Here is an 847,353-nt window from a genome sequence, read left to right on the forward strand (position 1 = left end):
GGCATTACCGTGCATCTGCGCGAAGACCGCCGTCATATCACCGATCGCGATGTGCGTATCCTGCGCGATACCATTCAGACGCGGATGAACCTGGAGATGGCGGTCACGGATGAGATGATCGCCATCGCCTGTGACATCCGGCCGCACTTTGTCTGTCTGGTGCCGGAGAAGCGTCAGGAGGTGACAACGGAAGGTGGACTGGACGTCGCGGGCCAGCAGGCGGGCGTCAGCGCAGCGGTACAGCAGCTGTCTGAAGCGGGCATACTGGTGTCACTGTTTATCGATGCCGATCGCCGGCAGATTGATGCGGCCGTTGCCAGCGGCGCCCCCTATATCGAAATTCATACCGGCGCGTACGCCGAGGCACCGGAAGGGCCGGTGCGTGACGCCGAGCTGCTGCGCATTCGTGAAGCGGCGCACTACGCGGCTTCCCTGGGACTGAAAGTCAACGCCGGCCACGGACTGACCTATCACAACGTACAGCCGATTGCGGCGCTGCCGGAGATGCATGAGCTGAATATCGGCCATGCCATTATCGGGCGGGCGCTCTTCAGCGGGCTGGCAGAGGCGGTGAGCGAAATGAAACAGCTGATGCGGGAAGCGCGGCGCTGATGGCGATCCTTGGTCTTGGCAGCGATATCGTGGAAATTGAGCGCATCGCCGGCGTCATCGAACGATCCGGCGATCGCCTGGCGCGCCGCGTACTGAGCGACGCAGAGTGGCAGCAGTATCAGGCGCATCAGCAGCCGGTGCGTTTTCTGGCCAAGCGTTTTGCCGTTAAAGAGGCGGCGGCCAAAGCGTTTGGCACCGGGATCCGCGGCGGGCTGGCGTTTAATCAGTTTGAGGTATTCAACGATGCGCTGGGGAAACCAGGTCTGCGCTTTTTTGAGCAGGCGAGCATCATTGCAGAGCGGCTTGGCGTGCAGCGCGTGCACGTGACGCTGGCTGATGAGCGCCACTACGCCTGCGCCACGGTGATTATTGAGGACTGATGTTCGTCCTCAGTGCGGATGCAGCTGCACAAATTTCTCCCACAGCGCGTCGCGGCTTTCGGCGTGCTGCGGGTCACTGATAATTGTGTTGTCGATAGGGCAGACGCTCTGACAGGTTGGGGTTTCATAGTGCCCCACGCACTCGGTGCAGCGCGCCGGATCGATTTCATATATCGCCTCACCCAGCGCGATAGCCTGATTGGGACACTCCGGCTCACACATGTCGCAGTTAATACATTTCGCCGTAATCAGTAACGCCATTCTTTACGTCCGTTAATCCTTAATAAATGCGCGGTCATTATAGGCCGGTTTAACGCTTATATCAGCTTTTTCACCAGTGCTTCGCTGTGGCGGATGTGGCTTGATGCCCGCTCCGGATCGTGCTGCACCAGCGCCATAAACAGTAAATCCGTCAGGGCCAGCTGTGCGCTGGTTGAGGAGATGGCCGCGCTGCGCGTGCTCTGCTCCTCTGCAACGGTATAGAGACAGATGGAGGCGCACTGCTGCAGCGCGTTCGGCGTAAAACCGGTAAACGCCACCACATCAGCCCCGATAGCGGCCGCTTCCTGTGCCGCCAGATTAATTTCACGCCGTTCGCCGGTGTAGGAGATGGCCAGCAGGACATCGCCAGGCGCCATCGCCTGTACGCTGGCGAGCAGGGCGTGCATATCCTGCTCAGCCACCGCATTAATGCCGATTTTCATCAGTTTCCAGGAGAAATCTTTCGCCACCAGGCCAGACGCGCCGATCCCCACCAGCAGAATACGGTTGGCATTCTTCAGCAGATGCAACGTCTCCATCAGTTTCTCTTCGCTGTTGATATCCAGCGTGGCGCGGATCGCAGAGATCTTTTCAGTCAGCAGCTTCTCACCTACGGTTTTCAGTGGATCGTCACTGAGAATATGGTTATGCACGGTGATCGCATCGCGATCCGCCAGCGATTCACTCAGCGCCAGCTTCAGGGCCGGAAATCCTTTATAACCCAGCTTCTGCGCAAACTTCACCACGCTCGACTGGCTGACGCCCGCTTCTTCAGCCAGCTTTTGTGAGCTGAGATGGCGCGCCCGATCGGGCTGTGACAGTAAAAAGTCAGCCAGCCGGCGCTCATTCAGCGCCAGCCGGGGATAGAGCTGGCGGATTCGCAGCAGTGAACTCATGTTCGATCCTTACTCCCGGTTTCATAGCATGCCGCAGGTTACCTCTCTGCCACACGCGCAGTAATAGTAAATACTCCGTGTCACCAAGAATAAACTATTCAGTGGGCTTTGTAGCTAGCGGAATTAAAAATCACAGCTTCGCTAAGCGCGGTTGCTGGCTACACTGTAGAGCAGCAACTGATTTAAAAAAGGAGAGAGGTTTGACACAGGACTCGCAACGCCGCGTCGTATTTTTCGATCTGGATGGCACGCTGCATCAGCAGGATATGTTTGGAACCTTTATGCGCTTTTTGCTGCGCCGGCAGCCGCTGAATCTGCTGCTGGTGGTTCCGCTGCTGCCGGTTATCGGGCTCGGGCTGCTGGTTAAAGGCCGGGCAGCGCGCTGGCCAATGAGTCTGCTGCTCTGGGCGATCACGTTCGGGCACAGCGAAACGCGCCTGCGCGCGCGTGAAGCGGAGTTTGCGCAGTGGTTCCGCGAGCGGGTAGTGGCGTTTCCGGTGGTGCAGCAGCGCCTGACAGATTACCTGCAGAGTGACGATGCCGATGTCTGGCTAATTACCGGATCACCGCAATCACTGGTGGAGCAGGTCTATTTCGATTCCGCCTTTCTGCCGCGTGTGAAACTGATCGCCAGCCAGATGCGGCCAGGACGCGGCGGACGCGTGCTGGCAATGCGCTGTCTCGGCCACGAAAAGGTCGCGCAGCTGGAAGAGCAGATTGGCACGCCGCTGCAGCTTTACAGCGGCTACAGCGACAGCAAACAGGACAACCCGCTGCTGTTTTTCTGTCAGCATCGCTGGCGCGTAACACCGCGTGGCGAACTGCAGCAGCTGGAGTGAATCGCGCGGCGTTTTTGTCTATAATGCGCCGCCTTTTCATTCTGCAGGAGTTACCCGGTGAAACCACAAACTGATGAATACTGGATGCGTCACGCGCTGCAGCTGGCGCAGCGTGCCCGGGAGCAGGGTGAGGTGCCGGTCGGGGCTGTACTGGTGCAGGGAGAGCGGATCATAGGGGAGGGCTGGAACCGGCCCATCGGCCAGTGCGATCCTACCGCACACGCGGAGATCATGGCGCTGCGCCAGGGCGGTAAAGTGCTGGATAACTACCGCCTGCTGGATACCACGCTCTATGTCACGCTGGAGCCGTGCGTCATGTGTGCCGGTGCCATGGTACACAGCCGCATTACCCGGCTGGTTTACGGCGCAAAAGATGTCAAAACCGGCGCGGCCGGTTCACTGCTGGACGTGCTGGGGCATCCGGGGATGAATCATCAGATCGAGATCGCCTGCGGCGTGCTGGCGGAGGAGTGCGCCGGCATGCTGAGCGACTTTTTTCGTATGCGACGCGAGCAGAAGCGCGCGCTGCGTCAGGCACAGCGCGCAGATTAATTCATGGCGATTTTGGGCTCAACCGCCGGATAACCGGCGCCCAGCTCCGCTTCCAGCGCTGAACGCTGCGCCAGGCGCCGCTCCTGCTCTTGCAGATAGCCCACCAGACTTAGCTGATACTTACGGATATTCTCCACGTAGTTATACGCTTCGTGCCCGCGCGCATAGCCATAGGCGGTTTGCGCGTAGTAGCGCTTCTGACTAAGCATCGGCAGGCGCAGCTTCACATCTGCCCAGCTGTCAGGGTTGCCGCCCTGTTTCGCCGTCAGCCGGCGCACATCGAGCATGTGCGCATATCCCATGTTATAGGCCGCCAGCGCAAACCAGATGCGCTCGTCGTCAGGCACGCTCGCCGGCACTTTATCCATCATACGCTGCAGATACTCACTGCCGCCGCGAATGCTCTGCTCCGGGTCAAGCCGGTCATCAACATTAAGGCTATCCGCTGTGTTACGCGTCAGCATCATCATGCCGCGCACGCCGGTGGGTGAGGTCGCCTGCGGATTCCAGTGCGACTCCTGATAGGAGATCGCCGCCAGCAGACGCCAGTCCATGCTGGCAGAATACTTTTTAAACAGCGGTTTGATATCCGGCAGCGTATTGTCAATCGCGCGCAGGAAGGTGCGGGTATCGACATAATCAAATGTGCCAACGTGACCGAGGTATTTCTCCTCCAGTCGCGCCATCGTGCCTTCTTCACCCATCTGGCTGTAAAAATCGAGCATGGCCGCGTTAAGGCTGCTGTCATCATTGCGCGGCAGATACCAGGTCACCGGCTCTTCATCGGTGATATCAAAGGCGACCGCCAGCTGCGGGTGAATACGCTGCAGCAGGCCCACGGTAACCGAGTCGCCTACCGTGTAGTCAAGTTTGCCGTCAGCCACCGCCTCCAGCAGCGCTTTCTGTCCCTGATCGGTGGCGATTGCCCAGTCGAGATCGGGATAGCTGTTGGCTTTTTCTGTCCGCAGCGTCGAGAGATAAGCTGAGCCGGACTGCACCACCAGGCGGCCTTTCAGGTCGCCCAGCGTGCGCGGACGCGGTTTATCGATACGGTAAACCAGCTGCTGCGACACCGAATAGTAGCTGGGGCCGGCCTGATAGTGCGCCAGACGCTCGCTGTTATAGATAAGCCCGGCGGCGAGCAGATCGGCTTTTCCCTCATCGAGATCGTCAAACAGATCGCCCAGGCTGGGCCGCACAGTGACCTCCAGCCTGACGCCGAGGTAGTCTGCAAAGCGCTTTGCCAGCTCGTAATCCATGCCAGCCGGTGCCTGGTTGATGGTGTAATACGTCAGCGGCGAATTGACCGTACTGATGCGTAACACGCCGCGTGATTTGATCGCTGTCAGCGCGTCCCGATCGCCCCCGTACCAGGGGATTGCCGGCCATAGCGCCAGCGCCAGCAGCACGGTGATCAGACCGATGAACAGATAATTTAATTTTAGGCGTTTCAAATGGTTGTCTCTTAATGGCTCACAGGCCTCTGTCCTTTAAAGGCAGTATTGGTATTGTTTTTTACTCCCAGAGCGAGGGGCATTTTGCGCAACAAAGCGAAACAGGGCAACTCATATAGCAGGTTTTGCGCAAAATTCAGGCAAATCCCGTATGGCAGTTTTTCTGCGCAAACGGTTTCGTTACCTGCGCGCTTTCTCTATAATACCGCCCGTTTTCCCTGTTGCGCCCAATGAAGCGTCGCCCGGCGCTTCGAAGACGAGAGATCTTTAATGATGGAAATTCTGCGTGGTTCGCCCGCTCTGTCAGCATTTCGTGTAAACAAACTGCTGACCCGCTTTCAGAACGCTCATCTGCCGGTGAGTGATATTTACGCCGAGTATGTCCATTTTGCTGATGTTGCTGCACCGCTCAGCGCGGATGAACACGCCCGCCTGCAGCGCCTGCTGAAATATGGCCCTTCTCTCGCTGAACATGCGCCTCAAGGGCGTCTGCTGCTGATTACGCCGCGTCCTGGCACTATCTCTCCCTGGTCATCGAAAGCCACGGACATTGCTCACAACTGCGATTTGCCGCAGGTTAAACGCCTGGAGCGCGGCCTGGCGTTCTATGTTCAGGCGCCGCAGCTGACAGAAACGCAGTGGCAGCAGCTGGCTGGCCTGCTGCACGATCGCATGATGGAGTGCGTATTCAGCGACCTGCAGGCAGCAGAGCAGCTGTTTGCTCATCACACGCCGCAGCCGCTGCAGAGCGTTGATGTACTGGGAACCGGACGTCAGGCGCTGGAGCAGGCGAATACCACGCTGGGGCTGGCGCTGGCAGATGATGAAATAGACTATCTGCTGGATGCTTTTACCCGTCTGGGTCGCAACCCTAATGACATTGAGCTCTATATGTTTGCGCAGGCGAACTCAGAGCACTGCCGTCACAAAATTTTCAACGCTGACTGGATCATTGATGGCGAAAAACAGCCCAAATCGCTGTTTAAAATGATCAAGAATACGTTTGAGCAGCATCCCGATCACGTGCTGTCAGCCTATAAAGACAACGCTGCCGTGATGGAAGGATCAGACGTTGGTCGCTTCTACGCTGATGCACAGCAGGGCGAATACGCTTTCCATCAGGAAGCCGCGCATATTCTGATGAAAGTAGAAACGCATAACCATCCCACCGCTATTTCTCCCTGGCCGGGTGCAGCGACCGGCTCGGGCGGTGAAATTCGCGATGAAGGCGCAACCGGGCGTGGCGCTAAACCGAAAGCGGGTCTGACCGGCTTTTCCGTTTCCGATCTGCGCATTCCGGGCTTTGAGCAGCCGTGGGAAGAGGATTTCGGCAAGCCGGATCGTATTGTTACCGCACTGGATATCATGACTGAAGGTCCGCTGGGTGGCGCAGCGTTTAACAACGAATTTGGCCGTCCGGCGCTGAACGGTTACTTCCGTACCTATGAAGAGCAGGTTAACAGTCATAACGGCGTTGAACTGCGCGGCTACCATAAGCCAATCATGCTGGCAGGCGGTATCGGTAATATTCGTGCAGACCACGTGCAGAAAGGCGAGATTGTCGTGGGGGCCAAACTGATCGTCCTGGGCGGGCCGGCGATGAACATCGGCCTCGGCGGCGGTGCAGCGTCATCCATGGCCTCCGGTCAGTCAGATGCCGACCTCGATTTTGCGTCAGTGCAGCGCGACAACCCGGAAATGGAGCGCCGCTGTCAGGAAGTGATCGACCGCTGCTGGCAGCTGGGCGAAGCCAACCCGATTCTGTTTATCCACGACGTCGGCGCGGGCGGTCTCTCTAACGCCATGCCTGAGCTGGTCAGCGATGGCGGACGCGGCGGTAACTTCAATCTGCGCGACATTCTCAGCGATGAACCTGGCATGAGCCCGCTGGAAGTGTGGTGTAACGAGTCGCAGGAGCGCTATGTGTTGGCCGTGGCGCCAGAGAAACTGGCGCTGTTTGATGAGCTGTGCCAGCGCGAGCGCGCCCCGTATGCGGTGATTGGTGAAGCTACCGAAGAGCAGCACCTGTCGCTGAGCGACAGCCATTTTGACAACAAGCCTATCGACATGCCGCTGGATGTTCTGCTGGGCAAAACGCCTAAAATGACGCGTGATGTCACGCGGCAGCAGGCAAAAGGCGATGCGCTGCAGCGTAGCGGCATCACAATTGCTGATGCGGTTAACCGCGTGCTGCATCTGCCTGCGGTGGCTGAGAAAACGTTTCTTATCACCATCGGCGACCGGTCGGTGACCGGTATGGTGGCGCGCGATCAGATGGTCGGACCCTGGCAGATCCCGGTTGCGAACTGCGCCGTGACCACGGCCAGCCTCGACAGCTATCACGGCGAAGCCTTTGCCTTAGGTGAGCGCGCGCCGGTCGCACTGCTGGATTTTGCGGCCTCCGGGCGTCTGGCAGTAGGCGAAGCCCTGACTAACCTGGCTGCTACTGCAATTGGTTCGCTGAAGCGCGTGAAGCTGTCCGCGAACTGGATGGCAGCAGCGGGACACCCGGGTGAGGATGCCGGCCTGTATGAAGCGGTTAAAGCCGTTGGTGAAGAGCTCTGCCCGGCGCTGGGGATCACTATTCCGGTTGGCAAAGACTCCATGTCGATGAAAACCCGCTGGCAGCAGGGCAATGAGGAGCGTGAAATGACCTCGCCGCTCTCGCTGGTGATCACCGCTTTTGCGCGCGTGGAAGATGTCCGGCGTACCGTAACGCCGCAGCTGCAGGCAGATCAGGATAACCTGCTGCTGCTGGCAGACCTCGGCAACGGAGCCAATACGCTGGGTGCAACCGCGCTGTCGCAGGTCTATCGTCAGCTGGGCGATAAGCCGGCTGACGTGCGCGATGCCGCACAGCTGGCGGGCTTCTTTAATGCTATCCAGACGCTGGTTAGCGAACAGAAGCTGCTGGCCTACCACGACCGTTCCGACGGCGGCCTGCTGGTGACGCTGGCAGAGATGGCCTTTACCGGCCACTGCGGTATTGAGGCGGATATCGCCGCGCTGGGCAGCGATGCGCTGGCGGCGCTGTTCACCGAAGAGCTGGGCGCGGTGCTGCAGATTAACGCAGCCGATCTGGCGGCGGTAGAGCAGGTATTTGCTGACCACGGTTTGCGCAGCGCGCTGCACGTGATTGGTAAGGCGCTGCCGGGCGACCGTTTTGTGATCCGCGCCGGCGAGCATCCGGTCTACAGCGAAAGCCGCACAACGCTGCGTACCTGGTGGGCCGAAACCACCTGGCAGATGCAGCGCCTGCGTGATAACCCGGCCTGTGCCGATCAGGAGCATGAAGCGAAGCAAAACGACAGCGATCCGGGTCTGAACGTTCAGCTGACCTTCCGTCCGGAAGAGGATGTGGCTGCACCGATGATCGCCACAGGCGTGCGTCCGCGCATCGCCGTACTGCGCGAGCAGGGCGTTAACTCGCACGTTGAGATGGCAGCGGCGTTCCATCGCGCCGGCTTTACCGCCGTGGATGTGCACATGAGCGATCTGCTGGCGGGCCGTCGCGGTCTGGAAGAGTTCCATGCGCTGGTGGCGTGCGGCGGCTTCTCTTACGGTGACGTACTGGGTGCCGGCGAAGGCTGGGCAAAATCGATTCTGTTTAACGGGCGCGTGCGTGATGAGTTTGAAAACTTCTTCCATCGTCCGCAGACGCTGGCGCTGGGGGTTTGCAACGGCTGTCAGATGATGTCAAACCTGCGCGAAGTGATCCCCGGCAGCGAGCTGTGGCCGCGTTTTGTGCGCAATCAGTCTGAGCGTTTTGAGGCGCGTTTCAGCCTGGTGGAAGTGGCGGCCAGCCCGTCGCTGCTGCTTGAAGGGATGGCGGGTTCACGCATGCCGATCGCGGTATCGCACGGTGAAGGCTTTGTTGAAGTGCGTGATGGCGCCCATCTGGCCGCGCTGGAAGCAAAAGGCCTGGTCGCACTGCGCTTCACGGATAACTTCGGTAACGTGACCGAAAACTATCCGGCTAACCCGAACGGCTCGCCAAATGGCATCACGGCGGTGACGAACGAAAGCGGTCGCGTCACGATCATGATGCCGCATCCGGAGCGCGTCTTCCGCACCGTCAGCAACTCCTGGCATCCGGCGGAGTGGGGTGAAGACAGCCCGTGGATGCGCATTTTCCGCAATGCGCGTAAACAGCTGGGCTGATCTGCATTTCGCAGCAGGCAGATGAAAGAAACCACAAAGCCGCCGCAGGGCGGCTTTTTTGCAGGATTCAGGGCACGTGTCGCGATATACCGACAAATGAGCGACTGTACTGTCGCTATCAGGAGACACTTAACGCCCTGATTTTTATGATTAAGAAAAAACCTGACGAAATGCGTCGCTAAGCAGAGACACTTCTGCGCCGTCAGCAGGCTGCTTTCGCGATCCGGACGCCATTTTCCCTGGTGTATCTCTGATAAATAAAGAGATTTAAAAAGTGGCACGATAGTTGCTATAATTAACGCGTGGCTCATTCGCCTGTCTGTGATTGCCCCGTACTTTACGGCAGAGCTCACAGAACCCTGAATGACGCACCAAACGGAGCCTGCCGTCCACCTGACCGATAATCGCCTGCATTGCAGCGTTATCAAGCATCGGACGTAACGTTGAGTTAGGCTCCACCTCTTCTGAGCGGCAGACCTTCGGGTCTGCCGTTTGCATTTCCGGCTTTCTAAGCGCGCCAGAGTTAGCTAGCATGCCTGCAGCACCCTATTTGCGAGAGCGCGGCAGTATGAGATGGCGTCTGTTTCCCCGATCCCTGCGACAACTGGTCCTGATGGCATTTTTACTGGTGCTGCTGCCGCTGCTGGTGCTGGCGTGGCAGGCGTGGGAGAGCCTGTCAGCGCTCAGTAATCAGGCCGCCGATACGAACCGCAATACCTTTACCGACGTGCGGCGCAGCGAGGCGATGGCCCGCACCGCGCTGGAGCTTGAACGCAGCTATCGTCAATACTGCGTACTGGGTGATGCTGCGCTGATAAAGCTCTATACCACGCAGTGGACCCGCTACGGGCAGATGCTGAACAGCCATGCGGCCAGTCTGCCGGAACTGCCCACCTTTACCCTGTTGCGCGGCACGCTGCCGCAGCTCGCCACAGCCGCCTGCGAAAATGGCACGCCTTCGGCGTCCGGAGCCGCTGCGCTGGATCGCTTTTCGGACGCTAACGCGCGTATGGTACAGGCGACGCGCGAGGTGGTGTTTTCCCGCGGGCTGCAACTGCAGCGTGATATCGCCGAGCGTGGCCAGTTCTTTGGCTGGCAGGCGCTGATCCTGTTTCTGATTACATTGATGCTGGTCCTGCTGTTTACCGGCATGATTATCGGACCGGTAAAGCGTGTGGAGCAGATGATCAACCGGCTGGGAGAAGGGCAGTCGCTGGAAAACAACGTCAGCTTTCGCGGACCGCGTGAGTTGCGCTCGCTGGGGCAGCGTATTGCGTGGCTTAGCGAGCGGCTGAGCTGGCTGGAGGCGCAGCGACATGAGTTTTTACGTCATCTTTCGCATGAGCTCAAAACGCCGCTCGCCAGCCTGCGTGAAGGGACCGAGCTGCTGGCCGATGGCATTGCCGGGCCGCTTAATGCAGAGCAGCAGGAAATCGTCGCTATTCTGGACAGCAGCAGCCGCCATCTGCAGCGTCTGATTGAACAGCTGCTGGATTACAACCGCAAGCTGAACGAGATGCCGCTCAGCCCGGAACCGGTCGCGCTGGATGCGATCGTGACTGCTGTGACCCGCATACATTCCCTGCCAGCCAGCGCCCGGCAAATAAAAACGCACGTTGATCTGCAGGCCACCTCCTGTCTGGCAGAAGCGACACTGCTGCAGCGCGTTATTGACAACCTCTACTCGAACGCCGTGAACTATGGGCGTGAATCCGGTAACATCTGGCTGCACAGCCAGCAAAAAGGCGATCGGGTGTGGATTGACGTAGCGAACAGCGGTATCCCGATCCCGCCAGAGGAGCAGGCGATGATCTTTGAACCCTTCTATCAGGGCAGCCGGCAGCGGCAGGGGCCCGTAAAAGGCAGCGGTCTGGGCCTGAGCATTGCGAAAGATTGCCTGCGTCGCATGCAGGGCGATCTGCAGCTGGTCAGCCACAAAGAGGCAGATGTCTGCTTTCGCATTATTTTACCCGCCAGCGCCAGGAAGCCTGAACCATGAAACGCCTTATCAGACACGCACTTCTGAGCGTACTTATTTTGAGTGGCGTGAGCGCCTGCCAGCCGCATGCGGTGCCTGTGCCACAGCGTGAGCGGGTGAGCGTTGCTGAGCCCGCTACCCGGCTGCCTGACTACCTGACGACCGCCTGTCAATACGTATGGCCTGCGGAAACCTCAGCGGCGGTAAATAATCCGCTTTACTGGCAGCGTGCGATTGATTGCAGTGAACGTTTTACGGCCACGGAGGCCCGCGCGGAGGCGCGCCGCTGGCCGGTGCAGAACTGGGCGCGTGCCTTTAAGCAGGGCATCCTGCTGGCGAACGGTAACGTAACGCCGGTTGAGCGCCGGCAGTATATCGCCACGCTCGACAGCTACAGCGCAGACTTTCCCGCAACGGTACGTCCGCTGATCCAGCTGTGGCGCAGTAACCAGGCTGCACAGCTGGAGCTGAGCGCGGCGCGCAGCCGCTACAGCGCGCTGCAGCAGAGTCACGATAGCGAACTGGATGCCCTGCGTCATCAGCAGACCCGGCTGCATCAGGCGCTGAACGACACCCAGCGCAAACTGGAGCGGCTGACCGACATTGAACGCCAGCTCTCAGCGCGTAAAGCGCCGGACAGCAACGATAGCCCGCACAGTGAGGGCGAAACGCAGAGTGAGGAGCAGCCATGAGTTCACGCGCCCGTTTACTGCTGGTGGATGATGACCCCGGCCTGCTGAGGCTGCTCGGTATGCGTCTCACCAGCGAAGGTTTTCAGGTCGCTACCGCCGCCAGCGGAGCTGAAGCGTTGCGTCAGCTGCAGAAAGAGCCGGCTGATGTGGTCATCAGCGATCTGCGGATGGATGAGATGGACGGGCTGGCGCTGTTTGGCGAAATTCAGCGACGTCATGCCGGGCTGCCGGTAATTATCCTGACCGCGCACGGTTCCATACCCGATGCGGTGTCTGCCACGCAGCAGGGCGTATTCAGTTTTCTTACCAAGCCGGTAGATCGCGACGCGCTGTATAAAGCGATTGATGAGGCGCTGGCGTTGCGTGCCCCGGTCAGTGACGACCGCTGGCGTGAAGCGATTGTCACCCGGAATCCGCTGATGCAGCGGCTGCTGGAGCAGGCGCATATGGTGGCACAGTCGGATGTCTCCGTGCTGATTAATGGTCAGAGCGGCACCGGGAAAGAGGTGCTGGCACAGGCTATCCATGCTGCCAGTCCGCGCGCCGCAAAACCGTTTATCGCCATTAACTGCGGCGCACTGCCGGAGCAGCTGCTGGAGTCAGAGCTGTTTGGTCATGCGCGGGGTGCGTTTACCGGCGCGGTCAGCGCGCGCGAAGGATTATTCCAGGCAGCAGAAGGCGGCACGCTGTTTCTGGATGAGATTGGCGATATGCCGCCGGCGCTGCAGATTAAACTGCTGCGCGTGCTGCAGGAGCGTAAGGTGCGTCCGCTGGGCAGTAACCGGGATGTGGAGATCAATGTCCGTATTCTTTCTGCTACCCACCGCGACTTGCCTAAAGCGATGGAAAAAAAGAGTTTTCGGGAAGATCTCTATTACCGGCTTAATGTCGTGAATCTGAAGATCCCGGCGCTGCACGAGCGTGCTGAAGATATTCCGCTGCTGGCTAATCACTTACTGCGTCAGGCAGCCGAGCGCCATAAACCCTTTGTACGCAGCTTCTCCGCGGGTGCGATGAAGCGACTGGTCAGCGCCAGCTGGCCGGGTAATGTCCGTCAGCTGGTTAACGTGACTGAGCAGTGCGTCGCGCTGACCGTTGCACCCGTCATTGGCGAGGCGCTGGTGGAGCAGGCGCTGGCGGGTGAGAACACCGCGCTGCCCACCTTTGCTGAGGCGCGCAATCAGTTTGAACTTAATTATCTGCGCAAGCTGCTGCAGATGACCAAAGGCAATGTTACGCATGCCGCGCGTCTTGCTGGACGCAACCGTACCGAGTTCTATAAGCTACTCTCTCGTCATGAGCTGGATGCCAGCGACTTTAAAGCGTAGTTTGCCGCGTCACCGGCGCCGTTAGCGATATATACTTTCTGTTATCCGTCCGTCATGGAGGGAGCAAAAAAGGGATCTGCGATGAAAAAGATCGATGCAATTATTAAACCATTTAAACTTGATGACGTGCGTGAAGCGCTGGCGGAAGTCGGCATCACCGGGATGACGGTGAGCGAAGTCAAAGGCTTCGGACGTCAGAAAGGCCACACTGAACTCTATCGTGGCGCAGAATATATGGTCGATTTTCTGCCTAAGGTAAAAATCGAGATGGTCGTGGGCGATGATATCGTTGATACCTGCGTAGAAACCATCATGAAAACGGCGCAGACCGGCAAAATCGGCGACGGTAAAATTTTCGTGTTTGACGTGGCCCGCGTGGTGCGCATTCGTACCGGCGAAGAGGATGAAGAGGCGATCTGATCGTCTGCTCTGCATTACAGTAAAAGCCTGCCAGCCGCAGGCTTTTTTATTGTTGCGGTTACAGCACCTTATGCGGGCCGAAAACCTCATAGTGGATACGGTCCGTGGTGACGCCTGCGTCCAGCAGCTGGCGAGCAACAAACTGCATAAACGGCAGCGGGCCGCAGAGCCAGAACTCACGGTCCGGCTGGCTCAGTTCCGCTGAGACGCAGGCCAGATCCATCACGCCCCCGGCATCATACTGACCGGCATCGTCGCTGGCAGGCTGGCGATACCAGACATGGCTGCAAAAATGCGGCAGGGTGGCTCCCAGCGTTGCGACCTCCTGCGCAAAGGCGTGCTGCGCGCCATTTTCCGCCGCGTGCAGCCAGGTTACGGCTGCCGGATGCTGCTGCTGCGCCAGCACGGCGAGCATCGCTAACATCGGCGTCTGGCCCACGCCCGCTGAGATCAGCGTGACGGGCGTCGCTGGTTCTGTCTGCAGCACGACATCACCCGCCGGCGCGCTGCACTGCACAATATCTCCTACCCGGGCGCAGTCGTGCAGCCAGCCGGACACGGTGCCGTGCGCTTCACGTTTGACCGCAATTCGATAGCCTTTGCCGTCAGGCGCGTGCGTCAGCGAGTACTGACGATGCTGCATAAATCCATTTTCTGTCAGACGCAGGCTGAGCGTCAGGTATTGTCCCGGCAGGAAACCGGCTACCGGCTGTCCGTCATTGGGCACCAGCTCCAGACTGGTGATCACGCTGCTCTCCGGCGTAATACGGCGGATACGGAAATCACGCAGGCCACGCCAGCCACCGGTTTTCTGTTCTGATGCCTGGTAAATGGCTTCTTCGCGCTGAATAAAAACCTGTGCCAGCAGCGCATACGCTTTGCCCCATGCCGCAAGCACCTCATCCCCGGGGTTCAGCTGCTCCTTAATGGTATCCAGCAGCGTCGCACCGACCAGATCATACTGTTCAGGCCGGATATTCAGGCTGGCGTGCTTCTGCGCAATTTTTTCTACCGCCGGCAGCAGTGCAGGTAAATCTTCCAGGTGGGTGGCGTAAGCGCAAATCGCATTAAACAGGGCTTCACGCTGATCGCCGCTGCGCTGGTTATTCATGTTAAATACGTTTTTCAGTTCAGGGTGATCGTTCAGCAACTTGTGGTAAAAACAGCCGGTAAGAGCAGGCCCCATCTTTGCAATAGCGGGTACAGAAGAGTGAATAGTCGCGATAGTCTGAGCGTCAAGCATGATGTGTTCCTCAGCGGATAACTTAAAAGATGTATTTTAAATGCATCTTATGCTGCGCGCGTCCGGCTGTAAACCGGATGCAACGGGTTTTATCGCAAAGCGGATCCATATTCCGTACGATTCAGGCTTATCTTTCGGACCCTCACGCCATTTTTCTGCGCATCGCTGAAGCGTAAAAAAGCCGTTCCAGCGGCCTGCCAATCGTTTGCGTAAAAAGAGCGCCCTGGCGCTATCGTCCCCTGGCAAAACCGTTTACACTGTTGGCCTTCGCCCCTAAGCGGGGGCTTAAATTGCCGTTAAAGTTGCTGAGTCAGGAGATGCGGATGTTAAAGCGTGATATGAACATTGCCGATTATGATGCCGATTTGTGGCAGGCTATGGAGCAGGAGAAAGTGCGTCAGGAAGAGCATATTGAACTGATCGCTTCAGAAAACTACACCAGCCCGCGCGTTATGCAGGCGCAAGGTTCACAGCTCACCAATAAATACGCGGAAGGGTATCCGGGCAAGCGCTACTACGGCGGCTGTGAATATGTTGATATCGTTGAGCAGCTGGCTATCGACCGTGCAAAAGCGCTGTTTGGTGCAGATTTTGCCAACGTTCAGCCTCACTCTGGTTCTCAGGCAAACTTTGCTGTTTACACTGCGCTGCTGCAGCCGGGCGACACCATCCTCGGGATGAATCTGGCGCACGGTGGTCACCTGACCCACGGTTCACCGGTCAACCTCTCTGGTAAACTTTACAACGTTATTCCCTATGGCATCGATGAAACCGGCAAAATCAACTATGACGAACTGGCCGAACTGGCACAGACGCATAAGCCAAAAATGATCATCGGCGGTTTCTCTGCTTACTCCGGCGTCTGCGACTGGGCAAAAATGCGTGAAATCGCTGACAGCATCGGTGCCTGGCTGTTTGTGGATATGGCTCACGTAGCAGGCCTGGTGGCGGCTGATGTGTATCCTAACCCGGTTCCGCATGCGCATGTCGTTACCACGACTACGCACAAAACGCTGGCGGGTCCGCGTGGCGGCCTGATCCTGGCGAAAGGTGAAGATGAGGATCTGTTCAAGAAGCTCAACTCTGCTGTTTTCCCTGGCGGACAGGGCGGCCCATTGATGCATGTCATCGCTGGCAAAGCTGTGGCATTCAAAGAGGCGATGGAGCCGGAGTTCAAAACCTATCAGCAGCAGGTCGCTAAAAACGCTAAAGCGATGGTGGAAGTCCTGCTGGAGCGCGGTTACAACATCGTTTCCGGCGGTACGTATAACCATCTGTTCCTGATCGATCTGGTGAGCAAAGGCCTGACCGGTAAAGAAGCAGATGCCGCGCTGGGACGTGCAAATATCACCGTGAACAAAAACAGCGTGCCAAACGATCCGAAAAGCCCGTTTGTGACCTCTGGCGTGCGCATCGGTACACCAGCGGTAACCCGTCGCGGCTTCAAAGAGGCGGATGTGCGTGAGCTGGCTGGCTGGATCGCTGACGTGCTGGATGATGTGAATGACGAAGCCACCATCGAACGCACCAAACAGAAAGTGCTCGATATCTGTGCCCGTCTGCCCGTTTATGCCTGACAGGTTTTAACGGATGAAAAAAGGATGGCTCCGGCCATCCTTTTTTATTTGTGTGCTTTCCACCGCTTAGCGCACAATTGATCCGCTCTGCGGGTTTATTTTTGGCCGGTGCTTTGCCACAGTAGCGCCCAAATCGCAGTCAGTGGCGCGCGCCACAGGAGAGAGCATGACCATCGCATCAGCCAGGTGGCTGGGACTGAGCTATTTCACCTACTTTTTTTGCTACGGCATCTATTTACCTTTCTGGAGTGTCTGGCTGCAGGGCAGCGGCCTGGATGCGGAAAAAATCGGCCTGCTGCTCGGTTGCGGCATGGTGGCTCGTTTTGCCGGCAGTCTGCTTATCGCCTCTCAGGTTAAAAATCCGGCGCAGCTGATTGTCGCGCTGCGGCTGCTGGCGCTTCTGACCGCACTGTTCGCCCTCGGCTTCTGGTTCGGCGGTCAGTGGCTCTGGCTGCTGCTGGTCATGGTGGGATTCAATCTGTTTTTCTCCCCGCTGGTGCCGCTGAGCGATGCGCTGGCGGCCACCTGGACGCGCCAGATTGGGCTGGCCTACGGCCCGGTGCGGCTATGGGGATCGCTGGCGTTTGTCATCAGCTCGGCGCTTACCGGCATGCTGGTAAGCGCTTACTCTTATCAGGCGATTTTGCTGCTGCTGAGCCTGGGCGTGATGGCCATGCTGAGCGGTATGCTGCTGCCACCGCAGACGCGTCCGCAGGGTGATGCGCGACAGGGTGCCAGCGGAGGCTGGGCAGCGTGGCGCGATCTGCTGCGGGAAAACAGCGTCTGGCGTTTTATGATCTGCGTTACGCTGCTGCAGGGCGCACATGCCGCCTATTACAGCTTCAGTGCCATCTGGTGGCAGCAGGCGGGCTACTCTGCCTCTGTGGTGGGGTATCTGTGGTCGCTTGGCGTGGTGGCGGAGATCGTGGTGTTTGCACTCAGCAGCCGGTTATTCAGACGCTGGAGCGCGCGCGATCTGCTGCTGCTTTCCGGCGTCTGCGCACTGATCCGCTGGACGCTGCTCGGGGCCACGACCGCGCTGCCGCTACTGGTTGTTGCTCAGATCTTGCACTGCGGCAGTTTTACCGTCTGTCATCTGGCGGCGATGCGCTTTATCGCTGCACGCAAAGGCACAGAGGTGATCCGCCTGCAGTCGCTCTACTCGGCGCTGGCAATGGGCGGCGGCATCGCCGTGATGACCATGATCTGCGGCGTCCTGTTTGCACATCTGCAGGGGCATTTGTTCTGGGTGATGGCACTGGTTGCGCTGCCGGCGCTGTTCCTGCGCCCTGCAGCTCAGAACTCCAGCAACTGAAGAATGCGCTGCTGCTGATGATCGCTCAGCGGCAGCTCTGCGTGGATCAGCGGCGGCGAAAAGAGCGGCAGTGAAATGGCATAGGGGGTGACCACCAGCGCCACATCGCGCGGTGCACCCTCACGCTGAAAGTGCAGCATATCCTGATAGGTAATATTGATCGGCAGCAGCGTCATGTCGCGCAACTGCTGCTCCAGCAGCTGCTCCAGCGCAGCGTCCACGCCGGTCAGCAGCAGAACCTGCTTCTCCTGCAACGCACTCTCCTGCATCATCCAGGCACCAAACAGCACGGCGACCAGGCTTGTCTCCTCGGCGCTGAACTGCGTGCCAAAGTCGCTGCTGAAATGGTACAGCGCGCGCTCGGTGGTGCGCATCAGTCGCGGATAGAGCCGCGCCACATCCAGCGCAACGCTGTTATCTATGCCAATCGAGAAATGGCTGCGGTCCAGCGCCTGCGCCAGGTGGGTATAGAGCTGTATCTTTAACTCATGCTGGTTGCGGATGCGCGTTTTTGCCAGCTGTTCAAAGCGCGCAATCAGCGCCTCTGTGGCGCTCATCAACCGGCGCGCCTGCGGCGCACTCAGCTGCGTGGCATCAGGGGCGTGGATCAGGCTGAACAGCAGCGTCCAGAAGTCGGTTTCGCTGGCATCAGGCATCAGGTGGCAGCGTTTCTGCCAGTGGTGGATAACATCATCTGCTGCGATACGCTCCGCTTTCTCTGACAGCCAGCTGCGCTGGCGCTCATTGAACAACGCCGCCTGACGCTGACAAAGGGCATATTTCATAAAAATAAGCAGAAAAAGCCGATCGCGTGGAGAGAAGTTGCGCATCAGCCGCAGGCTGCAGTGCTGGATCAGCGCCTGCAGGTTGATCTCATCCCACAGCGCTTTTTCAATCTTCAGCACTTTAAGCCGCTGGCGCAGTGCAGGAACAAAATGGTCGCAGACAAACGCCTGCGACAGACGCAGCGCGCGTCGCAGCCAGTGGATCAGGCAGAGTCTTCTGTCCAGTTCCGTACCGTGAATGCGAAAGCTGCCATCCACCATCTGATGTAGTTCCAGCTGATGAAAGCGCTGTATCTCATCACCCACATCCGCGATATCCTGACGGGCAACCGCAGGATCAACGCCGTTCAGCTGGCACAGTTTTTCGAGCGTCAGGGCGGGAGCGGGCAGAAATAACAGCAGTAACAGATGGCAACGTCGCTGGGAACGGCTGAAGAGTGGTGCTGTAGCAGGCGCAAAACTCATCACGTATTTTATCCGCAGCTCATTTTTCAGCTAAGAATAGCTAATATCGCGCTGAAATTACGCCATCAGTACAGACTTTTACTCAGAGCTTCAGGGCGGGTCACAGTTTTTTTCGGACCACGTAAACCTTTACCTTATAAATTGTTACTTTATAACATATGAAAATTGCGCTTTTACTGGTTACGCTGTTTTTCTCCGCTACAGGTGCCTGTCATCCGCACAGTTTTATTGCGATGAAAGCAGAGCTGACAGGCGAAAACGATCGGCTGACCGGCATAAAAATGGTCTGGACGATGGATGAAATAACCTCCGCTGACCTGCTGTATGACGCCGGAAATGCTGAACCGGGTGACGTGGTATGGAAAAAGCTGGCGGCTCAGGTCATGGCTAACGTGCTGGGCCAGCACTATTTTACCGAGCTGTGGCAAGCGAAAACGCGGGTGAAATTTCTCAATCTGCCAGAGGAGTATCATTTGTCGCGTCACGGACATAAGGCCGTACTGGAATTTATTATGCCGCTGGGCGAGCCGCAGCCGCTGGCCGGAAAGCGTTATCGTATGCTGACGTTTGACCCCAGCTACTTTGTTGATATGCAGTATGAGAATGCGCAGGATATTGCCATGGATGAGAATGTAAAGGCGCACTGCCAGCTGGCACTGACTACACCCCAGCCGGATGCTTCGCTGCAGCAGTACGCGCTCTCGCTGGATAAAGCTGACGCGCCGCCGGAAGAGATGGATCTGGGCCGACAGTTTGCTCAGACGGTGACGCTGATATGTCGCTGAATACCTCGCTTTCAGTCCGGCGTCGCTGGCCGCTGCCCGCCGCCGTAATGCTGCTGCTGGTCGCGATGCTGCTCTGGCACGCCTGGCCGCAGATCCTGCTGCAGAGTGTACTCTGGCAAAAAGTGCTTAATCAGGCAATGACACAGCTGCTGCAGCAGGTGGCGGCACAGCCACATCAGGCAGGGCTAACATTATTGCTGCTGAGCCTGGCGTATGGCGTGCTGCACGCGCTGGGGCCGGGACACGGTAAAGTGGTGATCGCCACTTTTTTAGCGACGCACCCGACGCAGTTACGCACCAGCATCCGGCTGACTCTGCTGGCTGCGCTGCTGCAGGGCGGTGTGGCGGTCGCCCTGGTCACGCTGATGCTGGTGGTACTGCAGACCTCATCGCGCCAGCTTCATCTCAGCAGCTACTGGCTGGAAAAAGGGAGTTATCTGCTGGTGATAGCGCTGGGTGGCTGGCTGGGCTGGCGCGCCGTGCAATCGCTGCGGTCAGCCCTGCGTCCGGCAGCAGGCGGGCAGATCCACGCGGTACATCCGCAGCATCAGCATGAGGCAGGTTGCGCGTGTGGCCATGCGCATGTGCCGGATGCGCGTCAGCTGGCACAGGCGGTGGACGTCAGGACGCAGCTGCTGCTGGTGCTCTCAATGGGGCTGCGCCCCTGTTCCGGAGCGCTGATGATGCTGTTATTCGCGAAAGTGATTAATGTCTATATGTGGGGCGTGGCCGCCGCGCTGGCGATGGCGCTGGGTACCGCACTGACGGTCTCGCTGCTGGGCATTGTGGTTCAGCGTTCACGCCTGCTGGCCGCCAGGGTGAGCCGGTCAGCGTCGGATCAAAAACGGACCGCCATCCTGATAGCGCTATTGATGTTACTGGGCGCCATCGCACTGATTCTGGCCGGACTGCTTTTGTGGCAGAGTGCACTACCCGCTGCCGGCGGCGGCCTGCGACCTTTTTAACGTGCTCCATAATAAACATCCGGACGCGTGTAATCGCCCGGATGTTTACGCTTCTTCTGTCTGATAAAAATATCCTGCTGCCCGGCTCTGGTGTAATTAGCATTCTCTGTCTACGCTAAATGACATCAGCTGAGAATTTACTTTTTTAAAATAAACTTTTATCAGTCGTCGTTTTTGCGAGGAAAATACCATGCCTGAAATCCGGACTCATAATGGCATCACGGATACCGTGACCGATACACATACGGGCCTGCCGTTAAAGCGCATTTCCTGGAGTGCAATATTTGCAGGGGTTATTGCTGCGCTTATTGTTCATATATTACTGGGAGTATTAGGAACGGCAATTGGTGCCACGACCATTGATCCGCAGCAGGAGCAGAATCCTCTGGAGCATCTTGGCACGGGCGCACTGATCTGGACCGGTGCCAGCATGCTGATTGCAATGGCGGTAGGTAGCTATATCGCCGGCCGTCTGGCACAGCGTGAAGGTGCACTGCATGGTTTACTGATGTTTGGTGTCAGCACGCTTATTACTCTGTGGCTGGCCTTTTCACTGGCGAGCGGTATTATTGGCGGCGCCTTTAATATTCTGGGTTCAGGTGTAAACGCACTGGGTAATGGTATTTCTTCTGTTGCGCCTTCGCTAACCAATATGGCGAAAGAGAAACTGCAGGAAAATAATATTAACCTCGATGATCTGCAGAATGAGCTGGAAACCACGCTGCGCCAAACCGGCAAGCAGGAATTACAGCCAGAAAATCTGCAGCAGGATGCAAATAGCGAAGCAAATAACGCTGAAAATCAGGCAAAAAATACGGCACAAAATCCGCAGAATGCGGATGCCGATCTGAGCAACTGGTTTAAAGGTGTGCTGAGCCGTCATTCTGATACGCTGCAGGCTGCTGACCGCGATGCGCTGAAAAACATCATCAAAGCGCGTACCGGTAAGAGCGATCAGGAAGCAGAGCAGATTGTTAACCAGGCAGAGCAGAGCTATCAGCAGGCAATGCAGAAGTATCAGCAGCTGAAGCAGGAAGCGGAGCAAAAAGCGCGTGAAGCTGCAGAACAGGCTGCCGCTGCTACAGCGAAAGCAAGCTGGTTTACCTTCATCATGCTGATTATCGAAGCCGTACTGGCCGCGATTCTGGGTGGTGTGGGTCGTCGCACTCAGCCACGTCAGGTGTTAACGCACGAACGTCGTTAATCCGTACCTTCAAAAAAGGCGGCCCGCGGGCCGCCTTTTTTTTGCTTAGCGCTTCAGCGCTTCGCTCAGCTCTTCGCGCATGTTAGCCAGCATGGCTTTCACAACGCGCGGGTTACCGGCTACAAGATTACCTGAGTGCAGGTAACCGTGGTTGCCGGTGAAGTCGGTAACGAGACCGCCAGCCTCACGTACCAGCAATTCGCCCGCGGCAAAATCCCATGGCTTCAGGCCAATCTCAAAATAACCATCTACGCGGCCTGCTGCCACATAAGCCAGATCCAGCGCCGCTGAACCGCTGCGACGGAAGTCTGCGCACTGGGTAAACAGTTTGCCAACAATGTTGATATACGGCGTAGCGTGCTGCTTGACCTTGAACGGGAAGCCGGTCGCCAGGATAGTGCCATCCAGATCGCGGGCGTTGCTGCCGCGCAGACGATAGCCATTCAGCTGTGCACCCTGACCGCGTACGGCAGTGAAGAGTTCATTACGCATTGGATCGTAAACCACGGCCACTTCAGTACGGCCTTTAATGCGCACGGCAATAGAGACGGAGAAGTGTGGCAGACGTTTGATGAAGTTGGTGGTGCCATCCAGCGGATCGATTACCCATTGAATGTCCTGATCCTCACCCGCCAGCTCACCGCTCTCTTCGGTGATGATGGTATGTTGTGGGTAAGATTTACGAATCACTTCGATAATCAGGCGTTCTGCGTCGCGGTCAACATTCGTAACGAAGTCGTTGCTGCCTTTCTGGCTGGCTTCGACAGCGTCCGGGGTTTCGTAATTTTTGGCAATTAAATTTCCGGCCTTGCGCGCTGCGCGCACGGCGATGTTGAGCATCGGATGCATCGGTATCTCTCGCTGGATGTTAAAGAACGGGGAAAACGGCGCGGAGTATAACAGCGTGTTCAGCAAATGTCCTGCATTTATGTTAGGATGCGCGCCATCATTTTCTCACCCGCTCATAATTATGCTGCAAAATATCCGAATTGTACTGGTTGAAACGTCCCACACCGGCAACATGGGTTCTGTTGCCCGCGCCATGAAAACCATGGGGTTAAGCAACCTTTATCTGGTGAATCCGCTGGTTAAACCTGACTCGCAGGCGATTTCTCTGGCGGCGGGTGCCAGCGACGTGATTGGCAACGCCCGCATTGTTGATACGCTGGATGAGGCGATCGCCGGCTGCAGTCTGGTGGTCGGCACCAGCGCCCGTTCACGATCGCTGCCGTGGCCAATGCTGAATTCACGCGAGTGCGGCATCAAGAGCGTGGAGGAGGGGCAGCAGGCACCGGTCGCGCTGGTGTTTGGTCGTGAGCGTGTCGGACTGACCAACGATGAGCTGCAGAAGTGTCACTATCACGTAGCCATTCAGGCCAACCCGGAGTACAGCTCGCTGAATCTGGCGATGGCGGTGCAGATCATCGCGTATGAAGTCCGTATGGCGTGGCTGGATGCGCAGGAAAAAGCGGCCCCGCAGCCGGAATATGAAGCCTCACCTTATCCGCTGGTGGACGATCTGGAACGCTTTTATCAGCATATCGAACAGATGATGCTGGAGAGCGGCTTTATCCGTACCGGCACACCGAGCCAGGTGATGAGCAAGCTGCGTCGCCTCTATACGCGTGCGCGTCCGGAACGCGATGAGCTGAATATTCTGCGCGGCATGCTCTCCTCCTTTGAAAAACCCAAAGGTGATAAGGGTAATAGTTGAGTAAAACGCCAGGTTAAATAGTTGAGTAAATTACTCGGTTAAATAGTTGACCAAAATACTCGGGAATGGCAGACTGCGCTGACTGACATTCCACCGATAACCCGCCTGCGTAAGGGCGGACGCCGACGAGGTTTTACGCTATGAGACTGACATCCAAAGGACGCTATGCCGTTACCGCTATGCTGGACGTGGCCCTGCATTCGCACGAGGGACCGGTACCGCTGGCGGATATTTCCGAGCGTCAGGGGATATCACTCTCCTATCTGGAACAGCTGTTTTCACGTCTGCGTAAGCATGGCCTGGTCGCCAGCGTGCGCGGCCCGGGTGGCGGTTATCTGCTGGGCAAAGAGGCCAGTGCGATCGCAGTAGGTGCAGTGATCACCGCGGTGGATGAGTCGGTGGATGCCACGAAATGTCAGGGCAAAGAGGGCTGTCAGGGTGGTGAACGCTGCCTGACTCACGTGCTGTGGCGCGATCTCAGCGAGCGCATCAGCGATTTCCTGAATAATATCTCGCTGGCTGAGCTGGTGAATAATCAGGAAATCCTGGATGTTGCTGACCGTCAGAACAGCGTGGATAACCGTCGTTTTCAGCAGCATCGCGTGCAGGAAACCATCAACGTTAATCTGCGTGCCTGATCGCAATCGCATTGCCTGACTGAAAACTGACTTTTTACAAAGCCCCGGGCGCTTAGCGATTAAGCCCCCGGGGCTTTGTGCTGTTAGCGCTTCTGCCACCGGCCGCATGACCGGTTTACTCTCCGCAGGCTGAATCATGCTATAAAGACCTGTGTTTTATTTTACGGAGTTACAGCGCCATGAAATTACCGATCTACCTGGATTACGCAGCGACTACGCCTGTGGATCCACGGGTCGCCAGCAGAATGATGCAGTGTCTGACGCTGGATGGCACCTTCGGTAACCCTGCATCCCGTTCCCATCGTTTTGGCTGGCAGGCCGAAGAGGCCGTGGATGTTGCCCGCAATCAGGTTGCGGCGCTGGTTAACGCCGACCCGCGTGAAATTGTCTTTACTTCCGGGGCAACCGAAGCGGACAACCTGGCCATTAAAGGGGCAGCACACGCCCGTCAGGCGCGCGGACGGCATATCATTACCAGCCAGACAGAACATAAAGCGGTACTCGATAGCTGCCAGCAGCTGGCCCGCGAAGGGTTTGACATTACCTGGCTGACGCCCGGCAGTGACGGCATTGTCACGCCGGCTATGCTGGCTGCCGCGCTGCGCGACGATACCGTGCTGGTGTCGCTGATGCACGTCAACAATGAGACGGGCGTCATTCAGGATATTGCGGCGCTGGGCGCGATCTGTCACGCACGTGACATTCTGTTCCACGTCGATGCCACGCAGAGTGTGGGCAAGCTGGCGCTTGACGTCAGTACGCTGCCGGTAGATCTGATGTCGTTTTCGGCGCATAAGCTCTACGGACCCAAAGGCATCGGTGCCCTCTGGGTGCGCCGTAATCCGCAGGTAAAAATTGATGCGCAGATGCACGGCGGCGGACATGAGCGCGGTATGCGTTCCGGCACGCTGCCGGTACATCAGATTGTTGGCATGGGTGAAGCCTATGCGCTGGCAGGCGAGGTGATGGCTGAGGAGATGGCGCGACTCGCTACGCTGCGTCAGCGACTCTGGCAGGGCATCAGCAGCCAGCTGAGCGGCGTACAGCTCAACGGTACACTGGCGCACAGCGCGCCAAACATTCTCAACATCAGCTTTGCGCAGGTTGAGGGTGAAACGCTGATTATGGCGCTGAAAGATCTGGCGCTTTCGTCCGGCTCTGCCTGCACCTCGGCGAGCCTGGAACCTTCGTACGTGCTGCTCGCCATGGGCGTTGAGCCGGAACTGGCCTACAGTTCGCTGCGCTTTTCGCTCGGACGCTTCACCACGCAGGAGGAGATTGACTACGCCATTGCGCTGGTCAATAAAGCTGTCAGCCGGATGCGGGCCGTTGCCCCGGCAGCGGCCCGCTGATCCATGCCACTCTGCGCCGGTCTGGCGCGGAAATGAGACCAAACGTAAACGGAGCGACGCGATGACAACACAACCGATGAATATTACGCTTAGCGCTCAGCCCGCTGATGCGCGCTGGGGCGAAAAAGCGCTGCTAAGCAGCACTGAGAGTGGTATGACGCTGCACCTCACGGGCACCGATGCTCTGCTGACGATTCAGCGTGCGGCGCGCAAGCTCGACAGCCAGGGGATCCGCCACGTCGCGTTGTGCGGTGACGACTGGGATCTGGAGAAGTGCTGGGCATTCTGGCAGGGCTATCGCAGCCCGAAAGGACAGCGTCAGGTTGAATGGCCGCCGCTCAGCGAGAACGATCGTGCTGAGTTCGATCGGCGCTTGCAGATTGTAGACTGGGTGCGCGATACCATTAACCTGCCCGCGGAAGACCTGAGTCCGGAGCAGCTGGCGCACAGCGCTATCGATCTGATCAGAGAAGCAGGCGGCGATGCCGTCAGCTATCGCATTACCAAAGGTGAAGATCTGCGTGAGCAGGGGTACAGCGGGATCCACACCGTAGGCCGCGGCTCATCGCGCGCGCCGGTGCTGCTGACGCTTGACTTTAACCCGACCGGTGACGCAGATGCGCCGGTTTACGCCTGTCTGGTCGGTAAAGGGATCACCTTTGATACCGGCGGCTACAGCCTGAAGCAGAGCGCCTTTATGGACTCCATGAAGTCCGATATGGGCGGTGCAGCGACCGTTACCGGCGCACTGGCGCTGGCGATTGCCCGCGGGCTGACGAAGCGCGTAAAACTCTATCTCTGCTGCGCCGATAACATGGTCAGCGGCAATGCGTTTCGTCTCGGCGACATTATCCGCTATCGCAATGGTAAAACCGTTGAAGTGATGAATACCGATGCCGAAGGGCGTCTGGTGCTGGCAGATGGCCTGATTGACGCCAGTGCGCAGCAGCCGGAACTGCTGATTGATGCTGCCACGCTGACCGGTGCCGCCAAAACGGCACTCGGCAACGACTATCACGCGCTGTTTACCTTCGATGACGTACTGGCTGAGTCGCTGCTGGGCAGCGCCACTGGCGAAAACGAGGCGTTCTGGCGTCTGCCGCTGGCGGAGTTCCATCGCAGCCATCTGCCGTCAAATTTTGCCGATCTCAACAACATCGCCAGCCCGGCTCACGCCGCCGGTGCCAGCAGCGCGGCAGCGTTCCTCTCATGGTTTGTTGAAAAATATCAGCAAGGCTGGCTGCATATCGACTGCTCCGCAACCTATCGCAAAAGCGCGGTGGATCAGTGGTCAGCGGGCGCAACCGGACTCGGCGTGCGCACGCTTGCCAACCTGTTACTGAAATAATCCCGCCCCGGGCAGGCTCTCTCCTGCCCGCTTTTTTGGAATGAAACACGCATGAGTAATCGTCTTGAAGAGGTGCTGAAGCTGGCCGCCACCGAGCCGGCGCATCGCCCGGAGTTTTTTCAGCTGCTGCTGGCTGCGGATGTCTGGGTGCCAGGTGAAAGCCCGGCTGAACAGTTTAATGCGACTTCGCCCGTCGAGTTACAGCACTGGGAGAAAGAGGGAGGCGGCAGCGTGATCCCGTTCTTCAGCTCTGAGGCGGCGATGCGCGAGGCGATAGCGGATGAGCAGCCGTGGCTGCGCCTGCCGGCGCGTACGCTGTTTGAGATGACGCTGGGTGAAACGCTGTTTCTGAACCCGAAATTACCGGCCGGTAAAGAGTTTACTCCCGGTGAGATCGCGCATCTGCTGGGTGAAGAGGGGAGTGCGCTGAGCCAGCAAACCGTGCTGGAGGGCGGTCACGCGCTGCTGTTATCTGAAGTGGCTGAACCGCCGGCACAGATGATCGACTCACTGACCCGGCTGTTTGCTAAATATAAGCAGGTACGCCGCGCCTATATTGCCAGCCTGCGGGAAAGCATGACGGAGGCGCCCAATCTGCTGATTGGTATTGAAGCTGACAGTGATATTGATGAGATAATTCAGGCAGCAGGCAGCGTGGCAACCGATACGCTGGCTGATGATGCGCCCATTGATATCTGTGAAGTGGATGCCGGACAGCAGGGCGTCAGCCACTTTTTTACCGCACATATCACCCCGTTCTATGAGCGGCGCTGGGGCAGCTTTTTGCGTGATTTCAAAGGCAGCCAGCGCATCATTTAACTATCGCATGCTGATGCATATGGCTCCCGTGCCGCACGTAACACGGGGCGCATTAATGCGTATGGCTCTGAAATCACACGTAACACGGGGCGCATTAATGCGCCCCCTACGGGGGATGGGTGCAAAATCTTCTGTAGGGGCGCCATTCATGGCGCCCTGGTTTCAGGCGGGTACGCAGTACGCATCAGGTGCGAAATCCCCCACAGGGGCGCCATTCATGGCACCCTGGCTTCAGGCAGGTGACTATTTTTCGATCGGTAAATCGTCGCGGCTGCCCCATTCACCCCAGGAGCCGTCATACAGCGTTGCATCACGCACGCCCAGCGCCGTCAGTGCCAGAATCAGGACTACCGCCGTTACGCCCGAGCCGCAGCTGGCAACAATGGGCCGGTCCAGCGCCACTCCTGCCTGAGCAAACTGCTGGCGCAGTTCAGCATCGGGTTTCAGCGCGCCGTTTTCCACCAGACTGTTCCACGGCAGATTACGGCTGTGCGGAATATGTCCGCGCAGCAGGCCGGGGCGCGGCTCATCTACCTCAGCGTTAAAGCGGTTTGCCGCGCGCGCGTCTACAATCTGCGCGCCTCCCTCATGGCTGAGCAGCAGCACATCGTTCAGTCGTTTCACCTGGCTGCTGTCCATGTGTGCCGTAAAGTCTCCTTCCGGCAGCGTTACCGGACCCTCTGCCGTAGCGAAACCTGCGGCTTTCCAGCCCTGCTGGCCGCCTGCCAGAATGGAAACCCGTTCGCAACCAAAAGTACGCAGCATCCACCAGGCGCGTGGGGCAGAGAAGAGGTTACCCTCGTCATACACAATCAGGTGCTTATCCTGCACCACGCCCAGTTCGCGCATTGCGACGGCAAAACTTTCAGGACGGGGCATCATATGCGGGTAAGGACTGGTGTGATCGGAAAGCGCTTCAATATTAAAGAAAGCTGCCTGCGGCAGGTGACTGGCCAGATACTCTGCGGTGATATCGCGCACTGCATCCTGACCCGGCGGAACCATACGCGCATCCAGCACCTGGACTTCTTCATCACCGCAGTGCTCATGCAGCCACTCAGCAGATACAAACAGGGGAGCCGTCATTGCCATCTTCTCTCTTATCGGGGAAAAAGCCAGTCTCCGGGAATGTGCAGGCTATCTCAAGCCCGTAATGGCGAAAGTGAGCACCTCAGGATGAAATTACGCCACATAGTCTGCTGCCTGTGTCGGGTCTGTGCCACACGCGGCTAAACCATGGCAGAACGCCAGACCGGCGCATTACTGTGCGGCCTGCACCAGCAAAAAGTAATTATTTTCAATAATTCCACCAATCACTCATAGGCAACACGCGTCGATCTCCCTATAATCGGCGCGTTTTTCTTACCGGGAGAGGGTTCCCGGTTTATTCAGGATGCTAATTCAGAGGTAATCATGGCAATCGAACGTACTTTCTCCATCATCAAACCAAACGCCGTTGCTAAGAACGTTATCGGTGCTATCTACAACCGTTTTGAGAGCGCGGGCTTCAAAATCGTTGGCGCAAAAATGCTGCACCTGACCAAAGAGCAGGCTGAAGGCTTCTATGCTGAGCACAAAGGCCGTCCATTCTTTGATGGTCTGGTTGAGTTCATGACCTCTGGCCCGGTAGTGGTTTCTGTTCTGGAAGGCGAAAATGCCGTTCAGCGTCACCGTGACCTGATGGGTGCGACCAACCCGGATAACGCACTGGCAGGCACCCTGCGTGCAGATTACGCAGACAGCTTCACCGAAAACGCGACCCACGGTTCTGACTCTGCAGAGTCTGCTGCCCGTGAAATCGCTTACTTCTTCGCTGAAAACGAAGTCTGCGCGCGCACCCGCTAAGTGCATTGCAGCTGAAGCGGACAGGGGAGTTTACACCTTTTACCTCGGCGTAAAACGGTTACCCTGGCATCGTGCTGCAGTTATAGTACAATAATGCGCCCCTGCTGAGCCTGGCTTAGCCGGGGCGCTGTTTTTTCTTCTTTCCTAACCAGAGCCGTAACGTGTAACAACGAGGCCAGAGATTATTATGTCCGAACAGATTGTGACGCCAGCTGCCGCGTCTCCCGCCGTGGTTTCTCCTAAAAACGAAAAAATTAATCTGCTTGATCTGAACCGCCAGCAGATGCGCGAATTTTTTATCGAAATGGGCGAGAAGCCGTTCCGTGCCGATCAGGTCATGAAGTGGATTTACCACTACTGCTGCGACGATTTCGAGCAGATGACGGATATCAACAAAGTGCTGCGCGGCAAGCTGATGCAGCGCGCAGAGATCCGCGCGCCGGAAGTAGCGGAAGAGATGCGCTCCAGCGACGGCACCATTAAATGGGCGATTCGCGTAGGCGATCAGCTGGTGGAGACGGTCTATATTCCGGAAGCGGAGCGCGCCACGCTATGCGTCTCCTCTCAGGTGGGCTGTGCGCTGGAGTGCAAATTCTGCTCCACGGCGCAGCAGGGTTTTAACCGCAACCTGCGCGTTTCCGAAATTATTGGTCAGGTGTGGCGCGCGGCCAAAATTATTGGCGCCGCGAAAGTGACCGGCCAGCGTCCCATTACCAACGTGGTAATGATGGGCATGGGTGAGCCGCTGCTCAACCTGAACAACGTCGTGCCGGCGATGGATATTATGCTGGATGATTTCGGCTTTGGCCTCTCCAAACGTCGCGTCACGCTCTCAACTTCAGGCGTTGTACCCGCGCTGGATAAGCTTGGCGATATGATCGACGTGGCGCTGGCGATCTCGCTGCACGCTCCAAACGATACGATCCGTGATGAGATCGTGCCGATCAACAAAAAGTACAACATTGAAACCTTCCTGGCCGCGGTGAAGCGCTATATCGGCAAATCGAATGCGAATCAGGGCCGCGTGACCATTGAGTATGTGATGCTGGATCATATCAATGACAGCACTGACAATGCGCATGAGCTGGCAGCGCTGCTGAAGGAGACACCCTGCAAGATCAACCTGATCCCATGGAACCCCTTCCCGGGCGCACCGTATGGCCGCAGCTCCAACAGCCGTATCGATCGCTTCTCCAAAGTGCTGATGGATTATGGCTTTACCACCATTGTGCGTAAAACCCGTGGTGATGACATTGATGCTGCCTGCGGTCAGCTGGCGGGCGATGTGATCGACCGTACCAAGCGTACGCTGCGTAAAAAGATGGCAGGTGACGCTATCTCTGTGAAGGCGATCTGAAACTGCACGTCCGCAGATTCGCTGCGGGCGTAATGCATGGCACTCTCCCGGTTTATTCGCAGGGAGAGCGCTATGTTAAAAGGATTAGGGATTGCCGTGGTGGCTGGCTTTGTTGTAACCGGGTGTGTCACTGGCTCGCCATCGCATCGCGCAGCGGATATTCGTCTGCAGCTGGGACTGCACTATCTGGCGGCGAACAATTTAGCCGCTGCTGAACGCAATCTGCTGCAGGCGCAGCGCGTTGCTCCTGAGGATTACCGCGTGCCCCTGGCGCTGGCGCGGGTCGCTCAGGCGCAGCAGAATAGTGTACAGACACGCCGGTACTACCAGCGGGCACAACAGTTAGCGCCCGCTAATGGTTATGTCGCTAACAATTACGGTGCGTTTCTCTGCGGATTAGGGCAGTATGGCGAAGCGCATCAACAGTTTAAGCTGGCAAATGCGGCACCAGAGAGCGATGCCCGTCAGGATGTCCTTCTGATTTCAGGCTATTGTTATCTGCAGGCGGGCAACGAGGCCGCCGGGCGCAAACTGCTGCTGCAGGCGCTGGAAACCGCACCTGAGCAGGGAAACTGGCTGCTGGAGGAGGGTGAACGGCAGCTGATGCAGCCGGCAGGAAACAGGCTTTCCGTGCTTTTAGAACTCTACCATCAGCGTCTGCCCGCAACGGCAGAGAGCCTGTGGTTACAGATACGTTTCGCCGCGCAACAGGGAAACGCTGCTGACGTTACACGTTATGGCGACCGGTTGGCGCGAAGTTTTCCACAATCGATACAGTACCAGCGTTATTTAGCTAATGAATACTGAAGCCACTCAAGAAAACTCTGCAGTACATTCCACAGGTGAACGCCTGCGTCTGGCCCGTGAGCAGATGGGGCTGACGCAGCAAAACGTCGCTGAGCGCCTGTGCCTGAAACTTTCCACCGTGCGGGACATTGAAGAGGATAAGTCGCCGGCCGATCTCGCGTCGACTTTTCTGCGCGGTTACATTCGTTCCTACGCCCGTCTGGTTCATGTACCGGAAGACGATCTGCTGCCGATGATGGCGAAGCAGGCACCGGTGCGCGCAGCTAAAATTGCGCCGATGCAGAGCTTCTCGCTGGGCAAGCGCCGCAAAAAGCGCGATGGCTGGCTGATGATCTTTACCTGGCTGGTGGCGTTTGTTGTTATCGGCCTGACCGGCGCCTGGTGGTGGCAGAATCATAAGGCCTCACAGGACGATCTGGTCTCGATGGCCGATCAGAACGGCAGCAGCGACAGTGGTCAGTCTATCCCGCTGGGCGATACCAGCACGGATAGCATGAGTGACAGCGACACCAATGCCGCGGGCACGCCGGTTGATAACGGAGCAGGGGCAGTGACGTCCCAGAGCAGCAGCACCGCAGGCAGCGCGGATAACAGCGCTAGCGCGCCGGCGGCCTCTTCTGCCGCCGCGGGCGACAACGCGGTGGTGTCTCCGTCGCAGGCGCCGGTTGATAACACGCCGCCAGCGGCCACCTCGCCGGCACCGGCCAATAGCGTTGCGGCCGGCAGCATGCCAACGGCGAATGCTGCTGTCAGCCAGCCCGCAGGCGATCCCAATGCTGTCGTCATGAATTTCAAAGCCGACTGCTGGCTGGAAGTCAGCGATGCAACCGGCAAAAAACTGTTCAGCGGGATACAGCGCAGCGGCGGCAAGCTCAGCCTCTCCGGCACACCTCCGTATCGTCTGAAAATTGGCGCACCGCGCGCGGTTGACGTGCAATATCAGAATCAGCCCGTTGATTTAAGTCGTTTTATCCGTAATAACCAGGTTGCCCGTCTGACGCTGGGTGCGCAATAACGCGCAGCGCGCTTTCCGGGGAATTGTGGAGAGAAAATATGCATAACGAAGCACCCATTATCCGTCGCAAATCAACGCGTATTTACGTCGGCAAGGTGCCAGTCGGCGATGGTGCACCCATCGCCGTTCAGTCCATGACCAACACCCGCACCACCGACGTGGAAGCCACGGTTAACCAGATCCGCGCGCTGGAGCGTGTGGGTGTGGATATCGTACGCGTCTCGGTGCCAACTATGGACGCGGCGGAAGCCTTTAAACTGATTAAGCAACAGGTCAACGTGCCGCTGGTAGCGGATATTCACTTTGACTACCGTATCGCCCTCAAAGTGGCAGAATATGGCGTCGACTGCCTGCGTATCAATCCGGGCAACATCGGCAACAACGAACGTATTCGTCAGGTAGTGGACTGCGCTCGCCACTATAACATCCCGATTCGTATCGGGGTGAATGCCGGTTCGCTGGAGAAAGATCTGCAGGAAAAGTATGGCGAACCCACGCCGCAGGCGCTGCTGGAATCCGCTATGCGCCATGTCGATCATCTTGATCGCCTGAACTTTGATCAGTTCAAAGTCAGCGTTAAAGCCTCTGACGTATTTCTGGCCGTAGAGTCTTACCGCCTGCTGGCGAAAGCGATTGATCAGCCACTGCATCTCGGGATCACCGAAGCGGGCGGCGCGCGTGCCGGCGCGGTGAAATCGGCCATCGGCCTCGGTCTGCTGCTGGCAGAAGGTATCGGTGACACGCTGCGTATTTCACTCGCGGCCGATCCGGTAGAAGAGGTGAAGGTTGGCTACGACATCCTGAAATCGCTGCGTATCCGTGCGCGCGGGATCAACTTTATCGCCTGTCCGACCTGTTCACGTCAGGAGTTTGACGTGATCGGTACCGTAAACGCACTGGAAGAACGGCTGGAAGATATTATTACGCCGATGGACGTCTCCATTATTGGCTGCGTGGTCAACGGTCCGGGCGAAGCGACCGTGTCGACGCTGGGCGTCACCGGTGGCAGCAAGAAAAGCGGTTTCTATGAAGATGGCGTTCGTCAGCGCGATCGTCTCGACAACGATGACATGATCGATCAGCTGGAAGCGCGCATTCGGGCCAAGGCATCCATGCTGGATGAGAGCCGCCGCATCAGCGTGCAGCAGCTGGAAAAATAATCAGGCGGTACGCGCCCGGCGCGTACCAGTTTATGAATGAACCTGTGCGGTTTCATCCTCATAAGGTATGATGCCGGACAGGTTTTTTTGTATTAAGAGATTTTAACGTGGCGAAGAATATTCAAGCGATTCGCGGGATGAACGACTTCCTGCCAGCCGATACCGCAATCTGGCAGCGTATCGAGGGCACCCTGAAGCAGGTGCTGGCCAGCTATGGCTACAGTGAAATCCGTCTGCCAATCGTCGAGCATACCCCACTGTTCAGCCGCGCCATTGGTGAAGTCACCGATGTGGTTGAAAAAGAGATGTACACCTTTGAAGATCGCAACGGCGAGAGCCTGACGCTGCGTCCGGAAGGCACTGCGGGCTGCGTGCGTGCCGGCATTGAACATGGCCTGCTCTATAACCAGGAGCAGCGCCTCTGGTATGTCGGACCGATGTTTCGCTATGAGCGTCCGCAGAAAGGGCGCTATCGCCAGTTTCATCAGATGGGCGTCGAAGTATTTGGCCTGCAGGGACCGGATGTTGATGCTGAGCTGATCATGATGACCGCTCGCTGGTGGAAAGCGCTGGGCATCGCCGATCACGTTGAACTGGAGCTGAACTCCATCGGCTCTCTGGCGGCGCGTGCAGACTATCGCAGTGCGCTGGTGGCGTTTCTGGAGCAGCATCAGGATGTGCTGGATGACGATTGCAAACGCCGTATGTACACCAATCCGCTGCGCGTGCTGGACAGCAAAAACCCGGAGATTCAGGCGCTGCTGAATGATGCGCCAACGCTGGGTGAGTTTCTTGATGAAGAGTCGCGTGCCCATTTCACCGGGCTCTGCGCGCTGCTGGATGATGCCGGTATTCGCTATCGCATTAACCAGCGTCTGGTTCGTGGTCTCGACTACTACAACCGCACTGTTTTTGAGTGGGTCACCAGCAGCCTCGGCTCGCAGGGTACCGTATGCGGCGGCGGGCGTTATGATGGCCTGGTCGAACAGCTGGGCGGACGTGCCACGCCAGCGGTAGGATTTGCCATGGGTCTGGAGCGGCTGGTGCTGCTGGTACAGGCGGTAAATCCGGAATTTGAACCGACGCGGGTTGTCGATGTCTATGTTATCGCTTCAGGGCAGGGCGTTCAGTCTGCGGCTATGCAGCTGGCGGAAACATTGCGTGATGCGAACCCGGCGCTGAAGCTGATGACCAACTTCGGCGGCGGCAACTTTAAGAAGCAGTTTGCCCGTGCAGACAAATGGGGCGCACGCATTGCGCTGGTGCTCGGCGAAGATGAAGTGAAAGCGGGCCAGGTGGTGATTAAAGATCTGCGCACCGGCGACCAGCAGACGCTGGCTCAGCAGGACGCCGCTGCGACGTTGCAGACGCTGCTGCAGTAAGCAGCACGCGGCAACAGCCATTTTAAGGAGAGGGATTGCGTGGAAGTTTACAGCAACGAGAATGAACAGGTTGATGCGCTGCGTCGCTTTTTTGCCGATAACGGCAAAGCGCTGGCGATTGGCGTGGTAGTAGGGATTGCGGCGCTGGGCGGCTGGCGCTACTGGAGCTCACAGCAGGACAACGCCGGTAAAGCCGTGTCAGCGCAGTATCAGCAGCTCACCAGCGCGATGCAGGCAGATAAACCCGAAAGCCTGGAGGCTGTTGCCAGCTTCGCCAGCGAAAACAGCAATACCTATGGTGCGCTGGCCGCGCTGGACCTGGCAAAACAGTACGTTGAGACCAGCCAGCTTGATAAAGCGATTGCGCTGCTGCAGAAAGGGTTGAGCGACACCAAAGATGCCAATCTGCAGGCGGTTATTAATCTGCGTCTGGCGCGTATTCAGCTGCAGCAGAAGCAGGCTGATGCCGCCCTGAGCACTCTGGATAACGTCAAGGGTGATGGCTGGAGCGCGATTGTGGCCGATATTCGCGGTGAAGCGCTGCTGAGCAAAGGCGACAAGCAGGGCGCGCGTGATGCCTGGAGTAAAGGCGCAGGTTCGCAGGCTTCTCCGGCACTGAAGCAGATGCTGCAGATGAAAATAGATAACTTAAGTTAAGCCAGACAAGAGAGCGCACATGGAATTACGTAAATACCTGCTGCCAGGGCTGATTTCCGTCACTCTGCTCAGCGGTTGCTCGCTATTCAGCGGCGAAGAAGATGTAGTGAAGATGGCTCCGCTGCCGAAAGTGGAAAATCAGTTCACGCCGGAGACTGTCTGGAGCACGTCAGTAGGTGACGGCATCGGCGATTTCTACTCCAACCTGCATCCGGCCTGGCTGGACGGCACCGTTTACGCTGCCGACCGTTTTGGCGTGGTGAAGGCGCTGGATGCCAGCAACGGTAAAGAGAAGTGGAAAGTCGATCTCTCTGAGAAGACTGGTTTCTTCTCGAAAAACATCTCTGCGCTGCTCTCCGGCGGCGTCACCGCCAGCGGCGATCGGATCTATATTGGCAGCGAGCGCGGGCAGGTATTTGCACTTAATAGCAGCGACGGCAGTCTGGCGTGGCAGACCAAAGTAGCCGGTGAAGCGCTGTCGCGCCCGGTGGTCAGCGATGGCCTGGTACTGGTTCACACCAGTAACGGTATGCTGCAGGGTCTGGATCAGAGCAGCGGTGCGGTAAAATGGACCGTAAACCTCGATATGCCGGCGCTCTCGCTGCGCGGTGAGTCTGCGCCTGCGGTCGCCTTTGGCGGCGCTATCGTTGGCGGTGATAATGGTCGCGTCAGCGCGGTGATCCTGAACCAGGGTCAGCTGATCTGGCAGCAGCGCATTTCACAGCCAAGCGGTGCGACGGAAATCGATCGTCTGAATGATGTCGACACTACGCCGGTTATCGTGAACGGTGTGGTCTATGCGCTGGCGTACAACGGCAACCTGACCGCGCTCGACCTGCGCTCAGGTCAGATCATGTGGAAGCGCGAAATCGGCGGCGTCAAAGATCTGATTGTCGATGCCGGACGCATCTACCTGGTGGATCAGGACGATCGCGTAATTGCGCTTAATGCCGATGGCGGCGTGGCGCTGTGGCGTCAGAGCGATCTGCTGCACCGTAACCTGACGGCGCCGGTGCTGTTCAACGGTTATCTGGTGGTGGCAGACAGCGAAGGTTACGTACACTGGATCAACACGCTGGATGGCCGCTTTGTGGCGCAGCAGAAGCTGGACAGCGACGGTTTCCAGACCGAGCCGGTTGTTGCCGGTGACAGGCTGCTGATTCAGGCGAAAGGTGGCGAGGTTTACGCCATCAGCCGTTAAGGTCAAAGCGTGCGGGAACGGACTTCCGTCATCAATTGCGGCTCCTGATTCGTCAGGAGCCGTTCTGTTTTTTATCAGGCGTGATATTCTAGGCGCCTTAAGCCTGAAGCGGGCGACAAATGTCGTTATACTCACGCCATTCGGGCGATTCATTTTTAAACTGAGGCAAGTGTTATGGTACCTGTGGTCGCGCTGGTTGGGCGTCCCAATGTGGGGAAATCCACGCTGTTTAACCGCTTAACGCGCACCCGTGATGCGTTAGTGGCCGATTTCCCTGGACTGACTCGCGATCGCAAATATGGTCGCGCCGAAGTGGAAGGGCGCGAATTTATTGTTATCGATACCGGCGGTATTGATGGCACCGAAGAGGGCGTGGAAAACCGCATGGCGGAACAGTCGCTGCTGGCGATTGAAGAAGCGGATGTGGTGCTGTTTATGGTGGATGCCCGCGCGGGCGTGATGCCGGCAGATCAGCAGATCGCCAATCATCTGCGCTCCCGTGAAAAAGCAACGTTCCTCGTGGCAAACAAAACGGATGGCCTGGATGCCGATGCCGCCGTGCTGGACTTTTACGCGCTAGGTCTGGGTGATATTCATCCGATTGCCGCGTCGCACGGTCGCGGCGTTACCTCGCTGCTGGAAACCGCGCTGCTGCCGTGGATGGACGTGGCAGACCCGCAGGAAGTCACCGAAGAGGATGAAAACGAAGCCTACTGGGCCGCGTTAGCCGCAGAAGAGAATGGCGAAGAGGCTGAAGAGGAAGAGGCGTTTGATCCGACCGGCCTGCCGATTAAGCTGGCTATCGTGGGCCGTCCTAACGTAGGTAAGTCAACGCTCACTAACCGTATTCTTGGTGAAGATCGCGTGGTGGTCTATGACATGCCAGGCACGACGCGTGACAGCATCTATATCCCGATGGAGCGTGACGAGCGGGAGTATATCCTGATCGACACCGCCGGGGTGCGCAAGCGTGGCAAGATCACCGATACCGTTGAGAAGTTTTCGGTGATTAAAACCCTGCAGGCGATTGAAGATGCTAACGTCGTGATGCTGGTGATTGACGCGCGTGCCGGTATTTCCGACCAGGATCTCTCGCTGCTGGGCTTTATTCTCAACAGCGGACGCTCGCTGGTGATCGTTGTAAACAAATGGGATGGTCTGTCGCAGGAAGTGAAAGATGAAGTGAAAGAGACGCTGGATTATCGTCTCGGCTTTATCGATTTTGCCCGCGTACACTTTATCTCGGCGCTGCACGGCAGCGGCGTAGGTAACCTGTTTGAATCCGTAACGGAAGCGTACGACTGCTCAACCAAACGCGTCAACACCTCTATGCTGACGCGCATTATGAACATGGCAGCAGAAGATCATCAGCCGCCGCTGGTACGGGGCCGTCGCGTTAAGCTGAAATACGCTCACGCCGGTGGTTATAACCCGCCTATCGTGGTCATTCACGGTAATCAGGTAAAAGATCTGCCTGATTCCTACAAGCGCTATCTGATGAACTACTTCCGCCGCTCGCTGAACGTGATGGGTACGCCAATCCGTATTCAGTTCAAAGAGGGTGATAACCCGTATGCCGGCAAACGTAATTTGCTGACGCCGACGCAGCAGCGCAAGCGCAAGCGTCTGCTGGCGCACCTGAAGAAGAATAAGCGTTAACTAAAAAAGAGCCCGCCGGGCTCTTTTTTTTTGCCTGTGATTTAACAGCCGCTTAGCACCGCAGATGTAGCAAAAATGCTATTGGCCGGTAAACCCTGCGTTATGATCGTTCACTTTTAATTGTACCATCTGGTACAATCCTGCCGCCTTATGGTGAGCTCGCCCTGATATACCGCGTTCTCATGCATGAGTGCGTGGTAGCGGGCTGCTTCGCAGTCCGTCATTAAATAAAGTGCTGCAGTGTCCCGCGACAGAGCCGGACAGGCGGCATGCAGTATTTTTCAGGAGAGTTTGTGTGAAGGCAGAACATTCCACTCGCCCCGGCAGGGGACTCAGTGCCTGGTCCGTGCTGTTCGGGTTGGTGCTGCTGGCGATCGGCCTGTTTTTCGCTATTGGCGGCGGTAAACTGGCGGCGCTGGATGGCAGTAAATACTTTCTGATTGCCGGTATCGTTATGATCGCGTCGGCGATCCAGTTTATCCGGCGCAAAGCGTCAGCGGTAACGCTGCTGGCGCTGGCGTTTATCGGTACCCTGATCTGGGCGGTGATGGATGCCGGCTGGCACTTCTGGCCGCTGGTTTCCCGGCTGATGGTGCCGGCAGGCCTGATGCTGTTTGCATTTCTGACGTGGCCTGCGCTGCGTAAAAGCGAAGGCAAAGCGCCGCTGGCAACGCTCTCTTATGCGCTGTCAGCGCTGATTGCGGCTGGCATGGTCGCCACCGTGGTGCAGATGTTTCAGCCGCATCCGACCGTGGCCTTTACCGGTTCACAGCTGCCGCTGATCCCGGCAGATAAAAGCAAACCGCAGCAGGACTGGAGCAGCTACGGCCGCACGCCGGAGGGCGATCGCTTTGCGGCGATTGACCAGATCACGCGTGACAACGTTAAGGAACTGCAGGTTGCCTGGACCTTCCATACCGGTGACACGCCGCTCAGTCCGACCGGCAATGGCGCTGAAGATCAGCAGACGCCGCTGCAGGTAGGCAACACGCTCTATCTCTGCACGCCGCATAACAATGTGATTGCAGTGGAAGCGGACAGCGGTAAGCAGATCTGGAAGCGTGAAATCAATGCGCAGGCGGAAGTGTGGAACCGCTGCCGCGGCCTGGCCTATTTTGACGCCACCAGACCGGTTACGCAGCCCACGCAGCCAGGCTCCACGCCGGTGCCGCCACCGGTACTGGCCGCAGGCGACAGCTGCCAGCGCCGTATCCTGATGAACACCATCGATGCGCGTCTTATCGCAATTAACGCCGACAACGGCGAGTTCTGCGCCAGCTTTGGCAACAACGGTGTGGTTGATCTGAAGCAGGGACTGGGCAAGGCGCCCGATCCGCTCTATCAGCTGACCTCCGCTCCGCAGGTTGCCGGTACTACCGTGGTAGTCGGCGGTCGCGTGGCGGATAACGTGCAGACCGATATGCCAGGCGGCGTACTGCGCGGCTTTGATGTGATCAGCGGTAAAATGCGCTGGGCGTTTGATCCGGGCAATGACGATCCGAATGCGGTACTGATGCCAGGCCAGGATTATACCCGCAGCACGCCAAACTCCTGGGCGCCGCTCTCCTACGATCCGGCAATGAACACCGTATTCCTGCCGATGGGCAGCTCGTCAGTGGATCTGTGGGGCGCGAATCGCACAAAGCTCGATCACACCTACGGTGCATCTATCCTCGCGCTGGATGCCACCACCGGCAAACAGAAGTGGGTCTATCAGACAGTTCACAACGACCTGTGGGACTTCGACCTGCCGATGCAGCCAAGCCTGGTCGACTTCCCGATGAAAGATGGCACCACCAAACCGGCGGTGGTCATCGGGGCAAAAACCGGCATGATCTGGGTGCTGGACCGCCTGACCGGCAAGCCGCTGACCAAAGTGGAAGAGCGGCCGATGCCGCAGGGCCACATCCCGAACGAGCAGTACACCAAAACCCAGCCGCACTCGGTTGAGATGCCCAATATCGGCAATCAGACGCTGACGGAATCCGATATGTGGGGCGCGACGCCGTTTGACCAGCTGGCGTGCCGTATCGCATTTAAAGGCATGCGCTATGACGGTCTGTTCACCGTACCGGACACGGACAAGTCGCTCAGCTTCCCGGGGTCTCTGGGTGGTCTGAACTGGGGCAGCATCTCATTTGATCCGAACAACCAGTATATGTTCGTCAATGATATGCGTCTCGGCCTGTGGGTGCAGATGATCCCGCAGGACACCAGCAAAGTGGCCCGCGGCAGCAACGGCGGTGAGTCGGTGAACACCGGTATGGGTGCCGTACCGCTTAAGGGCACGCCATATGCGGTGAACAAAAACCGCTTTATGTCGCCGCTCGGCATTCCGTGCCAGGCCCCGCCGTTTGGTACGCTGTCAGCCATCGACATGAAAACGCGCCAGATCGTCTGGCAGGTGCCGGTGGGTACCGTGCAGGATACCGGCCCGTTTGGTATCAAAATGCACGCGCAGATGCCGGTAGGGATGCCAACGCTGGGCGGTACGCTGGCGACGCAGGGCGGACTGGTGTTTATCGCCGGTACCCAGGACTACTACCTGCGCGCCTTTGACAGCTCAACCGGTAAAGAGGTGTGGAAAGCGCGCCTGCCGGTCGGCAGCCAGGGTGGCCCAATCAGCTATGTCTCGCCCAAAAATGGCAAGCAGTACATCCTGATCTCTGCCGGTGGCGCACGCCAGTCGCCGGATCGCGGGGATTATGTGATTGCCTACGCGCTGCCAGACAGCAAGTAAGAGCAGCAGGGCCGGCAGACAATGCCGGCCTTTTTTTTGCCTACTCCCCGTTCTGCCACAGCGCCTGCAGCGCTGGCGGCGCATCCTTCTCCGCCACATAAATCACAATGGCACCTGCTTCATGGTGAGTGGCGTAGGTGATCTGAATACGAAAATAGTGCTGATCGCCACTGCCTGTGGTGCTGGCTTGCTCCGCCTGCTCTCCGAAGGGCAGCGCCTGCTCCAGCACCTGACAGACCCGCTGTTTCTGCGGCTCCGGCAGCTGGGCCAGCGCAAAACGCCGCTCTTTACGCAATTTGGGGATAAAGGCGAAACCGCCCTCCCGCGCCAGCTCTATGATGGCGTCATCCGTCAGTTCTACGTTCACTTCACACCCACCTCTTGCCAGGCGGCCCTGATCTGCTCCGCGACCTGCCGATCAAAGCGTTTCGCCGCATGCTCAACGGTAAAGCGGGCAAAGGTGCTGAAATCAGCATCCTGCGGCAGGGTTTTGTCACACAGCGTGTCATACCATGCCTGGCCGGCGCGTTCCCACGCAAAGCCGCCCAGCGCGGTGGCCGCGAGATAAAACGCGCGGTTGGGAATGCCGGAGTTAAGATGCACGCCGCCGTTGTCATCACGCGTTTCGATATAGTGCGCCATATCCGCAGGCTGCGGATCTTTGCCCAGCAGCGGGTCATCATAGGCGGTGCCGGGTGCGGACATTGAGCGCAGACCGCTGCCGTTAATGCCTTTAGCCAGCAATCCTTCGCCGATGATCCAGTCCGCTTCCTCCGCGCGCTGCTGCCGCTGATACTGTTTTACCAGTGAGCCAAAGACATCAGACATCGACTCATTCAGCGCGCCCGCCTGCTGAAAGTAGATCAGTCCCGCTTCGCTTTCCGTGACGCCGTGCGTCAGTTCATGGGCGACCACGTCAATCGCGATGGTGAAGCGATTAAAAATCTCGCCGTCACCGTCGCCAAAGACCATCTGCTGGCCGTTCCAGAAAGCGTTCTGATAATTCTGGCCGTAGTGCACAGTACCGTCCAGCTTCAGCCCTTTGTTGTCGAGCGAATTACGCTGATAGACGTTCCAGAAAAAATCATAAGTGACACCCAGATAGTCCCAGGCTTCATCAGCGGCCACGTCGCCATTGCCGGGCTGACCTTCCTGACGAATCAGCGTGCCGGGCAGCGTCTGGCTATGCCCGGCATCAAAAATGGCGCGCAGTACCTCGCCTGGCCGGGCAATATCCGCCGGGGCGACAACGCGGTGCGGCTCCGCCATCAGCTGCTGAACGTGGGTAAGCGTACGGCGTGCCGACGCCTGTTGCGGCCCTGCACAGTTATCGATGATATTACGCAGAATATAGGGGGGGATTACGCTGTATGACATGCCGGACTCCCTGAGTGATGGGTATGCAAAGAGTATAGACCGGGGTCAGGCAGAGCAGGGGGGCGTGAAAGCAGGGAGAGCATCTCTCCCTGCTGGCTTAGTCAGATCGGCGGGATGTGCGGCGGCGCTTCAGCGGCGTGAGGGCAGTGACTTCGCTCTCTACCCAGCCATCCTGCAGCCGGGTGCGCAGCCTGTCGCCCGGCTGCAGCGGGGCGATCTGTTTTACGACTTCGCCCTGCGTATCGGTAGTAACGCTGAAGCCGCGCGCCAGCGTCGCCAGCGGGCTGACGCCCTCCAGCTGTGCCATCAGCGTGCCAAAGCGCTGGCGATCCTGCCCCAGCTGCTGCGTCATGCTCTGCTGCAGCCGGTAGTGCCAGTGCGTGAGCTGCTGCTGCGCGCGCAGGATGCGTCCCTGCGGCTGCTGCGCACTGAGCCGCTGCAGCAGCCGATCCTGCTGCCGCTGCGCGCTGCGCAGTTGCCGATCGGCGGCGGCGCCTAAGCGACGCTGCAGCTGAAACAGGGCGGTCTGCTGGCGAGCCAGGCGCAGCTGCGGATGCTGCTGCTGCAGGCGATGCTGAAGCTGGGTGAGATAACGCTGCTGCCCGGCAAGGTAGTAGTCCATCGCCATCTCCATGCGCTGCTGCTGTGACTGCAGCTGGCGCAGCAGTTCGACCTGATTGCGGCTGACGATCTCAGCGGCGGCAGAGGGCGTGGGCGCGCGTAAATCCGCGACAAAATCGGCAATGGTGACATCCGTTTCATGTCCCACGGCGCTGACCACCGGCAGGCGGCTGGCAAAAATCGCACGCGCCACGCGTTCATCGTTAAAGCACCAGAGATCTTCCAGCGAGCCGCCGCCGCGGCCGACAATCAGCACGTCACATTCGGCGCGCTGGTTGGCCAGTTCGATGGCACGCACGATGGCAGCTGGCGCATCGGCACCCTGCACCACGGTGGGGTAGATAACCACCGGTAATGAGGGATCGCGGCGGTGCAGCACGCGCAGCACATCATGCAGCGCGGCGCCGGTTGCGGAGGTGATCACCCCGACCTGACGGGCCGGATCGGGCAGCGGCTGCTTGAACTGCTGATCGAATAACCCTTCTGCGCTGAGCTGCGCTTTCAGCTGCTCAAACTGCTGCTGCAGCAGGCCTTCACCCGCCGGATGCATGCTTTCAACGATTAACTGATAGTCGCCGCGCGGCTCATACAGCGTGACGCTGGCCCGTACCAGCACCTGCTGCCCGTGCTGCGGACGGAACGTCACGCGCCGGTTGCTGTTGCGAAACATCGCACAGCGCACCTGGGCGCCATCATCTTTCAGCGTGAAGTACCAGTGGCCGGACGCGGGCTGCGTGAAATTGGAGATCTCAGCGCTGAGCCACACCAGGCCCATCTCATTTTCCAGCAGCGTGCGCACCGTGGTGTTGAGGCGGCTGACGGTAAAAATATTGGCGGTTGCAGGTAGCGACATGTGATGAAGATCAAATTTTAAATCAGAGGGTTAATCCATCGATACTACAGGGCTGCTGCGCAGGATCAAGACTTTTTCTGAAAAAGCAGTAGAGGCAATCGATTTCGTCCTGTATAATGCCGCGGCAATATTTTATCTGTTTTCAACGCCCCCAGGTGGAGATATTGCAATGCTAAGAATCGCGAAAGAAGCCCTCACATTTGACGACGTCCTGCTCGTTCCCGCTCACTCCACTGTATTGCCTAACACCGCTGACCTCAGCACCCAACTGACCAAAAACATCCGTCTGAACATTCCTATGCTCTCTGCTGCGATGGATACCGTGACCGAAGCGGGTCTGGCGATCGCGCTGGCACAGGAAGGCGGCCTCGGCTTTATTCATAAAAATATGTCGATTGAGCGTCAGGCTGATGAAGTGCGTAAGGTGAAAAAGCATGAAAGTGGCGTGGTAACAGAGCCGCAGACCGTGCTGCCGACCACGACGCTGGCGGAAGTGAAAGAGCTTACCGACCGTAACGGCTTCGCCGGCTATCCGGTCGTCAATGCGGGCAACGAGCTGGTGGGGATTATCACCGGTCGCGATGTGCGCTTTGTGACCGATCTGACGCTGCCGGTTACCGCGGTCATGACGCCGAAAGAGCGTCTGGTCACGGTAAAAGAGGGTGAGGCGCGCGAAGTGGTGCTGCAGAAGATGCACGAAAAGCGCGTTGAAAAAGCGCTGGTCGTGGATGAGAGTTTCCACCTGCTGGGCATGATCACCGTAAAAGATTTCCAGAAAGCTGAACGTAAACCCAACGCCTGTAAAGATGCGCAGGGCCGTCTGCGCGTGGGCGCGGCGGTGGGTGCCGGCGCCGGTAACGAAGAGCGCGTGGATGCGCTGGTTGCCGCTGGCGTTGACGTGCTGCTGATTGACTCTTCGCACGGCCACTCCGAAGGCGTGCTGCAGCGCATTCGTGAAACCCGCGCCAAATATCCCGATCTTGAAATCATTGGCGGCAACGTTGCCACCGGTGCCGGTGCCCTGGCGCTGGCTGAAGCGGGCGTGAGCGCGGTGAAAGTGGGTATCGGTCCGGGCTCTATCTGTACCACCCGTATCGTGACCGGCGTAGGCGTACCGCAGATCACCGCTGTTTCTGACGCCGTGGCGGCGCTGGAAGGCACCGGTATTCCGGTCGTGGCTGATGGCGGTATCCGCTTCTCCGGCGATATCGCTAAAGCGATCGCCGCAGGCGCAGCCGCTGTGATGGTGGGCTCCATGCTGGCCGGTACCGAAGAGTCTCCGGGCGAGATCGAACTCTACCAGGGCCGCGCCTTTAAATCCTACCGCGGCATGGGCTCGCTCGGCGCAATGTCCAAAGGTTCTTCTGACCGTTACTTCCAGACTGACAACGCCGCAGACAAGCTGGTACCGGAAGGCATTGAAGGCCGCGTTGCTTATAAAGGCCGCCTGAAAGAGATCGTTCATCAGCAGATGGGTGGCCTGCGCTCCTGCATGGGCCTGACCGGCTGCGCGACCATTGATGACCTGCGTACCAAAGCGGAGTTTGTTCGCATCAGCGGCGCCGGTATCAATGAGAGCCACGTGCACGATGTGACCATCACCAAAGAGTCACCGAACTACCGCATGGGTTCCTGATCCCTGAAGATTTCCCGCCCGGCTCTGGCCGGGCGCTTTTATTGTTAAGTCCCTTCCACTGGAAATGCCTCAATGACGACTGAAAATATTCATAAACATCGTATCCTGATCCTCGATTTTGGTTCGCAGTATACGCAGCTGGTTGCGCGCCGCGTGCGTGAGCTGGGCGTCTACTGCGAACTCTGGGCGTGGGATGTCACCGAAGAGCAAATCCGTCAGTTCAACCCAAACGGGATTATCCTGTCAGGTGGCCCTGAGAGCACCACCGAGCTGGACAGCCCGCGTGCGCCTGAGTATGTCTTTAACGCCGGCGTGCCGGTGCTGGGCGTCTGCTACGGCATGCAGACCATGGCGATGCAGCTGGGCGGCAAGGTTGAAGGCTCAAACGAGCGCGAGTTTGGCTATGCGCAGGTGGAAGTCACCACCCAGAGTGCGCTGGTGCGTGATATCGAAGATGCGATCAGCGCCGCCGGCAAGCCGCTGCTGGATGTCTGGATGAGCCACGGTGATAAAGTCACCGCGATCCCGGCTGACTTCGTCACCGTTGCCAGCACTGAAACCTGTCCGTTTGCCATCATGGCCAATGAAGAGAAGAAGTTCTATGGCGTGCAGTTCCATCCGGAGGTGACGCACACCCGTCAGGGACTGCGCATGCTGGAACGCTTTATCCGCGATATCTGCGGCTGTGAAGCGCTCTGGACGCCGGCGAAAATTATTGAAGACGCCGTTGAACGTATCCGCCAGCAGGTGGGCAGCGACCGCGTGATCCTCGGCCTTTCCGGCGGCGTTGACTCCTCGGTAACCGCCATGCTGCTGCACCGCGCCATCGGCGATCGCCTGACCTGCGTATTTGTTGATAACGGTCTGCTGCGCCTGAATGAAGCAGAGCAGGTCATGGATATGTTTGGCGATCATTTCGGTCTGAACATTGTCCATGTACCGGCGGAAGCGCGTTTCCTGGATGCGCTGGCGGGTGAAAACGATCCGGAAGCCAAACGTAAAATCATCGGCCGCGTATTTGTCGAAGTGTTCGATGAAGAAGCGCTGAAGCTGACCGAAGTGAAGTGGCTGGCGCAGGGCACTATCTATCCGGATGTGATTGAGTCTGCCGCCTCTGCCACCGGCAAAGCGCACGTGATCAAATCGCACCATAACGTGGGCGGCCTGCCGAAAGAGATGAAGATGGGCCTGGTTGAGCCGCTGAAAGAGCTGTTCAAAGATGAAGTGCGCAAGATCGGCCTTGAGCTGGGTCTGCCGTACGACATGCTCTACCGTCACCCGTTCCCGGGTCCGGGTCTCGGCGTGCGCGTGCTGGGCGAAGTGAAGAAAGAGTACTGCGATCTGCTGCGCCGCGCCGATGCCATCTTTATTGAGGAGCTGCGCAAAGCGGATCTCTACAATAAAGTGAGTCAGGCGTTTACCGTGTTCCTGCCGGTGCGCTCCGTCGGCGTGATGGGCGACGGCCGTAAGTATGACTGGGTCGTCTCACTGCGTGCGGTGGAAACCATCGACTTTATGACCGCACACTGGGCGCATCTGCCATACGACTTCCTGGGCCGCGTCTCCAACCGCATCATCAATGAAGTCAGCGGCATCTCCCGCGTGGTGTATGACATCTCCGGTAAGCCACCGGCGACGATTGAGTGGGAATAACCTCGTCCTGACACAAAGCCCGCGCGTGCGGGCTTTTTTTATGGCTGCAACACAGCGCAGCGCAGCGCACGATGATGTGTTTGCCGGCGCGTTGCGGGCCAGCGCATAGTTGGTGAATAAACAGGCGCCGTTTTGCTGCATAATAGCGCACTCTTTTTCTGCCCCGGATACCCCTGAATGCTGCCTGTAAAACTTATCCTGCTGACTTTTCTTTGCGCCGTGATCCTGTCGCTGGCGGCGAGCCTGGCGCAGGCGACGCGCAGCGGCGACCTGCAGACCGGGCAGGGCGGCTGGGCTACCGCGCGGCGCGACTCCGCCGGACTGGCACCCGATCCGCAGCGTTACGCCAGCGAGGCGGTGGTGCAGGTCTATGCGGCTCCCACTTACGGCTGGAAAGGCGCAGTGGCGGTGCATCCATGGATCATCTTTAAGCGCGCCGGCGAGATGCAATACAACCGCTATGAGGTGATCAGCTGGGGCAGCGGTGACAAGGTGCGGCGCAACCGCAATCTGCCGGATGGCTACTGGTATGGCGCCCGTCCGCGCCTGCTGGTGGATCACCGCGGGGCGGCAGCGCAGGCGATGATCCCGCAGATTGAGGCGGCGATCCGCTCCTATCCGTGGCCAGCCACCTATCGCGCCTGGCCGGGGCCAAACAGCAATACCTTCCTGGCACACATCGGTCGCGAAGTGCCGGCGCTGAAGCTCGACCTGCCGGCAAACGCGGTCGGCAAGGATTACCGCTCGCTGCTGCACCCGGTCGGGCTGCCGCCCTCGGGGCGCGGTCTGCAGCTGTCGCTGCTGGGCGTACTGGGCGTGACGGTCGGTGCAGAAGAGGGCGTAGAGATGAATATACTGGGACTTAATCTTGGCGTGGATTTCACACCGCTGCGGCTGCGGCTGCCGTTTATCGGCGGCATCGGCCGGGAGAACGTGCAGAAGGATAATCCCTGACGGGGCGCCGCGGAGTGCGGCGCGCCGGGCACTCAGCAGACGCCGAAGTCGCCCTCTTCATGATAGAGGTTGACGCTGTCTGCTTTAATCTCTATCTCTTTTTTCAGCGGGTCGTCGATGCGGGCGCACCAGAGCATATCGCCCTCTGCACGCAGCACCTGCATTTTAGGACCACCGGTTTTTGACTGCACAAAATCGCCTTCGTTAAACATGCTGTGTCTCCATCAGATAAAGGATATGAGTGAGTGTAGCTGCGCCGGCATAAAGGCGCAGCTATCGTGACTCAGTGCGGCAGTAAAAACAGCGTGGCCAGACCGAGAAAGATAAAGAAGCCGCCGGTGTCGGTAAGGGCGGTGATCAGCACGCTGGACCCCACCGCCGGATCGCGCTTCATTTTGGTCATGATCAGCGGAATCAATACGCCCATCAGCGCCGCCAGCAGCAGGTTCAGCACCATCGCCAGCATCATCACGCCGCCAAGCTGAATATTGTCATACATCAGCCAGGTAATGCCTCCCATGATGCTGCCCCAGAACAGGCCGTTGATCAGCGCCACGCCCAGCTCGCGGCCTATCAGGAACGAGAAGTTACCGGGCTCCACCTGATGCAGCGCCAGCGCGCGCACAATCATGGTAATGGTCTGGTTACCGGTATTGCCGCCAATGCCGGCCACAATCGGCATCAGGGTCGCGAGCGCCACCAGCTGCGAAATAGTCGCTTCAAACAGGCCGATGACGCGCGAGGCGATAAATGCGGTGCAGAGGTTAATGGCCAGCCACGTCCAGCGCTTGCTGACCGCTTTACGCACCGGTGCAAACACATCCTCTTCCTGGCTGATACCGCCCATTTTGCGGATGTTGCTCTCATTCTCCTGGTTCACCAGATCGATCACATCTTCTACAGTAATGCGCCCAATCAGTTTGCCTTTGGCGTCGGTGACAGCGGCAGAGATCAGGTTATAGCGCTCAAAAGCGCTGGCGGCATCCTCGGCGTTATCATTGAGCTGAAACGTAGTGGGACGAGGATTCATGACATCTGCGACCAGCGTTTTGGGTTTGTTCAGCAGAATATCGGTCAGCGGCAGCTCACCGAGCAGCTGATTCTGTGCGTTGGTAATAAAAATTTTATCGGTGCCGTTGGGCATGCTGCTGCGTTTGCGCAGAAAGCGCTGCACCGTGGCAAGGGTAACGTCGGCGCGCACGGTGAGAATATTGAAATCCATGATGCGGCCTACGCGATCGCGATCCAGCTCAATCACATCAAGCAGGCGCGCGCGCAGCTGCGGCTCCAGCGTGGTCAGCAGGCGGCCGGTGAGATCGCGCGACAGATAGCGTGCCAGATAAACCTGATCGTCAATATCCAGTGGTTCAATCGCGCGCAGGATCTCGCGATCGCTCATGCCGTCAGTCAGGCTCTCCCAGACGGTTTCTGAGGCTTCAACCAGCACGCGGCCACGCTGTTCTGAGGGCACCAGCTGCCAGAGCGCCCGGCGTTCCTCTTCCGGCAGCGCTTCCAGAATATCAGCGAGGTCGGCGGCATGCAGCGGCGCCAGCTCCTGCTCCAGCTGCTGACGCCAGGCGGCCACTTCGCGCAGCTCTGCGGCGCTGAGGTCGACAGATTTATCCAGCAGGACATCCACTAAGTCCTGTTTGCTTAGCAGCAGCGAGAGAATGCGCTGGCGGGATATGGTTAGTTGTTGTGCGTGCGAGGCAGACATAACGCGTCCTTTGTGTCTGTAAAGTCAGCACAAAGTGTAGCGTGTTACCGGCAGAACGGGCAGAACAAAGGCCGTAATTGCAGCGTCAGCGCGTGTCGCTGCTGCTCAGCGTCGCCGGTTCCGGCAGGGGCTTTTTCTGCTGATGATGCTCAATGGCACCGGGAATGATAAAAATCAGGCGACCAGCCAGAATAAAAAAGCTGATCAGCAAAACGATGCGGGTCATGGTGCCGGTTTTGGGACGTCTTCGTGGTGATAGGGCGCTGTTCACGCGGGTGTTCCTGTTGATACCCCTCAGGGCGATAACAATATTTAGTCACAGTTACCGGATGGGGTCAATCGCTGTATGAAAAATAAGCATTGAATGCGTGCGACAGGGGCCGCAGACCGCGGCCCTGCTTCAGTAACTCGCCTTTTGTGCCAGCAGGGTGGCAAACTGACATTTAATGCGGTTACCGTCGGCGTCACGACGGTGCAGCTCGCCGACATCCTCGTTATATTTTACGATGTGCCAGTTGCGGTAGTAGTGGCTCAGCTCGCCCGATTTAAAGGTAAACGGGAACGCCTGCGTATTGGGGTAATCAGCGGTGCTCATCGCCGCCACAATCAGGTTGTAGCCATACTTCTGCGTACTGGCTTGCATATCGGCAATCAGCTGCGGGATCGTCTCCGGCTGCAGAAACATCATCACCACCGTTGAGAGCACAAACTGATAGCTGCCGTTGAAGCGCAGCTGGTTGAGATCGCACAGCGCTGTCTGAATGTTCGGCAGCTGTTCGGTGGCAATAATGGTATTCAGGTAGTCAAGGCTTGCCGGATTAGCGTCCCAGGCGGTGACGTTAAAGCCGTGCTGGCTGAGATAAAGGCTGTTGCGGCCTTTACCGCAGCCGAGATCCAGCGCGTTGCCCGGCGTCAGCTTTGGCAGCGCCGCGCGCACTTCAGAGTGCGGCGGCGATAAATCATACTTTTCTGTAAACCAGTTATCAGGGCGTGTCGTCATCGTCAGACAGCGGGCAGACGGCCCGCGTTACTCCTCTTCCAGTAGCAGTTTCCAGCCGGTTACGTCGCTCCAGTACGCCTGCTCGCGCTCAAGGTCGAGCTGCACCAGCGTATTCTGGCTGAGGAAACCGGCCGGGAAGGTGAGCGTCCAGTGACCATCATCCGTTGAAAGCTTCAGTGCATCGGGGCGCGTGGTCGCCTGACGCTGGTTATTCAGCAGCGTGCCGAGGCGCAGCAGAAAAATCATCGGCAGCACCTGCTTTTTCTTAAACAGGGTAAAGCGCGGGATCTCATCCTGCTTCACCGCTTTACGATGGAAGCGTACCAGCGTGGCCAGCAGCATCTGTTGATCCTGGTTAAAGCCAGGCATATTAGAGTGCTGCAGGATATAGGCGGAATGCCGCTGCATACCACTGTGATTAATGGTCAGGCCGACCTCATGCAGCAGGGCCGCCCACTTCAGCAGGGCGGTCAGCTGCGGATTCGCCTGCTTCGGATTCTGCTCCTGCCACTGCAGATAGAGCTGCTCTGTGGTTTCCAGCACGCGGCGCGCCTGATCGCTGTCGATCACATAGTGATTCGCCAGGCTCTGCGCGGTACGGCTGCGGATATCCTGATGGCGGAAGCGCCCCTCCATCTCATAGAGAACGCCTTCGCGCAGCGCACCGTCAGAGAGACGCAGTTCGCGGATCGCCAGCGCGTCAAAGACGCCGCACAGGATCGCAAGGCCAGGCACAAACACCGCTTTGCGCTCTTCAGATAAGCCCGGCAGGCTCAGGGAATCAAAGGATTTATGCTTCAGCACTTCGCTGACCAGCATATCGAGATTGTCAGGCGTCACGCGCTTCTCTTTCTCGCCCATCGCCAGCAGCACTTCACAGGCGGCTTTGATACTGCCGGAGGCGCCCAGCGCATATTGCCAGCCGTGCAGGCGATATTGCCACGCCAGCGTCTCCAGCTTGTGGGTGGCGGCAAGGCGGGCGCGGCGAAAATTATCCTGGCTGATTTCGCCTTGCGGGAAATAGAGGTTAGCGAAGCTGACGCAGCCCATGCGGCGGCTCTCAACCAGCTGCGGCTCAAAATCCTCGCCGATCACCAGCTCGGTTGACCCTCCGCCGATATCAATCACCAGCTTGCGCCCTTTTTCCGGCTGAGTATGCTCAACGCCCATGAAAATCAGGCGCGCTTCTTCGTTGCCGGAGATCACCTCAATCGGATAGGGGATCACCTCTGCAGCGCGCTGCAGAAACTCTTCGGCATTGGTTGCGATGCGCAGCGTATGCGTGCCGACAATGGTCACGTTGGCGGCGCTAAAGCCCTGCAGGCGCTCAGCGAACAGAGCCAGGCAGCTCAGACCGCGCACAATCGCGTCTTCGCTCAGCCGGTTCTGCGCGTCAAGCCCGTCAGCCAGGTGCACCCGCTGCTTCAGACGCCCCAGAACCTGCATGGCACCATCTACTACGCGGGCGATCACCATATGAAAACTGTTTGAGCCGAGATCGATGGCCGCAAATTCCTGCGGCTTCGGCGTACTCTTCGGAGTAATTGGCATAGGCGTTATTCAGGTTGTTCCAGTCTCTTGATGTAATCGTAAATCGCCAGCTGCGAGCGCACTTTCCTGCGATTGCCGCGCGGAACATAACGGTTACTCAGCTCTTTGTCTACGATACGTGCTTTCACCGTATCACTTAACAGAATGGCGATAATATCCAGAATCCGCTGTTTAAGACGTGGATCGAGCACCGCCACGGCGACCTCAATGCGGTAATCGATGTTGCGCGTCATCCAGTCAGCCGAGGAGAGAAACACCTTTTTCTCGCCGCCATTTTCAAAAATATACACCCGGTCGTGTTCAAGATAACGATCAACAATGCTGGTAATGCGAATATTTTCACTGATGCCGGGCAGGTCCGGGATCAGCGAGCACATACCGCGCACCAGCAGGTTGATTTTCACCCCGGCTGCCGAGGCCGCATAGAGTCTGTCGACCAGGCCATTATCAACCAGGTTGTTGATTTTTAATGTAATACCGCACGGCTTGCTCTGCTGCGCATTGGCAATCTCCGTATCGATCAGCTGATAGAGCACGGCCCGTGAATTTTGCGGCGACACCATCAGATGTTCAAAGGTCACCGGGCGATAGGGGTTCTCAATGAAGTTAAATACGCGGCGCACTTCGTTCGTGATGCGCGCATCAGCGGTGAGCAGGGAGTAGTCGGTATAAAGGCGCGCGGTCTTCTCATTAAAGTTGCCGGTGCCGATATGCGCATAGCGCACCACCTCTTCATTTTCGCGACGGGAAATCAGAAACAGTTTGGCGTGAATTTTCAGACCAGGCGCAGAGAAGATAACGTGCACGCCCGCCTCAGTCAGCCGCTTGGCCCAGTGGATATTCGCCTCTTCATCAAAGCGCGCCTGCAGCTCAACCACCACCGTGACTTTTTTGCCGTTATGCGCTGCGTGGATCATCGCATCCATGATGCGGGAGTGTTTGGCCACGCGATAGATATTGATTTTAATCGCCAGCACGCTGGGATCGAATGACGCCTGACGCAGCAGCTCCAGCACATGCTCAAAGGTGTGATAAGGGTAGTAGAGCAGCACATCGCGATTGCGGATGGCGTCAAAGCCATTGCGGAAGCCATCAAAGCCGATATGGCGGATCTGCGGCAGCGGCCGGTTGACCAGGTTACTTTTACCGACGTTTGGAAAGCCGATAAAATCTTTAAAGTTATGGTAACGGCCACCCGGTACAATGGAGTCATAGTTGGAAATAGAGAGCTTGTGGCGCAGCATCTCCACCATGGCATCGGGCATGTCGCGCTGATAGACAAAGCGCACCGGCTCAGCAGTAAGACGCTGCTTCAGGCTGGAGGACATCAGCTCCAGCAGGCTCGACTCCATCTCCGTGACCAGATCATATTCGGCGTCGCGCGTCATTTTCATGGAGTAGGCATTCAGCGCATCGTAGTCGAAAAAGCCTTTGAAAATCTCGTCCAGACAGTAGCGCAGGATGTTATCCAGCAGGATCATCGGCTTGCGGCGGCGTGGCGACTCTGCCGGCAGGTTGATAAAACGCGGCACCTTGTCGGACGGAATTTCAAGCAGCGCATAGCGGATATCCTCGCCGCGGATAATCTCCACCGCCAGGTAGGTATAATCATCTTTGAGAAACTCAATCAGATCGGTGTCATGGTTGATCAGAATAGGCGTGACGTGCTGGCGCAGCTGATGCTTGAAATAGTGGCGCAGCCACTCCTGCTGATTAGGTGAAAGCTGGCGTTCGTTGATCAGGAAGATCTGATTGCGCGCCATCTCCAGCAGCAGCTCATTGTAGAGTGCATCAAACTCCTGATCGGACTTCAGCACCCGCTGCTGGATCTTCTTCAGCAGATGCCGCAGGGGAGTGGGTTTACCCTGCTCTTCGCTGATCAGAATGCGCCGCTTTAGATCGGCAAAGCGCACTTTATAGAACTCTTCAAGGTTGTTGGAATAGATACCTAAAAACCGCATGCGCTCAATCAGCGGGTTACTTTTATCCGCCGCTTCCTGCAGCACACGTTCATTAAAGGATAACCAGCTTATTTCTTTTTCGATATACAGCTTTTCCTGACCCATTCTGACTCCGTGATGCTGTGGCGGGACAATATGTCCGGCGCAAGGCGCGCAGTGGTGCGGCTCCGCTCAGTCTCCCTCACCATTATTGCTAGAGTATGGCAGGCTTGTCCAACCGCAACAGTTGTCTTATCAACCCGCTACGGGCAACATAGCGACTCTCTAATCTGAATCCCTGACCGGCATGAGCATAAACCATATTCCTGTTGAATTTAATGACCGTCGCCGGCGCGCCATCGATCGCTTCGTGCGGCGCATGGTGACGGCGTGCGGCGCAGGAATATTGCTGCTGATGCTGCTGCTGTTCTTCTGGCTTATCTGGGTGGTTCTGCCCTTATTCAGCGCGCCACAGCTTCAGCCTGCGCTCAGTCAGCAGCTGTGGGATAAAACGCCGGCGCTGGCGCTGGGCAGCAGCGGCACATTGGGCTGGCGTATCAGCCCTCATGAAGCGCGCTTTATTCCGCTTAACGGCGACCCTGCCGGCCCAGCGCTGGCGCTTTCGGACGCGCCGCAGGCTGCCGTTACCAGCAGCGCTGCTGATGCAGTGTTACTCAACGTGCAGGGCGCTCTGCTGTTGATGCAGCCGCGGATAGATCACCATCACGGCGAGTGGTATTTTCCGCTGGGCGATCGGCCGCTGCGGCTGCCGCAGGGTGCCGTCAGCCAGATGGCGCTGGCACAGACCGGCGAGGGGCAGTGGCGTATTGCTGCACAGACGCCAGCGGGGATCAGCGTGCTGACACTGGCTGGCCAGCAGCAGGTCAGCCAGGTCGTGCTGCCGCAGCAGCACGCCGATCAGCTGCTGCTGTCGCCTGACGGCACGCAGCTTTTTACCAGTCGTGAGCGCCAGCTTCAGGTGTGGCAGATTAGCGCCGGGGGCGCAGAGCTGCGTGAAACGCAGACGCTGACGCATCCGGTTGCGAGCCTGCATATGCTGGCGGGGGGCCGATCGCTGCTGATCAGAGACGATCGCGGTGTCAGCCAGTGGTTTGCCATTACCGGCGAGCGCGGTCCGCGTCTGCAAAAAATCAAAACCTGGCACGGCTCACAGGGCGCGCAGGGTGTGGTGACGGAGCCACAGCGCCGGGTATTTGCCAGCTGGGATGGGCAGGGCGTGCTCAGCCTGTTTGCCAGCAAACAGTCAGGGCCGATCCTGACGCGTCAGCTGGCACCGGGTATTCAGGCGGTCGCCTTTTCGCCGCGCGGTGACGGGCTGATTGTCGAGCGCGCCGGGCACTGGCAGCAGTTCCGGCTTGATAATCCGTGGCCTGATGTTACCTGGCGTAACCTGTGGCAGAAAATCTGGTACGAGAATTATCCGCAGCCCGACTGGGTGTGGCAATCCACCGCTGCCGGCGACAGCTATCAGGCGAAATTCAGTCTGATTCCGCTGGTCATTGGCACGCTCAAAGCCGCCGCGCTGGCGCTGCTGTTTGCCACGCCGCTGGCGCTGGCTGCGGCTATCTACACCGCCTGGTTTATGTCGCCGGGCCTGCGGCGCTGGGTTAAGCCTGGTATTGAGATGATGGGCGCGCTGCCGAGTGTGGTGATTGGCCTGATTGCCGGTATCTGGATGGCACCGCATATCAGCCACGCGCTGGCGGGCGTACTGCTGCTGCCGGTGATACTGGCCGCTACGCTGCTGCTGTGCGGCGTGCTGAGTCCGCGACTGCCGGCGCGCTGCCGTCGCCCGGGTGTTGAGGTGCTGTTATTGCTGCCGCTGCTGCTGCTGGTCACGCTGCTGACGCTATGGCTGGCGGGCCGGCTCTGGCCGGACGCCGGTGAACAGCTTATCCACTACGAACAGCGCAATCTGCTGGTTGCCGCGGTGGCAATGGGGTTTGCGCTGGTGCCTCTGATATTTACCCTGGCGGAAGATGCGCTGTTCAGCGTACCGGGGGCGCTCGGACAGGGCTCACTGGCGCTGGGTGCCACGCCGTGGCAGACCCTGACGCGGGTGGTGCTGCCTGGTGCGTCGGCAGGCATTTTCGCGGCACTGATGATCGGTTTTGGCCGGGCGGTGGGGGAGACGATGATCGTGCTGATGGCCACCGGCAACACGCCGGTAAGTGAAGGCGGGCTTTTTGCCGGGCTGCGGGCGCTGTCAGCGAATATCGCAATAGAGATGCCGGAGGCGGCAGCGGGCAGCGCACACTACCGCATTCTGTTTCTCAGCGCGCTGCTGCTGCTGCTCTTTACGCTGGTTATCAACACGGTGGCAGAAGTGATCCGCCAGCGGCTGCGCCGGCGTTACGGTCAGCATGAGGGACAGGGATGAAAAACGCACATCGTCAGAACGATCGCTGGCGCTGGCTGACGGCGGGGGCGGTGGCTGTCTGTTTGCTGGCGTTTACGCTGCTGATTGGTCTGCTTGGCTGGCAGGGGGGGCGTGCATTCTGGCCGCAGCCGGTGGATCGCTATCAGTTTCAGGCCTCTGGCACCGCGCCGGTTACGCTACTGGGCGAAACGCTGCAGGCAGAGCGGCAGAGCACCGGATGGCGCTATCTGGTGAAAACCGGCAACCGTGATTTTGCTGCCCCTGATTTCCGCGTGATTTACAGTCGCGCGCCAGCTGTTGCTGAACAGCCGCGTGACGTGCTGGTGCTGCAACGGCGCAACGGCGGTAACGCTTACGGCTGGCTGGTGGCGCTGCGGGAAGACAACGAGACACTTACCGCACATAATCGCGATGCGCTGCTGCAGCAGCGCCTGCAGCAGGTACAGGAGCAGCTGCGTCAGGCTGAGAATATTCGCCGTGTCGATATGGCGCGTCTTAACGCGCAGCTGGAAAATCTGCAGCAGCAGGCGGATGAGCAGCAGCACGAGCAGCGTTTTGGTCTGCAGCAGCAGTCAGAGTTTGATGCCAACAGCGCAGCCCTGCATCGTCGCTTCAGCGCGCTGGCTGAGCAGCTGGCACATCTGCAGCGGGCGAGCCAGCGCGATACGCTGATCCTCCGCGACGCGCAGGGGACGGAACATACCCTGCCGCTGGCGCAGATTGTGGCGGCCTGGTATCCCAATAACATGAGCGTGACGCAAAAAGCGCAGCACTTTTTCCGGCAGGTGTGGCAGTTTGTCAGCGATTCACCCGCGGCAGGTGGCAGCGAGAGCGGCGCGTTTCCGGCTATTTTTGGTACGGTGCTGATGGTGGTGCTGATGTCGGTCATTGTTATGCCGCTCGGCGTGGTGGCTGCCGTCTGGCTGCATGAGTATGCCGGACGTCATACCCTGACGCGGCTGGTGCGCATCGCCGTGGTGAACCTTGCGGGCGTGCCCTCTATTGTTTATGGCGTATTTGGCCTCGGCTTTTTTGTCTGGCTGATTGGCGGCACGCTCGATCAGCTCTTTTTTTCCCGGGCGCTGCCAAACCCGACCTTTGGTACACCCGGCCTGCTGTGGGCGTCGCTGACGCTGGCGCTGCTGACGCTGCCGGTGGTGATTGTGGCAACAGAAGAGGGATTGTCACGGATACCCGATACGCTGCGTCAGGGATCGCTGGCGCTGGGGGCCACGCAGGCGGAAACGCTGTGGCGGGTGGTACTGCCGCTGGCGGTGCCGGCGATGCTCACCGGGCTGATTCTGGCGGTAGCGCGCGCGGCGGGAGAGACGGCGCCGCTGATGCTGGTCGGCGTGGTTAAAATGGTGCCGGAGCTGCCGGTAGACGCCGTGTTTCCTTATCTGCATCTTGACCGCAAATTTATGCACCTCGGCTTTCAGATTTACGATCTGGCCTTTCAGAGCCCGAACATCGATGCCGATCGGCCGCTGGTTTACGCCACCGCACTGCTGCTGGTAATGATCATTCTGTCGCTGAATCTGCTGGCGATGGTACTGCGCCACCGGCTGCGGGAGCGTTACCGGCTGATGACGCACTAATAAGGTTGGAACATGACGTCCGATGAGAACATTGCGCTACGCGTAAATAAATTATCGCTCTGGTACGGCGAGCGCCAGGCGCTGAACGCTATCGATCTGCAGATCCCGAAAAACCGTATCACGGCGCTGATTGGCCCCTCCGGCTGCGGAAAATCCACGCTGCTGCGCTGTTTTAACCGTATGAACGACATGATTAGCGGCTGCCGTACCGAAGGGGAAATTCTGCTGGACCAGCTGCCGGTGATGCAGGCGGGGCAGGATTTGCCGGCGCTGCGGCGGCGCATCGGCATGGTGTTTCAGCGTCCTAATCCGTTTCCCAAATCGATTTATGAGAACGTGGTGTATGGCCTGCGTCTGCAGGGCGTGCGCGATCGCCGCGTTTTAAATGAGGCGTGTGAACGCGCACTGCGCGCGGCGGCGCTCTGGGGAGAGGTGAAAGATCATCTGGCGCAGAATGCGCTGACGCTCTCCAGCGGCCAGCAGCAGCGGCTGGTGATCGCGCGGGCCATTGCGATTGAGCCGGAAGTTCTGCTGCTGGATGAGCCGACCTCTGCGCTCGATCCTATCTCTACGCTGGTGATTGAAGAGCTGATGACCACGCTGAAAGCGCATTTCACGCTGGTGCTGGTGACGCATAATATGCAGCAGGCGGCCCGCGTGTCTGATTACACCGCGTTTATGCATCAGGGACAGCTGATTGAGTTTGGAGATACCGATCGGATTTTCACCGCACCCGGCGTGCGCCGCACCGAAGAGTACATCACCGGCCGGTTCGGTTAATGCCGGTTACCGGAGGCGTCATTGCGTTCCGCACGCGAATCAACCCAGGGGCGCATGAATGGCGTCATTAGGTTCCGCGCGCGAATTAACCCAGGGGCGCATGAATGCGCCCCCTACGGGGGGGATAAATGTAGGGGGCGCATTAATGCGCCCCGGGTTGCGGGGTATCGAACGGGCGTCGTCGCGTTCCGCACGCGAATCAACCCAGGGGCGCATCAATGGCGTCATTAGGTTCCGCACGCGAATTAACCCAGGGGCGCATGAATGCGCCCCCTACGGGGGGGGATAAATGTAGGGGGCGCATTAATGCGCCCCGGGTTGCGGGGTATCGAACGGGCGTCGTCGCGTTCCGCACGCGAATTAACCCAGGGGCGCATGAATGGCGTCATTAGGTTCCGCACGCGAATTAACCCAGGGGCGCATGAATGCGCCCCCTACGGGGGGGGATAAATGTAGGGGGCGCATTAATGCGCCCCGGGCATTCCTAGGGTGCATACCCCTGCGCGGGCAGCGGCTGACCATCCAGCCAGGCCCTGCCGTCGCGCATCACCAGCCGGCCATCCATAAACCAGCCGATCGCCAGCGGGTAGATAGCATGCTCCTGATGCTGCACGCGCGCCGTTATCTCAGCTTCATCATCGCCGGCAAAAATCGGTACCCGCGCCTGCAGGACCACCGGACCACCATCCAGCTCATCGGTGACAAAATGCACCGACGTGCCGTGCTCCTTATCGCCGTTCTCCAGCGCCTGACGATGGGTATGCAGGCCAGGATATTTTGGCAGCAGAGAAGGGTGGATGTTCAGCAGGCGATCGTGATAATGCGCAACAAAGGCGCTGCTGAGAATGCGCATATACCCTGCCAGCACCACCAGATCGGGCTCGCAGGCGTCTATCTCCTGCATCAGCTGGCGATCAAAGGCTTCGCGATCGGGGAAGTCGCCGGGCGACAGCGCCAGGCCCGGCACGCTCGCCTGCTGCGCGCGCGTCAGGCCGTAAGCGTGCTCTTTATTACTGAAAACGGCAGCAACGCTGCCGTTGATCCGCCCGCTGGCGCAGGCGTCAAGGATGGACTGAAGATTACTGCCGTTGCCGGAGATCAGTACAACCAGTTTTTTCATGAATGGATAACCACACGCTCTGCGGAATCAGACGCCTTAATAACGCCGATTTTCCACGCCTGCTCGCCGGCATCCTGCATCAGCTGGACCGCTTTGTCCGCTTCATCCGGGCTAAGGGCAATCACCATGCCGACGCCGCAGTTAAAGGTGCGATACATCTCATGACGGCTGACGTTCCCGGCCTGCTGCAGCCAGCTGAACACCGCCGGCCACTGCCAGCTCTGCTCGTCCAGTACCGCCTGCGTATTATCAGGCAGCACGCGCGGAATGTTTTCCCAGAAGCCGCCGCCGGTAAGGTGGGCAATGGCGTGAACATCCACCTGCTCAATCAGGCTCAGGATATTTTTTACATAGATGCGGGTCGGGGCCAGCAGGTGATCGGCCAGCGACTTACCTTCCAGCTGCTCGCGTTCCGGGTCGGTAGCGCTGACTTCCAGAATTTTGCGTACCAGCGAATAGCCGTTGGAGTGCGGGCCGCTTGCTCCCAGGGCAATCAGCACGTCACCATCCTGGACTTTACTGCCGTCGATGATCTCTGATTTCTCGACCACGCCGACGCAGAAGCCGGCAACATCATAATCTTCGCCGTGATACATGCCCGGCATTTCCGCTGTCTCTCCGCCTACCAGCGCGCAGCCTGACTGCAGGCAGCCTTCGGCAATACCGGTAATCACCGCAGAGGCGGTGTCAACGTCCAGCTTGCCGGTTGCGTAGTAGTCGAGGAAGAACAGCGGCTCAGCGCCCTGTACCACCAGATCGTTTACACACATTGCGACCAGATCGATACCGATGCTGTCGTGACGCTTGAGATCCATCGCCAGGCGCAGCTTGGTGCCGACGCCATCCGTTCCCGAAACCAGCACCGGCTCGCGATATTTCTGCGGCAGCGCACACAGCGCGCCAAAGCCGCCCAGCCCACCCATCACTTCCGGGCGGCGGGTTTTCTTTACTACGCCTTTAATACGGTCAACCAGATCGTTACCAGCATCAATATCAACACCGGCGTCTTTGTAGCTGAGAGAGGTTTTGTCGGTCACTGCGGAATCCCCACGCGATTGCGATTGGTGGCAAAAATTAAGCGCGGCAATTCTAACAGCGCAGGCAAACGTTTGCGAGTCTGATCTCGCGCCGGATATTCGTTGTGTCAGATTTTCGCAATTCCGCTATTCTCAGGACAGGCAGCCACCCCCCTGCGCAATCCGCTGTGGCGCAAAAGCAAAAAGGCGGTATAATCCGGCGATTTTTTTTTAGCTCAACTCAATTCCGGGAGAACAATCATGAAAATCGTGGAAGTCAGACACCCGCTGGTTAAACACAAACTCGGCCTGATGCGTGAGCATGATATCAGCACCAAACGCTTTCGCGAGCTGGCCTCGGAAGTAGGCAGCCTGCTGACTTATGAAGCCACCGCCGATCTCGAAACCGAACGCGTGACGATTGAAGGCTGGAACGGCCCGGTTGATGTTGATCAAATCAAAGGTAAAAAAATTACCGTGGTCCCTATTCTGCGTGCCGGTCTCGGCATGATGGAAGGGGTGCTGGAGCACGTACCAAGCGCGCGTATCAGCGTGGTGGGCGTCTACCGCGATGAAGAGACGCTGGAGCCGGTGCCCTATTTCCAGAAGCTGGTCTCTAACATCGAAGAACGCATGGCGCTGGTCGTCGATCCGATGCTGGCGACCGGTGGCTCCATGATTGCAACCATCGACCTGCTGAAAAAAGCGGGCTGCAGCAGCATCAAGGTGCTGGTACTGGTGGCGGCACCGGAAGGCATTGCGGCGCTGGAGAAAGCGCATCCGGACGTTGAGCTCTATACCGCGTCAGTCGATCAGGGGCTGAATGAGAAAGGCTATATCATTCCGGGTCTCGGCGATGCCGGCGATAAGATCTTCGGAACGAAATAATGTTTACTCCGGGCTATGTTGCTGGTCACTCTGCCTCCGGGCAGTGCCCGAAACCGTTGCCTGCGCCGGTACGCTCCGGCTGCTGCGCGCTGGCCGTGAACCCATTGCCGCCAGCAACACCCGGCCTGCGCCTGCAGGCAGAATATGCATTAGCATTTTTTAAAGAACAGTATTTGAGCAGCCGACCAGAGAGTCGGCTTTTTTTTAACAAAAAAACAGTAATTAACCGCCTGTAATACAGGAAGGGAAGGGGATACGATGACGAGACGTGCCATTGGGGTGAACGAACGCCCGCCGCTGCTGCAAACCATTCCACTCAGCCTGCAGCATCTGTTTGCGATGTTTGGCGCCACGGTGCTGGTGCCGATACTGTTTCATATTAACCCGGCGACCGTGCTGCTGTTTAATGGCGTCGGCACGTTACTCTATCTGTTTATCTGCAAAGGTAAAATTCCCGCTTATCTCGGCTCCAGCTTTGCTTTTATTTCACCGGTACTGCTGCTGCTGCCGCTGGGTTACGAAGTGGCGCTGGGCGGCTTTATTCTGTGCGGTCTGCTGTTCTGTATTGTGGCGCTGATTGTGAAAAAAGCGGGCACCGGCTGGCTGGATGTGATGTTTCCACCCGCTGCGATGGGCGCTATCGTGGCCGTTATCGGTCTGGAACTGGCAGGCGTGGCGGCGAACATGGCGGGCCTGCTGCCGGCAGAAGGTACGGCACCGGACAGCACCACCGTGCTGATCTCCATGGTTACGCTGGCGGTCACGGTGTTTGGCTCCGTGCTGTTTCGCGGTTTTCTTGCCATCATCCCAATCCTGATTGGTGTGCTGGTGGGCTACGCACTCTCATCAATGCTGGGGATTGTTGACTGGCGCAGCGTGGAGAACGCGCCCTGGTTTGCGCTGCCAACCTTCTACACGCCGCGCTTTGAGTGGGCAGCCATGCTGACCATTCTGCCTGCCGCGCTGGTGGTGATTGCCGAGCACGTCGGGCACCTGGTGGTGACTGCAAATATTGTGAAGAAAGATCTGATCCGCGATCCGGGGCTGCACCGCTCCATGTTCGCCAACGGCCTCTCGACCATGTTCTCCGGCTTTTTTGGGTCAACGCCCAACACGACCTATGGCGAAAACATCGGTGTGATGGCGATCACCCGCGTTTACAGCACCTGGGTTATTGGCGGAGCAGCCATTTTTGCCATTCTGCTCTCCTGCGTGGGCAAGCTGGCGGCGGCGATTCAGGCGATCCCGGTGCCGGTGATGGGCGGCGTATCGCTGCTGCTGTATGGCGTGATCGGCGCCTCCGGTATTCGCGTGCTGATTGAATCGAAAGTGGACTACAACAAAGCGCAGAACCTGATCCTGACCTCAGTGATCCTGATCATCGGCGTGAGCGGTGCCAAAGTCCATATCGGCGCGGCAGAGCTGAAAGGCATGGCGCTGGCTACGCTGGTAGGCGTTGCGCTGGCATTGATTTTCCGGGTTATCAATATCTTACGCCCGGAAGAGGTGGTGCTGGACGCGCAGGAACATCAGGATCGCTAAGCGCGTCCGCCGGGCAGGGACGCCCGGTTCATCTCTGCAGAGGATCGTGATAAACTTGCGCGGTTTTCTGCCCGCTCACTTGCTGAGGTACTTCTGAACACGCCGGCACAGCTCTCACTGCCACTCTACTTACCCGATGATGAAACCTTTGCCAGCTTCTGGCCAGGGGACAATCCGTCGCTGCTTGCCGCACTGCGCGGCGCACTGGCGCAGCAACACGGCAGCTATCTCTATTTCTGGTCACGCGAGGGCGGGGGGCGCAGTCACTTGCTGCACGCGGCGTGCGCTGAAATGTCCGCCCGCGATGAGGCGGTAGGCTATGTACCGCTGGATAAGCGTACCTGGTTTGTGCCGGAAGTGCTGGAAGGCATGGAGAATCTGGCGCTGGTCTGCATCGATAACATTGAGTGTATTGCCGGAGAAGCGGAGTGGGAGATGGCGATATTTGACCTCTACAATCGCATTCTGGAAACCGGCAAAACCCGCCTGCTGATCACCGGCGATCGGCCGCCGCGTCAGCTCAATCTTGGCCTGCCGGATCTGGCATCCCGTCTCGACTGGGGGCAAATTTATCGTCTGCAGCCGCTCTCTGATGAGGACAAACTGCAGGCGCTGCAGCTGCGTGCCGGTCTGCGCGGTTTTGAGCTGCCGGAAGATGTCGGGCGCTTTCTGCTGAAGCGCCTCGATCGTGAAATGCGCACGCTGTTTGAAACGCTGGATCGTCTTGACCGCGCCTCTATCAGCGCCCAGCGCAAACTGACGATCCCGTTTGTTAAAGAGACGCTCGGGCTCTGACGTTATCCTTTCTGATACTGGCGGAAACGCCGCTGCAGCTCACGCAGCTGATCGATTCGGGCGTCATACCGTGCCTGCTTCAGACTGCCAAGCGGCACCTGTGCGCTGGCGCTGCCCAGCGCGGTAATGGCCTGATCGAGCTGACCGCTGAGCGCCAGGCTCTCTGCCCGTGCCGACAGCTCTTCATCACGTAATCCCTGAGCCGCCGACGCCTGTGCCAGCAGATCCCAGGCGTTAAGGTCGTCCGGGTGGGCAAAGGTATAGCGGTTAAGAATGCGGCTGGCGCTGGCGGGCTGCTTCGCTTCCACATAAGCGTTAGCCAGGTTGAGCTGCAGCACCGGATCGCTGCCGCCGCCGCGGGCGCTGCTCAGCATGGCGATCGCCTGCTGCGGCTGGTTTAGCCCCAGATCGATATCGGTCATCAGATCAAGAAACCAGACGTTATCCGGCTGTTTCGCCAGCAGCGGCGCCAGCGTACGTCTGGCATTCGCAAAATCTTTGGCCTGCAGAAACTGCACCGCTTTGCCATACTGCGCCGCCTGCTGTTCACGCAGATTGCCTTTCGCATACTCATTCAGCAGATCGTCAGTGAGCTGATTGCGGCCGGTCGGATACATGCCCAGTACACGCACTTTCGCCATATAGAAATCCTGCGACGACTGGACCACCACCGGACGCATCTGGTTTGCGCGGTTGCGCGCGTCAGAGAGGCGGCTGTCAGGCAGCGGGTGCGTCAGCAGAATTTCCGGTGGCCGGGAAGAGAAGCGCGTCTGGTCGGCAAGCTTTTCCAGAAAGGCGGGCATCGCCTGCGGATCAAAACCGGCGCGCTGCAGCACCTGAATACCGATGCGATCCGCTTCCTGCTCATTACCCTGCGTAAAGCTGATGATGCCCTGCTGGGTGCCTGCCAGCGTACCGGTCAGAGCGGCCATTCCCGCCTGCGGATTTGCCATCGCCAGCAGAATAGAACCCAGCGCACCGACCCAGGTCAGCGGCGCACTGCGTTTCTGCTCCTCCATGGCGCGCGCCAGATGGCGCTGCGTCACGTGTGAAATCTCGTGCGCCATCACCGAGGCGAGCTGGCTTTCATTGTCGGTATAGCGAAACAGGGAGGCGTGCAGCACCACGTTACCGCCAAAAAAGGCAAAGGCGTTGAGTTCGTCGTTCTGGATCAGGAAAAAGTGAAACGGCGTGCGTACTGAACTGGCGTGCGCCACCAGACGCTGCCCCAGCGCATTAATGTACTGATTCAGCAGCGGATCCTGAATCAGCGGCGCACTGGCCCGCAGCTGGCGCACGTAAAAATCGCCCATCTGCAGTTCCTGATTAATGGATAGCGTGGAACCTGCCGTCGTGCCGATGTCGGGCAGGTTATCACTGAGATCGGCACGTGCGCTGAAGGCTGGCGTCAGCAGCAGCGCAGGAATGAGGGTAGCCAGTACGGAGATGCGCAGTCGGTTTAACATGCCTCGATCCTGATAATGCTCATCTGTCGCCGGACAGAAGAGAGGGTAAATGTTCGATGTGAATCGGGTTTTCTGCTCTGCCGTTATCTTAACCGCAGGCCGCCGGGTTGCAAAGAGAGCGGCCACAGAAGCGCATAATGGAGCGTTTAGCAGTGTGAGTCGCTGTTTTGCTGCAAAAAACTGAACAGTAATGCAGCGACAGACGGGCGGATAAGTCACTATGAATTCAAAGTTACGTAAAGTTGCTCAAAAATATTGAATCTGGCATGGATTTTTCCAGGTATTCTCTGAAAAACAGCGCGGCGCTGACCTCAACTATCACCCTGTTCCATCAGCTTTTTTTATCATCAGTGCCAGATAAAAACCGACCTTAACAGAAATTAATGGTCAGGATTAACCCGCTCGTCAACCCGCCTGGTAAGCATTGGTAAACCTGCTTTCCGGCCAGCCTATTCTGCAGCGCTGACGTCATGACCATCGAATTCCCTGTTTAATCAGCACAGCTAATTATGTTGCGTGCAACTAAAACGCGCTTATGCCGTGTGGGTCGGTCACGCCGTTCCGTATGCGCTGTGGTATAGATAAGGCACTTTTTTCCTTGTGGACTGTTAATACACGTGCCGTGTATGCCGGAGAGTTTGTATGCGTTCAGCAGTAAGCTATGCCCTGATTGCTGTTCTGGGAGGCGTGGTCGGAGCAGGAATAATCAAAGGAGACGACCTCTATCAGCGTGTGGCGAAACATTTTACCGCTGAGCCTGCCGATCCCGAGGGGTTCTGGAGCACGCCCGCCATTGAAGGCTATGGCAAGATTCACTACGAAGCAGATGCGGCCTTTAAGCCGGTGGCCGGCCTGAGCAATAAAGTCATTTTTCAGCTCACCAAAAATGAAGGCGATATCAAACGTCCTAACCTGGGCCTGGAACGGGTTGCGCGCGTGGTGAATCTCTATGTTGCCTCCGGGATCCCTGCCGATCAGCTGGCGTTTGTTGTCTCCATGACCGGCGATGCGACGCCTGCCACGCTGGACAACAGCCACTTCAGGCAATTTTATGGCGTTGATAACCCTAATCTGCCGCTGATCAATGCGCTGAATAAGCTGGGCGTAAAAGTCTCCGTATGCGATCAGTCAGTTGCCTTTCACCACTATCCCAACGCCTGGATCGATCGTTCAGTGATCCATGCGCTCTCCAGCCCGACTACGGTCTCTACGCTGGAAAATCAGGGCTATGCCCTTTTGCAGATGTAATCGTTTCGGTTAAGGAGAAACAGAATGCGTGTAGCGTCTTATATTGTTATCGCCGCGCTGGCAGGGTTTGTCGGCGGCAATGTGTTACAGCTTCCTGAGCTGGTGGATAAAGTCAGCGGTAAATTTGCCGATAAAAAAGCGGAGCCCGCTGACTTCTGGAGTACCCCGGCAATTGCCGGCTACGGCAAAATTCACTTTGTGAATACGCCGGACTACAACCCGGCAATGACGCCCGGGCTGAGCAACAAAATTGTGTTTCAGATCAACCGCAGCGAAGGTGATATTCATCAGCCTAATCTGGGTCTGGAGCGCGTGGCGCGCGTAACCAACCTCTATTACGCTGCGGGTGTGCCGCTTAATCAGCTGAACTTTGTGGTGTCCATTAACAGCGATGCGGTCCCGGCTGCACTGAATAATGAGCAGTTTCACAAGGCGTACGGTTTTGACAACCCGAACCTGAAACTGATTGATGAGCTGAAAAAAGCAGGCGTCAAAGTCACGATTTGCGATCAGTCCGTAGCATTTCACCAGCTGCAGCGTGACTGGATCGATACCCGCGTAACCCATACGCTCTCCAGCGGCACGACGGTCGCTACGCTGCAGAATGAAGGATACGCCTTTTTGATGCTGTGATTTCAGCCGACAGCGGCGCAGGCCGCTGTCACCTCTCTGCTTCAATCCGCAAACCGATCCAGCGTAAAAAAGAGTTCTGTTGCCAGTCCGGCGGGATGATCCGTGCTGAAACGACCTGAGCGGTGTACACTTGTGTGTCTCTCATAACAACAAGTGACCCCCTCAATCACCACAGCGTCAGGCACGTAAATCTATGAAGCAACCTATCCGCGCGGCGGCGTTATGCTGACGCGAATCCGGCCAAAAACTGACCTGCGGACGCTGATCGCGCTGCTGGCAATTATCAGTATTGTCATCACGCTGGCAAACACGCTCTATGCGACCTGGCGCGTGCAGCGCATGGTGCTGATTGAAACCACGCTGGAAGCCAACCGCGCCTACGCGACAAAGCTGGCAACCACCACAGAACTTTTCTTTCAGCAGGCGCAGTCGCAGCTGCACTTCAGCGCTAACCTGCTGGGCCAGGCGTTTGACGATGAGGCGCTCGCGCAGCAGGAAGTCAGCCGCCTGCGTGAGCAGACCAGCAGCTTCAATTCCGTCGCGGTGGTGGACAGTAACGGCATCGTGAAAGCGATCTCGCCGGAATCCCTGACGCTGAAGGGCATGCAGCTTACCAGCCAGGCGTCCCGGGAAGCGCTGACGCAGCGGCAGCCGCTGGTCAGCAGGGCGGTGATCTCAGCCGCAAACAATCTCATCGTGTTTGTTTCATGGCCTGTCTGGAATAGCGAAGGGCGCTATCTGGGTTACGTGGGCGGCACGCTCTATCTGAAGAAGAAAAGTATCCTGAATGCGCTGCTGGGCGAGCAATATTATCGCGACGGGACCCAGATTTTTGTCCTGGATCGTAACAATCAGGTGCTTTATCACCAGAACAGCCAGCTGGTGGGTAAAAGCGTGCCGGCTATTATCAGCGAACGCGAGCGGGAGGAGCGCAGCAGCGGCACCGCACAGATCACGGAGAACAACAGCAACAAGCTGATTGGCTACGCGGTGGTGCCGGGTACCGGCTGGATGGTTGTGGCGCTTAAGCCTGTGGCGGTTACGCTGGCTCCGCTTTCCGGCCTGCTGCTGAACGTGCTGAAGAATTCGGTGCCGTTTGCGCTGCTGACGCTGCTGGTGGCGATCGTGCTGGCCCGGCTGATTGCGCTGCCGCTCTGGCAGCTGTCGCGAAAAGCGAGCCAGATGGATACGCAGGGGGTGTCGGCAGAAATTGGCGGCATCCGCGCGTGGTATTTTGAGGCGGCGCAGGTGAAACGGGCACTGCTGACCGGTATCGGACTGGTACAGGATAAAATCGGGCGCCTTAAGTCAGAAGTGCAAAGCGATCCCCTGACACAGCTGCTCAACCGGCGCGGATTGCACGCCGTGCTCGACTATTTTGATGCGATGCAGCAGCCCTTTGCCGTGCTGGCGCTGGATATCGATCACTTTAAACGGGTCAATGATAATTTTGGCCACAGCGCGGGCGACGACGTGATTAAGCAGGTTGCGCAGACGTTGCGCAGCAACGCCCGTCAGACGGATGTGGTCTGCCGTAACGGTGGCGAAGAGTTTCTGATGCTGCTGCCGGCAACCACTATTGAAGAGGCGCGGGTTATTGCCGAGCGGGTACGCGTCAGCATTGCAGAGCGCTGGATTGATCCGCCCGGCCATATCACGCTCTCAGTGGGCATCGCCTGCTGGCAACCGCAGCAGGGCACGCAGGAGGAGAGTCTCAGGCAGGCGGATGCGGCGCTCTATCAGGCCAAGCACGCCGGACGAAACTGTGTGATGATTGCCGGCCATGACGCGCTGGTCAGCAGCATTATACGCTGATCCGTGCGGGTCGATAAGCGGACGGCTACGTGCCGTTCTGGTGCAGTAAAAGGATAAGGTTGATGTTGTCTTTGTTGTTTCAATGGTACAAGCGTCGCTTCAGCGATCCGCAGGCGATTGGCCTGCTGGTGATTCTGCTGGCGGCGTTCTGCATTCTGTTTTTCTTTAGCGGGTTGCTGGCCCCGCTGCTGGTGGCGCTGGTGCTCGCTTATCTGCTTGAGTGGCCTGTGGTCCGGCTGCAGCGTATCGGCTGCAGCCGCAGCTGGGCAACCAGCATCGTGTTAATACTTTTCGCCGGCATTCTGCTGGTTATGGTACTGATAGTGGCGCCGGTTGCCTGGCAGCAGGGCATTAACCTGACGCGCGATCTGCCCAACATGCTTAACAAGCTCTATGTCTCTGCTGCTGCGCTGCCGCAGCGTTTTCCGGCGCTGGTGGATGCAGGCATTATCGATATTATCGTGGAAAATCTGCGCAGCCGCCTGACCGGCCTGGGCGAATCTCTGGTGCGCTATTCGCTGGCTTCGCTGGTTGGCCTGATGACGCTGATGATCTATCTGGTACTGGTGCCGCTGATGGTGTTTTTCCTGCTGAAAGATAAAGATCAGATGCTGAACGCAGTACGGCGCGTGCTGCCGCGTAATCGCGGGCTGGCAGGTACGGTATGGAAAGAGATGAATCAGCAAATCACCAACTATATTCGCGGCAAGGTGCTGGAGATGGTGGTGACCGGCGTCGTCAGCTGGATCGCCTTTCTGCTGCTGGGACTCAATTATGCGCTGCTGCTGGCGGTGCTGGTGGGCGTTTCGGTACTGATCCCTTACGTCGGTGCGCTGGCTGTCACGCTGCCGGTGATCGGCGTCGGACTGTTTCAGTGGGGGCTCAGCAGCGACTTCTGGACGCTGATGGTGGTGTATCTGGTGATTCAGGCACTGGATGGCAACGTACTGGTCCCGGTACTGTTTTCAGAGGCGGTGAACCTGCATCCGCTGGTGATTATTCTGTCAGTGGTTATTTTTGGCGGACTGTGGGGGTTCTGGGGCGTATTTTTTGCTATTCCGCTGGCCACGCTGGTGAAAGCGGTGGTGCGCGCCTGGCCGGAAACCATGCCGGAACGGCAGGTCACAGAGTAAGAGGTAACGGGAAGCGGTGCGCAGCGGAAGCGCACCGCTTGTGATCAGGCAGACTTAACGTAATCCAGCACGATATCGTGATGGTCTGAAGTTTTAAAGCTGTCGAACACCTTCTCCACTTTACCATCCTGACCAATCAGGAAGCTGATGCGGTGAATGCCATCGTAGCTTTTGCCCATAAAGGACTTTTCACCCCATACGCCAAACTGCTCGCACACCTGGTGATCTTCATCAGAGAGCAGCGTGAAATTCAGCAGCTCTTTCTCAACAAAACGGGACAGTTTTTCCGGCTTGTCGGTGCTGATACCCAGTACCTCAACGCCCGCTTTTTTCAACTCATCCATGTTGTCGCGCAGGCCGCAGGCCTGAGTGGTACAGCCTGGCGTCATCGCTTTCGGGTAGAAATAGACCAGAACACGCTGTCCCTGGAAGTCGGCCAAATTTACTTGTTCGCCGTCCTGATCGGGCAAGCTAAATTTCGGTGCGGTATCACCGGCTTTCAGTGGATTCATCACAACTCTCCGTTTTTTGTTCATGCTGTGGGTATGACACCCGGCATCGCCTGCTGGCCTGCCGGACGTTTACCTCAGGGTTATTTCATAACACGTTATGTTGCCGCAACAGAGTGTGTGGCGAAATAACCCGGAGCCTGATTACAGGACACTGCTGCTGTCGTCGGTGACACTATAGAGGCGAATTGAGCCCTGTGCATGCAGTTCTTCACAGAGCTGATTAAACGCCTGCTCTATGGGCGCGCTGACCCGGTTAGCCGGGCTGTGTGCCGTCATCTGAATATAGAGTACCGGCTGTTCATTGTCCTGAGCCGGGTTGATACGCGATACCAGCTCAGCGATGTTCAGCTGATGTTTATCAAACAGATCGGTAAAGCGCTCAATAATGCGTGGCGAATCCGGCACTTCTACCTGAACCCGGACCGTCACCGGCATCGGTGGCGTGGCGCGCGCATTCGTTCGCTTCATCACTATCAGCAGCTCCAGCTCAGCCCCTTTCATCGGCAGGGTGGATTCAATCAGCGTGATAGCGTTCCAGCTGCCGGAAAGCAGCATAATAAAGGTGAACTCATCGCCGAGCATGGCCAGACGGCTATCTTCTATATTACAGCCGCAACTGCTGACATGGCGGGTAATAGCGTTAACGATACCTGGACGATCAACGCCAAGGGCAGTGATGACCAGATGATGCGGCTGTGGCTGCGACAAAATGAGTTTTCCTGTACGTTCGCTAATAACTATAAGGTAAACATAAAAAAAACTGCTGACAAGCGCGGGAATGGGCTGGCTCGCTTGCTTTTCTTTCAAGGTAAAACGTAACATGAGGCACTTGTTTGTCGAGGGGATAGCCCATGTTCACCGGAAGTATTGTTGCACTCATTACGCCTATGAATGACCAGGGCCAGGTTTGCCGCCCGAGTCTGAAAAAACTGATTGATTATCATGTCGCCAGCGGAACCGCAGCGATCGTTTCTGTTGGCACCACCGGCGAATCTGCAACGCTCAGCCATGAAGAGCATGGTGATGTGGTTATGCAAACCCTGGAGCTGGCCGATGGCCGTATTCCGGTCATTGCCGGAACGGGCGCTAACGCCACTGCTGAAGGGATCTCTCTGACAAAACGCTTTACCGGCACCGGCGTAGTCGGCTGTCTGACCGTAACGCCTTACTACAACCGTCCGACTCAGGAAGGGCTTTATCAGCACTTCAAAGCGATTGCGGAAAGCACCGACCTGCCGCAGATGCTTTATAACGTCCCGTCACGTACCGGCTGCGACATGCTGCCGGAAACAGTGGCACGCCTGGCGGAAATCAAAAATATTATCGGTATTAAAGAGGCGACCGGGAACTTATCGCGCGTTTCACAGATCCAACAGCTGGTTGGTGACGAGTTCATTATTGTCAGTGGCGATGATGCCACCGCGCTGGATTCCATGCAGCTGGGCGGCAAAGGCGTTATTTCTGTCACCGCCAACATTGCGGCGCGTGAAATGGCTGAACTCTGCGCGCTGGCGCAGGAGGGCAAATTTGCCGACGCGCGCCGCCTGAATCAGCGTCTGATGCATCTGCACCAGACGCTTTTCTGTGAGCCCAATCCTATTCCGGTAAAATGGGCCGCGAAACAGCTGGGATTGATCGCGGATGACACGCTGCGCCTGCCAATGACGCCGTTGACCAGCGCGGGTCAGGAAAAAACAGCGCAGGCACTTATCAAAGCGGGTCTGCGTTAATTTAGGGAGAATCAATGAGTTTTTCAGTTAAGCGTTCGACGCTGGCAACAGTAGCGGGCCTGTCTACCCTGTTGCTGCTGACAGCCTGTTCCAGCGATCAGCGTTACAAGCGCCAGGTGAGCGGCGATGAGTCCTATCTTCAGACGCCTGAACTGCGTGATTTAAACGCGCCGGCAGGAGCAATACTGCCGATACAGAACGGCGACTATGAGGTTCCGCATCGCGTAGCCAATGGCGCACTGGGTAAAGCGCTTGATATCCGTCCGCCGGCGCAGCCGCTGGCGCTGATGAACGGTACCCGGGCGCAGTTCACCGGTAATACCGGCGTACTCGCACTGGAAAGCAGCCGTGGCTCTATCTGGTCACAGGTGGTCAACGTGGTGCAATCCTATAAATTCCCGATTGCTCAGCGTAATGATGCCGGGCAGCAGCTCACTACCGACTGGGTGCAGTGGAACCGCGCAGATGAAGATAATCAGTATCGCGGGCGCTATCAGATCAGCGTCCAGAACCAGGGGTATCAGCAGGTTCTGACGGTGCGTCTGCTTGAGCTGCAGCAGCAGGGCCAGACGGTGACTTCACCGGCTCAGGTTCAGCGCTATACCGGCCAGATGCTTAACGATCTCAGCACCGGTCTGGATAAGATTGATACCGCCAGTCAGGATGCCGCCGCCGGGCGTGCAACCGGGCAGATCGATGTACAGAGTGGCGCGGATGACACCGGCCTGCCGCTGCTGATCCTGCGTTCGCCGTTTAACGTCACCTGGCAGCGACTGCCGGCGGCGCTGCAGCGTGCAGGCATGGAAGTCACAGATGACAACCGTTCGCAGGGCAGTCTGAAAGTGACCTACAAGCAACCGGGCAGCAGTGCATTTGACGCGATTGGCGCCAAAGATCCGGAGCTGCCGAACGGTGACTATAAGCTGCAGGTCGGCGACCTTGATAACCGCAGTAGTCTGCAGTTTATCGATCCCAAGGGTCACGTGCTGACCCAGGCGCAGAACGATGCGCTGGTCGCCGTCATGCAGGGCGCACTGAATAAATAATTGTGTAAAGGCCGGAGATTCTCCGGCCTTTTTGTTTTGATTTTGGCATAATGGCGCCCGGCGAGGTAAACGATTGCGTCACGCAGTCGTTGCGCGGTGGAACACCGCTGAACACGGGTTATTTCATGTCTGGAGTTAACAAGATGCAAAAGCGAGCTGAGTTGTATCGCGGTAAAGCGAAAACCGTATACAGTACCGACAATCCGGATTTGCTGGTACTTGAGTTCCGCAACGATACATCAGCAGGAGACGGAGCGCGAATCGAACAGTTTGATCGTAAAGGCATGGTAAACAACAAGTTTAACCACTTTATTATGACCAGGCTGCAGGAAGCGGGCATTCCTACTCAGATGGAAGCGCTGCTGTCTGATAACGAAGCGCTGGTGAAAAAGCTGGAGATGGTGCCGGTAGAGTGTGTGATCCGCAACCGCGCGGCCGGATCGCTGGTCAAACGCCTTGGTGTGGAAGAGGGCATGCTGCTCAGTCCGCCGCTGTTTGATCTCTTCCTGAAAGATGACGCCAAACATGATCCGATGGTCAACGAGTCGTACTGCGAAACCTTTGGCTGGGTCAGTAAAGCGAACCTGGCACGTATGCAGGAGCTGACGTATAAAGCCAACGAGGTACTGAGCAAACTGTTTGATGACGCCGGTCTGATTCTGGTGGATTTCAAGCTGGAGTTTGGTCTGTTCAACGGTGAAGTTACCTTGGGCGATGAGTTCTCACCCGACGGCGCGCGCCTGTGGGACAAAGAGACCATGGACAAAATGGATAAAGACCGTTTTCGTCAGAGCCTCGGCGGCGTCGTTGAAGCGTATGAAGCCGTAGCGCAGCGCCTCGGGGTAAAACTCGACTAAACCGCATCACGTGGCAGGTAATATCGGGCCGTCTCTGCAGACGGCCCTTTTTTATATCCGTCATCTGCCGGGCTGCAACGCTGGTGATTATGCCTGGCCCCATCTAAAATCATGCCTATCTGAAGAAAAATAAACAGGAGCAGGCCATGCGCTGGCAAGGGCGTCGTGAAAGCGACAATGTGGAAGATCGTCGCGGCGAATCATCAGGTTTTGGCGGAGGCGGGCGACAGATCCGGCTGCCGCGTGGCAAAGGCGGCATTATCCTGCTGGTGGTGGTAGCGGTCGCCGGGTATTACGGTTATGACCTTACCGGACTGCTGGGCGGCGGGGGCGGCGCACCGGTGCAGCAGCGCCAGGTGGACTCCGCGCAGGATAACGAGGCGGCGAAATTTACCTCAGTGATCCTTGCGACCACAGAAGATACCTGGGACAAGCTGTTTAAGCAGATGAACAAACAGTATGTGCCACCAAAGCTGGTGATGTATCGCGGCGTGACGCGCACCCACTGCGGAACCGGCCAGGCGGCGATGGGCCCGTTTTACTGTCCGGCTGACCAGAGTGTCTATATTGATCTTTCGTTCTACGATGAGATGAAAACCAAACTCGGCGCAGGCGGCGACTTTGCGCAGGGCTACGTGATTGCGCATGAAGTAGGGCATCACGTGCAGAAACTGCTGGGTATCGAGCCGAAAGTACGTGAGATGCAGCAGGGCGCCAGCGAGAAACAGGTGAATCAGCTGTCAGTGAAAATGGAGCTGCAGGCCGACTGTTTTGCCGGCGTCTGGGGCCACTATATGCAGCAGCAGAACATTCTGGAAACAGGCGATCTGCAGGAAGCGCTTAACGCGGCAGAAGCGATTGGTGACGACCGCCTGCAGCAGCAGAGCCAGGGGCGCGTGGTGCCGGACAGCTTCACGCACGGCACATCTGAACAGCGTTACACCTGGTTCAAACGCGGTTATGACGGCGGCGATCCGGGCCAGTGTAACACCTTCGCCACAAACTGATGTCCTGTGCAGTGATCACGGCGGCGATGCAGCAGGCAGGCATTCGTCGCTTAGCGGTGATTGCGGGCGATGCACACTGGGTGCGCGAGCAGGCCGGTCTATGGCAGCAGGCGCTGCCGGGTGACTGGATCACGCTGAGCAGCGCCCGCGACCTGACGCCGCACGTTGCCCCGGCCGCGCTGCGTACGCTGCTGGGACGTGAGTTTACGCATGCGCTGTTCGACGCGCGATACGGCTTTCACGCTGAGGCATTTGCCGCGCTGGCGGGCACGCTGCGCGCCGGCAGCTGGCTGCTGCTGCTGACGCCGCCGTGGGAGAGCTGGGCGACAACTGCCGATGCAGACAGCCTGCGCTGGGCCGATGTTGCAGAGCCGATTGCCACGCCCCGCTTTATACATCGCCTGCAGCAGCTGATGCTGGCAGATGATCAGGTGCTGCTGCAGCGTCAGCATCAGCCGGTGCGCCAGCCCGCCGCAGGCGTCTGGCCGCAGTGGCAGTGTCGTGCGCCACAGCAGCAGGCGACTATTCTTGCTCAGCTGCAGGCGCTCACCTCCGGTGTGGCGGTGGTCACGGCCCCGCGCGGGCGCGGTAAGTCGGCGCTGGCCGGCATGCTGGCGCGTACTGTGTCACGCGTGCTGGTCACGGCTCCGGCAAAGGTGTCAACAGACGTGCTGGCGCAGTTTGCCGGCGAGCAGTTTTCCTTTATGGCTCCTGATGCGATCCTACAGCAGCCGGCTGATCCGCTGCCTGACTGGCTGATCGTTGATGAGGCTGCCGCGATCCCGGCGCCGCTGCTGCAGCAACTGGTCGCGCGTTTTCCGCGCGTGCTGCTGACCACAACGGTGCAGGGGTATGAGGGCACCGGACGCGGCTTCCTGCTGCGCTTCTGCGCCACCCTGCCTGACGTTCACGCTTTTACGCTGGATGAACCCCTGCGCTGGAGCGCTCAGGATCCGCTGGAGCAGTGGCTTAATCGCGCGCTGCTGTTCGAAGAAGCGGATCAGGCTGAACCGGCATCAGAACCAACGCTCTGTAAAGTAACACCGGATGCGCATCCCGCTGCGGTGGAAGCGGGTTATCGTCTGCTGGCGAGTGCGCACTATCGTACCTCGCCGCTCGACCTGCGACGCCTGCTGGACGCGCCGGGGATGCAACTCTGGCTGGCCGGTACGCCGGAGAGCGTGGCCGGTGCGCTGTGGCTGGTTGAAGAGGGCGGGCTGGATATCGCGCTGGCGCAGGCGGTCTGGGCGGGTACGCGTCGCCCGCGCGGTAATCTGGTGGCGCAGTCCCTGGCGGCCCACGCGGGTTTCTGTACGGCGGCCACGCTGCGCTCCCTGCGCATCAGTCGTATTGCGGTCACCGCAGCCTGCCGTCAGCAGGGAGTGGGCCGTGCGCTGGTCGCACAGGCGCGTCAGCAGGCCGACGGCTGCGATTTCCTGTCAGTGAGCTTTGGTTACACGGCGACGCTATGGCGTTTCTGGCACGCCTGCGGCTTCACGCTGGTGCGGGTCGGATCGCAGCGTGAAGCAAGCAGCGGCTGCTATGCCGCGATGGCTATCTGCGCGCTGACGCCGGCCGGAAAATTATTGCAGATGCAGGCGGCACAGCGGCTGGCACGCGACGCCGTCTGGCTGCGCGACCTTATCGATTTACCGCTGCAGGGCGCGACAGCATTGCAGCAGGATCTTAATGAAGAGGATGTGGCATTGCTGGCCGGTTTTGCCTGGGCGCAGCGCCCGTTCGAAGCGAGCTATGCGGTGCTGCAGCGGCTGGTACGCGTACAGCCACAGCCGTTAACGCAGGCCATACTGCTTCAGCAACAGACGCTGAGTGAGGCGGGCAGCAGCGCCGGTCTCAGCGGCCGCAAAGCGGTGATACAGCGGCTGCGTCAGGAGACGGCCGAGGCGCTTGAACGGCTCGATCCGCAGGCAGCGCAAGCCTGGCAGCAGCAGCTGACGTTGTTGCAATAAATCAGGGTTCTTATTCAAATTTTCCCGGTATCACTCTGCTGGCTGCGGCGTATAGTGATTACAGGAGGTCAGTATGGCTTTACGATATGTTGTTGTTCAGCAGCCGGTGCAGGCTGCACAGCTCTTTCTGCTTTATCACGGCGCGGATGATAACCCTGATGCGATGGCACAGATTGGCAGCTGGTTTGCGCAGGCGTTTCCGGACGCGCAGGTGGTGTCAGTTGGTGCGCCTTATGCGGGTAATGTGCCGCAGGGCCGCCAGTGGTTCATGGACTATCCTGCTCAGGATCGTTCGCCGCAGCAGTGTGTTGATGCGGTCATGCCGGTGTTTATTGAGTCTGTCCGGCACTGGCAGCGCGCCGCTGGCGTCCGGCCGGAAGCGACGGCGCTGGTAGGCTTTTCGCAGGGCAGCACCATGGTACTGGAGGGCGTAAAAGCGCAGCCGGAGCTTGCCGGACGGGTAGTTGCCTTTAGCGGGCGCTATACCACGCTGCCGGAACGGGCCAGCAGGCGTAATACTATTCATCTTATTCATGGCGACGATGACGAGCAGGTACCGCTACAGCATGCTGAAGCGGCAAACCAGCGTCTGACTGAGCTGGGGGGAGATGTGACGCTGGACGTGGTGGACGATCTGCCGCATGCGATAGATGAACGCAGCATGGCGCGGGCGCTGCATCATCTGCAATATACCATACCGCGCCGCTATTTTGATGAAGCACTGAGCGGGGCAAAGCCAAACGACGACGACGTTGTGATGCTCCTGTAGGAGCGGGCGGCATGAATGCCGCCCCTGCGGGTGCCCGTAGGGGGCGCATTTATGCGCCCCTGGTTTATCCATCGACCGTTTGCGGCAAGGGCGGCATGAATGCCGCCCCTACAATTATTGTAGGGGGCGCATTCATGCGCCCCTGGTTTATCCATCGACCTTTTGCGACAAGGGCGGCATGAATGCCGCCCCTACAATTTTTGTAGGGGGCGCATTTATGCGCCCCTGATGTATTTATGCGCCCCAGGCCTATTTTTTCTTTGGCCAGTCATCTTCATCATCCCACTTATCGTTGAAATCACGATGCGGGGGCAAATCCGGCCGGTTATCCATATATTTCTTGTGATCGATGCGCTTGAGATCTTTATAGACGTTCATCAGCACGCCCACCATCAGCACAATCACCAGTATCCACCAGTACTCTTTTAACCACTCCATGCCCCGTCTCCTTGTTTGTGCGGTCAGGCGATCAGCTGCTCCATAATGCGCTGATACATGCGGCTCAGCAGCTGCAGGTCTGACGCTTTGACGCACTCATTGATTTTATGAATTGTGGCGTTAACCGGACCAAGCTCCACCACCTGCGCGCCCATGCGGGCAATAAAGCGTCCGTCGGAGGTGCCACCTGTGGTTAACAGCTGCGGCTTAATTTCATTATAGTGCGTTACGGCGTTTACCACGGCGTCGACCAGCTTGCCGCGTGACGTCAGGAAGGGTTGCCCGGAGACAGTCCACTCCAGCGTATAGCGTAGCTGGTGGCGATCCAGCAGTTCCGTCACGCGATCTTTAATCATCTGATCGGTCAGCTCAGTGCTGAAGCGAAAGTTAAACTGCACAAAAAACTCACCCGGAATAACGTTATTGCTGCCGGTACCCGCCTGCACATTCGCAATCTGCATGCTGGTTGGCGGAAAGAAAGCGTTGCCCTGATCCCACTCGGTGGCCACCAGCTCATTCAGCGCCGGCATCGCACGGTGTACCGGGTTATCTGCCAGGTGCGGGTAGGCGACATGGCCCTGCACGCCGTGCAGCGTCAGGTTTGCGGTCATGGAACCGCGCCGGCCGTTTTTCACCACATCCCCGACAATTTCTGTACTGGAGGGTTCACCCACCAGGCAGTAATCCAGGCGTTCATGACGTGCCATGAGGCGCTCCACCACTTTGACCGTGCCGTTAACCGCGCTGGCTTCTTCATCGGAGGTAATCAGAAACGCCAGGCGGCCCTTGTGCTGCGGATGCGCGGCAACAAACCGTTCAGCGGCGACCACCATCGCTGCCAGCGAGCCCTTCATATCGGCGGCACCGCGTCCAAACAGCATGCCATCCCGGATAGTGGGCTCAAACGGCGGGTTGATCCAGCGATTTGCATCACCGGGCGGCACGACATCTGTGTGTCCGGCAAACGCTAAAGTTTCCCCGTGACCGCGCGTGGCCCAGACGTTCAGCGTGTCATTAATATGCATCTGCTCAATCTGAAAACCGATAGCCTCCAGCCGGGCGATCAGCAAGGCCTGGCAGCCCGCATCATCCGGACTCAGCGAAGGGCGACGGATGAGCTGCTGAGCCAGCTCAATAACCGGACAGAACATGTTATGACTTCTCCTGAATAAAGGCGTGGTAAAGATCGGCACTGTAGCCCGGCAGCAGGCTGCCATCGGGGGCGGCAAGCAGCGGACGTTTAATGATGGCGGGCTGTGCCAGCATCACGACGCTGGCGCTGGCCGCATCATTAATCGCGGCACGCTCTGCTTCCGGCAGCTTACGCCAGGTCGTTCCACGCGTATTAAGCAGCGCTTCATAACCGAGCCGATCAATGAAGTGCTGCAGCAGCGCGGCATCCAGTCCATCCGCGCGGTAATCGTGAAACCGGTAGTCGATGCCGGACGCGGTTAATGCATTGCGCGCTTTTTTTACGGTGTCGCAATTTTTGATTCCGTACATCACCCACTGCGCTGTCATAGCTGTTTCCCGTTCTGCAAAAAAATCTGCGCGCGAGTTTACCACAGCGGGTTGCCTGCGGTGAGCGCCAGTGGATGTTGCCTGCATTTTTCATCATCTGCAGGCTTTAATCGAAAACGCTAATCAGGACCAGTAAACGCTTTCATTTTGAGCGCAAACTGTGCGCTGCCTGATTATCAGGCTGGTAAGGATTATCTTAATCACGGAATTGTGCTACAGCATGCGAAAGAAATTATTTTTCAGCCTGAACAGCAGGTTGCAGGAATGTGCGTCAGGACACAAAAAAGAAAAACTGCAGCTCTTACCTGCTTCTGCCGATAGTGATAAGAGGTGAAAACGTATTCACCTGCAGAAAAAAGCGGCGTACAATTGCCATCACAATAAGAGAGGTTGTTATGGTTGAACATGAACTGGGGAACTGGAAAGAATTTATCGAAGCGATGTTACGTAAGTAACGCGTGACGAGGAAAGCAGGGTATTTCCCCCCTTGCTGTGATTCTGACCACACACATCAATAAAGCCGCCGGGAGCCTCTTCCGGCGGCTTTTTCATGCCGGTTAATCCTGTGGTTTCTCACGCAGCGGAAAACGACGCCGGACCAGCACAAAGAACAAGGGTACAAAGAAGATAGCCAGCAGCGTGGCGGTCAGCATACCGCCCAGAACGCCGGTACCTACCGCGTGCTGACTGCCTGAACCTGCGCCGCTGCTGATCGCCATCGGCAGGACGCCAAACATAAAGGCCAGCGAAGTCATTAATATCGGGCGCAGGCGCTGACGCGATGCTTCAAGTGTAGCCTGCTTTAGTTCGCGGCCTTTACTGTTGATCTCATTCGCAAACTCCACGATCAGGATCGCGTTTTTCGCAGAGAGGCCGATTACCGTCAGCAGACCCACCTGAAAATAGACGTCGTTTTCCAGCCCGCGCAGCCAGGTTGCCAGCAGGGCACCCACGACGCCCAGCGGCACAACCAGCATCACCGAGAAAGGAATAGACCAGCTTTCATAGAGGGCTGCGAGACACAAAAACACCACCAGCAGCGAAATAGCATAGAGCGCCGGGGCCTGCGCGCCGGATAATCGTTCCTGATAAGATGCGCCGGTCCACTGGAAGCCAGTGCCCAGCGGCAGCTGCGCCACCAGCTTCTCCATCGCATCCATGGCTGTTCCGCTGCTGACGCCGCTGGCCGCTTCGCCAACAATTTCCAGTGATGCATAACCGTTGTAGCGCTCAAGGCGCGGCGAGCCGGTTTCCCAGCGGCTGGTAGCAAAGGCAGAGAAGGGCACCATGCCGCCGCTGCTGTTGCGCACGTACCATTTATTGATATCGCCGGGCAGCATACGAAACTCGGGCGCAGACTGCACATAGACCTTTTTGACCCGGCCGCGATCGAGAAAATCATTCACATAAGTCGAGCCCCAGGCAGTAGAGAGGGTCTGATTGATGGTGTCCAGCGAGACGCCGAGCGCCTGCGCTTTGCGCTGGTCAATATCAATCTGCAGCTGCGGCGTATCGTCCAGGCCATTATGCCGCACGCGCGACAGCGCCGGATCGGCCGACGCCAGCGCCAGCAGCTTATCGCGCATCGCCATCATCTGCGTATGCCCGATGCCGCCGTGATCCTGCAGCTGCAGGTCAAAGCCGGATGAGCTGCCCATACCGCTAATGGCTGGCGGACTGCTGGCGACCACGCGCGCTTCAGCAATGGCGGTAAATGCGCGGGTAGCGCGCTCAATAATGGCAAAAGAGGTGCGGTCGTCACCCGGGCGTTCATCCCAGGGAGTAAGGCGGACAAACAGCCGCGCCACGTTCTGACCGTTGCCGCCAGGCCCGGATCCAATGGTGGCAAACACCGACGTAACGTTCTCTTTTTCTGCCGTGAGGTAGTAATGTTCGACTTTCTCTACCACGCGTGACGTCTGCTGCAGCGTTGAACCTGGCGGCAGCTGAATCTGCGTCATGAATACGCCGCGGTCTTCCAGCGGCAGAAAGGAGGTCGGCAGGCGCAAAAACAGAAAGGCCATCAGGCCGATCAGCGCGGCATAGAGCAGCATCCAGCGGCCACTCTGGCGCAGCAGCCGCGCCACGCCCTGCTCGTAGCGCTGAGTGCCGGCGTTAAATGCGCGGTTAAACCAGCCGAAAAACCCACGCTGACCATGATGTTCGCCCTGTTTCAGTGGCTTAAGCAGCGTGGCGCAGAGCGCGGGCGTCAGGATCATCGCCACCAGCACCGACAGCACCATGGCGGAGACAATCGTGATTGAGAACTGGCGATAAATGGCACCCACCGTGCCGCTAAAAAAGGCCATCGGGATAAAGACCGCGGAGAGAACCAGCGCAATGCCCACCAGCGCGCCCTGTATCTGACCCATCGATTTTCGCGTGGCGGCGCGCGGCGATAATCCCTCCTCACTCATGATGCGCTCAACGTTTTCCACGACCACGATCGCATCATCGACCAGCAGGCCAATCGCCAGCACCACGGCAAACAGGGTCAGGGTATTAATACTGAAGCCGCAGAGATAGAGCACGGTAAATGTACCCAGCAGCACCACCGGCACTGCGATCGTGGGAATAAGCGTGGCGCGGAAATTCTGCAGAAAGAGATACATCACCAGAAAGACCAGCAGAATGGCTTCCAGCAGTGTTTTAACAACATCTTTAATTGACGCTTTAACAAAAGGCGTGGTTTCAAACGCGATTTTCGCTTCCAGGCCGGGCGGAAAATAGTGCGCCAGCTCCGCGACGCGGGCGCGGACCAGCCGGTCAGTATTCATCTCATTCGCGCCTGAAGCCAGCTTGACGCCCAGGCCTGATGCCGGCTGACCGTTATAGCGGCTCAGATAGTCATATTTCTCTGCGCCCATGGCGATGCTGGCCACATCACCCAGCGTGACAACTGCACCGCTGCTGCTGCTTTTTAAGGTAATGGCGCGAAACTGCTCTGGCGTCTGTAGCATGGATTGCGCATTGACCGTGGCGTTCAGCGCCTGTTTTTCTATGGACGGTAATCCGCCGACCTGGCCTACGGCGACCTGCGTATTCTGTGACGCGATCGCCTGTATGATGTCGGCGGTCGTGAGCGCATAGCGGGTCAGTTTGGCGGGATCGAGCCAGATACGCATGGCGTATTGCGAACCATAGGCATCCACCTGACCGACGCCATCGATGCGGCTAAGCGGATCCTGGATGTTACTGGCAACGTAATCAGCAATATCCTGCTTGTCCATGCTGCCATCGGTGGAGACAAAGGCGATCATCAGAATATTGCTGTCGCCGGTTTTATTGACGTTAACCCCCTGCGCCTGAACGGCGGCCGGAAGTTTGCGCAGGGCGCTCTGCAGCTGGTTCTGTACCTGCTGACGCGCCTCATCGGGATCGGTACCGGCGAGAAAGGTCAGGGTAATCTGCACCTGGCCGGTACTGCTGCTGTTAGAGGACATGTACATCAGGTTATCGATGCCGGTCATATTCTGTTCGATAACCTGCGTCACGGTATTCTCCAGCGTCTGCGCAGAGGCGCCGGGATAATTAGCCGTGATCCGGACATTGGGCGGAGCGAGATCCGGGTACTGTTCAACCGGAAGGGAGGTAATAGCCAGCGTACCGCACAGACAGAGTAACATCGCCAGAACCCAGGCAAAGACCGGGCGGTCGATAAAAAAGTCCGACATAACTCTGTTACTCCTCAGCGGCAGCTTTTCATTATTATGTGAGCCGCGCACGGCAGGCGCGCTGGCAGGCGAGGCGGGTACACTCTGCAGAGACCAGCCTGCTTTACTTTACGCGGTGTAAATCAGAGAAACGTGGAGTAATTATGGAAGAAATGTAAATGTTACGCTGCCGGGCGAGCCAGTCTGAGCAGAACGCTTTCCTGTCGGCCACTCGTTTCCGGCGCGCTGCCTGAGAAAAAACAGCAGATATTCCCGACGGATACCCTCTGTTTTTCTGGCGTCCTCACGACCGGTCGCGCTGCTGACCTGTTTTTTGTGCGTCACGACCGATTCTTACAAATCAGATCGTGCACCCAGCCAGTATATTTTGCTTCGTTCATGCAGAACGGGTAGGATTCATCGCCGTAATTTCCCGGGTCACCACGCGCATCGTTCCACTGCTCGGGTACCGGTTTTTTACTCCATTTCGCACCGCAGGCGCAAACGATTGGTCAGCCGGTGATTGATGGTCAGGACAAACAGGAAAGCTATGAAACATACTAAAAAAACGCCCGACGAACAGCGTGCTGCGAGAAGGCGCTGGCTGAACTCTCACGATACCGGTTACCACAAAGCGATGGGTAACCGACAGGTACAAATGATCGCCATCGGCGGTGCTATCGGCACCGGTCTGTTCCTCGGCGCTGGCGCCCGCCTGCAGCTGGCAGGTCCGGCGCTGGCACTGGTCTATCTGGTGTGCGGCATCTTCTCTTTCTTTATCCTCCGTGCGCTGGGTGAGCTGGTTCTGCATCGCCCCTCAAGCGGCAGCTTTGTCTCCTATGCGCGTGAATTCCTCGGGGAAAAAGCGTCTTATGTAGCCGGCTGGATGTATTTTGTGAACTGGGCGATGACCGGGATCGTCGATATCACCGCCGTGGCGCTCTATATGCATTACTGGGGCGCGTTTGGCGACGTACCGCAGTGGGTATTCGCGCTCGGCGCGCTGGCTATTGTCGGCACCATGAACATGATTGGCGTGAAGTGGTTTGCCGAAATGGAGTTCTGGTTTGCCCTGGTCAAAGTGCTGGCAATCGTGATCTTCCTGATTGTTGGCGTGGTGTTTCTCGGAACCGGTAAACCGCTCGACGGCAACGCAACCGGCTTCCATCTGATCACTGATAACGGCGGCCTCTTCCCGCATGGCCTGATGGCCGCGCTGGTGCTGGTGCAGGGAGTGGTATTTGCCTTTGCCTCGATTGAGCTGGTGGGAACCGCGGCCGGCGAGTGCAAAGATCCCAAAACCATGCTGCCGAAAGCGATCAACAGCGTGATCTGGCGTATTGGCCTGTTCTATGTGGGCTCCGTGGTGCTGCTGGTACTGCTGCTGCCGTGGAATGCTTACCAGGCGGGACAGAGTCCGTTTGTGACGTTCTTCTCGAAGCTGGGCGTTCCCTATGTCGGCAGTATCATGAACATCGTGGTCCTGAGCGCGGCGCTCTCCAGCCTTAACTCTGGTCTCTATTCAACCGGCCGTATCCTGCGCTCGATGTCGATGGGCGGCTCCGCGCCGGAGTTTATGTCGAAGATGAGCAAGCAGCAGGTGCCGTATGCCGGTATCCTGGTCACGGTAGCGGTTTACATCGTTGGCGTAGTGCTGAACTACTATGTGCCGTCGCAGGTGTTTGAGATTGTCCTGAACGTTGCTTCGCTGGGGATCATCTCCTCATGGGGCTTTATCGTGGTCTGCCAGATGCGCCTGCGCAAAGCGATCAAAGAGGGCAAGGCAGAAGATGTCAGCTTTAAGCTGCCGTGGGCGCCGTTCACCTCCTGGCTGACGCTGCTGTTCTTACTCAGCGTGCTGGTGCTGATGGCATTCGACTACCCTAATGGCACCTACACCATTGCATCCATTCCTCTGATCGCCGTGCTGCTGGTGCTTGGCTGGTTTGGCGTACGTAAACGCGTACAGGCAGAGGCGATGAAAGAGCATGAGGTGCACGCGGATGACAGCAGCGATGCGTCACCGCAGCTGGCGGACGAAAGCGGACGCTAAATCCTTCTCTGTAAAGTAACGGGAGCCTGCGGGCTCCCGTTTTTTTATCTGTTATACCCGTCGCCGCACAGGGAATTCAGATAGTTTTCCCCGCCGCTGCCGCCTATCATTTCAGCTTCTCTCAGCAAAGCAGCGGAGCGCCCATGGCATTCACCATCAACATCATTAAAAATAAAATCCTGTCTGAAAACTGGTTTGTGCTGCGCAATTACACCTACGAACTGACCCGCAGCAATGGCGAGGTGGTACGGCACAAACGTGAGGTCTACGATCGCGGTAACGGCGCAACGATTCTGCTCTACAATCGTGAAAAAAACAGCGTGGTGCTGACCCGTCAGTTTCGCATTGCCACTTATGTTAACGGCAACGAAAGCGGTGAGCTGATTGAAGCCTGCGCCGGACTGCTCGACGATGACACGCCGGAAGATTGCATCCGCAAAGAGGCGATTGAGGAGACGGGCTATCAGGCGGGAAAGGTAGAGAAACTCTTTGCCGCCTATATGTCACCGGGCGGCGTCACGGAACTGATCCACTTCTTTGCCGCAGAATATAGTGAGGCGACGCGCGCGAACAGCGGCGGTGGCGTTGAAGATGAAGCGATCACCGTACTGGAGCTGCCGTTCCCGGAGGCGCTGGCAATGGTAAAAGCGGGGCGCATTTGTGACGGTAAAACCATTATGCTGCTGCAGCATGCGCAGATAGCCGGATGGCTGAAGGCGTAACCGGGGCGCAGCGATGCACCCCGGGTGGCGGACCTCAGCCACTCAGTTACGCCACCGCGTCCTCTATCTCTCCGACCACGCACTCCGGATGTGCCTGCAGTCGCGCCAGCGCCTCTGCATATGAGGGCATGGAGTCGGCTGCGCCGGCGCGTTCGACGCAAAGCGAAGCAAACGCTGCGGCAAACCGCGCTGCCTGCGGCAAATCGTCGCCGGAGGCGAGGCGCGCGGCCAGCGCACCGTTGAACGCGTCACCCGCGCCGGTGGTATCGCGCGGCTGGGCCGGAAAGAGCGGAATACGCAGCTGCCGGTCGGGCGTTGAGAGCAGGGCACCGGCCATGCCCAGCGTAATGATCACCTGGCGCGCGCCCTTGCGATGCAGCACCCCGGCGGCACGACGCGCGCTGGCGAAATCGGTTACCGTTACGCCGCTGAGCTGCGTTGCTTCGGTACTGTTCGGCGTCAGCAGATCAACCTTTGCCAGCAGCGCATCGCCAATCTTCTGCCACGGTGCCGGGTTAAGGATGACAAAGGTGCCGCTGGCGCGGGCGTTATCGATCATACGCTGGATAGCGCTGAGATTATTCTCCAGCTGCACCAGCAGAATGTCGGCTGCGGCGACCGTAGGCTGGCAGCGCGTCACCTCGGCTGCGGTCACGGTGGTATTGGCACCGGGATAGACTGAAATCATATTCTCTGCGTCATCGCCCGCGACATAGATCAGCGCATTGCCGGTCGGCTTCTCTTTACAGGTAAACAGCGTAATGGCATCAAACCCGGTTTTTTCCAGATGCCGGCGCGCAAACAGGCCAAAATCGTCATTGCCTACTTTGCCGATGTAGTGCACCCGCGCACCCGCGCGCAGCGCCGCCGTGGCCTGATTCGCACCTTTGCCGCCTGCGCCCATCATGCTGTGATGCGCCGTCAGCGACTCACCCGGCAGCGGAAAGCGGCGCATCACCGCCACGATGTCGAGATTAAAGGAGCCAAAAACACACACCTTTCCTTTCATCTTACGCTCCTGAACAGGCGTTCTGCGGCCAGACAGGCACCGCGACAGCCCGTGTAGTCGGTTGAGTGACTGAAAATAATCTTCAGGTGTTCACGGGTCACCGGCGGCCGCAGATGCTGCTGGATCTGGCTGCGCAGCTGCGCCAGCGGAAAATCAGCCATCGCCAGTACACCGCCACCGAGGATCAGGTACTCCGGATCGAGAATATTCATTTCGGTTGCGATGAGTTCGGCCAGCCGCCGGACAAACGCCTGCAGTTCCGGCTGTTCGCCGTGGCGGGTAAACAGGGCGGAGATCGGCGTACCGGCGGCATTCTGTGCGGCCCAGCGGCTCAGCCAGTGGCCCGACGTCAGCGTTTCCGCACAGCCGTGGTTACCGCACGGGCAGGGCAGGGTGTTGCCCGCGACCGGAATATGCCCCAGCTCGCCGGCACCGCCATGCTCGCCGTGATAAAAGCCACCGTTCAGCCACAGGCTGTTGCCCATACCGGTGCCGGGATAGAGACCCACGGCGTTGTCCGGCAGCTGCTCCAGCTGCAGCAGATCCCACAGCATCAGATGGTTTACATCTTTGTCCATCGCCACCGGTACGCCGAGCAGCGCGGTGAGGCGCGCCGCGACCGGCTGGCCATCCAGGGCCTGAATAAAGGGCAGCGAAATGACCTGCTGCCGGTCGCGACTGAGAATGCCCGGCAGACCCAGCATAATGCCGCTTACCGGCTGCTGTTCCAGCGTGTCGCGGATGAGCTGAGCGAGCGCCAGCAGCGCGTCGGGCTGCTGCGCCCAGCTGGCGGTAGCGACTTTGCGAAAGCTGCTCCAGACGCCACCCTCTTCCATCAGCTGCAGCCGGGTACCGGTGCCGCCGATATCGATCCCGAGCCAGCTTGGTTTCATGCGGACACCTGCGTCAGCCCCTGGGCTTCATCAATGCTGTCGCGCATCATTTCCCATGCGGTCGCTAAATCATCATGAATGTTAAACAGGCCGGAGGTGCCGACAATCAGCACTTCTGCACCCGCCCCAATCAGCTGGTTATAGGTGCGGGTGTTGCAGGAGCCGTCAATCTCAACCAGATAGTGATAACCGTGCTGCTGCTTAAGCGTTTTCAGCTCGCGCACTTTCTCCACCATCTCCGGAATAAAAGGCTGACCGGCGTAGCCAGGATCCACCGTCATCACGGTGATTTTATCCAGCAGGTGGATATAGTGCTGGATAAAGGAGACCGGCGTGGCGGGGTTAAGTACCACCCCGACTTTTTTTCCAAAGCTGCGGATCAGATTTATTACGCGGAAGGCATCGCGATTAATGGTTTCTGCGTGCGGGCAGATATAGTCAGCACCCGCTCTGGCGACCGCTTCGATAAAATCGGTCGGCTCTTCCACCATCAGATGTACATCAATGGCGACGCGGGTATAGGGCCGGATCTGCTCAATGAAGAAAGGGGAGAGCGTGATGTTTTTGACGTAGTGACCATCCATAATATCCACGTGAAGAAAGTCAGCGCGCGAATCGAGAACCTGCAGCTGGTGCTTGATCTCCATCAGGTTCATACACATCAGTGACGGGGAGATTTGAATACGCATCATACTTCCTTCTTTTCAGTCAGAGGATTAAGCACCGCGGCCAGCTTGCTGAGCTTTACCGCACGGTGTTCATTGAACCGGGTTTTAAATTGTTTAAAGGCGAGTACCACAATCAGCACTGCCCCCCACATCGCCAGACTGACGTGCTGGCTGATATTCATCAGGTTGAAGCCGGTGGAGAGCACCTGCAGCGCAATCAGCGCCAGCACGACGCCGGTGACGCGGCCAAAACCGCCGTTGGGATCGGTGCCGCCGAGGATAATCGCCAGCACCGTCAGCAGCAGGTATGCGTCGCCGTAGCCCATACGCGCTGAGTTAAAGCGCGCCATCATGATCAGGCCCGCCAGTACGCAGAGCAGGCTGGAGATGACGTAAACCAGCATCACCATGCGATGGGTGTTGATGCCGCTGAACCAGGTCGCGTTAATGTTGCTGCCGCCCATGTAAATACATTTACCGGCGCGGGTTTTACCGAGGAACAGCGCCAGCAGCGCAGCGGCAATCAGAAAGACCCAGAGCGGCAGCGGCATCCCGAGCAGCGTATCGGCGCCCAGCGCCTGCACCACCGGCGGCATGCCGCTGACGGCTGCGCCTTTGGTCAGCCAGATACCGATCCCGTTCAGCGTCATCATCGTTGCCAGCGTCACCAGAATCGGATGCGCTCCGATACGTGTCACCATCAGTCCGGTGATGACGCCAATCGCGGCGGCAATCAGCATGGCGCCGATAATGGCGATAAACAGCCACAGCAGCTGCAGCGCCATCCCGGCACCGGCGGGCAGGGCGCTCATCAGCGTCCAGGCGATAAACAGTGCGGTCAGGTTAGCAGTCGCGATAATGGCGAGATTCAGGCCGCCGCTGAGAATGGCAATAAACATTGCCAGCGTGAGCAACCCCAGCTCCGGCAGCTGAAACGCCATGCTCATAAAGGTTGAGTCGGTCAGGAAGCGGCCCGGCAGCATCAGGGTAAAGGTTGCCAGCGCCAGCGCGATAAGCAGCATCAGACCAAGGTTGGTGCCGTCAGGGCGCAGTGCAGTCAGTGATTTCATCATCAATGCCCTCAGTCACACGAAACTGACATCAGTTTCTTTGCGTTTTTTGTAGTGCGTTACGGCGATCGCAATCATGATGACGCCGCCGACCACGATATTCATGAAGTAGTTCGACACGCCCACCAGGTTAAGACCGTTTTTCAGGATGGCGATCAGGAAGACACCCATCAGCGTGCCGCTGACCGTGCCTTTACCGCCCATCAGACTGGCGCCGCCCAGCACCGTTGCTGCCAGCACATCAAGCTCGCCGCCAACCAGCGCATTAGGCACGACCTCTCCCATGCGATAGACCTGCACCAGTCCGCCAATCGCCGCCATTGCGCCCAGCCAGCCGTAGGCGAAAACGTGGATCAGACCAACGCGGATCCCGATACGTCGCGCAGACTCTGCGTCGCCACCTACTGCATAAAGCTGGCGTCCGAGGTTGGTTTTGTTCAGCAGCAGTGCGGTCGCCGCGGCAATAATCAGCATGGTGGCGAGCGGTAAGCCGACCTGAAAGCTCTCGCCCTGCCAGCTGAACGGCAGCACGTTACGCAGGGTGATCCACCACTCCGGCAGCGAGTAAAGGCTGCGGCCGCCGGTTACCCACATCAGCAGGCCGAACAGCAGCGACTGCATGCTGATAGTGATGATGATGGAGACCACCCGCAGCGTGGTGATCAGCAGCGCATTGATCACGCCAAACAGCGTGCCGCACATGACCGCCAGCACAATGCTGAGCAGCGCGTTATCAAACTGAAACTGCACAAACAGTGACGCGAGCAGGTACTGCACCACTGAGGCAACGGCGGCAAAAGAGATGTCGATCCCGCCGGTCACCAGCACCACAAAGAGGCCCAGCGCAAAAATGCCGGTTACCGCGTAGCTCTCGGCCAGATCCAGCAGGTTCTGTACGGTAAGAAACTGATCGCTGGTCACAGAGAAAAACAGAATGAACGCCAGCAGCACCCAGGCGAGCCAGCCCTGGCTGGAGTGCGGACGTAAACGGGAAAAATCAGGCATTGATCACCTCCGCCAGCTGCTGCTGCTCGACGCTATCGGGTTGATATTCGGCATGAATGGTGCCGTCGCGGAAATGCAGGATACGGTCGCAGTTGTACCAGACCTCCGGCACCTCATCGGAGATCAGGATGATCGACAGTCCCTCTTTCGCCAGCTCATGAATCAGCTGATAGATGCTGGCTTTGGCACCGACGTCTACGCCAACGGTTGGCGAGTCGAGAATCAGGATGCGCGGCTGCGTCAGAACCCACTTTGCCAGCACAATTTTTTGCTGATTGCCGCCGGAGAGGGTGGAGATGGCGAGATTCGGGTCAGCGACGCGCACGCCGAGCTGCTGGATCCACTGCAGGATCAGCTTGTTTTTGCGGTATTCATCGATCAGGTGAAAACGGTTCTGCAGCTTGTCGAGGATCGGCAGCACCATGTTGTCAGCCACTGACTGCTGCTGCACCAGACCTAACGTCAGGCGATCCTCCGATACATAGCCGATACCGGCTTTAATCGCATCTTCATGGCCGCGAAAGCGGACCGGTTTGCTGTCGAGCCAGATTTTGCCGCTGTCGGGACGCGTCATGCCAAACAGCGACAGCGCCAGCTCGGTGCGTCCGGATCCGAGCAGACCGCACAGCCCCAGCACTTCACCCTCGTAAAGTTTGAAACTGACATCATGGTACTGACCGGCGCGGGTCAGATCGTCTATCTCCAGAATCACGCGCTCGCTGTTACGCGTCGGCGATTTCAGCTGATAGTCGAGCTTCAGGCCGGTCATCAGCTCGGTAAGGTGATGCGGTGTCATCTCCCGGGCGGGCCAGCAGCCCATTTTACGGCCGTCGCGGATCACCGTAACGCGGTCGGAGATCTCCAGCACCTCATCAAGCCGGTGGCTGACAAAGACCACGCAGATATTTTTATCTTTCAGATAGCGCACGGTGCGCAGCAGCTGATTAACCTCGGTGCGGGTCAGCGAGGCGGTTGGCTCATCCATGATCACCAGACGCGCATCGGCGACCAGCGCGCGACAGATCGCAACCTGCTGGCGCTGAGCAATCGAGAGCGTCGCCACTTTCGCGTCCAGATCGAGGTCAAAATTCAGCTCGGTTATGATGCCGCGCGCGCTTTCACGCAGGCGCGCGCTGCGGTGCCAGCGCAGCAGACCATTGAGGTTATGCTCAAACGCAATGTTCTCTGCCACGCTCAGATTCGGAAACAGCGACAGATCCTGATAGATCACCTGAATACCGAAGTCGCGCGCCTGTTGTGTGGTCAGTCGCGGCAGTGCCGGGCCATCGCCCAGCGTAATGCGGCTGCCGCTGTCCGGGGCGTGCACCCCGGAGATAACTTTGATCAGGGTGCTCTTGCCACAGCCGTTGGTGCCAGCGAGACAGTGCACTTCACCTGCCAGTAAGGTCAGGGAGATATCGCTCAGCGCGCGGTTGCCACCAAATGTTTTCGACAAATTCTCGAGCGCAATTAGCGTCTGTGGAATGACCTCTTGCATATCAGAGCCCCATTTTTACCAGTTTTGGCAGGTTTTCTTTATCCAGACTCTCGGTGTTGTTACCGAGAATGGTATGGGTCGCTTCATCTACTTTGACTTTGCCCAGTCCTTCAATCGTCATACCGTCGGTGATTGGCTCTTTCTTCTGCATCATGTCAGCGATACGGACAAAGACTTCACCTGCGGTCTCCGGATTCCAGATGTAGCCGCCTTTAATGGCGTTACGCTGTACCAGTGAGGCACCCTGGCCCGGACTGAAGGAGCCAATAACGCAGACCTGATCGATTTTTTTACGGTTCATTACGGCGCGTCCGGCACCAATCGGCCCCTGTGAACCAAACGCCATAATGCCTTTCAGATCGGGATATTTAGACATCAGCTCATTAGTGGTACGGATGGAGTCATCCAGCGATTCGCCGACGCCAAATTTGTCGGTGACCAGCTGCATCCTGGGGTAGTGCTCTTTCTGATAATTGAGCGCGGCGTCGGTCCACTGCTGATGCAGCGGTACGGTCAGGCTGCCCACGTACATGGCATATTTGCCCTCGTCGTGCATGCACTTCGCCAGCGCTTTCATGTGATTGATACCGTGGGTGGCGGCGTCAACCAGTTCAAAATCCCAGTTGGCCCCCTGCTGACCGGGCGACTCATGGGTAATGACTTCGATGCCGGCATCCCGCGCCCGTTTCAGCACCGGCTCCAGCACTTTCGGATCGTTGGGCACCACGCCGATGATGTCGACTTTCTGCGCAATCAAATCTTCAATAGCGCGCACCTGCAGCGCCGGATCGGCTGCGGTAGGGCCGACCATCCATGCATCGATGCCGCGCTTCGCCGCCTCACTTTTAATGCCCGCTTCCATGGCGTTAAACCAGGGAATACCACCAATTTTAACGACGATACCCATGCGTAATTTATCAGCGGCCTGCGCACCGGTGGCGGCAAACAGGGCAAGCAAAGAACAGGCAATAAGATGTTTTTTCATACAGACTCCTGGTTAATTTTTAATTAGCTGCATGGACTGATGACGCTGAGAACAGACAATGACGTTAACGCCATTCCACGCCAGTTCCTGTTCCAGCTCTTTATCTTTTAATTGGTCAGTGATCAGAAAATCGACATCACGGTAGTGACAAACACGGGCAAAAGAGGGCCGCATAAATTTACTGCCATCCAGCAGAAGATGTTTTCTTTCAGCGGCCAGTAACATTTGTTGTTTTAAATGCGCGTTATTCTCATTGCCTTCGCGTAAATAACCGTCATTACCTAAACTGCTACAGGAAAAAAATATCTTGTTAATCTGAAATTCACGCAGCGGCTGCTCAGCCACTACGCCGTGAAAATCTTCATCGCGGTCAGAATATTCACCGCCGAGGCAGATAGTACGAATGCTGCCGCGCGCCGCCAGCGTCTGCACGATGCGTAGCGAATTGGTTAGCACGGTTAACTCAATATCGGGCAGCTGTCGCGCCAGATACCAGCAGGTGGTACTGCTATCGAGCAAAATACAGTCACCCGGAGTAATAAAATCGAGCGCGCGCTTGGCAATACTCATTTTTGCATCGACATGCTCGTTAATACGCTGCCGAAAAGATAATTCATTTTCTCTGGACGATCTGTTATTTCCCTGAATGCTGGCACTCTGTCTTTTTACCGGAACAGCACCACCATGACTGCGTTGTAATAATCCACTTTTTTCCAGCTGGCTTAAATCACGCCGTATGGTTTCCTGTGAAACCTGACAAAGCGTGACCAGCTCTGAGACAATTACGCGGCCATTTATATTAAGTTCATTAATAATTTTTTGCTGTCTCTCAATCGGCAACATACTTATCCTCCGATGGCTATAAATTACTGGAAGCGGGCACGGGAAAATGTGGACTGGGCAGGAGTCCACGGTGGTAAAAAAAGAGGCCCGTTATTGAGTGATATAACTTCAATAATTTATGTAATAAACGATAGTTAATTGCATTTAAAGTTGATCTGATTCACATAATTAACCCCTGAAGCGGTACAGTTAAAACAGATCCGATCACCAGCTCATTAATCCATAGCTACCATAGCATGACTGTTTATGACCGTTTGTGTGGTAATGACTGTTTCAGATTGCGCCCTGATAGTCCGAGGAATCTGATTGAGCCGTTGTAAAGCGCAGTGGATGATGGGACTGCAGCGCACAACCTGTCCGTACGATGATGAATCGCTGACTTAATAAGCAGTTAATTCTGCTTTCAGGCCACTTCACACTTCCAGCCTGCTGATAACGCACGCAGTGCGCTATGATTTTCTTTCCAGGAATTCGGGGACCGGGTTGTTAATGTCGTATTGGATGAAGTCACTGCTTTTGAGCGCTCTGGCGGCCAGTGTCAGCGTGCAGGCTGAACCTCTGCAGAAGTCTTTTTCTGACTGGCAGCTCACCTGTAATAATGCGGCTTTTTGCGTGGCGCGCAGCTTTCCCGGGGATAATGGGCTGGTGATGACGCTGTCGCGTCACGCCGGCGTTGACGATCGCCCGCTGCTGCGTATCGATTACGGCAGTGCCTATACCGGCACGCTTCCGGGCGGGCCGCTGAAAGATAATCTGCTGCTGGATCAGCGTCGCCTGAAGCCCGACCTTAAACACTGGACAGTTGAGCCGCATCATCTTGCCACCAGCAACGCCATCGCGATTGATGAGTTCCTGGGTCAGACGCTGGAAGCGAGCACGCTTCAGCTGACGTACCAGGCTAAGGCGGTGGTACCGCTGCGCGGTCTGAAGGCCGCGCTGCTGCTGATGGATGACGTGCAGGGGCGCGTAAACGGGGCCAGCGCATGGGTCAGGCGTGGCGACAGGGTGCAGTGGGATGTCCCGCCCCCGCCGTCGCTGCCGTCGCTGCCATCATTAGCCTCGCCGCCTGCGCCGCTGACGCAGGAGGAGACCAGCGGACTGATTGACTATGGCACCTGGCGCATCACCACCGATAACTGCTCGCTGGATCCGCTCCGGCGGGAGGTCAGCGTCGCGCCGCTGACCGACAGCAAAGCGCTGCTGCTGGTCAGCTGTGAAACCGGTGCCTACAACGTCATCGATCTGGCGTTTGAAGTAACACGCAGCCAGCCCTATGTATCACGCGGGCTGACGCTGACGCTGCCTTTTACGCCCCCGTCGCGCAGTGATACGCAGCTGGAGCTGGTGAACGCAGAGTTTGATGCCAGTAATGGCCTGCTTTATACCTTCAGTAAAAATCGCGGACTGGGCGACTGCGGCACGGCAACACGCTGGCAGTTTGATGGCAGCGCGTTTGTTCTGGCGGAATATGCAGAAGAGCAGATTTGCGACGCCTGGCACAGCAGCGACGACTGGCCCACACTATGGGTCAGCCAGCCGGCGCGCTGAGCGATTATCCGGGGTTCAGGGGATCGCACCGATCATCATTGGTGAGCCAGTCTTATTGCCCGCCAGCTCCGTCAGCAGGTTGTTTACGCCATCGCTCATGGGCGTAAAGCGGCTGAGTGGTGAGCGGGTGACAGCCACAAACACGCCAAGATTATGCTGCGGGATCATCGCCATATAAGTAATGAACCCGCCGGCGCCGCCGGTTTTCTGAATAATACCGGGCCGGCCCGCTTTGGGCGCCATATAGACCCAGCCCATCCCCAGCGCATCGGCACGTCCGGGTACATCCATCCCTTCAACTTTGGTGAGCTGATCGCGCCGGTAGATCAGGGTCTGCAGGCGATCGATTTGCGGCGTGCGATGGCTCACCGCCGAGTCGAGGAACTGCTGCATCCAGCGCGCCATATCATCAGGGGTGGAGTAGACGCCGCCGCTGCCGATCGCCGCCAGCGTATTATTACAGGGGCTGGCACCTTTTTCCGGCACCATCAGGCGCTGGCACTGGTCCGGTGAGGGCGTAAAAGTAGTGTCCTTCATGCCCAGCGGGCGCGTGACCAGACGCTGCAGCAGCGCCGGATAGGGCGTGCCGCCCGCTTTCGCCAGCGCGTCAGCCAGCAGATCAAACCCAAGGTTGGAGTAGGCCGCCTGAGTGCCAGGCGCAGCCTTCAGCGTGGCATTGCCCAGCCACTGCCAGCGATCGCTTTTAGTCGGCCAGACAAACACCGGACGATGGGGTTTACCGCCGGGCTGTTCGCGCGGCAGCGAGCCGGTGTGGGTGGCGAGGTTGATCAGACGGATTGGCTGGCCGTTATGGGCCGGAACGCGTGCACCCGGCGGGGCATAGCGGCTGAGCGGATCGTCCAGACGAATTTGCCCGCGCTCGGCCATTTTCACCATCACTTCACTGGTCATCAGCTTGCTGAGCGATGCGATACGAATAAGCGAATCCTGCTGCGGCCGGATATTATTGCCGGGCCGGGTTTCACCAAAGCTGGTAAAGACGCGCTGATTGCCGTCAATCGCGACCAGCGCCATACCGGTTGCGCCGCTGGCGTAAAAAATATGTTCGGCATAGCGATCAACAATCTGTGATGCCAGCAGGGGATCAGGTGAGACCTGCGCTAGAGCGCTGACAGGCAGCACGGAGACCATCAGGGCCAGTAAAAATGAAGTCGGTTTTTTCAACGGGAATGCGTCCGCTATCAGGATCGGAAGAAAACCTATAGTAATCAGTTTGCGCAGAGCGGGAAGGGGGAGACGCGATTTTTTTCTGTAAAGCGTGATAAAAAACGGCCCTCACCGTTATCGGGTGAGGGCCGCAGAGCTTAGGCAGGTTTCAGCAGCGACTCAGCCTGGCTTACCACGTTTTCAACGGTAAAACCAAAGGCCGGGAACAGCTTGCCAGCCGGCGCAGACTCACCGAAGGTGGTCATGCCGACAATTTTGCCGTCAATGCCGACATACTTATACCAGTAGTCAGCAATGCCTGCTTCAACCGCGACGCGCGCACGCACGGTAGAGGGCAGTACGGATTCGCGGTACGCGCTGTCCTGCTTGTCGAACACATCGGTGCTCGGCAGCGAAACCACCCGGACCTTATGGCCATCTGCGCTGAGTTTCGCTTCGGCCCCCAGCGTGATCTCCACTTCTGAGCCCGTGGCGATCAGAATCACATCCGGCGTGCCGTCGCAATCCTTCAGGACATAGCCGCCGCGCGCAATGTTTTCGACCTGCGTCTGGCTGCGCTCGGGCTGCAGCAGATTCTGACGGGAAAGGATCAGCGCGGTCGGGCCATGATGACGCTCGATGGCTGCTTTCCAGGCCACAGCGGTCTCAACCTGATCGCACGGACGCCAGGTGCTGAAATTAGGCGTCAGGCGCAGGCTGGCCAGCTGCTCTACCGGCTGGTGCGTCGGGCCATCTTCGCCCAGACCAATAGAGTCGTGGGTATAGACCATGATCTGGCGCGCTTTCATCAGTGCTGCCATACGTGCGGCGTTACGCGCGTATTCAACAAACATCAGAAAGGTCGCAGTGTAAGGAACAAAGCCGCCATGATGCGCGATGCCGTTCGCAATGGCAGTCATGCCAAACTCACGCACGCCGTAATGGATATAGTTTCCGGCCGCATCTTCTTTGATCGATTTTGAACCTGACCAGATGGTAAGGTTACTTGGCGCCAGGTCAGCCGACCCGCCAAGGAATTCCGGCAGCATTTTGCCAAAGGCTTCCAGCGTATTCTGTGACGCTTTGCGGCTGGCGATTTTCTGCGGATTGGCCTGCAGATCGCGGATAAAGTCAGCGGTTTTGCTTTCCCACTCATCCGGCATTTCGCCATTAAGACGACGGCTGAACTCCTGCGCCAGCTGCGGATGCGCCTGCCGGTAGGCAGCAAATTTTTCATCCCAGGCTTTTTCGTGCGCGGAGCCTGCTTCTTTTGCGTCCCACTGCTGATAAATATCCTGCGGGATCTCAAACGGCGCATAGTTCCAGCCGAGCTGCTTACGCGTCAGTGCGATCTCTTCATCACCCAGCGCGGCACCGTGCGACTCCTCTTTGCCCGCCTTATTTGGCGAACCGAAGCCGATGGTGGTGCGGCAGATAATCAGTGATGGCTTATCGGTTACGCTCTGCGCTTCCCGGATAGCGGCGGCCACGGCTTCTGCATCGTGACCATCGATGCCTTCAGCGCTGCCGATCACGTGCCAGTTATAAGACTCAAAGCGTTTATGCGTATCGTCGGTAAACCAGCCTTCTGTTTCACCGTCGATAGAAATACCGTTGTGATCGTAGAAGCCAATCAGTTTGCCGAGGCCCAGCGTACCCGCCAGCGAACAGACCTCATGCGAGATGCCTTCCATCAGGCAGCCATCACCCATAAATACGTAGGTGAAGTGGTCAATAATATCGTGTCCCGGCTGGTTAAACTGGGCTGCCAGCGTACGCTCAGCAATGGCCAGACCCACCGCATTCGCCAGACCCTGGCCGAGCGGACCGGTGGTGGTTTCCACACCTGGCGTATAGCCAATCTCCGGGTGCCCCGGCGTTTTTGAATGCAGCTGGCGGAAGTTTTTCAGCTCTTCCATTGGCAGATCGTAACCGCTGAGATGCAGCAGGCTATAGAGCAGCATTGAACCGTGACCATTGGACAGGATAAAGCGGTCACGATCGGCCCACGCCGGGTTGGTGGGGTTATGTTTCAGGAAGTCGCGCCATAACACTTCCGCGATATCGGCCATGCCCATTGGCATACCAGGGTGACCGGAATTTGCTTTCTGTACCGCATCCATACTCAACGCGCGAATCGCGTTAGCCAACTCTCTGCGTGAAGACATAGGGTTCTCCCTTATAATTAAGCATCAGCGGGTTCGCTTCGGCTCACCCGCACTCAACGGTGGTGCAATCAGAGGCGCGCGGCCAGCACATCTTCCAGTTTCTGCTGGTCAACGGCGAACTGGCGGATACCTTCAGACAGTTTTTCAACCGCCATTGGATCCTGGTTGTGCTCCCAGCGGAACTCCGCTTCTGACAGCGAGGCTGGCTGATGGAAGCCTTCAGTAGAAGGCTCCAGCTTGCGCTCAACCGGCGCGTCGCTGTTCGCCAGTTCTTCCAGCAGGTTAGGGGAGAGGGTCAGACGATCGCAGCCCGCCAGTGCCAGAATCTGCTCAATTTTGCGGAAGCTCGCCCCCATGATCACCGTGCTGTAGCGATGCTTTTTGTAATAGTCATAGATACGACGCACAGATTTTACGCCGGGATCTTCATCCACAACATACGGGTCCATAGGCTTACGCGTGTTGTACCAGTCGTAAATGCGGCCCACGAAAGGCGAGATCAGATAGACGCCCGCTTCAGCGCAGGCGCGCGCCTGCGCAAAGGAGAACAGCAGCGTCAGGTTGCACTTAATGCCGTTTTTTTCCAGCTCTTCAGCCGCCTTGATCCCTTCCCAGGTCGACGCCAGCTTGATGAGGATACGCGAGCGGTCGATACCGTGCTCTTCATACAGGCGTACCAGCTTTTCTGCTTTGGTTACGCACATACCGCGATCGAAAGAGAGACGGGCGTCAACTTCAGTTGAAACGCGGCCCGGCACGCTTTTCAGGATTTCCATGCCGAGGTTCACCGCCACTTTGTCGCTGGCGTTGATAATCTGCGTCTCTTTGCTGCCACCCTGCTTTTTCGCATAGTCGATGGCGTCATCAATCAGGTGTTTGTAAGCGTCAAGACCGGCAGCTTTCAGGATCAGAGAAGGGTTGGTAGTGGCATCTTCCGGGTTGTAATGACGAATAGATTCGATATCGCCACTGTCTGCCACCACGGTGGTGAACTGTTTTAGTGCGTCTAGCTGGTTCATCGCTTAACTCCTTGATTAGCAATATTGTGGGCAAAAGAATGCCGGGCAACCGTCGCCTTGTCTGCGCCCTTTGCTGGGGATAGTGGTTCCACACAGTGCTACAGACGCCCGCTGATTAAAATGCGTTTTCTCTGATTATGGCGTGGCGGAGAGAGAGGCGGCGTAACCGGTTCAGCCATGTTTTGCCATCTTCAAGCATAGCAGCTTGCGCCGGAGATGCAGGCGAGGCGGTAAGTTCGCCGTCAGCGGCGGCGGCGGCCTTTGCCCTGGACGCGTGCTGCTGCACCGGGGCTGGTTCCGTTCGCCACGGAGGCTGGCACCGGTTCCGGGTTGAGAGCCGGTTCCGTTCGCCGTCAGCGGCGGCAGCAGCCTCTGCCCCGGCGCGGCGACCGGGCAGAGGACGCCTGGCCGCGCCCTCTGCACTCCCCGGCCCTGCGCCAGCCCCGTCCGCCGCTGCGCGGTTCCCTCGCTCACGCCCGCTTCCCGGGGACCGGCCGCCATTCGCTCCTGCTCACCGCGCCCTTTCGCCGACGTCCTGTCGGCTCATCCCGGAATCGTGCCCTCCCTCGGCGGACCCGGATGGCGCTTCCCGCCGCTTCTGCTCTTTTTTCGTTATATTGTTTTTTCATGGCTGGCAGTCCTGCGCCTGAACTTCAGGCTTCGCCACTTTTAAGAATAAAAAAATGAATATGCAGGCGGGGAGGGGGGCGCTATCCGCAGCGCCGGGCGCAGCGTGACGGCCAGGGCGAGCCGGCAGGACGCCGGCGAGAGTGCGGGGTGAGCAGGAGCGAATCCGCGCGGTCCGTTAAGGCCGGAGAGATGAGGCCGGGAATTCGCGAGGACGGCGCGGGGCGGGGATTGCTAAGGGGCGCGCCCACCCGCCCCTTAGCCCGTCCGCATGCGGAAATGCCGCTGAAACTGCCAGAAGCCTGGCGGGCGGAACCCCTTCAGAGCCTCGCGCTGCTTAGCGCACAGCCCCGCGCTGCTAAGCGCCACTCCCTTTAAGCCACTCCCGCACGGGCAGAAAATCTGTATACAGCTGCGCTTCCGGTGAGCCGGGTTCCGGCTGATAGTCATACTCCCAGCGCACCAGCGGCGGCATCGACATCAGAATTGACTCCGTTCTGCCGCCGGTCTGCAGGCCAAACAGCGTGCCGCGGTCCCACACCAGGTTAAACTCAACGTAACGTCCGCGGCGATAGAGCTGGAACTGACGCTCGCGATCGCCCCACGGCAGCGCTTTGCGGCGTTCAACAATCGGCAGATAAGCCTGCAGGTAGCCCAGGCCTACCGCCTGCATAAAGTCAAAGCAGCGATCAAAGTCTGGCGTATTCAGATCGTCATAAAACAGACCGCCAATGCCGCGCTGTTCGTTGCGATGCTTCAGGTGGAAATAGTCATCGCACCATTTTTTATAGCGCGGATAGACATCCTCGCCAAACGGCTCACAGAGGGTGGCCGCGGTCTGATGCCAGTGCAGCGCATCCTCGGTAAAACCGTAGTAAGGGGTCAGATCAAAACCGCCGCCGAACCACCAGACCGGATCGGCGCCGGGCTTCTCCGCGATAAAAAAGCGCACGTTAGCGTGGCTGGTCGGCACATAGGGGTTTTCCGGATGCACGACCAGCGAGACGCCCATCGCCTCAAAACTGCGTCCCGCCAGCTCCGGCCGATGCGCGGTAGCTGAGGCGGGCATCTGATCGCCATGCACATGGGAAAAGTTTACCCCGGCCTGCTCAAACACTGCGCCGTTACGCAGAACCCGGCTGCGCCCGCCGCCGCCGCCGGGACGCTGCCAGCTATCTTCAGCAAACGTTGCACGTCCGTCTGCGGCAGCCAGTTGATTGCAGATCTCATCCTGCAGCGTCAGCAAAAACGCTTTAACGCGTGAAATATCGGGATTGCTCATGCGTCACTCTCTCTGTAAATGTGCCGTAAGCTTACCACAGCCCGGGATCATGCCTGGCGACGATCGTACTCAGCAAAATAGTTAACAATTCCGTCAGCGATGGCGGCAGCGATCTTATGGCGAAATGCGGCAGTGCCCAGCAGCTGCTCTTCATGCGGATTGGTAATGAACGAGGTTTCCACCAGTACGGAGGGAATGGAGGGCGACTTCAGCACCGCAAATGCGGCCTGCTCGGTATGCTGACTATGCAGGTGATGCACCGGGCGGATCTGATCCAGCACATGTTTACCCAGCGTCAGGCTGTTGCGAATGGTATCGGTCTGCACCAGATCAAACAGAATCTCATTCAGATAGTGATCTTTCTGCTGCACGGCGGCACCGCCAGCTTTATCCGCATCATTTTCACGCTGCGACAGATAGCGTGCCATCGCGCTGCTGGCACCCCGATTGGACAGGGCAAACACCGAGGCGCCGTTGGCATCCGGACTGGTAAAGCCGTCAGCGTGGACCGACATAAACAGGCTTGCGCCGTGCTGATGCGCAATCTCAACCCGCTGATAAAGCGGAATAAAGTGGTCACTGTCGCGCGTCAGCCGCACCTCAATGCGCGGATGCGACTGCAGCAGCGTACGCACGGTACTGGCAATCTCCAGCACGATATGTTTCTCCTCCGCGCCTTCCTGTCCGACCGCGCCGGAATCGATACCGCCATGGCCGGGGTCGATCATCACAATGCGCTTACCGCTGGCAGCAGGCCTGGTCGCGGCATGACGTGGCGCCCCCGTGACCTCTGCCCGTGTCTCTTTGGCCTGAACCGCGCGCGGCGAAAGAACGGCCAGCGCCAGTCCCGACAGAATCAGCTGGCGACGGTTAGTCAGGCGTGAAAGCAGTGAAATCTTTTTCATTTACAGGTCCCTGGCGGAGAAATCAGCCCAGTGTTATAGCGTAACCGTCGCTGTACAGCGACCCCGCAACCATTTCAGCGTATTACTTTGTATTGCACGGTGCTAACCCGGATTTAGCCGCTTTTTTCTGCCATTGCGGAGCAGGAGGGTTGCACCACGCAAAGAATGCGTGATAATCAGCGAATTATGCCGATCAGCAGGATACGTCGATGGAAATTCGCTCTTTCCGCCAGGAAGATTTTGATGAAGTAATCACGCTCTGGGAGCGTTGCGATCTGTTACGTCCGTGGAACGACCCGGAGCTGGATATCGAACGCAAAATGCATCATGACCCGGAACTGTTTCTGGTCGCTGAAGTGGGCGGCGAAGTGGTCGGCACGCTGATGGGGGGCTATGACGGCCACCGCGGTTCAGCCTATTATCTTGCCGTGCATCCGGACTATCAGGGACGTGGCTTTGCCAATGCGCTGATGAACCGGCTGGAGAAAAAACTGATTGCGCGCGGCTGTCCGAAAATTCATCTGATGGTGCGTGAAGAGAACGATCAGGTCGTCGCATTCTATGAAAAGCTCGACTATGAGCCCGTGGATGCGCTGCTGCTGGGCAAGCGGCTGATTGAAGATCGCGAATATTGATGGGGATCGGCCAGCTAAACTTTTTGCCATTACGCGACTCCAAGAGGCACGCGATAAAGTTGAAACCATGGAGTTAGCATGAAAGCTGTACGTTTTGCGGCGCTGGCGGCGGCGCTGGCCGTGTCAGGCTGCGCCACTACCGGCCAGGCACCGGCAGAGCACGAGAGCCACTGGTATAATCCGCTGACTTACCACTGGGCCGCGCTGAATCCGCTGAGCTGGTTTGGTGGTTCATTGCAGGTAACCGAGCAGGGTGTGGCAGGCCTTAATGGCAGCACCCTGATGAGCGAATCCGCTGTTTCGCAGGCGCTGAATAATGATTACCAGCTGCGGCAGGGCATGCGCAGTGAGCAGGGGCAGGTGGTTGAGTTCTGGCAGGCGCTGCAGGATGGCAACGTTAAACTGATCATCAGCGGCAAGCCCGCCGTTGAGCGTATTGAGGTGCTGGACACCGCGGCAGAGAGCAGCAGCGGCAATAAAATTGGTGACCGCTTCAGCGATACGTTTACCAAAGCATTCAGCAACTGCAAAATGGTCGCGGGCCTTGATGCGCATGACGTCGAGTGCCGGGCGCCGGGCAGTCAGCATATCTCTTACGTCTACAGCGGCAAGTGGCACGGCCCGGCGGGTCTGATGCCGTCAGATGACACGCTGAAAAGCTGGACGCTCAGTAAAATTGTCTGGCAGCGCTAACCCTGCCGGGGGCCGCTTTCAGGCGGCCCGCACCCGCCTGCGTATATTTCTGAAAACCGGCTTTTCTCTGCCGATCGCTTATGCCTTTTTCGACTTTTAAATCCCCAAAAGATATATAAAACCGTTACAGTTTTCCGCGAAGTTATAAATACACTGACAGCATCTACTGGCCCAGGCTGGATTTCTATTTATCAGGGTGCTGCATGACACTTCCGGTTTTGAAAACATGGCTCAGCGGCGTGGCGCTGTCACTGTCACTGGCAGCGGCGGCGCAGGCAACGGAGCTGCTGAACAGCTCTTATGATGTGTCACGCGAACTCTTTGTGGCGCTTAATGCACCGTTTGAACAGCAGTGGGACGCCGCGCACCCTGGCGATAAACTGACGATTAAGCAGTCTCACGCCGGCTCGTCCAAACAGGCGCTGGCCATCCTGCAGGGGCTGCGGGCAGATGTCGTAACCTACAACCAGGTTACTGATGTGCAGGTGCTCCATGATAAAGGCAACCTGATTGCCGCTGACTGGCAGAGCCGTCTGCCCAATAACAGCTCACCGTTCTACTCCACTATGGCGTTCCTGGTGCGCAAGGGTAATCCAAAGCAGATCCACGACTGGGCCGATCTGGCGCGCGACAACGTAAAGCTGATTTTCCCGAACCCGAAAACCTCCGGTAACGGTCGCTATACCTATCTTGCTGCCTGGGGCGCCGCGGAAAAAGCTGACGGCCAGGATCGCGCAAAAACCGAAGCCTATATGCAAAAGTTTTTGAAAAACGTTGAGGTGTTTGATACCGGCGGACGCGGCGCAACCACCACGTTTGCCGAACGCGGCCTGGGTGACGTCCTGATTAGCTTTGAGTCAGAAGTGAACAATATCCGTAATCAGTATGGCAAAGATGACTACGAAGTGATTGTGCCGCGCAACAACATTCTGGCGGAGTTTCCGGTTGCCTGGGTGGATAAAAATGTGGCGCATAACAACACCGCCGACGCAGCTAAAGCGTATCTGAACTATCTCTACACGCCAGCGGCCCAGGCAATCATCACGCGTTACTACTACCGCGTAAACAATCCGCAGCTGATGGCAGAACAGCAGGACCGCTTCCCGCAGACCACCTTGTTTAATGTCAAAGAAGCTTTTGGCGGCTGGGAGCAGGTGATGAAAACGCATTTCGCCAGCGGCGGCGAACTGGATAAATTACTGGCAGCGGGGCGGGGCTGATGTTTGCTACAGCACAAAAACGCGTCCTGCCGGGCTTTGGCCTGAGCCTCGGCACCAGCCTGCTGTTTACCTGTCTGATTCTGCTGCTGCCTATCAGCGCACTGCTGATGCAGCTGTCGCAGATGACGCTTGCGCAGTACTGGGCGGTGATCTCCAGCCCGCAGCTGGTAGCGGCTTATAAAGTGACGCTGCTGTCAGCCGGCGTGGCATCGCTGTTCAACGCGGTGTTTGGCATGCTGATGGCGTGGATCCTGACCCGCTATCGCTTTCCGGGCCGTACGCTGCTGGATGGCCTGATGGATCTGCCGTTTGCGCTGCCGACAGCGGTAGCGGGGCTGACGCTGGCCGGACTCTTTTCCGTTAACGGCTGGTATGGTCAGTGGCTGGCGCATTTTGATATCAAAGTCTCTTATACCTGGATTGGCATCGCGGTTGCGATGGCGTTCACCAGCATTCCGTTTGTGGTGCGTACCGTTCAGCCGGTACTGGAAGAGCTGGGCCCGGAATATGAGGAAGCCGCTGAAACGCTGGGTGCCACACCGTGGCAGAGCTTCCGTCGTGTGGTGCTGCCTGAGGTAGCCCCGGCGCTGCTGGCCGGAACGGCGCTTTCGTTTACCCGCAGCCTCGGGGAGTTTGGTGCAGTCATTTTTATCGCCGGCAACATTGCGTGGAAAACCGAAGTGACGTCACTGATGATTTTTGTTCGTCTGCAGGAGTTTGATTATCCGGCTGCCAGTGCTATCGCTTCGGTGATCCTTGCTGCCTCACTGCTGCTGCTGTTTGCCATTAATACGCTGCAGAGCCGCTTTGGCCGTCGCCTGGGAGGTCACTGATGGCGGAAATTTCTCACATCAATCGCGCTGAGCGTGAGCCTGTTAACTGGGGCAAATGGCTGCTGATTGGCACCGGCGCGCTGATATCGATACTGCTGCTGGTGGTACCGATGATCTCTATCTTCTGGGAAGCGCTGGCGCAGGGCGTAGGGCAGGCGTTCAGCAACCTGCAGGATGGCGACATGCTGCATGCAATCTGGCTGACGGTGCTGGTCGCCCTGATTACTGTCCCGGTAAACCTGGTGTTTGGTACGCTGCTGGCGTGGCTGGTTACCCGCTTTACCTTTCCGGGTCGGCAGCTGCTGCTGACGCTGTTTGATATTCCGTTTGCGGTGTCGCCGGTAGTCGCGGGGCTGATGTATCTGCTGTTCTGGGGCATTAACGGCCCGGCAGGCGGCTGGCTTGACGCACACAACATTCAGATTATGTTTTCCTGGCCCGGTATGGTGCTGGCCACCGTATTTGTCACCTGTCCGTTTGTGGTACGTGAGCTGGTGCCGGTGATGCTGAGCCAGGGGAGTAACGAAGATGAAGCTGCGGTGCTGCTTGGCGCATCCGGCTGGCAGATGTTTCGTCGCGTGACGCTGCCCAACATTCGCTGGGCGCTGCTCTACGGCGTAGTACTGACCAACGCGCGCGCCATCGGTGAGTTTGGTGCAGTGTCGGTGGTGTCAGGATCGATTCGCGGTGAGACCTATACCTTACCGCTTCAGGTTGAATTACTGCATCAGGATTACAACACCGTGGGCGCATTCACTGCCGCGGCGCTGCTGACCCTGATGGCAATTGTGACGCTGTTTCTGAAGAGCGTGGTGCAGTGGCGATTAGAGCATCAGCGGAAGCGCCAACAGGAGGAAAATCATGAGCATTGAGATCAAACAAATTAATAAAGCCTTTGGCCGCACCCCGGTGCTGAATGATATCTCTCTGGATATTCCTTCCGGCGAAATGGTGGCGCTGCTGGGGCCTTCCGGCTCGGGTAAAACCACCCTGCTGCGTATTATTGCCGGGCTGGAGCATCAGAACAGCGGACAAATTCATTTCCATGGCAAAGATGTCAGCCGCATTCATGCCCGCGATCGCCAGGTAGGCTTTGTCTTTCAGCACTACGCGCTGTTCCGCCACATGACGGTGTTTGACAATATCGCCTTTGGCCTGACAGTGCTGCCGCGCCGCGAGCGCCCCTCTGCAGGGGAGATCAAACAGCGCGTCACGCGTCTGCTGGAGATGGTGCAGCTGGCGCATCTGGCAAACCGCTTTCCGGCCCAGCTCTCCGGTGGACAGAAGCAGCGTGTGGCGCTGGCGCGTGCGCTGGCGGTAGAGCCGCAGATTCTGCTGCTGGATGAGCCCTTTGGCGCACTGGATGCGCAGGTGCGTAAAGAGCTGCGCCGCTGGCTGCGTCAGCTGCACGAAGAGCTGAAGTTTACCAGCGTGTTTGTTACGCACGATCAGGAAGAGGCGATGGAAGTCGCAGACAGCGTGGTCGTAATGAGCCAGGGGAATATTGAACAGACCGGTTCTCCGGACGAAGTGTGGCGTGAACCCGCTACCCGCTTTGTGCTGGAGTTTCTGGGCGAGGTCAATCGCTTTGAGGGCGAAGTACACGGCTCGCAGTTCCACGTCGCTGCACATCACTGGCCGCTGGGTTATACGCCAGCGCATCAGGGCGGCGTTGAACTCTTCCTGCGCCCGTGGGAAGTGGATGTCTCACGGCAGAGCAGCCTGGAGACGCCGCTGCCGGTACAGGTGCTGGAAATCAGTCCGCGCGGACACTTCTGGCAGCTGGTGGTACAGGCCTCAGGCTGGCATGAAGAGCCGTTTACCGTGGTCTTCGAAGGTGAGCAGGCGGCCCCGGTACGCGGTGAGCGTCTGTTTGTGGGGCTGCAGCAGGCCCGTCTCTATCAGGGGAATACCCCGCTGCGCCCGGTTGCCTTTGCCGAGAGCGCCTGATATTTTGACATCTCTTTCGGGCGGGACTTTCCCGCCCGTTTTTATTGCCTCTCTTGCGCCTGGAAAACGATCGTGACCACTCTGGAAAATACCATCGGCAATACGCCGCTGATCAGGCTGCAACGCCTGTCGCCCGACAATGGCAGCGAAGTCTGGCTGAAGCTGGAGGGGAATAACCCGGCCGGCTCAGTAAAAGATCGCGCGGCCTGGTCGATGATTCATCAGGCTGAGCTGCGCGGTGAAATCAGGCCCGGCGACAGGCTGATTGAAGCCACCAGCGGCAACACCGGTATTGCGCTGGCGATGATCGCCGCGCTCAAAGGGTACAGGCTGCGGCTGCTGATGCCGGAGAACATGAGTCAGGAGCGACAGGATGCGATGCGCGCTTACGGGGCCGAACTGGTGCTGGTAACGCGTGAACAGGGCATGGAAGGCGCACGCGATCTGGCGCAGGCGATGGCCGATCGCGGCGAAGGCCGGGTGCTCGATCAGTTTAACAATCCCGATAATCCGCTGGGCCACTATCTCACCACTGCTCCGGAAATCTGGCAGCAGACCGGCGGGCGCCTGACGCACTTTGTCTCCAGCATGGGCACGACCGGCACCATCAGCGGCGTGGGCCGTTTTCTGAAAGAGCACGCGCCGGCGGTCAAAGTCATTGGCCTGCAGCCGCAGGAAGGCAGCGCCATACCCGGTATTCGTCGCTGGCCTGAAGCCTATCTGCCTGGCATCTGGCGCCCTGAGGTGGTAGACGAGATCATGGATATGGGGCAGCAGGAAGCGGAAGAGACGATGCGTGCGCTGGCGCAGCGTGAAGGGCTGTTCTGCGGCGTGAGTTCCGGCGGCGCCGTGGCGGGGGCGCTGCGCATCGCCCGGGCGCAGCCCGGCAGCGTGATAGTGGCGATCGTCTGCGATCGGGGCGATCGTTATCTCTCCACCGGTGTCTTTCACTGACAGTATCTGCCCGCTGCGTTTTTCGCGTCCGGGAAACAAAAACGGCACCCGATGGGTGCCGTTTTCAGAGAGGGCTAACGTCCGTTACTTTTTAATACGAATAACCGGCGTTTCGCCAACCGTCACCTGACCTGAAAGCTTGGTCAGATCTTTGATCTCATCCATATTCGAGATCACAACCGGTGTCAGCGTGGATTTCGCTTTCTCTTCCAGCAGCGGCAGATCGAATTCGATCACAACGTCGCCTTTTTTCACTTTCTGACCTTCTTCGGCAATACGTTTAAAGCCTTCACCTTTCAGCTCTACTGTATCGATACCGAAGTGGACAAACAGCTCGATGCCGTTGTCTGATTCAATGGAAAACGCGTGGTTAGTTTCAAAAATCTTGCCGATAGTCCCATCAACCGGTGCAACCATTTTGTTGCCAGTCGGTTTGATTGCGATCCCATCACCCACGATTTTCTCAGCAAACACGACATCAGGTACGTCTTCAATATTGACAATTTCGCCTGACAGAGGCGCAACAATATCGATAGTCCCTGACGCGCTTTCTGATTTTTCGCCAAAAAGTTTAGAAAACAAACCCATGATCTTCTCCTAAGCAGTAATTTGGGGCCAGCATCACGTGGATCAGCAGAGCGTTTTTTCTTTAATGAATTTGTTGACCAGATTCATCAAATCTTCCGCTGTGGGTTGAGCCAGAGCCTGCTCTGCCAGAGCCTTAGCATCTTCGTAATTGGTATTACGAATGATTTTCTTGATGCTTGGGATCGAAATGGCACTCATGCTGAATTCGTCCAGCCCCATTCCCAGTAACAGTAGTGTAGCACGTTCATCACCAGCCAGCTCACCACACATGCCGGTCCATTTCCCTTCGGCATGTGATGCGTCGATCACTTGCTTAATGAGGCCAAGCACAGATGGCGTCATTGGGTTATAGAGGTGTGAAATCAAATCATTACCACGATCGACCGCCAGAGTATACTGCGTCAGGTCATTTGTCCCAATACTAAAGAAGTCGACTTCTTTCGCCAGGTGACGGGCGATAACGGCTGAAGCCGGGGTTTCTACCATGATGCCCACTTCAATGGACTCATCAAAGGCTTTACCCTCTTCGCGCAGCTGCGCTTTCAGGGTCTCCAGCTCTGCTTTCAGGAAACGCACTTCTTCAACCGAGATAATCATCGGGAACATGATGCGCAGTTTACCGAAAGAGGAGGCGCGCAGAATGGCACGCAGCTGGGCATGCAGGATCTCTTTACGATCCATTGCGATACGGATCGCACGCCAGCCCAGGAACGGGTTCTCTTCTTTAGGCAGGTTCATGTACGGCAAATCTTTATCGCCGCCGATGTCCATAGTACGTACGATAACAGCCTGTGAACCCACGGCTTCTGCGACTGCTTTATACGCCTGGAACTGCTCTTCTTCTGAAGGCAGTGAATCGCGGTCCATAAACAGGAATTCGGTACGATACAGCCCTACGCCTTCTGCACCATTACGCTCTGCACCCGCCACGTCGCGCACGGTACCGATGTTGGCGCAGACTTCAACCTGATGACCGTCCAGCGTAATAGCGGGCAGATCTTTCAGCTTGGCCAGTTCATGTTTTTCAGAAAGGTATTGGGTCTGAATCGCTTTAAGCTCTTCCTGTTCCGCTTCAGTCGGATTGACATAAATTTTATTGTTTACGCCATCCAGAATCAGGAAATCACCGTTTTTAACGGTGGTGGTCACGCTGCCGGTGCCGACAATCGCAGGCAGCTCCAGTGAGCGCGCCATGATTGAGGTGTGCGAGGTACGTCCACCCAGATCGGTGATAAAGCCCAGCACCTTTTTCAGGTTGAGCTGTGCGGTCTCAGACGGGGTAAGATCTTTTGCTACCAGAATCGCTTCTTCAGCAATCGAGCTGAGATCGACCATGTGCAGACCAAGAATGTTCTGCAGCAGGCGTTTACCGATGTCACGTACGTCAGCAGCGCGCTCTTTCAGATACTCGTCATCGAGCTCTTCCAGCGCTTTAGCCTGGCCTTCAACCACAGAGTGAGCCGCAGCGTCAGCGGTGACATGATCCTTTTTAATCAGGTCGATGATTTCCTGCTCAAGCTCTTCGTCTTCCAGCAGCATGATATGACCTTCGAAGATCGCCGCTTTCTCTTCACCGAAGGTCTCACCGGCTTTGACGCAGATCGCCTGAAGCTGTTCTGCTGCTTTGCTACGTCCATCAAGGAAGCGCTGAACCTCCTGATCAACCTGGTCATCTGTAATCTTTTTACGGTTGATGACGATCTCATCTTCTTTCAGCAGCAGTGCCTTGCCGAAAGCGATACCCGGTGATGCTAAAATGCCTGAAATCATAACCCTACCTTTTTATCACGATGGCTCGTTGACCCGATGCATTGCCATTGTCGTGGAGCAGTACTCTAGTGAAGCGATATCGCGGACAGGTTGTCCGCGATCAAGATAGTTGCACTCAATGGGGCAAAGGAGTCGATTTAGTGGTGACCGCGCGAGTTTACTCGAGCTCAGCCATCAGCTTGACCAGATGTTCAACCGCCTGCTGCTCATCTTCACCTTCAGCAGAGAGCGTAACAACCGTTCCCTGAGTCAGACCCAGCGTCTGCAGCTTAAACAGGCTTTTTGCGCTGGCAGATTTGCCATTAGAGGTAACAGTGATTTCTGACTGGAACGCTTTGGCTTCTTTGACGAACTGTGCAGCGGGACGCGTGTGCAGACCGTTTGGTGCAGTAATGGTAACTTCTTGCTGGAACATGCTATTTCCCCAACTTTTTCAGGTTTGGTGTTATGGATCTAAAGTCTAGCCTGGAGCCGTAACTTTAGCCTGTATAGGTGCGCTGGTATGGCATCATGCTGACCAAAAAGGGCGCTTTGATGAATAAGCCATCTTAGCAATGACGGATCAACAACTGCGTTTGTTCGTCATCGGGTTAATTATGCCGTGATTCGCCATTTCGCCAAATCAGTAAATCGATTCAGCTTGATCCACTTCAAGGGCAGATTAATTTCAGGCACCGAAATAATTGGCAGCTTAAATACCAGAGCGACATCACTGAAATCAATCTGCCCGGTGATGAAAGTGAGATCTGCGCCACAAAAAAGCACCCAGAGGGGTGCTTTTTTCGACACTTTAGGACTTTGACGCTTACTGCTGCAGCTCTTTTTCCGTGAACAGATCGGCAAACAGTGCGGTACTGAGATAGCGCTCGCCGGAAGAGGGCAGAATCACCACAATATTCTTATTGGCGAAAGCTTCATCTTCCTGCAGCTTCAGCGCTGCCGCGACGGCCGCACCCGATGAGATACCGGCAAGAATACCTTCCTCTTCCATCAGCTGACGTGCGGTGTTGATCGCTTCATCATTGGTGATAGCGATAACCCGATCAACCAGCTGCAGGTCAAGGTTACCGGGAATAAAGCCTGCGCCGATGCCCTGAATTTTGTGCGGACCCGGTTTGATCTCTTCACCCGCCATCGCCTGCGCGATAACCGGCGAGTCGGTGGGTTCTACCGCCACGGTAATCAGCTCTTTTTTACCTTTGGTATTCTTGATATAACGGCTTACGCCGGTCAGCGTACCACCGGTGCCGACGCCGGCGATAAAGACATCGACTTCACCATCGGTATCTTCCCAGATTTCCGGGCCGGTGGTTTTTTCATGAATTTCCGGGTTGGCCGGATTGCTGAACTGCTGCAGCAGAACATACTTATCCGGATCGCTGGCGACAATCTCTTCCGCTTTTGCAATCGCGCCTTTCATGCCTTTCGGCCCTTCGGTCAGCACCAGATTGGCACCCAGCGCTTTCAGCAACTTGCGGCGCTCAATTGACATCGTCTCTGGCATGGTCAGCGTCAGTTTGTAACCACGCGCGGCGGCGACGTAAGCCAGCGCGATACCCGTGTTACCACTGGTTGGCTCAACCAGCTCTACGCCAGGCTTCAGAATTCCGCGTTTTTCTGCATCCCAAATCATATTGGCACCGATACGGCACTTGATGCTGAAGCTCGGGTTACGCGACTCGACCTTCGCCAGAATACGTCCGTTACCGATGCGGTTCAGTCGAACCAGCGGCGTATGACCAATTGTCAGCGAGTTGTCTTCGTAGATCTTACTCATTGCCCGTCCTTAACTGTATGAAATATTGGGAACCCTTTGAGGATACCTGTTCTGTCCCCGCGCGGAAGGAAAGAAATAGTATATCTATATAGCCCCTGACCATAAGCCGTGCGGAAAAAAGCATAAGCCTGAATTTTCTCTGTTAATGACGAGCTAAATCAGCACGATAGCGATCGACCCACATTGCGGTAGCGCCGCATACGGCGACCGGCATAATCACCAGATTCAAAATGGGTATCATGGTAAACAGGCTGACCATCGCTCCAAACTGCATATTGGCGACTTTATGCCGCCGCAGGGCGGTGCGCATATGCGGAAAGCTGACCTTATGGTTGTCAAAGGGGTAGTCGCAGTACTGAACGGAAAGCATCCATGCGCTGAACAGAAACCACAGCACCGGCGCCACTATCTGGCCAAAGCCCGGAATAAAATAGAGCAGCAGCAGGCCAAGCGCGCGTGGCAGGTAGTAACCCAGTTTTTGCAGTTCACGTTTCATGATGCGCGGCAAATCTTTAAGCAGACCCATCCAGCCGCTGTCAGGCAGCGGCCTGCCGGTGAGTTGTCCCTCCAGCTGTTCAGCCAGCAGGCCGCAAAAAGGCGCGGCAATCAGATTGGCGAGCGTGGAAAAAAAGTAGCCAAACACCAGCACAATTGAGATCACTGACAGCGGCCAGATAAGGTAACTCAGCCACTGCAGCCAGTCAGGCACGTGTGAAAGCAGCTGCGGGATCCACTCGCCCAGCCGCCGGAACAGCCAGTAAAACGCGCCGCCCAGCAGCAGCACATTCACCAGCAGCGGCACAATGACATAGCGACGAATTCCTCGCATATGCACCAGGTTCCAGCCGCGGGCAAAGTAGTGAAGACCATTAAATGATGAGACTGAATTCTCTGCAGGCATAACAAGCCTTTCTCCTGTAAGTAGCGGCATCAACATCATACCCTGGCTTTTTCCGGTGAGCTGGCCTGCTTTGTGCGAAAAAACAGCGAAAAAGCGTCGGCTGGGTATCTTATTTGTCAGAAAATAGTGCGCAGACTTGCACTTGTGTAGCAGGGCAAATACAGTTAGAGGATAAAGTTTGCCGTGGTGGCAAGGTATTGGAACAACAGAGAATACAATGATGCAGGATTTGCGTCTGATATTAATCGTTGTTGGCGCGATCGCCATAATAGCGCTGCTTCTTCACGGACTGTGGACCAGTCGTAAAGAGCGTTCGTCTGTATTTCGCGATCGCCCGCACAAACGTCTCAAACAGCGCGATGACGCGGATGACGATCTGCTGAGTGATGAAGAGGATGGCGTGGGTGAAGTGCGCGTGCATCGTCAGCATGACGACAGTGATGCACCTGTATTCACCGCGCCGCCAGCAAAACCGGCTGCACCGCGTGCGCCGGAGCCGGCACGCCAGCCTTTTGCACAACATGAAACCCCGCTGACGGGCGACCCGCTGCTGGACAGCAAGCCTGCGCCGCAACAGCCTGTTTCTCCGGAGCCTGTGCCACAACCTGTTCCACAGCAGCCTGCGCCGCAGCCGGTAGTGAAACCGCAGCCTGCACCGGTACAGCCCGATCCGCTCCTGGATAACGAACCGCACCCGGCAATACAGCCTGTGCCGGAATTCACCCCCGCACCTGAGCCTGAAGCAGTACATGAGCCTGAGGCGGCGCCAGCGCCACAGGAAACGGCATCGCAGCCTGCTGCTCCGGGCAGTAAAAAAGAGACGGTTCTGGTTCTGCACGTGGCCGCTCATGCAGGCGGGGCGCTGAATGGTGAAGCGCTGCTGCAGGGCGTATTACAGGCAGGTTTCCAGTTTGGCGAGATGAATATTTTCCATCGTCATCTGAGCCCGGCCGGCAGCGGTCCTGTTCTGTTCAGCCTGGCTAACATGGTGAAACCGGGATCTTTTAACCCTGACACAATGGGTGATTTTACCACGCCAGGCGTCTCTATGTTTATGATGGTGCCATCCTACGGCGATGCGCATCAGAACTTTAAACTGATGCTGCAGTCAGCCCAGCGTATTGCTGATGACGTCGGCGGTGTGGTGCTCGATGATGAGCGCCGTATGATGACGCCGCAGAAGCTTGAGACTTACAAAGCCCGCATTCGCGAGGTTACGGGCGGCTAACCGCTACGGCAGTATCACATGTTCACGCCCGCAACCTGCAGCGTGAAACAGAGTCATTATCAACCCCCGCCAGCCGGGGGTTTTTTATCGGATAAACGCTATGAAATCAGTTCAGGAGCAGATCGCCGCGCTCAGTACTACGCTGCGTCATCATGAGTATCTCTACCACGTGATGGATGCGCCGGAAGTCCCGGATGCTGAATATGACCGGCTGATGAATCAGCTGCGCGAGCTGGAGAGCGCGCACCCGGATCTGATTACGCCCGACTCACCTACCCAGCGGGTCGGCGCATCCCCCCTGACCGCTTTTGAGCAGGTGCGGCATGAAGTTCCGATGCTGTCGCTGGACAATACGTTTGATGAAGCGGGGTTCCGCGCCTTTAACAAACGCGTGCAGGATCGGCTTAAGAGCTGCGAGGAGCTGACCTACTGCTGTGAACTCAAGCTGGACGGTCTGGCGGTGAGCCTGCTGTATGAAAACGGTTTACTGGTGCGGGCCGCCACCCGCGGTGATGGCACCACCGGCGAAAATATCACGGCTAACGTGCGCACCGTCCGGGCGATTCCGCTGCGGCTGCAGGGCGATAATATCCCGGCGCGGCTGGAAGTGCGTGGTGAAGTGTTTATGACTGAAAGCGGTTTTGAAAAGCTCAATGAAGAAGCGCGACGTACCGGTGGTAAAGTCTTTGCGAATCCGCGCAACGCAGCAGCCGGCTCGCTGCGTCAGCTCGATCCCCGTATCACTGCCAGACGCCCGCTGACTTTCTTCTGCTACGGTTTTGGTCTGCTGGAGGGCGGCGAAATGCCGGCCAGCCACTGGGCACGCCTGCAGCAGTTCAAAGCCTGGGGTTTACCGGTCAGTGAGCGTATCAAGCTGGTTCATACCGCTGATGAAGCGCTGGCGTTTTATCATCATATTGAGCAGGAACGACCGGCACTCGGTTTTGATATTGATGGCGTGGTAATTAAAGTCGATTCACAGGCGCTGCAGGAGCGGCTCGGTTTTGTGGCGCGCGCGCCGCGCTGGGCGATCGCTTTTAAATTCCCGGCACAGGAGCAGCTCACCGTAGTGCGCGACGTTGAGTTTCAGGTTGGACGCACCGGTGCCATTACGCCGGTCGCGCGCCTGGAGCCGGTGCAGGTTGCAGGCGTGATAGTGAGTAATGCCACCCTGCACAACGCTGATGAGATCGCCCGCCTCGGCCTGCGCATCGGCGACCGCGTAGCGATTCGCCGCGCCGGTGATGTGATCCCGCAGGTGGTCAGCGTTGTGGAGTCTGATCGACCGGCTGACGCCCGTGAAATTGTGTTTCCGCAGCACTGCCCGGTATGCGGCTCTGACGTGGAGCGGGTAGAGGGTGAAGCGGTGACGCGCTGTACCGGAGGGCTGATCTGCGGTGCCCAGCGTAAAGAGGCACTGAAGCATTTTGTCTCGCGCCGCGCCATGGATGTGGATGGCATGGGTGATAAAATCATCGATCAGCTGGTTGAGAAAGAGTATGTGAAAACGCCTGCCGATCTGTTTCGCCTGACGGCAGGCAAACTGACCGGGCTGGATCGCATGGGGCCAAAATCGGCGCAAAACGTGGTGGCCGCGCTGGAGAAAGCAAAGCTGACCACGCTGCCGCGGTTCCTGTATGCGCTGGGGATCCGCGAGGTGGGTGAAGCCACGGCGGCTAACCTCGCCCGTCACTTTGGCGAGCTGGAGCGGGTGATGAATGCCGATCTCGACGCGCTGATTGCGGTGCCGGATGTGGGTAAGGTTGTGGCCGCCCACGTACGCAATTTTATGGAAGAAGAGAGCAATCGTGAGGTGATCCGCGAGCTGACAGAAGAGATAGGTGTTCACTGGCCTGCGGTCGCGGTGATCAAAGCTGAAGAGATCGACAGTCCGTTTGCCGGTAAAACGGTAGTGCTTACCGGCTCTCTGTCGCAGATGAACCGCGATGATGCGAAAGCGCGTCTCGCCGCGCTGGGTGCTAAAGTCAGCGGCAGCGTATCAAAGAAAACCGATCTGCTGATCGCTGGCGAAGCGGCGGGCTCCAAGCTGGCAAAGGCGCAGGAGCTGGGTATTCCGGTCATCGACGAAGCGGAGATGATCCGCCTGCTGGACGTGTAAGATGGATAAACAGCAGCTGCTGGCCATCGCCAGCACGGTGATGCCATTTGGTAAATATCAGGGGCGGCTGCTGATCGATCTGCCGGAAGCGTATCTGCTCTGGTTTGCACGTAAAAACGCGTTCCCGGCAGGTACGCTGGGTGAGCTGATGCAGCTTACGCTGGCCATTAAAATTGAGGGTTTGCAGGGACTGGTCACACCGCTCAGGCGAACCCCAAATAAATAAGCCCGCTTGCGCGGGCTTTTTATTACGATTTCTGCGCTTCTGGCTGCTGCGCCAGCTGCTTTTCATTCCCTGCTTTATAGCGCTGAGCAATGAACGAACAGATCATCAGCTGTACCTGATGAAAGATCATCAGCGGCAGGACAATAATACCCACCGCGCTGGCCGGGAAAAGAATGTTCGCCATCGGCACACCGTTCGCGAGGCTCTTTTTTGAACCGCAAAACAGCACCACGATTTCATCAGCCCGGCTGAAACCAAACAGTCGTGAAGCACCGATATTGATTGCCAGAGCAATCAGCAGCAGCAGCAGGCTGCCCGCCAGGATCCACAGCAGGGTATCCACACCGACGCGATGCCAGATGCCATTCACAACCGCTTCGCTGAATGCGGAGTAGACAACCAGCAGAATTGAGGTTTGATCGGTTTTGCCAATCAGGCTGCGATGCTTTTCCACCCAGCCGCCAATCCAGCGGCGGGAGAGGTGACCAATAACAAACGGCACCAGCAGCTGCATCATAATCTTACCAATCTGCTCCAGACCGTTGCTCGGTGCCGCACTGTGGACGTTCATCACCAGATTGACCAGTAAGGGAGAGATGAACACGCCCAGCAGGCTGGACGCTGACGCAGCACAGACCGCAGCCGCGACATTGCCGCCCGCCATAGAGGTAAAGGCAATAGATGACTGCACGGTGGCAGGCAGAATGCAGAGGTAGAGAAAGCCGGTATAAATTTCAGGCCCGACATTAACCGGGTGCCACCAGACCAGCAGCAGTCCCAGCGCCGGAAAAATCACAAACGTACTGCACATAATCCACAGGTGCAGACGCCAGTGGCTGCTGCCGGCAATAATCTTTTCACGCGACAGTTTGGCACCGTGCATGAAGAAGAGCAGGGCGATAGCGGCCGTAGTGAGGTATTCGAAGAAGTCGACAAAACCGCCGCGCGCCGGCAGAAAGCTGGCCAGCAGCACGGTAATGATGAGTTTAATCATCATGGGATCGAGTCGTAAAAAGCCCATTGTTAATGTCCGGTTAAAAGAAAAAGTCTGGCAGAGATTGTGCGTCAGGTACGTTTAGAAATAAAATTGATTTATTGCATTAATATATGAGCATAATCGATGAATTATACGTTACGTCAGCTGCGAACCTTTGTCGCGGTTGCCCGTCAGAGAAGCTTCAGTCAGGCGGGACAGCTGATAGGGTTAAGTCAGTCGGCGGTCAGCCACAGTGTGAAAGAGCTGGAGGCGGAAATAGGCGTGCGCCTGCTGGACCGGACAACGCGTGAGGTACTGCTGACCGGGGCAGGGCAGCAGCTGGCAACCCGGCTGACGCGCCTGCTGGAAGAGCTGAATACTACGCTGCTGGATGTACGCAGTTACGGCGAGCAGCGCAGCGGCACCGTGCGGGTCGCAGCCAGCCAGACGCCGTCTGCGCATCTGATGCCGCAATGTCTGGCCAGCACGCAGCAGCACTATCCCGATATCCGCGTGATCCTGCACGACAGGGTGCAGCAGGCGGTGCTGCAAAGCGTGCGCAATGCAGAAGTTGATTTTGGCATTGTGATTGGCCCACTGGGTGACGCAGAGTTTGATGCCGAAGAGATCCTGCAGGAGCCTTTTCTGCTGCTGTGTCACCAGAATGACGCGCTGGCGCAAACAGAGACAGTGACCTGGGCGATGCTGACAGATCGCAATATGGTATTGCAGGATTATGCATCAGGCAGCCGGATGCTGGTTGATGCGATATTGCAGCAGCTGGCAATCGGCGTGAATGTCGTACAGGAGATTGGTCATCCGGCTACGCTCTACCCGATGGTGGAAGCGGGCATCGGCATCAGTATTTTACCGGCCCTGGCGCTGCCGCTGCCTTCAGGACGTAAACTGGTGGTACGCCGGCTTTATCCGGAGATGAACCGTAGCCTGATGCTGATCAAACGTAAAAACCGTTCGCTTACGCCAGCTGCTGAAGCGGTCTGGCAGGAGGTGCGCCAGCAGGCAGCGCTGCTGACGCACAATCGCTCACTCTACCCGGCGTTTTAGATATAGACGTCGAGCTGATTGTCTTGCGTTGGCCGGTTGATGCCGTCGGCTCTGGCACTGGCCGGCTGTTCAGTTTGCTGCTGCTGCTCTGCTTTTTCCGCTTCGCGTTGCTGGATCTGAGCAATCTGTGCATACAGCATCTGAATCTGGCTCTCCAGCATCTGCTGCTGTTCTGATTTTTGCTCCTGCGTCAGCGTGTGATCGTCTGCCAGAGATTTAAGCTGGCTGGTAATCGCGGCGATCTGTTTATTAATCCCGGCAATCTCGGAGGCTGCTCCGCCCCCGCTGCTGCCACCTGTTCCGATGCTGCTGATACCTGATATTGCTGTCATGATTTTCTCCTTGCCATAGACCCTGAAGGTTATCGGCAGCAGCAGCAAAGGCTTCAGGTGTGCCGCCCGGATGTTGAGGCCGCGCTGATTTCAGGGCCGCATGAATGCGGCCCCTGCGTATCATGAAACCGCAGGGGCGGCATTAATGCCGCCCTGGGTCGGGTATATCGCATAAAACAGGGCCGCATTAATGCCGCCCCTGCAGGTGCGATCAGCGTGGTTTGTTTGCAGGGGCGTCATTAATGGCGCCCGGATGCTGATGACGCCCGAAAGAAACAAAAAAAGCGCCCATAGGGCGCTTTTTTCTGAATTTGGTGGGTCGTGCAGGATTCGAACCTGCGACCAATTGATTAAAAGTCAACTGCTCTACCAACTGAGCTAACGACCCGAAGTGGTGGGTGATGACGGGTTCGAACCGCCGACCCCCTCCTTGTAAGGGAGATGCTCTACCAACTGAGCTAATCACCCACTTCGGTACTTCTTTAACAGGCTGCCTGACTAAGATATGGTGGGTGATGACGGGTTCGAACCGCCGACCCCCTCCTTGTAAGGGAGATGCTCTACCAACTGAGCTAATCACCCATATCTTATCTCTTACTACCTGTTCACTGCGGGCCACCTTAAGAGTGGTGGGTGATGACGGGTTCGAACCGCCGACCCCCTCCTTGTAAGGGAGATGCTCTACCAACTGAGCTAATCACCCCCGCTGTGTGGAGTCGCATTATAGGGATCCTTCGAAGTGAGTCAACGCTTTTTAAAATTAAAATGTTCGTTCGCTTTAAAAATAGTCACCCTGAAGGGGTTTTAGCCAATGTGCTGGTTTTATTAGCAGAAAAAGCCATTTGCGCGGCGGCAGGGGCGGTGAGAGTGATTGAGGAATCATCCCCACCTGCTAGAATGTGCGCACTGTTTTTTCGCGTTAACCTGTTTTTTTGTCATCCAGACAAGGAAACCTGCGCATCTAAGGCAATGCTGAATGAAAATTAAAACCCGCTTCGCCCCCAGCCCGACCGGCTACCTGCACGTTGGAGGCGCCCGCACCGCGCTTTACTCCTGGCTTTTCGCACGTCATTACGAAGGCGAGTTTGTCCTGCGTATTGAGGATACCGACCTGGAGCGCTCCACGCCGGAAGCGATTGAAGCCATCATGGATGGCATGAACTGGCTGAGTCTTGACTGGGATGAAGGCCCTTATTATCAGACCAAACGGTTTGACCGCTATAACCACGTCATTGATGAAATGCTGGAAGCGGGCACCGCCTATAAGTGCTACTGCTCCCGAGAGCGCCTCGATGCACTGCGTGAAGAGCAGATGGCTAACGGCGAGAAGCCACGCTATGACGGTCGCTGCCGCGACAGCCATGAACATCACGCCGCTGATGAACCCTGCGTGGTGCGCTTCCGTAATCCGCAGGATGGCTCCGTCATTTTTGACGATCAGATCCGCGGCCCGATTGAATTCAGCAATCAGGAGCTGGACGATCTGATCATCCGTCGTACCGATGGTTCGCCTACCTACAACTTCTGTGTAGTGGTGGATGACTGGGACATGGGGATCACGCACGTTATCCGTGGTGAAGATCACATTAATAACACCCCGCGTCAGATCAACATTCTGAAGGCGATTGGCGCGCAGGTTCCTGTTTACGCGCACGTCTCAATGATTCTCGGGGATGATGGCAAAAAACTCTCCAAGCGTCACGGCGCAGTAGGCGTCATGCAGTATCGCGACGATGGCTATCTGCCGGAAGCGCTGCTTAACTACCTGGTTCGCCTGGGCTGGTCACATGGCGATCAGGAGATCTTTAGCATCCCTGAGATGAAATCACTGTTTACGCTGGATGCGGTCAGCAAATCAGCCAGCGCTTTCAACACTGAAAAGCTGCAGTGGCTGAACCACCACTATATTACGACGCTGCCGCCTGAGTATGTGGCAACGCATCTGCAGTGGCACATTGAACAGCAGCAGATCGATACCCGTACCGGACCCGAGCTGGCAAAACTGGTGACGCTGCTGGGCGACCGCTGCAAAACGCTGGTGGAGATTGCCGCCTCATGCCGCTACTTCTATGAAGAGTTTGATGCTTTTGATGCCGATGCCGCGAAGAAACATCTGCGCCCGGTTGCGCGTCAGCCGCTGGAGCAGGTCCGCGATAAGCTGGCTGCCCTGAGCGACAGTGACTGGAATGCAGAGCAGATTCACCATGCGATTCAGAGCGCGGCGGATGAACTTGAGCTGGGGATGGGTAAAGTGGGCATGCCGCTGCGTGTCGCCGTTACCGGAGCAGGGCAGTCGCCGGCGCTGGATGTCACCGTTGAAGCAATTGGCCGCAGCCGCAGCGTAGCGCGTATTGATAAAGCGCTGGCATTTATTGCTGAGCGCGAAGCTAACGCCTGACAGTTTATCGCTCTCGCTCGCTGCGGGAGCGTTATCGGGCACAACAAAAAAGCCGGAAGCAGCTGCCTCCGGCTTTTTTATGCATCCTGAATACCCAGCCTTTCCAGTACACCGCGGATCCCTTCACGCAGTAAAAGGGCGGCGAGCTGGTCCTGTTCTGTCGGCGTCATTTGCTGGACAGAATTTATTAATAACGCAGGTAACGTATTCTGCTGGGCGGCGTAATTTGCGGCCGGTTCACTGGCGTGGCGGGTGGACTGAATAAAGCTTTTCACCCGCTCATCGATATGGATCAAACGCGCTTTGCCGCCCTGTACACCGGGCTTAGGCGTAGTGGTCCAGTTTTCGCGTTTGATCCATTTGTTCACCGTCTGCCGACTGTAGCCCGTTTCAAGCGCGAGCTCTTCGGGGGTTAGCCATTCCTTTTTCACGATGCTGTCCCTGTTGAATACATTAGCTCTACATATTACAACAAAACGTTACTGGGAAAAGTAATCCGGACAGAAAATGCTTTTTACGACCAATAAAAGACATTAATAGGTTACGAGGCTTCGCGTGCAACCGCCTGTTCAGGACGGAAGGCCAGAAAATAGGTCAGACCGACGAAGATGGCTCCCCCTACGGCGTTGCCGAGGAACACGGCAATAACGTTAGGCGCAAACTCGACCCAGCTCATTTGACCCGCAAAGATAGCCGCCGGCACAATAAACATGTTCGCTACGACGTGCTGGAAACCAATGGCAACGAACGCCATCACCGGGAACCACATTCCCATGATCTTGCCCACCATATCTTTACTGGCAAACGCCAGCCACACGGCCAGGCAGACCAGCCAGTTGCAGCCCACACCAGAGATAAAGGCATGCAGGAAATCGGCGCTGACTTTAGCGTGTGCAATGGCAACGGTTTTTTTCAGGTAATCGCCTTCCGTCATGCCCAGCATATGCCCAAAGAACCACGCAACGGCCACGCTGCCGATAAAGTTCGCAAGCGTAACCCAGAACCAGTTACGCAGTACGCTCAGGCCGCTGATGCGGCGGGCAAACCACGCCACCGGCAGCGTCATCATATTGCCCGTCAGCAGCTCACCGCCGGCCAGCACGGTCAGAATCAGACCCACCGGGAACACGGCGGCCCCCAGGAAGCTGGAGAATGAGCCCCATTCGGCAGGCAGCTGGTTAATGACGTGCAGATCCAGCAGGAAGCCGGTAGCAATAAAGGCACCAGCCATAAAGCCAAGGATTAATAGGGTTGAAACGGGCAGACGGCTTTTAGCCACGCCAGCCTGAATCGCCAGCTGGGCGATCTCTTTGGGAGTATGTAGCGACATAATTCTCTTTTTCTTTTATTAAATAATGGGATGGTTTTTTCCGGTTATTAAGGTGCTTACCCTGGCAGGTTAACCGGTTAATTAGCGTGCGAAGTTTTACACGGACCATTAACGAAAACAAGCCTGGCGCTAACATCTTTAACCTGAATGTAACCGGCCAGCGCGCTGCTTTTCGGGCACAACAGAGAGGCAGAGAGAATGAAGGGTGAAAAAAAGGTCAGCACAACACGGGTTTGCCGTCTTTTTCAGCGATTGAACACAGAACGAGAATTTGCCGTTGACACACTCAAGGCGGTTTCATATTATGCCGTCCGTCGGGTCTGCCCGGCAGTTTTTTCGGTACGGGGCTATAGCTCAGCTGGGAGAGCGCTTGCATGGCATGCAAGAGGTCAGCGGTTCGATCCCGCTTAGCTCCACCAAACCGCGCCCAACGGTTTGCACCGAAAAAATGATTCCAGATGTGGGGGTATAGCTCAGCTGGGAGAGCGCTTGCATGGCATGCAAGAGGTCAGCGGTTCGATCCCGCTTATCTCCACCAATCATATTTTACTCTTCAAAATCAAGAGCTTATAAGGTTAGGAGCGAGTGCCTTTACTCCGAAACTGCCATAGTGTTGTTGTAGCGATTTGTGAGAATAAAATTCCTGCGGCCTGAAGTTAAGTAGCTCGAACAGGTATCGGTTTCTAACTCGAAGGCTAATGACGTGCCACCGTTTTTAAACACCTCTCTCAAAACTTTCTTCGTTCCACACTTAGCGCGGTGTTCCGTAATGCCATGTCGCGAGACAGTACAGGAAATAAACAGGCTATAGATGGGAATCCTAACCAGATCGGAAAAGCATCTGGCTCTGCTACGGTTTCAGCCACCGGACTAAAACGGCTACCTGATAAGAGAATAAGTGAAAGCAGAACATAGATGACGCCTATGGCGCTGATCGGTTAATACCCCATCACGGCGCTAATGATACCTATACGCTAAAAACAGGCTATACAAAATCTACCCATACTTATGCCCCGATTGCGCCAGACGACACCGGACATTTCTGGCCTGACCACTCATCATACCAGTCTTTGTAATTATATGAATCATCGTAACCGATAAGCGCTATCACCAAGTCCACAATCATGTGCTCAAGATCATTAGCCACAGCAGCGCCTTGTATAGTTCGAACTATTGTGCCTCCTGTATTTGGCCCCTCAGGTTCTAGCCTTAGGCGGTGCCATTGGTAACGAGTTGATATTACATCGCTTAAAAACTCATGTGGGCTTTGTGACTCGAAGCACTTGTTTTGGTAGTAGTCGAGTAGCCCGATTAGTATTCCTTGTAGGCCAATTATGTACGCCTCGTTTGCCTCAACCATAGAGGCGGTTGAACCTCTATCCCATCCCTCTGTAGAGTTAGATAGCAGTACTTTTTTAACCAGCGGTAACGAGTCAATGTAGTCGTATAATCCATCTCGGTTCGATGGCACCCGTAAGCTTTGTTCCGTGTAATGCTTGGTGGTGCGATAAGTATGATTGTTGCCAGACATCATGCTCACTGCTAGCTCGTCTGCACTATCGCGCCGCGCTTTAACGCGAGTTAGCCAGTCATCACGGTATTGCCTTACGACTGTCTCTGTAAGTTGTTTGCTAAAGCCGCCCCGTATCTGAGTGTCGTTATGGCAGATGAGGCAAAGCACCGATAGATTGTCCGGAACATTGTTGCTTGGGTCTTCGTCGATATGATGAATCTGAATGGGTTTGCCAGGATCTCTACAAACGCAACACGTTTTATCTGACTCGAATAGAATAGATGCTGATAAGTCGGCGGGTATAGGTATGCGTACCTTCTTTTGCATGTGGTCAATCCTTGAATCAACTGGTCTAGCGACGCTCATTTTTTTACAGGGGTATGCCTTTTGAAGCGCATCAACAATTAGTATGCTTACGTCATTCTACAAGCTCAACGTCAGTCAGGTAAATTGCATTACTGATGCTCTAGTAGCTACCAGCCATGCTCTCGCAAGGGTACACGGTTATCCTGATAAGGCGTGATCACTCTGGATATTCAATGAAGTTGCTACGCTCCGCTTGTTGTTAGTACCACCAACGGGCTTTATGGCTATTATTGTCTAAAATAACGTTAATTTAACTTATTTTTTTATAATCATGTCTAAATCAAGCTAATGACGGCAAAATCACCTTTTAAACGTTATTTTCTAGTAAATATTGTATTTATCGAGATAAAAATAGTAATTTATTGAGAAAATCACAAAGGAGGTGATTATGGCTTTGAACAGAATTGCTTATGCTTACTACGATCCCAATTGGGATAAAATACAGCAGCCTATAGCGCTATTAGTACGTACTGCTATTGAGCCAATGGATTACTTGGCCCATATGAAAGGGCATCTACATTGCCCTTCATGCTATGAGCCTCTGACTCGAGTTCCTAACGATCCTGCTGTAGCAGTTATGGCAAATGGCAGAGAAGCTTTGTTCCGTCACTTTCCTGATGAAGATGCTCCATACTGTCGTCTTAGAAGTAGTCAAATGTCTGGGAAAAAGTATAACTCTGAAGAAGAAGCAAGACAGGCTGTTGAAGATCAGGATTTAGTTATCATCAGTGGGTTCATGCAGGAAAGACCAGAGAATCAACCAAGAGCAGATTTTGACGGCGAACATGAACCACTAGAAACAGAATTCGAAAGTGAGAATGGTCCAGAAGTCGCAGTGCCCGTTTCAAGGCACGATGGTGAAACCTTTAAACTTCCTAGTAAAGTAACTAGTGTCCAATCTCTATGCACTAATTTTAGACACAACTATCATAGAGACATTCATATAGTTGTTGAAGATAAAGTATTGAGATACGTTTTAGACGTTGATTTACAAGATGCTGCTGAAATTGATGATGTAACTGATGAACCAAAATTTTATTTTGGGCAAATAATTCGCATTAGACGATTTGATTTAACCTCTCACGTTTTTCTGAGACATCCTCACTTACCCGGCAATGTTGATTTCAGAATCTCGGCTAATAACAATGATTTGGATGCGCGAGGTATAACAGCGGAGAACTCATTGCGAAGAATAATGATATTCTATGGAGTTATAGCAGAAATTGGTGCTGGATATTGGTCTCCAAACAAAAAATGGGGGGAAATAGCTTTATTGCCAAGGCAATACGAAGACTTTCTTAAAGCTAACTACCAAAAAAAAGAACAGTGAAAATTATAATGAATATTAATTTTATAGTTGTCTTTCTATGTCATTGGTTGACTTTTTATAGGTGAAAGCTTAAGGAGAGAAGGTTTTATGATACAGATTAAGCTTTATTCTATAAAGAGAGATAGAATAACTTACGGCTATATTGAAAGCGATATTTTCGATGATCGCCGTTGGCGTTCCGTTCATCCAATTGAGGATGGTAAGTTTACAATGGATATCACAAGCGTTCATCCAGTTCATTGACCTGCCCCTAGTATTAGATACAACCTTTAGTTAGTAATGTCGGTGGATTTTTCTTCATGTTTCCCGTTTCGCCAGCCTACTGCAAATTCAGATGGCGTCTAATAATTCAGCGACGAATGAAGTCTGGACTCGTTATAGTCCTGCCGCCAGTCATTAATGATTTTCCGGGCATGAAGAACATCGCTGAACGAGGACTTATTCAGGTATTCATCCCGAAAGCGACCGTTAAATCTCTCAATAAATCCGTTCTGAGTTGGCTTGCTTGGCTGGATTAATCGCAGCTCAACACTATGTTCAAAGGCCCATCGATCCAGCGCGCGGCAGGTAAATTCCGGGCCCTGATCGGTTCTTATCGTCGCAGGATATCCACGAAACAGCGCAATGCTGTCCAGAATACGCGCAACTTGAACACCTGCAATCCCGAAAGCGGCGGTGATCGTCAGATACTCCTTCGGAAATCATCCACACAGGTCAGGCACTTAATCCGGCGGCTGCTGGCAAGTGCATCCATGACAAAATCCATTGACTATGTCATGTTCGGTGCATCCGGGCGAAGAAGCTGAAGCCGTTCAGTCGCCAGACCCCTACGGCGGCGCCTGCGTTTTACACCCAAACCGTTAAAGTGATAAATGCGGTAAACCCGCTTGTGGTTGACGTGAAGGCCCTCCCGGCGCAATAACTGCCAGATGCGCCGGTAACCAAATCGCCGGCGTTCGAGTGCCAGATCTGTGATCCGTAGAGACAGTTGCTCGTCAGCGGTCGGACGCTGAGCCGAATAACGGCAGGTTGAAAGTTACAGACCGGCCAGACTGCAGGCACGGCGTTGAGACAGACCCGTTGTCTCACTCATGACCTCCACGGCTTCCCGCTTCTGGTCTGTCATCAGAACTTTCGGCCTAGAGCTACCTGAAGCGCCTCCTTATCCAGCATGGTTTCAGCGAGCAGCTTCCTGAGACGAGCATTCTCCTCTTCAAGCGACTTAAGCTGCTTCACTTCGGGAACTTCCATGCCGCCGAACTCCTTGCGCCAGGATAAAAGGTGGCGTCTAAAATGGCATGCTTGCGGCAGAGTTCCCGGGCTGAAACCCCGGCTTCTGCCTCGCGGAGAATACTAACGATCTGTTCGTCGGAAAATCGCTTCTTCATGAGGATGTCCTCATGTGGCTTATGAAGACATTACTAACATCACGGTGTATTAATCAACGGGGAGCAGGTCAATATGAGGTGCGAGCCTGAAACAGGCCACGCATATAAGGTAGGATCGTTACTTTGCTATACCAGATTCCATCTGGCGAAAGATACAAGTAAGCGTTTCTTCGATCTTTATCATCTGTTTCTTTACTTTTGATCGGGCAGTTTACATAGTAAATTCTCCAGATGTGGGAGAATGCTTTGCATTTAAGCTACTGAATAGTAAGGCACTAGCTCAGCTGGGAGAGCGCTTGCATGGCATGCAAGAGGTCAGCGGTTCGATCCCGCTTATCTCCACCAAATCTTTGTTGTTATCTGACTCTTTTCCTCTGATTTCCAGTTTCTTCCTGCGTAACGCTTCTCTGTCAGTTCTGGCTGCAACTCTGCTGTCTGCAACGCACGCTTTATAGCGGCGGCTATTCCGTTTGCGAAAATGAAGGATGCGCAGAAAGCGCGGAGAAAAGCGGGACGTGTTGCACTGAGGGCAGGCTGGCAGGCACAAGAGAGCAGGGCGGGCCGAAGCCCGCCCGGAGAATCAGAACGCGAGTACCAGACCGGCAATCGCAGCAGAGAGTACGCTGACCAGCGTAGAGCCGTAGAGCAGCTTCAGACCAAAGCGGGATACCACATTGCCCTGTTCTTCGTGCAGGCCTTTGATCGCGCCGGCAACAATGCCGATGGATGAGAAGTTAGCGAACGACACCAGGAACACCGAAAGGATGCCCTCAGCGTTCGGTGACAGCTGGCCCGCGACTTTCTGCAGATCCATCATCGCCACAAATTCGTTAGAAACCAGTTTGGTAGCCATGATACTGCCAACCTGCAGCGCTTCATGAGCCGGAACACCCATTACCCAGGCAAACGGATAGAAGACATAGCCCAGCACACCCTGGAAGCTGATGCCGAAAATCAGGTCAAACAGCGCATTCAGCCCGGAGATCAGGGCGATAAAGCCAATCAGCATAGCGGCAACGATGATCGCTACTTTAAAACCGGCAAGAATATATTCACCCAGCATCTCAAAGAAGCTCTGACCTTTATGCAGGTCCTGCAGCTGCAGATCTTCTTCGTTTTCTACGCGGTAAGGGTTGATCAGCGACAGAACAATAAAGGTACTGAACATATTCAGCACCAGTGCGGCGACCACATATTTCGGCTGCAGCATGGTCATGTAGGCGCCAACAATCGACATCGATACGGTCGACATAGCGGTAGCCGCCATGGTGTACATACGGCGCTGCGACATTTTGCCAAGAATATCTTTATACGCGATGAAGTTTTCTGACTGTCCCAGAATCAGAGAACTGACGGCGTTGAAAGACTCCAGCTTGCCCATGCCGTTTACTTTTGACAGCACGGTTCCGATACCGCGTATGATCCACGGCAGAATACGAAAATGCTGCAAAATACCGATCAGCGCAGAGATAAAGACGATAGGGCATAAAACATTAAGGAAGAAGAAGGCGAGGCCCTTTTCATTCATGCCGCCAAAAACAAAGTTAGTGCCTTCCCCGGCATACTTCAGCAGGTAATCAAACATGCTGGCAAAGCCTTTAACAAAGCCCAGACCGGCTTCAGAGGTCAGGAAAAACCACGCCAGCAGGAGTTCAATCACTAAAAGCTGTGCAATATAGCGAAAGCGAATACTTTTACGGTCGTGACTGACCAGCAGGGCCAGCACGCCGACGACCACCAGTGCTAAAAGGAAATGCAAAATATGGGACATATCGGCTCCAAATTTGAGGAGGGTTGTATTTTGCTGCGTATTCTATGTAACACGTTACTTAAAAACGAGATCAAACCCGCATTATAAGTATTCAGTATCGCAATTTTTTCCGGATAACTCTGCCTGCTCACATCACCGTAACAAACTGCTCACACAATTTATCCACACAGAGATTGTTTATAATTTGTTCCGGGCGTAGAGTAAAACCGGGCTATGCTTTGCCTGTGGCCGATCTTTGCGTTGATGTATAGCATTGGCTATACTTTATAGCACCATCTATTACTGCGATAAATATAACCAGATTTACTCGCCTGTAAGCCTCTTTAAACTCAACGGGTCTACACGCGTCAGGACAGGATCACACTATGTCAGAAAGCCGCACCGCAGAGCGCGCCGCCCGCGGAGCCAGAAAACTCAAGCTTGCCCTGCTTGGACCGGCATTCATTGCCGCTATCGGTTATATCGATCCGGGTAATTTTGCCACCAATATTCAGGCAGGAGCGGCTTACGGCTATAAGCTGCTGTGGGTGGTGGTGTGGGCAAACGTAATGGCCATGCTGATCCAGCTGATGTCAGCCAAACTGGGGATCGCCACCGGTAAAAATCTGGCGGAGCACATACGCGACCGTTTTCCACGTCCCGCCGTCTGGTTCTACTGGGTGCAGGCCGAAATCATCGCGATGGCGACTGACCTGGCGGAGTTTATCGGCGCGGCACTGGGCTTTAAACTGCTGCTGGGCATCTCACTTCTGCAGGGCGCGGTACTGACGGGAATTGCGACATTTTTGATCCTGATGCTGCAAAGCCGTGGACAGAAACCCCTGGAGCGGGTGATTGGTGGCCTGCTGCTGTTTGTCGCCGCAGCCTATATTGTGGAACTCTTTTTTTCTCAGCCCAGCGTCAGTCAGCTCCTCACCGGTATGGCTCTGCCTTCGCTGCCGGGCTCTGATGCGGTATTTCTGGCAGCCGGTGTACTGGGTGCAACCATTATGCCGCACGTTATCTATCTGCATTCAGCGCTGACTCAGCACGGTAATAAAGGCACTAAAGCAGAACGTTACTCCTCTACCAAGCTGGATGTGGCGATCGCCATGACCATTGCCGGTTTCGTTAACCTGGCGATGATGGCTACGGCAGCGGCGGCGTTTCACTTCAGCGGACACACCTCCATTGTTGATCTCGATCAGGCGTACCTGACGCTGGAACCGCTGCTCGGGCAGGCCGCGGCAATTGTCTTTGGGCTGAGCCTGGTGGCGGCCGGACTCTCTTCCACGGTGGTCGGCACCCTGGCAGGGCAGGTAGTGATGCAGGGCTTTATCCGGTTTCATATTCCGCTGTGGGTCCGGCGGGTAATTACCATGCTGCCCTCGTTTATTGTTATCTGGGCTGGCTGGGACCCGACGCGCATTCTGGTGATGAGTCAGGTGCTGCTGAGCTTTGGCATCGCGCTGGCGCTGATCCCGCTGCTGGCATTTACCGGTAATCGTGAACTGATGGGAGATGAACTGGTGAACTCCCGCCTGATGCAGAACACCGGCCGGCTGATTGTGATGCTGGTGGTGGCACTGAACATCTATTTACTGGTGGGGGAGGCGCTCGGCTGGTAGCGTAAAAACCGGCGCGAAAGCGCCGGGAGAGGGATCAGTGATGGTGGTCATGATGATCATGATGATGATGCGGCGGGCCACCGTGTCGCCAGTGCTCGCGACGTTCCCGCTCATGCCGGCGTCGTTCATGTTCGCGGTCGCGCTCCCACGCTTTATGACGCTTCCACTCTTCATGACGCCACCAGCGATGCTCATTATACTGGTAGCGATCGTTCCACCAGCGCGGTTCACGCCAGTTGCCGCCATCCCAGTAATAGCCGCGACGGTCGCGTTCACCCAGCTGTAAACTGACGCCGGGAGCAAGATTGATGGTAGCGCTGGTAGCATGGGCTGTGTGTGGCACCAGCGGCGATAATGTTGCCAGCAAAACGGCAACGAAAAGTGCAGATTTCATGTTATCTCCTTGCGACAGCTTATCACTGCTGTCGTCAGGCCAGTGTGCCACATCGGACCAGCTTAGCCTTGAGATTTAGTCTGAAAAAACACGACGGCAGCAGATTATGTGGGCTGTTAATAGTCTCTGCTGCCGTAAAAGAGAGCGGTTACATCAGGATCTGATCAATGGACTGCAGCTCTTCAGAGGTAAGCGCCGGCTGGCTCAGCATGGCTACTGCATCGTCAATCTGCGCGGTTTTGCTGGCACCAATCAACACAGAAGTGATGCGTGGATCGCGTAATACCCAGCTGAGCGCCATCTGCGCCAGTTTCTGCCCGCGCTGCTGCGCCAGCGTCTGCAATTGCCGGACTCTTTCCATTTTCTCTGCGGTAAGCTGGTCCTCATTCAGAAATTTACTGCCGCTGGCGGCGCGTGAATCCTGCGGAACACCCTGTAAATAGCGATCGGTCAGTATGCCGCCCGCCAGCGGCGAAAAGGCGATGCAGCCGGTTCCCTGTTCGCCCAGCACATCCAGCAGACCCTGTTCAGGACCGCGTTCAAACAGAGAATAACGTGGCTGATGAATCAGACACGGCGTGCCCAGTTCACGCAGCAGCGCTATGGCGCGTGCGGCCTGCTCAGCCGGATAATTAGAAAGCGCAACGTAGAGCGCTTTCCCCTGACGCACGCAATGGTCGAGCGCGCGCATCGTCTCTTCCAGCGGCGTATGCGGATCGGGACGATGATGATAAAAGATATCCACATACTCCAGTCCCATGCGTTTCAGGCTCTGATCGAGACTGGCAATCAGGTATTTACGCGAACCCCAGTCACCATAGGGGCCATCCCACATGGTGTATCCCGCTTTAGTCGAAATCACCAGCTCATCGCGCAGACCGGAAAAATCCTCCCGTAAAATACGGCCAAAGTTACTCTCTGCTGAGCCGGGCGGCGGACCATAGTTATTGGCCAAATCGAAATGGGTAATACCGCAATTAAAGGCGTGACGCAGCAGTTCGCGACTGGTATCAACGCGCGTCGCATCACCAAAGTTGTGCCAGAGTCCCAGTGAAATAGCGGGCAGTTTCAGGCCGCTTTGGCCACTGCGGCGATAGTGCATCTGCTGATAGCGATCGGGATAAGGAAAAACAGGCATGGCTTGAGGTTATCCTGTAATAAAAAAGCGTATTCTGGCCGCTCAGTGTATGCGTTTACACTGCGTTAAAAAGCGTGAAAGATCCCATTCTGCAGAGAGATATCATGCCGTAACGAATGCTTGCCATTGCGCCCGGTGCGATCGCGATGAAAAAGTCGCTTCATTTCAGACCCATCACTGATACTCCAGAACATTCCCCCTGGAAGGAGCATCAGATGAAGACGTTCACCGTAAGCGACTATCTGTTACAGCGGCTGGAACAGGCTGGCATCCGTCACCTGTTTGGGGTGCCGGGCGATTATAATCTGCAGTTTCTCGACAGCGTGATCGCCCATCCGGCTATTACCTGGGTAGGCTGTGCCAATGAGCTTAATGCCGCCTATGCCGCTGACGGCTATGGTCGCTGTCAGGGAGCGGCGGCGCTGCTGACCACCTTTGGCGTAGGCGAACTGAGTGCCATCAACGGTATTGCCGGCAGCTACGCCGAGTATGTGCCGGTGATCCAGATTGTCGGTGCGCCGGCGCTGACGGTGCAGCAGCAGGGGGAGTGCGTACACCATTCGCTGGGTGACGGCGACTTTCATCCTTTCCTGCGTATGGCACAGGAGGTGAATGCGGCAACAGCGGTGCTGACGGCAGAAAACGCTGCAGCGGAGATTGACCGCGTGGTGAGCGTTGCGCTGCATGAACACCGGCCTGGTTATCTGCTGCTGGCAGTGGACGTCGCCGCGGCTGCGATAGATCCGCCATTAGCACGCGCTGAGCCGCACAGTGAAAACGCAGATGCCGCCGCCGCGTTTGCGGCGGCGGCTGAGCGTCTGCTGGCACCGGCACAGCGCGTGGCGCTGCTGGCTGACTTTCTCGCCGCTCGCTGGGGCGTAGCCGCGCAGCTGGCCGGATTGCGCGAGCTGCGCGCGATCCCGGCAGCGACGCTGCTGATGGGCAAAGGGGTCCTGAATGAGCAGCAGGCCGGTTTTGTCGGCACGTACGCGGCGGCGGGCAGCAGCGTGGCCATTCGGCAGGCAATTGAGGCGACGGATGTCACGCTGTGCGCAGGCGTGCGCTTCACCGATACCCTGACCGCTGGCTTCACCCAGCAGCTGCCTTCTGAGCGCCTTATCGATATTCAGCCGTTTTATACCAGCGTGGCGGGTGAACGCTTTGTGCTCACGATGAAAGAGGCGCTGGCCGCGCTGCAGCCGGTTTATCAGCGTCACTGCCAGCGCTGGGCAACCGGAGAGAGCATGAAGTGCGAGGAAAACCAGCAGATCGCTGCAGGGATAATCACTCAGCAGGCATTCTGGCAGGCAATACAGCACTTCCTGCTGCCGGGTGATATTATCCTCGCCGATCAGGGCACGGCGGCATTTGGCGCTGCGGCCCTGCAGCTGCCGGAAGGGGCGCAGCTGCTGGTACAGCCGCTGTGGGGCTCGATTGGCTATACGCTGCCTGCGGCGTTTGGTGCACAGACAGCACGGCCCGACCGCCGGGTGATCCTGATCATTGGCGATGGCTCAGCGCAGCTGACTATTCAGGAGCTGGGCTCCATGCAGCGGGACGGCCAGCGCCCGGTTATTTTCCTTATCAATAACGATGGCTATACCGTAGAGCGAGCCATTCACGGCCCGGAACAGCGTTATAATGACATTGCGCGCTGGAACTGGACCGCACTGCCGCAGGCAATGAGCCTGGAAGGGGCGGCGCAGAGCTGGCGGGTCAGTGAAACCGCGCAGCTGGAGGCCGCGATGGCGGTAGTCAGCGAAACCGCGCGTTTGTCGCTGATTGAAGTGGTAATGGAGAAACAGGATCTGCCGCCGCTGCTGCGTAAAGTCACCGCAGCCCTGCACCAGCGTAATAGTGGTGCAGTTTAAGAAAGTTGCCTCTATACAGATGGCCTGACAATCGCCAGGCTGTGCATCACACTGGATTAACCGCGTCCGCCTCACCGGCGGGCGTTGTTGTTTTATTGGCAGGCTTCTATAGTGTTTGCCACTATTTATGACCCAAGCGGAGCAGCAGAAGAATGACAAAATACGCCCTGGTCGGCGATGTGGGCGGCACCAACGCTCGTCTCGCGCTGTGTGAGGTTGAGACCGGCGCCATCTCACACGCCAAAACATTCTCCACATCAGACTACGACAATCTTGAAGCCGTTATCCGTTTTTATCTGGCGGAGCAGCAGCAGGCAGTGACGGATGGCTGTATTGCTATCGCCTGTCCGATCACCGAAGACTGGGTCGAGATGACCAACCACGACTGGGCATTCTCAACGCGTCAGATGAAACAGAATCTGGGCTTCAGCACGCTGGAAATTATCAACGACTTCACCGCCGTCTCCATGGCGATCCCGATGCTGACAGACAATGAAGTGATCCAGTTTGGCGGAAAAGCGCCGGTTAAAGATAAGCCGATTGCCATTTACGGCGCGGGCACCGGACTGGGCGTCAGCCATCTGGTACATGTGAATCAGCGCTGGGTCAGTCTGCCGGGCGAGGGCGGACACGTCGATTTCGCACCAAACAGCGAAGAGGAAGATCAGATCCTTGAAGTGCTGCGGGCAGAAATGGGCCACGTTTCGGCCGAGCGCGTGCTGTCAGGTGCCGGACTGGTTAATCTTTACCGCGCGATTGTGAAATCAGACGCGCGTGAGCCGCAAAACCTCAAGCCAAAAGATGTGACCGAGCGTGCATTGCAGGATACCTGTATCGACTGCCGCCGCGCGCTGACGCTGTTCTGCGTGATTATGGGACGCTTTGGCGGGAACCTGGCGCTGAATCTCGGCACTTTTGGTGGCGTCTATATTGCGGGCGGCATCGTGCCGCGTTTCCTGGAGTTTTTCAAAGCCTCCGGCTTCCGCGCGGCATTTGAAGACAAAGGGCGCTTCCGCGACTATCTGGTCGATATTCCGGTGTATATGATCACACACGATCAGCCCGGCCTGCTGGGTGCCGGTGCGCATCTGCGTCAGGCGCTGGGTCGCGTGCTCTGAGGTACCGGCGGACGGCGCGGGTCGTCCGCCTTACAGCCGCATCAGCTGCCGGAACGGTCTGGCTTTACTGCGGCTTACCGGAACCTGCGCCTCCAGATCGCGCAGCTTCACCAGATAGGTATTATTAAACCACGGCTCTATCTCGCGAATTTTACTCAGATTCACGCAGTAAGAGCGATGACAGCGAAAAAACAGCGTCTCCGGTAGCCGGCTGCAGAATTCACTGATGGCCACCGACATGACGTAAGCTTCCCGCCGCGTATAAACAAACGTCAGCTTCTCATGCGCTTCCACATAGTAAATATCGTTGATATCGGTAACGATAATGCGCTCATCTTTCTGCAGATTTACCGTCTGTGGCGTGACTGCCAGGCTGCTCTGCAGCGGCGGCGGCTGCGTGGCGGCCTCCAGCTTGTTCAGCATGGTGATAATGCGCGCCTCATGATAGGGCTTAAGGATGTAATCAAAGGCGTCGAGTTCGAATGCCTCCACCGCATGATCTTTCCAGGCGGTGATAAAAACAATCAGGGGCTTGTGGGTAAACTGATGAATATTCTGCGCCAGCAGCATGCCGTCCAGCGACGGAATATTAATATCGAGAAAAATCACGTCAACCCGATGCGTCTGCAGATATTTCAGTACATCCAGCCCGTCATCAAAGCTTGCTTCTACGGTGATCTGACTGTGCTGCTGAATCATCCAGCTAAGCTCCTGGCGCGCCAGAAACTCATCTTCCACAATTATGGCTTTCATACTGTCATTTCCGGTTGAACGCTGAGGGCGGCAGGCAGAGGCTGGCTGGTTTTCGGCAGGCTAAAGGCGATTTCTGTCCCCGGCTGGTGACGCACAATCATTAGCCCCTGGCCGGTCAGTAATCTGACACGGTGGTGGACATTCAGCAGGCCAATTTTATTGCCCGGCATCTCATTGCGCGCAACGCGACTGACCACCTCGTCGCTGATCCCCGGGCCGGTATCGCGTACTGCGATACGCACCCGGTCGCCAAGATCTTTCACGCTGAGTGTTACCACACCTTTGCCGCGGCACGGCTGAATACCGTGCACGATGGCATTCTCCACCAGAGGCTGAATCAGCAGGCTGGGCAGACTGAAGTGCAGATCGTCGTCGATATCGTAGATCATCGACAATTTATCGCCGAAACGCGCCTGCTCGATGGCAATATAATCTTTTACCTGCCAGAGCTCTTTCTTGATATCGATCAGTTGATCCTCATTGAGTTCCAGGTTGTAGCGCAGGTAACGCGACAGGTTGATAACCAGCTGACGGGCGGTATCGGGATTCATCCGGATTGATGCCGAGATCGCGTTCAGAGCGTTAAACAGAAAATGAGGGTTAATTTTGCTCTGCAGCGCGCGCAGTTCAGCTTTATTCGCCATCTCGCGCAGCTGTTCAGCGCGCGACACCTCCAGCTGGGTCGAGATAATCTGCGACAGCCCGATGGCCATCTCTTTCAGCGAGCCAGTAATGCGGTGCGCCCGGCGATAGTAAATTTTCAGCGTGCCGGTCACCTGGCCCTGTTCCCAGAGCGGGATCACCAGCATAGAGTGAATATCGCGCGTGCGGTGCGCTTCATCATTGTTTTTAATAATGATTTTTCCGCTGGCAATCGCCTGCGCGGTGGTAGGGCTGATGCCATCGTCGCCATTGTGATAGTTCTGTTCGCCATAGCCGACATACGCCTGGATTTGCTGCGTATTGGTAATTGCCACCGCGTCAGCGTGGATGTCGCGCCGGATAATATCGCACACTTCGCGCAGTGCATCGCTGTTTACCTGACGAAACAGCGGCAGCGTTTTATTCGCTATCTCCAGCGCCAGTTTGGCCTGCCGGGCGGCAATCGCCTCTTTTTCACCTTCTACGCTCTGCACCAGCAGCACAATCAGTCCGATACTGGAGGCGCCCAGAATCATCGGCAAGGCGATTTCAGAGACAATCGTCAGGCCGAGCGCTGCAGGCTTTGCCCAGAACAGGATCAGCAGCATGGTCAGCCCCTCGCACAGCATGCCGCCCACGATGCCAGCGCCCCAGCGCTGCTCCTTGCTGACCCGGCGATTAATTACGCCTGAAGCGATACCGGCAATAATACTGGTGATCAGGCAGGGGACTGACGTGACGCCATCGATGTCGATCAGGAAACGGTGCACCCCGGCAATGACGCCGGTGGTCACGCCTACCCAGGGACCAAACAGAATACCGCCCGCCATCACCGCAATCACCCGGACGTTCAGCAGCGAGCCATCTACCGCCACGCCGGACCAGGTGCTGAATAGCGCAAACAGCGAGAAAATCAGGGTGACGATCGCTTTCTCGTTCAGCGTGTGCTCATCTTTCTGCAGCAGCTGGCGCAGCACGCGGGTGCGGGTAAGGAAAAACAGGCAAATCAGCATCAGCGCTGCGCGATCAAACACCGCCAGCAGCATGTCAAAATGGAAGGGCACAGGCGTTTCCGGGACAGAACATTCATGGTGTCATGATAAAAAATGCGCGCGCAATGTGCCAGCATGGCGCTGGGGGTTTAACGGGCCGCATAAATGCGGCCCCTGCGGATTTCTGTAGGGGCGCCATTAATGGCGCCCTGGTTTTAACGGGCCGCATGAATGCGGCCCCTACGGGATTTGTGTAGGGGCGCCATTAATGGAGCCCTGGGTTAACGGGCCGCATAAATGCGGCCCCTGCGGGATTTATAACGCCGTGGATTTAACGGGCTGCATAAATGCGGCCCCTACGAACGCCGTGGCCCCAACGGAGGTGCGTAGGGGCGCCATTAATGGCGCCCTGATTTAATGGGCCGCATAAATGCGGCCCCTACGGGATTTGTGTAGGGGCGCCATTAATGGCGCCCTGGTTTAACGGGCCGCATCAATGCGGCCCCTGCGGATTTCTGCAGGGACGCCATTAATGGCGCCCTGGCTGTCTCTGCGGCAGTTTGCTATGTTGCACTATTCCCCGCAGCGGAGCGCCGCCATGCAACTTCTGACCCCGCGATTAACCCTGAGCCGGTTGCAGCCGGAAGACTGGCAGATTTTCAAAGCGGTACATGAAGACAGTGACACCATGACCTGGGTAGGCGAAATTCCTGACGAAAACGATATTCGTCAGCGTTTCACTGAGCGGCTGGCGCCCTGGCAGCCTGCCAGCTTTCATATGCTGTGCCTGGTGGCGCGCCTGCAAAAAAATCAGGAACCGATAGGCCTGTTTGGCTGCAGCGCCGAATGGCACCCTTATCGACAGGCAGAAGTTGGCTATATGTTGCGCCATAGCCACACCGGGCAGGGCTACGGCAGCGAAGCGCTGGCAGCGCTGGTCCGTTTTCTGTTCAGCGCAGAATTTCATAAGCTGAAAGCGCTGGTGATTGAGGGTAACTGGCCATCCAGACGCATTCTGGAAAAGAATAATTTTATGCTGGAGGGGACGTTGCGGGATAATTATCTGTTAAACGGACAGTGGGTAAACGATTGGGTATTTGGTTGCCTGAATCCCGAAAAATAAAAAAATATTCTGCTGCTCTCGACAGTGCAGGGCTCTGCGCGCTATGTTCGGGATAAGGTCACAGCGAGTGATCTGCGTCGCTCGGACGGTCCGGGCGCTCACGTAATCCTGAGGACACCATGGCTGATAACAGCATACCCCGTCGTTTCTCGCGTATAGAACGCCTTCCCCCTTACGTATTCAATATTACCGCTGAACTGAAGATGGCTGCACGCCGGCGCGGCGAAGATATTATCGACTTTTCAATGGGGAATCCGGATGGCGCTACGCCACCGCATATTGTGGAAAAACTCTGTCAGGTGGCGCAGCGGGAAGATACGCATGGCTATTCCACCTCAAAAGGTATCCCGCGCCTGCGCCGGGCGATTTCGCGCTGGTACGCTGAGCGCTATGAAGTAGATATCGATCCGGAGTCAGAAGCGATTGTGACTATCGGCTCCAAAGAGGGGCTGGCGCACCTGATGCTCGCCACGCTCGATCACGGCGACACCGTGCTGGTGCCGAACCCCAGCTATCCTATCCATATTTATGGTGCGGTGATCGCCGGGGCGCAGGTTCGCTCCGTGCCGCTGGTGGCGGGCGTGGATTTCTTTACTGAGCTGGAGCGTGCGATTCGCGAAAGCTATCCGAAGCCGAAAATGATGATCCTCGGCTTTCCTTCCAATCCCACCGCTCAGTGCGTCGAACTCGACTTCTTTGAACGGGTGATTGCGCTGGCAAAACAGTATAACGTGCTGGTGATCCACGATCTCGCCTACGCTGACATCACCTACGACGGCTGGAAAGCGCCCTCAATCATGCAGGTGCCGGGCGCGCGCGACGTGGCCGTAGAGTTTTTTACGCTCTCCAAGAGCTACAACATGGCGGGCTGGCGTATCGGTTTCATGACAGGGAACAAAGAGCTGGTAGCTGCCCTGGCGCGCATCAAAAGCTATCACGACTACGGGACATTTACGCCGCTGCAGGTGGCAGCCATTGCCGCGCTGGAGGGCGATCAGCAGTGCGTGCGCGATATCGCTGAGCAGTATAAGCGCCGGCGTGATGTGCTGGTAAAAGGGCTGCATGAAGCGGGCTGGATGGTGGATTTGCCTAAGGCTTCCATGTACGTCTGGGCAAAAATTCCGGAACGCTATGCGCATCTTGGCTCGCTGGAGTTTGCCAAACTGCTGCTGCAGGAGGCGAAGGTTTGCGTGTCGCCAGGCATCGGTTTTGGTGAATATGGTGATACACATGTGCGCTTTGCGCTGATTGAAAACAGCGATCGCATTCGTCAGGCGGTGCGGGGGATTAAAGCGATGTTCCGTGCCGACGGTATCTTACCGGGAGCGATGAAAGAAGCAGAAGAGACGCGTTAAGCGTGAGTCGGGGCGACTGGTATGGTCGCCCCGTCCGGTACTCAGAGCATCAGCACAAAGGTGCCGACCCAAAGCAACACGAAAAAAGAAATGCCCATCAAAGCGTATTTCACAACATAACTCCTCTGTGCGGTTACCGTGATGGCGATCCCAGACCAGCGTAACCCGAACAGAATAAGAGAAAGGTGGAGTTCATCACCGCTACACGCTTTCTACTCAGGTGGTCCCGGCCAGACCGGAACAGGATCGGGCGCTAATTTACGCGGAATCGATCCAGAAATAAATAGGCCGGTTCTGAGATATTGCTCACAATTTAATGGGTCTCAATATGCGGGATCGCCGACATGCCGACGCGCAGCTGTGCCAGATCGGGCTGACCTGCATCAAGCATGATCTTCACCGGCAGACGCTGAACCACTTTAGTATAGTTGCCGGTTGCATTATCAGGTGAGATGGCAGAGAAAGTTGCCCCTGTTGCCGGCGCAATGCTGTCAATCTGCCCGGTAAAGGTTTTACCCGGTAGTGCATCAACAGTAACGCTGACCTTTTGCCCCGGCCGCACGTCGGTCAGCTGGGTTTCCAGATAGTTAGCCGTAATGTAGAGCTGCTGCAGCGGCACCACTGCCAGCAGACGGCTGCCGGCGCTGACATAGGCGCCCGGACGTACCGTACGCTGCCCTACCATGCCCTCAACCGGGGCAACAATACGGGTATAAGAGAGATTAAGCTGCGCCTGGTCGACATTCGCCTGCGCGGCTGCGACATCCGCCTCTGCCTGACGCACGGCTGCCTGCAGGACACTAACCTGCTTACGCGCCGCGTCCAGCGCTGCTTCACTCTGTCGTACTGTGGCCGAAGCGGAACGCTGATTAGCGTCTGCTTTTTGCTGATCGTCAGCCGCAATAGTGCCGCTCTTATAGAGCTGATTATAACGTGCAGCGTTCTGACCGGCGTAGCGGGCCGCTGCCTCACTGGCTGCCAGCGTCGCTTTTGCCTGATTGATGGTCGCCTGCTGCTGCGCCAGCTGCGCCTGGGTGCTCAGCCGTTTAGCTTCGCTCACCTGCAGCGAGGCGCGCGCGGTTTCCAGCGCCACGCGAAAATCGCGATCGTCAAGCGTTGCCAGCAGATCGCCTGCCCGGACGTGCTGATTATCCTGCACGCTGACCCGGGCGATATAGCCTGAAACTTTAGGGGCGACCAGGGTGTAATCCGCATTGACCCAGGCATCGTCGGTGCGATGATCGTTGGCGGTCATTGCACGCCAGACAAAGAAGGCGAGCGCGAGCAGCAGCACTAACAGGGCGCTTAGCAGCGCCGTTCTTTTTACAGCAGAGAGTTGCATATCAGTTTTCCCGACGTGACGTAACAGGTTGAATCAATGTTTGTGGCGGCCAGACGCGATGCGCCAGGCAGAGCGTGAGCAGCACCAGCAGGGCGCCAAAGCCGGTCAGCATCAGCCAGGCATCGCTTAGGCTGAGTACCAGCGCCTGATGTTTCAGCAGAGCGGCAAATCCGCTCAGGTTCTGCACGCTGCTGGCGCTGCCATCCGGCAGCAGAGGCGTGCTGCTGTCTGCCTGCGCGCTGCTGGTCGCGGTCATCAGCCAGCTGCGGCTGGCGGCCTGATCCACCAGCACATGGGAGTGAAACTGTTCGCGATGGCTGATAAACCACTCCACCAGGGTGCTGGCCGCGATGCTGGAAAACCCGCGCACGGTGTTAAACATGGCTGAAGCAAAAGGCCCTTCCGGCGGGGCCACCACGCTGGTGGCGCTCATCAGTACCGGCAGGATCACCATCGGCTGCCCGAACGCCTGCAGGATCTGCATCAGCCAGAAGTTCTGCCGCGCCCAGTCAGTGGTGACCTGCGTGCCCAGCAGGCAGGCAGTGACCAGCAGCAGCACGCCGCAGCACAGTACCCAGCGGCAATCGACCCGGCGAATATTCAGAATGGCAGCGACCAGCGGGGCAATCAGCAGCTGCGGCAGGCCCACCGTCAGCGCCAGCGGGGCAAACTGCAGCGTACGGAATCCCTCAACCTGACCAAAATAGACTGAAGGAAGCGCAGAACCGGAGAGCGCCAGAATCAGCACCGCCATCAGCGCCAGCAGGCCGTGTGCCAGGTTGGGACGACGCAGCATCTGCAGCCTGAACAGCGGCAGCGGATGAAACCACTCGTTGATCAGAAATACCGTCAGCAGCGCCAGCGCGCTCAGCAGCAGCGCGGTAAACAGCGGCGAGCTGAGCCAGTCCAGCCGCTCTCCCTGCGTCAGAGCCAGAATCAGCAGCGCCATGCCGGTGCAGCCGGTGAGCATGCCAAACAGATCGATCTGACGAAAGCGCTCCAGGCGCAGCGGATCCTGTGGCAGCCCCCACGCAATCAGCGCCATCGCCAGCAGCATTGCCGGGATCACCTGCCAGAATACAAACGCCCAGCCCACCTCATCGGTCCAGAACGCGGCCAGCGAAGCCGCCATATTGGGGCCAAAGGTAGCGGTAAGCGCATAGGCGCCCAGGCCATAGAGTTTGATCGGCGGCGGCAGAAAGCGCAGCGCTACCGTCATCAGCAGCGGCGGCAGCGCACCGCCAAATATCCCCTGCAGCACGCGCAGTGTAATAAACAGTGCCGTATCCTGGGTCAGCGGCAGCACGAGGCCGCACAGCATAAAACCGGCAGCAACCGCCAGCGCAAAACGGCGCAGAGAAAAGGTAACGGCAAACCAGGGGGCAATCATCATCGCGGCGACTTCAGCTGCCTGATAGCCGGAGACAATCCAGCTGCCGCGATCGTGACTGATACCGATCGCAGCGCGGATATCTGCCAGGGCAATATCCGTGACCCGATCGTTGAGTCCTGACGTCAGTGCCGCGATCAGCACGCCCACCAGCCCGAGAGCCAGGCGCAGTGTAAACGGGTGCGGAGCTGGCGGAGCAGCGGGCGAAGCGGTCATAACAGAACTCTCATGAATTTATGATGCAGTGTATTACGATGTGATACAGGACGCGCATCTTACATGCCGGTATGATGTATTGCAATGTGATACCCGGGTACAAAAGTGCGATCATTCGCGCTACAGTAAAGCAGGCTCAGAAGGAACGCATCATGGTGGGATCTGCCTCAGGCCGTGAGGATGAAAAAGCGGGTGGCATTCAGGTCATTGCGCGTGCGGCAAAAATTTTACATGCGCTGGGCGAACACCCCGGCGGTATGAGTCTGGGCGAAATAGCACAGGTGGTGAACCTGCCGCGCTCTACGGTACAGCGTATTGTGGCAGCGCTCGACAGCGCTCAGCTGGTGCGCAGCAGCGGGGCAAGGGGACTGAGACTGGGTCCGGCTTTGCTGAAACTGATCTCCAGCGTCCATACGGACGTGGTGGAGCTGGCGCGTCCGCTGCTGGAACAGCTCTCAGCAACGGTTAACGAAACCGTTTCACTGGCGCGCGCCAGCGGGACGCAGCTGGCGATCGTACACTATGTCGTGGCGCCGCGTGAGCTGCGGGTCGTACCGCGTATGGGGCTTAATCTGCCGCTCTACAGTACGTCCGGCGGCCGGGCGCTGCTGGCGCTGGAGAGCGATGAAGATGTGCAGCTGCTGGTGGGCAATGCCTGGCAGGAGCTGACAGATAAAACGGTAAAAACGCTGCCGCAGCTGATGGCGCTGATTGCCGACGTACGCAGCAGCGGTCTGGCGATCGATCGCGGTGAAACGCTTGAAGGGATCACCACTCTGGCGGTCGCCATCGACACCCTGTTTGGACGCTTCTCTATCTCCCTGCTGGTGCCCGGCGCGCGCTTTTCGCAACATGAAGCGCGCTATCGCAAAGAGATCATCACCTGTAAAGAGGCGCTGCTGCGCGAAATTGGCAAAATAACCGCTGTGGAGAGGTAACGGCACATGAAAATGTTGTTAATGGCTATCGATAACTCGCCGGTCGCAGAAAAGGTCATCGCGCTGACAATCGAACAGGCGCTGGCGCTCAGCGCACCGGTTACGGTGCTGTGCTGTATCGATCCCGCCTATTCGGTCTGCAATCAGCCCATTGAAATTGACGCCGGTGAAGATCCGGATGATTTTGTCGCGGCACAAGATGAGCAGAATACCGCCGAGATGGTGGTGCGTCATGCGCTGGCCCCCCTGCTGCGGGCAGGCGTCGATGCCAGAGGCATTATTCTGGCCGGTGAAGCTGCTGAAACCATTGTGGCGCAGGCTGCGGCACTGCGCGCCAGTATGATTATCATGGGACGCCGGCACCTCTCGCCGCTTAACCGGCTGCTGAAAGGCTCGGTCAGCGCGGCAGTGATCGAACGCGCAACCTGTCCGGTTTTGCTGGATGTGCGTAAGGATTAACGCTGCGCTATGACTTTGCTTTTTATGTTAGTGCTGGCGGCGTTTGCATTGCTGGCGCTGGTGATCGTGATGCTGGTACGCACCACGGCGCTGCGTGCCTGGCAGGGTGTGCTGCTGTTTATGCTGCCGCTGGTGGCGGCTAATGCGATCTGGTTTAGCTGGCTGCATCCGCGCCAGGCAGAGAAGGTGCAGGCGGAGGCAGTTGCGCGGCAGCTTAGCGAGGCACCGGGCTACCGTCTGCTGAAGGTTCAGGAGCCGGAGCTATGGCAATTACTGAATCGTGAATTGCTGCACAAGCTGCAGCAGGGTACCTCTGCCGAACGGGCGCTGGGCGACCTGCGGGGCTGGCTGGCTGACATCGTCAATAAACGCATGGCCCGCGCCAGTGATGAGGCGGTCATTGCGTATGTTCAGGTTTCGGTGGAAGAGATGCGTGCGCTGCAGCAGCAGAATCCGCAACGCTGTTTTCAGTTTCTCTATCCGCAGGTCACCGGCGGGATTAATCTGCAGGAGGTGCTGGATCCGGCACTCTATCAGCGCGACAGCGACGCGCTTGAAGCCCTGCTGCTGAGCAGTCAGGGGGCGGAGCAGCAGATTGACCGGCCGCTGGCCCGGCGCGATCTGCGTCAGGTAGTTGACCAGCTATACGGTAAATGGGGCAATAAACTTCAGCAGCTCAATCAGCCAGCTGATACCGCCGTTGATCGCAGTGCGTTATGTGCAATGTCTATCGATCTCTACAGCGCTATTCTCGCATTGCCAGCTAAGCGCGCCGCCGGTCTTTTACGTAATATGGTGCACAGTAACGGATAACCGATGAAAAAAAGCCCGCTCAGCGCGGGCACAAAGGTCACTTTGTTACTTTTTTATTATTGATATTACCTGGTGTGGAGCAGACATCGTGTGGTCTGACTGCACTATCGCAGTTGTCATATGATAAGAAAAGCCGTTTGGTTTTATTGATTCAATTGGTAAAATCACTGGTATCAAGACTATTTCGCGCGTTTTCCTATAGTCGCGCAGGGGCATCGTTGTTTACACTGCGACGCCTGAAGAGGACACCTGAATGAAAAATATCGTTACCGGCGCGTTAGCGCTTATTATGCTGGCTGGCTGCAGCGTTAATCAGCCTGGCGGATTTGAACGTGTAGATGAAGATAACACGTCGAACACTGTTCAATATCGTTACGATCCGCATAGCCTTAATCGGGATGCCATGAATGTTGACCTGGCAAATTACTGCAGTGAACGGGGTTTTGATAAAGTGGATTCACTGCCTGCTCAGGACAGTCATCTGCCAGGATTAAAGAAAGCCTGGTATCAGTGTAATTACGCGATTAAAAGCTAAAAAAAGGGCGGGATATATTCCCGCCCTGGTTCCTTCTATTTCTTTTTTTATTAGTGCTGTGTGAGCTTTGCCCAATTATCCGTGACGATGCCCGTAGTGGCCATGGTGCCAGCCGCGGTCATGACCCCAGCCAGCGCTGCGGCCACGGTCGTGCTCAATAATACATCCGCTGAGCAAACTGATCATGACTGCCATCGACGTTAATGAAATAAGCTTCTTCATGGAAAGACCTCCTCTTTTCCAATGAGGTCAGATTACGCCAGAATAGTGGAGTGAAGATGCAGCAAATGTAGATTTATTTATATAAATATTGCCAGATGTGTCAAAATAAAAGAACAGCGAGGCAAATATATCTATTTGAATCGGAATAAGCTGAATAGCGCTTTATAATAGCGCGACAATTCTGAAAGGCAATAACCTGGTAACGCTAATGACTTAATAAAAAATGCGGGCGCGGTCTGCTGACCACGCCCGCACATTAATCAATTATGCAGAGCCGGTCTGTTAATTGTCTGACGTCGCGGCTGACGAACACTCAGTGAAAGCAGCAGCGAGATAACCAGCAGCGTCATGATTAAACTAAAGGTAACGGTAAAGCCGCCGAACAGTGAGGCGACCAGCGAACCGAGCACGCTGCCAATACCAAAACCCAGGTAGATTAGCCCGTAATTTTTTGTCAGATTATTCAGACCAAAGAAGTCACTGATCAGCGCCGGGAAAACGGTGATTGTGCCGCCAAAGCTGAAGGCTACGCAGGCCAGCGAGACAAAAAAGGTGGTTTCATTCATACGGGTAAACAGCAAAATACTCATGCCTGCGAGCGCAATGCATTGTGCCAGTGAGATCACCCGGATACGGGCCATTTTGTCTGACAATACGCCCAGCGTTAACCGGCCGCTAAGGTTGGCAATCGCGATAACCGTTACGGCGCTCGCTGCTATCTGCGGCGTGAGATGCACCATCCCTTCACCGATATCTTTCGCTACGCCAATTACATACAGGCCGCTCATACAGGCAGTAAGAAACATCAGCGCCAGCATCCAGTATTGCGGCAGGCGTATCGCCTGCGCCAGCGTAAAATCGCGGCCGGCATGGTGCGGATTACTGCTGGCAGTGCGCACCGGCGCATCGCGCATGAGCAGCGCACCGCAGAACATCATGCTCATTGCCAGCACGCCCCAGATCATAAAGGTGTGTTCCAGGCCGACCGCATCCAGCAGGGTGCCGCAGACAAATTTGAAACCCAGACTGCCCAGGCCATAAGCACCGATCGAACAGGCAGAGATAAGACCTTTGCGTTCAGGAAACCACTTTACGCAGTTTGACAGCGTCATCAGGTAGCCTGCGCCATCCGCCAGGCCTACCAGAATACCGGCGCTCAGATAAAGCATCATCAGGTTATCGGCCTGAGCGGTCAGCCAGAATCCGGCTGCCATCAGAATACCGGCTCCGATAGTCACATTACGCACGCCAAAACGCTCCTGCAGTTTGCCTGCCAGCGAGGAGGCGATAGCCAGCCCCAGACTCAGCAATCCAAATGAGAACGCGACCTGACTGACAGATTCGTGCAGTTTATGCGCCAGCGCGCCGTTAAAGAGACTCCAGGTATACACGGAGCCCAGCGCAAGCTGGGTAATGACAGTGCCGATCAGAGTCAGTGTGCGGGTACGCCGGTAGTGCGCCGTTGAAGCTGTGGTCATTGTTAATCTCCCGTCCGGGAATATGAAGTCTGCTGGCAGCTTAGCGCGCACGCGCGAGGCAGTGGCCGGATCCCGCCTCAGCCGCCGGGAACAGAGAATGAAATGCCATTTTTCCGGTATGAATAGCAGCGGCATGACAATTCACGTCACGCTGTTTCGCCTGATGAACATATGTAAGCAGGTGTGTTGAGCGCGGCGATTTTCCTGCAGAGTCCGGGAGGTTTGCCAGGCTTACATTTCAACCAACGGGAGGAAATATGAAAGACCGGGCATATGAATCCGTATCGAGTGGAGATGAGGTCTGCTGTCTTATCGGTCAGGCGGTGATCGAATTAAGCGATGAACATCAGCCTGTCAACAAAGCCACGCTGTCGTTAAAGCTGCTGGCTATGGCCGATCGTGACAGCGATGATGAGCGGGTAATGCTGTACTGGATCGCCAGAAAAGCCCTTAATCAGCCACAGCAGCTTCAGTCCGGCGCAGGTGGCTGGCGCTAGAGGATAGGGAGCGGGCTGCAGGCCCGCTTCTGCTGTCAGGCTGTGCGCAGCGCACGGCTGACTGGCCAGCGTACAAACATGACAAGGTTGCCCAGTAAAATCAGTGCCAGTCCTGACACGGCATTAGCGTGCCACTGATAGCCTTCATATATTGTCGAGAGCGTCAGCGCGACCAGCGGAAACAGCAGCGTACTGTATGCTGCCTGACTGGCGCCGATGCGCCCCACCAGCGTGAAGTAAGCACCAAATCCAATCACAGAACCAAACAGCGCCAGATAACTCATCGCGCCCAGCCACTGCAGATTAGACGGCAGCTGCAGCGCATCCCCGTTAAGCCACGCCATTGCTGCCATGATCAGCGCGCCGTAAAGCATGGCATAGCTGTTGGTGGTCAGAATATCGCGCTGGCGGCGCTGATGCCGGGCCGAAATCATATTACCCAGGGAAAAGCCGAAGGTGCCCAGGGCACTCAGGCCCGCGCCCCATAACAGCTGCGGTGAAGGGTGCGCCGCACGGATATCAGTCCAGAAGAGCGCGACGATACCGCTCATACCGAGCAGCGCGGCAGGCAGCAGGCGCAGCGGCGGGCGCTGACCAAAAAAGAGCCAGCCGTTAAGCGCGTTGAAGATCACCGCCATGGAAAAAATCACCGACTCCAGACCGGTGCTAATCCACGCCGCCGCATGATAGAAACAGACAAAGTTAAAGCCAAACACGCAGCCTCCCTGCAGCAGACAAAACAGATGATCGCGCGTATCCAGCGATCGCAGACGGCGGCAAAGCGTCAGCAGCACCAGCATCAGCAGCGAAGCAAAGAGAAATCGCCAGAATACCGCGACATAAACCGGCGTAGTGGCCGCGTCCTGCTGCAGAAAGATCGCCAGCCAGGTGGTGCCCCAGATCAGCACCACGCTCAGATACAGCACTATATTCATTGTTATTACTCCGGCAGGGAGGGGAGTGCAGTATCCTCACTTGCGCGTACGGACGCTTGCACCGTATTGCGCAGCACTTGCAAAAACTTGCGCTTTTTCACTCACAGACCGGCTGCAGCGCTGTTTTCCGTCGTGCGGACGCGTAAACTGCTGTTTAACCGCTGCAGATGTGATGTGCGCCATGTCCGATTACCAGACTTTTACCATGCTAAAAAACCGCAAGGCTCAGCTGCGCGACAGCGTACCGCTCTCGGGCGGTATCCGGCTGGCAGCCTGGTTTAATAGCGGTGACCGCGTCACCAACCACAGCGATCATCATACCCTGAGCCTGTATACCGAAGAGGGTTATGATACCTGGCATAAAACGCCACACGGGTGGCGCAACGGCGGCGCGCCGGATCGTTTCTGCCTGATGCCGTCCGGTATGGAGTCAACCTGGGATTTACGGGCCGATCTTTCATTTGTGCATCTCTACTGCACCGATACACATTTACGTCAGCTTGGTGAACAGATCTGGGATCGCTCGCCGGCCAGCCTGAATCTGCAGGAAAAGATTTTTGCTGATGACGATCGTATTACCCAGCTTTACCGCCATTTTTTACTCAGCGTCAGCTGGCAGCAGCCCGCCAATCAGCTGATGCTGAGCAGCGCATCGACGCTGCTGCTGACGCACCTGCTGCAGCGCTATAGTGATGTGGAGTGGCAGCTGCCCGCTGTGCGCGGTGGGCTGGCACCCGCCGTGCTGCGGCGTATTATTGCCCTGATTGATGCGCAGCTTGATCAGCCGCTGACGCTGGCGCGGCTCGCCGCAGAAGCTGCGCTCAGTGAATACCATTTTGCCCGTATGTTTCGCAGCAGCACCGGCAGCGCGCCGCACCAGTATGTTATGCAGCGCCGTATGGCAGTGGCGAAAGAGCTACTGATGCACAGCACGCTGCCGCTGACTGAGATTGCGCTGCGCTGCGGCTTTCATTCTGCCAGCCATTTCAGTAACCGGTTCCGTCAGCTGCATGGCGTGGCCCCGTCAGCGTGGCGGCAGGGCTATAGCCGGTAAAAAACGCGTTATCAGGGGATCACTTCACCCCGCACGATAACTTTGCCCGGCTTACTGTCACTCTCATTGATGCGCCGGATAGCCAGATTCAGCGCCTGCCAGGCGATGCTCTGCAGATCGTGTGCGATGCAGGGAAAGTGAAAGCCATAAATATCCGCCTGCGTAACCTCGTCAATGCTGAAGAGTTTTACCTGCTGCTGCAGACTGAGTGAATGATCGATGCAGGCTTTAATAATGCCGAGTGAGATCTGATTGTTACAGCCCACAAAGTAGTCAGGGGCAGGGTGATGGTTCAGCCAGCGGCGGGTCTCCTGCCAGGCTGCATCCATAAAAAAGTCAGCATAGAGCACTTCCAGCGAGGCAGCTTTGCCCTGCAGCGCGGCCTGCAGACCGAGCACCCGCTCACGTGCAACGTTCGACTTTTCGGGACCGGAGACCACCACAATACGCTGTGCCCCCTGTTCCGCCAGCCAGCGACCGGTCTGCAGGCCACAGTCGAGGTTATCAATATAGACACCGCTGCAGTGAGAAACCTGCAGTTCACGATCGACCAGCACCACCGGTATATTCAGCGTCTCCAGCCGCGTCATATAGGCCGGATGATAGTGAAGATCGTTGGAAATCACCGACAATATAATGGCATCAACGTTGTACCCGATTAGCCTGTCGATGATACGGTTCTCATTTTCCTGCGACTCACAGGAGTCAAACACCAGCGTATCGTAGCCCAGCTTATTTGCCTCCAGCGTCATTAGACGCGTCAGGCCGCCAAAGAAGGGGTTAGCCATATCGGGATTAACGATGCCAATAGTTTTGCTGCTCTTTGCCCGCAGGCTGCGCGCCGCCGTATTCATCACATAGCCTAACTGCTCTGCGGTAGCATGAATGCGCTGCAGCGTCTCCGGATGCACTTTTTCCGGCTGTGAAAAGGCGCGTGAGGCGGTAATTTTGCTCACGTTTGCCTGGGCAGCAACGCTTGCCAGCGTTGCCTTGCGTCCCCGTCCTGCTGCCAAGTCTGGCTCCTTAATCAACCCTGTCATTTTGTATCATGAGTCAATCATGGCAGATCGTTTAGCGTTAAGCGATCTCGCTGCGTTATGCGAGTCGTCTGACGCGCGGGTCCGTGAAAATATCCAGGTCGTCGCGGCTTTCTGATGAAAACTCCGAGACAACGGCCCCCTGGTCACCCGCCTGAAACCAGTGCCGCGTATCGGGTTTAATCGTGTACTGTTCGCCCGGACGCAACAGAATATAGCGGCTGCAGGTATAGGCGGTTTCGCTGCCGGCAGGCACCTGACAGCGCGGAGAGCCCGCCGCATCGTTTGGCGTGAGCTGCTCATCATCGACAAACAGATAGACTTCGCCCCAGCGACAGCGAAAGGTCTCCTGCTTGCCTGGCGTACCGTTAAACGGCGGATGCCGATGCTCAGGGCAGGTCTGGCGGGGAAACAGCACCAGTTCTTTAGCGCAATAGCGCGGTTCATTGATATAGGTTAACAGCTGCAAACCTGAAGCGGGGTAGTCGTCCAGGCCGAAAGTGGCAATTTCAATTTTCTCCTGCTCTGCAGGGGTAAGAACAATATTCGCCTGCTGCAGAAATGTCAGGGTGCGCTCAATCGCCTGCGGATAATCGGTCATGCGGTTTCTCCTGTAATGATATCGATACCATTAAAGCGTGTTCCGCTTATGATCTTCTGTGATCCCGATCCGCAATTCGTCGGGTCAGTGACGAGAGCATGGTTTCAGATCGGGATTATTGAGTCTGCATCACAGTTTTAGCGTTTTTTTTACGTCACTATCGCCGCATTGAAATGATATCGATACCATTAAAATGAATCCGGGGGCATTAATGAAAGCGTTAGTTCTGAGTCAGGCAGGCCACATTGCGATTGAAGATCGGGAATTTGATGAGGTGCTGGGCGATGACGATGTCAAAATCAAAATTCACTCAGTAGGCATTTGCGGCAGCGATGTTCACTACTACAAACATGGCCGGATTGGTCCGTTTGTGGTGGAGGCACCCATGGTGCTGGGCCATGAAGCTGCCGGCATTGTGCTGGAGACCGGAAAAAACGTCACGCACCTGAAAGCAGGCGATCGCGTCTGTATGGAGCCCGGGATCCCGGATTTGAATTCCGATCAGTCGCGTGCGGGTCTCTACAATCTCGATCCCGCCGTACGCTTCTGGGCGACGCCGCCGGTGCACGGGTGCCTGCGTGAAACGGTCATTCATCCCGCGGCGTTCACATTTAAACTGCCGGAAAATGTCAGCTTCCGCGAAGGAGCCATGGTTGAGCCGCTGGCGGTGGCAATGCAGGCCGCGACCAAAGCCGGGATCAAACCCGGCGATATTGGCCTGGTGCTGGGTGCCGGGCCCATCGGCGTGGTGACTGCGCTGGCAGCGCTGGCAGGTGGCTGTTCTGATGTGATCATCTGCGACATGTTTGATGAAAAGCTGGCCGTGGCGGCGGAGTATGAAGGGCTGCACGCCATCAATATCAAAACCGGCGATCTGGCCGGCAAAGTCTCTGAACTCACCAGCGGTAACGGTGCGGATGTGGTGTTTGAATGCAGCGGGGCTAAACCTGCTATTGCCACGCTGGCAGAACACGCGGCGCCGGGTGCGACGGTGATTCTGGTGGGTATGCCGGTGGACGCCGCACCGATGGACATTGTTGCGGCCCAGGCCAAAGAGCTGACCTTCAAAACCATTTTTCGCTACGCCAATATGTATCCCCGCACGCTGCGCCTGTTGAGCAGCGGCAAGCTGCGGGTAGAGCCGCTTATCAGCCACACCTATAAATTCGCCGACAGCGTTGAAGCGTTTGATCGCGCCGCCGCGGGTCATGCGGCAGATATCAAAATCATGCTGGAGATGGAGTGACGCATGGCGCTCTATGCAGGCATTGATTGCGGCACGCAGGGAACGCGTGTGGTCATTGTGAATAGCGAGCAGGGGGCGATTGTCGGCGAAGGCAGCGCGCCGCACCGGCTGCAGAGCGACGCAGATGGCACACGTGAACAGCATGCCAGCGAGTGGATTGACGCGCTGGTCACGGCATTCCATCAGGCAGCATCAGACGCCGGTATCGATACACAGCAGATTACTGCGCTGAGTGTCTCTGGTCAGCAGCACGGCTTTGTAGCGCTGGATGAAGCCGGAGCAGTGCTGCATCCGGTAAAGCTGTGGTGCGACACCGCCACCGATGCGCAGAACAGCTGGCTGCTGCAGCAGCTGGGAGGGATCAGCGGTGCGCTGGCGCAGCCAGGGCTTGTTCCGGCGACCGGCTACACCGCGTCGAAAATTCTCTGGCTGAAGCAGCAGCATCCGGCGCTGTGGGCGCGTTTACACACCGTGTTACTGCCGCACGATTACCTTAATTTCTGGCTGACCGGCGAACGGGTGATGGAGTATGGCGACGCCTCCGGCACCGGCCTGCTGGATATCCGCCGCCGCCGCTGGGATCGGCACACGGTGGATCTTATCGATCCGGATGGCCGGCTGTGGCAGGCGCTGCCGCCGCTGGCTGCTGCGCACGACTGTATCGGCACCCTGCAGCCGGAAGCCGCGCAGCGTCTGGGATTACGCCATGCGGTGCGGGTGGCGACAGGCGGCGGCGATAATATGATGGCCGCCATCGGGTCCGGCAATATTGCGCCGGGCACGGTAACGCTAAGCCTCGGCACATCCGGCACGCTGTTCGCCTGCAGTGACACGCCTGTAATCGACGAGCACGGGCTGATTGCCAGCTTCTGCTCCAGCACTAACCGCTGGCTGCCGCTGATTTGCACCATGAATGTTACCTCTGCAACCACGCTGATCCAGACGCTGCTGGCAGAGGATATTGCCGGCTTTAATCAGCTGCTGAATCAGGCAGAGCCGGGAGCGGAGGGCATTGAGATGCTGCCGTTTTTTAATGGCGAGCGCACGCCGCCTCTGCCCCATGCGCAGGCGAGTCTGCATAACCTGAATGCCGTGAATTTTACCCGCGCGAACCTCTGCCGCGCCGCCGTGGAGAGTGCGACCTACGGATTACGTTACGGACTCGACCTGTTCCGGCAGCAGGGCATCAGCGCGCAGGAGATCCGCCTCACTGGCGGCGGCTCACGCAGCAGCGGCTGGCGGCAAATTGTTGCCGACGTCATGAATTGTCCGGTGGTCTCGCTGCGCATCCCTGAAACCGCCGCGCTGGGCGCAGCAATTCAGGCGATGTGGGCCAGCGCGCTGCTGGATAACCCTGCACAGCAGCCGGATGCGTTACTGCAGTCGCTGTGTCAGCGCTTTGTCACGCCGGATGAAAGCACCCGCGCCGTGCCGGATCCCGCTCGCCATCAGGCCTATGAAACGCATTATCAGCGCTATCTGAACCGTCTCAGCAGTACTTATCCGGAGGTGGCATTGTGACACGAAATAACCAGGAGATGCTGCTGGAGGTTACGGGGATCCGCAAAGCGTTTGGCCCGGTTGTGGCGCTGAAAAACGCGGAGTTTGCGCTGCGCCCCGGGTCAATTCATGCGCTGTGCGGCGGCAACGGTGCCGGAAAATCGACCTTTCTCAGCATCCTGATGGGGTTTATCCAGCCCGATGCCGGAGAGATTTTTATCCGCGGCAGGCGCTGCAGCTTTGCCCATCCGCGCGACGCGCTGGCTGCCGGTATCGCGATTGTGCAGCAGGAGCTAAGCGCGATTCCGGACCTGACGGTGGCCGAGAATATCTGGCTGGGACGCGAACCGCGCCGGTTTGGTTTTGTTGACTTTGCCACGCTCAATCAGCGCACCCGCGTGCTGCTGGAGGAGCTCGATTTTGACATCTCTGCTACCGAAAAAATGCGTAACCTCAGCGTTGCCGGGCAGCAGCTGGTGGAGATCGCCAAAGCGCTCTCTCACGCGAATGCTGACATCATCATCATGGATGAACCGACTTCAGCGATTGGCGAAGAGGATGCGCAAAAAATCTTTCAGACTCTCGCCCGGCTGGCGCAAAAGGGCAAAGGCATTATTTATGTCTCCCACCGCCTCTCTGAGATTTTTCAGATTGCCGACAGCTATACCATCTTTCGCGATGGCGCCTGGGTGCAGGAGGGCATGCTGGCCGACATCACGCGTGAACAGCTGATTGAACAGATCATTGGCGGAGAATATGAGAGTGAGTTTGCCAAGTTCAATCAGCCGGGCGATGAGGTGATGATGGAGGTAAAAAACCTGCGCTGGCGTAACAAAATCAACGATATCAGCCTGCACCTGAAGCGGGGCGAAATCCTCGGCATCTACGGGCTGGTCGGCTCCGGGCGCAGCGAGTTTCTCGATTTGCTGTTTGGTATTGAACACGCAGACAGCGGCACCATCCGGCTGGGCGAGGTAGTACTGGGTCGCCATTCACCGAAAGAATCGATCCGGCACGGCATCGCTTATGTCACTGAAGATCGCAAAGCGACCGGCCTGGTGCTCTGTCGTTCGATTCGGGAAAACATCAACATCGCCTCATTTGGCGCCATCTCCCGCGCCGGCTTTATCAGTGAGAAGCAGGAGCAGGCGCGCAGCCTGGAGATGATCAAACGCTTTAACGTCCGAACGCCGGATGCCGAACAGCTGGTGGGCAATCTCAGCGGCGGCAATCAGCAAAAAGTCGTGCTGGGGCGCTGGGCGTTACTCAATCCGGAGGTACTGCTGCTGGATGAGCCTACCCGGGGTATTGATGTCGGTGCAAAGAAAGAGATTTACCGCTTTATGTCTGAGTTTGCATTGAAAAACAAGGGGATCGTAATGGTCTCCTCAGAGCTGTCGGAAATCATCGGCATGAGCGATCGCATTCTGGTGTTCCGCGACGGGCAGCTGGCGGGAGAATTAAGTGCGGCTCAGGCAACGCAGAGTGAACTGATGAAGCTGGCGGTTTAACAGAGAGACAACGTTATGAACACCACACATTCCATGCCTTCCGGCATCTCATTTTTTACACGCAATAAAAGACGTATGCACAAATACGGCATCATCATCGCGTTTTTTGTGCTTTGCCTGATTGTGGCAGCCGTCGGCGAGCTGCAGGTCGCTAATGGCGCCTGGAGCAGCAACTATTTTCTCAGTAATGAAAATATGCTGATTGTGCTGCGCCAGGTCTCTATCAACGGCATTTTAGCGATCGGTATGACCTTTGTAATTATCACCGCCGGCGTCGACCTGTCGGTGGGATCGGTGCTGGCGCTGAGCGGCATTGTTGCTGCGCGTTTTGCCACTAACAACAGCGGCATGGCAATCGGCGATACGGCGCATGCCGTGATGGTCCCGATGATTGTCGCGTTAGGCATTGGCATTGTCTGTGGCCTGATCAACGGTACCGTGCTGGCGCGTTACCGCCTGCAGCCGTTTATCGTCACTATGGGCATGCTCTCTGCTGCCCGCGGCCTCACGATGCTGACCACCGGCGGCAACCCGGTTTCACAGCTTAACAGTGATTTTCGCTGGCTCGGCAATGGCTACATGGCCGGCATACCCGTACCGGTCATTATCTTTGTTGTGCTGTTTGGCCTCGCCTGGCTGCTGCTCAATAAAACCTTACTCGGGCGCTACGTCTATGCCGTTGGCGGCAACCCGAAAAGTGCCCGTACGTCAGGCATCAGCGTCGTGGGCATAAAAGTCATGGTTTACACCCTGTGCGCCGCGCTGGCCGGGATCGCCGGGCTGATCCTCACCGCACGCACCGGATCGGCACAGACTAACGCGGGCGCAGGCTATGAACTCGATGCGATTGCTGCGGTAGTGATTGGCGGCACCAGTATGGCTGGCGGTGTCGGTACGCTTGTTGGCACCTTTTTTGGTGTGCTGATCATCGGCGTAATGAATAACGGCCTGGATTTGCTGGGGGTGCAGTCTTACTACCAGCAGATTATTAAAGGCGCCCTGATTGTAGTGGCTGTACTGCTCGACCCGTCGCGTAAACAACAGCGCGATTAACCTCTGAATAGATAAACCCTGCCAGGAGAGAACAATGAAAATAAGATCTATCGCTCTGTTAACTTCAGCCCTGACGCTGGGCGCGATTAGCATAGCGCAGGCTGCCCCCGTAAAAATCGCTGTGCTGATGTATGGCAATAAGGCGGAATTCGTTCAGCTGATGGAGCGCTACGGTAAAGCGCATCCGGCAGTAAAAAGCGGCGAAGCTGTACTCACCTTTTACGATGGTCGTTATGATGCGTCGGTGCAGAATGACCAGGCGGCGACCGCTATCCAGACGCGCGCAGACGCCATTATCGTGAACCCGATGGACTATGAAGCCAACATCGATATTGTGACCAATGCTAACGAAGCCAAAATTCCGGTGGTGGTCACCAACGCCCGTCTGAACACGGAAGAGATGACGTCAGAAGTGGTCTCTAATGATGAGCTGGGCGGCTATCTGGAGGCCAAAGCGGTTCTGGATAAGCTGCAGTGCAAAACCAAAAAGGTCAATGTCGTCATCATCGAAGGACCGAAGGGCGGCAGCGGTGAGATCCAGCGCGGCAAAGGCAATGACAAAGCGATAGCGGAGTGTGGTCCGGGACAGGTTACCGTACTGGAGAGAAAAACAGCCAACTGGTCACGCGCAGAGGCACAGCCGCTGATGGAGAACTGGCTGCAGAAGCATCGCGGTAAAATCAACGGTGTGATCGGCCAAAACGATGAGATGGCGCTGGGTGCTATTGAAGCGATTAAAGGCGCGGGTCTGAACGTTAACGATTTCGCGATTGCCGGTGTGGATGGCGTGTCTGATGCAATTCATGCCGTTCAGGCGGGTGAAATGGTCTCTATTCTGCAGGATGCGAAAGGCCAGATGCAGGGCGCCATTGATGTCGCGCTGCGCGCAGTAAAAGGCGCAGGCTATCAGCCGCAGTCTGACATCTGGCAGCAGTATGCCAAAGATCTCGCCTGGGACGGCGGCACGAAAAAACACTACTACATTCCGTGGACCACGGTCACTGCGGATAATGCGCAGCAGCTGCTGGATGCACGTAAGTAATCAACGCCACGGTGAGCAGGCTGTCTGCCTTCAGACAGCCTGTTAACATCGTTTACTCGTTGCCCCATTCGTTCAGGAAGTTCGCCACATCATCAATGCGCGCGTCAGCAATTCCCGCCTCGCGCGCCATCTCATGCTGCGCTTCTTCACTGATCTCCTGATGGTTATTCAGGCGGGTGATCAGCAGCTGGAAGTAGTGCGCCAGCGGGTCGCGCTCGGCTTCACTCACCGGTTTTTCACACTCTTCAGCGTAAGTGTCAGCGATATCGTAATACTTCAGATCAATCTCATGTTTCATGGTGCGCTCCGGAAACGGGGGAGGGTTCAGATGCCAGCGGCATCATTTAGCGTAAATCATACCACTCCTGCCCGCATTTTCCCGCCTGCCGGAAAAGGCCGCGGAATGCCCGGTAAATCAGAGGCGTTATTACCCTCAGAATAAATATATTTCTGACCCGCCATTATCAGAATAACAGCAGCGTAATAAACCGGCACAGGGTAAAACGGCATAACATCGTATTCTAAACTTTTAATAGCGGTGTTATCGTTGTGTTGCGCTGATGTACTTTATATACATGGATACTGTTTTATGGCGAAATTAATGACCTCCCTGACGCTGTGTTCAGGGCGAATGACGCACGGAGAGCGACGCGTCGCCCAGCGGCTTGAATCGCATCTCGGCGACGATTGCCTTATCTGGTATGACATTCCGGTTGGACGCCAGTACCGGCATCCTGACTTTGTTATTATCGATCCCGACAACGGACTGATTTTCCTTGAGGTCAAAGACTGGAAGCTAAATACATTGCAGCATGCGGATCCGCAGCGGGTGACGCTGAGAAACGCCCAGGGCGAAACGCAGGCGCAAAATCCGCTGCTGCAGGTCAGAGAGTATGCCTGTGCAACCGTCGAACAGTTATCTCAGGATCCGAAACTGCAGCAGAAAACAGGCCTGTATAAAGGAAAGCTGAATATGGCCTGGGCCTATGGTGTGGTGTTTACCAATATTACCCGCCAGCAACTGACATCACTTTCAGCCGATGGCGTGGTTGAATCTATATTTCCGCAGGCGCTGACGATTTGTCAGGATGAAATGACAGAGTCTGTCTCTGTTTCTGCGTTTCGCGCTAAAATTTCCGGACTGTTTACTACCCGTTTCAGACCCGCAATAACACCCGCTATGCGGGATATACTGCGCCGGCATCTTTTTCCGGAGATCGCTATTACGGTAAAAAATAAGCGCAGTAATATTTACCGGGTAATGGATCTGCAGCAGGAGGTGCTGGCGCGTAATCTTGGCGAAGGGCATCGTGTCATACATGGCGTGGCCGGTTCCGGTAAAACGCTGATCTTACTCTACCGCTGTTTATATCTTTCCGAGACCACCACGCGCCCTGTACTGGTACTCTGTTTTAATATCATTCTGGCTAACTATATCCGTGAGTGCATCGCGGCCAGAGGGCTATCGGATAAAGTACACGTCTATCATTTTCATGACTGGTGCGCGACGGCCGCCCGGACCTTTAAGCTGAATATGAGCGGGGAAGGGCGCTATTATGATAACTGCTTCGCGGCGCTGGAAAATGCGGTTAACAGCGGCACCGTCGGGGATGCGGGGTACGATGCGGTGCTGGTGGACGAAGGGCATGATTTCGACCGGCGCTGGCTTTCACTGATTGCCCGGCTGTTTGATAACACCCGCCGCTCGCTGCTGCTGATGTACGATGATGCCCAGTCTCTGTACCGGCGTGAAAAAGCGCTGAACTTCTCGCTGGCAAGCGTGGGCATCCAGGCGCAGGGGCGTACCTCTATCCTTCGGGTAAACTATCGCAATCCGCGGCGCATCCTCAATTTTGCCTATGCTTTTTCACGCGACTACTTTGACCGGCATCATAATCAGGAGCTTCCGCTGGTACTGCCGGAAGCCTGCGGCGAAGAAAACAGCGACATTCCCGATATCGAACAGTGTCAGTCTGCAACAGATGAAGCGCGTCGCGTTGTGGCATGGCTGAGAGAAAAATATGCGTCTGCAGGCCGCTGGGGCGACATGGCGGTACTGTGTCCCACGCATTTTTCAGCAGACAGACTCATCGATCTGCTGAAGCAGCATGCGATCCCTGCCGCCGTGAGCTTTACGACAGAAGACAAAAAACGCTATTCGCATCGGGAGGATGTGGTACATCTTCTGACCTTTCAGAGCAGCAAAGGGCTGGAGTTCCCTTACGTTGCCGTGATCAATGCTTCATTTGTTCATAAAGGGGCTGAAGATGAGTCTGAGGCTATTCCGGCGCTGTATGTGGCCTTTACACGTGCCACCCAGGCGCTACTGGTCACCTGCTACAAAGAAAACAGCATCAGTCAGCAGCTGTCGAAATTTGCCGGTATGGATTTGCAGGATGAGGGGGATATGGCGTCCCCTGCAGGAATCGAACCTGCAACTAGCCCTTAGGAGGGGCTCGTTATATCCATTTAACTAAGGAGACATCCGGAGCGCAGTATACCCGGATGCGTTCCGGATGTTAACCGGGCGCGGCGTGATTGCTCATTCTGTCAGCAGCGCCGCGCCCGGGGAGCGGGTTACTCCGTCTGCTCTCCGGCAGCGTTCTTCTCTTCTGCTTTCTCGCGGCGTTTTTGATCCGCCCGCGCCTTCGCTTTCGCCTCTTCGCTCATGTCGTTGCGGATCTGCGCATGGCTGATCAGGGCAAAAATCAGCGTGCCGCCGGTGATGTTACCGAGCAGCGTGGGCAGCGCAAATGGCCAGAAAAACTCCTGCCACGGCACCGTGCCCGCAAAGACCAGATAGAGCACCTCGACTGATCCGACCACGATATGCGCCAGATCGCCCAGCGCCACCAGCCACGTCATCATAATGATGATCAGCAGTTTGGCATTTTCCGCATGCGGGATCATCCAGACCATGGTGGCGATGATCCAGCCGGAGATCACGGCATTCGCGAACATCTCGCCCGGCGTGTTTTCCATCACCTTTTCACTGATGGCCGTGAACGCCTGGCGCGTCGCCTCATCAAAAATGGGCATGTAGTTAAAGGCCAGCGCCGCCAGCCCGGTACCAATCAGATTGCCCAGCAGCACCAGCCCCCACAGGCGCAGCAGCAGCATAAAATTGCTGCCGGTGGGCTTGTGCATAACCGGCAGCACCGCTGTCACGGTGTTCTCGGTAAACAGCTGCTGCCGCGCGAGGATCACAATCACAAAGCCAAAGGTGTAGCCGAGGTTCTCCAGCAGAAAGGCGCCGGGGACCCCTTCAAGGTGAACCTGAAAAATCCCTTTCGCCATCAGCGACGCGCCCATTGAGAGGCCTGCGGCGATGGCTGACCACAGCAGCGCCATGCCGTCACGCTCTAACTCTTTCTCTCCATCCTGCCGTATCTCTTCATGAATCGCCGCTGCCCGCGAGGGCAGGGCCTCTTCATCAACTTCAATCTCAGTGCCTTGCTCTTTTTCTTCGCTGTCTACGTCATTGTCGTGTTCAGCATGTGATGGCGATGGCTTCATGTTTGCTCCTGGTGATAGTGCCAATGCGTAATAAGCGTAGACGGTTTTAGCAAGCCTGAAATGTTACGAAGAGTTTCTTTAAGCGTAACAAAATTTTAACCGCGCCGCTTTTTTACACAGTTTTCGGATTTAAAGACCGTAAACAGGTGCGTGGAGCGAAATGAGAGCACAGTCACACTCTTCGGCGGACTGCAACAGTGTGATATTATCGCCGCCTCATTTTTTGCGGTGATGCGCCCCTCTATGTTCGACGTCATTAATCTCTCATGCGTTCGCGATGAGCGAATGCTGTTTCATGGGCTGAGCTTCCATGTCCGGCCGGGTGACCTCGTGCAGATAGAAGGGCCGAACGGTGCCGGCAAAACCTCACTGCTGCGTCTGCTGGCCGGTCTAAGCCGGGCAGAAGAGGGCGAAGTGCGCTGGCAGGGCGAAACGCTGCAGCGACAGCGTGAAATATGGCAACAAAACCTGCTCTATCTTGGCCATCAGCCTGGCGTAAAAGCGGTACTCTCCCCGCTGGAAAATCTGCGTTTCTGGCACGGCGACAGCAGCCAGGCGGCGCTGTATGCAGCACTGGAGCAGGTCAGCCTGACCGGCTATGAAGAGGTACCGGTGGCGCAGCTTTCTGCCGGGCAGCAGCGGCGCGTCGCGCTGGCACGCCTCTGGCTCAGTTCAGCCCGACTGTGGATCCTGGATGAACCGCTGACTGCGATCGATAAAGCTGGCGTGGAAACACTGATGGCACGCTTTAATCAGCACGCCAGTCAGGGCGGGGCGGTGATCCTCACCACGCACCAGGAGCTGCCCGCCGCCGCGCTACGTAAAATACGCCTGAGCGGGGAGTGGCAATAATGCTGCTGCGTATTATCCGGCGTGAACTGAAAATTGCGTTTCGCAGCGGGGCTGAAGTGATCAATCCGCTGTGGTTCTTTCTGATTGTCATTACGCTGTTTCCGCTCGGCATCGGGCCGGAACCGCAGCAGCTGGCGCGTATTGCGCCCGGCGTGGTCTGGGTCGCCGCTCTGCTGGCTTCGCTGCTGGCGCTGGAGCGCCTGTTCCGCGACGATTTCCTTGATGGATCGCTGGAGCAGCTGCTGCTGTTGCCGGCGCCGCTACCGGTCACGGTGCTGGGTAAAGTGATCGCACACTGGCTGGTCACCGGCCTGCCGCTGATCCTGCTGTCGCCGCTGGCGGCCCTGCTGCTGTCGCTGGACATGGCAGGCTGGCGCGCGCTGGCGCTGACGCTGCTGCTGGGTACGCCGACGCTGAGCTTTCTTGGTGCTATCGGCACCGGTCTGACAACGGGATTACGGCGCGGCGGCGTGCTGCTCAGCCTGCTGGTGCTGCCGCTGACCATTCCGGTGCTGATTTTTGCCAGTGCGGCTATCGATGCCGCCGGGCAGGGGCTGCCAGTTGGCGGCTATCTGGCAGTTCTGGGTGCGATGCTGACGGTGAGTGCGACGCTCTCGCCGTTTGCCACCGCGGCGGCGCTGCGAATCAGCCTGCAGTAATGCGCTTCCTCAGAGAAGCCATTCCGTCTTTATTATTAAGTGTGAGCAATGCAAATGTGGAAATGGATACATCAGTGGGCAAGGCCGGAGCGCCTTTATCAGCTATGCGGGCGCCTTATTCCTGGCATGGCGATTGCCGCAGCCGGCGCGCTGCTGCTTGGCTGGGGATGGGGGGTTGGCTTCGCACCGGCTGATTATCAGCAGGGCAACAGCTTCCGGATTATGTACCTGCACGTACCCGCTGCCATGTGGTCAATGGGGATCTACGCCTCCATGGCGATTGCCGCCTTCACCGGTCTGGTATGGCAGCTGAAAATGGCTGACCTGGCCGCCGCCGCCATGGCGCCGGTGGGCGCTGCGTTTACCTTTATTGCACTGGTCACCGGCTCTGCGTGGGGCAAGCCGATGTGGGGAACCTGGTGGATCTGGGATGCGCGCCTCACCTCAGAGCTGGTGCTGCTGTTCCTTTATATGGGCGCGATGGCACTCTGGCTCGCCTTTGACGATCGCCGCACAGCGGGCCGCGCCGCCGGTATCCTGATCCTCGTCGGCGTGGTGAACCTGCCGATCATTCATTTTTCCGTACAGTGGTGGAACACGCTGCATCAGGGCTCATCCGGTCTGCTGCAGCAGGCGATCGATCCCGCTATGCGCACGCCGCTGCGCTGGTCAATTCTCGGCTATCTGCTGCTGTTTATCACGCTGACGCTGATGCGGCTGCGTAATTTGATTTTACTGACTGAACGGCATCGTCCGTGGGCTATCGCGCTGGCGCAGCAGGGGGAAAAAGCATGAGTCCGGCCTTCTCCTCCTGGAGTGAATTCTTTGCCATGGGCGGCTACGCCTTTTTTGTCTGGCTGTCGGTGGCCTGCACCCTGATCCCGCTGCTGGGTCTGGTGCTGCATACGCTGCTGCAGCGTCGTCGTTTGCTGGCGGAGATCCGTCAGCGTCAGGTGCGGGAACAGCGTGTGCGTGCGGCACAGACTAAACAGCGCGCGCACGCTGCCGGGGAGGCAGGATGAATATCCGTCGTCGTAACCGTCTTTTGGTGGTGCTGGCTATTCTGACCGGCCTTGGCCTGGCGACCGCCCTGGTGATGTATGCCCTGCGCTCAAACATCGATCTGTTCTATACGCCAGGTGAGATTATCAATGGCAAAGGCGACGCGCAGCTGAAGCCGGAAGCGGGACAGCGCCTGCGCGTGGGCGGTATGGTCATGCCTGGCAGCGTAAAGCGCGATCCGCAATCGCTGGCGGTGACCTTTAGCCTTTATGACGCCCGAGGCGTGGTCAGCGTCAGCTATAACGGCATCCTGCCCGATCTGTTCCGTGAAGGGCAGGGGGTCGTGGCGCAGGGAGTGCTGCAGGCAGGTAATGTCATCAGCGCCCGGGAAGTGCTGGCAAAGCACGATGAAAAATATACGCCGCCGGAAATTCAGGACGCGATGAATAAAAACCATACCGGCGCGGCAGCGCGCTATCAGCCGGCGGGTAATCAGCCATGATGCCGGAAATCGGAACCTTTCTGCTCTGCCTGGCGCTGGGCCTGGCGCTGCTGCTGAGTCTTTATCCGCTGTGGGGGGCCGCGCGTCAGGATGCGCGGCTGATGGCCCTCGCACGACCGCTGACCTGGGGCATGTTTTTAAGCATTGCCGCCGCCTTTATGGTGCTGGTGCACGCGTTTGTGGTGAACGATTTCACCGTCGCGTATGTTGCGACTAACTCGAATACGCTGCTGCCGGTCTACTATCGCATCGCCGCAACCTGGGGGGCGCATGAAGGCTCGCTGCTGCTGTGGGTACTGCTGCTCAGCAGCTGGTCGCTGGCGGTAGCGATTTTCAGCCGTGAGATGCCGCGCGATGCGCTGGCGCGCGTGCTGGCGGTAATGGGGATCATTAATGCCGGCTTTCTGCTGTTTATCCTGCTGACCTCCAATCCGTTTGCCCGCACGCTGCCTGACTTCCCTGTCGACGGACGCGATCTCAATCCGATGCTGCAGGATATCGGCCTGATTTTCCATCCGCCGCTGCTTTATATGGGCTATGTCGGTTTCTCGGTGGCGTTTGCCTTTGCCATCGCCTCGCTGATGACCGGGCGACTGGATACCGCCTGGGCGCGCTGGTCGCGACCCTGGACCACCGCCGCGTGGGTCTTCCTTACGGTGGGTATCGTGCTGGGATCGGCGTGGGCCTATTATGAGCTGGGCTGGGGCGGCTGGTGGTTCTGGGACCCGGTGGAAAACGCTTCATTTATGCCGTGGCTGGCCGGAACCGCGCTGATGCACTCGCTGGCGGTTACAGAAAAGCGCGGCAGCTTTAAAGCCTGGACCGTGCTGCTGGCGATCGCGACGTTCTCGCTCAGCCTGCTCGGCACCTTTCTGGTGCGGTCCGGGGTGCTGGTTTCGGTGCATGCCTTTGCCTCCGATCCGGCGCGCGGGATGTTTATTCTCGCTTTTCTGATCATCGTGATTGGCAGCTCGCTGCTGCTCTATGCGCTGCGCGGCGGGCAGGTACGCAGCCGCGTGCAAAGCGAAATCTGGTCGCGGGAATCGTTTCTGCTGGGCAATAACGTGCTGCTGATTGCGGCAATGCTGGTGGTGCTGCTCGGTACGCTGCTGCCGCTGGTGCATAAGCAGCTGGGGCTGGGCAGTATTTCAGTGGGAGAACCCTTCTTTAATACCCTGTTTAGCTGGCTGATGGCGCCGTTTGCGCTGCTGCTCGGTATTGGTCCGCTGGTACGCTGGCGGCGCGATGAGCCGCAGAAACTGTGGAAGCGGCTGAGCGCCGGGCTGGTGGTCACGCTGCTGCTTTCTGTTCTGCTGCCGTGGCTGCTGGAAGATCGTATCGAAGCGATGACGGTAACCGGCCTGCTGATGGCCATCTGGGTCACGCTGCTGACGCTGATGGAGCTGCATGAGCGCGCGACGCACCGGCATAGCCTGCTGAAAGGATTGCGTCATCTGTCGCGCAGCCACTGGGGCATGGTGCTGGGGCATCTGGGCGTGGCGGTAACGGTGGTGGGCATCGCATTCAGCACCCAGTACAGCGTTGAGCGCGATGTACGGATGAAGGCGGGCGACAGCATCGATATTCATCGCTACCACTTTGTATTCCGCGACGTGCATAACCTGCAGGGCCCTAACTACAGCGGCGGCGTGGCGATCATTGACGTGACCCGTGATGGCAAACCGGAAGCTGAACTGCGGGCGGAAAAACGCTTTTATACCGCGGCGCGCACCATGATGACCGAAGCGGCGATCAGCGGCGGGTTTACCCGCGATCTCTATGCGGCGCTCGGTGAAGAGCTGGATAACGGTGCCTGGGCTGTGCGCCTCTACTATAAACCCTTTGTCCGCTGGATCTGGTTTGGGGGACTGTTTATGGCGGCAGGCGGCCTGCTCTGCCTGCTGGATCCGCGTTATCGCGCGCGGAAAAAAGTTGCGCGTGAGGAGCGGGCATGAACAAAAAAATTCTTTTTATTCCCCTGGTGCTGTTTCTGCTGCTGGCGGCGGCGCTGCTGTGGCAGCTGTCGCGCAATGCGCAGGGTGACGATCCCTCCCGGCTGGAGTCAGCCCTGACGGGCAAGCCGGTGCCGCAGTTCAGACTGGAAGCGCTGGATAAGCCGGGCAAAATCTACAGCCAGCAGATCCTTACCGATGGCCAGCCGCTGCTGCTCAACGTCTGGGCGACCTGGTGTCCGACCTGCCGCGCTGAGCATCACTATCTGAACCAGCTGGCAGAGCAGGGCGTACGCGTGGTCGGTCTCAACTATAAAGATGATCGTACCAAAGCGATAAACTGGCTTAATACGCTGGGCAACCCCTACGCCCTGAGCCTCTATGATGGCAACGGCATGCTGGGACTCGATCTCGGTGTGTATGGTGCGCCGGAAACCTTTCTGATCGACGGCCACGGTATTATCCGTTACCGCCACGCCGGCGATATGAACGAGCGCGTCTGGAATCAGGAAGTTAAACCGCTGTGGGAAAAATATAGCCGTGAGGCAGGATCATGAGCAGGCTGCTTCTCGCCCTGACGGGGCTGCTCCTTGCGCTCAGCGTGCAGGCCACCACGGATACCCTGCAGTTTGCCTCGCTGCAGCAGGAGGATCAGTATCGTGCGATCACCGCCTCGCTGCGCTGCCCGAAATGCCAGAACAACAGCATCGCAGATTCAAACGCCATGATTGCCGCTGATATGCGCCTGAAAGTCTATGAGCTGATGCAGCAGGGCAAGAGCCGGCAGCAGATAGTGGATTACATGGTGGCGCGTTACGGTCACTTTGTCTCTTACGATCCACCGCTTACCCCCTCGACGCTGATTTTATGGGCCGGTCCGGCGCTGTTTGTGCTGCTGGGTGGCGGGGTGATCCTGCGGCGTAACCGCCGCGTGCGTGAGCCGGGTGAACTGAATGATGATGAACAACAGCGCCTGGCGGCGATTCTGGAACGTAACGGGAAGCCGTAATGACCGCATTTTGCACGATTCTGATAATTTTACTGACGGCTGCGATGGCGCTGTTTTTGGCTGCGGGATGGCGCCAGCGTGAATACCATGCTGACGAACGCGACCGTCTTAACACCGCCTTTTACCAGCAGCGCCTGCGCGAGCTGCAGCGTGATGAAACGGAAGGCGTGGTAGCCAACCGGGCGGAGATGGAGCGCGATCTGCAGCAGATGCTGCTGACGGACGTACCCGACGGGCAGACTCTCCCGGCGCGGCAGAGCAGCCGCTGGATCCTGCTGCCGGGCGTGATCCTGCTGCTGCTGGTGACAACCGGGGTCTATCTGCAAACCGGCGGCTACGCACAGCTCGCGGGCTGGCTCGCCGTTCAGCGTGACTATCCGGCGCTGCGCGCGCGCGTAATGGACCCGGCTGCAAAGCCGCTGACGATGGAGGAGCTGGCGCGCCTGCAGCTGGGCCTGCGCACGGCGCTGCAGCAGACAAGCGGCAGCGCCGATGAGTGGGCGATGCTGGGGCGGCTTGGTATGGTGCTGAACAATGCGACTGCGGCCGGGCAGGCGTTTGAGCGCGCCCTGCAGCGCGCACCCGGCAACCTGGAACTGCAGCAGGATTATGCGGAAGTCCTGACACGCTCCGGCGATCCGCAGGATAACCGGCAGGCGGGACTGCTGCTGCATGCGCTGCTGAAGCGCGACAGCGCGAATCTTCGCACGCTTAGCCTGCTGGCATTCAACGCGTCCGGGCAGCAGAACTATACTGAGGCGATCGATGCGTGGCGCGCCATGCTGGCATTACTGCCTGCCGGCGATCCGCGCATCACGCTGATTCAGCGCAGCATTGAACAGGCAAAAACCGATGCCGGACAGCAGGCGGTCGCGCTGAGCCTGACGGTAAAGCTGTCGCCGCAGGCAGAAAAAATGTTGCCGCCGGACGGAGTGTTGTATATTTCTGTATCTGACGGTGTTTCACCGGTGCCCGTGGCCGTTAAGCGCCTGCCGCTTAGCCACTTTCCGCTATCGCTTACGCTGGATGACAGCAACGCTATGATGCCCGATCGCCTGCTTTCGGCGCAGCATCAGGTTCAGGTCAGAGTGCGCATTGCCCGCGACGGCAGCGCAAATCCTCAGGCCGGGGACTGGTTCGGGATCAGTGCTATTACCTCGTGGGAGGGTCACCAGCCGCTGACTGTTGAGATTAATCAGCAGCAGCCCTGAAGCGCTACATTTATTATCCGCACAGGGAGAAGAACATGAATAACCGCCTGACCAGTCTGGCACTGGCCAGTTTACTTCTGGTGGGATGCGCCAGCTCAAAACCGGCAGATGATGCCGCCCCGGCGCAGCGCAGCGATCCGCTGGAAGGGTTTAACCGTACGATGTTTAACTTTAATTACAACGTACTTGATCCCTGGGTGGTGCGCCCGGTGGCGGTAGCCTGGCGCGATTATGTGCCGGTACCGGCACGTACCGGCGTCAGCAATTTTCTGGGTAACCTGAATGAACCAGCCAGTATGGTTAACGCTATTCTGGTGGGCGAGCCGCGTCAGGCCGGGATCCACTTCACGCGTTTCTTCCTGAATACCGTGCTGGGTCTGGGCGGTTTTATCGATGTTGCAGGCAAAGCGAATCCGGTGCTGGCGCGCGAGGTACCGCATCGCTTTGGCAGCACGCTGGGACGTTATGGCGTTGGCTACGGCCCGTATGTCGTACTGCCAGGCTACGGCAGCTTCACCGTACGGCAGGATGGCGGTGACTATGTGGATACGCTCTATCCGGTACTCAGCTGGCTCACCTGGCCGATGTCGATCGGTAAATGGGCGCTGGAAGGGGTGGAGACACGTGCTCAGCTGCTGGACTCCGACGGGCTGCTGAAACAGCAGCAGGATCCTTACTCCTTTATCCGCAATGCCTATTTCCAGCGTAACGATTTCCTGGCCAGCGGCGGCAAGCTGAAGCCGGAAGAGAATCCAAACGCCAGCGCGATACAGAATGATTTGCAGGATATCGACGCGCCGTAAAAAAAAGGGCAACCCACCGGGTTGCCCTTCTTATTTATGCAACTGCAGTCATCAGAACTTATAGTTAAAGCTCGCACCGTAGAGCCAGGCTTTGCCTTCAGAGTTAAAGGTATAAGGGGCTTCATTAACGGTAACGTGCTGACCATGCATATAAGACACGCCGACATCCACTGACGCTTCAGGCGTAAAGGCGTAAGACGCACCGGCACTCAGCCACAGGCGATCCTGGTCCGGAATAGAGATAGAACGTTTATCGGCCGGAACCGGGCTGTCATCGAAGGCGATACCGGTACGGAAGGTCCAGCGATCGTCATAGAAGTAGGTCGTACCCAGCGCAATGCGATAGGCATCTTTAAAGCTTTCATCTTTCTGGAACAGCGTCTGACCACGGCTGCCGGTCGCTTTCAGCTCCTGGAACTGGCTCCAGCTGGTGTAGGCAAGGCTGTAGTGCACTGCCCACTGTGGCGCAACTTTATGCCAGCCGGACACTTCCCACATTTCCGGCAGGTTCAGTGTCAGGTAGCCGGGCACCGTTGAGCCGCCGGTACCGCCAAACGCCGCCGGAATATCATTTTTATAGTTGCCGTCAAAGTCGACTTTTACCTCAGAGCGATAGGTAAAGCCGAAACGGTTATTTTTATCCACTTCATACAGCACGCCGGCGTTCCAGCCATAGCCCCACTCATTGCCTTTGAGGTGCGCGACCTGCAGGTCTGACGGGAAGCCCACTGCCGGGCCGGCTTCACCGGCATAACGCTCGATTTTGGCACGGGCGTAAACCGCATCAAAACCAACGCCCACGCTCAGATGCTCGTTCAGCCGATACGCGGTGCTGAGATTAAGGTTGGCGGTCATCAGGTCGGTTTTGCCGCCGTAGCCCCCTGCGGCATAACCGTTGTTAAACTCTGTGGCCAGGCCATAGTTTGACGTTGCTGACGCGCCCACCCACCACCGATCGGTAAGTGGCTGAACGTAGTGAATATTGGGCACCCACTGATTAGGCGCAATGTTATTGGCATCCAGGCTGTTGCCGGTTAGCGGGCTGCGGCCACTGATATCCACTTCAGGATCGATATAGACCGCGCCGATCGAGAACATCGGGCTCTCCATCAGCGCCATGGTGGCGGGGTTGCGACTGGCCGATGCTGCTGTGTCACCCATCGCGCCTTCACCTGAATAAGCGCGACCTAATCCAATTGCTGAGAATTCGTTAAGTTGAAAGCCTGCGGCGTAAACCTGGGAGGAGACGAGCGCCACTGCAGCTGCCACAGCTGACTTTGCAAACAGGTTCTTATGGTTCATGACCACAACCTCATCAAAATTATTATTAAACGTTGTCACGTCGCGTAACAAAGGACGGCGGATTGTAGGGACTGAGACTAAACAGACATATCAGACCAGTGCGACGAGTATAGGTCTGACCTGTGTGTAAGTTGCAATAATGTTTTTCAAATATTACAGACTTGATCGATAAAATCAGATCTGCTTAACAATTTCTTTATGCTGCGCCGTCAGCATACCGGCTCAGATTTGTTTTGGATCAAATTTTATTGTGATATTCGTCACTTAGCGACGCAATCATAGAGGAAAACGGCCCGCAGGCGTACACTTTCTGACAGAAAATCACCCCAACAGCGCCCGCTTTTTAGCCGGAGAAACTTCATGAGTCATACCATTAATAACTGCAGAACCCGCGAGACCGCAGCCTGCTGCTGTGTGGATACAGGTATCGTGATTGATAACAGTGACTGCAGCGCCCGCTGGTCAGCACTGTTTCCCGATCGCCAGGCTGCCGAAGCGAAGCTGGCCGCGCTGACGGAGAAAGCACAGCACACCGCTTCTGAACCCTGTCAGATAGCATCGCATTTTATCTCAGAGCCGGATGGCATACGCCTGAACGCTGAATTTACCTTTGCCTGTCAGGCTGAAGCGCTGATTTTTCAGCTCGCCCTGCGTTGATCCTGCCGCCGTCGGCCAGCGACGGCGAATTGCCATTTTCGTGTTTTTCCTCGCACTTTTTTCTCTTTGCTATTGGCGCGCAGTCGCCGGATGGTTAACACTGACGATCAGGTCAGACCTGTCTGGCAATGGTGTCAGATCGTCGGTTACAGGGGAAAATAATGAGCAGAGCGCAGCCATTGCTGACGCGTCAGGGCGAACGTATCGCGATTACTCACGGGCTGCGTACGCCTTTTGCCCGTCAGGCGAGCGATTTTCACGGCATTCCGGCGCTGGAGCTGGGGCGTATGGTGGTCAGCGAACTGCTGGTGCGCAGCGAACTGCCGGTTGAAGTCATCGATCAGCTGGTGTTTGGCCAGGTGGTACAAATGCCTGAAGCGCCAAATATTGCGCGCGAAATTGTGCTGAGCAGCGGGCTGAGCGTACACACGGACGCCTACAGCGTCAGTCGCGCCTGTGCGACCAGCTTTCAGGCCGTCGCTAACCTTGCTGAAAGCCTGATGGCGGGCACCATTGATGCGGGTATTGCCGGCGGCGCCGACTCCTCCTCCGTATTACCGATTGGCGTCAGTAAAACGCTGGCGCGCGCGCTGGTGGATCTTAACCGGGCGCGAACCTTACCTAAAAAGTTGCAGATCCTGCGGCGTCTGCGCCCGCGCGATCTGCTGCCGGTGCCACCTGCTGTAGCAGAGTATTCAACCGGTCTGCGCATGGGGGATACGGCTGAACAGATGGCTAAAACGTACGGCATCACGCGTGAGCAGCAGGACGCGCTGGCGCTGCGCTCACACCAGCGTGCCGCGCAGGCCTGGCAAAGCGGCGTACTGCAGCAGGAAGTGATGCCCGCCTTTGTGCCGCCGTGGAAAGCGCCGGTTGAGCAGGATAACACCATCCGTTTTAACGCCAGCGCGGCAGATTACGCCAGACTGCGGCCCGCTTTTGACCGGCGTCATGGCTCGGTCACCGCGGCAAACAGCACGCCGCTGACCGACGGCGCGGCAGCGCTTATCCTGATGCGTGAAGGGCGCGCCCGCGAACTGGGGATTGCGCCGCTGGGCTACCTGCGCAGCTACGCATTTACCGCTATTGGTGTGCATACCGATATGCTGCTGGGGCCGGCTTACGCCTCGCCGCTGGCGCTGGATCGCGCGGGCGTTACGCTGAATGACTTAATGCTGATTGATATGCATGAAGCCTTTGCCGCGCAGACGTTAGCCAACCTGAAACTGTTCAGCGATGACCGCTTTGCGCGTGAGGTACTCAACCGGCCACAGGCACTGGGTGAGGTTGATGACGCCCGTTTTAATGTGCTGGGCGGCTCCATCGCCTACGGGCATCCGTTTGCCGCCACCGGTGCACGCATGATAACCCAGACGCTGCATGAGCTGCGGCGTCGCGGCGGCGGGCTGGGGCTGGTCACCGCCTGTGCAGCGGGAGGCTTAGGTGCCGCAATGGTTCTGGAGGCTGAATAATGCAGAATACCGCGTTTGAATTAACCCTGCGTCCGGATCATGTTGGTGTGATCACCATTGATGTGCCGGGTGAAAAAATGAATACCCTGCGCGCTGAGTTTGCTGCGGAGATCCGTGCGGTCATAGCCGCAGCCCGTCAGCATCCGCAGCTGGCAGGTCTGATACTGATTTCCGGTAAAGCGGACAATTTTATTGCGGGTGCCGATATCAGCATGATTGACCGCTGTGATTCACCCGCTGAAGCTCAGGCGCTGGCAAAGCAGGGCCAGGACGTGATGGCGGAAATCGCCGCGCTGCCGTTTCCGGTGGTGGCGGCAATTCACGGTGCCTGTCTGGGCGGAGGGCTGGAGCTGGCGCTGGCGTGCGACGCCCGCATCTGTTCGCTGGATGAGAAAACCCGCCTCGGGTTGCCAGAAGTGCAGCTGGGCCTGCTGCCCGGTTCCGGCGGTACGCAGCGGCTGCCTCAGCTGATCGGGGCGGAGCAGGCGCTGTCGCTGATGCTGAGCGGTAAAGCACTGCGTGCCCGGCAGGCGCTTAAGCTGGGCCTGGTGGATGATGCCGTGCCGCACGCTATTTTGCTGGCAACAGCAGTGGCGCGCGTACATAAAGGAAAAGGCGCAGCGCGTCCTCTGCCACAGCGGGCACGTTTTACACAGAGCATCGTAGGCCGGCCGCTGCTGTTTGCGCTGGCAAAGCGCCAGACGGATAAAAAAACGCACGGCAACTACCCGGCGACTGCGCGTATTTTGCAGGTGGTGCGCACCGGGCTGGAGCAGGGCAGTCAGGCAGGACATGAGGCCGAGGCGCAGGCGTTTGGCGAACTGGCGCTGACGCCAGAGTCTGCGGCGCTGCGCAGCCTGTTTTTCGCGTCCACCGCGCTGAAAAAAGCAGCCGCGACAGAGGGGGAGGCGCGCACGCTGCAGCAGGTGGGTGTGCTGGGCGGGGGGCTAATGGGCGGCGGGATCGCCAGCGTGACGGCGCTGAAGGCGGGACTGCCGGTGCGCATCAAAGATATCCAGCTCAGCGGGGTCAATCACGCACTGCGCTACAGCTGGGATCTGCTCACGAAGAAAGTCAGGTGGCGTCAGCTGAAACCGGCGGAGCGGCAGCAGCAGATGGCGCGCATCAGCGGCGGCACCGACTATCAGGGCTTCAGCCAGCGCGATGTGATTATTGAAGCGGTATTTGAAGATCTCGCGCTGAAGCAGCAGATGGTGGCGGAAATTGAACAGCACTGCCAGCCCGACACCATTTTTGCTTCGAATACGTCTTCGCTCGCTATCGGCGATATTGCCGCGCAGGCACAGCGGCCGCAAAACATCATCGGGCTGCACTACTTCAGTCCGGCAGATAAAATGCCGCTGGTGGAAGTGATCCCGCACGCCGCGACGTCAGCTGAAACGCTGGCTACCTCGCTGCGGCTGGCGCAAAAGCAGGGGAAAACCGCGGTAGTGGTGGCGGATCGTCCGGGTTTTTACGTAAACCGCATTCTCGCGCCTTATATTAATGAAGCATTACGCTGTCTGCTGGAAGGTGAACCGGTTGAACACATCGACCAGGCGCTGGTAAAAGCGGGTTTCCCGGTAGGGCCATTGCAGCTGCTTGATGAAGTGGGCATCGACACAGGCAGCAAAATCAGTCCGCTGCTTGAGCAGGCGTATGGCGCGCGCTTTGCTGCACCGCAGGCTGCGGTTGATGCCATTCTCGCTGACGATCGTAAAGGACGAAAAAACCGCAAAGGGTTTTATCGCTATGAGAAGAGGCGCTGGCCCGGCGCGCGTAAAGCGGATCACAGCCTCTATACGCTGCTCGCTATCAAGCCGGAGGCACGTCAGAGTGAACAGCAGATTGCTGAACGCTGCATGCTGATGCTGTTGAATGAGGCTGCGCGTTGCCTGGATGAATCGGTGATCCGTTCGGCACGCGATGGTGACATTGCTGCCGTATTCGGCATCGGTTTTCCGCCTTTCCTTGGCGGACCGTTCCGCTATATGGATCGCTACGGCAGCGCTGCGCTGGTGCAGAAACTGACGGCACTCGCACAGCAGTACGGCGATCGCTTTACCCCGTGCGAGGCGTTGCTGAAGCGGGCAGAACAGGACGCGCATTTTTACATTTAATCACGTTCGGTAAGAGCAGTGCAGATTCAGCCGCTTAGCACAGCAGGCGCACGATACGTCAGCCGGTAGCGTTTTAGCGGGCGCTTATTTAATGAGCAACCGGTTGACTATACTGAAGGCATTGGGGTAAAACACAGCCTTCATTCGCAGAATGAAGCGTCTGGTGCTGCGGTACCGGGCGATATCGACCAACAACAGCGGTGCTTTATGCAAGTTTTTATCATGCGTCATGGCGATGCAGCTCTGGAAGCCGCGAGCGATTCTGCTCGTCCCCTTACGCTGTGCGGCTGTAACGAATCACGTCAGATGGCGAGCTGGCTTAACAACCAGGCGCCGGATATCGGAAGGGTGCTGGTCAGCCCCTATCTCCGTGCCGGGCAGACGCTCGCCACGGTGCGCGAGGCACTGGATTTGCCGCAAAATCAGGAAGTTCTCCCTGAACTGACGCCGGGTGGTGACCCGGGACAGGTCGCAATGCATTTGCATGCGCTGGCGCTGCAGGGGGTGAAAGCCGTGCTGGTGATTTCGCATCTGCCGCTGGTAGGATACCTGGTTTCTGAGCTGTGCCCGCAGGAAACGCCGCCTATGTTCGCTACGTCGGCTATCGCCTGTATCGATTTTAACGCTGATGAGTGCGAGGGCAAACTTTTGTGGCAGGTGAGTCCGGCCAGGCTGGCTAAAGCTATCTGATTCCCCTTCATACTTCAGGCCGCAGCAGCGTTGGCTGCGTGCTTTCACCCCGGTCACTTACTGATGTAAGCTCCCGGGATTCATTTACTTGCCGCCTTGCTGCAACCTGAATTATTTCGGGGAATTTGTGTGTTCAGGCTGCAGCCGCACTGGCTGCGTGCTTTCACCCCGGTCACTTACTGATGTAAGCTCCCGGGGATTCATTTACTTGCCGCCTTGCTGCAACCTGTAACCTCATCTGCTAAGGCAATTCAGGCGGTTGCCACTCTTCTACCTCAATCAGCACCAGTAATGCGGCGTCGCCGCCGAACAGTTTAGGTGCCTGGTGAAAAGCCATCACATGCGGGTGCTGCGCCAGCCAAAGTGGCGTCTGCTGTTTAAGAATATGTTTTCCGTGGCCGGTCATGACGCTGGCGCAAAAAATGTGTTCGCGGCGGCAGGCGGCGATCAGCGCACCCAGCTCCTGCTTCGCCTGCATCTGCGTCAGTCCGTGCAGGTCGAGAAATATTTCCGGCGTATAGTCACCACGACGCAGCTTCTTCAGTTCATAGTGGCTGACGTCAGCGCGTACATAGCGCACCGGGCCGTCGCTGGAGAGCAGCGGCTGAAACTCGTCGGAAAAATAGTGGCTGTTGTCAGCCTGCTCGGAAAGCAGACGTTTCAGCGGTACTTCCCGGGTTTTTACCGCAGGTTTATGTACGATAGTGTCCTGTTTCAGCTTACGCGTCCCGGTCATTAACTGACGAAACAGCGCCTGATCGTCGTCGTTCAGCGGCGTCTTTTTACTCATGGCGGGAAAATTCTTTCAACGTTGCAGTTTACCGGGCTGATACCTTACCGCTAAGCGCTGACAAATGTCAGCTTTTTCGCCTCGCTGCGCTGAATTCTGGTCCGCTTCATGGCAAACTATCGGCCGATTGATTTTATGGCCTGCGGAGGGCTACGTGGACAAGATTTTCGTCGATGAGGCAGTAAACGAACTGCACACTATTCAGGATATGCTGCGCTGGGCCGTCAGCCGTTTTTCGGCGGCTGGCATCTGGTACGGCCACGGCACGGATAATCCCTGGGACGAAGCGGTCCAACTGGTTCTGCCCACGCTGTGGCTGCCGCTCGATATTCCTGAAGATATGCGCCATGCGCGCCTGACTGCCAGTGAACGGCATCGTATTGTTGAGCGGGTCATCCGCCGCGTGAATGAGCGTATTCCGGTCGCTTATCTGACCAACAAAGCCTGGTTCTGCGGACATGAGTTTTATGTTGATGAGCGAGTGCTGGTCCCGCGTTCACCGATTGGTGAGCTGATTGAAAACCGTTTTGCCGGTCTGCTCGCCAGCCAGCCGCAGCATATTCTGGATATGTGCACCGGCAGCGGCTGCATCGCTATCGCCTGCGCCTATGCGTTTCCTGAAGCGGAAGTGGATGCAGTGGATATCTCCCACGATGCGCTGGCCGTGGCGGAGCAAAACATCGAAGAGCATGGCCTGCTGCATCACGTGACGCCGATTCGCGCCGATCTGTTCCGCAACCTGCCACCGGTTAAATATGACCTGATCGTCACCAATCCGCCTTACGTTGACGCGGAAGATATGGGCGATCTGCCTGGCGAATATCATCACGAACCGGAACTTGGTCTGGCAGCCGGCAGCGATGGCCTGAAGCTGGTACGCCGCATTCTCGCCTGTGCGCCTGACTATCTGAGCGAACAGGGCGTGCTGATTTGCGAAGTCGGTAACAGCATGGTGCATATGATCGAGCAATATCCTGACGTGCCGTTTACCTGGCTGGAGTTTGATAACGGTGGCGACGGCGTCTTTATGCTGACGCGCGAGCAGATCGTTGCAGCACAGCACCATTTCTCCTTTTTTAAAGATTAATTTGCGGCGCGCCTGAGCGCCCGCACTATGGCAACAAGGAGCCATCATGGCCGGAAACAGCATTGGACAACTTTTTCGCGTTACCACGTTTGGCGAGTCGCACGGTCTTGCGCTGGGCTGCATCGTTGACGGCGTGCCACCCGGTATTCCGCTGACCGAAGCCGATATCCAGCACGATCTCGACCGCCGCCGTCCCGGCACCTCGCGCTATACCACCCAGCGTCGCGAGCCGGATCAGGTGAAAATTTTGTCTGGTGTGTTTGAAGGGGTGACCACTGGCACCTCTATCGGCCTGTTAATTGAGAATACCGATCAGCGTTCGCAGGATTACGGCGCAATCAAAGATCTGTTCCGGCCTGGCCACGCGGACTACACCTACGAGCAGAAATATGGTCTGCGCGACTATCGCGGTGGCGGACGCTCCTCAGCGCGCGAAACCGCCATGCGCGTGGCCGCCGGTGCTATCGCCAAAAAATATCTGCAGCAGCAGCACGGTGTTGTGGTGCGGGGTTATCTGGCGCAGATTGGCGACGTCGCCTGTGAGCTGAAAGACTGGAGCATCGTGGAAGAGAACCCGTTTTTCTGCCCGGACGCCAGCAAGCTGGAGGCGCTGGATACGCTGATGCGCGCTCTGAAGAAAGAGGGCGACTCTATTGGCGCAAAAGTCACCGTCATGGCGGAAAACGTCCCACCAGGCCTCGGTGAGCCGGTGTTTGATCGTCTTGATGCCGATCTGGCGCATGCGCTGATGAGCATCAACGCCGTTAAAGGCGTGGAGATTGGGGATGGCTTTGCCGTCGTCAACCAGCGCGGCAGCGAACATCGCGACGAAATCCGCACAGATGGCTTTCAGAGCAACCACGCCGGCGGCATCCTCGGCGGCATCAGCAGCGGGCAGACCATCAGCGCCAATCTGGCGATGAAACCGACCTCCAGCATTACCGTACCGGGTAACACCATCACCCGCACGGGCGAGGAGGTAGAGATGATCACCAAAGGGCGGCACGATCCCTGCGTGGGCATTCGCGCCGTACCCATTGCGGAAGCGATGATGGCGATAGTGCTGATGGATCACCTGTTACGCCAGCGCGGGCAAAACGCTGACGTTAACAGCAGCGTGCCGCGCTGGTGAGCCTGATGATGCGCCGCGCTCTGCTCACTCTCGCCGCGCTGCTGGGTAGCGCGGTCGCCGTTGCCGCCACGCCGTGGCAGCAGATCCAGCACCCGGTTTCCGGGGCGCCGCAGTCGATTGGCGGCTTCGCCAATGGCTGTATCATTGGCGCACAGGCGCTGCCGCTTGACGCACCGGCCTATCAGGTCATGCGTCAGGACCAGCGCCGCTACTACGGCCATCCCGATTTGATCGCCTTTATTCAGCGCCTCAGCACTCAGACCCGTCAGCTGCAGCTGGGGCAGGTGCTGATTGGCGATATGGGAATGGCGGCCGGTGGACGTTTCAGCAGTGGCCACGCCAGTCATCAGACCGGACTGGATGTGGACATCTGGCTGCAGCTGCCAAAGAGCCGCTGGAGCGCGCAGCAGCTGCTGAAGCCGCAGCCGCTGGATCTGGTGGCGCCGGATGATAAACAGGTGATCGCCCGCCACTGGCAGCCGCAGATCGACAGCCTGATCAAGCTGGCCGCGAAAGACAGCGACGTCACGCGGATTTTTGTGAATCCGGCGATCAAAAAGCAGCTGTGCGCCGATGCCGGCAGCGATCGCGCGTGGCTGCATAAAGTACGTCCGTGGTTTGCGCATCGGGCGCATATGCATGTGCGCCTGCGCTGTCCGGCCGGCAGCCTGGAATGTGAAGATCAGCCGCCGCCGCTACCGGGAGACGGTTGCGGAGCGGAGCTGGAGAGCTGGTTTCTGCCGAAAAAGCCCGGCAGCACGCCGCCGGTAAAAAAAGCACCGCCGCCGCTGCCGCCATCCTGCCAGGCGCTGCTGGATAACCACCGGCTCTGAATACGTCTTCCGGCGCGCAATGGCCATCGCCCCGCGCCGGGCTTGTCTGCTACCTGCTGCGAGAAGTGAAATGGACCTTTTTATCGTCAGCCCGCTTATCCTTGGCGTACTGTTTTTTGTCGCCATACTGGCCGCCTTTATTGACTCAATAGCCGGTGGCGGCGGGTTGCTGACCGTTCCTTCGCTGCTGGCGGCCGGGCTGTCACCGGCGCAGGCGCTTGCCACTAATAAGCTGCAGTCGGTCGGCGGCTCTTTCTCTGCCAGTCTCTATTTTGTCCGTCGTGGCGCTGTAAACCTGCGTGCCCAGCGGCTGAACATTGCGATGACGTTTCTCGGTGCGGTCGGCGGCACGCTGCTGATCCAGCATATCCAGGCCGATATCCTGCGGCAGATCCTGCCGCTGCTGCTTATCGCCATTGGGCTCTGGTTCCTGCTCATGCCGCGTCTGGGAGAAGTGGATCGCGAACATCGTCTGCAGGGCGTGGCGTTTGCGCTGGTGGGCGGCGGCTGTGTGGGCTTCTATGATGGCTTCTTCGGCCCGGGGGCCGGATCCTTTTACGCACTCGCCTTTGTCACGCTATGCGGTTTCAACCTCGCCAAAGCAACGGCGCATGCCAAAGTACTGAATTTCACCTCCAACTTTGCCAGCCTGCTGTTCTTTATGTTTGGCGGCAAGCTGGTGTGGGGAACCGGCGTGGTGATGCTGCTCGGCGCATTTATCGGGGCACGGCTTGGTGCCCGGCTGGTGCTGAGCCGCGGTCAGCGGCTGATCCGCCCGATGGTCGTGACCGTTTCTGCGGTCATGAGCGCCAAACTGCTGTGGGACAGCCACGGGGCCGACATACTGACCTGGTTTGCAGCAGGATAAACCCGACTCGTCAAATCGCGCCGCCGGTGCGACAATGGCGCCAGATGATTAACTGACAGATGACTATGCCGACAGAACACCACTATCAGCAGCTGATCGACATCTTCGACGGCTGCTTTGCTGAGACTTTTAAGACACGTCTAATTAAAGGGGATGACGAACCAATTTATCTTCCGGCAGATGCGGAATCACCCTGGCATCGCGTGGTTTTTGCGCATGGATTCTACGCCAGCGCGCTGCATGAAATTTCGCACTGGTGTATTGCGGGCGACGCACGGCGTCAGCAGGTTGATTTTGGCTACTGGTACTGCCCTGACGGGCGCGATGCGCAGACGCAGAGCCAGTTTGAAGCGGTCGAAATAAAACCGCAGGCGCTGGAGTGGTTGTTCTGCGTCGCGGCGGACTTTCCCTTTAATGTCAGCTGTGACAATCTCGAGGGCGATTGTGAACCCGATCGCATTGCGTTTCAGCGCAGAGTCCATGCCCAGGTTATGCACTACCTGGAGCAGGGGATCCCGGCTCGCCCGGCTCAGTTTATTGCGGCGCTGAACCGCTATTATGGTACGCCAGCGCTCACTGCAGCGCAGTTTCCGTGGCCGGAAACGCTTTAATTCGCCTGCTTAACATGAAAGGAATGAGAGATGATCGTAGAATTTGAGTCCCGCATTCTGGCGCTGATTGACGATATGGTCGACCACGCCAGTGATGATGAACTGTTTGCCAGCGGTTATCTGCGCGGCCATCTGACGCTGGCGGTCGCGGAAATTGAGCAGAGCGGTGAACATACGCCGGAAGCGCTGCAGATTGTCGTGTCCAGAAGCCTGCAGAATGCTATCGCCGCAGGTGAACTCTCACCGCGCGATCAGGCGCTGGTGGTCGGCATGTGGGATAATCTGTTTAGCCAGGCACGTCAGACCGCCTGATACGCGGGGCGACCGTTCGCCCCGGCTGTCAGCGTCCCGCCTTTTTTCCCTTCAGCAATTTACGCACCCAGTAGCGGTTTGGATTCAGCGCCGCCAGCGTTGGTGCGTCCAGCGGCTGCGGCTCACCGCTCATTTGCGCTGCCAGCACTTCAGCTGCCAGCGGCGCGCTGCAGAGTCCGCGCGATCCCAGCGCGCCCAGCACGAACAGCCCGTGATAGTGCGGTGCTTCAGCTATCTTCTCTCCGCGGGCGCGCTGTCCCGGCAGGTCAGCATACTGCGCCAGCGTGGCAGCGTAATCCGGCAGGCTGCCGCTCATCGGCAGATGATCGCGCGTGGCGCAGCGCACGCCGACCCGCGCCTCGTTATGACTGAGATCAATCTCATGTGGCCAGGCTGCCTGCGGCAGACACGCAATCAGGCGCTGCCGGTTGCTCTGCTGGTCATCGGCACGAAAAGCGGTTGCGGTGTCACCCCGGTGATAGCTGGCACCAATGCAGTGCGTGCCAAACGTCGGGCTGACGGGCGTCAGATAGCCATCGTAACAAAGTACGCTCTGCAGCGTTGCCAGCGTTGCTGACGAGGGCGCATGGCTTACCTGACCTGCGACCGGGTAGACCGGCAGATCCTGACTCTGTTCCAGCGTCCGCAGCGCATGCCCGTTGGCCAGTACGACATTCTGATGCTGCACATCGGCCTGAGCGGAAAAGTGCAGCGTCCAGCCGGGTTCATGCGGCGTCAGCTGTGTAACCCGGTGCAGCCAGTGCAGGCGCAGGCCCTGCGTCTGAGCCTGCTCCAGCAGGTTGCTGGTAAGCTGAGAAGGGGAGATCCATCCGCCACGCGGATAACAGATGCCACCCATGCCCAGCGTGACGCCCGCCAGCTGTTCCGCTTCAGCCGGTGATACGCCGTAAGCGATATCCGGCGGCAGCGACAGGGACAGCATCTGCGCAATTTTATCTGCGCTTTTTTCATCCCACGCCAGCTGCAGCACGCCGCACCAGCTGTGTTCAGCGCTGGCCGGCAGGCTATCGTAGAGGCGACGCGCGAAGCTGAAAGCGGCAGGGAAAAACTGCGCCAGCGCAGGGTCGTGCTGATTCAGTAAGGGATAGAGCGCCGCCTGACGATTGCCGGATGCGCCCAGCGCCGGGGCCTCATCGGCGCAGTAGAGCGTGACGCGCCAGCCGCGGCGCAGCAAGGCCAGCGCCAGTAACGCACTGGCGACGCCGCCGCCAATAATGGCGACATCCTGGCCTGCTGCTTCAGGCCGCGCATACCACGGCTGCGCGGATGGCAGCGCCACGGCATGCGCCAGCGTACCGGTAAGCATTTCACGCTTATGCGCAAAACCTTTGCGTTTGCTGACGGTGAATCCCGCGTCCTGCAGTCCACGCCGGACAAAACCCGCAGCGGTAAAGGTTGCCAGCGTTCCCCCGGCACGCGCCAGCCGCGCCAGAGCGCTGAACAGCGCCGGAGTCCACATATCCGGGTTTTTAGACGGCGCAAACCCGTCCAGGAACCAGGCGTCAACCTGACCCTGCAGGCTCTCATCAAACTCTGTTATCAGCGTATTAATGTCGCCAAACCAGAGGTCTAGCGTCACCCGTCCACCGTCAAACAGCAGCCGCTGACAGCCCGGCAGCGCTGCTGGCCACTGCAGCTGCAGCTGGGTCGCCCACGGTGCCAGCTCCGGCCAGCGGGCCTGCGCCGCGGTGAGGTCTGCCTGCGTCAGCGGATACTTTTCACAGCTGATAAAGTGCAGACGCTGCAGCGCAGCCGCAGGCTGCTGCGCACGAAACTGATCGAAGGCCTGCCATAACGTGAGAAAGTTCAGACCGGTGCCAAAGCCGCTCTCCGCCACAATAAACAGATCGCGCGTATGCGTGCTGAAACGCTGCGGCAGCTGATTACCGCCGAGAAACACATAGCGGGTCTCTTCCAGTCCATTATCGTTAGAGAAATAGACATCATCGAACGCTCGGGAAACAGGTGTACCCTGATCGTTCCAGGTTAATTGCGCATGTTCAACCGGGGATAATTTCACGGGAAAGGCTCATTTTTCAGGCAGTGGCGCGATTTTAGCGAGTGGCGTCACATGACGCAAATTTACAAAAGGAAATGGCTGATCGGACTTGTTCGGCGTACAACTGTACGCTAGAGTGCACGTCAATCCAAAAAGATGTGGAATGAGGACTATTGAATGAAACGTGCAGTGATTACTGGCCTGGGTATCGTTTCCAGCATTGGTAATAACCAGCAGGAAGTGCTGGCTTCTCTGCGTGAAGGCCGTTCCGGTATCACTTTCTCTGAAGAGATGAAAGAAGCCGGCATGCGCAGCCACGTGTGGGGCAACGTCAAACTGGATACCAACGGGCTCATCGATCGCAAAATCGTGCGTTTCATGAGTGACGCCTCTATTTACGCTTATCTTTCTATGGCGGAAGCGGTTAAAGATTCAGGCCTGACTGATGAGCAGTATCAGAACAACCCGCGCGTGGGTCTGATCGCTGGCTCCGGCGGTGGTTCACCGCGCTATCAGGTATTTGGTGCTGACGCTATGCGTGGCCCGCGTGGGCTGAAAGGCGTGGGCCCTTATGTGGTGACCAAAGCCATGGCTTCAGGCGTGTCTGCCTGCCTCGCGACCCCGTTTAAAATTCACGGTGTGAACTACTCAATCAGCTCTGCCTGCGCCACCTCAGCACACTGCATCGGCAACGCCGTTGAGCAGATTCAGCTGGGCAAGCAGGATGTGGTTTTTGCCGGCGGCGGTGAAGAGCTGACCTGGGAAATGTCCTGCGAGTTTGACGCAATGGGCGCACTCTCTACCAAATACAACGATGCACCTGAGAAAGCCTCACGCACCTATGATGCGAACCGTGACGGTTTTGTTATCGCCGGCGGCGGCGGCATGGTGGTGGTTGAAGAGCTGGAGCACGCGCTGGCACGTGGTGCACATATCTATGCTGAGATTGTCGGTTACGGTGCAACGTCTGACGGTGCTGACATGGTTGCGCCATCCGGTGAAGGCGCAGTGCGCTGCATGAAGATGGCGATGCAGGGCCTTGATGCGCCGATCGACTATCTGAATACGCACGGCACTTCCACGCCGGTTGGCGATGTGAAAGAGCTGGGTGCCATTCGCGAAGTGTTTGGTGACAACACGCCATACATTTCAGCAACCAAAGCCATGACCGGCCACTCCCTGGGCGCGGCGGGCGTGCAGGAAGCGATCTACACCCTGCTGATGCTGGAGCACAGCTTTATCGCGCCGAGTATCAACATTGATGATCTGGATGACGCCGCTGCAGGCATGAACATCGTGACGCAGCCAACGGAAAAAGCGCTGACCACGGTCATGTCCAACAGCTTCGGCTTTGGCGGTACCAACGCCACGCTGACCATGCGTAAATATCAGGGCTGATTTGCCCGCGTCCCGTCCGCTGACGGGACATCACAGGCTGCCGGCATGGCAGCCTGCCTCTCTTTGCTCAGCCTGAGCCGCTTTGACAACCCCGCTTTGACCTGCATACACTCCTGTTTTCCCCCATAATTTTCGTGCGCTATTGTTGCTGACAGGGAGTGCGCAAACATGACTGTTCACGCTAACGCGTCCGTATTACCGCTCGCCTGTACCTCATTTGCCGTGTTCCTCAGCTATCTGACTGCCGGACTGGCACTGCCGGTGATCCCGCTGTATGTGCATCAGGAGCTTGGCATGAGCAACCTGATGGTAGGCATTGCAACAGGCAGCCAGTTTTTTGCCACATTGCTGACGCGCAGTTTTGCCGGCCGGCGCGCGGATCAGCAGGGTGCGCGCGCCACCACCCGCTACGGTATGCTGACGATTGCGCTGACAGGGGCGGCCTATGCTGCCGCCGTGCTGCTGCCGGTCGCGCCTGGCATACGCTTTGTGTTGCTGGTACTGGCGCGTCTGCTGCTGGGCGTGGGTGAAAGCCTGCTGCTTACCGGTAATCTGACATGGGGGCTGGGACTGGCGGGGGCCAGGCACTCGGGTCGGGTGATGTCCTGGAACGGAATGGCAATCTACGGTGCACTGGCGGCAGGCGCTCCGCTGGGCGTGCTGATGTATCAGCATGGCGGGCTGCTGGCTATCAGCGGTGCGGCGCTGCTGCTGCCGCTGCTGGCCCTGATGGTTAACGGCTGGGTCCGTGCGGTGCCGGTCGCCAGCGGCATGCGGCCGGCGCTGTGGAGCGTTATCAGCGCTATTTTTTCACCGGGGCTGGTGCTGGCGCTACAGGGCGCCGGTTTTGCGGTGATCGGGACGTTTACCTCCCTCTATTTTGCAGCCCAGGCGTGGGGGCACGCCGGCTTTGCCCTTACCGCATTTGGCTGCGCTTTTACCGGAGTACGTATCCTCTTTGGTCATCTGCCGGATCGTTATGGCGGGATCCGGGTGGCGCTGGCGTCACTGCTGGTGGAGGCGCTGGGCCTGCTGCTGCTTGCCTTTGCCACCTCAGGCTGGCTGGCGCTGGCAGGGGCGGCGCTGACCGGCTGCGGCTGCTCGCTGATATTTCCGGCGCTGGGAGTTGAAGTGGTGCGTCGCGTCGCCCCGCAGGTACGCGGCACCGCGCTGGGCGCATTCTCTGCTTTTCAGGATATCGCCTATGCCATCAGCGGCCCGCTAACCGGCCTGCTGGCGACGGCGTCGGGCTATGGCGCTGTCTATCTCGCCGGCGCGCTCTGCGCCGTGGCCGGTTCCGTGATTACCGGGTGCTGCGCGCGCCGCGTGCCAGCAGCATAACCAGCGTGTCGCAGGCGCTGGCGATCTCAGCCGGCGTCAGCGCTGCGAAACCGAGCAGCCAGCCAGGCTGCGGCGCAGCCGCATGGTATAGCGGTGAGAGGCGCGGCAGCAGCAGACCTGCAGCCTCAGCCTGCTGCGTCAGCGCGGCCTCATTGCCCTGCAGTAGCGCGACAGTCAGTTGCAGACCACCGTTTGCCGGGAACGGCCGCAGCCACGGCTGCATACGGGTGCAAATCTCGTCCAGAAGCCGGTCGCGCCGGTAGTGATAGAGCTGACGCATCAGACGCAGATGGCTGGCAAAATGGCCCTGCTGCATAAATTCAGCGGTGATAGCCTGAGGCAGCAGCGCGCTGTGACCATCCAGCACGCTGCGCGCCCGACCCAGCGGCTCAGTCAGCTGCGGCGGCACTACCATCCACGCCAGGCGCAGGGAAGGAAACAGGGTTTTGGAAAAGGTTCCCAGCGAGATCACTCTGCTATCACGCGCCATGCCCTGCAACGCCGGCGCAGGTCGTTCACCGTAATGAAATTCGCTGTCGTAATCGTCTTCAATCAGCCAGCTGTTATGCTGCTGCGCCCATGCCAGCCACTCCAGCCGTCGCGGCAGGCTCATTGCTATACCGGTTGGATAGTGATGCCCCGGTGTCAGGTAAACCAGCCGGGCGCGACCGGAGAAGGGGATCGCGCCGTTTTCATCCAGCGGCATCGCCCGGCAGTGCGCGCCTGCGGCAAGAAAGGCGTTACGTGCCCCCGGATAGCCAGGATCCTCCAGCCAGACTTCATCGTCCGGATCCAGCAGCAGCAGCGCCAGCAGCTGCAGCGCCTGCTGAGAACTGGTCAGGATGATGACCTGTTCCGGGCGACAGCGCATACCGCGTGACAGACTCAGATACTCCGAGACCGCCTCACGCAATGGCAGGTAGCCGAGCGGATCGCCGTAGCCCATTACGCGGCTGCCGAGCCGGCGCTGTACGCTGCTGCTGATGCGCCGCCACTGGGCGTGCGGGAAAGCCCGCAAATCGGGCGATCCGGCGGCAAACGCCGCAGGGAAGGGTGGATCCTGACAGCCGCCGGTCGCCAGCAGCTGCAGGCCACGCTGCGAGAAGTGCGGCGCCTGACGGGTTGATTGCGCTTCTGACGGCATAGCCAGCGTAATCGCGACGAAAGTACCGCGTCCGGTGTGGCGCTGCAGATAGCCCTCGCTCTCCAGCTGCGCGTAGGCCGCTTCCGTAGTGACGCGCGCGACTGAGAGCTCTGCGGCCAGCTGACGGCTGGAGGGCAGCTTCTCACCGTGGCGCAGCTGGCCGCTGATTATCGCCTGACGCAGAGCGCGGCAGAGGCGCTCGCGTCGTCCTCCCTGCACCTGCTGCTGAAAAAGCGCGATCAGTTCCTGATACATAATGGTCTTATCACTCTGACAGAAAGGGTCTCATGGCAGAGGCCAATTTGCCGTAAAGTAGGGGCAAATCGCAACAGGAGAAGAGTATGTCCGCTGTATTACACTATCCCGCCGCCCGTGCGGAAGAGAGTTACGCGTATCTGCAGCATAAGCTGCGCTATTACACCGATGCCTGGGATCTGGCAGAGGATCTGGCACGCGGCGAGGCTGCCATTGTTGTTTTTGATGCCCGCAGCCCTGAACACTATGCTGCAGGACATATCTGCGGCGCGCATTCGTTTCCCCACCGTACCATCAGCGCACACAGCACGGCGGCGCTCGATCGTAGCAAGGTCTATATCACCTACTGTGACGGCATTGGCTGCAATGGCTCAACCAAAGCGGCACTGAAACTGGCAGCGCTGGGATTTCAGGTTAAAGAGCTGATTGGCGGGCTGGATTTCTGGAAGCGCGACGGACATCCGCTGGCAGGGGGAACCGCCGCGGGAGAGTGGCCACAGCACGGTGCTGCGGCCGGGTGCGGCTGCTGACTCAGGCCAGCAGCCAGAGCAGAAACAGCACCACACCCACCGCGATGATCAGCGACAGCGCCGGGCGCTGCGCCAGCGGGCGCGGCAGAATCTCTGTAAACGGCGCCCATATAGGCTGTGGCTGGCGCGCACTGTCAGCCAGCGGCAGCGTATCACCGCGCTCAGCCCGGCGGCTGAAAAGCTGATTCAGCAGGTCCTGACACTGCGTCGCGGTCAGCACGGTTTGTGGCATCGCCTGAAAACGCTGCTGGCTGTAATCCTGCAGCAGCTGCTGTTCATCACGGCTCAGCGGCTGCTTCAGCGAGCTTTCCAGCAGCTGCAGCGTGGGGGCGCTGTGCTGCCCCAGCGTCTGGCGCACCTGCAGATACTGCGTCAGCAGCGGAAAGTGCCGCGACGGCACCGGATCGCCGCTTTTAAGATTCACCAGTTTCAGCGCGTCGGTCAGCAGTTTTACCGGCGACTCGCCGGTTGTGGCCGCCAGCCGCGTCACCTGCTGGTTCAGCGCCTGCTGCTCCGCCGGCAGCAATGTCCGATCGGTACTGCGGCTCTGCTGCGGCTGCGGGATCGCCATCTGACCGTTCTGCAGCATGGTCAGAACCTGCCGCAGCTGATCCTGGCTCAGTGCACTTAACACCGTCTGATTAAACTGCTGGCGTATAAAGTCGCTTACCGCCTGACGGTTATTGCCCTGCGGCAGCTTATCCTGCAGCTGCTGAAGCAGCTGGCGCGTGGCGTGACTGTCCTGCACCTGGCTCAGACGACGGTTGAGGTGCTGTTCAGCGGCCGGAAAATGGCGCGACTGAAAGTCAGCATCGCTCTTCACGCCCACTTCGTGGCGTACGCCAGCCCACAGCTCAGGCGCTTTCAGGGTGCTGAGAGACATAATGCGTACAATAAGCCGTTCCAGCGTAGTGCGCTGCGCCGGAGAGAGAGGCTGTTCGCCGGCCGGACCACCGGGGCGAGCCGGGCCGGAAGCACCGGTAAGCGCAGAACGATCGCCCGCGGGCACACCGGGACCGCTGAGAGGTTGCATGGCGGAATCCTTGAAAAACGAGTCAGATCCGGGTGCGCCGGAAAAAGAGGCGCATATGATAGCAAAAGCCCCCGGGAAATCCACGGGGGCTGATATCAGAAAAGCAATAACATCCGGATTTATTCTGCTTCCGCCGCTCTGAAGCGGCTGCGCCGCCAGCGTTTCCAGACGAATGGCACAACCAGCACCGCGATGGCCAGCACCAGCAGCACTTTGCAGATCAGGCTCTCCCACAAAATCGGCAGATTACCGTTACTGATCGAGAGCGCACGACGCAGGTTCTGCTCCAGCATTTCACCCAGTACAAAGCCGAGGATCAGCGGCGACATCGGGAAATCCATCTTGCGCAGGATATAGCCGAAGATGCCCAGTCCCACCATCAGCAGCAGGTCAAACGTGGTGCTGTGTACCGCATACACGCCGACGGCGGAAATAGCAGCGATAGTTGGCACCAGAAACCAGAGTGGAATGGTCAGCATGCGGGCAAAGATATTGATCATCGGGATATTCATGATCAGCAGCATCACGTTGCCGATCAGCAGTGCGGCAATCAGGCCCCAGACAATGTCAGGCTGTTCGATAAACATCGCCGGGCCTGGCGTGATGTTATAGAGCGTCAGCGCGCCCACCATCACCGCCGTGGTGCCGGAACCCGGAATGCCCAGCGTCAGCATCGGAATAAATGAGCCACACGCCGAGGCATTATTTGCTGCTTCCGGTGCTGCCACGCCGCGAATATCCCCCTTGCCGAACTGGTCACTGCCGCTGATCTTCTTCTCCGTCATATAGGCGATAGCGCTGGCGATAGTGGCACCCGCACCCGGCAGCACGCCAACGAAAAAGCCCAGAAAGGAGGAGCGCAGCGTGGCGCCGGTTGCCTGGGCCGCTTCTTTCATATTGAACATCATGCGGCCGCTGGCGCGTGCGACTTTCTTGCCCCCGCTGGTGGACTCCAGCATCAGCAGAATTTCGCTGACCGAGAACAGGCCAATCACCACCACCACAAACTGAATGCCGTCGGAAAGGTGAATGCTGTCGAAGGTAAAACGATAAACACCGGTATTCGCATCGACGCCCACGGTAGCCATACTCAGACCGATCAGGGCGGCCAGGAACGATTTCAGCGGGTTGTGGCTCATCATGCTGCCGAGGCAGGCGATGGCAAACACCATCAGGGCAAAATATTCCGCCGGACCAAATGCCAGCGACCAGTTTGCCAGAATCGGGGCAAACAGAATGATGCCGAGAATCGCGATGGTGGAGCCGACAAACGAGCTGACGGCGGAGATAGAGAGCGCTACGCCCGCTTTACCCTGCTGCGCCATCGGATAGCCATCCAGTGCGGTCATGATAGCACCTGCGTCACCCGGCACATTCAGCAGAATTGAAGAGATACGTCCGCCATATTCACAGCCGATATAGACAGTAGCCAGCAGGATCAGCGCTGATTCAGCCGGCAGGTGCAGAGCAAACGCCAGCGGCATCAGGATCGCCACGCCGTTAATCGGGCCCAGCCCCGGCAGTAAGCCGACAATGGTGCCGATAAAGCAGCCGATCAGGGCGATCATCAGGTTCTCCGGCGTCATAGCGACGGCGAAGCCCTGCATCAGAAAAGACCAGGTATCCATTATTGACTCCTGTTAACTCAGCCAGCTGCCCATCGGCAGCGTTACGTCAAGCAGCCGGTCGAAGGCGTAAAACAGCGCCACGCCCATCACCACGCCAGAGATCGCCGCCGCCCACCAGCGCGCACCAAACAGCAGGCCGATACCAAAGGTCAGCAGGGTCGTGCAGAGCGGAAAGCCCAGATGTTCGAACTGCCAGCCATACGCCATCAGCAGAATGCACAGGACAATCAGTTTTTTAAACGTGGTGGCTGAGGGCCACTGTATGACATCAGGCTTGCGCAGCAGCATCATGACGGCGCAGATCGCCATCAGCCCGAGCAGCAGCAGCGGGAAAGGGCGCGGACCGACCGGCTCATAGCTATATTCACTCTGGATCTGCCAGCCGATAAACAGGCCGGCAATACAGAGCGCCAGCCAGATGGCGGCAAAAATACGATCGCTCATTATCGCCTCCGCTATTTCGCCAGCCCGAACGATTTCGCTTTTTCACGATAGTCAGCGACCTGTTTTTTCACGTAAGCATCCAGCTCGCTGCCAAACATGTTGAATTCAAACAGGCCACGCGCGTCGCGCTGCTGCTGAAACTCTTTGGTGGCAACCAGTTTTTTAAACGAATCTTCCCACCACTGGTACTCCGCATCGCTGACTTTAGGACCCAGGTAATAACCCCGGATCACCGGCCATTCAACGTTAAAGCCCTGCTCTTTAGCGGTGGGGATATCGGCCAGATTTCCCGGCAGACGTTTGTCGCTCATCACCGCCAGCACGCGCATTTTGCCGCCCTGCAGGTGTGGCACCATTTCACTCATATCACCGGACACCACCTGAATATGGTTGCCAAGCAGCGCGGTCACCGGCTCGCCGCCACCTTCAAAGGCGACATAGCGCATTTTGCGCGGATCGATACCGGCTTCACGCGCCAGCAGCGCGGTTTTCATCCAGTCCTGACTGCCGATGGAGGCGCCGGCGCCTACGACGACTTTATTAGGATCGTTTTTCATCGCCTCCATCAGCTCGCCCAGCGTTTTCCACGGTGCGTCGGCGCGTACCGCCACCATGCCGTAGTCAGTGCCGACGGCGGCCAGCCACTTCACGTCGTCCACGGAATAGCGGCCAAATTTGCCCTGTGACAGATTAAGCAGCGACCCGCCGGAGAAGGCTACCAGCGTACCCGCTTCGGCCGGGCGCTGCGCAATGATGGCGTTATAGGCCACTGCGCCGACGCCGCCTGGCATGTAGGTTACGCGCATGGGCGAGGTGAGCTGGCCGGTCTCCTGCATGGAGACCTGGATCAGCTTACAGGTCAGGTCAAAGCCGCCGCCGGGTTTGGCCGGGGCGATACACTCGGTGCGCTGTGGTACCTCTGCCAGCGCAGAGGTTACTGAAAAAGCCAGCAGGGATGAGGCGAGGACGAGAAGGCCTGTTTTTTTCATGGTTCGCTCCAGTCATTCTTCCAGATTGTGATTGCTACCGAACATTTTCGGTTGCTGAATTGTTAAAGGAGCAACCTTTCATTTACCTTTCAGCTATCAGCAAAAATGACAGGATGTGATATGCGTCTCTTACTGGTGGAAGACACCACTGAACTGGCCTCATGGCTGCAAAAGGCGCTCACGCAAAAAGGGTTTGCTGTCGACTGGGTCGCGGACGGGCTGGCCGCCGATCATATATTGCAAAGTGAGGACTACGCGCTGGTGGTGCTGGATGTGTCACTGCCACGGCTGGATGGCCTGGCAGTACTGGCCCGGCTGCGCAAACGCGGACAGAACGTGCCGGTGCTGCTGCTGACGGCACAAAGTACGCTGGCGCAGCGGGTACAGGGCTTAAACGGCGGCGCCGACGACTACCTGACCAAGCCGTTTGAGCTGGATGAGCTGGATGCGCGGCTGCGCGCGCTGCTGCGCCGCAGCCACGGGCAGACGGCGCAGACGCAGCGGCTCGGACAGCTGGAACGCGACAGCGAAGGTTACTTTCTGCTGAACCAGAAGCCGCTGTCGCTGACGCCGCGCGAATCGAGCGTGCTCTCGACGCTGATGCAGCGGCCGGGGCGACCGGTATCGCGTCAGCACCTCTATGAGCAGACGTTTACCCTGGCCGATGACGCCAGCCCGGAGAGCATTGAGCTTTATGTGCATCGGGTGCGCAAAAAGCTCTCCGGCAGCGATGTGGTGATTGTGACCCTGCGCGGGCTCGGCTACAGCCTGGAGCAGCAGCCGTGCGACTGATGCACTCGCTGCGCGGTGAACTGCTGCTGTGGCTGGGCGTACCGCTGCTGCTGCTGTGGGCGCTCTCGGTCTATACCCATTATCAGAGCGCGCTGCAGGCAGCAAACCAGGCCTACGACCGTTCACTGCTGGCGTCAGCCCGTACCGTGGCGGAAAGGCTGGTGGTACGTCAGCGCCATCTGGAGGTTGATGTGCCCTGGGTAGTGCTGGACAGTTTTGAGCGTAATATGAACGACCAGCTCTTCTATCAGGTTATTTCCCCGCAGGGAAATACGCTCTCCGGCTATCCCGATCTGCCGCTGCTGCCGCGTAACGCGCCGCTCTCTGATGCATACCCGGCGCTGGTGCATTTTTATGATGCGCATTACCGCAGGCAGCCGATTCGGGTGGCGGCGCTATGGCAGCCGGTGAATGAAGAGGGGGTAGAAGGCATGGCGCTGGTGCTGGTGGCGGAAACGCTGAACTCCCGGCACGCCTTTGCCGACAGCCTGCTGCGTACGGCGCTGATCAGCCAGAGTTTCCTGGTGCTGATCACGCTGCTGCTGGCGGGGATGCTGCTGCGCCGGGTGCTGCGGCCGCTGCGCCGGCTGTCGCGGATTATGCTGCGCCGTGCGCCAGGGGAGCTGACGCCCTTGCCGTCGCTGGTGCCCTGGTCAGAGCTGCAGCCGCTGATTGTGGCATTTAACCGGCATCTGGAGCGGCTGCGCGGGCTGCTGGCGCGGCAGGAGCGCTTCAGCGCCGATGTGTCGCACCAGCTGCGTACGCCGCTGACCATTCTGAAAACCCAGGTCAGCGTGGCGCTCAGCAGTGACGATCCGCAGCAGTGGCGTGAGAGCCTGCAGGGCATGCGCCACACGCTGAACGATACCGTAGAGCTGACTGACCGGCTGTTGCAGCTGGCGCAGATCAAGGCGCGCCACGGCGAAGATAAACCCTTTACCCGCGTTGATCTCAGTCAGATTGTGCAGCAGGCGTGCCTGAGCGGCTATACCGCCGCGCGGCACAAGCAGATTGATTTAGGTTTCGAGGGCGAAGAGGCGTGTCGCGTACAGGGAGACGCACTGCTGCTGGCTGAACTGTGCGCCAACCTGCTGGATAATGCGATTAAATATACGCCGGCGCAGGGAACGGTAACGGCGCGGCTGCAGGGGCATCAGCTGGAGATTGAAGACAGCGGCCCCGGTATAGACGCTGCGCAGCAGCAGCAGGCGCTCCAGCCGTTTGCACGTCTCGATCCCAGCGGGCAGCCTGGTGCGGGTATCGGGCTGGCGCTGGTAAAAGATATCTGCGCCTGGCACGGCGCGCGGCTGCGTCTCGATCGCAGCCCGCAGCTGGGCGGACTGCGGGTCACCGTCAGCTTTCCCTGATGGCCGGCTGGCGCAGCGGCGTCTTCAGCCGCTGCGCCAGGATCACGCCGGTAAGCGTAATACCGCCGCCAATCCAGTGATAGCTGTGCAGCTGCTCATGCAGAAACAGCACCGCAATAAGCGCTGTAAATACCGGCACCACGTTCATAAAGATACTGGTGGTACTGGCACCCAGCCGCTGCACGCCAAGGATCCACAAAAAGGGCGCCACGATCGAGGCAAACAGCCCGGCAAACAGCACCAGCGGCAGGTTCTGCTGCGTCAGCGCGACCTCCGGCGCGAGCAGAAAGCCCGGCAGCAGCAGCACAACACCGAAGAAAATCTGCACATAGAGGCTTTGCCAGGTGGGGAGCGGGATCGCCCAGCGTTTGGTCAGTACGCCATAGAGTGCATAAGAGGTGGAGGCCACCAGCATCATGACTTCGCCATTGCCGGGTCGCTGCGCCAGCAGCTGGGCCGGATTGCCGGCGCTGACCAGCCAGACCAGCCCGATAAACGAGAGAATCCCGCCCAGCAGAATACCGCGCGTGGGGGCCAGACGCAGCACCAGCAGGCTGAGCAGAATCGTCAGCAGCGGAATGGTGGCCCCCAGTATGCCCATCATCACCGCCGACACGCTGTGTGCCGCATAGTAGGCAAGGCTCTGGTAAAGCACCATGCCAAGCAGCCCCAGCAGCAGCAGCTGACCGAGGTGACTTTTTATTGTGCGCCGGTGCCGCCATACGCCGGGCAGGCAGAACGGGGTCAGCACCAGCAGCGCCAGCAGCCAGCGATAAAAAGAGATCGCAGCAGGATCGATAGCGTCAGCCGAGAGTTTGCTGACAATGGTGTTGATCGACCAGATCAGCACCGCAATGAGCGGGAACAGCAGGTTCATAACAGGCTCCGTAAAAATGTGCCGCCAGCATACGTTTGACCGGTTTAAAACAGATAGTTAAAATCGGACAAAATTTGTTAATGACCGGACAGAATGACTATTCAGGTTGCCTATTGCCCGCCGGCTGACGCCCCGCGCCTTTTTATGCGTTATGAGCAGACGCATGCGCGCACCGAATATCTGCCGCATCAGCATGCGTGGGGGCAGGCAATTTTTGTCACCCGTCATGTACTGGAGCTGGATATTGAAGGGGAACGTTTGCTGGCACCGGCCGAGATGCCGGTATGGATCCCCCCTGGCCAGCGTCACAGCAGCTATAACCACTGTCAGGCACAGTTTCGCACCCTGAATCTGGCGGCAGAACTCTGTAACGGCCTGCCGGATCGCCCCTGCCTGCTGACGGCAGATGCCATTACGCACGCCATTATGAATGAGTTTGCGCAGCGCGCGCTGGCGCAGCCGCAGAGCGAGGCGGAGTGGCGCCTGTGTGACGTGCTGCTGGATCGTCTGCGCCAGGCACCCGTGCATACCAGCTATCTGCCCGCCTCAGAGGATAAATTTCTTGCACCGGTGCTGCGTGCGCTGGAGGCAAATCCCGGCGATAACACCACGCTGGCGCAGTGGGCGCAGCGCGTGTTTACCACCGAACGCACGCTGGCGCGGCGCTGTCAGCAGCAGCTGAAAATGTCCTTTAGCGAGTGGCGGCAGCGGCTGCGTTTCCTGCGCACGCTTACGCTGCTGGAGCAGGGCATGAGCGTACAGGCTATCGCCCATGAACTCGGCTATAGCTCTGCCTCGGCGCTGATTGTCATGTTTCAGCAGCAGTCAGGCACCTCTCCGGAACGTTATCGCAGCCGGTTAGGCTAACCGGCGGCTTTGTGGCACACTAGCCGGCGTTCATTTCCCGCAGACAGGACTTCCGCCGTGAAAATTCTCGTTGATGAAAACATGCCCTATGCCCGTGAACTCTTCAGCCGTACCGGTGAGGTGGTCGCCGTACCGGGCCGTCCGCTGCCGGAAGCGGAACTGCGTGATGCCAGTGCGCTGATGGTGCGGTCAGTGACCCCGGTTAGTGCGGCGCTGCTGGCGGACACGCCGGTAAAATTTGTCGGCACCGCCACCGCGGGCACCGATCACGTGGATCAGACCTCGCTACAGGCAGCCGGCATCGGCTTCTCTGCCGCACCAGGCTGCAACGCTATCGCCGTGGTGGAATATGTCTTCTCTGCGCTGCTGCTGCTGGCTGAACGTGACGGCTTTGCGCTGCGCGATCGCACCGTGGGCATCGTGGGCGTCGGTAACGTCGGCAGCCGTCTGCAGGCGCGACTGGAAGCCTGGGGCGTTAAAACGCTGCTGTGCGATCCGCCCCGTGCCGATCGTGGCGATACCGGGCCGTTTCATACGCTGGAAATGCTGGTGGCACAGGCGGATATCCTGACTTTTCATACGCCGCTGAATAAAGAAGGGCGCTATAAAAGCTGGCACCTGGCGGATGCGGCGCTGCTGATGGCGCTGCGGCCCGATACCATTCTGATTAACGCCTGCCGCGGTCCGGTGGTTGACAACGCTGCGCTGCTGGAAGTGCTGAAAATGCGTGGCGATCTGCGCGTGGTACTGGATGTATGGGAGCCGGAACCCGATCTCAGTCTCGATTTACTGGCGCGCGTGGATATCGCCACCGCCCATATCGCAGGCTACACGCTGGAGGGCAAAGCGCGTGGCACGACGCAGGTCTTTGAAGCCTGGAGCGCGTTTATCGGCCAGCCGCAGCAGGTGGCGCTGGAGAGTCTGCTGCCGCCGCCGGAGTTCAGCAGCATCACGCTGCACGGTGAACTCGATCAGGCAACGCTGAAACGACTGGCACACCTGGTGTATGATGTGCGCCGCGACGACGCGCCGCTGCGTAAAGCAGCAGGCCAGCCGGGCGAGTTTGACCGGCTGCGCCGGCAGTATGAAGAGCGCCGTGAGTGGTCTTCGCTGCAGGTGATCTGCGACAACGCTGCCAGCGCCAGCATGCTGAAGCAGCTGGGCTTTCGCGTCAGCCTGCAGGGGTAGCCATCCTCTCTCCCGGAATGATGCGCCACGGCGCACAGCGGGAACGAATCTGAATTATGAGGCGGTATCATTACCGCCTTCTGTTTTTATGTCATTGTCTGGAGTAAACCAACATGTCTGACGGCTGGAATATTGCGCTACTGGGCGCAACAGGCGCCACAGGAAACGCTGTACTGGAACTGCTGGCGGAACGCCAGTTCCCGGTTGGTGAGATCCATCTGCTGGCAAGCGAAAACAGCGCGGGTGAAACACTGCGTTTTGCCGGCCGTTCGGTGCGCGTACAGGATGCGGCTGAGTTCGACTGGACCCAGGCGCAGCTGGCGTTTTTCACCGCCGGTCGCGAGGCGTCAGCCCGCTACGCAGAAGAGGCGGCGAGCCAGGGATGCCTGGTGATCGACAGCAGCGATCTGTTCGCGCTGGAGCCGGATGTGCCGCTGGTGGTACCGGATGTGAACCCGCAGGTACTGGCGGACTACCGTAACCGTAATATCATCAGCGTGGCAGATGCGCTGGTAAGCCAGCTGTTATGTGCCATCAAGCCACTGGTTGAAACCGCCGGACTGAGCCGCATTCAGGTAACAAACCTGCTGTCGGTATCCAGCCAGGGCAAAGCTGCCGTGGATGGACTGGCAGGCGAGAGTGCGCGCCTGCTGAATGGCATTCCGCCTGACGAACACTATTTTGGCCGTCAGCTGGCATTTAACCTGCTGCCGCAGCAGGCGGACAGCAGCGGCAGCGTGGCAAGTGAACGTCGCGTCGTGGAGCAGGTGCGTAAAGTACTGCAGGATGAGGGACTGCCGATTGCCGTCAGCAGCGTGCAGGCGCCGGTGTTTTACGGCAATGCGCAAATCGTCTATCTGGAAAATCTGCGTCCGCTTTCTGCCGAAGAGGCGCGTGATGAACTGGCGCGTGCGGAAGATATCAGCCTGAGCGAAGAGGGGGATTACCCGACGCAGGTCGGTGATGCCTCCGGTAATGAAGTGCTGAGCATTGGCAGCCTGCGCAACGACTACGGCATTCCGGAGCTGCTGCAGTTCTGGTCGGTGGCGGATAACGTACGCTTTGGCGGCGCGCTGATGGCAGTGAAAACGGCGGAGAAGCTGGTGCAGGAGTATTTCTACTGATGCAGGCGGAGGCGACAATCCTGAAGCTGGCGCTGGGCATTGAGTATGACGGCAGCCGCTACTATGGCTGGCAGCGGCAAAATGAAGTACGCAGCGTGCAGGAGAAGCTGGAGAAAGCGCTGGCGAAAGTAGCGAACCATGACGTCAGCGTTTTTTGTGCCGGGCGTACCGACGCAGGCGTACACGGCACCGGTCAGGTAGTGCATTTTGAAACCACTTCACGGCGCGCTGACAGCGCCTGGACGCTGGGGGTCAATGCCAATCTACCGGATGATATCGCCGTACGCTGGGTAAAAGCGGTGCCGGAGAGCTTTCACGCGCGCTTCAGCGCGACCGCGCGACGCTACCGCTATGTGATTTATAACCAGCGGCTGCGCCCGGCTATTCTCGGCAACGGGCTGACGCACTACTACCATCCGCTTGATGCAGAGAAGATGCAGCGTGCCGGCCAGCATCTGCTGGGCGAGAATGATTTTACCTCGTTTCGTGCTGTGCAGTGTCAGTCGCGCACGCCGTGGCGCAACGTGATGCATCTGAACGTGACGCGGCAGGGCGCGTTTGTCATTGTCGATATTAAAGCTAATGCTTTTGTGCACCATATGGTGCGTAACATCGTTGGCAGCCTGATAGAAGTCGGCAACGGCAATCAGCCGGAGAGCTGGATAGCAGATCTGCTGGCGGCGAAAGATCGCACGCTGGCAGCGGCAACCGCCAAAGCAGAAGGGTTATATCTGGTAGCGGTGGATTACCCATCGCATTTTGCGTTACCACAGCCTGCGCCGGGACCACTATTCCTCGCAGATTAATTTTTAACCATAGGGTGTCAGGGAGTTAGCTGGTATGGAGTTTATCCATTTTGTTGTCGATTTTATTCTGCACATTGATGTGCACCTGGCCGAACTGGTGGCGCAGTATGGCATCTGGATCTACGCCATCCTGTTCCTGATCCTGTTTTGCGAGACCGGCCTGGTGGTGACGCCATTTCTGCCGGGTGATTCGCTGCTGTTTGTGGCAGGCGCACTTGCTGCATTACCGGGCAACGATTTAAACGTGCATCTGATGGTCACGCTGCTGGTTATCGCCGCCATTCTCGGCGATGCGGTGAACTACACCATTGGCCGTCTGTTCGGTGAGAAACTGTTCAGTAATCCGCAGTCAAAAATCTTCCGCCGCAGCTATCTTGATAAAACCCATGCGTTCTACGATCGTCACGGCGGCAAAACCATTATACTTGCGCGCTTTGTGCCAATCGTGCGAACCTTTGCCCCCTTCGTGGCGGGTATGGGGCACATGTCCTATCGCCACTTTGCGCTCTTCAACGTCACGGGCGCGCTGTTATGGGTGCTGCTGTTCTCCTATGCCGGCTATCTGTTTGGCGATCTGCCGGTGGTACAGGAGAATCTCAAACTGCTGATTGTCGGCATTATCGTGGTATCGGTACTGCCAGGCGTGATTGAAGTATGGCGCCATCGCCGTCAGGCGCGTCAGCAGAAATCGCAGTAAGCGCGCCACCATATTTTTATCCACAGCGTGAACAGGTTGTGGTTTAATGAGCGACATTTACGGCCTGCTGAAGGTGATTTCAGCAGTAACGAAAAGACTGGACCAGGTCAGCATTAAACAGAAAGGTCATCAATGAGCTGGATTGAACGCATACTGAATAAAAGCACCACGACGCCTACGCGCAAAGCCAGCATCCCGGAAGGGGTGTGGACCAAGTGCGACAGCTGTGGTCAGGTGCTCTACCGCGCCGAGCTGGAGCGCAACCTTGAGGTCTGCCCGAAGTGCGACCACCACATGCGTATGCATGCGCGCGAGCGTCTGCATAGCCTGATGGATGAAGGATCGATGGTTGAGCTGGGAAGCGAACTGGAGCCAAAAGATCTGCTCAAGTTTCGCGACTCCAAAAAGTATAAGGATCGTCTGGTAGCGGCCCAGAAAGACACCGGCGAAAAAGATGCGCTGATCGTCATGAAAGGCCAGCTGCACGGCATGCCGGTTGTTGCAGCAGCATTTGAGTTTGCCTTTATGGGCGGCTCAATGGGCTCGGTAGTGGGCGCACGCTTTGTGCGTGCCGTAGAGCAGGCGCTGGAAGATAACTGCCCGCTGATCTGCTTCTCTGCCAGCGGCGGAGCGCGTATGCAGGAAGCGCTGCAGTCGCTGATGCAGATGGCAAAAACCAGCGCGGCGCTGGCGAAAATGCAGGAACGCGGTCTGCCTTATATCTCCGTGCTGACCGATCCGACCATGGGCGGCGTCTCTGCCAGCTTTGCGATGCTGGGCGATCTCAACGTGGCAGAACCAAAAGCGCTAATCGGTTTTGCCGGTCCACGCGTGATTGAGCAGACGGTACGTGAAAAGCTGCCGCCGGGCTTCCAGCGCAGTGAATTTCTGATTGAAAAAGGCGCGATCGACATGATCATCCGTCGTCCGGAAATGCGCTTTAAGCTGGCCAGCCTGCTGGCAAAAATGATGAACCTGCCGGCTCCGCAGCTGGATGGCGAACCGCCAGTGGTGGTGGAACCAGAAAGCAACGACGCCTGACAGGCAACCGAAAGGCGCAGCGATGCGCCTTTTTACTTTCATTCCGTACATCCCATTTTCAGTGAGCAGCTGTGCCGGTGCCTGCCTGTTGATAGCCATCAGCCGCGCGCAGGCCTCTCTTTCCGCCGCTGCGCTGAACGATGAGCTGTACCACGCAACAGACGGGACTCATGAACACGCATCAGCCTCCTCAGGGCACGTCGCCGCTGGCCACGTGGCTTCACTATCTTGAGCATCTTCACTCACAGGCGATTGAACTGGGTCTGGATCGTATTCAGCGCGTTGCCGCTCAGCTTGACCTGCTGAAACCTGCTCCCTTTATCTTCACCGTTGCCGGAACCAACGGCAAAGGCACCACCTGCCGCATGCTGGAAACGCTGCTGATGGCAGCAGGCTACCGCACAGGCGTTTACAGTTCGCCCCATCTGGTGCGCTACACCGAGCGCGTGCGCGTGCAGGGCGCGGAGCTGCCAGAGGCGCAGCACAGCGCCAGCTTTGCTGAAATCGAAGCGGGGCGCGGTGATACCTCGCTGACCTATTTTGAATTTGGCACGCTCTCTGCGCTTAATCTGTTCCGCCAGGCGAACCTTGACGTGGTGATCCTTGAAGTCGGACTGGGTGGCCGTCTTGATGCCACCAACATTGTTGATACTGATGTCGCAGTGATCACCAGTATTGCACTCGATCACACAGACTGGCTCGGCCCCGACCGCGAGAGTATCGGGCGGGAAAAAGCAGGTATTTTCCGCGCCGGCAAACCTGCCATAGTAGGCGAAGCGGAGATGCCGGCAACCATCGCCGCCGTTGCCGCAGAAAACGGTGCCGTGCTGCACCAGATCAATCGCGACTGGCAGTGGCAGCGCTCTGATGATAGCTGGATGCTGCAGGATGCGCAGGGTGAACTGCGCGATCTGCCGCTGCCGCAGGTGCCGCTGCCGAACGCGGCCACGGCGCTGGCTGCGTTACGGGCGTCGGGTCTGCATGTCTCTGATGCCATCATCCGTACGCATCTGCCGCAGGCAATGCTGGCGGGCCGCTTTCAGACTGTCAGCCACGCGCCGCAGGTGATTCTGGATGTGGCGCACAATCCGCACGCGGCCGCCTGGCTGGCGTCGCGCCTGGCGGCACTGCCCGCAGGCGGAAGCATTCATGCGGTAGCGGGTATGCTGCACGACAAAGATATTGCCGGTACGCTCGCAGCGCTGGCACCGCAGGTGACGCACTGGTATTGCGCGCCGCTGGCAGGCCCGCGTGGCGCATCGGCGGAAGAGCTGCTTGCACATCTGGAGCGCGGTACGGCGTATGCCAGCGTCGATGCGGCGTGGCAGGCAGCGCGTGCGCAGGCCAGCCGGGAGGATGTGATTCTGGTGTGTGGTTCGTTTCACACCGTAGCACAGGTTATGGAATTGATGGCAGCGGAGAACGGCAGTGGCGAGTAAGTTTCAAAATCGGTTAGTGGGCACGGTGATCCTGGTAGCGATTGGCGTCATTGTGCTGCCGGGCCTGCTGGACGGTAAGAAAAAGCATTACAAAGAAGAGTTTGCAGCGATTCCGCTGGTGCCGAAGCCTGACGATCAGCAGGATAGCGAAATGGTGCCGCCGGTTACGCAGCCGCTGCCGTCGCAGCCGCCGGAAGGTGCCGGCGCCGCACAGCAGTCAGCGGCCAGCCAGGCAGCACAAAATCCGGCCGTCAGCGGCAGCGCGCAGCCGGTGCAGAACAGCCAGCCAAGCGTCGTGACGCCACCGGCGGTGCATCAGCAGACGCCGCCCCGAACCCAGCAAAAACCCGCTGAACAGACGAAGCCTAAAACGGTGGAGCAGAGCAGGCCGAAGCCGGTGGAACAACCGAAGCCGAAGCCGGTGGAGACGCCGAAACCTGCAGAGCAGCCAAAAGCAGCGGAGCAGAGCAAGCCGGCAGAAACGCAGAAGCCAGCCAGCGCGCCAGCGGGGCAGGCGTATGTGGTGCAGCTTGGCGCACTGAAAAATGCGGCGAAAGTCGATGAGATTGTGGCGAAGCTGCGGCTCTCTGGCTATCGCGCCTTTACCGTGCCGTCATCACCGGTGCAGGGTCAGATTACCCGTATTTATGTCGGTCCTGACGCGTCCAAAGCGAAACTGCAGAGTTCGCTGAGCGAACTGCAGAGCGTTTCCGGTCTGGGCGGGGTGGTTAAACCCTATAGCGTGCACTGACAGGCTGATAAGCCACGCCGATAGCAGTAACAGGCGTGGCTTATTGCATTCAAAGTGGCAGTAAAAGTAGTAAATTAACTGTTAAATCAGTCAATTAAATACTGTTATTAGTCGCGGGCGAAGAAATTATTTTTCCTCGCCCTTTTTCATCACTGTGAACGGGAAAAGGCTACGCAAACGTTTTCTTTTTCTGTTAGAATGCGCCCCGAACTGGATGCAGGGGTGCGAAGCACTGTACTGGAAGCGTTCATGATCTGGATTGATTACGTCATTATTGCGGTAGTTGGTTTTTCGGCTCTGGTCAGCCTGATTCGCGGGTTTGTCCGGGAAGCCTTATCTCTTGTTACCTGGGGATGCGCGTTTTTTGTCGCCAGTCATTACTACGCCTACCTGGCAGTCTGGTTTACAGGTTTTAACGACGAACTGGTTCGCAACGGCATCGCAATTGCGGTGTTGTTCGTTGCCACCCTGATTGTGGGTGCCATCGTGAACTATGTGATCGGCTCGCTGGTTGAGAAAACCGGCTTGTCGGGAACCGACAGGGTGTTGGGGGTCTGTTTCGGGGCGTTGCGTGGCGTGCTGATTGTTTCCGCCATTCTTTTCTTCCTTGATACATTCACCGGCTTTTCGAAAAGCCCGGACTGGCAACAGTCTCAGCTCATTCCCCAGTTCAGTTATATCATCAGGTGGTTTTTTGATTACCTGAAAAGCACGTCCAGTTTTTTACCCCGGTGACACCATCGGGAGTGCGGCTAATGAGGAAATGACAATATGTGCGGTATTGTTGGTATCACCGGTTTTATGCCAGTAAACCAGTCGATCTATGACGCGTTAACGGTGCTGCAGCACCGCGGACAGGATGCCGCCGGCATTTGTACTATCGATGCGCTGAACTGCTTCCGTCTGCGCAAAGCAAATGGCCTGGTCAGCGACGTGTTTGAAGCGCGCCACATGCAGCGTTTGCAGGGCAATATCGGTATCGGCCACGTGCGTTACCCTACCGCTGGCAGCTCCAGCGCCTCTGAAGCGCAGCCGTTTTACGTTAACTCCCCTTACGGTATTACGCTGGCGCATAACGGCAATCTCACCAATGCGCACGAGCTGCGTAAACAGCTGTTTGAGACCGGACGCCGTCACGTTAACACCACCTCCGATTCAGAGATCCTGCTCAACATCTTTGCGCAGGAGCTGGATCGTTTTCAGCACTACCCACTGGATGCTGAGACCATTTTTGCAGCGGTAGCGGCAGTGCATCAGCAGGTGCGTGGCGCTTACGCCGTAGTGGCGATGATTATCGGTCACGGCATGGTGGCGTTTCGCGATCCCAACGGTATTCGCCCGCTGGTGCTCGGCAAGCGCGCTATGCAGGATGGCCGCACGGAGTATATGGTTGCCTCAGAGAGTGTGGCGCTGGATACGCTGGGATTTGAGTTCATTCGTGACGTAGCGCCGGGTGAAGCGGTGTATATCACCGAGCAGGGCCAGCTTTCGACCCGCCAGTGCGCTGAGGATCCGAAAAGCAATCCCTGCCTGTTTGAATACGTCTATTTTGCCCGCCCGGACTCTTTCCTCGACAAGATTTCCGTCTATAGCGCGCGCGTGCGCATGGGCACCAAACTCGGTGAAAAAATTGCCCGTGAGTGGGAAGATCTCGATATCGACGTAGTCATTCCAATTCCGGAAACCTCGACCGATACCGCGCTGGAGATTGCGCGCATTCTGAATAAGCCTTATCGGCAGGGGTTTGTGAAAAACCGCTATGTGGGCCGCACCTTTATTATGCCGGGCCAGCATCTGCGCCGCAGCGCCGTTCGCCGTAAACTCAACGCCAACCGTGCCGAGTTCCGCGATAAAAATGTGCTGCTGGTGGATGACTCTATCGTACGCGGTACGACCTCTGAACAGATTATTGAGATGGCGCGCGAGGCGGGAGCTAAACGGGTTTACCTTGCATCGGCCGCACCGGAGATCCGTTTTCCGAACGTCTATGGTATCGATATGCCCAGCGCCACTGAGCTGATTGCACACGGCCGTGAAGTGGAAGAGATCCGTCAGCTGATCAAGGCTGACGCGCTGATCTTCCAGGATCTGAACGATCTGATTGAGGCGGTACGCGAAGAGAATCCGGACATTGAACAGTTTGAGTGCTCTGTGTTCAACGGCGTCTATGTCACGAAGGATGTGGATCAGCAATACCTGGAATATCTGCAGTCACTGCGCAACGACGATGCCAAAGCACTGCAGCGGCAGAATGAAGTGGAAGGGCTGGAGATACATAACGAAGGCTGATTGGGCTTTTATCCGGCAGACAGACGGGGCAGGCGCAAGCCTGCCCCGTCTGTTTTGCGCTTTTTCACCGTGCGCCAGCGCATTTTTGCCTGGGGCAGGCTATCATTGCCGCTTCTGAACAGAGTAAGGCAGAGTTATGAAACGTCTCATCATTGGTCTTTCCGGCGCCAGCGGCGCGATCTACGGCGTGCGGCTGCTGCAGGTGCTGCAATCGGTGCCCGAAGTGGAAACCCATCTGGTGATGAGCCCGGCTGCGCGCCAGACGCTGGCGCTGGAAACCGACTACAGCGTGCGGGATGTACAGGCGCTTGCCAGCGTGGTGCATGACGTGCGGGATATCGGGGCAAGTATCTCTTCCGGCTCGTTTAAAACGCTGGGTATGGTGATCCTGCCGTGCTCAATGAAAACCCTCTCTGGCATTGTACACAGCTACAGTGACAGTCTGCTGACGCGCGCCGCGGATGTCGTGCTGAAAGAGCAGCGTCGTCTGGTGCTGTGCGTACGCGAAACGCCGCTGCACGTCGGGCATCTGCGCATGATGACCACGGCGGCTGAACTGGGTGCGATGATAATGCCGCCGGTGCCGGCGTTTTATCACCGGCCGCAGCGCATTGAGGATTTGGTTGACCAGACGGTGAATCGCGTCGTGGATCAGTTTGATATTACGCTGCCGGAAGATCTGTTTATGCGCTGGAATGGCGCATAAACGTGGAGCGCTGCACAATGGATGTGCAAATTCGCGGTGTTGATCACTCTTCGTGCATAATCTGCACTAAAAGTTAGCAAACTCGCTTTTTCTTCCGCATCCCGCTGTTATATTCCCTTCATAACGAATTGTCTGCGTCCCGTTACGACGCGCTCGTTAGCGCACCTGCATGCTGCATCGCCAGCTTTGAGACCTGGCATGAAAACTGCAATCTATTCAGCGCAAAACACACATCACACCACATAACAATAAGCACGTCACTTGAGGGTAAACTATGAAAAAGCGAGTTCTGGCTCTCTCCCTGCTGCTGGCAATGACCGGCACCGCCAGCGTTTTTGCCGCCGTACCGCAGTCGCTGCGCATCGGGACCGATCCCACTTACCCGCCGTTTGAGTCAAAAAATGCCCAGGGCCAGCTGGTTGGTTTTGATATCGACCTTGCCAATGAGATTTGCAAGCGTATCCAGACCAAATGTACCTATGTGGAAAGTGATTTCGATGCGCTCATCCCGTCGCTGAAAGCGAAAAAAATTGATGCCATTATCTCGTCACTCTCTATTACCGAAAAGCGTCAGGAAGAGATTGGCTTCTCGGAAAAACTTTATGCGGCGAATGCCCGCCTGGTGGCGGCAAAAGGCTCTCCGCTGCAGCCAACGATTGACTCCCTGAAAGGCAAAAATATCGGTCTGCTGCAGGGCACCACGCAGGAAACTTACGCTAATCAATACTGGCGGCCAAAGGGCGTTACCGTGACACCGTATGCGAATCAGGATCTGGTTTATCAGGATCTGAACGCCGGTCGCATTGACGCCGCATTCCAGGATGAAGTGCAGGCGAGCGAAGGCTTCCTGAAGCAGCCGGTAGGCAAAAATTACGCCTTTGCCGGCCCGGCGGTTAAAGATGACAAAATTTTTGGTGTAGGCACCGGCATGGGGCTGCGCAAAGATGACAGCGATCTCAAAGCCGCCATCGACAAGGCGTTCAATGAGATGCGCAAAGATGGTACCTACGACAAAATTGCGAAAAAATATTTTGATTTCAACGTCTACGGTGACTGATTGACCTGTTTCCTGATACTGCGGGCAGAGTGACAGGAACCGGGGCCATAACTATTCACTCCGGGCGCTTACTTATGTAAACTCCCGGGGTTCATACGCTTGCCGCTATCCTTCCGTGATTCATATCCCTGGTCAGGACTGTCCGCTATTTACCGGGCAGCGTGTGTTATTTTCCTCTCACGACAGGATCGAAATCATGTTGTATGGCTATTCTGAAGTCATTCTCAAAGGCACGCTGGTGACGCTGGAGCTGGCACTGAGCGCCGTGCTGCTGGCGGTTATCCTTGGCCTGCTCGGGGCGGGTGCCAAACTGTCACGCAGCCGGCCGCTGGCAATCATCGCGGAAGGGTACACTACCCTGATCCGTGGCGTGCCGGATCTGGTGCTGATGCTGCTGATCTTTTACGGGCTGCAGATTGCGCTCAACGCGGTAACTGACGCGCTGGGCCTGACGCAGTTTGATATCGACCCGATGGTGGCCGGTATTATCACGCTCGGTTTTATCTATGGCGCATACTTTACTGAAACCTTTCGCGGCGCGTTTCTGGCGGTGCCAAAGGGGCAGATTGAAGCGGCCACCGCATTTGGTTTTACCGGCTCCCAGACGTTCCGGCGCATTCTGTTTCCGGCCATGATGCGTTTTGCGCTGCCCGGTATCGGAAACAACTGGCAGGTGATCCTCAAGGCGACCGCACTGGTGTCACTGCTGGGGCTGGAGGATGTGGTTAAAGCGACGCAGCTGGCGGGCAAGAGTACCTGGCAGCCGTTCTATTTCGCCATTGTGGCAGGGGTGATCTATCTGGTGTTTACCACGCTGTCCAATGGCGTGCTGTGGTGGCTTGAGCGCCGCTACTCGGTCGGGGTAAAAAGGGCAGAATTATGATTGAAATTATTCAGGAATACTGGAAACAACTGCTCTGGACCGATGGTTATCGCTTCACCGGTGTGGCCATCACGCTGTGGCTTCTTATCCTTTCTGTGGTCATCGGCGGCTGCCTGGCCGTGATCCTGGCCATCGCCCGCGTCTCGCCCAACCGGTTTATCTCAACACCGGTCTGGCTGTTTACCTATGTGTTTCGCGGCACGCCGCTCTATGTACAGCTGCTGGTGTTCTATTCCGGCATGTATACGCTGGAAGTAGTAAAAGGTTCTGAGCTGCTGAATGCGTTTTTCCGCAGCGGGCTGAACTGTACGCTGCTGGCGTTTACGCTGAATACCTGTGCTTACACCACTGAAATTTTTGCGGGCGCTATCCGCGCCGTGCCACACGGTGAAATTGAAGCCGCGCGCGCCTATGGTTTTTCGACCGTAAAGCTTTACCGCTGCATTATTCTGCCGTCAGCGCTGCGTACCGCGCTGCCTGCATACAGCAATGAAGTGATCCTGATGCTGCACTCTACCGCGCTGGCGTTTACCGCGACCGTGCCGGATTTGCTGAAAATCGCGCGCGATATCAACTCGGCCACTTATCAGCCGTTTACCGCGTTTGGGCTCGCTGCAGTGCTCTATCTGATTATCTCTTATGTGCTGATTAGCCTGTTCCGCCTTGCGGAACGCCGCTTTCTGGCACATGTGAAACCCTCTTCGTCGCACTGAGTATCACTATGGCTGAAAATAAATTACAGGTTGCCGAACTGCACAAGCGTTACGGTGAACACGAAGTTCTGAAAGGCGTATCACTGCGGGCCAATGCCGGCGATGTGATCAGCATTATTGGCTCATCCGGCTCCGGGAAAAGTACCTTTTTACGCTGTATTAACTTCCTCGAAAAGCCGAGCGAAGGTGCTATAGCCGTTAATAATGAACAGATTGCGCTGGTGCGTGATACCGACGGCCAGCTGAAAGTGGCGAATAAAGAGCAGCTGCGCTCGCTGCGCACGCGCCTCACCATGGTGTTTCAGCACTTCAATCTCTGGAGCCATATGACGGTGCTGGATAACGTGACTGAAGCGCCCATTCAGGTGCTGGGTCTGAGCAAGGCGGAAGCGCGCGAGCGGGCGATCAAGTATCTGGATAAAGTCGGGATTGATGCGCGCGCGCGGGCAAAGTATCCGGTACACCTCTCTGGCGGCCAGCAGCAGCGCGTCTCGATTGCCCGCGCGCTGGCAATGGAACCGGAAGTGCTGCTGTTTGATGAACCGACTTCAGCGCTCGACCCCGAGCTGGTAGGCGAAGTCCTGCGTATTATGCAGAAGCTGGCAGAAGAGGGGAAAACCATGGTGGTGGTCACGCATGAGATGGAGTTTGCCCGCCACGTCTCGAACCATGTGATTTTTCTGCATCAGGGGAAAATTGAGGAAGAGGGGACGCCTGATGAGCTGTTTGGCAATCCAAAGAGTCCGCGTCTGCAGCAGTTCCTGAAAGGCTCACTGAAATAGCCTGAAGCGGCGGGAGCGCAGGCTCCCGCATTAATCAGCCCGCGACATCCTGCAGCGCCTGCTGTAAATCGTACCAGCGAAAGGTAAAACCTGACGCCTCCAGCCGTTTAGGCAGCACATGCTGTCCGCCCAGCACCAGCACCGCCGACTCCCCCATCATCAGCTTAATCGCGGCCGCCGGCGTACGCATAAAGGCGGGCCGGTGCATTACCTGCCCCAGCGTGGCGGCAAACTGTTCGTTACGTACCGGATAGGGAGCAACCATATTAAACGGACCGCGCAGTGCCTGATGATCCATCAGCCAGATAATGGCATCAATCATGTCATCGATGTGGATCCACGGCAGATACTGCTTGCCGCTGCCAATCGGCCCGCCCACGCCAAGGCGGAAGGGCAGCTTCATCTTCTCCAGCGCGCCGCCCTGACGCGCCAGCACCACGCCGGTGCGCAGCAGGCAGACCCGGGTCTGATCGCTCTCTGCGTTGAGCGCCAGCTGCTCCCAGCGCGCGCACAGCGTATGGGTAAACTCATCCTGGCCGGGATCCTCTTCGGTCACGATGACCTCGCCGCTGTCGCCATAAAAACCCGTGGCGGAACCGGAGATGAGAAACGCAGGAGGCGTACTGCTGGCATGAATCAGTGAAACCAGCTGTTCGGTGATTTGCCAGCGGCTTTCGCACAGCTGCTGCTTCTGACTGGCGCTCCAGCGCTTGTCGGCGATGGGTTCGCCAGCCAGATTAATCACGCCTTCTATGCCATTAAGGTCGGACTGCTGATTAAGCCCTGACCAGAGCCTGACGCGCTCATCCAGGTGTTCCCGCGCTGCGGCCACATCACGCGTCACCACATTCACCTGATGCCCGAGCTGCAGCAGCCGCGGGATCAGGTGACGGCCAATTAATCCGGTGCCGCCGGTAATCAGTAATTGCATCGTGAGCCTCCCTGTAAATGATTATCTGCTCAGCATTGAGCATAGAAGAGAAGCGGAGAGTGAGTGTGACAGCGCCTGCAGCGTAATGGAAAAAGTGGTATTGCGGCTGCCGGCGAGGCAAAGATCCGACCAGCAGATTATTGCCTTAAGATGAAAAAGTCGGTAAAGATGTGGCACCCCTGTTGCTCATGCTGAGGCTGCCGGAGTCGGGCAAAGCACGCTAAGCGCTTGCGACAGTGATAAGAACGCTTTACCTTACGCGCATTCTGATAAAGCAATAAAAAAACGACGCGTGCCGCGCACGCTGAAACGTCAAAAGGGTTACGGATGGTGGATCAAACGGCAGACGACGCTATTGAGTGGGTCGATATCGTCAGCGAAGAGAACGAAGTGATTGCGCAGGCCAGCCGGGCACAGATGCGGGCACAGTGTCTGCGCCATCGCGCCACCTATATCGTGGTACATGATGGTATGGGCAAGATCCTGGTACAGCGTCGCACAGAGACTAAAGATTTCATGCCGGGCATGCTGGATGCCACCGCGGGCGGCGTCGTCCAGAGCGGAGAAGAGATGCTCGAATCTGCACGACGCGAAGCGGAAGAGGAGCTGGGGATCGCGGCGGTGCCGTTTGCTGAACACGGTAAGTTCTACTTTGAAGATCAGCACTGTCGCGTCTGGGGCGGGCTGTTCAGCTGTGTTTCCCACGGGCCGTTTGCGATGCAGGAGAGCGAAGTCGATGAGATTTTCTGGATGACGCCGGAAGAGATCACCGCGCGCTGCGATGAGTTCACCGACGATTCCCTGAAAGCGCTGTCGCTGTGGCTGAGCCGCAACAGTGATGCAGCACGCAGCAAGCAAAACAGCGAAAGCTGACGGCTGCATCTGCGACAGGCGAAAAAAAGCATGCGCCAGGCGCATGCTTTTTTTATACCTGAGCAGCGAAGGGGGAGATTACCCTTCCGCCTGCTGCGACTGAATCGCCGTCAGGGCGATGGTATACACGATATCATCCACCAGCGCACCGCGTGACAGGTCATTGACCGGTTTACGCATGCCCTGCAGCATCGGGCCGATAGAGATCAGATCGGCAGAGCGCTGCACCGCTTTGTACGTAGTGTTACCGGTATTGAGATCCGGGAAAATAAACACCGTGGCGCGTCCGGCAACCGCCGAATTGGGCGCTTTAGACCTGGCGACATCTTCCATAATGGCCGCGTCATATTGCAGCGGACCATCGATGACCAGATCGGGGCGCTTTTCCTGCGCAATACGGGTGGCTTCACGTACTTTTTCGACATCGCTGCCCGCACCGGAGTTGCCGGTTGAGTAAGAGATCATCGCTACGCGCGGATCGATACCAAAGGCGCTGGCGGAATCTGCAGACTGAATGGCGATTTCGGCCAGCTGTTCCGGGTTCGGATCCGGGTTGATGGCGCAGTCGCCATAGACCAGTACCTGTTCCGGCAGCAGCATAAAGAACACGGATGAAACCAGCGAGCTGCCGGGCGCGGTTTTGATCAGCTGCAGCGGCGGACGAATAGTATTGGCCGTGGTATGCACCGCACCGGAGACCAGACCGTCCACTTCTCCGCTCTCCAGCATCATGGTGCCCAGCACCACATTGTCTTCCAGCTGCTCTTCCGCTACGACTTCCGTCATGCCTTTGCTTTTACGCAGCTCAACCAGGCGCGGCACATAGTTTCCGCGCACCACTTCCGGATCGACAATTTCAATGCCGGTGCCCAGCTCTACGCCCTGAGCTGCAGCCACGCGCTGGATCTCATCCGGATTTCCCAGCAGTACGCAGGTGGCGATGCCGCGTTCGGCACAGATTGCCGCGGCTTTGACTGTGCGCGGTTCATCTCCTTCCGGCAGTACAATACGTTTGCCCGCTTTGCGTGCAAGTTCGGTGAGCTGATAGCGGAAAGCAGGAGGCGACAGGCGACGACTGCGCTCGGAAGTGGCGGTCAGCGACTCAACCCAGTCGGCGTTGATAAAGCCGGCAACATACTCCTGCACTTTTTCAATACGCTGCATATCATCAGCGGGTACTTCCAGGTTGAAGCTCTGCAGGCTCAGCGAAGTTTGCCAGGTGTTGGTTTTCACCATGAATACCGGCAGACCAGTCTGGAAAGCGCGTTCACACAGGCGGGCAATAGGCGCTTCAATCTGATAGCCACCGGTCAGCAGAATGGCACCAATTTCAATCCCGTTCATCGCCGCCAGACAGGCGGCAACCAGCACATCAGGGCGATCGGCTGAGGTTACCAGGAGCGAGCCGGGACGAAAATGCTCCAGCATGTGCGGGATGCTGCGTGCGCAGAAGGTCACGGACTTAACGCGACGCGTCTCGATTTCACCTTCGTTGATGATATCCGCATTGAGGTGGCGACACATATCAATGGCGCGTGTGGCGATCAGGTCAAAGCTCCACGGTACACAGCCCAGTACCGGCAACGGGCTGTTAGCAAACAGCTGTTTCGGGTCGATGTTGGCTACGCTGGCTTTAGAGGAGTCATCAAAAATCTCTGACAGATCGGGCCGGGTACGACCCTGCTCATCAACCGGAGCATTCAGCTTGTTGATGATAACGCCTGTGATGTTTTTGTTTTTACTGCCGCCAAAGCTGCTCTGGCTTAGCTCAATACGCTCTTTTAACTGAGCCGGCGAGTCATTGCCCAGCGCCATCACAAAAACAATCTCTGCGTTCAGCGTTTTGGCGATCTCGTAGTTGAGCGCCGAAGCGAACTGATGCTTACGTGTCGGCACCAGACCTTCGACCAGCACCACCTCTGCTTCTCTGGCCGTGGCGTGGTAGTTGGCAATGATCTCTTCCATCAGTACATCCTGCTGGTTTGAACCCAGCAGTGACTCAACGCGTGACATCTGCAGCGGTTCAGCGGCAGGAATAGCGGAGTTCTTACGAATAATGGTGGTCGTCTGGTCCGGTCTGTCACCACCGGCGCGCGGCTGAGCAATGGGCTTGAAAACACTCAGGCGCACGCCTTTGCGTTCCATTGCGCGGATCACGCCAAGGCTGACGCTGGTCAGGCCGACGCTGGTGCCGGTGGGGATAAGCATAATTGTACGTGACACGTTAAAAACCTCGCGGTGTTACAGGGTGTCAAAATCGCTCCGTCAGCCTGAGCTGACGGAGAAGAAAGGGATCAGGCCGTCAGACGCGCGGCATCCTGCGCAATCACCAGCTCTTCATTAGTCGGGATGACGAGTGCAGGGCGGGTGCCGTCTTTATTAATAAAGCCGGATTTGCCAAAGCGGGCAGCCAGATTGCGCTCGTGATCAAGGTCAAAGCCCAGCAGACCCAGTTTGCCCAGGGCCAGTTCGCGTACCAGAGCAGCATTTTCGCCAATACCGCCGGTAAAGATAACTGCATCCAGGCGACCATCCATTAGCGCCGTATAGCTGCCGATATATTTGGCCAGGCGATGGCAGAAAACATCCATCGCACGCTTTGCATCATCTTTAGTCGCATAGTTATCTTCAACGTAGCGGCAGTCGCTGGTTACTTCCGTCAGACCCAGCAGCCCTGACTCTTTGGTCAGCAGCTTGTTGATCGCATCAACGCTCATACCCAGTGCATCGTGCAGGAAGAAAACAATGGCCGGATCAATGTCACCGCTGCGGGTGCCCATGACTAAACCTTCAAGTGGCGTCAGGCCCATAGAAGTATCAACACACTGGCCGTTGCGAATAGCCGAAACAGAGCCGCCATTGCCAAGATGGCAGGTAATGATATTCAGCTCGCTGACTGGCTTGTTCAGCAGTTTTGCCGCTTCCTGCGTAACATAGTAGTGGCTGGTGCCGTGAGCACCGTAGCGGCGTACGCCATGTTCGCGATAGAGATGATAAGGCAGCGCATAGAGATAAGACTCTTCAGGCATTGTCTGATGGAAAGCCGTATCGAAAACCGCCACATTCTTATCTGAGAGATGCGGAAAGTTTTTCATCGCTTCATCAATGCCGATCAGATGGGCCGGATTATGCAGCGGGGCAAATGACGAGGCATCTTTAATCCCCTGAATCACCGCTTCGTCGATAATGACGGACCGGGTCAGCCGCTCACCACCATGTACGATACGGTGACCGATTGCAGCGATTTGTGCCGAAAGCTCTGGTTTTTGTGCCAGAATAGAGTTAACGATGAAGTTCAGTGCCTCGCTGTGGGCTGCGCCCGCACCCAGTGGGGCTTCCTGCTTACTGCCTTCCAGCTTCCATTTAATACGTGCTTCCGGCAGGTGGAAACATTCAGCCAGCCCCGACAGGTACTCATCGCCGGTAGCTGGATTGAGGATAGCAAATTTGAGAGAAGAACTGCCGCAGTTCAGAACCAGTACTAACTTCGTCGACATGGAAGTACCTATTTGTTAAATAGTGGCTAAAAATAACGCAATCAGACTAACAGCGTAGCCCATGAAAGCGGGGCGATTTATGATTAACATCATGCGCCAGCTAAAAAGAAAACGACACGCAAAAAAATTTCGTTAATTTTACGCGATTTTTTGAAAGCGCTGTAGCAATACCTGGCTCTGGCTGTGCTTTAATCAGGCGGCAGCTTCCGGTAATGTTACTGAAAACGGCGTCAGAATACCCACTGTCACCTGCAAAAACAAAATGTTTTGAAGGATGTCACGTAAAGTTGTGTAGTTATAAATTTTTTTTAAATAATGCAGTATTAGTTGAGGTGCATAATGGCGAATGACGCAGGCAATCCGGGCTGGTTCGGCTTATTCCAGCGCGGGCAACACTACATGAAAACCTGGCCTGCGGATAAACGTCTGGCACCCGTGTTTCCGGAAAACCGGGTCGTTACGGCGACCCGTTTTGCCATCCGTTTTATGCCGCCGCTGGCCATATTTACCCTGACGTGGCAGATTGCATTAGGCGGGCAGCTGGGGCCGGCAATTGCTACTGCCCTGTTTGCCTGCAGCCTGCCGATGCAGGGACTATGGTGGCTGGGCAAACGAGCCGGTACACCGCTACCGCCTGCGCTGCTGCAGTGGTTCAATGAAGTCCGCAGCAAACTGGAAGAGGCGGGGCAGGCGATTGCACCGGTAGAGGGAAAACCCACTTATCAGGCGCTGGCAGATGTGCTGAAACGTGCGTTCAGACAGCTCGATCGCACTTTTCTGGATGACCTTTAATGTTGTAAAACCGGACAAGGAGCAGCAGGTGAATTTCAAAGGATTTCTGTTTGACCTGGATGGCACGCTGGTGGATTCGCTGCCGGCAGTGAATCGCTGCTGGACGCAGTGGGGCGAACGCCATGCAATCGCCGCTGATGCGGTACTGAATTACATTCACGGCAAACCCGCTATCGACTCTCTGCGTCATTTTATGCAGGGAGAGAGTGAGGCAGCCATTCAGGCAGAATTTCACTGGCTGGAACAACAGGAAGCCACTGATACGCAGGGTGTACAGGAGATAGCCGGCGCCCGTGCGCTGCTAATGCAGCTCAATGAGCAGAATATCCCCTGGGCGATTGTTACTTCCGGTTCTGTGCCGGTTGCACATGCCCGGCATCGCGCTGCTGGACTCCCCCTGCCAGCCGTGTTTATAACAGCCAATGACATCCGGCACGGTAAGCCCGATCCGGAGCCCTATTTGCTGGGCGCAGAGCGTCTGGGCTTGCACCCGTCTGAATGTGTGGTGGTGGAGGATGCGCCCGCAGGTATTGCAGCAGGCCTTGCCGCGGGCAGTGCAGTCATTGCTGTTAATCCGGCAGCGGACACGCCCGGTCTGAGCCAGGTGATGTTTAATGTACCTGACCTGCGTACGTTAAACATTACGCAGAACGGTACCGGAACTTTTACGCTGAGCCTGCGCGCCTGAACCCTGCCCGCTCGCTCAGAGCGGGGTGTCCTGTGAAATCTCATCCAGTGACAGGTTAAAACTCGGAACGAACACCTCCATAAAATAGTCCATTTCCGGTGAGCGCCGTTCGGTCAGGGTTTTCTCCAGCCGCGTCTTAGCCAGTGAAAATTCATGGTTACCCGCGGAAAGCTCTTCAAGGCATTTCAGGTAGGCGCAGAGCGCGTCTGCCTGCTTAACCACAGCCTGTTCAGCAGCACTATAGTGGTGTTCATCGATCAGCGGACGGTACGCTTCCTGCAGTTCCGGCGGCAGCATCTCAATCAGCTTTTGCTGCGCAATCTTCTCAATTTTTTTGTATTCATGCGCAATTTGCGCGTTGTAATACTTTACCGGCGTCGGCAGATCGCCGGTCAGCACTTCACTGGCATCATGGTAGAGCGCCAGCATCGCAATACGATCGGGATTGAGTTCACCCGCAAATTTCAGATTTTTGATCACGGCCAGCGCATGCGCCACCATAGCGACCTGCAGGCTGTGTTCAGAGACGTTTTCCGTGCGCACGTTGCGCATCAGCGGCCAGCGATTGATGAGTTTCAGGCGGGAGAGGTGAGCGAAAAAGTGGCTTTGAGTCATTACAGCATCCTGTCAGCACAACGGGGAGGAAACCCCTCCCCGGAATGCATACAGTATATACCTGACTGCAGCCAGGTAAATGACAGGTTAATGGCCTGACAGGCTGCAGCAGACGATGACTTACTGCCGATAGCCCTGCAGAAAACGGCCAAATTTGCCGATCGCCATTTCCAGATCGTCTACCCGGGGTAGTGTGACAATACGCACGTGATCCGGATGAGGCCAGTTGAACGCAGAACCCTGTACCAGCAGTACTTTTTCCTGCAGCAGAAAGTCGAGTACCATTTTCTGATCGTCATAAATATTAAATTTCTTCGGATCAATACGCGGGAACATGTAAAGCGCGCCCTGCGGTTTAACGCAGCTTACGCCGGGAATGTCGTTAATCAACTCCCAGGCACGCTGACGTTGCTCGTAGAGCCGCCCGCCAGGAGCGATAAACTCACTGATACTCTGGTAGCCTCCCAGCGCTGTCTGAATCGCATGCTGAGCAGGCACGTTGGCACACAGGCGCATAGAGGCAAGCATTTCCAGGCCTTCAATATAGCCTTTTGCGTGTTTTTTCGGTCCGTTTAATACCATCCATCCCTGACGGAAACCGGCTACGCGATAGGTCTTGGATAAACCGTTAAAGGTTACCGTCAGTAGATCGGGGGCCAGCGCCGCGATCGAATGATGTTGGGCATCGTCATAGAGGATCTTGTCGTAAATTTCGTCAGCAAAGATGATCAGGTTATGCTGACGCGCAATTTCCACAACCTCCATGAGCAGCTCTTTACTGTAAACCGCGCCGGTGGGGTTATTGGGGTTAATAATCACAATGCCGCGCGTGCGCGGTGTGATTTTGCTGCGGATATCATCCAGATCCGGAAACCAGCCCGCCGACTCATCGCAGCGATAATGTACTGCTTTACCACTGGAGAGCGAAACGGCTGCCGTCCACAGCGGATAATCCGGTGCCGGCACCAGCATTTCATCGCCGCTATTGAGCAGCGCCTGCATCGCCTGCACGATCAGCTCTGATACGCCATTACCGATATAGATATCTTCAACGGTAACATCGCGCATATCACGCGCCTGATAGTGCTGCATGATGGCTTTACGAGCAGAGTAAAGCCCCTTTGAATCGCAGTAGCCCTGCGCACCCGGCAGGTTACGTATAACATCGACCAGAATTTCATCGGGTGCTTCAAAACCAAATGGCGCAGGGTTACCAATATTAAGTTTGAGAACCTTATTGCCTTCTTCTTCGAGTCGCTTTGCTTCTTTTAGTACCGGTCCGCGAATGTCGTAACAGACATTTTCCAGCTTACCGGATTTATCAATTTGGAAATTCATCGTTGCCGCCTTTTCGGGCAGAGTCCTTTAACCCGCCACCCAGTTAAAACCAGCCCAATTTACTCTTCTCGTGATAACAAAAGAAGGGCGGCAGTGGCTTTTGGCGTGATTGAGACAGATTCACGGCCAGAGTAGTTTAATTAAGGCGGTATATCGATTAGATTGGTTTTTATGACTGCTTGTGCTTTATTTAAAAGACTATTATGTCGGAAGATGGCAATGTGGTTTGCTTCTGGCAGCGGCGCTATCGGCAAATCTGTCATAAGAACAATAAGGGATGCTTTCTATGCTAATGATTAGCTGCGCAATGAAACAGTTAAGCGTATCTTGCTAAATGATGATGTTTTATTCAATGGGTGTTAACCCATGCATGGCGCAGCGGCAATATCTGCATTCTTATGCGAAGACTTAGCATAGAAATTGCGCAGGTAACCGTGCTTGCGAGTGCAACACTGGCGGGTAAAGAGCGTTTTTTATATAACTTTTTTGCTCCAAATAAGTTTACAAACCAGATGGTCAAAATTTGACCCTGGTGTTACCGGAGGGGTTAAAAGGGCTTATTGAGCAAAAAATATGATGTTTTGCACGAAAACATTTCCATTTAAAGCGTAAAAATGATTAAGTATAATTTATTATTCGAAGCACTTTACCGCTTCGTATCGACATAACAATGTGTTATCTCTTTTTTTGCTCTGCAACCTTTTATGCAGGCAACCAGGCAACTACACAGCTTCCAGCACCGGTACGACTCTTGTCTTTGGCCCTGAAGTTGTTCTGTCTCTGATGACGCCGCCTCTCTGTTAACAGAGAACGTACGCTCGTCATTACCCGCCTGAACTCGGTTTCAGGACAATCTCTTATGGAGGTTGTCAGTAAGTACCATTGTCACTTATCTCTTTGATTTTGTGGCAATACACCAGGGTAGTAGTTCTAAAAATCTTATAAAGTGAAGAAAAAAATCATGACTAATGCAAATCGTCCGATACTGAATCTCGACCTCGATCTGCTGCGTACATTTGTTGCTGTTGCTGACCTGAATACGTTTGCGGCGGCGGCGGCAGCTGTGTGCAGAACCCAGTCAGCGGTAAGCCAGCAGATGCAACGTCTGGAGCAACTGGTCGGTAAAGAGCTGTTTGCCCGACATGGACGTAACAAACTTCTGACGGAGCACGGTATTCAGCTACTTGGCTATGCCAGGAAAATTCTGCGTTTTAACGATGAAGCCTGCACCTCACTGATGTACAGCAATATTCAGGGTGTATTGACTATCGGTGCCTCTGATGACACATCAGATACCATTCTGCCTTTCCTGCTGAACCGGGTAACGTCAGTCTATCCAAAGCTCGCTATTGATGTACGCGTCAAACGTAACCCGTTTATGATGGAAATGCTGAACCAGGGCGAAGTTGATCTGGTTGTGACAACGTCCAGCCCGGGTAACTTTACGCATCAGGTGCTGCGTACTTCTCCAACGCTCTGGTACTGTGCCGCTGATTATATTTTCCAGCGCGGCGAAGCGATTCCTCTGGTATTGCTGGATGAACCAAGCCCGTATCGCGATATGGCTATAGATCATCTGAATGAAGCCGGCATTCCATGGCGTATCTCTTATGTGGCTTCAACACTGGCAGCAGTGCGCGCGGCCGTTAAAGCAGGTCTGGGCGTGACGGCTCGTCCGGTTGAAATGATGAGCCCTGAACTGCGCGTGATGGGGGCAGCAGAGGGTTTACCTGTGTTGCCTGATACGCAATATCTGCTGTGTCGTAATGCTGACAGCGACAATGAGCTGGCACTGGCCATTTTTAATGCCATGCAATCGACTAACGATCCTTACAATCTCAGCGCAAATCCGGATAGCTCACTGCTGCTGGATGATGAAGAGTAAGTACGACTGACAGCAGTAATGCACCTCTTACGCGCGGTATAAACGCGCTATAAAAAAGCCTTAGTCGGCATCACAGCGACTAAGGCTTTTTTTTATCCATTAACCTGACATAAGCCCGCGTTTTTGTGGCCGATAATTATCAGGCTTTCCGAAAAGCAATCAGTTGTTTCAACTTCAACTATTTTGGAAATTTTTTATCAAAAAATGCCTTCTTTGCTACGGGAGAATGCGACGTATGCGCTGCTTTTTACAGCAAAAAGCGCAGAAGTGTGCTCTGGATCAAAAAAATAACCCTGTCAGGGAGAGGGAAATCTGCGTAAGACCTGTCAAAATGTGAGTGTTAAACGCACGATCCATGCATGCAAAACCCCGCTACACTGAAATTAACCGCACAAACTGAAGCGATTTAGCTGGCGCTGATGAGGGTATATGTTAATAATATGATGCGGGTGTAAAATAATGTTTGGATACTTTTGTCAAAGTTGACAAAAGGTTATAGAAAGGAGTAAAAACCCCCATAAAATTGCTGCCTAATCATGAAAGACGGCAACGTTTATAAGGTTTTTATCCTTCCCTTGAATCGATGTGGTGTGTTTGCTGCAACCGTGCAGGATGCCATCGCCACTTTTGATGAGTAAGCAAAGCGTATGTCAACAACCACCGAAGTCATCGCTCATCACTGGGCGTTTATTGTATTTATTGTGATCGCATTTGGCCTTTGTGCCTTTATGTTAACCGGCGGCTGGCTGCTTGGTGGACGTGCTAAAGCGCGTTACAAGAACACTCCGTTTGAGTCCGGTATTGAGTCTGTTGGCGATACCCATATCCGCCTCTCTGCAAAATTCTATCTGGTTGCCATGTTTTTCGTTATTTTCGACGTGGAAGCCCTCTATTTATACGCCTGGTCGACATCCATTCGCGAAAGCGGCTGGGTCGGCTTTGTCGAAGCCGCAATTTTCATTTTGGTGCTCCTGGCAGGCCTGGTTTATCTGGTTCGCATCGGCGCGCTGGATTGGGCTCCTGCGCGTCGTCGCGTAGTGGTCAAATCAAGCCCGGTCAGCCACAGTCACACCAACCCTCATAAGCAGTAAAAGCGAGGCAATAAGATGGACTACACGCTGACACGCGTAGACCCGAACGGCGGGGATGGCGATCGTTATCCTCTGCAGAAACAGGAGATTGTTACCGATCCTCTGGAACAGCATGTTCACCGCAGCGTTTATATGGGCAAGCTGGAACACGCCCTGCACGACATGGTGAACTGGGGACGTAAAAACTCTCTCTGGCCCTACAACTTTGGCCTCTCCTGCTGCTACGTAGAAATGACAACGTCATTTACTGCAGTGCATGACGTGGCACGCTTTGGCGCTGAAGTTATGCGTGCCTCGCCGCGCCAGGCTGACTTTATGGTTATTGCCGGTACGCCTTTCACCAAAATGGCCCCTGTTATCCAGCGCTTATACGATCAGATGCTGGAACCTAAATGGGTGATCTCAATGGGTGCCTGCGCTAACTCAGGCGGTATGTATGACATCTATTCTGTTGTGCAGGGCGTAGATAAATTCCTGCCGGTGGATGTTTACATTCCTGGCTGTCCGCCGCGTCCGGAAGCCTATATGCAGGCGCTGCTGCTGCTGCGTGAGTCGATCGGCAAAGAGCGTCGTCCCCTCTCCTGGGTCGTCGGCGACCAGGGTGTATATCGCGCCAACATGCAGTCTGAGCGTGAAAGGAAACGTGGTGAGCGAATTGCCGTCACTAACCTGAGAACCCCGGACGAAGTGTAAGTATCCCGTACACGGATGGAGTAACGGCCGCCGCAGAAAATGACAACGTAGTGTGTGCCGCCATCCTGACGCCTTCTTTTGAGTGCCTGATAACAGGCCGGAATGGTGAGTAACGTATGACAGATTTGACCACGCAAGATCTCGCGCAGCCATCATGGCAAACCCGGGAGCACCTGGATGACCCGGTGATCGGCGAGTTGCGTAATCGCTTTGGGCCGGACGCCTTTACAGTTCAGGCAACCCGTACCGGCATCCCGGTGGTATGGGTAAAACGCGAACAGCTGCTGGAAATCGTTGCGTTTCTGCGCAAGTTGCCTAAGCCCTATGTCATGCTGTATGACCTGCATGGCTTTGATGAGCGTTTACGTACCCACCGCGCAGGCCTGCCTGCTGCGGATTTTTCCGTTTTCTATCATCTGCTTTCTATTGAACGCAACCGCGACATCATGCTCAAGGTGGCGTTATCTGAAAACGATCTGAATGTGCCAACCATCACCACTATTTTCGCCAACGCCAACTGGTATGAGCGCGAAACCTGGGAGATGTTTGGCATTACGTTCCAGGGGCACCCTCATCTGACGCGCATTATGATGCCGCAGACCTGGGAAGGGCACCCGCTGCGCAAAGACTATCCGGCACGCGCGACCGAGTTCGATCCTTTCACGCTGACAAAGCAGAAAGAAGATCTCGAAATGGAGTCGCTGACGTTTAAGCCCGAAGAGTGGGGTATGAAGCGCAGCACGGCCAATGAGGACTTTATGTTCCTTAACCTTGGCCCTAACCACCCCTCTGCGCACGGTGCGTTCCGCATTATCCTGCAGCTTGATGGTGAAGAGATTGTCGACTGCGTGCCAGACGTCGGCTATCACCACCGCGGTGCGGAGAAGATGGGCGAGCGTCAGTCCTGGCATAGCTATATCCCTTATACCGATCGTATTGAGTATCTGGGCGGCTGTGTTAATGAAATGCCTTACGTGCTCGCCGTAGAAAAGCTGGCCGGGATCACGGTACCAGACCGCGTTAACGTGATTCGCGTTATGCTCTCTGAGCTGTTCCGTATCAACAGCCATCTGCTTTACATCTCCACGTTTATTCAGGACGTTGGCGCAATGACGCCGGTGTTCTTTGCCTTTACCGATCGTCAGAAAATTTATGACGTCGTGGAAGCGATTACCGGTTTCCGTATGCACCCCGCCTGGTTCCGCATCGGTGGTGTGGCGCACGATCTGCCAAAAGGGTGGGAGCGCCTGCTGCGTGAATTCCTCGACTGGATGCCAAAACGCCTGAAAGAGTATGACAAAGCGGCACTGCGCAATACCGTATTGATGGGGCGTTCGCAGGGCGTAGCCGCCTACAATATGGATGAGGCGCTGGCGTGGGGCACAACCGGTGCTGGTCTGCGCGCAACCGGCCTCGACTTTGACGTACGTAAATGGCGTCCTTATTCAGGCTACGAAAACTTCGACTTTGAAATCCCGGTTGGCGCAGGTATCAGCGACGCTTACACCCGCGTGCAGCTGAAGATGGAAGAGATGTGGCAGTCGCTGCGTATTCTGGAGCAGTGTCTGAACAACATGCCGGAAGGGCCGTTCAAAGCGGATCACCCGCTGACCACGCCGCCGCCGAAAGAGCGTACGCTGCAGCACATTGAAACATTGATCACCCACTTCCTGCAGGTTTCCTGGGGACCGGTAATGCCCGCCAATGAATCGTTCCAGATGATTGAGGCGACAAAAGGGATCAACAGTTACTACCTGACCAGTGACGGCAGCACCATGAGTTATCGCACCCGCGTGCGCACGCCAAGCTTCCCGCACCTGCAGCAGATCCCGTCAGTGATCCGTGGCAGCCTGGTATCCGATCTTATCGTCTACCTCGGTAGTATCGATTTTGTTATGTCAGACGTGGACCGCTAATTATGCACGATCAAAAAATTGCCATTCAAACCATCGACCCGAATGAGGTCTTTGTGCTGAGCGAGGCCGAGCACCACGCTATTGAGCATGAAAAACATCACTACGAGGATGCGCGCGCAGCCTCAATTGAAGCGCTGAAGATCGTGCAAAAAGCGCGGGGCTGGGTGCCGGATGGGGCTATTCACGCCATTGCTAATGTGCTGGGTATTCCGGCCAGCGATGTCGAAGGCGTGGCAACGTTCTACAGCCAGATTTACCGTACGCCGGTTGGCCGTCATGTGATCCGCTACTGCGACAGCGTGGTGTGCCACATTACCGGTTATCAGGGTATTCAGGCAGCGCTGGAGCAGAATCTCAATATTAAACCCGGCCAGACAACGGCAGATGGGCGCTTTACGCTGCTGCCTACCTGCTGCCTCGGCAACTGCGATAAGGGGCCGACCATGATGGTGAATGACGACACGCACGTTCATCTGACGCCGGAAGGTATCGTCTCGCTACTGGAGCAGTATCAATGATGAAACCCATTATTCGTGCTGCGGAAACCCATCCGCTGACCTGGCGTCTGCGTGACGACAAACAGCCGGTATGGCTGAAAGAGTACCGCAGTAAAAATGGCTATGCAGGTGCTGAAAAAGCGCTGAACGGCATGAGCCAGGATGAGATCGTTACGGCGGTGAAAGATTCTGGTCTGAAAGGGCGCGGCGGTGCAGGCTTCAGCACGGGTCTGAAGTGGAGCCTGATGCCAAAAGATGAGTCCATGAATATCCGCTACCTGCTGTGTAACGCGGATGAGATGGAGCCGGGCACCTATAAAGACCGCCTGCTGATGGAGCAGCTGCCGCATCAGCTGGTTGAAGGCATGCTGATTAGTGCTTTTGCGCTAAAAGCCTACCGTGGCTACATCTTCCTGCGCGGCGAATATGTTGAAGCCGCAGAGAATCTGCGTCGCGCCATTGCAGAAGCCACCGAAGCGGGCTATCTCGGTAAAAATATCCTCGGCACCGGTTTTGACTTCGAGCTATTTGTTCACACTGGCGCGGGTCGCTATATCTGTGGTGAAGAGACGGCGCTGATCAACTCGCTGGAAGGGCGTCGCGCTAACCCGCGTTCCAAACCACCGTTCCCGGCCAGCGCCGGTGTATGGGGCAAACCAACCTGCGTTAACAACGTTGAGACGCTCTCCAACGTGCCAGCCATCTTCCTGAACGGCGTGGAGTGGTACAAAGGGCTGTCCAAGAGCGAAGACGCCGGCACGAAAATGATGGGCTTCTCCGGCCGCGTTAAGAACCCGGGCGTCTGGGAACTGCCGTTTGGTATTACCGCCCGCGAAATTCTGGAAGATTACGCCGGCGGTATGCGCGATGGTCTGAAGTTCAAGGCATGGCAGCCAGGTGGCGCCGGAACCGATTTTCTGACCGACCAGCATCTCGACCTGCCGATGGAGTTTGCCAGCATTGGTAAAGCAGGCAGCCGTCTGGGTACGGCGCTGGCGATGGCGGTGGACCACGAGATCAATATGGTGTCGCTGGTGCGTAACCTGGAAGAGTTTTTTGCTCGAGAGTCGTGCGGCTGGTGTACGCCGTGCCGTGACGGTCTGCCGTGGAGCGTGAAGATCCTGCGTGCGCTGGAGCAGAAGCAGGGACAACCGGGTGATATCGAAACGCTGCTGCAGCTTTGCCGCCAGCTGGGTCCGGGTAAAACGTTCTGCGCGCATGCGCCAGGTGCAGTTGAGCCACTGCAGAGCGCAATTAAATATTTCCGTGAAGAGTTTGAAGCCGGCATTGCGCCGCAGGTGTTTGGCAATACCCGCTCCATTGGCGGGATCCAGCCTAACCTGCTGAAAGCGCGCTGGTAAGCAGGCCACCATAGACGGAAGGCGCCAGACGCCCGTCCGGCTGAAAAGCGGGATAACAGAATTTGATGTTTAACGCTCGTCCCCGGACGAGCCTTACGGAAGCATGTTCACTATGGCTACAATCCATGTAGACGGTAAAGAATATGATGTGAACGGAGCGGACAACCTGCTGCAGGCGTGTCTCTCTCTGGGCCTTGATATTCCCTATTTTTGCTGGCATCCGGCGCTCGGCAGCGTAGGCGCCTGCCGCCAGTGTGCGGTAAAGCAATTCCAGAATGCCGAAGATACCCGCGGCCGCCTTGTTATGTCCTGCATGACACCGGCATCGGATGGCACCTTTATCTCTATTGATGACGGCGAAGCGAAAGAGTTTCGTGAAAGCGTCGTAGAGTGGCTGATGACGAACCATCCGCACGACTGTCCGGTCTGCGAGGAGGGGGGTAACTGTCATCTGCAGGATATGACGGTGATGACAGGCCACAGCTTCCGTCGTTATCGCTTTACCAAGCGCACTCACCAGAATCAGGATCTCGGTCCGTTTATCTCCCATGAGATGAACCGCTGCATCGCCTGCTATCGTTGCGTACGCTATTACAAAGATTACGCTGACGGTAAAGATCTGGGCGTGTATGGCGCGCACGATAACGTCTACTTTGGTCGCCCGGAAGATGGCACACTGGAGAGCGAATTCTCCGGTAACCTGGTTGAGATCTGCCCGACCGGCGTGTTCACCGATAAAACGCACTCTGAGCGTTATAACCGTAAGTGGGATATGCAGTTTGCGCCCAGCATTTGCCAGCAGTGCAGCGTGGGCTGTAACACCAGTCCCGGTGAGCGCTATGGTGAACTGCGTCGTATTGAAAACCGTTATAACGGCACGGTAAACCACTACTTCCTCTGCGATCGCGGTCGTTTTGGCTATGGCTATGTCAACCGCAAAGATCGCCCGCGTCATCCGCATCAGCTGCGCGGCAGCGATAGCATCACGCTGAATGCAGAGCAGGCAGTTAACGCTGCGGCTGACGTGCTGCGTCAGGCGAAACGCGTTATCGGCATCGGCTCACCCCGCGCCAGCATCGAAAGCAACTTCGCCCTGCGCGAACTGGTGGGTGCCGGCAACTTCTCAACCGGTATGCCGGCAGGAGAGCAGTCGCGCGTAGAACTGATGCTGAACGTGCTGCAGAACAGCGGTATCTATACTCCTTCGCTGCGCGAAATGGAGAGCTATGATGCCGTGCTGGTGCTGGGCGAAGATCTGACGCAGGTGGGTGCACGCGTCGCACTGTCAGTCCGCCAGGCCGTAAAAGGCAAAGCGCGTGAGATGGCAGCGGCGCAGAAAGTCGCAGACTGGCAGATCGCCGCCATCCTGAACATCGGTCAGCATGCTAAACATCCACTGTTTGTCACTAACGTCGATGAAACCCGTCTGGATGACATTGCGGCGTGGAGCTATCGCGCACCGGTAGAAGATCAGGCGCGTCTTGGTTTTGCCATCGCCAGCGCGCTGGATGAGCGCGCGCCCGCGGTGAGTGATATCGATAAATCACTCAGCAGCAAAATTGATGTGGTGGTGCAGGCGCTGGCAGGGGCGAAAAAGCCGCTGATTATCTCCGGCACCCACTCTGGCAGTACTGCAATGATTGAGGCGGCTGCCAACGTAGCGAAAGCGCTGAAAGCCCGCGGTGCCGATGTAGGGATCACCCTGCTGGCTGGCGCAGCTAACAGCATGGGGCTTGGCCTGATAGGCGGTCACTCGCTGGATGCGGCGCTGGACCAGCTGACAAACGGCGAAGCGGATGCGCTGGTAGTGCTGGAGAACGATCTCTATCGTCACGCGCCTAAAGCCCGCGTTGACGCTGCGCTGCAGACTGCATCAAGTGTCATTGTGGTTGATCATCAGCGGACCGCCACGCTGGAGAAAGCGGGTCTGGTGCTCTCAGCGGCCAGCTTTGCTGAAAGCGACGGCACGTCAATCAATCATGAAGGCCGTGCACAGCGCTTCTTCCAGGTTTACGATCCCGCTTACTATGACAACAGCATTGTGATGCTGGAAAGCTGGCGCTGGCTGCACTCGCTGCACAGCACGCTGGAGAGTCGTCATATTGACTGGACGCAGCTCGATCACGTCATTGATGCGACCATCGCTGCGCTGCCGCAGCTGAAAGGGATTAAAGATGCGGCACCGGATGCCAGCTTCCGCATTCGTGGTCAGAAACTGGCTCGTTCACCGCATCGCGCCAGTGGCCGTACCGCCGCCCGCGCCAATATCAGCGTACATGAGCCGCGTCAGCCGCAGGATAAAGACACCATGTTCGCCTTCTCTATGGAAGGGAACAACCAGCCTGAGGCACCGCGTTCGCAGATCCCATTCGCCTGGGCGCCAGGCTGGAACTCACCGCAGGCGTGGAACAAATTCCAGGATGAAGTTGGCGGCAAACTGCGGAATGGCGATCCGGGTGTGCGCCTGTTTGAAGCAGGTGAAGGTTCACTGCCGTGGTTCAGTAACGTGCCGGAACGGTTTGCCAGCGGCAGCCACTTCCGCGTTGCGCCTTACTACCGTCTGTTCGGCAGTGAGGAAATGACGCAGCGTTCCCCGACGTTCCAGAAGCGCATGGTGCCTGCTGAGCTGGTCATTAATCCAGCGGACGCAGAGAAGCTTGGCGTCAATCATGGCGCTGCCGCAGAGCTGGTGTGTGCCGGTGAAACGCTGCGCCTGCCGGTACGCTTCTCTGCCTTCCTGCAGCCGGGACAGATTGGGCTGCCGCTGGGCATGCCGGGTGTGCCGCCGTTCCTTGCGCATGCACAAATTGACCAACTGCAGGAGGCTGCGCAATGAGCTGGCTGACATCGGACGTTATCGACATCATTCTGCAGGTCGTTAAAGCGATTGTGATCCTGCTGGTCGTAGTAGCCTGCGGTGCTTTCATGAGTTTTGCCGAGCGCCGTTTGCTCGGCTTATGGCAGAACCGCTACGGACCTAACCGTGTCGGCTGGGGTGGTTCACTTCAGCTGGCGGCGGATATGATCAAAATGTTCTTTAAAGAGGACTGGGTACCGCCGTTTACCGACCGTTTTATCTTTACGCTGGCACCGGTTATCGCCTTTGTATCGCTGCTGCTGGCCTTTGCAATTGTGCCGGTTTCACCCACCTGGATGGTCACAGATCTGAACATCGGTCTGCTGTTCTTCCTGATGATGGCAGGCCTGGCCGTCTACGCCGTGCTGTTTGCCGGCTGGTCGAGCAACAACAAATACTCACTGCTGGGTGCGATGCGTGCCTCTGCGCAGACGCTGAGCTATGAAGTGTTCCTTGGCCTGTCGCTGATGGGCGTAGTGGCGCAGGCGGGCTCGTTTAACCTGAATGCGATTGTCGAAAACCAGACGCACCTGTGGAACATCATTCCGCAGTTCTTTGGCTTTTTAACCTTCTGTATTGCAGGCGTAGCGGTGTGCCACCGTCATCCGTTTGACCAGCCGGAAGCGGAACAGGAGCTGGCTGACGGTTATCACATTGAATATGCCGGTATGAAGTTCGGTCTGTTCTTTGTGGGTGAATATGTCGCCATTACCACGGTTTCCGCGCTGATCGTCACGCTGTTCTTTGGTGGCTGGCACGGACCCTTCCTGCCGCCATTCATCTGGTTCGCCCTGAAAACGGCGTTCTTTATGGTGATGTTTATCCTGATCCGTGCTGCGCTGCCGCGTCCACGCTATGACCAGGTGCTGTCGTTCGGCTGGAAAGTTTGTCTGCCGTTGACGCTGTTGAACCTGCTGGCGACCGCCGCAGTGATTCTGTACAACGCGCAGTAAGGGGTATTGAGATGACATTAAAAGATATTGTCGTTGGCTTCGGCACGACAGTGCGCAGTATCTGGATGATTGGCATGCACGCCTTCGCCAAACGTGAAACGCAGATGTACCCGGAAGAGCCGGTCTATCTGCCGCCACGCTATCGCGGCCGTATTGTTCTGACGCGCGATCCTGACGGCGAAGAGCGCTGTGTGGCCTGCAACCTGTGTGCAGTTGCCTGCCCGGTAGGCTGTATTTCGCTGCAGAAAGCAGAGACGCAGGATGGCCGCTGGTATCCGGAATTCTTCCGCATCAACTTTTCACGCTGCATTTTTTGCGGCCTGTGTGAAGAAGCCTGTCCGACCACCGCGATTCAGCTGACCCCGGATTTTGAACTGGGTGAGTTTAAGCGTCAGGACCTGGTGTATGAGAAGCAGGATCTGCTGATCTCGGGCCCCGGCAAATACCCGGAGTACAATTTCTATCGTATGGCGGGTATGGCGATCGACGGAAAAGAGAAGGGCGACGCGGAAAACGAAGCCAAACCGATCGACGTCAAAGGCTTATTACCTTAAGGAGCCAGGTATGGAATTTGCGTTTTATCTTTGCGGACTGGTGGCGGTGCTGACGACGCTACGCGTTATCACGCATACGAACCCGGTACACGCGCTGCTGTACCTGATTGTCTCACTGCTGTCGATTGCCGGCGCGTTTTTTGCCATGGGTGCCTACTTTGCGGGTGCGCTGGAAATTATCGTTTATGCCGGTGCCATTATGGTGCTGTTTGTGTTTGTGGTGATGATGCTCAATCTCGGCAAGAGTCAGCAGGAGCAGGAGCGGGAGTGGCTTAAGCCGTCACTCTGGGTTGGACCCGGCATTGTCTCCGCGCTGCTGCTGGTGGTGATGGTTTACGCTATCCTCACTGCCACCGATCAGGGCATTGATGGCACGGTTATCGATGCAAAAGCAGTCGGTATCAGCCTGTTTGGCCCGTATGTTCTGGCGGTAGAACTGGCTTCAATGCTGCTGCTGGCAGGCCTGGTGGTTGCCTTCCACATCGGCCGTGACGATCGTCACGCTGAAGTGATGAGCCATCGCGTAACGGATGCAGCATCCAATAAGGAGGGACAGGCATGATCCCATTACAACATGGCCTGATTCTGGCTGCGGTGCTCTTTGTTCTCGGCCTGACCTCACTGGTGCTGCGCCGTAACCTGCTGTTTATGCTGATTGGTCTGGAGATCATGATCAACGCCGCAGCGCTGGCGCTGGTGGTGGCGGGCAGCTATTGGGGGCAGGCAGATGGTCAGGTGATGTATATCCTGGCAATCAGCCTTGCAGCAGCGGAAGCGAGTATTGGCCTTGCCCTGTTGCTGCAGCTCTATCGTCGTCGTCAGACGCTGAACATTGACACAGTGAGCGAGATGCGCGGATGAATCTTCTCTATTTAACTGTACTGTTTCCGCTAATCGGCTTTTTGCTGTTAGCGTTTTCCCGGGGCCGCTGGTCAGAGAACCTGTCAGCTGCTGTCGGAATGGGGTCGGTCGGCCTTTCGGCCCTGACCACGCTCTATGCGGGTATTGAGTTTTTTGGTCAGGGACAGCAGCCGTTTACTCAGGCGCTGTGGACCTGGATGCAGGTTGGCAACTTTGATATTAAAGTGAATCTGGTGCTGGATGGCCTGTCACTGACGATGCTTTCTGTGGTCACGGGCGTCGGCTTCTTTATTCATATGTTTGCCTCCTGGTATATGCGTGGTGAAGAGGGCTATTCCCGCTTCTTCGCCTATACCAACCTGTTTATCGCCAGCATGGTCGTACTGGTCCTGGCTGATAACCTGATGCTGATGTATCTGGGCTGGGAAGGGGTAGGGCTTTGCTCCTATCTGCTGATCGGCTTCTACTACAGCAATCCGGATAACGGCAAAGCGGCCATGAAAGCGTTTATCATCACCCGTGTGGGCGATGTGTTTCTGGCCTTTGCGCTGTTTATTCTCTACAACGAACTCGGCACGCTGAACTTCCGTGAGCTGATGGCGCTGGCACCGGCACACTTTGCTGCAGATAACAGTATGCTGCAGTGGGCCACCCTGATGCTGCTGGGCGGCGCAGTAGGTAAATCTGCACAGCTGCCGCTGCAAACCTGGCTGGCGGATGCGATGGCGGGCCCGACGCCGGTTTCGGCACTGATCCATGCGGCAACCATGGTCACGGCGGGTGTCTATTTAATCGCCCGTACGCATGGTCTGTTCCTGCTGACGCCTGACGTTCTGCATCTGGTGGGAATTGTCGGCGCTATCACGCTGGTCCTGGCAGGTTTTGCTGCACTGGTACAGACCGATATCAAGCGCGTGCTGGCTTACTCCACCATGAGTCAGATTGGCTACATGTTCCTGGCGCTGGGCGTACAGGCGTGGGATGCGGCGATTTTCCATCTGATGACGCACGCTTTCTTTAAAGCGCTGCTGTTCCTCTCGTCTGGCTCCGTTATTCTGGCGTGCCATCATGAGCAGAACATCTTTAAAATGGGTGGCCTGCGCAAAAGCATTCCGCTGGTTTATGCCTGCTTCCTGGTAGGCGGTGCCGCGCTGGCCGCGCTGCCGCTTATTACCGCAGGCTTCTACAGTAAAGATGAGATCCTGTTTGGTGCGCTGGCCAACGGACACATTAATCTGATGGTTGCCGGTCTGGTCGGGGCATTCCTGACCTCTATCTACACCTTCCGCATGATCTTTATCGTGTTCCATGGCGAGGAGAAGATCCACGCGCATGCCGGTAAAGGCATTACCCATCATCTGCCGCTGATTGTGCTGCTGATCCTCTCCACCTTCATTGGCGCGCTGATTACGCCTCCGCTGGCAGGCGTCCTGCCGGAAAATGAATTTGGCGAAAACGGCAAAATGGCGCTGGAGATCGCATCAGGCTTAGTGGCTGTCAGCGGGATTCTGATTGCTGCTGCACTGTGGCTTGGCAAGCGTCAGCTGGTGACCCGCGTGGCCAACAGCGCACCGGGCCGCTTCTTCGGCACCTGGTGGTTTGCCGCCTGGGGCTTTGACTGGCTGTATGACAAAGTCTTTGTTAAACCGTATCTCGGTATCGCATGGCTGCTGCAGCGCGATCCGCTGAACTCCCTGATGAACCTGCCTGCGCTGCTGTCGCGTATTGGTAATAAAGGTCTGGTGGTCAGCGAGAATGGTTATCTGCGCTGGTATGTTGCCTCCATGAGCGTGGGTGCCGTCGTGGTGCTTGCCCTGATGCTGGTGATGTAAAGATTGATGGGCTTGGAAGAGAAGATGACAAAAACTCTTTTTTTCCTGATAGCGAATGTGAAAATTGCCTGAATGACGAAGCGTAATCGGCGCAGCCCGTTTCGTTATCGCCAGCGCGCAGCAACCGGAGCGTACTGATGTACGTGAGGATTGCGGGCACTGCCGGAAACGAATCGGGCAAGCAAGATAGCTCGAAAGCAGGTTAAAAAAAGGGAAGTATGCCGTGCTATTACCTTGGCTAATAATAATACCTTTCGTCGGGGGCCTGCTCTGCTGGCTGGCTGAACGGCTTGGCGCAAAAGTACCGCGCTGGATCGCCCTGATCACCATGGGGCTCACGCTGGCTCTTGGTCTGCAGCTATGGCTGCAGGGCGGCTATTCGCTGACGCAGGCCAGCGGCCTGCCGCAGTGGCAATCAAGCTTTAACGTGGCGTGGATCCCACGCTTTGGTATCCGCTTCCATCTGGCCATTGATGGTTTGTCCCTGCTGATGGTGGTACTGACCGGTCTGCTGGGCCTGATGGCGGTACTCTGCTCATGGAACGAAATTGAGAAGTATCAGGGCTTTTTCCACCTCAATCTGATGTGGATCCTGGGCGGCGTTATCGGCGTATTCCTTGCCATCGACATGTTCCTGTTCTTCTTCTTCTGGGAGATGATGCTGGTGCCGATGTACTTCCTCATCGCGCTCTGGGGACATAAAGCGTCGGACGGTAAAACCCGTATCACAGCAGCCACCAAGTTCTTTATTTACACTCAGGCGTCTGGTCTGGTGATGCTGATTGCGATTCTGGCGCTGGTGTTTGTGCACTACAATGCGACCGGTGTCTGGACCTTCAGCTATGAAGAACTGCTGAAAACCCCGATGTCACGCAACGTTGAGTGGCTGCTGATGCTGGGCTTCTTCATCGCCTTTGCGGTGAAAATGCCGGTGGTGCCGCTGCACGGCTGGCTGCCTGATGCACACAGCCAGGCACCGACTGCCGGTTCTGTCGATCTGGCCGGTATTCTGCTGAAAACCGCAGCTTATGGTCTGCTGCGCTTTAGCCTGCCGCTGTTCCCGAATGCTTCAGCTGAGTTTGCGCCAATTGCGATGTGGCTCGGCATTATCGGCATCTTCTATGGCGCCTGGATGGCATTCTCTCAGACGGATATTAAGCGTCTGATTGCCTACACCTCGATTTCGCACATGGGCTTTGTGCTGATCGCGATTTATACCGGCAGCCAGCTGGCCTTCCAGGGGGCGGTTATCCAGATGATTGCTCACGGTCTGTCAGCCGCAGCACTCTTTATTCTGTGTGGCCAGCTGTATGAGCGTCTGCATACCCGTGACATGCGTCAGATGGGCGGTCTCTGGTCGCGAATCAAATGGATCCCGGGTCTGTCACTCTTTTTTGCGGTAGCGAATCTCGGCATGCCGGGTACCGGCAACTTTGTGGGCGAATTCATGATCCTGACCGGCAGCTTCCAGGTCGTGCCGATGATCATCGTGATTGCCACCTTTGGGCTGGTGTTCGCTTCGGTTTACTCGCTGATCATGATGCAGCGTGCTTACTACGGTGAAGCGAAATCGAAAGAGCCGCTGCCCGGCATGTCAGTACGCGAATTTGCCACCATCGGCGTGCTGGTCGTGCTGCTGGTGCTGCTGGGTATCTACCCGCAGCCGATTCTCGATACGTCCCATGCTGCGATGAGTAATATTCAGCAGTGGTTTACCGCTTCAATTTCAACTACAAGGCCGTAATTCGCCATGACAATAACTCCTCAACAATTGATCGCGCTACTGCCGCTGTTGATCGTCGGACTGACGGTGGTGGTGGTGATGCTGTCCATTGCGTGGCGACGCAACCATTTCGTTAATGCCACGCTGACCGTTATTGGCCTGAACCTTGCGCTGGTGTCGCTGTGGTTTGTCGGGCAGGCGGGCGCAATGGATGTGACGCCGCTGCTGCGCGTTGACGGCTACTCCATGTTCTATACCGCGCTGGTGATGCTGGCGAGTCTGGCGACCTGTACTTTCGCCTATCCCTGGCTGGCGGGCTTCCCGGATAATAAGGATGAGTTTTACCTGCTGGTGCTGATTGCTGCGCTGGGCGGGGTTGTGCTGGCAAGTGCAAACCATCTGGCCGCGCTCTTTATTGGTATTGAACTGCTCTCCCTGCCGCTGTTTGGCCTGATTGGCTACGCTTTCCGGCAGAAACGTTCGCTGGAAGCGGCGCTGAAATACACCATTCTTTCTGCGGCCGCCTCGTCGTTTCTGCTGTTTGGTATTGCGCTGGTCTACGCCGACTCCGGCAGCCTGAGCTTTGTTCAGCTGGGTAACAGCCTGACCGATAGCATGATCCAGCAGCCGCTGCTGCTGGTGGGGCTGGGAATGATGATTATCGGCCTCGGCTTTAAGCTGTCGCTGGTGCCGTTTCATCTCTGGACACCGGATGTTTATCAGGGCGCGCCTGCACCGGTATCGACCTTCCTGGCCACCGCCAGCAAGATCGCTATCTTTGGTGTCATTATGCGTCTGTTTATGTACGCGCCGCTGACCGACAGCGAAGCGGTACGCACCGTGCTGGGGATTATCGCCTTTGTCTCTATCCTGGTGGGCAACCTGATGGCGATTTCGCAGAGCAATATTAAGCGTCTGCTTGGCTACTCCTCTATCGCTCATCTGGGTTATCTGCTGGTCGCGCTGATTGCGGTGAAAACGCATCAGCTGTCGCTGGAAACAGCTGGTGTTTACCTGGCGGGTTATCTGTTCAGCAGCCTGGGCGCCTTTGGCGTGGTCAGCCTGATGTCCAGCCCGTATCGCGGTCCGGATGCCGACTCGCTCTATTCCTATCGCGGTCTGTTCTGGCATCGTCCGGTGCTGTCAGCGGTGATGACGGTGATGATGCTGTCGCTGGCGGGTATTCCGATGACGCTGGGCTTTATCGGTAAGTTCTACGTTATCGCATCCGGTGTGAATGCGCATCTCTGGTGGCTGACCGCTGCCGTGGTTGCCGGCAGTGCCATCGGCCTATACTACTATCTGCGCGTAACGGTGAGCCTCTATCTTACCCCGCCAGAGCTGCACACGCGTGATACGCCGGCTAACTGGGCGTTTACCGCGGGCGGTGTGGTCGTGCTGATTTCCGCCATTCTTGTGCTGCTGCTAGGTGTCTATCCGCAGCCGCTCATCAGGCTGGTACAGATGGCACAGCCGCTGATGTAACAATGCTTTTTTCTGACATAAATCAGGCCTCCGGGCCTGATTTTTTTTATCTGTTATTCGTTGCCCGTATGCCGTCACGGTGCCAGTCCGGCCGTTATGGTAGTCTCAGCCTATCGCCATTTGAAAACAGGAGTGATCTGTGGAAATAGCATGGCTTGATTGCCACCATCGGGAACTGACGGCACAGCAGCTCTACACGCTGCTGGCGCTGCGCAACCAGGTTTTTATTGTGGAGCAGCAGTGCCCCTATCAGGATCTGGACGGGCAGGATCTGGCCGCAGAGAATCGCCATATTCTCGGTTTTCTTGAGGGCCGGCTGCTGGCCTGCGCGCGCATACTGACGCCGGCGCAGCCGGGTGAAGCGGTCGTGGTGGGGCGGGTGATCGTCTCTGAAGAGGCGCGCGGGCTCAGGCTGGGCTACCGGTTAATGGAACAGGTGCTGAGCAGCTGTGAAACCCACTGGCCAGGACAGGCGATTTATCTGTCGGCGCAGGCGCACCTTGAGGGGTTTTATGGCCGGCTCGGTTTTCAGGCGGTCACCGCGGTCTACCTGGAAGATGACATCCCGCATATCGGCATGCAGAAAATATAACGGCGAGGGGAGCCTCGCCGTTATCGCTATCAGACCGGTGTCATCTGCCGGTCGTCGGTGTATTTGCGCTGGTCAGGCGGCGGCGGAAAATACTGGTAGAGCCAGGTTTCGCTCAATGTCTCATCTTTGGTACGCAGGAACAGACGCATTTCCACCGGCGTGGTTGCATCGCTGTTCGGGTACCAGTCAAACAGAATGCGATAACCGTTGATCGGTTCAACATAGAGGATCTCTACCTGTTTGAACGTGCCTGATGAAACGGTAATAACCGGCTCAATGCCTCTGGCAGCAGCGGCTTTCAGGTCGCCATCGATAAAGTCTACGGAAAAACGGCGACACCAGGTCTCAGGGAAGTGTTCACCCGGTGCCCAGCCCTCGGGAAAACCGCCAATGCCGGTGCGGGTGGCATCCACGCGTGCCAGATCGCTGCGTACCGGCGGCAGCTGGCTCCAGTAGAGCTTGTAGCCAAAATTCAGCTCGCTGCCCGCCTGAATCGGCTCCTCTGGCTGCCAGAAGCAGACCACGTTATCCAGCGTCTCCCCGGTAGTGGGGATCTCCATCAGATTAATGGCCCCTTTGCCCCATTTGCCGGTCGGCTCGACCCACAGGCTCGGGCGCTTGTCATACCAGCCGATCACATCCTGATAATTTTTGAAGTCGTGATCCAGCTGCAGCAGACCAAAGCCGCGCGGATTTTCATCTTTATAGGCGTTAAATTGCAGGCGCTGCGGGTTGTTAAGCGGACGGGCAATCCATTCACCGCTGCCGCTCCACATCGCGAGGCGATCGGAGTCATGGATCTGCGGATGATAGGTGTTGCACATGCGGCGTTCGTTGGTACCACAGCTGAACATACTGGTCATCGGCGCAATGCCGAGCTGGCGAATCGCTTTACGGGTAAAGAGGTGGTTTTCCACTTCCATCACCACACGTTTCTCTTCACAGTGGACGGTGAATTTATAGGCGCCGGTCAGGCTGGCACCATCCAGCAGGGCATACACGACAAAAGTGGTGTCATCTGCTTTTGGCGTTTCAAACCAGAATGCGGTGAAATCAGGAAACTCCTCCTGACCATTGCTGAACGTGTTAACGGCCACGCCGCGGGCGGAGAGGCCATACTGATAGGTTTCATCCACGGCGCGGAAGTAACTGGCCCCGAGAAAAGAGACGATATCGCGTCGCGCCAGCTCCGGTTTTTTAAACGCGCGGAAACCGGCAAAGCCGAGATCGTTTTTACCCGCCAGCTGCTGCGTATCGACGCCCGCATCATGGTAGTTAAACAGTTCCGGGCGAAAGTGGATCTCCCGTGCTTCGCGGCTGGCCGCATCCACGGAGAACATGCGAATACGTCGTTTGAATCCCATGCCGACGTGAAAAAATTGCACATCCAGCTCGCGATCGGCCACGTTGTTCCACAGCGAGTGCTGAGCATCATACTGAATTTCGTTATACGCCTGCGGCGTAAGGGTCGCCAGCGTGTCAGGCAGCGCACCTGGCGCACCGCCCCAGGGCTTTTTCGCCAGCGCTGCGGCCTTTTGTTTCAATACATCAAAGTCGAAGCGCACTGCTTTACCGTCGGCAATGCCGTCATCGGCCCATGCAGATTGCGCAAACAGCGAGGAGAGCCCGGTCATGCCACCCAGGGCTGACAGAGCGACGGACGCTTTCACAAATTTTCTACGATTCATGCCGGAATTCTAATCCTTAGCTGCTCGGGTGTATTGTGTCTGTTTCCAGACGGTTAGCGTCGGGCTACAGGGAGTTACGACAGTGGCGCAATCAAAAAATTCACTCGCCGGAAAATTTATCAGATTAATCAAATAAACGAAGCAGATTCTCTGCCGCAGGAGGTTATCCGGCATACTTTTACAAAGCCGTCGCGCTTTTCCGGTGGGTGCAAACGTAATTTCAGCCAGCAAAGTTATGATTTATAGCTATAGTTAATCGACACGTTATGAACACGGAGGAACCGCATAATGTCATCTTCAGACCAATTTGATAACCGTTATGAATCAAGTGTTGACGACGATCTGGCGCTGTTAACTGAAACGCTTGAAGAAGTGCTGCGCGCTTCCGGCGATCCGGCCGATCAGAAGTATATTGAGCTCAAACAAAAAGCTGAGCAGGCACTGGAAGATGTGAAGAGCCGCGTCAGTCAGGCATCGGACAGCTATTACTACCGTGCCAAGCAGGCGGCGTATCGTGCCGATGATTACGTTCATGAAAAACCGTGGCAGGGCGTCGGTATTGGTGCCGCTGCAGGCTTGTTTGTAGGTTTACTGCTGGCCCGTCGTTAATACTGCTGCCGGGCGCGCGTCACGCTGCGCCCGGCTTCGCCTGCCATACTCTCTTCTCAGTTTACGATCTCTTTCCCGATTTCCCTTCTTGATGATTGTGTTTACCTCGTCTGCTTTCTACAGTAAAGCGTAACCAGGACAAGGAGAATGCAACGTGATACGTGTTGAGATGCTCGCCACGGGCGATGAAGTGCTGCATGGACAAATAGTGGATACTAATGCGGCATGGCTGGCGGATGTGCTGTTTCAGCATGGCCTGCCGATGACCAGCCGCATGACCGTAGGGGATGCGCTGCCGTCGCTGATTGATGCATTACAGAGCCGCAGCCAGGTCGCAGATGTCCTGATTGTTAACGGGGGACTGGGTCCGACGTCCGATGATTTGAGCGCGCAGGCTGCTGCGGCCGCCAGCGGTTGCGAACTGGTACTGCAGACAGAATGGCTGGCAAAAATGGAGGCCTGGTTTGCCAGTCGCGGTCGCGTAATGGCCGCCAGCAACCGCAAACAGGCCGAGATCCCGGCTAATGCCACGCTTATCGATAACCCGGCGGGCACAGCCTGTGGCTTCGCACTTCAGCTCAACCGCTGCTGGATTTTCTTTACGCCGGGCGTGCCGTCAGAATTTAAATTGATGGTGGAGCAGGAGATTATCCCGCGCCTGAAAGCACGTTTTACCCTGCCTGAACCGCCGCTCTGCCTGCGCCTGACAACCTTTGGTCGCGGAGAGAGCGATATTGCGGCCGAGCTTGAACCGCTGGCGCTGCCGGAGGGGGTAGTGATGGGCTACCGCTCTTCAATGCCAATTATTGAAATCAAGCTTACCGGACCTGCCAGCGCGCGCGTGGCGATGGAGCAGGTCTGGCAGCAGGTAAAGCTGCTGCTGGCCGAATGTACGATTTTTGAAGGCACCGAAGGGCTGCCCGCGCTGCTGGCCCGTGAACTGCAGCAGCGTGAGTTCCGCCTCGCCACCAGTGAGCAGTTTACCGCGGGCTTTCTGCACTGGCAGCTGGCCGCTGCAGGCGTGCCGCTAAGCGCAGGTGAGATCCTGTCGCCGCAGGCAGAAACGCTTGAAGCGCAGGTTGATCGGACACGTGCGCTGGCAGCAGAGCAGGGCAGCGCTCTGGCGCTCTCTATCGGTGAGCTGACTGAGGGAGAAATCGCGATTGTGCTGCAGACGCCCGAAGCGGGCTGGGGACAGCGGGTGAAGTTTTCGCATAGTCGCCACAATAAAGAAACCCGGCAGAAAGTGGTGGCGATGATGGCAATGAACATGCTGCGTCGCTGGCTGCACGGCAGTGAGGTTTCTACCGGACACGGCTGGATCGACATTCTGGAAACGGTAAAGCACTGATTGTGTCTGCGAAGGGGCATACCGGATACGTTAGTGTTTAACCGGTATCGCTTGCAAAGGGAGCCTGGTTGCGGAAGTGACGGTGACTTGCCGCACCGGCATAAACCCCTCCCTGGGGCCTGCCGCCGCGCCATCCATGGCGCGGAGGCTGCTGCAAGTCACCATCGCTTCCGCGCCCTGTGACTTCTGCATAGCTATCAGATGAGTGGCTCTTACAGCCGCACAGAAGCACAGGGGAAGAGGGGGCACTGAACTAAGCCGGACGTCACGCGGCAGGGACGCCGCGTGCCGAGGCCCGCAGGGAGCGGGTGTTGCCGTTCCGGGCGTGTTCAGCGCCCTCTCTGACCAGAGCAGCTTTCTTGTCGCATGAACGATGTGAAAGAAAACAGACGGGGGCGGTTACAGCTCAATCTCAATCTCGCCGCGCGCCTTGCAGCAGCAGGGCAGGATTTCACCCTGCTGAATAAAGGCCAGCGGGGTTTCAGCGTAATCAACCTCGCCCCGTACCAGGCGCATACGACAGGAGCCGCAGTAGCCTTCACGGCACTGAAATTCCACGCAGAGGTTATGCGCCTCCAGCGTGGTCAGCAAATTGGGATGATCCTCTGCGCACTCCAGGCGAGAGCCTGAACTGCGCAGGATAACAACAGCGCGGCTCATGTTCAGAGCTGAAAATCGTTGAAGTCATCTTCGCCTACTTCGGAGTCGATCTGACCCACGAGATAGGAGCTTACTTCCACTTCCTGCGGTGCAACCTGCACGTTGTCAGACACCAGCCACGAGTTGATCCATGGAATCGGGTTAGAGCGGGTCTGGAAGGGCAGATCGAGACCCACTGCCTGCATACGGATATTGGTGATGTATTCAATGTACTGGCACAGAATATCTTTATTCAGACCAATCATTGAGCCGCCGCTGAACAGATACTCTGCCCACTCTTTCTCCTGCAGCGCCGCCTTTTTAAACAGCTCGAAGCACTCATCGCGGCACTCAGCAGCAATCTCTTTCATCTCCGGATCGTCTTCACCGCTGCGCAGCAGGTTCAGCATATGCTGGGTGCCGGTCAGGTGCAGCGCTTCATCACGCGCGATCAGCTTGATGATTTTGGCGTTGCCTTCCATCAGTTCACGCTCGGCAAAAGCGAATGAACAGGCGAAGCTGACATAAAAGCGGATCGCTTCCAGTGCATTGACGCTCATGAGACAGATATAGAGCTGCTTTTTCAGCGCACGCAGGCTGACGGTAACTGATTTACCAGCAACCTGATGCGTGCCTTCACCCAGCAGATGCCAGTAGTTGGTCATCTCAATCAGATCGTCGTAGTACTTAGAGATATCCTGCGCACGCGCCAGAATCTGCTCGTTGGTGACGATATCATCAAACACCAGCGACGGATCGTTGACGATGTTGCGGATGATATGGGTGTAGGAGCGTGAGTGAATGGTCTCAGAAAACGCCCAGGTTTCGATCCAGGTTTCCAGCTCCGGGATAGAGATCAGCGGCAGCAGCGCGACGTTCGGGCTACGGCCCTGGATAGAATCGAGCAGCGTCTGATACTTCAGGTTGCTGATGAAGATATGCTTCTCATGATCCGGCAGCGCCTGATAATCGATACGATCGCGTGAGACGTCGACCTCTTCCGGACGCCAGAAAAATGAGAGCTGCTTTTCAATCAGCTTTTCAAAAATGTCATATTTCTGCTGATCGAAACGCGCCACGTTCACGGACTGGCCGAAGAACATCGGCTCTTTCAGCTGATCGTTTTTATTCTGTGAAAAAGTAGTATAAGCCATGACTAAGTCCAAAAAGTGAAGCGGGCTGGCAGCGCCAGCCCTGACATAAGTACGCGTCGCCGGTTAAATTTTGCAGGCGCCGCTTTCGCAGCCATCATCCTGAATTGACGGTGCCAGATCGTCCTGTGCATCTTCTGCGCCGTCGCGGGTGTTTTGATAATAGAGCGTCTTCACACCAAACTTATAGGCGGTAAGCAGATCTTTCAGCAGCTGTTTCATCGGCACTTTGCCATTGGCAAAGCGGCCCGGATCGTAGTTCGTGTTCGAGGAGATCGCCTGATCGATAAACTTCTGCATCACGCCAACCAGCTGCAGATAACCATCGTTAGAAGGCATTTCCCACAGCAGTTCATACTGATCTTTCAGGCGCTCATACTCCGGCACGACCTGACGCAGAATGCCATCTTTAGACGCTTTAATGCTGATGTGACCGCGCGGCGGCTCAATACCGTTAGTGGCATTTGAGATCTGCGAAGAGGTCTCTGACGGCATCAGGGCAGAGAGCGTGGAGTTACGCAGGCCGTGCGTGGTAATAGATTCACGCAGCGCTTCCCAGTCAAGATGCAGCGGTTCATTGCAGACGGCGTCCAGATCCTTTTTATAGGTATCAATCGGCAGAATGCCCTGCGAATAGGTGGTCTCTTTAAACCACGGGCAGGCGCCTTGCTCTTTTGCCAGCTCATTTGACGCTTTCAGCAGATAGTACTGAATGGCCTCAAAGGTTTTGTGCGTCAGGTTGTTGGCGCTGCCGTCTGAGTAGCGCACGCCGTGCTTCGCCAGGTAGTAAGCGTAGTTAATGACGCCAATACCCAGCGTACGGCGACCCATTGCGCCACGCTGTGCTGCCGGAATCGGATAGTCCTGATAATCCAGCAGTGCATCGAGCGCGCGCACCGCCAGTACTGCCAGCTCTTCCAGATCGTCGAGGCTGTTGATAGCACCGAGGTTAAAGGCAGAAAGCGTACAGAGCGCAATCTCGCCGTTTTCATCATTCACATCGTCAAGCGGCTTGGTTGGCAGCGCAATCTCAAGGCAGAGGTTAGACTGACGCACTGGCGCAATCGCCGGATCAAACGGGCTGTGGGTATTGCAGTGATCGACGTTCTGGATGTAGATACGGCCGGTTGAAGCGCGCTCCTGCATCATCAGCGAGAAGAGATCGACCGCTTTTACGCGCTGCTTGCGGATGCTCTCATCTTTTTCATATTTGGTGTAGAGACGCTCAAACTCTTCCTGATCGGCGAAGAACGCATCATACAGGCCCGGGACATCTGACGGGCTGAACAGGGTAATGTCTTCGCCTTTCAGCAGGCGGGTGTACATCAGCTTGTTGATCTGAACGCCGTAGTCCATGTGGCGCACGCGGTTACCTTCCACACCACGGTTGTTTTTCAGCACCAGCAGGCTTTCCACTTCCAGATGCCACATCGGGTAGAACAGCGTGGCGGCACCGCCGCGTACGCCGCCCTGAGAGCACGATTTCACTGCCGTCTGGAAATGTTTATAAAACGGAATGCAGCCGGTATGGAACGCTTCACCGCCGCGAATCGGGCTGCCCAGCGCACGGATGCGGCCTGCATTGATACCAATACCGGCACGCTGTGACACATATTTCACGATGGCGCTGGAGGTGGCGTTAATAGAGTCCAGACTGTCGCCGCACTCAATCAGGACGCAGGAGCTGAACTGACGGGTTGGGGTGCGCACGCCAGACATGATTGGCGTCGGCAGCGAGATCTTAAAGGTGGAGATCGCGTCATAAAAGCGCTTGATGTAGCTCATGCGCGTATCGCGTGGATAGTTCGAGAACAGGCAGGCCGCGACCAGGATATACAGGAACTGGGCGCTCTCATAGATCTCGCCGCTGACGCGGTTCTGCACCAGATATTTTCCTTCCAGCTGCTTAACGGCAGCGTAAGAGAAGTTCATATCACGCCAGTGATCGATGTAGCTGTCCATCAGCTCAAACTCTTCGGTGCTGTAATCTTCCAGCAGGTGGCGGTCATATTTGCCCAGCTCCACCATTTTCACGACCTGATCGTAAAGCTTCGGCGGCTCAAACTGGCCGTAGGCTTTTTTACGCAGGTGGAAGATAGCCAGACGTGCGGCCAGATACTGATAATCCGGCGCATCGCGCGAAATCAGATCGGCTGCAGCTTTGATGATGGTTTCATGGATATCAGACGTTCTGATGCCATCATAAAACTGAATGTGGGAGCGCAGTTCAACCTGAGAAACTGAAACGTTGTTCAGCCCTTCAGCCGCCCAGTCGAGTACACGGTGAATTTTATCGAGATCAATGCGTTCCTGACGGCCATCGCGTTTGGTGACGAGCAGACTTTGGTTCATGTCGCGTGTTTACCTGTCCATGAAATAGGAAATTATCCCCTAACTATTCACAAGGTCTATGCACAAGCCGCTCGCTGTGAGTAAGCCTGTGGATAAACACTATATATAGGGGGTTCGGGAAGTTTTACTAACTATATGGTGAGTATTTTAGTCAGCATTCTTTGCTTAACAAGAGTTGATTTTTGGCAAAGAATCAGTCCTGGTAGCCGGGAAAAATCCTGGATCCGCGTGGCATAAGGCCTGGGTTAGCTGTCAACGGCTTCATACTTTTTTTTAATAGTATGACTGAGCGCGTAAATCTCAATCAAAGGCGCGGAACCCGTGATTATGGCAGAGACGAAACAGAGAAGATCGGCTAGCGGGGAAGAGGAAAAGAGGCTCGCCCTGTAGCGCGAGCCTCTGCTATCAGCGTGTTTCGTCTGCGGCATCAGCCTGAGCGTGGGTATGAATCATATAGTTCACGTCCACACCTGGCCCGAGACGGAATTTATTGGTCAGCGGATTATAGTGCAGGCCAATCATGTGACGTTCACGCAGCGTGGTTTCATCAACCCAGTCCAGCAGTTCCGCCGGGCGGATAAACTTTTTAGCGTCATGCGTACCGCGCGGCAGCATGCGCAGCACATATTCTGCGCCGAACACTGCCAGCAGCCAGGCTTTTGGATTCCGGTTGATGGTAGAAAAAAAGACTTCACCACCGGGTTTTACCAGGCGGGCGCAGGCCATAACAACCGAGCGCGGATCGGGTACGTGCTCCAGCATCTCCATGCAGGTCACCACGTCATACTGGCCGGCATGGCTGTCAGCGTGATCTTCCACTGTCTGCTGAATATAATTGACGCTGACGCCGTTCTCTTCCGCATGCAGACGCGCGACGGCCAGCGGTTCCGCGCCCATGTCCAGTCCGGTCACTTCCGCGCCTTCACGCGCCATACTCTCTGCCAGAATGCCACCGCCACAGCCGACATCGAGCACCTTTTTGCCAAACAGGCCATTGCTGTGCTGCGCAATCCAGCCCAGACGCAGCGGATTAATACGGTGCAGCGGCTTAAATTCGCCCTCTAAATCCCACCAGCGCGAAGCGACCGCTTCAAACTTGGCAATCTCACTGTGATCGACGTTCTGACGGCTTTCCTGCGGTTGTTCACTCATTGCATAACGACTCCTGGCAAAATATCTCCTGAGTATAAACGCTTAAACGCCAGGTGGCATCTCTCAGCGTGAACGAAAAGCGCCAGAAAACCCCGCTTTACGTTCACCGCACGTAAGCAATGTGATATACTTTCGCACCTTTAAAATCCGGGATTAAGTAGAGGGATAGCGGCTCCATGAGCGACCTTGCGAGAGAAATTACACCGGTCAATATCGAAGAAGAGCTGAAAAACTCCTACCTCGATTACGCCATGTCGGTCATTGTTGGCCGAGCCTTACCCGATGTCCGTGATGGCCTGAAGCCGGTGCATCGCCGCGTGCTTTACGCCATGAGCGAACTGGGTAACGACTGGAATAAAGCCTATAAGAAATCTGCCCGTGTGGTAGGTGACGTTATCGGTAAGTATCACCCGCACGGTGACTCTGCTGTATACGAAAGTATTGTCCGTATGGCCCAGCCGTTCTCCCTGCGCTATATGCTGGTTGATGGTCAGGGTAACTTCGGTTCCGTTGATGGCGACTCCGCTGCAGCGATGCGTTATACCGAAGTCCGTATGGCGAAGATCTCCTCTGAGCTTCTGGCCGATCTGGAAAAAGAGACGGTCGACTTTGTGCCAAACTACGATGGCACCGAGCAGATCCCGGAAGTGCTGCCAACCAAAATTCCTAACCTGCTGGTAAACGGCTCCTCTGGTATCGCCGTGGGAATGGCAACCAACATTCCACCGCATAACCTGACTGAAGTGATCAACGGCTGCCTCGCGTTTATCGATGATGAAAACATCAGCGTAGAAGGGCTGATGGAGCACATCACCGGGCCGGACTTCCCGACTGCAGCCTTTATCAATGGCCGTCGTGGTATCGAAGAGGCCTACCGCACCGGGCGCGGTAAGATCTACATCCGCGCGCGTGGCGAAATCGAAACTGATGCGAAAACCGGCCGCGAAACCATTATCGTCAATGAGATCCCTTATCAGGTCAACAAAGCGCGTCTGATTGAAAAAATTGCCGAGCTGGTTAAAGAGAAGCGCGTTGAAGGCATCAGCGGACTGCGCGACGAGTCCGACAAAGACGGTATGCGCATTGTCATTGAAGTTAAACGCGACGCCGTGGGTGAAGTGGTTCTGAACAACCTCTATTCGCTGACGCAGCTGCAGGTCTCTTTCGGCATCAACATGGTGGCACTGCACCAGGGTCAGCCGAAGATCATGGCGCTGAAAGAGATCATCGAAGCCTTTGTGCGCCACCGTCGCGAAGTGGTGACGCGTCGCACCATCTTTGAACTGCGCAAAGCGCGCGATCGTGCCCACATCCTTGAAGGTCTGGCGATTGCGCTGGCGAACATCGATCCGATTATCGAGCAGATCCGTCGCGCGCCAACGCCGGCAGAAGCGAAGGGTGCCCTGCTGGCGCAGGCATGGGATCTCGGCAACGTTGCCGCTATGCTGGAGCGTGCCGGTGATGATGCTGCACGTCCGGAGTGGCTGGAGCCTGAATTTGGTATTCGTGACGGCCGCTACTATCTTACCGAGCAGCAGGCTCAGGCGATTCTGGATCTGCGTCTGCAGAAACTGACCGGTCTTGAGCATGAGAAACTGCTTGATGAGTACAAAGAGCTGCTGGATCAGATTGCCGGCCTGATTCACATTCTGCAGAACGCTGACCGCCTGATGGAAGTGATCCGCGAAGAGCTGGAAGCGATGCGCGATCAGTTTGGCGATGCGCGCCGTACTGAGATCACCGCAAACAGCGCAGATATCAATATTGAAGATCTGATCAATCAGGAAGATGTGGTTGTTACCCTGTCGCATCAGGGTTACGTTAAGTATCAGCCGCTGTCAGATTATGAAGCGCAGCGCCGTGGTGGTAAGGGCAAATCAGCCGCACGTATCAAAGAAGAGGACTTCATTGATCGCCTGCTGGTCGCCAATACTCACGACACGATTCTCTGCTTCTCCAGCCGGGGCCGTCTCTACTGGATGAAGGTATATCAGCTGCCGGAAGCGAGCCGCGGCGCACGCGGGCGTCCTATCGTTAACCTGCTGCCGCTGGAAGCCAATGAGCGCATTACGGCTATTCTGCCGGTGCGTGAGTATACCGAAGGCTTCAATATCTTTATGGCAACAGCCAGCGGCACCGTGAAGAAAACTGCGCTGCAGGAGTTCAGTCGTCCACGCAGTGCCGGCATCATCGCCATTAACCTGCGTGAAGATGATGAGCTGATCGGCGTGGCGCTGACCAACGGCAATGATGAAGCGATGCTCTTCTCTGCCGCCGGTAAAGTGGTGCGCTTTGCTGAGAGTGCAGTGCGTGCCATGGGCCGTTCAGCCTCAGGCGTGCGCGGTATCAGGCTGGCAGAAAACGATAAAGTGGTGTCACTGATTGTGCCGCGTGAAGAGGGCGCGATCCTCACCGTTACGCAGAATGGTTACGGTAAGCGTACGGCTAACAGCGAGTATCCGACTAAATCGCGTGCCACTCAGGGTGTTATCTCGATCAAAGTCACCGATCGTAACGGACCGGTCATCGGTGCGGTACAGGTAGTGGACGGCGATCAGATTATGATGATCACCGACGCCGGCACGCTGGTACGTACCCGCGTATCAGAAGTCAGCGTGGTCGGCCGTAACACGCAGGGCGTGATCCTGATCCGCACCGCGGACGATGAGAACGTTGTTGGCCTGCAGCGTGTGGCGGAGCCGGTTGAAGAAGAGGAGCTGGATGCCATCGACGGCAGCGTGGCGGAAGGCGAAGAAGATATTGCGCCGGAAGTCGACAGCGATGACGAGGCACCGGACGCAGAAGACGACGCATAACTGTCTGATGCACCTTAGCAGCGGCAGGTCAGGGCAACCGACCTGCCGTTTTATTATCTGAGTTTTCGTCCTGCACCCTGCACCAACTGGCTTTTTCGCAGCGATAAAGCTAGTGTATGTGCACCTTTTTGGGTCCTGTTAACCGTTACCGCCAGTGAGCCTCTCTTGAAATATCTCGTCTCCTTTCGTACCACGCTTCGTATCTCGCGCTATCTTTTTCGGGCGCTGGCGCTGCTGCTCTGGTCGCTGGGTGCATTGCTGACCACCTTCTATATCATCAATGTGCTGCATGAAAAAGAGAATGGAATACGCCAGGAGTTCGCGGCGAATTACGGTAAAGCAGAGTGGTACGTCCGGCACTCGGCTGACGTCATGCGCGAACTAAAGTACATCACGGAAAACCGCCTTAGCAGCAGCGCTAACGGACTGGACATGCTCAACGGCCTGCCCGCCGGCAAAAGCACGCTGCCGCAGTTTACGCCGCTCTTTTCCGATGGTGACTGCACCTCAATGAGCAATACCTGGCGTAACTCGCTCGACTCGCTCAGCTATTTTATCAACTACTGGAAAAGCAATTTTGCTGCGGCTTATGAGCTGAATCGCGTATTTTTTATCGGCGGCGAGAGCCAGTGCCTGGCTGATTTCACCATTGGCAGCAGCAATCCGGTAGATCGTGAACGCAGCATGAAGGCGCTGCGTGAACATGTGCTGCACTATCGCAACAGTAATGAGGAAGATCGGCGCAATCCGATGTACTGGATCACCGACAGCGCGCAGCCCGGAAACGGCAACTTCTATATGGTCGTCCCGGTTTACGTCGCCAATAAACTGCAGGCGCTGCTGGGCGTTGAGCAGAATATCCGGCTGGATGAATTTATTCAGCCCGGCGGGCTGCCGCTGGTGGCGACCATCACCGATGAAAATTATCGCCCGCTGCTGAGCAGTCGCCGTAGCGGACCCGGTTATGCGCTGGACGATCTGCCGGATGAGAACACCTGGTTTGGCTACCTCGATAGCTATCGCCAGCTGGTGCTGAAAAAGCCGCTGCCGCCATCGGATCTGAATATAATCTGGTCTCTGCCCACCTCGGTGATGGTGGATCAGCTGCGGCTGCTGCTGCTTAACGCGCTGCTGCTCAACATTTTCAGTGCGATTCTGCTTTTCACCCTGGCGTGGATATTCGAGCGCCGCATGTTCCTGCCGGCGGAAGATAACGCACACCGGCTGGAAGAGCATGAGCAGTTTAACCGTAAAATTGTCGCATCGGCGCCGGTAGGGATTTGCATCCTGCGCACCAGCGATGGCACCAATATTCTGAGTAACGAACTGGCACACAACTACCTTACGCTGCTGACGCAGGAAGATCGCCAGCGGCTTAACGAAATCATCAGCGGTCAGCAGGTGAATTTTGTTGATGTGCTGACCGGCAGTAATACCAACCTGCAGATCAGCTTTGTGCACTCGCGCTACCGCAATGAAAATGTGGCCATCTGCGTGCTGGTTGATGTCTCCTCCCGCGTACGTATGGAGCAGTCGCTGCAGGAAATGGCACACGCCGCCGAACAGGCGAGCCAGTCGAAATCGATGTTCCTTGCAACCGTCAGCCATGAACTGCGCACGCCACTTTACGGCATCATCGGTAACCTCGATTTGCTGCAAACCAAAAGCCTGCCCAAAGGGGTGGAGTCACTGGTTACCGCGATGAATAACTCCTCCAGCCTGCTGCTGAAAATTATCAGCGACATTCTCGACTTCTCAAAGATAGAGTCAGAACAGCTGAAGATTGAGCCGCGCCCCTTCTCACCGCGTGAGGTCATTAACCATATCACCAGCAACTATTTATCGCTGGTAGTGCGCAAGCGCCTTACGCTCTATGTTTTCATGGAAAACAATGTGCCGCTGGCGCTGGATGGCGATCCGCTGCGGCTGCAGCAGGTGATCTCCAACCTGCTTAATAACGCCATTAAATTTACCCACACCGGCTGCATTATTCTGCACGCCTATGTGAAAGAGGGGTATCTCGCCTTTCGCGTGCGCGACACCGGGGTCGGCATTCCGGCCAGAGAGGTAACGCGACTGTTTGATCCTTTCTTCCAGGTAGGGTCCGGCGTCCAGCGCAACTTCCAGGGTACCGGGCTGGGACTCGCGATCTGTGAAAAGCTGATCAACATGATGGATGGCGATATCGAGGTCGATTCTGAACCGGGTATGGGCAGCCAGTTTATTGTGCGTATTCCGATCTACGCCGGCCAGCAGCCGGCACCGCCGCTGCTGGATGGCCTGCAGGAGAAAGCGATCTGGCTCGATCTGCGCAATGATTATCTCGCTGCGTTTCTGCTGCGTCTGCTGCAGCAACAGGGACTCAAAGCGGCGGCCTGGCAGGGGCAGGCTGAAAGCGACGATGTGGTGATAAGCGATCACGATGATTCACTGATGCAGGCGGTGCGCGCGCGCATTCTGATCTGCGGTGAACATATCGACATGCCGCAGGAACGGTCGCCGGGCGTCTGGGTGCAGAGCAGCGCAACGCTGCACGACCTGCCGCTGCTGCTGGGGCGTATTTACCGCATCACGATTGACAGCGATACCACCACGCCACTGCCGCCGCCTGCAGCTGAAAATGCCAGCAATGAAGATATTACTATCTTGATTGTGGATGATCATCCCATCAACCGTATGCTGCTGTCGGAGCAGCTCGGCACGCTGGGTTACCAGACCAAAACGGCGCAGGATGGCGTTGATGCGCTTAACGTGCTGAGTCGCAATCATATCGACATCGTGCTGAGCGACGTCAACATGCCGAACATGGATGGTTATCGCCTGACGCAGCGCCTGCGCCAGCTGGGGCATGTCTTCCCGGTAATTGGCGTCACTGCCAATGCGCTGGCGGAAGAGAAGCAGCGCTGTATGGATGCCGGTATGGATAACTGCCTGTCAAAACCGGTGACGCTGGATGAGCTGAAAGTCACTCTGGCACGCTATGCTGCGCGCGTGCGTACCGGGCGCCAGACATAATGTGTGCGGTTCAGTAATCGCATGCTGTTGTCAGGCCGGAGATCAGCGAAGAAGACGATAGCGGAAGAGGAGAGGGCGAGGCGTTGCGGTGTGGCTCACCGGAGCGCACAGGAAGAATCGGACGGCCCGCAGGCCGCCCGCAAAGATTAATCTTTGTCGATCTGCGTGGCGCTGACCGAGGAGAGATAGTTCAGCAGCGCAATATCGTTATCCACACCCAGTTTCATCATGGCTGATTTCTTCTGGCTACTGATGGTTTTGATACTGCGGTTCAGCTTCTTGGCAATCTCAGTCACGAGGAAACCTTCAGCAAAGAGACGCAGTACTTCACTCTCTTTCGGCGACAGACGCTTGTCACCATAGCCGCCTGCGCTGATCTTCTCCAGCAGCTTAGCGACGCTTTCCGGCGTATATTTTTTGCCTTTCTGCAGCGCGGCCAGCGCTTTTGGCAGATCGGTCGGGGCGCCCTGTTTCAGCACAATCCCTTCGATATCGAGATCCAGCACGGCACTCAGGATCGCCGGATTGTTGTTCATAGTCAGAACAATGATCGAGAGATCGGGGTAGTGACGCTTGATGTACTTAATCAGGGTAATGCCGTCGCCATACTTCTCGCCAGGCATAGAGAGATCGGTGATCAGAACATTCGCGTCCAGCTTAGAAAGGCTGTTGATCAGTGCTGTAGAGTCTTCAAACTCACCTACTACGTTAACCCATTCAATCTGTTCCAGAGACTTACGGATACCAAACAGAACAATGGGATGGTCGTCGGCAATAATTACGTTCAGGTTATTCATCTTATTGGTTACCTTGCTGCAGCAGTTGATTGACATAGGCGTCAATTTCACTGGTGGTATTTTTAATGGTTAAATCGTCGCACATTTTAATATGCTGTTCTAACGCTTCACAAAGCTGTTTACCCGGCAGCAAATTGAGCATGGCAAAAACGCCTTTCAGGCGATGCGCTGTCTGAGCAAGAGAAGGATAGTCACTATCCGACGCTTCAGTATACAGCCTCCTGACATCAGGCGGTACTGTCTCGGTAAACAGCTGGAAATAGCCGCCGCTTAACAGCGGTGTGGCAGCCTCATTTTCTTCACTCTCCTCCATCAAATCACTGGCCAGCTGCTTCTCAATCAGGGCCAGCAGTGCGTCAAGCAGGGCGTTGCTGAGGTTATAGTTCACGCGATACTGCCTGTCGCTCAGGGCGTGGTGCCCCAGCTCATCGCCCGCCAGCAGTAACGCCCAGCCGCTGAGACGTTCAGGGTCGTCCGTGATCAGAACGTCATGCTCCTGACCAGAAAGTCGCTCATCTGAGGTCAGGCACTTCGCCCCCCAGTTCTCCAGATGGCGACAGACGATTTTCTGTACATCTTCAACTGCTATATCGACCAGGGCAGTCACGCCCTCCAGTAATTTTTCTTCCTGCTCATCCAGCAGCGGCTGCAGCGCGAGCGGCAGCTGAATGTTATAGCGCGTGCCGATATCGGGTTTAGCGATAATGTCTAACTGACCGCCCATCTGTTTGCATAGCTGTTTACACAGGAAAAAGGCCATTCCGGAAGCCTGGCCGAAACGATCCTGTGACGTCTCACCAAGGTAGGGAAAATCGGCGTTCGTCAGTTCATCCGCGGTCAGCCCGGAGCCGGTGTCGACCAGCTGGAGCTGCAGTACATCGGGTTTATCCGCCGGCGTTTTAACCTCCAGCGTGATTTTGCCCCATTGCGTGGTGGTCAGCGCATAATGCATCAGGGTGGTCAGCACCTTACGCAGCGCGCGGCGATCGCCGCTGCGCATTTCATCATTCGCCAGCTGATTATTGACGACCAGCGTCAGGCCCTTGCGCCGCAGCAGCGGCAGGCTCTCCAGCGCGATTTCGTCCAGCAGATCCTGCAGATTAAATGCGCTCGCTTCCGGCGACCAGTCATGCGCTTCCAGCCGGTTCAGCAGCACAATGTCATCCACCAGGCGGGCCAGCCGCTGGCTCTCATCCAGCAGATCCAGCACGCTCTCATCGTCGCTACGCTGGCTGAGCTGGACCAGGCGCGTCACCATATCCTGCAGCGGGCGATTCAGGGCATGGCCGAGCTGCTGCATCAGCTGCTGACGCATCTGGTGATTGCGGTCCAGTACCTGCTGTGCTTTCTGCAGCTTCTTATTGACCAGCAGTTCGCGATCCTGATCGCGCATCATAAACAGCTGCGTATGCGGTGACAGCACGCTGCGCGCATGGCGGATCTCATACACTTCATTATTGATAGTCGCCTGCAGCACGCCCTGATGCTGGTCAGACATATTAATAATCTTCTGCAGATTCAGGTGCGGCAGCAGGTGATCGGCAATCTTATTGCTAAGCAAAGTGCGGTTAGTGGCGAAATCGTACACCAGCAGCCCGACCGGCAGGCTGGCGACAATTTCTTCATTCAGCATACGCAATGAATCGAGCTCTGCGCTCTGATTCTCATTCGGGCGCAGCGCCTGCTGACGCAGCAGGGTCATACCGGCAATCGACAGCAGAAAGAGCAGCAGATTGATCAGCAGCGGCCACATCAGGTTATGCAGCGTATCCAGCGCGAGGTTAAGCAGCGGTACGCGATAAACCAGCTGCAGCGGCGTACTGGGCAGCGAGGCGGCAATCTCCAGATCGGGGTTGACCAGGGTAACGCTGGTGGTGCCGTCGCTGCCATCATCAGTGCTGCTGCTCTGGGTAGCATCCTGACGCAGCTGAAAATTCTCCAGCGGCAGGTTCTGCGGCACCAGATCGTTAACCGGCAGATCAAACGCAACCACTGTCGCCAGGTGACCCGGCTGGTTAAAGGTCGTGCGCAGCGTAAAATAGTGATCGTTCTGCCAGGTAAAATGGCGCAGCGGCGAGAAGCTTTCGCGCTCATCAAGGGCGTTAGCCTGCTGCAGCATCTCAGCACGGCGGCTGTCGACCAGCGTATTCAGCGCGCTCTCTTTGTAGCGCGTCGCCATATCTTTCAGCGGCAGGGTAGAGATCATGATCAGGCTGTTATCCTGACCATTCAGAAAATACATCGACCACGCGGGGTTTTCTGCCCCCCATAAGGTATCGAGGTAGCCGGACATACGCATGGTCATATCCAGCGTACTGCCGTCATGCGAACCGAAGATCAGCGCTTCCGTTTTACGGCGCGTTTTTTCCAGATAGTAGACATCCGGGCGTAGCCGGGTCTCCTGCAGCGTGCTGTTGGGAGCAGAACCGGCAGCACTGGTAGCGAGGTTTTCGTAAATCTGCCAGGTGGCGAAGCGGTAAGCATCGATGCGCTTTTGCATATCACGCGCCAGATCGGTCATGGCATAGCGCTTCTCAGCGATCCAGGCGCTGACGCTGTTATGTACCATCGCACCCAGTGCCAGCAGCAGCACCAGGTTGAACACCACGACAAAGCGTGTAACGTTGCCGGAAGTCAGTGGAAATTTATAAAGCATAGTGAGTCTCAGGATCCTGCAATTAACGCGTAACCCGTCGTGCGCTGGCAGCGACAGCCAGCAGCATCAGAGCAATCAGCAGGAATGCACCGCTCAGTGTGAGCCACTGGGAAATAAAGCCGATCAACGCCGGGCCTGAGAGAATACCCGCATAGCCTAACGTTGTCATGGCCGATATCGCCAGATTAACAGGCATGGTCTGCTGGTTACCGGCGGCATTAAACAGCATCGGCACCGTATTCGCCAGTCCGAATCCTACCAGCAGAAATGCCAGCAGTGCCGCTTGCGGCCAGGGAACCAGCACGGCCAGCGTCATACCTGCACTGGCAGCCAGCGCGCCGGTAAGCATGACCCGATAGCGGCCAAAACGCTGAATGATTTTATCGCCGGTCAGCCGTCCAATCGTCATGGCAACCGAGAACACCGCATAGCCCAGCCCGGCATAGGCCACGCTGATGCCCGGACTCTGCAGCAGCAGCAGGGCGCTCCAGTCCAGCACGGCGCCTTCGGCGAGGAACAGAATAAAGCAGAGACAGCCGAGAAAAGCGACCCAGCCTCGCGGGATCACCAGCCAGGGCTCATCGGCCTGACGCAGTCGCTCGCTCATTAACGTTGGCAGACTGCAGCAGAGCAGCACGGCAATCAGCACCATCATAATACTGATGGCCTGCAGCGGCGTCAGCCCGGCCCCCAGCAGCAGACTCACCGCGCCGGCGCCAATAATACCGCCCAGGCTAAAAAAGCCGTGAAAGCCGGACATCATGGGTTTGCGTGCCGCTTTTTCCACATGAACCGCCTGCACGTTCATGGCAACATCCAGCATGCCGAGTCCGGCGCCAAACAGCATCAGCGTCAATGCCATCAGCCAAAGCTGGTCCAGCGTGGCCAGCAGCGGCAACACGGCCAGAATCAGCAGCGCAGAGCAGGTCATGATTCGGCGGCAGCCAAAACGACCAATCAGCGTGCCGGTAACCGGCATCGCAGCCAGCGAACCGATGCCCAGACATAGCAGAAGCCCGCCGAGAGAGGCACCACTCAGCTGCAGGCGCTGGCTGGCGTAAGGCACAAGCGGCGCCCAGGCAGACATACTCAACCCGGCGATAAGAAAAACAGTGCGCGTGCCGAAATTAACACGCTGATGCAGTTTGGCTGGCTGTGCGGCGTCCAGTGCAGTCATAGAAGTTATTTTGATCCGCTGTTAAAGCGTCGAAGTTTAGCATTAAAGCAGGGGGTGCAGCGGAATTAACGCGCAATTTGCCTTGCCTGCTGCTGCACAGGAATCGGACATCTTACCGACATTTAGCCAGGCCGGAATTTTTTCCAGATATTTCCTGGTACTGCCTGATAAACATTAAGTGACTTAACGCAAATTAAGTCGGTCAATTGATGACATATACTGATGCAATCAGCGGCAGGCGGTTAGCTGACTGTGGTTTTAGCTGGGTGCGCAATTCAGAACGCTTTTCCGGATTTTTGCCACCAGACAGCAGTCAGAAAAACGCGCTAAGATAAGGCAGGTCACCGCTAAAGGTGCCGCTTATAGCAAGATCGTCACGCGTGCCAGCCCGACCGGGAGCACGCATTTAACGTCATACCTTTAACCTTGTTACCCGCGGGTAACCCGTTTCCATCAGGCGAAACGGGCCATACTGTTATGGCCTGTATGGCGCACCACTCTGCCTGAAACATTAATACAGGTAATCACTGGTGCAATACGTACTCTGTAACGAGGTTACCTATGTTTTCAGATCAATCCACTCTATCGTTCGCGTCGTTATTTACCTCTGGCACTGAGGGTGCCAGCCCGGTTATGGCCAGTCAGCAGCGTCGTGCCGATACCACGCCGCCGGCCGCACTGCACCCCTATGAGCCGCTGGCGCAGGATGGCGTTATCGCAGCCTGGGAGAGCAGCCGCGCCATCCACCTGCGCGGTCGCGCAGAACAGGAACCGGGCGCAACGGTAACAATCAGCTTCAACGGTGAAAGCTGGCACAGCACGGTCAATCACTGGGGTTACTGGAATGCGACTATGCCCCCCTCAGTATTACAGGGATTAGCGGATGGCAACTACAGTCTGACGCTGACCATCACTGATAAAGCGGGTAACAGCACCGCGACCGAAGTGGGGTTTGGCGTTTACGTAGATAAAACTCTCAGGCCGGAGATCAGCGTACATCCCGTGAGCGGTGATAACGCCATTAGCGTAGCGGAGGGCATTTATGGCGTGGAGATCAGCGGGCAGGTCACCCATATGCCGCTTAACAGCCATGTCACTCTGACGCTGGGAAACAAAAGCACCACTGCCCTCGTCGATGAGCACGGCGCATGGCAGGCGACGTTTACGCCGCAGGATCTGCAGGCGCTGTCGGATGGGGTGTATCAGCTGCAGGTCAGCGCCCGCGATCCCAATGGCAAAACCAGTACGGTACAGCATGAGCTGACGCTGGTAACACACCCGGAAAGCCTGCCACACATCAGCTTCGACAGCGTTACCGCTGACAACGTCATCAATTTTGCCGAGAGCCAGCAGGACCTGACGCTGAGCGGTACGCTCTCAGCACTGGCTCCGGGCCAGAAGCTGGAGCTCTGCGTCGGAGAGACAGTCTTTCATGCGGCTATCGATGCGCAGGGTCACTGGCAGGCGATCATTCCTGCCAGCGAGGTCAGCAGCTTTATTTCGACCGGCGAAGTGCGCGTTTATGCGCTCGACGCCGCCGGCAACAGCACCGACAGCACGCTGACGCTTAACGTCGTGACGCAGTTGCCCGACATTTACTGCGAAATGAATATTGGCGGCGATACCATTCTGAACGCGCAGGAAGCGCAGCATACGCTGAGTTTTTATCTTGAGGGCGTAAATCAGCTGACGCTGAATGGCAAGGCGTACACGCCAGTCGATGGCATGGTCACGCTCAGCGTGGCCGATCTGCAGGCGCTGCCGGATGGGCCTGTCAGCGCTATCGCTGAGCGCTGGGACAGCTACGGTAATCACGATAGCCAGACCCTCAGCGATCTGTTCACCGTGGCGATTCATCAGCTGCCGTCGCTGACGCTGCAGCAGCCGTTTGGCGATGGCGTTATTGCGCATGATGAGGTGGATCACTGGCATCTTATCCAGGGCAGTTCTCTTCATCTGGCACAGGGAAGTCTGGTCACCGTGACGCTGGGTGATCAGCACTACAGTGCCGCGGTAGAGGAGAGCGGAGAGTGGTCGCTGACCATTCTGGCGGGCCAGCTGGCGACGCTGGAGCCGGGCAGCTATCAGATGAGCGTCAGTGCCCAGGACAAGGCCGGCAATCTGGCCAGCGCCGTCCAGACGGTCACGGTAAATGGCGATGCCGGGAGCAGCGATTTCAGCGCAACGGCTATTGATACCCTGCTGGCGCACTATGGTGCCGGAGACGCCATACCCGGGGCCACGGCGATGGTCAGCGAGCCTGATCACCATTACGGCAGCAGCGACACTGTTTGGACGCTGGCCGATCATCTGCAGCAGCAACCGGTAGCGGCACTGGTATAAGTTACCTGCGGCACAGGCAGGCCATCATTCTTTTTTATAAGGCGACTCAGGGATGCGTTCACCCTCGCATACATGCGACGAAGCGATTGCTGCGCTGGACCGGGCTGCGGCCGTGCTGGGGATCGCCACCGATCGCCGTCGCCTGCAGCTTCAGTGGCTGGCAGCAGCATCGCCGCAGGCGCAGCTGACCGACCTGGCGCAGCGCATGGGGCTGGTGCTGCAATTTGTCAGCGCACGCAAACTGCGCTGGCGTCAGGCCGTGATGCCGCTGCTGCTGCGCCTGAATGACGGCACGCTGGCGCTGGCAGAGTCGGCAGATGAGGAGGGCAGGGTGCAGTACTGGCTGAGTGCGGGCGGCGACGGTGTGCGCTCAGCCCCACTGAGCGACCTGCTGGCACAGGCGCAGCCGGAAGTGGGCGTGATTACGCTGGCGGCCCGCGCACGGGATGTGCGGATGGATACGTTTGTGCGTCCCTGGCAGCCACACTGGTTCTGGCAGCATTTTCGGCCCATGAAACGGCGTCTGGCTGAAATCAGTCTCGCCTCGCTGGTCAGCAATCTGCTGGCGCTGGCGGGCATCCTGTTCTCAATGCAGGTGTACGACAGAGTCATACCGGCCCGCTCCCAACCCACGCTATGGGTGCTGTTCAGCGGGGTGCTGCTTGCTGCGTTGATGGAATATCTGATTCGGCTGGCGCGTACCCGGGTTGCTGACGGGATGGGCAAGCGGATCGATCTGGCCCTCTCGGCGCAGCTTTTTGCCCGCGCGCTGCGCATTCGCAACGAGGCGCGGCCGCGCTCAACCGGCGCTTTTATTGCGCAGCTGCGTGAGGTCGAGCAGGTACGCGAGTTACTGACGTCTACCACGGTCAGCGCTGCGGCAGATATCCCCTTTGTCGTGCTGTTTCTGTTTATTTTGTCAGCGATTGGCGGCTGGCTGGTGCTGGTGCCGCTGCTGGCGATCCCGCTGATTGTGATCCCGGGTTTGCTGGTACAGATCCCGATGGCGCGGCTGGCGAAGCAGGGCCAGCGTGAAAGTGCTCTGCGGCAGGCGCTGCTGGTGGAGACGCTGGAGGGGGTGGAGGATATCAAGGCGCTGCAGGCGGAGGCCTGGTTCCAGCGGCAGTGGGAACAGACGCATGAGGTCAGTGCGACGCTCGCCAGTCAGCAGCGGCTGTGGGGCGCGCGCCTCACCGGCTGGGCGGGCAGCGTGCAGCAGCTAACCTATGCGGGAATGCTGGTTGCCGGGGTGTATCTGATCCTGAACAACCAGATCACTACCGGTACGCTGGTGGCCAGCAGCCTGCTCTCCGCGCGTACGCTCGCTCCCCTGATGCAGCTGACGCTGGTATTTTCGCGCTGGCAGCATGCGCGCAGCGCCATGACCGGACTCAACGAGCTGCTTAAAAAGCCGGTTGACCAGCCACAGAACGGCATGCCGGCTTATGCGCCGGTGCTCAGCGGACACTTTCAGCTGCAGCAGGTACGCTATCACTATGATGAAAACAGCCTGCGGGCGATTACTATCGATAACCTGACAATCCGCCCCGGCGAGCGTATAGCGATTCTCGGCGGGGTGGGGGCAGGGAAATCGACCCTGCTGAAAATCCTGGCGGGGCAGGCGATGCCCGTCAGCGGGCGCATTATGATTGACGGCGTCAGCATGCAGCAGCTCGATCCGGCAGATTTGCGGCGGCAGCTCGGCTGGCTGTCGCAGGAGGCGCGCCTGTTTTTCGGCACTCTGCGGCAGAACCTGCTGCTTGGTAACCCGCACGCCACCGAGCAGGAGATGCTGCAGGCGCTGCGCATAAGCGGGGCGTTATCGCTGCTGCAGCAGGATGCCGCCGCGCTTGATCGTCTCATTCATGAAGGCGGACGCGGGCTCTCTGGCGGTCAGCGGCAGATGATTCTGCTCAGCAGGATGCTGTTGCGTCAGCCGCAGATTGTACTGCTGGATGAGCCTACGGCGGCGCTGGATGAACCCCTGGAGGCGCAGGTGATCCGTCAGCTGGCGCAGTGGCTGCCGGGGCGTACACTGGTGCTGGTCACGCATCGTCCGGCGCTGCTGGGGCTGGTTGATCGGATTATCGTCATGAAGAACGGCGAAATCGTGGCTGATGGCCCGCGCGATGCCATTCTGCAGCGCAGTACTCCGCAGCCGGAGGTGGCAGATGAACACGGATAACGAGGCGGCGGCGTCGCGCATTATCTGGCTCTGCGCGCTTACGCTGCTGCTGCTGCTGATCTGGGCGCACGTGGCCGTGCTGGATGAGGTCACAACAGGCAGCGGCAAAGTCACGCCCTCCAGCCGGGCACAGATTATCAACAATCTGGATGGCGGGATCCTCAAACAGCTCAGCGTGCGCGAGGGCGATATTGTTCGTAAGGGTGAGCTGCTGGCCACGCTCGATCCCGCCCGCTACCAGTCCAGCTATGGCGAAGCCAGCGCCAGAGTACGGACACTGCGGGCAACGGCAGAGCGGCTGGATGCCGAGCTCAGCGATCGACCCCTGCAGTTCAGCACGGATATTCGCCGCTACCCGCAGCTGGTTGCGCGCGAAAGCCAGCTCTATCAGTCGCGCCGGCAAAATCTGGCGATAACGCTGCAGAATCTTCAGCAGTCGCTGACGCTGGTACAGGCAGAACTCAACCTGACTGAGCCGCTGGTGGCCCGCGGCGCGGCGGGGAAAGTCGAAGCGATCCGGCTGCGGCGCCAGGTCAGCGATCTGCAGGGAAAAATCGATGAGGTGCGCAACGACTACGCGGTGCGGACGCACGAAGAACAGGTCAAAAACAGCGCAGAGCTGGATGCGCAGCTGCAGGTTGCCGCAGGCAGAGAAGATCAGCTGACGCGTACTGCACTGCTTTCGCCGGTTTATGGCATCGTTAAAGCGATAGCGATTACCACGCCGGGCGGTGTGGTCGAGCCAGGCGGCAAACTGATGGAGATCGTCCCGCTGGAAGATCGGCTGCTGATCGAGACGCGCGTTGCGCCGCGGGATATCGCCTGGATCCGTGCCGGATTGCCTGCAACGGTGAAAATCACTGCGTATGATACCGCTATTTATGGCGATCTGCCGGGCATCGTTGAGAGCGTATCACCGGATACACTGGAGGGGAGCGACCCGCGCGAGCCACCCTATTTTCGGGTCTATGTGCGAACGCAGACGGCAACGCTGACCACCCGGCGCGGACAGCACTTTCCTGTGCTGCCGGGTATGCTGGCAGATGTAGAGATAAAAACCGGGCAAAAATCGGTGCTGGATTATCTGCTTAAGCCACTGAATAAAGCGACTGAAGCGCTGCGTGAGCGCTGATTGCGTTATTATACTGGCGGGAAAACAGAGCAGATAAAAAAATGCCGGACAAATATGTCCGGCGGGAATCAGGGTAAAACACTCATTCGGGGTGAATGAAGATAATAATAAAATAAATGATGATAGCGTTGATAATTGTAGAGGCTGACGGCAACAAAGTTTTATCATTCAGTGCGGCATTAAATTAATGCACTGCGTTGAATTAAAAGGAATTTAATTACGTTTGTTTATTTGTGCTTTATTTTTTATCAATGCGTGCTGATTATTAGTTCCACGATATTTACATGTGGCAATAAATTTGTAATCAAATGAAACACTTTCGGAAATTTAGTATCATTTTCCTGATAGATTATTGCCCACTATAAAACAACAATGAATTGCCGGCTGAATTTTTAACATTCAGTTTGCAGTGGCATAACTATAAAGGCACATAACCGAGGGTAAATAAATGAATCGTCGCGTTCTCTCCCTGATGATCCCGGCACTGCTGGTGGCGGGTTCAGCAAGCGCAGCCGAGATCTATAATAAAGATGGCAACAAACTCGACCTCTACGGCAAAGTAGATGGTCTGCACTACTTCTCTGACAACGATGGCTCAGACGGTGACCAGTCTTACCTGCGCTTTGGTTTTAAAGGTGAAACTCAGGTGACCGATCAGCTGACAGGTTACGGTCAGTGGGAATACCAGGCCGCGCTGAACACGGCTGAGAGCGAAGGCACCAAAGACAGCTATACCCGCGTCGGCTTTGCCGGTCTGCGTTTTGGTGACGCTGGCTCTTTCGATTACGGTCGCAACTACGGCATTGCGTATGATATTGGCGCATGGACTGACGTCCTGCCGGAGTTTGGTGGCGATACTTATGGCGCGGACAACTTTATGTTCCAGCGCGGTAACGGTATGGCAACTTACCGTAATAATAATTTCTTTGGTCTGGTGGATGGCTGGAACGTTGCCGTTCAGTACCAGGGCAAAAATGACAACCCGACTGAATCCGCCTCTGGCCGTGATGTTCTGGGTGAAAACGGTGACGGCTGGGGCCTGAGCACCACCTATGATTTGGGTAATGGTCTGGCACTGGGCGGTACGATGTTCCAGTCCGATCGCACCAATAACCAGAATGCTGCAGGTGTACTGGGTCAGGGTGATAAAGCGGAAGCTTATACCGGCGGCCTGAAATATGACGCAAACAACATTTATCTGGCTGCGATGTATACCCGCTCTTACAACGCAACGCGTTTTGGTTCAGTGGATTCTGACGCTTTCGGTTATGCAAACAAAGCGGACAACTGGGAAGTGGTTGCGCAGTATCAGTTTGACTTCGGCCTGCGTCCGTCACTGGCTTACGTCAATTCACGCGGTAAAGATATTGAAGGTTATGGCAGCCAGAACCTGAAAAAATATATCGACGTGGGCGCGACCTATTACTTCAATAAAAACATGTCGACCTATGTGGATTATCAGATCAATCTGCTGGATGACAACACCTTTACCAACAATGCCGGTATCAATACCGATGACATTGTGGCGCTGGGTCTGGTTTACCAGTTCTGAGTATCTGGCGCGCCGCCCTGCGGGCTGCGCGCCACCTTTCCCGCTTTATTCTGTGATATCCGCATTTATCCGCAGGCCGGCATTAAGCGGGCTCAGCATCTGACCTACTGTACGCCACGCCAGCGCCGGGCTTTTGCCGCCGGACGCGGTGCAGTCTGCGCCGCTGCAGCGGGCTGACCTCCCTCCAGCGCAATACCTGCCAGGGTAAAAGCAGAAAAGCTCAGCCACCGCTGCCACTTTTCACTCTGCGTTTTCGACATCGCCATACTGCACCTCGCTGAGAATAAACCTGCTCTCAACAATGCAGCATTTATGCCATGCTGCCGCTCTCAGCGTCACACGCCTCAAACGGGGTTTGTTACACTGCGCCAGCCCTGAAGTAGTGCAGAGTGGATAATAATAGTGCAGGGCTTAACGTCGCCGTGCGCTGTAGCTTTCCAGTGAACGCTGACGCGCGTGCTGCCAGCTGCGATAACTGCCGTACAGGAACAGCGCGGCGGAGAGGGCGGCGATTAATACATACATCATCTGTGCTCCTTAAAGGGATTATGCCTGGTGTTAAAGCCTGCAGCATGATCGGCGTTAATTCAATGAGATTTAGCGTAAATTACCCGCAGCTTATGCTTTGTAATACGCTGTATTTCTGTGTAACAGACGAGGAAAAGATGTATTTCCGGAATATTTTGCTGACGACTCTGGTGGTGGCGGGGCTGACGGCCTGCGACCGCACTCCGCAACGTGAGCCGCTGGTTCTGCAGGGCAACACCATGGGCACCGTCTGGCGGGTCACGCTTGCCGGTGTCGACCCGCAGCGTAAGGGCGCGCTGCAGCAGGCCATCCAGCAGCAGCTTGATCGCGATGACGGTGAACTCTCTACCTGGAAAAGCACTTCAGTGCTGTCGCGCTTTAATCAGTACCAGGGTACAGCGCCGCAGCCCGTCAGTGCAGATATGGCGGATATTGTGACTCTCTCACTGCGCATTGGCGCCAAAACCGCGGGTGCCATGGATATCACGGCAGGCAGGCTGGTAAACTTATGGGGTTTCGGGCCTGCCGGGCAACCGGCGCATCAGCCGGATGAGGCAGCAATCGCGGCGGCCAAAGCTGAAACCGGCCTCGCGCATCTGCGGGTGATCCAGAGCGTAAGCGGGCAGTGGCTGCAGAAAGATCTGCCGGGCCTTTATGTGGATCTCTCCACTATGGGGGAGGGCTATGCCACCGATCACCTGGCGCGACTGATGGAACAGCAGGGAATAACCGACTATCTGGTATCGGTCGGCGGGGCTGTACTCAGTCGCGGCCGCAATGCCAGCCAGCAGCCGTGGCGGGTGGCTATTCAGAAACCCACCGATCGCGAAAACGCGGTTGAGGCGCGCGTTGACCTGCAGGGGCACGGCATCAGCACCTCCGGCAGCTATCGCAACTATTATGAACTGGATGGCAAACGCATTTCGCACGTCATCGATCCCGCAACCGGGCGGCCCATTCAGCATAAGCTGGTTTCTGCGACGGTGATTGCCACAACGGCGCTGGAAGCGGATGGCTGGGATACCGGACTGATGGTGCTGGGCACCGAACGCGCAAAAGCGCTGGCGCTGAAAGAGCATCTGGCTGTTTATCTGATCACCAAAGAGGGTGACGGCTTCAGCCACTGGATGTCCCCCCGGTTCAGGGCATTTCTTATCGATAAATCGTAACCGGAGGCAATAATGCTGGATCTGTTTAGCGATGAAGCGCCGTGGCAGGAGCCGCTGGCGGAGGGGGCGGTCATTCTGCGCCGCCGCGCCCGTGCTGATGCACCCGCGCTACTGGCAGCAATTGAAACGATTGCGGCGCAGCATCCGTTCACGCACCGTATTACGCCAGGGGGCTACCGTATGTCCGTGGCGATGACCAACTGCGGTGATGTGGGCTGGTTCAGTGACGCGCGCGGCTACCGCTACAGTGAACAGGATGTCAGCAATGGTCAGCGCTGGCCTGCGATGCCGCCGCTGTTTCGTGAGCTGGCACAGCAGTGTGCGCAGGAGGCGGGTTTCAGTCACTTTACGCCGGATGCCTGCCTGATCAACCGCTATGCGCCAGGTGCAAAAATGTCGCTGCATCAGGACAAAGATGAGCGCGATTTGCATCAGCCGATCGTCTCTGTTTCGCTGGGGCTGCCGGCGGTCTTTCAGTTTGGCGGGTTTGCGCGCGGTGACGCCACGCAGCGCGTGCTGCTGGAGCATGGCGATATTGTGGTATGGGGTGGCCCGTCGCGGCTGCGCTATCACGGTATTCTGCCGCTCAAACCCGGTGTACATCCTGAGGCGGGTACCGTTCGCTATAATCTGACCTTTCGCCGGGCACACTGATGCAACAGGGAATGAGAATTATTCTTGCTATCATCTGAGGGGTCATTAAACTGCAGGCAGCATTTTTTTGACCTTTGGAACAGAGTGATGGCATTGCTTCAGGTGGTTTTTCGTCAGTATCGCTGGCCGTTTACCGGCGTGCTCCTTCTTACGCTGCTGAGTGCCGCACTCGGAATAGGCCTCATCGCCTATATCAACAATGAGCTGATTGTGGCGATCAACAGTGACGCAACGGTGCTGCCGGCGTTTCTCGGTCAGCTGTTTCTGCTGATGGCGGTCACGCTCGCTTCGCAGCTGGCGCTGACGCAGCTGGGACACCATTTTGTCTGGCGGCTGCGGGGCGAATTTATCAAGCGTATCCTCGATACCAGCGTTGAGCGCATTGAACAGCTGGGCAGCGCTCAGCTGCTGGCGGGGCTGACCAGCGATGTGCGTGCCATTACCATCGCGTTTGTCCGGCTGCCGGAGCTGATTCAGGGCATTATTATCACCCTGGGTTCGGCGCTTTATCTCGCGTGGCTCTCCCCGGAAATGCTGCTGGTGACCATGCTGTGGCTGACCATCACGCTGGTGGGCGGCTGGCTGCTGGTTTCGCGCGTCTATCAGCATATGGCAAAGCTGCGTGATATCGAAGACGATCTCTATCGTGATTTCCAGACCATTATCGAAGGGCGTAAAGAGCTGCAGCTTAACCGCGATCGGGCGCGGCTGATTTATGACACGGTTTATCAGGAGAATGCGGGCCGCTATCGCCACCATATTGTGCGCGCCGACACCTTCCATCTCAGCGCCGTTAACTGGTCTAACATCATGATGCTGGGCGGCATCGGTATTGTGTTTTTTATGGCAAACGGTCTTGGCTGGGCGAACACCGCCGTGGCGGCAACTTATTCACTGACGCTGCTGTTTCTGCGCACGCCGCTGCTCTCTGCCGTGGGGGCGCTGCCAACGCTGCTCAGCGCTCAGGTGGCGTTTCGCAAACTCAACCGCTTCGACCTGGCACCTTATGAGCCTGCCTTCAGCGTCCCGTCGCCAGTCAGCACGTGGCAAACGCTGGAGCTGCGCGACGTCTGTTTCCATTACGGCGAACAGGGATTTGCGGTGGGCCCGGTCAACCTGACGCTGCGGCGTGGCGAACTGCTGTTTCTTATTGGCGGTAACGGCAGCGGTAAATCCACGCTGGCGATGCTGCTGACCGGCCTCTATCAGCCGCACGCTGGCAGCCTGCTGCTGGATGGTAAAGAGATAAGCAGTAAGCAACCCGATCTGTGGCGGCAGCACTTTTCAGCGGTATTTACCGATGTGCATCTGTTTGACCGTCTGATTGGCCACGGCGGTGAGCCGGCCGATCCGGCCCTGGTTCAGCGCTGGCTGGAGCGGCTGAAAATGAGCGAAAAACTGCAGCTTGATGGCAACCGGGTGCTGAATCTTCAGCTGTCGAAAGGGCAGAGCAAGCGCCTGGCGCTGCTGCTGGCCGCCGCGGAAGAGCGGGATATTCTGCTGCTGGACGAATGGGCCGCCGACCAGGATCCGCATTTCCGCCGAATCTTTTACCGCGAGCTGCTGCCCTGGCTGCAGGCGTCAGGTAAAACGGTGTTTGCCATCAGTCATGACGATCACTACTTTACTCACGCCGATCGGCTGCTGGAGATGCGCAACGGGCAGCTGGTGGAACTCAGCGGCCGCGAGCGCGATATGGCCACGCTCGATGCGGTTGAGCGAACGGATACCGGTCGTTAACGTAACGCTAATACATCAGTCATAACCGGCCATTGAGCCGGTTACAGGCGGCTGGCGGAACGCGGCAGCGTCAGTGATTGGGCGGGATGGCAAAGCTTTTCAGCTGTACAACAAAATGCTGATGGCCGCGGGTAATACGGGCACCGCGATCGCACCAGTGCGTTGCCAGACGAAAGAAGTCGTCGCTGCCGATGTCATAGGCCAGTTCTACTTTGCTGATGCCTGAATACAGAAGGTCTTCTGCATCCTGCAGGCTTTTTGCTTTGATGACCATAATCGATTCCCGTCAAATAAAAGAGAGCATCAGAGTAGGGGATGTTCATGACACTTTTGTTGCGTTTTGATGAAAGCACACCATGACAGGCGCAAAATGTGATCGCGCTCAGTTGCAGAGGCAACTGGCTGAAAAATGAGAGTTTGAGAAAAAAAGGGTACGTATCGATAGTGCGCCGGACAGGCAATAAAAAAGCAGCCATGAAGGCTGCTTTTTTACGGGATAATTTGGTCGGCACGAGAGGATTTGAACCTCCGACCCCTGACACCCCATGACAGTGCGCTACCAGGCTGCGCTACGTGCCGAACGTGGAAAACCATACTACTGATTCCCCAGACGATTGCAAGATGCGCCAGCGTTAACTGCCTCATATTTAATCAGTTTGCCGTAAAGCGCTTCTCTTCCGTCAGCACCTGCAGCAGCAGCGCCAGCTGCGGCTTATGATCTTTCAGCTCGCGACCGCTGGCATCCCATGCGGTATAGCTGCCGCTGTTATTCAGCATCAGCGTTACCGATGGCGTGGTGATCACCAGTTTGCCATCTTCACTGCTGGCTACCCAGTTATGGCTGCGCTGAGCGGCGAACAGATCTTCACCCTGCGAATAGCTGACCGGGCTGGTGCGCACGTGCAGCAGACGCTGCATCAGCGTTGCCATCACATCCTGCTGATCGGTCAGGCGATCGATCGTCTGTGCAGGCGTGTTGGGCCAGTGCACCACCAGCGGAATCTGCAGCATCGCACGGTTGCCCGGGTTATCGCTGTTATTAAAGGTTACCGCACGCTGGGCGGTGATCACCACCACCGTATTTTTCAGCAGGTCGCGCTGCTGCAACGTGGTCAGTACTGCAGCAATCTGCTCATCCACGCTGCCCGCCTGGCGCATATAGCTGCGCTGACGCGCTTTCGTGCTGTCGCCGCTGGCCGTTATACCGTTCAGCGCTACCCAGGAAAACCAGGGAGAGCGGCTGCTTTTCTGACCATTGAGCCAGTTTTGCCACTGTGAGACGGTCTGGCTGTTAGGCTGCGAGGTCGCTTCCGGCAGCGTATAGTCCGCCAGCAGCGCCTGACGGTAGAGCGGCTGATTAAAGCCATCGGAGGAGAACAGGCCAAACTGGTAGCCCTGTGCGTTCAGTGCGTTCAGCAGCGCCGACGGAATGCGCGATGCCAGCACGCCATCCATATAGCTGGAAGAGATGCCGTAAAACAGGCCAAACACGCCTTTTTCCGGCTGTACGCCGGCGCTGTAGTGCCGGGTAAAACGGACATTCTCTGCAGCGAACTGCTTCAGCGATGGCAGCGCGCTGTCCATAGTGGCGTTATTTACGCCATCAATGGTCAGCACCAGCAGATTGTGACCCGTTCCGCCATCACGGAAGCTAATATCACTTAGCGGATACTGCACCGACAGCGCTTCAGGATCGCCCTGCTGCACCAGACGGCGCTGATACTCCTGTGCATCCAGCAGACCGTGACGCTCCAGAAAGCGGCGTGCCGTCATGGGATAAGAGAGCGGCAGATTGGCGCGCTGCATGGTGACAGGGCGGTAGAAATTCGCATCGGCCCAGATGTAGAGCAGATGACTGGCAAAAAAGGCGCTGATAAACAGCGCAGCGAGCGGCTTGCCAAATGAGCGCCGGTTAAGACTGCGCAGTTTTTGCCAGCTCCAGGTGGCAAACAGCATCTCCACCAGAAAAATGCCCGGCACGCTGATAAACATCAGCTGCCAGTCACGCGCCATCTCACTTTGATCGGGGTTAACCACCAGCTCCCAGACCACCGGATTAAGGTGGAGGTGAAAGCGGTTGAACACGGCGCCGTCGACCATGATCAGCGTCAGCCCGGCGGTGGCAACGATCGCGGAGAGTACCCGCAGCAGACGCTGCGACATCACCACAAAGGTAAGCGGGAAGATGATCAGCAGATAGGCGGCAAAAACGATAAAGCTGAAATGCCCCATCCAGCTGGTAAAAGCGTAAATCCGGCCCGCCAGTGAGGAGGGCCAGTCAGCGACCAACAGGTAGCGGCTGCCGAGAGCCAGCGCAAACAGGATATTAAACAGCGCGAACCAGTGCCCCCAGCTAATCATCTGGGAGACTTTTTCACGGTAGCGCTGCCGGTTGGTTACCATATATAGGGATCAGATCTGCAAATTAATGAGCGTTATCATCGCGCACGGAAGACTGCAACGCTTCCGCAAATGACCGGGCCAGGCTGCGGCGCTGGGCTGGTGCGATATCGGAGTTGATCAAATTGGTGACCATGTTTCCCAGAACCATCAGGGAAAGATCGAGAGGCGCTTTGTCTTTTTCAAGAACCTGCGCCAGCTGTGCGAGAAGCTGCTCAACGCGCTCGTCGCTATAACGGGATGATTGTGGCATATCGTCGACTAATCAAGTGTGAAAAGCCGGTATAGTACCGTAACCATGTGCTTTTTTCCGCACTTTTATCGCAGGCAGAGCGATCAGTTTGTGCGCGCAGTTGAAAGCGGCGGCGGGCGGTGATTGAATACGCCCCTGAGTTTAAAGGAGAGTCTATCATGAGTCTGGATATTGACCAGATTGCCCTGCATCAGTTAATCAAACGCGACGAGAATCAGCTGGAGCTGGTACTGCGCGATACGCTGCTGCCGGTTACGCAGGCGGTAAGCAGCATGGCTGAAGAGCTGCATCGCGTTTACAGTGCTAAAAGCAAAGCCTATGGTCTGTTTAATGAAGACAGCGAACTGGCCGACGCGCTGCGCAACTGTCGTCGCGGGCAGGATGACTTCCTGGCATTCAGCCGGGCTGCCACCGGCCGTCTCCGCGATGAGCTGAGTAAATACCCGTTTGCTGACGGTGGCGTGGTGCTGTTTATGCACTACCGCTATCTGGCGGTAGAGTATCTGCTGGTTGCGGTGCTGAACAGTCAGTCCAGCATGCGCGTTAATGAACAGCTGGATATCAGCAGCACGCACTATCTCGACATCAATCACGCCGATATTGTGGCGCGCATCGATCTTACCGAGTGGGAAACCAACCCGGAATCAACGCGCTATCTTACTTTTCTGCGGGGACGCGTCGGACGCAAGGTTGCTGACTTCTTTATGGATTTTCTCGGCGCCAGCGTGGGCCTCGACACTAAGGCGCAGAACCGCGGCCTGCTGCAGGCGGTCGATGATTACTGCGCTGAGTCAAATCTGGATAAGAACGAGCGGCAGAACTATCGTCAGCAGGTTTACAGCTACTGTAACGAACAGCTGCAGGCGGGTGAGGAGATTGCGCTGGACGATCTCTCACAGGAGTTACCACCTCTGGGTGATAAAAGCTTTCAGGCGTTTACGCAGGAGCAGGGTTATGAGCTGGAGGAGCACTTTCCGGCTGACCGCAGCACGCTGCGCCAGCTGACTAAATTTTCCGGCAGCGGTGGCGGGTTAACGCTGAATTTTGATGCGCTGCTGCTTGGCGAGCGTATCTTCTGGGATCCGGCAACCGATACCCTGACGATTAAAGGCACACCGCCTAATTTGCGCGATCAGCTGCAGCGTCGTACCGGCGGGAAGTAAATCACCGGCATAAAAAAACGCCGCAAAAGCGGCGTTTTTCCCGATGTCGTCTGCGATTACGCGCGAACGAAGTCGATGTGGTGCAGTTTTGGCTTGAACGGGTGACGCTGAACAGCCTGAACTTTAACCTTCGTTTCTTTACCGTCAACAACCAGCGTCAGCACATCGGTGTAGAACTCAGGCTTAACCTGCATGTTCATCACGGAGTCGTGATCCAGTTCGATAGAAACTGCAGCTTCATTTCCGCCATAGATGATAGCCGGGAACTTGTTAGCTGTGCGCAGGCGGCGGCTCGCACCCTTACCCTGCTCTTTACGTACTTCTGCGTTGATAGTGAACATCATTATTTCTCTTCAATAATTCCTGCTACAGGCGACCCAGCAACAGGACGGTTATTCAAACGCTTGTGCGGATGCAAAAGCGGGCGGGATTATAGCCGGATCGGGGCAGGGGGGCAAATGATTCTGCCATCTAGCGCAGCTCATTGGCGCGGCGGAAGCGCCCCTGGTAATCAAACACTTTCTCCCGCACCTGCCAGAACTGTCCCCGGGCACGCGCTACCACGAAGTCAGGATGACGCAGCAGCGGCTGCAGCGCGACCACATCGGCCGCCTGCTGCCAGCCTAGCTCCATGCCGGGCGCGCGCTGATGCGGCCGCATAAACAGCTGCTCAAACGCCTTCCGCTGTGCGGGTGTCTGCAGCCGGAAGCGTTCGCTGACGTCGCTGCCATCCTCATCGTAATAGGTGGCTTTCAGCCATTCTCCCTTGTCATCACGGCCATGCGCCAGCGTCATACCGCTGCAGCGCAGCACCCGCGCATCTTTCAGCTTCAGCGCCGCTTTCAGCATGTCATCGGGGTCGACTAATATTTTGTCGCACTGCTGGCAGCGCCGTGCGGCGATATCATTTTCAGCGCCGCAGTCAGGGCAGCTTTTAAAGCGAAAGCGAAAATCGCACTGCTCACGTCCGCCTTCATCATCCTCCAGAATGCCCTGGCAGCGGCGGCCAAAATGTTCAATCACCTGTCCGTCTTCAGTGGCTTTGCCCCAGAAGGTATTAGCAAACCCGCAGGCGGGGCAGAACACCTGCACCGGTTGATTGTCACTGGCGCCTTTTGGCGCACCCACTTCCGGCGTAAAGAGATCGTGCGGATTACCGGCGTAGTCGAGGATCAGGCAGTCGCGTTTATCCGGCGCCAGGCGCAGTCCGCGTCCGACTATCTGCTGATAGAGGCTGACGGATTCAGTCGGGCGCAGAATCGCGATGAGATCCACGTGTGGCGCATCAAAACCGGTGGTCAGAACCGCCACGTTAACCAGAAACTTCAGCTGCTGCGCTTTAAACTGCTGAATCAGCCGGTCGCGCTCTTTAACCGCGGTTTCGGCCGATACCAGGGCACTGTTCTCCGGCAGCAATGATAATATCTCACGCGCGTGTTCAACCGTGGCGGCAAAAATCATTACGCCGCGCCGATCGTCGGCAAACTCAACGATCTGGCGGATAATCTGTGGCGTGACGCGCTGCTGCTGTTTCAGTTCACGGTTGAGATCCGCTTCGCTGAACAGGCCGCTGTTCTGCGGCACCAGCCGGCTGAAATCGTACTGTACCACCGGCATATCAAGACGTTCCGGCGGCACCAGAAAACCGTGTTTGATCATATAGCGCAACGGCAACTCGTAGATGCAGTCGCGAAACAGCGCTTTTTCATCGCCGCGTACCATGCCGTGATAGTGGAACTGATAGATCCAGCCTTTACCCAGCCGGAACGGCGTCGCGGTCAGCCCCAGCAGGCGCAGCTGCGGATTATGCTGGCGCAGGTGGCTGAACAGCTGCTGATACTGGCTTTCCTCATTGTCGCTGATGCGATGACACTCATCGACAATCACCAGTGAAAATGCGCTGTCGAAGCGATCAAGATTACGCGCCACGGACTGTACGCTGCCAAAGACCACTTTGCCGTCGCTCTGCCTGCGCTGCAGGCCGGCCGCAAAAATATCCGCCTCCAGCCCGTAAGCCTGATACTTGCTGTGGTTCTGCTCGACCAGCTCTTTGACGTGCGCCAGCACCAGCACCCGGCCACGCGCCAGCCGCGCCAGTTCAGCAATCACCAGGCTTTTACCGGCACCGGTGGGCAGCACAATCATTGCCGGCGTGGTATGGCGCCGGAAGTGTGCGACGGTTGCATCAACCGCTTCCTGTTGATAGGGACGAAGTGTAAAGGCCATCAGCATAAACTTTTTTCTGGATCAGAGGCATATTATGCCATGTAAGCGGATGAAACGCAGGATCGGCACTATTAGCAGGCAAAGCTTCAGGCTATACTGCCCGCACTTTTTTAACGGTTAACCCGGCGGACGTATTCCGTGCACAGGCACCGTTTCAGTTTTTCCCCCGCAGTAACAGGCAAAGCGAATTCATGCGACTCGACAAATTCATATCTCAGCAACTGGAAGTTAGCCGTGCTATCGCTGGCCGCGAAATTCGCGCCAGAAAGATCACCATCAATGGCGAAATTGTGCGCGATACCTCGTACAAAGTGATGCCGGAAGATGATATTGCCTATGATGGCAACCCGCTGGTGGTTCAGCAGGGACCGCGCTACTTTATGCTGAACAAGCCGCAGGGCTATGTCTGCTCTACAGACGATCCCGATCATCCCACTATCCTCTATTTTATTGAGGAGCCGTCAGCTTATAAGCTGCACGCCGCCGGGCGACTCGATATTGATACCACCGGTCTGGTGCTGCTGACGGATGATGGTCAGTGGTCGCATCGCATCACCTCGCCGCGTCATCATTTAGAGAAAACCTATCTGGTAGAGGTGGAAGCGCCACTCGATCCGGCGCTGGTGGAAACATTTGCTGCCGGTATCCAGCTGCACAATGAGAAGACGCTGACCAGGCCTGCCCGGCTGGAGATCCTCGATGAGAAAGCAGCGCGACTGACGATCGGCGAAGGCCGTTATCACCAGGTGAAGCGCATGTTTGCCGCGATGGGAAATCATGTGGTTGCGCTCCATCGTGAGAGCATCGGCACGATTGTACTGGATGAGGCGCTGGAAGAGGGCGAATATCGCGCACTGACCCCGGAAGAGATTGACAGCATCGGGCTGCCAGACGAACTGAAACAGCACAAATAACGGAGTAAAGGGTGCGCAAGGAGAAAAATTCCCCGGCGGGATTAGTGGTGATTCTGGGATTGCTGGCGATGCTGATGCCGCTCTCCATTGATATGTATCTGCCCGCTATGCCGCAGATTGCCCGCGAGTTTGCCGTGTCCGCGGGCAGCGTGCAGATGACGCTGAATCTCTACATTCTGGGATTTGCTATCGGGCAGCTGGTGTATGGTCCGCTGGCCGACAGCTATGGCCGCAAGCCGGTCATTGTGCTGGGCACGCTGATTTTTGCCTGTGCCGCCGCCGCCTGCGCACTCTCCGGCTCTATTGATCAGCTGATCCTGATGCGCTTTCTGCATGGTCTCTCTGCTGCTGCTGCCAGCGTGGTTATTAACGCCCTGATGCGCGACAGTTATTCAAAAGAGGACTTTTCGCGCATGATGTCGTTTGTGCTGCTGATCACGACCATCGCACCGCTGGTGGCACCGGTGCTGGGTGGGTGGCTGCTGCTTATCTGGAGCTGGCACGCAATCTTCTGGGCGCTGGCGATTGCCGCGCTGATCACCACCGTGCTGGTGGTGACACAGGTGCGTGAGACGCTGAAGCCGGAACAGCGTCAGCGCTTTCATCTGCGTACCATGCTGGGCAATTTTGTAGCGCTGGTACGCCATAAGCGGGTGTTCGGCTATATGCTGGCCAGCGGCTTCTCGTTTGCCGGTTTATTTGCGTTTCTCAACGCCGGTCCCTTTGTTTATATCGAAGTCAATCACGTCTCGCCGCAGGATTTTGGCTACTATTTCGGCCTGAATATCATCTTTCTTTTTGTGATGACGCTGATTAACAGCCGTGCGGTGCGCCGTTTTGGCCCGCTGAAGATGTTTCGCCTGGGACTGACCATTCAGTTTGCCATGGGCCTCTGGCTGCTGATTGTCAGCGCGCTGCAGCTCGGCTTTCTGCCGCTGGTGCTGGGCGTAGCGATGTTTATCGGCTGTGTTTCTATCGTCTCCTCTAACGCCATGGCAATTGTACTCGATGAGTTTCCGCACATGGCGGGAACTGCCTCGTCGCTGGCAGGCACGCTGCGCTTTGGCGTCGGCGGCCTGGTGGGTGCGCTGCTGTCGCTGGTCAGCATGAACAGCGCATGGCCAATGGTGGCAACAATTGCACTGTGCGCCACCCTTTCCCTGATTCTGTTTAGCTACGCTGCCCGCCCGCGCAAAACCACCTAATCCCCCAGGGCCGCATAAATGCGGCGCCCCATACCGCTCAGGGCCGCATAAATGCGGCCCCTACATTTATGTGGTGCTCTATCCCCTCCGGGCCGCAAATGCTGGTTTCCGCTCCCGGGCCGCATATAGGTGGTGCTCTGCCCCCTGTAGGGGCCGCATTTATGCGGCCCTGGCGTATTTATGCGGCCCTGGCATATTCATACGCGCACGGCATATTTCCCCTCCTCAGGCAAAAAAGAGAACGCGGCTCGCGAATCGCCAGCTATTCGTTATGCTTAATGTTTCCATGATGTGAAAATTTTTAGACAAAAAAGTAACGCTAATGCGTATAAACTGGTTGTCTGTATCTGACGATCGCGGTAAACATAGGCCTGACTGCGAGAACGCTCGCAAATAACGCTTTTTTTCGATGGTTTTGTATTTAAAACGCGAAGGTCATCACTGACATCCGTTTTTTGATTTGAGGTGGGATTTCCGGCTATGAGCATGCGGGCTCTGGCGGGAAACAGGATCAATATCTTTGGGGAACCCTATGCTGCAACTCTCTGTTGTGCATCGTCTGCCACAGCTTTATCGCTGGTCTGCAGATCAGATAGGCGAGATTGAACTGCTGGAAACCACCAGCGGCATTAATGATGAAGATCTGGTTGCGCTGAGACTGCTGAGCCATGAAGGGTCGCTGGCGCTGGATATTCTGCATCAGCTGCGCGAAACGCTGGCGCAAATCCAGGTAGAGTGCAAAATCGCCCGTTGTGAAGGGCATCCCTGTCTGCTGATCCAGCGGATTAACGAAAGTGCCGCCAGCTGCTGCCTGAAAAATCAGGGCGTGGCGATTGCAGAAGATTTTACCGGCCGCTGACAGCCGGGCTTCAGCTTAGCCGGTAAGCGTATTTATATCGCCATACCCGAAATGCGGAAAGTTTTGATAGTAGCTGACTAACTTTTCCGGCCGCAGCGGCCTGCTGAACAGATATCCCTGCAGGTGCGTCACGCCACGGCTGACCAGCCAGCTGGCCTGCTCGCGGGTCTCCACACCCTCAGCCACCGTTTTCAGATTGAGCTTCTTAGCCAGCAGCAGCACTGCGTCCAGTACCGGAGAGGTCAGCGTCTCCGTGCCGATACTCTGAACAAATCCCCGATCGATTTTCAGATAGTCAAAAGGATACTTTTCCAGATAGATCAGGGCGCTATGTCCGGTTCCGAAATCATCAATGGCAATGCTGAACTGGTTAGCATGCAGCCAGGCAAACACCTCTCCGGCATTCGTTTCTCTCACCATAGTGCGTTCAGTGATCTCAAACACATAGCTGAAGTGATCTGCCGGCATTCCGGCCAGCCATGTCCGCACGTCGTGACGGAAACTGTCGGCTGCCAGATGCAGAGGTGAGAGGTTAAGGCTCAGACGCGTGCCGCGCGGTAGCTGCTGGCTAAGGGTATGCGCGTCGCGCGCCACCAGGTGAAACAGATGCCGGGTCAGCGGAATAATCAGGTTTTGCGCTTCGGCATAGCTGATAAATACATCGGGCGGGATCGCGCCTTCGATGGGATGTGCCCAGCGCAGCAGGGCTTCCACGCCATAAGGTTGTTCGTTATGCGCCGTAATTAACGGCTGGTATTCGACATAGAACTGCCCGCGCCTGATGGCCAGCATAATCTCGCGCGCCGGGCGCTGGCGGCGGTTAAGCAGCACGCCGGTCAGGCAGCCGATCATCAGCGCAAACAGCACGCCCGTCAGCAGCGTCATTTGATAGTCGCGCATTGCCAGCGTGCTGCCATAAAGAACAAAACGAATATCACTCTGAGGCAGTGCAAGGGTAGCCAGTCCGGCTGGCAGGTCGCGGCGCGGAATAGTGTGGCTGACGTCACTCTTCAGCGCATCATTGCCAATAACCAGCGCCATGCCGGTGATTTCAGGGTAATAAGAGGCGAGCAGCTGATAGGGCGCAAGGGAGAGGTTAATCGTTGTCATAATGCCGCTCTCAGCGCTGCCGGGATATTTGAGCCACAGCGCCAGCGCCGGGCGCGACGGCAGCAGCGGGGTGCCCGGCAGCAGCCGTAAATCGCGATCGCTTTCCAGGTCGGTGGCGGGTGAAATCTCACTGGCAGGCAGTCTGAAGGCGCCGGTGGCCGATGAGCAATAGGCGAGGCCGTCCCGCACCAGCAGAATCGCGCGGATATTATCTGCAAAGGCAGCACGTGAGGTGAGCTCACGGCTGACGCTGTTGCAATCCAGCAGCGTATACTGCTGTAGCGGACGCAGCGTATCGGTCAGCGCTGACAGCATCTGCTGCAGGTCGTCCACGCTGTGTTGCAGCAGCAGCTCATGCTGCTGCTGGCGTTTATGCCAGGTCAGCGACAGCAGGATGCTGATGAAAAGAATAAACGAAACCATACCTGCCAGCGCACTCTTCCGGAACAGACGGCGCGTATGCGTAGCGTGCGGTTTCAGCGTCCGCGACAGAGGCATGGTGTCAATGTTCCTGATATTGCCATGTAAGTAAAACCGTATACGGCTGCACTGGATAGGCAGTGAGAATATAACGAGGATGCAAAGAAAGTCTTGTTATATTTCTGATTACCAACCGGATTTTAGCGGGGTATCTATCCGCAATAAAAAAACGCTGCCGGGGCAGCGTTTCTGTTTTCTCTGGCTGAGAGAATCATCGGAGAAAAGGGATCAGCTTGGATTTTTAGCCAGAACCCGTCGTGCTTCGCGGTAGCGTGTCTTCCAGTAGCTGTCATTAAGATTTGAAATCATTACGCCGCTGCTGGTAGAGGCATGAACAAAATTATCATTGCCCAGATAAATGCCAACGTGTCGTCCGGTAGAGCCGGCACGGAACAGCACTAAATCACCCGGACGCAGTTTACCGCGTGAAATCCCTTTACCCGTGTCCTGCTGCTCATACGTTGAGCGGGGCAGCTCCAGACCAAACTGGTCGCGAAAGGTGCGCTGAACAAAAGCAGAACAGTCGATGCCACGTTTGGTATCACCGCCTAAGCGATAGCGGACACCTTTCCAGTCGCTGTACTGTTCCATGATGCGGGACTTGATGTCCACATTCTGCACCATTTGTTCAAATTCGTCCTGAGACGCCTGAAGTAAAAAACCATTGTGGTTGTTAACTTCATGATTCTCGTTTTTCGCATTCTGGCCGTTATGGCTGCTACTACATGCTGATAAAAGTGTGGCTAATACTACCGCGGGAATAATCCGCCTGAGGTATCTCAGAATTGGTTGAGACTTGACCATTATACGTGTGTTCCTTCGATGTCCTTACGACAGAATGTCGCCAGCCAGATGACAAAACGGGTTGAGATTAATAAGTACCGCGGTCTAAGACAAATCCTTAATTACTAAAATGTGTTAATGGACACATTTTTCGCTCGGTTTGCCACCACATTTTATGCTGCACCAGGGTAATCGAGCTTGAGGTTAACTGATTACAGACCGCGTGGCGAGTGGTTTTATATAAATTTCTATAGGTTTTTTTGATGTAAATTAAAACATTCACTGAACGGCTACTTTATCACCAGGTGGGCGTAATTAATGCGCAAATAAGCCGCCGCTTAAGCGGGCAATTCCGGCGTTAATGCTGATTTTCAGCGGGTTCTGACTGGACAGGGGATAACAAGAGAAAATGTTAAGGCTTGTTTGCCATCATGTTTTCTTTTGATGGCAAACTGTTAGGTCGCTAATAGTTTTTTAAAGCATTAAATAAGCGCAGGCGGGTCACTTTTTGCTCTCCGGTTACCTGCGCTAAACAATTACGCGCGTGGCTTATATTTGCCAGGCAGCGTGCGATATAGCCACGTCACCAGTTTGTCGCTGGCGGGCGTTAATAGCCACCAGCTTAAGCCAGCTAATATTACCGACAGCGAACCCACGGCAATATCGGTAAACCAGTGGGCACCGGCCATTATGCGCGGCAGAGCAAACAGCACCACAATCAGCACGCCGGTTAAAAATGCCCGGAAGCCAAAATAGCGCCACATAAAGCAGGCAAAAATAATCAGCATCATGCCGTGGTCGCCAGGAAAGCTATCGCGCGAGGCATCTTTTGCGGGAATGCCGGTGAGTTCGCTGACGCGATGAACATTATCAAAAAACAGCGTCGGGCTGGCATGTTTCACCGGCAGCAGATGGCCCAGCTGATTTAATACAACGGCCGTCAGCAGCATGGTGATCCCGATAGCCAGCATGCGCCGGCGTCCTTCCGGCGTTTCGCGTCGCCAGAACGCGAGGTAAAGCAGCCCCATCGCCAGCAGGGAAACCGCATCAAACCCGCGATAGTTGGTTATCGCTACCAGCACGGCAAACGCGTGGTGATCGACCATCAGATCGTTAAAGCTGAAAAAGATCCCTTTATCGACAGCGAACCAGAAACCGTGATTAGCGGGCAGGTACCAGGAGAGAAACAGCATCATACCCAGTGCATTCAGCAGCAGGATAGTGACAAGACGTGTTGCGCGCATAAAAAGTGACACCCAAAAAGTAAAATAACAGGCAAACCTAGCGCAATTAATTTAAACGAATCTTCAACAGCGAGGTCTGCAGCGCATTCCAGTCGGCTGGCTGATGATGGATCAGTTCAATACGGCTGTCAGGCGGGGTAACCGGGCGGGTTTCAATAAACAGATCGTCACCCTGTCGGTTCACGTTCACCAGACCATCCGGCGTACGCAGCACGCCTTTTACGCGATCAACCGGCGCATGTCGCGCCCACTCCAGCAGCGGAATGGTATCAAACTGTGTCTCTTCATCGAAAATCCAGCCGCAGGAAGCATAGCCCTGACCTTCGTTTAACGCACGCCGCCAGCGCGCCTGACCCTCCAGTTTCAGCGCCGCCAGACCCTGCTGGCGCGAGCTGTGGGGATGATGGACCGCGTCAGGAAGCGGGCGATCAATCTGTGCCGGCTGTGTCAGCAGGGCCGGGTCGATTTTACCCCATGCGGTTTCTGTCAGCAGGCGGTCACCCAGGTTATCCCGCTGCCAGTCCGCCAGACGCTGGCGATCTTCCGGCTGCCACCGATCGCTTTTACTGGCGACAATAATGTCAGCGGCAGCGAGCTGATCGCGAAAATTTTCGTTTGCGGCCACGCGCGCATCGGCAAGCTGGCGTGGATCGAGCAGGGTCAGCGTCGCATCCACTGTTATCCACGGCTGATACACCGCAGCGCGAAGCATGCTAAGTAACTGTTTGGGATGGCCTAGGCCGGTAGGTTCGATGATCAGACGATCGGGCTTTGTCTGCTTCAGCAGCATATTGAGTCCGACCTGCAGCGGCAGGCCGTTAACGCAGCACATGCAGCCGCCGGGTATCTCTTTTAGCGCCGCGCCGCGGTTGGCCAGCAGGGCACCATCAATGCCCACCTCGCCAAACTCATTGACCAGAATCGCCCATTTCTCATTGGCCGGTTTATGGGCGAGCAGATGCAGCAGCGTGGTGGTTTTGCCGCTGCCGAGAAAGCCGGTAATGAGGTTGACGCGCGTCATAGTTTCTCCCTGTGGCCTGCTGCATCTGGCAGGCAGTGAACTGAGCGTGCGGCCGGCAACGCGGACCGCGCCCGATAGTGTTATAGTATAACAACCTGACGGGCGCGGACAACGCGGCGATCAGTCGGCTCGACTCATATAGCGTCGTTCAGCCACATGAATGCGAATACGATCGCCATTGCTGAGGTATTCAGGTACCTGTACCGAGAGGCCGGTACTCATCACTGCGGGTTTCGTGCGCGCGCTGGCGGATGCGCCTTTGATGCCCGGCGTCGTATCAGCAATCACCATATCCACCGTTTGCGGTAGCTCCAGCGCCAGTACCTGACCCTCCATTGTCAGCACCTGCATGCCGGGGATCCCGCCTTCCGGAATAAACAGTAGCTCCTCGGCAATCTGCTCCTGCTTAAAGTTATAGGGCGTGTAATCCTCATCATCCATAAACACATATTCATCGCCATCGATATAAGAAAAGGTTACCGGCCGACGGCTCAGCTGAATGGCATCGATAATATCGTCGCCTTTGAATCGCTCTTCGACCTTGAGGCCGGTACGGACATCGGTAAACCGCATTTTATAGAGCGTTGCCGCCCCGCGTGCGCTGGGACTTTGCACATCAATATCCTTCACCAGCAACAGCTTGCCGTTCCAGGTAACGGCCATTCCTTTTTTGATTTCGTTTGCCTTAGGCATGATGTTCTTCACTCAGAAAAGAGAGGTGCGCGTCACGTTACGCGCGCGATCGAAAACAGGCAAGTGAGGCCCGGTAAAATTGTTATCCGCGCATAGCTTTCAGGGGGCAGGGCTGCTATTGTCGCCGCGAAATCTCTGCCGGAGCGCCTCATGTTATGCCGCGACCAGTGCGGTGCCTGCTGCACCGCGCCCTCAATTTCTTCGCCTATTCCGGGTATGCCTCACGGCAAGCCTGCCAATACGCCCTGCATTCAGCTGGATGCGCAGCAGCGCTGCCAGCTGTTTGGTTCGCCACTGCGTCCGGCCGTCTGCGCAGGCCTGCAGCCTGGACCGGAAATGTGCGGCCGTAGCCGGGAAGAGGCGATGACCTATCTGCTGCAGCTTGAAGCAGAGACGGCACCCTGACGTGCTGTAAGTCTGCTGAAAATCTGCCCAACCGGCTGCCTTCACCTTCAGCACATTCATCAGCTGTAGCGTGCGAAAAATCTTAATTTCCCGATGAAGTGTGCGTAGCGTCAAAGATCTGTTCTTTGGTTTACGCATTTTCTTGCCTCAAAGGTCCGCCTGTACCATATTCCCTGAAACGTTTCAGCGTTGTAGTTGCGGCTAAGTGGCTGTGATGCAGCGTGTTTTTTCGCCATTAAGCTGAAACGATTCAATTCAGCAAGCGAGGAGAGATATGTTCCAGCTCGAAGTTCAGGCCATCCATACCGGCGCCACGGCACAGACAAAAGAAGACGCTATTCGTCAGGTTGCTGCCGCGCTGACTGCAGCAGGCAATGTTGCTGAAGGCTATGTCAGCGGCATGCTGGCTCGCGAACAGCAGACCAGCACCTTTCTCGGCAACGGCATTGCTATTCCACACGGCACTACCGACACCCGTGACCTGGTGCTGAAAACCGGCGTGCAGGTTTATCAGTTTCCACAGGGCGTAGAGTGGGGCGAAGGGCAGATCGCCTATGTCGCTATCGGCATCGCCGCTAAATCAGATGAGCATCTGGCGCTGCTGCGTCAGCTGACGCATGTGTTAAGCGATGACAGCGTGGCAGAGCAGCTGAAATCGGCTTCCGCCGAAGATCTGCGCGCGCTGCTGATGGGTGAGAAGCAGGGAGCTGAATTTACCTTTGATACCTCGCTGATTGCGGTGGATGTGGCGGCGAACGATCTGATCACGCTGCAGGCGCTGAATGCCGGTCGTCTGCAGGCTGCCGGTGCAGTTGACGCGGCATTTATTACAGAGGTTATCTCCCGCACACCGCTGAGTCTGGGGCAGGGGATCTGGCTGAATGACAGCGCGCAGGGCAACCTGGGCAGCGCAGTCGCGGTAAGCCGCCCGGCAGCACCGTTTGACTGGCAGGGCGAACGCGTGGCGCTGCTGCTGACGGTTGCCGCTGTGGATGAGCGTCCGCTGGAGGTGCTGGGTTACCTGAGCAATCTGCTGCAGAACAATAAAGCTGAACGTCTGCTGAAAGCGGACGCAGCCGGTGTACTGGCGCTGCTCACCAGCGAAGTGGATGAAGCGGCTGAAGTCCTGACCGCAGAGTTTACCATCCGCAATGAGCATGGCCTGCATGCGCGTCCGGGCACGGCGCTGGTCAGCGTGATCAAACAGTTTAACAGTGACGTCACCGTGACTAATCTCGACGGCAGCGGCAAGCCTGCTAACGGTCGCAGCCTGATGAAAGTGGTGGCGCTGGGCGTGAAGAAAGGCCATCGCCTGCGCTTTACCGCCAGCGGTGATGATGCGCCACAGGCGATGCAGGCAATTGAAGAAGCCATTAATTCCGGTCTGGGTGAGGGGGCAGCATGAGCCGTCGCGTCGCCACCATTACGCTGAACCCGGCTTATGACCTGGTAGGCTTTACGCCGGAAATAGAGCGCGGTGAAGTCAATCTGGTGAAAACCACCGGCCTGCATGCGGCAGGCAAAGGCATCAACGTAGCCAAAGTGCTTAAAGATCTCGGCATCGACGTCACTGTCGGTGGCTTTATGGGCCGGGAAAATCAGGACGGTTTCCAGCAGCTGTTCAGCGAGCTGGGGATAGCTAACCGCTTTCAGGTTGTGCAGGGTCGTACCCGTATTAACGTAAAGCTCACGGAAAAAGATGGGGAGGTCACAGACCTTAACTTCTCCGGCTTTGAGGTGACAGCACAGGACTGGGAGCGCTTTACCGCAGATTCTCTGACCTGGCTCGGCCAGTTCGATATGGTCTGCGTCAGCGGCAGCCTGCCCGGCGGCGTGACGCCTGAAGCGTTTACCCGCTGGATGAGCGATCTGCGTACGCTCTGCCCGTGCATTATTTTTGACAGCAGTCGCGATGCGCTGGTTGCAGGCCTGAAAGCAGCGCCGTGGCTGGTTAAACCTAACCGGCGCGAGCTGGAGATCTGGGCTAACCGCAAACTGCCTGAACTGCAGGATGTCATTAACGCGGCGCATGAGCTGCGCGAGCAGGGTATCGCGCACGTCGTGATTTCGCTCGGCGCAGAAGGCGCGCTGTGGGTCAACGCATCTGGCGAATGGCTGGCAAAACCGCCGGTCTGTGAGGTTGTCAGCACAGTGGGTGCCGGTGACTCCATGGTCGGCGGCCTGATTTATGGCCTGCTGATGCGTGAATCCAGCGAACATACGCTGCGACTCGCTACCGCTGTGGCGGCGATGGCTGTCAGTCAGAGCAACGTCGGCGTAGCCGATCGTACCCGGTTGGCCGCGATGATGGCGCGCGTCGACTTACAACCCGTTAACTAACAGCAGGAGAGCGATGATAATGAAAACGCTGCTGATAAAAGATTCTTCACTGGGACTGGCCTCCGCACATCTGGCAACTGAACGTCTGCGCGCTGCAGCAGCACAGGCCGGACTGGAGCTGGTCAACAGTGCCGCTGAAGCCGAACTGATCCTGGTTGCCGGTGAACATATTCCGGAAGATGCGCAGCTGGCGGGCAAATCCGTGGCGTGCGTTGATGTGCAGCAGGCGCTGCGCGATCCGCAGGCGGCGATCGCACAGGCGCGGGCAAGCGCGCAGCGCTGGCAGCCTGCAACCGCGCCGGCAGCAGGCGCTGCGGCGGTGCCGGCTGCGGCGACAGCACAGAAACGCATTGTTGCTGTTACTGCCTGTCCGACCGGAGTAGCACACACCTTTATGGCGGCAGAAGCGATTGACGCGGAAGCGAAAAAACGCGGCTGGTGGGTGAAAGTAGAAACCCGTGGTTCCGTGGGTGCCGGTAACCCGATTACGCCGGAAGAGGTGGCTGCCGCCGATCTGGTGATCGTGGCCGCAGATATCGACGTCGATCTGGCAAAATTTGCCGGCAAGCCGATGTATCGCACCTCCACCGGCCTGGCGCTGAAAAAAACGGCGCAGGAGCTGGATAAAGCGCAGGCGGAAGCGAAAATTTATCAGCCTTCCGGCAGTCAGAGCGCCAGCGCACAGAGTGACAGTAAAGAGAAAGCGGGCGCCTATCGTCACCTGCTGACCGGTGTCTCCTACATGCTGCCGATGGTGGTGGCAGGGGGCCTGAGCATTGCGCTGTCGTTCGCGTTTGGGATCACCGCGTTTAAAGAGCCAGGCACGCTGGCTGCGGCGCTGATGCAGATTGGCGGCGGCAGCGCATTTGCGCTGATGGTGCCGGTTCTGGCAGGTTTTATCGCCTTCTCTATCGCTGACCGCCCGGGCCTGACGCCTGGTCTGATTGGCGGGATGATTGCTACCAGCATTAACGCCGGTTTTCTCGGCGGCATCATTGCCGGTTTCATTGCAGGTTACGCAGCGAAGCTGCTGAGCAGCAAAGTGAAGCTGCCGCAGAGCATGGAAGCCCTGAAGCCCATACTGATTATTCCGCTGGTCGCGAGCCTGATCACGGGCCTGCTGATGATCTACGTTGTGGGTAAACCGGTTGCCGGCATCATGAGCGGTCTGACCAGCTGGCTGTCCAACATGGGTACTGCGAACGCCGTGCTGCTGGGTGCCATTCTCGGCGGGATGATGTGTACCGATATGGGCGGTCCGGTCAACAAAGTAGCCTATGCTTTCGGCGTCGGTCTGCTGAGTTCGCAAACCTATGCGCCAATGGCCGCCATTATGGCTGCGGGCATGGTGCCACCGCTGGCAATGGGTGTGGCCACGCTGGTTGCTCGTCGCAAATTCAACAAAGGACAGCAGGAGGGCGGTAAAGCGGCACTGGTGCTGGGTCTCTGCTTTATCTCTGAAGGGGCTATTCCGTTTGCGGCGCGCGATCCGATGCGCGTGCTGCCGTGCTGCATCATTGGCGGTGCCGTGACTGGCGCTATCTCAATGGCGATTGGCGCGAAGCTGATGGCACCTCACGGCGGTCTGTTTGTGCTGCTGATCCCGGGGGCGATTACGCCGGTGCTGGGCTATCTGCTGGCGATTATCATCGGTACCGCGATTGCCGGTCTCGGTTACGCCGTACTGAAGCGTCCGGAAGAGGAGCTGGCGAAAGCCGCGTAACCCGACGGACATAAAAAAAGGGAGCTAAGGCTCCCTTTTTTATTGCCTGTTGTCAGGCGTGCTGCTCTGCTTTAAGCCAGGCGATCTCATCTTTCCAGATATCGGGATTAATGGTCTCCAGAATCAGCGGAATATTGTCGAAGCGTGCATCTTTCATCAGCCAGCTGAACACGGTTTTGCCAATGTTGCCTTCACCGAGACTGTGGTGGCGATCGACGCGGCTGCCGAGTGCGCTTTTGGCGTCGTTCAGATGCATCCCGCGCAGATAGTTAAAGCCCACCACGCGCTCAAATTCGGCAAAGGTTGCGATGCAGTCGGCTTCGGTCCGCAGATCGTATCCGCCGGCAAAGGTGTGACAGGTATCCAGACAGACCCCCACGCGTGATTTATCTTCGACGTGCTCAATAATGGTCGCAAGATGCTCAAAGCGGTAGCCGAGATTGCTGCCCTGGCCGGCGGTATTTTCAATCACCGCGACGACGTTTTGCGTTTTATCCAGCGTGATGTTGATCGATTCGGCGATGCGCTTCAGGCACGTCTCTTCATCGAGCTTCTGCAGATGGCTGCCGGGGTGGAAGTTCAGCAGCGTCAGACCAAGCTGGTCGGCCCGCTGCATCTCATCCAGAAAAGCGGCACGCGATTTCTCCAGCGCCTCAGCCTCCGGGTGACCCAGATTGATCAGAAAGCTGTCGTGCGGCAGGATTTGCGCGGAAGAGTAGTTATACCGCGCGCAGGCGCTTTTGAACGCGTCAATGGTCTGCGCAGAGAGCGGCGCAGCTTTCCACTGACGCTGATTTTTTGTAAAGAGCGCAAAGGCGGTGGCCTCCAGCTCATGGGCGCGGATCACTGCCTGATCCACGCCGCCGGATGCGCTGACGTGTGCACCGATATATTTCATGCCGCTCTCCTGTGTGGGCGTTAACAAAAGCAAGGCGCACATGATAGCGGAAGCCGCTATGCCATGAAATGTTGCACCAGCAAATTCAGCGCACCGCCGCCGGCGATCAGCCAGCAAAACATTATCAGCCCCAGCAGCAGCGGCTTCGCGCCCGCCTGCTTCAGCGCGGAGAAGCGCGTGGTCAGACCCAGCGCTGCCATCGCCATCGCCAGCAGCAGATCAGCCAGCTGGTTCAGGGCGCTAATCAGTCCGGCCGGCAGCAGCTGCAGTGAATTAACCAGCGCGACTGCGATAAACAGCAGCGCAAACCACGGAAAGCTGTGTGCAGAGGTGGCCGTGCGCGGGCCACGCCGCCGGAGCCAGCTGCCCAGCAGCAGCAGAAAAGGGGCCAGCATCATGACGCGCAGCATCTTGGTGATCACCGCCATGTTCTCTGCTTCAGCGCCCATAGCGTGTCCGGCCGCTACCACCTGCGCTACCTCATGCAGCGTGGAGCCGGTAAAGATGCCAAACTGCGCGGCGCTGACAGCCGGCAGCAGCGTAAACAGCAGGGGATAAATCAGGATCCCGGCAGTACCAAACAGCACCACCGTTGCCACTGCCACCGCCACTTTCGAGGCGTCAGCTTTGACCACGGGTTCCGTTGCCAGCACCGCCGCCGCCCCGCAGATGCTGCTGCCGGCACCGATCAGCCACACCGTCTCGCGATCCATTTTCAGCAGCCGGATGCCCGCCAGGCAGGTAAGCAGAAACGTTGTGCCAATAATCAGCGTATCGATCACGACGCCGCGCAGGCCAACGCCGGCGATCTGCTGAACGGTGATGCGAAAGCCATAGAGAATAATGCCGAGGCGCAACAGGCGCTGTTTAGCCAGCAGCACGCCGCTATCGCAGTGAATGGCTATATGCGGATAGAAGGTATTACCTGCAATAATGCCGCCAATAATTGCCAGCGTCAGCGCGCCCAGACCGGCGTGAGACAGCCACGGCAGCGTGGTAAGCCAGGCGGCGCCAGCTGCCAGTGCCGCCGTAAGGACCAGACCCGGCACCACCCGGCAGGGCGGGAGCGCCGGTTTTAATATGCTAAATTCAGCCATTAACCACCTCCTGAGTATGGCAATAGCCTGCGCCTCTCTGTTATAAAAGTGAAATTGATAATATCTTTATAATCGACCGGAATAAGTGATAAGGAGAAGGGCTATGTTTGTGCGCCTGCGCCGCTGGGCACAGCTGATTAAGCGGGACGTTCTGACGCTGTGGTTTGCCTGTCGCGATCCGCGTACGGCATGGTGGTTCAAACTGATGGCCTTTGGACTGGTAGCCTATGCGCTCAGCCCGATTGACCTTATTCCCGACTTCATCCCGATTATTGGTCTGCTGGACGACGCCATCATTGTGCCGCTCGGCGTGATCATTCTGCTGCGTCTGCTGCCGCGCGACATTCGTATCAGCAGCGCTGAACGCGCGGAGGTACAGCGTGCGCGCGGGGTGAGAATTGTCAGTCGTGCCGGCTTTGCCCTGATCCTGCTGATCTGGATCGGCATTATCGTCTGGCTGATACAGCGCTATATGGCCTGAGGAGCAATCATGCATATCACGCTACGCCAGATTGAAGTGTTCACTGAGGTGCTGAAGAGCGGTTCAACCACCCAGGCCTCGCAGGTGCTGTCGCTGTCGCAGTCGGCGGTGAGCGCGGCGCTGGCGGATCTCGAAAACCAGCTCGGCGTACAGCTGTTCGACCGCGTCGGCAAGCGGCTGGTACTGAATGAACATGGCCGGCTGCTCTATCCGCGCGCCGTGGGGCTGCTGGAGCAGGCGGGTGAAATTGAGCAGCTTTTTCGGGAAGACAGCGGGGCGATCCGGCTGTTTGCCAGCAGCACTATCGGTAACTATTTGCTGCCTGGCATGATTGCCGCTTACCGGCGCGACTTTCCCGGACTGCCGCTGGAACTGAGCGTCGGCAACAGTCAGGATGCGATTCAGGCGGTGGCAGATTTCCGCGTCGACATCGGTTTGATTGAAGGGCCATGCCACGAGCCGGATATCATCAGCACGCCGTGGCTGGAAGATGAGCTGGTGGTGTTTGCAGCACCTGACTCGGCGCTGCTGCAGCAGCCGGTAACGCTGGCAAGCCTTGCGGCGGCACCGTGGATCCTGCGTGAGCGCGGCTCCGGCACGCGTGAAATCGTTGACTACCAGCTGCTGTCGCATCTGCCGCAGTTTCAGCTCGGTATGGAACTGGGTAACTCCGAAGCGATCAAGCATGCGGTACGGCACGGTATGGGCATCAGCTGCCTGTCGCGTCGGGTGATCGCCGACCTGCTTGAAGCAGGTACGCTGGCAGAAGTTGAGGTACCGCTGCCGCGCCTGACGCGCACGCTCTACCGTATCCACCACCGGCAAAAACATCTCTCAAACGCGCTCAACCGCTTTCTCGCGTACTGCTGTGAATAGCCTGCGGCGGCGGGTACTGCTAATAATCGCCCGCCGATCATGAAGGTAACTAATAACCCGAGGTGAATGCTATACAGCGCAGGGTTAGCTGCTACAATCGCGCCTTATTTTTATCCGGCATAGCGTTTACACATGCATAATGACTCAAAAACAACACAACAACCTGGGCTGCGCCGTGAATTAAAAGCGCGCCATCTCACCATGATCGCCATCGGCGGCTCCATCGGCACCGGCCTGTTTGTCGCTTCCGGCGCCACCATTTCACAGGCAGGACCCGGCGGCGCGCTGCTCTCCTATGCCCTGATCGGGCTGATGGTCTACTTTCTGATGACCAGCCTCGGCGAACTGGCTGCCTTTATGCCGGTTTCCGGCTCCTTCGCGACCTATGGCGCAAAATATGTTGAAGAGGGCTTTGGCTTCGCACTGGGCTGGAACTACTGGTACAACTGGGCGGTGACCATCGCCGTTGATCTGGTCGCCTCGCAGCTGGTGATGAACTACTGGTTCCCCGATACGCCCGGCTGGATCTGGAGCGCCACCTTTCTCTGCCTGATGTTTCTGATTAACTTCATCTCAGTGAAGGGTTTTGGTGAAGCAGAGTACTGGTTCTCGCTGATTAAAGTCGCCACCGTGATTATCTTTATTATGGTCGGCATTCTGATGATCACCGGCATCATGCGCGGTGCAGAACACGCAGGCTGGCACAACTGGACCGTGGGCGATGCGCCTTTTGCCGGCGGGTTTTCCGCAATGATTGGCGTGGCGATGATTGTCGGCTTCTCCTTCCAGGGCACTGAGCTTATCGGTATCGCCGCCGGGGAGTCGGAAGATCCGGCAAAAAATATTCCGCGCGCGGTACGACAGGTTTTCTGGCGTATCCTGCTGTTTTATGTGTTTGCGATTCTGATCATCAGCCTGATCCTGCCCTATACCGATCCGCAGCTGCTGCACAATGACGTAACCGATATCAGCGTCAGCCCGTTTACGCTGGTGTTCCAGAATGCCGGTCTGCTCTCCGCAGCGGCGATCATGAATGCAGTGATCCTGACATCGGTACTTTCGGCGGGTAACTCTGGTATGTACGCCTCAACGCGCATGCTGTTTAATCTCGCCCGCGAGGGCAAAGCGCCGCGTATCTTTGCAAAACTCTCAAAAGGCGGCGTGCCGCGCAACGCGCTGATCGCGACCACCGTGGTAGCGGGTCTCTGCTTCCTGACATCAAAGTTCGGTAATCAGGAAGTTTACCTGTGGCTGCTTAATACCTCAGGTATGACCGGCTTTATCGCCTGGCTGGGGATTGCCATCAGTCACTATCGTTTCCGCCGTGGCTATGAGGCTCAGGGACGCGATCTCGCTGATTTACCTTATCGATCCGGCTTTTTCCCGCTGGGCCCCATCTTCGCCTTTGTGCTCTGCCTGATTATTACGCTGGGACAGAACTATCAGGCGTTCCTCGCCGATACCATCGACTGGTATGGCGTGGCAGCAACCTATATCGGTATTCCGCTATTCCTGATTATCTGGATGGGTTACCGGCTGACGCGCGGCAGTCGTGTGGTGAAATACAGCGACATGGAGTTCCCGGTTTTTAAGCAGTAAAACCTGGCGTGGCGGCATTCCAATTCAAAAGCAGGGGACGCATTTATGCGTCCCTGGTTCCAGTGCGTGACGCGGCCAGGGCGGCATCAATGCCGCCCCTGTGATTGCACGATACGCAGGGGACGCATTTATGCGTCCCTGGTTTCATGCGATTCACCCGGGCCAGGGCGGCATCAATGCCGCCCCTGCAATTGCACGATACGTAGGGGTCGCATTTATGCGTCCCGGACCGTTTGAGCTTTGTTACAGAGATATAATTGATAATTATTATCACCTGCTCTATTGTGTCAGCCGTTATGATTACGGCTATACAGGTAGACTCATGCGTACGACGGATTCCGTGCTGATAGCGGAACACCCCCCTGAAGCTGACACCCTGACACGTTATCGTCAGGTGCTGCGTCAGCGACTGCTGCTGACTGGCGTACTGGTTGTGGCTATTCTCGCCTCGGTTATTCTCGATTTCACCCTCGGCCCGGCCGGACTCTCGCTGGAAACGCTTGGTCAGACGCTGTTGCATCCGGCCGCAATGGACGCCGGCACCCGCGTAATTGTCTGGGATATTCGTCTGCCCTATGCGCTGATGGCGGTGGTGGTCGGGCTGGCGCTGGGACTGGCAGGCGCAGAGATGCAAACCATTCTGAATAACCCGCTGGCGAGCCCCTTTACGCTGGGCGTCTCTTCCGCTGCCGCCTTTGGCGCTGCGCTGGCCATTATCCTCGGCGTCGGTTTTCCCGGCCTCTCCGATCAGTGGTTTATCTCCGCTAACGCTTTTGTGTTTGCCCTGTTTGCCGCGCTGATGCTGGATGGCATTACGCGCTGGAGCAAAGTCTCGACCTCCGGCGTGGTGCTGTTTGGTATTGCCCTGGTGTTTACCTTTAACGCGCTGGTATCGATGATGCAGTTTATCGCCAGTGAAGACACGCTGCAGGGGCTGGTGTTCTGGACCATGGGCAGCCTGGCGCGTGCATCGTGGGAAAAACTGGGTGTGCTCAGTGCCGCCTTTGCGCTGCTGGTACCGTTTTCTATGCTCAGCAGTTGGAAGCTGACCGCGCTGCGGCTCGGAGAAGATCGCGCTATCAGCTTTGGTATCGACGTACGCCGCCTGCGGCTGGCGACGCTGTTACGCATCAGCATTCTCTCGGCGCTGGCGGTGGCGTTTGTCGGCCCTATCGGCTTTATCGGCCTGGTAGCACCGCATATCGCCCGCATGATGTTTGGCGAGGATCACCGCTACTATCTGCCTGCCAGTGCGCTGGTCGGTGCGCTGGTGCTGTCGCTCGCCTCGGTTGCGTCGAAAAACCTGATCCCGGGCGTGATTATTCCGGTGGGGATCGTCACCTCGCTGGTCGGCGTTCCGTTCTTTCTGAGTATTATCCTGCGTCACCGGGGGAGCGTGTAATGAGTTCAGGTTTACGTATTCAGCAATTCAGCGCCGGCTATCCTAAACGTCAGGTGATCGACAACCTGGACGTTGCCACGCTGCCGCGCGGTAAGATTACCGTGCTGCTCGGCCCGAACGGCTGCGGAAAATCCACGCTGCTGCGCGCGCTGGCGGGCCTGGGTAAAGGCGAGGGCGCACTCTGGCTGAACGGCGTTGATTTAATGGCGCAGCCCTTTACGCAGCGTGCACAGCGCGTGGTCTACCTGCCGCAGACGCTGCCCGCCGGGGTCCACCTGCATGTACTGGAATCGATTATCGTGGCGCAGCGCGCGTCGGGTGGCCTGCACAATGCTGACAGCGAAGCGGAGATTATGGCGCTGCTGGAGCAGCTGGGCATTGCCCATCTGGCGATGCGCTATCTCGATCAGCTCTCAGGTGGCCAGAAGCAGCTGGTGGGCCTGGCGCAGTCGCTGATCCGCCGGCCTGAGCTGCTGCTGCTGGATGAGCCGCTGAGCGCGCTGGATCTCAACTATCAGTTTCACGTGATGGATCTGGTGCGACGCGAAACGCGGCTGCGCAATATGGTCACGGTGGTGGTGGTGCACGATATCAATATCGCGTTGCGGCATGCTGACCATGCGCTGATGCTGAAGCAGGGCAGGCGCCTGGCAGATGGGATACCCGCAGAGGTGATCACGCCGCAGACGCTCGCGCAGGTCTATGGCGTGCGCGGCCGGATTGAGCACTGCTCGCAGGGCATGCCGCAGGTGATGATTGACGGGCTGGTGGCAGAATCGCTGATGTAATGCAGGGGCGCATCAATGCGCGCCCTGCGCAGTATCGCCTTGCAGGGCGATACCGTTATACCAGCAGATGTTTCGCGTGAAAGCGCAGGTGATCTTCCACAAAAGTGGCGATAAAGAAGTAGCTGTGGTCGTAACCCGGCTGAATACGCAGCTCCAGCGGGAAGCCCTGTTCACGCGCAATCGCCTCGAGGCGCTCCGGACGCAGCTGGTCAGCCAGAAACTGGTCGCCGTCACCCTGATCGATCAGCAGCGGCAGACGCTGCTCCGCCTCCTGCATCAGCAGGCAGCTGTCCCACTCGCGCCATGCCTGGCGATCGTCGCCGAGGTAGGCAGTAAACGCTTTCTGTCCCCACGGCACCTCGCCGGGATTCACAATCGGTGCAAAGGCGGAAGCGGAGGCAAAGCGTCCGCCGAGGCGCAGCGCCAGCACCAGCGCACCATGTCCGCCCATTGAGTGGCCCATGATCGACTGCCGGTCGCTCAGCTTGAAGTTATCTGCCAGCAGCGCCGGCAGCTCGTCGCTGAGGTAGTCAAACATGCGATAGTGCGCCGCCCACGGCTGCTGCGTCGCGTTGAGATAAAACCCGGCGCCCTGGCCAAGATCGTAACTCTCATCATTAGCCACTGCGTCACCGCGCGGGCTGGTGTCCGGCATAATCAGTACCAGACCCAGCTCGGCGGCCACGCGCTGGGCACCCGCTTTGGTGGTAAAGTTCTCGTCGCTGCAGGTCAGCCCGGCAAGAAACCAGACCGCAGGCGGCGGCGTATCAGCTTTAGGCGGCGGTAGAAAAATGCTGAACGTCATCGGACAGTTCAGTACCGCTGACTGATGTCGCCAGCGTTGTTGCCAGCCACCAAAAATACGGTGTTCTTCCAGCAGTTCCAGCGTGGATGCCATAACGCCTCCGGTTATTTGTTGAAGTGCACCACAGAGCGAATCGATTTTCCTTCGTGCATCAGATCAAAAGCGTCGTTGATCTCATCCAGCCCCATGGTATGGGTGATGAAATCGTTCAGCGCGAACTTGCCATCCAAATAATCCTGTACGATACCCGGCAGCTGGCTGCGGCCTTTCACACCACCAAACGCGGAACCCCGCCAGACGCGACCCGTGACCAGCTGGAACGGACGGGTGGAGATCTCCTCACCGGCACCGGCCACGCCGATGATAACCGACTCACCCCAGCCTTTATGGCAGCACTCCAGCGCCGAGCGCATGACGTTGACGTTACCGATGCACTCAAAGGAGAAATCGACGCCGCCATCGGTCAGCTCAACGATGACATCCTGAATAGGCTTGTCATAATCTTTCGGGTTAATCAGGTCGGTGGCACCCAGCTTGCGGGCTAGATCAAACTTGCTGGTATTGATATCGATAGCAATAATGCGGCCCGCTTTCGCCATCTGCGCACCGATGATCGCCGAGAGGCCAATGCCGCCAAGGCCAAAGATCGCTACGGTGTCGCCTGCTTTGACTTTTGCGGTGTTCATGACAGCGCCCATCCCGGTGGTCACGCCGCAGCCTAACAGGCACACTTCTTCCAGCGGTGCCTCTTTGCTGATTTTGGCCAGCGAGATTTCCGGTACGACGGTGTACTCCGAGAAGGTTGAGGTACCCATATAGTGGAAAATCGGCTGGCCATCTTTAAAGAAACGCGTGGTGCCATCCGGCATCAGTCCTTTGCCCTGGGTAGCGCGGATCGCCTGACACAGATTGGTTTTACCGGAGAGGCAGAATTTACATTTGCCGCACTCCGGGGTGTAGAGCGGGATAACGTGATCGCCCACCGCCACGCTGGTAACCCCTTCGCCTACCGCTTCCACTACACCGCCACCTTCATGACCAAGAATGGCCGGGAAGACGCCTTCAGGATCTTTACCGGAGAGCGTATAGGCATCGGTATGGCAGACACCGGTAGCAACAATGCGTACCAGAACTTCGCCTTTCTGCGGCGGCATCAGATCCACTTCTTCAATTTTCAGCGGCTCGCCAGGTGCCCAGGCAACGGCGGCGCGGGTTTTAATCATATTCATGCAATCCCTCTTGCGGTAGATGCGGGCCAGTGGCCCTGGTGGTCATTACTTATTTGAGCGGCGTCTGCTCGCTGTCCGGCAGCGGATGCAGCAGCCCGTCGTGTTGTGGCCGGTCGTCAAACATATCGATGATCAGGTATTTCAGCGCTTCAACGTTCGGCGTAAACGCGTCGCGTCGCCACATCAGCCAGGTAGCGGTATCGCGATAGAGCGGCGGCAGCGCGTGCTCCTGTACCCGCTCGCGCGCCGGCATCTGCGCCAGCACGGAGGCGGGCAGCATCGCCACGCCGGCGCCGCCCGCTACGCAGGCAACCATAGCGTGATAGGACTGGATCTCCATGACGTTGCGCGGTGCGCTCTGACTGTCGCGGTACCAGCTCTCCAGCCGGGTGCGATAGGAACAGCTGTTGCCAAAGGCAAACAGCGTATCCTGTTGCGTATCACGTGCGCTGAGGATCGGCGGGTGTTCAGGGCTGGATATCAGCACCATCTCCTCGCTGAAAGCGATACAGCCGTTCAGGTCATCATAGGGCGCAGGGCCATCAACCAGCGCCGCCGCCAGCGTGCCGGCGCGCACTTTATCGATGATATCGCCCGAGGTACCGGTCACCAGAGAGAGTGCCACCGCCGGATAGCGCTGATGATAGGCGGCCAGCAGGGCCGGCAGGCGGGTAGCCGCCGTGCTCTCCATGGAGCCAAAGGCAAAGTTGCCGCCAGGCTCACCGGCGCGGGCAATATTCAGCGCCTCATCGCTCAGTGCCAGAATACGGCGGGCATAGTTGAGAAAATTATGCCCCATCGGTGATAAACGCATGCGCTGCTTTTCGCGGATAAACAGATCAACCCCGATCTCCTCTTCCAGCTGGCGCAGGCGCGTAGTGAGATTGGAAGGCACGCGATGCAGCTGTTCAGCGGCGCGCGCCAGGGAACCGGTATCGGCCACACAGCAGAACATTCGCAGCTGAACTAAATCCATATTCTCATCCCGTAAACAAAAAGTGTGATGTTATTCATATTTCGTGAGTCTAAACCGCCCGTTAGCTGCTGGCAAGTGCGTTATGGCTGCTCTTTTACAGTTTAGCCAGGCGTGCTGCTGATAAGTGTAGTGTTAGCGACAGTCACAGCCGCCTTTTCGTGCCTTATAGCGTCAGGGTGATACACCCGCTGATTTCCAATCAGATTGATTGCTGGATTAAGCCTGCGTTGTGTTTCACAATACGCGCTCAGAATTTCCCCCGCGGGCCATGTTCTCGCGGGCGCATCACCTGCCGGAGAATGAAAACGATGAGCACCTTAAGTCAGGAAGCCGCCCTGGTTCATGAAGCGCTGCTGGCGCGCGGTCTGGAAACGCCGTTACGCGCCCCGGTGCGCGAAATGGATAGCGAAACGCGCAAGCGTGAAATTGCCGGTCACATGACGCAAATCATGCAGCTGCTGAATCTGGACCTGGAAGATGACAGCCTGATGGAGACGCCGCATCGCATCGCAAAAATGTATGTGGATGAGATTTTTTCAGGTCTCGACTACGCCAACTTCCCGAAGATCACGGTTATTGAAAACAAAATGAAAGTGGATGAGATGGTGACGGTGCGCGACATCACGCTGACCAGCACCTGCGAACACCATTTTGTGATCATCGATGGCAAGGCGACGGTGGCCTACATTCCCAAAGACAAAGTGATCGGCCTGTCAAAAATTAACCGTATTGTGCAGTTTTTCGCCCAGCGCCCGCAGGTGCAGGAGCGGCTGACGCAGCAGGTGCTGGTGGCGCTGCAGACGCTGCTTGGTACCACTAACGTGGCGGTATCGATTGATGCCGTCCACTACTGTGTGAAAGCGCGCGGCGTGAAAGATGCGACCAGCGCAACCACGACCACCTCGCTGGGCGGACTGTTTAAATCGAGCCAGAATACACGTCAGGAATTTCTGCGCGCGGTACGTCATATCTGATCCCCAGGCGGCCCCGGTGCCGCCTTTTTTAATGGCTGAGGGCAGCAATGCAACGCTATCAGGCGCTGGATTTTATTCGCGGATGCGCGGTGCTGGGCATTTTGCTGCTCAATATCACCGGCTTTGGCCTGCCGTCAGCCGCCTATCTTAACCCTGCCTGGCAGGGCAGCGTTACGCCGCAGGATGCCTGGACCTGGGCAGTGCTGGACGGGCTGGCACAGCTGAAATTCCTTACGCTGTTTGCACTCCTGTTTGGCGCCGGACTGGCCATGCAGATCCCGCGCGGCAAGCGCTGGATCTCCACCCGGCTCACGCTGCTGGTGTTTATCGGGTTTATTCACGGCGTCTTCTTCTGGGAAGGAGACATTCTGCTGGACTACGGGCTCATCGGCCTGATTATCTGGCGCCTGCTGCGTGAGGTGCCCTCTGAGCGTGCGCTGTTTCAGACCGGCGTACTGCTCTATCTGGTGGGCTGTGCGGTACTGCTTATCTTCGGCGCGATCTCCGGTAATCAGAGCAGCAGCGGCTGGCAGCCCGGTGCCGCCGCGCTGGAGTATGAAAGTTACTGGAAGCTGGTGGGCGGCTGGGAAGCGGTGCGCAACCGGCTCGATCTGCTTGCATCCGGTCTGATGGCGCTGGCATCTCAGTATGGCTGGCAGCTGGCGGGACTGATGCTGATGGGTGCCGCGCTGCTGCGCTGCGGCTGGCTGACCGGTGCGTTCAGCCTGCAGCACTATCGGCGCGCTGCACTGCTGCTGCTGACCACCGGCTGGCTGATCGCGGTGCCGGGTATCGCTGCGCAGTGGCAGCTGCACTGGGCTCAGCGCTGGACCAGCTTTTATCTGCAGGTGCCGCGCGACTTGGCTGCTCCTTTTATCAGCCTCGGCTATGCGGCGCTCTGTCTCGGCTTCTGGCCTGTGCTGGCGCGTAGCCGGCTGTGCAGGCTGATTCAGGGAGTAGGGCGAATGGCGCTGAGCAACTACCTGTTACAGACGCTGATCTGTACCACACTGTTCTACCGCTTTGATCTGTTCCTGCGCTTTGACCGGCTGCAGTTGCTGGCGCTGGTGCCCGTTATCTGGGCAATGAATCTGCTCTTCTCAGCGCTCTGGCTGCGCTATTTTCGTCAGGGACCGCTGGAGTGGCTGTGGCGCTGGCTGACGCAGCGCCTGTGTGCATCAGGCACCGCATCGTCGCCTGTCAGATAATGACCTGCATCACAAAGATCACATAAAGCAATGTAACCGTTTTCATTGGTGTGAGCTGTTTCACGTAGCTGAAGCCTGTGGCCTGACAAAATAGCGTTATTACGCGCCCGTCGCGCCTTTCAGCCTTTGTGGAACCGCTGCATGATAACGATTCGTGATGTCGCCCGACTGGCCGGAGTATCTGTTGCCACCGTGTCGCGCGTGCTCAACAACAGCAGTGCAGTCACCTCTGATACCCGCGACGCCGTGCTCCAGGCGGTGGAATCGCTGGGCTATCGTCCGAATGCCAACGCCCAGGCGCTTGCCACCCAGGTCAGCGACACGATCGGTGTCGTCGTTATGGATGTTTCCGATCCCTTTTTTGGTGCGCTGGTGAAAGCGGTGGATACCGTGGCACAGCGCGTGCACAAGCACGTTCTCATCAGTAACTCCTGGCATCAGGAAGATAAAGAGCGGCATGCCATTGAGGTGCTGATCCGTCAGCGCTGCAATGCGCTGGTGGTACATGCGAAAACGCTTTCAGACGCTGAACTCACGCAGTTTATGGATCAGGTACCAGGCATGGTGCTGGTTAACCGCGTCATCCGCGGTTATGAACACCGCTGTGTCTGTCTTGATAATGTAACCGGTGCGCAGGTTGCCACCCGCATGCTGCTGCAGCAGGGACATCAGCGTATTGGCTACCTTAGCTCCAGCCATCCAATTGAGGATGTCACGCAGCGCCGCGATGGCTGGCTGCAGGCCCTGGCAGAGCAGGGCATTCAGCCACCGGAAGCGTGGATCGCCCATGCTGAACCCGATATGCAGGGCGGTGAAGCCGCTATGGTAGAGCTGCTCGGACGTAATCTGCATCTGACCGCCGTTTTTTCCTATAACGATGGCATGGCAGCTGGCGCCCTGACGGCGCTGAAAGATAACGGCATTCAGGTGCCACAGCATTTTTCTGTCATTGGCTTTGATGATATTCCCATTTCCCGTTACACCGATCCCCAGCTGACAACTGTCCGCTATCCTATTGTTTCTATGGCAAAACTGGCGACAGAACTGGCGCTGAAAGGCGCAGCCGGCGAGCTGGATCCTCAGGCGTCACACTGCTTTATGCCCACGCTGGTGCGGCGTCACTCAGTGGCCCAGCGGCAAATTGTGGAGTCGATCACTAATCCAGGCGATAGCGCCATGTAACCGTTTCCAATATGTGATTACATTCACAGTTAATTACCAGACCGCTCACTATGATGGCAGCGTCTTACCGGACTGAAACATCATGAAACGCCGGGTCACGCCCCTCCGGACAGGTTTCAGTAGCCGGTTGAAATGATTCACAACACTCTTCAGGAAGCGGTTACGTACAGGGAAGTCAGGATAGGGAGAGCGGTCCGGCCAATGCCAGCGCCTGCTCCAGAATGATAGCGTTTCAACCGACTGCGCTCGCCGCCCGCAGGCAGCATGGCGCAGGAAATACCCTGCATAATTAAAACCGGAGATACCATGAATAAGAAGGTTTTCACGCTCACAGCACTGGTTGCCAGCATGATGTTTGGTGCAACTGCGCACGCCGCCGATACCCGCATTGGCGTGACCATTTACAAATATGACGACAACTTCATGTCAATGGTGCGCAAGGATATTGAGAAAGAGTCCAAAGCGCTGGGCGGCATTCAGCTGCTGATGAATGACTCACAGAATGACCAGTCCAAACAGAATGACCAGATTGACGTGCTGATGGCCAAAGGCGTGAAAGCGCTGGCAATTAACCTGGTGGATCCGGCGGCAGCGGCCGTGGTAATTGATAAAGCCAAAGCCAATGACGTACCGATTGTGTTTTTCAACAAAGAGCCTAACGCTAAAGTGCTGGCCAGCTATCCAAAGGCATACTATGTCGGTACAGATTCCAAAGAGTCAGGTATCAAGCAGGGTGAGCTGATTGAGAAGCACTGGAAATCGACGCCGGCATGGGATCTGAACAAAGATGGACAGATTCAGTTTGTACTGCTGAAAGGCGAGCCAGGCCATCCGGATGCTGAAGCGCGTACCAAATATGTTATCGACACGCTGAACAAAGATGGCATCAAAACGCAGCAGCTGGCGATGGATACCGCGATGTGGGATACCGCACAGGCGAAAGATAAAGTCGATGCGTGGCTGTCTGGTCCGAATGCCAACAAAATTGAAGTAATCATCGCTAACAATGATGCGATGGCGATGGGCGCGGTTGAAGCACTGAAAGCACACAACAAATCAAGCATTCCGGTGTTTGGTGTCGATGCGCTGCCAGAAGCGCTGGCGCTGGTGAAATCGGGCGCCATGGCGGGTACCGTGCTGAACGATGCGGAAAACCAGGCAAAAGCCACGCTGGATATTGCGAAGAACCTGGCAGATGGCAAAGAGCCAACCGCGGGAACGAATTTCAAGATGGAAGACAAAGTCGTTCGCGTGCCGTATGTTGCCGTGGATAAAGAGAACCTCTCTCAGTTTGTGAAGTAATCCATTCCGGGCGCGGCAATTTGCCGCGCCTTATTGCATCTGCATACGCTTTTTTTAGCCAGGTAAATTATGGCCAGTGAGAATCCGACCACACAGCGTGAATATCTGCTGGAGATGACGAATGTCTCGAAATCATTTCCAGGGGTGAAAGCCTTAGATAATGTGAATTTGAAAGTGCGGCCGCACTCCGTCCATGCCTTAATGGGTGAAAACGGCGCCGGAAAATCGACATTATTAAAGTGCTTATTTGGCATCTATAAAAAAGATACGGGGAGTATTCTTTTTCAGGGCCAGGAGATTGACTATAAAAGCTCCAAAGAAGCGCTGGAAAATGGCGTCTCAATGGTGCATCAGGAATTAAACCTCGTGCTGCAGCGCAGCGTGATGGATAATATGTGGCTGGGCCGCTACCCGCGTAAAGGGCCGTTTGTCGATCAGGACAAAATGTATCGCGATACTAAAGCGATTTTTGATGAACTCGATATCGATATCGATCCGCGTGATAAAGTGGCGAATCTGTCTGTCTCGCAAATGCAAATGATTGAAATTGCCAAAGCGTTCTCTTATGACGCCAAAATTGTCATTATGGATGAACCGACTTCTTCGCTGACGGAGAAAGAAGTTAACCATCTGTTTACTATTATCCGTAAACTGAAAGATCGCGGCTGCGGTATTGTCTATATCTCCCATAAAATGGAAGAAATCTTTCAGCTGTGCGATGAGATCACCATTCTGCGCGACGGGCAGTGGATCGCCACCCAGTCGCTGGAAGGGCTGGATATGGATAAGATCATCGCCATGATGGTAGGCCGTTCGCTTAACCAGCGTTTCCCGGATAAGAGCAACGTGCCGGGCGAGGTGATTCTTGAAGTCCGCAACCTGACTTCACTGCGGCAGCCTTCGATTCGCGATATCTCATTTGACCTGCATAAAGGGGAGATCCTCGGAGTCGCCGGGCTGGTCGGTGCGAAACGTACTGATATCGTGGAGACGCTGTTTGGCATTCGTGAAAAATCGGGCGGGACTATCCGGCTGCATGGCAAAGCGATCAACAACCATAGTGCGAACGAGGCGATTAACCACGGTTTTGCGCTGGTCACAGAAGAACGTCGTTCTACGGGGATCTACGCCTATCTCGATATCGGTTTTAACTCGCTTATCTCCAATATTAAAAAATATAAATCCAGTATCGGCCTGCTCGATAATAAACGCATGAAGAGTGACACCCAATGGGTTATTGACTCCATGCGGGTAAAAACGCCAGGGCACCATACGCAGATCGGATCGCTTTCTGGCGGTAACCAGCAGAAAGTGATTATTGGTCGCTGGCTGTTAACGCAGCCGGAAATATTAATGCTTGATGAACCTACACGCGGTATTGACGTGGGGGCAAAATTTGAAATTTATCAGCTGATTTCAGAATTAGCCAAAAAAGAGAAGGGCATTATTATTATTTCCTCTGAAATGCCAGAGCTGCTGGGTATAACCGATCGTATTCTGGTCATGAGTAACGGTCAGGTAGCCGGTATTGTCGATACAAAAACGACCTCGCAGAATGAAATCCTGCGTTTAGCGTCATTACACCTTTAATGAAGCAAGGGCTTTAAAATGAAAGCGACCACTAAAAAGAATGCGCTAACCTGGTTAAAAGAGGGCGGTATTTACGTCGTCCTGTTTGTTCTGCTGGCGATTATTATTTTCCAGGATCCGACGTTTTTAAGTTTAATGAACCTGAGTAACATCCTGACGCAATCGTCGGTGCGTATTATTATCGCGCTGGGCGTGGCCGGGCTGATTGTGACTCAGGGTACCGACCTCTCTGCCGGACGGCAGGTGGGACTGGCGGCGGTAGTGGCGGCGACGCTGCTGCAGTCGATGGATAACGCGAACAAGGTTTTCCCGCATCTGGAAACCATGCCGATTCCGCTGGTGATTCTGGTGGTGTGCATTATTGGCGGCGTGATTGGCCTGGTTAACGGCGTAATCATCGCCTACCTCAAGGTAACGCCGTTCATTACCACGCTGGGTACGATGATCATCGTGTATGGCATTAACTCGCTCTACTACGATTTTGTCGGTGCTTCGCCAATTGCGGGTTTTGACGCGGGATTCTCCACCTTTACCCAGGGTTTCCTGCGCTTTGGTGATTTCAAGCTCTCGTTCATTACCTTCTACGCCATTATCGCTATCGTGTTTGTCTGGATCCTGTGGAACAAAACCCGTTTCGGCAAAAACATTTTCGCAATCGGTGGTAACCCGGAAGCGGCAAAGGTCTCAGGCGTCAACGTACCGTTTAACCTGATTCTGGTCTATGCCCTGTCAGGCGTGTTCTACGCGTTTGGCGGTCTGCTGGAAGCGGGCCGTATCGGCAGCGCCACTAACAACCTCGGCTTTATGTATGAGCTGGATGCGATTGCTGCCTGCGTGGTGGGTGGTGTCTCCTTCGCCGGCGGCGTGGGCACGGTTGCAGGCGTGGTGACCGGGGTGATTATCTTCACCGTGATCAACTACGGCCTGACCTACATTGGCGTTAACCCTTACTGGCAGTACATCATCAAGGGCGGCATCATCATCTTTGCGGTGGCGCTGGATTCCCTGAAGTATTCGCGCAAGAAATAACACTGACATAACGAAAAAAGGCTGCGCTGACGCAGCCTTTTTTTATGGCCGGCGGCCTGCCGCTTACCTCAGCAGACGCTATTTACGCAGCTTCTCTTCCAGCTCCAGCAGCTGCTCAGGCGTGACCGCCGGGTAGCTCTGCGCATCTTCCGGCACCGTATGCACTGCCGGAATCGGCACCAGCGGTCCGAGAAAACGCGGCTCGCGCTTCATCAGATAGAGATCGGCCATCGCGCCCAGCCGGGCACCGACTTCGCGTGCGCGTACTGACAACATATTTTTCGGTGAGGGTACGGCATAGCACTGTGCCTGAATGCCAAGGTGCAGCGCAATGTAGAGCGCACGTTCGCAGTGAAAGCGCTGGGTAATGATAATAAAGTCGTTGGTATCAAACACCTTACGCGTGCGCACAATCGAATCGAGCGTACGAAAACCGGCATAATCCAGCACGATATCAGACGGATCGACGCCGGCTTTAATCAGGTCGCGCCGCATAGTGGCAGGCTCGTTATAGCTCTGCTGAGCGTTGTCGCCGCTCAGGAGCAGGTAGTTAACTTTGCCGCTGTTATAGGCGTTAAGCGCGCCCTGCATGCGATAGAGGTAATACTGATTGATAACGCCGGCGCGATAATATTTTGCGGTGCCCAGTACCACGCCAACCTGACGATGCGGCAGCGAGGCAACATCTTCATAGATAAACGGCGCGGTTTTCCAGCTGATCCAGCGATCAAAGCCAAGCGCGGTCGCCACCATCGCTAAGATGATGATGATCAGAGCAAAGAAAACGCGTTTCAGCATGCGCGCGGCAACTCAACAGGCAGGATTCAGGGTGCTTCAAGGCTACTTGAGCCGGGGCAGCTAAGCAAGCTCACCCCGGCTGGCTGATGTTTTTTTCGGCAGTGCCGGATCGAAATCCGGCACGCTATACATCAGATAGAGGTACGGCGATAGTGACGATACTGTGGCAGCCAGAAGTTGTTGTGAACTGCTTTAGAAAGCACATCCTCCGACGTCACCACGGCAACGCCAGCCAGCTGTGCTGCTTTGCCGACTTCCATCGCAATCAGTTTGGAGACGCCCTGGATATCTTTGATCTCCGGCAGTACCGGGCCTTCGCCGTCGTTAACCAGCGGCGAGCAGTCAGCCAGCGCGCGGCTGGCCGTCATCAGCATGGAGTCGGTCACGCGCGTTGCGCCTGCGGCAATCACGCCCAGGCCGATACCCGGGAAGATATAGGAGTTATTGCACTGGGCAATCGGATAGGTTTTGCCTTTCCAGGTTACCGGTGAGAACGGGCTGCCGGTTGCAACCAGCGCGGCGCCGTCGGTCCAGGCGATGATGTCTGCCGGCGTCGCTTCCACGCGTGACGTCGGGTTAGAGAGCGGCATCACGATAGGGCGTTTGCAGTGCTTGTGCATCTCGCGAATGATCTCTTCGGTGAACAGGCCTGGCTGGCCCGATACGCCGATCAGAATATCGGGTTGTGCGTTGCGTACCACATCCAGCAGCGAAATTGTATCGCTGGTGACGTCCCACGCCTTCAGATTGTCACTTTTTTGCACCAGTTTGCTCTGGAAATCGAGCAGGTTTGGCAGCTTGTCGGTGAGCAGACCAAAGCGGTCAACCATCATGACCCGCGAACGCGCTTCCTCATCGCTCAGTCCTTCAGATTTCATCTGCGCAATGATCTGTTCAGCAATACCGCAGCCTGCAGAACCGGCGCCGAGGAAGACCACTTTCTGCTCGCACAGGCGGCTGCCTGCAGCGCGACTGGCGGCAATCAGTGTGCCTACGGTAACGGCTGCGGTGCCCTGAATATCATCGTTGAAGCAGCAGATTTCATCGCGATAGCGCTGCAGCAGCGGCATGGCGTTCTTCTGTGCAAAATCTTCAAACTGCAGCAGGACGTTTGGCCAGCGGCGTTTCACCGCCTGAATAAATTCATTCACAAACGACTCATACTCTTCGCCGGTAATGCGCGGATGACGCCAGCCCATATAGAGCGGATCGTTGAGCAGCTGCGGGTTATTCGTGCCGACATCCAGCACCACCGGCAGGGTGTAGGCCGGACTGATGCCGCCGCAGGCGGTATAGAGCGACAGCTTGCCAATCGGAATACCCATGCCGCCGATACCGAGGTCACCAAGACCAAGAATACGCTCGCCATCCGTTACCACAATGACCTTCACATTCTGCTTGGTAGCGTTCTGCAGCATGTCTTCAATGCGATCGCGATTGTTGTAAGAGATAAACACGCCGCGCGCGCGACGGTAGATCTCAGAGAAATGCTCACACGCTGCACCCACGGTCGGGGTATAAATAATCGGCATCATCTCTTCCAGATGATTGTCCAGCAGGCGGTAGAACAGGGTTTCATTGGTGTCCTGGATATTGCGCAGATAGACGTGCTTGTCGTTATTGTTTTTGAAATCCAGAAACTGACGCCAGGCGCGTTCCGCCTGCTCTTCAATGGTCTCAACCGCATCCGGCAGCAGACCATTCAGATTGAATTCGTTACGTTCTTCCAGTGAGAAAGCGCTGCCTTTATTCAGCAGCGGAAATTCCAGCAGAATCGGACCCGCATAAGGGATATAGAGCGGACGTTTACTTTCGTACTCGAGTTCCATGCAATGTTTGCTCCGGTTGCAGTGTTTGCTGACGTATCGCGACGAAAAGCTCACGCCAGATCTGATTAGTGTAAAGGTCTGGCGCCCGATCCTATGAAAATTCCGGCAGATGTACAGCTTTTGTTAACAGCAGGTCACAAAAGCGGTAAAAGGATCACTAAACGGATGTTTTTGAAACTAAAGTAATCGTCAGCGCGTGGCAGCCAAGCGCGGCAAGCGTCGCGCGCGTCGCATCCGCCTGCGTCAGCGCACCCTGCGCGGACTCAGCCAGCGCCGCGCGGCAGATGGTCTCCAGCGGTTCATGATGCATATTCATCAGGATCAGCGCGGCCTGCAGCGGGGGCAGGCTGGGATTAAACGCGGCATTTTCCGCATAGCGGCCGCTATAGATTGCGCCGCTGCGGCTCTCCAGTGCCACACCGCTATAGCTGTAGCTGTAAGGGGCGTGGCTCTGACTGGCGGCACTGATGGCCGCCTGCTGCAGCGCATCGCCGGCCGGGGCAAAGGCATGGTCAACCGGCGTCATCAGCCGCTCTGCAATATTAAGGTCAGCAGGACCAAACGCATCGGGCAGGTAGTGCGCCAGCGTGCTCACTTCGCGTCCCGGCAGGCTGATACGGATTGCCGTACCGCTGTTCAGCTCATTCATAAACTGACGGCAGTGGCCACACGGCGTGTAGTTTACGGTGATGGCCGCCAGCGCCGTTTCACCGCGCAGCCAGGCGTGGGTAATCGCGCTCTGCTCAGCGTGCACCGTCTGCTGCATCGTGGCGCCGCGAAACTCCATATTTGCCCCAAAATACCAGTGGCCGCTGACGCCACGCGCGATAGCGCCAACGTTAAAGCGGGAGAGCGGCGCAACCGCACAGCAGGCGGCGAGCGGCAGGAGCGCCAGCGCCAGTGCATCCTCTTCCAGTCCGGTCACCTGCTGCAGCTGTATCAACTCATCAGGGCGGAGCACGCCGTGAAAATCGGGCGCGTCCAGCAGCGGCTGCAGCGCCTGCTGCAGGGCCGCCGGCAGGTCGGAGAAAGCGGAAGAGAATCGTGGGTGCATGGTGTCAGGCCTCATTAACTCATCAGCGGCGGGGCGCCGCCTGCTGAGTTATATGTGATCCATGTCGCTATGACAATGCAAGCTGATTGAGTTGTTTCAACTTTGCGAGATCTCTCGCAAACTTTCAGCCAAACCACGCCAGCAGCAGCGGAAAGATAAACGGTGCCAGTAACGAGGTAATGATGCCGCAGATCACCAGCGCCAGTGAACTGAATGCCCCTTCCTGATAGTCGATTTCCGCCGCGCGCGCCGTGCCCAGCGCGTGTGACGCGTTGCCAATCGCCAGGCCGCGCGATGCTTTGCTGCGAATGCGCAGCAGGTTCAGCAGCATGTGCCCGAAGACGGCACCAAATACGCCTGCGATCAGCACGCAGATAGCGCTGATGGCCGGAATACCGTGCAGCGAGGCAGAGACCGCCATCGCAATCGGGGTGGTGACTGACTTGGGTAAGAGCGTCGCAGCGATCTCCGGGGTGGCGCCCAGCCATAGCGCCATCGCAGTGCCGGATACCATGGCGGTCAGGCTGCCAATAAAGCAGACGCTGATGATGGTTTTCCAGCGTGCACGGATCTGATGCATCTGCTCATAAAGCGGCAGCGCCAGCGCCACGACCGCTGGCTGCAGCAGCTGATTCAGCAGTGCGCTGCCGGCAAAATAGCGCGTATAGGGGGTATGCGTCAGCAGCAGCACCGGAATTATAATGGCCATGGCTACCAGCAGCGGGTTAATCAGCGAGATTTTAAGCTTTGCCGCCAGCCGGCGCGCCACAAAATAAGCAGCCAGCGTCAGCGGCAGGGACCACCAGACATCACTCATGCGGCTGCTCCTGTTTCGGGCGCTGCAGGCGTTCAGCGCTAAAACCCACCACCACCAGCACCATCAGCGTACTGGTGAGGCAGGAGACCACAATCGGACCAAACTGCGCGGAAAGCACATCGGTATAGCTGATGACGCCAACGCTTATCGGTACAAACAGCAGCGCCATATAGCGGATCAGCAGATGGCAGCCGGGTTTTACCCAGCGAACCGGCAGGATCTGCAGCCCCAGCAGTAAAAACAGCAGCAGCATACCGATAATACTGCCGGGAATAGTGAAGGGAAGCAGGGCGGCGAGCGCGATACCGGCATAGAGCGCGGCATAGATAATCATAAAGGCGCGCAGATAGCGCCAGCAGGCAGTTAACACGTCAGACATCTCCGGCTTCGGTCATCTGTTTTACATCATACGCATTACGCGCTTAGCGTGCCAGACGTCACAAAAGCCGGCGCTGAACCAGAAACTCAAAAAAACGCACCCGGGTCCGCTGCGGTTTACAGACGATGCCCGGAGCCGTTGTCAGAAGCGATAGCTGACGCTGATCGCCGCCTGGGTCTCAGACCAGCTGTTATCACCCACCTGCTGGCCAATAGTGCCTTTCAGGCCCAGGCCACCGCCCAGCGAACCGTCCACGCCCACACGCGCTTCGGCAATATTGCGACTGCCCTGTTGTGAGACCACTACATCATCCATGCGTACTGCGTATTCACGGCTGTTGTGGATCCAGTTGGCTTCGGTGAACAGGCTGAAGCGGCGGCCGTTGCGATCGTCCTGCGCAGCATGGCTCTTCATAAAGGCTTTAACCCCCAGGCTGCTGCTGACGTTATCCTGACCTTTGCCCTGCACCAGGGTACCGTTGCGCTCGGTATGGTCATCAGCCTTGATACCGGACCAGCCGATGCGCGCCTGCGGCTGCAGAAAGAAAGCACGACGCTCGCTCTGTGCCAGCGGAATAACGTAGCCGGAAGAGAGCGAGGCGCTAAGCCCTTTAGAGCGATAAGATTCTCCCGCTTCATCCTCACCTTCTACCTGATTGTTAAACCAGCTGTATTGCAGCGTGCTGTCTGCCCACAGGCCTTTCTCGTCGGTGCCTTCAGCAAACCAGGTACCATAAATACCGGTGGTATAGCCATTGATCTGGCCGCGGGCGCGGTAGCCGGTGATCCCGGATGTGGTGTTACTTTTGCTGTTGCCGTAGCCCGCCATCAGGCCGACGCGGGCAGTGTCCGTAGCGGCAATATCGCCGCCGAGCAGGGTCACTACGCTGTTGGCGCGGGTGCGCAGCTGGCCGTCACCGGCGTGCTGACGATTGTGATCGCCGGCGACGCGCAGCCAGAGTGACGTGTACTGCTGTTCGCCGGTCAGCGGATCGAGGTACCAGGTGCCCTGACGATCGCTCATACGGGTATCGAACAGCGTGGATGCAGTGGCGAGGTTAGCTGCATAAGCGCTGCCTTCCGGGCGCAGAACTGCCACGCTTTCGCCGCCGCCGTTATCACTACCACCGCCGTTGCCGCCACTGCCGCCATTATCACCGCCGCCGCCGTTGTCACCGCCGCTGCCGCCGTTGTCACCGCCCTCACCGATAACAGGCAGGCCTGTTTCCAGATTAATGCGATTGGTCAGGTACCAGTTTTTATTGCCGCGCAGCAGGCGGTATTCATAGGCGCCCGCAACGATGCGTCCCTGTTGCCTGAATGCGCTACTGTCGGCGCTGCCCTGAACTTCGATCAACTCAATGCCGTTAACCGTTTCCGCGCCGCGTCCACCAAGATTGTTCACCTGGATATTAGTGGTGCCTCCGGCGTCGCCGGTGACCACCAGCCGGTCGGTACGGGCATTGTCATCGTCAAGTTCGGTGCCGAAAATCAGGGTGCCGTCGTTGCCGGTGTAGTTGCCATCAACGGTAAGTACATTGCCGGCAGTGGCACCGGACAGTCTGATAGTTCCGGCATTGGTGGTGTCGCCCAGCGTCTGACGGTAGCCGTTCAAATCCAGTTCGCCATTGCTGCCGATATCCCAGACTGAGGCTGCGCTAAACGTATTATCTGAGCCGGCCCGAAGCATGCCACCTGTTACAGTGGTGGTACCTGAATAGTTGTTGATACCAGAGAGGGTCGTCACTCCTGATAACACAGCAATATCACCATCTCCCGTAATACGCGTATCGATATCATAATCAGTATCGGTATGGTTAACGTAAATGAGCGCGCGTGATACAGGCGTAGAGGCGAGTGTAATTTCTCTGGCATTTACGCGACCGGCGCGACTGGCAGTGGCGCCATTTATACTGCCTAAAGAGAGCGAAGAAGGGGCAAATGTGCCAGTCCCATTTATCAGGATATTGTCTGCTGTCAGCGCTGAACCATTTTTTACTATTATTGAACGTGAGCTTGTCAGCTGTCCGGCAACCGTCAGAGAAGCGCCATTTCCGTCCAGTAACAGGTTGCTGCTGTTATTCAGGCTGCCTGCAGATACAGTTGCGCCGTCCAGAATTTGTACTGTCCGAAGGTTACTGAGCTGGTTTCTGACCTGCAAATTGGTGGTATTGCCGCTGACAGTAAAAACAGAGCCATTATTGTTTACTGCATCTGCTGTTATCCTGGCACCATCGGTAAACCGCGTCTGGCCGTTGTTTGAAAACAGCCCAGATACCGCCAGTGCACTGCCCGCATTACTCACCGATAAGGCACCATTGTTATTACTGAGCGTGTCGGCGCTGAGCGTGGCGCCCGATCTCACCGCCACCGTGCCCCGGTTAACCAGCCCGTTGGCCACGTTCAGCGTGACGCCACGGCCGGTAACCGTCAGTGCGCCGCTGCCATCATAGCCATTCGCGATATTAACCCGGGTGCCGGCAGTAGCACCCTGAACGATAACGTTACCGCCATTATTGGTTATCGATCCGAGTTGCTGGCTGTAACCATTGGTATCCAGCGTGCCTTTAGAGCGAATTTCAAATGTGGCATTCTGCCCCAGTGCATTCGGCGCGCCAGCAAGCAGCGTTGCGTAGTTTTGTGTCCAGCCATTATCAATCAGATAGGAGCCTGAGAAGTTGCCTGTTTTCGCCAGCGTAGTTGTGCCTTCTCTTACATAAATGTCTCCATCTCCTGCTATGTTGCTGAGAATGCTGGCATTGAAAATATAGTTATTACTGTTATGGGAGAAGTTAATAAATGAGATATCAGCAAGCGTCACGGATGAAGCAGAAACTGAACCCGGAGCCGGCGCGACTCCCGTAATAGAGCCTCCAATTACAAAAGAAGAGGTTAAACGCAGGAAAATGTTATTCGCACTTAGCAATGCACCGTTGCCGACAGTAATTGCCACATTTCTATCCGTTGTCAGCGTGCCGAGCGTTGCGCGCGTTCCGGCTCCTGACAGTACTAAATCTCCTTCACCTGCAAACTTCAGGCTGTTAGCCGTAAGCTGGCTGCCACTGGTAATAAACATACCGCCAACGCCGGGTAACGTTTCAGTTGCGGTGATGTCATTGCTGGCATCAATCCAGTCAGCACCGTTGGGGGGCGGAGAAGAAGTGGTACCCGTAACGTTACCCTGATAGGTTATGGTGGCAAACGCGGTGCCCGGAGTGGTTAAAGCCCCTGCGATAGCAAGCGCCAGTGCAGACAGGTTAAACAATTTATGGCTCATCATTATGGGTCCTGTAATGTCGATACATTATGAGCGCCGGCCTGAGCCGGTATGTTTTGCTGCGAGAGTTAATGCTGCTGGCGCGGGAAGCTTTACCTGGTAATGTTTATATGCCACAAGTATGGTCGCGAGCCTTGCTGACCACAAAAAACAGAGCTGTATGCCCTGAACAGCAGGAAATAGATGTCCGCTGTTTTAAGTGAAAATCTGTGCGCCCGCGTTGATTATTTTAGCCTGTGAAAGAATAACAGCGCTTCGTTAACATAAATAGAAAATATTGCTTCAGAACTAAAAAGTACAGGATTGCTGGCAAAAAAAAGATATTCATTCTGGCGGAGGCGCACAGGAATTTAGCCTGATATTTTTTATCAATATTTTGCGGATTGGTGCGCCGAATTCTCAGCACTATTTGAATATGATTAAATTGCTTTTAGCTCATTTAAAAGCAGAATGATTTATTTTGCTCTGTATCTCACAGGTGTCTGCTATTAACAGCAGCAGCGAAAATATGCGGTTCTGACACGGTATCGCGAAAAATCTTTTTTCTGGCTGAATCGGGTTTTATATAGAATGGCACTAAAAATCAGCCCTCTCCGGAAAGAAGAGGGCTGTAAACGAAGAAAAGAGCTTACTTAACCGGCATGCCTGGCTGTGCGCCACTGTCCACCGAGAGCACGAACAGATCGCTGCCGCCCGGGCCGGCTGAGAGCACCATGCCTTCCGATACGCCAAAGCGCATCTTACGCGGCGCCAGATTGGCCACGATAATGGTCATCTTGCCCACCAGCACGGAAGGATCGGGGTAAGCCGCACGAATGCCGGAGAAGATCTGACGCTTCTCACCGCCGAGATCGAGCTGCAGGCGCAGCAGCTTGTCTGAACCCTCAACCAGCTCCGCCTGCTCAATCAGCGCCACGCGCATATCGACTTTGGCGAAATCATCAATGGTGATGGTGTCGCCAATCGGCGCGTCAGCGAGCGGGCCGCTTACGGCAGGTTTGCTGGCTGCCGCCGCATCCTCTTTCGATGCCGCAATCAGCGCTTCCACTTTTGCCATCTCAATGCGGCCGTAGAGTGCTTTGAACGGTGCCACGCTGTGGTTCAGCAGCGGCTGCGCGATGCCATCCCAGCTCAGTTCGCTCTGCAGAAACGCCTCAGCACGTTCGCTCAGCGACGGCAGTACCGGCTTCAGCCAGGTCATCAGCACGCGGAACAGGTTGATGCCCATTGAGCAGATCGCCTGCAGGTCAGCGTCGCGGCCTTCCTGTTTCGCCACCACCCACGGTGCCTGCTCATCAACATAGCGGTTTGCCAGATCGGCCAGCGTCATGATTTCACGAATGGCGCGGTTATATTCGCGGTTCGCCCACGCTTCGCCAATCTTCTCTGACGCCGCCACAAAGGTCTGATAAAGCGCCGGATCGGCGAGTTCAGCAGCCAGTTCACCGTTAAAGCGTTTGGTGATAAAACCGGCGTTGCGCGAGGCAAGGTTAACCACTTTGTTCACGATGTCAGCGTTAACGCGCTGCACAAAATCTTCCAGATTCAGGTCGATGTCATCAATGCGCGAAGAGAGCTTGGCCGCGTAGTAATAGCGCAGGCTGTCGGCATCGAGATGCTGCAGCCAGGTGCTGGCTTTGATAAAGGTGCCGCGCGATTTTGACATCTTCGCGCCGTTTACCGTGACATAGCCATGTACAAACAGATTGGTCGGCTTGCGGAAACCGCTGCCTTCCAGCATGGCTGGCCAGAACAGGCTGTGGAAATAGACGATATCTTTACCGATAAAGTGGTAGAGCTCGGTCGCGGAATCTTTCTGCCAGAATTCGCTGAAGTCGATATCGCCGCGCTTATCGCACAGGTTCTTAAACGAGCCCATGTACCCGATTGGCGCATCAAGCCAGACGTAGAAATATTTGCCCGGCGCGTCCGGGATCTCGAAGCCAAAGTAGGGCGCATCGCGGGAGATATCCCACTGCTGCAGTCCCGACTCAAACCACTCCTGCATCTTGTTGGCAACCTGCTCCTGCAGCGCACCGGAGCGGGTCCACGCCTGCAGCATCTCGCTGAACGACGGCAGATCGAAGAAGAAGTGCTCGGAGTCACGCAGTTCCGGCGTTGCGCCTGATACGACTGATTTAGGCTCAATCAGCTCCGTCGGGCTGTAGGTGGCGCTGCATACTTCGCAGTTATCGCCATACTGATCGGCTGCTTTACATTTCGGGCAGATGCCCTTCACAAAACGATCGGGCAGGAACATCCCTTTTTCCGGATCGTAGAGCTGTGAAATGGTGCGCTTTTTGATAAAGCCATTTTCATTCAGGCGCGTGTAGATCAGCTCAGCCAGCTGACGATTCTCATCGGCATGCGTTGAGTGATAGTTGTCATAGCTGATATTAAAACCGGCGAAGTCAGTTTCGTGCTCCTGCTTCATATCGGCGATCATCTGCTCCGGGGTGATGCCCAGCTGCTGCGCTTTCAGCATAATCGGCGTGCCGTGGGCATCGTCTGCGCAGATGAAGTAAACCTGATTGCCACGCATTCGCTGGTAACGGACCCATACATCAGCCTGGATGTGTTCCAGCATGTGACCAAGATGGATAGAGCCGTTTGCGTACGGCAGGGCGCACGTTACCAGTAATTTTTTAGCGACTTGAGTCATGATTTGCGTAGCTTTCCGTTAATAAAAAATCGGGGGTTAGATGGTAACCGAAGCACCCTCCGGCGTAAACACAGGAGGCGCGTCGCGCTCTTTTCCGCGCGGCTCTGATATGATTGACCTTATACCGCTACATTCTGGCGTCATGATGAAATAAGGAGAGGGGATGAGCACACAATCCCGGGATTATCATTCACCTGAAGCGTTGCGTGCCGCGGTCAGCGGCGTGCTGAGCGCGTTTACGCACCCCACGCTGCAGCAGAATCTCACTACGCTGAAAGCGCTGCGGCATGTCGCGCTGCTGGATGAAAAACTGCATATTGAGCTGGTTATGCCGTTTGTCTGGCATAGCGCATTTGAGGATCTTAAAGCGCAGGTCAGCGCGGAGCTGCTGCGTCTGACGCAGGCACGCGCTATCGACTGGCGTCTGCGCCACGATATCGCCACGCTGAAGCGGGTAAAAAATCAGCCGGGCGTGAACGGCGTGAAAAATATTATTGCGGTCAGCTCCGGCAAAGGCGGCGTCGGCAAGTCGAGCACGGCGGTCAACATGGCGCTGGCGCTGGCGGCGGAAGGGGCGCGCGTGGGCCTGCTGGATGCGGATATTTATGGTCCCTCTATCCCGAACATGCTGGGAACGGAAGCGGAGCGTCCGACGTCGCCTGACGGCACGCACATGGCCCCGATTATGGCGCACGGGCTTGCCACCAACTCCATTGGCTATCTGGTCACGGACGATAACGCCATGGTGTGGCGTGGGCCAATGGCGAGCAAGGCGCTGCTGCAGCTGCTCAACGAGACGCTGTGGCCCGATCTCGACTATCTGGTGCTCGATATGCCGCCCGGCACCGGGGATATACAGCTGACGCTGGCGCAGAGCGTACCGGTCACCGGCGCCGTGGTGGTAACTACGCCGCAGGATATTGCGCTGCTGGATGCGCGCAAAGGCATTGTGATGTTTGAAAAAGTGGCGGTGCCGGTGCTGGGGGTGGTGGAGAACATGAGCATGCATATCTGCAGTGAATGTGGCCATCACGAGCCAATCTTTGGTACCGGCGGGGCTGAGCGGCTGGTGCAGGATTACCACACCCGCCTGCTGGCACAGCTGCCGCTGCATATTCATCTGCGGGAAGACCTGGATGACGGAACGCCTACGGTGATCCGCCGGCCAGAGAGCGGGTTTACCGCGCTCTATCGCCAGCTGGCGGGGCGCGTAGCCGCTCAGCTCTACTGGCAGGGCGAGATTATCCCGGGCGACATCGCATTCCGGGCGGTGTAGCTTACGCTGTTTCGCTGGCGCGTCCCGCCAGCGGATAATGCATCAGCACATAGGTACCCTGTTCGCCTTCACCGCTGGCGACACGTTGCCAGCCGTGATGCTGGTAGAACGCCAGCGCGGCCCGGTTCTCTGCCAGACATTTCAGCGCGCCGGTTGAGGTAAAGCGTGCTGTAACCTGCTGCAGCAGCGCGCTGCCCACCCCCTGAGCCTGATGCGCCGGGTCAACGTAAAGGCTGTGCAGAAAATTATCGTTGTCCAGAATACCGGCAAAACCCGCGCGTTCGCCGTTTATCTCCGCTACCAGCACCGTTTCGCCCAGGATCACCGCATCAAAATCTTCCAGCTGCCAGTCATCACCGTTGAGCCATGTCCAGCTGTGCCGGCGCGCGGCGAGAAACAGCGTGCGCAGAAACGGACGGTCGCTCTCTTGAAAAGGTCGGATATTCACGTGCGGGGTCTCCTGAATCGCAAGCATCGCTTATGGCACGCGGTCATACGCACCAGCCTGTAAAAAAAATAGCAGTTTTGCCGCATTCTGAGAAAGCCTGTTATCGCCGCCGCTTTTCTGTGTAGAATGCCGCGGCAAGCCGCACCGGATCTGGTCTCGCTGCATTGATAGCTTTTGTTTATCTGAGTGATAACGTCTGCGTATTAGCACCTGGCCCGAAAAAACTGTAGCCTGCATCACATCTTTTTAACGGAGGTCACTATGTCAATCATTAACACCAAAATTAAACCGTTCAAAAACGCAGCGTTCAAAAACGGCGAATTCATCGACGTAACCGAGAAAGACGTTGAAGGTAAATGGAGTGTTTTCTTCTTCTACCCGGCTGACTTCACCTTCGTATGCCCGACTGAACTGGGTGACGTTGCAGACCACTACGAAGAGTTCCAGAAACTGGGCGTAGATATCTACTCTGTTTCTACTGACACGCACTTTACCCACAAAGCCTGGCACGGTTCTTCCGAGACCATCGGCAAAATCCAGTATGCCATGCTCGGCGATCCAACCGGCGCGCTGACCCGCAACTTTGAAATCATGCGTGAAGCAGAAGGTCTGGCCGATCGCGGTACCTTCATCGTTGACCCTGAAGGCATCATCCAGGCGATCGAAATCACCGCTGAAGGTATTGGCCGTGACGCATCTGACCTGCTGCGCAAAGTGAAAGCCGCCCAGTACGTGGCCTCTCACCCAGGCGAAGTCTGCCCGGCTAAATGGAAAGAAGGCGACGCCACGCTGGCTCCGTCACTGGACCTGGTTGGTAAAATCTAAGTTACCTGACACCATTCGGTCTCTTTTTTATCGGGTGCTGCGGCACCCGATTTTCTTCACAGGAACTCACTATGCTCGACACCAATTTAAAAACCCAGCTTAAGGCTTACCTTGAGAAACTAACGAAACCGGTTGAGTTGATTGCTACCCTGGATGAGGGCGCTAAATCTGCAGAGATCCGTACGCTGTTAGCAGACATTGCTGCGCTCTCTGACAAAGTCAGCTTCCGTGAAGAGAACGATCGTCCGGTCCGCAAGCCATCGTTTCTGATTACCAACCCAGGCAGCCAGAGCGGTCCGCGCTTTGCCGGTTCGCCAATGGGCCATGAATTTACGTCACTGGTGCTGGCCCTGCTCCAGACCGGTGGACATCCCTCTAAAGAGGCGCAAAGCCTGCTGGATCAGGTTATTTCACTCGATACCGATCTGCACTTTGAAACGTACTATTCGCTCTCCTGCCACAACTGCCCGGACGTGGTGCAGGCGCTGAACCTGATGGCGGTGCTTAACCCGCGTATCAGCCACACCGCCATTGATGGCGGCGTGTTCCAGCATGAAATCACCGAGCGCAACGTCATGGGCGTGCCGGCTGTCTACCTTAACGGCAAAGAGTTTGGTCAGGGCCGCATGAGCCTGGCTGAAATCGTCGGAAAAGTAGATACCAACGCTGATAAGCGTGCGGCAGAAGAGCTGAACAAGCGTGACGCTTATGAAGTCCTGATCATCGGCAGTGGTCCGGCAGGCGCCGCGGCCGCTATCTACTCCGCGCGTAAAGGTATTCGCACCGGCCTGATGGGCGAGCGTTTTGGCGGCCAGGTGCTGGATACAGTAGATATTGAAAACTACATCTCTGTACCCAAAACAGAAGGTGCGAAGCTGGCGGGTTCACTGCGCGCGCACGTCGATGATTACGCGGTGGATGTGATTGACACGCAGAGCGCGATTAAACTGATCCCGGCCGCGCAGGAAGGGGGATTGCACGCTATTGAAACCGCTTCCGGCGCGGTGCTGAAATCACGCAGCATCATTATCGCCACCGGCGCGCGCTGGCGCAACATGGGCGTACCGGGCGAAGATCAGTATCGTACCAAAGGGGTAACCTACTGTCCGCACTGCGACGGCCCGCTGTTTAAAGGCAAGCGCACCGCGGTCATTGGCGGCGGTAACTCCGGCGTGGAAGCGGCCATCGACCTGGCCGGTATCGTTGAGCACGTTACGCTGCTGGAATTTGCCGGTGAAATGCGTGCCGACAAAGTGCTGCAGGATAAACTGCGCAGCCTGAAAAATGTCGACGTGATCCTCAACGCCCAGACTACCGAAGTCAAAGGCGACGGCAGCAAAGTCACCGGCCTGGCGTATCTGGATCGCACCACGCAGACCACGCACGAGCTGGCGCTGAGCGGCATCTTTGTACAGATTGGTCTGCTGCCTAATACCGGCTTCCTTGAAGGCGCGGTAGAGCGTAACCGCATGGGTGAAGTGATCATCGATGCGAAGTGCGAAACCAGCCTGAAAGGCGTGTTTGCCGCCGGCGACTGCACCACGGTGCCCTATAAGCAGATTATCATCGCCAGCGGCGAGGGCGCTAAAGCGTCACTCAGCGCCTTTGATTATCTGATCCGCACCCAGCCGGCACAGTAAATTCAATTCTGTTATCCGGCCTGCGCCCCGCACCTTGCTGCGGGGCTTTTTTTTGCCGTTAATCAGCCAAGCCAGCGGCGTGCTTCGCTATCGCTGAGGTCGCGGTAGTAAAGCTTGTGCAGCCGCGCGCCACAGCCGCGACAGCGTGCGGTGATACAGGTGGCCAGGCAGTAACGTCCGGCAGGGTTCAGAACGCCGGGGCGGCTGATTGTAATCTGATGCCAGCGGTGAGCATGCGGAATAAGATGGCGCAGCAGGTTAATCATGGTGATATCCGGCAGGGTGGTCCGGCAGCAGATTAAGCACGCAGCAGCGTTATCGCGGCTTGCGCTGTATCAATAAACCGGTCACCCCAGCGGTCTGTCTGCCTCTGCAACCGCGCAGATCAATGTTTCTGCTCTCTGTGGCTTGCTTCAGGCGATCACTTCCCCTAAGCTGCCGGTGTGTCGTAACAGACACCATGACTCGGGGTGCCCTTCTTTGTGAAGGCTGAGAAATACCCGTATTACCTGATCTGGATAATGCCAGCGTAGGGAAGTCAGATGCCTGCGCGCATTCGCCTTCCTGTACGCCTGACAGGAGCGCTATGATGACCCACCCTTTCTCTGCTTTGCCGCGCGGCTTGCCCCGTATAAATGCCCTGACCATTGCCGGCACCGATCCCAGCGGCGGCGCGGGGATTCAGGCCGATCTCAAAACCTTTTCTGCACTCAGCGCCTACGGCACCAGCGTCATTACCGCACTGGTGGCGCAAAACACCTGCGGCGTGCAGTCGGTCTGTTATCTTTCCCCGGCGTTTGTCGCCGCACAGCTCGATTCGGTCCTGAGCGATATCCGTATCGATACGGCGAAAATCGGCATGCTGGCCGGGAGCGATATCGTGGAGGTCGTAGCAGAAAAACTGGCGCGTGCGCGGCTGCCGTTTGTGGTGCTGGATACGGTCATGATTGCCAAAAGCGGCGATGCGCTGCTGGCCCCCGAGGCGGTGGCAGCGATGCGTGAGCGGCTGCTGCCGCAGGTTTCACTGATCACGCCTAATCTGCCGGAAGCGGCGGCGCTGCTGGAAACGGCACCTGCCCGGGATGAGCGCGCCATGCTGCAGCAGGGGGAGGGACTGCTGGATCTCGGCTGTGCAGCGGTGCTGATGAAGGGCGGCCATCTGGAGGATGCAGAGAGCCCTGACTGGCTGATCACCCGCAGCGGTCGCACCCGTTTTACGGCGCCGCGCGTGGCGACGCGTCATACCCACGGCACCGGCTGTACACTGTCGGCAGCGCTGGCGGCGCTGCGACCACGGCATGAGAGCTGGGCTGATACAGTGGCAGCGGCAAAAGGCTGGCTGCAGCAGGCGCTGCTGCAGGCCGATTCACTGGAGGCAGGAAAGGGCATCGGGCCGGTGCATCATTTTCATCACTGGTGGTAGGACGCAGGCGGATAGTACGCAGGCATAAAAAAAGCAGCCTTACAGGCTGCTCTTTTTAAGAATCTGGCTCCTCTGACTGGACTCGAACCAGTGACATACGGATTAACAGTCCGCCGTTCTACCGACTGAACTACAGAGGAATTGTGTGGAACGGGGCGCATAATATCGGGCAGCCTGCTGCGTGTCAAAGCCCTTTTGCAAAATTTTCACCGACTGCTGAATAAACCGCCACTCCCTGACACAATGTGAGGAATATCACCAAAGTACTGCAACCTTACAGCGGTAATTGCTGGTTTTGTCGTGTGCCCCACATCAATGATCACAGATATTTCATTTCGCCATTGTGGCGCCGAAATATGAAACATATATTCCGCGAAACCTTCTCTACTTTTCACGGGTGCAGCATGAACAGAGTCAGAATCGGAATGATTGGCAGCGGATATATCGGGCGGTGTCACGCTATCGCCTATGCGCAGGCACCCACGGTATTTGCCCTGAAGGGGGAGATCGTGCGTGAGATGCTGGCTGAAGTAAACCCGGCCCTGGCGGCAAAGCAGGCCGCCACGTTTGGCTTTGCCCGTTCCACCGGCGACTGGCGCGAGCTGGTCAGCGATCCGCAGATCGATGTCGTGGATATCTGCGCGCCCAACTTCCTGCATAAAGAGATGGCGCTGGAGGCGATTCGCCACGGCAAACATGTCTACTCGGAAAAACCGCTGTCGCTGAGCGTAGCGGATGCAGAGGAGATGGTACAGGCCGCAGAGCGGGCAGGTGTAAAAACGCTGGTGGGCTTTAACTACATGAAAAACCCGACCAGCCAGCTGGCGCGGGAGATCATTGCGCGCGGCGAGATTGGTGACGTGGTGCATTTTTACGGCACCCATAACGAAGATTATCTCGCCAGCCCGCAGACGCCGCTGGACTGGCACTGTCAGCAAAAACTGGCGGGGCTGGGCGCGCTGGGCGATCTGGCAGCGCACATCGTCAATATGGCGCACTATCTGGTGGGCGACATCGAGGAAGTCAGCGGTGACATGATGACGGTTATCACGCAGCGGCCCGACCCTAAAGATCCTGCGCGTCTGCTGCCGGTAGAGAATGAAGATCAGGCCAGCGCGCTGCTGCGCTTCAGAAATGGCGCGCACGGGGTTATTGAGACCTCACGCATCGCCTGCGGCAGCAAAATGGGGCTGACCTACGTAGTGACCGGCACCCGGGGCACGCTGCGTTATACCCAGGAGCGCATGGCGGAGCTGGAGCTTTATCTCCACGATGAGCCTGCCGGGCGGCAGGGCTTTAAAACGCTGCTCACCGGGCCGGCGCATCCGGACTACGCCAGCTTCTGCGTCTCTGCCGGACACGGTATTGGTTTTAACGACCAGAAAACCGTGGAGATCCGCGACCTGATCAACGGCATCGCGGCGGGCGATCGTATGTGGCCGGACTTTGCCGAAGGGTTACAGGTACAAAAGGTGCTGGAAGCCATCGCAGTTTCGGCGGCTGAGCGGCGCTGGATGAAGGTGTGATGCGGAGGGTTAAGCCAGTCGCCCTGACTGCAGAGCGGCTTTTGAGGAGGTCGCCGGGTGTGGCGACCCTGCAAGTCACAGGGTGCGCATTGATGCGCCCCTGATGTTACGCACGCCCGTTGTTACGCCAGAAGCGCACACTGTGGCGGCAGGCGACAGCTGATTGCCCCCGACAGCACGTCAATGGTGAATTCACTGCCGCTCAGCGGTTCACCGTCCAGATTAAACGTCATCTCATGCGGCGAGCGAATGGTCAGGGAGTCGAGCTGAGCCGACACAATATTAGGGTTCTCATCATCGCGCGTCAGCGAATGGAACAGCGTTGGCAGCAGCTCCTGCGCGGTCACGATGCTGAGGTTAAGCTGACCATCGTTGATCAGCGCATCCGGGCAGAGGCGCTGTCCGCCACCCGCCTGGCGACCATTGCCGATACCGATAACCAGCGCGTCCCCCTGCCAGCTGAAACCAGGCCCGCTGATTTCACAGCTGTCAGGTTTTAGCGCATCCACGCGCATTAGACCGTGAATAAAGTAAGAGACGCCTCCCAGCGCGGATTTCAGCTTCTCCGGCGTTTCGGTGGTGATGCGCGTACCAAAGCCGCCGGTCGCCATATTGATAAAATAGCGGTCGCCATTGACCCGTGCCAGATCGATAGCGGTGGCTTTACCCACTACGGCAAGGCGCAGCGCCGGCTCCATTTCAGCCGGAATACCCACGCTGGTGGCAAAATCGTTGGCGGTGCCCAGCGGCAGAATACCGAGCACCGGACGCGAGGCGTCGGGCACGGCAGCCAGCGCCGTGGCAATCTCATTAATGGTGCCGTCGCCGCCACCTGCGATAACGGTTTCCGCCTGCAGAGCAACCGCTTCCTGTACATAGCGATCGCCATCACCCTTTTCCCAGGTGACGCGCACGGCCAGATTAAAGCCCTCTTCGCGCAGCGTATTAACGGCCGCGCGCAGATCCTCATTGCCGGCGCCTTTTCCATTCAGGATCAGCAGCGTGAGCGGTGTAGTGTGCATCTTCAGTTCCTTGAAACGTGAGACAGGGATGTGGTTATAGCATAGCTGCGGCGGGAACTTTATCGGCAGGCGCTGAAAAAAGAAAACCCGCGCGGGGGAGCCGGGCGGGTAAATGAGGTGGTTCCTGGTCGTGCATGCTGGATATTGTTACTCATTAGCAGCAGGCGCGATTCTAAAGCGCGGCGTTGCGACCGTCTGTGATCCTGTTCTAACTTCGCCGCCTTTTTTTCATTTTGTGCGATTTTTGCCGTGCGGATCGCTGGTGGTGTTGCCTTCAGGGAGATTGCGCAGCAGCAGTGCAAAAGTGAGATCCACTTCTGCCGGCACCGGGATCCAGACCCGATGACCGTCGCCGGGTGCAATGCCGATCGCTTCAGCGCGATCGTTTTGCATCGCCTCCAGCGTGCAGGTCAGGTTGCCCTGCGGCGTCATGATCTCCACCGCATCGCCCTGCAGAAATTTGTTTTTCACCGCAATCTGTGCCCAGTCACCGCGCCGCTCGCCGGTAAACTCGCCCACAAACTGCTGGCGCTCAGAAACGGAAAAACCCTGCTCATAATTCTGGTAGCTGTCATGGGTGTGGCGGCGCAGAAAGCCTTCGGTATAACCCCGATGCGCCAGACCTTCCAGCGTGGCGAGCAGAGAAGTATCAAAGGGTTTACCCGCTGCGGCGTCATCGATGGCGCGGCGATAGACCTGCGCGGTCCGCGCACAGTAGTAGAATGATTTGGTGCGTCCTTCAATTTTCAGCGAGTGGATGCCCATCGCGCTCAGCTGCTCCACGTGCGCCACCGCACGCAAATCCTTTGAGTTCATGATGTAGGTGCCGTGCTCATCTTCAAAGGCGCTCATTACCTCGCCGGGCTTCATTTTCTCTTCCAGCAGAAACAGCCGGTCGGTTGGTGCGTTGTGGCCGGGCACGGGAGCCTGCTGTCCGGACGGCTCATGCATGCCGGTAATATTGCCGACCTCATCCTGCTGACCTTCGGAGACCTTATACGACCAGCGGCAGGCGTTGGTACAGGTGCCCTGGTTTGGATCGCGTTTGTTGAGATAGCCAGAGAGCAGGCAGCGGCCGGAGTAGGCCATGCAGAGCGCGCCGTGAACAAAGATCTCCAGTTCCATCTCCGGCACCTGCGTGCGGATCTCCGCAATCTCCTCCAGCGAAAGCTCGCGTGACAGAATGACGCGCGTCAGCCCCATCTGCTGCCAGAATTTTACCGTGGCCCAGTTGACGGCGTTGGCCTGCACGGAAAGGTGGATGGAGATGGCCGGAAACGCCTCGCGCACCAGCATAATCAGCCCCGGATCGGACATAATCAGCGCATCCGGCTGCATTGCCACCACCGGTGTGAGGTCGCGAATAAACGTTTTCAGTTTGGCGTTATGCGGCGCGATATTAACCACCACATAGAATTTTTTACCCAGCGCGTGCGCTTCAGCGATCCCCTGCGCCAGATTGTCATGTGTGAATTCGTTGTTGCGTACGCGCAGACTGTAGCGCGGCTGCCCGGCATAAACGGCATCAGCGCCGTAGGCAAAGGCGTAACGCATATTTTTCAGCGTTCCCGCCGGGGAGAGCAGTTCAGGTTTAAACATGGAAGACTCACTGATGTCAGGTCAGCTGGCCATCGCGGATGGCCGCAGCAGAAGCCGCAGCGTGCGGCTCTGCAAAAGAGGCGGGAATTGTAGGCAGGGTGCGGAGTGAAGTAAATTGATCGGGATCAATAACAGGCTATGCCAGCCGGCACATATCCGCCTCCCAGCGATAGCCGATACCATATACCGCACGAATAAACGGCTGATCGGCATCCAGCGCCTCAAGCTTGCGGCGCAGGTTTTTGATATGGCTGTCAATAGTACGGTCGGTCACTACACGGTAATCATCATAAAGCTGATTCAGCAGCTGCTCGCGGGAAAACACTTTACCGGGTTCCAGCGACAGCGTTTTCAGCAGGCGGAACTCCGCCGGCGTCAGCTCCAGCGGAGCGGCACGCCAGCTGGCCTGAAAGCGACCTTCGTCAATCATCAGCAGCGACGCCTGCTGCGTCTCTTCCGGCGATTTACGCACGCGGCGCAGAATGGTTTTCACGCGCGCCACCACTTCGCGCGGGCTGAACGGCTTGCAGATATAGTCATCCGCGCCGGTTTCCAGCCCCAGCAGGCGGTCAATCTCTTCGGTGCGGGCGGTGACCATAATAATTGGCAGGTCGGAGCTGCGGCGTATTTCGCGGCACAACGTCATACCGTCGCAGCCCGGCAGCATCAGGTCGAGCAGCATCAGCGCGGGCGTAGTGTGCTGCAGCCAGGCCTGCACTTCGCCGCCACTGGCAATATGATGCGTGCGATAGTTCGACGCCTGCAGATAATCGATCATCAGCTGCGCCAGCTTGGGTTCATCTTCAACAACAAGAATTAGTGGATCGCTATTTTCCGGGCTCATACGGGCTTTCTACTGGGGAACATAGGGCAAGTTTAGCCTGATTTGTACGCCACCTAAATCAGAGTGCTCTGCAGAAATCGTACCGCCGTGCGCCTCGACGATATTTTTACAGATAGCCAGCCCCAGACCGGAGCCTCCACTGGCGCGATTGCGGGAGTTTTCCGCACGGAAAAAGCGCTCGAACAGCTGCGTGCGCTGCGCCGCCGCTACGCCGGGTGCGCTGTCATCAATACAGAGCAGCCACTGATCCTCCTGCTGCCGCATGGTAATGCGGACGTCGCCGCCGGGATAGGTGTAGCGCAGGCTGTTTTCCAGCAGGTTCGTAAACAACTGCATCAGCCGGTCAGGATCGCCAAAGCTGCTGGCTTCTGCAGGCAGCTGCAGCTGCAGCGTCAGATGGTGCGTGCGATAGCGTCCGGCAAAGCTGCCGGCGATCACTTCCAGCAGGTTAACCAGATCCAGCGGCTGTTTGCGGTAGGCAAGGGCACCCGCATCGGAGAGCGACAGCTGATGCAGGTCATCCACCAGCTTGGTCAGTACCACCACCTCGCTCTGCAGCGAACTTATCGCCTCAGGCGTGACCTGCCGCACGCCATCCTGTATCGCCTCCAGCTCGCCACGCAGGATCGCCAGCGGCGTGCGCAGCTCATGGGAGATATCCGCCATGAACGCGCGGCGATTACTCTCATTTTTTTCCAGCGACTGCGCCAGCTGATTAAAGTCGCGCGCCAGCTGACCAATTTCATCACCGCTATCAACCTTAACCCGGGTAGCAAATTTACCCGCTGCCAGCTGATGCGTGCCCTCTACCAGCCGTTTGACCGGCGCCAGCAGGCCGCGTGCCAGCAGCCAGGTCACCAGCGCCGCCAGCAGGGTAGAGAGCGTGACGATCATCCAGTTGGTCTGGCGCTGCTGCCGGTCAAAATTGATATCGGTGCTGCGCGTCAGGTTTTCCGCCGGCGAGGCAATCACCCAGCCGACAATTTTACCGGTGCTGGTGGTGATGTTACGCCGGGTTCCTTTTGGCGGAATTGGTGCGCGCGGGCCTGACAGCACCTTATATTGCTGATCGATGATCCAGAACTGTGTGCGCCAGCCGTGCGGCGGCAGCGGATTGTGGCTGCCAGGGTTCTGCTCCAGCGAGCGCAGAATGGTGAAGATAAGCCGATCGTTCTGGCGCAGGAAATCCCAGCTGCCGTGCTGCTCATACTGATCCGCCAGCGCATCACTCAGCAGCGTCAGCCGCTGTTCGTTGCCCTTTTTAATGTAATCAACAAAGCCATGCTCAAAGCTGAGCCGTACTCCCCAGTGCATAGTAATAATGACCAGCATGCAGGTGCCAAAAATCGCCATAAAGAGTTTGGCGCCGATGCCGGGCCGGAAACGCGCAATCACTTATTGCTCCTGGTTCTGAGATCAACATTTTTACTGAGGGCTTCCGGTACCCGCCAGAACACCAGCGCCGGCAGGGCGATCACCACCACCATACAGAGCCAGGTCCAGGCAAAGGTCTGCTGCGCCATGTCGCTGCCGGCAGCGGCCTGATGGCCAAACGCGCCAAGCAGCAGACCGGCGAGCGTGACGCCGATACTCATCGACAATTGCATGATCATCGACAGCAAGCTGTTGCCACCGGAGGCGAGATCGTCCGGCAGATCTTTCAGCGTCAGGGTATTCATGGCGGAAAAACGCAGGGCATTGACCATGCCGAGCAGCAGCAATACCAGCGGGAGGAGCCAGATCCAGCCGGCCAGCGCCACCACGGCAAACAGCGCTACGACCCCTGCCAGCGCCAGCGTGCTGCTGACCAGTACGCGGCGGTAGCCAAACAGATTCACGATGCGCACCACCACACGCTTGATGCCCATATTTCCCAGCACCATCGGGATCATCATCAGCCCGGCATGAAACGGCGTGAAGCCAAGACCTACCTGCAGAAACACCGGCGTCATAAACGGCAGCATGCCGCTGCCGATGCGCCCGGTAAAGCTGCCGAGCAGACCAATCGAATAGAGACGGTTATCAAACAGCCGCAGGCTGAACAGCGCGTTGTCATTATGGCGGCCGTGCATCAGATAGAACAGCAGCGACAGTACACCGGTGAGGATCAGGAGACCGGGCAGCAGTGCGCCGCTGCCGCCGCCATCCAGCGCCAGCGTCAGCGCCGCCATGCCAGCCGCCAGCAGCAGAAAGCCGGCAAAGTCAAACCGGCGCGTCTGCATGGTGTAGTTAGGCATCAGCATCAGCGTGGCGATAGCACCAATAATCCCGACCGGGATATTGATGAGAAAAATCCAGTGCCAGCTGGCGTATTCAACCAGTACGCCGCCGAGTGCCGGACCGAGCAGCGGGCCAATCTGCCCCGGCAGGGTGACAAAGGTCATGGCGGACATATATTGCTCGCGCGGCACAATTTTCATGACCGTTAAGCGGCCCACCGGCACCATCATCGCGCCGCCGATGCCCTGCACCACGCGCGCCAGGACCAGCTGGTTAAGCGTGGCAGCCAGCGCACAAAACAGCGATCCGACGCTGAACAGCACAATCGCGCTGAAAAAGATGTTACGCACGCCAAAGCGATCAGCCAGCCAGCCGCTCAGCGGCAGCATCACCGCAACCGTCAGAACGTAAGAGACGATAACGGAATGCATATGCAGCGGGCTGACGCCGAGATCCTGTGCCATAGAGGGCAGCGCGGTGTTGACAATGGTGGTATCCAGCGTCTGCATAAAGAAGCCAAACGCCACAATCCAGAGCTGCCAGCGTACCGTGGTGGCAGGTGTATTCATCTTCTCTCCTCCAGCGTAAGGGCACGTTCGTTTATCCGGGCGCATTAATGCATTATCGCCCCTGCAGGGGCGCCATTAATGGCGCCCGGGTTTCGTGCGCGTTGTTTGCCAGGGGCGCATTAATGCCGCAATCGTCCGCGTAGGGGCGCCATTAATGGCGCCCTGGATTCATGTGCGTTCGGTTGCCAGGGGCGCATAAATGCGCCCCCTACGGCATCCGGGTGGCTGCCGGCTCCGTAACTGCTCTGCGGCGGCGTAATTTATCCATCAGCAGATAGACCACCGGCGTGGTGTAGAGCGTCAGCAGCTGGCTTACCACCAGGCCACCGGCGATGGTGATGCCCAGCGGTTGCCGCAGCTCGGCCCCGTCACCGCTGGTCAGCACCAGCGGCAGTGCACCAAACAGCGCGGCCAGCGTGGTCATCAGAATCGGACGAAAACGCAGCTGACACGCCTGAAAAATCGCTTCACGCGGACTCAGCTGCTGCCGGCGTTCCGCCTCCAGCGCAAAATCGACCATCATGATGGCGTTCTTTTTCACAATGCCTATCAGCAGCAAAATACCAATCAGCGCAATCAGACTGAACGGCGTATCAAACAGCTTCAGCGCCAGCAGCGCGCCGGTTCCGGCCGACGGCAGCGTCGACAGAATCGTCAGCGGGTGTACATAGCTCTCATACAGAATACCCAGCACGATATAGACCGCCGCAATGGCCGCCAGCATCAGCCAGAGCTGGCTGGACTGCGACTGCTGAAACACCTGCGCGGTACCGGCAAAGCTGCCGCGCACGCTGGAGGGCACCCCCAGAGCCGTCATGGTGCGATCGATCGCCGCAGAGGCCTGCGACAGTGAAACGCCTTCCGGCAAATTAAACGAAATGGTTGTCGCCGCAGAAAGCCCCTCATGGTTGACGGACAGCGGTGCGTTAGCGGGCTGCCAGCGGGCAAAGCCGCTCAGCGGGATCGCTTTACCGTCGCTGCTGACCACAAACATCTGGTCGAGCGCGCTGATATCCTGGGTATAGCGCGGATCCACCTCCATCACCACTTTATACTGATTCAGCGGCTGATAGATGGTTGAGATCTGGCGCTGGCCAAAGGCGTTGTTCAGCAGATCATTGGCGGCTGAAACGTCTATGCCCAGGCGCGCCATGCTTTCGCGATCGTAGGTGATGGCCATTTCGCTGCCTTTATCCTGCTGATCGGAGTTAACATCAGCGAGCTGCGGCAGGGCAGAGAAGGCTTTGCGAATTTTGGGTTCCCATTCACGCAAGTCGGCGAGGTTATCCGACAGCAGGCTGTACTGATAGCTGGCGTTCGACTCGCGCCCGCCGACGCGAATATCCTGCACGGCGTTCAGATAGAGGCTGGCACCCGGCTCTTTGGCCAGTTTAGTACGCAGACGGGCGATCACCTGCTGGGCGCTTTCGCTGCGCTCAGTGAGGGGTTTCAGCGCGATAAACATCAGGCCGCTGTTGGTGCCCAGACCGCCGATAAAGCCAGTGACATTATCCACCGCCGGATCCATTTTGATGATATTCATAAAATCTTCCAGCTTACCGCGCATCGCCTGAAATGAGATGCTCTGATCGGCAGACAAAAAGCCGCTCAGACGACCGGTATCCTGTTCCGGCATAAAGGTTTTGGGAATGGTAATAAACAGCCAGACGGTCATCGCTACCGTGCCGCCGAGCAGCAGCAGCACCCAGATAGCGTGTTGCAGCACCCGGCGCAGCGAGCGCGCATAGCCGTCCTGCGTCCGCTGCAGCAGCCGGCTGAACAGCCCCGGGGCAGCAGGCTGCGCCGGTTGCGGCTTCAGCAGATATGCGCACATCATCGGCGTCAGCGTGACGGAGATAAAGAGCGAGATCAGGATCGCCACCGACAGCGTAATGGCAAACTCCGAAAAGAAGCGTCCGATAATGCCGCCAATCATCAGCAGCGGCAAAAACACCGCAATCAGGGACAGGCTCATCGACAGCACGGTGAAGCCGACTTCACGGACGCCGGTCAGCGCCGCCTGCAGCGGCTTCATACCAGCCTCCACGTGCCGGGCAATATTCTCCAGCACCACAATCGCATCATCCACCACAAACCCGGTGGCGATAGTCAGCGCCATCAGCGACAGGTTGTTAAGACTGAAGCCGCACAGATACATGGCAGCAAAGGTGCCAATCAGTGAGACCGGCACCGCCGCGGCAGGAATAAGCGTGGCCCGGCCGTCGCGCAGGAACAAAAACACCACCAGAATCACCAGCACCACGGCAATCACCAGCGACTGCTCCACTTCATGCAGCGAGGCGCGAATAGTTGGCGAGCGATCCTGGGCAATCTGCAGATCGATCGCCGCCGGGATGAAATCGTGCAGCACCGGCAGTTCAGCGCGAATGCGATCCACGGTATCGATGATATTGGCGTCCGGCGACTTCCGGATCACCAGCAGCACCGCTGGCTTGCCGTTGGTCATTCCGGCGTTGCGCACATCCTGCACCGAATCCTGCACGCTGGCGACATCGCTGAGCCGGACCGCCGCACCGTTGTTATAGTGCACCACCAGCGGCTGATAGGCGCTGGCGCTCTGCAGTTCATCATTGGTACGCAGCTGCCAGCGCTGCTGGCGATCGTCGATTGCGCCCTGTGGTCTTCGCTGATTGGCGTTACTGATGGCGCTGCGCACCGCATCCAGCGATACCCCCTGATTAAACAGCGCCTGCGGATTGAGATCGACGCGCACGGCGGGCAGCGAACTGCCGCCTACCGTGACGTCGCCGACGCCCTCAATCTGCGACAGTTTTTGCGCCAGCTGCGTCGAGGCGTAATCATAGAGCTGACCCGGATTATAGTCGTCCGAGGTCACTGTCAGGATCATGATCGGCGCATCCGAGGGGTTCGCTTTTCGATAAGAAGGCCGGCTCGGCATACCCGACGGCAGCAGGCTCTGCGCCGCATTAATCGCCGCCTGCACATCGCGCGCGGCACCATTGATATCGCGGTCAAAATCAAACACCAGAATGATGCGCGTGCTGCCCAGTGAGTTCGTGGAGGTCATCTCGCTCACGCCGGCGATGCGTCCCAGCGAGCGCTCCAGCGGCGTGGCCACCGAGGCGGCCATGGTTTCCGGCGACGCACCCGGCAGCGACGCCGACACCATAATCACCGGAAAGTCGAGCTGGGGCAGCGGGGCAACCGGCAGCAGACGAAAGCCGAGCATCCCCGCCAGCGCAATCGCCAGCGTCAGCAGGATGGTGGCGACCGGACGATGAATGAAGAGGGCAAAAAACCTCACGACTGCGCCTCCGGACGGCTGAAGCGCCGGCGGGTAGCGTGCGCCAGCCGGTCAAACAGCAGATAGATGACCGGCGTGGTAAACAGCGTCAGGATCTGGCTGAGGATCAGGCCGCCCACCATGGCGATACCGAGCGGATGCCGCAGCTCGGCCCCGACGCCGGTACTGAGCATCAGCGGCAGCGCACCCAGCAGCGCCGCCAGCGTGGTCATCAGGATCGGGCGGAAGCGCAGCAGGCAGGCCTGATAGATCGCGTCACGCGGCGCCATGCCCTGTTCACGCTCTGCTGCCAGCGCAAAGTCAATCATCATAATGGCGTTTTTCTTCACAATACCGATCAACAGGATGATGCCGATAATGGCAATAATATCGAGTTCGTTGCCGCTCAGCATCAGCGCCAGCAGTGCCCCCACGCCCGCAGTGGGCAGGGTAGAGAGAATAGTGATCGGATGGATAAAGCTCTCATACAGCACGCCAAGGACGATATACATTGCGACCACGGCAGCCACAATCAGCCAGACGGTGCTGCTCAGCGCCGCTTCAAACGCCAGCGTACTGCCCTGGAACTGCGTGACAATATCCGACGGCATACCCAGCGCCCCTTCTGCTGCGGTAATGGCCTGCAGCGCCTCCTCCAGCGAATAGCCGTCGGCTACGTCAAAAGAGAACGTCGCGGACGGGAACTGATCGAGGTGATTGATGCTGAGAGCGGTATGCCGCTCTTCTGTGCTGGCGATAGCGCTGAGCGGCACGCTGCCGCCGTCGCTGCTTTTGAGCCGCACACCCTCCAGGCTCGCCAGCCCCGACGTCTGTGCATTATCCTGCTCCAGCACCACACGATACTGGTTTGCCTGCGTGTAAATCGTTGAGATCAGCCGCTGACCAAACGCGTTATACAGCGCATTATCGACATCAGCCATGGATATCCCGAGCCGGCTGGCGCTGTCGCGATCAACGCGCACATACGCCTCCAGCCCCTGATCCTGCCAGTCGCTGCTGACATTGCGCAGCTGGGGGGCCTCAGCCAGCTGGCTGAGCAGGGCGGGTACCCAGCTGCTCAGAGCGTCAAGCGAGCCAGACTGCAGCGTAAACTGATAAGGGGTACGGCTGCTCTGCGTCTCAATGGTGAGATCCTGCACCGGTTGCAGCCAGAGTGAGACCCCCGGGATCTGCGCCACCGCCTGCTGCAGCCGCGCCTGCACCACCGGAATGCGGTCGTCGCGCTCATCCAGCGGCTTAAGGTTAATTTGCAGCCGGGCACTGTTAAGCGCAGGGTTGGTGCCGTCCACCCCGACAAAAGAGGTCAGGCTTTCAACCGCCGGATCCTTCATCACCACGGAGGCCACATCACGCGTGCGCTGCGCCATACTGGCGTAAGAGACCGACTGCGGCGCCTGCAGGGTGCCCTGAATAATGCCGTTATCCTGCTGCGGGAAGAAGCCTTTCGGGATCATGATCCACAGCAATACCGTCATCAGCAGCGTGCCAAGCGCCACGCTGAGCGTCAGCCACGGATGCCGCAGCACACGTGTCAGTGCACGTCCGTAACCGGCAATGACCCGCTCAAACAGCGCCTCGCTGGCGCGGGAGAAGCGGTTCTGCCGGCGCAGCGACTCTGCGCTCAGCATGCGCGCGCACATCATCGGCGTCAGCGTCAGTGACACCACGGCTGAGATCAGAATGGCAATGGCCAGCGTGACGGCAAATTCACGAAACAGCCGGCCAATTACATCGCCCATAAACAGCAGCGGGATCAGCACCGCAATCAGCGAGAAGGTGAGCGAAATAATGGTAAAGCCGATCTCTCCCGCGCCTTTCAGCGCGGCAGTCAGCGGTTTCTCACCTTTCTCGATATAGCGTGAAATATTCTCGATCACCACAATGGCATCATCCACCACAAAGCCGGTGGCGATGGTCAGTGCCATCAGCGTGAGGTTGTTGATCGAGAAGCCCATAAAATAGATGGCGGCAAACGTACCAATCAGTGAGAGCGGGACCGCCACGGCAGGAATGATCGTGGCCGGGATATTACGCAGAAACAGGTAGATGATCATGACGACCAGCGCCATGGCCAGCATCAGTTCATGCTGCGTATCAGATACCGAAGCGCGTATGTTTGTTGTGCGATCGGTCAGCAGTTTCATGTCGACCGATTTAGGCAGCGTGGCGGTCAGTGACGGCAGCAGCGCCCGGATGTTATCGGCGGTGTCGATAATATTGGCACCGGGCTGCCGCTGCACGTTAAGCACTATCGCCTGCTGGCGGTTAGCCCAGGCTCCCAGCCAGCTGTTCTCTGCGCCCGATTCTATGGTTGCAACGTCCCCCAGCCGCACCGGTGCGGCGTTGCTGTAGCTGATAATCAGGCGGCGGTAATCTTCTGCCGATGTCATCTGATCGTTTGCTGACAGCGTGACAGATCGTGACGGGCCATCAAGGCTGCCTTTCGCGGAGTTAACGTTGGCATTACGGATAGCGGTGCGCACATCTTCGCTGGTCAGTCCTAACGCCGCCAGCGCCTGCGCATTCATTTTTACCCGGACCGCCGGACGCTGTCCGCCGGACAGCGTGACCAGGCCCACGCCGGAGACCTGAGCAATTTTCTGCGCCACGCGCGTTTCAACCATATCCTGCACCTGCGTCAGCGGCAGGCTGGTTGTGGTGACCGCCAGCGTCATAATCGGCGGATCGGCGGGATTCACCTTACTGTACGCGGGCGGATTAGGCAGATCGTCAGGCAGCAGGTTAGTGGCGGAGTTAATCGCCGCCTGAACTTCCTGCTCCGCCACATCCAGCGCCAGCGACAGCTGAAACTGCAGCGTGATCACCGAGGCGCCGCCGGAACTTTGTGACGCCATCTGTTTCAGCCCGGACATCTGCCCGAACTGACGCTCCAGCGGGGCAGTAATCGACGAGGTGATCACATCCGGACTGGCGCCGGGGTAGAGCGTGACAACCTGAATAGTGGGGTAGTCCACTTCCGGCAGCGCTGAAACCGGCAGAAAGCGGTAGCCAAGCAGGCCAGCCAGCAGAATCGCAATCATCAGCAGCGTGGTGGCCACCGGGCGTAAAATAAACTGACGTGACGGCCCGCCGCCAGCGTCAGGAGGCAGCACCTGCATTATTGACGCTCTCCCCGTGCTGGCTGCGCGGCACGCGTGGTCTCTGTCGCCGTACTCTGCGGTGCCACAACGTCTACCGTCGCGCCGTCAGTGAGGCGATCGATGCCGTCGGTGATGACACGCTCGCCCGCCTCCAGTCCGGCACTGATCACCACTTTCTGGCTATCCTGCAGTCCGGCGGTGACGCGTTTCTTACTTACCTTGTTCTCGCTGTTCACCACCCAGACAAAGTGACCCTCATTGCTCATCTGCAGCGCGGCGGTCGGAATAGTCACGGCGTTCTGCAGCGTATCAGCTTTCAGACGTGCGTTAACAAACTGGTTGGGAAACAGGGTGTCATCTTCATTGCTGAAGCGTGCCTTTAGCTTAATGGTGCCGGTAGTGGTATCGATCTGGTTATCCAGGCTCAGCAGCGTGCCCTGCGTCAGCAGCGTGGTGTTGCTGCGATCCCAGGCCTCCACCACCAGCGGCTGACCGCTTTTCTGCGCTTTCAGGATCTGGCTGATATTGTTCTCAGCCACGCTGAATACCACATCAATCGGATGCGTCTGGGTGATCACCACCAGGCCGTCAGTATCGCCGGCGCTAATATAGTTGCCGGTGTCAACCTTGCGTAACCCGACACGTCCGGCAATCGGCGCGGTAATGCGGCTGTAAGTCAGATTAAGCTGCGCGCTCGCGACGTTGCCCTCATCCGCTTTAAGGGTACCCAGCGTTTCACTGACCAGCGCCCGCTGGGTATCGAGATCCTGTTGTGATACCAGTGATGTTTTCGCCAGCTTTTCATACCGGCTGAGATCGCGACGGGCGTTCGCCAGCGTGGCCTGATCGCGGGCGAGCTGGCCCTGCGCCTGCGTAAGCGCAACCTGATACGGCCGCGGATCGATCTCAGCCAGCAGCGTGCCGGCAGCAACCTGTTCACCCTCGGTAAAATGCAGCGCCATCAGCTGACCCTCAACGCGACTGCGCACCGTGACCGTATTTGCAGCGGTGACGGTGCCGAGGCCATTCAGGTAGTAAGGCACGCTTTGCAGCACGGCGGCTGCGGCCTGTACCGGCGTAGCTGGCCGGTTTGCTGCGCCACGCTTCTCGTTAGCCGGTGCCGTCTGTGATGGCGTGGTGCGCGAATGCCAGGCGTAATAACCGCCGGCCGCTACCGCCAGCGCAATAAGAACTAACAGACCCGTTTTGGTTCGACTCTTCATTACTCTGCGTGCTCTCCAGCCATGTCGTCTTCCTGATATGCCTGCCCGACATCCGGGCAGCGCAAACGAAAATAAGTGTAGCCGCCTGCGCCAGGCGAAAATTGAAGGAATTAAGAATATCTGCTCAGCGCGGCGTAAAGGATCCCCAATGCTGACACTATTCTGGCATGAATAGACCCTGCTGCGACTTTTTCATTTGCTACGCTTAAAGACAAACCTATCTTTAATCAGGGAGAGCGCAATGAAACAACCTGCAACCCGCCAGCTGGGCGACAGTGGTATTACCGTTCCGCGCCTGACGTTTGGTGGCAATGTTTTTGGCTGGACGGTCGATGAAAAGACCTCGTTTTCACTGCTGGATGCGCTGGTCGAACACGGCCTGTTTTTTATCGATACCGCGGATGTCTATTCCCGCTGGGTCCCGGGCAATCAGGGAGGGGAGTCGGAAACCATTATCGGCAAGTGGCTGAAGCAGAGCGGCAAGCGCGATCGGATCGTGCTGGCGACCAAAGTCGGCATGGAGCTGTCGCCGGAAAAAACCGGACTGAAGCCCGCTTACATTCGTCAGGCGGTAGAGGATTCGCTGCGCCGGCTGCAGACGGATGTGATCGATCTTTATCAGGCGCATCGCGATGATGAGCAGACGCCGCTGGTGGATACCCTGAAAGCGTTCGACTCCCTGATCAAAGAGGGCAAAGTGCGGGCCATCGGTGCTTCAAACTACTCCGCAGCGCGCCTGCAGGAAGCGCTGGATGTCAGCAGCAAAGAAGGGCTGGCTCGCTATGAAACGCTGCAGCCGGAATATAACCTTTACGATCGCGAAGGGTATGAGAACGGCCTGGAGCAGGTGGCAGTGAAAAACGGGCTTGGCGTGATCAACTACTACTCACTGGCAAGCGGCTTTCTCAGCGGGAAGTACAAAAAGCCGCAGGATGCCAGCAAAAGCCCGCGCGGGCAGGCGATAGTGGAAAAATATCTTAATGAGCGCGGCAGTCGCATTATTGAGGCGCTGGAAGATATCGCCGCTTCACACGATGCCTCAGCCACGCAGGTGGCGCTGGCGTGGCTGATTGCGCGTCCCGGCATCACCGCACCGATTGTCAGCGCAACCTCGCTGTCGCAGCTGGATGAACTGGTCAAAGCCACTCAGCTGGAGCTGAGCAAACAGGAAATTGAGGAGCTGGCGCGCGCCAGCCGCGTCTGATCCCGGCCGGGGTGCTGCGGCACCCCATACATTGATGCAGAGCAATCAATAGTCACCGTCACGTTTTAAATGTTTAAATCTTAGATCTTCATCACAAATGCGATAATCCACTGTCAGTACAGATCGAAATCCACACGAAACTGCAAAACCCTGCTGCTGCCCGGCACTATCCTCTGCGCGATTTTCCCTTATAACTTGCAGAAGATAACAACGATGAAAACAATTTTTGCTTTGCGTCCGCTGCCACGCCTGGTTGCGGGCACGCTGATGCTGGCTATGTTCAGCTCTGGCGCCATCGCGGCAGATGCGTTCAGCTACGATTCACCTTGGATGCTGGGCGACTGGAACGGTAGCCGCGCGCAGCTGGAAAATGAGGGCGTGAAGTTTGACGTTAATTACACCATGGAGAGCGCCGCCAACCTCGGTGGCGGGGCTGACAGTCACACCTCTATGCGCTACAGCGATCAGTGGGCATTTGGCGCGAATCTCGATCTGCAGAAACTGCTCGACTGGCAGGATGCGCAGTTCCAGGTAACGGTGACTAATCGCGACGGGCGCAATATTTCTGATCAGGTAGCCGATCGCCGCACCGGCATGCTCTCCTCCGTGCAGGAGGTTTATGGTCGCGGGCAGACGTGGCGTCTGACGCAGTTCTGGCTGAGCAAAGGGCTGTTTGACAACCGGGTCAATCTCAAGGCCGGACGGGTCACCGTAGGTGAAGATTTTGACAGCCTTGACAGCAAGTTTCAGAACCTTGCATTTGGCAGCGGGCAGGCAGGCAACTGGCGCGGCGATCGCTGGTTCAACTGGCCGGTTTCACAGTGGGGCGGACGCCTGAAAGCGAACATCACGCCCGATCTCTTCTTCCAGGTCGGCTTTTACAACCAGAATCGCGCCAACTACGATCGCGGCGACGGTTTCCGTCTGGATACCCGTCATTCAGAAGGCAATCTGGTGCCGGTCGAGCTGGGCTGGAAACCGACCCTGGGCGCAGCGGGTCTGCCGGGTAACTATCGCCTTGGCTATTACTACTCCTCGGTAAACGGAGATAATTACGGCAGCTGGCGTGAAGGGGGCTATCAGCGTCAGGATCACGCGTATGGCGGCTACCTGCTGCTGCAGCAGCAGCTGACCGCGCAGGGCGGGGACGCCAGCCGCGGGCTCGGGATAACGGTGCAGGCGGTCATGAACGATCGTAAGACGTCGAAAACCGATAATTATCAGTCCATCAGTTTTACCTGGAAGGGGCCGTTCGATGCGCGTCCGCAGGATGAGATAGGTGCCGGCGTCGCGCGTATTCACGTTAACAGCGCTTACAGCCGCGCCCTGCGCCAGCAGAATGCGGCCAGCGGCGAAACGCGCTTCGACAGCCCGGCCTATCTGCCGCTGCAGGCGGGCTCGGAATACAACTATGAGATTTATTACAATGCGCAGCTGGCGAAGTGGCTGCAGCTGCGACCTAACCTGCAGTATGTCGTGGCACCGGGCGCGGTCGGAGAGGTGAAAGACGCCTTTGTCGGCGGTATCTCAGCCAATATCAACTTCTGACGGACTAAGAGGAGGCGCACAGGCTGCACCTCCTCTTACGACTGACTAGCGGAACATCACTTCTGCCCAGCGCGCCAGTCCGGCGGTTACCGAGCCAAAGTCATCGCCGCCGGCAATCGGGGTGTCAGGCAGCGCCTGCTGCAGCGCGGCACGCAGCACCGGCGAGCGTGCGCTGCCGCCAGTGAGATAGATCACATCCGGGCGGGTCTCGCTGGTGGCCAGCGCCAGCTGTACCTGTTCCAGCATCCGCTCCAGCGGCTGACTGATCGCCTCTTCCAGCTGCGTCGCGCTGATCTCTGCCTGCAGTGACTGTGCAATAAACGCCAGCGACGCATCCGTTTCCGCCTGTGCTGAGAGCGCAATTTTGCTCTCTTCAGCCGCGCGTACCAGCCGGTAGCTTAGCTTCTGCTGCCACACTTTGAGCAGATGCGCCACGCTGTTTCCCGCTTCTGCATCCCGCACCAGATCCTGCAGCAGCTTACCGCAGGCCGCAGAATAGAACTCGCTTTGCGCCGGAACGTCGTTGATTGCGACGGCGTTCCACCACGGCAGGGCGGGGAGCGCCGTGCCCTTGCGGGTGCTGCCACCCAGGCCCAGCAGCGGCATCAGCGTTTTAAACGCCAGCATAATGTCGAGATCGTTACCGCCGACCCGACAGCCGCTATGGCCCAGCAGGCTGGCGTGACGGTCAGCTTTCTGGCGCCACTCTGGCCCCATCAGCAGCATGGAGCAGTCGGTGGTGCCGCCGCCGATATCGACCACCAGCACGCGCGTCTCTCTGTCCAGCGTGGCTTCAAAGTCCAGCCCGGCTGCGACCGGCTCAAACTGAAACTCGACGTCACGAAAGCCGGCCCGCTGTGCCGCGCGCAGCAGAATACCCTGCGCCTGCTGGTTAGCATCGTCACCGCCCAGCCCCTGAAAGTTCACCGGGCGACCGATAACCGCCTGGTCAATCTGCTGCCCGAGCTGCGCCTCACCCTGCTGGCGGATATGCACCATCATGGCGCACACCAGATCTTCAAAAAAGGCGATTTGCTGCGGCTTCAGGCCAGAGGCACCTAAAAAGGATTTCGGTGATTTGACGAACCAGACATCTTCCGGCTCCACCATATATTGCTGCAGCGCGGTCAGCCCGAACTGCACGCTGCCAGGCGTTATCTCGATATCTTCTTCGCGGTTATAGCGCAGTGCACGCTGCAGCAGGGCGGTGCTTTCGCTCGCCGGCGTGGGCACCTGATGGTGGCGATGCAGCCATTCGCTAATCGCCTCGCGTACGGGGGCGCAAATCATTGAGGGCAGCAGCGGCTGGTCATTTTCCAGCGCCAGCATCCGCGGCGTGCCGTTATCGCTTACTGCGATAGCGCAGTTCGCTGTGCCGTAGTCAAAACCGATATACATCTTATGCCCCATGCCAGAAAAAAAGGGGGCGACTTTAGCGCAGGCTGGTCATGCTGGCAATATGCAGTGCGCTGCTTTACCTCTCTGCATCCTGATAAACCTGATACTGACCGCGTCCGGCATGTTTAGCGCTGTAACAGGCGACATCGGCCTGCGACATCACCACATTGCTGAGGCAGTTGCGCGCATCAATCTGTGTGATGCCGGCGCTGGCACCCACATGGTAAGGGTGTGTTTTCCAGTAAAATGTATAGTCATTCACAACATCCACAATGCTCTGTACCAGATCGCGGATGTGATCGACCTCGCAGTGCGGCAGCAGGATGCCAAACTCATCGCCACCGAGGCGCGCCAGCATATCACTGCTGCGCAGCTGCTGCTGCATCAGCACCGCCAGCTCACGCAGCAGTGCATCACCCGCCGCATGCCCTGCGGTATCGTTGACTGCTTTAAATTTATCCAGGTCGATAAACACCAGCACATGCGGCGTGCCGGTGACGGCCGCATCATTGACCAGCCGTTTCAGCTGATCCTCAAAACTGGATCGGTTGGGCAGCTGCGTCAGCATATCGTGTGACGCGCTATAGCTCAGACGCTTCATGATCTGGCGCGACTCGCTGACATCCTGAATGACCATCACGGCACCAATGGTGCTGCCCGCCAGGGTTTTCAGCGGGGTAATGCTGTAGTGGATCTCAATCTGCGCGCCTGCCAGCGTATGCAGCACCAGCCCTTCATCCAGCGCCGGAGAAACTTTTTCATCCGGTAACGTGCAGAGCAGCAGATTCTCAATACGCGGGCCATCAGCGCCGCGCGTGATATTCAGCAGCTCGCTGAGCGGCGTGCCCGCCGCCTGTTCCTGCGGCCAGCCGCTCAGGCTCTCAGCGACCGGGTTCATAAAGGTCACGCACATCTCATCATCGGTGCTGATCACCGCTTCGCCAATCGAATCCAGGGTGATCGCCATACGCTCTTTTTCCTGGAACAGCGCTTCGTTAAGCGTACGCAGTGAGGTGATATCCTGACAGATACCGAGCATGCGCTCGATCTGCCCATCCTGACTCAGAATACGATTGGCTTCTGAGCGGATAAACTGTACGCCGTGCGGCAGGTTGAGACGATACTCAAGATGAAACGCCGAGCGGCGCTCAATGGCCTGCTGCACAGTCAGCGCCAGGCTTTCCCGCTCGGCCGGATCGACCAGATGCAGCCAGAGGTCATACGTGGGTTTCTGCTCCGGCTCCAGCGCAAACAGCTCATACATGCGCTTGTCCCAGAGCATCTCCCCGGTTTTCAGGTTCCACTCCCACACGCCGATGCCGCCCGCTTCGTTGGCCAGCGTAATGCGCTCCATTAGCTGGCGGTTCCGCTGTTCGCTCTGACGCAGTTCGGAGATATCGACAATCTGCGCGATAAAATAGAGCGGCTGCTGCTGCGCGTCACGCACCATAGAGACGGTCAGACGCGACCAGACAATCTCGCCATCTTTGCGGAAATAGCGTTTTTCAAAGGTGTAGGACATCAGATCGCCCGCCAGCAGACGCTCCATTAGCTGCAGATCGCTGTGCAGATCATCCGGATGAGTGATCTCCTGAAAGGTCAGCTGCGTCAGTTCATACGCGCGATAACCCAGCGTACGGCAAAGGGACTGGTTAACCTGCTGCCATTTACCGTTGATGCCGACCAGCGCCATACCGATAGCAGAGTACTCCATCGCGTTGCGGAAGCGCGTTTCGCTCTCGGTAATATGATTTTTCTCGCGCCGGAATGCGTCCATCACCAGCGCCATGATATGGCTGGGCAGCAGCACCAGCAGAAAGGGCAGCCAGGCTGAAACCAGGCCGGGTGACGCGCCGGTTTGTACCGGATTGACCCAGTCCAGCGCCAGCAGCAGCGAGATAAAACTGGCATTAATAAAACAGAGCAGGAACGCTTCAAATTTTGGCAGCCGGACCGCGCACCAAAACAGGATCACCACGATAAAGGTAAAGGGCCACGGCAGAAAGCGCAGAGAGAGATAGCTGGCGAGCAGGGTAACCAGTAGCGTCAGCAGGGTCTCCAGCTGACGGCCCGGGGCGATCAGCTCTCGCAGCGGCTTATCGGGCCACAGCAGTACCACCGGACCAAAAGCCAGCACGCCGATCACTTCCGAAATCACCCAGGTCGTTAAAAAGGGCAGCAGCGCCTGCTTATCCACCTGCAGCAGCCAGAGCGCAATCAGTCCGCCCAGCAGAGGGGCCAGCACACCGGCGCACAGGGCAAAGCGGATCCAGTCGGGCAGGGCATTAAGTGGCGCGCGGCGATTCAGCAGCAGACGCAGCATCCCGCCTGCCAGCAGCGCTTGTATCAGGTTCAGAATGGCAAATTTAACATTGCTGAGCGCAGGGCCAATAATGAGTAAATTCGCCAGCGTCGTGCCCGCGACACAGCCAGCCAGCAGCAGCGGAATATGCTTCAGCGGCGCGCGGAAAATAACGCCGGTCATCAGCGCCGTTGAATACCACAGCGGCGAAATACGCCCGCTGACCACAATCAGTTCCAGACAAAACAGCGTAAGCAGAAAAGCCAGTATGCTCAGTCTGACGGCAGTCAGCCAGCGGCCTGGCGATGTATCCTGCGCGGTGACTATCTTAACAATCATGTACCAGTCCAGCAGCGCGCAACCCGGTATGGGGAAAATACGCCAGTCAATTTCTGCTCAGCATGCTAGCACATTCAGACAGGATCTTTACGCCGAATTGGTTTAAGTCACGATGCTGTCAGCGAAAAAGGTCGGCACGCTTAAACGGTTTTTCCAGTCCGGCGAGCTTTACCGACAGGCGCTCAAGGAACTGCTGCGTGGTGGCGACGCGCCCGTGCCCCATCAGCAGCAGCGGTACCAGAAAGGCGACGCCGACCTGAAGCGCGCTGAAGCCTTTGAGTACGGTGCGGCGCTGGCTGATGAGAAACGCGCTGCTCAGGGTAAAGCCAAGCAGCAGGCCTGCCAGCACTTCGCTGACGGAGTGTGCGTGAATAACCAGGCGGGAGAAACCGACCATCAGCGGGATGGCGTAGCCGATGGCGATGGTTACGGCGCGCCAGAAGGTGGACCAGCGCCCGGAAATCAGCCACATCATCACCGGCCAGAGCGTGGATGACATGGCGCTGTGCCCGCTGAAGCCGGTGAAATTAAAGCGTGCGCTGCCAATGCCAAAGCCGAGAAACATAATTTTAGACAGGCTGACCAGCAGACCGGCGAGACCAAACGCCAGCAGCCAGTACCAGACGGTACGCCGGCTGTTGCTTTTCCACGGCAGCACCAGGGCGATGATCACCGCGGTGGGGATCAGCAGCATACTGTCGCCAAAATAGGTCAGTGTTCTCCAGCTCATATTTTTCCTTGCAGGGCTAACGGGCGACCCGCACCAACCGGGTACGGGCAGCCTGACAGTCTATCGGTTCAGCGGCTGCCTGCCAAAAGGAGATTTTCTGAAAAAAGGCGATGCCGCATTTACTCTGGCGTCAAACCAGCGAAATACCTATAATTGCCGCCACCAAACCCTCTCATTTGGCCCGTTGCTGCTTCGGCAGAGGCGTGCTCCCAGTTATCAGGTCTTAAAAAAGTATGACTGACAAGTCCCATCAGTGCGTGATCGTTGGCATCGCAGGTGCATCTGCATCCGGAAAAAGCCTTATTGCCAGCACGCTCTTTCGTGAAATCCGTGACCAGGTCGGTGACGAGCATATCGGTGTGATCCCCGAAGATGCCTACTATAAAGATCAAAGCCACCTCACCATGGAAGAGAGGGTAAAAACCAACTATGACCATCCGAGCGCGATGGATCACGATCTGCTGCTGCAGCATCTGCGTGCGATCAAGTCAGGACAGGATATCGATCTGCCGGTTTACAGCTATGTTGAACATACCCGTACCAGCGAAAGCATTCATCTGAAGCCCAAAAAGGTGATTATCCTTGAGGGCATTCTGCTGCTGACTGACGCGCGTCTGCGTCAGGAGATGAACTTCTCTATTTTTGTCGACACGCCACTGGATATCTGTCTGATGCGCCGCATGAAGCGCGACGTGAATGAACGTGGTCGCTCCATGGATTCCGTCATGAATCAGTATCAGAAAACGGTCCGTCCGATGTTCCTGCAGTTTATTGAGCCTTCCAAACAGTACGCCGACATTATTGTGCCGCGCGGCGGTAAAAACCGTATCGCTATCGATATTCTCAAAGCGAAAATTAATCAGTATCTTTGATACGCTGCTTCGGCATGGATTGAATGCGTCAGGGCTGTCACCGTGCTGACGGCCTTTCGCTACACTTAATTAGGGAGTTCCTGCGATGAGATTATGCGATCGCGATATTGAAGCCTGGCTCGACAGCGGCAAGCTGGCCATTGAGCCGCGTCCCCCGGTGGAACGCATTAACGGCGCCACGGTAGATGTACGGCTGGGTAACGGATTTCGTACGTTCAGCGGTCACACAGCCGCCTTTATCGACCTGAGCGGACCCAAGCACGCGGTCAGCGCCGCGCTGGATCGGGTAATGAGTGACGAGATTGTGTTACCGGAAGGTGAAGCGTTTTTCCTGCATCCGGGTGAGCTGGCGCTGGCGGTCACGCTGGAGTCGGTGACCATTCCGGACGATCTGGTTGGCTGGCTGGATGGACGTTCTTCCCTGGCGCGACTAGGGTTAATGGTTCACGTTACGGCGCACCGCATCGATCCTGGCTGGCAGGGGCGTATCGTGCTGGAGTTTTATAACTCCGGCAAACTGCCGCTGGCGCTGCGTCCCGGTATGCTGATTGGGGCGCTGAGCTTTGAGCCGCTATCGGGTCCGGCCGCACGTCCTTATAACCGGCGTGAAGATGCAAAATATCGCGGTCAGCAGGGTGCTGACGCCAGCCGTATTGATAAAGATTAATCGCTGTACCCGCGCCCGGGCAGGGCTGACGAGGCGCGGGTCATCACATTGAGGATGCAATGAGAAGATTGATAACCACGCTGGTCATCCTGTTAGTGGTAGTGGTGGCAGGGATGGCCGCACTGGTGCTACTGGTTAATCCCAACGATTTTCGTGCCTACATGGTAAAACAGGTAGAGCAGCGCAGTGGTTATCAGCTGGTCACAGGCAGCGACTTGCGCTGGCACGTCTGGCCTCAGCTCAGCATTCTTTCCGGGCGCATGAGCCTCACCGCACCCGGTGCCAGCCAGCCGCTGGTGACCGCCGAAAACATGCGGCTGGATGTCGATCTCTGGCCGCTGCTCACGCATCAGCTCAGTGTCAGCCAGGTGATGCTGAAAAACGCGATTATTCGCGCCACGCCGGAGAGTGCGCCGCAGAAACCCGGCGGGGCTCCCGTCGGTCCCGGCGACAGCGAACCGGCATTAGCCGCCTCACAGAGCTGGAGCCTGGCGATCGCGAAACTGCGCGTGGCCGACAGCCTGCTTATCTGGCAGCAGCCGGGCGGGGATGAGTATAACTTCCGCAATCTTAATCTGAGTCTGGATCAGGACAGCCGCAAACAGAATCACATTGAACTGAGCACGCGCCTGTCACGTAATCAGCGCAACCTCAGCGTCGCGCTGCAGGGCGAGATGGATGTCTCACGTTATCCGCATCAGCTCAGCGGCACGCTGGCGCAGCTTGATTATGCGCTGGACGGCGCGAATCTGCCGGTGCAGGGGATCAAGGGCGCGCTGAGCGGAAAAGCGATCTGGAACGCCGATAAACAGCGGTTCTCCCTGGCCGATATGCAGCTTACCGCGAACGACAGTACGCTGCAGGGCAGTGCCGAAGGGCGTATTGCGATGCCGCAGCAGCTGCGCCTTGCGCTGCATGCAACCTCGCTAAATATCGATAACCTTGCCGTTAGCGCGCCCGTCAGCAGCGATAGCGGGACCGCGCAGGCTGCGCCGGTGCAGCCGCCGGTGATTGCAGAACCTCTCCTCCGCAATAACGCCGATTCACCGCTCAATACGCTCGATCTGCAGCTTGCCCTGAAAGCGGACCAGAGCCAGTGGCGCGGGCTGACGCTCAGTAATCTGCAGATCGACGCCAGCAACCAGCAGGGGCTGATGACGCTCACCCGGCTGCAGGGCAGGCTGGGTGACGGACATTTTTCGCTGCCGGGACAAATTGATATTCGTCAGCCGGTTACCCGGGCTGCGTTTCAGCCTGAACTGGAAAATATCGCCATCGTCCCTCTGCTGAAAGCGCTGGCGCTGCCTGCTGCACTTGAGGGAACGTTATCACTGCAGGGTAAGGTGAGCGGGGCAGGGCTGAGCGTAAAAGAGGCGAAGCAGAACTGGCAGGGTAGTGCGGATATTGAGGCCACCAATCTGCAGCTCACGCAGCTTAATCTGCAACAGATGGTACGCCGGGCCGTTGCGCGCGCCAGTAATCAGGTAACGAACGATCAGCCTGATAATCAGGGCATCCAGCAGCTGTCAGGGCGTATCAGTCTGCAGCAGGGCAACGTTGCGTTTACCGATCTGCAGGGTGGCGGCAACCAGCTGGCGCTACAGACGCACGGAACGGTCGATATTGTGCAGCAGCAGCTGGATGTCACCATCAATATGATGCTGCGCGGCTGGAAAGGGGATGAGCGTCTGGCGAAAGTGCTCAATCAGCAGCCTGTTCCGCTGCGTATGTATGGCCGCTGGGATAAGCTGCAGTATTCGTTGCCGATAGATGATGTTGTGCGTCAGCAGCTGCAGAGCGAGGCGAAGTCGCGCCTTAACCAGTGGCTTGATCGCCATCCGTCCACGAAAAAGCCCTGAGGCTGACCGGTGACAGAAATACGCCCCCTGCAGAACACCGCAGGGGCGCCATTGAGGGCGCCCGGAGGGCACGTTAGCCTTTACCCCGTCCCTCAGCGTCACGATCCCTTAAGCTGATCCAGACTCATCCACAATAAAGGCAAAATGCGTGTGCGCCTGACGGATCGGTGTGCGCAGACCAGCTGAATCACCGTGCGGCGACTGATACAGCAGATCGACCACCTGCATCACCGGCCAGAATTTAGCGCCGTTCTTATTTTGACCGCTCTCGTTATCACCACCTTCCCGCCGCACAATCAGTTCAGTGGTTGCTTTGCAGAGCAGGACAGTACCGTCCGGTAAGCGCAGCAGGTCGCGTGCGCGGTCAGACCGTCAGCAGGGGCGGTAGCAGCGTCACCGGCCACGAGAGCGAGGCCAGCAGCCCGGCGCGGCTTGGTAGCGCCAGCATCAGACACGTCACGCGCGTCCGGTCGCGGCAGCTTTTCAACCAGAATGGCAATAAACACAGGCGATTAATGTCCGGTGCCCGCTGCTGAATGATTAGCGTGACTAACCCCGCCCGGATCGGCGGATCGCCGATTCACGTCCGCATACTCGTGTCAGCGTAATGTCTCAAAATGGGGTTTATCTGATGACAGCGAATGGCCGGAAACCGGAAAAACGCTGCCGGGCCTGCTGGTATAAGGTTCTGCACGCTGGCCAGGGAAATGCTCGGGCCGCAGCAGACAAAATAAGCAAACTGTATGGATTAAGAATGCAGGAGAAGGGACGCTACGCATAATTAATTGTTATGCCGATTGAGCAGGATTACCGCTTACATTTTATCAATCGTATATCCGAATAATTCTGAATTTTCACCGCTGATTGCGCGGCAGATGTGGCGTCATTACTAATGGCTGGTAGTCTTTTTCCTAAAATAGCACAGGGGGCACGGGCCCTACTTGTAAACAAGCCAGTAATAACTAGTATAGCAACGTGTCAGTAAATGTCCGCGCCAATCTGGTTAATAGCGCAGGGTTATGCATTTTAAAGTTGTGAATTGTGAACCTGCGCGATCCGGCCAGGAGTTATCCTGGGAAAATGGTTAAAAAAGCGCAAAACAGGATGAGCAGACGGTATTGGCAGCGACAGCCAGGGGCGGTAGCGTGCCTGAACTGGCGTAAACAGGAAATGAACTGTCTGGTGTAGCGGCAATGGAACTCAGACTAATCCGTTGGTATTTATCACAATTTTCTGTCGAAAATCAATAGAGAATTGACCTAAATACCGGGGAGTTCGCCGCAGTTTGCTCAACAGGCTCCGACTGAGTATCGCTCATTTATTACACAGGCCTGTAGCGTTAGGGATTAGGGAAATAAAATAAAAGAGTTAAATATGCGCGATAACGAATTTACATATAAAAGTCTTCTGACCAAATTTTTACTGGCGTGCTCGGATTTAATTTGTTTTAACGCGGCGTTGTTTATTGCACTCGCCCTGATTAATTCATTATCTGACTCGCCACTGGCTGATATCTCTGAAAAAGATCTCAATTTAAAAATTGCTACTCACATCTGTCTGTCAATTATCTGTACGGGCTGGTTCTGGGTGCGTCTGCGCCATTACACCTACCGCAAGCCATTCTGGTTTGAGCTGAAAGAGATATTTCGTACCGTGTTTATTTTCTCGGTCATCGATTTGTCTATTTCTGCATTATCGCAGTGGCAGATGTCGCGTTTTGTCTGGGTACTGACCTGGATTCTGGCGCTGATCCTGATCCCGGTTGCGCGTGCCGTCTCCAAGCGTGTACTGAACCATTTCGGTATGTGGAAAAAGCAGACCATCATCATTGGCAGCAGCCGTAACGCACAGGAAGCCTGGCAGGCGCTGCAGAGTGAAGAGGTGATGGGCTTTGACGTTATCGCCTTCTTTGATGTTGATGGCAGCTGCCCGCAGGCCAGCATTTCCGGCGTACCGGTACTGCATAACGAAGCTGAGCTCTGGCAGTTAACCAACAGCGAAACGCAGTTTATCGTTGCGGTTGAGTCTGAACAGAGTCAGTATCGCGACCTCTGGCTGAAAAACCTGGCTATGCATAATTGCCGTTCGGTATCCGTTATTCCGACGCTGCGTGGTGTACCGCTCTACGGAACGGACATGGCCTATATCTTCAGCCACGAAGTCATGATCCTGCGCGTGAACAACAACCTGGCGAAGCGCACCTCGCGTTTCCTCAAGCGCACGTTCGACATCGTCGGTGCACTCGGCATTATTGTGGCGCTGTCGCCGGCGCTGCTGGTACTCGGTTTTATGGTTGGCCGCGATGGCGGACCGCCGATTTACGGTCACGAACGTGTCGGTATGAACGGACGTAAATTTAAATGCCTGAAGTTTCGCTCAATGGTGATCAACTCCAAAGAAGTGCTGGAAGAGGTGCTGCGCACCGATCCGGTTGCGCGAGCGGAGTGGGATAAAGATTTCAAACTGAAGAACGATCCGCGTATTACCAAAGTTGGCCATTTCATCCGTAAAACCAGTCTGGATGAGCTGCCGCAGCTGTGGAACGTGGTACGTGGCGACATGAGCCTTGTGGGGCCACGTCCGGTGATTGAAGATGAACTCTGCCGTTATGCCGGGGATGTAGATTACTACCTGATGGCCAAGCCAGGCATGACGGGATTGTGGCAGGTCAGCGGTCGTAACGACGTTGACTACGAAACACGCGTCTATTTCGACTCGTGGTATGTCAAAAACTGGTCGCTGTGGAATGATATTGCGATCCTGTTTAAGACAGTCGGCGTAGTGCTTAAGCGCGACGGCGCGTATTGATAGACAGCGAAGGCGGGAGAGGGTACCTCTCCCGCTGAATAACTGCCGGTGCTGGGAGTCTTGTTATCTGAACACTGCCATTATCGAGCCTGATTAAAGCGAATAGGTTGTTGAGTGGCACTATTCCGCTTTAATTGATGTCGTCCGGGGGCACGGTGACAACATAAAAACCAAGGGAGCAATGATAATGACCCACAGTTTCAGTGTTTAACCCGTTAAATTAAATTTTTGTAAGACGCTTACACAGCGGCGTTTTCGCCTCTATCAATCATTAACTGATAGCGAATAACCAGATGATAATGAAAACTAAATTGATACCTTTACTGGTATCCGCAACTTTTCTCTCCGGGTGCACCATCGAACCAGGTTCGCACCTTACCACCAGTGGAAAAGATGTCATTGAGCAACAGGATAGCAACTTTGACATCGATAAATACGTAAACGTCTTCCCGATGACACCTCGTCTGGTTGAGCAGATGCGTCCTAAGCCGCTGGTTGCACAGGCTAACCCACAGCTGCAGAACGAGATTCAGAGCTACGAATATCGCATCGGTGTGGGCGACGTGCTGAATGTCACCGTCTGGGATCACCCGGAGCTGACGACCCCAGCCGGCCAGTACCGCAGCGCCAGCGACACCGGCAACTGGGTGCAGGCTGACGGCACAATTTTCTATCCGTACATCGGTAAAGTACGTGTCGCGGGTCGCACCGTAACGGAAGTGCGTGCGGAGATTGCGCGTCGTCTGGCGCAGTACATTGAAAGCCCGCAGGTAGATGTTAACCTGGCGGCTTTCCGCTCGCAGAAAGCGTATATCACCGGGTCGGTGACCACATCTGGTCAGCAGCCGATTACCAACGTGCCGCTTACCGTACTGGATGCGGTCAACGCCGCGGGCGGCCTGGCCGCTGATGCTGACTGGCGCAACGTTGTGCTGACGCATAACGGCCGCGAACAGCGTATTTCGCTGCAGGCCCTGATGCAAAATGGCGACCTGAGCCAGAACCATCTGCTCTATCCGGGCGACATTCTGTACGTACCGCGTAATGACGATCTCAAAGTCTTTGTAATGGGTGAAGTGCGTCAGCAGGCTACCCTGAAGATGGATCGCAGCGGCATGACGCTGGCAGAAGCGCTGGGCAATGCACAGGGCATGGATCAGACCACCTCTGATGCAACCGGCGTGTTCGTTATCCGTCCGATTCGCGGCGCTAACCGCACGAAAATCGCCAACATCTATCAGTTGAATACCAAGGATGCGGCGTCAATGGTGATGGGTACGGAGTTCCAGCTGGAACCGTATGACATCGTCTACGTCACCGCCACGCCGATTACCCGCTGGAACCGCGTTATCTCCGGACTGCTGCCGACCATCGTAGGTATCGACGATGCAAGCTCGTCAGCGCTGCGCTTCCGCAACTGGTCGAACTAAGGTTTTACCATGATTAAGTCAGTGTTAGTGGTTTGTGTAGGTAACATCTGCCGTTCGCCAACCGCCGAGCGGCTGCTGAAACGGGCACTGCCGCAAACGCGCGTGGCCTCGGCCGGCCTGGGTGCCCTGGAAGGGTATCCGGCCGATAAGATGGCCAGTGAGGTTGCCGCTGAGCATGGCCTCTCACTCGACGGACATCAGGCACAGCAGTTAACGGCAGAAATGTGCCGTGACTTCGACCTGATTCTGGTGATGGAGAAGCGCCATATTGAGCAGGTCAACCGCATCGATCCCGCCGCGCGCGGAAAAACGATGCTGCTGGGGCACTGGCTTAATCAACAGGAAATTGCGGACCCGTACCGAAAGAGCCGCGAGGCCTTCGACGCTGTGTACGGGTTACTGGACAACGCAACCCAGAAATGGGTCAACGTATTAAGCCGATAGTTGGGATTATCCATGAATATTAAAAACAAGGTCATGACCGCGCCAAAAGAAGATTCGAATGGATGGGATCTGGCGCATCTTGTGGGACAGCTGGTTGATCACCGCTGGATCATTGTTGCCGTTACCGCCTTCTTTATGCTGGTGGCAACGCTCTACACACTGTTTGCGACGCCAATCTATAGCGCAGACGCCATGGTACAGGTTGAGCAGAAAAACACCGCTTCGGTGCTGAACGATCTGACCGACGTTCTGCCAGCCATGCCAGCCTCTGATACCGAGATTCAGATCCTTGAATCCCGTATGGTCATCGGCAAAACCGTTCAGGATCTGGGTCTGGACAGCGTAGTGCAGCAGCACTACTTCCCGGTCATTGGTAAAGGCCTGTCGCGCCTGATGGGTAACAAGCCGGGACAGATCGCTATTTCCCGTCTGGAGATCCCGCGCAGCATCGACAAGCGTACCGTTGAGCTGGAAGTTACCGGTGCAGATACCTATACCGTGAGCAGCGACGGCGACGAACTGTTCAAAGGCCGCGTGGGTCAGCTGGAGCAGCATGGCGAAGTCACCATGCTGGTCAGCGGTATTCAGGCAGATGAAGGCACGACCTTCAGCGTCACCAAACTGACCGACCTGCAGGCGATTAAAACCGTACTGGGCGCGCTGACCGTGGCCGATAAAGGCAAAAGCACCGGCGTACTGGGTCTTGAGTACCGTGATGAAGATCCGGAGCAGGCGAGCCGTGTCCTGAACCAGATCGTCAACAACTACCTGCTGCAGAACGTTGAGCGCAAGTCTGAACAGGCGGAAAAGAGCCTGCAGTTCCTGCGTAATCAGCTGCCTCAGGTGCGTGCCAAGCTGGATGATGCGGAAGATAAGCTGAACACCTTCCGCCGCGAGAACGCGTCTGTTGATATGTCGCTGGAAGCGAAGTCCGCTCTGGATACCTCTGTCAGCGTGCAGAGCCAGCTGAACGAGCTGACCTTCCGTGAAGCAGAAGTGTCGCAGCTGTTCACCAAAGATCACCCGACCTACCGCGCGCTGCTGGATAAACGCAAAACGCTGGAAGCGGAGCAGGCTCAGCTGAACAAGCGCATCTCCTCTATGCCGCAGACGCAGCAGGAGATCCTGCGACTGACGCGTGACGTACAGTCGGGCCAGGAGATCTACATGCAGCTGCTGAACCGTCAGCAGGAGCTGGGGATCAGCAAGGCAAGCACCGTAGGTGATGTCCGCATCATCGATAACGCTGAAACGGCCGGTAGCCCGGTTGCACCGAAGAAAACCCTGATTATACTGGCTGGCCTGATTCTGGGTCTGCTGCTGTCGGTCGGTCTGGTGCTGCTGAAAGCGCTGTTCCATCACGGTATCGACAACCCTGAGCAGCTGGAAGAGCTGGGCATGAACGTCTACGCCAGCGTCCCGCTCTCTGAGTGGCAGCGCAAGAAAGATACTGAAGCACTGGCGCGTCGTGGTCACAAAGAGAAAAGCGATCCGCACAATACGCTGCTGGCGCTGGGTAACCCGACTGACCTCTCTATCGAAGCGATTCGCAGCCTGCGTACCAGCCTGCACTTTGCGATGATGGAAGCGAAGAACAACATCCTGATGATCACCGGCGCCAGCCCGGGCATTGGTAAAACCTTTGTCTGTGCCAACCTGGCAACTCTGGTCGCCAAAGCGGGTCAGCGCGTGCTGTTTATCGATGGTGATATGCGTCGCGGCTACACCCATGAGCTGCTGGGTGCGGATAACAAGCAGGGCCTCTCTAACGTCCTTTCCGGCAAGACTGAGTTCTCTCCGGCGATGATTCAGCGCGGCGTCTACGGCTTTGATTTCCTGCCACGCGGTCAGGTGCCACCTAACCCGTCTGAGCTGCTGATGCATCGTCGCATGAGTGAGCTGCTGGAGTGGGCGAGCAAAAACTATGACCTGGTGCTGATCGATACCCCACCAATCCTGGCGGTTACCGATGCCTCTATCATTGGTAAGCTGGCAGGGACGTCGCTGATGGTTGCACGCTTTGAAACCAACACCACGAAAGAACTGGATGTCAGCTACAAGCGCTTCGCGCAGAACGGCATTGAGATCAAGGGCGTGATCCTCAACGCCGTGGTACGCAAAGCGTCAAACGCCTACGGTTATGGTTACGACTACTACAACTACGAATACGGCAAAGAAGCTAAAAGCTAAATAACACCTTCACGGGGCGGTTTATCCGCCCCGTTTTTATGGTGAAGCACAGCGGCTCACAGCCGGGCAACGCCTTTTCAGGCTGACGCCATTTTTTCGGTGCGTTTTGCACTCAAATATACACACAGCACAATCTTTGGTATTTCCGTAATGGTACGCGGCATCCTCAGAAGAAAGAGTAATAACGGTATGATTTTTCGGAATAAAACCGATTTCTTTCCGGGGCCTGCTCGCGCTACCGTTGGATCTGGAACAGCTGTTTAAGAGGTGCTGGCAATGCAGGACATTCGCTTCTCAATCGTCATTCCGGCGTATAACGCGTCGAAATCGATTATCACCACGCTCGACTGCGTTAAAGCGCAAAGCTATCGTAATTTTGAAGTCATCATTGTGGATGACAAATCGGCTGACGCGGCAGAGCTGGCGCAGGTGGTACGGGATGAACGCTATCAGGAGCTGACAATTAAGCTGGAGCTTTCTGAGGTCAAACTCAACGGCGCCGGCGCCCGTAACAAAGGTATTGAACTGGCTGAAGGCGACTTTATCAGCTTCCTTGATGCGGATGACGAGTGGCACCCGGATAAACTTTCAGAAGTACGCGACACCATTACGCGTCTGGAAGCGCAGGGGAAGTCACGTTATGTCATTTTCAGCCAGGTCAATATTCACCAGGATGGCCGTTTTCTGAAAGTGATGCCGATGCAGGCACCGGGCAAAAATGAGACCGTCGCTGAATATCTGTTTGGCTGCTACGGCTTTATCCAGACCAGTACCATCGTGCTGAAGCGCGAGGATGCGCTGAAAATCCAGTTTGATACGCGCTATATCCGCCATCAGGACTACGATTTCTGTATCCGCGCCGATCGCCTGGGCTATGAGTTTGTGATGATTGCCAAACCGCTGGCGACCTATCACCTGGTGACCAAATTTGGCTCTAAGCACAAAGGGGAGTCGGTAAAGTACTCCTACTTCTGGCTGGATAGCATGAAGCCGCACCTGACGACGCGTGACGTCCATACCTATAAGGCATTCAAACTGCCGCTGCGCTACAAGATGGACGGTAAATCGCTGCAGGCAAGCCTGAGCTTTGCCCGCTACTTTTTCCTGACCAACCGCGACAACCGCGCCTACTTTATGAATCGTCTGATGGATAAGGTGAAATCACGGTTTGGCGGCAGAAAAGCGGTCTCCTGACACGCATTCACTTGCTCCCCGCGCGGGAGCAATTTTTTTGGTTCCTGACACTCCGGGCAATAAAAATGACAAATCATGTTGGCACCATCGGTATTGTGATGCCGATGTATAACGCACGTAAAACCGTACTGCGCGCGGTTGAGTCGATTGTTAAACAGACCTACAGCGACTGGCATCTCTATCTGGTTAATGACACCTCCACCGACGACTCTCTGGCCCTGGTGCGTGAGCACTGCCAGGATGCGCGCATTACTATTCTCAGCAATGAGGTTAATCAGGGCGCAGCAGAAACGCGCAACGTCGGGCTGCGTGCTGCGAGTGAAGAGATCATCGCGTTTCTCGACAGCGATGATGAGTGGCATCCAGAGAAACTGGCTGAGCAGGCTGCCGCCATCGCCGCCGGCGATGACTTTGTTATCACGCATTACCACTATAAAACGCAGAGCGCCGAACACGATATCACCTGGGGCAAACCGTATCTGCAGCAGGATAACTTTGTGAAGAAGCAGTATCGCGTCTGCTTCTCATCAGTCTGTTTCCGTCGTCCGCCGCAGGGGATCTTCTTCCAGCGTAAAGGGCATGAAGACTTTCTTTTCCTCTACGAGCTCTTTTCCCGCTACAAACAGGCGCGGGTGATCCGCAAGACGCTGGTGAACTATTACGAGCTGGGTGATTCTCTGTCGCGGAACAAAAACAAGGCGGCGAAATGGCATCTGGAATTATTAAGAATTATCTATAAAAACAACCCATTAAAAGTCTATTACTATTACACATGGTATATGGTGAATGGCGTTCTTTTCGCCCTGAAGCATCGCTGAAATCCGCATGTTTGCGTGCAGTCATGCAGCCAGTATGGGTTTTACGTTCTGTATTTTTGAGGTGGAAAGCGTTAAATGAAAAAAGTCGTTTTGGTGATCAAAGATGCCTACTCCTATGCGGGCACCGAGAACATCTGTAACTTCATGTCAGAGTGCCTTGGTGAAGAGCACGCCGTCACTATTTACTCTCTTGAGGGCCATGGCGAAACCTTTTATCCCTTTACGCATGTAAAAGAGATCGTCAGTTTCGAAGGCCATAGCAACCCGATTAAAAGCGCCGTAGCACGTATCCATCAGGACGGTTTTGACAGCGTTTTCCTCATCAGTATGGGCCGCCTGAGCGTGATGTTTGCGTTCTGGAATCTGATGACGCTAAAGAAAAAAACCTTTAAAGCCTACGCCTGCGAGCATATCGCCATCAACTCTTTCAGCAAGCCGATCAAACTCATGAAATGGCTGCTGCTGCGCTACTACGACCGCGTGATTGTCCTGACGGATAAAGATCAGCAGGTCTTCAGCCGCTGGCATATCCGCAGCCAGCAGATCCCCAACCCGGTAGTGTACAAAGGCTTTGAACGGCGTCAGCGCAGTCGTCAGGCGCTGGCGGTGGGGCGGCTTGATAACCAGAAAGGGTTCGATCTGCTGCTGGATATCTGGGCAGATTTCAGCAAAAAGCATCCGGAGTGGACGCTGGCGATTGCCGGCGATGGCGAGCTGCGCCAGCAGCTGCATGAGCAGGCTGCCGCACTCGGTATTACCAACAGCGTGAACTTTGTCGGCAAGGTCAGCAACATTAACGACTATTACCGCGACAGCGATATGGCGCTGATGACGTCACGCTATGAAGGGTTGCCGCTGGTGCTGCTGGAAGCGAAATCCTGGTCCCTGCCGGTGGTGGCCTATGACTGCCCGACCGGCCCGCAGGAGATCATCAATCACGGCGAAGATGGTTTCCTGGTGCCGATGAATGATAAAGCCACGTTTCTGGCGCGGATGGAACAGCTTGCCAGCGATGATGCGCTGTTCTTTGCCATGAGCGATAAGACAAAAGAGACCGCACTCAAGTTTGACGGTAATCAGATCAAACAGAGCTGGCTGGCGCTGGTATAAGCGCCATGCTTTTTGATGCCTGCCGGGACACACTGACTTTGACCACGGGATTGAACGCATGAAAAGAAGAGAAGTGTTGCAGGCAGCCGCCTCCTCCATTGTGACCGCGCTTTCCGTAAGCGCATTTTCCAGCTACGCAGCGAAAAGCGGCCAGCCCGCGCTGAAACCGGTCGATCCAGCCAGCGTCCCGCAGGGCGATGTGCCGATCCTCACGCCGGAAAATGTCTATACCATGCCGCCGCAGTTCTGGCAGAACTTTGAAGGCAGGCTGTGGATCGGTAAAGCGGGCAGCGACGCCAGTCAAAAAGGCAATCAGATCCCGGTTTACCTGCGCGACGCCAGCGGCAAAGTGGCGCAAATCAGCCAGCCGATTGCGCTGAACAAAGGTAACTTTGCGCAATTTATCCATGATAACGCTGCGCTGATCGCTAATCCGGCGCACTCCATGGCGGTGGAAGACAGCGAGGGAAACACGCTCTTCTCCATTACCGATGTCTCACGCCCCGGTCAGAATAATTTCAGCCAGCGCCTGGCCCAGCCGAACGGCTATCAGCTGATTGGTGAGATCCCGTCCGTTGAGGAGCTGCGTAAAACCCGCCCGCTGTTTGCCGGTGCCAAGATCAAGCTCAAGAGCTGGCATGAAGGGCTGGAAGTGGGGGGCGGCGAATTTGTCGGTGCCTATGGCGATGCGCGCGATGATGACGGCGTTATCTTAAGCGGCAACGGTTTTTACTGGCGGCGCGTGGTGGAAGACTTTAATCGCCTGACGCTGTTTGAGTTTGGTGCTATTGCCGACGGAAAAACAGACGCGGCCCCGGCCATCAAAGCGATGTATCAGTGGTCGCTCGATAACAATCAGCCTATTTGCGTGCAGTTCCCGGCCGGTAAATTTTTTGTCACCGGCTGTGATTTCGGCGAGGAGGAGCAGCGCTTCTTCCGCATCTCCGGCGCGATGGTTAACTTCGGCTATTTTCCGGCGACCACGCTGGTCTCTGACGGCCGCTCTGACTTTGTGTTTAAAGTCAAAGCGCGCTGGACGGAGATCTCAAACCTTAACTTCAACGGCCAGAATGATAAGCGGCCCAACCGGCAGGGGTTGTTCAGCAACACCTGCCCGGGCGGCCAGTTCTTTCGCGGCGCCTGCCTGCGCTTTAACCGCGTAGGGGGCACCTCAATCAGCCTGCTCGATACGCTCGACTGCAAAATTGACCAGTGGTATGCCGATACCTGTACCGGTGACGTCATCAAAGCGGGCTGGTCAGGTCAGAAAGCGGGTGTCTGGGATCACAGCACGGCGATAGAGCTCTCTAACTTCAACGCCCAGCGCTGTACCGGCGGAATGGTGCTGAACCTGCCGCGCTGCAGTCAGTCGATTATTCATAACGGCTGGATTGAGCACAGCGAGCACCCTGGCGATATCTCTAACGGACAGTGGATCATCGACGCGCTGAGCCTGGAAGATTGCAAAAACCCGCTTAATGCGCGCAACTCGCGTCTCAATATGCGCCAGACGAACCTGCAGTCAGGCAGCTGGATCGACAACTCGCTGCAGGGCGAGCGCTGGCTGAGCATCTGGGAGATGGGCTCCACCCGCGTGGAGTCTTATGGCGTTGCCATCGACGGCAGCCTTAAATACAACTACATCACCTCGCGCTTCCGCCTGAGTAATAACACCAACCAGGCGACGTGGTTCGAACTGGGTAATTTCTACTCACCTGACGTGGGCGATAGCTGGGAGATTGAGCTGTTTGGCCAGTCACAGTTCAGCCCCGGCACCGATGATACGCCGATGATGGATGTCACCGGCGGCAAGCAGACCGGCGGGCGGGCGGTGATCCATCTGCAGCGCAAAACGCAGAAAGCGGAGGCGAGCTGGTCAGCCGAAGGCAGCGCTCCGGTGCTGGAGGTACGGCTGGTAGCGCGCTCCGACACCGATACCAAAGTCTGGGTCAGGCTGGCAGGCTGGACGCCGGCCACCGTGGTGCTGATAAAAAGCACCGCCAAAGATCGCTTTATGACCGGACGCTGCGCGCGCGTTGATGCCACCATGGTAAAAGGCACGCCGGGCAACGGCAGCCAGCAGGCGCCGCAGCGGTTCAGCCTGCATAACGGTAAAGCGGGCATCGGCGGCAATGAGCAGGGTGACCTGCTGATGGCGTCACGCGAGCTGAAACCGGAACAGGTGGATACGCGCCAGCCTAAAGGGTTTGTGTCAGTGGTGATCAACGGCGAGCAGGTCGCGATGCCTTATTTTGCGCTCAAGGGGTAAAAAACGTTGAACCTGGGGCGGCATGAATGCCGCCCCTGCGAAATAGGTAGGGGGCGCATTTATGCGCCCCTGAAATTACGTAAGAAGCTTTAGGTTAGATAACAGGCAGTTGGCACCATTTTTCGGGCGTTGTCCCATTGCAGTTTTTTTTGCCAGAGTTCACTTTGCTGCTCAGGATAGAAGCGGCGGCTTGTAAGAATTACAAAAAATATATCTGGAGTTTGTATGACGATTTTATTGGCGGGTAATCATACCTGCGGGAATGGCGGTGGTGGTGTAATTTTGTACAGGCTGACTGACTCACTGCAGGCAGCATGCGCAAACCCGGGTAGTGCCGGTATCCGTTGTTATCCGGCCAGCCCGGGTTATCTGCAGCAGCAGAATGCGCTGTTTACGCACAACAGTAAAACGCCCCGGAGCCTGATGGCCCGCGTTCAGCGCAAGACAGTGCTGGCTGACCACGGCAATCTGAAACTGAACGTAAATACCGCGGTCGCGCAGAAGCGTGAAACAGGCAACCGCATCACCGAAGAACTTCTGAATGTATTGGGGTAAGTGATGAAGTTAACCTTTTTCACCATGCGTTTTCCGGTTGCCTCTGAGACGTTTGTCCTCAACCAGGTAACCCACTTTATTGATGCCGGCTATGACGTTGAAATCATCTCGGTGTTCCCGGGTGACATGATCAACCGTCACGCCGCGTTCGACGACTATAACCTGGCGGCAAAAACGCACTATCTGCTGCCGGAAGAGAAGGTATCGAACCTCGACAAGCTCACGCAGCGTATCGGTCTGATGCTGCCGAAGATCGCCAAACCGGCGCTGATCAAATCGCTCAACGTGGGACGCTACGGCGCACAGGCAAAGAAGCTGCTGCTGCCGGCGATCGTTGCTAACGCGAAGCAGACCTTCACCGCCGACGTCTTTCTGGTGCATTTCGGCTATGCCGGCGCGCTGGCAAACAAACTGCGTGAACTGGGCGTACTGAAAGGCAAGCAGGCGACCGTATTCCACGGTGCAGATATCTCACGCCGCCATATCCTCGAGGAGCACAAGCAGGATTACATTAATCTGTTTAAGCAGAGCGAACTGATGCTGCCTATCAGCCACCTCTGGGAAAACAAACTGATTGAGATGGGCTGTCCGCGTGAAAAAGTGCACGTAACGCGGATGGGTATCGAACCGGAGAAATTCAACTTCCGGCCGCGCGAAGCGTTTCACCAGCCGCTGCGCATCGTCTCTGTGGCGCGCCTGACTGAGAAAAAAGGGCTGGACGTTGCAGTTAAAGCCAGTGAAATTCTGCGCGATAAAGGCGGCCAGTTTGAATTCACCATCATCGGCAACGGCGAGCAGGAAGGCATGATGCGTGAACATATCGCCCGTGCCGGCCTGAAAGAGATGGTCAGCATGCCGGGCTTCAAGCCGCAGGAGGAGATCCGTCAGGCGCTTAACGACGCTGATATTTTCCTGCTGCCCTCAAAAACGGCTGCCGATGGTGACATGGAAGGGATCCCCGTGGCGCTGATGGAGGCCATGGCGGTGGGGCTGCCGGTGGTATCCACCTACCACAGCGGCATTCCGGAGCTGATCCAGAACAACGTCAGCGGCTGGCTGGTCTCTGAGAACGATGCCGATGAGCTGGCTGCTACATTACTGCGCCTGTCGCGCGGCGACATTGATGTTGCACCGGTAGTGGCTGCCGCGCGCCATAAAGTTGAAACCGAGTTTAACCAGCATATTGCTTACGGAGAGCTGGCGAAAATTCTGGAGCAGATGGTGTAAGGGGTATGAAAGCGCAGGCGGACGGGTTATCGGCGCAGTGATGGGTGCGGCGATGTCAGGCTTATGCGCTGGCCAAAAAGCCGATCCTGCAGGGGCGTTCTTCACGACGCCCCTGTTTGCTGTCTGACTGCTCTTTGCACGTCGTATCATTCTGAAAAACGCCGGTCTTAACCCCCATAGCAGAATGCTATTTACGTCACGCTTTTACCCGCCTTTAGCGCTTGAATTTGCCCGGAAAATTACCGACGCTGACCGCCCCTGATCACTAATTTCTGATGCTGTGACAGAGAGTTAGTGTCGGCTTTTCAGATAAAGATTATACTTGCCCGAGCGGCCATTACTGCATAATCGATGCATGTCTACACTTCATAAAATGGAACAAATATGACCAAGCTTAAAGCAGTAATCCCGGTTGCGGGCCTCGGTATGCATATGCTCCCTGCGACTAAAGCCATTCCAAAAGAGATGCTGCCTATCGTCGACAAACCAATGATTCAGTATATCGTTGACGAGTGCGTGGCGGCAGGCATTAAGGAGATTGTGCTGGTCACCCATGCTTCCAAAAATGCGGTGGAAAACCACTTCGACACCACCTACGAGCTGGAAGCCCTGCTGGAAGCGCGCGTAAAGCGTCAGCTGCTGAGCGAAGTGCAGTCCATCTGCCCGCCAGGCGTTACCATCATGAACGTCCGTCAGGCCGATCCGCTGGGTCTGGGTCACTCTGTACTTTGCGCGCGCCCGATGATTGGCGACAACCCGTTTGTGGTTGTGCTGCCAGACGTGCTGCTGGATGACTCCACTGCCGATCACCTGCGCTATAACCTGGCCGCCATGGTCGCGCGTTTTGAAGAGACCGGCCGCAGCCAGGTCCTGGCAAAACATATGCCGAATGAAGATCTCTCTGAGTATGGCGTACTGACCACTGAGCAGCCTATCGATAACCCGGGTGATATCAGCACCATTACCAGCATCGTTGAAAAGCCAGAGCATGCCGCTGAGCTGAATTCTGACCTGACTGCGGTTGGCCGCTATGTGCTCTCTGCAGACATCTGGGCTGAGCTGGAAAAAACCGAGCCAGGCGCATGGGGCCGTATTCAGCTGACTGACGCCATCGCCTCGCTGAGCAAAACCAAACCGGTTGATGCGCAGCTGCTGACCGGTACCAGCTTCGACTGCGGCCGCAAACTCGGCTATATGCAGGCGTTTGTCTCTTATGGCCTGCGCAGCAACGCACAGGGCCGCGACTTCCGCGAAGCGATTCATAAGATTCTGGATAAGTAAGCATTTCCATACCGCGCAGCCTGCGCGGTTTCCAAGGAGTAGACATGGCTATTTTGGTAACGGGCGGGGCAGGGTATATCGGATCCCATACGGTACTGGCGCTGCTGGAGCGCGGTGACGACGTGGTGGTTCTGGATAACCTCTGCAATGCATCACGCGAAGCGATCAACCGCGTTGAAAAACTGGCGGGCAAAAAAGCGGTATTCGTTGAAGGCGATATCCGCGACCGCGCCTGCCTGCGCGATCTGTTTGCCAGCCACAGCATTTCTGCTGTGATCCACTTCGCTGCGCTGAAAGCCGTTGGTGAATCCACGCGCAAGCCGCTGGAATACTATGAAAACAACGTAGCCGGCACCGTGGTCCTGCTGGAAGAGATGCGCGACGCGGGCGTCTGGAACTTCATCTTCAGTTCATCAGCCACCGTGTACGGTGCTGACGCCCCGGTTCCTTATGTGGAAACCACGCCGATTGGCGGCACCACCAGTCCTTATGGCACCTCCAAGCTGATGACTGAGTTTGTGATGCGCGATTTCGCCAAAGCGGAACCTAAATTCAAAGCTATCGCGCTGCGCTACTTCAATCCGGTAGGCGCGCACGAGTCTGGCGAGATTGGTGAAGACCCGACCGGTATCCCGAACAACCTGCTGCCGTACATTGCACAGGTAGCGATTGGTCGTCTCGACAAGCTCGGCGTGTTTGGTAACGACTACGAAACGCCAGACGGCACCGCACAGCGCGACTATATCCATGTCGTCGATCTGGCAGAAGGGCACCTGAAAGCGCTGGATCACCTCAGCAAGGTTGAGGGTTATAAAGCTTACAACCTCGGCGGCGGCGTTGGCTTCTCCGTGCTGGAGATGATCAAAGCGTTCGAAGCGGCTTCCGGTAAAGCGATCCCGTTCGAGTTCAAACCGCGCCGCGACGGCGATCTGCCCGCTTTCTGGGCCGATGCAACGCTTGCGAACAATGAACTGGACTGGCGCGTGACCCGCGGCATCGATGCGATGATGCGCGATACGTGGAACTGGCAGTCAAAGAATCCGAATGGTTATAATTAAGCCAATCTAATAAATATACCCCTCAGACGCTGTAACAGAGTTACAGATGTCCGAGGGGTTTTTTTATATTGCGCAGCTTAATCGTTTAAAATTAAAGCAATGTTTGATTGAATTTAGTTGTTAATTGAAAGTTTAGCAATTATCCTTGCAGGTGATAATTTGTATTATGGATGCTTAACAGATTGAATGATTTGAGCTTCTGGTAGCTATGCCAGGGGCGGTAGCATTGCATTTTCTTAATAATTCTTTGAATCATAGGTAAAAATTAAAATTTTCCCCTTGATTTTTCTACCTCTGAACGAGCTTTATATTCATTTGTCTTAAGGAGATTCGGGTTGAAGAAAGTAATAACATTCGGAACCTTTGATGTTTTTCATGTAGGGCATATCAATATTCTGGAAAGAGCTGCTAAACAAGGGGATTATCTGATTGTCGGAGTCAGTTCTGATAATTTGAATTTCAGTAAAAAAGGTCGATACCCCATATACAATGAAAATGACAGATGTAAAATAATCAGCGCTTTAAAATATGTAGATGAGGTATTTATAGAAGAATCTTTAGAAAAAAAGAAAGAATATATACTCAACTATGATGCCAATGTGTTGGTTATGGGTGATGACTGGGCGGGAAGATTTGACTGGGTGAATGATGTATGTAAAGTGATCTATCTGCCAAGAACACCTTCAATATCTACCACAGAAATTATTGAAGTTGTGAAGTCGAGTAAAAGATGACAATGAAAAAAATAGTCGTTAAAATTTTAAAAGCTTTATTTTGTGCAATTAACTCAATCATACCTAAAAAAGATAAACTCATTCTATTCAAAAGCAGGCCTGACTTCAGTGGTAATGCAAGAGCCTTCTATGAATTTATAAAACTAAATCATTCGGAGTTTGATTTAGTCTGGGTAATTGAAAATCAAAGCGCATATCCAGATTTGAAAACGGTCAAACCAAAATCAGTAGGATGGTTTTTCTGCTTTATACGCTCAAAATATATTGTTACAACGCATAATGAAATGATTGGCGTTAAAGGTAAGAACCAGGTTTATATCAGCTTATGGCATGGTATGCCATTAAAAAAGATATGTTATCTTGGGGATTATGATTATCAGGGAATGGAGGATTATTCCGCTTACCGAATTGCCTCATCAGAAATTATGCGATCAATTATTTCAGCAAGCTTTAGAGAAAAAGCAAACAATGTATACATCACTGGGCAACCCAGGAACGATTATCTTTTTGAGGAAGATAAAGCAAATGACTTATTAGCAGGAATCCAAGAAAATAAAAAAGTTATACTTTACATGCCAACCTTCAGAGAGAATCAAGAAGCGAAAGAATATTCAGACGGTGAAAAAATAGAAAGAGATAATTTTCTCAGAGTAAAAGATTTTTCTTTAACTGAATTAAATGATTTTTTAATTGGGAAAAATTATCATCTTATTGTCAAATTACATCCATATGAAGAAAATTCTTTGCTAAACATCAATCTCGGAGAATGTATAACGCTAATAACAACTGCTATTCTAAGAGAGCAAGATATTGATGTTAATCATTTGATGGCAAAATCTGATATTTTGATCAGCGATTACTCGTCCGCTTATTTTGACTTCATGATACTAAATAGGCCGATTTGTTTTTTAATTCCTGACCTTGATGCTTACGCTGAAAACAGGAGCGGTTTTACATTAGAGCCAGTGGAGTCCTGGATGCCTGGCGCTAAAGTTCATACGCAAAAAGAACTTCTTATCGAACTCGAAGAATTGGCAAAAGGGAATGATATATTCGCAGGTAAAAGGAACGAAATATCAGAAATGATAAATAAGCATAAGGATAATAAAAATAGTGAGCGAGTGTTCAGGCAATTTATTAGATAAAAGAAAAGAAATACATCTGTTTTTAGGTGATGTTTCAGCTAAAGGTGGAATAGAACGCGTGACGATATCTCTGGCAAACGCATTGAGCTCATCATATCGTGTAAAAATAGTTTCTTTATATAAAGAGAATTCAGACGTAAGTTTTAATATTAATGGAAAAGTTGAGTTAATTACCTTAAGTGATGAGTTAGAAAAAAGCATGTACAACAGGAAAATGAGCCTGTTGAAAGGTGCATTTTTTGATATTTACTACATAATAAATAAATCCCGTAAGTTAAGAAATATCATCAATCCTGAAACAGCTGTAGCAATTAGTTGTGATGTAAAAATGACGGCGCTCATCAAAAAGTCAGGATATGATAAAGTTATAGCCATTGAGCACTTTGAGTATGATGTAATAAATAGTCTTTTAAAGAAAGCAAGAATAAAAATTTATAAAAAAATAAGTGCTGTTGTATCGCTTACCCGGGAAGATGAAAATAAATATGCATGGCTCCCGAAAGGGAAACATTTCGTAATTAATAATATAGTTGAAGATCCTGTTATTATTTTACCCCCTGATGCCCGACAAAATGTTGTTTTAGCAGTTGGCAGATTAACTCATCAAAAAGGATTTGACTTATTATTACGTGCCTGGGAAAAAATTGACAGCTCGGATTGGCAATTGTTAATAGTGGGGGATGGGGAAGAGAGAGACAATCTTCTCAATTTTATTAAAGATAAATCGTTAAAAAACGCAAACATAATACCGTTCGAAAAGAATATTGCAGACTATTATAACAAAGCAAAAGTTTTTGTATTAAGTTCGCGTTATGAAGGACTTGGCATGGTTTTGGTCGAAGCGTTATCGTTTGGTCTGGCATGTATTAGTTTTGATTGCCCAGCCGGACCTAAATCAATTCTTAATAAAAATAATGGAATTTTAGTGAAAGCCAATGATGTCTCAGCTCTTGCTATAGAGTTAGAAAAAATGATTTCTAATCCAGAGAAAATCGAACAATTAAATAAAATAGCTCCTGAGAGCATTGATGATTTTCGAGCTAATACTGTGCTAAAGCAATGGGAGCATTTGATAGATCGGGTGATAAATGAAGAGTTTTGACATTGTTTTTATAACAAATCTCCCTGCTTTTTATAAAGTAAATCTTTTCAATGGCTTATCTAAGCATCTTGATATAAAAGTTATATTTGTATCTAATAAATCAAACATTAGAAATAACGATTTCTTTAATTTTGATATGAATTTTGAGCATGTATTTTTATCTGATGGAAATTACGAGGATAGAAATAAATTTTTATGCTCGCTTAGACTTGCCAAAGAGCTAGCCAGCATCAAATATGAAAGGTTAATTTACCCGGGCTGGGAAATAAAAGAGTTTTTCTTTAACTCATTATTTACAAATAAAAACAAAAATGCTATTGCTATAGAAAGCAGTGTTATAGAGAGTGACTTTACTGGATTAAAAGGTAAAATAAAATCTCTTTACATAAAAAGAATGTCATCAGCTTATCCAGCAGGATTCTTACAAAATGAGATCTTGAAGAATGTTATTTTTAAAGGTGATATACACATAACTCATGGTGTAGGGATTATCAATCATAAATTAAAAGCTAATAAAAATAAAATAACAGCTAATTGTGATGCATTAAGATATATATATATTGGGAGATTATCTCACGAAAAAAACTTAAAATTATTAATTGAGGTTTTCAACCAAACAGGAATCCCTTTAAAAATTGTTGGCGAAGGTCCGCAATCTAACGAATTAAAGCAGCTGGCGGAAAAAAATATAGAATTTACGGGCTATATAAAAAATGAAGCGCTTAGCGATTTGCTACTTGAATCTGATGTTTTCATTCTGCCATCGATTGTAGAACCTTGGGGGCTTGTAGTAGAAGAGGCGCTTGCTGCAGGATTACCTGTTATAGTAAGCGATAAGGTTGGTTGCAATAAGGACATTGTTAAAAGCAATAATGGAATTGTTTTTAACAGTGATAGCGCGGGTGACTTAAAACGTGCAATCAATGATATGAGCAATTTATATCTATATTTCAAAAAAGAATTGCAGAGTATGGATATCAATGAAAATAGCAAGATCCAGATCGATTCCTATACAAAGTCACTAAGTAAATAATTATGAAAAGTAAAATGATTCGCGACTTTAGAAACTATTTTCTAGGAGATGTATTCGTAAAGGGTTTTTTGTTTATTTCGCTGCCTCTCTTATCGCGAATAATGGATCCGCAACAATATGGAAAGCTATCCATTATAAATACCGCAATAATGATAATGTATGTATTTGTGAGTTTGAATCTTCAAAACGCAGTCACTAACAGATATATGCTAAAATCCGAAGGTTTCAATAACTATCTAAAATCTATCTTTTCATTTTTGATACCATTTCAGCTGTTTTTAATTTGTATTTCACCAATTATAGCAAAATATATGGCTGTGATTTTGGGTATTAGTGAAAGTGATTTTCTATGGGTTATGTTAATTTGCGTGTTATTAAGTTATATATATATATATACCAGTTATCTTCAGGCATCTCGTCAAAGTGGAGTCTATGTAAAAATAAATGTTTTATCTAAAATAAGCGAAATCATATTAATATTCACATTCGCATATTTCATGACCAGGGAGCAGTATCTTTCAAAAATATATGCTCAGCTAATCATCAGTACGATTATAATTTTTTTCTTGTTCAGGAAGCTAAAGTCTATTTCCAATGGTTCATTTAATTCAAGTGAGCTAAAAGACGCCTTGTATTTTTCTGTGCCGCTAATTATACACGTTCTTTCTAACTCGCTTTTATCACAAGCGGACAGAATTATTATAAATAATATGATTGGTTCCGGAGAAGCTGGTATTTACTCATTTGCCTACAATATAGCTATGGGAATGGTGGTCTTGATCATGGCATGGAACTCGTCATGGCAACCAAGATTATTCAAACATATTGAGATGGATTCAAGGAAAAAAATCACCGATACGACTAAAGCCAGTGCTTATCTTATTCTTGCTATAGGTGTTATTGGTATCTTTTTTTCAAAAGAAGTTATTCTCTTAGTTGCAGACAAAAACTACTATTCAAGCATTGAAATATTACCTATTATAATAATTGCCAACGCTTTTACGCATCTTTACTTGTGTTACGCCAACTTCGTCTTTTATAAAAAAAGAGCTTTTTTTATATCGTTTGCTACCATGCTGGCTATGGCGATAAATATAGGCCTTAATATATTATTGATACCTAAATACGGAATAATTGGTTCTGCCTGGGCTACGGCTTTTGCTTACTTGATGTTAACGATATTCCATTATCTCACATCAACCTTCCTTACAAAAAATAACAGCATTAGTTTTATTTATATTGCCATATATTTGTTTGTCCTTATGGCTGCTTATTATGTTTCGGGAGTTGTAGACAAGAGTTTTACTTTATGGATTGCAATTACAATAAAAATAATCTTGACTGGTTTAATAACAGCGTTTCTCCTCAAAGTTAATTTGCTTAAAAAACTGAGCGATTAGAATGATATCTTATTTTCTTTTTATTATTGCTACGGCATCTTTTGCTTTGCTTGATGTAGTATCAATGAGCCATAAAAATAAACTATTGATAATAGCTTCTTTTTTTATTTTCACTTTTATTGGTCTTAGATATGAAGTTGGTGTTGACTGGTTATTTTATCAGGAGAGTTATGAAGGGCTGGAGAAAAACCTTACTATTGAGCCCGGGTATCTTTTTCTAGCTTCGCTCAGCTCATTTATATTCAATTTCTGGTTTTTTTCAGCATGTGTTACCGGCATAATAATCTTAGCGTTATACCGTTTTTTTTCTAGTTACTCTCCCTATCCAGTTTTTTCAATATGTTGTTATTTTATTATCTCTTTTGGCTTTAACGTTGAGGCATTGAGACAGATAATTGCAGTTGCTTTATTTTATATTGCACTTAAATATTTTATCGAAGGGAAAAAATCGAAGTACTATATTTTTTGTTTGATTGGGTCTTCCTTACATATCTCATTATTGCCCTTTGTATTTATACCATTTATATTTAGAGCTAACACTTTTAACATTATAAAAGTAGTCGCTTTTTGTGGGTTTGCGCTTGCTATTGCAAAAGTTTTTCCTGTAGTTGAAATCATAAAATTTTTGAGTGGTGCCTTTAGTAATCCTTATTTAGCTAAAATAGTTTGGTATGCTACAAACGCTAGCGAAGAAACAGCTATAACTTTCAATTATCTATTCAAATTATTACTGTTTACTTTGTATTGCTTAAATAGGCGCAAAATAAAAGAAAGTTTAGCTAAAGATCGCATTCTTACATCGATGATTAATATTGTTGAAATACTATTTGCAATTATGTTGCTAATAGACGTATATTTTATGCCGTTTTCAACTATAACCTCTAGATATGATGAGTATTTTATTCCAGTAATGTTAATATCCTTTGCATATGTAATCAGAGTAAAATATTTTATATTCAATAGACTTGTTTTTTCTTTTGCTTTTATAGCTGCAATAGTTTTGAGTTGGTTGAAGTTTTCAGATAACGAATACTTTACTAAGCAATACTTACCATACTCTAATTCATTGCTTCAAATGATTGATGCGCAGACAGATGATGCTGAACGAGCAAAGTCTGTCTATGAACATTGGAAAAAAAGCGATAAATGATATTGATCAATGCAAGTAATCTTTACGTAGGTGGTGGAATGCAGGTAGGCATTTCCGTGATTGAAGAGCTCGCTAAAATTGAAAATGAGTTCATAGCTGCAGTATCACCACCTGTTTTCGAGCAATTAAGCCACAATGCCAGAAAAAAATGCTTTGTTATAAATAAAAGTCCTTCCGGATTATTTAATTTTGAAGCACGCAGACAGCTTGATAAATTTGTGGCAGATTATAAAATATTGCATGTATTTACTGTATTTGGACCCAGTTATTGGAGCCCTAAAGTAGATAATCATACTGTTGGTTTTGCCCTTCCATGGCTTATATATGATACGAAGCTGGTTTTCAGAAAGCTATCATTTTTACAGAAAGCTAAAAAAATGCTTCTGCTGCAGCTTCAGCCTTATTTTTACAAAAAAAATGCGCATAAAATTATTGTAGAAACTGATGATGCTAAGAATTTATTAAGCAAGAAGATTGGGTTTTCAGAAGATAATATATTTGTTGTTCCTAATACAATAAGTTCTTATTTTAACTGTAAAAGAGATCACTTGTCATCTAAAGAATTAGACTTAAAAAAAACGCCGGGTGATATATGGCTTTTAACAGTATCTCATAACTACCCTCATAAGAATCTGGAAATTATTCATCAACTAATAAATATACTGCCAGAGCGTTATAAGTTTGTTTTAACTTTAGATGATTCATTTTTAGAAAGTGTTGATAAGAAGTTTTGGCACAGGTTTATTCTGCTTGGGAAAATTAAAAATTCACAATGCCCTGAAGTCTATTCACATGCAGATGGAATGTTCCTTCCTACTTTACTTGAATGCTTTAGTGCTTCATATCCTGAAGCAGGATTCATGAAAGTTCCGATCTTTACTTCAGATCTTAGTTTCGCGAAAACAATATGCGGAGATGGTGCTTTTTATTTTGATCCTATGGATTGCAAAAATATTGCATCAGTGATAACCAATGCATACAAAAATCCTGACAAGATAAAAGAAAAAATTGAAATCATGTATAACATTCAATCCCGGCTGCCCTCCGCAGTTGATCGGGCAGTAGCTTATAGAGATATTCTTTTAAAGAAAACTCATTAAGTAAAGTAAATATATTTAATTAAGGGTACAGCTTATGTTCAACTCTAAAACTCTTTTGATTACTGGTGGTACAGGTTCTTTCGGCAATGCAGTTCTCAAACGATTTCTTGACACCGATATTGGTGAAATTCGCATTTTTAGTCGCGATGAAAAAAAGCAAGATGACATGCGCAAAAAGTTCAACAGCGATAAGTTGAAATTTTATCTGGGAGACGTACGCGACGAAAACAGCATTGCTGCTGCAATGCGTGGTGTGGACTATGTTTTTCATGCGGCAGCGCTGAAACAGGTGCCTTCCTGCGAGTTCCACCCGATGCAGGCTGTGCGCACTAACGTTCTCGGCACCGAAAACGTGCTGAACTGCGCAATCAATGCTGGCGTAAAACGTGTCGTTTGTCTGAGCACCGATAAAGCAGTTTATCCAATCAACGCTATGGGCATCAGTAAAGCGATGATGGAAAAAGTCATGGTAGCGGCCAGTCGTAATCTTGAAGGCACTGGCACCGTCATCTGTGGCACCCGCTACGGTAACGTAATGGCATCACGCGGTTCTGTTATCCCGCTATTTGTTCAGCAGGTACAGCAGGACAAAACCATTACTATCACTGAACCCAGCATGACGCGTTTTATGATGACCCTGGCGGATGCGGTTGATCTGGTGCTGTATGCATTTGAGCACGGTAACAATGGTGATATCTTCGTTCAGAAAGCACCGGCGGCTACTGTTGAAACCCTGACCAAAGCCATCCTGAAAGTGATGAATAAGCCTGAGCACCAGGTCAGCGTCATCGGTTCCCGTCATGGTGAAAAGCTGTATGAATCTCTGCTCAGCAAAGAAGAACGTGCCTGCGCTGAAGATATGGGTGATTATTTCCGTATTCCAGCAGATACCCGCGATCTGAATTATGCGAAGTTTGTAGAAGAAGGTGAGAAAAAAATCACGGATGCTCTATGCGGTGAAGAATATAATTCTCATAATACAGTTCGACTTGACGTTGAAGGGATGATTAAGCTTCTTATGAAACTCGAGTTTATGCATAAAATTGCAAATGGCGAGTACGCTGACGCGGAGGAGTAAGCCTTGAAAGTCCTGATAACGGGGTCTGATGGTTTTATAGCAAAAAACCTGGCTTTAAGCCTGCAACAACGTCAGAACATCCAGGTAATGTCTTTCAATCGTGAAAGCAAAACTGAAGATCTTTCTGCTTTGATTGAAAAAGCGGATTTTATATTCCATCTGGCGGGAATCAATCGACCTCAGGACCCCGCTGAATTTACGCGTGGCAATGTTGATTTATCTTCTCTTGTCAGCGAAGCGATTAAAAAATGTGTTAATGAAACTGGGCGTTATATCCCGGTTGTATTTAGTTCTTCAATTCACGCGTCTGCCGACAATGAGTATGGCCGGACAAAATTAGCAGCAGAAAATGTTTTCGCCGCTTTAGCCAGCGAAACGGGTAATCCGGTGTTTATCAGCCGTCTTCCGGGCGTCTTTGGTAAGTGGGCCAGACCGAACTATAACTCTGTGGTTGCAACGTTTTGCTATAATATAGCGCATGATCTTCCTGTTACCGTCAACGATCCGCAATATCTTCTCAGGCTCGTGTATATAGACGATGTTGTTAAGGTGTTCACGGATTTGCTGGACCAGGAAATAAAACCTGAAGCTAAGCAGCATTTTATTAATGTTGTACCTGAATACAACGTTGCGTTAGGTGAGATCGCTGAAAGCATAACCAGTTTTCGTGAGGGCCGTAATTCTCTGGAACTTGAGCGCGTCGGTACTGGTTTTTTGAGAGCGCTTTATTCGACATATGTCAGCTATCTGCCTGAGCAGGATTTCTCATATCCGGTAAAACAACATACCGATCCGCGTGGCAGCTTTGTCGAGTTATTCAAGAGTAAAGATTCCGGGCAAGTTTCTTATTTTACTGCTCATCCTGGCATCACACGTGGCGGGCACTACCATCATACCAAAACTGAAAAATTTATGGTTATAAGTGGTACGGCTCGTTTCAGGTTTCGCCATATGCTAACTGATGAATATTATGAAACGGTTACCAGCGGTGATAAACCGGTGATGGTAGAAACGATTCCTGGATGGGCTCACGATGTGACTAATATCAGTGATGAAGAGCTTATAGCTATTGTCTGGGCTAATGAAGTCTTCGATCCTGCTCATCCCGATACTATTTTCTCTAAATTAGATAAGTAATTTATGAAAAAACTAAAAATTGTTTCAGTTGTAGGAACGCGTCCGGAAATTATCCGCCTGTCGCGCGTGCTGGATAAACTTGACCAGTACTGTGAGCATATTCTGGTTCACACCGGTCAGAACTACGACTATGAGCTTAACGAAGTCTTTTTCAACGACCTGAATGTGCGTAAGCCGGACTTCTTTCTGGATGCTGCGGGAAAAAACGCGGCAGAAACGATTGGCCAGGTAATCATTAAGATTGACCAGGTGTTTGCCGAAGTCCAGCCGGAAGCGATGCTGGTCTTAGGGGACACCAACTCCTGCATCTCTGCTATCGCGGCTAAACGTCGCAAAATCCCTATTTTCCATATGGAAGCGGGAAATCGCTGCTTTGATCAGCGCGTTCCTGAAGAGACCAACCGTCGGATTGTTGACCATACCGCAGATGTTAACCTCACCTATAGCGATATTGCGCGTGAGTATCTGCTGGCTGAAGGCCTTCCGGCAGATCGGGTTATCAAAACCGGTAGTCCGATGTATGAAGTATTAACGCACTACATGCCGCAGATTGACGGCTCTGATGTGCTTGAGCGCCTGCAGCTTCAGGCAAATCAGTTCTTTGTTATCAGTGCGCACCGGGAAGAGAACGTCGATTCGCCGAAGCAGCTGGCTAAGCTGGCGGATATTCTGAATACCATTGCCGAGAAGTATCAGCTGCCGGTTATCGTCTCTACGCATCCGCGTACCCGTAACCGCATTGAAGCCAACGGCATTGTGTTTCACGAAAAAATCCAGCTGCTGAAACCTCTTGGGTTCCATGACTATAATCACCTGCAGAAACATGCCCGAGCGGTGCTTTCTGACAGCGGAACCATCACTGAAGAGTCCTCAATCATGAATTTCCCGGCGCTGAATATTCGCGAAGCGCATGAGCGTCCGGAAGGTTTTGAAGAGGCCTCGGTTATGATGACAGGTCTGGAGCGCAATCGCGTGCTGCAGGCACTTGCCGTGCTTGAGACTCAGCCGCGCGGCGAAGAGCGGTTGCTGCGTCAGGTCTATGATTACAGCATGCCGAATGTATCAGACAAAGTTGTCCGGATTATTCATTCCTACACTGACTACATTAAACGGGTTGTCTGGAAAGAGTACTGATGAAATTTGCTTTTATAATTGACGATTATCTTCCGCACAGTACCCGCGTCGGCGCAAAGATGTTCCATGAGCTGGCGCAGGAGTTCATTCAGCGTGGTCATAGCGTTACGGTTATTACCCCGGATGCAAATCTGCAGCACGCACTGCAGGAAGATAGGTTAGAGGGGGTTGCCGTCTGGCGCTTCAGAACGGGTCCAATCAAAGATGTCAGTCATGTCCAGCGGGCCATTAATGAAAGCCTGCTGTCAGTGCGTGCGTGGAGAGCGGTACGTCATAAGATAAAAGCAAACTCATTCGATGGTATTGTGTATTATTCGCCCTCTGTTTTTTGGGGGCATTTAGTCAGGAAAATCAAACAGCGCTGCGCTTGCTCATCCTATCTGATTCTGCGTGACTTTTTTCCACAGTGGGCCATTGATGCGGGCATGATTAAGCAGGGCTCGCTGACCGAAAAGTATTTCCGTCATTTCGAGAAACGCCTCTACGATGAAGCCGGTTTTATAGGGCTAATGTCAGAAAATAATCTCAGGCTGTTTATGCAGCATAACCCGCACCGAAAAGCGGGAGTATTGCGCAACTGGGCCAGTATTGAACCTGCTCGTGCAGGGGATAGCGGATACAATTCAATTGTTAAGACATCCGGCCTGCAGAACAAAACGGTGTTTTTCTACGGCGGTAATATTGGTCATGCACAGGATATGACGAACCTGATGCGGCTGGTAAAGGGTATGCAGGCCTTTCCACAGGCGCATTTTTTGTTTGTCGGTCAGGGCGATGAAGTCACTCTGATTAATCAACTCGCTCAGGAATGGGCGCTGACAAACTTCACCTATCTCCCGTCGGTGGATCAAAAGACCTTTAAATGTCTGCTGACCGAGGTTGATGTTGGTCTGTTTTCTCTGGCAGCAAACCATACCTCACACAATTTTCCGGGAAAATTGCTGGGGTATATGGTGCAAAGTATCCCAATCCTCGGTAGCGTCAATAAAGGTAACGATCTGGCCGATATCGTTAATGCTAACAAAGCCGGAACGATTTTCATCAACGGTGAAGATGAGTGTCTGTTGCAGGCGGCAATAAACTTTACGCAGGATGCAGCACTGAGAAAAGAGATGGGTGCGGCTGCTTATCAGCTGCTGCTGGAGCAATTTTCAGTGGGCGCTGCCGCAGGTCAGATTGAAAACGCGTTTGGAGTAAATCATGAGAGTAATTGATAAGGCTGTTACCGAGCAGCTCTATCGGGATGCTGAGCAGTCAGTGCGCAAACGCGCGCATTTTCTTCTGCACGCTTCCCATGATGACAAAGTTCAGCGTCTGCTGATTGGTTTAGTCAGCGGAAGCGTTGTTGAGCCTCACTACCATGAGCTTTCGCATCAGTGGGAGCTGTTCACGGTACTGGAAGGGGAGCTGGATATCCGGCTTTATGATACGCAGGGTGCTGTGGTACGTCAGTTTATTGCAGGGCCGCGCTCAGGTATCACGCTGGTTGAATTTAATCCGGGTGATATCCATAGCGTCGAATGCCTTTCAGAACGCGCCCTGATGCTTGAGGTTAAAGAAGGACCGTTTGATCCCGCGTTTGCAAAAGCTTCTCCGGCATGGGCTGATAACTAAGCCATTCATTTTGCGGGTTATCTGATTTCATGCCTGACATTTACGCAAATGAGCCGGGGGAAGCATCTTAGGCTATCTAAATCTGAGATGAGTGAGTTAACATCGAAGTACTTTTGTGCTGCTAATCACATCAGCAGTAAATACATCTGACAGGAGTATGTAATGTCTAAGCAACAGATCGGCGTAGTAGGGATGGCAGTAATGGGCCGTAACCTGGCTCTTAACATTGAAAGCCGTGGTTACACCGTGTCCATCTTCAACCGCTCACGCGAAAAGACCGATGAAGTCATTGCTGAGAATCCGGGTAAAAAGCTTGCTCCGTTTTACACGGTAGAAGAGTTTGTTGAGTCACTGGAAAAACCGCGCCGTATTCTGCTGATGGTGCAGGCGGGTGAAGCGACAGACAAAACTATCGCATCGCTGACGCCGCATCTGGATAAAGGCGACATTCTGATCGATGGCGGTAACACCTTCTACAAAGACACCATCCGTCGTAATCAGGAACTCAGTGAACAGGGCTTTAACTTCATCGGTACCGGCGTCTCCGGCGGTGAAGAGGGCGCGCTGAAAGGTCCTTCTATCATGCCTGGCGGTCAGAAAGAAGCTTATGAACTCGTTGCCCCTATCTTTGATAAAATCGCTGCCCGTGCAGAAGATGGCGACGCCTGCGTGGCGTATATCGGCCCGAACGGTGCCGGTCACTATGTGAAGATGGTCCATAACGGTATCGAATATGGCGATATGCAGCTGATTGCTGAAGCCTATGCGCTGCTGAAAGGTGCGCTGGGTCTGAGCAATGAAGAGCTGGCTGAAACCTTCACCGACTGGAACAACGGCGAACTGAGCAGCTACCTGATTGACATCACGAAAGATATCTTCACCAAGAAAGATGAAGAGGGTAACTACCTGGTCGATGTGATTCTGGATGAAGCAGCGAACAAAGGCACCGGTAAATGGACCAGCCAGAGCTCGCTGGATCTGGGTGAGCCACTGTCGCTGATCACTGAATCGGTCTTTGCCCGCTACCTTTCCTCGCTGAAAACGCAGCGCGTTGCCGCCTCTAAAGTACTGAGCGGTCCGCAGGCGCAGGCAGTAAGCGGTGATAAAGCTGAATTCGTTGAGAAAGTACGTCGCGCGCTCTATCTGGGCAAAATTGTTTCCTATGCGCAGGGCTTCTCACAGCTGCGTGCGGCTTCTGAGCAGTACAGCTGGGATCTGCAGTATGGTGAAATCGCGAAGATCTTCCGCGCCGGCTGCATCATTCGTGCGCAGTTCCTGCAGAAGATTACTGATGCCTATGCTGCCGATGCCAATATCGCCAACCTGCTGTTAGCGCCATACTTTAAAGATATCGCTGACCAGTATCAGCAGGCGCTGCGCGATGTGGTGGCTTATGCAGTACAGAACGGCATCCCGACCCCGACCTTCTCCGCTGCTATCGCGTACTATGACAGCTACCGTTCAGCGGTGCTGCCTGCCAACCTGATCCAGGCGCAGCGTGACTACTTTGGTGCGCATACTTACAAGCGTACCGATAAAGAAGGCGTGTTCCACACCGAGTGGTTAGAGTAACTGTTCTTAACACCTCCCGTCCGGGAGGTGTTTTTCTATGCTGACAATGATTGGCGAGTACTGAATTTATGAATGCAAACAATAAGCCCGGACTGAATAACGATCCGGGCGTTCTGGCTTCAAATAATAATGATGAAATAGATTTGCTCGACATAATTGTCCAGCTGTGGAAAGGCAAATGGATAGTTATTGCGACGATGGTAATGACAATGTTGCTAAGCATTGTCTATTTAAGCGTGGCGAAAGAGAAATGGACGTCTGAGGCCATTGTTACGCTGCCTTCAGCGGGACAGGTTGCCAGCTATAATGCCACCCTGAGCGTGCTGTATGCGCAAAACATTCAGGAAAAGCCGTCAGTTACCGATTTGCAAAACCAGCTCTTTAGTCGTTTTAGTGCGTCAGTGAATGCGCTTGCCGGCGCGCTGGCAAATCAGGAAGAGCCCGAAACATTAAAAATCAGCCAGGTGAATAAAGGCAGTAACGATGCACTGACGGTCTCTTTTGTCGCGCAGCATGCAAAAGAGGCGCAGGCGCAGCTGAAAAAGTATCTCACAACTGTTAATAACGAAGTGGTCAGTGATTATGGCCAGGATATAAAACATAGCCTGGGCGTAAAAGCCAAAGAGCTGAAAGAAATCCTGGATGCGCATAAACAGATCGCTATTAATAAAAAACAGCATCGACTGGATGTGATTAATCAGGCGCTGAAGGTGGCTGAAGTAGCCGGCCTGACAAAATCGCAGCTGAGCCAGGCAGAGTATCTCTCTGATGACACGCTTTACCTGCTGGGCAGTGAAGCGTTACGCGCGATGGTGTCCAATGAGGCGACCAAACCGCTCGATTTTGATGATGACTATTACAGTGCCGAGCGCGCGCTGCTCTCGATTACGCACGTCACCATTCAGACCGACAATCTGCAGTCGTTCCGCTACATTGCTGAAGCAGACCTGCCGATTCGCCGTGACAGTCCGAAAAAGACCCTGACCGTACTGTTAGCCCTGATCCTGGGCGGCGTACTGGGCTCCGCCATCGTGATTGGCCGCAGTGTTGTCAGCAACTACCGCAGTCGTCACTAAAACAAAAAACCGGCCCTGTGGCCGGTTTTTTTATGCCATCACATCACCAGCAGCTCTCCGCTGCGTCCAGCTTTCTCCCCCGCCAGCCGCACCGCCAGCATCCCGGACGTGACAAACTTGGTCAGGTTTCTGGCGTAGAGTACGCCGCCAAATTCAGCAACCAGCGGCGTAATGTGATCGGTAACCGGATCAACAACCTCTGCCACCACTTCTCCTGGTTTAATCCATTCGCCCAGCTTGCGCCGGTTCAGCAGCAGACCGGAGTAGGGGGCATAAATATATTCACAGCCCGCCAGCGGCGTTGGCGGATGGCGCAGGGCCGGGGAGACGCCCGGATCGCCGCTGATATAACCGCTTTCGGTCAGCGCGTTAATAATCGCATCTGCATCTTTCTCCGCCTGTTCCGGAGAGACATCGGCGACGCCGCGCAGCTCCAGCGTCACTGGCAGCAGACCGCGCGGCATCGGGTAATCATCACCAAAGCGTTTTGCCAGCGTCAGCCAGGGTTCGCAGCACGCTTCGTCGAACGGTTCACCGCCAGAAATCTGCGCCAGCAGCTGCACCTCGCTGCCGAGCCAGCGCGCCAGCGGTTCCACCTCAGACCAGGCGTGAGGCGTCGTATAAAGGTGCGGCAGTGCATCCCAGTCGCAGTGCAGGTCAATCATCAGATCGGCCTGACTTGCCATGCGCATCAGGGTATAGCGCTGGGACTCCAGTTCGGTTCTGGCTATCTGATCGCGGTAGTAAAGGTCGATAGCATCGCGGATCAGGCGTCTGTTTTCATATTCACTCTGCGTCAGCGATCCCGCCAGGTCAGCCGCCAGCTTCTCACCCAGTGCCGGAAAGCGCCGGTTAAAATCCTGACCAGAAAGAGTATGAAAACGTCCCAGATGCGTGCCGTGCCAGTGCTGACCCAGCGCCAGCGGATTGGCTACCGGAACCAGCGTGATTTTGGCTTTCAGTTTGCCTGCGGACTCCAGCGCCAGCAGTTTCTGTTTGAGGTACCAGGCAACCGCCATGCCCGGCAGCTCATCCCCGTGCAGGGCGGCCTGAATATAAACGCGCTTTTGCGAGTCGGTGCCGAAATGAAAGCTGACAATCTCTCGCTGGGTGCCCAGCGAGGCGCTCAGTAATGGATGATGTTGTTGTTGCATAGTGCGGCCGGTGTCCTGTTTCTGAGGCTGCAGTAGCGCGCATGCCTGTTAGGGTGACTGAACAGATTATAGTTCCGTTAAAAAAACGGCGGCAAACGCGCCGCCGGATATTCAGGGCTGAACAGAAATATCTGTCGCGAAATAACGCTTCTGGATAGTGTCAAACGTGCCGTTTTTCTTCAGCTCATCAAACGCGCTGTTAAGCGCCGCTTTCAGTTCGGTGTCGCCTTTACGCAGGCCAATGGCGGTGCCGGGGCCGATAAGCGGGTCCTGTACAATCGGGCCTGCCAGCGCAAAATCACTGCCCTGCGGATGCTTCAGAAAGCCGATAGCCGCCTGTGCCGCGTCGGTAAACACCGCGTCCAGACGGCCGGAGATCAGGTCGCTTTCCACCTGGGCCTGGTCGCCATAGGGCACCACATTTACGCCGTGCGGCTGCCATTTGGCACGCGCATAGCGCTCCTGCACCGTGCCCTGTTCAACGCCCACGCTCTTGTCCTTCAGCGACTCCGCCGTCGGCAGCAGACCGGAACCTTTACGCGCCATCAGCTGCACGTGGGTGTCATACATCGGTTCGGTAAAGTCGATCTGCTTCAGACGCTCTTCGGTCACGCCCATGTCAGAAAGGATAGCGTCAAACTTGCGCGCTTTCAGCGCCGGGATCATGCCGTCAAACTGGCTTTCAACCCAGACGCATTTTGCCTGCATCTGCGCGCACAGCGCGTTACCCAGATCGATATCAAATCCCACCAGTTTTCCCTGCGGCGTTTTAGATTCAAACGGCGGATAGGTCGGATCAACGGCAAAGCGCACCTGATCAATCTTTGCCTGTGCGCCAAAAGCGCAGCCAGCCAGCAGCGCCAGCGCTACGGTATTGCGCAGACGCGCGGTAAAACGGGAATGTGCCATAAACGGGTTCTTCTGTTGTAAAAGCCGGTATTCCGAGAGTACCCCCCGCAATGGCGGATGGCAATTAGAGGATTATTTTCATCACGTTACCATTATGCAGCCGCTGGTAATCGTTAATATTCAGCACTACGGATTTCTCCAGCACTCCGGCATTAAACGCGATTTCACCATAGCGTTCAAACAACAGCGGATCGACTACCAGCCGTAAATCTTCATGAAAGCTAAACGGTGGAATCGCCCCAAATACACAGGCGGTCAGGGCATCCACTTCTGCCGGGGAGGCCAGCGAGGCACGACGTCCCCCCACCGCAGCCGCCACTTTACTCAGGTCTGCCTGCCGATCGGCCGGCAGTACCGCCAGGACATATTGTTTGATACCGTTACCTTTGACATGGCACACCAGCGCTTTCGCACCCTGGCCCACCTCTGTACCTCGCAAAGCCGCCACTGCTTCGCACTTCCCGGTCGCTGCATGCTCCAGCAGGCGATATTGAGCGCCGTGCTGGTCGAGCAGGGCGATAAGTTTTTCATGGGTGGTCATGGGATGCGCTTTGTTGAGCCAGCAGCGCAATCAGCGTTTGCCGCATATGAGATTGTTGTGGCAACAAACCCATTTCCAGCCCCAGCGGCCTGAAAGCGCGATTCAGCACATTCAGGGTCACGCTCTCTTTATCCTGTTCGATATCTGACAGGGTACGCCGGCTGATGCCAGCCAGCGTCGCATAGCGATCCTGTGAAAATCCAAGCACCTGTTTGCGGAGTTGCATAAGTAACTTGCCGTGGCTGGCTTTTTCTTCAATCGACTGACGTAATAACGCCAGTAATAACGCTTCACGTTCAAACGGCGTCATGGTTTTCTTCATAATTTCCACCCTGCGATACGCTCATCCAGAAAATTGAAGCCAACGCCGGGCATTTCGAGAATTGACACAGGCACACCGCGTTGCGCCAGGCGCGCCTTAAGACCAGTCAGCTTTTTCGCTAGTATACGTAGCACCTCCAGTAACCTTTTCTCAGAGACCAGATAGTTCAGACGTTGTGCAATCAGATGCCAGTTGTAATGACCGCCTTCTTCATACGGTGAGCCCCATTGTGTAGTACGAACCACACCTTCAGGATCGGCTTTCATGGGCGCAAAGGCGTAAACGGGGGCAAGCCACATACCGCTGGTTTTTTTCAAAATAGCACTGTTACGGCCATGATTATCGGAGTTGCCAAAGGCAATGTTCAGCATGTCGCGTTTAACCCATTCAATAACCAGTGATTCGCGTTCTGCCTCTGCCAAATTCAACTTTTCAATCAGACAGTGAATGATGTCGAAATGGTTGAGATAGCTTCCCGGCGCTTTTTGCATCAGTGAGTAGACGGATTCCAGTCCATACAGGACTTTTCTGTTTTCAACGAACGCTATATCAAATCGTGGTAGCCATAGCGATGGGTAACGTGTGCCTTCGCACAACAGCATTTGCCTGGTATCAATGGTGTCTATGCCCAGTGCCTGAAGTTCATGATAGAAGTGATACTCGGCGCGCAGAATATCGCAATCAATCGGGCTGCGAGCACCACGCGGATATTTAACGAGATAAGGGGTATCCTGATTCAAAGGATCGTCTTGCCAGGTATCTATCCACACTTCCTGTTGTGCATTCCGGCGTAACAATAATTTTGGCGCTTCCCCGCCTGCACCCGTTGCACTGCCGCTGGCCGCGCCCATCTGCTGTGCGTATTCAAGAAAATCACTGTCGCGCTCAATAGCCCATTCTGCGGAAAAACGCCGGGTTGGCAGAGTACTATTCACAGGAAGCTGTGGCAGAGACTCTTTAATACGCAGATTACCCACGGGGGCGATGGTACCCGCTTTCAATAGCACGTAATCCTGCTCACCTGCGGATTTGCACTGCAGTCCCGGTTGGCTGATCCAATAACGACGGCTGGCACCGGCCGGAATAATATCATCCAGAAACCCAAACCAGGGCTGCGCAAAATGGCTACCGATTAGCATGACAGGATAATTCAGGCTACAACTGGCAATATCATTGCGCTCCAGGTGTTCTGCTGCATAGGTAAAGTCATAAGCCAGTAATGCTTCGCTGCCACGACCAAGCTGGGGGACGTTAATATTGAGCATGGCAGCATCATGCCAGACACCGTCAAGGTAAAGTTGTAAGGTCAGCATAGCCAGCCCTTTTTGCGCAGTATATTGCTCAATATTGGCTGAATTTAATTTTTTTGAGAAGAATGCTGCTCAAAATGGTTCATTTTCATTGATTTTGAGCAGCATGTTGCACAATTGGTTACTTATGACGGGCGCGCAGGTTATTAACGATTGCGCTTAAATCCAGATCCTGATCCTGCAGCAGCACCATCAGGTGATAGAGCAGGTCGGAGGCTTCATTGGTCAGTTCATGACGATCGTTTACCGTGGCTGCCAGCGCGGTCTCCACGCCTTCTTCACCAACCTTCTGCGCAATACGCTTGGTGCCGCTGGCGTAGAGGCTGGCGGTATAGGAGCTGGCAGGATCGGCGTGTTTACGCGACGCCAGCAGCTGTTCCAGCTGGTAAAGGAACGCCCACTCCGGGGCGGCGGGTGAGAAACAGCTGGTGGTGCCAAGATGGCACGTCGGCCCGATGGGGTTTGCCAGCACCAGCAGCGTATCGTTATCGCAGTCCGGTGTCATACTCACCACCTGCAGAAAGTGGCCGGAGGATTCGCCTTTGGTCCAGAGCCGCTCTTTGGTACGCGAGAAAAACGTGACATTACCTTCCGCCAGCGTTTTTTCCAGCGCCGCCTCATTCATATAACCGTGCATCAGCACTTCGCCGGAGACGTTGTGCTGCACGATAACGGGCATCATGCCCGCGGTTTTGACCCAGTCCAGGCGGGCCAGTTGGTCTGCTGTTAACACGCGCGAATCTCCACACCGTTGTCGATCAGAAAGTTTTTCAGCTCCCTGATATTAATAATCTGCTTGTGAAACACTGACGCCGCCAGCGCGCCATCAACGTTTGCCTGCGTAAACGCGTCGAGAAAGTGCGGCATGGTGCCGGCTCCGCCGGATGCGATCAGTGGCACCCTGCACACGTCGCGTACTTTCTGCAGCTGAACCAGGTCATAGCCGTTGCGTACACCATCCTGATTCATCATATTCAGTACAATTTCGCCCGCGCCCAGCTTCTGTACTTCTTTGACCCAGTCAAGGGTTTCCCACTGCGTCACCTGAGTACGCGCTTCATCACCGGTGTACTGATTAACGTGATATTTACCGCTCGCTTCATCAAACCAGGTATCAATCCCCACCACGATGCACTGCACGCCAAAACGGTCGGCGAGACGGGTGATCAGCGTCGGATCCGCCAGTGCCGGGGAGTTCACAGAGATTTTGTCGGCACCAAACTGCAGAATGCGCGCGGCATCCTCCTCACTCCTGATGCCGCCCGCGACGCAGAACGGAATGTCGATCACTTCTGCTACGCGTGAGACCCAGCTTTTATCGACCACGCGGCCATCCGATGAGGCGGTGATGTCATAAAACACCAGCTCGTCGGCCCCTTCCTGCGCGTAGCGCTGCGCCAGCGGCACAATGTCGCCGATGATTTCGTGATTGCGGAACTGCACGCCTTTTACAACCTGTCCGTCACGCACGTCCAGACAGGGAATTATCCGTTTTGCCAGCATGAAATCGCCTCCGCTACCGTGAATTTGTCTTCCAGCAGGGCGCGACCGACGATCACACCCTGCGCACCGCTGCCGCGCAGCGCGGCGATATCTGCCAGTGAGCCAATGCCACCGGAACTTTGAAAGGCGATGTCCGGGAAAGCGTCTGACACTTCTTTATACAGCGCCACGTTTGAGCCGCTCAGCGTGCCGTCGCGCGAAATGTCAGTGCAGAGCACGTGCTTCAGGCCCACGGACTGATACCCGCTAATCACCTCTTCCAGCGTAACGCCCGCCGCTTCCTGCCAGCCGCTGATCGCCACCTCTTTACGGTTAGCCGCGTCTATACGCACATCCAGCGCCAGCACAATGGCGTCCGCACCAAATTCGGTAAACCACGCTTTCACCGCTTCCGGCTGTTTGACTGCCGTAGAGCCAACCACCACACGCGTGGCTCCGGCGGCAAGCAGGGCCGCCACATCATTACGGTGACGAATGCCGCCGCCAACCTGCACCGGCACGCTGACGCCGCGCAGCAGCGTGGTCAGCAGAGGGATCTGGCGTTTAGCCGGATCTTTCGCACCGGTTAAATCCACCAGGTGCAGCACACCGGCACCCTGGCGTTCATACTCCTGCAGGCGCGGCAGCGGATCGCTGCCGTAGTCGCGCTGCTGGCCGTAGTCGCCCTGATGCAGGCGCACCACCTTGCCATCAATCAAATCTAACGCGGGGATAATCATTACATCTCCAGAAAGTTTTTCAGCAGCTGCGCGCCCGCTTTGCCGGAGCGCTCGGGGTGAAACTGCACGCCAAAGAAGTTATCTTTCTGCAGCGCGGCGGTAAAAGGCAGGCCGTAGTCGCACTGCGCGATAGTCGCGGCGTTAACCGGCATCGCGTAGCTGTGAACAAAGTAGAAGTAGCTGCCATCCGGAATATCGCGGAACAGATGATGTCCCGCTTTTGCAGTGATCTGATTCCAGCCCATGTGCGGCAGCGGCAGATCCTGCGTATCCATCAGCGCCACCGGCTCATCAACAATGCCCAGCGTAGTGATGCCGCCGTTCTCATCGCTGCCGCGCCCCAGCAGCTGCATACCGAGACAGATCCCCAGCACCGGCTGCGTACAGGCCTTGATCAGCTCAATCAGCTCGCGCTCTGCCAGCTGGTTCATCGCCGCCTGCGCGGTGCCAACGCCCGGCAGCAGCAGCTTATCGGCGCGCAGTACCACATCCGGATCGCGGCTGACCGTGGGCGTATAGCCAAGACGCTCAATCGCCCATTTTACCGAAGAGAGATTGGCGCAGCCGGTGTCGAGAATGACCACGTTCATCACAGCACTCCTTTTGAGCTCGGCAGGGTATTACCTTCCACGCGGATCGCCTGGCGCAGCGTGCGGCCAAACGCTTTGAACAAACTTTCCACGCGATGGTGATCGTTACGGCCTTTGGTTTTCAGGTGCAGCGTGCTCATCATGGCGTAGGAGAGCGAGCGGAAGAAGTGCTCGACCATCTCTGTACTGAGATCGCCCACGCGCTGATAGCTGAACTCCGCTTTGTATTCGAGATGCGGCCGGCCGGAGATATCCAGCGCACAGCGCGCCAGACACTCATCCATTGGCAGCACAAAGCCGAAGCGGCCAATACCGCGCTTGTCGCCCAGCGCCCTGAGCAGCGCTTCACCCAGCGCCAGGCCGGTATCTTCTACCGTGTGGTGATCGTCGATATAGAGATCGCCTTTCACATCGATGTTCATGCGAAAGCCGCCGTGTACCGCGATCTGATCCAGCATGTGATCAAAAAAGCCGACGCCGGTGTTAATTTTGCTGCCGCCTTCGCGGTCGAGCCACACTTCCACTTTGATCTGGGTCTCTTTGGTGTTGCGGTTCACCAGCGCATAGCGGTCGCGCTGAGTCAGGCGCGCCTGAATGGATGCCCAGCTCTCACCTTCAGCGCCGTAGCGCAGGCCCTGAATACCCATGTTTTCCGCCAGCTGCAGATCGGTCTGACGATCGCCAATCACATAGCTGCTGGCTTTATCCAGCGCGCCTTCTGCCAGCCACGCTTCTACCAGCCGGGTTTTGGGTTTGCGGCAGTCGCAGTTATCGGCGGGCAGGTGAGGGCAGATCAGCACGTCGCTGAAGTTAATTCCCTGCGAGGTGAAGATCTGCATCATCAGCGTATGCGGCGCGTCAAAATCGGCCTGCGGGAAGCTTTCGGTGCCGAGGCCATCCTGATTGGTGATCATCACCAGCTGGTAACCCGCTTCCTGCAGCGCCAGCAGGGCAGGGATAACATCTTTCTCCAGCGCCAGTTTATCCAGGCGATCTACCTGAAAGTCGGACGGTGGCTCGGCAATTAACGTGCCGTCACGGTCAATAAAAAGGATCTTCTGGCTCATGCTTACTCCACGGAAAGGGCTTGCAGCGCGGCGATGAGACGCTCGCACTCGGTTCGGGTACCAATTGAGATGCGCAGGCATCCGGCAAGACCGGGATTTTTGTTCTGGTCACGCAGAATAATGCCCTGATCCCACAGCGATTTAAACACGGCTGGCGAGTCGGTGAAGCGCGCAAGAATATAGTTAGTCTCGCTCGGAAACACCTGCTCCACCACGCTCAGCTGCGGTAGCTGTTCGCACAGCCATGCGCGGTTCGCATTGAGTTCGGCAACGTGCTGACGCATCAGCGTGATACCCGCCTCGCTCAGCGCCTGTGCTGCAACGTCAGCGACCGGCGTGGCCAGCGGATAAGGCGCGATCACCTTCATCAGCAGGTCGATCACCGGCTTGTTCGCCAGGGTGAAACCGCAGCGCAGACCCGCCAGCGCAAACGCTTTTGACAGGGTGCGGAGGATCACCAGATGCGGAAATTCCTGCAGCCATGCCGCAAGCGTTGCGGCCGGGCAGAACTCAATATATGCCTCATCTGCTACCACCAGCGCTTTACCGGCGGTCATGGCCAGCAGCGCCCGGATATCATCCTGATTGATCAGGTTGCCGGTCGGATTGTTCGGGCTGCAGAGATAAACCACTTTTACACCGTCGAGCTTGCCGGCAATCGCCGGCAGGTTAAGCTGCCAGTTGTCCAGCGCCGGAACGGTACGGTACTCAATGCCGATGGTTTCCGCGCTGACGCTGTACATACCATACGTTGGCGGGCAGAACAGAATGGCATCTTTACCCGGTTCGCAGAACGCACGCATCAGTAGCTCAATGCCTTCATCAGCGCCGCGGCTGACCAGAACCTGCTCCGGCGTTAACCCGGCGTAGGCGGCATAACGCTCAATCACCACGCGCGGCTGGCACTCCGGATAGCGATTCAGCGTCTGCTGCGACAGCTCAAACGGCACCGGCAGCGGAAATTCGTTAGCGTTCAGCCAGACATCACCGTTGCCACCCAGGCGACGCGCTGACTGGTAAGGCGTCAGGGCGCGGACGTTAGCGCGCGCTAACGCTTCAATTTCAGTGCTCATGCTTGCTCCTTCAGGGCGGCAACGCGCAGGGTAACGGCGTTTTTGTGTGCATCAAGCTGCTCGGCGGCGGCCAGAGTTTCAATGGTAGCGGCCAGGTTCATGAAGCCCTGCGGCGTCAGCTCCTGCACCGTCATACGCTTCTGAAAATCTGCCAGTCCGAGGCTGGAGCTGGTGGCGGTATAACCATAGGTTGGCAGCACGTGGTTAGTGCCCGAAGCGTAGTCCCCGGCGGATTCCGGTGACCAGTCGCCGAGAAACACCGAGCCGGCACTGGTGATGGCATCGACCAGATCGCGCGGCTGGCGCGTCTGAATGATCAGGTGCTCCGGTCCATACTGATTTGAGATCGCCACACACTGTGCCAGATCCCGGGCCACAATCAGGCGACTGCTCGCCAGCGCCTGACGTGCGGTTGCGGCGCGCGGCAGTGCAGCCAGCTGCGTCTCAACGGCCTGCGCCACCTCGCCAGCCAGCGCCTGCGATGGCGTCAGCAGAATAACCTGGGAGTCAGGACCGTGCTCCGCCTGCGACAGCAGATCGGAGGCGACAAACGCGGGCGTTGCCCCGTCATCAGCAATAACCAGCACTTCAGAGGGGCCGGCAGGCATATCAATAGCCGCGCCGTCGAGCCGCTGGCTGACCTGCCGCTTCGCCTCCGTCACCCAGGCGTTGCCCGGGCCAAAGATTTTATCCACTTTCGGCACTGTTTCTGTGCCGAAAGCCAGCGCAGCAATCGCCTGCGCGCCGCCGACCTGAAATACCTCCTGAACGCCGCACAGCTGCGCGGCATACAGAATTTCATCGGCAATCGGTGGCGGGGAGCAGAGCACCACGCGGCCGCAGCCGGCGATGCGCGCCGGCGTTGCCAGCATTAGCACGGTGGAAAAGAGAGGCGCTGAACCGCCCGGAATATAGAGGCCCACCGACTGCACCGGCCGTGTGATCTGCTGACAGCGCACGCCGGGCTGCGTTTCGACATCCACCGCGGCCAGAATCTGGGCGTTGTGGAAGGTCTCAATATTGCGCACGGCCACCGCCATCGCCTGTTTAAGCTCGTCGCTCAGGCGCGCACCGGCGGCCTGCATCTCTGCCGCAGAGACGCGCAGATTGCTGACCTGCGCTTTATCAAACTGCGCGCTGAAATCCCGCAGTGCCGCGTCGCCGCGCGATTTCACTTCTGCCAGCACGTTCTGCACGGTGGCGCTGACGGTGGCAGAAGCGGCGATTGCCGGGCGCTGCAGCAAGGCCTGCTGCTGTTCAGCGTCACACTGCTGCCAGCTGATTGGGGTCATCAGGGTGCTCATCGGTTACTCCAGCATTTTTTCAATTGGCAGCACCAGAATTGAGCTGGCACCCAGCGCTTTCAGTTTTTCCATGGTTTCCCAGAACAGCGTCTCGCTGCTGACCATGTGCATCGCCACGCGGCTCACTTCGCCCGCCAGCGGCAGCACGGTCGGGCGCTCGGCACCTGGCAGCAGAGCGATCACCTCTTCCAGACGCTCGCTCGGCGCGTGCAGCATGATATATTTCGATTCACGCGCTTTGATGACGCCCTGAATGCGCGTCATCATTGTGTCAACCAGCGCCTGCTTTGCGGCTGGCAGCTCACCGTCGCGCTGGATCAGTACCGCTTTGGAGCGATAAATCACCTCCACTTCGCGCAGGCCGTTGGCCTCAAGCGTGGCGCCGGTAGAGACCAGATCGCAGATCGCATCGGCCAGGCCCGCACGCGGCGCGACCTCTACAGAGCCGTTCAGCAGGCAGGATTTAAACGCGATGTCCTGTTTATCGAGATACTGCTTCAGCAGGTGCGGATAAGAGGTCGCGATGCGGGCGTTGCTGAGACACTGCGGACCGGTGTATTCGGCATCAACCGGCATTGCCAGCGACAGGCGGCAGCCGCCGAAATCCAGGCGACGCAGCGTGAAGTAGCGCGGGTCTTCGCCCTGTGAACGGCGGGTCAGCAGCTCCTCTTCCAGCACGTTCTCACCGACAATGCCGAGATCGACCACGCCATCCATAACCAGGCCGGGAATATCGTCATCGCGCACGCGCAGGATATCGATAGGCATGTTCTCCGCAAACGCAATCAGACGCTGCTGCTGAAGGTTGATTTTGATGCCGCAGCGCGCCAGCAGTTCGCGTGATTCATCACTCAAACGGCCAGATTTCTGCATAGCTATGCGTAAACGGGTGTTATCTAACATGGTTCCTGTCCTCTTATTTGATCCTGTCTGAACGTGTTGCGTTTGCGTTCGCCCATAAAAAAACCCCCGGAAGATGATCTTCCGGGGGCTCTCTTTGCGCTCGCACCACTGGAAGATCCTGAACGTCTCCCAGCACACATCGCCTGAAAGACTAGTCAGGGTGATGGTGGTGATGATGGTTGAACTGAACGCGTGTCATAATAAATTCCGTTGCTGAATGAGTATTCATTTGCGTGCTGATTAACCTAGCGAAGATGGCGCGGCTTGGCAACCCTTTTTTAACGTCAGTTTACGGAACCTTCCGCAACACTTTGCGCTGGTTTGCCGGGCAGCCCCGCTCTAAGATGAGAGAACAATGGCGCGCAACAGCAGGAGCAAAGATGAAACGAGTCGCGATTACGGGTCTGGGCTGGCTGGGTATGCCGCTGGCAATGGCGCTGACGGCGCGGGGCTGGGACGTCACCGGCACGAAAACCACGCCGGATGGCGTTGAAGCCGCGCGGCGCTGCGGCATTGAGGCGTTTCAGCTGAAACTGACGCCGGAAATTGAGTGTGATGCAGATGAACTTGAGGCGCTGATGCAGGTGGATGCGCTGGTGGTCACGCTGCCTGCCAGTCGCACCGTGCAGGGTGCTGATGCCTATATGCAGGCGGTGCAAAACGTAGTGGACACGGCGCTGGCAAGCCGGGTGCCACGCATTATATTCACCAGCTCCACCTCGGTGTATGGCGCAGGCGAGGGGGTCATGAAAGAGCAGAGTGCGCTGCAGCCGGAGACGGTCGCCGGCAAAACGCTGGTTGAGCTGGAGAACTGGCTGCACGGCCTGCCAGGCACCAGCGTGGATATTCTGCGGCTCGCCGGCCTGGTAGGACCAGACCGCCATCCTGGCCGCTTTCTTGCCGGAAAAACCGGGCTGGAACACGGCAGCCACGGCGTCAACCTGGTGCATCTGGACGATGTGGTGGAAGCGATTATGCTGCTGCTGCAGCGGCCGAAAGGAGGGCATACCTACAACCTCTGCGCGCCGCATCATCCGTCGCGGGATACGTTTTATCCTGACGTCACAAAGAAGCTGGGGCTGGTGCCGCCCACGTTCAGTGCGCAGCCTGACCGGCCAACCGGGAAGCTGATCGATGGCACAAAAATTTGTGATGAGCTCGGCTTTGAGTATCGTTATCCCGATCCGGCGCGCATGCCGCTGGCCTAAACGCAGCGGGAGAGACGCATCTCCCGCTGCGGATCAGACGCCCAGCCGATCGCGTAACGCATACCATACGGCACCCATCGCCGTCAGCGGGACTTTAAACCGGCGTCCGCCCGGGAATGGCAGGTGCGGAAGCCGGGCAAAAGCGTCAAACCGCTCCGCCTGACCACGCAGCACTTCGGCAATCAGCTTGCCGGCGAGATGCGTGCAGGTAACGCCGTGGCCGCTGTCGCCCTGCATAAAATAGGCGTTGCGCTCCAGCTGACCAAACTGCGGCATACGCGACAGCGTCAGCAGGAAATTACCGCTCCAGCGGTGGCTGATTTTGATAGTGCGCAGCTGGGGAAACGTGCGCTGCAGCTTGGGCAGGATCAGGGCATCGATATCAGCCGGTTCGCGCGCGCCATACACCACGCCCCCGCCATACAGCAGGCGGTTATCCGCAGTAAGACGGAAGTAATCGAGCAGATAGTTACAATCCTCCACGCAGTAGTTGTTAGGCAGCAGCCCCAGCGCCTGGTCACGGCTGAGCGGTTCGGTGGTCACAATCTGTGAGCCGCACGGCATGCTTTTACGGCTCAGGCGCGGCTCCAGCTGCGCCGGCAGATAGGCGTTACCGGCAAAAATGACAAAGGTGGCGTGCACCTCTCCGTGCGCGGTGGTAATGCGATGCGGTGTACCGTAGTGTACGCCGAGGGCAGCAGAGTGTTCATAGATGCGCCCGCCGTGGCGGCGGATCGCCTCCGCTTCTCCCAGCGCCAGATTCAGCGGGTGCAGATGTGCGCCGCGCTTATCCAGCAGGCCACCGACATAGCGATCGGTAGCGATCTCCCGCCGGATACCGCGCTCATCCAGCAGCTCCAGGCTCTGATTACCGTAGCGCGCCCAGCTCGCCTGCTGACGCCGCAGGTGGCCCATCTGCCGCTGATTCAGGGCGGCAAAAATACCGCCCGGCCGGTAGTCGCAGCTGATCGCATAGCGATCGATACGGTCGCGGATAATATCGGCACCCTCAAACATCATGCTGCCCAGCATCGCTGCGGTCGCTTTACCGTAGCGCTGCTCTATTACATCCACGTCGCGGCTGTAGGAATTCACCACCTGACCGCCGTTGCGTCCGCTGGCGCCAAAGCCGATGGTGGCCGCCTCCAGCACAACCACGTCGTAGCCCGCTTCGGTCAGAAACAGCGCCGAGGAGAGGCCGGTAAAGCCGCCGCCGATAATACAGACGTCGCACTGAATGCTCTCCTGCAGCGCAGGCCAGGGGGCGTGCGGGTTGGCGCTGGCTGCGTAATAGCTCTCCACATGATGCATCACATCCTCCTCAGGGTCGTGACCGGTGATAATTGCTGGCGGCCTGAATAAATGCAGCAAACAGCTGACGTGAAACCGGGTTCTGCTCAGACTGCCACTCCGGATGCCACTGCACCGCCAGCGCAAAAGGATGATGACGCAGGCTCACCGCCTCAATTACGCCATCTGCGGCGCGCGCCTCTATGCGCAGCTGCGGTCCCGGCGTGCGTACGCCCTGCGCATGCAGTGAGTTAACGGTAAAGGGGGCATGGCAGTCAGGCAGCTGACTCAGCAACCCGCCCGGTTCCGGCGTGACCAGATGCGCCGCCGCGTACTGCTGCGACAGCGGCCGGGCAGGATCTTCACGGTGATCCTGAAATCCTTTAACCTGATGCAGCTGACGATGCAGGGCACCGCCGTTGGCGACCACCAGCTCCTGCAGGCCGCGGCAGATACCAAACAGCGGCATCTGCCGGCTGGTCGCCCAGGTAATGGCAGCAAAAGCCAGGCGGTCGCGGGCCGGGTCGCTGTGCGCTTCACTGCCCGCTTCGCCATAGTGCCAGGGTTCAATGTTGCTGGGGCTGCCAGGCAGCAGCAGGCCGTCCAGCAGCGCCATGCTTTGCGCCAGCAACTCTGGTGCGTCCAGCAGCTGATGCGGCAGCGGCAGCGGAACACCGCCCGCCGCGACCACCGCATCCGGATATTTATTGTGCAGCGTCTGAGCGGGGTGGGGGCCAGTCATATTCTGGCACATCACTATCCCGATCAGCGGTTTTACAGAATCTGTCATCATCCGGTTACCACGCTGAGAGTACGATCGCTCTGCCGGCAGGGTCAGGCAGGCGCGTAAGCGAGCCTGTTATTCTCAATCTAATCTGCCCGCGCCGAACTGCAAACCAGATTGTTACATTTGCACACTATTTGTGTTGGCGCTATGTTAGAGCTGTAGTTCGGAATTAAAGCATCGCGCAAACCTCATTAACGGTAACTGGCGGGTGGTATATGACGAATATCGTGGAAGTAGAAGACTTCACGCGGCACAGTGAAGAGAAGCGAACAAGCGCGTTCCAGCTGGAGGTGAAAACCTGGCTGGAACGCCATCCTGAAACGCAGTATGTCGATATCCTGTTAAATGATTTAAATGGTGTTTTTCGCGGTAAACGGATCCCTGTCGCCGCGCTCCCCAGGCTTGAAAAAGGGTGTTACTTTCCCGCCTCTGTTTTTGCCATGGACATTCTCGGCAACACCGTTGAAGAAGCCGGTCTCGGCCAGGCGCTTGGCGAACCCGATAACCTCTGCATTCCTGTTCCCGGCACGCTTATTCCTTCTGCTTCCGATCCGCAACGCATTGCTCAGCTGCTGCTGACGATGTGCAACCAAGATGGCACTCCCTTTGACGTTGAACCCCGAAACGTGCTGAACCGGCTGTGGCAGCAGCTGCGTAATCGCGGACTGTTTCCGGCGGTAGCGGTAGAGCTGGAGTTCTATCTGGTTGATAAGCAACGTGATGCCGGCGGATTTATTCAGCCGCCGTGCTCGCCAGGCAGCGCAGAGCGCAACATGCACTGTCAGGTTTATTCAGTAGATAACCTCGATCATTTTGCTGACGTGCTGCGTGATATCGATGCGCTGGCGCAGCGGCAGGGGATCCCGGCCGATGGGGCACTGGCAGAAGCCTCGCCGGGGCAGTTTGAGATCAATCTGCATCACACGCAGGATATTCTCAAAGCGTGTGATGACGCGGTTCTGCTGAAGCGGCTGGTGCGACAGGTGGCGGAAAATCACGGTATGACCGCCACGTTTATGGCGAAGCCGTATGAGGAGTATGCCGGCAGCGGCATGCACGTACACATCAGCATGCTCGACGCGGCAGACCATAACGCATTCTCTCTGGATGATGGCAGCAACTCGCCGCTGCTGAAGCGCGCGCTGGCAGGTATGATTGATCTGATGCCGGCGTCAATGGCGCTGCTGGCGCCCAACGTTAATGCTTACCGGCGCTTCTCGCCAGAGTCGTTTGTGCCGCTGCAGGCGTCGTGGGGACATAACAATCGCACCGTGGCGCTGCGTATACCGTGCGGTGACAAAGAGAACCATCGCGTGGAGTATCGCGTGGCGGGTGCAGATGCCAATCCCTACCTGGTCGTGTCAACAATTCTTGCCGGGATTTTGCACGGTCTGGATAATCAGCTACCTTTACCTCATGCGGTGACCGGAAACGGACATGCTGCAGAAGGGCTGGCACTGCCGGTTCGCCAGAGCGACGCCCTTTATGAATTTGAAAGCAGCTACCCGCTGCAGAAGCTGCTGGGAGAGCGTTTCAGCCGCGTATGGCACAGCTGTAAGCAGTGTGAGCTGCGGGAATTTGAACGCCTGATCACCGCTACAGAGATTGACTGGATGCTAAAGAACGCCTGACGAGCAGAAGAATTGCGTTAACGTCTTGTGTCGATGGTATAAGTTGGGGCAAAATATGCCCCCTGCAAAAGACAGAACATAGCCGACGCATTGAGCGTCGGTTATTTTTTTGCATAATGTTTTTAATACATACATAACCGAGGCCGGACGCGTATCCGGATAGATAGACACCGAAACACGCTTCTGCGTGAGATTTGAGGAACAAAGATGGGACTGTTTACAATTGCACCAGCACTGGCTGGTTCTCGCTTTCGTGATGATTACGGCGCGGCGACAATCGCAAACACTAATATCACTTCTCACTGCAGCACATTGCGCAGTATCCCTGTGGTACAACTGACATCAGTTGCTGCTGTAGGGGGTCTGAACAATGGCGCTTAATACCTCTGCCGCACCTCAGCGTGCACATCTGAAAAAAACTCTGACCCTGCTTCCGGTCGTCATGATGGGCCTGGCGTATATGCAGCCAATGACCCTGTTTGATACCTTCGGCATTGTGTCAGGTTTAACCGACGGCCACGTCGCCACTGCCTATGCTTTCGCCCTGATTGCGATTCTGTTTACGGCTGTGAGTTACGGTAAGCTGGTACGCCGCTTCCCATCTGCGGGCTCCGCTTATACCTACGCTCAGAAAGCCATCAGTCCGCACGTCGGCTTTATGGTGGGCTGGTCATCGCTGCTGGACTATCTGTTCATGCCGATGATCAACATCCTGCTGGCAAAAAGCTACTTTGAGTCGCTGGTGCCGGGTATTCCGTCGTGGATTTTCGTTGTGCTGCTGGTGGCCTTTATGACCATCTCCAACCTGCGTGGTATCAAAACCGTGGCTAACTTTAACAGCGTCATTGTGGTGCTGCAGGTTGTGGTCATGGCCGTGATTACCGGTATGGTGGTTTACGGTGTGGCGCACGGTATTGGCTCCGGTACGCTGGTAAGCACGAAACCGTTCTGGTCTGAGCATGCTCAGGTGGTGCCGATGATCACCGGTGCGACGATTCTCTGCTTCTCGTTCCTCGGCTTTGACGGCATCAGCTCGCTGTCGGAAGAGACCAAAGATGCTGAACGCACGATCCCGCGCGCGATTTTCCTGACGGCGCTGATTGGTGGCGTGATCTTTATCGCGGTCTCCTACTTCCTGCAGCTCTACTTCCCGGATATCTCGCGTTTCCAGAATCCGGACTCGTCACAGCCTGAAATCATGCTGTTTGTGGCCGGTAAAGCGCTGCAGATCGGGATCCTGATCTTCTCTGTGGTGACCGTGCTGGCGTCAGGTATGGCGGCACACGCAGGCGTTTCACGTCTGATGTACGTAATGGGCCGCGATGGCGTGTTCCCGCAGCGCATCTTTGGCTTCGTGCATCCAAAATATCGCACGCCGTCACTGAACGTACTGCTGGTGGGCGCGGTGGCACTGCTGGCTATCAACTTTGATCTGGTGACCGCTACGGCGCTGATCAACTTTGGTGCGCTGGTCGCATTTACCTTTGTTAACCTCTCCGTGATCGCACAGTTCTGGATCCGCGAGAAGCGTAACAAGACGCTGAAAGACCACCTGAACTATCTGGTGCTGCCTGTAATGGGCGCGCTGACGGTGGGTGCGCTATGGATCAACCTCGAAGAGACCTCCATGGTGCTGGGTCTGGTATGGGGCGCAATTGGTATTATCTACCTGGCGTTCGTCACCCGTACCTTCCGTAATCCGGTCCCGCAGTTCAGCGAAGAAGTGTAATGCCCGTGACCGGAGGCGCTGCGCCTCCGGTCTGCTTTCTGCAAGAGTTATCCCCGCTACACACCCGTTACCTTCGCCTGGTATATTTGCACTAACCTGGTTTCACTTCTGACACCTGTTTCACTTCAGGAAACCAGCGCCTGGGCGTAGTGATAGAGCGCCTTCAGCTGCGCCATCTTTTCCGCATCCTCTTCATGCAGGCTCGCCAGGGATTCCAGCTCCAGCAAAAATGCCTGCACCCGTTCGGCATTCAACGCTTCGCGGCGATGCTGCAGCCAGCGCTGCAGCTCGCGATCGTCGAGCGTGCCGGGAAAGTTACGCGCCCGGTAGCGAAACAGCAACGGATTAACGCGCGGGTCGTTGAACGTAAGATCCAGCGCCGGCAGATTCTGCGGCGCCGTCTGACGGAGAATCGTCATGCCGGCGCGATCGGCATCGCTGAAGAAGCCGTCATACAGCTGCGCATCGACATCCGCTGACGGCGTAAAGGGTTCCGCTTCAGCAAACAGCGTCACCACTTTCTCACGCACGGCGACATGCTGGCGCAGCAGGGCGAGGTTCGCCAGACAGTACTGGCGATCGATCCCGAGTCGCTCCGCATCTTCCGGGCGCAGCGTGCTGGCCGGAGCCAGCACCGGACACTTATTAATGTGTACCAGCTTAATGGGCACCGGTGCGGCATCGCCCAGCTCGCTCTGCCGCGTATAGAGACGCTCGCGCAGCGCGTCCGGCTCCAGCTCCAGCAGCGGGGTCATATCGCCGGCCAGGTCAGCCACAATCAGCGCATTTTTGTTATCAGGATGCCACGCCAGCGGCACAATCCAGCTGGTATTGCCCCGCGCAGCGCCAAACATACCGGAGACGTGAACCAGCGGCTTCATCTGCGGAATATCAATCAGGGTCATCAGCTTTTGCTTATTGCGGTGCGCGAAGAGAAACGCATACAGCTTTGGCTGCTTCTCTTTGACCAGTTTTGCCATCGCCAGCGTAGCCCACACGTCAGACATCGCATCGTGCGCCTGTTCGTGCGCCACGCCGTTGGCTTTCGTGAGATGCTCCAGCTTAAAACTGGGAAAGCCTTCCTCATTTTCAGGCCAGACAATCCCTTCCGGCCGCAGCGCATAGCAGGCGCGCATCACATCCAGCAGATCCCAGCGCGAATTGCCGTTCTGCCAGCTCCAGCCGTAGGGATCAAAAAAGTTGCGGTAGAAAATATTGCGCGTGACTTCGTCGTCAAAGCGCACGTTGTTATAGCCGATCACGCAGGTATTGGGCTGGGTAAACAGTGAGTGGATACGTGCGGCAAATTCCGCTTCCGTGACGCCGCGCGTGCGCGCAACCTGCGGCGTAATGCCGGTGATCATCACCGCTTCCGGCTGTGGCAGATAGTCATCTGCGGGCTGACAGTAAAACACCTGCGGTTCACCCACCGGGTTAAAGTCGGCATCGGTGCGCAGGCCGGCAAACTGGGCCGGACGATCCAGCGACGGGCTCTTACCGAAGGTTTCATAGTCATGGAACAGAAAGGTGAACTCAGAGGCGGGCACGGCGTTATCCTGGATTGAAAAATCAACCCACAGAATAGTCGGGCGTTTCAGCCAGCACAACCCTCATCCGCCGCGCTGCGGGCGGACCTGCACTTTTTCTGTACGGGACATACTTTTTTTCAATTTATTCAGATATCAAAGCGCCATTTGCCGTACAACGTGCGGCGGTAAATTCATTTTTAAACTGAGGACAATGTGTTGAAAAGGCGTGTGTGGGTAACTCTTTCTGGATTAGTGGTGATGGCATCAATGGCGCAGGCGGATGACAGCCTGCCGTTTCCCGTGACGGCGCCGGGTATTGATGCCGCATCATGGGTATTAATGGACGCTACCACCGGGCAGATCCTCACTGCCGGCAATCCGGATGCAGAGCGTAATCCCGCCAGCCTCACCAAGCTGATGACCGGCTATGTGGTCGATCGCGCGGTCGATCAGCATAAAATCACCCGGGATGATGTTGTCACCGTGGGCAAAGATGCCTGGGCGGCGGGCAATCCGGTGTTCAAAGGCTCCTCGCTGATGTTCCTCAAGCCGGGCGATAAAGTCACGGTACGCGATCTGATGCGCGGGGTTATTATCGATTCCGGTAATGATGCCTGCGTGGCGCTGGCAGACTACGTGGCCGGCAGCCAGGAGAGTTTCGTCACCATGATGAATCACTATGTGCAGAAGCTCGGACTGACGCATACGCATTTTGAAACCGTACACGGCCTCGATGCACCGGGCCAGCACACCACGGCCCGCGATCTGGCGGTGCTGTCACGCGCCATTATTAATGGCGAGCAGGACTTTTACGCTATGTATAGCGAGAAAACCCTGAGCTATAACGGCATTACGCAGAACAACCGTAATGGCCTGCTGTGGGATCAGCATCTGCACGTAGACGGGATGAAAACCGGCCATACCGAGAGCGCCGGGTTTAACATTGTCGCTTCCAGCGTTGAAGGCCGCCACCGGCTGATCGCGGTGATCATGGGCGGCAAAAGTTCCAAAGGGCGCGAAGAGCAGGCGCGCAAACTGCTGACGTGGGGGCAAAGCAACTTTGATACCGTGCAGCTGTTCCATGCCGGCAAGAAGATCGGCAGCGAAAACGTCTGGTACGGCAATCCGCATAAAGTCGAGGTGGGTACCACGCAGGATATCTATCTGTCGCTGCCGCGCAGCGAAGTGGCTAACGTAATGGCGAAATATGTTATCGATCGCAAAGATCTCACCGCACCGCTGAAAGCCGGCGAGCAGATTGGTGAAATTCAGGTACTGGATAAAGATAAACAGCTGGCAAGCTATCCGCTGTATGCGCTGCAGACGGTGGAAGAGGCGGGCATCGTGACCCGTATCAGCGACTACGTGAAGCGTAAACTCTGATCGGGTTAACCGTGGCGTTATCGCTGCGTTTCTGTTTTGAAAGCAGAATGTGACGCCACTGTTATCTGATGTATGCGAACATAAAAAAAGCGGGAAAAAGCGGCGGCAGGGGCTGAAGCCTGCTGCCATGCCAGGGTAACATAGCGCGCAAATTTTTCCCGTTCCCGGATAACCATGTTACGCGCTGACAAGCCTGTCTCGTCGATTGAATTCTGGTTCTACCGCCACTACCGCGCCGTTCACGGTGTGCGTATCGCTATCGCCTTTGTACTCTGCTTCCTGTTTGTCAGGCTGACGAATATTCCTGAAGGCACCTGGCCGCTGATTACGCTGGTGGTCGTGATGGGACCCATCTCTACCTGGGGTAACGTACTGCCGCGCGTGATCCAGCGTATCAGCGGAACCTTTGCCGGGCTGATTTCCGGTCTGATTGCGCTAAAGCTGGAGCTTATCTCGCTGCCGCTGATGCTGGTCTGGTGCTTTGCGGTCATGATTGTCTGTGGCTACCTGACGCTGGGCAAGCATCCCTATATGGCCCTGCTGATTGGTATCACGCTCGGCGTGGTGGTGGGGGCGCCGGCCGGTGATTTCACCGTGGCGCTGTGGCGCGGCGGCGATGTCATTTTAGGCTCGCTGATGGCGCTGCTGTTTAGTGCCATCTGGGCGCAGCGTGCCTACATCCACTGGCGTATTCAGCTCTCCGATGCGTTTGTCAGCATGGCAAAGATCCATCACGCCGGTTTTTCACCCAATCTGGTCGAGAAACCGCGTCTCAGTCCGCGCTTTCAGAAGCTGCTCAGCAGCGTCATCAGAATGCGTGCGCTGCTGGAGCCCGCCAGTAAAGAGACGCGCATTCCGAAATCGGTGTTTGAGGCGATCCAGACCATCAACCGTAACATGGTCAATACCATGCAGATGCAGATTGAAGCCTGGTGGGCCTCACGTGAAAGTCATCTGCTGCTGCTGAATGCACCCGCGCTGCGGCGCACGCAGCAGATGACGGAAGAGACGCTGAACGCGCTGGCGCTGCTGCTGCAAAAAGGGGAGACGGAACAGGTTATCGCTAACAGCCACGCGCTGGAGGAGATTGTGCAGGAGCTGGAGGCGCTGATCGCCAGCGGCAGCGCGCAGCTGGAAACCACGGCGATATACGGCTACGTCTGGCTAAGTCTGGAGCAGGCGCGGCAGCTGGAGCGTATGACCGATCTGGTCCGGCTGGCGCTGCGCAAATAGTTTTCTCTGGCAACCACTTAGTGCGAATTGCCCTTTCTTTGCGCTAAGATAAGAGCCAGTCTGAAATTTGCTGTGAGAATTGCTAACCCGGCTCAACAGCCGCTAAGCTACAACTCTTGACGTTATATGACTATTCCGCCTGCTGCGGCAGGCCTTAAGAAAGGTGCCAACATGGAAAATGCCAAGCAATCATTTCAGGACGTGCTGGAGTTTGTGCGTATGTTTCGTCGTAAAAACAAACTGCAGCGCGAAATTCACGATAACGAAAAGAAAATCCGTGATAACCAGAAACGTGTGTTGCTGCTGGATAACCTGAGTGAATATATCAAACCCGGCATGAGCGTGGAGGCGATCCAGGAAATTATCGCCTCTATGCGCGTGGACTATGAAGATCGCGTGGATGAATACATCATTAAAAATGCCGATCTGTCGAAAGAACGTCGCGATCTGTCGAAAAAACTGAAAAGCATGGGTGAGCCGAAAGAACACTAAGTGCAGCGGTAAGGTTTCACTGTGACAAGGTCGCCATTATGGCGACCTTTTTAATGCCTGCGCCAGTGCCTGCAGCTGGCGGGCAATTTCGCCCGTATCGACGCCATTGTGCTGCGGAGCGGCCGTGGTTTCACGCAGAACAAGCTCCGTCTCCAGCGGCAGCGCGCGCAGCGTTTGTCCGGCCAGCTGCGCCAGGATCCGCTCCACGCTGATACGCCCCAGCTGCTGCAGATCCTGCCGGACGGTGGTCAGCGGTGGCTGGTACCAGGCGCTCTCTGCGGTGTCATCGTAGCCAATCAGCGAGATATCCGCCGGGATCGCGACGCCGTGCTGGTGCAGCGCGCGCATTGCCCCCAGCGCCATCTGATCGTTAGCGACCAGCAGCGCCTGCGGCAGCCGATCCGGCAGCAGGGTAAGCAGCGCCTGATAGCCGGACGCCGCGCTCCAGTCACCGTCCAGAACACAATAAGGCTGCAGCTGATGGTGTGCCAGCGCCCGCTGCCAGTCAGCAAAGCGGGCGCGGGCCGACGCTGAGCGCGCCGGACCGTTCAGCACGCCAATTTCACGGTGACCCAGCGCCACCAGATGATCCACCGCCTGCTGTGCGCCGCAGCTGCTCTGATACTGACACTGCGGTACCGGCGCACAGGTTTCGACATCGAGAAACAGGGCGGGTTTACTGCCACACTGCTGCTGGATCTGTGCCGCCTGTCCGGCATCCAGCGGCAGGTTAATCAGCAGCGCATCAACGCGCTGCGCCAGCAGCTCATTAACCGTATCCTGCGCGGCACTCTGTGCATTAGCCATGGCGATCACCAGATGATACCCCCCGGCAGCGGCCCGTTGCTGAATCGCAGAAGCGATCTGTGCCGGTGCCATCAGCGCCAGATCGCTGGTGGCCAGTCCCAGCGTGCGCGTTGCCTTACCCGCCAGCTGTTGCGCCACCCGATTGGGCACGTAGCTGAGTTCTGCCATCGCCGCCTCTACCCGGGCACGCGTGCGAGCTGAGACCTGTGACGAATGGTTTAGTACCCGGGATACCGTTTGATATGAGACGCCAGCCAGGCGGGCGACATCATCCAGCGTTACAGAGCGCGCGGTCATTACATTCTCCTGAATTGACTGCGGCGAGTGTACCAAATTTTCCCGGTTGTCACCTGTTCCTGCGTTGTTCAGAGCCGGGTCACGCCCAGTGCCGCCGCCTGCTGCTCCCATGCGAGGACCTCATCATAGTAACTGCGGCAGGGCACTGAAAAACCGTTCAGCAGATTGGCCTGCATCAGCGGTTTAAAATCCTCAACGTTGGCCAGTTCAAATAACGCGCTGCGCAGCTTTTCCAGCAGCAGACTGTCGGTGCGGGCAGACGTAATAAGCGGCAGGGCCGGACAGAGCGGCGTCTCGCCAATAATGGTCACCCCGGCCAGCGCCTGCGGCTGATATTTTTGCAGCAGCGCCCAGGTAATACAGTCAATGGCCGCGATATCTGCTTCGTTACGGCGCAGCGCCGCCAGCGACTGCTGATGGCTGCCGCTAAAGTGCGTTTCTGCAAAAAACTTACCGTGCCGCGCAAGCGGTGCGATCGCATAGCGCAGGGCGTTATAGCCTGAGTGAGAGTCAGCGCTGTTGCATACGGCACGCCGTCCGCGGAAATCCTCCAGCATGCGATCGTCCTCCTCCCGGCGTACCACCAGCCAGCTGCGGTAACGCAGATCCTCACAGCCCGGTGCACACGACTGCAGCGTGCCGACCAGCTGTACCTCTGGCAGCTGACTGACCAGCGCATAGCCGCAGGTCTGGCTTAGCAGCAGATTGTCGTCGTGCCAGTGGGTGAGCAGATCGTCCGGTGCAACCACCTGTGCTGTCACATCGCGTTTTGCCAGCAGTTTCAGTAGCGCATCGGTAGTTGCCGCCGTTGTCGCGCTGTCGATGTCATACATAGGTAAAGAGATAAGGTGCATAAGGCATCCCTGAGTGCATCAGTCTGTTTGGCAAATCGGTGTTTTAAAGATAGCTGAGATTGATAGGCGAGAGGGTGGGTGCGGTTGTACAAAAAAGTTGAAGATGCGCACGAAAACTATTGGCTATCACTCATCACCGTGCTGGCGTACCCTTTGTTTATCGATTTATACATAGGTAACGTCAGGCGATTCTGTCGCTGGCGGGGAGTACTGAAACATGAAAAAAATTGGTTTTCTCTCATTCGGTCACTGGACGCCATCACCCCATTCTGCCACCCGCTCGGCGCAGGATGTACTGCTGCAGTCTATTGACCTTGCGGTCGCGGCAGAAGAGCTGGGGGCAGACGGCGCCTATTTCCGCGTCCACCACTTTGCCCGCCAGCTGAGTTCGCCTTTCCCGCTGCTGGCTGCGGTGGGGGCAAAGACCCGCCGTATTGAAATCGGTACTGGCGTTATCGATATGCGTTATGAAAATCCGCTCTATATGGCAGAAGACGCGGGCGCAGCCGATCTGATTTCCGGCGGCCGTCTGCAGCTGGGGCTGAGCCGCGGTTCGCCGGAGCAGGTGATTGAGGGGTATCGCTACTTCGGGTTTGATCCCCGCGCCGGCGAGAGCGACGCGGATATGGGGCGCCGGCACACGGAAGCGCTGCTGGACGTGCTGCGCGGTGAGGGATTTGCAAAGCCAAATCCCCAGCCAATGTTCCCGAATCCCCCAGGGCTGCTGCGTCTGGAGCCGTTCTCTGAAGGCCTGCGCGAGCGTATCTGGTGGGGATCTGGCTCAAATGCCACTGCCGTCTGGGCCGCAGAGCAGGGAATGAATCTGCAGAGTTCCACTCTGAAAGATGATGAAACCGGCGAACCGTTCCATGTGCAGCAGGCACAGCAGATCCGTGCCTACCGCGCAGCATGGGCTGCCGCAGGCCATCAGCGTGCGCCACGCGTGTCGGTGAGCCGCAGTATCTTTGCGCTGATGAATGATACCGATCGCGCTTACTTCGGCCGCGGCGGTCAGGATCAGGATTCAGTTGGTTTTCTGGATGAGAAGACGCGCGCCATTTTCGGCCGCAGCTATGCAGCCGAGCCGGATCGCCTGATAAAGATGCTGGCAGAAGATGAGGGTATTGCAGAGGCAGATACGCTGCTGCTGACTATTCCAAATCAGCTCGGCGTGGATTACTGCGCGCACGTTATCGACAGCATCCTTACCCACGTCGCCCCGGCGCTTGGCTGGCGTTAACCTGCCGCATATAAAACCAGGGCCGCATCAATGCGGCCCCTACGGTACATCATCATTGCAGGGGCGCCATTCATGGCGCCCTGGCCGCAAATGAAACCAGGGCCGCAATAATGCGGCCCCTACGGTACACCATCACCGCAGGGGCGCCATTCATGGCACCCTTTGCCGGGTATGAAACCAGGGCCGCATCAATGCGGCCCCTACGGTACACCATCACCGCAGGGGCGCCATTCATGGCGTCCTGGCCGTAAATGAAACCAGGGCCGCATCAATGCGGCCCCTGCGGTACACCATCACCGCAGGGGCGCCATTCATGGCATCCTTTGCCGGGTATGAAACCAGGGCCGCAATAATGCGGCCCCTACGGTACACCATCACCGCAGGGGCGCCATTCATGGCGCCTTGGCCGCGTATGAAAACCGGCGCCGCTATGCGGTACCACGCTCCCACCACAGTTTGTCCAGCGCATAATAACGGTCGCGTTCTTCTTCCGGCTGGGTGAGATCGCGCTTCCACGGCTTGGCGAGGATATAGTGCAGGTTTTTAACCTTATCCTGCTGCCACATGGCGCTGTGCTGAAAGGGCAGCGTCTTTAGCGCGTTATAGATGTAGGAAAGCGGCAACCAGCGGCCAGCAAACACTTCATTCAGCAGATCCTGCTCCGAGAAGGGATAGCGTTTAAGATCGTCAATCTCCTGCACTTTCTGCTGCAGCCAGCTGAACACGGCGTTATCCGGTTTCAGCACCAGAAAACCGCCGTTAAGATAAGCGTCGAGCGTGGCAGGTGCCGCTTCGCCCCGGTCATGCCAGGTATAGTGACAGTTTTCCGGCTGCCAGCTGGCCGGATAGCTGGCAATCTGGTTTGGATTACAGCGGCAGGCGTGACAGGCGGCCAGCGCATATTTACCCATATCCAGCGTAAACAGCTCATCCATGTTCTGCAGAACCAGCATATCAGCATCCAGAAAAACCACGCGCTCATAGTCGGTCAGCTCCCACGCGCGTAATTTGCTCCACACCTCGCCAAACTGTGCCGACGCGTAGTGCTGCTCCAGCGCGCTGTCGGGCATCAGCGGCGCAACAGGCTTAATCACACAGCCTGCAGCCTGCAGCGCAGCGCGCGTCCCGGCATCGATCGCATCCGTGACCATCACAACCAGCGGCCAGCGGGTTTCACTGCGCTGAAGCGAACGGTGCAGCGCTTTCACGCCAATAACATAATCGGGCTGCGTCAGCAGCGTTACCCAGGCGAACATATTCTCTCCCTGTTCAGACATCAGTCAAAAAGCGCAGTGGTGTAGTCGTTGCTGAAACGGCGGGTGGGATCCAGCGTCTCACGCACCGCGCGGAAAGCATCCCACTGCGGATAAATATCGCGCCACTGATAGCGCTGCGGATCGTAATATTTCCCCCAGTGCGGGCGTCCGCCTTCAGCTGCCAGCAGTTTCTCTACTTCCGTCAGAAAATGCAGACCCTCCTGCGACAGCGAGCCATCATCCGCGTAGTACACGACAAACCCAAAGAAGCAGGAGGGCTGCTGATGTGACGGGCTCAGCCAGCCTTCTGAGGCGCCGGTACAGCGCAGGATAATCGGGTAGTGCATGTGCGGCTGATTTTCGGCATACCAGGCTTTAATCTTGCTGATAACCTGCGGCGTTTTATCGAGCGGCACGGCAATTTCTACGTTGATCTGCGGGACCGCGATGCCGCGACAAAAAAGCTGATAAATATCGCCGCTGACATCGGTGAAGTCGCGAAAGCGGGTAACGGTGCGGAACTGTTTACCGCCTTTGCCGTGGATTTGCGTATCGCGGTGCATCTGGGCCAGCGTCTGATCAATGGTATGGTTCAGGCTGCTGTCGGCGTTATCGCCATGCTCAATCACCTGACGTCCATTGGCGTGCCAGGCCTGCGTATCCTCTTCGCTGGCCTGCTCAGCGTTCCAGACATGCATCAGGTTGTCATCGACAAACCACCAGGCTTTACTCAGCTCATAGTCACGGTTCCACTTCAGCAGATCCTGCTCCAGCGCATCGGCGCTGACGGCAAATTTATAGCAGGTAAATAAGCGAAACGGCTGGGTGCGCAGCGTAACCGCAGTTACCACGCCAAGCGAACCCAGGGCAACCTGCGCTGCCGGGAAGTCAGGCTCGCCGCGCGCAAACTCACGCACGCTGCCATCGGCCAGCACCATGCGAATGCGCAGCGCTTCATCCGCCAGCGAACTCTGCTGTAATCCCTGACCATGGGTCCCGGTCGCCAGCGCACCCGCCAGCGTCTGCACGGCAATCACGCCGGGGGAAGAGGCGAGCATGCGATCGCGCGCGGTTAAAGTGTCATACACCGTTTGCAGCAGCGTACCGGCCGCAAAGGTAATGGTGTGGTCATCTTCAGCCAGTACGCCGGTAAAGGCGCTCAGGTCGAGCAACAGATCGTCGGGTTGCACGCAGAGCATCCGGCCTGGCGACAGCCGGCTGCCCATCAGACGCACTTTTCCGCGCGTATCGCGCAGCAGCTGCTGCAGCTCAGCTTCCGTTTGTGGCTGGTGCAGCTGCTGACGCTGGCCCACCACAGAGTTCTGCGCCCAGTTCCAGAGGGCTGTATCGTGTTCAGTATCCTGGGTGTTGCGTAACGGATAGAGAAGGGCATCTTTGTTCACTTCAGTGTTCCTTAGTCTCAGGTCTGTGACCGTCCCGTTGATGAGATCAAGCGTAGACCATCACAGCGAACCCGCAGACGACGGGGCCTGGCGAATGTAACGCAGCGTTGCCGTCACCGCCAGTTGACGGTTGCGGCGGATGGTTTCCGCTTCGCTGTCGTCAGGCGTGAACAGCGTATGAAAGGTATAGCGGTTCGACACATGGTGAACGCAGATACTGCTGATAAGGCGGTGCACATCCACGCTGCTGAGGTCGCGACAAAACAGTCCCTGCTGCTGGCCACGCGTCAGTATCGCTTCAAGCAGTTCGAGCGCGCTGCGGTTAAGCGTTTTGATCCGCTCAGACTGCATGATATAGCGGCCGCGCAGCAGGTTTTCGCTGCAGACCAGCCGCATAAAATCCGGATGCGCCACATGATAATCAAAGCTCGCCTCAACCAGTTTGATCATCGCCTGTTCCGGTTCGAGCATGGCAAGCTGCAGGCTGGTTTCATGCTCGCGCATGGCGCGATACACCTGCTCCAGCACCTCAATGTAGAGCGCTTCTTTGCTGGTGAAGTGATAAACCACCATGCGCTTCGTGGTCTGCGCCAGCGCTGCAATCTGCTCCATGCGCGCGCCCGTCAGGCCATATTCGGCGAAAACAGAGAGCGCAGCCGCAATGATACGGCGCTTTAATCCTTCCGGATCGTTTTTGCGTTTACTGGGGGTCTCAGACATGGTTTTCACAGCGTTGATCAAAAACCCCATGATAACACAGGCATACTCCAGCCCGGACAGCAGTACGTGTGGCGCGAAGCCAGCCAGGGACGTTGAACCATAAGGAGCGAATTTAGAGAGCGCGCGGACAGGAGATCATTTTAACTATAGGGCTGTTTTTTAGACGCAGTTCAGGAGAAATTATGTCAGTTCCCGCTTTAATCAGTACCAAAGAAGCTTCCCGACTTAGTGCATATGCCATGGGTATAGGCAGTGAATTAAATATGAAAGATGTTGCCAGACCTAAAGGTATGCTGGAACACCTTGTTAATATATTTACGCTTGGTGGCGTCAGAAGAGAAAAAGAGGAAGTTTATAAGTCAGTGATAGCTCAACTTAGAACCGAACTTCGGGACAGAAAAGCTACACCAGAGTCACTGCAAAACATGGGGAAAATAGAGCTACATCTCAATAAAATGGACATTACGCTAAGGCCAGATAGCCGGTACAACGCAATGCAGATTACCGTATCCAGAGGCAGTGAAAAGGCAGAAAGTTTTGTACCTGACAGCAATTTTACTGTTCTCTGTTCATCGATTATGCTCAGGGAAAAATTAGGGCTGAGCAGAGAGAATGATCTTCTTACGCCCGAAGGAAAGATTAATCTGTCAGATATTACCGATAGCAGATCATCTTTTGATAGTGTTGTAAAAAATTTAATGGATATACCAGTTCCGTTGAGGTGTAACCTATCAGAATCAGTTCAAAAGAGTCTGAATATTATTGAAGATAGTAATACAGGGATATATCATATATCTGCACAAGTTTTTAGCCTTGATTCAATTTTGCAGGTAGATATAGAAGAAGACTATTTTAAAAATAGCGATTTAGTATATTTCGTTGATTCTGCAGCCCTGAATGGAGCTGATGCAGATATGAGAGGAAGTCGCGCTGTAAATGAACATTCACAAAAAGAAGCTATAACATCAAATTATATCAACATGGATAAGGAAGAGGAAGAGCCCTCTGAGGAAATAAAAAAGTATAATGAAGCTAAGCACTCTGTCAGCAATCAATCAGAATCACAGGTAAATATCTTGCCGAAAACCGCTACATATAACGAAACCTCGCCTCCTGTTTTATCGTGGGAGACAACCGGAGCGGATTCCGGTTTCGCGACAGGATATATGACTGGAACAAATTTAGACAGCGACACGTTAAGTTATTCTTCCACGCTTGAAGGAGATGCCGAAAGCAATACATCTCTTTATCACATTATGCGAAGCTACGAAGACGTGTTGGTTAAAGTCAGTTAACACTCCGCAAAGCCTGACCCTTCGGGCCAGTCTGGCGCAGTACCAGCCAGTACCACATCAAAACGCAACACAGCAAAAAGCCCGCTCAGGTTTCCCTGAGCGGGCTTTTCTAATTCTGGCTCCTCTGACTGGACTCGAACCAGTGACATACGGATTAACAGTCCGCCGTTCTACCGACTGAACTACAGAGGAATCGTGTGAACGAGGCGAATAGTAGCGAGCGCGATCCCGCTTGTCAAAGCTGTACTGCACACTTTTGGTTTAAGTGCGCGCAAAAGCACCATTCTGCTGCTTTTCTGCCTGATGTGGTGGCAAAGCAAACTGCCAACAGGATCTCAATTCAGAGGCATTTCCGCTGAGATGTTAGAGGCGTGTCAAATTTTTGCGGTTTGCTGATTTTAAAACAACTGTTTCAGTGCTTTTATGATGAAAATTTCATATGAAGCAAGTATGAAACAAATGAACTGCTTATCATCACGCCGGAAACTACTTTTTAACAGGCGGCGGTGACAGCAAAATTAACCTGTTGATAAGGAGCGCGTTCTTCAGAGCAACATCAGCTGGCTTCAGCGCGAAAAGTGCAACTATCCGAAATCTGTACCCATAAATAACGCCAGTCGCGGTGCGCAAAGGCAAAAGATTTTTTTCATTTACCTGATGCATCATGCTGTGCGTGCGTTAACTAACAATAAGAAGGTGCCCTATGAAATTTAAAAAAGCGTTAGTCACTTCCCTGTTAGCCTGCATGTTGCCCGCTGCGGTTATGGCGAAAGATCTGCAGGTTGGTGTCTCAATGGCGCTGTTTGACGACAACTTTCTGACCATTCTGCGCACGGCAATGCAGAAAGAGATGCAGAAAGATAACGTTAAAGGCCAGCTGGAAGATGCCAAAGGGGACGTGTCGCAGCAGCTGCAGCAGGTACAGAACTTTATCGGGCAGGGCGTGGACGCCATTATCGTTAACCCGGTGGATACCAACGCCGTGAAACCGATCATGGACGCGGCGAAGAAAGCGGATATTCCCCTGATCTTCGTTAACCGTAAACCTGCCGGTGAACTCACAAACAAAATGGCGTATGTCGGCTCAGACTCAGAGCTGGCGGGCCGCCTGCAGATGGAAGCGCTGGCCAAAGCGATGAACGGCAAAGGCAACGTGGCGATCCTGATGGGTGATTTAGCGAACGAATCAACGCGCGACCGCACCAAAGGCGTGGAAGCGGTGGTAGCGAAATATCCTGATATCAAAGTGGTGCAGAAGCAGACGGCAAAATTCACCCGTAACGACGCGGTGGATGTGGTCAGCAACTGGATGACCGCCGGCGATGACATCCAGGCCATCGCCTCTAACAACGATGAAATGGCGATTGGTGCCCTGCAGGCGCTGGGCAAAAACCCGAACCATATCCTGATTGCCGGCGTGGATGGCACCCCGGATGCGCTGCAGATGCTGAAAAACGGCAAAATGGTCGCCACGGTTTTCCAGGATGCCAAAGGGCAGGGTGAAGGCGCGGTGCGGGCTGCTGTCAGCCTGGCCAAAGGTGAGAAAGTTGAGAAAGTGATCAACATCCCTTATCAGCTGATCACCAAAGAGAACATGGCGCAGTTTGAGAACCGCAACCAGAAATAACCGCTCCCCCCTTAAGCCGTATGGAGGTGATGTATGACCGCTTTTGCGCTTGAAGCCGAAGGCATCAGCAAGTTCTTCCCCGGAGTGAAGGCACTCGACAATGTCTCACTGCGAATCAGGCCGGGGTCGGTACATGCCCTGATGGGCGAGAATGGCGCAGGCAAATCCACGCTGATGAAATGCCTTATCGGGATTTACCGTCCCGATAAGGGCACTATCCGCATCAAAGGGGAACCCGTGCAGTTCCAGGACACCATGGACGCGTTGCGTTCCGGCATCTCAATGATCCATCAGGAGCTGAACCTGGTGCCGCATATGACCGTGGCGGAAAATATCTGGCTGGGGCGTGAGCCGATGAAGTTTGGCTTCGTCGATCACGCGCTGCTGAACCGCCAGACGCAGGAGTTGCTTAATAAACTCAATATTCGCCTCAAAGCGGATCGCATGGTGGGCGAGCTGAGCATTGCGGCGCAGCAGATGGTGGAGATTGCCAAAGCGGTATCATGGAACTCTGACGTGGTGATCATGGATGAGCCCACCTCCGCGCTCACCGAAACCGAAGTGGCGCATCTGTTTACTATCATTCGCGACCTGCGGGAGCAGGGCAAGGCGATTATCTATATCAGCCATAAGATGGATGAGATCTTCACTATTACCGATGAAATCAGCATCTTCCGTGACGGTACCTGGGTCGGAAGCAACGATACCAGCGCGTTTACGCGGCAGTCGTTGATCACCCAGATGGTGGGGCGCGAGCTGACCCAGCTGTTTCCGAAATTCAACGGCACCATCGGCGAAGATGTGCTGACGGTGCGCGGCCTGACCAGCAAAGATCGCTTCAGCGATATCAGCTTCAGCGTACGCAAAGGGGAGATTCTGGGCGTCGCCGGGCTGGTGGGTGCGGGACGCAGTGAGGTGATGGAAAGCCTGTTTGGTATGGAGAGTTATGACAGCGGTGAAGTGCTGATCGATGGTGTACCGGTCAGCATCGATTCGCCCTCTATGGCCATTGAAAAAGGCATGGCGTTTCTCACTGAGGATCGCAAAAAGTCGGGGCTGTTTCTGGTGCTGTCGGTGATGGAGAACATGAGCATCGTTAACATGCCCGATTACACCGGCAAAAGCGGCTTTGTCAGCCATGTGAAAATGGCGCAGGACTGTATGGATCAGATCCGCAAGCTCAATATTAAAACGCCGACCATGGATCAGATCATCAATAACCTCAGCGGCGGTAACCAGCAAAAAGTGCTGATTGCGCGCTGGCTGCTGGCGCAGCCGAAGATCCTGATTCTGGACGAACCGACCCGCGGTATCGATGTAGGGGCCAAAGCCGAGATCTACCGCCTGATCAGTGAACTCGCTAATCGCGGTGTGGCTATCATCATGGTCTCTTCTGAACTGCCGGAAATTCTCGGCATGAGTGACCGCATCATGGTGATGCACGGCGGGCGCATAACCGGCATCCTCAGTAAAGAAGAGGCCGACCAGGAAACCATTTTGTCGCTGGCATCTGAGTGAGGCTTGAGATCCCTATGAATAATGTAAAAGCTACGGCCCCGCAGGCCACTGAACAAAGCTCTTTCTTCAGTAATCTGCGCCATAAATTGCCGAAAGATACCGGCATTTTTGTGGTGATGTTAGGCATTGCGCTGATTTTTGAAATTGCCGGCTGGTACGTACGCGATCAGTCTTTTCTGCTCAACACCAACCGTTTAGTGCTGATTGTCCTGCAGGTGGCCATTATCGGCATTATCGCGGTCGGCGTTACGCAGGTGATCATCACCACCGGCATCGACCTCTCCTCCGGCTCCGTTATCGCCCTGACGGCGGTGGTGGCGGCCAGCCTGGCGCAGACCTCAGAAAGCCTGTCGCCAATGTTCCCCTCGCTGGTTAACCTGCCTGCGGCCATCCCCATCGGCGCCGGTATCGGTGTCGGACTGCTGTGCGGCGTCATCAACGGCGTGCTGATCACCCGTACCGGTATTCCGCCCTTTATCGCCACGCTGGGGATGATGGTATCCGCGCGCGGCCTGGCGCAATACTATACGCAGGGTAATCCCATCAGCTTTCTGTCAGACAGCTTTACCTCGATTGGTCAGGGTGCAATGCCGGTTATCATCTTCCTGGTGGTGGCGTTCCTGTTCCATATCGCGCTGAAACATACCCGCTACGGCAAATATGTCTATGCCATTGGCGGCAACATGACATCAGCCAAAGTGTCCGGCATCAATGTTAATAAGTATCTGATCATCGTCTATACCATTGCCGGTGCGCTCTCAGGCCTGGCAGGCGTGGTACTGGCAGCGCGCGTCAGCAGCGGTCAGTCAAGCATGGGGATGGCGTATGAGCTGGATGCGATCGCAGCCGCGGTTATCGGGGGCAGCAGCCTGATGGGCGGCGTGGGGCGCATCACCGGCACGCTGATCGGTGCCGTGATCCTGGGACTCATCAAGAGCGGCTTTACCTTCGTCGGTGTAGACGCTTATGTGCAGGACATTATCAAAGGCATGATTATCGTTGCTGCGGTGTCAATTGATATGCATCGCAACCGCAAAAAACGCTAAGTCACCGCTCTCTGCGGCACAACTGACCCCGGCAGGGCCGGGGTCAGGCCGGAGGCAAAAACAACGTACCGGTTTCCTGTCATCACTTTTTTGCACGTCTGCCTTGCAGGTTTTGCACCAGCAGAGTGCATGTCGTCCTCCGCTTTACCCGCCCGCTGCGGCACCGGCACACTCTGCTTCCTTTCAGGTAATCACAAAAGCTTATTTTCCAGTCTTTTAATCTCTGTGATACGCCGTTTTTTTCCGCGATGAAATAACTGGCCTGCTTATTGCAAAACTCTGTTTATCGGCCAGCAGGCCACACGCCCTTAACGGGTAAACCGGAATTGACGGAGGCAACATGAACTTAAGACGGCTGAAGTATTTTGTGAACATCGTCGATATCGGCAGCCTGACCCGCGCCGCCGAAGTACTGCATATTGCGCAGCCGGCCCTCAGTCAGCAGGTGGCAACGCTGGAAAGCGAACTGGATCAGCAGCTGCTGATCCGTACCAAGCGCGGCGTAACGCCTACCGACGCGGGTAAAATTCTCTATGCGCACGCCCGCACCATATTACGTCAGTGTGAGCAGGCGCAGGCCGCCGTCAGCCAGGCGGGCCAGACGCTGACCGGACAGGTTTCTATTGGTCTGGCACCCGGCACGGCGGCCTCCGCTCTGACCATGCCGCTGCTGCAGACCGTGCGCGAGCAGTATCCGGATGTGCTGGTGTATCTGCATGAAAACAGCGGCAGCTCACTGAACGATAAAGTGCTGAACGGTCAGCTTGATATGGCCGTGCTCTACGATCGCGCGCCCACGGCTGGCGTGACCAGCCTGCCGCTGCTGAAAGAGGAGCTTTACCTGGTCGGCGCAACCGCCTGCCCGGGGTCAGCGGTGGATCTGGCCGACGTCGCGCAGATGAACCTGTTTCTGCCGCGTGACTACAGCGCGGTGCGCAAGCGGGTAGATGAAGCGTTTTCACTGCGCCGTCTGAGCGCGCGCATCATTGGCGAAATTGAATCGATCGCCACCCTGACCGCCGCGGTGTCCAGCGGGCTGGGCGTAACCGTGCTGCCGGAATCCGCTGCCCGGGCGCTGGTCAGCTCAACCCACGCCTGGATGGCCCGCATCACATCACCCTCACTAACGCTGCCGCTGTCGCTGAACATGTCTGCGCAGCTGCCGCTCTCGCCTGCGGCACAGGCGGTAAAAACCATTCTGCTGTCGCTATTGAATAAGCCCACTGTCGCCGATCGCGAGCTGATGCTGGTGGGCTAAAAACGGCCTGTCGCAGCCACACGCCTTATTACTAAACCGCATAACAGGCGGTTTTTTATTATTTGTTGTATTTAGTTCCGCTCCCTACCATGGCGAAAACCGTGCCAGAAAGGAGAGAGGGTGTGAATTTCCAGCAGCTTAAAATTATACGGGAAGCCGCCCGCTGCGACTTCAATCTGACCGAAGTCGCCAATACGCTGTTTACCTCGCAGTCCGGTGTCAGCCGGCATATCCGCGATCTGGAAGATGAGCTGGGCGTGGAGATATTCATCCGGCGCGGAAAGCGTCTGCTGGGCATGACAGAGCCGGGTAAAGCGCTGCTGACCATTGCCGAACGCATTCTGGATGAGGCAGGCAAAGTGCGGCGTCTGGCCGATGTATTTACCAACGAGACCAGCGGCGTGCTGACGATCGCCACCACCCACACGCAGGCGCGTTACAGCCTGCCGCGCGTCATCAAAGCGTTCCGCGAGCTCTATCCCAACGTGCGGCTGGAGCTGAATCAGGGCTCGCCGCAGGAGATTGTTGCGATGCTGCTGGCAGGCGAAGCGGATGTCGGTATCGCCTCTGAGCAGCTGGTTAACCATGCCAGCCTGGCGGCTTTTCCCTGGTTCAGCTGGCATCATTCGCTGCTGGTGCCGCCCGGTCACGACCTGCTGCAGCAGCAGCCGGTGTCACTTGAAAGCCTGAGCGCCTGGCCATTGGTCACGTACCGGCAGGGGATCACTGGCCGATCACGCGTTGACCGGGCGTTTCAGGCAGCCAGCCTGCGGCCTGATATTGTCCTGAGCGCGCAGGATTCTGACGTGGTGAAAACCTATGTGGAGCTGGGGCTCGGCGTGGGGATCCTCGCCGATCAGGCGTGCGATATCTATCAGGGCGACCATCTGGTCAGGATTGATGCCCGCCATCTGTTTGAGGCTAACACCGTGTGGCTTGGCCTGAAGCGCGGGCAGCTGCAGCGCAACTATGTCTGGCAGTTTCTGGAGCTCTGCAACGCCAACCTGTCGCTGGAGGAGATCAGGCGTCAGGCGCTCTCATATGAGAGTGAGGAAGAACCCGCGCTCGATTTTCAGATCTGAGACTGTCAGGCACGGCCGCGGTATGGCACTCTTCTTCTGCATTCATTAAGGGAGAATCGCATGAGCATGACGTTGCGTGATATTACGGCGACAGATGCCGCGGCTGGCCATGCCCTGACGCAGCAGGCGGGCTGGCCACACCGTATTGAGGACTGGCAGCAGCTGATTGCGCTGGGGGAAGGTGTTGTGATGGAAGAGGCGGGGCGGGTGACCGGCTGCGCGCTTGGCTGGCGCTGGGGAAGCACGGCTGCCACCATCGGCCTGGTAGTGGTGGACCAGACCGCGCGCGGACGCGGCATCGGGCGCAGGCTGATGCAGGCGCTGATCGCGCGTTTCGCCGGCTGTACGCTGCGCCTGCATGCAACGGAAATGGGTAAAGGCCTCTATGCACAGCTGGGATTCAGGGAGTGTGGTCAGGTATGGCAGTACCAGACCGCGGCGTTAGCCGCACCTCCCGCTGTACCGCTGCCGCCTGCGCTGAGGCTGGAACCGGCGTGCAGCGCAGCGTATGCGGATATGTGTGCGCTTGACCGGCAGGCGACCGGTCTGCAGCGTGCGCGTCTGCTGCAGCAGTTGCTGCCCGGCAGCGTGCTGGTGCGCGATGCGCAAAGCGTGCAGGGTTTTGCCAGTCTGCGGCGCTTTGGCCGCGGGTGGACGATCGGCCCGGTTATTGCCCGCGACGGTATCGTAGCGCAGGCGCTCATTGCCGCGCTGCTGCACACGCTGACCGGTCAGTTCGTCCGGCTTGATACGCCTGACGCCGGGCTGGCGGCCTGGCTGGCAACGCTGGGTCTGCAGCAGGTCGACGCACCGCACATCATGGTGCACGGCACCCCCTGGCGCACAGCAGACGACATACACTGTTTTGCGCTGGTCTCTCCGGCACTGAGTTAGCGTGTCATCCGGCAGCGTCAGCAAACCTTAATCCGGCAGATTCTCCGCACGCCCGTTTCTGTCAGCTACCCTTAAAAGCTGACAACAGCCTCTAAGGGAGCAGCGGGATGAGTAAAAAAACCAGCGATTTTTTTGTCGAGCGTCTGCAGGCGTGGGGCGTCACGCGCATTTACGGCTATCCGGGTGATGGTATCAACGGCGTACTGGGCGCCATTCAGCGCGCCAACAAAGCGGGTGCCGGTATTGAATTTATTCAGGTGCGTCATGAAGAGATGGCGGCGTTTATGGCCGCCGGGCACGCCAAATTTACCGGTGAGCTTGGCGTTTGCCTCTCTACCGGCGGACCGGGCGCTACCCATCTGCTGACCGGCCTTTATGATGCCAAAATGGATCATGCGCCGGTGCTGGCGATTGCCGGACAGGCTGAGGCGACCGCGCGCGGTGCCAGTTATCAGCAGGAGATGAACCTCGATCGCGTGTTTTCTGATGTCGCCAATTTCGTGCAGGAAGCAGCCGCGCCAGCGCAGATCCAGCATCTGGTCGATCGCGGCGTGCGTATCGCAAAAGCGCAGAACGGCGTGGCGGTGCTGATCCTGCCAAAAGATATTCAGGATGAAACCTGGCAGCCGCCGCAGCATGCGCACGGCTTTACCCACTCGGGCCCCGGCTATCAGCGACCGAAAATCGTCCCGTATGAGGCGGATCTGCAGCGCGCGGCAGAGGTACTCAACGCCGGCAGCAAGGTGGCGATCCTGATAGGTGCAGGCGCACGCGGTGCGGCAGTGGAAGTCGTCCAGGCCGCGAACCTGCTCGGTGCGGGCGTTGCCAAAGCGCTGCTGGGCAAAGATGTGCTGCCGGACGATGCACCTTTTGTCACCGGATCGATTGGCCTGCTCGGCACCAAACCGTCGTGGGATCTGATGCAGGAGTGCGACACGCTGCTGATGATCGGCACCGGTTTCCCGTGGACCGAATTTTTACCCGCCGAAGGCAAGGTGCGTGCGGTACAGATTGATATTGACCCGGCAATGCTGGGCCTGCGCTATCCCTGTGAAGTTAACCTGCACGGGGACAGCGCCGAAACGCTGCGGGCGCTGATACCGCTGCTGCAGCATAAAAGCGATCGCCACTGGCAGGAGCAGATCGCGGTGCAGGTACGCGACTGGTGGCAGCTGATGGAGGAGCGGGCGCTGGCGCCGGCTAACCCGGTCAATCCACAGCGGGTGGTGTGGGAGATGTCGCCGCAGCTGCCGGAAAACGCTATCGTCACCTCTGACTCCGGCTCCTGCGCCAACTGGTTTGCGCGCGACTATCGCGTGAAGCAGGGACAGCGCGCCACCCTGTCGGGCGGTCTCGCCTGTATGGGCGCCGCCGTGCCGTTTGCTATCGCCGCCAAATTTGCTTATCCCGATAAACCGGTTGTGGCGCTGGTCGGAGACGGGGCGATGCAGATGAACAATATGGCTGAACTCATCACTATTCAGAAATACTGGCAGCAGTGGGCCGATCCGCGGCTGATTGTCTGCGTGTTTAATAACCAGGATCTTAATCAGGTCACCTGGGAGCAGCGCGTGATGGAAGGTAATCCACGCTTCGAGGCGTCGCAGCAGCTGCCCGATGTGCCTTACGCGCGCTTTGCCGAAAGTCTCGGCCTGCAGGGGATCGTGGTTGATAATCCGGATGAGTTAGCCGCCGCCTGGCAGCAGGCGCTCAGCGCAACCCGTCCGGTGGTGCTGGAGGTGAAAACCGATCCGGAAGTGGCCCCGCTGCCGCCGCATATCACGTTTAAGCAGGCGAAATCGTTTATGGCATCCATGGTAAAAGGCGATCGTGGGGTGGCACAGATTATCGGTGACACCGCCAGCCAGCTTATCCGCCCTAAACGCTGATCCCGCCGGGTCTCTGTCTGTTATCCGGGCGCCATAAATGGCGCCCCTACGGTTACAGCGGTGCCGGTTATCCGGGCGCCATAAATGGCGCGCCTGCATATCTATCGTAGGGGGCGCATTCATGCGCCCCTGGCTTCGTTTATGCGCCCCTGGCCTCGTTTATGCGCCCCTGTTTTTATCCCGCGGTTCCCGTACAAACAACCGATCCAGCTCCCACTTCAGTGGATTCTCTGCAATATAACGGCGAACCGCGTCCAGCTCCTGTTCCGTACGGATAACGCGGTCATAAAAGCCGCGCTGCCATAAAGGCACCCCGGCGCGCCGTGAAATACCTGCTTTAAAGTGATTAATAATGGCTGATAACGAACAACGATTACCCGGATGCAGCCAGATAATGCCGTGCAGATGATTGGGCATTACCACAAACGCATCTGTTGCCAGCGTGCTGTAACGGGCAGAAAGGCGCTCCCACTCTTCGGTCACGCAGAGGCCGGCTGGCGAAGCGTGCAGGCTGCCGGGCAGGATCTCCCCCAGCCGTAACGCGCGCTGTCGGGTGACCAGGGTAATGAAATAAGCGCCGGGTGTACGATAATCAAATTGCGTCAGACGCGGATTTTTACGGTTTCGCATTGTGCCTCCCTGAGCCGCTATTTTCTCTTTCCAGCGCAGAAAGGCGAGTCAATCACGTTAACAATGCGAGATGTCGCGAAAAAGTAAGGGCGCCATCAATGGCGCCCCTACGGGTAGGGCGGTGCCGGTTATCTGTGCGCCATAAATGGCGCTCCTGCATATCCACCGTAGGGGGCGCATTCATGCGCCCCTGGCTTCGTTCATGCGCCCCAGGCCCCGTTTATGCGCCGTACTTCATTGTTGCCAGGGCGCCATGAATGGCGCCCCTACGGGTAAGGCGGTGCCGGTTATCCGGGCGCTATTAATGGCGCCCCTGCAGATTTATATTCGGGCGCGATAACCAACGCATTCCCGGTGCTCGTAGGGGACGCATTAATGCGTCCCTGGCGTCATTTATACGTCCCTGACACCTATACCATTTTTTCAATCTCGGCCAGCGGGACGGCATGGCTGAACAGGTAACCCTGCAGCTGGTTACAGCCGGCGCTGGCGAGGGCGTGCATCTGTCCTTCCGTCTCCACGCCTTCGGCGGTCACGGTAAGGCCCATAGCGTGTCCCAGCCGCACCACCGATTCGATAATCGCGGCTGAATTATCGGCCACACCGAGCGACTGAGTAAATGAGCGGTCAATTTTTATCTTATCGACCGGGAAACTGCTCAGATAGTTGAGACTGGAGTAACCGGTGCCAAAATCGTCCAGCGCGATACGGAAGCCCGCTTCACGCAGCGCGACAATACAGCTGCGTGCCGCATGCTCATCCTCAATCAGCACGCCTTCGGTGATCTCCAGCTCCAGACGCTGCGGATCGGCCCCTTCGCTCTGTACAATCTCCAGCAGCCGGGGCACAAAGCCGCTGCTGCGAAACTGCACCGGTGACACGTTCACCGCCACCACCACCTGCGGCAGCTTCAGCGATGTCTTGCAGGCTTCGCGCAGCACCCACTCGCCCAGCGGCAGGATCAGCCCGGTCTCTTCGGCAATAGCGATAAAGTCAGCCGGGGAGATATCGCCGCGTGTCGGATGATGCCAGCGCAGCAGAGCCTCAACGCCAACGACGCGCTCGCCATTAATCTCCATCAGCGGCTGATACCAGACGGCGAGGCCGGTAAAATTGACCAGCGCCTGACGCAGCTCGGCCGCCAGCTCCTGCCGCGTACGCAGCGACTCATCCATCGCTTTTTCAAACTGGCGAAACTGACCGCGCCCGTGATTTTTGGCGTCATACAGCGCGATATCTGCCTTACGCATCAGCTCCAGCCGGTCTGTGCCATCTTTCGGTGCCAGCGCCAGCCCGATGCTGACGCCGACCCACAGCTCATTACCCAGCAGATGATAAGGGGCGCTGAGCGTGCTGATGATGCGCTGCGCCAGCGCATGCACCTGGCCGATAGTCTCCGTATCCGGCATCACGATAATAAATTCATCGCCGCCAATGCGTCCCACGGTGTCGCTGGTACGCACCATCTCGCTCAGGCGACGCGCCACCTCGCGGATGAGTTCATCACCGGCGTGATGACCCCAGGTGTCATTGATATTTTTAAACCGATCCAGATCGAGCAGCAGCAGCGCCACGCGGCGATCGTGCCGGAGCGCGGCGGCCAGCGCCTGGGTCAGACGATCTTCTACCAGCGCACGGTTGGGCAGGCCGGTCAGCACGTCATGAAACGCAAGATGCTGCGCCTGCGCCTCGCTGGCGCCCAGCCGGACCAGCGACTGTGACAGACTGAGTGAAGAGGTCCAGATGCGCCGCACCATAAACAGGCAGAGCAGGGTAATGATCATCACCGACAGCAGCGTCGAGGGGATGATAGTCCGCAGCATCTGTGCGCCAGGCTTGTCGGGCTGCCAGCTCAGATAGCCTACCCGCTGGCCACTCTGCGATGAAAGTGTCCAGAACGCGCTCTTCTTATCAGTAGGCGGCGTGTCGCTAAAGTGCAGCTGCGCCAGCTGGCTGCGTTCGGAGAGGTGGCGCAGATAGCCGTCATCGAGAAACGCAACGCTCACCAGGCTAAACCGGGTAGTACTATCAGGTGCGCTGATCCTGCCCACGGCCAGCGCAGCAGCGCGGCCGGCAATACGCACAAAATCGGCCCGGTCCTCTGCGCCAGCCGCGCGGGTTACCAGCGGCGTGGCGAGCAGATCGCGCAGCCACGGACCGACCGCCTGTGGGCTGACCGGTTCACCGTTGCGCCAGACGGCAACCGGCTGCTGCCTGCTGTCCAGCAGCAGGATCAGCTGATGCGCAAACATCTCATAGAGCCAGCTGCCAACATTCTGATCCAGCCAGGCCTGGTCTGCGTCACCCCGTGTCAGATGGCCGGCAAGCGGTGACCAGCGCGTCAGGCTGCGCAGCTGGCGCAAATGTTCACTGAGGCTCTGGTCAAATGAGGCGGAAATCATACGCTGCTGCTGCTCACGCGCTTCACTGTTGGTCACGGATGTCCCCCAGTAAAGCCCGCTGCCGGCCCCGGCAAACGATAGCACCAGAATCGCGATCAGCGGCGCGACCACCTGACGCAAAAAACTGTGCCGGAACTGACGGGATGTTCTGATTGAATTCATTATTTTTTCTTCATATAAACAGGCGGCCCTAATGAATAAGTTAGCAGAAAGGCGGGTTTGTGCCTGGCGGTAAGCGGCACAGCGTCAGATGGACTTATTAATCATCCTGATGCATCAGGGAGGCGCGACGGCAGATTCATCAGGCCGTCATGCCGTCGTCACCCCGCTGTCATCTGCTCCACGCATCCTGAGCGTCTATCCACCCGGGCAGGGCCGATCCCGTCTCAGCCCGGAGCAGGGCGCTGAACAGCCCGGCGGTTTATTTTTTATTCCGGTACACAAAGAGGACCCATGAGCTTACTGGCCAGTTTTCATTATTCCGTCGCGGATGCTCAGCAGGCGTCCCGCCGCCTCCGCAAAGCGATGAGCGAGCCAGGCGTCGTGGTGTCGCTGCCGCTGATGCCGGGGCGAAACGAACTCTCCTCAGCCGCCAGCGCACTGCTGCTGACGCGGGAAGAGGGGGCCGATACGCTCTGGCTCGATCCGCAGATTGACAGTGCGGCGCTGCGCAGCACGCTGCATTTTTGTACCGGCATGCCGCTGGTCCCCGCCTGTGAGGCGTCGCTGGCCCTGAGTCACGCCAGGGCAAATCCCGATCCCGCCTGTCTGATGGGCCGGCAGCATGCCGCCGGCAATATCCGTACGCTGATTATTGAGTTACCAGGCCTGAACGGCGGTCTGACATTGCGTCTCAGCGGCGGCGGGCTGCGTGAAACGCGCGCGGTCGCACCGCAGCTGCCGCCGGCGGTGCTCACTTATCTGCGCGAGCATCCGCACCCCTCCCGGCAGCGGGGGGATTTAATGTTTACCTGCGGCGAAACATTAATGGCGCTGCCGCATGACGTCAGGGTCACGGTGTGCTGAGCAGATGCTATCCGCGGGATACCGGTGCTGAAGGCGCAGCCTGCCGCGCGCGGCTCAGCCGTGCGCTGCGCTGCCAGGCCCGCTCCAGCGCCTGAACCAGCTGCGCCTGCTGCCAGGGCTTCGCCAGCCGCTCGCACAGCGGTAACGTCACCTGCGACCGGCGCAGATCCTGCCCGCTGATCAGCAGCGTCGCGAGCTGCGGCCACTGCTGCTGCGCCTGACGTATTACATCGGCGCCGCTGAGCGGACCGGGCAGCATCAGATCACTGATCAGCAGATCGATATCAGGCGTCTGCTGCAGCAGCGCCAGCGCGCTGGCACCGTCGCCGCACTCCAGCGTCAGATAGCCAAGCTGATGCAAATGATCACACAGCGTCTGCCGCACGGCGGGTTCATCATCCAGTACCAGCACCAGACGATCGCGGCTGGCGCCGGGTACAGCAGGCGGAGGCGCAGCGACCGGCTGTGCTGCTTCCGCCGCGCGCGGCAGCAGCAGGCGTACCGTGGTGCCCTGGCCCGGCGCGGTTTCCAGCGCAATTTCACCGCCCGACTGCCGCACAAAGCCATAGACCATCGACAGCCCCAGTCCGCTGCCACTGCCGGTAGGTTTGGTGGTGAAGAAAGGTTCAAAGACCTGCTGACGGACTTCCGCTGACATGCCGCAGCCGCGATCGATGACCTCTACCACCACCCACTCGCGTTTCCCCGCTGCCGACGCTTTGCGCTGGTTCCAGACGCGCAGCACAATCTCGCCGGGCTGCTGCTGCAGCGCATCGCGCGCGTTGACCACCAGGTTCATCAGCGCATTTTCAAGCTGACCGGCATCAATCCACGCCGGCCAGCCGGGCCGCGGCGCCTCGGTCACCAGCTGCTGACCGGGCAGCAGGGCGTGCTGCAGCAGCGAATGCAGATCTTCGACCAGATCCACCACCGCGACCGCCCGCGGATAGAGCGCCTGTTTACGGGAAAACGCGAGCAGGCGCTGGGTAAGCTGCGCGGCGCGGTCCGCGGCCTGGCGGGCGCGTTCTATGCGGGTCGCCAGCGTGCCAGCCGGCAGCTGATCGGCTGTGAGCGCCAGGCTGCCGATAATCACGGCCAGCAGATTGTTAAAATCGTGCGCCAGGCCGCCGGTGAGCTGGCCCACCGCTTTCATTTTCTGGCTGTGCAGCAGCGCCTCTTCCAGCGCCTTGCGCGAGGTGCGCTCCAGCACGGTGTTGACCATGCCACGGCGCGGCACCGGACTGAAACGCAGCTCCAGCGTACGCCCGTCGGGCAGCCGCACCTCCTGCGCATCCTGCAGGCTGAGCAGCTGCACATTCAGTCGTGCCAGCAGCTGCTGATAGTGCAGGCCGCGCTGAAGCTCATGCGGCGCAATACCCAGCAGCTGCGCATACTGCGCGTTCCAGACCACCAGCTGCCCGCTGTTATCAAACAGCGCAAAGCCGTCGCGCATGGCGAGAAAGGTTGACTCCAGCTGGGTACTTTTCTCTTTCAGCAGTGAAGAGGTGTGCGCCAGTGAGGCGGTGTTGCGGGCAAAAACGTTAAACGCCCGCGCCAGATCGCCCAGTTCGTCGCGCCGCGTCTGACCGGGCACGCTGACGCCTTTCTCTCCCTGCGCCAGCTGCGTCATGGCGCGGGCGATAGCGGTAAGACCGGAGCCGAGATTGCGGTAGATGTAGTAGCCGGCGTAACCGGTGATCAGCAGCGCCAGCAGCATAAACAGTGCGATAAACCCGATGACTGAGTCGAGTTCACGGTGCGTGCTGGCGCTGCGTGCATCGCTCTGCTGGGCGACCTGCTGCACATAGCGGGTAATGTCCTCATTGAGCATCGCCACCAGCGCCTTGATGCGATAAGTCGCGTAAGCGATGCCGGTATCACTCTCTTCAAGGTCCAGTGCAACGGGCTCCAGCGCGCTGAGAACGCGGATAAAGCGCGCCCGCTGCAGTGCCAGCACCCCCTCCAGCGGCAGGGCTGACCAGACCGGCAAAATAGAGGTGAGCTGCTGTACCGCAGCCTGCGGCGTGGCGGAGCGGATCGCTACCGCGAGCAGGCTCTCGCTCTGCTGACGCAGCGGCAGAAAAGCGGCGTTGCTTGCCAGGGCATTAATGCGGTTCAGCAGCAGCTGGGCCTGCCACAGCCCGCTTAGCATGGTATTACGCTGCAGGTGCCGCTGATGCCCCCTCTGCAGCAGCAGCGTGATGCTCTGCTCCAGCATCTGGCTGCGCTCACGAATGCGGCTGAGCAGGGCGGGCTGCAGTCTGGCAACAGGTGCCGCCGCCAGCTGCGTCAGCGCCTGCTGCAGCGCCTGCTGTGTCTGTTGCAGACGCGCCGATTCACTCTGGTACTCCAGTGCGCCCACGACCTGCGACAGACGTACCGCTGCCGTCGCCACGTTGGCCGTGTCACGTGCCAGCGCCAGGCTGCCATTCATATCGGCCAGCGTCTGCGCCTGCGCCTCTTCCTGAATCGTGCCGGCGTGACGGAATCCGGTAATCGCCACCAGGCTGACCGCCAGCGTTACGCCGACCACCAGCAGATTAAACAGCAGCAGGCGGCCACGGGCACCGGCATACCACGGCAGAGTCTGACTCATGCGCCACCTCGTGATGCGAAACGTCAGCCGAGTATAAAAGTGGCCATCAGAAGCAATATGACAAATATGAACAGACGCTGACATTTTCCATTTATGTTGCGCGGTGACACTGCTCAGCACTATCCGGCAGCAGGAGCGCGGCAATGACAGCACCGATACTGGAAATGCGCGGTATTACCCGGCGCTTCGGCAGCTTTTACGCTCTGAAGGGCGTGAACCTCACCGTCTGGCCGGGCGAAGTACACGCGCTGATGGGGGAAAACGGGGCGGGTAAGAGCACCCTGATGAAGATTCTGGCCGGTGCCTACAGCGCCAGCAGCGGGGAGATCCTGATTGAAGGGAAACCTTACGTCATCCGCGGCCCCAAAGAGGCGCTGGCGGCGGGCATTACGCTGATCTATCAGGAGATCAATCTGGCACCCAACCTTACGGTCGCGGAAAACATTTTTCTCGGCAGTGAGATTGCGCGCGGCGGGCTGGTCAGACGCCGGCAGATGGCAGAAGAGGCGCAGCAGGTGATTGCGCGGCTGGGCGCGCGCTTCAGCGCGACCGATCTGGTCGGGCGTCTGAGCATCGCCGAGCAGCAGCAGGTAGAGATCGCCCGCGCGCTGCACCGCAACAGCCGCATTCTGGTGATGGATGAACCTACCGCCGCGCTCTCCAGCCGGGAAACGGAACAGCTGTTTGCGCTGATCAAGCGGCTGCGCAGTGAAGGTATGGCGATTATCTACATCAGCCACCGTATGGCTGAGGTCTATGAACTGTCCGATCGCGTCAGCGTGCTGCGCGACGGTGAGTATGTGGGCAGCCTGACGCGTGAGCAGCTTAACGCCAGCGAGCTGGTGCGCATGATGGTCGGGCGTCCGCTCAGCGACCTGTTTAATAAAGCGCGCGACATTCCATTTGGGGCTATCCGTCTGGCGGTCAATCACCTGACTGACCGGAACAAAGTCCACCCCAGCAGCCTGGCGGTGCGTGCCGGTGAGATCGTCGGCCTCGCCGGTCTGGTGGGGGCCGGACGCAGCGAGCTGGCGCAGCTGATTTTCGGCGTGCAGCAGCCCGCGGGCGGAGAGATCTGGATCGACGGTGAAAAAGTGCACATCCGTTCTCCGCGTGAAGCGATCGCCCGCGGCATCGGCTTTCTTACCGAGAACCGCAAAGAGCAGGGGCTGTTTCTGGAGCTGGCCGCGCGGGAGAACATTGTGATGGCGACGCTGGAGCGCGACGCCAGCTACGGCCTGCTGAACCGGCGCAAGGGGCAGAAGATCGCCAGTGACGCTATCGCGTCGCTCAATATTCGCGTGCCGCATGCGCAGGTACGCGCGGGCGGGCTTTCAGGCGGCAACCAGCAGAAGCTGCTGATTTCGCGCTGGGTATCTATTGCGCCGCGCATTCTGATTCTGGACGAACCGACGCGCGGCGTGGATGTCGGGGCGAAGAGTGAAATTTACCGCATGATGAATCAGCTGGCGCAGCAGGGCGTGGCGATTCTGATGATCTCCAGCGAACTGCCGGAGGTGGTGGGCATGAGCGATCGCGTCTACGTCATGCGTGAAGGCACCATTGCCGGCGAGCTGAGCGGTGACGCAATCAGCCAGGAAAATATCATGACACTGGCCACCGGCGCTCAGCCGGTTACAGCCTGAGGAGAGGGGAATGACCAGCGAAACCACACGCGTAGCCAGCCCGACGCTGAAACGGGCGTTAATGAGTGATTTGCTGCAGACGGTGGGGATCCTGCCGATTCTGATCCTGATTGTGGCGGTGTTTGGCTTTATTGCGCCTAACTTTTTTACCGAAGCGAACCTGCTGAACATAACCCGGCAGGCCTCTATCAATATCGTGCTGGCGGCGGGGATGACATTTGTCATTCTGACCGGCGGTATCGATCTGTCGGTGGGCTCGATGCTCGGCACCACCGCGGTAGTGGCCATGGTGGTATCGCTCGATCCCGCCTTTGCCAGTCTGACGATCCCTGCAGCGCTGGGGGCCGGGCTTATCATGGGGTTGTTTAACGGCATTCTGGTCGCCTGGGCCGGACTGCCGCCGTTTATTGTCACGCTCGGCACCTATACCGCCCTGCGCGGGGCCGCCTACCTGCTGGCTGACGGCACGACGGTCATTAACTCCAATATCAATTTTGAATGGATAGGTAACGGTTATCTCGGCCCGGTGCCGTGGCTGATTATTATCGCCTTTGCGGTCATTGCGCTCTGCTGGTTCATTCTGCGCCGTACCACCCTGGGTATTCATATCTATGCCGTGGGCGGCAACATGCAGGCGGCTCGTCTGACCGGGATCAAAGTGGGCGCGGTGCTGATCTTTGTTTACGCCATGAGCGGTCTGCTCTCCGGGCTGGGGGGGCTGATGAGCGCCTCACGGCTCTACAGCGCCAACGGCAACCTTGGCGTGGGGTATGAACTGGATGCGATTGCTGCGGTGATCCTCGGCGGCACCAGCTTTGTCGGCGGTATCGGCACCATCACCGGCACGCTGATTGGGGCGCTGATTATCGCCACGCTCAACAACGGCATGACGCTGATGGGCGTCTCCTACTTCTGGCAGCTGGTGATCAAAGGCGGCGTGATCATCGTGGCCGTATTAATCGATAAATACCGTACCCGTCATCACGTTAGCTGAGGCCGGTGCAGCATTTCCAGGTGGCGATCCCGCGGACCGCTAACAATAAAAAGCAGGAGAACATCAACTATGCGTTTTAATCCGATTGTAACCGGACTGCTGGCGGCCACGCTGCTGAGCGCGCCGCTGGTGCAGGCGAAAGAGCTGAAATCGATAGGGGTGACCGTAGGCGATCTGGCCAACCCGTTCTTTGTGCAGATCACCAAAGGTGCCGAGCTGAAAGCCCGCGAGCTGGCGGGCGACAAGGTCAACGTGACGCTGGTCTCCAGCGGCTATGATCTCGGTCAGCAGGTGGGGCAGATTGATAATTTCATCGCCGCCAAAGTGGATATGATCATTCTTAACGCCGCCGACTCTAAAGGCATTGCGCCGGCGGTGAAGCGGGCGCGTGACGCTGGCATTGTTGTGGTGGCGGTGGACGTGGCCGCCGATGGTGCTAACGCGACGATTACCTCGGATAACACCCAGGCAGGTGCCATGGCGTGCAAATATATCTCTGACCGCCTGAACGCGAAGGGCAACGTCGTGATCATCAACGGGCCGCCGGTTTCGGCGGTGCAGAACCGCGTCGAAGGCTGCATGAACGAGCTGAAAACGCACCCCGATATTAAGCTGCTCTCCTACAACCAGAACGCCAAAGGCAGCCGTGAAGGCGGGCTGGAAGTGATGACCGGTCTGCTCTCGGCTAATCCGAAGATCGACGCCGTATTTGCCATCAATGACCCGACCGCAATCGGCGCCGATCTGGCGGCAAAACAGGCGCAGCGCAGCGAATTCTTTATTGTGGGCGTCGATGGTTCGCCGGACGGGGAAGAGGCGCTGAAGCGCAAAGGCTCGCTGTTTGTGGCGACCCCGGCGCAGGATCCGCAGGTGATGGCGGAGAAAGCGGTAGAAATTGGTTACAACATACTGCAGGGTAAACCTGCCCCTGACAAACCGGTGCTGATTCCGGTGACGATGATCGATCGCAACAACGTGAGCAGCTACAAAGGCTGGACAGTGAAATAACGCGCCGGATATTCCGGCGGTAATCCCTCTCCCGCAGGCGGGAGAGGGCTGCGGCGGCAACACGTTTGTCTGCCGCTGCGCCATCCATTTACCCCTCACGTGACGGGAGCACTTCATGGCACTGATATCTCTGGCGCAGGGGCTGGCCCATGCGCAGCAGCACGGCTACGCGCTGGGCGCATTCAACGTCCTCGACACCCACTTTCTGCGCGCGCTGTTCCAGGCGGCAGAGCAGCAGCGCTCACCCTTTATCATCAATCTCGCCGAGGTGCATTTTAAGTATGTCAGCCTCGATCACCTGGTTGCGGCGATTCGCTGTGAGGCGGCACGGCACGCGATTCCGGTGGTGCTCAATCTCGATCACGGTCTGCATTTTGAGGCGGTGGTACAGGCGGTACGCCTCGGCTTTACCTCGGTAATGTTTGACGGCTCCGGGCTGAGCTATGACGAGAATGTGCGTCAGACGCAGGAAGTCGTCAGACTCTGTCATGCGGTGGGCGTTTCGGTGGAAGCGGAGCTGGGCGCGGTGGGCGGCGACGAAGGCGGAGCGCTGACCGGTGAAGCGGACAGCGCAAAGTTTACCGATCCGGCGCGGGCGGCTGATTTTGTAAAGAGCACCGGCATCGACTGCCTGGCGGTGGCGATTGGCAACGCGCACGGTAAATATAAAGGCGAACCCCGCCTCGACTTCGACCGGCTGGCGGCGATCCGCAGCGCAGCAGGTATTCCGCTGGTGCTGCACGGCGGCTCGGGGATTAGCGACGCCGACTTTCGCCGCGCTATTACGCTTGGCATTCATAAAATCAACTTCTACACCGGCATGTCTCAGGCGGCGCTGGACGCAATAGAAACGCAGATCGGCCAGCGCGACGCCCGCTATGACAGTTTTGCTGAGCTGCTTATGGCGGTGGAGCGCAATATCAGCAGCGTGGTCGCGCAGCAGATGCAGATCTTCGGCAGCAGCGGACGCGCCTGAGATGACGGCGCGCAGCGGCATTCTGGCCGCCGGTACTCTGCTGGTCGATCATGTACAGCGCATTACGCACTGGCCGGAGCAGGGCTGGCTGACCGAAATTGTGGCGCGCGAGCGCTGCAGCGGCGGCGCGGTGCCGAATGTGATCCTGACGCTGGCACGCATGCAGTCAGGTTTACCGCTGGCGGGTGCCGGTATCACGGGCGAGGATGCGGACGGTGACTATCTGCTGCAGCGGCTGCGTGAGGAGGGCGTGGATTGCCACGGCGTGACGCGCACCCGTGCGGCGGCCACCGCCATGACGCAGGTGATGACCACGCCGGATGGTCAGCGCACCTTTTTCCACGCGCGCGGCGCCAGCGCGCTGCTTGATGTGGCGCATTTCCGCGAGCTTGCAACCCCGCACCGCATTTTTCATCTCGGCTATCTGCTGCTGCTCGACCAGCTTGACCAGCCTGACGCGCAGTTCGGCACGCGCAGCGCGCGGCTGCTGGCACAGATGCAGCAGCGCGGCTATCTGACCTCGCTCGATCTGGTCTCCCGCGCCGGCGATCACCGCGCCCTGGTGCTGCCGGCGCTGCGCTGGCTCGACTATCTGATCATCAATGAACTGGAAGCGTCAGCGCTGACCGGCATCCCGCTGCGGCACGGCACCGGGCTGGCACCGCCGGAGACGTTTGCCGCCGCGGGCGTCTGGCTTCTGCAGCAGGGCGTGCGTCAGCGCGTGGTGATCCACGCACCGGAAGGCGCATGGGGGGCAGAAAGGGGCGGAGAGGCGTGCTGGCAGCCGGCATGGCAGCTTGATGCCAGCGATATTGTCGGCAGTGTGGGGGCCGGGGACGCTTTCTGCGCCGGCGTGCTGTACGCCAGCCACGAGGGCTATACGCTGTCAGCCACCCTGCAGCTGGCGCACACCTGCGCCTGCTTTAACCTGCGCGCGGCGAATGCGCTGGATGGTATCCGGCCGTTACCGGAAATGCAGCGCTGGATGGATCAGGCGATCTGCGACACGGGCGCCGCCGGACGCACTACGTCGGCTGAAAACACATAGCCGAGGCCGCGAATGGTGCGGATAAGGTTTGGCTGATGCGGGTTCACTTCGATTTTACGCCGCAGCCGCATGATCAGCACGTCGATAGTGCGGTCAAAGACATCCAGCGTTTCGCTGTGCGTCAGCTCCAGCAGCTGGTCGCGCGTTAACACTTTGCGGGCATGGGCAACCAGCGCACGCAGCAGCGTATATTCTCCCTGCGTCAGCGGCACGCTTTCACGCTGCGGATTCAGCAGCTGGCAGCGCATCTCATCCAGCTGCCAGCCGTTGAACTGCCAGCCTGCAGGGGGGACGCTCTCCGGTTCCCCGTGCCTGCCGCTGCGGCGCAGCGCGGCGCGCGCTCTGGCCACCACCACACGCGGATTGAACGGCTTAGCGATATAGTCATCGGCACCCATTTCGAGGCCAACCACCATTTCGGCCTCCGATCCCATACCGGTCAGCATGATCACCAGCACGCCCGGATGTTCTCGCTGGATCTGCTGCAGAACCAGCAGCCCGTTAGTATCCGGCAGCATCATATCGAGCATCACCAGCGAAATGTCCGGGTGCAGCGTCAGCAGCGCCTGAACATCGCGCCCGAGGTGGCAGCGATAGACGGCAGAAACATGCTCACTTAAGACATCGTGCAGCAGTTCGCAGATGGCACGATCATCGTCAACGATCAGTATCGCGGGCTTCATGGCGCGGCCTCGTTATCATGCAGAGAGTAGAGGCACTATAACCTGCTGTTTTTGACCTGCTGAATCGTGCAGCAGAAACGTGAGCGATATCGCCAGGCAGAACGCGAAAGCGTGCGGCACCGCAAAATTATTGCGCACAGCGTGGCATGAAGGAAAACGATTGCGCAGCAGCGGGGCAATGCACCATAATCGCGCTTCTTTCTGGTTCAGACTTTTCTTAACCGGATGCGTATCTGAAAACGTAAACGATTGCGCAGAGGATGGCACAGCAATTGCTATCAGGACAGGGGAAAGCGGAGGGGGCAACCTTACGTCCGGCAGACTCGCTTTCAGCAAAAAACAATCAGCTGTTAACCACGTTGGCCAGTGAGAACGCGCAGCCGCTGCGTCTCCGTTCATGAGAGAGAATGATGTTAGAGAAACTGTTTAAGCTTAAGGCGCACAACACCACCGTGCGCACGGAGATCGTGGCGGGGATCACCACCTTCCTCGCAATGGCCTATATCCTGTTTGTTAACCCCGCGATTCTGGGCGCGACCGGCATGGATAAAGGGGCGGTGTTCGTGGCGACCTGTCTCGCGGCAGCAATCGGCTCAATTCTGATGGGACTGATTGCTAACTATCCGATTGCGCTGGCCCCCGGCATGGGGCTGAACGCGTTTTTCACTTACACCGTTGTGCTGCATATGGGTTACACCTGGCAGATTGCGCTGGGCGCAGTGTTTCTTTCGGCAGTGATCTTCTTTGCCCTCTCCATCTTTAAAATTCGTGAGTGGATTATCGCCAGCATCCCGCTGCCGCTGCGGGCCGGCATTGCCGCCGGTATCGGTCTGTTTCTGGCGCTGATCGCGCTGGAAGGTGCCGGCATTGTGGTGGATAACCCGGCGACGCTGGTCGGGCTGGGCGATCTGACCAAACCGGGGCCGCTGCTGGCGCTGCTCGGCTTTTTTATCATCGTGGTACTGGAAGCGCGCCGCGTGACCGGCGCGGTGCTGATCGGTATTCTGGTGGTGACCTTTATCTCTATGGGCATCGGCCTGACGCCGTTTGGCGGCGTCTTCTCCGCACCGCCTTCGATTGCGCCTACCTTTATGCAGCTCGACATCGCCGGCGCCTTCAATGTGGGGCTGGTAAGCGTAATTTTTGCCTTTCTGTTTGTTGATGTGTTTGATAACACGGGCACGCTGCTGGGCGTGACGAAACGCGCAGGCCTGGCGGATGAGCATGGCAACGTGCCAAAAATGGGACGCGCACTGATCGCTGACAGCGCGGCGGCGCTGTTTGGCTCACTGCTCGGCACTTCAACCACCACCAGCTATGTGGAATCTGCGGCTGGCGTCAGCGCCGGCGGACGCACCGGTCTGACGGCGGTTGTGGTAGCCGTGCTGTTTCTGCTGAGCCTGTTCTTCTCACCGCTGGCGGGCAGCGTGCCGGTCTGGGCCACTGCCCCGGCGCTGCTGTTTGTCGCCGTACTGATGGCGTCCGGCCTGGCGGAAATTGACTGGAAAGATGTGACGACGGCAGCACCGGTAACGGTAACGGCGCTGACCATGCCGCTGACCTACTCCATTGCCAACGGCATCGCCTTTGGTTTCATCACCTGGACCGTCGTTAAGCTGCTGAGCGGTCGTAGCAGGGAGGTCAATAGCGCACTGGTGATCCTCTCACTGCTGTTTGTCATCAAGCTGGGATGGCTCAGCGCCTGATCAAAAAAGGGAAGCCCGCCCGGGCTTCCCTGCTGATGGACGCAGGCTGGTGCGTTACCGGAACGGCGGCTCGTTGAACGTTCGCAGCTTGCGGGAATGCAGCTTATCGCCCTCGGCGCGCAGCAGCTCTACCGCACAAATGCCAATCTGCAGATGTTCAGAAATGGCCCCCTCGTAAAAGCGGTTCGCCTGACCCGGCAGCTTGATCTCACCGTGCAGCGGTTTATCAGAAACGCACAGCAGCGTACCGTAAGGCACGCGAAAGCGGTAGCCCTGCGCCGCAATAGTCGCACTCTCCATATCCACCGCCACGGCGCGGCTCAGGTTAAAACGCAGCGCGGAAGCGGCGTAGCGCAGCTCCCAGTTGCGATCGTCAGTGGTGACCACCGTACCGGTACGCAGCCGCTGTTTAACCTCTTCACCCGGCATGCCGCTCACTGACTTGGTCGCATCGTAGAGCGCACGCTGCACTTCGGCGATGCTGGGTACCGGAATATCCGGTGGCAGCACGCTGTCGAGCACATGGTCATCACGCAGGTAGGCGTGGGCCAGCACATAGTCGCCGATATTCTGACTTTCGCGCAGGCCGCCGCAGTGGCCAATCATCAGCCAGGCGTGCGGACGCGTTACTGCCAGATGATCGCAGATAGTTTTGGCATTAGAAGGGCCTACGCCAATGTTGACCAGCGTAATTCCGCGCCGGTTGGGGGAGGTAAGATGCCAGGCGGGCATCTGGTGCTTTTTCCACGCCAGATCGGACATCATCGCGGCGGGATCGGCCGTTTCCGCCGTGATGACTACGTCGCCGGCGCAGGCGAGACTGTCATAGGGCGTGGCAGGATCCTGCACCTGTTCTATCGCCCAGCGTACAAACTCATCGACGTACCGGGTGTAGTTGGTGAAAAGCACGAAAGGCTGGAAGTGTTCCACAGCCGTACCGGTGTAGTGCCGCAGGCGCGCCAGCGAGAAGTCGGTACGCAGTGCGTCAAAATGGGAGAGCGGGAAGCGGGCATCGGCGTTGAACAGGCCATCTGCGGTCTCATCGCCAATCTGCGACAGCTCGGTGGTCGGGAAATGGCGGGCAATACTGGCGCTCATCGAGCGGTCAAGCGACAGATCCGAACCGTCAATCACGTAAGGGTAGGGGATCTCCTGCTGCGACGGCCCCACTTCAATCAGCACGTCATACTCTTTCTCAATCATCTGCAGCTGCTCGCTGAGATAGTGGCGCAGCAGCGCAGGGCGGGTAATCGTCGTGCTGTAGCGGCCGGTATGGGTAAAGCGGCCCCAGGCACGGGTGCGGTTCTGCTGCGGACCCTCTCCCTGCCAGGTCAGGCGCAGCTCCGGGTAGACAAACAGCCCCTGCTGCCGCTGCTCTGCGTCGGGCAGCGTACCCTGTTCAGTGAAGTCGCGGATAGCGTTGCGCAGCGCCTCAACCGCCGCATCGTAGCAGCGCTCCAGTTCATCCAGTGCCTGATGGGCAGTCAATCCGTTCCGTTGTGTTTGCATAGATTCTCCTTCAGGAAAATGGATCAGGTTGAGCAGAGCATAGCGGATAAACCGGCTGATATAATTAAGAATCTGTGACGCTATGCCAGCGTAATTATTGCGTACAGAAATTAACGTGGCTGCGCAAAGCGGGCAGAAATAAAAAGTTTGTAATAATGATTAAATGGCCGCCGCAAAGACTTTGCATAATCGCTGGCCGCCTATCATCATTACCTCTCCTCTCTCATCCAAAGTGATTTGGTACTCTCTTGCAAAATCCCGGTGTGGCAGTAATGCGGGCGGTTCGCAACACGGCGTGGTATCCCCGGCGCCGGACTTACCGCACGCTGTTGTGGCGTGAGATCGCGCCGCTGGCGATCCCTATCTTTATCGAAAACCTCTGCGTCATGCTGATGGGCGTGCTGAGCACATTTCTGGTCAGCTGGCTGGGCAAAGAGGCGATGGCGGGTGTCGGGCTGGCAGACAGCTTCAACATGGTGATCATCTCCTTTTTTGCGGCTATCGATCTCGGCACCACGGTGGTGGTGGCGTTTAGCCTGGCGCGCCGCAACGGGAAACGCGCCCGCGCGGCCACCCGGCAGTCGCTGGGGCTGATGACCGTGCTGGCGCTGGTGCTGGCGCTGGCGATTGAGTTCTGGGGACACCTGATCATTGACGTCATCGCCGGCAGCGCAGACCCGCAGGTCAAACAGCTGGCGCTGAGTTATCTGCAGACCTCCGCCTGGAGTTATCCGGCGGCGGCCATTGCGCTGATTGGCAGCGGTGCGCTGCGCGGCGCGGGTAACACCAAAATTCCGATGCTGATCAACGGCGGCATGAATATCCTGAACATCATGATCAGCAGCGTGCTGATTTATGGCGCGCTGGGCTGGGAAGGAATGGGGTTCATCGGGGCGGGCCTCGGGCTGACAATTTCACGCTACATCGGTGCGCTGGCGGTGCTCTATGCGCTCTGGCGCGGTATCAGCCCGGCGCTGAAGCTCACGCTCAGCAGCTACTTCCGCCGCTGGGATCGCGCCATCCTGATGGAAGTGCTGGGGATCGGCGTGCCGGCCAGTATTGAGTCCGTGCTGTTTAACGGCGGTAAGCTGCTGACGCAGATCTTTGTCGCCGGTATGGGCACCAATGAAATCGCCGGTAACTTTATTGCGTTCTCTATTGCCACGCTGATCAACCTGCCGGGCAACGCGCTGGGTTCTGCCTCCACCATCATTACCGGCAAACGGCTTGGCCGGAATCAGGTGATGCAGGCGGAGCGTCAAATCAGGCATGTGTTCTGGCTGGCGATGATCGGGCTCTGTACGCTGGCGCTGCTCACCGTTCCGCTGGCGGGTACGCTGGCGCGCTTCTATACCCGCGATCCGGCGGTAATTGAGGTCACAAAACATCTGATCTGGCTCAACGCCGCCTTTATGCCGATCTGGACCGCCTCCTGGGTGCTGCCCGCCGGACTGAAAGGGGCCCGCGACGCACGCTACACGATGTTTGTCTCGATGTTCAGTATGTGGGGCGCGCGCGTGGTAGCGGGCTATCTGCTGGGCATTGAACTTGGCATGGGGGTGGTCGGCGTGTGGCTCGGTATGTTCCTTGACTGGACGGTGCGCGGTCTCTGCTTCTGGTGGCGACTCAGCAGCGGCAAATGGCTAAGCAACTACCGGCGCATGCTGGCGAAAGCAGGTGGCTCAGCACCATAGCTCGCGTAATGGCGTCTGCGGCGGGAAGTGGTGGGCACACTGCGCCTGCAGCAGCTCGGCACAGCCCAGTGCGTCCGTCAGCGCGTTATGTGCCGGGTAGTGCGGCAGATGGTAACGCGCCCGGCTCTCCGGCAGGCACAGCGAGGGGCGGGCGCTGCCGCGCCACAGTTTTCGCAGCCGGCTGACCGGTGCGTGCTGACAAAGCAGCCCTTCCAGCGCCAGCGTGTCGATACAGGGAAAAATAATGCCTTCTCCGATGCGCCGCTGCAGCGCCGCGTTCAGAAAATGCTGCTCAATGCCGCGATGGTGAACCACCATCACACGGCCCGCCATCATGGTCAGCAGCTTCAGCAGCCGTTCACTCAGATCGGGTGCGTGCGCCACCGTCGCGTGGGTGATGCCGTGAATGACCACTGATTCATGGCGCAGATCGGCACGCGGGTTGAGGATCCAGTGCACGCTTTCGCTAAGCCGGATACGCGTCAGGCTGAGGGGAATAAGGCCGATACTGACAATATCGTCGCGCCGGGTATTCAGCCCGGTGGTTTCAAAGTCCATTGCCAGCAGCGGCACCTCGCTGATGGGCGTCGCCGCATCCGGTACGCCAGCCCGGTAGTAGTGCTGCAGCGCCGGATGGCGTGCTGTCTCTGCCTGCTGCGCCAGCAGCGCGGGCCAGTCCGGCGCGAATCCTGCGCGCGGTGCCGGTGCCGGCGCCGGTGCAGATCGCAGCAGCTGTTTACTGATATGCAGCATAGTTACCTCACACTTTCCGGCCTGGCTGATAACGGTATTTCAGGAATTTCTGCGCGTTGCTCAGGATCTGAAAGGCATCCTTAAGGTTTTTGCGCTCGAACTCAGAGAGATTGAGCGGCTCAATGCGGTTATCCGGCTCCTGACCGCTCTCCACGTCCTGCGCCTGATGCCGGATACGTACCATCGAGATAAATTCCAGTGCGTCACGCAGATCCTGACCGCGCCCGTGCGGCAGCAGGTCGGTTTGCATAATATCCTGCAGCCGGTCAAACGAGTTGCGTGCTGCTGAACCGGCAGCCAGCGCATGCACGCGGATCAGATCGGCCAGCGGGGCAGTGCCGCGACGTTTCATATCGATGGACTGCGTGTGCTGACCCGAAGGCTCCATCACAAAATTTTTAAAGAAACCCAGCGGCGGTTTGCGCAGCAGCGCGTTGCGCGCCATACAGGCGAGAAAGCGCGAGTTGTGCCGGACCTTATGCGTGATGCGTTTATTCAGCTGCTCACCCCACTCCAGCTGACCCCAGACGGCATCAAGATCGAAGAAAATTGCGCTATCCAGCAGCGTCTGCGGGGAAGGGGTGTCAATCCATTCATCAAAGTATCCTTCCCAGACGGCCAGCGGCTGACGCCAGCGCCCGTTGGTGGCCATGATATTGCCGCTGCAGTAGTGATAGCCGCAGGCCGCCAGGCCATCGCAGACGCGGCGTGCCAGCGCCATGAAATAGGCTTCATGCCGGAAGGCGTCATACCGGTTGTCGAGGATCAGCGCGTTATCCTGGTCGGTGACCAGCAGCTGCTCCTGACGTGCCATCGATCCCAGCGTAATAAAACAGTAGGGCACCGGCGGCGGCCCCAGTTCAGCTTCAGCCAGCGCCAGCAGCCGCTGCGTGAAGCTGCGCCCGATAACCGCCATGGCGCGGCCCGTCATCTGCGAATTGGCGTCTTCGCGCACGATGCGGCTAAAACAGGCGCGTACCTCATTTTTCAGCGCGCTCAGCTCACTGATGCTGTTGCAGTGAAAAATACGGCTGACAAGAAACAGGCTGTTTTGCGACTCATAGCGGATGATATCTGACTGAGAGATCACCCCGACCGGCTGACCCTGCTTCAGCACCGGCAGATGATGTATGTTGTGCTGCATCATGATCAGCATCGCTTCAAATACCAGCTGATGATGAGCGACGTGCGTCAGCTGCCCGGTCATGATCGTTCCGACCGGCGTATTGAAGTTCAGCCCGCGGGCAATGACCCGATCGCGCAGATCTTTATCCGTCACGATGCCCGCCAGTCGCTGCGGGGTTTCCCCGTCAGCATCCGGGGTCACAATCAGCAGTGACGACACCCCTTCTTTACTCATTTTTTGCGCCGCTTCACACACCGTGGCGCGGCTGTCGATGGTCACCGGTAGCCGGCTAATCAGCGCTTCAATGCGTGACGTCATCAGGCCGCTCGCCTCTTCGGTTCGCGCAACGGTTTGCCGCAGGCGGGTGCGATCTTCCACCTCGACCAGATCGGCAAACTCTTCGTATTTGCTGAATAGCTCATTAAAAATCGGGGCGGGAATAAGATAGGTCAGCGTATCTTCCAGCGCGGTAACCGGAAAGCGCACGCTGTTCTCACGCAATAAACCGAACTCACCAAAATAGCCGCCGGCGCTCAGTCGGTTATACAGGTCGCCGTTGCGGCGATAAATCTCTACCGCGCCGCTGCGGATGATATACCAGGCGTCGACCTGCTGGCCAAAGGTGAGGATCGGCGTACCGGCTTTGTAATAGCTCACTTCAAGGGTGGCAGCAATGCGCGCCAGTGCCGCCAGCGGCAGGCTGTTAAACGGCGGGTAGCGCTGAATAAAGTCGATGATTTCCTGATGTCCGGCCTGCATAGCAATCTCCCTTCCTGCACCTGCAGCGGCGGATAGCCTGGCCGGCTATCCGCCTGCGTGCGTGCTATTGATTGCGCACAGCGGGAGCCGGGCGCGTCGGGCGTGGCTCAGAGAGCAATCCCTTTACAACGGCGACCGATGCGACCAGCAGCACCAGTGCAAAAGGCAATCCGGTGGAGACCACCATTGCCTGCAGGGCATCCAGCCCGCCGCCGAGGATCAGTACGATGGCGACCAGCGCTTCAAACACGCACCAGAATACGCGTTGCGCAGTCGGGGATTCAATTTTACCGCCGGAGGCGATGATATCGATCACCAGCGTGCCGGAGTCAGCTGAGGTGACAAAGAACACCACCACCAGAATGATGGCGACCACGCAGGTGATTTTTGCCAGCGGCAGCGTGTCGAGCATGGTAAAGAGCTGCAGCGGCAGAATGGCATCAGCAATACTCTGATATCCCTCAGTAAAATATTGATGGATAGTGGTGCCGCCCAGTACCGTCATCCACAGTACACACGCCAGTGACGGGACCAGCAGCACGGAGATAATAAACTCCCGTACCGTGCGGCCACGTGAAATACGCGCGATAAACATGCCGACAAACGGTGACCAGGAGATCCACCACGCCCAGTAGAAGGAGGTCCAGCCGGCGGCAAAATTGCTGTCGGGACGGGAGACCGGATTGGAGAGCGCGGGCAGGAACTCAATATAGGAGACGAGGTTAGAGAAAAAGCCGCTAAACAGCAGCATGGTCGGGCCGACCACGATAATAAACAGCAGCAGCAGACCGGCGAGGATCATGTTCGCTTCTGATAAGCGCCGCACCCCGGCGTCCAGCCCGGCGACCACAGAAAAGGTGGCAATAGCGGTAATCGCGATCACCAGTACAATCTGCGTGGTTTGTCCCAGCGGTACATCAAACAGGAAATTCAGTCCGGATGCGGCCTGCGAAGCACCCAGCCCCAGGGAGGTGGCGAGGCCAAACAGCGTGGCCAGCACGGCAAGAATGTCGATCAGATGACCGGGCCAGCCCCATACGGCATCACCCAGCAGCGGATAAAAGAGTGACCGGATAGTCAGCGGCAGGCCTTTGTTAAAGGTGAAGAGGGCCAGCCCCAGGGCAAGAACCGCATAGATCGCCCACGGATGGAGCGCCCAGTGGAAAATCGTAGCCGCCATGGCCAGCCGCGTAGCCTCTTCTGCTGATCCACTCGCACCGCCCAGCGGCGCCCAGTCGGTACGCACGCCATTTTCAGTGGCCGTGCCGCCTATCGCGCTGGAGAAATGCGACAGCGGCTCAGAGACGCCGTAAAACATCAGGCCGATACCCATGCCGGCGGCAAACAGCATCGAGAACCAGGTGACGTAGTTGTAATCGGGACGGGCGAGGGTGCCGCCGAGCCGAACCTTGCCCAGCGGTGAGAAAACCAGTCCCAGACAGATGATGACAAAAATATTGCCTGCGCCAATGAAAAACCAGTCGAGTTTAGTGGTAAGCCAGCTCAGCATGCCTTTGAACAGCGGGGCAACATCACTCTGAAACGCCAGCGTTAATATAACGAATAGAATTACGGCGATGCCGGATATCGCAAATACCCGGTTGTGAATATCCAGACCAAAGGGTCCGACATTCACGATAATATTATCCTGGCCTACCTGATAGTCAGTATCATAGGGCGATACTTCGCCATCAGGCGTCATCGGATCTCTGGAATCCGCCATAGTGATTTCCTCGCGACTTACGTGTTGTTGTTAAAAACCTGCCGCTGATGTCAGGACAGGTTCTGTTTTATTTAACGCTGAAGGTCGTGATCAATCCCTGATTACCCTGTTTTCCGAAAAAAGATAAAAACGTGCAGCCTGCTGGTGCATTCACTGCACTTTTTATTGGCGATTGCACCGGTTAACTGAAAACCACCGTGCGCTTGCCGCTTAAAAATACGCGTTTTTCAACGTGATAACGTACTGCATTAAATAGCGTGACGCGTTCAATATCCTGGCCGCGACTGATCAGGTCATCGGGATAAAGCGCGTGATCGACACTCTGAATACCCTGCGTAATAATGGGTCCCTCATCCAGGTCATTATTAACGTAGTGCGCTGTGGCACCGACCATTTTGACGCCTTTTTCCCACGCCTGATGGTAGGGGCGTGCGCCTTTAAATCCGGGCAGCAGTGAGTGATGAATATTAATGGCTTTACCGTCGAGCTTTTCACACATCAGCGGCGAAAGAACCTGCATATAGCGTGCCAGTACCACCAGGTCGATATTATATTGATCCAGCAGAGCAAGAATTTGAGCTTCCTGTTCTGCGCGATTCGCATTATTTACCGGCAGATGGTACCAGGGAATGCCGTGCCATTCAGCCAGTGAGCAGAGATCGGGGTGGTTAGAAATAATCAGGGGCACATCAATAGATAATTGTCCGGTGCGATGCCGGAATAACAGGTCATTCAGACAGTGATCAAATTTAGAGACCAGAATGGCCACGCGCTCACGATGCTGCGGCGGGGTAAGCTGCCATTGCATTTCAAACGGGGCTACACGCGGAGTGAAATTATCACGGAATATATCGGTACTGAATTGCGCAGCGGGTGAAAAAGCAACGCGAATAAAAAAGTGGTGGCTGACGCGGTCATCGAACGAATGGATTTCATTAATATAGTGACCCGATTCCGCCATAAACCGGGTCACGACATCCACCGTGCCTAATTTACTCGGGCAGCTGGCGGTAAAAATCCATGAATCGGGCAGCACGCTCATGGGCGACTCCTGATAATAAGAGAAAGGCGTGCCGGCGGGCAGTTAGCCGCGCCGGCACGGCCGGATATTACGTGGTGATCTTCAGGCCATATTCACGGCTGGCATCCCGTAGCCAGAGCCAGATGTACTCTGCGAAACTGCGGCGGATCACCAGCTCCCAGCTTTCCGGACCGGTGCGGCGGATCAGCGCGCTGCTCTTCGCAAACACCGACCCGGCAACTTTGCCGACCGGAAACTGTGACGGATGCAGATCAAGCACCGTGCTCTTTTTCAGCACATCCACAGCATGTTTACCGGAGAGCGCCAGAATGGTCTGGCCGCCGCTGACGTTCACCACCGAACAGTGGCCGTCGATTTCGGCACGCAGCGCTTTTTCTACCGGGAACAGCTGATCCATTGGCAGCACCACCAGCCACTCATCGGGACTGAGCCAGCGCACGGAGATATCGCCATCTTCGGCAGAGGTCAGCGGCGCGGCAGGCAGCGGGACACCTAATACCGTCAGGCAGCCCTGCATAAAGCTCGCATTGTTTTGCGAACCGCGCAGTACCAGATGCCCGTACAGCGCCAGCTCGCGCAGTTCAACGCCTGCCTGCTGAGACTGACTGGCGGTGACGGGACCGCGATCGGCGTGATGCAGCGGCGACTCGGCGCGCACCTGCGGCGCGACCTGGTTCATGACCGCGACCTGTCTGACGGTCCCTGCGGGTTTGGTTTCAGGTAAGAGGGTTTCAGACATGTTGACGTTCTCCTTTCGGATCGATAAAGACCGGGCTGCAGATTTCCGCTTCAACCACACGGCCATCTGCCAGCGGATAAAACACGGTTTCGCCCATACGTTGCAGCCCGCCTTTGATAAAGCCCATCGCGATACTGCGGTTCAGATTGGCGCTCCAGTAGCTGGAGCTGACGTGGCCCAGCAGATCCATCGGCACCGACTGCTGCGGATTGGCTACCGCCTGCGCACCTTCCGGTAGCACCACCAGCGGGTCACGCGTTTTCAGGCCCACCAGTTGTTTACGCTGCTCGCGCACACAGTCTTCCCGCGCCATACCGCGCTTGCCGATATAGCTAAACGGTTTTGAATCGGCGACGCACCAGCCCATATTGAGATCGTGCGGCGTGACGGACCCATCCGTATCCTGACCGGCAATAATGAAACCTTTCTCCGCACGCAGAATGTGCATGGTCTCCGTGCCGTACGGCGTCAGATCGTATTTCGCCCCGTGCTCAAACAGCTTCTCCCAGACCGCAAGCCCGTAGTTTGCCTGCACGTTGATCTCAAACGACAGTTCACCGGTAAATGAGATGCGGAAGATACGCGCCGGTACGCCGGCAACCGTGCCTTCCTGCCAGTCCATGAACTTAAAGGTCTCTTTATCCAGAGAGACATCGCTGCAGAGTTCCGCCAGCAGGTTGCGGCTCTCAGGACCGGAAATGGTCATGGTTGCCCAGTGATCGGTCACGCTGGTGAAGAACACTTCCAGCTCCGGCCATTCAGTCTGATGGTAGAGCTCCAGCCACTCCATAACGTGCGCCGCGCCGCCGGTCGTGGTGGTCATCAGAAAATGGTTCTCCGCGAGGCAGGAGGTTACACCGTCGTCAAACACCATGCCGGTTTCACCGCACATCAGGCCGTAACGGCACTTGCCCACGCCGAGCTTAGCCCAGGCGTTGGTATAGACGCGGCTGATGAACTCGCGCGCATCTTTACCCTGAATATCAATTTTGCCGAGGGTGGACGCGTCAAGGATACCGACGCCGCTGCGCACTGCGCGGCATTCGCGATCCAGCGACTGCTGCATGGTTTCCCCCGGACGCGGGTAGTACCACGGACGTTTCCACTGGCCGACATCCTCAAACTTCGCACCCTGCTGTACGTGCCACTTATGCATGGCGGTAAAGCGTTTAGGATCAAACAGCTCACCGCAGTTACGCCCCGCGATAGCGCCAAAAGCGATCGGCGTATAGTTCGGACGAAACACCGTGGTGCCGGTCTCGGGAATGGTTTTGCCCATCACTTTGGCGGCAATCGCCATGCCGTTGATGTTGCCGAGCTTTCCCTGATCGGTACCAAACCCCATCGCCGTATAGCGCTTGATGTGCTCAATCGCCTCAAACCCTTCACGCGTTGCCAGCGCAATGCCGGCCGCCGTCACGTCGTTCTGGAAATCAACAAACTGTTTAGGCGCCCGGCTGATTGGTTTGGTGTGCGGAATATGAAACAGCGCGGCGGGCGTATGCTCAATCCACTTTTTCACCTCAGGCAGCGCGACCTCAACCGGCGTCAGCCCAAGTTTCAGCACGGCGTCCTGACCCGCTTTGATCCCCTCCTGCAGCACATTGTCGAGCGCGTAGCGGCCGTTGATGCCACCCGCCGTCAGCTGCTGCTGCGTGGTGGGGCCAGGCAGGAAGCCAATGACGTCGCTGTTCCAGACCGGACGGCTGCCGGTATGTCCGGCGAGGTGGATCACCGGGCTCCAGCCACCGGAGCTGGCCACGGTATCGCAGGAGAGGGTAAAGGGCTTGCCGGTAAGGGCATCGCCTTTCTTATCGATAGCGGCAATGGTGACGCCGCTGACGCGCTTTTTACCCTGTACGTCGATCACCGCGCTGCCGTTGATCACCCGAATACCGCGGCGGCGCACGGCGGCGGCCAGCTCACCTTTAGTGGCGGCGCGCGTATCGACCACGGCCACAACCTCACGACCGGCATCGGCCCAGTCCAGCGCAGTCTGATAGGCACTGTCGTTGGTGGTCATCAGCACCAGCTGATTGCCGGGCACCACGCCATAGCGATTGATATAGACGGAGATGGCGGAAGCGATCATGCAGCCGGGCACATCGTTATGGCTGAAGACCAGCGGGCGCTCCTGCGCACCGGTGGCAAGCACTACCCAGTGCGCCCGCACGCGGTGCATGCGCTGACGTACCTGTCCGGCTGCCGCGCGGTCGCCGTGGTAATCTGTGCGGTTCTCATTAATGGTTAAGAAGTTATGATCGTGATAGCCGTTCACCGTCGCGCGCATCAGCAGCGTCACTTCCGGCATGGTGGCCAGTTCTGCCACCACCTCTGCAACCCAGTCGGCGGCCGGCTTGCCCTCGATCAGTTCGCGGCTGGCGAGCAGGTGTCCGCCCGGTTCGCTCTGCTCATCCGCCAGGATCACGCGCGCACCGCTGCGGCCGGCGGTCAGCGCCGCCATCAGGCCCGCCGGACCGGCGCCCACGATCATCACATCGCAGTGCTGATTCATGGCGTCATAAATATCCGGGTCTTTCTCCTGCGGCGCGCGTCCCAGCCCGGCGGCCTTACGGATAAATTTCTCGTAAGTCGGCCACATTGACTGCGGATACATAAAGGTTTTGTAGTAAAAGCCGGGCGGCATCACTTTGCCGCCGAGGTTACCCACCAGCCCCATCAGGTCAGATTCCACATTGGGCCAGCCGTTGGTGGCAGAGCAGACCAGGCCCTCATAGAGCGTCTGCTGCGTGGCGCGCACGTTGGGTACCTGAGTCGCTTCCGTTGCACCCAGCTGCAGTACGGCATTCGGCTCTTCCGCGCCCGCGGCAACGATGCCGCGCGGGCGGCTGTATTTAAAACTGCGTCCGACAATATCAATGCCGTTGGCCAGCAGGGCAGACGCGACGGTATCGCCTTCATAGCCCTGATACTGACGGCCGTTCCAGGTAAAGTTCAGCGGGGTGGAACGATTGATTCTGCCGCCGGACGGCAGGCGATTTTTCTGGCTCATGCTCTGCGCTCCTTACCCTTGCTCGCCGGCTTCAGGCTGTTCATCGAGTGTATAAACACGTTTGATTTCATACGTCTGTGTGTCACGCGTCAGGTTAAAAAATTTACGGCAGCCGGCGCTATGTACCCAGAGTTCGTTATGCATACCGCGCGGATTTTTGCGGAAATAGAGAAAGGTTCCCCACTCCTCGTCGCTGCAGGCATCCGGATTAGCGGGCCGGGCGATATGCGCCTGACCGCGCGGATGAAACTCTTCTTCTTCGCGATACTCACCACAGTGAGGACAGTAAATGTGCAGCATGCTAAAAGTCCTTAGTGGGCCACGCCCGCAGCGCCATGTTCATCAACCAGGGCCCCGGTGTAAAAACGGGACATTGCAAAAGGTTCAGCGATTGGATGCGGCGTGCCGTGCGCCAGCTGGTGAGCAAACAGGTTGCCGGAGCCGGGCGTGCCTTTAAAACCACCGGTGCCCCAGCCGCAGTTGAAAAACAGGTTGCGTACCGGGGTCGCTGAAAGAATGGGGCTGGCGTCAGGGCAGGTATCGACAATGCCGCCCCACTGACGGTTCATGCGTACGCGGCTGGTGCAGGGGAAGAGCTCAACAATCGCCTGGATCGTATGCTCAATCACGCTGTACGATCCGCGCTGACCATAACCGACCCAGCCGTCAATGCCGGCACCAATCACCAGGTCGCCTTTATCAGACTGGCTCATATAGCCGTGTACATGGTTGGACATCACAACCGTATCCAGGAAAGGTTTAATCGGCTCTGAAACCAGCGCCTGCAGCGGATGCGACTCAACCGGCAGTTCAAAGCCCGCCATTTTTGCCATCACACCGGAGTTGCCGGCGGTCACGCAGCCCACGCGGTCGGCTTTGATTACGCCATGGTTGCGGGTTTTCACGCCGGTGATCTTGCCGTCGCTGATCTCCATATCGATCACTTCACAGTTCTGGATCAGATCCACACCCAGACTGTCGGCTGCGCGGGCATACCCCCAGGCCACCGCATCATGACGGGCGTTGCCGCCGCGCCGCTGTACTGAAGCGCCAAGCACCGGATAACGCGCATCTTTACTGCAGTCGAGCGCCGGGATCTCACGCTGCAGCTGGTCGCCATAGACCATTTCGTTGTCGACGCCCTGCAGGCGGTTGGCGTTAGCCAGCCGCTCATTGGTGCGCAGATCCTGCAGCGTATGGCAGGTGTGATAGACACCACGCTGCGAAAACATCTGGTTGTAGTTCAGCTCCTGCGACAGTCCTTCCCAGAGTTTCATGGAGTGCTCATAGAGCGCGGCTGATTCATCCCACAGGTAGTTAGAGCGGACAATGGTGGTGTTGCGGCAGATGTTGCCACCGCCGAGGTGGCCCTTTTCCAGCACCGCCACGTTGGTGATGCCGTGCTCCTTTGCCAGATAGTAAGCGGTGGCCAGGCCGTGGCCACCGCCGCCGATAATAATGACGTCATAGCGTTTCTGCGGTGTCGGGTTGCGCCAGACCTTCTGCCAGTTCTCGTGATAGCTCAGACTGTGTTTGAGCAGGCCAAATCCTGAATAGCGTTGCATAGTTATCTACTCCCGTAACGATACCGCGTGTGCGAATGGACAGAGGGTAAGACGGCGCCCCGCGGCTGGCCGGGGGCGTTCTGGCTTAGCGATAAACCGGGAAATCTGCACACAGCGACAGCACCTGCTGTTTCACCTGCGCAATTTTCGCCTCCAGATGCTCCTCGTTGTGCATCACGTCGAGGATGTCTGCGATCCAGCCTGCCAGCGTGCGGCAGTTCTCCTCACTGAAGCCGCGCGTGGTGATCACCGGCGCACCGATACGCAGGCCGGAGGTCACAAACGGCGACTGTGGATCGCCTGGTACGGCATTTTTATTAACGGTAATATTGGCGCGGCCCAGCGCGGCATCCGCCGCTTTACCGGTCAGGCCCTGTTTGATCAGGCTAAGCAGAAACAGATGGTTATCTGTACCCCCTGACACCACATCGTATTGGCGCGAGACAAATACCTCTGCCATCGCCTGCGCATTCTTAACGACCTGACGCTGATACTTCGCGTAGTCAGGCTGCATCGCCTCTTTAAAGGCCACGGCTTTAGCGGCGATCACATGCATCAGCGGACCGCCCTGGCCTCCGGGGAACACGGCAGCATTCAGCTTCTTCTCCAGCTCCGGGTTGGCTTTCGCCAGGATCAGACCGCCGCGCGGACCGCGCAGGGTTTTATGCGTGGTGGTCGTAACTACGTCAGCGAACGGCAGCGGATTAGGGTAGATGCCGGCGGCAACGAGGCCCGCGACGTGCGCCATATCGACAAACAGCCACGCGCCTGTTTTGTCGGCGATAGCGCGAAAGCGTGCCCAGTCAACCACGCGTGAATAGGCAGAGAAGCCAGCCACAATCATCTTTGGCTTATGCTCCAGCGCCAGCGCTTCCACCTGGTCGTAGTCGATCTCGCCCGTGGCTTCATTCAGCCCATACTGCACGGCGTGATAGATCTTGCCGGAGAAGTTCACGTGTGCGCCGTGCGTCAGGTGGCCGCCGTGCGCCAGACTCATGCCCAGAACGGTGTCGCCCGGCTGGCACAGCGCCATGTACACCGCCGCGTTGGCCTGTGAGCCGGAGTGCGGCTGCACGTTGGCATAATCGGCCCCGAACAGCGTGCAGGCGCGTTCTATCGCCAGTTTCTCCACGATGTCGACATATTCGCAGCCGCCGTAGTAGCGTTTGGCCGGATAGCCCTCCGCATATTTATTGGTCAGTACCGTACCCTGCGCCTGCATAACGCGCGGGCTGGTGTAGTTCTCTGAAGCGATAAGCTCGATGTGCTCTTCCTGACGCACCGCTTCCTGCTCTATCGCCTGCCACAGTTCACTGTCAAAGCTCTGAATCGTGTCGCTCTTCGCAAACATGCCTGTCTCCTTGCCCGGATAATCGCGCGGCGCCTGCTCCGGTACTGAGCCATTCAGGGCAGCGGTAAATTGAGTGTGGGTTGATAATACCCAGCGCCACTGCGGCCAGGATGTTTGGTAACGCCGGGGCTATGTCAATTTGCGACATAGGGCGGCGCCTGCCTGTCTGCAGCAGGCTGGCGCGGCCGTGCCGGGCGGAAAATGGCGAGTTCACGGTGAAATGCGTCGTTATCCGGCATCCATTAATTTTTTACGCCACCGATAATGCGGCGGTTAAACACTACATGGCCGTGAGCCCGGGAGAGCAGAATGAGTATTAGCGTCTTCGATTTATTTAAAGTCGGAATTGGCCCCTCCAGTTCGCATACCGTCGGGCCCATGCGCGCGGCACAGCGCTTTGTTGAGCAGCTGAGCCACAGTGACAGGCGGCAGGCGCTCTGCCGCATCAAGATCGAACTGTTTGGCTCGCTGAGCGCAACCGGACGCGGCCACAGTACTGATAAAGCGGTGCTGTTAGGGCTGATGGGAGCCTCACCGGATACCATCGATCCGCACATCATTAACGCCACGGTGCAGGCGATCTGCGAAACCGGTTCGGTAACACTGCCCTGGGGCGAAAACATCGAGTTTGACTGGCATCAGGATCTGCTGTTCGTGGATGACGTGCTCGCTTATCACCCGAACGCCATGCGGCTGAGCGCGTACTTTCGCACCGGCGACAGCCTTTCCGTGGTCTATTACTCCATTGGCGGCGGCTTTGTACTGGATGAAGAGGAGGCAACGGCCACGGCACATCTGGTGCCGCAGTGCTCACTGCCGTATGACTTTAACAGCGGAGCGGAACTGCTGGCGCACTGCCGCGAAAAAGGGCTGCGTATCAGTACGCTGATGCTGGAAAATGAAAAGGTGTGGCGTGACGAAGCGGCGATCCGCAGCGGGCTGGCGCAGATCTGGGAGGTGATGCAGCAGTGTATCGCTAACGGGCTGGCCCAGGAGGGCATACTGCCTGGCGGGCTGCAGGTGCGCCGCCGTGCGCCAGCGCTGTATCAGTCCCTGCGCCGCGCCTCAGCGGAGAATGTCATCAGCTCCACGCTCTCTGCTATGGACTGGATCAACCTCTATGCGCTGGCGGTCAACGAAGAGAACGCCGCAGGCGGGCGGATGGTGACGGCACCGACCAACGGCGCAGCCGGTATTGTACCGGCCGTACTGATGTACTACATGCAGTTTGAAGCGCGCGCGCGCGAAGAAGATGTGGTGGATTTCCTGCTGGCCGCGGCGGCCGTCGGCGCGCTGTGTAAGAAGAATGCTTCTATATCCGGCGCTGAGGTGGGCTGTCAGGGAGAGGTCGGTTCCGCCTGTGCAATGGCGGCAGCCGGGCTGACAGAAGTGCTGGGCGGTACGCCGGAACAGGTAGAGAACGCGGCTGAAATTGCGCTGGAGCATAACCTTGGCCTGACCTGCGATCCGGTGGGCGGACTGGTGCAGGTTCCCTGTATTGAACGCAACGCGATTGCGGCAATGAAAGCGATCAATGCCGCGCAGATGGCGCTGCGCGGTGATGGTCAGCACTTTATTTCGCTGGATAAAGTGATCCGTACCATGCGCGATACCGGACGCGACATGCAGGATAAATACAAAGAGACGTCGAAAGGCGGTCTGGCGGTCAATGCGATTGAATGTTAATGCTGTGTAAGTAATTGGTTACAGCATCTTATGCAGATCGTAATGTGCGCAGGCAGTGAACAGTGACGTAAAAGGGTGCAAAATGCGCTGACTTAACCAAAACGGGTCAGCGCCTGCACTGTTTTGAGGCTAACAGACGCTGACGCGGCAGCAAAGATCAAATCTGTGAAGCTGAACAAACATTTGTTTCGCTTATGTTAACTGTGTGTCATTTTCGGGATGTCTATCCTGGTGACGAATGGCATGTCTGTTGCTTACTCTATAGGTGATGGAAAGCGATTGGGGGAAATGCCCCCGGGTAATGTTTCTGTTTAGCCTATATAGAGGTCAGCGCACATGTTCGACACAGACGCAATTTTGAAAAGTCCCTCTAATGATATTAAAAAGCGCAGCGTAGGCTTTTTACTCGTCAATAATTTCACCATGATGGCTCTGGCAACCGCAGTGGAACCTTTACGCATGGCGAACCAGCTAAGCGGCAAAGAGCTGTATAGCTGGTGTACCGTCAGTGAAGAGGGTGCGCCCGTTGTGGCAAGTGATGGTATTTCAATTACGCCCGATCATTCGATGGCTAACGTGGCAGCACTGGATGTGCTGATCGTGGTCGGGGGTGTCAACATTACCCGCAGTTATACCAGCCGTCAGGTGAGCTGGCTGCAGAGCATGGCGCGCCGCAAAATCCTGATTGGCGGCATCTGTACCGGACCCTATCTGCTGGCGGAAGCCGGGCTACTGGATGGGTATCACTGCAGCGCACACTGGGAGTGTATTGCGTCAATGCAGGAGGCGTATCCCAAAGTCATCTGTACCAACCAGCTGTTTGTGATTGAGCACGATCGCATGACCAGCAGCGGCGGCACCGTGCCCATGGATATGATGCTGACGATGATCCAGCGCCATTTTGGTCACCAGCTTACCGCCGGGATCTCAGAGATGTTCATCTGCGATCGCGTACGCAATGAATCAGACTACCAGCGTATTCCGCTGCGCCACGTACTCGGTACGGCGCAGCCAAGCCTGGTTGAAGCGGTCTCGCTGATGGAGGCCAATATTGAGGAGGCGATCGATCTTGACGAGCTGGCAGGCTACGTGGGCCTGTCGCGGCGCCAGCTGGAACGGCTGTTTCAGAAATACCTGCGCTGTTCGCCTTCACGATACTATCTCAAGCTGCGGCTGTTCCGCGCCCGCCAGCTGCTGAAACAGACCTCAATGTCGATTATCGAAATAGCCCTGGCGTGTGGCTTTGTCTCTACGCCGCACTTCAGCAAATGTTACCGCGAACACCTTGGCGTACCGCCACGCGAAGAGCGGCGGGGCGTACACAGCCAGGGAGGCGGCAAAACGCTGACGCAATTTTTTATGGCAGAACTGCCCGGTCTGACCAACTGGCAGCAGGAGAGTACGGTATCGGCTTCTCTGCGCATCCTGAATGAAGCGCGTTTTGAGCCAACCTTTGGCTCAGTCGCTTTATCAACGGATGTCTGACGCATCCCGCCTGTAATTCACGCCGGCTGAAAACGCTGCCTTCATGGCAGCTTTTTTATGTCCGCTCATCGGTTTAAATCGCCTGTTCCCTTTCCGGGCTGCGCCAGCTGTCAGGCAAGTGACGTTTTCAGAACAATTCATCCGCAGCGTAAACCCTATTCTGTTTTCATTCGGCCGCACCCGGTTATGAATCAAACCAGAGAGGAAGATATGAACGCTACTGAATTGCATAATTCTGCGATTGTCATCGATGGGCTGGTGATTGCGAAATGGGACAGAGAGCTGTTTGAAGATATGCGCCGCGGCGGGCTGACGGCTGCCAACTGCACGGTCTCCGTGTGGGAAGGGTTTCAGGGCACGGTGAATAATATCGTGGAAATGAATAACCTCATTGCGCAGAACGCCGATCTGGTCACCAAAGTGACCAACACCCGCGATATCCGGCGCGCCAAGGATGAAGGCAAAACCGGCATCCTGATGGGCTTCCAGAATGCGCACGCGTTTGAGGATCAGCTGGGCTACATTCAGGTGTTTAAAGAGCTGGGCGTCGGCGTCGTGCAGATGGCCTATAACACGCAGAACCTGGTGGGCACCGGCTGCTATGAACGTGATGGCGGCCTCTCAGGTTATGGTCATGAAGTCGTGGCAGAGATGAACCGCGTCGGCATGCTGTGCGATCTCTCTCATGTAGGCGCGCAGACCTCTAAAGAGGTGATCCTGGCGTCGAAAAAACCGGTCTGTTATTCCCACTGTCTCCCGTCTGGCCTGAAAGATCATCCGCGCAATAAGTCTGACGAAGAGCTGAAATTCATTGCGGACCACGGCGGATTTGTGGGCGTCACCATGTTTACTCCGTTCCTGAAGAATGGCATTCACTCCACGATTGAGGACTACGTGGAAGCGATCGACTACATCTTCAATCTGGTGGGGGAAGATCAGATCGGCATCGGCACCGACTTTACGCAGGGCCACGGTCAGGCGTTTTTCGAGTGGCTGACGCACGATAAAGGCTACGCCCGTCAGCTCACCGACTTCGGCAAAATCATCAACCCGGAAGGCATTCGCACGCTGGGTGAGTTCCCGAATTTAACGGCTGCACTGCTGCGCCACGGCTTTACCGAGAAGCAGGTGCGCAAATTTATGGGTGAGAACTGGCTCAACCTGCTGGCAAATGTCTGGCACGAGTGATCATCTGGCCTGTTAACACGAATAAGCGAGGTAAACCATGGCACATGCGCCTGAAATGCCGATCAGCGTCGATGATGAAACCGGCGTCTGGACCACCGATGCGTTACCCATGTTATACGTGCCCCGGCACTTTTTTGTGAACAACCATATGGGGATTGAAGAGGAAATTGGCGCAGAACGCTACGCCGCCATCCTGTATAAAGCGGGCTATAAATCGGCCTGGCACTGGTGCGAAAAAGAGGCTGAACTGCATGGCCTGTCTGGCGATGCAGTGTTTGAGCACTACATGAAACGTCTTTCTCAGCGCGGCTGGGGCTTGTTTTCTACCGAAGCCCTGGATCTTAAACAGGGCACTGCGCGTATCCGGCTCGATCACTCTGCGTTTGTCTACCAGTACGGCAAAGTCAACCGCAAGGTGGACTACATGTTTACCGGCTGGTTTGCCGGCGCGATGGACCAGATTGCACAGAGCCTCGGCTACAGCGTGAAAACCCAGGCGGTACAGACGCAGAGCGCCGCCGAAGAGGGATGTGAGTACGGTGTTTTTACCGTTTCGCCAGTATAAGACCCGGTACGCAGCGCTGGCTGCGTACCCCCGCATTACCACTGAACCGCAGGCTGGCGGGCCGGATATCAGAACGGAATTAAGGTGAAGCTATGTCACAGTTTGATCTGCTGTTTGAGCCATTAAAAATAAATAAACTGACTATCCGTAACCGTATTGTCAGCACCGCTCACGCCGAGGTGTATGCCACTGACGGCGGGATGACCACCGATCGCTATGTGAGATATTACGAAGAGAAAGCCAAAGGCGGCTGCGGGCTCTGTATCTGCGGTGGCTCAAGCGTGGTTTCGATCGACAGTCCGCAGAGCTGGTGGAGTTCGGTTAACCTGAGTACCGACCGGATTATTCCGCACTTCCAGAATCTCGCCGATGCCGTGCACCAGCACGGCGGCAAAATCATGATCCAGATCTCTCATATGGGGCGGCGTTCGCGCTGGGATGGCGAGAACTGGCCTAACCTGATGTCACCCTCCGGCATCCGTGAGCCGGTGCACCGCGCCACCTGCAAAACCATCGAAGAAGAGGAGATCTGGCGCGTCATTGGCGACTTTGCGAAAGCGGCACAGCGTGCCAAAGCGGGGGGGCTCGACGGCGTAGAGTTATCCGCCGTGCATCAGCATATGATCGATCAGTTCTGGTCACCGCGTGTCAATAAGCGCACGGATGAGTGGGGCGGGAGTTTTGAAAAGCGGATGCGCTTTGGCATCGAGGTACTGAAAGCGGTGCGTGACGCAGTCGGACCCGATTTCGTTGTCGGCATGCGTATAACCGGTGATGAGTTCCATCCCGACGGCCTCAGCCATGAAGATATGCGGCAGATTGCCGCCTATTACGATAAAACCGGCATGGTGGATTATTTTGGCGTGGTCGGTTCCGGCTGCGACACCCACAACACGCTGGCGAACGTTATTCCGAATATGAGCTATCCGCCTGAGCCGTTCCTGCACCTGGCGGCGGGTATTAAAGAAGTGGTCACGGTGCCGGTGATCCACGCGCAGAACATTAAAGATCCCAATCAGGCGCAGCGTATTCTCGAAGCGGGCTACGTTGACTTTGTGGGTATGACGCGTGCACATATCGCCGATCCGCATCTGATCGCCAAGATCAAAATGAATCAGGTGGATCAAATCCGCCAGTGCGTCGGCGCCAACTACTGCATCGATCGGCAATATATGGGGCTGGATGTGCTGTGCATTCAGAACGCGGCCACTTCGCGCGAATATATGGGGCTGCCACATATCATCACCAAAACCGAAGGGCCGGTGCGCAACGTCGTGGTGATTGGCGGCGGACCGGGCGGGCTGGAAGCGGCACGGGTCGCGGCAGAGCGCGGGCATAAGGTCACGCTGATAGAACGTGCCAGCGAGCTGGGCGGTCAGATTACGATTGCAGCAAAAGCACCACAGCGCGATCAGATGGCCGGCATCACGCGCTGGTTAGCGATGGAGATTGAGCGTCTTGGCGTTAAGGTAATGACCGACACCACGGCGGATATGGCGATGATCCGCGATCTCACGCCCGACGTCTGCATTCTTGCAACCGGCGGAGAGCCTTTCCTTGAGCAGAACCCGGAATGGGGCGCGGCAGAAGGGCTGGTGGTCTCCAGCTGGGACGTGCTGAACGGCGTCGTGGAGCCCGGCAAGAACGTACTGGTGTATGACTCTATCTGTGAGTTTTCCGGTATGTCCGTCTCCGATTTCCTCGCTGCCCGCGGTGCGCTGGTGGAGCTGGTGACCGGCGATATCAAACCCGGCGTGGGTATTGGCGGCACCACCTTCCCGACTTACTACCGCAGCCTGTATGAAAAAGCAGTGGTAATGACCTCCGATCTGGCGCTGGAAAAGGTCTACCGCGAAGGCGAGAAGCTGGTGGCAGTGCTGGAGAATGAGTATACCGGGCAGAAAGAGGAGCGGGTGGTGGATCAGATCGTCGTGGAAAACGGCACCCGCCCCAATGAGGAACTCTACTACGCGCTGAAAGCAGAATCGCGTAACAAGGGACAGATTGACGTAGAAGCGCTGTTTGATATCCGGCCCCAGCCGGTGCTGGAACAGGCGGGCAGCGGCATGATCCTGTGGCGGCTTGGCGACTGCGTATCGCAGCGCAATGTCCACGCCGCGATCTACGATGCGCTGCGTCTCTGCAAGGACCTGTAGTTTCGCCGTCGCTGACGCAAAGCGTGCGGTATCCGGAAGCGGTACCGCACGCTGCATTTAACAGAAATTGTCTGGAAAGGGCACATCATGGTACTTGATCGGATACTCCCCTGGTTACTTCTTGGCGCGGTGATCCTGGCCATCGTGGGTATGGTCAGGCGCGTTCTGCTCTGGCGGCGCGGACAACCGGAGCAGGTTGCCCTGCTAAGCGGCCTGATGGCGATGCCCCGCCGCTATTTAGTTGACCTGCATCACGTGGTCGCACGTGACAAATATATGTCACGTAGCCATGTGGCAACCGCCGGCGGCTTTGTGCTGTCGATGCTGCTGATCCTCATGGTCCATCTGGCAGGCGTCAGCGGCACGCTGGTGGATAGGGTACTGGCGGGTGCGCTGCTGGTGATGTTTAGCGGTGCGCTGTTTATCTGGTATCGCCGCCGCAATCCGCCGGCCCGTCTTTCGCGCGGACCGTGGATGCGCCTGCCAAAAAGCCTGCTGGTGTTTGCAGCCACGTTCTTTATCACCACGCTGCCGGTCTCCGATCTCTTTGGCGAGGCAGGGCGCTGGGTCATGGCTGCACTGCTGCTGGCGGGCATCTGCTGGGGGCTGGGTGAAATGCTGTTCGGCATGGCGTGGGGCGGGCCGATGAAACACGCGTTTGCCGGTGCGCTGCATCTTGCCTTTCATCGCCGTCCGGCCCGCTTTGGCGGCGGTCGCTCTGTGGGCCTGAAGCCGGTTGATCTGACAGCCGCAAAGCTTGGCGTCGGCGAGCCGGCAGATTTCAAATGGAACCAGCTGCTGGGCTTTGACGCCTGCGTACAGTGCGGTAAATGTGAAGCGATGTGCCCGGCGTTTGCGGCCGGTCAGCCACTGAATCCGAAAAAGCTGATTCAGGATATGGTCATCGGGATGGCAGGCGGCAGCGACGCGCGCTTTGCCGGCAGCCCCTATCCGGGCGTGCCGGTGGGGGAAGCGTGCGGGCAGCCGCATCAGCCGATTGTCGGGGGGCTGATCAAAGAAGAGACGCTCTGGTCCTGCACCACCTGCCGCGCCTGCGTGGAGGAGTGCCCGATGATGATTGAACACGTCGACGCGATTGTGGACATGCGCCGCTTTATGACGCTGGAAAAGGGGCAGACGCCCGGCAAAGGCGCTGAAGTGCTGGATAATCTCAGCCAGACGGATAATCCCGGCGGGTTTAATCCGCGCAGCCGCACGCACTGGTCAGCAGATCAGAACCTGCCGCTGATGCAGGATGTCGGGCAGGCTGACGTGCTGTTCTGGGTCTCAGACGGGGCGTTTGATATGCGCAGCCAGCGTATTCTGCGCGCGTTTGTCAAGGTGCTCAGGGCCGCCGGCGTCAATTTTGCAGTGCTGGGTGATGAAGAGCTGGATAGCGGAGACGTTGCGCGACGCCTCGGCGATGACGCCACGTTTCAGCGGCTCGCCCGCAGCAATATTGCCACGCTGCAAAAATATCGCTTTAACCGCATCGTAACCACCGATCCGCACGCCTTTCACTGCCTGAAAAATGAGTATCCCGATTTTTACCCGGCAGGTACGCAGCCTGACTATGAGGTGCTGCATCACACCACCTTCATTAATGAGCTGGTTAAGGCGCAGCTGCTGGATCTGAAAGATTACAAAGGCGGCAGCGTGACCTGGCATGACCCGTGCTATCTCGGCCGCTACAACGGTGAATATGCGTCACCGCGTGAGCTGCTGGCAGAGCTGGGGATCAAACTCAGCGAAATGGACCGCTCCGGCTTTCGCTCACGCTGCTGCGGCGGCGGCGGCGGTGCGCCCATCACTGATATTCCGGGAGAGCGGCGTATTGCTGACATGCGTATGGAAGATGCAAAACAGACCGGTGCAGAGCTGATTGCCGTTGGCTGTCAGCAGTGTACCGCCATGCTGGAAGGTGTCGTCGGACCGCGTCCGGACGTAAAAGATATAGCTGAACTGGTGGCTGAAGCCCTCAGCGAGCCGAAAAAGCCGCTGCCGGCGAAGCTGCGCGAGCGCCAAATTGCTGTGGAGGTGATCTGATGGAAACCCCTGTACGTCGCGATCCGCGTCTTGAGTGGATTGCCCGCAACCGGCTGCATCCGCAGCATGCAGAGCTGATGCTGCCGGTACAGGAGAGCCGTGGCCCGTCCGGGCTGCTGCGTAAGAATCCGCACGCTGTCGGCTTTACCGGGCCAAATGGACTGAAGCGAATCGATCGCGAGAACGTCAATGCATTTACCCAGCTTTCCGGCCGGCGCAGTAGCGGGACACCGCACGTTGCGGAGCTGCCGCTGCACCGCGTGGCGCAGCCGGATTACTGCGTGGCGGTAGTGCTGGACATGACCGGTGGCCGGCTAACCGGCCACGATCGCGACGTGCTGGGACAGGCGCATCAGCTGGTGCGTGAGGCCGGCGGAGCAGGTGTGGTGATGGCCGTGGTATTTGGTGAACACCGTGAAGAGAGCTTTGCCACTGCGGGCGTTGACCGGCTGCTGCATTTCAGCGGCGATCGTTATGAGGGGTATAACCCGGAACAGCGCATCCATGCGCTGATGGCGGTAGAAAATGAACTGACACCGCGCTTCTGGCTGTTTCCGGATAGCATTGCTGCCGGCTTTGAGCTGGGCTGTCGTTTTGCCGCACGCTGCGGTGAACGACCCGCCACGCAGGTGTGGCGCATAGAAGGCGAGCGCTGCATCAGTCGGGCGGCAGGCGGCAGTGCTGATATTACTCGTCCGGTTGCGCGCGTGATGCTGCTGTCAGCAGAGTGCGCTGAACCCGTGGATGAAACCCGCCATGAAGTGCTGCCGGTGAGCGTCGGGCTGCAGAGTATTGGCGCCGCACGCATCACCGACTGTGGTCTGATGCCGGTTGATCCGGCAGCCGTGCCGCTGGGTGAAGCGGAGTTTATTTTGTCTGCCGGTAACGGCGTCGGCGACTGGGCGCAGTTCCATGCGACCGCAGAGATTCTGGGGGCCACCGAAGGCGCCAGCCGCGTCGCCGTTGATAATGGCCATATGCCGCGTTTCCGTCAGGTCGGCGCTACCGGCACCTGGGTGACGGCGCGGGTCTATCTGGCGGTGGGCATCTCCGGCGCAGTGCAGCACCTGCAGGGGATTGCGCAGTGCGATCGGGTTATTGCCATTAATACCGATCCCGGCTGCGATATGGTCAGCCGCGCGTCGCTGAGCGTCATCGGCGACAGCGATGCGATTCTGGCCGAGCTGGCGCGCCTGGCGCGCGCCTGGCGTAATGAGGAACTTAACCATGCAGCATAAAGCACACCACAGCGGGTGCCGTATTACGGCACTGATATCCGTCGGACTGCATCCGGAGTCGGGCAGAGCCCGCCGCGCCGGACAGGATGCGCGTGCGGTAGAAATGGGGCTGGCGCTGGCCTCCGGCGATCTGGAACTGCTTCACGCCGGCGATCCGCACAACGTGGCGCTGCGCAGCTACGCCGGCATGGGGGTGGAGACGCTGCGCGTGCTGCCAATGACAGAACAGGGCGATGCGGTAGCGGTGCTGAGTCATTATCTTAAACAGGATCACCCGGATGTGATCCTCACCGGCGGCCGGGCGGAGCGCGGCGAGTCGTCGGGTATGCTGCCTTTTTTGCTGGCAGAAGCGCTGGAGATCCCGGTGGTGGTGGGTGTGGCAGAGATAGTCAGCCTGAACGGCACTGACGCCGAAGTGTTACAGGCGCTGCCGCGCGGCCAGCGGCGCCTGCTGCGGGTTGCGCTCCCGTTTATCGCCAGCGTGGACATGGCTGCCGCCGCGCCGCGCCAGAGCGCGTTTGGTCCGGCTAACCGTGCAGAGATTGTCACCGCTGCGGGCAGGGAGGTACCGGATGCGGCGATGGCAGCCTGGGAGATTGCGCCTGCGCGTAAGCGGCCTAAGCGACTGAAAAAAGTGAAAGCTAAAACAGCTGCGGATCGCTTTAAAGCAGCCACGGCTAAATCACAGAGCGAAGGCGGCAAAGTGCTGCAGAATAAGCCGGCGAATGAGATGGCGCAGGCAGTTTTTGATCTGCTGCTGGAGGAAGGCGTGATCCGCTAACCGCCTCTCTGAACGATGAAAACCCGGCTGGCGTTTCACTGCGCCAGCCGGGTTTTCTGTTATCAGATCAGCCTTTTACGTTTTTAAGCACGGTTTCACTGTACCAGTCGATAAAGTTAATTACGCCAAATTCATAGGTTTCTGAATAGGGACCAGGCTGATAGCCGATCGAGTTGATGCCACGCTGGTTCTCTTCGCCCAGAACGCGATCCTGTTCATTGGTTGCGTCCCATACGGTGCGCAGACGTTCCGGATCGTAATCGACACCCGCCACCGCATCTTTATGCACAAACCATTTTGTGGTGACCATCGTCTCCTGTGCGGAGATCGGCAGCACGCGGAACACGATAAAGTGATCGCTTTGCATATGGTTCCATGAGTTGGGCAGGTGCAGAATACGCATCGATCCCTGATAGTGGCTGGTGAAACGACCCAGCAGCCGGGTGCAGCCCTCACGACCGTCAATGGTCATGACTTTGGTGCCTTCCTTCAGCGGCATACGCACAATCCGGTTGCGCAGGCCGAAGCTCTGATGGCGATGCGGAATACCCTGCTCATCCCACAGCGCCGCCTGCTTGTTGTAGTAGTCGTGAAAACTTTGCGGTGCGCGTGGATCGTTGGTGTCATCCCACTCCAGCAGGCTGTTCAGCAGTTCCGGATGACTGCCGGCGCAGTGATAACATTCGCGGTTATTCTCCAGCACCAGCTTCCAGTTGGCTTTTTCATACATGTGGGACTCTGCCGCCAGCTTGGTGTTCTCCACATCATAAGGTTCCATATACTCTGCCAGCGTGGCCAGAAACTCATCGAAGTCAGACTCCGGTGGCGTCTCGGCCAGGCAGATAAAGACAAATCCGCCCGCGGTTTTGCAGTGCGCTTTTTTCAGGCCGTGCTGCTTCATGTCAAACGACTGGTTCATCTCTGAGCCGGCGAACAGCAGGTTGCCTTTTAAATCGTATGTCCACTGGTGGTAGGGGCAGACCAGATTCGCCACCTTGCCGCGCTGCTGTGAGCAGAGCCGCGAGCCGCGATGGCGACAGGTGTTGTGAAACGCGTTGATGTTGCCTTCTGCATCGCGCAGAACCAGCACCGGGTTCTGTCCGACCTCCAGCGTAAAGTAGTCACCCTTTTTCGGGATTTCGCTACTCATACCGGCAAACAGCCACTCTTTCTGAAACACCTCCTCCATATCAATGCGAAACAGAGTCGGGTCATTATAAAGCGCCTGCGGCAGTGAATAGTTGGGCTGGCGTTTTTCGAGCAGATCCTGCATACGGTCGCTCGCATCGACAAGGCTTGTACAGGTGATATTCAGCAGATCGTTGTGACTCATAATGTTGCTCTTCTCGCGCGGTTGAAAAGGGAGTGGTTCGCGCCCGACAGGCGCAGCCGGATATCAACAAAACCGGACTTCCGCCTGGCTGGAAGCCCGTAAGATCGCTACGGATTACATGTGCAATCCATGCTGCACCGGTTAGGCACCCGTCAATGTTCTGCCAGCGACATAAATCCCCTCTGTTAAAGACGCGTACGCAGAATTTCCTGCCGATGTGGGTTTTTCAGGCATTTCCGTGTCGCGTATAACTAAATGCTGTCACAGGGTTACACGGAGAATCGCAGTTTCTGGCTCAAAAGCCTGTGGTTATCCATGCGTCAATACAGGCAATTGATCACTCCAATCCTGATGGGAATGAAATGTATGACAGAGAGAAATATCACGGTACTGAATACCAATGCTTTTGAGCCTGTCACCACGCAGACCTGGACCAATGGCCGTCATGCGGTGCGGTGCGTTAAAGTCATACAGGAAACCTGGGACGTGAAAACCTTCTGCTTTATGGCCGAGCAGCCGGTGATGTTCTTCTTTAAGCCCGGGCAGTTTGTCACGCTGGAGCTGACGATAGAGGAGCAGACCGTGTTTCGCTCCTACACCATCTCCAGTTCTCCTTCGGTACCCTACAGTTTTTCAATCACGGTGAAACAGGTGCCGGGCGGCGTGGTCTCCAACTGGCTGCATGCGAATATGCGCGAAGGCATGGATCTGGCGGTGCATGGCCCGGTAGGGCAGTTTAACTGCATCGATTACCCCGGTGATAAGGCGCTGTTTCTCTCAGGTGGCGTCGGCATTACGCCGATGATGTCGATGGCGCGCTGGTATTTTGACACTAACGCCGACGTGGACATGGTGTTTGTGCACAGCGCCCGCACGCCGGAAGATATTATTTTCCGCCGCGATCTGGAAAATATGACGGCGCGTATCCCCAATTTTAAACTGAGCATCATTTGCGAACGCTATGAATCAGGGCAATACTGGTCAGGTTTTCGCGGTTTCCTGAACCATGCCATGATGCAGATGATTGCGCCTGACTTTATGGAGCGGGAGATCTTCTGCTGCGGACCGACACCTTATATGCGGGCGGTGAAAGCGATTCTGGAAAGCGTTGGCTACGATATGACGCATTATCATGAAGAGTCGTTTGGCGCCACGCCGGAGGTGGTACAGGAACAGGTGGTGCAGGAGGCGGAAGAGGCGGCCGAGCTGGCCGATGCGCTCTGCAGTTCAGAACTGCTGACCGTGGCGTTCACGCAGAGTGACAAGAGCGTGAAAATTGCGCCCGGCGAGACGGTCCACGCCGCCGCTGCCAAGCTGGGTCTGCATATCCCGAAAGCGTGCGGCATGGGGATCTGCGGCACCTGCAAGGTGAAATGTCTGGAAGGGGAGGTTGAGATGAACCACAACGGCGGCATCACCGACGAGGATGCCGAAGAGGGCTATATCCTCTCCTGCTGCAGCGTGCCAAAAGGCAATGTGGTGGTGGAGTTCTAATCCGGAGCACGGCCTTTCAGCCAAAACGCAAAAAGCCAGATGTCAGCTGACATCTGGCTTTTTTAATCTGGCTCCTCTGACTGGACTCGAACCAGTGACATACGGATTAACAGTCCGCCGTTCTACCGACTGAACTACAGAGGAATTGTGTTTCGGCGCGCATAATAATCAACTCTTATGCGGCTGTCAAAATGTGATTTACCGCTCGCCGGTTGTTTGCTGCTTCCTGCAGCAACCTGCTGATTTCCTCTGCATCTGCCGCCTGCTGCCGCAATGTTTTTGCACATAATGTGTCCGCATAACCGCCATGTTATGTCGGAATAGGCTTATCTCTCAGGCCGTTACGCTTATCAGACTGGCTTGCATTCTGGTTATGACTGCTACACTTGATGCTGTTCACCTAAGCCAAATTATCTCTTCGCTGACAAAGGAGCACGTTATGACCGATCGCCCACAAAATCCGCAGCAGGCGCAGCAGCAGCAGTGGCCCGGCAGTTTTCGGGAGATGCAGCCGGTGCCCGATCACGGCGAAACCAGCTATCAGGGCAGCGGCCGTCTGAAAGGGAAAACGGCGATTATCACCGGCGGCGACTCCGGCATCGGCCGTGCGGTGGCTATCGCTTACGCCCGTGAAGGCGCCGATGTGGTCATCTCTTATCTGGATGAACATGAAGATGCAAAAGATACCGCACAGCTGGTGGAAGCTGCCGGGCAGCAGGCGCTGCTGATCGCGGGGGATATCATGCAGGCGGAGCACTGCCGCAGCATCGTGGCACAGACGGCAGAGCGGTTTGGCAAAATTGATATTGTGGTCAATAACGCCGCTTTCCAGATGACGCGCGACTCGCTGGATGAGATTGATGATGACGAGTTTGACCGCACGATGAAAACCAATCTCTATGCGATGTTCTATATCTGCAAAGCCGCGGTAGCGCATATGCCAGCCGGCAGTTCCATTATTAACACCGCGTCAGTCAACGCCGATCAGCCGAAACCAAAGCTGATTGCCTACTCGGCCACCAAAGCCGCCATCATTAACTTCTCCGGCAGCCTTGCCGCGCTGCTGGCGGATAAAGGCATTCGTGCCAATGCGGTCGCACCGGGGCCTATCTGGACGCCGCTCATCCCGGCCACCATGCCGCAGCAGCAGGTTGAAAGTTTTGGCAGCCAGGTGCCGCTGCAGCGTATGGGGCAGCCTGCTGAACTGGCTTCTGCTTATGTCATGCTGGCCAGCGACGAAGCCAGCTATATCTCGGGGGCAACCATTGCCGTAACCGGCGGGGTGGCGGTGATTTAACGCCGGCGCAGACAGCAAAAAGCCCGCTCAGGTTTCCCTGAGCGGGCTTTTCTGATTCTGGCTCCTCTGACTGGACTCGAACCAGTGACATACGGATTAACAGTCCGCCGTTCTACCGACTGAACTACAGAGGAATCGTGTGAACGAGGCGAATAGTAGTGGCCCCGGGCGAGCCTGTCAACCGCTTAAAACACAATTGCATTCAACTGGCTAGCAAAGATACAACCCGCACAGGGATCAGGCAGATTCCGCTGTCAGCGCGGTGAGCCGGGTAGCCGGATCCTGACGGTAAAACAGCTGCAGATGACGATACATGTCCGGGAAGCGCTGCCGGAGGAGGTCAGGTGCAGTAAAAAAATATTCTGACAGCACAGCAAAACATTCGGCCGGATCGCTGGCGGCATAAGGATCAAACGTTGCCGCCTCTTCACCGGTGAGCGCCACTTCGTCTTCAATTTCATGCATAACCTGCAGCAAATCTTTCTCCCATGCCGCAACCTCGCGCAGCGGGATGGCGGGAATGCCGCTGGTGTAACCGCTGCTGCGCGCATCCAGCTTGTGCGCTACTTCGTGGATCACCAGGTTATAGCCTGAAAGATCAAACGCGTCGAGAATATCCAGCGCGTTGAGCACCACAGGTCCCTGTGTCCAGCTCTGCCCGGCGTGTACCGCGGGCGCCTGATGCACCAGGCCGCTCTCATCTTCCCAGCGGTCATCAACCTCAAACGGCTCAGGATAGATGAGCACGTCGTGAAAACCATCCAGCCACTCCAGCCCCAGCTTCAGTACCGGCAGACAAAACAGCAGCGCCAGACGGGCGCTGTGTAGCGCATCCATTTCAGTGCCCTGCAGCAGCACAAATTTTTTCTGCTGCAAAAAACGCTGCGCCATACCGATCAGCATGGCGTGTTCGTCGTGATTAAGCAGTGAAAAAACAGGCTGTCGCAGCGCCTGCGTCCAGGGTAGCTCAGCGGCAGCATCGGACTTAGGGGCGTTCCGGGACCATTTAAACATCGCAGCGCCTGTATGAAAGGAGAAAAAGGGTGCTGACGGGGCAGAATGTGCCAGACGTCAAACCCATTATTCAACCTGTTAGCGGGAACGGAGTCTGTGATTGCGCTTGCAAAGTGAAAAGCAAAATAAGCGGGGGGAGAGCGTAAGCGCCTCTTCCGGCAGAGAGAAGAGGCGCAGGGCGCGGTTTTACGGCGATCAGCTTTCGCGGGCAACGCGTTCGAATGCAATGACCCAGACCCAGGGATTAACTTCCCAGCTGGTTGCACCATACTGCTTTTGCCACGCCTTGCGGTACGCCTCTTTGGGCGATTCTGAATTCATATTCATGGTAAAGAAGTTGTTCAGGAAGTGTGAGTCAGTCTGAACGCCCTCTGCCATGATGTCATCCTCGCTGATATCCTGAATCTTTTCAGCCCGAATCGCGGTGATGGTCAGATCGATGCGGCTTGCCCAGCGTGGCATGTGGATTGCCGTCTGCCAGCCAAACTGCTCTGCGTCCTGCAGATCGTCTTCCAGCTGACCAAATTCATTGCTGTCAGCACGATACTGGCAGTAATCGGGATGGCGAAATAGCTGGGGATCGCGATCGTACTCAGCCAGCTGCGCTTCCGGTACGATCGGGCCGCGCCAGGTCTCACGCACCCACAGACGATCGCCAACCTGTCCGAACGGACAGTGCGCACTGATATCGGACATCGACATCAGTTTGTAGCCGTGAAGATGATTTGCACTGACATCAAACGCATGAACGCCTTCATGGTGGTCCTGTCCTGGACCAAATGCCTGCGTCTTCATAATGCGTCGGGTCTGTGTTTGCTGGCCAACCAGCAGGGCGCGAACCCGCTGTTCGGAAAAAAGAATCGGCCGTTCTTTCATTTTTTACCTCTTGTTATATCACGAACCCGGAAAGCGTTAACGGTACATCCTGTACAGGATGAGAACATTAGCATAAAGGTTTCAAACAAATTTGCTTAATAATTTGTCACCTGATAATCAGGCATCCTCTTCCTGTTCCGGTATTAAAAAAACATCCAGGCAAAAAGTGGGGTGCAGATCGCTTAACACATCGGCGAAATGCGGAAATTTCCCCTATACAGTACGTTATAACGGCCAAAATAGAAATATTTTCAGACTATTTCACCTTTTTCTCCGCTAATAACTGGCTGGCAGTCAGCGATGGCTGGCCCCTGAAATTTACACTAAGCCGGCATCGCAGTTAAGCGAGATACATAAACTGTGTTAACCATATTTAGCGACAGCCGGACGGCATAAGGAAAAACTGAAAACAAAAAGGCCACTGGGAAAGCGCGCTTAACAACGCTATAACATGATCAGGATCGCAAAATTTTTCCTCCCACCCTGAAAATGCTGTAAGAAAAGTGTCATGACCTGCCCGCTAAGATAGCAGGTGAGCCTGTGTGGCTCCCGCCGCGCATCACATGCCATAACAGGAGAAGCATCATGTCCATTACACACTGGCAACAACGCTATGAACACTGGCTGCGGCTGAACTGGCAGCATGAGGATAAGGCGCATGATGTGGGGCATTTGCGTCGGGTCTGGATGAGCGCAGCGCGCATTATGCAGGAGACGCCCGCCGATGCCATGGTGGTGCTGACCGCCAGCTATTTTCACGATGTGGTTAATCTGCCAAAGAACCATCCGCAGCGTCATCTCGCCTCGACTTTTGCCGCTGAAGAGACGCGCCGTATTCTGCAGCAGGATTTCCCCGATTTTCCCGCTGAGCTTATGGATAGCGTGGCGCACGCCGTGCAGGCGCACAGTTTCAGTGCCGCAATTACGCCGCTGACAGCGGAAGCAAAAATTGTGCAGGATGCCGATCGGCTGGAGTCGTTGGGGGCTATCGGGCTGGCACGCGTGTTCTATACCGCTGGCGCACTGGGCCGGCCACTGTTTGACAGTGACGATCCGCTGGGCCGCGATCGCGAACTCGATGATGTGAAGTGGACGCTGGATCATTTTCAGAAAAAGCTGCTGCGCCTGCCCGATACCATGCAAACGGCAGCAGGACGCCGTCTGGCAGAATACAACGCGGATTTTCTGGTGCACTACATGGCCAAACTCTGTGCTGAACTGCAGGGTAATTTAGCCGGGGTTGATGAATCCGTACTGCGCGACTTTTGTTGCACGTTACAGGAATATTAAATTTTTGTGACAGACTGTTAACTCACGTCATCTTCCGTTACGTTTGTGAAAAAAATAGCAGGGAGTATGGAAATGACTGAAACCGTGAACATTACGATAAAAATTGACCCGGCGCTGAAAGAGGAGATTAAGCAGCTGGCCGCTGATAATCAGGTTTCAATGAGTCAGGAGATTATCAGCCGATTGCAGGCGAGCCTGCAGAGTGCCCCGCAGCAGGAGACAGCGGCAGATAATCTGCACTCCGACGAGACGCCGGACGATCGGTTAAGCGCCACGGAGCTGCGTCAAATCCGGGCGCTGCTGAAAAAGAGCAAGAAGAAGAAGTAATGTTTGCACTCACCCGCCGTCCGGCGGGTAAGTGCTTTCTGATGCATTATCAGCCAGCAGCCCGATCTGACGGGTTCAGCCTGTACTGTTCAATCAGCGGCAGCAGCAATTTCGCGACCGCAGCAAATACCGGCACTACCACGGAATTGCCAAACTGACGATAGGCCTGCGTATCAGAGACCGGGATGCGAAACGTCGCTTCGCCCGGCGCTTCAAATCCCATCAGGCGCGCGCACTCGCGCGGGCTCAGCCGGCGCGGGCGGCGTGCCATGTTTTCAGCAGCGGTAAAGTTCTGCTCACCCAGCGCGCGATCCCAGCCGCGATCGATCAGGATCTCCGAGCCATCTTTATAGTAGCGCGCTGAAAGCGTGCGCACGCAGCAGTGCGGATCCTGCGGGTCGTTCAGACCATAGCCAAAGCCATTGCCTTTCGCCTTATGCTTTTGTGCATAGCGGTACAGGTAGTGCCAGAGCGTGGGGGAGAGGGTATATTTTTCGCCCGGATCCGCGTCCAGCAGGCTCTGCAGTGGCGGCACCTGTGGCGGATAGAGTGCCGGCAGAGCGCGCAGTGAAAAGGGCTGATTAACGCCGCTGTCGCGCCGGATACCGACCAGGACAATACGTTCACGGTGCTGCGGCAGAAAATAGCGCGCGTCGATCACTTTAGCGTCCGGCGTGCCTTTATCGTCAGCATCCGCCACGTCATAACCCAGCTCATCCAGCGTGGCCATAATAATGGCGAAGGTGCGGCCCTTATCGTGACTCTTCAGGTTTTTGACATTTTCCAGCACAAAAAACGCCGGTTTTTTAGCCGCGAGAATGCGCGCCACGTCGAAAAACAGCGTGCCCTGCGCCTCACATTCAAACCCGTGCGCCCGACCGAGGGCGTTCTTTTTACTGACCCCCGCCAGCGAAAAAGGCTGACAGGGAAAGCCGGCCAGCAGCACCTGATGATCGGGGATAGCGCGATCGATATGCTGATAAATAGCCGCCTCTTCAGTGAGGCCGGCTGGCTGCGTCACAAGACGGATATCCGTATTAAACTGGTGGCGCAGCGGATCGCAGTAGTGATTCGCTTTATACGTGCGGACCGCCTCTTTATTCCATTCGCTGGTAAAAACGCACTCGCCGCCGGCCTGCTCAAAGCCGCGCCGGATGCCGCCAATACCGGCAAAGAGATCGATAAACTGGAAGGCGGGCCTGTCATAGTGGTCCGGTCGTGAGGGCAGCAGGGCGCGCAGGCTGGCGATCTCAGACGGCAGAAGCGTGGCCGATGTGCCTTTGCCACTGCGCAGGCGGTTCAGCTTCGCCATGCTCCAGTGACCTGTGCCGGCGGCGTTGAGGGTCTGCATCACATCGCGCGCTGCGTAGATATCGAGTACCTGCAGTAACAGCGCTAAGTCATCCTGCGCAGCGGTTAACAAAGAGGGGGTAGCCGGTGCGGCGGGATCGGGAACGAGCATGCGTTTTTCCTTAACAGTTGAGCGGCTATGCTACCACTCATCTGCCAGGGTTGAAATTAGCGTGTCGTGTCGTGTCGTGTCGTGTCTTGGCGTGCGCTGCGTGGCGTGCCGCACTCTTTCACGCTGCCGCTTTCGCTTTTGCCGTAAAACGCTAAAGTTGAATAAGCCCGCAGGAAAAGGAAACGGCATGGCTGACGTGCACTCACAAGCGATCCGCAGTAAAAATATGCGCGCGATCCGTAATCAGGATACGGCGATTGAACAACGCGTGGCCGCGATACTGAAAGATCGCGGCTTCAGCTTTCGCGTGCAGGATAAAGCGCTGCCGGGACGGCCCGATTTCGTGCTGCCTGAGCAGCAGGCAATTATTTTTGTGCACGGCTGTTTCTGGCATCGCCATCACTGCTATCTGTTCAAAATGCCTGCCACGCGCACCGGCTTCTGGAACGGTAAAATCAACAGTAACGTTGAACGTGACAGACGCTATGTGCAGCAGCTGCAGGAAACCGGATGGAAGGTGCTGATTGTCTGGGAGTGCGCGCTGCGCGGTAAGCTGCGGCTGGACGACGGTCAGCTGATTGAGCGTCTTGAGGAGTGGCTGCTGGCTGCCGGGCAGAGCGCTGAGCTGGATCACCAGGGATTGCATCATTACCGGCCCGTCTAGCCGGCGATGATTGCTTTTCGCGGCAATAACCGTTTAGATCACGTTTTTCTCTGGGACGCGGAGCACTACCATGAGCAGTATCAAACTGACGGTCAGACGGCTCTATCAGCTGCGCGACGAGCGGCTGGTGGCGACACAGGCCACGGCACGCATCTGGCTGGACGATCGGCTGATTGCCACGGAAGAGATCAGCGGCATGACCGAGAGTCCGGTAAGCAAATATCTGCATGCAGCGGATACGCAGGGAAAAACGCTACGCGTTGAATGGGACTGTGAGGGCATCGCCGACATGTCGGTGACATGGGTTGAGCGCTGCCCCTGTTGTCAGGAACACTAACCGGAATAAGGATTACCATTTTGGCAGGAACCAGTTTACTTACGCTTCTGGATGATATCGCAACGCTGCTGGATGACATTTCAGTCATGGGCAAGGTTGCCGCAAAAAAAACCGCTGGCGTGCTGGGCGACGATTTATCGCTTAATGCGCAGCAGGTCACCGGGGTCAAAGCCAATCGCGAATTGCCGGTGGTCTGGGGCGTGGCGAAGGGCTCATTTCTGAACAAGCTGATCCTGGTGCCGCTGGCGCTGGTGATTTCCGCGTTTGCCCCCTGGCTTATCACGCCGTTACTGATGCTGGGCGGCGCCTACCTCTGCTATGAAGGGGTGGAAAAGGTGTTACACAGCCTGCAGCATGATAAAGAAGAAAAAAGCCCGGAGGCGCGTCAGCAGCGGCTCGACAATCTGGCACAGCAGGATCCGCGCGCCTACGAAAAGAGCAAGGTCAAAGGCGCAGTGCGCACTGACTTTATTCTTTCTGCAGAGATTGTGGCCATTACGCTGGGCATCGTTTCAGAGGCGCCGCTGCTTAACCAGGTGCTGATCCTCGCCGGTATTGCCATTCTGGTCACCATTGGTGTGTATGGCATTGTGGCGATGATTGTGAAGATTGATGACCTCGGCTACTGGCTGCGGGAAAAGTCCTCTGCACTGGCGCAGGCGGTAGGCGGTTTTCTGCTGGCGATGGCGCCGTGGCTGATGAAAATTCTTACCGTGGTCGGCACGCTGGCGATGTTTCTGGTGGGTGGCGGCATCATTGTGCACGGTATTACGCCACTGCATCACGCTATCAGCGAATACAGCAGCGGCTTTAACGGCGTGGTCTCCAGCCTGCTGAGCAACGGGGCCAATCTGGTACTCGGGTTTATTGTCGGCGCAGTTGTGCTGCTGGTGGTTAACCTGATTGCCAAAGTGCGCGGTAAGTCGGCATAAAAGGCCTGTGCGGCAAGCGGCGCACAAGCCGCTTACCGCTTATCTCTGACAATGCGATATAACGCGCGGCACACTAATTTTCAGGAGAGTGATGATGAACGACGATATGTTTGAATTTGATATCGATGCCCAGCTGGAACAGGCTGAAGCGAAAGCGGCGGAAAAAGCCAGCGAAGTACCCGCTGAACTCAGTGACGATGCTGAGTGTGAAGGCTGCAAAATCTGATTGCGGCAGTTAAAAAAATTTCAAAGCCGGTAATAAACATTACCGGCTTTGTTTATGAACAAGATTTTGCACTGCTTATTCCTCTTTTATCACATTAATAACATTATCCTATAGGCAGATTGTCTGCCCGGCTGCTATACCTTTAAGCGTTCAATCAACGGTAAAAGGGAGAGCGCGGTATGACCTTTGCAGTGAGTGATGAAGTTCAGCACAAACAGGGCGGACCCACGATGGTGGTAACCGGCTATGCCAGCGGAATGGTAGAGTGCCGTTGGTATGATGGCTACAGCGTGCGTCGTGAGGCATTCCGTAGTGATGAACTGAGTCACATAACGACGGAATCCCGGCTTGCCAGCTGAATCTGTCCGGGACGGTTTCACCGTCCCGTATCGCCTTACACGTTGCCCTCGTTATCTTCTTCGACCGCCTGATAAATCCGCTGCAGAATATCCGGGAACGCCGACTGAACGCGACTCCAGCTCGGAATAAAGGGCTTATCGTTGGGACGTTCAATAAACGACTGACCGGCGTCAAGAATGGCCTGCGTAAACATCTCCACCGCCGCCTCTTCCTTATGCTGATCGAACGACAGACCGTTCATTGTCGCTTCATGCCGGTAGATCTCCATCATATCCAGTGCATTACGGTAGTAAGTCGCTTTCAGCACGCGAAATGAGTCGCTGGTCAGCGGCACACCCATTGTGGCCAGCTTACGCAGCAGCGATTGCACAATATCACTGCTCATGCGTTTCAGACCCCCGGTGCCATCCTCTTCGGCCAGCGGCTGATGCTTGTGGTCATAGTGATCGGCAATCTCTACCTGACAGCTCTGGCGGGTGGTGTAGTTGCGGTAGATCTCAGACAGCACGCCTATCTCCAGTCCCCAGTCGCCGGGTATTTTAATGCCGTTAAGCACATGGGTACGCATGGCAAACTCGCCGGAGAGGGGATAGCGAAAGCTGCTGAGGTACTCGAGATACTCCGAGTGACCGTACACCTGCTGCAGCGAACGCAGCATGGGTCCTACCAGCAGACGGCCAACGCGGCCGTTAAGCTTGCCGTCCGCGACGCGCGCATAAAACCCTTTGCAAAATTCATACTGAAACGCAGGGTTGGCCAGCGGATAGAGCAGGCGCGCCAGCATACCGCGTTCGTAGGTCACAATGTCGCAGTCGTGCAGCGCTACGCACTGGGTGCGATCGGATGCCAGGGTATAACCGGTACAGAACCAGACGTTGCGTCCTTTGCCCGGCTGGCTGGGGGACAGACCCTCCTTATCCAGTTCAGCATCGATAGCTTTCAGGCGCGGGCCATCATTCCACAGGATACGGTGCCGCTGTGGCAGGCGTGAGAAGAAGTCGCGGGCAAACAGAAACTGATCGCGATCGGCGCGGTCGAGACCAATCACAATCTCTTCCAGGTAAGGCACCTGCGCCAGTTCATTGACAATATTATCCAGCGCCGGGCCCTCCAGTTCGGAGAACAGCGACGGCAGAATCAGACCCATTTTGCGCCGGCGGGCAAACTGCACCATCTCTTTTTCCAGCGACTCTGTACGGCGATGGGTGAGGTTATGAAAATTCGTAATCACGCCATTCTGATAAAAATCACTCATCGTCTCATCCTCAGATTACGGCTTATGGGGGGCCAGAAAATGATCTATGCCTTCGCACCAGCCTTCCGGTCCGGTTTGCGTTGTGCGATAGATATGGTCGCGGTCGGTACGGCTGAGTTCAACCGGCGACTTGCTGAAGCCTTTAATAATGACCGCATAGTCTGCCTGTTCCAGCATCGGAATATCATTGGGGCCGTCACCCAGACCCAGCGTTATCCGGCGTACACCATCCTGCTGCATCAGCTGCTGCTGCAGCTGCGTCAGCGCTATCCCTTTGCCGCAGTTTTCCGGCATCACGTGCCAGAAGCGACCACCCTGCGTCAGCGCAAGCTGATGGCGGGCCAGCGCGGCGCGAAACGCATCCAGTTGCTCATTCTCGTCGCGCCATAAAATCACTTCCGAGGCATCACGCAGACGACTTAACCGGGCTTCGCTCAGTGGCAGACCGGTAAAGCTCGCCACGTCGCTGTCACTGAGATCGTGAAAGCCGGTAAAGCGAAATTCCGCTTTCAGCGCACCAAGAATGTCGCACAGCGCCAGATAGCCAGCGGCTGGCTCATCATTAACCGTAACGTCCTGACCAAAGCTGATACAGGCACCATTTTCAGCGATAAACGGCGCACCGCTGATACCCAGGCGCTTCTGTAGCGGAATAATCTCTGCGGCGGTTTTACTGGAACAGAGCACCACCGGGATCTGGCGTGCAGCAAAGTGTTCCAGCCACGGGCGGGCAGCTTCCCAGTTATAATCGTGGTGATCCAGCAGCGAGCCATCCAGATCGGTCACTACCAGCAGAGGGGAATCAGGGTCAATCATCGTCATACTCCTTACACCACAGATGTGAGTAAAGCAGAGAGTAATCAGTATAATAGCGTTATGAAGATTGCACGTTTTTCCGGCTTGCTGAACGCGACAACCAGGAATAATCTTAAAACGCGGCGCAGGTCAGGCTGACGGTACGTGAATTATGCAGCGAAAAGCGCAGGCGGGGCGGCCATCCGGCTGGTTTAACGCTACGTGATATGCACATTTCTGCACTTTATATGCATAAATGCTGGTTGCCTTCATGCACAGTGAGCGTAATCTGAAACGGCATTACCATTTCCTGGTGTAACGAATTCATTGATAAATTTAACCCGGCCTGAGCCGGGTTTTTTTTGAAATCGATTTCAGCGATTCGTTTCACAGAAGCTGCAGTCGTGTATATCCACTTCACACTGTTCAGAAAGGCAGCGTGCCTGATCCACGGTTTTAGCGGATGAATCAAACCATTCGGTATCGCGCTCTTTTTTCTGCTCCGGACTGCCTGCCGGGGGAAAGCGAGGGCGGGTCTCTTCTGCACGCATATGGGGACTCCGGGAAGCCAGGGTGAGCCATAAGTATAGTGCGGCTCCGTCATACGCGCGCAGCCCGACAGGCAAAAAAAGCCTGCGCTGTATGGCAAAAAGCGTTGTTACTTTTAGGCTGGTTGCTTCTCTGAGGGGGAGTACAGCGAAAAGAAGATCGGCATTTTTTCTGGCAGGTATCTCGTTGCAAGACGTTGAGAGCGTGCAAATATGGCTTTTGACAGTTCTTTACCTGCCGTCGCTCCTGTTTTTACCAGAAGCAGCTATGCTTAACGCTGTCTGATTATTATTGATAACAAGGAGTTAGTATGGATTTGCTGCGCATTATTATCGCTATTTTGCTGCCACCGCTGGGCGTATTTATGCAGGTGGGCTTTGGCGGAGCGTTCTGGCTGAACATTCTGCTGACGCTGTGCGGCTATATTCCCGGCATCGTTCACGCTGTCTGGGTTATCGCCCGTCGCTGATCGCGATCACTATTTCGCGGCCTGTTTACGTTACACTGGCGCAAAACAGCAGCTGAGAGGTCACAATGCAGGTTGGCGAACGCGTAACGGTGAAAACAGATGGCGGCCCGCGCCGCGCCGGTAAACTACTGGCGGTGGAGCCGTTTAACGAAGGCACTATGTATCTGGTCGCGCTGGAGGATTATCCGCTGGGCATCTGGTTTTTCAACGAAAGCGACCATGCTGAAGGCGTCTTTGTTGAGCCTGCCTGCAGCAGCTGAACAGATAAAACAGCGCGCCCCGGCTGACGATTCAGCGGGGCGCCTGCTGTCAGAAGGTCTCCCAGTTATCGCTGCCTGATACCGCCAGTGCCGGACGTACCGGGCGCTGAGCCGCAGGTGCTGCTTTTACGGGGGCCACACCTCTCATCATAGCGGAACCCGTATCGCTGAGGCGGAATGCGGCCACCGCCTGCGTCAGTTTACCCGCCTGATCTTCCAGCGAGGCCGCTGCAGAGGAGGCTTCTTCAACCAGTGAGGCGTTTTGCTGCGTCACATTGTCCATCTCTGTAACCGCCAGGCTAACCTGCTGAATACCGCGACTCTGCTCATCTGACGCTGCCGCAATTTCTGCCATGATATCGGTGACGCGCCGTACGGCTTCAACAATGTCACTCATGGTTGTTCCCGCTTCGCCCACCTGATGCGATCCGTTGCTAATCAGCGCCACCGACTCGGCAATCAGCGTCTCGATCTCTTTCGCCGCCTGAGCGCTGCGCTGCGCCAGACTGCGTACTTCGCTGGCGACCACGGCGAAGCCGCGACCCTGTTCACCCGCCCGTGCGGCTTCTACGGCGGCATTAAGCGCCAGGATATTCGTCTGAAAAGCAATGCTGTTAATAACGCTGGTGATTTCGGCAATCTTTTTCGAGCTACCGGAGATATTGTTCATGGTTTTCACTACGCCGCCGACCAGATCGCCGCCGTTGCGCGCTTTGTCAGAAGCGTCAGCTGCCAGCTGACTGGCGTGATGGGCGTTTTCCGCATTCTGCTTCACGGTGGCAGTGAGCTGCTCCATACTGGCGGCGGTCTGTTCCAGCGCTGAAGCCTGCTGCTCGGTACGGGAGGAGAGGTCGGTGTTGCCGGCGGAAATTTCACTGGTTCCCTGATAAATCGCCTCCGCCCCTTCACGCACGCTGCCCACGGTGCGTACCAGCGCGGCCTGCATCAGCTGCAGATTATGCAGCAGCATGCCGATTTCGTTACGCCCGCACGGCACATCGGCGGCGGTCAAATCGCCCCGGGCAATACGCTCAATGCGGACGACCGACTGGCGCAGTGGATTAATAATGATGCGACGCAGAAAGATAAAGGTCAGCACAACCAGCACTAAAGCCGCTGTAAATGCCGCTGCCATGGCGATAAAACCAAGGCGTGCCTGGTGCGCCGCCTGGGCGTTAATCATCTCGGCTCGTTCGGTGCGGATTTTAATGGCCTTCAGCAGCAGCGCGTTATACGCATCATCCAGCTTGCGGGTCACATCGGTCTCCTGCGCCACAATGCCTTCAAAGCTGCCCTGACGCGCCGATTCAATCATCGGCTTCACGCCTTTCTCAATATATTGATTGAAGCTGGCAGTCAGCGGCGCGTCCAGTGCCAGATCGGCGGGCGTTTTGACATCACGCGCCATATAAAGCGTAAATCCTTCGCGTGCCTGTTTAATACGGGTTTCCGTCCGCGCCAGATCGGCGCGGTAACTCTCCATCTCGCCAATACGCGTTGCCGCGCCTGCCTGCAATATATTAAGTCGGGCGGTGCGCAGGTGATTAGAGCTGTTGGATATCCCCATGCGCACCTGAATCTCTTCCGTTGCGTCGTTCAGCGAGTTGTTACTCTGGATCAGAAAATAACTGGCAAGACCAATACACAGGGCAAAAAGCAGCAAAATGCCGCCGAATATTACGCTGAACAGTGGCATCAGGCGCAGGTTTTGCCAGAGGCTGAGCTTATTATCTACATCGATCGATGCTGTTTTCATTTCCTTGCTCTCATAGTGGTAAGGGTTCTGAAAACAAACATCGGCAGGGCGGGGTAAAGACTTAGATGAGAATATGAGATCGCGATCGCAAAAGCGTTAAAAAACAACAGGGCCGGTCAATAGACCAGCCCTGCAGCAGCATAAATTATGTCGCAGACAGTTTATCGCACGTTAACATAAATGCCGGAGGTTACATTATCTGTCAGACGTACCACATGATAGATAACCTGTTTATTATGCGTTTTGATTTTACGCTTAATATTGCCTTTATGAGATGAAACGGTTTTAGCTTTGATCTGCATTTTGTCTGAAATCTGAATAGTGTCATGGCCTGACATCCACATTTTCAGCATATTTGATTCAGTCTGGCTCAGCGTCAGTGGATGAATATCCATCCCGGCGGAAATACGCGGTGACGCATTGAGTTTCTTTTGCAGGTAAGTGCCCAGCAGGGAATCCAGTGTTGACGTCTTTATCGATTTTGATGTAATAATCAGGTTCTTACGAACGTAGAGATATTCCTCAAAATGGATATTTGAGATCGCCATAAAAATAAAGAAAAGAGTATCCGGGTGCTGTGTGATAATAGCACGAATACGATCGCTTGAATCGGCTTCGTGAATAAAGCAATCTTCGTTAATAAATACTACGCCAGGTTTTAGTTGCTCGCATTTTTGTTGTAGCTGTTCGATATCCGTGGCTGCAGTAATGTTTTTCTTTTTAACTCCTTTTGCCGACATATAGTCCGACAGGCCCAGGCGTGTGTAGTTACATGAATCCATAATAATCGTTGGCATTATAGCGACCCTCACCAATTTGTTATCCGTTTAAATCAACGATGAATACGCGTTTGCGGTACGAGAGAAATTTTCAAAGACACTTTTTTATTCTGCTTTGCAGTCTGGCAAATTATATCCCTGTGCCATCATGACTCTTCCCTGACCCGTTCTGCGAAGTTTTTTGTGTTCCATCCACGTCATTCTTTTCCCGGCGATAGCGGGAATCACCAGGAATTTGCTTTAGGTATACCTTCCGCTCTGTTTTTGAGAGCTGTGTCACTATCGCGCATGTTACAGGCAATTCTGATAGGACAAATCTTAAAAACATTTGTTTCGCGAAAGTGTGACGCTTCAGCGAGTGTTGACAATGCCGGAAAAAGGGAAATTAGACAAGAAAAATCGCTTTTAAATTTTTTTTGTTTAAAAACATACCCTTGAGCACTTTGCCAACCGATCCGTCAGGGAAACCACCTTAAGAATCGTCTGACTAAAATACTCCAGGCACCGTTTAATAAGAATGTTTTTCACGATAAATATCGATTTATCAGAATTTCCTCAGTTGATTTCTGAAAAAAATGGTTTGAAAAGTATACGGAATGATTTTGACTGCTTAACTATCACTTCAGAATGGTAACAGTATCGTTAACTAACGTGCAGGGGAAAGTTCTGAGACAAATCGGGCGAGTAAATCAAAGACTTCGCTGAACAGATGTTCGCAAAACGGGGCAAGAAGGGGCATCAGCATACCCATGGAGAGGATGCCGACCGTTAAGGTAACAGGAAAGCCAATAGCAAAAACCGACAGTTGAGGTGAAACACGGTTTAACAAACCCAGTGCCAGGTTTAGCGTGAGGAGCAAAATGATTAAGGGCAGCGCTAACATCATGCCATTAAGGAAAATTAACCCGGCGCCTTTGACCAGTCCCATGAAGGCATCAGCACTCAGCGGCTCTGCGCTGACAGGCAACGTCTGAAAACTGTCTGCCAGCAGCGAGATTAGCCACAGGTGTCCGTTGAAAGTCAGAAACAGCAGCATGGCCAGCATATCCAGAAAGCGAGCCAGCAGCGGCATGTTGACCCGCGTGTTCGGGTCCAGCAGCGTAGCGAAAGATAATCCCATCTGTAAACCAATGATTTCACCCGCCAGCTTAACGGCTGAAAACGCCATCTGCATGGTCAGACCGATGCCCGCACCAATCAGCAGCTGCTGAATCAGCATCCAGAAGCCGGCAGGGGAGAACAGGGTAACCTCTACCGGTGGCAGCAGCGGCAGTAAAATCCAGGTGATCACAAACGCAAGCGCCACCTTTACCCGCTTGGGGATATTGCGCTCATTCAGCACCGGCGCGCTGGCAAACAGCGCCAGCAGGCGTGCCATCGGCCAGAAAAACTGCGCCACCCAGTGGATCAGCTGACTGCTGTCGAGGGTAACCATCAGCCGATGATGTAAGGCAGATTGCTGAACAGGGTGCGAATGTAATCCAGCATCAGATTCAGCATCCACGGACCGGCGATCACGCCGGTGGCCGCCACCGCCAGAATTTTGGGGATAAAAGAGAGCGTCTGTTCATTAATCTGCGTTGCCGCCTGCAGGATACTGATGATCAGTCCGCTTACCATCGCGACCAGCAGGAGCGGAGCCGCCATCATCAGCGCAACGCGCATCGCTTCCTGGCCCATTACCATTACCGATTCCGGGGTCATACTGTGCTCCTGTCAGGGAAAGATTGTTGAAGGGTCAGGAATAAAAGCTCTGGGCCAGCGATCCCACCAGCAGCTGCCAGCCGTCAACCAGCACAAACAGCATCAGCTTAAACGGCAGCGCAATTGTCGCCGGCGGGACCATCATCATACCTAATGCCATCAGTACGCTGGCGACCACCAGATCGATAATCAGAAAAGGGATAAAGACCGTGAAGCCAATCTGAAATGCGGTTTTCAGCTCGCTGGTGACGTACGCGGGCAGCAGGATACGCATCGGCACCGCTTCCGGGCCATCAATGGGCGCGGTATTGGCCAGGCGGGCAAACAGGGCAAGATCGGCTTCGCGCGTCTGGCGCAGCATGAACTCGCGCAGCGGCTGGGCACCTTTATCCAGCGCCACCTCCATGCTGATTTTGTCCTGACTGAAGGGCAGGTAGGCATCAGCATAAATTTTGTCGAACGTGGGCGCCATGATGAAAAAGGTCAGGAACAGCGCCAGGCCGAGCATCACCTGATTAGGCGGCGCCGACGGCGTACCCAGCGCGTTACGCAGCAGGCCAAACACGATAATGATGCGCGTAAAACTGGTCATCATCAGCAGTACGGCCGGGATAAAGGTCAGCGAGGTGATAAACACCAGCGTCTGTACCGGCAGTGACCAGCTCTGCCCGCCATTAGCCAGCGGCTGGCTGACCAGACCAGGCAACTGCGCGTGCGCAGCCGGTGCCAGCAGCATCAGCAGCGGCAGCAGAGAGAGTAATCGACGCATCATTAAGGTTTTCCGGGACGTTTAACCAGGTTGTGGAGGATCTGACGAAAATCCTGTGGTACAGGCTGAGCCTGTGGGTGCTCTTCAGGCGGTAACGGCGGCAGCGAGTGCAGATGGGTGATCTGCTGCGCTGTCACACCCAGCACCAGACGCGCATCGGCGGTTTCAACGATCACCACCCGCTCCTGACGCCCGACCTGTACGCTGGCGCTGACTTTCAGCGCCTGCGCATTCACCGTTTTTGGCGCAAAACCCATGCGTTTTGCCAGCCAGCCGCAGGCCAGAATCAGCAGAACGATAACTGCCAGCATCGTACCGACCTGGCCCACCACGGAGCCGGTAGAGACCACGGGCTGTGTGTGCGCCGGCTGCAGGGTTTGTGCGCTGTTTTGCATCATCAGCGGCTCAGACGACGCATGCGTTCAGAAGGCGTAATGATATCGGTGATGCGTACACCATATTTATCATTCACGACCACGACTTCACCTTGTGCAATCAGATAGCCGTTGATCAGAATATCCAGCGGTTCACCGGCGAGGCCATCCAGTGACACCACAGAACCCTGCGTCAGACGCAGCAGCTCTTTGATTGTCATCTTGGTACGTCCCAGTTCAACAGTAAGTTTGACCGGGATATCCATGATCAGATCGATATCCTGCATGGCACCGCTGGCGCCGGCGCTCTCAAACGCCTTAAAAACATTTTCACTGGCGGCCGGTGCGCTGCCGCTGCCGGTCTGCTCGTTCATTGCTTCAGCCCACAGATCGTCCGCGGAGATATCGTCGGACGGGTTTTTGCTGTCACTCATTGGGCTGTTCCTCATTCAGCGAATTCAAAATCGGGTTTATCAGATGTTCAACGCGCAGCGCGTACTGGCCATTCAGCATGCCGTACTGGCTGGTCAGCACCGGAACGCCATCCACATGGGCAATAATGCGATCCGGCTTCTCAATCGGCAGCACATCGCCGGGTTTAAGCTGCAAAATGCGCGACAGGCGCATTGAGGTTTCGGCAAAATGTGCAATCAGCTCCAGCTCAGAGTGCTGCACCTGCTTCACCAGATTATCGCGCCAGTGGGTATCTTCCTGACGGGAGTTCTCCAGCGGTGGATTGACCAGCAGCTCGCGCAGCGGCTCAATCATGGAAAACGGAATACAGATGTTAAACTCACCCACCAGGTTGCCAATCTCCACCTGAAAAGGCGTGTTGACCACAATATCGTTAGGTGAGGTGGTGATGTTGGTGAATTTCACCTGCATCTCTGAACGGACATACTCCACTTCCAGCGGGTAGATCGCTTTCCACGCGTCGCTGTAGCCATCCAGCGCCAGCTTCAGCATGCGGCGGATCACGCGCTGTTCAGTATGGGTAAACTCACGTCCCTCTACTTTGGTCGGAAAGCGACCGTCACCACCAAACAGGTTATCGACGGCGATAAAAACCAGGCTTGGTGAGAACACGACCAGTGCCGTGCCGCGCAGCGGCTGCAGATGGATCAGGTTCAGGTTGGTTGGCACCGGCAGGTTGCGGGCAAACTCATGGTAGGGCTGAATTTTTATCGCCCCTACGCTGATATCCGGACTGCGGCGCAGCAGGTTAAACAGCGCCATACGAAAATGGCGCGCAAAACGTTCATTAATGATCTCCAGCGCCTGCAGCCGCTCGCGTACCACGCGACGCTGGGTGTTGGGATCGTAAGGGCGAATGTCGCCATCGCTCCCGGTGGAAATTTTCTCTACTTCCGCGCTGTCACTGTCGCCGTTAAGCAGCGCGTCAATTTCAGCCTGGGAGAGAATGCTATCGCCCATTAAATCACCTCAAAATGAAGGCGGTAAACAGCACATCACTGACGGCCTGTGCAGGTTGTCCGGTTACCAGCGGCGGCGCCATCACCTGTTTTATCTGCTCAACCAGAGCCTGTTTGCCCTGTTCGGTTGCCAGCTGCGCCGCGTTCTGACGCGACAGCAGCAGCAGCAGACGGCTGCGCACTTCCGGCAGGTAATCGTTCAACCGGCGACGGGTATCCTCATCCGGCAGACGCAGCGTAAAGCCTACGTACAGCACGCGATCGGGATCGTTGTCAGGATTGACCAGGTTAACCGTAAACGTATCCATTGCAAAAAAGACGGGGGCGGGCGGTGGCTCAACTTTCGCGGCCTCCGGTTTGTCACCCTCGTGTTTATTCATCATTCGCCAGACTGCATAGCCTGCTACGCTGCAAGCGGCCAGTGTTAAAATCAGTAACACCGGAATCAGTAATGAACGTTTGCGGCCTTTTGCTTTCGCGTTATCAGACATGTTTGCAGTACTTCCTGTGAATTATGGGCAAGCCTCTCGGCTTACCTGAACAGATTATCCCGCGTCTTAAGTCAAACAATGGGAAGAAAAGACGCGGGTTTTACGCTTACCTTCAGCGTTTAGCCGCTGTCAGGCAAAAATATCAACGCCACCGCTGCCGGCAGCGCGCGCCTGCAGGGTCGCCGGAACGGCTACAGGTGTTATCTCACTGTCACTCTCCAGCGCCTGAGTAAAGCGGCCATACTGGCCGTCGCGCTGATTCTCCTGCTGTCCGGCGTGCTGCTGCTGGCTCTGGGCAAACGCGTCGCTGCTGACCTGACTCTGGCCCAGGTTAATGCCGCTCTCCGCCAGTGCACTGCGCAGCTGAGGCAGGGCGGCTTCCAGCGCCGCTCTGACATGGCTGTGACCTGAAACCAGCGTAAGCTGCGCCTGGTCCTTATCCATTGTCAGGCTGATCTGCAGCGCGCCTAAATCTTCCGGATGCAGCCGCAGTTCAGCATTCTGCTGCCCGTTGCGGCTGAACATCACAATCTGCTGACCCAGCGCCTGCTGCCACTCCTGACTGCCAAGCTGTGCATTCAGCATCGGCGTTGACGGCGTGCCCTGCAGGCTGGCGCTGGCGGTATTAACCGGTGCGCTGCTGCTGAACAGGGTGCTGAGATGCGCGGCTGGCTGCTCCTGTCCGGCTGACAGCGCGTGCCGCTCATCGCTTTTACTGAGTCCCCCCAGCATCTGCCGGAAACTCTCATCCAGCGTCAGTGCCCCACTACTGGCGGGCGCGGTGCTGCTGTGACTGCTGGCGGCCAGGGCGTCAGCGCGCGCGGTAAGCGCTGGCGCATCCTGACTGCCGGTGTGGGGTACCGCCGCGTCTGCCTGCTCAGTTGCCTGCGCGGTGCCCGTCAGCAGCGCCCCTGTCAGCGCCGCGTTAAGCGGTGTACCTGCGGTGGCGTTAGCGGCTACCGGCGGCTGAGCAACGGAGGCCAGCGGCGGACGGTTTTCCACCATCGCCGGCAGCATGGCAAACAGCGCCTGCACGTTCTGTAAGTCGCTGGCACTTAACGGGGTAACGGCAGGCTCATCACTATCATCGGCGGATTTAAGCCCGGCTTTAGATCCCGCCGGCTGGAAAAGTGCATTTAAGGCATCTGGTTTGTCCAGTGCCTGCAGCAGCGTACTCAGTGATGTTTTATCATCTTTACCGGCAGCCTCTTCAGCGCCGCGGGTCTCACCCGGCTGCAGTTTTCCCTGCTGTTTCGCCAGCGCCAGCAGCTGATTACCCAGCTCGGTGATAAAATGGGACGGCAGACTGTCACCCGTTGCCGTGTTCTCTGGTGCCGCATCCGTTGCGACAGCTGTTTTAGCGACTTTTGCAGTATGCGTAAGCAGGGCTTGCAGCGTAGTCATTCGCTTTTCCTCAGTGCGGCCCGTTGGGCAAATTCATCCATCCGTTTCTGATCGAGACGGTTTTCCTGACGCAATGCACTCTCTTCAGCGCGGGTGATCAGCATCTGATAGGCATTGAGTTTTTTATGTTTTTCCCGCCAGCTGCCCAGCGCCTGTTCAGTGCGCTGATCCCACTGGCTGAGCTGCTGGCGATGCTGGTCAATCGCTTTTTCCAGCGTCTGAATAAACTGGTGGTAGTTGCTCCAGCGCATGCTGGTAATACCGCCGGACATATCCTGGTTGAGCTTGTTGCGATACTCATCCAGATAGTCCAGCAGCATGCTGAGCTGTTCATTAGCCTGCTGCTGGCCGCGCCGCATGTTGCCAAGATGGACGACAGCATCGTCCAGATCCTGTTCGGCAAGGTCGCGCAGGGTGTCAATTGCACTGGCGGTTTTCATGGGTCAGTCTCGTCTGATAACAGCGTTAACCAAACAGCGTCTGCAGGTGCAGGCAGGCGTCATCATATTCACTGCGCTCAAAAATCCCCTGATGCAGAAATGCTTCCATCTGCGGATAGAGCGTAATTGCCCGGTCCAGCATCGGATCGCTGCCGGCGGCGTAGGCGCCAACGCTGACCAGATCGCGGTTACGCTGATAGCTGGACAGCAGCTGCTTAAACTGCCGCACGCGGGCGTAATGTGTTTCATCAATCAGCGAGGTCATTACGCGACTGATCGACGCTTCGATATCAATAGCCGGGTAGTGACCCGCTTCCGCCAGCCGGCGCGACAGAACAATATGCCCGTCCAGAATGGCGCGCGCGGAGTCAGCGATAGGATCCTGCTGATCGTCACCCTCGGTCAGTACGGTATAAAACGCCGTGATTGACCCGCCGCCGTCGATGCCGTTCCCGGCACGTTCTACCAGCGCCGGCAGCTTGGCGAATACGGAAGGGGGATAGCCTTTAGTTGCCGGCGGCTCACCAATTGCCAGCGCAATTTCACGCTGCGCCATCGCGTAGCGGGTCAGCGAGTCCATGATCAGCAGCACGTGCTGGCCGCGATCGCGAAAATCTTCCGCAATGCGCGTGGCGTAGGCGGCGCCCTGCATGCGCAGCAGCGGGGAGACATCGGCCGGCGCGGCGATCACCACCGAGCGGGCGCGGCCTTCGGCACCCAGAATATTTTCGATAAACTCTTTGACTTCACGGCCGCGTTCGCCAATCAGGCCAACCACAATTACGTCGGCTTTGGTATAGCGCGCCATCATGCCCAGCAGCACCGACTTACCCACGCCGGAACCGGCAAACAGTCCCATGCGCTGGCCGCGTCCCACCGTCAGCAGGGCGTTAATGGCCCGCACGCCAGTATCAAGCACGTCATGGATCGGCGTGCGCTGCAGCGGGTTAAAGTGCGGGGTGATCAGTGGTGCGCGATAACCGGTTTCAGGCGCAGGCAGGCCATCAAGCGGCTTGCCGCTGCCATCCAGCACGCGTCCCAGCAGTTCCGGTCCCAGCAGCAGCTGTTTACCGCTGTGATCGCCGTTCATCCGCGCATAGACGCGGGCGCCGGGCAAAATACCGTCAACTTCTTCCAGCGGCATCAGAAACAGCTTCTGCCCGTTAAAGCCCACCACTTCACTCTCTACTTCGGTGATGTGGCCGTTGTCATGGCGTTCAATAATGCAGGTTGCGCCCAGCGGCAGCTGCAGCCCGGTCGCTTCCAGCACCAGCCCGGTGGCGCGCGTCAGGCGCCCATAGCGTCGCACGGTCTGCACCTGGCTGATACGCTGTTCAAAGGAGTCGAGTGCGCCAAGCCAGCGCGACAGACGAGACGTCATCAGAGTGCTCCCGGCGCTGCCAGACGGCACAGCTCCTGCCAGCGGGTTGCCACGCTGGCGTCAAGATCGCCATCTTCAGCGCTGAGCTTGCAGCCGCCGGGGTGCAGCGTACTGTCCGCCAGCAGCCGCCAGCCGTGCAGATCAAGCGTGGGGCCAAGCGTCTGCTCCACGCGCTGCAGATCGTCCGGATGCACGCGCAGCTGCGGTTTGCCGCTGAACATCGGTTCCTGCTGGATCAGCTGCTGGATTTGCCGCAGCAGGGCGCTGCCATCCACCTGCGTCGCCTGACCGATAACGGTACGGGCGGCCTCCAGCGCCAGCTGCATCAGCCGCGAGGCGATGACGCTGTCCAGCGCTTCCAGCGTATGGTGGAACTCGGTCACCAGCTGCTGCATGCGCGCCTGCAGCGGCGCCTGCTGCTGCTGTGCGTCGGCCAGACCCTGCTGAAAGCCGGCGTCGTAGCCATTCTGCTGCGCTTCCGCAAATCCTTTCTGGTAGCCTTCGCTGTAGCCCTGCGTCTGCGCATCTTTACGCATCTGCTGCTGCATCCGCTCCAGCTGCTGTTGCTGCTCATCCTCTTCGCTGAACGTCATGACATCAGCGTCAGCATCATGCCCCGCAGGCGGCAGGTCAGGCGTGGTGCTCAGCGGCGCTGCCAGATCGTCAGGCAGCCAGCGCTGCCACGGACGGGCAGAAAATGCATCAGACATAGGTTTCCTCGCCGCCACCAATCACCATTTCGCCCGCTTCTGCCAGACGGCGTACCACCAGCAGAATCGCTTTTTGTTCGTTCTCTACTGCAGACATACGCACCGGACCGCGGTTGGCCAGGTCGTCGCGCAGGATGTCGGCTGCACGCGCAGACATGTTCTTGAGGAACTTCTCGCGCAGCGGCTGCTCGGAACCTTTCAGCGCAATCAGCAGCTGCTCGGACTCCACTTCCTGCAGCAGACGCTGGATGCTGCGATCGTCCACTTCCACCAAGTTCTCGAACAGGAACATCTCGTCGATGATTTTCTGTGCCAGTTCGCCGTCGAAGTCGCGTACCGCTTCGATGACCGCCTCTTCCTGCTGCGTTTTCATCAGGTTGATAATTTCGGCCGCGGTTCTCACGCCGCCCATCTTCGCACGCTTGAGGTTGGTGCCATCCAGCAGGCTGTTCAGGACTTCAGTCAGCTCCGCCAGCGCCGCCGGCTGAACGCCGCCGAAGGTGGCGATACGCAGCATCACATCGTGACGCAGGCGTTCGTCAAACAGCGCCAGAATATCGGCCGCCTGACCACGTTTCAGATGCACCAGGATTGTGGCGATGATCTGCGGATGTTCGTCGCGGATAAGATCGGCAGCCGCCTGCGGCTCCATAAAGTTGAGCGTTTCCATACCGCTGGTGGTTTCGCGCGTCTCCAGGATATCTTCCAGCAGGCTGGAGGCGCGCTCCTCGCCCAGCGCCTTGATCAGTACCGAGCGCAGGTAGTCGTTGGAGTTCAGGCTCAGCGCCGCAAACTGCTCAGCATCGGTCTCGAACTCGCGCAGAACTTCCGTCAGCTGCTTGTGCGATATCTGTTTCATGCTGGCCATCGCCGCGCTGAGGTGCTGCACTTCACGCTGGTTCAGGTGTTTAAACACTTCAGCTGCGCGCTCTTCGCCGATGGTCATCATCAGGATGGCGCTTTTTTCTGTACCGGTCAGACTCATAGTTCGTTACTCATCCATTCACGGATAACCAGCGCCACGACGCGCGGATCGTTTTCAGACATATCGCGGATGCGCTGGCTCATCACTTCGGCGCTCATGCGGTTAGAAGATTTACGCTCCTGGTCCAGCTCATCTTTATTAATCTGCACGCTATAAGCAGCTTCTTCTTCCTGCGCAGCGGCGCGGGCAGCCACGGCTTCAGCAGCGGCCTGTTCCGCCTCGCGTTTGCGCATCAGCTGCGGACGCACCAGTTTGCGGTAGAGGATGAACGCAACCAGCGCCACCAGCAGCCAGCGGCCGGCATTCATCAGCTGATCGAAGAACGATTGCTGCTGCCAGAACGGCAGATCGCCACCTGCAGGCTCGGTGGTATTGAATACCGAGTTCACCACATTGATGCTGTCGCCGCGCGTCTGTGAATAGCCCATCGCTTCGCGGGTTAAATCTTCAATCTGTTTGATCTGCTGATCGTTCAGCGCGACCGCTTTGCCTTTACCGTCATCGCGGTAGTTCACGACCACGGCGACTGACAGACGCTGCACATCGCCAACGTTGAGTTTGGTGTGGCGGATTGAGCGGTCGAGCTCATAGTTCACCGTATCATTACGGCTGGAGCTGCTCGGGCCGCTGCTCTGGCTGGCGGTGCTGGTGGTGGTACCGGCATTCTGCGCCGCATTGTTCTGGCCATTAGCCGCGTTCTGCTGCGCCGGATTTGTCACCGGTGCATTGTTAGCAGGCGCGGGCTGATTAGAGAGGGCGCCAGGTACGCCACCCGGATAAGCGCTGCCGTTCTGATCGCTGGTGCTGGTCTGACGCGAACGCACTGCCGAGTTAGCTGGATTGGCGTTTGGCTGATACTTCTCATCCGTTTGTTCACTGCGGTCGAAGTTAATCTGAGCGGTGACCTGCGCGTGTACGTTGCCCTGGCCAACAATCGGGTTCAGGATCGCTTCAATACGCTGCTGATAACGCGCTTCAACTTCAGCGGCATATTTCAGCTGGGCGTCGTTGAGATCGCGTCCTTCACTGTCGGAGCGGGTCAGCAGGCGGCCGGTCTGATCGACCACGGTCACGTTGCCCGGCGGCAGGCCCGCCACGCTGCTGGAGACCATATGCTGGATGGCCTGGATCTGCCCTTCATCCAGTGCCCGGCCAGGCTGCAGCGTCAGCGTCACTGAAGCCGACGGCGCTTTCTGTTCGCGAACGAAGAGGGTAGGTTTCGGCATCGCCAGGTGCACGCGTACGGCCTTGACCGGACCCAGCGTTTCAATCGTGCGTGCCAGTTCACCCTCCAGCGCACGCTGGTAGTTGATCTGCTCGCTGAACTGGCTGATACCGAACTTCTCTTTATCCATCAGCTCAAAGCCTACCGAGCCACCTTTCGGCAGGCCCTGCTGCGCAAGGCGCAGGCGCAGTTCATGCACTTTATCGGCCGGCACCATCAGGGCACCGCCGTTTTCAGCGAACTGATAGGGGATGTTCATCTGCGTCAGCTGGGTGACAATGGCGCCGCCATCTTCATCAGAGAGGTTGTTATAGAGCACGCGGTAATCGGGCGCTTTGGCCCAGAGCACCAGCGCCAGCACAACCGCAATGGCTGCGGCCGCAGCGATGATGAGGGGAATTCGCGGATTAGCGCGCAGGCGGGCGAAAAGGTCTGTTATGCCTTTCTTTGCTGTATCCTGTGTAGCGGCTGCACTCGCATTCATGACCGATTCCTGCCTGACATAATTGACCGGGTAAGTTGTGGTAACAAAACAGACTCCCTGATACGTCTACCCGGTAATTGCGCTGCTGGCCATTAGAGTGCCGGCGGTAGCTGACGAAGTGAGCTCCCCGCACGGGCGTTTCCTTTCGGACCGCGCCGCAAAAACTTTAGGGTAAAAATGAAATTCCAATCTTATGGCAGGCATTATTGATGAATCGCATGACTTCGATGGCTGAATAAGCCGGGGTTTTAGGGGCTATTTAGCGCCTTTGTCCTATTGACACTGTGCTAACTTTGCAGGCGTAAAAAATTCACTCCCTTTTTCTGCGAGGTATAAAGATGTCAATTCAGGCAATAGATGGCGTGCTGCAGCAGCTGCAGATGACCTCACTGCAGGCTGCCGGCAAGGAAACTCACTCCTCCGGTCAGCTCGATTTTGGTGCCACGATGAAAGCGGCGCTGGACAAGATCAGTGAAACCCAGACCACCGCCCGCACGCAGGCGCAGGATTTTGAGCTCGGTAAGCCTGGCGTACAGCTTAACGACGTCATGGTTGATCTGCAGAAGTCCTCTATCTCTATGCAGATGGGCATTCAGGTGCGCAACAAGCTGGTGAGTGCGTACAGCGATATTATGAATATGCAGGTTTAGGTAGATTAACTATATGATCTAAATATAGTTATTAGTCAGATGGCTTTAATGTGGGACAGTGATGGGACAAAATCATTCAGTTTTTCGTTAAGAAGACTCCTTTGGTCCTCATCATTTTCTTTCATCCAGGAACCGTACACCTGATAAACCATCTGTGCGTTAGCGTGTCCCATCTGACTGGCGATAAAGTTGGGATTTGCCCCTGCAGAAAGTGACCAGCAGGCGTATGTGTGTCTGGATTGATATGGCTTACGGTAAGTTATGCCTGCACGCTTAACTGCTGCCCGCCATGTCTGAGGAATAGAACCAATTGTGTAGTAATCATTGCTGACATTGTTTATCGCGTTTACTTTTGGATTGAAAACGAATGTGACCTCATCCTTACTGCTTTCCCATACTCACGCGATAACAGAGTAATGACTGCCGGCGGACGCATTCTGGTGATTTCAAGCTGATCCTTCAATGCCCTAATTGCTGAGTCGACCAAAAATACGGTGCGCGCACCCGCGTCTGTTTTGGGTGGAGTGAAGTCTCCCTGGTTAGTGAGGTTTCGCCTGACGGTGATGGTTCCCCTGATCAGGTCGATGTCCTCCCATGCGAGTGCGCAAAGTTCGCTATGTCGCAATCCGGTATACACAATAACCGTTTTCATACGCAAACTTAAAAAGTGAGTACTGGTCTGGCATACACGTGTTGACGTATGCCACCGACCTGCCTTTGCCATGCCTATTTTTTCCGCGCCCGTATACGTAGCTTCCTTTCAATAGCTCCAGCCGCATGCGCTGGATATCCTCCGTCTTGATTGCCCGACTCATCCTGTCGGCGCCGATAATCCCGATCGTTGTTGTTAGCCGGGTTTTGTAAGAGTCAAGCAAGTTACGGCTGATTTCAGTCTCCTGTATAGAGAGTCAGCCCTTGGTCAGTGCAGCATTGTTCGTATCAAAAACTCATCAGCGCTGCGGGCAGCGCTGATGAGTTTGTAATGGGGCAAAGTGTTTTGCCTTAGTTACGGCCTGCCAAGCCGTACGGCTTCGGAGAACTTGCAGTGTATAGATCTGCACTTCAACTATGGCATTAGCGCATGCCTTGAGGTTGCCGTTAAAGGAGCGGAATACGAAGTTTTCGGTTATTACTTTTGGGGATCAATAAGGGTTATGGTTATATATTCCTGCCACAAAGGTTTCTTCTTTTATCCGGTTACGCTACGCCTTAAAATAAATCACCACCGCCAAATTCTAACACAAGCTTTTATTTCAGGGTTCGTGTTGCCGCATGCCCTTTGAGTATCATCACGCGTAACTGCCATTATTTGAAATTTACCAGCTTTGTTGAGGGGGTGCTTGTTGGTAGGGCTAACCATGACTCAATAAATGAAAAAGCTGTTGCTGTGACTGATATAGGTTGTGTAGCCTGTGATTTTTTCCTCAGAATAGGGGCGTGGCAAGACGTTCATGCTTACGTTGATGCCAATAATGTGAAAATAACTGAGCACTGGAATCAGGAATATAACATCCTAAGTACAACGGGCCGGCAATCAGCCTACTATTCGATTGCAAACCTAATGGGATTTCGGACCCATATCCGGCTCCGAATGGCGGAAACCGCCATTGTTTTGTATGTAATGCTGGTTCATCATTTGTTTGCGGCCAAACTGCGACTTCTCAAGCACTACAGCCTATTAAAGTGGCTGGGTAGCCTTTATCGCCTTTTACCATAAGAGGCTTGCAGCACAACTCATCTAACTTGTAAAGATTGTAAAAAATTAAGCCATCGTTATAATTATGTAAAATCGTTTGATGGATAAAATCAATGCAGAGCAGGAAACTCGATTCTATACAGTTCCTTCGTGGGATAGCAGTGCTATTAGTGATCGCTTTTCATTTTAGACAGTACATAAACTCTGTTTATGCACAATCCGATCTCGGAGACAGATTGTTTGGTCTAGGAGAGGTTGGTGTAGATATTTTCTTTGTTATAAGTGGCTTTATAATTGTCTACTCATCAAAAAATAGAGAAAATAATACTGCAACTGAGTTTTGCATAAAAAGATTCTTTAGATTATATCCTGTGTACTTTCTTGTTTTAATGTTTCTTGTTTTTTGTGACTCTGCGCAGTCATATTCATTCTCTAAAATAGCAAAGAGTTTGCTGTTAATACCAAATGATTACAACTCTATAGGTCCGTGGTTTGGGTTTAGCATCAACTTGCCGGCATGGACACTTACATATGAAGTAATGTTTTATGCTCTTTTTGCTGTTTCTATAGGAGTCAGCCATAAGTATAGGACTTTACTATGTATATTTCTGGTGATAGCTGTCGTCAGCGCAAGCCAGCTTTACTTCCGTGGATATCTGCAGGTTGACCCAATTACAAGGGATGCTGGCCCAGACTCTTTGCTGCGCAATTTTACGTTTCTTTCCAGCCCGATTATTTATGACTTCATATTTGGTATGTTTATTGCTGAGTTTTACATGCGGGCAAGCGATAAGTTAACAGGAAATAAAGCATTTATTATGCTTATGGTATGCATTTTCTGGGTTTCTGTTGCGTTGATAATCTCTGGATATAACAGAGGCGGCGGCATTGAACGGTGGGGCCTTTATTCTTTCGCTCTGGTCGGTTCGCTTGTAATGTTAAGTAAACACATTGATATTAAGTTTGGCAGCTTCTGGATTATGATAGGGGAGATGTCTTACTCTATTTACATAAACCACATGGTGGTTAAAAAACTAGCTGGAATTTATTTAAGAGATTTTGGAATATATAAAGCTAACGGCGGTATAACTTTGTTCCTGATTCTTTTTATTTTAACTTTTGCTATGTCATACCTTACTTACAACCTTATTGAGAAACCAAGCGTAAGCATTGGGCATAAACTCGCAGAAAGCATAAGACGCAATAGATTACGCAAGATGAAGTCTACCAGCACGCCATGATTCATAAAAAAGCCCCGGCGACGGGGCAATCCTGTACCGCGCCGATCTGAGCGGGCTGCGGGTGGGAGCCTAAACAGTAACCACTCACGCCGGCCGTAGCAAATAAATATCCATACTTCTCCGTACTCCCTGGTATGAAAGGTGAATGATATCTGTGGATACATTCTTGTCAGTTGGCGCTGGTCCCGGAGAATCTATACTGCTGCGTCAATCATGCTGATGACTCTGTTAGCCCGCTTCTAGGGTTTAACGCCGGAAAAATCGATGAGTTTGTAACATCATTAGCTCTTTATTATACAGATCGCTTCGGATATCAACATCACACCATTGAAGGCTTACGTCAGCTGGTACAGCAAGCTATCAGCGGTTTTGGCTCGATCCTTAAAGATTCATTTAAGGATGGGGCAACGTTAACATTACCTAATGAATTGCTTTTCAGGTGTTCAAATGATGAATATTACCGCTGGTCAGTTGGACTACTTAAATCTGTTTCTGCTGGTTCTATCTCGTTCCAAATGAATATAAGTGTAAAGGGCAGGGGTGTCATATGCGTCTACATATTCAACTCAGCTTATAAACAGAGGTGATGAGCTTGTACAGTTGATTCCGCCGACAGGATGGAAAGTAATTGGTTTTGAGGCGTGGATTATTATAAGAACATGAAGGCAGGCAACCTCAGTCGCGCCGGTAGGCATTGTAAGCCTCAGTGACACTGGGGTTAATTTACAAACACCGATAAATGCAGCTAACACCTTCAGGCTGAACTATAAGCTCAGGCTGAAGGTGAACAAGTAATTTCTACTTGAGTTTTATATGGATGCCTGACCCGGTATCCAGATCAAAAAAGCGGGTAGCGATTGATTTGTTAACAAGCATGCTGGCAGGAGGCACACCCATCTCAGCCTCAATGCCATATTGCTTGAGCATGACCATTCCAGACCAGCTGTAGAGTGGCATTACCATCCATTTAAGGGAAGGAAATCTCTTAAACTCCATATTAGTCGCCGGGCTTGTAGCTATCTGGCCACTGATATATATCTTCTTGCCTTCCAAGTTTCTAGGTATTGAGGATGAAATTTCGTAGAAAACCTTATCCTCAAGTGACCTTTGCGATTTACTGGCATTACCATAAGCTGACGCATAAGACAGAGAGAACACAACAGGGATAATGCATACGAAAGCTGAGGCTTTTCTATTCCCTATCGTTGATGCAAGATACCCGACCAGTAGCATTAGACCAGGCAATCCCATCATAACCCGAGGTGCAACAACGGTTTTATCGATAAATACAAAAGGGCCTGTCACAGAGAAGGCAGTAACAATAATTCCAATAGTGATAACCAAAAAAGCAACAAACTTTGAAAATGGCGATTCTTCGGATTTTATTATTTTTATGGCAAGAAATATCAATCCAGCAATGGCTACGATCAGAGCTAATATCCAAGCCATGAATAAGGAATGGTTCATTAGGCTGTTTGCAATATTCCAGAACCTATCAATGTTGTACATTAGGCTTTCAGCAGGATTTTCAGCCTTAGTTACTAAATCTGAGTGAACATTTTTTGAAAGATAAAAGGGAGTAATACCTTTCATGTAAACCAGCATAGATAAAGCTGCAGATAAAGCCCTTTCGATAGAGATCCTTAACGCATTAGTCCCGCTCCTATTCGTATAAAGTAGGTAAATTATTTCTATTGCGCAAAGTGATAAGAATACATTTATGGTTGCCTGATATAGGCTCAGCGCCATAACTAAGCAAACGGTGCCAGTTGCTACGCGCACCCAGGGGCGTAACGAAGAGACAGCAACAGAATAGGGTAGCGCCGCGAGGAAAACGCCCAACATCATAGGGAAGCAGTCAAAACGATACGATAAGTTTTGTAGTATAAACGGGCTTAGTGAGAACAGAGAAAATACGATACCGGAAGATATGCCTCTTTGTAAGGCAAATCGTGAATATAAGATCAATGAAGAAGCGCCAAGCAAAGCGCCGGCAACTACCAAAGAAAAAGGAAATGCATCAATAACATAGCCATTTCCAAACCCCAAAGCCATTACCACAACATCTGAAAGCGGACGACCTAGCACACCCCAATATGGCTCACCATTAGCGGATCTCAGGATATCATCCTGATAAAGTATCCCAGAAAGCATTATCGGAAGAATGAAAAGAGCAGTCGCGATAACTATGGCCCATCCACCACTATCCAGCTTATTAATTTTAATCATTGTCATTCCTTTGCTTAATTATGAAGCGTGGCCTTTGCTTAGTTTCTACGTAAATTCTTCCAATGTACTCACCGAGCACCCCTATCCCGATGAGTTGCACTCCGCCGAGGAAAAGAATTGATACCAGGATAGAGGGATATCCCCTTACAGGATTACCAAATACCAATGTGTCGAAAATCATCCATGCTCCGTAAAGGAACGAGGCTGCAGCGACGAACAAGCCGATATATGTCCACATGCGCAGCGGGAAAGTTGAAAAGCTTGTAATGCCCTCTAAAGCCAGATTCCACAGTTTCCAGCCATTAAACTTTGACGTGCCAGCCACGCGTTCAGCCCGGGTGTATTCAACCACATCCACGCGGCCGCCTACCCAGGACAGGATACCCTTCATAAACAGGTTGCGCTCCGGAAGGAGTTTGATGTGCTCGACCGTTTCACGCGACATGAGGCGGAAGTCACCAACATTCTCTTCAATCGTTGGCGAGCTAATTTTGTTGTGCAGGCGATAGAACCACTCCGCTGTTTTTCGCTTCAGATGGCCGTCAGTGCTGCGATCTGCACGCTTGGCCAGTACCACATCAGCCCCTGCCTGCCAGCGCTCAATAAGCTGCGGAATGACATTGATCGGGTCCTGCAGGTCAACATCGATTGGGACCACTGCATCACCGATCGCGTGCTCAAGCCCTGCGAAAAGCGCGGGCTCTTTGCCAAAGTTGCGTGTGAAGGACAGCGCTTTAACCAATGGGTCTGACACTGACAGAGCATTGATTATCTCTTCAGTGGCATCCTTGCTACCGTCGTTGACGAATACAATTTCAACCTCGTACGCGGTAAGCTCCCGGCGTACTTCCTGATAGAAAATTGGTATCGCGTCCTCTTCATTGAAGACGGGCACCACGAGGGATATCTTCATTTTGCTTCCCTGAAAACGATGTACCGTGAATAGATAAAGCCACAGAAAAGGCTTATTGCGGAGAATGCTACAAGAGTAACCAGCGGTGCTAATCCCGACCTGTCAGCCGCCCAGCCAACAGCTGAAGCCAGAGATCCCATAAAGGCGACATAAATCATGTAGCGCAGAGTTGTTGTCTGTGAGTTAAACGTCCAGCGCGCGTTTGCAAAGAACGAAAACGTTACTGCAACGCAAAATGCGCCAAAGTTGGCGAGTGACTGAGTGGCATCTGAGGTGCAAAGTATCAGATAAAAGACGGCCCAATGAATAGCAGTGTTCAGCACGCCAACACTGACATAACGCGAAAATAGTTTGAGCATAAGGTTTAGCTTAAGTTAAGAATTTACCGATCTTATACATAGTTAAACAGACTGCAACCCTTTAAGAACAATCGCATAAAAAAGCCCCGGCGTCGGGGGCAATCCTGTACCACGCCGATCTAAGCAGATTAATGAGCGGGTGCCTAAAAATGATCACTCATGCGAGTCGCAGCAAATAAAAATCCATATCTGGTAACGATTTTGCAAAATCTACTGCTGACGCGTCTTGATCCGATCTACTGATTGCTATTAATGCATATATACAGTTCTTATCAAAGAAATTTTTGACCATGCTCTGCGAGTGCCGGATCAGAGAAGTGTTCATCAATTCCATTAAGCGCAAGCCATCAGGCCGCAGCATCATTATTACTGCTGATCTCATTGAAGAGCCGAAGCATGTTATCTGGTACTTCACGCTCAAAGCAGCGAATGAGTGCATTAGTAATTCTATGAACACCTTCCGAATGTATCAACGCATAAGGGTGAACGTGACGTGGTTTCGGTTGAATTTTAATGGTAGTCTCTAATTGGGTTCCTTCGCCAGCGTAGGACTATATAGAGTCCTACGCTCAGCCTCAGTGCAGTATTCATTCCCAACCCGCCAAGATTATTCTAATGTTCATAGTGTCTTAACTGGCCTTCAATTTCATTGAAAAACCCAGCGTAAACGTTGGCTATAAACTGGCAGACAAAATCAGGCATAATAGGCTAAACAAACCCCAATCCACAACGACCAGCTAGCTTCAAAAAAGCCCTGATAACAGTGTAATCGCAGACCGTGTCGATAGAGCAGGCTGTGTAATAGTAAGCTAAATAGTGACTGATTAAGTATTTATAACCAGCCACTAATGATTTCTTAAAAGATTAAATACGGTTTTCCTGCGTTATTAAGTGGAAAAATAATAAAATTCTAGATGCATTTTTATATGTTAATCTGACGCTTCTTGACTGTGTTTTTTTATTAATAAACCTTGTACTTTTTTTGAGGCTTTTACACTAATGGAATCGACATACTTATGTGTAGGGATGGATACTATGTAGCAAATTATTAGTGTTATTAATGATGCTAATGCTGCGGCCTGGCTGTAAGTTAGATCAATGTTTCTCATTAGTGTATAAATGCTTGGGCAGGTAAAGTGCATAATAGGTTGATGCAAAGCGTACACAGAAAAAGAGAGTGTGCCCATATATACCAGTGGCCTCAAAGACATAGCTTTGTTAAGGGAATCATTTTTGATGGCGGACAAAACGACAAGGAATCCACCCAGATTATTATATAAGCTGTAATTATCAATTGTCCTTCCATCTATTTTAATGTTAGTTAACTCATTGAGCCATTGATAAAATGAAGAGGTTGTATGAAAACCGCAAAGATAGATGCCTGTTAAAAATAAAGAAAAAGATGCATACCTGTTAATCTCTGATTTCATATGATAGATCAGCATTCCTGATATAAAAGAAGCATAATATATATCATCCCCTTTCTTTACATTCATCAGAAAAGGAATGATCATGCAAATCAATACAATAAATTTCTTGTATCTTACTTGAGTTATAATGCAGCAAAGAAAACATATTATAGCTGAACCAAAAAATTCAATTTTCATAGTCCATAAAGACCAGTTATAAGGCGAGAAGCCAGAAAAAAATGGCGTGACTGATCCATGATAAACTGCTTCTTTAATAGACGGATTTTTTATATCGTAGTTTTTAGCCCATTGAGCAAGGTCAGATGTATCAACGGATGTGTATTTAAATATCAAAAATGCAATAATAGAAGAGAATAGTGCAACTGGCATAAGACGGAAATATCTTTTCACAAACATTGCAGAAGCATTTTCGATGATGCTTCCTTTTTCAGATATAGCATAAGAAAGTATAAATCCGCTGAGGACAAAGAAAATACCAACAGCTGCTGCTCCAGAATATATGAAAGCAAAAGGAGAGTTATGCAATAAAAGATCAAGGCTTGTTTTTACCTCGCCAATACTACCGGTATGCATAGAGGGAGCAAAGGTAGATGAGAGGTGAGACAGAAAAACCATAAGGCAGGCCATACCTCGGATGCCTTCTATGGCTTCAATCTTGGATTTTTTATTGGCTATCATTTAATAATTCCGTATGAAATTTATCTGGTTTGCAACATAGTAGATCAGACTGTAGCCTGTCAGAAAGATATCTTAAAAAAGCTTCTGCGGAGAGACAACTATCACTCACACCGATTTGAGTAAAAACCGGGTGGTGTATGCGTTTCGCTCTATTTTTACATCAGGAAAAGCTGTTTACAGAACAGACAGGCGAGAAAAGGTCTATTGACTGCCCGTATTATCAGTGCAAAGGCGAATCGACGCGCAGAATCTACTATTTACGGTGGATTTCCATCTTTCTAACAAATCTATCCAGGTTTTGCATTACACTTTGTCCAGAGGTTTGATGGGAATGTGAATTATGTGATCTCCCTTTTCATAGAGGATTTGTGAGGATAAGCTTATAGTTTTTCTGCTACCCATGGGATAGTTGAAGCTGACGGAGATTGGCCTTCTGGTAACGCCATAGAAAAAGATGGCTGCTTAAGCCTCCCAGTCAGAGGAGCAGAAACGTACAGAAAGATAGAGAAAGAAATAAATTTATCGTATCCGGAAACCAAAGATTTTCTCAGAGCAAGAATGATGTATTACGTATCAAAACGTTCTGTAACCCCTTGAAAACTCCAGTTCGTTAACTCCTTATATTCACAGACACGATTACGGTGATTCCTCCCCGATAATCGTGCAGATTTATAAGGCTGAAATCTATGCCTGCGCCAGCAGACAGAGATAAGAACCCTGCCTGCATCTCAAAACCCGCCGGTAAGCGGGTTTTCAGGCTTCGCGATTATGCGGCCATCTGGCGGCACAGTCCTGCGCAGTGATGGCAGGCTTTCGCGCATGCCTGGCAGTGATCGTGCTGGTGCTGGCCACACTCATCGCCACATTTCTGGCAAATCTCTGCACAAAGCTGGCAGAGCGCGGGCGCAAACTCACTCTTCAGCGTCATAAACTGTGCGGCGAGACGGCAGATATTCGCACACTGCATATCCATCCGGATACACTCCCGCATCATCTCCGGATTTTCCTCTTCAAGACATGAAACGGCACAGTTATCACAGGCGGCTGCACAAAGGTAGCAGGCTTCAATGCACTGTTTGTATTGATCCAACATATCTTCTCCTCGGTTAGGGTTACCTGATAAGCCTGGAAAAAATCCCCAATTATGCAAATTGTGAATATGTTAATAACGTTTTCAGCACGGCGCTCATTTTGTGACTGGCACGCGCGCTGAAGAGTAAGCCGCGCGAACATTCATCAATTTGCGCCTGTAATTCACTCAATTTGTCTTATCTGCACAGGCTTTACAAAAACATCAGGCGTATTTGCTTGATCGTTTACGGGAACTGCTATTACTGTATTTATATACAGTAATCATTTTGAGACCATGGATATGGAGCTTTTACACCCGGCGGACATCCGCGCCATCCTTGAATTACCGCTTTATGTCAGCCGCGTTCCCTGCGGTTTTCCGTCGCCGGCTCAGGACTACGTGGAGCAGCGAATCGACCTGAACAGGTTGCTTGTACAGCATCCCAGCGCGACATATTTCATTAAAGTCAGCGGTGACTCAATGATTGAAGGGGGCATCAACGACGGCGATATGCTGGTGGTAGACAGCTCGCTCAAAGCCGGACACGGTGATGTGGTAGTCGCTTCAGTCTGTGGCGAATTTACAGTTAAACAGCTTATGCTGCGCCCGTTTCTGCATCTCAGGCCCATGAATGCGGCGCATGCGATCATTGCAATTGAGGACGCCGATCAGTTTGAAATTTTTGGTGTGGTCAGACATGCCATTAAGACGATAGGCCCCTAGATGTTCGCGCTGGTGGACGTTAACGCGTTCTATGCGTCGTGTGAAAAGATATTCCGGCCGGATCTGAAAGGCGCGCCGGTTGTGGTGCTGAGTAACAACGATGGCTGCGTGATCGCCCGGTCGGCTGAGGCCAGAAAGCTGGGTATCAAAATGGGCGCGCCCTATTTTAAAATGAAAGATGAACTGACGCGTCACAATGTGCGGGTGTTCAGCTCTAATTATGCGCTTTATGCCGATATGAGTGACCGGGTGATGACCACGCTGGAGGAGATGGCGACAGCCGTTGAAATCTACTCGATTGATGAAGCATTTATGGATCTGACCGGGATGCAGCGCTACACATCGCTGGAAACCTATGGCAGAGCGATCCAGCAGCGGATATACCAGGAGATGCACCTGCTCACAGGGGTGGGTATTGCTCAGACTAAAACGCTGGCAAAACTGGCTAACTATGCAGCTAAAAAATGGACCAAAACCGGCGGGGTGGTGGATCTGTCAGATGCAGAACGGCAGCGCAGACTCATGGCACTGGTGCCGGTAGAAGACGTATGGGGAGTGGGCCGGCGTCTCAGTAAAAAACTGAACGCGATGGGCGTGATCACGGCTAAGGATCTGGCTGATCAAAGCACCTGGGTTATCCGTAAGCACTTCAGCGTGGTGCTGGAACGCACGGTCAGAGAGCTGCGTGGTGAATCCTGCCTTGAGCTGGAAGCGTTAGCGCCTGACAAACAGCAGATAGTGTGTTCGCGCTCCTTTGGTTCACGCATCACCGAATATCGTGATATGCGCGAGGCGGTCTGCAATTTTGCAGTACGGGCCGCTGAAAAGCTCAGAGCAGAACGCCAGTATTGCCGGCAGATAGCGGTGTTTATCCGCACCAGCCCGCACGCCGACGATGAGGTATTTTACGGCAATCAGGCGCTGGGCAGGCTGGCTATCCCGACTCACGACAGCCGGGATATTATCCGCGTGGCGACAGACGCGCTGGATCGTATCTGGCTCGAGGGCCGGAGATATATGAAAGCGGGCGTCATGCTGGGCGATTTTTTTAGCCAGGGCGTGGCGCAGCTTAACCTGTTTGATGAGTTCCAGCCGCGCGCAAACAGCGCAGCCCTGATGCAGGTAATGGATAAGGTCAACCAGGAAGGCAGGGGGCAACTGTGGTTTGCAGGGCAGGGGATCGCGAAACCCTGGGCGATGAAGCAGGAAATGTTGTCCCCGTCTTACACGACGCGTTACGCCGATTTGCCGATCGCGAAATAACGTCCCTGTTTCAATTACCCGGCTTTGACATTCAGTTACCCATATCTTCAGGCGTACGCTGGATCACAATTTCCAGCGCGTTGCGGTAGATATCCTGTTTCACAATATCCTGTTCCGCTTCAAGCCGCATGATCAGGGCCAGAATGATATCTTTGTTCGTCACGCGGATCTTGCGTGTGGTCAGTTCAAGCCGGATTTCAGAGATGATCACACGTTCACTCAGATACTGTTCACCGGTAGTTTTAAAGTAGTCGCTGAGCTGAGACTCCGGGGTAGCAAGCTGTTTCATATTAAGCCTCACAAAAAGAGAAATCACACATGTTATTGTCTGGCGGTGGCAAAAGCGTATGCTCTCCGCGCTGCAATAAACTTATACAAGATTTTCGTAGTTGTACAACTCGCGCAGCGCTCTTTTGTGTGGTCGTACGTGTAAATGATATGCATCAAAATAGGCGCGCTATTTTTTGGATCGATCATTTCCTTTATAAGCAGGACGTTAGTGCAGCGCGGAACAAAGCGCACAATCTTCACGCGAACCGCGCTGAAAGAGAAATTTTGTGCGCGGTTGATCCGGCAGAGGCCGGGAGCGGATTTTCACCCATTTTATTTTGCTAAACGCAGCGCGAAATCTGTAAGTCAGGCTACTTTTAATGCTCAGACCAATAATCAACAGAGGTGCGCATGCACTCACAACAGGTCAGTATCAATCTGTACGCTTTGGCGATTCGTAAACTTGCTGCCGCTCACCAGACAGGAAAAGATCTTAGCGACGTAAAACACCAGGTCGATGCGGTTATTCAGACGATGAAAGAGGGGATGACCGTTGATAAAACGGAGCAAATCGAGATGTGGGGTGAGCTGCTGGCGATCCTCGATAACTGTAGCCGCAATACGGCTCATCCTTCATGGATCACCGTTATCAATCACGCGCGTTATCGGGTAAAGAGCAGAAAAAACACTGCAGTACAGTATTACCGGCAAATCAGCGCCTGATAAAACACTGCCGATCGTGACGATCGGCAATAATTTTTCAGCCTGATATCAGGGCTCATCAATACGGGAAACTTTCAGGTGCGCACTGTTGCCTTTGCCATAGACTTTGCCGCTAACGCGGATTTTGTCGGTGGCATCATAGGTTTTACCTTTAAAGGTCTCAGCAGGTGCATCAATACGCACGGTGCCTGAGCTGTCGCGGAACTGATAGCTGTTATCACCGATCTTTTTGAGGATGTACCCTTCAAGGGTTACGTATCCGCCCTGACGGAAATCGCGGATCAGCGACACGCGCGTCTGACCGGTATCTTCTGATCCTTTATAGCCTGCATCTTCTTTATGCTGCGGCGGCGGCGTTTCACCCGCTTCAAATCCCCCTTTTTCAGCGTAAGCGCCAAAGCTCAGACACAGCATCACAGCAGCCCATGTAATTTTATTCATGTCACTCTCCTTGAAATCAATCGACCCGTTAAGCATGGCACAGGTTTCGCCGGGGAGCAGGGGGAGAGCAAAATTAATAGAGCGTCTGAACAAAAGGTATACAGAAGAAGAAAGGAGGCATCGCGTGGGTACATTTGTACAGCAATAAAAAAGCCAGCACCCGGTCTGGCTTTTTTATTGCGCTGAGCAGCCGTCTGATTATGTGCAGACAGTCAGGGCAGCGAAAGCCGGCCACTGATAACCCGATAGCCTGATCCGGCAAAGGCGTCAGCATCAAGCGGCTCTTTTTTGCCTGGGCCAAACCATCGCGGGTTGTGCTCTCCCGCGTAATACCACACTTCCGGTTCCGTTGTGGCTGATTCCACCCAGTAATAGCCTTCCTGCATCGTCTTATCCTCCTGCGAGGACTATAGTTCAGCTGCGCTACGCTTAACAGCACTGCGCGCCATTCTCTACAGAAAAATGTGCCGTCAGTGCTCTTCAGGAGGCGTCAGTTTCTCGCTGAGAAGCACAAAGCCCGCGGATTTAAAGCGCGCCAGAGAGAGAGGTATTGGCTCCATGGGCCGGTAAAAGCCGCGCCCCGCATCCCAGAACCAGACCTCTGGCTCAGTTGTTCTGCTACCCACCCAGTAAAAACCCGTTTCCATTAGTGCTCTCCAGAAATGAATGAAGGCACGCCTTCTTAAATTTCCGCAAAATGATGTATCAGGTAAAGTCGATAATCAATCTTGTTTACCGCTTCGCTTATTTTACAACTTACCTTGTGAGGTGCCGAATATCCTCTGGCTATGCACAACATACGTATCTGCATTAACCAGAATACGGCTCCTGTTCATTATCAGTCTGAATTTCATTACCAGGTGCAGCACAGCAGAAGCCTGTTATCCGGGGGTTAACGTTCAGCCTGCCTGCGCTTTCCGATTAACAGCAATGCCGTGCCAGACAGGCTTCGGCTTTCACTGCCAGGTTTACATTTAACGGCCGAAATCGATTTCACACTTTACACGGAGTCAGGCTAAGTTGTACAGCTCATCAAAGTTGTACAGCTTTGCGCTGGTTGTATAGAAGCGTCTGGTGTTTTAATTCCCGTAACGAAAAGGCGTTGCGTTTTGCTTTAATTTTAAACAAAAGAGAAGGCTCAGGGCTGATTAAGCTGATGATAGGCGAGACAAAATCGGGAGCACTGAAATTATGCGCGTTTGAAATAAAAAGTACGATCTCATCTGACCGCACGAATTGATAAAGCGCAACTTATACGAATGGAGAAATCATGTATAACTTCAGGTGTTATGTATGGCGTTATCAGGCGCCTTTTTATCTGACTGGCCAGGCCCGCTCGGGACTGAAACAGTAAATGAGTTTTACAGCTGTATAATTAACCGCGTAATACGCTGCTGAGTAATAGAAAAAAAACTCCATAGATGAATATAATTCATAGCAGATTTACTGCTGAATATGATTATCCTCTTTTCATGCAAAACAAAATCTATTTCATACAAAGTTGTCAGGACAATGAACCCGGTATTCCTGTTGTTTTTTCTGAAACGAAGAGCGCGTTAATAACCAGATTTATTTCCGCATTCTGAACTGGCTGCCAGCAAAACAGGCGCGGGACGGTAACCGGTAATGGCAGCCTGATCGTTTGCTGTTGCTATCGGGAGTCGCTCCGCTTTACCGCGAACAGAACGACAGCTGCTACACTTACAGATGCCGTGAACAGCGGCGGTGAATGTCAGTGCTGAAACAGAGGCGAGCAGGCTTATGAAAGATGGATATTACTGGGTGAAAGATGGTGAGCGCTACCCGGAGGTATGGTTCTATCAGCGGCAGTTTGGCTGGTTTCGTCCCTGCAGCGCGGTTCCGATGACGCAGCGCACCTTTGAAATGATGAAGTATGTCATCCTCAGCGAGCGGCTTGATGCGCCTGCAAAGCAGCTGCAGGCGCAGTAAATCGTAGTCAGAGATGCGCTTCTGACGGATGCTATCTGATTTCAGGCCATGCGATTGACGGAAATGCATTCAGCATTGGCCGCGCAAAAAGATAGCCCTGAAACTGATTAATACCGGCTGCTTCAAGCCACATCCACTCTTCTGCTTTTTCAACGCCTTCGGCCACTACGGCAATTTCCAGTGAAGCGCAGCATTTAATAATCGCATGCACAATTGCCTGCTTCGGGCCGCTTTTATGAACGTCACTGATAATTTCGCGATCGATTTTTATTTTATCGGGCTGAAATTTTGCCAGCAGAGAGAGTCCGGCAAAGCCGGCACCAAAATCATCCAGCGCCAGACTGATACCGGCAGCCTTTAACTTCCGCACTTCCGCTGTAAATTCATCAGCGCGTGAAATGATTTCATTCTCTGTGACTTCCACCACGATTTGCTCAGGAATGAGACCGCTGGCGTGGATCTCTGCAAGCAAAAAATCTACCGCATGGGGTACGGTCACCAGAGACATCGGCAGCAGATTGATAGTGAGTGTATGCTGCCCCAGCCCGAGCTTGCTGGCGAGATTGAATGCCAGGCTTTTTGACTGAATATCGGCCCGATAAACCGCATCACCACCAAAGGCGGCGAAATACTCTTCCGGCGCACCGCCGGAAGGCGTGCGGATCAGCGCTTCATAGGCAGCAATGCGCCGTGAAAAGGGATCCACAATAGGCTGGAAAGCAAAGCGGCAATCCTGAATGAAATGCTGAAAGTCATTCAGCTCGCGGAGTGCTGTATCATCTTCGACAAACTCCCACGTGTTCGCCGGGGGGATTTCAAAATAGTTCTCTTTTTCACGCGCCTCAACAAAGGTACGCAAAAACTGCAGTGCACGATCGTCGTAGGTCAGCTGATGGCGTGATGTACCTTTATCAAGTACGGCCTGCAGCACGCTGCTTCTGGCGTGCTGACGCAGATCAAACAGCTCCATACCGGTATTACCAAAGCGGCGCGCCGGCGCAAAATCATGCATCAGCTCTACCAGGTTGTGATGACGTGCATCCTGACGAATACGCTCATAAATATGCCTGACAGCGCGATCCGGTCCTTCCAGAAGCTGAAAGAAATGCCGGCCATCAAATAATAAAATGCCGGTTATGCCCGACAGCGCATTTTTGGTGTTTGCGCGGGCCACAATATCTTCAAGAACTCTGACGGGAACATGTTCATCAAGATGACTGCGGTAAAGAATAGTGGTCAGCATGCAATTGTCCTGCCGGAACGTTATTTAAGCCTCTACATTAACCGTCGAACCGGCAAAGATGTCCAGCCCGGAGAGGCTAAATCAGCATAAAATTTACCTATTTATCTGATAAGCGCGGCGGCATAACAGGCGTCAATTCAATTTATCAATCGGACGAAATGAATATGCACTAACGATAAATATTTTCGATTGAATAGATTAACGAAATGCGTATCTTAAACGGCGTTAGCCGGAGGAATAAAATGTTACGCGATTACTTAAAACTGGACGCAGAAGATCGTCTGATTGAGCAGGATACACAGGCTGCGAGGCAGGATCGGGAAGCCACTACCCGCTGGCAGATCACAGACAGCCAGGGCAGGGCAAAAGGAAGCGTCGTGCTGAGCGACAGATTTACTACCCGCCGCTCATGGAACGTGAACTACCGTATTACGCAGACGGATGCATCAGGCCGGGTTGTTATCGATCGCCTGACCGACGTTCTGTAACAGGTAAATACCCTATGCCACACCCGCCCCGTGCGGGTTTTTACCGATCGTCAGCGCGGTAACGCCGGCGCTGCTCAGCCAGCACGCCGATAATCTGCACCTCATGTCTGTCCGTGCGCAGCACAGGATAATCTTCATTAACCGGACGCAATAAAAAATGCTCTTCGTTCTGAGAAGGAGAGTGCACCCGTAACATTCTGACCAGCGCCTGCCCGGCATACAGCGCCAGCACAACCTCACCGGGTGCTGCAGATCGCTGTGGTTCAAATATCAGCAAATCGCCGGGCAGAAAGGCTGGCTGCATGGAATGATCGTTCAGCTGAACGGCGACAGCACTGTCGCTTACCGCATTGTCACAGTAGAGGAAGCGATCCGCTTCCCGCTGCAGCTGCAGGCGGGTCTCATCCAGCCAGCCGGTGACCTGCTGCAGCGTCAGCAGCGGCACAGCCCGCACGCTGCTGTGGCTGCTGACGACCGCAAACGGTTCCCCCTCACCATCAAACAGCCATGCCGCCGGGCACTGGAGCAGCTCTGCCAGCCGGAGCAGGTGTTCGCCGCGCGGCAGCGTCTCATTTTTTTCCCATTGTGAAATGGCTACGTGCGACACCCCGACGTCTGCCGCCAGCTGCTGCTGGGTGAGTTTCAGTATTTTACGGCGAGCGCGAATACGCTGGCCTGGCGTTTCCTGATTCTGCATCTTGACAACTCCTGAAAGATTTACTTAAGTATACTTAAATTAATTGATTAAAGTAAACTTAAAATACACTGACCATATGACTGGCAAGGGGAGGTCAGTGTATTCCGGGCGGAGCCCTTGCCAGTACTGAGAGGTAAGGCATGGAGAGTAGTATGATCACCAGCGTTGGCGCACTGCTTCTCGGCGGTGGTGCAGCCGCGGTGTTCTGGAAACCATTACTGGCCGGCATAGCAACCATCGTAACCAGCAATCGTGCAGGCGGAGAGATTATCACCAGTTACAAAGAGCAGGTGATGTTACTGAAAGAGAGTCATGCGCTGATGCGGCAGGAGAACGATGAGTTGCGCATTCGCCACGATCGCAATCTGCGCCGCATCTCTTCACTGGAGACCGATCTGCGCCTGATAAAAAATGCGCTGGGCATTTTGCTGGCCACAACGGAAACCGATCACAGCGATAAACTTCGCACTCAGATCAATCAACTGATAACCACGCTTGAGGAGAATCGTGATGGTGCAGATAAACAGTGAATTTACGATAAGAAACCACCGGCGTCAGCTACTGCTGGGAGGAATGATGCTGCTGTTATCGCTGATATGCATTGGTATGACGGCCATGTTTATCTACGTCAGCAATGAGGCTAACCAGCGCGTCGAAAATATCCGGGAAGAGTACCGGCAAATCTCTGACCGGCGCGAAGCGCGGGTGGCTGAACTGACGGAGCAGCTGGCAGAACTGCAGCTAAAAATTGACGGAATAGTGGTGCGGGAAAAGGCCAGACCGGCTAAACGCAGCAGCTAGCAGCAGGGAGGCGCTGATGAGTATTACCAGTCAGATCGCAGTATGGCTACGGCAGCGGCGATCGTTAACCCGGAAGAAGGAGAGTACCATGAGTGAACAACAGAGCATTAACCCGGCAGCAGCAGCGGAGCCGCACGATGTGTCCCCGCTGGAGAGTTTTGCCAACGAAACGGCACCGGCCAGTTCTGCTGCGCCGGCGTTAACGGAGGGGAGCGTAGCGGGCGCAGAAGTCACCGCGACAACAGAGGAGAGAGTACCGGCTGATACAGCGGCGCAGCCAGCAGCAGACGATCCGCTGGCGACAACACCGGCCAGCACGGACGCTGCTCCGGCGGTATTACCGGCCCAAAACGCTGAGGAGAAAACGTCACCGGCCGCAGCGGCACTGGATGCCGGGGTAAAGGATTTTGTGCAGGCATTTACGTTTGTTGAACATGGCGTGAGCCAGCTGGGGGAAGCAGCCAAAGCGGAACTGATAACGCTGGCGCGAAAATACCTCTGATGTACAGCCATCTATACTGACAGGGATGTCAGCTTCAGCCGTTCACAGACTTCCGACTATTCTTAGTGCGGCTTCGCTATTATCGACTATCTTTAATCACTCAGACGTTATTTTAACTGGCAAAACAAGCAAAAAGGAAAATAGCATGAGCGATTCAGAAGCGATTAAAACCAAACCTGAGTACCTGCGCGATGTTACCTCACAGCTTAAAGAGATGCGTCACTATGCGCAAACCAACACTGAAACGCTCTCTGCACACTGGCTGGCGTTTGATGCCGGTGAGTACAAAGACAAAGAGTACGCAGGACGTTTTGAGCAGCTGATTAATGAGCAGGGTAAACTGCTGGAGAATATTGATCAGACAATTCAGGATTTAGAGATTGCGGTTAACCATATTGAGCAGGAGAGCTAACCGCATACGGCAGGGTGGCCTAGTCGGCCACCAGCCACATATCCGCCTCATCGAACATCTCTTCGACAATGCGCGCAACGGTCGCTTTATCGTTTTTGCTTAAATCGGTTTCGATCCCGTTGCGCTCCATCGGTTTTACCCGTACTTCAGCCTCCGGAAACACACGCTGCACCCGCTTTTCGAGCTCAGCCTGAATCATTTCGCGCGCGCCGGGCAGGCCTGCGACGTTGCGCTTGTCGTAAATCAGCTCTACAAACATCAGAACCATCCATCAAATAAGGTCAGGGCATCATATTACTGTAAATAAAAACAGTAGCAAGGGGCGCAGGCGGCACAGAAGGGAAAAAAGTGTACGCATCGGTGAATCAGGAAGGGTTGCCTGAAAAAGCAGGGAAAAAAATGAACCTCTGGAAGTGGAAAACCAGCACCACTTCCAGAGGTGGCGCACACGCACCATTCGTTAAGGGACAATCCTTGACGGTTGTCATGGTGCGTAACTTATACAAAAATATTCCTTTGTACAACTATATTTTCTCTGTTGTACAACTTTGCTCGCTGCCGTGCAGCGCTACAGCTCATTCTTTATACAAAACTCTTCCCACGTCATACCCAGTGCCTCAGCGTGCGTCTTCAGATAAGCTTCAATCGCCTCTGCGGCGACCGCCTTATCCGGCTCGGCGAGCTGAATAGAGAACAGAATACCATCCAGTTTTTTCTGGCGGATAAAAGCCGCATAGATACGTTCGGCATGCCAGTCACGCAGTTCACGCAGTGACATATTCGCCGCGCGAGCGTCGCTTTCGCTCAGCTCATCCAGCGCGGCCTGAAAGGTAGGGTGGGCGGTAAAAAACAGGCTGCGTGCCAGGCTATAGTACTCTTCAGGGGTTTTCATGCTCTATTCCGGGTCATTAACTCGGCGCATAGTGTAACGGTAACCTGGCGCGTTGTCAGGCGCGCCGGGTTTTGCTGCAGACCGCTTGCCTTACGCCTGAGAAAAATTATACCGTAGCCGCCATTAACGCGAGGACAGGGAATCAAAATGAAAAAGTGGATCGTGCTGGCCGCCGTCGCACTCAGCGGGTGTGCGCAGATTAACAGCTACAGTGATGCGGTTAAAACCCCGGCGCCGGCCGCGCTGCAGGGCAACTGGCAGACCGCCGGGCCGCAGAGCAAGCTGATCAGCGGCCAGGCGCTGGGCAGCCTGATTATCACCGCCGACGGCGACACGCTGGATTGCCGCCAGTGGCAGCGGGTGATTGCCAAACCGGGCAAGCTGACCCGCCTGAGCGACAACTGGGTCAACGTCAATCGCCAGTCGCGCGTGATGCCGCTGGTGCTGGAAAACGGTGAATTGCAGTATGATGGTCTGCGCCTGCGTAAAGTGGAACAGCCCACCGTAGAGTGCCAGCAGGCGCTGGAAGAGGTAGCGAAGCGGCCCGATGAGGCGGTGATTCAGGATATTGAGCCAGAGCTGATGAAACCGGTCGCGGCACACACCGCGCAGTAACGCAGTAAGAGGCCCTCTCCCGGCGGGAGAGGGCAGGCATTCAGCTCTGCGGCAGCCAGACGTCGCCCTGCTGGCCATAAGCACGCATGACCGACTTCTGTACTGAGGACTGGCTGACCAGCCGCGTCAGCTCATCCATCCGCGCCTGCAGCAGACGCTTCACTTCGCTCTCATTGTCCAGAATATGACGCAGGACCGGACGCAGCTGCTCCTGCAGCTGACCTGACGGCGGCGTGGTTTCCGTACTCTGCGCCAGACGCTCCACCGCACTGACGTAATCCATTTCGTGAGTAATCAAATCATCCCACTCGCCGCGGCTGGCGTGGCGCAGCATGCCGTGGCTGAGGGTGAGGATCTGCTGATAAGCCAGCATCAGGTGCGGTGCAGTAGTCATAACATAGCGTCCTAAAGAGTTAAGATTAAGCGACTTCTTTCCAGGCGTCAGCGATATTGCGCAGCAGCGTTTCAACCTCTTCCAGCGCTGCCACGTCATTGCTGATGTTCGCCTCAACCAGACGGCGGACCATATAGGAGTAAAGGCCGATAAGGTTCAGCGTCAGCTCATCGCCCGACGCCTCATCCAGACCCTGTTTCAGGCCGGCCTCGATAATATTGATCGCTTTTGAGATGGCGCTGCCTTTACCCGCAATGTTGCCATCCTGCATAAACAGACGCGCGCGCACCACGGCGCTGACGGCGCCATCAAACAGCAGCGTCATCAGCTGCGGCTGAGTGGCGCTCATTACGGCGCTCTCAACGCCAATTTTTGCATAGGCCTGCGTGCCATTTGCACCGTACATGGTCACTCCTTATTTTTTCGAGCTGCTGGTCATGCTGTCAAACTGCTGCGTCAGATAGTCGCTGGTGCTGTTGAGCTTGCTGACGGCGAGATCCAGCTGGGTAAACTGGGTTTTATAACGCGCAATCTGATCGTTGATGCGCGTGTTCATGTCGTTATATTTCTGCGTCAGCTCATTCAGCGTTTTGCTGACGCCATCTTTGGCGGTCTGGATCGGACCTTTGGTGGCGAGCCAGCTGGTAAGGTTTTCAGCGAGGCGCGTGGTGATGCCGGTTTTTTTGCCGTCACCAATAATCATCTCTTTAATGCCGTCCGGATCTTTCGCCAGCTCGGTTTTCAGCTTGCTGTCATCCAGCGTGAGCTTGCCGGAGGTGGGATCGGAGGTAATGCCAATCTGCGCCAGCGTTTTATAGGCGGAGCTGCTGGCGGAGTTGGTCAGCAGCCCCTTAATCTGCGTCTGAATGCTGCGCAGGGTGCTGTCACCGACCAGCGCGCCATTGCTGCTGTCCTGCGCGTCAGCCCCTTTTTCCACCGCGGTGTATTTGGTCAGCGTACTGAACTGATCGAGCAGCGTGTTATAAGCGTTAACAAAGTTGGTTACCGCAGTGGTGGCTTTTGATGTGTCCTGCGCCACGGTAAGCGTCTGGTTGCCGCTGGTGGTCGCGGTCAGATTCAGGGTGATCCCTTCCAGCGCGTCGCTGATGCTGTTGCTGCTATTGGTAATCGGAATATTGTTCACGGTGAGCTGCGCATTCTGCGCCGCGACGCTGACGCTGAGCTTGTTGTTCGCTGCGATATCATTTTCATCAAAGCCGACCACTGCCTGCAGCGTGTCGTCGCCGCTGACGCTGACCGCCGAGACGGCGTTCGCCTCACCGGTTTTGGTGGCGGTCAGCGACAGGCGGTACTCGCCTTCGTTGCTCTTAATAATGCTGGCAGAGACGCCGGCGTTCGCTTTATTGATCGCATCGCGCATGCCGGTCAGCGAGGTCTGGTCGCTGGTGAGCGCAATATCTTTGCTGCTGCCGTCGGCAAGCTTAATGGTCAGGGTGCGGCTGGCGGCGCTGTCGCCGAGCGCGCTGCTGTTGCTGCTCTGCGCCGCGGAGGTCAGCGTCTGCGCCTGCGCCAGCTGCGTCACGTTGATACTGTATTTACCTGCCACCACGCTGCCCGACGTCGTGGCGCTGAACGCCGTGCTGCTGCTGGTTGCGGTGGTGGCGCTGAAGACATCGGCGCTGTTAAGCGCGCTGTTGGCGGTCTGGAACGCGGTCAGCGCGCTCGAGAGCGTGCCGTAGGCGCTAAGCTTTGCGGTATAGGCGCTCTGCTGGGTGGTAATCGGCTTTAAGCTCGCTTTTTCTGCAGTAGTTAAGCTATCGAGAATATCGCCAAGCTGCAGGCCTGAGCCGACGCCGAGGGAAGAGATGCTGGCCATGTAGTGTCCTTTTCCTGTCGCTGCAAAGAGTGAATAGCGCAATTATCGGCGTCAACGCGGCAAAGTTTAGAATTAATAACCGGTGAGTGATAAACGGAATAGAGGGGCGTAAAGGAGGTAATTCGGACGGTAAAAAAAAGGTTAAGCGGGGCTAAAGAAGCGCAAGCGGGTGGCGATAACCAGAAGCATGGCAGGTGAAGCGAAAAAAATTCACCCGGTCCTAAAAAAAATCTAAAGGTTGTTCAGGGGCAGACGATAACAACTTTGACGGCGATGAAGCCGACGGGTTGAAGCCCACACCTTAACCGAAAGACTTGATTAAACAGGAAACTTTATCATGGCCCAGGTCATTAACACTAACAGCCTCTCGCTGATCACTCAGAACAACATCAACAAAAACCAGTCTGCTCTCTCTACCTCTATGGAGCGTCTGTCATCTGGTCTGCGTATCAATAGCGCGAAAGATGACGCGGCAGGCCAGGCTATCGCTAACCGTTTCACGTCTAACATCAAAGGCCTGACTCAGGCAGCCCGTAACGCCAACGACGGTATCTCAGCTGCGCAGACCACTGAAGGCGCGCTGTCTGAAATCAACAACAACTTACAGCGTGTACGTGAACTGACCGTACAGGCGCAGAACGGCACCAACTCAAACTCAGACCTCTCTTCAATCCAGGACGAAATCAAATCCCGTCTGGGCGAAATTGACCGCGTATCTGGTCAGACCCAGTTCAACGGCGTAAACGTGCTGGCGAAAGATGGCAGCATGAAGATTCAGGTTGGCGCGAACGATGGCGAAACTATCTCTATCGACCTGAAAAAAATCGACTCATCCACTCTGGGCCTGAGCGGTTTCTCTGTATCAAACAACAAGCTGGAAACAAGTGCACCAATCACTCAGATCCCAAGCGGTAATGGTGCACCAATCGCAGTGAAGATGGATGCTTCAGTAGCAACTGACCTGGGTGTAACTGATGCCAGCGCGCTCACCCTGCGCAACGTCACTAAAGAGGGCGCAGCGACTTCAACATACGTTGTACAGAATGGTGATAAGAGCTATGCGGCTTCTGTTGCTCAGGACGGTACCGTTAAGCTGAACAAAGCTGACGTCACTTATAATGACAAAGCGAACGGCGTTGCCGACGCTACTCAGACCGGCAGCCTGGTACAGGTTGGTGCTGATAAAGATGGTAACGCGGTTGGTTTCGTTACCGTGCAGGGCAAAAACTTTGCCGCAACCGGTTCACTGGTAAACGCTAACGGTGCAGATAACACTGAAGATGCTACCAAAGTCACTATTGATGGTGGTACTGGTAACCAGGCTAAAATCGAGCTGAGCCAGAACGGAACAACTGCGGCAACGGCTGAATTCGCCGGTGCGGCAAGCAACGATCCGCTGGCGCTGCTGGACAAAGCTATCTCATCTGTAGATAAATTCCGTTCAAGCCTGGGTGCGGTGCAGAACCGTCTGAACTCTGCTATCACCAACCTGAACAACACCACTACTAACCTGACCTCAGCTCAGTCCCGTATCCAGGATGCGGACTACGCAACTGAAGTGTCAAACATGTCTAAAGCGCAGATCGTTCAGCAGGCGGGTAACTCCGTGCTGGGCAAAGCGAACCAGGTTCCACAGCAGGTTCTCTCTCTGCTGCAGGGCTAATCGCTCACCGCGTAAGCGTCAAAACCCCGCTCCGGCGGGGTTTTTTTTTGCGTATAAAACCGCAGCTGTCTGCTACAGCCTGCCGCCGCGCGGCCGATAATCTGTTACAGAACCATTCCGCTATAGGTCACGTTTTCCACTCAGGGAGGGGCGATGCGCTTCAACTACGATCTGTTACCGGGTGAGCTGCTCTCGTTTGATGAGATCGCGCTGCGTTATGCGCAGCAGCATCCCGGCGAAAAGGCGCTCACTGCACGCGGCCTGCTGAGCCCCTCGGCGAGCTATCGCCATCTGGTGATCCGCGCGCTGTTTGCGCAGCAGGAGCTGAACAGTCCGCTCGACGAGCTGCTGTTTATCAGCGATGACAACGAACGCAAAAACTATCTGCGCCGCTTTGAGCACTACCTGAAGACGCAGCAGGCATTTCTCTATTTTCGCCGCAGCGACGACGCCAGCCAGGCCGGGCGCTGGAAAGTGATGGGCGAGAGCCGGGTCTATGCGATGCTCGATCCGCACTCGGCGGCGGCGCAGAACCTGCTCACCAGCCGGGGCTACCGGCTGGTGCTGATGCGTCAGCAGGAGGAGGAGGCGTACTGGCAGCTGTTTGACGCGCAGGCGCACCCCTGTTTTCCCCTGTCGCGCGCGGTGCAGTTTATCGTGGTGCTGAGTACGCCGCAGCAGCCGGCGCCTGCCGCCGTGATGCCCGGCACCGAAGTCGGGCGGCGGGTGAAAACCCGCGTGCTGCAGCACGCCAGCCAGGCGGCGTTTCTGGCGGCGGTGAAAGCGCGCTACGGCGCCTGCGTCATCACCGGCACGCCGCTTACTGAACCACACGGCTGGCCGTGGGTGGAGGCGTGCCATATCAACACCGACGAGAGCGAGGCGGGGCTGCTGGCGGATAACAGCGTCGACAATGGCCTGTTTTTACGCAGCGATCTGCAGCGCCTGTTCCGCAATAAACTGATTAGCATTGATGGTGAAACCGGGCAGGTGATGCTCAGCGCGGCGCTGGAGAGTGAAGCGGAAGACGGCTTCGCTTATCAGCCGCTGGCGGGCAAAATCTGCGCACTGTGGTGCGCGGTGCCGCCTGCCACAAGGCAGCGTTTACAGCAGCGCAACAGGTAACGTCCGCAACGGCGGTGTCCGTCACCGCCATCCATCACTAATTTGAAATAACCTCGCTTTTGCCCGCCTATTCTGCCAATCGAAACCGCTACAGAATTGGATAATCATGCCGATAACTTAATTAACGCAGGGTAGTCAACGTGAACGATCTCTATACCGCCGGCGGCGTGATGGATAAACATTCGCTCTGGCAGCGCTACGTTCCCCTCGTGCGGCATGAAGCGCTGCGTCTGCAGGTGCGCCTGCCGGCCAGCGTGGAGCTTGATGATCTGCTGCAGGCGGGGGGCATCGGGTTGCTGAATGCCGTGGAGCGCTACGACGCGCTGCAGGGCACCGCCTTTACCACCTATGCCGTGCAGCGTATTCGCGGCGCCATGCTGGACGAACTGCGCAGCCGCGACTGGGCGCCGCGCAGCGTGCGGCGCAACGCGCGTGAGGTAGCCGGTGCCATGCACCAGGTGGAGCAGGCGCTCGGACGCTCAGCCTCGGAGCAGGAGGTGGCGCAGCAACTGAACGTGTCGCTGGAGGAGTACCGGCAGATCCTGCTGGATACCAATAATAGCCAGCTCTTCTCTTATGACGAGTATCGGGAAGAGCACGGTGACAGCGCGGAGCTGGTGACAGAGGGCCATGAAGAGGCAAACCCGCTGCATCAGCTGATGGAAGGGAATCTGCGTGAGCGCGTGATTGACGCAATCGAGGCGTTGCCCGAACGCGAAAAGCTCGTGCTCACACTGTACTACCAGGAAGAACTGAACCTGAAAGAGATTGGCGCGGTGCTGGAAGTGGGGGAATCCCGCGTCAGTCAGCTGCACAGTCAGGCGATCAAACGCCTGCGTGCCCGGTTAGCGGGAGCGCGCTGACAGACTCAGTCCTGGGGAAACAAAAATAAAAAAACCGGGGACTCAGCAATGGGAGCCAAAATTAAAGTCAGGCCGTTAAGTCGTTATCTTAAAGACTATAAACATAGCCAAAGCAACTGTTCACACTGTGGCAAGGTATTAGATCGTATGGCGCTGGTATTTCGTGGCCAGATCATTAATAAAGAGGCGATAGCCCGTATGGACCAGATGATTGACGATCAGGTCTGGATGAAGCTGCAGCCCGAACTGACAGCGCTATGCCGTTTCTGCAGCGATATTTTTTGTAATACCCATCCGAACTACTTCGACATCATGGCGTTTAAACAATATCTGTTTGAACAGACCGAGATGAACCACAGTACGATTCGGGAATATGTGGTGCGCCTGCGTCGACTTGATGACATGCTGAAAGCGAGAAATTTCCCGGCAGAAAATCTATCCGGCAATAGCTGGCATGAGTGTCTGCAGCACGATCTGCCCGATGCCGGTAATAACAACTACCGTATTGCACTGCGCAAATACGATCAGTTCCTCGGCTGGCAGCGCGGCTGATCAATAATTGATGTCCGTTGCGGTGATCTGTGCCGCAACGGGCAGCTGTTATCCCTCAATTCCGGATGCGCCTCATCGCATCTTCTGCAACACTACAGGGAAATCTGCATACTGCCCTGGAGGCTGCATTGTCCCTACATCTTCTGCATCAGTTCCCGCGTCTTGAGCTGCTTGGCGCACCTACGCCGCTGGAGCATCTGCCGCGTCTTTCCGATTACCTTGGCCGCGATATTTTTATCAAACGTGATGACGTTATGCCGGTGGCGCTGGGCGGCAACAAACTGCGCAAGCTGGAGTTTCTGGCCGCAGACGCGCTGCGTCAGGGCGCGGATGTGCTGCTGACGGCGGGTGCGATTCAGTCCAACCACGTGCGCCAGACGGCCGCAGTGGCGGCGCGGCTCGGCCTGAAATGCGTGGCGCTGCTGGAAAACCCGATTGCCACCACGGCTGAAAATTATCTCTCTAATGGCAACCGCCTGCTGCTTGACCTGATGGATGTGGAGATTGAGAGTGTGGCAGCGCTGGATAATCCGCCGCAGCAGCTCAGCGACGCCGCAGAGCGTCTCGAAGCGCAGGGGTATCGCCCTTATATCGTGCCGGTTGGCGGCTCAAATGCGCTGGGTGCACTGGGCTATGTAGAGTGTGCCCAGGAGATCGCTCATCAGAGCGAGGGCGTGGTGGATTTCGCTGCGGTGGTGGTGGCCTCCGGTAGCGCCGGTACGCATGCCGGTCTGGCAGTAGGGCTGGAGCAACTCTTACCGGAAAGTGAGCTGATTGGCGTGACAGTGTCACGTAGTGTGACCGCGCAGCTGCCGGTGGTAGAGCGTCTGCGCAGCGCGCTGGCTGAGCAGCTTGAGCTGCAGCCGCAGGCGGCGATCACGCTCTGGGATGACTACTACGCGCCGCGCTATGGTGAACCTAACGAAGAGGGCATGGAAGCGGTGCGGCTGCTGGCACGACTGGAGGGCATCATGCTGGATCCGGTCTATACCGGCAAAGCGATGGCCGGTCTGATTGACGGTATCAGCCAGAAGCGCTTCCGGCGTGAAGGGCCGCTGCTGTTTGTGCATACCGGCGGCGCACCGGCGTTATTTGCTTATCATCCTTCGGTATGAGACAGGCTGACGAAACGCTTTATAATCGCTGCCACAGACAGGCGTAACGTCACCGCAGACGTGTAATTTCTGTGGCGCTGATAATAAGACTACGCTATCTGTTACAGGGTGCGTCACGCGACGCACCTGCACTGACACACACAACAGATAATAACGGGGTAAACATGGCTTTCTCTCTGATTCGTCGCCCGCTGGCGATGGGAATGATGGCGGTGGCGCTGCTCGCAGGCATCAACGCTAAAACCTTTGCCGCTGAAGATTTGCTGGCACAGATCAAAAATAAAGGCGAACTGCGCGTGGGCCTTGAAGGCACCTATCCGCCGTTCAGTTTCCAGGACGAGCGCGGCAAGCTGACCGGCTTTGAGGTGGAGTTTGCGCAGGAGCTGGCACAGCATCTCGGCGTAAAAGCAGCGCTGAAGCCGACCAAGTGGGACGGCATGCTGGCGTCGCTCGATTCGAAACGTATTGATGTCGCGATAAACCAGGTCACTATTTCCGATGAGCGTAAAAAGAAGTATGACTTCTCCACGCCGTATACCATCTCAGGCGTGCAGGCGCTGACGCTGAAGAAAAACGCCGGCACCATTACCAAACCTGAAGATCTGGCAGGGAAAAAAGTAGGGGTGGGCCTCGGCTCCAACTATGAACAGTGGCTGCGTGATAACGTCAAAGGCGTGGATATCCGCACCTATGATGATGATCCGACAAAATATCAGGATCTGCGCTCCGGCCGTCTGAATGCCATTCTGGTTGATCGCCTGGCCGCGCTCGATCTGGTGAAGAAAACCGGTGACACCATGGCCGTAGCGGGTCCGGCGTTCTCGCGTCTGGAAGCGGGCGTGGCGGTGCGTAAGGGCAACGACGATCTGCTGAAAGCGATCGATCAGGCGATTGCAGAGATGCAGAAAGATGGCTCGCTGAAAAAACTCTCTGACAAATGGTTTGGCACGGACGTGACCAAATAATGCTGGAGAGCGTACATCTGGTGCTGGATTCAGCACCTTTTTTACTGAAAGGGGCACTGTTTACGCTGCAGCTCAGCATCGGCGGGATGTTTTTTGGTCTGCTGCTGGGCTTTATTCTTGCCCTGATGCGCCTGTCCCGCTTCTGGCCGGTGAACTGGCTGGCGCGCATCTATGTCTCGGTTTTCCGCGGCACGCCGCTGATCGCCCAGCTGTTTATGATCTACTACGGGCTGCCACAGTTTGGCATCGAACTCGATCCCATTCCCTCCGCGATGATTGGTCTGTCGCTGAATACGGCGGCCTATGCGTCAGAGTCACTGCGCGGCGCAATCGCCTCGATTGAACGCGGACAGTGGGAAGCGGCGGCCAGCATTGGCATGACCCCGTGGCAGACGCTGCGCCGGGTGATCCTGCCGCAGGCGGCCCGCACAGCGCTGCCACCGCTGGGCAACAGCTTTATCAGTCTGGTTAAAGACACCTCGCTGGCGGCTACCATCCAGGTACCGGAGCTGTTTCGTCAGGCGCAGTTAATCACCTCACGCACGCTGGAAGTCTTCACCATGTATCTGGCCGCTTCGCTGATCTACTGGATCATGGCGACCGTGCTCTCCGCGCTGCAAAACCGGCTTGAAGCGCACGTCAATCGTCAGGATCAGGAGGATAAATGAGTGCAATTGAAGTCCGCCAGCTGGTGAAAAAATTTCACGGGCAGACGGTGCTGCACGGCATCGATCTCGACGTGGCTGCCGGAGAAGTCGTGGCTATCATCGGCCCCAGCGGTTCGGGAAAAACCACGCTGCTGCGCAGTATCAATCTGCTGGAGGTGCCGGATCAGGGAACCGTGACGGTAGGCGGCATCACCATCGACGCCAGCCTGAGCCTTAACAAACAGAAAGAGAAGGTGCGTCAGCTGCGCCAGCAGGTGGGGTTTGTGTTTCAGAACTTCAATCTGTTCCCGCATCGATCGGTACTGGAAAACATCATTGAAGGGCCGGTGATCGTTAAAGGCGAGCCGAAAGCAGAGGCTGAGGCGCGGGCACGTAAGCTGCTGGAGAAGGTCGGACTGACGGGTAAAGAGACAAGCTTTCCCCGCCGGCTTTCCGGCGGGCAGCAGCAGCGCGTGGCGATTGCCCGCGCGCTGGCAATGCGCCCGGAGGTGATTCTGTTTGATGAGCCGACGTCCGCACTCGACCCGGAGCTGGTAGGAGAGGTGCTTAATACCATTCGCGCCCTGGCGCAGGAGAAACGCACCATGGTGATCGTCACGCATGAGATGAGTTTTGCGCGTGACGTGGCCGATCGCGCGATCTTCATGGACCAGGGGCGCATTGTGGAGCAGGGGGAAGCCAGAACCCTATTCAGCAATCCGCAGCAGGCGCGTACCCGGCAGTTCCTTGATAAATTTCTTAATCAGTAATATTCAGGGCCGGTTCGCTGGCCCTTATTTATTATGGTGCTATCATATCCCTTCGCGTTTCTCTTATCCTTTTGGTGCATAGCCATATCATTATCTTATTGCTAAATTATTAACTGGCTTCTCTGTTTGCAGATTGCTCTTAATTAAATAGCAGCTTTTCTTACTGATTATTTTCCCTGCATCACAGTTTATATCTTCCTGCGCGGCCTGCTGCATATGTAAATGCATTTTAATTAACGTAAAGTCCTGTTACATCAGGGCCAGTAAAGACAATTTAGGACTTTCGCCAGATACACTCGCTGCAGTGCTGTTGAATAATCGTTTAATAACCATAACTCGCAAATTGATTATTACTGCGTTTACCTCTTACAGACCTACACAGCTTTAGGAGTCAACCTGATGAAAGATAACGGGAAAAATGATATAGGCTGGATAAATACGCTAAAGGGCGCCTGTATTTTGCTGGTGGTTCTCTATCACACCGTATTACCGGGATTTGAAACAACGATAAAATATTTGAGCGCCGGATGGTTTCCGGCAGAAATATGGGTACAGTTTAATACGGTACTGTCGCCATTACGTATGCCGGCATTCTTTTTTGTTTCCGGCCTGCTGGCAACCAACGGCATTTTGAATCGTTCATGGAAACAGGTCTTTACCAGCCGAATTACCAATCTGTTTTATCTCTATATTTTGTGGGGCTTTATTCAGTGGTGGTCAATTGTCGGGATTTCAACAGAAATCACCGGGCAACGCATCTCACAAAATCTTAATGCGGCTTACGCCGGCTCGCTGCTGGAGTTTCTCAAGCTGACGTTTATGGCGATGAGTACCTCCTGGTACCTGTATGGTCTGGCGATCTATTTCCTGTGCGCAAAAATTTTCCACCGGCAGAAAATGGCGCTGCTGATTGTGGCTGTCGTGCTGAATTATCTGGCAGTGGAAAAAATCATTCCGTACTGGGGCCCGCAGAGCGTCGCGCAATATTTTCTGTTCTTCCTGCTGGGCGCGTTCTGGAGCCCGGTGATGTTGCGCCTGAGCGAACTGCGCCGTGAAAACCTGCTGCCGTGGGCGGCGCTGGCGGTGCTGACCGGCCTCCACGTAATTATGGGTCTGGATAAGAGCCTGTTTATGTGTGTGATTGCTGTTCTGGTGAGCGTGGCGGCCTGCCGCTGGCTTAATCAGCATTTCAGTATGTGTTTTTTCAACTGGGTCGGGCGCAATACGCTGCAGATTTACGTTATTCACCGCATCTTTATTGAGTTTTTCGGCATGTCGGCGATTCTGTTTGCCCAGCGCCATCATCTGTTTGAGCAGGCGTGGTTCTCCGTGCTGTGGGCCTGTTTCTATCCGCTGGCCATCGTCGGGATCTGTTCGCTCTGTTCAGTCGCGGTCTGGTCAGTGACCAACCGCGGGCTGGGTCAGTCGCTGTTCCTGTTCCCGACGCTGATCGGTATGAAGCGTCGCAAAGCAGCGTAGATAAATGCAGGGGCAACGATTTTAACCGCAGGGGACGCATTTATGCGTCCCCTGCGTATTTATGCGCCTGCGCTGGTTTCCGGACAGGGGCAATAATTTTAACCGCAGGGGACGCATTCATGCGTCCCCTGCGTATTTATGCGCCTGCGCTGGTTTCCGGACAGAGGCAACAATTTTAACCGCAGGGGACGCATTCATGCGTCCCTGACGTATTTATGCGCCTGCGCTGGTTTCCGGGCGCCATGAATGGCGCCCCTACAGGGATAACGATGCCATCTGGAGGGGACGCATTCATGCGTCCCTAACGTATTTATACGCCTGCGCTGGTGTCCGGGCGCCATTAATGGCGCCCCTATGGGATAACAATGCAATCTGTAGGGGACGCATTCATGCGTCCCTGGCATATTTATGCGCCGATGGTGATGTTCGGGCGCCATTAATGGCGCCCCTATGGGATAACAATGCAATCTGTAGGGGACGCATTCATGCGTCCCTGGCATATTTATGCGCCGATGGTGATATTCGGGCGCCATTAATGGCGCCCCTATGGGATAACAATGCAATCTGTAGGGGACGCATTAATGCGTCCCTGGGGTATTTATGCATCCCTGACAAACCCGCAATAAAAAAGGGCCCGCGGGGGGCCCTTTACTGTCATAACCTGACGTTTAACCGATGGTCATCAGGCTGGCGTTGCCGCCTGCCGCCGCGGTGTTGACGCTCAGCGACCGTTCAATCAGCAACCGCTCCAGCAGCAGATTGGTTTCCCCGCGGGCGAAGCCCTGGACGGAAACAATGGCGCCTTCGCGTGCAGCGATATCGGCACACAGCGTACGCAGCTGATCGGCATCACCGTGATAGATCACCGCATCGAACTCACCGGACAGGGCATCTTTTGCCAGCCGGATGCGCTGCTGTACGGCCGACGGCAGCGATTTCAGCAGGCCACGATGCAGCTCATCATCCTGCCACAGCGCCTGACTGCCCACGCTGGTAACCGCAGCCAGCTGGATCAGTGCATCCTGCTCATTATCGGCCAGACAGAGCACGCGTTCACGTGGCAGCAGGCTGAAGGTGTTGCGTTCGCCCGTCGGACCCGGCAGCAGACGCACCGTACCTGCCTGCGACAGCTCATCGTAACGCTGGCACAGCGCCTGCAGCGCTGGCTTATCCTGCGCCCAGCTTTGCAGCGCCTGGTGCGCGCCCATCAGCGTTGTGCGCACGCTGCTGTCGACCGGCTGCTCAGCATCCTGACGATCGAAGGTCAGGCGCAGCGCGCCATCCGGACGATTTGCCAGCAGGCGATAGAGATAGAGCGGACCACCCGCTTTCGGCCCGGTACCGGAGAGACCTTCGCCGCCAAACGGCTGCACGCCTACCACGGCGCCGACCATATTACGGTTCACATAGAGGTTGCCAACGTGCGCGTTCGCGGTGACCTGCGCGATGGTTTCATCAATACGCGTGTGTACGCCCAGCGTCAGACCGTAGCCGGTGGCGTTGATTTGCTCAATCAGCTGCGGCAGGCTGCTGCGTGAGAAGCGCACCACGTGAAGCACCGGTCCGAAGATCTCTTTATCGAGATCGCTGACCTGATCCAGCTCAATCAGCGTAGGCTTGATAAAGGTGCCGCTCTCCCACTCTTTACGATCCTGCGCATTTTCCTGCACCGCCTGATAAACGGTAAAGCCTTTGTTGCGCATCGCCTGGATATGGCGCTCGATACCTTCTTTCGCTTCCTGGTCAATAACCGGACCAATATCGGTTGAGAGACGCTCCGGGTTGCCCATGCGGCACTCCGCCATCGCACCGCGCAGCATTTTGATGGTGTGATCGGCGGCGTCTTCCTGGATACAGAGCAGACGCAGCGCCGAGCAGCGCTGACCCGCGCTGTCAAACGCCGAGGCAACGATATCCACCACTACCTGTTCGGTGAGGGCAGATGAGTCAACGATCATGGCATTCATGCCGCCGGTTTCGGCGATCAGCGGTGTCGGACGCCCCTGCGGATCGAGACGACCAGCAAGATTACGCTGCAGCAGGGTTGCCACGGCGGTGGAACCGGTGAACATCACGCCGCGTACGCGCTCATCGCCGGTGAGCTGTGCGCCCACGGTTTCACCCTGGCCAGGCAGCAGCTGCAGCACGCCGGCGGGCACGCCTGCATCCAGCAGGATCTGCACCGCCTGCGCCGCGATAAGTGGCGTCTGCTCGGCCGGTTTTGCCAGCACGCTGTTGCCGGCGGCGAGCGCGGCGGCAATCTGACCGGTAAAGATCGCCAGCGGGAAGTTCCACGGGCTGATACAGACTACCGGACCCAGCGGACGATGCGTTTCGTTGTCAAAATCATCGCGTACCATGCCAGCGTAGTAGTAGAGGAAGTCGACCGCTTCGCGCACTTCGGCGATGGCATTGTTGTAAGTTTTGCCCGCTTCGCGCACCAGCAGACCAATCAGCTGCTGCATCTGCGCTTCCATCGCCTGACCGGCGCGCTCGAGGATCGCTGCGCGCTCGGCTGGCGGGGTGGCAAACCAGATTGGTCCGGCGCTGACCGCCGCATCCAGCGCGGCAGAGACTTCCGTTTCAGTGGCTTCACGTACGCTGCCGACCACGTCAGCCGGCGCCGCCGGGTTCAGTACCGGCTGACTGACACCTGTTTCCGGGGTGCCCTCAATCATCGGCTGTGCCACCCATGGCTGGCTGGCGCTGTTCAGCAGGGCGCTGGAGAGTGAGGCGAGGCGATGTTCATTCGCAAGATCGAGACCCGCTGAGTTAGGACGCTTGTCGCCATAGAGATCGCGCGGCAGCGGGATTTTAGGATGTGGCAGACCCACGGCGCCTTCGGCCGCACCCATTTTTTCCACTGCCACTACCGGATCGGCAACCAGCTCATCTATCGGCAGGCTCTTATCGGCAATCCGGTTGACAAAGGAGGTGTTGGCGCCGTTTTCCAGCAGACGACGTACCAGGTAAGCCAGCAGCGTTTCGTGCGTGCCTACCGGCGCGTAAATACGGCAGGGACGGCTAAGTTTGCCATCGGCCACTTTACCCACAACCTGTTCATAGAGTGGCTCACCCATGCCGTGCAGGCACTGAAACTCATACTGACCCGGATAATAGTTATTGCCCGCCAGATGATAGATAGCGGCCAGCGTGTGGGCGTTGTGCGTGGCAAACTGTGGGTAGATCTGGCTTGGCACCGCCAGCAGCTTGCGTGCGCAGGCAAGATAGGAGATATCGGTATATACCTTACGCGTATAAACCGGATAGCCTTCAAGCCCTTCCATCTGCGCGCGCTTGATTTCGCTGTCCCAGTAAGCCCCTTTCACCAGACGGATCATCAGGCGGCGACGGCTGCGCTGTGCCAGATCGACCAGCGAGTCAATCAGCATCGGGCAGCGCTTCTGGTAAGCCTGAATCACGAAGCCGATCCCGTTCCAGCCCTCCAGCTCAGGTTCAAAACAGAGTTTTTCCAGCAGGTCCAGCGACAGCTCAAGACGATCGGCTTCTTCGGCATCGATATTGATCCCGATGTCATAGGAACGCGCCAGCAGCGTCAGCGATTTCAGGATCGGATAGAGCTCTTCCATGACGCGATCGTACTGAGCGCGGCTGTAGCGCGGATGCAGCGCAGAAAGTTTGATTGAAATGCCCGGGCCTTCATAGATGCCGCGTCCGTTGGAAGCTTTGCCGATCGCATGGATCGCCTGCTGGTAGGAGAGCAGATAGGCTTTGGCGTCGGCGGCGGTCAGGGCCGCTTCACCGAGCATATCGTAGGAGTAGCGGAAGCCTTTCTCTTCCAGCTTACGGGCGTTCGCCAGCGCTTCAGCAATGGTCTCGCCGGTAACGAACTGCTCGCCCATCAGGCGCATGGCCATATCCACGCCTTTGCGTACCAGCGGCTCACCGCTTTTACCGATAATGCGGTTCAGCGAGCGGGACATGCTCGCTTCGTTGTGCGTCGAAACCAGGCGTCCGGTAAACAGCAGGCCCCAGGTCGCGGCGTTAACAAACATGGATGAGCTGCGGCCCAGATGCGACTGCCAGTTACCGTTACTGATTTTGTCGCGGATCAGCGCATCGCGGGTAGGTTTATCCGGAATACGCAGCAGCGCTTCTGCCAGACACATCAGCGCCACGCCTTCCTGCGAAGAGAGGGAAAACTCCTGTAAGAGGCTTTGCACCATTCCGGCGCGTCCGGTTGCACCTTTTTGGTGCCGCAGCTTGTCAGCCAGGCTGTAAGCCAGCTGGTGGGTCTTCTCTGCCAGCGCGGCGGGCAGGCGTGCCTGTTCCAGCAGCATCGGCACCGCTTCTGTCTCCGGGCGACGCCACGCGGCAGTGATCGCGGAGCGGGTAACCGACTGTGGAAGAATGTGCTCAGCAAAGTCGAGGAACGGCTGCAGGCTCTCTTCAGGCAGGCTCTCTTCCACCGTAGTGTCGCTGGCCTGCAGCGGGATTTCCGGCAAGGTTTCGCCCGCTTCAAGCTGGGTTAAGTAGTTGAAAATAGCCTGTTTAATCAGCCAGTGAGATGTGCGATCAACTTTCTGTGCTGCCAGCTTAATGCGGTCGCGGGTGGCTTCATCCAGCTTCACCCCCATGGTCGTTGTTCCCATGAATTCCTCGTCTTAAAAAGTAAATCAACATCAGCGTGGGCTGCACTATCACCCAGGTTGCAACTTTGTGCAACCATGTTAAATGTGACTCAGGTAGCACGCTTTCAAACCGCTTATTTGTTAACAACAAAGAAACGGCACGTTTCTTGCTGCAAGAATCTCGCCAGAGTTGCAACCGGGGTCAGAAAACCGCGAAAAACCGCTTTTCTGGTGCAACCAAAAGTTTGAGCGGGCGCAACCTTTGAGCAAAGAAATGAGAAAGAGAGGTGAAACCCAGGTAACAGGTGTGTTAAATCCATTGTGCACATCGCACCTTTGCGGCAGGATACCGCGCCTTAAGAGAAATTCGCTTCTCTGGCGGCGGTAACGCGCAGTGGCCACCCCGTTCCGGTGCTGCCGCGCTGATTCGACTGCCGTGATTCAGACGGGTAAGTGATAAGTCGCGCCAGGGAGACGCCCGGCCAGAACTGTTCAGGCAGGGCGGGCAAACAATTTCTCTTAAGCAATTACATAATAAGTGGAGAGAGTATGAGTATAAGTACACCAATGCTGGTGACCTTTATTATCTATATCCTTGGGATGGTGTTGATAGGGTTTATCGCTTACCGGTCAACAAAAAACTTTGATGATTATATTCTGGGCGGCCGCAGCCTGGGCAGTTTTGTTACGGCGCTCTCAGCCGGTGCCTCCGATATGAGTGGCTGGCTGCTGATGGGCCTGCCTGGTGCCATCTTTCTGTCCGGCATCTCTGAAAGCTGGATCGCTATCGGCCTGACGATTGGCGCCTGGCTGAACTGGAAAATTGTGGCGGGTCGCCTGCGTGTGCAGACCGAGCATCACGATAACGCCCTGACGCTGCCTGACTTCTTTACCAGCCGCTTTGAAGACAAAAGCAAACTGCTGCGCGTGATCTCCGCGGTAGTTATCCTGATTTTCTTCACCATTTACTGCGCCTCGGGCGTGGTAGCCGGTGCGCGCCTGTTTGAAAGCACCTTTGGTATGGATTACCAGACTGCGCTCTGGGCGGGTGCTGCGGCCACCATTCTCTATACGCTGGTAGGCGGCTTTCTAGCGGTGAGCTGGACCGATACGGTACAGGCAACGCTGATGATCTTCGCACTGATCCTGACGCCGGTGATTGTAATTATCGCCGTAGGCGGTTTTGACGACTCACTGGCAGTGATCCGTGAGAAGAGCGTGGAAAACCTCGATATGCTGAAAGGACTCAATTTTGTCGCGGTGATTTCGCTGCTGGGCTGGGGGCTGGGCTACTTCGGGCAGCCGCATATTCTGGCACGCTTTATGGCGGCAGATTCCCATCGTTCCATCCGTACTGCCCGTCGCATCGGGATGGCGTGGATGATCTTCTGCCTGGCGGGCGCGGTGGCCGTGGGCTTCTTTGGTATTGCTTATTTCCAGAACAACCCGGCGCAGGCCGCAGGCGTTACGCAGAACGGAGAGCGTATCTTTATCGAGCTGACGCGTATTCTGTTTAATCCGTGGATCGCCGGTATTCTGCTGTCAGCCATTCTTGCGGCAGTGATGTCTACCCTGAGCTGCCAGCTGCTGGTCTGTTCAAGCGCATTAACGGAAGATCTCTATAAAGGCTTCCTGCGCAAAAATGCCAGTCAGAAAGAACTGGTATGGGTAGGACGCGCCATGGTGCTGCTGATTGCGCTGATCGCCATTGCACTGGCGTCTAACCCCGATAACCGGGTGCTGGGCCTGGTGAGCTATGCATGGGCTGGTTTTGGCGCGGCGTTTGGTCCGGTTGTGCTGTTTGGTGTCTGCTGGAAGCGCATGACGCGCAACGGCGCACTGGCGGGTATGGTGATTGGTGCGGCAACGGTACTGCTGTGGAAACAGTATGGTTATACCGAGCTGTATGAGATCATTCCGGGCTTCATTTTTGCCAGCATCGCCATCGTGGTCTTCAGCCTGGCAGGCAAAGCTCCTTCTGCCGCCGCACAGCAGCGTTTCGCCGCTGCGGAAGCAGAATACCAGGCAGATTAAGGTATTCGCGCGGTGCGTTCCGGCACCGTTATTACAGAGGAGGCACATCGCTGTGCCTCCTCTGCACGTCTGATACGTCAGGCAAAAAGATCTCAGCTGTTTTATCCGGACGCCCATTCCCCTGATTTCTCCCCACGCAGCAAAATAATTTCCCGCAGTGACTTGTTTTTTTCTCGGCGATAATGATAATCGATATCGTTCGCACTTTACGTTTTTTTACGACAGATTTACCCTGCTAAACACTTAAGAGGCAAACGATGTTTGTTCCGTTTCTCATTATGCTTCGTGAAGGTCTGGAAGCGGCGCTGATTGTCAGCCTGATCGCCAGCTACCTGAAGCGCACCGGGCGTACCCGATGGTTTCCGGCCATGTGGGGCGGGGTGATAGCCGCTATTGTTCTCTGCGCGGGGCTGGGTATGGCCATCAATGCCACCACCGGTGAGTTTCCGCAGAGGCAGCAGGAGCTGTTTGAAGGTGTGGTTGCGCTGATTGCGGTAGCGATGCTGACCACTATGGTGTTCTGGATGCGCAAAGTCGCACGCAGCATGCGCCTGACGCTGGAAAAATCCGTTGATCAGGCGCTGGAAAAGCGGGGCGGCAGCGGCCTGCCGCTGGTGATGATGGTGTTTCTCGCCGTGGCGCGCGAAGGACTGGAATCGGTGTTTTTTCTGCTGGCAGCCTTTACGCAGGATGTTGGCTACGCTCCGCCTGCGGGCGCGCTGCTCGGCCTGCTGACCGCAGCGCTGCTCGGTATGCTGATCTATTACGGCGGCGTCCGCCTTAATCTGGCGCACTTTTTCCGCTGGAGCAGCCTGTTTATTCTGTTTGTTGCCGCCGGACTTGCGGCCGGCGCAATCCGCGCTTTTCATGAGGCCGGATTATGGAACCACTTTCAGGCAACGGCGTTTGATATAAGCAACGTGCTCTCCACGCATTCCCTGGCCGGTACGCTGCTTGAAGGCCTGCTTGGCTATCAGGAGGCCCCCAGCGTCAGTGAAGTCGCAGCCTGGCTGATCTACCTGGTGCCGGCGCTGCTGCTGTTCTTTTTCCCGACGCCTCCTGCTCCGGCTGCTGCACGCAGCCTGCGCTGATTACCGATTGTCATAACCTGACTCTTTAACACGGATACCCTCATGAATACGCCTTTACGCACTACCGCTTCCTTCATCGCGCTGCTGCTTTCCGGTACTGCCGCCGCAGCGATCCCGCAGTTCACCGTCACCGTTACGGACAAACAGTGTGAGCCGATGACGCTGAACGTGCCGGCGGGTAAAAGTCAGTTCATTATTAAGAATCACAGTCAGAAAGCGCTGGAGTGGGAGATCCTGAAAGGGGTCATGGTGGTGGAAGAGCGGGAAAATATCGCGCCGGGCTTCACGCAAAAGCTGACGGCAAATCTGGAAGCGGGTGAGTATGAGATGACCTGCGGCCTGCTGAGCAATCCCAAAGGCAAACTAACGGTGACCGGATCGGGGCAGTCATCAGCCTCAGAGCAGAAAGAGCTGCTGCAGCTGGCTCAGCCTATCGCCGACTACAAAGCTTACGTTCTCAATGAAGTTAACGCGCTGGTCAGCAGTACCAAAGCGTTTACGGCAGCCATCAACGCAGGCGACGGGGACAAAGCCAGAGCGCTCTACGCACCGACCCGCGCCCACTACGAGCGTATTGAGCCTGTTGCCGAACTCTTCTCCGATCTGGATGGCACGATTGATGCCCGTGAAGATGATTTTGAGCAGAAAGCGGCGGATCCTGGATTCACCGGTTTCCACCGGCTGGAGAAACTGCTGTTTGCCGACCGCACAACGACCGGTGCCGCTCCTTTTGCCAGCCAGCTTAATGAGGATGTAAAAGCGCTGCAGGCGCGCATCAGCGCGCTGGCATTTTCGCCGGTTAAAGTTGTGGGGGGCGCAGCCGGTCTGATTGAAGAGGTCGCTTCGAGCAAAATCTCCGGAGAAGAAGATCGTTACAGCCGCACTGACCTCTCAGACTTCCGGGCAAACGTCGACGGCGCGCAGAAAATTGTCTCATTACTGCGCCCGCTGTTGCAGCAGCGTAATCCGCAGCTTCTGACGAAAATCGATACGAACTTCAGTAAAGTTGACGTCATACTGGATAAATACCGTACGGCGGACGGTTTTGCATCGTATGAGAAGCTGACGGTAGCCGATCGCAATGCGTTAAAAGCGCCGATTACCGTGCTGGCGGAAGATCTCTCCTTGCTGCGCGGCACGCTGGGCCTTGATTAACCATGACTAAACAGCATGATGCCATGCAGCCGGCGCGCCGTCGGTTACTGCAGGGGCTGGGTGTGTTGGGCGGTGCGGCTGTACTCGGGGGCAGCTGTCCGTTTCACGCTGGCGCAGCGGAACATTTTTCTCCGGGAACGGTTGCACCTGATGCGCGTCAGCAGGTGCAACCGTTTTACGGTGAGCATCAGGCGGGCATCCTGACGCCGCAGCAGGCCGCCATGATGCTGGTGGCATTTGACGTACTGGCCGGCAGTAAAGCGGAGCTGACGCGTTTACTGCGTCTGCTGACAGCAAGGTTTGCGTTTCTGACGCAGGGCGGGCTTGCGCCTGCAGTAACGAATCCGCAACTGCCGCCGGCTGATTCCGGCATTCTGGGTGCCACCATTGCGCCGGATAACCTGACGCTGACGCTATCCGTGGGCAGTTCACTGTTTGACGAACGCTTTGGACTGGGCGCGCATAAGCCGGCACAGCTGCAGACGATGACGCGCTTTCCTAATGATTCGCTCGACGCCAGCCAGTGTCACGGGGATCTACTGATTCAGATCTGCGCCAACAGTCAGGACACCGTGATCCACGCGCTGCGCGACATCATCAAACACACGCCCGACTTGCTGGCGGTACGCTGGCGGCGCGAAGGGTTTATTCCCGATCGTGCAGCGCGCAGTAACGGGCAGGAAACCCCGATTAACCTGCTGGGTTTCAAAGATGGCACGGCAAATCCGGATACGCAGAATGACGCGCTGATGAACCGCATGCTGTGGGTGACGGCCGATCAGCAGGAGCCTGCCTGGACATATGGTGGCAGCTATCAGGCGGTGCGGATTATTCGTTTCCGCGTTGAGCAATGGGATCGCACCCCGCTGGGTGAGCAGCAGACTATTTTTGGTCGTGAAAAGCTCAGTGGCGCGCCGCTCGGCAGACAGCATGAGCATGATGAGCCGGATTACGCCAGCGATCCGGATGGTGAGGTCATTGCGCTTGATGCCCATATCCGGCTTGCCAACCCGCGCACGCCGGAGACGGCTGACAGCCTGATGCTGCGACGCGGCTACAGCTACTCCGCAGGGATCACTGGCGCAGGGCAGCTTGATATGGGATTGCTGTTTATCTGCTATCAGCACGATCTCAGCAAAGGTTTTATCACGGTGCAGCAGCGGCTTAACGGTGAGGCGCTGGAAGAGTATGTGCGACCTGTCGGCGGGGGGTACTTTTTTGCGCTGCCGGGCGTGCCGGATAGCGCTCACTATCTTGGGCAGTCGTTAATCGAAGCCTGAACCCGGTTGCCGTTACCCGGCATCATGCTTTATAGCTCTCCGCCTCATGAAAGGATCCGTAAAGGATCCTTTTTGTTTTTATTTATTGCATTGATATTTATGTCTTTTTATCTTTTTTGGGTATCGACCGATCGCCACTAAAAATCTTAATTTGCATCGAAAAGTAAAAATAGTGTTGCAAATTTTCGGCGCTATGTTTCACTTTAATCATAAGCGTTGTCAGTTATGTGGCATCTGCCACTGGAGTTCGCGCATGAGGTGTTCCATTCCGGAACCAGCAGGTGTAACACAGCAAGCGCAGTTCTCTGCGGGGGAGACCCTCCTGTCAGCGTTTTACTTTCCATCCATCCACTATCTTCTTCAATCAGTCCGTGTTTATCCGGTGCGCTGCGGCGTTTCGGCGCTGTTGTACACCCCCGTTTGTCTATCAGTACGGCTACAAGGAAGCCAATGTAACCTCTAAAGCGTTCAAGTCATCGCCGCGGGTGATCCGTCGCGATTCATGAAACCAACTGTAAGGTGCCACTATGGGAAGACAGAAAGCAGTGATCAAAGCGCGTCGTGAAGCTCGTCGTGTGCTTCGTAATGACTCCCGGAGTCATCGTCAGCGCGAAGAAGAATCGGTCACTTCGCTGGTGCAGATGGGCGGGTTAGATGCTATTGGCATGGCGCGCGATGTGCGCGACCGGGCACCCATTGCAGCCCGAAATGAAGCTCAGGCGCACTATCTTAACGCCATAGAAACGAAACAGCTGATATTTGCAACCGGTGAAGCGGGTTGCGGTAAAACCTGGATTAGCGCAGCAAAAGCAGCTGAGGCCCTGATCAATAAGGATATCGAAAGGATTATCGTGACGCGCCCGGTACTGCAGGCGGATGAAGATCTCGGTTTCCTGCCCGGAGACATTTCCGAGAAATTTGCCCCCTATTTTCGTCCGGTTTATGACGTTCTGGTTAAACGTCTCGGCGCTTCCTTTATGCAGTACTGCCTGCGGCCTGAGATCGCCAAGGTAGAGATTGCGCCCTTCGCCTATATGCGTGGACGTACTTTTGAGAATGCAGTGGTTATCCTCGACGAGGCACAGAACGTCACCGCTGCGCAGATGAAGATGTTTCTGACCCGCCTGGGAGAAAATGTCACGGTTATCGTTAACGGTGATATTACCCAGTGCGATCTGCCCGCCAGCGTTCAGTCCGGTCTTGCCGATGCGCTGGCGCGTTTTGAAGAAGATGAGATGGTTGGCGTGGTGCGTTTTGCGAAAGAGGACTGTGTTCGCTCAGCCCTCTGCCAGCGCACACTGCACGCCTACGGCTGACAGAGTAGCATTCAGTCGACAAACCCGGCTCCGGCCGGGTTTTTTTCTGACTGACACTGGCCGTACAGCGTCTGCCGGTATTTCAGAGTGATGATAGTTGCAGCAGTTCGCTAACGCGGTAAGATTGATGTTTTTTCAGGGAGCACAACCAGTGAAAAACGTCGTCCTGAGTATGCTGGCTAAAATATCGCACATTGATGCGGACATGAAACAGCTGACCGCCCGTGTGGAAGCTCAGTCGCTGCTGATCAGCGCGCTGGTACTGGCCGTCAGCAGGCAGGGTGGAGTAACAGAAATGATTGACGCCGCAAACAAAGCGATCAATACGGTTATCGACTCCGCTGAAAGTGATGACGTGCTGAGGTCTGACGCTGCTATTCTGCTGAGCGAACTGCAGAATCTGCTGACTATCTCGCAGGCAGTGGATAAGGCCGACGGTGAGATTAATCATGAAGGGCTGAGCGAACTGACCGGCGTAGCCGTCGCGGAACCCGCTTTACCCGCCAAAAAGTAAGGTGGTCAGACGGTAAATAAAAAAGCCTGAACGCGCGTTCAGGCTTTTTTATTTGCTGTGCCCGGTATTAGCTTACCTCTGGCGGGGAGTTTCCTTTGCGACTCAGTCATTAGCAACATGCTCCTGTTCTTGATTATCTCTTTGAATAATAAATATTTTCCCACCCCTGCCTGTTTGAGCTGAAGATTAGCTGCGAAGGTAAATTAATAAAAAGGCCCGATAAACCGACATTCTGATCGCCTGAGTGGTACGGTGGTCTGGAATCAAAAGTGGAGGTTTATGACAAATGATAATAACGACAGAGTGGAATTTATAGCTAATGCCATTTTGAAAGCAGTACGCGAACTCATTGACACCGGGAACGAAATTACCATTGAAGCATTGCTGGCCAGGCTTGAGGTTTACCGGCAGGCAACCCATGATGACTTTATGAAAGAGATATACCGTGATGCCATTGTGATTATCCGGAAGGGCAGGATTTGATCCGCCACATCTGGCCTATGCTGTTTTTACTGCGGATCTGAAGGGCGTTATCCTGTAAAAAAACGCAGGCTTAATCTGCTTTATTAAGCATGCATCACAAGGTTATGGCGTGCGGCGCTTTACGGATTAGCTAAGCGCCGCTTCCGGCTATTCGCCGGTGATCCGCTGCTTCATTTCGCGCTGATGCTTGTGGTAATCCTCTCCACACTCTGAAGAGCAGAATGCAGTATCAGCAACAATCGCTTCATCTCTGCACCAGATACACTTGCCTGTTGTGCTCACCAGGCGCGGCTGGCGGGCAAATAATGCGCTCTCAAGATGAGCCGCTTCTCGTTCCTGTGCCAGATCTACATCATCCATAATTTTTTCCTTAATAAATCAAACGTTTCTTTGGGCGATAACGCCCTGACTGCTTTGGTAATGATACAAAGAGTGTCATCGTAAAAAGGGAGTTTTCAACAGGGCTGATGGAAAGGGGTCGCTGGCACCCCATCCGCATTATCCCTGCTGAATGTTGCTGCCGGATCAGTTTAGCAGACCTGAAGAAGAACTGCGGCCTGAGTCTGCTGAGGGTGGTCAGGTCTGTGCTGAGGTCCGTCCGGATATTTCCAAAAAGATCTCTGTAAGACTGAAAAAAGGTCGAGTATTACAGGCTCTGGTGACCAGTGTTGCCCGTCGAACCTGGTCGGGGGGTTCGAATACCCCCCTCACGATGCCATATGCAAAAAAAAAGAGCCTGAACATAAGTTCAGGCTCTTCTTCAAATTTGTGGCGGTGAGAGGGGGATTGATTCGCTTTGCTCACCCTGCGGGCAGCGTCGCAGGCTCCGCTGTCCGGTGAACAGTGTTCACCGTCGAACCCGGCCGGGGGTTCTCATACCCCTCTCACGATGCAATATGCAAAAAAAAAGCCTGAACATAAGTTCAGGCTCTTCTTCAAATTTGTGGCGGTGAGAGGGGGATTCGAACCCCCGATACGTTGCCGTATACACACTTTCCAGGCGTGCTCCTTCAGCCACTCGGACACCTCACCACATATTTTTTCGCTAACCGCGCTGGGTCAACGGGGCGCTACTATAGGGAGTTAGCTGAAAAGGGTCAAGTGCTATTTTCTCCTTTTTTTCTATCTGCTTAAGCTCTGCACAGATTGTCTTAACCCTGTTCACTTTGCTGTGATTGTCACTGAAACGTTGCGTGTCTGACACAAAAATGTCATCCCGCTGACGCAGACTTGGCAGCGAAAATAAACGGGTTGTCTCACTGATAAGGATGCTGAAGAATGAAACACTTACCTCTGCTGACGGTTTCACTGCTGGCTACGCTTACCGCCACCGCTGCGGTGGCAGACGTTACAACATACAATAGAGCAGCCACCGGCGATCTGACGCAGCACGGTGGCGCACGTCGGCTGAGCAGCGATCAGACTGAGGCGCTGAAGGCCTCGCTAAGTAATAAAACGGCAAAAAATGTCATTTTGCTGATCGGCGATGGTATGGGTGACTCTGAGATCACCGCTGCGCGTAATCTGGCGATGGGCGCGGGCGGCTTTTTTGCCGGTATTGATGCGCTACCGCTTACCGGACAGTACACGCACTATTCGCTGGATAAAAAAACGCACAAACCGGGCTACGTCACTGACTCTGCCGCTTCCGCCACCGCATGGGCGACAGGCACCAAGTCGTACAACGGAGCTATTGGTGTCGACGTCAATGGTCAGGATCAAACCACGCTGCTTGAGCTGGCCAAAGCGGCCGGCAAAGCCACCGGGAATGTCTCTACCGCCGAACTGCAGGATGCAACGCCGGCGGCACTGATGGCACATGTCACCTCGCGCAAATGCTACGGTCCTGAGAAAACCAGTGAACTCTGCCCGACTAACGCATTAGAGCAGGGTGGCAAAGGCTCGATTACCGAGCAGATGCTGCTGACCCGTCCGGATGTGTTATTGGGCGGCGGTGCAAAAAGCTTTAATGAGGTCGCGAAAGCTGGCGACTATAAAGGTAAAACGCTGTATGAACAGGCGCAGGCGCGCGGCTATCAGCTGGCAGAAAATCTCGACGCGCTGAACGCGGTACAGCAGGCGACTCAGCAGCAGCCGCTGCTGGGACTGTTTGCGCCGGGCAATATGCCGGTGCGCTGGCAGGGTCCCAAAGCCAGTTATCATGGCAATATTGATAAACCGGTCGTGACCTGTGAGGTTAATCAGGATCGGCCGGCATCGGTGCCGACGCTGGCGCAGATGACGACAAAAGCGATCGACCTGCTCAGTAAAAATGAGAAAGGGTTCTTCCTGCAGGTCGAGGGCGCTTCAATCGATAAACAGGATCACGCGGCTAACCCGTGCGGCCAGATTGGCGAAACGGTCGATCTCGACGAAGCGGTACAGGTGGCGCTGGCTTATGCCCGCGAACATGGCGATACGCTGGTGGTGGTCACCGCCGACCACGCGCACAGCAGTCAGATTGTTGAGAATGGCACCAAAGCGCCGGGCCTGACCCAGGCGCTGAACACGAAAGATGGTGCGGTAATGACCATCAGCTACGGCAACTCGGAAGAGGATTCGCAGGAACATACCGGTGCGCAGCTGCGCATTGCTGCTTACGGACCGCATGCGGCAAACGTGGTGGGGCTGACCGACCAGACCGATCTGTTCTTCACGCTAAAAAATGCGATGGCGCTTAAATAAGCGGATAGCAGACAGAAAAAAATCCACGCTGCGGCGTGGATTTTTGTTATGACCGGGTGATGGGTTACGCCAGCACTTTGCTGAGAAACGCCTGAGTACGCGGATTTTGCGGCCGGGTGAACAGCACATCCGGCGTGTCCAGCTCCTGAATGATCCCCTGATCCATAAACATCACCCGATCCGCCACTTCGCGCGCAAAGCCCATTTCATGCGTAACAATCACCATGGTCATGCCTTCCTGCGCCAGCATTTTCATGACGCTCAGCACCTCACCGACCAGTTCGGGATCAAGCGCGGAGGTAGGCTCATCAAACAGCATGATGTCGGGCTCCATCGCCAGCGCCCGGGCAATGGCGACGCGCTGCTGCTGGCCGCCGGAGAGGCTGTTTGGCCAGGCATTGATCTTATCAGTCAGGCCCACTTTTTCCAGCAGCGCTTTAGCCTGCTCAGTGGCCTGCTGGCGCGACAGTTTGCGCACCTCCATCGGTGCCATAATCAGGTTTTCCAGCACGGTCATATGCGGAAAGAGATTAAAGCGCTGAAACACCATACCCACATGTTCACGCAGCGTATTGATGCGGGTTTTGGGATCCTGCACCTCAAACCCGTTCACCACCACGCGACCGCCATCGATGCTTTCGAGTCCGTTCAGGCAGCGCAGGAACGTGCTCTTGCCAGAGCCGGACGGACCGATCACGCACAGCACCTCCTGCGCCGGAATGTCACAGCTGATGCCGTTCAGCACCTGGTTTTCACCAAAGTTTTTCTGCAAGTTTTCAACGTGGATCACTTTTGCCAAACCTCTTTTCCATGTAACGAACCAGCAGCGACAGCAGGAAGGTAAATACCCAGTACACCAGTGAAATCACCAGATAGGGTTCCCAGTAAGTCGCGTAAGCGCCTGAAACCGTACGGGCAGCATATGCCAGATCGGCAAGACCAATCGCTGACGCCAGCGACGAATCTTTTACGATAGCAATCGCATTATTGCCGAGCGGCGGGAGCATACGGCGAAACGCCTGCGGCAAAATCACTCTGCGCATGGTGCGGCCATAGGGCATGCCAAGCGAACGCGAGGCTTCCATCTGACCGCGATCGATCGACTGGATCCCGGCGCGGAAGATTTCCGATACGTAAGCGCCCGCATTCAGGGTGATTGCCACTACGCAGGAAAGGAAAGCGCCATAGTTAGCGCGCAGCTCGCGGGCAAATTCTGCCGGCATAATACCGTTTGCCACCAGTATGCCATCGCGTGGATTGATAAACAGCGGGATCAGCGCGAAGTGCACCACCATAATCTGCACGAACAGCGGCGTGCCGCGGAAAGCGCTGATGTAGATGCGTACCGGCCACTGAATGCCGTAATGCAGTAGATATTTCCACGGGCCATGCGGCGCCGACGCCAGACGCCCTAAGCCGAGCGTCAGGCCCCACAGGGTGCCTGTGATCACACAAATGAGGGTACATTTGAGGGTCATCATCGCGCCGTCGATAAACAGCGGCATATATTCCTGGATGATTTCCCAGCGGAAGCCTGTCATAAAAACGTCCTTATTGTGCCGCGCGAGCGCGCGGCGACGGGAGATTACTGAGCGGGAAGAGCAGGAACGTTGCTGTCGAACCAGGTCGCGTAAATTTTCGCATAGGTGCCGTCGGCAATGATTTTCTGCAGGCCGGCGTTGATCTTGCTGCGTAATTCATCGTTGCCTTTCGCTACCGCGATACCAAAATACTGGCGCTCAAACTTATTGTCAGAAACCAGTTTAAACTGCTTTTCCGGATGCGTTTTAATGTAGTATTTCACCACGCCAACATCGCCTACGGCCGCGCCGATGCCATCTTCATACAGCTCCTGCAGCATCAGCGGCGTATTATCAAAACGCTTAATTGCCGTGCTGTTTTTGCCCAGCACATCAGACACCACGATGTCGCCGGTGCTGGAGTTCACCACGCCGACATTCAGATTTTTCAGCGACGCCAGAGAGGCTACGTTAGCGTTTTCCGGCACCACAATAGCCTGTTCAGCCGGGAAGTAGGGCGCGGAGAAATCGACCATCTGCTTGCGCTTGTCGGTAATGGTAATGCCGGAGATGATGATGTCGCGGTCGCCCGAATTCAGGGTGGCAAAGATGCCTTCCCACGGGGTATTAACCAGTTTGATATCAAAATTTTCCGCTTTGGCGACGGCTTTGATGATATCGATATCAAATCCTTCCAGCTGCTTCTGCGCGTTTTCAAATTCGAACGGACGGTAAGTGCCGCCAGAGCCGACAACATAGGTGACGGCCTGCGCCGCCGTGGCTGACAGCGCCAGCACTAAGCCCAGCAGGGCTGAACGGATAAACATTATGATTCTCCTGGAGAAGGGACAAGGTGTGCAATTTATGCAAAATTAATGCATAAAAATACACACCGGTGCATGCTCTGGCAAGCGGAATAGTCAGCGCTGAGGACAATATTCACCAAAGCGTGAATTGAGTCGCCCGCCTGTTGCGGCGCAGCGGGTAAGGGAGGAGGGCGGCACAATATGCCGCAGGTTACGCGTTGCGCAGCGGCGCGCAGATAATGCGCATGGCAAAAGCGCTGACGAGAGGAAACAGCGCCAGCAGCAGCCACGGCAGCCGGGCCGCCTCTGACGGCACGCGCGCCTGTTCAAGCATGCCTCCCAGCAGGATATTACCCATTAACACCGCCACGCCACCCGCAGTGGCCAGGGCACCATAGTGCGCGCCCAGCGATGACGGATCTGCAAACCGTGGCACCAGATCTTTCGCGGCCGGCACCAGCAGCATCTGCCCGAGCGTCAGCAGCGTGACAAAAGCCGCTGCGGGCAGCAGGCGCATCCAGCCCGCGCCAGGTGCGGCATCAGCATACAGCGCCACGCTGAGGAATGCCCCGGCAATCAGCGCAAAGCCGCACGGGACGATCCGCGCTGCGCCGGTGCGGCGGGCGAAACGCGCCAGCGGCAGCTGCAGCGTGATGATCAGCAGTGAAGCAAGCATAAACAGCGGTGCGAGATCGCTCTCCTGGCCGCCGGCACGCTGGATCTCCACCGGCAGCGCCAGGTAGAGCTGGTTATAGCTCAGCAGCCAGCTGCTGTAAGCAATGATAAACGCCACAAAACGCGGCTGGTGAAAGGTACGCCACCACGGTACGACCTGCAGCGTAGTGCGGCGTGCGGGCGCAGCGGGCAGGGTGAAAAACAGCACGATCATCGCCAGCATAAAGACCGCTGCGCCTGCAAAGGCGATCTGGCGAAAGCCGTAACCGGTCAGCAGCGCACCCGCCGCCGGACCGATAACGGCACCAAGCTCGCCGCAGACGGCAAACAGGGCAAACCACTCAGCGCGGCTGCGTTTTCCTTCTGCTTCACTTTGCGTACCCGCTTTCGCCAGCAGCGCTTCAATGGAGGGCGAGAAGAGCGCGCCGCCGATGCCGGTCAGGCAGGCGCCGGCGATAACCGGGGCTACTGAGTCGCCGCACGCCAGCAGCAGATAGCCGCTGATGCGTACCATGCAGCCCGCCAGCACCACGCGCCGGGCGCCAAAGCGATCGGAGAGTGCGCCACCGAGCAGAAACATACCCTGCTGACAGAAAGTACGCAGCCCCAGAATCAGCCCGACCAGCGTGCCGGAGAGCGCCAGATCGTCGCGCAAAAAAATGGCCAGGAAAGGCACCACGGCGTAAAAGCCAAGGTTAAAAACAAACTGACAGCCCGGCAGCAGGGGCAGCCAGAGCCGCTTAACGGGGCGGGGCGCAGGCATGCAGGTTTCCGTCAGGCTATATAATGAATGTGTTTACCGCTGTGGTAAGGTGAATTTTCGATTTTTGCCCGCACCCGGAATACATCCCACAGCAGATCCTCATTCAGAATTTCCTGCGGCGTGCCGGTGGCGACAATTTCACCCTGCTGCATCACAATCAGATTATCGCAGAACATGGAGGCGTGATTGAGATCGTGTATCGCCACAATGCTGGTTACCGGCAGTTCGCTGATAAGCTTCATTAGCTGCATCTGATGATGAATATCGAGGTGATTAGTCGGTTCATCCAGCAGGATTTCGGTTGGCACCTGCGCCAGCGCCCGCGCAATATGCACTCGCTGCCGCTCGCCTCCTGACAGACTCTGCCAGCCCTGATCGCTTTTCTCCACCATATCCACCCGCTGCAGCGCTGCCAGAACCGTGGCGTCATCCTGTGCGTTCCAGCTGGAGAAAGGGGAGTGATGCGGAATACGTCCCAGCTTCACCACGTCACGTACCCGCATGTTGGCATCCGTCATCCCGTGCTGTTCCACAAAGGCCACCCGGCGTGCCAGCGCTTTTTTTGCGATAAAGCGGATATCGTTGCCATCCAGCATTACCTGACCGGCATGCGGGCGTCGCAGTCCCGCCAGCACGCGCAGCAGCGACGATTTACCGGATCCGTTTGGCCCCAGCAGGCCCACGGTTTGTCCGCGCGCTACGTTCAGTGAGACATCATTGACGATAACTTTCCTGCCCACTTTCCACGTAATATGTTCAGCGCAGATACTCATGATTTGTTCCCTGAGCGGTAGATAATGATAGCGAAGAAAGGTACGCCAACCAGCGCGGTGACTACGCCCACCGGCAGGCTTTGTGGCGCAATCAGCAGGCGCGAAGCGATATCCGCCAGTACCATCAGAATCGCTCCGGCCAGCGCGCAGGCGAGCAGCAGAGTGCGATGCAGCGGCCCGAAGAAAAAGCGCATCACGTGCGGCACGACCAGGCCGACAAAACCAATTGAGCCTGCCATGCTGACAATGGTTGCGGTAATCAGTGCCGTAGTCGTGAACAGGATCAGGCGTACCCGCGGTACGGCAATACCCAGCGACGCGGCGGCATCATCACCAAAGGTAAACGCATCCAGCGCGCGTGAATACCACAGGCAGATTGCCAGCCCCAGCAGCACCACAATCAGCACCAGCTGAAATTCCGGCCAGCGTACGCCGCTAAAACTTCCCAGCAACCAGAACATCACGTCGCGTGCCTGCTGAGCGCTGGCTGACGTGCTGATGGTATAGGCGGTTACCGCATTAAACAGCTGGGAGGCTGCGACGCCCGCGAGGATGGTCCGTTCGTTGCCGCTGCGCGCGCCCTTCGTGAGAAAGGCGACAAATGCAAAGGCGGCGAAGGCCCCGGCAAATGCCCCTGCCGAGAGCGAAACGGCGCCGGTGCCGAGCCCCAGAATAACAATAGCGACCGCGCCGGTAGAGGCACCTGCCGAAACGCCCAGCACGTAAGGCTCTGCCAGCGCATTTTTCAGCAGACTCTGCAGAACGGCGCCGCAGATGGCGAGACCCGCGCCGCAGCAGGCGGCAACCAGCGCCCGGCTGAGCCGGAAGTCCCAGATCACGCTCTCATAAATGCGATTGAGCGGTTCTGCCGTCAGGCCCAGACGATTACTGAACGCGAAAAAAACGCTCCTGAGCGGCACAGGCAGTTCGCCCACGCTGATGCCCAGCGCTATCACCATGATCAGAAGCAACAGCGCCGCGACTGCACTTGTGCTGAGCACCAGCGTCTGCCGCACGGTGGTAACAGCGGTGGTCATTAATTCAGTCCCATCTTACGCAGCTGCTCTGCCACCTGTTCAGCGCCATAGATGGTGCGGATAGTCGGGTTCATCGCCTGGCCATCCATAACCACGATATGCCCTTTTTTCACCGCATCCAGCTGACTCACGGCCGGATCGCTCTTCAGGAATTTAATCTTCTCTGCAGCGCTGTCCAGCGTCCAGCGGTTGCGATCGAGACTGGAGACAACAATCACATCCGGATTGGCGGCAATAATGCTTTCCCAGCCCACGGTAGGCCACTCGGTCTCGGTAGTAATGGCGTTATGGCCACCCAGCACGCTGGCAATAAAACCAGACGCGCTGTTCTTCCCGCCAACGTAGGCGTCTGCCGCCGGCGAGGAGCTGGAGAACCAGAACACAAAGGAAAGGTCGCGGGCATTTTTACTGAAGGCGCTGCGCAGCGCGGCTTCACGCTGTTTGAAGTCAGCGATCAGCGCCTGACCGCGATCTTCCACGTTGAAGATGCGGGAGAAATCGTCGATCTCTTTGTACAGATAAGTCATGTCCCATAATTTCTGGCGACTGCCATACATATCGCCCGCGCCTTTTTTGGTGGCGCACATGCCAGGGGACATATAGCTGTTCAGCCCCAGCGTGGCAAAATCCTCACGTTTCGCGACCTTGCTTTCCGGGCCGAGCAGCAGCGGGGCCTGCGCCGGGACAAAGTCCGGGTTTTGGGCCAGAATCGACTCCAGCGTCGGGATCTCAACGGTCAGCGTTTTGATGCCGGCATTCTGCTTAGCCAGCTGCGGCAGTACTTTAGTCGGCCAGAAAGCGCTGGCCACAATCTTATCCTGCAGCCCGAGCAGCAGCAGGATCTCTGTGGTGTTCTGTCCCAGCGCAACCACGCGTTCCGGCGCTTTAGTAAACGTCTCTTTGTAGCCACAGTTTTCGATGGTCAGCGGGTAGGGAGCAGCAACGGCGTGACTGGCGGCAGTAAACAGCAAAGCAAATGCACAAATGACTTTTTTCATCTAACCCTTTCTCTTATAAAAAGCGCTGATCCGTGAAATTCCTGACCGCGATAATAATGATAATGAATTACATTATCAACGGTTGACAAGCGCTGGTGGATGCCCCGGGTCATGGCAAAAGGGGAAATTGCCGCGTAATAGCTGTTTTCAGCGCGCGCAGGCCAGAAAGGGGTTTAACGCAGAAATGAAGGCGGGATGAAACATACGCCGCCAAAAAAAATCCACGCCGGAGCGTGGATAGTAAAGCACTTGCTTATCTGCGCGAGAGTAACGGGCATCCCGCGGAACAGCCGCCGTTATCAGACGTTGAACAGGAAGTTCATTACATCGCCATCTTTGACGATGTACTCTTTGCCTTCTGAACGCATTTTGCCCGCCTCTTTGGCACCCTGTTCACCTTTATAGGTGATGAAGTCATCAAAGGCGATGGTCTGTGCGCGGATAAACCCTTTCTCAAAATCAGTGTGGATCTTACCGGCAGCCTGCGGTGCAGTGGCGCCCACCGGGATCGTCCATGCACGTACTTCTTTAACGCCCGCGGTAAAGTAAGTCTGCAGGTTAAGCAGCGCGTAACCCGCGCGGATCACGCGGTTCAGACCTGGCTCTTCCAGACCCAGCTCAGCCATAAACTCATCGCGCTCTTCATCATCCAGCTCGGCGATGTCAGATTCAACGGCTGCACATACCGGCACCACTACCGAGCCTTCTGCTTCAGCAATAGCGCGTACCTGGTCAAGGTATGGGTTGTTTTCGAAGCCATCTTCATTAACGTTGGCGATGTACATGGTAGGCTTCAGCGTCAGGAAGCTCAGGTAGCGGATAGCGGCTTTCTCATCAGCATCCAGCTTCAGGGCACGCAGCATTCCGGCGTTTTCCAGATGCGGCAGGCACTTCTCCAGCGCAGCCAGTTCCGCTTTTGCGTCTTTATCGCCGCCCTTGGCTTTTTTCTGGCAGCGCTGAATGGCGCGCTCACAGGTATCCAGGTCAGAGAGTGCCAGCTCAGTATTGATAATATCGATATCTTCTGCCGGATTAACTTTGCCTGAGACGTGAATAATATTTTCATTCTCAAAGCAGCGGACCACGTGACCAATTGCTTCTGTTTCACGGATGTTGGTCAGGAACTGGTTACCGAGGCCTTCGCCTTTCGACGCGCCTTTTACCAGACCGGCAATATCCACAAACTCCATGGTGGTAGGCACCACGCGCTGAGGTTTAACAATTTCGCTCAGCTGATCAAGGCGCAGATCGGGCATCGGTACTACGCCAGTGTTTGGCTCGATAGTGCAGAACGGAAAGTTTGCTGCTTCGATACCCGCTTTGGTCAGCGCGTTAAACAGGGTGGATTTGCCAACGTTTGGCAGGCCCACGATACCGCATTTAAATCCCATGATCTGATTACCTTTCTCACTGAGGGTGGCGCACCGCCGGGCGGCACGCCTGATTCAAAAAATTTCGCGCATTATACACAGAATTGCCCGGCGCGGCGCGGGAATTGCCTTAGCCCGCTTTGAAGGCGTGCAGACGATTCATCGCTTTAATCTTATCTTCTTTCAGCCACAGTTCTGTGCAGCGCACCGCTTCATCGACGGCGTCATCAATCAGCTTCTGCTCGCTGGCGGGGGGTTTTCCCAGTACAAATCCGGTCACTTTGTTGCGATCGCCAGGATGGCCGATGCCTACGCGCAAACGGTGAAAGTTATTGTTGTTACCCAGCCTGCTGATAATGTCTTTTAAACCGTTATGCCCGCCATGCCCGCCGCCCTGTTTAAATTTAGCGACGCCCGGCGGCAAATCCATCTCATCGTGTGCGACCAGAATCTCTTCAGGCGTAATACGGTAAAACGTGGCCATCGCCGCCACCGCTTTACCACTGAGATTCATATAGGTCGTTGGCACCAGCAGCCGCACATCATTCCCGGCCAGAGCCAGGCGCGCCGTATAGCCAAAAAACTTAGGCTCCTCTTTTAGCGCCTGATTATGGCGGCTGGCCAGCAGATCCAGATACCACGCGCCGGCGTTGTGGCGCGTTGCCGCATATTCGGCACCGGGATTTGCCAGTCCCACAATCAGTTTAATGCTGCTCACAATAGTTATCCTGTTCTCCTGCGGAAAGGAGGGTAGTTTACTGCCTGCTGGCAGGGATGACAAAGATTGTCAGGCAGAAGTAGTGTCACTGCGTGATTAGTCAATTTCTATGTAAAACAAGATACTGCAGGTAAATTTTTGTCATTTGCAGGTTGTGTTGTGTGATCCTGGACGCAAAATGCTCCGCTATCATTGCCTAAACTTATGACAGGTTAACGTTATGTGCGGTTTTATTTTGCTCATAAGGATGGAGGTACATCATGAAACGTCATCAATGCCGCGTTATAGGTAACGGATTAATGTGTCTGGGGCTGCTGACCATGGTTGCCGGCATCGCCTCATCCGTTATCAACCAGCTGCCTTCGGTAAATATGCCGCCCCTGCTGGCCAGTGGTGCCATGTTTGGTATTTTTATCGGGGCACTATTGTGGCTGGCGGGTGCGCGCGTCAGCGGTCGGGAAAAAATTGAAGATCGTTATTACTGGCATCGTCACCACGGTGATGTCCGCTGCCGCCGTAACCATACGCCCCATTAACTGACCCTTTCAGCAACCGCCTTTGGCGCTGGAAAAGCGTATTCTGTGCGGTTGCGGCCACGGGCTTTCGCGCAATAAAGGGCTTCATCAGCCAGCGCCAGCAGCGCCGGAAACTGGCTGGCAGCCGGGCTGGCTGTGGCATAGCCAATACTGACGGTATAACCGATCCCGGCAGGCTGCGAGTGCTGCGTCGCCTGACGAATAGCTTCGCACACCTGCCGAACCTGCTCACTGTCGCCGGTTACCAGCGCGGCAAACTCTTCTCCGCCGAGCCGGGCAAAATAGCTCTCTGCCGGCATATGCGCCTCAGCTATCTGGCAAAAATCGATTAACACCCTGTCACCCTGCAGGTGGCCATAGCGATCGTTGATGTTTTTAAAATGATCGAGGTCAAACAGCACCGCGCTAAAGCCGTCGGCTGGAGAGAGCCGAGCCCGCCGCCGCCGCACGTTATCCGCCTGTTCAAACAGCGCACGCCGGTTCCATGCGCCGGTCAGCGGATCGCGCAATGACGCCAGCTTATGCGCCACCTGCGATCGTTCATTAACCATCGCCAGCAGGGTAAATGTCAGGCCTATCACAAACAGAATCGATTCAAGGATAACGTAAATCGAGAAACCCGATCCGCCAATGGCGCCCGGCTGGCGGCTGACAACAGCGTCATCAAGGAAAATGCGGGCGAGATGAAAACCGAGATGGATCCACAGCAGCGTCTGCGCAGGCCAGAAAGTGACTTTCAGCGTGCTGCGCGCGCGCCAGAGCAGCATGATAAACGCTGCGGTATAGAGTATGCACAGCAGGCAGAGCACCAGCACCCGCTGTGGCTGACCGTGATAAAAACCGGGCAGCAGGCAAAGCAGCGCCCAGAGCAGTGCGCCGCCGGGCCACAGCAGGCCAACGGGTCGCTGACAGAAGGTACGAAATGCGCACAGCAGCGTACCGTAAGCCAGCATAACCATGACATTGCCCAACGCAACCGGAAGAAAGTGCAGGCCGGCACTGCGCAGGCTGCTGAGAAATACCGCACACAGCGTCAGTATCAGCGTCAGCGTGGTAAAGCCCAGCACCCGGTCATACTGGGCACCGACCCAGGCAAATATCATAATGATGCTCAGAAACCCCAGCACATAAAGCTCGCACACAAACAGCGTATAAATATCGAGCGTCATGGCAGTGGGCGTTCCCGGAAAAAAGTGGAGCTGAAAATAGCACTATTTCCGAAGCGGCTGAAGTAGCGGACAGCGCGAAAACGAAAAAGAGCAGAAGGCAGGGAGAATAGCGTACAGAGTAAAAATTTATCGGGCGAACAGCGTGAAAAAAAGCAGCTTCAGAAAGGAAGGCGGGCGCGGATAAGCATAAAAAACCGGGCGCAGGGCCCGGTTAAGCGTGAACAATTAATGTTCAAACATAGCAGAGATTGATTCTTCGTTGCTGATACGGCGAATAGCTTCAGCCAGCATGCCGGAAAGTGTCAGAGTGCGCACATTTGGCAGCGCTTTCATCTCTTCCGAAAGCGGGATGGTGTCACAAACAATCACCTCGTCAATCACAGATTTGCGCAGGTTTTCAACTGCGTTACCCGAGAAGATAGGGTGGGTGGCATAGGCGAATACGCGCTTGGCACCACGCTCTTTCAGGGCTTCAGCCGCTTTGCACAGCGTACCGCCGGTGTCGATCATATCGTCGACCAGCACGCAGTCACGTCCTGCGACATCACCAATAATATGCATAACCTGAGACACATTCGCGCGCGGGCGACGTTTGTCGATGATAGCCATATCCGTGTCATTAAGCAGTTTGGCAATTGCGCGGGCGCGCACCACACCACCAATATCCGGCGAAACCACGATGGGGTTTTCCAGGCCAAGCTGCAGCATATCTTCCAGCAGAATCGGGCTGCCGAAGACGTTGTCTACCGGCACATCAAAGAAGCCCTGAATCTGCTCGGCATGCAGATCAACGGTCAGCACGCGATCCACACCGACGCTGGAGAGGAAGTCAGCAACCACTTTAGCGGTGATCGGTACACGCGCTGAGCGCACGCGGCGATCCTGACGGGCATAACCAAAATAGGGAATAACAGCGGTAATTCGACCAGCAGAAGCCCGACGCAGCGCGTCGACCATCACAACCAGCTCCATCAGATTATCGTTGGTGGGGGCACAGGTGGACTGGATGATGAAAATATCGCCACCGCGTACATTTTCGTTAATCTGTACACTTACTTCGCCGTCGCTGAAACGACCGACAGCGGCGTCTCCGAGGCTGGTGTAAAGGCGGTTGGCAATACGTTGTGCTAGTTCCGGGGTGGCGTTACCAGCAAATAGCTTCATATCAGGCACGAGAAGAACCTCAGGCTTGGACGTCCAGAGAATGAACCGCTCAAACATAACCGGCGAATATGTTTGAGCCTGTTCATACGGTGTGTTAATGCGCAACGTGCCGTATCTGGAACGGGTAATACGGTCACGTAAACGCTTAAAGCCCGGAAAGGGTTTGCTGCAACGGCGAGAGGTTAAGCCCGCGCGCCACAAATCCGCGAATCCATTTCGGGGCAAGCTCCAGCACCTGACGAGCGTCGGACTCGGTGTTAAATTCAGCAAACACGCAAGCGCCGGTCCCGGTCAGGCGCGACGGCGCGTATTCTAGCAGCCAGGAAAGCAGCGCATCAACCTCACGAAAACGTTTTCTTGCCACAGCTTCACAATCATTATGAAAAGGCAGGCTCAACAGTTCATCTAATGTGCGTATCGGTGAATTGCGCGTCAGATCGGGATCGCGGAAGATATCGGGCGTGGCGATACTCACACCCGGATGCGCGACCAGATACCACTTTTCTGGCGGCGAAGCGGGCTGCAGCTGCTCCCCGACGCCTTCGGCAAACGCGGCGTGGCCGCGCACAAATACCGGGACATCGGCGCCCAGCGTGACGCCCAGCGCAGCCAGTTCATCTGTGCTCAGCCTGCACTGCCACAGATGGTTCAGCGCCACCAGCACCGTGGCGGCATCAGAGGAGCCGCCGCCCAGCCCGCCGCCCATCGGCAGCTGTTTTTCCAGCGCAATCTGTGCGCCCGCGCGGTCGTCAAGTGTGCCTTTCGCCATCGCCGCCTGCTTTAACGCCAGGGCCGCGCGCGCAATCAGATTATCCGCATCGGCCACGCCTGGCAGCGGCGTCAGCAGGCTGATACGCCCGCTGCGATCCGGGGTAATCTCCAGCGTATCGCCCGCATCGAGAAACTGAAACAGCGTTTGCAGATTATGGTAGCCGTCAGCGCGCCGGCCGGTGATGTAGAGAAACAGATTAAGTTTTGCCGGAGCGGGCCAGGTGGTCATCATTGCAGGGTCCAGCTATCCATACGCAGTTTGATACGCTGGTCGCCCTCGGTCAGCTCCAGATTAGCGGGCAGAGAGGGTGTGACTTTTGTGTCGTAGTCGCCGATAGCCACGTGCCACTGCTGGCCGTTACGGCTGTAGCTCAGGCTTTTCAGCTGGTAGTTATTATTGAGCTGATAATCTGTGGCGTCGCCCGGCAGGCCCATCATCCACTGCCGCAGGTTGGCCAGCGGAATATCCATGCCGGTAAGCTGCGAAATCATTTTCTCAGCATCATTACTGGTATAACGCTTGCCCTTGTTATCAACAATCTGCACCACGGAGCCCTGGGCATCCAGCTGCAGTTCGGTGCTGCCCAGCGGGTTGGTCAGCAGCAGGCGATAGCGGTCGGGCGCGGTCTGCTGCCAGTTGAAGCGGGCATAGACTTTCTGTTTATCGGACAGGTAAGCAAAAGCGCCGCGCGTCTGATAATGGCTGATTCCGGCGACCTGCTGCTGGTGCTGTTGCCACTGTGGCGCGGTAGTTGCGGGACCCGCTCCCTGCTGCGGTTTGTTAATGCTGCAAGCCGCCAGCAGAACGCTGGCAAGGGGTAAAAGGCGCAACAGTTTGCGCGTAGGCAATGGCATCACGTGGTCATCTCCTCAGACACGTTTTTAATTCGTAACCGATAACGCTAACTGCCCGCCTGATAACCGTCAATGCCGGCCAGCGGAAAATTGCGCACGATCAGTTTAATCTTATCACTGTCATAGTCTTTGTATGGCTTTTCATGATCTGCCGCATCTTGTAGAATGCGCTTCACAAAACCAGACAATCAATGGGACTTCCCAGCCACAATCACATGACGCTCCTGGCACTCGGAATCAATCACAAAACTGCTCCTGTCGCTCTGCGTGAACGCGTGTCGTTTACGCCGGATACGCTTGACCAGGCTCTGAACAGCCTGCTGTCGCAGCCAATGGTACAGAGCGGCGTGGTACTTTCTACCTGTAACCGCACCGAACTCTACCTCAGTGTAGAGCAGCAGGCGGATTTGCAGGAGAAGCTGGTACGCTGGCTATGTGATTACCACAATTTGCCGGAAGCGGATGTGCGCAACAGTCTCTACTGGCACCAGGATAACGCGGCAGTCAGCCATCTGATGCGCGTAGCCAGCGGGCTCGATTCGCTGGTACTGGGCGAACCGCAAATTCTCGGTCAGGTGAAAAAGGCGCATGCCGACTCCTCCCGCGATCGTGCGCTGACCAGTGAGCTGGAGCGGATGTTCCAGAAAACGTTCTCCGTGGCCAAGCGCGTGCGGACCGAAACTGAAATCGGCGCCAGCGCGGTCTCTGTTGCCTTCGCCGCCTGTTCGCTGGCGCGGCAGATATTCGAGTCGCTCAGCACCGTCAATGTGTTGCTGGTAGGGGCAGGTGAAACCATTGAGCTGGTAGCACGCCATCTGCGCGAGCACAGCGTAAAAAAACTGATGATCGCGAACCGCACCCGTGAACGTGCTCAGCTGCTGGCTGACGAAGTGGGTGCCGAAGTTATCAGCCTGGCTGAAATTGAAACCCGCCTTTCCGACGCCGATATCATTATCTCTTCTACCGCCAGCCAGCTGCCGATTATTGGTAAAGGCATGGTGGAGCGTGCGCTGAAAGCGCGACGTAATCAGCCGATGCTGCTGGTGGATATCGCTGTACCGCGCGACGTTGAACCTGAAGTGGGCAAGCTGCCTAACGCCTACCTTTACAGCGTGGACGATCTGCAGGCGATCATTGAGCAGAATATGGCGCAGCGTAAAGCAGCCGCCCTGCAGGCAGAAAGCATTGTTGTGCAGGAGAGCGGGGAGTTTATGGCGTGGCTGCGTGCACAAAGCGCTGGCGAGTCCATCCGTGAATACCGCATGCAGGCAGAGCAGGTACGCGCTGAACTGCAGGAGCGCGCGCTGGCTGCGCTGCGACAGGGAGCCGATGCAGAAAAAGTGCTGCAGGAGCTGGCACATAAACTCACCAACCGTCTGATCCATGCACCAACCAAATCACTTCAGCAGGCTGCCCGCGATGGCGATGGCGAACGCCTGCAGATCTTACGCGACAGCCTCGGTTTAGAGTAATCTCCGCTGTCACGACCTATCACCGGGATACCTACAATTAGATGAAAAGCTCGATTATTGCCAAGCTGGAAGCGTTACAGGAACGCCATGAAGAAGTGGAAGCGTTACTGGGCGATGCCGGCGTGATTGGCAATCAGGAACGTTTCCGCGCGCTGTCACGCGAATATGCCCAGCTGAGCGACGTTACCCGCTGCTTCCGCGACTGGCAGCAGGTGCAGGAGGATGTGGATACCGCTGAGATGCTGCTTGAGGACCCGGAAATGCGCGAAATGGCGCAGGATGAACTCAGGCTGGCGCGCGACAAACGTGAGGTACTGGAGCAGCAGCTACAGGTCTTGCTGCTGCCCAAAGATCCGGATGATGAACGCCCCTGCTTTATCGAGGTGCGTGCCGGAACCGGCGGCGACGAGGCGGCGATTTTTGCCGGCGATCTCTTCCGGATGTACAGCCGTTACGCTGAAGGACGACGCTGGCAGGTGGAGATCATGAGCGCCAATGAAGGCGAGCACGGCGGCTATAAAGAGGTGATCGCGCGGGTGACGGGCGAGGGCGCATATGGGCGGATGAAGTTTGAGTCGGGCGGGCATCGCGTTCAGCGCGTGCCGGAAACCGAATCACAGGGACGCATCCATACCTCGGCCTGTACCGTGGCCGTTATGCCGGAGCTGCCGGAAGCGGAACTGCCGGATATTAATCCGTCCGATCTGAAAATCGATACCTTCCGCTCCTCAGGTGCAGGTGGTCAGCACGTCAACACCACCGACTCCGCTATCCGTATCACTCACCTGCCAACCGGCATCGTGGTTGAGTGTCAGGATGAGCGTTCACAGCATAAAAACAAAGCCAAAGCGCTGGCGGTACTGGGCGCGCGTATTCACGCGGCTGAGATGGCAAAACGGCATGCTGCCGAGGCTTCAACCCGCCGCAACCTGCTTGGCAGCGGCGATCGCTCCGATCGTATCCGCACCTATAACTTCCCGCAGGGGCGCGTGACCGATCACCGCATCAACCTTACGCTTTACCGGCTGGATGAGACAATGGAAGGCAAGCTGGATACGCTAATCGAGCCGATCGTGCAGGAGTATCAGGCCGATCAGCTCGCCGCGCTGGCCGGACAGGATTGATGGAAATTCGCCGCTGGCGTCAGCTGGCTGTGATGGCGCTGAGCGGAGGCGAAAGTCCGAAGCGGGACGCTGAGATCCTGCTCAGCTTCGTTACCGGTAAAACGCGCAGCTGGCTGCTGGCCTTTGACGAGCATCTGCTGAGCGACGATCAGCTCGCGCAGCTTGAGTTGCTGCTGGCACGCCGTCAGCGGGGTGAACCGATAGCTCACCTGACGGGGGAGCGTGAATTCTGGTCACTGCCGCTGCGTGTCAGTGACGCCACGCTGATCCCGCGTCCGGATACCGAACTGCTGGTTGAGCAGGCGCTGCTGCGTCTGCCCGCACAGCCCTGTGAGGTGCTTGACCTGGGGACCGGTACGGGTGCCATTGCGCTGGCCCTTGCCAGTGAACGTCCTGACGCGCAGATCACCGGCTGCGATCGCATTCCCGCTGCCGTTGCGCTGGCGCAGGAGAATGCGGCGCGGCTTGGCCTTATCAACGTCCGCTTTCAGCTCAGCCACTGGTTTAATGACCTGCCTGCTACCCGCTACCACCTGATCGCCAGTAATCCACCGTATATTGATATGGATGACACCCATCTGCTGCAGGGTGACGTGCGCTTTGAGCCGCGCAGTGCGCTGGTAGCCGATGAAGCCGGGCTGGCCGATATTCGTTTTATTATCCGCAGCGCCCCGGCGTGGCTGCAGCCGCAGGGCTGGCTGCTGCTGGAGCATGGCTGGCAGCAGGGTGCCGACGTGCGCGCCCTGATGTGTGAACAGGGCTATCAGCAGGTAACCACCCTCACTGACTATGGCGGTAATCCGCGCGTTACGCTTGGACAATATGCATAAAGGGACACAGGATGGCCGGCTGGTATCCGCAGATTAAGCAGTTTCATATTTTTATGGTGATTATCAGCGTCAGCCTGTTTCTGCTGCGCTTTTACTGGCTGACTACCGCTTCAGGCCTGCTGCAGCAGCGCTGGGTGCGGATCGTACCGCATCTGTGCGACACGTTTTTACTGTTGAGCGGCGCGCTGCTGGTGATAATTACTCACTTTTATCCCTTCACACCGCAAGGAAGCTGGCTGACGGAGAAGCTGTTAGCGGTTATTATCTACGTCGCCTTGGGTTTTGTGGCACTGAGTCGTCGTCCGCGCAAGCTGAGCACGCGCTGGTTCGCCTGCCTGCTTGCGCTGGTTGCTCTGCTGTTTGCAGGCAAACTGGCGATGACCAAACTGCCGATTTTGGGGATAGTATGACCTCATCAGTAGAATTTGATTTTAATGAAACACCGTTAAGTGAAGCAGTGATAGGTGCAACCTGCGCCATCCGCGACGATTTTTCCGCCCCTTCGGTTCAGCAGCAGCTGTCAAAACTGGTGGAAGAGGCGCGCGACTATATCAGTAGCGCAGCGGATGCCGATCTGCGGCTGGAAAAGCTGCTGGAGCTGTTCTATCGCGAATGGGGCTTTGGCGGCGCCAGCGGCGTCTATAACCTGTCAGATGCGCTCTGGATCGATAAAGTCCTGAAAAGCCGTCAGGGCACCGCGGTGTCGCTGGGGGTAATCCTGCTGCACATTGCCGAACAGCTGGAACTGCCGCTGATGCCGGTTATTTTTCCGACTCAGCTTATTCTGCGCGCAGACTGGCTGGATGGTGAAATGTGGCTGATTAACCCCTTCAATGGTGAAACGCTGGATACCCATACGCTTGAGGTCTGGCTGAAGGGAAATATCAGTCCTACGGCAAAACTCTATACCGACGATCTCGATGAAGCCAAGACGCTCAGCGTGATGCGGAAAATGCTCGATACGCTGAAAGCGGCGCTGATGGAAGAGAAGCAGATGGAGCTGGCGCTGAACGTCAGTAAAGTATTGCTGGAGATCGATCCTGACGACCCGTATGAAATTCGCGATCGCGGCTTAATCTACGCTCAGCTGGAGTGCGAGCATATTGCGCTCACGGACTTAACCTATTTTGTTGAGCAGTGCCCGGAAGATCCGGTGAGTGAAATGATCAAAGTACAGATCCATGCAATCGAACAGAAACAGGTCACGCTACACTAAGCGTTGCCGGTATAAGGAAAGATCATGACAGAGAAAGTAGTTAAAATTGGCGATATCGATGTAGCAAACGATCTGCCGTTTGTGCTGTTTGGCGGGATGAACGTACTGGAATCACGCGAACTGGCGATGCGCATCTGTGAGCACTATGTGACGGTGACCGACAAACTCGGTATTCCTTATGTCTTCAAAGCCTCTTTTGACAAGGCGAATCGCTCCTCGATTAAATCGTATCGCGGTCCGGGTCTGGATGAGGGCATGAAGATTTTTCAGGAGCTGAAGCAGGCGTTCGGCGTGAAGATCATCACCGACGTGCATGAATCCTGGCAGGCGCAGCCGGTTGCCGATGTGGTTGATGTTATTCAGCTGCCGGCATTTCTGGCACGCCAGACCGATCTGGTCGAAGCAATGGCAAAAACCGGCGCCGTGATCAACGTTAAAAAACCGCAGTTTGTCAGTCCGGGCCAGATGGGTAACATCGTGGATAAATTTGCGGAAGGCGGTAATGATAAGGTTATCCTCTGCGATCGCGGCAGCAACTTCGGTTATGACAACCTGGTTGTGGATATGCTGGGCTTTAACGTAATGAAGAAAGTCACGAATAACAGCCCGGTCATTTTCGACGTGACGCATGCGCTGCAGACGCGCGATCCGTTTGGTGCCGCATCAGGGGGTCGTCGTGCTCAGGTAGCGGAGCTGGCTCGTGCCGGTATGGCCGTTGGTATTGCCGGTCTCTTTATCGAGGCGCACCCGGAGCCAAACAGCGCGAAATGCGACGGTCCTTCCGCGCTGCCGCTGGATAAGCTGGAGCCGTTCCTGGCTCAGATGAAAGCGATTGACGATCTGGTCAAGAGCTTCCCGGCACTGGATACCAGCAGCTGACAGCCTGTGGCAAACGAAAAAGGCACCCTGACGGGTGCCTTTTTTGTTTTCACTGTGCATCAGATTAGAGCATGATCGTCAGCAAATAACCGGCGAACAGCGCCAGGTGCGCTGCACCGTTGAGCACATTCGTACGCCCGGTCGAGAACGAAATGTGACACAGGATCAGGACGGCGATCAGCATCACCATGTGCGGGGGCTCCAGGCCAAAAATCAGCGTCTGTCCTGTCAGCGTGGCAATGATACTGACGGCCGGCACGGTAAGGGAAATCGTCGCCAGCACGGAACCAAAAAACAGGTTCATGGCGCGCTGCACCTGGTTGGTCAGCACCGCTCTGATGGCGCCCAGCCCTTCCGGAGACAGGATCAGTAGCGCGACGAGGAAGCCGGTAAACTGCTCCGGTGCGTTAAGCTCTTTCAGCAGCAGTTCAAGCGGGTTAGCATTCATTTTGGTCACGCTGATAACCGCAATCAGATGAACAATCAGCCAGAGCGTGTGCCACAGCGAGCTGTGCGCGGAGGGTTTGCCGTGGTGCGGATCGTCCCCCTCATCTTCGTGCTCATAGACAAACAGGCTTTGATGCGTTTTGGTCTGAATCAGCAGGAAAACGCCATACATGGCGGCTGAGATAGCAGCGATAATCAGTGCCTGCGCGGTAGTAAAGTTACCGCCTGGCAGGGCATTCGGGAACACCAGAACCAGAATCGCGAGCGGAAAGATGGCAATCATATACTGCTTAACGCCAGCCAGATTGACATACTGAGTAGCGAATTTTCTGCCACCGAGCAGCAGCGCGCAGCCCACGAGTCCGGATGTGACAATCATGATGATGGAATAGAGCGTATCGCGCATCAGCGCCGGTGCGGCATCGCCCGTTGCCATCAGCGCAGAGATAAGGCTTACCTCAAGAATTACTACGGAAAGACTCAGGATCAGCGAGCCGTAGGGTTCGCCCAGCCGGTGCGCCAGCACGTCCGCATGGCGCACAACGCTAAAGGCGCTGCTCAGAATAGCCACCAGTGCCAGCAGGTTGATGCCGATAACCGGCAGCAGCGCTGTCTGATTGCCAAAAAAGCTCAGCACCGTCAGTGCAGTAACGGGAAGAATCAGCGAAAACTCACTGTGTCGGGTTTTTTCATGTCCAGCCATTCACCATCCCCATTAGCAAAATGTTTAAAAACCGGCGTCATTGCCTGTTAACTATACGCATTAATCACACTGGCGCAGTGTAGCTTTTCATCACTCGCTGAACAGATTTTTTACGCGACTTTACTTTTTGCGCTAAGTTAATCTGATTGAGTTAAATAAACAGTTATTTCAGTATTTATACTTAAATTCATATAGATATAAATTCAATATAAGCAAATATCGCGCAGTAAAAGCCGCTTTGAAGCTGTGATATGAGGTCGTTATTGGCTTTAAGAAGACTGTTTTAACGATCGCTGGCAAAAGATAGCGTTTGCATTTCAGCGCATCTGTTCCAGACTTTACGATATACCTGACACCGGAGGAGATATGCCTTACTCATCAACCAGCGAACTGCCAGACAGCGTGCGTCACGTGCTGCCGGCTCATGCACAAACCATCTATCAGAACGCCTTTAACAATGCCTGGGATCAATATAAGGATAAAGAAGATCGCCGGGGCGATGCATCACGGGAAGAGGTCGCGCACAAAGTTGCCTGGGCTGCAGTAAAGCATGATTATGCGAAAGGCGATGACGACAAGTGGCATCCGAAAAAGTAGTGGCTGATGCGGGCCAGAGCGGCCCGCACCACGCCTGTTTTAATCCTCTCATTATTTCTTCCCGCCAGCCGATAATCTGAAACAGTTCTTTATGTGAAAAGCGTCAGGACAATCTTGAAACCGCAGTAATGAATGCATTACTGTTTCTGACTGAGCCGACGCGCGTCGTTTTCAGGATACCGGTTCAGGATCCAGGCGTGCAGGGTGCCAGTGCAGTAGAGGAGATCGCAGTGTTAACCCGGGAATTCTTACTTAAAGCCGATTGCAAAACATCGTTTGGTGATATTGATGAGGCGCTGCTGTGGAGCTGCGAAAAGCGGGCCGCTTCGCTTTCTGCCACGCTTGCCTGCCGGCCTGACCAGAGTCCGGTATGGATCTTTGGCTATGGCTCGCTGATGTGGAACCCGGTTTTTGACGCGGAGGAGGTGGCTTCAGGACGCCTGGAGGGGTGGCATCGCGCGTTCTGTCTGCGCCTCACTGCCGGACGCGGCACCGAGGCGGCACCAGGACGCATGCTGGCGTTAAAAGAGGGCGGCAGCACCAGCGGCCTGGCTTTTCGTCTGCCAGAGGCGCGCCTGCATGAAGAGCTGGAGCTGCTCTGGAAGCGCGAGATGATCACCGGCTGCTATCTGCCCACCTGGTGCGAGCTGCAGCTGGAAGACGGCCGCTGCGTTACGGCGCTGGTCTTTATCATGGATCCGCGTCATCCGCTGTATGAGGATGATTCCTGCCGCAGTACCATTGCACCGCTGATTGCGCAGGCGAGCGGGCCGCTCGGAACCAATGCGCAGTACCTTTTCTCGCTTGAGCAGGAGCTGGTCAGACGCGGCATGCAGGAAGCCGCACTGACGCGGCTTGCCGCTGAGGTAAGGGCGCTGCAGCAGCGTGCAGCGCCTCAGGCTTAATTGCCAGGGTTGATGAGCCAGGTACCAGGCTGCTTAATCGTCAGCGTCTGGCTGCGCACCTGGTCGCCGCGCCGCACCTCAAGATGATAGCTGCCGGCAGCGAGATTGAGTGACGCAAAACCGCTGCTGGCGGCTTTGATATCCTGCACTTCACCATTCAGCACGACGCTTTCGCCTGCCTGCAGCTGCAGATAGAGTGTGGCAATAGCGGGTGCGCTGGTTGCCGCCGGGGCCTGCGTCGCCGGAGCAGCCGCTTCCGGCGCTGCCGCGACAGGTGGCGTCTCACCGTGGCGCACCGTCTGCCACACAACCAGACCCACCGCCAGCAGCGCCACAGCAGCCAGCGCCACTATGCCCGGCGACGCGCGTCGGCCTGCTGCACCGCCAGTGAGCGGTTCAGCAGCGGCGGCAGCGGGGTTAATTGCCACCAGCGGGGGTTCCGGTTCTGCGGCGGTGTCCGGCAGCCCGGCGGGCAGGGCAACCACCGGCAGCGGCGTGCTGAGCGCTTCGGCATCGCTCACCGGCAGATCGATAAGCTGCGCGAAGGCGTCGATGGTCTGCGGACGGTCCTGAGGCTTCATCGCCAGCGCACAGTCGATGGCGTGCAGCAGCGGCAGGGAATAGCCTTCAGGCCGGGTTACCGCAAGCGGCTGGTAATTATCTTCGATGCAGCGCACCACGCTGACCGGCGGCGCATGTCCGGTAATCAGCGTATGCAATACCGCGCCCAGCGCATAGATATCGGTCCAGGGACCCTGTTCGACCTCACCCTCTTCACTATATTGCTCAATCGGCGCAAAGCCTGGCTTAAGCATGATTTCGGTTTCATCTGACAGATTGCCGATCTCTTTGCGCGCTGAACCAAAATCGAGCAGCACCGGCAGCTGGTTATCCTGAATCTGAATATTATCCAGCGAGATATCGCGATGCAGATAGCCGGCGGTATGGATTGTATTGATTGCGCCAAACAGCGGCGGAAGCAGGCGACGGATCCAGACTTCATCCACGGTGTCAGACTGACTTGCCTGCCACGCTTTCAGCGTCATACCGCTATAGAACAGCGTTCCCATATAGGCGGTGCCATTCTCTTCCCAGAAGCGCAGCACGTGCAGCAGCCCCGGATGATTAAAGCGTGCCAGCAGGCGTGCTTCCTGAATAAAGCTGTTACGACCGGCGTTGAACAACTTCTGAAAGCGCTCACCGCGCAGCTCCAGCGACATGTCTGCTGCGCGTACGGCCAGCGACTGCGGCATATACTCCTTGATGGCGATAAACCGTTCCAGCTGGTGATCCCAGGCGCGGTAGACGATGCCAAAACCGCCACCGCCTACGACGTCCCTGATTTCAAACTCGTTAAACCGGTAGCCCGCAGGCAGGGCATTAGGGATATGATTTTCGTTTGCCGACATAGTGAGTTCTCTGAACACATCCTGTAGTGCCTGTTGCCGCAGGGCAGCAGGCAGCGATCGCTGATTAATTAATGTTACGCCAGGCACCGATAGCCGGATCGGCGAGATCCGCATGCAGGGTGTCAATCAGTAACACTGTCACTTTTTGCTGTGGCATAAACTGCGGCGACCAGATGCCGCGTAAACGATCGACCTGCGCTTTTACCGTGCTGCTTTCACTGCCAGCTTTTTTATCCATCTGAATCAGCAGGGCACCGCTAAAACGCCAGACATGTTCCCGCGCATCAAACGGCAACACCAGCCAGCTCCCGGCAGCATCCGGCCGGGTTACAATCATCCGCTGTTTGTTGACCGCGACTATCTCCAGCGGCCTGGCGCCGGCCGCGAGACCGGCAACCGGGTATCCCTGATAAAAGACCACCGGCAGCGTCGCAGGCCCGCCTTTACTCAGCAGCGTCATGCTGGCTGCGCCTTCCAGCCAGCCTTCCGTGGAGCAGCGCCGTTCCGGCGCATCAGGGATAAACAGCGAAGCGCCTTTATCATCCCACCAGGTGCGGAAATGACAGCCACCGGGCAGCGCAAAGTGCTGCAGCGGCGTGTTGTCCGCCGGTCGGGAGAGATCCAGCGGTGCCGCAGTCGTGCTGCTGGCGCTGGCAGTGGCGTCATTCAGGATAATCGGACGCCAGTTCTGCAGTTTTGCTGCGCTGCCGTTAGCCAGCACGCTGCCTTCTTTGGTGGTCATCTGCCACGGCAGCTCATCAAGAGTGCCGCACTGGTTTGCCAGCAGCGTGCCTACCCGGGGCAGAAAGCTGGTAAGAATACGCGTGTCGCTGCTTTTACCGGACACAATACGCAACGGCAGCGTCTCTTTGCACCAGTCGTCGGGCGCTTTACTGGCAACATTGTCGATCCAGACTTCCAGCGCCAGACTGGGCGAATAGACCACACGATAATCTTCTGCCTGTGCATTCTGGGCCAGCAGCAGGGCGGCAACGCCCGACAACCACACTTTCATAGGGATCCTTGCAAATCAATAGTGAGGCGGCACAAAGCGCGCCGCATCAGCCTGGGAATAGAGCAGCGTGGCATCCTGCGGTTCGCCAATCCAGATCGCCAGCGCGCTGAGGTTGTCCCGCTTCTCGCTGCGATTTACCGCCTGTTCCATCAGCGTCAGCCACTCTTCACAGGCGTTAACCATACGTAACGCCTGTTCCATCTCCTGCGTGGTCAGGTTGAGCCAGAAGCCATCCGTGCAGACCAGAAACGCATCCCCGTCCTGGAGGTCAATCGCGGCACTGAACGTGACCGGACGTACCGGCTCAGTGCCGAGCGCATTATAGAGTAAATTACTGTTAATGCCGGAATTTTCATAGCCTGCTTCCTGCAGATGCCGGGCCAGACTGTGGTCCCGGGTTACCTCACACAGCGTGCCATGACGGAAGTGGTAAACCCGGCTGTCGCCTGCATGCGCCCACCATGCACGCTGTTTTTTACGGTCAATAAACAGGGCTGCGAGCGTGGTGCTCATGCGGGAAAATTTCGGATTCTTCCCTTGCTCCGCTGCCAGCGTTTGCTGGCAGAGGGTGATAGCTGCCTGCGTGGTGTCAGGCGTAAAGCTGTGGCTGTTTTGCAACGCGCTCAGCAGGGTATCGCGCACCAGCTGCGCTGCGTAGTCGCCGCCGGGTAGTCCCGCTACGCCATCACATACCAGAAAACAGGCGTGCTCATCGTCGAGCTGCGCACCGGTACGATCCTGGTTTTCATCACGCCGGCCCTGCTGACAGCGGCTGGCAAACATCATTTTCATGTCTCGTCCGTCCGCGTCTGTGAATCTTTGTACTGATTAACTTCCATGTCATACGCATTGAGAAAGGCTTCGCCAAAGAGCGTGTGGAAATCATCTTCAATCTCGCCAGCAGTGCGCTGATAGTGCCGCGTAAAAGCGTCCCACAGGGCAGCCTTGCGCCCGCTGCTGAAGGCGATTTTAGGCAGCGCGCCATCCTCGCGTGCGCGATCTTCCAGCCGCTGCGGGTTAAAAGATTGCAGCATGGCAGCAATGATCGCCCGGATACCGGCGATCATGCCCAGCTGATGCGCCTGTAAATCCACCAGTGCATCGCGCACCGCGGCTTCAGGCGGCATAAAGCCCGGCATCTGGCTTTGATACATCTGCATCAGCACGGTTTTACCGGAGGGCAGGATCTTAAACGGATTATTGGCTTCATTCAGAATCATAGTCATGTCAGCTTTCACGCCGCGTTTGAGTATCGAACGCGAGGAGAGCAGAGCAACGGTTCCCTGAGAAAACAGGCTGAGCATGCGGCCGGTAACGCGCATCTGCTCTTCACTGATAGCGGTCTGATGACCATTGTTCAGTCCCATTCCCTCCAGCAGAGCGGCGATGAGCTTCTCTTCTCCGGCTTCCGCAGGCAGGCCGGTTTGCGGTGCGCGCTCATAAGCAGGATCGATGGCCAGCCGCGGATCGGGCCGCCGCTCCTGACGTGCAGTGAGAGGGGGTTCCGGCATCAGTTCAGCACTCAGAACGGCCTCCTGCTGCATACCAAGCGGATCGGTGGCATCCTCGCTAAAAAACGACAGCGGATCGTTCTGCACCGCAGGCTGCTGCGCGGGGTCGGTAATGTCCAGCGTGTATTGACCAATCTGCAGCCGATCGCCATGCTGCAGCAGCGCCTGCGCGCCACGCTGCACGACCTGACCATTCAGCATAATCGCCGTGACGCTGCCCTGTGCGGTCAGACGGCATTCACCCTCGGCAGAAAGATGAATAAGCGCCTGCAGGCGTGAGATGGCGCGCGTTTCATCAGGCAGTATCAGATCGTTATCCTGACTGCGGCCAATGGTGCCGCCAGGCGGCATAAAGGTGACGCTTCTGGCGGGCACATCCGTATCGCACTGCACAAAGGTAAATTGCATGAGTCATCCCGTTAATAAGGCAAACGCGCCGGCTTATTCAAACATGGGTGGATAGAGGCCATTACGCCCCGGCTGCGCACCCGCCGCCGGGTTAAATAACAGTGAAAAAAGCTCTGCGGTCAGCGGGCCGCTGTGTTTATGGGTGGCGTGAGCAAAGCCGTCACTGCGATTGCTCCACCAGTAGCTGATATGTTGCTGTGGTTCAAACCGTTCTGCCACTTCCCGCCAGCTCAGGGTGCAGGGAAGATCGGCAAAACCGATGACATCCATAATATCGCTGCGCTGATTGTCCGGCACCAGTAAGGGTGAAAGCTGCTGCATGTGGGCTTCCAGGCTCTCCGGCAGGGTACGATCGCGCACCGCTGACCAGAGCAGCCCGCCCAGCTCACGAAACCAGTCGCCGGAGATCGTCAGCTGCGCCGGATGCCACTCGTTCAGCGTAAAGGTGCGCAGGGCCAGCAGCGGCCAGGCGCGTCCCACGCGATCGCACGAGGGCAGCAGGCAGCCCATCTGCACCTGCTGGCGCAGCGGCGACAGCGGCAGAACAAAGTTCCACACCGGCGCGCGTAAAAAGAGCTGCGTGCTGGCGTGCTCCTGCTGATGCCAGTGAATTAATCCCTGCTGAAACCAGTGGCTCCAGGGAGAAACAGTGGCCTCACTCAGACGCTGCCGCAAAAAGTCACCGGTAGCGGGTAGTTTGCCATACCAGCCCGGTGCGCTGTGGTTCGCCATGATTACCTCACCGTTACTCACTATAGCGGGTCAGCTGCCCGGCAGAAGCCTCTGGCGCGGTCGCCAGCACGCTGCTCTCCTGACCCGCACGTTTCAGGTTTTCTGCAAGCTTGCGCATCATCAGCGCGTTATCACGTGCATAGGGTGAAGATTGTATCTGCTGATCGAGCAACTGACTGAGATGCCAGTCGAGCTGCTGCAGATCGCGCACGCTGACGTCCGCCGGCAGCGTGCGCTGCAGATTTTCGATCAGCCAGCTGCGCAGAAACGTGCCGTCATAATTACGCGGCTGATAAAGCATCTGATAGGCGCGTAGCGCGTTGCGGCTATATGCGTTGTCGGTGCCGGGATCGTCGCGCAGCAAATGCGTGATTTGCTGTGCCACCCGAGGCAGCAGCAGAGACTTAAGCGCATTTTGATAAAGCACCCATGCCGCATCGCTCACCTGCGTGCCGCGATAGAGTCCGGCGCGCATAGTAAGCGGCGGATTATCCAGCGAAAAGCGATCGGACAGCGGCAGTTTCACCAGGTTATTTAAGAAGGGTAGCAGATCAAAAATATTCTCGACGGGCTGATGGATGACCTGCTGACTTTGCTGCGTCAGAGGCGCAATACGGCTGGCCACCTGCTCAAGATAGCGCTGATTTTGCACATAGCTGGTAAGCCATAAGCCGCATAACAGAACCAGCGCGCCCGCCAGGGCACCATAGCCTATCCGGTGCAGCAGACGGTTGCGGTATTCCCAGTGGCGGTTGCTGCCGGCAAGACCGCTTTCGCGAAACACCAGTTCACTCAGCAAATCGCGGATAAAATAGCTCTGGCCTTTATTGCCCGGAATAGGGTTACTGCGGTTGACGCTGTCCCAGGCTGCCAGAGTGTGGTCGCCGCTTTGCGGCAGCTGCAGCTTGCGATTAAGGGCGCCCATGATGCGGTCAAACGGCAGGCCTTCCTGGGTTCCGCTGGTAAAAAACAGCCCGCGCGCAGACCAGGCAATATCATCCTCATGACGGGAAAAGATAACGTCGAGATACTCATTAAGGAGCAGGCGAAGTGAACCAAACTCCTGCGGAAAAAGAAAGCTATCAGCCCGCTGCGTCAGATCGCGCTCGGCCGCCATGCGCTCTGCCAGCTGCTGCTTAAGCTGCTGCTCAAGCCGCCGGAAGCGCGCCGTAAAGCTGCTCTGCCACTCATCTTTGTGAGGTTTACCTGGTTCCCAGGGAAAGGTGAATCCCCAGATGGCATCCCGCTGCGGCTTACTGAGTCCTGCATGAAAGCTCAGAAACCCCTTCAGCAGATCCGTTTTAGTTACCATGATATAGACCGGAAAATGGATACCGGTTTGCTGATGCAGTTCAGCCATACGACAGCGCAGCGCCGTGGCCTGCGCATGCCGCGCCTCTGCGGTATCGGTCAGCAGGTCGGCCACGCTGATGGTCAGGATCACGCCGTTAATCGGCTGACGCGTGCGATAGCGCTTCAGCAGATTGATAAAGCTTTGCCACTCGGCGCTGTCGCGCGCGCGCTGGCTCTCCTGCAGCGCATAGCGCCCGGCGGTATCGATCAGTACTGCGCTGTCGGTAAACCACCAGTCGCAGTGGCGGGTTCCGCCTACGCCACGCACTGCGCTATTGCCATGCGTATCCGTCAGCGGAAAAGAGAGGCCGGCGTTTAACAGCGCGGTGGTTTTGCCTGCGCCCGGTGCGCCGACAATCAGATACCACGGAAGCTCATAAAGGTAGTGGCTCTGAAAGCGTGCCAGCCAGCTTTTTTGATGATGACGACCAAACTGCGCTCGTTTCAGACGCAGCGCGGCTTCGCTGAAGCGCTGTGTCAGCACCTGTTCGGTGGAGTGGCGATCGGAGAGCTCTTCCTGACTCATGCTCTGCAGACGATTCAGCAGCTTGCTGTTGAACCAGCCACGCCATATTGCCGGAATAAGCTGAAACAGCGTCCAGCAGAAACAGAGCAAGGCGACGGCGAGCTGTCGTGAGAAGATCGGCTCCAGCGGGCGGGTCTCACCCCAGACCCACAGCGGGCCGAGCATCCACACCAGACAGCTGAGGGCGGTAACACCGATCAGGCTCCAGAGCAGGCGATGAGTCAGCAGGTGACGAACAGATGTGCGCATCAGCGTTTGCCCTCCGGGGTTGCCGCCGCTTCCGGTGCGGCAAAAAGTGTGATCTCCACCCGGCGATTGCGGGCGCGGTTTTCATTGCTGTCGTTAGGCAGCAGCGGGTTACTGTCACCGCGACCTTCTGCTTTAACACTTTGCCCCGGGGCCAGCTGCGTCGCCAGCAGCTGCGTAATAGCACGCGCGCGGGCCAGCGAAAATTCATAGGTAGAGGCAAAACGGCCATCCACGGCACGGTTGTCGGTATAGACCGAGACCAGAACAGTTCCCTTAACGCTTTTCATTGCGCTGGCGACGTGCGCCAGCAGCGCACGGCCAACCGGGTTGACGACGGTGCCATCCGGAACAAAAAGTTTATCGGCGGGGATGATGACTTTACTGCCAAAAGCGCCATCGCTGACTTCCAGCTGGCCGGCAGCAATCACATCATTCAGACGCTGGCGCAGGTCGAGCAGCGCCTGCGGTGAAGCGGGACGTCGTCCGGGCATAATCTGCGGCAGAGGGGTCTGATAGATATCGCGCAGCAGCGGTTCAGCCGCATTGCCCAGCCGCCAGTTGAGCATGCTGTAGACCATGCAGGCAATGAGCGCCGCTACGGTGGCACAGGCCCAGAGCGGGACCATCGGACGCGTCAGGCTGTTAACTAACGGATGCACCTCTACCAGCGGCGTTGCGGCGATATTTTCCGCTGCACGCGCGTCGTGGATCAGCTGCGCCAGACGTTTGCGAATACCTTCACACTGCGTACGGCCGCTTTCGCTGCCGCGGTAACGACCTTCATATCCCAGCAGCAGACAGTAGTGGATCACTTCCAGCAGCCAGAGATGCTGCTGCGGACTTTGCGAAACGCGGGAGAGAAGCTGAAAGAATTTTTCACCTCCCCAGCTTTCATTATGGAAACTCACCAGCATGCCGTTGCCTGACCAGACGCCGCGCGTTCCCCACGGCGTCTGGGCTGCCGCTTCATCCAGCACACTGCAAAGACAGTAGCGCGCACCGATGATCATCTCAAACGGCAGACCAGCCTGCTTGCAGCGCTGTTCAAACAGCCGGATTTCATCAATCAGCAGCTGGCGTAATCCGGCCGGATCGTCATGCGTTGCAGCCTGCCGGATGCGGACAACAGCATTCAGCACCGGGGCGGCGGCATTCAGCAAAAGGTTATCGTTGCCCGCGCTGATATCGTCGCGGGCAAAGGGATCCTGCATCATTAATTCTCGTTTTTCCTGGCAATAACGGCGCTATTTTGCCATAAACTGCGGCACCACTGTCGCCAATATGCGCCAGATTGCTGACTCAATCCAGGATCCAGGTCGCGGTATCAGTGGTGCGGCACGCTTTGCTGGCACCGCCTACTGCCACGCACACCTGTTTAGCACGACGCGGACGCGGGCGATCGCTGCGCAACGTGGCGTCATAGCGGCTGCTCTCAACGGCCGCTTTAGGGGGGATATAGCCTATCAGCTGGCCTTCTGGTTCTTCAGCAATCGCCAGCCAGTTATGTTCTACCCGGCCAAGCACTTCAAAGCGCTGGGCGTTATCAAGGTAGCGCACGACTTTGCCACCGTAATCAGGGGTGGTCATAACGGAAGCGGCATAGAGTGCCCGCCAGGATGCGTTGACAGGGGTGAACTCTGCAGGCGCGGCAACCGCATAACGATGCGTCAGGGTAACGCCGTTAACCGTACTGGTTACCAGCGTATCCTCTGTCAATGCTGGCGGCGGGGTTTTGCACCCGGCCAGCGTCAGGGTCGCCAGCAGCGTAAGCATAAGCGTTTTTTTCACCATCATCCTTATCATTCCATCAGATTAATTGCAGAGTAACAGTGGGCGTACCCGGCGAGTATGAACACAGTGTGTTGCGAAAAAACCACGAAAAACAGCCAGATCTCTTCAGGACAACGTGTGTCTCAGTCTACCTAAGACTTTTGAGAATTCAAACTATTGCATCGCGGTAAATTGCGTGTTAGCGGCGTAATATCTTGCCTGAAGCTGAAAAGCGTGTCGACAGAGGCCAGCGACAGTTAAGCGACTTTTACGCTTCATCCGGCATCGGGAAGGGCGGGCAGCGAAGAATCTTTTCAGGTAAACGCGTGTTGATGATAAAAGGTTAGAGAATCTTATGTTTTATGGCGAGGCTGTCGCTGTGATGTATTAACAGAAAATTCTCATTTTAAGATTTTCCGCGGCTATCCGGCGCGTCAAAATCCCGACAGCATCACATCTTTTGTCCGTGATTTCTGCTGAGAAAACAGGCAGGGCACGGCAACGATTTTACTTATGACGCAATAAGCAGGTTATTTCGTCGTTTAATCCGCGCTTTAGTCCTGAGCAAGTTTGTCATTCTCTATGCAGAATTTCTGCCAGCTGAGGTGTGCTGTGTCTGAAGAGAGTAGCAGCGAGGACAAAACAGAATCGCCCACCCCCCACCGACTTGAAAAAGCACGGGAAGAGGGGCAGATCCCGCGATCGCGCGAACTGACATCGGTACTGATGTTGCTGACCGGGCTGATGATCCTCTGGCTTGGCGGTTCCCATATGGCCACGCAGCTCGCCCGCATGGTGGCGACCGGCTTTCGCTTTGATCACGGTATGGTGAATGATGACAAAATCATCGTGGCGCATATCGGCAATCTGATCATGCAGGCGGTGGTTGCACTGCTGCCGCTGATGGGCGGGCTGGTTATTGTTGCCATGGCGGCACCCATGGCGCTGGGCGGCATCCATATCAGCGGTAAGTCGATCAAACTCGATTTCAAAAAGCTCAATCCGCTGCCGGGTATACAACGTCTGTTTTCCGGCCAGAGTGCGGCTGAACTGGTCAAGGCGATCCTCAAAGCGGTGCTGGTAGGCGTCGTCGCAGGCTGGTATCTCTGGAGCCACTGGCAGGAGATGCTGCGGCTGATTAGCGAATCACCTGTTAACGCGCTACACCATGGCCTGAGTATGGTCGCCACCAGCTGCGGGCTGGTAATGCTGGGCCTGTTTCCGATGGTGGGTTTTGATGTGTTCTGGCAGCTCTACAGCTATTTCAAAAAGCTGCGCATGACGCGTCAGGAGATCCGCGATGAGCACAAACAGAATGAGGGCGATCCGCACGTGAAGGGGCGGATCCGCCAGGCGATGCGCGCGGCGGCCCGCCGGCGCATGATGGCCGACGTACCAAAAGCGGATGTGATTGTGACGAACCCGACGCACTACTCCGTGGCGCTGCAGTATCAGGAAGGCAAAATGAACGCGCCGAAAGTGGTGGCGAAAGGCGCAGGCGACATCGCGCTGCGCATCCGTGAAGTTGCAAAAGAGCACCGCGTGCCGATCCTCGAAGCGCCGCCGCTGGCGCGAGCGCTCTACCGGCATACTGAAATTGGCCAGTTTATTCCCGGTGCGCTTTACGCCGCCGTAGCGGAAGTGCTGGCCTGGGTCTGGCAGCTGCGGCGCTGGAAACGCGAAGGCGGCCTGATCCCGACCAAACCTAAGCATCTGCCGGTCCCGGCAGAGATGGACTTTGCAGGAGAGAACAGAGACGATGGCTAATCTGGCCGAAAAGCTGCGTTTACCGGGCAGCTTTAAAGAGACGCAATGGCAGGTGCTGGCAGGACCGGTGCTGATAATGTTGATCCTGTCGATGATGGTGCTGCCGCTGCCCGCCTTCATTCTCGATCTGCTGTTTACCTTTAACATCGCGCTATCGATCATGGTGCTGCTGGTGGCGATGTTCACCCAGCGGACGCTGGAGTTTGCGGCGTTCCCTACCATACTGCTGTTCTCAACGCTGTTACGCCTCGCGCTGAACGTCGCCTCCACCCGTATCATTCTGCTGGAAGGGCATACCGGGGCTGATGCAGCGGGCCGCGTTGTAGAAGCCTTTGGCCACTTTCTGGTCGGGGGTAACTTCGCCATCGGTATCGTGGTGTTTATCATTCTGGTCATCATTAACTTCATGGTTATCACCAAAGGGGCCGGGCGTATTGCTGAAGTCGGTGCCCGCTTTGTACTGGATGGGATGCCCGGCAAGCAGATGGCGATCGATGCCGATCTGAACGCCGGTCTGATTGGCGAAGATGAAGCAAAACGCCGCCGTTCTGAAGTGACCCAGGAGGCCGATTTCTACGGCTCAATGGATGGTGCCAGTAAGTTTGTGCGCGGGGATGCCGTCGCCGGTATTCTGATCATGGTGATCAACGTGATCGGCGGCCTGCTGGTCGGCGTTGTGCAGCACGGTATGGACGTGGGGCATGCCGGGGAGACCTATACGCTGCTGACCATCGGTGATGGCCTGGTGGCGCAGATCCCGGCGCTGGTGATCTCCACCGCAGCAGGTGTCATCGTCACCCGCGTCGCCACTGACCAGGATGTCGGTGAGCAGATGGTCGGGCAGCTGTTTAACAATCCGCGCGTGCTGATGCTCAGCGCCGGGGTGATCGGCCTGCTTGGTCTGGTACCCGGCATGCCGAACTTTGTCTTTCTGCTGTTTACCGGCGCGCTGCTCGGACTTGCCTGGTGGCTGCGCGGCCGTGAGATGCAGCCGAAGAAGCAGCCTGAATCGGCCAGCCTGATGAAAACTCAGGAGACGCCTGCCACGGTAGAAGCCTCCTGGACTGACGTTCAGCTGGAAGATTCTCTGGGCATGGAAGTGGGCTATCGCCTGATCCCGATGGTTGATCATACTCAGAATGGCGAACTGCTGGGACGTATTCGCAGTATCCGTAAAAAAGTGGCGCAGGAGGTGGGTTTTCTGCCGCCGGTTGTACACATCCGCGACAACATGGAGCTGCCACCCGCGCGTTATCGCATCCTGATGAAAGGGGTGGAGATTGGCAGCGGTGACGCTTATCCGGGCCGCTGGATGGCGATTAACCCCGGTACCGCAGCCGGCAGCCTGCCGGGCGAGCCTACGGTGGATCCGGCGTTTGGCCTGGCAGCGATCTGGATCGACAGCGCCCTGAAAGAGCAGGCGCAGATTCAGGGCTATACCGTGGTCGAGGCCAGCACCGTTGTGGCAACACACCTTAACCATCTGATTGGGCAGTACGCCAGCGAACTGTTTGGCCGGCAGGAGGCGCAGCAGCTGCTGGATCGCGTTACTCAGGAGATGCCGAAGCTGACGGAAGATCTGGTGCCGGGGGTGATCAGTCTGACCACGCTGCATAAAGTGCTGCAGAACCTGTTAATCGAACGTGTATCAATCAGGGATATGCGTACCATCATTGAAACGCTGGCGGAGCACGCGCCGGTGCAGAGCGACCCGCAGGAGCTGACCAGCGTAGTGCGCGTGGCGCTGGGACGGGCAATCACCCAGCAGTGGTTCCCGGGTAACGGTGAGGTCCAGGTTATCGGTCTGGATGCCATGCTGGAGCGTCTGCTGCTGCAGGCGCTGCAGGGCGGCGGTGGCCTGGAGCCCGGGCTGGCGGATCGTCTGCTGATGCAGGCACAGGCGGCATTGCAGCAGCAGGAGATGAGCGGTGCGCCACCGGTGCTGCTGGTGAACCATCCGCTGCGTGCGCTGCTGGCGCGCTTCCTGCGGCGTAATCTGCCGCAGCTGGTCGTGCTCTCCAATCTGGAGCTGAGTGACAATCGTCAGATCCGCATGACCGCCACTATTGGAGGCAAATAATGCGTCGCTGCTACCAGATAGTGTTGCCGCTGCTGCTGCTCGCACCGCTGGCAGGCATCGCCGCTACCGGTGCCTGGAGCGCCAGCGTCAGCGGTCCCGGGCTCGGCGCACGTGGCAGCTGGCTGTTATCGCCTGCGCTGCAGGCGCCCTCTGCGGCACCAGGCAACATCGCTGTGGTCAGCTGGCGTTATCAGCTCAGCCGGCCGGCACCCTCCGGGCTGGTGGTACGCCTCTGCGCCAGCCAGCGCTGCGTGGAGCTGGACGGTGCCAGCGGCTCGACGCGCGGTCTGGCGCTGATCCCAGCAGAAGAGCCGCTCTATCTGGCGTTTGGTTTTCAGGGGCAGGGATCACTGCCACCGGGCCTGCGGGTACTCAGCAGTGAAGTGACCGTAAACTATCGGTAATAATAAAAAACCCGCACAAGGCGGGTTTTTTTATCGGCGGTATGACTTACATCCGTTCAACGGTTTTAATGCCCAGCGTATCCAGACCCTGTTTCAGGGTTTTCGCGGTAAGTGCCGCCAGCTGCAGGCGGCTGTTACGCACGGACGCCTCTTCGGCAGCCAGAATCGGGCAGTGCTCATAGAAGCCTGAGAAGAGGCCGGCCAGGTCATACAGATAAGCACACATCACATGCGGTGTACCATCACGCGCGACCTGCGTGATCACCTCTTCAAACTGAAGCAGTCGCGTGGCCAGCAGTGCTTCGCGCTCATCTGTCAGAGTAATATCACCGCTCAGGGTCTCTGCATCCAGACCCGCTTTACGGAACACCGACAGGACGCGGGTGTAAGCATACTGCATATAAGGCGCGGTATTGCCCTCAAAGGCCAGCATGTTATCCCAGTCAAAGATGTAATCTGTGGTACGGCTCTTAGAGAGATCAGCATATTTGACCGCACCGATACCCACGATTTCTGCCAGATCGGTCAGTTCCTGCGGCGACATCTCCGGGTTCTTAGCGCTGACCAGCGTATGGGCACGTTCAACGGCTTCATCCAGCAGATCGGCCAGCTTGATGGTGCCGCCGCTGCGCGTTTTGAACGGACGACCATCTTTGCCCAGCATCATGCCAAATGCGTGGTGCTCAAGCGGCACCGAGGCCGGCACGTAGCCCGCTTTACGCACGATAGTCCACGCCTGCTGCAGATGCTGATGCTGACGTGAGTCGATATAGTAGAGCACGCGATCGGCGTGCAGCGTTTCATAACGATATTTTGCGCAGGCGATATCGGTCGTGGTGTAGAGGTAGCCGCCATCCTTTTTCTGGATGATCACGCCCATCGGCTCGCCTTCTTTGTTCTTATACTCATCAAGGAAAACGACAGTAGCGCCTTCGCTGGTGACCGCCAGCCCCTTTTCACGCAGATCAGCCACAATTCCCGGCAGCATATCGTTATAGAGGCTTTCACCCATGACATCGTTACGCGTCAGGGTGACATTCAGGCGGTCATACACCAGCTGATTCTGACTCATGGTGATATCAACCAGCTTTTTCCACATGGCGCGGCAATACTCATCGCCGCCCTGCAGCTTGACGACATAGCTGCGCGCGCGTGCTGCGAACGCCTCATCTTCATCATAGGTACGCTTCGCTTCGCGGTAAAATGCTTCCAGATCGGCAAGAGCAATATCAGCGTGGTCTTCATTTTGCTGCTTTTCCAGATAGGCGATAAGCATACCAAACTGCGTTCCCCAGTCGCCTACGTGGTTAGCCCGGATCACATTATGACCAAGGAACTCCAGCGTACGTACCGCTGCATCGCCGATGATGGTAGAGCGCACGTGGCCGACATGCATCTCTTTCGCCACGTTGGGTGCAGAATAGTCAATCACAATGGTTTGCGGTTCAGGCTTGCTGACGCCAAGATCGGGCTGCTGCAACGCCTGCGCTGCCTGCTGTGCCAGCCACTGACGATCGAGGAAAATGTTGATAAAGCCAGGCCCGGCGATCTCGGTATGACTGGCAATGCCGGTCAGATCCAGATGCTTCACCACCTGTTCAGCCAGCTGACGCGGTGCCTGACCCAGCCGTTTTGCCGCGCCCATGATGCCATTCGCCTGATAATCACCAAACTGGACTTTAGCTGACTGACGAACCAGCGGTTCACAATCGTCGGGCGCTCCTGCTGCACGCATCGCCTGACTGACTTTATCGGAAAGAAGAGCCTGAATATTCACCGCGTTACCTTCATATGCTGAAAAGGCCCGTCAGCAGAGGACGAGCCGATACCATCATCCCGCGCTCGTGTCGGGACGGAAAAAAAGAGAGGGGAAGTATACGTGAAATGTTAGGATGCGTCAGCAACAGCAGTCGGCCCGGACCGGGCAGCTGACGGCAAAACCGCGCGCCGATTAACGGCGGCGCGGGTGGCGACGAGGATTTTTAACGCTTTTGTCTTCACGCACCTTCCAGTGGCGGGAAATTGCAAATCCCGTTAAGGCAATGAGAACCGCGACAACAATGAGCATAGACATAGAGCCGTTCCTTGTTAGGTAGAAACTCAAATTTATAAGAAAGGGGGGTTATCTGCAATTCATTGGCGGCCAAATAAGAGTTATCTCATTGTGTAAAGATTCGTCAATTTAATCATGAGGTTAGCTTGTTTTTATAAAGTTATACCTGGCCCTGATTAAGCGAATAATCTGAATACAGGCCTGTTTTTATCCGGTTTTGACGGTTTTTATTGACTAAATCGGATGAATCCGAAGGTTTTGTCAGGACGAAAAATCTGACATATTGATTTTAATAATTAATTTTACTGAACAGACGTTGAGGTTTCAGGTAATGAAGCTGGATTTTCCCCCAGAGCTGGACGATTTAACAGAAGATTTCTGTCGTTTTGAGCAGGCACTGCAGGTTTTTGCTACGCGAATCGGACTTTCACCGCAGGCGCATGAGATTGATCATCTGGCCGTGCGCTGTCATCAGTTTGCCACCGCCGAGCGCTGGAAGCGCGGATTGCTGCAGGTGGGTGAACTGTTTTCAGAAGCGATGATCAACGGTCGTCCGATTTGCCTGTTTAAACTCCGGCAGCCCATTACGCTGGCAGGGCAGCAGGTCGATGTCATTGAACTGCCCTGGCCGGGCGCGAAGCTTTACCGGCACGAGGGCTGGGAACACATTGAAATTGTCCTGCGCGGTGAGCCGGAAACGCTGGGCATGCGTGCTATGGCGCTGCTCTCTGATGCTGCTCTGACGCAGCCCGGCATCTCTTTTAAAACCAGCGCTCCGCAAGGTGAAAACGAACGACTGCCTAATCCTGTGCTGGCGGTCACCGATGGTGAAACCACCATTAAGTTTCATCCCTGGCGGCTTGAGGAGATCGTTGCCAGCGAACAGGGCTAGCGCCGGGCTTCCACCGCCCGCTGCAGGCGTGCTGCCGCTTCCTGCAGGGTGGCGCGCGTACAGCCGAAATTAAAGCGGACAAAACGGTCATCGCCAAAATCGTGTCCGGGTGAGAAGCCCAGCCCGTACTGCTCAAAATAGCGCGCCGGGTTGTCGACCTGCAGACCGCTGGCATTAATCCAGCCGAGATAGGTTGCGTCCGGCACGACCATATCCAGGCCTGGCAGCGCATCAATGCAGCTCGCCAGCCAGTCGCGGTTTGCGCGCAGATAGGCAATTTGCGCCTGCAGCCACGCCTCACCCTCGCGCCACGCCGCCTCGGCGGCAACCAGCGCCAGAATATCCACGCCCGGCACGATCCCCTCACGCACCTGCTTAAAGCGCCGGCGTAACGTATCATCGGGAATAATGGCCATAGAGGCGCCCAGCCCGGCGATATTGAAACTTTTAGAGGGAGAGATAAGCGTTATGCTGCGCTGTGCAGCATCCTCACTTAGCGCGGCAAACGGCGTATGCTGCACGCCCGGCGTCAGCACCAGATCGGCATGGATCTCATCTGAACAGACGATAAGATCGTGGCGCTGCGCAAACGCAAGCTGCCGGGATAGCTCATCGCGCCGGTACACCGTGCCGCCAGGGTTTTGTGGATTGCACAGCATCAGCAGTCGCTCGTTGCCCGTCATCTCCGCCCGATCTATGTCCATGACCCAGCGATTTTCTGTCCGCTGCAGCGGCAGACTGAGCTGTGCGCGATCGGCCAGTCGGGAAGCGCCACGAAACGGCGGATAGATGGGCGCAGGCGCCACGGTACGTTCACCGGCTGCGGTAAAAGCACGCACGGCAATGTTAAGCCCGCTTACCACCCCTGGCAGTATGACTATCCATTCCGGCCTGATGGTCCAGTTATAACGCTCTGCCATCCGCTGTACGATGATTTCTGTCAGACCGGCTGGCGTGACACCGTAACCGAATACGCCGTGTGCGACCCGCTTTTGAATGGCCTCAATAATACAGGACGGCGAGCGAAAATCGGTCTCTGCAACCCAGAGCGGCAGGACATCACGGTCACGATATTTGTGCCATTTGAGACTATCACTGTGACCGCGGTCTATCCGTTGATCAAAATCGAATACCATAGTGCGCTTTCCACGTAAACTGACGGAGTAACAGACTAACCGAAGCTATCCCCTCTGAGCCAGCAGTCGTGATAAGGAGAAACCGATGACGAAACTGGAAATTTGTTGCTACGGCATTGATTGCGCAGTGACCGCCCAGCGTGCCGGTGCCGATCGCGTAGAGCTCTGCAGTGCACCCCGGGAGGGCGGCCTGACACCGTCAGCAGGCATGCTGCAGGCCGCACGGCGCGAGCTGTCTATTCCGGTGCATCCCATCATCCGGCCGCGCGGTGGTGATTTCTGCTACTCCCGTCAGGAGTTTGAGATAATGAAATCCGATATCGCGAGAGTGCGCGAATGGGGTTTCCCGGGCGTCGTCGTGGGTGTTCTCGATGAAGACGCGCATATTGATAGGGTGCGTATGCAGCAGATTATGCAGCTGTGCGATGGCCTGGCCGTGACGTTTCACCGGGCGTTTGATTTGTGCCATAGCCCCAGGCGGGCGCTGGAGATACTGACCGATCTGGGTGTTGCGCGCATCCTGACTTCAGGCCAGCAGCAGAGTGCTGAAACAGGAATTGCATTACTCAGGGAACTTAATGAATTAAGCACGGGTCCAATCATTATGGCCGGTGCTGGCGTGCGCCTGAGCAATCTTCAGAAGTTTCTGGATTGCGGTTTGCAGGAGGTACATAGCTCTGCCAGTCGCGCTGTTGCTTCGCCTATGCGCTACCGTAAAGCGGGCGTATCTATGTGTGCCGAAGCAGAAACTGATGAATTCAGCCGCTCCTGCGTGGATGGCGATGTCATTGAAGCCATGAAAAGCATGATGCAGATGAACGTTAACCGGGTCGCCTGATCCGCTATCGATTTTGCCGCACAGCACGCCACCAACCCTGACGTGATGTTTGCAAGTACCACGCCCCAGTCATTTGCTGGGGTTTTTTTTACGCTGTTAAAAACAGGCAGGCGAAGCGACAACCGGTAAAACAGCATATTTTCAGGCTGCATCAGCCTTTTTGCTGTTTGCTGCAACCCGTATGAATTTTTTCGCCAGCCGTCAGCGTAGCGCTCCGGCGAAAAAGGTGCTTTGCTTAACAGATGGCTCCATGCGGATAACCCTATGAAATGCCACCTTTGTGCAACGCTGTTGCTGACCAGTCTTGCTGCCTGCCCGACGCAGGCGGCCACTGCTCCCTGTCCGCCATTAAGCCATAACATCAGCAGCAGCAATCTCTGGATCCTGCTGGGCGGTGCGGCAAAAGGGGCGGTGAGGCAGGTCATTGCCGGAGAGTTTGGTAAGGATGTTGATTCCCAGAAACGTGTGCTGGGCCAGTTTGACCGCTGCGGTGACCTGATGGTAGCCGACATCAGCTACGATAAGCGCGAAGGAAATATTGTGCTGAGCATGGAGCAGCATATTGCCCGCGTACAGCGCGGCTGGGTGGCGGAGTACGCCTGGCGGGTTACCGCGATTAAAGCGGGGCGGGAGGAAGTGGTCGATCAGCGGCAGGGTACGCTGAGCTGGCGCAAAGGACCGCAGGGAAATATTATCAGCGCCACTGATAAATTCGTAAACAGAGGCAGCGCAGGTTCTGCGACGATTGCCTACCACTACGATCCGCGACTGCGGGTGCAGAAGAGTATTACGCGTGGCAGCGATAAAGAGAGTAATGGTGAAAACCGCTGGCGCTGGAATGCGCAGGATCGCGTGGTGGAAACCCAAAGCGCACGCAGTCGCGAGATCTGGCGTTACGATAAGCAGTGGCGTGAGCTGGGATTAAGCGGCCTGGCGACCACGCCGGTCAGTACACTGCACTCCACTGACACCTGCCAGCTATGGGATGAAACCGGCAACTGCACGCTGAGTTTTCTGCACGAAAAAGAGGTGTTTGCCAGAGGGACCATTGAGCGTCATCTTACTTCCGCTTATAAGTACCAGTACTGGGACCGGTCAGCAGACGAGCGGTAGCAGGATAAGGTCTGACGCGCCGCGACGTCGTCGCGGCGCGGATTTTCAGGGCTTGCGGGCAATCAGCACGGCACGCAGCGGCGCGGGGTAACCCTCAACCGTTTTGCTGCTGTCGTCCGGATCGAGAAACTCTGCCAGCGACTCGCTGGTCATCCAGCTGGTGCGGCGCTGCTCTTCCACTGAGGTGACCGCGTAGTCGGCGATGCGCACATCAACAAAACCGCACTTCTCCAGCCAGCTTTTCAGCGCTGCCGCAGACGGAATAAAGTAGACGTTTCGCATCTGCGCATAGCGCTCACCCGGCACCAGGACAGCATGTTCATCGCCTTCAATAACCAGCGTCTCCAGCACCAGTTCACCCTCACTGACCAGCTGGTTTTTCAGCTGCAGCAGATGATCGAGCGGTGAACGGCGGTGATAGAGCACACCCATAGAAAATACGGTATCAAACGCCTGCAGCGCAGGCAGCTGTTCAATACCGAGCGGCAGCAGATGCGCGCGGCGATCGTCACCCAGCAGCTTGCGCACCGCTTCAAACTGGCACAGAAACAGCTGCATCGGATCAATACCCACCACCATCTGTGCGCCAGCGCCCAGCATACGCCACATGTGATAGCCGCTGCCGCAGCCAACGTCCAGAATCGTGCGCCCGGCAAGAGGAGAGATATGCGGTAATACCCGATCCCATTTCCAGTCAGAGCGCCATTCGGTGTCGATCTCTGTGCCGTAAAGCGCATAGGGACCTTTACGCCACGGCATCAGATTGCGCAGCAGCTTTTCGATACCGGCGCGCTGACGAGCGGTCAGATCGTCACGCTGCGCGCTGACGCTGTGCAGCAGATCCAGCGTTTGTGGCGTCAGCAGCGGCAGATACTCCACCGCTTTTTCCCAGTTGCGAAAATGTCCGTGCAGATTGTCACGCTGCCAGGCCGCGATTTGCGCCGGCAGCACTTCCAGCCAGCTCGCCAGCGGACCGGTAGCGATTTGCTGATAAAAACGGCCAAAATCGATCATTTCAGCGCCACCAGTGAACCAAAGTTGAAGCACTGGAACCAGAGCTCTGCATGGGCAAAACCAGCCGCCCTGAGCCGGGCTTTGTGCGTTTCCACACTGTCGGTCAGCATGACATTCTCCAGCATACTGCGCTTCTGGCTGATCTCCAGTTCGCTGTAACCGTTGGCACGCTTGAAATCGTGATGCATGTTAAACAGCAGTTCGCCTACGTCCTCATCTTCAAAGCTGAACTTCTCTGACAGAACCAACGCACCGCCAGGATTGAGGCCACGGGCAATTTTCTCCAGCAGGGCGATGCGCGCATCAGGGGCCAGAAACTGCAGCGTAAAGTTGAGCACTACCAGCGAAGCGTTCTCAATTTCAATATTGCGGATATCGGCCTCCAGCACCTCTACCGGCGTATCGGCGCGAAATGCATCGATATGGCGGCGGCAGCGCTCAACCATCGCCGGCGAATTATCCACGGCAATAATCTGGCAGCCGGGAACGCGGATATTGCGGCGCACTGAAAGAGTGGCAGCCCCCAGTGAACATCCCAGGTCATATACCCGGCTGTCGGGCTGTACGAAGCGTTCTGCCAGCATGCCAATCATCGAAATGATATTGGAGTAGCCGGGCACCGAGCGCTGAATCATATCGGGGAAGACTTCAGCCACGCGCTCGTCAAAGGTCCAGTCACCCAGCTTATCGATAGGTGCGGAAAATAGCGTATCGCGGTCAGACATAATGGAAAATCCGAAGAGAAAAACGGAAAGGGCGCTATTCTGGCAGAAAGTCGCGTCTGCTGCACCCGTTTCCCTGCTCAGAACAGTGTGGTTTGCTGCGGCCATACCGGCAGATCGCGCAGGCCGGGCTCCAGCGCCTGCAGCTGTGGCCAGAGCGCCTGCACCAGCGGAAACACCTCGCCCATATCCGGCGTATGGATAAACAGCAGCGGATCGCTCTCTGTCTGCCACGCGGCCAGCTTGCTGCGCCAGGGGGGAAAGAGTGCTTCACTCTCTGCCACATCATCACTGCCGATAAAGCGCACCATCGGCTGACTGCCGGTGCGCACCGCGTGTGGCGGCACCCGTGGTTTTTTCGCCCGAGCGTCAATAGCAGCAGCAGATTGTGAGGCAGAGGCGTGCACCGGCCGGCTGTCGAGCACCACCCGGTTAACGCCGCGCGCATGCAGGCCGCGATTCAGCAGGCGTTCCGCCTCGCCGCGGGCAAAAAATGCCTGATGACGTACTTCAACGCCATAGCTGAAGCTGCGCGGCAGGCTGTCCAGAAAGTGCCACAGGTCATTAAGCTGTGCCGGGGAAAAACTGGCGGGCAGCTGCAGCCAGTACTGTCCCAGACGTGTGCTGAGCGGGTCCAGCAGACGAAAAAAATCGCTGACTAAATCATCACAATCGCGCAGCGCCGCCTGATGAGAGATGGTGGCGGGAAATTTAAAGCAGAAGCGGAAATCGTCATGCGTCATGTCGCGCCAGCGCTGCACCACCTCAGGTTTGGGCAGCGCATACAGCGTTGTATTTCCTTCTACACAGCCAAACAGACGCGCATAATCCTCCAGCGTATTCAGACCAAACTGTTTCCACTGCGGATGATGCCATTGCGGTAAACCAATACGAAGCGTCAAAACGGACTCCGGATGCAGGTTAAAAGAGAAAGCAGACAAAGGATAACGGACAAATGCCGATGAATTAGCCGCTTTGCAGCGGCTCTACTTATCCTGTCTGGCTTTTTCCATTATAATAGCTGCCTTTTTTGCGGCAGCATCTTCAGAGGTTACGCGCCCTGATGCTGTCTGGCAGCAGCGGCGAAGTTAAAAGGATACGTTATGCGTACAGAATATTGCGGACAGCTCAACCTGTCTCATGTGGGTCAGCAAGTTACTCTCTGCGGCTGGGTTAATCGCCGTCGCGATCTCGGCAGCCTGATTTTTATCGATATGCGTGACCGCGAAGGGATCGCTCAGGTGTTTTTTGATGCCGATCATCAGGAGGCTTTCCAGCTGGCGTCTGAGCTGCGCAACGAATTCTGCATCCAGATCACCGGTACGGTGCGCGCGCGTGAAGAGAAAAACCGCAACAGCGATATGGCGACCGGCGATATCGAAGTGTTTGCGCACGCGCTGACCATCATTAATCGCGCGGAACCGCTGCCGCTGGACTCCAACCAGGTTAACAGCGAAGAAGCGCGTCTGACCTATCGTTACCTTGACCTGCGTCGTCCGGAAATGGCACAGCGCCTGAAAACGCGTGCAAAAATCACCAGCTTTGTTCGCCGCTTTATGGACAGCGAAGGTTTCCTGGACATTGAAACGCCGATGCTGACCAAAGCGACACCGGAAGGTGCGCGCGACTATCTGGTGCCAAGCCGCGTGCACAAAGGTAAGTTCTATGCGCTGCCACAGTCCCCGCAGCTGTTTAAACAGCTGCTGATGATGTCCGGCTTTGATCGCTACTACCAGATTGTAAAATGCTTCCGCGATGAAGATCTGCGCGCCGATCGTCAGCCTGAATTTACGCAAATCGACGTTGAAACCTCCTTTATGAGCGCTGAAGAAGTGCGGGAGAAGATGGAGCGGCTGATCCGCGAACTCTGGCTTGATGTCAAAGGCGTTGATCTTGGTGACTTCCCGCTGATGACGTTTGCGGAAGCGATGAACCGCTACGGCTCAGATAAACCCGATCTGCGTAACCCGATGGAGCTGGTAGACGTTGCCGATCTGCTGAAAGACGTAGAGTTTAAGGTGTTCTCCGGTCCGGCGAACGACGCCAAAGGACGGGTCGCCGCGCTGCGTGTACCGGGTGGTGCGACGCTGACGCGTAAGCAGATTGATGAATATACGAAGTTTGTTGAGATTTATGGCGCACGTGGCCTGGCATGGATGAAAATCAACGCCCGCGCCAGTGGCGCTGAAGGCGTGCAGAGTCCGGTGGCAAAATTCCTGACACCAGAGATCGTGGAAGCGATTCTGGACCGCACTGCGGCACAGGATGGCGATCTGATCTTCTTTGGTGCCGATCGCGCTAAAGTTGTGGCAGATGCGCTGGGTGCACTGCGCCTGAAGGCAGGCCGCGATCTGCAGATCACCGATGAGAAAGCCTGGGCACCGCTCTGGGTCATCGACTTTCCGATGTTTGAAGAGGATGACGAAGGCGGGCTGGCAGCGATGCACCATCCGTTTACCTCGCCGAAATCGCTTACGGCTGAACAGCTGGCAGCTGACCCGACGCAGGCAGTGGCTAACGCCTACGACATGGTGATCAACGGCTACGAAGTGGGCGGCGGCTCCGTGCGTATCCACAACGGCACAATGCAGCAGACCGTGTTCAGCATCCTGGGCATTACTGCGGAAGAACAGCAGGAGAAGTTTGGCTTCCTGCTGAATGCGCTCAAATATGGTACGCCGCCACACGCCGGTCTGGCGTTTGGTCTTGATCGTCTGACTATGCTGCTCACCGGCACCGATAATATTCGTGACGTGATCGCTTTCCCGAAAACCACGGCGGCAGCCTGTATGATGACGGAAGCACCGAGCCATGCAAATCCAGCTGCCCTGAGCGATCTGGGCATCCAGATTGTGGCGAAGAAAGAAAAGCCAGAGCAGCAGTAATGGGCTATAAACATCCGGTATCGGTGCTGGTGGTCATATTTGCGCGAGATACCGGCCGGGTGTTGATGCTGCAGCGGCGCGATGATCCCTGCTTCTGGCAGTCGGTCACCGGCAGTCTGGAGCCGGGTGAGAGTCCGGCTCAGGCTGCAGCACGTGAAGTGGCGGAAGAGCTGGCAATTGATATCTGCGCCGAAGGGCTGCGGCTTGATGACTGTCAGCGGCAGATTGAATTTGAGATCTTTCCCCATTTTCGTCACCGCTATGCGCCAGAAGTCACGCATAACCGCGAGCACTGGTTCCGGCTGGCGCTGCCGGCAGAACGGATGCCGCTGCTGAGTGAGCACCTGGCTGCCCGCTGGCTGATGCCTGAAGAGGCCGCAGCGTTGACCAAATCCTGGAGCAATCGTCAGGCGATTGAAGAGTTTATCTGAATGACCGCCGCCGCGTGTTTTCCGGTGGCGACCAGGGTAAATTCCACACATTCGACGAAGCGTATGTCCTTCGTCCAACTATCGTGTGCTGTTTAATCAAACCGCACCGCTAATATTGAGCAGTCAGGCATTATCGGCGCAGCGTGATTGTTCGCCGGCGTCGCCACCGCAGCGTATTGCAGTGGGTGGATGGCGCTGCCGGGGAGACAAGAGCGCAAGCCAGATAGCCTGCACCCTGTAAAAGATCGGAGAAAATGTAAGATGGCTGGTCACAGTAAATGGGCGAACACAAAACATCGCAAGGCAGCGCAGGACGCCAAGCGCGGTAAAATCTTCACTAAAATCATTCGCGAGCTGGTCACTGCTGCGAAACTCGGCGGCGGTGATGCGGGCTCCAACCCGCGTCTGCGCGCAGCGATGGATAAAGCGCTCTCCAATAACATGACGCGCGATACCATGAACCGCGCCATTGCCCGCGGCGTTGGCGGTGAAGATGATTCCAACATGGAAACCATCATTTATGAAGGCTACGGTCCGGGTGGCTCTGCGGTAATGATCGAATGCCTGAGTGACAACCGCAATCGTACCGTGGGTGAAGTGCGCCACGCCTTTACTAAAACCGGCGGTAACCTGGGCACTGACGGCTCGGTCTCCTATCTGTTCAGCAAAAAAGGGGTGATCTCCTTTGCGCCAGGTCAGGATGAAGACGCAGTGATGGAAGCGGCGCTGGAAGCGGGTGCGGAAGACGTAGTGAGCTATGATGACGGTGCCATTGATGTCTTCACTGCCTGGGAAGAGCTGGGCAGCGTGCGCGATGCGCTGGAAGCAGGTGGCCTGAAAGCTGACAGCGCTGAAGTCTCCATGATCCCGTCAACCAAAGCGGAACTGGATGCGGAAACAGCGCCAAAATTGCTGCGGCTGATCGATATGCTGGAAGATTGCGACGACGTGCAGGAGGTGTATCACAACGGTGAGATCTCTGACGAGGTGGCGGAAACGCTGTAATGGCGTGGTTATCTTTCCGGCAACCGGAGGTGCGTTGTGGCGATTATTCTCGGGATTGACCCCGGCTCGCGCATTACCGGTTACGGCGTGATCCGCCAGACCGGGCGTCAGCTGAGCTACCTTGGCAGCGGCTGTATCCGCACTAACGTGACCGATCTGCCGGGACGCTTAAAGCTGATTTACGCCGGCGTCTGCGAAATCATTACGCAGTTTTCGCCTGACTACTTTGCGATTGAGCAGGTGTTCATGGCGAAAAATGCCGACTCAGCACTGAAACTTGGCCAGGCCCGCGGCGCAGCGATTGTGGCCGCGGTCAATGCCGATTTGCCGGTGTTTGAATATGCGGCGCGGCAGGTCAAACAGACCGTTACCGGAACCGGCGGGGCGGAGAAGAGCCAGGTGCAGCATATGGTCCGTACGCTGCTGAAACTGCCGGCTAATCCGCAGGCGGATGCAGCGGATGCGCTGGCTATCGCCATCACCCACTGTCACGTAAGCCAGAATGCGGCGCGCATGAGCGACAGCAAACTGGTGATGACGCGCGGGCGGCTGCGCTCGGGATAAACTGCCATCAGACGTACTAACAGGCTGGATATGCATCCAGCCTTTTTTATGTTATACATAGCCGCTATCACACGGCCAGCGGCTGCGCTGGCCTCAGGGAATACCCTGAACCGCTTACTCACAGATTAAGGAATTGCTCAGGTGATTGGTCGTTTACGAGGCAACATTCTGGAAAAACAGCCGCCGCTGGTGCTGCTTGAAGCACACGGCGTTGGCTATGAAGTGCATATGCCTATGACCTGCTTCTACGAGCTGCCGGACATCGCCCAGGAAGCGGTCATTTTTACCCATTTTGTGGTTCGTGAAGATGCCCAGCTGCTGTTTGGTTTCAACAGCAAGCAGGAGCGCGCGCTGTTTCGCGAGCTGATCAAAGTCAACGGCGTTGGCCCCAAGCTGGCGCTGGCGATCCTTTCAGGCATGTCAGCGCAGCAGTTTGTTACTGCCGTTGAGCGTGAAGAGGTCGCTTCGCTGGTGAAGCTGCCGGGTGTCGGCAAGAAAACCGCTGAGCGTCTGGTGGTTGAAATGAAAGATCGCTTCAAAGGCATGCATGGCGATCTCTTCGGCGGCGACTCTGCCTTCACGCTGACCACGCCAGCTGCCGCGCCGGAGGGCAATGACGCCGAAGCGGAAGCCGTTGCTGCTCTGGTGGCGCTGGGATATAAACCGCAGGAAGCCAGCCGCATGATCAGCAAGGTGGGCAAACCTGACGCAGACTGCGAAACCCTGATCCGCGAAGCGCTGCGTGCAGCTATCTGAGGTAATACATGATTGAAGCCGATCGCCTGGTCTCGGGCAGTTCATATAATGAAGAAGAGAGCCTGGATCGTGCTATTCGCCCGAAGCTGCTCGCGGAATATGTCGGTCAGCCGCAGGTGCGCGAACAGATGGAGATCTTCATTCAGGCGGCAAAGCTGCGCGGCGATGCACTTGATCATCTGCTGATTTTCGGCCCGCCGGGGCTGGGGAAAACCACGCTGGCGAATATCGTGGCGAATGAGATGGGCGTGAATCTGCGCACTACCTCAGGACCGGTGCTGGAGAAAGCAGGCGATCTGGCGGCCATGCTCACTAACCTTGAACCGCATGACGTACTGTTTATCGATGAGATCCACCGTCTCTCCCCGGTAGTGGAAGAGGTGCTCTATCCGGCGATGGAAGATTATCAGCTGGATATTATGATCGGTGAGGGGCCGGCCGCCCGCTCGATCAAGCTCGATCTGCCGCCGTTTACCCTGATTGGTGCCACAACGCGCGCGGGGTCGCTGACCTCACCGCTGCGCGATCGTTTCGGCATTGTTCAGCGGCTTGAGTTCTACAATGTGCCGGATCTGCAGCACATTGTCAGCCGCAGCGCGGCCTGTCTCGGCCTGACGCTGAGCGAAGAGGGCGCGCTGGAAGTGGCCCGTCGCGCACGCGGAACCCCGCGTATTGCCAATCGCCTGCTGCGACGCGTGCGTGATTTTGCCGATGTCCGCGCCGCAGGTAATATGAGCGGTGACGTGGCGGCCAGCGCGCTGGATATGCTGAACGTCGATACGCAGGGTTTTGATTACATGGACCGCAAGCTGCTGCTGGCGATTATCGACAAATTTATGGGCGGTCCGGTGGGGCTGGATAATCTGGCGGCGGCAATAGGCGAAGAGCGCGAAACGATTGAAGATGTCATAGAGCCTTTCCTGATCCAGCAGGGCTTTATTCAGCGTACGCCGCGCGGACGCATGGCAACGCAGCACGCTTACCGGCACTTTGATATCGTGCGCGAAGAGTAGTTTTCAGCACGCTGGCAGACAAAAACGGGCACCTCAGGTGCCCGTTTTGCATGGCTGAACGGATAACTCAGACAGCCGGTTTTTTTATCATGCTCAGTATAAACAGCACGGCGGCGCAGAGCACCACAGAAGGGCCGGCAGGGGTATCATAAGTGGCAGAGAACGTCAGGCCACCGGTTACCGCAATCAGCCCGGCAAGGGTCGCGTAGCCTGCCATCTGCTCCGGGGAGCGGGAAAAGCGGCGCGCGGTTGCAGCAGGAATGATCAGCAGCGAGGTAATAATCAGCGCGCCGACAAACTTCATTGCGACGCCAATCGTCAGGGCGGTTACCAGCATCAGCATCAGCCGCGTACGCTGAATATTAACGCCGTCCACCTGGGCCAGCTCCGGACTGATAGTCATAGAGAGCAGGGCGCGCCACTGCCAGGCCATCACTGCCAGCACCACAGCCACGCCGCCGCTCATCAGCCAGAGATCGTCCGGCGTAATGGCCAGCAGATCGCCAAACAGATAGGCCATCAGGTCAACGCGCACACCCTGCATCAGGCTGACCACGACCAGCCCAAGCGAAAGCGCGCTATGCGCCATGATCCCTAATAGCGTATCAATGGCCAGATGCGGACGACGTTCGAGCCAGACCAGGCCGAGTGCCAGGCAGATCGTGACCAGGATAACAGCGTAGTAGGGATTAACATTCAGCAGCAGGCCGAAAGCCACGCCCAGCAATGAGGCGTGTGCCAGGGTATCGCCGAAATATGACATGCGACGCCAGACCACAAACGAGCCGAGCGGTCCGGCTGCCAGCGCCAGCAGTGCGCCGCCGAGCCAGCCGGGAAGTAACAGTTCAATCATGACGGGCTGTTTCCTTTGCGTAAAACGATACGTCCCTGTAAATCGTGACGATGGTTGTGCTGATGGCGGTAAATGGCCAGCTGCTGTGCGCCGCGCGGACCAAACATGGCAATAAACTCAGGATGCTGTGACACCGCTTCCGGCGTACCAGAGCAGCAGATATGGTGATTAAGACACAGCACTTCGTCAGTTTTCGCCATCACCAGATGCAAATCGTGCGACACCATCAGGACACCACAGTTAAGTTCGCGTCGCAGCTGATCGATCAGATCGTAAAGCGCAACCTGACCATTTACATCAACGCCCTGGGTGGGTTCATCCAGCACCAGCAGCTGCGGCTGGTTCAGCAGAGCACGTGCCAGCAGTACGCGCTGCGTTTCACCGCCTGAAAGTTTCTGCAGCGGTGCCTGCAGCAAGTGCCCGGCCTGCACCCGTTTAAGCGCTGGCAGAATATCGGCACGCTTGCTGCCGCGTGTAAGACGCATAAAGCGTTCCACAGTGACCGGCAGCGTGGGATCGATATGCAACTTTTGTGGCACATAGCCAATACGCAGTCCCGGCGCGCGCTGCACGCTGCCCCGGTCCGGCGTAAGCAGGCCTAAAACCGTACGCACCAGCGTTGATTTACCGGCACCGTTAGGACCCAGCAGCGTCAGAATTTTGCCAGGCTGAAGCGTCAGCGAGATGCCCGCCAGCACAGTGCGCTGGGCAAAGGTCACTGAAATATTGTCAAGTGTAACAAGAGGAGACATGTTATTTACGGGTTGCATTGAAATTAGAATGTTATAATATCACATTTCATCACACAGTCACGATGGAATGACGCATTATGTTACACAATAAGCAGCGCCTGTTTTTTACCCTTTCTGCCGCCACCCTTTTATCCTCGCTGGCGCTTCCGGCGCACTCAGCGGTCGTCGCCTCAATCAAACCGTTAGGATTTATCGCAGCGGCGATTTCAGAAGGCATTACGCCTGTTGAAGTATTGCTGCCGGATGGTGCATCAGAACATGATTATTCATTGCGCCCTTCTGATGTAAAACGCATTAAAAACGCGGACTTAGTTATCTGGATTGGGCCTGAAATGGAGGCTTTCCTGACTAAACCGGCCGCCACTCTGCCCGCCAGTAAAAACCTGGAAATTGCCGCATTGCCGGCGGTCAAATCTCAGCTGATTCGGGGCGGAGAAGATGAGGATGAGCATGAAGAAAGCCACGCCTCAGATAAGTCTGAAGAACAGGACTCCTCTCATACTCACCATCATCACGGTGAATATAACATGCACCTGTGGATGTCACCGAAGATTGCGCAGGAATCCGCTGTTGCAATCCACGGAAAATTATTGGAACTTATGCCCGAAAGCAAAGCCAAACTTGACGCCAATCTGCAGCAGTTTGAAGCAGCACTGGCCGAGACGGACAAACACATTGGCGCGCAGCTTGCGCCGGTGCGGAACAAGGGTTATTTCGTTTTTCACGACGCGTATAGCTATTTTGAGAAACACTACGGGTTGTCCCCCGCGGGACATTTTACCGTCAATCCTGAAATCCAGCCTGGCGCTCAGCGTTTACATCAAATACGAACACAGTTGGTTGAGCAAAAAGCCGTATGCGTTTTTGCTGAGCCACAATTCAGGCCGGCGGTCATCGATGCCGTGTCACGTGGCACCAGCGTACGAAAAGGCACGCTGGATCCATTAGGCATGGGGATCAGCTTAACCAAAGACAGTTATGTGAAATTCCTCTCACAGCTGTCAAGCCAGTATGCGAGCTGCCTGAATGGAGCATAGAGGAAAAGATAAAAGTGCAGCAGATAGCCCGCTCTGTCGCCCTCGCATTTAATAATTTGCCGCGCCCCCACCGCGTTATGCTGGGGTCATTAACCGTCGTCACACTGGCCGTCGCTGTCTGGCGGCCGTATGTTTATCATCCCCGTGACGTTGCGCCGGTTGTCAAAGAGATTGCGCTGGATAAAAACCCGCTGCGCACTTTGCTGCCGGAAGCCAGCGAGCCTATTGATCAAACCACGGCTGAACCTGAAGAGGATTTGCCGGCGGACGACATCGACAAAGATGTGCCTGATAATCCCGATCAGCATGATTATACCATTTCATCTGGCGATACTTTAAGCAGCGCACTGAATCAGTATGGCATCGATCTCAGTGATATCACCGCGCTGGTCGCCAGTGATAAAGCGCTGCGCAATCTGCAGGTGGGCCAGCAGCTGAGCTGGACGCTGGATGCAGAAGGGCAGCTGCTGGCATTTAGCTGGGAAATTAACCGTCGCGAAACCCGCACCTATGCGCGTCAGCCAAATGGCAGCTTCAGCATGCAGCAGGAGATGCAGAAAGGCGAATGGCAGAATAGCGTGCTGAAGGGGGAAGTGCGCGGCAGCTTTGCTGCCAGTGCGCAGCGAGCCGGCCTGAGCAGCGCTGAAACCAGCAATGTCATCAAAGCGATGCAGTGGCAAATGGATTTCCGCAAGCTGCGCTCGGGTGATGAATTCAGCGTGCTGATGTCGCGTGAGATGCTGGATGGCAAAAGCGCACAGAGCCAGCTCCTGGGCGTGCGTCTGCGCAGTGGCGGTAAAGATTATTACGCTTTCCGTGCCGAAGACGGCAAGTTCTACGATCGCAGCGGTTCAGGTCTGGCGCGAGGCTTTATGCGCTTTCCAACGGTTAAGCAGTATCGTGTCTCCTCAAACTTCAACCCGCGCCGCCTTAATCCGGTAACCGGCCGCATCTCACCCCATAAAGGTGTCGACTTTGCACTGCCGGTGGGAACGCCGGTGCTGGCAGTCGGCGACGGTGAGGTGGTAGTGGCTAAAAACGGCGGCGCCGCTGGCAACTACGTGGCGATTCGTCACGGCCGGCAGTATATGACGCGCTATATGCACCTCAGCCGCGCACTGGTGAAGCCCGGGCAGAAAGTCAAACGTGGCGATCGCATCGCGCTTTCGGGTAATACCGGGCGCTCAACCGGTCCTCACCTGCATTATGAAGTGTGGATTAATAATCAGGCCGTTAACCCGCTGACGGCGAAAATGCCGCGTATGGAAGGGTTGACCGGAAAAGATCGCAGCACGTATCTTGCGCAGGTGAAAACCTGGCTGCCTCAGCTGGCGCTTTAGACACCCGGCAGATGCCTGAAAGTAAAACCGACGATTAATGCGTCGGTTTTTTGCTTTCAGGCGCGTGAAGATTGCAAAAATAGCTGCCGTCACTATTATTGAGCCGTCATTGTCAGAGGCGAGTGCATGGAAACCCGAAAAAAAAATAACAGCGAGTTTATTCCCGTTTTTCAACGTTCTTTTTTAAAACCTAAATACTGGGGAAGCTGGCTGGCAGTTGGTGCGCTGGCGGGTATGGCAATGCTGCCACCACGCCTGCGTGACCCGGTGCTGGGTGGCTTAGGCACCTTTGCCGGTAAGCTGGCAAAAAGTGCGCGGCGTCGTGCGCTGATCAATCTCTATTACTGCTTGCCGGAACTGAGTGAAGCGCAGCGCGAAAAGATTGCTGACCGCATGTTTGCCACTGCGCCGCAGGCGATGGTCATGATGGCAGAACTCGGTATGCGTAATCCGGAGCGGGTGCGCCAGCGGGTCGAGTGGCACGGCCGTGAAATCATTACTGAGTTGCAGAACAACAAAGAGAATGTGATCTTCCTGGTGCCGCACGGCTGGGCCGTGGATATTCCCGCCATGCTGCTGGCCTCAGAAGGGCAGATGATGGCAGCGATGTTCCACAATCAGAGCGATCCGCTGATGGATTATCTGTGGAACACCGTACGCCGCCGGTTTGGTGGTCGTATGCATGCGCGCAACGACGGAATTAAACCCTTTATCGCCTCCGTACGTCAGGGCTACTACGGCTACTATCTGCCGGATCAGGATCACGGTGCTGAGCACAGCGAATTTGTCGATTTCTTTGCAACCTACAAAGCGACGCTGCCGGCAGTGGGACGGCTGATGAAAGTCTGCCGGGCGCGGGTAGTGCCGCTGTTTCCGGTATACAACAGTAAAACGCACCGTCTGGAGATCTACGTACGACCGCCGATGGACGATCTCATGGATGCGGATGACACCACGCTGGCACGGCGCATGAATGAAGAAGTGGAGATTTTTGTGCGGCCGCATCCGGAGCAATATACCTGGATCCTGAAGCTGCTGAAAACGCGTAAAGAAGGCGATATTGAGCCTTACCGGCGCAAAGATCTCTATCCGCGTAAATAGTGCTGCGTGCTGCCGCTACCCTTTGTGCATAGCGGCAGCGCGATTTATGCCATCTCTTCGACCTTGCTGAGCCGCTTGCGCTCACGCAGAAACAGCGTAACCAGCGCAAACCACAGCAAACCTGCAATAAAGTTCAGCGTACTGAACCACGGTGTACCGCCGTGAAAATAGCCCGCTTTCGCCAGTTCAATGCCCGCCGCCAGCGTCAGGATGCTGATCATGCCCAGCATGGCAGCAATACTGCCTTTGCCTTCACTGCTGGCGTAAAGCGTCAGGCGATAGAGACCAGCGTTAACCATGCCAGCCCCGAACGCGTAGAGACTGAGCCCGGCCGTTAACAGCAGGTAAGTGTGGCTGTTCATCAGGTTTGCAATCAGCGCTATGCTCAGTCCGATCAGAATAGGCCAGGCGGCAAATTTCACCGGCTGTTCAATCGGCACGCGACCCGCCAGCTTGCCCAGCGTCAGATTGCCGGCAATCATGGCCAGAAATACCGGCAGCTGGAGCAGGGCGTAGTGCAGGCGTGACAGGCCTTCATCGTGCATCAGGATCACCGGTGACAGCGCGACCCACGTCAGAATGGGGATAAACACCAGCCCGATAGCAAAAGAGCCGTACATCACCTGCTTATCACGGGCCAGCCGGCCATAGCCGCGTGCCAGCACCGGCAGCGCCACTGAACGACTGCGATCGCCAGCCGTCTCCGGCATGATGCGCCACAGCAAAATGAACGCTACCACGCTGCAGATCGCAAACAGCCAGAACATACTGCGCCAGCTGCCTGCGGTCAGCCACGCTGCTCCCGCCAGTGGACCGGCCAGCGGCGCCAGCAGCGCCACATTGGCCATCAGTGCCATCACCCGCACCGCGAGCGCCTCTTCAAACGCTTCCTGGACCGCCGCATAGCTGACGGCGCCAATAAAGCAAAGGCTGATACCCTGAATGAAGCGCAGCGTGACAAACTGTTCAATCGTGCTGACCCAGGTGGTAAGGATGCAGGCCAGCACAAAAAACAGGATGCCGGAGAGCAGCACCGGGCGCCGGCCATACTTATCGGAGAGCGGACCCAGCAGCCACTGCAGCACCACGCCGCCCATCAGATAGGCGGTAAGCGAAGTAGAGACCCACTGCGGACCGACGGCAAACTCCTCCGTGACCAGCAGCATGCCGGGCTGGATCATGTCATGCGCGATATAAGTGGCGAATTCAAACAGAACCAGCGCCAGTGGAAAAAGCAGCGTGCGTCCGGTTAACCGGGCAATAGGTTGGTAGCGGGCCATCAAGCCTCCCTGAAAATGCAAAATAAAACGCGACCGCCAGAGCAGTCGCGTTTGTCCATTTTTACAGCCGCTACGCGTAACGCGTCAGCGTTAGTCGACGCGCAGCACGCGGCTGGTGTTAGTGGTACCGGTAGCACCCATTACATCGCCCTGCGTGACAATCACCAGGTCACCAGAGACAAGGAAACCTTTATCACGGAGCAGATTTACTGCGTCATGGGCAGCAGCCACACCGTCATTGTTGCTGTCAAAATAGACGGGTGTCACGCCGCGATAGAGTGCGGTCAGGTTCAGCGTGCGTTCATGGCGCGACATCGCAAAAATCGGCAGGCCTGACGTGATACGCGACGTCATCAGCGCAGTACGGCCTGATTCTGTCATGGTAATAATGGCAGAAACACCCTGCAGATGGTTTGCCGCATACATGGCGGACATCGCAATGGCTTCTTCGACGTTATCAAACTGTACGTCCAGACGATGTTTAGAGACGTTTACGCTGGGGATCTTTTCAGCGCCGAGGCAGACCTTCGCCATCGCAGACACGGTCTCTGCCGGATATTGCCCGGCTGCGGTTTCCGCTGACAGCATGACGGCGTCAGTACCATCCAGCACGGCGTTAGCCACATCCATGACTTCCGCACGGGTTGGCATCGGATTGGTGATCATCGATTCCATCATCTGCGTCGCGGTAATGATGGTGCGGTTCAGCTGACGGGCGCGACGGATCAGCGCTTTCTGAATACCAACCAGTTCCGGATCGCCAATTTCAACGCCCAGATCGCCGCGTGCTACCATGACGACGTCAGAGGCGAGAATAATATCATCCATTGCTTCCTGTGTCGCAACCGCTTCTGCACGCTCTACTTTTGCCACCAGCTTTGCATCACAGCCGGCATCGCGAGCCAGACGACGGGCGTAGTTCATGTCTTCGCCATTGCGCGGGAATGACACCGCCAGATAATCAACGCCGATTTTTGCCGCCGTCACGATATCCAGCTTATCTTTTTCGGTCAGGGCTTCAGCAGAGAGGCCGCCGCCCAGCTTGTTAATACCTTTATTATTTGAGAGCGGACCACCGACGGTGACCTCAGTGAAGACTTTTACATCCTGTACGTCCAGCACCTTCAGCTGCACGCGGCCATCGTCGAGCAGCAGGATATCGCCCGGCACAACATCTTCCGGCAGTCCTTTGTAATCGATGCCGACTTTCTCTTTATCGCCTTCACCTTTGCTCAGGTTGGCGTCCAGCAGAAAGCGATCGCCAACGCTGAGAAACACTTTTCCTTCTTTAAACGTAGAGACGCGGATTTTTGGTCCCTGCAGGTCGCCAAGGATCGCGACGTGACGACCCAGCTTGGCGGCTATCTGACGTACGCGATCGGCGCGCTGCTGGTGATCTTCTGGCGTGCCGTGAGAGAAGTTAAGGCGAACCACGTTAGCGCCTGCCGCGATGATTTTTTCAAGGTTATTGTCGCGATCTGTAGCCGGGCCGAGGGTGGTAACAATCTTGGTTCTTCTGAGACGACGTGACGGGGATTTTGAGATGAAAGCTGTAGGGCTGGTCATTCGGTGATCCTTTTATTCTATCTGATTGATGGGCATTAAATTTAAAATGCGCATGTCTCTGTTTGGCTAGTGATACTGCTTCCAGGGTGTTGACGCAAAAGGGCTTAACGTATTAACGCCAGGTAAACGCTTACACCTAAGGTACACCAAATGTCTGACCCTGTTAAGATAGGTCTGCTTTGTCAACGTGTGGAATGGTTCAACCCGACACCAGCGGAGCGCTGAACCCCCACCTTTACCCTTCAGCGATTTCCTCATGCGTAATAAAACAGCAGTGTGTCACAGTAAATGGGCGTCTGAACAGCACGATTCTGACATGAAAGCGCTTACATCGCTGCTTTACAGGGTTTCAGCTTACTCAAAGCCAGGCTCTGTAATAATGCAGTCGCGCAGCGGCAGATAAGTGCGACGGTGAATTCTTTGTCATACTTCTGCAGACACCAGTCAGTGGTTTTCGATGTAAACCCTGTCAACGTGGCGCAAGGCAGTCAGTCATGCGATATCGCCATGAACACCGGGACACTGGCTTGTCCTGGCGCGGCGAAAAAAGTACATTGTGCCGTAAGAACATGACAATAAAGGTCCGGGATGGTGAGGATGCACATCCGGGAGATCCTGCAACGAGGAGAGGAAAATGGCGGTAACACAAACAGCCCAGGCATGCGATCTGGTGATTTTCGGTGCCAAAGGCGATCTTGCACGCCGTAAACTGTTGCCTTCGCTGTATCAGCTGGAGAAAGCTGGTCAGATCCACGAAACCACCCGCATCATCGGGGTAGGCCGTGCAGAGTGGGATAAAGCAGCCTATACCAAAGTGGTGCGCGAGGCGCTGGAAACCTTCATGAAGGAAAAAATCGACGAAGCGCTGTGGGATAAGCTCAGCGGTCGTCTCGATTTCTGTAACCTCGATGTGAATGATACGTCGCATTTTACCAAACTGGGCAAAATGCTTGATCAAAAAGAGCGCGTGACCATCAACTACTTTGCCATGCCGCCGAGCACCTTTGGGGCAATCTGTGAAGGTCTGGGTGCGGCGAAGCTGAACGCAAAACCTGCCCGCGTGGTAATGGAAAAGCCGCTGGGCACCTCGCTGGAAACCTCACGCGAAATCAACGATAGCGTGGGTAAATTCTTTGATGAGAGCCAGGTATTCCGTATTGACCACTATCTGGGTAAAGAGACAGTACTGAACCTGCTGGCGCTGCGCTTTGCTAACTCAATCTTTGTGAATAACTGGGATAACCGCACCATCGACCACGTGCAGATCACCGTGGCTGAAGAGGTGGGCATTGAAGGCCGCTGGGGTTACTTTGATAAAGCGGGCCAGATGCGTGATATGATTCAGAATCACCTGCTGCAGGTGCTGACCATGATTGCCATGTCACCGCCCTCCGATCTCACTGCGGATGCCATTCGCGATGAAAAAGTAAAAGTGCTGCGTTCACTGCGCCGGATTGATCAAACCAACGTGCGTGAAAAAACCGTACGCGGTCAGTACACAGCAGGTTTCGTGCAGGGTAAAAAAGTACCGGGCTATCTGGAAGAAGAGGGCGCCAATAAGCAGAGCGCAACCGAGACTTTCGTTGCTATCCGGGTAGATATCGATAACTGGCGCTGGGCGGGGGTCCCGTTTTATCTGCGCACCGGCAAGCGTCTGCCTTCTAAATGCTCTGAGGTTGTCGTCTATTTCAAGAATCCGGAGATGAACCTGTTTAAAGACTCCTATTCTGAACTGCCGCAGAACAAACTCACTATTCGTCTGCAGCCGGATGAAGGCGTGGATATCGAAATTCTTAACAAAGTGCCAGGGCTGGACCACAAGCATAAGCTACAGACCACCAAGCTGGATCTGAGCTATTCGGAAACGTTCAACCAGTCACATCTGGCAGATGCCTATGAACGCCTGCTGCTGGAATCGATGCGCGGCATTCAGGCGCTGTTTGTACGCCGCGATGAGGTAGAAGCCGCCTGGACCTGGGTAGACTCCATTATCGAAGCCTGGAACGCGGATGGCGACGCCTCTAAACCGTATCAGGCGGGCACTTGGGGACCGGTGGCCTCCGTTGCCATGATCACCCGTGACGGCCGTTCATGGAATGAATTTAGCGAGTAATCGCTCGCTGCATTAAGCCGATTTTCATGATCAGCTGATACCCCTGCAATGCAGGGGTATTTTTTTGCGCCGCATGCAGTAATGCCTGTCAGTGACGGGCAGGTACCACAGAAGCATTGCCACAGGGGGCGTCATAGACGCAGAGCAGCGTTATCTTGTATGGTAGAGCGCTAATGACGCTAACGCAGCCGGCGGGGCTGCGGTGACAGGAAAACCGCATGAAAAACTGGAAGATAAGTGCAGAGCAGGTGCTGAGCACCGGGCCGGTCGTGCCGGTTATTGTCGTGAACCAGCCTGAACACGCTGTGCCGATGGCAAAAGCGCTGGTCGCTGGCGGGATCCGGGTGCTGGAAGTAACGCTGCGTACGCCGGTCGCGATGGATGCGCTGCGCGCCATTATTCGTGAAGTACCGGAAGCGATTGTGGGCGCCGGTACGGTTATCAATACGCAGCAGCTGAAAGAGGTCACGGACGCGGGCGCGCAGTTTGTGATAAGCCCGGGGCTGACTGAATCGCTGCTCAGAGCCGCCACAGAGGGGCCGGTACCGCTGATCCCGGGGATCAGCACCGTATCAGAGCTGATGATGGGTATGGATCATGGCCTGCGTGAGTTCAAGTTCTTTCCGGCTGAAGCTAACGGCGGCGTCAGGGCGCTTTCCGCGCTCGCCGGACCCTTTCCGCAGGTACGGTTTTGTCCAACCGGCGGCATTTCACCGGCAAACTATCGTGACTATCTGGCGCTGAAAAGCGTGCTTTGCATTGGCGGATCGTGGCTGGTGCCGGATGACGCGCTTCAGCAGGGCGACTGGGCGCGGATTACGCAGCTGGCGCGTGACGCAATCGCGGGCGCGCGGTAGTCCCGGATGCAGTATCTGGCAGCAGGCATATGGCCTGCTGCCAGCGCTGTCAGCCTTCGGCGGTTATCGCTGCCGCACTGGCGACGGCGCGCGCCACCGCCTCTTCCGTGCTCTCTCCGGTTGCCAGCGCGACGCCCAAACGGCGCTGGCCGCTGATTACCGGTTTACCAAACAGGCGAAGCTGCAGACCTGCGCCCAGCGCGGCATCAACGTGTGCAAAGCGCACATCCTGACTCTCCAGCCGGGGCAGGATCACGGCCGATGCCGCCGGGCCATACTGGCGGATGCTGCCGACTGGCAGGCCGAGAAACGCGCGCACGTGCAGAGCGAACTCAGAGAGATCCTGAGAAATAAGCGTCACCATGCCGGTATCGTGCGGGCGCGGCGACACTTCGCTGAACACCACGTCATCACCACACACAAACAGCTCAACGCCAAACAGGCCATATCCGCCCAGCGCGTTTACCACGCTGGCGGCGATCTCCTGCGCCCGCGCGAGGGCAGCGGGGCTCATCTGCTGCGGCTGCCAGGATTCGCGGTAATCGCCATCCTCCTGCCGGTGTCCAATCGGCGCGCAGAAGTGGATACCGTCAACGGCGCTGACCGTCAGCAGCGTAATTTCAAAATCAAATCTGACCACGCCTTCAACAATGACCCGACCCGCGCCGGCCCGGCCGCCCTGCTGGGCATAGTCCCACGCCTGCTGCAGTGCGTCCGCGCTGCGAATAAAGCTCTGACCTTTGCCGGATGAACTCATCACCGGCTTAACGATGCAGGGAAACCCTATCGCTTCCGCTGCAGCAAAAAAGTGCGCCTGGCTGTCGGCAAACTGATAGCGTGAGGTGGGCAGGTTCAGTTCTTCAGCGGCCAGGCGACGGATCCCCTCCCGGTTCATGGTCAGGCGTGCGGCGCGTGCGGTCGGCACCACTTTCTGCCCCCGGGCTTCAAGCTCAACCAGCGTATCGGTGGCAATCGCTTCAATTTCCGGCACTACATAGTGCGGCTGTTCACGGGCGATCAGATCAGCCAGCGCCTCGCCATCCAGCATATTGATTACGTGGCTGCGATGCGCAACCTGCATCGCCGGCGCGTCGGCATAGCGATCGACGGCGATCACTTCCACACCCAAACGCTGGCACTCCAGCGCCACCTCTTTACCCAGCTCACCTGAACCCAGCAGCATAACGCGCGTGGCCCCGGGGCGCAGCGCCGTTCCGAGAGTTGTCATACCTGTCACCTTAGCAGTCAAAAAAAGCGCCAGCAGTATATACGAAAACGTTTGCGTCCTCACGTTTCGCGTTCGTAAAGATTTTCCGTACTTTGCCCGCTCTGACATTTTCTGACGCAGGTTGCGCCAGGATAAAACGGACTAACTTAAACGGGAGTTAAACAATGAATCAGTGGCTGCAGCAGCTTCAGACGGTTCTGGCAAAAAAAGAGGGCGACAGAAAAGCGTCCGGGCTGGGTGACCTCCTGGGACCCGGGGCGCTGGGCGGGCTGGCAGGCCTGCTGGCGGGCAGCAAATCGTCACGTAAGCTGCTGACCAAATTTGGCGGCAAGGCGCTGCTGCTGGGCGGCGGTGCGGCGGCCGGTGCGCTGTTATGGAATAAATATAAAGATCGTATTCGCACCGTGTATCAGCCTGCATCCGGCACTGGCGGGCAGCAGACGCCGCCTGACCAGCGTGCAGAGCGACTTATTACTGCGCTGGTATTTGCCGCGAAAAGCGATGGCCATATCGATGAGGCTGAACAGGCTGCGATCGAGAAAAATATTCAGCAGGCGGGCTACGGCGAGCAGGCAGAGCGGGTGATTAAGCAGGCAATCGCGCGCCCGCTCGATCCACAGTGGCTCGCGGCCGGGGTAAAAAATGAAGAGGAGGCGCTGGAACTCTACGTGCTCAGCTGCGCTGCTATTGATGTTGACCATTTTATGGAGCGCAGCTATCTCGCCGCGCTGGGTGATGCGCTGGCTATTCCGCAGGATGTGCGTGACGGGGTGCAGCGGGATATCGCTGCAGAATCTGCTGGCTGACAGGCTTAATACCGCTGCGTCTGCGCCAGCTCTGGCATTCCCGCCTGATTGGTGCCACGCTTGCATAAAACGATTTCTCAGGGAGAAACCGCGTTATGAAACAGCCGCAGGCAAAAAAAATTCCACATGTCATGACGTTGCATGGCGAAACACGCACTGATGATTATTTCTGGCTGCGCGATGACGATCGTGAAGACCCCAGTGTGCTGTCCTATCTGCAGGAGGAGAACCGCTACGGCAGGGCAATGATGGCGTCTCAAAATGCACTGCAGGATAAGGTGCTGAAAGAGATTGTTGATCGTATTCCGGGCCAGGATTACTCCGTGCCTTATACGAAAAATGGCTTTCGCTATCAGCGCCGCTATGAAGCCGGCAACGAATATGCAGCCTTCTATCGTCAGCCGGTTGAAAGCGGAGCGGAGGCAGCCTGGCAGCTGCTGCTTGACGGTAACATGCGCGCCGCGCACAGTGACTTTTACACCATGGGATCGCTGGATATCAGCCCTGATAATCAGGTTATGGCGCTGGCAGAAGATTTTTTATCGCGCCGCCAGTATGGTATTCGCTTTCGTAATCTGCAGAGCGGCAGCTGGTATCCTGAAGTACTGCATAACGCGTCATCCAGCGTCGCGTGGGCAAACGACTCGCGTACGCTTTACTATGTGCGCAAACATCCCAAAACGCTGCTGGCTTACCAGATATGGCGCCATGAACTGGGCCATCCGCAGAGTGACGACCAGCTGGTGTATGAAGAGAAGGATGAAAGCTTCCATCTCAGCGTACATAAAACCACGTCAGAGCACTTTATTCTTATTGCGCTGTTCAGTACCACCACCAGTGAGATCCTGCTGCTGGATGCAGAATATCCTGATGCGCAGCCCCAGGTGTTCTGCCCGCGCCGGCGCGATCACGAGTACAGCATCGATCACTACAATCACAATTTTTATATCCGCTCAAACCGCGACGGCAAAAACTTCGGTCTCTATCGCAGCGCCTGGCTGGCGGAGCAGCGCTGGGAAACCCTCATCCCTGCCCGCGAGCATGTGGTGCTGGAAGACTTCCAGCTGTTTCGCAGCTGGCTGGTGGTGGAAGAGCGTCAGCGCGGCGTCAGCACGTTGCGGCAGATCAACCGGGCCAGCGGCGAGAGCTATGGTATCGCGTTTGACGATCCCGCCTATGTGACCTGGCTGGCGTTTAATCCCACGCCGGAGAGCGATACGCTGCGCTACGGTTACTCCTCGATGACCACTCCCGATACGCTGTTTGAGCTGAATATGGAGACCGGAGAGCGGCGGATCCTCAAACAGACGCCGATACCGGGATTTGATCCGGATGAGTATAAAAGTGAGCACCAGTGGATCAAAACGCGCGACGGCACCGAAGTGCCGGTATCGCTGGTTTATCACCGTAACTATTTCCAGCGCGGTAAAAATCCGCTGCTGGTCTATGGCTATGGCGCCTACGGCAGCACGATGGAAGCGGGTTTCAGTGCCAGTCGCGTCAGCCTGCTGCAGCGCGGTTTTATCTATGCCATTGTGCACGTACGTGGAGGAGGCGAGCTGGGGCAGCAGTGGTATGACAGTGGTCGTCTGATGCATAAGATGAACAGCTTCACTGATTTTATCGATGTGACGCAGGGGCTGGTGGCCAAAGGCTATGGTGACCCGCAGCGGCTCTATGCCATGGGCGGTAGCGCTGGCGGGCTGCTGATGGGCGCGGTTGTCAATATGGCGCCGGATCTGTTCCATGGCGTGGTGGCGCAGGTGCCGTTTGTGGATGTGGTGACCACCATGCTGGATCCGACCATTCCGTTAACCACCGGTGAGTATGATGAGTGGGGTAACCCGGAACAGCCCGACGCTTATCACTATATCAGTCGTTACAGTCCGTACGATAATGTGACCGCGCAGGCGTATCCGCATCTGCTGGTCACTACCGGACTGCACGACTCGCAGGTGCAGTACTGGGAACCTGCCAAATGGGTAGCAAAACTGCGCGAACATAAAACCAGCGACACGCTGTTACTGCTCTGTACCGACATGGACTCCGGCCACGGCGGTAAATCAGGACGCTTTAAATCCTATGAGGGTGTTGCGCAGGAGTTTACGTTCCTGATTGCGCTGGCGCAGGGCAGCCTGCCGGATCGGATTGATTACTGATCGTCTTTGACATATTTGCGCAGCGCCTGCCGCAGCGGCGGGCGCAGGTCGCGTACATTTTCCAGTACCCAGCGCAGATAGCCCGGATCGCGGCGTGCAATCGCGCTGATACTCTGCCCGCGGTATTTACCAAACGGGAAGAGATCGCCGGACACCGCAACCGGTTCGGTGCGGCTGACCATCTCTGCCGGACTCCAGCCGGAAATCTCCATAATACGGATCAGCAGTGCGGCGGTGACATAGCAGTCATAAAGTGCGCGGTGTGCATGCAGGTCAGCAGGCGGCGTCACCTCAAGTTTCAGGCTGTGCCGCAGCGCCTGATTACCATACTTAATACCGGGCCACAGTTTGCGCGCCAGCGTCATGGTGCAGATCCATTCGCCGGGCATGGCGGGCAGCATGCGGCGGTCAAAGCTGGCGTTATGCGCCACATAGTGCGGACTGCCGTGATAGCGGCTGATGATCGCTTCTATCGGAGGTTTATCTGCCACCATGGCTTCAGTAATGCGGTGCACCATCATTGCCTGCCGGCTGATAGGGCGATCCGGACAGACCAGATCGCTCATCGGATTAACAATCTGCCCGTCAATGACATCCACTGAGGCGACTTCAACCACGCCGCCCTGCAGGCCGCAGGTTTCTGTATCTATCACGCGTAACATAAATTATTTCTGCTTAGGTTCGTAGGGCAGGCGGGAAAGGCTGAGCGAAGCCTGACGATAGTGCATCAGGCGCTGGCGGAACCAGTCGCGCATCGCTTCCGGCTGCTCGCGCTCAACCATCTCCGCCACGACCGGCATATTGTAGCGCTCTTTAAACGCGACGCCCGCTGCCGCCAGCTCAACGTTGACTTTGTCTTTCTCTTCCTGCGACAGCTGTGCAAGATTATAACGCATGCTTTTCTCCTGATAATCAGCGGCAAAAATAATAGTTTCATGCAGCAGGATCAAGGGCAACCGGATCGCACTGCAGGTCTCGACACGCTGAATCCGGCGGCGTATCCTGCTGCCACATCAGCGGCAGCGCCGGAAAACCCGCCGGGTAGTCCGTTAGTCTGCCGTGCCAGTAAAGATGAAATGAGGTCAATATTTTGCTGAAAAAAGTGATCCCAGCCTGCATGCTGCTGGCGCTCTGCAGCCAGGCGCTGGCGGGTGAAATTATTACGGTCAGTCGTTTTGAAATCGGTAAGGCAAAGTGGCCTTTCACGCGTGAAGAAGTCATGCTGACCTGTGAAAAAGATGGCGCGCTGTTTGCTATCAATCCCAGCACGCTGCTGCAGTACCCGCTGAATGAAAAAGCGCTGGCGCGCGCCGATGCCGGGCAGGGCACGCTGCAGTCGATTAGTACTATTCTGGCAGATGATAAAGCGCACCCTGGCAGCAAAATGTCACTACAGCCGATTATCGATCGTGCGCAGCAGCTGTGCGCTAATTAAAAGAGGGCTGACGCTGCAGCTCAAAAGCGTTGCGTGCGTCTGGTAGTGCCAGCGCGATCACAGAGTTGGCAGCTTTCCGGCTCACGTCAGGCAGCTTGCTGGACAATGTTCGCCGTTGAACTACCTTTAAATGGCAAGGCACCTCGCCTGCAAAAATGCCAACTTTTAGCGCACGGCTCACTACGAGCCATTTCCCTGGACCCGATACAGGAATCGTATTGGGTCTTTTTTTAATTCATTGTTTTTAAAGGTTATTTTCAGGTTCGTACGAAAATGTCCGAAATTTGTCCGAAATCTTTATATCCGGCTTAAATCATCACATATTCCTGCCCACGTGAATCCAGATATTTTTGACCCTCAACATGTTCTGCTTCTGTCTATGCGCCTGGATGGCATCCGGAAATAAGCATCCGGCTTTCTTCAACCCCGGCGGGCTGAAGAGTAAACGCTGTTGTCAGACGCGTTATTCACGGTCTTTTTCAGTGATATCAGCCAGGCTGACACTGGCTGCTTCCGGTGGCAGCAATAAGGGCAGGGCCAGTATATGTCCTGTTTTACTCTGAATGACGAAAAGGTGATTTACCTGACTTCGCTGAAAGTCATTCTGGAAATATCCTCTCTTCTCCGGCCGGTCAGCGTTCGCCAGCCACGCCCCTATGTGAAGTGCGATAGCTTTCAGAGCAGGGAAGCTTTCAGGCGTTATCCTTAACCGCAGGGACAGGCATACGCGTTGATTCAGCCGGTTCCGCTTCAGCACATCTTCACTTCTTCCGCGACAGCCTCTCTGAAAACATGCATGAGCAGCGAGCATAACGCGGCCGCTATCATCAGCTTGTGTGCTTCTCATCGCTGTAACTCATTATTCTGCACTATGCTTATCCCTGACGATTCGCGCTGTATTGAGTGCCCACAGGGTATAAAATCAAAGCCAGCACCTCATAACTAACGTGAAAATAGAATCATGGAGGGCAATCCAGCGTGAGTATGGATAACTCAAACCAAAAAAATAAGGCAGTAATACATCTTGGCGCTGAGCAGATTGTCATAGAGCGCAGATACCGCGCCCTTGGCGCCATAAATGATGCCTTAATTGCAGTATGGTTTCTGATTGGCAGCATCTTTTTCTTTTACGATTCACTTATGACAGATGGCACCTGGCTTTTTGTGGCCGGCAGCCTTCAGTTGCTTCTGCGCCCGGTGATAACGCTTGCTGAGCTAATACACGTGAAAAGGTCTTATAACAGGCAGCGGAACTAAATAACATTATCGTTAGCCCCGCCCCCCCATCCACGGGGTGCCTGCCTGCTTTGTCTCTGCTGGTGTAATAAGCGCACAGTGCGTGCGTTCCCATCCGGTGTGCAGCAGCGGTTCAGGCGGTAAAGTAAACTATCAAAGGCAAAAGTACTTCTGTATGCTCTGTATCTCCGATAGACAGGGTAGATTTTCTTTTGCCCCAAATTAGCTTTAGGCTATTCTGATTTCCCTGCTTTTACTAAACGTGTTAAAAAAATAAACCCAGGTTTACATTTATGATATATGACTGCTTTTTATACTATGACGAAGATATGCTGCTGGAGTTAAGACTTAACACTCTTTATGACTATGTTGATAAATTTGTGATAGTAGAGTCGTTGTATACCTTTACGGGTGTTCGGAGAGAAAAGCTTCATTTTAATATAGAAAAATTTAGCCGATTCAAAGATAAAATAATTTATGTTGTCAATGATGCGGTTCCAAAAATCCATCATCAAAGTTTCCATTCGAATGGCTCATTCGTAGAAGCTGGCACTTCCGATCCGTGGGAGAACGAAACTACTGCACGTAACGCCATTATGAAAGGATTAACTGAAGCCGACAATCAGGACATAATTATGGTGTCAGATGTCGATGAAATACCACGTCCTTCTGCATTGCAGTGCTTCAGCCATCGGCATCTTTGTACTGTGCTTCATCAAAATTTTTACAACTATAAATTTAATGTGCAGGTACTGAATGAGGATGGCTCTCCGCGCCTCTGTACACTTCCCAAAATGACAACGCTGAAAAACCTGAAAGGTTTTTTTCGTAGCCAGCCAGACATGCTGCGTAATGTAAAGCGTAAAGGAACACCTGTTCGTGATAGCTGGTGGCGCTGGCAGCTGCTTAAAATTTTTACACGTACAGTGAGTGATGCAGGCTGGCACTTTTCCTGGGTCATGACTGATGAACGCATCAGTGAAAAGATGTCTACTATTTCGCATACCGAGCATAATGTTCCGGAGTTCAATAACCCGGACCATATACGACGCTGTGTTGAGCAAAACGTTGATATCTGGAATCGCTCACGAAAAATGGTTGTCAGGCCAGTAACTTCAGCTTACATGCCTGAATGGTTAGTGCTGAACCAGAAGCGGTTTATGGATTATATAAAGCCTGTCTGACGCAAAATGAAAAAGCCTGGAAACTTGCGAACTGAGGTAAACAGGCTATGCTTAAAGCGTACTATCTCAATGCGCCGCATCTAACGACGGACTGTTTGTTAATCACTGACGATCAACAGGCGCACCAATTCAGGGCTCTGCTTTGGCAGGGCCTTTCCTTTACTGGCTGCTGACTGAAAAGTGCAGTCAGCAGCCGGCAAGACTCTCACTCCAGCAGATAAATACCCGCAACGAGTGTGCCAACAGAAATAATGTGCAGTAGCTCAGTCATGGTTCGCCCTCCTGGATATGTACAGATGAAGTCAAGGACGGATATCACAGTTCGTCAAATTTAATCATTGTGGGTGATTATTTTAAAGCAGCGTAATGACTGTGCGTTTTGTCTGAATTCAGCATTGCGCCGGTTATCTTAGCAAGCCGCTAACTGATTAAGTTCAGAGAATAAAGTGAGTTTTGTTTAGCGTGTATGCTGAATAGCATTGCTCCCGCTACCCGATTTTAGGTCTGTTTGCTCTTAAAAATGCAGCAAAACTCTTTTTTTGTACTATATTGTTATAGCAAAGGGTGAGTTTTGTAAAAAACAACGCTGCATCCTCAATAACAAACAGACAGGCCGCAAAAGGCCGTTTTAAACTAAAGGATATAAAAATTATTTCAGTTTCAATCTCTATGCGTTGCCCTCACTGCCTGGGCTCGCAGTATCGTAAATCCGCCTTTGACGTTTCTGAGAAGAATCCGGCGGGTGCTAAGTGCATATTCTGTAAAACAGCGATGATTGCCCTTAACCCGGCGGCGATGAACACGTTAGCTAAGCTTAAAATGAATAACGAAGTGCTTCACAGATAACGGATCTCTGTCATGCAAAAGGCCACCTTCGGGTGGCCTTTTTTATGCTGGTGTACTGCGGTAAGCCCAATCAAGACTACAAAATAATCCAGTGCCGGGCAGGCGTTCAGGCCTCAGGCTGTCCTGCCGGGCCCTTACTCATCGGTCCCCCGGGCACCGGATGCTCCATCGGCGGAGCGGGGCGGCCATCAGGACCAATCGGACGTTCCGGTTGCTGACAACCTGCCAGCATCAGCAGGCTGGCAGAGATAATCATGCCACTAAAAAACAGCTTCATTCATACACTCCCTGATTAACAGCAACCTGGCGTTGCACATTAACTCTGGCTGATAAAATGCAATCTGTCGTTAGCGCCTGGCTTAATTTCACTGACCGGTAAAACCGCTCAGGCCCGGATTTCTTGTCTCAGGCGTTGCCGTGCATGGCGTCATCGCTTCTGTTGCCTATACTTAGGTTCTTAATGACAGGAGGCAAGCATGTTCAAACATAACAGTAATGAAGAGCGCAAACATGAGGGTGATGTAGCCAAAGGATTGCCTGAAGCGGCACCCTCTGCCGGAAACGCGTATGAAGAGGACGATCATCCGGTTCAGGACGCACCAGACGAGCATGGCGAAATTCCCCGTACGCGTGATAGCAGTGAAGATGAAAAGAAAGATCCCTGGGAAGATAAAGGGAAATAACGCGTAGACGCCAAATAAGCAGGGTGTGACATTTATCTTTTTTTCTGCGGCTGGCGCACATATCCCTCAGGCCGCCGCAGTACGTCAGACAGGTAAGCCTATACTGAAAATACCCAACCCAGGGTCAGGAGGTAAATATGTCAGAACGTCCAGATGATCTTCAGCCTATCCCCGATGATGGACAGGCACCCGGTGCAGATGAGGATTTGCCCATGGATGATGGCGCAGTGCCCAACGATGACGCCATTCCTGCGGGTGATACGCGCAGAATTTAATCGGGATACATTTACCACTCAGTTGACCCCGTCTGGCCTGGCGCTGCACGGGGTTTTTTATGAATAGGGTCAATAGGCTGGACTGCTTATCCGTAAAGAGTAAAGCCGCGCCATACAGCCTGAAATGATATAAAATGCATCTGGCTTTTTATATTTCAGGACAAATTAGTAATGGTAGATACACACTATTTACTCTGGGTGATGACAGGGACGCTAACGATTCTCAGCCTGTTTATTGGCGCCATTGTCGGACAGGCGAAAACCCGCCGGCTGGGTATGATGACCTTTACCGGTCTCTGGGCATTTTTTATGCTGGCCATATTTCTGATCACCCGTTAACCCACTATCAGCAGATGCACCAGCCGGGCCAGCGACTCCAGCAGCAACAGGCTGCCGGCCACCAGCACAATCAACACCATGATAAACTGCTTACGGCCTTTCATGCTGTGCTCTCCACGGGCAACGCCATACCGGCATTACACTATGCCGGTTGGGGTAAACTGACGTTAAACCATCAGAATATGAGCCGCAGCCTGCTAACGAAATAGCCGGCCGTCACGTACCAGCTCGCGCGGATAGCTGTTTTTAATGCGGTTGCCCACTTTTTTAGCCAGCCCAAGCGGCTGCTGCTGCCAGGTGACGATCACCTCATCCCGGGCAGGTAGCGTCTCCGGATGAATATCCTGCCCGCGATACCAGCTCTCCGCCTCTGTTTCATTCAGCGCAAACGTTAGCGCTTCGTCAGGCTGCACCAGCGCCATGACCGCTTCGTGCTGCCAGCGGTAGCCTTTGGGAAAGGTTTCAGCCAGTTTCAGGCCGATGCGTGAAAAACGCACCTTATTCAGCCACTGCTCTGCGCTGGCCGGAAACAGCCACAGCTCTTTGTCCCGCTGCCAGAGTGTCAGGTTCTCATCCCACTGCAGGCCCACCTTAGCGGCTGCCTGCATCACCTCTGCGCTGAATTTACGGCTGGCGGGTGTAAACGGCAGCTTGCCGAGTTTATAGCCTGGCGCCGGCAGGGCCGGCACGCTGGCGGTTTTACGCAGACGCGCAACAAAGAATCCTTCGCTGTCAAAGCAGTGCGGAAAGACGTGCAGATAGCCTTCCGGCGTCAGGGCCGCCTCTGCGCCGGCAAACAAATCCTGCAGCGGCAGGATCTCTGTGGCGTCAGGATAGCGTGCCAGTAACCAGGCTATTACCTGCTGATTCTCGATTGTGTTGAGGGTACAGGTTGAGTAGATCAGCACGCCGCCGGGCCTGAGCGCGTGAAAAGCGCTGTCGATGAGATCGCGCTGGGTAGCCGCAATCGCCTCTGTGCTGGCCAGCGTCCAGTTGCGCAGTGCATCTGCATCTTTACGCACGACGCCTTCACCAGAACAGGGGGCATCGAGCAGGATGGCGTCAAATTGTTCCGGCAGCGCTGCGCCAAACACCCGGCCATCGAAATGCGTCAGCGCCACGTTGCTGACGCCGCAGCGGCTGATATTGGCATGCAGCACTTTGACCCGGCTGGCGGAGTATTCATTGGCAAGGATCGCGCCGCGATTATGCATCAGCGCCGCCAGTTGCGTGGTTTTGGACCCCGGTGCGGCCGCCATATCCATGACCTGCTGTGCTTCCGGCGCGGCAGCAAACAGCGCCGTAACCGGCAGCATAGAACTCGCTTCCTGAATGTAGAACAGACCGCTGAGATGTTCCGCTACGCTGCCAAGCGGCAGGCTCTCATCATCGCGCTCGATCCAGAATCCTTCTGCGCACCAGGGTACCGGCGTCAGACGCCAGCCGTAATGTGCCGTGCGGGCGAGAAAATCAGCCACGCTGATTTTCAGCGTGTTAACACGCAGGCTTTTGCGCAGCGGCTGCTGGCTGATGGCGAGAAAGCGTTGCAGTTCAGCTTCGTCGGTGAGACTGGCACGCATGAGGGTGATGAACTCTTCAGGAAAACGACTGGACACAACAATTTACCGCGCTAAAAAATGATGCGCGCAGTGTAACACGCGCAAAGAGAACGGGCAGCCTGCTGGCTGCCCGGTTGGTTAACGGGGGGCCGGGATTGCCGTACCCCATTCACGCCACGCTTTCGGCGCCTCATCCTGCAGCAGGAAGTGCTTGTTGGCGCCTGCCTGCGGTGCCAGCGGTACGGTAGGCGGAGTAGCGAACTGAATGCCACCGCGAATAAACTGCTGGAAGGTGCCGGTTTTCACCACGCCGCCAATCAGGCCAAAATCGAGGTTATAGCCGGATGCCAGCCAGAACACCGAATTATTCCGCACCAGGTGCTGATATTTTTTACTGATGCGCAGCGCAATCTGCACCCGATCGGCCATATTACCCAGCGAGGTGCCGGTGACCGTACCGACCTCAACGCCACGGAACAGCACCGGCGTGCCCAGCGAGAGCGAGCCTGCCTCGGCGGCATCGACATAAATGTTCAGGCCGTTCAGGTAACGTGAGTCAGTGATCGTGCTTTCCTGCAGTTCAAAGCTGCGCGCCATCGCACCTTTGCCGGGATCAACGTTCACATAAGGCTGCAGAATTGTCTCCAGATGGTTGACGCCTGCTGCAGAAATTTCCGGCGATACCACTGAGAAACGGCTGCCCGTGCGGGCAAAGTCCTGCACATATTCCGGATAGAGCACAGCTTTGGCGACCACCTGATTGTTATCCTGACTCAGCGCCAGCGATTCTACCTGACCGACATTGATACCGAGATAGCGAACCGGCATGCCTGCCGCCAGTTTGCTGCCGTCATAAGTGTGCAGGGTAATCTGGCTGCCCACGGCGCGCGCTGCGGTTTCTGACGCGTACAGCACGCGCTTAACGCCTTTTTTCGCCTGCGCACCGGTCAGATTGTCAAAACTGATTGCTCCTTTCAGCGCCCGGTTAATTGGCGACGCCTGTACGGTCAGACCGCTACCGTTAAGCTGCACTTTGGCACCGCCTTCAGCCCAGAATACGCTTTCGCTGGTCAGCAGCTTGCGATACTGCGGCTGAATATGCACTGAGATATCAAACGCGTCTGCACGCGGCACCACATCGACCACTTCACCGACTTCAAACTTGCGGTAGAGCACCACCGAACCCGCCTGGACATCTGGCAGGCTGGTTGCCGTCAGCGTAAGGGTGGCTGGCGGCTGGTCGCCGGTGATCCCTTCCGCCGCCCGCTCGGCGTCTGCATAGAGCGGATAGCGGCTGGAGGCTTTACCTTTAGCGCCGGGATCGAGTCGAATACCGCCATCCACCCATTCACGTGCGCTGGCGCCCAGCACCTGCATGCCGTCGAGGCCAAATTTCACGTTCAGGCGGCTGTTGACAATAAACTTACTGTCAGCGTGCACCAGCTGGCGATATTCAGGGTTAATCGCAACGACAAAATTGATGCCGTTTTCATCCAGTTTGCGTGAGATCACCTGACCAATCTTCATGCCATAGATCACGACCGGCTGGCCGGCATCAATACCGTAGGTTTCCGGCGCGCTGAGCTGTACGGTCAGGACATCCGGTTTCTGCAGCAGCGTTTCACTGGCGGGCAGCACGCTGAAATGGTCCTGCGGCTCGCCGTCGCCGGGCACTAGCTCCAGCGTGTTACCGGTGAGCAGGCTGCTCAGGCTGGTGTCAGTGAGGCTGAGTTTCGGTGCGCGCATCTCAATACGTGTACCGCTGCGCATCAGGCCGGTAACTGACGGATCAATGGTCAGTTCCCCCGAAACTTTACCACCAGGCAACAGCGTAAGTTTGGTCAGTGTGCCTACTTCCAGCCCCTGATAAATCAAAGGCGTACTGTTGGCTTTAAGGTTGTTACCATCAGGCAGTTCAAGATTAATCAGCACGCCGCGCTGGCTGTGTGCAAGATCCGGATAGAGCTGATAGTTCTGCTCGCTCTCAGCCGGGTCGCCTTTTTCCGGGGAATCAAAGGCGATAGCGCCGTTCACCAGCGCGGCCAGGCTCTCAAGCTTCACTTTTGCACCGCTCAGGCTGACATCGGCATCAATACCGGAAACGTTCCAGAAGCGGCTCTGCTTTTTGATCAGGTTGATAAAACGCCGCTCAATCAGCACATCAATCGTGACGCCATCGGTATTGCCATTAAGGCTGTAATCATAGACGTGTCCCACCGGAATCTTGCGGTAGTAGACCAGCGAGCCGGTATTAAGCGAACCCAGGTCAGGCGCATGCAGATGGATGAGCAGCTCGCCGGTATTGACCCGGTATTTGGGCTGCGTATCAAGCGCGGTGAAATGGTCGCGCTCTTTGCCATCGCCAGGCATCATACCGATGTAGTTACCGCCCACGAGCGCATCCAGCCCGGAGACGCCAGCGAGAGAAGCTTTTGGCGTCACCAGCCAGAATTGCGTATTTTCACGCAGTGCATCACGCATATCGCTTTTGATACTCGCTTTGATGCGAATGCTGCGGTAATCATCGCTCAGCTCAATGCCCTGCACGGTACCGACTTCCACACCCTGATAGCGAATCGGCGTGCGGCCCGGCACAATGCCGTCTGCCGTCTGGAAGTTGATGGTAATCGTTGTCCCGCGCTCCTGATAGTTGGTCCACAAAAGCCAGCTGGCAATCAGCAGGGCGATAATGGGCAAAAGCCAGAATGGCGACAACTTACGTTTATTACGTACGGTTGCGCTAGTCGGTGTAGTCGGCGTTTCCTGTTGCATGTGCATCCCAGATCAGGCGGCTATCCAGCCACTCAACAGCCATAATAGTCAGGATTACCGCTGCGCCGAAGTAAAACGCGGCAGGTCCCATGGTAAAAGCCAGTAGCTGATCGCGATTGACCAGCGACATCGTTAAAGCAATAACAAACAGATCCAGCATCGACCAGCGTCCTACCCAGGTCACCACGCGCAGCAGCCGGATGCGGGTTTTCAGCCCCTGCTCACATTTGAAGTGAATGCTGAGCAGCAGCGTCAGCATTACCAGTACTTTTGTGAAAGGCACCAGAATACTGGCGATAAACACCACCGCCGCGATGGGGATATTGCCCGAGCCGAGCCCAAGAATACCGGAAAAAATAGTGTCTTCGCGCCGCGAGCCGTTTACAAATACCACGGAAATTGGCAGCAGATTGGCGGGGATCAGCATGACAATTGATGCGATTAATGCCGCCCAGGACTTTTGCAGGCTGTGGCGGCGGCGAAAATCAAGCGGCGTATGACAACGCGTACAGCGGCCGCGCGCATCGGGCATCCCGGTGTGGTGACAGTTCAGACAGACCTGCCAGCGCTCCGGCGGCGCAGTGGGCGTGTCCTGCGGATAGTAATGCTCCCAGAGTTCTTCCACGTTAAGATGAATAATGGTGAGCAGGCTCAGTACGGTTAAGGCCACGTAAGCGGCCAGTCCATAGCCCAGCGCCAGCGAGGCGTAATCCTGAACTTTGATCGAGGCTACGCCAATGCCGACCAGATAAATATCCAGCATCACCCACTCCTTTAGCCGCTCAAGCATCAGCAGCACCGGGCGCAGATTCATGCCCAGCCGGTTGCCGATCCACAGGTAGCTGATGCCGGCAACCAGCGTAACCGGAGCACCAATGGTGCAAAAAGCGACCATAGCGGCCGTAAGCACGTTGCCCTGTTGCGCCATCTGCAATACGCCTTCCAGCAGACTGGCGTTAATGCGCATGCCAAGCAGACGAATTTCAACCAGCGGCAGGCTGAAAGCAAAAGGCATCAGCACCAGCATTGTGACTGCCATTGCGGTCAGACGCCGCATTGACCAGTCGCGGCCGTTCTGGATTTTGGCATGACAGCGCGGGCAATAGGCAGTTTGATGCGATTTCACATCCGGTAAGGAAAAAAGGGTATCGCATTGGGGGCAACGCTGATAACGTGCGTGGGGCAAGCTCTGGCTGATAGCGTGAATTTTCATAAGTGACGCGAGTGGCCCATCATTCGTTACGGTTGCCGGCAGTCTGAACAGAACGTGCAGCCTGCACTATCTTGTGGTACGAGATCAGTCTCAATCATAGCGTGCTAAGGGTATAGCAACTTATTCAATGATTCACCTTGTTGGGCTGGATTATTAGTGCTTATTTTAACGACTGAGGGAAAACTGACACCTCTCAGTGATGAATTATGGTTGATCAATGAACAAAAAAGCCTTTTACGAGGATCTAAATCGTGATGCCCGGGCGCTGCTGGCGGGCGAAACTTCTTTCCTGGCCGCGCTGGCTAACTGCAGTGCGCTGCTGTTTGAGCGTCTGGAAGGGGTTAACTGGGCAGGCTTTTACCTGCTGACGGAAGAGAATACGCTGGTACTGGGTCCGTTCCAGGGCAAAATTGCCTGCGTGCGCATTCCGGTAGGTAAAGGGGTCTGCGGCACGGCAATGGCAGAAGGGCGTGTCCAGCGCGTGGATGATGTGCACGCGTTCCCTGGCCATATCGCCTGTGATGCCGCCAGCAACGCAGAAATCGTGATTCCTCTGAAAGTGAAGGGTCTTCTGGCAGGCGTTCTTGATATCGACAGTACACTTCATTCCCGCTTTGATAGTGAGGATGAAGCAGGGCTGGTAGCCCTTGCCGACGGGCTGTGTGAGGTGCTGGCGAACAGCAACATCGAAAAATTTATTGCGCTGTCGCATAGCTAATCGTCTGGATTGCATGGCATTTGGCGATGTTGTCATTATAATGTCGCCTGTTCATGCCCTCTCTGGTCGGCAAATCCGTTGTAATCAGGAAATTTCATGGAAAATCAACCTAAGTTGAATAGCAGTAAAGAAGTCATCGCCTTTCTGGCGGAACGTTTTCCGCACTGCTTTAGCGCCGAAGGTGAAGCGCGTCCGCTCAAAATCGGTATCTTTCAGGATCTGGTCGAGCGCGTTCAGGGCGAAAATAGTCCGAGCAAAACGCAGCTGCGTTCAGCTCTGCGTCTTTATACCTCCAGCTGGCGTTATCTTTACGGTATCAAAGCAGGTGCAACACGTGTGGATCTTGATGGCAACGCCTGTGGCGTGCTGGATGAGCAGCACGTAGAGCATGCGCGTAAGCAGCTGGAAGAGGCAAAGGCACGCGTTCAGGCGCAGCGTGAGCAGCAGCGGGCGAAAAAGCGCGAAGCGGGAGAAGAGAGTGCAGAGCGTCGTCCGCGTAAGCCAGCACCGCGTAAAGCGGCTGAAGGCGATGCGCCGCGTAAGCCACGCCCTCAGACGCCACGCACCGGTGCTGCAGAACGCAACGCCGCGCCACGTCCGCCGCGGGCAAAACCCGTTACCGACACCTCAGCTTTGCAGCCAGGTCAGACTATTAAAGTCACAGCAGGCAAAAGTGCTATGGACGCTACCATTCTTGAAATTACTAAAGATGGCGTTCGGGTACAGCTTGCTTCCGGCCTGGCAATGATTGTGCGCGCAGAACACTTGCAGTTCTGAAACGGAGGCCCGACCCTGGCATGAACAGCTTTTTTAAGATCGGTATGATCGCGGGCCTGCTGCTGGCAGGCCCGTCCGTTGCCGCAGATAACATTACGCGTGCAGACCAGATCCCGCAGTTACACGAAGAAGCCCAGCATCCCACCGTCAGCGAGCGGGTTACATCGCGCTTTACCCGCTCTCACTACCGCCAGTTCGATCTGAATCAGGACTTCTCAGCAAAAATTTTTGATCGCTACCTGAATCTGCTGGATTACAGCCATAATGTGCTGCTGGCATCTGACGTTGCGCAATATGCGGATAAAAAAACCACGCTCGGCGATGAGCTGCGCAGCGGTAAGCTGAACCTGTTTTACGATCTTTATAACCTGGCGCAAAAACGCCGTTTTGAGCGCTATCAATACGCGCTAACGGTACTGGATCGTCCGCTGAATTTCAGCGGCAATGATTCCATTGATATTGACCGCGCAAAGGCGCCCTGGCCAAAAAGCACCGCAGAGCTGAACGCGCTCTGGGATGCCAAAGTGAAATATGATGAGCTCAGCCTGAAGCTGGCGGGCAAAGATGACAAAGAGATCCGTGAAACGCTGACTAAGCGTTATAACTTTGCCATCCGCCGCCTGGCTCAGAGCAACAGCGAAGATGTATTCCAGCTGGCAATGACCGCCTTTGCTCATGAGATCGACCCCCACACCAACTACCTCTCCCCGCGCAATACTGAACAGTTCAACACTGAGATGAGCCTGTCGCTTGAGGGGATTGGCGCCGTGCTGCAGATGGATGATGACTATACGGTTATCAACTCTATGGTTGCTGGCGGTCCGGCGGCAAAAAGCAAATCGATTACCGTTGGCGATCGCATCGTCGGGGTAGGTCAGCCGGGTAAACCCGTTGAAGACGTCATCGGCTGGCGTCTTGATGATGTGGTTTCAAAAATCAAGGGACCAAAAGGCAGCAAAGTGCGCCTTGAGATCCTGCCTGCCGGTAAAGGCACCAAAACCCGGACCGTCACGCTCACGCGTGAAAAAATCCGTCTGGAAGATCGCGCGGTAAAAGGCACGGTGCATAACGTTGGCAAAGAAAAAGTCGGCGTGCTGGATATTCCGGGTTTCTATGTTGGTCTGACTGACGATGTCAAAGTACAGCTGCAGAAACTGCAAAAGCAAAACGTTGACAGCGTGGTTATCGACCTGCGGACCAATGGCGGCGGTGCACTGACTGAAGCCGTGTCACTCTCCGGCCTCTTCATTCCGGGCGGCCCGGTGGTGCAGGTCAGAGATAACAATGGCCGGGTGCGTGAAGACAGCGATACCGACGGCATTGTTTACTATAAAGGTCCGCTGGTGGTACTGGTTGATCGGTTCAGTGCGTCAGCCTCGGAAATTTTTGCTGCGGCAATGCAGGATTATGGCCGGGCGCTGATTGTCGGCGAACCAACCTTTGGCAAGGGAACCGTACAGCAGTATCGTTCTCTGAACCGCATCTACGATCAAATGCTGCGTCCGGAATGGCCTGCGCTGGGGTCGGTACAATATACCATCCAGAAATTTTATCGTATTAACGGCGGCAGTACGCAGCGCAAAGGTGTCACTCCTGATTTGCTGATGCCGACCGGCGTTGAAGCAGCAGAGACCGGCGAAAAATTTGAAGATAACGCGCTGCCGTGGGACAGCATCAATGCGGCGACGTATACCAAAACCGGTGATATCACCGCGCTGGTGCCGAAGCTGACGCAGTCCCATGCCGATCGCATTGCGCAGGATCGCGAGTTCCAGTACATCATGAAAGATATTGCGCGTTTCAATGCGATGAAAGACAAGCGTAACATCGTGTCGCTCAACCTGGCTCAGCGTGAAAAAGAGAGCCATGAAGAGGATGCGCTGCGCCTGGAGCGTATTAACGCGCGCTATCAGATGGAAGGTAAAAAACCGCTGAAAAATCTCGAAGCGCTGCCGAAGGATTATAAAGAGCCCGATCCTTATCTGGACGAGACGGTAAAAATTGCCAACGATCTGGCGCAGCTGGCGGCTTCTCAGCCTGCTGCCACTCCGGCAAAGTAATCCTGAAGCTGGTCACAAAACACCGCTACGGCGGTGTTTTTTTTTGCACTATACTCGCTAAATAAGTGGTCTGAGCAGTCTGTAAATGACCGTCAGAGTGGAATGTAAAGTTTTGTTTTTTTAGGCACTTAAAGATTAAGGTCGCTTGAAAAGCCGCGTAATGAACATAGGATATATATCCGCGTACAAGCGCGTGCACAACTGAGGAAGAATAACATTTATGATGCGTATTGCTCTTTTCCTGATCACCAACCTGGCGGTGATGTTGGTATTCGGACTCATTCTGAGTCTGACAGGAATCCAGTCAAGCAGTGTTCAGGGCCTGATGATTATGGCGGGTCTGTTTGGCTTTGGCGGTGCGTTTGTTTCACTGCTGATGTCCAAATGGATGGCGCTGCGCTCCGTGGGCGGGGAGGTAATTACGCAGCCCCGCAATGAGACCGAGCGCTGGCTGATGGAGACCGTGGGTCGCCAGGCGCAGCAGGCTGGCATTGCGATGCCGCAGGTGGCCATTTATCACGCGCCCGATATTAATGCCTTTGCGACCGGCGCCCGCCGCGACGCCTCGCTGGTCGCGGTGTCAACCGGCCTGCTACAGAACATGAGCCGCGATGAAGCCGAAGCCGTACTGGCGCACGAGATCGCGCATATCGCTAACGGAGATATGGTCACCATGACCCTGATTCAGGGCATTGTGAACACCTTTGTTATCTTTATCTCGCGCATTATTGCGCAGGTTGCGTCGGGCTTTCTGTCCGGTAACCGCGATGGCGAAGAGAGCAGCAACGGTAATCCGCTGGTCTACTTTGCGGTTGCAACGGTGCTGGAACTGCTCTTTGGCATTCTCGCCAGCATTATTACGATGTGGTTCTCACGCCACCGTGAGTTTCATGCTGATGCAGGGTCGGCAAAGCTGGTTGGCCGCGAGAAAATGATCGCCGCGCTGCAGCGTCTGAAAACCAGCTACGAGCCACAGGAGCCAGGCAGTATGATGGCGTTCTGCATCAACGGTAAAAACAAGTCGTTCAGTGAGCTGTTTATGTCTCACCCGCCGCTTGATAAGCGTATCGAAGCGCTGCGCAGCGGGCAGTATCTGAAATAACCCGGACTGACGGAAAAAAGGCATCACTGCGGTGATGCCTTTTTTATTGGCACACGAAGAGCCTCAGGCCGCTGGCGCACGCGACTGGGTCAGCCGCACCAGACTTATCGCAGCGGCAACGGAAGCAAAGCCTCCGGCAAGGATCAAAGAGGCGTGCGTGCCGTTATCGCTGAACAGGTTGAACATCAAAGCCACCAGTGCGGCACCGGCGCTTTGTCCTGTCAGGCGCGCGGTGCCCAGCATCCCGCTGGCTCCGCCGCTGCGGCTGCGCGGGGCGGAAGAGATAATAGTGTGATTATTAGGCGACTGAAACAGGCCAAAACCGGCACCGCACAGCATCATACGCCAGATAATATCCGCATCAGCAGGCTGCGCCGGAAGCATGGCCAGCAGAAACAGCCCGGCGGCAAACAGCGCCAGTCCCAGCCCACCCAGCAAGCCTGCGTGATATTTCTCAATCAAACGTCCGGCAGCCGGCGCCATCACCATTGTTGCCAGCGGCCACGGCGTCAGCAGCAGACCGGTTGCCACTTCATCCCGGCCAAGCACATTCTGCAGATAAAACGGCAGCGAAACCATGGCCAGCATCTGCGCGCAGAAAGAGCAGACAGAGGTGCCAATGGAGAGCGAGAACAGGGGCAGACGCAGCAGATCAACCGGTAACAATGGCACCGTCATGGTCAGCTGACGACGCACAAAGACAATCCCGATAATGAGCAGCGCCGCCAGTTCGGCCACGATCAGACTGGCGGGCTGCCCCTGTGAAAAGCCGCTCAATGCGGTGATAAGCAGTCCGAAAAACAGCGCGTTCATCACCGCGCTCGGAATATCAAATTTCTGCTGGCGCGCTTTTTGCGGATTATCGGGCAGGAACCGCAGCGCCAGCCAGAGCGCCGCAAGCCCAAACGGGATATTGATTAAAAACAGCCACTGCCAGCTGGCTACGGCAAGAATAGCCGCGGCAACTGTGGGACCGGCGGCGCTGGAAACAGCAACAATGAGGGAATTGATCGCCATACCGCGTCCGAGAAAGCGCTGCGGATAAATAATGCGGATCAGCGCGGTGTTAACGCTCATCAGCGCGGCGCCGCCAAATCCCTGCAGCACACGCGCCACAGTCAGCGTGGTCAGCGTGGAGGAGAGGGCACAGAACAGCGACGTTGCGATGAACAGGATAAGTCCGGCCTGATAGATACGGCGGTATCCCAGCATATCCCCCAGAAAGGAGAGCGACAGCAGGGAGGTCACAATAGCGATCTGGTACGCGTTGACTATCCAGATTGACTCAGCCGGGCTGGCGCTGAGATCGCGGGCAATTGTTGGCAGCGCTACGTTAGCGATAGCACCATCCAGCACCGCCATCATAATACCCAGCGCAATGGTTATGATGGCGCCATAGCGCTGCGGCAGCGGAAGTCCATCCTGAGGAGCAATTGAAGGCATAATAGTGATAAGTAAAGGAAGTGAATATCATCATGCTAATCAATTCAGCGACAGAAAGCATCGGCACAGGTGTGAAAAACACGCATTCGCTGATGCCGGCGTGAGAGAAATGAAAACGGGCTCACGCTGAGCCCGACAGGATTACTGGTTATCAATGACCTCACCGCTTTTTTTCAGCAGTGGGCAGGCCGTTACACCGACTATGCCGCTATCAGTATGTAGATACCGGGCAGTCATGACACCGCGCGCGGTCAGATAGTTACATTCCAGGCCAAGACCCGCTGCTTTTTCAGCGCTGCCGGTCAGTACACCATAGCCAGTGAAGAGCAGGGCCAGCCACAGCAGTGCGAACAGCATGACCAGACGAATAAAGTATTTCATTATTAACTCCCGAAATTGAAAATGCGCCGCTTCCGTTTGGCTATAAGCGCGACAGGCGTACCATGCCGTGCTTTGCCCGCCAATACGATCGGAGATAGCTGAAAGCGCTGTGGCAGGCAAAATCTGCTTTTGCCGCAGAAGATATCTTTTCCTGACGCAACAGGTAGAATTAGCGCCGTTAAAACTTTACCGATCGTCACCTGAGGCCGTTATGAACGAATTAGCCGCAAACTCCAGCCCGCTGCTGCACTATGGTATCGTGGCACTCATTATTCTTGTGGCCTTTATCATCTGGTTTTTTGTTAATCGCGCCAGCGTGCGTGCCAGCGAGCATCTGCAGCTGCTGGAGACACTGGTTGAAGAGCAGAAAAAACAGACCGCGCTGCTGCAACGTATTGCGGAGGCGCAGGGAGAAACGTCGTCTGCTGTACAGGATGACGAGGGCACTGCCTCACGCGATTTTATCCGGCTGATCCCGGAACGCTGATTGTAAACACGGAGAGAGCATGAGCCGCAGAAATCCCTGGTACGACGCTTCAAAAGCACATCATACGCCTGACGGATTTTGCAATCCCGAAGGTGAGCTGCGTCAGCCCGGTGATTTACAGCGCTGGCGTCGTGAACGTAAAGCGCAGCATCTCCCGCCGCCGCCTGCAAACGGCTATGCGGATTTCAGCGCGCGCTGGTATCAGCCCGCCGATCTGAGCGGCAGTGACGATCGCATCTGGTGGCTGGGCCACGCTGCGCTGCTGCTGCGCCTGAAGCAGCGCTATATCCTGATCGATCCGGCATTATCGCCGCGCGCTTCGCCGTTGCCCTTTGCCGGCCCTGAACGTCAGATACCTTCGCCGCTTGATGTGACACAGCTGCCGCGGCTCGACTATGTGCTGATTTCGCATAACCACTATGATCATCTTGATCGGGTCACGATAAAGCGCCTGTTGCGCTGCTTTCCTGAGGTACAGATAAGGGTTCCGCTTGGTCTGGGCGCATGGTGCCGGAAGCGGGGCGCCCGCAACGTAACCGAGATGGACTGGTGGGAGTCTGCGAATAATCAGGAGCTGAGCATCACTGCCGTACCGGCGCGCCACTGGAGTATGCGCACGCTGTGGGATCGCAATCGCTCACTTTGGTGCGGCTGGGTAATTCGCTGCGGCACCCTCAACTTCTGGTTTTCCGGCGACAGCGGTTACAGTGATAACCTGCTGCAGATTACGCAGCGGCTTGGGCCATTTAACCTTGCTGCCTTGCCGGTTGGCGCGTATGCACCAGAATGGTTCATGCGCAGCCAGCATATGAACCCTCAGCAAGCGGTAACCTTATGGCAACATGCCGGGCATCCATTAACCATACCTATACACTGGGGCGTTTATGAACTGGCTGATGAAGCGCTGGATGCGCCTCCTGCTGAACTGATGCGTGCGCTGGCCGCCGCTGAAACGCCTCTGGCCAGGCGTTTCAGCCCGTGGCGGGTGGGGGAAAGCCGGACACTGTCAGATGTTGTATAAGATTTTTCTGAGCGGCAATGCATATCCTGTACAGTTTTTTTAACCTGTGCAGATCCGTAGCCTTATAAAAATAACAGATAAGTTCAGCAGGTTAATGCTTATATCCGGAGCGGACCGATAATAACTTTCCCGGTTTTGGTGCAAAAGCGTTTTATAACCTGTACCCCGCAGGCTTAATTGTACACACTGTGTATTGAGAGAAGCAGGCGCTGTTATTTTACAAGGCAGAGATAAATACTTTCTCTCTGCCATAATAATGCAACATGTTTAACGTCGTGTCTGGCGCTTAACACAAATCTCCGTGCTGCCGCTGCGCTTGACGTTGTTGCAGAAAAGCGCTAATCATCAAGGGTTTTGTGCAGCATTGCCCGTTTGTGACCTCTATTTCAGGGCTGCAGAATGGGTCTCCCCGATAATAATGTGCGGCAAGTCGACCACTGTTTAAAAATGCCTTGCCATTATTTAGCGGATATGTGATAACCATCAGCGGGTCAAACGAGGTACAGTTCTGTTTATGCATGGCATCTTCAGTAAAGAAGTTTTGAGTAAAGACGTTGACGTTGAATACCGCTTCCTTGCCGAACCTTAAATTAGTGCCTCATTCAGTAACGTCTCTGTTTTCTCTGCAATACTGCCTTCGGGCAAAATAAACATTTAAAGGAATTTGCAAAATGGCAAAGATTAAAGGTCAGGTTAAGTGGTTTAACGAGTCTAAAGGTTTTGGTTTTATTACTCCTGCTGACGGCAGCAAAGATGTGTTCGTACACTTCTCTGCTATCCAGGGTAATGGTTTCAAAACTCTGGCTGAAGGCCAGCAGGTTGAGTTTGAAATTCAGGATGGCCAGAAAGGTCCTGCAGCGGTTAACGTTACCGCTATCTGATTTTCTGCTCAGCCCGGGTCACTGTACCTGCTGAAACGAATCGTAAGCCCTGCTCTCCGAGCGGGGCTTTTCTTTATGCTTTTTGTTACTTCTGCTTCAGGGTAAACTGCGCCGCTTATTGTTGAACCGGAGTTTGTTATGTCCCTGATCTGTCCCCTGTGTCGCCAGCCATTAACCCAGCAGGCGGGCGCGTTTCGCTGTGACGCTGGTCATCAGTTTGATCAGGCCAGAGAAGGGTATGTCAATCTGCTGCCGGTGCAGCACAAAGGGTCGCGAGAGCCGGGTGACAGCCTGGAGATGCTGCAGGCGCGCCGCGCTTTCCTGGATGCAGGCCACTACCAGCCGCTACGCGATCGCGTGGCAGCAATACTGGCACAACGGCTGACATTGCCTGCGGCTCAGATTCTGGATATTGGCTGCGGTGAAGGGTATTACACCAGCGCCATGGCCAGCGCGCTGCCAGACGCTCAGCTCTTTGGGCTGGATGTCGCCAAACCGGCAATCCGCATGGCGGCAAAGCGCTATGCGCAGGTACGGTTTTGCGTGGCCTCCAGCCAGCGGCTGCCGTTTGCCAGTGCCGTACTCGATGCGGTGGTGCGCATCTATGCGCCCTGTAATGAAGAGGAGCTTAGCCGCGTGGTAAAACCAGGCGGTTATCTGCTGACCGTTACGCCAGGTCCGCACCATCTGCAGCAGTTTAAAGCGCTAATCTATTCGCAGGTGCAGCTGCATGCTGCAGAAGAGAAAACCTATACCGGCTTTACGCTGTGTGAGTCGCAGTCTCTCAGCTATGGCCTGACGCTAAGCGGTGCTGAAGCAGTGAGCCTGCTGCAGATGACTCCCTTTGCCTGGCGTGCGACGGAAACGGTATGGCAAACGCTGGCAGAGGCAGAATCGTTCCACTGCGACGCTGACTTTACGCTTTCGCTGTGGCAGCGCGATTAGCGGGCAGTGAGGAGCGTACGCCAGATACGCTCCAGATCATCCAGCGTATTGACCGCAATCATCAGCCGCCGTCGCTCCAGCTGTAGCAGCAGAACCCCCTCCTGCGAAAGATTAATCGCGGCAATGCGTGCATAGCGGATCCAGATTCCGTTATCAAACAGCCCTTTCTGCTTCAGCAGCAGCACCGGACGGCGCAGCCAGCATAACCAGAATGTCAGTGCACAAAGCACCATAATCAGCGTTGTCGTCAGCGGCGACCCCGCATTGCTGACATTTTTCCACAGCAGAATCAGCAGCAGTCCGATAAAAATGGCGCTATCGGGCAGGTGACGTCGTCGCAGTGCGACCCGCAACAGGGTAACGCCTTTACGGCGCGGCAACACCGCTTCATGGTAAATGGCAAACAACAGCAGAGCGGCAATGCAGAGTATCAGCAGCAGATCGGTCAGCGCCATCATAGTTCCTCTTCACACTGCCTGTGTCATGCGTCTGGCCTGAAAGCGGCCTACAGTCCCAGCAGGCCAATCCAGTAACCAATTATGCCGATAACAAAGAAGCCGATGATGATCCAGAGCGCATTGACTTTGCGGCGCAGCAGCCACATACAGCCGAATGTCAGCAGCAGCGGGATCAGGCCTGGCATAAGCTGATCGAGAATAGACTGAACGGTGGTGACCGTGGTTTTACCGGTCTGATCGGTGATGCGGGAGACCACCAGCGGCACATTAACGTGCGTCCACTTATTGACCAGAGCGCCCATCACAAACAGGCCGAGTATCGATGCGCCTTCGGTAAGCTTCTGCAGAAAACCGCCGCCCATATCGCTGACAATATCAACGCCTTTGCGATAGCCATAGGCAACGCCATAATAGCGGGTCAGCAGGCGGGCAACGTTAAACAGTACAAAAAACAGCAGCGGACCCAGCAGGCTGCCGCTCATGGCAATACCCGCACCAAGCGCGGCAAATACCGGCCGTACGGTGCCCCAGAAGATGGGGTCGCCCACGCCTGCCAGCGGGCCCATCAGGCCCACCTTTAATCCGTTAATGGCGCCATCGTCAATTGCGGCACCGTTTGCCCGCTGCTCCTCCATTGCCATAGTGACGCCCAGTACCGGCGCGGCTACATAGGGATGCGTATTGAAAAACTCCAGATGACGCCTGATCGCCTGTTTACGTGCGTCGTCGTTTTCCGGATAGAGGCGACGGATCACCGGTACCATAGAAAAGCAGAAACCGAGCGCCTGCATGCGTTCAAAGTTCCATGATCCCTGAAGCAGATTAGAACGTATGAACACGGCGCGCACATCACCGGAAGTGAGCTTTTTCGCTATTCGCGTGCTGTCAACCATAGTGGCACCTGTTCCTAGTCAAGTTCGTTATCAAGGTCGTTTTGCGTCGCGCCTGCCGGCGCTGCGCCTGTGACCCGGTTATATTTCGGGGCGAGCTGGATATACAGAATGGCCATCACCACGCCGATAACGCCCAGTGCGACCAGATTGAAATCAGTAAACGCGGCGGTGACAAACCCAAGGTAGAAGAACGGCATCAGATAGCCGGCGCGCATCATATTGATGACCATCGCGTATCCCACAACCACAATCATGCCGCCGGCAATATTCAGGCCGTTTGTGACCACGTCCGGAATGGAACTCAGCAGCGTGTGCACGGCGCTGGTGCCGACAGAGATAGCGACTATCAGCGCAGGTATAGCAATGCGCATCGCCTGCAGCAGCAGGGCGGAGACATGGATCCAGGAGATGGCGGTGAGGTTGCCTTTTTCGGCCGCTTTATCTGCCGCATGCTGAAATGCCACGGTCAGCGTTCGCACAATGATGGTCAGCACCTGACCCGCCGCCGCCAGCGGTATCGCCAGCGCAATACCGGCACCGACGCTTTGCCCGCCGGCAATGACCAGAATGGTGGATATGATGGAGGCGAGGGCCGCATCGGGTGCTACCGCCGCTCCGATATTCATCCAGCCCAGCGCGATCATCTCCAGCGTGCCGCCGATAATAATGCCGGTTTTCATGTCACCCAGCACGGCGCCAATCAGGGTGCAGGCGACCAGCGGACGGTGAAACTGAAATTCATCCAGGATAGATCCCATACCGGCAATACAGGCCACGATAAATATCAGTACAATCTGTAGCGTGGTTATTTCCATTTTGCATCTCCTCAGCACACTCAGGATGCCCGCTATGGTTACCGGGCGGCAGCAAATCAGGCAGTGACCTTCGCAATCAGGTCCATCATAGTGAGTTTTTGATCGGTAGACACTTTGCGCACCTCAAGCTCAATACCGCGGGCGTTGAGCTGACGAAAGGCCGCAATATCCTTCTCATCCACTGAAACCGCATTAGTAACCTGCGTTTTACCCTGGCGAAAGGCCATGCCGCCGATATTCACACTGGTGATATTCACGCCCTGCGCTACAACCCGCTCAACGTCGGTGGGATTAGTAAACAGCAACATAACGCGTTCGCCAGCATATTTAGGGTTGTTCCAGACGCGGATCATTTTTGCAATATCGACCACGTGCGCGGTAACGCCTGGCGGCGCTACCTGAGTTAGCAGGGTTTTGCGCACATGGTCGTTTGCCACTTCATCACTGATCACAATGATGCGGCTGACGCCGGTCTCTTTGGTCCAGCGGGTCGCTACCTGACCATGAATCAGACGATCGTCTATGCGTGCCAGCCCGATTTTCATATGCTGCCCAGGCGCCAGCGGCGGCGCAGCAGGTTTAACCGGTGCTGCAACAGAGGAGACAGAGGTTGCCTTTAGTGCTTTGACGCCTTGCCGGCCGGCCTCGGTCGCGACCTGAACCAGCGCCGCCAGTTCAGGGTCGTCATCGCGGGCCATCAGCGTTTCAACCAGCATCGGAATATTGACGCCGGCAATAACCTCCTGATCCGGGCGATCCGTGACGAGGCGGCTGGCGGCATTAAACGGGCTGCCTCCCCATGTATCAACCAGAAACAGTACGCCCTGTGCGGTATCAAGTTCTGCCAGCCGGCCGCGATACTTATCCATCAGCGTTTCGGCATTTTCACCGGGTGCAAAATCGATACAGGCCACATTGTGCTGTTCGCCCAGCAACATCTCTGCTGTTTTCAGGAGCGGCTCTGCTGCCCAGCCGTGTGTACCAATGACTATTGCGATGGTCACCTGCTACCTCCGTTTACAACGAAACCCTGTCAGTAAAGGGCGTTAACAGGGATAAAGATGCGGCCGGACTCGTCAGGAAGGGTAAGCATGAGCCGCTACGATAAAGGTCTGAGCATTTATCAATTTGCGTTAAGGTCGCCGTTTATTTTAGTTAGCGAAAGAAGAAAGAGTGTGACGCCTGTCGGTTATCTGAGGTAACAGCGGCCTGGCGGACTTTTTTATGCCATTTTTATGCGCCAGCGCAGTTATTTGTAAATGTAAGAAAATTTTTTGATCTTGTTGAGGTAACTGATACATTAACTTTCTGTTTATTATTCAGGAGTACCGGGCTCAAGCTCACCTTTATGGACCGTCACCGACGTCGCTTCTTATCCTTACTGTGCCAGCCGGCCCAGATCGCCATGCCGTTCAGCGTTATTTCGCCCCCGACTATTCAGCTGTCTCACTTACCGGTGCAGACTGATTTTCGCGCGTCTACTTTATTAGCAAGGAGTCACTGATGGAGTTTCTCTTGGATCCCTCGATCTGGGCGGGGCTGTTAACGCTGATCGTGCTGGAAATTGTGCTGGGTATTGATAACCTGGTCTTTATCGCCATTCTTGCTGACAAACTCCCGCCAAAGCAACGCGATAAAGCGCGACTGATTGGTCTGTCGCTGGCACTGGTAATGCGCCTCGGCCTGCTTTCACTGATTTCGTGGATGGTCACGCTGACCCGTCCGCTGTTCAGCGTGATGGATTTCAGCTTTTCCGGCCGCGATCTGATCCTGCTGTTTGGTGGCCTGTTCCTGCTTTTCAAGGCCACGATGGAGCTGCATGAGCGCCTGGAAAATAAAGGGATGGAGCAGCAGGGTAATCGCAACTATGCCAGCTTCTGGGCGGTGGTTGCACAGATTGTGGTGCTGGATGCCGTCTTCTCGCTGGATGCCGTTATAACTGCAGTCGGTATGGTTAACCACCTGCCGGTGATGATGACGGCGGTAGTGATCGCAATGGGCGTAATGCTGCTGGCATCGAAGCCGCTGACTAATTTTGTCAACGCCCATCCGACGGTCGTGGTGCTCTGTCTGAGCTTCCTGCTGATGATTGGTTTATCGCTGGTGGCGGAAGGGTTCGGTTTCCATATCCCGAAAGGTTACCTCTATGCAGCGATTGGTTTCTCAATTTTAATTGAGCTGTTTAACCAGATCGCCCGTCGCAACTTTATGCGCCATCAGGCGCGTCGCCCGATGCGTGAGCGGACGGCAGAGGCTATTTTACGTCTGATGGGCGGTCGCAATCGTCAGCAGCAGCCTTCACAGGATGATCATACGCTGAATAACGCCATGCCGCAGGAAGCGTTTAAAGATGAAGAGCGTTTTATGATCAACGGCGTACTGACGCTGTCGCAGCGCTCAATTCGCAGCATCATGACGCCGCGTGGCGATATTTCGTGGGTTGATGTGACGCGCCCGCTGGATGAGATCCGCATGCAGCTGCTGGATACGCCACACAGCCTGTTTCCGGTGTGCCGCGGTGAGCTGGATGAGATTATCGGCGTGGTGCGTGCGAAGGAGCTGCTGGTGGCGCTGGAACACGGTATGGATGTAACCACGTTCGCATCTGGCTCACCGGCAATTATTGTACCTGAGACGCTGGATCCCATTAATCTGCTGGGCGTGCTGCGCCGGGCGAAAGGCAGTTTTGTCATTGTGACCAATGAATTTGGTATGGTACAGGGGCTGATTACGCCGCTGGACGTACTTGAAGCGATTGCCGGTGAATTTCCGGATGAAGATGAGACGCCGGATGTGATCGCCGATGGTGATGGCTGGCTGGTCAAGGGCGGCACCGACCTGCACTCGCTGCAGCAGCTGCTCGACTATCATGAACTGGTCAAACAGGAAGACGATCACGCTTCGCTGGCGGGTCTGCTGATTGAGCAGAAAGGTCAGCTGCCGCAGCCCGGTGAAGTGATTGATCTGCCGCCGCTGCACTTTGAAATTGTTGAAGCGACGGATTACCGTATCGACCTGGTACGGGTGACCAGAGATGCGCCTCACGATGAAGATGAAGAAAACGCGTAATTACGCGTGACTATGCTGACAGGGCCGTCATTGCGACGGCCCTTTTTTATGCTTCTGTTTCCTGATGCCGGGCCAGCCATGCCGGAAAATCTTCAATTGGCATGGGGCGCGCATAGAAGTAACCCTGCAGATGATCTACCCCGCGCTCACGCAGATAGGAGGCCTGTTCAGCGGTCTCTACGCCTTCGGCAACCAGCGCAATCTTCAGGCGCTGCGCCAGTGAAATCACCATATCGGTTACCGTGGCGTTAATGGCATCAGTGCCAATAGCCGCCGTAAAAATCTTATCAATTTTCAATACATCGGGCTGCAGATCCTTCAGGTAGGCCAGCGAACTGTGTCCGGTGCCGAAATCGTCTATCGCCAGACGCACCCCAATGTTGTGCAACTGCGCCACGACCGACTGATCGATAACCGGCAAGGCGTCACGCTCTGTCAGCTCAACCACCAGCTGCGGATGCGGATTAGCGGGCCACCATATCTGCTGCAAATCTTCCACAATGGCGCGATCGTGAAAATGGCTGGCGGCGACGTTAATCGCAATATGGAACGCGCTGCTTTGCGGCAGCTGCGGCAGCGCCTCTACGGCCCGGGCAATCACAAAGCGGGTCAGGGGAGCAATCAGATTTTGCCGTTCCGCCAGTGGGATAAAGACATCCGGCGCAATCCATCCCTGGCGCGGATTATGCCAGCGCAGCAAAAGCTCAATACCTTCACACTGTTCGCTGCGGGCATTGATCAGCGGCTGACAGTAAACCATAAATTCACTGGCGGTGATGCCGTAGCTGATCTGCCAGCTGAGGCTCATACGATTGGCCGTGGCCAGCCAGACAATATAGCCAATCAGCAGGCTCAGCATCATTGCCAGCGGCAGCTGGGAAGGCAGCGTATTTAACGCCAGACGCGCAGGTGAGGGACCATAAAGTGTAATGGTGAACGGGTAGCGTAATGATGCCTGATCGTAAGCAACTTCATCTTCTGAGGGCACCGTATGTTCAATCATCGGATTACCATACTCAAGGCTCTGACCGCCAACGTTGAAAATAGCCCGCTCTACCCACGGCAGCTGAGGCTCAAGCAGATAATTGCTCATCAGTTCAACATTCACCACCTGCAGTAAGCCATCGCGATTATCCAGCGACTTTGGCGTCCACAGCAGCAGCACCGGCGAGCCTTTAAGCAGGTAATCATCTGTAGTCAGCAGCATACGCTGATTATTGAGCGCCAGCTCCGGGTAGGTCTGACTAAAAGAGATATCGCGTGCACCATAGATACTGGAGCAGTAGATAGTGTCGTTTTGCACCAGCAGCACCGTGCGCACCGTCTGCAGTGCAGCGATCTTTTCGATCAGCGGATAACGCACCAGCGAACAGGGCAGGCCCACCAGCCCCAGCGTATTATTGGCAGAAACATCCAGCGGTGAGAACATACGATCAAACCGCTCAATGGCGCGGCTGGCAAAGTTAAGCGACTGTTGCTCAATACGTGACTTCTCTTCGATATAACGAAAAGCCAGAGTCAGGATCAAAACCAGCGTCGCGATCACTAACGCAATAAGCAGCCGCTTACGGCGAAATTGACCCACAAATTGCTGGGGAATGAGCATCAGTAACCACCTTGTTAAGACACAGATCAGGAGCAAATTAACGTGAAGGTTATCGGCACAGGGACGGCCAGGTTTAGCGCTGCCCGGTAAAAAAGAGGGCAATAAAAAACGCGGCCTGCCGGATCCGCGCAGGAAAATTACAATATCTGGTTTGGCAACGCCGAGGTAGGTAAAAAAGCAGAAATTAGTATGAGTGCGCTAAATGTAATCAGCGCACTCCGGATAAACATCAGTCACATTGTACTTTGATGGCCAGACCGCCCCGCGAGGTTTCGCGATATTTAGCGTTCATGTCTTTCCCGGTTTCGTACATGGTCTCAATCACTTTATCCAGCGAGACGCGCGGGGCGCTGGTGCGGCGCAGCGCCATGCGCGCCGCGTTGATGGCTTTGACCGACGCAATAGCATTGCGCTCGATACACGGCACCTGTACCTGGCCGGCAACCGGATCGCAGGTCAGACCCAGATTATGCTCCATGCCAATTTCTGCCGCCACGCACACCTGTTCCGGGCTGGCACCCAGCAGTTCCGCCAGACCCGCTGCCGCCATAGAGCAGGCGACGCCAACTTCGCCCTGACAGCCTACCTCGGCACCAGAGATTGAGGCGTTCATTTTATAGAGAATGCCGATAGCGCCTGACGCGAGAAAATAACGAATGAAGATATCGGGCGTGACGCTTTCGATAAAGTGATCGTAATAGGCAAGCACCGCCGGCACGATGCCGCAGGCACCGTTAGTAGGCGCCGTGACCACGCGTCCGCCTGCGGCATTCTCTTCGTTTACCGCCAGGGCAAACATGTTAACCCAGTCAATCACGTTCATCGGATCGTTAGAGTGCTTGGTCGAAGAGACCAGCAGGCGGCGTAAAGAGGCGGCACGACGCGGCACGCGCAGCGGCCCGGGCAGTACGCCTTCGGTGTTCAGGCCACGGTCAATGCACGCCTGCATGGTCTGCCAGACGTCGGTAAAATAGTGAGTAATCTCTTCACGGCTATGCAGCGCCAGCTCATTTTGCATCACCAGTCCTGACAGCGACATCCCCGTCTCACTGCAGTGGCTGAGCAACTCTTTTGCGGAGTGAAATGCATAAGGCACAGAGACTTCATCCAGTACCGGCTGACCAAAATGCGCTTCATCAACGATAAACCCGCCGCCAATGGAGTAGTAGGTTTTCGTCAGGATCAGCAGATCCCCGGCAAACGCATACAGCGTCATGCCGTTTTCATGCAGTGAAAGGTTTTCACTGCGGAATACCATGCCGCCTTCACGCGGGAAATCCACCTCATGTGCGCCTTTAGCCAGCAGCAGGCGCTCACGCGTTTCTGTGTCTTTGATAAACGCCGGGATCGCATCAATATCCACGGTAGCAGGTTCATAACCCGCCAGGCCCATAATGATAGCGATATCCGTATGATGCCCTTTACCCGTCAGCGAGAGAGAGCCATACACATCCACCGCTACGCGTGTGACATCCTGCAGTTTGCCCTGCTCAGCCAGCAGATCAACAAACTGTTTGCCCGCTTTCATCGGGCCTACGGTATGTGAACTGGATGGGCCGATGCCCACTTTGAACATGTCAAAAACACTAATCAACGGTGACGCTCCTCACAAATACGGGTTTCTGCGGCCTGAGCCGTAATTGCGGCTAATAGTAATCGCCACGGCAGGCGAAAGAACAGCTTTTCGCATGAAATAATCTAATTATAAACCGCAGAAATAGTTATCTGGCCGTACCTTTGTGAAGTGGATCGATTTTTCAGCCAGGAGTTTGCAGACAGGATTCAGGGCCGCGCGATCTGCTGACCGAGTGCGCGGATAATGCCGGCCGTCATGCCCCAGATAAAATAATCGTTATACCAGGAGAGCCAGATCCGGTGCTGCTGCTGGCCGCGATACAAAGTCAGAGGATGATAGCGTGACAGATGCAGTGCTTCCCGCAGTGGCATAGTAAATGCGCTTTCTACTTCATCCGGGTTTAGCCGGAGCGGCATGGCTGGCAGGATACCGACTACCGGCGTTACGGCAAAGCCGGTACTGCTGGTGACTGCCGGCAGTACACCGGCGATCCTCACCTGATGAGGATCGATGCCCACTTCTTCCTGTGCTTCACGCAGGGCAGTACAGATCAGTGAGGTATCGCTGGCATCCTGCATGCCGCCCGGAAATGCAACCTGGCCGGCATGTTTGCGCAGCAGCGCCGAGCGTCGCGTCAGCAGCAGTGCCGGCTCGGCGCTATTGATAATCGGCACCAGTACTGCCGCATGACGTCCGGCAGGGGCCGGCAGGCGCGCGGCGCGCGGGGGCTGCAGCATAAAACGTGTCAAAAACTGGCTGAGTTCGGCCGTCATTTTACTTCTCGTCGCTAAGGCTGGGCAGAATGCGGTTAACCTTATGGAAGGTCTCTTCATACTCAGATTGCAGCTCGCTGTCGGCCACCAGTCCGCCGCCTGCCGCGCAGTAGAGGGTATTGTTTTCCGCGATCAGTGTACGGATGGTAATACTGCTGTCCATCCGGCCACACAGACTGATGTAGCCGATGCTGCCGCACCAGGCGTTCCGGCGATGCGGCTCCAGCTCTTCGATAATCTCCATCGCGCGGATTTTGGGCGCCCCGGTGATTGAGCCTCCCGGGAAGCAGGCGCGCAGCAGGTCGGTAGCGCGTAAAGCATCAGGCAGGCGGGCCCGCACGGTGCTCACCAGATGATGCACTGCCGGAAACGGTTCAACCACAAACAGTTCCGGGACGCTAACGCTGCCAGGTTCAGCGACCCGTCCAATATCATTACGCATCAGATCAACAATCATCAGGTTCTCAGCGCGATCTTTAGCCGAGTGCGCCAGTTTCTCTGCCTGCAGACGATCGGCCTCCCGTTCTGCCAGGCGCGGCAGCGTGCCTTTGATCGGCCGCGTTTCAATGACGTTTTGCTGCAGCGAGAGAAAGCGTTCCGGCGACAGGCTGAGCAGCGCGCTGTCCGGCAGACGCAGAAATGCGCTAAAGGGCGCACGATTGGCGCGCGTAAGGCGCAGAAACGCCTGCCACTCATCTCCGCTGTAGTGTGCTTCGAAACGCTGGGCAAGGTTGACCTGATAGCAGTCGCCCGCCTGAATATACGCCTGTACGGCATTAAAGCGGGCTGCGTAGGCCTCACGCGTGAGGTTAGATCGCCACGCGCTGGTTAAGCGAAACGCCCGCGGCGGCGTAAGCGCCTGCGCCTGCAGCCAGCGCCAGCGCGCGTCAGCATCGCTGAGAGAAACCAGCGTGAGCCGCTGCAGGTGGTGATCGGCAATCAGCGCCCAGTCATACAGGCCCACCGCCATGTCAGGTGTCTGCAGATCCTGCTGCGCTACATCCGGCAGCCGTTCAAACCGGCGTCCGAGATCGTAGCCAAACAGGCCAAGCGCACCGCCCTGAAAAGGCAGATCGGGGTGGAAAGCGGGCTGCAGGTCCAGCCGGTCAATCTGTCGCTGCAGCAGCTGCAGCGGGTCCTCTTCAGAGCGCCGCATGCCGGTGCCATCATCAATTTCAGTATACCTGCCGCGCGTGGTCAGCGTGACGCGCGGATCGGCAGTCAGGATATCAAAACGGTTATCCGCGTGATCGGCCTGACCTGAGGTCAGCAGCATGGCCCACGGGCGATGCGCGAGCGTGGCAAAGCGGCTCAGCAGGGCATCGGGGGTATAGGTAAGCGTGAGGGTTTTTGCGATCATGAGTTCAGCAGCATTCAACAGGCAGAGGCGTAGCCTGACATATTTTTTTGCCACTGGCACCTGTTTGTTCCACGTGGGATAATGCCCGTCCGATTTAATCTGGAGTAACGTATGTTTACAGGGCTTCCGGCACTATCTCATGAGCAACAGCAGCAGGCGGTTGAGCGAATTCAGGAACTGATGGCGGGCGGTATGTCCAGCGGACAGGCGATTGCGCAGGTGGCACAGGAAATTCGCGAAACCTTTACGGGTGAGGCAATTCGGGCACGCTTCGACGATGAAGATGAGAACGAATAGTGCCCGTGCCGCTTAACGTGCGGCAATAATCTTTATTTCAACTTTATATTGCGGGTTCATCAACCCGGCCTGTACGGTGCAGCGTACTGGCGCATTGCCAGGCGACACCCACGCATCCCAGGCACGATTCATTGCAGCAAAATCCGCTTTATCAACCAGAAAAATGGTGGCGTCAAGAATGTTGCTTTTATCTGAGCCGGCGCGCGCCAGAATACGGTCAATCACCGCCAGCGCGTTGGCCGTCTGCGCCTCTGCATCGGCATCCAGGTTTTCCGGTACGCTGGTATAGTAAATCGTATTGTCATGTATCACGGCTTCAGACATACGATGTTCGGGATCGATACGCGTAATAGACATGCTTTTCTCCTCTGTTTTTTTGCTGCGCCAGCCTGCCATAACCGGGCCGGGATGTCATCTGTTGTGGTCGCGTCTGCCGAATCCTGACATAATTACAGTAGTTTTCAGGTAACAGGTGAGGATGTGTGGCAGACGATTTTGCAGCCGATGGCGCGCTAGCGCAGGCAATTCCCGGTTTTAAACCGCGCGCAGCGCAGCATGAAATGGCGAAGGCGGTTACAGCCGCCGTCACGCATAGCGGAGAGCTGGTGGTGGAGGCGGGCACCGGAACCGGTAAAACGTATGCCTATCTGGCGCCTGCATTACGCGCAAAGAAGAAGGTTATTGTTTCTACCGGATCAAAAGCGCTGCAGGATCAGCTCTATAATCGCGATTTGCCCACCATTGCCCGGGCGCTGAAGTTCAGCGGAAAAACCGCGCTGTTAAAAGGCCGGTCTAACTACCTCTGTCTCGAACGTATGGAGCAGCAAAATCAGAGCGGCGGCGACCTTACCGTTCAGGCGCTGGGCGATCTTATCCACGTGCGCAGCTGGTCATCAGAGACTAAAGATGGCGATATCAGCAACTGCGCTGGCGTTGCCGAAGACAGTCCCATCTGGCCCTATGTGACCAGCACCAATGACAACTGTCTTGGCAGTGACTGTCCGCTCTATAAAGAGTGTTTTGTCGTGAAAGCACGCAAAAAAGCGATGGATGCTGACGTTGTGGTGGTCAATCATCACCTGTTTCTGGCCGATCTGGTGGTGAAAGAGGGGGGGTTCGGCGAGCTGATCCCGGAAGCGGACGTGATGATCTTCGATGAGGCGCATCAGCTGCCTGATATCGCCAGCCAGTATTTTGGTCAGCAGCTCTCCAGCCGCCAGCTGCAGGATCTCGCCAAAGATATCATTCTTGCCTATCGCACCGAGGTGCGCGATGTGCAGCAGCTGCAAAAATCTGCCGATCGGCTGGCGCAGTGCGCGCAGGATTTTCGTTTGACGCTTGGCGAACCCGGCTTTCGCGGTAATCTGCGCGATCTGCTCAGTGACAATAACGTTATGCGCATGTTCACCCTGCTGGATGATGCGCTCGAACTCTGTTACGACGTCATTAAACTCTCTCTGGGGCGATCGGCGCTGCTGGACGCAGCTTTTGAGCGCGCGGCGCTCTATCGCACCCGCCTGAAACGACTGCGCGCCATCAGCGAACCCGGTTTCAGCTACTGGTATGAATGTACCAGCCGGCACTTTACGCTGGCGCTGACGCCGCTTTCAGTCGCGGAACGCTTTCGTGAGGTGATGGATACACGTAAAGCGGCGTGGGTATTTACTTCTGCCACGCTGGCGGTGAATGAACAGGTCGGGCACTTCGCCAGTCGTCTTGGTGTTGAGCAGGCACAGACGCTGATCCTCGACAGTCCGTTTGATTACGCCCGGCAGGCGCTCCTGTGTGTGCCGCGCAATATGCCGGAGCCAAATGCGCCCGGCGGAGCCCGGCAGCTGGCGCGGATGATGAAGCCGCTGATTGATGCTAATAAAGGGCGCTGCTTTTTTCTCTGCACTTCACACAAAATGATGCGTGAACTGGCGGCCGAGTTTCGTGCGTCAATGACTCTGCCGGTGCTGCTGCAGGGCGAGACCAGTAAAGGGCAGCTGCTGAAGCAGTTTCTGGAGGCGGGCAACGCGCTGCTGGTCGCGACCAGCAGCTTCTGGGAAGGTGTCGACGTCCGCGGCGATGCTCTGTCGCTGGTGATTATTGATAAACTGCCGTTTACCTCGCCAGACGATCCGCTGCTGAAAGCGCGCATGGAGGATTGCCGGCTGCGCGGTGGCGATCCGTTCAGTGATGTGCAGCTGCCGGATGCGGTGATCACCCTTAAGCAGGGGGTCGGGCGTTTGATCCGCGACACCGCCGATCGCGGCGTACTGGTGATTTGCGATCAGCGTCTGGTTTCACGTCCCTACGGCGAACTCTTTCTCAACAGTCTGCCACCCACGCCGCGTACCCGCGATCTGGCGCGCGCGATCGACTTTGTCCGGCAGGCAGAGGAACACTAATTTATGCCGCTTTGTGATAAGATGCGCGCCATTTTGATTCTCTGAGGTTGTTATGTCCGCCCGAATTTTAGCACTGGACACGGCGACAGAAGCCTGTTCTGCCGCGCTGCTGAATCAGCAGCAGATCGATGCCCGTTTTGAAATTGCCCCGCGCGATCACACGCAACGTATTTTGCCGCTGGTGCAGTCGCTGCTGCAGGCGCAGCAGCTGGAACTGACCGCGCTGGACGCGCTGGCGTTTGGGCGCGGACCGGGCAGTTTTACCGGTGTTCGCATTGGTATTGGCATTGCGCAGGGACTGGCACTGGGGGCAGATTTACCCATGATTGGCGTCTCTTCGCTGGCAACAATGGCGCAGGGTGCCTGGCGGCTGACCGGAGCCACGCGTGTACTGGTGGCGATTGATGCACGCATGGGCGAAGTCTACTGGGCTGAATATCAGCGTGATGAAGCGGGCCACTGGCACGGTGCTGAAAGTGAAGCAGTGCTGAAGCCAGAGGCTGCCGCCGCCCGTATCGCCGCGCTGAGCGGTGAGTGGGCGACCGCAGGCACCGGCTGGCAGGCCTGGCCTGAGCTGATGACCACGCCGGGCGCAACCCTGCTGGCAACGTCCGTTACGCTGCCTGCGGCTGAAGATATGCTGCCGCTGGCACTGCAGGCGTGGCAGCGTGGGGAGAGCGTAGCGGTTGAGCATGCAGAGCCGGTTTACCTGCGTAACGAAGTGGCGTGGAAAAAGTTGCCCGGACGCTGAGCCGCTACGCAACTTATTTTTGCACCTCCAGTCTAAATTAAAAATTACAGGAGATGTGCTTATGCCAGGTTATCGTGCTGGAATCGCTGGTAGCGTACTGGCGTGTGTGTTGCTGCTAAGCGGCTGCGTCAGCGTACCCGATTCTATTAAAGGCAGCTCGGCGCTTCCGCAGCAGGATTTACTGCGCGTGATGAATGCCCCCCAGCTTTATGTCGGCCAGGAGTCGCGTTTTGGCGGTAAAGTAGTACGCGTTACTAATCTTAACGGACTGACGCGACTGGAAATAGCCACGCAGCCGCTGGATGACAGCGCCCGGCCCCGGCTGGGTGCTGCCTCAATCGGACGGATATACGCCGATATCAACGGATTTGTTGATCCGGTCGATTTGAGTAACCAATATATTACGGTGCTGGGTACGATAAAGGGCACCGAGAAAGGTGAGATTGGCAAGGCCAGTTATAACTTTGTTGTAATTGATGTGCGTGGCTATCAGCGCTGGCACCTTACTCAGCAGGTTATGACGCCACCTCAGCCGATCGATCCCTGGATCGGGTATGGTCCGTCGCGGCATCATCCCGGTTACTGGGGGCCAAACCCTTACTGGGGAATGAACCTGGGGGGGCCGGCTCAGGTACAGACTATCCTGACTGAATAGCCGCTGCATACTTTTCCGGCCCGGTTGCGGTGCACGCAGCCGGGCTTTTTTATTGGGCGCGTAACTGGCGCGCGAAATTTAGTGATGGGCTTCGCAACCTGAAAATGCCGCGACCGGCAAACTGGTACAATCAGTTAAAGTATTGTTAACAACACTGATTGCAGAGGCGGCGATGGCTACGCAACAAGAATATCGGGGTGACTCTTTGACGAAAGTTTGGCTGAAACGCTATCCGCCAGATGTGCCAGCAGAAATAAATGCCGACCGCTATCCCTCTCTGGTCGATCTCTTTGAACATGCGGTATTGCATTATGCTGACAACGTTGCATTCATCAATATGGGTCAGCCGCTGACCTATCGCCAGCTTGACGCGCAGAGCCGGGACTTCGCCGCCTGGCTGCAACAGGGGCTGGGACTGCAGCAGGGCGATCGCGTAGCGCTGATGATGCCTAATCTGCTGCAATATCCGGTGGCGCTGTTTGGTGTGCTGCGTGCCGGTATGGTGGTGGTGAATGTGAACCCGCTCTATACCCCGCGCGAGCTGAAGCATCAACTCAACGACAGCGGTGCCAGCGCGATTGTTATCGTCTCCAATTTTGCCCACACGCTGGAAAAGGTCGTGGCAGATACGGCAGTTAAGCATGTCATGCTGACGCGTATGGGCGATCACCTGGCACCGGTCAAAGCAACGCTGGTGAACTTCGTCGTCAAATATATCAAAAAGCTGGTGCCGAAATACCATTTGCCTGGCGCGGTGCCGCTGCGGCATGCGCTGCAGCAGGGCGCACGTATGGCTTATCAGCGCCCGGCGTTAAGTAATAATGATCTGGCCTTTCTGCAGTACACCGGCGGCACCACCGGCGTTGCTAAAGGTGCAATGCTGACCCATGGCAACATGCAGGCCAATCTGGAGCAGACAAAAGCCACCTATGGCAAACTGCTGCGTGCCGGGCAGGAGCATGTGGTGACGGCGCTGCCGCTTTACCATATTTTTGCGCTGACGGTTAACTGCCTGCTGTTCCTTGATCTCGGCGGCACTAATCTGCTGATTACTAATCCGCGCGACATTCCAGGGTTCGTTAAAGAGCTGGCTAAATTCCCGTTTACCGCCATCACCGGCGTGAATACGCTGTTCAACGCGCTGCTCAATGACGAAAACTTTAACAAACTCGACTTTTCCACGCTGCGGCTCTCAGCTGGCGGAGGTATGTCAGTTCAGAAAGCCGTCGCCGAGCGCTGGGAAAAGCTCACCGGGCATTATCTGCTTGAAGGCTATGGCCTTACCGAATGCTCCCCGCTGGTGTCGGTTAACCCTTATGACATTACCTGTCATACCGGCAGTATTGGCCTGCCGGTGCCCTCTACCGATGTACGGATTATTGACGATCAGGATAACGAAGTGACGCCGGGCGAGCCGGGCGAGCTTTGCATTCGCGGCCCGCAGGTGATGGCGGGCTACTGGCAGCGTCCTGACGCCACGCTGGAAGTGCTGAAAAATGGCTGGCTGCATACTGGCGATATTGTTACCGTGGACAGCGAGGGGTTCATCCGGATTGTCGATCGTAAAAAAGATATGATTCTGGTTTCCGGCTTCAATGTCTATCCTAACGAAATCGAAGATGTGCTGATGCAGCATCCAAAAATCCGTGAAGCCGCTGCGATTGGCGTACCAAGCGAACTCTCTGGTGAAGCGGTGAAGGTCTGTATTGTTAAAAAAGATCCTGCACTTACCAAAGAAGAGGTGCTGGATCACTGCCGGCGTCAGCTGACCGGCTACAAAGTGCCGAAAATCATTGAATTTCGTGAAGAGCTGCCAAAGACAAACGTGGGCAAAATTTTACGGCGTGAACTGCGCGATGAGGCGAAGCGGGAAGGGCAATAAGGTTGCCGCGCTTCCACAGGTTAACGCCGGCAACGACCGGCGTTTTTATTGCTTTTAACATGGAGCGCTGCGCGGGGTTTGCGCAGCGGGAATAAATACGTGAATTACACCCTGATCGACCAAGACCACCAGCTGGCTGAAGTGTGCCGCCTGGCTCGCCAGCATGATGCTGTTGCTCTGGATACTGAATTTGTACGCACCCGGACTTACTATCCTCAGCTTGGGCTGATTCAGCTGTTTGATGGTGAACAACTGGTGCTGATCGATCCACTGCCGATTGGTGACTGGGCGCCGTTTATCGCTTTGCTGCAGGACGTGCAGGTGACGAAATTTCTGCACGCCGGTGGCGAAGATCTGGAAGTCTTTCTGCATCGCTTTGGTTGCCTGCCGCAGCCGATGATCGATACCCAGATCCTGGCCGCTTTTTCCGGTCAGCCGCTCTCCTGGGGCTTTGCGGCCATGGTGAATCACTTTAACCAGATCGAACTGGATAAAAGTGAGGCCCGCACCGACTGGCTCGCGCGCCCGCTGACCGAGCGCCAGTGTCAGTATGCCGCAGCGGATGTTGCGTACCTGCTGCCGATTGCTCGTCAGCTGATGACGCAGACTGACGCCGCCGGCAATATGCATGCAGCACTGAGCGAGTGCGACATGCTGTGTCAGCGTCGGCTGGACATCGTGCAGCCTGAGGAAGCGTGGCGCGATATCACCAACGCCTGGCAGCTGCGCCCGCGCCAGCTGGCGGCACTGCAGCGCCTGGCAGCATGGCGTCTGAAAGTGGCGCGTCAGAAAGATATGGCGGTTAACTTTGTAGTGCGTGAAGAGAATCTGTGGAAAGTGGCTCGCTATCTGCCTGGCAGCCTCGGTGAACTGGATCACCTTGGACTCAACGGCCATGAAATCCGCTTTCACGGTAAAGCGATGATTGAGCTGGTGGCGGATGCGCTGGTACAGGATGAGGCAACGCTGCCGGCGCCGCTGCCCAATCTCATTGAGCACCCGCACTATAAGCAGGTCTTTAAAGCGATTAAAGCGCTGGTACAGCAGGTAAGCGAAGAGACAGGGTACAGTCAGGAACTGCTGGCATCACGCCGCCAGATCAATCAGGTTCTCAGCATATACTGGGGGCTGAAATCAGCAAACCGCACACCCGAACTGCTGAATGGCTGGCGTGGTGAGCTGCTGAAGCCAGGGATCGATCAGATTCTGCAGGCGCTGTAAAACCGCGACTTTCCCCTGCGTTACTACGCAGGGGAAACGCTGCGATCTGCTCCACTCATTTCGGGGCGTCTTCCGTTTCCGGCAGCGTCACGTTCAGCTCCAGAATCGAAATATCGTCGCCTTTCTGATCGAGCTGTACGGTCACCATATCGGGATCGATTTTGACATACTTGCAGATCACTTCCAGGATATCGCGTTTAAGCTGAGGCAAATAGTGGGGCTCACTGTCGCCCCTCCTGCGTTCAGCGACGATAATCTGCAGCCGCTCCTTGGCTATATTGGCTGTGCTCTTTTTACGGGATAAAAAGAAATCGAGTAAGGCCATTGGTTATCCCCCGAACAGGCGTTTCAGGAAACCCTTCTTCTCTTCTTCAATAAAGCGGAAGGGGCGTTCTTCGCCAAGCAGGCGTTCTACGGTATCAGCATAAGCTTTACCGGCGTCAGAATTGGTGTCGAGGATCACCGGTTCGCCCTGGTTTGAGGCGCGCAGCACAGACTGATCTTCCGGGATTACACCCACCAGCGGAATACGCAGGATTTCCAGCACATCTTCCATGCTCAGCATATCGCCACGGGTGACACGGCCCGGATTGTAGCGGGTCAGCAGCAGATGCTCTTTGACCGGATCCTGGCTGTTTTCAGCCCGGCGGGACTTAGAGGAGATAATGCCGAGAATGCGGTCAGAGTCACGTACGGATGAGACTTCCGGGTTGGTTGTGATGATCGCTTCATCCGCGAAATAGAGCGCCATCAGCGCGCCGGTTTCGATGCCGGCCGGGGAGTCACAGACGATAAAATCGAACTCCATAGCGGCTAAATCGTTCAGCACTTTCTCGACGCCTTCGCGCGTCAGAGCATCTTTATCACGCGTCTGCGAGGCCGGCAGAATATAGAGCTGCTCGGTGCGTTTATCGCGGATCAGCGCCTGATTCAGGGTCGCATCGCCCTGAATAACGTTAACAAAGTCGTACACGACGCGACGTTCACAGCCCATAATCAAATCGAGATTACGCAGACCGATATCAAAGTCGATAACAACGGTTTTTTTGCCCTTTTGCGCTAACCCTGTCGCGATGGCCGCGCTTGACGTGGTCTTGCCAACGCCCCCTTTGCCCGATGTTACTACAATAATGCGTGCCATAAATGTTGATTTCCTTAACGAAAGAAAAGGGGCCTAATTAAGTGTCTGGATGGTAAGCGCGCCCTCTTTCAGACAGAGGCGCGCCGCTTTACCAAAAAATTCCGCCGGAATCTGATCCATGATCCAGTACTCACCGGCAATTGAGACCAGCTCAGCAGCAAGGTGAGTACAAAAAATCTGGCAGTCGCGATCGCCGCTGGCACCTGCCAGCGCCCGACCGCGCATCATGCCGTATATGTGAATATTGCCATCGGCCACCAGTTCTGCCCCGGCGCTGACGCTGCTGGTGACAATCAGATCGGCGTTACGGGCATAAATCTGCTGACCGGAACGCACTGGTGTATTCACCACGCGCGTTTTGTTAATGCTCTCGGTAACAACCGCAGGTGCAGCAACCTCTTCTGCAGGCGGTGCTTCAGCCGTTTTGCGATTCTCTTTACCTTCAGACAGCACCGGTAAACCCGCGCGGGCCACCATTTTTTTCTGGGCGTCATCTTTGCAACCGCTAACGCCAACAATACGCAGTCCGGTCGCGCTGATCGCCTGCTGCATCTGCTTCCAGTTAATATCCCCGGAGAGCGCTGAGATGTTCAGGACAACCGGTGCGTTCTGTAAAAACGCCGGCGCCTGATCGATTTTCTCCTGCAGCGCCTGACGAATCACATCGGGTTGTGAATGGTGCAGATGAACAACTGACAGGGTAAAACTGCTTCCCTTGAATTCGATTGGCGATTGCGGCATCTGTCCTGGCTCAGTCCTGTTTTTTTGACCTGAAAATGAACGTCGATAAAATCGCCATTAACATCCCCGGGTCAATATTCGAAGTTCTGCAAGCATGTTATAGTTACTGTAATATTCAGGCAAGTGACGCTAACAGTTAATTCGAGTAAAAAATATGTTTTGTGTGATCTATAGAAGCCCGCAACGAGACCAGACTTATCTTTATGTAGAAAAAAAGGACGATTTTTCCCGCGTGCCGGAAGCGCTGCTTAAAGGGTTTGGCAAGCCACAGTTGGCGATGGTGCTGTCGCTGGACAAGCGTGAGAGGCTGGCCAACGCAGACATTGAAAAGGTAAAGCAGGGACTGCGTGAGCAGGGTTATTATTTGCAGATCCCCCCACCTGTAGAAAGTTTGCTCAACGTCCATCTTGAGCAGGGTAAAGAAGTTTAATTCAGATTCATCTGTAAAAAATATAGCCTGTAAATATATTCAGTGTTCAGTGATTAATTAATTGCCCATGTCCGCTTTTGTCATGGGCAATTAATATTTGTTTGCCCGCCATCGTAAGAAAGATAAATCTCTTTTGACAATTTCTGTTACACCTGTCGCGATAACCGTTAATATTATTATCACTGGCGCCCCGTTCCGGCCGCTACTCACAGAGCCTCTGCCATGCTGGCAGAGTGCAAACATAACTCAGGCAGGTGAAAAATATGTATCAGCATCGTAACTGGCAGGGTGCTCTGCTGGATTTTCCGGTCAGCAAAGTGGTGTGCGTAGGCAGTAATTATGCAAAACATATTAAAGAGATGGGCAGCGCAACCCCGGACGAGCCGGTCCTGTTCATTAAACCTGAGACAGCCTTATGCGATTTGCGGCAGCCGCTCTCTATTCCTGCCGCGCTGGGTGATGTGCATCATGAGGTAGAACTCGCCGTCCTGATTGGCGCGACGCTAAAGCAGGCAAGCGAAGAGCATGTAGCGAAAGCGATTGCGGGTTATGGGGTAGCGCTGGACCTTACGCTGCGCGACCTGCAGGCAAGCTTTAAAAAAGCGGGCCAGCCGTGGGAGCGCGCGAAAGGGTTTGATAATGCCTGCCCGCTTTCCGGTTTTATTCCGGTCAATGACTACACGGGCGATCCGCAAAACAGTGAACTGAAGCTGGTAGTGAACGGGGAGGTGCGTCAGCACGGCTCCACGTCTGACATGATCCATAAAATCAAGCCGCTTATCGCCTATATGAGCCAGTTTTTTACGCTGCGCGCAGGCGATGTGATCCTGACCGGCACGCCAGAGGGCGTGGGTCCGCTGCGTTCAGGTGACAAACTTGAGATATCGCTAGCGGGTCACGGTATCAGCACGCGCGTGCTGTAATACTTGCATCACCGCATCTTAACCTTTATAAGGTGCGGTTTTGCTGAACAACCCGGACCGCAATGATGAGTGACCAACCTTTCTGGCAGACCAAACGTCTGGAACAAATGGACGACGCTGAGTGGGAATCGCTGTGTGACGGCTGCGGACAGTGCTGTCTGAATAAGCTGCAGGACGCAGATACTGATGAAATCTATTTTACTAATGTCGCCTGCAACCAGCTGAATATTAAAACCTGCCAGTGCCGTAATTATGAACGCCGGTTTGAATATGAAGAAGATTGTATCAAGCTCACGCGTGAAAACCTTACAACGTTTAACTGGCTGCCGCGCACCTGCGCCTACCGGCTGCTTGGTGAAGGCAAAGCGCTGCCTGCCTGGCATCCGCTGCTGGCAGGATCAAAAAAAGCGATGCATGCCCAGCGGATCTCTGTGCGCTACATCGCTGTACGGGAGAGTGAAGTACGCGACTGGGAAGATCACATTATCGACCGTCCCGATCGCAATGGCTGATTCTCCGTCCGTCAGCGACCAAACAGGTTGCGCGGACGCGGCCTGAAGAGCTGAGCCACGAGCACGACCATGGCCACCAGCAGGTAGGCGGCAAAAATGGCGATCATCCACTGCGGCATGCTCCAGCCAAGAAATGTCCAGCCGCGCTCAGCGCAGTCGCCACTGGCAACAAACACTGCAGGCAGCCATTTGTCCAGTGGCAGCCATGCCGGAAAGCGTGCGGCAAAGTCGCAGGTGACAAACGGGTTAGGGTGCAGCTGCAGCATGGTGTGCTCCCAGGATAAGCGCAGACCCTCAGCGGCACTGTAAATCCAGATGGCAAGACTGGCCCAGCGCAGCGGAGTTTGCGGCGCAATCGCACCTACTACCCCTGCTGCCATTACGCCAAACAGGGCGCATCGCTCATAGATACACATCACGCAGGGCTTAAGCCCCATCCCATGCTGGAAGAACAGCGCCACCAGCTCCAGTGCCAGCGCGGTGAATGCCAGCAGCAGCCAGGCGCCACGCCCGCGCGAGCAGAGATTCAGATATCGCAACATAGTGGATTTTCCTTAGCTATCAGTGCCTGGCAGTGTAAACCAAAAGCCCGACGCTGCCAGCCTGCAATCCGGAATTCAGCGATAAAAATGACGCAGATCGTTTACGCAGCAGATTGTTTCCCCCGTCAGCCGTTTGTGCGGCACAGGGCAGGTGAAAGCATTCAGCCGCATGCTGAAATTTGCGCCAGGCCATGCTTTTAATCCACCTGCAGACTATTTCCGCTATAGCCCCTCTGGTATGATGAGTGTAATGACGATAAAGAACGCAATGAGAACGTAACGCTATGGTTATCAAGGCGCAGAGCCCTGCAGGATTCGCAGAAGAGTACATAATTGAGAGTATCTGGAACAGCCGTTTCCCCCCCGGGTCGATCCTGCCTGCTGAACGTGAATTGTCTGAGCTGATTGGCGTTACCCGTACCACCCTGCGCGAAGTGCTGCAGCGTCTTGCTCGTGATGGCTGGCTGACCATTCAGCATGGCAAGCCAACGCGCGTAAATGATTTCTGGGAAACGTCCGGGCTTAATATCCTTGAGACGCTGGCCCGGCTCGATCACGACAGCGTGCCGCAGCTGATTGATAATCTGCTGTCGGTACGCAGCAATATCGCGTCTATTTTTATCAGCCGTGCGCTGCGTCATCATCCGGAAAAAGCCCGCGAAGTGCTGGAGAGTGCGCTGCATGAGCAGGATCAGGCGGATGCCTATGCTGAACTCGATTATCGGGTATTCCGCGGTCTGGCGTTTGCTTCCGGTAACCCGATTTATGGTCTGATCCTCAACGGACTGAAAGGGCTTTATACGCGGGTCGGACGCCACTATTTCTCTAACCCTGAAGCGCGTGAACTGGCGCACCGTTTTTATCAGCAGCTGGCAGATATGTGTACGCAGCAGCCGACGCAGGAACAGGTCGTTGAGTGCGTGCGGGTATATGGCCGCCGCAGCGGAGAGATCTGGTACAGTATGCAGAAAAACCTGCCAGACGATCTCGGCAGCAAGCGCTAAAAAAAACCGGACTATTCAGTCCGGTTTTTTCATGCTCAGAGTCCGGGCGCCCGCGGCGGACAGCGGTCGAGCAACTCTATGCTGCCATCTTCATTCTGCTGTTCAAGATGAATATCAAATCCCCAAAGCCGGTGAACATGTTTCAGCACATCGCGCCGGCTTTTATCCAGCGGCGCACGCTGCTGAGGAACATAGCGCAGCGTTAGCGACCGGTCACCGCGCAAATCTACGTTGTAGACCTGAATGTTGGGCTCCAGATTGCTGAGGTTATACTGGGCAGACAGCTGCTGGCGAATCGCGCGATAGCCCGCCTCATCATGAATCGCCGCAATTTCCAGGTAGTTATTACGATCGTCATCCATAACAGTGAACAGGCGGAAATCGCGCATCACTTTTGGCGACAGGAACTGGCTGATAAAACTCTCATCTTTAAACTCGCGCATCGCAAAATGCAGCGTTTTAAGCCAGTCCGAGCCAGCGATATCGGGGAACCAGTGGCGATCTTCTTCTGTTGGCGACTGGCAGATGCGTTTGATGTCCTGGAACATAGCAAAGCCCAGGGCATAAGGGTTGATGCCGTTATACCACTGGCTGTTATAGGGTGGCTGATAGATAACGTTGGTGTGGCTGTGCAAAAACTCCATCATAAAACGTTCTGATACTTTGCCTTCATCGTAGAGATGATTGAGGATCGTATAGTGCCAGAAGGTTGCCCAGCCTTCGTTCATTACCTGCGTCTGTTTCTGCGGATAGAAATACTGGCTTACTTTACGCACGATGCGCAGCACTTCACGCTGCCAGGGCTCCAGCAAGGGGGCATTTTTTTCCATGAAGTAGAGCAGATTTTCCTGCGGCTCAGAGGGATAGCGCGCCGCTTCAACGTGTGACGCCTCTTTCTCTTTACGCGGCAGCGTACGCCATAGCGTATTTACCTGGCTCTGCAGATACTCTTCGCGACTCTTTTGCCGCGCTTTCTCTTCCTGCAGTGAAATTTTTTGCGGGCGCTTATAGCGGTCAACGCCATAGTTCATTAAGGCGTGGCAGGAGTCCACCAGACGCTCAACCTCTTCGACGCCAAAGCGCTCCTCGCAGTCGGCAATATAGTTACGGGCAAACAGCAGGTAATCGACGATCGAACTCGCATCGGTCCAGCTGCGGAACAGATAGTTATTTTTGAAGAAAGAGTTGTGTCCGTAGCAGGCATGAGCCATGACCAGCGCCTGCATGGTCATTGTATTCTCTTCCATCAGATAGGCGATACAGGGGTTAGAATTGATGACGATCTCATAAGCGAGCCCCTGCTGCCCATGCTTATAGCGCTGCTCGGTTTCGATAAACTTTTTACCGAAAGACCAGTGAGCATAATTAATGGGCATTCCTACGCTGGAGTAGGCATCCATCATCTGCTCGGATGTGATGACTTCAATCTGATGCGGATAGGTATCAAGACCGTAGCTTTTCGCTACGCGGTCAATTTCAGCCAGGTAGACATCAAGCAGCTCAAATGTCCAGTCGGGCCCGTCACTGAGTCGTTTACTGCTACGGGTTGGCTCGTCAAACATTGTCGTCATAGCGCACCTCTGTTTTGCAGGCGGCAGGAAGACCCTGCCACACGGGTGAAGGCTTCGTCCTGAGAAAGAGCGCCCAAAAACTGAGCGAACAGATCAAGGATAGTTCACTGTCTCGCATCCGATAACGTAACTCAAACGATTTTTTTGGCAGAAAATCATCCGGATAGCGCAATCCCATCGCGGCCTAAGATATTAATCCGGCTCCAAATGAAATGGCAGAATAATAAACTAAAAAAATAGCCCGCGGACAGCAGTGGGTGATTCTGCTGAAAAAGGGAAAAAGCCCTGATTTTTTTCTGAAAAAGCGCTCCGGTTAGCGCATCAGAAGCGGTAAAACTCTGATCTTTGCCATCGGAAAGGATTTAAGTGTGCAGAATGTTAAAAAAGATGTGAAATAGCCGGGTAAAATCTAAGATAAACAGAGCAGCCTGATTATTCTGACTCAGATGCTCATACCAGTTAATTATGCTTTTGTCTCGAGGGGCCTATGCGTGTCGTGATTCTGGGAAGTGGGGTGGTGGGAGTGGCAAGCGCCTGGTATCTGGCGCAGGCCGGACATGAGGTCACCGTCATCGATCGTCAGCCTGCCGCCGCGCTGGAAACCAGTGCCGGCAACGCCGGTCAGATCTCTCCTGGCTATGCGGCGCCCTGGGCCGCGCCGGGCGTGCCGTTAAAGGCGATTAAATGGATGTTTCAGCGCCATGCGCCGCTGGCGATGCGGCCGGACGGCAGCCGGTTCCAGCTTGAGTGGATGTGGCAGATGCTGCGCAATTGCGATATGCGCCACTATCAGGAAAACAAAGCCCGTATGGTACGTATTGCTGAATACAGCCGCGACTGCCTGAAAACGCTGCGCGCTGAAACCGGCATTGCCTATGAAGAGCGGCAGGGCGGAACCCTGCAGCTGTTTCGTACGCAGCAGCAGTTCGACAGCGCCAGCAAAGATATTGCCGTGCTGAAAGAGGCAGGCGTGCCTTATGAGCTGCTGCAGGCTCATGAGCTGCAGCGTGCCGAGCCGGCGCTGGCCGCCACCGCGCACAAGCTGACCGGTGGCCTGCGGTTGCCCAATGATGAAACCGGCGATTGCCAGCTCTTTACTCAACGCCTGGCAGAAATGGCGATGGCGGCAGGCGCCACGTTTCGCTTTAATACGCCGGTCGATCAGCTGCTGCGGGAAGGTAACCGCATCTATGGTGTGAAGTGCGGTGATGAAGTGATCAAAGCAGATGCTTACGTAGTGGCATTTGGCTCCTATTCGACCGCGCTGCTGAAAGATATCCTCGCGATCCCGGTCTACCCGCTCAAAGGGTATTCGCTGACTATTCCGGTAAAAGAGGCTGACGCCGCGCCGCGCTCCACCATACTGGATGAAACGTATAAAGTGGCGGTGACCCGCTTTGATAACCGTATCCGGGTGGGCGGCATGGCAGAAATTGTTGGTTTTAACACCAAACTGTTGCCGGCACGACGGGAAACGCTGGAGATGGTCGTACGCGATCTCTATCCTGAAGGCGGATTTATCGAACAAGCCTCTTTCTGGACGGGGCTGCGTCCGATGACGCCAGACGGTACGCCGATTGTGGGTCGTACCCCGCTGACCAATCTCTATCTCAATACCGGACACGGTACGCTGGGATGGACCATGGCCTGTGGTTCCGGTCAGCTACTGGCTGATATTGTATCGGGTCAGAAACCCGCGATTGCCGCAGACGATCTCTCTGTATTGCGCTATCTGCCGGGTTTTGCCTCGCACGCATCGCCTTTACGCCGCGCGGATATCGCACGCTAACACTCACGGAGAGTTAACACTATGTCACGTCCTCTGCGCGCGTCGGTTAACCGACAGGCGCTGCGTCATAACCTGTCTGTGGTGCGTCGGGCAGCGCCGCAGTCACACGTATGGTCAGTGGTCAAAGCCAACGCTTACGGGCACGGGATTGCCCGCGTCTGGCAGTCGCTGGAGAGCACCGACGGTTTTGCGTTACTCAACATCGAAGAGGCTATTCTGCTGCGCGAGCAGGGATGGAAAAAACCTATTCTGCTGCTGGAGGGGTTTTTTCACGCCGACGATCTGAAGCTTATCGATCGCTACCGGCTGACCACCAGCGTGCACAGTAACTGGCAAATTAACGCTCTGGCGACCGCACAGCTCTCCGCCCCCGTGGATGTGTATCTGAAAATGAACAGCGGTATGAACCGGCTCGGTTTTCGCCCTGAACAGGTGCATAACGCCTGGCAAAAACTGCGCGCGCTGCCGGGGGTAGGTGAAATCACGCTGATGGCACATTTCGCTGATGCCGATAATCCGGAGGGGATAGCAGAGCCACTGCAGCGCATTGAACAGGCGGCTGAAGGCCTGAGCTGTCCGCGTTCGCTCGCCAACTCTGCCGCCACGCTGTGGCATCCGCTCACGCATCATGACTGGGTGCGTCCGGGGATCATTCTGTATGGCGCTTCGCCCAGCGGTCGCTGGCAGGATATCGCCGGTACCGGGCTGCGGCCGGTTATGACGCTGAGCAGTGAAATTATTGGTGTGCAGCAGCTGACAGCGGGCGATGGCGTCGGCTATGGCTATCGCTACCGGGCCAGCGGACCTCAGCGGATTGGCGTTGTTGCCTGTGGTTATGCTGATGGTTATCCGCGCCATGCTCCTACCGGCACGCCCATATCCGTGGGCGGCGTGCGCACCCGCACGCTGGGAACGGTGTCGATGGATATGATGATGATCGATCTTGAACCCTGTCCGCAGGCGGGTATTGGTACCGCCGTTGAGCTGTGGGGTAATGACGTGAAGATTGATGAGGTCGCAGCAGCGGCCGGCACGGTAGGGTATGAGCTGATGTGCGCGCTCGCCCCGCGCGTGCCGGTTGAGGTTATTTAAGCGCGGTTACGCTGCCGCGTATCTTACGGCTGCAGCGCCAGGCAGTGAGTGCCAGCGCTGCCCCCGTCAGCATCATCAGGGCCAGTGACGATTTTTCTGCAATCGGCAGAGCCACGATTGCCATGCTGCCGCCAGCGCCTCCCGCCATCTGAATAAACCCCTGTAGCGCCGAGGCTACGCCCGCCTGCTGCTGATAGGGTTCCAGCGCATAGCTGGTAGCCGGGCCAACGGTAAAGGCGAGGCCTGCAACTGACACCGCCACCGGGATCATATAGAGCGCCCAGTGATACTGCCATTCAGCAGGCAGAAGGTGAACGCCCGCCAGCAGCAGTATTGCTCCCAGCAGCATCGTGATAAAACCCATAGCCAGACAAAATGGCCGGCCCGCTTTGCGGATTGTTTTATTCACGAAGGCGCTGACCACCATGATCCAGAAGCCGTTGGCACCAAAAGCAAACGAAAACTGCAGCGGCGTCAGGCCACCTTCGGTCATCAGCACATGCGGTGCCAGAGAGACGTAGGTCAGCACCATACCCAGAGCGCCTGCATTGGCAAACGCAAACGCAAGAAAGCGCGGCTGGCGCAGAATTGCGCCATATTGTGCCAGCGGAAGCCCTTTCACACGCAGCGTATCTGCCGGCCGGGTTTCCGGTAAGGCCACTATCACCAGCAGGCCGATCGCCAGCGCATAGCTGCACAGGAACCAGAAGGGTGCACGCCAGCCATAGGCTTCTGCCAGAAGGCCGCCCAGCAGCGGCGCCAGCGCCGGTACAATGTTCAGCGCACCATTAAGGAAACCGTAAGCACGTGCCGCCTCATCGCCGCTCAGGCGATCGCGTACGCCGCTGAATGCCACTACCGCGCTGCAGCAGACGCCGCAGCCCTGAATAACACGTGCGAGGAAAAACACCGGCCAGAGCGTGGCGGTAGCGGCCACGGCGCTGCCTGCGATATAGAGCAACAGGCCGATCAGCGCCACGGGCTTGCGGCCAAAATTGTCCACCAGCGGGCCGGTCACCAGCTGACCGATGCCCATAATCAGCAGGAACAGCGGGATGGTAAGCTGGATCAGGCTGACCGGGGCGTTAAGGCCTTCGGCAATCTGCGGCAGAACAGGCAGGTAGAGATCAATACCCAGCGGAGCCAGCAGCACCAGGCTCAGCAGAAGAAGCGTAAATTTTTGCATGAGGAACCAGAAACGTCCTGTTAAACAGGCGAGAAGGGTAATGACTCTGCGGGTAAAAAGAAAGCGCTAAAGTGAAAAGGCGATGCCTGCCGCCGGACGGCAGGCATCGCACAGACATCGGTCAGTAGGCGCCGTCGCGACGCAGTACTACGCCTGCGGTTTTAAACAGAATGGCAATATCAGTCCACAGCGCCCAGTTTTTTACATACCAGGAATCAAAATAGACGCGGGTGTCATAATCGATATCATTACGGCCGCTTACCTGCCACAAACCGGTCATACCAGGCTTGGCCATCAGGTAGTAGTCAACGTCACCGGCATAGCGTTCCAGTTCAGCTTCGATAACCGGACGCGGTCCTACCAGGCTCATCTCTCCGCGGATCACGTTCCAGAGCTGCGGAAGCTCATCAAGGCTGGTTTTGCGCAGGAAGCCGCCGATGCGGGTAACACGCGGATCGTTTTTCAGCTTGAAGTCACGATCCCATTCTGCCCGCGCCTCCTCGCTGGTTGCCAGCAGCGCCTGCAGGACGTCCTGTGAATTTGTTACCATGGAGCGAAACTTCAGGCATTTGAACTTTGCTCCATCCTGGCCGACGCGCTCGTGACCATAAATAGCATTGCCGCCATCGCGTTTTACCATCCAGCAGAGCAGACCAAATACCGGAGAAAGAAACAGCAGCAGCAGTGAGGCCACCACAATATCAAAGGTGCGTTTCAGGAAACGCGATGAGCGCTTGGCCAGATTATTGCTGACGCGCAGAATCATCACTTCATGGCTGAAGATAAAAGACATATCGGTACCGTAAAGCGGTACGCCCCGCAGCGTCGGGATCACTGAGATAGAGCGGCATTTCATTTTGGAGAGAAACTTCAGCCAGTGATCGCGTACCGCCTGCTGTTCATATTCGGTCGCCACGATAAACTGCGTGTTATCGCGATCCATGGTCTGCCAGTTGATGTCTTTACGGGTGATAACCGGCACGCCATTGAGTTTGGCCGGATTGTTTTCATCATCCAGTGAGATAAACGCCTGCACGTTATAGCCCAGAATCTCTTCGCTCTGCAGCGCGGCATAGGCTTCCAGCGCATTTTTGCCTGAGCCAATAATAATGGTCTCTTTCTGCCACTGTCCTGCACGGCTGATTGCCCGTTTTACCAGGGCACGCATCAGCGGCAGCAGCAGCAGTGCCCAGCTCCAGCTGAATACCCAGACCATGCGTGAGAAATCCCATTTGGAAAAGGCAATCAGCGCTAAATCCAGCAGTGAAAATACAAACAGCGTCCTGATAATCTCTTTTAGCTCAAACCAGAAAGGTTTGCGGTAGGTGTAGTGTCGCATCCGGACCCAGAACCAGGCGGTGCAGAGTACCGAAAGGCCAAGCTGCGCAATAAACCGGTACTCAATCTGCTGCGGCGGAATAAAGCTGTCCAGCTCTCCCCAGATGCCCTGGACGGTGGCCGCCGATAAAAACAGCGCCAGATTAAGTGCGATAAGATCGGACAGACTTAATGCGACTTTAGCAATGAGGTTTTTTCGCAGGCCGCTCCACGAACGGCTTGCGTCATTCATTACAATTGTACTTGCCATAACACCCGCTCTCTTTTCTTAAGTAAAAGATGGCCTGACCAGAATCAAGTACGCGCTCAGGACTACCGGCTGACTTACAAAATAACCTTTGCTATCAACACAATAATCATTGGTGATCTCTTAAGCGCTGCACGGCAAGGGCCGGATAAGACGTGATATAGGTCACGAAAACAGCAGCAACGTTTACGAGTATGCAAGAGGAATCTGACAGAGTTAATATGGAATTACTCTTAAAAGGAAATTATTGAGCGGAGGGACTATCAGTTATGTTATTGAAAACACTCAGTTGGTGATGAAAAAACGGGCAAAAACAGCGTTTTTTTTCGGCAACTTTTAGGAATCACCGCCATACGCAGGGGTATGACGGTGCGGTGATATCAGGCAGGGCGGGTAAGTACCCAGCGATCCTGTTCTTTGTCATAGTGACCAATTTTTAAATCCACCGGCTCGCCATCGATCCACGCCGGCACGCTGGTCTCCTGATCCCAGCCATCAAGCTGATAGCTCAGGCCCGGGTTGGTCTGGCAGGGGATTGAAACGGTATCCGGTTTATCGCCTCCCATCTCCGCATCAACAATTTCATAGCGACCAATTTTAACTACCGTTCCCATTTTTTGCTCCCGTTTGCTGACTGATAACTAAAATCATAGTCGCTGCTGACCGCTTCAGGTGCCCTAAAACCTCGGATTATTCTCGCTCTTCGCTGACCCGTACGCCGATTTTCATGATTTTGTTATCCTCTTTTTCCGCCACGGTCCACGTCAGCTGCTTCCACTCCACCTGATCGCCGACCACCGGCGTGCTGCCGAGCAGGCTCATGACCAGCTGGCCCAGCGACTGCTGATCGTTTGTTTCATTATCCAGTTCCAGACCATAAATCTGCGCCACATCCCGCAGGCGCGCATCGGCGTCGAGAATAAAATCGCCAAAAAAGCGCTGGTCAAGTGCGACAGGCGGCGTCTGGCTGAACATTTTGCCCAGCGCCGGTAAATCACGCTCCCGGCCTATCACGCACAGCACATCGCCCTCTTTCAACCGGGTAGCGCCGCTGGGATGCATCAATGTGTTGTCGCGGAAAAGCGCCGCAATGCGCGTTTCTCGCGGCATTTTGAGATCGCGCAGCGCGGCACCTACACACCATTTATCAGCATTCAGCTGGTAAATAAACTGCTCCCACGGGTTTTCCGGATGGATATCAAGTCCGATACGGCTGACAGGAGAAGCCAGCGGCGGCACGACCACTCTGGCACGTTTTGCTGCGTAACCCAGCGATGTTCCCTGCAGCATCAGTGAGACTAGCACCACAAAGAAAGCGATATTAAAATAGAGTCTGGCGTTCTCCAGCCCTGCCATCATCGGAAACACGGCCAGAATAATTGGCACGGCGCCGCGCAGGCCAACCCAGCTGATAAAAATACGCTCACGTCCGGTAAACCCTTTAAAAGGCAGCAGCCCGACCAGCACCGAAAGCGGGCGGGCGACCAGAATCAGCCAGAGCGAGAGGATCATGGCCGGCAGAGCGATATGCCACAAATCGGAGGGCGTCACCAGCAGCCCCAGCACAATAAACATGCCGATTTGACTAAGCCATGCCATGCCATCAAACGTTTGCAGAATACCGTGGCGGTTGCGAATAGGGCTGTTGCCCAGTAAAAAGCCACACAAGTAGACCGCGAGGATCCCGCTGCCCTCCATCACCGTGGTCAGAGCGAACACAATAATGCCACCGCTAAGCGCCAGCAGCGGATAAAGCCCCTGCGCCAGACTGATGCGGTTAACCAGCTGCTGCAGCGCCCAGCCGCCGCCGAGGCCAAAGACAATGCCCAGACCAAACTGCTGCACCAGATGTACCACAAACATCCAGCTAAGGCCGCTCTGACCCTGCTGGATCATATCAATCAGCGTGATGGTCAGAAACACTGCCATCGGGTCGTTGCTGCCTGATTCAATCTCCAGCGTAGAACTGACGCGTTCATTAAGGCCTTTATCGCCCAGCAGGGAAAAAACCGCTGCGGCGTCCGTTGAGCCGATGATGGCGCCAATCAAAAATCCCTGCATCATATCGAGCTTAAAAAGCCAGGCTGCGATTAAACCGGTCAGGCCGGCAGTGATCATGACGCCTATCGTTGCCAGCGACAGCGCCGGGCCGAGCGCAACTTTCAGCGAGCTGGCTTTAGTGCGCATACCGCCATCCAGCAGAATCACCGCCAGGGCAAGGTTGGAGACCAGGTAGGCCACCGGATAGTTATCAAAAGCGATGCCGCCAATGCCATCCACGCCGGTCAGCATACCGAGCGCAAGGAAGATCACCAGAATGGGAATGCCAAGACGTGAGGAAAACGAGCTCAGTAAAATGCTTGCAGCGACCAGCACGGAACCAATGATAAAAAGACTGTAAATCATGCTGGTATTCAATAGTATTCTCCTGCAACCGGGCCAAAACCGACAGGCACGAACAATTCGTACCAATAAGTGCAAAAGATAATGCCTTATCAACGGCTTGTCAGCGCTTAATTTCCTGTTTTTTGTTTATACGAGCTATGATGACATTAAACTGGAAAATCCTGCAACCAGCGGGGCGTTTAGCGGTTAAAGAAGTCGTAATCAGAGATAAAAAAGCCGGTCAGTGACCGGCTTGTGATTCAGGCCTCAGCAGCCTGTTTGTGGAAAAGCTCCCGGAATACCGGATAAATATCTTCAGGCTCACGAATATGCTGAATCGCAAAATTGTCAAACATGGCCTGCAGATGTTCATATTCCCGCCACAGCGTCTGATGCGCGCGCCGGGTGATCTCGATATAGCTGTAATAGCGTACCACCGGCAGAATATGTTTCGCCAGAATCTCGTGGCACAGCGGCGAATCATCTGCCCAGTTATCCCCGTCCGACGCCTGCGCTGCGTAGATATTCCACTGTGACGGGTCGTAGCGCTCTTTAACCACCTCATCCATCAGTTTCAGCGCGCTGGAAACAATGGTGCCGCCGGTTTCCTGCGAGTAGAAAAACTCCTGTTCATCAACCTCTTTAGCCTGCGTGTGATGACGGATATAGACCACTTCAACGTTTTTATATGTGCGGCTCAGAAACAGATAAAGCAGAATATAAAACCGTTTAGCCATATCTTTCGTGGCCTGATCCATAGAGCCGGACACATCCATAAGGCAGAACATCACTGCCTGACTCGAGGGTTCAGGACGCTTTTCAAAGTTTTTATAGCGCAGATCAAAGGTGTCGATAAACGGCACCCGTTCAATACGCGCCCGCAGGTCAGCAATCTCCTGCCGCAGCCTCTCTTCTTCAAGCAGCTGTGCAGGTTCACTGGTTTCAACCTCATGCAGAGCCGCTTCCAGCTCATGCAGCATGCGGCGCTTGCCTGCTGTCATGGCCGTACGCCGGGCAAGCGAGTTTTGCAGTGAACGGACCACGCTGATGTTGGCCGGGACGCCGTTTGAGGTAAAGCCGGCGCGATGCGTTTTAAACTCATTGAGCTGACGGTGCTGATTTTTGCGCAGATTCGGCAGCGCCAGGTCTTCAAACAGCAAATCGAGATATTCATCTTTCGATATCTGAAAGACAAATTCATCCTGACCTTCACCATCCTGACTGGCGTTGCCCTGACCGCTGCCGCTGCCGCCTGCACCGCCCTGAGGCCGCTCTACACGGTCATTCTGTACAAAGTGATCGTTGCCGGGATGAACACGGTGGCGGTTGCCGCCGCGGCCCTGATGAAAAACAGGTTCATTGATGTCATCAATGGGAATCGACACCGACTCACCACTCTCTGTGTCGGTAACCGAACGCTTGTTGATGGCCTCGGAAATCGACTGCTTGATTTGCGACTTATAACGGCGCAGAAAGCGCTGCCGGTTGACCGCACTCTTGTTTTTACCGTTCAGACGCCGATCGATAAAATAGGCCATGGTTTCCCCTCAACTGCAGTGTAAGCCAGGCCGGAAAGGGTTCTCCGGCCTGATTAACGGCGAGCCAGGCGCCGCGCTTACGGATCGATTATGACGATTTACGCACGCGGAGATACCATTCGCAGAGCAGACGTACCTGCTTGCGGGTATAGCCTTTCTCCATCATACGGTCGACAAAATCATCATGTTTTTTCTGCTCATCGGTAGACGTTTTGGTGTTAAACGAGATAACCGGCAGCAGCTCCTCAGTATTGGAGAACATTTTTTTCTCAATGACCGTGCGCAGTTTCTCATAGCTGGTCCAGTTTGGATTGCGACCACTATTTTGCGCCCGGGCGCGAAGTACAAAGTTAACGATCTCATTACGGAAATCTTTTGGATTACTGATACCGGCCGGCTTTTCGATTTTTTCCAGCTCCGCATTAAGCGACTCACGGTCAAACAGTTGCCCGGTATCCGGATCGCGATACTCCTGATCCTGAATCCAGAAGTCAGCATAAGTGACATAGCGGTCAAAAATATTCTGACCATATTCAGAATAGGACTCCAGATAGGCCGTCTGAATCTCTTTGCCGATGAACTCAGCATATTTCGGGATTAGATATCCTTTCAGATGCTCCAGATACTTTTCAGCCTGATCCTGCGGAAACTGCTCGCGTTCAATCTGCTGCTCCAGTACGTAAAAGAGATGAACCGGGTTAGCAGCAACTTCAGTGTGATCGAAGTTGAACACGCGCGACAGAATCTTGAAGGCAAAACGGGTTGAAAGGCCATTCATTCCTTCGTCAACGCCTGCGTAATCGTGATACTCCTGCCAGGATTTCGCCTTGGGATCGGTATCTTTCAGGCTTTCACCATCATAAACCCGCATTTTAGAGTAGATGCTGGAGTTTTCCGGCTCTTTCATTCGCGACAGGATAGTGAAGCGTGCCAGCGTTTCAAGTGTGCCAGGGGCGCAGGGCGCGGTGGTGAGATCGCTGTGGTTAAGCAGTTTCTCGTAAATTTTAATCTCTTCTGATACGCGCAGGCAGTAAGGCACCTTGACGATATAAACACGGTCGAGGAAGGCTTCATTATTCTTGTTGTTACGGAAGGTAACCCACTCCGATTCGTTGGAGTGCGCCAGAATAATGCCGTTGAAGGGCAGCGCAGAAATGCCTTCAGTGCCGTTGTAATTGCCTTCCTGCGTAGCGGTCAGCAGTGGATGCAGCACCTTGATCGGCGCTTTGAACATCTCCACAAATTCCATGATGCCCTGGTTTGCACGGCAGAGTGCGCCAGAATACCCATAGGCGTCAGGATCGTTTTGCGCATGATTTTCCAGCTTGCGAATATCGACTTTACCGACCAGCGCAGAGATATCCTGATTATTTTCATCACCAGGTTCAGTTTTAGCGATAGCCAGTTGCTCCAGAATAGATGGCCACACTTTTACCACTTTAAACCGGGTAATATCGCCGCCAAATTCATGCAGACGTTTTGCTGCCCACGGCGACATGATGGTGCCGAGGTAGCGCCGCGGTACGCCATACTCTTTCTCCAGAATATTGGCATCTTCCTGCGGGTTAAAGAGACAGAGCGGATGATCGTTAACCGGACTGCGTTCACCATCGGCGCTCAGTACATAGATAGGCACGCGCTGCATCAGCGCTTTTAAACGTTCGGCAAGAGAAGATTTACCGCCACCTACCGGGCCAAGTAAATAGAGAATCTGCTTTTTCTCTTCCAGGCCCTGCGCCGCGTGTTTCAGGTAGGAGACGATCTGTTCAATCGCTTCCTCCATACCGTAAAACTCTTCAAACGCCGGATAACGGCCAATGACACGATTCGAGAAAATACGGGAAAGGCGTGGCTCCTGAGCGGTATCAACCATAACGGGCTCACCAATAGCCGTTAACAGTCGTTCTGCCGCATTGGCGTATGCACTGCGATCCTGCTTACAGATAGTAAGAAATTCCTGCAGTGTGAACTCTTCGTCCTTGGCAGCTTCATAACGCTGACGATAGTGATCGAATATATTCATAGCGATGCCCGTCCTGTTAGAATTGTTGGGAACAATAAGCGTAACCTTACAAACAGTGGTGCCAACCTCTCATTTTTAAGGATATAAATCTCTCTGCTTCTCTATTGTTATGAGCGTGTATCGGATAAAGATCAAGTAGTAAGTGGCGCAGGATTAAACGATTAGCGCTCAAAAAACGCGCAAATTTCCGCAGATTGTTTTAACTCAAACTTGTTTTGCAAAATATTTGCCTGTGAGGACGGGACACGACCTGTAAAGATGCCAACATCTCTGTCCGGCATACGGTGCGTAAATTTCTGCAAGATGTGAAGAGTGGCAGAATTAGTCAGCCAGGCGGATACGGCGTCAGGTTAAGCGGTGGCATACATTAAGCCGGCGTGACAAAACAGTAAGCCTGAGGGTGACGCACGCGTGCCGGAATGCGGGATAGCCGCTCTCTGCCTGATGGCTTGCAACTGCATGTTTGAACGGATTATTTCTGCCAGTCATCCACTAAATTCTGACCGGGCAGCGGCGACAATGAGGCTGCGTTGTTTACCCGCATCAGTCTGCCTGGCCCGCTACTGCACCGCTGTGTCGCTTTCACTTCCTGATTAACCCGGTTAACAGCAGATTGTCCCCGTTGCAAAATATTCGCTAGACTGCAAAAGCAATGAGTGACTTAACAGGCAAACTACATAGTGAACACATTTAAACTTTCTGCATTTATGCTGCTTTCTCCTGCGCTGGTGAGCGCATTTGCAGCCCACGCTGATCCGCTGTCGCTGGGCGCCTCTGTTATCTATGCTCAATCACCTTATCGTGGCGGACAGGATCGTTATCTGCCCGTACCGGTGATTAACTATGAGGGTGAAAACTTCTGGTTTCGCAGTCTGCAGGGCGGCTATTACCTGTGGAAAGATCCGCAGAATCAGCTGTCACTGACGCTGCTCGGTTCGCCGCAGCAGTATGACCCGGATGATAACGATCTTGGCGACATGAAATCCCTGGACAAGCGTCGTATGACCCTGATGGCGGGCGGCACCTACCGCCATGTCGCGCAGTGGGGGATCCTCCGCACGGCGTTACTGGGTGATGTGCTGAATAACAGTAATGGCATCATCTGGGATCTCACCTATCTGTACCGCTTTGAATTCGGCGCATTCAGCCTGACACCCGGTATTGGCGCCCTGTGGAACAGTGCAAATCAAAACCGTTACTACTATGGCGTTTCTTCGCATGAGAGTGCCCGCAGCGGTATTGCACAATACCGGCCGGATGACAGCTGGTCGCCTTATGTGGAGCTGAATGCCAGCTACCAGCTTAGTCAGAACTGGAACGCCAGCTTTTCCGGGCGCTACACGCGTTTTGATGATGAAATCAAAGATAGCCCGATGGTGGATAAAAATGGCCAGGTCACGCTCTGGACCGGCCTCAGTTACAGTTTCTGATGCACTTTCGCAACGCCTGATATCAGGCGTTGTTTTTTTATAGCTCTACAGCGCAGGAGGGATGATGAAAAAAGTCTGGATCAACGATGCTTCACTGCCCGCTATCGGGCAGGGCACCTGGTATATGGGGGAAAACCCCTCGCTGCGTGCTCAGGAGATCGCGGCGCTGCAGGCGGGGCTTGCGGCCGGTTTGCAGGTGATAGATACGGCAGAAATGTACGCCGACGGGGAAGCTGAGAGAGTGGTGGGTGAGGCGTTGCAGGGGCGGCGTGACAGCGCCTGGCTGGTGTCAAAAGCCTATCCGTGGAACGCCGGTGAAGCTGATATCACCGGGGCGTGTGAACGCAGTCTGCAGCGACTTAACACCGATTATCTCGATCTTTACCTGCTGCACTGGCGCGGTAATATTCCGCTGGAAGAGACTATTCGCGGTATGGAGAAGCTGGTGGCGCAGGGAAAAATACGCAGCTGGGGCGTCTCAAATTTTGACAGCGACGACATGGAAGAGCTGTGGGAAGAGCAGGGCGGCTTCTCCTGCGCGACTAACCAGGTGCTGTATCATCTCGCATCCCGCGGGATTGAGCATGAGCTGCTGCCGCTCTGCCAGCAGCGCGCGATGCCGGTGATGGCCTATTGTCCGCTGGCCCAGGCGGGGCGGCTGCGGCAGGCGCTGTTTGATAACGCCCAGCTGCTGGAACTCGCCCGGCATAAGCAGATTAGCGTGGCCCAGCTGCTGCTCAGCTGGGCGATCCGGCATGACGGCGTCATGGCGATCCCTAAAGCGGGAAGCGTTGCACACGTCCAGGAAAACGCTGCGGCGCTGAACGTTACGCTCAGCGCCGACGATCTCGCGTTGCTCGATCAGCTGTTTCCTGCTCCGCAGCAGCGCGTACCGCTGGATGTGGTTTAAGCGGGTTTAACGCCGCGCACGCGCAGGGTTGTCCCCAGGCGGGCAGGGGTTTCGCCTGCGCTTTTCAGTGGCTTATTTATGCGCGCCGTTTCCACACAGACCATGGTTTTATAACCGTCATTTGGCATGTCCGCCATGCTGCAGGAGAGTTCCGGACCCGGATTCCATGTGACAACGTCACTTTGATAGTGGTGATAAACCTCAATCTGCCGGCTGCCGCCGCTATCTTTGATTACGCTGCATTCGTCAGGCGCGGTATAAATGCGATCGATTCGCCCCGGATAGCGCTGAACGCCCTCGCTGTTTTCGCCCGGTGAGTTATCTGCTACTTTATCGATAAAGGTATGTCCCAGACCGCTTACGGCTGTGCCGGCAATGTCGGTCACGCTGAAATAAGCATGCAGTGCAGCTGTCGCTTCAAAATCTCCCCAGGCTTCGAGTTCGATCTCGCACTGCTCTGCCAGCCGGAAACGTGCCAGCAGCGTAAAATCATGAGGCCAGAGCTTTTTCGTCTGGCTGTTACTTTCCAGCGTAAATGTCAGCATAACGGCGTCTTCATTTTCATCGTGTGCCGTCAGCGTCCATGGCTGGGTGCGGGCAAACCCATGCGCCGGTTCGCCGGCAGGACCAAACCACGGCCAGCAAATCGGCACGCCGCCGCGAATCGCTTTACCTGTCCTGAATGCACTTTTATCACTCAGCCAGATAACAGGTTGCTGACCGCTGGGCTGCCAGGCGAGCAGATGTGCGCCCTGAAGCGCGATAGCCGCACGAACTTTTGGATGACTGATAACCACTACCGGCAGATCGTCCTGCTGACGCAAAGACAAATAAGGGGTTATTTGCTCAGTCACAGGCAATGTAAAAAGCGTATTTGGCATCGTTCAGCCTCTGTTTGTCTGGTCGAAAAAAAAGGGCGACCGAAGTCACCCTTATCTGTATAGCCTGGTTACTTATTTAGCAGCAACCAGCGCAATCAGGTCGAGAACCTTGTTGGAATAACCGGTTTCGTTATCGTACCAGGAAACCAGTTTTACAAAGTTGTCATTCAGCGCAATACCAGCTTTGGCATCAAACACTGAGGTCAGCACTTCGCCGTTGAAGTCTGTAGAAACCACGTCATCTTCAACATAGCCCAGCACATCTTTCATTTCGCCTTCTGAAGCTGCTTTGATAGCTTCACAGATTTCTTTGTAAGTTGCTGCTTTTTCCAGACGAACGGTCAGGTCAACCACAGAGACGTTAGGCGTAGGTACACGGAAAGCCATACCGGTCAGTTTGCCGTTCAGCTCCGGCAGTACTTTGCCCACTGCTTTTGCTGCGCCGGTAGACGATGGGATGATGTTCTGTGCTGCACCGCGGCCGCCGCGCCAGTCTTTGTGTGACGGGCCATCAACAGTTTTCTGGGTAGCAGTGGTAGCGTGCACGGTGGTCATCAGGCCTTCAACGATACCGAATTTGTCGTTGATGACTTTTGCCAGTGGTGCCAGGCAGTTGGTGGTGCAGGATGCGTTAGACACGATATCCTGACCCGCATACTTATCAAAGTTTGCACCGCGTACGAACATCGGGGTGTCATCTTTAGATGGGCCGGTCAGAACCACTTTCTTCGCGCCAGCAGAGATATGTTTACGCGCGGTTTCGTCAGTCAGGAAGATCCCGGTTGCTTCAGCAACAACGTCAACGCCTGCTTCGTCCCACTTCAGGTTAGCCGGGTCTTTCTCAGCGGTAACACGGATTTTCTTGCCGTTAACAATCAGCGCACCATCCTGTACTTCTACGGTGCCGTCGAAACGACCATGCGTAGAATCGTATTTCAGCATGTAAGCCATGTAATCGGCGTCGAGCAGGTCGTTGATCGCAACGATTTCGATGTCTGAACGCTGCTGAGCAGCACGGAAAACGATGCGACCGATACGGCCAAAACCGTTGATACCTACTTTGATAGTCATATATTCCACCAGCTATTTGTTAGTGAATAAAAGGTTGACTGTAAAATTACAAAAACCTTACCAGGCGTCAAGCGGAATCGTGTCAATTGTTGCGACAGGTCAATTCCAATGCCAGGAATAATCTGTAATGCAACCGCTTGCGCACCTGTTTTACAGCGCGTCTATCTTACGCTGATTAGCGTGTGAAAAGGGAAGTTTGTCACAAAGAGTGATCGTCATCACAAAACCACGCTGCAGCAGCCAGAGCAGAAAAGTTCGCACAAAAAAAACGGCGGGCAATGTTGTCCGTTTGTTAGAATAGTAGCTGATTTCTACAGAAAGATACTCTGGAAGCAAAAATGGCAAAAGATACCGCATCTGAAGCAAAAATCGGCCAGCTGTCTGAAATGCAGCGTTACGTCACGCAGCATCGGGGTACGGAGCCACCCTTTACCGGCGCGCTGTTACACAACAAACAGGATGGCATTTATCACTGTCTGGTCTGTCAGGCGCCGCTGTTTCTGTCAGAGAGCAAATATGATTCGGGCTGTGGCTGGCCAAGTTTCTACCAGCCGGTCAACGATGAGGCGATACGTTACCTGGAAGATGACTCGCACGGCATGCATCGGGTTGAGATCCGCTGCGGCAGCTGTGACGCGCATCTGGGTCATGTGTTTCCGGATGGGCCGCAGCCCAGCGGTGAGCGTTACTGCGTTAATTCCGCTTCGCTGAGCTTTACTGACGAGCAGGGCAAACAGCAGGAGGGATAGGATGAATCAGGAACTGAATGCGATGCTGGATGCGATGACGCCTGAGATTTATGAACGACTGGCAACCGCAGTTGAGACGGGTAAATGGCCTGATGGCGTTGCGTTAACGCAGGAGCAACGCGAGCACTGTTTACAGCTGGTCATGCTGTGGCAGGCGCGTCATAACGAGTCGCCGCAGCATATGAGCATTGCCAAAGGTGGCGATATCGTGACGAAGTCTAAAAAGCAATTGAAAGAAGAGTTCGGCATTGAGCCGGATGTCACGCGCATCAATCTGCACTAAGAAAACAGGCTGGTATTCCAGCCTGTTTTTCAGATTATTTCCGCACCCTGCGCCTGCATTTGCGTTAGCGCTATCTCACTGTCTTCCGGACTGAGATTCACGCCACGGCAGCCCTCTTTAACGACCTGAACGTGATAACCGAGCTCCAGCGCATCCAGCACGCTATATTTCACGCAGTAGTCGGTTGCAATTCCCAGCATAACCAGATGCGTGATGTCGCGTTCGCGCAGCCAGTTATCCAGCTCAGTTTTGCGCCGGTGTCCGTTATCAAAAAAGGCGCTGTAGCTATCCACGTCGACATCGCCGCCTTTATGAAATACGGCGTCAATCAGTGAGCGATCAAGATCGGGATGGAAATCGGCACCCGGACTGTTTTCAATACCGTGGTCCGGCCACCAGATCTGCGCCAGCCCGTTGAGCTCACCCAGCGTATAGACAGGCTCGCCGGATACTGAGGCAAAGCTGCCGTGATTGGCCGGATGCCAGTCCTGCAGGGCCACGACACATTCGCCGCGCTGGCGAAACTCACGTGCATAGCGGTTTGCCACCGCTACGGTCTCATCACCTTCGCGCACGGCCATTGGCCCGCCGGGGCAAAAGTCATTCTGGATATCGATAATTATCAATGCCCGCTTCATATCATTTTGCTCCGTTCAATCCTCAGTCAGTTCGCCACGTAAGTTCTGCTGCATTCTGGCACGAATTTCCTCAGGGCTAAGATCCTGACTTAATAAATAGTGCAGTTTTGTTAACGTGGCCTCAACGGTAAGATCAAAACCGCTGATCACGCCGGCATGCTCCAGCGCATTACCGGTGGCATAGCCGCCCATATTCACTTTGCCGGACATGCACTGCGTCAGATTAACCACAATGATACCGCGCTGGCTCGCCTGCTGAAGCTCATGCAGGAACTCAGCGTTTTGCGGCGCATTGCCCACTCCGTAAGAGCGCAAAATCAGCGCTTTAACCGGCTGGCGCAGGAAGTTGCGTACTACATCTGCAGAAATACCCGGATAAATGGTTACCACACCAATAGGCTGCGGTGTGATGGGATGAACCACCAGCTGGCCTGTCTGCTGTGGCGCGGGAGGCGTATTCAGACGACGGATATGAATACCCGCTTCCAGCAGCGGCGGGAGATTAGGTGAGGCGAAAGCGTTAAAACCGTCGGCGTGCGCTTTTGTGGTACGGTTGCCGCGGAACAGCGTGTTATTGAAAAACAGTGCCACTTCATTAATCGGATAGTTAGCCGCGACATAAAGGGAATTCAGCAAATTTTGCTGACCATCAGAGCGCAGTTCCGCCAGCGGGATCTGCGAGCCGGTAACGATGACCGGTTTCGCCAGATTTTCCAGCATAAAAGAGAGGGCTGATGCGGTGAAAGCCATGGTATCGGTTCCATGCAGAATAACAAAACCGTCATAAGCGTCATAATTCTGGCGGATATCATCTGCAATCGCCTGCCAGTCCTGCGGCGTCATATCGGAAGAGTCGATAAGTGGCGCATATTCGTGAATTGTAAAATCCGGCATCTCCGGCCGGTGGAACTCAGGCATGTTGGCCAGCTGCTGCTGAAGATGGCCTGATACCGGTACATAGCCCTGCGCGGAGCGCTGCATCCCGATAGTACCGCCCGTGTAGGCTACATAGATATTTTTCTTTTGCATGAGTGTACTCAGACTTGCCGTAAAACGCGCAGTATAAGGGGATTGGCAGGGAAAAGCAGCCCGACCAGCGGCCGGGCTGTAAAATTAGCGAACGCTGCCGCAATTCAGACAAAAGGCGTAACGATTTTGCGGATCGTTGAGCTTACCGAGCAGGCCGGGCTGCGCCTGCATGGCACTTACAACCTCCTGCACCGGCGCGGGCAGCCAGATTTTCAGCGCGTCAGGCAGTACTGCCTGCGCCGAAGCGTTCATCTGGTTGAGCAACAGATCGAGCATACCTGGCTCATCCTGATACCAGTTGAGCGATGGCTGCGTTACTTTGGCCAGAGAGGCTGCTTTGGCGACGGCGTCGTCAAAATCACCCAGCGCATCAACCAGACCATTATTTTTGGCGTCACTGCCGGTCCAGACATGACCCTGTGCGATAGCATCAATCTGCTCAGGTGTCTTGTGGCGGGAAGCGGCGACCAGTCCGATAAAATTGCGATAGCCATTCTCAATCGTCAGCTGCATCAGCTGTTGTACCTCTGCAGGCAGCGTTTTGGTCGCGGCCACATCGGCAAGCGGCGAGGTGGCTACGCCGTCCGTGTGCACGCCAATAGCATCCAGACTGTTTTCTACCGTATTGATGACACCAAAGATGCCGATAGAGCCGGTCAGAGTAGAGGGCGCGGCGATGATGTAATCTGCCGGCGTTGAAATCCAGTAACCGCCTGATGCGGCCATGCCACCCATAGAAACCACTACCGGCTTACCGGCTTCATGCGCGGCGGCGAGCTCTTCACGAATGGCTTCCGATGCGGTGACGCTGCCGCCCGGGCTGTTTACCCGCAGGACGATAGCTTTAACTGCAGGATCCAGGCGCGCTTCGCGGATCTGTGCGGCTGTGGTATCACCGCCAACGTTGCCCGCGCTCTCTTCACCGTCCATGATTGCGCCGCTGGCGAGGATCACCGCGATGTTGCCTTTCTGCTGCGCCGGCTGTTTCAGACGGTAGTCATAAATGCTGACATAGCGGTAGTCGTTATTTGCTTTGTCCCAGCCAAATGTTTTAGCCAGCGCCTGGTCGGCGGCTGCGCGTGAACTCAGTGCATCCACCAGTTTGTTATTCAGCGCATATTTAGCCGTGTCGCCCTGGACGGCCTCCAGTCCACTGATAACGCCTGCCGCGCCGGGAAAGAGCTGCTCTGGCGTAATCTGGCGGTTGGCCGACACCGTATTCAGATAGTTTTGCCATAGCTGAGTGATCCAGCGGCTATCCGCATCACGCGCATCCGGGGACATGTTGTCACGCAGGAAAGGTTCAACGGCTGACTTGTAAGTCCCTACGCGAAAAACGTGCGATGACACCTTCAGTTTTTCCAGCAGGGTTTTGTAATAGAGTCCGTTGGTCGCAAACCCGTGCAGATCAACCGTGCCCTGCGGCGAAAGCCAGATCTTATTGGCGAAGCTGGCCAGGTAATATTGCGCCTGACTGTAGCTGTCACCCAGCGCATAGACCGGTTTCCCGCTATCACGAAACTCCCGCAGCGCTTTGCCGACATACTGCAGGGAAGGCTGATCGCCACCGGCAAAATCGCGCAGATCCAGAACGATACCGGTAATATTGCTGTCAGTTTTCGCCTGGCGAATGGCGTCAACCACATCAAACAGGGAGTTTTCCTGCAGGCGATCGCTGTTTGCGCCCAGCAGCTGGCGGCTGATCCGGCTCAGACGGTTACTCACCGACGGTTTATCCACCAGCATACCGCTGAGATCGACTTTTAACGCGCCCTGCTGGACCGGTTCACTGTTGCCTGCGCTCGACAGCTGCAGCCAGATGCCGACACCGGCCAGAATCAGCACAATGAGAAACAGATTAAGGATAAATTCCCGGATAAAATTCAGAACCCGCCAGCTCCAGCGGAACAGACCGGCAATAATTCGCCACAATGTGCGCATAAACTCTCCATATTCACGTAGCCAGGGCCGGCAGCAGGTGCGCGTACCCCGATATCGGCATCATCCTAAAGAGCAGCCGCTGAAAAGTCAGCAGGAATTCGCACCAGACTGTTACAAAAGATCGCGCTGTGCCAGGATTAGCACATCATCAGAAGGCACAGGAGAACCCTTATGGATGCACTGGAGTTATTGACCAATCGCCGCTCAGCTTCACGGCTGACTGAACCCGCTCCGGCAGGAGAGGTGTTGCAGAATATTCTGCATGCCGGTATGCGGGCACCCGATCACGGTACGCTGCGCCCGTGGCGTTTCGTCATTGCAGAGAATGAGGGGCGGGATCGGCTAAGCCGCGTACTGGAGCAGGCTGCCCGTGATAGCGCGCTGGAAGAAAAAGCCATTGCGAAAGCGGCGGCAGCGCCATTTCGTGCCCCGATGGTGATAACCGTGATTGCCGACTACAAACCCTCTGAAAAAGTGCCACAGTGGGAGCAGGTTGTCTCTGCTGGCTGTGCCGTCATGGCGATGCAGATGGCCGCGCTGGCGCAAGGGTATAACGGCATCTGGCGCAGTGGCCCATGGACCGATCACCCTCACGTGCGGGCAGCTTTTAACTGCAAGGAAAAAGATGCGATTGTAGGGTTTCTCTATCTCGGCACGCCGCAGCTTAAAGCCAGCACCACGGTGGTCGCACCGGATACTGCAGAATTTGTCTCCTGGTTTTGATTCTTCCGCCTGCAATTTGACAGAATTGCAGGCGTCATGCGCAAAAACGCCGCATCCGTGCAGAGAAAGCTTACCTGCAGCAAGCCGCCAGGCTACCATCGCGTCATCATTTCCGTTAAAGCTGAAAGAAAGGATTTGCGCCTTCCATGCGTTTATTTATTGCTGAAAAACCGAGTCTGGCGCGCGCCATCGCAGAGGTGCTGCCAAAGCCGCATCGCCGCGGAGAGGGCTATATCGCCTGCGGCAACGATCAGGTTGTGACATGGTGCGTCGGGCATTTACTGGAGCAGGCGCAGCCTGACAGCTACGACAGCCGCTATGCCCGCTGGAATCTGGCCGATCTGCCTATTATTCCTGAAAAGTGGCGTCTGCAGCCGCGTCCCTCGGTAGCAAAACAGCTAAAGGCTATAGAAGGATTATTGCAGCAGGCCAGCGAAATTGTGCACGCCGGCGATCCGGATCGTGAAGGTCAGCTGCTGGTGGATGAGGTGCTGGATTATCTGCAGCTGCCGGCCGGGAAGCGCCAGCGGGTACAGCGCTGCCTGATCAACGATCTTAATCCGGCGGCCGTTGAACGTGCAGTCAGCCGGCTACGGGAAAACCGCGAATTTATCCCGCTCTGCGTCTCAGCGCTGGCGCGTTCACGTGCTGACTGGCTGTATGGCATCAACATGACGCGCGCCTGGACCCTGCTTGGACGCAATGCCGGCTATGATGGCGTCTTATCGGTAGGGCGTGTGCAGACGCCGGTGCTCGGGCTGGTAGTCAGACGGGATGAAGAAATTGAGCACTTTGCACCCAAAGACTATTTTGAAGTGAAAGCGCATATCGTTACGCCGAAGGAGGAGCGCTTTGTTGCCAGCTGGGTGCCGAGCGACGCCTGCGAACCCTGGCAGGATGAAGAGGGGCGTGTCCTGCACCGGCCGCTGGCAGAGCACGTGCTGGCACGTATCCAGGGGCAGCCCGCACAGGTTACCGGCTATAACGACAGGCGTGAATCGGAAACCGCACCGCTGCCGTTTTCGCTCTCCAGCCTCCAGATTGAGGCAGCAAAACGTTACGGGCTCAGCGCACAGAGCGTGCTGGACTGCTGCCAGCGCCTCTATGAGACGCATAAGCTTATTACCTATCCGCGTTCGGATAGCCGCTATTTACCCGATGAGCACTATGCCGGTCGTCATGCCGTACTGAAAGCGATCGCTGTCCACCAGCCCGATCTGACGCCGCCTGCTGACTTCAATGCGGAACAGAAAAACCGCTGCTGGGACGATAAAAAGGTTGATGCGCATCATGCCATCATTCCTACCGCGCGTACCGGCAAAGTGGCACTGAGCGATAACGAAGCCCGAATCTATGCGCTGATTGCCCGGCAGTATCTGATGCAGTTCTGCCCGGATGCGCAATTCCGCAAATGCGTTATCGATCTGGAAATCGGGGGTGGCAAATTTGTGGCAAAAGCACGTTTCCTGGCGGAAGCGGGATGGCGGGCGCTGCTCGGGAACAAGGAGCGCGATGAGGAAAATGACGGCACGCCGCTGCCGGTAGTCAGTAAAGGCGATACGCTGCTGTGCGAGCGCGGTGAGCTACTGGAAAAGCAGACCCAGCCGCCACGACCGTTCACTGATGCCACGCTCTTATCCGCCATGACCGGCATTGCGCGCTTTGTGCAGGATAAAGAATTAAAGAAAGTGCTGCGCGCGACCGATGGTTTAGGGACGGAGGCCACGCGGGCCGGCATTATCGAGCTGCTTTTTCGCCGGACTTTCCTGGTGAAAAAAGGTCGCTATATCCACTCAACAGAGGCGGGCAGAGCCCTGATCCATGCGCTGCCCGAAATGGCGGCGCGTCCGGATATGACGGCGCAGTGGGAGTCAACCCTGACGCGTATCAGCGAAAAAAGCTGCCGCTATGATGAGTTTATGCAGCCGCTGGTATCCACGCTGACCACGCTGATTGGAGAGGCGCGGCAACGGCCTTCTTTGCAGGCATTTAAAGGGCTGGCCGCCGCCTCGCCGGCGCGCAGTAAAGCAAAAAAACAGCGGCGAAAACCAAAGGAGACGCAATGAGCAGGTATACAACGGTAACGGCGCTGGCGCTGCTGGTTTGCAGCAGTGCAGCGCTGGCAAACCGGATGCCGGAGCCGGCACGTACGGGTAATACTGATGTGGTGGTGGATATGCCGGCAGAGGTCTGGACGCAGGGCCAGAATCGTCAGCAGAACAGCTGCCTTCAGTGCTGCATTTATGAAAATCGCAGCTATTCAGAAGGCGCAGTGGTCAAGGCCGAAGGGGTACTGCTGCAGTGCTCACGGGATGAAAAGGTACTGGGCACCAATCCGCTGCTCTGGAAAATCATTAAATAGGTAAGCGTGGCGCCCGGGCGCCACGCTCAGCGTTTACAGTTCGAACGTTGCCCAGACGGGCGCATGGTCAGACGGCTTCTCCATGCCGCGGATGGCATAATCGATACCGGCATCGACGCAGCGTGCAGCCAGCGGCTGGCTGGCCAGCAGCAGATCGATGCGCAGCCCGCGGTTATCATCAAATCCGCGCGAGCGGTAGTCAAACCAGGAAAACCGATCGTGGGTCGTCGGATTTCTGGCGCGCCAGGTATCCACCAGTCCCCACTGCAGCAGCCGATCCATCCACTCACGTTCTTCCGGCAGAAACGAGCATTTTCCGGTACGCAACCAGCGTTTGCGGCTCTCTTCACCGATCCCGATATCCAGGTCGGTGGCGCTGATATTCATGTCACCCATGATCAGCACCGGCTTGTCAGCGGCGGTGTGCTGCACCAGATAGTTCTGCAGATCGCGGTAAAACTTCTCTTTGGCCGGGAATTTAAGCGGATGGTCACGGCTTTCGCCCTGCGGAAAATAGCCGTTGATAACCGTGATGTTACCTGACGGACCCGGCACCTCGGCCATAATCAGCCGCCGCTGGGCGTCATCGTCATCGCCCGGAAAACCGCGCATGACCCGTACCGGCGCGGTTTTGGTCAGTAGCGCTACGCCGTAGTGCCCTTTTTGTCCATGATAGTTGACGTGATAGCCGAGCTGGCTGACCGCTTCAAGCGGAAACATCTCATCGTGAACCTTGGTTTCCTGCAGGCCGATTACGTCAGGCTGATGCTGTTCCACCAGCGCGGCCAGCTGATGAGGGCGTGCACGCAACCCGTTGATGTTAAATGAAACAAATTTCATATCGCTGCCATTTTAATAACCTGTATGCGGCGCGATGGTAACGATTTTCAGGCAAAAAGTCATGCCCGAACGAAAGCTGGCAGTGGAGTAACAGAAAAGGGCAGGGTAAGGCTATCAGGGGAAGAGCGTACAGAACAGAGGATGGTGGCGGGAGAAGGATTCGAACCTTCGAAGTCGATGACGGCAGATTTACAGTCTGCTCCCTTTGGCCGCTCGGGAATCCCGCCTGGGATATAAAGCTCAGATTCAGGCACTGCAGAGTGATTCAGATGGTGGCGGGAGAAGGATTCGAACCTTCGAAGTCGATGACGGCAGATTTACAGTCTGCTCCCTTTGGCCGCTCGGGAATCCCGCCACTTGCCTGAATCTTTGTGCCTGAAGGCGGGGCGCATCATACCAAATGCGTTCCGCCTGTAAAGCACTGGATGTGAAAATAAAACCTGTTTGCCCGTTTTTTATGCGCAGCGCTGAAGAGTTAGACAATTCAGCGCGCTGGCACGCAAACGTCGCGCTTAAAGAATGATCGTACGGTTTCCATAAACAAACACGCGCTGACCGAGCACTTTATAGAGCGCGCGACTCAGCACATTTTTTTCCACATCGCGTCCGGCGCGCATCATCTCTTCTGCGGTATAGCTGTGATCCACGTTGATGACATCCTGCATGATGATCGGGCCTTCATCCAGGTTGTCATTCACATAGTGCGCCGTTGCGCCAATAATTTTAACGCCGCGTTCATACGCCTGATGATACGGACGTGCGCCGATAAAAGCGGGCAGGAACGAGTGATGAATATTGATGATCTGGTTAGGGTAGCGCTGGACAAAGGCGGGCGTCAGCACGCGCATATATTTTGCCAGCACGACGTAATCAGGCTGATAGCGGTCGATCTCTTCCGCCATGCGGTTGTCGTGCTCTTCGCGCGTCTTGCCTTCATGGCTGACCAGCACAAAAGGAATATCAAAGCGTTCTACCAGCGAGCGCAGCGTATCGTGATTTCCGATCACCGCCGCAATCTCCATATCCAGACCGCCAAACGCGCTTTTCATCAGCAGGTCACCCAGGCAGTGCGCCTCTTTTGTGACCAGAATAACAACGCGGCGGCGACCGGCAGTGTGCAGCTCACGTACGGATCCGGCAGGCAGGGCGCTATCCAGATCGGCCAGCAGCGTATTGTCGTTAAAAATGCCTTCCAGCTCGGTACGCATGAAAAAGCGGCCGGTACGGTGATCAACAAACTCATTGTTTTGCACAATGTTGAGTTCATGCTTGTAGCAAATGTTGGTGATCTTGGCGATCAGACCTTTGGCATCAGGGCAAATGGTCCGTAAAACTTTTCGTTGCAGTGTTTGCGCTTGCATCTCAATCAAGGTCCTGTCAAAGCGATAAGGGTATTACCATTGCGGCGGAGCGGGTATCAGCCACAACATTTTTTGTATTTTTTGCCAGAGCCGCAGGGGCAGCGATCGTTACGCCCGATTGCCGGCACTGTTCCATCGACATAGTACCAGCGACCCTCCTCCCGAAGAAAGCGTGAACGCTCGCTGATCGCTGACTCGTGCGCTTTTTCGCGGTAGCGCGCAAAAAAGGTCACAAAGGCTTCGTTCTCATGGATGCCATGATTACAACAGGTTACATTTAGTCCGAGCCAGGTGGTACCGGCAAAACTTTCAGATAAACGCGCCGTCAGATCGGCACTGCGCTGGCTGGCGTGCCAGGTATCTGTCAGATAAACTGCATTACCTGTGGCGTAGGCGGTATAGCGGGAGCGCATCAGCTGTTCAGCACTGAGTGGAATGGCATCGCCGTTTAAAAAGGGCTGACAACATAAGCTATACTGCTTTCCGCTGCAGCAGGGGCACTTTTCGGACACATCATCTCCTGAGAGTGGTTAACGTTATCATAAGCGTGCGCTATGGTAGCCGACTGCGTGGCATGATGCTACGTACCAGCAGCATCAGAGGTAAGATGAGAAAGGTCAAAATTGGACTGGCTCTGGGATCGGGCGCAGCGAAAGGCTGGGCGCATATTGGCGTCATCAATGCACTGGAGCATGCCGGTATTGAAATTGATGTAGTAGCCGGCTGTTCGGTAGGTGCGCTGGTGGGAGCGGCCTACACCAATGGTCACCTGGCAAAAATGGAAAAGTGGGTCAGCGCGTTTCGCTACTGGGACGTGATCCGCCTGATGGATCTTTCCTGGCAGCGCGGAGGATTGTTACGCGGCGATCGCGTTTTCAGCCACATTCGTCAGCTTATTCCACATGACCAGATTGAAGGCGGTTTGAAACCTTTTGGCGTGGTTGCCACAAACCTGAGCACCGGACGTGAACTCTGGCTGACTGAAGGCGATCTGCATCAGGCCGTGCGCGCTTCCTGTAGTATGCCAGGCTTATTACCACCCGTTGGCTACAATGGATACTGGCTGGTAGATGGTGCTGTGGTGAATCCGGTACCCATCTCTCTGACCCGGGCGCTCGGCGCAGACATTGTTATTGCAGTCGATCTTCAGCATGATGCGCATCTGATGCAGCAGGATCTGCTGTCAGTGACGCCGGAAAACGGTGACGATGTGGCAGAGGCGCTTTCGTGGGGCAAAAAATTGCGTCAGCGTCTGATGGGGTTTACACGCCATCGTGCGGCACAGACGCCCGGCGCAATGGAGATCATGTCGACGTCAATTCAGGTGCTGGAAAACCGGCTTAAACGTAACCGCATGGCGGGCGATCCGCCGGATGTGCTGATTCAGCCGTTTTGTCCGCAGATTTCAACGCTGGATTTTCATCGTGCTGAAGAGGCTATGGCTGCCGGTAAGGCGGCCGTAGAGAAAAAAATGGATGAACTATTACCGCTGGTCCGTAGCAGATAGTCAGTTGTTCATTCAGGGGGGTTGTCGCTGATGACAATAATTAAAGGCGCAACTGCATTTTATGAACCACTATTGCAATATCTGGTACGCAGGGGGAGAGAATGGAAAAACCACTACTCGGCAAAAAGATACTCATTGTCGAAGATGAGGTCGTTTTCCGTTCATTGCTGGAAAATGTACTAATCAGCCTGGGGGCAACAGCCCTGGAGGCAGGTGATGGGCTGGAAGGCCTCGACATTCTGTCGGCGCACCACGCCGATCTGGTGATTTGCGATCTGGAAATGCCCCGGATGGGCGGCATTCCTTTTGTTGAGCATCTGCGCAGTCACGGTAATACGGTGCCTGTTCTGGTGATATCAGCCACCCAGAACATGGCGGATATCGCGCATGTTTTGCGGCTTGGCGTGCAGGACGTGTTATTAAAACCGCTGAAAAATATCGAACGCTTCCGTGAAGCCGTTTTTGAGTGTCTTTATCCCTCAATGTTCACCTCCAAAGTGGAGGAGGATGAGCAGCTGTTTCAGGACTGGGATGCGCTGGCACGCGATCCAATCGCCGCGGCAAAATTGCTGAAACAGCTGCAACCGCCGGTTCAGCAAACTATTGCGCACTGCCGCATCAATTACCGACAGTTGACCATGGCGGAACAGCCAGGACTGGTGCTGGATATCGCTGCGCTATCTGATAAAGATCTCGCTTTTTACTGCCTTGATGTAACCCGGGCAGGCGATAACGGCGTACTGGCTGCTCTGCTGCTGCGGGCTCTGTTTAACGGTTTGCTGCAGGAGCAGCTATCCGGACAGCATCATCGGTTGCCGGAACTCAACGGCCTGCTGCGTCAGGTGAATATGCTGCTGCGTCAGGCAAACCTGACCGGGCAATTTCCGCTTTTAGTGGGGTATTACCATCGCGAATTGCGTAAATTGATTCTGGTGTCAGCAGGTCTTAATGCAACGCTGCATCTGGAAAACAACCAGCTGCAGTTAAACAGCGGTGTGCCGCTGGGAACGATGGGGGGCACCCATCTCAATCAAATTTCACAGCATACTGATGCCTGGCAATGCCATGTCTGGGGCGCCGGAGGCAGGCTTCGTCTGATGTTATCGAGCGAAGAATAAGCAGTTAAACAGCGGGTTAAATCAGTTAAGCAACAGCGCCAGACCTATCCTTTACATTTGGGTAAAAGTCTTAAATTCCATGGATTAAGTTTATCCAGGATAATTCCGCCTGATACTAACTGATATACTCATTTCGTTTTTTAAACCGACATATCAAGTATTAACTTGAGCGGCCTATTAAGAGAGGTATTTGATGTCTGCCTATAAGTCAAAAGTAAAAAAAGCGGTAATCCCGGTTGCAGGTTTAGGTACGCGTATGCTGCCAGCGACCAAAGCTATTCCAAAAGAGATGTTACCGCTGGTCGATAAGCCGTTGATCCAGTATGTCGTAAATGAGTGTATTGCCGCGGGCATTAATGAAATTGTGCTGGTTACGCACTCTTCTAAAAACTCAATCGAAAACCACTTTGATACCAGTTTTGAACTGGAAGCCATGCTGGAGAAGCGTGTCAAGCGTCAGCTGCTGGATGAAATCCAGTCTATCTGCCCGCCACACGTTACCATTATGCAGGTGCGTCAGGGTATCGCTAAAGGCCTGGGCCATGCGGTGATGTGTGCACATCCGCTGGTAGGCGATGAGCCGGTAGCGGTCATTCTGCCAGACGTTATCATCGACGAATATGAGTCAAACCCGACCAAAGACAACCTGGCAGAGATGCTGGCGCGTTTTGAAGAAACCGGTCACAGCCAGATCATGGTTGAGCCAGTTGCAGACGTGACGGCATACGGTGTGGTTGACTGCAAAGGTGCCGAGCTGAGCGCGGGCCAGAGTGCACCGATGGTGGGTGTGGTTGAGAAGCCAAAAGCGAATGAAGCGCCTTCTAACCTCGCGGTAGTGGGTCGTTATGTTCTCTCTGCTGACATCTGGCCTCTGCTGGCAAAAACCCCTCCGGGCGCAGGCGGCGAAGTTCAGCTGACCGACTCTATCGCTATGCTGATGGAAAAAGAGACTGTAGAAGCCTATCACCTGACTGGCGTGAGCCATGACTGTGGTAACAAGCTGGGTTACATGCAGGCTTTTGTTGAGTACGGCGTACGTCACCCGGTGCTAGGCAAAGATTTTGCACAGTGGCTGGACAACGCGGTAGGCAATAAAAAGTAATTCATTAAGCACAGGATAATTTAATGAAAGTCACTGTATTTGGTATCGGCTATGTCGGTCTGGTTCAGGCTGCGGTGTTGGCCGAAGTCGGACATGACGTTCTCTGCATTGATGTCGACGCAAACAAAGTCGAAAACCTGAAAAAAGGTGTGATCCCGATTTTCGAACCGGGTCTGACACCGCTGGTGATGTCCAATTATGAATCGGGCCGCCTGAAATTCAGTACTGACGCCAAAGAGGGCGTCAATCACGGTGTGATGCAATTTATTGCTGTTGGTACACCGCCTGACGAAGATGGTTCTGCCGATCTGAAATATGTGACCGCGGTAGCGCGTACCATTGCAGAACACATGAACGATCACAAAGTCGTTATCGATAAATCAACGGTGCCGGTTGGCACGGCCGATCGCGTACGCAGTGTGATGCAGGATACGCTGAAACAGCGTGGTGCCAGCGTTGCTTTTGATGTGGTTTCCAATCCGGAATTCCTCAAAGAGGGTGCGGCAGTTAATGACTGCATGCGACCAGAGCGTATTGTCGTCGGTACTGATAATGATGATGTCGTGGAACTGCTGCGCGAGCTCTATGAGCCGTTCAACCGTAACCACGATCGTATGATCCTGATGGATATCCGCAGTGCAGAGCTGACAAAATATGCGGCAAACTGCATGCTGGCGACCAAAATCAGCTTTATGAACGAGATTTCTAATCTTGCTGAGCTGCTGGGTGCCGACGTGGAGAAAGTCCGTCAGGGTATCGGTTCTGATTCCCGTATCGGCTATCACTTTATCTATCCTGGCTGCGGCTACGGCGGTTCCTGCTTCCCGAAAGATGTGCAGGCGCTGATCCGTACAGCAGAGTCTATTGGCTACCAGCCGCGCCTGCTGCAGGCGGTGGAAGAGGTCAATGACGCGCAGAAAAACAAGCTACCTGCCTTTATCAAGCGCCATTTTGGTAACGATCTGCGTGGTAAAACGTTTGCACTGTGGGGTCTGGCGTTTAAGCCAAACACCGACGATATGCGTGAAGCCTCCAGCCGTGTGCTGATGGAAGCGTTATGGGAAGCGGGCGCGTCGGTTCAGGCTTACGATCCGGAAGCGATGGAAGAAGCGCAGCGCATTTATGGTCATCGTGACGATCTGAAACTCACCGGGACTAAAGAAGCGGCGCTGCAGGGCGCTGATGGTCTGGTTATCTGTACCGAGTGGCAGAATTTCCGGGCACCTGATTTTGACGTAATTAAAAATGCGCTAAAACAACCCGTGATTTTTGATGGCCGTAACCTGTATGATCCAGAGCGTATCAGCAAACGCGGTTTCGTTTATTATGCAATCGGCCGCGGAGCGTCTATTCAAATTGCGTAATAAATGAGGGATGTATGAATTTTCTGGTTACCGGCGCAGCAGGATTTATCGGTTTTCACGTAAGCCAGCGTTTGCTCGCTGCCGGTCACCAGGTTGTCGGTATCGATAACCTGAATGACTATTATGATGTCAGCCTGAAACAGGCTCGCCTCGATCAGATTTTACCGCATCCCGCATTTACTTTTATTAAAATGGACCTGGCCGATCGCCAGGCCATTTCTTCTCTGTTTGAACAGCACGCGTTTGAGCGTGTTATCCATCTGGCCGCGCAGGCGGGTGTGCGTTACTCTATTGATAACCCGCATGCTTATGCAGATGCCAACCTTATCGGTCATCTGAATATTCTGGAAGGCTGCCGTCATCATAAGATTGGCCACCTTCTGTATGCATCTTCAAGCTCTGTTTACGGGCTGAATCGCAAAATGCCGTTCTCCACCGATGACACCGTTGATCATCCGGTTTCTCTCTATGCGGCCACTAAAAAAGCCAACGAACTGATGTCGCATACTTACTCACACCTTTATCAGCTCCCGACGACCGGACTGCGTTTCTTTACGGTTTATGGTCCATGGGGCCGGCCCGATATGGCGCTGTTTAAATTCACCCGTGCCATGCTGGCAGGTGAGGCGATCGACGTTTACAACCGCGGTGAGATGACGCGCGACTTTACCTATATAGACGATATCGCAGAGGCCATTGTTCGCCTGCAGGCGGTTGTGCCGCAGCCTGACAGCGCATGGAGCGTAGAGCAAGGTTCACCCGCCAGCAGCTCTGCGCCTTATCGGGTATATAATATTGGCAACAGTCAGCCCACGCGCCTGATGACCTATATTGAGTCGCTTGAAAAAGCGCTGGGCATTGAGGCGCAGAAAAACATGCTGCCTATGCAGCCTGGCGATGTTCTGGGCACCAGCGCAGATACGCAGCCTCTCTATGACGCTATTAATTTCCGGCCTCAGACCAGCGTAGAGCAGGGCGTCCAGCAGTTTGTCGACTGGTATCGCGATTTTTATCAGAAATAAGCCCGTAAAAAAGGAAGCCGCGGGCTTCCTTTTTTTTTACCTGGCGAAACGGATACTGCAGTAAAAGTGCAGGCAGTAAAAACGAAGCACGCCGGATTTACAGCAGGAAATCGTCCAGCTGTTTACCCTCTTCAATCGCTTTTTTAATGACAGCAGGCGTGCGTCCCTGACCGGTCCATGTGCGGTTTTCACCATTTTCATCCACATAGCTGTACTTAGCGGGACGAGCAGCACGACGTGCTTTGGTTACCGTTTTATTTTCTGATAACGCGTTCAGCAGTTCATTAGGATCGATACCGTCAGCCAGCAACATTTCACGATACTGTTCCAGTTTGCGGCTGCGTTCCGCATTCTCAGCCTGAGCATGACTCTCTTCTTCACGACGCTCATTAACCACTACGTCAAGTTTTTCCAGCATCTCTTCCAGTGTTTCCAGAGAGCATTCGCGAGCCTGAGCACGCAATGTACGGATATTATTAAGGATTTTAAGTGCTTCGCTCATTGTTCTTATCTCAGAATATAAAAAAGGAGTGGTTAAGCCGTTCCATAATAGTGTCGGGAATATATAACTGCAATAGAGAAGCCTGAGTGATGACATTTATTTATTGTTTGGTTATTTCAGCAGAGTTAATTATTCATAGCTGAGCTGCATAAATTATCCACGATATGTCACGCTGCGTGATAGCTATTCCATTTAACTGAATTAATTTAACCGCTATTAGTGTTTTAAACGCAGCGCGCCGGCATTGATTTTCAGCAGGCAGCAGCCTGGCTTTCTGCTGCGGTAAACCCTGCACGTTGTGAGGTGCTCTGCGACAATACATTTGTGTTAAACTGCTGCACCCTGAATTTAGTATCCCTGGAGAGACTGGTAAGTGGCTCAACTCTATTTCTATTACTCGGCGATGAATGCGGGAAAATCTACCGCACTGCTGCAATCTTCTTATAACTATCAGGAGCGCGGCATGCGTACCCTGGTCTATACCGCAGAGATAGACGATAGATTTGGTGCCGGCGTGGTCAGCTCACGAATCGGGCTCTCTTCGCCCGCCTGTCTGTATAATGACAAAACAGAACTGGCGGAGGCGATAGCAGAAGAACATGCGCGCCAGCCCGTACACTGCGTGCTGGTGGATGAAAGCCAGTTCCTGACGCGTGAGCAGGTTTATGCGCTCTCTGATGTCGCAGACAATCTTGATATTCCGGTTCTCTGCTACGGCCTGCGCACTGACTTCCGCGGTGAGCTGTTCACCGGCAGCCAGTACCTTCTTGCCTGGGCCGATAAACTGGTGGAGCTTAAAACAATTTGCCACTGCGGCCGTAAAGCCAGTATGGTGCTGCGCCTTGACGGGGAGGGCAGACCGTTTAGCGAAGGGGAGCAGGTCGTAATTGGTGGTAACGAGCGTTATATATCTGTATGCCGGAAACATTACAAGCAGGCGATTAATCTGGGCACGCGCGACGCCATATATGGTGCTAATCCGCCGCCGCTTTAATTGGCCAGCCATAAAAAAACCCGCCGCAGCGGGTTTTTTATTTTCAGCAGGTTACGCTTTCTTTACTTTTTTTTCCCGCGCGGCAGGCTGGAGTTCACAGATTTCTGCAGAAGGCACGTCCGTTTCTGAATAATCACGTCCGTAGAACGTATCCAGCATAATCTGTTTTAGCTCAGCAATTAATGGATAGCGTGGGTTGGCACCGGTGCACTGATCGTCAAAAGCATCTTCAGCCAGCTTATCAACCTTCGCCAGAAAGTCTGCTTCCTGCACACCCGCTTCGCGAATAGAGGCAGGAATACCGAGTTGCACTTTCATTTCATCCAGCCATGCCAGCAGTTTTTCAATTTTTTGCGCCGTACGGTCACCGGGCTGAGTCAGGCCAAGGTGGTCAGCAATCTCCCCATAGCGGCGCCGCGCCTGCGGCCTGTCATACTGACTAAAGGCTGTCTGTTTCGTCGGGTTATCATTGGCGTTATAGCGAATGACGTTACCAATAAGCAGGGCGTTTGCCAGCCCGTGCGGGATATGGAACTCTGAGCCAAGCTTATGGGCCATAGAGTGGCATACCCCAAGGAAAGCGTTGGCAAAAGCGATGCCGGCGATAGTGGCTGCGTTATGAACCCGTTCACGTGCGACCGGGTTTTTAGCACCATCGCGATAGCTGGCGGGCAGGTTCTCTTTGAGCAGTTTCAGTGCCTGCAGCGCCTGTCCATCGGAATACTCATTGGCAAGCACTGAGACATAGGCCTCCAGCGCATGCGTCACTGCATCAAGGCCGCCAAAGGCGCAGAGCGAGCGCGGCATATCCATCACCAGGTTGGCATCCACAATGGCCATATCCGGCGTTAATGCGTAATCTGCCAGTGGATATTTTTGCCCGGTGGCGTCATCGGTGACAACGGCAAAAGGTGTAACTTCTGAACCTGTGCCTGACGTTGTGGTAATGGCGACCATGCGGGCTTTCACGCCCATTTTCGGGAAGGTATAAATACGCTTGCGGATATCCATGAAACGCAGCGCCAGCTCTTCAAAATGTGTTTCCGGATGCTCATACATCACCCACATGATTTTTGCCGCATCCATCGGCGAGCCGCCGCCCAGCGCAATAATCACGTCGGGCCGGAAACTGTGCATCTGCTCGGCGCCCTTGCGGACAATGCTCAGGGTCGGGTCAGCTTCCACCTCAAAGAATATCTCAGTTTCGATACCCTGTGACTTCAGCACCCGTGTAACCTGATCGGCATAGCCGTTATTAAACAAAAAGCGATCGGTAACGATAAACGCACGTTTAGCACCCTCAGCCGCCACCTCTTCCAGCGCAATCGGAAGGGAGCCGCGGCGAAAGTAGATAGACTTCGGTAACTTATGCCACAACATATTTTCTGCTCGCTTAGCCACAGTTTTTTTATTGATCAGATGTTTGGGGCCGACGTTTTCAGAGATAGAGTTGCCTCCCCAGGAGCCGCAGCCCAGCGTCAGAGAAGGCGCCAGTTTAAAGTTATACAGGTCGCCGATGCCGCCCTGCGAGGCCGGGGTGTTGATCAGAATGCGGGCGGTCTTCATCTTGTCGCCAAAATAGTGGATCCGCCCGGACTCATTATCCTGATCGGTGTAGAGGCAGGAGGTATGGCCAATGCCGCCCATAGCGACCAGTTTCTCAGCTTTTTCTACCGCATCCGTAAAATCTTTTGCACGATACATCGCCAGCGTTGGCGAGAGCTTTTCATGCGCAAAAGGTTCCGATTCATCAACGGCTGAAACCTCACCGATTAAAATTTTGGTACTCTGCGGGACGCTGATGCCGGCAAGCGCAGCAATGTTGCAGGCGGGCTGTCCCACAATTGCCGCGTTCAGCGCGCCATTTTTCAGCAGGATGCTCTGTACTGCACTCAGTTCATGACCCTGCAGCAGATAGCCGCCGTGGCTGGCAAAGCGTTCACGGACCGCGTCATAGACCGCATCAACAATAATGACCGACTGTTCAGAGGCACAAATAACGCCGTTATCAAACGTTTTCGACATCAAAATTGAGGCGACCGCCCGTTTAATATCGGCCGTTTCGTCAATGACCACCGGCGTATTGCCAGCGCCAACGCCGATAGCCGGTTTACCCGAGCTGTAAGCCGCTTTAACCATCCCCGGGCCGCCTGTCGCCAGAATCAGATTAATATCCGGATGATGCATCAGCTGGTTAGAAAGCTCGACCGAAGGCGCGTCGATCCAGCCGATAATATCCCGGGGGGCACCTGCCGCGACAGCCGCCTGCAGCACAATATCGGCGGCTTTATTGGTGGCATCTTTTGCGCGCGGATGCGGAGAAAAGATAATGCCGTTACGGGTTTTCAGACTGATAAGCGCCTTAAAAATAGCGGTGGAGGTTGGGTTGGTAGTAGGGACTATACCGCAGATAAGGCCAATGGGTTCGGCAATGGTAATGGTGCCAAAGGTGTCATCGCTTGCCAGCACGCCACAGGTTTTCTCATCCTTGTAAGCGTTGTAGATATATTCTGAAGCAAAATGATTTTTGATTACTTTATCTTCAACGATACCCATGCCCGATTCCGCTACCGCCATTTTGGCTAGCGGAATGCGGGCATCTGCCGCCGCCAGCGCCGCGGCGCGAAAGATTGCATCAACCTGTTCCTGATTAAAACTGGCAAATTCACGCTGCGCGCGTTTTACGCGTTCAACCAGTGCATTGAGTTCGGCAACATTGGTTACGGCCATAATACTCTCCTGAGGAAGTTAAACTTTTTTAGTAAACAGGCCAGCGCAGAGAAAGAAATCAGCTAAGGTTTGACTGTGGCTGGCCTGGCTGTTTAGTAAAAAGGTCTGACGTGAATAATTTACTGCCCCCAGCGTAGCGCTGCTGGAAGGGCATAATCATGATGCAGATCAAGGGATGCTGCAGGGGAATAGTGGCCAGCTAGATCGTTTACCACTAAAGGTAGCGTTTTTTAGACGCTGCCGTTCTGCAGGCCTAATCAGACACAGACAGATTTTTATGCCATAGCTGTAGCGGACATATAGCAGATATTTCTGCCATTACGGCTGTTTTTCAGCAGACATATGCACTACATTAAGCGCGTTTTTTTGACTTTTTCAGGAGCCTGTTGTGACCCCCGTGCTACTCGATCTCTCCGGCTACATAAAATTTTTTGTTGGCCTGTTTGCGCTGGTGAATCCGGTAGGCATTATTCCGGTTTTCATCAGCATGACCAGCTATCAGGCGGCGGCTGAACGCAATAAAACCAACCTTACAGCTAACCTTGCAGTCGCTATTATTCTCTGGACGTCACTGTTTCTTGGGGATGGCATCCTGCATCTTTTTGGTATTTCAATCGACTCATTCCGTATTGCAGGCGGCATACTGGTTGTCACCATTGCCATGTCTATGATCAGCGGCAAGCTGGGCGAAGATAAGCAAAACAAGCAGGAAAAATCAGAAACGGCTATTCGTGAAAGCATTGGTGTAGTGCCGCTGGCGCTGCCGCTTATGGCAGGACCGGGCGCGATCAGTTCCACGATAGTCTGGAGCTCACGCTATCATAGCTGGCTTAATTTGCTGGGTTTTACGGTGGCTATTGCAGTATTCGCCTTTTGCTGCTGGCTGTTGTTCAGAGCGGCGCCATTAATGGTGCGGGTATTAGGTCAGACCGGCATTAACGTTATTACCCGTATTATGGGCTTATTATTGATGGCATTGGGTATTGAATTTGTCGTTACCGGTATTAAAGCTATTTTTCCGGGTTTACTAAATTAATTCAGACTTGATTTTACCCAAAAAAGATCTTTATGAACCAAAAGGGTGCATCACGCGGTGCGGGTGCACTCTTTTGGTGAAATTATTTGCCATTCTACTTTTACGGTATTTTTTATCACTTTCGCTACTTCCCTGCCTGCTTCCGCGTAATGTCCGCTTTTTATTGTGATAATTGTCACAGATTTACCTGCTGCTAAATGGTTTTTTAATGTGATTAGCTGTGCCTGATCTGGCAGAGAGTCGCTGAATATTCCGTCCTGAAGTAAAAACACCCTATATTTGCTTAGAAGCGTGTTGATATTTAATAAGTGAGTGCATAATCGCCAGAAATGCATTTATTTTCTTATTTTTCAGTTTCTTAACTAATATTTAGCGGTAAAAATTAACGCTTTCAACGTTATCCCGGACGTGATAAAAGAGAAATGGTTAACATTTTTCTGCATTGGCTTTGGCGCAATGGGATAGCTTCTGATAATTTCTGGCACTCTCTGGATTTTTATCGCTCTTTCAGCAGATGTGTACGCTTTTTGCTTATTAACACGCTGGTGAAGCCGCGGGCCGCAGTTATACCGGTAGAAAATTTCAGGAGCCGGGCGCTGTACTTATTCACTATCAAAAATATTGTGTGAGTCGCCAGCAGACATCTGCGCCCGCTGGCGGCTTATCGAGGTAACCCGGAAGGGTGCAGGGGTCTGCGTCCGACAGAGACGACGATCGCCCGGTTAACGGGATACGTCAGGCGATATAGCGCACTGACGACAATAATAAAACTGGAGCATAACAATGAACAACATCACGAAAAAAAATCTGATTGCTGCCGGCGTTCTGGCGGCAATTTCCTCTCTGGCAGGGAATGCCGCGCTGGCTGCAACGGTACCGGCTGGCGTTGAGCTTGCCGCTAAACAGGAGCTGGTACGCGGTAACGGTGACGAAGTGCAGTCGCTCGATCCGCATAAAATTGAGGGTGTTCCGGAAGACAATATTGCCCGCGATCTCTATGAAGGCCTCATCGTCAGCGATGCCAGCGGCAAACCGGTTCCGGGCGTGGCGGAGAGCTGGGAAAACAAAGATTTTAAAGTCTGGACTTTCCACCTGCGTAAAAATGCTAAATGGTCTAACGGTGAGCCGGTCACTGCACAGGATTTCGTCTATAGCTGGCAGCGCCTGGTGGATCCGAAAACGGCATCACCTTACGCCAGCTATCCGCAGTATGGCCACATAGCTAACGTTGATGAGATTATTGCCGGTAAAAAACCGACCTCTGAACTGGGCGTAAAAGCGCTGGATGATCATACGCTGGAAGTTACACTGAGCCAGCCGGTGCCTTATTTTTATAAACTGCTGATTAATGCTGTGATGTCACCGGTCTATAAGCCTGCCATTGAGAAGTCGGGCGATCAGTGGACACAGCCGCAGAACTGGGTGGGTAACGGCGCATTTAAACTGGAGGCGCACGTTATTAACGAGCGCGTCACGCTGGTACGTAATCCGCAATACTGGGATAACGAACATACCGTACTCAACAAAGTCACTTTCCTGCCAATCAACTCGGAAGTCAGTGATGTGAACCGCTATTTTTCTGAAAATGGCAGCGATATCACCTATAACAACATGCCGATTGAGCTGTTCAAAAAGCTGCAGCGCGATAACGGCAAAGAGCTGATGGTAAAACCCTATCTCTGCACCTATTACTATGAAATCAATAACCAGAAAGCACCTTTTACCGATGCCCGCGTACGTACCGCGCTGAAGCTGGGTCTGGATCGCGACATCATGGTGAATAAGGTACTGGCACAGGGCCAGCTGCCCGCCTATAGCTATACACCGCCGGCAACCGATGGCATGGAACTGCTGCCGCCGGACTGGTTTAAATGGGATCAGAACAAGCGTAATGAAGAAGCTAAAAAACTGCTGGCAGAAGCAGGCTACACCGCAGATAAGCCGCTGACGTTTAATCTGCTGTACAACACCTCAGACCTGCACAAAAAGCTGGCGATCGCGGCTTCTTCGATCTGGAAAAAGAATCTCGGCGTTAATATTAAGCTGGAGAATCAGGAGTGGAAAACCTTCCTCGATACCCGTCATCAGGGCAACTACGACGTTTCACGTGCGGCCTGGTGTGCAGACTATAACGAACCGACTTCCTTCCTGAACACCATGCTGTCAGACAGCAGCAGTAATACCGCGCACTATAAGAGCGCTGATTTTGACAAAGTGATCCATGACGCCGTCAAAGCTGCCGATGAAAAAGCACGCGTGGCTGATTACCAGCAGGCAGAGCAGATTCTGGATAAAGACAGCGCCATTGTGCCGGTCTATTACTATGTTAACGCCCGTCTGGTTAAGCCTTATGTAGGCGGCTATACCGGTAACGATCCGCTGGATAAAACGCTGGATAAGAACCTGTACATCATCAAGCACTAATAGCACACAGGCTATCGACAGTGGCGGTGCTGCGGCGCCGCTTTTTTGACTTTGTGAAGCAACAGCCTGGCAGGTATGGCAATGTTAAAATTTATTCTGCGTCGGCTTCTGGAAGCGATTCCGACGCTCTTTATTCTGATCACCATTTCGTTCTTTATGATGCGTTTAGCACCGGGTAGTCCGTTTACCGGTGAGCGCACGCTGTCACCTGAGGTGATGGCTAACATTGAAGCCAAATATCACCTCAACGATCCCATCGGCAAACAGTACCTCAGCTATCTGGTCCAGCTGGCGCACGGCGATTTCGGGCCCTCATTCAAATATAAGGACTATTCAGTTAACTATCTGGTAGGGCATGCCTTTCCGGTCTCCGCGAAGCTGGGGCTGGCAGCCTTTTTCCTTGCAGTGATTCTGGGGGTAACCGCCGGCGTGATCGCGGCGCTAAAGCAGAACAGTTTGTGGGACTATGCCGTCATGGGGGTGGCGATGACCGGCATTGTTATCCCGAGCTTTGTCGTGGCGCCGCTGCTGGTTCTGATCTTTGCCATTACGCTGCGCTGGCTACCGGGCGGTGGCTGGAACGGCGGGCAGTGGAATTACATGCTGCTGCCGATGGTGGCGCTTTCGCTGGCTTATATCGCCAGTATCGCCCGTATCACGCGCGGTTCAATGATTGAAGTCATGCACTCAAACTTCATCCGTACGGCGCGGGCAAAAGGGTTGCCGCTGCGCCGTATCGTACTGCGTCATGCGCTGAAGCCTGCGCTATTGCCGGTGCTCTCCTATATGGGGCCAGCCTTTGTCGGCATCATCACCGGTTCAATGGTAATTGAGTCTATTTACGGCCTGCCCGGTATCGGTCAGCTGTTTGTTAACGGAGCGCTAAACCGCGACTACTCACTGGTGATGAGCCTGACGATTCTGGTTGGCGTGCTGACTATTCTGTTCAATGCGATCGTTGATGTGCTCTACGCCGTTATTGATCCAAAGATTCGCTATTAAGGGTGGAGCACGCTCATGATGTTAAGCAAAAAAAACAGTGACGTGGTGGATGCCTTCAGTGAAAAGCTGGAGGTGGAGGGGCGCAGTCTGTGGCAGGATGCACGCCGACGCTTTATTCACAACCGCGCGGCGCTGATCAGCCTGCTGGTATTGTTGCTGATTGCCCTGTTTGTAGTGTTTGCACCGATGCTGGCGCAGTTTAACTATGATGATACCGACTGGGCAATGATGTCGTCGCCGCCGGATAGTGTCTCAGGTCACTGGTTTGGTACCGACTCCTCCGGACGCGATCTGCTGGTGCGGGTGGCGATTGGCGGTCGTATTTCGCTGATGGTGGGTATCGCGTCCGCACTGATAGCGGTGCTGGTGGGCACGCTCTATGGCTCTCTGGCGGGCTATCTCGGCGGCAAGATCGACTCAGTGATGATGCGTATTCTGGAAATCCTCAACTCCTTTCCATTTATGTTTTTTGTGATCCTGCTGGTGACCTTTTTCGGCCGCAATATTCTGCTGATTTTCGTGGCTATCGGTATGGTCTCCTGGCTCGACATGGCGCGTATTGTGCGGGGTCAGACGCTGGGGCTAAAACGCAAAGAGTTTATCGAGGCGGCTCAGGTAGGGGGCGTCTCCACGGCCAGTATTGTGCTGCGCCACATTGTACCCAACGTGCTGGGCGTGGTGGTGGTCTATGCCTCACTGCTGGTACCCAGCATGATTCTGTTTGAATCCTTCCTGAGTTTCCTGGGATTGGGTACGCAGGAGCCGCTCAGTAGCTGGGGCGCGCTGCTGAGTGACGGAGCAAACTCTATGGAAGTCTCTCCGTGGCTGCTGATGTTCCCGGCCGGCTTTCTGGTCGTCACGCTGTTCTGTTTTAATTTTATCGGCGATGGCCTGCGTGATGCCCTCGATCCGAAAGATCGCTAAGGAGTTTCCCGATGAGTTTTGAAACCACAACGCCAGCGCGTGCTGTGCCGGCGGGAAGCCCGGAACTGCTGCTGAATGTGCAGGATCTGCGCGTAACCTTCACAACGCATGACGGCGACGTTACCGCCGTAAACGATCTCAACTTCTCTCTGCGTGCCGGGGAAACCCTTGGCATTGTAGGCGAGTCAGGCTCCGGCAAATCGCAGACGGCGTTTGCCCTGATGGGGCTGCTGGCAAAGAATGGCCGCATTGGCGGATCGGCACGGTTTAACGGACAGGAGATCCTGAATCTGCCCGAGGGCAAGCTGAATAAGCTGCGCGCGGAGCAGATTGCCATGATCTTTCAGGACCCCATGACCTCTCTGAATCCCTATATGCGGGTAGGGGAGCAGCTGATGGAAGTTCTCCAGCTGCATAAGGGCATGAACAAGGCGCAGGCGTTTGAAGAGTCGGTACGTATGCTTGATGCGGTGAAGATGCCGGAAGCACGAAAGCGCATGAAGATGTATCCGCACGAATTTTCAGGCGGTATGCGCCAGCGTGTGATGATCGCCATGGCGCTGATGTGTCGTCCGAAGCTGCTGATTGCCGATGAGCCCACTACCGCGCTGGATGTGACGGTCCAGGCGCAGATCATGACGCTGCTTAATGAACTGAAGCGCGAATTCAACACCGCTATCATTATGATCACGCACGATCTTGGCGTGGTGGCCGGGATCTGCGACAAAGTGCTGGTGATGTATGCCGGACGGACCATGGAGTATGGCCGCGCCCGCGATGTGTTTTATCAGCCGGCACATCCATACTCTATCGGCCTGCTGAATGCGGTACCGCGGCTCGATGCAGAGGGCGAGTCACTGACGACCATTCCCGGTAATCCGCCTAACCTGCTGCGGTTGCCGCAGGGCTGTCCGTTCCAGCCACGCTGCGCCTGGGCAATGGAGGTATGCGCCGCGCCACCGCCGCTGGAGCCTTTTGCCGACGGACGCCTGCGTGCCTGCTTCAAACCGGTGGAGGAGCTGGTATGAGCACCGTTGCGGAAGAGAAAAAAGTGCTGCTGGAGATAGCCGATCTCAAAGTGCATTTTGAAATTAAAGATGGCAAACAGTGGTTCTGGCAGCCGCCTAAAACGCTGAAAGCGGTAGATGGCGTCAGCCTGCGGCTGTATGAGGGCGAAACGCTGGGCGTAGTAGGCGAGTCAGGCTGCGGTAAATCGACGCTGGCGCGCGCTATTATCGGGCTGGTAAAAGCCACCGAAGGGCGCGTCGCCTGGCTGGGACGCGATCTGCTGGGGCAGAGTGCGGAAGAGTGGCGTCAGGCGCGCAGTGATATTCAGATGATTTTCCAGGACCCGCTGGCGTCACTGAACCCGCGTATGACTATCGGCGATATCATTGCTGAACCGCTGCGCACCTATTATCCAAAGATGCCGCGTCAGGAAGTCAAAGATAAAGTCAAAGCGATGATGATGAAAGTCGGCCTGCTGCCGAATCTTATCAACCGCTATCCGCATGAGTTTTCAGGTGGCCAGTGTCAGCGTATCGGCATCGCGCGCGCACTGATCCTGGAGCCGAAGCTGATTATCTGTGATGAGCCGGTCTCGGCGCTGGATGTCTCTATCCAGGCGCAGGTGGTGAATCTGCTGCAGAAACTGCAGCGCGAGATGGGGCTGTCGCTGATCTTCATTGCGCACGATCTGGCGGTGGTGAAACATATCTCCGATCGCGTGCTGGTGATGTATCTGGGCCACGCCGTTGAGCTGGGCACCTATGATGCGGTGTACAACAATCCGCAGCATCCCTATACCCGGGCGCTGATGTCAGCGGTACCGATTCCCGATCCGGATCTGGAGAAAAATAAGCAGATCCAGCTACTGGACGGGGAGTTGCCTTCGCCGATCAATCCGCCTTCAGGCTGCGTGTTTCGTACCCGCTGTCCGATTGCCGGACCGGAATGTGCCAAAACCCGACCGCTGCTGGAGGGCAGTTTCCGCCATGCGGTATCCTGCCTGAAAGTGGATCCGCTTTGACACCCGTGAGCAGGCGGTAAACAGCAAAACGCCGGGCAAAAGCCCGGCGTTTTTATGTCTGACTTATTCGCGCCAGAGAATATGGCAGAGCTTATGATCTTTCTCACGGCACAGCAGCACGCGTGCAAATACATCCGTGACAGGCTCGCCGTCAGCTTCACCCAGACCAATCACAACTTCAGAGAAAAAGTCGGGGTTTAAATCAAAATCAACGTGTTCCTGCCAGTCTTCAGAGGGATCAAACAGCTCTGCGCCGCCACGCTCTTCAAACTGCAGGTTAAACAGAATAATATCAGCCGGATCGAGGTTATCGCCTGCCAGCTCAAGAAAAATATCGTAGGCCTGCTCCAGCGTTTCATCATCGGTCAGGCGGTTGTCTAAATCCATGGTCATGTGCTTATCCTGCGGCGGTAATCTTTCCGCTCGTTTTACAGTAATGGACTAAAGAAGTAAAACAGTCGTTCAACGATGCGCTGCCACCAGGCACGTTTCGCCCAGCGCGCATTATCCAGCAGGCGCGATCGCGCAATATAGTCATCCTGCACGGTAGCGAGATCGCTGCCAAAGCCGTCATCATCCACCACCAGGGTGATCTCAAAGTTGAGCCAGAGGCTGCGCATATCCAGGTTCACCGTGCCCACCAGGCTGAGCTGTCCATCAACCAGCACGCTTTTGGTATGCAGCAGGCCATCTTCAAACTGATAGATTTTGACGCCTGCTTCCAGCAGTTCCGTAAAGAACGCGCGGCTGGCCCAGCCAACCAGCAGCGAATCGTTGTGACGCGGCACGATAATGCTGACCTCAACGCCACGCAGCGCAGCCGTGCAGATAGCGTGCAGCAGATCGTCGCTGGGAACAAAATAGGGCGTGGTCATGATCAGCTGCTCACGCGCGGAATAGACCGCGGTCAGCAGCGCCTGGTGGATCATATCTTCGGGAAAACCCGGTCCGGAAGCGATAACCTGAATAGTGTGGCCGCTCTCCTGCTCAAACGGCATGATATTACCGTCCGGGGCCGGTGGCAGAATACGCTTGCCGGTCTCAATTTCCCAGTCGCAGGCGTAAACGATCCCCATTGTGGTAGCAACCGGGCCTTCCATACGCGCCATCAGGTCGATCCACTGCCCGACACCGGCATCCTGTTTAAAGAATCGCGGATCGACAAGGTTCATGCTGCCGGTATAAGCAATGTAATTGTCGATGAGCACGACTTTGCGATGCTGACGCAGATCCATACGCCGCAGAAAGACACGCAGCAGGCTGACCTGCAGCGCCTCAACGACATCGATCCCGGCGTTGCGCATCATATTTGCCCACGGACTGCGGAAAAAAGCAACGCTGCCGGCTGAATCGAGCATCAGACGGCAGTGTACACCCCGGCGAGAGGCCGCCATCAGCGACTCCGCCACATCGTCAGCCAGGCCGCCCGGCTGCCAGATGTAGAACACCATTTCGATATTATGCCGCGCCAGCTGAATATCACGGATCAGCGCCTGCATCACTTCATCGCTGCTGGTCAGCAGCTGCAGCTGATTGCCTTTTACGCCCGCGATCCCCTGACGATGACGGCAGAGGTCAAACAGCGAACGTGCAACGTCGCTGTGTTCTGTGGCAAAGATATGCCGGCACTGTCTCAGGTCGGTGAGCCATTTAGCCGTGGAGGGCCACATGGTACGGGCGCGCTCAGCCCGGCGCTTGCCAAGATGCAGCTCGCCAAACGAGAGATAGGCGATAATACCGACCAGCGGCAGGATATAGATGATAAGCAGCCAGGCCATTGCTGAGGTCACTGCGCGACGTTTCATCAGAATACGCAGCGTTACACCCGCAATCAGCAGCCAGTAGCCAAACAGCAGTAACCAACTGATCAGGGTATAAAAGGTGGTCATTGAGTGGACATCCTGTTCGCGCATTTATAGGCAAAGTTTACGTGTTGATGCGCTGCAGCGAAACCTTAATCTGTTGCGGGGGTTATCGATAAAGGTTTCGAATTGGCATTTCTGTGCAGATCACTATAATGCGTGCCGAAATATGCCGGACTGAGAGAGTGTCATGAGACGAAGCAGAAATGAAGTGGCCCGCTGGAGAATGTTGCGTCAGGTGCATCGCCGCCGTGCACGCTGGCTGGAGGGGCAGTCGCGTCGCTATAAGCGCATTCATGCTATTCGTCACCAGGTCGCGCAGCAGCAGCGTCGTTCAATTCTGTTTATTACACAGAATCTGTAAAGCTGACGCGGCTACGTATATTAATGGCCGCGCAGCACTAACGTGATGTTAACGAGCTGGGCCGCTGCTGCCAGTACTATCAGCATGACAATCTGCTGGCGCGCCTGAAGCCAGCCCTGCTGGCGCCAGATCCAGAGCGCGCGGCCGGTAAGCAGCAGCGCAACCAGCAGCAGCAGCAGTGACAACATCACTGATTAAAACACCCGCTTAAATGGCTTAACGGTGACTTTCTCGTAAACGCCGGCGGCGATATACGGATCGTCCTGAGCCCAGGATTGCGCCGCCTCCAGCGAATCAAACTCCGCGACAATGGCCGAGCCGCTAAAGCCGGCGGGGCCTGGGTCATTGCTGTCGACCACCGGTAGCGGCCCTGCAACAATCAGTCGTCCCTCATCCTGCAGCAGCTGCAGACGAGCAAGGTGCGCAGGGCGCACGCTGTTGCGTTTTTCCAGTGAATCTGCGGTATCTTCCGCGTAGATGAGGTAAAGCACGTTGGGATACTCCCGTTAGACTGGCCGAAATTGCGAGACACGTTAAGGCATCCCCCGGCAGAGTGCAAACGAAACCTCAGGGCAATCGGCGCCAGCGCAAGCGGGGTTAAAAAAAACAGGGAAACAGGGCACTTTTACGCTGCTTATTGAAACTGATTGCTATTTGCATTTAAACTCATCTTCTCACTCAATGACCACAGCTGCTATGACGACATTGACTACGCCTTTTCCGGCCCGTACGCCTGTTTCACTGATCCTCTCCGTGGTGCTGCACGGGTCCGTTATTGCCGGCATCCTCTATGCCTCGTTGCATCAGTCACGTGAATTGCCTGCCGCGCCTCAGCCCATCGCCATCACCATGGTCGCACCTGAGGTGCAGCCGGAACCTGCGCCTGCTGTGGTAGCGCCGGCACCCCAGCCGGAGCCAGAACCCGAACCGCAGGCCGTGCCCGAGCCGCCAAAAGCGGAACCGGTGCCGATTGCAAAACCGGAGCCAAAGCCAAAACCCAGGCCGAAACCAAAACCAAAACCGAAAATAGAGAAAAAACCGGATCCGGCACCCCGTAAGCCGGCTCCTGACCGGGCCGATCCGTTTAAGCAGGAGCGCGCAGCGACTCAGCCCCGGCCCGCCACTGCACCAAAAGCGGCCACGGCCACGGCGCCGGTTAACGCTACCGGACCTAAAGCGCTCAGCATCAGCAAACCTGCTTATCCGGCGCGGGCGGCCGCGCTGCGTATTGAGGGCAACGTACGGGTAAAATTTGATGTCGACAGTGACGGCCGGGTCGGCAACGTCACCATTCTTTCGGCACAGCCGCGCAATATGTTCGAGCGCAGCGTGAAAGATCAGGTTAAAAAGTGGCGTTATCAGCCAGGCCAGCCAGGCCAGGGCATTACCATGAATATTGTCTTTCGTATTAACGGCGGCGCGAAGATCGAGTAGTACAGACACCAGAGCGGCCGGGAAAGCCGCTCTGGTATTTATGGCTCAGTGACTGCGGTTGGCGCGATCTGCCGGCAGCGGACGCGACTTGCCGCTGCTGTCGACCGCCACGTAAACAAACACTGCTTCGGTGGCGCAGTAAGTCTGGCCTATCGGTTCTGATGAAACCTTTTTGATCCAGACCTCAACGTTGATGGTCATAGAACTGTTGCCGGTGCGCAGGCAGTGCGCATGGCAGCTGACCACATCGCCTACCGCGACCGGCTTAAGAAAACTCATGCCGTCGACACGAACCGTGACGACGCGACCTTCAGCGATCTCTTTTGCCAGAATCGCACCGCCCATGTCCATCTGTGACATTAACCAGCCGCCGAAAATATCACCATTAGCATTGGTGTCAGCTGGCATAGCCAGCGTACGCAAAACCATCTCGCCGAGTGGCTGCTTATGTTTATCGTTCATTGCTCAGTTCTTCTGCAGGTGAAAAAAAGCCCGGCTGACCGGGCAATGGAAAGACTATTTTGATTCCTGCTGAGGCATCTGCCGCCAGATATAGAGCCCGCTCAGCAAGGTAAACAGCAGCGTCAGTCCTGTCAGGCCAAACACTTTAAAATTAACCCATACTGGCTGTGGTAACCAGAACGCAACGTAGATGTTGGCAAGGCCGCACAGCAGAAAGAACAGCGCCCAGGCAATATTGAGCCGGCGCCAGACCGTAGCGGGCAGCTGCAGCTCTTTGCCCAGCATGGTCTGGATCAGGGGCTGCTGCATAAACCACTGGCTGTAAAGCAGCGCGAGCGCAAACAGCGAATAGATCACGGTGACCTTCCACTTGATGAACTCATCATTATGAAACACCAGTGTCAGGGTACCGAACACGGCCACCAGCACAAAGGTAAACAGGGTCATCTTTTCCAGCTTGCGATAGAGCACCCAGCTCACTACCAGCGCCAGGCCGGTAGCCACTACCAGCGCGCCCGATGCAACGTAGATGTCGTAGAGTTTGTAAAAAACAAAGAAAACGACCAGGGGGAGAAAATCGAGTAACTGCTTCATAGCGTTTCCAGTCCGGACAGTAGCCTACAGTTATGGCGCTCAGCGAAGCGCCGTAACCCTTAACGTAACAGCATATAGAGCCGATACAAATAAATAATCAAAACGGCAGAGACCAGATTACCCAGCGCGTTAAGCACCACGGAGGCAATATTGGCGGGCAGAACCGTCAGCGAAGAGAAAAAGAACATCAGAACAATTTTTGCCAGCAGCCACAGCAGAATAGCGGGTGCAATCAGGCGGAGATTTTGCCACGCCAGACGCATGCTGGCGCGCATGGCACCCATCACGCCCATTTTTTCACTGACCAGCATCACCGGCGCCAGCGACAGTAAAATAGCGAGCATGATGCCAGGAACCATCAGCACCATAAAGCCAAGCTGCACCAGCAGCGTGATCAGAAAGGTCTGCAACAGCAGTTTAGGCAGCAGCGGTGCAGCGGTGCCGATAGCACGCAGGGCACTGACGCGCTGACCACCGGAGACCAGCGGGATCAGGCAGAGCATTCCGCCGAGCAGCAGTGTGTTACCAATCAGGGCCGCCAGCGTACCCGCTGCCGAGGCGCGCAGCAGTATACGCTGCTGATCGGGCGACATATTCTGTACCAGTTCAAACAGGGAGGAAGCGCTGCTGTCACTCTGGCTCAGCAGCGACAGCTGCTCCTCATCAGGCGTCAATGCATGCCCGATAATCACGGTAATGAATGAGGTCAGCAGCGCCATCAGCACTATAGTGACCAGCTGATGGCGCAGAAAATTTCCTGTGTCACGGTATAACGAGCTTGCCGTGATAGACATGTACACTCCTTGAAAAAAACCGGGTTAATTAACCCGGCGATTGTACATGCTAAGCGGGCAGGCTGGCACCCGGAATACCATAACTTTCTGTCATGACAGGTAAAGATGACAGATTCACTTCCTTACAATTGCAGTCCATACCCAACTATTCCCCTTAAGGCCGCCAAAACAGGGATTTCCTGATTTTGTCGCTGTTACATTTAGCAATACTATTCCCGGTTGTTGCTGTTTTTTCCCTTCACTAGCTCCGCAAACGTGTACATACTGATGTACATAATCCATTTCGTGTACATGCACAATGCCTCTATCTGATACTGCACTCCGCGCCCTACTGGGCAAGGAATCTGAAAAAGTTCAGACGAAGTCTGACAGAGATGGGCTCTCTGCCCGCATATCCTGCAAGGGTAAAATATCCTTTCAATATCGCTATCGCTGGAACGGAAAGGGCGAACGCGTTGATATTGGGACGTACCCGGCAACGTCTCTGAAAGAAGCCCGCGAAGAGGTCCTGCGGCTCAGAGGTGAGCTGGAGCAGAACCGAAACCCACGCCTGGTTAAGCGGCTGGCACGTACGGATGCTTATACGTCGCTCACTGTAGAAGGCCTGATCCGTGAATGGTACGACAAATACGCCAGACTGAACAAAAAGGCTCACGTAGAGGTGATACGGGCGTTCGAGCTTCATATATTCCCTGAGCTCGGTGACATACCGAATGAGGACGCTACGATCCACATGTGGCTCAATGTCCTTGAGCCGCTGGCCCGTAAAAAACCATCTACCACTGACTCCCTGCTGACCCATATTAAACAGGCTCACTTTTGGGCCGTGCGCCGCAACCTGGCAAAGCAGGCACCGCTGAGCGATTTGCGCCTGGCTGATTTGAACATCACAAAGGGATCGCGTGACAGGGTGCTCAGCGATGACGAGATAGTTACCATTTTCCGGGCAATGGAAGCGAGCAGGATAGCACCGAAGTTTCAGCTGCTGGTTAAGCTCTGCCTGTTGTTCGGTTGCCGGGTTGGAGAACTGGCAAATGCAGAAAAGGCGCATTTTGACCTGGAAGCCAAACTCTGGTCCATTCCGCCTACGCATCATAAAAACGGCAGGCGAACTAAAAAACCTCTGGTGCGGCCGATCATCCCGGAAGCTGAAGAGATGCTGCGAGAGCTCTTTGAATTATCGCCACGCAGTAAGTTTGTTATGACGACAGGCAAGACAGACAAAGCGCAGGGACGTGCAACTCTCACGGATATTTCGCCAGGTCTGCAGAAAACAGCCCTGAGACATTTGGGCATTGAGATGAAGCACTGGACGATACATGATTTGCGCCGTACGGCCCGGACAAACTTCTCTGAACTGACTGAACCACATGTGGCAGAGCTGATGCTGGGTCACAAGTTACCCGGTGTGTGGCAGGTCTACGATAAGCACAGCTATATAGAAGAGCAGCGGCGCGCCTATGCGTTATGGTGGGCGCGCGTCACTGCATTAGTTTATGGCGAGGGTAAGGTTTCGGTGCTGTCACTATCGTCCTGATAGTTCAGAATATCACACGTTCTGAACGTCAGGCGACCACGTCGCACAGGCTTCGGAAATGACGGGTTATGCGGGAGCTGAGTGCGCCCGTTAATTGATACCCATTTGCGGATCGTCTGCGGAGCAACACGCAACATGAAAGCTGTCTCCGTGAGATTCAGGTAGGGCATCTGCAAAAGCGTCTTGATGTCGATATCATTCATAGTTGCGCTCACAATAGTTTCTCTACACGTTACCTGCTGCATCAGGCTTTGATGCTGTGACATGTCACAGCTTCAATTTTGTCTCATGCCAGCCGCGGTTTACCCAGCAGGCAGATTCGCCCTTACATGGGCAATTCTGCACTCGCAGCTGCAGTAGCTGCATCCATCGCGAGAAGGTTCACCGCAGTCGCCGTTACGGCAAATGGGTGACCGGGGTTCCGGGCGCGGCCGTTTAGCCAGGGCGATTTCTGTATTTAGTATCTCAAGGTCTGAGGCATCATCTGCAATGTCGCACATAGTGATTCTCCAGATTTAGGCAATAAAAAACCCCGCCGGGGCGAGGTTTGTTAGGTGATGAATTTTCTATCTTCCCATTACGTAATTTGTGCAATCACGGGGTGACTTGGCGTTGAGTCTGCCATAGTCGTAGGCTCGCCTGAGCTTTGTTATAGCGTCAGAATTTCCAGAGTATTTTGATACTACGTCCAGATATTTTTTTGCGGACTCAAGATGATCTCCTGAAGCTGAACCTTCGCCACCAAAATTACAAGCGCTTGCCATATCGACAGCAATGTCAAAGCTGGATTTAGGCTTTGCATATCGCAATTTGTTTTCCTTAACATATTGGTCTGCTTTGTCCACGATTTCCTTTCTCCAGCATAGGCCTGAGCCCTTTGGAGCGGCTTCTTCCGTCTGAGCAAACCCATATTCATTCACTGAGAATTCGCAATCCAAATTATTTTTAGTGTCGTGGATTACAAACGAGTACGCAAAAGAAACTGGCAGCAGCGTCAATGCTAAAATAAAAAATAAATCTGTATATTTACGTGACATGGCGATTCCTCCTGACTGGGGTATATCGCTACCGGCGAACCTCGGCGCATTCTAATTGCACCAATGGCCGGCGCTCATGCAGACGCGCCCTCATCTGTTCGCAGGCTTCAATGGTTGGATATATTCGCTCCGACACCGGCGCGGGAAGGGCAGAGATTATTACGATCACGAAGCCGATGAGCATGGCTACACCTCTGGTTTCCGATACAGCGGCACGTCTACGGATTCATCAAACGGCTCAGCCCACATATCGCCAATCTTCAGCTCGTTCTCAAATCTCAGCTGACCTTCGACGGTATATGCGGCGGGTTTGCTGAAGGCTTTGCGGTAAGCTTGCAGCTCCTTTGCCATATCAGCGATAGACACGCCATAAATCAGATCGGTGACGGTCGAAAGCTCTTCAAGCTCTTCATCAGTCGTTGCGCGATTAATCATGCTACCTCCATTCCCTTTGTCAGTACGGATAGAGTAATGCGCTCTGTTAAAGCCTGCATCAATGTCCGCTCCACCTCATGCAGTTTCTCACGCTTTCCCGGCTTCATTTTGAGGTACCGCAGCACCTGCGCCTGCAGTTACGGAGAGATGGCCGGCATCTCATATTGCATAAGCCACACCCGTCCAGATGATTGTGCACGCTACCCACATAACCGCCCACATCTTGCCACGAGTGCTCATGGTTTGACCTCCATGCAGACTTTCAGCGCATCGTAAAAGCAGCCCTTCAGGTTGTTGAATTGCCCGCCTGTCAGGGGTCCGTATTCGCCCAGACGATCGTGTAGCTTCCACGCGGCATCGTTAACCTGATTGGATCCGATATCCGGCAGAACTGGTTCTGACTTCAGCTCCGCCAGGCTGACGGCAGGCGCGGGGCGGGCATACACAATGCGCCCGATATTCCCGCGGGCCATTTCTTCGTGATAGACATGCGGTTCAGCGTCGTACCAGTTGCCATCCTCGATGAGCTGATAGATTGGCTTCTGCTTCTCCAGCTCTGCCAGCTTAAATAATGCATCTCGGATTAGCGCCGCATCAGCATGCCCGAGAATCATTCCAGCTTTGATATCTTCAGAGTTGATCATTTGCCACCTGCCAGTGATTTAGGTATCTGAACTTCATCACCTAACTTTTCTTTCACAAAAGCCCGGCACGCATCAGGTAGGTTGCTATGCTCTCCCGCGGGGATACGAAGCCGGGAAAAAAGCTTGGCGTTTTCTGTCGGGTTGAACCTGTATGCTCGGTCCCAGTTTCCTCGAGTGAAAAATGTTTTTACCGATTTATATGGGGCGTCTGGGTTACCTGTAGATATCTGAACGTTCTCTCCTAAAGCCAGTCCTACGGCATAATTCAGGGTTTCACCTTGCATTTCTGAAGTTTTCATTTGCCACCTGCCAGTGATTCATATTGGGAAGGGGTGGTGTCGGTTTCGGCGCGGAGCTGGGCGGCGCTATGTTTGGGTAACTGCTTGTTGGCTTCCAGCACCATTTTGCTACCATCATCTAGGCTCCATTCAACGCGGCCACCCTCGGACATAACTAACTGCCAAACCATCTGCGCAGCTTCATTGGTCACGTCACGGCCGCGGTCATTACCAACACGCTGGCGGACGCCATTGCCGAGGTCTTTCATCTTCGCGAGTTGGATAGTTTTGCTAAATGGTGAAAAGCCAAGTTCTAATCGTGCCATCTCTTTCCCCTTATGCAATGCCAGCCGGGTACAGGCCAGCATCACTCCATCAGTATTGCGCCATACCGGCCGCGTCGGGTGTCTCTGAAGTCGCCCCAGACCTCTACAACAGGCCGGGTGACGATGATTTGTGGCAGAGGAGGGCGCTTAGCCATCTCCTCATGCTCTCTGCGTTTCAACTCATCCAGGTAAGCATCCTCTCTGCGCTGAGGTGTCAACAGCTGCGGATGGTCGTTACCAGCTTCCTGTGCTGCTAAGGCCGCCAAAACGCCATTCAGCACTTCCTGCTTGCGGCGCTTAATCTCTTCGTCAGCTCCGTTCAGGCGTGACGAATGCGCCGGATATACCGGTGATGGGTTCATGATGCGGCCTTATTGGTGGGTTAAATTAGAAGGGGATATCGGTATCGTAATCAGGTGCGGTAGATTGACCACGCGGTTGCTGCTGACCGGATGGCGCTGGGTTTCCCTGCCGCGGCGGCAGGTCGATATCTCTCACCAGAATGGTAGGAATTGAGGCTTTGCTGCCGTCATTCTTATCCCACTCCTCAATCAGAAACTCACCGGTTACCGTTACCTTTGCGCCCTTAGTAACGGCCTGCGAAAGCTTTTCAGCCATGGCACCGAACATTTTGCACTGCAGCCAAGAGGTTTTTTCGTTGTCTCCGAACCCTGATTTAGCCGGCAGGGAGAAAGTGGCAATGTGCTTCCCATTAGGGGTGACGCGCACAACCGCGTCTTTACCCACGTTGCCGGAGATTGTGATCACGTTAATTGGCATTATGCTGATGCTCCTTCAAGCTCTGATTTTCTTATGTCGTAGACTTCCTTCGCCTTAGCCTGCTCAGGCGTTCCTGCCAGCATCTGCCATGCTTTTGAGAATGCCTGTTTCAGCTCTTCCGGAGTGTTCTTCTGCAGCGCCGCCTCTGTGAAAGCTGCCAGAGTAGCGGCGGGCGTTGGTTTATTTTTCTGCTTCTGTTGTGGCTTCTGCTGCTGAGGTGCAGACGCTGATTGCTGCCGGTGCTCGTTCGTATCAGCATCCTTTGAGTCATCAATGCCAAACAGGCCATTCAGGCAGTATTTGCGGGCGTAAGAGCTGGTAGCACCGGTTATCTGGGCATCATCCATGCCTTTCTTCTCGCTCGCCTCACGGGCCATTGCAGAAGCACTGTGCGATGACTCGCCGTCCGTAATGGTTGCTGTCGCTTTCACGTAGTAGCGATCGCCAATCATTACAATTTCGTCACTAATGGACAGGAACAGGCCCTTAAGCAGCGGCTTAACCCCTTCGAGGATGTCTTCACAGCTGCGGTAGTGGTATTTACCGAAGTTGTTGTACTGGCCTTTTGGAGCATTCAGCGTGCTCTGTATCTCTGTCAGGCGGGCATAAAACTCCTTACTCATGGCATCCTCCCATTGCTTCAAACTGGCGCTCCGTGCGGAAATCAGCAATCGCTTCCTGCGCTGCCTGCTCATAGGTCATCGGGTCTGCCAGTTCGCCCAGCATGCCCTGCATAAAGTCGCCCCAAACGTCATCGTCATGCTGCATTTGCTTTCACCTTTGCGTTCCAGTCAGTGTCCTGGCAATCGTGCCAGCCAAGAGAGATAGTGCTCGCCCATTCATAGGCCGACTTCATCCCGTCTTTGGTGTCAGGGAATGACTCTTCGTACAGCTTGTTCAGCCGCAGGCAGCCCTGCTGAACCAGCAAGGTTCCGTTTACCGGGATAATCGTCATTGTTTATGTCCTCTCTGGCTCATGGCGTTTAACAGGCTGCGGGCTGCAGCACGCATGCGGCGGGTGATACGTTCTAACTGTGATTCGGTGATAAAGGGGCAGCCCGATGCCGCCCCAGCAATTGCGAGTTGCATGGGGATACCTTGTTGAAATTGGTTGGTGTCAAAAAGAAAGGGAGCCATTGCGGCTCCCGTAAGGGTGAAACGTTCTGGTTATGGAAGCCCTCTAAGGCGGTGGTGCGTAGCACCGTAAAGCCGTCTAAGCAGACAGCTTTACGGTGTCACTCAGTGGTTTCCAGAGCGATATATCCTTCTTCTGGATATTCTGCAAAGCAGGCTCGCAGACCCTCGTAAATTATCTGGCCGTCATCCCCCTGTATTACTCCCTGATCAATAGATAGCTCTGTTTCGCCATCCACATAACAACCTTTTGGTGACTCGCAAGCTAATCCAGCGAATTGCGCCAATTCATAAATCTGTGCGATTGTTAAGTTCATCCTCTCTCTCCTGTAGTGGTTACTGGCCCAGCGCCTTTTTAATTGCATTACGTGCCATGACCACATCTTCTTTGTGCAGAGCGCAATTTCCGTCATCGTGATAGCTGAGTATCAATTGAAGCACCTCAAGAAGCTCAGGTGCTGCGGCGATGAGATTAAAATCATGAATGGTTTTTTTATCCATAGCCCAAAACCCAAACACTTCGTCGTATTCCGCCCCCTTGTTGCTATAAGCAATATTCCTTTCGTCATCACGGTGGCATCCTTGTGTGTCTTCTTGCCTCCCATCCTGATAAACAGCTACGCATCCGCCTCTGACATCATTAATCCATGGCCCCGGCGTACCCTTAAACTCACTCATCTAACCTCCTGCTATAAACCCCAGCACCATCAGCACGATAAACACTAACCAACCGCAGTAGTAATCAACGTCGCTCATCATGGTGCCTCCAGATATGAAAAAGGCCGCCTAAGCGACCTGTCGAATTGTGTATCCGTAGCCCAGATAGGCGTTGCGGTCTTGCAGAATCGCAGCTGATGATCGAGCAGCGCTTTCGCCCCTGACCGTTTTAATCACGTAATCTTTTGAGTCCGGTCCGTTCTCAACCACCTCAAATAATGGGATGCAGCTGTGATATTGTTCGCGCGACTCTTTCATACTCACCTCGCCGTTACGTTGTCTTTAGATTTGCGATAGCCAGCACTGAAGATGGCTACCTGTGGTAAGCACATCGCTGAATCAACATCGGTGCCTATGTATTTCGCAGCGCCGGCCAGAATCTGTTTGTGATACTCAGTTTCGGTATCGACTGCTTTAACTACCCGGTCAGTTACAGGCCGCTTGCACTGGAGTACAACGCGGCTTGGAGTGGGGCGGTGCATTACTTCTGCGTTTACGCTGACTTCACTCTGAAGGTGAGCTCGACGTTCGCGACGGCGGCCAGATGCTGAACCAGTGAATTGAGTTCTGCGTGTCATAAATACCTCCTGAGTGAATTTTGGCGATGGTTCTTATCCATCCCAAAAGTCACGCTTTGGTACTAACTGGCTTTTCAGCCACGTAGGCAAACCTCGCCATTGTTTAAGAGCTGCTATCCTTTTCTGTGCCTCTCAGCTTCCTGCTGATGGAATTGAATATACACAATATGTGATTTTATAGTCAATCACAAATCGTGTATGATCTTGCATGTACACATTATGTGTCTGATTATCATGTGATTTTATTTTCTGCAGATGTAAAAAAGCCCGCTCAGTGGCGGGCTATTGGCAGTGCAGGTATAAGAAACCCAGCGCGACAGCTAGGGTATATGCATTTAATTGAAAATATTTAGTGGGTAGGCATGCTCTTACCAGCGGCATTAAGCATATGCTCAAAGTAACTCGACATGTCGCTGCTGGATAAAAGGTTATACATCTTGTCAGAGTAACCGTGGATCAAGTTCAACTGCTGCGTGTAGGTGCGCTCTTGAGATGCCTCTGCAGCATAAACAAGAAACGTGTTAACATCTTCTTGCCAGATAGTCTTGGCAGTGTTCATTGTTATTGCCTTCACCGCAGTATCTCCAAGCTTTTGCTTAAGGTTAGAGCTTCTGAAGTCGAGAGTTTCGGTTAAGTGATAGATTCCATTTTTTAGGAGAAGCTCGGCATAGAGGCCTTCAGCCTCAGACAAAGGGTAGCCCTGAACAACCTTATGATCATGAATCTCATTCACGTTTTTCCCTAAAATCCCAAACCGCTCAAATTCATCCTTCAACTCTGTGATAATTCTTTTTTGAGTGACTGGAAGCCTTTTTCCTGATCTAATAGGAGAGATGTACATCTTATTGATTTTAATGATTTCATTATCATATTCTTCCTTCGAATTGGCTGTAAAAGTACCAATTGAAGATAATGTAATGCTCCCTTGAAAAAAGGCTACAGCTTGTTCCAATGTTAGGCACGAAAGCATTTTATCAAGCTGATCTTTAAGCTCTCCCAGCTGCTCCATTGAATAATCATTAGTCAGTGCTTTGATTTTGGTATGTGACTCAAGCACTCGGATATCAGCAACACCTTCTGATGATGTGACAGCAAATCCGACATTGATAGACTCTGCTCTGACAGGATTAGGTGTTATCCTGATCACACTGTATTTATAACATGTCATTTTAACACCTCCTGTCTTACCGAGCTTAATCGCTCATTTTTGCCAGAACCTGCCCACCAAGTGGTAAGAGCCTCACGATGCAATGGGTTAATCCAACTACCCGGCATCTCTAGGAAAATTCTATCGATATCATCAACATTTATCTTGCTCATGTTATCGATTATTTTCACTGCGGACTCACGGCATGTCGAATCAGTGTACGTCATAGCCTTGATAGAGTTCCAGTTATTAGTCGTGTTGTATCCTAAAGGCATGAGACTGCTTCCAACCTTGTTTGGCCAACCCATAACCATCGCCGCCAAGCTAAAATCGAAAGCTTGAACTGTAATGTCGCCATTTCGATTTTTCGTGTAAAGGTAATTACCAAGGTGCCTATCAATGTTGTATACAAATTGGTCGAAAGCATAGATTGCCCATACTTGCTTTCTTAAGATAGAAGATGATGACATCAAAGCTGAGGCGAAGTTGATCGCGTCTTGTGGCTTAGACAATGCGGCAAGATCGTAGCGAGAACCAAAAAAATGCTGGTCAGTGGCTTTGTCATAAATCACACGACAAATAGGGGTCGGCAGACCACACATTTCACCCAATCGAGTACATAGCCATTCAGATGCTGGTATTTGCCGTGGGTTAGGAAGCCCCTTCAGGTCAGAGGTTTCACCATCAAATACGCTTTTAACTGCATATTCTAAACCATCAGATGCAATGACAGTATTCTTCAGATGCGCTGTACCACCAAGTACAGGCCGCATAGACTCAACCTCAAGTGACAACAGAGGTTCTTGAATTGTCATATCATTGAGTTCACTCTCATCGCTCATGAACTACTCCTTGTGCCTGGCAAACTAATTACGCTCTGATCTATCGCCAGATGCGTGCTGTGTGTATTTATTCGGCAAATGCCGCAAAATATTTATTCAAACGTCTCTTCCGGCCACTGAGCCTTAACTACCTTACCGATAATGCGGATGCTGTGATCGCAGTCGATAATCCTGTAAGCAGGGTTGAGTGGTACCAGATAGCTCACGCCACCGTCTAACTCGTACTTCTTGAAGGTTGCTTCTGAGTCAGCATTCGCAGAGGCAACGCAGAAATCGCCTGTCTCAACCGGTTCTGCTGGGTCAATCAGAATAAGCATTCCTTCCGGAAAGCTCGGACGCACACCCTGTGGTGCAGTCATGGAGTGACCTTTTACCTCAAGCCAGAAAGCTTTCTCGCTGGCTTTACGGGTAGTGGCTACCCATGCCTTCGCATCACTTGCTGTATAGCTGCTTACCTCAGAGAACGGGCCGGCCTGCACATGAGAGAACAGGGGGTAGTCATACTGTTTGAAGACAGCGTCAGCATCTTCTCCAAACATTATCTTTGCCGGCGAAACGCCTAATGCCGCTCCTAATATCACTGCATCATCTGCACTGACTTTTCTTGCACCCAGTTCATAATTCCCTAGGCGTGACGGCGCTGCCCAGCCACAAAGCTTGGCGAGCTGTACTTGGCTAAGTCCTTTAGCTTCACGTAGGGACTTAATCCTTTCCCCGATCACTTCATGCATAGTTTTCATCCATCTAATCTACCACGATACGTGATTACACTATGTACACGAATTGAGGTTGACTGTTAATCACATTTTGTGTGTAATGTTGTTGTGTACAACGCCAAGGAGTAAGCAATGAATAACATTGCACAGCAGCGAAAGAAGATCGGAGTTTCGCAAGCTGTTCTGGCATCAGCCATCGGTTGGGGCCAGTCAAGAATAGCGAATTATGAGTTAAACATTCGTACCCCAAGCCTAAATGATTGCCGCTCAATCGTTGAAGGCCTCAGAAAATTAGGATGTCGTTGCTCGCTTGATGATGTGTTCCCACCCTCAAAAAGCAAAGCAGCTTAAGCACCACCCGCTCTTAAACAACGGACGCTCTGTCCCACGTCGCTGAAAAGCGAAACCAAATCAAACTAACGATTCATACGTGACAGCCATCCGGCCGTCGCGCAATTACATATTCAACAAGAGAATTATCCAACATGAGTTCAGCAAACTACAGCAAACCAACCGAGAACGAGATCAACAGAACGCAGACAGATCTCCTTCTCGCAGTTTCACAGATGACCGGGCGAGAGTTCGCTAAAGGTGTTGGTTGCCATGAGTCGAAGATTAGTCGTGCCGACTGGCGCTTTATAGCTGCCGTCATTTGCACGGCAAGGATGGCATGGGAAGTAAGCCCGATGGGACGTTTAGTGCAGGAAACCATTGAGGCTATTAGCGGAAAAGAAAAAGCCCCAAACGCTGGAACGTTTGAGGCCTGATGCGAAATGACTGGATCAATTCACAGGAGTAATTATGAGTAGTTTATCACTGTATTACAAGGGCAAAGAGAAGAACGGCACGGATACCACGGTGCGTAAAACGTTCCTGGTTCCGCTGTCAGAGCTGTATGTCGAGCCAGGCTATAACGTTCGTGATATCGATCAGCAGCACGTCGAGGAGTTTCGCGACGCATTTATTGCCGGCGAGTTTGTGCCGCCTCTCGCAGTGCAGGTGACAGGCGATCGGGTCAAAATCATCGACGGTCATCACCGCTATCACGGTGCCCAGATGGCTACCCAAGCCGGTCACGAAATTGCCCGTCTTGAATGCAAAGACTTTACCGGTACCGAGGCCGATCGCATCGCATTCATGGTTACCAGCAGTCAGGGTAAACCGCTCACTGCGCTTGAACGTGCAGCAGCTTATCAGCGCCTGTCTAATCAGGGATGGTCAGTAAGCGAAATCGCCAGCAAGGTTAAGCGCTCTGTCGCTGATGTTGATCACCATCTCCAGCTGCTGACGTGTGGCGATGAGCTGATAGCTATGGTCAAAACCGGCGAGGTAGCAGCAACGACCGCTGTCGCGCTGGCACGTGAGCACGGTGCCAACGCTGCCGCTATTGCAACTGAGCAGATGGGTAAGGCTAAGGCCGCTGGTAAGAAAAAGCTTTCGCGCAGTGCAGCAATCCCGCTGTTCAGTGCTGCTAAAGCCCGTCGCTTGGCTGAACTGCTGGTAGGTGCAGAGATGTCCGGAGAAGCCGGTAATAAACATCTGGTGCTGGCAGAAGGAACGGCAGAGGAGGTAAGGCAGATTATTGCTGACTATCGCGCCGGAGCGCCCGGCAGGTGGGAGGAGTCATGAACCTCGCATATGGAAACGTAACACCAATCAGGTCCGAACTACGGGCCGTGGAGCGTCGTGTGGCAGATCTGGAGGATGGTTACACGCGCATCGCCAATGAACTGCTGGAGGCTGTCATGCTGGCCGGAATGACACAGCATCAGCTTCTTATTTTCATGGCCGTCATGCGCAAAACATACGGCTTCAACAAGAAGGTTGACTGGGTTAGCAATGAGCAGCTATCTCAGCTTACAGGTATGTTGCCGCACAAATGCTCAGCCGCAAAAAGCTCTCTGGTAAAGCGAAATATCCTGACGCAGGAAGGGCGCTTAACAGGGATAAATAAAGAGCTGGGCCAGTGGATAAATGAGCCTTACCCGAAAAAGGTAAACTTACCCGAATCAGGTAAGAAAAAATTACCCGAATCAGGTAACGGGTCTTACCCGAATCGGGTAACCACAAAAGACACTATTACAAAAGACAATAAAGACAGTAATTCTTCGTCAGAGAATTCTGTCGAATCCCCTGACTCACCTCCGGCAAATCTTCCTGCTCTTCGTCCTGAAGCAGCAGTCCAGACCCCGAAGGGTGACAAGTGGGGAACCGAAGACGACCTGAAGGCGGCGGAGTGGATTTTCAAACGGGTGCAGATCGTCTCACCCAATGCCCGCCAGCCTAACTGGCCCGCCTGGTCAAACGACATCAGACTGCTGCGCACGGCTCTGCAGGTAACGCACCACGATATTTGCGAGGTGTTTCTCTGGGCCAGCCGCGATCACTTCTGGCAGTCGAACGTGCTCAGCCCCGCGAAGCTGCGGGAAAAGTGGGACACCCTCAAAATCCAGATGAACCAGCCAAACCGTAACCGGCAGGCGCCAGCGGATCAGCAGCCTGCTGCCCACTGGAACAGCCAGGAAGCATGGGAGAATTTCATATGAGACATCTCGTAGCGGCAGTAAACAATCGCGACAGCAGCGCGCTGGCCCGCATGGCCGGTGATGCCCCGCAGCCGGCGGATCGTCGCCTGCATCAGGAAGTTGAAAAGCTGATGAATGAGTTTTTCGACGGACTGAAACAGGTGTTTCCCGCCTCAGTCAGCACCGCCTGGCGGACTCAGGCAGACGAAGCCGCCGCCAAACGACAGTGGATAGCCGCCTTTGCGGAGAACGGCGTGACCAGCAAACAGCAGCTTTCAGCAGGCATGCGCCAGGCGCGCGCCAGCGGATCACCGTTCCTGCCGTCTCCGGGCCAGTTCATCAGCTGGTGCAGGCAGGGCGCTTTTGCCGCTGCTGGCCTGCCGGACGAAGAGACGCTGTACGGCATGGTAATGACCTACTGCGCCAAACGCGGCGACTACGCATCCCCGGAGCAGTATCCGTGGAAGAGCAACGCCGATTACTGGATGGTCACCGGCCTGTACAGCCTGATGCGCGCCAACAACCTGAGCGAGTCTGAGCTGCGCATCAGATGCCGCTCTGAGCTGCGCAAAATGTCCGAACGGATCGAGGCCGGCGAAGAAATCCCGGAACCGCGTAAGCAGCTGCTGAAGCTTTCCATCCCATCCACCAGCGAAAAGGCGATGGAAGGTGTAGCCCTGCTGCGCGCCACGCTGAAAGCAAAACGGAGTGCATCATGACTCAGGTTATCCAGCTGTACATCGAAACTCCGCTGTTGCGGCAGGCGCGCAACCTGACAGCGTCAATCATCAGCCTTACAAAAACCGAAGGCCTCAGCGCCGATCAGCTTCGGTCTCAACTCCGGGCTATCGATTTGCTGGCGCGCGAGACGCACGACCTGATTGTTGATGCTGAGTTTGAACAGGAAGACGTTCGGGAGAAGGCCGGTGGATATACCGAAAGAGGGCATACGCCTACATAAATCAAACTTCAGGGCCATCGGGCAACAGCTTCAGCCACTGCTCGAATCCGGCGAATGCTACCGGCTTACCCTCAAGCCGTGGAAAGAAAAACGCAGCCTCTCACAGAACGCACTTAGTCACATGTGGTATGCCGAAATCAGCGCCTACCTGATTAAGTCAGGCCGCACCGATGCAACACCCGAATGGGTAAAGCGCAACCTCAAGCGCACGTATCTGGGCTGTGAAGCCATCACCTACACCGATTTCATCACGGGCGAAAAGTCCACGACCTACGAACCCCGGCACACGGCCAATCTTGATACCGGAGAGATGCATTTCTTCCTGAATCAGATCGAGAGCTGGTGCATGCAGTTTGGTCTGGTGCTTACGGTCCCGCATGACTCGGAATATCAGAAACTGAAGGATAAACAAAATGGGTAGACCAAACACCTGGACACAGCAGGAAATTGACTACATCGAGCGTGTGGCCGGAAAGGTCCCGCCGCAGGTTATGGCAGACGCGCTTAACAAACCGCTCAGCACGCTCAAAACCAAAGCCACCGTTCTGGGGCTGGGATTAAACGTACCGAAACATATTCTTGAGAAGCACTGGCCGGAGTATCTGAAGAAAAAGGAGAGCAGCCATGCGGCAAACGTGGTTCACCCATGATCCTGTAGACACCGATACCGCGAACGAACTCCTTCACCGATTTGCCACCCGCAATATTCAGACCCAAAAGACGCTCGCTACCGATCCCCGCCTTTGGCTGGTCAGCGCGCTGCTGCCTGAAAGCAAACGAGAACCACGGAGAGATCACACTTATGAGCAGAGATGCTGGCAATAAGCGCTGCTGTCGCTGCCACACCATCCTCACCAGTGAGGACAAATACCATCACGGCATATCATGCTGGAAGTGCGAGGAGGACATGTTCTATGCAGAGAAATTCGACTACTTCCCCCTGATCTGCGCCTGGCGATATGCAGGCTATCAGGTGCGATGGCTGAAGTGCGTCACCGGGCACCTCATGAGTCTGCTAATGCGTAGCATGCTCCGATGTGTAGTTGCCTACCGATCCGGATTGAAGCATCACAGGAGGGGGCGATGAGAAAAATCAGGCGCCGCTGCAAAAATCCGGGCTGCCGTGAATGGTTCCACCCAGGTTTCCAGAATCAAACCTGGTGCAGCGCAGACTGCGGAACCGTGATAGCACTGGCGAAGGTGGAGAAAGACCGGCAGAAAGCGATACAGGAGGCAGAGCGACGACGTAAAGCAGAGACCCAGCAGGAAAAGCGCCACACCAAAATCCGCAAGTTAGCAGTACAGCCCCTCAGTTACTTCCATAAGCAAGCCCAGACAGCTTTTAACGCATATATCCGCACACGCGACGCCGGGCGGCCGTGCATCAGCTGTGGCCGCGATACCGGCGCGAAAATGAATGCGGGCCATTACCGCACCGTTGGAGCCAGCAAAGAAACCCGTTACGACGAAACCAACTGCCACCTTCAGTGTGAGCATTGCAACTCATACCTGTCCGGGAACATTGGCGAGTACAAGCCACAGCTTATTGCCAAGATCGGCCAGGCTGCTTTCGAACGCCTGATGGGACCGCACGAACTGAAGAAATGGACGCGGGAAGAACTGCAGGAGCTGGCTGCGTACTACCGGCAGAAAACCAGAGAGCTAATTAAGCAGAGGGAGGCAGCATGAGCTTAGAAGCGACAGTAAAGTACCATTTTCCAAAGGGGCAGAACTTCAGCGGAACCGCGCCGCAGACGTCGCCTGACACGCTTACCGGCACCGACTATATCGCAGCCATGGGAATGACGCAGAGTCGTGCTCCACTGGGTTACAGCGCTTTCATGGGAAAGGTGGGAGTAAGTGAGAACGACGCCGCACGCGCCGTATCCCTGTTGACTGAATATGCACTTCAAACCTGCGAGAAGGTTCCAGCCTTTCGCAAACTCGACGCTGATATTAAACCAGCCGTTATGCAAACACTCGCAACTTATGCCTATCTCGATTACTGCCGAAGCGCCGCCAGCGTGAAGCCGTGTGATTGCTGCCATGCCACCGGATTCATTGAGGCCGATGTGTTCTCAATGAAATCACCACTGTCCGGCGGTGAGACTAGGAACGTCAAAGAGACCGTGCGCGTGCTCTGCAAGCAGTGCAAAGGCAAAGGGGTCCTATCAACTGCATGCCGTGACTGCAATGGCCGTGGCCGTGCAGTGATGAAAGCTGAGACGGAAAAGCAGGGCGTGCCTGTTATGGGCGACTGCAAGCGCTGCTGTGGACGTGGGTATGAACGCATTCCGGCAGCGGAAGCCTATCGTGCTATCTCCGGAATTACGGAGAGCATAAGCCTGGCAACGTGGCATCGAAGCGGTAAACCATTCTACGACCAATTGATCGGAAAGCTCGAAACAGAGGAGTCCTGGGCGAATGTCGCGCTGAACAAGGTAACTGCATAGAATCAAATTAAATGGCTCATTATTTTATCGTGAGCTATTTACTTTTCAGGAAGCTGGGGATATGATTTCCAACAGTTGAAGTTGCGCGCTGTTGTTAAGTGCGCCTCAAAACGAAAGTTCCATCACTCTGTGATAATTAGAAAGCCCTCCGGACTCACCATCCGCGAGGGTTTTTTGCAATAGTGCCATCAAAAAGTTTATTCAGACAAAAATCGCAGCCTCCAGTAAACAAAAATGTTGACATGGTAAGCATAAATGTTTACTATCATGTCATGTTCAACGGATAGGAGGATTAGTGAGGCAAAGCGAGTTCAGGCGGTGGCTTGAATCTCAGGGTGTGGAAGTTTCAAACGGTACAAACCATCTGAAACTGAAATACAACGGGAAGCGAAGTGTAATGCCAAGACATCCCGGCGCTGAGTTAAAAGAACCATTGCGAAAGGCCATACTCAAGCAGTTAGGCCTGAATTAATAAACCAGCCCTTTGGGGCTGGTACTCGCAGGACTCACTACAAAAATATGCGATACCCGATAATGCTGGAACCGCACGACGGCGGATATGTGGTTTCTTTTCCGGATATACCGGAAGCCCTAACGCAGGGTGATACGCGAGAAGAAGCGCTGGCTATGGGGCTGGATGCACTGGTTACTTCATTTGAATTCTATTTTGAAGATAACAGGCCTGTTCCGGAGCCGGGCTTAATTTCCGGTGACTTTGTAGAGGTTCCGGCAAGTGTATCGGCGAAGGTGCTGCTGCTTAATGCTTTCCTTTCTTCTGGCTTGACTCAGGTTGAGCTGGCTACGCGCATGGGAGTTAAAAAGCAGGAAGTGACACGCATTTTCGATCTGCACCACTCAACGAAGATCGATACTATCCAGAAGGCATTAGCTGTTATGGGCGTATCATTATCAGTCAGGGCTGAGGGGCAGCTTGATGTGTACACACTTAAGAACGGGGAGTACACGTTGCCACGTAGGTTGTGTCAGGGGGCTAGAGTAAAATTTATTGCGTGCCCTGCATTAAAGCCTGCTGAAATTGCAGTATACAGTGCTGAAGTTGTGCATGATGAGAGGCAGGATTCTAGCTTTTTAGTGATTAGAGATCCGCAAAAGCTGGAATTAGAAAGTCCTGATATGGAACTGGTGAGTTCACTCTCGGTCAGTCTGACCACTGGACAATCGGCAATACCTGTAAACTGTGTTCTGCCTGAATCTTACTAAAGATAATTAATTGCAAAGGCTCACTTCGGTGGGCCTTTTTCATTTCAGCGCCCAAAGGATTTCCCTCACCAATTTTCCTGTGACTTTCACGGGGCGCTTCTTTCTACCTACGGCAGATGAGTAATGCGGGAATGTTTCCGGGCGACACTGGAAATATTAACCGGGAGCGCTTTGTTCACAACCTCATCAAATCCTAAAAGCGACTCCCCATCTCTGGGGGTGGGAAATGCAAAAGATGCCTTACAAATCTGATCCGGGCCTGATTGCAGCCATGATTGCACTAGGCATGACACTGCTCGGCGCTGTGGCTGCTTATGCCTACAAAGTATTAAGCGGGGAGGCGTTCAGCTGGCGGACCCTGTGTCTGCAGGTAATCGTCTCACTGTTCGCCGGGCTTCTGATGATGCTGATAGCAAACTATTGCAACTGGCCGCAGGAAGTGACCGGCGCAATCTGTGGCATGGCTGGCTGGTCCGGTTCATCCCTTATCAAAGCACTGGAAAAACGTTTTCTGCAGAAAGCTGCAGGCGATGCGGGAGCTGCTGAATGATTACTCTCGACCAGTTCCGGCGCGCGACCGGCATCAGCCACGCTCTGGCCGACATGTGGTTCCCTCACGTCGCAGCAGCGATGCGGGAATTCGATATCGACACGCCAAAGCGGCAGGCACACTTTCTGGCGCAGGTAGGGCATGAGTCTGCCGGCTTCACTAAAACCGAAGAGGGGCTGAATTACAGCGAGAGCGCTCTGAACGCTATGTTCGGCAAGCGTATCACCCCCTCACAGGCGAAAGCCTACGGCAGAAACAGCGGTCACCCCGCTGACCAGTGCATGATAGCCAGCATCATTTACGCAAACCGCAACGGAAACGGCAGCATCGAATCCGGTGACGGCTACCGGTACCGCGGGCGCGGGCTGATTCAGATAACTGGGAAGAAAAACTACTCGGCCCTGAATGCACAGCTGAGCGCTGACCTTATTGCAGCGCCGGACCTGTTATCGGGCAGGACACTTGCAGCACGGTCAGCGGCAGCCTGGTGGAAGAATCACGGCCTGAATGAGCTGGCAGACGCGGGGAATGTCGATCGCATCACGCGGGTTATCAATGGTGGCCTGAACGGTATCGATGACCGCCGGCAGCGTACCGCCCGCGCACTGGAGGTGCTATGCAGAACATGAACGTTATCCGCATCCTGATCCCCGTCATCTTCGTGGTCATCATCATCGGCTTCATTGCAAAGCTCGGCTATGACAATCAAATCCTCACGCAGAGGAACGAGCGTCTGCGCCTGCAGAACACTGAGCTGATGTCCAAAAATACCGACCTTGCCGGCACCATTAAAACGCTGGCGGCGCATGTTGGTGAGCAAAACGAAATCGTCCGCGCTGAGACAAAGCGCCGGGCAGCCGCAGAGATGAAGCAGCAGGGGCTACAGGATGAGGTTAAGCAGGTATTACGCGACAGCACGTGCAGCGTTGTGCTTGTCCCTGATGATGTCACTGACAAGCTGCGCGACCAGGCAGATTCAGTACGAAGCGGTAAAGGAGCCGCAGCTGCCGATACCGGCAAGCCTGCTAAGTGAATGCCCGGTACCGGTTATCCCAAAGCCAATGACCTACGGTGACAGTATCCTGCTCAACTTCCGGCTGCTGAACTCATTGGATGAGTGCAATGGCAAACTGAGAGCTATCAGCAGGATTGAAGAAATCAGAGCCTCGCAATAGCGGGGCTTTTTTGTACCTGCAGTAAATCACGCGCCATGCCCGGCGCATCAAACCACACAGAGCCTTTCAGGAATCAGCTTCGGAGATAACCGTTATAAGCGGCGGCTTCTCTGTGGGCGGTTATCTGGGCAACGAGGCTTATTCGCTAAAAGGTAAAACGCAATGACATATCCAACGGTGATCGTAAGTGGCGTATCTGTTCGTGTAGACAGTGAGGGCCGCTACTGCCTGAATGACCTACACGCAGCAGCAGTTCTGAACGGCGAAGCTACTGAATCGCAGAAGCCCAGCAAGTTCATCCGCAGCGCCACAGTTCAGCGGTTCGTCAAGGCGCTGGATGCCAGAGGACAAAAAAGTCCTTTGGAATATAATCAATCACTTAAAGTGATTCGGGGCGGTGACTCTCAGAGTGTATGGGGAGTCGAGATGATTGCCGTTCGATATGCGGCATGGATCAAGCCTGAGTTCGAGATTGATGTTTACAACACATTCATCGAAAGCCGCACAAGGTCACTCGACATCCTCAACCAACTAAACCGGCTCGATCATCTCATTTGCGGTGAAACCAAAGACATCAGCCAGTGTGCCAGCAAGATGGGTAAGTGGGGAAAAGGCGGTAGAAAGGCGCTGCTGAACGATGCACGCAAAAACCTGATTGACCAGCTCGATCCTGACATGGTGGCACTGATGGAAGGGAGCGCGGCTTAATTAACATGCCAGGAATAGCAGGTATGTAAGAGAGCCACTTTCACAACGGCTTTCATCACAAGGCGCTTTCTAACCAGAGCGCCTGATGATGAATCTCTCCGACAAGGGATAACGGTTAGCCACGCTGTGAAGCGTCGCGAAGCTGTGAGAAAAATTTGCTTCACTCGGATTAATCCTGGCGGTAGTCTGGTTGCTCTAATTTTCGCTAGGACCAATTTAATGAAGATTATAAACATTGATATGAATTTGAGCAGCTCAGAATTAGGTAGAGCCAAAAGATTTCTCATCTTAGACCGCGTGCCTACCGCGCGTTGGCAGGCCATATTTAATGAGCTTCATAAAAATTCAATGGATACCGCCAAGAGAGCGGTAACCACATCTGGCAAATACCTTGAGGTTGAGTGCTCAATGGATGAAATACAGCAACAAGTTGATAGGTTAAAGGCGCTTTGCCAGCAAACTGATGTTCAACTCCAAGCAGAATTTGATGAGTCTCAAAGAAAAGAGCAAGAACGTGTAAATCAAATTGAAGAAAAGAGGAAAATTGCAAGGGAACAATATAGTAAATTGAAGTTTTGATAAGAAATCCGCCTCCGGGCGGTTTTTTATTGAAGCAAATATGCCAGACACCTCTCGCATTACCGTCACCATCAAATCCGGTGAAACTCATGAAGGGCTGATGAACAGATCGCAGCCAGAGATCGTTAACGGCTTCATCGGCATTGCCCGCGAGGATGGTGGCTGGGTCTATCTGGCGCCTGATGACGTGCTCAAGATGGAGTACGAGCCAGAGCAAAAAGAGTAAGATGGCCTTCACCACAAAGGAGGAGGTTGCCGATGAAGTTTAAGCCAAGATTTGAGGATTACACGGAAGCCGAGTTTACAGCGTTAGTAGCTGTAATTTTCAGTGCCGAGGGTGGCGAAGCATACCAGGACGAACTGATTGAACATGTTTGCTCTCTGTCTGAGCATCCAGAAGGTTCAGACCTGATTTTCTATAATGATGACGATGACCTGACTCCAGAGAAGGTTGTGGCGACAATGAGAGAGTGGCGCAAAGGTCAGGGGCTGGCTGATTTCAAGGCGTAGTCATCACAAGGCGCATTTGCGAGTGCGCCTGATGATGAGTGATTATGATCAAAAATCAGTAAGATAATTCTTATACCAATGATGTATGCAAGATATTATCTCTTTGCTGAATGTTCAGCTTGTCTTAAGGGATTACGAAATGACCTCTTACTACGTGAATAAAAACCAACAAGCAAATGGCGATCATGAAGTCCATACCGATAGCTGCCGTTTTTTGCCATTACCCCAAAACAGAGTGTCACTTGGCAATTATGCAACTTGCGCACCTGCTGTGCAGGAGGCTAAAAGGCTTGGCTATTCAAGGGCCAACGGTTGCAGAACCTGCAGCTTTGCTTGCCATACGTCATAAAATAAATTGAACAAATGAAGGCTGCCATGGCGGCCTTTTTTATTGGAGTAAATATGGCAAAGCTCACTGACAAACAGGAGCTGTTTGCCCGTGAGTACCTGAAAGACCTCAATGCCACACAGGCAGCTATCAGGGCGGGCTACAGCGAGAAGACCGCCAAAGAGGCTGGCTATGAAAACCTCACAAAACCTCACGTACTGGAATTAGTTGCAGAGCTTAAGGCTCAGCGTGTAGAGCAAACCGGTATTGATGCGGCCTATGTGCTTCGTCGCTTGGTAGAAATTGACCAGATGGATGTGCTCGACATCATGACTGATGACATGAGTATTAAGCCTGTCTCCGAGTGGCCCGCGTCATGGCGCCGTTACCTGAGCGGATTCGATCTGGCCGATATGTTCGAAGGCCGGGGAGAAGACCGTGAAATGGTTGGCATCTTGAAAAAAATTAAGTGGCCGGACAAGGTCAAAAACCTCGAACTGCTTGGCAAGCACGTCACAGTCCAGGCATTCAAAGACAACGTTAAAAACGAACTGGTTGGCCCCAACGGTTTGCCACTGGCTGCGCCTACGTTCGTTGTTAGCTTCGGAGCGGATGATGACGACAGCGGAGAAGAGACTTAGCTTCGCGCCCAAATTCAAACCTCTCTTTAAGGCAATTCGCTATAAGGTATTTCATGGTGGTCGAGGCGGTGCTAAATCATGGGGTATCGCCCGCGCACTGGTCATCATGGCCGCATCAAAGCGCCTACGAATCCTGTGTACCCGCGAAGTGCAGAACTCGATCAAGGATTCAGTGCACAAACTGCTGAAAGACCAGATTGAGATGCTCGGCCTTAACCCGTGGTTCCGCATCACCAACGAGACGATTACCAGCGCCTGCGGTAGCGAGTTCCTTTTCAAGGGACTGCGTTTCGACCCGCTGGGCATTAAGTCTACCGAGGGTGTCGATATCTGCTGGGTGGAAGAGGCTCAGTCTGTCTCTGCCGATTCGTGGGACATCCTGATCCCGACCATCCGGAAAGAAGGCTCGGAAATCTGGGTATCGTTCAACCCCGGCGAAGAGAAAGACCCGACCTATCAGCGCTTCGTGGTTAACCCGCCTGATGACAGCATCACGGTTGAGGTGAACTACTACGACAACCCGTATCTGCCCGAGACGCTCCGCAAAGAGATGGAGTACTGCAAGCGGGTAGATTACGAGGCATACGAACACGTCTGGCTGGGCAAGCCTAAGTCGATATCTGAGGCGGTTATCTTCAGGCAGCGCTACAAAGTCGATGCATTCCCTGATGACCTGTGGCAGCAAGCCGATCGTCTGTTCTTTGGTGCTGACTTCGGTTTCGCAAATGACCCTAGCACCCTGATCCGCATGTTCATGCTCGGCACCCGGCTTTATATCGAATATGAGGCCTACGGTGTCGGCGTCGAGTTGGATGAAATGGCGCAGTTTTACGACTCCATCCCCGAGGTTCGACGCTGGCCTATAAAGGCCGATAACGCGCGCCCTGAGACAATCAGCCACATTGGCAGGCAGGGCTTCAGCATTGACGCGGCCGCCAAGTGGAAGGGCAGCGTGGAAGATGGCATTACCTACCTGAAAGGGTTTGAAGAAATCATCATCCATGAACGCTGCAAGCACACCGCCGACGAGTTCCGGCTCTACTCCTACAAAGTCGACAAGAAGACCAACGAAATTCTTCCGGTCATTGTCGATGCACATAACCACTGCATAGACGCCATACGCTACGGGCTGGACGGTTACATCACCAGCTCAGACAGCCTTGGCACTTGGGCGCAACTTGGCAGAGGCTGAACATGTCCGAAACACAAAACGTGTCGCAGCCTTTACCGACGCGTGACAGCTACGAAAACTTCATTGCCCGCATGGGCGTCAATGAGTCGAACCAATCCGGCGCGGGAACCTACCGCAATAACTGGACTTCGCGCAACAGGCTGCTGATTGAGCAGGCTTACCGGTCGTCCTGGCTGGTGGGCGCAGGTGTTGATGCTATCCCTGATGACATGACCCGCAAGGGCGTGACAATCACCTCAAAGCTCGAGGACGGGGTGAAAAAGCAGCTCGATAATGCATGGGATGAGCTGGGTATATGGGAACATCTCAACGATACGCTGAAGTGGGCAAACCTCTACGGCGGAGCTGTGGGGGTCATCCTGATTGACGGCCAGAATTACTCAACGCCACTGCGCATCGAGACCATCGCTAAGGGCGCTTTTAAAGGCATCATGGTCATGGACCGGTGGATGCTCAATGCTACGACAGAACGCCGCGTGACTGAGCTGGGACCAGACTTCGGCATGCCAGAGTTTTACCGCGTGGTGACATCAGCCACAGGCATCCCGCCGTGGCGCATTCATCACTCCAGGCTGATCCGCTTTGACGGCGTTCCGCTGCCATATCAGCAGCGTCTGACAGAAAATGACTGGGGCATGTCAATCATCGAAAGATGTTTTGATCGCCTGCTGGCTTTCGACAGCACGACAACCGGCGTAGCTCAGCTCGTTTACAAAGCGCACCTGCGCACGTACAGCATTGAGAACCTTCGCGGCTTACTGGCAATGGGCAAAGACAACCCGGCATTCAAAGGCCTGATGTCGCACATGGACATGATCCGCCAGTACCAGAGCAACGAAGGCATGACGATCATGGACGCCAAGGACAAATTCGAGGCGCACTCCTATTCGTATGCTGGTCTCAGCGATGTGCTGGCGCAGTTCGGGCAACAGGTATCAGGTGCTTTCGGCATCCCGCTGGTTCGCCTGTTCGGCCAGTCTCCTGCTGGCTTCTCTACCGGTGATACTGACCTCGCCAACTATTATGACAACGTGTCCACCAAGCAGGAGCGCAAGCTTCGCCGCCCAATCCGTAAACTGTTCGAAGTGCTGCACATGAGCCTGTTCGCTCAGCCGCTGCCTGATGACTTCGCATTTGAATTTAACGAACTGTGGCAGGTCTCTGACAAAGAGCGTGCAGAAATCGCTAACACGGTCGTCGATGCCACTACTAAAGCTGTGGATGCTGGCCTGATGACCGATAAGGCCGGGGCGCTGCATCTGCAGGAGACCTCACGTGTAACGGGCTTTGGCGGAACCATCAGCGACGAGGATATTGATAATGCCAGTGACCTCCCGCCGCCGAGCGAGAAAGACCTCGACAACGTCGAAACCACCGAATCTGAAGCGCGCCGAGAGGCAACTGAGAACACAGCTACGACAGATAGCGCAGGCGGTGGGCGCCATAGTCGAGGGTTCTTACGATGGTTCAAATGACAGCGTCACCGATATCATGGACAGGCTGGAGCGTTATGCCGACCTGATAGAGCCATGGTCTGAAGCTGTATCGAAGCGTCTTATCAGCACGCTGGAGATCGCCGACGATGCGATGTGGCGTGAGCGCTCCTATCAAATCTCTGCCGGCCTGCGCGATCTGATGGCAGCCAGCCAAGGGCAGGTCACACGCAGCATCATTGCCGAACAGGTGAAGCTGTTTAAATCACTGCCGTTGCAGGCTGCCGATCGCGTTTACGACATTCACAACCAGGCGATAGAGGCCGTGGTGTCCGGTAAGCGTTCCAGTACGCTGAGGCAGGAGATCATGCGCACCGGCGAGGTTACTGAGGCACGGGCAAGAACGATTGCCCGCACTGAGGTTGGCCGGGCATCAACTGCAATCACCCAGGCGCGATCAACCGCCATCGGCTCTAGCGGCTATATCTGGCGTACTGCCGATGACAGCGACGTGCGCCACTCCCACAAGCAGATGGAAGGCAGGTATGTCGACTGGTCAAACCCGCCCACGCTGGACGGAATGACCGGACATGCAGGACAGTTCCCTAACTGCCGGTGCTATTGTGAGGTCGTTTTTTAAGTTTCCGACTCTTTACTGGTATCGCGAAGCAAAGAACCAGCTGGAAGACAAAAAATACTCCAACAACCCCCAAGAAATAAACTGCATGCGCCCATTCTGCGTCAAAATACTTGATTAGCAGACTTAAAAGCACATCGGCAATGTTTGTAGCAATTGGGGCAACTGCCGTGCCCAAAGTTACCAACTTAGAGTTTCGCGTTGTCTTAAACCGGCCCATTCGGTCCCAAATAACTGTGGCAAGCACGAAAATTGCGTAAATGCCATTTATGGTTAACAACCCACCATCCTGCTGATTAGCCTTGAGTATCATAAAACCCAAAACATAGGCCAGTGATGATACAAATGCTACTGCCACAGCCGGACATGTATAGCCCTTAGGTAATTTCATATGGTTCCTTCCTAATTATTTTCAGTGAATGGTTAATAAACCTTATAGAGAAGACGTATGCAATATTTCTTCACCACCCGCCTCGGAAACACTCGTTTTGAGATGGCCGATGGCTCACTGCTGTGCAAAGACGTCCCGATCGCCCGCACCGGTGCACAGGTTTACGACGAAAGCGAATTGCCTGGCATTGTCGGTGACGATGATGGCGAGATTGTCGTCACTCGCGACGCTGACGAAGTGTTCCGCCCCGAAACGCTCGCCTCCTTCGAAGGCATGGCTTTCACGCTGGGCCACCCGAAAGACATGGTCAATCCGGGCAACTGGAAAGACTACGCACACGGGCATATTCAGAACGTTCGCCGCGGCACCGGCGACCAGTCAGATCTGATGCTGGGCGACATTCACATCAAAACCGCCGAAGCCATCCAGCAGGTAATGAACGGCCTCGAGCAGATTTCTATGGGCTACGACGCCGACTACGAGCAGAAAGGCCCGGGTCAGGCACGACAGCACTCAATTATCGGTAACCACTGTGCGGGCGTGCCAAATGGCCGTGCAGGTATTCGCTGTTCAATTGGAGATAGCATATCAATGGCAAATAAAACACAGGGCTGGCTTACCCAGCTGAAACGGGCAATTAAAACCAAGGACTCCGCCACCATGGAAGACTTGGTTGATAACGCTCCCGCAGAACTGATTGAGCCGGAACTGGATTTGCTACGCGCGCTCAATATCACAATCAACCCGGCGCAACCACTGCCACCTGAAAAGCCGCTCGGCGGCCTGACTACCGATGACGGCGAAGGCGGTGCGCAGACTAACAGTGAGCTAGAGGCGAAAGTTGACGCACTGACGTTGCTGGTTCAGCAGCTGATTAACCCGGCCTCGACTGGAACCGTCGACAGCGATGATCCGGAAGAGAAAGAAGAGAAGACCCGCGCAACGACCGATGCTGCTTATCATCAGGGTGTGGTGGCGCGTGCTGAGCTGATTCTGCCGGGCGTCAAGCTGCCGGAGGGCGGCAAGCTGGCGGCGTTCAAGCGCTCAACAATGGATGCGGCATTCAAAACGCCAGACGGTCAGGCGCTGCTGTCTCCGCTGGTGGGCGTGTCTCCTGACTTCGCAAAAATGCCCAAAGCAACGCTAGATGCGGTGTTTGTGTCTGCCAGCGAAATCGCTAAAGCGCGCAACAACGTGCCGGCACCTAATGGCCGCTCAAACTTCTACGACGCATCTAACAAAAACTCTCCGGCTGCCCTGAATAAGGCATTCGCCGCCCACTGGAATAAATAAGGGATAACCAATGCCTTCAATACTGTACCGGATGCCAGTAGGCATCGCCGGGGCTATCTCACGCCCTCAGGATTTGACCACCGAGCCGGTGATTCTGAATTCGGCAAACACTTTCAGCGCTTATGGTCTTGCTGGTAAAGACAGCGCTGATGGCAAATTCATCCCACTGGCGGCGGATGATGCAGCCACAGTGATTACCGGCCTGTACGTGCGCCCGTACCCAACCACCTCAACGCCTGACATGGTACGTCAGGTCGGTGCTGGCAAGAATTTCACGGGTGATGTGATGAAGCGCGGCTATATGACCGTGAATATCGGCGGCACTGCAGTGAACCTGACCAAAGGCGCGCCGGTTTATGTGCGTAACGCTAACCCGACCGACGCGAGCCCGCTGGGTGCAATTCTGGGCGCGGAAGTTACCGACGAAACCGTCGAACTGCCTAACGCTACTTTCACTGGCGCAGGCGATGCCGATGGCAACGCTGAAATCGCTTACAACATTTAAGGAAAACGCTGCATATGTTTACTTTTGACCAAGCCACCGTTGACGGTACTGGCGCTTTCCTGGTTGGCGAGCTTGAGCGCCTCGATCAGGAACTGAACATGCCGCTGGTCGGTTACACGTGGTCGCGCGATATTCAGCTGCGCGAAGACGTGTCTATCGCTGACGACATCAGCTCTTTCACCAACTCGACCTTTGCTGCGCCGGGCACGCCGAATCCAAACGGTAAAAACTGGATCGGCAAAGACTCTACTGCCATCGCAGGCCCGAGCGTCGATATCGCAAAAACCGGCTTTCCGCTGTCCCTGTGGGGCATGGAGCTGGGCTGGACTGTTGTTGAACTGGCCGCCGCCGCTAAAGTCGGCCGTCCGATTGACACCCAGAAATACGATGCAATGCAGCTGAAATGGAACATGGACACCGACGAGCAGGTTTATCGAGGTGACAGTCAGCTGGGTGTGAAAGGTCTGTTTAACTACGCCGGCGCGTCTGTCACCAACGCAGTGAAAACGTGGGCCAACTCGACTAATGCCGAGATTCTGGATTCCATCAACACGCTGCTGACCAATGCATGGAAAGCTTCGGGTTATACGCTGGTACCGCGTGACCTGCGCCTGCCGCCTAAAGCGTTCGCGCTGCTGGCGCAGCGTATCGTATCTGACGCCGGTAACCAGTCTCTGCTGACCTACCTGCAGAACAACACCATCGCATTCCATCAGAACGGCGTGCCACTGAGCATCTATGCCGTTAAATGGCTGGAAGGTGCAGGCGTTGGCGGTACCGATCGCATGGTTGCTTATACCAACGACAAAAAGTATGTGCGCTTCCCGATGGTTCCGCTGCTGAGCGTGCCGGTGCAGTACCGCGGTATTTACCAGCTGACCACTTACTACGGCAAGCTGGGTGCAGTTGAGTCACCATACCCGGAAACCATGGCGTATCTGGACGGCATCTAACCAATCCGGCCCCGCAAGGGGCCAACAGGAGCAGCAAATGGCTAAGAAGACGATTCGCGTCCATACCCCGTTCGATTTCCAGTTCGAAGACGGCACCAGTCAGCACTTTGAAGCAGGCGAGCATACCGTTGATGACAAGGTGGCCGATCACTGGTTTGTTACCGCACACTCTGATGTAACCGGCAAGGCAAAGTCCAGTGCCGACACGAAAGAGCTTCAGTCGCAGATCGACAGCCTGACGGTGCAGCTGGATGCTAAAGAAAAGGCATATGGTGAACTGCAGCAGTCAGTTGCTGATAAAGACCAGGCAATTGCTGATCTGACCGCGCAGCTTGCGGCATTACAGGTGCCTGTCAATGAACCACCGCCGGAAGGTGATGCTGATGGCAAGAAACAAAAACCTGCCGGCGGTAAGTGATTTTCGGCGCGACTTCCCTCAGTTCGATGACACCACCAAATACCCCGATGCAGTAATCCAGTTCCGCCTCAACCTTGCAGACACAATGATCGACGGCTCAGCCATGGGGGATATGTTCCCTTATCTGGCCGAGCTGTTTGTCGCGCATTACATGGTGCTGCATGGTGCTGACTCAGCTGCTGGTGCACTGGGTGGTGCTGGTGGCTCTACCAGCGGCGTGGTTGCTTCCAAGTCCGTCGACAAAGTCAGCGTGAGCTATGACAACAGCTCAACGCTTAATGCTGACGCGGGCTTCTGGAATTTCTCGCGCTACGGTGCGGAGTTCTGGCAAATGCTGATGCTCTTTGGTTACGGGGGGATTCAGCTGTGAGGTCAGGTCTGAATATTCGGGCTGATAATGCGCAGAGCATTCTGGATGCTCTTAAAGCCCTGACAAACAGGGATGTGCTGGTGGGCATACCTGAATCGAAAGATGCACGTGATGAGGGTGAGTTCGGAAATGCGGGCATCGGGTACATCAACGAGAGCGGATCGCCGGCGCAAAACATTCCGCCGCGCCCGCATCTCAAGCCCGGCGTGAAGTCGGTCGAGCAGGATTTCGTGCCTCACCTGAAGGCGGCCGCGCAGAAGGCGCTGGAAGGTAATGCGGAAGGGGCGATGACGTCCCTCGACCGCGCCGGAACGATAGCGGCTAACGGGGTGAAGCGCTACATCACCATTACCGGATTTACACCCCTGGCAGATACCACTATCACCAGCCGTCTCCGCCGGGGGCGCACCGGCAACAAGCCACTTATCGACACCGGCGAGTACCGCCGTTCAATCACGCACGTTGCGAGGGATAAAGATGCCGACACTTGATGTAACGGATGTTCTGCTGTCGCCTGAATTTCTCGATACGACGCTCGTGGTAACACGCAATGAGCAGACAGTCGATGAGGATGGCTTTCCCAAAAACATCACCACAGAAACGCCGTTCGGCGGTGTGGTGACGGTTGACCACTCACTGGAAGCCCGGCGCATGCAGGCCGGGCAGGTGATTAATGGCGCAATCCTGATAGTCACCACCTACCGGCTGAGCAGCGGCAACACCGGCATTGATGCCGACATCGTGACATATCGAGGCCGCGACTATCGCGTGACATTCGTCGATCCTTACACAGCCTATGGTGCCGGCTTTGTGCAGGCGCACTGTGAGCTACAGCCGTTTGATGGAGGCCCGCGTGAGTAACAGCAGCACATCGGCGGGGTATCTGACGCCCGTCAGCGCGCCGCAGTCCTACGATGAAACGCTGGAGCGCGAACTCAGCCAGTGGGTGCGGGCATTGTCTGGACTGCCTGCCAAGATGGTGCGCCCGCGCTGGACAGAGAAGCAGGCAGCAATTCCAGCGGCGGACGTGAACTGGTGCGGATTCGGCATTATCGGCTTCACAGTTGACGATGGCCCCGCATTCGTACGGCAGACCGATGACAGTAATCAGCTGTGGCGGCATGAGGTGATCGAAACGCTTGCCTCGTTTTACGGCCCGCAAAGCCAGTCCATCGCGACGCTGCTCCGTGACGGGCTGACGGTTGAGCAGAACAATGAAGCCCTGAAAACAAACGCGCTGTCTCTCGCTGATTACAGTGAACTGACCGCCTTCCCTGAGCTCATCAATAACCAGTGGGTGCGCCGGTACGACATTACCGTGCGCCTGCGCCGCAAAGTTATCCGCGATTACGGCATCAAATCTCTGGTCAGCGCGCCAGTATCATTCTTTGGAGATTAATCTATGGCACAGGGCTTACCTGTATCCAACGTTGTAAACGTTGATGTGATCATGTCGCCCACTGCGGCGACGGGTCGTAATTTTGGCTCGCTGCTCATACTCGGCACCTCTACGGTTATCCCTGTGTCAGAGCGCATCCGTCAGTATACCGGATCGGAAGATATTGGCGCCGATTTTGGTGAGGACAGCCCGGAGTATGCTGCCGCGCTGGTGTATTTTTCACAGTCACCACAGCCGAAGCAGGTTTATGTAGGGCGCTGGGCAAAGACTCTGGCTGCTGCAGAGACAGGTGCTGAAGAAACGCTGGCGCAGGCCATCAGCGCTGTTCTGCAATTCACTAACTGGTATGGTCTGGGCATTGCCGACAATGAAGACCTCACCCCGGCAGAAATTACCGCTACCGCCGCGGCTATTCAGGCGTCAAGCCTCAGCCGCGTGTTTGCCGTAACGTCCGACGACTCCGGTATTATCGACTCAGCCTCAACTACTGACATTGCCTCAACGCTAAAAGCCGCGGGCTATGGCCGTACCTTTGTTCAGTATTCGGCGAAGAGCAAGTATGCGGCGCTGTCCGCGTTTGGTCGTGCATTCACGGTCAACTTTACCGGCAACAACACCACGCTCACTCTGAAGTTTAAAACTGAGCCAGGCATAACGTATGAAACCCTGACCAGCTCGCAGGCTGCCGCGGTCGATGCGAAAAATGCCAACGTCTACGTGTACTACGCGAACGACACAGCAATCCTGCAGCAGGGTGTGATGTCAAACGGCGAATTCTTCGATGAGCGCCATGGCCTGGACTGGCTGCAGAACTACGTGCAGACCAATCTCTTCAATCTGCTTTACACCTCTACCACCAAAATTCCGCAGACAGAGGCCGGTATCACGCGCCTGTTGTCAAACGTAGAGCAGTCGCTTGACCAGGCTGTTTCCAATGGGCTGGTTGCGGCAGGTGTGTGGAATGGCGGCGATATCGGGCAAATCACGGCGGGCGACACGCTGACGAAGGGCTATTACGTCTATGCGCAGCCGCTGTCCTCTCAGGCGCAGGCCGACCGTGAGGCGCGCAAAGCACCGCTTATCCAGGCGGCAATCAAACTGGCCGGCGCGGTTCACTACGCCGACGTTCAGATCAACGTTGTTCGCTAAGGGGGCATAAATGGCGACTTATAGCTTTATGGACGTTGTCGCGTCCCTTAGCGGGCCGACAGGATCAATTGACCTTGGGTATGGTTCTGCCAACTCCGAGGAAGGTATCACCGTCACCATGACGGAATCCAAAAACACCATGACCATCGGCGCTGACGGTGAAGTGATGCACAGCCTGCACGCGGGCAAGAGCGGCACTATGACCGTCACATTGCTGAAAACATCCCCGGTCAACAAAAAGCTGTCTCTGATGTACAACGCACAGAGCCAGTCTTCTGCGCTGTGGGGCAACAACGTAATCGTGCTGCGCAACCATGCTTCAGGCGACATCACAACCGCCCGCGCCGTGGCGTTCCAGAAACAGCCAGACCACAACGATGCAAAGGTTGGCAACACCAAATCGTGGGTATTCGACTGCGGTAAAATCGACCAGGTTCTCGGGGAGTTTTAACGGATGGAATTTGAAATAAAAGGGGTGCAGTACCGCACCAAACAACTGAGCGTGTTTGATCAGCTTAAAGTCACCCGTAAGTTACTGCCGGTTCTCGCCGGCATCATGCCTGACATGCAGAGCATCAAAGATGCCCTGCCGAAAGAGGGTGGCGATGCAGACCCGCAGGCAGTTTATGGCGTGCTCGAAAAGGCGCTGCCGAAGATTGCAGAAAAACTGGCTGACATGACGGAGGAAGACACCAACGCGATCATCTTCCCGTGCCTGTCCGTGGTTTCACGCAATCACGGCAAAGGATGGGCTGCAGTTATGCAGTCGGGCGAACTGATGTTTGATGACATCGACCTGATGAGCATGCTGCAGATGGTTGGCCGCGTGGTAGGTGACAGCCTAGGAAATTTTTTGCCCGCAGCCCCCGCCAGCGAGATGCAGCCCCCGCCAGCGGGTTAACACTCGACACCCTTCCAGACGGCGAAGATTATCTGATGCGCCCGGTTGATGCCGGGTATATCAGCTATGCGGCGCTCAAAGACGGGTCGATTGACCTCGCGGACATTGCCAGAATGAACGACTGGCTGGACCTCAAAGCGGATAACAATGCCCGCATACGTCGCTGGGAGCAGGACAACCAATGAACGCTGAAACGATCAAAGACTTCCTTGTTTCTCTTGGCTTCCAGATTGATGAGGCGGGGGCGCGCAAGTTCGATGCGGTTGTGGCCGGCACGACATTGAAGGTGGTAAAGCTTGGCGCAGCGGTTGAGGCGTCAGCGCTTTCTGTCGTGGCGTACACTGCTAAAATTGCCAGCGCGCTGGATAACCTTTACTGGATGTCACAGCGTACCGGTGCAACAGTCGCAGGTATCCAGCAGATTGGCTATGCCGTTTCTCAGATGGGCGGCACGGTTGATGGTGCGCGCGCATCGCTCGAGAGTCTGGCGCGCTTCGTACGCAACAGTCCCGGCGCGGAAGGGTTTTTGAATCGCCTTGGCGTGCAGACCCGCGACGCTAAGGGAAATATGCTGGATATGGCGTCTGTATTTACGGGCGTTGGTCAGCGTCTCAGCAGTATGCCGTACTATCGCGCCAACCAGTATGCGCAGATGCTTGGCATTGATGAAAACACGCTGATGGCGATGCGGCGAGGGATAGGGCAGTTCAGCGCTCAGTATTCGCAGATGGCGAAAGCTATTGGATATAACGCGGATCAGGCTGCAGTAAGCTCTAACAAGTTCATCACCTCACTAAGTTCTTTCGGCCAGATGGCTGGAATGGCGCGAGATAAGATAGGCTCTAATCTGGCTGAGGGCCTGTCTGGCTCTATTGATAACCTGCGTAAACAGGTGGTTGATAATTTCCCCAAAATAGAAGGCGTGATCACCAGCAGCGTAAAGGGGATTCTCTGGCTGGCTGAAGTAATCGGGCGCATAGTTTACCGGCTGATTCAGGCCGGTGCTGACATCATGGATTGGTGGTCATCGCTGGATAAATCCACGCAGCGTCTGATTGAGATATTCGGCGCGCTGGTAATCGCCTGGCGCATTTTGAACGGCGCATTCCTTATGTCGCCTATTGGCATAATCACCGCCCTTAGCGTTGCCATTCTCGCGCTTTACGACGACTACAAAACGTGGAAAGAAGGTGGCAAGTCCCTCATCGACTGGAAGAAGTGGGAGCCGGAAATCACCAATGCCATTAAGGCAATTGATGACCTGAAAAACCGCGTAATGTCTTTGCTGGGTATCGACCCGAAAACATGGTCAGCCAAATGGGACCTGAGCAACCTGACGGAGAACCTTGGCGGCCTGGCAAAAATGCTGGATGGTATTGCAAGGCTTCTGAATGCGATTAAGGACGGGCGCTGGAAGGATGCCTACTCGATTGGTCGCGAGATAATGCAGCAGAAGGGTAGTTCCGATGCTATGCCTCAGGTATCCGGCAGTGCCAATGGCGTGGCTGACTGGATTAAAGGCAAAACGGGGTTCGACCCGCGCAGCATTGGGCAATATTTCACAGGCGACGATGCTGGTGGCGATCTGAAGCGCGGAGAGCGGAACAATAATCCTGGTAACCTGAATTACGTGGGTCAGGCGGGTGCGTCGCTCGAAAGGCCGGGCGGACGATTTGCGAAGTTTGAGACAGCTTACGATGGTCTCAGAGCAATGGCTCGCCAGCTAACCCTGTATGCTCAGCGCGGCATCAACACGGTTCAGGGAATCATTTCAACGTGGGCTCCTTCATCCGAAAACAATACCGGCGCATATGTGAATGCCATAGCATCAAAGCTTGGTGTAAACCCGAATGCTGCATTAAACCTCCAAAACCCTCAGGTGCTTTCACAGCTGATGGATGGAATTATCCGCCATGAGAACGGCAGGAATATCTATCCATCCGAGCTGGTTAATCGCGCTGCCGGTGGTGCTCCCGTTATCCATCAGGAAACCAACATTCACATGCATGGGGTTTCCGACCCGGGGCAGGCTGGCAAAGCGGTCGCCGAACAGCAGATATCTGTTAACTCACGATTCAGTCAGACAATGGCAACAGGGCCACGCTAATGGATATTCTTTCAACGTTGTTTTCGCTGCAGAGCCGAAAGATTGGCCTGATTGTGCCGGATGTGGTGATTTCGGAAAAGCACAGTGACACGCTGGAAATTACCGAGCATCCGGTAGAAGACAAAGCGCCGGTGGCTGACCATGCCTTCCGCCGGCCATCCGAAGTCGTGATGGAGGTAGGTTTTGCTGGCGGCGGCTCGCTGCTGGATTTGCTCGATACATCAGCAATTGGTCTGAGCCTTGGCCTCAGTCCGAAAGAGACGTATCAGGAGCTGATTGACCTGCAGCGCAGCCGCGTTCCTTTCAGCGTAACTACCGGCAAGCGTCTTTATAGCAATATGCTGATCCGCGTGCTGGATGTGACTACTGATAAAACAACCGAGAACGTTTTGGCGGCTACCCTGACATTGAGAGAGGTGCTGATTACTTCGACTCAGAGCGTTACGGTGGCTGACAAGACAGACATGTCTCAGGGCGTAAGCACGTCAGAGGTACAGAACTCTGGTGTTAAATCAACAATTCCCGGTGATGATGCCTCATTCCTGCAAAAAGTTGCCTGGTGGTGGAGCTTATGAATATTGCTGAAATTCCGCTTACTCCCGATAACCAGCAATTCAATACCGCCATTAACGGCGTCAATTATTTAATTCAGACGCTGTGGCGCGATGATGCCGGCTGGATTATCGATCTGCAGGACAGTAGCGGGGCGGACATCGTTACCGGCATTCCTCTGGTGACTGGCGCAAACCTGCTGGCGCAGTTCTCATACCTTAATCTGGGCTTTGGCCTGGCTGTAGTGTGTGACGACCCGGCGCAGGATTACCCGACTAAAATCGATTTGGGCATCAACAGCCACCTGCTGGTGGTAACGGAGTAAGCATGTCACAGAACTGGATGCGCCATTTCGAGCTGCAGATACTGTCCGAGAAGGGCGACGGCATCAGCCTGAGCGACTTCAAGGTGGTGTTTAACATCACCTGGACAGATACCCGCTGGCCGCGCGTGGCGATGGTGCGGATTTACAACCTGTCTAAAGATACTGCATCACGCATTTTGGGGCAGGAGTTCGCGAAGATTAAAATCATCGCGGGTTATGATGGCATGGGATACTCAACAGATCAGAACTTCGGGGAGATATTTAGCGGTGACATTCGGTTTACTGTCACCGGGCGTGACAATCCGACCGATACTTGGGTGCTGATTCAGGCGGTAGACGGTCATCAGGCGTTTATGAACGCCAGTGTTACCAAAACTCTTGCAGCCGGTTACACGGTGGCGGATGTGCATTCTGCTGCTATGGAGAGCTTCAACCCGTACGGCGTGACGCAGGGCATTACCGGCGATATGCCCACAACTGTCTACCCGCGAGGGCGTGTTATTTACCAGTCGTCCCGCGACGTAATGGATAACGTGGCCGCGCAGTGCGGCGCAACGTGGCAGTTGGTCGCCGGTCAGGCGCAAATGGTGCCTACCGATAAGTATGTGCAGAACGCTATTGTTCTGAACAGCGATACCGGGCTGATTGGCATGCCGCAGCAGACGATGGGCGGCGGGGTAAATGTGCGCTGCCTCATCAACCCTAATATTCAGCTTAAGGGTCTGGTACAGATAGACCAGGCGTCAGTGTATCGCGCCAGCCTGTCAGCGGATGAGGTTAAAACACTGCCGGGCAGAGCCAGCGAAAGTAACACCAATGGCAATCTGACGGTGAATGGAACGCTGCAACAGCCCGCAAGTATTGCTGCGGACGGCGTGTATATCGTATCGGCTATAGATTATACTGGCGATACCAGAGGTCAGCCGTGGTACATGGATTTGATGTGCATCGCTCGCGGTTCTGCTGATCTTCAAACAAATTCATCGTTGAATAGGACATATTGATGATACGCGTAGTAATCGCGCTTATTTTAACCTTACCTGGCTCGGTTTTTGCCGACTCACAATGTGGGCCATTTAAATTAGGAACAAGTGATGCCAATGACGGTTGGGCGCGCATTAATGGAGTCAAACCAGAAAGCCAAAAGTTCACTTTCTTGAAAGCAGATGGCGATTACGAAAATGTCAAAATGCAGTGGATGGTACAGCGTAGCGATGCCCCCGGCTGGTTTGGCATGGACTATGTGAAGCGCAATGGAAGGGCCATTCTTAACGTTGAGGCAGTTCGCAGCAACATGGATCAGCCCCGAGTGTTTGGTTCGTTCGATTGCAAACGGGTAAAGTGATATAAAATCAGGTTTCGCCGTTATCACCATCGTCATTAAGCACGATTTTTTTATATTCCTGCATAAGCTTTTTAACCTCATCATCACTTAGGTTGGAAGCTTCTATGCTTTTGGTTCCATCGCTTATCTTCAAAGTCTTAGAACTTCGCGTTTTAATCCAAGAGCTAATAATATTCCCTATGGCATGAAATGCAGCGCCCGACGAGGCGATAGCTATCGTAACGGAAAGCAAGGTTGATCCAGCATCTATGGCATCACAAGTAAAAACTTTACGGCTCACCCTGTATTCACTTTCATCAATTTCGTCCTGAATGGCAGGCAATATTTGCTTACTCACCTCCGGAGACATCTCGATGGTTATATCAAATTTGGGCATTGTGGCACCTGAACCTTATAAAGATAAATTGAGGCTTGCCGGGCGACTGCTGATCAGTGTTTTGCTGCTCATGCTTAATAGCAATGTCACTATGGTCTACGGTCGCGTGGAAGTTAAAGTTAATACTGACTGTGATAACTAATAACACGATCATTAGAACTTAAATATCCTGACATTTGATCAGTAACCCGCTTCGGCGGGTTTTTTATTGCCTGGAGAAAATATGTCAGTATCACCTCAGTCACTGGCCGGTGGCGAACAGCAGGCCATGAAGGTGCTGTCTGATTCCATCTTCTCGATGTTGCGCGTCTCTCTGCCCGGCATCATCGAATCTTTTGACCCCATCGCATGCACCTGCACCGTTCAGCCAGCACTTAAAGGCCAGACTGCCGATGAACTGGGCAACATAAAATCGGCACCACTTCCTCTGCTGGTGGACGTGCCAGTAATCTTCCCGCGCGGGGGCGGCTGCACTATTACCTTTCCTGTGAAAGCAGGTGACGAGTGCCTGGTGGTTTTCTCCGATCGCTGCATCGATTTCTGGTGGCAGAGTGGGGGTGTGCAGGAACCCGTCGACCCGCGCCAACATGATTTATCCGATGCTTTTGCCATCGTTGGACCACAGTCACAGGCGAACGTGATTGAGAATATCAGCACGACAACGATGCAGATGCGAACTGATGACGGGGTCGCATATATTGAGTTAGATCCAAACAGCCATGCAATTAACCTTGTGGCTCCGGGCGGCGTGAACGTCACTACACCGCTGGCAAAATTCAGTCAGGCGGTAACCATCTCCGGCCTGCTGACTTGGGCGGGCGGCATGGTGGGAGGCATTACAGCCGGAACAGCCGCCAAAATTACCGGCGCAATCCAGTTTTTCGGATCGCTCACGTCCAACGGCAAAGACATCAGCGACCAGCACACGCACAGCGGCGTGCAAGCTGGAAGCGGCAACTCTGGCAAGGTGAACTGATGCGATACAGACGCGAAGACCATGATGGCGATTACACCTTCGGGCAGGGTGATGATACCTGGCTGATTAACTCACCTGAAGCTGTGGCGCAGGCAGTTAAAACACGATTCCTGCTCTGGTACGGTCAGTGGTTCCTCAATACTACTGAGGGCACGCCGTGGATTCAGTCGGTGCTCGGCAAGCAGAAACCGGAAACCTATAATCTCGCTATACGCCAGCGCATTCTTAATACGCAAGGCGTTAACTCCATCATGTCATTCGATACCAGCTTCAACACTTCATCACGCCGGGTAGTATTTACGGCAAAAATCGACACCATTTACGGAATGACGACTGTCACAAGCGAGGCATAATGGCTCTTGATCTCGACACGCTGGGGCTCTCCGCTACGGTGACCGCCTCAGGGATTAGTGCGCCTGATTACCAGACGATACTCACATCCATCACCAGTTATTTTCAGCAGATATACGGCACCGATGCCTACCTCGACCCGGACAGTAAAGATGGTCAGATGGTGGCGCTGGTGGCGCTGGCCGTTCACGACGCCAACAACACTGCAATTCAGGTGTACAACTCATTCTCACCATCAACCGCCATGGCTGATGCCCTGACGCGCAATGTGAAGATAAACGGCATCATGCGCAAAGCGGCGACCAATTCAACGGTTGACGTGACGCTGACCGGTACCGCGGGAACCACGATCACCAATGGTTCAGTTAAAGATGCCAACGGCATTATCTGGAACCTGCCAGCAAGTGTCACGATTGAGGCTGGTGGAATGGTAATTGCTACAGCTACCTGTGCCAGTACAGGTGCGGTGGCGGCGGTAATCGGATCAGTAAACCAAATCAATACGCCGACGCGCGGATGGACATCAGTCACTAACGCAAATGCGGCATCTGTCGGCACGGCTGTGGAAAGCGATTCTGCTTTGCGTATCCGGCAGGGGCAAAGCGTAGCTCTGCCATCTCTGACGCCGTTTGATGCGGTTGACGGCGCGCTGGCTAACGTAGAAGGCGTGACGCGGCATAAGCTTTATGAAAATGATACAGGCTCTGTAGATGCCAATGGCCTGCCGGCGCACTCGCTATCTGCAATTGTGGATGGCGGTGACGCAACGATCATTGCGCAGACAATCCGTGGTAAGAAGGGGCAGGGGGTCGCCACTTACGGCACGACGTCAGTGACTGTGCCGGATAAGTACGATAACCCACACGTCATCAGCTTTTATCGCTCAACGGACGTTCCGATCTATGTTGCCTTATCGTTGAAGGTGTTTACCGGGTACACCACACAGATTGGCGAGCAGATTAAGAAGGCTATAGCCGACTACATCAACAGCCTTCTGATTGGTGATGATGTGCTTCTGAGTCGCGTTTACTCGCCGGCTAACCTTGGCGTAGTCAGTGGCGGGAATGCCCGTTATTACGACATTACCTCGCTACTCATTGGTAAAAGCGCCGGAGCTGTATCGGCGGCCAATGTCACCATTGCCTTCAACGAATCCGCGTCATGCAGCACGACTAACATCGCTCTCACGGTGACATCATGAGTAAGTACACCGACCTGATTACGAATTACCACGCAGGTAAACCGAAATTTGTCGCGCATGTTGACCTCTCCACCCGCCCGATCACCGATGCTTCAGCATCCCTGCGAAGCCTAATTTCTGCATTCGATATCGACAGTGCAGTAGGTGTGCAGCTGGACGTGCTGGGCGAATGGATTGGCCGGACGCGAACCGTCAGCCAGCCTATCGCTGGCGTCTATTTCTCATTTGATACCGATGGGCTTGGGTGGGATCAGGGTGTGTGGCAAGGGCCATATGATCCGGACGCAGGATACACCAGCCTGAGTGACGACACGTACCGCATCGTCCTGAAAGCGAAGATAGCGATCAATAGCTGGAACGGTCAAAACGACACGCTACCGCCGATTCTGGAAGCAGCTCTGGAAGGCTCTGGTCTGAAAATGCAGATCGTCGACAATCAGGACATGACCATCTCGGTATGGGTATTCCCTGAGAACGATATTTCAGATGTATCTCTCGAACTCATAGCTGCAATAAAGCAAGGGTATCTGACTGTTAAAGCAGCCGGAGTATGGGCAGGTGATATACAAACCCCCTCAATTGAAACCCCATCAGTCGGAAAGCGGTTTTTTGGCTTCGACATGGATAATGAATACATTGCCGGATTTGATGACGGCGCATGGGAGAAAGCTCTTTAATGGCAACTAACAATTTCAAACCATTCGCAACCGGTGCTGGTGCGAACGTAACATCACAGGCTGACTATGAAGCGCTTAGCGCTTTGCTTACCGGCTTTCAGGCTGGCAAGGCTTCCTCAGCCCAGATTAATAAAGCCTTGCGTCAGGGCAGTACTATGGCAGCGATGCTGGGACAATTTATTAGTTCTGCTGGCATGGATGCTATCGATAACGGAAACGCAGCAGTATTGTTGAACAATTTTTTATCAGCACTTACAACTAACCTTTCTCTTGGTAATGCTTCAAAACGTAATGTTGGTTCAGGAGTCAACCAAGTTCCCGATATGGGGTACTTTTCTAACCTACTTTCCGATAATGGATATCAAAAGTTACCCGGTGGTTTAATTGTTCAGTGGGGGCAGTCTGGGCAAAGTGCAAGCCAGACAGGGTTAGCCAGTGGCACTTTCCCCATTCAATTTCCGAATGGCTGTTTCTTAGTCACGCTAACCGAACAAACCACACCTTCAGGATCTACCCCACATGCAGGCGTTAACTGTTGGGGGCTTGGTTCACTTAATAACTCCGGATTTATAGCAATTTGTGCGGCTCGCCTGAGTAATGCAGCTGCCGTTGCAGAAGCGGTTCGATATTTAGCTATAGGATTCTAAAATCATGGCCTTTTTCTACTCTCCAAATTCCAATATGTTTTTTGATGGCAGCATGGTTGATGCATACAAATCAGCCGGCTCATGGCCTGCAGATGCAAAAAAAGTTAGTGATGATGTTTTTAGGGAGTACACAGGAACTCCTCCATCCGGAAAGGTCAGAGTAAGTAATGGTAAGGGTCCGGAGTGGGCCGACATTCCGCCACCGACAAAAGAGGAGATGGTTGCATTAGCTGAAAATGAAAAGGCTAAGCTTATTTCCTACGCATCTGAAAAAATCCTTCCTTTACAAGATGCTATAGATTTGGACATGGCTAACGAATCGGAGGTTGAGCAACTTTCCGCATGGAAAAGATACAGAGTGCTAATCAACCGTGTTGATGTTATTAATGCCCCGGAAATAAAATGGCCGGAGCAACCTAAATAGCTTAAGCCCCTTTTGGGGCTCATCTTTTTACAAGGCGTTTCCCGAGCTTTATGAAAGGAATCTCAATAAAGTGGTATGCCAAGCACGATACTCCGCATATCAAAATCCATGATAATGTTGATAGTAAGTAATATTTTGAAATGTCACTCGTCAAGCTGAAATGATTGGCAAGTTTGTTCATGACAAACCAAAAGGTCGAATGAAGAAGGTAAATGCTAAAGCTGGCATCTCCAAGCCTTATAAATCCTTTCCACTCAAGCACCCCGGCAAGCTTTCCTCCGCAGCATATAGAGTAAAAAAACAAGCCATACATGACAGTGATGCTTAATGTGATAGGGTTTTCTTTGTAACCAAAAGCAAAGCAAGCTGCAAACAGAGGGAGTGACAGCCATGAAAATATTTTTTCATGGCTATTAATTTTATCCTGCAATGTTGTCATCTTCTTGCAAAGAGCGCCGATAGCAAATGTAGCGATATAAAGGGCTGTGCGATATTCGTATTTACTTAATGCGTAGTAGCATATAAATATAATTGATAGCAAAAGAACTATAGTATTCTTTCTGAAGTTGAGGAAGTAGATGAATGGGAGCGAGAAATATAAAGCCCATTCCCACACCAAGGACCAAGTTACGCCACCACTCAAAAGAAATGATTTCTTATATCCGAATAAGTCAGGCCTGATGTTCATTATTCCACCATCAAACCAGTATAATATGTTATCTGAAAAGAAAAACTTGCCTGTGTGCAATTGAAGCAGAGCGGCAATAACCACGCATAGTAGCGACGAAACTGTTGCCATTGGGACTATTCGAAAAAATCGGTTCACATAGAGCTTAATCCAGTCTGTTTCTTTTTCGCATACTGAGATGAATAGATATCCGGAGATCATAAAAAATATCATAACCGCAAACTTTCCAGAGAAGTACTCAATAAAGAATCCTTCAATATTCCAGTTTCCAAGTACAACCTGGTTGTGACTAAAAACGAAGTGGTGCATGGCTACAAGAGCTGCCAGCACATAGCGCAAGCCATCCATCCGTTTAATGCGATATGCTGACACATCCTTATCCATAAAAGAAAATATGCGGGAGCTGAAAATCACCCCTGCTAGCATGATGGAAAAAAAAGCCCATGCAGTGTGATGCCATGTCGTAAGCATGATGTCCTCTATGCGTGACTATCCCTGTCTCAGGGCTTTGGTATTAAAGTGGTACGGATCGTACACATAGTTAAGATAATGGCAAGAATCCGTTAAGAGAAAGCCCTGAGGCTAGCCATTGGCTTGCACTTCATTAGCTTAAAAACCATACTGCGTGCAATTTTTACAGGTAGGGCAAGATATGGTTTCTTTCATTGTGATGGCTACACGATTTGCAGGACTGGCTTCAGCCATAGTGCTGCTTATGGTTGCTGCAGGAAGCATAAAGTATGATGGCAGTACAGTTCTGGTCAGCTGCATAGGTGTGGGTTTGTGGGCATGGTGTGAATATGACGAGCGCAAAGCGAAAGGAAAATAAGCTCATAAAAAAGCCCCGGCGTCGGGGCAATCCTGTACCGCGCCTATCTGAGCAGGCTACGGGGTGGGAGCCTAAACAGTAACCATTCACGCCTGGCGGGGCAAATAAATATCCATACCAGCCAACAGGTTCGCAAAAGATACGCCTTGCGCATCTTGATCAGATCCACCGATCGATACTACTGTATCTATATACAGTTATTATCAGAGGAGGATTTGACCATGCCACGCGAGTACCAGATAAAAGAAGCATTCATCAGTTCCATCAAGCGCGAGCCATCAGGCCGCAGCACCGTTACCACTGCTGACTTCGTAGAGGAGCTGGAACGAGTCAACTGGCACTTTACGCTCAAGGCAGCTAACGACTGGATACGGAGCCACACGACTACCTTCCGCGACGCCTCAACGCAGGAGGGCGAGAATATGACGTGGTTCCGGTTCAACCCTAACGGTGGCCTCTGATGGGATTCCCTTCACCGGCGCAGGACTACATACAGCCGCGGCTCAGCCTTAACTCAGTATTCATCCCCAACCCGGCCACAACGTTCCGCGTGGATATCCCGGACGGCTTCCTGCTGGTTGACTCAGCTGCGAAGGTAAAATCCGGCAACAGGATTGCGTATCAGTGGAACGGCTCTTCAGGGTTGGGGAAGATGTACCGCAATAGCCTGGTGACGGAAGAGGGCGAAGTAATAGAAGGTGAGCCGCTGAACGATGTCATCGTGCTTGGGAAGGTGACGTGCGAGGTGCGGCACGTTTACGACGATGGCAGACCAACAATTTAAAAGCTGAGCCTTTAAGCGCTCTTTAGCTGGCGCAGAATTAAAAAAGTAATTCTGCTGCCAGCCGGCATTTACAAAATCACATAAACCACTCGTCAGCCGATTCCCATGTTTCCTGAAGAACCTCAGATACCCGCTCACGATCGGCATCTTTATCCCGCACCCGTAACACTGATAGCCATTATTGCTCGCTTAATTTTTATCATGCTGAGCGGCATCCAGCTGGAAACCAATTCCAGCTGGATGAAAGGCATAGAAAATTTATGGAATGAAAATTAGTTTGTACACACGCGTGTACATAGTATTTTTATAGTAAGATTCTACACCCCTGAATCAGCATGAATAAAGGGATTTTCAGCTATTGCAGCCATGTCAGGTAAAGAAGGGTGAAACAGGGCTGGTAATCCATGACGGGCGCGGGCACGGTCGCAGGCCTCATTCACTACGCCATCCTCTCCTGACATCGCAAATTCACGGCAGGGAGAGGGGCGCTGCTCATAGATACCGCAGGAGACGCAGCTGCCAGGCTCGCCCTGCAGCGCAACGCAGCGCGGCGTGCGATCGTTTGTGCCGCGCATATTGCGCATCAGCAGGCTCAGTGGCTCAGTGAGATCGACTGGCACTACGCCACCGGCATCATCGGCTTCAGCCCAGTAAAAGGAAACACGGAAATAGGCGCAGCAGGCGCCACAGGTCATACAAGGGTTGGTTATATCGCTCATCTGATCGCCCGCCACTCCTGAGGCATCGAACCAAAATCACTCGGGATCAACAAAGTAATCACGTCGCGAAACTTCAGCAACCTGTTTTTTATCTTTTTTCGCGCCGGCAAATTTGATCTGTATCAATTCATTGTTAACTAAGCATTTATTCTGCCAGCCAGTTAATGAAATCTGCGCTGAAAACCGTTACATCTGTGCCGCGAAAAAATTTAATTCAGGCAAAGGAGTGATGATGAAACTGGCAACATGCGCGCTGTTCCTGGCAATGGCTGTGCCACAGCTGGCACTTGCTCATCAGGCGGGTGACTTTTTTATGCGCGCCGGTACGGCGACGGTCCGTCCGACTGAGGGATCTGATAATGTGCTGAACATGGGTGAGTTCAGCGTTGATAATGATACGCAGCTGGGGCTGACACTGACCTGGATGGCGACAGACCATATCGGGATTGAGCTGCTGGCGGCCACGCCGTTTCGCCATAAAGTGGGCCTCGGTCCGACCGGTAACCTGGCCACGGTACGTCAGTTGCCGCCGACGCTGATGGCGCAATACTACTTCCTCGACAGCAACAGTGCGGTGCGCCCTTATGCCGGTGTCGGTATCAACTACACCACTTTCTTTGATGCAAAGCTGAATCAGACCGCCAGAGATGCGCAGCTCAGCGATCTGAGCGTGAAAGACTCCTGGGGCATTGCCGGCCAGGTGGGGCTGGATTATCAGATTAACCGTGACTGGATGCTGAACGCGTCGCTGTGGTATATGGACATTGATACGGAAGTGAAATTCAGACATCAGGGCGTACAGCAGAACATTAATACGCGTATCGATCCGTTTGTCTTTTTCTTTGGGGCGGGCTATCGCTTCTGAAGCAGGAAAAGGGCGACCTGCGGGCCGCCCTTTCGGTATTACTTGATCTGCATGTTGTTAACAACAGACTTCACGCCTGCCACGCCGCGCGTAACGGATACGGCACGGTTAGCCATCTGTGGTGAGCTGACAAACCCGCTCAGCTGAACCTTACCTTTAAATGTCTCAACGTTGATTTCAGTGGATTTCAGCGCCTCATCATTCAGCAGCTGTGCTTTAACTTTAGTGGTAACGACGGTGTCATCGATATAGCCACCGGTGCCTTCTTTAGTTGGCGTTGGCGCACAGGCGCTCAGTGTCAGTGCCACAAATGCAGCCATAAAAATTCCCGCAACGACCTTGAACAATTTCATTTGGTTATCTCCCTGTCATAGATGGATTCACACCGTAACGCAACGGCGCATGTAAGTGTGGGTCGGCCCTGAATAATCGGCAACCCGCCGGCAGAGAAAAAGTGAAAAAAGTCGGCGCTCTGCGTGAAAGAACGAGGGGGGAAGAAAAAGAGTAAAGGATGCGGCTCCGTCAGGAAGACGGAGCCAGAACGTTTAGCGGGTAGCCGCTTTCAGCCCGCTGACAAAGGCTTTCAGCTCACGCAGCAGCGTTGCCGGATCGCGCTGATTTTTCTCAATAATACGTACAATAGCGGAACCGGAGATTGCCCCCGCTGCGCCTGCTGCAATGGCTTCACGCACCTGGTCCGGCTCAGAGATGCCGAATCCCTGCAGCGCAGGCGGCGCCTGAAACTCACGCAGTTTATCAATCAGGTGATGCAGCGGCTGACTGGCGCGATTTTCAGCACCGGTTACCCCCGCGCGCGACAGCAGGTACGTGTAACCGCGGCCATGCTGAGCCAGTTCACGCAGCAGGTCATCGCTGGCATTAGGCGGGCAGATAAAAATCGGCGCGATGTTGTGACGCAGTGCAGCCTGGCGGAAGGGGGCAGACTCTTCAATCGGCACATCAGCGACCAGCACCGAGTCGACGCCCGCGGCGGCACACTGCGCATAAAATGTATCAATGCCGCGGCTGAATACCAGGTTAGCGTACATCAGCAAACCAATGGGCAGATCGGGGTATTTTTGCCGCACCACCTGCAGCATCTCAAAGCACTGCGCAACCGTTGTGCCGGCTGCAAACGCCCGCAGCGTGGCGCTCTGAATGGTCGGGCCATCTGCCAGCGGATCGGAAAAGGGGATCCCCAGCTCAAGCGCATCAGCGCCGCCTTCAACCAGCGTATCGATAATCTGCAGTGACAGCTCAGGCGTAGGATCGCCCAGCGTAACAAAAGGCACAAAGGCGCCTTCCTGACGCGCTGACAGGCGTGAAAACAGCTGATTATAACGCTCCATCATATCTCTCCCTTCGCTTTAAGCAGGTCATGAACCGTGAAAATATCTTTATCACCGCGACCGGAAAGGTTGACGACCAGCAGCTGCTCTTTTTCCGGATTTTCACGCATCATTTTCAGCGCATGCGCCAGCGCGTGAGACGATTCCAGTGCCGGAATAATACCTTCTGCCCGGCACAGCGCTTTGAATGCATCGAGCGCCTCGTCATCCGTAATAGAGACATACTCAGCGCGCCCGATGCTGTTGAGATGTGCATGCTGCGGACCCACGGACGGAAAATCGAGGCCGGCCGAAATTGAATAAGACTCTTCAATCTGGCCCTCTTCGGTCTGCATCATCGGCGCCTTCATACCGAAGTAGATGCCCACGCGGCCATGCTTCAGCGGCGCGCCGTGCTCACCGCTTTCGATGCCGTGACCAGCGGGCTCAATGCCAATCAGGCCCACGCTGCTCTCTTCAATGAAATCGGCAAACATGCCGATCGCGTTGGAACCACCGCCTACGCACGCCAGCACGGCATCGGGCAGACGGCCTTCCGCTTCGAGGATCTGCGCTTTGGTCTCTTCGCCGATCATACGCTGGAATTCGCGCACGATGGTCGGGAAGGGGTGCGGACCGGCGGCGGTTCCCAGCATATAGTGTGCGGTTTCATAGCTGCCTGACCAGTCGCGCAGCGCCTCATTACAGGCGTCTTTCAGCGTAGCTGAGCCGCTATGGACCGGGATCACTTCCGCGCCCATCAGTCGCATACGGAAAACGTTGGGTGACTGACGCTCAACGTCTTTCGCGCCCATATAGATGCGGCACTTCATGCCGAGCAGTGCGCAGGCGAGCGCGGAGGCGACACCATGCTGGCCGGCGCCGGTTTCCGCAATGATCTCATTTTTTCCCATTCGCTTTGCCAGCAGCGCCTGACCGAGTACCTGATTAGTTTTGTGCGCGCCGCCATGCAGCAGATCTTCGCGCTTCAGGTAGAGGCGGGTCTTCGTTCCCTGAGTCAGATTGCGGCACAGGGTCAGCGCCGTCGGACGACCGGCGTAATTTTTCAGCAGATCGGTAAACTCCTGCTGAAATTCAGGATCGCGCTGCGCCTCAACAAAAGCAGCTTCCAGCTGGCGCAGGGCCGGCATCAGGATTTGCGGAACGTACTGGCCGCCAAATTCACCAAAATAGGGATTCAATAACGTCGACATAATTGATCTTTCCTCAACGGCCCGCCAGGGCGGGCCGGCAACATTAGTAAGCGCGTAATGTGGTAAATACCGCGGCGATTTTGCCGGCATCTTTAATGCCAGGAGCGGATTCCACGCCGGAGTTGAAATCAAGACCGGCACAGCCAAGCTGCGCAGCCGTCACGCAGTTATCGGCGGCGAGGCCGCCTGCCAGCAGTACATTGTCCAGCGACTCCCCCTGCAGCAGCGACCAGTCAAACTGCTGCCCGCTGCCGCCCTGACCATTGTCAAACACATAGCGATCAACGTGTGGCCAGTCGCGCGCGGGCAGGCGCTCTTTGACGCTCAGCGCTTTCCAGATTTGCGTCTGTGGCGGCAGTGCCTGACGCAGTCTGGCAACGTAGTCGCGATTTTCATCGCCATGCAGCTGTACGGCTGCCAGATTCAGTTCCACCGCCAGCGTGACAACGTCACCAGCAGGCGCATTACGAAATACGCCCACATAGCGCAACGGCGCAGCGGCCATCACGCGGTGTGCCTGGGCGCTGTCGATTTTGCGCGGTGAGCCTTCAGCAAAAATCAACCCGCCATACAGCGCACCCGCTTCACTGGCCGCACGGGCCGCTTCCGGCTGCGTCAGGCCGCACACTTTATTATCACCCAGCAGCACGCGGCGTACCGCAGCTGCCAGGTCAGCCTCTTCCATCAGCGCCGAGCCGATAAGAAAACCGTTAGCAAAGCGGCTCAGCTCACGCACCTGTGCATAATTATGAATACCGGATTCGCTGATGACGGTAACACCGTGGCTCAGGCGCGGTGCCAGCTCGCGGGTACGGTTGAGATCGATAGAGAGATCGCGCAGGTCGCGGTTGTTAATCCCTACCACCTGTGCGTTCAGGGCAATCGCCCGCTCCAGCTCCGCTTCATTACTGACTTCAGTCAGAATGCCCATACTGAGGCTGTGAGCCACCGCGGCGAGCTGCCGGTACTGCTCATCATCCAGCACGGAGAGCATCAGCAGGATAGCGTCCGCCTGGTAGTGACGGGCCAGATAGATCTGATAGGGGTCGATGATAAAATCTTTGCACAGCACTGGCTGAGTAACCGCCGCGCTGACAATGGGCAGAAAGGCAAAGTCACCCTGAAAATATTTTTCATCCGTCAGAACCGAAATGGCAGAGGCGTGGTGACGATAGACGGCGGCGATAGCGGCAGGATCGAAATCCGCCCGGATCACCCCTTTTGACGGCGACGCTTTTTTGCACTCAAGGATAAAAACGGTGCGGGTGCCACGCAGGGCATCATAAAAAGAGCGCGTTGCCGGCTGCAGTGCCGGGTGGAATGTCTCCAGCGGCTGCTGCTGCTGGCGTTCTGCTATCCAGAGCGCCTTATCCTGCACAATTTTTTCTAATACGGTGCCTTTAATACTCATCTCATCCTCTCGCTGCCAGTGCAACCACGCGCTCATAAGCCTGCCCGCTGCGAATCGCGGCGATAGCCCGCTCCGCGTTGTCGCGCAGGTCTTCATGACCAAACACTTTCAGCAGCATCGCCACGTTGACGGCGACCGCCTGCTCATGCGCGGGCTCTCCTTTACCCTGAAGTAAACGGGTCAGAATGTCACGGTTTTCTTCCGGCGTGCCGCCCGCCAGCGCCTCTTTGTCATGAATGCCAAAACCAAAGTCATCCGGCGTCAGCTGATAGCAGGTAATTTCTCCGTCACGCAGCTCTGCCACCTGTGTAGCGCTGTGCAGCGCGACCTCATCCATACCGCCGCCATGGACCACGGCGGCCCGCTGATAGCCGAGCACTTTCAGCGTTTGCGCGATGGGCAGCACCAGTTCCGGGCTGTATACCCCAATCACCGCCAGCGGCGGCCGCGCCGGGTTAATCAGCGGGCCGAGCACGTTGAACAGCGTGCGTGATTTCAGCTGCTGACGCACCGGCATCGCGTGACGGAAGCCGGTATGATACTGCGGTGCAAACAGGAAGCAGACATTAAGGTCATCCAGCGCCTGACGCGCCTGCTGCGCCGGCATATCCAGATTGATACCAAACGCGGCCAGCAGATCGGAGGAGCCAGATTTACTGGAGACGCTGCGGTTCCCATGCTTGGCAACTTTAAGACCGCAGGTCGCGGCAACAAACGCGCTGGCGGTTGATATATTAATGCTATTACTGCCGTCGCCACCGGTGCCGACAATATCAGCAAACGCATAGTCAGGGCGCGGAAACGGTTTAGCATCAGCCAGCAGCGCCGACGCGGCACCGGCTATCTCCTGTGGCTGCTCGCCGCGCACTTTCATGGCAATCAGCGCCGCGGCGAGCTGAGTGGGCTCCAGCTGACCGGTAATTATGGCGCTGAACAGCTGGTGGCTCTCCGCCTGACTCAGCGTTTGCGCCTGATACAGTTTTTCCAGAATAGTTTGCATCTTTATCTCCCTGTTACTGCGCCAGCGCCCAGGCCAGCGTCTGTTCAAGCAGCCGGGCGCCCTGGGTAGTGAGGATCGATTCAGGATGGAACTGAAAGCCGCAGACGCGATCGGCATCATGCCGCACGGCCATGACCATGCCGTTGTAGCTGGCATTAACCGTCAGCTCAGCGGGTGTATTACTCCCCACCAGCGAGTGATAGCGTGCCACCGGCAGCGGATTACTCAGGCCGCTGAACATTGCGCAACCGTCATGCTCAACCGCAGACGCTTTACCATGCAGAATTTCACCCGCCTGGCCTACGTGGCCACCGTACGCTTCGACGATAGCCTGATGACCCAGGCAGATACCGATAATCGGCAGCTGGCCGCGCAGCGCCTGCAACAGGGCAGGCATGCAGCCCGCATCAGCAGGGGCGCCAGGGCCTGGCGACAGCATCAGTACCGGATTTTCCATCTGCTGCAGCCGCGCAATCAGCGTTTCTGCCGGCACGTTGTTGCGGTAGATCACCACGTTGTGACCAAAACTGCGCAGCTGATCCACCAGGTTATAGGTAAACGAGTCGATATTATCGAGCAGCAGGATATCAGCCATCAGAACATCTCCTTGCAGTGGTGCGCAGTTGCGATAGCGCGCAGGACGGCGCGTGCTTTATTGCGGCTCTCATCCGCTTCAGCCTGCGGGATGGAATCCAGCACCACGCCGGCACCCGCCTGCACGGTAGCAATACCTTCTTCAACCCAGGCGGAACGGATCACGATGCAGGTATCGAGATCGCCGGTCGCGGTGAAGTAGCCCACGGCCCCGCCGTAGCTGCCGCGCCGCGTGCCCTCTTTTTCAGCAATCAGCTGCATGGCGCGTACTTTGGGTGCGCCGCTCAGCGTGCCCATATTCATACAGGCGCGGTAGGCATGCAGGACATCCAGATCGTCACGCAGCGTGCCCACCACGCGGGAGACCAGATGCATGACAAAAGAGTAGCGGTCAACTTTGGTCAGATCGGCAACATAACGGCTACCTGGCTTACAGATACGGGCGAGATCGTTACGCGCCAGATCCACCAGCATCAGATGTTCGGCCAGCTCTTTGTGATCGGTGCGCATCTCCAGCTCAATACGGCTATCGAGATCGCGATCCAGCGAGCCGTCGGCATGGCGGCCGCGCGGACGGGTGCCGGCAATCGGGTAGATCTCAATCTGGCGCGACTGTGCGTCATACTTCAGCGAACTTTCTGGTGAGGCACCGAACAGGGCAAAATCCCGATCCTGCATAAAGAACATATAGGGGCTGGGATTGCTGTTCTTCAGCGTCTCATAAGCCGCGAGCGGTGACGGGCAGGGCAGTGAGAAGCGGCGCGACGGCACGACCTGGAAAATTTCGCCAATGCGGATAGCCTGCTGCAGCGAGGCCACCACGTCACAGTAAGCGTCATCGCTCTGGCTGGTACTGAGCGTCATCTGTTCAACGCGCTGCACCGGCAGGGCGGGCGCTGGCTGTGTCATCTGCCCGTGCAGCTGCTCAATACGACTCTGCAGACGCTGAAACTCACTGGTTGAAGGCGCAAACAGGCTCGCCTGCAGGCGGGCTGACCTCTGCTGATGATCAATAATCAGCAGCGTTTCAGCCAGATAGAAGCAGTAATCGGGGCAGCGCTGCTCATTACGCAGCGCCGGCAGGTCTTCAAAGCCGGCGACCAGGTCGTAAGCAAACAGCCCGCCCAGCAGCATCGCTTCACGTTCATCAGCAGGTGTGTTGACCAGTTGCGGAATCAGACGCAGCGCATCAAACACTGAAAAGGCTTTCAGCCGCGAGTCTTCATCCTGTACATCATTCGCGGTGGCAAAATGCAGCTCACGTCCATCCGGACGAACCTCAATGTTTACGCTCTCAGGCAGAGCGGCATCCAGCAGCGGCAGCAGGGCGCGGCCATTTTCAGAGAGCGCCTGCAGGGTCACGGTATGGCCCAGGGCGCTGATGCGAAGTGCGCTGTCAACAATCAGCAGGCTTTTCAGATTTTTTTTGCTGTCAATGTCCGCAGACTCCAGTAGCAGAGTCGCCGGGCGTGCGCCGCACAGTTGATGAAACACCGCGGCCGGATCTTCGCGATAAGGTGCGTTTCCGGTAATCAACTTCAATGTAGGTTTCGCATTTGCCATGATAATTTCTCTGAAATTCGCTCAAAAAAAAGCCCGCATGGTGGCGGGCTCAGGTATCTGCACAGCGATCAGGCTTGTGCACAATAACGCCACCCGTTACAGGAAGACGTACGCCAGCTGTCTGTTAACCGCACTATTGCCTGACTCATGACAGATACCTGTTGTGTGTGAACTTGTGTACTAGTTAACTGGTTCGGGCGAAAAATGTCAATACCCTTTCTCAGTTAACAACAAAATCGCTATCATGCCCGCTGATTTTTAGTCGTACTCCGGAGTTACCTTGTCTGATATCAGCCGTTTCCCTCTTTACGATCTCCACAGTCATACCCGCGCCTCCGATGGATTGCTGACGCCAGCAGCCCTGGTCCAGCGCGCGGCTGAGAAGCAAATTGGCGTGCTGGCCATTACCGATCACGATACGGTCGCAGGCGTTGCTGAGGCGCAGGCGTTTGCACAGGAGCAGAAACTGCCGATAAAAGTGCTGGCCGGGCTGGAAGCGTCCACCCTGTGGGAAAATCACGAGATTCATATCGTGGGCCTGAACATCGATTGCGATCACCCGGCACTGCAGGGCTTTCTGATAGAGCAGCATCAGTGCCGTTACGCGCGTGCGCTGCAGATTGCTGAACGGCTGGAGCGGGCGCGGATCCCCGACGCACTGGCAGGCGCACAGCGGCTGGCACAGGGGGGCGTCATCACGCGCGGTCACTTCGCCCGTTATCTGATTGAACAGGGTAAAGCTGAGAATATGGCGCAGGTATTCAAACACTATCTGGCGCGTGGCAAAACCGGCTACGTGCCGCCACAATGGTGTACAATTGAACAAGCTATTGAAGCCATTCATCATTCCGGCGGCGTAGCGGTGCTGGCGCATCCGGGTCGCTACGGCCTGTCGGCAAAATGGCTGAAGCGGCTGATTGCCTTTTTCGCACAAGCGGGGGGCGACGCCATTGAGGTGGCACAGTGTCAGCAGCCGCCGAACGAGCGCACCCAGCTGGCAGGCTATGCGCGCGATAATCAACTGGCTGCATCACAGGGTTCCGATTTTCACCAACCCTGTCCCTGGATCGAGCTGGGGCGTAAACTCTGGCTGCCGGGTGGCGTTGAACCAGTGTGGGAGCGCTTTCCTGCTCTGGCCCCTGCTTTAACTGCCTGAGACAGATGACAAGAGGTTTTTATGAGTCAACGTTTTCACATTCATCCTGATAACCCGCAGCCGCGCCTGATCAATCAGGCGGTGGATTATCTCAATAAAGGCAGCGTCATTGTCTATCCCACCGACTCCGGCTATGCGCTGGGGTGCCGGCTGGAAGAGAAAAACGCGATGGAACGTATCTGCCGGATCCGGCAACTGGATGGCAATCACAACTTTACGCTGATGTGTCGCGACCTCTCAGAGCTTTCGGTTTACTCTCAGGTCGACAACACAGCTTTTCGTATTCTGAAAAACAACACGCCGGGTAATTACACTTTTATTCTCAAAGCGACAAAAGAAGTGCCGCGGCGCCTGATGAATGACAAACGGAAAACCATCGGGCTGCGCGTGCCGTCTAATCCGGTTGCGCTGGCGCTGCTTGAGCGACTGAATGAGCCGATGATGTCTACTTCACTGATGTTGCCCGGTAATGACTTTACGGAATCCGATCCGGAAGAGATCCAGCACAGCATCGGCAAACTGGTGGATCTCATCCTTGATGGCGGCACACTGGGACAGCAACCCACTACGGTTGTTGATCTGACGGACGACACGCCGGTAGTGGTTCGCGCAGGTGCCGGAGATACGCGGCCGTTTAGTTAACGGGCAGGCTGTGCCAGGCGCCGTTACGTGATCGGCGCCTGGCTGAGATTACGATCCAGCCAGCGCTTAAAGTCGCCATAGGGTATATAGAGCGACACATCTTTAAGAATGACTTTTTTACTGCGTCTGTTAGCAATTTCATGGCTGTACCCCACGATCACGCCGGCAATAGTTTCATCATTATTATATACCGCACCGCCTGACATTCCCTGCGTCACTCCTGCATTCGAGGCCATTGCCATGCAGGGTTTTTTATTCCATCGATTAATGATAGCCGTGCGTGCTAAATTAACGCCGCTCGATTCAACCGGCATGGCAGAAATAAAACTATAGCCATACATTTTAATCGCTTCTCCGGGCGCGCTGGTGCGAAACCTGGCCAGCGTATCAGGATTATTTTTGTGATAAATAATCGCGACGTCGCAATAAGGATGATAGGCCTTAACGCGCTGCACAGAAGTTTTAGCAACGTGCGCCGCTGTCAGGCTGTACTCGGGTGTAAGGGGAATGGTTGTACCGAGAACACCTAAACCCAGCACTGTCGGCACTCCTGTCACGCTCATATCAACATGCTCAAGCGCCGCTTTGCTGTATTCAGTCTGTCCAACGGAACAACCGGTCAACGCCAGCGCGAGCAGCGCCGGACACAGTACGGTTATTTTCATTGTTACGATCTTCTTTAATGCGTGTCATAAACATCCCTGGTGAGGAGAGCAGACACGCTAATGACTTTATGATGTCAGCATATACGGGCATATAAAATAGAGCATTGTCCATTCAAACACCCATTATGAAGACTTACGTTAATATTTTGTTATAAATTAGTTCAGGCTTAATTAATAATTTTTGGTGAACGTAAATTTAACCTGCTGATTTATTCTACACCGCTTTTATTTATGTACAAATTCAGTGCGCTAATAAATGGTAATAAAACAGAATATAGAGCCTTAAACCAACCTGTAGCGTGAATTATGCGCGCAACCCAGACAGGTGGAGACGAAATCTCGTTTTAAGTGAAATGGGCGGGCAATTGTAGCTTTCTGATAATAGAAGGCAGAATTTTACCGGAGTGTTGGGGTCTGAACCGATCTGTTTTATCCCGCGGTTAAAAAAAAATGCTCAAATCAGGGGGCGGGCATAAATATGATGAGCGTTTTGTCACAGCCAGGTCATTGACCTGGTTGCAAATAGGATATTGTCAGGGATAAACACGCGTAACAGCGTGCATGCAAAAGAGGCAGAGTCAGAGAACACCGGCCGATCGCCAGCCAGCTATTATCGGCAGCGAAGTTAAAGGTGTTAACAAAACCTTAGCTGGTGTAAAATCGCAGGCCGTTTGCATCCGGTCTGATTGATGCGCAACGTTAACAGTTTCTGACAGAGGACGTGGTAATCCCGCTGTCATACCCATTCTTACCACGACGCCTGGGAAGGCGACAACGAGGCAGCTCCATGAGCGAAAAATTACAGAAAGTATTAGCGCGTGCCGGTCACGGCTCGCGCCGCGAAATCGAAACGATGATTTCCGCCGGACGCGTCAGCGTAGATGGCAAACTGGCCACGCTGGGCGATCGCATTGAAAATGACAAAAGCCTGAAAATCCGTATTGATGGTCACCTGGTCTCTATTGCCGAGTCCACTACGGAAGTGTGCCGTGTGCTGGCCTATTACAAGCCGGAAGGGGAGCTCTGCACCCGTAACGATCCGGAAGGGCGCCCGACCGTGTTTGACCGTCTGCCGCGCCTGCGCGGATCGCGCTGGGTGGCAGTCGGTCGCCTGGATGTTAACACCTGCGGTCTGCTGCTGTTCACAACGGATGGTGAACTGGCTAACCGTCTGATGCATCCAAGTCGCGAAGTTGAACGTGAATATGCGGTGCGCGTTTTTGGCGAAGTAGGTGACGACAAAGTGCGTCTGCTGAGCAAAGGCGTGCAGCTGGAAGATGGTCCGGCGGCCTTTAAAACCATTAAGTTTGCTGGCGGTGAAGGGATTAACCAGTGGTACAACGTTACCCTTACAGAAGGACGCAATCGCGAAGTGCGTCGTTTGTGGGAAGCGGTCGGCGTTCAGGTTAGCCGCCTGATGCGCGTACGTTATGGCGACATTCAGCTGCCAAAAGGCCTGCCACGCGGCGGCTGGATGGAGATGGAGCTGCCTGCGGTAAACTATCTGCGTAAGCTGGTGGGAATGCCGGAAGAGACCGTCACTAAAGTTGCCGTTGAGAAAGATCGTCGTCGCACAAAAGCGAACCAGATCCGCCGCGCAGTGAAGCGTCACAGCAGCGCCGGCAACACCAATCAGCGCCGCAGCAGCAGCAAACGCGGCGCCTGATGTCTGTGTGCCGCTGCTCTGGCAGCGGCTACCAGTCAATTCCCTGTTGCGCCTGGATGCCGGCATCAAAGGCATGTTTCACCGGGCGCATCTCAGTAACGGTATCTGCCAGCTCCAGCAAGCGCCGGTGACAGCCGCGTCCGGTAATAATCACGCTTTGCGACCGCGGGCGCTGTTGCAGAGCGGTAATCAGCGCCTCCAGCTCCAGATAATCCATGCTCACCATATAGGTTATTTCATCGAGGATCACCAGGTCGATATGGCTATCAGCCAGCATGTGTTGTGCCTGCTGCCAGACCTGCTGACAGGCGATCGTATCCGTGCTGCGGCTCTGTGTCTCCCAGGTAAATCCGGTGGCCATGACCTGAAATTCCACGCCGTGCTGTTCCAGTAAATTACGCTCGCCGTTGGGCCACTCGCCTTTGATAAACTGTACCACCGCCACTTTTTTACCGTGGCCGCAGGCGCGCAGCGCCGTACCAAACGCCGCCGTGGTTTTTCCCTTACCGTTACCGGTAAACACCATGACAATACCGCGATTTTCAGTCGCAGCGGCAATGCGTGCATCCACCTGTTCTTTCAGACGCTGCTGACGTTGCTGATGACGATCGCTCATGCGCTGGCCGGGCCCGCTTTGCGTCCGGGCTGGGCATCGAAGCTCATACCTGTTTTACGCCGGCTATCATCACCCATCAGGTAGAGATAAAGCGGCATTAGATCGGCAGGGGTTTTCAGCAGATTTGCATCCTCCTCCGGAAACGCGCTGGCACGCATTTTTGTACGCGTACCGCCAGGATTGATGCAGTTTACGCGCAAAGTATGATTTTTATACTCATCGGCGAGCACCTGCATCATGCCTTCAGTGGCAAATTTAGAGACGGCATAGGCACCCCAGCCGGCGCGCCCGGTACGGCCTACGCTGGACGTGGTGAATACCAGCGATCCCGCCTCTGATTTCAGCAGCAGCGGTAAGAGAGCCTGCGTCAGATAAAAGGTGGCATCAAGGTTAATCTGCATCACATCGCGCCAGATTGCCGGGTCAAGCCCGGCCAGCGGGACGATGTCACCCAGAATCCCGGCGTTATGCAGTACGCCATCCAGGCGCGGTACGTTTTCAGCAATCTGCGCGGCCAGCTGCAGGCATGATTCAGGCGTGGCGGTAGCGAGATCCAGCAGCAGTGAGCTGGCGGGCTGCTTGTTAAGCTGGTTAATCGCTGCTTCTGTCTGCTGCAGAGTAACGGGGTTACGTCCAAGCAGAATAACGCGGGCACCATAGCGCGCATAAGTCAGCGCCGCTTCACGGCCAATCCCGTCTGATGCGCCGGTGACCAGAATAATGTGGTTTTCGAGTAGATCGCTTTTAGGCTGATAGTGCACAGCAATCTCCTTTTATCAGTAGCAGGGTTTCTGGCTTTATGCCTGAATTCGCCTGCCGGTGCAATGCTCCGGAGGAGCATTCTGTGCCGCCTGCGGGCTTTTCAGGCGACGAACCGGCTTAAAGCAGTTACACTCAGCTGTTAATTGTAATTCACTGTTTAATAAGGCGGCAGAATGGATTTTTTCTCCAGCTATGGGCTATTTCTGGCCAAGGCTGTCACGGTAGTGATCGCCATTGCGGCCGTAGTGTTTATCATACTGAATGCTGCGCTGCGCAAACGTCATCATGCAGGACAGCTGCAGGTAACGCATCTGGATGATGAGTATCGTCAGATGAAAGAGGATCTGCAGCTGGCTAAAATGAAGCCACAGGTACAAAAAGTCTGGCTGAAACAGCATAAAAAAGAAGAGAAGCTGAAAGCGAAGACAGAGAAGCGCAACGCGAAAAACGGCGTCACGGAAACCGCAAAGCCGGTACTGTATGTGCTTGGCTTTAAAGGCAGCATGGACGCGGGTGAAGTTGCCTCGCTGCGTGAAGAAGTGTCAGCTGTGCTGGCCGTAGCGCAGCCGGGCGATGAAGTGCTGCTGCGGCTTGAAAGCCCGGGCGGGGTTGTGCATGGTTACGGTCTGGCAGCGTCGCAGCTGCAGCGCCTGCGCGATGCGGGTCTGCGCCTGACCGCCGCGGTAGATAAGGTGGCCGCCAGTGGCGGATATATGATGGCCTGTGTGGCAGATCGCATTGTCGCTGCGCCGTTTTCCATTATCGGTTCAATCGGCGTTGTGGCGCAGATCCCCAACTTTAACCGGCTGCTGAAGCGCAATGATATTGATGTCGAACTGCACACTGCAGGCCAGTACAAACGCACCCTGACGCTGTTTGGTGAAAACACCGAAGAGGGACGGGAGAAGTTTCAGCACGATCTTGATGAAACACATCAGCTGTTTAAAGGCTTTGTGCAGCAGATGCGTCCGTCACTGGATATGAACCAGGTGGCGACCGGCGAACACTGGTATGGACAGCAGGCGCTTGAGCTGGGCCTGATTGATGAAATCGGCACCAGCGACGCGTTGATCATCCGGCATATGGAGCGCTTCACCGTACTGGGCGTACAGTATGCTCGCAAGAAAAAGATGATGGATCGTTTTACCGGCAGCGCCAGCCTGGCGGCGGAACGGCTATTGCTGAAACTCTGGCAGCGCGGCGAAAAGCCTCTGCTGTAACAGCTACCCGGCTTCGGCCGGGTTTTTTATGCTTAGCGCTTGCAGGGCCTGACAGGCGCGCCGGATCTGTCCGGACAAAAGCCGCCGTATCCGGTTACGCTGCGTGATAAAAGTCACGGCGCAACTTGCGGAGAGAGTGACGCAACATTTATCTCAGCCGGTTGTGAAATGAATTCCATTTTTGTTGAGATTTATCCAACTTTTTTTGACAGTGCATTTTCTCCTTCTATATTACCTCCCATTCTGCCGCTGCTTATCCGCGCGCCCTGCTGCAACTGGCGCATAATTAAACAGAGTGCTATTTAAGTTGCGTATCAGATTTTATCAGGTAGAGTGTGGGCGATTCAGCTTTCAGGGAGTTCACACCAGGATGTGTGATGATGTCAGACGGAAAAAGTGTAGTTAATCATGAGGTTGCGCACACCGTTTTAAACTGAATAGTGGTCAGTCCCCGCCAGCTTGAAAAATAGAGTGCTGGCAGCAATATTAAACCCACTGGGTTTTGGGGCATTAATCCTCTCCCGTTTATCAGGACGTTTTAATCAGGTAAAGGTACATATGGGTAAAGCACTCGTTATCGTTGAGTCCCCGGCAAAGGCCAAAACAATCAATAAATACCTCGGTAATGACTACGTGGTGAAATCCAGTGTCGGTCATATCCGCGATTTGCCGACCAGTGGTTCAACGACCCGTAAAAGTACTGACGGTGAGAAGGCAAAAACCGGTAAAAAAGTAAAAAAAGATGAAAAGGCGGCGCTGGTCAACCGAATGGGTGTTGATCCGTGGCACGGCTGGGAAGCTGATTATCAAATCCTGCCGGGCAAAGAGAAAGTTGTCTCTGAGCTCAAAAGCCTGGCCGCTGATGCCGATCATATCTATCTCGCAACCGACCTTGACCGCGAAGGGGAAGCCATCGCCTGGCATCTGCGTGAAGTCATTGGCGGCGACGACAAGCGTTTCAGCCGGGTGGTGTTTAATGAAATCACCAAAAATGCGATTCGCCAGGCGTTTGAAAAGCCGGGCGATCTGAATATTGAGCGGGTCAATGCCCAGCAGGCGCGTCGTTTTATGGATCGCGTTGTGGGGTATATGGTGTCGCCTCTGCTGTGGAAAAAGATCGCCCGTGGTCTCTCTGCCGGACGCGTTCAGTCAGTAGCGGTTCGCCTGGTTGTTGAGCGCGAGCGCGAAATTAAAGCGTTTGTGCCGGAAGAGTACTGGGAGATCAACGCCGATTTTGCTACGCCAAAAGGTGATGCGCTGGCGATGCAGGTGACGCATCAGAGTGACAAAGCGTTTCGTCCGGTTAACCGCGAGCAGACGCACGCAGCGGTCGCGATACTGGAAAAAGCGCGTTATGAAGTGCTGGATCGCGAAGACAAACCGACCAGCAGTAAACCTTCTGCACCATTTATTACCTCAACGCTGCAGCAGGCTGCGAGCACACGCCTTGGATTTGGCGTGAAGAAAACCATGATGATGGCGCAGCGGCTGTATGAAGCGGGTCACATTACCTACATGCGTACTGACTCCACGAATCTGAGTCAGGATGCGGTGGCAATGGCGCGCGACTATGTCGCCAGTGAGTTCGGCAAAAAATACCTGCCGGATGCGCCGGTGACTTACACCAGCAAAGATAATTCGCAGGAAGCGCACGAAGCGATCCGTCCGTCAGATGTCAACGTCAGCGCTGAGCAGCTGAAAGATATGGAAGCGGACGCGCAAAAGCTTTATCAGCTCATCTGGCGCCAGTTTGTGGCGTGCCAGATGGTTCCGGCTAAATATGACTCCACCACGCTTACCGTAGGGGCAGCTGAATTCAGGCTCAAGGCAAAAGGCCGCACGCTGCGTTTTGATGGCTGGACGCGCGTTATGCCGGCGCTGCGTAAAAACGATGAAGACAGAACGCTGCCACCCGTAGCGGTAGGGGAAATTCTTGATTTAACCGCACTGCAGCCGAGCCAGCACTTCACCAAGCCTCCGGCGCGATTCAGCGAAGCTTCGCTGGTGCGCGAGCTGGAGAAACGCGGTATTGGTCGTCCGTCAACCTACGCGTCTATTATTTCCACTATTCAGGATCGTGGCTATGTGCGCGTTGAAAACCGCCGTTTCTACGCTGAGAAGATGGGCGAAATCGTCACCGATCGACTGGAAGAGAATTTCCGCGAGCTGATGAATTACGACTTTACCGCGCATATGGAAAATAGCCTCGATCAGGTGGCTAACAATCAGGCGCAGTGGAAAGGCGTACTCGATTCCTTCTTCAGTGATTTCAGCCAGCAGCTTGAGCAGGCTGAAAAAGATCCGGAAGAGGGCGGCATGCAGCCGAATCAGATGGTGCTGACATCAATCGACTGCCCGACCTGTGGTCGTAAGATGGGCATTCGTACGGCCAGCACTGGCGTATTCCTCGGCTGTTCAGGATACGCCCTGCCGCCAAAAGAGCGCTGCAAGCAAACTATCAATCTGATCCCGGAAAATGAAGTACTGAACGTACTGGAAGGTGACGACGCTGAAACCAACGCGTTACGTGCCCGCCGCCGCTGCGTTAAGTGCGGCACTGCGATGGATAGCTATCTGATTGATAACAGCCGCAAGCTTCACGTCTGTGGTAATAATCCAGAGTGCGATGGTTATGAAATTGAGCAGGGCGAGTTCCGCATTAAGGGGTATGACGGCCCTATTGTAGAGTGCGAGAAGTGCGGATCGGAGATGCACCTGAAGATGGGACGCTTTGGTAAATACATGGCGTGCACCAACGAAGAGTGTAAAAACACCCGTAAGATCCTGCGCAACGGCGAAGTTGCGCCGCCGAAAGAGGATCCGGTGCCGCTGCCTGAGCTTCCCTGTGAAAAATCAGATGCCTATTTTGTGCTGCGTGACGGCGCGGCTGGCGTATTCCTTGCGGCCAACACCTTCCCGAAATCGCGTGAGACCCGGGCACCGCTGGTGGAAGAGCTGAAGCGCTTTGCTGACCGTCTGCCGGAAAAGCTTAAATATCTGGCCGAGGCGCCAGCAGCCGATCCGGAAGGAAATAAAACCCTGGTACGTTTTAGCCGTAAGACAAAACAGCAGTACGTTTCGTCTGAAAAAGAGGGTAAAGCGACTGGCTGGTCGATGTTCTATATTGACGGCAAATGGCAGGAAGCGAAAAAATAACTCTCCGGGGCTGGCATCTGTCAGCCCCGTTTACTTTCCCCGCCTTATAACCTAACGTTCTTTATTTCCTTAGAAACTGATATAGTTGTTATAGTTTTTCTATTCTCCATTCGCTCTGTTCCTCACATCTGCATCAAGGGCGGCTGCCGTAAAGCACGTTAGTCGCTAACGGGAAGATATAACTATGAAACTGCAGCAGTTGCGCTATATCGTGGAAGTGGTCAATCACAATCTCAACGTCTCATCGACCGCTGAAGGACTCTATACCTCACAGCCTGGTATCAGTAAGCAGGTCCGTATGCTTGAAGATGAGCTGGGGGTGCAGATATTTGCCCGCAGCGGCAAGCATCTGACTCAGGTCACACCGGCTGGCGAAGAGATTATCCGTATAGCACGTGAAGTATTATCAAAAGTCGACGCGATTAAATCCGTAGCGGGTGAACATACCTGGCCTGATAAGGGATCTCTTTATGTCGCGACCACGCACACGCAGGCACGCTATGCGTTGCCGGGCGTAATCAAGGGGTTTATAGAGCGCTATCCCCGCGTGTCGCTGCATATGCATCAGGGCTCGCCTACACAGATTGCTGAGGCAGTGTCGAAGGGCAATGCTGATTTTGCGATTGCGACTGAAGCCCTGCATCTTTATGACGATTTAATCATGCTGCCCTGTTACCACTGGAATCGCGCGATTGTAGTCACACCCGATCACCCGCTGGCAGGCAAAGACAATGTGACGATAGAGGAACTGGCCGACTTTCCGCTGGTGACCTATACCTTCGGGTTTACCGGACGTTCTGAGCTTGATACTGCATTTAATCGTGCAGGGCTTACACCGCGGATCGTGTTCACCGCAACCGATGCAGACGTTATTAAAACTTATGTGCGGCTTGGCTTAGGCGTGGGTGTGATCGCCAGTATGGCGGTTGACCCTGTAGCCGATCCGGATCTGGTTCGCATAGAAGCTTCAGAGATTTTCACCAATAGTACAACGAAAATTGGCTTCCGCCGCAGTACCTTCCTCCGCAGCTATATGTATGATTTTATTCAGCGTTTTGCGCCACACCTTACGCGGGATGTGGTAGACACTGCCGTTGCTCTGCGTTCCAACGATGACATCGAAGCGATGTTTCGCGATATCAAACTCCCTTTCAAATAATTTGCTAAATCATGAATTTACCGGGGTGTCCAGTGGGCACCTTCAGGTTTCCTCCCCGCTTAGCGCCATCAGTAGTTCAACAAAAGCTGACATTTTTCTGTAAATAAAACATGCATCACAGGTTTTTTCATTGTTATTAATTAATTGAGAAACAGTACACATTTTTTGGCTCACTACTTTGCACACTGCCAGGATTATTCCCATACTCCAGTTAACACCTGATGAAGAAGGGCTTTAATACTGAGTTCTTTTATTTAACTCAAATTTAAACTGGTACTAATTGTTGTTTAACCCAAATTGTTTTTGCTCTTTTTTTATTAGTTATGCGGTCTGTGTTTCAATAAGGCTAATCAGTTTTCGCAGCTTTGATTAATAGCGTTAATCGTTGTGCTCAATAAAAATAACTGGATTTTTGGACTTAAGAAGTTTAGGATTCATCCTAAATCTTAATCGTTGTTATCAATCGTTTTGTTGAGAGTGATTATCAAAAACTATGGCTACGAGAATAACTGTACAACCCGACTTCCGGGCAAAGAGCACCAAGGTTCAGCGTACCGGTAACACCCGTCGCAAGGCCTGGTTGGCTGTCTTCGCTGCTTCAGCACTGTTCTGGGTAGTGGTGGCATTAACGATTTGGCGTTTATGGGGCTAAGCCATGTGGGCAAACTCACTCAGTCGTAAATATCCGGTAACTGCACGGCAGCCAAATACACCTGCGTGCAAAGCAAAAGAAGCTCCTGCTGCTGAGCAGTCTGTAGCGATTCCTGCTTCCTGGGATCTGAGTGACAAGCAGCGCAGCTTTATCGAATCCTTTATGGATCCAAAACTCAAATAAGTGTTGTTGTACGAACGTTTAGCATCTGATATTGCTTTGATTTTTCCGGTTATTCCGGCGGGCCAGCAAAAAGCCCCTGACTTTACACTGCAAAAAAAGCGTCGACAGTAGATAACTGAAGACTAAAGAAAATTTAGCCCGAGAACCGGGAAGGAGTGACGAATGAATACAACCACTTTTTCATGGCTTAGCGTTTATGCTTTCTCATTTGCCTTTTGGGCAGCGGCAGCCTGGGCTCTTATGTAACCGACGCTCTTTATTACCGAATTCATAGAAATGCCCCGACTCAGGTCGGGGCATTTTTGTTTGTGGCACCCTGTGCCCTATTGTGTTGTTATCAAAACGTTAAGGAAAATGTAGTCTATCTTTAAGCTAAACCTTGCACTCTCTGAGGTTTAGCCTAAAGGAATTAAAGGAGGAGACATGTCGTTAACATTACGCGAGCAAAGTCAGGATACGCTGGCGGTCGGGACACACACCTATCATTATTACAGTCTTGCCAAAGCCGCACAGCATACCGGCAACATTGATCGCTTACCAAAATCGATGAAGGTACTGCTGGAAAATCTGCTGCGCTGGCAGGATGGTGATTCCGTTACCCTTGACGATATTCAGGCGCTGGCAGACTGGCAGCACAACGCGCATGCTGATCGGGAGATTGCCTATCGTCCGGCACGTGTGCTGATGCAGGACTTTACCGGCGTACCTGCCGTGGTTGACCTGGCAGCGATGCGCGAAGCAGTAGAACGCCTGGGCGGAGATGTGGCAAAAGTTAATCCCTTGTCCCCGGTTGATCTGGTTATTGACCACTCCGTGACTGTTGATCGCTTCGGCAACGATGACGCCTTTGGTGAAAACGTCAGGCTGGAGATGGAACGCAACCATGAACGCTATGTTTTCCTGCGCTGGGGCCAAAAAGCGTTTAACCGGTTTCGCGTTGTGCCACCCGGTACCGGCATCTGTCATCAGGTTAACCTGGAGTACCTTGGCAAAGCCGTCTGGCATGAAGAGCTGGAGGGCAAACATGTTGCCTGGCCCGATACGCTGGTTGGTACCGACTCGCATACCACAATGATCAATGCGCTGGGCGTACTGGGCTGGGGCGTCGGCGGTATTGAGGCGGAAGCGGCCATGCTCGGCCAGCCAGTCTCAATGCTGATTCCTGATGTGGTCGGCTTTAAGCTGACCGGCAAACTGCGTCCGGGCATTACTGCAACTGATTTGGTGCTGACAGTGACCCAGATGCTGCGTAAGCACGGTGTTGTTGGCAAATTTGTCGAATTCTATGGAGACGGGCTGGCAGATCTGCCGCTGGCCGATCGTGCAACGATTGCCAATATGGCCCCTGAGTATGGTGCTACCTGCGGTTTCTTCCCGATTGATGAAGTCACCCTGAGTTATATGACGCTGACCGGGCGTGATGAGCAGCAGGTTGAACTGACAGAAGCGTATGCGAAACAGCAGGGGCTATGGCGTAATGCTGGCGATGAGCCCGTCTTTACCAGCACGCTGTCGCTGGATATGGCTGACGTCGAATCCAGTATTGCAGGACCCAAGCGTCCGCAGGATCGGGTGGCGCTGGGCGATGTGCCGGCCGCGTTTGCCGCCAGTAATGAACTGGAAATTAACCACGCGCAAAAACCGCATAAAGCGGTCAGCTACTGCGACAGTGAAACCCGCCAGTCACATCAGCTTGATGATGGTGCGGTTGTGATTGCCGCAATTACCTCCTGTACCAATACGTCAAACCCCAGCGTGCTGATGGCTGCCGGCCTGCTGGCAAAAAAAGCGGTTGAGCGCGGACTGAAGCGCCAGCCGTGGGTAAAAGCCTCGCTGGCACCAGGATCAAAAGTGGTGTCTGATTATCTGGCAACGGCACGCCTGACGCCTTATCTGGATAAACTCGGCTTCAACCTGGTAGGGTATGGTTGCACTACCTGTATCGGTAACTCGGGGCCGTTGCCGGATGAGATTGAAAGCGTCATTAAAGAGGGCGATCTTACTGTTGGCGCCGTGCTGTCCGGCAACCGTAATTTTGAAGGGCGTATTCATCCGCTGATCAAAACCAACTGGCTGGCTTCGCCACCGCTGGTGGTAGCCTATGCGCTGGCCGGCAATATGAACATCAACCTGCAGAGCGACCCTATTGGTCAGGATCAGACCGGGAAAGATGTGTATCTCAAAGATATCTGGCCATCGCCGGAGGAGATCGCCGCCTCGGTGCAGCTGGTTAATAGCAGTATGTTCCGTAAAGAGTATGCGGAAGTCTTTGACGGGACGCCAGACTGGCAGCAAATCTCTGTCAGCGAAGCGGCAACCTATGACTGGGATGAAGGGTCGACCTATATCCGCCTTTCTCCTTTCTTTGATGATATGGAGAAAACGCCAAAACCGGTTGAGGACATCCGCGGTGCCCGTATTCTGGCCATGCTGGGCGACTCAGTCACCACTGACCATATTTCGCCTGCGGGAAGTATCAAAGCCGAGAGCCCGGCGGGACGCTATCTGCTGGCGAAAGGCATAGAGCGTAACGACTTCAACTCCTACGGTTCGCGCCGCGGTAACCATGAAGTGATGATGCGCGGCACCTTTGCCAATATTCGTATCCGCAATGAAATGGTGCCCGGTACGGAAGGCGGCTACACCCGGCACTATCCGGGTAATGAGACGCTGGCTATCTATGATGCCGCAATGAAATATAAAGAGGAGGGCGTGCCGCTCGCCGTGGTGGCCGGGAAAGAGTATGGTTCAGGCTCCAGCCGCGACTGGGCCGCTAAGGGACCACGTCTGCAGGGCGTGCGCGTAGTGATCGCTGAATCCTTTGAGCGTATCCATCGTTCCAACCTGATTGGTATGGGGATCCTGCCGCTGGAGTTTCCGACTGACGTCACCCGTAAAACGCTGCAGTTAACCGGTGAGGAGCGGATAGATATCGCCGATCTGTCGCAGCTGACGCCTGGCTGTACGGTCAATGTGACCCTGACACGCGCAGACGGTCGTCAGGAGCAGGTTGCCGCACGTTGTCGTATTGATACCGCCACCGAACTGACCTACTACCGTAATGACGGCATACTGCACTATGTTATCCGTAATATGCTGAACTAAAAAAAAGCCGGGCTTGCCCGGCTTTTCTCTTTCAGGATTTTGGCAGCAGATGCCCCATTTTTTCCGCTTTAGTATCGAGATAATGGGCATTTTTTGGATTACGCCCGACAATCAGCGGCACGCGCTCGACAATATTGATCCCCGCTTCGCTGAGGATCTCAACTTTGCGCGGATTATTGGTCAGCAGTCGCACTTCATCAATCCCCAGCAATTTAAACATATCAGCACACAGGGTGAAATCACGCTCATCGGCGGCAAAACCCAGCTGATGGTTCGCTTCTACGGTGTCGTAGCCTTTATCCTGCAGCGCATAGGCGCGGATCTTATTCAGCAAACCGATATTACGGCCTTCCTGACGATGATAGAGCAGTACACCGCGACCCTCTTCAGCAATCGCTGTTAAGGCCGCTTCCAGCTGAAAGCCGCAGTCGCAGCGCAGACTGAACAGCGCATCGCCGGTCAGACACTCAGAGTGAACACGCGCCAGCACCGGCGTGTGATCGCTGATATCACCGTAAACCAGCGCCACATGATCGTGGCCGGTTGCCAGTTCTTCAAAACCTACCATCAGGAAATCTCCCCATGGCGTGGGCAGTTTAGCTTCTGCTACCCGTTTAAGCTGCATGTGATTCTCCAGAACCTTCAGAGGATGCGCTATCATCTTGATAACGCACGGGCCGACTGACCCGAAAATTGTGTCTATTGTGCCATATCCACAAGCAGGCCCGCTAATCAGTCAGAAAGATTGTAGTGATAAAGCACGATTATCCAAGCCGCTTTAGGTATGTTATTCTTTTTTCAGCTAAAGTTATTCAGCAAACGCGTCATAACCCGCAGGAAAAGCCAAAGTATGTTGAAAATAGTGCAGCGCACGACGCTGGGGGCCTTCTTATTAATCGCGATGCCACTCTGCGTCTGGCTTTCGGGCTGGCAATGGCAGCCGGGTGAAAGCGGGGGCGTACTGCGTTTTTTGTTCTGGATGACGGAAACGGTCACCAGCCCATGGGGGATCATCACCAGTAGCGTGCTGAGTGCCTGGATGCTGTGGTGTCTGCGCTTCCGCCTTAAGCCTGCTATTCTGCTGCTGATTATCATGAATGGCGCCATCCTGGCCGGGCAGTATACGAAGTCATGGATCAAAGAGCAGGTGCAGGAGCCGCGACCCTATGTTGTCTGGCTCGAGCAGCAGCATGGCATCAGCAACGACGCATTTTATCAGCTGAAAAGAAAACAGCGGGGTGAGATGGTTAATACGCTGCTGGCCAGTGATACGCAAATTCCCCGCTGGTTAAAGCAGCACTGGGCATTTGAGACGGGATTTGCTTTTCCTTCCGGTCATACTATGTTTGCTGCCAGCTGGGCACTACTGGCAATGGGACTGCTCTGGCCGCGGCGCCGGGTGGTTACGCTGGTTGTGCTGTTTAGCTGGGCCGTTATGGTTATGGGCAGCCGGCTGTTGCTGGGTATGCACTGGCCGCGTGATTTGATTGTCGCAACGCTTATCTCCTGGCTGCTGGTGACCGTCGCCACCTGGCTGGCACAGCGCTTTTGCGGTCCGCTTACGCTTCCGCCTGACGAGCAGCGCGAAGTCAAAGCGCGGGACGATGGATTGTAATCAGCTGAACTGCCCCCATATAGCTGATTACGCTTGCGCAAAGCCAGCTAACTGATAACGTGAAAGCAGCACGGTACGCGCTTTTTTGGCATACTCTATTGGAAACTCTACGACAGGACGCATTGTGAAATATTTGCTGATTTTTCTGGTGGTACTGGTCATTTTCATCATTTCAGTGACGCTGGGTGCTCACAATGATCAGGTGGTGACCTTCAACTATCTGCTGGCGCAGGGTGAATTTCGTGTTTCCACGCTGCTTGCAGTGCTGTTTGGCGCCGGTTTTTTACTGGGCTGGGCAATCTGCGGGCTATTCTGGTTACGTATCCGCGTTTCACTGGCACATGCTCAGCGTAAACTGAAGCGTATGCAGGCGCAAAACGAACATGCTTCAGCAGCCACTACCGTATCGACCACAGGTCGTCGGGATTAATGTTCAATGCATGAATTGTTGTTTCTGCTTCTCCCGGTCGCAGCGGCTTACGGCTGGTATATGGGACGACGCAGCGCGTACCAGAATAAGCAACAGGAAGCGAACCGCCTGTCACGAGAATATGTGGCCGGGGTGAATTTCCTGCTTTCAAACCAGCAGGACAAAGCCGTCGATCTGTTTCTCGATATGCTGAAAGAAGACAGCGGAACGGTTGAGGCGCATCTGACGCTTGGCAATCTGTTTCGTTCACGTGGTGAGGTTGACCGCGCTATACGTATCCATCAGTCGCTGATGGAAAGCGCTTCATTAACCTACGACCAGCGACTTCTCGCGATTCAGCAGCTTGGCCGCGACTATATGGCCGCAGGCCTCTACGATCGCGCAGAGGATATGTTCAGTCAGCTAACGGATGAAACCGATTTTCGCATTGCCGCCCTCCAGCAGCTTTTACTGATCCATCAGGCAACCAGCGACTGGCAGAAAGCGATTGATGTTGCGGAGAAGCTGGTAAAGCTGGGAAAAGAGAAGCAGAAGGGCGAAATTGCGCACTTCTATTGTGAGCTGGCGCTGCAGGCAATGAGCAGTGACGATCTCGATCGCGCCATGTCGCTGCTGAAAAAAGGCGAAGCGGCCGATAATCAGAGCGCGCGCGTTTCCATTATGATGGGGCGCATTCTGATGGAGCAGGGGGAGTATGCGAAAGCAGCACAGCGCCTGCAGCGGGTGCTGGATCAGGATAAAGAGCTGGTCAGTGAAACGCTGCCTATGCTGGAAACCTGTTACCAGCGGCTGGCACAGCCAGAAGTCTGGGCCGGTTATCTGCAGCGCTGCACCGAGGAGAATACCGGTGCCGCCGCCGAGCTCTATCTGTCAGATATTCTTGAACAGCAGCAGGGTCCGGAAGCGGCGCAGCTCTATATTAATCGCCAGCTGCAGCGTCATCCTACTATGCGTGTTTTCCACCGGCTGATGGACTTTCACCTGCATGAAGCGGAAGATGGTCGTGCAAAAGAGAGTCTGATGGTTCTGCGCGATATGGTCGGTGAGCAGATCCGTACCAAACCACGCTATCGCTGCCATAAATGCGGCTTTACCGCCTACGCGCTCTACTGGCACTGTCCATCCTGCCGGGCGTGGTCTTCAATAAAACCGATCAGGGGACTTGACGGGCAGTAACCGTAATTTTTAAAAAAAACAAGCCAACTAGTTACAACATACTCTTCATGCAATTCTATTCTGGTCAGCCAAAGAGCGGCGGAAAGCTTAACAGGGTGCATTGGCGGCCCATAAGATTGTTCTGCCGCAGCATGGCAGGTAGAATGCAGGCCGTTTGTTGCCCTGTGCCTGTTTATGAGGAAACGTTATGTCTGTAACCCCTTCACCCATTCTGGTGGCGCTCGACTACAGTAATCTGGATGACGCACTGCGCTTTGTCGATCGTATTGACCCTGCTCAGTGTCGCCTTAAAGTAGGCAAGGAGATGTTCACGCTGTTTGGTCCGTCAGTGGTCCGGACATTACAGGCACGCGGATTTGATATATTTCTTGATCTGAAATTTCATGATATCCCCAATACCACCGCGCATGCCGTAGCTGCCGCCGCAGAACTGGGCGTCTGGATGGTCAATGTGCACGCGAGCGGGGGAGCACGTATGATGCAGGCCGCCCGCGAGGCGCTGGTACCTTTTGGAAAAGATGCACCGCTGCTCATTGCTGTAACCGTACTGACCAGCATGGATGAAGAGGATTTACGCGGGCTGGGCATTACGTTGACGCCGGCACAACAGGCAGAACGTCTGGCGCGTCTTACCCGTCAGTGTGGGCTGGACGGCGTTGTCTGCTCAGCTCATGAAGCGGTAGCCTTTAAACAGGCGTTTGGCAGTGAATTTGCCCTGGTCACACCCGGTATTCGTCCGGCAGGCAGCGAAGCTGGCGATCAGCGCCGTATTATGACGCCCCTGCAGGCGAAGCAGGCCGGGGTTGACTATATGGTGATCGGTCGTCCGGTTACGCAGTCAGCCGATCCGGCTGCCACGCTGCAGCAGATCATTACATCGTTAGAGGAGGCGTAATGGCCCAGGACAATCCACTGGTTTACTCCACTGACAGCGGGCGTATTGTGCCGGCAGAAGAGAAGCCACAGCGACCGCGCGGCGACGGTATTGTACGCATTCAGCGTCAGACCAGCGGACGTAAAGGCAAGGGCGTTTGTCTCATCACCGGTATCGATCTGGACGATAACGCGCTGGCTATCCTGGCCGCTGAGCTCAAGAAAAAGTGCGGCTGCGGTGGTTCGGTCAAAGAGGGCGTGATTGAGATTCAGGGTGATAAACGCGACCTGCTCAAAACCCTGCTCGAAGCTAAAGGGATGAAAGTTAAACTGGCGGGCGGTTAACGAAAGCGGGCCACGCTGGGTGGCCCGTACAAAATTATGTCTGCTGTGTAGCCTGCAAAAATTAACGGTCGATTTGATGGCCGATGATGCCGCCCACCGCCGCGCCACCAACGGTGCCCAGACCACTGCCGTTGGTCAGTACTGAACCACCAATGGCACCGGCACCGGCACCTATTGCCGTATTACGATCGCGCTTAGACCAGTTTGAACAGCCGCTCAGCGCAACAACTAATGTTGCTGCCAGCACGGCAACGGATACACGTTTCACTGTTGTAGTCATAACTATCTCCTTGATGATTGGCTCAGAAGCAACAGCAATAAGTATAGATGCCAGACGGCAAAGTTCGTCATTCCCGGATGGAAAAGTTGGACAAAGCCGCGCGGTTTATGCTGCCTGCGCACAGTAAAAACCCTGAAACCGGGTGGCCCTGTTTACTTTTCATCGTTGCAGAGTATCGTCAGGCAGAAACCGCCGGATCTGCGCCGCACTTATCAGGATACAGCGACTTTCCACAAAGCATTCAGCCATTCTTTCCATAACATCCGGTCTCTTCTCTGAGCACAATCTCTCTATCACAGACTGGTGGAGAACAATGATGCTGGAAGCGCTAAAGCAGCAGGTCCTGGAAGCGAATCTCGATTTACCCCGCTATAACCTGGTGACGTTTACCTGGGGCAACGTCAGCGCCATTGACAGAGAGCAGGGGGTTTTGGTGATCAAGCCTTCCGGAGTGAGATATGAAAAGATGCAGCGGGATGACATGGTAGTCGTTGATCTGCAGAGCGGTGCGGTGGTTGAAGGTGCACTGCGCCCGTCATCTGATACGGCAACGCATCGTGCGCTCTATCAGGCCTGGCCAGATATTGGCGGCATTGTTCATACGCACTCACGGCATGCCACAATCTGGGCGCAGGCAGGACGCGATATACCCGCCTGGGGCACGACACATGCTGATGATTTCTACGGCACGATCCCCTGCACCCGCGCCATGCTGCGCATGGAGATCGATCAGGAGTATGAGTGGAATACCGGACAGGTCATTATCGAAACCTTTGCCCATCGAAATATTCAGCCGGCTGCTGTCCCTGCGGCGCTGGTTAACTCTCACGGCCCTTTTGCATGGGGCAGCGATGCAGCGGCGGCAGTACACAGTGCGGTGGTCCTGGAAGAAGTCGCCTATATGGCGCTGCATACCGAACAGCTGCGCGCTGAATTACCCCCCATCTCACAAAATCTGCTGGATCTGCACTATCTGCGCAAGCACGGCAAAAATGCGTGGTATGGACAATAAGGCTGTTCTCAGTAAGCCAGGCGCCTGCGGGCGCTTTTTTTATTACTGCGTCAGTAAATTCCTGGTCAGAAATAACGGTTTTATTCGCACACCCCGCGCTAAATCATCTTTATTCACAACGCGTTAGGCGATCTCATGTAGTCTGGCTCCCGCTCGACTATACCCTGAAATGGCGCTAATGATTATTCACCCCCCTGTTCAGGGATACTTCTGGATTTTGCTTTATAAATCAATCTCTCATTTGGTCTGGCCTCACTCTGCATTACGCTGATGTGGCGTTAAACGCATCACATAAATATTAGAGGATGAGACTATGACCGTTATTAACCAACCAACCTGCCGCCTGTTTACCGAAGCGGGACAGACTACCCAACTTGTTGCCTACTACGAAGAAGGGCGTCGCACCATGTGGATGATGTTGCGGGCTCAGCCACGCCCAAGCTTCAACCATGAATTAATCGAGGAGATCATGAACCTGAGCTATACGGCTCAGCGTTCCGGACTGCCGATCGATTTCTGGGTAACCGGCTCTTTAGTTCCACAGATGTTTAACGCCGGTGGCGATCTGCGCTTTTTTGTTGAGTGCATTCGCAACAACCGTCGTGAGGCGCTGCGGGCTTATGCCCGGGCCTGCGTTGACTGCATTCACTCGGCGGCGCGCGGGTTTGATACCGGCGCGGTAACGCTGGCGATGATCGAAGGCAGTGCCCTTGGCGGAGGCTTTGAGGCTGCGCTGGCGCACCATTTTATTCTGGCACAGAACAGCGCGCGGATGGGTTTTCCGGAAATTGCGTTCAATCTGTTCCCGGGAATGGGGGGCTATTCGCTGGTCGCGCGTCGCTCCGGCATGAAGCTGGCAGAAGAGCTGATTTGTGAAGGAGAGTCGCACAGTGCGGAGTGGTATGAAACACGCGGCCTGGTCGATAAGGTATTCCAGCCGGGTGAAGCGTATCGCGCCACGCGCACCTTTATCGACACCTTACGGCCTAAGTTAAATGGTGTGCGTGCCATGCTGAAAGCGCGTCAGCGCGTGCTGCAGCTGTCACGTGCTGAACTGATGGATATTACGGAGGACTGGGTAGATTATGCCTTTACGCTTGAACCCAAGGATATCGCCTACATGGAGCGCCTGGTGCAGTTACAAAACCGCCACAGTGCTTCATTACGTAAAGCCGGATAACACGTCCGCGCAGCGTTAAACACGGGCAGGATGCTTCAGCCAATGCCCGAGCTGTTCTGCGGGCATTGGTTTGGCGTAATAATAGCCCTGGCGCCCATCCACACCGTTAGTGAGAACAAATTTTTCTTCCGCTTTGGTTTCAATACCCTCTGCAATCACCTGCAGCTCAAGGGCTTTGGCAACCGCCACAATCGCGCGCACTAAAGATTGCGAAACCGGTTGTTTATTGATATCCCGGACAAAACTCTGATCCAGCTTAATGGCATCAATGGGTACCCGTGCCAGCTGGGAAAGAGAGGAGTAGCCGGTGCCGAAATCATCGAGATGTACCTGCGCCCCAAGCTCCTGAAACTGTTTCATGAGCTTAAGCGCCCCGGCTTCATTCTCAATCAGGCAGCTTTCGGTTAATTCAATATCAATCGGGGATTCCGTCAGCCCGGCTTCGCTCAGTGCATTTTTCAGATCGCTGTAAATGCTCTGATCGATAAGCTGCTTCGCGGAAACATTGACGGCAACGCGCAGAAAAATACCTTCACTGCGCCATTTTATAATCTGTTGCAGCACATTAAGCATGACCCAGCGGCCCAGTGGAACAATCAGGCCGGACTCTTCAGCATAGGGGATAAAGTCGCCAGGCGAGACCATACCGCGTTCCGGAGAGTTCCAGCGTACCAGAGCTTCAGCGCTGCGCACCTCGCCGTCGCGATCAACCTTAGGCTGGTAATAGACCACCAGGTGATCCTGCTCCAGCGCTTTACGCAGGTTAGTATCGAGCCAGAGGTATTCAAAGACCCGCTTGTTCATTTCACTGGTAAAGATGCAGAACTTACCGCGTCCGTTTTCTTTGGCGTGATACATTGCCGTGTCAGCATTGCGGATCAGGCTTTCGCGATCCTCGCCATGCAGGGGGGCCAGCGAAATCCCGATTGAGCAGCCGCTGTAAACTTCAATCAGCCCGATGCGGAAGGGCTGCCGCAGCCGCTCAAGGATGCGCGACGACATCGCCTCCAGCGCCGCCTGACTGGTATGTTCAGCCAGTACCACAAATTCATCGCCGCCAAGACGCGCCAGCGTCTGGTCTTTACCCAGGCAGCTGAGAATAGCCAGCGATACCGCCTGCAGCAGCTGATCGCCGAACATATGACCGTACGCGTCATTTACCTTCTTGAAATTGTCGAGATCGAGGTAGACCACACCGGTCTGGGAACCGTTCGCCAGCTCCAGTGCCAGGCTAATTTGCTGATGAATAGCGTTACGATTAGGCAAACCGGTGACCGTATCGGTATTTGCCAGCACCCGGAGCCGCTCCTGCGCCCGTCGCTCTTCGGTAATGTCTGTTCCGGAACAGATGAGGAAAATTTCATTTTTCCCGCTGCCACTGTGAACGAACTTATTACGGAAGAGAAACAGTCGCTGACCCTTTTTGGTCTTAACCCAGCGCTCGACTTCATACGAATTTCCGTCGCGGAAAAAACCGGTGATATTACGGCGCGAAGCCTGCGCTTCCTGCCGGGTCATAAAGAGCTGAAATACATTGCGGCCGATAACTTCCTGCTCTTTCAGACCGGTATACTCTTCACTCAACCGATTAAAGCGCTGAATGTTACCGCGCTGATCGAGGATAACAATAACCGAGTTGGCTTCGGATACCACCTGTTCGGCGAAAGAGAGTCCCTGAGTCAGATCGCGTGCCACTGATGACGTATCACCCCATGCAGATGCGGTGCCAGCCCAGGTAGACTGGTTCACCTTACGACCGACAAAGTGCATTGGCACCGGGGTTCCGTGCAGCGGCAGAGTAAGATTGATGCTGGAGGTAATCACCGTCATCGCCCGTAACAGACTGGCCTGTGCCGGGGTAAGCGAAACGGCCAGATTGGTATTGGCATTCTCATCTTCGGCAAAATGCAGTGCGTCACTGTCAGAGGTTAACCGCCAATGGGGGCTGGTGGTGCCAAACAAGGCATACAGCAAAGTTTGCCCCTGTTCATCGGTCATGTAAACGTCCTCCGGCCATGTCTCTAAGACTCTATCTCATTATTTTAGCAACAGTATTCAACCTCCTGCATAAGCACAAGATGCAAACCGAATATATTTTTGTTTTTATTAAAGAATGGCACGAAAAAGCCCCGAAAACGGGGCTTATGGCGATCAGCAGGGACATCTTCCAGGGTTTCCGGCCTGGCTCGGAAAGCGTGCATCAAGACAGTGCCGGTGAAAGGTACGTTCATCCATGGGCGGCGTTTCAGGGTGGTGGCAGCGCATATGCTTCAGATAAGTTTGATAGTCGTGTACGCCAACCATTAAACGAAAGCTTTGCTGCAACCCTCGCCAGATCTGCTGCCAGCGGGAGAGCGGCGGTGCATCAGTGGCGCACGCTATCGGTAAGCAGCGCTGAATCTGCCAGCCTGCGCCGGGAGGCGTCCAGCGATAAATGGCCTCAGACATGACGTACCTCCTTACGCAGTGAAACCTCGGATTCGCGCACGGTAGGCGTGGTACTGCGGAGCGCACGACGAATGACAAAAAAGGCGGCAATCAGCATGACCACTGCGACCAGCATAAAGAATCCGCACAGCGCCGCATTGATCTGATTACTGAACACAATGGTCTGCATATCCGCTACGCTTTTAGCCGGGGCAATCACCATGCCGTTATCGATACCCTGCTGAAATTTGCGCGCCTGTGCCAGAAAGCCAATGGCCGGTTTTTCATGGAAAATCTTCTGCCAGCCTGCGGTCATTGAGGTAATAAACAACCACGCGGTGGGCAGAATAGTGACCCAGGCGTAACGCTGTTTTTTCATTTTGAACAGCACGACAGTGCCGAGGATCAGCGCCATAGAGGCGAGCATCTGGTTACCAATGCCAAACAGTGGCCACAGCGTATTAATTCCGCCCAGCGGATCCACCACGCCCTGATAGACAAAAAAGCCCCAGCCCGCGACGGCGACGGTGGTACCGGCCATATTGCCCAGCCAGGAGCGGTTGCTGCCCATTGCCGGAACCACGGTACCCACTAAGTCCTGTACCATAAAGCGACAGGCGCGGGTACCGGCATCCACGGCGGTCAGGATGAACAGGGCCTCAAACAGAATGGCAAAGTGATACCAGAACGCCATCATCGCGCGACTGTTGAATACCTCGGTGATGATGTGTGCCATGCCTACGGCGAAAGTGGGGGCACCTCCGGCGCGTGAGAGCACCGTGCTTTCGCCCACGTCACGCGCAATGCTGCTCAGCATCTCCGGCGTGACAACAAAGCCCCAGCCGTTAATGACCTGAGAGGCGTTCTCTACGGTGGTTCCAATCAGCGCGGCCGGTGAGTTCATCGCGAAGTAGACGCCCGGATCCAGCACCGAAGCGCAGATCAGCGCCATGATTGCCACGAACGATTCCATCAGCATGGCGCCGTAACCGATAAACCGGATATGGCTTTCGCGCTCTACCAGTTTTGGCGTGGTGCCGCTGGAAACCAGCGCATGAAACCCGGAAATAGCCCCGCAGGCAATGGTGATAAACAGGAACGGAAAGAGTGCGCCGGAGAAGACCGGACCAGTGCCATCAATAAATTTTGTTACTGCCGGCATCTTCAGCTCCGGCATGGCAAACAGAATGCCAATCGCCAGCCCGACAATGACGCCAATTTTCAGGAAGGTAGAGAGGTAGTCGCGCGGGGCCAGCAGCAGCCAGACCGGCAGCGAAGAGGCGACAAAACCGTAGATCACCAGCACCCAGGTCAGCTCTGTGCCTTTCAGGGTGAAAAAGGGACCCCAGTAAGGATCGGCGGCGACGTCTCCCCCATAGATAATCGCTGCCATCATCAGGACAAAACCGATGAGGGAAACCTCAGCAATTTTTCCCGGGCGCAGAAAGCGCATATATACGCCCATAAACAGCGCAATAGGAATCGTCGCTGCAATAGTGAAAAGCCCCCACGGGCTGTTGGCGAGTGCTTTGACCACCACCAGCGCCAGCGCGGAGAGAATGATGATCATCACGCCCAGCGCACCGAGCATCGTCACCACGCCGGCAAAAGACCCCAGCTCCTGGCGCGCCATTTCTCCCAGCGAGCGTCCGTCACGGCGGGTAGAGATAAACAGAATCAGGAAATCCTGTACCGCGCCGGCGAACATAACGCCTACCAGAATCCAGATCGTGCCCGGCAGAAATCCCATCTGCGCGGCCAGAATCGGTCCGACCAGCGGTCCGGCTCCGGCAATGGCTGCAAAGTGATGACCAAACAGCACCCATTTATTGGTCGGAACATAATCCAGGCCATCGCTGAGTCGCTCTGCCGGCGTGCGGCGGCGATCGTCAAGTTCAAAGATGCGGCGGGCGATAAACAGGCTATAGAAACGGTAGGCGATGCTGTAACAGGCTACCGAGGCGATAACCAGCCAGACCGCATTCACATGTTCGCCGCGGCTGAGCGCGAGCATGGCAAATGCGCCAGCACCTATTAACGCCACGGCTAACCAGACGAGGCCGGTTTTGACGTTGTTCATGAGTTAACTCCTTGTAGAGGCCGGAAAAACAGGCAAGCGAAATACAACGAGTTAAAAGTAAGGTAAAAAAATGTTAACGAAAGGTGGTAAAAGCAGAAGTGTGAAGCGCGATACAAATTTAAGCAGAGAAGAAGCAGAGAGGAAAAGGCGACGCGGGATAACAGCCGTTATCCCGCGTTATTATTACAGTCAGACTGCCGGGCGGGCAACCACGCTGCGGGTCTCCATGCGCACTTCAGCGATGGTGACGTCAATGATGTCCGTAACGCGATAAACCACTTCACCTTTGATCTGCACCGTGCCGCTCTCCTGCGAGCAGACCAGCTCATCGCGTACCGCATGAATGAACGGTGCCGGAATAAAGGCCACCGCACCATTTTCCTGCAGGCGTACGCGCATACCGCCGCGCGAGACATCAATGATCTCGGCGCTGAATTTGCGCTCGCTGCCGGCGAACGGCGTCAGGAAACGCGCATAGAGCCAGTCGCCCACGTCGCGCTCAGCCATCCGGTTAAGGCGACGACGCTCACCCATGGTAACCGTGACGTCACTTTGCGGACGGGCAATACTCTCGCCGCGCACGATGGCTTTCAGCAGGCGATGATTGATCATATCGCCAAACTTACGGATCGGTGAGGTCCACGTCGCGTAGGCATCCAGACCCAGGCCAAAGTGCGGGCCAGGTTCGGTACCAATTTCAGCAAAGCTCTGGAAACGGCGAATACGGCTGTCGAGATACTGAGTCGGCTGCGCGTCCAGTTCGCGACGCATCTGGCGGAACCCTTCCAGCGTAGTGATGACCTGCGGATCAACGGTAATACCGTGGCCAGCCAGCACGCCTGCAACCTGTTCAGCGTTGGCCAGGTCAAAACCGGTATGCAGGTTATAGATGCCAAAGCCCAGCTTCTTCTGCAGCACGGTCGCCGCGCAGATGTTAGCCAGAATCATCGCTTCTTCAACCATGCGGTTAGCGATACGACGATGTTCAGCGATAATATCCAGTACTTCACCTTTCTCTCCCAGCAGGAAGCGGAAATCAGGGCGATCTTTGAATACCAGTGCATGCGTCTGACGCCATTCGCTGCGCGCCAGGCAGAGACGATGCAGCAGACGGATCTGCTCAGCAATCGCGTCATTTTCCGGCTGCCAGCTGCCGCTGTTTTCCAGCCAGTCTGAGACGTTGTCGTACACCAGTTTGGCTTTCGATTCAATCCAGGCAGCAAAGAACTGCACGTCATCGGCGAGCGCACCATCCGGCTGGACGGTGACCCGGCAGGCGAGCACCGGGCGTTTTTCATGCGGACGCAGCGAGCAGACATTGTCGGAGAGCTCGCGCGGCAGCATCGGAATGTTAAAGCCGGGGAGATAGTTGGTAAACGCGCGCTGTGCAGCCAGTTTATCAAGCTCGCTGCCTTCTGCTACGTAAGCCGTGGGATCGGCGATAGCGATGGTCAGCAGCAGGCTGCCATCCGCCTGCGCTTCAGCATAGAGCGCATCGTCCATATCCTGGGTGCTGGCGCTGTCGATCGTGACAAAGTTCAGCGCAGTCAGGTCTTCACGCGTCAGCTGCTCATCCAGCATCCCGCCGCATTCACTCTCTGGTGCCTCGCGCTCCAGATTATGACGCGACAGCGTAACCCACCACGGTGCCAGAGGATCGTCCGCGGTAACGATAAATTCAGTCAGCTCAGCATAAAAGCCGCGATCGCCTTTTAGCGGGTGGCGACGCATCTCAGCCACAGCCCAGTCGCCGTTCTGGAAATCGTGCGTCAGACCGCGCACGGCGCGACACTGAATCGCATCTTTCAGCAGCGGATGGTCCGGTACGATTGAAAGACGATCGTCTTTTTTCTGCACCCGCCCGACGAAGCGCGTCAGAAACGGCTCAATCAGGGCATCCGGCTCAGCACTTTCACGATCTTTATCCGTGTGGATCACCGCTGTGATACGATCGCCGTGCATCACTTTCTTCATTTGCGGTGGCGGAATGAAGTAGCTTTTCTGAGCATCAACTTCAAGGAAGCCAAAGCCTTTTTCTGTGCCTTTCACAACGCCTTCGGCGCGCGGAGTCTGCGCGTGAAGCTTCTCTTTCAGCTGCGCGAGCAGCGGGTTATCCTGGAACATAATTTAGTCAGTTTCGTGGCCTAAGAGCGGTGGACAGTTTTACGCGAATCGGGCGCGCGCGGCAAGGTCAAAACGGGTTAAAAAGCCGCAGAGCGCGGCTTTTGTTTCAGAGAGTAAATCGCCATCAGGCGATGCGCTGCGTCGGCAGAGCGGCGCTGAGCGTGAGCTTTACCGGCACCGATTTAGAGGTCGGTGTCCCGCTGATATCGCCGTAGCTTGAGAGCGGTACCAGCGGATTGGTTTCCGGATAGTAGGCCGCGAGATTACCGCGCGGAATATTGTAAGGCACCAGTTTAAAGCCGCTGACGCGGCGGGTCAGGCCATCATTCCAGAGTGTTTCGATATCCACCTGCTGGCCTTCGGTAAAGCCCAGTGCCGTCATATCGTCCGGATGAATAAACACCACTTCGCGCTGACCATAGACACCACGATAGCGATCGTCGAGGCCGTAAATCGTGGTGTTGTACTGATCGTGCGAACGCAGCGTCTGCAGCGTAAACGGCACAGTAACGTCGCTGCCCAGCTGAGGAAACAGCGAGTCGGGCAGGGCGGACGCGCTGAATTCAGCACGCTTAGATGGTGTACTAAAGCGCAGTTCTGCCGCTGCATTGCCAAGATAAAAACCGCCAGGCTGGTCGCACTTCGTATTGAAATCGGCAAAGCCCGGAATCGTGGCAGCGATATGATCGCGGATAATATTGTAGTCCGCTGCCATGCCGAGCCAGTCGATATGCTCACTGCCCAGCGTAGCGTGTGCGATACCCGCTACAATGGCAGTTTCCGAACGCTGCGTCTCTGCCAGCGGGATGCCCACACCTTCTGAAGCGTGAACCATGCTGAAGGAGTCCTCAACGGTAATAAACTGGTTGCCGCCAGCCTGACGATCGCGTTCGGTGCGACCCAGCGTAGGCAGAATCAGCCCTTCATGACCCGGTACCAGATGACTGCGGTTGAGCTTGGTACTGATATGCACCGTCAGACCACAGTGCTGCAGCGCGGCTTCCGTTACCGGAGAGTCAGGCGCGGCCGCGGCCAGGTTGCCGCCAAGGGCAATCAGCACTTTGACTTCATCGCGCAGCATAGCGCCCAGCGCTTCAACGGTATTGTGACCGGCATTGCGCGGGGGTTCGAAACCAAAATGGGCACCCAGCGCATCCAGGAAAGGCTTAGCGGGTTTCTCATCGATTCCCATCGTGCGGTTGCCCTGCACGTTGCTGTGGCCGCGCACCGGGCAGAGACCGGCACCTTTTTTGCCCAGCTGACCAAATAAAAGCTGCAGGTTGACAATTTCACGCACGGTGTCGACGGAGTGCTTGTGCTGTGTGATCCCCATCGCCCAGGTGATAATGACCCGTTCCGCACTCTGATAAATCGCTGCGGCTTCGCGAATTTGCGCTTCGCTCAGGCCTGACTGCTGCACAATCTGCTGCCACGGGGTGTTATCAACCGCGTCCAGATAGGCCTCAACACCCTGAGTATTTGCCGCGATAAACGTCTGGTCGAAGATACCCGGCTCACCGGCAGCAAGACGCGCGCGCTCCACTTCCAGCAGCGCTTTTACCATGCCGCGCAGGGCGGCCATATCGCCTCCGAGGTTAGGCTGGTAGTAGGCCGAGCTGATGGTGCCCGCTTTGGATGTCACAACTTCCAGCGGCTTCTGCGGATCGGCAAAGCGCTCCAGACCACGTTCGCGCAGGGTGTTAAAGGTAACAATTTTTGCGCCATGATCGGCTGCATGACGCAGGCTATGCAGCATACGCGGGTGGTTGGTGCCCGGGTTTTGTCCCAGCACAAAGATAGCGTTTGCGTGATCGAAGTCGTCAAGACGAATGGTCCCTTTTCCGACACCGATACTGCGTTTCAGACCGCTGCCGCTGGCTTCATGGCACATGTTGGAGCAGTCAGGGAAGTTATTGGTACCCATCACGCGGCCAAACAGCTGATAGAGCCAGGAGGCTTCGTTACTGGCGCGCCCTGACGTATAGAGTTCCAGCTGATCGGGGTGGTCCATCGCGTTCAGGTGCTGCGCAATCAGTGCAAACGCCGCATCCCAGCTGATGGGTTCGTAGTGGTCGGTAGCGCTGTTATAGCGCATCGGGTGCGTCAGACGCCCCTGATACTCAAGAAAATAGTCGCTCTGCTGATAAAGCGTGCTGACGCTGTGCTGAGCAAAAAATTCAGGCTCAACCACGCGACGTGTCGCTTCCCAGGTAACCGCTTTGGCGCCGTTTTCACAGAAGCTAAAGGTGCTTTTGTTATCATCACCCCAGGCGCAGCCGGGGCAGTCGAAGCCGCGCGCTTTGTTCATGCGCATCAGATTACGCATGTTTTTCAGGGCGGCTTTGCTGTCAAATACGAAGCGGGTGGTGGCTTCCAGTGAACCCCAGCCGCCGGCAGCAGCGCGGTAAGGCTGAATTTTACGTTTAAATTTCATGGTAGTCGCAGGCTTATTGTTTATGAGTTGTTATCAGAATATGTCTTCTGTTGAAAAGAAGTGTGCGACTGAGGACAGAAGTTGTCTAATTGATTGACTTAATTGAGCGATAGGCGGCGTTTATCGCATCAGCGATAAACTGTGATCTGCTTCAAATTAACATCGCCCTGAGAGACACGCTGCTGCGTAAGCGGCGTAATAGTGGCTAATAATTGCTCTTTCACCCTGTGAAGGAGTGCGTCATGAAACAACTCACCAGCCAGATCCACGCGTTTGGTAAAGCGCTGATGATGCCCATCTCCGTGATCGCCGCCGCTGGCATCTTTCTTGGCCTGGCCGCCGCGCTCCAGAACCCGGCGATCACCGGTGAAGCCTTTGCACAGATGCAGCTGCCACAGCTTGTCATCGGCTTTATCCGCAAGGTTGCCGGCGCGCTGTTTGCCAATCTGCCGCTGTTCTTTGCCGTGGCCAGCGCAATCGGGCTGGCGAAAGCGGAGAAACCCACTGCGGCTTTTGCCGCCGTCATTGGTTATCTGATGATGAACACCGGCATCAGCGCCACGCTGGCAGCCAAAGGATTAACCGCCGCCACTACCACACCACAGGCGCTGCAGCAGGCGGGAATGGATCAAACCAGCGCGATGATGCTGTCAGCTGAATATATCCAGATGCTGGGCATTTTTACGTACAACATGAGCGTGCTGGGGGGCGTGATTGCCGGGCTGCTTACGGTGGTACTGCACAACCGCTTTTACACTCAGCAGCTTCCGGTTGCGATCAGCTTTTTTGGCGGACGCCGCTTTGTGCCGATCGTTACCGTTGTCGTGCTGCCGCTGGCGGGCGTGCTGCTGGCGCTCATCTGGCCGACTATCGGGGCCGCTATTGCCTGGGTTGGAGAGATGATTGGTAAGAGCGGGCAGTATGGCGCCTTTCTGCTGGGGGCCTGTGAGCGCCTGCTCATTCCGACCGGCCTGCACCATATTCTGAACGAGACGGTGCGCTTCACTCCTATCGGCGGGATGGCTACCGTTGACGGGCAGAGCGTTGTCGGAGCGCTTAATATCTTTAACAGCTCGCTGACGCATCCGGGCGCCATTCCGGATGAGACCGTACGCAGTGCCACGCAATTTCTGGCGCAGGGAAAAATTCCGGTCATGATGTTTGGATTGCCGGCCGCCGCGCTGGCGATCTATCACACCGCCCGGCCTGAACATAAGCAGCGGGTAAAAGCGCTGGTGCTGGCAGGGGCGCTGACCTCATTTACCACCGGTATTACTGAGCCGCTGGAGTTCTGTTTTATTTTTGTCTCACCGGTACTTTATATTCTGCATGCGCTGCTGACCGGTCTCTCATTTATGCTGATGTCGATGCTGCACCTGATGATTGGCAACGTGCAGGGCGGTGCGATCGATCTGGTGGTATTTGGCATTCTGGGCGGCAGTAAAACTCACTGGTGGTGGACACTGGTACTGGGTGCCTGCTACGCACCGCTTTACTACTACCTGTTCCGCCTGGTCATCACGCGTATGCGGGTAGAGACGCCGGGACGTGAGAGTGAAGAAGATCAAAAACCGCTGCAGGTAACGGCAGACGAGCGTACCAGAGTCATTATCAGCGGGCTGGGCGGCGAAGCGAATATAGAGGAGGTCGATTGCTGCTTTACCCGCCTGCGGGTTCGCGTCAAAGCAATGAATGAGGTGGTTGATCAGACGCTGCTTTCCACCGGGGCTAACGGTGTTAACCGCGTCACTGAACATGACGTTCAGGTGATCTATGGCCCGCAGGTTGAAAAGATTGCTAATGAGGTCAAGCAGGCGCTGGGCGTAAGCTGACTTATAAGCCTGCTAATAGTGAATACCGCAATCATTGTTAAACGCGCCGGGCTGATATTTGCGATAGTGGCGTTGCCCTTTCAAGAGCTAAGCCATTGCGAGTGCCGGAGATAAGCGCCGGATAGGGCATTATCCTGAAGCTGCCTGCGGGCAGCTTTTTTGTGCGCACCGCTAACCGGTCACTCAGCGCAAAGCGCATAAAAAACCCACCTCCCGGTGGGCTGACTGAAAACAACGCCGGCTGTTTATGCCGTAAAACGCATTTACAGGTATCCGGAATGAATCAGTAACACGTCCCGCCAGCATGGTGTGAGCCTGTACCGCCATGAGGGTGGGTCCCTTTAGGACAGGCAACCGCTGCCGTTGAAAATACAAATGCTGCCGTTAAAACCAGAAGCGTGGCGACTTTTTTCATTTTTATTGTCCTTTTGCTGTGTGCAATCTTTGCACACACAATGTATCAGAATAATCCTATAAGTAAATGTTTATTTATCATCTTTGCTTATGCATTGGCTGGTGGCTATATCGCTCATAGCGCGTGCTGATTTAGTCATACCAGGCGGGAAAAGCAGACAGTCTGCCGGCCCGCGCTTTTACTGCGGTATGCCACTGCTTCTCTGCATCAGCGGGTTGCGAATATGTTATAATCAGGTAATGCATAAAAATACCCAGACGGGCAGCGTCAGCACGCAACAGGCTCTGTTCTGAGCCCATCAGAAAGTGTCTGCTACCGCAGTTATCCGCCGTTAGCTCATTGGACAGAGCGCTGGCTACTTAGGGCAGAGAGCGGGGTTAAAATCCCCGACGGCGGTCCAGCCCTCATTTTGCAACATTAAAGGCACTGCATCGGCAGTGCCTTTTTCGTTTTCGCCGCAGCCAGTCAAAGCGACCTCAAATCTATCCGTAATGGCGGCGGGCATCTTTTACGCACGAATAGCCGCAATTACGGCGTTATCATTGTGGTCAACTAAAGCTGCGTGAAACATTTAGCGGCGGGAAGGCCTGGGGAAGTTTCTCCGGTGACAGGGAGAAGTTTAACCGGGCTTATTCTGTCCACCATGTCATCAATCCCTGAACAGAAAAGGAGCCACAGCTGCCGATACCGGCAAGCCTGCTCAGTGAGTGCCCGGTGCCGGCTCTTCCGAAACCGACGACCTGCGGTGACAGCATCCTGCTTAACTTCCGGCTGCTGGATTCACTGGATGAGTGCAACGGCAAACTGAGAGCCATCAGCAGGATTGACGAAAACAGAGCCTCACAACAGGACGCATTCAGGGAATGTTAGCCCTGATTAAATGCAACTTTCTATGCGGGTAATTTGGATGATATAAGAGACTAAATTACCCGCATGGAAGCCATGATGAAAAAATCTATTTTTTTAGCTCTTGTCGTACTGCTGGCTGGTTGTCAGTCTAATCCTCAATCTCAGGCCAGACTAAAGGCGAAGCAATCTTCTAAATTTCCAACTGCGGTCGAGTTGAAGAATCAATGTGAGTCGCAAATTCCTCAGGGGAAAGCAGACAGAAATACCCTTGTATGGGTATGCCAGTTTACTTCTGCCATACAATATCGCCTCTTTGATATTGACTTATACCGTGGCAAGACCTGCACCCTGCAAGTCACACAGCCATTAGGCCAGCAGCCTACGGATGTGATGGTGATCGAGGGAAACCAGAAGCTTTGTACTGCAGCAGTCGAAGCTATAAAGGGAGCCATAGAATCAGAAGCATTCCCTATGCGCCCGAAAAGCATGAATGAAGTCATACCAGTCCGTTTCGCGCCGCAGTAATTTAACAAAAGCTATTTAGGTGTCCTCAGCTGATGGCAGGTAAAGCGTCGTGATGGAATTATCCAGTGGTGTAATCAACCATTGAGGTAAAAAATGAAGCCAATAGACACTACTTCGTTCAATCTTCTGATTAAAGAAATAAGAAGCAAGAAAATCACAGCCAATGAGGCTGCGCAAATATTGATAAAAGTCTACAGGCTCATAGTAAAATGCTTAACACCTGGTCAGTATCGAAGATTGTTGAAGTTATTATGAATTGAGCCGCCTTCGGGCGGTTTTTTATTGCCATCAACATAGACTGTCTCATTTTGATGGCAATATATCCGGGGAATAAAGAGGTTCTCAATGTCCGACACCTACCGCATCACTGTTACCACCAAATCCGGTGAAACGCATCAAGGCCTGATGAATCTGTCTCAGCCAGAAGTGGTTAACGGCTTTATCGGTATTGCGCGTGAAGATGGTGGCTGGATCTATCTGGCGCCTGATAGCGTGCTGAAGATGGAGTACGTGCCAGATCAAAAGGAGTGAGATGGCCTTCATCACAAAGGAGGAGGTCGCCGATGAAGTTGAAACCCGGATTTGAGGATTATACGGAAGAAGAATTCATTCAGTGGGTGAATGAGTTTTGCAGCGCTAAAGGCGGTGAAGCCTAGCAAGATGAATTACTTGAAATTTTAAGCATGCATGCTTATTGACCTGCTTTTAACAGGCCAAATAGATGTCGACAATGTTTACATGGAATATTTTTCAAGATGTGGCAAAGGCACAGGACTAACAATAAAAGTTGTACCATTGTTATCTTGCTTCCACACAAAGGCATAAGTGAAGGAGTGGTCGTCGGGAATCCAAAATACTTTAGGTGGTTCGCGGTAGTCTCCCTCCCACATTCCAGCATATGCTAAATTCCGTGCCTGCTCCCAATCATTGATAAATTGTTTTACTTCGCTAAGCCTGTGTTCATCTCCATGAGGAAAATCCAGAGCAGATTTTTCAGCCATTTTTGCAACTGTTTGTTCGACTGTATCCATGAAATCCCAATTCCAGTCAATAGGGGCTATAGCATATGTAAACCAACTCATTGTGTTTCCCACCTCTAATTCAGGATGTCGCTTTAAAAAATAACACTCACCGACAAGTAAGAAATAGTCTGCCGCGAGTACCTCATCAATTTGAACGCCACGCAAGCGGCCATTCGGGCGGGGTATAGCGATAAGACTGCAAACCGTGCCGGATCTGAAAACCTGTTAAAACCTGCTATTGCGCAACGCATTATTGACCTTAAATCAGAGCGCAACGAAAGGGTAGAGGTAAATGAGGGCTATGTGCTGCGCCGCCTCGTTGAAATTGACGAAATGGACGTGCGCGACATCCTGAAGGATGACGGCGGCCTCTGACGGGATCCCCTTCTCCGGTGCAGGACTGCATAGCCGAGGCGTAGCCTCAACTCAGTATTCACCCCCAATCCGGCTATAACATTCCGCGTGGTTATCCCGGACGGCTTCCTGCTGGCTGACTCAGCTGCAGCGGTAAAGCCCGGCAGCATAATTGTGTATCAGTGCAACGGCTACTCAGGGCCGGGCAAGATGTACCGCTACAGCCTGGCGACGGAAGAGGGCGAGGTTATGGAAAGTGAGCCGCTGAATAATGTCATCGTGCCGGGGAAGATGACGCGCAAGGTGAGACTCATAAAGGTTTCATTTTGACATTCTTACTGAGCTATCTGCTTATCCGGACTCTGTATCTGAGCATTTTTATTTAGTACACAGGTAGTACATAATAGCCTTAACGGATGGTTTTTAAATTCTTAAGTTATTGATAGGTAATCAAAATAGACATAAAACAACTCATTTACCTCTGCAACCTTGAGCGGGAGCGCCATTTTGGCCGGGCGGCAGAAGCGAGTTTTGTCAGCCAGCCCACGCTCTCAATGCGACTCAAAAACCTCGAGCGTGAGCTGGGGTTATCGCTGATTAATCGCAGTAATAACTTTGACGGCTTTACCCCGGAAGGTGAACGGGTGCTGACCTGGGCGCGGGAGATTGTCTCGGTTTATCAGGGGCTGAAGCTGGAGGTTGAATCCCTCAAGCACGGCGTAAACGGTACGCTGCGGCTGGGCGTTATGCCGCAGTGCAGCGTGGCGCTGCCTGCGCTGCTCAAAGCGGTTGAGGCGCGCTATCCTCAGCTGGACTATCGCGTCGCAGCGATGAGCGCCGATCAGCTGCTGGAAGCGCTGAACAGCCATACTGTTGACGGCGGCATCGGTTTTTTTGAACTGACGTCCCTGCGCGAGCTGCACTTTCAGACCGCGCTGCTGAACGATGGCGGAGTGGAAGCGATTTTTAACCCACAGCACTTTCCGGCGCTGCAGCAGCAGCAGCGGCTTTCACTGCAGACCCTGGCGGCGCAGCCACTCTGTCTGGCTGAACCCACGCGCTATTTCCGGCGTTATCTTGATGGCCAGCTGCGCGAAACCGGTGTGCTGCCGCGTGTGATCGTTGAGAGCGCCTCCATTATGCAACTGCTGCAGAGCGCACAGGTTGGCCTCGGCGTAATGGTATCACCGTGCGGACATCTGCTGCCCGAACTGTTGCAGAACCTGGCGCGGCGCCCGATCGATATGGCACCCATGGGGCGGCAGGCTGCGCTGGTGATCGCAGAGCCGGGACGTGCTTCACCGCTGGCGCAGCACTTTTTTGACGAGGCGCGCCGCCATCTTCATGACTGACGCGTCTCTGCCAGCGCCATAGAGAGCCGATCTTCCCAGCTGGCCAGCGCCACCTTTTGCAACAGCGCAAACAACGCCTCCTGATCCCAGCCACTGTTAATCAGCGGCTGCAGATGCGCAGCACTGAACCGATCGGGCTGACGCGTCAGCTGTCCGCTCAGCGCAGCCACGGCGTCGCGATGATGCGCAGCGTCAGCCAGTAACGCCTCACGCCAGCCTCCGGCGTAGCGGGCAAAACGCTGGCGGCAACCGAGAATACGCGCGCTGACCGCCAGCGCCAGCGCTTCCGCCTCCGGATGAACTGAAACCAGCTGCTGTTTCAGGCGCTGCAGGCCGCTCAGAACCGGCGCATCATACATCAGGAGCCCGCTCAGCGGCGCAAGATCGCTATCTTTCAGGCAGTCCGCCTGCGCGCTCAGCTGTTGCGGGCTGGCATAGCGTCGCTCCAGCGATTTCAGCGCCGGTGAGCAGGGCATGTCTTCAGCAAACAGCGTGGCGCAGGCGTCGGGCGGCACTGACACGCCGGGGATCCAGCGCACCGGCTGTGCCAGCAGCGCCTGGACGCCAGCCACCATCCGCGCCTGAAAGCCTGTGAACCCTGCAATCTGGTTCAGCGTGATGATATCGGGCTCTGTCAGTCCTACCGCCTCCAGTGCGCCGATACTGTGTGCGTTAATCAGCGCGGGCTGCATTGCCAGCTGACGGACATACTGCGTCATCTGCGTCAGGCGATTGTTGCTCTCGCGCGAAGAGTCGGGGCCGGGGAGCGGATTAAGGCGTGCTGAATAGTGATTGCACAGGCGCTGAACGCCCGCCACCTGCGCAACCGTCAGAGCGGCGCTTAGCCGGTCATAGAGTGTCAGCGTATGCGTTTGCGATGCCGTCAGGCTGTCGGGAAACAACAGCTGGCTTACATCGCGAGCCGCCAGCAATGCCGGCTGAAAGCGGCGAAACAGCGGCTGTAAAGCCGTTGCCTCCTGCTGCAAGCCGAGCATGAAACGATCGTTAACCAGAGCGGCCTCAGGGACCAGCGGGGCGGTAGTGGAGGTGTATGGGCGAGCCTGGCTTTCATACAGCCAGAGGTTATGGCCGGTAAAACGGCGTTGTTCCATAATCCATCCTTTCGCTAAATTCGGGCTGAGCGTACGACGGGAAAGTCTGAAAAGCGTGTCGCCGCTCGGGGGCAGGCTTATCGTCGCTGAAGGTCAGGCGCAGGCAAAAGAATGAAGGGGAATAATTAATATCGAATGGGTATATAGTGCGGGCAGAGAGAGAGTGTGGGGCGAGTCAGGCTCGCCCCTGCAGAACTTATTTCAGTTCCAGCTCGTTCATAGCGGCAATGCTGAAGCCGCCATCAACGTGTACGACTTCACCGGTGATACCACCCGCCAGGTCAGAACACAGGAAGGCCGCAGAGTTACCTACGTCTTCAATAGTTACTGTACGGCGAATCGGGGTAACCGCTTCACAGTGGGAAAGCATCTTACGGAAATCTTTAATGCCGGATGCCGCCAGAGTACGGATTGGACCTGCAGACACGGCGTTGACGCGCACGCCTTCCGGACCCATCGCGTTTGCCATGTAGCGTACGTTAGCTTCCAGCGACGCTTTCGCCAGACCCATAACGTTATAATTTGGAATAGCACGCTCTGCGCCCAGGTAAGAGAGGGTCAGCAGGGCAGCATTCGGGTTCAGCATCGCGCGGCACTCTTTGGCCATCGCCACGAAGCTGTAAGCGCTGATATCGTGCGCGATTTTGAAACCTTCGCGCGTTACGGCGTTTACGTAGTCACCATCCAGCTGATCGCCCGGGGCAAAGCCGATAGAGTGCACGAAACCGTCAAATTTTGGCCAGGTTTTTGCCAGCTCAGTGAACAGGGCAGTGATGCTCTCATCTTCTGCCACATCGCAAGGCAGAACAATGTCTGAACCCAATTCTTTAGCGAACTCTTCCACACGACCTTTCAGTTTGTCGTTCTGGTAGGTGAAAGCCAGTTCTGCGCCCTGCTTATGCATCGCCTGCGCAATACCGTAGGCGATGGAGAGTTTACTGGCAACGCCAGTAATCAGAATGCGCTTACCGGAAAGAAAACCCATAGCTGTAATCCTTATGGTCATTGTTGTTGGCGGTCGCGATGATTAAAAAGTATACGACCGACGTTAATCGACGTGCGGATTCTAGCACGTCTGTATCAAATACGGTAAACCGCACCGCGTTTTCCGCGAGACGGGCGGCATTCAGAGCGCGCGCCGCCAGGCTTCAGCGGTCAGCGCTTCACCAAAGTGGCTGGCAATCAGTCTTTTGGTCAGCTCATGCAGCGGCGAGGCTAAAACATCTGCGGTGCCGCCGCGCTCCACGACCTCACCCTGATGCATCACCAGCACCTGATCGCTGATATGTTTCATCATGCCCAGATGCTGCGTCACGTAGATATAAGCGATGCCGTGTTTCTCCTGCAGCTCCAGCATCAGGTTCACCAGCTGAGAGCGCATGGTCATATCCAGCGAGGCGAGTGCTTCATCGGCCACGATCACTTTGGGCTGCAGGATCAGTGCCCGCGCCAGTGCCAGGCGCTGCTTCTGGCCCGGTGCCAGCATATGCGGATAGTATCCAGCATGGTCGCGCAGCAGCCCGACCTGGCGTAGCGTGCTGATGATACGCTGCTCGCGCGCCTCATCATCCAGTTCTGTGTTCAGGCGCAGCGGCAGGTCGAGGATCTGACTGACACGCTGGCGCGGATTCAGCGAGGTCGACGGGTCCTGAAAAATCATCCGGATGCGCTGGCTGCGATAGCCGTAATCGCCATAGCTCAGGGGGTGATCGTCAATCAGCATTTCACCGGCGCTGGGGGCGACCATGCCGCTCAGCATCTTGGCCAGCGTTGATTTGCCGGAGCCGTTTTCGCCAATGATTGCCAGCGTCTGCTTCTCGCGCAGCGTAAAACTGACATTTTTGACCGCCTCAACGTGCTGGCGGCGAAACAGCCCGGTGCGATAACGATAGGTTTTGCTCAGGTTGCGTACTTCCAGCAGCGTTTCCATTACTGACGCTCCCGGTTAAGCGGAAAGTGACAGGCAAACAGGTGCGATTTGCTGCCGGTCAGGCGCGGCGTTTCAACGCATTTACGCTGCGCATAAGGACAGCGCGGACCAAGCCGACAGCCAATCGGCAGATGCTCCAGCGAAGGAATGGCGCCGGAAAGCGTATTCAGACGACTTTTATGCGGCAGCGCGCTGCCGAAATCGGGCATCGCGCGGATCAGCGCCTGCGTATAGGGGTGGTGCGGCGTGCTCATCAGCTCCTCGCTCTGCGCGGTTTCCACCGTCTGTCCGCAATACATCACGTTAATACGGTCAGCCCATTTGCTCATGGTGCGCAGATCGTGGCTGATCAGCAGAATCGTGGTGTTGTTATTCTGGTTCAGGCGGCTGAGCAGGCGAAATATCTGCGCCTGGGTAGTGGGTTCCATAGCGTTGGTCGGCTCATCGGCAATCAGCAGGCGCGGCTGATTTGCCAGCGCAATCGCTATCATCACTTTCTGACACTCGCCCTCGGTAAGTTCGTAGGGAAAGCTGCGCAGAATATCGTTGTGATCGCGGATGCCCACCCGGTGCAGCAATTCAATGGCGCGTGCTTTGCGCCAGAACCACAGGCGCTGATACCAGCGACCTTTATGCGTCCAGCGCGGGATAGCCTGCATCAGCTGGCGGCCAACGCTCTCAGAAGGATCGAGGCAGGATTGCGGCTCCTGAAAAATCATTGAGACATTGTGCCCCATGATTTTACGCCGTTCGCGCGGCGAAAGACGCTGCAGATCGATGTCGTCAAACACCATGCGATCGGCGGTGACGCGCCAGTTATCTTTGGTTACGCCGCAGATCGCTTTCGCCACCAGGCTCTTTCCGGAACCCGATTCACCCACCAGTCCGCGGATCTCTCCCTCACTCAGCGTCAGGTTAATGCGGTCCACCGCCTTTACCGGGCCTTCCGGCGTCATAAACTCAATTGTCAGATTGCGGATATCAAGTAGCGGCATTATTCAGCTCCCGCCTCAACCGCGCGACGGATACCGTCGCCCAGCAGGTTAACAATCAGGACGCTTGTCATCAGCGCCGCACCCGGCAGCATCACCGTCCACGGGGCAACATAGATTAGCTCCAGCGCATCTCCCAGCATCGCGCCCCATTCCGGTGAGGGCAGCTGCGCGCCTAAATCAAGAAAGCCCAGCGCGGCAATATCAAGGATCGCCATTGAGAGTGAGCGGGTAAATTCGCTAATCAGCAGCGGCAGAATATTGGGCAGCACTGCATTCCACAGAATGCTGAGATTGCGTGCGCCATCCAGCCGCAGTGCCACGACATACTCTTTCTCCAGCTCATCGTGCACGGCGGTGTAGATCTCCCTTACCAGCCGCGGGATCAGCGCCAGCAGCACCGCCAGCATGGCGTGCGCCAGCTGTGGTCCAAGAAACGCAACCACAATAATCGCCAGCAGCAGTGACGGAATCGACAACAGCGTATCCAGAATGTGATTCATGACGGCAGAACGTACGCCGCGCGTCATGCCCGCCAGAATGCCCAGGAGCAGTGCCGCCAGCGCGGCCAGCAACGTGACAATCAGTGCCGACCCCACCGTCGGGGCCACGCCACTCAGCAGGCGGCTCAGCACATCGCGGCCCAGGTCGTCAGTGCCGAGGAAAAAAGAGACGTCGCCGTAGCGTGACCATGAAGGCGGCAGCAGCTGATAGCCCAGAAACTGCTGATCGATGCCGTAAGGCGCGATCACCCGGCCGAACAGGCAGAGCAGCAGCAGTGTACCAAAGCCATACAGGCCGATCATGGCGCCCGTGTCGCGATAGAAGTGGTGCCAGCTCAGGCGCAGCGTGCTCGGCAGCCGCTTCTCGGCATAAATGTTATCTGAGGGCATACCACTCCTTGTGCTTCAGCGGATTCAGGGCGGCGCCAAGAATATCAGAGAGGACGCTGACAATAATGACCAGCCCGCCAGCAACCATCACACCGGCGGAAATAGCCGCATAATCCTGCTGGCGGACAGCATTAATGAGCCAGCGCCCCAGGCCCGGCCAGTTGAAAACAACTTCCGTGATCATCGCCAGCGTCAGCATAGTAGAGAACTGCAGTCCCAGACGCGGGATAACCGGCGGCAGGGCATTGTGTAACACGTGACGGCGGATAACAGTAAAGCGTGACAGGCCACGGGTAGCCGCCGCTTTGACATAGTTTTTATCCATAACTTCACTGGTGCTGATGCGCAGCAGCCGGATCACTTCTGTGGTGGGCGCTACCGCGAGCACGATCACCGGCAGCACCATATGTGACAGCGCGCTCAGCAGCATCTCATGGCGCCAGCGGGAGGGACTCAGCCAGGCGTCGATAAGCGCAAACCCGGTGACATTCTGCACCGGATAAAGCAGGTCGAATCGGCCCGATACCGGCAGCCAGCCCAGCGTCAGTGAAAAGAACAGGGTAAACAGCAGCGCCAGCCAGAATACCGGCATCGAAAATCCCAGCAGTGCCAGCGCGCTAATCACTTTATCCGGCCATTTTTTTCGCATGACGCCGGCGCAGATACCGAGCGGGATCCCGGCCAGCAACGCCAGCATAAATGCGAGCACGCACAGTTCCAGCGTGGCGGGAAACACTTCGCGCAGCTGCAGATTTACCGGCAGGCCATTAATGCTGGAAACACCAAAATCAAACTGCAGTAAGCCCTGCGTCCAGAACCACCAGGCATCCAGTAGCGAGGCACCTTCCAGCGGCGCGTTTGGCGTAAAGTAGCTCAGGCTGAAGCTGACCAGCGACAGCAGAAACAGGGTGATCACCAGCAGCAGTATGCGGCGCAGCAAATAGATAATCATCGGTTACTCTCCGCTCTGCTCATCGCGATGTACGCCGGCGAAGGAAGCATTGCCAAACGGACTCAGCACCAGCCCCTGAACATCGTGCCGGTACGCCTGCACGCGCAGTGAAGACGCGAGCGGCAGTACCGGCAGCTCCTGAGCGAGCAGCTGCTGCGCACGGTCATAGTTTTCAATTCGCGCGGAGAGCTGCTGTGATAGCAGGGCGCGCTGCAGTGACTCATCGAACGCCGGAGAACACCAGTGAGCATAGTTGGTCTGCGAGCGGATCGCCGCACAGCTGAGCAGCGGACGAAAGAAGCTGTCGGGATCGTTGCTGTCAGTAGCCCAGCCGCTCAGGGTTAAATCGTGGTTCATCGCCATCAGCTGCGCTTCCTGAAAACGGCCCTCTACCGGGGTAATAATGACGTTAACGCCAACCTGCGCCAGATCCGCCTGCAGCAGTTCAGCGGTTTTAAGCGGGCTGGGGTTCCAGGACATCGACGCCGTTGGCACCACCAGACGCAGCGTCAGATCTTCGATGCCGAGTGCTTTCAGCGCCGCACGCGATTTGTCCGGATTATATTCCGTTACGCGGGCGTCGCTGTCGTAGGCCCAGGACGCGCGCGGCAGGATAGAGGCAGCGGTTTCCGCTGTGCCGTAATAAATAGACTCCATCAGGCGTTCATTATTGATTGCCAGCGCCAGCGCGTGGCGCACTTCGGGGCGATCCAGCGGCGCTTTACGGGTATTAAACGCCAGATAAGCGATATTCATGCCGGGGCGCAGCGTCATGCGCAAACGCGGGTCATCACGCAGAATCGACAGCTGGCTCGCCGCCGGATAGGCCAGCACATCGCACTCGCCGGTCAGCAGTTTTGACAGACGTCCGGTGCCACCGACGCCGAGGTCAATCACCACCTGCTGCAGACGCGGTACGCCTTTCCAGTACCAGGGATTGCGCGCCAGGCGCAGATACTGCCCGGTACGGTATTCACTCAGCTGATACGGACCGGTACCCACCGGCTCGCGATCCAGCTTCTCCTGTTGCCCACGGGCATCCAGCTGCGCAGCATACTCCTGCGACAGCACCGGCGCATAATGGGTGGCGATATGCCATAAAAAAGAGGCATCAGGCGCGTTCAGACGGATCTCCACGGTATAGCGATCCAGCTTTTTAACGCTCTGCACCGAGTCGGCAAACTGCAGACTGTCAAAATAGGGATAGCTGCCGCCATTGACGTTATGCCACGGGTGGTGCCGGTCAAACATCCGCGCGAAGCTGAATACCACATCATCGGCGTTCAGCGTGCGCCGGGGCGTAAAGCTGGCGGTATGCTGGAAAGAGACATTCCGGCGCAGATGAAAACGATAGGTCGCGCCGTTATCACGGACTTCCCAGCTCTGCGCCAGATCGGGTATCAGGCGATAGGTGTAAGGATCAACATCCAGCAGTCTGTCATAGAGCTGTGCGGCCAGAGTATCAACCACCAGTCCGCTGCTGACCATCTGCGGGTTAAACGTGTTGACGCTGCCATTGACACAATAGACAAAGCCGGTCTGACGGATCGATTCCGCAGGCGCAGCAGACGCGCTCAAAGCGCTGAAACTCAGCAGCAGCGAGAAGAGAATTTTTAGCATAGAACTCAACGATTCTGAGGCAATAAGCAGAGTGTATCGCAAACCAGCGTGACTTCCCAAACTCCCCATGCGCCGGCAGCAATTACCTGCACATTGCATAAAAAACAGGCGCAATAAGAGTGTGGGAATGAGAAAAGTTCTCAATAAAGCTTTACAGATGATAATAGGAATGATTATTATTCACCTGCGCTTCACCGGTGGCTCTGCCGGAGAAGGGCACGACATTGCTCACATTGCTTCCAGTATTATGTTGCCCGCCTCGTGCGGGCTTTTTTTTTCTTCCTGACTGATGCGGCAGCAGCGTTGGCTGCGCTCAGCAGAACCGGTCACATACTTATGCATGCTCCCGGTCTCCGCTTCGCTATCCACTCTCGTCGCTATCAACTCTCGTCACGGACCTGTATACCGTGCTTTTTCATCATTGCGCGCAGCTGATGATAGGTCACACCCAGCAGATCGGCCGCGCGTCGCTGGTTAAACTTTGCATTCTGCAGGCTCATTTCCACCAGCGCGCGCTCCTGCTGATGCTGCCACTGGCGCAAATCAAGCGGCAGGGCAGGCAGTGCAGCCGATCCGGCAGGGCGCGGTGGCTCTGCCGGTACGTCACTCTTTAAAGCAAACGGATTAATGATGATGTTGTCCAGCAGCTCCTCAGTGCTGCGATGCCGGTATACAGAGCGTTCCACAACATTCTTTAACTCGCGCACATTACCGGGCCAGCTGTACTCCAGCAGTTCTCGTTGCGCGCGTTCGCTGAAGCCGGGAAACAGCGGCAGACGCAGCTCGCGACACATCTGGATAGCAAAATGCTCCGCCATGAGCAGAATATCGCTGCGTCGCTGGCGCAGCGGCGGCAGCTGCACCACATCAAAGGCGAGGCGATCCAGCAGGTCAGCCCGGAATTTTCCGGCAGCGGCGAGCGCGGGTAAATCTTCATTAGTGGCGCAGACCAGGCGTACATTCACCTGCAGAGCGTGATTACCGCCAACACGCTCCAGCTGACCATATTCAATCACGCGCAGCAGTTTCTCCTGAACCAGCATCGGCGCTGTCGCCAGCTCATCAAGGAATAGCGTGCCGCCGTCGGCGCGCTCAAAACGACCGAGATGACGCTTCTGCGCACCGGTAAAGGCGCCCGCCTCATGGCCGAACAGCTCAGAGTCGAGCAGGCTCTCATTAAGCGCTGCGCAATTAAGCGAGATAAAAGGACCCTGCCAGCGTTCAGACAAATAGTGCAGGCGGCTGGCGATCAGCTCCTTACCGGTACCGCGCTCACCCACCACCAGCACCGGTTTTTCCAGCGGCGCCAGCTGAGAAACCTGCTCCAGCATTTCAAGAAAATTATTCGATTCGCCCAGCAGGTTATCGTTGCCGTTAGCCATGATGAATTTCACCAATAGTTGTGTAATTTACTTATCCTGGCTTCCTGCCGCCAGAAAGTAAACCTGCGCCTATTAATAAAATCAACCAGTTAAAAGTTGGCACGCATCTTGTAAGCATTAAAAGCGTCCGACCCTATACACGACAATATTAAGGAACATCATTATGGGTATTTTTTCTCGTTTCGCTGACATCGTAAACGCTAATATTAATTCGCTGCTTGAGCGCGCAGAAGATCCGCAGAAACTGGTACGCCTGATGATTCAGGAGATGGAAGACACGCTGGTAGAAGTACGCTCCACTTCAGCACGCGCGCTGGCTGAGAAAAAACAGCTGCTGCGTCGCATTGAGCAGGCTGAAGTTCAGCAGTCTGAGTGGCAGGAGAAAGCGGAGCTGGCTATCAGCAAAGAGAAAGAAGATCTGGCACGCTCTGCGCTGATCGAAAAACAGAAACTCACCGATCTGATTAGTCTGCTGCAGCAGGAGTCCACGCAGGTGGATGAGACGCTGGAGCGTATGAAAGGGGAGATCGGCGAGCTGGAAAATAAACTCGGCGAAACCCGCGCCCGCCAGCAGGCGCTGACGCTGCGCCATCAGGCAGCTTCCTCATCACGCGATGTACGCCGTCAGCTTGACAGCGGCAAAATCGATGATGCGATGGCGCGCTTTGAGTCCTTTGAACGCCGTATCGATCATATGGAAGCTGAAGCGGAAAGTCAGCGCTTTGGTAAATCAAAAACGCTGGATCAGCAGTTTGCCGAGCTGAAAGCAGACGATGAAATCAGTCAGCAGCTGGCCGCGCTGAAAGCCAGAATGAACCGCAGCGAGTGATCGCGTCCGGGCCCGGTTTCGGGCCCAGCTGAAACGGTGTAGATGATTAAGGAGAGTCAATGAGCGCACTTTTTCTTGCCATACCCCTGACAATTTTCGTGCTGTTTGTCGCGCCCATCTGGTTATGGCTGCATTACAGTAACCGGCGCAGTGCAGGTGAATTGTCGAATAACGATATGCAGCGGCTGCAGCAGCTGACGCAGGAGGCGCAACGTATGCGTGAGCGCGTTCAGGCGCTGGAAGCGATTCTTGATGCGGAGCATCCAAACTGGAGGCAGCCATGACAGGCGATCGCAAACTCTGGCGCATTCCGCAGCAGGGCAAAGTACGCGGCGTCTGCGCCGGCGTAGCGGAATATCTTGATATACCGGTACGTCTGCTGCGCGTCATTGTTGTGCTGTCGCTGTTCTTTGGTCTGTTTATGATCACCGTGACCGCCTATTTTATTCTCGGCTATGTGCTGGATGAGAAACCGGCCACGCTGCCAGATCAGAAACAGCCCACGGCCCGTGAACAGCTGGATGAACTGGCGCTGGCGCTGAGCCAGGATGAGCGTAGCGTACGCGATGTAGAGCGTTATGTGACTTCTGAAACCTTTAGCGTACGCAGCCGCTTTCGTCAGCTCTGATCCCCGGACCCTGGCGGGTCCGCCTCTCAACTCATAAGGGGCTTTATGCACACTCAGCGAATGACTGCTCTGCGCCGTCGCGCAACGCCTGCGTTGAAGTCGGCCGGAAAATTCATCATTATCAGTGCAGTAACCTATGGTCCCGGCGGGCTCGCCGGCTGGGCTGTTAAATCGGTGGCGCGCCGTCCGCTGCGCCTGTTGCTGGCGGCCGCCCTGGAACCGTTGCTGAGCAGGGCGTTTCGCCGTCTGTCAGCACGTTTCATCAGGGAAAACGATGAAAAAACTGCAAAATGAACTTGTTGCGTTGATGAACCGCGGCGTGGATCGTCATCTGCGCCTGGCGGTTACGGGTCTGAGCCGCAGCGGCAAAACAGCGTTTATCACCTCGCTGGTAAACCAGCTGCTGAACGTCCATCACGGCGCGCGCCTGCCGCTGTTCTCAGTGGTACGTGAAGAGCGCCTGCTTGGCGTAAAGCGCGTGCCGCAGCGCGAGCTTGGCACGCCGCGCTTTACCTACGATGAAGGTCTTGCGCAGCTCTACGGCGCACCGCCTGCGTGGCCCACCCCGACGCGCGGCGTCAGCGAAATGTGCCTTGCACTGCGCTACCGGCCTGACAATTCACTGCTGCGCCACTTCAAGGATACCGCCACGCTCTATCTCGAAATAGTTGACTATCCCGGCGAATGGCTGCTCGATTTGCCCATGCTGGCACAGGATTATGTCAGCTGGTCGCGGCAGATGCGTGGACTGCTGCAGGGCGACAGAGAAACCTGGTCAGCCCGCTGGCGTGAGCTCTGCCATAATCTGGATCCGCTGGCACCCGCTAATGAAAACCAGCTGGCAGAGATTGCCGCCGCCTGGACAGACTACCTGCACCGCTGCAAAAACCAGGGGCTGCACTTTATTCAGCCGGGCCGCTTTGTGCTGCCGGGCGAGATGGCGGGCGCGCCGGCGCTGCAGTTTTTCCCGTGGCCCGATGCGGATGAGCAGGCTGTGAGCAAACTGGCCCAGGCGCCGGCCGGCAGTAATTTTGCCGTGCTGCAGCAGCGTTTTAACTACTACTGTTCGCACGTGGTGAAGGGTTTCTATAAAAATTACTTCCTGCGGTTTGACCGGCAGATCGTGCTGGTTGATTGCCTTCAGCCGCTGAACAGCGGACCACAGGCGTTTAATGACATGCGCCTGGCGCTGACCCAGCTCATGCAGAGTTTTCATTACGGTCAGCGAACCCTGTTCCGGCGCCTCTTTTCGCCGGTGATAGACAAATTGCTGTTTGCGGCAACGAAAGCCGATCACATCACCGCCGATCAGCACGCCAATATGGTGTCGCTGCTGCAGCAGCTGGTGCAGGATGCGTGGCAGAACGCCGCGTTTGAAGGGATCAGCATGGATTGCCTCGGACTGGCGGCCATACAGGCCACTGAAAGCGGTCTGGTGGATCACCGGGGTGAGAAACTGCCGGCACTGCGCGGTGAACGTCTGGCAGATGGTGAGCCCCTTACCGTTTATCCGGGCGAAGTGCCACCCCGCTTGCCGGGTAACAGCTTCTGGCAACAGCAGGGGTTTCAGTTTGAGCAATTCAGGCCGCAATCGCTGGATGTTGATCGGCCTCTGCCGCATATTCGCATGGATGCCGCGCTGGAATTTTTACTGGGAGATAAATTGCGATGAGTGATGAAACGCCGTTAAAAGCGCGCATCGATTTTGCCCGGCCGCTCAGCAGCGACACACAGCCACCGCTGCGTGCTGCGCAAACGTTTGATGTGAAAACAGCCGATTTTGTTGCGGCGGCCGGGACAGAGCCGCTGCCTGAAGGCGCAGGTGAAAAGATGGTGGAAGCAGCGCTGCGGCCGAAGCGCAGCCTGTGGCGCAAACTGGCTGGTGCGGGCGTGGCGGTTTTCACCGTGAGCGTGCTGGCTCAGGGCGTACAGTTCCTGCACGATGCCTGGCTGGCGCGCGACTGGTTTGCGCTGGGTAGCGGCGCGGCAGGCGGGCTGATAGTCACAGCCGGTGCCGGCGCCCTGATCGCGGAGTGGCGGCGCCTGTGGCGACTGCGTCAGCGGGCAGAAGAGCGCGACGTGGCGCGCGATTTGCTGCAGAGTCATGGCATAGGTAAGGCACGCGCTTTTTGCGAAACGCTGGCGCAGCAGGCGCGGCTCGATCAGGCGCATCCGGCGCTGCAGCGCTGGTATGCCGCGCTGCATGAGACGCATAACGATCGCGAAATTGTCACGCTTTACGCACAGCTGGTGCAGCCGGTGCTCGATCGCCAGGCGCGCAGTGAGATCAGCCGCCATGCGGCTGAATCGACCCTGATGATCGCTGTCAGTCCGCTGGCGCTGGTGGATATGGCATTTATCGCCTGGCGCAACCTGCGGCTGGTAAACCGTATCGCTGCAATCTATGGCATTGAACTTGGCTATTTCAGCCGTATTCGCCTGTTTCGTCTGGTTTTGCTGAATATGGCTTTTGCCGGCGCATCTGAACTGGTGCGTGAAGTGGGGATGGACTGGATGTCGCAGGATATCGCGGCGCGCCTTTCAGCCCGCGCCGCACAGGGCATTGGTGCCGGCTTGCTGACCGCGCGGCTGGGCATTAAAGCGATGGAGCTGTGTCGTCCGCTGCCATGGCTTGAAGAGGATAAACCACGCCTTGGCGACTTCCGCCGCGACCTCGTCAGCCAGCTTAAAACCTCGCTGGCAAAAGGTGCTGCCGCATCAGAGCAGAGTGCCAAATAATCACCGGCCTGGCCACTTTCATTCTGCTGTGACGCTAAAAGGCAACGTTTACGTTGCCTTTTTCCTTTTATGGCGGCATAAGTGGCTTTTTTTTGCGCTGTGCAATCGCAAAACTGTGTCTGGCTGTCAACTTTTCATGACACGGGCCTTCTGAGGGGCTGCAAGTTAGCGTATTATCTCTGAAATCAAAACCTGACTAAGGCTGACTGCCATGCGTTTGGAAGTTTTTTGTCATGACCGAATCGGTCTGGCGCGTGAATTGCTCGACCTGCTGGTCGCCCGCAATATTGATTTACGCGGCATCGAAATTGCCCCCCAGGGCCGTATCTATCTCAGCTTTTCTGCACTGGAGTTTGATGCTTTCAGCAGCCTGATGGCAGAAATCCGGCGCACGCCTGGCGTCACCGATGTCCGCACCGTGGCGTATTTGCCCTCTGAACGTGAGCATCGTGCACTCAGCGCGCTGCTGGTGGCCATGCCTGAGCCGGTATTCTCTATCGATCTTAAAGGTAAGATTGAGCTGGCTAACCCGGCGGCACAGCATCTGTTTGCGCTGGATGAACAGAAAATCCGCAATCACAGCGTGGCGTCACTGATTGGCGGCGTTAACTTTCAGCGCTGGCTGGAGAGCGAACGGGTGGAGGCACAGACCCAGCATGTCGTCATTCAGGGGCGTGATTTTCTGATGGAGGCGCGGCCTATTTACCTCGCAGACAGTGATGAGCAGGGCGATAATCCGGTGGGCGCAATGATCACGCTGAAGTCAACGGCGCGCATGGGACGTCAGCTGCAGAACCTCAGCGTTACCGATGAGTCTGAGTTTGATCACATCGTGGCGGTGACGCCCAAAATGCGCCAGGTGGTTGAACAGGCGCGCAAGCTGGCAATGCATGATGCGCCGCTGCTCATTGTGGGCGATACCGGCACCGGCAAGGATATGCTGGCGCGCGCCTGCCACCTGCGCAGCGCGCGCGGTAAAAAACCGTTTCTTGCGCTGAATTGCGGCTCGATTCCGGACGACGTGGCGGAGAGCGAGCTGTTCGGCCACGCCGCCGGCGCCTATCCGAATGCGCTGGAAGGGAAAAAGGGCTTTTTTGAGCAGGCCAGCGGCGGCTCGGTGCTGCTGGACGAAATCGGTGAGATGTCGCCGCGTATGCAGACCAAGCTGCTGCGTTTTCTCAATGACGGTACCTTTCGCCGCGTCGGTGAAGATCATGAAGTGCATGTTGATGTGCGGGTGATCTGCGCCACGCAGAAGAACCTGATTGAGATGGTACAGCGCGGGGAGTTCCGCGAAGACCTGTTTTACCGGCTCAATGTGCTGACGCTGAATCTGCCGCCGCTGCGTGAACGCCCGCTTGATATCCTGCCGCTGACAGAAATGTTTGTGGCGCGTTTTGCCGATGAGCAGGGAGTGCCGCGCCCGCGTCTTTCTCCGCAGTTACTTCCGTACCTGACGCGCTATAGCTGGCCGGGCAATGTCCGGCAGCTGAAAAACACGCTGTATCGGGCTATGACTCAGCTGGAAGGTTACGAGCTGCGTCCACAGGATATCGTGCTGCCGGAGCAGGCGCTGGATGTGTCGCTGGGTGAGGAAGCACTGGAGGGATCGCTGGATGATATTACCAGCCGCTTTGAGCGCTCGGTACTGACCCGGCTCTATCTCTCTTATCCCAGCACGCGTAAGCTGGCCAGACGTCTGGGCGTGTCACATACGGCAATCGCCAACAAACTGCGCGAATATGGGTTAGGGCAGAAGCGTGGAGAGAGTGAGTAGCTGGCATAGCGGGTCCTGAACCGAAAAAACCGTCCCTGACAGGACGGTTTTTTTACAGACTGATTACTTCAGCGCGGCCAGCGCTGCATCGTAATCCGGCTCTTCAGTGATCTCATTGACCAGCTGGCTGTAAAGCACGTTATCATTCTCATCCAGCACCACTACTGCACGGGCGGTCAGGCCTTTTAACGGACCATCAGAGATCGCAACGCCATAATTTTCTTTGAACTCTGAACCGCGCATGGCAGAAAGCGTTACCACATTGGATACGTTCTCTGCGCCACAGAAGCGAGACTGAGCAAACGGCAGGTCAGCTGAGATGCAGAGCACAACGGTGTTGCTGGTATCACCAGAGCGCTCGTTGAACTTGCGAACCGAGGCGGCACAGACGCCGGTATCAATACTCGGGAAGATGTTCAGCACCTTACGCTTTCCGGCATAGTCCGCCAGCGAAACATCCGCCAGATCTTTAGTGACCAGGGTAAAAGGCTGCGCCTGTTCACCTGCCTGTGGAAAATGACCGGCGACCGGGACAGGATTACCCTGAAAGTGAACGTTCTGTGACATACAATCTCCTTTTTGAATGAAAAGTCAGCGCAGCGCGCGACTTCACGAAAACCGCTAAAGTTTATGCCATAATTTTTAGGGGTTTACGATTACCTTTCTTGCAATAATCGCTCAGCTTCACATCAGGCGCACAATTTTAAGGTGTAATAATGAGAACAGTGAAGAGTTATCCTGAAGCCTGGCCACTGCATTCGCCGTTCGTTATCTCACGCGGCAGCCGTACTGAAGCGCAGGTTGTGGTGGTGGAAATTGAAGAAAACGGTATCAAAGGCACCGGAGAGGCGACCCCCTATGCCCGTTATGGTGAGAGCGAGGCCTCCGTGCTGGCGCAGATTGCCGCTCAGCTGCCCGCGCTGCAGCAGGGCATGACCCGAAGCGCGCTGCAGCAGTCGATGCCGGCTGGCGCAGCGCGGAATGCTATTGATTGCGCGCTGTGGGATCTTGAACGTCAGCAGCAGCATCAGACGCTGGCCGCGCTGTGCGATCAACCGCTGGCCGGACAGGTTGCCACGGCGCGCACTATCGGTATCGATACGCCAGAGGCGATGGCCAGCAGCGCGCTGGCGCTGTGGCAGCACGGTGCAAAACTGCTTAAAGTGAAAATGGATAACCATCTGATCAGTGAGCGGCTGGTGGCGATCCGCAGCGCGGTTCCCGACGCGACCCTGATTATCGACGCCAATGAGTCCTGGGAAGCCGAAGGGCTGGCGGCACGCTGTCAGCTGCTGGCGGATCTCAATATTGCAATGCTGGAGCAGCCACTGCCAGCCGGGCAGGATGCTGCGCTGGCAAACTTTGTCCATCCGCTGCCAATTTGCGCAGATGAGAGTTGTCATACGCGCGACAGCCTGGCCGGACTGGCCGGGCGTTATGAGATGATCAATATCAAGCTGGATAAAACCGGCGGGCTGACCGAGGCGCTGGCGCTGGCAGCCGCAGCACGTGAACAGGGTTTTACGCTGATGCTGGGCTGTATGCTCTGCACCTCACGCGCTATCCGGGCCGCGCTGCCACTGGTTTCGCAGGCTGCCTTTGCCGATCTGGATGGCCCGACCTGGCTGGCAGCGGATGTCGATCCCGCACTCTCATTCAGCTACGGCAGCCTTAATCCGGCGCCTGCCAGCGCAGCAGATTAATCATCGCCTCAAGATAGCGTTCGGTGGCCTCATCCACCGAAACAGGCGGCATTTCAGCCGTGATGCAGAGTAGCCCGAGATCGGCGCACCAGCTGCCAAATGAACCCGGCGTGGCATACCCCACGCTGCTCACCACCGGCAAAGCGGTTTGCTCACCCAGCCAGCGCGCCAGCGCGCTGTGGTGGGGATCGTCAATACACGCCAGCGGTTCATGCCATGAAACCACCCAGCGCGGCTGCAGTTGATGGATCAACTGACACAGTGCGCTGGTTTCGGGTTCGGAAGCGGGCTTCTCGCCGGTAGAGAGCACCACATCGCGTGCGTCAGCCGCACTGTTCCAGCGGTAGTGTGTCTCGCCCCGCTGCCAGTTAGCGGCGGGAAAGTTACGGTTGAGATCGACGCCGCGCGCATTGGCGCGCAGCCCGAGCTGACAGCCATCCGGATTCACGGCCAGAATCACATGATGGCGGCACAGAGAGGCGGGCAGCGTCCGCAGCGCGGCGGAAAGCGTGGCGATCGCGGCGTTCTCATCGCCGTGAGTACCGGCAATAATCAGTCCGCTCTCCTGGTCAGCGGCCTGCGCCGGAAACCAGAGCAGCGGGGCGCCGAGCACCGAACGGCCATACTGCTGCCAGACCGCATCAAGCTGACCGCGCTGCGGACGCGGGTGATGAAATGACATATCAGGCTCTCCTGTGAGCGGCTCTGCAAACGAGCGGGGCGCGGGTGTATCGGGCACTACACTAACGGTAAACAGCAAACCGGGAAATAGCTACATACCCATCAGTAATTTGCGTTACAGTTGCCGGAGTTGCTGGCGACATTACGCACTTCAGGTCGCCCTTTTTCTGTTAAGGAGTGATGATGAAGTCTCTGTTTTGCCTTTCAGCGCTGGCGCTGGTCGTCAGCAGCACATTTTTTCCGGCTGTCGCTGCCGATGTACCGGCGGGCGCGCAGCTCGCCAGCCAGCAGACGATTGTTCGTCACATTAAAGATGAACCCGCCTCGCTTGATCCGATGAAAGCCGTAGGGCTGCCGGAGATTCAGGTCATGCGCGATCTGTTTGAGGGCCTCACCAGTCAGGATGCCAAAGGCCAGATTGTGCCCGGCGTGGCAGAGAGCTGGAGCAGTACCGACAATAAAATCTGGCTATTTACCTTGCGTAAAGACGCACGCTGGTCAGATGGCAGTCCGGTTACCGCCCAGGATTTTGTCTACAGCTGGCAGCGCCTGGTTGATCCGAAAAACAGCTCACCCTTTGCCTGGTTTGCTGCGCTGAGTGGTATTGAGAATGCAGAAGCGATTACCAAAGGCAGCATGAATCCGGATAAGCTGGGCGTAATGGCCACCGATGCCACGCATCTTAAAGTGACGCTGTCACGGCCGGTACCGTGGCTGCCAGCTATGATGGCCAACGCCGCGCTGTTTCCCGTACCACAAAACGTTATCAAGGCCGAAGGTGAAACCTGGACCGCCCCGGGCAAGCTGGTGGGAAACGGTGCCTATCAGTTGCAGTCGCGGGTCGTAAACGAAAAAATCGTGCTGGTGCGCAATAAACACTACTGGGATGACAAACATTCGGTTCTGACGCAGGTGACGTTTCTGCCCATCAACGAAGAGTCCAGCGCCACTAAGCGCTACCGTGCCGGGGATATCGATATCACCGAATCGTTCCCGAAAAACATGTATTCGCTGCTGAAAAAGAGCCTGCCGGGCGAGGTTTATACGCCAGACCAGCTGGGGACCTATTACTACGCCTTCAATACGCAGAAAGGCCCCACGGCCGATGTGCGCGTGCGTAAAGCGCTATCGTGGAGTATCGATCGCCGCATTATCGCAGAGAAGGTGCTGGGCACCGGCGAAAAGCCGGCATGGCATTTTTCGCCCGATGTGACGGCCGGGTTTACGCCGCAGCAGAGCTATCTGCAGCAGCATAGCCAGCAGGAGCTGAATGCGCAGGCAAAAGCGCTGCTCGCGTCAGCGGGTTTCGGTCCGGCTAAGCCGCTGCATCTGACGCTGCTCTACAACACCTCAGAGAGCCACCAGAAAATTGCTATCGCTGTCGCCTCTATGTGGAAAAAGAATCTGGGGGCAGACGTCACGCTGCAGAACCAGGAGTGGAAAACTTACATCGACAGCCGCAATAGCGGGAATTTTGATGTGATCCGCGCCTCATGGATCGGGGATTACAACGAACCTTCTACTTTCCTCAGTCTGCTGACGGCCAGCCACAGCGGGAATATTGCGCGTTTCAACAATGCGGAGTATGACGCGGTGCTGGCGAAAGCGCGTACCGATACCAGCGTGCAGGCGCGCAACGCGGATTACAATAAAGCGGAGCAGATCATTGCCGACCAGGCACCCATTGCCCCGCTCTATCAATATACAAACGGCCGCCTGATCAAACCCTGGGTGAAAGGATATCCCATTACAAATCCGGAAGATGTGGCTTACAGCCGCGAACTGTGGATTGAAAAACACTGAGTAGTTTGCGTCACGTTTGCATACACCGGCGCGATTGCAACTGAAAGGCGTCGCGCTAGACTGTAGCGTACTGATTCAGGACGTGGAGTGGGGACGTGAACGTCATCGAAGGGAAAGCATTACAGGTATCAGATGCCATTATTGCCTGTCAGTTTGATGGCAAAGGTGGCGTTATCGCTATTGAAGATAACGACATTATTCATTGCGAGCGCCACTGCTGGCTGCATCTTAATTACGCGCAGCGTCAGAGCGCAGAGTGGCTGCAGAACACGCCGCTGATCCCGGACGCCGTGCGCGATGCGCTGGCAGGTGACAGCATGCGGCCACGCGTTACACGGCTTGGCGACGGGTTTATGATTGTGCTGCGCAGCGTTAACCACAACGCCGATTCGCGTCCCGATCAGCTGGTGGCGATGCGCGTATTCATTAATGACAAACTGATCGTCTCTACGCGCCGTCGTAAAGTCAACGCGATAGATGAGGTGCTCAATGAGCTGCAGCATGGCAATGGTCCGGTAGATGGCGGCAGCTGGCTGGTGGATGTCTGCGACGCGCTGACCGATCACGCCAGCGAATTTATTGAAGATATGCATGACAAAATCATTGAGCTGGAAGATGCGTTGATGGATCAGCAGGTACCGGCCCGGGGCGAACTGGCGCTGCTGCGCAAGCAGCTGATCGTCATGCGACGCTATATGGCACCGCAGCGCGACGTCTATGCGCGACTGGCAAGTGAGAAACTTCCGTGGATGAGCGATGACGACCGGCGTCGCATGCAGGATGTGGCGGACCGTCTGGGGCGCGGGCTGGACGATCTCAACGCAGGCGTCGCGCGCACCGGCATTCTGGCAGATGAGGTGGCTTCGCTGCTGGCGGAGTCAATGAACCGCCGGACTTATACCATGTCGCTGATGGCGATGATTTTTCTGCCAGCGACCTTTCTTACCGGGCTGTTTGGCGTCAACCTGGGGGGTATTCCGGGCGGCAACTGGCAGCACGGTTTTCTGCTGTTTTGTCTGATCCTGCTGCTGATGGTGGGTGGCGTGGCGGTATGGCTGAAAAAACGCAACTGGCTGTAGCAAAAGCGGGAAAAAGCTGATCGACATCAATTCACCTCACAGAAAATCGCGGCACACTCTCTTTCGCAGGTGAATGCAACGTCAGGCGATGGGCGTTGTACTCCATATTGTCTTACTTCCTGTTTGTGAATAACTGCATAGCGCAGTTAATTCCTCTGACACCGGCCTTCGGGCCGGTTTTTTTTATACTGGCTTGTTCAGCAAAGCTTTCCTACGCTTACAGTACGTTCCGCTACAGGAGAAAGCGATGCAAGCTATCCACGCCAGTGAACCGATCCCAACCGACCCGGTGCCCATTCCGGAGCCTGTTCCGCAACCGCAGCCCATTCCGGAGCCGGAGCCGCCGCACGATCCTGACGTTCCCCCCATCAGCGATCCGCCGCCGCATCAATAAAAAAAGGCGCGTCCCCCCGGGGATGCGCCTTTTTATTTTTTAGCAGAACTACTTAATCTCTAATACATCCAGTCGCAGTTCCGCAGGGGCTGCTGCATCCTCTTCCGGCTGCCAGCCTGCCGGCTGCACCGGCAGCGTCTCGCGATCAAAGCCGATATCGCCACCATCAACCACCTCATCACCATGGCGGATGCCTTTGAAATCGAACAGGCTGATATCTGCCATATGCGACGGCACAATGTTCTGCATCGCGCTGAACATGGTTTCAATACGACCCGGAAACCGTTTGTCCCAGTCGCGTAGCATATCAGCCACCACCTGACGCTGCAGGTTGGGCTGAGAGCCGCACAGGTTGCAGGGGATGATCGGGTACTGGCGCGCTTCAGCAAAGCGAATAATGTCTTTTTCGCGACAGTAGGCGAGAGGGCGAATCACAATATGCTTGCCATCATCGCTCATCAGCTTGGGCGGCATGCCTTTCATTTTGCCGCCGTAGAACATATTGAGAAACAGCGTCTGCAGAATATCGTCGCGATGATGCCCGAGCGCTATTTTAGTACAGCCCAGTTCGCTGGCGGTACGATAGAGAATACCGCGGCGCAGGCGCGAGCAGAGTGAGCAGGTGGTTTTGCCTTCCGGGATCTTCTCTTTAACAATGGAGTAAGTATCTTCGGTGACAATTTTATACTCAACGCCCAGCGTCTCAAGGTAAGCGGGCAGAATATGCGCCGGAAAGCCGGGCTGCTTCTGATCGAGATTGACCGCCACCAGCGAAAAATTCACTGGCGCACTCTGCTGCAGATTGCGCAGGATCTCCAGCATGGTATAGCTGTCTTTACCGCCTGAAAGACATACCATGATGCGGTCGCCTTCCTCAATCATGTTGAAGTCAGCAATCGCTTCGCCGACATTGCGGCGCAGGCGCTTCTGCAGTTTATTTAAGTTGTATTGCTCTTTTTTGGTTACGTCTTGATTTTCTGACATTATTTTCACGCTTGAGAGTGCCGGCGAACAGAACAGGCGACTGAAATCCGCATCGGCGGTCATAAACCTGTAGTTATGGGTGCGTATGGTACGGATTGCGCGCGCGAATACCAGCCTCGCGTGAGCGCTTTTCTTCGGTTGCCGCATCCGTGGCTAATTTATCGTCCTGAATCGGCGCCTCTACACCATCTCCAGTGACTGGACGCCTTTAATATCCATGACTTTCTCATACAGGCTGTGGCGCGGTGACCGGCGGGAGAGCGTGACTTCCACGCTGAGTTCACACAGGCCGCTCTCTTCATCACGATTAACCACCGCAATATGCCCGTAGCGGATCCCTTCGCGTTGCAGCACCAGCAAAACCAGCGGGACGCTTTTGGCCTTCAGATGCACAATCAGCGTGTGATGACGGCCAATCAGCCAGTGACTGAGACGACGAAAAACCTCCAGCACCACCAGCGCCAGCAGCGTGCCATAAATGCCAATCTCATACATGCCGCTGCCGATAACCAGACCGATAGCGGCAGTGACCCACAAACCTGCTGCGGTCGTAAGGCCTTTCACAATCTGCTTCTGAATAATGATGGTCCCGGCCCCGAGAAAGCCCATGCCGCTGACCACCTGCGCTGCGATGCGGCTGGGATCAAGGCCAACATGGTCGCTGTTAAGCATATCGGCAAAGCCATATTTCGAGACCAGCATAAACAGGGCGCTGCCGATCCCCACCAGAATATGGGTACGCAGACCGGCTTCTTTTGCCCGCATCTGACGCTCAAGCCCGATAAGCCCGCCAAGGATGCCGGCCAGCGCGATGCGTAACAGCATATCGGTTAACATAATGTCCTCTGAGCAATTGAAATAACGCATTATTTTAGAAGATAACCGGAAAAAATCGTCTCTTCAGGATAATTCTGCTTGCAATGAAAGGTCTGAAATTTTGTAAAAAGCTATGTCCGCTCTCGATTCACAGCAGAGGCTGTCATATGCTGTGAACACTTTTCATCCCCTGTTTCCGGAGCCCGACTAATGAAAGCTGCCTCTTTACTGCTGGCTGGTGCAGCACTATTGCTGTCTGCCTGCAGCAGTCCCAGTGATAACGAACCGCCGCAACAGGCGACTGCAGCCCACGTTCAGCCGCATGTGGTCATGTCCGCGATGGCAGAAAGCAGCTGCAGCGGTGCCGGAGGCACGCTGGCATTTTCCCGGCAGCTGGATGGTTCACGCGTCGGCATGTGTCAGCTGGCAAACGGTCGCCGCTGTGATGAACAGGCGCTGATGGGTGGGGCATGCGCCCGCTGATGCGGGCGCCACGTTTCAGGGCTTAACCCGGTTCGGGCACGCTTCGCCTTTATCGAGCTGCTGCAGATTACCCAGTGTGGTTTCTGAAATGGCGGTCAGGGCCTCTGCGGTCAGAAATGCCTGATGTCCGGTAAACAGCACATTGTGGCAGGCCGAGAGGCGGCGAAAAATGTCGTCCTGAATAACGTCATTTGATTTGTCTTCAAAAAACAGGTCGCGTTCATTTTCATACACGTCCATGCCCAGCGATCCTATTTTCTGCTGTTTCAGTGCTTCAATGGCCGCCTGAGAATCGATCAGGCCACCGCGGCTGGTGTTAATGATCATCACGCCATCCTTCATTTCGCTGAACGCCTGCGCGTTAAGCATGTGATGATTTTCCGCCGTCATCGGGCAGTGCAGCGTAATAACATCCGAGCGGGAAAACAGCGTGTGCAAATCAACGTATTCTGCACCCAGTTCAAGCGCAGCGTCGCTCGGGTAGGGATCATAGGCCAGCAGTTTCATGCCAAACCCTTTGAGGATGCGCAGCGTGGCCACACCAATTTTCCCGGTACCGACTACGCCTGCGGTTTTATTGTGCATGTTGAAACCGGTCAGGCCATCAAGCGAAAAATTTGCGTCGCGGGTACGCTGATAAGCGCGGTGAATACGGCGGTTCAGGCTCATCATCATGCCAATCGTATGTTCCGCCACCGCTTCCGGGGAGTAGGCGGGGACGCGCACCACCTGCAGCCCCAGCTCTTCAGCAGCCTGAAGATCAACATTGTTGAATCCGGCACAGCGCAGCGCAATGTACTTCACGCCGGACGCCGCCAGCTCTTCCAGCACCGCTCTGCTGCCATCGTCATTCACAAAAATACAGACCGCGTCACATCCGGCAGCATTTTTTGCCGTATCTTCGCTGAGTAAAAAGTCAAAGAACACCAGCTCAAATCCATAACGGGCATTGACCTGCTCAAAGTATTTCTGGTCATAGTGTTTGGTGCTGTAAACCGCAACTTTCATTGTTTCGCTCCTGAAAAATGCCATGTCGGTATCATCAAAGGATAACGGTTTCTGCGCGACTTTGCTTTTCTTCACGCAGCAGGCCAGGCTAACACCTTCATTTGCGGATGATTACGTGCCATCATTTCTGCAGGAATATGCCAACAACAGGATAGTTACCCGCCATGACGCGTGGCCTCCGCCGACTACTTGCCGCCTTGCTGGCGCTGATTCTGCTACTGCTGGGCCTGCTGCTGACGCTGACGCAGTGGCTGCCGCGGCTGGCCGGCATCTGGCTGCCGGATGGAACGCGCATCGAAATTACTGGCAGACCTGGCTGGCATCAGGGCGCAGTGACGTTGCCGCAGCTGCGTTATCTCACGGGCGATTGTCCACTGGCTGAGATTGAGCAGGTGGCGCTGGGACGCTCACAGCAGCGCTGGCAGCTGAGTGCGCAGCGCGTCACGCTCAGCAGCACCTGCTGGCAGGCGCTGCCGCCGCAGCCGGCTTCAGCCGTTCCGCGCTCGCTGGCGGAATGGCAGCAGCGTTTACCGGGTGCTGATGTGCATATCGGCAGACTGGCCGTGCTGCCGTGGCAACACTACGCGGGTGAACTTGATCTTACGCTCTCACCTGAACAGCAGCGGCTGCGCTATCGGGGCGATAACCTCAGCCTGACCGCACAATTACAGGGCCAGACGCTAACGGTAGACTCATTAAAGTTACAACATACATTGCTATCGCAGCCACTGACGCTGCATGGCAGCCTCATGCTGCCCGCGTTTGCTGATGGCTTACCAGAAACCGGCGCTCTGCAGAGTGAGCTGCGCGTGGCGCAGTGGCCTGAACCTCTGACGCTGAATCTGCAATGGCAGCAGCAGCAGGGCACGCTGATTGTTAAGGAGCAGGGCGATGAAATGCCGCTGCTGCAGCTTCCCTGGCAGAGCGATCGCGATACGTTTCGTATCACTGCCGGACGCTGGCGCTGGCCTCTTGCCAGCCAGACGCTGTCAGGCGGTGTGTCGCTGGCGCTGAAGGGCTGGCAACAGGGAATGGATAACCTGCGCGTGGAAGGACGACTGAATCTGCTGACGCAGGGACGCGGCGGTAAAGGCAACGTGGTGCTGAGCGTGGGGCCGGGTCCGCTTCACTTAACGGATAATGCGCTGCCGCTGCGTATTACCGGTGAGAGCAAGTTTGCTGATCTGCAGCTCTATGGCAGCCTGCCTGGCGAGCTGCGTGGCGCACTCAGCACGCCCCGCGTGACGTTCCGGCCCGGCGCACTGCTGCGTCTGCGTGGCCAGCTGCTGGATATACTTGAGGTTGATGAGGCGCGCTGGCCGCTGGCGGGCGTCTCGCTCTCGTCACAGGGTATCGATGGCCGGCTGCAGGCGATCCTGACAGCCCATAATTATCGCTACGGTCACTTTACGCTGCACCTGGATGGCCAGGCGGCAGCCTTCTGGCCAGATCGCGGCAGCTGGCGCTGGCGCTACTGGGGCGACGGTAAACTGCAGCCGCTTAATGCCAACTGGGATGTGAAAGGAACCGGCAGCTGGCTGGATAAACGCATTACGCTGGATACGCTGAATACCGGCCTGGATCAGCTGTCCTGGGAAGCGGTACAGGTTGACCAGCCGCGTCTGCAGCTCACTGCGCCGCTGCGCTGGCAGCGGGATAACACGCAGCCCGGATTGACGGGCAGTTTTCGCCTTGATGCGGGTCAAACTCACTTCAGCTACGGCGGCTGGCTGCCACCCGCAGGGCTGACGTTTGATGTGAAAGGCCGCGATCCGGGGCAGTTTTTATGGCGCGGTGAACTGCGCGCTGAAGATATCGGTCCGCTGCGCGTACACGGGCGCTGGGATGGGGAGCGGTTACGCGGAGAAGCCTGGTGGCCGGCCCAATCGCTGCGTGTGTTTCAGCCGCTGCTCAGCAGCGATCTGAAGATGCGTATTAAGCGCGGTGAGCTGCGGGCGCAGATGGCGTTTTCAGCCGGGGCGGGACAGACGTTTCAGGCGGGCGGCTTTTTTGCTGTTCAGCAGGGCAGCCTGCAGCTGCCGGACAGTGACATCAACGGCATCGATTTTGCGCTGCCGTTTCGTTATCGCGCTCAGCAGTGGCAGCTGGGACGACGCGGACCGGTTTCACTGCGTATCCGTGAGGTTAACAACCAGTTTGCGCTGCAAAATATCACGGCCGATCTGCAGGGCTACTATCCGTGGCAGGAGAAAACGCCGCTCACCCTGAGTAATGTGACGCTCGATTTACTCGGCGGGCACGTCAGTATGCCGGTGCTACGTATGCCGCAGCGGGAGGCCGCCATAATCGCGCTGCGCCAGATCGATCTCAGCCGGCTGGTGACAGCACTGAAGCCCAAACAGTTTGCCATGTCGGGTAAGGTCAACGGTGAGCTGCCGCTATGGCTCACTAATCCGCAGTGGCTAATCAGGAATGGCTGGATTGCTAACAGCGGGCCGCTTACGTTTCGGCTGGATAAAGATACGGCAGACGCGATTGTAAAAGACAATGTCGCCGCCGGCGCGGCGCTTAGCTGGCTGCGCTATCTGGAGATTTCGCGCTCCTGGGCCACACTCGATCTGGATAATACCGGTAATCTGGTGATGCAGTCACAGGTCACCGGCGTCAGCCAGTTCAGTAACCGGCGCCAGACAATCAATCTTAACTATCGTCATCAGGAGAATCTGTTCCAGCTATGGCGCAGCCTGCGCTTTGGCGATAACTTACAATCCTGGGTGGAGCAGAATGCCACCCTGCCATCAAAGAAGGATCCCTGATGATGAGGTTAAGAGGTGCGCTGCTGGCAGGCAGCGTTGTGCTGGCAGGATGCGTACCGCGTATTGAAGTGGCCGCCCCTGATGCGCCGATTACGATTAATATGAACGTGAAAATTGAACATGAGATCCACATCAAGGTGGATAAAGATGTCGAGGCGCTGCTGCAGAACCAGAGCGGGCTGTTCTGATGGTCCGCAACCTAAAAATCCGCGCTGTTGCGCTGCTGCTGACGCTGCTCGCCGGACCCGCTCACGCGCTGACGCTGGATGAGGCGCGGCAGCAGGGGCGGGTCGGAGAAACGCTGAGTGGCTACGTTGCTGCACGGCAGCAGGATGAGGTGACGCTGGCGCTGGTCAGTCGTATCAATGAGGGACGCCGGAAAGCGTATCAGCACATTGCCGGGCAAAATCAGCTGACCACCAGTGACGTCGCGCGGATCGCCGGTGAGAAGCTGGTGAGCCGCGCCAGCGCAGGGGAATTTGTGCGCGGCATCAACGGCCAGTGGCTGCAGAAATAACCGGTGACGGGGAGCGTAACGGCTCTCCCGTCACCGCGCAGGGATTCAGAAAGGCGTGCTGCTGTAAGCGCTATGTCGCACTGCGGCGTAAACCTGCCAGCTCTGGCTGTCCTTCAAGCAGCGCGGCACGCATTTCATTTCGGTCAAAGCTATGGCGTGTACCAAAAATCTTATCTTTGTCATTTTGTATATCATTAAACAGTTTTGAATAGGCGTCGCTAATCATTCTCTGCGCTGTTGTCTGCACGGAGTTAGCACGCTGACGTCCACTTAATCTCTGTGAGTTACGGCGTAATGTTGTGGAGTTTTCATTATTATTTCTGATTTCGCCTTCTATTTTTTCAATGCGCTGCTGCATAGTTGATACACAATATTCTACATTGCGCTCAATAGTGTTATTTTTCGTTAGTGTAAAAAGCCTGGCGCTAACGCCTGAATTAATTGCATATCGGTTGGCTTCTTCGCAAAGTTTATTCATATTAATTTCTTTGTTTTCCAATTTTGCTGCATCTATAATATATTTAATTTCGTTGAATATTATATCTTGTTTTGCTGAGTTGTATAAATATAGAGCGTTGGCAGGGCTATTTCTGTATGCCTCCATTATTTCACTCATGGCTCCGCATCCTTCTGATTTGGTTCTGGAAATATTTTCATAGTGTGCTGCTCTTCCGCTTTGATGCTGTCGGGAGTGCTCTGCCAGGGATGAAATATAACTTTTTAACGATGTCCAGATCTGCGTAAATTGACTCTTTATCCGGCTCAGCAGCGAAGGCTGATTCTCAGGTGCGGAGCTTTTTTTATTATGAATAGCTGCAGGCTCAGGCTTTACCTCTGCCTGAGAACGCGCTGGCGAAGAGGTCAAAACTGATGAAGCTGGATGAGTTACAGGCTTATCCAGTGCATCAGCCTTTGACGAGGCTAAGGATATTGTGCTCAGCGGCCGCTCCTGTAGCGCAGCCTTTGGCGCGGCTACAGATTGCCGAGCCGCAGCCTTTGGCATAGCTACAGCTATTGGGCTTAACGGAACAGGTTCATGGCGGGAAGCAGCAGCGGCCGGAGAGTAATTACCTGTACCCTTGAGTTCATTATTTACTGACAGCTGCTGAGAAACTTTTTTCTCATCTTTAACTGCAGATATTTCACGCATAATTCGGGCATCTTTTTTCAATTCCGGCCCGAAATTACTTATTTCTTTGATGATGGTTTCATATTTCATAGCTTTATCTTTCACGCTATGAGCAGAGGTTGCAATATCAAATCCTTTAGATGGGAAATTGCTTACATGTATATAGCATAACAGTAAAGTCATATTAATCTCCTGATGGAGTGGTGTTTTTATTTTTCAAGGTAAGGTTTGTAACTAACTCTGGCTTACACCGCTGGAGTTAACGCCGGATTAATCCTGCCACGTTCCTCACGGAAAAACTTTTGTATTTCGATTTTATTGAAATTGCGCATGACGAGCGGGTGTGTTGATGAATTCAGACGAGTTGTCAATAACAGGAGCAAAACCGTAAAGCTGAGGAAGAGAGCGAGGCTGCAGTGTAAATTAAAAAAGCGGGAAGCCGCCAGGAAGCATAGATATATTGACGTTAAAAATAAAAAACCGGGCACTCAGGCCCGGTGAAAAAAAAAGTAGAAAATTATTATTTTATTAATCAGGCAGAGACGCGCTGTTTAATCGCATCTTTCGCATCAGCGGTGGCTTTGGTTGCCACTTCAGGACCGTAGGCAATACCTTCCGCGAAAACAAACTCAACGTCAGTGATGCCAATAAAGCCGAGGAACAGCTTCACGTACGGGGTCAGCAGATCGGTTGGGGTATCTTTGTGGATACCGCCACGGCTGCTCAGGATCACCGCGCGTTTGCCTTTAACCAGGCCTTCCGGACCCGCTTCGGTGTAGCGGAAGGTCACGCCCGCACGGGCAATCAGGTCAAAGTAATTTTTCAGCTGCGTCGGGATATTGAAATTGTACATCGGTGCCGCAATAACGATGGTGTCATGTGCCTGCAGCTCAGCAATCAGCGCATCAGAGAGCGCCAGCGCCTCCTGCTGACGGGGAGAAAGCGGCGCATCTGAAGGACGCAGGGCACCCACCAGTTCACCATCCAGTACCGGTACCGGGTCGGCAGCCAGATCGCGTACGGTGACGTTGTCGCCGTTAGCGCGCGCTTCTTCAGCGTAAAAATCAGCCAGCTGGCCTGACTGTGAATAACCGGCAAGAATACTGGATTTCAGAATTAATACGTGGCTCATAATAGGTTCCTGTGGGTTATGCAGCGGGCTTCCCGCTCAATGCGTCATACTCTACGGCGTTCACCGGCAGCGTAAAAGCGTAATAATTCGAGGCCGATGTTCGAATTAATTGAATAAGCCTGCCGTGGCGGCTCAGCCAGCAGGCTGAGAATATGCTATTATGGCGTCCGGTAATTGATTGAATCTGCCGGGAAAGCCTCCCGGCGCCGCGCGTGTTTGCGCCGTGCTGCACTAACAGGTAATCCATCTTTATGTCATCTTCCATTGAATCACCTTTAGCTCCACTCTGGGCCCGGCTTGATGCGCTGACGCTGCGCGATCGCCAGCGCCTGCAGCGACGTCTGCAGGGGGCGGCAAAGGTGAAAAACAGCGCCGCACAGCAGGCCATTGCCGCTGAGCTGGCGGACGAATTCAGCGCGGCTGAACAGCGCATCGCCCGGCGCGTGGCCGGCACACCGCGCATTACCTTTCCTGAGAATCTGCCGGTCAGCCAGAAGCAGCAGGCAATTTCAGACGCTATTCGCGATCACCAGGTCGTGATTGTTGCCGGTGAAACCGGATCGGGCAAAACCACACAGCTGCCGAAAATCTGCCTGGCGCTGGGACGCGGCGTAAAAGGCCTTATCGGGCATACGCAGCCGCGTCGTCTGGCGGCGCGCACCGTGGCGAACCGTATCGCGGAAGAGCTGGAGACCTCGCCGGGAAGCACCATCGGCTATAAAGTCCGTTTTACCGATCAGGTCAGCGACAGCACGCAGGTCAAACTGATGACCGACGGTATTCTGCTGGCGGAGATCCAGCAGGATCGGCTGCTGCTGCAGTACGATACCATCATTATTGATGAGGCGCATGAGCGCAGCCTCAACATCGATTTTCTGCTGGGCTATCTGCGCGAGCTGCTGCCGCGTCGCCCCGATCTCAAAGTGATCATCACGTCTGCCACCATCGATCCGCAGCGCTTTTCGCGTCACTTTAACAACGCGCCGGTCATCGAAGTCTCAGGGCGAACTTACCCGGTGGAGGTGCGCTATCGGCCCATCGCGGAAGAGGCAGATGAGAGCGATCGCGATCAGCTGCAGGCTATTTTTGACGCCGTGGATGAGCTGGGGCAGGAGAGCCGCGGCGATATATTGATCTTCATGAGCGGTGAGCGTGAGATCCGCGACACGGCCGATGCGCTGATGAAGCGCGATTTACCGCATACTGAGATCCTGCCGCTCTATGCACGTCTCTCCAATGCGGAACAGAATCGCGTGTTTCAGTCCCACAGCGGACGGCGCATTGTCCTGGCGACCAACGTAGCAGAGACTTCGCTCACCGTGCCCGGCATTAAATATGTCATCGATCCCGGTACCGCGCGAATCAGCCGCTACAGCTATCGCACCAAGGTACAGCGCCTGCCGATTGAGCCGGTTTCGCAGGCTTCGGCAAACCAGCGTAAAGGGCGCTGCGGCCGCGTGTCGGAAGGGATCTGTATCCGGCTCTATTCCGAGGATGATTTCCTCAGCCGGCCCGCCTTTACCGATCCGGAGATCCTGCGCACCAATCTCGCGTCGGTGATCCTGCAGATGACCGCCCTGGGACTGGGCGATATTGCGGCGTTCCCGTTTGTGGAAGCGCCTGATAAGCGGAACATTCAGGACGGCGTGCGGCTGCTGGAAGAGCTGGGCGCTATCACCCTCGATGAAAATGAGCACTACAGGCTGACGCCTTCCGGACGCACGCTGGCGCAGCTGCCGGTAGATCCGCGTCTGGCACGGATGGTGCTGGAGGCGCAGCGATTTGGCTGCGTGCGCGAGGTGATGATTATCGCAGCGGCGCTCTCCATTCAGGATCCGCGTGAGCGTCCGGTTGAGAAACAGCAGGCGTCTGATGAGAAGCATCGCCGCTTTGCAGATAAAGAGTCTGACTTCCTCGCCTTTGTAAACCTCTGGAATTACATCCAGGAGCAGCAGAAAGCGCTGTCGGGCAACCAGTTCCGTCGTCAGTGTAAGAGCGACTATCTCAACTATCTGCGCGTGCGCGAATGGCAGGATATCTACACGCAGCTGCGTCAGGTCGTGCGTGAACAGGGTATGCCCGTTAACAGCGAGCCGGCACCTTATCGTGAAGTGCACTGTGCGCTGCTCACCGGTCTGCTGTCGCATATCGGACAGAAAGATGCAGAGAAGCAGGAGTTTACCGGCGCGCGCAACGCCCGCTTTGCCATTTTCCCTGGCTCCGGCCTGTTTAAAAAGCCGCCGAAATGGACCGTGGTAGCGGAACTGGTGGAAACCAGCCGCCTGTGGGGCCGGGTGGCGGCACGCATCGATCCGGAGTGGATTGAGCCGCTCGCTCAGCATCTTATTAAGCGGAGCTACAGCGAACCGCACTGGGAGAAAGCGCAGGGCGCGGTGATGGCTACGGAAAAGGTGACGCTCTACGGGCTGCCGATTGTTCAGGCGCGTAAAGTGAATTACAGCCGTATCGATCCGCAGCTGAGCCGCGAGCTGTTTATTCGCCATGCGCTGGTTGAGGGCGACTGGCAGACGCGCCACGCCTTTTTCCGCACCAACCTGAAGCTGCGCAGTGAAGTGGAAGACCTGGAGCATAAATCACGGCGCCGTGACATTCTGGTTGATGACGAAACGCTGTTTGCGTTTTACGATCGCCGTCTGGGCAAAGAGGTGGTCTCAGCCCGTCACTTTGACAGCTGGTGGAAGCAGGCCAGTAAAGAGAATCCGGATCTGCTTAACTTTGACAAGCAGATGCTGATCAAAGAGGGGGCAGATAAAGTCAGCCAGCTCGACTACCCCAATGTCTGGCAGCAGGGCAACCTGAAGCTGCGGCTCACCTATCAGTTTGAGCCCGGTACCGATGCGGATGGCGTGACTGTGCATATCCCGCTGCCGCTGCTGAATCAGGTGGAGGAAGCGGGGTTTGAGTGGCAGATCCCCGGCGTGCGGCGTGAACTGATCATCGCGCTGATTAAATCGCTGCCTAAACCGCTGCGCCGTAATTTTGTGCCGGCGCCCAATTACGCCGAAGCATTTCTCGGTCGCGTCCAGCCGCTGGCGCAGCCGCTGCTGGACGCGCTGGAGCGTGAGTTCCGGCGCATGTCAGGCGTGACGATAGAGCGCGATGCCTGGCAGTGGGATCAGGTGCCCGATCACCTTAAAATGACGTTCCGCATTGTGGATGAGCACAACCGCAAGCTGCAGGAAGGGAAAGATCTGCATCAGCTGAAACAGGCGCTCAAAGGCAAAGTGCAGGAGACGCTGTCGAAGGTTGCTGATGATGGTCTGGAGCAGAGCGGCCTGCACATCTGGAGTTTTGGCGATCTGCCGCAGAGTTATGAGCAGAAGCGCGGCAGTTATCAGGTTAAAGCCTGGCCGGCGCTGGTGGATGAAAAAGAGAGCGTGGCGATCCGCCTGTTTGACAGTGAAGAGGAGCAGCAGAAGATGATGTGGCGCGGCCAGCGTCGCCTGCTGCTGCTGAACATTCCGTCACCGGTTAAATATCTGCATGAAAAACTGCCTAACAAAGCCAAGCTCGGGCTCTATTTTAATCCTTACGGCAAAGTGCTGGAGCTGATAGACGACTGTATCGCCTGCGGGGTAGATAAACTCATGGCGGAGGCGGGGGGTCCCGCCTGGCAGCAGCAGAATTTTGAGCAGCTGCGCGATAAAGTGCGGGCAGAGCTGAACGACACCGTGGTGACGATTGCGCAGCAGGTTGAGCAGATCCTGACCTGCGTGTTCAATATTAACAAGTTTCTGAAAGGCCGCGTGGATATGACGCTGGCGCTGGCGCTCGCAGATATCAAACAGCAGATGAGCGGTCTGGTCTATCGCGGATTTGTTACCGGCAATGGCTACGATCGGCTGGGTGATACGTTGCGCTACCTGCAGGGAATTGAGCGCCGTCTGGAGAAGCTGCCCGCCGATCCGCACAGCGATCGCGCCCGCATGCTGAAAGTACAGGCGGTGGAACAGGCGTGGAACGTCTGGCGCAGCAAGCTGCCGCCGCAGCGCCGGGATGATGCTGATGTAGTGGCGATCCGCTGGATGATTGAAGAGCTGCGCATCAGCTACTTTGCCCAGCAGCTGGGTACCCCGTATCCGGTTTCGGATAAGCGGGTGCTGCAGGCAATGGAGCAGCTAAGCTAGTTAATCAGGCGGTCAGCAGGGGCGCATTGCTGCGCGCCTGCTTACTCGGCCAGCTCTTCAAGCTTATCTTTAAATGAGGTCACGGCAATAGCCCGGTTATCAGCGCGATAGCGATCGGCCGGCGCCGGTGCCGAACTCTGCACGGCGATCAGCTGCCAGCCGTCATCTTTTTTCAGCAGCAGCGGTGAGCCGCTGTCGCCAGGCAGCGTATCACACTGGTGCGACAGCACCGCGCGCTGCGCCCAGCCGGTGACGGCACAGTCGCTGTGGGAATAGAGCGAGTCGAGATGATCGGCCGGATAACCCGCCTGGGTGACTTTGCGGCCGCTCTCTTTGAGCGCAGCGGTAAGATCGCTGCGTGAGCCATCAAACAGCGGGATCGGCACAATCCCTGAAGGGGGGTTGTGCAGGATCACCAGACCATAATCGTAAGGCGCGGCAGCAGACGGAACAATCCAGCCCTCACCATCAGCCTGCAGGCGACGCGCCAGCGATGGCTCAACCCGGGCATCAATATCGTGGATCTCGTAACGCCAGCCTTTTTCACCCGCCATAAAGCGCAGCGCAACCGGTTTGTCGAACCGGCCTGGCGGTGTCAGCAGACAGTGGCCGGCGGTCAGCGCCAGATGGGCAGAGATCAGCGTGGCGGTGCAGAGGTTGCCGCTTTCTGTCTCCAGCTGACCAATGGCATCCCACGGGGCAGCGACCACGTCGCTGATGGCCTGGCGGTGGTCTTTACCAAAAAACAGCGTCTTGATCTCTTCGGGACTCAGCCCGTCTTCATCATCAGCGTGTGCCGTAAGGGTAAAGCTGAAAATACCAATAAATAACAGAATGGCCAGGCGCATAGTTCTCTCGACAGGGAGAATAAAAGGGAGTTTTTGTTATCACGCTTAGGCGATAACTATAGTCGGTGAGTGGTGAAAAAGGGAGAAATATTGGAGTAATCAGCGCGCTACAGCCATTAAATAAAAAAACTGGCTGCGACAATGCCACAGAGAATCATCACAAAGAGAATAATTTCGAAGCGATAGCGACGCACCATTTTTCGCTACTCCAGTAAATAAACACCCGGCATAACCGGGTGTTTTAAACAACGTGGTGTTGGCGCGAACTTATTTCGCTGATTTTTTCATTTTATGATGCTTTTTAGCCGCCTGCGCTTTCTGCGCAGCAGGTTTAGCTGACTTCATGTGGTGCTTTTTAGCCGCCTGCGCTTTCTGTGCAGCAGGTTTAGCGGATTTTACGTGGTGCTTTTTGGCCGCCTGCGCTTTCTGTGCAGCGGGCTGAGTTGATTTCTTGTGGTGCTTTTTAGCGGCCTGCGCTTTCTGTTCAGCAGGCTTGGTTGCTTTTTTATGATGCTTTTTCGCAGCCTGGGCTTTCTGCGCAGCAGCTTTATGTTTGTGATGCACCATTTTATGTTTAGCTGGCGCAGCGGTAGTGGAGCTGGTGGTGGCAGTTGCCGCCGGAGCAGCGGTTGTCTCAGCAGCAAAAGCAGCAGAAGAGAGACCCATAGCAGCGGCGATTACCAGTGCACATAATTTTTTCATCGCTTAATCCTCGGACTATTTTTCATATGTAGCCCACTGCGGGGCCGGTGAAAACACTATATGAAAAAGCGATTTCGATTTCCGTGAGGGATTGGTATCGGCGTGTAACGGATTGTACAGTGCGGGAAAACGGCGGCCGGTGTAAGGCCGCCTGCGGGTTAATCGGCGAGGTAACGCTGCTCCAGGTGCTGACGGAAATAGTCCGGATTCAGCGCTTCACCGGTGGCATTACGCAGCAGCTGTTCCGTCGGGAAGCGACTGCCATGCTGCCAGATATTCTGTTGCAGCCAGTCAAATACCGGCTGCAGTTCGCCGTTCAGGATCAGCGTCTCCAGCTGCGGAATTGCACGCTTCACTGCCTGATAAAGCTGTGCCGCATACATCGCGCCCAGCGTGTAAGTCGGGAAATAGCCGAACGCGCCGTCTGTCCAGTGGATATCCTGCATACAGCCATCGCGATAGTTACCACGGGTATCAATACCCAGCGACTGCTGCATTTTTTCATCCCACAGCGCCGGAATATCCTCGACCTCAATCTCACCCTCAATCAGTGCCCGTTCAATCTCGTAACGCAGAATAACGTGCGCCGGATAGCTCAGTTCATCGGCATCAACGCGGATAAAGCCGGGTTTGACGCGTTGCGCCAGGCGAATAAAGTTATGCGTCTCCAGCGCAGGCTGCTCTCCCATCAGGGCGATCACCTGCGGCTGGATATGCTGCAGAAAGGCGCGGCTGCGGCCCAGCTGCATCTCCATAAACAGACTCTGTGACTCATGAATGGCGGTGGAGCGCGCCAGGGCGACCGGCTGACCGCGCCACTGCTGCGGCAGATTCTGCTCGTAGCGCGCGTGCCCGGTTTCATGGATCACGCCCATCATGGCGCTGAGAAACTCGCTTTCGTTGTAGCGCGTGGTGATACGTACGTCGTCAGGCACGCCGCCGCAGAAAGGGTGAGCGCTGACATCCAGCCGGCCATGATTGAAATCGAAGCCGAGCAGCTTCATAACGCTCAGGCCCAGCTGCTTCTGCGACTCAACGGCAAACGGTCCCAGCGGCTGAAGCGGCGGCTGCGCCTGCTTCGCTACCGCCCGCTGCAGTAAATCCGGCAGCCAGCTTTTCAGTGCGCCAAACGTGGCGTCAAGCCGGGTGCTGGTCATGCCCGGTTCATACAGATCCAGGAGCGCGTCATAGCGCGACGTACCAGCCGCTGCAGCGCGCAGCTGCGCCTCTTCCCGGCTCAGCCGGACAACCTCTTTAAGATTAGTACTGAAGCCCTGCCAGTCATTCGCGGGGCGCTGCGATCGCCACGCATGCTCGCAGCGGGAGCCTGCCAGCGATTTGGCTTCGACCAGCGCGGCGGGAAGCAGCGTGGCCTGACGCCATGCACGCTGCATCTCAGCCACGTTCGCCTGCTCAACGTCGTTGAGTGACTCCTGCTCAGCCGCTGAGAAAAGTCCTTCCAGCGCCGGCGCGGTCAGCAGCTCATGCATAAAGACGCTGAGTTCAGCCAGCGCTTCGCCGCGCGCCTGACTGCCGCCGGGCGGCATGGTGGTCTGCATATCAACCCCGGCGATCGCACCGAGATGACCAAAACGGGAAAGGCGCTGAAACGTGCGGGTAAGTTCCTGATAAGCTGATGTCACAGCCAGATCTCCTTAAGCGGGTAAGCGGGGGGGTGTCTCCCGCAAGGGTAAATCAACCGGCCAGCAAAAGCGAACGCTGGCGCCGCCCAGCGGCGAGCTCTCAATCACCACCTGCCCCTGCAGCGCCTGGGCGATGGAGTGAACGATAGCCAGTCCGAGGCCACAGCCGCCGGTGGCGCGGTCGCGGCTGGGATCGAGACGGACAAACGGCTCAAACACCCGCTGGCGCTCGTCGGCCGGAATGCCGGGACCATCATCCTCTACCTGCAGAATGCCGGTCGTGCCGTCGAACCAGAGGCTGACGCGCAGCCGCTCGCTGGCGTAGCGCAACGCATTATTGACCAGATTATCCAGCACCCGCTCCATCAACCGCATGTCGGCGCTGCCGGTATTTTGCAGCTGCGGAATATCCAGCGCGATCTGCGTGTGCGGTTGCATACTCTGCACATCAGCAATATAGAGCCGCAGCCACTGCGCCAGGTCGAACGACTGCAGATGCAGATCGACCCGCGGGCGGTCAAGCCGGGCATAGGTCAGCAGCTCTTCGATCAGGCTTTCCAGCTGACCCACGTCGCGATTCAGCGCAGCGGACTCCGCGTCCGTCAGATTTTCGCTCATCTCCAGCCGGTAGCGCAGGCGTACCAGCGGCGTGCGCAGCTCGTGGGCAATGCCATCAATCAGCTGTTTTTTACTGGCCACCAGCGTATTAATGTTCTCTGCCATCTGGTTAAACGCGACGCCGAGACTGTGAAGGCTGGAGGTGCTTTCAAAATGCGTGCGCACATCCAGCTCGCCGCGACCAAAGCGCTCTGCGGCTTTCTCCAGCCGCTGCATCTCCTGCCAGTGCGGGCGTAACCAGATAAATACCGGCAGCGCCAGCGACATCCCGATAAACGCCACCAGCGCAATATCCAGCAGCCGCATCTGATGCAGATAAAACAGGTAAGGGATCGGCCCGACGGAGAGCACGTAATGGCTGCGGGGAATATGCTGCAGAAAGGTGTATTGGTCGTCGAGCGCGACAATTTCTCCGGCGCGCAGCCGCTTCATATCGCGCTCATCAAGCTGGTACTTACTCATAGGCTCGATATTCAGATCAAAGGAGAGATCGAGATCGAGACTGCGGATCGTTTTGTTCCAGTCGCGCGGCGGGATCTCGCGCAGCTCGCTGCGCATCAGAAACAGCGAGCTGGCCATCAGGTCGTTCATCGACTGCCGGCCAGCCCGCTCGGCGGTAAACTTATACACCAGGCCTACCAGCAGGGTCATCACCAGAAAGCAGACAAACAGCAGCAGGTAAAACTGGATAAAGAGCTTTCTCATCAGCTGCGGGTATCCCATGCCTGAGGCGCAAACAGATAGCCTTTATTGCGAATGGTTTTGATACGAAACGGCTCGGTTGCGCTGTCATGCAGCTTTTTACGCAGCCGTGAGATAGCCACATCAATACTGCGATCCATGCCGTCATAGCTGACGCCGCGCAGCGTCATCAGCAGCGCGTCGCGATCGAGGATCTCCCCGGCGTGGCTGGCCAGCTGCCACAGCAGATCGAAATCTGCGGTTGAAAGCGTAATATTCTCATCAAACAGCAGCACCTGACGGTTCAGCGCATCGATGGTCAGCGACCCAAACCGCAGTACCTTCTGCGACTGCTGCTGTGCCGGCGTGCTTTCCGGCTTGTTGACCACCGCCTGCCGCAGATGCAGACGCAGACGCGCCAGCAGCACGGCAGGGGGCGTGGTTTTGAGAATATAGTCATTCGCGCCCATCTCAAGCGCGAGAATGTGGTTCATATCGCTGTCGAGCGAGGTCAGCAGGACAACGGGCCCGCTCCAGTGCGCCCGCAGATCGCGACAGAGCGTCATGCCATCTTTACCCGGCAGCATGATATCCAGCAGGACCAAATCCGGCTGGACGTCAAGAATCGTTGCCTCAGCGCGATCGCCGCGCGTTTCGACAACCACGTCAATATCATGGCGACCCAGATAGGCAGCGATCAGCTCGCCGACTTCCGGCTCATCTTCAACATAGACAATTTTGTTCATAGGTAAGTGTGCTGAAAAAGAATGGCAGCAGCATAGCTTTTCCTGGTCCTGAGCACTACGCTACCGCACGAAATATCCCTGTCTTACTGGTATATACACCGTGAAATGTGCCATTATTAGCGGCGCGTTAAGGCGCAAGGTTCGGAACCGCATTGAAAAACAGGAGGAGTGCGAGGGTGTCTGATAAAGAGCTGGCTTCAGCCGGATACAGTGATCGCATCTGCTTCAATTACAGTGATTTTCTCTCCGCTTCCTGCAAAAAACGCTGGAGCTTTGTTGACGCCATTTACGGTGTCATGCCTATCTTTGGCATGGTGACCCGTAAGTCAGCGCACAGTTTACAGGCCAGCGACGATCACCTGAAAGAATTAGCGTTGCAAATCATTTCAACGCAGGTCAGCGATGAGATCAACATTGCCCGACTCATCACGCTGGCGGAACAGCAGCATATCAGCCGGTTTGATATCCAGCTGCCTTATCCGCTCTCTGCTGAACAGCTTGATGGTATTCACCATGAATACAGCAAACCGTTAAATCTTACACAGCAAAACGATCTGCTGTGCGTCTCCATTCCGGCACTCGCGCATTAATTACTGCGTGAGCTGCCACAGCGCGGGCAGCGATGCCGCCATCAACAGCACAATAGCAATGCGTTCCAGCTGCAGCAGCGGTTTATCACCGCGTCCGCCCCGTCGGGCGTAGAGAAACAGCAGCAGCCCCGGTGCGTAAAGCACCACTGAGAGCAGCAGATGCAGCGGGCCTGAGGCATACAGCAGCCAGAGGCCATACAGTGTGGCACCCAGCCCGATGCTCATCGCCAGCGGCTTCTGCTGACCCCGCACCACCTTCATCAGGTAGAGTCCTACTAGCAGATAAGGCACCAGAATCATCTCTGAGGCGATAGTCAGCAGGGTGTTGTAATCGGCACCGGTAAACGCGATGGCGATAAGACAAACCTGTACGCTGCCGTTAGTCAGCCACAGCGACGCTGCCGGTGAATTGTGGCGGTTCTGCCGGGCAAGACTGCGCGGGAAGGCCCCCTGCTGAGCGGCGATAAACGGCACTTCGGCCGCCATGATCGTCCAGCTGAGATAGGCGCCGCAGACCGAGACGATCAGACCGGCGGCTATCACCGCATCCCCCCAGTTTCCCAGCAGATGCGTCATCAGACCGGCCATCGACGGGTTGCGCAGCTGCGCCAGTTCAGCGCGCGGGATCACGCCCAGCGAGAGCAGCGTGACCAGCAGATACACCAGTAGCGCAGCCAGCACCGCCAGCAGCGTAGCGCGTCCCACATCCTGTTTATTGCGCGCGCGCGCCGATACCACAACGGCACCCTCAACGCCGATAAATACCCAAAGCGTGATAAGCATGGTCTGTTTAATCTGCTGCCACAGCGGCTGACCCAGTTCAGCACCGCTGAAATCAAACCTGAACCGGTCATAGTTAAAGGCCAGCAGCGCCAGCACCACAAACAGCAGCAGCGGCACCAGCTTGCCGAGCGTCGCCAGCATATTAATGCTCGCGGCGGTCTGTACGCCGCGCAGCACCAGCCAGTGCACCAGCCAGAGCAGCACCGAAGCGCCCAGCATCGCCTGCCAGGTGTTACCGTCGCCAAACACCACGTGCTGCGGCGTGTCGGTGAAAAAGCTCAGGGCGGAGAACACAATCACCAGATAGGAGACGTTGGCGATCACCGCGCAGAGCCAGTAGCCCCACGCCGAACAGAATCCCGTCAGCTCACCAAATCCGGCGCGGGCATAGGTAAAGATACCGCCGTCGAGATCCGGTCTGAGTCGCGTCAGCAGCAGCATCGCCAGCGAGAGAAAAATAATACCCACACCGGTGATGAGCCAGCCAATAAGCAGCGCCGCCGGACCCGCGACCGCCGCCATATTCTGCGGCAGGCTGAATACGCCCGCGCCAAGCATGGAACTGAGCACCAGAGCCGTCAGCGCGCTAAGACCTAATTTTTTATCCAAAATGCCATTCCTGAACAGCAGAGTATGCTGGGTCGTGAACGTTCCGTAGAAGTGTAGTGCACTATTATGTGCCGATTAAAACGGAATCCCCTGAAAACAGGCGGCCGATTTTACGAGGAGCAGCGGGGGATGGCAATGCAAGAGTATGCAGATTTGCGCAGGAACTATGCAAACAGCAGGGCAGCCAGGCTGCCCTGCTGCGACATTATTTAAACAGATCGGCGGTAACGGTAAGATTGCCACCGCTCTGGTTCTGCCACTGGCGCGTAATGTGGTAGTACTTCGCGCCTTTCGCAATAGCGCGCTTGCCTACGGCCTCTGAAATCTCAACAGGCGTGCCGAAGTGATCGGAGAAGGTGATGGTATCAAACGGCTGCATCTGCGCAGCGGTAATCGCATTGACTTCCTGCACGCTGCGGCCGTCAGACTGCTTCACCGTATAGCGCTTGCCGGTTGAGCTCTGCGTTTCAAAGAAGCGACCCACGTTCGTACTCGGCGTATCAGATGAGGCAACGCCCGGCAGCGCGACGCGCGACGCGGCGGCGCCACCCGCAGCCAGCGCGGCTTTTCCGGCTTCGGAATCGGCCGGAATGGAGTTTGACGTATCCTGCACAATGCGCGCTTTGGCATCGGCTTTGTAGACATAAGCCGTTACGTACTGATTACCGCCGTTATTGGCATCGACCTGACGCACAATAAAGAATGAGGCAGCGCCTTTTTTCTGTGCGGCTCTGGAGATAGCATCATTGACCGCCGGCTGGCTGGAGAAGAAACCACTGACTGAAACGGTGTCGAACGGTTCAAGACGGTAGGCTTCCGCTTTTGGCAGCTCTTTAACGCCATTGATCACGCGATACTGCGTTTCAGTCGACGCTTTAACGGCGTCAGCTTTGTATAAATCAGCGGTAACGCGCCAGTTGCCGCCGTTACCGTTGGTGTCATTGATGCCCTGAACGTAAAACGAGTCAGCGCCTTTCTCATCTGCCGCTTTCGAGACTGCGCTGGTGGCGTCACCGATTGCGTTGAAACGGCCGTTGATATTAATACGTTCGAATGGTTTCAGGCCGGCCGCTTGTTCCGGCGTCAGCTCTTTGGCAGCAAACGCGTTAGCTGCCAGCAGCGATAACAGAGTAGACGCCAGAATGGTGTTCTTCAGCTTCATAAAAATGATCCTTCGCCTTACGCAAAATGAGTACGAAAACGTGCTGGACTCTTGATGTATAACAGATTAGCCGCTGATTATTGCATGTAATAATCAGCCTGTCTCAGCCAATTTAGCGTGAATGCCGTATGGATGCATGTCTCTTTTACCGGCAATATTTTTGATGAAAATCGCGGACGCGTCTGTGATGCAGTTTAGCGCGTGTCCCGCTCAGGCTACGCGCTGGTCTGTTTAGAATGTTGGTGTAGCAGGGCGGTCGTCATAATGCAGGGGCGCCGCAGCGCCCGTTACTGTTAATCCTCTTCATCTTCCTCATCATCGCGGTCGACCGGCGATCTGAAATCATCCGGCTTGATCGCCAGCAAATCACAGCGCAGATGGTCGATAACCTGCTCAGCCGTATTGCCAAGAAAGGCCGCCGAGAGGCCGGTTCGGCCAATCGTACCGAGCACAACAATACCGGCATCCAGCTGTGAAGCGATATCGGGGATCACCTCTTCCGGCAGGCCCTTAGCGACGTGAGTGAACTCTTCCCCGATAGAGAACTTCTGTCGCAGCGCCTTCATCGCCACCAGATGCTGACCGCGGATAGCGTCGTTATAGACGCTGGGATCAAAGTCGGGCAGCTCAATCGCGATATTAATTGGCGTAACCGGGTAGGCACCAACAAGATGGACTTCGGTATGATTCACCATCTCCGCCAGACGCACTGTTTCGCGGATCAGTTTCTGATTCAGCTCATCGTGATGCGGCTCTTCGCTGGCGAGGTTTACCGCGACTACCGCTTTAGCGCCTTCCGGCCACGGCTGATCTTTTACCATCCATACCGGGCAGGGACATTTACGCAGTAAATGCCAGTCAGTGGGGGTAAAAATAACCGACTCCAGCCGGTCATGCTGATGGGCCATTTTCAGCACCAGATCGTGATTGTGCGCCAGTACTTCCTGAATAATTGCTTCAAAAGGGCGGTTATGCCAGACCACTTTAATTTCAATATCCACACCCGCATCCAGATAGGCCTGAGCCTGCTCACGGATCCATTCGGTGCGCTGGCTGATTACCCCTTTACGCATATTTGTGCGCTCATCGGGCGAAAGCAGGGTGGTCATTTCATAGGAGAAATCATAGATAGGCAGAAAAGCTTTGATTTTTCCGCCAATGCGTTGATTCAGATAAACCGCACGCCGCAGCGCCGGCTGATCATCCTGCTGGGGATCGATCGCGACCAGAACATGTTGGTAACGGGACATAGCGCACTCTCCTTAAACCAAAGCCATTTGGAATAAAGATAGCCTAAGTTCCGGGCGCGCAGAAGCGGAAAAGGTGTAGCCGGATCAATAAAATAACAATTACTGACCCGGCAATGCCTCAGGCGGGTTGAGCGGCCTGACCCGCCAGCTCAGAGAGCAGGGCGTGATCCTCAATAGTGATATATTTGCCTTTAACGGCCAGCATGCCGCTTTTTTGAAAACGACCCAGCAGACGACTGATGGTTTCAACCGTCAGTCCCAGATAGTTACCAATATCACCACGCGTCATGGTCAGCCGGAACTCGCGCTGTGAAAAGCCACGCTGTCCAAAGCGCCGCGAGAGATTCCAGATAAAGGCGGCCAGACGCTCTTCAGCATTTTTCCTGGAGAGGAGCATGATCATATCCTGGTCACCTTTGATCTCACCGCTCATCAGGCGCATCATTTGCTGACGCAGGGCCGGCATTTTACCTGACAGATCGTCCAGCGTCTCAAAAGGGATTTCACAGACCATGGCGGTTTCCAGCGCCTGCGCAAAGCCCGGATGACGGGCGCTGACGATGGCATCAAATCCCACCAGATCGCCCGCCAGATGAAAGCCGGTGATCTGCTCGTCACCCTGTTCCGTAATGGTATAACTCTTGATAGTGCCGGAGCGTATGGCATACAGCGACTTCAGCTCGTCGCCCGCCTTGAATAACATCTGGCCTTTCTGAATCGGCTTTTTACGTTCGATGATGTTATCCAGCTGATCAAGCTCATGCTCATTCAGTGTGAAAGGAATACACAACTGGCTGATGCTGCAATCCTGACAGTGGATCGCACATCCGCCAGACTGAATACGTCGAATGCTGCGTTTATCCTGGATCATATCTGTACGCTCGATGATTATTGACTGTCATCAATTTTACCATTTTTCTTCCTGCTGTGAATGCGCGCAGGCTGGATCTGGCACAAAAACCTTACAAAAACTGGGTATTCGCCTGCCTGATTTTACCCGCGCGACGCAATTGCACCTGATGTCTGCTGTTCAGACCTTTTACCCTGCACGGCAACCTTTGCTATTCTTCAGTTTTATCAGTATGCCGCGCGCATATGCTTAATCGGGTATGGGAAAACATGATGAGCCTTGATGATGAAGACCTGTTCCGCGATGCCATGGGTGATGTCACGCCCCTGAAAGATTGCGCCAATACGCAATGGCTGCGCGCACCTTCAACGAAAGCGCCACGGGCTGTGCCGCCGGAAAGTGCAGATAACTTTCTCACGCGCGGTTTTCTGGAGATCGTTCCGCTCACATCGCCGCTGGAATACCGGGCAGAAGGTATTCAGCAGGGCGTACTGGATAAAGTGCGCCTGGGCAAATATCCGCTGGAGGCCAGCCTGAACCTGCTGCGTCAGCCGGTGGAGACCTGCCGCCAGTCACTGTTTAGTTTTATGCAGGAAGCACACAGACAGGGATTACGTAATCTGCTGATTATTCATGGTAAAGGACGTAATGATGAGTCGCATGCCAACATTGTGCGCAGCTATCTGGCGCGCTGGCTGCAGCAGTTTGACGACGTGCAGAGCTTCTGTACCGCACAGCCGCAGCACGGCGGTGCGGGCGCACTTTACGTCAGTTTGCGCAAAACGGAGCAGGCGCGACTCGACAACCGCGAGCGGCACGCCAAGCGCAGCCGCTAATGGTGAAATTTGCGGATAGTGGCAATCAGCACCTCGGCACTGAGGCTGAGCGGATAGCCACTGCGGGTGATAATACCCACCGGTTCACCGGGGCCGGGTGAGACGAGCGGCAGTGCCTGCAGGGCGTGATGTTCAAGATCTTCCTTTACCGCACCAGAAGGGACAAACCAGACATAGTCGTAGCGCAGGGCCAGCTGGCGGGCAAGGGAGGTCGAAGAGGTTTCAACGCAGTCCGGAGGTAAACTGCAGCTCTGCTCATCCAGCATGTGCTGAGCGATACGCCGTGGTGCCGTGCCTTCCGGCGAGATAACCACCGGCCACTGCATGGCGCGGGATAGGGTGACGTTGTCACTTAACAGCGGGTGCTCCGGCCTGACCACCAGCTTCAGCGACTCCAGAAACAGCAGCTCATAGCTTAAACCCGCCATCATCTCACTGCTTGCCATGCGGCCAATGCCGACATCAAATTCACCGGCGCGCAGCCCGGCCAGCAGCACGTTGTTGTGCAGCGTAGCCACCTGCACAGTGGTGTTTGGCTGCTGCTCATGAAAGCGGTCCAGGATCTGCGGTAGCATGCCCATTGCCGCCGTGGTGAGCGCGCCCAGCCGGATAATAACCGGCCGTCCCGGTGCCGGTGCATTAAAGCTCTGTGCAGCATGGTTCAGCGCATCCAGCACTTTAACTGCATAAACCAGAAACTGTTCGCCCGCCGTGGTCAGCTGCGCACCTGAACGTCCGCGATCCAGCAGGCGCGTACCTGCCAGTTCCTCAAGCTCATTCAGCGTTTTGGAGAGTGCCGGCTGGCTCAGGCTGAGCGTCTCTGCAGCGCGCCCCAGCGTTCCCTGTTGCGCGACAGCCACAAAAGCGTGCAGGTGGCGCAGACGAATGCGCTGGCTGAAAACCATATTTTTATCCATGTGGTCAACGTAATCCGTAAGGGCTGGCGAGAGCAACCAGCAAAAATGCGTTCTGTTAACTTAATTGCAAAATGAATTTAACAAAAGTCTTTTCATCGGCGCCCTGTCCTGAGCTGTTGTTTTTACGCTCTGCCACCCTCAGAATAGAGATCGCCCTCTGCAAAAGCATTTCTTATCAGAGGGTTAAATTGTTCTGCCTCTGGACGGATCTTGTTAGATGTAAAAAAATTGTGCGAAGCAGGGTTAACGATGGGCTATCATATTCGCCATTTTTTTTACCAAAATTGATGACCTTTTTGCTGAACAGCAGGAGTTATACCGTGACCAGCGCCGAAGCCGTAGATGTCCGCCAGTTAATCAACCGTCATGCGCTGAGCCGCTGGCAGAAACGGCTTATCGCGCTCTGTTTTGTCATTGTTGCGCTGGACGGTATGGATATTGCGCTGATGGGATTCATTGCGCCAGCGCTAAAAGCCAGCTGGGGCGTAACGAATCATCAGCTGGGCATGGTGATCAGCGCCGCGTTGATTGGTCTGGCACTGGGAGCGATGGTGGCCGGGCCGCTGGCCGATCGCTACGGGCGACGCATCATGATCCTGCTAAGCGTGCTCTTTTTTGGACTCTGGACATTGGCCACCGCACTGGCGCAGAACGCAGAGCAGATGATGCTGTTTCGCTTCCTCACCGGGCTGGGACTTGGTGCCGCCATGCCTAACGTCGGGACGCTGGTGGCGGAATATGCACCCGAACGTCGCCGATCGTTTATCATTACTGTGGTATTTTGCGGTTTCACCTTTGGCGCAGCGGCGGGAGGATTCGCGGCGTCCTGGCTGCTGCCGCGTTATAGCTGGCACGCGGTATTACTGATGGGCGGTGTTCTGCCGCTGCTGGTGCTGCCCTGGCTGATGTGCGGCCTGCCGGAATCGGTGCGCTTTCTGATTCATCAGCGCGCGCCGGCGGCACGTATACACGCGATCGTTGACCGCATGCTGCCCGGAGAGGTGGCGCCAGGCAGCCACTATCACGCCAGTGAGGGGATTACTGTGCGGCGTGGCGCGATAGCCACAGTAGTATCAGACTCTTATCTTTTTGGCAGCTTGATGCTCTGGGGCGGCTACTTTATGGGGCTGTTTCTGGTCTACCTCATTGGCAGCTGGCTGCCGTCGCTGATTAACACGCTGGGGATGTCGTTGACTGAGGCCGCAATTGTCACCGCCATGTATCAGGCCGGCGGCACGCTGGGCTCGCTGTTTGCCGGCTGGCTGATGGACCGCATGAACGCCAGTCTCGCGCTGGCGGCGATCTACTTCTGCGGTGGCATTGCGATTGTTGCACTGGGCTTCTCTCCGGCCCAGGTTGGATTAATGAGCGCCATCGCGTTCTGTAGCGGTTTCTGCTTTAACGGCGCCAATACCGGAATGAACGCGCTCTCTGCACACTTCTATCCCACGCATGCCCGCGCAACCGGCTCAAGCTGGATGCATGGCGTTGGCCGTATTGGTGCGATTCTCAGCGCGTTTGCCGGCGCAGAGTTGCTCGCGCTGGGCTGGGCATTCAGCCAGATTTTCCTGCTGCTGGCGATACCGGCCGCGCTGACAACCCTGATGCTGGTGCTCAAATACCGCGTTGCTGACCCGAAACCCGGCGCGGAGTGACAGGGCGATCACACTTCAGGGAAAATTTTACCTGCGCTGCGTGCCTTGATTTAGAGTAACAGCACTGTTCCGGCTCAGGACCCCTGTTATGGAAAATTTTCTCAGCTCTGACGCGATCCGTACGCTATTTTCACAGGCCATGTCGGCCATGTATCAGCAGGAAGTGCCGCAGTATGGCGTGCTGACGCAGCTGGTCAGCGCGGTCAATGAACGCACGCTGGAAGCGAATCCCGCGCTGAAGGATCGGCTGGCGGCAGCGGATGAGCTGGCGCGGCTGAGCGTTGAGCGTCATGGCGCTATCCGGGTCGGAACGGCCGCCGAATTATCCATGCTGCGGCAGATGTTTGCGGTAATGGGCATGGAGCCGGTAGGCTACTACGATCTCTCGCAGGCGGGCGTACCGGTTCACTCCACCGCTTTCCGGCCCGTCAGTGAGGCGGCGCTGCGGCGTAATCCGTTTCGTGTTTTCACCTCGCTGCTGCGCCCTGAGCTGATTGACGATCCGGCGCTGCACGCCCGCGCGATGGCGATACTCGGGGCGCGTGACATCTTCACGCCCGGCTGCCGCAGGCTCATTCAGCGTCATCAGGAGCAGGGTGGCCTGAATGCCGGAGATGCTGCGGCCTTCGTCAGCGAGGCGCTGGAAACGTTCCGCTGGCATGCGCATACCACGGTTGACAGCAAAACCTATCATGCTCTGAGCCAGCAGCACCGGCTGATCGCCGATGTTGTCTGCTTCCGCGGCTGCCATATTAATCATCTGACGCCGCGTACGCTGGATATCGATCGCGTACAGGCGCTGATGCCAGCGCGCGGCATTGAGCCAAAAATCCTGATAGAAGGCCCGCCGCTGCGCCGGGTGCCGATACTGCTGCGGCAAACCAGCTTCAGGGCGCTGGAAGAGGCGGTGCATTTCAGTGACGGTACGCCTGGCACACACACGGCGCGTTTTGGCGAGATTGAGCAGCGCGGCGCGGCGCTGACTCCGGCCGGACGGGCACTGTATGATCGGCTGCTGGCTGCTGCTGGCTCCGGCAGCGATAATGTGCAGCATCAGCAGCGTCTTGGTGAACTGTTTCGGGATTTCCCCGATGATGAAGAAACGCTGCGCGAGCAGCAGCTCGCCTGGTTCCGCTATCGCCTGACGGAGCGCGGTGAACAGCAGCCCCCGCGTGCCGGAGAAAGCGTGTCAGCCCTGCTGCAGGCTGGCCGGCTGCAGGCAGAACCTATCGTATATGAAGATTTTCTGCCGGTAAGCGCGGCGGGCATCTTCCAGTCTAATCTTGGCAATGCGGTAACAACGCGCGAAGCGGGTCACGCCAGTCAGGCAGAGTTTGAGGCGGCGCTGGGTGCGGCCGTGCAGGATGAGATGGCGCTCTATGCGCAGATGCAGCAGCGCAGTCTGACACGCTGCGGAATTAATGAGGGCTGACAGAGAGCCGGTCAGCGAAATCAGCGATGATTTCAGCAGCCGGCGATTTTTTTTATCATTATTGCAGGCGCATATGCGGACACGCTTCTGCTTAGCGACACCCTTCAAAATGGTTACGCTTTTTCCCCGATGTAAGCACGGTACTCCATCAAACCTGTCAGTTCAGAAAGTAACTCATCTGACCTGCCAGATTCAGCTGTCACAATAGACCAGATAACCTGCGGAGAGTAAGCCAAAATATTTGATGATCTCATTCAGTGATCCGGGTCATGTTTCGGCATAATCTGCAAATGCATTAAGAACATAGACATTTATCAGGTCGCTGCAAATAATGAGGGATGCTTTATCAGGGAACCCGACATGAAAAATGAACCGCGTCTGAGGATCAAGACAGCAGAAGGCGAACTTCGCGGCCTGATGGATAATGATATCTATGTTTTCAAAGGGATACCTTATGCAGCACCGCCAACAGGCGCGCTACGGTGGCGGCCGCCTCAGCCGGTAACCCCCTGGCAAAACGTGCGCGACGCCACCGCATGGGGCGCCGCCAGCTGGCAGAGCCGCGAATACTGCATAGGTGTTGGCGGCGGCGATCCGGGTACATTCAGTGAAGATTGCTTATATCTTAATATCTGGACCCCTGACCCGGCGCCTGGCGCACCGCTGCCGGTGATGGTCTGGCTGCACGGAGGCGGTTTTACGCTCGGCGCTGGCAGCCTGGATCCCTATCAGGGCAGCGCGCTGGCTGCGCAGGGCGTAGTAGTGGTCACCCTTAACTACCGGCTGGGCCATCTTGGCTTTTTCTCACATCCGGCGCTGGATGCGCAGTATGCCGCGGGCGCAACGGTTAACAACTTTGCGCTGCTTGATCAGATTGCCGCGCTGCAGTGGATCCAGCGCAATATTCCTGCTTTTGGCGGCAACCGCCACAATATCACGCTGTTTGGCGAATCATCCGGTGCACGCAGCGTGCTCTCTCTCTGCTGCTCACCGCTGGCAGAAGGGCTGTTTCACAAAGGCATCGTTCAGAGCAGCTACAGCCTGCCTGACCTGACGCAGCAGCAGGCGAGGCAAAAGGGAACAGAGGTGGCAGCCCATTTCGGACTGCCACCGGAGGCAACGGCAGAACAGCTGCGCGCGCTGCCTGGCGATGCATTCTGGTCGCTGACGCAGCCGCTGGCGCCCGGGCCGGTTGCGATCAGCGGGGATGCCGTGCTGCCAATGCCGATGCTCGACACCTTTATCGCCGGCCGGCAGCATCGTGTGCCGCTGATGATTGGCAGCAACAGCGATGAAGCCAGCGTGCTCGACTACTTTGGCGTAGACGCGCGCGGCGTGCTGCGGCAGATGCGCAAAAAGAACCGCTTCACCTATCGCCTGCTGAAATGGTTATACGACATTCATGATGATGCGCTACTGGGACGCGCGGTGGCGCGCGATATGGCCTTTACGGTTATGCCGCTGCTGGTGGCGCAGTCGCAGTCCGGTAAGGGCATGCCTGTCTGGCGCTACTGGTTCGATTATGTTTCTGAAAATGCGCGCGATCTTTATCCGCACGGTGCCTGGCATGGTAACGAAATTCCCTATGTATTCAACACGCTGGAGACGCTGCTCCCGACCGGCAATCGTCCTTACACCGCCGCTGACAAAACCCTGGCTGCAGAGGTGAGCGCGTACTGGCTGGCGTTTGCCAGAGATGCCACTGAATTCAGCTATTGCCTGCGCGGTCGTAATGCAACTGAGTGGCCCGTCTGGCGTGAGGGTGAAGATGTCACGCTCGCGTTTGGCGAGCAGGGCCGTGCGGTCACGGTGTTAAAAACACGCTTTATGCGCCGCCGTCTGCGCCTGTTCCGGCTGATGATGCGCAGCCACGTACGCTTGTGAGCCTCCCTTCAAACTGGCCTGTCAGTGCGCTGTTTTCGCCCGGGACGCTGACGCTGGTTTAATTTACAAAACGGTTACATTTTCCCTGCCTGCTGCCGATAACCCCGATATGCCCGATTTTATCGGGCAATAACGCGTATCAATCCAGGGGAACAGGTATGGGTATTTTTAAAAATTTTACGATTCGCGCGGTATTGCTGACGCTGCTCGGGCTGTTTTGCCTGTTGTGGTGCGGCGTCGGCTTATTCAGCGTTTACGCATTGAATGCGCTGGGGAAAGGCAATGAGGTCGATCGCCAGCTGGTGAATCAGATGACGGTGCTGAGCAAAGGCAACGATCAATATTTTCGGGTAGTAACGCGTCTGTCGCGCGTCATGGAGAGCCGTACAGCAGACCTGGCGATCAGCGCAGAGGCTTTTGCTCCCGTTGAGCAGGCGCTGAGCAGCATGAAAGCGCAGCTGGAACAGTTCAAAGCGATGGCACCCGGTCCGATGGATCCGGCAACGGCAGAGGATGTGATTAACAGCTGGCAGAAACTGCTGGATGAGGGGATAGCGCCGCAGGTCGCGCTGGCAAAACAGGGCACGCCGGAGGCGTATAAAGCGCAGGCGACCGGCGTGACGCCGGCGCTGAGTCGCGCATTTGGTGCCACTGCCGAAACTTTCAATCAGTCTGCCGGCAGTAAACTGGATGCAACCCGGGTTACGGTAGACCGGCTGACCGGCGTCACCAAAGTCATTATTGTTATTGCGGTGGTGGCAGGTCTGCTGATCCTGCTCTTTACCGACCGGTATCTGGTGAGCACGCTGGTTAAACCGCTGGAGCGCATCCGCGATCACTTTACGCTGATTGCGCAGGGCGATCTCAGTCAGCCAATGGAGGATTTTGGCCGCAACTGCGTGGGCAAACTGATACCGCTGCTGCGCGCCATGCAGGAGAGTCTGCGTGAGGCCGTCAGCGCCATCCGCAGCGGTACAGAAAATATCTATCGCGGCGCGTCGGAAATCTCTGCCGGCAACAATGACCTCTCTTCGCGCACCGAAGAGCAGGCGGCCGCGCTGGAACAGACTGCCGCCAGCATGGAGCAACTCACCGCTACGGTGAAATTCAACGCTGATAATGCCCGTCAGGCCAGCGCGCTGGCAGAAACCGCAACCGGAACGGCCCGGCAGGGAGGGCAGCTGGTGGGCGATGTTGTTACCACGATGCAGGGCATTTCCGGCAGCTCGAAAAAAATTGCTGAAATCACCAGCGTTATAAACAGCATCGCTTTCCAGACCAATATCCTGGCGCTTAATGCGGCCGTCGAAGCGGCGCGTGCCGGTGAGCAGGGCCGCGGTTTTGCCGTGGTGGCCAGCGAGGTGCGTAATCTGGCGCAGCGCAGTGCCGGAGCAGCGAAAGAGATTGCCAGCCTGATTGCCGACTCGGTGGAGCGGGTGGACAAAGGGTCTGCGCTGGTGAGCAGCGCCGGCACCACCATGGATCAGATCCTGACGTCCGTACAGGATGTCAGCGAAATTATGAAGCAGATCGCCGCGGCCTCCGAAGAGCAGAGCAAAGGGATTTCGCAGGTCGGCACCGCGGTTACGGAGATGGACAGCGTGACGCAGCAGAACGCCTCGCTGGTTGAGCAGGTCTCAGCGGCGGCGAGCGCGCTCGAACGGCAGACGGAAGCGCTGCAGCTCTCCGTTGCGCGTTTCCGTCTCTCTGCGGGTGCGCCGGTTCATCATGCGCCGCCGGTTTCCGCTGCTCCGCTGCGTCGTCCGGCGCTGGCTGGAGCTGCCCCGGCGGGGAAACCCGCGGTCAGTGAGGAGTGGGTCGCGTTTTAGGACGCGCTGAGCCACGACACCAGTTCAGTGAGCAGCGGCGGGGTGCGCGCATCCTGACGCTGCAGTAAACTATACGCTGCCCCGGTTGCCACGCTGCCGGGGAACGGCGTCACCAGCCGCTGCGCCAGCAGATCGCTTTCGATAAGCGTGATATCCGCTACCGTAATACCAAACCCCTGTATTGCCGCACTGATAGCGAGATCCATGGTGGCAAAATGCTGATTACGCTGCATCACCAGGTTAACCCGCTGCTGCTGCAGCCAGTGCTGCCAGTCACGCCGGTCAGGCGTCGGGTGCAGAAACGTCAGCGCGCTCATCTCTTCAGGTTGCTGCGGGATCGTCATTCCGGCAGCCAGCACCGGCGTCAGACGCTCATCGAACAGCCGCAGCGCATCAGGCGGCGGCGGCCCGTAAACAATCGCCGCATCAAACTCCTCCAGCTGAGAAACATGTTCATGGGTCGTGGTCAGCGCAACATGCGTCGCCGGATAGCGCTGTTCGAACGCAATCAGACGGGGGAGCAGCCAGCGCATAATGCAGCTGGGCGCTTTTAGCCGCAGCGTCTGCGACGGCTGGCGCGCCCGTTCCGTGACCGTCAGCAGCTGCTGATAGCTCTGTTGCAGTTCCGGCAGCAGCGCCGCGCCGCGTTCAGTCAGTCGCAGGCCCCGCGCATGGCGCTGAAACAGCGCAAAGCCCAGCCAGTTTTCCAGCGCAGCAATTTTACGGCTTACCGCACTCTGCGTCAGGCACAGCTCGCGCGCCGCGTGCGTCAGATTAAGACAGCGGGCCGTAACCAGAAACGCGTTGATCGCATTCAGTGGGGGTGCAGAACACGCCATAACATCCTCAGCTATGCAATTTTCTCATGGCTATTATGACGACAATTCGCTTGTCGCCTCAAGGCGCTGTGCGTTGAATAACGATCTGATCTATTCATCTTACTCTGTCAGTCAGCGAGGCCGCAGCCATGAGCATCACCACGCCAGTTTCCCTTCACTCAAAACAGCCTGATGTGGGCACCACGATTTTTAGCGTGATTGGTCAGCTCTCGGCCCGCCATCAGGCGATTAATCTGTCGCAGGGGGCGCCCAATTTTCCCTGCGATCCGCTGCTGGTGGAGCAGGTGGCGCAGGCGATGCGCGACGGCCACAATCAATATGCGCCGATGACCGGCCTGCCGGCGCTGAAAAATGCGCTGGCGGAAAAAGTGCAGACGCTTTATGGCCAGCATTATGACCCTGACAGTGAAGTGCTGATCACCGGCAGCGCCAGCCAGGGGCTCTATATGGCGATTTCAGCCCTGGTGCACGCAGGCGATGAGGTGATTTTTTTCGAGCCGGCATTTGACAGCTATGCGCCGGTCGTGCGGTTGCAGGGTGCCACGCCGGTGGGAATAAAGCTGCAGCAGCCCGATTTTGCCATTAACTGGGAGGCGGTGCGCGCCAGTCTCTCCTCCCGTACCCGCATGATTATCATCAACACCCCGCATAATCCGACAGGACAGGTGCTGACGCCTGCCGATCTTAGCGCGCTGGCGCAGCTGACGCGCAACACCGGCATCATCGTGCTGTCAGATGAGGTGTATGAGCATGTTCTGTTTGACGGTCGTCAGCATTGCGGTATGGCGACGCATCCGGAGCTGGCGCAGCGCAGCGTTATCGTCTCGTCGTTCGGCAAAACCTTTCACGTCACCGGCTGGCGGGTTGGCTACGCGCTGGCACCGGCCGCGATCATGGCAGAAATCGTCAAGATCCATCAGTTCATGATGTATGCGGCAGATACCCCCATGCAGGTGGGATTTGCCCGCTACCTCTCGCAGCCGGAACACTATCTGCAGCTTGCTGCGCTCTATCAGGCAAAGCGCGATCGGCTGGCCACGCTGCTGCAGGCGTCACCGTTCAGGCTGCTGCCTGCCAGCGGATCCTTTTTTATGCTGGCGAGCTTTCGCGATTTCAGTGACGAGAGCGACAGCGAAATGGTAAAACGTCTCATCGTTGATTACGGCGTGGCGACCATTCCGCTCTCAGCGTTTTATTCAGATGGCACCGATAACCAATTAATTCGGCTTTCGTTTGCAAAAGATGACGCCACACTTGAGGCGGGCGCGGCTGCGCTCTGCCGGGTTACAGGGTAAAAGAGGACACATAATGAAAAAACTGAACGCGCTGTTTATTGCACTGGGCATGATCGCATCGGCACAGACGCTGGCTCAGACCAGTCTGCGCTATGGCGTGGAGTCACAATACCCGCCGTTTGAGAGCCGCAATGCGCACGGTGAGCTGGAAGGCTTTGATATAGAGCTGGGTAACGCCATCTGTAAAACCGGCCACTTCAGCTGCAGCTGGGTGGAGAGCAGCTTCGACGCGCTGATCCCGGCGCTGCAGGCGAAAAAATTTGATGCGATCAACTCCGCCATGAATATCACCGAAGCGCGGGCAAAAAGCATCGATTTCACTAAACCGATATACCGCATCCCCAGCATGCTGATTGTGAAAGCGGGCGAAAAGCTGCAGCCCACCGCGGAGGCGCTAAAAGGCAAATCTGTCGGCGTGCTGCAGGGCTCTATTCAGGAAACCTATGCGAAAAAGCACTGGGAACCTCAGGGGGTTACCGTAACCTCCTATCAGGATCAGAATCAGGTTTATAACGATATGGTCGCCGGCCGTCTGGACGGCACGCTGGTGATGTCCGCTGCCGGGCAATCCGGCTTTCTCGATAAGCCGCAGGGAAAAGGGTTTGCCTTTGCCGGCGGACCGGTTGAGGATGACGCCATCCTGGGCACCGGCATCGGTTATGGGCTGCGCAAAGGCGACAGCCAGCTGAAAACGGCGCTGGATGAGGCTATCAGCACGGTGCAGGCAGACGGTACCGTGACCCGGCTGGCAGCCAAATACTTCCCCGGCATCGACGTGACCGCCAGTAAACAGCCCTGATGAAGAGGGTGCAGGCGCAACGCCTGCGCCCCGTCAGACCGGTTTAGCAGCCAGCGCGCAGAGCGCTTCTGCGACCTGATACGATTTTACAAACGAAGGGATCGGCAGAAACTCAAAGCGCGAGTGGAAATTATGCGCGCCGGTAAAGAAGTTAGGCGTCAGCAACCCTTTCGCTGACAGGGCAGAGCCATCGGTGCCACCGCGCATCGGGATCACTTTCGGCGTGACGCCAGCCTGCGCCAGCGCGGCAAACAGCAGATCAATCGCGCGGCGATCTTCGCCAATCGCATTGCTGATATTGCTGTAAATATCGCTGATAATCAGCGAAACTTTGCCGGTGGGATAGCGGGCAGTGATCTGTTCAGCAACCGTCGCCAGCTGCTGTTTCTTCGCGGCAAACCCCTGCAGATCGAAATCACGAATAGAGGCTTTCAGTACCGCCTGACTGGCGTTCGCCTGCATCTCATTAAACCAGATATAGCCTTCACGTCCCTCAGTGTGTTCCGGGGTCGCCTGACGGTCAAAACAGCTGATAAAGTCATGCGCCATCAGCAGCGGATTAACCAGCACTCCTTTGCCTGACATCGGATGCGCCGGCACGCCGGTGAACACCAGTTCAGCGCTGGCCCCGTTGAAGCACTCATAGACCACTTCCCCCAGCTCACAGCAGTCGATGGTCCAGGCAAAATCCACGTTAAAGCGCTGTTCCAGATCCAGCGCTTTTGCACCGCGCAGCCCAATCTCTTCGTCCGGAACAAACGCCACCACCACATCACCGTGCGCACCCTGCAGATTCGCCATCAGCGTCATCACCACGCTCACCGCTGCTTTGTTGTCTGCGCCCAGCACGCTGGTACCGTCGCTGAAAATAATCTCCTGACCGCGGTAAGGCAGGATCTCCGGGTGTTCCGCCACGCGCAGCCAGATTTGCTGCTCAGCATTAAGGCAGAGATCGTCGCCGGTAAACGTCAGCGTCTGCGGGTGAATATCGGGCGAGAGGCCCACATCCACGGTATCGATATGGGTAATAAAACCGATGCGTGGCGCGCCTGGCGTGTTGCCGGGCTTCACGGCGGTTACGGTGGCGTGCAGGTCAATCTCAACCTGCTGCAGCCCCATATCGCGCAACTCCTGTGCCAGCAGTGCAGCCATCTCATGCTGAGAAGGCGTACTGGGCAGGGTAGCGGATTTCGCATCGCTCTGGCTGGAGACCGCCAGATAACGATAAAACCGTTGGGTCAGTTCCCGGGCAAGCTTGTCTGTCATCACAATTCCTTATCAGTAACGGACCGCAGGTGATACGCCTGACGGTGAAAACATGTTATCAATGAAATAAATAGCGATGCAGACCAACATAAGTCAATAAAAAGCGAGAAACAGCATGAAAATGATGATGAGCAAACTGGCGCTGAGCCTGCTGGGTGTGGCTGTAGCGGGCAGTGTGTCAGCGAAGACGCTGGTTTACTGTTCAGAAGGATCGCCGGAAAACTTTAACCCGCAGCTGTATACCTCCGGCACCAGCGTGGATGCCAGTGCCGTGCCGCTGTTTGACCGGCTGGTGGATTTCCGGCCCGGCACCACCGATCTGCAGCCTGCGCTGGCAGAGCGCTGGGAGATCAGCCCCGATGGCCGGGTTTATACTTTCCATCTGCGCAAGGGCGTGAAGTTTCACAGCAACAAGCTCTTCACGCCAGGACGCGACTTCAACGCGGATGACGTAATATTTTCCTTTATGCGGCAGATGGATGCAAAAAATCCCTATCACACGGTCTCTGGCGGCAATTACGCCAACTTTGAGAGCCTGGAGCTGGCAAAACTGATCACCGCCATTGACCGCGTAGATGATTACACCGTGCGTATCACGCTGGCGCATCCGGAAGCGCCTTTTCTCGCCGATCTGGCCTGGTATTTCGCCTCCATTCATTCAGCTGAGTATGCTGACAAGATGCTGAAAGCCGGCACGCCGGAAAAGGTGGATATGCAGCCGATCGGCACCGGCCCGTTTGAGCTGGTGCAGTATCAGAAAGATTCACGCATTCTGTATAAGGCGTTCCCGGCTTACTGGCAGGGCAAAGCGAAACTGGATCGGCTGGTGTTCTCGATCACGCCGGACGCTTCGGTACGTCTGGCGAAGCTGGAGAAGAATGAGTGCCAGGTCATGCCGTTTCCGAATCCGGCCGATCTCGATAAGATGCGCAACAACCCCGACCTGACGCTGGAGCAGAAATCGGGCCTGAACACCGGTTTTCTCTCGTTTAACACGACGAAAGCGCCGCTGGATAATGTGAAGGTGCGCCAGGCGCTGGCAATGGCCATTAATAAACAGGCGATTATTGACGCCATCTTCAAAGGCACCGGCACGGTGGCGAAAAATATTCTGCCGCCGGGCGTCTGGAGCGCCGATCAGCAGCTGAAAGATTACGCATACGATCCGCAACGGGCTAAAGCGCTGCTGCAGGAGGCGGGCATCAAACCCGGCACTGAGATTGCGCTGTGGGCGATGCCGGTGCAGCGCCCCTATAATCCGAACGCGCGGCGCATGGCCGAGATGATTCAGGCTGACTGGGCGCAGGTGGGCATTAAAGCCACCGTCGTCAGCTATGAGTGGGGCGAATATCTCAAACGGGTGAAGGGCGGTGAGCATCAGGCGGCGCTGATGGGATGGACCACCGCCACCGGCGATCCGGACAACTTCTTTGGCCCGCTTTACAGCTGCACTTCAGCAAACGGCGGCTCCAACTCCTCAAAGTGGTGTTATCAGCCGTTTGAAAAGATCATTACCGCCGCGCGGGCAGAGCAGAATCATGACCGGCGCGTGGCGCTCTATCAGGAAGCGCAGCAGATGATGCATGACCAGATGCCGGCGGTAATGATTGCTCACTCAACGATTTTTGAACCCGTGCGCAAGTCGGTCAGCGGCTATCAGGTCGATCCGTTTGGCAAGCACAACTTCTATCCGGTCGATATCAAGCAGTAAGCGCGGGATCGTCTGCGCTCAGCTGCTGCTGAAGAAAAGTCAGAAACAGAGACAGGGCGGCGCTGCGGGGCCGCCCTGACTGTGCCTGCAGCTGAAGCGTACGCTGGCTGAGCTGCTCGATATTGATACTCCGCAGGGCCAGCTGATGCCGTCCGGTCTGGCCGCGTACGGTAAACGCGCTGCAGATGGTCACCGCCTGCGGCGTCTGCAGCAGAAAGTTAAACAGCGCTGAGAAGTTGTCGCAGGTTAACACCGGTTCAATCAGCTGGCCGCTCATATGACTCGCCAGTTCAAACAGCTGGCGTACGGTGGTGTTTTGCTGCGGCAGCGCCAGCGGATAGTGGCTGAGCTGCGCCAGCGTAATAGCCGGTGCTGCAGCCAGCGGGTGCTGCTGCTGCATCAGCAGCAATACCGGCGCAGGCCAGGAGCCGATAACCTCTACCCCCTGTTCAGCACGCAGACTGAACTGCAGCGCGATATCGCATGCCCCCTGACGCAGCCGCTCTGCCACGCCCTGGGCGTCTGCCACCTGTACCTCAAACAGCGTTGCGGGATACTCGGCACGAAAGGCGGCGATCAGCGCCGGCAGCAGGCTGAACGCCAGTCCATCGGTACAGGCGACACGGATCAGCGTGCGACGTATAGCGCGTAATCCGTTGATTTCTGCCAGGGCATACTCCATATCGAGCTGCGTTTTGCGAACGTGATGCGCAAAAATTTCGCCTGCCTCTGTCAGTACCATCCCGCGCGCGTGACGCTGAAACAGTGGCGTGCCTACTTCTGCTTCCAGCCGCTGTATCTGCCGGCTGATGGCAGATACCGCCACATAGAGCTGCGCGCTGGCGGCGCTGAGCGATCCTTCCCGGGCAACCATCAGAAAATAGCGGAGTTCAGTGCTTAACATCAACGTGCCTCATGATAGTGCATGCCTCAGAAACGGGCAGGCAGGCGTTGCTCTGAAAGCAAAGCATACTCGATAAATTGATCATTGTGGCAAAGCAGTCATTTCGTAAAGATGTCAGCACAATAATACAAAACAGAGATGCAAACATGACACGAGATCGGGCGATATCCGCCGCGCTGCGCTATTTCGACAGCGGTGAGTTTCAGCAGCTGCTGGCAAGACGCGTGGCGCTGCGTACGGAGAGTCAGCGGCCGGATCGTGCGCCGCAGCTGGCGCATTATTTGCGCGAGGAGATAGGCCCGCAGCTGAGCGCCCTGGGCTTTGAGCTGCACTTTATCGCGAATCCGCTGGCGGACAAGCCGCCGTTCCTGGTAGCCGTACGTATGGAAGATGCAGCGCTGCCCACGCTGCTGAGCTATGGCCATGGTGATGTGGTCTTTGGTGACGACGAAAACTGGCGTGCCGGTCTGGAGCCGTGGCAGCTGACGGCTGAAGGTGAACGCTGGTATGCGCGCGGCAGCGCCGATAATAAAGGCCAGCACTGCATAAATCTGGCGGCGCTGGAGCAGGTCTGGTACGCGCGGGGCGGTCGGCTCGGCTTTAACTGCAAGCTGCTGTTTGAAATGGGCGAGGAGATCAGCTCGCCGGGCCTGGCGGAACTCTGCCGGGAACAGGCTGCGCTGCTGAAAGCGGATCTCTTTATCGCGTCAGACGGACCGCGCGTCAGCGCCCCTCGTCCGACGCTGTTTCTCGGTTCACGCGGCGCGGTGAACTTTCGCCTCACCCTTAACGCCCGCGAAAACGCCTGCCACTCCGGTAACTGGGGCGGGTTGCTGAGTAACCCTGGCACATCTGGCGGCGCTGGAGCAGGTCTGGTACGCGCGGGGCGGTCGGCTCGGCTTTAACTGCAAGCTGCTGTTTGAAATGGGCGAGGAGATCAGCTCGCCGGG

General features: G+C 55.7%; 796 protein-coding genes, 16 tRNA genes, 8 pseudogenes, 1 riboswitch and 1 other annotated feature (1 of these 822 running past the window's edge). Of the genes and pseudogenes, 459 read left to right on the top strand and 361 right to left on the bottom strand.

The window, feature by feature from the left end; all coding sequences use genetic code 11:
- Nucleotides 1-612: the 3' portion of a pyridoxine 5'-phosphate synthase gene (pdxJ, locus tag BBA90_RS07950; RefSeq protein WP_065648659.1), read on the top strand. The gene continues 120 nt to the left of window position 1, outside the view; the window shows 612 of its 732 coding nt (coding positions 121-732); its start codon lies beyond the left edge, outside the window; the stop codon is at nt 610-612.
- A complete protein-coding gene (gene acpS, locus BBA90_RS07955; RefSeq protein WP_039379688.1) occupies nt 612-992 on the top strand; it encodes a holo-ACP synthase in 381 nt (126 codons plus the stop codon). The genes pdxJ and acpS overlap by 1 nt, the downstream gene beginning before the upstream one ends.
- Before the next feature lie 9 nt (nt 993-1,001).
- Here the strand turns inward: acpS and BBA90_RS07960 are convergent, their stop codons facing one another.
- Both BBA90_RS07960 and BBA90_RS07965 read right to left on the bottom strand, forming a co-directional pair.
- The gene (locus BBA90_RS07960) at nt 1,002-1,253 is read right to left on the bottom strand and encodes a YfhL family 4Fe-4S dicluster ferredoxin (protein WP_065648660.1); all 252 of its coding nucleotides are present in this window, start codon (nt 1,251-1,253) and stop codon (nt 1,002-1,004) included.
- 56 nt (nt 1,254-1,309) lie between these two features.
- A complete protein-coding gene (locus BBA90_RS07965; RefSeq protein WP_039379683.1) occupies nt 1,310-2,149 on the bottom strand; it encodes a MurR/RpiR family transcriptional regulator in 840 nt (279 codons plus the stop codon).
- 200 nt (nt 2,150-2,349) lie between these two features.
- Between BBA90_RS07965 and yfhb the strand changes: the two genes are divergently transcribed.
- On the top strand, nt 2,350-2,988 hold the full coding sequence (gene yfhb, locus BBA90_RS07970; protein WP_065648661.1) for a phosphatidylglycerophosphatase C: 639 nt from the start codon (nt 2,350-2,352) through the stop codon (nt 2,986-2,988).
- A 57-nt stretch (nt 2,989-3,045) separates the two neighbouring features.
- A complete protein-coding gene (tadA, locus tag BBA90_RS07975; protein WP_075050724.1) occupies nt 3,046-3,540 on the top strand; it encodes a tRNA adenosine(34) deaminase TadA in 495 nt (164 codons plus the stop codon).
- Here the strand turns inward: tadA and mltF are convergent.
- The gene (gene mltF, locus BBA90_RS07980; RefSeq protein ID WP_065648663.1) at nt 3,537-4,994 is read right to left on the bottom strand and encodes a membrane-bound lytic murein transglycosylase MltF; all 1,458 of its coding nucleotides are present in this window, start codon (nt 4,992-4,994) and stop codon (nt 3,537-3,539) included. The two genes, tadA and mltF, sit on opposite strands and share 4 nt — an antisense overlap.
- A 270-nt stretch (nt 4,995-5,264) precedes the next feature.
- On the opposite strand from mltF, the gene purL reads away from it, so the two are divergent.
- The 5 genes from purL to glnB all read left to right on the top strand — a co-directional run bounded on the left by purL (nt 5,265) and on the right by glnB (nt 13,573).
- Nucleotides 5,265-9,155, top strand: a complete 3,891-nt coding sequence (gene purL, locus BBA90_RS07985; protein ID WP_065648664.1) for a phosphoribosylformylglycinamidine synthase — start codon at nt 5,265-5,267, stop codon at nt 9,153-9,155.
- Nucleotides 9,156-9,723: 568 nt separating this feature from the next.
- Entirely contained in the window at nt 9,724-11,154 is a 1,431-nt protein-coding gene (locus tag BBA90_RS07995) for a sensor histidine kinase (RefSeq protein ID WP_065648666.1), read from the top strand.
- On the top strand, nt 11,151-11,825 hold the full coding sequence (qseG, locus tag BBA90_RS08000; RefSeq protein WP_065648667.1) for a two-component system QseEF-associated lipoprotein QseG: 675 nt from the start codon (nt 11,151-11,153) through the stop codon (nt 11,823-11,825). The genes BBA90_RS07995 and qseG overlap by 4 nt, the downstream gene beginning before the upstream one ends.
- The gene (gene glrR, locus BBA90_RS08005; protein ID WP_065648668.1) at nt 11,822-13,153 is read left to right on the top strand and encodes a two-component system response regulator GlrR; all 1,332 of its coding nucleotides are present in this window, start codon (nt 11,822-11,824) and stop codon (nt 13,151-13,153) included. The genes qseG and glrR overlap by 4 nt, the downstream gene beginning before the upstream one ends.
- Nucleotides 13,154-13,234: 81 nt before the next feature.
- On the top strand, nt 13,235-13,573 hold the full coding sequence (glnB, locus tag BBA90_RS08010) for a nitrogen regulatory protein P-II (protein ID WP_007886217.1): 339 nt from the start codon (nt 13,235-13,237) through the stop codon (nt 13,571-13,573).
- Between the two features lie 58 nt (nt 13,574-13,631).
- Here glnB and hmpA read toward each other — a convergent pair whose 3' ends face one another.
- The gene (gene hmpA / locus BBA90_RS08015; protein ID WP_065648669.1) at nt 13,632-14,816 is read right to left on the bottom strand and encodes an NO-inducible flavohemoprotein; all 1,185 of its coding nucleotides are present in this window, start codon (nt 14,814-14,816) and stop codon (nt 13,632-13,634) included.
- A 323-nt stretch (nt 14,817-15,139) separates the two neighbouring features.
- Between hmpA and glyA (BBA90_RS08020) the strand changes: the two genes are divergently transcribed.
- Together glyA (BBA90_RS08020) and BBA90_RS08025 are read left to right on the top strand one after the other, a co-directional pair.
- Complete coding sequence (gene glyA, locus BBA90_RS08020; protein WP_065648670.1) at nt 15,140-16,393, top strand: serine hydroxymethyltransferase; 1,254 nt, start codon at nt 15,140-15,142, stop codon at nt 16,391-16,393.
- Nucleotides 16,394-16,559: 166 nt separating this feature from the next.
- Nucleotides 16,560-17,708, top strand: a complete 1,149-nt coding sequence (locus BBA90_RS08025; RefSeq protein ID WP_065648671.1) for a 3-phenylpropionate MFS transporter — start codon at nt 16,560-16,562, stop codon at nt 17,706-17,708.
- Here the strand turns inward: BBA90_RS08025 and csiE are convergent.
- Nucleotides 17,690-18,958, bottom strand: a complete 1,269-nt coding sequence (gene csiE, locus BBA90_RS08030; RefSeq protein WP_065648672.1) for a stationary phase inducible protein CsiE — start codon at nt 18,956-18,958, stop codon at nt 17,690-17,692. The two genes, BBA90_RS08025 and csiE, sit on opposite strands and share 19 nt — an antisense overlap.
- Nucleotides 18,959-19,116: 158 nt before the next feature.
- Here csiE and BBA90_RS08035 point away from each other — a divergent pair, with 158 nt between their 5' ends.
- From BBA90_RS08035 to BBA90_RS08045, 3 genes are all read left to right on the top strand, one after another.
- Nucleotides 19,117-19,743 (top strand): DUF1007 family protein, encoded by a 627-nt coding sequence (locus BBA90_RS08035; RefSeq protein ID WP_065648673.1) that lies wholly within the window; start codon nt 19,117-19,119, stop codon nt 19,741-19,743.
- Nucleotides 19,734-20,708, top strand: coding sequence for a nickel/cobalt transporter (locus BBA90_RS08040; RefSeq protein ID WP_065648674.1), 975 nt, complete (start codon nt 19,734-19,736; stop codon nt 20,706-20,708). Before BBA90_RS08035 ends, BBA90_RS08040 begins: the two co-directional genes overlap by 10 nt.
- Before the next feature lie 190 nt (nt 20,709-20,898).
- Nucleotides 20,899-21,912, top strand: coding sequence for a TIGR04086 family membrane protein (locus BBA90_RS08045; protein WP_065648675.1), 1,014 nt, complete (start codon nt 20,899-20,901; stop codon nt 21,910-21,912).
- A 45-nt stretch (nt 21,913-21,957) separates the two neighbouring features.
- Here the strand turns inward: BBA90_RS08045 and suhB are convergent, their stop codons facing one another.
- On the bottom strand, nt 21,958-22,761 hold the full coding sequence (gene suhB / locus BBA90_RS08050; protein ID WP_065648676.1) for an inositol-1-monophosphatase: 804 nt from the start codon (nt 22,759-22,761) through the stop codon (nt 21,958-21,960).
- 121 nt (nt 22,762-22,882) lie between these two features.
- Between suhB and trmJ the strand changes: the two genes are divergently transcribed.
- From trmJ to sseB, 5 genes are all read left to right on the top strand, one after another.
- Entirely contained in the window at nt 22,883-23,626 is a 744-nt protein-coding gene (gene trmJ, locus BBA90_RS08055; RefSeq protein WP_039385614.1) for a tRNA (cytosine(32)/uridine(32)-2'-O)-methyltransferase TrmJ, read from the top strand.
- Nucleotides 23,627-23,766: 140 nt separating this feature from the next.
- On the top strand, nt 23,767-24,264 hold the full coding sequence (gene iscR, locus BBA90_RS08060; RefSeq protein ID WP_065648677.1) for a Fe-S cluster assembly transcriptional regulator IscR: 498 nt from the start codon (nt 23,767-23,769) through the stop codon (nt 24,262-24,264).
- Nucleotides 24,265-24,443: 179 nt separating this feature from the next.
- Entirely contained in the window at nt 24,444-25,616 is a 1,173-nt protein-coding gene (locus BBA90_RS08065) for an IscS subfamily cysteine desulfurase (RefSeq protein WP_065648678.1), read from the top strand.
- A 61-nt stretch (nt 25,617-25,677) separates the two neighbouring features.
- Nucleotides 25,678-26,964 carry an aminopeptidase PepB gene (gene pepB / locus BBA90_RS08070; protein WP_065648679.1) on the top strand — a complete coding sequence of 429 codons (1,287 nt, stop codon included), beginning with the start codon at nt 25,678-25,680 and terminating at the stop codon, nt 26,962-26,964.
- Nucleotides 26,965-27,015: 51 nt separating this feature from the next.
- Nucleotides 27,016-27,783, top strand: a complete 768-nt coding sequence (gene sseB / locus BBA90_RS08075) for an enhanced serine sensitivity protein SseB (RefSeq protein WP_065648680.1) — start codon at nt 27,016-27,018, stop codon at nt 27,781-27,783.
- 243 nt (nt 27,784-28,026) lie between these two features.
- Here sseB and sseA read toward each other — a convergent pair whose 3' ends face one another.
- A complete protein-coding gene (sseA, locus tag BBA90_RS08080) occupies nt 28,027-28,869 on the bottom strand; it encodes a 3-mercaptopyruvate sulfurtransferase (protein WP_065650430.1) in 843 nt (280 codons plus the stop codon).
- A gap of 327 nt (nt 28,870-29,196) precedes the next feature.
- Here sseA and ndk point away from each other — a divergent pair, with 327 nt between their 5' ends.
- The 10 genes from ndk to BBA90_RS08130 all read left to right on the top strand — a co-directional run bounded on the left by ndk (nt 29,197) and on the right by BBA90_RS08130 (nt 41,606).
- Nucleotides 29,197-29,628: a nucleoside-diphosphate kinase gene (ndk, locus tag BBA90_RS08085; protein ID WP_039379630.1), complete on the top strand. Its 432-nt coding sequence runs from the start codon at nt 29,197-29,199 to the stop codon at nt 29,626-29,628.
- A 187-nt stretch (nt 29,629-29,815) separates the two neighbouring features.
- Complete coding sequence (locus tag BBA90_RS08090; RefSeq protein WP_065648681.1) at nt 29,816-30,985, top strand: bifunctional tRNA (adenosine(37)-C2)-methyltransferase TrmG/ribosomal RNA large subunit methyltransferase RlmN; 1,170 nt, start codon at nt 29,816-29,818, stop codon at nt 30,983-30,985.
- A gap of 72 nt (nt 30,986-31,057) precedes the next feature.
- Nucleotides 31,058-31,792, top strand: a complete 735-nt coding sequence (pilW, locus tag BBA90_RS08095) for a type IV pilus biogenesis/stability protein PilW (RefSeq protein WP_065648682.1) — start codon at nt 31,058-31,060, stop codon at nt 31,790-31,792.
- Nucleotides 31,782-32,807: a cytoskeleton protein RodZ gene (gene rodZ, locus BBA90_RS08100; protein ID WP_065648683.1), complete on the top strand. Its 1,026-nt coding sequence runs from the start codon at nt 31,782-31,784 to the stop codon at nt 32,805-32,807. The genes pilW and rodZ overlap by 11 nt, the downstream gene beginning before the upstream one ends.
- Before the next feature lie 38 nt (nt 32,808-32,845).
- Nucleotides 32,846-33,967 carry a flavodoxin-dependent (E)-4-hydroxy-3-methylbut-2-enyl-diphosphate synthase gene (ispG, locus tag BBA90_RS08105; protein WP_065648684.1) on the top strand — a complete coding sequence of 374 codons (1,122 nt, stop codon included), beginning with the start codon at nt 32,846-32,848 and terminating at the stop codon, nt 33,965-33,967.
- 107 nt (nt 33,968-34,074) lie between these two features.
- The gene (gene hisS / locus BBA90_RS08110) at nt 34,075-35,349 is read left to right on the top strand and encodes a histidine--tRNA ligase (protein ID WP_065648685.1); all 1,275 of its coding nucleotides are present in this window, start codon (nt 34,075-34,077) and stop codon (nt 35,347-35,349) included.
- A gap of 39 nt (nt 35,350-35,388) precedes the next feature.
- Nucleotides 35,389-36,006 (top strand): YfgM family protein, encoded by a 618-nt coding sequence (locus BBA90_RS08115; RefSeq protein ID WP_065648686.1) that lies wholly within the window; start codon nt 35,389-35,391, stop codon nt 36,004-36,006.
- A 19-nt stretch (nt 36,007-36,025) separates the two neighbouring features.
- Complete coding sequence (gene bamB / locus BBA90_RS08120; protein WP_065648687.1) at nt 36,026-37,207, top strand: outer membrane protein assembly factor BamB; 1,182 nt, start codon at nt 36,026-36,028, stop codon at nt 37,205-37,207.
- A gap of 174 nt (nt 37,208-37,381) precedes the next feature.
- Entirely contained in the window at nt 37,382-38,866 is a 1,485-nt protein-coding gene (gene der, locus BBA90_RS08125) for a ribosome biogenesis GTPase Der (protein ID WP_065648688.1), read from the top strand.
- Nucleotides 38,867-39,161: 295 nt separating this feature from the next.
- Nucleotides 39,162-41,606, top strand: coding sequence for a glucose/quinate/shikimate family membrane-bound PQQ-dependent dehydrogenase (locus tag BBA90_RS08130; protein ID WP_065648689.1), 2,445 nt, complete (start codon nt 39,162-39,164; stop codon nt 41,604-41,606).
- Nucleotides 41,607-41,646: 40 nt separating this feature from the next.
- Here BBA90_RS08130 and BBA90_RS08135 read toward each other — a convergent pair whose 3' ends face one another.
- The 3 genes from BBA90_RS08135 to xseA form a co-directional block, all read right to left on the bottom strand.
- Complete coding sequence (locus BBA90_RS08135; protein ID WP_065648690.1) at nt 41,647-41,973, bottom strand: protealysin inhibitor emfourin; 327 nt, start codon at nt 41,971-41,973, stop codon at nt 41,647-41,649.
- Entirely contained in the window at nt 41,970-42,983 is a 1,014-nt protein-coding gene (locus BBA90_RS08140) for a M4 family metallopeptidase (protein WP_065648691.1), read from the bottom strand. Before BBA90_RS08140 ends, BBA90_RS08135 begins: the two co-directional genes overlap by 4 nt.
- Before the next feature lie 97 nt (nt 42,984-43,080).
- Nucleotides 43,081-44,457 (bottom strand): exodeoxyribonuclease VII large subunit, encoded by a 1,377-nt coding sequence (gene xseA, locus BBA90_RS08145; RefSeq protein ID WP_065648692.1) that lies wholly within the window; start codon nt 44,455-44,457, stop codon nt 43,081-43,083.
- Between the two features lie 169 nt (nt 44,458-44,626).
- Between xseA and guaB the strand changes: the two genes are divergently transcribed.
- The 3 genes from guaB to BBA90_RS08160 all read left to right on the top strand — a co-directional run bounded on the left by guaB (nt 44,627) and on the right by BBA90_RS08160 (nt 48,700).
- Entirely contained in the window at nt 44,627-46,093 is a 1,467-nt protein-coding gene (gene guaB / locus BBA90_RS08150; RefSeq protein WP_065648693.1) for an IMP dehydrogenase, read from the top strand.
- Nucleotides 46,094-46,165: 72 nt separating this feature from the next.
- A complete protein-coding gene (guaA, locus tag BBA90_RS08155; RefSeq protein ID WP_065648694.1) occupies nt 46,166-47,746 on the top strand; it encodes a glutamine-hydrolyzing GMP synthase in 1,581 nt (526 codons plus the stop codon).
- 177 nt (nt 47,747-47,923) lie between these two features.
- Nucleotides 47,924-48,700: a DUF3750 domain-containing protein gene (locus BBA90_RS08160; RefSeq protein ID WP_065648695.1), complete on the top strand. Its 777-nt coding sequence runs from the start codon at nt 47,924-47,926 to the stop codon at nt 48,698-48,700.
- 32 nt (nt 48,701-48,732) lie between these two features.
- Here BBA90_RS08160 and BBA90_RS08165 read toward each other — a convergent pair whose 3' ends face one another.
- The 6 genes from BBA90_RS08165 to ppk1 form a co-directional block, all read right to left on the bottom strand.
- A complete protein-coding gene (locus BBA90_RS08165) occupies nt 48,733-48,912 on the bottom strand; it encodes a DUF2158 domain-containing protein (protein ID WP_065648696.1) in 180 nt (59 codons plus the stop codon).
- Between the two features lie 71 nt (nt 48,913-48,983).
- Complete coding sequence (gene mgtE, locus BBA90_RS08170) at nt 48,984-50,417, bottom strand: magnesium transporter (RefSeq protein ID WP_065648697.1); 1,434 nt, start codon at nt 50,415-50,417, stop codon at nt 48,984-48,986.
- A gap of 85 nt (nt 50,418-50,502) precedes the next feature.
- Nucleotides 50,503-50,688, bottom strand: a complete 186-nt coding sequence (locus BBA90_RS08175) for a YfgG family protein (RefSeq protein WP_065648698.1) — start codon at nt 50,686-50,688, stop codon at nt 50,503-50,505.
- A gap of 129 nt (nt 50,689-50,817) precedes the next feature.
- On the bottom strand, nt 50,818-51,417 hold the full coding sequence (gene tehB / locus BBA90_RS08180; protein WP_065648699.1) for a tellurite resistance methyltransferase TehB: 600 nt from the start codon (nt 51,415-51,417) through the stop codon (nt 50,818-50,820).
- A gap of 27 nt (nt 51,418-51,444) precedes the next feature.
- Nucleotides 51,445-52,968 carry an exopolyphosphatase gene (ppx, locus tag BBA90_RS08185; protein WP_065648700.1) on the bottom strand — a complete coding sequence of 508 codons (1,524 nt, stop codon included), beginning with the start codon at nt 52,966-52,968 and terminating at the stop codon, nt 51,445-51,447.
- A gap of 5 nt (nt 52,969-52,973) precedes the next feature.
- Nucleotides 52,974-55,034 (bottom strand): polyphosphate kinase 1, encoded by a 2,061-nt coding sequence (gene ppk1 / locus BBA90_RS08190; RefSeq protein WP_065648701.1) that lies wholly within the window; start codon nt 55,032-55,034, stop codon nt 52,974-52,976.
- 181 nt (nt 55,035-55,215) lie between these two features.
- Between ppk1 and BBA90_RS08195 the strand changes: the two genes are divergently transcribed.
- The 3 genes from BBA90_RS08195 to pstB are packed head-to-tail and all read left to right on the top strand — an operon-like array spanning nt 55,216 to nt 59,687.
- Nucleotides 55,216-57,309, top strand: coding sequence for an ABC transporter permease subunit (locus BBA90_RS08195; protein ID WP_065648702.1), 2,094 nt, complete (start codon nt 55,216-55,218; stop codon nt 57,307-57,309).
- Nucleotides 57,306-58,907 (top strand): phosphate ABC transporter permease PstA, encoded by a 1,602-nt coding sequence (gene pstA / locus BBA90_RS08200; RefSeq protein ID WP_065648703.1) that lies wholly within the window; start codon nt 57,306-57,308, stop codon nt 58,905-58,907. The genes BBA90_RS08195 and pstA overlap by 4 nt, the downstream gene beginning before the upstream one ends.
- Nucleotides 58,908-58,919: 12 nt before the next feature.
- Nucleotides 58,920-59,687, top strand: a complete 768-nt coding sequence (pstB, locus tag BBA90_RS08205; protein ID WP_065648704.1) for a phosphate ABC transporter ATP-binding protein PstB — start codon at nt 58,920-58,922, stop codon at nt 59,685-59,687.
- Between the two features lie 484 nt (nt 59,688-60,171).
- Here pstB and purN read toward each other — a convergent pair whose 3' ends face one another.
- A complete protein-coding gene (purN, locus tag BBA90_RS08210; protein WP_065648705.1) occupies nt 60,172-60,807 on the bottom strand; it encodes a phosphoribosylglycinamide formyltransferase in 636 nt (211 codons plus the stop codon).
- Nucleotides 60,804-61,844, bottom strand: a complete 1,041-nt coding sequence (purM, locus tag BBA90_RS08215) for a phosphoribosylformylglycinamidine cyclo-ligase (protein WP_065648706.1) — start codon at nt 61,842-61,844, stop codon at nt 60,804-60,806. Before purM ends, purN begins: the two co-directional genes overlap by 4 nt.
- A gap of 240 nt (nt 61,845-62,084) precedes the next feature.
- Here purM and upp point away from each other — a divergent pair, with 240 nt between their 5' ends.
- From upp to hda, 4 genes are all read left to right on the top strand, one after another.
- Complete coding sequence (upp, locus tag BBA90_RS08220; RefSeq protein WP_039379551.1) at nt 62,085-62,711, top strand: uracil phosphoribosyltransferase; 627 nt, start codon at nt 62,085-62,087, stop codon at nt 62,709-62,711.
- Nucleotides 62,711-62,947, top strand: a complete 237-nt coding sequence (locus BBA90_RS08225; RefSeq protein WP_065648707.1) for a hypothetical protein — start codon at nt 62,711-62,713, stop codon at nt 62,945-62,947. The genes upp and BBA90_RS08225 overlap by 1 nt, the downstream gene beginning before the upstream one ends.
- Nucleotides 62,948-62,969: 22 nt before the next feature.
- Nucleotides 62,970-64,253 (top strand): uracil permease, encoded by a 1,284-nt coding sequence (gene uraA / locus BBA90_RS08230; protein ID WP_065648708.1) that lies wholly within the window; start codon nt 62,970-62,972, stop codon nt 64,251-64,253.
- A gap of 93 nt (nt 64,254-64,346) precedes the next feature.
- A complete protein-coding gene (gene hda / locus BBA90_RS08235; RefSeq protein WP_240484896.1) occupies nt 64,347-65,048 on the top strand; it encodes a DnaA inactivator Hda in 702 nt (233 codons plus the stop codon).
- 2 nt (nt 65,049-65,050) lie between these two features.
- On the opposite strand, the gene BBA90_RS08240 is transcribed toward hda, so the two are convergent.
- Nucleotides 65,051-66,514: a beta-barrel assembly-enhancing protease gene (locus BBA90_RS08240; RefSeq protein ID WP_065648710.1), complete on the bottom strand. Its 1,464-nt coding sequence runs from the start codon at nt 66,512-66,514 to the stop codon at nt 65,051-65,053.
- A 642-nt stretch (nt 66,515-67,156) separates the two neighbouring features.
- Between BBA90_RS08240 and BBA90_RS08245 the strand changes: the two genes are divergently transcribed.
- From BBA90_RS08245 to BBA90_RS08260, 4 genes are all read left to right on the top strand, one after another.
- Nucleotides 67,157-67,762 carry a DsrE family protein gene (locus tag BBA90_RS08245; RefSeq protein WP_065648711.1) on the top strand — a complete coding sequence of 202 codons (606 nt, stop codon included), beginning with the start codon at nt 67,157-67,159 and terminating at the stop codon, nt 67,760-67,762.
- 24 nt (nt 67,763-67,786) lie between these two features.
- Nucleotides 67,787-68,395: a DsrE family protein gene (locus tag BBA90_RS08250; RefSeq protein WP_065648712.1), complete on the top strand. Its 609-nt coding sequence runs from the start codon at nt 67,787-67,789 to the stop codon at nt 68,393-68,395.
- A gap of 222 nt (nt 68,396-68,617) precedes the next feature.
- The gene (locus BBA90_RS08255; protein WP_065648713.1) at nt 68,618-70,210 is read left to right on the top strand and encodes a sensor domain-containing diguanylate cyclase; all 1,593 of its coding nucleotides are present in this window, start codon (nt 68,618-68,620) and stop codon (nt 70,208-70,210) included.
- Between the two features lie 62 nt (nt 70,211-70,272).
- Nucleotides 70,273-71,343: an AI-2E family transporter gene (locus BBA90_RS08260; protein ID WP_065648714.1), complete on the top strand. Its 1,071-nt coding sequence runs from the start codon at nt 70,273-70,275 to the stop codon at nt 71,341-71,343.
- A 44-nt stretch (nt 71,344-71,387) separates the two neighbouring features.
- On the opposite strand, the gene bcp is transcribed toward BBA90_RS08260, so the two are convergent.
- Nucleotides 71,388-71,855 carry a thioredoxin-dependent thiol peroxidase gene (gene bcp / locus BBA90_RS08265; RefSeq protein ID WP_065648715.1) on the bottom strand — a complete coding sequence of 156 codons (468 nt, stop codon included), beginning with the start codon at nt 71,853-71,855 and terminating at the stop codon, nt 71,388-71,390.
- Nucleotides 71,856-71,996: 141 nt separating this feature from the next.
- The gene (locus BBA90_RS08270) at nt 71,997-72,563 is read right to left on the bottom strand and encodes a glycine cleavage system transcriptional repressor (RefSeq protein ID WP_065648716.1); all 567 of its coding nucleotides are present in this window, start codon (nt 72,561-72,563) and stop codon (nt 71,997-71,999) included.
- 143 nt (nt 72,564-72,706) lie between these two features.
- Between BBA90_RS08270 and dapA the strand changes: the two genes are divergently transcribed.
- From dapA to ypfH, 6 genes are all read left to right on the top strand, one after another.
- On the top strand, nt 72,707-73,585 hold the full coding sequence (gene dapA, locus BBA90_RS08275; protein WP_065648717.1) for a 4-hydroxy-tetrahydrodipicolinate synthase: 879 nt from the start codon (nt 72,707-72,709) through the stop codon (nt 73,583-73,585).
- A 14-nt stretch (nt 73,586-73,599) separates the two neighbouring features.
- The gene (gene bamC, locus BBA90_RS08280; protein ID WP_065648718.1) at nt 73,600-74,631 is read left to right on the top strand and encodes an outer membrane protein assembly factor BamC; all 1,032 of its coding nucleotides are present in this window, start codon (nt 73,600-73,602) and stop codon (nt 74,629-74,631) included.
- 143 nt (nt 74,632-74,774) lie between these two features.
- On the top strand, nt 74,775-75,488 hold the full coding sequence (purC, locus tag BBA90_RS08285) for a phosphoribosylaminoimidazolesuccinocarboxamide synthase (protein WP_065648719.1): 714 nt from the start codon (nt 74,775-74,777) through the stop codon (nt 75,486-75,488).
- Between the two features lie 146 nt (nt 75,489-75,634).
- Nucleotides 75,635-76,495 carry a KPN_02809 family neutral zinc metallopeptidase gene (ypfJ, locus tag BBA90_RS08290; protein WP_065648720.1) on the top strand — a complete coding sequence of 287 codons (861 nt, stop codon included), beginning with the start codon at nt 75,635-75,637 and terminating at the stop codon, nt 76,493-76,495.
- Complete coding sequence (locus tag BBA90_RS08295) at nt 76,495-78,465, top strand: tRNA(Met) cytidine acetyltransferase TmcA (RefSeq protein WP_065648721.1); 1,971 nt, start codon at nt 76,495-76,497, stop codon at nt 78,463-78,465. Before ypfJ ends, BBA90_RS08295 begins: the two co-directional genes overlap by 1 nt.
- Nucleotides 78,466-78,538: 73 nt before the next feature.
- Nucleotides 78,539-79,234 carry an esterase gene (gene ypfH, locus BBA90_RS08300; RefSeq protein ID WP_065648722.1) on the top strand — a complete coding sequence of 232 codons (696 nt, stop codon included), beginning with the start codon at nt 78,539-78,541 and terminating at the stop codon, nt 79,232-79,234.
- A 249-nt stretch (nt 79,235-79,483) separates the two neighbouring features.
- Here ypfH and BBA90_RS08305 read toward each other — a convergent pair whose 3' ends face one another.
- Genes BBA90_RS08305 through BBA90_RS08315 form a run of 3 tightly spaced genes read right to left on the bottom strand, consistent with a single transcriptional unit; the run spans nt 79,484 to nt 81,193 of the window.
- The gene (locus BBA90_RS08305; protein WP_039379517.1) at nt 79,484-79,672 is read right to left on the bottom strand and encodes a YpfN family protein; all 189 of its coding nucleotides are present in this window, start codon (nt 79,670-79,672) and stop codon (nt 79,484-79,486) included.
- A 23-nt stretch (nt 79,673-79,695) separates the two neighbouring features.
- On the bottom strand, nt 79,696-80,823 hold the full coding sequence (dapE, locus tag BBA90_RS08310) for a succinyl-diaminopimelate desuccinylase (protein WP_065648723.1): 1,128 nt from the start codon (nt 80,821-80,823) through the stop codon (nt 79,696-79,698).
- A gap of 1 nt (nt 80,824) precedes the next feature.
- A complete protein-coding gene (locus BBA90_RS08315) occupies nt 80,825-81,193 on the bottom strand; it encodes an ArsC family reductase (protein ID WP_065650431.1) in 369 nt (122 codons plus the stop codon).
- Nucleotides 81,194-81,588: 395 nt separating this feature from the next.
- Between BBA90_RS08315 and ypfM the strand changes: the two genes are divergently transcribed.
- On the top strand, nt 81,589-81,648 hold the full coding sequence (gene ypfM / locus BBA90_RS19655) for a protein YpfM (RefSeq protein WP_104085366.1): 60 nt from the start codon (nt 81,589-81,591) through the stop codon (nt 81,646-81,648).
- Nucleotides 81,649-81,750: 102 nt separating this feature from the next.
- On the opposite strand, the gene acrD is transcribed toward ypfM, so the two are convergent.
- Nucleotides 81,751-84,867, bottom strand: coding sequence for a multidrug efflux RND transporter permease AcrD (gene acrD, locus BBA90_RS08320; RefSeq protein ID WP_065648724.1), 3,117 nt, complete (start codon nt 84,865-84,867; stop codon nt 81,751-81,753).
- A 529-nt stretch (nt 84,868-85,396) separates the two neighbouring features.
- On the opposite strand from acrD, the gene ansP reads away from it, so the two are divergent.
- A complete protein-coding gene (ansP, locus tag BBA90_RS08325) occupies nt 85,397-86,899 on the top strand; it encodes an L-asparagine permease (protein WP_065648725.1) in 1,503 nt (500 codons plus the stop codon).
- A 143-nt stretch (nt 86,900-87,042) separates the two neighbouring features.
- Nucleotides 87,043-87,621, top strand: a complete 579-nt coding sequence (nudK, locus tag BBA90_RS08330; protein ID WP_065648726.1) for a GDP-mannose pyrophosphatase NudK — start codon at nt 87,043-87,045, stop codon at nt 87,619-87,621.
- Nucleotides 87,622-87,667: 46 nt separating this feature from the next.
- Here the strand turns inward: nudK and BBA90_RS08335 are convergent, their stop codons facing one another.
- Genes BBA90_RS08335 through BBA90_RS08370 form a run of 8 tightly spaced genes read right to left on the bottom strand, consistent with a single transcriptional unit; the run spans nt 87,668 to nt 95,592 of the window.
- Nucleotides 87,668-88,630 carry a ribokinase gene (locus BBA90_RS08335; protein WP_065648727.1) on the bottom strand — a complete coding sequence of 321 codons (963 nt, stop codon included), beginning with the start codon at nt 88,628-88,630 and terminating at the stop codon, nt 87,668-87,670.
- Nucleotides 88,627-89,523, bottom strand: coding sequence for an allose kinase (gene alsK / locus BBA90_RS08340; RefSeq protein WP_065648728.1), 897 nt, complete (start codon nt 89,521-89,523; stop codon nt 88,627-88,629). Before alsK ends, BBA90_RS08335 begins: the two co-directional genes overlap by 4 nt.
- The gene (alsE, locus tag BBA90_RS08345) at nt 89,520-90,212 is read right to left on the bottom strand and encodes a D-allulose 6-phosphate 3-epimerase (RefSeq protein ID WP_065648729.1); all 693 of its coding nucleotides are present in this window, start codon (nt 90,210-90,212) and stop codon (nt 89,520-89,522) included. The genes alsK and alsE overlap by 4 nt, the downstream gene beginning before the upstream one ends.
- The gene (locus BBA90_RS08350; RefSeq protein WP_065650432.1) at nt 90,212-91,261 is read right to left on the bottom strand and encodes an ABC transporter permease; all 1,050 of its coding nucleotides are present in this window, start codon (nt 91,259-91,261) and stop codon (nt 90,212-90,214) included. The genes alsE and BBA90_RS08350 overlap by 1 nt, the downstream gene beginning before the upstream one ends.
- A gap of 15 nt (nt 91,262-91,276) precedes the next feature.
- Nucleotides 91,277-92,266, bottom strand: a complete 990-nt coding sequence (locus BBA90_RS08355; protein ID WP_065648730.1) for an ABC transporter permease — start codon at nt 92,264-92,266, stop codon at nt 91,277-91,279.
- Complete coding sequence (locus BBA90_RS08360) at nt 92,259-93,764, bottom strand: sugar ABC transporter ATP-binding protein (RefSeq protein ID WP_065648731.1); 1,506 nt, start codon at nt 93,762-93,764, stop codon at nt 92,259-92,261. The genes BBA90_RS08355 and BBA90_RS08360 overlap by 8 nt, the downstream gene beginning before the upstream one ends.
- A gap of 1 nt (nt 93,765) precedes the next feature.
- A complete protein-coding gene (locus BBA90_RS08365; protein ID WP_065648732.1) occupies nt 93,766-94,749 on the bottom strand; it encodes a substrate-binding domain-containing protein in 984 nt (327 codons plus the stop codon).
- A gap of 12 nt (nt 94,750-94,761) precedes the next feature.
- Nucleotides 94,762-95,592 carry a DeoR/GlpR family DNA-binding transcription regulator gene (locus tag BBA90_RS08370; RefSeq protein ID WP_065648733.1) on the bottom strand — a complete coding sequence of 277 codons (831 nt, stop codon included), beginning with the start codon at nt 95,590-95,592 and terminating at the stop codon, nt 94,762-94,764.
- Nucleotides 95,593-96,081: 489 nt separating this feature from the next.
- Between BBA90_RS08370 and BBA90_RS08375 the strand changes: the two genes are divergently transcribed.
- Entirely contained in the window at nt 96,082-97,140 is a 1,059-nt protein-coding gene (locus tag BBA90_RS08375) for a DUF1176 domain-containing protein (RefSeq protein ID WP_065648734.1), read from the top strand.
- Nucleotides 97,141-97,155: 15 nt separating this feature from the next.
- Here BBA90_RS08375 and ampH read toward each other — a convergent pair whose 3' ends face one another.
- The 5 genes from ampH to amiA form a co-directional block, all read right to left on the bottom strand.
- Nucleotides 97,156-98,325: a D-alanyl-D-alanine-carboxypeptidase/endopeptidase AmpH gene (ampH, locus tag BBA90_RS08380; RefSeq protein WP_065648735.1), complete on the bottom strand. Its 1,170-nt coding sequence runs from the start codon at nt 98,323-98,325 to the stop codon at nt 97,156-97,158.
- A 140-nt stretch (nt 98,326-98,465) separates the two neighbouring features.
- Nucleotides 98,466-100,475, bottom strand: a complete 2,010-nt coding sequence (gene tkt, locus BBA90_RS08385) for a transketolase (RefSeq protein ID WP_065648736.1) — start codon at nt 100,473-100,475, stop codon at nt 98,466-98,468.
- Nucleotides 100,476-100,543: 68 nt separating this feature from the next.
- On the bottom strand, nt 100,544-101,494 hold the full coding sequence (tal, locus tag BBA90_RS08390) for a transaldolase (RefSeq protein WP_065648737.1): 951 nt from the start codon (nt 101,492-101,494) through the stop codon (nt 100,544-100,546).
- Nucleotides 101,495-102,479: 985 nt separating this feature from the next.
- Nucleotides 102,480-103,403, bottom strand: coding sequence for an oxygen-dependent coproporphyrinogen oxidase (hemF, locus tag BBA90_RS08395; protein WP_065648738.1), 924 nt, complete (start codon nt 103,401-103,403; stop codon nt 102,480-102,482).
- A 47-nt stretch (nt 103,404-103,450) separates the two neighbouring features.
- Nucleotides 103,451-104,308, bottom strand: coding sequence for an N-acetylmuramoyl-L-alanine amidase AmiA (gene amiA, locus BBA90_RS08400; protein ID WP_065648739.1), 858 nt, complete (start codon nt 104,306-104,308; stop codon nt 103,451-103,453).
- A gap of 209 nt (nt 104,309-104,517) precedes the next feature.
- Between amiA and BBA90_RS08405 the strand changes: the two genes are divergently transcribed.
- From BBA90_RS08405 to cysM, 7 genes are all read left to right on the top strand, one after another.
- Nucleotides 104,518-104,943, top strand: a complete 426-nt coding sequence (locus BBA90_RS08405) for a GNAT family acetyltransferase (RefSeq protein WP_065648740.1) — start codon at nt 104,518-104,520, stop codon at nt 104,941-104,943.
- Between the two features lie 78 nt (nt 104,944-105,021).
- Entirely contained in the window at nt 105,022-105,636 is a 615-nt protein-coding gene (locus tag BBA90_RS08410) for an RpoE-regulated lipoprotein (protein WP_065648741.1), read from the top strand.
- Between the two features lie 203 nt (nt 105,637-105,839).
- Nucleotides 105,840-106,856: a sulfate ABC transporter substrate-binding protein gene (locus BBA90_RS08415; protein WP_065648742.1), complete on the top strand. Its 1,017-nt coding sequence runs from the start codon at nt 105,840-105,842 to the stop codon at nt 106,854-106,856.
- On the top strand, nt 106,856-107,689 hold the full coding sequence (gene cysT, locus BBA90_RS08420) for a sulfate/thiosulfate ABC transporter permease CysT (RefSeq protein ID WP_039379465.1): 834 nt from the start codon (nt 106,856-106,858) through the stop codon (nt 107,687-107,689). The genes BBA90_RS08415 and cysT overlap by 1 nt, the downstream gene beginning before the upstream one ends.
- Entirely contained in the window at nt 107,689-108,561 is an 873-nt protein-coding gene (cysW, locus tag BBA90_RS08425) for a sulfate/thiosulfate ABC transporter permease CysW (RefSeq protein ID WP_065648743.1), read from the top strand. The genes cysT and cysW overlap by 1 nt, the downstream gene beginning before the upstream one ends.
- Nucleotides 108,551-109,639, top strand: coding sequence for a sulfate/thiosulfate ABC transporter ATP-binding protein CysA (cysA, locus tag BBA90_RS08430; RefSeq protein ID WP_065648744.1), 1,089 nt, complete (start codon nt 108,551-108,553; stop codon nt 109,637-109,639). Before cysW ends, cysA begins: the two co-directional genes overlap by 11 nt.
- A gap of 72 nt (nt 109,640-109,711) precedes the next feature.
- On the top strand, nt 109,712-110,593 hold the full coding sequence (gene cysM / locus BBA90_RS08435) for a cysteine synthase CysM (RefSeq protein WP_065648745.1): 882 nt from the start codon (nt 109,712-109,714) through the stop codon (nt 110,591-110,593).
- A gap of 84 nt (nt 110,594-110,677) precedes the next feature.
- Here the strand turns inward: cysM and crr are convergent, their stop codons facing one another.
- From crr to cysZ, 6 genes are all read right to left on the bottom strand, one after another.
- Nucleotides 110,678-111,181 (bottom strand): PTS glucose transporter subunit IIA, encoded by a 504-nt coding sequence (gene crr, locus BBA90_RS08440; RefSeq protein WP_039379452.1) that lies wholly within the window; start codon nt 111,179-111,181, stop codon nt 110,678-110,680.
- A 42-nt stretch (nt 111,182-111,223) separates the two neighbouring features.
- Nucleotides 111,224-112,951, bottom strand: a complete 1,728-nt coding sequence (gene ptsI, locus BBA90_RS08445; protein WP_065648746.1) for a phosphoenolpyruvate-protein phosphotransferase PtsI — start codon at nt 112,949-112,951, stop codon at nt 111,224-111,226.
- A 157-nt stretch (nt 112,952-113,108) separates the two neighbouring features.
- Nucleotides 113,109-113,366 carry a phosphocarrier protein Hpr gene (ptsH, locus tag BBA90_RS08450; RefSeq protein ID WP_007889063.1) on the bottom strand — a complete coding sequence of 86 codons (258 nt, stop codon included), beginning with the start codon at nt 113,364-113,366 and terminating at the stop codon, nt 113,109-113,111.
- A gap of 179 nt (nt 113,367-113,545) precedes the next feature.
- Complete coding sequence (locus BBA90_RS08455) at nt 113,546-113,740, bottom strand: hypothetical protein (protein ID WP_065648747.1); 195 nt, start codon at nt 113,738-113,740, stop codon at nt 113,546-113,548.
- Between the two features lie 16 nt (nt 113,741-113,756).
- Nucleotides 113,757-114,728 carry a cysteine synthase A gene (gene cysK, locus BBA90_RS08460; RefSeq protein ID WP_065648748.1) on the bottom strand — a complete coding sequence of 324 codons (972 nt, stop codon included), beginning with the start codon at nt 114,726-114,728 and terminating at the stop codon, nt 113,757-113,759.
- 142 nt (nt 114,729-114,870) lie between these two features.
- Nucleotides 114,871-115,629 (bottom strand): sulfate transporter CysZ, encoded by a 759-nt coding sequence (cysZ, locus tag BBA90_RS08465; RefSeq protein WP_039379442.1) that lies wholly within the window; start codon nt 115,627-115,629, stop codon nt 114,871-114,873.
- Between the two features lie 217 nt (nt 115,630-115,846).
- Between cysZ and zipA the strand changes: the two genes are divergently transcribed.
- The 3 genes from zipA (at nt 115,847) to BBA90_RS08480 (ending at nt 119,202) form a co-directional block, all read left to right on the top strand.
- Nucleotides 115,847-116,857, top strand: coding sequence for a cell division protein ZipA (gene zipA, locus BBA90_RS08470; protein WP_065648749.1), 1,011 nt, complete (start codon nt 115,847-115,849; stop codon nt 116,855-116,857).
- Nucleotides 116,858-116,957: 100 nt separating this feature from the next.
- Nucleotides 116,958-118,976: an NAD-dependent DNA ligase LigA gene (gene ligA, locus BBA90_RS08475; protein ID WP_065648750.1), complete on the top strand. Its 2,019-nt coding sequence runs from the start codon at nt 116,958-116,960 to the stop codon at nt 118,974-118,976.
- A gap of 1 nt (nt 118,977) precedes the next feature.
- The gene (locus BBA90_RS08480; protein WP_065648751.1) at nt 118,978-119,202 is read left to right on the top strand and encodes a DUF3820 family protein; all 225 of its coding nucleotides are present in this window, start codon (nt 118,978-118,980) and stop codon (nt 119,200-119,202) included.
- Between the two features lie 22 nt (nt 119,203-119,224).
- Here the strand turns inward: BBA90_RS08480 and BBA90_RS08485 are convergent, their stop codons facing one another.
- Nucleotides 119,225-120,223, bottom strand: a complete 999-nt coding sequence (locus BBA90_RS08485; RefSeq protein ID WP_065648752.1) for a bile acid:sodium symporter family protein — start codon at nt 120,221-120,223, stop codon at nt 119,225-119,227.
- Nucleotides 120,224-120,322: 99 nt separating this feature from the next.
- Here BBA90_RS08485 and BBA90_RS08490 point away from each other — a divergent pair, with 99 nt between their 5' ends.
- Nucleotides 120,323-121,243 (top strand): LysR family transcriptional regulator, encoded by a 921-nt coding sequence (locus BBA90_RS08490; RefSeq protein ID WP_065648753.1) that lies wholly within the window; start codon nt 120,323-120,325, stop codon nt 121,241-121,243.
- Here BBA90_RS08490 and BBA90_RS08495 read toward each other — a convergent pair.
- The 5 genes from BBA90_RS08495 to BBA90_RS08515 form a co-directional block, all read right to left on the bottom strand.
- Nucleotides 121,240-121,575 carry a FlxA-like family protein gene (locus BBA90_RS08495; RefSeq protein ID WP_065648754.1) on the bottom strand — a complete coding sequence of 112 codons (336 nt, stop codon included), beginning with the start codon at nt 121,573-121,575 and terminating at the stop codon, nt 121,240-121,242. The genes BBA90_RS08490 and BBA90_RS08495 overlap by 4 nt on opposite strands.
- Nucleotides 121,576-121,887: 312 nt before the next feature.
- Nucleotides 121,888-121,963 (bottom strand) — tRNA-Lys (locus BBA90_RS08500).
- A 4-nt stretch (nt 121,964-121,967) separates the two neighbouring features.
- Nucleotides 121,968-122,043, bottom strand: a tRNA-Val gene (locus BBA90_RS08505).
- Between the two features lie 38 nt (nt 122,044-122,081).
- Nucleotides 122,082-122,157 (bottom strand) — tRNA-Val (locus BBA90_RS08510).
- Nucleotides 122,158-122,202: 45 nt separating this feature from the next.
- Nucleotides 122,203-122,278 (bottom strand) — tRNA-Val (locus BBA90_RS08515).
- Nucleotides 122,279-122,551: 273 nt separating this feature from the next.
- Between BBA90_RS08515 and gltX the strand changes: the two genes are divergently transcribed.
- A complete protein-coding gene (gltX, locus tag BBA90_RS08520) occupies nt 122,552-123,973 on the top strand; it encodes a glutamate--tRNA ligase (protein ID WP_065648755.1) in 1,422 nt (473 codons plus the stop codon).
- A 77-nt stretch (nt 123,974-124,050) separates the two neighbouring features.
- On the opposite strand, the gene BBA90_RS08525 is transcribed toward gltX, so the two are convergent.
- Together BBA90_RS08525 and BBA90_RS08530 are read right to left on the bottom strand one after the other, a co-directional pair.
- Entirely contained in the window at nt 124,051-124,404 is a 354-nt protein-coding gene (locus BBA90_RS08525; protein WP_065648756.1) for a YfeC-like transcriptional regulator, read from the bottom strand.
- A gap of 110 nt (nt 124,405-124,514) precedes the next feature.
- A complete protein-coding gene (locus BBA90_RS08530) occupies nt 124,515-125,303 on the bottom strand; it encodes a formate/nitrite transporter family protein (protein ID WP_065648757.1) in 789 nt (262 codons plus the stop codon).
- Between the two features lie 343 nt (nt 125,304-125,646).
- Here BBA90_RS08530 and BBA90_RS08535 point away from each other — a divergent pair.
- Nucleotides 125,647-125,722 (top strand) — tRNA-Ala (locus BBA90_RS08535).
- Between the two features lie 43 nt (nt 125,723-125,765).
- Nucleotides 125,766-125,841 (top strand) — tRNA-Ala (locus BBA90_RS08540).
- A gap of 468 nt (nt 125,842-126,309) precedes the next feature.
- On the opposite strand, the gene BBA90_RS08545 is transcribed toward BBA90_RS08540, so the two are convergent.
- The gene (locus BBA90_RS08545; RefSeq protein WP_065648758.1) at nt 126,310-127,143 is read right to left on the bottom strand and encodes an HNH endonuclease signature motif containing protein; all 834 of its coding nucleotides are present in this window, start codon (nt 127,141-127,143) and stop codon (nt 126,310-126,312) included.
- Between the two features lie 427 nt (nt 127,144-127,570).
- Here BBA90_RS08545 and BBA90_RS08550 point away from each other — a divergent pair, with 427 nt between their 5' ends.
- Entirely contained in the window at nt 127,571-128,512 is a 942-nt protein-coding gene (locus BBA90_RS08550) for a hypothetical protein (RefSeq protein ID WP_065648759.1), read from the top strand.
- 269 nt (nt 128,513-128,781) lie between these two features.
- Here the strand turns inward: BBA90_RS08550 and BBA90_RS19085 are convergent.
- Nucleotides 128,782-129,900 (bottom strand): annotated as a pseudogene (locus BBA90_RS19085) (IS3 family transposase).
- 580 nt (nt 129,901-130,480) lie between these two features.
- Nucleotides 130,481-131,671 carry a NupC/NupG family nucleoside CNT transporter gene (locus tag BBA90_RS08565; RefSeq protein ID WP_039379419.1) on the bottom strand — a complete coding sequence of 397 codons (1,191 nt, stop codon included), beginning with the start codon at nt 131,669-131,671 and terminating at the stop codon, nt 130,481-130,483.
- Nucleotides 131,672-132,036: 365 nt separating this feature from the next.
- Between BBA90_RS08565 and BBA90_RS08570 the strand changes: the two genes are divergently transcribed.
- A complete protein-coding gene (locus BBA90_RS08570; protein WP_065648760.1) occupies nt 132,037-133,278 on the top strand; it encodes an Nramp family divalent metal transporter in 1,242 nt (413 codons plus the stop codon).
- A 34-nt stretch (nt 133,279-133,312) separates the two neighbouring features.
- On the opposite strand, the gene BBA90_RS08575 is transcribed toward BBA90_RS08570, so the two are convergent.
- Nucleotides 133,313-133,672, bottom strand: a complete 360-nt coding sequence (locus BBA90_RS08575; RefSeq protein ID WP_065648761.1) for a DUF2502 domain-containing protein — start codon at nt 133,670-133,672, stop codon at nt 133,313-133,315.
- Nucleotides 133,673-133,820: 148 nt separating this feature from the next.
- Entirely contained in the window at nt 133,821-134,810 is a 990-nt protein-coding gene (gene mgrA / locus BBA90_RS08580) for an L-glyceraldehyde 3-phosphate reductase (protein ID WP_065648762.1), read from the bottom strand.
- Nucleotides 134,811-135,025: 215 nt separating this feature from the next.
- On the opposite strand from mgrA, the gene BBA90_RS08585 reads away from it, so the two are divergent.
- Both BBA90_RS08585 and glk read left to right on the top strand, forming a co-directional pair.
- Nucleotides 135,026-136,681, top strand: coding sequence for an alpha-keto acid decarboxylase family protein (locus BBA90_RS08585; protein ID WP_065648763.1), 1,656 nt, complete (start codon nt 135,026-135,028; stop codon nt 136,679-136,681).
- A gap of 152 nt (nt 136,682-136,833) precedes the next feature.
- Nucleotides 136,834-137,799 (top strand): glucokinase, encoded by a 966-nt coding sequence (gene glk, locus BBA90_RS08590; protein WP_065648764.1) that lies wholly within the window; start codon nt 136,834-136,836, stop codon nt 137,797-137,799.
- A 30-nt stretch (nt 137,800-137,829) separates the two neighbouring features.
- On the opposite strand, the gene BBA90_RS08595 is transcribed toward glk, so the two are convergent.
- Together BBA90_RS08595 and BBA90_RS08600 are read right to left on the bottom strand one after the other, a co-directional pair.
- Nucleotides 137,830-138,552, bottom strand: coding sequence for a LytR/AlgR family response regulator transcription factor (locus tag BBA90_RS08595; protein WP_065648765.1), 723 nt, complete (start codon nt 138,550-138,552; stop codon nt 137,830-137,832).
- Nucleotides 138,549-140,240 carry a sensor histidine kinase gene (locus tag BBA90_RS08600; protein ID WP_065648766.1) on the bottom strand — a complete coding sequence of 564 codons (1,692 nt, stop codon included), beginning with the start codon at nt 140,238-140,240 and terminating at the stop codon, nt 138,549-138,551. Before BBA90_RS08600 ends, BBA90_RS08595 begins: the two co-directional genes overlap by 4 nt.
- A 544-nt stretch (nt 140,241-140,784) precedes the next feature.
- Here BBA90_RS08600 and BBA90_RS08605 point away from each other — a divergent pair.
- Together BBA90_RS08605 and alaC are read left to right on the top strand one after the other, a co-directional pair.
- Nucleotides 140,785-141,309, top strand: coding sequence for a GNAT family N-acetyltransferase (locus tag BBA90_RS08605; protein WP_065650433.1), 525 nt, complete (start codon nt 140,785-140,787; stop codon nt 141,307-141,309).
- Between the two features lie 119 nt (nt 141,310-141,428).
- Nucleotides 141,429-142,664, top strand: coding sequence for an alanine transaminase (gene alaC / locus BBA90_RS08610; RefSeq protein WP_065648767.1), 1,236 nt, complete (start codon nt 141,429-141,431; stop codon nt 142,662-142,664).
- Nucleotides 142,665-142,705: 41 nt separating this feature from the next.
- On the opposite strand, the gene ypdK is transcribed toward alaC, so the two are convergent.
- The 3 genes from ypdK to BBA90_RS08620 all read right to left on the bottom strand — a co-directional run bounded on the left by ypdK (nt 142,706) and on the right by BBA90_RS08620 (nt 145,612).
- A complete protein-coding gene (ypdK, locus tag BBA90_RS19090) occupies nt 142,706-142,777 on the bottom strand; it encodes a membrane protein YpdK (protein WP_006120362.1) in 72 nt (23 codons plus the stop codon).
- A 200-nt stretch (nt 142,778-142,977) separates the two neighbouring features.
- Nucleotides 142,978-144,006, bottom strand: a complete 1,029-nt coding sequence (locus BBA90_RS08615; protein WP_065648768.1) for an HlyD family secretion protein — start codon at nt 144,004-144,006, stop codon at nt 142,978-142,980.
- 1 nt (nt 144,007) lies between these two features.
- Nucleotides 144,008-145,612 (bottom strand): MFS transporter, encoded by a 1,605-nt coding sequence (locus BBA90_RS08620; protein WP_065648769.1) that lies wholly within the window; start codon nt 145,610-145,612, stop codon nt 144,008-144,010.
- 152 nt (nt 145,613-145,764) lie between these two features.
- Here BBA90_RS08620 and BBA90_RS08625 point away from each other — a divergent pair, with 152 nt between their 5' ends.
- The 4 genes from BBA90_RS08625 (at nt 145,765) to BBA90_RS08640 (ending at nt 148,357) form a co-directional block, all read left to right on the top strand.
- Complete coding sequence (locus BBA90_RS08625; protein WP_065648770.1) at nt 145,765-146,550, top strand: IclR family transcriptional regulator; 786 nt, start codon at nt 145,765-145,767, stop codon at nt 146,548-146,550.
- 6 nt (nt 146,551-146,556) lie between these two features.
- Nucleotides 146,557-147,009, top strand: coding sequence for a universal stress protein (locus BBA90_RS08630; protein WP_065648771.1), 453 nt, complete (start codon nt 146,557-146,559; stop codon nt 147,007-147,009).
- Between the two features lie 9 nt (nt 147,010-147,018).
- Nucleotides 147,019-147,822: a hypothetical protein gene (locus BBA90_RS08635; protein ID WP_065648772.1), complete on the top strand. Its 804-nt coding sequence runs from the start codon at nt 147,019-147,021 to the stop codon at nt 147,820-147,822.
- 253 nt (nt 147,823-148,075) lie between these two features.
- Nucleotides 148,076-148,357 carry a hypothetical protein gene (locus BBA90_RS08640; RefSeq protein WP_039379385.1) on the top strand — a complete coding sequence of 94 codons (282 nt, stop codon included), beginning with the start codon at nt 148,076-148,078 and terminating at the stop codon, nt 148,355-148,357.
- A gap of 75 nt (nt 148,358-148,432) precedes the next feature.
- On the opposite strand, the gene BBA90_RS19300 is transcribed toward BBA90_RS08640, so the two are convergent.
- Together BBA90_RS19300 and BBA90_RS08645 are read right to left on the bottom strand one after the other, a co-directional pair.
- On the bottom strand, nt 148,433-148,579 hold the full coding sequence (locus BBA90_RS19300) for a hypothetical protein (RefSeq protein ID WP_167350666.1): 147 nt from the start codon (nt 148,577-148,579) through the stop codon (nt 148,433-148,435).
- 260 nt (nt 148,580-148,839) lie between these two features.
- Nucleotides 148,840-150,057, bottom strand: coding sequence for an L-lactate MFS transporter (locus BBA90_RS08645; protein WP_065648773.1), 1,218 nt, complete (start codon nt 150,055-150,057; stop codon nt 148,840-148,842).
- A gap of 257 nt (nt 150,058-150,314) precedes the next feature.
- Between BBA90_RS08645 and BBA90_RS08650 the strand changes: the two genes are divergently transcribed.
- Entirely contained in the window at nt 150,315-150,554 is a 240-nt protein-coding gene (locus tag BBA90_RS08650; protein WP_065648774.1) for a hypothetical protein, read from the top strand.
- Nucleotides 150,555-150,589: 35 nt separating this feature from the next.
- Here BBA90_RS08650 and BBA90_RS08655 read toward each other — a convergent pair whose 3' ends face one another.
- On the bottom strand, nt 150,590-151,489 hold the full coding sequence (locus BBA90_RS08655; RefSeq protein ID WP_065648775.1) for a DMT family transporter: 900 nt from the start codon (nt 151,487-151,489) through the stop codon (nt 150,590-150,592).
- A 181-nt stretch (nt 151,490-151,670) separates the two neighbouring features.
- Between BBA90_RS08655 and BBA90_RS08660 the strand changes: the two genes are divergently transcribed.
- Complete coding sequence (locus tag BBA90_RS08660) at nt 151,671-152,543, top strand: helix-turn-helix domain-containing protein (RefSeq protein ID WP_065648776.1); 873 nt, start codon at nt 151,671-151,673, stop codon at nt 152,541-152,543.
- Nucleotides 152,544-152,554: 11 nt separating this feature from the next.
- Here BBA90_RS08660 and BBA90_RS08665 read toward each other — a convergent pair whose 3' ends face one another.
- Nucleotides 152,555-153,556: a LacI family DNA-binding transcriptional regulator gene (locus tag BBA90_RS08665; protein ID WP_065648777.1), complete on the bottom strand. Its 1,002-nt coding sequence runs from the start codon at nt 153,554-153,556 to the stop codon at nt 152,555-152,557.
- Between the two features lie 82 nt (nt 153,557-153,638).
- Complete coding sequence (locus BBA90_RS08670; RefSeq protein WP_065648778.1) at nt 153,639-154,181, bottom strand: D-lyxose/D-mannose family sugar isomerase; 543 nt, start codon at nt 154,179-154,181, stop codon at nt 153,639-153,641.
- 211 nt (nt 154,182-154,392) lie between these two features.
- On the opposite strand from BBA90_RS08670, the gene BBA90_RS08675 reads away from it, so the two are divergent.
- Genes BBA90_RS08675 through BBA90_RS08695 form a run of 5 tightly spaced genes read left to right on the top strand, consistent with a single transcriptional unit; the run spans nt 154,393 to nt 160,533 of the window.
- Nucleotides 154,393-155,427 (top strand): NAD(P)-dependent alcohol dehydrogenase, encoded by a 1,035-nt coding sequence (locus tag BBA90_RS08675; RefSeq protein ID WP_065648779.1) that lies wholly within the window; start codon nt 154,393-154,395, stop codon nt 155,425-155,427.
- Nucleotides 155,428-155,430: 3 nt separating this feature from the next.
- On the top strand, nt 155,431-156,948 hold the full coding sequence (xylB, locus tag BBA90_RS08680; protein WP_065648780.1) for a xylulokinase: 1,518 nt from the start codon (nt 155,431-155,433) through the stop codon (nt 156,946-156,948).
- 17 nt (nt 156,949-156,965) lie between these two features.
- The gene (locus tag BBA90_RS08685) at nt 156,966-158,438 is read left to right on the top strand and encodes a sugar ABC transporter ATP-binding protein (RefSeq protein ID WP_065648781.1); all 1,473 of its coding nucleotides are present in this window, start codon (nt 156,966-156,968) and stop codon (nt 158,436-158,438) included.
- 33 nt (nt 158,439-158,471) lie between these two features.
- Entirely contained in the window at nt 158,472-159,491 is a 1,020-nt protein-coding gene (locus BBA90_RS08690; RefSeq protein ID WP_412158906.1) for an ABC transporter permease, read from the top strand.
- A 34-nt stretch (nt 159,492-159,525) separates the two neighbouring features.
- Nucleotides 159,526-160,533, top strand: coding sequence for a substrate-binding domain-containing protein (locus tag BBA90_RS08695; protein WP_065648783.1), 1,008 nt, complete (start codon nt 159,526-159,528; stop codon nt 160,531-160,533).
- A gap of 52 nt (nt 160,534-160,585) precedes the next feature.
- Here BBA90_RS08695 and BBA90_RS08700 read toward each other — a convergent pair whose 3' ends face one another.
- A complete protein-coding gene (locus tag BBA90_RS08700) occupies nt 160,586-160,831 on the bottom strand; it encodes a DUF2543 family protein (RefSeq protein WP_065648784.1) in 246 nt (81 codons plus the stop codon).
- A 291-nt stretch (nt 160,832-161,122) separates the two neighbouring features.
- On the opposite strand from BBA90_RS08700, the gene BBA90_RS08705 reads away from it, so the two are divergent.
- Entirely contained in the window at nt 161,123-162,982 is a 1,860-nt protein-coding gene (locus BBA90_RS08705) for a DEAD/DEAH box helicase (RefSeq protein WP_075050761.1), read from the top strand.
- On the opposite strand, the gene BBA90_RS08710 is transcribed toward BBA90_RS08705, so the two are convergent.
- Both BBA90_RS08710 and BBA90_RS08715 read right to left on the bottom strand, forming a co-directional pair.
- Nucleotides 162,942-163,016: transfer RNA gene (locus tag BBA90_RS08710), tRNA-Arg, on the bottom strand. The genes BBA90_RS08705 and BBA90_RS08710 overlap by 41 nt on opposite strands.
- A 94-nt stretch (nt 163,017-163,110) precedes the next feature.
- On the bottom strand, nt 163,111-164,049 hold the full coding sequence (locus tag BBA90_RS08715; protein ID WP_065648785.1) for a formate/nitrite transporter family protein: 939 nt from the start codon (nt 164,047-164,049) through the stop codon (nt 163,111-163,113).
- 243 nt (nt 164,050-164,292) lie between these two features.
- On the opposite strand from BBA90_RS08715, the gene ccmA reads away from it, so the two are divergent.
- The 10 genes from ccmA to mlaA are packed head-to-tail and all read left to right on the top strand — an operon-like array spanning nt 164,293 to nt 172,039.
- The gene (ccmA, locus tag BBA90_RS08720) at nt 164,293-164,901 is read left to right on the top strand and encodes a cytochrome c biogenesis heme-transporting ATPase CcmA (RefSeq protein ID WP_065650434.1); all 609 of its coding nucleotides are present in this window, start codon (nt 164,293-164,295) and stop codon (nt 164,899-164,901) included.
- Complete coding sequence (gene ccmB / locus BBA90_RS08725; protein ID WP_065648786.1) at nt 164,901-165,560, top strand: heme exporter protein CcmB; 660 nt, start codon at nt 164,901-164,903, stop codon at nt 165,558-165,560. The genes ccmA and ccmB overlap by 1 nt, the downstream gene beginning before the upstream one ends.
- A 54-nt stretch (nt 165,561-165,614) precedes the next feature.
- Complete coding sequence (locus tag BBA90_RS08730; protein WP_065648787.1) at nt 165,615-166,355, top strand: heme ABC transporter permease; 741 nt, start codon at nt 165,615-165,617, stop codon at nt 166,353-166,355.
- Nucleotides 166,352-166,582 (top strand): heme exporter protein CcmD, encoded by a 231-nt coding sequence (gene ccmD, locus BBA90_RS08735; protein WP_065648788.1) that lies wholly within the window; start codon nt 166,352-166,354, stop codon nt 166,580-166,582. Before BBA90_RS08730 ends, ccmD begins: the two co-directional genes overlap by 4 nt.
- Entirely contained in the window at nt 166,579-167,064 is a 486-nt protein-coding gene (ccmE, locus tag BBA90_RS08740) for a cytochrome c maturation protein CcmE (protein ID WP_065648789.1), read from the top strand. The genes ccmD and ccmE overlap by 4 nt, the downstream gene beginning before the upstream one ends.
- Nucleotides 167,061-169,019, top strand: a complete 1,959-nt coding sequence (locus BBA90_RS08745; RefSeq protein ID WP_065648790.1) for a heme lyase CcmF/NrfE family subunit — start codon at nt 167,061-167,063, stop codon at nt 169,017-169,019. Before ccmE ends, BBA90_RS08745 begins: the two co-directional genes overlap by 4 nt.
- On the top strand, nt 169,016-169,573 hold the full coding sequence (locus BBA90_RS08750; protein WP_065648791.1) for a DsbE family thiol:disulfide interchange protein: 558 nt from the start codon (nt 169,016-169,018) through the stop codon (nt 169,571-169,573). The genes BBA90_RS08745 and BBA90_RS08750 overlap by 4 nt, the downstream gene beginning before the upstream one ends.
- Entirely contained in the window at nt 169,570-170,025 is a 456-nt protein-coding gene (locus BBA90_RS08755) for a cytochrome c-type biogenesis protein (RefSeq protein WP_065648792.1), read from the top strand. The genes BBA90_RS08750 and BBA90_RS08755 overlap by 4 nt, the downstream gene beginning before the upstream one ends.
- Nucleotides 170,025-171,236: a c-type cytochrome biogenesis protein CcmI gene (gene ccmI, locus BBA90_RS08760; RefSeq protein ID WP_065648793.1), complete on the top strand. Its 1,212-nt coding sequence runs from the start codon at nt 170,025-170,027 to the stop codon at nt 171,234-171,236. Before BBA90_RS08755 ends, ccmI begins: the two co-directional genes overlap by 1 nt.
- Before the next feature lie 35 nt (nt 171,237-171,271).
- Nucleotides 171,272-172,039: a phospholipid-binding lipoprotein MlaA gene (mlaA, locus tag BBA90_RS08765; RefSeq protein WP_065648794.1), complete on the top strand. Its 768-nt coding sequence runs from the start codon at nt 171,272-171,274 to the stop codon at nt 172,037-172,039.
- 51 nt (nt 172,040-172,090) lie between these two features.
- On the opposite strand, the gene fadL is transcribed toward mlaA, so the two are convergent.
- Nucleotides 172,091-173,341, bottom strand: a complete 1,251-nt coding sequence (fadL, locus tag BBA90_RS08770) for a long-chain fatty acid transporter FadL (RefSeq protein ID WP_065650435.1) — start codon at nt 173,339-173,341, stop codon at nt 172,091-172,093.
- A gap of 360 nt (nt 173,342-173,701) precedes the next feature.
- Here fadL and BBA90_RS08775 point away from each other — a divergent pair, with 360 nt between their 5' ends.
- From BBA90_RS08775 to sixA, 4 genes are all read left to right on the top strand, one after another.
- On the top strand, nt 173,702-173,998 hold the full coding sequence (locus BBA90_RS08775; protein ID WP_075050726.1) for a YfcZ/YiiS family protein: 297 nt from the start codon (nt 173,702-173,704) through the stop codon (nt 173,996-173,998).
- A 161-nt stretch (nt 173,999-174,159) separates the two neighbouring features.
- A complete protein-coding gene (fadI, locus tag BBA90_RS08780) occupies nt 174,160-175,470 on the top strand; it encodes an acetyl-CoA C-acyltransferase FadI (RefSeq protein ID WP_065648795.1) in 1,311 nt (436 codons plus the stop codon).
- Entirely contained in the window at nt 175,470-177,590 is a 2,121-nt protein-coding gene (gene fadJ, locus BBA90_RS08785) for a fatty acid oxidation complex subunit alpha FadJ (RefSeq protein ID WP_065648796.1), read from the top strand. The genes fadI and fadJ overlap by 1 nt, the downstream gene beginning before the upstream one ends.
- A 207-nt stretch (nt 177,591-177,797) precedes the next feature.
- Nucleotides 177,798-178,280: a phosphohistidine phosphatase SixA gene (gene sixA / locus BBA90_RS08790; protein ID WP_065648797.1), complete on the top strand. Its 483-nt coding sequence runs from the start codon at nt 177,798-177,800 to the stop codon at nt 178,278-178,280.
- 241 nt (nt 178,281-178,521) lie between these two features.
- Here sixA and smrB read toward each other — a convergent pair whose 3' ends face one another.
- Complete coding sequence (gene smrB, locus BBA90_RS08795) at nt 178,522-179,070, bottom strand: endonuclease SmrB (protein ID WP_065648798.1); 549 nt, start codon at nt 179,068-179,070, stop codon at nt 178,522-178,524.
- 154 nt (nt 179,071-179,224) lie between these two features.
- On the opposite strand from smrB, the gene prmB reads away from it, so the two are divergent.
- The 6 genes from prmB (at nt 179,225) to BBA90_RS08825 (ending at nt 183,913) form a co-directional block, all read left to right on the top strand.
- Nucleotides 179,225-180,157, top strand: coding sequence for a 50S ribosomal protein L3 N(5)-glutamine methyltransferase (prmB, locus tag BBA90_RS08800; RefSeq protein WP_065648799.1), 933 nt, complete (start codon nt 179,225-179,227; stop codon nt 180,155-180,157).
- A gap of 46 nt (nt 180,158-180,203) precedes the next feature.
- On the top strand, nt 180,204-181,289 hold the full coding sequence (gene aroC / locus BBA90_RS08805) for a chorismate synthase (protein WP_065648800.1): 1,086 nt from the start codon (nt 180,204-180,206) through the stop codon (nt 181,287-181,289).
- 8 nt (nt 181,290-181,297) lie between these two features.
- Nucleotides 181,298-182,122, top strand: a complete 825-nt coding sequence (gene mepA, locus BBA90_RS08810; RefSeq protein WP_065650437.1) for a penicillin-insensitive murein endopeptidase — start codon at nt 181,298-181,300, stop codon at nt 182,120-182,122.
- A 70-nt stretch (nt 182,123-182,192) separates the two neighbouring features.
- The gene (locus BBA90_RS08815; protein WP_065648801.1) at nt 182,193-182,990 is read left to right on the top strand and encodes a sulfite exporter TauE/SafE family protein; all 798 of its coding nucleotides are present in this window, start codon (nt 182,193-182,195) and stop codon (nt 182,988-182,990) included.
- A 65-nt stretch (nt 182,991-183,055) separates the two neighbouring features.
- Complete coding sequence (locus tag BBA90_RS08820; RefSeq protein ID WP_065648802.1) at nt 183,056-183,601, top strand: elongation factor P hydroxylase; 546 nt, start codon at nt 183,056-183,058, stop codon at nt 183,599-183,601.
- A gap of 30 nt (nt 183,602-183,631) precedes the next feature.
- Entirely contained in the window at nt 183,632-183,913 is a 282-nt protein-coding gene (locus tag BBA90_RS08825) for a YfcL family protein (protein WP_039379145.1), read from the top strand.
- Between the two features lie 28 nt (nt 183,914-183,941).
- Here BBA90_RS08825 and mnmC read toward each other — a convergent pair whose 3' ends face one another.
- Nucleotides 183,942-185,954 carry a bifunctional tRNA (5-methylaminomethyl-2-thiouridine)(34)-methyltransferase MnmD/FAD-dependent 5-carboxymethylaminomethyl-2-thiouridine(34) oxidoreductase MnmC gene (mnmC, locus tag BBA90_RS08830; RefSeq protein WP_065648803.1) on the bottom strand — a complete coding sequence of 671 codons (2,013 nt, stop codon included), beginning with the start codon at nt 185,952-185,954 and terminating at the stop codon, nt 183,942-183,944.
- 156 nt (nt 185,955-186,110) lie between these two features.
- Between mnmC and fabB the strand changes: the two genes are divergently transcribed.
- Both fabB and BBA90_RS08845 read left to right on the top strand, forming a co-directional pair.
- On the top strand, nt 186,111-187,331 hold the full coding sequence (gene fabB, locus BBA90_RS08835) for a beta-ketoacyl-ACP synthase I (RefSeq protein ID WP_065648804.1): 1,221 nt from the start codon (nt 186,111-186,113) through the stop codon (nt 187,329-187,331).
- 168 nt (nt 187,332-187,499) lie between these two features.
- Complete coding sequence (locus tag BBA90_RS08845) at nt 187,500-188,672, top strand: arabinose transporter (RefSeq protein WP_065648806.1); 1,173 nt, start codon at nt 187,500-187,502, stop codon at nt 188,670-188,672.
- On the opposite strand, the gene BBA90_RS08850 is transcribed toward BBA90_RS08845, so the two are convergent.
- Nucleotides 188,635-190,071, bottom strand: a complete 1,437-nt coding sequence (locus BBA90_RS08850; RefSeq protein WP_065648807.1) for a PLP-dependent aminotransferase family protein — start codon at nt 190,069-190,071, stop codon at nt 188,635-188,637. The genes BBA90_RS08845 and BBA90_RS08850 overlap by 38 nt on opposite strands.
- Before the next feature lie 86 nt (nt 190,072-190,157).
- On the opposite strand from BBA90_RS08850, the gene BBA90_RS08855 reads away from it, so the two are divergent.
- Nucleotides 190,158-190,601, top strand: a complete 444-nt coding sequence (locus tag BBA90_RS08855; RefSeq protein WP_065648808.1) for a rhodanese-like domain-containing protein — start codon at nt 190,158-190,160, stop codon at nt 190,599-190,601.
- A 1-nt stretch (nt 190,602) separates the two neighbouring features.
- On the opposite strand, the gene flk is transcribed toward BBA90_RS08855, so the two are convergent.
- The 4 genes from flk to BBA90_RS08875 form a co-directional block, all read right to left on the bottom strand.
- On the bottom strand, nt 190,603-191,634 hold the full coding sequence (gene flk, locus BBA90_RS08860) for a flagella biosynthesis regulator Flk (protein WP_065648809.1): 1,032 nt from the start codon (nt 191,632-191,634) through the stop codon (nt 190,603-190,605).
- Nucleotides 191,635-191,753: 119 nt separating this feature from the next.
- Complete coding sequence (locus tag BBA90_RS08865; protein WP_065648810.1) at nt 191,754-193,262, bottom strand: tripartite tricarboxylate transporter permease; 1,509 nt, start codon at nt 193,260-193,262, stop codon at nt 191,754-191,756.
- A 12-nt stretch (nt 193,263-193,274) separates the two neighbouring features.
- The gene (locus tag BBA90_RS08870; RefSeq protein ID WP_039379131.1) at nt 193,275-193,706 is read right to left on the bottom strand and encodes a tripartite tricarboxylate transporter TctB family protein; all 432 of its coding nucleotides are present in this window, start codon (nt 193,704-193,706) and stop codon (nt 193,275-193,277) included.
- 11 nt (nt 193,707-193,717) lie between these two features.
- On the bottom strand, nt 193,718-194,695 hold the full coding sequence (locus tag BBA90_RS08875) for a Bug family tripartite tricarboxylate transporter substrate binding protein (RefSeq protein WP_039379130.1): 978 nt from the start codon (nt 194,693-194,695) through the stop codon (nt 193,718-193,720).
- 120 nt (nt 194,696-194,815) lie between these two features.
- Here BBA90_RS08875 and tctD point away from each other — a divergent pair, with 120 nt between their 5' ends.
- Entirely contained in the window at nt 194,816-195,487 is a 672-nt protein-coding gene (tctD, locus tag BBA90_RS08880) for a transcriptional regulator TctD (protein WP_065648811.1), read from the top strand.
- The gene (locus BBA90_RS08885) at nt 195,478-196,854 is read left to right on the top strand and encodes a sensor histidine kinase (RefSeq protein ID WP_065648812.1); all 1,377 of its coding nucleotides are present in this window, start codon (nt 195,478-195,480) and stop codon (nt 196,852-196,854) included. The genes tctD and BBA90_RS08885 overlap by 10 nt, the downstream gene beginning before the upstream one ends.
- Here BBA90_RS08885 and BBA90_RS08890 read toward each other — a convergent pair.
- Nucleotides 196,841-197,731: a DMT family transporter gene (locus BBA90_RS08890; RefSeq protein WP_065648813.1), complete on the bottom strand. Its 891-nt coding sequence runs from the start codon at nt 197,729-197,731 to the stop codon at nt 196,841-196,843. The genes BBA90_RS08885 and BBA90_RS08890 overlap by 14 nt on opposite strands.
- Before the next feature lie 93 nt (nt 197,732-197,824).
- Between BBA90_RS08890 and BBA90_RS08895 the strand changes: the two genes are divergently transcribed.
- From BBA90_RS08895 to hisP, 15 genes are all read left to right on the top strand, one after another.
- On the top strand, nt 197,825-198,598 hold the full coding sequence (locus BBA90_RS08895) for an AraC family transcriptional regulator (protein WP_065648814.1): 774 nt from the start codon (nt 197,825-197,827) through the stop codon (nt 198,596-198,598).
- 57 nt (nt 198,599-198,655) lie between these two features.
- The gene (gene pdxB / locus BBA90_RS08900) at nt 198,656-199,786 is read left to right on the top strand and encodes a 4-phosphoerythronate dehydrogenase PdxB (RefSeq protein ID WP_065648815.1); all 1,131 of its coding nucleotides are present in this window, start codon (nt 198,656-198,658) and stop codon (nt 199,784-199,786) included.
- A gap of 113 nt (nt 199,787-199,899) precedes the next feature.
- Complete coding sequence (locus BBA90_RS08905; protein WP_065648816.1) at nt 199,900-200,910, top strand: aspartate-semialdehyde dehydrogenase; 1,011 nt, start codon at nt 199,900-199,902, stop codon at nt 200,908-200,910.
- Nucleotides 200,910-201,716: a tRNA pseudouridine(38-40) synthase TruA gene (gene truA, locus BBA90_RS08910; RefSeq protein WP_065648817.1), complete on the top strand. Its 807-nt coding sequence runs from the start codon at nt 200,910-200,912 to the stop codon at nt 201,714-201,716. The genes BBA90_RS08905 and truA overlap by 1 nt, the downstream gene beginning before the upstream one ends.
- A 34-nt stretch (nt 201,717-201,750) precedes the next feature.
- Entirely contained in the window at nt 201,751-202,413 is a 663-nt protein-coding gene (locus BBA90_RS08915; RefSeq protein ID WP_065648818.1) for a DedA family protein, read from the top strand.
- A gap of 132 nt (nt 202,414-202,545) precedes the next feature.
- Nucleotides 202,546-203,454 carry an acetyl-CoA carboxylase, carboxyltransferase subunit beta gene (gene accD, locus BBA90_RS08920; RefSeq protein ID WP_039379111.1) on the top strand — a complete coding sequence of 303 codons (909 nt, stop codon included), beginning with the start codon at nt 202,546-202,548 and terminating at the stop codon, nt 203,452-203,454.
- A 170-nt stretch (nt 203,455-203,624) separates the two neighbouring features.
- Complete coding sequence (gene folC / locus BBA90_RS08925) at nt 203,625-204,893, top strand: bifunctional tetrahydrofolate synthase/dihydrofolate synthase (RefSeq protein WP_065648819.1); 1,269 nt, start codon at nt 203,625-203,627, stop codon at nt 204,891-204,893.
- On the top strand, nt 204,883-205,644 hold the full coding sequence (gene dedD / locus BBA90_RS08930; RefSeq protein WP_065648820.1) for a cell division protein DedD: 762 nt from the start codon (nt 204,883-204,885) through the stop codon (nt 205,642-205,644). The genes folC and dedD overlap by 11 nt, the downstream gene beginning before the upstream one ends.
- Before the next feature lie 249 nt (nt 205,645-205,893).
- Complete coding sequence (cvpA, locus tag BBA90_RS08935) at nt 205,894-206,379, top strand: colicin V production protein (protein ID WP_039379104.1); 486 nt, start codon at nt 205,894-205,896, stop codon at nt 206,377-206,379.
- A gap of 36 nt (nt 206,380-206,415) precedes the next feature.
- Complete coding sequence (gene purF, locus BBA90_RS08940; protein ID WP_065648821.1) at nt 206,416-207,933, top strand: amidophosphoribosyltransferase; 1,518 nt, start codon at nt 206,416-206,418, stop codon at nt 207,931-207,933.
- 136 nt (nt 207,934-208,069) lie between these two features.
- Nucleotides 208,070-208,639, top strand: a complete 570-nt coding sequence (locus tag BBA90_RS08945; RefSeq protein WP_065648822.1) for a UbiX family flavin prenyltransferase — start codon at nt 208,070-208,072, stop codon at nt 208,637-208,639.
- A 274-nt stretch (nt 208,640-208,913) separates the two neighbouring features.
- Nucleotides 208,914-209,696 (top strand): lysine/arginine/ornithine ABC transporter substrate-binding protein ArgT, encoded by a 783-nt coding sequence (gene argT, locus BBA90_RS08950; protein ID WP_065648823.1) that lies wholly within the window; start codon nt 208,914-208,916, stop codon nt 209,694-209,696.
- A 196-nt stretch (nt 209,697-209,892) separates the two neighbouring features.
- A complete protein-coding gene (locus BBA90_RS08955) occupies nt 209,893-210,579 on the top strand; it encodes a histidine ABC transporter permease HisQ (RefSeq protein ID WP_065648824.1) in 687 nt (228 codons plus the stop codon).
- Complete coding sequence (locus BBA90_RS08960; RefSeq protein ID WP_065648825.1) at nt 210,576-211,292, top strand: ABC transporter permease; 717 nt, start codon at nt 210,576-210,578, stop codon at nt 211,290-211,292. Before BBA90_RS08955 ends, BBA90_RS08960 begins: the two co-directional genes overlap by 4 nt.
- Before the next feature lie 8 nt (nt 211,293-211,300).
- Nucleotides 211,301-212,074, top strand: a complete 774-nt coding sequence (gene hisP, locus BBA90_RS08965; RefSeq protein WP_039379092.1) for a histidine ABC transporter ATP-binding protein HisP — start codon at nt 211,301-211,303, stop codon at nt 212,072-212,074.
- A gap of 34 nt (nt 212,075-212,108) precedes the next feature.
- Here hisP and BBA90_RS08970 read toward each other — a convergent pair whose 3' ends face one another.
- Complete coding sequence (locus BBA90_RS08970; protein WP_065648826.1) at nt 212,109-213,005, bottom strand: TIGR01777 family oxidoreductase; 897 nt, start codon at nt 213,003-213,005, stop codon at nt 212,109-212,111.
- 327 nt (nt 213,006-213,332) lie between these two features.
- Here BBA90_RS08970 and yfcD point away from each other — a divergent pair, with 327 nt between their 5' ends.
- A complete protein-coding gene (gene yfcD / locus BBA90_RS08975) occupies nt 213,333-213,878 on the top strand; it encodes an NUDIX hydrolase YfcD (RefSeq protein ID WP_039379079.1) in 546 nt (181 codons plus the stop codon).
- Nucleotides 213,879-213,956: 78 nt separating this feature from the next.
- Here the strand turns inward: yfcD and pta are convergent, their stop codons facing one another.
- A complete protein-coding gene (gene pta / locus BBA90_RS08980; protein WP_075050727.1) occupies nt 213,957-216,101 on the bottom strand; it encodes a phosphate acetyltransferase in 2,145 nt (714 codons plus the stop codon).
- A 71-nt stretch (nt 216,102-216,172) separates the two neighbouring features.
- Nucleotides 216,173-217,375, bottom strand: coding sequence for an acetate kinase (ackA, locus tag BBA90_RS08985; RefSeq protein WP_065648828.1), 1,203 nt, complete (start codon nt 217,373-217,375; stop codon nt 216,173-216,175).
- Between the two features lie 339 nt (nt 217,376-217,714).
- Between ackA and yfbV the strand changes: the two genes are divergently transcribed.
- Nucleotides 217,715-218,167 carry a terminus macrodomain insulation protein YfbV gene (gene yfbV, locus BBA90_RS08990; protein WP_065648829.1) on the top strand — a complete coding sequence of 151 codons (453 nt, stop codon included), beginning with the start codon at nt 217,715-217,717 and terminating at the stop codon, nt 218,165-218,167.
- Nucleotides 218,168-218,195: 28 nt separating this feature from the next.
- Complete coding sequence (locus BBA90_RS08995) at nt 218,196-218,855, top strand: sugar phosphatase (protein WP_065650438.1); 660 nt, start codon at nt 218,196-218,198, stop codon at nt 218,853-218,855.
- Between the two features lie 15 nt (nt 218,856-218,870).
- On the opposite strand, the gene yfbR is transcribed toward BBA90_RS08995, so the two are convergent.
- Together yfbR and BBA90_RS09005 are read right to left on the bottom strand one after the other, a co-directional pair.
- A complete protein-coding gene (gene yfbR, locus BBA90_RS09000) occupies nt 218,871-219,470 on the bottom strand; it encodes a 5'-deoxynucleotidase (RefSeq protein WP_065648830.1) in 600 nt (199 codons plus the stop codon).
- 120 nt (nt 219,471-219,590) lie between these two features.
- Nucleotides 219,591-220,808: a pyridoxal phosphate-dependent aminotransferase gene (locus BBA90_RS09005; RefSeq protein ID WP_065648831.1), complete on the bottom strand. Its 1,218-nt coding sequence runs from the start codon at nt 220,806-220,808 to the stop codon at nt 219,591-219,593.
- Nucleotides 220,809-221,769: 961 nt separating this feature from the next.
- Between BBA90_RS09005 and lrhA the strand changes: the two genes are divergently transcribed.
- The 15 genes from lrhA to BBA90_RS09080 all read left to right on the top strand — a co-directional run bounded on the left by lrhA (nt 221,770) and on the right by BBA90_RS09080 (nt 239,108).
- Nucleotides 221,770-222,693, top strand: a complete 924-nt coding sequence (gene lrhA, locus BBA90_RS09010; RefSeq protein WP_039379035.1) for a transcriptional regulator LrhA — start codon at nt 221,770-221,772, stop codon at nt 222,691-222,693.
- Between the two features lie 647 nt (nt 222,694-223,340).
- A complete protein-coding gene (locus BBA90_RS09015) occupies nt 223,341-223,784 on the top strand; it encodes an NADH-quinone oxidoreductase subunit A (protein ID WP_039379033.1) in 444 nt (147 codons plus the stop codon).
- A gap of 15 nt (nt 223,785-223,799) precedes the next feature.
- Nucleotides 223,800-224,477, top strand: coding sequence for a NuoB/complex I 20 kDa subunit family protein (locus tag BBA90_RS09020; protein ID WP_039379030.1), 678 nt, complete (start codon nt 223,800-223,802; stop codon nt 224,475-224,477).
- A 116-nt stretch (nt 224,478-224,593) separates the two neighbouring features.
- Nucleotides 224,594-226,393, top strand: coding sequence for an NADH-quinone oxidoreductase subunit C/D (gene nuoC, locus BBA90_RS09025; RefSeq protein ID WP_065648832.1), 1,800 nt, complete (start codon nt 224,594-224,596; stop codon nt 226,391-226,393).
- Nucleotides 226,394-226,395: 2 nt separating this feature from the next.
- Complete coding sequence (nuoE, locus tag BBA90_RS09030) at nt 226,396-226,911, top strand: NADH-quinone oxidoreductase subunit NuoE (RefSeq protein WP_065648833.1); 516 nt, start codon at nt 226,396-226,398, stop codon at nt 226,909-226,911.
- Nucleotides 226,911-228,251, top strand: a complete 1,341-nt coding sequence (gene nuoF / locus BBA90_RS09035; RefSeq protein ID WP_065650439.1) for an NADH-quinone oxidoreductase subunit NuoF — start codon at nt 226,911-226,913, stop codon at nt 228,249-228,251. The genes nuoE and nuoF overlap by 1 nt, the downstream gene beginning before the upstream one ends.
- Nucleotides 228,252-228,363: 112 nt before the next feature.
- Nucleotides 228,364-231,087: an NADH-quinone oxidoreductase subunit NuoG gene (nuoG, locus tag BBA90_RS09040; protein ID WP_065648834.1), complete on the top strand. Its 2,724-nt coding sequence runs from the start codon at nt 228,364-228,366 to the stop codon at nt 231,085-231,087.
- A complete protein-coding gene (gene nuoH, locus BBA90_RS09045) occupies nt 231,084-232,061 on the top strand; it encodes an NADH-quinone oxidoreductase subunit NuoH (RefSeq protein ID WP_065648835.1) in 978 nt (325 codons plus the stop codon). The genes nuoG and nuoH overlap by 4 nt, the downstream gene beginning before the upstream one ends.
- Nucleotides 232,062-232,072: 11 nt before the next feature.
- Entirely contained in the window at nt 232,073-232,615 is a 543-nt protein-coding gene (gene nuoI / locus BBA90_RS09050) for an NADH-quinone oxidoreductase subunit NuoI (RefSeq protein WP_039385566.1), read from the top strand.
- 10 nt (nt 232,616-232,625) lie between these two features.
- Nucleotides 232,626-233,177, top strand: a complete 552-nt coding sequence (nuoJ, locus tag BBA90_RS09055; protein WP_065648836.1) for an NADH-quinone oxidoreductase subunit J — start codon at nt 232,626-232,628, stop codon at nt 233,175-233,177.
- Entirely contained in the window at nt 233,174-233,476 is a 303-nt protein-coding gene (nuoK, locus tag BBA90_RS09060) for an NADH-quinone oxidoreductase subunit NuoK (RefSeq protein ID WP_013509877.1), read from the top strand. Before nuoJ ends, nuoK begins: the two co-directional genes overlap by 4 nt.
- Nucleotides 233,473-235,308: an NADH-quinone oxidoreductase subunit L gene (gene nuoL / locus BBA90_RS09065; protein ID WP_065648837.1), complete on the top strand. Its 1,836-nt coding sequence runs from the start codon at nt 233,473-233,475 to the stop codon at nt 235,306-235,308. Before nuoK ends, nuoL begins: the two co-directional genes overlap by 4 nt.
- A 223-nt stretch (nt 235,309-235,531) precedes the next feature.
- Nucleotides 235,532-237,052, top strand: coding sequence for an NADH-quinone oxidoreductase subunit M (gene nuoM, locus BBA90_RS09070; protein WP_065648838.1), 1,521 nt, complete (start codon nt 235,532-235,534; stop codon nt 237,050-237,052).
- A 6-nt stretch (nt 237,053-237,058) separates the two neighbouring features.
- Complete coding sequence (gene nuoN / locus BBA90_RS09075) at nt 237,059-238,516, top strand: NADH-quinone oxidoreductase subunit NuoN (RefSeq protein ID WP_039385550.1); 1,458 nt, start codon at nt 237,059-237,061, stop codon at nt 238,514-238,516.
- Nucleotides 238,517-238,655: 139 nt separating this feature from the next.
- On the top strand, nt 238,656-239,108 hold the full coding sequence (locus BBA90_RS09080; protein WP_065648839.1) for a GNAT family N-acetyltransferase: 453 nt from the start codon (nt 238,656-238,658) through the stop codon (nt 239,106-239,108).
- Between the two features lie 29 nt (nt 239,109-239,137).
- Here BBA90_RS09080 and BBA90_RS09085 read toward each other — a convergent pair whose 3' ends face one another.
- A complete protein-coding gene (locus BBA90_RS09085; protein ID WP_065648840.1) occupies nt 239,138-240,796 on the bottom strand; it encodes a glucan biosynthesis protein D in 1,659 nt (552 codons plus the stop codon).
- A gap of 288 nt (nt 240,797-241,084) precedes the next feature.
- On the opposite strand from BBA90_RS09085, the gene elaB reads away from it, so the two are divergent.
- The gene (gene elaB / locus BBA90_RS09090) at nt 241,085-241,405 is read left to right on the top strand and encodes a stress response protein ElaB (RefSeq protein WP_065648841.1); all 321 of its coding nucleotides are present in this window, start codon (nt 241,085-241,087) and stop codon (nt 241,403-241,405) included.
- Between the two features lie 154 nt (nt 241,406-241,559).
- Nucleotides 241,560-242,756 (top strand): nicotinamide mononucleotide deamidase-related protein YfaY, encoded by a 1,197-nt coding sequence (locus BBA90_RS09095; RefSeq protein ID WP_065648842.1) that lies wholly within the window; start codon nt 241,560-241,562, stop codon nt 242,754-242,756.
- Nucleotides 242,757-243,155: 399 nt separating this feature from the next.
- Here the strand turns inward: BBA90_RS09095 and yfaE are convergent, their stop codons facing one another.
- The 4 genes from yfaE to ubiG all read right to left on the bottom strand — a co-directional run bounded on the left by yfaE (nt 243,156) and on the right by ubiG (nt 248,050).
- Nucleotides 243,156-243,416 carry a class I ribonucleotide reductase maintenance protein YfaE gene (yfaE, locus tag BBA90_RS09100; RefSeq protein WP_065648843.1) on the bottom strand — a complete coding sequence of 87 codons (261 nt, stop codon included), beginning with the start codon at nt 243,414-243,416 and terminating at the stop codon, nt 243,156-243,158.
- 2 nt (nt 243,417-243,418) lie between these two features.
- Nucleotides 243,419-244,549 carry a class Ia ribonucleoside-diphosphate reductase subunit beta gene (gene nrdB, locus BBA90_RS09105; RefSeq protein WP_065648844.1) on the bottom strand — a complete coding sequence of 377 codons (1,131 nt, stop codon included), beginning with the start codon at nt 244,547-244,549 and terminating at the stop codon, nt 243,419-243,421.
- 63 nt (nt 244,550-244,612) lie between these two features.
- Entirely contained in the window at nt 244,613-246,898 is a 2,286-nt protein-coding gene (gene nrdA, locus BBA90_RS09110) for a class 1a ribonucleoside-diphosphate reductase subunit alpha (protein WP_065648845.1), read from the bottom strand.
- A gap of 405 nt (nt 246,899-247,303) precedes the next feature.
- Nucleotides 247,304-248,050, bottom strand: coding sequence for a bifunctional 2-polyprenyl-6-hydroxyphenol methylase/3-demethylubiquinol 3-O-methyltransferase UbiG (gene ubiG, locus BBA90_RS09115; RefSeq protein WP_065648846.1), 747 nt, complete (start codon nt 248,048-248,050; stop codon nt 247,304-247,306).
- Between the two features lie 176 nt (nt 248,051-248,226).
- Here ubiG and gyrA point away from each other — a divergent pair, with 176 nt between their 5' ends.
- Entirely contained in the window at nt 248,227-250,866 is a 2,640-nt protein-coding gene (gene gyrA, locus BBA90_RS09120; protein WP_065648847.1) for a DNA topoisomerase (ATP-hydrolyzing) subunit A, read from the top strand.
- 165 nt (nt 250,867-251,031) lie between these two features.
- Nucleotides 251,032-253,881 (top strand): two-component system sensor histidine kinase RcsC, encoded by a 2,850-nt coding sequence (rcsC, locus tag BBA90_RS09125; protein ID WP_065648848.1) that lies wholly within the window; start codon nt 251,032-251,034, stop codon nt 253,879-253,881.
- A 146-nt stretch (nt 253,882-254,027) separates the two neighbouring features.
- On the opposite strand, the gene rcsB is transcribed toward rcsC, so the two are convergent.
- Genes rcsB through BBA90_RS09140 form a run of 3 tightly spaced genes read right to left on the bottom strand, consistent with a single transcriptional unit; the run spans nt 254,028 to nt 258,511 of the window.
- A complete protein-coding gene (rcsB, locus tag BBA90_RS09130) occupies nt 254,028-254,678 on the bottom strand; it encodes a response regulator transcription factor RcsB (protein ID WP_033750421.1) in 651 nt (216 codons plus the stop codon).
- Between the two features lies 1 nt (nt 254,679).
- Nucleotides 254,680-257,334 (bottom strand): phosphotransferase RcsD, encoded by a 2,655-nt coding sequence (gene rcsD, locus BBA90_RS09135; protein WP_065648849.1) that lies wholly within the window; start codon nt 257,332-257,334, stop codon nt 254,680-254,682.
- Nucleotides 257,335-257,356: 22 nt separating this feature from the next.
- Nucleotides 257,357-258,511, bottom strand: a complete 1,155-nt coding sequence (locus tag BBA90_RS09140; protein ID WP_065648850.1) for an MFS transporter — start codon at nt 258,509-258,511, stop codon at nt 257,357-257,359.
- A 633-nt stretch (nt 258,512-259,144) separates the two neighbouring features.
- Between BBA90_RS09140 and BBA90_RS09145 the strand changes: the two genes are divergently transcribed.
- The 4 genes from BBA90_RS09145 (at nt 259,145) to ompC (ending at nt 265,723) form a co-directional block, all read left to right on the top strand.
- Nucleotides 259,145-260,854 carry an Ig-like domain-containing protein gene (locus tag BBA90_RS09145; RefSeq protein WP_240484887.1) on the top strand — a complete coding sequence of 570 codons (1,710 nt, stop codon included), beginning with the start codon at nt 259,145-259,147 and terminating at the stop codon, nt 260,852-260,854.
- A gap of 52 nt (nt 260,855-260,906) precedes the next feature.
- On the top strand, nt 260,907-263,039 hold the full coding sequence (locus tag BBA90_RS09150) for a type I secretion system permease/ATPase (protein ID WP_065648851.1): 2,133 nt from the start codon (nt 260,907-260,909) through the stop codon (nt 263,037-263,039).
- Nucleotides 263,026-264,171: an HlyD family efflux transporter periplasmic adaptor subunit gene (locus tag BBA90_RS09155; protein WP_065648852.1), complete on the top strand. Its 1,146-nt coding sequence runs from the start codon at nt 263,026-263,028 to the stop codon at nt 264,169-264,171. Before BBA90_RS09150 ends, BBA90_RS09155 begins: the two co-directional genes overlap by 14 nt.
- A 448-nt stretch (nt 264,172-264,619) precedes the next feature.
- A complete protein-coding gene (gene ompC / locus BBA90_RS09160; protein ID WP_065648853.1) occupies nt 264,620-265,723 on the top strand; it encodes a porin OmpC in 1,104 nt (367 codons plus the stop codon).
- A gap of 104 nt (nt 265,724-265,827) precedes the next feature.
- Here the strand turns inward: ompC and BBA90_RS19305 are convergent, their stop codons facing one another.
- On the bottom strand, nt 265,828-265,989 hold the full coding sequence (locus BBA90_RS19305) for a hypothetical protein (RefSeq protein ID WP_167350667.1): 162 nt from the start codon (nt 265,987-265,989) through the stop codon (nt 265,828-265,830).
- A 399-nt stretch (nt 265,990-266,388) separates the two neighbouring features.
- Here BBA90_RS19305 and apbE point away from each other — a divergent pair, with 399 nt between their 5' ends.
- The 3 genes from apbE (at nt 266,389) to BBA90_RS09175 (ending at nt 269,814) form a co-directional block, all read left to right on the top strand.
- Nucleotides 266,389-267,420, top strand: coding sequence for an FAD:protein FMN transferase ApbE (apbE, locus tag BBA90_RS09165; RefSeq protein ID WP_065648854.1), 1,032 nt, complete (start codon nt 266,389-266,391; stop codon nt 267,418-267,420).
- A 12-nt stretch (nt 267,421-267,432) separates the two neighbouring features.
- Complete coding sequence (alkB, locus tag BBA90_RS09170) at nt 267,433-268,074, top strand: DNA oxidative demethylase AlkB (protein WP_065648855.1); 642 nt, start codon at nt 267,433-267,435, stop codon at nt 268,072-268,074.
- 87 nt (nt 268,075-268,161) lie between these two features.
- Nucleotides 268,162-269,814 (top strand): multidrug ABC transporter permease/ATP-binding protein, encoded by a 1,653-nt coding sequence (locus BBA90_RS09175; RefSeq protein ID WP_065648856.1) that lies wholly within the window; start codon nt 268,162-268,164, stop codon nt 269,812-269,814.
- A gap of 70 nt (nt 269,815-269,884) precedes the next feature.
- Here BBA90_RS09175 and BBA90_RS09180 read toward each other — a convergent pair whose 3' ends face one another.
- The 4 genes from BBA90_RS09180 to BBA90_RS09195 form a co-directional block, all read right to left on the bottom strand.
- Nucleotides 269,885-270,088: a hypothetical protein gene (locus tag BBA90_RS09180; protein WP_065648857.1), complete on the bottom strand. Its 204-nt coding sequence runs from the start codon at nt 270,086-270,088 to the stop codon at nt 269,885-269,887.
- Between the two features lie 228 nt (nt 270,089-270,316).
- Nucleotides 270,317-270,393 (bottom strand) — tRNA-Pro (locus BBA90_RS09185).
- A gap of 72 nt (nt 270,394-270,465) precedes the next feature.
- Complete coding sequence (gene yejM, locus BBA90_RS09190; protein WP_065648858.1) at nt 270,466-272,217, bottom strand: LPS biosynthesis-modulating metalloenzyme YejM; 1,752 nt, start codon at nt 272,215-272,217, stop codon at nt 270,466-270,468.
- 22 nt (nt 272,218-272,239) lie between these two features.
- Entirely contained in the window at nt 272,240-272,467 is a 228-nt protein-coding gene (locus tag BBA90_RS09195) for a YejL family protein (RefSeq protein ID WP_065648859.1), read from the bottom strand.
- A 158-nt stretch (nt 272,468-272,625) separates the two neighbouring features.
- On the opposite strand from BBA90_RS09195, the gene yejK reads away from it, so the two are divergent.
- Nucleotides 272,626-273,630 (top strand): nucleoid-associated protein YejK, encoded by a 1,005-nt coding sequence (gene yejK, locus BBA90_RS09200; protein WP_065648860.1) that lies wholly within the window; start codon nt 272,626-272,628, stop codon nt 273,628-273,630.
- 56 nt (nt 273,631-273,686) lie between these two features.
- Here the strand turns inward: yejK and rplY are convergent, their stop codons facing one another.
- Both rplY and BBA90_RS09210 read right to left on the bottom strand, forming a co-directional pair.
- Entirely contained in the window at nt 273,687-273,971 is a 285-nt protein-coding gene (gene rplY, locus BBA90_RS09205; protein ID WP_065650440.1) for a 50S ribosomal protein L25, read from the bottom strand.
- 130 nt (nt 273,972-274,101) lie between these two features.
- Entirely contained in the window at nt 274,102-275,856 is a 1,755-nt protein-coding gene (locus tag BBA90_RS09210; protein WP_065650441.1) for a DEAD/DEAH box helicase, read from the bottom strand.
- Between the two features lie 191 nt (nt 275,857-276,047).
- Here BBA90_RS09210 and rsuA point away from each other — a divergent pair, with 191 nt between their 5' ends.
- The 3 genes from rsuA (at nt 276,048) to BBA90_RS09225 (ending at nt 278,834) form a co-directional block, all read left to right on the top strand.
- Complete coding sequence (gene rsuA, locus BBA90_RS09215) at nt 276,048-276,770, top strand: 16S rRNA pseudouridine(516) synthase RsuA (protein WP_065648861.1); 723 nt, start codon at nt 276,048-276,050, stop codon at nt 276,768-276,770.
- An 11-nt stretch (nt 276,771-276,781) separates the two neighbouring features.
- Nucleotides 276,782-277,975, top strand: a complete 1,194-nt coding sequence (locus BBA90_RS09220) for a Bcr/CflA family multidrug efflux MFS transporter (protein ID WP_065648862.1) — start codon at nt 276,782-276,784, stop codon at nt 277,973-277,975.
- A gap of 532 nt (nt 277,976-278,507) precedes the next feature.
- The gene (locus BBA90_RS09225; protein ID WP_065648863.1) at nt 278,508-278,834 is read left to right on the top strand and encodes a hypothetical protein; all 327 of its coding nucleotides are present in this window, start codon (nt 278,508-278,510) and stop codon (nt 278,832-278,834) included.
- A gap of 15 nt (nt 278,835-278,849) precedes the next feature.
- Here BBA90_RS09225 and BBA90_RS09230 read toward each other — a convergent pair whose 3' ends face one another.
- The 5 genes from BBA90_RS09230 to yeiP form a co-directional block, all read right to left on the bottom strand.
- The gene (locus BBA90_RS09230) at nt 278,850-280,442 is read right to left on the bottom strand and encodes a cyclic di-GMP phosphodiesterase (protein ID WP_065648864.1); all 1,593 of its coding nucleotides are present in this window, start codon (nt 280,440-280,442) and stop codon (nt 278,850-278,852) included.
- A 210-nt stretch (nt 280,443-280,652) separates the two neighbouring features.
- Complete coding sequence (mepS, locus tag BBA90_RS09235) at nt 280,653-281,228, bottom strand: bifunctional murein DD-endopeptidase/murein LD-carboxypeptidase (RefSeq protein WP_065648865.1); 576 nt, start codon at nt 281,226-281,228, stop codon at nt 280,653-280,655.
- 515 nt (nt 281,229-281,743) lie between these two features.
- Nucleotides 281,744-282,451: a phosphatase PAP2 family protein gene (locus BBA90_RS09240; RefSeq protein ID WP_065648866.1), complete on the bottom strand. Its 708-nt coding sequence runs from the start codon at nt 282,449-282,451 to the stop codon at nt 281,744-281,746.
- A 46-nt stretch (nt 282,452-282,497) separates the two neighbouring features.
- A complete protein-coding gene (locus BBA90_RS09245) occupies nt 282,498-283,472 on the bottom strand; it encodes a CobW family GTP-binding protein (RefSeq protein ID WP_065648867.1) in 975 nt (324 codons plus the stop codon).
- Between the two features lie 120 nt (nt 283,473-283,592).
- Nucleotides 283,593-284,165: an elongation factor P-like protein YeiP gene (gene yeiP / locus BBA90_RS09250; protein WP_065648868.1), complete on the bottom strand. Its 573-nt coding sequence runs from the start codon at nt 284,163-284,165 to the stop codon at nt 283,593-283,595.
- A 150-nt stretch (nt 284,166-284,315) separates the two neighbouring features.
- Between yeiP and BBA90_RS09255 the strand changes: the two genes are divergently transcribed.
- The 4 genes from BBA90_RS09255 to fruA all read left to right on the top strand — a co-directional run bounded on the left by BBA90_RS09255 (nt 284,316) and on the right by fruA (nt 288,633).
- Nucleotides 284,316-284,570: a YkgJ family cysteine cluster protein gene (locus tag BBA90_RS09255; protein WP_065648869.1), complete on the top strand. Its 255-nt coding sequence runs from the start codon at nt 284,316-284,318 to the stop codon at nt 284,568-284,570.
- Nucleotides 284,571-284,844: 274 nt separating this feature from the next.
- Nucleotides 284,845-285,975 carry a fused PTS fructose transporter subunit IIA/HPr protein gene (gene fruB / locus BBA90_RS09260; RefSeq protein WP_065648870.1) on the top strand — a complete coding sequence of 377 codons (1,131 nt, stop codon included), beginning with the start codon at nt 284,845-284,847 and terminating at the stop codon, nt 285,973-285,975.
- Nucleotides 285,972-286,910, top strand: a complete 939-nt coding sequence (fruK, locus tag BBA90_RS09265) for a 1-phosphofructokinase (protein ID WP_065648871.1) — start codon at nt 285,972-285,974, stop codon at nt 286,908-286,910. The genes fruB and fruK overlap by 4 nt, the downstream gene beginning before the upstream one ends.
- Before the next feature lie 19 nt (nt 286,911-286,929).
- Complete coding sequence (fruA, locus tag BBA90_RS09270; protein WP_065648872.1) at nt 286,930-288,633, top strand: PTS fructose transporter subunit IIBC; 1,704 nt, start codon at nt 286,930-286,932, stop codon at nt 288,631-288,633.
- Between the two features lie 52 nt (nt 288,634-288,685).
- On the opposite strand, the gene nfo is transcribed toward fruA, so the two are convergent.
- Both nfo and BBA90_RS09280 read right to left on the bottom strand, forming a co-directional pair.
- Complete coding sequence (gene nfo, locus BBA90_RS09275) at nt 288,686-289,531, bottom strand: deoxyribonuclease IV (RefSeq protein WP_065648873.1); 846 nt, start codon at nt 289,529-289,531, stop codon at nt 288,686-288,688.
- 56 nt (nt 289,532-289,587) lie between these two features.
- Nucleotides 289,588-290,628 (bottom strand): YeiH family putative sulfate export transporter, encoded by a 1,041-nt coding sequence (locus tag BBA90_RS09280; protein WP_065648874.1) that lies wholly within the window; start codon nt 290,626-290,628, stop codon nt 289,588-289,590.
- A gap of 103 nt (nt 290,629-290,731) precedes the next feature.
- On the opposite strand from BBA90_RS09280, the gene BBA90_RS09285 reads away from it, so the two are divergent.
- The 5 genes from BBA90_RS09285 (at nt 290,732) to BBA90_RS09305 (ending at nt 295,774) form a co-directional block, all read left to right on the top strand.
- Nucleotides 290,732-291,109, top strand: coding sequence for a YkvA family protein (locus tag BBA90_RS09285; protein ID WP_065648875.1), 378 nt, complete (start codon nt 290,732-290,734; stop codon nt 291,107-291,109).
- Between the two features lie 9 nt (nt 291,110-291,118).
- Nucleotides 291,119-291,985: a DNA-binding transcriptional regulator YeiE gene (gene yieE / locus BBA90_RS09290; RefSeq protein WP_065648876.1), complete on the top strand. Its 867-nt coding sequence runs from the start codon at nt 291,119-291,121 to the stop codon at nt 291,983-291,985.
- A gap of 132 nt (nt 291,986-292,117) precedes the next feature.
- Entirely contained in the window at nt 292,118-293,584 is a 1,467-nt protein-coding gene (locus tag BBA90_RS09295) for an amino acid permease (RefSeq protein ID WP_065648877.1), read from the top strand.
- A gap of 322 nt (nt 293,585-293,906) precedes the next feature.
- Entirely contained in the window at nt 293,907-294,986 is a 1,080-nt protein-coding gene (locus BBA90_RS09300) for a FecCD family ABC transporter permease (protein WP_065648878.1), read from the top strand.
- Nucleotides 294,986-295,774 carry an ABC transporter ATP-binding protein gene (locus BBA90_RS09305; RefSeq protein ID WP_065648879.1) on the top strand — a complete coding sequence of 263 codons (789 nt, stop codon included), beginning with the start codon at nt 294,986-294,988 and terminating at the stop codon, nt 295,772-295,774. The genes BBA90_RS09300 and BBA90_RS09305 overlap by 1 nt, the downstream gene beginning before the upstream one ends.
- Nucleotides 295,775-295,829: 55 nt before the next feature.
- Here BBA90_RS09305 and fghA read toward each other — a convergent pair whose 3' ends face one another.
- The 3 genes from fghA to ptrR are packed head-to-tail and all read right to left on the bottom strand — an operon-like array spanning nt 295,830 to nt 298,784.
- Complete coding sequence (fghA, locus tag BBA90_RS09310) at nt 295,830-296,672, bottom strand: S-formylglutathione hydrolase (RefSeq protein ID WP_065648880.1); 843 nt, start codon at nt 296,670-296,672, stop codon at nt 295,830-295,832.
- An 11-nt stretch (nt 296,673-296,683) separates the two neighbouring features.
- The gene (locus BBA90_RS09315; protein WP_065648881.1) at nt 296,684-297,808 is read right to left on the bottom strand and encodes an S-(hydroxymethyl)glutathione dehydrogenase/class III alcohol dehydrogenase; all 1,125 of its coding nucleotides are present in this window, start codon (nt 297,806-297,808) and stop codon (nt 296,684-296,686) included.
- Nucleotides 297,809-297,857: 49 nt separating this feature from the next.
- Nucleotides 297,858-298,784 (bottom strand): putrescine utilization regulator PtrR, encoded by a 927-nt coding sequence (gene ptrR / locus BBA90_RS09320; RefSeq protein WP_065648882.1) that lies wholly within the window; start codon nt 298,782-298,784, stop codon nt 297,858-297,860.
- A gap of 308 nt (nt 298,785-299,092) precedes the next feature.
- Here ptrR and folE point away from each other — a divergent pair, with 308 nt between their 5' ends.
- The 6 genes from folE to mglC all read left to right on the top strand — a co-directional run bounded on the left by folE (nt 299,093) and on the right by mglC (nt 306,069).
- Nucleotides 299,093-299,758, top strand: coding sequence for a GTP cyclohydrolase I FolE (gene folE / locus BBA90_RS09325; protein ID WP_039385439.1), 666 nt, complete (start codon nt 299,093-299,095; stop codon nt 299,756-299,758).
- Between the two features lie 47 nt (nt 299,759-299,805).
- Entirely contained in the window at nt 299,806-300,966 is a 1,161-nt protein-coding gene (gene yeiB / locus BBA90_RS09330; protein ID WP_065648883.1) for a DUF418 domain-containing protein YeiB, read from the top strand.
- A 141-nt stretch (nt 300,967-301,107) separates the two neighbouring features.
- Nucleotides 301,108-302,148, top strand: coding sequence for an HTH-type transcriptional regulator GalS (gene galS, locus BBA90_RS09335; RefSeq protein WP_065648884.1), 1,041 nt, complete (start codon nt 301,108-301,110; stop codon nt 302,146-302,148).
- A gap of 306 nt (nt 302,149-302,454) precedes the next feature.
- On the top strand, nt 302,455-303,450 hold the full coding sequence (gene mglB / locus BBA90_RS09340; protein WP_065648885.1) for a galactose/glucose ABC transporter substrate-binding protein MglB: 996 nt from the start codon (nt 302,455-302,457) through the stop codon (nt 303,448-303,450).
- Nucleotides 303,451-303,519: 69 nt separating this feature from the next.
- A complete protein-coding gene (mglA, locus tag BBA90_RS09345; RefSeq protein ID WP_065648886.1) occupies nt 303,520-305,040 on the top strand; it encodes a galactose/methyl galactoside ABC transporter ATP-binding protein MglA in 1,521 nt (506 codons plus the stop codon).
- 18 nt (nt 305,041-305,058) lie between these two features.
- Nucleotides 305,059-306,069 (top strand): galactose/methyl galactoside ABC transporter permease MglC, encoded by a 1,011-nt coding sequence (gene mglC / locus BBA90_RS09350; RefSeq protein ID WP_039385433.1) that lies wholly within the window; start codon nt 305,059-305,061, stop codon nt 306,067-306,069.
- A gap of 78 nt (nt 306,070-306,147) precedes the next feature.
- Here mglC and sanA read toward each other — a convergent pair whose 3' ends face one another.
- The 7 genes from sanA to metG all read right to left on the bottom strand — a co-directional run bounded on the left by sanA (nt 306,148) and on the right by metG (nt 316,884).
- On the bottom strand, nt 306,148-306,867 hold the full coding sequence (gene sanA, locus BBA90_RS09355) for an outer membrane permeability protein SanA (RefSeq protein ID WP_065648887.1): 720 nt from the start codon (nt 306,865-306,867) through the stop codon (nt 306,148-306,150).
- Between the two features lie 131 nt (nt 306,868-306,998).
- A complete protein-coding gene (locus BBA90_RS09360; protein ID WP_065648888.1) occupies nt 306,999-308,696 on the bottom strand; it encodes an NAD-dependent malic enzyme in 1,698 nt (565 codons plus the stop codon).
- 157 nt (nt 308,697-308,853) lie between these two features.
- The gene (cdd, locus tag BBA90_RS09365) at nt 308,854-309,750 is read right to left on the bottom strand and encodes a cytidine deaminase (protein WP_065648889.1); all 897 of its coding nucleotides are present in this window, start codon (nt 309,748-309,750) and stop codon (nt 308,854-308,856) included.
- A 124-nt stretch (nt 309,751-309,874) separates the two neighbouring features.
- A complete protein-coding gene (locus BBA90_RS09370) occupies nt 309,875-310,567 on the bottom strand; it encodes a CidB/LrgB family autolysis modulator (protein ID WP_065648890.1) in 693 nt (230 codons plus the stop codon).
- Nucleotides 310,560-310,946, bottom strand: a complete 387-nt coding sequence (locus BBA90_RS09375) for a CidA/LrgA family protein (RefSeq protein ID WP_039385425.1) — start codon at nt 310,944-310,946, stop codon at nt 310,560-310,562. Before BBA90_RS09375 ends, BBA90_RS09370 begins: the two co-directional genes overlap by 8 nt.
- Before the next feature lie 141 nt (nt 310,947-311,087).
- Nucleotides 311,088-314,225 (bottom strand): autotransporter outer membrane beta-barrel domain-containing protein, encoded by a 3,138-nt coding sequence (locus BBA90_RS09380; protein WP_065648891.1) that lies wholly within the window; start codon nt 314,223-314,225, stop codon nt 311,088-311,090.
- A 625-nt stretch (nt 314,226-314,850) separates the two neighbouring features.
- A complete protein-coding gene (gene metG / locus BBA90_RS09385; RefSeq protein WP_065648892.1) occupies nt 314,851-316,884 on the bottom strand; it encodes a methionine--tRNA ligase in 2,034 nt (677 codons plus the stop codon).
- 163 nt (nt 316,885-317,047) lie between these two features.
- On the opposite strand from metG, the gene apbC reads away from it, so the two are divergent.
- Nucleotides 317,048-318,160: an iron-sulfur cluster carrier protein ApbC gene (gene apbC / locus BBA90_RS09390; RefSeq protein WP_065648893.1), complete on the top strand. Its 1,113-nt coding sequence runs from the start codon at nt 317,048-317,050 to the stop codon at nt 318,158-318,160.
- Nucleotide 318,161: 1 nt separating this feature from the next.
- Here apbC and BBA90_RS09395 read toward each other — a convergent pair whose 3' ends face one another.
- Nucleotides 318,162-318,608, bottom strand: a complete 447-nt coding sequence (locus BBA90_RS09395) for a GNAT family N-acetyltransferase (RefSeq protein ID WP_065650442.1) — start codon at nt 318,606-318,608, stop codon at nt 318,162-318,164.
- A 261-nt stretch (nt 318,609-318,869) separates the two neighbouring features.
- Between BBA90_RS09395 and ahpC the strand changes: the two genes are divergently transcribed.
- Nucleotides 318,870-319,433: an alkyl hydroperoxide reductase subunit C gene (gene ahpC, locus BBA90_RS09400; RefSeq protein WP_065648894.1), complete on the top strand. Its 564-nt coding sequence runs from the start codon at nt 318,870-318,872 to the stop codon at nt 319,431-319,433.
- Between the two features lie 71 nt (nt 319,434-319,504).
- Nucleotides 319,505-321,073, top strand: coding sequence for an alkyl hydroperoxide reductase subunit F (gene ahpF / locus BBA90_RS09405; protein WP_065648895.1), 1,569 nt, complete (start codon nt 319,505-319,507; stop codon nt 321,071-321,073).
- Nucleotides 321,074-321,135: 62 nt separating this feature from the next.
- On the opposite strand, the gene BBA90_RS09410 is transcribed toward ahpF, so the two are convergent.
- A complete protein-coding gene (locus BBA90_RS09410; protein ID WP_139074180.1) occupies nt 321,136-321,339 on the bottom strand; it encodes a hypothetical protein in 204 nt (67 codons plus the stop codon).
- A 190-nt stretch (nt 321,340-321,529) separates the two neighbouring features.
- Nucleotides 321,530-321,626: riboswitch (TPP riboswitch) on the top strand.
- Nucleotides 321,627-321,695: 69 nt separating this feature from the next.
- Between BBA90_RS09410 and thiD the strand changes: the two genes are divergently transcribed.
- Nucleotides 321,696-322,496 carry a bifunctional hydroxymethylpyrimidine kinase/phosphomethylpyrimidine kinase gene (thiD, locus tag BBA90_RS09415; RefSeq protein WP_065650444.1) on the top strand — a complete coding sequence of 267 codons (801 nt, stop codon included), beginning with the start codon at nt 321,696-321,698 and terminating at the stop codon, nt 322,494-322,496.
- Between the two features lie 64 nt (nt 322,497-322,560).
- On the opposite strand, the gene BBA90_RS09420 is transcribed toward thiD, so the two are convergent.
- Nucleotides 322,561-322,636: transfer RNA gene (locus tag BBA90_RS09420), tRNA-Asn, on the bottom strand.
- 264 nt (nt 322,637-322,900) lie between these two features.
- Here BBA90_RS09420 and BBA90_RS09425 point away from each other — a divergent pair.
- Nucleotides 322,901-324,022 (top strand): Gfo/Idh/MocA family protein, encoded by a 1,122-nt coding sequence (locus BBA90_RS09425; protein WP_065648896.1) that lies wholly within the window; start codon nt 322,901-322,903, stop codon nt 324,020-324,022.
- Between the two features lie 122 nt (nt 324,023-324,144).
- Here the strand turns inward: BBA90_RS09425 and yegS are convergent, their stop codons facing one another.
- The 8 genes from yegS to BBA90_RS09465 form a co-directional block, all read right to left on the bottom strand.
- Complete coding sequence (yegS, locus tag BBA90_RS09430; protein WP_065648897.1) at nt 324,145-325,044, bottom strand: lipid kinase YegS; 900 nt, start codon at nt 325,042-325,044, stop codon at nt 324,145-324,147.
- A 228-nt stretch (nt 325,045-325,272) separates the two neighbouring features.
- On the bottom strand, nt 325,273-326,643 hold the full coding sequence (gene yegQ / locus BBA90_RS09435; RefSeq protein WP_065648898.1) for a tRNA 5-hydroxyuridine modification protein YegQ: 1,371 nt from the start codon (nt 326,641-326,643) through the stop codon (nt 325,273-325,275).
- 136 nt (nt 326,644-326,779) lie between these two features.
- A complete protein-coding gene (gene baeR, locus BBA90_RS09440) occupies nt 326,780-327,487 on the bottom strand; it encodes a two-component system response regulator BaeR (RefSeq protein WP_065648899.1) in 708 nt (235 codons plus the stop codon).
- A 9-nt stretch (nt 327,488-327,496) separates the two neighbouring features.
- Complete coding sequence (gene baeS, locus BBA90_RS09445; protein ID WP_075050728.1) at nt 327,497-328,882, bottom strand: two-component system sensor histidine kinase BaeS; 1,386 nt, start codon at nt 328,880-328,882, stop codon at nt 327,497-327,499.
- On the bottom strand, nt 328,879-330,276 hold the full coding sequence (mdtD, locus tag BBA90_RS09450) for a multidrug transporter subunit MdtD (RefSeq protein WP_065648900.1): 1,398 nt from the start codon (nt 330,274-330,276) through the stop codon (nt 328,879-328,881). Before mdtD ends, baeS begins: the two co-directional genes overlap by 4 nt.
- Nucleotides 330,277-330,484: 208 nt before the next feature.
- Complete coding sequence (gene mdtC, locus BBA90_RS09455; protein ID WP_065648901.1) at nt 330,485-333,562, bottom strand: multidrug efflux RND transporter permease subunit MdtC; 3,078 nt, start codon at nt 333,560-333,562, stop codon at nt 330,485-330,487.
- Nucleotides 333,559-336,681: an MdtB/MuxB family multidrug efflux RND transporter permease subunit gene (locus BBA90_RS09460; RefSeq protein WP_065648902.1), complete on the bottom strand. Its 3,123-nt coding sequence runs from the start codon at nt 336,679-336,681 to the stop codon at nt 333,559-333,561. The genes mdtC and BBA90_RS09460 overlap by 4 nt, the downstream gene beginning before the upstream one ends.
- The gene (locus BBA90_RS09465) at nt 336,681-337,886 is read right to left on the bottom strand and encodes an MdtA/MuxA family multidrug efflux RND transporter periplasmic adaptor subunit (protein WP_065648903.1); all 1,206 of its coding nucleotides are present in this window, start codon (nt 337,884-337,886) and stop codon (nt 336,681-336,683) included. Before BBA90_RS09465 ends, BBA90_RS09460 begins: the two co-directional genes overlap by 1 nt.
- Before the next feature lie 241 nt (nt 337,887-338,127).
- On the opposite strand from BBA90_RS09465, the gene BBA90_RS09470 reads away from it, so the two are divergent.
- Nucleotides 338,128-339,090 (top strand): aldo/keto reductase, encoded by a 963-nt coding sequence (locus BBA90_RS09470; RefSeq protein WP_065648904.1) that lies wholly within the window; start codon nt 338,128-338,130, stop codon nt 339,088-339,090.
- A gap of 213 nt (nt 339,091-339,303) precedes the next feature.
- On the top strand, nt 339,304-340,638 hold the full coding sequence (locus tag BBA90_RS09475) for a carbohydrate porin (RefSeq protein WP_065648905.1): 1,335 nt from the start codon (nt 339,304-339,306) through the stop codon (nt 340,636-340,638).
- 45 nt (nt 340,639-340,683) lie between these two features.
- Here the strand turns inward: BBA90_RS09475 and yegD are convergent, their stop codons facing one another.
- The 3 genes from yegD to BBA90_RS09490 all read right to left on the bottom strand — a co-directional run bounded on the left by yegD (nt 340,684) and on the right by BBA90_RS09490 (nt 345,407).
- A complete protein-coding gene (gene yegD / locus BBA90_RS09480; protein WP_065648906.1) occupies nt 340,684-342,036 on the bottom strand; it encodes a molecular chaperone in 1,353 nt (450 codons plus the stop codon).
- Nucleotides 342,037-342,112: 76 nt separating this feature from the next.
- The gene (locus BBA90_RS09485) at nt 342,113-344,677 is read right to left on the bottom strand and encodes a diguanylate cyclase (RefSeq protein WP_065648907.1); all 2,565 of its coding nucleotides are present in this window, start codon (nt 344,675-344,677) and stop codon (nt 342,113-342,115) included.
- Nucleotides 344,678-344,795: 118 nt separating this feature from the next.
- On the bottom strand, nt 344,796-345,407 hold the full coding sequence (locus BBA90_RS09490) for a phosphatase PAP2 family protein (protein WP_065648908.1): 612 nt from the start codon (nt 345,405-345,407) through the stop codon (nt 344,796-344,798).
- A gap of 233 nt (nt 345,408-345,640) precedes the next feature.
- Here BBA90_RS09490 and udk point away from each other — a divergent pair, with 233 nt between their 5' ends.
- The 3 genes from udk to asmA all read left to right on the top strand — a co-directional run bounded on the left by udk (nt 345,641) and on the right by asmA (nt 348,805).
- Entirely contained in the window at nt 345,641-346,279 is a 639-nt protein-coding gene (gene udk / locus BBA90_RS09495; RefSeq protein WP_039385396.1) for a uridine kinase, read from the top strand.
- An 85-nt stretch (nt 346,280-346,364) separates the two neighbouring features.
- Nucleotides 346,365-346,946: a dCTP deaminase gene (gene dcd / locus BBA90_RS09500; RefSeq protein WP_065648909.1), complete on the top strand. Its 582-nt coding sequence runs from the start codon at nt 346,365-346,367 to the stop codon at nt 346,944-346,946.
- A gap of 59 nt (nt 346,947-347,005) precedes the next feature.
- A complete protein-coding gene (asmA, locus tag BBA90_RS09505; protein ID WP_065648910.1) occupies nt 347,006-348,805 on the top strand; it encodes an outer membrane assembly protein AsmA in 1,800 nt (599 codons plus the stop codon).
- A gap of 108 nt (nt 348,806-348,913) precedes the next feature.
- On the opposite strand, the gene BBA90_RS09510 is transcribed toward asmA, so the two are convergent.
- Entirely contained in the window at nt 348,914-349,099 is a 186-nt protein-coding gene (locus BBA90_RS09510; protein ID WP_065648911.1) for a hypothetical protein, read from the bottom strand.
- 1,080 nt (nt 349,100-350,179) lie between these two features.
- On the opposite strand from BBA90_RS09510, the gene wbaP (BBA90_RS09520) reads away from it, so the two are divergent.
- The 26 genes from wbaP (BBA90_RS09520) (at nt 350,180) to wzzB (ending at nt 380,464) form a co-directional block, all read left to right on the top strand.
- Nucleotides 350,180-351,613 (top strand): undecaprenyl-phosphate galactose phosphotransferase WbaP, encoded by a 1,434-nt coding sequence (wbaP, locus tag BBA90_RS09520; RefSeq protein ID WP_065648913.1) that lies wholly within the window; start codon nt 350,180-350,182, stop codon nt 351,611-351,613.
- A 299-nt stretch (nt 351,614-351,912) separates the two neighbouring features.
- Nucleotides 351,913-353,043 carry a polysaccharide export protein gene (locus tag BBA90_RS09525; RefSeq protein ID WP_175540437.1) on the top strand — a complete coding sequence of 377 codons (1,131 nt, stop codon included), beginning with the start codon at nt 351,913-351,915 and terminating at the stop codon, nt 353,041-353,043.
- A gap of 9 nt (nt 353,044-353,052) precedes the next feature.
- The gene (locus tag BBA90_RS09530; RefSeq protein WP_039385385.1) at nt 353,053-353,487 is read left to right on the top strand and encodes a protein-tyrosine-phosphatase; all 435 of its coding nucleotides are present in this window, start codon (nt 353,053-353,055) and stop codon (nt 353,485-353,487) included.
- 12 nt (nt 353,488-353,499) lie between these two features.
- Nucleotides 353,500-355,677 (top strand): tyrosine-protein kinase Wzc, encoded by a 2,178-nt coding sequence (gene wzc, locus BBA90_RS09535; RefSeq protein WP_065648914.1) that lies wholly within the window; start codon nt 353,500-353,502, stop codon nt 355,675-355,677.
- Nucleotides 355,678-355,953: 276 nt separating this feature from the next.
- Nucleotides 355,954-356,871 carry a glycosyltransferase family 2 protein gene (locus BBA90_RS09540; RefSeq protein ID WP_065648915.1) on the top strand — a complete coding sequence of 306 codons (918 nt, stop codon included), beginning with the start codon at nt 355,954-355,956 and terminating at the stop codon, nt 356,869-356,871.
- 65 nt (nt 356,872-356,936) lie between these two features.
- A complete protein-coding gene (locus BBA90_RS09545; protein ID WP_065648916.1) occupies nt 356,937-357,689 on the top strand; it encodes a glycosyltransferase family 2 protein in 753 nt (250 codons plus the stop codon).
- A 75-nt stretch (nt 357,690-357,764) separates the two neighbouring features.
- Complete coding sequence (locus tag BBA90_RS09550) at nt 357,765-358,799, top strand: glycosyltransferase (RefSeq protein WP_065648917.1); 1,035 nt, start codon at nt 357,765-357,767, stop codon at nt 358,797-358,799.
- Between the two features lie 58 nt (nt 358,800-358,857).
- Nucleotides 358,858-361,068 carry a phage tailspike protein gene (locus BBA90_RS09555; RefSeq protein ID WP_065648918.1) on the top strand — a complete coding sequence of 737 codons (2,211 nt, stop codon included), beginning with the start codon at nt 358,858-358,860 and terminating at the stop codon, nt 361,066-361,068.
- 225 nt (nt 361,069-361,293) lie between these two features.
- Nucleotides 361,294-361,623, top strand: coding sequence for a hypothetical protein (locus tag BBA90_RS19310; RefSeq protein WP_065648919.1), 330 nt, complete (start codon nt 361,294-361,296; stop codon nt 361,621-361,623).
- A gap of 3 nt (nt 361,624-361,626) precedes the next feature.
- Entirely contained in the window at nt 361,627-362,850 is a 1,224-nt protein-coding gene (locus BBA90_RS09565; protein WP_065648920.1) for a glycosyltransferase, read from the top strand.
- A gap of 384 nt (nt 362,851-363,234) precedes the next feature.
- A complete protein-coding gene (gene galF, locus BBA90_RS09570; RefSeq protein WP_065648921.1) occupies nt 363,235-364,131 on the top strand; it encodes a UTP--glucose-1-phosphate uridylyltransferase GalF in 897 nt (298 codons plus the stop codon).
- Between the two features lie 44 nt (nt 364,132-364,175).
- A complete protein-coding gene (gene galE, locus BBA90_RS09575) occupies nt 364,176-365,189 on the top strand; it encodes a UDP-glucose 4-epimerase GalE (RefSeq protein ID WP_065648922.1) in 1,014 nt (337 codons plus the stop codon).
- A 335-nt stretch (nt 365,190-365,524) separates the two neighbouring features.
- Nucleotides 365,525-365,923 carry an adenylyltransferase/cytidyltransferase family protein gene (locus BBA90_RS09580; protein ID WP_065648923.1) on the top strand — a complete coding sequence of 133 codons (399 nt, stop codon included), beginning with the start codon at nt 365,525-365,527 and terminating at the stop codon, nt 365,921-365,923.
- Nucleotides 365,924-365,925: 2 nt separating this feature from the next.
- Nucleotides 365,926-367,068, top strand: coding sequence for a CDP-glycerol glycerophosphotransferase family protein (locus BBA90_RS09585; RefSeq protein ID WP_065648924.1), 1,143 nt, complete (start codon nt 365,926-365,928; stop codon nt 367,066-367,068).
- On the top strand, nt 367,037-368,170 hold the full coding sequence (locus BBA90_RS09590) for a glycosyltransferase family 4 protein (protein ID WP_065648925.1): 1,134 nt from the start codon (nt 367,037-367,039) through the stop codon (nt 368,168-368,170). Before BBA90_RS09585 ends, BBA90_RS09590 begins: the two co-directional genes overlap by 32 nt.
- Nucleotides 368,157-369,203: a glycosyltransferase gene (locus BBA90_RS09595; RefSeq protein WP_065648926.1), complete on the top strand. Its 1,047-nt coding sequence runs from the start codon at nt 368,157-368,159 to the stop codon at nt 369,201-369,203. Before BBA90_RS09590 ends, BBA90_RS09595 begins: the two co-directional genes overlap by 14 nt.
- Nucleotides 369,204-369,205: 2 nt before the next feature.
- Nucleotides 369,206-370,603 (top strand): oligosaccharide flippase family protein, encoded by a 1,398-nt coding sequence (locus tag BBA90_RS09600; protein ID WP_065648927.1) that lies wholly within the window; start codon nt 369,206-369,208, stop codon nt 370,601-370,603.
- A 1-nt stretch (nt 370,604) separates the two neighbouring features.
- A complete protein-coding gene (locus BBA90_RS09605; RefSeq protein ID WP_065648928.1) occupies nt 370,605-371,753 on the top strand; it encodes an EpsG family protein in 1,149 nt (382 codons plus the stop codon).
- Entirely contained in the window at nt 371,750-372,853 is a 1,104-nt protein-coding gene (locus tag BBA90_RS09610; RefSeq protein ID WP_065648929.1) for a glycosyltransferase, read from the top strand. The genes BBA90_RS09605 and BBA90_RS09610 overlap by 4 nt, the downstream gene beginning before the upstream one ends.
- Before the next feature lie 34 nt (nt 372,854-372,887).
- The gene (locus BBA90_RS09615) at nt 372,888-373,931 is read left to right on the top strand and encodes a polysaccharide biosynthesis protein (RefSeq protein ID WP_065648930.1); all 1,044 of its coding nucleotides are present in this window, start codon (nt 372,888-372,890) and stop codon (nt 373,929-373,931) included.
- A gap of 3 nt (nt 373,932-373,934) precedes the next feature.
- The gene (gene wbjC, locus BBA90_RS09620; RefSeq protein WP_065648931.1) at nt 373,935-375,068 is read left to right on the top strand and encodes a UDP-2-acetamido-2,6-beta-L-arabino-hexul-4-ose reductase; all 1,134 of its coding nucleotides are present in this window, start codon (nt 373,935-373,937) and stop codon (nt 375,066-375,068) included.
- A gap of 3 nt (nt 375,069-375,071) precedes the next feature.
- The gene (gene wecB / locus BBA90_RS09625) at nt 375,072-376,202 is read left to right on the top strand and encodes a non-hydrolyzing UDP-N-acetylglucosamine 2-epimerase (protein ID WP_065648932.1); all 1,131 of its coding nucleotides are present in this window, start codon (nt 375,072-375,074) and stop codon (nt 376,200-376,202) included.
- Nucleotides 376,202-377,416, top strand: coding sequence for a glycosyltransferase family 4 protein (locus BBA90_RS09630; protein WP_065648933.1), 1,215 nt, complete (start codon nt 376,202-376,204; stop codon nt 377,414-377,416). The genes wecB and BBA90_RS09630 overlap by 1 nt, the downstream gene beginning before the upstream one ends.
- On the top strand, nt 377,403-377,816 hold the full coding sequence (locus BBA90_RS09635; RefSeq protein WP_065648934.1) for a WbuC family cupin fold metalloprotein: 414 nt from the start codon (nt 377,403-377,405) through the stop codon (nt 377,814-377,816). Before BBA90_RS09630 ends, BBA90_RS09635 begins: the two co-directional genes overlap by 14 nt.
- 162 nt (nt 377,817-377,978) lie before the next feature.
- Nucleotides 377,979-379,388 carry an NADP-dependent phosphogluconate dehydrogenase gene (gndA, locus tag BBA90_RS09640; protein WP_039385340.1) on the top strand — a complete coding sequence of 470 codons (1,410 nt, stop codon included), beginning with the start codon at nt 377,979-377,981 and terminating at the stop codon, nt 379,386-379,388.
- A gap of 68 nt (nt 379,389-379,456) precedes the next feature.
- Complete coding sequence (gene wzzB / locus BBA90_RS09645) at nt 379,457-380,464, top strand: LPS O-antigen chain length determinant protein WzzB (protein ID WP_075050729.1); 1,008 nt, start codon at nt 379,457-379,459, stop codon at nt 380,462-380,464.
- 38 nt (nt 380,465-380,502) lie between these two features.
- Here wzzB and BBA90_RS09650 read toward each other — a convergent pair whose 3' ends face one another.
- The 14 genes from BBA90_RS09650 to hisL form a co-directional block, all read right to left on the bottom strand.
- On the bottom strand, nt 380,503-381,618 hold the full coding sequence (locus BBA90_RS09650) for a succinylglutamate desuccinylase/aspartoacylase family protein (RefSeq protein WP_065648935.1): 1,116 nt from the start codon (nt 381,616-381,618) through the stop codon (nt 380,503-380,505).
- Nucleotides 381,619-381,729: 111 nt separating this feature from the next.
- A complete protein-coding gene (locus BBA90_RS09655) occupies nt 381,730-382,527 on the bottom strand; it encodes an ABC transporter substrate-binding protein (protein WP_065648936.1) in 798 nt (265 codons plus the stop codon).
- 64 nt (nt 382,528-382,591) lie between these two features.
- A complete protein-coding gene (locus BBA90_RS09660) occupies nt 382,592-383,068 on the bottom strand; it encodes a YbaK/prolyl-tRNA synthetase associated domain-containing protein (protein ID WP_065648937.1) in 477 nt (158 codons plus the stop codon).
- Nucleotides 383,055-383,390, bottom strand: coding sequence for a helix-turn-helix domain-containing protein (locus tag BBA90_RS09665; RefSeq protein ID WP_065648938.1), 336 nt, complete (start codon nt 383,388-383,390; stop codon nt 383,055-383,057). The genes BBA90_RS09660 and BBA90_RS09665 overlap by 14 nt, the downstream gene beginning before the upstream one ends.
- Nucleotides 383,387-384,703 (bottom strand): type II toxin-antitoxin system HipA family toxin, encoded by a 1,317-nt coding sequence (locus BBA90_RS09670; protein ID WP_065648939.1) that lies wholly within the window; start codon nt 384,701-384,703, stop codon nt 383,387-383,389. The genes BBA90_RS09665 and BBA90_RS09670 overlap by 4 nt, the downstream gene beginning before the upstream one ends.
- A 118-nt stretch (nt 384,704-384,821) precedes the next feature.
- On the bottom strand, nt 384,822-385,433 hold the full coding sequence (gene hisIE / locus BBA90_RS09675) for a bifunctional phosphoribosyl-AMP cyclohydrolase/phosphoribosyl-ATP diphosphatase HisIE (protein WP_065648940.1): 612 nt from the start codon (nt 385,431-385,433) through the stop codon (nt 384,822-384,824).
- Nucleotides 385,427-386,203, bottom strand: a complete 777-nt coding sequence (gene hisF, locus BBA90_RS09680; protein WP_065648941.1) for an imidazole glycerol phosphate synthase subunit HisF — start codon at nt 386,201-386,203, stop codon at nt 385,427-385,429. The genes hisIE and hisF overlap by 7 nt, the downstream gene beginning before the upstream one ends.
- A complete protein-coding gene (hisA, locus tag BBA90_RS09685; RefSeq protein WP_065648942.1) occupies nt 386,185-386,922 on the bottom strand; it encodes a 1-(5-phosphoribosyl)-5-[(5-phosphoribosylamino)methylideneamino]imidazole-4-carboxamide isomerase in 738 nt (245 codons plus the stop codon). Before hisA ends, hisF begins: the two co-directional genes overlap by 19 nt.
- A complete protein-coding gene (gene hisH, locus BBA90_RS09690; RefSeq protein WP_065648943.1) occupies nt 386,922-387,512 on the bottom strand; it encodes an imidazole glycerol phosphate synthase subunit HisH in 591 nt (196 codons plus the stop codon). The genes hisA and hisH overlap by 1 nt, the downstream gene beginning before the upstream one ends.
- Nucleotides 387,512-388,579 carry a bifunctional histidinol-phosphatase/imidazoleglycerol-phosphate dehydratase HisB gene (gene hisB / locus BBA90_RS09695; protein ID WP_065648944.1) on the bottom strand — a complete coding sequence of 356 codons (1,068 nt, stop codon included), beginning with the start codon at nt 388,577-388,579 and terminating at the stop codon, nt 387,512-387,514. Before hisB ends, hisH begins: the two co-directional genes overlap by 1 nt.
- A gap of 2 nt (nt 388,580-388,581) precedes the next feature.
- On the bottom strand, nt 388,582-389,652 hold the full coding sequence (hisC, locus tag BBA90_RS09700) for a histidinol-phosphate transaminase (RefSeq protein WP_065648945.1): 1,071 nt from the start codon (nt 389,650-389,652) through the stop codon (nt 388,582-388,584).
- Entirely contained in the window at nt 389,649-390,956 is a 1,308-nt protein-coding gene (gene hisD, locus BBA90_RS09705; RefSeq protein WP_065648946.1) for a histidinol dehydrogenase, read from the bottom strand. Before hisD ends, hisC begins: the two co-directional genes overlap by 4 nt.
- Nucleotides 390,957-390,959: 3 nt before the next feature.
- Entirely contained in the window at nt 390,960-391,859 is a 900-nt protein-coding gene (gene hisG, locus BBA90_RS09710; RefSeq protein ID WP_065648947.1) for an ATP phosphoribosyltransferase, read from the bottom strand.
- Between the two features lie 54 nt (nt 391,860-391,913).
- Nucleotides 391,914-392,035, bottom strand: a sequence feature (His leader region).
- Nucleotides 392,011-392,058 carry a his operon leader peptide gene (gene hisL, locus BBA90_RS19105; RefSeq protein WP_100396937.1) on the bottom strand — a complete coding sequence of 16 codons (48 nt, stop codon included), beginning with the start codon at nt 392,056-392,058 and terminating at the stop codon, nt 392,011-392,013. (Overlaps the previous feature by 25 nt.)
- Before the next feature lie 181 nt (nt 392,059-392,239).
- On the opposite strand from hisL, the gene BBA90_RS09715 reads away from it, so the two are divergent.
- The gene (locus BBA90_RS09715; RefSeq protein ID WP_065648948.1) at nt 392,240-393,067 is read left to right on the top strand and encodes an SDR family oxidoreductase; all 828 of its coding nucleotides are present in this window, start codon (nt 392,240-392,242) and stop codon (nt 393,065-393,067) included.
- Between the two features lie 33 nt (nt 393,068-393,100).
- Here BBA90_RS09715 and BBA90_RS09720 read toward each other — a convergent pair whose 3' ends face one another.
- Together BBA90_RS09720 and puuD are read right to left on the bottom strand one after the other, a co-directional pair.
- A complete protein-coding gene (locus BBA90_RS09720; protein ID WP_065648949.1) occupies nt 393,101-394,378 on the bottom strand; it encodes an NAD(P)/FAD-dependent oxidoreductase in 1,278 nt (425 codons plus the stop codon).
- 10 nt (nt 394,379-394,388) lie between these two features.
- On the bottom strand, nt 394,389-395,150 hold the full coding sequence (puuD, locus tag BBA90_RS09725) for a gamma-glutamyl-gamma-aminobutyrate hydrolase (RefSeq protein ID WP_065648950.1): 762 nt from the start codon (nt 395,148-395,150) through the stop codon (nt 394,389-394,391).
- Between the two features lie 209 nt (nt 395,151-395,359).
- Between puuD and BBA90_RS09730 the strand changes: the two genes are divergently transcribed.
- Both BBA90_RS09730 and BBA90_RS09735 read left to right on the top strand, forming a co-directional pair.
- Nucleotides 395,360-396,775 carry a glutamine synthetase family protein gene (locus BBA90_RS09730; RefSeq protein ID WP_065648951.1) on the top strand — a complete coding sequence of 472 codons (1,416 nt, stop codon included), beginning with the start codon at nt 395,360-395,362 and terminating at the stop codon, nt 396,773-396,775.
- Between the two features lie 370 nt (nt 396,776-397,145).
- On the top strand, nt 397,146-398,504 hold the full coding sequence (locus tag BBA90_RS09735; RefSeq protein ID WP_039385292.1) for an APC family permease: 1,359 nt from the start codon (nt 397,146-397,148) through the stop codon (nt 398,502-398,504).
- Between the two features lie 125 nt (nt 398,505-398,629).
- Here the strand turns inward: BBA90_RS09735 and sbcB are convergent, their stop codons facing one another.
- Nucleotides 398,630-400,051, bottom strand: a complete 1,422-nt coding sequence (gene sbcB, locus BBA90_RS09740) for an exodeoxyribonuclease I (protein ID WP_065650447.1) — start codon at nt 400,049-400,051, stop codon at nt 398,630-398,632.
- Between the two features lie 195 nt (nt 400,052-400,246).
- Here sbcB and dacD point away from each other — a divergent pair, with 195 nt between their 5' ends.
- The 3 genes from dacD (at nt 400,247) to tmaR (ending at nt 403,141) form a co-directional block, all read left to right on the top strand.
- Entirely contained in the window at nt 400,247-401,416 is a 1,170-nt protein-coding gene (gene dacD, locus BBA90_RS09745) for a serine-type D-Ala-D-Ala carboxypeptidase DacD (protein ID WP_065648952.1), read from the top strand.
- Nucleotides 401,417-401,590: 174 nt separating this feature from the next.
- Nucleotides 401,591-402,649, top strand: a complete 1,059-nt coding sequence (locus tag BBA90_RS09750; protein WP_065648953.1) for an FUSC family protein — start codon at nt 401,591-401,593, stop codon at nt 402,647-402,649.
- Nucleotides 402,650-402,820: 171 nt separating this feature from the next.
- A complete protein-coding gene (tmaR, locus tag BBA90_RS09755; protein ID WP_065650448.1) occupies nt 402,821-403,141 on the top strand; it encodes a PTS system regulator TmaR in 321 nt (106 codons plus the stop codon).
- Between the two features lie 36 nt (nt 403,142-403,177).
- On the opposite strand, the gene BBA90_RS09760 is transcribed toward tmaR, so the two are convergent.
- Together BBA90_RS09760 and BBA90_RS09765 are read right to left on the bottom strand one after the other, a co-directional pair.
- Nucleotides 403,178-404,245 (bottom strand): LacI family DNA-binding transcriptional regulator, encoded by a 1,068-nt coding sequence (locus BBA90_RS09760; RefSeq protein ID WP_065648954.1) that lies wholly within the window; start codon nt 404,243-404,245, stop codon nt 403,178-403,180.
- Nucleotides 404,246-404,313: 68 nt separating this feature from the next.
- Nucleotides 404,314-405,099, bottom strand: coding sequence for a phosphate/phosphite/phosphonate ABC transporter substrate-binding protein (locus BBA90_RS09765; protein ID WP_065648955.1), 786 nt, complete (start codon nt 405,097-405,099; stop codon nt 404,314-404,316).
- 217 nt (nt 405,100-405,316) lie between these two features.
- Here BBA90_RS09765 and BBA90_RS09770 point away from each other — a divergent pair, with 217 nt between their 5' ends.
- Nucleotides 405,317-406,339 (top strand): LLM class flavin-dependent oxidoreductase, encoded by a 1,023-nt coding sequence (locus tag BBA90_RS09770; RefSeq protein WP_065648956.1) that lies wholly within the window; start codon nt 405,317-405,319, stop codon nt 406,337-406,339.
- 428 nt (nt 406,340-406,767) lie between these two features.
- Here the strand turns inward: BBA90_RS09770 and BBA90_RS09775 are convergent, their stop codons facing one another.
- From BBA90_RS09775 to BBA90_RS09785, 3 genes are read right to left on the bottom strand one after another with little or no spacing between them, the layout of a single operon-like run.
- The gene (locus tag BBA90_RS09775) at nt 406,768-407,595 is read right to left on the bottom strand and encodes a glycosyltransferase family 8 protein (protein WP_065650449.1); all 828 of its coding nucleotides are present in this window, start codon (nt 407,593-407,595) and stop codon (nt 406,768-406,770) included.
- 20 nt (nt 407,596-407,615) lie between these two features.
- Complete coding sequence (locus BBA90_RS09780; protein WP_065648957.1) at nt 407,616-408,998, bottom strand: D-arabinono-1,4-lactone oxidase; 1,383 nt, start codon at nt 408,996-408,998, stop codon at nt 407,616-407,618.
- A gap of 60 nt (nt 408,999-409,058) precedes the next feature.
- A complete protein-coding gene (locus BBA90_RS09785; RefSeq protein WP_065650450.1) occupies nt 409,059-409,718 on the bottom strand; it encodes a TetR family transcriptional regulator in 660 nt (219 codons plus the stop codon).
- Between the two features lie 182 nt (nt 409,719-409,900).
- On the opposite strand from BBA90_RS09785, the gene BBA90_RS09790 reads away from it, so the two are divergent.
- Entirely contained in the window at nt 409,901-411,013 is a 1,113-nt protein-coding gene (locus BBA90_RS09790) for a hypothetical protein (RefSeq protein ID WP_065648958.1), read from the top strand.
- A gap of 116 nt (nt 411,014-411,129) precedes the next feature.
- On the opposite strand, the gene BBA90_RS09795 is transcribed toward BBA90_RS09790, so the two are convergent.
- A tRNA-Asn gene (locus BBA90_RS09795) sits at nt 411,130-411,205 on the bottom strand.
- A 511-nt stretch (nt 411,206-411,716) separates the two neighbouring features.
- Between BBA90_RS09795 and BBA90_RS09800 the strand changes: the two genes are divergently transcribed.
- The 7 genes from BBA90_RS09800 to BBA90_RS09830 all read left to right on the top strand — a co-directional run bounded on the left by BBA90_RS09800 (nt 411,717) and on the right by BBA90_RS09830 (nt 420,327).
- Nucleotides 411,717-412,640, top strand: a complete 924-nt coding sequence (locus BBA90_RS09800; RefSeq protein WP_065648959.1) for a sugar ABC transporter substrate-binding protein — start codon at nt 411,717-411,719, stop codon at nt 412,638-412,640.
- Nucleotides 412,641-412,673: 33 nt separating this feature from the next.
- The gene (locus BBA90_RS09805) at nt 412,674-414,158 is read left to right on the top strand and encodes a sugar ABC transporter ATP-binding protein (RefSeq protein WP_065648960.1); all 1,485 of its coding nucleotides are present in this window, start codon (nt 412,674-412,676) and stop codon (nt 414,156-414,158) included.
- Between the two features lie 14 nt (nt 414,159-414,172).
- Nucleotides 414,173-415,204: an ABC transporter permease gene (locus tag BBA90_RS09810; RefSeq protein ID WP_065648961.1), complete on the top strand. Its 1,032-nt coding sequence runs from the start codon at nt 414,173-414,175 to the stop codon at nt 415,202-415,204.
- A 340-nt stretch (nt 415,205-415,544) separates the two neighbouring features.
- Nucleotides 415,545-416,462 carry a nitrogen assimilation transcriptional regulator NAC gene (gene nac, locus BBA90_RS09815; RefSeq protein ID WP_065648962.1) on the top strand — a complete coding sequence of 306 codons (918 nt, stop codon included), beginning with the start codon at nt 415,545-415,547 and terminating at the stop codon, nt 416,460-416,462.
- Between the two features lie 122 nt (nt 416,463-416,584).
- On the top strand, nt 416,585-417,544 hold the full coding sequence (gene cbl / locus BBA90_RS09820) for an HTH-type transcriptional regulator Cbl (protein ID WP_065648963.1): 960 nt from the start codon (nt 416,585-416,587) through the stop codon (nt 417,542-417,544).
- Nucleotides 417,545-417,604: 60 nt separating this feature from the next.
- Nucleotides 417,605-418,438 (top strand): GNAT family N-acetyltransferase, encoded by an 834-nt coding sequence (locus tag BBA90_RS09825; protein ID WP_065648964.1) that lies wholly within the window; start codon nt 417,605-417,607, stop codon nt 418,436-418,438.
- A 107-nt stretch (nt 418,439-418,545) separates the two neighbouring features.
- On the top strand, nt 418,546-420,327 hold the full coding sequence (locus BBA90_RS09830; RefSeq protein WP_065648965.1) for a thiamine pyrophosphate-requiring protein: 1,782 nt from the start codon (nt 418,546-418,548) through the stop codon (nt 420,325-420,327).
- Between the two features lie 159 nt (nt 420,328-420,486).
- Here the strand turns inward: BBA90_RS09830 and BBA90_RS09835 are convergent, their stop codons facing one another.
- Both BBA90_RS09835 and BBA90_RS09840 read right to left on the bottom strand, forming a co-directional pair.
- The gene (locus BBA90_RS09835) at nt 420,487-420,957 is read right to left on the bottom strand and encodes a transposase (RefSeq protein WP_065648966.1); all 471 of its coding nucleotides are present in this window, start codon (nt 420,955-420,957) and stop codon (nt 420,487-420,489) included.
- Between the two features lie 410 nt (nt 420,958-421,367).
- On the bottom strand, nt 421,368-423,521 hold the full coding sequence (locus BBA90_RS09840; RefSeq protein WP_414692365.1) for a putative bifunctional diguanylate cyclase/phosphodiesterase: 2,154 nt from the start codon (nt 423,519-423,521) through the stop codon (nt 421,368-421,370).
- Between the two features lie 291 nt (nt 423,522-423,812).
- Here BBA90_RS09840 and BBA90_RS09850 point away from each other — a divergent pair, with 291 nt between their 5' ends.
- Nucleotides 423,813-424,385, top strand: coding sequence for a phosphonate C-P lyase system protein PhnH (locus BBA90_RS09850; RefSeq protein WP_065648969.1), 573 nt, complete (start codon nt 423,813-423,815; stop codon nt 424,383-424,385).
- A gap of 7 nt (nt 424,386-424,392) precedes the next feature.
- Here BBA90_RS09850 and BBA90_RS09855 read toward each other — a convergent pair whose 3' ends face one another.
- Entirely contained in the window at nt 424,393-426,981 is a 2,589-nt protein-coding gene (locus tag BBA90_RS09855) for an ATP-binding protein (RefSeq protein WP_065648970.1), read from the bottom strand.
- 143 nt (nt 426,982-427,124) lie between these two features.
- Here BBA90_RS09855 and BBA90_RS09860 point away from each other — a divergent pair, with 143 nt between their 5' ends.
- The 5 genes from BBA90_RS09860 (at nt 427,125) to BBA90_RS09880 (ending at nt 432,653) form a co-directional block, all read left to right on the top strand.
- Nucleotides 427,125-428,627 carry a sugar ABC transporter ATP-binding protein gene (locus BBA90_RS09860; protein WP_065648971.1) on the top strand — a complete coding sequence of 501 codons (1,503 nt, stop codon included), beginning with the start codon at nt 427,125-427,127 and terminating at the stop codon, nt 428,625-428,627.
- Nucleotides 428,628-428,637: 10 nt separating this feature from the next.
- Complete coding sequence (locus tag BBA90_RS09865; RefSeq protein ID WP_065648972.1) at nt 428,638-429,621, top strand: ABC transporter permease subunit; 984 nt, start codon at nt 428,638-428,640, stop codon at nt 429,619-429,621.
- Nucleotides 429,622-429,690: 69 nt separating this feature from the next.
- A complete protein-coding gene (locus BBA90_RS09870) occupies nt 429,691-430,629 on the top strand; it encodes an ABC transporter substrate-binding protein (RefSeq protein ID WP_065648973.1) in 939 nt (312 codons plus the stop codon).
- A 115-nt stretch (nt 430,630-430,744) separates the two neighbouring features.
- Nucleotides 430,745-431,605: a ketose 1,6-bisphosphate aldolase gene (locus BBA90_RS09875; RefSeq protein ID WP_065648974.1), complete on the top strand. Its 861-nt coding sequence runs from the start codon at nt 430,745-430,747 to the stop codon at nt 431,603-431,605.
- A gap of 1 nt (nt 431,606) precedes the next feature.
- Complete coding sequence (locus BBA90_RS09880; RefSeq protein ID WP_065648975.1) at nt 431,607-432,653, top strand: carbohydrate kinase family protein; 1,047 nt, start codon at nt 431,607-431,609, stop codon at nt 432,651-432,653.
- Here the strand turns inward: BBA90_RS09880 and BBA90_RS09885 are convergent.
- Complete coding sequence (locus BBA90_RS09885; RefSeq protein WP_065648976.1) at nt 432,596-433,336, bottom strand: winged helix-turn-helix domain-containing protein; 741 nt, start codon at nt 433,334-433,336, stop codon at nt 432,596-432,598. The genes BBA90_RS09880 and BBA90_RS09885 overlap by 58 nt on opposite strands.
- Nucleotides 433,337-433,743: 407 nt before the next feature.
- On the opposite strand from BBA90_RS09885, the gene BBA90_RS09895 reads away from it, so the two are divergent.
- Entirely contained in the window at nt 433,744-435,042 is a 1,299-nt protein-coding gene (locus tag BBA90_RS09895; protein ID WP_240484889.1) for an NCS2 family permease, read from the top strand.
- Nucleotides 435,043-435,096: 54 nt separating this feature from the next.
- Here BBA90_RS09895 and BBA90_RS09900 read toward each other — a convergent pair whose 3' ends face one another.
- Nucleotides 435,097-436,551 carry an AMP nucleosidase gene (locus BBA90_RS09900; protein WP_065648978.1) on the bottom strand — a complete coding sequence of 485 codons (1,455 nt, stop codon included), beginning with the start codon at nt 436,549-436,551 and terminating at the stop codon, nt 435,097-435,099.
- Nucleotides 436,552-436,823: 272 nt separating this feature from the next.
- On the opposite strand from BBA90_RS09900, the gene BBA90_RS09905 reads away from it, so the two are divergent.
- On the top strand, nt 436,824-438,245 hold the full coding sequence (locus BBA90_RS09905) for an EmmdR/YeeO family multidrug/toxin efflux MATE transporter (RefSeq protein WP_065648979.1): 1,422 nt from the start codon (nt 436,824-436,826) through the stop codon (nt 438,243-438,245).
- Here the strand turns inward: BBA90_RS09905 and BBA90_RS09910 are convergent.
- The 9 genes from BBA90_RS09910 to glyA (BBA90_RS09950) all read right to left on the bottom strand — a co-directional run bounded on the left by BBA90_RS09910 (nt 438,234) and on the right by glyA (BBA90_RS09950) (nt 450,316).
- Complete coding sequence (locus tag BBA90_RS09910) at nt 438,234-438,998, bottom strand: 3'-5' exonuclease (RefSeq protein ID WP_065648980.1); 765 nt, start codon at nt 438,996-438,998, stop codon at nt 438,234-438,236. The genes BBA90_RS09905 and BBA90_RS09910 overlap by 12 nt on opposite strands.
- Nucleotides 438,999-439,005: 7 nt before the next feature.
- Nucleotides 439,006-440,883, bottom strand: coding sequence for a DUF294 nucleotidyltransferase-like domain-containing protein (locus BBA90_RS09915; RefSeq protein WP_065648981.1), 1,878 nt, complete (start codon nt 440,881-440,883; stop codon nt 439,006-439,008).
- A gap of 64 nt (nt 440,884-440,947) precedes the next feature.
- Nucleotides 440,948-442,606 (bottom strand): BCCT family transporter, encoded by a 1,659-nt coding sequence (locus tag BBA90_RS09920; RefSeq protein ID WP_039385230.1) that lies wholly within the window; start codon nt 442,604-442,606, stop codon nt 440,948-440,950.
- A gap of 181 nt (nt 442,607-442,787) precedes the next feature.
- Complete coding sequence (gene purU, locus BBA90_RS09925) at nt 442,788-443,648, bottom strand: formyltetrahydrofolate deformylase (RefSeq protein WP_065648982.1); 861 nt, start codon at nt 443,646-443,648, stop codon at nt 442,788-442,790.
- A gap of 67 nt (nt 443,649-443,715) precedes the next feature.
- A complete protein-coding gene (locus tag BBA90_RS09930; RefSeq protein ID WP_065648983.1) occupies nt 443,716-444,387 on the bottom strand; it encodes a sarcosine oxidase subunit gamma in 672 nt (223 codons plus the stop codon).
- Nucleotides 444,380-447,400, bottom strand: a complete 3,021-nt coding sequence (locus tag BBA90_RS09935) for a sarcosine oxidase subunit alpha (protein ID WP_065648984.1) — start codon at nt 447,398-447,400, stop codon at nt 444,380-444,382. Before BBA90_RS09935 ends, BBA90_RS09930 begins: the two co-directional genes overlap by 8 nt.
- Nucleotides 447,401-447,412: 12 nt before the next feature.
- On the bottom strand, nt 447,413-447,700 hold the full coding sequence (locus tag BBA90_RS09940; protein ID WP_065648985.1) for a sarcosine oxidase subunit delta: 288 nt from the start codon (nt 447,698-447,700) through the stop codon (nt 447,413-447,415).
- 11 nt (nt 447,701-447,711) lie between these two features.
- Entirely contained in the window at nt 447,712-448,965 is a 1,254-nt protein-coding gene (locus tag BBA90_RS09945; RefSeq protein WP_065648986.1) for a sarcosine oxidase subunit beta family protein, read from the bottom strand.
- 85 nt (nt 448,966-449,050) lie between these two features.
- A complete protein-coding gene (glyA, locus tag BBA90_RS09950; RefSeq protein WP_065648987.1) occupies nt 449,051-450,316 on the bottom strand; it encodes a serine hydroxymethyltransferase in 1,266 nt (421 codons plus the stop codon).
- Between the two features lie 375 nt (nt 450,317-450,691).
- Here glyA (BBA90_RS09950) and BBA90_RS09955 point away from each other — a divergent pair.
- From BBA90_RS09955 to BBA90_RS09990, 8 genes and pseudogenes are all read left to right on the top strand, one after another.
- Nucleotides 450,692-452,002, top strand: a pseudogene (locus tag BBA90_RS09955) (L-serine ammonia-lyase); the annotation flags it as partial.
- 336 nt (nt 452,003-452,338) lie between these two features.
- Nucleotides 452,339-453,487 carry a GlxA family transcriptional regulator gene (locus BBA90_RS09960; protein WP_065648989.1) on the top strand — a complete coding sequence of 383 codons (1,149 nt, stop codon included), beginning with the start codon at nt 452,339-452,341 and terminating at the stop codon, nt 453,485-453,487.
- Between the two features lie 210 nt (nt 453,488-453,697).
- Nucleotides 453,698-454,675 (top strand): dipeptidase, encoded by a 978-nt coding sequence (locus tag BBA90_RS09965; RefSeq protein WP_065648990.1) that lies wholly within the window; start codon nt 453,698-453,700, stop codon nt 454,673-454,675.
- Nucleotides 454,676-454,712: 37 nt separating this feature from the next.
- The gene (locus BBA90_RS09970; protein WP_065648991.1) at nt 454,713-455,240 is read left to right on the top strand and encodes a 4-vinyl reductase; all 528 of its coding nucleotides are present in this window, start codon (nt 454,713-454,715) and stop codon (nt 455,238-455,240) included.
- 92 nt (nt 455,241-455,332) lie between these two features.
- Entirely contained in the window at nt 455,333-457,396 is a 2,064-nt protein-coding gene (gene dgcA / locus BBA90_RS09975) for a dimethylglycine demethylation protein DgcA (protein WP_065648992.1), read from the top strand.
- Between the two features lie 87 nt (nt 457,397-457,483).
- The gene (locus BBA90_RS09980) at nt 457,484-459,442 is read left to right on the top strand and encodes a (Fe-S)-binding protein (protein ID WP_065648993.1); all 1,959 of its coding nucleotides are present in this window, start codon (nt 457,484-457,486) and stop codon (nt 459,440-459,442) included.
- Nucleotides 459,442-460,680, top strand: coding sequence for an electron transfer flavoprotein subunit alpha/FixB family protein (locus BBA90_RS09985; RefSeq protein WP_065648994.1), 1,239 nt, complete (start codon nt 459,442-459,444; stop codon nt 460,678-460,680). Before BBA90_RS09980 ends, BBA90_RS09985 begins: the two co-directional genes overlap by 1 nt.
- Nucleotides 460,670-461,461, top strand: coding sequence for an electron transfer flavoprotein subunit beta (locus BBA90_RS09990; RefSeq protein WP_065648995.1), 792 nt, complete (start codon nt 460,670-460,672; stop codon nt 461,459-461,461). The genes BBA90_RS09985 and BBA90_RS09990 overlap by 11 nt, the downstream gene beginning before the upstream one ends.
- Nucleotides 461,462-461,528: 67 nt before the next feature.
- Here the strand turns inward: BBA90_RS09990 and BBA90_RS09995 are convergent, their stop codons facing one another.
- Nucleotides 461,529-462,794, bottom strand: a complete 1,266-nt coding sequence (locus BBA90_RS09995; RefSeq protein ID WP_065648996.1) for an aromatic ring-hydroxylating oxygenase subunit alpha — start codon at nt 462,792-462,794, stop codon at nt 461,529-461,531.
- 366 nt (nt 462,795-463,160) lie between these two features.
- On the opposite strand from BBA90_RS09995, the gene BBA90_RS10000 reads away from it, so the two are divergent.
- On the top strand, nt 463,161-464,288 hold the full coding sequence (locus BBA90_RS10000; RefSeq protein WP_276203846.1) for a hybrid-cluster NAD(P)-dependent oxidoreductase: 1,128 nt from the start codon (nt 463,161-463,163) through the stop codon (nt 464,286-464,288).
- 68 nt (nt 464,289-464,356) lie between these two features.
- Here the strand turns inward: BBA90_RS10000 and BBA90_RS10005 are convergent.
- Nucleotides 464,357-464,432, bottom strand: a tRNA-Asn gene (locus BBA90_RS10005).
- 295 nt (nt 464,433-464,727) lie between these two features.
- Here BBA90_RS10005 and BBA90_RS10010 point away from each other — a divergent pair.
- Nucleotides 464,728-465,585, top strand: coding sequence for a glucose 1-dehydrogenase (locus BBA90_RS10010; RefSeq protein WP_065648997.1), 858 nt, complete (start codon nt 464,728-464,730; stop codon nt 465,583-465,585).
- 58 nt (nt 465,586-465,643) lie between these two features.
- Here BBA90_RS10010 and BBA90_RS10015 read toward each other — a convergent pair.
- From BBA90_RS10015 to BBA90_RS10025, 3 genes are all read right to left on the bottom strand, one after another.
- Nucleotides 465,644-465,719: transfer RNA gene (locus BBA90_RS10015), tRNA-Asn, on the bottom strand.
- Between the two features lie 103 nt (nt 465,720-465,822).
- A complete protein-coding gene (gene mtfA, locus BBA90_RS10020) occupies nt 465,823-466,599 on the bottom strand; it encodes a DgsA anti-repressor MtfA (RefSeq protein WP_065648998.1) in 777 nt (258 codons plus the stop codon).
- Between the two features lie 195 nt (nt 466,600-466,794).
- The gene (locus tag BBA90_RS10025; protein ID WP_065648999.1) at nt 466,795-467,475 is read right to left on the bottom strand and encodes a hypothetical protein; all 681 of its coding nucleotides are present in this window, start codon (nt 467,473-467,475) and stop codon (nt 466,795-466,797) included.
- A 585-nt stretch (nt 467,476-468,060) separates the two neighbouring features.
- Between BBA90_RS10025 and BBA90_RS10030 the strand changes: the two genes are divergently transcribed.
- Both BBA90_RS10030 and BBA90_RS10035 read left to right on the top strand, forming a co-directional pair.
- Nucleotides 468,061-468,765, top strand: a complete 705-nt coding sequence (locus BBA90_RS10030) for a phosphohydrolase (protein WP_065649000.1) — start codon at nt 468,061-468,063, stop codon at nt 468,763-468,765.
- 72 nt (nt 468,766-468,837) lie between these two features.
- Entirely contained in the window at nt 468,838-469,092 is a 255-nt protein-coding gene (locus BBA90_RS10035; protein WP_065649001.1) for a ribbon-helix-helix protein, CopG family, read from the top strand.
- 49 nt (nt 469,093-469,141) lie between these two features.
- Here BBA90_RS10035 and dcm read toward each other — a convergent pair whose 3' ends face one another.
- On the bottom strand, nt 469,142-470,554 hold the full coding sequence (gene dcm / locus BBA90_RS10040) for a DNA (cytosine-5-)-methyltransferase (protein ID WP_065649002.1): 1,413 nt from the start codon (nt 470,552-470,554) through the stop codon (nt 469,142-469,144).
- A 187-nt stretch (nt 470,555-470,741) separates the two neighbouring features.
- Between dcm and BBA90_RS10045 the strand changes: the two genes are divergently transcribed.
- From BBA90_RS10045 to BBA90_RS10060, 5 genes are all read left to right on the top strand, one after another.
- On the top strand, nt 470,742-471,218 hold the full coding sequence (locus tag BBA90_RS10045; protein WP_065649003.1) for a very short patch repair endonuclease: 477 nt from the start codon (nt 470,742-470,744) through the stop codon (nt 471,216-471,218).
- 70 nt (nt 471,219-471,288) lie between these two features.
- Nucleotides 471,289-471,555 carry a hypothetical protein gene (locus BBA90_RS10050; protein WP_039385177.1) on the top strand — a complete coding sequence of 89 codons (267 nt, stop codon included), beginning with the start codon at nt 471,289-471,291 and terminating at the stop codon, nt 471,553-471,555.
- 20 nt (nt 471,556-471,575) lie between these two features.
- Entirely contained in the window at nt 471,576-472,487 is a 912-nt protein-coding gene (locus tag BBA90_RS10055; RefSeq protein WP_065649004.1) for a DUF808 domain-containing protein, read from the top strand.
- A 91-nt stretch (nt 472,488-472,578) separates the two neighbouring features.
- Nucleotides 472,579-472,713, top strand: a complete 135-nt coding sequence (locus BBA90_RS19585) for a hypothetical protein (RefSeq protein ID WP_255402073.1) — start codon at nt 472,579-472,581, stop codon at nt 472,711-472,713.
- 179 nt (nt 472,714-472,892) lie between these two features.
- Complete coding sequence (locus BBA90_RS10060; protein ID WP_065649005.1) at nt 472,893-473,072, top strand: YodC family protein; 180 nt, start codon at nt 472,893-472,895, stop codon at nt 473,070-473,072.
- 35 nt (nt 473,073-473,107) lie between these two features.
- On the opposite strand, the gene BBA90_RS10065 is transcribed toward BBA90_RS10060, so the two are convergent.
- The 3 genes from BBA90_RS10065 to BBA90_RS19315 form a co-directional block, all read right to left on the bottom strand.
- A complete protein-coding gene (locus BBA90_RS10065) occupies nt 473,108-474,328 on the bottom strand; it encodes a glycosyl transferase (RefSeq protein ID WP_065649006.1) in 1,221 nt (406 codons plus the stop codon).
- Between the two features lie 15 nt (nt 474,329-474,343).
- Nucleotides 474,344-475,144 (bottom strand): mannosyl-3-phosphoglycerate phosphatase-related protein, encoded by an 801-nt coding sequence (locus BBA90_RS10070; RefSeq protein ID WP_065649007.1) that lies wholly within the window; start codon nt 475,142-475,144, stop codon nt 474,344-474,346.
- Between the two features lie 353 nt (nt 475,145-475,497).
- A complete protein-coding gene (locus BBA90_RS19315) occupies nt 475,498-475,674 on the bottom strand; it encodes a hypothetical protein (RefSeq protein WP_167350668.1) in 177 nt (58 codons plus the stop codon).
- 308 nt (nt 475,675-475,982) lie between these two features.
- Between BBA90_RS19315 and BBA90_RS10075 the strand changes: the two genes are divergently transcribed.
- Nucleotides 475,983-476,141 (top strand): YqaE/Pmp3 family membrane protein, encoded by a 159-nt coding sequence (locus BBA90_RS10075; RefSeq protein ID WP_039385165.1) that lies wholly within the window; start codon nt 475,983-475,985, stop codon nt 476,139-476,141.
- A gap of 65 nt (nt 476,142-476,206) precedes the next feature.
- On the top strand, nt 476,207-476,401 hold the full coding sequence (dsrB, locus tag BBA90_RS10080) for a protein DsrB (RefSeq protein WP_065649008.1): 195 nt from the start codon (nt 476,207-476,209) through the stop codon (nt 476,399-476,401).
- A gap of 49 nt (nt 476,402-476,450) precedes the next feature.
- Here the strand turns inward: dsrB and BBA90_RS10085 are convergent, their stop codons facing one another.
- From BBA90_RS10085 to fliF, 15 genes are all read right to left on the bottom strand, one after another.
- Complete coding sequence (locus BBA90_RS10085) at nt 476,451-478,157, bottom strand: methyl-accepting chemotaxis protein (RefSeq protein ID WP_065649009.1); 1,707 nt, start codon at nt 478,155-478,157, stop codon at nt 476,451-476,453.
- Nucleotides 478,158-478,318: 161 nt separating this feature from the next.
- The gene (rcsA, locus tag BBA90_RS10090) at nt 478,319-478,954 is read right to left on the bottom strand and encodes a transcriptional regulator RcsA (RefSeq protein WP_039385157.1); all 636 of its coding nucleotides are present in this window, start codon (nt 478,952-478,954) and stop codon (nt 478,319-478,321) included.
- 628 nt (nt 478,955-479,582) lie between these two features.
- The gene (fliR, locus tag BBA90_RS10095; protein ID WP_065649010.1) at nt 479,583-480,371 is read right to left on the bottom strand and encodes a flagellar biosynthetic protein FliR; all 789 of its coding nucleotides are present in this window, start codon (nt 480,369-480,371) and stop codon (nt 479,583-479,585) included.
- Nucleotides 480,371-480,640, bottom strand: a complete 270-nt coding sequence (fliQ, locus tag BBA90_RS10100) for a flagellar biosynthesis protein FliQ (protein ID WP_039385151.1) — start codon at nt 480,638-480,640, stop codon at nt 480,371-480,373. Before fliQ ends, fliR begins: the two co-directional genes overlap by 1 nt.
- 34 nt (nt 480,641-480,674) lie before the next feature.
- Nucleotides 480,675-481,409 carry a flagellar type III secretion system pore protein FliP gene (gene fliP, locus BBA90_RS10105; protein WP_039385989.1) on the bottom strand — a complete coding sequence of 245 codons (735 nt, stop codon included), beginning with the start codon at nt 481,407-481,409 and terminating at the stop codon, nt 480,675-480,677.
- A 2-nt stretch (nt 481,410-481,411) separates the two neighbouring features.
- Nucleotides 481,412-481,804, bottom strand: coding sequence for a flagellar biosynthetic protein FliO (gene fliO / locus BBA90_RS10110; RefSeq protein ID WP_065649011.1), 393 nt, complete (start codon nt 481,802-481,804; stop codon nt 481,412-481,414).
- A 2-nt stretch (nt 481,805-481,806) separates the two neighbouring features.
- Nucleotides 481,807-482,217, bottom strand: coding sequence for a flagellar motor switch protein FliN (fliN, locus tag BBA90_RS10115; RefSeq protein WP_065649012.1), 411 nt, complete (start codon nt 482,215-482,217; stop codon nt 481,807-481,809).
- Nucleotides 482,210-483,217 (bottom strand): flagellar motor switch protein FliM, encoded by a 1,008-nt coding sequence (gene fliM / locus BBA90_RS10120; RefSeq protein ID WP_039385143.1) that lies wholly within the window; start codon nt 483,215-483,217, stop codon nt 482,210-482,212. The genes fliN and fliM overlap by 8 nt, the downstream gene beginning before the upstream one ends.
- A 4-nt stretch (nt 483,218-483,221) precedes the next feature.
- Nucleotides 483,222-483,707: a flagellar basal body-associated protein FliL gene (fliL, locus tag BBA90_RS10125; RefSeq protein ID WP_065649013.1), complete on the bottom strand. Its 486-nt coding sequence runs from the start codon at nt 483,705-483,707 to the stop codon at nt 483,222-483,224.
- A 129-nt stretch (nt 483,708-483,836) separates the two neighbouring features.
- Nucleotides 483,837-485,111 carry a flagellar hook-length control protein FliK gene (locus BBA90_RS10130; RefSeq protein WP_065649014.1) on the bottom strand — a complete coding sequence of 425 codons (1,275 nt, stop codon included), beginning with the start codon at nt 485,109-485,111 and terminating at the stop codon, nt 483,837-483,839.
- Nucleotides 485,108-485,551 carry a flagellar export protein FliJ gene (gene fliJ / locus BBA90_RS10135; RefSeq protein ID WP_065649015.1) on the bottom strand — a complete coding sequence of 148 codons (444 nt, stop codon included), beginning with the start codon at nt 485,549-485,551 and terminating at the stop codon, nt 485,108-485,110. The genes BBA90_RS10130 and fliJ overlap by 4 nt, the downstream gene beginning before the upstream one ends.
- Before the next feature lie 25 nt (nt 485,552-485,576).
- Complete coding sequence (fliI, locus tag BBA90_RS10140) at nt 485,577-486,932, bottom strand: flagellar protein export ATPase FliI (protein WP_065649016.1); 1,356 nt, start codon at nt 486,930-486,932, stop codon at nt 485,577-485,579.
- Nucleotides 486,932-487,642 carry a flagellar assembly protein FliH gene (gene fliH, locus BBA90_RS10145; RefSeq protein ID WP_065649017.1) on the bottom strand — a complete coding sequence of 237 codons (711 nt, stop codon included), beginning with the start codon at nt 487,640-487,642 and terminating at the stop codon, nt 486,932-486,934. The genes fliI and fliH overlap by 1 nt, the downstream gene beginning before the upstream one ends.
- Complete coding sequence (gene fliG, locus BBA90_RS10150; protein WP_065649018.1) at nt 487,635-488,627, bottom strand: flagellar motor switch protein FliG; 993 nt, start codon at nt 488,625-488,627, stop codon at nt 487,635-487,637. The genes fliH and fliG overlap by 8 nt, the downstream gene beginning before the upstream one ends.
- On the bottom strand, nt 488,624-490,336 hold the full coding sequence (gene fliF / locus BBA90_RS10155) for a flagellar basal-body MS-ring/collar protein FliF (RefSeq protein WP_065649019.1): 1,713 nt from the start codon (nt 490,334-490,336) through the stop codon (nt 488,624-488,626). The genes fliG and fliF overlap by 4 nt, the downstream gene beginning before the upstream one ends.
- A gap of 338 nt (nt 490,337-490,674) precedes the next feature.
- Here fliF and fliE point away from each other — a divergent pair, with 338 nt between their 5' ends.
- Nucleotides 490,675-490,986, top strand: a complete 312-nt coding sequence (gene fliE, locus BBA90_RS10160; RefSeq protein ID WP_065649020.1) for a flagellar hook-basal body complex protein FliE — start codon at nt 490,675-490,677, stop codon at nt 490,984-490,986.
- Nucleotides 490,987-491,021: 35 nt separating this feature from the next.
- Here fliE and BBA90_RS19660 read toward each other — a convergent pair whose 3' ends face one another.
- Nucleotides 491,022-491,327 carry a tyrosine-type recombinase/integrase gene (locus tag BBA90_RS19660; protein WP_139074210.1) on the bottom strand — a complete coding sequence of 102 codons (306 nt, stop codon included), beginning with the start codon at nt 491,325-491,327 and terminating at the stop codon, nt 491,022-491,024.
- Between the two features lie 5 nt (nt 491,328-491,332).
- Nucleotides 491,333-491,710, bottom strand: a complete 378-nt coding sequence (locus BBA90_RS19665) for a tyrosine-type recombinase/integrase (RefSeq protein ID WP_139074181.1) — start codon at nt 491,708-491,710, stop codon at nt 491,333-491,335.
- Nucleotides 491,711-492,265: 555 nt separating this feature from the next.
- Here BBA90_RS19665 and BBA90_RS10170 point away from each other — a divergent pair.
- Nucleotides 492,266-492,703, top strand: a complete 438-nt coding sequence (locus BBA90_RS10170; RefSeq protein ID WP_065649022.1) for a hypothetical protein — start codon at nt 492,266-492,268, stop codon at nt 492,701-492,703.
- 92 nt (nt 492,704-492,795) lie between these two features.
- Nucleotides 492,796-493,923 (top strand): acyltransferase family protein, encoded by a 1,128-nt coding sequence (locus BBA90_RS10175; protein ID WP_065649023.1) that lies wholly within the window; start codon nt 492,796-492,798, stop codon nt 493,921-493,923.
- A 798-nt stretch (nt 493,924-494,721) separates the two neighbouring features.
- Here BBA90_RS10175 and BBA90_RS10180 read toward each other — a convergent pair.
- From BBA90_RS10180 to BBA90_RS10200, 5 genes are all read right to left on the bottom strand, one after another.
- Nucleotides 494,722-496,152 (bottom strand): glucosyltransferase domain-containing protein, encoded by a 1,431-nt coding sequence (locus BBA90_RS10180; RefSeq protein ID WP_065649024.1) that lies wholly within the window; start codon nt 496,150-496,152, stop codon nt 494,722-494,724.
- On the bottom strand, nt 496,145-497,065 hold the full coding sequence (locus tag BBA90_RS10185) for a glycosyltransferase family 2 protein (protein WP_065649025.1): 921 nt from the start codon (nt 497,063-497,065) through the stop codon (nt 496,145-496,147). The genes BBA90_RS10180 and BBA90_RS10185 overlap by 8 nt, the downstream gene beginning before the upstream one ends.
- A complete protein-coding gene (locus tag BBA90_RS18775; protein WP_075050730.1) occupies nt 497,062-497,424 on the bottom strand; it encodes a GtrA family protein in 363 nt (120 codons plus the stop codon). Before BBA90_RS18775 ends, BBA90_RS10185 begins: the two co-directional genes overlap by 4 nt.
- 929 nt (nt 497,425-498,353) lie before the next feature.
- Complete coding sequence (locus BBA90_RS10195) at nt 498,354-499,532, bottom strand: acyltransferase family protein (protein WP_065649027.1); 1,179 nt, start codon at nt 499,530-499,532, stop codon at nt 498,354-498,356.
- Between the two features lie 766 nt (nt 499,533-500,298).
- Nucleotides 500,299-500,625 carry a four-helix bundle copper-binding protein gene (locus BBA90_RS10200; protein ID WP_065649028.1) on the bottom strand — a complete coding sequence of 109 codons (327 nt, stop codon included), beginning with the start codon at nt 500,623-500,625 and terminating at the stop codon, nt 500,299-500,301.
- Nucleotides 500,626-500,904: 279 nt separating this feature from the next.
- Between BBA90_RS10200 and umuD the strand changes: the two genes are divergently transcribed.
- Entirely contained in the window at nt 500,905-501,327 is a 423-nt protein-coding gene (umuD, locus tag BBA90_RS10205; RefSeq protein ID WP_065649029.1) for a translesion error-prone DNA polymerase V autoproteolytic subunit, read from the top strand.
- Nucleotides 501,328-502,590, top strand: coding sequence for a translesion error-prone DNA polymerase V subunit UmuC (gene umuC, locus BBA90_RS10210; RefSeq protein ID WP_065649030.1), 1,263 nt, complete (start codon nt 501,328-501,330; stop codon nt 502,588-502,590).
- 31 nt (nt 502,591-502,621) lie between these two features.
- Here the strand turns inward: umuC and BBA90_RS10215 are convergent, their stop codons facing one another.
- A complete protein-coding gene (locus BBA90_RS10215) occupies nt 502,622-502,879 on the bottom strand; it encodes a biofilm development regulator YmgB/AriR family protein (RefSeq protein WP_065649031.1) in 258 nt (85 codons plus the stop codon).
- A 392-nt stretch (nt 502,880-503,271) separates the two neighbouring features.
- Here BBA90_RS10215 and BBA90_RS19120 point away from each other — a divergent pair, with 392 nt between their 5' ends.
- Nucleotides 503,272-503,583, top strand: coding sequence for a hypothetical protein (locus BBA90_RS19120; RefSeq protein ID WP_139074182.1), 312 nt, complete (start codon nt 503,272-503,274; stop codon nt 503,581-503,583).
- A gap of 48 nt (nt 503,584-503,631) precedes the next feature.
- On the opposite strand, the gene BBA90_RS10225 is transcribed toward BBA90_RS19120, so the two are convergent.
- Complete coding sequence (locus tag BBA90_RS10225) at nt 503,632-504,024, bottom strand: YgiW/YdeI family stress tolerance OB fold protein (RefSeq protein ID WP_065649033.1); 393 nt, start codon at nt 504,022-504,024, stop codon at nt 503,632-503,634.
- A gap of 212 nt (nt 504,025-504,236) precedes the next feature.
- A complete protein-coding gene (locus BBA90_RS19325) occupies nt 504,237-504,410 on the bottom strand; it encodes a hypothetical protein (protein WP_167350670.1) in 174 nt (57 codons plus the stop codon).
- Between the two features lie 1,375 nt (nt 504,411-505,785).
- Here BBA90_RS19325 and BBA90_RS10230 point away from each other — a divergent pair.
- Nucleotides 505,786-505,974: a hypothetical protein gene (locus tag BBA90_RS10230; protein ID WP_065649034.1), complete on the top strand. Its 189-nt coding sequence runs from the start codon at nt 505,786-505,788 to the stop codon at nt 505,972-505,974.
- 31 nt (nt 505,975-506,005) lie between these two features.
- On the opposite strand, the gene BBA90_RS10235 is transcribed toward BBA90_RS10230, so the two are convergent.
- A complete protein-coding gene (locus BBA90_RS10235; protein WP_065649035.1) occupies nt 506,006-507,217 on the bottom strand; it encodes a diguanylate phosphodiesterase in 1,212 nt (403 codons plus the stop codon).
- A 242-nt stretch (nt 507,218-507,459) separates the two neighbouring features.
- On the opposite strand from BBA90_RS10235, the gene BBA90_RS10240 reads away from it, so the two are divergent.
- Entirely contained in the window at nt 507,460-507,705 is a 246-nt protein-coding gene (locus tag BBA90_RS10240; protein WP_065649036.1) for a hypothetical protein, read from the top strand.
- 40 nt (nt 507,706-507,745) lie between these two features.
- Here the strand turns inward: BBA90_RS10240 and BBA90_RS10245 are convergent, their stop codons facing one another.
- A complete protein-coding gene (locus tag BBA90_RS10245; protein WP_065649037.1) occupies nt 507,746-508,402 on the bottom strand; it encodes a helix-turn-helix domain-containing protein in 657 nt (218 codons plus the stop codon).
- Nucleotides 508,403-508,542: 140 nt separating this feature from the next.
- Between BBA90_RS10245 and BBA90_RS10250 the strand changes: the two genes are divergently transcribed.
- From BBA90_RS10250 to BBA90_RS10265, 4 genes are all read left to right on the top strand, one after another.
- A complete protein-coding gene (locus BBA90_RS10250; RefSeq protein WP_065649038.1) occupies nt 508,543-508,932 on the top strand; it encodes a hypothetical protein in 390 nt (129 codons plus the stop codon).
- Nucleotides 508,913-509,203 carry a hypothetical protein gene (locus tag BBA90_RS10255; RefSeq protein ID WP_065649039.1) on the top strand — a complete coding sequence of 97 codons (291 nt, stop codon included), beginning with the start codon at nt 508,913-508,915 and terminating at the stop codon, nt 509,201-509,203. Before BBA90_RS10250 ends, BBA90_RS10255 begins: the two co-directional genes overlap by 20 nt.
- A gap of 88 nt (nt 509,204-509,291) precedes the next feature.
- A complete protein-coding gene (locus tag BBA90_RS10260) occupies nt 509,292-509,705 on the top strand; it encodes a hypothetical protein (RefSeq protein WP_065649040.1) in 414 nt (137 codons plus the stop codon).
- Nucleotides 509,706-509,850: 145 nt separating this feature from the next.
- A complete protein-coding gene (locus BBA90_RS10265; RefSeq protein ID WP_065649041.1) occupies nt 509,851-510,117 on the top strand; it encodes a hypothetical protein in 267 nt (88 codons plus the stop codon).
- Between the two features lie 19 nt (nt 510,118-510,136).
- On the opposite strand, the gene BBA90_RS10270 is transcribed toward BBA90_RS10265, so the two are convergent.
- Both BBA90_RS10270 and BBA90_RS10275 read right to left on the bottom strand, forming a co-directional pair.
- A complete protein-coding gene (locus tag BBA90_RS10270; RefSeq protein WP_065649042.1) occupies nt 510,137-510,376 on the bottom strand; it encodes a DinI-like family protein in 240 nt (79 codons plus the stop codon).
- Between the two features lie 309 nt (nt 510,377-510,685).
- Complete coding sequence (locus tag BBA90_RS10275) at nt 510,686-511,009, bottom strand: DUF6388 family protein (RefSeq protein ID WP_039385062.1); 324 nt, start codon at nt 511,007-511,009, stop codon at nt 510,686-510,688.
- A gap of 147 nt (nt 511,010-511,156) precedes the next feature.
- Here BBA90_RS10275 and yedD point away from each other — a divergent pair, with 147 nt between their 5' ends.
- Nucleotides 511,157-511,624 carry a lipoprotein YedD gene (gene yedD / locus BBA90_RS10280; protein WP_065649043.1) on the top strand — a complete coding sequence of 156 codons (468 nt, stop codon included), beginning with the start codon at nt 511,157-511,159 and terminating at the stop codon, nt 511,622-511,624.
- Nucleotides 511,625-511,664: 40 nt separating this feature from the next.
- Here the strand turns inward: yedD and fliT are convergent, their stop codons facing one another.
- From fliT to fliD, 3 genes are read right to left on the bottom strand one after another with little or no spacing between them, the layout of a single operon-like run.
- On the bottom strand, nt 511,665-512,018 hold the full coding sequence (fliT, locus tag BBA90_RS10285; protein WP_065649044.1) for a flagella biosynthesis regulatory protein FliT: 354 nt from the start codon (nt 512,016-512,018) through the stop codon (nt 511,665-511,667).
- A 25-nt stretch (nt 512,019-512,043) separates the two neighbouring features.
- Nucleotides 512,044-512,424: a flagellar export chaperone FliS gene (gene fliS / locus BBA90_RS10290; RefSeq protein WP_065649045.1), complete on the bottom strand. Its 381-nt coding sequence runs from the start codon at nt 512,422-512,424 to the stop codon at nt 512,044-512,046.
- A 9-nt stretch (nt 512,425-512,433) separates the two neighbouring features.
- Nucleotides 512,434-513,855: a flagellar filament capping protein FliD gene (gene fliD / locus BBA90_RS10295; protein ID WP_065649046.1), complete on the bottom strand. Its 1,422-nt coding sequence runs from the start codon at nt 513,853-513,855 to the stop codon at nt 512,434-512,436.
- A gap of 337 nt (nt 513,856-514,192) precedes the next feature.
- Between fliD and BBA90_RS10300 the strand changes: the two genes are divergently transcribed.
- From BBA90_RS10300 to BBA90_RS10340, 9 genes are all read left to right on the top strand, one after another.
- Nucleotides 514,193-515,518 (top strand): FliC/FljB family flagellin, encoded by a 1,326-nt coding sequence (locus tag BBA90_RS10300; RefSeq protein WP_065649047.1) that lies wholly within the window; start codon nt 514,193-514,195, stop codon nt 515,516-515,518.
- A 153-nt stretch (nt 515,519-515,671) separates the two neighbouring features.
- On the top strand, nt 515,672-516,643 hold the full coding sequence (locus BBA90_RS10305; protein WP_065649048.1) for an HNH endonuclease signature motif containing protein: 972 nt from the start codon (nt 515,672-515,674) through the stop codon (nt 516,641-516,643).
- A 140-nt stretch (nt 516,644-516,783) separates the two neighbouring features.
- Nucleotides 516,784-517,506, top strand: coding sequence for an RNA polymerase sigma factor FliA (locus tag BBA90_RS10310; protein ID WP_039385048.1), 723 nt, complete (start codon nt 516,784-516,786; stop codon nt 517,504-517,506).
- 48 nt (nt 517,507-517,554) lie between these two features.
- Nucleotides 517,555-518,058, top strand: coding sequence for a flagella biosynthesis regulatory protein FliZ (fliZ, locus tag BBA90_RS10315; protein ID WP_065649049.1), 504 nt, complete (start codon nt 517,555-517,557; stop codon nt 518,056-518,058).
- 128 nt (nt 518,059-518,186) lie between these two features.
- A complete protein-coding gene (locus BBA90_RS10320) occupies nt 518,187-519,173 on the top strand; it encodes a D-cysteine desulfhydrase (protein ID WP_065649050.1) in 987 nt (328 codons plus the stop codon).
- A gap of 164 nt (nt 519,174-519,337) precedes the next feature.
- Entirely contained in the window at nt 519,338-520,138 is an 801-nt protein-coding gene (gene tcyJ, locus BBA90_RS10325; protein WP_065649051.1) for a cystine ABC transporter substrate-binding protein, read from the top strand.
- The gene (gene tcyL / locus BBA90_RS10330) at nt 520,138-520,806 is read left to right on the top strand and encodes a cystine ABC transporter permease (protein WP_065649052.1); all 669 of its coding nucleotides are present in this window, start codon (nt 520,138-520,140) and stop codon (nt 520,804-520,806) included. The genes tcyJ and tcyL overlap by 1 nt, the downstream gene beginning before the upstream one ends.
- Nucleotides 520,803-521,555 (top strand): L-cystine ABC transporter ATP-binding protein TcyN, encoded by a 753-nt coding sequence (gene tcyN, locus BBA90_RS10335; protein WP_065649053.1) that lies wholly within the window; start codon nt 520,803-520,805, stop codon nt 521,553-521,555. Before tcyL ends, tcyN begins: the two co-directional genes overlap by 4 nt.
- Nucleotides 521,556-521,954: 399 nt before the next feature.
- Nucleotides 521,955-523,034, top strand: a complete 1,080-nt coding sequence (locus BBA90_RS10340; protein WP_065649054.1) for an acyltransferase family protein — start codon at nt 521,955-521,957, stop codon at nt 523,032-523,034.
- A 668-nt stretch (nt 523,035-523,702) separates the two neighbouring features.
- On the opposite strand, the gene putA is transcribed toward BBA90_RS10340, so the two are convergent.
- The gene (putA, locus tag BBA90_RS10345; protein WP_065649055.1) at nt 523,703-527,647 is read right to left on the bottom strand and encodes a trifunctional transcriptional regulator/proline dehydrogenase/L-glutamate gamma-semialdehyde dehydrogenase; all 3,945 of its coding nucleotides are present in this window, start codon (nt 527,645-527,647) and stop codon (nt 523,703-523,705) included.
- Between the two features lie 528 nt (nt 527,648-528,175).
- Between putA and putP the strand changes: the two genes are divergently transcribed.
- From putP to BBA90_RS10380, 7 genes are all read left to right on the top strand, one after another.
- Nucleotides 528,176-529,660 (top strand): sodium/proline symporter PutP, encoded by a 1,485-nt coding sequence (gene putP / locus BBA90_RS10350; protein ID WP_065649056.1) that lies wholly within the window; start codon nt 528,176-528,178, stop codon nt 529,658-529,660.
- 257 nt (nt 529,661-529,917) lie between these two features.
- Nucleotides 529,918-530,751 (top strand): iron uptake transporter permease EfeU, encoded by an 834-nt coding sequence (gene efeU / locus BBA90_RS10355; RefSeq protein ID WP_065649057.1) that lies wholly within the window; start codon nt 529,918-529,920, stop codon nt 530,749-530,751.
- A gap of 42 nt (nt 530,752-530,793) precedes the next feature.
- The gene (efeO, locus tag BBA90_RS10360) at nt 530,794-531,906 is read left to right on the top strand and encodes an iron uptake system protein EfeO (protein ID WP_065649058.1); all 1,113 of its coding nucleotides are present in this window, start codon (nt 530,794-530,796) and stop codon (nt 531,904-531,906) included.
- Between the two features lie 2 nt (nt 531,907-531,908).
- Complete coding sequence (gene efeB / locus BBA90_RS10365; RefSeq protein ID WP_065649059.1) at nt 531,909-533,186, top strand: iron uptake transporter deferrochelatase/peroxidase subunit; 1,278 nt, start codon at nt 531,909-531,911, stop codon at nt 533,184-533,186.
- Between the two features lie 527 nt (nt 533,187-533,713).
- A complete protein-coding gene (gene phoH / locus BBA90_RS10370; RefSeq protein ID WP_065649060.1) occupies nt 533,714-534,502 on the top strand; it encodes a phosphate starvation-inducible protein PhoH in 789 nt (262 codons plus the stop codon).
- 151 nt (nt 534,503-534,653) lie between these two features.
- Nucleotides 534,654-535,016: an anti-adapter protein IraP gene (gene iraP, locus BBA90_RS10375; RefSeq protein ID WP_065650453.1), complete on the top strand. Its 363-nt coding sequence runs from the start codon at nt 534,654-534,656 to the stop codon at nt 535,014-535,016.
- 279 nt (nt 535,017-535,295) lie between these two features.
- Nucleotides 535,296-535,499, top strand: coding sequence for a hypothetical protein (locus BBA90_RS10380; RefSeq protein WP_065649061.1), 204 nt, complete (start codon nt 535,296-535,298; stop codon nt 535,497-535,499).
- Between the two features lie 147 nt (nt 535,500-535,646).
- Here the strand turns inward: BBA90_RS10380 and BBA90_RS10385 are convergent, their stop codons facing one another.
- Both BBA90_RS10385 and BBA90_RS10390 read right to left on the bottom strand, forming a co-directional pair.
- Nucleotides 535,647-535,859 carry a DUF2116 family Zn-ribbon domain-containing protein gene (locus BBA90_RS10385; RefSeq protein WP_065649062.1) on the bottom strand — a complete coding sequence of 71 codons (213 nt, stop codon included), beginning with the start codon at nt 535,857-535,859 and terminating at the stop codon, nt 535,647-535,649.
- A 584-nt stretch (nt 535,860-536,443) separates the two neighbouring features.
- Nucleotides 536,444-536,531 (bottom strand) — tRNA-Ser (locus BBA90_RS10390).
- 246 nt (nt 536,532-536,777) lie between these two features.
- Here BBA90_RS10390 and phoA point away from each other — a divergent pair.
- The gene (gene phoA, locus BBA90_RS10395; protein WP_065649063.1) at nt 536,778-538,184 is read left to right on the top strand and encodes an alkaline phosphatase; all 1,407 of its coding nucleotides are present in this window, start codon (nt 536,778-536,780) and stop codon (nt 538,182-538,184) included.
- Between the two features lie 64 nt (nt 538,185-538,248).
- Here the strand turns inward: phoA and BBA90_RS10400 are convergent, their stop codons facing one another.
- The 9 genes from BBA90_RS10400 to pth form a co-directional block, all read right to left on the bottom strand.
- The gene (locus tag BBA90_RS10400; RefSeq protein WP_065650454.1) at nt 538,249-538,974 is read right to left on the bottom strand and encodes an amino acid ABC transporter ATP-binding protein; all 726 of its coding nucleotides are present in this window, start codon (nt 538,972-538,974) and stop codon (nt 538,249-538,251) included.
- Nucleotides 538,961-539,725, bottom strand: a complete 765-nt coding sequence (locus BBA90_RS10405; protein WP_065649064.1) for an amino acid ABC transporter permease — start codon at nt 539,723-539,725, stop codon at nt 538,961-538,963. The genes BBA90_RS10400 and BBA90_RS10405 overlap by 14 nt, the downstream gene beginning before the upstream one ends.
- 44 nt (nt 539,726-539,769) lie before the next feature.
- Complete coding sequence (locus BBA90_RS10410; protein ID WP_065649065.1) at nt 539,770-540,531, bottom strand: basic amino acid ABC transporter substrate-binding protein; 762 nt, start codon at nt 540,529-540,531, stop codon at nt 539,770-539,772.
- Between the two features lie 190 nt (nt 540,532-540,721).
- Nucleotides 540,722-541,948 (bottom strand): MDR family MFS transporter, encoded by a 1,227-nt coding sequence (locus tag BBA90_RS10415; protein ID WP_065649066.1) that lies wholly within the window; start codon nt 541,946-541,948, stop codon nt 540,722-540,724.
- A gap of 11 nt (nt 541,949-541,959) precedes the next feature.
- On the bottom strand, nt 541,960-542,721 hold the full coding sequence (locus tag BBA90_RS10420; RefSeq protein WP_065649067.1) for an ABC transporter ATP-binding protein: 762 nt from the start codon (nt 542,719-542,721) through the stop codon (nt 541,960-541,962).
- Nucleotides 542,718-543,758, bottom strand: coding sequence for a FecCD family ABC transporter permease (locus tag BBA90_RS10425; protein ID WP_065649068.1), 1,041 nt, complete (start codon nt 543,756-543,758; stop codon nt 542,718-542,720). Before BBA90_RS10425 ends, BBA90_RS10420 begins: the two co-directional genes overlap by 4 nt.
- Nucleotides 543,758-544,756, bottom strand: a complete 999-nt coding sequence (locus BBA90_RS10430; RefSeq protein ID WP_065649069.1) for an ABC transporter substrate-binding protein — start codon at nt 544,754-544,756, stop codon at nt 543,758-543,760. Before BBA90_RS10430 ends, BBA90_RS10425 begins: the two co-directional genes overlap by 1 nt.
- A gap of 299 nt (nt 544,757-545,055) precedes the next feature.
- Nucleotides 545,056-546,147: a redox-regulated ATPase YchF gene (ychF, locus tag BBA90_RS10435; protein WP_039384969.1), complete on the bottom strand. Its 1,092-nt coding sequence runs from the start codon at nt 546,145-546,147 to the stop codon at nt 545,056-545,058.
- Between the two features lie 109 nt (nt 546,148-546,256).
- On the bottom strand, nt 546,257-546,844 hold the full coding sequence (pth, locus tag BBA90_RS10440) for an aminoacyl-tRNA hydrolase (protein ID WP_065649070.1): 588 nt from the start codon (nt 546,842-546,844) through the stop codon (nt 546,257-546,259).
- A 260-nt stretch (nt 546,845-547,104) separates the two neighbouring features.
- Between pth and ychH the strand changes: the two genes are divergently transcribed.
- On the top strand, nt 547,105-547,380 hold the full coding sequence (gene ychH, locus BBA90_RS10445; protein ID WP_065649071.1) for a stress-induced protein YchH: 276 nt from the start codon (nt 547,105-547,107) through the stop codon (nt 547,378-547,380).
- On the opposite strand, the gene BBA90_RS10450 is transcribed toward ychH, so the two are convergent.
- The 4 genes from BBA90_RS10450 to lolB all read right to left on the bottom strand — a co-directional run bounded on the left by BBA90_RS10450 (nt 547,377) and on the right by lolB (nt 551,339).
- Nucleotides 547,377-548,549, bottom strand: coding sequence for a GGDEF domain-containing protein (locus tag BBA90_RS10450; RefSeq protein WP_065649072.1), 1,173 nt, complete (start codon nt 548,547-548,549; stop codon nt 547,377-547,379). The genes ychH and BBA90_RS10450 overlap by 4 nt on opposite strands.
- Before the next feature lie 225 nt (nt 548,550-548,774).
- On the bottom strand, nt 548,775-549,722 hold the full coding sequence (gene prs, locus BBA90_RS10455) for a ribose-phosphate diphosphokinase (RefSeq protein WP_104085358.1): 948 nt from the start codon (nt 549,720-549,722) through the stop codon (nt 548,775-548,777).
- A 136-nt stretch (nt 549,723-549,858) separates the two neighbouring features.
- Nucleotides 549,859-550,716 carry a 4-(cytidine 5'-diphospho)-2-C-methyl-D-erythritol kinase gene (ispE, locus tag BBA90_RS10460; RefSeq protein WP_065649073.1) on the bottom strand — a complete coding sequence of 286 codons (858 nt, stop codon included), beginning with the start codon at nt 550,714-550,716 and terminating at the stop codon, nt 549,859-549,861.
- Nucleotides 550,713-551,339, bottom strand: a complete 627-nt coding sequence (lolB, locus tag BBA90_RS10465) for a lipoprotein insertase outer membrane protein LolB (protein WP_065649074.1) — start codon at nt 551,337-551,339, stop codon at nt 550,713-550,715. The genes ispE and lolB overlap by 4 nt, the downstream gene beginning before the upstream one ends.
- Nucleotides 551,340-551,554: 215 nt before the next feature.
- Between lolB and hemA the strand changes: the two genes are divergently transcribed.
- From hemA to kdsA, 6 genes are read left to right on the top strand one after another with little or no spacing between them, the layout of a single operon-like run.
- Nucleotides 551,555-552,811, top strand: a complete 1,257-nt coding sequence (gene hemA / locus BBA90_RS10470) for a glutamyl-tRNA reductase (protein ID WP_065649075.1) — start codon at nt 551,555-551,557, stop codon at nt 552,809-552,811.
- A 41-nt stretch (nt 552,812-552,852) separates the two neighbouring features.
- Nucleotides 552,853-553,935, top strand: a complete 1,083-nt coding sequence (gene prfA / locus BBA90_RS10475) for a peptide chain release factor 1 (protein ID WP_065649076.1) — start codon at nt 552,853-552,855, stop codon at nt 553,933-553,935.
- On the top strand, nt 553,935-554,765 hold the full coding sequence (gene prmC / locus BBA90_RS10480) for a peptide chain release factor N(5)-glutamine methyltransferase (protein ID WP_065649077.1): 831 nt from the start codon (nt 553,935-553,937) through the stop codon (nt 554,763-554,765). Before prfA ends, prmC begins: the two co-directional genes overlap by 1 nt.
- An 11-nt stretch (nt 554,766-554,776) precedes the next feature.
- Nucleotides 554,777-555,175, top strand: coding sequence for a SirB2 family protein (locus BBA90_RS10485; RefSeq protein WP_065649078.1), 399 nt, complete (start codon nt 554,777-554,779; stop codon nt 555,173-555,175).
- Nucleotides 555,172-555,981 carry an invasion regulator SirB1 gene (gene sirB1, locus BBA90_RS10490; protein ID WP_065649079.1) on the top strand — a complete coding sequence of 270 codons (810 nt, stop codon included), beginning with the start codon at nt 555,172-555,174 and terminating at the stop codon, nt 555,979-555,981. The genes BBA90_RS10485 and sirB1 overlap by 4 nt, the downstream gene beginning before the upstream one ends.
- Nucleotides 555,982-556,005: 24 nt before the next feature.
- Nucleotides 556,006-556,860, top strand: coding sequence for a 3-deoxy-8-phosphooctulonate synthase (gene kdsA, locus BBA90_RS10495; RefSeq protein ID WP_065649080.1), 855 nt, complete (start codon nt 556,006-556,008; stop codon nt 556,858-556,860).
- Between the two features lie 64 nt (nt 556,861-556,924).
- Here kdsA and chaA read toward each other — a convergent pair whose 3' ends face one another.
- Nucleotides 556,925-558,010 (bottom strand): sodium-potassium/proton antiporter ChaA, encoded by a 1,086-nt coding sequence (chaA, locus tag BBA90_RS10500; RefSeq protein WP_065649081.1) that lies wholly within the window; start codon nt 558,008-558,010, stop codon nt 556,925-556,927.
- Between the two features lie 366 nt (nt 558,011-558,376).
- Between chaA and chaB the strand changes: the two genes are divergently transcribed.
- Both chaB and BBA90_RS10510 read left to right on the top strand, forming a co-directional pair.
- A complete protein-coding gene (gene chaB / locus BBA90_RS10505; RefSeq protein WP_065649082.1) occupies nt 558,377-558,607 on the top strand; it encodes a putative cation transport regulator ChaB in 231 nt (76 codons plus the stop codon).
- 230 nt (nt 558,608-558,837) lie between these two features.
- Nucleotides 558,838-559,512, top strand: coding sequence for a gamma-glutamylcyclotransferase (locus BBA90_RS10510; RefSeq protein ID WP_167350684.1), 675 nt, complete (start codon nt 558,838-558,840; stop codon nt 559,510-559,512).
- On the opposite strand, the gene BBA90_RS10515 is transcribed toward BBA90_RS10510, so the two are convergent.
- The 8 genes from BBA90_RS10515 to BBA90_RS10550 form a co-directional block, all read right to left on the bottom strand.
- Nucleotides 559,509-560,921 carry a serine/threonine protein kinase gene (locus tag BBA90_RS10515; protein ID WP_065649083.1) on the bottom strand — a complete coding sequence of 471 codons (1,413 nt, stop codon included), beginning with the start codon at nt 560,919-560,921 and terminating at the stop codon, nt 559,509-559,511. The two genes, BBA90_RS10510 and BBA90_RS10515, sit on opposite strands and share 4 nt — an antisense overlap.
- Before the next feature lie 64 nt (nt 560,922-560,985).
- Nucleotides 560,986-561,936: a hypothetical protein gene (locus tag BBA90_RS10520; protein ID WP_065649084.1), complete on the bottom strand. Its 951-nt coding sequence runs from the start codon at nt 561,934-561,936 to the stop codon at nt 560,986-560,988.
- A gap of 15 nt (nt 561,937-561,951) precedes the next feature.
- Nucleotides 561,952-562,728, bottom strand: coding sequence for a PP2C family protein-serine/threonine phosphatase (locus BBA90_RS10525; protein WP_065649085.1), 777 nt, complete (start codon nt 562,726-562,728; stop codon nt 561,952-561,954).
- Nucleotides 562,725-563,855: a type VI secretion system-associated FHA domain protein TagH gene (tagH, locus tag BBA90_RS10530; RefSeq protein ID WP_065649086.1), complete on the bottom strand. Its 1,131-nt coding sequence runs from the start codon at nt 563,853-563,855 to the stop codon at nt 562,725-562,727. The genes BBA90_RS10525 and tagH overlap by 4 nt, the downstream gene beginning before the upstream one ends.
- A 33-nt stretch (nt 563,856-563,888) precedes the next feature.
- A complete protein-coding gene (gene tagF / locus BBA90_RS10535) occupies nt 563,889-564,587 on the bottom strand; it encodes a type VI secretion system-associated protein TagF (protein WP_065649087.1) in 699 nt (232 codons plus the stop codon).
- A 13-nt stretch (nt 564,588-564,600) separates the two neighbouring features.
- On the bottom strand, nt 564,601-566,715 hold the full coding sequence (gene tssM / locus BBA90_RS10540) for a type VI secretion system membrane subunit TssM (RefSeq protein WP_065649088.1): 2,115 nt from the start codon (nt 566,713-566,715) through the stop codon (nt 564,601-564,603).
- Nucleotides 566,715-567,929 carry a type IVB secretion system protein IcmH/DotU gene (gene icmH / locus BBA90_RS10545; protein ID WP_065649089.1) on the bottom strand — a complete coding sequence of 405 codons (1,215 nt, stop codon included), beginning with the start codon at nt 567,927-567,929 and terminating at the stop codon, nt 566,715-566,717. Before icmH ends, tssM begins: the two co-directional genes overlap by 1 nt.
- Nucleotides 567,930-568,014: 85 nt before the next feature.
- The gene (locus BBA90_RS10550; protein WP_206099908.1) at nt 568,015-568,506 is read right to left on the bottom strand and encodes an SH3 domain-containing protein; all 492 of its coding nucleotides are present in this window, start codon (nt 568,504-568,506) and stop codon (nt 568,015-568,017) included.
- A gap of 561 nt (nt 568,507-569,067) precedes the next feature.
- Here BBA90_RS10550 and flhB point away from each other — a divergent pair.
- The 3 genes from flhB to flhE are packed head-to-tail and all read left to right on the top strand — an operon-like array spanning nt 569,068 to nt 572,736.
- Complete coding sequence (flhB, locus tag BBA90_RS10555; protein WP_065649090.1) at nt 569,068-570,252, top strand: flagellar biosynthesis protein FlhB; 1,185 nt, start codon at nt 569,068-569,070, stop codon at nt 570,250-570,252.
- Nucleotides 570,245-572,332 (top strand): flagellar biosynthesis protein FlhA, encoded by a 2,088-nt coding sequence (gene flhA, locus BBA90_RS10560; protein ID WP_065649091.1) that lies wholly within the window; start codon nt 570,245-570,247, stop codon nt 572,330-572,332. Before flhB ends, flhA begins: the two co-directional genes overlap by 8 nt.
- Nucleotides 572,332-572,736, top strand: coding sequence for a flagellar protein FlhE (gene flhE, locus BBA90_RS10565; protein WP_065649092.1), 405 nt, complete (start codon nt 572,332-572,334; stop codon nt 572,734-572,736). Before flhA ends, flhE begins: the two co-directional genes overlap by 1 nt.
- A 46-nt stretch (nt 572,737-572,782) precedes the next feature.
- On the opposite strand, the gene argS is transcribed toward flhE, so the two are convergent.
- Both argS and BBA90_RS19590 read right to left on the bottom strand, forming a co-directional pair.
- Nucleotides 572,783-574,513, bottom strand: a complete 1,731-nt coding sequence (gene argS / locus BBA90_RS10570; protein WP_065649093.1) for an arginine--tRNA ligase — start codon at nt 574,511-574,513, stop codon at nt 572,783-572,785.
- Nucleotides 574,514-574,687: 174 nt separating this feature from the next.
- On the bottom strand, nt 574,688-574,810 hold the full coding sequence (locus BBA90_RS19590) for a hypothetical protein (RefSeq protein ID WP_255402039.1): 123 nt from the start codon (nt 574,808-574,810) through the stop codon (nt 574,688-574,690).
- A gap of 310 nt (nt 574,811-575,120) precedes the next feature.
- Here BBA90_RS19590 and BBA90_RS10575 point away from each other — a divergent pair, with 310 nt between their 5' ends.
- A complete protein-coding gene (locus tag BBA90_RS10575; RefSeq protein ID WP_065649094.1) occupies nt 575,121-575,681 on the top strand; it encodes a VOC family protein in 561 nt (186 codons plus the stop codon).
- Here the strand turns inward: BBA90_RS10575 and BBA90_RS10580 are convergent.
- Complete coding sequence (locus BBA90_RS10580) at nt 575,678-576,817, bottom strand: MalY/PatB family protein (protein ID WP_065649095.1); 1,140 nt, start codon at nt 576,815-576,817, stop codon at nt 575,678-575,680. The genes BBA90_RS10575 and BBA90_RS10580 overlap by 4 nt on opposite strands.
- Nucleotides 576,818-576,902: 85 nt before the next feature.
- Here BBA90_RS10580 and cutC point away from each other — a divergent pair, with 85 nt between their 5' ends.
- Nucleotides 576,903-577,655: a copper homeostasis protein CutC gene (gene cutC / locus BBA90_RS10585; protein ID WP_065649096.1), complete on the top strand. Its 753-nt coding sequence runs from the start codon at nt 576,903-576,905 to the stop codon at nt 577,653-577,655.
- A gap of 264 nt (nt 577,656-577,919) precedes the next feature.
- Entirely contained in the window at nt 577,920-578,768 is an 849-nt protein-coding gene (locus BBA90_RS10590; protein ID WP_065649097.1) for a hypothetical protein, read from the top strand.
- A 45-nt stretch (nt 578,769-578,813) separates the two neighbouring features.
- On the opposite strand, the gene cmoB is transcribed toward BBA90_RS10590, so the two are convergent.
- From cmoB to BBA90_RS10605, 3 genes are all read right to left on the bottom strand, one after another.
- Entirely contained in the window at nt 578,814-579,782 is a 969-nt protein-coding gene (gene cmoB / locus BBA90_RS10595; RefSeq protein WP_065649098.1) for a tRNA 5-methoxyuridine(34)/uridine 5-oxyacetic acid(34) synthase CmoB, read from the bottom strand.
- Nucleotides 579,779-580,507 carry a carboxy-S-adenosyl-L-methionine synthase CmoA gene (gene cmoA / locus BBA90_RS10600; RefSeq protein ID WP_065650457.1) on the bottom strand — a complete coding sequence of 243 codons (729 nt, stop codon included), beginning with the start codon at nt 580,505-580,507 and terminating at the stop codon, nt 579,779-579,781. The genes cmoB and cmoA overlap by 4 nt, the downstream gene beginning before the upstream one ends.
- Before the next feature lie 77 nt (nt 580,508-580,584).
- Nucleotides 580,585-581,406, bottom strand: coding sequence for a DUF72 domain-containing protein (locus tag BBA90_RS10605; RefSeq protein ID WP_065649099.1), 822 nt, complete (start codon nt 581,404-581,406; stop codon nt 580,585-580,587).
- Nucleotides 581,407-581,607: 201 nt separating this feature from the next.
- Here BBA90_RS10605 and aspS point away from each other — a divergent pair, with 201 nt between their 5' ends.
- From aspS to ruvB, 6 genes are all read left to right on the top strand, one after another.
- Nucleotides 581,608-583,389, top strand: coding sequence for an aspartate--tRNA ligase (gene aspS / locus BBA90_RS10610; protein ID WP_065649100.1), 1,782 nt, complete (start codon nt 581,608-581,610; stop codon nt 583,387-583,389).
- Nucleotides 583,389-583,820: a dihydroneopterin triphosphate diphosphatase gene (gene nudB, locus BBA90_RS10615; RefSeq protein WP_065649101.1), complete on the top strand. Its 432-nt coding sequence runs from the start codon at nt 583,389-583,391 to the stop codon at nt 583,818-583,820. The genes aspS and nudB overlap by 1 nt, the downstream gene beginning before the upstream one ends.
- Before the next feature lie 261 nt (nt 583,821-584,081).
- On the top strand, nt 584,082-584,825 hold the full coding sequence (locus BBA90_RS10620; protein ID WP_065649102.1) for a YebC/PmpR family DNA-binding transcriptional regulator: 744 nt from the start codon (nt 584,082-584,084) through the stop codon (nt 584,823-584,825).
- A gap of 36 nt (nt 584,826-584,861) precedes the next feature.
- Nucleotides 584,862-585,389, top strand: a complete 528-nt coding sequence (gene ruvC / locus BBA90_RS10625; RefSeq protein WP_039384890.1) for a crossover junction endodeoxyribonuclease RuvC — start codon at nt 584,862-584,864, stop codon at nt 585,387-585,389.
- Between the two features lie 141 nt (nt 585,390-585,530).
- The gene (gene ruvA, locus BBA90_RS10630; RefSeq protein WP_065649103.1) at nt 585,531-586,145 is read left to right on the top strand and encodes a Holliday junction branch migration protein RuvA; all 615 of its coding nucleotides are present in this window, start codon (nt 585,531-585,533) and stop codon (nt 586,143-586,145) included.
- Between the two features lie 8 nt (nt 586,146-586,153).
- Nucleotides 586,154-587,158 (top strand): Holliday junction branch migration DNA helicase RuvB, encoded by a 1,005-nt coding sequence (gene ruvB, locus BBA90_RS10635; protein WP_065649104.1) that lies wholly within the window; start codon nt 586,154-586,156, stop codon nt 587,156-587,158.
- Between the two features lie 67 nt (nt 587,159-587,225).
- Here ruvB and znuB read toward each other — a convergent pair whose 3' ends face one another.
- Both znuB and znuC read right to left on the bottom strand, forming a co-directional pair.
- Nucleotides 587,226-588,011, bottom strand: coding sequence for a zinc ABC transporter permease subunit ZnuB (gene znuB, locus BBA90_RS10640; RefSeq protein WP_065649105.1), 786 nt, complete (start codon nt 588,009-588,011; stop codon nt 587,226-587,228).
- A complete protein-coding gene (gene znuC, locus BBA90_RS10645; RefSeq protein ID WP_065649106.1) occupies nt 588,008-588,763 on the bottom strand; it encodes a zinc ABC transporter ATP-binding protein ZnuC in 756 nt (251 codons plus the stop codon). Before znuC ends, znuB begins: the two co-directional genes overlap by 4 nt.
- 77 nt (nt 588,764-588,840) lie before the next feature.
- Between znuC and znuA the strand changes: the two genes are divergently transcribed.
- The 3 genes from znuA (at nt 588,841) to lpxM (ending at nt 592,241) form a co-directional block, all read left to right on the top strand.
- Nucleotides 588,841-589,800 (top strand): zinc ABC transporter substrate-binding protein ZnuA, encoded by a 960-nt coding sequence (gene znuA / locus BBA90_RS10650; RefSeq protein WP_065649107.1) that lies wholly within the window; start codon nt 588,841-588,843, stop codon nt 589,798-589,800.
- Nucleotides 589,801-589,814: 14 nt separating this feature from the next.
- On the top strand, nt 589,815-591,140 hold the full coding sequence (gene mepM, locus BBA90_RS10655) for a murein DD-endopeptidase MepM (protein WP_065649108.1): 1,326 nt from the start codon (nt 589,815-589,817) through the stop codon (nt 591,138-591,140).
- A gap of 126 nt (nt 591,141-591,266) precedes the next feature.
- Nucleotides 591,267-592,241: a lauroyl-Kdo(2)-lipid IV(A) myristoyltransferase gene (gene lpxM / locus BBA90_RS10660; RefSeq protein ID WP_065649109.1), complete on the top strand. Its 975-nt coding sequence runs from the start codon at nt 591,267-591,269 to the stop codon at nt 592,239-592,241.
- A gap of 44 nt (nt 592,242-592,285) precedes the next feature.
- Here lpxM and BBA90_RS10665 read toward each other — a convergent pair whose 3' ends face one another.
- Together BBA90_RS10665 and pyk are read right to left on the bottom strand one after the other, a co-directional pair.
- On the bottom strand, nt 592,286-593,521 hold the full coding sequence (locus BBA90_RS10665; protein WP_065649110.1) for an MFS transporter: 1,236 nt from the start codon (nt 593,519-593,521) through the stop codon (nt 592,286-592,288).
- Between the two features lie 90 nt (nt 593,522-593,611).
- Nucleotides 593,612-595,087 carry a pyruvate kinase gene (gene pyk / locus BBA90_RS10670; RefSeq protein ID WP_065649111.1) on the bottom strand — a complete coding sequence of 492 codons (1,476 nt, stop codon included), beginning with the start codon at nt 595,085-595,087 and terminating at the stop codon, nt 593,612-593,614.
- 634 nt (nt 595,088-595,721) lie between these two features.
- Here pyk and zwf point away from each other — a divergent pair.
- Nucleotides 595,722-597,200, top strand: a complete 1,479-nt coding sequence (zwf, locus tag BBA90_RS10675) for a glucose-6-phosphate dehydrogenase (protein ID WP_065649112.1) — start codon at nt 595,722-595,724, stop codon at nt 597,198-597,200.
- Between the two features lie 218 nt (nt 597,201-597,418).
- Nucleotides 597,419-598,057 carry a bifunctional 4-hydroxy-2-oxoglutarate aldolase/2-dehydro-3-deoxy-phosphogluconate aldolase gene (locus BBA90_RS10680; RefSeq protein ID WP_065649113.1) on the top strand — a complete coding sequence of 213 codons (639 nt, stop codon included), beginning with the start codon at nt 597,419-597,421 and terminating at the stop codon, nt 598,055-598,057.
- A 49-nt stretch (nt 598,058-598,106) separates the two neighbouring features.
- Here BBA90_RS10680 and purT read toward each other — a convergent pair whose 3' ends face one another.
- The gene (purT, locus tag BBA90_RS10685) at nt 598,107-599,285 is read right to left on the bottom strand and encodes a formate-dependent phosphoribosylglycinamide formyltransferase (protein WP_065649114.1); all 1,179 of its coding nucleotides are present in this window, start codon (nt 599,283-599,285) and stop codon (nt 598,107-598,109) included.
- Nucleotides 599,286-599,449: 164 nt separating this feature from the next.
- Between purT and BBA90_RS10690 the strand changes: the two genes are divergently transcribed.
- Together BBA90_RS10690 and BBA90_RS10695 are read left to right on the top strand one after the other, a co-directional pair.
- Nucleotides 599,450-600,091, top strand: a complete 642-nt coding sequence (locus BBA90_RS10690) for a tellurite resistance TerB family protein (protein WP_065649115.1) — start codon at nt 599,450-599,452, stop codon at nt 600,089-600,091.
- 95 nt (nt 600,092-600,186) lie between these two features.
- Complete coding sequence (locus BBA90_RS10695) at nt 600,187-602,250, top strand: prolyl oligopeptidase family serine peptidase (protein WP_065649116.1); 2,064 nt, start codon at nt 600,187-600,189, stop codon at nt 602,248-602,250.
- Here the strand turns inward: BBA90_RS10695 and exoX are convergent.
- From exoX to BBA90_RS19330, 3 genes are read right to left on the bottom strand one after another with little or no spacing between them, the layout of a single operon-like run.
- A complete protein-coding gene (gene exoX, locus BBA90_RS10700; protein WP_065649117.1) occupies nt 602,244-602,912 on the bottom strand; it encodes an exodeoxyribonuclease X in 669 nt (222 codons plus the stop codon). The two genes, BBA90_RS10695 and exoX, sit on opposite strands and share 7 nt — an antisense overlap.
- Nucleotides 602,913-602,915: 3 nt before the next feature.
- A complete protein-coding gene (locus tag BBA90_RS10705; protein ID WP_065650458.1) occupies nt 602,916-603,146 on the bottom strand; it encodes a DNA polymerase III subunit theta in 231 nt (76 codons plus the stop codon).
- Between the two features lie 37 nt (nt 603,147-603,183).
- Nucleotides 603,184-603,336, bottom strand: a complete 153-nt coding sequence (locus BBA90_RS19330; RefSeq protein WP_167350671.1) for a hypothetical protein — start codon at nt 603,334-603,336, stop codon at nt 603,184-603,186.
- Nucleotide 603,337: 1 nt separating this feature from the next.
- Here BBA90_RS19330 and BBA90_RS10710 point away from each other — a divergent pair, with 1 nt between their 5' ends.
- The gene (locus BBA90_RS10710) at nt 603,338-603,685 is read left to right on the top strand and encodes a YebY family protein (protein ID WP_065649118.1); all 348 of its coding nucleotides are present in this window, start codon (nt 603,338-603,340) and stop codon (nt 603,683-603,685) included.
- A gap of 463 nt (nt 603,686-604,148) precedes the next feature.
- On the opposite strand, the gene BBA90_RS10715 is transcribed toward BBA90_RS10710, so the two are convergent.
- Entirely contained in the window at nt 604,149-604,532 is a 384-nt protein-coding gene (locus BBA90_RS10715; protein WP_065649119.1) for a hypothetical protein, read from the bottom strand.
- A gap of 137 nt (nt 604,533-604,669) precedes the next feature.
- On the opposite strand from BBA90_RS10715, the gene BBA90_RS10720 reads away from it, so the two are divergent.
- From BBA90_RS10720 to BBA90_RS19545, 3 genes are all read left to right on the top strand, one after another.
- Nucleotides 604,670-604,942, top strand: coding sequence for a YrhK family protein (locus BBA90_RS10720; RefSeq protein WP_065649120.1), 273 nt, complete (start codon nt 604,670-604,672; stop codon nt 604,940-604,942).
- A gap of 272 nt (nt 604,943-605,214) precedes the next feature.
- Complete coding sequence (locus BBA90_RS10725) at nt 605,215-606,105, top strand: benzoate transporter (protein WP_065649121.1); 891 nt, start codon at nt 605,215-605,217, stop codon at nt 606,103-606,105.
- A 669-nt stretch (nt 606,106-606,774) separates the two neighbouring features.
- Nucleotides 606,775-606,951, top strand: a complete 177-nt coding sequence (locus BBA90_RS19545) for a hypothetical protein (RefSeq protein WP_240484898.1) — start codon at nt 606,775-606,777, stop codon at nt 606,949-606,951.
- Nucleotides 606,952-607,057: 106 nt separating this feature from the next.
- Here BBA90_RS19545 and BBA90_RS19335 read toward each other — a convergent pair whose 3' ends face one another.
- Nucleotides 607,058-607,228: a hypothetical protein gene (locus BBA90_RS19335; RefSeq protein WP_167350672.1), complete on the bottom strand. Its 171-nt coding sequence runs from the start codon at nt 607,226-607,228 to the stop codon at nt 607,058-607,060.
- Nucleotides 607,229-607,427: 199 nt separating this feature from the next.
- Here BBA90_RS19335 and BBA90_RS10730 point away from each other — a divergent pair, with 199 nt between their 5' ends.
- From BBA90_RS10730 to BBA90_RS19345, 3 genes are all read left to right on the top strand, one after another.
- Nucleotides 607,428-607,634: a hypothetical protein gene (locus BBA90_RS10730; RefSeq protein ID WP_039384852.1), complete on the top strand. Its 207-nt coding sequence runs from the start codon at nt 607,428-607,430 to the stop codon at nt 607,632-607,634.
- A 137-nt stretch (nt 607,635-607,771) separates the two neighbouring features.
- Nucleotides 607,772-607,909, top strand: coding sequence for a hypothetical protein (locus BBA90_RS19340; protein WP_167350673.1), 138 nt, complete (start codon nt 607,772-607,774; stop codon nt 607,907-607,909).
- Between the two features lie 171 nt (nt 607,910-608,080).
- Nucleotides 608,081-608,248: a hypothetical protein gene (locus BBA90_RS19345; RefSeq protein WP_167350674.1), complete on the top strand. Its 168-nt coding sequence runs from the start codon at nt 608,081-608,083 to the stop codon at nt 608,246-608,248.
- A gap of 197 nt (nt 608,249-608,445) precedes the next feature.
- Here the strand turns inward: BBA90_RS19345 and rsmF are convergent, their stop codons facing one another.
- From rsmF to yebS, 3 genes are all read right to left on the bottom strand, one after another.
- Entirely contained in the window at nt 608,446-609,870 is a 1,425-nt protein-coding gene (rsmF, locus tag BBA90_RS10735) for a 16S rRNA (cytosine(1407)-C(5))-methyltransferase RsmF (protein WP_065649122.1), read from the bottom strand.
- Nucleotides 609,871-609,945: 75 nt separating this feature from the next.
- Nucleotides 609,946-612,579: a PqiB family protein gene (locus tag BBA90_RS10740; RefSeq protein ID WP_065649123.1), complete on the bottom strand. Its 2,634-nt coding sequence runs from the start codon at nt 612,577-612,579 to the stop codon at nt 609,946-609,948.
- Nucleotides 612,548-613,792 carry a membrane integrity lipid transport subunit YebS gene (gene yebS, locus BBA90_RS10745; protein WP_065649124.1) on the bottom strand — a complete coding sequence of 415 codons (1,245 nt, stop codon included), beginning with the start codon at nt 613,790-613,792 and terminating at the stop codon, nt 612,548-612,550. The genes BBA90_RS10740 and yebS overlap by 32 nt, the downstream gene beginning before the upstream one ends.
- Nucleotides 613,793-614,009: 217 nt before the next feature.
- On the opposite strand from yebS, the gene BBA90_RS10750 reads away from it, so the two are divergent.
- The 4 genes from BBA90_RS10750 (at nt 614,010) to htpX (ending at nt 618,449) form a co-directional block, all read left to right on the top strand.
- A complete protein-coding gene (locus BBA90_RS10750; protein WP_065649125.1) occupies nt 614,010-614,510 on the top strand; it encodes a GAF domain-containing protein in 501 nt (166 codons plus the stop codon).
- 96 nt (nt 614,511-614,606) lie between these two features.
- Complete coding sequence (gene proQ, locus BBA90_RS10755; protein ID WP_065649126.1) at nt 614,607-615,287, top strand: RNA chaperone ProQ; 681 nt, start codon at nt 614,607-614,609, stop codon at nt 615,285-615,287.
- Nucleotides 615,288-615,307: 20 nt separating this feature from the next.
- Entirely contained in the window at nt 615,308-617,347 is a 2,040-nt protein-coding gene (gene prc / locus BBA90_RS10760) for a carboxy terminal-processing peptidase (RefSeq protein WP_065649127.1), read from the top strand.
- A 220-nt stretch (nt 617,348-617,567) separates the two neighbouring features.
- Nucleotides 617,568-618,449: a protease HtpX gene (gene htpX / locus BBA90_RS10765; RefSeq protein ID WP_065649128.1), complete on the top strand. Its 882-nt coding sequence runs from the start codon at nt 617,568-617,570 to the stop codon at nt 618,447-618,449.
- A 63-nt stretch (nt 618,450-618,512) separates the two neighbouring features.
- On the opposite strand, the gene BBA90_RS10770 is transcribed toward htpX, so the two are convergent.
- Nucleotides 618,513-619,892 carry an MFS transporter gene (locus BBA90_RS10770; RefSeq protein ID WP_065649129.1) on the bottom strand — a complete coding sequence of 460 codons (1,380 nt, stop codon included), beginning with the start codon at nt 619,890-619,892 and terminating at the stop codon, nt 618,513-618,515.
- Between the two features lie 141 nt (nt 619,893-620,033).
- Nucleotides 620,034-620,273, bottom strand: coding sequence for a YobH family protein (locus BBA90_RS10775; protein ID WP_065649130.1), 240 nt, complete (start codon nt 620,271-620,273; stop codon nt 620,034-620,036).
- A 211-nt stretch (nt 620,274-620,484) separates the two neighbouring features.
- Between BBA90_RS10775 and BBA90_RS10780 the strand changes: the two genes are divergently transcribed.
- From BBA90_RS10780 to rlmA, 5 genes and pseudogenes are all read left to right on the top strand, one after another.
- Nucleotides 620,485-620,760 (top strand): YebO family protein, encoded by a 276-nt coding sequence (locus tag BBA90_RS10780; RefSeq protein ID WP_065649131.1) that lies wholly within the window; start codon nt 620,485-620,487, stop codon nt 620,758-620,760.
- A gap of 19 nt (nt 620,761-620,779) precedes the next feature.
- Nucleotides 620,780-621,781 carry an MBL fold metallo-hydrolase gene (locus BBA90_RS10785; RefSeq protein ID WP_065649132.1) on the top strand — a complete coding sequence of 334 codons (1,002 nt, stop codon included), beginning with the start codon at nt 620,780-620,782 and terminating at the stop codon, nt 621,779-621,781.
- 514 nt (nt 621,782-622,295) lie between these two features.
- Nucleotides 622,296-622,431 (top strand): annotated as a pseudogene (locus BBA90_RS19670) (DUF2627 domain-containing protein).
- A 21-nt stretch (nt 622,432-622,452) separates the two neighbouring features.
- Nucleotides 622,453-622,662 (top strand): transcription antiterminator/RNA stability regulator CspE, encoded by a 210-nt coding sequence (gene cspE, locus BBA90_RS10790; RefSeq protein ID WP_021510024.1) that lies wholly within the window; start codon nt 622,453-622,455, stop codon nt 622,660-622,662.
- A gap of 138 nt (nt 622,663-622,800) precedes the next feature.
- Nucleotides 622,801-623,607, top strand: a complete 807-nt coding sequence (gene rlmA / locus BBA90_RS10795; protein ID WP_065649133.1) for a 23S rRNA (guanine(745)-N(1))-methyltransferase — start codon at nt 622,801-622,803, stop codon at nt 623,605-623,607.
- Here the strand turns inward: rlmA and BBA90_RS10800 are convergent.
- Genes BBA90_RS10800 through manX form a run of 4 tightly spaced genes read right to left on the bottom strand, consistent with a single transcriptional unit; the run spans nt 623,604 to nt 626,777 of the window.
- The gene (locus BBA90_RS10800) at nt 623,604-624,062 is read right to left on the bottom strand and encodes a DUF986 family protein (protein ID WP_065649134.1); all 459 of its coding nucleotides are present in this window, start codon (nt 624,060-624,062) and stop codon (nt 623,604-623,606) included. The genes rlmA and BBA90_RS10800 overlap by 4 nt on opposite strands.
- Before the next feature lie 50 nt (nt 624,063-624,112).
- Nucleotides 624,113-624,958, bottom strand: a complete 846-nt coding sequence (locus BBA90_RS10805) for a PTS mannose transporter subunit IID (protein WP_065649135.1) — start codon at nt 624,956-624,958, stop codon at nt 624,113-624,115.
- Between the two features lie 14 nt (nt 624,959-624,972).
- On the bottom strand, nt 624,973-625,773 hold the full coding sequence (locus BBA90_RS10810) for a PTS mannose/fructose/sorbose transporter subunit IIC (RefSeq protein WP_065649136.1): 801 nt from the start codon (nt 625,771-625,773) through the stop codon (nt 624,973-624,975).
- Between the two features lie 56 nt (nt 625,774-625,829).
- Nucleotides 625,830-626,777 carry a PTS mannose transporter subunit IIAB gene (gene manX / locus BBA90_RS10815; RefSeq protein ID WP_065649137.1) on the bottom strand — a complete coding sequence of 316 codons (948 nt, stop codon included), beginning with the start codon at nt 626,775-626,777 and terminating at the stop codon, nt 625,830-625,832.
- Between the two features lie 499 nt (nt 626,778-627,276).
- Here manX and BBA90_RS10820 point away from each other — a divergent pair, with 499 nt between their 5' ends.
- Nucleotides 627,277-628,842 carry a TerC family protein gene (locus BBA90_RS10820; protein WP_065649138.1) on the top strand — a complete coding sequence of 522 codons (1,566 nt, stop codon included), beginning with the start codon at nt 627,277-627,279 and terminating at the stop codon, nt 628,840-628,842.
- A 46-nt stretch (nt 628,843-628,888) separates the two neighbouring features.
- Here BBA90_RS10820 and BBA90_RS10825 read toward each other — a convergent pair whose 3' ends face one another.
- From BBA90_RS10825 to pabB, 4 genes are all read right to left on the bottom strand, one after another.
- Nucleotides 628,889-630,448: an EAL domain-containing protein gene (locus tag BBA90_RS10825; RefSeq protein WP_065649139.1), complete on the bottom strand. Its 1,560-nt coding sequence runs from the start codon at nt 630,446-630,448 to the stop codon at nt 628,889-628,891.
- Nucleotides 630,449-630,677: 229 nt separating this feature from the next.
- Nucleotides 630,678-632,042, bottom strand: a complete 1,365-nt coding sequence (gene sdaA, locus BBA90_RS10830; protein ID WP_065649140.1) for an L-serine ammonia-lyase — start codon at nt 632,040-632,042, stop codon at nt 630,678-630,680.
- Between the two features lie 188 nt (nt 632,043-632,230).
- Nucleotides 632,231-632,797, bottom strand: coding sequence for a CoA pyrophosphatase (locus BBA90_RS10835; RefSeq protein ID WP_065649141.1), 567 nt, complete (start codon nt 632,795-632,797; stop codon nt 632,231-632,233).
- Between the two features lies 1 nt (nt 632,798).
- The gene (gene pabB / locus BBA90_RS10840) at nt 632,799-634,157 is read right to left on the bottom strand and encodes an aminodeoxychorismate synthase component 1 (protein ID WP_065649142.1); all 1,359 of its coding nucleotides are present in this window, start codon (nt 634,155-634,157) and stop codon (nt 632,799-632,801) included.
- Nucleotides 634,158-634,268: 111 nt separating this feature from the next.
- On the opposite strand from pabB, the gene BBA90_RS10845 reads away from it, so the two are divergent.
- Entirely contained in the window at nt 634,269-634,454 is a 186-nt protein-coding gene (locus BBA90_RS10845; RefSeq protein ID WP_065649143.1) for a YoaH family protein, read from the top strand.
- Between the two features lie 12 nt (nt 634,455-634,466).
- Here BBA90_RS10845 and BBA90_RS10850 read toward each other — a convergent pair whose 3' ends face one another.
- Nucleotides 634,467-634,811: a RidA family protein gene (locus BBA90_RS10850; protein ID WP_065650459.1), complete on the bottom strand. Its 345-nt coding sequence runs from the start codon at nt 634,809-634,811 to the stop codon at nt 634,467-634,469.
- Between the two features lie 125 nt (nt 634,812-634,936).
- Here BBA90_RS10850 and BBA90_RS10855 point away from each other — a divergent pair, with 125 nt between their 5' ends.
- The 5 genes from BBA90_RS10855 (at nt 634,937) to rnd (ending at nt 641,356) form a co-directional block, all read left to right on the top strand.
- Nucleotides 634,937-636,847: an ATP-dependent DNA helicase gene (locus BBA90_RS10855; protein WP_065649144.1), complete on the top strand. Its 1,911-nt coding sequence runs from the start codon at nt 634,937-634,939 to the stop codon at nt 636,845-636,847.
- Nucleotides 636,848-636,899: 52 nt separating this feature from the next.
- Nucleotides 636,900-637,598 (top strand): tRNA (adenosine(37)-N6)-threonylcarbamoyltransferase complex dimerization subunit type 1 TsaB, encoded by a 699-nt coding sequence (gene tsaB, locus BBA90_RS10860; protein ID WP_065649145.1) that lies wholly within the window; start codon nt 636,900-636,902, stop codon nt 637,596-637,598.
- Between the two features lie 61 nt (nt 637,599-637,659).
- Nucleotides 637,660-638,253 (top strand): Slp family lipoprotein, encoded by a 594-nt coding sequence (locus BBA90_RS10865; protein WP_065649146.1) that lies wholly within the window; start codon nt 637,660-637,662, stop codon nt 638,251-638,253.
- Between the two features lie 205 nt (nt 638,254-638,458).
- Nucleotides 638,459-640,135, top strand: coding sequence for a long-chain-fatty-acid--CoA ligase FadD (gene fadD / locus BBA90_RS10870; protein ID WP_139074185.1), 1,677 nt, complete (start codon nt 638,459-638,461; stop codon nt 640,133-640,135).
- A 99-nt stretch (nt 640,136-640,234) separates the two neighbouring features.
- Nucleotides 640,235-641,356, top strand: a complete 1,122-nt coding sequence (gene rnd / locus BBA90_RS10875) for a ribonuclease D (protein WP_065650460.1) — start codon at nt 640,235-640,237, stop codon at nt 641,354-641,356.
- A gap of 55 nt (nt 641,357-641,411) precedes the next feature.
- On the opposite strand, the gene minE is transcribed toward rnd, so the two are convergent.
- From minE to minC, 3 genes are read right to left on the bottom strand one after another with little or no spacing between them, the layout of a single operon-like run.
- The gene (gene minE / locus BBA90_RS10880; RefSeq protein WP_039384731.1) at nt 641,412-641,681 is read right to left on the bottom strand and encodes a cell division topological specificity factor MinE; all 270 of its coding nucleotides are present in this window, start codon (nt 641,679-641,681) and stop codon (nt 641,412-641,414) included.
- Nucleotides 641,682-641,684: 3 nt separating this feature from the next.
- Nucleotides 641,685-642,497, bottom strand: a complete 813-nt coding sequence (gene minD / locus BBA90_RS10885) for a septum site-determining protein MinD (protein ID WP_065649148.1) — start codon at nt 642,495-642,497, stop codon at nt 641,685-641,687.
- Nucleotides 642,498-642,530: 33 nt separating this feature from the next.
- A complete protein-coding gene (minC, locus tag BBA90_RS10890) occupies nt 642,531-643,238 on the bottom strand; it encodes a septum site-determining protein MinC (RefSeq protein WP_065649149.1) in 708 nt (235 codons plus the stop codon).
- 154 nt (nt 643,239-643,392) lie between these two features.
- Here minC and BBA90_RS10895 point away from each other — a divergent pair, with 154 nt between their 5' ends.
- From BBA90_RS10895 to BBA90_RS10905, 3 genes are all read left to right on the top strand, one after another.
- Nucleotides 643,393-643,668 carry a YcgL domain-containing protein gene (locus BBA90_RS10895; RefSeq protein WP_065649150.1) on the top strand — a complete coding sequence of 92 codons (276 nt, stop codon included), beginning with the start codon at nt 643,393-643,395 and terminating at the stop codon, nt 643,666-643,668.
- A 263-nt stretch (nt 643,669-643,931) separates the two neighbouring features.
- Nucleotides 643,932-644,591 carry a fumarylacetoacetate hydrolase family protein gene (locus BBA90_RS10900; RefSeq protein ID WP_065649151.1) on the top strand — a complete coding sequence of 220 codons (660 nt, stop codon included), beginning with the start codon at nt 643,932-643,934 and terminating at the stop codon, nt 644,589-644,591.
- A 65-nt stretch (nt 644,592-644,656) separates the two neighbouring features.
- Nucleotides 644,657-645,103 (top strand): YcgN family cysteine cluster protein, encoded by a 447-nt coding sequence (locus BBA90_RS10905; protein ID WP_039384718.1) that lies wholly within the window; start codon nt 644,657-644,659, stop codon nt 645,101-645,103.
- 11 nt (nt 645,104-645,114) lie between these two features.
- Here BBA90_RS10905 and dsbB read toward each other — a convergent pair whose 3' ends face one another.
- Nucleotides 645,115-645,645 carry a disulfide bond formation protein DsbB gene (gene dsbB / locus BBA90_RS10910; RefSeq protein WP_065649152.1) on the bottom strand — a complete coding sequence of 177 codons (531 nt, stop codon included), beginning with the start codon at nt 645,643-645,645 and terminating at the stop codon, nt 645,115-645,117.
- A 284-nt stretch (nt 645,646-645,929) separates the two neighbouring features.
- Between dsbB and fadR the strand changes: the two genes are divergently transcribed.
- On the top strand, nt 645,930-646,649 hold the full coding sequence (gene fadR, locus BBA90_RS10915; RefSeq protein WP_065649153.1) for a fatty acid metabolism transcriptional regulator FadR: 720 nt from the start codon (nt 645,930-645,932) through the stop codon (nt 646,647-646,649).
- Between the two features lie 35 nt (nt 646,650-646,684).
- Here the strand turns inward: fadR and BBA90_RS10920 are convergent, their stop codons facing one another.
- Nucleotides 646,685-648,220 carry a SpoVR family protein gene (locus BBA90_RS10920; RefSeq protein WP_065649154.1) on the bottom strand — a complete coding sequence of 512 codons (1,536 nt, stop codon included), beginning with the start codon at nt 648,218-648,220 and terminating at the stop codon, nt 646,685-646,687.
- A 487-nt stretch (nt 648,221-648,707) separates the two neighbouring features.
- On the opposite strand from BBA90_RS10920, the gene BBA90_RS10925 reads away from it, so the two are divergent.
- Both BBA90_RS10925 and dadX read left to right on the top strand, forming a co-directional pair.
- Entirely contained in the window at nt 648,708-650,009 is a 1,302-nt protein-coding gene (locus BBA90_RS10925) for a D-amino acid dehydrogenase (RefSeq protein WP_065649155.1), read from the top strand.
- Nucleotides 650,010-650,030: 21 nt separating this feature from the next.
- Nucleotides 650,031-651,101: a catabolic alanine racemase DadX gene (gene dadX / locus BBA90_RS10930; protein WP_065649156.1), complete on the top strand. Its 1,071-nt coding sequence runs from the start codon at nt 650,031-650,033 to the stop codon at nt 651,099-651,101.
- On the opposite strand, the gene BBA90_RS10935 is transcribed toward dadX, so the two are convergent.
- From BBA90_RS10935 to yeaG, 6 genes are all read right to left on the bottom strand, one after another.
- Complete coding sequence (locus tag BBA90_RS10935) at nt 651,094-652,287, bottom strand: multidrug effflux MFS transporter (RefSeq protein ID WP_065649157.1); 1,194 nt, start codon at nt 652,285-652,287, stop codon at nt 651,094-651,096. The genes dadX and BBA90_RS10935 overlap by 8 nt on opposite strands.
- Before the next feature lie 121 nt (nt 652,288-652,408).
- Complete coding sequence (gene wbaP, locus BBA90_RS10940) at nt 652,409-653,875, bottom strand: undecaprenyl-phosphate galactose phosphotransferase WbaP (protein ID WP_065649158.1); 1,467 nt, start codon at nt 653,873-653,875, stop codon at nt 652,409-652,411.
- Nucleotides 653,876-654,252: 377 nt separating this feature from the next.
- Entirely contained in the window at nt 654,253-654,486 is a 234-nt protein-coding gene (locus tag BBA90_RS10945; RefSeq protein ID WP_065649159.1) for a DUF1480 family protein, read from the bottom strand.
- A gap of 76 nt (nt 654,487-654,562) precedes the next feature.
- Complete coding sequence (locus BBA90_RS10950; protein WP_065649160.1) at nt 654,563-656,290, bottom strand: potassium/proton antiporter; 1,728 nt, start codon at nt 656,288-656,290, stop codon at nt 654,563-654,565.
- 227 nt (nt 656,291-656,517) lie between these two features.
- Nucleotides 656,518-657,795 (bottom strand): YeaH/YhbH family protein, encoded by a 1,278-nt coding sequence (locus BBA90_RS10955; protein WP_065649161.1) that lies wholly within the window; start codon nt 657,793-657,795, stop codon nt 656,518-656,520.
- Between the two features lie 88 nt (nt 657,796-657,883).
- Nucleotides 657,884-659,818, bottom strand: coding sequence for a protein kinase YeaG (yeaG, locus tag BBA90_RS10960; protein WP_065649162.1), 1,935 nt, complete (start codon nt 659,816-659,818; stop codon nt 657,884-657,886).
- Nucleotides 659,819-660,498: 680 nt separating this feature from the next.
- Between yeaG and BBA90_RS10965 the strand changes: the two genes are divergently transcribed.
- Together BBA90_RS10965 and BBA90_RS10970 are read left to right on the top strand one after the other, a co-directional pair.
- Nucleotides 660,499-661,248 carry a MipA/OmpV family protein gene (locus tag BBA90_RS10965; RefSeq protein ID WP_065649163.1) on the top strand — a complete coding sequence of 250 codons (750 nt, stop codon included), beginning with the start codon at nt 660,499-660,501 and terminating at the stop codon, nt 661,246-661,248.
- Nucleotides 661,249-661,312: 64 nt separating this feature from the next.
- Nucleotides 661,313-662,158, top strand: a complete 846-nt coding sequence (locus BBA90_RS10970) for an aldo/keto reductase (RefSeq protein ID WP_065649164.1) — start codon at nt 661,313-661,315, stop codon at nt 662,156-662,158.
- On the opposite strand, the gene BBA90_RS10975 is transcribed toward BBA90_RS10970, so the two are convergent.
- Both BBA90_RS10975 and gapA read right to left on the bottom strand, forming a co-directional pair.
- Complete coding sequence (locus BBA90_RS10975) at nt 662,155-663,039, bottom strand: D-hexose-6-phosphate mutarotase (protein WP_065649165.1); 885 nt, start codon at nt 663,037-663,039, stop codon at nt 662,155-662,157. The genes BBA90_RS10970 and BBA90_RS10975 overlap by 4 nt on opposite strands.
- 72 nt (nt 663,040-663,111) lie before the next feature.
- A complete protein-coding gene (gene gapA, locus BBA90_RS10980; RefSeq protein WP_065649166.1) occupies nt 663,112-664,110 on the bottom strand; it encodes a glyceraldehyde-3-phosphate dehydrogenase in 999 nt (332 codons plus the stop codon).
- A gap of 338 nt (nt 664,111-664,448) precedes the next feature.
- On the opposite strand from gapA, the gene msrB reads away from it, so the two are divergent.
- Both msrB and BBA90_RS10990 read left to right on the top strand, forming a co-directional pair.
- On the top strand, nt 664,449-664,859 hold the full coding sequence (gene msrB, locus BBA90_RS10985; protein WP_065649167.1) for a peptide-methionine (R)-S-oxide reductase MsrB: 411 nt from the start codon (nt 664,449-664,451) through the stop codon (nt 664,857-664,859).
- A gap of 1 nt (nt 664,860) precedes the next feature.
- Entirely contained in the window at nt 664,861-665,142 is a 282-nt protein-coding gene (locus tag BBA90_RS10990) for a YeaC family protein (protein ID WP_065649168.1), read from the top strand.
- 29 nt (nt 665,143-665,171) lie between these two features.
- On the opposite strand, the gene pncA is transcribed toward BBA90_RS10990, so the two are convergent.
- The 3 genes from pncA to sppA form a co-directional block, all read right to left on the bottom strand.
- On the bottom strand, nt 665,172-665,780 hold the full coding sequence (gene pncA, locus BBA90_RS10995; RefSeq protein WP_065649169.1) for a bifunctional nicotinamidase/pyrazinamidase: 609 nt from the start codon (nt 665,778-665,780) through the stop codon (nt 665,172-665,174).
- Nucleotides 665,781-665,795: 15 nt separating this feature from the next.
- Nucleotides 665,796-666,809, bottom strand: a complete 1,014-nt coding sequence (gene ansA, locus BBA90_RS11000) for an asparaginase (protein ID WP_065649170.1) — start codon at nt 666,807-666,809, stop codon at nt 665,796-665,798.
- Nucleotides 666,810-666,893: 84 nt separating this feature from the next.
- Nucleotides 666,894-668,750, bottom strand: coding sequence for a signal peptide peptidase SppA (sppA, locus tag BBA90_RS11005; protein WP_065649171.1), 1,857 nt, complete (start codon nt 668,748-668,750; stop codon nt 666,894-666,896).
- A gap of 171 nt (nt 668,751-668,921) precedes the next feature.
- Here sppA and BBA90_RS11010 point away from each other — a divergent pair, with 171 nt between their 5' ends.
- From BBA90_RS11010 to BBA90_RS11020, 3 genes are all read left to right on the top strand, one after another.
- Entirely contained in the window at nt 668,922-669,473 is a 552-nt protein-coding gene (locus tag BBA90_RS11010) for an NAD(P)H nitroreductase (protein WP_065649172.1), read from the top strand.
- Nucleotides 669,474-669,619: 146 nt separating this feature from the next.
- On the top strand, nt 669,620-671,539 hold the full coding sequence (locus BBA90_RS11015; RefSeq protein WP_065649173.1) for a DNA topoisomerase III: 1,920 nt from the start codon (nt 669,620-669,622) through the stop codon (nt 671,537-671,539).
- The gene (locus BBA90_RS11020) at nt 671,536-671,835 is read left to right on the top strand and encodes a YnjH family protein (protein ID WP_065649174.1); all 300 of its coding nucleotides are present in this window, start codon (nt 671,536-671,538) and stop codon (nt 671,833-671,835) included. Before BBA90_RS11015 ends, BBA90_RS11020 begins: the two co-directional genes overlap by 4 nt.
- Nucleotides 671,836-671,868: 33 nt before the next feature.
- On the opposite strand, the gene xthA is transcribed toward BBA90_RS11020, so the two are convergent.
- From xthA to BBA90_RS11045, 5 genes are all read right to left on the bottom strand, one after another.
- The gene (xthA, locus tag BBA90_RS11025; protein WP_065649175.1) at nt 671,869-672,675 is read right to left on the bottom strand and encodes an exodeoxyribonuclease III; all 807 of its coding nucleotides are present in this window, start codon (nt 672,673-672,675) and stop codon (nt 671,869-671,871) included.
- Nucleotides 672,676-672,817: 142 nt separating this feature from the next.
- A tRNA-Tyr gene (locus BBA90_RS11030) sits at nt 672,818-672,902 on the bottom strand.
- A gap of 43 nt (nt 672,903-672,945) precedes the next feature.
- Nucleotides 672,946-673,030 (bottom strand) — tRNA-Tyr (locus BBA90_RS11035).
- 157 nt (nt 673,031-673,187) lie between these two features.
- The gene (gene purU, locus BBA90_RS11040; RefSeq protein ID WP_065649176.1) at nt 673,188-674,036 is read right to left on the bottom strand and encodes a formyltetrahydrofolate deformylase; all 849 of its coding nucleotides are present in this window, start codon (nt 674,034-674,036) and stop codon (nt 673,188-673,190) included.
- A gap of 56 nt (nt 674,037-674,092) precedes the next feature.
- Nucleotides 674,093-674,548, bottom strand: coding sequence for a YchJ family protein (locus BBA90_RS11045; protein WP_065649177.1), 456 nt, complete (start codon nt 674,546-674,548; stop codon nt 674,093-674,095).
- Nucleotides 674,549-674,643: 95 nt separating this feature from the next.
- On the opposite strand from BBA90_RS11045, the gene rssA reads away from it, so the two are divergent.
- The 5 genes from rssA (at nt 674,644) to BBA90_RS11070 (ending at nt 680,149) form a co-directional block, all read left to right on the top strand.
- Nucleotides 674,644-675,543 (top strand): patatin-like phospholipase RssA, encoded by a 900-nt coding sequence (rssA, locus tag BBA90_RS11050; protein ID WP_065649178.1) that lies wholly within the window; start codon nt 674,644-674,646, stop codon nt 675,541-675,543.
- A gap of 101 nt (nt 675,544-675,644) precedes the next feature.
- Entirely contained in the window at nt 675,645-676,661 is a 1,017-nt protein-coding gene (gene rssB / locus BBA90_RS11055) for a two-component system response regulator RssB (protein ID WP_065649179.1), read from the top strand.
- A 193-nt stretch (nt 676,662-676,854) separates the two neighbouring features.
- Nucleotides 676,855-677,763, top strand: coding sequence for a UTP--glucose-1-phosphate uridylyltransferase GalU (gene galU / locus BBA90_RS11060; RefSeq protein ID WP_039384664.1), 909 nt, complete (start codon nt 676,855-676,857; stop codon nt 677,761-677,763).
- Nucleotides 677,764-677,786: 23 nt separating this feature from the next.
- Complete coding sequence (locus BBA90_RS11065) at nt 677,787-679,127, top strand: UDP-glucose dehydrogenase family protein (RefSeq protein WP_065649180.1); 1,341 nt, start codon at nt 677,787-677,789, stop codon at nt 679,125-679,127.
- Nucleotides 679,128-679,141: 14 nt separating this feature from the next.
- Nucleotides 679,142-680,149 carry an NAD-dependent epimerase gene (locus BBA90_RS11070; RefSeq protein ID WP_065649181.1) on the top strand — a complete coding sequence of 336 codons (1,008 nt, stop codon included), beginning with the start codon at nt 679,142-679,144 and terminating at the stop codon, nt 680,147-680,149.
- A gap of 97 nt (nt 680,150-680,246) precedes the next feature.
- Here BBA90_RS11070 and hns read toward each other — a convergent pair whose 3' ends face one another.
- On the bottom strand, nt 680,247-680,651 hold the full coding sequence (hns, locus tag BBA90_RS11075) for a histone-like nucleoid-structuring protein H-NS (RefSeq protein ID WP_065649182.1): 405 nt from the start codon (nt 680,649-680,651) through the stop codon (nt 680,247-680,249).
- Between the two features lie 373 nt (nt 680,652-681,024).
- Between hns and tdk the strand changes: the two genes are divergently transcribed.
- A complete protein-coding gene (tdk, locus tag BBA90_RS11080; RefSeq protein WP_065649183.1) occupies nt 681,025-681,645 on the top strand; it encodes a thymidine kinase in 621 nt (206 codons plus the stop codon).
- Between the two features lie 51 nt (nt 681,646-681,696).
- On the opposite strand, the gene adhE is transcribed toward tdk, so the two are convergent.
- Nucleotides 681,697-684,375 (bottom strand): bifunctional acetaldehyde-CoA/alcohol dehydrogenase, encoded by a 2,679-nt coding sequence (gene adhE, locus BBA90_RS11085; RefSeq protein WP_065649184.1) that lies wholly within the window; start codon nt 684,373-684,375, stop codon nt 681,697-681,699.
- 388 nt (nt 684,376-684,763) lie between these two features.
- Between adhE and BBA90_RS11090 the strand changes: the two genes are divergently transcribed.
- The 6 genes from BBA90_RS11090 (at nt 684,764) to oppF (ending at nt 691,790) form a co-directional block, all read left to right on the top strand.
- A complete protein-coding gene (locus BBA90_RS11090) occupies nt 684,764-685,411 on the top strand; it encodes a YchE family NAAT transporter (RefSeq protein ID WP_065649185.1) in 648 nt (215 codons plus the stop codon).
- Between the two features lie 783 nt (nt 685,412-686,194).
- The gene (gene oppA / locus BBA90_RS11095; RefSeq protein ID WP_065649186.1) at nt 686,195-687,835 is read left to right on the top strand and encodes an oligopeptide ABC transporter substrate-binding protein OppA; all 1,641 of its coding nucleotides are present in this window, start codon (nt 686,195-686,197) and stop codon (nt 687,833-687,835) included.
- Between the two features lie 81 nt (nt 687,836-687,916).
- Complete coding sequence (gene oppB, locus BBA90_RS11100) at nt 687,917-688,837, top strand: oligopeptide ABC transporter permease OppB (protein WP_065649187.1); 921 nt, start codon at nt 687,917-687,919, stop codon at nt 688,835-688,837.
- A gap of 15 nt (nt 688,838-688,852) precedes the next feature.
- Nucleotides 688,853-689,761 carry an oligopeptide ABC transporter permease OppC gene (gene oppC / locus BBA90_RS11105; protein ID WP_065649188.1) on the top strand — a complete coding sequence of 303 codons (909 nt, stop codon included), beginning with the start codon at nt 688,853-688,855 and terminating at the stop codon, nt 689,759-689,761.
- An 11-nt stretch (nt 689,762-689,772) separates the two neighbouring features.
- Entirely contained in the window at nt 689,773-690,789 is a 1,017-nt protein-coding gene (locus BBA90_RS11110; protein ID WP_065649189.1) for an ABC transporter ATP-binding protein, read from the top strand.
- Entirely contained in the window at nt 690,786-691,790 is a 1,005-nt protein-coding gene (oppF, locus tag BBA90_RS11115; protein WP_065649190.1) for a murein tripeptide/oligopeptide ABC transporter ATP binding protein OppF, read from the top strand. The genes BBA90_RS11110 and oppF overlap by 4 nt, the downstream gene beginning before the upstream one ends.
- 63 nt (nt 691,791-691,853) lie before the next feature.
- Here oppF and BBA90_RS11120 read toward each other — a convergent pair whose 3' ends face one another.
- On the bottom strand, nt 691,854-692,183 hold the full coding sequence (locus BBA90_RS11120; protein ID WP_206099896.1) for an HI1450 family dsDNA-mimic protein: 330 nt from the start codon (nt 692,181-692,183) through the stop codon (nt 691,854-691,856).
- A 35-nt stretch (nt 692,184-692,218) separates the two neighbouring features.
- Nucleotides 692,219-693,679 (bottom strand): cardiolipin synthase, encoded by a 1,461-nt coding sequence (gene cls, locus BBA90_RS11125; RefSeq protein WP_039384637.1) that lies wholly within the window; start codon nt 693,677-693,679, stop codon nt 692,219-692,221.
- A 163-nt stretch (nt 693,680-693,842) separates the two neighbouring features.
- Between cls and BBA90_RS19135 the strand changes: the two genes are divergently transcribed.
- The gene (locus tag BBA90_RS19135) at nt 693,843-694,016 is read left to right on the top strand and encodes a YciY family protein (RefSeq protein WP_139074186.1); all 174 of its coding nucleotides are present in this window, start codon (nt 693,843-693,845) and stop codon (nt 694,014-694,016) included.
- A gap of 20 nt (nt 694,017-694,036) precedes the next feature.
- Here BBA90_RS19135 and BBA90_RS19350 read toward each other — a convergent pair whose 3' ends face one another.
- Together BBA90_RS19350 and BBA90_RS11130 are read right to left on the bottom strand one after the other, a co-directional pair.
- Nucleotides 694,037-694,207, bottom strand: coding sequence for a hypothetical protein (locus BBA90_RS19350; protein ID WP_167350663.1), 171 nt, complete (start codon nt 694,205-694,207; stop codon nt 694,037-694,039).
- Nucleotides 694,208-694,210: 3 nt separating this feature from the next.
- A complete protein-coding gene (locus BBA90_RS11130; protein WP_039384635.1) occupies nt 694,211-694,507 on the bottom strand; it encodes a YciI family protein in 297 nt (98 codons plus the stop codon).
- Nucleotides 694,508-694,712: 205 nt separating this feature from the next.
- Here BBA90_RS11130 and BBA90_RS11135 point away from each other — a divergent pair, with 205 nt between their 5' ends.
- Complete coding sequence (locus tag BBA90_RS11135) at nt 694,713-695,450, top strand: energy transducer TonB (RefSeq protein ID WP_139074187.1); 738 nt, start codon at nt 694,713-694,715, stop codon at nt 695,448-695,450.
- Between the two features lie 45 nt (nt 695,451-695,495).
- Here BBA90_RS11135 and yciA read toward each other — a convergent pair whose 3' ends face one another.
- The 3 genes from yciA to BBA90_RS11150 are packed head-to-tail and all read right to left on the bottom strand — an operon-like array spanning nt 695,496 to nt 697,300.
- Entirely contained in the window at nt 695,496-695,912 is a 417-nt protein-coding gene (gene yciA, locus BBA90_RS11140; RefSeq protein ID WP_065649192.1) for an acyl-CoA thioester hydrolase YciA, read from the bottom strand.
- 54 nt (nt 695,913-695,966) lie between these two features.
- Nucleotides 695,967-696,506, bottom strand: coding sequence for a septation protein A (locus BBA90_RS11145; protein WP_039384629.1), 540 nt, complete (start codon nt 696,504-696,506; stop codon nt 695,967-695,969).
- Nucleotides 696,507-696,565: 59 nt separating this feature from the next.
- Nucleotides 696,566-697,300, bottom strand: a complete 735-nt coding sequence (locus tag BBA90_RS11150; RefSeq protein WP_065649193.1) for a YciC family protein — start codon at nt 697,298-697,300, stop codon at nt 696,566-696,568.
- A 298-nt stretch (nt 697,301-697,598) separates the two neighbouring features.
- Between BBA90_RS11150 and BBA90_RS11155 the strand changes: the two genes are divergently transcribed.
- Entirely contained in the window at nt 697,599-698,837 is a 1,239-nt protein-coding gene (locus tag BBA90_RS11155; protein WP_065649194.1) for a tyrosine-type recombinase/integrase, read from the top strand.
- A gap of 566 nt (nt 698,838-699,403) precedes the next feature.
- On the opposite strand, the gene BBA90_RS11160 is transcribed toward BBA90_RS11155, so the two are convergent.
- The 16 genes and pseudogenes from BBA90_RS11160 to BBA90_RS11240 form a co-directional block, all read right to left on the bottom strand.
- On the bottom strand, nt 699,404-699,874 hold the full coding sequence (locus BBA90_RS11160) for a hypothetical protein (protein WP_065649195.1): 471 nt from the start codon (nt 699,872-699,874) through the stop codon (nt 699,404-699,406).
- 186 nt (nt 699,875-700,060) lie between these two features.
- Nucleotides 700,061-700,309: a hypothetical protein gene (locus tag BBA90_RS11165; protein WP_065649196.1), complete on the bottom strand. Its 249-nt coding sequence runs from the start codon at nt 700,307-700,309 to the stop codon at nt 700,061-700,063.
- Nucleotides 700,310-700,545: 236 nt separating this feature from the next.
- On the bottom strand, nt 700,546-700,953 hold the full coding sequence (locus tag BBA90_RS19550) for a hypothetical protein (protein WP_065649197.1): 408 nt from the start codon (nt 700,951-700,953) through the stop codon (nt 700,546-700,548).
- Nucleotides 700,950-701,252, bottom strand: coding sequence for a hypothetical protein (locus BBA90_RS11175; RefSeq protein ID WP_065649198.1), 303 nt, complete (start codon nt 701,250-701,252; stop codon nt 700,950-700,952). The genes BBA90_RS19550 and BBA90_RS11175 overlap by 4 nt, the downstream gene beginning before the upstream one ends.
- A gap of 80 nt (nt 701,253-701,332) precedes the next feature.
- Nucleotides 701,333-701,557: pseudogene (locus BBA90_RS11180) on the bottom strand (DUF7446 family protein); the annotation flags it as partial.
- 41 nt (nt 701,558-701,598) lie between these two features.
- Nucleotides 701,599-701,919 (bottom strand): hypothetical protein, encoded by a 321-nt coding sequence (locus BBA90_RS11185; protein WP_065649199.1) that lies wholly within the window; start codon nt 701,917-701,919, stop codon nt 701,599-701,601.
- A 25-nt stretch (nt 701,920-701,944) separates the two neighbouring features.
- A complete protein-coding gene (locus BBA90_RS11190; protein WP_065649200.1) occupies nt 701,945-702,337 on the bottom strand; it encodes a single-stranded DNA-binding protein in 393 nt (130 codons plus the stop codon).
- A complete protein-coding gene (locus BBA90_RS11195; protein WP_065649201.1) occupies nt 702,337-702,960 on the bottom strand; it encodes an ERF family protein in 624 nt (207 codons plus the stop codon). Before BBA90_RS11195 ends, BBA90_RS11190 begins: the two co-directional genes overlap by 1 nt.
- Nucleotides 702,953-703,105: a hypothetical protein gene (locus BBA90_RS19355; protein ID WP_167350676.1), complete on the bottom strand. Its 153-nt coding sequence runs from the start codon at nt 703,103-703,105 to the stop codon at nt 702,953-702,955. The genes BBA90_RS11195 and BBA90_RS19355 overlap by 8 nt, the downstream gene beginning before the upstream one ends.
- Nucleotides 703,095-703,292, bottom strand: a complete 198-nt coding sequence (locus BBA90_RS11200) for a DUF5444 family protein (RefSeq protein ID WP_065649202.1) — start codon at nt 703,290-703,292, stop codon at nt 703,095-703,097. The genes BBA90_RS19355 and BBA90_RS11200 overlap by 11 nt, the downstream gene beginning before the upstream one ends.
- A complete protein-coding gene (locus tag BBA90_RS11205; RefSeq protein WP_065649203.1) occupies nt 703,289-703,474 on the bottom strand; it encodes a protease FtsH-inhibitory lysogeny factor CIII in 186 nt (61 codons plus the stop codon). The genes BBA90_RS11200 and BBA90_RS11205 overlap by 4 nt, the downstream gene beginning before the upstream one ends.
- Nucleotides 703,475-703,572: 98 nt before the next feature.
- The gene (locus tag BBA90_RS11210; RefSeq protein ID WP_065649204.1) at nt 703,573-703,788 is read right to left on the bottom strand and encodes a hypothetical protein; all 216 of its coding nucleotides are present in this window, start codon (nt 703,786-703,788) and stop codon (nt 703,573-703,575) included.
- A 19-nt stretch (nt 703,789-703,807) separates the two neighbouring features.
- Nucleotides 703,808-704,149, bottom strand: a complete 342-nt coding sequence (locus BBA90_RS11215) for a hypothetical protein (RefSeq protein ID WP_065649205.1) — start codon at nt 704,147-704,149, stop codon at nt 703,808-703,810.
- 966 nt (nt 704,150-705,115) lie between these two features.
- Nucleotides 705,116-705,934 (bottom strand): DUF3037 domain-containing protein, encoded by an 819-nt coding sequence (locus BBA90_RS11230; protein ID WP_065649208.1) that lies wholly within the window; start codon nt 705,932-705,934, stop codon nt 705,116-705,118.
- Complete coding sequence (locus tag BBA90_RS11235; protein WP_065649209.1) at nt 705,931-706,755, bottom strand: HipA family kinase; 825 nt, start codon at nt 706,753-706,755, stop codon at nt 705,931-705,933. Before BBA90_RS11235 ends, BBA90_RS11230 begins: the two co-directional genes overlap by 4 nt.
- A 92-nt stretch (nt 706,756-706,847) precedes the next feature.
- Nucleotides 706,848-707,495 (bottom strand): LexA family protein, encoded by a 648-nt coding sequence (locus BBA90_RS11240; RefSeq protein WP_065649210.1) that lies wholly within the window; start codon nt 707,493-707,495, stop codon nt 706,848-706,850.
- A 108-nt stretch (nt 707,496-707,603) separates the two neighbouring features.
- On the opposite strand from BBA90_RS11240, the gene BBA90_RS18790 reads away from it, so the two are divergent.
- From BBA90_RS18790 to BBA90_RS11345, 24 genes and pseudogenes are all read left to right on the top strand, one after another.
- Nucleotides 707,604-707,822, top strand: a complete 219-nt coding sequence (locus BBA90_RS18790) for a helix-turn-helix transcriptional regulator (RefSeq protein ID WP_075050733.1) — start codon at nt 707,604-707,606, stop codon at nt 707,820-707,822.
- A 134-nt stretch (nt 707,823-707,956) separates the two neighbouring features.
- A complete protein-coding gene (locus BBA90_RS11245; protein WP_065649211.1) occupies nt 707,957-708,238 on the top strand; it encodes a CII family transcriptional regulator in 282 nt (93 codons plus the stop codon).
- A gap of 34 nt (nt 708,239-708,272) precedes the next feature.
- Nucleotides 708,273-709,100, top strand: coding sequence for a ParB/RepB/Spo0J family partition protein (locus BBA90_RS11250; RefSeq protein WP_065649212.1), 828 nt, complete (start codon nt 708,273-708,275; stop codon nt 709,098-709,100).
- On the top strand, nt 709,097-710,017 hold the full coding sequence (locus tag BBA90_RS11255; RefSeq protein ID WP_065649213.1) for a replication protein: 921 nt from the start codon (nt 709,097-709,099) through the stop codon (nt 710,015-710,017). The genes BBA90_RS11250 and BBA90_RS11255 overlap by 4 nt, the downstream gene beginning before the upstream one ends.
- Nucleotides 710,014-710,715 carry a replication protein P gene (locus tag BBA90_RS11260; protein WP_065649214.1) on the top strand — a complete coding sequence of 234 codons (702 nt, stop codon included), beginning with the start codon at nt 710,014-710,016 and terminating at the stop codon, nt 710,713-710,715. The genes BBA90_RS11255 and BBA90_RS11260 overlap by 4 nt, the downstream gene beginning before the upstream one ends.
- On the top strand, nt 710,712-710,957 hold the full coding sequence (locus BBA90_RS11265; protein ID WP_065649215.1) for a hypothetical protein: 246 nt from the start codon (nt 710,712-710,714) through the stop codon (nt 710,955-710,957). Before BBA90_RS11260 ends, BBA90_RS11265 begins: the two co-directional genes overlap by 4 nt.
- A complete protein-coding gene (locus tag BBA90_RS11270; protein ID WP_065649216.1) occupies nt 710,923-711,378 on the top strand; it encodes a YbcN family protein in 456 nt (151 codons plus the stop codon). Before BBA90_RS11265 ends, BBA90_RS11270 begins: the two co-directional genes overlap by 35 nt.
- Nucleotides 711,371-711,607, top strand: a complete 237-nt coding sequence (locus BBA90_RS11275) for a hypothetical protein (RefSeq protein ID WP_065649217.1) — start codon at nt 711,371-711,373, stop codon at nt 711,605-711,607. The genes BBA90_RS11270 and BBA90_RS11275 overlap by 8 nt, the downstream gene beginning before the upstream one ends.
- Before the next feature lie 433 nt (nt 711,608-712,040).
- Nucleotides 712,041-712,646 carry a recombination protein NinG gene (locus tag BBA90_RS11280; protein WP_065649218.1) on the top strand — a complete coding sequence of 202 codons (606 nt, stop codon included), beginning with the start codon at nt 712,041-712,043 and terminating at the stop codon, nt 712,644-712,646.
- On the top strand, nt 712,643-713,410 hold the full coding sequence (locus tag BBA90_RS11285) for an antitermination protein (protein WP_065649219.1): 768 nt from the start codon (nt 712,643-712,645) through the stop codon (nt 713,408-713,410). The genes BBA90_RS11280 and BBA90_RS11285 overlap by 4 nt, the downstream gene beginning before the upstream one ends.
- A 295-nt stretch (nt 713,411-713,705) precedes the next feature.
- Nucleotides 713,706-713,882 (top strand): type II toxin-antitoxin system HicA family toxin, encoded by a 177-nt coding sequence (locus BBA90_RS18800; protein ID WP_075050735.1) that lies wholly within the window; start codon nt 713,706-713,708, stop codon nt 713,880-713,882.
- Between the two features lie 47 nt (nt 713,883-713,929).
- Nucleotides 713,930-714,331, top strand: a pseudogene (locus BBA90_RS19145) (type II toxin-antitoxin system HicB family antitoxin); the annotation flags it as partial.
- 535 nt (nt 714,332-714,866) lie between these two features.
- Nucleotides 714,867-715,181, top strand: coding sequence for a phage holin family protein (locus BBA90_RS11295; protein WP_065650462.1), 315 nt, complete (start codon nt 714,867-714,869; stop codon nt 715,179-715,181).
- The gene (locus BBA90_RS11300) at nt 715,178-715,810 is read left to right on the top strand and encodes a glycoside hydrolase family 19 protein (protein ID WP_065649220.1); all 633 of its coding nucleotides are present in this window, start codon (nt 715,178-715,180) and stop codon (nt 715,808-715,810) included. The genes BBA90_RS11295 and BBA90_RS11300 overlap by 4 nt, the downstream gene beginning before the upstream one ends.
- Nucleotides 715,798-716,214, top strand: a complete 417-nt coding sequence (locus BBA90_RS11305) for a DUF2570 domain-containing protein (RefSeq protein ID WP_065649221.1) — start codon at nt 715,798-715,800, stop codon at nt 716,212-716,214. Before BBA90_RS11300 ends, BBA90_RS11305 begins: the two co-directional genes overlap by 13 nt.
- Entirely contained in the window at nt 716,126-716,356 is a 231-nt protein-coding gene (gene lysC / locus BBA90_RS19675; RefSeq protein WP_430914196.1) for an Rz1-like lysis system protein LysC, read from the top strand. The genes BBA90_RS11305 and lysC (BBA90_RS19675) overlap by 89 nt, the downstream gene beginning before the upstream one ends.
- Before the next feature lie 162 nt (nt 716,357-716,518).
- Nucleotides 716,519-717,064, top strand: coding sequence for a KilA-N domain-containing protein (locus tag BBA90_RS11310; protein ID WP_065649222.1), 546 nt, complete (start codon nt 716,519-716,521; stop codon nt 717,062-717,064).
- Nucleotides 717,065-717,190: 126 nt separating this feature from the next.
- Nucleotides 717,191-717,643 (top strand): hypothetical protein, encoded by a 453-nt coding sequence (locus BBA90_RS11315; protein WP_065649223.1) that lies wholly within the window; start codon nt 717,191-717,193, stop codon nt 717,641-717,643.
- Nucleotides 717,644-717,683: 40 nt separating this feature from the next.
- Nucleotides 717,684-717,869, top strand: a complete 186-nt coding sequence (locus BBA90_RS11320) for a hypothetical protein (RefSeq protein ID WP_065649224.1) — start codon at nt 717,684-717,686, stop codon at nt 717,867-717,869.
- A 32-nt stretch (nt 717,870-717,901) separates the two neighbouring features.
- Complete coding sequence (locus BBA90_RS11325; protein WP_065649225.1) at nt 717,902-718,153, top strand: bacteriocin immunity protein; 252 nt, start codon at nt 717,902-717,904, stop codon at nt 718,151-718,153.
- A gap of 402 nt (nt 718,154-718,555) precedes the next feature.
- Entirely contained in the window at nt 718,556-719,122 is a 567-nt protein-coding gene (locus BBA90_RS11330) for a terminase small subunit (RefSeq protein WP_075050762.1), read from the top strand.
- Complete coding sequence (locus tag BBA90_RS11335) at nt 719,097-720,314, top strand: PBSX family phage terminase large subunit (RefSeq protein ID WP_065650463.1); 1,218 nt, start codon at nt 719,097-719,099, stop codon at nt 720,312-720,314. The genes BBA90_RS11330 and BBA90_RS11335 overlap by 26 nt, the downstream gene beginning before the upstream one ends.
- Nucleotides 720,315-720,316: 2 nt before the next feature.
- Nucleotides 720,317-721,789 carry a DUF1073 domain-containing protein gene (locus BBA90_RS11340; RefSeq protein ID WP_065649226.1) on the top strand — a complete coding sequence of 491 codons (1,473 nt, stop codon included), beginning with the start codon at nt 720,317-720,319 and terminating at the stop codon, nt 721,787-721,789.
- The gene (locus BBA90_RS11345) at nt 721,749-722,387 is read left to right on the top strand and encodes a phage minor head protein (protein ID WP_075050738.1); all 639 of its coding nucleotides are present in this window, start codon (nt 721,749-721,751) and stop codon (nt 722,385-722,387) included. Before BBA90_RS11340 ends, BBA90_RS11345 begins: the two co-directional genes overlap by 41 nt.
- Here BBA90_RS11345 and BBA90_RS19150 read toward each other — a convergent pair.
- Nucleotides 722,353-722,775 (bottom strand): hypothetical protein, encoded by a 423-nt coding sequence (locus BBA90_RS19150; RefSeq protein ID WP_139074188.1) that lies wholly within the window; start codon nt 722,773-722,775, stop codon nt 722,353-722,355. The genes BBA90_RS11345 and BBA90_RS19150 overlap by 35 nt on opposite strands.
- A gap of 57 nt (nt 722,776-722,832) precedes the next feature.
- On the opposite strand from BBA90_RS19150, the gene BBA90_RS11350 reads away from it, so the two are divergent.
- Genes BBA90_RS11350 through BBA90_RS11430 form a run of 17 tightly spaced genes read left to right on the top strand, consistent with a single transcriptional unit; the run spans nt 722,833 to nt 734,092 of the window.
- Nucleotides 722,833-724,068 (top strand): DUF2213 domain-containing protein, encoded by a 1,236-nt coding sequence (locus BBA90_RS11350; protein WP_065649228.1) that lies wholly within the window; start codon nt 722,833-722,835, stop codon nt 724,066-724,068.
- 10 nt (nt 724,069-724,078) lie between these two features.
- Nucleotides 724,079-724,573 carry a structural cement protein Gp24 gene (locus BBA90_RS11355; RefSeq protein ID WP_065649229.1) on the top strand — a complete coding sequence of 165 codons (495 nt, stop codon included), beginning with the start codon at nt 724,079-724,081 and terminating at the stop codon, nt 724,571-724,573.
- 14 nt (nt 724,574-724,587) lie between these two features.
- The gene (locus BBA90_RS11360) at nt 724,588-725,526 is read left to right on the top strand and encodes a DUF2184 domain-containing protein (protein ID WP_065649230.1); all 939 of its coding nucleotides are present in this window, start codon (nt 724,588-724,590) and stop codon (nt 725,524-725,526) included.
- Between the two features lie 37 nt (nt 725,527-725,563).
- Nucleotides 725,564-725,944: an STY1053 family phage-associated protein gene (locus BBA90_RS11365; protein ID WP_065649231.1), complete on the top strand. Its 381-nt coding sequence runs from the start codon at nt 725,564-725,566 to the stop codon at nt 725,942-725,944.
- The gene (locus tag BBA90_RS11370) at nt 725,910-726,314 is read left to right on the top strand and encodes a DUF4054 domain-containing protein (protein ID WP_065650464.1); all 405 of its coding nucleotides are present in this window, start codon (nt 725,910-725,912) and stop codon (nt 726,312-726,314) included. Before BBA90_RS11365 ends, BBA90_RS11370 begins: the two co-directional genes overlap by 35 nt.
- On the top strand, nt 726,311-726,805 hold the full coding sequence (locus BBA90_RS11375) for a hypothetical protein (RefSeq protein ID WP_065649232.1): 495 nt from the start codon (nt 726,311-726,313) through the stop codon (nt 726,803-726,805). The genes BBA90_RS11370 and BBA90_RS11375 overlap by 4 nt, the downstream gene beginning before the upstream one ends.
- The gene (locus BBA90_RS11380) at nt 726,792-727,175 is read left to right on the top strand and encodes a head-tail adaptor (protein ID WP_065649233.1); all 384 of its coding nucleotides are present in this window, start codon (nt 726,792-726,794) and stop codon (nt 727,173-727,175) included. Before BBA90_RS11375 ends, BBA90_RS11380 begins: the two co-directional genes overlap by 14 nt.
- Entirely contained in the window at nt 727,156-727,713 is a 558-nt protein-coding gene (locus tag BBA90_RS11385) for a phage neck terminator protein (protein ID WP_065649234.1), read from the top strand. Before BBA90_RS11380 ends, BBA90_RS11385 begins: the two co-directional genes overlap by 20 nt.
- A gap of 3 nt (nt 727,714-727,716) precedes the next feature.
- Nucleotides 727,717-728,862, top strand: coding sequence for a DUF3383 family protein (locus tag BBA90_RS11390; protein WP_065649235.1), 1,146 nt, complete (start codon nt 727,717-727,719; stop codon nt 728,860-728,862).
- A gap of 10 nt (nt 728,863-728,872) precedes the next feature.
- A complete protein-coding gene (locus tag BBA90_RS11395; RefSeq protein WP_065649236.1) occupies nt 728,873-729,313 on the top strand; it encodes a DUF3277 family protein in 441 nt (146 codons plus the stop codon).
- 3 nt (nt 729,314-729,316) lie between these two features.
- On the top strand, nt 729,317-729,763 hold the full coding sequence (locus BBA90_RS11400) for a phage tail assembly chaperone (RefSeq protein ID WP_065649237.1): 447 nt from the start codon (nt 729,317-729,319) through the stop codon (nt 729,761-729,763).
- A 35-nt stretch (nt 729,764-729,798) separates the two neighbouring features.
- A complete protein-coding gene (locus BBA90_RS11405) occupies nt 729,799-729,948 on the top strand; it encodes a DUF6889 family protein (protein WP_065649238.1) in 150 nt (49 codons plus the stop codon).
- Nucleotides 729,945-731,870: a hypothetical protein gene (locus BBA90_RS11410; protein WP_065649239.1), complete on the top strand. Its 1,926-nt coding sequence runs from the start codon at nt 729,945-729,947 to the stop codon at nt 731,868-731,870. Before BBA90_RS11405 ends, BBA90_RS11410 begins: the two co-directional genes overlap by 4 nt.
- On the top strand, nt 731,870-732,445 hold the full coding sequence (locus BBA90_RS11415; RefSeq protein WP_065649240.1) for a phage baseplate protein: 576 nt from the start codon (nt 731,870-731,872) through the stop codon (nt 732,443-732,445). Before BBA90_RS11410 ends, BBA90_RS11415 begins: the two co-directional genes overlap by 1 nt.
- The gene (locus BBA90_RS11420; protein ID WP_065649241.1) at nt 732,442-732,747 is read left to right on the top strand and encodes a phage baseplate plug family protein; all 306 of its coding nucleotides are present in this window, start codon (nt 732,442-732,444) and stop codon (nt 732,745-732,747) included. Before BBA90_RS11415 ends, BBA90_RS11420 begins: the two co-directional genes overlap by 4 nt.
- Nucleotides 732,748-732,749: 2 nt before the next feature.
- The gene (locus BBA90_RS11425; RefSeq protein WP_065649242.1) at nt 732,750-733,751 is read left to right on the top strand and encodes a phage protein; all 1,002 of its coding nucleotides are present in this window, start codon (nt 732,750-732,752) and stop codon (nt 733,749-733,751) included.
- The gene (locus tag BBA90_RS11430; protein ID WP_065649243.1) at nt 733,751-734,092 is read left to right on the top strand and encodes a hypothetical protein; all 342 of its coding nucleotides are present in this window, start codon (nt 733,751-733,753) and stop codon (nt 734,090-734,092) included. The genes BBA90_RS11425 and BBA90_RS11430 overlap by 1 nt, the downstream gene beginning before the upstream one ends.
- 7 nt (nt 734,093-734,099) lie before the next feature.
- On the opposite strand, the gene BBA90_RS11435 is transcribed toward BBA90_RS11430, so the two are convergent.
- The gene (locus BBA90_RS11435) at nt 734,100-734,468 is read right to left on the bottom strand and encodes a hypothetical protein (RefSeq protein WP_065649244.1); all 369 of its coding nucleotides are present in this window, start codon (nt 734,466-734,468) and stop codon (nt 734,100-734,102) included.
- 223 nt (nt 734,469-734,691) lie between these two features.
- On the opposite strand from BBA90_RS11435, the gene BBA90_RS11440 reads away from it, so the two are divergent.
- Genes BBA90_RS11440 through BBA90_RS11460 form a run of 6 tightly spaced genes read left to right on the top strand, consistent with a single transcriptional unit; the run spans nt 734,692 to nt 738,744 of the window.
- A complete protein-coding gene (locus BBA90_RS11440; protein ID WP_065649245.1) occupies nt 734,692-735,444 on the top strand; it encodes a Gp138 family membrane-puncturing spike protein in 753 nt (250 codons plus the stop codon).
- Nucleotides 735,444-735,797 (top strand): hypothetical protein, encoded by a 354-nt coding sequence (locus tag BBA90_RS11445; RefSeq protein ID WP_065649246.1) that lies wholly within the window; start codon nt 735,444-735,446, stop codon nt 735,795-735,797. Before BBA90_RS11440 ends, BBA90_RS11445 begins: the two co-directional genes overlap by 1 nt.
- Nucleotides 735,797-736,996 carry a baseplate J/gp47 family protein gene (locus BBA90_RS11450; protein ID WP_065649247.1) on the top strand — a complete coding sequence of 400 codons (1,200 nt, stop codon included), beginning with the start codon at nt 735,797-735,799 and terminating at the stop codon, nt 736,994-736,996. The genes BBA90_RS11445 and BBA90_RS11450 overlap by 1 nt, the downstream gene beginning before the upstream one ends.
- On the top strand, nt 736,993-737,673 hold the full coding sequence (locus BBA90_RS11455; protein WP_065649248.1) for a DUF2612 domain-containing protein: 681 nt from the start codon (nt 736,993-736,995) through the stop codon (nt 737,671-737,673). The genes BBA90_RS11450 and BBA90_RS11455 overlap by 4 nt, the downstream gene beginning before the upstream one ends.
- Nucleotides 737,673-738,320 (top strand): gp53-like domain-containing protein, encoded by a 648-nt coding sequence (locus BBA90_RS19155; protein ID WP_139074190.1) that lies wholly within the window; start codon nt 737,673-737,675, stop codon nt 738,318-738,320. The genes BBA90_RS11455 and BBA90_RS19155 overlap by 1 nt, the downstream gene beginning before the upstream one ends.
- A gap of 4 nt (nt 738,321-738,324) precedes the next feature.
- Nucleotides 738,325-738,744: a tail fiber assembly protein gene (locus BBA90_RS11460; RefSeq protein WP_065649249.1), complete on the top strand. Its 420-nt coding sequence runs from the start codon at nt 738,325-738,327 to the stop codon at nt 738,742-738,744.
- A gap of 19 nt (nt 738,745-738,763) precedes the next feature.
- Here BBA90_RS11460 and BBA90_RS11465 read toward each other — a convergent pair whose 3' ends face one another.
- Nucleotides 738,764-739,903 carry an acyltransferase family protein gene (locus BBA90_RS11465; protein WP_065649250.1) on the bottom strand — a complete coding sequence of 380 codons (1,140 nt, stop codon included), beginning with the start codon at nt 739,901-739,903 and terminating at the stop codon, nt 738,764-738,766.
- A 579-nt stretch (nt 739,904-740,482) separates the two neighbouring features.
- Here BBA90_RS11465 and BBA90_RS11470 point away from each other — a divergent pair.
- Nucleotides 740,483-740,722 carry a DNA polymerase V gene (locus BBA90_RS11470; protein WP_065649251.1) on the top strand — a complete coding sequence of 80 codons (240 nt, stop codon included), beginning with the start codon at nt 740,483-740,485 and terminating at the stop codon, nt 740,720-740,722.
- Nucleotides 740,722-741,045 (top strand): hypothetical protein, encoded by a 324-nt coding sequence (locus tag BBA90_RS11475; RefSeq protein ID WP_065649252.1) that lies wholly within the window; start codon nt 740,722-740,724, stop codon nt 741,043-741,045. Before BBA90_RS11470 ends, BBA90_RS11475 begins: the two co-directional genes overlap by 1 nt.
- 76 nt (nt 741,046-741,121) lie before the next feature.
- Here BBA90_RS11475 and BBA90_RS19615 read toward each other — a convergent pair whose 3' ends face one another.
- Together BBA90_RS19615 and BBA90_RS11480 are read right to left on the bottom strand one after the other, a co-directional pair.
- Nucleotides 741,122-741,214 (bottom strand): DinI-like family protein, encoded by a 93-nt coding sequence (locus tag BBA90_RS19615; RefSeq protein ID WP_075050739.1) that lies wholly within the window; start codon nt 741,212-741,214, stop codon nt 741,122-741,124.
- A 148-nt stretch (nt 741,215-741,362) separates the two neighbouring features.
- Nucleotides 741,363-741,764, bottom strand: a complete 402-nt coding sequence (locus BBA90_RS11480) for a YkgJ family cysteine cluster protein (RefSeq protein ID WP_065649253.1) — start codon at nt 741,762-741,764, stop codon at nt 741,363-741,365.
- A 232-nt stretch (nt 741,765-741,996) separates the two neighbouring features.
- Between BBA90_RS11480 and ompW the strand changes: the two genes are divergently transcribed.
- Entirely contained in the window at nt 741,997-742,629 is a 633-nt protein-coding gene (ompW, locus tag BBA90_RS11485) for an outer membrane protein OmpW (protein WP_065649254.1), read from the top strand.
- 38 nt (nt 742,630-742,667) lie between these two features.
- Here the strand turns inward: ompW and BBA90_RS11490 are convergent, their stop codons facing one another.
- The 6 genes and pseudogenes from BBA90_RS11490 to BBA90_RS11520 form a co-directional block, all read right to left on the bottom strand.
- Nucleotides 742,668-742,982: a BON domain-containing protein gene (locus BBA90_RS11490; protein WP_065649255.1), complete on the bottom strand. Its 315-nt coding sequence runs from the start codon at nt 742,980-742,982 to the stop codon at nt 742,668-742,670.
- Between the two features lie 192 nt (nt 742,983-743,174).
- Entirely contained in the window at nt 743,175-743,978 is an 804-nt protein-coding gene (trpA, locus tag BBA90_RS11495; RefSeq protein WP_065650465.1) for a tryptophan synthase subunit alpha, read from the bottom strand.
- Nucleotides 743,978-745,171 (bottom strand): tryptophan synthase subunit beta, encoded by a 1,194-nt coding sequence (gene trpB, locus BBA90_RS11500; RefSeq protein ID WP_065649256.1) that lies wholly within the window; start codon nt 745,169-745,171, stop codon nt 743,978-743,980. The genes trpA and trpB overlap by 1 nt, the downstream gene beginning before the upstream one ends.
- A 43-nt stretch (nt 745,172-745,214) precedes the next feature.
- Nucleotides 745,215-746,576 (bottom strand): bifunctional indole-3-glycerol-phosphate synthase TrpC/phosphoribosylanthranilate isomerase TrpF, encoded by a 1,362-nt coding sequence (gene trpCF / locus BBA90_RS11505; protein ID WP_206099909.1) that lies wholly within the window; start codon nt 746,574-746,576, stop codon nt 745,215-745,217.
- 7 nt (nt 746,577-746,583) lie between these two features.
- A pseudogene (gene trpD, locus BBA90_RS19555) lies at nt 746,584-748,177 on the bottom strand (bifunctional anthranilate synthase glutamate amidotransferase component TrpG/anthranilate phosphoribosyltransferase TrpD).
- Nucleotides 748,177-749,739: an anthranilate synthase component 1 gene (locus BBA90_RS11520; RefSeq protein ID WP_065649260.1), complete on the bottom strand. Its 1,563-nt coding sequence runs from the start codon at nt 749,737-749,739 to the stop codon at nt 748,177-748,179. The pseudogene trpD and the gene BBA90_RS11520 overlap by 1 nt, the downstream one beginning before the upstream one ends.
- 280 nt (nt 749,740-750,019) lie before the next feature.
- Here BBA90_RS11520 and rnm point away from each other — a divergent pair, with 280 nt between their 5' ends.
- Both rnm and BBA90_RS11530 read left to right on the top strand, forming a co-directional pair.
- Complete coding sequence (rnm, locus tag BBA90_RS11525) at nt 750,020-750,895, top strand: RNase RNM (protein ID WP_065649261.1); 876 nt, start codon at nt 750,020-750,022, stop codon at nt 750,893-750,895.
- Nucleotides 750,896-750,916: 21 nt separating this feature from the next.
- Nucleotides 750,917-751,537, top strand: coding sequence for an L-threonylcarbamoyladenylate synthase (locus BBA90_RS11530; protein WP_065649262.1), 621 nt, complete (start codon nt 750,917-750,919; stop codon nt 751,535-751,537).
- 23 nt (nt 751,538-751,560) lie between these two features.
- Here the strand turns inward: BBA90_RS11530 and BBA90_RS11535 are convergent, their stop codons facing one another.
- Nucleotides 751,561-752,202, bottom strand: coding sequence for a hypothetical protein (locus BBA90_RS11535; RefSeq protein ID WP_065649263.1), 642 nt, complete (start codon nt 752,200-752,202; stop codon nt 751,561-751,563).
- A gap of 787 nt (nt 752,203-752,989) precedes the next feature.
- Here BBA90_RS11535 and rluB point away from each other — a divergent pair.
- On the top strand, nt 752,990-753,868 hold the full coding sequence (gene rluB, locus BBA90_RS11540; protein ID WP_065649264.1) for a 23S rRNA pseudouridine(2605) synthase RluB: 879 nt from the start codon (nt 752,990-752,992) through the stop codon (nt 753,866-753,868).
- A 28-nt stretch (nt 753,869-753,896) separates the two neighbouring features.
- Here the strand turns inward: rluB and cobO are convergent, their stop codons facing one another.
- Together cobO and BBA90_RS11550 are read right to left on the bottom strand one after the other, a co-directional pair.
- Entirely contained in the window at nt 753,897-754,484 is a 588-nt protein-coding gene (gene cobO / locus BBA90_RS11545) for a cob(I)yrinic acid a,c-diamide adenosyltransferase (protein WP_065649265.1), read from the bottom strand.
- Entirely contained in the window at nt 754,481-755,245 is a 765-nt protein-coding gene (locus BBA90_RS11550; RefSeq protein ID WP_065649266.1) for a YciK family oxidoreductase, read from the bottom strand. Before BBA90_RS11550 ends, cobO begins: the two co-directional genes overlap by 4 nt.
- 174 nt (nt 755,246-755,419) lie before the next feature.
- Here BBA90_RS11550 and sohB point away from each other — a divergent pair, with 174 nt between their 5' ends.
- From sohB to acnA, 5 genes are all read left to right on the top strand, one after another.
- Nucleotides 755,420-756,466 carry a protease SohB gene (sohB, locus tag BBA90_RS11555; protein WP_065649267.1) on the top strand — a complete coding sequence of 349 codons (1,047 nt, stop codon included), beginning with the start codon at nt 755,420-755,422 and terminating at the stop codon, nt 756,464-756,466.
- 558 nt (nt 756,467-757,024) lie between these two features.
- The gene (topA, locus tag BBA90_RS11565) at nt 757,025-759,622 is read left to right on the top strand and encodes a type I DNA topoisomerase (RefSeq protein ID WP_065649269.1); all 2,598 of its coding nucleotides are present in this window, start codon (nt 757,025-757,027) and stop codon (nt 759,620-759,622) included.
- A gap of 184 nt (nt 759,623-759,806) precedes the next feature.
- Nucleotides 759,807-760,781 (top strand): HTH-type transcriptional regulator CysB, encoded by a 975-nt coding sequence (gene cysB, locus BBA90_RS11570; protein WP_039384577.1) that lies wholly within the window; start codon nt 759,807-759,809, stop codon nt 760,779-760,781.
- A gap of 493 nt (nt 760,782-761,274) precedes the next feature.
- Nucleotides 761,275-761,433, top strand: coding sequence for a YmiA family putative membrane protein (locus tag BBA90_RS18820; RefSeq protein WP_075050740.1), 159 nt, complete (start codon nt 761,275-761,277; stop codon nt 761,431-761,433).
- Nucleotides 761,434-762,039: 606 nt separating this feature from the next.
- The gene (acnA, locus tag BBA90_RS11580; protein ID WP_065649270.1) at nt 762,040-764,721 is read left to right on the top strand and encodes an aconitate hydratase AcnA; all 2,682 of its coding nucleotides are present in this window, start codon (nt 762,040-762,042) and stop codon (nt 764,719-764,721) included.
- 31 nt (nt 764,722-764,752) lie between these two features.
- Here the strand turns inward: acnA and ribA are convergent, their stop codons facing one another.
- Nucleotides 764,753-765,346 (bottom strand): GTP cyclohydrolase II, encoded by a 594-nt coding sequence (gene ribA / locus BBA90_RS11585; RefSeq protein WP_039384570.1) that lies wholly within the window; start codon nt 765,344-765,346, stop codon nt 764,753-764,755.
- Nucleotides 765,347-765,571: 225 nt separating this feature from the next.
- Between ribA and pgpB the strand changes: the two genes are divergently transcribed.
- The 5 genes from pgpB to yciH all read left to right on the top strand — a co-directional run bounded on the left by pgpB (nt 765,572) and on the right by yciH (nt 769,160).
- Complete coding sequence (gene pgpB / locus BBA90_RS11590; RefSeq protein ID WP_065649271.1) at nt 765,572-766,336, top strand: phosphatidylglycerophosphatase B; 765 nt, start codon at nt 765,572-765,574, stop codon at nt 766,334-766,336.
- 124 nt (nt 766,337-766,460) lie between these two features.
- Nucleotides 766,461-766,766, top strand: a complete 306-nt coding sequence (locus BBA90_RS11595; RefSeq protein ID WP_065649272.1) for a LapA family protein — start codon at nt 766,461-766,463, stop codon at nt 766,764-766,766.
- A gap of 6 nt (nt 766,767-766,772) precedes the next feature.
- Entirely contained in the window at nt 766,773-767,942 is a 1,170-nt protein-coding gene (gene lapB / locus BBA90_RS11600; RefSeq protein WP_065649273.1) for a lipopolysaccharide assembly protein LapB, read from the top strand.
- Between the two features lie 187 nt (nt 767,943-768,129).
- Nucleotides 768,130-768,837 (top strand): orotidine-5'-phosphate decarboxylase, encoded by a 708-nt coding sequence (pyrF, locus tag BBA90_RS11605; protein WP_065649274.1) that lies wholly within the window; start codon nt 768,130-768,132, stop codon nt 768,835-768,837.
- A complete protein-coding gene (gene yciH, locus BBA90_RS11610; RefSeq protein ID WP_065649275.1) occupies nt 768,837-769,160 on the top strand; it encodes a stress response translation initiation inhibitor YciH in 324 nt (107 codons plus the stop codon). The genes pyrF and yciH overlap by 1 nt, the downstream gene beginning before the upstream one ends.
- 61 nt (nt 769,161-769,221) lie before the next feature.
- On the opposite strand, the gene osmB is transcribed toward yciH, so the two are convergent.
- Nucleotides 769,222-769,440 carry an osmotically-inducible lipoprotein OsmB gene (gene osmB, locus BBA90_RS11615; RefSeq protein WP_039384556.1) on the bottom strand — a complete coding sequence of 73 codons (219 nt, stop codon included), beginning with the start codon at nt 769,438-769,440 and terminating at the stop codon, nt 769,222-769,224.
- Between the two features lie 316 nt (nt 769,441-769,756).
- Here osmB and araD point away from each other — a divergent pair, with 316 nt between their 5' ends.
- Nucleotides 769,757-770,452 carry an L-ribulose-5-phosphate 4-epimerase gene (araD, locus tag BBA90_RS11620; protein WP_065650466.1) on the top strand — a complete coding sequence of 232 codons (696 nt, stop codon included), beginning with the start codon at nt 769,757-769,759 and terminating at the stop codon, nt 770,450-770,452.
- Between the two features lie 313 nt (nt 770,453-770,765).
- On the top strand, nt 770,766-771,632 hold the full coding sequence (locus BBA90_RS11625) for a crotonase/enoyl-CoA hydratase family protein (RefSeq protein WP_065649276.1): 867 nt from the start codon (nt 770,766-770,768) through the stop codon (nt 771,630-771,632).
- A gap of 15 nt (nt 771,633-771,647) precedes the next feature.
- Here BBA90_RS11625 and pdeR read toward each other — a convergent pair whose 3' ends face one another.
- The 5 genes from pdeR to BBA90_RS11650 all read right to left on the bottom strand — a co-directional run bounded on the left by pdeR (nt 771,648) and on the right by BBA90_RS11650 (nt 780,697).
- A complete protein-coding gene (pdeR, locus tag BBA90_RS11630; protein ID WP_065649277.1) occupies nt 771,648-773,630 on the bottom strand; it encodes a cyclic di-GMP phosphodiesterase in 1,983 nt (660 codons plus the stop codon).
- A 153-nt stretch (nt 773,631-773,783) separates the two neighbouring features.
- Complete coding sequence (locus BBA90_RS18825) at nt 773,784-774,080, bottom strand: YbdD/YjiX family protein (RefSeq protein WP_075050741.1); 297 nt, start codon at nt 774,078-774,080, stop codon at nt 773,784-773,786.
- Nucleotides 774,073-776,139, bottom strand: a complete 2,067-nt coding sequence (locus BBA90_RS11640) for a carbon starvation CstA family protein (RefSeq protein ID WP_065649279.1) — start codon at nt 776,137-776,139, stop codon at nt 774,073-774,075. Before BBA90_RS11640 ends, BBA90_RS18825 begins: the two co-directional genes overlap by 8 nt.
- Nucleotides 776,140-776,328: 189 nt before the next feature.
- Nucleotides 776,329-778,263, bottom strand: a complete 1,935-nt coding sequence (locus BBA90_RS11645) for an exoribonuclease II (RefSeq protein WP_065649280.1) — start codon at nt 778,261-778,263, stop codon at nt 776,329-776,331.
- A 124-nt stretch (nt 778,264-778,387) separates the two neighbouring features.
- Nucleotides 778,388-780,697: an FdhF/YdeP family oxidoreductase gene (locus tag BBA90_RS11650; RefSeq protein ID WP_065649281.1), complete on the bottom strand. Its 2,310-nt coding sequence runs from the start codon at nt 780,695-780,697 to the stop codon at nt 778,388-778,390.
- Nucleotides 780,698-780,939: 242 nt separating this feature from the next.
- Here BBA90_RS11650 and BBA90_RS11655 point away from each other — a divergent pair, with 242 nt between their 5' ends.
- The 6 genes from BBA90_RS11655 to BBA90_RS19160 all read left to right on the top strand — a co-directional run bounded on the left by BBA90_RS11655 (nt 780,940) and on the right by BBA90_RS19160 (nt 784,974).
- Nucleotides 780,940-782,529: a PTS transporter subunit EIIC gene (locus BBA90_RS11655; RefSeq protein ID WP_065649282.1), complete on the top strand. Its 1,590-nt coding sequence runs from the start codon at nt 780,940-780,942 to the stop codon at nt 782,527-782,529.
- Between the two features lie 740 nt (nt 782,530-783,269).
- Nucleotides 783,270-783,344: transfer RNA gene (locus BBA90_RS11660), tRNA-Lys, on the top strand.
- A gap of 284 nt (nt 783,345-783,628) precedes the next feature.
- A complete protein-coding gene (lysC, locus tag BBA90_RS19680; protein WP_430914197.1) occupies nt 783,629-783,814 on the top strand; it encodes an Rz1-like lysis system protein LysC in 186 nt (61 codons plus the stop codon).
- Between the two features lie 72 nt (nt 783,815-783,886).
- Nucleotides 783,887-784,318, top strand: a complete 432-nt coding sequence (locus BBA90_RS11665) for a cell envelope integrity TolA C-terminal domain-containing protein (protein WP_240484890.1) — start codon at nt 783,887-783,889, stop codon at nt 784,316-784,318.
- Nucleotides 784,319-784,663: 345 nt separating this feature from the next.
- On the top strand, nt 784,664-784,849 hold the full coding sequence (locus BBA90_RS11670) for a hypothetical protein (protein ID WP_065649284.1): 186 nt from the start codon (nt 784,664-784,666) through the stop codon (nt 784,847-784,849).
- A gap of 32 nt (nt 784,850-784,881) precedes the next feature.
- Nucleotides 784,882-784,974 (top strand): bacteriocin immunity protein, encoded by a 93-nt coding sequence (locus BBA90_RS19160; protein WP_139074191.1) that lies wholly within the window; start codon nt 784,882-784,884, stop codon nt 784,972-784,974.
- 78 nt (nt 784,975-785,052) lie between these two features.
- On the opposite strand, the gene BBA90_RS11675 is transcribed toward BBA90_RS19160, so the two are convergent.
- Nucleotides 785,053-785,349, bottom strand: coding sequence for a hypothetical protein (locus tag BBA90_RS11675; RefSeq protein WP_139074192.1), 297 nt, complete (start codon nt 785,347-785,349; stop codon nt 785,053-785,055).
- Nucleotides 785,350-785,463: 114 nt separating this feature from the next.
- On the opposite strand from BBA90_RS11675, the pseudogene BBA90_RS11680 reads away from it, so the two are divergent.
- Nucleotides 785,464-785,712 (top strand): annotated as a pseudogene (locus tag BBA90_RS11680) (terminase small subunit); the annotation flags it as partial.
- A 437-nt stretch (nt 785,713-786,149) separates the two neighbouring features.
- The gene (locus BBA90_RS11690; RefSeq protein ID WP_065649287.1) at nt 786,150-787,046 is read left to right on the top strand and encodes a LysR family transcriptional regulator; all 897 of its coding nucleotides are present in this window, start codon (nt 786,150-786,152) and stop codon (nt 787,044-787,046) included.
- Here the strand turns inward: BBA90_RS11690 and BBA90_RS11695 are convergent.
- From BBA90_RS11695 to pspF, 8 genes are all read right to left on the bottom strand, one after another.
- Nucleotides 787,037-788,158: a carboxymuconolactone decarboxylase family protein gene (locus BBA90_RS11695; protein ID WP_065649288.1), complete on the bottom strand. Its 1,122-nt coding sequence runs from the start codon at nt 788,156-788,158 to the stop codon at nt 787,037-787,039. The two genes, BBA90_RS11690 and BBA90_RS11695, sit on opposite strands and share 10 nt — an antisense overlap.
- A gap of 196 nt (nt 788,159-788,354) precedes the next feature.
- Nucleotides 788,355-789,143, bottom strand: a complete 789-nt coding sequence (gene fabI, locus BBA90_RS11700) for an enoyl-ACP reductase FabI (protein ID WP_039384517.1) — start codon at nt 789,141-789,143, stop codon at nt 788,355-788,357.
- 141 nt (nt 789,144-789,284) lie between these two features.
- Entirely contained in the window at nt 789,285-790,088 is an 804-nt protein-coding gene (gene sapF / locus BBA90_RS11705; protein WP_039384515.1) for a putrescine export ABC transporter ATP-binding protein SapF, read from the bottom strand.
- Nucleotides 790,088-791,083, bottom strand: a complete 996-nt coding sequence (gene sapD / locus BBA90_RS11710; protein ID WP_065649289.1) for a putrescine export ABC transporter ATP-binding protein SapD — start codon at nt 791,081-791,083, stop codon at nt 790,088-790,090. Before sapD ends, sapF begins: the two co-directional genes overlap by 1 nt.
- Nucleotides 791,083-791,973: a putrescine export ABC transporter permease SapC gene (gene sapC, locus BBA90_RS11715; RefSeq protein ID WP_065649290.1), complete on the bottom strand. Its 891-nt coding sequence runs from the start codon at nt 791,971-791,973 to the stop codon at nt 791,083-791,085. Before sapC ends, sapD begins: the two co-directional genes overlap by 1 nt.
- Nucleotides 791,960-792,925: a putrescine export ABC transporter permease SapB gene (sapB, locus tag BBA90_RS11720; protein WP_065649291.1), complete on the bottom strand. Its 966-nt coding sequence runs from the start codon at nt 792,923-792,925 to the stop codon at nt 791,960-791,962. The genes sapC and sapB overlap by 14 nt, the downstream gene beginning before the upstream one ends.
- 3 nt (nt 792,926-792,928) lie before the next feature.
- The gene (gene sapA / locus BBA90_RS11725; protein WP_065649292.1) at nt 792,929-794,545 is read right to left on the bottom strand and encodes an ABC transporter substrate-binding protein SapA; all 1,617 of its coding nucleotides are present in this window, start codon (nt 794,543-794,545) and stop codon (nt 792,929-792,931) included.
- Between the two features lie 380 nt (nt 794,546-794,925).
- Nucleotides 794,926-795,927 carry a phage shock protein operon transcriptional activator gene (pspF, locus tag BBA90_RS11730; protein ID WP_065649293.1) on the bottom strand — a complete coding sequence of 334 codons (1,002 nt, stop codon included), beginning with the start codon at nt 795,925-795,927 and terminating at the stop codon, nt 794,926-794,928.
- Between the two features lie 163 nt (nt 795,928-796,090).
- Between pspF and pspA the strand changes: the two genes are divergently transcribed.
- From pspA to tyrR, 7 genes are all read left to right on the top strand, one after another.
- Complete coding sequence (gene pspA / locus BBA90_RS11735; RefSeq protein WP_065649294.1) at nt 796,091-796,756, top strand: phage shock protein PspA; 666 nt, start codon at nt 796,091-796,093, stop codon at nt 796,754-796,756.
- Between the two features lie 59 nt (nt 796,757-796,815).
- Nucleotides 796,816-797,040, top strand: coding sequence for an envelope stress response membrane protein PspB (gene pspB / locus BBA90_RS11740; RefSeq protein ID WP_039384488.1), 225 nt, complete (start codon nt 796,816-796,818; stop codon nt 797,038-797,040).
- The gene (gene pspC / locus BBA90_RS11745; RefSeq protein WP_065649295.1) at nt 797,037-797,384 is read left to right on the top strand and encodes an envelope stress response membrane protein PspC; all 348 of its coding nucleotides are present in this window, start codon (nt 797,037-797,039) and stop codon (nt 797,382-797,384) included. Before pspB ends, pspC begins: the two co-directional genes overlap by 4 nt.
- Before the next feature lie 45 nt (nt 797,385-797,429).
- On the top strand, nt 797,430-797,678 hold the full coding sequence (pspD, locus tag BBA90_RS11750) for a phage shock protein PspD (protein ID WP_039384485.1): 249 nt from the start codon (nt 797,430-797,432) through the stop codon (nt 797,676-797,678).
- Nucleotides 797,659-799,056: a YcjX family protein gene (locus BBA90_RS11755; protein ID WP_065649296.1), complete on the top strand. Its 1,398-nt coding sequence runs from the start codon at nt 797,659-797,661 to the stop codon at nt 799,054-799,056. The genes pspD and BBA90_RS11755 overlap by 20 nt, the downstream gene beginning before the upstream one ends.
- Nucleotides 799,053-800,123 carry a YcjF family protein gene (locus BBA90_RS11760; RefSeq protein ID WP_065649297.1) on the top strand — a complete coding sequence of 357 codons (1,071 nt, stop codon included), beginning with the start codon at nt 799,053-799,055 and terminating at the stop codon, nt 800,121-800,123. Before BBA90_RS11755 ends, BBA90_RS11760 begins: the two co-directional genes overlap by 4 nt.
- A 211-nt stretch (nt 800,124-800,334) precedes the next feature.
- On the top strand, nt 800,335-801,900 hold the full coding sequence (tyrR, locus tag BBA90_RS11765; protein WP_065649298.1) for a transcriptional regulator TyrR: 1,566 nt from the start codon (nt 800,335-800,337) through the stop codon (nt 801,898-801,900).
- Nucleotides 801,901-801,963: 63 nt separating this feature from the next.
- On the opposite strand, the gene tpx is transcribed toward tyrR, so the two are convergent.
- Complete coding sequence (tpx, locus tag BBA90_RS11770) at nt 801,964-802,467, bottom strand: thiol peroxidase (protein ID WP_065649299.1); 504 nt, start codon at nt 802,465-802,467, stop codon at nt 801,964-801,966.
- Between the two features lie 149 nt (nt 802,468-802,616).
- On the opposite strand from tpx, the gene ycjG reads away from it, so the two are divergent.
- Entirely contained in the window at nt 802,617-803,603 is a 987-nt protein-coding gene (gene ycjG, locus BBA90_RS11775) for an L-Ala-D/L-Glu epimerase (protein ID WP_065649300.1), read from the top strand.
- On the opposite strand, the gene mpaA is transcribed toward ycjG, so the two are convergent.
- Entirely contained in the window at nt 803,572-804,285 is a 714-nt protein-coding gene (gene mpaA / locus BBA90_RS11780) for a murein tripeptide amidase MpaA (protein ID WP_065649301.1), read from the bottom strand. The two genes, ycjG and mpaA, sit on opposite strands and share 32 nt — an antisense overlap.
- Before the next feature lie 182 nt (nt 804,286-804,467).
- Here mpaA and BBA90_RS11785 point away from each other — a divergent pair, with 182 nt between their 5' ends.
- The 3 genes from BBA90_RS11785 (at nt 804,468) to BBA90_RS19360 (ending at nt 807,560) form a co-directional block, all read left to right on the top strand.
- Nucleotides 804,468-806,087, top strand: coding sequence for a peptide ABC transporter substrate-binding protein (locus BBA90_RS11785; protein WP_065649302.1), 1,620 nt, complete (start codon nt 804,468-804,470; stop codon nt 806,085-806,087).
- A gap of 95 nt (nt 806,088-806,182) precedes the next feature.
- A complete protein-coding gene (gene zntB, locus BBA90_RS11790; RefSeq protein ID WP_065649303.1) occupies nt 806,183-807,166 on the top strand; it encodes a zinc transporter ZntB in 984 nt (327 codons plus the stop codon).
- A 247-nt stretch (nt 807,167-807,413) separates the two neighbouring features.
- Entirely contained in the window at nt 807,414-807,560 is a 147-nt protein-coding gene (locus tag BBA90_RS19360) for a hypothetical protein (protein ID WP_166713867.1), read from the top strand.
- 48 nt (nt 807,561-807,608) lie between these two features.
- Here BBA90_RS19360 and ttcA read toward each other — a convergent pair whose 3' ends face one another.
- Complete coding sequence (ttcA, locus tag BBA90_RS11795; protein WP_065650467.1) at nt 807,609-808,544, bottom strand: tRNA 2-thiocytidine(32) synthetase TtcA; 936 nt, start codon at nt 808,542-808,544, stop codon at nt 807,609-807,611.
- Nucleotides 808,545-808,724: 180 nt separating this feature from the next.
- Complete coding sequence (locus BBA90_RS11800; protein WP_065649304.1) at nt 808,725-809,381, bottom strand: MgtC/SapB family protein; 657 nt, start codon at nt 809,379-809,381, stop codon at nt 808,725-808,727.
- A gap of 189 nt (nt 809,382-809,570) precedes the next feature.
- Here BBA90_RS11800 and BBA90_RS11805 point away from each other — a divergent pair, with 189 nt between their 5' ends.
- A complete protein-coding gene (locus BBA90_RS11805; protein ID WP_065649305.1) occupies nt 809,571-809,843 on the top strand; it encodes a putative hemolysin in 273 nt (90 codons plus the stop codon).
- Between the two features lie 15 nt (nt 809,844-809,858).
- Here the strand turns inward: BBA90_RS11805 and BBA90_RS11810 are convergent, their stop codons facing one another.
- A complete protein-coding gene (locus BBA90_RS11810; RefSeq protein ID WP_065649306.1) occupies nt 809,859-810,851 on the bottom strand; it encodes a 2-hydroxyacid dehydrogenase in 993 nt (330 codons plus the stop codon).
- Nucleotides 810,852-811,015: 164 nt separating this feature from the next.
- On the opposite strand from BBA90_RS11810, the gene BBA90_RS11815 reads away from it, so the two are divergent.
- The 3 genes from BBA90_RS11815 to BBA90_RS11825 are packed head-to-tail and all read left to right on the top strand — an operon-like array spanning nt 811,016 to nt 814,145.
- Complete coding sequence (locus BBA90_RS11815; protein ID WP_065649307.1) at nt 811,016-813,628, top strand: YdbH family protein; 2,613 nt, start codon at nt 811,016-811,018, stop codon at nt 813,626-813,628.
- A 2-nt stretch (nt 813,629-813,630) separates the two neighbouring features.
- Nucleotides 813,631-813,816, top strand: coding sequence for a YnbE family lipoprotein (locus BBA90_RS11820; protein ID WP_039385947.1), 186 nt, complete (start codon nt 813,631-813,633; stop codon nt 813,814-813,816).
- Complete coding sequence (locus tag BBA90_RS11825; RefSeq protein ID WP_065649308.1) at nt 813,816-814,145, top strand: YdbL family protein; 330 nt, start codon at nt 813,816-813,818, stop codon at nt 814,143-814,145. Before BBA90_RS11820 ends, BBA90_RS11825 begins: the two co-directional genes overlap by 1 nt.
- Nucleotides 814,146-814,215: 70 nt before the next feature.
- On the opposite strand, the gene BBA90_RS19165 is transcribed toward BBA90_RS11825, so the two are convergent.
- The 3 genes from BBA90_RS19165 to BBA90_RS19170 form a co-directional block, all read right to left on the bottom strand.
- Nucleotides 814,216-815,457 carry a hypothetical protein gene (locus BBA90_RS19165; protein ID WP_139074193.1) on the bottom strand — a complete coding sequence of 414 codons (1,242 nt, stop codon included), beginning with the start codon at nt 815,455-815,457 and terminating at the stop codon, nt 814,216-814,218.
- 349 nt (nt 815,458-815,806) lie between these two features.
- Complete coding sequence (gene azoR, locus BBA90_RS11835) at nt 815,807-816,406, bottom strand: FMN-dependent NADH-azoreductase (RefSeq protein ID WP_065649310.1); 600 nt, start codon at nt 816,404-816,406, stop codon at nt 815,807-815,809.
- A gap of 16 nt (nt 816,407-816,422) precedes the next feature.
- Nucleotides 816,423-816,671 (bottom strand): hypothetical protein, encoded by a 249-nt coding sequence (locus BBA90_RS19170; RefSeq protein WP_139074194.1) that lies wholly within the window; start codon nt 816,669-816,671, stop codon nt 816,423-816,425.
- Between BBA90_RS19170 and hrpA the strand changes: the two genes are divergently transcribed.
- Nucleotides 816,658-820,554 (top strand): ATP-dependent RNA helicase HrpA, encoded by a 3,897-nt coding sequence (gene hrpA, locus BBA90_RS11840; RefSeq protein WP_065649311.1) that lies wholly within the window; start codon nt 816,658-816,660, stop codon nt 820,552-820,554. The genes BBA90_RS19170 and hrpA overlap by 14 nt on opposite strands.
- Before the next feature lie 41 nt (nt 820,555-820,595).
- Here hrpA and BBA90_RS11845 read toward each other — a convergent pair whose 3' ends face one another.
- From BBA90_RS11845 to rstA, 5 genes are all read right to left on the bottom strand, one after another.
- Complete coding sequence (locus BBA90_RS11845; RefSeq protein WP_065649312.1) at nt 820,596-821,402, bottom strand: trypsin-like serine peptidase; 807 nt, start codon at nt 821,400-821,402, stop codon at nt 820,596-820,598.
- Between the two features lie 267 nt (nt 821,403-821,669).
- Nucleotides 821,670-822,104: an acid resistance repetitive basic protein Asr gene (gene asr, locus BBA90_RS11850; protein ID WP_065649313.1), complete on the bottom strand. Its 435-nt coding sequence runs from the start codon at nt 822,102-822,104 to the stop codon at nt 821,670-821,672.
- 158 nt (nt 822,105-822,262) lie between these two features.
- Nucleotides 822,263-823,747 (bottom strand): carboxypeptidase M32, encoded by a 1,485-nt coding sequence (locus BBA90_RS11855; protein WP_065649314.1) that lies wholly within the window; start codon nt 823,745-823,747, stop codon nt 822,263-822,265.
- A gap of 12 nt (nt 823,748-823,759) precedes the next feature.
- Nucleotides 823,760-825,070 (bottom strand): two-component system sensor histidine kinase RstB, encoded by a 1,311-nt coding sequence (gene rstB / locus BBA90_RS11860; protein WP_065650468.1) that lies wholly within the window; start codon nt 825,068-825,070, stop codon nt 823,760-823,762.
- Nucleotides 825,070-825,792, bottom strand: coding sequence for a two-component system response regulator RstA (gene rstA, locus BBA90_RS11865; RefSeq protein ID WP_065649315.1), 723 nt, complete (start codon nt 825,790-825,792; stop codon nt 825,070-825,072). Before rstA ends, rstB begins: the two co-directional genes overlap by 1 nt.
- A 176-nt stretch (nt 825,793-825,968) precedes the next feature.
- Between rstA and BBA90_RS11870 the strand changes: the two genes are divergently transcribed.
- A complete protein-coding gene (locus BBA90_RS11870; RefSeq protein WP_065649316.1) occupies nt 825,969-826,382 on the top strand; it encodes a hypothetical protein in 414 nt (137 codons plus the stop codon).
- Here the strand turns inward: BBA90_RS11870 and BBA90_RS11875 are convergent, their stop codons facing one another.
- The 4 genes from BBA90_RS11875 to BBA90_RS11890 form a co-directional block, all read right to left on the bottom strand.
- Nucleotides 826,383-827,774, bottom strand: a complete 1,392-nt coding sequence (locus BBA90_RS11875; protein WP_065649317.1) for a basic amino acid/polyamine antiporter — start codon at nt 827,772-827,774, stop codon at nt 826,383-826,385. It lies immediately after the preceding gene.
- A 205-nt stretch (nt 827,775-827,979) separates the two neighbouring features.
- Nucleotides 827,980-828,936 carry a DUF1471 family protein YdgH gene (gene ydgH / locus BBA90_RS11880; RefSeq protein ID WP_065649318.1) on the bottom strand — a complete coding sequence of 319 codons (957 nt, stop codon included), beginning with the start codon at nt 828,934-828,936 and terminating at the stop codon, nt 827,980-827,982.
- Nucleotides 828,937-829,229: 293 nt separating this feature from the next.
- On the bottom strand, nt 829,230-830,186 hold the full coding sequence (gene uspE / locus BBA90_RS11885; protein WP_065649319.1) for a universal stress protein UspE: 957 nt from the start codon (nt 830,184-830,186) through the stop codon (nt 829,230-829,232).
- A 118-nt stretch (nt 830,187-830,304) separates the two neighbouring features.
- The gene (locus BBA90_RS11890) at nt 830,305-831,057 is read right to left on the bottom strand and encodes an FNR family transcription factor (protein WP_065649320.1); all 753 of its coding nucleotides are present in this window, start codon (nt 831,055-831,057) and stop codon (nt 830,305-830,307) included.
- Nucleotides 831,058-831,308: 251 nt separating this feature from the next.
- Between BBA90_RS11890 and smrA the strand changes: the two genes are divergently transcribed.
- Complete coding sequence (gene smrA, locus BBA90_RS11895) at nt 831,309-831,872, top strand: DNA endonuclease SmrA (RefSeq protein WP_065649321.1); 564 nt, start codon at nt 831,309-831,311, stop codon at nt 831,870-831,872.
- On the opposite strand, the gene BBA90_RS11900 is transcribed toward smrA, so the two are convergent.
- Nucleotides 831,869-832,789, bottom strand: coding sequence for a LysR substrate-binding domain-containing protein (locus BBA90_RS11900; protein ID WP_065649322.1), 921 nt, complete (start codon nt 832,787-832,789; stop codon nt 831,869-831,871). The two genes, smrA and BBA90_RS11900, sit on opposite strands and share 4 nt — an antisense overlap.
- Nucleotides 832,790-833,109: 320 nt before the next feature.
- On the opposite strand from BBA90_RS11900, the gene BBA90_RS11905 reads away from it, so the two are divergent.
- From BBA90_RS11905 to BBA90_RS11920, 4 genes are all read left to right on the top strand, one after another.
- The gene (locus tag BBA90_RS11905) at nt 833,110-834,444 is read left to right on the top strand and encodes an MFS transporter (protein ID WP_065649323.1); all 1,335 of its coding nucleotides are present in this window, start codon (nt 833,110-833,112) and stop codon (nt 834,442-834,444) included.
- A gap of 88 nt (nt 834,445-834,532) precedes the next feature.
- Nucleotides 834,533-835,876 (top strand): 2-oxoadipate dioxygenase/decarboxylase HglS, encoded by a 1,344-nt coding sequence (hglS, locus tag BBA90_RS11910; protein ID WP_065649324.1) that lies wholly within the window; start codon nt 834,533-834,535, stop codon nt 835,874-835,876.
- A gap of 360 nt (nt 835,877-836,236) precedes the next feature.
- Nucleotides 836,237-837,760, top strand: a complete 1,524-nt coding sequence (locus BBA90_RS11915; protein ID WP_065649325.1) for a carboxylesterase/lipase family protein — start codon at nt 836,237-836,239, stop codon at nt 837,758-837,760.
- A 158-nt stretch (nt 837,761-837,918) separates the two neighbouring features.
- Nucleotides 837,919-839,589, top strand: coding sequence for a methyl-accepting chemotaxis protein (locus BBA90_RS11920; RefSeq protein ID WP_065649326.1), 1,671 nt, complete (start codon nt 837,919-837,921; stop codon nt 839,587-839,589).
- Here the strand turns inward: BBA90_RS11920 and BBA90_RS11925 are convergent.
- Nucleotides 839,586-840,428, bottom strand: a complete 843-nt coding sequence (locus tag BBA90_RS11925) for a LysR substrate-binding domain-containing protein (RefSeq protein ID WP_065649327.1) — start codon at nt 840,426-840,428, stop codon at nt 839,586-839,588. The genes BBA90_RS11920 and BBA90_RS11925 overlap by 4 nt on opposite strands.
- 128 nt (nt 840,429-840,556) lie before the next feature.
- On the opposite strand from BBA90_RS11925, the gene BBA90_RS11930 reads away from it, so the two are divergent.
- Nucleotides 840,557-841,723, top strand: coding sequence for a methionine aminotransferase (locus tag BBA90_RS11930; RefSeq protein WP_065649328.1), 1,167 nt, complete (start codon nt 840,557-840,559; stop codon nt 841,721-841,723).
- A 13-nt stretch (nt 841,724-841,736) separates the two neighbouring features.
- Nucleotides 841,737-842,522 (top strand): transporter substrate-binding domain-containing protein, encoded by a 786-nt coding sequence (locus BBA90_RS11935; protein WP_065649329.1) that lies wholly within the window; start codon nt 841,737-841,739, stop codon nt 842,520-842,522.
- A 33-nt stretch (nt 842,523-842,555) separates the two neighbouring features.
- Here BBA90_RS11935 and pepT read toward each other — a convergent pair whose 3' ends face one another.
- Nucleotides 842,556-843,788: a peptidase T gene (pepT, locus tag BBA90_RS11940; RefSeq protein ID WP_065649330.1), complete on the bottom strand. Its 1,233-nt coding sequence runs from the start codon at nt 843,786-843,788 to the stop codon at nt 842,556-842,558.
- Between the two features lie 124 nt (nt 843,789-843,912).
- On the opposite strand from pepT, the gene BBA90_RS11945 reads away from it, so the two are divergent.
- A complete protein-coding gene (locus tag BBA90_RS11945; RefSeq protein ID WP_206099910.1) occupies nt 843,913-845,499 on the top strand; it encodes an ABC transporter substrate-binding protein in 1,587 nt (528 codons plus the stop codon).
- Here the strand turns inward: BBA90_RS11945 and BBA90_RS11950 are convergent.
- Nucleotides 845,489-846,403: a LysR family transcriptional regulator gene (locus BBA90_RS11950; protein WP_065649332.1), complete on the bottom strand. Its 915-nt coding sequence runs from the start codon at nt 846,401-846,403 to the stop codon at nt 845,489-845,491. The genes BBA90_RS11945 and BBA90_RS11950 overlap by 11 nt on opposite strands.
- A gap of 146 nt (nt 846,404-846,549) precedes the next feature.
- Between BBA90_RS11950 and BBA90_RS11955 the strand changes: the two are divergent.
- A pseudogene (locus BBA90_RS11955) lies at nt 846,550-847,254 on the top strand (M20/M25/M40 family metallo-hydrolase); the annotation flags it as partial.
- Between the last annotated feature and the right edge of the window lie 99 nt (nt 847,255-847,353).

Source organism: Pantoea eucrina, assembly GCF_001691555.1.
In the GTDB taxonomy this organism is placed as follows: domain Bacteria; phylum Pseudomonadota; class Gammaproteobacteria; order Enterobacterales; family Enterobacteriaceae; genus Pantoea; species Pantoea borealis.

What these genes read in the sequence shown, in the direction of transcription:
- acpS (WP_039379688.1), top strand. Translation starts at nt 612, where the DNA reads ATGGCGATCCTTGGTCTTGGCAGCGATATCGTGGAAATTGAGCGCATC.
- BBA90_RS07960 (WP_065648660.1), bottom strand. Translation starts at nt 1,253, where the DNA reads ATGGCGTTACTGATTACGGCGAAATGTATTAACTGCGACATGTGTGAG.
- BBA90_RS07965 (WP_039379683.1), bottom strand. Translation starts at nt 2,149, where the DNA reads ATGAGTTCACTGCTGCGAATCCGCCAGCTCTATCCCCGGCTGGCGCTG.
- purL (WP_065648664.1), top strand. Translation starts at nt 5,265, where the DNA reads ATGATGGAAATTCTGCGTGGTTCGCCCGCTCTGTCAGCATTTCGTGTA.
- BBA90_RS07995 (WP_065648666.1), top strand. Translation starts at nt 9,724, where the DNA reads ATGAGATGGCGTCTGTTTCCCCGATCCCTGCGACAACTGGTCCTGATG.
- qseG (WP_065648667.1), top strand. Translation starts at nt 11,151, where the DNA reads ATGAAACGCCTTATCAGACACGCACTTCTGAGCGTACTTATTTTGAGT.
- glrR (WP_065648668.1), top strand. Translation starts at nt 11,822, where the DNA reads ATGAGTTCACGCGCCCGTTTACTGCTGGTGGATGATGACCCCGGCCTG.
- glnB (WP_007886217.1), top strand. Translation starts at nt 13,235, where the DNA reads ATGAAAAAGATCGATGCAATTATTAAACCATTTAAACTTGATGACGTG.
- hmpA (WP_065648669.1), bottom strand. Translation starts at nt 14,816, where the DNA reads ATGCTTGACGCTCAGACTATCGCGACTATTCACTCTTCTGTACCCGCT.
- glyA (WP_065648670.1), top strand. Translation starts at nt 15,140, where the DNA reads ATGTTAAAGCGTGATATGAACATTGCCGATTATGATGCCGATTTGTGG.
- BBA90_RS08025 (WP_065648671.1), top strand. Translation starts at nt 16,560, where the DNA reads ATGACCATCGCATCAGCCAGGTGGCTGGGACTGAGCTATTTCACCTAC.
- csiE (WP_065648672.1), bottom strand. Translation starts at nt 18,958, where the DNA reads ATGAGTTTTGCGCCTGCTACAGCACCACTCTTCAGCCGTTCCCAGCGA.
- BBA90_RS08035 (WP_065648673.1), top strand. Translation starts at nt 19,117, where the DNA reads ATGAAAATTGCGCTTTTACTGGTTACGCTGTTTTTCTCCGCTACAGGT.
- BBA90_RS08040 (WP_065648674.1), top strand. Translation starts at nt 19,734, where the DNA reads ATGTCGCTGAATACCTCGCTTTCAGTCCGGCGTCGCTGGCCGCTGCCC.
- BBA90_RS08045 (WP_065648675.1), top strand. Translation starts at nt 20,899, where the DNA reads ATGCCTGAAATCCGGACTCATAATGGCATCACGGATACCGTGACCGAT.
- suhB (WP_065648676.1), bottom strand. Translation starts at nt 22,761, where the DNA reads ATGCATCCGATGCTCAACATCGCCGTGCGCGCAGCGCGCAAGGCCGGA.
- trmJ (WP_039385614.1), top strand. Translation starts at nt 22,883, where the DNA reads ATGCTGCAAAATATCCGAATTGTACTGGTTGAAACGTCCCACACCGGC.
- iscR (WP_065648677.1), top strand. Translation starts at nt 23,767, where the DNA reads ATGAGACTGACATCCAAAGGACGCTATGCCGTTACCGCTATGCTGGAC.
- BBA90_RS08065 (WP_065648678.1), top strand. Translation starts at nt 24,444, where the DNA reads ATGAAATTACCGATCTACCTGGATTACGCAGCGACTACGCCTGTGGAT.
- pepB (WP_065648679.1), top strand. Translation starts at nt 25,678, where the DNA reads ATGACAACACAACCGATGAATATTACGCTTAGCGCTCAGCCCGCTGAT.
- sseB (WP_065648680.1), top strand. Translation starts at nt 27,016, where the DNA reads ATGAGTAATCGTCTTGAAGAGGTGCTGAAGCTGGCCGCCACCGAGCCG.
- sseA (WP_065650430.1), bottom strand. Translation starts at nt 28,869, where the DNA reads ATGACGGCTCCCCTGTTTGTATCTGCTGAGTGGCTGCATGAGCACTGC.
- ndk (WP_039379630.1), top strand. Translation starts at nt 29,197, where the DNA reads ATGGCAATCGAACGTACTTTCTCCATCATCAAACCAAACGCCGTTGCT.
- BBA90_RS08090 (WP_065648681.1), top strand. Translation starts at nt 29,816, where the DNA reads ATGTCCGAACAGATTGTGACGCCAGCTGCCGCGTCTCCCGCCGTGGTT.
- pilW (WP_065648682.1), top strand. Translation starts at nt 31,058, where the DNA reads ATGTTAAAAGGATTAGGGATTGCCGTGGTGGCTGGCTTTGTTGTAACC.
- rodZ (WP_065648683.1), top strand. Translation starts at nt 31,782, where the DNA reads ATGAATACTGAAGCCACTCAAGAAAACTCTGCAGTACATTCCACAGGT.
- ispG (WP_065648684.1), top strand. Translation starts at nt 32,846, where the DNA reads ATGCATAACGAAGCACCCATTATCCGTCGCAAATCAACGCGTATTTAC.
- bamB (WP_065648687.1), top strand. Translation starts at nt 36,026, where the DNA reads ATGGAATTACGTAAATACCTGCTGCCAGGGCTGATTTCCGTCACTCTG.
- der (WP_065648688.1), top strand. Translation starts at nt 37,382, where the DNA reads ATGGTACCTGTGGTCGCGCTGGTTGGGCGTCCCAATGTGGGGAAATCC.
- BBA90_RS08140 (WP_065648691.1), bottom strand. Translation starts at nt 42,983, where the DNA reads ATGTCATACAGCGTAATCCCCCCCTATATTCTGCGTAATATCATCGAT.
- xseA (WP_065648692.1), bottom strand. Translation starts at nt 44,457, where the DNA reads ATGTCGCTACCTGCAACCGCCAATATTTTTACCGTCAGCCGCCTCAAC.
- guaB (WP_065648693.1), top strand. Translation starts at nt 44,627, where the DNA reads ATGCTAAGAATCGCGAAAGAAGCCCTCACATTTGACGACGTCCTGCTC.
- guaA (WP_065648694.1), top strand. Translation starts at nt 46,166, where the DNA reads ATGACGACTGAAAATATTCATAAACATCGTATCCTGATCCTCGATTTT.
- BBA90_RS08160 (WP_065648695.1), top strand. Translation starts at nt 47,924, where the DNA reads ATGCTGCCTGTAAAACTTATCCTGCTGACTTTTCTTTGCGCCGTGATC.
- BBA90_RS08165 (WP_065648696.1), bottom strand. Translation starts at nt 48,912, where the DNA reads ATGTTTAACGAAGGCGATTTTGTGCAGTCAAAAACCGGTGGTCCTAAA.
- mgtE (WP_065648697.1), bottom strand. Translation starts at nt 50,417, where the DNA reads ATGTCTGCCTCGCACGCACAACAACTAACCATATCCCGCCAGCGCATT.
- tehB (WP_065648699.1), bottom strand. Translation starts at nt 51,417, where the DNA reads ATGACGACACGCCCTGATAACTGGTTTACAGAAAAGTATGATTTATCG.
- ppx (WP_065648700.1), bottom strand. Translation starts at nt 52,968, where the DNA reads ATGCCAATTACTCCGAAGAGTACGCCGAAGCCGCAGGAATTTGCGGCC.
- ppk1 (WP_065648701.1), bottom strand. Translation starts at nt 55,034, where the DNA reads ATGGGTCAGGAAAAGCTGTATATCGAAAAAGAAATAAGCTGGTTATCC.
- BBA90_RS08195 (WP_065648702.1), top strand. Translation starts at nt 55,216, where the DNA reads ATGAGCATAAACCATATTCCTGTTGAATTTAATGACCGTCGCCGGCGC.
- pstA (WP_065648703.1), top strand. Translation starts at nt 57,306, where the DNA reads ATGAAAAACGCACATCGTCAGAACGATCGCTGGCGCTGGCTGACGGCG.
- pstB (WP_065648704.1), top strand. Translation starts at nt 58,920, where the DNA reads ATGACGTCCGATGAGAACATTGCGCTACGCGTAAATAAATTATCGCTC.
- purN (WP_065648705.1), bottom strand. Translation starts at nt 60,807, where the DNA reads ATGAAAAAACTGGTTGTACTGATCTCCGGCAACGGCAGTAATCTTCAG.
- upp (WP_039379551.1), top strand. Translation starts at nt 62,085, where the DNA reads ATGAAAATCGTGGAAGTCAGACACCCGCTGGTTAAACACAAACTCGGC.
- BBA90_RS08225 (WP_065648707.1), top strand. Translation starts at nt 62,711, where the DNA reads ATGTTTACTCCGGGCTATGTTGCTGGTCACTCTGCCTCCGGGCAGTGC.
- uraA (WP_065648708.1), top strand. Translation starts at nt 62,970, where the DNA reads ATGACGAGACGTGCCATTGGGGTGAACGAACGCCCGCCGCTGCTGCAA.
- BBA90_RS08240 (WP_065648710.1), bottom strand. Translation starts at nt 66,514, where the DNA reads ATGTTAAACCGACTGCGCATCTCCGTACTGGCTACCCTCATTCCTGCG.
- BBA90_RS08245 (WP_065648711.1), top strand. Translation starts at nt 67,157, where the DNA reads ATGCGTTCAGCAGTAAGCTATGCCCTGATTGCTGTTCTGGGAGGCGTG.
- BBA90_RS08250 (WP_065648712.1), top strand. Translation starts at nt 67,787, where the DNA reads ATGCGTGTAGCGTCTTATATTGTTATCGCCGCGCTGGCAGGGTTTGTC.
- BBA90_RS08255 (WP_065648713.1), top strand. Translation starts at nt 68,618, where the DNA reads ATGCTGACGCGAATCCGGCCAAAAACTGACCTGCGGACGCTGATCGCG.
- BBA90_RS08260 (WP_065648714.1), top strand. Translation starts at nt 70,273, where the DNA reads ATGTTGTCTTTGTTGTTTCAATGGTACAAGCGTCGCTTCAGCGATCCG.
- bcp (WP_065648715.1), bottom strand. Translation starts at nt 71,855, where the DNA reads ATGAATCCACTGAAAGCCGGTGATACCGCACCGAAATTTAGCTTGCCC.
- dapA (WP_065648717.1), top strand. Translation starts at nt 72,707, where the DNA reads ATGTTCACCGGAAGTATTGTTGCACTCATTACGCCTATGAATGACCAG.
- bamC (WP_065648718.1), top strand. Translation starts at nt 73,600, where the DNA reads ATGAGTTTTTCAGTTAAGCGTTCGACGCTGGCAACAGTAGCGGGCCTG.
- purC (WP_065648719.1), top strand. Translation starts at nt 74,775, where the DNA reads ATGCAAAAGCGAGCTGAGTTGTATCGCGGTAAAGCGAAAACCGTATAC.
- ypfJ (WP_065648720.1), top strand. Translation starts at nt 75,635, where the DNA reads ATGCGCTGGCAAGGGCGTCGTGAAAGCGACAATGTGGAAGATCGTCGC.
- BBA90_RS08295 (WP_065648721.1), top strand. Translation starts at nt 76,495, where the DNA reads ATGTCCTGTGCAGTGATCACGGCGGCGATGCAGCAGGCAGGCATTCGT.
- ypfH (WP_065648722.1), top strand. Translation starts at nt 78,539, where the DNA reads ATGGCTTTACGATATGTTGTTGTTCAGCAGCCGGTGCAGGCTGCACAG.
- BBA90_RS08305 (WP_039379517.1), bottom strand. Translation starts at nt 79,672, where the DNA reads ATGGAGTGGTTAAAAGAGTACTGGTGGATACTGGTGATTGTGCTGATG.
- dapE (WP_065648723.1), bottom strand. Translation starts at nt 80,823, where the DNA reads ATGTTCTGTCCGGTTATTGAGCTGGCTCAGCAGCTCATCCGTCGCCCT.
- BBA90_RS08315 (WP_065650431.1), bottom strand. Translation starts at nt 81,193, where the DNA reads ATGACAGCGCAGTGGGTGATGTACGGAATCAAAAATTGCGACACCGTA.
- acrD (WP_065648724.1), bottom strand. Translation starts at nt 84,867, where the DNA reads ATGTCGGACTTTTTTATCGACCGCCCGGTCTTTGCCTGGGTTCTGGCG.
- ansP (WP_065648725.1), top strand. Translation starts at nt 85,397, where the DNA reads ATGAAACATACTAAAAAAACGCCCGACGAACAGCGTGCTGCGAGAAGG.
- nudK (WP_065648726.1), top strand. Translation starts at nt 87,043, where the DNA reads ATGGCATTCACCATCAACATCATTAAAAATAAAATCCTGTCTGAAAAC.
- BBA90_RS08335 (WP_065648727.1), bottom strand. Translation starts at nt 88,630, where the DNA reads ATGAAAGGAAAGGTGTGTGTTTTTGGCTCCTTTAATCTCGACATCGTG.
- alsK (WP_065648728.1), bottom strand. Translation starts at nt 89,523, where the DNA reads ATGAAACCAAGCTGGCTCGGGATCGATATCGGCGGCACCGGTACCCGG.
- alsE (WP_065648729.1), bottom strand. Translation starts at nt 90,212, where the DNA reads ATGCGTATTCAAATCTCCCCGTCACTGATGTGTATGAACCTGATGGAG.
- BBA90_RS08350 (WP_065650432.1), bottom strand. Translation starts at nt 91,261, where the DNA reads ATGAAATCACTGACTGCACTGCGCCCTGACGGCACCAACCTTGGTCTG.
- BBA90_RS08355 (WP_065648730.1), bottom strand. Translation starts at nt 92,266, where the DNA reads ATGCCTGATTTTTCCCGTTTACGTCCGCACTCCAGCCAGGGCTGGCTC.
- BBA90_RS08360 (WP_065648731.1), bottom strand. Translation starts at nt 93,764, where the DNA reads ATGCAAGAGGTCATTCCACAGACGCTAATTGCGCTCGAGAATTTGTCG.
- BBA90_RS08365 (WP_065648732.1), bottom strand. Translation starts at nt 94,749, where the DNA reads ATGAAAAAACATCTTATTGCCTGTTCTTTGCTTGCCCTGTTTGCCGCC.
- BBA90_RS08370 (WP_065648733.1), bottom strand. Translation starts at nt 95,592, where the DNA reads ATGTTGCCGATTGAGAGACAGCAAAAAATTATTAATGAACTTAATATA.
- BBA90_RS08375 (WP_065648734.1), top strand. Translation starts at nt 96,082, where the DNA reads ATGTCGTATTGGATGAAGTCACTGCTTTTGAGCGCTCTGGCGGCCAGT.
- tkt (WP_065648736.1), bottom strand. Translation starts at nt 100,475, where the DNA reads ATGTCTTCACGCAGAGAGTTGGCTAACGCGATTCGCGCGTTGAGTATG.
- tal (WP_065648737.1), bottom strand. Translation starts at nt 101,494, where the DNA reads ATGAACCAGCTAGACGCACTAAAACAGTTCACCACCGTGGTGGCAGAC.
- hemF (WP_065648738.1), bottom strand. Translation starts at nt 103,403, where the DNA reads ATGAGCAATCCCGATATTTCACGCGTTAAAGCGTTTTTGCTGACGCTG.
- amiA (WP_065648739.1), bottom strand. Translation starts at nt 104,308, where the DNA reads ATGAAAAAGATTTCACTGCTTTCACGCCTGACTAACCGTCGCCAGCTG.
- BBA90_RS08405 (WP_065648740.1), top strand. Translation starts at nt 104,518, where the DNA reads ATGGAAATTCGCTCTTTCCGCCAGGAAGATTTTGATGAAGTAATCACG.
- BBA90_RS08410 (WP_065648741.1), top strand. Translation starts at nt 105,022, where the DNA reads ATGAAAGCTGTACGTTTTGCGGCGCTGGCGGCGGCGCTGGCCGTGTCA.
- BBA90_RS08415 (WP_065648742.1), top strand. Translation starts at nt 105,840, where the DNA reads ATGACACTTCCGGTTTTGAAAACATGGCTCAGCGGCGTGGCGCTGTCA.
- cysT (WP_039379465.1), top strand. Translation starts at nt 106,856, where the DNA reads ATGTTTGCTACAGCACAAAAACGCGTCCTGCCGGGCTTTGGCCTGAGC.
- cysW (WP_065648743.1), top strand. Translation starts at nt 107,689, where the DNA reads ATGGCGGAAATTTCTCACATCAATCGCGCTGAGCGTGAGCCTGTTAAC.
- cysA (WP_065648744.1), top strand. Translation starts at nt 108,551, where the DNA reads ATGAGCATTGAGATCAAACAAATTAATAAAGCCTTTGGCCGCACCCCG.
- crr (WP_039379452.1), bottom strand. Translation starts at nt 111,181, where the DNA reads ATGGGTTTGTTTTCTAAACTTTTTGGCGAAAAATCAGAAAGCGCGTCA.
- ptsI (WP_065648746.1), bottom strand. Translation starts at nt 112,951, where the DNA reads ATGATTTCAGGCATTTTAGCATCACCGGGTATCGCTTTCGGCAAGGCA.
- ptsH (WP_007889063.1), bottom strand. Translation starts at nt 113,366, where the DNA reads ATGTTCCAGCAAGAAGTTACCATTACTGCACCAAACGGTCTGCACACG.
- cysK (WP_065648748.1), bottom strand. Translation starts at nt 114,728, where the DNA reads ATGAGTAAGATCTACGAAGACAACTCGCTGACAATTGGTCATACGCCG.
- cysZ (WP_039379442.1), bottom strand. Translation starts at nt 115,629, where the DNA reads ATGCCTGCAGAGAATTCAGTCTCATCATTTAATGGTCTTCACTACTTT.
- zipA (WP_065648749.1), top strand. Translation starts at nt 115,847, where the DNA reads ATGATGCAGGATTTGCGTCTGATATTAATCGTTGTTGGCGCGATCGCC.
- ligA (WP_065648750.1), top strand. Translation starts at nt 116,958, where the DNA reads ATGAAATCAGTTCAGGAGCAGATCGCCGCGCTCAGTACTACGCTGCGT.
- BBA90_RS08480 (WP_065648751.1), top strand. Translation starts at nt 118,978, where the DNA reads ATGGATAAACAGCAGCTGCTGGCCATCGCCAGCACGGTGATGCCATTT.
- BBA90_RS08485 (WP_065648752.1), bottom strand. Translation starts at nt 120,223, where the DNA reads ATGGGCTTTTTACGACTCGATCCCATGATGATTAAACTCATCATTACC.
- BBA90_RS08490 (WP_065648753.1), top strand. Translation starts at nt 120,323, where the DNA reads ATGAATTATACGTTACGTCAGCTGCGAACCTTTGTCGCGGTTGCCCGT.
- BBA90_RS08495 (WP_065648754.1), bottom strand. Translation starts at nt 121,575, where the DNA reads ATGACAGCAATATCAGGTATCAGCAGCATCGGAACAGGTGGCAGCAGC.
- gltX (WP_065648755.1), top strand. Translation starts at nt 122,552, where the DNA reads ATGAAAATTAAAACCCGCTTCGCCCCCAGCCCGACCGGCTACCTGCAC.
- BBA90_RS08530 (WP_065648757.1), bottom strand. Translation starts at nt 125,303, where the DNA reads ATGTCGCTACATACTCCCAAAGAGATCGCCCAGCTGGCGATTCAGGCT.
- BBA90_RS08545 (WP_065648758.1), bottom strand. Translation starts at nt 127,143, where the DNA reads ATGCAAAAGAAGGTACGCATACCTATACCCGCCGACTTATCAGCATCT.
- BBA90_RS08550 (WP_065648759.1), top strand. Translation starts at nt 127,571, where the DNA reads ATGGCTTTGAACAGAATTGCTTATGCTTACTACGATCCCAATTGGGAT.
- BBA90_RS08565 (WP_039379419.1), bottom strand. Translation starts at nt 131,671, where the DNA reads ATGTCCCATATTTTGCATTTCCTTTTAGCACTGGTGGTCGTCGGCGTG.
- BBA90_RS08570 (WP_065648760.1), top strand. Translation starts at nt 132,037, where the DNA reads ATGTCAGAAAGCCGCACCGCAGAGCGCGCCGCCCGCGGAGCCAGAAAA.
- BBA90_RS08575 (WP_065648761.1), bottom strand. Translation starts at nt 133,672, where the DNA reads ATGAAATCTGCACTTTTCGTTGCCGTTTTGCTGGCAACATTATCGCCG.
- mgrA (WP_065648762.1), bottom strand. Translation starts at nt 134,810, where the DNA reads ATGCCTGTTTTTCCTTATCCCGATCGCTATCAGCAGATGCACTATCGC.
- BBA90_RS08585 (WP_065648763.1), top strand. Translation starts at nt 135,026, where the DNA reads ATGAAGACGTTCACCGTAAGCGACTATCTGTTACAGCGGCTGGAACAG.
- glk (WP_065648764.1), top strand. Translation starts at nt 136,834, where the DNA reads ATGACAAAATACGCCCTGGTCGGCGATGTGGGCGGCACCAACGCTCGT.
- BBA90_RS08595 (WP_065648765.1), bottom strand. Translation starts at nt 138,552, where the DNA reads ATGAAAGCCATAATTGTGGAAGATGAGTTTCTGGCGCGCCAGGAGCTT.
- BBA90_RS08600 (WP_065648766.1), bottom strand. Translation starts at nt 140,240, where the DNA reads ATGCTGCTGGCGGTGTTTGATCGCGCAGCGCTGATGCTGATTTGCCTG.
- BBA90_RS08605 (WP_065650433.1), top strand. Translation starts at nt 140,785, where the DNA reads ATGCAACTTCTGACCCCGCGATTAACCCTGAGCCGGTTGCAGCCGGAA.
- alaC (WP_065648767.1), top strand. Translation starts at nt 141,429, where the DNA reads ATGGCTGATAACAGCATACCCCGTCGTTTCTCGCGTATAGAACGCCTT.
- BBA90_RS08615 (WP_065648768.1), bottom strand. Translation starts at nt 144,006, where the DNA reads ATGCAACTCTCTGCTGTAAAAAGAACGGCGCTGCTAAGCGCCCTGTTA.
- BBA90_RS08620 (WP_065648769.1), bottom strand. Translation starts at nt 145,612, where the DNA reads ATGACCGCTTCGCCCGCTGCTCCGCCAGCTCCGCACCCGTTTACACTG.
- BBA90_RS08625 (WP_065648770.1), top strand. Translation starts at nt 145,765, where the DNA reads ATGGTGGGATCTGCCTCAGGCCGTGAGGATGAAAAAGCGGGTGGCATT.
- BBA90_RS08630 (WP_065648771.1), top strand. Translation starts at nt 146,557, where the DNA reads ATGAAAATGTTGTTAATGGCTATCGATAACTCGCCGGTCGCAGAAAAG.
- BBA90_RS08635 (WP_065648772.1), top strand. Translation starts at nt 147,019, where the DNA reads ATGACTTTGCTTTTTATGTTAGTGCTGGCGGCGTTTGCATTGCTGGCG.
- BBA90_RS08640 (WP_039379385.1), top strand. Translation starts at nt 148,076, where the DNA reads ATGAAAAATATCGTTACCGGCGCGTTAGCGCTTATTATGCTGGCTGGC.
- BBA90_RS19300 (WP_167350666.1), bottom strand. Translation starts at nt 148,579, where the DNA reads ATGAAGAAGCTTATTTCATTAACGTCGATGGCAGTCATGATCAGTTTG.
- BBA90_RS08645 (WP_065648773.1), bottom strand. Translation starts at nt 150,057, where the DNA reads ATGACCACAGCTTCAACGGCGCACTACCGGCGTACCCGCACACTGACT.
- BBA90_RS08650 (WP_065648774.1), top strand. Translation starts at nt 150,315, where the DNA reads ATGAAAGACCGGGCATATGAATCCGTATCGAGTGGAGATGAGGTCTGC.
- BBA90_RS08655 (WP_065648775.1), bottom strand. Translation starts at nt 151,489, where the DNA reads ATGAATATAGTGCTGTATCTGAGCGTGGTGCTGATCTGGGGCACCACC.
- BBA90_RS08660 (WP_065648776.1), top strand. Translation starts at nt 151,671, where the DNA reads ATGTCCGATTACCAGACTTTTACCATGCTAAAAAACCGCAAGGCTCAG.
- BBA90_RS08670 (WP_065648778.1), bottom strand. Translation starts at nt 154,181, where the DNA reads ATGACCGATTATCCGCAGGCGATTGAGCGCACCCTGACATTTCTGCAG.
- BBA90_RS08675 (WP_065648779.1), top strand. Translation starts at nt 154,393, where the DNA reads ATGAAAGCGTTAGTTCTGAGTCAGGCAGGCCACATTGCGATTGAAGAT.
- xylB (WP_065648780.1), top strand. Translation starts at nt 155,431, where the DNA reads ATGGCGCTCTATGCAGGCATTGATTGCGGCACGCAGGGAACGCGTGTG.
- BBA90_RS08685 (WP_065648781.1), top strand. Translation starts at nt 156,966, where the DNA reads ATGCTGCTGGAGGTTACGGGGATCCGCAAAGCGTTTGGCCCGGTTGTG.
- BBA90_RS08690 (WP_412158906.1), top strand. Translation starts at nt 158,472, where the DNA reads ATGCCTTCCGGCATCTCATTTTTTACACGCAATAAAAGACGTATGCAC.
- BBA90_RS08695 (WP_065648783.1), top strand. Translation starts at nt 159,526, where the DNA reads ATGAAAATAAGATCTATCGCTCTGTTAACTTCAGCCCTGACGCTGGGC.
- BBA90_RS08700 (WP_065648784.1), bottom strand. Translation starts at nt 160,831, where the DNA reads ATGAAACATGAGATTGATCTGAAGTATTACGATATCGCTGACACTTAC.
- BBA90_RS08705 (WP_075050761.1), top strand. Translation starts at nt 161,123, where the DNA reads ATGGCGAAATTAATGACCTCCCTGACGCTGTGTTCAGGGCGAATGACG.
- BBA90_RS08715 (WP_065648785.1), bottom strand. Translation starts at nt 164,049, where the DNA reads ATGAAGCCATCGCCATCACATGCTGAACACGACAATGACGTAGACAGC.
- ccmA (WP_065650434.1), top strand. Translation starts at nt 164,293, where the DNA reads ATGTTCGACGTCATTAATCTCTCATGCGTTCGCGATGAGCGAATGCTG.
- ccmB (WP_065648786.1), top strand. Translation starts at nt 164,901, where the DNA reads ATGCTGCTGCGTATTATCCGGCGTGAACTGAAAATTGCGTTTCGCAGC.
- BBA90_RS08730 (WP_065648787.1), top strand. Translation starts at nt 165,615, where the DNA reads ATGTGGAAATGGATACATCAGTGGGCAAGGCCGGAGCGCCTTTATCAG.
- ccmD (WP_065648788.1), top strand. Translation starts at nt 166,352, where the DNA reads ATGAGTCCGGCCTTCTCCTCCTGGAGTGAATTCTTTGCCATGGGCGGC.
- ccmE (WP_065648789.1), top strand. Translation starts at nt 166,579, where the DNA reads ATGAATATCCGTCGTCGTAACCGTCTTTTGGTGGTGCTGGCTATTCTG.
- BBA90_RS08745 (WP_065648790.1), top strand. Translation starts at nt 167,061, where the DNA reads ATGATGCCGGAAATCGGAACCTTTCTGCTCTGCCTGGCGCTGGGCCTG.
- BBA90_RS08750 (WP_065648791.1), top strand. Translation starts at nt 169,016, where the DNA reads ATGAACAAAAAAATTCTTTTTATTCCCCTGGTGCTGTTTCTGCTGCTG.
- BBA90_RS08755 (WP_065648792.1), top strand. Translation starts at nt 169,570, where the DNA reads ATGAGCAGGCTGCTTCTCGCCCTGACGGGGCTGCTCCTTGCGCTCAGC.
- ccmI (WP_065648793.1), top strand. Translation starts at nt 170,025, where the DNA reads ATGACCGCATTTTGCACGATTCTGATAATTTTACTGACGGCTGCGATG.
- mlaA (WP_065648794.1), top strand. Translation starts at nt 171,272, where the DNA reads ATGAATAACCGCCTGACCAGTCTGGCACTGGCCAGTTTACTTCTGGTG.
- fadL (WP_065650435.1), bottom strand. Translation starts at nt 173,341, where the DNA reads ATGAACCATAAGAACCTGTTTGCAAAGTCAGCTGTGGCAGCTGCAGTG.
- BBA90_RS08775 (WP_075050726.1), top strand. Translation starts at nt 173,702, where the DNA reads ATGAGTCATACCATTAATAACTGCAGAACCCGCGAGACCGCAGCCTGC.
- fadI (WP_065648795.1), top strand. Translation starts at nt 174,160, where the DNA reads ATGAGCAGAGCGCAGCCATTGCTGACGCGTCAGGGCGAACGTATCGCG.
- fadJ (WP_065648796.1), top strand. Translation starts at nt 175,470, where the DNA reads ATGCAGAATACCGCGTTTGAATTAACCCTGCGTCCGGATCATGTTGGT.
- sixA (WP_065648797.1), top strand. Translation starts at nt 177,798, where the DNA reads ATGCAAGTTTTTATCATGCGTCATGGCGATGCAGCTCTGGAAGCCGCG.
- smrB (WP_065648798.1), bottom strand. Translation starts at nt 179,070, where the DNA reads ATGAGTAAAAAGACGCCGCTGAACGACGACGATCAGGCGCTGTTTCGT.
- aroC (WP_065648800.1), top strand. Translation starts at nt 180,204, where the DNA reads ATGGCCGGAAACAGCATTGGACAACTTTTTCGCGTTACCACGTTTGGC.
- mepA (WP_065650437.1), top strand. Translation starts at nt 181,298, where the DNA reads ATGCGCCGCGCTCTGCTCACTCTCGCCGCGCTGCTGGGTAGCGCGGTC.
- BBA90_RS08815 (WP_065648801.1), top strand. Translation starts at nt 182,193, where the DNA reads ATGGACCTTTTTATCGTCAGCCCGCTTATCCTTGGCGTACTGTTTTTT.
- BBA90_RS08820 (WP_065648802.1), top strand. Translation starts at nt 183,056, where the DNA reads ATGCCGACAGAACACCACTATCAGCAGCTGATCGACATCTTCGACGGC.
- BBA90_RS08825 (WP_039379145.1), top strand. Translation starts at nt 183,632, where the DNA reads ATGATCGTAGAATTTGAGTCCCGCATTCTGGCGCTGATTGACGATATG.
- fabB (WP_065648804.1), top strand. Translation starts at nt 186,111, where the DNA reads ATGAAACGTGCAGTGATTACTGGCCTGGGTATCGTTTCCAGCATTGGT.
- BBA90_RS08845 (WP_065648806.1), top strand. Translation starts at nt 187,500, where the DNA reads ATGACTGTTCACGCTAACGCGTCCGTATTACCGCTCGCCTGTACCTCA.
- BBA90_RS08850 (WP_065648807.1), bottom strand. Translation starts at nt 190,071, where the DNA reads ATGTATCAGGAACTGATCGCGCTTTTTCAGCAGCAGGTGCAGGGAGGA.
- BBA90_RS08855 (WP_065648808.1), top strand. Translation starts at nt 190,158, where the DNA reads ATGTCCGCTGTATTACACTATCCCGCCGCCCGTGCGGAAGAGAGTTAC.
- flk (WP_065648809.1), bottom strand. Translation starts at nt 191,634, where the DNA reads ATGCAACCTCTCAGCGGTCCCGGTGTGCCCGCGGGCGATCGTTCTGCG.
- BBA90_RS08865 (WP_065648810.1), bottom strand. Translation starts at nt 193,262, where the DNA reads ATGGATACCTGGTCTTTTCTGATGCAGGGCTTCGCCGTCGCTATGACG.
- BBA90_RS08870 (WP_039379131.1), bottom strand. Translation starts at nt 193,706, where the DNA reads ATGAGCGATCGTATTTTTGCCGCCATCTGGCTGGCGCTCTGTATTGCC.
- BBA90_RS08875 (WP_039379130.1), bottom strand. Translation starts at nt 194,695, where the DNA reads ATGAAAAAAACAGGCCTTCTCGTCCTCGCCTCATCCCTGCTGGCTTTT.
- tctD (WP_065648811.1), top strand. Translation starts at nt 194,816, where the DNA reads ATGCGTCTCTTACTGGTGGAAGACACCACTGAACTGGCCTCATGGCTG.
- BBA90_RS08890 (WP_065648813.1), bottom strand. Translation starts at nt 197,731, where the DNA reads ATGAACCTGCTGTTCCCGCTCATTGCGGTGCTGATCTGGTCGATCAAC.
- BBA90_RS08895 (WP_065648814.1), top strand. Translation starts at nt 197,825, where the DNA reads ATGACTATTCAGGTTGCCTATTGCCCGCCGGCTGACGCCCCGCGCCTT.
- BBA90_RS08905 (WP_065648816.1), top strand. Translation starts at nt 199,900, where the DNA reads ATGTCTGACGGCTGGAATATTGCGCTACTGGGCGCAACAGGCGCCACA.
- truA (WP_065648817.1), top strand. Translation starts at nt 200,910, where the DNA reads ATGCAGGCGGAGGCGACAATCCTGAAGCTGGCGCTGGGCATTGAGTAT.
- BBA90_RS08915 (WP_065648818.1), top strand. Translation starts at nt 201,751, where the DNA reads ATGGAGTTTATCCATTTTGTTGTCGATTTTATTCTGCACATTGATGTG.
- accD (WP_039379111.1), top strand. Translation starts at nt 202,546, where the DNA reads ATGAGCTGGATTGAACGCATACTGAATAAAAGCACCACGACGCCTACG.
- folC (WP_065648819.1), top strand. Translation starts at nt 203,625, where the DNA reads ATGAACACGCATCAGCCTCCTCAGGGCACGTCGCCGCTGGCCACGTGG.
- cvpA (WP_039379104.1), top strand. Translation starts at nt 205,894, where the DNA reads ATGATCTGGATTGATTACGTCATTATTGCGGTAGTTGGTTTTTCGGCT.
- purF (WP_065648821.1), top strand. Translation starts at nt 206,416, where the DNA reads ATGTGCGGTATTGTTGGTATCACCGGTTTTATGCCAGTAAACCAGTCG.
- BBA90_RS08945 (WP_065648822.1), top strand. Translation starts at nt 208,070, where the DNA reads ATGAAACGTCTCATCATTGGTCTTTCCGGCGCCAGCGGCGCGATCTAC.
- argT (WP_065648823.1), top strand. Translation starts at nt 208,914, where the DNA reads ATGAAAAAGCGAGTTCTGGCTCTCTCCCTGCTGCTGGCAATGACCGGC.
- BBA90_RS08955 (WP_065648824.1), top strand. Translation starts at nt 209,893, where the DNA reads ATGTTGTATGGCTATTCTGAAGTCATTCTCAAAGGCACGCTGGTGACG.
- BBA90_RS08960 (WP_065648825.1), top strand. Translation starts at nt 210,576, where the DNA reads ATGATTGAAATTATTCAGGAATACTGGAAACAACTGCTCTGGACCGAT.
- hisP (WP_039379092.1), top strand. Translation starts at nt 211,301, where the DNA reads ATGGCTGAAAATAAATTACAGGTTGCCGAACTGCACAAGCGTTACGGT.
- BBA90_RS08970 (WP_065648826.1), bottom strand. Translation starts at nt 213,005, where the DNA reads ATGCAATTACTGATTACCGGCGGCACCGGATTAATTGGCCGTCACCTG.
- yfcD (WP_039379079.1), top strand. Translation starts at nt 213,333, where the DNA reads ATGGTGGATCAAACGGCAGACGACGCTATTGAGTGGGTCGATATCGTC.
- ackA (WP_065648828.1), bottom strand. Translation starts at nt 217,375, where the DNA reads ATGTCGACGAAGTTAGTACTGGTTCTGAACTGCGGCAGTTCTTCTCTC.
- yfbV (WP_065648829.1), top strand. Translation starts at nt 217,715, where the DNA reads ATGGCGAATGACGCAGGCAATCCGGGCTGGTTCGGCTTATTCCAGCGC.
- yfbR (WP_065648830.1), bottom strand. Translation starts at nt 219,470, where the DNA reads ATGACTCAAAGCCACTTTTTCGCTCACCTCTCCCGCCTGAAACTCATC.
- BBA90_RS09005 (WP_065648831.1), bottom strand. Translation starts at nt 220,808, where the DNA reads ATGAATTTCCAAATTGATAAATCCGGTAAGCTGGAAAATGTCTGTTAC.
- lrhA (WP_039379035.1), top strand. Translation starts at nt 221,770, where the DNA reads ATGACTAATGCAAATCGTCCGATACTGAATCTCGACCTCGATCTGCTG.
- BBA90_RS09015 (WP_039379033.1), top strand. Translation starts at nt 223,341, where the DNA reads ATGTCAACAACCACCGAAGTCATCGCTCATCACTGGGCGTTTATTGTA.
- BBA90_RS09020 (WP_039379030.1), top strand. Translation starts at nt 223,800, where the DNA reads ATGGACTACACGCTGACACGCGTAGACCCGAACGGCGGGGATGGCGAT.
- nuoC (WP_065648832.1), top strand. Translation starts at nt 224,594, where the DNA reads ATGACAGATTTGACCACGCAAGATCTCGCGCAGCCATCATGGCAAACC.
- nuoE (WP_065648833.1), top strand. Translation starts at nt 226,396, where the DNA reads ATGCACGATCAAAAAATTGCCATTCAAACCATCGACCCGAATGAGGTC.
- nuoF (WP_065650439.1), top strand. Translation starts at nt 226,911, where the DNA reads ATGAAACCCATTATTCGTGCTGCGGAAACCCATCCGCTGACCTGGCGT.
- nuoG (WP_065648834.1), top strand. Translation starts at nt 228,364, where the DNA reads ATGGCTACAATCCATGTAGACGGTAAAGAATATGATGTGAACGGAGCG.
- nuoH (WP_065648835.1), top strand. Translation starts at nt 231,084, where the DNA reads ATGAGCTGGCTGACATCGGACGTTATCGACATCATTCTGCAGGTCGTT.
- nuoI (WP_039385566.1), top strand. Translation starts at nt 232,073, where the DNA reads ATGACATTAAAAGATATTGTCGTTGGCTTCGGCACGACAGTGCGCAGT.
- nuoJ (WP_065648836.1), top strand. Translation starts at nt 232,626, where the DNA reads ATGGAATTTGCGTTTTATCTTTGCGGACTGGTGGCGGTGCTGACGACG.
- nuoK (WP_013509877.1), top strand. Translation starts at nt 233,174, where the DNA reads ATGATCCCATTACAACATGGCCTGATTCTGGCTGCGGTGCTCTTTGTT.
- nuoL (WP_065648837.1), top strand. Translation starts at nt 233,473, where the DNA reads ATGAATCTTCTCTATTTAACTGTACTGTTTCCGCTAATCGGCTTTTTG.
- nuoN (WP_039385550.1), top strand. Translation starts at nt 237,059, where the DNA reads ATGACAATAACTCCTCAACAATTGATCGCGCTACTGCCGCTGTTGATC.
- BBA90_RS09085 (WP_065648840.1), bottom strand. Translation starts at nt 240,796, where the DNA reads ATGAATCGTAGAAAATTTGTGAAAGCGTCCGTCGCTCTGTCAGCCCTG.
- elaB (WP_065648841.1), top strand. Translation starts at nt 241,085, where the DNA reads ATGTCATCTTCAGACCAATTTGATAACCGTTATGAATCAAGTGTTGAC.
- yfaE (WP_065648843.1), bottom strand. Translation starts at nt 243,416, where the DNA reads ATGAGCCGCGCTGTTGTTATCCTGCGCAGTTCAGGCTCTCGCCTGGAG.
- nrdB (WP_065648844.1), bottom strand. Translation starts at nt 244,549, where the DNA reads ATGGCTTATACTACTTTTTCACAGAATAAAAACGATCAGCTGAAAGAG.
- nrdA (WP_065648845.1), bottom strand. Translation starts at nt 246,898, where the DNA reads ATGAACCAAAGTCTGCTCGTCACCAAACGCGATGGCCGTCAGGAACGC.
- ubiG (WP_065648846.1), bottom strand. Translation starts at nt 248,050, where the DNA reads ATGAGTGAACAACCGCAGGAAAGCCGTCAGAACGTCGATCACAGTGAG.
- gyrA (WP_065648847.1), top strand. Translation starts at nt 248,227, where the DNA reads ATGAGCGACCTTGCGAGAGAAATTACACCGGTCAATATCGAAGAAGAG.
- rcsB (WP_033750421.1), bottom strand. Translation starts at nt 254,678, where the DNA reads ATGAATAACCTGAACGTAATTATTGCCGACGACCATCCCATTGTTCTG.
- rcsD (WP_065648849.1), bottom strand. Translation starts at nt 257,334, where the DNA reads ATGCTTTATAAATTTCCACTGACTTCCGGCAACGTTACACGCTTTGTC.
- BBA90_RS09140 (WP_065648850.1), bottom strand. Translation starts at nt 258,511, where the DNA reads ATGACTGCACTGGACGCCGCACAGCCAGCCAAACTGCATCAGCGTGTT.
- BBA90_RS09145 (WP_240484887.1), top strand. Translation starts at nt 259,145, where the DNA reads ATGGCCAGTCAGCAGCGTCGTGCCGATACCACGCCGCCGGCCGCACTG.
- BBA90_RS09150 (WP_065648851.1), top strand. Translation starts at nt 260,907, where the DNA reads ATGCGTTCACCCTCGCATACATGCGACGAAGCGATTGCTGCGCTGGAC.
- BBA90_RS09155 (WP_065648852.1), top strand. Translation starts at nt 263,026, where the DNA reads ATGAACACGGATAACGAGGCGGCGGCGTCGCGCATTATCTGGCTCTGC.
- ompC (WP_065648853.1), top strand. Translation starts at nt 264,620, where the DNA reads ATGAATCGTCGCGTTCTCTCCCTGATGATCCCGGCACTGCTGGTGGCG.
- BBA90_RS19305 (WP_167350667.1), bottom strand. Translation starts at nt 265,989, where the DNA reads ATGGCGATGTCGAAAACGCAGAGTGAAAAGTGGCAGCGGTGGCTGAGC.
- apbE (WP_065648854.1), top strand. Translation starts at nt 266,389, where the DNA reads ATGTATTTCCGGAATATTTTGCTGACGACTCTGGTGGTGGCGGGGCTG.
- alkB (WP_065648855.1), top strand. Translation starts at nt 267,433, where the DNA reads ATGCTGGATCTGTTTAGCGATGAAGCGCCGTGGCAGGAGCCGCTGGCG.
- BBA90_RS09175 (WP_065648856.1), top strand. Translation starts at nt 268,162, where the DNA reads ATGGCATTGCTTCAGGTGGTTTTTCGTCAGTATCGCTGGCCGTTTACC.
- BBA90_RS09180 (WP_065648857.1), bottom strand. Translation starts at nt 270,088, where the DNA reads ATGGTCATCAAAGCAAAAAGCCTGCAGGATGCAGAAGACCTTCTGTAT.
- yejM (WP_065648858.1), bottom strand. Translation starts at nt 272,217, where the DNA reads ATGGTAACCAACCGGCAGCGCTACCGTGAAAAAGTCTCCCAGATGATT.
- BBA90_RS09195 (WP_065648859.1), bottom strand. Translation starts at nt 272,467, where the DNA reads ATGCCACAATCATCCCGTTATAGCGACGAGCGCGTTGAGCAGCTTCTC.
- yejK (WP_065648860.1), top strand. Translation starts at nt 272,626, where the DNA reads ATGAGTCTGGATATTGACCAGATTGCCCTGCATCAGTTAATCAAACGC.
- rplY (WP_065650440.1), bottom strand. Translation starts at nt 273,971, where the DNA reads ATGTTCACTATCAACGCAGAAGTACGTAAAGAGCAGGGTAAGGGTGCG.
- BBA90_RS09210 (WP_065650441.1), bottom strand. Translation starts at nt 275,856, where the DNA reads ATGGCCTTTACACTTCGTCCCTATCAACAGGAAGCGGTTGATGCAACC.
- rsuA (WP_065648861.1), top strand. Translation starts at nt 276,048, where the DNA reads ATGCGACTCGACAAATTCATATCTCAGCAACTGGAAGTTAGCCGTGCT.
- BBA90_RS09225 (WP_065648863.1), top strand. Translation starts at nt 278,508, where the DNA reads ATGCTGCAACTCTCTGTTGTGCATCGTCTGCCACAGCTTTATCGCTGG.
- BBA90_RS09230 (WP_065648864.1), bottom strand. Translation starts at nt 280,442, where the DNA reads ATGCCTCTGTCGCGGACGCTGAAACCGCACGCTACGCATACGCGCCGT.
- mepS (WP_065648865.1), bottom strand. Translation starts at nt 281,228, where the DNA reads ATGGTCAAGTCTCAACCAATTCTGAGATACCTCAGGCGGATTATTCCC.
- BBA90_RS09240 (WP_065648866.1), bottom strand. Translation starts at nt 282,451, where the DNA reads ATGCGCGCAACACGTCTTGTCACTATCCTGCTGCTGAATGCACTGGGT.
- BBA90_RS09245 (WP_065648867.1), bottom strand. Translation starts at nt 283,472, where the DNA reads ATGACGCGCGTCAACCTCATTACCGGCTTTCTCGGCAGCGGCAAAACC.
- yeiP (WP_065648868.1), bottom strand. Translation starts at nt 284,165, where the DNA reads ATGCCTAAGGCAAACGAAATCAAAAAAGGAATGGCCGTTACCTGGAAC.
- BBA90_RS09255 (WP_065648869.1), top strand. Translation starts at nt 284,316, where the DNA reads ATGTTATGCCGCGACCAGTGCGGTGCCTGCTGCACCGCGCCCTCAATT.
- fruB (WP_065648870.1), top strand. Translation starts at nt 284,845, where the DNA reads ATGTTCCAGCTCGAAGTTCAGGCCATCCATACCGGCGCCACGGCACAG.
- fruK (WP_065648871.1), top strand. Translation starts at nt 285,972, where the DNA reads ATGAGCCGTCGCGTCGCCACCATTACGCTGAACCCGGCTTATGACCTG.
- fruA (WP_065648872.1), top strand. Translation starts at nt 286,930, where the DNA reads ATGAAAACGCTGCTGATAAAAGATTCTTCACTGGGACTGGCCTCCGCA.
- nfo (WP_065648873.1), bottom strand. Translation starts at nt 289,531, where the DNA reads ATGAAATATATCGGTGCACACGTCAGCGCATCCGGCGGCGTGGATCAG.
- BBA90_RS09280 (WP_065648874.1), bottom strand. Translation starts at nt 290,628, where the DNA reads ATGGCTGAATTTAGCATATTAAAACCGGCGCTCCCGCCCTGCCGGGTG.
- BBA90_RS09285 (WP_065648875.1), top strand. Translation starts at nt 290,732, where the DNA reads ATGTTTGTGCGCCTGCGCCGCTGGGCACAGCTGATTAAGCGGGACGTT.
- yieE (WP_065648876.1), top strand. Translation starts at nt 291,119, where the DNA reads ATGCATATCACGCTACGCCAGATTGAAGTGTTCACTGAGGTGCTGAAG.
- BBA90_RS09295 (WP_065648877.1), top strand. Translation starts at nt 292,118, where the DNA reads ATGCATAATGACTCAAAAACAACACAACAACCTGGGCTGCGCCGTGAA.
- BBA90_RS09300 (WP_065648878.1), top strand. Translation starts at nt 293,907, where the DNA reads ATGCGTACGACGGATTCCGTGCTGATAGCGGAACACCCCCCTGAAGCT.
- BBA90_RS09305 (WP_065648879.1), top strand. Translation starts at nt 294,986, where the DNA reads ATGAGTTCAGGTTTACGTATTCAGCAATTCAGCGCCGGCTATCCTAAA.
- fghA (WP_065648880.1), bottom strand. Translation starts at nt 296,672, where the DNA reads ATGGCATCCACGCTGGAACTGCTGGAAGAACACCGTATTTTTGGTGGC.
- BBA90_RS09315 (WP_065648881.1), bottom strand. Translation starts at nt 297,808, where the DNA reads ATGAATATGATTAAAACCCGCGCCGCCGTTGCCTGGGCACCTGGCGAG.
- ptrR (WP_065648882.1), bottom strand. Translation starts at nt 298,784, where the DNA reads ATGGATTTAGTTCAGCTGCGAATGTTCTGCTGTGTGGCCGATACCGGT.
- folE (WP_039385439.1), top strand. Translation starts at nt 299,093, where the DNA reads ATGAGCACCTTAAGTCAGGAAGCCGCCCTGGTTCATGAAGCGCTGCTG.
- yeiB (WP_065648883.1), top strand. Translation starts at nt 299,806, where the DNA reads ATGCAACGCTATCAGGCGCTGGATTTTATTCGCGGATGCGCGGTGCTG.
- galS (WP_065648884.1), top strand. Translation starts at nt 301,108, where the DNA reads ATGATAACGATTCGTGATGTCGCCCGACTGGCCGGAGTATCTGTTGCC.
- mglB (WP_065648885.1), top strand. Translation starts at nt 302,455, where the DNA reads ATGAATAAGAAGGTTTTCACGCTCACAGCACTGGTTGCCAGCATGATG.
- mglA (WP_065648886.1), top strand. Translation starts at nt 303,520, where the DNA reads ATGGCCAGTGAGAATCCGACCACACAGCGTGAATATCTGCTGGAGATG.
- mglC (WP_039385433.1), top strand. Translation starts at nt 305,059, where the DNA reads ATGAAAGCGACCACTAAAAAGAATGCGCTAACCTGGTTAAAAGAGGGC.
- sanA (WP_065648887.1), bottom strand. Translation starts at nt 306,867, where the DNA reads ATGCTGAAACGCGTTTTCTTTGCTCTGATCATCATCATCTTAGCGATG.
- BBA90_RS09360 (WP_065648888.1), bottom strand. Translation starts at nt 308,696, where the DNA reads ATGGAACTCGAGTACGAAAGTAAACGTCCGCTCTATATCCCTTATGCG.
- cdd (WP_065648889.1), bottom strand. Translation starts at nt 309,750, where the DNA reads ATGCACCCACGATTCTCTTCCGCTTTCTCCGACCTGCCGGCGGCCCTG.
- BBA90_RS09370 (WP_065648890.1), bottom strand. Translation starts at nt 310,567, where the DNA reads ATGAGTGATGTCTGGTGGTCCCTGCCGCTGACGCTGGCTGCTTATTTT.
- BBA90_RS09375 (WP_039385425.1), bottom strand. Translation starts at nt 310,946, where the DNA reads ATGTCTGACGTGTTAACTGCCTGCTGGCGCTATCTGCGCGCCTTTATG.
- BBA90_RS09380 (WP_065648891.1), bottom strand. Translation starts at nt 314,225, where the DNA reads ATGATGAGCCATAAATTGTTTAACCTGTCTGCACTGGCGCTTGCTATC.
- metG (WP_065648892.1), bottom strand. Translation starts at nt 316,884, where the DNA reads ATGACTCAAGTCGCTAAAAAATTACTGGTAACGTGCGCCCTGCCGTAC.
- apbC (WP_065648893.1), top strand. Translation starts at nt 317,048, where the DNA reads ATGAGCACACAATCCCGGGATTATCATTCACCTGAAGCGTTGCGTGCC.
- ahpC (WP_065648894.1), top strand. Translation starts at nt 318,870, where the DNA reads ATGTCAATCATTAACACCAAAATTAAACCGTTCAAAAACGCAGCGTTC.
- ahpF (WP_065648895.1), top strand. Translation starts at nt 319,505, where the DNA reads ATGCTCGACACCAATTTAAAAACCCAGCTTAAGGCTTACCTTGAGAAA.
- BBA90_RS09410 (WP_139074180.1), bottom strand. Translation starts at nt 321,339, where the DNA reads ATGATTAACCTGCTGCGCCATCTTATTCCGCATGCTCACCGCTGGCAT.
- BBA90_RS09425 (WP_065648896.1), top strand. Translation starts at nt 322,901, where the DNA reads ATGAACAGAGTCAGAATCGGAATGATTGGCAGCGGATATATCGGGCGG.
- yegS (WP_065648897.1), bottom strand. Translation starts at nt 325,044, where the DNA reads ATGCACACTACACCGCTCACGCTGCTGATCCTGAATGGAAAAGGCGCC.
- yegQ (WP_065648898.1), bottom strand. Translation starts at nt 326,643, where the DNA reads ATGTTTAAACCTGAACTGCTCTCCCCGGCGGGAACGCTGAAAAATATG.
- baeR (WP_065648899.1), bottom strand. Translation starts at nt 327,487, where the DNA reads ATGAGCCCGGAAAATAGCGATCCACTAATTCTTGTTGTTGAAGATGAA.
- mdtD (WP_065648900.1), bottom strand. Translation starts at nt 330,276, where the DNA reads ATGAATACACCTGCCACCACGGTACGCTGGCAGCTCTGGATTGTGGCG.
- BBA90_RS09460 (WP_065648902.1), bottom strand. Translation starts at nt 336,681, where the DNA reads ATGCAGGTGCTGCCTCCTGACGCTGGCGGCGGGCCGTCACGTCAGTTT.
- BBA90_RS09465 (WP_065648903.1), bottom strand. Translation starts at nt 337,886, where the DNA reads ATGAAGAGTCGAACCAAAACGGGTCTGTTAGTTCTTATTGCGCTGGCG.
- BBA90_RS09470 (WP_065648904.1), top strand. Translation starts at nt 338,128, where the DNA reads ATGAAACAACCTGCAACCCGCCAGCTGGGCGACAGTGGTATTACCGTT.
- BBA90_RS09475 (WP_065648905.1), top strand. Translation starts at nt 339,304, where the DNA reads ATGAAAACAATTTTTGCTTTGCGTCCGCTGCCACGCCTGGTTGCGGGC.
- yegD (WP_065648906.1), bottom strand. Translation starts at nt 342,036, where the DNA reads ATGTATATCGGTTTTGACTACGGCACAGCGAACTGCGCTATCGCAGTA.
- BBA90_RS09485 (WP_065648907.1), bottom strand. Translation starts at nt 344,677, where the DNA reads ATGATTGTTAAGATAGTCACCGCGCAGGATACATCGCCAGGCCGCTGG.
- BBA90_RS09490 (WP_065648908.1), bottom strand. Translation starts at nt 345,407, where the DNA reads ATGAGCTGGAGAACACTGACCTATTTTGGCGACAGTATGCTGCTGATC.
- udk (WP_039385396.1), top strand. Translation starts at nt 345,641, where the DNA reads ATGACTGACAAGTCCCATCAGTGCGTGATCGTTGGCATCGCAGGTGCA.
- dcd (WP_065648909.1), top strand. Translation starts at nt 346,365, where the DNA reads ATGAGATTATGCGATCGCGATATTGAAGCCTGGCTCGACAGCGGCAAG.
- asmA (WP_065648910.1), top strand. Translation starts at nt 347,006, where the DNA reads ATGAGAAGATTGATAACCACGCTGGTCATCCTGTTAGTGGTAGTGGTG.
- wbaP (WP_065648913.1), top strand. Translation starts at nt 350,180, where the DNA reads ATGCGCGATAACGAATTTACATATAAAAGTCTTCTGACCAAATTTTTA.
- BBA90_RS09525 (WP_175540437.1), top strand. Translation starts at nt 351,913, where the DNA reads ATGAAAACTAAATTGATACCTTTACTGGTATCCGCAACTTTTCTCTCC.
- BBA90_RS09530 (WP_039385385.1), top strand. Translation starts at nt 353,053, where the DNA reads ATGATTAAGTCAGTGTTAGTGGTTTGTGTAGGTAACATCTGCCGTTCG.
- wzc (WP_065648914.1), top strand. Translation starts at nt 353,500, where the DNA reads ATGAATATTAAAAACAAGGTCATGACCGCGCCAAAAGAAGATTCGAAT.
- BBA90_RS09540 (WP_065648915.1), top strand. Translation starts at nt 355,954, where the DNA reads ATGCAGGACATTCGCTTCTCAATCGTCATTCCGGCGTATAACGCGTCG.
- BBA90_RS09545 (WP_065648916.1), top strand. Translation starts at nt 356,937, where the DNA reads ATGACAAATCATGTTGGCACCATCGGTATTGTGATGCCGATGTATAAC.
- BBA90_RS09550 (WP_065648917.1), top strand. Translation starts at nt 357,765, where the DNA reads ATGAAAAAAGTCGTTTTGGTGATCAAAGATGCCTACTCCTATGCGGGC.
- BBA90_RS09555 (WP_065648918.1), top strand. Translation starts at nt 358,858, where the DNA reads ATGAAAAGAAGAGAAGTGTTGCAGGCAGCCGCCTCCTCCATTGTGACC.
- BBA90_RS19310 (WP_065648919.1), top strand. Translation starts at nt 361,294, where the DNA reads ATGACGATTTTATTGGCGGGTAATCATACCTGCGGGAATGGCGGTGGT.
- BBA90_RS09565 (WP_065648920.1), top strand. Translation starts at nt 361,627, where the DNA reads ATGAAGTTAACCTTTTTCACCATGCGTTTTCCGGTTGCCTCTGAGACG.
- galF (WP_065648921.1), top strand. Translation starts at nt 363,235, where the DNA reads ATGACCAAGCTTAAAGCAGTAATCCCGGTTGCGGGCCTCGGTATGCAT.
- galE (WP_065648922.1), top strand. Translation starts at nt 364,176, where the DNA reads ATGGCTATTTTGGTAACGGGCGGGGCAGGGTATATCGGATCCCATACG.
- BBA90_RS09585 (WP_065648924.1), top strand. Translation starts at nt 365,926, where the DNA reads ATGAAAAAAATAGTCGTTAAAATTTTAAAAGCTTTATTTTGTGCAATT.
- BBA90_RS09595 (WP_065648926.1), top strand. Translation starts at nt 368,157, where the DNA reads ATGAAGAGTTTTGACATTGTTTTTATAACAAATCTCCCTGCTTTTTAT.
- BBA90_RS09600 (WP_065648927.1), top strand. Translation starts at nt 369,206, where the DNA reads ATGAAAAGTAAAATGATTCGCGACTTTAGAAACTATTTTCTAGGAGAT.
- BBA90_RS09605 (WP_065648928.1), top strand. Translation starts at nt 370,605, where the DNA reads ATGATATCTTATTTTCTTTTTATTATTGCTACGGCATCTTTTGCTTTG.
- BBA90_RS09610 (WP_065648929.1), top strand. Translation starts at nt 371,750, where the DNA reads ATGATATTGATCAATGCAAGTAATCTTTACGTAGGTGGTGGAATGCAG.
- BBA90_RS09615 (WP_065648930.1), top strand. Translation starts at nt 372,888, where the DNA reads ATGTTCAACTCTAAAACTCTTTTGATTACTGGTGGTACAGGTTCTTTC.
- wecB (WP_065648932.1), top strand. Translation starts at nt 375,072, where the DNA reads ATGAAAAAACTAAAAATTGTTTCAGTTGTAGGAACGCGTCCGGAAATT.
- BBA90_RS09630 (WP_065648933.1), top strand. Translation starts at nt 376,202, where the DNA reads ATGAAATTTGCTTTTATAATTGACGATTATCTTCCGCACAGTACCCGC.
- BBA90_RS09635 (WP_065648934.1), top strand. Translation starts at nt 377,403, where the DNA reads ATGAGAGTAATTGATAAGGCTGTTACCGAGCAGCTCTATCGGGATGCT.
- gndA (WP_039385340.1), top strand. Translation starts at nt 377,979, where the DNA reads ATGTCTAAGCAACAGATCGGCGTAGTAGGGATGGCAGTAATGGGCCGT.
- wzzB (WP_075050729.1), top strand. Translation starts at nt 379,457, where the DNA reads ATGAATGCAAACAATAAGCCCGGACTGAATAACGATCCGGGCGTTCTG.
- BBA90_RS09650 (WP_065648935.1), bottom strand. Translation starts at nt 381,618, where the DNA reads ATGCAACAACAACATCATCCATTACTGAGCGCCTCGCTGGGCACCCAG.
- BBA90_RS09655 (WP_065648936.1), bottom strand. Translation starts at nt 382,527, where the DNA reads ATGGCACATTCCCGTTTTACCGCGCGTCTGCGCAATACCGTAGCGCTG.
- BBA90_RS09660 (WP_065648937.1), bottom strand. Translation starts at nt 383,068, where the DNA reads ATGACCACCCATGAAAAACTTATCGCCCTGCTCGACCAGCACGGCGCT.
- BBA90_RS09665 (WP_065648938.1), bottom strand. Translation starts at nt 383,390, where the DNA reads ATGAAGAAAACCATGACGCCGTTTGAACGTGAAGCGTTATTACTGGCG.
- BBA90_RS09670 (WP_065648939.1), bottom strand. Translation starts at nt 384,703, where the DNA reads ATGCTGACCTTACAACTTTACCTTGACGGTGTCTGGCATGATGCTGCC.
- hisF (WP_065648941.1), bottom strand. Translation starts at nt 386,203, where the DNA reads ATGCTGGCAAAACGGATAATTCCCTGTCTGGACGTGCGTGACGGACAG.
- hisA (WP_065648942.1), bottom strand. Translation starts at nt 386,922, where the DNA reads ATGATTATCCCCGCGTTAGATTTGATTGATGGCAAGGTGGTGCGCCTG.
- hisH (WP_065648943.1), bottom strand. Translation starts at nt 387,512, where the DNA reads ATGAACGTGGTCATTCTCGACACCGGCTGCGCCAATCTCTCTTCGGTA.
- hisB (WP_065648944.1), bottom strand. Translation starts at nt 388,579, where the DNA reads ATGAGCCAGAAGATCCTTTTTATTGACCGTGACGGCACGTTAATTGCC.
- hisC (WP_065648945.1), bottom strand. Translation starts at nt 389,652, where the DNA reads ATGAGCACTGAAATTGAAGCGTTAGCGCGCGCTAACGTCCGCGCCCTG.
- hisD (WP_065648946.1), bottom strand. Translation starts at nt 390,956, where the DNA reads ATGAGCACCCTGATGACCCCAATCAGCTGGCAGCAGTGTGACGCTGAA.
- hisG (WP_065648947.1), bottom strand. Translation starts at nt 391,859, where the DNA reads ATGTTAGATAACACCCGTTTACGCATAGCTATGCAGAAATCTGGCCGT.
- BBA90_RS09715 (WP_065648948.1), top strand. Translation starts at nt 392,240, where the DNA reads ATGAAACGAGTCGCGATTACGGGTCTGGGCTGGCTGGGTATGCCGCTG.
- BBA90_RS09720 (WP_065648949.1), bottom strand. Translation starts at nt 394,378, where the DNA reads ATGCATCATGTGGAGAGCTATTACGCAGCCAGCGCCAACCCGCACGCC.
- puuD (WP_065648950.1), bottom strand. Translation starts at nt 395,150, where the DNA reads ATGATGACAGATTCTGTAAAACCGCTGATCGGGATAGTGATGTGCCAG.
- BBA90_RS09730 (WP_065648951.1), top strand. Translation starts at nt 395,360, where the DNA reads ATGACGAATATCGTGGAAGTAGAAGACTTCACGCGGCACAGTGAAGAG.
- BBA90_RS09735 (WP_039385292.1), top strand. Translation starts at nt 397,146, where the DNA reads ATGGCGCTTAATACCTCTGCCGCACCTCAGCGTGCACATCTGAAAAAA.
- BBA90_RS09750 (WP_065648953.1), top strand. Translation starts at nt 401,591, where the DNA reads ATGTTACGCGCTGACAAGCCTGTCTCGTCGATTGAATTCTGGTTCTAC.
- tmaR (WP_065650448.1), top strand. Translation starts at nt 402,821, where the DNA reads ATGGAAAATGCCAAGCAATCATTTCAGGACGTGCTGGAGTTTGTGCGT.
- BBA90_RS09760 (WP_065648954.1), bottom strand. Translation starts at nt 404,245, where the DNA reads ATGACCGCGCGCTCTGTAACGCTGGATGATGTCGCCCGCCTGGCTGGC.
- BBA90_RS09765 (WP_065648955.1), bottom strand. Translation starts at nt 405,099, where the DNA reads ATGCACCTTATCTCTTTACCTATGTATGACATCGACAGCGCGACAACG.
- BBA90_RS09770 (WP_065648956.1), top strand. Translation starts at nt 405,317, where the DNA reads ATGAAAAAAATTGGTTTTCTCTCATTCGGTCACTGGACGCCATCACCC.
- BBA90_RS09775 (WP_065650449.1), bottom strand. Translation starts at nt 407,595, where the DNA reads ATGTTCGCCTGGGTAACGCTGCTGACGCAGCCCGATTATGTTATTGGC.
- BBA90_RS09785 (WP_065650450.1), bottom strand. Translation starts at nt 409,718, where the DNA reads ATGTCTGAGACCCCCAGTAAACGCAAAAACGATCCGGAAGGATTAAAG.
- BBA90_RS09790 (WP_065648958.1), top strand. Translation starts at nt 409,901, where the DNA reads ATGTCAGTTCCCGCTTTAATCAGTACCAAAGAAGCTTCCCGACTTAGT.
- BBA90_RS09800 (WP_065648959.1), top strand. Translation starts at nt 411,717, where the DNA reads ATGAAATTTAAAAAAGCGTTAGTCACTTCCCTGTTAGCCTGCATGTTG.
- BBA90_RS09805 (WP_065648960.1), top strand. Translation starts at nt 412,674, where the DNA reads ATGACCGCTTTTGCGCTTGAAGCCGAAGGCATCAGCAAGTTCTTCCCC.
- BBA90_RS09810 (WP_065648961.1), top strand. Translation starts at nt 414,173, where the DNA reads ATGAATAATGTAAAAGCTACGGCCCCGCAGGCCACTGAACAAAGCTCT.
- nac (WP_065648962.1), top strand. Translation starts at nt 415,545, where the DNA reads ATGAACTTAAGACGGCTGAAGTATTTTGTGAACATCGTCGATATCGGC.
- BBA90_RS09825 (WP_065648964.1), top strand. Translation starts at nt 417,605, where the DNA reads ATGAGCATGACGTTGCGTGATATTACGGCGACAGATGCCGCGGCTGGC.
- BBA90_RS09830 (WP_065648965.1), top strand. Translation starts at nt 418,546, where the DNA reads ATGAGTAAAAAAACCAGCGATTTTTTTGTCGAGCGTCTGCAGGCGTGG.
- BBA90_RS09835 (WP_065648966.1), bottom strand. Translation starts at nt 420,957, where the DNA reads ATGCGAAACCGTAAAAATCCGCGTCTGACGCAATTTGATTATCGTACA.
- BBA90_RS09840 (WP_414692365.1), bottom strand. Translation starts at nt 423,521, where the DNA reads ATGAATTCAATCAGAACATCCCGTCAGTTCCGGCACAGTTTTTTGCGT.
- BBA90_RS09850 (WP_065648969.1), top strand. Translation starts at nt 423,813, where the DNA reads ATGAGCTTACTGGCCAGTTTTCATTATTCCGTCGCGGATGCTCAGCAG.
- BBA90_RS09855 (WP_065648970.1), bottom strand. Translation starts at nt 426,981, where the DNA reads ATGAGTCAGACTCTGCCGTGGTATGCCGGTGCCCGTGGCCGCCTGCTG.
- BBA90_RS09860 (WP_065648971.1), top strand. Translation starts at nt 427,125, where the DNA reads ATGACAGCACCGATACTGGAAATGCGCGGTATTACCCGGCGCTTCGGC.
- BBA90_RS09865 (WP_065648972.1), top strand. Translation starts at nt 428,638, where the DNA reads ATGACCAGCGAAACCACACGCGTAGCCAGCCCGACGCTGAAACGGGCG.
- BBA90_RS09870 (WP_065648973.1), top strand. Translation starts at nt 429,691, where the DNA reads ATGCGTTTTAATCCGATTGTAACCGGACTGCTGGCGGCCACGCTGCTG.
- BBA90_RS09875 (WP_065648974.1), top strand. Translation starts at nt 430,745, where the DNA reads ATGGCACTGATATCTCTGGCGCAGGGGCTGGCCCATGCGCAGCAGCAC.
- BBA90_RS09880 (WP_065648975.1), top strand. Translation starts at nt 431,607, where the DNA reads ATGACGGCGCGCAGCGGCATTCTGGCCGCCGGTACTCTGCTGGTCGAT.
- BBA90_RS09885 (WP_065648976.1), bottom strand. Translation starts at nt 433,336, where the DNA reads ATGAAGCCCGCGATACTGATCGTTGACGATGATCGTGCCATCTGCGAA.
- BBA90_RS09895 (WP_240484889.1), top strand. Translation starts at nt 433,744, where the DNA reads ATGATGTTAGAGAAACTGTTTAAGCTTAAGGCGCACAACACCACCGTG.
- BBA90_RS09900 (WP_065648978.1), bottom strand. Translation starts at nt 436,551, where the DNA reads ATGCAAACACAACGGAACGGATTGACTGCCCATCAGGCACTGGATGAA.
- BBA90_RS09905 (WP_065648979.1), top strand. Translation starts at nt 436,824, where the DNA reads ATGCGGGCGGTTCGCAACACGGCGTGGTATCCCCGGCGCCGGACTTAC.
- BBA90_RS09910 (WP_065648980.1), bottom strand. Translation starts at nt 438,998, where the DNA reads ATGCTGCATATCAGTAAACAGCTGCTGCGATCTGCACCGGCGCCGGCA.
- BBA90_RS09915 (WP_065648981.1), bottom strand. Translation starts at nt 440,883, where the DNA reads ATGCAGGCCGGACATCAGGAAATCATCGACTTTATTCAGCGCTACCCG.
- BBA90_RS09920 (WP_039385230.1), bottom strand. Translation starts at nt 442,606, where the DNA reads ATGGCGGATTCCAGAGATCCGATGACGCCTGATGGCGAAGTATCGCCC.
- purU (WP_065648982.1), bottom strand. Translation starts at nt 443,648, where the DNA reads ATGAGCGTGCTGCCCGATTCATGGATTTTTACCGCCAGCTGCCCGAGT.
- BBA90_RS09930 (WP_065648983.1), bottom strand. Translation starts at nt 444,387, where the DNA reads ATGTCTGAAACCCTCTTACCTGAAACCAAACCCGCAGGGACCGTCAGA.
- BBA90_RS09935 (WP_065648984.1), bottom strand. Translation starts at nt 447,400, where the DNA reads ATGAGCCAGAAAAATCGCCTGCCGTCCGGCGGCAGAATCAATCGTTCC.
- BBA90_RS09940 (WP_065648985.1), bottom strand. Translation starts at nt 447,700, where the DNA reads ATGCTGCACATTTACTGTCCTCACTGTGGTGAGTATCGCGAAGAAGAA.
- BBA90_RS09945 (WP_065648986.1), bottom strand. Translation starts at nt 448,965, where the DNA reads ATGCAACGCTATTCAGGATTTGGCCTGCTCAAACACAGTCTGAGCTAT.
- glyA (WP_065648987.1), bottom strand. Translation starts at nt 450,316, where the DNA reads ATGTTTGCGAAGAGCGACACGATTCAGAGCTTTGACAGTGAACTGTGG.
- BBA90_RS09960 (WP_065648989.1), top strand. Translation starts at nt 452,339, where the DNA reads ATGTTCGACACAGACGCAATTTTGAAAAGTCCCTCTAATGATATTAAA.
- BBA90_RS09965 (WP_065648990.1), top strand. Translation starts at nt 453,698, where the DNA reads ATGAACGCTACTGAATTGCATAATTCTGCGATTGTCATCGATGGGCTG.
- BBA90_RS09970 (WP_065648991.1), top strand. Translation starts at nt 454,713, where the DNA reads ATGGCACATGCGCCTGAAATGCCGATCAGCGTCGATGATGAAACCGGC.
- dgcA (WP_065648992.1), top strand. Translation starts at nt 455,333, where the DNA reads ATGTCACAGTTTGATCTGCTGTTTGAGCCATTAAAAATAAATAAACTG.
- BBA90_RS09980 (WP_065648993.1), top strand. Translation starts at nt 457,484, where the DNA reads ATGGTACTTGATCGGATACTCCCCTGGTTACTTCTTGGCGCGGTGATC.
- BBA90_RS09985 (WP_065648994.1), top strand. Translation starts at nt 459,442, where the DNA reads ATGGAAACCCCTGTACGTCGCGATCCGCGTCTTGAGTGGATTGCCCGC.
- BBA90_RS09990 (WP_065648995.1), top strand. Translation starts at nt 460,670, where the DNA reads ATGCAGCATAAAGCACACCACAGCGGGTGCCGTATTACGGCACTGATA.
- BBA90_RS09995 (WP_065648996.1), bottom strand. Translation starts at nt 462,794, where the DNA reads ATGAGTCACAACGATCTGCTGAATATCACCTGTACAAGCCTTGTCGAT.
- BBA90_RS10000 (WP_276203846.1), top strand. Translation starts at nt 463,161, where the DNA reads ATGACAGAGAGAAATATCACGGTACTGAATACCAATGCTTTTGAGCCT.
- BBA90_RS10010 (WP_065648997.1), top strand. Translation starts at nt 464,728, where the DNA reads ATGACCGATCGCCCACAAAATCCGCAGCAGGCGCAGCAGCAGCAGTGG.
- mtfA (WP_065648998.1), bottom strand. Translation starts at nt 466,599, where the DNA reads ATGTTTAAATGGTCCCGGAACGCCCCTAAGTCCGATGCTGCCGCTGAG.
- BBA90_RS10025 (WP_065648999.1), bottom strand. Translation starts at nt 467,475, where the DNA reads ATGAAAGAACGGCCGATTCTTTTTTCCGAACAGCGGGTTCGCGCCCTG.
- BBA90_RS10030 (WP_065649000.1), top strand. Translation starts at nt 468,061, where the DNA reads ATGTCCATTACACACTGGCAACAACGCTATGAACACTGGCTGCGGCTG.
- BBA90_RS10035 (WP_065649001.1), top strand. Translation starts at nt 468,838, where the DNA reads ATGACTGAAACCGTGAACATTACGATAAAAATTGACCCGGCGCTGAAA.
- dcm (WP_065649002.1), bottom strand. Translation starts at nt 470,554, where the DNA reads ATGCTCGTTCCCGATCCCGCCGCACCGGCTACCCCCTCTTTGTTAACC.
- BBA90_RS10045 (WP_065649003.1), top strand. Translation starts at nt 470,742, where the DNA reads ATGGCTGACGTGCACTCACAAGCGATCCGCAGTAAAAATATGCGCGCG.
- BBA90_RS10050 (WP_039385177.1), top strand. Translation starts at nt 471,289, where the DNA reads ATGAGCAGTATCAAACTGACGGTCAGACGGCTCTATCAGCTGCGCGAC.
- BBA90_RS19585 (WP_255402073.1), top strand. Translation starts at nt 472,579, where the DNA reads ATGATGAACGACGATATGTTTGAATTTGATATCGATGCCCAGCTGGAA.
- BBA90_RS10060 (WP_065649005.1), top strand. Translation starts at nt 472,893, where the DNA reads ATGACCTTTGCAGTGAGTGATGAAGTTCAGCACAAACAGGGCGGACCC.
- BBA90_RS10065 (WP_065649006.1), bottom strand. Translation starts at nt 474,328, where the DNA reads ATGAGTGATTTTTATCAGAATGGCGTGATTACGAATTTTCATAACCTC.
- BBA90_RS10070 (WP_065649007.1), bottom strand. Translation starts at nt 475,144, where the DNA reads ATGATTGACCCTGATTCCCCTCTGCTGGTAGTGACCGATCTGGATGGC.
- BBA90_RS19315 (WP_167350668.1), bottom strand. Translation starts at nt 475,674, where the DNA reads ATGCGTGCAGAAGAGACCCGCCCTCGCTTTCCCCCGGCAGGCAGTCCG.
- BBA90_RS10075 (WP_039385165.1), top strand. Translation starts at nt 475,983, where the DNA reads ATGGATTTGCTGCGCATTATTATCGCTATTTTGCTGCCACCGCTGGGC.
- dsrB (WP_065649008.1), top strand. Translation starts at nt 476,207, where the DNA reads ATGCAGGTTGGCGAACGCGTAACGGTGAAAACAGATGGCGGCCCGCGC.
- BBA90_RS10085 (WP_065649009.1), bottom strand. Translation starts at nt 478,157, where the DNA reads ATGAAAACAGCATCGATCGATGTAGATAATAAGCTCAGCCTCTGGCAA.
- rcsA (WP_039385157.1), bottom strand. Translation starts at nt 478,954, where the DNA reads ATGCCAACGATTATTATGGATTCATGTAACTACACACGCCTGGGCCTG.
- fliR (WP_065649010.1), bottom strand. Translation starts at nt 480,371, where the DNA reads ATGGTTACCCTCGACAGCAGTCAGCTGATCCACTGGGTGGCGCAGTTT.
- fliQ (WP_039385151.1), bottom strand. Translation starts at nt 480,640, where the DNA reads ATGACCCCGGAATCGGTAATGGTAATGGGCCAGGAAGCGATGCGCGTT.
- fliP (WP_039385989.1), bottom strand. Translation starts at nt 481,409, where the DNA reads ATGCGTCGATTACTCTCTCTGCTGCCGCTGCTGATGCTGCTGGCACCG.
- fliO (WP_065649011.1), bottom strand. Translation starts at nt 481,804, where the DNA reads ATGCAAAACAGCGCACAAACCCTGCAGCCGGCGCACACACAGCCCGTG.
- fliN (WP_065649012.1), bottom strand. Translation starts at nt 482,217, where the DNA reads ATGAGTGACAGCAAAAACCCGTCCGACGATATCTCCGCGGACGATCTG.
- fliM (WP_039385143.1), bottom strand. Translation starts at nt 483,217, where the DNA reads ATGGGCGATAGCATTCTCTCCCAGGCTGAAATTGACGCGCTGCTTAAC.
- fliL (WP_065649013.1), bottom strand. Translation starts at nt 483,707, where the DNA reads ATGTCTGATAACGCGAAAGCAAAAGGCCGCAAACGTTCATTACTGATT.
- BBA90_RS10130 (WP_065649014.1), bottom strand. Translation starts at nt 485,111, where the DNA reads ATGACTACGCTGCAAGCCCTGCTTACGCATACTGCAAAAGTCGCTAAA.
- fliJ (WP_065649015.1), bottom strand. Translation starts at nt 485,551, where the DNA reads ATGAAAACCGCCAGTGCAATTGACACCCTGCGCGACCTTGCCGAACAG.
- fliI (WP_065649016.1), bottom strand. Translation starts at nt 486,932, where the DNA reads ATGACGTCTCGTCTGTCGCGCTGGCTTGGCGCACTCGACTCCTTTGAA.
- fliH (WP_065649017.1), bottom strand. Translation starts at nt 487,642, where the DNA reads ATGTCTGATGCATTTTCTGCCCGTCCGTGGCAGCGCTGGCTGCCTGAC.
- fliG (WP_065649018.1), bottom strand. Translation starts at nt 488,627, where the DNA reads ATGAGTCTGACCGGTACAGAAAAAAGCGCCATCCTGATGATGACCATC.
- fliF (WP_065649019.1), bottom strand. Translation starts at nt 490,336, where the DNA reads ATGAATGCGAGTGCAGCCGCTACACAGGATACAGCAAAGAAAGGCATA.
- fliE (WP_065649020.1), top strand. Translation starts at nt 490,675, where the DNA reads ATGTCAATTCAGGCAATAGATGGCGTGCTGCAGCAGCTGCAGATGACC.
- BBA90_RS19665 (WP_139074181.1), bottom strand. Translation starts at nt 491,710, where the DNA reads ATGGCAAAGGCAGGTCGGTGGCATACGTCAACACGTGTATGCCAGACC.
- BBA90_RS10175 (WP_065649023.1), top strand. Translation starts at nt 492,796, where the DNA reads ATGCAGAGCAGGAAACTCGATTCTATACAGTTCCTTCGTGGGATAGCA.
- BBA90_RS10180 (WP_065649024.1), bottom strand. Translation starts at nt 496,152, where the DNA reads ATGATTAAAATTAATAAGCTGGATAGTGGTGGATGGGCCATAGTTATC.
- BBA90_RS10185 (WP_065649025.1), bottom strand. Translation starts at nt 497,065, where the DNA reads ATGAAGATATCCCTCGTGGTGCCCGTCTTCAATGAAGAGGACGCGATA.
- BBA90_RS18775 (WP_075050730.1), bottom strand. Translation starts at nt 497,424, where the DNA reads ATGCTCAAACTATTTTCGCGTTATGTCAGTGTTGGCGTGCTGAACACT.
- BBA90_RS10195 (WP_065649027.1), bottom strand. Translation starts at nt 499,532, where the DNA reads ATGATAGCCAATAAAAAATCCAAGATTGAAGCCATAGAAGGCATCCGA.
- BBA90_RS10200 (WP_065649028.1), bottom strand. Translation starts at nt 500,625, where the DNA reads ATGTTGGATCAATACAAACAGTGCATTGAAGCCTGCTACCTTTGTGCA.
- umuD (WP_065649029.1), top strand. Translation starts at nt 500,905, where the DNA reads ATGGAGCTTTTACACCCGGCGGACATCCGCGCCATCCTTGAATTACCG.
- umuC (WP_065649030.1), top strand. Translation starts at nt 501,328, where the DNA reads ATGTTCGCGCTGGTGGACGTTAACGCGTTCTATGCGTCGTGTGAAAAG.
- BBA90_RS10215 (WP_065649031.1), bottom strand. Translation starts at nt 502,879, where the DNA reads ATGAAACAGCTTGCTACCCCGGAGTCTCAGCTCAGCGACTACTTTAAA.
- BBA90_RS19120 (WP_139074182.1), top strand. Translation starts at nt 503,272, where the DNA reads ATGCACTCACAACAGGTCAGTATCAATCTGTACGCTTTGGCGATTCGT.
- BBA90_RS10225 (WP_065649033.1), bottom strand. Translation starts at nt 504,024, where the DNA reads ATGAATAAAATTACATGGGCTGCTGTGATGCTGTGTCTGAGCTTTGGC.
- BBA90_RS19325 (WP_167350670.1), bottom strand. Translation starts at nt 504,410, where the DNA reads ATGCAGGAAGGCTATTACTGGGTGGAATCAGCCACAACGGAACCGGAA.
- BBA90_RS10230 (WP_065649034.1), top strand. Translation starts at nt 505,786, where the DNA reads ATGAAAGATGGATATTACTGGGTGAAAGATGGTGAGCGCTACCCGGAG.
- BBA90_RS10235 (WP_065649035.1), bottom strand. Translation starts at nt 507,217, where the DNA reads ATGCTGACCACTATTCTTTACCGCAGTCATCTTGATGAACATGTTCCC.
- BBA90_RS10240 (WP_065649036.1), top strand. Translation starts at nt 507,460, where the DNA reads ATGTTACGCGATTACTTAAAACTGGACGCAGAAGATCGTCTGATTGAG.
- BBA90_RS10245 (WP_065649037.1), bottom strand. Translation starts at nt 508,402, where the DNA reads ATGCAGAATCAGGAAACGCCAGGCCAGCGTATTCGCGCTCGCCGTAAA.
- BBA90_RS10250 (WP_065649038.1), top strand. Translation starts at nt 508,543, where the DNA reads ATGGAGAGTAGTATGATCACCAGCGTTGGCGCACTGCTTCTCGGCGGT.
- BBA90_RS10255 (WP_065649039.1), top strand. Translation starts at nt 508,913, where the DNA reads ATGGTGCAGATAAACAGTGAATTTACGATAAGAAACCACCGGCGTCAG.
- BBA90_RS10260 (WP_065649040.1), top strand. Translation starts at nt 509,292, where the DNA reads ATGAGTGAACAACAGAGCATTAACCCGGCAGCAGCAGCGGAGCCGCAC.
- BBA90_RS10265 (WP_065649041.1), top strand. Translation starts at nt 509,851, where the DNA reads ATGAGCGATTCAGAAGCGATTAAAACCAAACCTGAGTACCTGCGCGAT.
- BBA90_RS10270 (WP_065649042.1), bottom strand. Translation starts at nt 510,376, where the DNA reads ATGTTTGTAGAGCTGATTTACGACAAGCGCAACGTCGCAGGCCTGCCC.
- BBA90_RS10275 (WP_039385062.1), bottom strand. Translation starts at nt 511,009, where the DNA reads ATGAAAACCCCTGAAGAGTACTATAGCCTGGCACGCAGCCTGTTTTTT.
- yedD (WP_065649043.1), top strand. Translation starts at nt 511,157, where the DNA reads ATGAAAAAGTGGATCGTGCTGGCCGCCGTCGCACTCAGCGGGTGTGCG.
- fliT (WP_065649044.1), bottom strand. Translation starts at nt 512,018, where the DNA reads ATGACTACTGCACCGCACCTGATGCTGGCTTATCAGCAGATCCTCACC.
- fliS (WP_065649045.1), bottom strand. Translation starts at nt 512,424, where the DNA reads ATGTACGGTGCAAATGGCACGCAGGCCTATGCAAAAATTGGCGTTGAG.
- fliD (WP_065649046.1), bottom strand. Translation starts at nt 513,855, where the DNA reads ATGGCCAGCATCTCTTCCCTCGGCGTCGGCTCAGGCCTGCAGCTTGGC.
- BBA90_RS10300 (WP_065649047.1), top strand. Translation starts at nt 514,193, where the DNA reads ATGGCCCAGGTCATTAACACTAACAGCCTCTCGCTGATCACTCAGAAC.
- BBA90_RS10305 (WP_065649048.1), top strand. Translation starts at nt 515,672, where the DNA reads ATGCGCTTCAACTACGATCTGTTACCGGGTGAGCTGCTCTCGTTTGAT.
- fliZ (WP_065649049.1), top strand. Translation starts at nt 517,555, where the DNA reads ATGGGAGCCAAAATTAAAGTCAGGCCGTTAAGTCGTTATCTTAAAGAC.
- tcyJ (WP_065649051.1), top strand. Translation starts at nt 519,338, where the DNA reads ATGGCTTTCTCTCTGATTCGTCGCCCGCTGGCGATGGGAATGATGGCG.
- tcyL (WP_065649052.1), top strand. Translation starts at nt 520,138, where the DNA reads ATGCTGGAGAGCGTACATCTGGTGCTGGATTCAGCACCTTTTTTACTG.
- tcyN (WP_065649053.1), top strand. Translation starts at nt 520,803, where the DNA reads ATGAGTGCAATTGAAGTCCGCCAGCTGGTGAAAAAATTTCACGGGCAG.
- BBA90_RS10340 (WP_065649054.1), top strand. Translation starts at nt 521,955, where the DNA reads ATGAAAGATAACGGGAAAAATGATATAGGCTGGATAAATACGCTAAAG.
- putA (WP_065649055.1), bottom strand. Translation starts at nt 527,647, where the DNA reads ATGGGAACAACGACCATGGGGGTGAAGCTGGATGAAGCCACCCGCGAC.
- putP (WP_065649056.1), top strand. Translation starts at nt 528,176, where the DNA reads ATGAGTATAAGTACACCAATGCTGGTGACCTTTATTATCTATATCCTT.
- efeU (WP_065649057.1), top strand. Translation starts at nt 529,918, where the DNA reads ATGTTTGTTCCGTTTCTCATTATGCTTCGTGAAGGTCTGGAAGCGGCG.
- efeO (WP_065649058.1), top strand. Translation starts at nt 530,794, where the DNA reads ATGAATACGCCTTTACGCACTACCGCTTCCTTCATCGCGCTGCTGCTT.
- efeB (WP_065649059.1), top strand. Translation starts at nt 531,909, where the DNA reads ATGACTAAACAGCATGATGCCATGCAGCCGGCGCGCCGTCGGTTACTG.
- phoH (WP_065649060.1), top strand. Translation starts at nt 533,714, where the DNA reads ATGGGAAGACAGAAAGCAGTGATCAAAGCGCGTCGTGAAGCTCGTCGT.
- BBA90_RS10380 (WP_065649061.1), top strand. Translation starts at nt 535,296, where the DNA reads ATGACAAATGATAATAACGACAGAGTGGAATTTATAGCTAATGCCATT.
- BBA90_RS10385 (WP_065649062.1), bottom strand. Translation starts at nt 535,859, where the DNA reads ATGGATGATGTAGATCTGGCACAGGAACGAGAAGCGGCTCATCTTGAG.
- phoA (WP_065649063.1), top strand. Translation starts at nt 536,778, where the DNA reads ATGAAACACTTACCTCTGCTGACGGTTTCACTGCTGGCTACGCTTACC.
- BBA90_RS10405 (WP_065649064.1), bottom strand. Translation starts at nt 539,725, where the DNA reads ATGACAGGCTTCCGCTGGGAAATCATCCAGGAATATATGCCGCTGTTT.
- BBA90_RS10410 (WP_065649065.1), bottom strand. Translation starts at nt 540,531, where the DNA reads ATGTTTATCCGTTCAGCCCTGCTGGGCTTAGTGCTGGCGCTGTCAGCC.
- BBA90_RS10415 (WP_065649066.1), bottom strand. Translation starts at nt 541,948, where the DNA reads ATGCCTGCGCCCCGCCCCGTTAAGCGGCTCTGGCTGCCCCTGCTGCCG.
- BBA90_RS10420 (WP_065649067.1), bottom strand. Translation starts at nt 542,721, where the DNA reads ATGAGTATCTGCGCTGAACATATTACGTGGAAAGTGGGCAGGAAAGTT.
- BBA90_RS10425 (WP_065649068.1), bottom strand. Translation starts at nt 543,758, where the DNA reads ATGACCACCGCTGTTACCACCGTGCGGCAGACGCTGGTGCTCAGCACA.
- BBA90_RS10430 (WP_065649069.1), bottom strand. Translation starts at nt 544,756, where the DNA reads ATGAAAAAAGTCATTTGTGCATTTGCTTTGCTGTTTACTGCCGCCAGT.
- ychF (WP_039384969.1), bottom strand. Translation starts at nt 546,147, where the DNA reads ATGGGATTTAAATGCGGTATCGTGGGCCTGCCAAACGTTGGCAAATCC.
- ychH (WP_065649071.1), top strand. Translation starts at nt 547,105, where the DNA reads ATGAAACGTCATCAATGCCGCGTTATAGGTAACGGATTAATGTGTCTG.
- BBA90_RS10450 (WP_065649072.1), bottom strand. Translation starts at nt 548,549, where the DNA reads ATGACGCTCGATATTTATACGCTGTTTGTGTGCGAGCTTTATGTGCTG.
- ispE (WP_065649073.1), bottom strand. Translation starts at nt 550,716, where the DNA reads ATGATGACCACCTGGCCCGCTCCGGCAAAACTTAATCTGTTTCTCTAC.
- lolB (WP_065649074.1), bottom strand. Translation starts at nt 551,339, where the DNA reads ATGCCATTGCCTACGCGCAAACTGTTGCGCCTTTTACCCCTTGCCAGC.
- hemA (WP_065649075.1), top strand. Translation starts at nt 551,555, where the DNA reads ATGACGCTCCTGGCACTCGGAATCAATCACAAAACTGCTCCTGTCGCT.
- prfA (WP_065649076.1), top strand. Translation starts at nt 552,853, where the DNA reads ATGAAAAGCTCGATTATTGCCAAGCTGGAAGCGTTACAGGAACGCCAT.
- prmC (WP_065649077.1), top strand. Translation starts at nt 553,935, where the DNA reads ATGGAAATTCGCCGCTGGCGTCAGCTGGCTGTGATGGCGCTGAGCGGA.
- BBA90_RS10485 (WP_065649078.1), top strand. Translation starts at nt 554,777, where the DNA reads ATGGCCGGCTGGTATCCGCAGATTAAGCAGTTTCATATTTTTATGGTG.
- sirB1 (WP_065649079.1), top strand. Translation starts at nt 555,172, where the DNA reads ATGACCTCATCAGTAGAATTTGATTTTAATGAAACACCGTTAAGTGAA.
- kdsA (WP_065649080.1), top strand. Translation starts at nt 556,006, where the DNA reads ATGACAGAGAAAGTAGTTAAAATTGGCGATATCGATGTAGCAAACGAT.
- chaA (WP_065649081.1), bottom strand. Translation starts at nt 558,010, where the DNA reads ATGGCTGGACATGAAAAAACCCGACACAGTGAGTTTTCGCTGATTCTT.
- chaB (WP_065649082.1), top strand. Translation starts at nt 558,377, where the DNA reads ATGCCTTACTCATCAACCAGCGAACTGCCAGACAGCGTGCGTCACGTG.
- BBA90_RS10515 (WP_065649083.1), bottom strand. Translation starts at nt 560,921, where the DNA reads ATGTCGGCAAACGAAAATCATATCCCTAATGCCCTGCCTGCGGGCTAC.
- BBA90_RS10520 (WP_065649084.1), bottom strand. Translation starts at nt 561,936, where the DNA reads ATGAAAGTGTGGTTGTCGGGCGTTGCCGCCCTGCTGCTGGCCCAGAAT.
- BBA90_RS10525 (WP_065649085.1), bottom strand. Translation starts at nt 562,728, where the DNA reads ATGAAAATGATGTTTGCCAGCCGCTGTCAGCAGGGCCGGCGTGATGAA.
- tagH (WP_065649086.1), bottom strand. Translation starts at nt 563,855, where the DNA reads ATGCAATTTACCTTTGTGCAGTGCGATACGGATGTGCCCGCCAGAAGC.
- tagF (WP_065649087.1), bottom strand. Translation starts at nt 564,587, where the DNA reads ATGGCGAACCACAGCGCACCGGGCTGGTATGGCAAACTACCCGCTACC.
- tssM (WP_065649088.1), bottom strand. Translation starts at nt 566,715, where the DNA reads ATGCGCACATCTGTTCGTCACCTGCTGACTCATCGCCTGCTCTGGAGC.
- icmH (WP_065649089.1), bottom strand. Translation starts at nt 567,929, where the DNA reads ATGATGCAGGATCCCTTTGCCCGCGACGATATCAGCGCGGGCAACGAT.
- BBA90_RS10550 (WP_206099908.1), bottom strand. Translation starts at nt 568,506, where the DNA reads ATGGTGAAAAAAACGCTTATGCTTACGCTGCTGGCGACCCTGACGCTG.
- flhB (WP_065649090.1), top strand. Translation starts at nt 569,068, where the DNA reads ATGCAGAATTTCTGCCAGCTGAGGTGTGCTGTGTCTGAAGAGAGTAGC.
- flhA (WP_065649091.1), top strand. Translation starts at nt 570,245, where the DNA reads ATGGCTAATCTGGCCGAAAAGCTGCGTTTACCGGGCAGCTTTAAAGAG.
- flhE (WP_065649092.1), top strand. Translation starts at nt 572,332, where the DNA reads ATGCGTCGCTGCTACCAGATAGTGTTGCCGCTGCTGCTGCTCGCACCG.
- BBA90_RS19590 (WP_255402039.1), bottom strand. Translation starts at nt 574,810, where the DNA reads ATGTCTATGCTCATTGTTGTCGCGGTTCTCATTGCCTTAACGGGATTT.
- BBA90_RS10575 (WP_065649094.1), top strand. Translation starts at nt 575,121, where the DNA reads ATGAAGCTGGATTTTCCCCCAGAGCTGGACGATTTAACAGAAGATTTC.
- BBA90_RS10580 (WP_065649095.1), bottom strand. Translation starts at nt 576,817, where the DNA reads ATGGTATTCGATTTTGATCAACGGATAGACCGCGGTCACAGTGATAGT.
- cutC (WP_065649096.1), top strand. Translation starts at nt 576,903, where the DNA reads ATGACGAAACTGGAAATTTGTTGCTACGGCATTGATTGCGCAGTGACC.
- BBA90_RS10590 (WP_065649097.1), top strand. Translation starts at nt 577,920, where the DNA reads ATGAAATGCCACCTTTGTGCAACGCTGTTGCTGACCAGTCTTGCTGCC.
- cmoB (WP_065649098.1), bottom strand. Translation starts at nt 579,782, where the DNA reads ATGATCGATTTTGGCCGTTTTTATCAGCAAATCGCTACCGGTCCGCTG.
- cmoA (WP_065650457.1), bottom strand. Translation starts at nt 580,507, where the DNA reads ATGTCTGACCGCGATACGCTATTTTCCGCACCTATCGATAAGCTGGGT.
- aspS (WP_065649100.1), top strand. Translation starts at nt 581,608, where the DNA reads ATGCGTACAGAATATTGCGGACAGCTCAACCTGTCTCATGTGGGTCAG.
- nudB (WP_065649101.1), top strand. Translation starts at nt 583,389, where the DNA reads ATGGGCTATAAACATCCGGTATCGGTGCTGGTGGTCATATTTGCGCGA.
- BBA90_RS10620 (WP_065649102.1), top strand. Translation starts at nt 584,082, where the DNA reads ATGGCTGGTCACAGTAAATGGGCGAACACAAAACATCGCAAGGCAGCG.
- ruvB (WP_065649104.1), top strand. Translation starts at nt 586,154, where the DNA reads ATGATTGAAGCCGATCGCCTGGTCTCGGGCAGTTCATATAATGAAGAA.
- znuB (WP_065649105.1), bottom strand. Translation starts at nt 588,011, where the DNA reads ATGATTGAACTGTTACTTCCCGGCTGGCTCGGCGGCGCACTGCTGGCG.
- znuC (WP_065649106.1), bottom strand. Translation starts at nt 588,763, where the DNA reads ATGTCTCCTCTTGTTACACTTGACAATATTTCAGTGACCTTTGCCCAG.
- znuA (WP_065649107.1), top strand. Translation starts at nt 588,841, where the DNA reads ATGTTACACAATAAGCAGCGCCTGTTTTTTACCCTTTCTGCCGCCACC.
- lpxM (WP_065649109.1), top strand. Translation starts at nt 591,267, where the DNA reads ATGGAAACCCGAAAAAAAAATAACAGCGAGTTTATTCCCGTTTTTCAA.
- BBA90_RS10665 (WP_065649110.1), bottom strand. Translation starts at nt 593,521, where the DNA reads ATGGCCCGCTACCAACCTATTGCCCGGTTAACCGGACGCACGCTGCTT.
- pyk (WP_065649111.1), bottom strand. Translation starts at nt 595,087, where the DNA reads ATGACCAGCCCTACAGCTTTCATCTCAAAATCCCCGTCACGTCGTCTC.
- zwf (WP_065649112.1), top strand. Translation starts at nt 595,722, where the DNA reads ATGGCGGTAACACAAACAGCCCAGGCATGCGATCTGGTGATTTTCGGT.
- BBA90_RS10680 (WP_065649113.1), top strand. Translation starts at nt 597,419, where the DNA reads ATGAAAAACTGGAAGATAAGTGCAGAGCAGGTGCTGAGCACCGGGCCG.
- purT (WP_065649114.1), bottom strand. Translation starts at nt 599,285, where the DNA reads ATGACAACTCTCGGAACGGCGCTGCGCCCCGGGGCCACGCGCGTTATG.
- BBA90_RS10690 (WP_065649115.1), top strand. Translation starts at nt 599,450, where the DNA reads ATGAATCAGTGGCTGCAGCAGCTTCAGACGGTTCTGGCAAAAAAAGAG.
- BBA90_RS10695 (WP_065649116.1), top strand. Translation starts at nt 600,187, where the DNA reads ATGAAACAGCCGCAGGCAAAAAAAATTCCACATGTCATGACGTTGCAT.
- exoX (WP_065649117.1), bottom strand. Translation starts at nt 602,912, where the DNA reads ATGTTACGCGTGATAGATACAGAAACCTGCGGCCTGCAGGGCGGCGTG.
- BBA90_RS10705 (WP_065650458.1), bottom strand. Translation starts at nt 603,146, where the DNA reads ATGCGTTATAATCTTGCACAGCTGTCGCAGGAAGAGAAAGACAAAGTC.
- BBA90_RS10715 (WP_065649119.1), bottom strand. Translation starts at nt 604,532, where the DNA reads ATGAGAAGCACACAAGCTGATGATAGCGGCCGCGTTATGCTCGCTGCT.
- BBA90_RS10720 (WP_065649120.1), top strand. Translation starts at nt 604,670, where the DNA reads ATGGATAACTCAAACCAAAAAAATAAGGCAGTAATACATCTTGGCGCT.
- BBA90_RS10725 (WP_065649121.1), top strand. Translation starts at nt 605,215, where the DNA reads ATGATATATGACTGCTTTTTATACTATGACGAAGATATGCTGCTGGAG.
- BBA90_RS19545 (WP_240484898.1), top strand. Translation starts at nt 606,775, where the DNA reads ATGCGTTGCCCTCACTGCCTGGGCTCGCAGTATCGTAAATCCGCCTTT.
- BBA90_RS19335 (WP_167350672.1), bottom strand. Translation starts at nt 607,228, where the DNA reads ATGAAGCTGTTTTTTAGTGGCATGATTATCTCTGCCAGCCTGCTGATG.
- BBA90_RS10730 (WP_039384852.1), top strand. Translation starts at nt 607,428, where the DNA reads ATGTTCAAACATAACAGTAATGAAGAGCGCAAACATGAGGGTGATGTA.
- BBA90_RS19340 (WP_167350673.1), top strand. Translation starts at nt 607,772, where the DNA reads ATGTCAGAACGTCCAGATGATCTTCAGCCTATCCCCGATGATGGACAG.
- BBA90_RS19345 (WP_167350674.1), top strand. Translation starts at nt 608,081, where the DNA reads ATGGTAGATACACACTATTTACTCTGGGTGATGACAGGGACGCTAACG.
- BBA90_RS10740 (WP_065649123.1), bottom strand. Translation starts at nt 612,579, where the DNA reads ATGCAACAGGAAACGCCGACTACACCGACTAGCGCAACCGTACGTAAT.
- yebS (WP_065649124.1), bottom strand. Translation starts at nt 613,792, where the DNA reads ATGAAAATTCACGCTATCAGCCAGAGCTTGCCCCACGCACGTTATCAG.
- BBA90_RS10750 (WP_065649125.1), top strand. Translation starts at nt 614,010, where the DNA reads ATGAACAAAAAAGCCTTTTACGAGGATCTAAATCGTGATGCCCGGGCG.
- proQ (WP_065649126.1), top strand. Translation starts at nt 614,607, where the DNA reads ATGGAAAATCAACCTAAGTTGAATAGCAGTAAAGAAGTCATCGCCTTT.
- prc (WP_065649127.1), top strand. Translation starts at nt 615,308, where the DNA reads ATGAACAGCTTTTTTAAGATCGGTATGATCGCGGGCCTGCTGCTGGCA.
- htpX (WP_065649128.1), top strand. Translation starts at nt 617,568, where the DNA reads ATGATGCGTATTGCTCTTTTCCTGATCACCAACCTGGCGGTGATGTTG.
- BBA90_RS10770 (WP_065649129.1), bottom strand. Translation starts at nt 619,892, where the DNA reads ATGCCTTCAATTGCTCCTCAGGATGGACTTCCGCTGCCGCAGCGCTAT.
- BBA90_RS10775 (WP_065649130.1), bottom strand. Translation starts at nt 620,273, where the DNA reads ATGAAATACTTTATTCGTCTGGTCATGCTGTTCGCACTGCTGTGGCTG.
- BBA90_RS10780 (WP_065649131.1), top strand. Translation starts at nt 620,485, where the DNA reads ATGAACGAATTAGCCGCAAACTCCAGCCCGCTGCTGCACTATGGTATC.
- BBA90_RS10785 (WP_065649132.1), top strand. Translation starts at nt 620,780, where the DNA reads ATGAGCCGCAGAAATCCCTGGTACGACGCTTCAAAAGCACATCATACG.
- cspE (WP_021510024.1), top strand. Translation starts at nt 622,453, where the DNA reads ATGGCAAAGATTAAAGGTCAGGTTAAGTGGTTTAACGAGTCTAAAGGT.
- rlmA (WP_065649133.1), top strand. Translation starts at nt 622,801, where the DNA reads ATGTCCCTGATCTGTCCCCTGTGTCGCCAGCCATTAACCCAGCAGGCG.
- BBA90_RS10800 (WP_065649134.1), bottom strand. Translation starts at nt 624,062, where the DNA reads ATGGCGCTGACCGATCTGCTGCTGATACTCTGCATTGCCGCTCTGCTG.
- BBA90_RS10805 (WP_065649135.1), bottom strand. Translation starts at nt 624,958, where the DNA reads ATGGTTGACAGCACGCGAATAGCGAAAAAGCTCACTTCCGGTGATGTG.
- BBA90_RS10810 (WP_065649136.1), bottom strand. Translation starts at nt 625,773, where the DNA reads ATGGAAATAACCACGCTACAGATTGTACTGATATTTATCGTGGCCTGT.
- BBA90_RS10820 (WP_065649138.1), top strand. Translation starts at nt 627,277, where the DNA reads ATGGAGTTTCTCTTGGATCCCTCGATCTGGGCGGGGCTGTTAACGCTG.
- BBA90_RS10825 (WP_065649139.1), bottom strand. Translation starts at nt 630,448, where the DNA reads ATGCTCATTCCCCAGCAATTTGTGGGTCAATTTCGCCGTAAGCGGCTG.
- BBA90_RS10835 (WP_065649141.1), bottom strand. Translation starts at nt 632,797, where the DNA reads ATGACGGCCGAACTCAGCCAGTTTTTGACACGTTTTATGCTGCAGCCC.
- pabB (WP_065649142.1), bottom strand. Translation starts at nt 634,157, where the DNA reads ATGATCGCAAAAACCCTCACGCTTACCTATACCCCCGATGCCCTGCTG.
- BBA90_RS10845 (WP_065649143.1), top strand. Translation starts at nt 634,269, where the DNA reads ATGTTTACAGGGCTTCCGGCACTATCTCATGAGCAACAGCAGCAGGCG.
- BBA90_RS10850 (WP_065650459.1), bottom strand. Translation starts at nt 634,811, where the DNA reads ATGTCTATTACGCGTATCGATCCCGAACATCGTATGTCTGAAGCCGTG.
- tsaB (WP_065649145.1), top strand. Translation starts at nt 636,900, where the DNA reads ATGTCCGCCCGAATTTTAGCACTGGACACGGCGACAGAAGCCTGTTCT.
- BBA90_RS10865 (WP_065649146.1), top strand. Translation starts at nt 637,660, where the DNA reads ATGCCAGGTTATCGTGCTGGAATCGCTGGTAGCGTACTGGCGTGTGTG.
- minE (WP_039384731.1), bottom strand. Translation starts at nt 641,681, where the DNA reads ATGGCCTTACTCGATTTCTTTTTATCCCGTAAAAAGAGCACAGCCAAT.
- minD (WP_065649148.1), bottom strand. Translation starts at nt 642,497, where the DNA reads ATGGCACGCATTATTGTAGTAACATCGGGCAAAGGGGGCGTTGGCAAG.
- minC (WP_065649149.1), bottom strand. Translation starts at nt 643,238, where the DNA reads ATGCCGCAATCGCCAATCGAATTCAAGGGAAGCAGTTTTACCCTGTCA.
- BBA90_RS10895 (WP_065649150.1), top strand. Translation starts at nt 643,393, where the DNA reads ATGTTTTGTGTGATCTATAGAAGCCCGCAACGAGACCAGACTTATCTT.
- BBA90_RS10900 (WP_065649151.1), top strand. Translation starts at nt 643,932, where the DNA reads ATGTATCAGCATCGTAACTGGCAGGGTGCTCTGCTGGATTTTCCGGTC.
- BBA90_RS10905 (WP_039384718.1), top strand. Translation starts at nt 644,657, where the DNA reads ATGAGTGACCAACCTTTCTGGCAGACCAAACGTCTGGAACAAATGGAC.
- dsbB (WP_065649152.1), bottom strand. Translation starts at nt 645,645, where the DNA reads ATGTTGCGATATCTGAATCTCTGCTCGCGCGGGCGTGGCGCCTGGCTG.
- fadR (WP_065649153.1), top strand. Translation starts at nt 645,930, where the DNA reads ATGGTTATCAAGGCGCAGAGCCCTGCAGGATTCGCAGAAGAGTACATA.
- BBA90_RS10920 (WP_065649154.1), bottom strand. Translation starts at nt 648,220, where the DNA reads ATGACGACAATGTTTGACGAGCCAACCCGTAGCAGTAAACGACTCAGT.
- BBA90_RS10925 (WP_065649155.1), top strand. Translation starts at nt 648,708, where the DNA reads ATGCGTGTCGTGATTCTGGGAAGTGGGGTGGTGGGAGTGGCAAGCGCC.
- dadX (WP_065649156.1), top strand. Translation starts at nt 650,031, where the DNA reads ATGTCACGTCCTCTGCGCGCGTCGGTTAACCGACAGGCGCTGCGTCAT.
- BBA90_RS10935 (WP_065649157.1), bottom strand. Translation starts at nt 652,287, where the DNA reads ATGCAAAAATTTACGCTTCTTCTGCTGAGCCTGGTGCTGCTGGCTCCG.
- wbaP (WP_065649158.1), bottom strand. Translation starts at nt 653,875, where the DNA reads ATGGCAAGTACAATTGTAATGAATGACGCAAGCCGTTCGTGGAGCGGC.
- BBA90_RS10945 (WP_065649159.1), bottom strand. Translation starts at nt 654,486, where the DNA reads ATGGGAACGGTAGTTAAAATTGGTCGCTATGAAATTGTTGATGCGGAG.
- BBA90_RS10955 (WP_065649161.1), bottom strand. Translation starts at nt 657,795, where the DNA reads ATGGCCTATTTTATCGATCGGCGTCTGAACGGTAAAAACAAGAGTGCG.
- yeaG (WP_065649162.1), bottom strand. Translation starts at nt 659,818, where the DNA reads ATGAATATATTCGATCACTATCGTCAGCGTTATGAAGCTGCCAAGGAC.
- BBA90_RS10970 (WP_065649164.1), top strand. Translation starts at nt 661,313, where the DNA reads ATGAAAAAAGTCTGGATCAACGATGCTTCACTGCCCGCTATCGGGCAG.
- BBA90_RS10975 (WP_065649165.1), bottom strand. Translation starts at nt 663,039, where the DNA reads ATGCCAAATACGCTTTTTACATTGCCTGTGACTGAGCAAATAACCCCT.
- gapA (WP_065649166.1), bottom strand. Translation starts at nt 664,110, where the DNA reads ATGACTATCAAAGTAGGTATCAACGGTTTTGGCCGTATCGGTCGCATC.
- msrB (WP_065649167.1), top strand. Translation starts at nt 664,449, where the DNA reads ATGGCAAAAGATACCGCATCTGAAGCAAAAATCGGCCAGCTGTCTGAA.
- BBA90_RS10990 (WP_065649168.1), top strand. Translation starts at nt 664,861, where the DNA reads ATGAATCAGGAACTGAATGCGATGCTGGATGCGATGACGCCTGAGATT.
- pncA (WP_065649169.1), bottom strand. Translation starts at nt 665,780, where the DNA reads ATGAAGCGGGCATTGATAATTATCGATATCCAGAATGACTTTTGCCCC.
- ansA (WP_065649170.1), bottom strand. Translation starts at nt 666,809, where the DNA reads ATGCAAAAGAAAAATATCTATGTAGCCTACACGGGCGGTACTATCGGG.
- sppA (WP_065649171.1), bottom strand. Translation starts at nt 668,750, where the DNA reads ATGCGCACATTGTGGCGAATTATTGCCGGTCTGTTCCGCTGGAGCTGG.
- BBA90_RS11010 (WP_065649172.1), top strand. Translation starts at nt 668,922, where the DNA reads ATGGATGCACTGGAGTTATTGACCAATCGCCGCTCAGCTTCACGGCTG.
- BBA90_RS11015 (WP_065649173.1), top strand. Translation starts at nt 669,620, where the DNA reads ATGCGTTTATTTATTGCTGAAAAACCGAGTCTGGCGCGCGCCATCGCA.
- BBA90_RS11020 (WP_065649174.1), top strand. Translation starts at nt 671,536, where the DNA reads ATGAGCAGGTATACAACGGTAACGGCGCTGGCGCTGCTGGTTTGCAGC.
- xthA (WP_065649175.1), bottom strand. Translation starts at nt 672,675, where the DNA reads ATGAAATTTGTTTCATTTAACATCAACGGGTTGCGTGCACGCCCTCAT.
- purU (WP_065649176.1), bottom strand. Translation starts at nt 674,036, where the DNA reads ATGCAAGCGCAAACACTGCAACGAAAAGTTTTACGGACCATTTGCCCT.
- rssA (WP_065649178.1), top strand. Translation starts at nt 674,644, where the DNA reads ATGAGAAAGGTCAAAATTGGACTGGCTCTGGGATCGGGCGCAGCGAAA.
- rssB (WP_065649179.1), top strand. Translation starts at nt 675,645, where the DNA reads ATGGAAAAACCACTACTCGGCAAAAAGATACTCATTGTCGAAGATGAG.
- galU (WP_039384664.1), top strand. Translation starts at nt 676,855, where the DNA reads ATGTCTGCCTATAAGTCAAAAGTAAAAAAAGCGGTAATCCCGGTTGCA.
- BBA90_RS11065 (WP_065649180.1), top strand. Translation starts at nt 677,787, where the DNA reads ATGAAAGTCACTGTATTTGGTATCGGCTATGTCGGTCTGGTTCAGGCT.
- BBA90_RS11070 (WP_065649181.1), top strand. Translation starts at nt 679,142, where the DNA reads ATGAATTTTCTGGTTACCGGCGCAGCAGGATTTATCGGTTTTCACGTA.
- hns (WP_065649182.1), bottom strand. Translation starts at nt 680,651, where the DNA reads ATGAGCGAAGCACTTAAAATCCTTAATAATATCCGTACATTGCGTGCT.
- adhE (WP_065649184.1), bottom strand. Translation starts at nt 684,375, where the DNA reads ATGGCCGTAACCAATGTTGCCGAACTCAATGCACTGGTTGAACGCGTA.
- oppA (WP_065649186.1), top strand. Translation starts at nt 686,195, where the DNA reads ATGAACAACATCACGAAAAAAAATCTGATTGCTGCCGGCGTTCTGGCG.
- oppB (WP_065649187.1), top strand. Translation starts at nt 687,917, where the DNA reads ATGTTAAAATTTATTCTGCGTCGGCTTCTGGAAGCGATTCCGACGCTC.
- oppC (WP_065649188.1), top strand. Translation starts at nt 688,853, where the DNA reads ATGATGTTAAGCAAAAAAAACAGTGACGTGGTGGATGCCTTCAGTGAA.
- BBA90_RS11110 (WP_065649189.1), top strand. Translation starts at nt 689,773, where the DNA reads ATGAGTTTTGAAACCACAACGCCAGCGCGTGCTGTGCCGGCGGGAAGC.
- oppF (WP_065649190.1), top strand. Translation starts at nt 690,786, where the DNA reads ATGAGCACCGTTGCGGAAGAGAAAAAAGTGCTGCTGGAGATAGCCGAT.
- BBA90_RS11120 (WP_206099896.1), bottom strand. Translation starts at nt 692,183, where the DNA reads ATGACCATGGATTTAGACAACCGCCTGACCGATGATGAAACGCTGGAG.
- cls (WP_039384637.1), bottom strand. Translation starts at nt 693,679, where the DNA reads ATGACCACCTTTTATACCCTGATCAGTTGGTTACTGCTGTTTGGCTAC.
- BBA90_RS19135 (WP_139074186.1), top strand. Translation starts at nt 693,843, where the DNA reads ATGAGACGAAGCAGAAATGAAGTGGCCCGCTGGAGAATGTTGCGTCAG.
- BBA90_RS11135 (WP_139074187.1), top strand. Translation starts at nt 694,713, where the DNA reads ATGACGACATTGACTACGCCTTTTCCGGCCCGTACGCCTGTTTCACTG.
- yciA (WP_065649192.1), bottom strand. Translation starts at nt 695,912, where the DNA reads ATGAACGATAAACATAAGCAGCCACTCGGCGAGATGGTTTTGCGTACG.
- BBA90_RS11145 (WP_039384629.1), bottom strand. Translation starts at nt 696,506, where the DNA reads ATGAAGCAGTTACTCGATTTTCTCCCCCTGGTCGTTTTCTTTGTTTTT.
- BBA90_RS11150 (WP_065649193.1), bottom strand. Translation starts at nt 697,300, where the DNA reads ATGTCTATCACGGCAAGCTCGTTATACCGTGACACAGGAAATTTTCTG.
- BBA90_RS11155 (WP_065649194.1), top strand. Translation starts at nt 697,599, where the DNA reads ATGCCTCTATCTGATACTGCACTCCGCGCCCTACTGGGCAAGGAATCT.
- BBA90_RS11160 (WP_065649195.1), bottom strand. Translation starts at nt 699,874, where the DNA reads ATGTCACGTAAATATACAGATTTATTTTTTATTTTAGCATTGACGCTG.
- BBA90_RS11165 (WP_065649196.1), bottom strand. Translation starts at nt 700,309, where the DNA reads ATGATTAATCGCGCAACGACTGATGAAGAGCTTGAAGAGCTTTCGACC.
- BBA90_RS19550 (WP_065649197.1), bottom strand. Translation starts at nt 700,953, where the DNA reads ATGATCAACTCTGAAGATATCAAAGCTGGAATGATTCTCGGGCATGCT.
- BBA90_RS11175 (WP_065649198.1), bottom strand. Translation starts at nt 701,252, where the DNA reads ATGAAAACTTCAGAAATGCAAGGTGAAACCCTGAATTATGCCGTAGGA.
- BBA90_RS11185 (WP_065649199.1), bottom strand. Translation starts at nt 701,919, where the DNA reads ATGAACCCATCACCGGTATATCCGGCGCATTCGTCACGCCTGAACGGA.
- BBA90_RS11190 (WP_065649200.1), bottom strand. Translation starts at nt 702,337, where the DNA reads ATGCCAATTAACGTGATCACAATCTCCGGCAACGTGGGTAAAGACGCG.
- BBA90_RS11195 (WP_065649201.1), bottom strand. Translation starts at nt 702,960, where the DNA reads ATGAGTAAGGAGTTTTATGCCCGCCTGACAGAGATACAGAGCACGCTG.
- BBA90_RS19355 (WP_167350676.1), bottom strand. Translation starts at nt 703,105, where the DNA reads ATGCAGCATGACGATGACGTTTGGGGCGACTTTATGCAGGGCATGCTG.
- BBA90_RS11200 (WP_065649202.1), bottom strand. Translation starts at nt 703,292, where the DNA reads ATGACGATTATCCCGGTAAACGGAACCTTGCTGGTTCAGCAGGGCTGC.
- BBA90_RS11205 (WP_065649203.1), bottom strand. Translation starts at nt 703,474, where the DNA reads ATGGCTCCCTTTCTTTTTGACACCAACCAATTTCAACAAGGTATCCCC.
- BBA90_RS11210 (WP_065649204.1), bottom strand. Translation starts at nt 703,788, where the DNA reads ATGAACTTAACAATCGCACAGATTTATGAATTGGCGCAATTCGCTGGA.
- BBA90_RS11215 (WP_065649205.1), bottom strand. Translation starts at nt 704,149, where the DNA reads ATGAGTGAGTTTAAGGGTACGCCGGGGCCATGGATTAATGATGTCAGA.
- BBA90_RS11230 (WP_065649208.1), bottom strand. Translation starts at nt 705,934, where the DNA reads ATGACATGTTATAAATACAGTGTGATCAGGATAACACCTAATCCTGTC.
- BBA90_RS11235 (WP_065649209.1), bottom strand. Translation starts at nt 706,755, where the DNA reads ATGAGCGATGAGAGTGAACTCAATGATATGACAATTCAAGAACCTCTG.
- BBA90_RS11240 (WP_065649210.1), bottom strand. Translation starts at nt 707,495, where the DNA reads ATGAAAACTATGCATGAAGTGATCGGGGAAAGGATTAAGTCCCTACGT.
- BBA90_RS18790 (WP_075050733.1), top strand. Translation starts at nt 707,604, where the DNA reads ATGAATAACATTGCACAGCAGCGAAAGAAGATCGGAGTTTCGCAAGCT.
- BBA90_RS11245 (WP_065649211.1), top strand. Translation starts at nt 707,957, where the DNA reads ATGAGTTCAGCAAACTACAGCAAACCAACCGAGAACGAGATCAACAGA.
- BBA90_RS11250 (WP_065649212.1), top strand. Translation starts at nt 708,273, where the DNA reads ATGAGTAGTTTATCACTGTATTACAAGGGCAAAGAGAAGAACGGCACG.
- BBA90_RS11255 (WP_065649213.1), top strand. Translation starts at nt 709,097, where the DNA reads ATGAACCTCGCATATGGAAACGTAACACCAATCAGGTCCGAACTACGG.
- BBA90_RS11260 (WP_065649214.1), top strand. Translation starts at nt 710,014, where the DNA reads ATGAGACATCTCGTAGCGGCAGTAAACAATCGCGACAGCAGCGCGCTG.
- BBA90_RS11265 (WP_065649215.1), top strand. Translation starts at nt 710,712, where the DNA reads ATGACTCAGGTTATCCAGCTGTACATCGAAACTCCGCTGTTGCGGCAG.
- BBA90_RS11275 (WP_065649217.1), top strand. Translation starts at nt 711,371, where the DNA reads ATGGGTAGACCAAACACCTGGACACAGCAGGAAATTGACTACATCGAG.
- BBA90_RS11280 (WP_065649218.1), top strand. Translation starts at nt 712,041, where the DNA reads ATGAGAAAAATCAGGCGCCGCTGCAAAAATCCGGGCTGCCGTGAATGG.
- BBA90_RS11285 (WP_065649219.1), top strand. Translation starts at nt 712,643, where the DNA reads ATGAGCTTAGAAGCGACAGTAAAGTACCATTTTCCAAAGGGGCAGAAC.
- BBA90_RS11295 (WP_065650462.1), top strand. Translation starts at nt 714,867, where the DNA reads ATGCCTTACAAATCTGATCCGGGCCTGATTGCAGCCATGATTGCACTA.
- BBA90_RS11300 (WP_065649220.1), top strand. Translation starts at nt 715,178, where the DNA reads ATGATTACTCTCGACCAGTTCCGGCGCGCGACCGGCATCAGCCACGCT.
- BBA90_RS11305 (WP_065649221.1), top strand. Translation starts at nt 715,798, where the DNA reads ATGCAGAACATGAACGTTATCCGCATCCTGATCCCCGTCATCTTCGTG.
- lysC (WP_430914196.1), top strand. Translation starts at nt 716,126, where the DNA reads ATGTCACTGACAAGCTGCGCGACCAGGCAGATTCAGTACGAAGCGGTA.
- BBA90_RS11310 (WP_065649222.1), top strand. Translation starts at nt 716,519, where the DNA reads ATGACATATCCAACGGTGATCGTAAGTGGCGTATCTGTTCGTGTAGAC.
- BBA90_RS11320 (WP_065649224.1), top strand. Translation starts at nt 717,684, where the DNA reads ATGCCAGACACCTCTCGCATTACCGTCACCATCAAATCCGGTGAAACT.
- BBA90_RS11325 (WP_065649225.1), top strand. Translation starts at nt 717,902, where the DNA reads ATGAAGTTTAAGCCAAGATTTGAGGATTACACGGAAGCCGAGTTTACA.
- BBA90_RS11330 (WP_075050762.1), top strand. Translation starts at nt 718,556, where the DNA reads ATGGCAAAGCTCACTGACAAACAGGAGCTGTTTGCCCGTGAGTACCTG.
- BBA90_RS11335 (WP_065650463.1), top strand. Translation starts at nt 719,097, where the DNA reads ATGACGACAGCGGAGAAGAGACTTAGCTTCGCGCCCAAATTCAAACCT.
- BBA90_RS11340 (WP_065649226.1), top strand. Translation starts at nt 720,317, where the DNA reads ATGTCCGAAACACAAAACGTGTCGCAGCCTTTACCGACGCGTGACAGC.
- BBA90_RS19150 (WP_139074188.1), bottom strand. Translation starts at nt 722,775, where the DNA reads ATGAAATTACCTAAGGGCTATACATGTCCGGCTGTGGCAGTAGCATTT.
- BBA90_RS11350 (WP_065649228.1), top strand. Translation starts at nt 722,833, where the DNA reads ATGCAATATTTCTTCACCACCCGCCTCGGAAACACTCGTTTTGAGATG.
- BBA90_RS11355 (WP_065649229.1), top strand. Translation starts at nt 724,079, where the DNA reads ATGCCTTCAATACTGTACCGGATGCCAGTAGGCATCGCCGGGGCTATC.
- BBA90_RS11360 (WP_065649230.1), top strand. Translation starts at nt 724,588, where the DNA reads ATGTTTACTTTTGACCAAGCCACCGTTGACGGTACTGGCGCTTTCCTG.
- BBA90_RS11365 (WP_065649231.1), top strand. Translation starts at nt 725,564, where the DNA reads ATGGCTAAGAAGACGATTCGCGTCCATACCCCGTTCGATTTCCAGTTC.
- BBA90_RS11370 (WP_065650464.1), top strand. Translation starts at nt 725,910, where the DNA reads ATGGCAAGAAACAAAAACCTGCCGGCGGTAAGTGATTTTCGGCGCGAC.
- BBA90_RS11380 (WP_065649233.1), top strand. Translation starts at nt 726,792, where the DNA reads ATGCCGACACTTGATGTAACGGATGTTCTGCTGTCGCCTGAATTTCTC.
- BBA90_RS11385 (WP_065649234.1), top strand. Translation starts at nt 727,156, where the DNA reads ATGGAGGCCCGCGTGAGTAACAGCAGCACATCGGCGGGGTATCTGACG.
- BBA90_RS11390 (WP_065649235.1), top strand. Translation starts at nt 727,717, where the DNA reads ATGGCACAGGGCTTACCTGTATCCAACGTTGTAAACGTTGATGTGATC.
- BBA90_RS11395 (WP_065649236.1), top strand. Translation starts at nt 728,873, where the DNA reads ATGGCGACTTATAGCTTTATGGACGTTGTCGCGTCCCTTAGCGGGCCG.
- BBA90_RS11400 (WP_065649237.1), top strand. Translation starts at nt 729,317, where the DNA reads ATGGAATTTGAAATAAAAGGGGTGCAGTACCGCACCAAACAACTGAGC.
- BBA90_RS11405 (WP_065649238.1), top strand. Translation starts at nt 729,799, where the DNA reads ATGCGCCCGGTTGATGCCGGGTATATCAGCTATGCGGCGCTCAAAGAC.
- BBA90_RS11410 (WP_065649239.1), top strand. Translation starts at nt 729,945, where the DNA reads ATGAACGCTGAAACGATCAAAGACTTCCTTGTTTCTCTTGGCTTCCAG.
- BBA90_RS11415 (WP_065649240.1), top strand. Translation starts at nt 731,870, where the DNA reads ATGGATATTCTTTCAACGTTGTTTTCGCTGCAGAGCCGAAAGATTGGC.
- BBA90_RS11420 (WP_065649241.1), top strand. Translation starts at nt 732,442, where the DNA reads ATGAATATTGCTGAAATTCCGCTTACTCCCGATAACCAGCAATTCAAT.
- BBA90_RS11425 (WP_065649242.1), top strand. Translation starts at nt 732,750, where the DNA reads ATGTCACAGAACTGGATGCGCCATTTCGAGCTGCAGATACTGTCCGAG.
- BBA90_RS11430 (WP_065649243.1), top strand. Translation starts at nt 733,751, where the DNA reads ATGATACGCGTAGTAATCGCGCTTATTTTAACCTTACCTGGCTCGGTT.
- BBA90_RS11435 (WP_065649244.1), bottom strand. Translation starts at nt 734,468, where the DNA reads ATGCCCAAATTTGATATAACCATCGAGATGTCTCCGGAGGTGAGTAAG.
- BBA90_RS11440 (WP_065649245.1), top strand. Translation starts at nt 734,692, where the DNA reads ATGTCAGTATCACCTCAGTCACTGGCCGGTGGCGAACAGCAGGCCATG.
- BBA90_RS11445 (WP_065649246.1), top strand. Translation starts at nt 735,444, where the DNA reads ATGCGATACAGACGCGAAGACCATGATGGCGATTACACCTTCGGGCAG.
- BBA90_RS11450 (WP_065649247.1), top strand. Translation starts at nt 735,797, where the DNA reads ATGGCTCTTGATCTCGACACGCTGGGGCTCTCCGCTACGGTGACCGCC.
- BBA90_RS11455 (WP_065649248.1), top strand. Translation starts at nt 736,993, where the DNA reads ATGAGTAAGTACACCGACCTGATTACGAATTACCACGCAGGTAAACCG.
- BBA90_RS19155 (WP_139074190.1), top strand. Translation starts at nt 737,673, where the DNA reads ATGGCAACTAACAATTTCAAACCATTCGCAACCGGTGCTGGTGCGAAC.
- BBA90_RS11460 (WP_065649249.1), top strand. Translation starts at nt 738,325, where the DNA reads ATGGCCTTTTTCTACTCTCCAAATTCCAATATGTTTTTTGATGGCAGC.
- BBA90_RS11465 (WP_065649250.1), bottom strand. Translation starts at nt 739,903, where the DNA reads ATGCTTACGACATGGCATCACACTGCATGGGCTTTTTTTTCCATCATG.
- BBA90_RS11470 (WP_065649251.1), top strand. Translation starts at nt 740,483, where the DNA reads ATGCCACGCGAGTACCAGATAAAAGAAGCATTCATCAGTTCCATCAAG.
- BBA90_RS11475 (WP_065649252.1), top strand. Translation starts at nt 740,722, where the DNA reads ATGGGATTCCCTTCACCGGCGCAGGACTACATACAGCCGCGGCTCAGC.
- BBA90_RS11480 (WP_065649253.1), bottom strand. Translation starts at nt 741,764, where the DNA reads ATGAGCGATATAACCAACCCTTGTATGACCTGTGGCGCCTGCTGCGCC.
- ompW (WP_065649254.1), top strand. Translation starts at nt 741,997, where the DNA reads ATGAAACTGGCAACATGCGCGCTGTTCCTGGCAATGGCTGTGCCACAG.
- BBA90_RS11490 (WP_065649255.1), bottom strand. Translation starts at nt 742,982, where the DNA reads ATGAAATTGTTCAAGGTCGTTGCGGGAATTTTTATGGCTGCATTTGTG.
- trpA (WP_065650465.1), bottom strand. Translation starts at nt 743,978, where the DNA reads ATGGAGCGTTATAATCAGCTGTTTTCACGCCTGTCAGCGCGTCAGGAA.
- trpB (WP_065649256.1), bottom strand. Translation starts at nt 745,171, where the DNA reads ATGTCGACGTTATTGAATCCCTATTTTGGTGAATTTGGCGGCCAGTAC.
- BBA90_RS11520 (WP_065649260.1), bottom strand. Translation starts at nt 749,739, where the DNA reads ATGGCAAATGCGAAACCTACATTGAAGTTGATTACCGGAAACGCACCT.
- BBA90_RS11530 (WP_065649262.1), top strand. Translation starts at nt 750,917, where the DNA reads ATGAGTCAACGTTTTCACATTCATCCTGATAACCCGCAGCCGCGCCTG.
- BBA90_RS11535 (WP_065649263.1), bottom strand. Translation starts at nt 752,202, where the DNA reads ATGAAAATAACCGTACTGTGTCCGGCGCTGCTCGCGCTGGCGTTGACC.
- rluB (WP_065649264.1), top strand. Translation starts at nt 752,990, where the DNA reads ATGAGCGAAAAATTACAGAAAGTATTAGCGCGTGCCGGTCACGGCTCG.
- cobO (WP_065649265.1), bottom strand. Translation starts at nt 754,484, where the DNA reads ATGAGCGATCGTCATCAGCAACGTCAGCAGCGTCTGAAAGAACAGGTG.
- sohB (WP_065649267.1), top strand. Translation starts at nt 755,420, where the DNA reads ATGGATTTTTTCTCCAGCTATGGGCTATTTCTGGCCAAGGCTGTCACG.
- topA (WP_065649269.1), top strand. Translation starts at nt 757,025, where the DNA reads ATGGGTAAAGCACTCGTTATCGTTGAGTCCCCGGCAAAGGCCAAAACA.
- cysB (WP_039384577.1), top strand. Translation starts at nt 759,807, where the DNA reads ATGAAACTGCAGCAGTTGCGCTATATCGTGGAAGTGGTCAATCACAAT.
- BBA90_RS18820 (WP_075050740.1), top strand. Translation starts at nt 761,275, where the DNA reads ATGGCTACGAGAATAACTGTACAACCCGACTTCCGGGCAAAGAGCACC.
- acnA (WP_065649270.1), top strand. Translation starts at nt 762,040, where the DNA reads ATGTCGTTAACATTACGCGAGCAAAGTCAGGATACGCTGGCGGTCGGG.
- ribA (WP_039384570.1), bottom strand. Translation starts at nt 765,346, where the DNA reads ATGCAGCTTAAACGGGTAGCAGAAGCTAAACTGCCCACGCCATGGGGA.
- pgpB (WP_065649271.1), top strand. Translation starts at nt 765,572, where the DNA reads ATGTTGAAAATAGTGCAGCGCACGACGCTGGGGGCCTTCTTATTAATC.
- lapB (WP_065649273.1), top strand. Translation starts at nt 766,773, where the DNA reads ATGCATGAATTGTTGTTTCTGCTTCTCCCGGTCGCAGCGGCTTACGGC.
- pyrF (WP_065649274.1), top strand. Translation starts at nt 768,130, where the DNA reads ATGTCTGTAACCCCTTCACCCATTCTGGTGGCGCTCGACTACAGTAAT.
- yciH (WP_065649275.1), top strand. Translation starts at nt 768,837, where the DNA reads ATGGCCCAGGACAATCCACTGGTTTACTCCACTGACAGCGGGCGTATT.
- osmB (WP_039384556.1), bottom strand. Translation starts at nt 769,440, where the DNA reads ATGACTACAACAGTGAAACGTGTATCCGTTGCCGTGCTGGCAGCAACA.
- araD (WP_065650466.1), top strand. Translation starts at nt 769,757, where the DNA reads ATGCTGGAAGCGCTAAAGCAGCAGGTCCTGGAAGCGAATCTCGATTTA.
- BBA90_RS11625 (WP_065649276.1), top strand. Translation starts at nt 770,766, where the DNA reads ATGACCGTTATTAACCAACCAACCTGCCGCCTGTTTACCGAAGCGGGA.
- pdeR (WP_065649277.1), bottom strand. Translation starts at nt 773,630, where the DNA reads ATGACCGATGAACAGGGGCAAACTTTGCTGTATGCCTTGTTTGGCACC.
- BBA90_RS18825 (WP_075050741.1), bottom strand. Translation starts at nt 774,080, where the DNA reads ATGTCTGAGGCCATTTATCGCTGGACGCCTCCCGGCGCAGGCTGGCAG.
- BBA90_RS11640 (WP_065649279.1), bottom strand. Translation starts at nt 776,139, where the DNA reads ATGAACAACGTCAAAACCGGCCTCGTCTGGTTAGCCGTGGCGTTAATA.
- BBA90_RS11645 (WP_065649280.1), bottom strand. Translation starts at nt 778,263, where the DNA reads ATGTTCCAGGATAACCCGCTGCTCGCGCAGCTGAAAGAGAAGCTTCAC.
- BBA90_RS11650 (WP_065649281.1), bottom strand. Translation starts at nt 780,697, where the DNA reads ATGAAATTTAAACGTAAAATTCAGCCTTACCGCGCTGCTGCCGGCGGC.
- BBA90_RS11655 (WP_065649282.1), top strand. Translation starts at nt 780,940, where the DNA reads ATGAAACAACTCACCAGCCAGATCCACGCGTTTGGTAAAGCGCTGATG.
- BBA90_RS11665 (WP_240484890.1), top strand. Translation starts at nt 783,887, where the DNA reads ATGATGAAAAAATCTATTTTTTTAGCTCTTGTCGTACTGCTGGCTGGT.
- BBA90_RS11670 (WP_065649284.1), top strand. Translation starts at nt 784,664, where the DNA reads ATGTCCGACACCTACCGCATCACTGTTACCACCAAATCCGGTGAAACG.
- BBA90_RS19160 (WP_139074191.1), top strand. Translation starts at nt 784,882, where the DNA reads ATGAAGTTGAAACCCGGATTTGAGGATTATACGGAAGAAGAATTCATT.
- BBA90_RS11675 (WP_139074192.1), bottom strand. Translation starts at nt 785,349, where the DNA reads ATGGATACAGTCGAACAAACAGTTGCAAAAATGGCTGAAAAATCTGCT.
- BBA90_RS11695 (WP_065649288.1), bottom strand. Translation starts at nt 788,158, where the DNA reads ATGGAACAACGCCGTTTTACCGGCCATAACCTCTGGCTGTATGAAAGC.
- fabI (WP_039384517.1), bottom strand. Translation starts at nt 789,143, where the DNA reads ATGGGTTTTCTTTCCGGTAAGCGCATTCTGATTACTGGCGTTGCCAGT.
- sapF (WP_039384515.1), bottom strand. Translation starts at nt 790,088, where the DNA reads ATGGAAACGCTGCTGGAAGTACGCAACCTGAGCAAAACCTATCGTTAT.
- sapD (WP_065649289.1), bottom strand. Translation starts at nt 791,083, where the DNA reads ATGCCGCTACTTGATATCCGCAATCTGACAATTGAGTTTATGACGCCG.
- sapC (WP_065649290.1), bottom strand. Translation starts at nt 791,973, where the DNA reads ATGCCCTCAGATAACATTTATGCCGAGAAGCGGCTGCCGAGCACGCTG.
- sapB (WP_065649291.1), bottom strand. Translation starts at nt 792,925, where the DNA reads ATGATTATCTATTTGCTGCGCCGCATACTGCTGCTGGTGATCACCCTG.
- sapA (WP_065649292.1), bottom strand. Translation starts at nt 794,545, where the DNA reads ATGCTAAAAATTCTCTTCTCGCTGCTGCTGAGTTTCAGCGCTTTGAGC.
- pspF (WP_065649293.1), bottom strand. Translation starts at nt 795,927, where the DNA reads ATGGCTAACGGCAACGATAACCTGCTGGGCGAATCGAATAATTTTCTT.
- pspA (WP_065649294.1), top strand. Translation starts at nt 796,091, where the DNA reads ATGGGTATTTTTTCTCGTTTCGCTGACATCGTAAACGCTAATATTAAT.
- pspB (WP_039384488.1), top strand. Translation starts at nt 796,816, where the DNA reads ATGAGCGCACTTTTTCTTGCCATACCCCTGACAATTTTCGTGCTGTTT.
- pspC (WP_065649295.1), top strand. Translation starts at nt 797,037, where the DNA reads ATGACAGGCGATCGCAAACTCTGGCGCATTCCGCAGCAGGGCAAAGTA.
- pspD (WP_039384485.1), top strand. Translation starts at nt 797,430, where the DNA reads ATGCACACTCAGCGAATGACTGCTCTGCGCCGTCGCGCAACGCCTGCG.
- BBA90_RS11755 (WP_065649296.1), top strand. Translation starts at nt 797,659, where the DNA reads ATGAAAAAACTGCAAAATGAACTTGTTGCGTTGATGAACCGCGGCGTG.
- BBA90_RS11760 (WP_065649297.1), top strand. Translation starts at nt 799,053, where the DNA reads ATGAGTGATGAAACGCCGTTAAAAGCGCGCATCGATTTTGCCCGGCCG.
- tyrR (WP_065649298.1), top strand. Translation starts at nt 800,335, where the DNA reads ATGCGTTTGGAAGTTTTTTGTCATGACCGAATCGGTCTGGCGCGTGAA.
- tpx (WP_065649299.1), bottom strand. Translation starts at nt 802,467, where the DNA reads ATGTCACAGAACGTTCACTTTCAGGGTAATCCTGTCCCGGTCGCCGGT.
- ycjG (WP_065649300.1), top strand. Translation starts at nt 802,617, where the DNA reads ATGAGAACAGTGAAGAGTTATCCTGAAGCCTGGCCACTGCATTCGCCG.
- mpaA (WP_065649301.1), bottom strand. Translation starts at nt 804,285, where the DNA reads ATGTCATTTCATCACCCGCGTCCGCAGCGCGGTCAGCTTGATGCGGTC.
- BBA90_RS11785 (WP_065649302.1), top strand. Translation starts at nt 804,468, where the DNA reads ATGAAGTCTCTGTTTTGCCTTTCAGCGCTGGCGCTGGTCGTCAGCAGC.
- BBA90_RS19360 (WP_166713867.1), top strand. Translation starts at nt 807,414, where the DNA reads ATGCAAGCTATCCACGCCAGTGAACCGATCCCAACCGACCCGGTGCCC.
- ttcA (WP_065650467.1), bottom strand. Translation starts at nt 808,544, where the DNA reads ATGTCAGAAAATCAAGACGTAACCAAAAAAGAGCAATACAACTTAAAT.
- BBA90_RS11800 (WP_065649304.1), bottom strand. Translation starts at nt 809,381, where the DNA reads ATGTTAACCGATATGCTGTTACGCATCGCGCTGGCCGGCATCCTTGGC.
- BBA90_RS11805 (WP_065649305.1), top strand. Translation starts at nt 809,571, where the DNA reads ATGAAAGCTGCCTCTTTACTGCTGGCTGGTGCAGCACTATTGCTGTCT.
- BBA90_RS11810 (WP_065649306.1), bottom strand. Translation starts at nt 810,851, where the DNA reads ATGAAAGTTGCGGTTTACAGCACCAAACACTATGACCAGAAATACTTT.
- BBA90_RS11815 (WP_065649307.1), top strand. Translation starts at nt 811,016, where the DNA reads ATGACGCGTGGCCTCCGCCGACTACTTGCCGCCTTGCTGGCGCTGATT.
- BBA90_RS11820 (WP_039385947.1), top strand. Translation starts at nt 813,631, where the DNA reads ATGAGGTTAAGAGGTGCGCTGCTGGCAGGCAGCGTTGTGCTGGCAGGA.
- BBA90_RS11825 (WP_065649308.1), top strand. Translation starts at nt 813,816, where the DNA reads ATGGTCCGCAACCTAAAAATCCGCGCTGTTGCGCTGCTGCTGACGCTG.
- BBA90_RS19165 (WP_139074193.1), bottom strand. Translation starts at nt 815,457, where the DNA reads ATGACTTTACTGTTATGCTATATACATGTAAGCAATTTCCCATCTAAA.
- azoR (WP_065649310.1), bottom strand. Translation starts at nt 816,406, where the DNA reads ATGAGCCACGTATTAATTCTGAAATCCAGTATTCTTGCCGGTTATTCA.
- hrpA (WP_065649311.1), top strand. Translation starts at nt 816,658, where the DNA reads ATGTCATCTTCCATTGAATCACCTTTAGCTCCACTCTGGGCCCGGCTT.
- BBA90_RS19170 (WP_139074194.1), bottom strand. Translation starts at nt 816,671, where the DNA reads ATGGAAGATGACATAAAGATGGATTACCTGTTAGTGCAGCACGGCGCA.
- BBA90_RS11845 (WP_065649312.1), bottom strand. Translation starts at nt 821,402, where the DNA reads ATGCGCCTGGCCATTCTGTTATTTATTGGTATTTTCAGCTTTACCCTT.
- asr (WP_065649313.1), bottom strand. Translation starts at nt 822,104, where the DNA reads ATGAAAAAATTATGTGCACTGGTAATCGCCGCTGCTATGGGTCTCTCT.
- rstB (WP_065650468.1), bottom strand. Translation starts at nt 825,070, where the DNA reads ATGAGAAAGCTCTTTATCCAGTTTTACCTGCTGCTGTTTGTCTGCTTT.
- rstA (WP_065649315.1), bottom strand. Translation starts at nt 825,792, where the DNA reads ATGAACAAAATTGTCTATGTTGAAGATGAGCCGGAAGTCGGCGAGCTG.
- ydgH (WP_065649318.1), bottom strand. Translation starts at nt 828,936, where the DNA reads ATGAAGCTGAAGAACACCATTCTGGCGTCTACTCTGTTATCGCTGCTG.
- uspE (WP_065649319.1), bottom strand. Translation starts at nt 830,186, where the DNA reads ATGTCCCGTTACCAACATGTTCTGGTCGCGATCGATCCCCAGCAGGAT.
- BBA90_RS11890 (WP_065649320.1), bottom strand. Translation starts at nt 831,057, where the DNA reads ATGATCCAGGATAAACGCAGCATTCGACGTATTCAGTCTGGCGGATGT.
- smrA (WP_065649321.1), top strand. Translation starts at nt 831,309, where the DNA reads ATGAGCCTTGATGATGAAGACCTGTTCCGCGATGCCATGGGTGATGTC.
- BBA90_RS11900 (WP_065649322.1), bottom strand. Translation starts at nt 832,789, where the DNA reads ATGGATAAAAATATGGTTTTCAGCCAGCGCATTCGTCTGCGCCACCTG.
- hglS (WP_065649324.1), top strand. Translation starts at nt 834,533, where the DNA reads ATGGAAAATTTTCTCAGCTCTGACGCGATCCGTACGCTATTTTCACAG.
- BBA90_RS11915 (WP_065649325.1), top strand. Translation starts at nt 836,237, where the DNA reads ATGAAAAATGAACCGCGTCTGAGGATCAAGACAGCAGAAGGCGAACTT.
- BBA90_RS11920 (WP_065649326.1), top strand. Translation starts at nt 837,919, where the DNA reads ATGGGTATTTTTAAAAATTTTACGATTCGCGCGGTATTGCTGACGCTG.
- BBA90_RS11925 (WP_065649327.1), bottom strand. Translation starts at nt 840,428, where the DNA reads ATGGCGTGTTCTGCACCCCCACTGAATGCGATCAACGCGTTTCTGGTT.
- BBA90_RS11930 (WP_065649328.1), top strand. Translation starts at nt 840,557, where the DNA reads ATGAGCATCACCACGCCAGTTTCCCTTCACTCAAAACAGCCTGATGTG.
- BBA90_RS11935 (WP_065649329.1), top strand. Translation starts at nt 841,737, where the DNA reads ATGAAAAAACTGAACGCGCTGTTTATTGCACTGGGCATGATCGCATCG.
- pepT (WP_065649330.1), bottom strand. Translation starts at nt 843,788, where the DNA reads ATGACAGACAAGCTTGCCCGGGAACTGACCCAACGGTTTTATCGTTAT.
- BBA90_RS11945 (WP_206099910.1), top strand. Translation starts at nt 843,913, where the DNA reads ATGATGAGCAAACTGGCGCTGAGCCTGCTGGGTGTGGCTGTAGCGGGC.
- BBA90_RS11950 (WP_065649332.1), bottom strand. Translation starts at nt 846,403, where the DNA reads ATGTTAAGCACTGAACTCCGCTATTTTCTGATGGTTGCCCGGGAAGGA.